The sequence below is a fragment of the Streptomyces sp. G5(2025) genome, assembly GCF_049542075.1.
In the GTDB taxonomy this organism is placed as follows: domain Bacteria; phylum Actinomycetota; class Actinomycetes; order Streptomycetales; family Streptomycetaceae; genus Streptomyces.
In genome coordinates this window covers 1,480,206-2,394,925 of sequence record NZ_JBMUZT010000006.1, presented here as the reverse complement: position 1 = coordinate 2,394,925, position 914,720 = coordinate 1,480,206, and the positions used below count along the sequence as shown (strand labels likewise).

Below are 914,720 nucleotides of genomic sequence, written 5' to 3'. Positions count from 1 at the left end.
TCAGCGGGGTGGGCGGCGCGCGCGGCGGCGGCGCGGGACCGGACGGCCTGTTCGTACGGGACGCGCGGCATCTGAGCCGCTGGCAGCTGACCGCCGACGGGGCCGTGCCCGAGGTCCTCGCGCCGGTCGAGATGTCCGCGGCCGCCACCGACGCGGCGCGCTGCGTGCTCGTGCCGCGCGGGGGCCGCCAGGAGCCGCCCGCGTACACGCTCCTGCGCGAACAGGCCGTGGCGGACGGCGCGTTCGTGGAGTGTCTGCGGATCGTGAGCAACCGTACGGAAGCGACGCGGGTGCGGATCGCGCTGACCGTGGACGCCGACTTCACCGACCAGTTCGAACTGCGCGCCGATCACCGCACGTACGCGAAGCCGGGCGCCGTCAGGACCCGGCGGGCGACGGAAGGCGAGGACGGCGAGGGCGGCGTGCGGGGCGTCGAATTCGGCTACCGGCGCGGCGAGTGGCGGGCGCGGACGACGGTGACCGCCGACCCCGCGCCGGACGCCGTCGAGGAGACCGGTGGCGGCGCGCGGCGCCTCGTATGGACGCTGGAGCTCGACGCGCACGACACGGTCGAGGTGGCACTGCGTGCCGCCGCGTGTCCGCACGGCGAGGCCGAGCCCCACCTGCCCGCCTCGCCCGCCGACGCCGCGGACCAACTGGCGTCCATCCAGGCCGGCTTCGCGTCCGGCGTCACCCTGCCCACCCGGTGGCCCGCCCTCGCCGACGCCTGCGCGCGCGGCCTCGCCGACCTCGCGGTGCTGAGGGTCCCCGCGGCGGGCCCGGACGGCGAGGCGCTGAGCGTGCCGGGCGCGGGCGTGCCCTGGTTCCTCGCCCTGCTGGGCCGCGACGCCCTGCTGACCTCCCTCTTCGCCCTGCCCTACGTGCCGGACCTGGCGGCGGCGACGCTGCCCGCGCTCGCCGCGACGCAGGCCACCCAGGCCGTCCGGGGCGCGGTCGCCCAGCCCGGCAAGATCGTCCACGAGGTGCGGCACGGTGAACTCGCCCACTTCGGGCAGGTGCCGTTCGGCCGCTACTACGGCTCGGTCGACGCGACGCCGCTGTTCCTGGTGCTCCTCGGCGCCTACACCGAGCACATGGGGGACACCGCGCTCGCCCGCCGCCTCGAACCGGCCGCGCGCGCAGCCGTCGGCTGGATGCTGGACCACGGCGGGCTCACCTCGCGCGGTTACCTCGTCTACCGCGCGGACCAGGGCGGCCTCGCCAACCAGAACTGGAAGGACTCGCCCGGCGCGATCTGCTCCGCCGACGGCAGCGGGGCCAGCGGGCCGGTCATGGCCGCGGGCGCGCAGGGGTACGCGTACGACGCCCTGGTCCGCACCGCCTGGCTGGCGCGGACCGCCTGGGACGACCCCGTGTACGCGGACCTGCTCGCGCAGGCGGCGGCCGACCTGCGGGACCGCTTCCAGCGGGACTTCTGGATGGCGGGGCGGAACTTCCCGGCCCTCGCGCTCGACGGCGAGGGCCACCAGGTCGACGCGCTCGCCTCGGACGCCGGGCACCTGCTGTGGTCGGGGCTGCTCGACAAGGAGTACGGCGAGGCGGTGGGCCGGCGGCTCCTGGAGCCGGACTTCTTCTCGGGCTGGGGCGTACGGACGGTCGCGGCCGGGCAGCCCGCGTTCCATCCGCTCTCCTACCACCGGGGTTCGGTGTGGCCGCACGACAACGCCCTGATCGCGCTGGGCCTCGCGCGCTACGGCCTCCACGAAGAGGCGCGCACGGTGGCCCGCGGCCTGGTCTGTGCCGCCACCACGGCGGGCGGCCGCCTCCCGGAGGTCCTCGCGGGCTACGACAAGGGGGCGTACCCGGTGCCGGTCCCGTACCCGCACGCGTGTGCCCTGGAGTCGAAGTCGGCGGCGGCACCGCTGGCGTTGCTGACGGCGGTGGGCGGGGCGTAGGGCCTGTTACCGGCCCGGGGGCCAAAGGGCGGCCGGCTCAGTCGTCGATCCCCGACCTCTCCACCCCCGCCACGATCCACCGCTGGAAGAAGAGGAAGACCACCAGCAGCGGCACGATCGAGACCGCCGCCGCGACGAACAGTTCGTGCAGGCGGATGACCTGGGACGTGGTGAAGGTGGCCAGCGCCACCTGGACCGTCCACGCCTCCCGGTCCTGGCCGATCACCAGGGGCCACAGGAAGGAGTTCCACGCGCCGATGAACACGATCACGGCGACGGCCGCGAAGACGGGCCGGGAGTTCGGGACGACCACGCGCCAGTACGTACGCCAGTGGCCGAGGCCGTCCACCCGGGCCGCGTCCTCCAGCTCCCGGGGAAAGCCCAGGAAGTACTGCCGGAAGATGAAGCACGCGAAGGCCGAGAAGAGGGTCGGGACGATCAGGCCGCGCAGGGTCGACACCCAGCCCAGGGACGAGACCAGGACGAAGCTGGGGACGAACGTGACGGCCGCCGGGACCATCATCGTGCCGAGGATCGCGTAGAACACGCGGTCGGCGTGGCGGTAGGGGATGCGCGCCAGGCCGTACCCGGCGAGCGAGGCGAGGCCGACCGTGCCGAGGGTCGTCGCGACGGCGATCAGCGTCGAGTTGAGCAGAGCGCGCGCCATCGGCACCGTCGGGTCGTCGAAGAGTTCTTCGATGTTCGACCAGTGCAGGGTGGACGGGAAGAACGTCCAGTCCGGGGAGGTGATGTCCCGCTCCGACGCCAGGCCGTTGCGGACGAGGAGGTAGAAGGGGATCAGGAACAGCAGGGCGAGCGCGATCAGCAGGACCAGGCGCAGGGCGCGGCCCACCCGGACCAGGGCGTCGTCCACGGGCCTTTTCACGGGTGCCGTCACGGCTGTCGGCCCTCCTTCCCGCCGAGGCCGAACCAGCGCGCCTGGCCGACCGTCACCACCGCGATGATCAGCGCGAGGATCACCGCGCCCGCGCTGCCGAACCCGAGGTTCTGCTCCTGCCCGAGCGCCGTGTAGTAGAGGTAGACGAGCGGCGGGCGGGCGTAGGGCGGATAACCCTGGGAGTCCGAGAGCAGGTTGTAGAACTCGTCGAAGGCCTGGAAGGCGTTGATCACCAGCAGCAGCGTCACCGCGACCGAGGTGGCGCGCAGCTGCGGGAGCGTGATGTGGCGCAGCACCTGCCAGCCGGGCCGCGCCCCGTCCACCGCCGCCGCCTCGTAGAGGGTGGGGGAGATCCGTTGCAGACCCGCCAGGAACAGGATCATGTAGAAGCCCGCCTGGAGCCAGAGCCGCACGGTGACGATGACCAGCCAGTACCAGGGCGGCTGTGTCGTCGACAGCCACGCGATCTGGTCGGCGCCGAACCAGCCGAGGACGGTGTTGGCGAGCCCGAACCGCACGCCGTTGAAGATCGACAGCTTCCAGATCAGCGCCGCCACGACATAGCTGCACGCGGCGGGCAGGAAGAAGACCGACCGGAAGAACGCCTGCGCCCGCCGCGCGCGGTTGACCATCAGGGCGAGCGCCAGCGACAGGACGAACGTCGTCGGCACGATGAACGCCGAGAAGACCGCGAAGGTGACGAGGCTGTCGGTGAACGCCTCGTTGCGCAGCATCGCCGTGTAGTTGTCGAGGCCGACGAAGTCCGTCGGCGAGACCGTGTTGTGGGCGTCGAAGAAGCTGAGGTAGACGCTCCAGGCGAGCGGTACGTACGTGAAGAGGACCAGGCCGAGGAAGAACGGGCCGACGAAGACCCAGAACCACAGCGTGCGGTTCTGGGTGCCCAGCGGCTTCCGGGGCGCCAACGCCCGCCTCACGGCTTCTTCCCGGCCCGGGCCAGCTCCGCCCGCACCTCGCGCACGACGGACTTGAGCTCGCTCCGCGGGTTCGCGCCCGACTTGATGATCCGGCTCAGCGCGTCCTGGTACGCGGCGCGGCTCGCCGGTGTCCACAGCAGCGGCTCGGCGTAGCCGTACGCGGTGGAGTAGCGCACGGCGTCCGCCGCCGGGCCCTCCTTCAGCTTGCCGGCCTTCTTCGCGAGGGAGAGCCGGGCCGGGATGTGGAAGCCGTAGGAGAGCGCGAAGTCCTCCTGGTACTCCGTCTTGTCGATCCACAGCCACCTCAGGAAGTCCTTCGCCTCCTTCTTGTGGTCGCTGCGGGCGTTCACCGCCGCGCCGTACGACCCCACGGGCAGCGCGGGCCTTCCGCCCGAGCCCTCGGCGGGCAGGGCGAGGACACCGAAGTCGTCGCCCAGGGCCTCGCGTACGGCCGGCAGCGCCCACAGGCCGCACCACTGCATGGCGGTCAGCTCCTGCGTGAACGCCGACGGGTCCGACCAGTCGGAGGGCGCGCCGAGCAGCAGCGACTTGTCGGCGTACAGCTGGCGCAGCCTGCCGAGCGCGCGGGCGGCGGCCGGGTCGTCGAAGCCGACCTCGCCGTCCTCCGTGACGCAGGAGAGACCGGCCGCGTACAGCGGGGTGACGCCGAGGGCGCCCGCCCCGCCGTCGTTGCCGAGGAAGAGGCCCTTCACCTTCTTCGTCGTCAGCGCCTTCGCCGCGTCGACCAGCGCCTCCATGCTGCGGGGCGGCTCGACACCCGCGTCGTCGAGCAGGCTCTTGCGGTAGTAGAGCAGGTGCATGTCGACGACCTGGGGGATCGCCCAGATCTTCCCGTCGTACGTCTTCGGGGCGAGCGCCACCGGGTTGAAGTCGTCCCGCACGCCGTCGAAGAGGTCGGTGAGGTCGACGACCTGCCCTTTGCGGATCTGGTCCAGGGAGGGGCCGTTGACCTCGAAGACGTCGGGCCCGGAGTCGGTGAGCAGGGCGGCGGCGGTCTGCTCGTCGTAGTTTCCGGGCCGCCACTGCACCTGGACGTCGGCTTTCTCGTACGCGGCGGCGTACCGCTTCACGGCCTGCTCGGTGCCCGCCTCGCCGTACTGGTGGTACCACTGCGCGAGCCGCGGGCCCCTGCCGCCCGAACCGCCGCCGCCCCGGCCCGTGTTGGCACCGCACGCGGTGAGCAGCCCGAGCGCCGCGCCGGTCCCGAGCAGTGTCCTGCGGCTGATGGTCATGGCGGTCGTCCCCCTGCGTGAGGTCGGAGTACGTGATGTGGGAGTGCCTGTACGTGTCGGCCCAACGATCAACCATGCGCGGCGATTACGACAGAGGGTCTCGCGGCCGAGTGCCGGCCTGGGGGCCGCGCGTCGCGTCAGCGCTCCGTCAAGGTGTTCACCCCCGGTGTATGCGCGGCGTCAAGAACGGCGTGGCGGTGGCGCGGCGCGTCTTACGGTGCCGCACATGGGACACGACAGGACGATTCGGGGCGCTGCACGGCCCGGTGCGGCGGACGCGGTGACGACTGACCGGAACTGGACGGCCCAGGTGCGGTCCGCCGTCCTGTGCGCGCTGGGCCTGCTGGTGCTCGTGGTCCTCCTCGACCTGGTCAGCGGCACGCTCACCGCGCTCAGGTGCGCCCTGTGGTGGGGGCTCGCCGCGCTGCTGTACGTGGTGCTGCACCCCGCGCGGGTGACGACGGGCCCCGGCTGGCTCGCCGTCCAGGGGCTCGGCCGCCGCAGGCACGTCTGCACCGGCCTGCTGACCGCCGTGCGGTACAGCGGGGGCGTGGCCGCGCGCCTGGTCCTGTGCGACTCGCTCGGCAACCGCGTCGAGCTCGACCCCCGGATCCTCCTCGCCGACCCGCTGCTGCTGCACCGCCTTGACCGGGGGGCCCGCGCCGCGCGGGAGGCGGGCCTGCTCAGGACGGGCTACGCCGAACTGCGGCGGCTCACCGAGCAGGTCGACGGGGCGGCGGCGCGCGGCGTGTTCGAGGCGTCGGGGCTGCGGTAGGGCGGGGCCAGCGGCCCTTAAGGACGCGCCTACCGCCAGGGACGGTCCCGGCTTGGTCGCGCCGGCGGTGGTGGAATCGCGTACGCCCGCGATGGGGCCGGCTCAGGCCGATGCGCCGCCGTCGATGAGCAGGTCCGTGCCGACCACAGGGGCGGAATCGTCCGACGCCAGGTACAGCACGGCCGCGGCGACCTCCTCCGTCGTCGAGACCCGGCCCAGCGGTGACTCCTCCTTCATGCGCGCCGCGCGGTCGGCGTCGGTCTCGCCGGCGCGCAGCGACATGGAGGTGTCCGATGCCCCCGGGCTGACGGTGTTGATGCGGACCCCGTCGCGGATGTGCTCGGCGGCGGCCGCGCGGCTCAGCGCGGTCACCGCCGCCTTGGTCGCCCCGTAGGCGGTCGCGCCCGGCACGCTGTGGTGGGCGCCCACGTTCGAGGCGATGTTGACGATCGCGCCGCCCGCGGCCTGCGTACGCATCTGCTTGATCTCGGCCTGGAGGGCCAGCAGGACGCCGGTGACGTTGATGTCGAGCATGGTGCGCCAGTCCTCCTCGGCCAGCTCGGTGAACGGCCCGGCCCGCAGGACGCCCGCGTTGTTGACGGCCACGTCCAGTGAGCCGAAGCGGTCCACGGTCGCGGTGAGCAGAGCGGTGATGTCCGCCGAGCGGGAGACGTCGGCGGTGACCGCGAGCGCCGTGCCGCCGGTGGCCTCGATGAGGGCCACGGTCTCCTTCAGGGGGGCTTCGGTGCGCCCGGCGACGACGACGTTCGCCCCCTCGGCGGCGAACGCACGGGCGATGGCGCGACCGAGGCCGGAGCCGCCGCCGGTGACGAGGGCGGTACGGCCGGTGAAGCGGGCGCGGGTGACTGGTGTCATGACACAACTCTTTTCTTGACCGTTCGGTTCAATATCAGGGCGTGCGGAATCAGGGGCGTGTGAAATCAGGGCGTGCGAAAGTGTGACCGGAGGTGGGGATCCGTCAGTCCAGGAGGGTCAGCGCCTGCTCCACCGCGTCCCGCACCCGCGCCGGGTCCGCGGATGCCTTGCCGACCACGCGCAGGCCCTGCATCAGGACGAGCAGCATCCGGGCGAGCGTCAGCGGATCGCGGTCCTCGGGCAGCTCGCCCTGCGCCCGGGCGCGTACGAGCGCGGAGTGCAGCAGGGTCTCGATGTGCTCCCAGCTGCGCTCGACGTGGCGCTGGGCCGCGGCGTCGTGCGGGCCCAGTTCGGCCGCGGTGTTGGTGATGAAGCAGCCGCAGTGCCGGTACTCGGCGGACGTGGCCTCACCGGCGAAGCGGCGCAGGGCCTCGCGCACCGCGGGCAGCGCGGGGCCGGGCCGGGACAGGTCGGCGACCAGTCGCGGGTTCTGGATCTCGGCGTACCGCTCCAGGGCCTTCAGGTACAGGTCGTGCTTGTTGCCGAAGGTCGCGTAGATGCTGGCGCGCCCGATGCCGAGCGCCTCGACGAGGTCCGCCATGGACGTCGCCTCGTAGCCGCGCCGCCAGAACAGCTCTAGGGCCGACTGGAGCGCGGCGTCCGGATCGAATTCCTTGGTCCTGGCCACAGGGGAGACGCTATGTCTTTCTGGAACGATCGGTCAAGGTTTTTCTGGAACGACCGGTCAAGCAAGGCGTACGGGATGCACCGCCACCGACACCTCGTCGTCGTCCAGGCACCGCCCCGTCTCCAGGTCGAACCGCTGCTTGAGGAGCGGCGAGGCGACGAACGGCCGCCCGCCCTGCGAGCCGAGCAGGCCCCGCGAGAGCACCGCGGCGCCCGTGAACGGATCGCGGTTGTCGATCGCGTACGCGCGCCCCTCGCGGTCGAGGAAGAGCGCCGCCTGGCGGCCGTCGGGCAGCAGGGCCGCAAGACCCCGGCCCGGGGTCAGCCGGGCGCGCTCACAGACCTCGAACCAGTCGTCCGCGTAGCGCAGTTGGACACGCGTGGGGGCGGTGCTCATCGGGAGGCTCCTTCCAGGGGCCGGGGGCTGAGGGAGAGCAGGGGCAGGTCCGGCTTGATCTGGTCCCGCTCCGGGACGAAGCCGACCGTCGGGTCCGGCACGCCCGGCGCGTTCACGAAGGACACGAAGCGCGCGAGCCGCTCCGGGTCGTCGAGGGTGGCCGCCCACTCGTCGCGGTAGTGCGTGACGTGGTCGGCCATCAGCGCCTCCAGCTCGGCGCAGATGCCCAGCGAGTCGTGGACGACCACATCCCGTACGTGGTCCAGGCCGCCGTCGATCCGCTCCAGCCAGGCGGCGGTGCGCTCCAGACGGTCGGCGGTGCGGATGTAGAACATCAGGAACCGGTCGATCAGGCGCACCAGTTCCGCGTCGTCCAGGTCCTGCGCGAGCAGGTCGGCGTGGCGCGGGGTGGCGCCGCCGTTGCCGCCCACGTACAGGTTCCAGCCGCTCGCCGTGGCGATCACGCCGAAGTCCTTGGACTGGGCCTCCGCGCACTCACGGGCGCAGCCGGACACCGCCGACTTCAGCTTGTGGGGCGCCCGCAGGCCGCGGTAGCGCAGCTCCAGGTCGATGGCCATGCGCACGGAGTCCTGCACGCCGTAGCGGCACCAGGTCTGCCCGACGCAGGACTTCACCGTGCGCAGCGCCTTGCCGTACGCGTGCCCGGACTCGAAGCCAGCGTCCACCAGCCGTGTCCAGATCATCGGCAGTTGCTCGACGCGGGCCCCGAAGAGGTCGATACGCTGGCCGCCGGTGATCTTCGTGTAGAGGCCGAAGTCCCGCGCCACCTCGCCGATGACGATGAGCTTCTCCGGGGTGATCTCGCCGCCGGGGATGCGGGGGACCACCGAGTAGGAGCCGTTCTTCTGGAGGTTGGCGAGGAAGTGGTCGTTGGTGTCCTGGAGCGCGGCCTGCTCGCCGTCCAGGACATGGCCCTCGGCGCCGATCGTCGGGGCCAGCGAGGCGATGATCGAGCCGACCGCCGGCTTGCACACCTCGCAGCCCTCGCCGCCGCGCGCCGCCTCACGCCCGTGCCCGTCGAGCAGCGCGCGGAACGACGTGATCCGCAGGACGCGGACGATCTCGTACAGCTCCTGGCGGGTCTGGCCGAAGCAGCCGCACAGCCCCTTGTCGCCGGAGTGCGGAAGCAGCTGCCCGATGACCTTCACGCAACTGCCGCAGCCCGTACCGGCCTTGGTGCACTTCTTCACCTCGGGCAGCGTGGCGCAGGCCTGGATGGCGTCCTTCGTGACGTTGTGGCAGCTGCAGATCACCGCCGAGCCCGGCAGCGACTCCGGGCCCAGCGCGACGGGGGCGCCCGCGCCCTCCGGCAGCACCAGCTGCTCGGGCGGCAGCGGCGGCACGGTCCCGGTGAGCGGACGCAGCAGTCCGTACGCCTCCGCGTCACCGACGAGGATGCCGCCGAGCAGCTCGCCGCCCGCGCCCATCACCAGCTTCTTGTACGTGCCCGACCGCGAGTCGGAGTAGACGACGTCCAGACAGCCCCCGGCCGTCCCGTGCGCGTCGCCGAAGGAGGCGACGTCGACGCCGAGGAGCTTCAGCTTGGTCGACAGGTCGGCGCCCGTGAAGCGCGCCTCACGGTCGGCGGCGATGGCGGCGGCGGCCGTCTGCGCCATCTCGTAGCCGGGCGCGACCAGGCCGTACACGCGGCCGTCCACGGCCTGCGCGCACTCGCCGATCGCGTACACGTCCGGGTCACTGGTGCGGCACTGCTCGTCGACGGTGATGCCGCCGCGCTCGCCGACGGTGAGGCCGTGCGCGCGGGCGAGCTGGTCGCGCGGGCGGACACCGGCGGAGAACACCACCAGGTCGGTGGCGAGTTCTTGGCCGTCGGAGAGCTTCATGGCGGTGACCGCGCCGTCCTCGCCCGTCACGATCTCCTGCGTGCCGGTGCCCGTGTGCACGGTCAGGCCCATGCCGGTGATGGTCCGCAGCAGCGCCGCGCCGCCGCCCTCGTCGACCTGCACGGGCATCAGCCGGGGTGCGAACTCCACGACGTGCGTGGCCAGTCCGAGGCCCCGCAGCGCGCCCGCCGCCTCCAGGCCGAGCAGACCGCCGCCGACCACCGCGCCGGTCGTCGCGCGCTTCTTCGCGTACTCCTCGATGGCGAGGAGGTCCTCGATGGTGCGGTAGACGAAGCAGCCCGTCGCGTCCTTGCCCGGCACGGGCGGCACGAAGGGGTACGAACCGGTGGCCAGGACCAGCGTGTCGTACGGGACGACACGCCCCGAGCGGGCCGTGACCGTCCTCGCCTCGCGGTCGAAGCTGTCGGCGGGCTCGTCGACGTACAGCTCGATGCCGTGTGCGTCGAGGAACGCCCGGTCGGTGAGGGAGAGTTCGTCGGGCGTGCGGCCCGAGAAATATGAGGTGAGCTGCACGCGGTCGTAGGCGGGGCGCGGCTCCTCGCAGAGCACCACGATCCGGTGGCTCGCGGCGAGACCGCGTTCGACGGCGGCCTCCAGGAAGCGCTGGCCGACCATGCCGTGGCCGACGAGCACGATCGTGGGGCGGTGGTGCGGGGCCCGCGGGGTGTGTGCGGGGTTCGGGGGTGTCGGCATGTCAGCGGCCTCCGATGGGGGTCTGCCCTGCTCGAACGGAGTCGAGAGCTTGGGGATGGGTGAGCAGGTGGAGCAGGGGGCTGTCGTCGTCGGGCAGCGGGTCGTCCGCCTCCCAGGCGCGGGCGAGCGCGCCCACCGAGGCCAGGTCGCCGAGCAGGACGCCGCCGACCAGGCGGTCGCCGCGGACGACGACCTTGCGGTAGGTGCCGCGGGTGGCGTCGGCGAGCTGGATGACGTCGTCGTCGGGGTGCGGCTCGGGGTCGCCGAACGCCGCCAGGTCCAGTGGTCCCGGGCCCGCGAGGGTGAGGCGGGTGAGCATGCGGCTGCCGGTGTAGGGGGCGGCGCCGCGGCCGAGGAGGTCGTCGGCGAGCGCGTCGGCCTGTTCGAGGGCGGGCGTCGCCAGGCCGTAGACGCGGCCCGCGTGCTCCGCGCAGTCACCGACGGCCCGGATGTGCGGGTCGGAGGTGCGCAGCCGGTCGTCCACGACGACGCCCTTGCGTACGTCGAGCCCGGCGGCCAGCGCCAGACCGGTACGGGGGCGGACGCCGCAGGCGAGGACCGTCAGATCGGTGTCCAGCGCGTAGCCGTCGGCCAGCTCCACGCTGCGCACGGCCCCGTCGGTGACGCCGACCCCGCGCACCCGGCACTCGGTGTGCACCTCGACGCCGAGGCCCGTCAGGTGCGCCCGCACCAGCTCCGAGGAGGCCGGGTCGAGCTGGCGCTCCATGAGCCGCTCGGCCTGCTGCGTCAGGACGACCTGCGCGCCCCGCTCGGCCAGCGCGCGGGCCGCCGAGACGCCGAGGAGACCCCCGCCGATGACCACGACGCGGACGCCGGGCGTGACGGCGGCGGCCAGGGCGAGGCAGTCGTCCATCGTCCGGAAGGCGTGCACCCCGCCCGGCAGCTCACGGGCGCCGGGCGCGAACAGGCCGCGCAGGGGCGGCAGCACCGGGTTGGAGCCGGTGGCGAGGATCAGGGTGCCGTAGGGGACGACGGTGCCGTCGTCGCAGTGGACCCGGCGCTCCGCGCGGTCGACGCGGACCGCGCGAGCGCGCAGGGTGGTGGTGCCGGGCGGCTTCGGCAGGGCGATCACGTCCGCGCCGTACCGGCCCGCGAGGACCTCCGCGAGGAGGACGCGGTTGTAGGGGGCATGGTCCTCCTCGCCGATGAGTACGGTGCCGAGGCCCTGGGTGCCTGCGGGGCCTTCGGGCCCTTCGGCGCCCTCGGCGCCGAGGCGCTGCGCTACGCGGGCGCCGGCCAGGCCCGTGCCGATCACCACTGCCGTGGATGTCATGTTCGACAGCCTGCGGGGCGGGTGTTTCCCGGCCGGGGCCGGGTTGTTTCTCCGGGGGAACGGTGCGCTCAGCGTCCGCGGGGGGTGGGTGTGAGGGGCCTGTGCCGCCGGGACGCGGCGGACGTCTCCCACCCACTCACCCGTCACCCGGCGTCGCGTCGTTGCCGTAGGGGCGAGCGGGTGGAAGCTCAGAAGAGGCTCAAGGCTCCCCGTCTTTCGTGGACTGCCGGCGCCTCGCCTCCATAGGGTCGCGATCATGCCTGACATATCCATGACCGCGGTCGTCGTGCTCTGCCTCGCCGCCCTCGCGGCCGGCTGGATCGACGCCGTGGTCGGCGGCGGCGGACTGCTGCTGCTCCCCGCCCTCCTGCTCGGCCTGCCGGGCGGTACCCCGGCCGCGCACGCCCTCGGCACCAACAAGGCCGTGGCGATCGTCGGCACGACCGGCGCCGCGCTGACCTACGTGAAGAAGACCCCCGTCGATGTGCCCACCGCCGTACGGATCGGCCTCGCCGCGCTCGCCGGGTCGATGGGCGGCGCCTTCTTCGCCGCCGGGATGAGCACCGACGTACTGAAACCCGTGATCATGGTGGTGCTCGTCGCCGTCGGCACCTTCGTGATTTTGCGGCCCGCCTTCGGCACCGCGCCCTCCGCCGAGCCCGCCTCGCCGCGCCGCATCCTCGCCGCGATCGGCCTCGCGGGCCTCGGCATCGGTTTCTACGACGGCCTGATCGGGCCCGGCACGGGCACCTTCCTCGTGCTCGCCCTGACCGCCGTGCTCCACCTCGATCTGGTCGCCGCCTCCGCCACCGCGAAGATCGTCAACTGCTGCACCAACGCCGGTGCCCTCGCGATGTTCGCCTGGCAGGGCGCCGTCCTGTGGCAACTGGCCGCGCTGATGGCCCTCTTCAACCTCGCGGGCGGCATGTTCGGCGCCCGCACGGCATTGAAGAAGGGCAGCGGTTTCGTCCGCGTCGTGCTGCTGACCACCGTCTTCGGGCTCGTGGTGAAGATGGCCTACGAACAGTGGGTGGCGTGACGCGCTGGCCTGCCCCGGCTCAGCGCACCGCCGTCAGGTGCGCGAAGACCACCACGTTGCCCTGGTAGCCGGTCTGCTTCGAGTACTTGCCGCCACAGGTGATGACCCGCAGCTCGGGCCGCGCGGCCGCGCCGTACACCTTCTCGTCGGGGAAGTCCTTGGCGTCGTACACCTCGTTCGCATGGACCGTGAAGACAGCGACGCTGCCGTCCCTGCGCTCGACCTCGATGGTGCGGCCCCTGCTCAGCGCGCCCAGCTCGTAGAAGACGGCCGGGCCCTCCTTGTTGTCGACGTGGCCCGCCACGATCGCGGTGCCCCGCTCGCCGGGCGTGGTGCCCGCCTCGTACCAGCCGGCCAGGTTCTTCCGTCCGGGCGGCGGCACGTCGAGGCTGCCCGTAGGGGTCAGGCCGAGCCCCATCAGGGGTGCGTCGACGCCGATCGCGGGGATCCGCACGCGATCGGGCGGGGACGGCGGCAGCGCGGCGGTGCCGGTGCCGGTGCCGGGGTCGGGGGGCCGGTGAAGGCCGGGCGGGCTCGGGGCGGCCTGCGCGGCGGAGGGCTGGGGCGGCGGGTGCGAGGCGGTGCCGCTGCTCAGCAGCCACGCGCCGGAGCACAGCGCCACGAGACTGACGGTCGCTATGACGGTGTTGCCGGTCCTGTTGCGCATACGGCGTCCCCCTCGGGGTCGGTCGGGCCGGACCCTCGTCCCTCTCCCGGCCCACGAGGGGACACAGGCCGGGAGAGGGCGGGGGTGGCGGTACCGGTGGACAGCGGAGGGTGTCCGTCAGATCCTGTCGCCTCTCGCCCGGCGATGCAGGAGCCAGGTACCGCCCGCGGCGGCGACGGCCAGGGCCGCCACTCCCGCCGCGGTCTGCACGGGGTCGGGACCGAGCGCGCCGCCGACCCCCGTCTTCACGTGTCCCCTCGGGTGCGGCCGCGGCTGCTCCGCGGCGGCCGCGGTGGAGGTGATCGTCACCACTAGATCGCCCGCCACCTGCTTGTTCTTCACGCCGGCGCCTCCGGCACCGGAGCACTTCGCGACGATCTCGTACGTACCCGGCTGCGCGGACGGTGGCACCTCGAACCGTCCGACCGCGTCCTCGGGGCGCTTGCCGGGTGCCAGGGTGAAGGTGCCCGCCCCGACGGCACTGGCGTCGCCGGCCGCGGTCCCGCCGGAGCCGCAGGCGGTGGTGCTCACGGTGACGGCCGAACCGGGGGTGACGGTGGCGGGCTGGATCTCCAGCCCGCCGACGGGGACGGCGGCGACGGCGGGGACGGTGGCCGCGGGGACAGCGGTCGCGGGGACGGCTGCGGGGACAGCGGTCGCGGGGGCGGCCAGGGCGCCCGCCGTCGCTACGGCGAGCGCGGTACCGGACAGCAGGCGGGCGTTGCGCATGGTGCTCGTTCCTCCGAGGCCTTCGCGGGACGCGCCCCGCGGCACCCCCAAGTGCCGCTGCGTCGGTCGAGCCCCGCTGTACCGAGGTAAGTGGCACTCGGCGGCGCACGCCTCCCGATGTGACATCAGAAAGCCGCCGTATGGGGGAACCCCGGAGCTTCGGCGGAAGAGTTCCAGCAGGTCACCGGCGTTTCGGTGGCGTGATTCCGAAGAACGTGCTCGGCGCCTGTGAATGGGTGACCCCCAGGCGTTCGCCGACGCGGCGGCGCGCTCAGATCGTGTCCCAGGGAACCTCCTCGTAGATCCCGGCCACCGTCGCCATCAGCTTCTCGTCGATCTCGAACGCGACCGAGTCGATGCGCCGCACCGGACTGACCCCCCACGCGTTCGTCACGAACGCCCCCGTGTACGACGGGAGGTCCGCGAGGGTGACGGGCGCGTGCCGCGTGGGCAGCCCGGCGGCGGGCAGGCGCGCCTCGATCAGCTGCATCGTGACGCCGGCCAGGTGGGGCGCGTCCGGCCACACGATCCGCGTGCCGTCCCGCGTGCTCTCGTAGAAGGCGATGTTCGTGACGGCGCCCTCGCTGATCTCCCCGCCGGGGCCGGTGAGCAGCGCGTCGTCGAAGCCCGCGCGCCGCGCCAGCTCGCCGTACCGGGCCTGCGCGAAGCCGCCCAGGTGCTTGATGTGGGCGAAAGGCCGCTGGTACGGCACGGACATCAGCGACTGCGCGCGGTCCGCCAGGGCGGCGGCCAGTACGGTGGGCGGCCGCACGGTGACCATCAGGGACGGTTCGCCGCCGGGGGCGTGGACGTGGACCCGCACGGAGGCGTCGTCGATGACGTCGCCGGAACCATTGGGGCCGTCGGGACCGTCGGGACCGTCGGGGCTGACAGGGCCCTTGGGGCCCTCGGGGTCGCCGCGCAGGATGTGCCGGATGAGGGCGCGCACCCGCTCGCCGTCCAGCTCGTGCCCGAAGAGTTCGCGCGTCGCCGCGTCGAGCCGGGCCAGGTGGCGGTCGATGCCGCGCATCTTGCCGCCCCTGACCTGCATCGCGGTGAAGTGCCCGGTGTTGACGAGGGCGGGCCACCGGAGGCTCTCCGCGGTGGCGGGACGCCCGTCGATCTCGATGCGCTGCACCAGCGCGGAGCTTGTCACGGGGCGACCTGAGGTGTCATCGCGCCCACGCGGTCCCCGCCGATGCCGCCAGTGCCGCCAGTGCCGCCAGTGCCGTCGGTGCCGTCGGCGCACGGGTCCTTGTCGTCCAGCAGGCGCCGCGGCCCGGGGCCCTCCTCACCCAACTCGTCCCACGGGTTGGTCAGCGCGCACTTGGCGAGCGAGAGGCAGCCGCAGCCGATGCAGTCGGTGAGGTTGTCGCGCAGCCGCTGGAGGGTGCGGATGCGGTCGTCGAGGTCCGCGCGCCAGCACGCGGAGATCCTCGCCCAGTCCTCGCGGGTCGGCGTGCGGTCCTCGGGCAGCAGGCCGAGCACCTCACGGATGGTGGCGAGCGGGATGCCGAGCCGCTGCGAGGTGCGGATGAAGGCGACCCTGCGCAGCGTGTCGCGGCTGTAGCGGCGCTGGTTCCCCGAGGTGCGGCGGGACGTGATGAGCCCCTCGCGTTCGTAGAACCGCAGGGCGGACGGGGCGACTCCGCTGCGTGCGGCGAGCTCTCCGACGGTGGCTTCTTTGGCGTCCGGTGCGAGATGCGCGGTCATGCGGACAGGTTAGTCACCGGGAGCACTTGACCTGAACCATGGTTTAACTAAGAGGCTTGGTCCATGACTGAGACCACGTCCCCCCAGTTCCCGTCCTCCACCCCCGCCTCCGCCTCTGAGGCCGCAGCCCGGGAGGCGAACGCGCCGCTGCGCGTCGTCGTGATCGTCGGCAGCAACCGCGAGGGCCGCTTCGGGCCGATCGTCGCGGAGTGGCTGCTCGCCCGGGTCCGCGAACGATCCGACCTCTCCGTCGACGTCGTCGACCTCGCCGAGGTCGACCTGCCGACCTCCCTGTCCTTCGACCCGTCCGCCCCCGTGGCAGCCGAACTCGCCAAGGTCACCCCGAAGCTGGCCGCCGCCGACGCGTTCGTCGTCCTCACTCCCGAGTACAACCACTCCTACCCGGCGTCCCTGAAGAGCGTCATCGACTGGCACAAGGCCGAGTGGGAGGCCAAGCCCGTCGCCTTCGTCTCCTACGGCGGGCTCTCCGGAGGCCTGCGCGCGGTCGAGCACCTGCGTCCGGTCTTCGCCGAGCTGCACACGGTCACCATCCGCGACACCGTCTCCTTCCACAACGCCGGCGCGCTCTTCGACGACGCCGGCAACCACCGCGATCCGGCGGGCGCCGACGCCGCCGCCAAGGCCATGCTCGACCAGCTGTCCTGGTGGGGCTGGGCCCTGCGGGGCGCCAAGGCGGCGCGGCCGTACGGGAGTTAGGAGCCGGGGGGGGCTGACGGCCGCTTGGAGTCAGGCGCGGGGCAGGCAGACGACCGCCACCGCGCCGCCGTCCGCCGCGTTGGAGAGGCCGATGCGGGCACCGATCACCTGGGCCTGGCCGAACGCGATGGTCAGGCCGAGGCCGGTGCCCTGCCCGCGCTCGCGCGCCCCGGTCTGGAAGCGCTGCGGGCCGTCCTTCAGGAGGCACTCGGGGAAGCCGGGGCCATGGTCGCGCACCGTGACCCCCGTGCCCTCGACCCACACCTCGACCGGCTCGCCGCCATGCTTGCGGGCGTTGGCGACCAGGTTGGTCAAGATCCGCTCCAGGCGGCGCACGTCGGTGCGTACGAACGTGCCGTACGCGGCCCGGGTCCCTCGCGCCGTGAACGCGGCCGCCGAGCCGTCCGCGCGCTCCGCGAACGCCTCGACGAGCCGCCCCAGCGGATGCGTCTCCAGGTCCGGCCTCTCCACCTCCGCGTCCAGCCGTGCCACCTCCAGCAGGTCTTCCGTGAGGGTGCGCAGGGCGCTGACCCGGTCGCGCACGAGTTCCGTCGGGCGGCTCGGCGGCAGCAGTTCGGCCGCCGTGTGCAGCCCGGTCAGCGGGGTGCGCAGCTCGTGCGCGACATCGGCGGTGAAGCGCTGCTCCGCCTCCAGGCGCTGTTGCAGGGAGGCGGCCATCGTGTCGACCGCGGTGGCCAGTTCGGCCACCTCGTCCTTGCCGTGCCGCACGCCCGGCGGGCGGGGGTGGTCGATACGGGCGTCCAGTTCACCCTGGCTGATGCGGCGCGCGATGGCCGCGGCGGTCCGCAGCTCACGGCTCAGCCTGCTGGAGAGCCCCGCGCCGCCGAGCGCGGCGAGGGCCACGACCACGCCGCCGGAGAACATCACCCGCCGGTCGAAGTCCGCCACCTCGTCGGCCTGTTCGCGCAGCGGCTCGCGGACGGACAGGACGTGGCGGGCCCGGCCGCCGACCGGCCGCGCCGCCCAGACGCACGGGTCGTCCGAGGCCAGGTCGAGGTAGGTGGTGCGCTGCCCGGCCAGCGCCGCCCGCCGCAGCGGCGCGGGCAGGTCCGGGGCGTCGAGGGCCGCGTCCGTGTCACTCTGATCGACCTGCCCGGTGAGCTCGTACAACTGCCGTACGCGGATCAGTTGCGCGGTGGCTTGCGACCGGGCGTTCCCCACGACCTGGTCGAGCCGGGCGTGATGGATGAGCAGCCCGATGGCGACGGCGACGACAGCGCAGCCCCCGGCGAGCAGCGCGGCGATCTTCCAGCGCAGCCCGAGGGCGTTGAGCGAGGCGCGGGCGCCGGAGCGGGACGGGGTGCGGCCGCCGGGGCGGGACGAGGCGGCCTTGCGTGGCGCCAGAGGCCTCGCGATCCTGAGCGCCATCAGGACCCTCCCGGCGGCCGGGCGGACGAGGGAGACGGCGACGGGGACGGAGGCGGAGGTGGCGACGCGGACGGGGACGGGGACGGCGACGGGGGCGGGGACGCGGGCGCCGGGCCCGGCGCTGCCTGCTCCGTGGGGTTGCCCTGGCCGCCCTGCTTGCCCCGGTCGCCCTGCTCCGTGGGCCCGCCCTGAGCGCCCTGCCGCTTCTCGTAGTCCCTGAAGTCGCTGACCGTGGACATCCGCGCGCCGTCCCAGTGGAAGCGCACGGCCTGCTCCCCGCCCTCCGCGCACGGCGTGCGGACGAGCAGATCGGGGCCGATCGTCTCGACGCTCATGCGCCGCCCGGAGGTGAGCAGGACCGGGTAGACCTTGCCGCCGCGCGCGCTGTAGACGGCCAGGACGTTCCGTCCGCTCTCGGTGTCCGCGGCCACCAGCATCTCGGGCTTCTTGTCGCCGGTCAGGTCCAGGAACGCGGGCCGCCTGAGCCCGGCCCGCCCCGGCCCGTCGATCAGATCCCGCCCGGCCAGCGGCTTCGTACGCGGATCGGCGCGCAGGACCGCGTGGACGTTCAGCGAGGCGAGGCCTCCGGGGCCGACCTCCGGCAGGCCCTTGAGCGCCTTGGGCGGCGGCTGGCGCGTGGCGGCGTCCGCGCCCGGCGCCCGCGGTGACGCGCCCGACCAGGCGGGCCAGACCGCCTCCGGGCGCGGCTGCGCGGAGACCGGCGGGACGGCCTCGCCGGGGCCGAGGCCATCGGGGTCGGCGCACCCGGTGAGCGCGAGGGCCACGAGGGCGGCGAGGGTGGCGAGGCCGACGAAGGGGGCGGCGCCCAGGAGGAGCAGGCGGCGGAGGGCCGGGGGGCGAGGGATCGGGTGCATGGCGTGGCTGACTGGTGCGGAGGCCGATGGGCTGGCGGTGGCCGGCCGTGGGGATCGCGCCGGAATCCGACGACGAGACCGGCCACCGCTGTCGACGGTAGGAACCGCCCATCACGAAAACCAGGAGGTTATGTAACAACCGAGCCCAGGAGTGTGGAATCGGAATGTTCAGGACCTTCGGCCTGGCCGCTCGCCCATGGCCGCCGCTGTGCACAATCGGCGTATGGACGACGCCCCGATGACGCGGCCCGCGCGGCCCGAGCCGATTGAGCCGACCGAGCCGACCGCGCGGCCCGAGCCGACCGCGCGGCCCGAGCCGACCGCGCGGCCCGAGCCGACCGAGCCGACCGCGCGGCCCGAGCCGACCGAGCCGACCGCGCGGCCCGAGCAGACCGAGCCGACCGCGCGGCCCGAGCAGACCGAGCCGACCGCGCCGACCGTGTTGACCGTGCTGACCACGACCGACGCCGAAGCCAAGGCGCGGGATCTCGCGTACGGGGCGACCCGGGCGCGGCTGGCGGCCTGCGCGCAGATCACCGGTCCCGTCACCTCGGTGTACCGCTGGGAGGGCGAGATCGAGACCGCCCACGAATGGCAGGTGCTCCTCAAGACGACCACCGCCCGCTACGCCGCCCTGGAAGCGTGGCTCACCGATGCCCACGACTACGACACCCCGGAGATCATCGCCACGCCGGTGGCCCGGGGGAGCGCGGCCTACCTGGAGTGGGTGGAGCGGGAGACCGCGCCCTAGGGTCAACTCACGCGACCGCGAAGAGTTACTGAAGCACAACTCTGCGCGCCCGCCCGGTGCGCGCGGCCGGTGCGCGAGCACCACGCCCTCAACAAGGAGTCGCTGCACGCGAGTTCGCCGATCCCTGCCCGCGTTCGTCGGAGCCGCGACCCTCGCCCTCGGCATGTCGCTGGCGGCCACCGCCATCACGCCCACCGCCACCCAGAACCCCTGCGGATGCTTCGAGACCCACAGCGACGCCTACTGCAACCACTGCACGAGCGACGGGGCGAAGGCCCTGATCGAGATCGACGACTGGGGCCCGAACAACTTCAAGTGCGTGGGCCCGGGCGTCACGTGGATCGGGGGCCCGGGCGCACTGCGGCCCGGGCGCTGTCCATGGGCGCGGCGGTCCCGGCTCCGGCCCTCTCCCCGGGGTCCGCCGGTTCGAGCCGCACCGCGCAGACCTTGAACTCCGGCATCCGCGACACCGGGTCGAGCGCCGGATGCGTCAGGGAATTGGCCCGACCCTCGCCCGCCCAGTGGAACGGCATGAAGACCGTGTCCGACCGAATCGACGACGTGATCCGTGCCGGAGCGACCGCCCGGCCACGCCGCGAGACCACGGCGACCGCCTCGCCCTCCGCCAGCCCGAGCCGCGCCGCGAGCCGCGGATGCACCTCCACGAACGGGCCGGGCGCAGCGTCGTTGAGCTCCTCGACCCGCCGCGTCTGCGCCCCCGACTGGTACTGCGCGAGCACCCGCCCGGTGGTCAGCAGCACGGGATACTCCGCGTCCGGCTCCTCGGCGGCGGCCCGGTGCGTGACCGGCACGAACCGCGCCCGCCCGTCCTCCGTGGCGAACCGGTCGAGAAACAGCCGAGGCGTCCCAGGATGCACGGCCTCCCCGCCCGCCCCACTCTCCTTGCTCCCCCCACTCTCCCCACTCTCGCCGCTCTCTTTGGTCTCCTTGCTCTCCGTCCCCACGTCACCACGGGGGCACGGCCAGAACACCCCCTCGCCTTCCCCCTCCCTCAACCGCTCGTACGAGATGCCGGAGTAATCCGCGGCCCCGCCCGCGCTCGCCCGGCGCAGTTCCTCGAAGACCTCCCGCGGATCGGTGGGGAACTTCTTCCCGTGACCGAGCCGCGCCGCGAGCCCGTGCAGCACCTCCAGGTCACTGCGCACCCCGTCGGGCGCGGACACCGCCCGGCGGCGCAGCAGCACCCGCCCCTCCAGGTTCGTCACCGTCCCCGTCTCCTCGGCCCACTGCGTCACCGGCAGCACCACGTCCGCCAGTTCGGCCGTCTCGGACAGCACCACGTCCGCCACCGCGAGGAAGTCGAGCGACCGCAGCCGCTGCTCCACATGCGCGGCCCGCGGCGCCGACACGACCGGGTTGGAGCCCATCAGGAGCAGCGTCTTGATGTCCCCGCCGAGCGCGTCCAGCAGTTCGTACGCCGACCGGCCGGGGCCCGGCAGTGCATCGGGGTCCACGCCCCAGACCTCCGCCACGTGCGCCCGTGCCGCCGGGTCCGTCAGCTTGCGGTAGCCGGGCAACTGGTCCGCCTTCTGGCCGTGTTCGCGCCCGCCCTGGCCGTTGCCCTGCCCGGTCAGGCAGCCGTACCCGGACAGCGGACGCCCCGCCCGCCCCGTGGCGAGGCACAGATTGATCCACGCCCCGACGGTGTCCGTGCCCTTGGACTGCTGCTCGGGCCCGCGCGCGGTGAGCACCATCGCGGCCTCCGCATCGCAGAACATGCGTACCGTCTCGCGCAGTTGGGGCACCGGCACGCCGGTGATCCGCTCGACCAGCTCGGGCCAGTGCGCCATCGCCGCCGCCCGCGCCTCCTCCCAGCCGGTCGTCCGCTCCTCGATGAACGCCTCGTCCGTGCGGCCCCCGGCCACGACCAGGTGCAGCAGGCCGAGCGCCAGGGCGAGGTCCGTGCCGGGACGCGGCGCCAGGTGCAGGTCGGCCTGCTCGGCGGTGCGCGTCCGGCGCGGGTCCACGACGATCAGCGTGCCGCCGTTCTCCCGCAGTTCCGTGAAGTACCGCAGGGCGGGCGGCATCGTCTCGGCGAGGTTCGACCCGACGAGGATCACACAGCCGGTGCGCGGGATGTCCTCCAGCGGGAACGGCAACCCCCGGTCCAGCCCGAACGCCCGCTGCCCGGCCGCCGCCGCCGACGACATGCAGAACCGTCCGTTGTAGTCGATCTGCGACGTGCCGAGCACCACCCGGGCGAACTTGCCGAGCGCGTACGCCTTCTCGTTGGTCAGCCCTCCTCCGCCGAAGACCCCGCAGGCGTCCGCGCCGTGTTCCGCACGCGCACGGGACAACTCGTCGGCGATCCGGTCCAGGGCCTCCTCCCAGGTGGCCGGCGCGAGCTTGCCCGTGGCGTGGGATCGGACGAGGGGCTCGGTCAGGCGCACCCGGGAGGAGAGCAGAGCGGGCGCCGTGCGCCCCTTGCCGCACAGGGCACCCTTGTTCACGGGGAACGCCGCGCGCTCCACGACCTCCACCCCACCGCCGGTGCCCGCCGCCAGACCCATCCCGCACTGCAGCGCGCAGTACGGGCAGTGGGTCGCCGTCACCGCCGTGGCCGCCGGAGTCACGGAGGCCGCCGGTGTCGCGGGTGTCGCGGGTGTCGCCGTGGAGTGCATGCCGCCCAGCGTCCGCCGTTGTTGTTACGTGCCCAGACGCGTCCGCGTTACGCACGCGGTAAGCCGATCTCAGCCGTGGCCATGCCTCGCTGTGAGGCCGGGTGCCCGGCCGCCCCGGTACGGGGAGGACTAGCGCCCCGAGGCCAGCGCCCGCTCCACGCCCGGTTCCCGCGGTCCGAGGAATTGCGGGTCGGGACGGAACGCCGCGTCCAGTGCCGCCTTGCCCGCCGCCAACACCTCCCGCGCCCCGCCGTAGTACCACGTCGCGTCGTGCACGGCGTCCACTCCGACGCCGTACGACGAGACGCCCGCCGCGTCGCAGAGCGCGACCGCCCTGCGTATGTGGAAGCCCTGGCTGATCAGCACCGCCTGGTCCACGCCGAAGATCTTCTTGGCGCGCACGCAGGAGTCCCACGTGTCGAACCCGGCGTAGTCGCTCACGATCCGTCGGCCCGGCACGCCGTGCTTCTTCAGGTAGGCGCGCATCGCGTCCGGTTCGTCGTAGTCCTCGCGGCTGTTGTCGCCCGTGACGAGTACGACTTCTATCCGTCCCGCGCGGTACAACTCCGCCGCCGCGTCCAGCCGGTGCGCGAGATACGGCGAGGGCTCGCCCTTCCACAGCCCCGCGCCGAAGACCATCGCGACCCGTGCGCGCGGCGCGTCCGCGACCGAGCCGATCTTGTTGTCCGTCGTCACGAAGAGCCAGGTCGCGGGCAGCAGCGCGACGACGCACAGCGCCATCACCCCCTGCACGGCCCGCCGCTCCCCCTGCCGCGTCCGCGGAAGCCGCGACCACGCCGGGCGCCGTGACCGCGCCGGATGCCGCGACCACGCCGGGCGCCGTGACCGCGCCGGATGCCGCGACCACGCCGGATGCCGCGACCGCGCCGGATGCCGTGACCACGCCGGGTGCCGTGACCGCGCCGGGTGCCGTGACCGCGCCGGGTGCCGTGACCGCCCCGGACGCCGCAGCCCCGCCAAGCCGCCCTCACGCCACGCCGCCGCCGACCCCCGCAGCCGCCCCCACCAGCGTCGATCCTTCTGGTCCATGTATGCCTCGCCCCCGTGCCACCCCTCGGACCTCCCCGATCCGATCACTCCCCCAACCGTAAGCGAACCCACCGGCGACAGGCGCGCCCCCGCGACCCGGACCCGCCCCTGAAACACCCCCGACCCACCCCCGACCCGGCCCCCTGCCTCACACGTCGGGCGGGCCCTGACCAACCCCCTCGCCAACCCCTGACCAAGCCCCTGACCAAGCCCCTGACCAACGCCCCGCCCCGACCGTGAGCCCGCCGAAACCAGCCGTCACGGCCGCGCAACGCCCCCGCAATCTGCCCCGGCCATCCTCGGTCCATGACGCCGTCGAACCCTCTTCGCGACGAGTCCGGCAGCACCCACCTCGTCCCCACCCTCATCCTCGTCCCCCACGGCAGCCGCGACCCCTGCGCCCTCGCCACCGTCACGGCCCTCGCCGAGCGGATCCGCGAGCGGCGGCCCGGCCTCCCCGTCCGCCTCGGGCACATCGAACTGAACGAACCGCTGCTCACCGACACCCTCGCCGCGGAGCAGGGCGGCAGGGCCGTGCTCGTCCCCCTGCTCCTGAGCCGGGGCCAGCACGTCAAGCGGGACATCCCGGCGGCCGCCGCCGACGCCCCCCACCTCGCCACCCGCGTGGCCGCCCCCCTCGGCCCGCACCCGATGCTCGCCGAGGCGCTGCACTCCCGGCTCGTCGAGGCGGGCTGGCCCGCGCGGCCCCTGAGCGTGAGCGCACGCCGCCGCCACGCGGTCGTCCTCGCCGCCGCGGGCTCCCGCGACCCGGAGTCCGCCGCCGACACCGAGCGGGCCGCGAAGCTGCTCGCCGACCGCCTCGGCGTCCCCGTCGTCCCGGCCTACGCCGCGCCCACCGAAGCCTGCGCCCGCACCGTGCCCGAGGCGCTCGCCGCCCTGGCCGCCGAGGGCCGGACCCGTACCGCCGTCGCCGCCTACTTCACCGCGCCGGGCCGCTTCGCCACCCAGAGCGCGTCCGCCGCCCCCTGGATCGCCGCGCCCCCGTTCGGCGCCCACCCGACGCTGGCCCGCCTCGCCCTGCACCGCTACGACGAGGCCCGCGCCCACGCCCGTCCTGCCCCGGCGGCCGAATACCGCCGCCTCACCACCGTCTGACGGGAGGCCAGAGCCTCCTTTGTCACCGCTTGCGTCTACTGTCGGTGCATGGAAGGCACCACGGAAGGCACAGCACCGGACACGCGACACGAGGCTCACGACATCTGCGCGGTCTATGACGAGGCCGCCGTCGAGCGATGGGACGCCGAGCCCGACAAGAGGCCGGGGCGTACGGCCTTCCAGCGCGACCGCGCGCGCGTGCTGCACTCCGCCGCCCTGCGCCGGCTCGCCGGAAAGACTCAGGTCGTCACGCCCGGCACCAGAAGCCAGGCCTGGGACGCGAGCGCCCGCACCCGCCTGACGCACTCCCTCGAATGCGCCCAGGTGGGCCGCGAGCTGGGCGCCGCCCTCGGCTGCGATCCCGACCTGGTCGAGACCGCCTGTCTCTCCCACGACCTGGGCCACCCGCCTTTCGGGCACAACGGCGAACAGGCGCTGAACGAAGTGGCGGCGGACTGCGGCGGCTTCGAGGGCAACGCCCAGTCGCTGCGCCTGCTCACCCGCATCGAGCCGAAGCGCTTCGTCCGCTCCGAGCCCACCGGCGAGCTGGTCAGCGTAGGCCTCAACCTCACCCGAGCCGCCCTGGACGCCGCCACCAAATACCCCTGGCGGCGCGGCGCCCACCCCACGGACCCGGCGTCCTCGAAGTTCGGGGTCTACGAGGACGACCGCCCGGTCTTCGACTGGGTCCGCAAGGAGGCCCCGGGGCACCGCATCTGCTTCGAGGCCCAGGTCATGGACTGGTCGGACGACGTCGCGTACTCCGTCCACGACTTCGAGGACGGCCTGCACGCCGGCCACATCGACCCCAACGCGCTGCACGCCGAGCCGGAGCGGCAGGACATCTACACCGTGGCCCTCGGGCGCTACGTCCCCGCGGACACCGACCCCGAAGAGCTCGCCCAGGCCCTCGACCGCCTCCTGGAACAGGAGTGGTGGCCGCACGGCTACGACGGATCCGCCGTCGCCCAGGCCCGGTTGAAGGACGCCACCAGCCAGCTCATCGGCCGCTTCTGCCTGGCCGCGGAGACCGCCACCCGCGCGCGCTACGGCACGGGCCCCCTGTCGCGGTACGCCGCCGAGCTCGTCGTGCCCCGCGCGGCGCGGCACGAGTGCGCCGTACTCAAGGCCGTCGCCGACCTCTACGTGATGCAGCGCCCCGCGCAGGAGCGGCTCCGCGCGGACCAGCGCGTCGTCGTCGCCGAACTCGCCGAGGAGCTCACCGCGCGCGCCCCCGAGGGACTGGACCCGCAGTTCAGGGCGCTGTACGACGCGGCGCCCGACGACCGCGCCGCGCGGCGCGTCGTGATCGACCAGATCGCGTCACTCACGGACGCGGCGGCCCGCGCCCTGCACACCCGGCTGTCGGCCAGACAGCAAGGGATCACCGGTCGGTGACCATGGAGTGACCACAGGGTGTGACGGAAAGTGGTCTCTTGAGGCCACGCCCCCTTCCCCCATCACGCTCCGTGCGGGACGCTCCCTGTGGCGGCAAGGCTGTGTGGCAGAGCTGTGTTCTTCCGGGGGCCACCCCCGGTATCCCCGGCAAGGAGGCATCAAGTGGTCGACGCGCATCAGACGTTCGTCATTGTGGGAGGAGGTCTGGCCGGAGCCAAAGCGGCCGAGACGCTCCGTGCCGAGGGCTTCACCGGCCGGGTGATCCTCGTCGGTGACGAGCGTGACCATCCCTACGAGCGCCCACCCCTGTCCAAGGGTTACGTCCTCGGCAAGGAGGAGCGCGACAGCGTCTTCGTCCACGAACCGGGGTGGTACGCGCAAGCGGACGTGGAGCTGCACCTCGGCCAGCCCGTCGTCGCCATCGACCGCGCCACCAGGAGCGTGCGCCTGGGGGACGGCACGGCCGTCCACTACGACAAGCTGCTCCTCGCCACCGGCGCCGAGCCGCGCCGCCTCGACATCCCCGGCACGGACCTCGCGGGCGTCCACCACCTGCGCCGCCTAGCCCACGCCGACCGCCTCCGCCAGGTCCTCGCGGCCCTCGGCAGGGACAACGGCCACCTGGTGATCGCGGGCGCGGGCTGGATCGGCCTGGAGGTCGCTGCGGCCGCCAGGGAGTACGGCGCGGAGGTCACCGTCGTCGAGCGGGAGCCGACCCCACTGCACGGCGTCCTCGGCCCCGAGTTCGGCCAGGTCTTCACCGACCTGCACGCCGAGCACGGGGTGCGCTTCCACTTCGGCGCCTCGCTCACCGAGATCGTCGGCCAGGACGGCATGGTCCTCGCGGTCCAGACGGACGACGGCGAGGAGCACCCGGCGCACGACGTGCTCGCCGCGATCGGCGCCGCCCCGCGCACGGCCCTCGCCGAGGCCGCGGGCCTCGACCTGGCCGACCGCGCGCACGGCGGCGGCGTGCTGGTCGACGCCTCCCTGCGCACCTCCGACCCCGACATCTACGCCGCGGGCGACGTGGCCGCCCAGCACCACCCGCTCTTCGGCACGAGGCTGCGCGTCGAGCACTGGGCGAACGCCCTGAACGGCGGCCCGGCCGCGGCCCGCGCCATGCTCGGCCAGGACCTCCGCCACGACCGCGTGCCCTACTTCTTCTCCGACCAGTACGACGTGGGCCTGGAGTACTCGGGCTGGGCGCCCCCAGGGACGTACGACCAGGTGGTGGCCCGCGGTGACGTCGGGAAGCGGGAGTTCATCGCGTTCTGGCTGAGCGAGGGCCGGGTGCTCGCCGGGATGAACGTCAATGTGTGGGACGTCACGGAGACCGTCCAGCAGTTGATCCGCACGGGCGCCCGCCCGGACATCGAGCGCCTCGCGGACCCGTCCGTCCCTCTGGAGTCGCTGCTCGCGTGAGAGGGCCGGGCCGCGGACCGGACGGGAGTGTCACAGACGAGCCGTAGTATTCGTACGTGGCAGGCAGGATCAATGACGAGGACGTGAAGGCGGTTCGGGACGCGGTCCCGATCGACGCCGTGGTCTCCGACTACCTCCAGCTGCGCAACGCCGGAGGCGGAAACCTCAAGGGCCTGTGCCCCTTCCACGACGAGAAGTCCCCGTCCTTCCAGGTCAGCCCGAGCAAGGGGCTCTTCCACTGCTTCGGCTGCCAGGAAGGCGGCGACACGATCGCCTTCGTGATGAAGATCGACCACCTCACGTTCTCGGAGACGGTCGAGCGCCTCGCCGCCAAGGCGGGCATCACCCTGCGGTACGAGGAGGGCGGGTACAACCCCAGCCACCAGCGCGGCGAGCGCATCCGCCTGGTCGAGGCCCACCAGGTCGCCGCCCAGTTCTACGTGGACCAGCTGGAGAGCCCCGAGGCCGAGATCGGCCGGAAGTTCCTCGCCGAGCGCGGCTTCGACCAGGCCGCCGCCGCGCACTTCGGCGTGGGCTACAGCCCGGCCGGCTGGGACCACCTCACCCGCTATCTGCGCGGCAAGGGCTTCACCGACAAGGAGCTGACCCTCTCCGGCCTCTCCCAGGAGGGCCGCCGCGGCCCCATCGACCGCTTCCGCGGCCGCCTGATGTGGCCCATCCGCGACATCGGCGGCGAGGTCGTCGGCTTCGGAGCCCGCAAGCTCCGCGACGACGACAACGGCCCGAAGTACCTGAACACCCCCGAGACCCCGATCTACAAGAAGGGCCAGGTCCTGTACGGCGTCGACCTCGCCAAGAAGGAGATCGCGAAGACCTCCCGCGCGGTCGTCGTCGAGGGGTACACCGACGTCATGGCCTGCCACCTCGCCGGTGTCACCACCGCCATCGCGACCTGCGGCACGGCCTTCGGCGGCGACCACATCAAGATCCTGCGCCGCCTCCTGATGGACAACGGCTCGGCGCGGGTCATCTTCACCTTCGACGGCGACGCGGCGGGCCAGAAGGCCGCCCTGCGCGCCTTCGAGGACGACCAGAAGTTCGCCGCCGAGACGTACATCGCCATCGCCCCCGAGGGCATGGACCCCTGCGAGCTGCGCCTCGCCAAGGGTGACGGGGCGGTCGCCGACCTCGTCGAGCCCCGCACGCCGCTCTTCGAGTTCGCGCTGCGCCAGATCGTCTCCCGGTACGACCTGGAGACCCCCGCCGGACGGGCCGCCGCCCTGGACGAGGCGGGGCCCGTCGTGGCCCGCATCAAGAACAGCGGCGCGCAGCACGAGGTGGCCGTCCAGCTCGCCGGCATGCTCGGCATCCTCGACACGCAGTTCGTGGTCAAGCGCGTGTCGCAGCTGGCCCGTTGGGCCCGCGACCGCGGCGGCCGGGGCCCCGCGCAGCCGCAGGGCAGGCCCCAGCAGACGTACGCGCAGGGACCGCCCCCGCCCAGCGGCCCCGCGCTCACCCTGCGCAGCCCCGCGCACCGCACCGAGCGCGAGCTGCTCAAACTGGCCCTTCAGCGCCCCGAGTTGGTCTCCCCGGCCTTCGACGCCTATGGGGTGGACGAGTTCACCGCCCCGCCCTACGCGGCCGTACGCCAGTGCATCGAGGAGGCGGGCGGCGCCGAGGCGGGCATCACCGACGCGCAGGCCTACCTCGCGCGCGTGCTCGACGCGGCGCCCGACGACACCGTGCGCCGCATGGTCACCGAGCTCGCCGTCGAGGCGATCCTGCGCAAGACCGTCGACGAGGTGTACGCGGGCGTGCAGCTCGTCCAGGTCCGGCTGCGCGCCGTGGACCGCCGCATCCGCGACGTCCAGGGCAGCCTCGCCCGCCTGGGCGCGGGCGGTGACCCGCAGCAACTGAACGCGGTGCAGAACGAGTTGTGGGTCCTCCAGCAGTACGGCCAGGCACTGCGCGATCGCGGGGCCGACGCCCTCTAGAGGCGTGGCCCTGAGGCCACGGGTTACCCGATGTGGAGCCGTACGGTCACCCGTGCGGTCACCACGCGGTCACGGAACGGACGCAAAAAGTCACCGCACGCCCCTCGTGGCGGCCGTGTGTCGTACCCCACACTGGGTTGCGGTGCCTGAGTCCTCGGAGCGCGGCCGGCCCGCAGACAGCGGGCCCGACACCCCCGCGGTTCCACCCATCGTGTCCGGGACGGACAGCGGCGAGGCCGTCGTCCCTCTCCCGTTGCCGCACGCCTCAGCAGCGATCACCCTGGAGGTCGCCCCCGTGCAGACCCAGACCCAGACCCTCACCCAGACGGACACCGCCGCGCACCCCGAAGCGGACAGGGACGTCCTGGAGGCGGTCCCGCCGCAGAGCCGCGCCCCGCTGCACCCGGAGTCCGCCCCCGAGGCGGCCGAGGCCCCGGAAGCCCCCGAGCCCCGGGAAGCCCCCGAGCCCCGGGAAGCCCCCGAGCCCCGGGAAGCCCCCGAGGCCCTGGAACCCGAGACCGCCGACCTCCCCGCCCCCCGCGGCCGCGCCGACACCGGCGGCCCGTCCTCCGACCTCTTCCGCCAGTATCTGCGCGAGATCGGGCGGATCCCCCTGCTCACCGCGGCCGAGGAGGTGGAGCTCGCCCGCAACGTGGAGGCCGGCCTCTTCGCCGAGGAGAAGCTGGGCAACACCCCCGACCTGGACTCCCAACTCGCCCTCGACCTCGACAAACTCGTCGTCATGGGCCGGATGGCAAAGCGCCGCCTCATCGAGGCCAACCTCCGCCTGGTCGTCTCCGTCGCCAAACGCTACGTGGGCCGCGGCCTCACCATGCTCGACCTCGTCCAGGAGGGGAACCTCGGCCTGATCAGGGCCGTGGAGAAGTTCGACTACGCCCGGGGCTACAAGTTCTCCACGTACGCCACCTGGTGGATCCGGCAGGCCATGTCCCGCGCCCTCGCGGACCAGGCCCGCACGATCCGTGTGCCCGTGCACGTCGTGGAGCTCATCAACCGCGTCGTGCGCGTCCAGCGCCGCATGCTCCAGGAGCGGGGGTACGAACCCACGCCCGAGGAGGTCGCCGCCCAGCTCGACCTGCCGCACGAGCGCGTCAGCGAGGTGCTGCGCCTCGCGCAGGAGCCGGTCTCCCTGCACGCGCCCGTCGGCGAGGAGGACGACGTCGCGCTCGGCGACCTCATAGAGGACGGCGACGCGGCCTCACCCGTGGAGTCCGCCGCGTTCCTGCTGCTGCGCGAGCACCTGGAGGCGGTCCTGTCCACGCTCGGCGAGCGCGAGCGCAAGGTCGTCCAGCTGCGCTACGGCCTCGCGGACGGCCGCCCCCGCACCCTGGAGGAGATAGGCCGCATCTTCGGTGTGACGCGCGAACGCATCCGCCAGATCGAGTCCAAGACCCTCAACAAACTCCGCGACCACGCGTTCGCGGACCAGCTGAGGGGCTACCTGGACTGACCGTCGGGGCAAGCCGCGAAGCGGCGCGTCAGTCGACCTCCGCCACCGCCTCCGCGAACTGCGCCGCGTACAACCGCGCATACGCCCCGCCCGCGGCCAGCAAGGCATCATGCGTGCCCTGCTCGACGATCGCCCCGTTCTCCATCACCAGAATCGTGTCGGCGTCACGGATCGTGGAGAGCCGGTGCGCGATGACGAACGACGTGCGCCCGTGCGCGAGGCGGGCCATCGCCTTCTGGATGAGCACCTCCGTGCGGGTGTCGACCGAGCTGGTCGCCTCGTCGAGCACCAGGATCACCGGATCGGACAGGAACGCCCGCGCGATGGTGATGAGCTGCTTCTCGCCCGCGCTCACGCCTGTGCCGTCGTCGTCGATCACGGTGTCGTACCCGTCGGCCAGCGTGCGCACGAAGCGGTCCGCGTGGGCGGCGCGCGCCGCCTCCTCGATCTCCTCGCGCGTGACCTCCTTCGCGGCGCCGTACGCGATGTTCTCCGCGATGGTGCCGCCGAACAGCCAGGTGTCCTGGAGGACCATGCCGATCCCGGCCCGCAGCTCGTCCCGCGACATGCCGGCGATGTCGACGCCGTCCAGCGCGATGCGCCCGCCCGTCACCTCGTAGAACCGCATGAGGAGGTTGACGAGCGTCGTCTTGCCCGCGCCGGTCGGCCCGACGATGGCGACGGTCTGGCCGGGCTCCACGACCAGGGACAGGTCCTCGATGAGCGGCTTGTCCTCGGCGTAGCGGAAGGAGACGTGCTCCATCTCGACGCGCCCGCTCAGCTTCGCGGGACGCGCGCCCGGCACCGGGTCGGCCTCCTGCTCCTCCGCGTCGAGGATCTCGAAGATCCGCTCGGCGGAGGCGACGCCCGACTGCACGAGGTTCGCCATCGAGGCGACCTGCGTGAGCGGCATCGAGAACTGCCGCGAGTACTGGATGAAGGCCTGCACGTCACCGATGGACAGCGAGCCCGACGCGACCCGCAGACCGCCCACCACGGCCACAAGGACGTAGTTCAGGTTCGAGATGAAGAACATCAGCGGCTGCATGACGCCGCTGTTGAACTGCGCCTTGAACCCGGCCTCGTACAGCTGGTCGTTCTGCTCGGCGAACGCCTTCGCCGACTCCTCCTGCCGGCCGAACACCTTCACCAGGGCGTGCCCGGTGTACATCTCCTCGACGTGCGCGTTCAGCTTGCCGGTGGTCTTCCACTGCTGCACGAACTGGGGCTGCGAGCGCTTGCCCACCTTCGTCGCCACGACGAACGACAGCGGCACGGTGACCAGCGCCACCAGCGCGAGCAGCGGCGACACCCAGAACATCATGACCAGCACGCCGATGATCGTCAGCAGCGAGTTGATGAGCTGGCCCATCGTCTGCTGGAGCGTCTGGTTGATGTTGTCGATGTCGTTGGTGGCGCGGCTCAGCACCTCGCCGCGCTGCCGCTTGTCGAAGTACGACAGCGGAAGCCGCGACAGCTTCTCCTGTACGTCGCCCCGCATCCGGAAGACGGTCTTGTTGATGGCGCGGTTGGAGAGCCGGGTCGCCACGGCCATCAACAGGCCCGCCCCGAGGAACGTGCCGAGCGCGAGCAGCAGGACCTCGCCCATCGCGCCGAAGTCGATGCCCTGGCCCGGCGTGAAATCGACGCCGGTGAGCATGTCGGCCATGCCGCCGTCGCCCTTGTCGCGCAGGCTCTCGATCGCCTGTTCCTTCGTCAGGTCGGAAGGCAGGTCACGGCCGACGATGCCCGCGAAGATCAGGTCGGTCGCCCTGCCGAGGATCTTCGGGCCGAGGACGGAGAGCGCGACGCTCAGGATCCCGGCCGCGATCATCCCGTACATCGTGGCGCGCTCCGGCTTGAACTGCGCGAGCAGCCGCCTGCCGGAGCCCTTGAAGTCCATGGACCGGGAGTCGGGGCCCATCATCGGTCCACCGATGCCAGGGGGCATTACGCGGCCTCCGCTTCCGTCAGCTGGGAGAGGACGATCTCCCGGTAGGTCTCATTGCTCTCCATCAGCTCGTGATGGCTGCCGGTGCCCACGACCCGGCCCTCGTCGAGGACCACGATGCGGTCGGCGTCCCGGATGGTGGAGACGCGCTGGGCGACGATGACGACGGTCGCCTCGGCGGTCTCCCGGGACAGGGCGCCGCGCAGCGCCGCGTCCGTGGCGTAGTCGAGCGCGGAGAACGAGTCGTCGAAGAGATAGATCTCCGGGCGCTGTACGAGGGTGCGCGCGATGGCCAGGCGCTGGCGCTGACCGCCGGAGACGTTGGTGCCGCCCTGCGAGACGGGCGCGTCGAGCCCTTCCTCCAGGCCCGCCACGAACTCCTTGGCCTGCGCGACCTCCAGGGCGTGCCAGAGCTCCTCGTCCGTCGCGTCCGGATTGCCGTACCGCAGGTTGGTCGCGACCGTGCCCGCGAAGAGGTACGGCTTCTGCGGGACGAGGCTCACGGTCCGGGCGAGCAGCGCGGGCTCGATGGTGCCCACGTCCACGCCGCCCACCAGGACCTGCCCCTCCGTCGCGTCGATGAGCCGCGGTACGAGGCTGAGCAGCGTCGACTTGCCGCTGCCGGTCGACCCGATCACGGCGGTCGTCTCACCGGGGCGGGCGATCAGGTCGATGCCCTTGAGGACAGGCTCCTCGGCGCCGGGGTAACGGAAGCCCGCGCCCCGGATCTCCAGGTGCCCGTGGCTGCGCAGCTGACGCACCGGGTCGGCCGGCGGCACCACACTGCTCTCGGTGTCCAGAACCTCCTCGATGCGCTCGGCGCAGACCTCCGCGCGCGGCACCATCATGAACATGAAGGTGGCCATCATCACGGACATCACGATCTGCATGAGATAGGCGAGGAACGCGGTGAGCGCGCCGATCCGCATGGCGCCGCCGTCGATGCGCTGCGCGCCGAACCAGACGACGGCGACCGACGAGATGTTCACGACGGTCATGACGATCGGGAACATCAGTGCGAGCAGCTTGCCGGTGCCGAGCGAGACGTCGGTCAGGTCGGCGTTGGCCCCGCGGAAGCGTTCCTTTTCGTACGCGTCGCGGACGAAGGCACGGATGACGCGGTTGCCGGTGATCTGCTCGCGCAGCACGCGGTTCACCGTGTCGAGCCGCTCCTGCATGGTGCGGAACAGCGGACGCAGCCGCCGCACGATGAGGCTGACGCTGATGCCGAGGACGGGCACGACGGCGACGAGGACACCGGAGAGCGGCACGTCCTGGCCGAGCGCCATCACGATGCCGCCGACGCACATGATGGGCGCGGTGACCATCAGCGTGAACGACATCAGGGCCAGCATCTGCACCTGTTGGACGTCGTTGGTGGTCCGCGTGATCAGCGAGGGGGCGCCGAACTGGCCCATCTCGCGGGCGGAGAAGGACTGCACGCGGTCGAAGACGGCGGCCCGGACGTCGCGCCCGAGGGCGGAGGCGGTGCGCGCGCCGTAGAAGACGGCACCGATGTTGCAGACCATCTGCACGACGGTGACGGCGATCATGATGGCGCCGAAGGTGAGGATGTAACCCGTGTCCCCCTCGACGACACCGTTGTCGATGATGTCCGCGTTCAGGGTGGGCAGATAGAGCGCGGCGCAGGTCTGCAGGAACTGGAGCAGCACCAGCAGGGCGATCGGTTTCTTGTACGGACGCAGGTGCGCCCGCAGGAGTCGTATGAGCACGCTCGGTCTCTCGAAAGGGGGTCGGGTGACGGCAAGTCGGCGAGGTCGCCCCCTATCCTGCGACACCCGACCCGCCCGACGGCAACCGATTAACCCATGACCGGGTCAAAAATAAGCCCCGGTAAAGAACTGGGATCACTCAAGAACCGAGCGGTGCTCCGGCGGGCCCGCATCAGGCCCGGCGCCAGGGTCAGGAGAACGCGCCGGGGTGCGACTGCTCCCGGACCGTCGAGTACTGCTGACGCACCGCCTGGCCCACCGCGAGCTCCTCGCCCGGCTCGAAGATCTGCGCCGCGGCACCCTGCCAGAGCGGGAGTTGACCGGTCAGCGCCCACGCGGCCTGGCGCGCGGCGCCGATCGCGGCGTAGTCCGCGGGCTGCGGCACCACGACCTGGGTGCCGAAGAGCATCGGTGCCGCCGCCTGCACGGCGGGCAGTTCGGCGGCGGCGCCCAGCAGGAACACCCGCCGCACGTCCACCCCGCGCACCCGCAGTACGTCGAGCGCGTCCCCGAGCCCGCAGAGCATGCCCTCGAACGCGGCCCGCGCCAGATGCTCGGGCTTCATCGACTCGCGCCGCATCCCGGTCAGCGTCCCCGCGGCATGCGGCAGGTTGGGCGTCTTCTCGCCCTCCAGGTAGGGCAGGAAGGCGAGGCCGTGCGCCCCCGGCGTCGACTTCATGGCGAGCGCGGACAGCTCCTCCAGATCCGCGACGCCCAGCATCTCGGCGGTGCCGCGCAGCACCCGCACCGCGTTCATCGTGTGCACCACCGGCAGATGCATCCCGGTGGCGTCCGCGAGCGAGGTGATCATCCCGCGCGCGTCGACCAGCGCCTCGTGGTGCACGGCCATCACCGACCCCGAGGCCCCGAGCGACACCACGGCGTCGCCCTGCCGCACCCCGAGCCCGAAGGCGGCCGCCATCGTCTCGCCGGTGCCGGCCGAGATCAGCAGCCCCTCGGGCGTCGTCCCGGCGGGCTCGGCGGGACCGATGACCTCGGGCAGCATCGCCTGGTGCCCGAGCGCCAGCTCGACCAGATCCGGGCGGTACCCACCCGTCGCCGCCGACCAGTAACCGGTGCCGGAGGCCCCGCCGCGGTCGGTCGTACGCCGCGCGGGGCGGCCCAGGAGCTGCCACACCAGCCAGTCGGGAGCCTGCATGAGGGCGGCCACGTGCCGCGCCGCCTCCGGCTCCGTCCTGGCCAGCCAGCGCAGCTTCGTCACGGGTTGCGCGGCCTGCGGCACACACCCCACGGCCTGCGCCCAGGCCTCGCGGCCGCCGAGCCCGTCGATCAGGTCGACGGCGGCCACCTGCGCCCGGCGGTCGTTGCCGACGAGCGCGGGCCGCACCGTGTTGCCGTGGCCGTCCAGCGGCACCAGCGCGTTCTGCTGGGCGGAGACGCCGATGGCCTGCACGCCTTCGAGCAGCCCGCCGCCCGCCGCCTCGCCGAGGGAGAGCAGCCAGGCCTGCGGATCGACATCGGAGGGCCGGCCGCCCCCCTCCGCGCTCTCCAGCGGATGCGGGGCGTAACCCTGCTTGAGTACGGCGCCCGTGTCCGTGTCACAGACCACAATGCGCGTGAAATCGGGCGAACTGTCCAACCCTGCGACTATCCCCATGCGAGGAATTCTGCCGCACCGCACCAGGTGTCCCGAACCCCCGGCGGCACAAGGCCACCGGGGGTTCGGGAGAAGGCGTCGCCGGACGCCGCCGGCTGTCGCCGGGTGCCGCTAGGTGTTGCTCGTTCCCCAGTCGTCCTCGCCGGGGCCCTGCCCGCGCTCGCGCAGCGACCGCACCCGGTCCGCGACCGAGTCGGGCATCCGGTCGCCCATCTTCTCGGACACCGTGTGGAAGGCCTTGCCCGCCACCTCGCGCCCCTGCTGGCTCGCGGACTCGACGGTGTTGCGCACGGCCGGGTTCTGCGCGATCTCGCGGGCGGACTTCCTCAACTGCTCGTAACGCTCGCGTCCGGCCCTGGTCCCGAGCACGTACCCGAGGGCCAGTCCCGCCACGAATGTGAGCCGGTACCGCATGGCTGCCACCCTTTCCTTGCGTCGGCGTCGCACGTCTGTCGCACGTCTGTCGCACGGCGTCTGCCCGTCTGCCGCTCGTCTGCTGATCGGCCGAGGGGATACCGATTGGCGGAGCACCCCCCTGCTTGCGCTAATGTATGTGTCGCAGCGAGCGCCCGCCGCCCGGAGAGTTCCCAGGCAGGTGCGTTCGATGCAAACGAGACGATCCCCTGTAGCTCAATTGGCAGAGCAGCCGGCTGTTAACCGGCAGGTTACTGGTTCGAGTCCAGTCGGGGGAGCTCGGTCTCCTGTAGCTCAATTGGCAGAGCAGCCGGCTGTTAACCGGCAGGTTACTGGTTCGAGTCCAGTCGGGAGAGCTGTACGGAAGGACCCCTGAGGAGCCTCTCAGGGGTCTTTTTCCTGCCCGGTGGAACCACGCGGGGCACCCCGCGGTCCTCATGGTCGAGCGTTGCCACGGCGATGCCGACCATCCGAAGCAGGAGATCGTATGAGCGGCTATGCTGCGGCAGACGGCGCGCACAAATGTGCGCGACGCGCCGTTAGGGGCGGTAGCTCAGCCGGTTAGAGCAGCGGACTCATAATCCGTCGGCCGTGGGTTCGAGTCCCACCCGCCCCACCAGAGCGCTGGGGCGCAGGAACGATTCCACCTGCGTCTACTGTGCGCCCTGGCGTGTCGTTCCCTTGGCAACGACACGCCAGAGATCGTCAGCCGGCCCGCCACTGGCCCGCCGCTGGCCCGCTCTCCCGATGCACGGCCAAAGCCTGGACGTGGCGGTAGAGGGGGGCCTGGCGACGACCGTGCCGGCCCGGGGCCGGGCCACCACGCGTCCCTCCGGGCGCGGGGTGGTCAGTCGAGCACCCAGCCACCGTTTCCACCTTCCACGATCAGTAAGGGTGGCGCCGCCGCCCACGCTGTGGATTCGGGCGGCCTTTGCCCTTCGTCAGCGTGTGCGCGTCTTGTCGGGGCTCAGTCGCGCGGTCGGCACATCGGCCTCGGAGGAAGGCGTGGACTCCTCGGTGGGCTCGTCCGTGAAGACCCGGGGCAGTCCGCGCAGAGTGATCAGGGTGAGGACGCGGATCGCGGCGAGGACGGCGGCGTTGACCAGGACCCCGGCCTGTAGGCCGTCCGCGTAGGCGGCCTTGGCGGACGACGCGATCTGCTCGGCGACCTGGCCCGACGACTGGGCGGCGACCTGCATGGCGGAGCCGATCGAGTCGCCGGCCTGCTCGGCCTGTTCCTTCGTCAGCCCCGAGGGGGTGTCGAAGTTCTTGTGGTAGAGGCTGTTCAGGATCGTGCCGAGTACGGCCATGCCCATGGCGGCGCCAAGTTCACCGCCCGTGGTGGCGAGGCCGGATGCCGTACCGGACTTCTCCTGCGGCGCGCTGTTCACGATGATGTTGACGGTGCAGGCGAAGACGCAGGATGCGGCGGCACCGTGGACGATCGTCGGGATCAGGATCGTCATGTAGCCGGAGTCGGCACCGGCACGGCTGTAGAGGACCATCGCCAGCGAGAGCACCCCAAGGCCCATGGCGACCACCCGCGCCTGTCCCCAGCGCGGGATGAGGGTGCCGATCAGCGGCGCGCATGCCCGCGCCGGCCGGGGGCCGCAGACCGAGGGCGGTCTGCAGCGGCGACCAACCGTGGACGAACTGTAGGTACTGGCTGACCAGCAGGAGGACGCCGACCGACGCGAACAGCGTGAAGGCGTTGGCGATGAAGGCACCGGAGAACGCCCGGTTGCGGAAGAGGCTGAGCTCGACCATCGGCTGCGCGAGGCGCGGCTGGCGCAGGCCGAACAGGGCGAGGGCGACGACGCCGATGGCGAGGGCGGTGAGGATCTTCGGTTCGGTGAAGCCGTCGCGGACGGACTCCTGGACGGCGTACACGACCGCGACGATGCCCAGCGCGCAGAGCACCATGCTCAGGACGTCGGGGCGGGTGGCGTTCGGGTTGTGCGACTCCGGGAGCAGGATGATGCCGGTCACGATGAGCAGGCCCATGAGCGGCAGCTTGATGAGGAAGACGAGCCCCACCAGAAGTTGTCGAGCAGCGGGCCGCCGATGACCGGGCCGAGAGCCGTGCCACCGCTGATCATGCCGGTCCAGATGCCGCTGGAAGTCCGTGCTGCAAAAGGAGAATGCCGCCTCATCGACAGCGGCCCGGGGGTGCCGGGCCTTTGGAGTCGCTGCGCCCGGGAGAGGCACCATTCCCCCGAGCGCCTCTTCCGGGCCGGTCCGGAGTCACCGGCGGCTACAGCGGTCCCGCAGGCCCGGACGCGGCGTCGGATCAGGACGTCGGGTCCGGGTGGGAGTCGTGGCGGCGTGGCCAGGTGCGCGTGTCGCGGGGTTCCACGTACGGCTCCTCCTCGGCGGGCATGCCGCCGCTGATCGCGCGCTGGCGGGCCAGTTCGGCGTCGAATTCCAGGCCGAGCAGGATGGCGAGATTCGACAGCCACAGCCAGACCAGGAAGATGACGACACCTGCCAGGGTGCCGTAGGTCTTGTTGTACGAGGCGAAGTTGGCGACATACAGGGCGAAGCCGCCGGAGGCCAGCAGCCACAGGAGCACGGCGAGTACGCTGCCGGGGCTCAGCCAGCGGAAGCCGGGGCCGCGGACGTTGGGGGCCCGCCAGAACAGCAGGGCGATCATCATGATGACGATGATCAGAAGCACCGGCCACTTCGCGATGGACCAGGCGGTGAGCGCCGCGTCGCCCGCGCCGATGGCGTCGCCCGCGCGCTCGGCGAGCGGCCCCGTGAAGACCACGAGCAGCGCGCTGATGGCGAGCAGGATCATCAGGGCCACGGTCAGCGCGATCCGCAGCGGCGTCAGCTTCCACACCGGGCGGCCCTCGGGCAGGTCGTAGACGGCGTTGGAGGCGCGGATGAAGGCCCCCACGTATCCGGAAGCCGACCACATCGCGAGGACCAGGCCCGTGATGGCCACGACGCCGCTGGTGCCGCCGCTGCCCTCCAACTGCCGTACGGCGTCGCTCAACAGGTCGCGCACCGGACCCGGGGCCAGCTGGTCCAGGTTGCTCAGGACGGAGTCGGTGGCCTTCTTCCCGATCACGCCGAGGATCGAGACCAGGACGAGCAGGGCGGGGAAGAGCGACAGCACGCCGTAGTACGTCAGGGCGGCGGCCCGGTCCGGCAGGTCGTCGTCCATGAACTCCCGGCCGGTGCGCCGCAGTACCGACCACCAGGAGCGGGCGGGCAGATCGGTGGGCTCGTCCGGGGCCGCCTCCTCGACCTCGGGACCCGGGCCGGTGCCGGGCCGGTCGAGGTCGTCGTCGTGGCTGCCCTCGTGGTCGCCGTCGTGCTCGTGCTCGTGCTTGTGGTCGTGCTTGCCGAAGAGTGCCATGCGGGGGCGAGTTGGCCGACTGGGCCGAGGTATGCCTCCTGTCCCGCGGCGCCCGATCCCTTGGAGCTTCCTCCATGGAGAGTCGCATCTGCCATGGAGGAACCCCTTGAATATTTCAGATGCCACCTGATCGGGCTTATCTTGTCGCACATGCAGTCCTACACAATCGGGCAGGCCGCGCGTCTGCTGGGCGTCAGTCCCGACACCGCCCGCCGCTGGGCGGACGCCGGGCGGGTCGCCACGCACCGCGACGAGGCGGGGCGGCGGCTCATCGACGGCCGTGACCTGGCCGCCTTCTCCGTCGAGGTCGCGCAGGGCGGCGGCGCTGCCGAGGACGACGTCCCCTACACCTCCGCCCGCAACGCCTTCCCCGGCATCGTCACCGCCGTGAAGCTCGGCGACGTCGCCGCCCAGGTGGAGATCCAGGCGGGCCCGCACCGCCTGGTCTCGCTGCTGACCCGTGAGGCGGTGGAGGAACTCGGCCTGGAGGTCGGCGTGCAGGCCACCGCCCGGGTCAAGTCCACCAGCGTGCACATCGACCGCGCATGAGTACGTGCACATCGACCGCGCCTGAGTAATCGACCGTGCCCGAGTCACCGACCGTGCCTGAGCCAGGAGTGCCACCCATGTTCCCGGTCCATCCGAAGTCCCCCGCCGCCCGCCGTGCCGCCGCCGCCGCGACCGTCGCGCTGCTCGTCCCGCTCGCCGCCGCCTGCGGCGGTGACGGCGACAACGCGGGCAAGAAGGGCGGCGGCAAGAACGTCCGCCTCACCGTCCTCGCCGCCTCCTCCCTCACCGATGTCTTCGCCACCGCCGAGAAGGCGTACGAGAAGGACCACCCGGGCACGGACCTCACGGTCTCCGCGGCCGGGTCGCAGGAGCTCGCCGCCCAGGTCAAGCAGGGCTCGCCCGCCGACGTGCTGGTCACGGCGGACACGAAGACCATGGACGGGCTCAGGGCCGAGACCGGCGCGCCCACCGTGATCGCCAAGAACCGGCTCGTGATCGCCACGCGCGAGGGCAATCCCGACCGGATCAAGGGGCTGAAGGATCTCGCCGACCGGGAGCTGAAGGTCGTGCTCGCGGACGACACCGTGCCGGTCGGGCGCTACAGCAAGGAGGTCCTGGACCGGCAGGGCGTCCAGGTGAAGCCCGTGTCGAAGGAGGCCAACGTCCGCTCCGTGCTGAGCAAGGTCGAGCTCGGCGAGGCCGACGCCGGCATCGTCTACCGGACGGACGCCGCCACCGCGCCCGGCAAGGTCGACGCCGTCACGATCCCGGACCGGCAGAACGCCGTGGCGTCCTACCCCGCCGCGACCCTCAAGGGTTCCGGGAACAGCGCCGCCGCCGCCGCGTTCGTGAAGTGGCTCGGCAGTCCCGATGCGCAGAAGATCCTGCGGGACGCGGGCTTCCAGAAGCCGTAGCGGGGCCTCCGTTTCCGGTACACCGGCTTCCGGGCGCCCGCTTCCGGTACCTCGACTTCCGGGCGCCCGCTTCCGGTACCTCGACTTCCGGGCGCCCGCTTCCGGTACCTCGACTTCCGGGCGCCCGACGCCTCCCCGCAGCGGGCGCCCGGTCGTAGGCCCGCGTCACCCCACTGATGCCAGACTGATCCCAGGACCGCCGATGAGCCGCCCCCACCCCCGTCCGCGCACCCGCTCGCCGGGCCGTCCCCGGGCGCCGCTCGCCCTCGCGCTGCCCGCACTGCTCGCGGTCGCGTTCCTGCTGATGCCGCTTATCGGCATCCTCGCCCGCACCGAGTGGGGCGAGCTGGGCACGCACCTCTCCGCGCCCGGCGTCACCCAGGCCCTGAAGCTGTCCATGCTGGTGTCCTTCTGGGCGCTCGGGCTCTCCCTGCTGCTCGGGGTGCCGCTGGCCTGGCTGCTCGCGCGCGTGGAGTTCCCCGGGAAGGCCTTCGTGCGGTCCCTCGTGCTGCTGCCCATGGTGCTGCCGCCGACCGTCGGCGGTGTCGCGCTGCTGCTCGGCTTCGGGCGGCGCGGGCTGCTCGGGCCGTGGCTGGAGAACACGTTCGGGATCGTGCTGCCGTTCCACACCTCCGGTGCGGTGGTCGCGGCGACGTTCGTGTCGATGCCGTTCCTCGTGATCAGCCTGGAGGGCGCGCTCGGCGGGCTGCGGCCCGGCTTCGAGGAGACGGCGGCGTCGCTGGGGGCCTCTCCGGTACGGGTGTTCCTCACCGTCACCATGCCGATGGTCGCCCCCGGGCTCGTCGCCGGGGCCGCGCTGACCTGGGCGCGGGCGCTGGGCGAGTTCGGCGCGACGATCACCTTCGCCGGCAACCTCCCCGGGACCACGCAGACCTTGCCGCTCCAGGTGTACCTGCTGCTCCAGGACTCCCCGGAGGCGGCGACCTCCCTGTCGCTGCTGCTGCTCGCCATCGCCATGGCCGTGCTGATCGGGCTGCGGGGGCGGTGGTCGGCCGGGGCGACCTTGCGGACCGCCGATCCGGCCGCTGCTGTGGGGGACGGGACCCAGGGCGGGCCCGAGCCGCTCGCCGAAGCCGCAGGGCCGCGGGAGAACGGGCCGCGGGAGAACGGGCTGCGGGAGGACCGGCCGCAGGAGAAGTGGGGCCTGCACGCCGACGTCACCGGCGCCAACGAACTGACCCTCGACGCGGCACCCGGCACCACCATCGCCGTCGTCGGACCCAACGGCGCGGGCAAGACCACCCTCCTGCGCGCCCTCCTCGGCCTCACCCCCCGCGCCCACGCCCGGCTGCGCCTCGGGGAGCGCGATGTCACCGCGCTGCCGCCGCACCGCCGCGGGGTGGCCTGGGTGCCCCAGGAGGGCGCCCTCTTCCCGCATCTGAGCGCCCTCGGCAACACCGCCTACGGACTGCGCGCGCAGGGCGTCCGGCGCACGCGGGCCCGCCATGAGGCGCAGGCATGGCTGGACCGGCTCGGCGTCGGCCACCTCGCGCACCGCAGGCCCGCGCAGCTGTCCGGCGGGCAGGCCCAGCGGGTCGCGCTGGCGCGGGCGCTCGCGGCCCGGCCCCGGCTGCTGCTCCTGGACGAGCCGCTCGCCGCCCTCGACCAGACCACCCGCGCCCACGTACGGCACACCCTGCGGCGCCACCTCGACGGCTTCGGCGGGGTCTGCCTCGTCGTCACGCACGACCCCGTCGAGGCGGTGTCGCTGGCCGACCGGGTCCTCGTACTCGACGACGGGCGTACGTTGCAGGACGCGCCGCCCGCCGAAGTCACCCGGCATCCGCGCTCGCCCTGGGTGGCCCGCATGCTCGGCCGCAACGCCTGGCCGGGTACGGCCGCCGCCGACGGCACGCTCGTCCTGGCGGGGGAGGGGCGGCTGGTCGTCGCCGATCCGCCGGCCGAGGGCACGCGGGCGCTCGCCGTCATCGCGCCCGAGGCCGTCTCCGTGCACCGCGACAGGCCCGAGGGCAGCCCGCGCAACGTGTGGCGCGGGACGGTACGGGAGATCACCGCCGCCGGGAGCAGGCTGCGGGTACTGATCGTCTCGGGGCAGGCGCCCGACCTGGTCGCCGAGATCACCCCGCAGGCGGCGGCCGAACTGGGCCTCGCCGACGGGGCGGAGGTGTGGACCAGCGTGAAGGCCACGGAGGTGACGGTGGTGGCGCTCTGACACGCGGGGCTGCGGGCCTCCGGCTTGCGAGGCCGCCGGGCCGCCGGGCTTGCGGGGTTGCCGTGCCACCGGGGCCAGCCGCCGGGCCGTCGTGCCGCCGGGCCAGACGCCGGGCCGCCGGGCCAGACGCCGGGCCGCCGTATCGCCGTGCCGCCGGGCTTGCGGAGTCGCCGGGCCACCGGGGCCAGTCGCCGGGCTGCCGGACCGCCGTGCCGCCGGGGCCAGCTGCCGTGCCGCCGGGCCGTCGTGCCGCCGGGGCCAGACGCCGTGCCGCCGGGCCAGATGCCGGGCCGCCGGGCCAGCCGCCGGGCTGCCGGACCGTCGTGCCGCCGGGCCAGATGCCGGGCCGCCGGGCCAGCCGCCGGGCTGCCGGACCGTCGTGCCGCCGGGCCAGATGCCGGGCCGCCGGGCCAGATGCCGGGCCGCCGGGCCAGCCGCCGGGCCGCCGTATCGCCGGGCCGCCGGGCTTGCGGGGTCGCCGTGCCACCGGGGCCAGCTGCCGTGCCGCCGGGCCGTCGTGCCGCCGGGCTTGCGGGGTCGCCGGGCTGCCGGGGTCGGTCGCCGGGCTGCCGGACCGTCGTGCCGCCGGGGCCAGCTGCCGGGCCGCCGGGCCAGCCGCTGCGCCGCCGTACCGCCCAGCCGCCGTGGCTGCCGGGATGGCTACAGCGGTGCCTGCCAGGTCACCGTCGTGCCCGCCTCCACGCCGTCCGTGTCCCCGTCGTCGTACACCGTCAGCCGTACGCCGTCGCGGCCGTCGGGGAGGGTGGCCCGCGCGTCGACCGCCACGTCGACCCGGGTGACGCCGGTACGGCGCGACACGGCGGCCAGGGCGCGGCGCAGGGCGGCGAGGAGATGGCTCGCCGCCGGGTCCGCGATCCGGGTGTCGACCGCGCCGCCGAAGTGCACCGAGGGGTGGACGCCCAGGATCGCGGCGGCGCCCGCCGTCTCGCGCAGGACCTTGCCGCGGAAGGTCGTCGGGGCGTCGGCGGGCGGCTGCTGGAGGGCGAAGATGGCCGTGCGGACCTCCTGGATGGTGGACTCCAGCTCGTCGACGGCCTGGTCGAGAGTGGCCTCGACCTTCGGCGAACCCGCCTTGCGGCGCGTCGACTCCAGCATCATCCCGGTCGCGAAGAGGCGCTGGACGACGAGGTCGTGCAGGTCGCGGGCGATCCGGTCGCGGTCCTCGAAGACCGCGAGGCGCTGCCTGCTCTGCTGGGCGTCGGCGAGGACGAGCGCGAGGGCGGCCTGCGAGGCGAACTGCGTGGCGAGCAGCCGCTCGGCGGCGGTGTAGGCGGGCGCGCCGCGCCTGCGGGGCAGCGCGAGCGTCCCGATGAGCCGGCCGCCGGCCTGGAGCGGCAGCATCATGCTGGGCCCGAAACGGAGGCGTACGTGGGTCGTCATCCGGGGGTCGGTCGCGGAGTCCTCGATGAACACCGGTTCACCGCCGAGGAGTTGGGTGAGGACCGCGCTGCCGGGTTCGATGGTGGTGCCGATGAGGTCGTTGTAGCTGGGGGGTGGGGGCGAGGGGGCCGGCGACGGCGTGGGGCGATCGGAGGCGGCGCCCGGCATGGGTGCTTCGACCGCCGCGGTCGTCGGCCCGGGCCGGCGGGACGGTCGCCCGCCGAGGCGCCCCAGCCGGGGAGTTCGTGGGCGGGGGCGGCTTGGTCGGGAGGGGGCCCCGCGACTGCCGTGGTGGGGCTGGTGTCCGGGGTCGGGTGGGCTCGTTCGCCCGGCAGGGGCGTTTCAGCCGCCGGGGGCGTCGGCCCGGAGTCCGCGGGGCGGTCGCCCGCCGAGGCGCCCCAGCCGTGGGGGGCGCCGTCGGTGGAGGCGGCGACGATGCGCATGCCGCCCGCCTCGGTGGGCTGGAGGATCACGCCCGCCGCCGCGCCCGCGAGCATCCGTGCCCGGTCCGCGACCGTCATCAGCGCGTCGGCCGCGGCCTCGCCGGTGAGCAGGGCCGTGGTGACCGCCGCCGCTCCCTCGATCCAGCGCTCCCGCTGCCGGGCCGCCTCGAACAGGCGGGCGTTGCCGATCGCGATGCCCGCCTGGCTCGCCAGGACCTTCAGGAGCTGCCGGTCCTCGTCCGTGAACGCACCCTCCGCCTCCTTCGCGAGCACGAGGTCGCCGAACGCCTCGTCGTGGACGGGGATCGGTACGCGGATGACGTCACCGCCCGCCTCCTCCACCGGGCCCGGGCCGGGCCGGCCGCCACGAACACCTCGGACACCCCGCCGGCCTCGCTGTCACCGCCGACGCCGAGCGTGCCGTACTCCGCGCCCGTCAGCCGGACCGCGCTGTCCACGATGTGCTGGAGCGTGGCGCGCAGTCCGAGGTCCGTGCCGACGGAGAGGACCGCCTCCAGCAGCGGCATCGGGGGCAGCGGCGCGTCCACTCCGTCGTCCATCTCGGTCACGCACTCCGTGTCGCGGTGGCGGGCTCCGGCACCGGTCAGGCGGACAGCGGGTCCAGGACCAGTGGCTGGATCTTGCCCTCCAGCATCGCACCGAGGCCCAGCACCGCGCACACATCCGGGCGTTCCGCGATTTGTACGGGCATTCCCGTCGCGTCCCGCAGCATCTGGTCGAGCCCGGGGAGCCGCGCGCTGCCACCGACCATCATGATCCCGCGGTCCGCGAGGTCGGCGACCAGGTCCGGCGGGCAGACCCGCAGCACCTTGCCGATACCGTCCAGCACGGCGGTGAGCGGAGTGTGGATGGCGTCGCGGACGGCGGCCGTGTCGACGTGGACCGAGCGGGCCAGGCCCGTCGCGACGTCCCTGCCGTGGATCTCCGTGGACTCCGGGCCGTGCGGGGTGAGGCCGTTGCCGCTCAGGGCGAGCTGGAGGGGGCGTACGGACTGCGAGGGCAGCATCAGCTCATGCTGGTGGCGCAGGTGCTGCACGATCGCGTGGTCGATGGCCTCGCCGCCCACGGGGATGCGTTCGGCCGTCACGATCGAGCCCATGGACAGGACCGCGACCTGGGTCGTGGCGGCGCCGCAGACGAGGATCATCGTCGCCTCGGGGCGCTCCACCGGCAGGCCGCAGCCGACGGCGGCGGCGATGAGGGTGTCCACCAGCTCCACCCGGCGGGCGCCGAGCCCGACCATCGTCTCGATGGCCGCGCGCTGCGCGAGCGGGTCGGCGTCGTGGGGGGTGCAGGCCGCGGCGCGCAGCCGCGGCTTGCGGCGCAGGGCGCGGCGGAGCTTCTCGCCGAGCAGATGGCGCAGCATCCGCTGGGCCATCTCGATGTCGACGACGGTGCCGCCGGAGACGGGGCGGACCACGCGGATGTAGCCCGGCGTACGGCCCGTCATCTGCTCGGCGAACTGGCCGACCGCGATGAGGGCACCCGTGCGGGTGTTCACGGCGGCGGCGCTCGGCTCGTCGACGACGAGTCCCGCGCCCTTGACGAACACCCGGGTCCGCGCGGCCCCCAGGTCGACGGCGATGTGGCAGCGGCGCAACTGCTCCAGACTGACGGTCATGGCAGGTGGTCCTCCCGAGAGCGCAGACCGTACGGGCCGACGGTCGGCGGCCCTGTCTCGCATCGTGCGGTGCCCGCGGACGCCACGCGCGCTGGGCTGAGCCGCGCGGGGTGCGGCCGTATGGGTGGTGTGCGCGGGGCGGGGCCTCCAGCGGTGCCCCCGGCTCACTCCGGCACCGCGCCCCGCCTGGCGGGTGGTCCCCCTGGCGGCTTCCCGCCACCGCACGGCAACTCCCTTGCCGCACAAGGCCCCTGACACTCTTCGCAGCACTCGGGCGACCCCCACCTCTTCGCCCGGCTCCGACGAAGAGAGGCAGCTTCATGACCAGAGCCCCCGCGCGGCGAAGAGCCGCGGCCGCGGCCGCCGTCGGTCTCGTGTTCGCCCTGCTTCCCGCCGGGCAGAGCGCCACGGCCGACGACGCCTCCACCATGGCCACGGGCCCCGCCATGGCCACGGGCCCCGCCATGGCGACGGGCCCCGCCATGGCGACGGGCTCCGCCATGGCTGGGGCCCCCGCCCGCACCACCACCCCCGCCCCGGCTGCCCCCACCCCCACCGCCGCCCATACCGTCACCCTCATCACCGGCGACAAGGTCACCGTCACCCCACTCCCCGGCGGCACGCGGACCGTCACTGTCGACCGCCCGGCGGGGGCGACCGGAGCCGTGCGGACACAGGTGGCGGGCGATCGCGTCACCGTCGTACCGGATGAGGCGCGGCCGTATCTGCGCTCCGGGTTCCTGGACGCGCGGCTGTTCGACGTCAGTGAGCTGATCCGGCAGGGCTTCGCCGCCCGCGGGACGGCTGGGCAGGCGCGGCTCCCGCTCATCGTCACGTACGACAAGAACGCCCGGGGTGCCGCCCGCCAAGTGCCGCGCGGCGCCGAGAAGGTGCGGGCCCTGCCGAGCGTCGCCGGGGTCGCCGTGACCGCCGAGCGGCCCGCCGCCCTGTGGCGTTCCGTGCGCGACGAGGCGTCCGGCGTCGAGAAGGTCTGGCTCGACGGCCGCGTCGAGGCGGACATGGCGCGGAGCAACGAACAGATAGGCACGCCCAAGGCCTGGGAGGCCGGGCTCACCGGCAAGGGCGTGAAGGTCGCCGTCCTCGACACCGGCATCGACGCCGGGCACCCGGATCTGGACGGCCGTACCGCCGAGAGCAGGAGTTTCGTCCCCGGCGAGGAGGTCGCCGACCGCAACGGACACGGCACCCACGTGGCGTCCACCGTCGGCGGCAGCGGCGCCGCCTCCGTGGGCGGCAAGGAGAAGGGCGTCGCGCCCGGCGCCTCCCTCGCCGTCGGCAAGGTGCTCAGCGACGAGGGCTTCGGCAGCGAGTCGGAGATCATCGCGGGGATGGAGTGGGCCGCCGAGGACGTCGGCGCCAAGGTCGTGTCCATGAGCCTCGGTTCGCAGGAGCCCAGCGACGGCACCGACCCGATGGCCACCGCCGTGAACGCCCTCTCCGAGGAGACCGGCGCCCTCTTCGTCGTCGCGGCCGGGAACACCGGCGCGCCCTCCTCCATCGGCTCGCCCGGCGCCGCCGACTCCGCGCTGACCGTCGGCGCCGTCGACTCCGCCGACCGGGCCGCGTACTTCACGAGCCAGGGGCCGCGCGCGGGCGACCACGCGCTCAAGCCCGACCTGTCGGCGCCGGGCGTCGACATCCTCGCGGCCCGCTCCCGGCTCACCGCGGGCGAGGGCCCGTACACGGAGATGAGCGGTACGTCGATGGCGACCCCGCACGTCGCGGGTGTGGCCGCCCTGCTCGCCGAGAAGCATCCCGGCTGGAGCGGCGCCCGGCTCAAGGACGCCCTGATGTCCGCCTCCGCGCGACTCGACGCCTCCGCCTACGCGTTGGGGGCGGGGCGGGTCAGCGTGCCCGACGCCATCGACACGCGGATCACCGCGACCGGCAGCGTCGACCTCGGCTTCCACGGCTGGCCGTACGAGGACAACCGGCCGGTGGCGAGGAAACTCACCTACGCCAACTCGTCCGACGAGCCGGTCACGTTGAGCCTGAGCGTGGTCGTGCGGGCCGCCTCGGAAGATGTCTCCGAAGACGTCGCCGCACTCGCCGACACCACCCTCTCCGTCCCCGCCCACGGCACCGCCTCGACCACCGTCACCGGCGACGGCGCGAAGGCACCCGTCGGGAACACCAGCGGCGACATCGTCGCGAGCGCCGGTGGCGAGCAGGTCGCGCGGACCGCGTTCGGCCTGGTCAAGGAGGAGGAGCGGTACACGCTCACCGTGCACGTCAAGGACCGTGACGGCGCCCCCGCCCCGGCGGACCTCGTGGTGCAGCGGCTCACCAAGGGCGTCGACCCGTTCCCGGCCGCCGTCGGCGACTCCGGCACCCTGAAGCTGCGCCTGAAGCCGGGGACGTACGCCGTCTCGTCCTTCCTCGACGTGCGCGGCGCCCGGGGCGCCGACTCGCTCGGCCTCGGCTTCCTCACCGATCCGCAGATCAGCCTCGACCGGGACCGCGAGGTCACCCTCGACGGGCGGAGGCTGCGCGAGATCAGCGCCGAGGTCGGCCGGCGCACCGAGACCCGGCAACTGCTGATGGAGTACGACAGGAAAGCAGGCGGCGCCGAGCTCCAGGGCGCCGTCCAGGTGCCCGTGAAGTACGACAGCGTCTTCGCCGCCCCCACCGCCGAGGTCACCGACGGCACCTTCGAGTACCGCACGGTGTGGCGCCTCGGCAAACCCCTGGTGGACGTGAAGGGCCTGCGCGAGGCCGTCGCCCAGCCAGGCGGGACCGTCGCCGAGGGGCGGCACACATGGGCGCTGGTGGACGCGGGCGACGGCACCCCGGACGCGTACGCGGGCAAGGACGTGCGCGGCAAGGCCGTCATCGTGCGCCGCACGGACGCGGTCACTCCCGAGCGGCTCGGGCAGGCCGCACAGGACGCGGGCGCCGCCGCGCTGTTCGTGACGGACGACCGGCCCGGGCGGCTGAACGCCTGGTTCGGCACGGACGGCAACACCGACCGGCCGCTCCAGATCGCCACGCTCGACACCGCCGACGGGGCCCGGCTCCTCGCGGCGGCGAAGGCGGGCAAGAAGGTTGAGAGCACCGGGACGGTCGACACGCCGTACGTCTACGACCTCTCCGAGGGCCATGAGAAGGCCGTACCGAAGGACCTGTCCTTCCGGCCCGGCAAGCGTGAACTCGCCGTGCTCCACACGAAGTACCACGCGGTGAAGCCCGCGCGGGGCGGCGAGTTCCGCTACTCGATCACCGGTACCTTCCCGGTCGGCATCGGCTTCCAGGAGCAGATCGACCACCCCGCGACGCGAACCGAGTACGTCTCCACGGGCCGGGGCCAGCTGTGGCACGAGTCCGTCTCCACCGGGTCCGGCGCCCTGGAGCAGCGCGGCGGACTGGTCGCGTACGAGGGAGGCGCGCGGACGGGCCTGAACTGGTTCAGGCCCGTCCTGCACCCCTGGCTCGGCACCGGCCTCGGCTGGGGCCAGACACGCCGCGGCGACACCCTGGAGTTCGACGTGCCCGGCTGGGGCGACTCGGGCCCGGACCACACCGGCTTCGGCGACGTGTGGAACGAGGAGTCGATGACGCAGGTCAGCGAGGTCTTCGTGGACGGTGTCAGCGCCGACCGGCGCAAGAGCTCCGCGGTGTACGTGTGGGACGCGGACCCCGCCGAACGCACCTACAAGGTCGTCACCGACACGACCCTCGACCCGGCGCGGTGGCACCTCGCCACGAAGGGCCACGCCGAGTGGACCTTCAGGTCGAAGGAGACCCCGGCGGACAGGAAGACCCGCCTGCCGCTGCTCAATCTCGGCTTCGACATCGACACGTCCCTCGCGGGCGACGTGCGCGGCGGGCGGACTGTGCCCGTCGGCATCTTCTCCGAGTACGTCAAGGGGGCGGCGGACACCGGGCGCGTCGGCGGCGGCCGGCTGTCGGTGTCGTACGACGAGGGGAAGACCTGGCAGGCCGTCGCCCTGGACAGGGACGGCAAGGAGGCCGCTTGGGAAGGGAAGGTGAAGGTGCCCGGCGGTGCCGCGTCCGTGTCGCTGCGGGCCTCGGTCCATGACGACCGGGGCGGGTCCGTGACGCAGGAGATCATCCGGGCGGTGGGGGTGAAGCAGCCGCCCCCTCTTCAGGCCCTGCTCCCGCCCCCAGGGCGCGCTTCATGATCTTGCCCATGTCGTTGCGTGGCAGCGCCTCCAGGTAGTGGACGACCCGTGGCCGCTTGTGCGGGGCGAGGGAGGCCGCCACGTGGTCCGCCAACTCCCCGGCGGCGGGCGGGTTGTCGGCGTCGGCGGGCACCACCCACGCCACGATCCGCTCGCCCAGGTCGGGGTCCGGTTCCCCGGTGACCGCCGCCTCCCGCACCCCGGGGTGGGCGAGGAGCGCGTTCTCGATCTCACCGGCGCCGATCTTGTAACCGCCGCTCTTGATGAGGTCGGTGGCCTTGCGGCCGACGATCCGTACGTAGCCGTCGGGGTCGCGCACCGCCATGTCGCCGGTGCGGAACCAGCCGCCCGGCGCGAAGGCCGCGGCGGTCGCGTCGGGGCGGTTCAGATACTCGGTGAAGAGGTTCGGGCCGCGCACCTGGATCTCGCCGACCGCCTCCGGACCGCCCGCCGGGAGCGGCTCGCCCGCCTCGTCGACCAGGCGCAGGTCGACACCGGGCAGCGGCACCCCGACCGCGCCCGCGCGCGGCTCGCCGTCCGCGCGGACGCTGGTGTTCATGAGCGTCTCCGTCATGCCGTACCGCTCGATGACGCGGCGCCCCGTGGCCGCCGCGATCCGCTCGTGGTCGTGCACCGGCAGCGCCGCCGAGCCGGACACCAGCAGCCGCGCCCCGGCCAGCGCCTTCGCCAGCTCCGGGTCGCCGGGCAGGGCTTCGGCGATCCGGTGGTACATCGTCGGCACCCCGAACAGCATGGTCGCCCCGGCGCCCAGCTCGCGCGCCACGCCCTCGGTGCCGAACCGGCCGAGGTGGCGCACACTGCCGCCGCGCCGCAGCGGGCCCAGCGTGCCGAGGATCAGGCCGTGCACGTGGAACAGGGGCAGGGCGTGGACGAGTACGTCGTCGCCGGTCCACTGCCAGGCGTCCTCCAGGGCGTCCAGCGTGGCGGCGATCGCGCGGCGCGGCAGGACGGCGCCCTTGGGCGGGCCCGTGGTGCCGGAGGTGTAGACGATCAGGGCGGGGGCTTCGGGGTCGTCCGGCTCCGGGACCGCGGCTTCCGGGCTAGCCGCGGAGTCCCGTACGTCCATGTCGACGTCGAGCCGCGTCAGATCGGCCACAGCCCGCGGCAGTACGGCGCCCGGCTCGGCCAGCACCAAGGACGGCGCGCTGTCGGCGACGATGTGCGCCAGCTCGCTGCCGCCCGACTTCGGGTTGAGCGGCACGGCGGGCACGCCCGCCCGCAGCGCGGCGACCACGGCGACGGCGGTCTCCAGGGAGGGCGTGGCCCAGACGGCGACGCGGCCCGCCCCGCGCAGCCGGGCCGCCAGCGCGCCCGACACCGCCGCGAGTCCGCCGTGGCTCAGGGCGCGGTCGCCGAACCGCAGGGCCTCACCGGAAGCCCACGCGTGCGGGGCGGACAGGGTCGGGAAGAGGGGATCCACGTCTCGTACTCCTCGAAGTCTGCTCGGCCGGTGCGGGGCACACGCAGTCTCACACAGGGTGACGCGGCCTTCCCCGGGGAGCGGCCGGCTTATCGGGAGCCGGCTCATCGGTAGTCGGCTCATCGGTAGTCCGCGAAGAACTCCCTGATCTCCGTGAGCAGCAGGGCCGGTGCCTCCAGGGCGGCGAAGTGGCCGCCCCGGTCGTAATCCCGCCAGCGCACCACGTTGTTGACCTTCTCCTCGTCGCGGCGCAACGCGATGTCCTGCACGGTGAACTGCGCGACGCCCAGCGGCACGGACATCGGCTCCTGTTCGCCCCGGGCCGCCGCCTCCTCGTGAGAGAAGGCGGCGGAGGAGGCCGCGGTGCCGGTCAGCCAGTAGATCGTGACGTTCGTGAGCAGGGTGTCGCGGTCGACGGCCTCGTGCGGGAGTTCCTTCTCCAGGCTCGTCATGTCCCGTAACTTGTCGACGATCCGGGTCCGCGGCCTCGTCGACTGGATCGCGATGTAGCCGCCCGCCTCCGCCATGAACTCGTTCATGCGCCGCACCCTGGCCCGCTCGCGGTCGCTCAGCGTCGGGTCGTCCTCAGCGGCGCTCGGGAGGTGGTGCCGCCGTTCACATGGAGGGCCACGACGTGCTCGGGGTCGACGACGCCCAGCTCGCGGGTGATGCCGGCACCCAGGTCGCCGCCCTGTGCGCCGTACCGGCCGTAGCCGAGCCTGCGCATCAGCTCCGCCCACGTGGTGGCGGTGCGGCGGGTGTTCCAGCCGCTGTCGGTGAGCGGGCCCGAGAAGCCGAAGCCCGGCAGGGAGGGGATCACCAGGTGGAGGCCCGCCAGTCGTAACCGTTCGCCCAGTGATCGGCCAGTTCCTTGAGGTACGCGACCGGGGTGCCGCGCTCCCGGCCCTGGCCGCGGGCCTCGCTGGGCCAGCGGGTGCGGCCGAGACGGGCCCGGAGGTCGTCCAGCTCGGCCTGGGGGACGGCGATAAGGCCCCGAGGTTTTCAGCCGCGCCCGAACACTCAGTACGTCAGCACCACACCCACGTACGAGACCCCGGCGATCACGCCCCACGCCACCAGGCCGAGCGCCGCGACCCGGCCGCCCGTGCGGGTCAGGGACGGCAGATCCACCGCGCTGCCCAGGCCGAACAGGGCGGCAGCAAGCAGCAGTTCCTGCGCCACCTGCGCGGCGTCGATCGCGGCGCCCGGCAGCAGACCGGTCGTGCGCAGGACGACCATGGCGAGGAAACCCGCGACGAAGAGCGGCACGAGCGGCGGACGCCGGGCACCCCCCGTCGCGGTCCCGGTCCGACCGGCGGCGCGGGACCGCGACCGTGCCCGCACCGACAGGGCGACGGCCGCGACGAGCGGCGCGAGCAGCGCCACCCGCATCAGCTTCACCAGGACCGCGTCGCCGAGCGCCCCGGAACCGGCCGTCTGCGCGGTGGCCACGACCTGCCCCACGTCGTGCACGCTCGCCCCGACCCAGCGGCCGAACTCCGCGTCGGTCAGGCCCAACGGGTGCTGGAGCAGCGGGAGTACGGCGATGGCGAGCGTGCCGCACAGCGTCACCAGGGCCACCGACGTGGCCGTGTCCCGCTCGTCGCTCTCGGAGACCTCGCTGACCGCGCCGATCGCGGACGCGCCGCAGATCGAGTAGCCGGTGGCGACGAGCAGCGGCTGATCGCCGCGCAGGCCCATGCGGCGGCCCAGCCACCAGGTGCCGAAGAAGGTCACGGCGACCACGCCGAGCACCATCACGACCGACGACCAGCCGAGCCCTAGCACGTCGTCCAGGCTCAGCTTCAGGCCGAGCAGCACGATCCCGACGCGCATCAGCCGCTTCGCCGCGAACGTCAGCCCCGCCTTGCCGGGACCGCGCACGAAGTGCCGCGCGGGACCCGGCAGATGGGCCGCCACGATGCCGAGGAGCACGGCGGCGGTGAGCATCGGGACGCCGGGCACCAGCCGGTGCGCGCCCCACGCCACGGCGACCCCGGTGGCGGCGAGCGCCAGCCCGGGAAAGATGCCGGACGGGTGGACGGCCGGTGGAGCAGCTCTCGGTGTACGGGACTTGGGGCGTTCCCCGAGCAGCGCCATTACCGGTCGGCCGGCAGGTCGTACACCCGGCGGACACTGCTGCCCAGGCGGGCTATGTCGGCGCCGTAGATGTGCAGGGATATCGCGCGCGTACCGCAGGCGTTCCACACCCGGTGGATGTCGCCGGGCGGCGCGAAGCCGCAGACCGCGCCCCGCGGGTTGACGACGTCCTCCGTGGCGATGAGCCGGGCGGTCCCGCCGGGCTCGGTGGCGGGCACGAGACGGTAGCGGCGCTCGTGCTCCTCGCCCTCGTGGACGCCGGTGACGCACCATGAGACGTGGTCGTGCACGGAGGTCCGCTGCCCCGGCAGCCACACCAGGGCCACGATCGAGAAGCTGCCGTCCTGCTCGGCGTGCAGGACGTGCTGGCGGTAGCACTCGGGGTCGCCCTCGCACTGGTCGTCGGTGAGCAGGTCGGCGGCGCCGAGGTGCGGGGCGAGCCGCTCGCCGACCAGGTACGCGGTCAGGTCGGGAGGCAGTCCGCGCCCGACCGCCTCGCGCACGTCGGCGACGAGGGTGTCGAGGCGCTCTGTGGTCCGGGCGGCCGGGTACACGGTCGGAGTGGTCATACCGGCAGCGTGGCGCCGCCCGATCCATCACGTCCAACGACAGTTTCTTGGCGACCCCGCAACTTCCGCTTATGGATGGGGGCGGGCGGGGGCGTCGCGGGCGCCGACGGGAGCGTCAGCAGCCGACGCGGTTGGCCGCCACCGTCCTCAGCTCGTCCAGCACCAGCGCGGTGGCCGGGATGCGCAGATGCTCCTTGAGGACGTACGCCGACACTTTGCGCCGCGAGGCGGGGTCCAGGGCGCGGCCCGTCACCTTGCGGTGGCACAGGAAGTTCAGGACGAGCCCCGGCATCATCGCGATGCCGAGCCCCTCGGCGACCAGGCTCTGCACCACCAGGTTGTCGTCGGTGGTGAAGGCGATGTCGGGCGCGAAGCCCAGCTCGGCGCACTCGTGCAGGAAGTTGGCCCGGCAGCGCGGGCAGCCGGCTATCCACCGCTCATCCGCCAGCTCGGCGAGCTTGACCGAGCGGCGGCGCGCCATGGGGTGCCCGGCGGGCAGCAGCACGGTCAGCTGGTCCTCCATGAGCGGGATCTCCGCCAGCTCGTCCGGCACCTCTTCGTGCAGGCCGGGGTAGGTGAAGGCGAGCGTGATGTCGCACTCGCCGCGCACCACGCGCCGCAGCGACTCCGGCGGCTCGTCCTCCAGTAGTTCCACGCGCACGCCCGGATGGCCCGAGGCGAGGCGGGCCAGGGCCTCCGGGATGAGGGTGGCGTTGGCGCTCGGGAAGGCGCAGACCCGCACCCGCCCCGAGCGCAGCCGCGTGATCGCGTTCATTTGCTGCTGGGCGGCGGAGATGTCGTCCAGGATGATCCCCGCGTGCCGCGACAGCGCCTCGCCCGCCTCGGTCAGGCGCATGCGGCGCCCGACGCGGGTGAACAGGGGCGTGCCCACGGAGCGTTCCAGGGCCTTCATCTGCTGGGTGATCGCGGGCTGTGTATAGCCGAGGGAGCGGGCGGCCGCCGAGTACGACCCGGCCCGGACCACCTCGTGGAACGTCTTGATGTGCCGTGAATCGAACACCGCTGAATCATAAGCAGATATTGGGATGATCGGACAAGAGTGAGGGTATGGCTTGTACTGGCCCTTGTCAGGGCGCGAGTACTGGCCCTCGTCAGGCGTGCGTACCGGCTCTCGTCAGGGCCGAGTGCCGGCCCTTGTCAGGGCGTGGGAGGGCCTCCTGCCCGGTTGTTAGCCTGCGGGGGTCCGAACACACGTCCGAAGAGGAGCCCCCGTGCCCAGCCCCCGCATCGCGCTCGTCACCTGCCGGCCGCAGCCGGAGTACGACCGCGACCTGCCGGTCCTCGCGCGGGCCGTCGCCCGTGCCGGCGCCGACGTCCGCGTCGTCGGCTGGGACGACCCGGACGCCGACTGGGCCGGATTCGACCTCGCGGTGATCCGGTCCACGTGGGACTACAGCCTGCGCGCCGCCGAGTTCGTGGCCTGGGCCGAGCGGTGCGCCCGGCTCACCCGGCTCGCCAACCCCGCGCACGTCGTGCGGTGGAACACCGACAAGCGCTACCTCGCCGACCTGGCGGCGGCAGACGTCCCCACCGTCCCCACCTCCTACTGCGCCCCCGGAGGCAAGCCGGAACTGCCGGACGACGACGCGGAGTTCGTTGTCAAGCCGACCTCGGGGGCCGGGGCCCGGTACGCCGCCCGCTATCGCGCCGAGGAGCGCGAGAGGGCCCTCGCCCAGATCGCCCGCATGCACGACGAGGGGTTCACCGCCATGGTGCAGCCCTACATGCCCCGCATCGACACCACCGGCGAGCGCGCGCTCGTCTTCCTCGGCGGGCGGTACCTGCACGCCATCCGCAAGGGCGCGGTGCTCGCGCCCGGCACGGCGTACGACGCCGAGAAGATACCCCACCCGGACCTGCGCCCCTGGGAGCCGACCGAAGCCGAACTGGACGTCGCCGCACGGGCGTTGGCGGCCGTGCCGGACGCCCCCGAGCTGCTGTACGCGCGCGTGGACCTCGTGGACGGGCCCGAAGGCGACCCGTGCGTCATGGAGCTCGAACTCGTCGAGCCCAACCTCTTCCTCGCCCCGCACCCCGGCTCGCTGACCCACGTCGTGCAGCACATCCTCAAGGCGGCGGTGTAACCCCGAAGCCGGGCCCCGCCTCCGCCGGCACGCACTCCACCCGCTGGAGCAGGCCCCACGTGAACTCCGCGACGCAGCGCCGCCGTTCACCGCCCGCGTCCGGCGCGGTGAACGCCAGGCGCCACCGCGTCGGCGCCGTCCCCTCCATGGGCCGCGCCGGGGCGAAGGCGTGCGCGGCCTCGTCGACCGTGCACGACCACGGGGTGAGATCGTCGACCGTACGCAGCTCGGGCCCTCGCGCCCCCGGCGCCCGCACCAACCACGCGTCCCACAACGCCCCGTTCGGCGCGAGCAGCACCTCGAAGCGCAGGTCCGGCCAGAGCGGCACCGGCCAGCGCAGGGCCTCGCACTCCAGGTCGCCGATCGGCCGGCGGGCGGTCGACTCGGGAGCGCCGAGGACCGAGCGGTAGCGCGCCGCGGCGCCCCGCGAGCGCGCCCCCCGCGCCATCGCCTGCCAGCGGCGGTTGGCCTCCCGCATCTGGGCGATGGAGGCGCCCAGTTCGCGGCGGGCGTCCTCCACGAGGCCGGGGTTGTGGTCGGCCATGCGGCGCAGCAGGACCAGCTGGAAGTCCAGCGGGGTGAACGGGGCGGCGGGGGAGGAGGCGCTAGCGGGCATGCACCCCATCGTCGCGCACCGAGAACGCGCCCGGGCGGCGCCCTTCCGGAAGGAACAGCACCGAATTGACGTACCGGGGGCGGCGGGGCGTGAGCACCCGGCGCAGCAGGCCCTGCGACACGACGTACGACGTGTCGTCCTGGTGTGCCTCCAGGTCGAAGGCGGCCAGCGGCAGCCACGTGTCGCCGGGCAGGACCCAGCCCCGGTAGCCGTGGTGGCGGGTGAGCAGGTCCACGATGGGGGCGATCGGCTGGATGCGGGCCTCCAGTTCGATGAAGAGCGCCGGGCGGTCACGGGCGATCAGCTCCCGCGCGCCGCGCAGCACCGGCAGTTCGTTGCCGTCCACGTCGATCTTGACGAAGCCGACGTCCCGCAGACCGAGCCCGTCCAGCGTCAGACACGGCACGTCGACGGCGGTGGCGTGGATGTCGCGGCGGATCAGGGACGACACGCCCCGCCGGCCCTCGTCCCCGGGCGGCAGCCAGAGCCGGGCGGTGCCGGGGTGGTCGCTCGCCGCGCCCTGGACGACACGGACGTTGCCGGGCGTGCTGGCGGCGAGCAGCCGGGCGAGGCGGGGCACCGGCTCGACGGTCACCACGCGGCGGGCGTGCGCGGCGAGGCGGCGCGACCACGGGCCGTACCAGCCGCCGACGTCCACGGCGGTGCCGCAGTCCGGCGGGCAGAGGTCGCCGAGGCGAGCCAGCTCCGGCTCGAAGCGTGGGTAGACGAGGCGGGCCAGGGAGGCGATGAGACGGTCGGGGACATAGGGCGCGAGGCGCGCGGCGAGGGTCATCGGCGGGCCCCCGTCACGGGGATATTCGCTTGAGCAGCTGCTCGTGCTCGTCCTCGGGGACCTGCTCGCCGGAGGAGGGCAGCAGCTGCGGGATGCCGTCGACCACCGGGTAGCGGCGGCGCAGCCGCGGGTTGTAGAGCGCCTCCTCCGGTACGAGGGACCCCTCCTGCGAGGTGAGGGGCTCCTCCGCGGTGAGCAGATGCAGCGGCCCCTTGTCGAGCGGGCAGGCGAGGATCTTCAGCAGCGGGTCTTCGGGGTTCATCCGCTTGTCAGCTCCTTGGGCGGGGGCGTGGGTTGAGGTGATGGCCCGTCGTGCTTGGGCATGGCGAGCAGCACGGACACGGCGAGCACCGTGCCCGCGATGCGCAGGGCGAGGCGCACCGGCTCGTGCGGCAGGGCCTCGCCGAACGCCAGCGTGCCGAGGACCGCGGTGAACAGCGCCGTCACCGTCGTGCACACCGGGACGATCAGGGAGGCCCGGCAGCGCTGGAGCGCCGCCTGCGACATGATCAGACCGAACGCGCCGGTGAACAGCAGCAGGTACGGGTAGGGCGAGAGCAGCAGGTCGACGAGCGCGCCGCCGAGGTTCCGCGTGGTCAGGTGGCTGGAGACGCCCTTGATGGCCAGCGAGCTGACGCCGTACAGCAGACCCACCGCGACGCCGTACTCCACACCCGCCGACGGCATGCGGTGGCGGTGCTTGGCGCGGCGCTCCGCCGCGCTGTAGAGCCAGACGCCGGCGGCGAGCGAGGGCAGGCAGACGGTGAGGACGAGCGGCGCGGGCGCGCCGCGGCTCACGGCGTCGTCGGTCTCGCTCAGCGACAGCACGACCATGAGCAGCGCCAGCAGGATGGCGCCGACCGCGTACCGCTCGCGCCCCGAGGTCCGCTCGCCGAGCAGGGCCGAGGACAGGAGCAGCAGCAGGACCAGGCCCGACACGAAGATGCCCTGGGCGGCGGCGATCGGCAGCGTCCGGTACACCATCAGCTGCGCGCCGAAGCCCGCCGCCAGGGCGAGCGAACCGCCGATCCACAAGGGGCTGCCGAGGACCTGCCGCAGCAGCCGCAGGGGCTTGCGGACGCTGACCGACGGCATGGCGGTCAACGCCCGCTTCTCCAGGACGAACCCGGTGCTGTAGAGCACGTTCGCGAGCAGCGCCGCGGCCACACCCCACCACATGGGACTCAAGTCCTTCGGGCGTGCAGCAGCAGGATCGAGGAGGCGCTCGGGACGGCGCAGGCGAGCCGGTCCAGGGCGCGCAGCGGGCGTGGCACGCCGTGGAACGGCGCGCCGGACAGGCCCACGACGCGGAAACCGCTCGCCGCGACGAACTCCCGCAGCGCGCGGGCGGTGTAGAGCCGCAGGTGGCCCACGACCTCCTTGCCGGGGCGGCCGTGGATACCGCGCAGGCTCACCTCGGAGAAGACCGGCTGCACCCCGGCGAGCAGTAGGCCGCGGTTGTACCAGGCCGCGAGGTTGGGCGTGGACAGCATGAGGTGCCCGCCGGGCCTGAGGACTCTCCGCAGCTCGTCCAGCGCGCTGTCCGGATCCACGAGGTGTTCGATGACCTCGCTGAACAGCACGGCGTCGGCCGCCCCGTCCGCGAACGGAAGGCCGCCGTCGGTGAGTTCACCCCGTACGACGTACGGCAGGTGGGCGTGGGCGCGCTTCAGGGCGTCCTGCGACCAGTCCACGCCGATCACCCGGTGGCCCGCGAGGAGCGGCGCCGCGGTCGCGGCGGCCGTGCCGTCGCCGCAGCCGATGTCCAGGACCGTGGCGGTGCGGGCGGCTGCCGGGCCGAGCGCGGCGGCGAGGATACGGGCCTGGCGCAGGCTGCGGGCGTCGCCCGATGCCACCGGGACGGCCGGGTTCTCGTAGAAGTCGCGGAGCCCGGCGGGCCGCCCGCCGGTCGCGGTGGTCACCTCGGGCCCTCCTCGGTTCCGTCGGTCACGGTCTGCTCCGTCGCGTGGAGGTAGTGCTCGAACAGATCCCGTAGGTGTGCCCCGTCGCCATGGCTGAGCAGCGTCTTCGACCAGCGCAGGGCGAGGTGCAGCCGGCCCGCGGTGGACGCCGTGGTCACCGTGAGGCCGCGCGGCAGGCGGGCCGGGGCGGAGAACCACACGGCGTGCGCGCGGCCCGCGTCGCCGAAGTCCAGGGCGTACGGGACGCGGCCGATGTTGCTCAGCAGCGTCGTCGACGTCCAGGGCGCGGCGGCCCGGCGCAGCCCGCGCGTGACGGCCGCCCGGATGGTCACCGGCAGCACCGGTGCCGTCAACAACGTGGCGCCGTGGCCCAGTTGGGGACGTGCCAGGGCCTTCAGCGCGCGGGTGCGGTCGGAGGTGCGGCGCAGCAGATCACCGATGGCCTGCGGGGTCCAGTCGCGGTGCGCCAACTCCTCGGCGCTGAACGGCACTTCGACGAGGCGGGTGCCGTTGCCGATCGGCATCGTCGCGTCGCGGGGGCGGTCGTCCACCGGCATCGTGATGCGCAGGGGCCTCGGCCGCGCGCCGTGCTCGCGGTTCCAGTGCACGAGCATCAGCGCCGTCGCCACCATGAGCTGGTCGTTCACGGTGAACGGGGAGCCCTTGGGCCGGCGCGGCACGGGCAGCTCCGCGACCAGCATGCCGTTGCCGGGCGAGGGCTCCGGTGCGCCCCGGGCGACCCTGGCGGGCGGCGACCAGCCGGAGGCGGCGTCGGGCGGCGGCGGGGGAGCGGCCCCGGCGCTCTCGGGCGTACGGGTGGGCGGCGCGGCCGGGGCGTTGTCCCGGCCGCCGTACAGCTCGGCGGCCGTCGCGAGGACGCGCAGGCAGGCCGGGCCGTCGAGGGCGGTGTGGTTGATGGTCAGGAAGAGGACCGCGCCCGGATCTCGCCCCGGCGGGGTGCCGGAGCCGGGTTCGGCCGCCACCACCTCCAGGCGGATGGGCGGGGAGGCCGACAGCGGGGGCGCCTCGGCCAGCGCCCGTTCCCGGGCCCGCTTGAGCGCGTCCGGCTCCGGCGGCGGGAAGGCCACCACCTCGGTGTCCGGCCCGTCGGTGAGCTCCCACTCGTAACGCCGGCGGTACCAGGGCCCCTTGGCCTCCCGCATCAGGATGCGCGGATGGCGGCGCAGGGCCTCGGTGAACGCGGCCTTCAGCCGGGCGGGGTCCGGGGTGCCCGGCAGGTGCACCTCGATGTGCACGGTCTCCGGCTCCTCCTCCTGGAGGCAGTGCCGGGAGACCTCGTCGACGACGGGGAACGGCACGCGCGCGGGCGGCCGGCCGGGGCCGTCCGCGCGCCGTGCCGGGTGTTCCAGTGCGGTCATCGCTGCGTGCCTTCTCCTGTGCCGGGTGTGCGCTTGTGCCGCGGGAAGCGGACCGTCGCGTCGCTCTGCGGCGCGGGGCCGGGGTCGTGCCCGGAGCTGGGCCGGCCGGCTCGGGTCCTCGGGCCGAGACCGTCGGACCCGCCCCAGGGTGCGCCGGGGCCGGTGAGGTGGCCGGTGGGGCGCCCGGGGCACCGCCGTCACGCCCGCGCTGCGGCAGCGGCGGCGCCTGCGGGTGGGCCGGCTGCCCCGGGGCGGGGCCGCCTTCCGGTCCGTACACCAACGTATCGGCGGTGTCCGACCGCGTGTACCGCTCCTTCACGCTTACCAGCGCCGCGAACAGCGCGAACAGCGCGAGGAGTTGGGCCACCGGGCCGAAGGCGCCCCTGTCGGCGCTGACGGCCTCCCCGGCCCCGGTCGCCGCCGCGACACCCGCGCCCGCCATCGCCACGAACGCGATCGGCACCAGCAGCGCGTGACGCCACCAGGCCAGCAGGGCCAGCGCCGGGACGAGCAGGGCGAACGGGCCCGCGATCACCGCGGCCACCAGCGTCAGCGCCACCGTGCCGAGGATCGGGCCGGGGGCGGGCGGCGCGGGCGCCAAGGCGTCCGTGTCGCGCTCGCGGCGCCACAGGACCACGAGGCCGATCAGGGCCAGGACACCGGCCCCGGCCAGGATCAGGCCGATCTCGTAGGTCCGCGACGGCTCGTAGGTGAGCTTGACGGTGCCGCCCTCGCCCTTGGGCACGAGCCAGCCCTGCTGCCAGCCGTCGAGCCGCAGCGGGGTCAGCTCCTCGCCGTCGAGCGTCGCCTTCCAGCCGTCGTTCACGTTCTCGTACGTCGTGAGGTACGAGGCCGCTCCCGCGCCGACGCTCACCTCGCGGCGGTCGCCCAGCCAGTCCTTGATCCTCAGCTCGCGGGCAGTCTCGTCCACGGCGCCCGGGGTGCCCCGGGTGAGGGAGGCGTCCATAACGGCGAGCGGACCCGCGTCACCGGTCTCGACGCTGTGCGCGCCCGCGTCGAGCCGGACCGTCGTGTCCTTCTCGCCCCGCCGGCAGAGGCTGACCTCGACCGGCCTGCGCTCGGTGAGGTCCGCGACCTTGCCCTTGGCACTCGTCTCGTACAGCTTCCCGTCGATCGACATCGTCGGGCCCTGGCCGCAGGGCAGGGAGAAGCGCGCCGAGGCCTTGGGCTGCGGGGTGCGGTACTGGTCGAGGGCGGGGACGTAGACCTCCGTGAGGCCCACCGGCAGCCGCAGGTCGTCGTCCACCACCGGGTTGTGGACCGTCAGCGGAGCCGTCTTCGTGATGGTGATGTCCATCCGGTCCGTGGTGATCGGGGCGAAGCGGGCGTTGCCGTGCTCGTCGACGCCCGCGGTCGCGGCGCCGTCCGGCGAGCTGATCTCGATCTTCTCGGGGCGGGTCGACAGGCCGCCCGCGGCGGGCAGCACGATCTCGCCCACCGGTTGCTTGTCCGGCCACTTGAGACGGATCACGGGCCGGTTGTCGGTGCCCGCGATCCACGCCGTCGTCAGATCGCCGTCGGTGAGGTTGCGCGGCGACAGGCCGTTGCCGAGCCTGGCCGTGGAGTCCGCCGACGCGGTGATCCGCTGCTTCTGCTCCGGGGCCACCTTGTAGAGCAGCTCGTCCAGTCCGGCGCCCGGCAGGGCCACCGCGCTCGCCTTCACCTCGTACGCGCCCTCGCCCGTCGTCGTGAAGCGGCGGTGCAGGCCCGTCTCGGCGTTCACCGGCGAGAGGGCGCTCGGGTCGGAGGAACGGTGCAGCGAGTACGTCGTCGCGTCCGCGCCGGCCGTCTTCTGAGCGTCCTTGGGCAGCTGGAGGAGCTTGGTGACGCGCACCTCGGGGATGGTGATCTCCGAGAAACCCGCGCCCGTCAGGCCGGGACGCGGCTCCTGGGTGTCCAGAATCGTGATCTTGATCCAGTCCGTGGTGCCGGCGCGCGCCTTGACGCGCTGCGCCGTGCCGTTGGGCTGGAGCGAGCTGGTGACGGAGCCCCGCTCGGTCTCCACGCGCACCCGCGTCGGCGCCGACCGCACGCCGTTCTGCGGCAGCGGTGTGACCCGGAAGGAGGAGGGGACGGTGACCTCGGAGGTGAACTCGGCCTTGATCCACTCGCCGTTCGCCGAGCCCGAGCCGCCCTCCGCCCACGCCGTGGCCGGGTCGCCGTCGAAGGCGTTCACCGGGTCGTACTGCGGCAGGTGGAAGAGCCAGTTGCCGTAGGAGGAGGCCGTCACGGACTTGGCGCCGCGCAGCTCCGCCGTCGTCTGGTGCTCGACGCCGCTCGTCGGCAGGATCTGGTGCGGCTTCTTGCCGGGATCCTGGGCCGCGCCGGGCGCGTTCCGCTCGTCGGGGCCGTAGGTGTACGACGTGTTGGTGTTGACCAGGCCGAAGCGGGTGTCGGCGCGGCGCAGACCGTCACCGACCGCCAGCAGGCCCGGCGTGCCGACGCCCGGGTGGTTGTCGCCGGTCAGCACGGCCGGACGGTCGCGCATCGCGGGGTCGGCGGAGAGCGGCAGCAGCGACTCGGGGCCACCGCTGACCACCGCCGTGTTGGACACCGGCTTCAGACCCGCCTGCCCGGGGCGCTCGGCGCCCTCGCCGGGGGCGTAGATCTCCACCGCGCGGTGGCGCGGGTAGAGGCCCTCCACCTGGAGCGGGGTGTCGTCGGGGATGGTGCCGCCGGTGGTCTTCGGGCCGAAGCCGGTGACGCGGCGGAAGCCGGACTCCTCCAGGGTGCGCTTGACCGTCGCGGTCGGGACGTGGCCGACCTGGTCGGGGTCGAGGTCGTTGCGTACGACGACGTAGTACAGCCCGGCGCGGGTCAGGTAGTCGCTCAGGCCGGGCACTTCGCCGCCGGTCATCAGCGCCTGCTCGACCGCGTCCATCGCCCGGCGGTTGCCCGGCGTGCCGAACGGCACGTAGTCGCGCTGCGCCCAGCGGGACTCGGCGAGCACGTCGAGGGGCTGGTCGATGGGGGAGCCCCAGGTGTAGATGCCGTGCGCGGTCGCCGGGACGACGAGGGCACGCGAGTCGGGGGAGTACTTCTCCAGCCAGTCGGCCGTCGTCTGCCAGTACGTCGGCAGCTTCTGGAACGAACCCGGCTGGAGGATCGAGCCGTTGAGATACGGCCACGCCAGGCCCGGCAGCACCAGGACCGCCGCGATCAGCGTGGCGTACCGCCTGCCGCGCACCGGCCGCGCCCCGCGCGCCTGCGCGGCGACACCGACGAGGTGCATCAGGCCGAACACGAGCGCCAGCGCGAGGCCCGCCTGGAACTTGTAGATGTTGCGGAACGGGACGAGCCCGCCGTTCAGCCACGACTGGACGGTCTCGTGGAAGGGCGCGCCGAACGCGCCGCCGTACCCGGCCAGCGTGATCAGGGCGACCGACAGGACGGTCAGGACCAGCCAGCGCCGCTCGGGCAGATCGCGCCGGGCGAGCCCCGCGAGGCCGAGCGCGGCCGCGAGCGCCGAGCAGACGACGGTCACGACGGCCGTCGCCACCGTCCAGCCGGCCGGCAGCCAGGCCTCACCGAAGTAGAGGTACGCCACCCAGTTACCGGCGCCGCGCAGCGTCTCGGTGGCCGACATGGTGCCGGTGGTGGTCGCCGAGTTCTCCACGTAGGGCAGGAAGTTCTCGCCGTGGATGCCCAGCATGAGCAGCGGCACGATCCACCAGGCGGTGGCCAGGATGACGCCCGGCACCCACCAGGTGATCAGCTTCCGCTTGCGCGGGCCGTTCGGCCGGGAGAGGAGATAGAGGGCGACCGGGAGCAGCGAGGCGAGGGTCGCCGCCGCGTTCACCCCGCCCATGAACGGGATGATCAGCGCCGAGCGGCACGCCGCGAGCCGCGCGCTGATCCGCGGGTCGGCCAGCGGGAGCAGCACCCACGGCAGGACCGCGCCGGGCAGCGCCGCCGCCGACGTCGAGCCGACCACCACGGTGAACGTCGGCCACAGCGCGTACACCACCGCGCCGAGCAGCCGGCTCTGACGGCTGCCGATGCCGAGGCGTTCGGCCAGGCGCAGGGCGCCCCAGAAGGCCGCCGTCACGATCAGCGACAGCCACAGCCGCTCGGCCAGCCAGACCGGCAGCTGCACCAGGTCGGCCAGGCCGTAGAACGGCAGCATCGGGAACGCGTAGCCGACGTACTGGTCCTGGATGCCGCCGAAGCCGCCGCGGTCGTGCCACAGCTGGCCGAGGTCGGAGAGGAACTGCCAGGGGTCGACGGTGACACCGAGCTTGGTGTCGAACGTCATCCGTCCCGGTTTCACCGCGAGGAACAGCACGAGCACCACGGCCCAGAACCCCAGCAGCCAGCGCCGCGAGCGCGGCCCCCGCGAGGGTTCCGGGGCGTCGGCCGTGGGTCTTATGGCGGCCGGGGGTGGGGCCTGGACCGTGGTCATGGACACCGCCTGAGAATGAGGAGGAGGTTCCAGGTCGCGACCTCGCGCACACCTGGCACCTTGGTGATCGCCCCGGCCAGGAACGGCCAGTAGCGCGAGCGCGCCGACACCACGTCCACGTCCTCGCGGGCCCGCACCTGGCGCAGGGTGGCTCCGACGTGGTGGGCGAAGAGGTTCTCGCCGAGCGTGTGTTTCGCGGTTTTTCCGGTACGTCGTTCATAGCGGGCGCGGGCCCGGTCGGCGCCCAGGTAGTGCCAGGGCGCCCACTCGTGACCGCCCCAGGGGGAGAGCCAGTTGGTGAACGAGACATAGATGAGCCCGCCGGGGCGGGTGACCCGGACCATCTCGCTCAGGAACGTCTGCGGGTCGTCGACGTGCTCCAGGACGTTCGAGGAGAACGTGACGTCGGCGACGGCGTCCGCCAGCGGCAGCAGATAGCCGTCGGCGACGACCGCGCCCTCGGGAGGCTTGGTGCCCGCCGCCGTCATCTCCGCGAGATCCGGCTCGAAGAGGAAACTCTGCGCGCCGCGCCGCCGGAACTCCTCGGTGAAGTAGCCGCCCCCGCCGCCGATGTCGACGACGACGCGGTCCTTCACCGGTACGTACGCCTCCACCTGGTCGGCGGCGTCTTTCGCGAGGAGGGTGTAGCAGCGTTCGGGCTCTTGCTGTTCGCGCAGGAACGCCCGGAAGAGCGTGACGGAGCGGCGCAGGGACGGGTCTTTCACTCAGGTCCCCTGCGCGGTCGAGGGCCCGGCGGGCGGGGATATGGGGGGCCCGGCGGGCGGGGCCATGGGGGGCCCGGCGGGCGCACGGTGGGCGGCGACCGCCTCGGCCGCCACCGCCTGGAACTGCCGGACCGTGTTGCCCCAGCGGAACTGCGCGGCCCGCTCACCGGCGGCCTTGCCCAGCGCCCTGCGGCGCTCGCCGCTGAGCGCCAGCGTGCACCAGGCGGCGGCGAAGGAACTCTCCCCGCGTGCGAGGAGGCCGGTCACGCCGTCCTCTATGGAGTCGCGGACCCCGGGCACGTCGAAGCCGACCGAGGGCGTCGAGCGGGTCGCCGCCTCGGTGATGACCAGGCCCCAGCCCTCCACGGCCGAGGGATGCAGCAGCATCCAGGCCTCGCAGAGCAGCCGGTGCTTCTCCGCCTCGGAGACATGGCCCCGGAACTCCACGCCGGGACCGGCGAGCTGCTCCAGGCGGGCCCGCTCGGGGCCGTCACCCACGATCACGAGCCGGCCGCCGGTGACGGGCCGCACCCGCTCCCACAGCCGCAGGAGGAGATCGATCCGCTTGTACTCGACAAGGCGTCCCATGGCCAGGAACAGCGGCTCGTCGGAGCGGGCGTGCAGCGGGCCCGGCTCCTCGACGCCGTTGTGCACGATGCGTATGCGCTCGCGGTCCACGCCGATCGCGCGCAGGGCCGTGGCCGTCGACGGCGAGACGGCCACGAGCAGGTTGCCGCGCTGGGCACCGGACAGCGCCCAGTGCTCCAGTCTCCGTCCGAGCCGGGCAGCTGGGGCGAGCGCGCCTTGGAAGCGCATCCCCCACAGATCGGTGTGGACGTGGTTGACCAGGCACAGCGTCGGCCCGCGGTGCCACAGCGGCGCCAGGTACGGCATGCCGTTGCAGACCTCCACCAGCAGGTCGCAGTCGCCGACCTGCCGGGTGAAGGCGGAGCGCGCCCGCAGGAAGTGACCGAGGTCGCCACCGGCGGAGACCACGCGGTAGTCGCGGTGGGCGGCGGGCCCGCCGCACAGCAGCGTGACCTGGTGGCCGAGCTTGCTGAGCCCGTCGGCCAGCCGGTCGACGAGCAGTTCGGAGCCGCCCGCGGCCGGGTTGCCGAGGTCGCGGTGGGCGAGGAAGACGATCCGGCGCGGCTGTGGGGGAGGCGCCGGGAGGCGCTGCGCGTGCCGTGGGGCGGCCTCGCGGAGCGAGGACGGTACGTGCTGGGGCATGCGTGCTCCAACTCGTCTCAGGGTGCGGAACTGTGGGGGGTCCGGGCGGGCGAAACGGTCCTGCTGCGGTGCTGGTGCTGGTACGGGGTGGTACGAGGTGGTGCGGGGTGCGGCGGCCGGGCCGCGCGACGTGGGGTCGTCGCGGAGGTGCTGTGTCCGGCCGGTGCGGGGGTGGTGCGGGGACTGTGCTCGGGTGGGGGTGGTTAGTTTTCGCTGCCCGTTACCGCGGGTCTACTCACCGAGGTGACAATTTCCGGCCTTTTCCGGGCTGACGCCCCATCACATCGTGCTGGAGTGCAGGGCTGTCGCGGACGTCCCAGGATTCGGACTGCCGGGCTCCGCTGAGCCGCCGTCCCCGCCGGGGCCGTTCCCGTGTCCTGCGGGGCCCTCCGCACCGTCGTCCCTTCGCCCTCGTACGACCCAGACGGCACCCGCCAGGGCGAGCACCGCGCCGAGTACCCCGGTGAGCACCGGAAGAGTCTCACCGACCAGCTTCAGCCGGTCGCTGTCGTCCTTGGCGAGCTTGACCTGCGCCTTCTGCGTGGCCGGGGTGAAGGCGATGCGCTCGCTGTCGAGCAGCACCCTCGCGTCCTTGTCCGAGCCGGGCGCGCGCAGCGTCTTGCGGGGCCCGATCGCGGCGTAGATGATCCGGCCGGTGCGCCGGTCGGCCACGAGCTCGATGCCGTGGTTGGCGTAGTACTCGTCGGCGATCACCTGGCTCTTCTTCGGCTGTCCGACCAGCCGCCCCGGCACCTGACGCGTGCCGGTCTTGTGGGGCTTCACCGTCGCCGTGAACCGGTAGCCCTCGTACCCCTGGATCTGCTTCGTGCCCCGGTAGGTGAGCGGCACCGTCGCGCCGAGCGTGTTGTCCCACCAGCGGTAGGAGCGCTTCTCCACGTCGAAGGGGAACTTCAGATACGCCTCCCCCTCGAAGTAGGGCTCCTCGTCGCAGCAGTGGACCGGTTTGTTCGTCTTCCGGTCGGTGACCCAGCGCTCCTTGGTCCACTGGAGCGCGTCGTGCGGGGTGGCGGCGGGCAGCGACTTGTCCGGGTCGACGGACGTGACCACGTCCCAGACGGCCCGCCCGCTCTCCTCGCTGTCGGCGACGTCGCCGCGGACCTGGCGGGTGATCGTGAGGTTCTTGTCGTGCACCGTCTTGATCTTCGCGGTGTCGAAGTAGCTGCCCTTCCCCTTGAAGACCGTGATGGTGTCGATATCTGTCGGGGTGCGTTTCGCACGTGGTTCGACGTACCAGGCGAGCAGCGGCGCCAGGACCAGAAGAAACGCGCCGAGGCCTAGCAGGATCAGGGAAAAAGGCGAGGTGGTGCGGCGCATGGGGGCACTCCTGGGCTAAGGGCGGGAGAAGTGTTACCGAGCCGTACGTATGGGCGGGGAACCGTAGGCGCACCCTTGACTAGGTGTCAATGGATGCAGAGACTGGGGCCCAGCCGGACGGGGCCGGCTGGGACTGTACGACATGAACTCCATGGCGCTGCCACGCGCCATGACCGGGACTGTGTGCCCAGGGTGGGGACGACCTCCGACAGAGAGGCTGGCCCTCGCAATGCACCGACTGCTCGCCGCATCACTCACCGTCGCCGCCGGGGCGCTGCTCGCCGTGGGCGCCGCCCTCGGCATCGTCGCGCTCCTCGACGCCACACCGGAGCAGCCCAACACGCCGCTGGTGCACTACGACGTGCCTGCGCGAGGTCAGTGAGCCACCGTGGCCGTGACCGACACCCAGCCCCCCGAGGCCGCCGAGGCGGGCCAGAGCGCCGCGCCGTCGCGCTCCGCCTGGCGGGACGTGCCGCCCCGGCAGGTGCGGCGGTTCGCCGCGCTCGCCCTGGAGGAGGTCCCCGCCCTCGCCCAGGACATCCTGCGCGAGATCCGCGCCGAGTACCCGGGCCTGCCCGTGGTCCTCGACGACTCGGGGGAGCCCATGGCGCTGGTCGGCATCCGCCGCGCCCTTGAGGGCTTCGTCCAGCAGCTGGCGTCCCAGGAGGGGCGGCCCCGCTACCACCTGGAGGTCTTCCAGGAATTCGGCCGCGGCGAAGGCCTGCACGGCCGCAGCCTCGACTCGCTCCAGGCGATCTACCGCCTCGGCGTCCGCCTCGCCTGGCGCCGCCTCGCCGAGATCGGCCAGCAGATCGAGATCCCGCCCCCCGCCATGTACGAACTCGCCGAGTCCGGCTTCGAGTACCTGGACGGCCTGGTCGACCAGTCCGTACGCGGCTACGCCGAGGCCGCGGCCCGCGAGGCGGGCGAGCGGCTGCGGCTGCAACGCAAACTCATGGAACTCCTGCTCTCGGAGCGGCGCGCCGAATCCACCGGCGGCACGGCACACGCCACCGGCCCGGCACACACCATCGGCACGGGCCGCGGCTCCTCGTCCGGACCCGCCGCCCCCTTCGGCAACGCCCTCGGGGAGCGGGCCGCACGGGTCGGCTGGCAGCTGCCCGAGCGGGTCGCCGTGGGCGTCCTGCTGCGCCCCGCACGCGAGGCCGTGGCACCCGCCGTCGGTGAGGGCGTCCTGCTCGACATGGAGGCCGAACAGCCCCGCATGGTCGTACCCGACCCCGAGGCCGCCGGGCGCCCCGAACTGCTGCGCCGCGCCATGACCGGCTGGTCGGGGGCGATCGGCCCGCCCGTGCCGCTCGCCGACGCCGCGAAGTCGCTGCGCTGGGCGGAGGCGGCGGTACGGCTCATGGAGCGCGGCCTGCTGCCCGCCGGTGAGGTCCTGCACTGCACCGAGCACACCGAAGCCCTGGTGCTCCTCCAGCCCGAGGAGCTCATCGAGGACCTGGCCCGCCGCTGCCTGGCCCCACTGGAGCACTGCGGGCCCGCCCACGGCCGCCGCCTCGCCGAGACCCTCCTCGCCTGGCTGGAGACCCGCGGCGGCGCCCCCGAGGTCGCGGCCCGCCTGGGCGTCCACCCTCAGACGGTCCGCTACCGCCTGCGGCAGATAAGGGAGCTGTGGGGCGACGAGGTGGACGACCCCGACCGCCGCTTCGAGCTCGAACTGGTGCTGCGCGCACGGCGGTTGAGGGGGCTGCTCGGCCGCGCCCAGCCGCCCGCGCCGGGCCGGGTCAGCAGCACTGCCAGGTGAACAGCGCCCGGTCGAAGCGGAGCTCCGCCAGATCGGCGCGGCGTATCAGCCAGTAGAGGCAGCCCACATCGCCCCACATCATGTCCGCCGCCTCGTCCGAGTCGAACTGGGCCAGCAGCACCCAGTGCTCCGACTCGTCGGCGAGCCGGGGGTCGTACCAGTCGGTGCCCGGGCCCAGCGCCGCGCGGGCCACCTCCAGCTCGACGGGCCCCTGCACCGACTGCGGGGTGCCGCCGAGCCGGTGGCCCACCTCATTGTCGTACTCCCACAGGGCGTGGGCGAACTTCTCGGAGCACAACGGGTGTTCGTACTCCTCGAAGGGCTGGGCCTCAGGTGCGAAGGCCTTCTGGATCCGCGGGTGCGTGGCGTCCGCGACCGTCAGGTCGGCGCGCGCGGTGAGCGGGATGTGGGGGTAGGCGTCGAGCTCCCCGGGCGTGGCCCGCGCCTCGGCGGGCGTGTCCGCCGGCACGTACACGACCCGGGCCCCGGCCAGCGACTCGGCGTCGCCCACCTCCACCAAGGCTTCGCCGTCGTCCAGTTGGCCGTCGAAGTAGAAGAAGGCCAGCGTGCCCGACGTGGGGAACGGTATGTCGAGCACGCCCTGGGGCAGCGCCGCGCAGTCCACCGAGGCGATGAACGCCAACGGGCCGTTCCCCTCCCAGACCGGCCACTCCACGTCCCGCGGAAGCCGGGGCTCCCCGCCCAACTGGCCCACCACCGCGTCGTCCCCGCCCGCCGCGGTGAGCCGGACGCCGGGCCGCAGCAGCCCGAGCCACCGCTCGGCGACGTCGGCGGGAAGGTGCGCGTGGGCGAGGGCGCGCAGCGCGCCCGAAGAGGTCTGCGTCATACCCCTGATCATGCCTCCCACCACTGACAACGCCCCGCCGCTCCGGAGTTATTGATTCCGCACACAACATTCACAGCGGTGGCTTCCGCTGTCACGTGTGCGGCACCTAGCCTCCATGCCTCATGGACTACTGCCACCCGTGCCGCAGGCACCTCAACGGCGCCCTCGCCTGCCCGGGGTGCGGAACCCCGGCCGAAGCCCGCCGGGAGTACGCGCAGGCGGCCGCCGCGGGGAAGGAACCGGGCGGCAAGGGCGACAGCGGCCCGTACGACGAGGAGCCCCCGCGCCCCCGCTCCCGCCGCAAGGAACGCGGCCGGGGCGAGCGCCGAAGGGAGCGCGGCCGCAGAGCCGCGCACCGCCGCAGGCGCCGCAAGGTCCTGCTCGCCACCGCGGGCCTCGCGCTGGCGGCCGGCGGCCTGAGCCTGGCCGAGCTGGGCATCGAGGGCCGCTCCGAGGACCCGTCCGCCGCCTCCGCCCCGGACGGCGACGCGGGACGGAGCCCGTCCCCGGGGGCGACCGGGGGCCCGGGCGGCGGCAGCGCGTCGGGGTCCGCCACGGCCGTCTCGTCCGCGGCGTCCGCCGAGGAGAAGAAGGACGCCGAGGACGAGAAGGGCGACGACCGGAAGAAGAAGCGGGAGAAGGACCGGCACAAGAAGCGGGACAAGGAGCAGGACAGGGAGCGGGCGGACAGGGAGGAGCGGCAGGGGCAGGAAGAGGCCACGGACGACGGCGGGCAGCCTGACGGCTCCTCGCCCGCCGCCCCCGGCGCCCCGGCCGGCACCCCCGGCGCGCCGGCCCCCACCACGCCCCCGCCGACCGCCGAGGACCCGCGGCCGACCCCGGAGCCGGAACCGAAACCGGAACCGGAACCGGAAGAGCCGTGCGACCGCTTCCTGTGGTGGTGCACGTGAGGCGTCAGTTCATGAACGGGACGGCGTCGGTCGGGTCGGCGTGCCAGTTGGTGGAGACGGGCTTGTCGACCAGCGTGGCGCTGGGCAGCTTCAGGGCGATCGCCTCGGCCTCGTCACCGGCGACGGACAGGAACAGCCGCTCGTACTCCGTGCCGTAGTCGTCGTTGGTCGTCTTCGGGTTGATCCCGGCGTGGGCGGCGGCGGAACCGGAGAGCTTCACGGTCTCGGTGACGGCCTGCTCGGCTGGGGTCACCTCCGAGTCGACGGAAGACCCGAAGGAGGCGGACGGGATGGTGCCCTCCAGGTAGCAGGTGATGCCGGGCCTGGCCTTGGCGGTGACGAGGAAGTAGCCGCCGGCCTGCGTCTTCTCGGTGAGCTTGAAGGTCAGGTCGTTGGTCCCGCAGGCCTGCTCGACGGCGGGCGCCTTGCCCTGGCCGCCGCCGGCGAGGGCGGTGCCCGCGGCGGTGGCGGTGAGGGCCGCGGCGGCGACGGCGGTGAGGGCGAGACGGGCGGAACGGGCGGCAAGACGCGAACGCATCGACAACTCCATGAGATCGACGACTCCGTGAGTACGGAGAGCGGGACGCCCAGCGAGCTGCTGGGACGGCCCTCAGCGTGTGCCGTGATCCGTCCCATCCACCGCCAAAGCCCGACATGACGGGACGCTGGAACGCCGGAAGGGCCGCTGACCTGCACGAATGCCGACTGTCTGGAACGACCGTCTGGGACGACCGTCTGCAACGGACGGCTGGAGCGGACGGCTGGAGCGGCGTTCTCCGGAACGGCGGCTACGCCTCTCCGCCCAGCATCTCCCGCAGCGGCCCCCGCAGCGAGAGCCGCTCCTCGCGCGCGAGCTCGGCCAGCGGTTCGCACGCGAAACTCGGGGAGCCGCGCCAACCGCGGGCGACCTCGGCGCCCTCGGAGGTGGGCGCCGCCGGCTTCACGCGCCGGTCGGCGGGGTCCGACCGCCGCTCGACGAGGCCGCGCGCCTCCAGCCGGTCGACGATGCCGGTGATGTTCGACGGTTCGCACTTCGACTTCTGCGCGATCTTCAACTTCTGCGCGATGCGGCGCATGGGCATAGGTTCGAGGAAGAGCAGCCCGATGAGGCGCGGCGCGCGCCTGCGCGCCGTCAGCGCGTGCTCGGCCGCCGCCTCCTCGTACTCCTCCTGGTAGCGCCCCACCGACCGCGCCGATCAGTTGCTGCTGCAGGGGGCCAGCCTGTACGGGGCCCTCGGCGCCCCAGTTACTTGACATCATGAAATATCCAGGCGCATGGTTGTTTCATAACTTCAAGCATTTTCTGGTCAAGCATTTCTAGGAGGACGCCCGCATGTCCGTCACCCCCGAGCAGCTCCCCTCCGTCAGCCGCGAATGGCACCTGGTACGCCGCCCGAACGGCTGGCCGGTCCCGGAGGACTTCGCGCTGCGCGAGGTCCCCGTCGCCGCCCCCGCCGAGGGCCGCGTCCTGGTCCGCAACCTCCACTTCTCCGTGGACCCGTACATGCGGGGCCGGATGAACGACGTGAAGTCGTACGTCCCGCCGTTCCAGCTCGACCAGCCCATGGAGGGCGGGGCGGTCGGCGAGGTCGTCGCCTCGAACGCCGAGGGCTTCGCCGTGGGCGACCACGTGCTGCACTTCGCGGGCTGGCGCGAGTACGCCTCCGTGCCCGCCCAGTACGCCACCAAGGTCGACGCGCAGGCCGCGCCGCTCTCCGCCTACCTCGGCGTGCTCGGCATGCCGGGCCTGACCGCGTACGCCGGGCTGCTCGAAGTGGCCTCCTTCAAGGAGGGCGACGCCGTCTTCGTCTCCGGCGCCGCGGGTGCCGTCGGCAGCCAGGTCGGCCAGATCGCCAGGCTCAAGGGCGCCTCGCGCGTCATCGGCTCGGCGGGCTCCGACGAGAAGGTCAAGCTCCTGGTCGAGGAGTACGGCTTCGACGCCGCCTTCAACTACAAGGACGACAAGCCGGTCGCCGAGCAGCTCAAGGAGGCCGCCCCCGACGGCATCGACGTCTACTTCGACAACGTCGGCGGCGAGCACCTGGAGGCCGCCATCAGCCGTCTGAACGTGCACGGCCGCGTCACCATCTGCGGCATGATCGCCGGGTACAACGACACCGAGCCGACCCCCGCCCCGCGCAACCTCGCCCTGGTCATCGGCAAGCGCCTGCGCCTTCAGGGCATGCTCGTGCAGGACCACAACGCGCTCCAGCCGGAGTTCGTCCGCGAGGTCGGTGCCTGGGTGCGCTCGGGTGAGCTGAAGTACAGCGAGACGGTCGTCGAGGGCGTCGAGAACGGCGTGGAGGCCTTCCTCGGCCTGCTCCGCGGCGCGAACACCGGAAAGATGATCGTCTCCCTCGCCTGAGACAGCCCGACCTCGCTCTTCCGGCATCCGATAACCTGATTCCACTTGGCCGTGGTTGTGGGCGCGCGCCACGGCACGTACCGGGAGGAATCGGCAGTTATGTCCATTCAGAAGATCGACGTCAAGTACACCGCGGTCGCCACCGCCGAGAACGGCCGCGACGGCCGCGTGGCCAGCGACGACGGCAAGCTCGACGTCGTCGTGAACCCGCCGAAGGAGATGGGCGGCAGCGGCGCGGGCACCAACCCCGAGCAGCTGTTCGCCGCCGGGTACAGCGCCTGCTTCCAGGGTGCCCTCGGCGTCGTCGCCCGCAAGGAGAACGCCGACATCTCCGGTTCGACCGTGACCGCCAAGGTCGGCATCGGCCAGAACGAGTCCGGCGGCTTCGGCCTGGAGGTGGCGATCACCGCCTCCATACCGAACGTGGACGCGGCCACCGCGCAGTCCCTGGTCGAGAAGGCGCACCAGGTGTGCCCCTACTCGAACGCCACGCGCGGCAACATCAAGGTCGAGCTCGCGGTCGCCTGACCCACGCTCGCCCGCACGGAAGGGCCGCACCCCGAAGCAGGGGTGCGGCCCTTCCGCCGTGCCCGGTGGCCCCGCTACCGGCGGCCGACGCTCAACAGTGCCCGCCCCACCTGCGGGAACACGCCCTTCGGGTGGTCACGGAAGAGCGGCTCCGTGCCGAACAGGACCACATCCGCGCCCCGGGCCGATCCGCTGACGACCGAGGCCCGCCCCGCCGCGTCCGCCGGCCCGCCGGTGCCGTCCTCCAGGGCCCGCCAGTGCCCGGAGACCAGGGGGCTCCCGGTCCCGTACCGCTGCTCCACGCGCACACCGGAGCCGAGGCCGGTGAACCACATCGGGGAGTAGACGAAGCTGTGGTCCGGGGCGCCGCCGGTGAGCGTGCCGCCCGCGTTGGCCACGCGCACCACGCCGTTGGCGTCGCCGTTGCCCGCGACGGGCTTCGCGGCGAGCAGCTTCGTGGCGGTGTTCAGCGCGGCGCCCGCCGCGCCGCGCCCGACGAGGCCGCCGCCCCGGGTGAGGAACCGGTCGAGGCCGGCCTTGGCCGCCGCGTTCAGCCTGGCGTGGTCGAGCCCCGCCGAGACGAAGAGCGCGTCGGTCCTGTTCCAGTCGAAGCCCGCGTTGAGCACGGCCGTCGACACGGGCACCACGTCGAAGTTCATCTCCCGCAGCGCGAACAGCTCACCCGGCGTGACGGCGGCCGCGACCCGCGTCCGGTGCAGTGCGGCGCCACCCCTGAGCTTCGTGGCGCCGAACGCGACGTCGTACTTCTTCGCGGCGGCGGTCGCGGCGCGGCGCGCGGACGACGGCACGATCGCGCCGCCGTTCCGGTCCCGCCGCACCGAAACCCCCTTGGCGAGCAGCGAGTTGAGGGCCGCGATCTCGCGCGGGTCGTCGAGCCGCAGCCGCAGGTCGCCGCGCGGCGCCACATACCCGACGCCGGCCGCGGCCCGCACCTCGCGGGCCCGGACGCGCTCCAGCTCGCCCTTCTTCGCGGACTTGACGGTGTCGACGCTCGCGCCCCACAGCCGCCCGAGGCTCCACCCCGAGATGTCGTACATGGTCGACACCTTGCCGCTGATGTCCCGCCCTTCGGCCAGCATCACATTGGCCAGACCGCGCTTGGGCTGATGCATGTCGACGACGTACGAGCCCTTCGGGTACGTCCGTCCGCCGAGCCGGAAGCCGTGGCGCGCGCGCTCGACCCGTACGTCATGGGCGATCAGATGGTCCACGAGCCGGGCCGCCGCCGTCGCCGACCGCTGCCCCCGCCCGCCCGCGGAGGCCGCCGGAATCACGTACGCGCGCGGGAACTCGGTCGTGTAGACGTCCTCGGGGCCGATCCCGGGCACGCCCGGCACCGTCTCCTGCGAGACCGGCACCTGCTTCGCGCCCGTCGCGCCCCGCCGGAAGACCTCGATCTGGTCGGCGATCAGCGTCGCGCGGTGGCGGTCGGCGTACTCGATGCTCGCGCGCATGGCCGCGCCCGCGATGTCGACGTTGATGCCGGCCCTGCGCCGCAGCTCGGCGACCGGCTGCGTCTCGTACGCCGCGTTGTTCACCTGCATCGGGAACTCGATGGTGTGCGTCGCGACGGCGCCGTGGAAGGGCATGTACTGCGGGGTGAAGATGGGCGGCCAGTCGTCCCAGCCCTCCTCCTGGTCACGGAAGGGGATGACGGCGGGCCGCACGCCGTCCTTCTCCTCCGTGTACCCGAGGCCGTTGACGGCGGCCTCCATGCGGAGGGCGTTGGCGTAGGAGTTCTTGAGGAAGAGGTCGTACTCGTAGTTCTCGCCGTGCGGGGGAGTGGTCGGTTCGATCAGCGTGCCGTTCACGTACCCGTGCAGGTCGAGCACGACGGCGGGCTGCTTGGCGACGGCGACGGCACGGACCGCGCGGGCCTCCGGCTGAGAGGCGGTGATGAAGTCGCGGTTGAGGTCGAAGCCGCCTGCGTTCGCCCGGGTCCCGGCGATACGGCCGTCGGGGTTGGCGGTGATGTTGAAGTACAGGCGGTTGTGCGCGAGCAGGGACCGGCTCTTCTTGTCCTTCGCCTTCGCCAGCTTCTCGATGAGCCTCAGGGCGGCGTCGGTGCCCTCCCACTCGTTGCCGTGGATGTTGTTGTTGATGAAGACGGGCGTCTTGTACGAGGCCTTGATCGCCTTGTCCTTCGCGGCGGCCGAGGGAGCGTTCTCGATGCGCTCGCGCATCCGCTCCTGGCGTGCCGTCTCTCGCGCGGACTCGGGAGCGGTGACCGTCACGAGGTAGAGCGGGTGCCCGCCCGCCGAACGACCCGCGACCTCCACGCTCACCCGCTCACCGATCCGCTGGAGTTCGTTCAGCTTCGGGGCTATGCCGTGGTACGGCGTCAGCCCCAGTTTTATCGACTTGTCGGCCGGATTCTCCGGAGGCGCGGGGAGCTTCTGCTCGCGCGGGTACCCGCGGCCCCTGTCACCGGTGAGCCCCGGAGTCAGGGCGCTGCCGAGGGCGCGCTCGGCGGCGGCCTCCGGGGCCTTGGCCGCCCGGTCGTCGCTGAGCGGCGAACCCTCGCGGGTGACCGGACGCGGCGTCGGGTCGGCGGTGGCGCTGCCCGGGGCGAGCGCGGTGAGGACCAGCGCGCCGGCCGTGGCGGCGGTGGTGAGCAGAACGGGTCTGGATGGCCGGGACATGCCCATGCGTACCTCCGTTGATCGGTAAGCGAGGTCTTACACGGTTCAACTCCGCCACAACAAGAGGGCCTGCAAGAAGGCTGTGACAGTCCTGGCACACAGCACCCCACAAACAGCCCCTCACCTGCGGCTAAGGTGTGCCGCATGCGTGATCTCGGTGTGGGCTTCGGCTACTTGATGAAGGGCCAGCGCTGGGTCGCCCAGCACGGCAAGCAGTACGGGATGGGCCTGTTGCCCGGCCTCATCACCCTTGTCCTGTACGCGGGGGCGCTCGTCGCGCTCGCGCTCTGGGGCGACGACGCCGTCGGCTGGGCCACGCCCTTCGCCGACGACTGGTCCTCGCCGTGGCAGGGCCTCTTCCGCGGCTTCCTGACGGCGCTGCTCTTCGCCCTCGCGCTGCTGCTCTCCGTTCTCACCTTCACCGCCGTGACGCTCCTGATCGGGCAGCCCTTCTACGAGTCGTTGTCCGAGAAGGTCGACATCGCCGAGTCGGGCCACGCCCCCGAGTCCGGGCTCCCGCTCTGGCGCGAACTGTGGATCTCCGCGCGCGACAGCCTGCGCATCGTCGTCCGCGCGGCCGTCTGGGGCGTCCTGCTCTTCGCGCTCGGGTTCATCCCCGTCGCCGGCCAGACCGTCGTCCCGGTCATCGGCTTCTGCGTCACCGGCTTCTTCCTGGTCGAGGAGCTCACCGCGGTCGCCCTCCAGCGCCGAGGCGTCGACCTGCGCGAGAGGCTCACGCTGCTGCGCTCGCGCAAGCAGCTCGCCTGGGGCTTCGGCACGCCGCTCGCCGTCGCCTTCCTGGTGCCGTTCGTCGCGGTGTTCCTGATGCCGGGCGCGGTCGCCGGGGCGACGCTGATGGCGCGGGATCTGCTGGGCGAGAACGGTTCGGACGACGGCGACGCGGCTTCCCGCGGCGGTCAGGACTCCGACGCGGCCACCCGCAGGATGCCCCTCACCTGAGCGATGATGTCGAGCCGGTTCCGTACGAAGCCGGGGTCGGTGACGGTGCCCGTCGCCGGGTCGGTGTTCCCCGGGCCGAACTGCAGGACGGGCGTGTGCACATGGCCGCCGGGCAGCCGGTCGCGCAGGCCGAGCCGGTCCCGCAGGAGCGTCGCCCGGTAGGCGATCTCGTTGGACAGATAGTCCCCGCCGCCGCCCGCACGGGCCGTGGACCCCTCGGTGGGCCCCTCGGGCCGGACCACGGGCTCGGTGCCGCCCGCCGGGATCTCGGTCACCGAGGTGTTGTCGTACACGGGGAAGCGGCCGGTCCCGCCCGCCACGATCTTCTTGTACGGGAGGGTCGTCGACGTCCACTGGGGCTGCGAGGCCGGGTCGTTCACCGGCACGGTCTCTCTCCTGGAGACGTTCTCGTTGTCGGGGAAGCCGCCGCGCCAGGCCCCGTTGGTCCGCTCCACGTCGAAGCGGCCCACCCGCCCTTGGCTGATGGTGGTGAAGAGGTCGACGCGCGGCAGGTGCGGCCGCAGTGCCCGTTCCACGGCGCCGTCGGTGAAGTCCCGCCAGCGGACGGGGAAGGTGACCGCCTCGACGCGTGCGGGCCCTTCGGCGGTGCGGATCGTCGTGCCGTCCAGGGCGAGCGCGGTGGCGCCCGACGGATTGCTGATGCGGACGTCCCGGTCGAGCGTGAACGGGTCGAAGCCGGTCACGAGGATCCGCTTGGTGTGTCCCCGCCCCTGAGGCAGGCGTACGTCGTCCTGCCCGCGCGAGGCGGACTCCAACGCCCGTATGAGCCGGTCCCGTCGGCCCTCGCCGAGGGAGAAGCGACCGGGCTCCCACTGCCGCAGCTCCCGCGTCATACCGAGCCGGGCCCAGTACAGCGGCCGGTCGTCGTCGCGGCTCACATCGCCCCCGGCGGGCCCGCGCCCTTGCGCCCGGTCGACGGCCCGCCGCCACAGCGACCTGCCTTCGCGTACGACGAGACGGCGGGCCTGATCGTAGGAGCGGGTCTTGCCGAGCGCACGCGCCAACTCCGGGGCGAGTGCGTCGAATCCGCTGCGCCGCAGGATTTCCTTAGGGGCGGCACGGTCGAGACGTAGCTCCTCGACGGTGGCGGAGCGGCCATCGGCGTCAGGCGCGGCGGTGGCGGGGGCGGCGAGGCCGGTGAGCAGGGCGGCGGCGCCGAGGGCGCCGAGTCGAGACAGCACGAGAGATCGAGAACGCACGCGAGTCCTTCCGTAACCGGTGGGGTGGCGGAAGTATCGCGGGACAGGCGGGGCGTGCGCTACGGCGTCTTCCGCGCGATCCGGCGGCGCGCCGCCACGGCGAGCAGGACACACCCGGCGACGCCGAGGTCCGCCCACGCGGCGGCATGGGCCACCCGCAACAGGGCGGAGACGCCGAAGCCGGTGTCCCAGACGGCTTCCGTGATCGCGGACCCGAAGCCCTGCGCGAGCAGGACCGAAGAGGGGGCAGCAAGCCCTCGGAGGACTTCTCGGTACGCGTTGCCATAGACGTGTCTCCCCATACGTCGCCGCCGAGGCGCGGGTGTCCATGGGCGCGGTCCAGCGCTGCTTCGGCACCAGGACGAGATGCTGCTCTTCACCCGGGAGGACGTCTGCCGAGGCGCAGGTCCGGGGCGCCTTCGTCGCGCACGCGGCGGTGAGCGGGCAACTGGCAGCGGTGCTCCGCGAGACGTACGCCATGAGCACGGACATACCCCCACGGCCCCGCCCCCAAAGACGCCCCGAGGCGCGCCCGGCTGGATCGCCCCCGCAGTCGCGAGCGCGCCGGAGGGGACGTGGGGGTATGTGCGCGCGGAGCACAGTGGTGGTGCTCCCTGAGCCGATGAGCACCCGGGGCCCAGGGCCAAGCTGGCGAGCACGGACATACCCCCACGGCCCCGCCCCCAAAGACGACCCCAGGCGACCCTACGGCTGCCCCAACTCCAGCGTGACGGCCCCCCGCAACAGCTCCCGCGCCCGGTCGAGCGACGTCGTGCCGCTCAGCCACCGCTCGCTGACCCCCTCGACCAGCGCGGTGAGCCGCTCCGCGGCGGCGCGCGGGTCGACGCCGGCCGCGGCCTGCCCGGCGGCCTGCGCCTGCCGGACCAGATGCGCCAGGTCGTCCGCCCACTCCCCGGTCGCGGCGGCCAGCCGCTCACGCAGGTCGGGGTCGAAGACCGCGCTGGCCCGCAGCTCGCCCCAGGCCGCGCTGTTCTCCCGTACGCGAGGGGTGTCCTGAAGCTCCAGGAGCAGCAGGTCGGTGAGGCGGGTGCGCGGGTCGGCGGAGTCGTGCAGCGCGGCGTCGGTGTAGCGGACCGCGCGGCGGGTGATGAACTCCAGGGTGCGGCGGAGCAACCCCGCGCGGTCCTTGAAGTGGTAGTAGATCAGCGCGGTCGAGACCCCGGCCTCGGTGGAGACCTCCTCGACGCGCAGCCCGCGCACCCCGCGCCGGGCGATGAGCCGGGCGGCGGCTTCGAGGATCTGGGTGGGCCTGTCCGGCATTCGCGTACTCCACTGCCTGAAGATTCGGCTGGTTCCGACCCCCGATCATGCCCTACGCTCATCCTGACTAAAACTTCAGTCAGGAAAGTGAAGAGGAACATGAACAGACGGCGGATCCTGAAGGCAGGCGCTATCACGGCCCTAGGCACGACGCTGACCGCTTGCCGCGCCGCCCCGGGCGAGGAGCCGAGCAGAGGGCCGAGTAAGGGGCCGAGTATGGGGCAGGGCAAGGGTCAGGACGCCGCCCCGGACGGCAACGGCCCCTGGCGCATGCCGGACGAGGCGAGCCCGCACGAGCTGACGTACATGTCCTGGCCGAGCCGCCGCATATGGAAGACGTACGTCCATGCCGTACGGGAAGACATCGCACGCATCGCCCGCACCATCGCCGAGTTCGAACCGGTAACGCTGCTCGCGGACGAGCGGGACGCGAAGGGAGCCCGGCGGGCCTGCGGCTCGGGGGTCGAGATCCTGCCGGTGCCGGTGGACGACCTGTGGATGCGGGACACCGGCCCGAGCTTCGTGCTCGGCCCGGACGGCGTCGCGGGCGTCGACCTCAACTTCAACGGCTGGGGCGGCAAGCAGCCGCACACCCGGGACCGGCACGTCGCGCGGCGCATCCTGTCGGACCGGGACGTCCCCCGCGTCGAGGCGCCGATCGTCGGAGAGGGAGGCGCCATCGAGGTCGACGGCGCGGGCACGCTGCTCGCGACGGAGAGCTCGCTGGTCAACGCCAACCGCAACCCGGGCATGTCCCGCGACGGCGTCGAGCGGGCACTCAAGCGTCTCTTCGGCGTCACGGAGGTGCTCTGGGTGGACGGTGTCCGGGGCAAGGACATCACGGATTACCACATCGACGCGCTGGCCCGTTTCGCCGCGCCGGGCGTGGTCGTCATGAGCACGCCGCCCTCGGCCTCGCCCTCGCCCCCGACCTCGTCCCCGCCTTCGTCCTCGACGTCGGCCGAGGACGTCTGGACAAAGGCCTACCGGCAGGCCCGCGAGGCCCTGACCGCGGCGAAGGACGCCCGCGGCAAGGCCCTCGACCTCGTCGACCTCCCCGAGCCGGCGCATATCGGCCGCCGGGGCCCGGACTTCCTCGCGAGCTACGTCAACTACTACGTGGCGAACGGCGCCGTGATCATGCCCCGGTTCGGCGACAAGAAGGCCGACGCCGCCGCCGCGGCGATCGTGCGGGACCTGTACCCGGGCCGCGAGGTCACCCAGGTCCCGGTGGACGCACTCGGCGAGGGCGGCGGCGGGATCCACTGCGCGACCCAGCAGCTGCCGAAGGCGCGATGAGCGGCGTAACCGAAGCGGTGGCGACGGAAGCGGGGGTGGCGGCGGCCGTGTCGGCGGCGAAGTCCGCCCTACCGGGCAGCAGAAGCGGCGTGGCGAGCAGGAGAACGCCGGACACGGTGATCGCGGCGAGCGGACCGGTGAGGGTGGCGAGCAGGCCCCAGAGCACGATGAGGGCAGCGTGCAGGAGTTTCCCGACGGCACTCCACGTACTGAGGATCCGCGCGGTGTGTGCCTTGGGAGTCCGTCGCAGACGTTCTGTCGCGTGGATCGGGTTGAAGACGCCCATGCAGGTGATCAGCAGCCCCTCGACGACGATCACGGTGAGGAGCCCGGGAACGCCGGGACGGACGAAGGCGAGGCCGAGCGGGAACACCGAGCGCAGCCGGCCGGAGACGGTCATGACCCGGTAGCTGCCGTAGCGGGCCACCAAGGGCGCGGAGAGGCGGGCGCCCACGAAGCCGCCGAGTGCCGGGACGCCGAAGGCGAGTCCGTACTGCCAGGCCGGGAAGTGGTAGCGACCCAGCAGGAGGACGGCCAGGAGCGGGGCGGTGGCCATGATCAGGCCGCCGACCAGGATGGAGTTGAGGAACAGGCGTCTGAGCACGCGGTCGCGGAGGATGAACCGCAGGCCGCCGAGGAGCTCGGCCCGGCGTATCCGGGTGGCCGGGTCGCGGGGCGTCGCGACGTCGCCCCCGCGGACGCGGAGGATCCCGAGCGCGGACAGCAAGTAGCTCATGGCGTCGGCCATGACCGTGACGACCGGACCGAGCAGCCCTGCCAGCGCGCCGCCCAGCGGCGGGCCCACCGAGGTCGCCACCCAGCTCGTGCCCTCGAACCGCCCGTTCGCCACCAGGAGGCGGTCGCCGCGGACCAGATGCTTCAGATACGCGCCGGACGCGGCGTTGAAGGCGATGCCCGCCGTCCCGGAGACGACCGAGACGACGAGCAGCTGGCCGTAGGAGAGCACGCCGAGGACGTACGCGACCGGGACGCTCGCCAGCGCGGCGAACCGGATCAGGTCCATCGCGATCATCACCGGACGCTTGGCCCGGTGCTCGACCCACGGCCCGAGCGAGAACGCGACCACCGCGGCGACGGCCGGCCCGGCCGCCTCCAGGAGCGAAACGGCGAACGCCGACGCATGCAGCACGTGAACCGCGATCAGCGGGAACGCGCCGAAGGCGATCCACGTCCCGTACGTACTGACGGCGTAGGCCGACCACAGCCGTCCGACATCGCGCCCCCACCGCGCCCGCATGCGACTCCCTCGTGGCCGGCCACTCCGACCGGCGGCGGCAAAACGTCATGACCCCTACCCGCGACAACCGATCGTCGGGCCGCCGCATCACCACCCGCATCCCACACGCCGCGTCCGCCCGGGATCAAACAACCGTCGCCCGGGCGAGCCACAACCACTGGTTGAGCGTGCGTACGCTGGCTCCATGGATACCGAGGCCGTGCGCTCATTCGTCCGCGCGGCCGAGCTGGGGCAGCTGCGGCACGCGGCCGACGAGCTGGGCGTCACACAACAGGCCGTGTCCAAGCGGATCGCCACCCTCGAACGCCAACTCGGCGTCCGGCTGTTCACCCGTACCGCCCGAGGGGTCGAGCCGACCCTCGACGGCCAGGCCTTTCTCCCGCACGCCCGGCACATCGTCGCGGCGGCCGACCGCGCCGTCACCGCGATCAGGCCGGGTTCGCGCGCCCTGCGGATCGACGTCCTCGGCCTGCGGTCCGCGCAGGCCGTCCTCCTGCACGACTACTGGCGGTCGCGTCCCGCTACCGACCTCGACGTGGTGACCCTCAGGGCCAACGACCCGCGTGAGGTGGTCGCCGCCATCCAGGCGGGCGACCTCGACGCCTCGTTCCGCTCGGTCACCGACCCGGCCGCACTGCCGCGCGATGTGCGGATGGTCCACGCGTTCGACTCGCCGCTGGAACTCCTCGTCGGCCCGAGGCACCCGCTCGCCGCCGCGCGGACCCTGACCCCGTCCCGGCTGCGCGGGCACCGGATCCGGGTGCCCGGCATCGCGCCGCGCAGCGAGTGGGCGGACTTCTACGACCAGCTCGTCACCGCGTTCGACCTGCGCATCGACGCCACCGGCCCGAACTTCGGCAACGAAGTACTCCTCGACATCCTCGCCGACTCCCCGGACGTCGCCACCCTCGTCGGCTCCCGCGACCGGTACCTCTGGCCGGCCCACCACGACCTGCGCCGCATCCCCATCGCCGGTCCGACGCTCGCGTACCCGCTCTCGCTCCTCTTCCTCCGGGACAATCCCCACCCCGGTCTCCGGGCGATCACCGACCACTTCGCCGGCCTGCCCCCGCTCCCCGAGCCGACCTGGCGCCCCTCGTGGGCCCCCCAGCCCACGGGGATCACGCCCCCGGCACCGGCGCCGCGCCCGGCCGGCGGCAGCTAGGCCGGGCAGTCAGGATCTGCGTCGGCATGCGCTCGGCGCGCCCGCTGTTCACCTCGCGCGCCCCACTAGCCTCGGCGTCAACGAGTGTCGTCCCGGGGAGCTTCCGCGTGGATCACCGTCAGGGCGAGTCACCGGCTCGGCCTCTCACCCGGAAGGACACTCATCACGCGTCTCATGCCGCGTCTTGCCGCCGCTCTCAGCGGGCTCGCCCTCATCCTCGGCGGCGCCGTGATCGCAGCCCCGGCCGCTCACGCGACGCCGCAGGCATGCTTCTACTACGTCCTGGAACAGCACCCCGAGACCAACCCCGAAGTGGTCGAACGGGGCTGCGTGATCGGCGCCCAGGGAGACGTACGGGCCTGTTACACCGAGCTGCGGCGGGATTACGTGCCCGCTCAGATCGCCTACGAGGGGTGCCGCCGCGCGAGCCAGTAGGCCTCACCGCGAGCCCCCGCGCCCCGGCCCGCGCAGACCGCGCGGGCCGGGGCGCTGATCGAGGTCGGCGCGGTCGCGGCCGTCCCCGCCGCCGACGGTTGGCCGACAGGCATCGCCCCCGCCCGCCAGGAGCTCCAGGAAGGCTCCGAACGCCCCCGGCATGTCCACCGCGTCCGGGTCCAGCAGCCACTGGTACTGCAACCCGTCCATCACCGCCACCATCAGCGGCGCCGCCGCCTCGGGCGTGAGACCGGACGGCAGCCGCTCCCCGTACTCGGCGCGCAGCACCGCCGCGAAGCTCCCGCGCACCGCCTCGTACCGCCCGGTGAAGAAGGCCCGCGCCGGATGCCCGTCCGTCACGCTCTCGCCGAGCAGCGCGGAGAAGGTCTGCACGATGCCGGGCCGCATCGCGTTGTACTCCACGAGCGAGCCGAGCAGATCCAGCCGCCACTCGCCGCGCGGCACGGCGTCCCACTGGTCGCGGGCCTCCAGAACGGCCACCAGCAGGGCTTCCTTGGTGGGGAAGTAGTGCAGCAGGCCTTGCTGCGTGAGTCCGACCCGCTCGGCGACCGCCCCGAGGCTCGCGCCCCGGTACCCGCGCTCGGCGATCACCTCCAGGGCAGCCCGCAGAATCTCCGCGCGCCGCTCCTCGCCCCTGGGCCTCGCCTTGCCCGCAGCCATGGTCCGCACCTTTCCCTCGGCCCCGCCCCGCTCCGTGAGCTCTCGCAGGACCGTACGACATCTTCGTACGACGTCAGGTTCGTACGACGTCAGGTTCGTACAACGCCAGGTTCCTAAAAGGTCAGGGCGCCGCATAACGCTAACATAACGAAAACTACCGATCTACAGGTAGGCGGTGCAGGATGGGAGGAGCCGGCATGGACGGCCGGGACGGACTCGACGAGGAGGCACCGCCATGGCGGAACCCCAGCCCACGGAGACCACGCCCACCGATGTCACGCGCGCCGCGCGGGCGCGGGAAGCGGTCGTCGAGGCCGCGCTCGCCCGGCTCGACCTGGACGCCAAGGCCCGCCTGCTCGGCGGCAAGGACATGTGGTCCCTGCACGCCCTGCCGGAGATCGGCCTGAAGTCCCTCGTGATGTCCGACGGCCCGATCGGCGTGCGCGGCGTCCGCTGGACCGCCGACGACCCGTCCATCGCCCTGCCCTCCCCGACCGCCCTCGCCGCCACCTGGGACCAGGACCTGGCCCGCCGCGCCGGCGTGCTTCTCGCGCAGGAGGCCCGCCGCAAGGGCGTGCACGTTCTGCTCGCACCGACCGTCAACCTCCACCGCTCCCCGCTCGGCGGCCGCCACTTCGAGGCGTACAGCGAGGACCCCTACCTGACCGGAGTGATCGGTACCGGTTACGTCCGGGGCGTGCAGTCCGGCGGCGTCGGCACGACCGTCAAGCACTTCGTCGCCAACGACGCCGAGACCGACCGCTTCACCGTCGACAACAAGATCGGCGCGCGGGCCCTGCGCGAGCTCTACCTCGCTCCCTTCGAGGCGATCGTCACCGGCGCCCGCCCCTGGGGCATCATGACCGCGTACAACCAGGTCAACGGCGTGACGATGACCGAACACCGCCACCTCGTCAACGAGGTCCTGCGCGGCGCGTGGGGCTTCGACGGCTTCAACGTCTCCGACTGGATGGCCGCCCGCTCCACCGCCGGCGCCATCGAGGGCGGCCTCGACGTCGCCATGCCCGGCCCCCGCACCGTCTACGGCGAGCCGCTCGCCGCCGCCGTCCGCGCGGGCGAGGTCAAGGAGGAGACCGTCGACGAGGCGGTCCGCAACGTCCTGCGCCTGGCCGCCCGCGTCGGCGCCCTCGAAGGTGCCGAACCGGCCGTCACCCGGGTCCCCGACACCGTCGACGGCGAGGCCCTGGCCCGCGAGATCGCCCGTCGCTCCTTCGTCCTCGTACGCAATGAGAACCGTGCCCTCCCGCTGAACCCCGTCACCGCCAAGGTCGCCCTCATCGGCGCCGCCGCCCGCGACGCCCGCGTCCTCGGCGGCGGCTCCGCCACCGTCTTCCCCGCCCGCGTCGTCTCCCCGCTCGACGGCCTCACCGCCGCCCTGCCCGAGGGCGCGCTCACGTACGCGGTCGGGGCCGACCCCAGCGACGAACTCGCCCCCGCCGACAAGGGGTTCGAGCTGCGCGCCGTCTGCCGGGATGCCGAGGGCAACGTCCTCGGCGAGGGCAGCCTCCCCTCCGGCCAGGTGCAGTGGATCGGCGACGACCTGCCCGACGGCGTCACCCACGAGGCCATGGCGAGCGTCGAGGTGGTCGGCACGTTCACGCCGCGCGAGAGCGGCGAGCACTCCTTCGGCACGCGCGGCCTCGGCGCTTTCACCCTCGCCGTCGACGGCCGCGTCCTGTACGACGGCGTGCAGGAGATGGGCGCCGAGTCCGACCCCTTCGCGGCGTTCTTCGGCTCCCCGGTCGAGCGCGGCACGGCGGCGCTCACCGAGGGCGAGCCCGTCGAGGTCTCCCTCCTCCACCGCCTCGACAAGGCGGTCGCGGCCCCGCTGCCGGGCGTCATGTTCTCCCTCGTCCACCTCGGCCCGCAGCGCGCCGCCGATGAACTCATGTCCGAGGCCGTCGCGGCGGCGCGTCGCGCGGACACCGCCGTCGTGGTCGTCGCCACCACCGAACGCGTCGAGTCCGAGGGCTTCGACCGCCGGGACCTGAGGCTGCCGGGCCGCCAGGACGACCTGGTCCGCGCGGTGGCCGCCGCCAACCCGAACACCGTGGTCGTCGTCAACTCCGGCTCCCCGGTGGAGCTGCCCTGGCGCGACGAGGTCGCCGCTGTCCTGCTCGGCTGGTTCCCCGGCCAGGAGGGCGGCGCCGCCCTCGCCGACGTCCTCCTCGGCGCCGAGGAGCCCGGCGGCCGGCTCCCCACCACCTGGGGCGACCTCGCCACCGCCCCCGTCACCCAGGTCACCCCGGAGGAAGGCGAACTCCCTTACTCCGAGGGCGTGTTCATCGGCTACAGCGCCTGGGAGAAGGCGGGTGCCACCCCGTCGTACGCGTTCGGCCACGGCCTCGGCTACACCGACTGGACGTACGAGTCGCTGACCGTCGAGGGCACGACGGCCACGGTCCGCGTCCGCAACTCCGGGCAGCGCGCGGGCCGCGAGGTCGTCCAGGTCTACCTGGCCCCCACCGAACCCGGCACCGACCGCCCGGCCCGTCGGCTGGCCGGCTTCGCGGGCGTCGAGGCGGCGCCCGGCGAGAGCGTCGAGGTGACCGTGCGACTGCCGCGCCGCGCCTTCGAGATCTGGGACGAGGACGCCGACGGGTGGGCGTACCAAGCCGGTTCGTACCGGCTGGAGGCGGGCCGCTCCCTCGCGGACCTCCGCCTGGACCGGGAGCTCACGGTCACTCCCTGAGGGGCGTGGAACGTCACCTCACGGAGAACCCGTACACCGTCTCCGACCGGTACACCTCGTCCGGCCGCAGCACCGTCGAGGGAAACCGCGGCCGGTTCGGGGAGTCGGGGAACCGCTGCGTCTCCAGCGCGACCCCGCCCCCCGGCACGAACGGCAGGTCCGCCGAGAAGTGATCGGCCGTATAGAGCTGAAGCCCCGGCTCCGTCGTCGCCACCGTCAGGGTGCGGCCGGAGGCGGGGTCGCGCAGCGCGGCCACCTCGACCGGCCGGGCCGTGACGCCCTTGTCCAGCACGTAGTTGTGGTCGAGACCCGGCCCGACGGGCCGCGCCGCGCGGAAGTCGAAGCGCGTCCCCGCCACGTCCTCGTACGCCCCCGTCGGGATCCCGGCGCCGTCCGTCGGAGTGATCCGGGAGGCGTCGATCCGCACCTCGTGCCCGAGCGCCCTGCCGGAGCGGGCGCCCGCGAGGTTCCAGTACGTGTGGTTGGTGAGGTTCACGACGGTCGGGGCGTCGGTCGTCGCCTCGTACGCGATGCTCAGCGCGCCCGCCGCGTCCAGCGCGTACGTCGCCGAGACCGTGAGCCGCCCCGGATAGCCCTCCTCGCCGTCCGGGCTCACCCGCGACAGCCGCACCCCGTGGTCGCCGGCCGGCTCCGCGTCCCAGACGTGCTTGTCGAAGCCGCGCTCACCGCCGTGCAGGCCGTTCGGCCCGTCGTTCCGCGCGAGGTGGTGCGTGCGCCCGTCGAGCGGGAAGGCACCGCCCGCGATCCGGTTCGCGTACCGCCCCACCAGCGCCCCGAAGTACGGCCCGGGATGGCTCAGATACCCCTCAAGCCCCTCGAACCCCAGCGCCACCGACGCCACCACACCGGAACGGCCCGCAACCTCCGCCGACTGCACGATCCCCCCGTACGTCAGCACGCGCACCCGCACGCCGTCCCTCTCCAGGATCCAGCGGTGGACGGACGTGCCGTCGGGGAGCGTGCCGAAGAGTTCACTGCGCATGTCCGCGACCCTATGCCCGCGACCACTTGCCCGGGCCCCGCCCGCCTACACGACCGGCTTGCGCGCCGTCACCTGCCGGTAGGCCAGCTCGGCCAGGCGCGACTGCCCGTTCTTGCTGGGGTGGAACCAGTCCCAGTGGCTCAACTGGTCGCCGTCGAAGCGGTAGTCGAAGACCGCCCCGCCGTCGTACCGACAGCGGCGATCCTTGTGGCACACGTCCTCAAGGACTTCGTTGTACGCCACCACGCGCTCCCGCACGGTGTCGCGCCGCTCGGACGCCGCGGCACCGAGGTCGTCGGGATCGCCCAGCATCGAGGGGCAGATGCCCAGCTTCCACACCTGCTTGCCCAGCGGACTGGCGCGCCCCTGCGTCCAGAGCCGCTTGAGATCCGGCACGGACGCCACGTACACCTGCGCCTTCGGCAGGGAGCGGCGCAGGGTGCGCATCGCCTGCTCGAAGTCGGCGCGGAACGCGTCGACCGGCGTCATCGCGGCGGCCGTCGGCCGGCACGCGTCATTGGCGCCGACCATCACGGTCACCAGCTCGGGCCGCTCGGTGACGGCCCGGGCGACCTGCTCGGGCAGGTCCGCCATGCGGGCGCCGCTCTTCGCGTGGTTCCAACTGTGCGAGGCGGCCCGCCGCTTCCCGAGGAGACGCGTGGCGAGGCTCTGCACCTCGGCGTCGGTGCCGGTCGCCCAGGACGCCTCGGGGCAGTCGGAGAGCACCGAGCAGGCGTCGAAGCCCCGCGTGATGGAGTCGCCGACGGCCGCCAGCGAACGGGGCGTGGTGTCCCAGGCGGGCGTCGGTTTCGGGGAGGGTTTGCCGTGCGGGGAGGAGCCGGGGGCCGAGGCGTTGCCGCCCTGGGCGTCGCACGCGGTGAGTGTCGCGGCGCCGAGGAGGGCCGCCGCCGCGAGAGCGACGATGCCGCGCGAGCGTGCAGCGACGGCGCCGCGCGAGCCTGAGCGGTGCCTGCGGTTGCGCATCCCCTGGTCCCCTCTGTCGTTCAACGTGACGTCGTGCGCGTGCCCGGGGTTGCGCCCCGCCGGGTGAAAGGTCGGAGTTTCCTGGCCCTCGGACCGACGGTACGTCACACTCCTTGCGCCGCCGCACGGTAGCCTCGCCCCGTAGCCGCCTGGCCCTGGTGTCACGGGTGGCGACAGGCGGGTGATCCACCCCGTGACGCCCCCGCTGCTGTGGTTCCGCTAAATTACATCACGTCACATCTGTCCCCTTTTCCCAGGTTTCTCTAGCATTTGGGGAAAATTGCTCGGCACGGGCGCGAGGCCGCTGGGGAAGGCGAACCTCGACCCACACTGGAGGTCCCGGTGACGACACGTGGAGTTCTGTACGTGCACTCCGCTCCGCGCGCGCTGTGCCCACACGTCGAGTGGGCCATCGCGGGCGTACTCGGCGCGCGTGTGAGCCTCGACTGGATCAGGCAGCCCGCGGCGCCGGGCACCTGGAGATCCGAATTCTCCTGGCAGGGCTCGGTGGGCACCGCCTCCAAGCTCGCCTCCGCCCTGCGCGGCTGGGATCTGCTGCGCTTCGAGGTCACGGCGGAGCCCTGCGCCACCGCCGAGGGCGAGCGGTACAGCGCCACGCCCGACCTCGGCATCTTCCACGCCGTGACCGGCCTGCACGGCGACATCCTCATCCCCGAGGACCGCCTGCGCGCCGCCCTCGCCCGCTCCCAGCGCGGCGAGAGCGACCTGGAGGCCGAGCTCGCCAAGCTCCTCGGCAAGCCCTGGGACGACGAACTGGAACCCTTCCGGTACGCGGGCGAGGGCGCGCCGGTGCGGTGGCTGCACCAGGTCGTCTGACGCGGGACGCGAAGGGGCCCCCACCGGATGGTGGGGGCCCCTTCACATGCGTACGACCGGGTCGGGCTCAGACGGTCCTGAACGCCAGGACGACGTTGTGACCGCCGAAGCCGAACGAGTCGTTCAGCGCCGCGATCCGGCCCTCGGGCAGCGGGCGGGCCTCGCCGCGGACGACGTCGGCGTCGACCTCCGGGTCGAGGTTCTCCAAGTTGATCGTCGGCGGGGCGACACGGTTCTTGAGCGCGAGGACCGTGGCCACGGTCTCCACGCCGCCCGCGCCACCGAGCAGGTGCCCCGTCATCGACTTGGTGCTGGAGATCGCCATGTGGTCGACGTCGTCGCCGTAGGCCTTGCGCAGCGCCTTGATCTCGGCGACGTCGCCCTGCGGGGTCGAGGTGGCGTGCGCGTTCACGTGCGCGATCTCGGCCGGCTTGAGGTCCGTCGTGTCGATCAGGTTCTGCAGCGCGGCGGCGATGCCGTTGCCGGACGGCTCGGGCTGCGTGATGTGGTGCGCGTCGGCCGAGATGCCCTGGCCGACGGCCTCCGCGTAGATCTTGGCGCCGCGGGCCTTGGCGTGCTCCTCGGACTCCAGGACGATCACACCGGCGCCCTCGCCGAGCACGAAGCCGTTGCGGTCCGCGTCCCAGGGGCGCGAGGCACCCTGCGGGTCGTCGTTGTTCTTGGACATCGCCATCATGTTGCCGAACGCGACGATCGGCAGCGGATGAATCGCCGCCTCCGTGCCGCCCGCGACGACGACGTCGGCGCGGCCGGTGCGGATCATCTCGATCGCGTAGCCGATGGCCTCCGCGCCCGAGGCGCAGGCCGACACCGGGGTGTGGACGCCCGCGCGGGCGCCCAGCTCGATGCCGACGTTGGCCGACGGCGAGTTGGGCATCAGCATCGGCACGGTGTGCGGGGAGACGCGGCGTACGCCCTTCTCCTTGAGCACGTCGTACTGGTCCAGGAGCGTGGTCACGCCGCCGATGCCGGAGGCGATGACCGCGCCGAGGCGGTGCGGGTCGACCGCGGAGTCCTCACCGGCCTTGGCGGTGTAGCCCGCGTCGGCCCAGGCCTCCTTGGCCGCGATCAGCGCGAACTGCGCCGAGCGGTCCAGCTTGCGCGCCTGCGGGCGCGGGATGACCTCGCCGGGCTCCACGGCGATCTGACCGGCGATACGGACGGGCAGCTCGGCTGCCCAGTCCTGCTCCAGCAAGCTGACGCCGGAACGGCCCGCGAGCAGGCCCTCCCACGTCGAGGCTGCGTCGCCACCCAGCGGTGTGGTTGCGCCGATACCGGTGACGACCACGGTGCGATTGGTCGAGTTCACAGGAAATTTCTCCACGGTCTTGAGGGGATCAGCGGCGCCACCGCCGGGTGGCGACTGAGCACGGCCTGATCAGGCCTGGTGCTTCAGGATGTACTCGGTCGCGTCACCGACCGTCTTGAGGTTCTTGACGTCGTCGTCCGGGATCTTCACGTCGAAGCGCTCTTCGGCGGCGACGACGACCTCGACCATGGACAGCGAGTCGACGTCCAGGTCGTCGGTGAAGGACTTGTCCGTCTGGACGTCCTCGACCGGGATGCCGGCGATCTCGTTGACGATCTCCGCGAGACCGTCAACGATCTCCTTCTCAGTGGCGGCCATGTTGGCGCTCCTTCTTGTATAGCCAGAGGGTGTGGCGTCTTGGGTGCGGACCGGATGATCCGTACGTGATGCCTAGGGGAGGGTAACGACCGTGGCGGCGTACACGAGACCCGCCCCGAAGCCGATGACGAGCGCGGTGTCGCCGCTCTTCGCCTCGCCGGTCGCCAGAAGCCGCTCCATCGCGAGCGGGATCGAGGCGGCCGAGGTGTTGCCGGTGGTGCGCACATCACGGGCCACCGTGACGTGCTCCGGCAGTTTCAAAGTCTTCACCATCGAGTCGATGATCCGCTCGTTGGCCTGGTGCGGAATGAAGACGTCCAGGTCGTCCGCGGTGATTCCGGCCGCGTCCAGCGCCTGCTGGGCGACCTTCGCCATCTCGAACACGGCCCAGCGGAACACCGCCTGGCCTTCCTGCGTAATGGCAGGGAACTTGTCGGGGGCACCCTTGCGGTACGCCTCCCAGGACTCGGTCTGCTTGATCGTCTCGGACTTGTCGCCCTCCGAGCCCCAGACCGTGGGGCCGATCCGCGGCTCCTTGGAGGGGCCGACGATCACGGCACCGGCGCCGTCACCGAACAGGAACGCCGTCGCGCGGTCGCTCAGGTCGGTGAGGTCGCTCAGCCGCTCCACGCCGATGACCAGGACATACTCGGCCGAGCCGTCGGTGACCATGCCCCTGGCCAGCGTCAGGCCGTAACCGAAGCCGGCGCAGCCCGCGGAGATGTCGAACGCGGCGGGCTTGCCCGCGCCGATCTTGTCCGCGATCTCGGTCGCGATGGCCGGGGTCTGCTTGAAGTGCGAGACCGTCGAGACGATCACGCCGCCGATCTGCTCGGGCGTGATGCCCGCGTCGGCGATCGCCTTGCCCGCGGCCTCGATCGACATCGCGGCCACGGTCTCCTCGTCGGAGGCCCAGTGGCGGGTGGCGATGCCCGAGCGGGAACGGATCCACTCGTCGGACGAGTCGATCGTCTCCAGGATCACTTCGTTCGGCACGACACGGGTGGGCCGGTAGCCGCCGACGCCCATGATCCGCGCGTACGGGGCGCCCTGACTGGGCTTGATCTTCGACATGCGCTACGGCTCCTTGTCTGTCGTCGGCTCAGGAATGCTCGGCGACGAGCGCGCGGGCCGCGTCGAGGTCATCGGGGGTCTTCACCGCGAGCGTCTGGACGCCCTTCAGCGCGCGCTTGGCCAGACCGGTCAGCGTGCCACCGGGGCACACCTCGATCAGCGCGGTGACGCCCATCTCCTGGAACGTCTCCATGCACAGGTCCCAGCGGACCGGGTTGGCGACCTGGCCCACGAGGCGCTCGATCACCTCGGCGCCGGTGGCGACCGCCTTGCCGTCGCGGTTCGAGACGTACGTGATCTTCGGGTCGGCCGGGGTGAGGCCCTTGGCGGCCTCCTCCAGCTGGGCCACCGCCGGAGCCATGTGGCGCGTGTGGAAGGCGCCCGCGACCTTGAGGGCGACGACCTTGCGCACGCCCTCGGGCTTGTCGGCCTCCAGCGCGGCCAGCTGCTCCTTGGTGCCGGCGGCCACGATCTGGCCCGCGCCGTTCACATTGGCCGGGGTCAGGCCGAGCTTCTCCAGGTGCGGGACGGTGACCTCGGGGTCACCGCCGAGCAGCGCCGCCATACCGGTCTCCGTGACGGCGGCGGCCTCGGCCATGGCGAGACCGCGCTTGCGCACCAGGCGCAGCGCGTCGTCGTCACCGATCACACCGGTGTACGCGGCGGCCGTGATCTCACCGACGCTGTGCCCGGCGACCGCACCCGGCGCGATGTCACCCAGTGCCGCGGCGGAGAGCAGACCGGCGGCCACCAGCAGCGGCTGGGCCACGGCGGTGTCACGGATCGCGTCCGCGTCGGCCTGCGTGCCGTAGTGGGCAAGGTCGAGCCCGATGGCGTCGGACCAGGCGCCGAGGCGGTCTGCCGCGCCGGGGAGGTCGAGCCAGGGGGTTAGGAAGCCGGGCGTCTGAGCGCCTTGGCCGGGAGCGACGAGTACGAGCACTCTCACACTCTCTCTTGTCGACGGCGTGAGCCGCCCGTGGGGACAGGGACGAAGAACGGCTGGGGGAATTGTAGAGGCCCAACAAAAGCCCTACGGCTGAGGATCCCCGTTGGCCAGACGCCCCAGGATGAGCGCGATTCGGAGTGTGAACGCGGAGCGCACATCGGAGGGCGACCATCCGGTGACGTCAGTCACACGTCGAAGCCGGTAGCGCACGGTGTTGGGGTGGACGAAGAGCATCCGGGCCGCCCCTTCGAGGCTGCTCGCCTGCTCCAGATAGACACTGAGCGTCTCCAGGAGCGCGGAGCCCGCTTCCTCCAGGGGTCTGTAGATCTCCTCCACCAACTGCTCACGGGCCGCCGGATCCCCGGCCATGGCCCGCTCGGGCAGCAGATCATCCGCGAGGACGGGCCGCGGGGCGTCCTGCCAGGCCGAGCACGCCTTGAGCCCGGCGGCCGCGGCCTGCGCGGAACGGGTGGCGGCCAGCAGATCCGGGACGATCGGCCCGGCCACCACGGGACCGGCGGCATACGGCCCGATCAGCGCTTTCGCGACCGCCAGGGGGTTGTCGCTGCCGCCCGCGATGACCACCAGGCGAGTGCCGAGCACGCCCGTCAGGACCTGGAGCTTGGCATGCCGGGCGGCCCGGCGGATGGCCTCGACGGTCAGCTCGCTGTCGCCGTCCGGGGCGGTGCCGAGCACCACGCACACGTGCTCGGGGGAGTTCCAGCCCAGCGCCGCGGCGCGGGAGACGGCACCCTCGTCGGCCTCCCCGGAGAGCACCGCATTCACGACCAGCGATTCGAGCCGGGCGTCCCAGGCACCGCGTGCCTCGGCGGCCTGCGCGTACACCTGCGCGGTCGCGAAGGCGATCTCGCGGGCGTAGACGAGCAGCGCCTCACGGAGGACGGATTCGTCTCCCGGGGCCGCCACCTCGTCGATCGCGGACTCCATCACCTCGATCGTCGTACGCACCATCTCCACGGTCTGGCGCAGCGTGATCGCCCTGGTCAGCTCGCGGGGGGCGGTGCCGAAGACGTCGGTGGAGATGGCCTGCGGAGCGTCCGGGTGCCGGAACCACTCGGTGAACGCGGCGATACCGGCCTGGGCGACCAGGCCGATCCAGGAGCGGTTCTCCGGCGGCATCGCCCGGTACCAGGAGAGTGTCTCGTCCATGCGCGCGATGGCCTGCGCCGCGAGGCTCCCTGACGACTTCTCCAGCCGCTTCAGGGTCGCGGTGTGCGCGTGGGGGGTGCGGCGGTCCTGGCGGGGCCCGGGTCCCGGCTCCTGTGGGGAACCGGGCGGGGACCCCGGCCGGGACTCCTGGTGGTCTTCGTTCGCTGAGGGTTCGGGCACGGGACAAGACTGCCTTATCGGGGCGGGCACATGCGGTGCCGGGGCTGACGTGGGGTGTGTGATCCGGGGATACCGTGGGGTGCGTGATTGACGTACGGCGCTCCGGCGACCGGTACCGCGGCGGGGAGGCGGCGGCCGGCATCGAGTCCTTCCACGCCTTCTCCTTCGGTCCCCACTACGACCCCGACAACCTCCGCTTCGGCGCCATCCTGGCCTGCAACGAAGAACGCCTCGCGCCCGGCGCGGGCTTCGACGAACACCCGCACAGCCACACCGAGATCGTCACCTGGGTCGTCGAGGGCGAACTGACCCACCGCGACTCGACGGGCCACGAGTCACTGGTCCGCCCCGGCGACGTCCAGCACCTGTCCGCTGCGGGCGGCGTCCGCCATGTGGAACGCAACGACGGCAAGGCTCCTCTCGTCTTCATCCAGATGTGGCTGGCCCCCCTCTCTCCGGGCGGCGACCCGTCCTACGCCGTCATCCACGGCATCGCCGACTCGACCCCGTACGAAATCCCCGGCGCCGGTGCCCTGCTGCACACCCGCCGCCTGGCCCCCGACGAACGCACCGCGCTGCCCGGCTCCCCCTTCGCCTACGTCCACCTGGTGCGCGGCGAGATACGGCTCGGGGAGGAGCGCTTGGCCGCCGGGGACTCGGCGCGGATCACGGCCGAGAGCGGCCTGGAGGCGGTGGCCACGGCCGATGCCCCGGCGGAACTGCTGGTGTGGGAGATGACAGGAGGGTAGGCCCCAAGGGGATGGGCCGATGGTGAGTGGAGCGGAGCCACCGCGCCCGGGGTTCCCAAGGCCCCGAGCGCACCTGCGGACCTCAGAGCTCCCCGAGCACCGCGTCGGTGAACGCGGGCCACACCTCGACGGCCCAGGGCCCGAAAGGCCGATCGGTGAGGGCGACGCAGGCCGCCCCCGCGTCCGGGTCGACCCACAGGAACGTCCCGGCCTGCCCGAAGTGCCCGAACGTCCGAGGCGAAGACGAACTGCCCGTCCAGTGCGGCGCCTTGGAGTCCCGGATCTCGAACCCGAGCCCCCAGTCGTTGGGATTCTGATGCCCGTACCCCGGCAGCACGCCCTTCAGCCCCGGATACGTCACCGTCATCGCCGCGGCCACCGTCCGCGCGTCCAGCAGCCGAGGCGCCTGCACCTCCGCGGCGAACCGGACGAGGTCGTCGACAGTGGACACCCCGTCCTTGGCGGGCGAACCCTCGCCCTCCAGCGCGGTGGCGGTCATGCCGAGCGGCTCCAGCACGGCCTGCCGCAGGTACTCCCCGAACGGAATGTCCGTGGCCTTGGCGATGTGTTCGCCCAGCACCTCGAACCCCGCGTTGGAGTACAGCCGCCGCGTCCCCGGCGCCGACATCACCCGGTGCTCGTCGAAGGCGAGCCCACTGGTGTGCGCGAGCAGATGCCGCACCGTCGACCCCTCGGGCCCGGCGGGCTCGTCGAGCTCGACCGCGCCTTCCTCATACGCGACCAGCGCCGCGTACGCCGCGAGGAGTTTGGTGACCGAGGCCAGGGCGAAGCGGTGGTCCGTCGGCCCGTGTGTTCCGGCGACCGTCCCGTCCGCACGGACGACAGCGGCGGCAGCGGTGGGCACCGGCCAGTTCTCGATCATCCCCAAGCTCTGCATGTCCAAGAGCGTAATTCCTCCTTGAGAAGCGCCGTCACGCCAGGTGGTCGTCAGTGACCAAGGAATGAGATGCCTCCTGTTCTCTCCGAATCTTTCTCCCGAATCCACTTGCTTGGAGCGCACTCCAAGGTTCTAGCGTGAGGCACATGACGGTGATGGAGACCACCCCCGCACCAGCCCGCCCGGCCCGTCCTGCCCGTGAGGCCGACCCCTGCGCCTCGGCACCTGCCGGGCTCCCGCGCCCGGAGGGCGAGGACCACTACACGATCAGCGAGGTGGCCGCTTTCACCGGCCTCACCGCCTACACACTGCGCTGGTATGAGCGGATCGGCCTGATGCCCCACATCGACCGCTCCCACACGGGCCAGCGCCGCTACCGCAACCGCGACCTGGACTGGCTGGCCTTCGTCGGCAAGCTCCGCCTGACCGGGATGCCGGTGGCGGACATGGTCCGCTACGCGGAACTGGTCCGCGAGGGCCAGCACACCTTCCACGAGCGCCAGGATCTGCTGGAGCGCACCCGGCGCGACGTCCGCACCCGCATCGCCGAACTACAGGACACCCTCGCGGTCCTCGACTACAAGATCGACACGTACGCCGGCGCCCGCAGGGCTTCGGAGGGTGCCGAGATCGACTGACGCAGGGCTTCGGCGAGGCGCTGGGTTCGGTCCACGCAAGGCTTCGGAAAGGCGCTGGGTGTTCGGTCCACGCCAGGCTTCGACGAGGCCCTGAAGTCGCTCACGCCAGGCCCAGGGCGAATATCGTGAACCCGGCCGCGAGAATCCCGGCGAGTGCCCGCCTCGCGTGGCTCGCCCGTTTCCACGGCGCCTCGAAGCCCCGGGCGTACCGGCCTATGAGGACCAGCAGCGCCGCGAGAACCGGGAGCCAGGCGATCCGAGTCGCTATCCAGTCCAGTGTGTCGGGGCCCGTGGTCAGCCCCGGCACCGCGCCGAGGAACGAGCCGGGCACGGCCGCGGCCAGCAGCGCCGTCTGGTGCCAGCACAGGATCGTCATCGCCGACAGGTTGATCACGACGACCGGCGCCCACAGGGCGGGCCTGCGCAACAGCCGGCCGATACGGTCCCGCAGCAGGATCGCCGCGCCGCTCTGCGCGGCGGCCAGGGCGAGGATCAGCAGCGACGGCGGATGCGAGTTCGTGCGGGCCTGCCCGGGGACGCCGACCATCGATGCCGGGTAGTGGAAGACGAGGAGCAGGGCGGCGAAGAGAGCGGTGCCACCGGCCAGCAGGAGCCAGGCCCCGTGCCTGCCCAGCTTCTTCTCGCCCCAGGCGACGCCCAGTTGGTAGGCGAACATCCAGCCCGGCAGCAGATTCAGCAGGGAGAGCCAGGAAGGCATGGCCTCCGCGAACGGCCCGTAGCGCAGGAAGTCCACGATGGCGACCGCCCCGAGCAGAGGCAGCGCGGCCCATGCCCCCAGCCGCTCCACCGCCCGGATGCACCAGGGCGTGAGCGCCGTGACCACCATGTAGACGCCCACGAACCACAGGGGCTGTATGACCAAAGTGGACGCCGTGCGCAGTGTCGTACCCGGCACTCCCAGCGTGTACAGCACCGGAAGCAGTGCGGCCCAGACCGCTGTCACGCCCAGGACCGGCCGCCCCAGTCTTGTGACGCGTCCGCGCAGCCAGGTCCTCGTCGACTCGCCGCGCCCCGCCGCCCGTCGGTACGACAGCGTGGAGGCATGGCCGCCCACGAGGAAGAAGATGCCCAGCATCTGGAGGACCCAGCTGAGCGGTGCGAAAAAGCCGAACGAGGTCAGCGGGCTCGCGTTGTGCAGCGCGCCCCCGGCGTCGAGGGTGAAGCCGCCCAGGAGCCAGTGCCCGGTCGGCACGGCGAGCAGGGCCAGGGCGCGCAGCCCGTCCATGGCCCGGTCGCGGTGGGCAGGGGTTTGGGCGTCCATGGCGGATGCCGCTCCGCGCATGCGGTGCAGGAGGGGGAGGCTCATGTCCGTGCTCCGATGGTCCGGGTGGCGTCGGCGGGGTCGGCCCCGCTGGCGATACGGCCGAGGGCCCGCAGGGAGTCCGTGCCCGGGGTGAAGTAGCCGGTGTGGCCCTCGGCTTGCTCGGTGGGGACGTGCCGGGCGCCGAAGTCTGGGGACGTCGGGTCCTCGCCGTGGCCGAGGCCGAACAGCTCGATGTTCGGCACCTTGCCGATCCAGTCGCTGTCGTCCTTGGCGGCCCAGACACGGGCGTCGGTATGCAGGTCGGCGACACTGTCCGCCCGCATGCCGGGAGAGCCGAGCACCACCAGGTCGGCCGCGGCGAGGCGTGCAGCTGCCAGGCCACACACCACCGAGCCGTAGCTGTGGCAGAACACGGCGGGTCTCGGAGCGCCTGCCGCGGTCAGTCCCTGGGTGAAGCGTGCGAGGCGTGGCGCACCCGCTTCGGCGAGGCGGCCGGTGGCGGCGTCGGGGCCGAGGCCTACCGGGGTGGTGTACGCCACCCAGGCCACCACGGCCGTGCGCCCGCCGGCCGCTGCGTACAAGGAACGGCCCATACCGGCCGGCGTACCGTACTTGTCCGTGGCGCGATCGAAGGTGCTCAGGTCGATGTCGGAGCCGGGCACGACGACGGAGACATGCTGGGCCTGCTCCAAGCCGCCGTACACCTCGGCCACTTGGCCCCGGCCTCGTGGGTCGAACGCCAGTATCTGCCTCCCGGGGGTGAGTAGTTCGTCGTAGCGGACGATCAGGGCCCGGGCCCGCTCCCGGTCCTGCGTGGTGAGGCCGGGGTCGGTCGATCGGGCCCGCTCGCGCGCCCGCTCGGCTTTGAGGGAGCGGGTGTTGGCCTCGTACCGGAGGGCTACCGGGGCGCCGTCGAGATTGCCGACGACCGAGGGGTGCCGTGCCGCCAGCTCTTGACGTCGGGCGGGGCTCAACGAGTCGAAGAACGCGGTGATCCGGGTGGGGGAGGCGGTCGCGGGGTCCGGCAGGCGCACCCCCAGGGAATGGTCCGCGCGCCAGGAACTCGTGCCCGGCGGCGGGCCCGTGATCGGCTGCTGTTCATTGCCGACGGTCCAACCCGCCGTACCCGCCACGACCGTCGTCGTGAGCGCGACGGCGACCAGCGCCCTCTTGCTCCGTGCTTTCCAGGACCGAATCCGCATGGCCGGCTCCTCCCCGCTTCGTGGCGCGCTGTGGCCTGACGCAGGGAAAGGTAGGGAGACGGTGTGCGACGGCACGTCACACCGGGGAGCCGACTCTCAGGTGATACCGGAGTATGCGGGGGTGATACCGAGGTAGGGGATGCCGGGTCGAGGGTGGACTACTGCTCGCCCGGCGTGACCAGGCCCGACTCATAGGCGAAAATCACGGCCTGGGCGCGGTCCCGCAACCCCAACTTGTGGAGCACACGGCCGATATGGGTCTTCACCGTCTGCTCGGCGAGCACCAGGCGCTCGGCGATCTCCTGGTTGGACAGGCCGCGCGCGATCAGCACCAATACCTCGGTCTCACGCGGTGTCAAGCCATTGAGCTGGAGCGACTGATCCTTGCGCGGTGCGGGGCGCTGCTTCGCGAAGTCAGCGATCAGCCGCCGGGTCACCGAGGGGGCGAGCAGCGCCTCGCCCGAGGCCACCACGCGCACGGCCGAGATCAGGTCCGCGGGTGGAGCGTCCTTGAGGAGGAACCCGGAGGCTCCCGCGCGCAGCGCCTCGTACACGTAGTCGTCCACGTCGAACGTGGTGAGCATGAGCACCTTCGGCATGTGCACCACTCCCGGAGGCGGGTTCAACAGCGCACGGGCCGCGGCGAGTCCGTCCATCTCCGGCATGCGGACGTCCATCAGGACGACGTCGGGATGTGTACTGCGGCTGACCTCGACGCCCTTCTTGCCGTCCGGTGCCTCACCCACGACGTCGATGTCGCTCTGCGCCGCCAGCAGGGCGGCGAATCCGGCCCGCACCATGGCCTGGTCGTCGACGATGATCACGCGGATGGTCATGCGGTGCCGGAGCCCTTCGGGAGCAGGGGGAGACGGGCGGCGACACGGAAGCCGCCGTCGGGCAGCGGCCCGACGTCGACCGTGCCGCCGACCAACCGTACGCGCTCGCGCATGCCGACGAGTCCGTGGCCCGTGCCGGTGCCCTCCAGGGGTGCGGGAGGCTCCTCGGACGGGCCGTTCACCACGAGGATCAGGAGATTCTCGTCGTCCAGACTGAGCGTGATCGTGGTGCGGGCGCCCGGCGCGTGACGCATCACGTTCGACAAGGCCTCCTGCACGATGCGGTACGCGGACAGGTCCACGGCCGGTGACACGTTGGCCAGGTGGGTGAGGATCGCCAGCTCCGGACGGGACAGGTCGATCGGTATGCCGGCGCGCACCGTGGCCTCGACCAGGTGCGGCAGGCGGTCGAGGCCGGGCTGGGGTGCCCGCTCGCCGTTCACCCCCTCGCTGCGCAGCACCGCCAGCAGCCGCCGCATCTCGGTGAGGGATTCCCGGGCGCTCGCCGCTATGCTCCCGAACTCCTCGCGCGCCGCCTCGGGAAGGCCGTCGAGGCGGTAGGGCGCGGAGTCCGCCTGGATCGTGATGACCGACATGTGGTGGGCGACGACGTCGTGCAACTCACGGGCGATGCGAGCCCGTTCCTCAAGGAGGGTGCGCTGGGAGCGCTCGGTCTCGCTGATGGTCTCCTGCTCGACGAGCCTGCGCCGGGCGTCGCCGCGCTCACGCAGCAGGGCGCCGAGCAGTAGCACGGCCCCGCTCAGCACGATCAGCAGCACGCCGGTGTCCTGGCCGCCGTCTCCATGGAACGCCCCGAGCGCCAGCCCGGCGACCACGGTCACCAACCAGACCCCGAGCAGGGTGCGGCGCCTCTCCCGCAGGGACAGCGCACAGCAGAGGACCAGATACCCCACGACGATCATGGGGGTCCATGGCCCTGGTCGGTCGGAGTTCGAGGCCGTCGTGATGATCGCGCCCACGACATCGGCGACGATCACGATCCACCACGCGGGAAGCGGCCGGGTGACCGCGAGGAGCAGTGGGGCGGCCTGGGCGACTCCCAGGGCGCCGGCGAGTCCGCCCCCCACCCCGTAGTCATGCGTCAGCACTTGGACGGTGATGGGGATGAGGGTGGCGACGAAGCCCAGCGCGATCAGGTGGGGCAGCATCCGCACCCAGCGTTTGGGGGCGCTCGCCAGCAGCGGCTCGGTCGAGCCCGCGGGGGTCGACAGCGAGGCCCCCGCCGTCCGCAGACCGTCCACGACCGCTGCGGTCGCACGCCGGAGGCCGGCCCCGCGTCCGCCCGGCTCGTCGGCCGGGCGATCGGGGCCCTGATCGGGAGGTGTCGTCGCGCTGCTCATAGCCTGATCAGCGTAGGCATCAAGCATCCCCCGCGCCGTCATACCGGGGAGCTGGACCGGGCCTCATACCCAAGTATCACTGTCGCCCCACGGGTGCCACCCGTGGGGCGCGCGATCACAGCTCGGCCAGCAGCTCGGCCTTCTTCGTCGTGAATTCCTCGTCCGTGAGCAGCCCCGCCTGATGCAGCTCGCCCAGGTGCCGGATGCGGTCCGCGATGTCCGCCGGATCACGCCGGACGGCCGGTGCGGGCGCGGCTCCGACGCCGTCGGACGTCAGGGCCGGAGGGCCCGAGGCCCGGATCGCCGCGAGGATCGACGCGGCGAACGGCAGCGACTCGTGGACCGGGCCGTATCCGAGGCCGAAGACGACGGCCGCCGGGTCCTGATCGGCCTGCGCGGGCTGCGCCACGGGGGTGTCACGGCGCAGCAGCCGCAGATGGCCCTCGAAGACCTCCGGGGAGCGCCACTCGATGCCACTGAGATCCGTGACAGCGAAGCTCTGGTCACCGGCCTTCCACTTCGCCGACGAGGCGCCCGTCCAGAACCACCGGAAGGACACCAGCTTGCCGTCGAAGGACGCCTTGCCGTCGTACGCCTTGAACTGGAGCGGAGCCTCGGGGGCGGCCACCAGATAGCGATCCGGCGGCCCGCCGTCGTCCGCGGAGACCTGTGCCCGCAGCTCGTCCGCGTAGTACTCGGCGAGCGTCTCGCGCTCGGCGGGCAGCACCAAGCGGTACGGGTCGCAGCCGTCCTTGAGCTGGCCTGCCGCCGCCTCCATCAGGGGGTCGGCGCCGGGTCTCGGCACGGCATGAAGAACGACGGTTCCGCGTTTGCCCGGGGAGAGTGTCACCGCTGCGATCGCCTCGTGCGGGATACGCCGTTCACCGAGCGCTTGGAAGAGCTTCGGCGTGCGGATTCCCCGTTCGAAGCGGATGAGCACGGAGTCGGACTCGAACTCCCAGGCGGCATGAAATCCGGCCAGTACGTCACCCATGCGGCTCATCGTAGGCGGCACGCGCGCCTCCGTCCCTCCTGCGGCGGGCCGCTGTTGCGTTGATTTCTACGCGCGTCAGGCCGCCGCGCCGGAAATGTCCTTCCGGCAGACGTCGTCCCCGCTCGCGCATCGCACCCTGTCGTACGCACCAGTCCCGATCTGGGCGAAATTACGCAGACTCTCCGTACCCGGTTCGAAGTAGCCGGTGTGGCCCGCCGCACCCGCCGCGGACAGCACCCGCGCGCCGAAACCGCCGGACACCGGGTCGGCGCCGTGACCGAGCCCGCCGACCTCCATGTAGGGCACATCCTGAATCCAGTCGTCGCTGTCCCGAGCGGCCCAGATCCGGGCCCCCGTACCCAACCGCGATGCCTTGTCGGCGCGCATGCCGGGGCTGCCCGCGACCGTGATGTCGGTGACGCGCGAGGGCAGGGTCCGCGCGGCCACCCCGCACACCACGGAGCCGTAGCTGTGGCAGTACAGCGCGACCGGTGTGCGCCCGGGGAGCCCCCGCACCATGGAGTCGAGGCGTACGGCCCCGCTCTCGGCGCGCATGGCCGTGGCCGCGTCCACGCCGATGCCCACGGGCGCGGTGTAGTCGGCCCAGGCGATCACGGCGGTACGCGCGCGTGGGTTCGCGGAGTGCTCCGCGCGGTAGAGGGCCTTGGCCATGCCGACCGGCGCCGAGTACTTGCGGAACGTCCGCTCGAAGGTCAGCACGTTGGTGTCGACGCCGGGCACCACGACAGAGACGCGGCGGGCCTTGTCGAGGTCTCCGAAGACCTCGGCCATGCGACCGGAGCCCATGGGGTCGAAGGCGAGGACCTGGCGTTCGGGGCGCATCATGACTCCGAACCGCTTCATCCTGCGCTCGGCCTCCTGCTGCCCCAAGGGGGAGAGGCGTTTGTCGTGCATACGCTCGCGCTCGACCTTCCGGGCCTGCCCCAGGGCGATGCGGTTCGCGCGATAACGCAGTTCGGCGGGCGCACCGTTCATGTTGCCGACCGCGAGGGGGTAGCGGCCGGCGAGCCAGTCGCGCTGCTTCTTGTCGAGCGAGGTGAAGAAGTGGCTGAGCCGAGCGGCGGGGGCATCGGGGTCGGGCAGCGCGCGCCCGTCGATGTTCCCCCGCTCCCAGGCGGAGATCGCGGCTTCGAGAGGCGACGAATCGCCCCGGTTGTTCCGCACGGCGGTCCAGCCCGTGGTCGCCAGCATGACGAACACGACGGCCAGCGCGAGCACAGCACGCCAGGCGTTGAGTTGCGGGGATGAGTCGAAGGAAGTCACTGCGGAACACCCTAGGAGAACCCAGATGCATACCGTGCATCGCGTGATGCAGATCACGTTTCCCGGGGGTTAATTGAGGCACAGCAGGCACATATCGAAGCACTTCCTCACGCTCCGTAGAAGGACTGTGCGCCCTCGGTCCGTCATGCGCGTGCGTGACGTGGAGCGTCCGCTCCCTCGTCCGATGTGAGTGCGAATCTGTCCGATGTGAGTGCGAAACGCGCTCATTGAGGGCGCCTTGTGGGGGAGCTGACGAGGGGCGACTAGGGCATACGCCAGTTCTCCGCCAGTGCGGGTCCCAGGTGATCGAGATACTGCTCGGTGAGCTCGCGGATCGACTCCACGCTGGTGTCCTGGCCCGCGCCCCACAGATGGCCCGTCACGCGCATCACGCCGCTGAACGCCGCGACAGCCACGCGCGGTCGTGGATCGGTGTCGACGTCCAGTCCCTCGCGTTCGGCGATCACCCGGGCGATCTCGTCCTCGGTCTCCATGGAGCGGCGCAGGTGTGCGGCGAGCAGTGCGGGTGTCGACTCGATCATCTGGTACGTGCTCATGTGCAGTTCGACCGGGACGACTTCCTCGATCGACTGCCCCATCGCCTCCCAGGCGCCGAGGATGGCCCCGCGCAGCGCCACCAGCGGCGCTTCCTGGGCGGGGCGTTCGCGCAGACTCTGGACGAACCGCGCCTCCACCATCTCCTGGACGGCGAAGGCGGCCTCCTCCTTGTTCGCGAAATAGCGGAAGAAGGTGCGCTGGGACACCTCAACGACCTCGGTGATCTCGTCGACGGTCGTCTCCTCGAACCCCTTGGTCGTGAAGAGTTCGAGCGCCGCGCGCAGCAGCGCGTCCCGGGTGCGCTGCTTCTTGCGCTCCCGCAGTCCGGGCGCCGCAGGGCCGGGCGAGGTGTCGTCCTCGGCGGCCTTGGCCTGGGGTTCCGCGGGTTCTGTCGGTCGCTGCCCGGTTTTCACGCCATGGCCCTCTCTGACTGTTTGCCCAGTTCAGCATATCTGTGAGTCACGTGTCAGTTACCGACTAGTGATATGGTTTGTCAACTGTCAGTCACTGTCATTAGCCTGGCCGCATGACTAGTCAGACCACCGCCGACAAGGCGGACAAGGCGCCGGAGCCCGCGTCCGCTCCGGCCCCGGCCAAGGGGCTCCGCGGCCACCCCTGGCTGACGCTCTTCGCCGTCGCGATGGGCGTGATGATGGTCGCCCTGGACGGCACCATCGTGGCGATCGCCAACCCCGCCATCCAGAGTGATCTCGGTGCCACCTTCGCGGAGGTGCAGTGGATAACCAATGGCTACTTCCTGGCGCTCGCCGTCTCGCTGATCACCGCGGGCAAGCTGGGTGACCGCTTCGGCCACCGTCAGACGTACCTCATCGGCGTGATCGGCTTCGCCGCCGCCTCCGGGGCCATCGGACTGTCGGAGACCATTCCGCTGGTGGTCGCCTTCCGTGTCCTCCAGGGACTGTTCGGCGCCCTGCTGATGCCTGCCGCGCTCGGCCTGCTCCGCGCCTCGTTCCCGGCCGAGAAGCTCAACATGGCCATCGGCATCTGGGGCATGGTGATCGGCGCGTCCACGGCGGGCGGCCCGATCCTCGGCGGTCTGCTCGTCGAGCACGTCAGCTGGCAGTCCGTCTTCTTCATCAACGTGCCGGTCGGCGTCCTCGCCGTCGCGCTCGGCCTGTTCATCCTCAGGGACCACCGCGCCGAGAACGCGCCCAGGTCATTCGACATCCCGGGTATCGCGCTGTTGTCGGCCGCCATGTTCTGCCTCGTCTGGGCGCTCATCAAGGCTCCTGAATGGGGCTGGGGCGACGGCCTGACGTGGACGTTCATCGGCGTATCCGTGCTGAGCTTCGTGCTCTTCGCGACGTGGGAGTCGAAGGTCAAGGAGCCCCTCATCCCGCTGGGGCTGTTCCGCTCCATGGCGCTGTCCGCGGGCGTGGTCCTCATGGTGCTGATGGCCATCGCCTTCATGGGCGGACTCTTCTTCGTCACCTTCTACTTGCAGAACGTGCACGGGATGAGCCCCGTCGACAGCGGTCTGCATCTACTGCCCCTCACCGGCATGATGATCGTGGGTTCGCCGCTGGCGGGGGCCATGATCACCAAGGTCGGTCCCCGGGTCCCGCTGGCCGGCGGCATGCTGCTCACCGCCGCCGCCATGTACGGCATGTCCACGCTGGAAGCGGGCACCGGCAGCGGTCTGATGTCGCTCTGGTTCGCACTCCTCGGCCTCGGTCTCGCGCCGGTGATGGTCGGCGCGACCGAGGTCATCGTGGGCAACGCGCCGATGGAGCTGTCCGGGGTGGCCGGTGGCCTTCAGCAGGCCGCGATGCAGATCGGTGGCAGCCTCGGCACGGCGGTCCTCGGCGCCGTCATGGCGTCGCGGGTCGACAGCGACCTGGCCGACAACTGGGCCAAGGCGAAGCTGCCGCCGCTCAGCCCCGCCGACCTCGACAAGGCCGCCGAGGCCGTCCAGGTCGGCAAGGCGCCCGTCCCGCCGAAGGCGCCGCAGTCGGTCGCCGACCAGATCGCCTCGGTCACGCACGACACGTTCATGTCGGGTATGGGCCTGGCCTGCCTGGTCGCCGCGGGCGTCGCCCTGGTCGCGGTCTTCGTCGCGTTCCTCGCCAAGCGCGGAACCAATGCCGAAGCCGGTGCGGGCGTGGCGCACATTTAGGGCATACGGCTCGCCGCATGTCCGCAGCCGGTCGTGCGGCGACGAAAGTCAGGGAAAGCCCCTCAGGGACATTCTGGGGGGCTTTCGCCTATCCGGGTGACGCACATTCGTACCCCTTCCGATGACACGGTCGGCAGGTCCAGAGTTCAGACATGAGATCCGCGCGACGCGGACAACTGAGCCACACCACACGGGGGTTGAACACATGCGTACGACCATGCCTGCGACCGTCACCGCCGCCGCACTCGCCGCGGTGATCCTTTCATCCACGCACGTCGCGGCCGCGGCCCCGCCGACGTTCCGCGGATGCGGGCCCGGCGAGCTCTGCCTCTGGGAGAAGGCGCAGTTCAAGGGAGCGCGACACACGTACGAGTTGTCCAAGATCGACATCGAGAGCTGTATCGCGCTGCCGGAGGGGGGCAGCGCGCAAGCTCTCGCCAATCGCACCGGCCGGCCCGTCACCACGTACCAATCCGCGGAATGCGGCGAGACCGGGGAGTTCAACACGTACCCGGGCAGTGGCACCTGGGCGCCCGAATCGCCTTATCGGGTACGGGCCTTCAAGGTCTGGGAGCGCTGAAGCGGGGTACCCGCGGTCTTGAGCCGAACCGGCTGACGCAAGGAGTGATGATGGCGGGCTTTGGACACGCCACGCGCAAGCACCCTCGCTCACGCGGCCGTACGTGGTCGCGGAGCGGGCCGGACCGCGCGACGCTCGGGATAGTAGGGGCCGTCTGCGCGATCGCCGGGTTCTTCGTACTGGGGATCATCCTCGGCCCCATGGCGATCGTGTGTGGTTGGCTGGCCCTGGGCCGCAGTTGGGCCGGTGCCCGGCCGGCACCGGCCCTGGTCGCCCTCATCCTGGGCGCGATCGACACCGTGCTCGCGCTCCTATGGATATCCGGGGCGACCACGATGAACGGCGTGTTCTGACACGGGCGACCCGCCCTCGCTCAGCACATCCCCGTCCCGCCGAGAGGCCCCGTCCGCCCGACGGCGCCCTCGGCGGACGCGGGACGGGGCACCGAGCCGGAGCCTGGGCCCGAGCCTGAGTCCGCCCCTGGGCCGGAGCCCAAGCCCGACGCCGCCCCGGGCGAGCAGCCCGGCCCCGGCGCCGAGCCTGTACCCGGCGTCAGCCCCGCCCCCGACCCCGCGTCCACCCTCAGCCCCGACCCCGCCTCCGACAGCGCCGTCACCTGTGCCCGCAGCGCCTGCACCTCTGCCGTCAATGCCTCGATCGCGGCTGTCTGGCGCCGTTCCTCGATGTCGTCCTTGTCGAACCTCGCGATGAACCACGCCGCGATGTTCGCGGTCACCACACCGAGGAGTGCGATGCCCGACAGCATCAATCCGACTGCCAGCACCCTGCCGAGTCCCGTCGTCGGGGCGTGATCGCCGTAGCCGACCGTCGTCATCGTGGTGAAGGACCACCACACCGCATCACCCAGCGTCTTGATGTTCCCGTCCGGCGACTCCCGCTCCACGGAGAGCACCGCCAGGGAACCGAACATCAGCAGGCCTACCACCGAGCCCACGACATACGTCGTCAGCGTTATCTGCGACGCCATGCGGGCCCGCCGGCCGACGAGCATCAGCGTGGAGACGAGCCGCAGCAACCGCAGCGGCTGAATCATCGGAAGGAGGACAGCACACAGGTCGAGCCAGTGCGTGCGGACGAAATGCCGCCGCCGGTCGGTGAGGAGGAGACGTACGAGGTAGTCGACGGCGAACGAGCCCCAGACGACCCACTCCACGATCGTGCAGGTCGCCGTGACGGTCCGGCTCGCGTCGGGCATCACGATCGGCACGGCGTAGGCGAGGGCGAACGCCACCGCGAGCGCGAGAAGAGGGCGCTGGGTGCGCCGCTCCCAACGGATCTGTGCCGGTTGATGCTTCATGGGCGCATCGTAGGAAACGCCGAAGGGCGACGGGACCTCTGCCCCGCCGCCCTCCAGCTGGAACGCGCGCTACACCGTCTGGAACGTGCGCTATGCGTCGCCCCCGGCCGGGCCGGGGTCGGCGGCCGTGACGTCGAGGAGCTGGTAGCGGTCGATCGCCTGCTTCAGGACGGAGCGGTCGACCCTGCCCTCGCGGGCCAGCTCGGTCAGCACGCCGACCACGATCGACTGCGCGTCGATGTGGAAGAAGCGGCGGGCCGCGCCCCGCGTGTCGGCGAAGCCGAAGCCGTCCGCCCCGAGCGACTGGTAGGTGCCGGGCACCCAGCGGGAGATCTGGTCCGGGACGCTCCGCATCCAGTCGGAGACGGCCACGAACGGGCCCTCGGCGCCGGACAGCTTCTGCGTCACGTACGGGACGCGCTGCTCCTCCTCGGGGTGCAGGAGGTTGTGGCGCTCTACGTCCACGGCCTCGCGGCGCAGCTCGTTCCACGAGGTGGCCGACCAGATGTCCGCCTTGACGTTCCACTCCGAGGCGAGGATCTGCTGGGCCTCGACCGCCCACGGGACGGCGACACCCGACGCGATGATCTGGGCGGGGATGGCGCCCTGCTCGCCCGGCTTGAAGCGGTAGATGCCCTTGAGGATGCCTTCGACATCCACGTTCTCCGGCTCGGCCGGGTGCTGGATGGGCTCGTTGTAGACGGTGAGGTAGTAGAAGACGTCCTCACTGTCAGGGCCGTACATCCTGCGCAGGCCGTCCTTGACGATGTGCGCGATCTCGTAACCGAAGGCCGGGTCGTAGGCGACGCAGGCCGGGTTGGTCGAGGCGAGCAACTGCGAGTGGCCGTCGGCGTGCTGGAGGCCCTCGCCGGTCAGCGTCGTGCGGCCGGCGGTGGCGCCGAGGACGAAACCGCGCGCCAGCTGGTCGGCCATCTGCCAGAACTGGTCGCCGGTGCGCTGGAAACCGAACATCGAGTAGAAGACGTACACCGGGATGAGCGGCTCGCCGTGGGTGGCGTAGGCCGAGCCCGCGGCGATCAGGGAGGCGGTGCAGCCCGCCTCCGAGATGCCGTCGTGCAGCATCTGGCCCGTCGGCGACTCCTTGTAGGCAAGGAGCAGCTCGCGGTCCACGGCCTCGTACTGCTGGCCGAGCGGGTTGTAGATCTTCGCGCTCGGGAAGAACGCGTCCATGCCGAAGGTGCGGTACTCGTCGGGGGCGATCAGCACGAAGCGCTTGCCGATCTCCTTGTCCCGCATGAGGTCCTTGAGGATGCGGACGAACGCCATGGTGGTGGCGATCGACTGCTGACCCGAGCCCTTCTTCGCGACCGCGTACGCCTTCTCCTCGGGAAGCTGGAGGGGCTTGGCGCGCACGACGCGGGTCGGGACGTAGCCGCCCAGGCCCTTGCGGCGGTCGTGCATGTACTGGATCTCTTCCGAGTCCCGGCCCGGGTGGTAGTACGGCGGGGCGCCGCTCTCCAGCTGCTTGTCCGTGATCGGGATGTGCAGGCGGTCGCGGAAACGCTTGAGGTCGTCGACCGTCAGCTTCTTCATCTGGTGCGTGGCGTTGCGGCCCTCGAAGTTCGGGCCGAGGGTCCAGCCCTTGACCGTCTGGGCGAGGATCACCGTCGGCTGGCCCTTGTGGGCCTTGGCCGCCGCGTACGCCGCGTAGACCTTCTTGTGGTCGTGACCGCCGCGGCCCAGGTGCAGGATCTGCTCGTCGGTCATGTTCTCGACCATGGCGCGCAGCCGGTGGTCGTCGCCGAAGAAGTGCTCGCGGATGTAGGCGCCGGTCTCGGTCGCGTACGTCTGGAACTGGCCGTCGGGCGTGGTGTTCAGCTTGTTGACCAGGATGCCGTCCCGGTCCTGGGCGAGCAGCGGGTCCCAGCTGCGGTCCCAGACCAGCTTGATGACGTTCCAGCCGGCGCCACGGAACTGGGACTCCAGCTCCTGGATGATCTTTCCGTTGCCGCGCACCGGGCCGTCGAGGCGCTGGAGGTTGCAGTTGACGACGAAAGTGAGGTTGTCCAGGCCCTCGCGGGCGGCGATGGAGAGCTGGCCGAGCGACTCGGGCTCGTCCATCTCGCCGTCACCGAGATACGCCCAGACATGCGACTTGGAGGTGTCGGCGATGCCGCGCGCCTCCATGTAGCGGTTCATCCGCGCCTGGTAGATCGCGCCGAGCGGGCCGAGGCCCATGGAGACCGTCGGGAACTCCCAGAAGTCCGGCATCAACCGGGGGTGGGGGTAGGAGGACAGGCCGTTGGGCGCCTTGGACTTCTCCTGGCGGAACGCGTCGAGCTGCTGCTCGGTGAGCCGGTCCAGGAGGAAGGCACGGGCGTAGATACCGGGGGAGGCGTGCCCCTGGAAGAAGATCTGGTCGCCGCCGTCGCCCTCGTCCTTGCCCCGGAAGAAGTGGTTGAAGCCCACGTCGTAGAGGGAGGCGGAGGAAGCGAAGGTGGCGATGTGCCCGCCGACGCCGATGCCCGGGCGCTGGGCGCGCGAGACCATCACCGCCGCGTTCCAGCGGGTCGCGTTCAGGACCTTGCGTTCGATTTCCTCGTTGCCGGGGAAGAACGGTTCGTCCCTGGTGGCGATCGTGTTGACGTAGTCCGTGCTGCGCATTTCGGGAACGGCCACGCGCTTCTCGCGGGCGCGCTCGATCAGCCGGAGCATCAGGTAGCGGGCCCGCTCGCGGCCGCGTTCGTCGACCGCGGCGTCGAGGGAGTCCAGCCACTCCTGGGTCTCTTCGGGATCGAAGTCCGGGACCTGACTCGGCAGGCCGCCAATGATGATCGGGTTGCGATCGGATCCGGAAGCCACGCTGTTCCTTCGCTGTTGGGGCTTGCACCTGTGTCACCTGGGTCGTGCCTGGCCTTGTACCGCTCCCCATCGTGTACCCGACCGACGCGGACGTCATCTCTACCGAGAGGTAACCGAGACGTTCGCCTGGCGGTCCCTGGGGTAGGCTCGACCAAATCGCAACGATACGCCCATCCTGCCTAGCCGCTTCGCAGAGCCGTTCGGTCCCGTACGGATGAGGCGGCAGTTGCGGCGACACGGCTGGGAACGTCACCGTTTCGGCGGTCTCGGCGGCCGGGTACTTGCGCGATCCGTCCCGCCCGTGTGGACTACGGCCAACGCCCCGCGCACGCGCGTGGCTGAAGGCATTCCCGAAAAACATGATCAGGAGGCAATCCGTGAGCGCGACCGCGGACCACGCGGAGACGAACCTTGCCGTAAGGCTTGGTTTCCAGCCCGACCAGGTGGTCCAGGAGATCGGCTACGACGACGACGTCGATCAGGAGCTGCGCGAGGCCATCGAGAAGGCCATCGGCTCCGAGCTCGTCGACGAGGACTACGAGGACATGGCTGACGCCGTGGTGCTCTGGTTCCGTGAGGACGACGGGGACCTGACCGATGCGCTGGTGGATGCCATCGCCTACATGGAAGAGGGCGGCTCCATCCTGCTGCTCACTCCGAAGACCGGTCGCGAGGGGTACGTCGAGCCGAGCGAGATCGGCGAGGCGGCCACGACCGCGGGCCTCTCCCAGACCAAGAGCATCAACGCCGGCAAGGACTGGAACGGCAGCCGGCTGAGCACCCCCAAGGGCGCCGCCAAGAAGCGCTAGCCACGCGCCGAGCCGCGAACCCAGCAGGGACAGCCGTGAGGCCCCCGCCGACACCATCCGTCGACGGGGGCCTCACGCATGCACGGAACGCCTGTACGGAACGCGTTCATGGAACGCATGTGCGGGCGCCCGAGAGGTGTGAGCCCGAAGGGCGTAGATCGACGGACGTAGGGTGGGTGTCACCCGAACGGCCCCACCCGAGGGGCCCCGTCGAAGGGATGCGTAGTCATGGCGCTCGCTGGAATCGCGACCGGCACCAAGGCCCCGGAGTTCGAGCTCAAGGACAACCACGGCCGGACCGTGAAGCTCTCCGACTTCCGCGGCGAGAAGAACGTGGTGCTGCTCTTCTACCCGTTCGCGTTCACCGGCGTGTGCACGGGCGAGTTGTGCGCGCTCCGCGACGAGCTGCCGAAGTTCGTCAACGACGACACCCAGCTGCTCGCCGTCTCCAACGACTCCATCCACACGCTGCGCGTCTTCGCCGAGCAGGAGGGTCTTGAGTACCCGCTGGTCTCCGACTTCTGGCCGCACGGCGAGGTCTCGCGAGCGTACGGCGTCTTCGACGAGGAGAAGGGCTGTGCGGTGCGCGGCACCTTCATCATCGACAAGGAGGGTGTCGTGCGCTGGAGCGTCGTCAACGGCCTGCCCGACGCGCGTGACCTGAACGAGTACGTCAAGGCCCTCGAAACGCTCTGATCCGGCCGCTGAATCCGGTCGCTCCTCTCGGCTTCGGTGAACCCCTGGTTCTCTCAGGGGCGACACCCTGTGATTCTTCAGGTGCAGAGCCTGTGGCGGCCGGGAACCGGTCACTAGGATCCACACGTTGATCCGATGCAACGCAACGCTTGGGGCTCCCCGCCCCTGGACACCAATTGGGAGGACTCGTGGGAGTCAGCCTCAGCAAGGGCGGCAACGTATCGCTGAGCAAGGAGGCGCCTGGCCTGACCGCGGTTCTGGTCGGCCTCGGCTGGGACGTCCGCACCACCACCGGTACGGACTTCGACCTCGACGCCAGCGCCATCCTGACGAACGCGGAGGGCAAGGTCAGCGGTGACCAGAACTTCGTGTTCTTCAACAACCTGAAGAGCCCCGACGGCTCCGTCGAGCACACCGGTGACAACACCACCGGTGAGGGCGAGGGCGACGACGAGGTGATCAAGGTCGACCTGGCCTCGGTCCCCGCGGACGTCGAGAAGATCGTCTTCCCGGTCTCCATCTACGACGCCGAGACGCGTCAGCAGTCGTTCGGCCAGGTCCGCAACGCGTTCATCCGCGTCGTGAACCAGGCGGGCGGCGCGGAGATCGCGCGGTACGACCTCTCCGAGGACGCCTCGACGGAGACCGCCATGGTCTTCGGCGAGCTGTACCGCCACGGCGCCGAGTGGAAGTTCCGCGCGGTCGGCCAGGGTTACGCCTCGGGCCTGCGCGGTATCGCGCAGGACTTCGGCGTCAACGTCTGAGCCGAGCAGCAGCCTCCGCCTTGTCGTCCGGCGTCGCACACACATCAGGTGCGGCGCCGGACGTGCTCATCACCGTGTGTCCCCGTCGGCTCGGGGGCACTCTCGTCACCCCGGGGAGGACCACGAACATGGGCGTCACACTCGCCAAGGGAGGCAACGTCTCCCTCTCCAAGGCCGCACCGAACCTCACCCAGATCCTTGTCGGCCTCGGCTGGGACGCGCGTTCCACCACCGGCGCCCCTTTCGACCTCGACGCGAGCGCACTGCTGTGCGACGCGGGCCGGGTCCTCGGTGACGAGTGGTTCGTCTTCTACAACAACCTGAAGAGCCCCGACGGCTCCGTCGAACACACCGGCGACAACCTCACCGGTGAGGGCGACGGCGACGACGAGTCGCTCCTGGTCGACCTCTCCAAGGTTCCGGCCCACTGCGACAAAATCATCTTCCCGGTCTCGATTCATGACGCGGACAATCGCGGGCAGGCGTTCGGTCAGGTCAGCAACGCGTTCATCCGGGTGGTGAACCAGGCGGACGGGCAGGAGCTCGCGCGCTACGACCTGAGCGAGGACGCCTCGACGGAGACCGCGATGATCTTCGGCGAGGTGTACCGGTACGGGGGCGAGTGGAAGTTCCGTGCCGTCGGGCAGGGGTACGCGTCGGGCCTGCGAGGCATCGCTCTAGACTTCGGGGTCAACGTTTCGTAAAGCCGGGGACCGGCGCGGGGGAGACCGCCAAACGGGAGCCCGTACACACACGATTGGGTAACCAGTGATTCTGAAAACCTTCGGCTGGTCGTTCGCGGTGACCGCGCTCGGCCTGGTCGCCGCGGTGTTCTACGGGGGTTGGGCAGGGTTCGGCGTCGTCGCGATCCTGTCCATCCTCGAGATCTCGCTGTCCTTCGACAACGCGGTGGTCAACGCCGGAATCCTGAAGAAGATGAGTGCCTTCTGGCAGAAGATCTTCCTCACCATCGGTGTCCTGATCGCGGTCTTCGGCATGCGGCTGGTCTTCCCCGTCGTGATTGTCGCCATCAGCGCCAAGACCGGCCCGATCGAGGCGGTGCGCCTCGCGCTCAACGACAAGGACCGGTACCAGCAACTCGTCACCGACGCTCACCCGTCGATTGCCGCCTTCGGCGGCATGTTCCTGTTGATGATCTTCCTCGACTTCGTCTTCGAGGACCGTGACATCAAGTGGCTGAGCTGGATCGAGCGTCCGCTCGCCAAGCTCGGCAAGGTCGACATGCTGTCGGTCTGCATCGCGCTCATCGTGCTCATGATCACCGCGATGACCTTCGCCACCCAGGCCCACCAGCACGGCGGCGTTCATGTGGACAAGGCGCAGACGGTACTGATCTCCGGTATCGCGGGACTCATCACCTACCTCGTGGTGGGCGGTCTCTCCGGCTACTTCGAGAACAAGCTGGAGGAAGAGGAGGAGCGCGAGCACGAGGCCGAGGAGGAGGCCAAGAAGAGCGGCAAGCAGGTGCCCGCCGCCGTGATGGTGGGCAAGGCCGCGTTCTTCATGTTCCTCTACCTGGAGGTCCTGGACGCGTCGTTCTCCTTCGACGGCGTCATCGGTGCCTTCGCCGTCACCAATGACATCGTCCTGATGGCGCTCGGCCTCGGCATCGGCGCCATGTACGTCCGGTCGCTCACCGTCTACCTGGTCCGCCAGGGCACCCTCGACGACTACGTCTACCTGGAGCACGGCGCGCACTACGCGATCGGTGCCCTCGCCGTGATCCTCCTCGTCACCATCCAGTACGAGATCCACGAGCTCATCACCGGTTCTGTCGGCGTCATCCTGATCGGCTGGTCCTTCGTGTCGTCCGTGCTGCGCAACAAGCGGCTCGCGGCGGCCGAGGGACAGGGCAGCGCTGGTGAGAAGACCGAGGTTTCGTCCGGAGTCTGATGCCGGCTGATCACTGACGGACCCATGACTGATCGCTGACCGATTCCCTTGCCGTGCTGTCCGATTCCGTACTCCGGAGTGTGACGGCGGTCAGGGTGAGGAACGCTTTGAGCGGGGCGGCCATCGAGGAGGAGTCCTCATGGCCGCCCCGCCGGTCTTCACCGGCCGGCACCACCGGTAGACAACCGGCAGTCAACCGGCCGTCGTATGCGGCACAAGGACACTTTGGGGGCGGCAATGTCCTTCTGGGACGGTCTGTGGCGAGGGCGTTCGATGGACTTCGATTCGGGCGGCGCCGCGACCAACTCCATCGAACTGACCAAACGGAACCCCACGGTCTCGCTCAGCAAGCAGGGTGCGGCCACCGGCAATCTGCGCGTCAACCTCTCCTGGCAGATGCGGACGTCCGACTTCATGGGCAAGCAGCGCAGGACCGGGGGGCTGCTGCGGCACCCGCTCAAGATGTTCCAGCCCGACGTGGTGCAGGCGCACACGCAGGGCGTGGTCAACGTCGACCTCGACATCGGCTGCCTGTACGAGCTGATGGACGGCGCCAAGGGGGTCGTACAGCCGCTGGGGAGCTTTTTCGGGAGCCTCAACGCGCCGCCGTACGTGAAGCTGAGCGGTGACGACCGGTTCGGTTCGCCCTCCGGGGAGACGATCTACGTCAATCTCGACCACCGCGAGAACATCAAGCGGCTGCTGGTCTTCGCGTACATCTACGACCAGACGCCGGCCTTCGACCGCACGCACGCCAAGGTCACGCTCTATCCCAGCAACGGGCCGCGCATCGAGATCGACCTGGACGAGCGCCAGCCGCAGGCCCGGTCCTGCGCGGTCGTCTCCATCGAGAACGTCAAGGGCGAGCTGATCGTCCGCCGCGAGGTGAAGTTCGTCTACGGCTTCCAGGCCGAGCTCGACCGGCTCTACGGCTGGGGGCTCCAGTGGGGCAGGGGCTACAAGACCAAGGTCGGCTGAGCCCGTGCCCCGTGCCCGTGCCCCGTGCCCCGCGCCGCCGGGCCCGGCGGCGCGGCAATGCCTCCGCCGCGCCCGGCGGTGCCTCAGCGCGGCAGGAACTGCGGGCCCTGCGGAGGCAGCCGGAAGTTCGGGTCCGGCACCGGGGCCACCACCGGCTGCGGGTAGCCGTACGAGGGCTGCGCGGGGTGCGGCACCGGCGGGGGGCCGCCGATCGGCGTGGGCTGCGTGGGCGCCGCCGGGGGGTAGCCGTACGAGGGCTGGGGCGCCGGGTGGCGGGGCGGCTCGGGCGGATAGCCGTAGGCGGGCCGCGCGGGCGGCTGCGGTGCGGGGTGGCCCCCCGGCTGGGGCAGCGGCTGCGCCACGGAAGGCTGCGGAAGCGGCTGGGCCATGGAGGGTTGCGGCAGCGGCTGCGCGACCGACGGCTGGGCCCGGCCCATGGACGGCTGGGGCTGCGGCGCGGGCTGCTGCGGCGGCAGTGGGAAGTCCGCCCCGGGCGCCGGCTGCTGCGGGAAGTCCGTCCCGGGCGCCGGCTGCTGCGGGAAGTCCGCTCCGGGCGCGGTCATGGAGGGCTCCGTGGACTCCGTGTCGTCCACCGAGATGCCGAAGTCGGAGGCGAGCCCCTCCAGGCCGTTGGTGTACCCCTCGCCGAGGGCCCGGAACTTCCAGCCCTCGCCGCGGCGGTACAGCTCCCCGCAGATCAGCGCCGTCTCCTCGCCGGTCTGCGGAGTGATGTCGAAGTGGGCGAGCGGCTCGCCCTCGGTGCCCACGGCGTCGTACAGCAGGATCCGCAGCGCCGGGACGTGCTCGAAGGCGACGCCTTCCGCCGACGCGACGAGGAGCACCCGGTCGACCGCGGCTTCCATGCCGGCCAGATCTGTCTGGATCGTGTCGGTCAGCCCCTCGGCGACGCGCTTCTTGCCGAGCCGCCAGACCTTGCCGCCGGGGTGGCGCGGCTGGTTGTAGAAGACGAAGTCCTCGTCGGAGCGGACCCGGCCGTCACCGCCGAGCAGCAGTGCCGACGCGTCGACGTCGGGGACGCCCTGTCCGGGGGCCCAGCGCAGCACGGCGCGGACCGCCGAGGCTTCGAGAGGGACGTTGGACCCCTTCAACATCGCGTGCGTCATGCGATCATCCTGCCTTCCCCCGCGCGGGCGGGACAACGTGGGGGGCGCAAGGCCCCGGCCGTGTCGGCAGGCGCCTGACCTGCGGGTGGTGCGAGCGTGCGACGGTTGTGTGGTGAGCGTGTGCGACATGGCCGGGTTACCTGAAGTTCATGCCCGGCGGGAACCCCTGACACCCTCCCCTACGTACTATTACCGGCCACATCAAAACGGTCCATGCCGACGGAACACCGGTCCATGCCGAGAGACAACGGCCCATGCCGACGGAACAGGCGATAGCGGCGACCACAGGGGATATCTCATGCGTCATTTCGGGCACATCGCCCCAGAGGTGCGACAGCGCCTCTTCCATAGGGAGCCGTGTGTCTTCACCGCGGCCTCCCCGCCCCACCTGCTCGCGTCCGCGCTCGGCGCCACCCTCTACAGCCCCGCCACCCGCCCCCGCCTCGCCGACGACATCCTGAAGCAGGGCGGCCGCGGCGTCACGTCCATGGTGGTCTGCCTGGAGGACTCCATCGACGACGCCGAGGTGGCGGACGCGGAGGAGAACCTCGTCCGGCAGTTCGCCGACCTGGCGGACAGGGGCGTGGAACCCCCGCTGCTCTTCGTCCGGGTCCGCGCCGCCGAGCAGATTCCCGACCTCACCCGCAGGCTCGGCCCGGGCCTTCGGCTGCTGTCCGGATTCGTCCTGCCCAAGTTCACCGAGGAACGAGGAGTTCCGTTCCTGGAGGCCCTCACGGTCGCGGAGGCGGCGGCAGACGCCCTCGGCGACGCCCTCGGCGGGCGGCGGCTCTTCGCCATGCCCGTCCTGGAGTCGCCCGAGCTGCTGCACCTGGAGAGCCGCGCCGAGACCCTCGCGGGCATCGCCCGCACTGTCGACAAGTACCGCGACCGGGTGCTCGCGCTGCGTCTGGGCGTCACCGACTTCTGCTCTGCGTACGGCCTGCGCAGGCCGCCGGACATGACCGCGTACGACGTGCAGATCGTGGCCTCCGTCATCGCCGACGTGGTGAACGTCCTCGGCAGGGCCGACGGCACCGGGTTCACCGTGACCGGGCCCGTGTGGGAGTACTTCCGCGTCCAGGAGAGGATGTTCAAGCCGCAGCTGCGCCGCAGCCCCTTCCTTGAGGGGCGGGCGGAGGAGCTGCGCCAGGCCCTCATCGAGCACGACATGGACGGCCTGCTCCGCGAGATCGAGCTCGACCGGGCCAACGGCCTACTCGGCAAGACCTGCATCCACCCCTCGCACGTGCTGCCCGTGCACGCGCTGTCGGTCGTCAGCCACGAGGAGTTCAGCGACGCCGAGGACATCCTGCGTCCGGAGCGGGGCGGCGGCGGGGTGCTGCGCTCGTCGTACACGAACAAGATGAACGAAGTGAAGCCGCACCGCGCCTGGGCCGAGCGGACCCTGCGGCGCGCCGAGGTCTTCGGCGTCGCCAAGGAGGACGTCGGCTTCGTGGAACTGCTCACCGCCGGGTTGCCCGGCTGATGAACGCGAGGAACATGACGTACGTGCCACAAGACGCGGTGTGGTCCGGGAGCTGGGTCGCCGAGCGGCTCGGGGTCGGGCTCGACGGTGACGAGACGCTGCCCGGCCTGCTCGGGCTCGCGCTGCGCCGCAACCCCAAGCGGGCGCACCTCCTGGTGTCGAACGTCCTCGGCAAGCACGTGCCCCAGCACCCCTCAATCATCCACGGCGCCGGGCACGGCCTCGGCGTCCGGGTGCGGGAGTTGCTCGGCGACGACGCGGCCCGGCGGGCCGTCGTCCTCGGCTACGCGGAGACCGCGACCGGCCTCGGCCACTGTGTCGCCGACGGCCTCGGCCTCGCGCCCTACCTGCACTCCACCCGGCGCCCCGTCGAGGGCGTCGAACGCGCCGGCGGCTTCGAGGAGTCCCACTCCCACGCCACCTCGCACCTCCTGCTGCCCGAGGACCCCCGGCTCCTCGCCGGGGACGGCCCGCTGGTCCTCGTCGACGACGAGTTCTCCACCGGCAACACCGTCCTGAACACCATCCGCGCCCTGCACGAACGTTTCCCGCGCGAGCGGTACGTGATAGTCGCGCTGGTCGACATGCGCTCGCCCGAGGACCAGGGCCGCCTGGCCGCCTTCGCCCGTGAGATCGGCGCCCGCGTCGATCTGATCGCGCTGGCGTCCGGGACGGTGCGGCTGCCCGACGGTGTGCTGGAGAAGGGGCAGGCGCTGGTCGCCGAGCACGACACCGCCCCCGCCGCGCCGCCTGCCGGGGAGCGCGGCGTGATCACCCGCGTCGCGCTCGGCTGGCCCGCCGGGCTGCCCGACGGCGGGCGGCACGGCTTCACGCCCGCGCACCGGGCCCGGCTCCAGGACGCGCTGCCCGGCATGGCCGAGCGGATCGCGAAGGCCCTGCCCGAAGGCGCGCGGCGCGGCCGCGTGCTCGTCCTCGGCTTCGAGGAGCTGATGTACGCGCCGCTGGCGCTCGGCATGGAGCTGGAGCGGCGGTTGGGCGGCGCGGACGTGCGGTTCTCCACCACGACCCGGTCACCCGTGCTCGCCGTGGACGACCCCGGTTACGCGATCCGCACCCGCCTCGTCTTCCCCGCGCACGACGATCCCGCCGATGGGCCCGCCGACGGCGCGGGGCCCCGGTTCGCGTACAACGTCGCGGGCGGCGGCTTCGACGCGGTCGTCGCGGTCGTGGACTCCGTCGCGGACACGCCTCGACTGCACGCGCCGGACGGTCTGTTGGCGCAGCTCGCCGCGCACACCGGGCACGTGCTGCTGGCCGTCGTCCCGTCGTACGTCCCGCCGTACGTTCCCTCGCGCGCGCAGGTGCCTGCCGCGGGCGCCCCCGAAAGGTCCCCCATGCTGCCCGAGCCCCTCCGCGGCCCCGCCTTCTCCTCGTACGCGCCCGAAGACGTCGGCTGGCTGCTCCAGGACCTCTCCGCCGTGACGCTCGAAGCGCCCACGGAGGAGCGCGAGGAGGCGATACAGAGCGGTGGCGCGCACTACGCCGAGTCCCTGCCGGTCGAGTACCAGCCGAGCGAGCGCTACCAGGCGCTGTTCCACGCCGCGCTCGACACCTCCGCCGCCCGCATCGCCCAGGCCGTCGGCACCGTCACCGAGATCGTCCTCGCCGAGCGGTCACCGCGCCCGGTCCTCGTGTCGCTGGCCCGCGCCGGCACCCCGGTCGGTGTCCTCATGCGCCGCTGGGCCGCGCACCGGCACGGCCTCGACCTGCCGCACTACGCCGTGTCGATCGTGCGCGGCCGCGGCATCGACGCCAACGCGCTGCGCTGGCTCGCCTCCCACCACGACCCCGCCGACGTCGTCTTCGTCGACGGCTGGACCGGCAAGGGCGCGATCACCCGCGAACTGGCCGAAGCGATAAGGGAGTTCGAGGCCGGTGGTGGAGCGGTGGGCTTCAATCCGGAGATCGCGGTGCTCGCCGACCCCGGCTCCTGTGTGCGCACCTACGGCACCCGCGAGGACTTCCTCATCCCCTCCGCCTGTCTCAACTCCACGGTGTCCGGGCTGATTTCCCGCACCGTGCTCCGCGCCGACCTGGTCGGACCGGACGACTTCCACGGCGCGAAGTTCTACCGCGAGCTCGCGGACGCCGACGTGTCCGGCGACTTCGTCGACGCGGTCGTGGCCCGCTTCGACGACGTCACCGACGTGGTGGAGGCCCAGGTCAAGGAGGCGCTCTCCGCCGACCGGACGCCGACCTGGGAGGGCTGGGCCGCCGTCGAACGGATCAGCGAGGAGTACGGCATCCACGACGTGAACCTCGTCAAGCCGGGCGTCGGCGAGACGACCCGCGTGCTGCTGCGCCGCGTCCCCTGGAAGATCTTGGCCCGCGCGGGCGCGGGGCGGACCTCGACCACGTACGCCTGCTCGCCGAGCAGCGCGGCGTGCCCGTCGAGGAGGTCGGCGAACTCCCCTACAGCTGCGTCGGATTGATCCACCCCAAGTACACGAGGGGCGCGACGGGGGCGGACGGCAAGGCCGTCGCCGCGGGCGGCGCCGACGACCGGGCGGAGGCCTCCCAGTGACGAAGCTCGTCGCCAGCGATCTCGATCGCACGCTCATCTACTCCGCCGCCGCCCTCGGCCTGACCATGCCCGACGCCGAGGCGCCGCGCCTGCTCTGCGTCGAGGTGTACCAGGGCCTGCCGCTGTCGTACGTCACCGAGACCGCCGCCGGGCTCCTCGACGAGCTGGCCCGCACCACGGTCTTCGTACCGACCACGACACGGACGCGCGAGCAGTACGGGCGCATCCAGCTGCCGGGCCCCGCGCCGCGGTTCGCGATCTGCGCCAATGGCGGCCATGTGCTCGTCGACGGGGTCTCCGACGCCGACTGGCGGGTCCGGGTGGCGCGCCGCCTCGCCGACGAGTCCGCCTCCCTCGACGAGGTACGCGCACACCTGCTGCGCACCGCCGACCCGGCCTGGCTGCTCAAGGAACGCGTCGCCGAGGACCTCTTCGCGTATCTCGTCGTGGAGCGCACGCTGCTGCCCGACGGCTGGGTCAAGGAACTCTCCGCGTGGGCGGAGGAGCGCGGCTGGACGGTCTCGCTCCAGGGCCGCAAGATCTACGCGGTGCCGAAGCCGCTCACCAAGAGCGCGGCGCTGCGGGAGGTCGCGCGGCGGGTGGACGCGGACGAGATCCTCGCCGCGGGTGACTCGCTGCTCGACACCGACCTGCTGCTCGCGGCGGACCGCGCGTGGCGCCCCGGCCACGGCGAACTGGCCGACACCGGCTTCGTGGCCCCCGGCCTCACGGTGGTGCCGCAGCGCGGGATCGCGGCGGGCGAGGAGATTCTGCGGGCGTTCCTCGGGGGGTGCCAGGGGGTGTTCCAGGGGGCGGGGGAGCGCCGCTAGCCTGTGCGCATGCCTCGATACGAGTACCGGTGCCGGTCCTGCGGCGACATGTTCGAACTGAGCCGGCCCATGGCGGAGTCCGGTGATCCCGCGGTGTGCCCGGAGGGACATGGCGACACGGTGAAGTTGTTGTCCACGGTGGCTGTCGGGGGGGCCTCCGCGGCTTCCTCGGCTGCGGGTGCGCCCCGCGGCGGCGGTGGAGGGGGCGGGGGCTGTTGTGGCGGGGGTTGTTGCGGCTAGGGGCGCCTGAGGGGGCGCCTCGGCGCCTTGGTTCCAGGGCAGTTTGAGGGCTGCCTCGGGCTGGGGACGCCTGAGGGGTTGCCTCGGGCTTAGAGGCGCCTGAGGATGCCTCGGTCGTCCGTGGGGTGGCTGCGGGCCGGATGGGGCTGGTCGCGCAGTTTCCCGCGCCTCTGCGGGGTGGGGTGGCTGCCGGTGGGTTGGATTGGGCTGGTCGCGCGGTTCTCCGCGTCCCTGCGGGGCAGGGTGGCCGCGGGTGGGTTGGATGGGGCTGGTCGCGCGGTTCTCCGCGTCCCTGCGGGGCGGGTGGCTGTGGGGCGGATGGGGCCGGTCGCGGGGTTTCCCGTGTGCCTTTGGGGCGGGCCCTCACGTGCCCTGGCCGCGCTCCTCTCGGATCTGGGCGACCACGCGTGCCGCCGTCGCGCGGACCGCCTCCGTCTCGGTCAGGAAGTGCCAGTAGTCGGGGTGGCGGCCCTCCAGGGAAGCCACCGCGCGGTCCAGGCGGGCCACCGCGTCGTCCAGCGGGCGGGCGTGGCGCGGCTCGGGGGTCTGGCGGCCCGCCATCGCCAGGCGCTGCGCGTCCCGGATCGCGAAGCGCGTGCGGTCGATCTCCTGCCGCGGGTCCTTCGCCACGGCGTTGAGCCGCCGGAGACGGTCGCCGGCGGCGGAGACCGCCTCGTCCGTCGAGTTCAGCAACGCGCGGACCGTCGAGAGCAGCGCGGTCGCGTCCGGCCAGCGCTGCTCGCCGCGGGCCTGCTGGGCCTCCTTGAGCTTGGCCTCCGCCTGGCGGACGCTCTCCCCGGCCTGGTCGGGCACCCGCTGGAGGTCCTGCCAGCAGGCGAGGGTGAACCGGCGGCGCAGCTCGCTCAGGACCGGTTCGACCTGGCCGCTACGGGTGGTCAGGGCCTCCGCGCGGGTACGCAGCGACACGAGCCGCCGGTCGATCTCGGCGGCGCGCTCGGGCAGCCGCTCGGCCTCGGCGCGCACGGCCTCGGCGTCGCGCAGCACGCGGTCGGCGCGCTGGAGCGTCTCCGGTACGCCGTGCCGGCCCGCGCCTTGGTTGAGCTTGGTCAGCTCCGGGCCGAGGGCGGCCAGGCGGGCGGCGAGATCGTCGGCCTTCAGGCCCGCCGCTCGTACCGCGTCGAGGGCGTTGGTGGCGGCGAGCAGTGTCTGGCGGGCGCGCTCGACCGCCGGGGCGAGCCGGGCGAGCTGGGTCTCCGCCTTGTCGAGCAGCGGGCCGAGCCCCTGCTGGAAGCGCTCCAGCTCGTCCTTGGTCCTGGCCAGCTCGTCCTTGGCCTGCGTCAGCTCGGTCCGGGCGCGGGCCGCGACCGCCGAGTCGAGGTCGTCGCGGTCCAGGTCGTGGGCGTCCACCGCGCTGATGTACTGGTGGCTGACCTCGTCGATGCGGCGCCCGATCGCCTCGAAGTCGGAGACGGCGCGCCGGGCCGCGGGCGTGGCGTCGACGGCGGTGATCGTCTCGATGGAGATACGCAGGTCGCGCTGGGCGGTGTCCAGCTCGTAGAAGGCGGCGGCAGCGGCGTCCTTCGCGGCCTGTGCCTCGGCGCGCAGGCTCTCGCCGCGTCCTCCGAACCACCGGCGCGTGCCGCCGCCGGCGAACGCGGCGGGCGCGGTGGCGGCGAGCAGGGGCAGGGAGAGGGGTACGAGCGTGACGAGGGTGAAGAGGGCGCGGACCTCACGCAGGATTCCGCCACGGCGGCCGCGACGCGCGCCCCGGCGGGGCCGGTCGGTGCGGGCCCGCGGCGTGCCCGCGGCTTCCGGCGCTGACGTCGTGGTGTCGGCCCCCGCTCCGTCCGGTGTGTACGGCTGCCAAGGTGTCGCCGTCACTATCCCTCTCCCGTGCTGTCATCCGCCCTGCCCGGTGTCACATTCTCCCACCGGTTAAGGACGAACACACGGGCCGGTTAGTTCGCCGTACGCACGGTGACTTTGCGTCTTCGCCACGGGACCGCCGGTCGGGCACGGCAGGGGGTTTGCGAGGCACTGCCTGCGGCAAGGTAGGCTGTCCACTCGTCCCGGGCGCGTAGCTCAGGGGTAGAGCGCCTCCCTTACAAGGAGGATGTCGGCGGTTCGAAACCGTCCGCGCCCACCGGTGACAGACAGCGGGCGAGAGCCTGTTGTCGGCCCCTCAGTCGTGATCGACTGAGGGGCCTTCTCGTGTTCGGAGTCCGCAGAGGGCCCGCGTGTCCACGTGACGCGATCACGAAGCGCGGACACGGGCGTGGAGATGCATGTCGTGCCAGCCGTCCGCGTGCCGTAGCGCGTTACGGCGGATGCCCTCCTGCACGAACCCCGTCTTGAGCGCCACGCGGCACGAAGCCGGGTCGAAGGCCGAATGCCCGAGCTCAAGGCGGTGGAACCCGGCCTCGCCCAGTGCCCAGTCGCTCACCGCCGTGACGGCACGGGAACAGACGCCGCCACCGCGGGCCCAGGGTGCGGTCCAGTATGAGATCTCGGCCTGCCCGCCCATCAGGATCACTGACTGCAGAGAGACACGGCCAAGGACGCCGTCACTGTCCACGTCGACCACTGCCCAGTGCGCGGCGACCTCGTCCCGCCGACCCTGTTGCCACTGCGTGATCCACCGTCGCGCTTCCCCCTCGGAGTCGGCCCGTTTGAGGTGCCAACGCTGGATCTCCGGATCCTCGAACACCCTCACGACGGCAGCGGCGTCCGTCTGGAGCCAGGGACGCAGCAGCAGACTTCCCTCCACGGGCAAGGCCGGCTGGGGAGCTTCAGCCAGACAACCGGGGCGCATCAGCGGGGCAACCAGGGCGGGCATGGCAACAGCTTCCCAGGGGCCTGAACGCCGCCGGGACCCGCCCGGCCGCACGCTCTTCGAACGTCACCTTTCGAACGCTCGGCAGTCGTCTTTCTGGGGGGACTTGCCAGGCCGTGGGCTGAGAGCATTGCGGCATGACGGACTCACGTATGCAGATCAACGCCCTCATCATCGACGCCGCGGATCCTGAGCGGCTGGCCGCGTTCTGGGCCGAGGTGCTCGGGAGGCCGGTCGTGGGGCGCACCGGGCCCTATGTGTGGTTGCGGCGCGAGAACGGTCTGGGCATCGGCTTCCAGCGCGCCGACGCGTCGGCGCCGGGCAAGAACCGCATGCACTTCGATGTCTCCTGCGCCGACCCGGCCGCCGAGCAGAGGCGGGTCGAGGCGCTCGGTGGGCGCCGGCTCGAAGGGTATGAGGACGGGGGGTTCCTGGTGATGGCCGATCCCGAGGGCAATGAGTTCTGCGTCATTCCCGACGGGCCCCTGGATCTCGACGACGAGGGGCGCGCGCACTACCTCGGCTGAGGCTCGCGCCCCCTTCACCGGTCGGCGGGGCCGGAGTCCTCGGTGGGCTCGTGGGGGGCGTGCTTGAGGCGGGCCCTCGCGGTGACCGCGTCCGGGCCCGAGAGCTGTTCCCAGTACCGGTGGCAGGTCACGAGGACCGCCAACTCCCGCTCCCGCGCACGGAGTTTCTCCACCTCGGCCTGTTCGTCCGGGGTCCAGCCGGGGGAGGCGGGGCGCTCGATGCTGCGCCAGCCGCCGGTGTCGCTGAAGCCGTCGAGGGGCTCGACGGACCAGGGCAGGCGTTTGAGTAGGGCCAGCAGTTCGGAGCGGACCTGGTGCAGTTCCTCCTGGGCGGCGAGGAGGTCGCTCGGGAAGCCGGGGGAAGGGGAAGGAGGCACGAGCGTAATGCTACTCCTGTTCGAATTGCGGGGGCGAACGGCGACACGTGGCAGATGGGGAGGGGGCGAGGCGCGGAACGCTTCAGCTGGCGCATGGCGTCTCCCGCGCCACCGCCCCGGGGCCCCGTCCGCGACCGCCCCGCGGTGGCAAGCTGGAGGCATGTGCCGAAGCATCAAGACGCTCCGTCCGCCCGCCATCCCCGATGACGCCACCGAGGAGGAGATCCGGGCCGCCGCCCTTCAGTACGTACGCAAGGTGTCCGGGTTTCACGCCCCGGCCGCGCACAATCGCGAGGTCTTCGAGCGGGCCGTCGACTCCGTGGCCGAGGCGACCGCGGAGTTGCTCGACGGGCTGGAGGTGCGCGGCGCCCGCGCGTCGTAGCGCCCACCACGGAGCGCGTCGTGGGTGGGTTCAGGCCGTCGGTCTGGGGCGGCGTACCAGGAACGCCGCCGCCGAGCCCGCCGCGAAGAGCGCGAGCAGGGAGACGCCCGTGGCGAGCCACGTCGCGCCGAGCCACTGGCCGCCGAAGTAGCCGAGCGCCACGCTGTACCCGGCCCAGGCCACGCCCGCGAGCACGGACCACGGCAGGAACTCCCGCAGCTTGCGGTGGGCCGCGCCCGCGCCGAGCGAGACGATCGAGCGGCCCGCCGGGGCGAACCGCGCGATGACGAAGAGGACACCGCCGCCCCGGGAGAGCGCCGCGCCGAGCCGTTCCTGCGCGGTGGTCAGCCTGCGGGAGCGGGCGATGGCGCGGTCGAGGCGTTCGCCGCCGCGCCAGGCCAGGCGGAAGGCGGCCATGTCACCGAGGACCGAGGCGGTGGCCGCGCTGAGGGTGAGCAGCAGGATGTCGGGGACGTTGTGCGGGACGCGGCCGGTGCCCGCGGCCGCCGCCGCGGTGGCCGACATGATCACGAGGACGCCGCTCGGCAGAACCGGCACGAAGACGTCGAACAGAACGGACAGGGCCACGACCGCGTAGATCCATGGGCTGCCGGTCAGCGCCCCCACACTCTCCAGCACCACAACTCCCCGTGATTCCCCGATCGGCAGCGCGTTGCCGCTGTGTCGCGGGGAACGGCAGGGGCGGCCTGATGACAGCTGTACAGCGTACGCCGCGCGCGGCGGCGTAGATCCGCTGGGGGCTCAGATGTTCGCTGCGTCACGTTCACCCGGCTGCCGCCTCCGGCGCGGTGTACGGCCGCGATGTCCCGTACGAACGAGGCAGCAGTACGAACGAACGAGGCGGTACGAACCCCCGGAGAACCCCGAGGAACCCCCAAGGGCAAGGAGTGAGCGATGGTGGCAGGGATGGTGGCCGGCGCCGTGGCGGCGGCGGTGCTGGCCGCGGGCGGCGGCATGGCCGGTGCGGGAACGGAAGGTCACGAGGTGCGGGCCGAGGGGCGGTTCGCGCCGCCCGAGGCCGTCGCCCGGTCGGCGGCGGTGACGTACGACACGAGGCTGGTGCCCGTCGGGGCCCGGATCGAGGTGCTTCAGCGCACCGACCGCGACGGCACGACCGTCACGGCGCGGGTCAAGGGCCTGAAGCCGGGCCACGCGTACGGCGCCCACGTGCACCAGAAGCCGTGCGGCGCGGACCCGGAGGCGTCGGGCGGGCACTATCAGCACCGCGTGGACCCCGTCCAGCCGTCGAAGAACCCCGCCTACCTCAACCCGCGCAACGAGGTGTGGCTGGACTTCACCGCCAGAGCGGACGGTTCCGGTTCGGCGCGGGCGCACCACCGCTGGGGGTTCCGGCCGGGGGAGGCCGCCTCCGTGGTGCTGCACCGCGAGCAGGGCGGCGCGGGCGAGCGCGTCGCGTGCTTCACGGTGCCGTTCGAACCGAGAGCCGGCAAGGGCTAGGCGCCGCCCCACGTGACGGCGCCCCCTTCTCGTACGTACGAGAAGGGGGCGCCGTCACGCGTACGGGCGCGGCGGTGGTCAGGCGGCGACCGGCGCGCGCTTCGAGGTCTTGTCGTCCTCGCTCGTGCCGCGCGCGGCGAAGAGGCGGTCCAGGCCGAACGCGCCGGACCCGGTGAAGACGAGGAGCAGCATCGCCCAGCAGAAGATCGCCGAGGCCTCGCCGCCGTTCTCCATCGGCCACAGCGCCTCCGGCTGGTGCACCTTGAAGTAGGCGTAGGCCATGGAGCCGGACGAGAGGAACGCGGCGGCGCGGGTGCCGAGGCCGAGGAGGACGAGGCCGCCGCCGACGAGCTGGATGACGGCCGCGTACCAGCCGGGCCAGGTGCCGGCGCTGATGGTGCTGCCGTCGCCGCCGGCGCCGCCGAGGACTCCGAAGAGGGAGGCCGCGCCGTGGCAGGCGAAGAGCAGCCCGATCACTATGCGGAACAGGCCGAGGGCGTAGGGCTGGGCGCTGTTGAGACGTCCAGTCATGGTGGGGGACTCCTTCGGTTGGGGACGGAACCGAGCGGAGGCCCAAGATTAGGCGAACCTAATTAGTGCTTGCAAGTTCAACATTCGGTCACCCGGGGGTTCCGCTTCCCCTTCCGGTTCCCCTCCCGGCGGCGCCTCCCCGTGTCCGGTGACGGTGCGCAGCGCGGCCCGCGCGACGGCGTCCGCGTCCGACAGGGTGACCGAGTCGACGCCGGGCCGGGCGCCGGCGGCCGTCACCCAGTGCACCCCTTCCGTGGGTACACCGAACGCGAACCGGCGTGCGTGGGCGTGACCGTGACGGTCTATCAGGTGGTAGGGGCGCACGGTCACGTCCAGGCCTCCCGTCTCGTGACCGTCGACGACGTGGGGGCGGCAGCGGCCCGCTTCGAGGAGCGCCGCGAGCAGACCGTCCGCCGTGCGGCGCAGGTCCGGCTCGGGCAGCCGGGCCTCGATCAGTGTGGTGACCCGCACATCCGAACCCGGTACGTCCGGGGAGTGCGCGAGGAACGCCCCGCCGTCCGGCCGCACGTTCAGGCGCGGGCCGAGCACGTCCAGGACGCCCGCCTCGATCAGCGCCGTCATCTCCTCGATGCGGCGGCGCGGCGGGCCGATGGAGAGGAACGCGTTGAGCGGGGTGTACCAGCGGTCGAGATGCGCGCGGCGCGAGGCGCCGGACAGGCCGCGGTGGTCGACGACGCGGCGCAGTTCGTTGCGCAGGTCGCGCAGCACGTCCAGCGCCGCCTTCAGCGGGCCCGCGACATTGCCGAGCGCGGCCTGCGCGGCGTCCTCACGCAGATGCGCGAGGAGCCAGGCGCGGTGCTCGGCGGAGGAGGCGAAGGGGCGGGCGGGATGCGGGCACGAGAGCCGGTCCCACGACCAGCGGTCGCCCTCCGGGAGTCCCGCCTCGTCGAGTGCCAGGGCCTCTTGGGGGCTCTGGTGGGCGGTGGCGAGAAACCGTTCGCGGAAGCCCTCGACGCTCTCCCGGGTGCCGCCCCGCGCGGTGAGCAGCGCCGCGTAGTAGACCGTCTCCACCTCCTTGGCGACCAGCGGCCATATCTCGTCCAGGAAGTCCGGGGCGTCGCCGCTGTCCGCGCGCTTGCGGAAGCGGGCTATGACGTCGTCGGTGAGGACGGCGGGCTCGTGGCGTCCGTAGGGACCCTTCGCGTTGTCCCCGCGCGCCTGGTACGGGACGCCGCGCCGCGAACCCGCGTACAGCCGCGGCTCGTGGCCCGACGGCTCGTAGCGCAGGGTGCCGTCCGGCTCCCGTACGTACCGGCCGCCGCGGCCCGTGCTCAACAGCGCCATGTGGTCGAAGAAGTTGAGGCCCAGGCCGCGCAGCAGCACCGGCTCGCCGGGGGCGACAGCGGACAGGTCCAGGTCGGCCGGGTTGGCGGGCGGGAAGTGCCGCAGGCCGTGCCGCGCGGCGTGTTCGGTCAGGCGCCGCTCGTCGTGGTCGGGGCGGGTCGGCAGGTGTCCTTGCGCCAGGACGACGGCCGAGAGCCCGGACAGTTCGCGGCCGTCGTCGAGTACGAGGGTCTGGAGCCCGTCCGCCGTCTCGTCGAGCCGCAGGGCGCGCGCCGCGTGGACCTGGACGCGCACGGAGCCGGGGGCGGCCCGCACCACCTCGGCGAAGACCCACTCCAGATAGCGGCCGTAGCAGGCGCGGGTCGGGTAGTCGTCGGGCCCGAGCCCCGGCACGCGTCCCGCGGCCGCCCATTCGTACAGGCTCGGGCCCGGTCGTATCGGTCCCGAGCAGTCGACGCTCTCGTCCGTGAAGAGGGTCACCTGTGAGGCGACGGTGTTCATCAGGAGCTCGGCGGGCTGCGCCGTCCGCCAGACGCGGCCGGGGCCCGGCGGCGCGGGGTCGATGACATGGACCGTCAGCCGCGTCCCCGGGGCGAGGAGTTCGGCCGCCGACGCGCAGAGCCGTTCGAGCACGCTGGTGCCGCGAGGTCCCGCGCCGACCAGGGCGAGGGCGGTCGCATCCGACGCGGGCGGGCGCGGCGCGGGCAGAGATGCGGACAAAGGCGTGACTCCTGGGGCATAGAGAACGCGTACGAACGCTGGAAGCGGACGGTCCGCATCATCATGCCGCCGGAAGCCCTGATGCCGAAGAGGCGGCGGAGGATCCGGATGCGGGTGTGGGGTGTGTCACGTGGAGTGGGAGGGGTGCCGGTGCGGTCCCGTCCCGCCCTCACGCCAGGCGGCGCTCCTCCGCCGTCTCCAGGCGTACGCCGCCACCGCGTCTCCCGCGTGTCGTTCGGGCCTGTTCGAGGCGGAGGCGGGACGAGCGGCCTCGCAGGGTCAGGGTCATCAGTTGGTTGCCGAACCAGGGGCCGCCCGTGCGGCGCCAGTCGATGCCCGCCTGCGTGACCCCGCCGTGCCGTGCGAAGCGGCGGCCGAGCGCCCGGCCCACGCGGCTCCAGCCGAAGCGGAAACCGAGCTTGATCGACGCCGGGATGGAGTTGTGGACGGGGGAGCAGGTCAGCTGGAGGACGCGGGCGTGGGGGCCGGCGCCGGGGGCCAGGCCGGCTCGGCGACGTAGGCGTGGTGGACGTCGCCCGAGAGCACGCACACCGTCGCGGGGGCGTCTTCGCCCGCGCCCGCCTCCGCGATCAGCGAGGTCAGCGCCTCGAAGGAGGGGGGAAACGCCGACCAGTGCTCCAGGTCCGAGCGCCTGCGCAGGTTCTCGCCGAAGCGGGCCCAGCGGGCGCCCCGCTCGCCGCGGCACAGCGCGGCGTTCCACCCCTCGGCGTCGTGGATGAGGTGCGGGAGCAGCCACGGGAGCGACGTGCCGATGAGGAGGTGGTCGACACCGCCCGAGCCGTCGAGCGCCTGTTCGCGCAGCCAGCGTGCCTCCTCGGCGTCGAGCATGGCGCGCTCCCTCTCCGCCAGGACGCGGGCGGCGCGGGTGTCGACCATCAACAGGCGTACGCGCCCGAAGTCCCGCCGGTAGCTCCAGCGCGCCGAGGTGGGGTTGGCGTCGGCCGCGGCGGCGAAGGCGCGCAACGCGTCCGTGCCGTCGGGCGTGGCGCACACGGCGGCGTGGACGGCGTCGCTCGCCAGCTCCTCGGGGCGCAGGTTGCCGAGGTGCTGGTAGACCCAGTACGACATCAGGCCGCTCAGGACGCGCTCGCGCCACCAGGGCGTGGCCCGCATCTCGGCGAGCCAGGCCGCACTGGTGTTCCAATCATCGATCACGTCGTGGTCGTCGAAGATCATGCAGCTCGGCACGGTGGACAGCAGCCAGCGGACCTCGGGGTCGAGCCAGGACTCGACATAGAGGTGCGTGTACTCCTCGTAGTCGGCCACCTGGGCGCCGGGCGGATCGGTGAGGTCCCGGCGGGCGGCCAGCCAGCGCCGGGTGGCCTTGGAGGTCTCGTCCGCGTACACCTGGTCGCCGAGGAGCAGCAGGACGTCCGGGCGCTCCGCGGCCGGGTCCGCGGCGATGCGGGCGGCGAGGGTGTCCAGGGCGTCCGGCCCCACGGGGTCGTGCTCACCGGAGGGCGGTGCGGCCCAGCGGCAGGAGCCGAACGTGACGCGCAGCGCGTCCGCGCCGTCCCCGGCGGGCGTGCGGATGGTGCTGGCGGGGAAGCGGGAGCCGGGCAGCGGCCAGACCCTGCCCGCGGGCTCGGCGTGGGCGGCGTGGTCGGCGTCGTCCGTGGCGCCGAGCCGCACCTCGTACGCCGTCTCGGTGCCCGGCGTCAGGCCGGTGACCGGGATCAGGGCGTAGTGGTGGCCGGCGATCTGGAAGGTGCGCGCCGAGCCGCCCGCGCCGTCGGCGCACCGCACCTCGGCGGCGCAGGGCCGGTCGGTCTCGACCCAGACGGTCGCCGTGGAGCCGTCGACGTACCTCAGCAGTGGACCCAGCCGCAGCCGTACCACAGGCGATCACCCTCCTCCGTCGCCCCGTACGGTACGGAACGACGGAGGCGGGCGGGGTGATTCCGGCGTGTCCGGCCGGAGCCGGAGGGTTCAGCAGCCGTTGAGGACCGAGCTCAGGGCGCTCTTCTCCGCGGAGTTCACCGTGAGCTTGTAGTGGTGCTTCACGTCCACCCACATGCGGGCGTAGAAGCAGTGGTAGGAGGCCGTGGGCGGCATCCATTCGGCGGGGTCCTGGTCGCCCTTGGCCTGGTTGACGTTGTCGGTGACCGCGATGAGCTGCGGCTGGGCCAGGTCGTTGGCGAAGCCCTGGCGCTGTGCGGTGGTCCAGCTGTTCGCGCCCGACTTCCAGGCCTCGGAGAGCGGGACGACGTGGTCGATGTCGACGTCGGACGCGGCGGTCCAAGTGCCGCCGTCGTAGGGGGACTTCCATGTGCCGGAGACCGCCGCGCAGTTGGAGTCCTGCTGGACGTCGGTGCCGTCGCGCTTGAGGACGACCTCGCGGGTGTTGCAGGTGCCGGACTGGGTGCTCCAGTGCGGGAACTTGTCGCGGCTGTAGCCGTCGGAGGAACCTTCCGCCTTGACGGTCAGCTCGCCGAGGTAGGTGCGGGCGGTGGCGGCGCTGACCGGGGTCGGGGGCGCGGCCTGGGCGGGGGTGCCGGTGGTGAGGACGGCCGCGCAGGCCAGCAGGGCGGTGGCGCCGAGAGCGGCCGGGCGGTGTCGACGCGCGTAGAGGGATGACATGCGAACTCCCTTGTGGTGGGGGGGGTTTGACCGGTGGGGCGGTCATGCTTGCGAGGTGGGGTTGCGGGTGGATGAGCGTCTGATGACAGGGTCGCGTCAATCAGGTACAGAGTTCAATAGTTCTGGCGCGGCGTCAGGTGCGAAGTGTGGGGCGGGAGTTGCGTTGGAGTGATCCAGGTCACTCGGTGTCGCTCCGGCGCGGGCCGAAAGTCCCTGGCCGCGGACCGTGCGCCGTCCCGTACGATGGATGGCGCAGAAGGGGAGTAGCTCTTCGCCGGACCGTCGACATACTGCTCAGCTCCTCTGAGCCGGCGCCCGGAGGCAGGCCCTGTGGGTCGGCCAGCGAGACCTTCGGCAAGCAGTGCCCGACGTGCGCGTCCGCGTGCGTTCCTGTGTGCTGCCATGCCGAGGTGTCGTGCGCGAAGCGGTGGAACACTCTCGGCGGGGCGGCCCCGACCGATTGAGGAACCCTTGATCAGCTTCAGTGTGATGGCGCTCGTCTTCGGCGTCGTCTTCCTCGCCGAGCTGCCGGACAAGACGGCCCTGGCCGGACTCGTCCTCGGCACGCGCTACCGCGCGTCGTACGTCTTCGCCGGTGTCGCCGCCGCCTTCACCGTCCACGTGGTGCTCGCCGTCGCGGCGGGCAGCGTCCTGACCCTGCTGCCGCAGCAACTGGTCCACGCGCTGACGGGCGTCCTCTTCCTCGGTGGCGCCGCGATGCTGCTCCTGAAGGGCGCGGGCGAGGAGGGAGAGGTCAAGCAGCCCGAGGACCAGAGCTTCTGGAAGGTCTCGGGAGCGGGCTTCATGCTCATCCTGGTCGCCGAGTTCGGCGATCTGACGCAGATCATGACCGCGAACATGGCCGCCCGCTACGACGACCCGCTCTCCGTCGGCCTCGGCGCCGTGCTCGCGCTGTGGGCGGTCGCGGGAATCGGCATCGTCGGCGGCAAGGCGCTGATGAAGCGGGTGCCGCTGGCGCTCATCACGAAGATCGCGGCGCTGCTGATGCTCGGCCTCGGTGTCTGGAGCCTGTACGAGGCGATTGCGTGACGTTGCCCGTTTTCACGCGCCTTGACCTCTGTGACCTGCGGCGTTGGCTTTTGGCGCGCTCGTTTTGTACCGTGCAGGAACAAAGTGGCTCCGCCCGTACTCCCTGACCGGCGGGCGGAGCCGCCTTGATCTTCCCTCCGCGGAACCTCATGGCCGCGGGACCCCATGGCTCTGGAGTACGTCGATGACGGCGATGACGGCCACGCATGCCGCCCCTGAACTGACCGCACGGGCCGTCCTCCTCGACATGGACGGCACCCTCGTCAACTCGGACGCGGTCGTCGAGCGCTGCTGGCGGCGCTGGGCCGACCGGCACGGGCTCGACTTCGACGAGGTCATCAAGGTCGTCCACGGCCGTCAGGGATACGCGTCCATGGCGGTGCTGCTCCCCGGGCGGCCCATGGAGGAGAACCACGCCGAGAACCGCGAGATGCTCGCCGCGGAGACCGCCGACATGGAGGGCGTCGTCCCGGTGCCGGGCGCGCCCGCGTTCATGGCCTCGCTGGCCCGGCTGCGCCTGCCGCACGCGCTCGTGACCTCCGCGGACGTGCCGCTGTCCACCGGGCGGATGGCCGCCGCGGGGCTGGCGCTGCCGGACGTGCGGGTGACCGCCGAGAGCGTCGGCGCGAGCAAGCCGGACCCCGAGGGGTTCCTCAAGGGGGCGGCGGCGCTCGGGTTCGACCCGTCCGACTGCGTCGTCTTCGAGGACTCGGAGGCGGGAATCCGCGCGGGACAGGCCGCGGGCATGCGGGTGGTCGGCGTCGGCCCCAGGGCCGCCGCGCTCGGCCCGACCGTGCATGTGGACGACCTCACGGGTGTGGGGGTCGCCGATGCGGAGGATGGGCGGATTCGGCTTACGTTCGGCTGAGGCCGAGGCCTGAGGCCTTCGTCTGTGGCCGCCTGCCGGGCGCGAGGCTGAGGCTCTTGGCTTGGGGTCCGAGGCTGTGGCCGCCTGCCGTGGCCCGAGGCTGAGGCCCGGGGCCCGGGGCCCGGGGCCCGGGGCCCTTGGTCTGAGGCTCTTGGCTTGGGGTCCGAGGCTGTGGCCGCCGCCTGCCGGGTGCGAGGCTGAGGCCCGATGCCCTTCGCCTGTGGCCGCCTGCCGGGCGCGAGGCTGAGGCCTGAGGCCCTTCGCCTGTGGCCGCCTGCCGGGTCCTAGGCTGAGGGCCGCGGCCTTTGGTCTGAGACCCCCTGGCCTGGGGTCCGAGGCTGAGGCCCACTGCCGGGTGTCGTACGTGTCGTACCGTCCCGCCGCGTGCCACCCCGGGCGTCACGCCCTGCGGCGTAGCCGTCGCGCTGCCACCGCGCCGCATGCAGCGCCGACCGCCAGTACGATCAGGCCCCTGAACCACACCTCGCGTTCGATCTGTGTCGCGAGTGCCACGCAGGATGCCGCCCCCAGGAGCGGCACCACCGTCGGCGCCCGGAAATGGTCCGGCCGCGCGGTCGTGTCGCGGCGGCGCAGCACCAGGGCCGCGGTGTTGACGAGGAAGAAGACCACCAGCAGGAGCAGGACCAGCGTCGAGGCGAGCGTCGCCACGTCGCCGGTCAGCGCCAGCAGCAGGGAGAGTGCCGCCGTCGCGGCGATCGCGGCCCACGGCGTACGCCTGCCCGGCAGCACCTTCGTCAGGAAGCCCGGCAGCAGGCCGTCCCGCGCCATGCCGTAGGCGAGGCGTGACGACATGATGCCGGTGAGCAGCGCGCCGTTGGCGACCGCCACCAGCGCGACGGCGCCGAACAGCTCCGTCGGGACACCGCCCGCCTCCCGCACGACTTCGAGCAGCGGCCCGCTGGACGAGACCAGCCTGTCGGTCGGCACGGCCGCCGCCGCGGCGGCGCCGACCAGCGCGTACACCGCGCCCGCGGTGATCAGGGCGCCGAAGAGCGCCCGCGGATACGAGCGGCGCGGATCACGGGTCTCCTCGGCCACGTTGACGGACGTCTCGAACCCGACGAACGAGTAGTACGCCAGCACCGCCCCGCTCAGAACGGCGGCCGCCGGCCCGTGGCTGTCCGTGCCCAGCTGCGTCAGCCTGCCCAGGTCGCCGTCGCCCCGCAGCACGATCCAGACGCCGAGCCCGATCACCAGCAGCAGCCCGCTGACCTCGATGACGGTGGCGACGGCGTTGGCCCGCGTCGACTCCCTGATGCCCCGCGCGTTCAGCAGCGCCAGCGCGGCCAGGAAGACGATGACGACCAGTACCACCGGAAGCGTGACGAACTCGGTCAGGTAGTCGCCCGCGAAGCCGCGGGCCAGCGCCGCGACCGACACGATGCCGGCGGCGAGCATGCAGAACCCGGCGAGGAACCCGGCGAAGGGTCCGTACGCCAAGGTCGCGTAGTGCGAAGCGCCACCCGCACGCGGGTACGCGGTCACCAGTTCGGCGTACGAGGCGGCCGTCAGGAGCGCCAGGCACAACGCCACGACGAGCGGCACCCATACGGCGGCGCCGGAGTCGGCGGCGACCTGGCCGACCAGGACATACACGCCCGCGCCGAGCACGTCTCCGAGGATGAAGAAGTACAGGAGCGGGGTGGTCAGGGCCTTCTTGAGCGGCGCCGGGGCGTTCGAGGGCTGCGGAGTGGTGCGGAGATCTTTCACGCAGAGCCGTATACCCGGCCCGGCGGCCCCGACCACGGGACTTACGGCTCCCTCGTCTCCGACTCCAGGCTCCGGCGCGTCTGGCGGCCGTACGCGCCCGGCTCGTCCGAGGTGAGGCCGCGCGCCCACTGGTAACGGAGCACCGCCGCGGTGACCTGGCGGGTGTACGAGCCGTCCCGTTCGCCCACGTACAGATACAGCTGCGCCAGCCGCCCCTGGAGCTCGGCGACCTCCGGGCCCCGGTCGCCCTGGCTGAGGGGCACCGCCGTGCTGGGCTCACGGGGCGGCGTCGCGTCCGCCGAGCCCGTCGCGCGCCCCGTCGAGGGCGGCGCGGACGACGAGGACCGTGACGGTGACGGTGACGGCTGCGGGGCGGAACGGGTCGGCGCGGGCGGCGGCGTCGTGTCGCGCGGTGTGGTGGAGGGGGTCCGGGGTGTGGCGGACGTGGGGGACGCGGCCCGTTTCGCGGCGGGCGGCGCCGGTTTCCCCGGGTCCCCGAAGGCCGAGGCGGAGGCGCCCGGCAGCGCGCGATCCCTCGTCGGCCGGTCGGCGGCCGACGAGAACAGTCCGGTGGCGAAAACAGCGCCGGCGGTCACGGCCGCGATGGCGCTGGCGCCACCGAGCAGCACGTACCGCCTGCGGCGCCTGCGGCGTGCGGAACGGGCGGGGGAGGCGGGGTCGGCGGGGCCCAGGTGTGCGGCCGCCCCGGCCGCCCCGCCTCCCTCGAAGCCACGTGCGTCTTCGGTGTCCGGCGCCGGGGCCTTCGTCGCCGGGGGCCTCGGGAGTGGGGGCGGCGTGGCCGGGGTCTTGGTCGGGAGGTGCCCTGGGCCGTTGGTGGGGTTGGTGGGGCTCAGGTGTGCGGTGAAGGCCGCCTCGGCCGCCTCAGTCGCTCCGCCTCCGCCTCCGTCGACGCTACGTACGTCTTCGGCGTCCGGCGCAGGAGTCTTCGCCTCCGGGTCCGGCAGCGACACGTAAGGGCGTATCCGTAGGGGATCGAAGTCCTCGGCGGCCGCCGCCTCCGCGGAGCGGGTGCGGGACGCCGTGTCCGCCGTGCGCCGTGCGCAGCCGCACGCCGGGGAGCTGTTCACCGCGCGCGGCGCCCCGCATTCGGGGCACCGCCGCCCGCCGTCCTGATGCCTGTCGTGTCCGGTCACCGCAGTACCCCTCCCCTCTCGGCCCTCCCGTGTCCCGCCCGCCCCGAGAACTTCGCCGATTATGCAGACCGATGCTTCAACAGGCCATAACCGGTCACACGGACCACGATGGAGGGGGAACTCTTCGGCCATCCCCGGTCGCCCCTCCAGCCACAGCAGACCCACCCACCCCGGGACTCCCAGGAGGTGCCCATGACGCAGGATGTCAGCGCCCGCCCCGCGGGGCCGGGGCCCGAACCATCGCGTGGCCACGCGGGGAACGGACATCCGCCCGGCGGTGTACTCGTCTCCATCGGCGCGCTGCTCCTCGGCATGCTGCTCGCGGCCCTCGACCAGACCATCGTCTCCACCGCCCTGCCGACGATCGTCAGCGACCTCGGCGGCATGGACCACCTGTCATGGGTCGTCACCGCGTACATGCTGGCCGCGACGGCCGCGACCCCGCTCTGGGGCAAGCTCGGCGACCAGTACGGCCGCAAGAAGCTCTTCCTCACCGCGATCATGATCTTCCTGGTCGGCTCGGCGCTCTGCGGCATGGCGCAGAACATGCCGCAGCTCATCGGATTCCGGGCGCTCCAGGGACTCGGCGGCGGCGGGCTCATGGTGCTGTCCATGGCGATCGTCGGCGACCTCGTCTCGCCGCGCGAGCGGGGCAAGTACCAGGGGCTCTTCGGGGCCGTCTTCGGCGCGACCAGCGTCCTCGGACCGCTGCTCGGCGGGCTCTTCACCGAACACCTCAGCTGGCGCTGGGTCTTCTACATCAACCTGCCGATCGGCGTTGTCGCGCTCCTCGTCATCGCCACCACGCTGCACATCCCGGTGCGCGACACCAAGCACACCATCGACTACCTCGGCACGTTCCTCATCGCGTCCGTCGCCACCTGCCTGGTCCTCGTCGCCTCGCTCGGCGGCACCACCTGGGCCTGGGGCTCGCCGCGGATCATCGGCCTCGCGGTGCTCGGCGTGGTCCTCGCCGTCGCCTTCGTCGCCGTGGAGCGCAAGGCCGCCGAACCAGTGCTGCCGCTCAAGCTGTTCCGCGTCCGCACCTTCACGCTCTCCGCGGTCATCAGCTTCATCGTGGGCTTCGCGATGTTCGGGGCGATGACCTACCTGCCGACGTTCCTCCAGGTCGTCCAGGGCGTCTCGCCGACCATGTCGGGCGTGCACATGCTGCCGATGGTGGCCGGCATGCTCCTTCGGCCACCGCCTCCGGCCAGATCGTCAGCCGGACGGGCCGCTGGAAGGTCTTCCCCGTCGCAGGCACGGCCGTCACCGCGCTCGGCCTGCTCCTGCTGCACCAGCTGGACGAACACAGCGGCACCGGCGAGATGAGCGCCTACTTCTTCGTCTTCGGCCTGGGCCTCGGCCTGGTCATGCAGGTGCTCGTACTCATCGTGCAGAACGCCGTCAGCTACGAGGACCTGGGCGTCGCCACGTCCGGCGCCACGTTCTTCCGCTCGATCGGCGCCTCCTTCGGCGTCGCGATCTTCGGCACGATCTTCACCAACCGGCTCGGCGACAAGCTGACCGACGCCCTCGCCGGGCAGCAACTGCCACCGGGGCTGAACGTCACCACCCTGGAGGCCGACCCGCGCGGCATCGCGCGGCTCCCCGCCGAGCTGCGGCCCAGCGCGCTCCACGCGTACGCCTCGTCGATCACCGACGTCTTCCTGTACGCGGCGCCGGTCGCCCTGCTGGCCTTCCTCCTCGCCTGGTTCCTGCGCGAGGACAAGCTGCGCGGCTCGGTCACCGCGCCCGACACGACGCAGACGCTGGCCAGCAACCCCGTCGAACGCTCCTCCCACGACGAGGTGGCGCGGGCCCTGTCGGTCCTCGGCACCCGCGAGGGACGGCGCGCGGTCTACGAGAAGATCACCGCGCGGGCGGGCTACGACCTGCTGCCCGCGTCCAGCTGGCTGCTCCTGCGCATCGCCCGGCACGGCACCGTCGAACCGGCCGTGCTCGCCGAACGCACCACAGTGCCGCTGACCGTCATCACCGCCGCCGCCCGCCAGGTGGAGGAGCGGCGCCTCGCCGAACGGCAGGGCCTTCAGATGCGCCTGACCGACCGCGGCCGCGAGGTCGCGAGGAAGCTCGCGAAGGCCCGCGAGGAGTCCCTGGCCGAACTGCTCGGCGACTGGTGGGACCCGCGGCGACCGACGGACCTGGCCCAGCTGGTGGCGGAGCTGAGCGGGGAGCTGTGCGGATCGGAGTCGGAGCGGCCGCATGACGGGGCGACGCGGCTCAGGGCGGTGTGACGTCAGACCGGGTCAGGCCCGCGGGGCCAGCTTCTTGCCGTACCAGTGCTCCGCGTACGGGCTGTCGGTGTAGGGCTCGATCTCCTCGTACCCGTGCCGCTCGTACAGCGCGCGGGCCTCCACCAGGTCGGTGCGGGTGTCGAGGACGAGCCGCTCTCCGCCGAGCGCGCGTGCCGCGTCCTCGGCGGCGGCCAGCAGGACGGAGGCGCCGCCCTTGCCGCGCGCGTCCTCGCGCAGGAAGACGCGCTTGAGTTCGGCGGTCGTCGCGTCGAGGAGCCGTACGCCCGCCGTGCCGACGGGCTCCTCGCCGTACCGCGCCACGAGCAGCACCCCGGTTGGCGGCGCGAGATCCGCCCCGGTCTCCGCGGCCACCTCGCGCTCCAGCTCCTCGGGGTCGGTGGTCCGGCCCTCGTGGAGCAGGTACCAGCGGTCGCTGACCTCGGTGTAGTACGCACGCCACAGGGCGGCGGCCACGGGAGAGTCGTACGCCTCGGGGGCGACGGACCAGGTGGCGGCGGGGGCACGGGTTTCGGTCAGGGCGTCCATGGCGTCATTCTGCGGGGACAAGGACGGCGCCCCGCAAGCGAATTCGCCCGCGGGGCGCCGTAACGCCATAGTGCCATAGCGCCGTACAAGTCAGTCCCGGTCAGCTCTTGGGCGCGGCCTGCTGGACGACCTCGAAGGACCAGAGCGTGGAGCCGGACGCGGCCGGCTTGGGGCGTTCGCCGCCGCCCTCGCCGCCGCCCTGGTGCGCGGCCTTCATGGGGCCCTCCATCCATGCCTGGAAGGAGGCCTCGTCGCGCCAGCGGGTGTAGACGAGGTACTGGTCGGTGCCTTCGATGGGACGCAGCAGCTCGAACCACTCGAAGCCGTCGGAGTTCTCCACCGCGCCCGCGCGGGACGCGAAGCGCTTTTCCAGGACCTCGCGCTGTTCCTCGGGGACGGTGAGGGCGTTGATCTTCACGATGCTCATGCCGCCATCCTGCCGTACGGCCTCGCGGGGCTCAGAGCCGCAGCAGGCGTTCGGCCGTCTCGCGGTAGTCGCGCAGGGCCAGGCGGAGCTGTTCGGTGTCGGTGGACGAGGTCTCGGGGGCGGGGGCGCCCTCGGTGGGCAGGGCGCCGCCCGGTGCGACGCCGGCGGCCGGGGTGCCGCCGCCCGCCGCGGGCTGGGCGGGAGTGGTGTGCCACGAGGAGCGCAGGACGCGGCGGCGTTCGGCCAGCGTCTCCGAGAGGCGGGCGACGGCCTCCTCAAGGACGTGGTCGACCTCCTCCACCGCGCCGCGCGGGCCGTCGACGAAGCCGTTGACGGCGTTCTGGAGGCGCAGGGCCAGCTTGTCGCGTTCCTCGGACGGGAACAGAGCCGAGTCGGGCCGAGCGGTGTCGGGCCGAGTGGTGTCAGCCATGCTGGACTCCCCTTCCGGTGATGCCGTGCGAACGCTTGCCGGTGGTGTGCTTGCCGGTCAGGTGCTTTCCGGAGCGGGTGGCGGAGTGGCCGTCGGGCTCGTCCGCGATCAAAGCGTCGAAGAGCTCCCGTGCCTCGACCATGGCCGCGCGCATCTCCTCGGTGCCGGCCCGGCCCTCCTCGGAGCCCGTCGTGTCGAGCGCCGCGCGGTGCACCCTGCGGAAGCCGTGGACGTGCGTGGAGTGGTGCACGGAGAGCGCGTCCAGCTGGTCCTCGTAGTGCCCGGCGTCGGGGAAGCCGCGGGCTCCGGCCAGTTCGGCGATGAGCCGGTCCGCCTCGGCCACGGCTTCGCGCGGGGAGTCGACGAAGCGCTCCTGGGCGAGGTTCCAGCGCGCGGAGTACTGTTCGCGCGCGGCGGGGTCCAGCGACCGCGGCCGCAGGGAACCATGCCGCTTCACCCGCTCGTTGAGGTCGCGCTCGGCCGCTTTGGTGTCGCCGTCGTGCCGGGCGACCGCGTGGTCGTACTCGGGGCCGAAGCGGCGCTTGAGACTGCCGCCGCCTCCGTTCAGGCGCCTGCGGCTCAGCATGGCGAACGCGGCGGCGGCGAGGACGACGACGACCACGATCAGGACGATGATCATGACTGTGGACATGGATGGGTGCCTTCCCGGGGGTGGGCCTTGCGGTGCGGGGCACGGCGTGCGGCCCCGCACCTGTCCCGGGGGCGAGTTGCCAGGAAGCGGACCGCCAAACGGGCTCGTCGGTCCGGAGCGGCCCCGGCACTCCGGGTGGCGTTCCCGCGCGGCCCGTTCAGGCCGGGTGGCGCTCCCGCCAGTCGCGGGCCACCTCCTCGACGTCGTACGGGGTCAGGCCGAGCGGCGGTCCCGGGGGCGGGGTGCGCAGGGCCGTGCGGATCTTCTCGTTGAGTTCGGTCACGAGGCGGCGCGCCATGCGTTCGGAGGGGGCGTCGGCGGCCGCGGCGAGGGTGTCCTCGGCCTCCTTGCGCAGGGCGAGCGTGGGGGAGAGGTAGGAGAGGCCCTCGCGGGCCATCTTCTGCTTGACCCACCACATCTCGTCGTACGTGGGGTCGGGGCCCTCCGGCAGCGGCTTGCCCTTCCCGGGCAGGGACGCGAAATCGCCGCGTTCCTCGGCCTCGCGGATCTGCTTGTCGATCCAGGACTCGAAGGTGACTCCAGGTGGCTTGCGCTCAGTCATGGGCCCATTGTCCCAGGATGCCCGTGCGCCCGCCCGGGCGGCGCCTTAAAATGCCGCAGCGCGCGACGGCCAACGACGCTCGCGCCGCCCCGAGTTGAAGGAGCGTACGCACGTGCTGGAGCTGACGATGGCCTCGGTGTCCGGGGCGGATGCGGGTGCGACCGCGGGCATGCTCATGGCCGAGGTGCCGAGCGAGCCGGGTGCGGTGCTGCGCGTGGGGCGTGACGCGAACGTGTGCCGTCTGGTGACGCCCGGCGACTGGCTTTTCGTCTCCCGTACGCACCTGGAGTTCCGTTGCGGGTCCGACGGAGCCTGGTCCGTGACCTGGCTGCGCGGCTCGAACCCGGACCCGGCCTCAGAGGTGCGGGTGCTGTCGGGGGGAGCGGCGCGGCCCCTCGCGTACGGGGGTGCGGCGCCGCTCTCCCGGGGCGGTTCGGGCGAGGTGGTCATCCGGGACAGGTCGGGGCCGCGGAGCGTGAACGTCGGCTTCTACCACGAGGGTTGAGCCGGCCTCGCGGTCCGTGCACAGGTGAGGGGTGAGGGTCAGTCCCGTACGCGGGCCAGCGCGAAGCCGTCGTAACCCTTGGTGCCCACCGTCTGCACCGCCGTCGCGCTCAGCTTCGGGTGCCGCGCCATGAGGTCGAGGGCGGCACGGGTGCCGCGCACGCCCGGGTCCGTGTCGTCGGGGTCGGTGACGGCTCCGCCGCGTACGACGTTGTCGAGGACGATGAGGCTGCCGGGGCGGGTGAGCTTGAGCGCCCACTCCACGTAGTGCGGATTGTTGGCCTTGTCGGCGTCGATGAAGACGAAGTCGAACGGCGCGGGGTTCTCGGCGTGTTCGGCGCCGAGCGCGGCCAGCAACTCCAGGGCGGGGCCGACGCGGATCTCGGTGAGCTTGTCGAGCCCGGCGCGGGCGAGGTTGCCGCGGGCCACCTCGGCGTGCTCGGGCTTGTACTCCAGGGTGATGAGACGGCCGTCGGCGGGCAGGGCGCGGGCCAGCCAGATCGTGCTGTAGCCGCCGAGGGTGCCGATCTCCAGGATGCGGCGGGCGCCCTGGGTCAGGGCGAGGAGCTGGAGCAACTTGCCCTGGTTCGGGGTCACGTTGATGTGCGGCAGGTCGGCTGCCTCGCTGTCGCGCAGGGCGGCGGTGAGGGCGTCGTCGGGCTGGGCGAGGAGGTCGGTGAAGTAGTCGTCGACGGCGTTCCACTCTTGCCGGTGTTGCTGGTGCTGCTGGCTCATGGGGAGTACGTTCCCTTCAGCGGCCTAGTTAGTTTCGCTAAGAAGCTTAGTGTGGGGGAGAGGTGATTGTCAGTGGTTGCTCGCCTACTTGGGGAACGAAGACATCCAGGGGTTCGCCGAGCGGTGGCTGCCCGAGATGGAGCGGCTGGGCGACGGCGCCGACGGTGCGGGGGGCTTCGTGTGCTCTACTCCGCCGGAGGCGACCCCGGCAGGGGCCTGCCCGCTGATTCCGTCATGTACCAGACCGCGATCCCGCCCACTACCGCCGCCGCCATCATGTAGTACGCGGGCATCATCTTGTCGCCCGTCGCCCCGATCAGCGCCGTCACCACCAGCGGCGTCGTGCCGCCGAAGATCGAGACGGAGATGTTGAAGCCGATGGACAGCGAGCCGTAGCGGACCTTGGTGGGGAAGAGTGCCGGGAGGGTCGAGGGCATCGACGCCGTGAAGCAGACCAGGAGCAGGCCGAGGGCCCCGAGGCCCAGGCCGATCGCCCAGAGCGAGCCGTCGCGGATCAGCAGCAGGGCGGGGAGGGAGAGGAGCAGGAAGCCCGCGCAGCCCGTCGCGATCACCGGGCGGCGGCCCACCCGGTCGGTCAGCGCGCCGACGAACGGCTGGGCGCACATCATCAGCGCCATGACGGCCAGGATGACCAGCAGCCCGTGCGTCTCGTCGTACTTCAGCTCGCTGGTCAGATAGCTCGGCATGTACGACAGCAGCATGTAGTCCGTGACGTTGAAGACCAGGACCAGGCCCATGCAGAGGAGGAGGGCCTTCCACTGGCCGGTGACCATGTCGCGCAGGCGTACCTTCGCGCGGGTCTGCTCGTCCTTGTGGGCCTTCTCCAGTTCGGCGGCGAACGCCGGGGTCTCCTCAAGGCGCATCCGCAGATAGAGGCCTATCAGACCCATCGGGCCCGCGATCAGAAACGGGATGCGCCAGCCCCAGGAGACCAGGTCCTCCGAGGACATCAGCGCGGTCATCAGGGTGACCAGGCCCGCGCCGCCGATGTAGCCCGCCAGCGTGCCGAACTCCAGCCAGCTGCCGAGGAAGCCGCGCTTCTTGTCGGGGGCGTACTCCGCGATGAACGTGGAGGCGCCCGCGTACTCACCACCCGTCGAGAAGCCCTGCACCAGGCGGGCCGCGAGGAGCAGGATCGGCGCCCAGACGCCGATCGTCGCGTAGGAGGGGATCAGGCCGATCGCGAACGTGCCCGCCGCCATCATGATCATCGTGACGGCGAGGACCTTCTGCCGGCCCACGCGGTCGCCCAGCGGGCCGAAGACCATGCCGCCGAGCGGCCGGATCAGGAAGGCCGCGGCGAAGGCGCCGAAGGTGGAGAGCAGCTGGGCCGTGGGGTTGCCCGAGGGGAAGAAGACCTTGCCCAGCGTCACGGCGATGTAGCTGTAGACGCCGAAGTCGAACCACTCCATCGCGTTGCCGAGGGCGGCCGCCTTCACCGCGCGCTTGACCAGCGCGGGGTCGGTGACGGTGACGCCCGGTGCGGCGTCCGGGGCTGCCGCGTTCCGGGCCCCCGCTGGGGGCCCCGACGCGGGCTCGGGCTTCCGGAGTGCGACGGAGGTGGCGCTCGGCAAGGGTTCGCTCGCCCGCTTTCGGTCGACGACAAGGACGAGGCCGCCCGCGGAAACGGAACGGAAACCGGGGCGGCCCGAAAAGCGACCATAGGGGCACTCGCCAGCATTACGGACAGTGCCCGAATGGTCGCGCAGGGCCTGAAAACAGCTTCTACGCAGGTCAAACGGCCTTTCTTTCGATGGGACGGATGAGCTGCGCTTGTGATCTATGTCGCGGCCCCGGCCGGGAACCGCGCACGGAGGCCCGCGAGGCGTCGTGCGGACGCACGTTCGAAGTGTCCGAGAAGCGCGCCTTCGCGTTGGGCACAACGGACAAAAGCCGATAAAGGGCGGAGCGGTTGCCAGGTGAAGGGTCGTGCGTGCGTCCTTCAGGACGGACGCACGACCCTCGGGGCCGCATCCGAGCCCCGCGCGGTCGGACCGCGGACATGGCGAACGGGTCGGGAGGCGCGACGCGGCATGGCGAACGGTGAGCACAGGGAACCGCGCGACGCCCTGGGGACAGGCGACGCCCTGGGGGCGGGGCGTACCGGCGGACCCCAGGCGCGGATCGGAGCGGCCCGTGTCGGCCTCTGGCTCTTCGCCGCCGTCCTGGCGATCCGGCAGGTGGCTGTCGTCCTGCGCACCCCCGAGGGCGAGCGCGTCACCGACCTGGAGACCTGGCTCGGGCCGCGCGGCGTCCTGCACGTCAAAGGCTCCCTCTACGACGCCGACCGGTTCACCGGCACCCCCTTCGCCGGCCTCGTCCTCAAGCCCCTCGCCCACGCCGGGGAGCAGGCCCTCGGCTGGGCCTGGACCTTCGGCACGCTCGGCCTCGTCGTCGTGCTCGGCCTGGTCGCCGCCCGGGCCCTGCCGCGGCCGGACTCCCGCCGCACCTCACTGCTCGCCGCCCCCGTGGCGATCAGCCTGCTCATCCTGTCGCTGCCCGTCCGCAACACCCTGCACCTCGGACAGACCAGCGTCATCCCGGTCCTGCTGGTGCTCCTCGGCCTCTTCGCCGTGCGCGGCGAGCGGACCGGCGGCCTCCTGACCGGCGTCGGCGCGGCGCTGCAACCGGCCATGCTGCTCTTCGCCGCGCTGCTGTGGTGCACCGGCCGCAGGAAGGCCGCCGCGTCCACCGGCGCGGGCTTCGCCCTGTGCACGGCGCTCGCCTGGGCCGCCCTGCCGCACGACTCATGGACGTACTGGTTCCACCACCTCGCCGGAGCGGGCCTCGGCACGCACCCCGACGCCGGCGGCAACCAGTCGCTGCACGGCATGCTGCTCCGCCTCGGCCTCCAGGGCCCCCTGGAGATCGGCCTCTTTTTGGCCCTCGGCGCCGCCGTCGCCTGCGCAGGTCTGCGCCGCGCCGTGCGCTACGCCAAGGACGGGCAGCTCCTCCTCGCCGTCGCGATCACCGGCTGCGTGGCGGTCGCCGTGTCGCCGACGACCTGGCAGCACCAGCTCTTGTGGGTGCTCTTCGCGGCGGTCGGCCGGGTCGGCAGACGCCGCTCCGACCGGTACGTGTGGCCGGTGGCCGTCGTCCTCGTGTCGACGCTGCCCGCCAAGATGATGCTGCCGAACATGCCGGTCACCGAGCCGGTCCGCGACAACATCGTGCTCATCGCGGCGCTCGCCGCCGCCGTCGCCGTGCCGTTCCTGTCCCGCACGCACCCGCAGTACCAGACACCCATTCCCACGGACTACGCCGCTCCGGTCCCGGCCCGGTGGCGCCGGGTGCCGCTGGTCCCGTTCTGGCGGCGGGTCCTGACCCGCCCCAACCTGCTGCTCGAACTGCTCCTGATCCGCGTCGGCTACTCCGCCTATCAGCAGGTCAGGCTCGCCGCGACCGGCGGCACGATCTCCGGGGGCCGGGCCACGGCCGAGCACCATGGCGAGCAGATCCATTCGGTCGAGCGATTCCTGCGCATCGACGTCGAGCACTGGGTCAACCACGCGGTGGTGCGGTCCGGTTGGCTGGAGGAGTTCTTCGACTTCTACTACACGTCGTTCCACTTCGTGGTGCCGCTGAGCGTCCTCGCCGTCCTGTACGCGCGCCGCCCCGCGGAGTACCGCTGGGCACGCACCGCGCTCGGCTTCGCGACCGTCCTCGCCCTCGTCGGCTTCTGGGCCTACCCGCTCGCCCCGCCCCGCCTGATGCCGGACCTCGGCTTCGTCGACACCGTGCACGGCGTGCAGGACTTCACCAAGCCGAACTACGGCACCCTGACCGACCTGACCAACCAGTACGCGGCCATGCCCTCGCTGCACTTCGGCTGGTCACTGTGGTGCGGCCTGATCATCGCGGTCCTCGCCCCGAAGGGCTGGATGAAGGCCCTCGGGCTGCTGCACCCGCTTCTCACGCTCTCCGCGATCGTGGCGACGGGCAACCACTGGCTGCTCGACGCGGTGGGCGGCGCGGCCGTCGTCGGCGCCGGCTTCGGCCTCGCCTACCTGCTCTCGGGACCCCGAGCGAGCCGCCCCGCGACGCCAACCGCCGCCGCGAGGCCGTCGCCGGAGCGCAGGCGCCGCCGGTCACCGGCACGACGAAGGGCTCGGCGAAGGACCGTAGCCCGAGCTGATCCGGTAGGTGCCGGGCCCGGGCACCGACAGGCGCGTGAACTCGCCCTGCCGCTCCAGGCAGGCGCCCTCGGCCCGCAGCCACGGCGAGTAGACGAGGCGCACCGTCACCGCGCCCCGCTGGGGCACGCGCACCACCACGTCGGAGTCCGTGCCGCGGACGACGGAGGCGGGCCCGGAGACCAGCGGCACCGCGTCCCTCACCCGGAAGATCCGCCAGTTCGCGTCCTGCCAGACCGCCTCCAGCCACTCGGGTTCCCGCGCCACCAGCTCCGCCTCCTCCTCGGCGAACCCGTCCGGCTCGCCCGAAGGCAGGACGACGTATCCGACCGCCCACTTGTCCAGCCAGGCCCGGTAGGTGGCCGCCGAGAACGTCCCGTCGTAGAAGAGGCGCCCGCGCTCGATGTCCAGCTGGCGGTTCCAGCCGCGCGCCATGTTCACGTACGGGGCGAGCACCGCGGCCTCGCGGTGGTTGCGGGCCGGGACGACCTCGACGCGGGATCGGTCGGCGCCCAGCCGCTCCAGCTCCCGCACCACGCCGCGCGTCTCGGCCGCCCAGCGCGGCACCTTCGTGGAGACCGCGAGGTCGTCGGCGGTCTTCTGGACCACCCACGCCGAGGAGAGCACCAGGGCCGCCGCGAGGACGGCGCGCCGCAGCCGCCCGAGCCCCGGCGCGAGCAGGGCCGCGAGCAGCGCGGCGGGGCCGACCAGCTCGGCGAGGCGCTCGACGTTCGTACCGATCGGGGACGGGATGAGATACGTGAGCACGGTCCCGGCCGCGTACACGCCCGCGCCCCAGCGCAGCACCCGCCACGCGCGCGGGCCCGCGAGGACCAGGGCCAGGGAGAACAGCACGGGCGGGAAGATCCGGTCGAAGGGCATCAGATGCTCGCCCCTGAAAGGGAAGAGCAGGGTCGTGACCGCCACGACCGCGCACGGCAGCGCGAGGAGCGCGGCCGTGCGCGGCCAGTCCCGTACGAAGAAGTAGCCCGCGCCCGCGACCAGCAGGAACAGGCCCGCCACCGGCGACGCCATGGTCGCGAGCGCCGCGCACACCGCGGCGAGGACCGCGCGCCGCTCCCGCACGAGCGCCAGACAGGCCGCGAAGGCGAGGACGAGGCCGAGCGCGAACGTCGTACGTCCCGAGGCGACGTTGCACCACACGCCGAGCGAGGCGAGCACCGCGGGCCGCAGCGGCCTGCGGACGCCGGTGCGCTCGACGAGGGCGGCGACCAGCCAGGCGCCCGCGACCCCGGAGAGCACCGTCACCGTCTTCACCCCGAGCGCGGCCATCAGGTGGGGCGAGATCAGGCTGTAGTTGGCGGTGTGCATGCCGCCGTACCAGAAGAGGCCGTACGCGGCCGTGCCGTGCTCGGCGGCGAACCGCGCCCAGGCCTCCTGGGCGGCCAGGTCCCCGCCGCCCGTCGCGAGGAACGCCGCCCACACCGCGTACAGGGGAAGTCGGCGAAGACCACGGCCACCGTTTCCGTTCGAAGTCTGGGAGAGGCGGGGCTCAGAGCAAGGTTCACTTCTCCAGACGCCTCGCGCAACGGAAACGTTGGCCGGGTCAGCCCGGCGTGACCCGTAGTTCCTTGACGCCGTTGAGCCAGGCCGAGCGGAGCCTGCGCGGGTCGCCGGTCAGCCGGAGGCCGGGCATGGCGTCGGCGATCGCGTGGAAGATGAGGTTGATCTCCAGGACCGCGAGGGACTTGCCGAGGCAGAAGTGCGGGCCGCCGCCCCCGAAGCCGAGGTGCGGGTTGGGGTCGCGGGTGATGTCGAAGGCGCCCGGGTCGTCGAAGACCTCCGGGTCGTGGTTGGCGGAGGAGTAGAAGATGCCGACGCGGTCGCCCTGCTTGATCTCGGCGCCGCCCAGCTCCGTGTCCTGTGTCGCGGTGCGCTGGAAGGCGACGACCGGGGTCGCCCAGCGCACGATCTCCTCGGCCGTGGTGGCGGGGCGCTCGCGTTTGTAGAGCTCCCACTGGTCGGGGTGGGTGAGGAAGGCGTGCATGCCGTGGGTGATGGCGTTGCGGGTGGTCTCGTTGCCGGCCACCGCGAGCAGGATCACGAAGAAGCCGAACTCGTCGCCCGAGAGGTTCCCCTCGTCCTCGGCCGCCACCAGCTGACTGACGATGTCCTTGGCCGGGCACTCCTTGCGGGCCGCGGCGAGGTGCATCGCGTAGGAGACGATCTCCATCGCGGCCTCGGCGCCGATCTCCTCGGTGATGGCGTACTCCGGGTCGTCGTACCCCGCCATCTTGTTGGACCAGTCGAAGATCTTGGAGCGGTCCTTCTGGGGCACGCCGATCAACTCGGCGATGGCCTGGAGCGGGAGCTCGACGGCGACGTTCGTCACGAAGTCGAAGGAGCCGTCCGGGCTCGCGGTCTCCAGGGCCGCCGCGACGATCGAGCGGGCGCGCTGGCGCAGGGCGTCCTCCAGCGAGCGGATGGCGCGGGGCGTGAAGCCGCGCTGCACGATCTGCCGGACCCGGGTGTGCTCGGGCGGGTCCATGTTGATCATGATCATCTTCTGGACGTCGATCTGGTCGCGGCTGATCGACTCGTTGAAGCGGATGATCGCGGTGTTGGCGTTCGAGGAGAACAACTCCGGGTGTGTGGAAACGTACTTGACGTCCTCGTGCCGGGTGACGGCCCAGTAGCCCGCGTCGTCGAAGCCGGACACGCGGGGCCGCTGGGCGATCCAGCGCACCGGTTCCGTCTGCCGCAGCTGTGCGAACTCCGGGAGAGGGACGCGGTCTTGGAGCAGGTCCGGGTCGGTGAAGTCGAACCCGTCGGGAAGCGCTGGACAGGGCATCGGCATCTCCAGTGTCGACAGGTAGCTGACGGGTCGTCAGGAGGCTTGGCTCGCAAGGTAATAACGGGTTCTACAAGTGGCAAGGCCCCTGGCCGGACAGTTTGCGCGCGGTCTTCGCCGCGCGCCGGCGCAAGGTGCGTGCAAGACCCTTGCGGCGTCGGGGCTCCGCTCAGCAAACTGCTGGGGGGAACTAGAACGCGTACCAGTTCCTCCCGCGAGCCGCCGGGACGGCTCGCGGGACGTGGACGGAGAGGACCAGCCCCATGGCCGCGGAACCTGTCATCGTCGAAGCCGTACGCACCCCCATCGGCAAGCGCGCGGGCGCGCTCGCCAACCTCCACCCCGCCTATCTGCTCGGGGAGACGTACCGCGAACTCCTCGGGCGCACCGCTATCCACGCCGACTGCGTCGAGCAGATCGTCGGCGGCACGGTGACGCACGCCGGGGAACAGTCGATGAACCCGGCGCGCACGGCCTGGCTCACCATGGGGCTTCCGTACGAGACGGCGGCGACGACGGTGGACTGTCAGTGCGGCTCTTCGCAGCAGGCCGCCCACATGGTCGCCAACATGGTGGCGGCCGGTGTCATCGACGTGGGGATCAGCTGCGGGGTCGAGGCGATGTCGCGGGTGCCGCTGGGGTCGGGATCGAAACACGGGCCGGGCAAACCCTTTCCCGACGAGTGGAACGTCGACCTGCCCAATCAGTTCGAGGCGGCCGAACGCATCGCGCGAAAGCGCGGGCTGACCCGGGAGAACGTGGACTCGCTCGGCCTCATCTCGCAGGAGCGGGCGGCCGTCGCCTGGTCCGAGGAGCGCTTCAAGCGCGAGACGTTCGCCGTGCAGGTGCCCACCACCGAGGAGGAGCAGGCCGCCGGGCAGGGCATGTGGCGGCTCGTCGACCGGGACGAGGGGCTGCGCGACACGACGATGGAGGCGCTCGCCGGCCTCAAGCCGGTCATGCCGACCGCCGTGCACACGGCCGGGAACTCCTCGCAGATATCGGACGGCGCGGCCGCCCTCATGTGGGCGTCCAAGCGGATGGCGCGGGCCCTGAAGCTGAAGCCGCGGGCGCGGATCGTGGCGCAGGCCCTGGTCGGCGCCGACCCGCACTTCCATCTGGACGGGCCGATCGACGCGACGCGGGCCGTGCTCGGCAAGGCCGGGATGTCCCTGAAGGACATCGACATCGTGGAGATCAACGAGGCGTTCGCGTCGGTGGTGCTGAGCTGGGCGCAGGTCTTCGACCAGGACCTGGAGAAGGTCAATGTGAACGGCGGGGCGATCGCGCTGGGGCACCCGGTGGGGGCCACGGGGGCGCGGCTCATCACCACGGCCCTGCATGAGCTGGAGCGGCGTGACAAGGAGTTCGCGCTGGTGACGATGTGTGCGGGGGGTGCGGTGGCCACGGGGACGATCTTGCAGCGGCTGTAGGGGCCGGGCGTCGTCATGGGGTGCGGGGCGTCTGGGTGGTGCGGGGCCGTGCCGGTATGTCCGTCCTCGCTATCGCCTGCGGCGCCCCTTTGTGCTTCGGGGCCCCTTGGCCGTGCTTGCCGTGCTCCGGGCGGACATACCGGCACGGCCCCTCGCGTCTCGATGGCGACCGCGGGCCGTCCGTGGGTGCGAAAAAAGGCGGCACCCCCCGGGTGGGGGGTGCCGCCTCTTTTGGGCCGGGTCAGTACCAGCCGTTGGCCTGCCAGTGGCTCCAGGCGCCGACGGGGCTGCCGTAGCGGTCGTTCATGTAGTTCAGACCCCACTTGATCTGGGTCTCGGGGTTGGTCTTCCAGTCCGCGCCCGCCGAAGCCATCTTCGAGGCGGGCAGAGCCTGGACCAGACCGTAGGCGCCGGAGGAGGAGTTCGTCGCGCTGACGTTCCAGCCGCTCTCGTGCGAGACGATCTTGTCGAACGCGGCGAACTGTGCCGGGTCCGAGATCAGCTTCTGCGCGATCGCCTTGGCGGACGTCGGAGCGGCGGCCGGGGCGGCGGCCTTCGCGGTGGTCGGGGTGGCTGCCTGGGCCGGTGCCGCGGCGAAGACCATGCCGGTGGCGGCTGCGGCGACGATGCCGCCGGTGATGGCCTTCTTCGGGGAAGCGATGCGGCGGATGAGCGAGGCGGACACAGAGGACCTTCCGGTGGGGGATGGGGGAGTCGCGGTGCACGCCGTGGAACGTGGGGGACATGCGAGGGCGCCGAGTCCCGTGGGGGGCGTCGGCGCCTTGCGACTCCTCCAGAGAAACAGGGCGAGTGCGTCGGCGCAATGCCCCCCTTTACTAGTGGAAGCCGCACCCGCGCCGAATGTCCCCTCTGTGACGTGGCTCTCAATCCCCAGGTCAGCCCGGGGATTGATGCGTGTACGTCAAAGGGAAAAGGTACGGCCCCGGCTAGTAGAGGACCTAAGTCCTGTGGGCCGCCTCACGGATTCGCGCCCCGGATGTCACGGAGCGCTCGACTTCCCTTACGGCTTCGGGGCCTCGAATGTGACGGGCGCCTCGAAAGCCGCACGCCGCGTGGCCCGCCGCAGCGCCTTCAGGACGGCGGGCCCGAGCGCGAGGCTCAGCACGACCGTCACCACGGCCCGCGGCAGGTCCCAGCCCAGCGACGTGGCCAGGCAGTACGCGACGAAGCGGGCCAGGTTCTCCGCGAGGGGGTCGCCGGGCACGAAGGAGACACCGGTGGCCAGGCCGCCGAGGTAGGGCCAGCCCTGGAGGTTCATGACCGTGCCGTACAGGACCGAGGCCACCGCTCCATAGGCCGCCAGCAGCCACAGCTCCCGGCGGCCCCGCAGCGTGTCGGCGCCCGGCAGCAGCCCCGCGCCCATGCAGACCCACCCCATCGACAGCATCTGGAAGGGCATCCACGGCCCGACGCCCCCGGTGAGCAGCGCCGAGGCGAACATCGACACCGCCCCGAGCACGAACCCGAAGCCGGGGCCCAGCACCCGCCCGCTCAGCACCATCAGGAAGAACATGGGCTCGATGCCCGCCGTGCCCGCGCCCAGCGGCCGCAGCGCCGCCCCCGCCGCGGCCAGCACACCCAGCATGGCGATGGCCTTGGCGTCCAGGCCGACATCCGCGATGGTCGCCACGACCACGGCGAGCAGCAGCGGCAGCAGCGCCGCGAAGAGCCAGGGCGCGTCCCCCGCGTGCGTAGTGATCCCCGAGTCGCCGGCCGCGAGCAGCGGCCACCCGAACGCGGCCACGCCCACGGCACTGACCAGCGCGAGCGCCACGATGGAGCGGGGGCCGAGGCGGACGGGGCGGGCGGCGCTCGTGGCACGTCGTCGGTCTCGGCGGGCAGTGCTGCTCATGATGCGGCCTCCGTCGGGGACGGGCCCGTGGTGACGTGCCTGGTGTTTCGTACGGTGGCGCTCACGGCGTTCCCTTTTCCGCCGTCGTCAGGGCTTGCCGCACCTGCGCCACCGTCAGCCACTCCCGCGGCGCGAGGATCTTGGTGACTTGGGGTGCGAAGGACGGCGACGACACCACGATCTGCGGGGTCGGGCCGTCCGCGACGACCTCGCCGTCCGCGAGGATCACCACGCGGTGGGCGATCTCGGCGGCCAGTTCCACGTCGTGCGTGGCCAGCACGATCGCGTGGCCCTCGGCGGCGAGACCTCGCAGGATCGTGACCAGGCGGGCCTTGGCCGCGTAGTCCAGGCCACGGGTCGGCTCGTCGAGGAGGAGAAGGGGAGGGCGCGCGGTCAGCACGATCGCCAGGGCGAGCGCGAGCCGCTGGCCCTCGGAGAGGTCCCGGGGGTGCGTGTCGTCCGCGATGCCCGGCAGCAGCTCGCTCACCAGGGCGCGGCACGTGCCGAATCCGGCGCCCGCGTCCCGGTCGGCGGCGGCGCACTCGGCGGTCACGGTGTCCGCGTACAGCAGGTCACGCGGCTCCTGGGGGACCAGGCCGACGTGCCGGACCAGCTGCCGGGGAGCCGTGCGGTGCGGGACGGCGCCGCCGACGCGGACGGTGCCCGAGGTGGGTTCGAGGAGGCCGACCAGGGTGGACAGGAGGGTGGACTTCCCGGCGCCGTTGCGGCCCATGAGGGCGACCGTCTCACCGGGCGTCACGGTCAGGTCGACGCGGCGCAGCGCCTCGGCGCGGCCGCGCCGCACGGCGAGGCGCTCGACGCGGGCCGCCGCTGCCGCCGTCCTGTCGGTGTCGTACGTACGTTCCCTGCGCAGCCGGGGCCAGCGGCCGGCCGGCCGCTCCACGGGGCGTACCGTCGTCTCCTCCTGGCGCGGCGCGTGGTCCGCGAGCCGCTCCCGCAGCGCGCCCGCCCTGCGCCGCGCGTCCCGCACGGTCAGCGGCAGCGGCGACCAGCCCGCGAGGCGCCCGAGCGCGACCACCGGCGGATATACGGGGGAGCGCGCCATCAGCTCCGCCGGGTCGCCGAGCACCGGCGGCTCGCCCGGCGCCGCGAGCAGCAGCACCTGATCCGCGTACTGCACGACCCGCTCAAGCCGGTGTTCGGCCATCAGCACCGTCGTGCCCAGGTCGTGGACGAGCCGCTGGAGCACCGCGAGGACCTCTTCGGCGGCGGCCGGGTCGAGCGCCGAGGTCGGCTCGTCCAGGACGAGCACCCGGGGGTGGGGCGTGAGGACCGAGCCGATCGCGACGCGCTGGCGCTGGCCCCCGGAGAGCGTCGCGATGGGGCGGTCGCGCAGGTCGGCGAGGCCGAGCAGGTCCAGGGTCTCCTCGACCCGGCGGCGCATCACGCCCGGGGCGAGACCCAGCGACTCCATGCCGTACGCCAGTTCGTCCTCGACGGTGTCCGTCACGAAGTGCGCGAGAGGGTCCTGCCCCACCGTGCCGACGACATCGGCCAGTTCACGCGGCTTGTGGGTACGGGTGTCGCGGCCCGCCACGGTCACCCGGCCGCGCAGGGTGCCGCCCGTGAAGTGCGGTACGAGACCGCTGACCGTGCCGAGCAGCGTCGACTTGCCGACCCCGGACGGGCCGACGAGCAGCACCAGCTCGCCCTCGGGGACGGTGAGGTCGACGCCCTGGACGGTGGGCCCCGCCGCTCCCTCGTACGTCACGGAGACGTCCTCGAAGTGGATCATGAGGTCTCCTCGGGGGATGCGGTGGGTGCGGGGGAGGGGGGTGCGGGGCCGGCGGCGCCGGTGCCACGAACGCCGGCAGCAGTCCGAGGAGTACCGCCAGCGCGGGCCACAGCGGCAGCACGGGCGCGATCAGCGGGACGACACCGGGGTGCAGGGCCGCCGGGTCGTGCGTGGCGGCCCAGATCACCAGGCCCGCCACGGCGACCCCCGACCCGGCGACCAGCCAGGCCCGCACGCCCCACCGGTCGGGCCGGTAGCGGGTGCGCACGGCCCGGCGGCCACCGAGCCGCAGCCCCGCGAGCGCCGCCAGCAGACCGGCCACCAGCGCGGGCACGCCGTAGGAGCCGCCCTGCGCGGTCAGCAGTCCGTACGTCCCCACGCAGACGCCCATCAGGCCGCCGAGCGTCAGTACGGCGACGGCCCTGCGCACGGCCGCGGGCACGGCGGCGCTGCGCCCGAAGCCCCGCGCGTCCATGGCGGCGGCCAGCGCCACCGACCGCTCCAGGGCGCCCTCCAGGACCGGCAGGCCGACCTGGAGCAGCCCGCGCATCCCGCGGTCGGAGCGGCCGCGCAGCCGTCGCGCGGACCGCAGCCGCTGCACGTCCGCGACGAGGTTCGGCGCGAAGGTCATCGCCACGACGACGGCGACCCCCACCTCGTACAGCGCGCCCGGCAGCGACTTGAGCAGCCGGGAGGGGCTCGCGAGGGCGTTCGCCGCGCCGACACAGATCAGCAGGCCCGCCAGCCTGATCCCGTCGTAGAGCGCGAAGACCACGCCCTCCGCCGTGACCCGGCCGCCGATGCGCACGCCCTTGGCCCAGGCGGGCAGCGGGACCTCCGGGAGCGTCATGAGGACGTGCGTGCCCGGGATCGGCGAGCCCAGCACGATCGCGAAGACCAGCCGGATGCCGATGACGAACAGCGCCAGCTTCACGAACGCGCCGTACGACTTCGCCCACGGCGCCAAGGTCCGGCGCGCCGCCACGACGTAGCCCGCGACGCCGATCAACAGCGCGATCAGCAGTGGGTTCGTGGTGCGGGACGCGGCCGTGCCGAGCCCGAGCGCCCACACCCACCAGGCACCCGGATGCAGGGCGTTGCTCCGGTGTGCCTCGGGGGCGCGGCGGCGGCGCAGGAGGCCGCTCGCGCGGGCATGGCCGTTCGTCAGGTCCCTCATCGTGCTGTCCGTGTCCGGTGCCGCGTCAGCCGCGACGGCGCCGGGCCTGCCAGAACGCGGCACCGCCGAGCACCGCCACCGCGGCGATCCCGGCGATCAGACCCACGGAGGGCCCGCCGTCGTTCCGGTCCTGGTTCTCGTTCGCCTTCTCCTCGGGGCGGGAGCGATCCGTCCCGTCTGCGGACACCTGCTCGCCGCAGCCCGCCTTCGGGTAGCCGTCGATGGCGCAGAGCAGTGCCTTGCTGTCGTAGCGCAGCGGCTTGGCGACCGAGGCGAGCGCCTCCGCGCTGGTGGCGTCCTCGGCGACACGGGCGCAGGCCAGCCGGGGCGCGGGCGGCGACTCCCCGCGCGGGGCGTCCCCGCGCGTACCGAAGTCGAGGACGAGAGCGACCCTCTTACGGCCGTCCTGAGCGGGCGTTTTCGCGCAGATGTCCGCGAAGTCCGCCGGTCCGCGCGGCTTGGCGGCGTCCTGGGAGCCCGCGGAGACCGAGAAGCGGAACCCCTGGACGTCACCGTCGTCGGGGCGGGCGGTGCCGGGGCCCTGACTGGCGTACGTCCATGTGTCGCCGTCCCGGTCCCAGAACGACCAGTAGCGGTAGCCGGCGGCCTGGGAGGGCGCGGCGGCGAGGACGCAGAGCAGTGCGGCGAGAAGCGCCCCGGCCGCCGTGCGTACGCGCCACCCGCGGGCCCGCGTCCGGCCTGTCCGGCCCCGCGTCACGGCTGCTGCTTCTTGCGGTTGGCGCTGTACAGGAAGCCGATGCCGATGCCGGCGACCATGCCGACGCCGATGATCCACCAGATGCTGACGCCCGCGTCGTTCTTGCTGTCCTTCTCGTCCGAAGCGGAGGGCGACTTCGACGTCTTCTCCGGCGGCGGGCCCTGGGCGCTCAGCCGCTCGACGAGGTCCGCGCCGCCGAAGTCGCGCGGGTCCATGCCGGCGGCGTGGGCGGCGAAGAGCAGCTGGGCGTAGGCGGCGGGGCCGGACTGCTTCGCCCAGGCCGCGGAGTTCTTCGCGAGCCACTCCGCGGACTTCTTGGCCTGGTCGTTCTGCCCGGCGGCGGCGAGGGCGACCACGGCGTCCGCGGTGTTGCCCTGGTCCGGCTGGTCCTTGGCGCCCGGCATCGCGGACATCAGGTGGTCGTCGTTCGCGCCGAGGAGCTTCAGCAGGTACCCGGTGCCGTTGCTCGCGGCCTGCGAGGCGGTGTCCGGCTTCGCGCACTTGGGGGCTTCGCCCGCGGACTTCTTGCCCGGGGTCACGACGAGGCCCTTGCCGAGGCTGCCGAGGACACCGGCCGCGGTGGCGTCCGCGTTCGGCGAGAGCTTGCCGGACTTGGCGTCGGCGAGGCCGAAGGCGCCGTCGCCCTTGCCGCAGTCCATGGCGAGCTTCGGCAGCGCGTCGTCGGCGGACCCGCCCTTCTGCGACTTCACGTCCGCGGGGTTCTCACCGGCCGCGGCGAGGGCGCCGACCACGATGCCGGTGGAGTTGGCGTCGGAGGGCAGGCCGGGGTTGTAGCCCCAGCCGCCGTCCTGGTTCTGCACGGACTTCAGCCAGGCCACGCTCTTGTCGACCGTCTTGGCCAGGCTCTTGTCGTGGCCGCCGAGGGCGGCGAGGGCCTGCACGGCGGCGGCGGTGGAGTTGCTGTCGACCGGCGTCTTGGAGTCGCACGGCTCACTCGCGTCGGCGCGGTAGGCCGCGAAGCCACCGCTCGCGCACTGCTGCCCGGTCAGCCACGTCACGGCCTTCTGGGCGGGCTCGACACCCGCGGTGTCCAGGGCGAGCAGGGCGTACGACTGCCGGAAGACGCCGTCGAACTTGGGGTCGGACGTGCCGTACAGGCCCGAGGGGAGCGCGGTCGAGGGCGACGGGGCGTCGTCCGCGAAGGCGGCCGGTGCGGCGGCCGAGCCGAATACGGCCACGGCGGCCAGGACCGCTGCGCTGCGGCGAACGTTCATGATGCGGCGGGTTGCCTCTCCCTGCGGGGAGCGGGGCGGCACGGACCGTGCGGGCACGGCTTCCGGGCGGCTCCGGCTCCGTATACCTCGACGGTGCCGCTCATCGGGGGTCCCGATGAAGCGAGCCGGTCACGCTCCGCGCCGGCTTCCGGATCACCGAAGCCATGGCGTACGGATCGGGCCTCCCCTGCTCGGCGACGCCGAGAACTCGGGGAAGGGGCAGCGCCGGATTCGCACCGGCTTCCCCCCGCGCGGACGTGAGGACGACCCGCTCACTCTACCGGCCCGGGCAGGGGCCCCTCGGGTCACACCGCCACATACGTCACGGGGTCGCTGCCCGCCACCGCCTCCGCCCGCCCGAGCTTCACCAGCCGCCGCACATGGGCCTCGGCCTCCGAGACCGCGATGTTGCGCGAGCCGTAGGGGATCTCGGCCCAGGGACGGTTCCACTTCATGCGCTCGGCGAGCCGCCAGGGGGTGAGGGGCTCGGCGAGGAGGGCGAGCAGGGCGGTCAGGCGCTCCTCGTGGTGGGCGATCAGCTCGCGGACACGGGCCGGTGCGTCGGTGAAGGCGCGTTGGTGGGCCGGGAGGATCTCCGCCGGGTCCAGGGCGCCGACCCGCTCCAGGGAGGCGAGGTAGTCGCCAATGGGGTCTCCCCTGCTTGAGCGGAGCCGAGAGCTTGGGGAAGGATCGGTGACCGTGTCGTCGTCCGGGTCCTCGTACAGGCCGATGTGCGGGGTGATGCCGGGCAGGAGGTGGTCGCCGGAGAAGAGGCGGCCGGTGCCGCGCAGGCCCGCCGGGTGCGCCTCCTCCAGGTGCAGGCAGACGTGGCCGGGGGTGTGGCCGGGCGTCCAGATCGCGCGCAGGCGGCGGCCCGGCAGGTCCAGGAGCTCGCCGGGGGTGATCCCGCGGTCGGGCAGGGCCGGGTCCAGGCCGGGCAGTCGGCGGGGGCTGCCCTCGTCCCGGGCCCGGAGCAGCGGCGCGACGTGCCCGGCGGGGGCGCCCGCCGCGGTGAGCTTCGCGGCCATGTAGCCGTACCAGCGCTCGGGCGGGCTGGAGCGGGTGCGGCGTACGACGGACGCGTCCGCCTCGTGCATCGCGATCCACGCCCCGGAGGCCTCGCGGACCTTCGCGGACAGGCCGTGGTGGTCGGGGTGGTGGTGCGTGATGACCACACCGCGTACGTCCTCGACGGCGACGCCGCACCGGCCGAGCCCGGCGGTCAGCGTGGACCAGGAGGTGGGGTCGTCCCAGCCGGTGTCGATCAGGACGGGGCCGTCGTCGGTGTCCAGGAGGTGGACGAGGGTGAAGCCGAGGGGGTTGTCGGGGATCGGGACCTTGACGCTCCAGACGCCCCCGCCGTGCCCGATCACCGGCGGTTCGGTCTCCTGCGGGGTGGTCATGGGCGCCTCGTCTCTCGTCGGCGGATGCCGCCCTCACTATAACTAGAACTGGTTTCAATGTGCGCCCAAGTAGGCCGCATCTCCGGTCAGTTGGCGGTACGGCGCGTGGACTCCTGGAACTAGAACTGGTATCAGTTCTGAAGCAGCGTCAGGAACCAGTGCCAGGAACCAGTGTCAGGGACCAGTGTCAGAAAGCCCCCGCAGGAGGCAGTCAGCCATGACGGAGCTCGTGGAACACGGACAGCTGTTCATCGGCGGGGAGCTGGTGGACCCGCTCGGCAGGGACGTCATCGACGTCGTCTCCCCGCACACCGGCCAGGTCTTCGCCCGCGTGCCGCACGCCGCCCCCGCCGACGTGGACCGCGCCGTCGCCGCCGCGCGCAAGGCGTTCGACGAAGGCCCCTGGCCACGCATGTCCCTGGACGAGCGGATCGAGATCGTCACCAGGATCAAGGACGGCTTCGCGGTGCGCCACGAGGAGATCGCCCGCGTCATCAGCTCCGAGAACGGCACTCCGTACGCCTCCAGCGTGATGGTGCAGGCCCTCGCCGCGATGATGGTGTGGGACGCCGCGCTCACCGTCGCCCGCGACTTCCGTTACGAGGAGAGCCGCGACGGAGTCCTCGGGAAACTGCTGGTGCGCCGCGAGCCGGTCGGCGTCGTCGCGGCCGTCGTGCCCTGGAACGTGCCGCAGTTCACCGCCGCCGCCAAGCTCGCCCCCGCGCTGCTCGCCGGCTGCCCGGTGGTCCTGAAGACCTCGCCCGAAGCGCCGCTCGACGCGTACATCCTCGCGGAGATCGCCGCGGAGGCGGGCCTGCCGGAAGGCGTGCTCTCGATCATCTCCGCCGACCGCGAGGTCAGCGAGTACCTCGTCGGGCACCCCGCCGTCGACAAGGTGTCCTTCACCGGGTCCGTCGCCGCGGGCAAGCGCGTCATGGAGGTCGCCGCCCGCAACCTCACGCGCGTCACCCTGGAACTCGGCGGCAAGTCGGCCGCCGTGATCCTCCCCGACGCCGACGCGGCGGGCGCCGTCGCGGGCATCGTGCCGTTCGCCTGGATGATCAATGGCCAGGCATGCGTGGCCCAGACCCGCATCCTCGTGCCGCGCACCCGCTACGACGAGTTCGCCGAGGCCTTCGCCGCCGCGGCGTCCGCGCTCAAGGTCGGCGACCCGATGGACCCCGCCACGGAACTCGGGCCGCTCGTCGCCAAGCGGCAGCAGCAGCGCTCCCTGGACTACATCCGCATCGGCCAGGAGGAGGGCGCCAAGATCCTCGCGGGCGGCGGTCGCCCGCGAGGACTCGGCCAGGGCTGGTACGTCGAACCGACCCTCTTCGGTGACGTCGACAACTCCATGCGCATCGCCCGCGAGGAGATCTTCGGTCCCGTCATCTGCCTGCTCCCGTACGGCGACGAGACAGAGGCCGTCAAGATCGCCAACGACTCCGACTACGGCCTGAGCGGCAGCGTCTGGACCGCCGACGTCGAGCGCGGCATCGACGTCGCCCGGCGGGTGCGCACCGGAACGTACTCGGTGAACACCTTCAGCCTCGACATGCTCGGCCCCTTCGGCGGCTACAAGAACTCCGGCCTGGGCCGCGAGTTCGGGCCCGAGGGGTACGGCGAGTACTTCGAGCACAAGATGATCCACCTCCCCGCGGGCCACCTCCCCGCGGGCCACGAACCGGCCGGTCATGAACCGGCCGGTCATGAAGGGGTGGGCGCCTGATGGGAGACCGCTGGCACGTCGAGGTCGACCGGTCCGTCTGCATCGGCTCGGGCATGTGCGTGATCACCGCACCCGGCGCCTTCGCCCTGGACGCCGCCCGGCAGTCCCACCCCGCGGCCCCCGAGTGCGACGCCGACGAACAGGTCCTCGCGGCCGCGGAGGGCTGCCCGGTCGAGGCGATCGCCCTCACGCTGGCCGACAGCGGGGAGGTCGTGTTCCCGCCCGAGGACTGACGGGGGCGGCACATCCGCAGGACGCCCGCGCCGGGCCCGAAGGGGCCGACGGCGCGGGCGTCGCCATGCGGTGGCGTGGCCACCCCTTCCCTCCTCGCTCGAACATCAGTTCCTTGCTCTCGAACGTCGGCGAACACGACTTTACGTATGCGTACCGCACGGTGATCTGATGACAGCCGTTACTGTTCCGGCCGTTTGCGTCCTGGAAATCTCATCGCCACGCGACGCAAGGAGGGGACGCATGGACAAGCGGTACGAGGTCTACTGTCTGGCCGACAGACTCTTCTACGAGACCCCGGACCGACTGTCGTCCGTGGGCGCCCCGGGCGCCGCCACCGACTTCGCCGCGGCCCGCCGGCCGGTGCCCGACGGCTGGCGCTCCGGACGCTCGGGCGACTGGTTCTCCCTCGTGCCCGTGGACGACAGCGGTACGCCGCTGCCCGCACCCCAGCAGGGCTGGAAGATCCACGTCTCCGCCACCCCGGAGAACGCCGGACGGATCGCGGAGATCGTGTGGGACTACTGCGTCCCGCGCTCCATCCCCTTCAAGTTCGTGCCGGCCAAGCACCTCCTGCACCTGCGCAACAGCAAATACGCGGGGCGTGACGGCAGTGGCAAGTTCGTCACGGTCTACCCGGCCGACGAGGACCGGCTGCACGCCGTCCTGCGCGAGCTCGGCGCGCTCCTGGAAGGGAGCGAGGGCCCCTACATCCTGACCGACCTGCGCTGGCGTGAAGGCCCGCTGTATGTCAGGTACGGCGCCTTCACGCGGCGCATGTGCGACAACGGCAAGGGCACGCTCGTGCCCGCCATCGAGGACGCCGAGGGACGGCTCGTGCCCGACCCGCGCGACCCCGCCTTCAAGGTCCCCGCGTGGGTGAAGCTGCCCGGCTTCCTCGAACCGGAGCTCGCGGCGCGCAACACCACCACCGTCACCGACCTGCCGTACCGCATCGAGAAGGCCCTGCACTTCTCCAACGGCGGCGGGGTCTACGCGGGCACCGACCTCCGCGACGGCCGCCGGGTCGTCCTGAAGGAGGGCCGACCGCACGCCGGGCTCGCCGCCGACGGCGCCGACGCCGTGGCCCGCCTCGAACGCGAGAAGAACGCCCTGGAGAAGCTCACCGGACTCGGTGTCGCCCCCGAGGTGCGCGACTGGTTCCTCCTCGGCGACCACCGCTTCCTCGTCATGGACTTCCTGGAGGGCGCCACCCTCAACTCCTTCTTCGCGCACCGGCATCCGCTCTGCGTCAGCGAGCCCGAGCCCGGCGCCGTCGCCGCGTACACCACGTGGGCGCTGGACATCCACCGCAACGTCGAGAAGGCCGTCGCCGCCGTGCACGAGCGGGGCGTCGTCTTCAACGACCTCCACCTGTTCAACATCATGGTCGCGCCCGACGACCGGTCCGTCTCGCTCCTCGACTTCGAGGCGGCGACGTCCGTCGGCGAGGCGGGCCGCCAGGTCGTCGCCAACCCCGGGTTCCTCGCGCCGCCGGACCGCACCGGCACCGACATCGACCGTTACGCCCTCGCCTGCCTGCGCCTCGCCCTCTTCTTGCCGGTCACCTCGCTGCTCGCCATCGACCGGGACAAGGCCGCGCACCTCGCGCAGGTCATCGCCGCCGAATTCCCGGAGGTGCCAGGGGAGTTCCTCGCCGAGGCGGTGGCGGAGATCGAGCGGAACCCACAGGAGCGGGCCCCGCAGGAGCAGGACGCGCACGAGCGGAACCCGCGGGAGCGCGGCGGCGGTGCCGTCAGGCCGGCCGCCGAGGCCGTCGCGCCGTTCGTCGACCCCGCCGACTGGCCGTACAGCAGGGACTCGATGGTCAAGGCCATCCTCGCCTCGGCGACCCCCGAGCGCGACGACCGGCTCTTCCCCGGCGACATCGCGCAGTTCGGCGAGGGCGGCGGGCTCGGCGTCGCGCAGGGTGCGGCCGGGGTCCTCCTCGCCCTCGCCGAGAGCGGTGCCGAGCGCTACGAGGAGGGCGAGCGGTGGCTCCTGAAGCACACCGGGCCCGTCCCGCCCGGCACACCGCTCGGCTACGACGAGGGGCTCGCGGGCATCGCCCACGTACTCGACCGCCTCGGCCACCGCACACGCGCCCTGGACCTGATGGAACTCCTCCTCCAGGAGAACTGGCACCGGCTCCCCTCCGACCTGCACGGCGGCCTCGCCGGAGTCGGCCTCACCCTCGACGCCCTCGCGCAGAGCACCGGCGAACGCGAACTGGCCGACCATGCCCTCCGCGCGGCGCAGGTCCTCGCCGAACGGCTCACCGAGCAGCTCGCCACGGACGACCCGCCGAACACGCGGCGGCGCGCGGGCCTCCTGCGCGGCGCCACCGGACCCGCGCTGCTCTTCCTGCGCCTGTACGAACGCGGCGGCGACGCCGCCCTCCTCGACCTCGCGGGGCAGGCGCTGCGCCGGGACCTCGCGCGGTGCGTGGCCCAGCGGGACGGCAGCCTCGGCGTGGACGAGGGCTGGCGCACCATGCCCTACCTCGGTGACGGCAGCGTCGGCATCGGCATGGTCCTCGACGACTACCTCGCCCACCGCGACGACGCCGACCTGGCGGGGGCGCGGCCGGGCATCCTGGCCGCCGCGCGCTCCCGCTTCTGCGTGCAGCCGGGCCTCCAGCACGGCAGGGCCGGACTGCTGCTGCACGTCAACCGCAGCACCACACCGGGCATCACGCCCGAGGACGTCGCCGCGCAGATCGAGGCCCTCGGCTGGTTCTCCATGTCGTACGCGGGCCAACTCGCCTTCCCCGGCGACCAGATGATGCGCCTGTCCATGGACCTCCACACCGGGACGGCGGGCTGCCTCCTCGCACTCGCCGCCGCGCTCGGCGACACCGGAGCGCACCTCCCCTTCCTGCCGCCACCACGGCGGCCCCAGAGCCGGTCCCGCGTCATCGCGGGGTCGTGACACAACCGCAAGCCACGTCCCCAAACGAAAGGGAAGATCATGGCACTCCTCGACCTGCAGAGCATGGAATCCGACGAGATGACCGGTGGCGGCGGCAGCAACGCGAGCCTGCTGCTGTGCTGGAGCACGGCCAGCGTCACCCTCTGTCTGTGACGTTGTCCGTGAGGCGTAGCCGCGCCTGACGAGCAGGTAGTCATGAGGGCCCGGGCGGCACCCGCGAGGGCGCCCGCCCGGGCTCACTGACGTCAGCGGCACGGCCACGAGATACGCCCGGGGTACCGGCACGCGACCACGCGAGGACACCCACCGCATGGCGACGACCACCTCCCGCCCGCAGGACCAACCCGCCACGGACGCGGGCCTGTTGCACGCGGCTACCCGTCACAGCGCCGCCCGCTGCGCGGCCCTGGCGCTGTGCACCGTCGCGGCCGCGGGCGCGAGCCTGCTCCTGCCGTTGGCGATCGGCCGCGCCCTGGACGCCGTCCTGACCGGCCACGCCTCCGGCGCCGCGGGGGACGACGCCACCCGCTGGGTCCTCGTCTGCGCGGCGCTCATCGGTGCGAGCGCCCTCCTCGACGCCTGCGACAGCGTCCTCACCGGCACCACCAACGCCCGCACCACGGCGTGGCTGCGCGGTCGCGTCATCCGCCATGTGCTCGGCGCCGGGCCTCGCGCCACCGCACGCTTCTCCCACGGCGACCTGGTGGCCCGCCTCGTCGACAACGCGGCGCACGCGGGCATCGCCCCCGCCACCCTCGCCGCGCTCCTCGCCGCCCTGGCCGCGCCCCTCGGCGCCGTGGTGGCCCTCGCCCTGATCGACGGCCTGCTCGCCGTGGCGTTCCTCGCGGGCGCGCCCGTCCTCGTCCTGCTCCTGCGGGCGTTCGTCCGTGTCTCCTCCGACTGCGTGGCCCGCTACCAGGAGGTGCAGGGGATCATCGCGGGGCGCCTGGCCGAGGCGATCGGCGGCGCGCGGACCGTCGCCGCCGCGCGCACCGAGGACAAGGAGGCGGCGCGGGTCCTCGGTGACCTGCCCGAACTCTCCCGCCACGGGCACCGGATGTGGCGGATCCAGGGCCGCTCCCAGGCGCAGGCCGTCACCGTCGCGCCCCTGCTCCAGCTCGCCGTCGTCGCGGTGGCGGGCCATCTGCTGCTCCGGCACCGCATCAGCGTCGGCGAACTGCTGGCCGCCTCCCGCTACGCGGTGCTGGCCACCGGCATCGGGGTGCTCGTCGGCCAGCTGGGCGGCCTGGTGCGGGCACGGGCGACGGCGCGCCGCCTGGCCGAGGTGCTCACCGAGCCGGTCACCGAGTACGGCCAGGCGCAACTGCCGCCCGGCGACGGCCGGTTGGAGTTACGCGGCATCAAGGTGACCCGCGGTGGGCGTGCCGTGCTCGACGGCCTGGACCTGACGGTGCCCGCGGGCGGCACCCTCGCCGTGGTCGGCCGCTCCGGCGCGGGCAAGTCACTGCTCGCCGCCGTCGCGGGCCGCCTCGCCGACCCCGACGAAGGAGACGTACGCCTCGACGGCGTTCCGCTGCGCTCGCTCAGCCGCGAGGAGCTGCGCCGCGAGGTCGGCTACGCCTTCGAGCGGCCCGCGCTGCTCGGCGCGACCCTGGCCGACACGATCGGCTTCGGCGCCCCGCGCCCCGCACCGTCCCGCGTGCGCGAGGCGGCCCGCGCCGCCCGCGCCGACACGTTCATCACCCGCCTGCCCGACGGCTACGCCACGCCCTGCGCGCAGGCGCCCCTGTCCGGCGGCGAAGCCCAACGCCTGGGCTTGGCCAGGGCGTTCGCCCGAGGCGGCCGGCTGCTCATCCTGGACGACGCGATGTCGAGCCTGGACACCGTGACGGAACACCACATCGCCGAGGCTCTGCTCCACCACACCCCGCACCGCAGCCGCCTGGTCATCGCCCACCGGGCCACGACGGCGGCCCGCGCGGACGCCGTGGCCTGGCTGCACGAGGGCCGTGTCCGGGCAGTGGGCACCCACGCGGAGCTGTGGCAACGCCCCGAGTACCGGGAGGTGTTCGAAGCGTGAGGCCACCGGGGGGCTCGACACCGGGCTCGACGCAGGGCTCAGCTCAGGGCTCGACACCGGGCTCGGCGCAGGACTCGACGCAGGGCTCAGGTCAGGGCTCGACACCGGGCTCGGCGCAGGACTCGACGCAGGGCTCAGCTCAGGGCTCGACACCGGGCTCGGCGCAGGACTCGACGCAGGGCTCAGCTCAGGGCTCGGTGCAGGACTCGACGCAGGGCTCGACACCGGGCTCGGCGCAGGACTCGACGCAGGGCTCAGCTCAGGGCTCGACACTGGGCTCGACACCGGGCTCGGCGCAGGGCTCGACACCGGGCTCGGCGCAGAACTCGACGCAGGGCTTGACACCGGGCTCGGCGCAGGATTCGGTGCCGGTCGCCCGGGGTCCGTACCGCCGGGGCGCCCGCTTCCTGTGGCGCAGATGGCCTGTGGTGCTGCGGCTCGCGCTCTGGTCGGTCCTGGAGACCGGGCAGACCTTCCTCACCGGGTACGCCCTCGCGCGCGCCCTGGACGACGGGTTCCTCGCGGGGCGCGAGGCGGTCGGTCTCGGCTGGCTCGGCGGGGCCGCGCTCGGCGTGGCGGCCGCCGCCTGGGGCACGGCACGGGTGTACCGGGCCGTCGCCGACCTCGTCGAACCGCTGCGGGACAGCCTGGTGCGCCAGGTCGTCGACCGGGGCCTGCGGGACGCGGACGGCGCCGCCGTGTCCCGGCTCACCCAGCAGGTGGAGATCGCCAGGGATACCTTCGCGGGCCTGGTGATGGTCTCCCGGTCCTTCGTGTTCACGGCGGCGGGCGCCCTGGCCGGCCTGTTCTCGCTGGCCCCGCTGCTCCTCCTGGTGGTCGCGCCGCCGCTCCTGGCCGGGATCGCGCTGTTCGTGGCGTCGCTGCGACCGCTGGCCCGCCGCCAGGAGGCCTACCTCGTCGCCGACGAGGAGCTGGCGACCCAGCTGGGCCTGGTCTGCCCGGGGTTGAGGGACGTCGCCGCGGCGGGTGCCGAGCGGGACATGGCGAGGGAGCTGGGGCGCGGCGTCACCGCGGAGTACGCGGCGGCGCGGTCGCTCGCCCGCTGGGGCGTCCTGCGCACGGCCGCCCTCGCGACCGGCGGCCAGCTGCCGCTCGTCCTGCTCCTGGCCGCGGCCCCCTGGCTCCTGGACCACGGGGTGACACCGGGCGCGCTGGTGGGGGCGCTCGCCTATGTCACCCAGGCCCTCCTGCCCGCCCTGCACAACCTGGTCCACGGCCTGGGCGCGAGCGGTTCCCGCCTGGCGATCGTCCTGCGCCGCCTGGTGTGGGAGCAGCCACCGGCCGCCGAACCGACCGCGGAGGGCGGCGCCGCGCCGGCCACGAGGGACGGCGCGGCCCCCGCCGCCCTCCACCTCTCCCGCGTCACGTTCGCCTACGGCCCCCGCGCCGACCCCGTCCTGCGGCGGCTCGATCTCGTCGTGCCCGAGGGCGGCCACCTGGCGGTCGTGGGCCCCAGCGGCATCGGCAAATCCACCCTCGCCGGGCTCGCCGCCGGTCTGCTGGAGCCCGGGGAGGGCGCTGTCCGTCTCGGCGGTGAGCCCGTCACGGGGCCCGGGGCCGCCGCGCGGCGCGTCCTCATCCCCCAGGAGGCGTACGTGTTCACCGGGACGCTCCGCGAGAATCTGCGCTACCTGCGCGAGGGCCAGGTCCCGGACGAGGAGTTGCTCGGCGCTGCCGAAGCCGTCGGTCTGACCCCGCTCGCCGAACGCCTCGGCGGCCTCGACGCGCCCGTCACGCCGAGCGAACTGTCGGGCGGGGAGCGCCAGTTGATCGCCCTGACGCGAGCCTACGTCTCGTCGGCGCCGCTGGCGATCCTCGACGAGGCGACCTGTCATCTCGACCCGGTCGCGGAGGCCCGCGCCGAGCGCGCCTTCGCGGCCCGCCCGGGCGGGACCCTGGTGGTGATCGCGCACCGTGTCAGCTCCGCCCGCCGTGCCGACCGCGTCCTCGTGATGGACGGGGCGCACGCCCTGTGCGGGCGGCACGACGAGCTCCTGGAGCGTTCCGCTCTCTACCGTGACCTCAACGGCGCGGGTGACCGGAAAGCGACGCCCGCCGCCTCACACCCACCCCTCGCCCTGGGATATCCGTATCGCGTCGATCCTGTTGCGCGCCCCGGTCTTGCGGGTGATGGCGGCCATGTAGTTGCGCACCGTTCCGTTGGTCAGATGGAGACTGTGCGCGATCTCGGCGACCGAGGCGCCCCGCGCGGCGAGTGACAGAACACTCAACTCCCTTCGAGTGAGCGGCATTTGAGCCGCCTTGAGGAAACCGAACCCCAGCGATTCGTCGACGAAGCGCTGCCCCGCCGCCACCTGTCTGATCCCGGTGAGCAGCCGTTCCAGCGCGCTCGCCTTGTTCACGTAGCCGAGTGCCTCCGCCTCCGCCGCCCGCCGCAGCTGCCCCGGCCGGTTCGCGGTGGCGAGCACCAGGACGCGACAGCCCCGGCCGTGCGCCGTGGGACCGGTCAGTTCGCAGAGCGGGGTGGACGCCTGTGCCGCCTCGTCGTCGAGATCCACCACGCACAGGTCGGGCCGTACGCTGCGCAATCGGCCGCGTGCGTGTGACCACGGCGTATGAAACACCTCCAGATCCGGCTCCCGGGCGAGTTGTTCCGCCAGGGCCAATCGCAGTAGACAGGCGTCGTGCACGAGAAGTACCCGGATCACGCTCTGCCCCTCCAGCTCCCGCTCCGGTTGCTCCACCCAAGCACGCTGACCATTCATAGCGGGGAGTACCCCGGTCGTGACAGAGAGAACTGGCCAAGGGCGAGGCCGGGGGGCGCGTTTGTCGGCCAACTGTGCGCCCCTCGCCTCGGCGGGGGTCAGGGGCGGGGGGTGGCGGTGAGGTCGATGAGGCGGCAGACGGTCTCGATGTCGATCTTCACCTGGGCGATCGACGCCCGCCCCGACAGCCAGGTGATCAGCGCGGAGTGCCAGGTGTGCTCGATGACCCGCACGGCGGAGAGCTGCTGCGCGGTCGGCGGCTCCGTCAGGCCCATCGCGTCCAGGATGATCGCCGTCGTCAGCCGCGAGACCGTGTCGACCTCGGGGCTCACCGAACGGTCGGCGAAGGTCAGGGCCCGCACCATCGCGTCCGCGAGGTGCGGCTCGCGCTGGAGCGCGCGGAAGGCCCGCATCAGCGTCTCGGCGACCCGCTCGGCGGGCGTCTCACCGGCGGGCGGACGCTTGCGGATCGTCGTGTGCATGTGCTGGAGCTGGTCCTGCATGGTGGCGACGAGGAGATGGACCTTGGAGGGGAAGTAGCGGTAGAGCGTGCCGAGGGCCACGCCCGCCGCCTCGGCGACCTCGCGCATCTGCACCGCGTCGAAGCCGCCCCGACTCGCCAGTTGGGCGCTGGCGTGCAGGATGCGGCGGCGGCGCGCCTCCTGGCGCTCCGTGAGGGGCGGCGTCGCGGGGCTCCCCGCCTTGGCTTCCGCTGTCATGTCGATGCCCCTTTGGAAATCGCCTCCCGAGATCGCACAGCATGGCAGGGAGGCTGTCGTGGCGCGAATCACCTGATCCGGGCCTTACAGCTCGCCTACCTGCCGGTAGATTCAAAGCTCGTTCAGCGATCACTCAGCGATCAAGTCTGAAACTTGTTCTACATTACCGTCCCGGCGTAACCTCGCGGACAACTGCACGGAGAAGGGGGCCGAGAGTGACCGCTGAGGCCATGGAGGCGGGCCCCCGAGAGGGCTCCGACGCCGACGGCGACCGACCGTTGCGCATCGCCCTCCTGACGTACAAAGGGAACCCGTTCTGCGGGGGCCAGGGTGTCTACGTACGCCATCTCTCGCGCGAGCTGGCCCGGCTCGGCCACAGCGTCGAAGTGATCGGCGCGCAGCCCTACCCCGTCCTCGACGAGGGTGAGGGCCTGGCGGGCCTCAGGCTCACCGAACTGCCGAGCCTGGACCTCTACCGCTCCCCGGACCCCTTCCGTACGCCCAAGCGCGACGAGTACCGCGACTGGGTCGACGCGCTCGAAGTGGCGACCATGTGGACCGGCGGCTTTCCCGAACCCGCCACGTTCAGCCTGCGGGCCCGGCGCCATCTGCGCGCCCGGCGCGGCGACTTCGACGTCGTGCACGACAACCAGACCCTCGGCTACGGCCTGTTGGGCGACCTCGGCGCGCCCCTGGTCACCACGATCCACCACCCCATCACCGTCGACCGGCAGCTGGAACTGGACGCCGCGCCCGACTTCAAGCGCCGCCTGTCCGTCCGCCGCTGGTACGCGTTCACGCGCATGCAAAAGCGCGTCGCGCGCCGCCTCCCGTCCATCCTCACCGTCTCCGGCTCCTCCCGCCAGGAGATCATCGACCACCTCGGGGTGCGCGAGGACCGCGTCGACGTCGTCCACATCGGCGCCGACACCGGCCTCTTCTCACCCGACCCGGCCGTGCCCGAGGTGCCGGGCCGCATCGTGACGACCTCCAGCGCCGACGTCCCGCTCAAGGGCCTGGTCCACCTCGTCGAGGCGCTCGCCAAGGTCCGCGTCGAGCACCCCGGCGCCCACCTCGTCGTCGTCGGCAAGCGCGCCGAGGACGGACCCGTCGCCCAGGCCATCGAGCGTTACGGCCTCGAAGGCTGTGTCGAGTTCGTCAAGGGCATCACCGACGCCGAACTGGTCGACCTCGTCCGCTCCGCCCAGGTCGCCTGCGTCCCTTCGCTGTACGAGGGGTTCTCCCTTCCCGCGGCCGAGGCCATGGCGACGGGCACGCCGCTCGTCGCGACCACCGGCGGCGCGATCCCGGAGGTCGCGGGCCCCGACGGCGAGACCTGCCTCGCGGTGCCGCCGGGCGACGCGGGCGCGCTGGCCACCGCCCTGGACCGGCTCCTCGGCGACCGCGAGCTGCGGGCCCGCCTCGGCCACGCGGGCCGCGAACGCGTCCTGCGGAAGTTCACCTGGGCGCAGGCCGCCAAGGGCACGGCCGACCGCTACCGCGAGGCCATCCGCCGCTCCGCCGCCACGAACCCCGGCCGCACCGCGGCCACCCCGACGCACTCCGGGAGCCATCGCTGATGCTGACCGTCGACTTCACCCGCTTCCCGCTCGCCGCGGGCGACCGCGTCCTCGACCTGGGCTGCGGCGCGGGCCGGCACGCCTTCGAGTGCTATCGGCGCGGCGCGCGGGTGGTGGCCCTCGACCAGAACGCCGAGGAGATCCGCGAGGTCGCCAAGTGGTTCGCCGCGATGAAGGAGGCGGGCGAGGCCCCGGCGGGCGCGACGGCCACCGCCATGGAGGGCGACGCGCTCAACCTCCCCTTCCCCGACGCGTCGTTCGACGTCGTGATCATCTCCGAGGTCATGGAGCACATCCCCGACGACAAGGGCGTCCTCGCCGAGATGGTGCGGGTCCTCAAGCCCGGCGGCCGCATCGCCGTCACCGTCCCGCGCTACGGCCCCGAGAAGGTCTGCTGGGCGCTCAGCGACGCCTACCACGAGGTAGAGGGCGGCCACATCCGCATCTACAAGGCCGACGAACTCCTCGCCAGGATGCGGGAGTCGGGCCTCAAGCCGTACGGCACCCACCACGCGCACGCGCTGCACGCCCCGTACTGGTGGCTCAAGTGCGCGTTCGGCGTCGACAACGACAAGGCGCTGCCCGTGCGGGCGTACCACAAGCTGCTGGTCTGGGACATCATGAAGAAGCCCCTCGCCACGCGCGTGGCCGAGCAGCTGCTCAACCCCGTCGTCGGCAAGAGCTTCGTGGCCTACGCGACCAAGCCGCACCTGCCGCGGGCGGCGGCCGACGCCGCGGTGGCCGCCAAGTGACGAGCCCCGAACGGACCGAACACCTCGTCCTGCCCGGCGTCCTGACGGCCGATCAGGCGACGGCGACGGTACGCGGCATCCTCGCCGTCCAGCGGGAGGACGGCGCCATCCCGTGGTTCCGCGGACACCACCTCGACCCGTGGGACCACACCGAGGCCGCCATGGCCCTGGACGCCGCGGGTGAGCACGCCGCCGCCGAGCGCGCCTACGACTGGCTGGCGCGGCACCAGAACCCGGACGGCTCCTGGTACGCGGCGTACGCCGACGGCGACCCGCACGACGTCACCGACCGGGGCCGCGAGACCAACTTCTGCGCGTATGTCGCCGTCGGTGTCTGGCATCACTACGTCGCCACCGGCGACGAGGCGTTCCTGGACCGCATGTGGCCCACCGTGTTCGCCGCCGTCGAGTTCGTCCTCGCGCTCCAGCGGCCCGGCGGGCAGATCGGCTGGAAGCGGGAGGCCGACGGCACACCGGTCACCGACGCGCTGCTCACCGGCTGCTCCTCGATCCACCAGGCGCTGCGCTGCGCCCTCGCCATCGCCGAGCAGCGCGAGGAGGCGCAGCCCGACTGGGAACTGGCGGCCGGCGCCCTCGCGCACGCGATCCGCCGCCACCCCGAGCGGTTCCTCGACAAGAACCGCTACTCGATGGACTGGTACTACCCGATCCTCGGCGGCGCGCTGAGCGGCGAGGAGGCCACGGCGCGCATCGAGGAGGGCTGGGACCGCTTCGTGGTGCCGGGCCTCGGCGTGCGCTGCGTCGTCCCGAACCCCTGGGTCACCGGCGGCGAGAGCGCCGAACTGGCCCTCGCCCTGTGGATGATCGGGGAGTCGGACCGGGCCCTGGAGATCCTCCAGTCCATCCAGCACCTGCGCGACCCGGAAAGCGGCCTGTACTGGACGGGCTACGTCTTCGAGGACAAGACGATCTGGCCCGAGGAACTCACCACCTGGACGGCGGGCTCCCTGCTCCTGGCCGTGGCGGCGCTCGGCGGCGACGAGGCGACCTGCGCGGTCTTCTCGGGCGAACGCCTGCCGCGGGGCCTCGCACCGGAGTGCTGCGAGGCCGCGCGGTAGCCGGGGCCGGGCGCGGGGGAGTGCCTCAGTAACGGCGCAGCCGGCCCGCGACCGCGTGGCCGACGAACAGGTACACGACCGCCGCGAGGCCGTAGCCCGCGACGACCCTGGCCCACGCCTCGTCGAAGGTGAACAGGTCATGGGACCACCCAGCGAGCCAGCGGGCCACGTCATGGACGAACTGGACGAGGTCGTTGGCGCGATTGGCGTCCAAGAGGTACATCAGGATCCACAGCCCGAGGATCAGGGCCATGACATCCGCGATGACCACGATGATCTGCGCTGCGCTGTTGCCGCGTGTGCGTCGACCTGGGGACATGGGGGCCGGGTACCGGGTTCCCGCCCGTCGAAACCCGGCGCCCCGGACGGCCCCGCCCCGGTGGCGGCGCCCGGTGGCCGGGGCGAGGCTGCCGGGAGGACCGCTCACCCCTGGAGGTCGCTGCCTTGCCCAGCCCCGTATCCGTCCGCCGTGCCGGAGTCTCCCTTACCCTGTGCTGCACGCTGCTCGTCGGAGCGACGGCCTGCGGCGGCGACGACAAGGACACCGCGGCGGCGCCGTCCGGCACCAGCACCGCCGAGAAGCAGAAGTTCGCCAAGACCCGCTTCGTCGCCAACGCGGGTCTCGCGGCGGGCGCCACGTACCAGTGGATCGTGAAGCCCTTCCGCGCGGGCAAGTTCAAGAAGGGCGCGAACGGCCGGACGACGGCCCTGATCAAGGCGGGCCTCGCGGGCGCGTTCACGTACAACAGGCTGAAGGCGGCGACGAAGAACGCACAGGGCGACCCGACCCTCGCCAAGGCGGTGGCGCCCCTGACGGCCGGCATCGACGCCCTGAAGGACCTGCCCTCCAAGCTCCGCAAGGGCGAGTCGACGGACTCGATCGTGAACTCCTTCGACGGCGTCATCAACTCCGTGAAGGACGCGGGCAAGAGCGCGGGCGCGGAGGTCAAGGACAAGGTGCCCTCCACCGGTCAGCTCAAGAACGGCTAGGCGCCGCCTAGGAGTTGAGCTCGGCGAGGACGCGCAACGTGTGCGGGTCCGGGGCGACGACCAGCAGGTCGGTGACCGGGCCCGCGCGCCACAGCTTCAGCCGCTCCGCGATGCGTTCGCGCGGCCCCACCAGGGAGATCTCGTCGGCGAAGGCTTCCGGCACCGCGAGCACGGCCTCCTCCCTGTGCCCCGCGAGGAACAACTCCTGGACGCGCCAAGCCTCTTCCTCGTACCCCATGCGCGCCATCAGGTCGGCGTGGAAGTTGCGGGCGGCGTGCCCCATGCCGCCGATGTAGAAGCCCAGCATGGCCTTGACGGGGAGCAGCCCTTCGGCGACGTCGTCGCAGACCTTGGCACGGGCCATGGGGGCGACGAGGAAGCCATCACGGAGGTCGGCCAGCGAGGCCTCGTACACATCCGTCCGCGTCGGCGACCAGTACAGCGGCAGCCAGCCGTCAGCGATGCGCGTCGTCTGCGCGATGTTCTTGGGCCCCTCGGCACCGAGCAGGACGGGCAGGTCGGCCCGCAGCGGATGCGTGATCGGCTTGAGCGGCTTGCCGAGGCCGGTGCCGTCCTCGCCCCGGTAGGGGTGGGCGTGGAAGCGGCCGGCGACCTCCACCGGGCCCTCGCGGCGCAGCACCTGGCGGACGACCTCGACGTACTCCCGGGTCGCGGTCAGCGGCGACTTCGGGAAGGGCCGCCCGTACCAGCCCTCCACCACCTGCGGCCCCGACAGGCCGAGGCCGAGCGTCATCCGGCCGCCGGAGAGGTGGTCGAGGGTGAGGGCGTGCATGGCGGTGGTGGTGGGGGAGCGGGCCGCCATCTGCGCGACGGCCGTGCCGAGCTTGATCCGTGAGGTGTGGGCGGCGATCCAGGTCAGCGGCGTGAAGGCGTCCGAGCCCCAGGCCTCGGCGGTCCACACCGAGTCGTAGCCGAGCCGTTCGGCTTCCTGGGCGAGGGCGAGGTGGCCGGGGTCGGGGCCGCGGCCCCAGTAGCCGAGTGCGAGCCCGAGCCTCATCGCGTGCCTCCTGGTTACTGACGGCCTGTCAGTTGCCTGCTGGCGGGCGACTGTACGACAACGGCCCCCCGCCCGGAAGGGCGAGGGGCCGCGAGGGTGCCTGCGGGGTCAGCCGCGCTGGATCCCCGTGGAGTCCTGAAGGACGCCGCGGCGGCCGTCCTGCGTCTGGGCCACCAGGGTCGCGCCGCGCTGCTCGACGGCCAAGTACCAGGTGCCGGGCGCCAGTTCGGCGATCGGCGTGGGCGAGCCGTCCTCCGCGTACAGCGGACGCGGCACCGGCACGGCGAACCAGAACGGCGAGAAGTCACCGGAGGCCTGCGCCTGCGCGGGCGGCGGGGTCTGCCCGCCCTGCGGCTGCGGCTGACCGCCGAAGGACTGCCCCTGCGGCTGGCCCGGCTGGCCGGGCTGGGCGCCGTAGGGGGCGCCGGGCTGCGGCTGGCCGGCACCGGCGCCGGGGTAGCCGTAACCACCCTGCGGCTGACCGCCGTAGGGCTGCGGGGCGGCCGGACGCGGGGCGCCCATGAGGGGGGCCTTGAAGGCCGGGACGGCCAGTGTGAGGACGGCCGCGGCGGCCATGACCAGAGTCGCGATCAGTGAGAGGATGAGGCCGACGCCGGAGTCGAAACCGTCGTCGCCTCCCTGGCCCATGTTGTTGAGGCCGCCGGGCGCATCGAAGATCTGCCCGAGGGCGCTCCACGCCGCGAAGATGGTGAAGGCGACGCCGAAGTGGCCGAGGTCGAGACCAAGGACCCTCGGGGTCGTCGGCAGGGCGCGGGAGATGATGATGCACGCGGCACCGATGATTCCGGCCAGAGTGACGCTGAGCAGCATGGGGCCGCTGTCCCAAGCGTTCGTCATGTCCAGCGAATCCGGAGCCTCGGCGATGTCGAAGACGTCCAGGAACGAGGCGATGAACAGCAACACCGCTGCTGCGATCACCACGCCGTCGCCTCGAGTGAGAGAGCGGAAATTCACTTCAGGTCCTTCGTAAGTCGTCTCGTCGGTGGAGGCGTCGCTGTCGCCTGAGTCGCGGTCGTGTCGCGTGCGCGAAGCGCGGGGGTGGCCCCCCATCGTACGGAGGACATTATCGTCCGAACAGGCGGGGTGTCTGCTCGGGATAAAGACGTGCACACATCGGACTGCGGACGTTCACGAGCCGACCCCCGAGCCCGTTCACGCCGACGGGAGGCCGCTATCCCCGCAGGAACCCGCCAATTCCCTCAGAAATGCCCCGCGCCGCCTTCTGCCGCCACTCCCCGCTCTTCAAGAGCGCCGCGTCCTTCGCGTCCCGCATGTTGCCGCACTCGATGAACACCTTGGGCACCGTGGAGAGGTTGAGGCCGCCGAGGTCGCTGCGGACGTCCAGGCCGGTGCCGCCGCCCACGTAGTTGGAGGGGGCGCTGCCCGTCGCGCTCAGGAACTTTCCGGCGATGCGCTCGCCCAACTCCCGGGAGGGGGCGACGATCGGGGAGGTGTCGGCCGCGCCGCCCCTCACCTTCGCGGGCAGGATCACGTGGTAGCCGCGGTTGCCCGCGCCCGAGCCGTCGGCGTGGATGGAGACCACCGCGTCGGCGCGGGCTTCGTTGCCGATCCGGGCACGCTCGTCGACGCACGGGCCCCAGGGGCGGTCGCCGTCCTGGGTGAACTTGACCGTGGCGCCCTGCTTCTCCAGCAGGGTCCGCAGGCGGCGGGCGACGTCCAGGGTGAACGTGGCCTCCGTGTAACCGTCGTTGGTCGACGTGCCCGTGGTGTCGCATTCCTTGCGGTTCGTACCGATGTCGACCTGGCGGTTGATCTCGGCGGTGTGACGGAAATTGCCCGTGTTGTGGCCGGGGTCGACGACGACCACCTTGCCCTTGAGGGGTCCGTCCACGGCGGGGCGGCGCGTGGGCGACTTCGTACTCGAATCGTTGCCGTCGCCCTTGCCGTCGTCGCCCTTCTCCTTGTCCTTTTCCTGCCCCTTGTCCGACTTCGAGGGGGAGGCTGGGCCGGCCTCGGAGGGCGTGGACCGCTCGGCGGACGGGCTCGACGACGCCGGCAGCGATCTCGCCGGTTCGTTCCCGTCGGACCCGCTCGTCGCCTGGTAGACCAGCCAGCCGGCCAGGCAGGTGGGCACCAGCGCGGCCACCGCCACGGTCAGTGGGCGGCCGATGCGGCGGCGGGGCGGCTGGGAGGGATCGAATTCCGGACCTACGTACGACACGAGGGCGAGCCTATCGGCGAGGTCAGATCCTCGCTCCCGTTCGCCGCAGTACGCGCAGCGAGTCCACCGCCGAGACCTCGGTGAACGCCCCGGACGCCAAGGCCCTGAGGTAGACGCGGTACGGCGCCTGCCCGGTCATGATGTCGACCGGGTCGGGGAACACGTCGTGGATGACGAGCAGCCCGCCCTCGGCGACGTGCGGCGCCCAGCCCTCGTAGTCGGCCGTGGCGTGCTCGTCCGTGTGGCCGCCGTCGATGAAGACCAGGCCGAGCGCCCCGCCCCACGCCTTCGCCACCTGCGGCGAACGGCCGACGACCGCGATCACGTGCTCCTCCAGACCCGCCCGGCGCAGGGTGCGGCGGAAGGTGGGGAGCGTGTCCATCAGGCCGACCTCGGGGTCGACGGTCTCCGGATCGTGGTACTCCCAGCCGGGCTGCTGCTCCTCGCTGCCGCGGTGGTGGTCCACGGTGATCGCACTCACCCCGGCCGCGCGGGCCGCGTCGGCGAGCAGGATCGTGGAGCGCCCGCAGTACGTGCCGACCTCCAGGAGGGGCAGGCCGAGCGCGGCGGCCTCCGTGGCGGCCGCGTACAGCGCGAGGCCCTCACCGCGCGGCATGAAGCCCTTGGCGGCCTCGAACGCGGCGAGGACCTCCGGTGCGGGGGCGGCGGCCACGGCCACGGTTTCCTCCAGGTCGTACGTACGAATGGGTGGTACCGGCGCCCATGACGCAGGACGCAGACCATGATGCACGGCACCCCCGCCACCGGGGTGACGGGGGTGTGCACGGCACGCCGGCCGCGTACGCACGTCAGGCCGGGACGTCGCTCTCGTCGGACGAACCCGTCAGCGCCAGGTCGACCCGCACCGGCCGGTCGTCCCCGTGGTACGCCGCCTCCGAGGCGCGCGGCGCGTGCCCCGTGGCGGTGGCCGCGAGGACGTAGGAACCGTCGGCGGGCACGGCCAGGGCGTAGCGGCCCTCGTCGTCGGTGAGGGCGGCGCCCGCCTGCTTGCCGCGGCGGTCGATGAGCGTCACCTTCGCGCGGGCCACCGGCGCGCCGTCCGCGCGGTGCACGCGGCCCTGGAAGCCCGCGAGCACCTCGGCCGCCCGCTCCAGGTGGGCGTCCTCCTCGCTGCTGGCGCGCAGCTGCGGAGTGGTGGAGCGGCGGGCGGAGGGCAGCAACAGGGCGAAGAGCAGGCCGACGGCGACCGCGCCCGTGGCGATCAGGAAGGAGACACGGAAGCCGTGCATGGTGGGCACGGCGACCCCGCCGACGTGGTCCGCGGTGTTGGCGAGGACCATGCCGATCACGGCGGACGACACCGAGGTGCCGATGGAGCGCATCAGGGTGTTGAGGCCGTTGGCGGCGCCCGTCTCGGAGGGGTCGACCGAGCCGATGATGAGCGCCGGCAGGGAGGAGTAGGCGAGACCGATGCCCGCGCCGAGCACCACCGAGACGACGATGGTCTGCCAGGCGGCGCTCATCAGGCCGAGGCCCGCGCCGTAGCCGACCGCGATGATCAGCATGCCGAGGATGAGGGTGGTCTTCGGGCCGTACTTCGCCGAGAGGCGGGCGTAGACCGGCGCCGTGAACATCATCGTCAGGCCGAGCGGCATCACGCACAGGCCCGCGACGACCATCGATTGGCCGAGGCCGTAGCCGGTGGCGGACGGCAGCTGGAGGAGCTGCGGCAGGACGAGCGAGACGGCGTAGAAGGCGACGCCGACCATGACCGAGGCGAGGTTGGTGAAGAGCACCGAGCGGCGGGCCGTGGTGCGCAGGTCCACCAGCGGCGCCTGCACGCGCAGCTCCATCACGCCCCACAGGACGAGGACGACGGCCGCGGCGGCGAACAGGCCGAGCGTGGTGCCCGAGCTCCAGCCCCAGTCGCTGCCCTTGGTGATCGGCAGCAGGAACAGCACGAGCCCGGCGGAGAGGCCGAGCGCGCCGAGCACGTCGAAGGTGCCCTTGGCGCGCATGGGGCTCTCGGGCACGAAGGCGAGGGTGAGCGCCATCGAGAGGACGCCGAGGCCGGCGGCGCCGAAGAACAGCGTGTGCCAGTCGGCGTGCTGCGCGACGAGCGCGGCCAACGGCAGCGCGAGGCCGCCGCCGACGCCGACGGAGGAGCTCATCAGGGCCATCGCGGAGCCGAGCTTCTCGCGGGGCAGCTGGTCACGCATCAGGCCGATGCCGAGCGGGATGGCGCCCATGGCGAAGCCCTGGAGGGCGCGGCCCACGATCATCACGAGCAGATCGTCGGTGAATCCGCAGATCAGCGAGCCGACGACCATCACGGCGAGGCTGGCGAGCAGCATCTTCCGCTTGCCGAAGAGATCTCCGAGGCGGCCCATGATCGGCGTGGCGACGGCGCCCGCGAGGAGGGTCGCGGTCAGGACCCAGGTGGCGTTCGAGGGGGCGGTGCCCAGCAGGGTCGGCAGGTCCTTGATGACCGGCACGAGCAGGGTCTGCATCACCGCGACGACGATGCCGGAGAAGGCGAGTACGGGGACGACTCCGCGTATGCCGCGTGGGTGGGTCGTCGTCATCGACATGGGGTGGGGCCTCCAGGGCGGAAGGTCGGACTCTCCAGGGGTTACGGGGTACGTGTAAGCCGAACCTGTTTCCCCGGGCGACTATTCCGACGGGCGTCGTACGAGGGGAAGCCTTGACCCGTTGTTGACCGAGTGGACCTGTTGTTGACCGACTCGTCACCGGCGGTCGGCGGGCGCGCGGTATCTGACCCGCCGTCAGCCTTCCCTCGTACTGGAACGTGTTCTACTCTGTCGCGGTCCCGGCAGCTGCTACCGGCAAGGATGCCCATGGGGATCGGACTCACGCGGGAACAAGGGGAGTTGGCGTCGGCCGTACGCGGCTGGGTCGCGCGCGCCGTCCCACCGGAAGCGGTACGCCAGCTGCTCGACGACCCCCTGCCGGCGGCCACCCCGCCCACTGGGACGGCCTCGCCCTGCAAGGGCTGCTCGGCGTGCACCTGCCCGAGGAGTACGGGGGCGGGGGCGGCGACGTGCGCGACCTGGCGGTCGTCCTCGAAGAAGCGGCGCGGGCCGCACTGCCGGGACCGCTGGTGTCGAGCTCCCTCGCCTCGCTGGTGCTGCGCCGTGCGGGCGCCCACGCGCCGGCCGCAGAGCCGGCGGCCGGCACCCGTATCGGCGCCGTCGCGCTCGGCGGGGGCACGCTCACCGCGGTGGCCGTCGGTGACGGGTACGTCCTGGACGGGGTGACGCCGCCCGTCCTCTCCGGCAGCTCATCCAGACCGCCCACCAGCAGAAGGTCGCCGAACTGGCCCTGGAGATGCTCGGCCCGGCGGGCGCGGTGCGCGAGGGCGCGGGGGAGCGGGCGCTGCACGGCTTCCTGATGTCGCGCTGCCTGACCATCGCGGGCGGCACCACCCAGGTACAGCTCAACGTCGTCGCCGAGCGCATCCTCGGCCTGCCGCGTGACTGACATGCTCCGTGACCGAGAGGACGATCATGAAGGCGTACGTCGTCGGTGTCGGGATGACCAGGTTCGAGAAGCCCGAGACGCGGGAGTGGCAGTACTGGGACATGGCGAAGGAGGCGGGCACCAAGGCCCTGGAGGACGCGGGCATCACGTACGACCGGATCGAGCAGGTCGCCGTCGGCTACTGCTTCCAGCCCTCGACCGCCGGGCAGCGCGCCGTCTACGGACTGGGCCTGACCGGCGTCCCCGTCTACAACGTCAACAACAACTGCGCGACGGGATCGACCGCGCTGATGATGGCCCGGCAGTTCGTCGAGGGCGGGATCGCCGACTGCGTGCTCGCGCTCGGCTTCGAGAAGATGGCGCGCGGCTCGCTGGGCGGCGGGGGTGCGGGCGGAGGTGACGGGGCGGACTTCAAGATGTCCCCGGTGGCCCGCCACTACGGGATCATGGCCGCCCGGCACGGCTTCGAGATGACCCCGCCCACCGCGCAGATCTTCGGCAACGCGGCGCGCGAGCACATGGAGACGTACGGCACCACCGAGGCGCAGCTCGCGGCGGTCGGCGCCAAGAACCACCGGCACTCGGTGAACAATCCGTACGCCCAGTTCCAGGACGCGTGCACCGTCGACGAGGTCCTCGCCGCCAAGACCGTCCACCGGCCGCTCACCAGGCTCCAGTGCTCGCCGACCTCGGACGGTTCGGCCGCCGCGGTCGTCGTCTCGGAGCGGTTCGTGGAGCGGCACGGTCTGGCGGAGCGGGCCGTGGAGATCGTGGCCCAGGCCATGACCACGGACACCGGTGAGTCCTTCGCCTCCGGCTCGTGCGTCGACGTCGTCGGGCAGCCGATGACGCGGGCGGCGGCGCGACAGGTGTACGAGAGGTCGGGGCTCGGCATCGCGGACGTGGACGTCATCGAGCTGCATGACTGCTTCTCCATCAACGAACTCCTGACGTACGAGGCGCTCGGCCTGTGCGGGCCCGGCGAGTCCGGGAAGCTCGTCGAGAGCGGCGCGACGACGTACGGCGGCCGCTGGGTGGTGAACCCCTCCGGCGGCCTGATCTCCAAGGGCCACCCGCTCGGCGCGACCGGCATCGCCCAGATCGCGGAACTGACCTGGCACCTGCGGGGCGAGGCGGGGGCGCGGCAGGTCCAGGGAGCGAGGGTGGGGCTCGCGCACAACATCGGGCTCGGCGGGGCGGCGGTGGTGACGTTGCTGCGGGGGTAGGGGGGTAGGGGGCGGGGTTCGGGGCCGGGTCCGGTCCGAAGCCCCGGCCCCCGGATTCCGGGCGCCGCCGCGGTCGGCGTGCGGCGTGCGGCGTGCGGCGTGCGAGGGCCTAGGCCCTTCGGCCCAGGTACATGCAGCCAATGTCCGATGCATGGGGCTTGCGTGGCTTGAGAGGATGGCTGTCATGGCCCAGACGCCCTCCACCACTTACACCCCTGACGCTGCCACCGCCCCGCCGAAGAAGTCCGTCCCGGTGTGGGCGGTCCTGCTCGCCGCCTGTGCCGGCCAGTTCCTGGTCGTCCTCGACGTGTCGGTGGTGAACACCGCGCTGCCCTCGATGCGCGCCGACCTCGGCATGAGCGCCATCGGGCTGCAATGGGTGGTCAACGCCTACTCCATCGCCTTCGCGGGCTTCATGCTGCTCGGCGGCCGGGCCGGTGACCTCTTCGGGCGCAAGCGGATGTTCCTCCTCGGCCTCGGCCTCTTCACCGTCGCCTCCCTCGGCGGCGGCCTCGCACAGGCCGAGTGGCAGCTCCTCGCGGCGCGGGCCGTGCAGGGGCTCGGCGCCGCGATCCTCGCGCCGTCGACGCTGACGATCCTGACCTCGGCCGTGCCCGAGGGCCCGGCGCGGATACGGGCGATAGGCGTCTGGTCGGCGGTCGGCGCGGGCGGCGGCGCGGCCGGCGGCCTCGTCGGCGGGGTCCTGACCGACCTGCTCTCCTGGCGCTGGGTCCTCCTGATCAACGTACCGATCGGCGCCCTGGTGATCGTCGCGGGCATGGCCTGGCTCACCGAGAGCAGGGCGGGCCAGGCGCGCCGCCTCGACGTGCCGGGCGCCGTGCTCGTCACGGCCGGGCTCGCCACCCTCGCGTACGGGATCGTGCAGACCGAGGAGAAGGGCTGGACGGCGGCGGCCACCCTCGTGCCGCTCGCGGCCGGGCTCGCGCTACTCGGGGCCTTCCTCGCCGTGGAGGCCCGCACGAAGGTGCCGCTGATGCCGCTGAAGCTGTTCAAGGTGCGGTCGGTGTCGGCCGCGAACGCCGCGATGTTCGTGTGCGGCGGCGGGATGTTCGCCATGTGGATGTTCATGACGCTGTACGCCCAGAACGTCCTCGGCTACTCCCCGCTGAAGGCCGGCCTCGCCCTCATCCCGTCCTCCCTGACCATCGTCCTCGGCTCGATGCTGGCGCCGCGCGTGATGCCGGTGCTCGGCGCGAAGAACGTCTCCGTGGTCGGCATCGTGGTGGCCGCCGCGGGCTTCGGCTGGCAGTCGACGATGACGGTCGACGGGGCGTACGTCACCTCGATCATGCTGCCCGGCATCATGATGATGTTCGGCGCGGGCCTCGCCACGACCCCGCTCGCCTCGCTGGCCACCTCAGGGGCGGCACCCGGCGACGCGGGCCTCGTCTCGGGCCTGATCAACACGTCCCGCACGATGGGCGGCGCGCTCGGCCTCGCGGTGCTCTCCACGGTCGCGGCGGCGCGCATGGACGGCTCGACGTCACGGCAGGCGCTGACGGACGGCTACGCGATGGCGTTCCGCACGAGCGGGTTCATTTTGCTGGCGGGCGTGGTGGTGCTGCTCCTGTGGATGCCGCGCACGAAGAGGACGAAGAGAACACCCCCGGGAACCGAGACCGTCTAGAGCCAGCCCCGGTGCCGGGCCTCCCGCACCGCCTCCATGCGGTTGCGGGTGCCGGTCTTGCCGATGGCCGCCGAGAGGTAGTTCCGCACGGTCGACTCCGACAGATGCAGCCTGCCCGCGATGTCGGCGACCGTGGCGCCGTCCACCGACGCCTTGAGGACATCCGCCTCGCGGCCGGTCAGCGGGCTGGGCCCGGCGCTCAGCGCGGCCGCGGCGAGCGCCGGGTCGACGACGGTCTCGCCCGAGGCTGCCCTGGCGGTAGCCGGTGACGGCCTCGCGGATCTCGGTGAGCGCCTGTCGGCCGACGGACTCGATGTCGGTGACCTGGCCGAGCGCCGCGTCCAGGTCGCGGGGGGCGAGGCGCCGGGTGGCCTCCGCCTTCACCACGATCACGGAGAGGGTGTGGCCGAGCAGGTCGTGCAGGTCGCGGGAGAAGCGGAGCCGTTCCTTCTCGACCGCGGCGCGGGCCAGCTCCTCCCGGGTGTCGCGCAGTTCGTGGACGGCCTCGGACAGGGAGAGGATCGCGGCGGTCACCATGGTGGACAGGAACGTGCCGTACACGATCTCCACCGCGCCCCAGCCGTCCCTGAACCCGCCGACGACACCCGCGAGCGCGCTCACGCCGAGCCCGAGGGAGCCAATGCCCCGCCCGCGCACGACGGCCCCCACGGCCAGGCCGAGCAGGGGGAAGAAGAGCAGCCAGCTGCCGCCGTAGCCGGCGGCGAGCGCGACGGTCAGCAGGCCGAGCGCGGCTAGGGCCACCCGCGTGGAGCGGGCCTCGCGTGTGCGCTTGTCGAAGGCGCGGAACGCGATGAAGACGTAGAGCGAGTTGAGGACGAGGAGGCCGATGCCGCCGATCCAGGGGTTGGGGGCCTTGCCCTGGAGGAGGTGGGAGAGGGAGCCGAGGCCCATCAGGAGCCAGGGCAGGAGGACGAAGCCAGTGCGCGGCGGACCGGGTGCCTCGATGCTCTTCCTGTCCCCCCTTCCCGTTCGCCGGCACTGTTCGCGCCACTCGTGCGCGGTCCGCCCCTCGGCGCGGTCCTTCCTGCTGCTGTTCATGGGTGACGACGGTACGGAGCGGGGCGGGGCGGCGGCAGAGCCGGTTGTACGGAAGCGGCCGGTACAAATGTCACAGCGACGGAACTGACGTCGCGTCAGGCGGCGCGCGTCCGGAGCCTTCACAACTTCCCGGGGCTCGGCTATACATGGGACGCCGGACTGGAACGCGTTCTAGAACGGCCCGGTTGCGGCCTCGGTGCGGTCGACGGTGCGGACGGCCGCACCGAGGTCTTCCGCCACCGTCCCAGGAGTCCAAGGAGCCCAAGGAGCTGCCACCCCATGCCCATTGACGCCGCGAAGGCCGTGGCCGCCGAACCCCGGTCCGCCGAGATCGCCTGGGACCACAAGGACGTCCAGCTCTACCACCTGGGCCTCGGCGCGGGCGCCCGCCACCGACCCCGCCGAACTGCGGTACACGCTGGAGTCCCGGCTGCACGTCCTGCCCAGCTTCGCCACCGTCGCCGGCGCCGGGATGGGAATGATGGGCGGCCTCTCGGCCCCCGGCATCGACGTGGACCTCGCCGCGGTGCTGCACGGCGGCCAGACCATCACGCTGCACCGCCCCATCCCCGTCAGCGGCAAGGCCATGACCACCTCGAAGGTCGCCGCGGTGTACGACAAGGGCAAGGCCGCGATCCTCGTCCTGCGCTCCGAGGCCGCCGACGACGCGGGCCCGCTGTGGACGAGCGACGCCCAGATCTTCGTACGCGGCGAAGGGGGCTTCGGCGGCGACCGCGGCCCCGCCACCCGGCTGCCCGCCCCCGAGGGCGACCCCGACCTGGAGGTCGAGCGCCCCGTCCGCGAGGACCAGGCGCTGCTGTACCGCCTCTCCGGCGACTGGAATCCCCTGCACGCCGACCCCGAGTTCGCGAAGCTCGCCGGCTTCGACCGGCCGATCCTGCACGGGCTGTGCACGTACGGGATGACCCTCAAGGCCGTCGTCGACACGCAGCTGGACGGCGACGTGTCCCGGGTGCGCGGTTACGGTACCCGCTTCGTCGGGGTCGTCTTCCCCGGCGAGACCCTGCGCCTCCGGATGTGGCGCACCGAGGGCCGCGTCCAGGCCACGGTCACGGCGGTCGAACGGGACGACGCGCCGGTCCTCGCCGACACCGTCGTCGAGCACGTCTGAGCCGCTTCGGGGCGAGCCCGGAGCTTCGTACGCCGTTCGTACGCCCGAGAGGAGCCGCACCATGCGCGCAGCCGTACTGCACGAGACAGGCCAGGACAAGCTCGAAGTCCTCGACGACGTCGAGGCGATGGGCTTCGGTCCCGGCAAGGTGAGGATCCGGGTCCGGGCCACCGGTCTGTGCCACTCCGACGTCTCCGCGATGAACGGCGTGCTGCCGCAGCCCGCGCCCTTCATCCCCGGCCACGAGGGCGCCGGTGAGATCCTCGACGTCGGTGACGGCGTCACCGGCCTCGCGCCGGGCGACCGGGCGCTGATCTGCTGGCTGCCCGCCTGCGGCACCTGCCCCGCCTGCAAGCGCGGCCAGACCCACCTCTGTCTCGCCGGTTTCCTGAACGCGGGCACCCCCAACTTCAAGCGCCCCGGCGGCGACGTCTTCGGCTTCGCGGGCACCGGCACCTTCACCGAGGAGGTCGTCGTCGACGCCGGGTGCGCCGTGCCGATCCCCGACGACGTGCCCTTCGACATCGCGGCGCTCATCGGCTGCGGAGTGACCACGGGGCTCGGCGCGGCCATCAACACCGCCGATGTGCGGGCCGGTTCGTCGGTGGCCGTCATCGGCTGCGGCGGCGTCGGCATCTCCGCGATCCAGGGCGCCCGGCTCAAGGGCGCGGCACAGATCGTCGCGGTCGACCCGGTCGCCTCGCGGCGGGAGGCGGCGCTCACGTTCGGCGCGACGGAGGCGGTCGGGCCCGGCGAACTGGCCGACGCCAAGCAGCGGATCACCGCGGGCGAGGGCTTCGACTACGTCTTCGAGGTCGTCGGCAAGTCCGCCACGGCCCGCACGGCGTACGAGACGACGCGGCGCGGCGGCACGCTGTGCGTCGTCGGCGCGGGCGCCATGGACGACCACCTCCAGCTCAACATGTTCGAGCTGTTCTTCGACGAGAAGCGGATCCTGCCCTCCATGTACGGCGGGGGCGACGTCCTCCAGTCGTACGAGCGGGCCATCGCGCTCTGGCGGGCGGGCCGCATCGACCTGGAGAACATGATCACGCACCGCGTGCGGCTCACCGAGATCAACGAGGCCCTGGAGCAGATGCGTACCGGGACCGCCCTGCGTACGTGCATCGAGATCTGAGAGGACGTTGACGTTGATGTCATTGCCGTCACTGCCACTGCCACTTGAGGGCCTGGCCGCGGTCGTCACCGGCGCGGGGCGCGGGCTCGGCCGTGCCGAGGCCCTGGAACTGGCCCGGCTCGGCGCGAGCGTCGTCGTCAACGACTTCGGGCAGCCGGGGCGCGACGGCTCCGGCGAGGCGTCGGCGGCGCCCGCCGAGGAGGTCGCCGCCGAGATCCGGGCCGAGGGCGGGCAGGCCGTGGCCCACACCGGCGACGTCGCGGACCACGACCAGGCCCGCACGCTGATCCAGCTGGCGATCGACACATACGGAAAGCTCGACATCCTGGTCAACAACGCGGGCATCCTGCGGGACCGGATGATCTTCTCGATGAGCGAGAGCGAGTGGGACTCGGTCATCCGCGTCCACCTCAAGGGGCACTTCAACACCACCCATTTCGCGTCCGTCCACTGGCGCGAGCGCTCCAAGGCCGCGGGCGGGCCGGTGTACGGGCGGATCGTGAACACCTCCTCGGAGGCGTTCCTCGCCGGCTCGGCGGGCCAGCCCAACTACGCGGCGGCGAAGGGCGGCATCGTCGGCCTGACGACATCGACGGCATTGGCGCTCGCCAAGTACGGCGTGACGGCGAACGCGATCTGTCCGCGCGCGCGGACCCGGATGACCGAGGACGTCTTCCAGGGCTTCCAGGAGCCGACGGACGGCCGACTGGACCCGCTCGCACCCGAGCACGTCTCGCCGCTGGTCGGCTATCTCGCCTCGCCGGCCGCCGCCCGCGTCAACGGCCAACTGCTCGTCGTGCACGGCGGGATGGTCGCGATCGTGGAACGCCCCAGGGTGGCGGCGAAGTTCGACGCGGCGAAGGAGGCGTTCACCTTCGAGGAGCTGGACGAGCTGATCTCGCCGCACTACGCGGCGCGGCCCCCGGCAGAGACGTTCGCGGCGGCCGAGGTACTCGGGCTGAAACGAGAGAAGACCTGAAGCGGGGGCAGGCGGGTTCTTGGTGGAGACGCAGGAAAGCCCCGTCTGAGGACCGCTTTTGGCGGCCTTTGGGCGGGGCTTTCCGCGACGCGGTGCGTGCTTGTGGCGCGTGACGCGTGGCGTGTGGTGCGTGACGCGCGGCGTGTGGCGCGCGTGGCGCGGTGGGTCAGGAGTCCGACGGCTGCTTGCGGTGGCGGCCCCTCGGCGCGGTGGCCTCGTCGTGCTCGGCCACCGGTCCGCGGTGCCTACCGGCGCCGGACCGCGCGGTCGCGGACACGGCGGCGGCCCTCGCCTGCCGCGGGTCGGACTCCCACTGTGTTTCCCACTGCGTGCCCCACGGCGTCTCCGTCCGCGTCTCGTGCTGTGTCTCTGTCTGTGTCCCCGTTATGGCCTCGGTCGACATCTCTCTGCTCACCCCGTAAGAAGATCTTTCGTACAGCCGGGCGAGTCTAACCGGCCGCCACCCGCCCGCCGAGGGGTGCCTGCTGGAGCGGTACGGGCCGGGGCGCGGCGGGCGGTGCCGGCTTGAGCGGCGGCGCGTCCGCCCGCTCCAGCGGGGGCGCCGTCACCCGCGCGACACCGCAGGGCACGGCCCGTGTCGCGTACGGAAGCCGCAGTACGCCGTCCCGTGTCCAGCGACCCGAACCGGCCAACCAGCCTTCGGGCGCGCGCAGTTGCCGTATGCGCCGCTCGGCGGGCCGCCAGACGCCGAGCCAGGTGCCCGCCGCTCCGTCGATCCGCAGCGCCACCGCGCAGCCTTCCGGCAGGAGCGTCTGCCCGGGCTGGATCGCGAACGGCGTGAGCGCGCAGTCCGCGAGCCGCAGCGACTCCGGGAAGCGGACGGGGAGGGTGCCGCCGAGCACGCCCCAGCCGAGCCGGTCGTGGCCCGGCGCGTTCGAACGGATGAGGAGCAGGCCGCTGTCGGCGTCGGCGAGAAGCAGCCGGTCGTCGCTCCCCTCGGCGATCTGGAGCAGCGGTGACACCTCGCCGCCCCGCTCCAGGTCGACGGCGACCGTCTTGACGCACCCGGCCGACTCCCGGTCCAGGGCGAGGAGCCGTCCCGTACGATCCAGCCAGACACCGCCCGAACAGCGTCCGGGCACCTCGGCGACGTGCTCGGGCCCGAAGGAGCCGCCCGCCACCAGCCATACGTCCGTCGAGCGGGCGCCGACCGCGAGGGCGTAGGCGCGGGTGCCGTCCGGGGCGGGCGGCAGGAGGCTCAGCTGACCCCGGCACTCCACGGTACCGAGGGGGATCTCACCGGTCCTCGGGCCCGTCGGGTAGAGCAGCGCGAAGGCGTGGCGGCCGGCCACCAGGCGGTGGATGAGGACGCGTCCGTCGCTCAGCGGCAGCACTTCGGTGCCGGGCTCCTCGGGCTGGTGGCCGGCGAGCGGCACCGCGTAGGGCTCGGGGGAGTCCAGCGTCCAGCGCTCGGGGAACCAGGAGTCACCCCGCCGTGCGAGCCGCGCCGCGTAGGAACCGTCCACCGTGATCGTTGCCGCTGTCATGGTCGGTGTCACCTCCGCCTTCAAACGCTAGGTTTCGTACGCGCTGACGTGGGGTGCACGGCTGTCCGCTTCACACAGAAGGGTGGAGATGCCCCGGTTGGCCTGAGGGGGCAGGGGCGGTTGTGCTGCGCGAGGTGGCGCTGCTTAAAGTAAGGCGAACCTAAGCTCGGCTGGTCCGGGCGGCGCACCTTTGGAGTCCCGATGTCCGAGTTCACCCGGCCCGCACGAGCCGTACGCTCCCGGTCCCCCCGGCGCGGCCGCCGCGCCGCCGCGACGGTCGCCCTCGCCGTGACCGCGGCGCTCACGCTCGCCGCCTGCGGGTCGGGCGACGGCGACTCCGCGAAGTCCGACGACGGCAGCGGCAGCAAGGCCGTCGCCCAGGGTGGCGACGACTTCGCCAAGGCCGCCGAGCGGACGGCGAAGATGGGCACGACGGCGAAGCCGGGCCGGTTCCCGCGCACGATCGAGCACGCCCGCGGCGAGACCGAGCTGAAGAAGCGGCCCCAGCGTGTCGTCGTCCTCGACGTGGGCGAGCTGGACAACGTGGTCTCGCTCGGCGTGAAGCCCGTCGGATACGCCCCCACCGAGGGTGACGACGGCGTCCCCGGCTACCTCAAGAAGGCGGCCGGCAGCCCCAAGGACGTCGGCACGATCAACGCCCTCAACCTGGAAGCCATCGCCGCGCTCAAGCCGGACCTGATCCTCGGCAGCGAACTGCGCGCCGCCAAGCTCTACCCGCAGCTCTCCAAGATCGCCCCGACGGTCCTCTCCGTCCGCCCCGGCTTCACGTGGAAGGAGAACTACCTCCTGAACGCCGCCGCGCTCGACAGGACCGCGAAGGCCAAGGAGGAGCTCGCCGCGTACGAGAAGCGGGCGAAGGACCTCGGCAAGGAGATCGCCGCCGCCCACGGCGGCGAGAAGCCGACCATCACGATGCTCCGCTACATGCCCGACCGCGTCCGCCTCTACGCCAAGGCGTCCTTCATCGGCACGATCCTCGACGACGCCGGTCTGCCGCGGCCCGCGAACCAGCGGAGCAACGACCTGGCCAGCGAGATCAGCCCCGAGAAGATCGACCAGGCCGACGCGGACTGGATCTTCACGGGGGTCTACGGCGACGCGGAGAAGACGGGGCGCTCGCAGGCCGAGAAGAACCCGCTGTGGAAGAAGCTCGGCGCGGTGAAGCAGGGGCACGCGAAGGACGTCCCGGACGAGACGTGGTACCTGGGCCTTGGCGTGACGGCGGCGAACGAGGTCTTGAGCGACCTCAAGGCCTACCTCGCCCCGTAGAAGGCGCCCCGTAGAAGGCGTCCCGTAAGGGCGCGGGGGACTGCGCGAGCAACCACAGAAGAGCCGCAGACGCATCTGCTCAGAACTCGGCAGTCGCGCCTGCGGCTTCTCCGGGGCCGAGCGCGCAGTTCCCCGCGCCCCCTACGGGGCGTTCCGTAGCCGCCGGGCCACGGCAAGTAACGCACGACATGCCGAACGCAGCGGGAAGGTAGCCTTTCCCCGTGCCCCGTCTGTCTGAAGTCATCGCCGCCCTCGACGCCCTGTGGCCCGCCGATCTGGCCGAGAGCTGGGACGCGGTCGGCACGGTCTGCGGCGACCCCGACGCGGAGGTCTCCCGGGTCCTGTTCGCCGTGGACCCCGTCCAGGAGATCGCCGACGAGGCGGTGCGGCTCGGAGCCCAGCTCCTGGTCACCCACCACCCCCTCTACCTGCGCGGTACGACGACGGTCGCGGCGTCCACCTTCAAGGGCCGCGTCGTCCACGACCTCATCAAGAACGGCGTCGCGCTGCACGTCGCGCACACCAACGCCGACCGCGCCGATCCGGGCGTCTCCGACGCGCTCGCGGGCGCCCTCGACCTGCGGGTCGTACGCCCCCTCGTGCCGGACCCCACCGACCGGCACGGCCGCCGCGGGCTCGGCAGGATCTGCGAGCTCGAACACCCGCTGACCCTCGCCGAACTCGCCGAGCGCGCGGCGAAGCGGCTGCCCGCCACCGCGCAGGGCATCCGCGCCGCGGGCGACCCGGACGCGCTGATCCGTACCGTCGCGGTGAGCGGCGGCTCCGGCGACAGCCTCTTCGACGACGTGCGCGCCGCCGGTGTGGACGCCTTCCTCACCGCCGACCTGCGCCACCACCCGGCCTCCGAGGCCCGCGAACGCACACCGCTGGCGCTGCTCGACGCCGCCCACTGGGCCACCGAGTGGCCCTGGTGCGAGCTGGCCGCAGCCCAGCTCGATCAGATCTCCGACCGCAACGGATGGGGCCTTCGCGTCCACGTCTCGCACACGGTCACCGACCCTTGGACCGCCCACGCGGCCTCGACCCCGAACTCAACAGGAGCCCCCAACTGAACGCCGCGCCCGCCGACCAGATCCGACTGCTCGACGTCCAGGCCCTGGACACACGCCTTCAGCAGCTCGCGCACAAGAAGAGGTCCCTTCCCGAGCACGCCGAGATCGAGTCGCTGACCAAGGACCTCACGCAGTTGCGCGACCTGCTCGTCGCCGCGACGACAGAGGAGGGCGACTGCGCCCGCGAGCAGACCAAGGCGGAGCAGGACGTCGACCAGGTCCGCCAGCGCGCGGCCCGCGACCAGCAGCGCCTGGACTCCGGCGCGGTCTCGTCCCCCAAGGACCTGGAGAACCTCCAGCGCGAGATCGCCTCGCTCGCCAAGCGCCAGGGTGACCTGGAGGACGTCGTCCTGGAGGTCATGGAGCGCCGTGAGTCCGCGCAGGAGCGGGTCGCCGAGCTGACCGAGCGGGTCTCCTCGATCCAGTCGAAGATCGACGACGCGACGGGCCGCAGGGACGCCGCCGCCGGGGAGCTGGACCGCGAGACGGCCACGGCCACCAAGGAGCGCGAGGTGGTCGCCGCCTCCATCCCGGCCGACCTCCTGAAGCTGTACGACAAGCTCCGCGCGCAGCAGGGCGGCGTCGGCGCGGCCAAGCTCTACCAGCGGCGCTGCGAGGGCTGCCGCCTGGAGCTCAACATCACCGAGGTCAACGAAGTGAAGGCGGCCTCCGCGGACACCGTCCTGCGGTGCGAGAACTGCCGTCGCATCCTGGTCCGTACGTCCGAGTCCGGCCTGTAAGGACGCTGGTCCATGCGCGAGTTCATCGTCGAGGCCGATGGCGGCTCCCGGGGCAACCCGGGGCCCGCGGGCTACGGCTCGGTGGTCATCGACGCGGCCACGGGGGAGACCCTGATGGAGGCCGCGGAGTACATCGGCGTCGCGACGAACAACGTCGCGGAGTACAAGGGCCTGGTGGCCGGCCTGAAGGCCGCCCACCGGCTCGACCCGGCCGCCTCCGTCCACGTCCGCATGGACTCCAAGCTCGTCGTCGAGCAGATGTCGGGCCGCTGGAAGATCAAGCACCCCGACATGAAGCCGCTCGCCGCCGAGGCGGCGCGGATCTACCCGGCGTCCCAGGTGACGTACGAGTGGATCCCGCGCGAGAAGAACAAGCACGCGGACCGGCTCGCCAACGAGGCGATGGACGCGGGCAAGCGGGGCGCGGCGTGGTCACCGTCGGCGTCGACGGCGGAACTGGACGCGAGGGCGGCGCGGGCGCGGGCGGCGCTGGCGGGGGCGGGTGCTTCGGCTGCGGTGTCGGCTGGCGGTGATGTGACTGCTGGGGCTGACGTGTCTGCCGGGGCCGGTGAGGCTGCCGGGGCTGACGTGACAGCTGTGGCCGGTGAGGCTGTGGTGTCTGGCGGGGCCGGTGAGGCTGACGTGGCCGCTGTGGCCGCTGTGGCCGCTGTGGCCGCTGTGGCCGCTGTGGCCGCTGTGGCCGCTGTGGCCGCTGTGGCGGGTGAGGCCGGTGAGGACGCTGTGGCCGGTGAGGCTGTGGTGTCTGGCGGGATCTCGGCGTCTGATGAGGCCGTGGCGTCCGGAGGCGCCGTAGCGTCTGGTGAGGGCGTGGCGTCCGACGAGACCGTGGCGTCCAGAGACGCCGTAGCGCCCAGTGAGCCCGTAGCCTCCGGCGGGACCGTGGCGTCCGGCGGAACCCGGGCGTCCAGTGAGCCCGTAGCGTCCGGCGGGACCATGGCGTCCAGAGGCACCGCGGCGTCCCGCGACCCCGTAGCGTTCAGCGACCCCGTAGCGTCCAGTGGTGCCGTGGCGTCCGGTGAGGCGGCCGACCGGCGGGCGGCGGGCAGCGCGGCGCGGACTCCGCCCGTCGGCTGGGCGGCTCCCGCCGACCTCGGGGCGCCCGCCACCTTCGTACTGCTGCGGCATGGCGAGACCCCGCTGACGCCCGAGAAGCGGTTCTCCGGGAGCGGCGGCACCGATCCGTCGCTGTCCGCGGTGGGGCGCGAGCAGGCCGAGCGCGCGGCGGCCGCCTTCGCGGCGCGTGGCACGATCCAGGCGATCGTCTCCTCGCCGCTCAAGCGCTGCCAGGAGACCGCACGCACCGTCGCCGCCCGCCTCGGACTCGACGTCCACCTCGAACAGGGCCTGCGCGAAACGGACTTCGGGACCTGGGAAGGCCTCACTTTCGCCGAGGTGCGCGAGCGCCACCCCGAGGAACTGAACGCCTGGCTGGCCTCGCCGAAGGTGGCGCCGCCGGGCGGTGAGTCGTTCGCGGCGGTCTCCCGCCGGGTGGCGGCCGCTCGCGACCGGCTGACCTCGGCCTACGCGGGCCGCACGGTCCTGCTCGTCACCCACGTCACGCCCATCAAGACGCTGGTGCGCCTGGCGCTCGGCGCCCCGCCGGAGTCCCTGTTCCGCATGGAACTCGCGGCGGCCTCGGTCTCCGCGGTGGCCTACTACGCCGACGGCAACGCCTCGGTGCGGCTCCTGAACGACACGTCACACCTGCGGTAGCCCGCGGCGGATCACCGCGGACCCGCGGAGCGTCACCGCAGGGTGGACGCCTCCCGCGCCAGGGACTCCACGCGAGCCCAGTCCCGCGCCGCGACCGCGTCGGCGGGGAGCATCCAGCTGCCGCCCACGCAGCCGACGTTGGCCAGCGCGAGATACGTCGGCGCGGTGGCGGCCGTGATCCCGCCGGTCGGGCAGAAGCGGGCCCGGGGCAGCGGGCCGCCGAGGGACTTGAGGTAGGAGGTCCCGCCGGCGGCCTCCGCGGGGAAGAACTTCATCTCACTGACGTCGTGTTCGAGCAGCGCCACGACCTCCGAGGTCGTCGAGACGCCGGGCAGGAACGGCACCCCGGACCCCTTCATCGCCGTCAGCAGCGACTCCGTCCAGCCGGGGCTGACGAGGAAGCGGGCACCGGCCGCCACGGAGTCGTCGACGTTCCGCGCGGATAGCACCGTGCCGGCGCCGACGACCGCGTCCGGCACCTCGGCGGCGATGGCCCGGAGCGCGTCGAGCGCGACGGGCGTCCGCAGCGTCACCTCGATCACCGGCAGGCCCCCGGCGACCAGGGCCCGCGCCATCGGCACGGCGTCGGCGAGGTCCTCCACGACGACCACGGGGACGACGGGGGCGAGGTCAAGCACGGAGGGCGAGGACGGGGAAGCGGATGACGGGGAAGCGGCCATGAAGGCATCCTGCCCCGGCTTCGACAGCATGCGCAAAGGCCATTGCGCATGCTGCAACCGTACGTCCGACAGCGCGGCCGCGGCTCAGTGAATCTCCCGCACCACCACATCCAGCGCCCACGGCTTGCCCGCCTTCGCGGGCGGCTCCGCCTCCACCACGTGCCCCAGGTCCCGCAACGCCTCGACCAGCTCGGCGGGGCCCTCGGGCCGGGCACCCGTAATCAGGAGGGACCGCACGATGCGGCCCTTCGTCGCCTTGTTGAAGTGCGAGACCACGGACCGCTTCTCGACCCCGTCCACCACCTGCGCGTGCAGCACCCGCACGGTCGCCGTCCGCCCCGCCACCTCACCCTTCGGCTTCCACGCCGCCGCGTACGCCGACGACCGCAGGTCAAGCACGAGCCCTTCGCCCGCCGCCTCGGGCATGACGGAGGCCATCGGCGTACGCCAGTACGCGCCGAGCGCGCCGAGGCCCGGCAGTTTCACGCCCATCGAGCAGCGGTAGGAGGGGATCTCGTCGTTCACGCCGACGGCGCCCCACAGCCCCGAGAAGACGAGCAGGGAGCGTGCGGCGCGGCGCTTGGCGGCGGCGTCGAGCGAGGCCAGGTCCAGAGCGTCGTACAGCACGCCCGTGTAGATCTCACCGGCGGGACGGGCGCCCGCCGCGCGCAGCTCGGCGTTCTTGGCGACCTCGCCCCGCAGCCCCTCGCTGAGCCCGAGCACGAGCCGCGCCTTCTCCTCGTCGGCGGCGCACAACTCGACCAGCTCGTCGAGCACGGCCCGCCGCGCCTCGGCGAGCCCCGGCAACGACAGCGTCTCGGGCCTGAGCGGGGCACCCCGCCCGGACGAGGCCTTGCCTTCGGACGGCGGCAGCAGGACGAGCACGATCGGACTCCTTAGGCGGTACGAGGGAGGGGTGCGGCCCCCGCGAAAGGGTACGGGGTGCGAGGCGCGGCCCGGCGTGCCGAGGGGAGCGGTCCGCCATACGCTCGGTTCATGCCGCGCCGCCAGCTCCACGTGACCGGCGCAGCGGAGGCTCCGTTGCGGGCCGCGCTGCGTGCCCTGCGTACGACGCTCGACGTCCCCGACGCCTTCCCCGCCGACGTCCTTGCGGAGGCGGAGCGCGCCGCCGCGTCGCCCCGGCTGCCGGACCACGACGCGACGGACATCCCCCTCTTCACCATCGACCCGCCCACCTCCGTTGACCTCGACCAGGCCATGCACCTGTCGCGGCGCGAGGCAGGCGGCTACCGCGTGCGGTACGCGATCGCCGACGTCGCGGCGTACGTCGCACCCGGCGGCGCGACCGACGCCGAGGCCCACCGCCGCGTCACCACCCTCTACTTCCCCGACGAGAAGGTCCCGCTGCACCCCACGGCCCTGAGCGAGGGCGCGGCCAGCCTGCTGCCCGGCCAGAACCGCCCGGCCGTCCTGTGGACGATCGACCTCGACGAGGACGGCCGCGCCGAACACACCGACGTACGCCGCGCCCTCGTGCGCAGCCGGGCGAAACTGGACTACGACGGGGTACAGCGCGCCATCGACGACGGCACGGCGGAGGAGCCGGTCGCCCTGCTGCGGGACATCGGGACGCTGCGCGAACGGCTGGAGGTCGAGCGCGGCGGCATCTCCCTCAACGTCCCCGAGCAGGAGATCGTCGAGCGCGACGGCACGTACGAACTCGCCTACCGCGCGCCCCTGCCCGCCGACGGCTGGAACGCGCAGATCTCCCTGCTCACCGGCATGGCCGCCGCCGAGCTCATGATCGACTCGGGCACGGGCATCCTGCGGACCCTGCCGACCGCCCCCGACGGCGCGGTCGGCCGCCTGCGCCGCACCGCCAAGGCGCTGCACGTGGACTGGCCGCACCACGTCCCGTACGCGGAGCTCGTACGTTCCCTCGACCCCCGGCAACCGCACCACGCGGCCTTCCTCCAGGAGTGCACGACGCTGCTGCGCGGCGCGGGCTACACGGCGTTCAGCGGCGGCGAGATCCCCGAGCACACCCTGCACGCCGCGGTCGCCGCCCCCTACGCCCACTGCACCGCCCCCCTGCGCCGCCTCGTCGACCGCTACGCCTCCGAGCTCTGCCTCGCGACCTGCGCCGGCGCGGGCGTCCCGCAGTGGGTTCTTGCCGCCCTGGACGAGTTGCCCAAGGAGATGGCGGAGGGCACCCGGCGCGGCAACACGGTGGAGCGGGAGTGCGTGGACATCGTCGAGGCCGCGCTGCTCAAGGACCGGGTGGGTGAGCTGTTCGACGCGGTGGTGGTGGACGTGAAGGACCACGAACCGGCCGTCGGCACCGTGCAGTTGACGGACCCGGCGATCGTGGCCCGCATCGAGGGCGGCCCGGCGGACCTCCCCCTCGGCGAGCGCCTGCGCGTACGCCTCACCCACGCGGATCCGACGGCGGCGAAGGTGCGGTTCGCGCCCGCGTGAGGCCTCGGCCACCGCCCGGCCGCCCCCTGAGCGCGGCCAACTCCCGCCCCGCGCCGCCCCGTTCCACAACGCCGCCCACCGCGCCCTGATCCCCGCCGCACTCATTGCTTCGGCTTCGGACTGCGTACGAAGGAAGGTTTCCAGCGTGGGTGACCAGCACGGGGGGCAGCAGGGGGACCAGTAGGGGACGCACGCCCGGCGGGCCTGGGGGCGACACCTCACCCTCCGGGCCAGGGAGATCGTCTCCGCGGCCCGGGAACTACTGCGGGAGTCCGGCGCCGAGAAGCTCACGACGCGTGTTCTCGCCGACCGGCTCGGCATCAAGGCGCCCTCGCTCTACAAGCACTTCCCCGACAGTCCGCCGTGGAGGTGCAGCTCATCGCCCCAGATGCTCCATGACGGCCGGACTGCTCATCGCCGCGGTCCCGATCATCGGCGCCCTCCTGGCCCGCTTCTTCGGCGACACGGAACGCCTGGGCGCCCGCCGCCTGACGGGCCTGGGCCTCGGCCTGGCCGGTGTCGCGGTTCACCGTCCCGCACCTCACGGGCGGCGACGCGTCGTCCCTGCCGGAGGTCATGCTCACCGCGCTCGGCTACGCCATCGCCCCGCTGATCGTCGCCCGCCACCTCCGCGAGGTCCCCACCCTCCAGCTGATCGCACCGTGCCTGCTCCTGGCCGCCCTGGTCTACGCCCCTGCCGCGGCGGCCACGTGGCCCGACACGGTGCCGGACACCCCCGCGCTCCTGTCCCTCGCGGGCCTCGGCGTGGTCTGCACGGCCCTGGCGTTCGTCGTCTTCCTCGAACTGATCCGGGAGGCGGGCCCGACCCGGGCGGTCGTCTTCACGTACGTCAATCCGGCCGTCGCGGTGGCGGCGGGCGTCACGTTCCTCTCCGAGCCCCTGACGACGGGCGTCGTGGGGGCCTTCGCGCTGATCCTCGCGGGCTCGTTCCTGGCGACGGCGGCCACGGCGCCGGGGTGGGTGGACCTCCCGCCGGGTAACATGGTCGGCACGGCAGACGAGCCGGGCGGACGGCCGCGTGAAGACCCCTTCGGGGGACCTTCCCGAGGAACGTCCGGGCTCCGCAGGGCAAGGTGGTGGCTAACGGCCACCCGGGGTGACCCGCGGGACAGTGCCACAGAAAACAGACCGCCGGGGACCTCGGTCCTCGGTAAGGGTGAAACGGTGGTGTAAGAGACCACCAGCGCCTGAGGTGACTCAGGCGGCTAGGTAAACCCCACCTGGAGCAAGGTCAAAAGGAGCGCGGTAAAAGGCGCTCTGCGCGGACGTTCGAGGGCTGCCCGCCCGAGTCCGCGGGTAGACCGCACGAGGCCGGCAGCAATGCCGGCCCTAGATGGATGGCCGTCACCGCGACGTCCGCGAGGACCCGCGGCACAGAACCCGGCGTACAGCCCGACTCGTCTGCCCCTCAGGGCCTCTGACCTGCGATATCGCAGGTCAGAGGCCTTTTCTCGTGGAAGGCGCAGGCGTACGCGGCCGTGGGCGATCTCGACGCGTGCAGCCGGGCTCTTGACGAAGCCGAGAAAGTGCACGCCCTCGACGGCGCTCACTCCCACAACGGCGGCTGGCTCCGCTTCGACGGCTCCCGCCTGGCAGAGGAGAGAGGGGCCTGCTACCTCCAACTGGGCCGCCCTGATCTCGCCGAGCAAGCGCTCACCGCAGCCCTTGCCCAGCCTGTGTCCCTGCGTCGCCGCGCTGCTGTCCTGAGCGACCTCGCCGTGCTCGGGGCGCACAGGCGGGACATCGATCAGGTCGTGCACTATGCGGAGCAAGCACTCGGACTCGCGGACCGGTCGAATTCGGGATTCATCGGCAAGAAGCTGGACGGGCTTCGGGGGCGTCTTGCCCCGCTCATGTCCGATGACCGAGTCTCGACTCTTGATCACCGAATCGCGGCGCTTCCGCCCACCGCATGACGAGAGGGACACGCGCATGAATGACGGCCGGATCTTCCGCGAGGCGTGGATCGACGGTGTGAACAAGCACTACCCCGGCGAGCCCAAGCCTGGCTACGTCACGCCGTGGGACGAGACGCCCGAGTGGGAGCGTGAAGCCGCCACCGCCGTGTACGGGCAGGTGCGCGACTTCATCGAGGTCAGCGGCGGGCAGGCGGCCCGGCTCACCCGCGAGCAGAAGGGGCGATTCGTCGCGATCTGCTGGACCGCCCAGATGTTCAGGCACTTCGAAGACCCGAAGCCCGGATATGTTGCCGACTGGTCCGACCTGCCGGTCTGGCAGCGCGAGACGGACGCGGACATCTTCGAACGCATCGAAGGGACCGTCTGAATCTCAGGAGCAGCGACGTCCCCGTCCGGGCCGAGCCGGGCGGGATTCTATTGTTACGTAGCCATCAAAGTAGCCAGGGAAGCACCATCCCTGCACGTCTGTGCAGGTCATAGCGTTGCGCCGACAGTCCCCGGCGTACAGCCCGACTCGTCTGCCCCCAGTGCCTCTGAGCGACTGGACGACGCCCGGTGGGCCAAGGCGCCACGCAGGCGGCCATGACGGCTCGCCCGCCCCGGGCCACGCGCCCCGGGGCGGGGCATCTTCAAGGGGTCAAGTCGCTCAACTGCCCCCAAAGGGCCTTCTCTTGGCGTGTGAGAGGGGCCGGCTGCACCAAGCGCTCGGGGTGCCCCGGCGGGGGTCGCTGAAGCCGGACAGCCGTGTTGTCGGTGGCTGGGCGTGGCTGCTTCCCGACCTCCTCGGCCCAGGCCATGGCTCCCGATGTATACGGGTCAGGATGGACCGGCGCCATGATCCAGCCGAAGTGGATCATCGCCCGTACCGTTGACCGTACGCCGCTCCACGTCAAGCGCTTGCAGGCGTCAACGGCACCCCCCGGGCCGGACCGGGGCTCGCTGCGCATCAGTTGTCCCGCGCCACGGCCGACGGGGCGTGCGTGGACGGGGCGGCCTTCTCGGTCACCAGGCCACCGGCAGTTCCGAGACTCCATGCACCAACCTGCCGGAAGGCCGGGGGAGCTCCTCCTCCGGAACCGCGAGCCGCAGCCCCGGGAAGCGCTTCAGCAGGGTGCCCAGAGCGATCTCCAGTTCCGCGCGGGCCAGCCCGGAGCCGAGGCAGTAGTGCGCACCCTGGCCGAAGCTGAGGTGGGCGTTGTTCTCGCGGGACACGTCGAAAGAGTCCGCGTCGGCGAACTGGCACACATCCCGGTTCGCCGAGCCGAGAGAGGGCAGCACGGCACTGCCCGCCGGGATCAGCGTGCCTGCGAGTTCCACGTCTTCCAACGCGATGCGCAGCAGCCCTTCATCACCGGGCGGGTACATCCGCAGCATCTCTTCAGTCGCCCGCCCCAGGTGCTCCGGGGCGCGGCGAACGGCGGCCAGTTGCTCAGGGTGGGTCAACAGGGCGAGCACACTGTTGCCGATCTGGTTGACAGTGGTCTCGTGCCCGGCGACCAACATGCTGATCCCGAGGAAGATCAGCTCCGGCTCGCTCAGTCTGCCGTCGTCCGTGTCGTGGATGGCCACGAGGGCGGACAGCAGATCGGTTCCGGGGTTCGCCCGCTTGGCGGCGACCAGCCCGGCCAGGTAGTCGCGCAGCGCGATCTGGGAAGCGAGCACCTGGTCGGCGGGGAGCCCCGCGGTGGCCAGGAACGCGGCGGACCAGCCGGCGAAGCGCTCACGGTCCTCGAAGGGGACACCAAGGAGTTCGCAGATGATGGTGACAGGCAAGGGGAAGGCCAGAGCCGAGATCAGGTCAGTGGGCGGCCCTGCTTCCTCCATGGCGTCCAGGAGGCGGTCGGTGTGCTCCTGGATGCGCGGGCGCAGCTGGTTGACCCGGCGGGCGGTGAACTCGCGGGAGACCAGTTTGCGCACCCGGGTGTGCTCGGGCGCGTCCATGTTCAGCAGGCTGGGAAAGTTCTGCGGCGCCGGCCCGAGTCGCGGTGCGCCGGGACGCGTGGTGGCGTTGCGGCTGAACCGTGGGTCGGACAGTACGGTACGCACGTCTTCGTAGGAGGTCACCAGATGAGCGAGGTCGCCGCTGGGCATGCGGACCTGGCCGACGGGTGCCGTCTTCCGCATTTTGGCGTAGTGGGGGCAGGGTTCGAGGGCTGAGGGGCGTTCGAAGGGATAGTCCGGTATGTCGGCCGCCGTCTCGGGACTGTTCGGGGTAGCAGCGGACTGGACGTTCTGGTCTGCCATGGGGTGTGTCCTCCTGTGCGGGTAGGGGTGGTGAGAGGGAGTTCCCTCGTCGAGAGGGGCCCGGCGCGCAGCTTCCGCGCAGCGGGGCCATGGGGGGGAGGGCTGTGGTGGGTCGGGCCAGCCACGTGGGGGCGGCATCGGTCCGTCGGGCCGGGCCGACGTTTACCGCGGGTCCCGTACAGCGATGGCGGCCGCGTATGGACCGTCGACGGCGACGTCGCTGACGGTCCATCCGGGCAGGTCGTTGGAGGGGGCCGGGCCGCTGCCGACGTAGTCGAGTCCGGGCGCACGGCTCAGTCCGGTGCCGAGGCCTTTGAGGAACGCCTCTTTGCGGGTCCAGGTGCGAGCGAGTGCGCCCGGCCGCCGCTGCGGCGGTAGGTGGGTCAGTTCGGTCTGCTCGCGCGGGTGCATCGACCTGGTGATGTGGGGCACGGCCCTCGGCGAGGGGATCTGCTCGATGTCGACTCCGGTCGGGGTCGTGGCGAACGCGAGCAGGGACAACGAACCGGAGTGGGAGAGAGAGAAGTGCACACCTCCGTCGGCGACGGCGGGGCGGCCGTGTGCGGCTCCGCAGGTGGGGCACGTTTCTCGGATGAGGGCCAACTCCCGCTGCGGCACGCCGAGATAAGCGGCGAGCAGGCGCCGCAGTGCGGTGTGCGCTGCGACATATACGTCGCGATCGGCTGCCCTGCGGTAAGCGGCAGCTCGGCGGCGTTCTTCGTCGTCGAGCACCTCGTACGCGTCGGCCGGTACCCCGTCATCGGCCCGGATCAACCAGAGATGTGGCGATGTTTTCGGCAGGAGAAGCCGACTCCGCAGGAATGTTGGGTCAAGGTCATAGCGTCTTGGAGTGAACACGTGTGTCCCCGGAGCCGTCCAAAGGCCCCTTGAGGGACTTCAGCGGCTTACTCGTCGGTGGCTTTCTTTTGCTGCTCCAGTTCCCAGACCTTGCGGATCATGGAGGCCATGGACTCCCTCATGTCGGGGGAGAGGTCGGCGGCGCGCAGGGCGATGTCCGTGACGTCCGCCTCCCGCAGCGCGGTCAGCAGCGCGAGCTCGGCGTCGATCTGCTTCGCCGCTTCGGGGTCGAGGAAATAGGAGACCGGGACACCGAAGAACTTCGCCAACGCGGTCAGATGCTGGATCGTCGGATTGTCCCGGCGTCCGGTACGCAGCTGCCAGATGTAGGTGTGAGAGATCGAGATGCCCTGCTGTGCCCGGATCGCCTCTGCCGCGGCGGTGTAGCTGTACTCGCCTTGCCCGGTTGGACGTACGCACCGGAAGAGGTGGTCCAGCCTGCTCGCGATCGAGAACGTCTCGTGCCGCTGATCGCCCACGCATGCTCCTCGGCTCTCAATCTGAGTTTACACATGGATGATACATCGCGTCACTCCCCGTCTGTGCTGCCTCTGTGCTGCCTCTGTGTTGCCGCCATCGCGGCACGTCAGTGTGTGAGCCGAGTGCCTCGTAGGGGCGACGTGTGTGCGTGGCCCCGTGTCTGACTGGGCCACAGTGCATCAAACAGAATAAATCGGCCCATGTCTCACATGGAGCGAGATTGACACGCCTATAAATCTCAGTTGATACTCGGCCGGGCCGTGAAGGTTGCGGCTGCCGCTGAAGCCTGCGCGGCACCGAAGTACCGGCTCGTCGGCGTACAGCCGGCCCCTCGGCACACCCCATCAACGACCCACGCCTCCCGAGCAACGGCTGCCAGGATCAAGAATTCAAGGAAGAGCGGGCATGCAGGAGAGCTTCACCGCGCACGTGCGCACACAGGTGTCCACCTACAAGAACGAGCGGTCCTACACGTTCGTGCGTGACGGTGCGGACGGCCTGGTCGGCCGGCGCCTCGACTACACGGAACTGGACCACGACGCCCGACGACTGGCCTCCTGGCTCGATACACAGCCCGCGTCCCGGCGGCCCGTCCTTCTCCTCTACCCGGAGGGCCTGGATTTCCTCCGCGCCTTCCTCGGCTGTCTCTACGCGGGAGTCATCGCGGTCCCCGTCCCGATACCCACGGACCCGCGCAGTCTGGCCAGGACCGCGGGAATCCTCCAGGACACCGGCGCCGGCCTGGTGCTGACCACCTCGGCCCACGGCCCGGACCTGCGGCAGTCGCTCGGCACGGATCTGCCACCGGAGCAGTTCCTCGTCGTGGCCACGGACGATGATTCCCTGGGCCACGCCGACTCCTGGACGATGCCCGCGCTGCACCGCGATTCCGTGGCGTTCCTCCAGTACACCTCAGGGTCGACGAGCGAGCCCAAGGGTGTTGTGGTGACGCACGGAAACCTGCTGCACAACGAGAACGAGATGCGGCAACAGGCGTCGACCGACAGTGACATGGTGCTGGCCGGGTGGCTTCCGCACTTCCACGACATGGGGCTGATCGGCATGCTGCTGCACCCGCTCTTCGTGGGCGGCAGCTGCGTCTTCATGTCCCCCACGTCGTTCCTGCGGCGGCCGGCCCGCTGGCTTGAACTCATCAGCACATGGCGGGCGACCCTGACGGTGGCCCCCGACTTCGCCTATGAACTCTGCGCCCGGATCGTCAGCGACCGACACCTGGCAGGGCTCGACCTGTCGAGCCTGAGGGCCGCACTGAACGGCGCGGAACCCGTGCGGGCCACGACGCTGCGGAAGTTCGTCGACCGCTTCGCCCCGATCGGCCTGCGCCCCGATGTCTTCATGCCCTGCTACGGCATGGCCGAGGTGACGCTGATGGCCACCGGTGCGCCGCGCAGCGCACCGGAGGACAGCTACCTGGCCGACCGCGCAGGGCTTGAGCAGAACATCGTCCGCCCCGCGACCGACGGGACCGGCACCGAACTGGTCAGCTGCGGGCGGACCGGGGCGCTGGACCTGCGCATCGTGGACCCCGAGCGACGCACGGTGCTCGGACCGGGCCACGTGGGGGAGATCTGGCTCAAGGGCGCCAGTGTGGCCGCCGGTTACTGGCACCGCCCTGATGCCACGGAAGAGACCTTCCGTGCCCGCATCGCCGACGGAGACGGGCCCTACCTGCGAACCGGCGACCTGGGAGCGCTGGTCGACGGGGACCTCTATGTCACCGGCCGGCTCAAGGACGTACTCATCGTGCACGGCCGCAACCTCTACCCGCAGGACATCGAACACGCCGTCCGGGACCTCCACCCGGCCCTGGCCGCGGGTGTGGGCGCGGTGTTCCCCGTGGAGAACGGCCGTGAACACGTGGTCATCGTCCATGAGGTCAAGAAGGGTCTGCTCCAGGGAACGGGGCTCGACGAACTCGCCGCCCGGGTCAAGACACTCGCCGTGCAGGAGTTCGGGCTACCGCGGCCGGGAGTGGTGCTGACCAACCGTGGCGCCGTGCAGCGCACGACCAGCGGCAAGGTGCAGCGCCGCCTGATGCGTCGGCTGTTCCTGGAGGACCGGCTCAAGACCCTGCACACAGACCTCCCGAGCGCCGTCCGCGACCTGCGCCCGGCCCGTCCGGCAGCCACTCCCGCCGCTGCCGTACCGGCCGGCCAGGTCGGCTGACCCCGAGGCCACACCGATGAACGACACACTCAGCAACCTCCTTGAGGGTTTCGAGCACCATCTCGGCAACCCGCATGACGACGACAACACCTTCTCCTTCTCGCGGAGCGCCACGCTGGACCGCGCGGAGCGGTTCCCGGACGACATCTGCCGGCAGCTCAACTCATGGGGGCTCCAGCGGTACTACGTACCCAGGGCCCTGGGCGGGGAACTGACAACGTTCGAGGCGCCCTTCCACCTCATCCGCACCGTGGCCAGACGCGATCTCACCGTGGCCATCGGTCACGGCAAGACCTTCCTGGGAGGGGTGTGCGCCTGGATCGTGGATCCGACCGACAAGATCACAGGTCTCGCCCGGAAGGTGATCGAGGGACACCCGGTCTCCTGGGGACTGACCGAACGCGATCACGGCAGCGACCTGCTCGCCGGTGACGTCCGGGCACAGGAAGCGCCCGGCGGCTATCGCATCACGGGAGAGAAGTGGCTGATCAACAATGCGACCCGCGGCCGGATCAGCACGGTTCTCGCGCGCAGCACCCCGGCAGGGGGTGCCCGCGGATTCGATGTCTTCCTCGTGGACAAGGAGGAGCTCCCCGAAACGGCGTACCACTGTCTGCCGAAGGTCCACACACACGGCATCCGCGGGGCCGATATCAGCGGCATCCGCTTCGAGGCGGCCGAGGTGGACCGCGGTTGCCTGCTCGGCACCCCGGGGCAGGGGCTGGAGACCGTACTGAAGAGCCTCCAGCTGACCCGCACCCTGTGCTCCTCCCTCTCCCTCGGCGCCGGGGACCATGCCCTGCGGCTGGCCGTGCGCTTCGCGCAGGAGCGCTCCCTGTACGGCCGGAGCCTCCTTGAGCTGCCACGGGCGCGCGCAGTGCTGCTCGACGCCTACGCCGACCACTTGCTCGGGGAGGCGCTCGCTCTCGTGGGGGCCCGCTCCATCCACGCGCTCACCGGCGAGATGAGCGTGACCTCGGCCGTGGTGAAGTACCTGGTGCCCAGCCGGACCGACACGATGATCGGCACACTGGCACGGTTCCTGGGCGCCCGCTCGCAGCTCCTGGACGTCTTCGCCGAGGGAAGGTTCCAGAAGGTCCAGCGCGACCACCGCATCGTCGGCATCTTCGACGGCAACAGCTTGGTCAACCTCAGCGCCCTCATCAACGAATTCCCCACCCTCGCCAGAAAGTCGGGACGCGCACCGGACGCCGCCGCCCTGGACGGCCTGTTCGACCTGCGCCGGCCTCCCCCGCCTTTCGACGCCGCTCGGCTCAGCCTGATCTCGCGACACGGCAGCAGTCTCCTGCGGGAACTGCCGAGTTCGGTCGGCAGGCTGACCGACCTGGCCACGTCCCGGCCGGCCCTGCTGCCCGTGGCCGAACTGGCCCGGCGCGTGAGGGTACGGACCGACGCACTGCGGTCGGAGATGGCCGCGCACCGCCCCGTGCGCGCCGCGGTGGCACCACGCAGTTTCCGGGTCGCCGAGGAGATCTCGCTGTGCTTCGCCGCCTCCGCGGCGATCGGGCTGTGGCTGGCCCATCACGAACAGGCCGAGAGCGGCCCGGCCGGATCACTGTGGCACGACGCGCACTGGCTGCACGCCGCCCTCAACCGTGTCCTGACCGGCCTGGGAATCCCCGCCACACCCGCCCCGGCCGGCGACCAGGCCCTGCTCCACACCCTTATCACCCAGTGCGAGGACGGCTGGTCCCTCTCACTGACCCCCCACCGCGTCGCGGAAGGACTCGTCTCGTGACGACACCGGAACGCCATAGCCGCACCGCGCACCTGGAATCGCTGTTCGGCGACCCCTTCGACGAGGCCAACCCAGTGGGATTCCGCCGGGTGCTGGAGGCCGACGAGCGCGGCGAGCTGCTCGCCGACGGGGAGCGGCTGCTCGACGACTGGGGGTGCAACGAGGAGTTCGTACCGCGTTCGCTCGGCGGGCGCTGGAAGGACACCGATGAACTCGTACGGCGGCTGCGGCCGGTTTTCCGCCGCGACGCCTCCTTGGGACTGGGATACGGCGTCACCTCACTCATGGCCGCGGTCAATGTCTGGGCGGCGGGCGACCCCGCACAGCGGCGGAGACTGAGTGAGGAGCTGCGATCCGGTGGCAAGGTCGCGGTGGCCTTCCACGAGCTGAGTCACGGCAATGACTTCCTGCGCAACGAGACCCGGGCGCACCCGGTGGGCGACCGCATGCTGCTCAACGGCTCGAAAGAAGTCATCAACAACGTCCAGCGAGCCCAGAGCATGGTTCTGTTCGCACGGACCGCCACGGGAAACGGCGCCCGCGACCACTCCGTGTTCTGGCTCCGCAAGGACGAGCTCGATTCCGGCTCGCTGCGCTACCTGCCGCGCTTCGCCACCGCCGGCATACGCGGCTGCCGGCTCGGCGGGGTGTCCTTCACCGATTGCGCACTGCCCGACGGCAGTCTCGTCGGCACGGCCGGAGGCGGTGCCGAGACGGCGCTGCGTGCCTTCCAGCTTACCCGCACCGTACTTCCCGGCATGGCGCTGGGCCTGCCCGACACAGCACTGCACGTGGTGAGCCGCTTCGCCACCCGACGGCGGCTGTACGGGGCCGCTGTCAGCGACATCCCGCACGCCCGCGACACCCTCGCGACCGCCTTCGCCGACCTCCTGGTCATGGACTGCCTGGCCACAACGGCCGCGCGGATGCTGCACCTCGCACCACGCCACGTCGGCGCCACGGCGGCCGCCGTCAAGTACCTGGTCCCTCTCATGCTCGAACAGTCCTTGTACCAACTGTCGTTGGTGCTCGGCGCGCGGTTCTACTTGCGCGAGGGCCCGTACGCCGTCTTCGGCAAGATCTACCGGGACGCACCAGTACTCAGCCTCGGCCACGCCGGGGGCACCGCCTGCCTGCTCACCATCATCCCGCAGCTGCCGCTGCTGGCCCGGCGCGCCTGGCACGCGGAGCAGCCGCCGACAGCCTTGTTCGACACGGACGCGCCGCTGCCCGAACTCGACTTCCAGCAGCTCGCGGTGGTCGGCGGGAGTGCCGACCCCCTGGCCGCGTCGCTCCTCGCGGAAGCGGCTCAGCCGTCCGGCCGTCAGGACATCGACGCGCTTGTCAGCTCGCTCGCCGCGGAGCTGCGCACGCTGCAACAGCAGTGCTCCGCGCTGCCGCCGACGGAGCGCGGGCCCTCCGCCGGTCCCGACACCTTCGCTCTCGCGGAGCGCTACACGGTGCTGCTCGCCGCCGCGGCCTGCCTGGGGGTCTGGCGCCGGCACCGGGCGCGCCCCGATTCCGGGCTGCTCGGTGAACCCCAGTGGATCCACGCCGCGCTCACCCGACTGGCCATGCGGCTGGGGCTGAATGACGGCCGGCTGCCCCAAGACGCCTCCGAAACCCTGTTCGCCGAGCTGACCCGACGGGTGGACTCGGGCCTCTCATGCTGCCTGGACGCTTCACCGATCCTGCGCTGATCCGAACCGGTGCCGAGCACTCTTCCCGCTCCAGAAGGAGAAACCATGAACGCCATCACCGACATCACCCGCCCGCAGCTCCAGAAGTGGCTGATCCAGCGGGTCGGCGAGTACCTGGAGATGTCCCCGGACGACCTCGACCCCGACAGCCCGCTGGCGGAGCTGGGTCTGGACTCCGTCTACGCCCTCGCCCTGTGCGGAGATGTCGAGGACGCCTTCGGCATCACGGTCGAACCGACACTGGCCTGGGACCACCCCACGGTCACGGCGCTGGCCGGGGGCATCCTCGACGACCTCCACCGGGCGAAGGCGGACCGATGAGCGACATCGCCGTCGTCGGTCTGGACGGCAGCTTTCCCGGGGCCGCGGGACCACAGGCCTATTGGGACCTGCTGATGAGCGGCGAGGACGCCATAGCCGAGGTGCCGGCCGACCGGTGGGACAAGAGCGCCTTTCACGACCCACACGGTGCCATGGGGCACACCAACACCACGGCCGGCGGATTCATCGCCGACGCGGACGCCTTCGACCACGAGTTCTTCAACATCTCGCCGCGCGAGGCGGAAGCCATGGACCCCCAGCAGCGACTGCTGCTCCAGGCCGGGTGGCGGGCCTTCGAGGACGCCGGGCTGGATCCACGGCGCCAGGCGGGCACGCGTACCGGGGTCTTCGTCGGGGTCATGGGCAACGAGTGGGCCCAGCTCCACATGACCGACTACGACCGCATCACCGCGCATCTCGGTTCCGGCAACGGCTACTGCATGATCGCGAACCGGCTCTCCTACCACCTGGATCTGAAGGGGCCGAGCTGGGCTGTCGACAGCGCCTGCTCGTCGTCGCTCGTCGCGCTGCACCAGGCATGTGTCGCGCTGCGGGGCGGAGAGTGCGACCAAGCCCTGGTCGGGGGCGTCAATGTCATCCTGACCCCGGCCCTGCACATCTTCTACAGCCAGGCCGGGCTCTCCGCCCCGGATGCGGCGTGCAAACCCTTCAGCCGTCATGCCAACGGCATCGTGCGGGGCGAGGCGGTCGGCGCGGTGGTCCTGCGCCGTCTGGAGGACGCCGTCGCGGCCGGGCTGCGCGTCTACGCGGTGATCAAGGGAAGCGCGGTCAACCAGGACGGCCGCAGCAATGGCCTGACCGCTCCCAACCGTTGGGCGCAGCAGGAGGTCATCACCGAGGCGTACCGACGGGCCGGAGTCCGCCCGCAGGACGTGGTGGCGGTCGAGGCGCACGGCACCGGCACCGTGCTCGGTGACATGATCGAGACCAATGCGCTGGGTGCCGTCCACTCCGTGGAGCGGGAACAGCCCTGCGCCATCGGTTCGGTCAAGGGCAACATCGGGCACACCGAGGGCGCCGCGGGCATCGCCGCCGTGATCAAGGTCGCCCTGGCGCTCGACCGCGGGGTACTGCCGCCCAGCCGTCACGCCAGAACCGAGAACCCTCAGCTGAAGCTCCGTGACAAGGGACTGCGACTGCTCAAGGCCCCACTGCGGCTGACGGACGATACGGCCGTCGTCTCGGTCAGCAGCTTCGGACTCGGCGGCACCAACGCCCACGTGGTGCTGGCATCTCCCGGCGCGGACACACGCCCGCAGGAGCCGGGAGGCGGTGTGCTCACCGTCTCGGCGAACAACCCGGAAGCACTGGCACGCAACGCCGGACAGCTCGCCGAGGACGTCCGGGCCGCACCCGAGCGCCGCATCGGACAGCTGTGCTGGAGCAGTAACCAGGTCAAGTCCTCGGGCCGGCACCGCCTCGCGATCGCGGTGTCCACCAAGGACGAAGCGGTCACCGCCCTGCGGCGGTTCGCGGCCGGGGAGAGGGCCGCGGCCATCGCCACCGGCAACCGGCGGACGGTGTCCATCGGTTGGCTCTTCACCGGCCAGGGCTCCCAGTACCCGGGGATGACCCGCGGGCTGCACACGCACTACGGCTCCTACCGCCGGGCCCTGGCCGAGGTGGACGAGGCGATGGCCCCCTTCCTCGGCGGGTCCATCGTCCAGCACATGCTCGACGGCTCCGCACAGATCGACACCACCGGCCTGGCCCAGCCGGCGATCTTCGCCACGGGCTACGCGCTCGGGCGGACACTGGAGGAGACCTGCGGAGAGCCGGAGTGGATGCTGGGCCACAGTGTCGGGGAGTTCGCCGCCGCCGTGCTGGCCGGAGCGCTGAGTCTCCCGGACGCCTGCCGGCTGGTGGCCGCGCGGGCCGAGCTGATGCAGGGGCTCCCCGCGGGGGGCGGCATGTTGGCCGCGCGCTGTCCCGCGGAGTCCGTCGAGCCACTGCTCGCCGACGAGCCGACGGTGAGCCTGGCGAGCCTCAATGGGCCCGAGGACGTGGTGTGTTCGGGGCCGCTGGAGGCGCTGGAGCGCATCGCCGACAGGCTCGGCGCGGCCGGCGTGACGACACGCCGCCTACAGGTGTCGCACGCCTTCCACTCCTCCATGACGGAGCCGGTGCTCGCCGAGTTCGCGGCCGTCGCGTCGCAGGTCCAGTACCGCCCCGCGCAGCGGGCCGTCTACTCCACCCTGCGCGGGCGCCTGCTCGGTGACGGTGAGCTGATGGACGCCGCTTACTGGACGCAGCACATCAGCCGTCCCGTCCGCTTCTTCGAGGCGATCACCGAGGCCCTGCGCCAGGGGGCGAGCCACCTGGTGGAGATCGGGTCCCGCAGCGTCCTGGGCCCCATGCTGCGGCGTACGCCCGCGGCGCGTGGCATCCCCGTGCTGACGCCGTGCCCGGGGCCGCAGGCGACCGGGGTCGAACTCTCGGAAACCGTCGCGCGACTGTACTGCGACGGCCTGTCCCCCAACTGGGAACCGCTGTACGAGCCAGGGCAGCGCACCCTGCACCGGCTGACACCGTACGCGTTCTCCACGGCGACCCGCTTCTGGGCCGGCGCCCCGGCAAGGCCCGACGGCCCGCGTCGTATGGAGCTCATCGCCACCCGCGACCAGCCGACGCCCGAGCCGCGACCCGAGCGCGCCGACGTGACCGAAGCCGACGCGTTCGAGCGGGACGTGCTCGGCGTCGTCGCCGACGTCTGTGGTTATGCGGCCCACGAGATCCGAGCCGACTCCCTCCTGCACGAGGAGCTCGGATTCGACTCGATCATGCTCATCCAGCTCAAGGACCGGCTGGAGCAGCGGTGGTCACAGCCCATCGACGCCGCCGAGCTGCTCCCCGAACTGACCACCGCGGGCGACATCACCCGCTTCCTGCGCAGCCGTACGGCACCCGACGCGCTGCTTTCGAGGTGAACCCATGACCCATCCCTGTATCACCGCTGTGGGCACTGCCCTGCCCGGCCCGGCCGTGGACAACGACCACCTGGCCAAGACACTCGGGGTCAACCGTGAGTGGGTCGATCTCTTCATCGGCACCAAGACCCGCCACTTCGCCGTCGACCTCACCACGGGCGAACAGCACTCGACACTGACCGACCTGGCCGAAGAGGCGGCGGCGACCGCCATGCGGCGCGCCGGGGCACGGCCCCAGGACATCGACTTCGTCGTCCTGGCCACCGCCTCGCCCGACGAGCTCATGCCCGCCACCGTCAACAAGGTCGCGGACCGCCTGGGGCTCGACCAGATACCCACGTACCAACTGCAGTCCGGCTGCGCCGGCGCCATTCAGGCGCTCGACCTGGGCCGCCTGCTGCTCCAGCGGCCCGAGAACCGTACGGGCCTGGTGATCGGCGGCGATGTGTGCGCCAAACACCTGCGCCTGGACCGGGACTTCACCCGGCTGCCTTCTCATGAGCTCGTCAACTACGTGCTGTTCGGCGACGGAGCCGGAGCCGTGGTGCTCACCGGGCAGGAGGACGCGGAAGGGATGGCCGTGCACACGGTGCTCAACCAGTTCGCGGGCCGCGGCCAGCCGGCGGGCCAGGTGATCAGGTGGTTCGGCGCGGCGGAGAGCACCGACGGCGTCGCCCCCGCCGAAGAGGACTACAAGGCCATCGAGCGACGGGTACCGCACCTCGCCGACGAGATCCTCTGGCAGCTCCTGGAGACCACGGGCTGGACGCCCGAAGACCTCGCATACGTCCTCCCGCCACAGCTGTCGGGCCGTATGACGCGCCGGATAACCGAGCACCTCCAGCTTCCCGGCGCCCAGGAGATCAGCTGCGTCGCGGACACCGGCAACAACGGCAACGCTCTGCCGTTCTTCCAGCTCGAACGCCTCGCGGAACGCATCCGGCCCGGCGAGCGCGCACTGGCGATCTGCGTGGAGTCCAGCAAGTGGCTCAAGGGCGGATTCGCGGTGGAGGGCCGGTGACCACGACGGTGAAGGACCCCGCACAGCAGGACAGCGCCGAGGCCTGGGCCCGACTGCGCCGACTCCGTGACCAGAAGGAGCTCATCGGTTCCTTTCCCGAAGTCTGCTCACTGATCGGCCGGATGGACGAGGAGAAGCGGGCACGTTCGGGGCAGCTGCTGACCACGCTGAGCCCCGACAGCCTCCTCGCCGCCCACCCCAGGATGACGGCGGTCACGGTCGTGGTGACCGGCAACGGCACCTGCGCCCCGCTCGTGGCCCCGCTCACGGCGGAGTTCGCGCGGCACCGGATGGTGCTGCGCACAGCCGGCCACGGACAGTACCTGGCCGACCTCGGTGACCCCGGCGGCCCGGCGTACGACGAAGGCACCGACATCACGCTCTGCCTGCTCGACGCCGACGCCGTGACGGCCGAGCTCGGCGACGTATGGACCGTCGAGGACTGCGAACGCACGTTGCACGCCCTCAGCGCGCGACTGCGCGGACTGGCCCAGGAGCACGACAGAGCCGGCAGCGGCACTCTGGTCCTCAACACGCTCCCTCTGCCCTCATGGCTCGCGCGTCAGCTCATCGACTACCGCTCCCGTGCCCGACTCGGCCTGGCATGGCGGGAGTTCAACAGCTCCCTGCTGCGGCTGGGACTCGACCTGCGGCGCTGTGTGGTGATCGATCTCGACACACGCCTGACCGACGCCACCCCTCTGGACGAGCCACGCCTGCGGACATACGCCAAGGTGGGCTTCTCCGAAGCTCTGCTGCGCGCACTGGCCCAAGAGGCCGCGAGCATCGCCAAGTCACTGCGCGGGCTCGGACGCAAGTGCCTGGTACTCGACCTGGACGGCACGCTGTGGGGCGGGATCCTGGGTGACGACGGCACCCACGGGATCGAGATCGGCAGCCCCGGGAGAGGCGAGGCGTTCACCCGGTTCCAGCGTCTGGTGGCCCAACTCGGCTCGCAGGGAGTCCTGCTGGCCCTGTGCAGCAAGAACGATGAGGACGCGGTACGCGCGGCGCTGCGCGAGAACCCGGAAATGACCTTGCGCGAGAAGGATTTCGTCGCGGTCCGGGCGAACTGGGAGCCCAAGGACCGCAACATCGCCGAGCTGGCCGAGCAGCTGAACATCGGCACCGACAGCATGGTCTTCGTGGACGACAGCGCCTTCGAGGCAGGGCTGGTGCGCGAGAGCCTGCCCGAGGTGGCCGTGGTCGAGCTGGACGGCGAACCCGCCCAGCACCCTTCCCGCCTCTTGGCCGACGACTGGTTCGCCGTCCTCCAGCTGACCGCCGAGGACTACACCCGGCGCGAGAAGTACCAGGCGGAAACGGAGCGCGACTCCTTCCGGACCGGCTTCTCCTCGCTGCGGGACTACCTGGCGGAGCTGGAGATCCGCGTCACCATCACCCACCCGGAGGCGCATGAGGCGGGCCGCATCGCACAGATGACACAGCGCACCAACCAGTTCAACATGACCACCGTGCGCATGGACGCCGCGCAGGTCGAGGAGTATGCCTGCGGGCCCGACACCGCCGTGTGGGCGGTGCGGTCCGCCGACCGCTTCGGAGACCACGGCATCGTCGGCGCGCTGTTCGTGCGCACCGGCCCCGAGGGCGTGCTCACCATCGAGAACACTCTGCTGAGCTGCCGGGTGTTCTCCCGCGGCATCGAGAGCGCCTGTCTGCGCGCCCTGCTGGAACACGCCGCGGATTCAGGAGCCACAGCCGTCACGGCGCACTACCGGCCTACCGCCAAGAACCACAGGTTCGCGGACTTCTACCAGCGGCACGGCTTTGTCCCGCACGGCTCGGACGGGCAGACCCGGCACTGGCGCCATGCTCTGACGCCGCTGCCCGACCCGGTCGGCCACATCACCCTCACTCCGTTGCCGCAAGGAGCAACCACATGATCACTGAAGACGAGTTCCTGGAACTGCTCGACGAGGAGCTGAGTTTGAGCGTGACGCGGGAGGACCTGGCGCGCGACATCGACACCCTGCCCGGCTGGGACTCACTGCACGTCCTGCGCCTCCTGGCGGTGCTGGAAAACGCGACCGGCCGGTCCCTCGCCCTGACCGAGCTGCTGGAAGCCCGTACGCTTGGCCGCGTCCTGGAACTGGCGGCACACGATGTCTGACCGCGGCCGCGTCGCCCGGCAGCGGCGGCACACCCAGTACTTCCTGCGGCACATCCGCCGAGCGGCACCCGTCTTCCTGGACACGGACGTCGACATGACCCGCGTCGTGGCCCACCGCGACGAGGCCGCCGCCGAGGGCCGACGGTTCTCCTACACCAGCTACGTACTGTGGGCGACGACGCGGGTGCTGGAGCACCATCCGGAGTGCAACGCGGCCATCGGCGAGGGCCTGGTGCCCCGCCTGATGCGCACGCCCGAGATCCGGCCCAAGGTCGCGATGGACCGTACGGTCGACGGCGTACGGTCCGTGCTGTCAGCGACCCTGCCGGATATGCGCGGAGCCGAACTGGAGACGTTCCAGCGCGAGGTGGCACGGCTGAGGGACACGCCAGTGGACGATCTGACGGAGCTCCGCGGCGTGCGGGCGCTGCACCGCATGCCCGTCCGTGTGGGGTGGTGGGCGTTCCGCGCCTCGATGGGAAGGCTGAGCAGCCGATCCGCACTCATGGGCACGGTCGCGGTCTCCTCCCTGGGACACCGTGCGGTCAACGGCTTCCACGCGATGGGAGGCACCGCGCTGACCGTGAACGTCGGTCAGGTCCGCGCCGTACCGGTGGTGCGTGACGGCTGTGTGGAGGCTGCCCCCGTCATGCGGTTGAACCTCTGCTTCGACCACCGTGTGGTCGACGGTGCCGAGGCCGCGGACGTGCTCACCGAGATCAAGCAGACGCTGGAGGCGGGACCGGAGCCGGCCACCTCCCGCCCCGCGGAGGCCACCGCCGTACCCGAGCCCCGCCGGCCCCACCTCGCAACGACCGCCACCGACCCGCTCCAGGAGCAGACCCGACCATGACAGAAAAGATCAACTGTGATGTCTGTGTGGTGGGTGGCGGTCCGGCCGGGCTCGCTCTCGCTCTCTCTCTGGTCTCCCGCGGCCACAGTGTCGTCGTCGCGGAAAAGAGCCGAAGCTTCGAACGGTCCTTCCGCGGTGAGTCCGTGTCACCGGATTCGGTCTGGCTGCTGCACAAGATGGGAGTACTGGACGGGCTGCGCGGCCAGAACATCCTCGACGTCCGTCGAATCGAACTCACCGATGCCGGAAAGACGGTACTGGGAGTCGACTTCGACACCTTTGACAAGCCCATCCGGTACCCGGTCGAGGTGCCGCAACCGATGCTGCTGGCCGAACTGGCCAGGGTCGCGGATTCCCACCCGGGCTTCCGCCTGCTGCGGCAACTGCGCGCCACGGAACTGCTCCGTGAGGGGCAGCGGGTCACCGGCGTGCGGGGGGAGTCCCCGGAGGGACCCGTGGAGATCCGGGCCAAGCTCACGGTCGGGGCCGACGGGCGCTACAGCAAGGTCCGCGAGTGGGCCGGCCTGAGCCACCACAAGGTGCCCCTGGAACGAGACTTCCTGTGGTTCACCGTGCGCTGCCCGGACGACTGGAGCAACGACACCTATCGCGTGCGGATCAGGGGGAATACGCACGCCATGTGCATCCCCACCTATCCGGACCTGGTCCGCGTGGGCGTCAACATCCCCAAGGACGGACTCAAGGCGTGGCGTTCCGAGGGGATCGAGAGGCTGCACAGGCGAATCGACGAGCTCGCTCCCGAACTGTCGACGTCCGTCCGCGACCAGGTACGGGCCTGGTCGGACACATCCATGCTGGAAATCTTCACCAGCACGGTGCCCAAGTGGAGCACCCCCGGACTGGTCCTCATCGGGGACGCCGCGCACACCCTGTCGCCGGTCCTCGCGCAGGGAGTGAACCACGCCATCATCGACGGTGTCCGACTGGCACCCATGGTCAGCCATGCGCTGGCCGCCCCCGGCACCGGCGCGGCCCTCGACCACGCCTGCCTCATGTTCCAGCAGACCCGCGAGCCCCACATCGAGCAGGCCCGTGCCATGCAGCTGCGCCAGGAGAAGCTCTTCGCCCTGGCCACACCTGCCGCACAGGCGGTGCGCCGCACCCTCTACCGCGCAGTCGACCGTGTACCGGCCGTGAAGCGCCGGATCTGGGGAAGCCTGTACTACGGCCTGGCCCAGGAAGGCGCGACACCCCCGTCGCCCGGACACGCGCCGATTACGCAGGCGCCGCCGACCACGAGAGGAAAGTGAGCGGACGTGGCCTTCCCCGTGGTCCCACCCGACATCAGCTACCTCGACGAACTCAAGCAACTCTTCCAGCTCCACGCGCGGGCCCAAGGCATCCCGGCACGCCGGTGCGCGCAACTCCTGGCGCGCATCACCGAGGAGAGCGGGCCCGGCCCGCACGCGTGGGCGCAGGTCTGGTCGCGGGCCGCTGCCGCGCGAGCGGCCCGCGGCGACCACCTCGGTGCCTGTCGCTACTACAACGCGGCCAGATTCCCCTTCGTCGACGGCGCGCCCCGGGAGCAGGCACTCGCCCGCTGTGTCGAGGAACTGCGCCTGTGGGGCGGCCCGCGGGGCATCGAGCAGATCACGGTGCCCCTGGACGGGGCCCGGCTGCGGGTGTGGACCTCATCACCGGACCCGAGGAGACCGCTGCTCGTCGTGCTCGGCGGTATCGTCAGCATCAAGGAGCAGTGGGCCCAGCTCCTGCCGACGGCACGGCGCCTGGGGATGACGGTGGCCGTGACCGAGATGCCGGGGGTGGGCGAGAACTCCCTGACCTACTCGCGGGACAGCTGGCGGATGCTGCCCGCGCTCCTGGACCGGCTGGCGGACCGGGCTGATGTGTCCCGCACGAGCCTGCTCGCCCTCAGCTTCAGCGGCCATCTGGCGTTGCGCGCAGCCGGCCACGACTCCCGTATCCGCGGTATCGCCACCGTGGGCCCCCCGGTGACGGAGTTCTTCCGGGACCGGGAGTGGTGGAACACCGTCCCCAGGACGACGAAACGCACTCTGTGCCATCTCACCGGCGCCGCGCCTGAGGAGCTGTTCGACACCATGGCGGACTGGGCCCTCGACGACACCGAGCTCGCCCGGATCACCATTCCGGTGCACACCGTCGCCAGCCGCCGCGACGAGATCATTCCGCCCGGCGACGTCCTCAGACTGCGCACGCGCCTGCCGCGGGCGCAGGTGCTTGAGCACGACGACGTGCACGGATCACCGCATCACATGGCGGCGACCAAGCTGTGGATGGCCCGTTCACTGCTGCTGATGGGCGGCGATACCGGGCTGCGCCCCAAAGCGCTGGGAGCCGCGGTCTCGGCGTTGTCCGCGGTGGCGCGCGTCCGAGGCAGGGTGGGATGAGCCGCTATCTGCCGCAGCGGCGCCCGGAAGCGGAGATGGTGTTGCTGTGCTTCCACCACGCCGGTGGGGGCACCGCCCTGTTCCGCGGATGGCAGGAGAGCCTCGGGCCGGACATCGCCGTGTGGCCGGTCCTGCTGCCGGGACGCGAGCGCAGGATCCGTGAACCGCGCCTGACCGATCCCACGCAGCTCGTCGAAGAGCTGGCCGCGGAACTCGGCCCGCTGCTCGACCGGCCGCACGCCTTCTTCGGGCACAGCATGGGCGCCCTGATCGCTCACCGGCTGATCGCGTCGCGGCAGCACGAGGGCGGCCGGCTTCCTTCCGCCCTGTTCGCCTCGGCGTGCGCTCCGCCACTCAGCCCGGTGCACTCGTCCGCGAGCCTCGTCGGTGACGACGAACTCATCGCCCGGCTCCGGCGTCTGGGTGGTATGCCTGAGGAACTCCTTGAGCATCCCGAATGGCTCCGGCTGGCTCTGCCGGTCATTCGCGACGATCTGGAACTGTGCAGACCGCGTCCGGGAGAGACCGCCCAGGTGCTCTCCTGCCCCATTCATCGGTGCGGTGGGACAGAAGATAGGTTGGTGGGCGAGGCAGAGCTGCGGGGCTGGCAAGCGTTGACGGAGGCCGGCGGAACCCTCGCGATGTTCAGCGGCGATCACTTCTATGTCAAACAACGGCCGGACAGTCTTTTCCGGCATCTCAGGGACGTGTTGTCCGAAACCGTTCTGTGCAAAAAGTAAGAAAGTGAACAGATAAAGCATGCGTTCCATAGAAAAATCGATCACTATCTCCGCCGCCCCCGATGTAGTCTGGTCTGTTCTCGTCGACTTCGAGAACTACCGGCATTGGAACCCTTTCGTGCTGTGGGCAGAGGGGAAGCCGGTGGTCGGCGAAACTCTCAAGGCTCACATCCGCCCGCCCGGCGGCAAGGGCATGACCCATCAGCCGACCGTGACCATCGCCGAGCCGGGGCGTCACCTGCAGTGGCTGGGGAAGGTCGCCGTCCCCGGCCTGTTCTCGGGGCGGCACGAGTTCCTTCTCGAACCCGCGGGCAAGGGGACACTGCTGCGGCAGCGGGAGGAGTTCACCGGGGTCCTCGTGCCCCTGCTCGGCCGTACCCTTGAGCGCACCGAAACGGGATTCGTGCAGCTGAATGAGGCGTTGAAGGAACGGGCAGAGGCCGTGGCAGGCTGACCCGCACCGCTCTGCCCCGGCTGCCCCGAGCCCTGGGGGCGTGCGCCCCCCATCAGCCGGGGCTGTCGACCATATCCGTCTCGCGATTCACCCAGTACTCCGCGAACTCGCGCGGGACGGGCGAGCGGCGCCAGGCATGGCTGACCCGGGACAACCACACAGCCTCATCCTCGATGCTCTTCCCGCCCGGGACCGGCCATTCCTGCTCACAGACAGACGGCGCGCCGGTCCCACCTGAGCGCAGCCCGGCCTCGATCCAGCACGCCTCCGCGAGAACGGCGAGTTGTTCCTCCGCCACTTCCTTCTGCCGAAGAAATGCCAGCGCCTCGTCGCCCACCGTGGCAGGCAGCCGGGAGCGCAGGTGGACCATGCCGTCCCGGATCTCGATGATGCGCCGATATCTCCGCAGCTCGGCAGCGCCCAGGCCCCCGGCCCCTGAAGTCATCCCGTGCGGTACCGGCAGAACTATCTCGGGGAACTCCCGTCCGACGGTTCGCCACAGCGGATTCAGCGAGTGCAGCGAGCGGTACAGGGACAAACCTTTGCGCGCACCGGACAGTGCTGGGAGGGTGACTCCGATCACCATGAGGCCCACCGCGATCGCCAGCAGCGCATCCGATACTTGAGCGATGATCCCTTTCGGAAGTTCTGCGCTGAACAGATGGGCTACTACATAGACGATCTTGTAGATCGCATAGAGCGCATTGAGGACCAGCCCGAGCCAAACCGTACGGAACCCGATCCGCAGGAGCGGAGCAGTGCTGCTACGGCTCACGCGCCAGAACAGTACGGCCGTGGTCATCAGCGCGGCGCCCAGGTACGTCTCCAGGATCAGCCAGTAGACAACGGCAGCGGGCGAATCCGTACCAGCGGCAAGGAACTCATCCGCCGAAGCGTATATTTCACCGGGATCAAGGGCGTACAGAAACATCAGGAGCAGCGCCACCGCCACAGCGCCACCCGCCTGCAACGTAAGCGCCCGCGCCTTGACCGCGTACAGGCCGGTCACCAAGGAAATAAAACGCAACAGTGCTGTGGCTCCGGCCACTCCGAGGAGATGGTAGAGCAGCGGGGCGATATCGTAGCCACCCGCGAGGGAATTGATCCCGTCCCGCACTGTGGAGAGAGCCGCCGTCTTCGCCAATGCGAGCGTCAGGAAGATCAGCCACAGCGCGCGTTCACTGGCGCCGCGAGCCAGCGAAGGTACACGGAGAACGACGGTTGCCCAAAGCAGCCCCAGAACGATTGCGTTCAGCAGCGCAGCCACTCGTGAGTCCTATCACCTGTAGTACTGAAACGCCTTGGCTATGGCCAAGGCCGTAACTGGTCTGTCTTCGCCACGGGGCGACGCCTTCTGGCTCGCGCGCGCTCGAATCAACGAAGCGAACAGCTCGGCTTCCTGCTCCTGCTCGGTCGTATAGCTGGCCCGCCCGAGGACGCGTTTCACCGTATTCGGGTCGAGATTCGGCATCAGACGGGCGATCAGCGTGGTGTCCGCGCGTAGGTTCTGCGTATGATCGCCCAGGATATGGCCAAGCTCATGCAATATGATGTGCTCTGAATGCAGCCGGGACGTATTCGGCTCATAGAAAATGTAGTCGGCCTCTCCGGTGGACAACCACATCCCACACGGTGTCGAACTGCCCATTCCTTGCATGGGCAGTAGCCGAAGGGGCCGCTTCCGTCGCCGGGACACCTGGGCGCAGATGTCGTCAATATCAAACGGGTGGGATACGTCGAGGCCACGCAGGGCGGACTCACAGCGTTCCTGTACCCGCTTCATGGAGCCTCCCGCTCGTCGATGGAAACCCAACCTGATGTGGGCAACTCAAATCGCTCACCGCATCCGGGGGTATGGCGCTGCGCATACTCATCAAATAGTACCTGGCCGCCTCCCTCGTCCGGCGCCCCGTCGGCAACCAGATCCCACGGCCCCAACGCGATTTCACACAAGCGTGTCTGACCGGCGTTCAACCACGAGTAAGGCGGTACTGAGGGAGCGCGCAGTTTCTCGACAGGCATCGCTGGTCCGCACGGGCCGGCACGGACACCGAAGTGCGCCGAGATCCCGGTTCGCGGGTTGCTGCCCCTGCACCGCAGTCGGCCCGCTGCGGTGCAGGGGCGGTCTTGAACGGCGTATGTGAATACTGGCGGAATATTTCGGGGACCGCAGGCCGATACGGAGCGGAAACGGCTGCGGGGCCTGCTTGAACTTGTTCCCCGCGAGGCGGCGGTGGGCGTCGAGGAAGGGTCTTCGTTACGTTCTGGATGCCGACCGCGGCCCCGCCGAGGACGCCACCACGTCCTCCGCCATGCTCAGCCGGATCAGATGCGCCACCGTAGGCGCCGTCCGCTTGCTGCGGATGCGGCGCAAGTACGTGCTCACCGTGTGGACGCTGATGCCGAGGCGTCGGGCCACCTGCTTGTGGGAGAGGCCTGCCGCGATGTGCGCCAGCACCTGACGCTCTCGGTGGGACAGCGCCGGAGCGCTCTGCGGGCGGCTGGTTGCTGGCATGTTCCCTCCGGGAGGGACTGGCTACTGGCGACTTCTACGAGGCTGTGACCGCGACTCGGTTTGATCTAACCATGGCCGTGCGGAAACAGAAAGGAATCGCCGTACCCCTCGCGGCGCCCCGCGCAAGCCTTTCGCTACCGAGCGACATTGGCCTTGTCAAGTCACCAACTTGGGTGACTTTAGGCGCGCTTCCGGGCGGGTGAGTGTGAAGCCGCAGCGCAAGGCCGGTCGTCGGCACAGAAGCAGCACAGGGCCGGTACAGAGGCGGACCAGGGGGAACGTTGAGGCACTTTCGCCTGCTCGTCGTGGGTAACGGCGTCTCGGCGTACGGCAGTTACCTGAACATGGTCGCCCTCAACGTCTTCATCTATGACGTGACCGACAGTGCCCTGGCCGCCGGGCTGTTCATGGCCGTACGTCTCATGACCAGCGTCGTATCCGGCTTTGTGAGCGGACGGCTGGTCTCGGCGTACGACCGCAAGAGGTTGATGGTCGGCGCCGATCTCACGCAGTGCCTCGCCATGGTAGCGCTGTTGATCGCACCCGAGGCCGGGCGGGCGGGACTGCTGTACGTCCTCGCCGTCGTCACCGGGTTCTGCTCGACCCTCTCGGGCGTCGCCCTGCGTAGCAGCATCCCGGAGATCGTCGGCGGTGACCTGCGGGTACGCGCCAACTCGCTGCTCGCCACCGGGCGTTCGCTGGCGATGATCGCCGGGTTCGCCTCGGCGGGTCTCGTGGTCGCGCAGCTGGGATACGTCGCCGCCATCTCTCTCGACGCCGCCTCCTTCGCCGTCTCGGCCAGTGTCCTTCTCGCCCTGCCGATCCGTACGAAGGCCGCCGAGCCGGAGGAGAGCCGGCGCGGCGGTGAGGAAGCCGCCGGGCGTGTGCGGCGGCAGGCCGGTTCCCTGCTGTTGCTGCGCGCCGCCCCCGTCCTCGCCGTCATGATCGCCGTCAGGGCCGCCGACGGCCTCGGTTCGTCGTCCCACAACGTCGCCCTGCCCGTCTACTCCAGCGCCCTCGATCCGTCGCATCCCGCCACGTTCGTCAGCCAGTTCTGGGCCACGTGGGCCATCGGCAACATCGTCATGCAGCAGGTGTGCGGGAGATGGGCGGGGCGCGACGGGCGGCAGGGCCCCGGGGAGCGGGCCTTCGCGATCGGGGCCTGTGTGATGTCGGCCGCGTTCATCGTGGTCTTCGCCGGGCTGCCCACGGGCGTGGCCGTCGCGGCGGCCCTGGTGGCGGGCATGGCCGACGGGCTCACCGAGATCGCCTACGTCAGCCGGCTCCAGGCGGCCCCCGACGAGCAGCGCGGCCGGCTCTTCGGCCTCTCCGCCTCCGTCGAGAACACCGGCTTCGGCCTCGGGATGCTCGTGAGCGGCGCGCTCCTCGACCACTTCCGGCCGCTGCAAGTCGTGGGTCTGCTGCACGGGGTGGCGATCGTCCTGTGCCTCGGGATGTTCGTCGTGCTGGTGCGGTACGGCCGCCGGGGCCGGTCCGCGCCCGACACGGCACGAGAACGCGTACCGGACGTACCGTCCGTCGAGAGAGAGGCCCGATGACCACCGCCGCCCCCGACGCCGTGGCCGTCGTAGGGATGTCCTTCCGGCTGCCCGGCGCGGACACCCCCGAGGAGTACTGGCGCACGATCCGTGATGGCGCCGACCGTATCCGCCGCTTCACCGAGGCCGAACTCGCTGCGGCCGGTGTGCCCGAGGAGCGGTACCGCGCCGACGAATTCGTCGGGGCCAGCGGCGTCCTGGAGGGCATCGCGGGTTTCGACGCGGGCTTCTTCGGGATGAGCGCGCACGAGGCCCGCATCACCGACCCCCAGCAGCGGCTCTTCCTGGAGTGCGTCCACCACGCCCTGGAGAACGCCGGGTACGCGGGCGGAGCGGGGTACGCGGGCGGACAAGGCGGCGGTGGTGGCGGTGGCCGCGACATCGGCGTCTACGCCAGCACCGGCTACCACCTGTACTCCCTCCAGACCTACCTCCAGAACAACGTCCTGCCGGACGGCGTGGCCGACTGGGTGGCCGGGCTCCAGGTCACCGTCGGCAACTTCGCCGACTTCACCGCCAACCGCGCCGCGTACCGCCTCGGTCTGACCGGCCCTGCCCTCAACGTCCAGACGGCGTGCTCCAGTTCGCTGACGGCGGTGTACCTCGCCGCGCAGTCCGTGGCCCACGGCGAGTGCGACATCGCGGTGGCCGGGGCCACCGCCGTCCACGTGCCGCAGGTCCTCGGCTACCAGTACGTCAAGGGCTCCATCCTCTCCAAGAGCGGCTACCTGCGGCCCTTCGACGCCGACGCCGACGGCACCGTCGGCGGCACGGGCGTCGCGGCCGTCGTGCTCAAGCGCCTCGACCGGGCCCTCGCGGACGGCGACCACATCCACGGCGTCATCCGGGGCTGGGGAGTCAACAACGACGGCGCGGACAAGCGGGCGTTCACCGCGCCCAGCGCCGACGGCCAGCGGGGCGCCATCCGGCGCGCCCTGGAGAAGGCGGGCGTCGGCGCGGACACCATCGGCTACCTGGAGGCCCACGGCACCGGCACCTTCAAGGGCGACCCGATCGAGTTCGAGGGGGCCACCGCCGCGTTCCGCGCCGACACCGACCGCACCGGCTACTGCGCTCTCGGCTCGGTCAAGGCCAACATCGGTCACCTCGATGTGTGTTCGGGCCTGGCGAGCCTCATCAAGGCGCTGCTCGTGCTGCGGCACGGCGTCATCCCGCCGATGGCGGGCTTCCGCCGCCCGAACCCCGCCCTCGACCTCGCGGCGAGCCCGTTCTACATCCCCGACACCGCACGGCCCTGGCCCCGAGGCGACGCCGTCCGAGGCGACGTGCCCCGAGGTGACGTGCCGCGCCGGGCCTGCGTCAGCTCCTTCGGCGTCGGCGGCACCAACGTCCACGTCGTCCTGGAAGAGGCCCCCGAGCCCACGCCCCGCCCCCTCGCCGGCACACCGCCGCCCCCGGACATCCTCGTCGTCTCCGGCCACACCGAGGCGGCGCTCACCGACAACGCCCGCGCCCTGCGCGACCACCTGCGCGCGCACCCCGACACGCACCCCGCGGACGTCGTGACGACGCTGGCACTCGGCCGCGCCCACCGCAGGCACCGCCTCGCGGTACGCGGCGACACCGTGGCCGTGCTCACCGCCGCCCTCGACGCCTGGCTGGCGTCCCCACCACCGGCGGCGACCGGGACGGACGGGGCCGACACCGGGTTCCTCTTCACGGGACAGGGCAGTCTCCACAGGGGCGCGGCACGCCACCTCCACGACCGTTTCCCCCTCGTACGCGAGGTCCTGGCGGCCTGCGAACGGCAGTACGCCGCGCTCACCGGCGGCGACAGCCTGCTGGCCCCGCTGCTGGACCAGGAGGAGAACCCCGGGGCCGAGCCCCCGTGGCCCACCGAACTGGCGCAGCCCGCGCTCTTCGCCCTCCAGTGCGCGCTGGTCCGCCTCTGGCAGGAGGCGGGGATCACGCCGAGCGTGGTGGCCGGGCACAGCGTGGGCGAGTACGCGGCGCTGTACGCGGCCGGGGCGCTCGGCATCGAGGACGGGCTGCGCCTGACGGCAGGCCGCGGCGTGCTCATGCGCCGCCACTGCGCACCCGGCGCGATGGTCGCGGTCCCGGTGGGGGCGCGCGAGGCCGCGGAACTGGCCGCCGAGATTCCCGGCGTGGAACTCGCCGTCGTCAACGGCCCGCGCAGCCACGTCCTCGCGGGTCCGGCCGCGGCCGTGGAGCGCCTGAAGGAACTGCTGGCCGCACGCGGGGTCCCGGCGCGGGAGCTGCCGGTGCGGCACGCGTTCCACACGGCGCTGATGGGCCCGGCCCTCGACGGGCTGCGGGAACTGTGCGCGGAGGTGGAGTTCAGGCCGGTCGACGTGCCGTTCGTGAGCGGCGTCGACGGGCGCACCCGGCCGCCGGGCTGGCTCCCGGACACCGAGTACGTCGTACGTCAGACGCGTCACCCGGTGAGATTCGCCGACGCCCTGCGCGAACTGCGCACGTCGCACCCGGCCACCGGCACGCTCCTGGAGCTCGGCCCGCACACCACACTCAGCGGTCTCGCGCGGCGGGAGCTGCCGGACCGGGCGGCGTATCCGACGCTGCGGCGCGGGGCCGGACTCGTGCCGCTGTGGGACGCGGCAGCCGGGCTCCACCGGGCCGGGGCGCCGGTCGACTGGCGGACGTTCATGGGCGGGGCGGGCCGCAGGGTCCCCCTGCCCGGTTACCGATTCCAGCACAAGGACTACTGGACAGGGCCGGAGAACCACCTTCCCCGGCCCGCACAACCGGCAAGGGATGAGGCCGAAGTGGCACAGGACGCAAAGGGCGCACAGGGCGCACTGGACGCGGCAGCGGTCGAGCGCGTGCTCCAGCACGTCATCAAGGTCACCGCGCGACACCTCAGCTACGACACGAGTGAGATAGCCGAGGACGCCTCCTTCTTCGACCTCGGCGCGGACTCGTTGCAGATGATCGGCGTACTGCGGGAGTTGGAGGAGGAGCACCGGGTCAAGGTGTCGATGCGGGAGCTCTTCGAGGAGGCGGGGTCGGCGAAGGGGCTGGCGCTGATCATCGTGCGGAAGACGGGAGGGGCGGGGGCGGCGCCCGCGACACCTGAGCCGCCCGCGCCCGCGCCTTCGCCTTCGCTGACGGCTCCCTCACTCATGGCCCCGGAGCCGCCCGCCCCGGTCGCCACCCCCGCTCCCGTCGCCCGGCCCGAGTACGCCACCCGCCAAGAGGTCGAGGACCTCGTACGCCAGGTGCGCCAGCTCTCTCAGATGCAGCTCCAACTGATGGGACAGCTCTCGCAGTTGCTGGCCACCCAGGCCACCCAGGCCACCCAGGCCACTCAGGCCGCCCAGGCCGCCCCGACCGCCCGGGCGGACCGATGAGCACCCCCCAGCGCTCCGTCTCCGCCGCGGTCGACCAGGACCTCGCCGCGATGGCCGAACTCTCGCAGCGCATCGCCGAGCAGATGGGCGCACCGACGCCGACGCCGGCACCCCCGCCGAGGACGACGCCCGCCCCGCCCAGCACGGCCCCCGCCTGGAGGTGGCCCGCTCCTCCGGCATGGTCCGCGGCGGCGCGCCCGAGTCCCAGCGGGCCCACCTCGACGACCTGGTGCGCCGCTACACCGCCAAGACGCCCACGTCGAAGCGGATCGCCCAGCGCTACCGCCGGGTGCTCGCCGACAGCCGGGCCGCGGTCGGCTTCCGCAGCGGCACGAAGGAGATGCTGTACCCCATCGCGGGGCGGCGCGCGCACGGCTCGGTGCTTGAGGACGTCGACGGCAACCGCTACGTCGACATCACCATGGGCTTCGGCGTCCTGCTCTTCGGCCACGAGCCCGCCTTCGTCACCGAGGCCGTGCGCGAGCACCTGTCGCGCGGCATCCAGCTCGGCCCGCGCAACGTCGAGACCGGTGAGGCCGCGGAACTGCTCGCCGAGCTGACCGGCATGGAGCGCGTCGCCTTCGCCAACTCCGGCACCGAGGCCAACTCCGCCGCGATCCGCCTGGCCCGCGCCGCCACGGGACGCTCCCGGATCATCACCTTCGAGGGCGCCTACCACGGGCACAACGACAACGTCCTCGGCCGCTCCCCGCGCACCGGCGGCGAGGGACTCACCACCGTCCCCATGTCCGCGGGCGTCCCGCAGAACGCCGTCGCCGACCTGCTCGTCCTGCCCTACGGCAGCGAGGAGAGCCTCGCCGTCATCGAGCGGCAGGCGGGCGACATCGCCGCCGTCGTCGTCGAGCCGGTGCAGAGCCGCCACCCGGCCCTCCAGCCCGCGGCCTTCGTGCGACAGCTGCGCGAGCTGACCGCGCGGCACGGCATCGTCCTGCTCTTCGACGAGATGCTGACCGGCTTCCGCCCCGCCCCGCGCGGCGCCCAGGAGCTCTACGGAGTCACCCCCGACCTCGCCACCTACGGCAAGCTGCTCGGCGGCGGCTTCCCCATCGGGGCCGTCGCGGGCCGCGCCGACATCATGGACGGTATCGACGGCGGGTACTGGAGCTACGGGGACGACAGTTACCCGGCGGCCGACACGACGTTCTTCGGCGGAACGTACATTCAGCACCCCGTGTCGATGGTCGCCGCCCGCGCCGTGCTGGCCCACCTCAAGGAGCACAGCCCGCGCCTCCAGGAGCGGCTGAACGCCCGCACCGACGAACTGGCCGCCACGCTCAACTCCTTCTTCGAGGAAGAGGAGTTCGCGCTGAGCGTGAGCCACTTCGGCTCGATGTTCCGGTTCGAGCACCGCGCCGACATGGAGCTCCTCTATCACCACCTGATGCTGCGCGGCGTCCACGTGTGGGAGTGGCGCAACTTCTTTCTCTCCACCGAACACTCCGACGGCGACATCGAGTTCATCGCGGACGCGGTGAAGGGTTCCTTGCGGGAGCTGCGCGACGCAGGCTTCTTGCGTACGAAAGCGAAGACGAAGGCGAAGGCGACGGTGGAGGCGGTTCCGGCCACCCCGGTCCCGGCGAAACCGAGCCCGAAGCTGCAGGCCCTGGCCTGGAACGGCGCCGCGGCCGCTGCCGCCACCGCGGCCACCGCCCCCGCCCGGCCCGTGGCGCCCCGCCCCCGCCCCCGCCCCCTCGACTTCGGCGTCTACTTCTTCGGCGACTACCCGCAGGACGAGAACAGCCCCCGGCACGGCATGTACGACCACCTCCTGGAGACCGCCCGCTTCGCCGACCGCAACGGTTTCCACTCCCTGTGGATCCCTGAGCGGCACTTCCACTCCTTCGGCGGCCTCTTCCCCAACCCGGCCGTGCTCGCCGCCGCGCTCGCCCGCGAGACCGACCGCATCCGCATCAACGCGGGCTCCGTCGTGCTGCCGCTGCACGACCCGATCCGTGTCGCCGAGGAGTGGTCGATGGTCGACAACCTCTCCGGCGGCCGGATCGGCATCGGCTGTGCCAGTGGCTGGCACGCCAACGACTTCGTCTTCTTCCCCGAGCGGTTCGGCACCCACAAGGAGACGATGTACGAACAAGTCGCGCAGGTGCGGCAGTTGTGGCGCGGCGAACCCGTGCGGCGCGCCACCGGCGACGGGGAGCAGGACCTGCGCCTGTTCCCGCGGCCCGTCCAGGACGCCCCGCCCATGTACACGGCCGTCGTCGGCAACCCGGCCTCGTACGAACTGGCCGCCCGCCACGACCTGGGCATCGTCACCAACCTCATGACGCAGGGCGTCGAGCAGCTGCGCGAGAACATCGCCCTCTACCGCCGTACGCGCGCCGCGCACGGCCTGGACCCGGACGCGGGGCACGTCGCCGTACTCCTGCACACCTATCTCGCCGACGATCACGCGACCGCGCGCGCCGAGGCCCGCGAGCCGCTGTCCCGGTACATGCGGGCGTCCCTGTCCCTGTTCGGAGGCGTCGCCAACAGCCTCGGCCACCAGGTCGACCTGTCGGCGATGACGGAGGACGACCTCGACGTCGTGTTCCGCCGCGCCTACGACCGCTACTGCGACCAGCGGGCCCTGATCGGCAGCCCCGAGAGCGTGCGGCCCGTCGTAGAGGAGGTGCGTGCCGCGGGCGCCGACGAGGTCGTCGCGCTGGTCGACTTCGGCGTGGAGCCCACCGCGATGCGTGCCGGGTTGACGCACCTCGACGCGCTGCGCCGCTCCTGCACGACGGCCCCGACGCCCGCGCCGGCCCCGTCGCCCGACCCCGGCGCGCCCCTGTCGCCCGGCCAGCAGCGCGTCTGGTTCCTGGAACGGATGCTGCCCGGCCGCACCGCGTACAACGAGACCAAGGCCATCGACCTCCAAGGCCCGCTGGACGTCGACGCCCTGCGCGCCGCCCTGCGCGCGCTGGCCGAACGGCACGAGCAGCTGCGTACGGTCTTCCGCGAAGTGGCGGGGCAGGCCCGGCAGTTCACGCTTCGGCCCGGCGAGGTGGACTTCGCGGTCGTCGACGGGACGGCCACCGGAAGCGGTGACGCGGTGGCCGACACCCTCAAGGCCGAGAGCGAGCGCCGCTTCGACCTGGCGGAGGGGCCGCTGTTCGTCGCACGCCTGGTCCGGCTCGGCGCCGAGCGGCACGTCCTGGTCCTGTCCCTGCACCACATCGTGATGGACGCGGCGTCGGCCGCCGTGCTCGCCCGCGACGTCTCCGCCCTGTACCGCGCGCACCTCCCGGGCGCCCCGGCCGCCGACCTGCCCGTCCTCACCCATACCTACGCCGACCATGCCCGCCGCCAGCTCGACTCCCTCAGCGGCCCGAAGGCGGCGGAGGACCTCGCGTACTGGAAGAAGGCGCTCGACGGCGACCTGCCGGTCCTCGCCCTGCCCACCGACCGGCCGCGGCCCGCCGTGATGACGTCGAACGGCCGCGCGCTGTTCCGCACGCTGTCGCCCGAACTGTCGCAGCGCATACGGGAGTTCAGCCGTGCGCGGCGCAGTACCCTCTTCATGACGCTGCTCGCCGGTTACGCGGCGGCGCTGGGCCGCGTCACCGGTCAGGACGACCTCGTCGTCGGCACCCCCATGTCGGACCGCACCCCGCCGTACGAGGATGTCGTCGGGTTCTTCGTGAACACCCTGGCGCTGCGCCTCGACCTCTCCGGCGACCCGGACTTCGGCACACTCCTGGACCGGGTGCGCGCGGTGGCCCTGGACGCGTACGACCACGCGGACGTGCCCTTCGAGGCCGTCGTCCGGGAGCTGGCCCCCGCACGGGCGCTCGACCGGACGCCCGTCTTCCAGACGCTCGCCGAGTTCGAGCCGGGCGACCCCTTCCGCTTCGACCTGCCGGGGGTGCGGGCGACTCCGCTCGACTCCGGCCCCGACAAGGCGCTGACCGACCTCAGCGTGTACTTCACCGACCAGCCGGACGGCATCCGCTGCCACCTGGAGTACCACACCGACCTGTTCGACGCGGCGACGGTCGACGCGCTCTTCGGGACGTTCCGTGACGTCCTGGCGGAAGCGGTGGGCGGCGAGCCGGGAACGGGCGCGGTGCCCGACGCGTGGCGGCGCGGACGCGTCCGGCCCCGCACCCGCAGCACCGTCCACGCCCTGGCGGCCCGGTGGGCCGAGGCGGCCCCCGACCGCACCGCCGTGATCAGCGGCCGCGAGACGCTGACCTACCGCGAGCTGGACGAGCGCGCCGAACGGCTCGCGACGGTCCTGCGCGGGCGGGACGGCGGCGGCGCGCCGGTCGCCCTGTGGCTGCCGCGCGGCACCGACCTGATCGTCGCCATGCTCGCCGCGCTCAAGTCGGGCCACGGCTATGTGCCGCTGGACCCCGGCCAGGGCAGGGCCAGGGCCGAGACGATCCTGGCGGAGAGCGGCGCCCGCGTCCTCGTGGTCGACGGCGACGAACCCGCGGACGCCCGGCCGACGCCCCCGCCCGGCACGGTCGTGGTGGACGCGGCGGCCGCGCCCGCGCCGGGAGAGGACGGCGCCCCGGCCCTCCCCGCACCCGGCCCCGAGTCCCTCTGCCTCGCCATCTACACCTCCGGCAGCACCGGCACCCCCAAGGGCGTGGCCGTGCCGCACCGGGCCGTGGTGGACCTGTGCCAGTGGCACCACGAGCGCTTCGGGTTCACCGCGGACGACCGCTCCGCCGCCGTGTGCGGCCAGGGCTTCGACGCCGCCGTGCTGGAGATCTGGCCCGCGCTGACCGCCGGCGCCACGGTCGTCGTCGCCGACGAGACGGTCCGCAAGGACCCGGCCGCCCTGGCCCGCTGGTACGCCGACCAGCGGATCACCCTCTCCATCCTGCCCACCGCCCTCGGCGAGGCGGTCCTCGCGCTGCCGGACGACCTCCAGCCGCCGCTGCGGCACCTGCTGCTCGGCGGCGACGTGCTGCGCACCCGGCCGCGCCCCGGCACTCCGTACGAGACGGTGAACGTGTACGGGCCCACCGAGACGACGGTGCTGTGCACGGCCCAGACGGTGGAGCCCACCGGCACCCCCGGCGCACCGACCGCGCCGGTCACACCCGTCGGGCCGATCCCGATCGGCCGCCCCGTCGACAACGTCACGCTGCGGGTGCTCGACGCGCGGGGCCGCGAGGTGCTCGCCGGGGAGGTCGGTGAGCTGTACGTCGGCGGGCCCGGCGTGGCCACCGGCTACCTGGGCCGCCCCGACCTGACGGCGGAGCGGTTCGTCCGCGATCCGCTGGGCGGTACGGAACCGATGTACCGCACCGGGGACCTGGTGCGCTGGGACGAGTCGGGGGCCCTGGAGTTCCGGGGCCGCGGCGACGACCAGGTCAAGATACGGGGCTACCGCGTCGAGCCCGAGGAGGTCACGCGGGCCCTCAGCGGCCTTCCGGGGGTGGCCGAAGCGGTCGTCCTGCCCCGCCGTGACCAGCGGGGCGAGGCCCGGCTCGCCGCCTACGTCGTACCCGTGCCGGCTGCGGCGGCGACACCGCACCAGGAGCTCGCCGATGCGACGGCGGCGACACCGCACCGGGAGCTCGCCGATGCGACGGCGGCGACACCGCACCGGGAGCTCGCCGGTGCGACGGCGGCGACACCGCACCGGGAGCTCGCCGGTGCGACGGCGGTGACACCGCACCGGGAGCTCGCCGACCGCCTCACCGGGGAACTGGCCGCGCGGCTGCCCGACCACCTGGTGCCGCGCGCCTGGGCGGTCCTGCCCGCGCTGCCGCTGTCCGGCAACGGAAAGCTGGACCGGGCCGCGCTGCCCGCCCCCGCCCTCATCACCGCGCCGCCCGCCGGTCCGGGCAGTCCCCGGCAGGCGCCGCCCACCGCCGCCCCCACGCACCCCGCGCCGGGGGACATCGAGGCGCGCCTGCGGGAGCTGTGGGCCGAGGAGTTCGAGCTCGACCCGGGCGCGGTCGGCCCCGACGCCTCGTTCTTCGAGCTGGGCGGCCACTCCCTCACGGCCATCCGCCTGGCGAACAGCGTGCGGGAGGAGTTCGGCGTCGAGTACCCCGTCGCCCGCTTCTACGAGGAGCCCACGCTGCACGCGATGGCGGCGTACCTGCGAGCCGGCGCCGACACCGATGGTGACGTGCTCGCCAGCGCCCCCGTCACCGCTCAGCAGGGCGCCTTCATCACCCGGCACCTGACCCACCCCCGCCCGCAGATCTACAACGTGGCCATGCGCCTCACCTTCACGGGAGCGCTGGACATCCCGGCCCTGCGCACCGCGCTGAGCGGGCTGGTCGCCCGCCACGAGGCGCTGCGCACCCGGCTCGTGGAGGACGCGGTCACCGGGGAGTGGCGGCAGGAGGCGCTGCGCCCCCGGCCGGTCGCGCTGCCCGAGGAGGACCTGGTCGCCCGCCTCGGCTCGGCGGCGAAGGCGGCGGCGGAGGGGGAGCGGCTCGCGGCGGAGACGGCCGCGGTGCCTTTCGGCATCCGTGCCGAACTGGCGCCCGTGCTCCGCCTCTTGCGCACCGGCCACGACCGCTGGGCGCTGCTCTTCGTCCTGCACCACGCCACCTGTGACGGCTGGTCGGTCAGCGTCCTGCTGCGCGAACTGGCCGCGCTGTACCGCGCGGCGGTCACCGGGTCACCGCACGGCCTGCCGGAGAGCGTGCCGCAACCGGGCGAGTACGCGCGCTGGCAGCGGGAGCACAGCCGCACCCAGGACCGGGGCCGCCTGGTCGGCTACTGGGCGCGGCAGCTGGAAGGGGCGCCCTTCGCCATGCCGCTGCCGCTGGACCGGCCCCGCCCGAAGGAGCTGAGCGGCGCGGGTGACGTCGTGCTGTTCACAATGGGACGGGACGTGCGGGCCGGCGTGGAGGCCATGGCGCGGCGGCACCGCACGACGCCCTTCGTGGTGACGGCGGCGGCCCTCGCGCGGCTGATCGCGCGGGTCACGGGCGAGCCGGACGTCGTCCTCGCCATCTCCTACGCCAACCGCGAGCGGCGGGAGTTCGAGGCGCTCGCCGCCTGCACGGTGTCGTCCTTCACGCTGCGGATCCGTGGCGGTGCGGCCGCCTCGTTCGGGGCGCTGGTGGACCAGGTGGCGCGCGGCGCGGTCGGGGCCATCGACCATGCCGCGCCGATCCGGGCGGTGGCGGCGGAGCTGCGCGAGGCGCTCGGCACCGAGGTCCCCGACCGGCTACCGCTCGGCTTCCAGTACCAGAGCTCGCTGGAGACGGACATCGAGCTGCCGGGTGTGACCACGGCCGTGGAGGACCTCGCGGTGCCCGGCGCGCGCTCGGAGTTCAACTTCGGTCTGATCCCCACGGGCGACGTCCTCTCCGGCTACCTGGAGTACTCGACCGACCTGTGGGACCGGGCCACGGTCGAGGCGTGGACGGGTGCGTACGTCGATCTCCTGGCCGAAGGCGTCGCCGCCGCTGCGGAGGGAGACGACTGAGCGGCCGAATTTGGTCGTGACATGTCAATGATCATGGGGGCCTGCCTTGTGGCCTCTGATGGCCTGTGCCTCAATGGGCGGCGACCCGGATGCCTGACGCTCCGTCAATCTCCGTACGGACAAACCGGCGTCGCCCGCTTCTCCCCCCACCGTCCAGGCCAACGAAGGCAGGCCCCCCATGCGACACGACATGCTCAGCGGAGGAATCAGCAGAGGAATCAGCAGAGGAATGGGCTCGGCCCTGGGCGCCGGCGTACTCGCCGTCGGCGCGCTCGCGATGGCACCCGCGGCCGGTGCCGTGGAGCCGCGGACCGCCACCCTCTCGTTCGACTGCGGATCGTTCGGCTCCGGGGCGGCGACCCTCACCGCCGCCCAGAACGGCACCCGCGCCACCATCGAGGTGTCCACCTCGGCGATCACGGCCCCCATCGACGTCGCCGCGGGCTCCGTCAACTCGACCCTCACCCTCACCAAGAACGGCTCCGGCACCACCGCGTTCACCGGCAACTCCAACCCGGCCATCCCCGCCGGCAGCCCCGTGTCCACCGGCCCGCTCACCGGCACCGTCGCCGCGGGCGACAGCCTCGTGGGGAAGTCCCTGAAGATTGTCGTCTTCGGCATCACCGTGACCTGCAACGCCACATCGGCACAGTCACCGGGACCGTTCGTCTTCTGACGCTCTGACGCTCTGACGCTCTGACGCTCTGACGCTCTGACGCTCTGACGCTCTGACGCTCTGACGTCTTGACGTCTTGACGTCTTGACATCTCGACGTCTCGACGCGTGACACGCGGGGCGGCGCCTGCTCGCGCCAAGGGGCGCCGCCCGCAACCGAGTTCTCCGTGCGCCGGCGAATAACCGTTCGCCGCCGCCCCCCGTTCGGCACTACGGTGCGGTCATGCTGCCCGAGGTGACCACGGACGAGGAATGGGACCGGGTCGTCCCGGACGACGCGATCATGCGCCCGGGGGCCGAGGATCTGTGCGCGCGGCTCGGCCTCGGCGCGGCTCCCCTGACCCGCTACTCGGAAGGGTCACAGGCCGTCTACGCGGTCGGCGACCGCCACGTGCTCAAACTGTTTCCCGCGCTCGACGCCCAGGACTGCGTCACCGAGGCCCGCGTGCTCGGCCACGTACAGGGCAGGCTCCCCGTCCCCACCCCCGAGGTCCACGACACCGGCGCGTACGTCAACGGCTGGCGCTACGTCCTGATGTCCCGCCTGCCCGGCGAAGGCCTCGCCACCGCCTGGCCCCGCATCCCACGGGCGGGCAGGGAGCGGATCGTCACCGACGCCGCACAGGCCCTCGCCGCGCTGCACGCCCTCGACCACGAACCGCTCGCCGACGTCCTCGGCCCCGGCGACTGGGACGCCTTCCTCGCCGGTCAGCGCGCCGGCGCGGTGGGCCACCAGCGCAAGCGTGGACTGCCCGACAGCTGGCTGGAGCAGATCCCCGGCTTCCTGGACTCCGTGGCGCTGCCCGCCGACGGGCGGCGCTCCTTGCTGCACACCGAGTTCATGCGCCAGCACCTCGTCGTCGACCCCGCCGACGGATGGCGCCTCACCGGCCTCTTCGACTTCGAGCCCGCCATGATCGGCGACCCGGCGTACGACTTCGTGGGCGTCGGCCTCTTCGTCACCCGCGCCGAGCCGGGGCTCCTGCGGCGCTTCATGAAGGAGTACGGCACGACATACGATCCGCGCCAACTCCTCGCGTACACGCTGCTCCACGTGTACAGCCATCTGCCCTGGTACCTGCGGGAACTGCCCGCACCGCCCGAGCCCACGCCCGACGCGCTCGCCGAGACGTGGTTCGGGCGGGAGCCGTAACCGCGGGGCTCCGGGCTCCAGGGGAAGGCGGCGGGAACCTCAGACGGTCTTCAGCGGTCGGTGCGGGCCCTCGGGCAGCTCGACGTCGATCGCGTCGCCGGGGCGGATCTCGCCGCCCTGACGGACCACGCTCATGACGCCCGCCCGGTGGGTGACGGCGCCGCTCTCGTCGCGCCCGACGACCTTCTTCATCAGCCCGGCCCGGAAGCCGTCGATCTGCCGGCAGGGGTTGCGCAGGCCGGTGATCTCCACGACGGCACTCCCGCCGATGCGCAGCAGCGCGCCCGTGGGCAGGCCGAGCAGGTCGAGGCCGCTCGTGGTGATGTTCTCGCCCAGCTCACCCGGGGCCACGGCGAAACCGTCCGCCGCCAGCTCCTCGAAGAGTTCCTCGTGGATGAGGTGGACCTGGCGCAGGTTCGGCTGGTCCGGGTTCTTCCGCACGCGGAAACGGTGCTTGACCTTCTCCCCGGCGTGCACGTCCCCCTCGACGCCGAGCCCGGCGAGCAGCGTGACGCTCTCGCGGTTCGGCTTGCTGAAGGAGTACGTGGCGTTGCTGCTGACCGCCGTGACCCGCGCACCCATCGTGCGGCCCCTCTTCATACATGATTTCTGTGACGCCATACGTGACTTCCGTCGTGCCGTCCGTGACGCCGTTACCGCGTGACCCTAACCCACTCGGGTGACGGCTATGCCTCGGGCGGGACGCTCTCGTTCTCCTCGCGGACCTGCTTCTTCCTGGCGCCCAGCGTCACGAGCACCCCGACGGCCGTGCCGGCGAGCGCCGCCGGCACCATCCAGGCGCGGTTCAGGCCGTGGCCGAGCGCGTGGTCGACGGAGTAGCGGCCGGGCCCCGTGACGGCGAGGGCGGCGCAGACCATGCCGAGGAACGCCGGGTATTCGTAGCCGCCGCCCTGGCTGAAGAAGCCGTTCGGCGCGTGTACGGCGGCGGCGCCCGCCATCGCGCCCGCCGCGGCGGAGCCCGCCGCCGGGGTCGCGAGGCCGAGCGCGAGGAGTGTGCCGCCGCCGGCCTCGGCGAGCCCCGCGGTCAGGGCGTTGCGCTTGCCGGGCGCGTAGCCGATGGACTCCATGAAGGCGCCCGTGCCCTCAAGGCCGCCGCCGCCGAACCAGCCGAACAGCTTCTGGGTGCCGTGGGCGGCGAGCACACCGCCGGTCCCCGCGCGCAGCAACAGCAGCCCGAGGTCACGTCGGTCCAGGCACGAACAGGTCATCAGGGCTCCCGGGGTCATCGATGGTCGTCGGTGGCGGAACCACTCCTCCCCCCACCGTCCGACGGCCCGGCGTCGCGCACCCGGCCCGCGCGGCCGTACGGGTGAGAGCCGTGCCGCGCCCGGTGGCGGGGGGCGCGGCCCGGTGTGACGGTGAGCCCATGAGCATTCAGGTAAACCGGCTCGGCGACCCCGCGGTCCGTGCCTTCGTCGCCGCGGTGAACTCCCACGACAAGACCGCCTTCGAGGCGCTGCTCGCGCCCGGCGCGACCATGTCCGACGACGGCTCCGAGCGGGAGATCGACGACTGGACCGACCGGGAGGTCTTCTCCTCCCACGGCCATATGGACGTCGAGTCGGAGTCGGACGCCGGCCGCACGCTGCTCGTCTCCTACCGCAACGACACCTGGGGCGAGATGCGCACGAAGTGGCGCTTCGACGTCGACGACGCGGGCAGGATCTCCCGCTTCGAGACGGGCCAGGCCTGACCCTCCGGGCCCGGCACCGCCGCCCCGCACACCCGCCGCGGCCTCCTCGACGTGCGGGGTGACGCCGGTGAGCGTGGCCCGCACGGTGCCCTCCGTGCGTGAAACGGCCACCGGCACGGCGCCCGCCCGGTCGCGAAGGCATACGCGGCCTCCTCACCGTCACCGGTCACCGCGCCGTTCCGCTCTTCCCCCTCGGCGGGTCAGTGGCAGTTCTTGGTCCCGCCGGCGCCGCGCGTCCAGGAGCAGGAGTCCTGGAGCGAGCCGCTCGGCTTGACCAGGCGGGCCTTGTCCGAGGTGTTGTTCCAGACGTAGTTGCCCTGGCCCCAGTAGCGCACACCGGAGGCGTTGGTGCCCTTGCCGGTGCGGACCTTGACGGTCTTGCCGGCGCCGATCCTGTAGCTGCCGAAGGTGTAGGTGTAGCCGGTGTCGTCCTTCAGCTTGTAGCCCTTGAGCTGGATCGCGGAGCGGCTGTTGTTGTGGATGTTCACCCACTCCGCGTTCAGCGAGGAGTTGGAGCGGGTGTCGCGGCCCGGGCTGTCGTACTGGATGTAGCCGAGGTGCAGCCCGCCCTGGTGGCGCGCGGTCGCCGCGGAGGCGGGCGACGCGGCGAGCAGGGAGACCGACAGGGCGGCGGCGGCGAGGGCCGCGGGGGCCATGGTGCGTATGCGCAAGGGAGTGCTCCAAGTGTGAAGTTCTCGTGGAGAGGAGCCGAGCAAACGGCGCCCGGCGACCCCTCCTGAGGCGGTACGTCCGATTCCACTTGTGGAGATCTCCCGTGCCCGGCCGCGCCACCACGCGCCACCCCCGGCCGGTACGGCGTCCAGTCGAGGCGTCAACCGCGCCCGATGTACGGCATGTTGGTGGCGAGCACCGTCGCGAACTGCACGTTCGCCTCCAGTGGCAGCTCCGCCATGTGCCGCACGGTGCGCGCCACGTCCGAGACGTCCATCACCGGCTCGCTCGCCAGTTCGCCGTTGGCCTGGAGGATGCCGGACTGCATGCGGGCGGTCATGTCGGTCGCGGCGTTGCCGATGTCGATCTGCCCGACGGCGATGCGGTACGGGCGTCCGTCCAGGGAGAGGGACTTCGTCAGGCCGGTCAGCGCGTGCTTCGTCGCCGTGTACGCCACTGAGTGCGGGCGCGGGGCGTGCGCCGAGATCGACCCGTTGTTGATGATCCGTCCGCCCCTCGGGTCCTGCTCCTTCATCTGCCGGAAGGCCGCCTGGGCGCACAGGAACGCACCGTTGAGGTTGGTGTCGACGACGTGGCGCCAGGCGTCGTAGGGCAGCTCCTCGACCGGGACGCCGCCGGGGCCGAACGTACCGGCGTTGTTGAAGAGCAGGTCGAGGCGGCCGAAGCGTTCGCGCACGGCGGCGAAGAGCGCCGCCACGTCGTCCGGACGCGACACGTCGGTCTGTACGCACATGGTGGCGCCGCCTCGCGCGGAGGCGAGGGAGGCCGTCTCCTCCAGGGCTTCCACGCGGCGGCCCGCGAGCGCCACGGACCAGCCCGCGGCGAGCAGTTCGAGCGCCACGGCCCGGCCGATCCCGGACCCGGCGCCGGTCACCACGGCGACCCTCGGGGTGTGCGGCGCGGCGGGCGCCACGAGCTTCTCCACGGCGGTCTCCACAACGCTCTCCGCCTCGGCGAGCACGCGGGTCGTCGCGACGCCCTCCAGGGCGGTCCCCTCGGCGCTGTCGGCGACGGGCTCCACGGTGCTGTCCGCCGGGGGCTTCACGGTGCTGCCCGTCTGGGCGGCCACGGCGGTCCTCGTGGTGTCCTCCATGGTGGTCTCCACGGTGCTGTCGGCGACGCTCTCCGCGGTGCTGTCCGCCGAGGGCTTCACGGTGCTGCCCGTCTGGGCGGCCACGGCGGTCCTCGTGGTGTCCTCCACGGCGGTCTCCGTGGTGCTGTCGGGGGCGGGCTCCACGGTGCTGTCCGCCCGGGGCTTCACGGTGCTGTCCGTCTGGGCGGCCACGGCGGTCCTCGTGGTGTCCTCCATGGTGGTCTCCGTGGTGCTGTCGGCGACGCTCTCCGCGGTGCTGTCCGCGATGGGCTCCGCAGTGGCCTCCCCGGTGCTGTCCGCGACGGCCTCCACGGTGCCGCCGGCGGCGGGCTCCGCGGCATGGTCCCTGGCCGTCCTCGCGGTGGGTTTCGGCGCGTCCGGCAGGTCAGTTCGCTCAGCGTTCATGGCCCCGCAGCGTACGGGAGGGGCGTCCACGCGGACATCATCCGACCGCCATGCGGCTGTTGTGTACGCGACAGGCGGGCGTCGCCCCCCGCCACTTACATGCCCCTGACACCAATCGTCAGGGGAGGGCCACATGACACCCGCAGCCCAGCAGCACTCGCCCGAACTCCGGGCCGCCGCCCGCCACCTGGGGCGCCGCCGCTTCCTCACCGTCACGGGCGCCGCCGCCGCGCTCGCGTTCGCCACCGACCTGCCCACCGAGGGCGTCGCGGCCGCCGCCGAGCTGGACGGCCGCCGCATCAAGGACGACCCCTTCACCCTCGGTGTCGCCTCCGGAGACCCCCTGCCCTCCTCGGTCCTGCTCTGGACCCGGCTCGCTCCCGCCCCCTACCAGCCGGGCGGCGGCCTCCCCAAGGAGCGCGTCACCGTCCGCTGGGAACTGGCCCACGACGCCCGCTTCCGCCGCATCGCCAGACGCGGCACGGTCACCGCGCACCCCGAGTTCAACCACACCCTGCACGTCGAGGTCGACCACCTGGAGAGCGGCCGCGGCTACTACTTCCGCTTCAAGACGGGCCGCTGGGTCAGCGCGACCGGCCGCACCCGCACCGCGCCCGCGCCCGGCAGCCGCCCCGGCTCCCTCACCCTCGCCGCCGTCTCCTGCCAGGCGTACCACGACGGCTACTTCACCGCGTACAAGCACCTGGCGCAGGACGACGTCGACGTCGTCTTCCACCTCGGCGACTACCTCTACGAGTACGCGGTCAACGCGACCGGCGGCGCCCGCATGTACACCGACCGCACGCTGCCCGCCCACTTCAACAAGGAGACCGTGACCCTGGAGGACTACCGCCTGCGCTACGCCCTCTACAAGTCCGACCCCGACCTGCGCGCCGCACACGCCGCGCACCCCTTCGTCGTCACCTGGGACGACCACGAGACCGAGAACAACTACGCCGACGACATCGACGAGAACGGCAACCCGCCCGCCGAGTTCCTGCTGCGCCGCGCCGCCGCCTACCGCGCGTACTGGGAGAACCTGCCGCTGCGCCGTCCGCAGCTGCCCAAGGGCCCGGACGCGCAGCTCTACCGGCGCCTGGTCTGGGGCCGCCTCGCGCAGTTCGACATCCTCGACACCCGGCAGTACCGCTCCGACCAGGCCTACGGCGACAAGGCCCACGCCCCGGGACCCGAGTCGGACGACCCGAGGCGCACCATCACCGGCGCCACCCAGGAGCGCTGGCTCATCGACGGCTGGCGCCGCTCGCGCGCCCTGTGGAACGTCGTCCCGCAGCAGGTCACCTTCTCTCAGCGCAAGCTGGACCTGACCGCGCGGGCGAAGCTCTCCATGGACGCCTGGGACGGCTACCGCGCCTCCCGCACCCGGGTCCTCGCGGGCGCGAAGGCCGCGGGTCTGGAGAACCTCATGGTCCTCACCGGTGACGTGCACGTCGGCTACGCCTTCGACATCAAGGCCGACTTCGACGACCCCGCCTCCAAGACCCTCGGCACGGAGATCGTCGCGACGTCCATCGCCAGCGGCAAGGACGGCGCGGACAAACCGGCCAACTGGGAGACGTACACCAAGGCCAACCCGCACCTGAAGTTCTACAACGGACGGCGCGGCTACGTCACGGTCGGCCTCGGCCGGGGCTCCGCGCGGGCGGACTTCAAGACCGTCTCGTCGGTCACCACCCCCGGGGCGCCCATCAGGACGGCCGCGTCCTTCGTGACGGAGGCGGGCGCCCCGGGGCTGCGGCCCGCGTAACCGCCCCCTGGCGCCCACCTGACCACCAGGGTCAGGTCGTTGCCCGCGGTGAAACGGGGCCGCACCGAGGCGGCGGCACCGTCCCGGGGGCCGGGCAGTTCCGCGGCCGGATACACGTCGGTCCGCTTGCGGTCGATGACGTCACCGACGACGCGCGCCACGCGGACCGGCTCGGCCCCGGGGACAGCCGCAGCACCAGGTCCAGGGTCTCCGCTTCCCCGCCGCAGGCCTCCAGCGCGCGGGGGTACGCCAGACAGAAGCGGAAGCGGTCCGCACCCAGCGCCGTCACCTCCGTCTCGAAGGCGGCCGACGGATCGTGGCGCGGCACGGCGAGGAGGCGGGGGCGCTGTCCCTGCGCGAACCGCGCGCCGTACAGGGTGCCTTCGACCGTGCACGACGTCGAGCCGGTGGTCAGGGTGTGCGCTTCCGCGTGCGCGGGGCGCTTCCAGGTCCGTACGGAAAGGTTGTTCTTCACGGTCGGGTACGGAATCCACCAGCTGAACGGCGCTTCCGGCAAGGGTTCCAGGCCGAGCAGGCCCTGCTGCTCGACCGCCGAGGAGGTGACGCGGTGCCGTGCCCCGTCGTCCGCCCGGACGACGTGGAAGTCCCAGCGGCCCTCGGCGAGCAGGAGGGCACGGCGTTCCAGCACGACCGTCCACGGGGCGTCGTCGGTCTCCGGCCGCCGCAGCGGCATCTCGATCAGGTGGCCGCCCAGGCCGTCGGAGCCGCGCAACGTCGCCGTCAGCGTGAACGCGTCGCCGGGCATCCCGGCCCGCTCCAGCCGTACGACGAGATCGCCCGCCGCGTTCACCGAGCACGCCGACTTCGGGCGCAGCGGGCCGGGACCCGCCGACCGCCACCGCCGGGCCCCGCGCAGGGCCCGGCGCAGGGTGCGCCCGGTGGCGGCGCGGGCCCGCCAGGCACCGGCCACCACACGGCGGTCGAGCGGGGCCGGGGCGGGTGGGGAGGTGGCGTTCAGTTCGTCGAACAGTTCCTCGTAGCGCCGGGCGATGTTCTCCGGCGCGTACCGTTCGGCGTTGCGCCGCGCGGCGCTGCCCATGGCGCGCCGCAGATCGGCGTCCTCGATGAGCCTGAGCAGGCCCCGGGCCACGGCGTCGCGGTCGCCCGAGCGGACGAGCAGACCGTCCTCGCCGTCCCGGATGATCTCGGCGGGCCCGTGGGGGCAGTCGGTGGCGACCACGGGGGTGCCGCACCGCATGGCCTCCACGATGGTCATGCCGAACGACTCCTCGCGCGAGGTGACGGCGGCGATCGCGCCCTTGGCCCACTCCGTGGCGAGGGAAGGGTTGGCGCCCATCAGGAAGACGTGGTCGCTGAGGCCGAGTTCGTCGATGCGGGCGCGCAGCGCGGCGTGCTGGGGCCCGCGGCCGTAGATCCGCAGCCGCCACCGCGGGTGCGCGGCGGCCACGGCGGCGAAGGCCTCCACGAGGAGGTGGTACCGCTTCACCGGGATGAGGCGCCCGCCCGCGATGACCAGCGGGGCCTCGCCGTCCTGCGCGGTGGTGAGCGGCGGCCGGGGCGAGGCGTTGGGCAGGGACACGATCGGGGTGCCGGTGGCCGCGAGGTGCCGGCGGTGCGTGACGGCGTCCGCCTCCGTGATGGTGGTGTGCGCGTCCAGCGTGGCGATGGCGGCGTCCTGGGCGGCGCGGATGCCGGGCTCGTGCGTGCCGTAGACGCGGTGCTCCTGGCCGATCCGCAGGTAGTGGCGGCGGCCGAACGCGGCCAGGTAGATGACCAGGCCGGGCCGGGTGGCCACCACCACGTCGGCGTCGGTACGGCCGAGGAAGCGGGCCACCCGCTGGTCGGTGAGGCCGTCGAAACCGGACCCGCGCGCCTCGACCGGCGGGACCAGCGCGCTCGGCGTGCCGAGCAGCGCGCTGCCGAGGTCGTTGCGGGGCGCGTCCCTGCGTCTGTCGATCAGCGGCCGCAGCCGGACCTTTCTGCTGAGCGGCAGACAGGGCCTGTCGTGTGTGCGCCAGACGCTGACGATCTCGACGTCGTGGCGCTCGGCGAGGGCACCGGCGGAATTGAAGGTGGCACGGACGGTGCCACCGATCCCGTAGGCGTTCTGCAGCAGGAAAGAGATTTTCATCGAGCCTTGCTCAGGTCGGCGGCAATCGGGTGAGGCCCGTCACGTTTCCACGCCCCGGGAGCTCTGCCGGTGAGCACACGCGACGGAACGCGACGGGCACTCCGTACGGTGAACGGGCGGGCGCCGCGTTGACCCGTCACCGGAGCCGGAACCGGGTGAACCAGCGCTGCCCCGGATCGCTCGGGGTGCAGGCGGCCAGGCGCAGCGCGGGGCGCGGCCGCAGCAGGTCGTCCTGCGTCAGACAGCCCTCGCGGGTGCGCAACCGGCCGCGCCGCGTGAGCACCCACCGGGCCGGTGCGCCGTCGGTGCAAGGTCCGAGCGCGACCGCCGGGCCCCCGACACGTACGCAGCGACGGCCGCCGCCGTCACCCCGCCCGCCCCAGGCCTCCAGAACGCCGTCCGCGATCCGCCAGCGCTGGCGGACCGTGCCGGTGCACGGGGCCGAACGTACCGTGCCACCGCCGCGCGTCAGACAGAGATCGGGCGCGGTGAACCCGGAGGCCGTGGATCCGATCCAGGAGACGACGGTGCCGGGGCGGGGGTCGGGCAACGGTCGCGCGTAACTCCGCTCAAGCCACCGCGCGTACTGCGCCGCCACTTTCCTGGTGGGCGCGCAGTGCTGCCCCGGACAGCTGATCGCCCGTCGTTCGTCATGGACGTAGTAGTGCCCGAACAGGGCGGCCTTGCGGGCGGCCCGGGCGGCGTCGAGATTGGGCGGGCGCACGGCGTTCCCGTATCCCTCGTGTCCGGTCAGACGCGGCGGCGGACCCCCTTCCGGGCGCGCCCGCAGGGCCGCCAGGCGGAGATAGCGGGCGGTGACCGCGTGATCGTTGTGGTCGGCCCACTCCTCGCCGGACGACTTCAGCGCGGTGTTGGCGTAGTCCAGGGTGCGCACGGTGTGGGGCCGGAACCGTTCGACGAGGGCGGTCAGAGTGGCGACCAGCGCCGCTTCCGTGTACCGGGCGGAGCCGTCCACGGCGCGCAGCGAGCGGATCCGCGACTGGAAGAGCGCCAGCAAGCTGTGGCGCCGCGACGCCTCGTCGCGCCAGCCGCCGTCGGGCAGCCGCAGGAACAGCAGCCGGATGTCCGGCCGCAGAGGTCCGTTGTCCAGGCGCACCCCGTGCACGGTCCGCCCGTGGACCCGCACCGGGGAGGCCTGCCAAGGGCTGGGCTCCCCGGCCCGCGTCGGCCGCCCGGCGAGCGCGCTGTACGCCTGCTGTACGCCCCGCTCACGGCGGACGGCATACCCTCCCGCCCATGCCAGATGGGCGTCACCCGCCGTCACGTACACCACACGCAGGCAACTGCCCCGGTCGAAGTCCTCGGCGATCTCCGGGTTGACGAAGAGCAGGTCGTCGTCCTGGTGCGCCACCCCCACCAGCGTCGTGTCACGGCACCGCGCGCCACCGGCCGAAGGGAGTGGCGGGGGCACGGTGAAGGCCAGGGTCGCGAGGCCGATGAGCACGGCCAGCAGTAGTTTCCGCATGCGCATGGCGTGTCACTCCGCTTCTCGCGCGAAGCGGGCCCGACGAACTCGAGGAAACGGCCCCGCGCTGAAGCCAAACGAGTGGGACTTCAGGTCGTCACACAAAACCGCCGGGCGAGGCGGCGGCCGGCACGGGGCGGGTCCCGAGCACGCGCCCGGAGCTGCGACCATGGACGGCGGATTCCACACGACCGGGAGGGGCGCGATGCCTGAGCGCGGGCAGACCACGGAAGAGCACCGGATACCGAAGGCGGCGCAGCCCCCGGGCGCCGCCGCCCTCCGCCGTACCGGAGCCCTGGTCACCCTCGTGCTCGGCGGCCTCACCGCGGTCCCGCCGCTCTCCATGGACATGTACCTCCCGGCCCTGCCGGAGGTCACCGACGCGCTGCGCGCCCCGGCCGCCACCGTCCAGCTGACGCTGACCGCCTGCCTGATGGGCATGGCCCTCGGCCAGCTCGTCGTCGGCCCGATGAGCGACAAGTGGGGGCGCCGCCGCCCGCTCCTCGTCGGCCTGCTCGTCTACATCCTCGCCACCGCCATCTGCGCCTTCGCGCCCACCGCGGAGCTCCTCATCGGCTTCCGCCTCCTCCAGGGCCTCGCCGGTGCGGCCGGCATCGTCATCGCCCGCGCCGTCGTCCGCGACCTGTACGACGGCGTGGAGATGGCCCGCTTCTTCTCCACCCTGATGCTGATCTCCGGCGTCGCCCCGATCGTCGCGCCCCTCATCGGCGGCCAGGTCCTGCGCTTCACCGACTGGCGCGGCATCTTCGTCGTCCTCACCGGCGTCGGCATCGCGCTGACCCTCCTGGTGTGGCGGCGCCTGCCCGAGACCCTCGCCCCCGAGAAGCGGCACAGCGGCGGCACGTCGGCAGCCCTGCGCACCATGAAGTCGCTGCTGGCCGACCGCGTCTTCACCGGCTACATGATCGCGGGCGGCTTCGCCTTCGCCGCGCTCTTCGCCTACATCTCCGCCTCGCCCTTCGTGATCCAGGAGATCTACGGCGCCTCCCCGCAGACCTTCAGCCTCCTTTTCGGCGTCAACTCCATCGGACTGATCGCCGTCGGCCAGATCAACGGCAAGGTCCTCGTCGGCCGCGTCAGCCTCAACAAGGTGCTCGCCCTCGGCCTGGCGACCATCACCGTCGCCGCGACCGCGCTGCTGCTCATGACCGCCGGCGTCTTCGGTGGCTCCCGGGACATCGGACTGTTCCCCGTCGCCGCCGGGCTCTTCGTCCTGATGTCGGCGATGGGCCTCGCCATGCCCAACACCCAGTCGCTCGCCCTCACCCGCACCCCCCACGCCGCCGGTTCCGCTTCCGCGCTCCTCGGCACCACCTCCTTCCTCATCGGCGCGATCGCCTCGCCGCTCGTCGGCATCGCGGGCGAGGACACGGCCGTCCCGATGGCCGTCGTCCAACTGGTCTGCGCGGTGGCGGCCATCGCCTGCTTCGTGGGACTGTGCCGCCCCTGGCAGCAACGGCCCACGGAGGAGGCGGACCACTGAGCACACCACGGCTCCTGCGCACCGGCACCCCCGACCGCGCGGGCCTCGACCCGCACGAGATCGACCGCCTCGTCGCCGAGGTGCGCGAGCTGACGCGGGGGCCGCGGCCCTGGTGCGCGGGGGCCGTGGTGGCCGTGGGCCGCGGCCCGGTGATCGCGGCCGAGGCCGCCGCGGGCTGGGCGGTGCGCTACGCCTCGTACGACCCGCAGACCGACGCGGGCGTCGAGCTGCCGCCCGAGTGGCGCGCGCCGATGCGCACGGACACGCCCTTCGACGTGGCCTCGCTCACCAAGCTCTTCACGACGGTCGCCGCCGTGCAGCAGCTGGAGCGGGGCACGCTCGGCATCGACGCGCTCGTCGGGGCGTATCTCCCCGAATTCCGGGCCGCAGCCGAGCACGGCATCACGCTGCGCCAGCTCCTCACGCATACCTCGGGACTCCGGCCCGAACTCCCTCTCTACGACTGTCCGGACCACGCCTCGCGGCTCGCGGCGCTGCACGCCGAGGCGCCGGTCGCCGAACCCGGCGAGTACGTCTACTCCGACCTGAACATGCTGCTGCTCCAGCACGTCCTGGAGCGCGTCACCGGCCGCCGCCTCGACGCCCTCGTCCGCGAGGGCATCACGCGGCCGCTCGGCATGGCCCGCACCGGCTTCGGGCCGCGCCCGGACGCGGCCGCGACGGAGGACCAGCGCAGGCCGTGGGCGAAGGCCGACCGCGGGATGCTGCGGGGTGTCGTCCACGACGAGAACGCGTGGGCGCTCGGTGGCGTGGCCGGGCACGCGGGCCTCTTCTCCACGGCGCGGGACCTGGCGGTGTTCTGCCGCACCCTGCTGTGCGGCGGCTCGTACGGCAGGGCCCGCATCCTCGGCCCCGACTTCGTCGAGCTGCTGTTCACCGGCTCCGGCCTCGGCTTCGCCATCGACCAGCCGTGGTTCATGGGAGAACTGGCGGGACGCGGCGCGGCCGGCCACACAGGGTTCACGGGAACGTCCCTGGTCATCGACGCGGCGACCGACACGTTCCTGGTCCTTCTCGGGAACACGGTGCACCCGCGGCGCAGGCCGCCGGACAACGGCCCCCGCGCGGCCGCGGCCACGAGACTCGCCCGCGCGGCACGGGGCCGTTGATCCTGCGGGGCTGCACCCCGCCGCCCGTCAGGGGGTGCGATGTCGTCTGCGGGTGGGTTCGTGGTTGCTCGCGCAGTTCCCCGCGCCCCTGACGGAGCCCGAGTCCCGCCCCCCAGGGGCGCGGGGAACTGCGCGACCGGCCCAGTCCGGTCCGCACCCGCCGGACGGGGGAGGCCGGCAGACGCGATGGCGCCGAAGGGACCGGACCCTGCCCCCCCGTAGACTCGCTGGGTGAACGACCTGAACGACTCCCCGGCCGAAATCCTGAGCGGTGCCCTCGCGAGGGCGCTGGACGGGGTGCCGCCCACGCAGGCCGCGCAGGCCGTCGAGCGGCTGATCGCCAGCTACCGGGGCCGCACCCCCACCGACGCGCCGATCCTGCGCGACCGCGCCGACGTCGCCGCGTACGCGGCCTACCGCATGCCCGCGACCTTCGAGGCCGTCCGCTCCGCGCTGACCGCCCTCGCGGACGCGGCCCCGGAGGGATGGGCGCCCGGCAGCCAGGTGGACGTCGGCGGCGGCACCGGCGCGGCGGTCTGGGCCACCGCGGCGACCTGGGAGGGCCGGCGCCCCGTCACGGTCCTCGACTGGGCCGAGCCCGCACTCGCCCTCGGACGTGAACTGGCCGAGGCCGCCCCCCAGTTGAGCACCACGCGGTGGCAGCGCTCCCGTATCGGCGCGTCGCTCACCCTCGACGGCGCCGACCTCGTCACCGTGTCGTATGTTCTGAAAGAGTTGACCGAGGCCGACCGGCGCGCGGTCGTCGACGCGGCGGCCGACGCGGCCACGCAGGCCGTCGTCATCGTCGAGCCGGGCACCCCCGACGGCTACGCGCGGATCATCGAGGCGCGTGACCGGCTGATCGCGGCGGGATACCACGTCGCCGCGCCCTGCCCGCACAGCGCGGCCTGCCCCATCGAGCCCGGCACGGACTGGTGCCACTTCTCGGCGCGCGTCAGCAGGTCGTCGCTGCACCGCCAGGTCAAGGGCGGCTCACTGGCGTACGAGGACGAGAAGTTCAGTTACGTCGCGGCGACCCGCTTCGACCCGGTCCCGCCGCCGAACCGCGTGATCCGCAGGCCCCAGATCCGCAAGGGCCAGGTGCTCCTCGACCTGTGCGGGGCCGAGGAGCAGCTGAGCAGGGTGACCGTGACCAAGCGGCACGGGCCCCTCTACCGCGCGGCACGCGACACGGACTGGGGCGACGCGTGGCCGCCCCGGTCCGAGGGGTGACTCAGGCGCCCCAGGTGCCCTGGTCGACGGCGCAGTTCCAGCCGTTGCCGCGCACGGCGAACTTCACCTTGTAGGTGTTCTTGCTCAGCAGGCGCGTCTGCACCTTGACGCCGAGCTTGGCCTTGCCCGCGAGGCTCTTGTCGTACACGGAGACGGTCTTGGACGTCTTGTGTGTGACCTTGCCGCCCTTGGGCGTCGCCCGGCCGAAGCGGATGTTCTTCACGTTGGTCACGGTGAAGGTGACCTTATTGAAACTCTTGGTGCTCTTGTTCTTCAGCCCGAAGTACAGGCCCCCGTTGGTGACCCAGCCGTTCCGGTCGATCTGGAAGCGGGACGTGTAGACGATGTCGATCGGGCAGCCCGAGCTCCGCGGAGCGGCGCTCGGCGCGGCCGATGCGGCCCGTGCGGACGGCCCCTCCGACGCGGACGCGGCCCCGGCCATACCGAGCTGACCTGCGGTGAGTGCTCCTGCGGTGGCCAGGACCGCGACGGACGTGCGCATGCGATTCACTGCGCTGATACCTCTTCTTCCCCCGGGGCCCGGGTGGGCCCGCTGTTCGGTTCTCGTGGAGCGACGCGAAAAAGCCGTCTGTGGTTCCCGCGCGCCCGCATTGGTACCACGAGGACCCGCGGCACGTGGAGTTGACCCGCTTCTCACCGCCGTTCTCACAACCCTCTTAGAAGCGGTGAGTATCCACATCCCCATGACTGCCACGACCAGTTCTCCCGGCCACGCCCGCAGGCGGCCTGGGGGCCGTTTCCTCGCCGCCTCCGCCGCCCTGGCCCTCGCCGCGGCCGGAGCCACCGCTCACACCTTCACCGCCGACGCCGAACCCGCGTACGGCCACCGCGTCGAGCTCGCCCTCGACGGCGGCACGGCGTCCGTCGACACCGCCACCCTCGCCGTACGCGCCCACACCCGCGACGGCCGCGACCTCACCCTCTCCGAAGCCGCCGGCACCGACCTCGGCCGCCCCGGACCGGTCACCCGTACCGGCAAGGAGCGGGCCCGCTGGAGCTACCCCGAGCGCGGCATCGACGTCACCGCCCGCACCGACCACGGCCGCCTCGCGCTGCGGCTGAGGGCGCACCGCGACACCGCCGTCAGCTGGCCCGTCACCGGCACCGACGCCACCGCCTCGGCCCTCCAACTCCCGCGCGGCGAAGGCCTGGACATCCCCGTCGGCGACTCCTTCTGGACCACCGGAAAGGGTGGACTCGCGGGCACCGCCGTGGACGTCGGCGCCGATCTGACCCTGCCGCTGTGGGGCTACTCCCTCGGCAAGCGCACCGGCGTCAGCTACCTCACCCCCACCGACATCGGCACGACCCTCGGCTTCACCGCCCCCGGCGGCCGGCTGCGCGCCACGGCCGAGCACACCTTCGACGGCGGCGACGGCACCCGCGACTACTCCGTCACCTTCGCCCTCACCGACGGCAACCCGGTCGCGCCCGCCGCCGACTACCGCTCCTACCTCGCCGAGCGCGGCCGACTCGGCAGCCTCAAGCGGAAGATCGCGAAGAATCCCGCCACCGGCCGCCTCCTCGGCGCCTTCCACGCCTACACCTGGGGCGACGCCCGCAAGGCTCCCGCCGTGGAGCAGCTGCGCAAGCTGGGCGTCGACCGGATGTGGCTCGGCTACGACGGGGAGCCCTACCCGGACAAGGACGCGGTGAGCGCCGCGCAGAAGGCCGGGTACCTCACCGGCCCCTACGACTCCTTCGCCAACGGCCAGGACCCGAAGACCGCCGACGCCCCGAACGCGATCTGGCCCGGCACCGTCTACCCGGACTTCTGCGTACGGGACGCCAAGGGCAGCCCCGAGACCGGCTTCGGCGGCCGCGGCTGCTACCTCAGCTCCCAGGCCTTCGAGCAGGCGGAGAAGAAGCACCACTACCTCGCCGACCGCACCCGCTCGATGGTCGCCAACGGCGCCGACAGCTACTTCCTCGACGTCGACGCCACCGGCGAACTCTTCCGCGACCACGGCAAGGGCCACCGCATGACCAAGGCCCAGGACCGCGCGAACCGCCTCGCGCGGATGCGGCGCATCGCGGACACCGGGCTCGTCCTCGGCTCGGAGACCGCGCAGGCGTGGGCGAACAAGGCACTGGCCTTCGACCACGGCGGCGCGACCCCGGTCGCCGACGGCATGTGGAAGCTCCAGAAGGACCGCGAGAAGTGGGGCGGCTACTACCCGGAGACCGCACCCGGCGTCTTCTTCAAGCCGGTCGACCTCCCCGCCGACCTGGCCAAGGCGATGTACGACCCCCGCTACCGCGCCCCGCTCTACGAGACCGCGCTGCACGGCTCGCTCGTCAACACCGAGCGCTGGGAGCTCTCGTACGAGAAGCTGCCCGCGCAGAAGACCACGCGCGCCCTGCTCGCGATGCTCTACAACACCCCCCTCAACTACGTCCTGGACGGACCCTCGCTGAAGAAGCACGGCGCCGAACTGGCCGCCCTCCAGAAGTACTTCTCGCCCCTGCACAAGGCGGCCGGCGCCGAACAGCTCACCTCCTTTCGGCAGTTGACGAAGGACCGCACCGTCCAGCGCACGGTCTTCGGCAAGGGCGCGCTGACGGTGACGGCCAACTTCGGCACCACGGCGTACAAGGGGCTGCCGGGCGGCTGCGTCGATGCCCGCCTCAAGGGTGACGACGCGCCGCGCCGGCTCTGCCCGGCCGGCCTCCCGAAGGCCTAGCCCCGCAGCTCCTGCGTGCAGCACTTCACGCTGCCGCCGCCCTTGAGCAGCTCGCTCAGGTCCATCCCGATGGGTTCGTAGCCGCGCTCCCGCAGCGGCTCGTACAGCCCCAACGCGGCCTGGGGGAGCAGCACATGGAGCCCGTCGGAGACGGCGTTGAGCCCGAGCGCCTCGGCGTCGGGCTCCTCGGCGATCACCGCGTCGGGGAAGAGACGCCGCAGGACCGCCTGGCTGCCGGGCGAGAAGGCGGGCGGGTAGTACATGACCTCGTCCGCCGCGTCGTCCAGGACGGCCAGCGCGGTGTCCAGGTGGTAGTAGCGGGGGTCGATCAGGTCGAGCCCGATCACCGGGCGGCCGAAGAACTCCTGTGCCTCGCCGTGCGAGAGGGGGCTGGCCCGGAAGCCGCGCCCGGCCAGGACGTAGGAGGAGGTGACGGCGAAGTCGCCCTCGCCCTCGTTGATGTGGACGGGTTCGTGGAGCTCGGTGAAGCCGTGCGCGCGGAACCACTCCAGGTGGGCCGCGGCCTCCTCTTCGCGCTCGCGGTAGGCGAAGCGCGCGCCGAGCACCCGCCCCTCGACGACGGTCGCGCCGTTCGCGGCGAAGACCATGTCCGGCAGCCCGGGGCGGGGGGTCAGCTCTTCGACGGTGTGGCCGAGCGAGCGGTAACGGTCACGCAGGTCCTCCCACTGGGCGACGGCGAGCGGGACGTCGACGGGCTTCGCGGGGTCCATCCAGGGGTTGATGGAGTACGTGACCTTGAAGTGTGCCGGTGGGCACATCAGATAGCGCCGGGGTGTGGCGCGCCGAGGAGAGCGAGGAAAACGGGACAAAGAAGGCTCCTCACGTACCGCTGGTCCAGGTGCTGCCCGGTGTGGGTCAGCTGCTGCCCATGGTGAGGCAGTCGCCGCTGTTTGTGGGGCGGTCGCCGCCTTCTGAGGGGCAGTTGCTGCCATGGTGCGGTCTGCGGGGCCTTCGCGCTGTGCACCGAACGGGTGGTTGCGGGCGAGACGGCTCGTCTCGTATAGACGGTACGTCTCGGTTCGGCGCTGCTACTGTCGATGACATGGCCCAGAAGACCGCCCCGGACTCCACGCGCCGCAGCGAACGCTCGCGCCGCGCCATCTACGACGCCGCCCTCGCCCTCGTCGGAGAGGTCGGCTACGCCAAGCTGACGATCGAGGCGATCGCGGCCCGCGCCGGCGTCGGCAAGCAGACGATCTACCGCTGGTGGCCGTCGAAGGGCGCCGTGCTCCTCGACGCCTTCCTCGACCTCGCCCAGCAGGCCGCCGAGGCCGCGAGCGAGGGCCACGACACGGTCCAGACCGAGATTCCCGACTCGGGGGACCTGGAGGCCGACCTCAAGTTCGTGATGCGGGCCACCGTCGACGAGTTCAACGACCCCAAGTACGACGCCCCCTACCGCGCGCTCGCCGCCGAGGGTCTGCTCAACCCCGAGCTGGGCCAGGAGTTCGTGGAGAAACTCCTCGAACCGCAGCTCCAGCTCTTCGTCGACCGGGTGCGCCGGGCCCAGGAAGCGGGGCAGGTCCAGCCGGACGTCGACCCCCGCATCGCCCTGGAGCTGTGGTCGAGCCCGCTCGCCCAGCGCTGGCTGATGCGCTCGGGCGCCCTGACCCACGACTACGTGGACAAGCTTGTCGAGTACGCCCTCCACGGCATCGCGAAGCGCCCCGCCTGATCGGCCTGATCACGCGCGCCTCAGCACCCTCGACCGCTTGACCGGCGCACGTGCGAGCCGCGTCGCCGGTGTACGCGTGAGCCGTTTGACCGGCGTGCGCGAGAGGAGCCCCGGCGCGTCCGTGATGACGCCGTTGCAGCCCAGCCGCAGCACCCGGTCACGCTGGCGTGCCGTGGTCACCGTGTGCGCCCACACGCGCGGGATGCCCGAGTTCACCGCGCGCACCAGATCACGGTCGCGCGCCTTGTGGTCCACGTCCAGGACGTCCACGTACGCCCTCCAGCGCTCGGGCCGGTCGGTGCGCATCTGTGCCTTGGAGCGCCACAGCTGGGTCAGCAGGCCCAGGTGGTGGGCCTGGCGCGCGACCGCGGGGCTGTTGGAGTTCACGAAGACCGAGCGGGTCAGGCCGCGGGCGCGGATCAGCCGGGCCAGCTTCCGCACGCTCCGCGGGTCCTTGGCCTCCAGCATCAGCATGATCCGCCCGCCGAACCGGTCGAGGACCTCCTCGACCGTCGGCGCCCGCTCCGGACGCCACCGGCCGGGCAGCCCGGCGGCGGGCCGCAGCAGGACGCCGTGCCAGCTGTCCCGGTCCATCAGCCGCACCGGGCCCGCCGCGTACGTGGTGCGGTCCAGGGTCTCGTCGTGCATGACCACCAGCGTGCCGTCGCGCAGTATCCGCGTATCGAAGTCGATGACGTGCGCCGTGCCGCGTTCGTACGCCGCCAGCAGCCCCGCCATGCTGTTCTCCGGCACCTCCAGGGCGCCGCCGCGGTGCGCCGTGTAGACGACGCGGGGCAGCACGTCCACGGTCAGGGGGCCGTGGCCCCACTCGATCGGTGCGAGGAAGCCGCTCGGCGCCGTGAGGGCCAGCGCCGTCAGGCCGGTCAGCGCAGTCCTAATGACCATGGCGACACCGTAGGTGGGCAAATCGGCACGTGCCACACAATGGCGGCCAATACGGTCCGCCCTCGGCACCGCTCCGAGCACCCCGGATGTGGGCTCCGGCCCCCCGAGGCGCAGGATGGTGGGACCATGGGTCATGCATTCGGCACAACGGCGAGGTGAGGGGCTAGATGGGCGCGGAGTTCGGCAGCCGGTCCGGCGGGCAGGGCAAATTCTCCCAGTGGCTTCGCCGTCGTCCCAAGGACACGGCGGCCGATGACCGGGCCCGCGAGGACCTGCTGCTGGCCGCCGCGGGGGCCGGGCTGCCGCTCGCCCCGGCCGCGTACCCCTCCGGCTACCGATGTTCCTGCGACCGCATCGGCTGCCCCACGCCCGCCCGTCACCCCGTCTCCTTCGCCTGGCAGACGCAGTCCACGACCGACCGCGGCCAGATCGAGCGCTGGGCCCGCAACCAGCCGCAGGCCAACTTCATCACCGCGACCGGCATGGTCCACGACGTTCTCGACGTGCCGCTGGCCGCCGGCCGCGAGGCCCTGCGGCGCCTGCTCGCGGCCGGTATCGACGTCGGCCCCGTCGCCGAGTCGGGCGATGACCGGATGCTCTTCTACACCGCCACCCGGGGCACCCCCGAGGACGAGGACGAGTGGTGGCCCTGCGAGCTGGACTGCCACCCCGAGACGATGGACGAACACCCGGGCCTGCGCTGGCACTGCCGCGGCTCGTACGTCCTGGTGCCGCCCGCGAAGCTCCCCGGCGACCTGGACGTGCGCTGGGTGCGAGGCCCCGAGCATCCGCTGCCGGACCCCCTGACGCTCCTGGAGACGCTCACCGACGAGTGCGCGCGGGTCGCGGGGGAGCCCCAGCAGGACGTCGCCGCCTGGCCGCTGCGGGGCTGAGGGCTCAGCAGGGTGGGCAGCTAGTCGCCCTTCGCTCCCGTGAGCCCCTGGATGCGGCCGAGGAACGTCACCTTGTCGCCGCCGGACCGCACCGGGTCCACGACCACCTGGCTGGCGGCCCGCGTCAGCAGCAACGACTGCCGCACCTCGCCCTTGAGCAGGGCCTTCGCGTCCGCGTCGACCCTCGGGCTCAGGCCCTTGAAAGCGGTCTGCTTCTCGTAGTGGCGCGTGGAGAAGAACACCAGCGCGCCGCCGTCCTCGGTGCGCAGCCCCAGCGGCGCGAACGAACCGGCGTTCTGCGGCTCGTCGATGTACTGCACCGCCAGACCGGCCCGCTTGCCATTCTTGTCGCGGATCGCCTTCCAGCCGCTCGTGTGGTCGCCCGGCGCGAAGCCCTCGCCGCCCGACTTCAGATACGACGTGTACTTCCCGCCGAGGTCCGCCGGGGGTATCGCGAGGTTCTTCGCGGCCACGTCCACCGGCTCGGCCCAGCCGTCCTTGTCCTTCTTCAGCTCGGGCATCTTCTTCGGCGCCACGAGGTTCAGGTACGTGGCCCGCCACAGGTCGTCGGGGCCGGCCTTGGTGAAGACCCACAGCCAGCGCAGATCCGAGCGGCGGTTGGCCTTTGAGTCGGCCATGAACCAGCGCGGCCAGCCGGCCTTCTTCGGGATCGCGTACGTGACATCCGTCAGCTCCAGCGGCACGTGGTTCTTGTTGCCGCCCGGGTGCTGCACGCCCCGCGACTTCAGCCCCGCCTGGTTGATGGCGCCCAGCGGACCCGTGATCCGCGCCGCGTCGAGCGCCGGATCCAGCTCCTTGTCCGCCTTGTTGTACGCGGCGAGGAAGTCCTTCAGCGCCCGGGCCGCCTCGGCCTTCGTCGCCGCCGGGACGACCTCCCGCTCGCCGTGCACCGTCACGCAACCGGTCGCCGTCATCGCCAAGGAGGTCACCGCTGCCGCCGCCGCGACCGGACGGCAATGACCGCGAAGCCTGCGCACCTTACTCATGGGGTCCCTTCACCTACGCCCTTCCCGGGCCCGAACCCTACCGGGGCCGCACAGCCGCCCCGGCCCCGGCAGGGGGCTCGGCCGCCGTCCGCGCCGGGGCGAAGAAGAACACCAGCGTCGGCACCAGATACAGCAGCCACACCACGACCTGGACCACCGTCGGATCCGGCTGGAAGTTGAACACGCCCTTCAGGAGCGTGCCGTACCAGCTGTCCGGCGGGATCGTCCCGCTGATGTCGAACGCCTTGTCCCGCAGACCGCCGACGAACTCCGCCTCCTGGAGGTCGTGCACGCCGTACGCGAGGACACCCGCCGCCACCACGACCAGCATCGCGCCGGTCCAGGTGAAGAACTTCGCGAGGTTGATGCGGACCGCGCCCTTGTAGAACAGCCAGCCCAGCACCACCGCCGTCAGCAGCCCGAGGACCGCGCCGATCAGAGGTCCGTGCGAACCGTCGCCGGAGGTCCGCACCGACGCCCACACGAACAGGGCCGTCTCCAGCCCTTCCCGGCCCACCGCGAGGAACGCGGTCGCCACCAGCGCGGCCGTGCCCATCCGGAGCGCCGAGTCCAGCTTGCCGTGCAGCTCCGCCTTCAGGTGCCGTGCCGTGCGCCGCATCCAGAAGACCATCCACGTCACCAGGCCCACGGCGACGATCGACAGCGAACCGCCGAGCGCCTCCTGCGCCTTGAACGTCAGCTCCTGCGAGCCGAAGGTCAGCGCACAGCCGAAGCCGAGCGCCAGCGCCACCGCGACGCCGATGCCGGCCCAGATCGGCACCAGCGCGTCCCGCCGCCCCGTCTTCACCAGATACGCGATGAGGATGCAGACGACCAGACTGGCCTCAAGCCCCTCACGCAGACCTATCAGATAGTTGCCGAAGCTGAACATCCGTTCATGCCTTCCCGGTGAACAGGCCCCTGCCCCACCAGTCGTCGCTGTCGCGGACGCCCGGCGGGACCGCGAAGACCGCGGAACCCACGTGCTGGATGTACTCGTTGAGCGCGTCGGAACGCGCCAGATTGCGCTGGACCGGGATGAACCCGCTGCGCACGTCCCGCTGGTAGGCGAGGAAGAACAGCCCCGCGTCCAGGCGGCCGAGACCGTCGGTGCCGTCCGTGAAGGAGTAGCCGCGCCGCAGGATCGTCGCCCCGCCGTTGGCGTCGGGGTGCGCGAGCCGGACGTGCGCGTCGGGCTTCATCGCCTTCAGGAACGGCTCGTCGTGCTCCTTGGCCCTGCCGACCGGGGCGCCCTCGCCCTTGTCGCGCCCGAACACGTCCTCCTGCTCACCGAGCGATGTGCGGTCCCACGTCTCGATGTTCATCCGGATGCGCCGCGCCACGAGATACGAGCCGCCCGCCATCCAGTCCGGCCCGTCCTTCTCGCCGACCCACACGTGCTTCGCGAGCGCCGCGCCGTCCCGCCCCGACACGTTGCGCGTGCCGTCCTTGAAACCGAACAGGTTACGAGGCGTCTGCGCGTCCGGCGTCGTCGACGACGTCTTGCCGAAACCGAGCTGCGACCAGCGCACCGCGACCTTGCCGAAGCCGATGCGGGCGAGGTTGCGGACGGCGTGCACGGCGACCTGGGGGTCGTCCGCGCAGGCCTGCACGCACAGGTCGCCGCCGCTGCGGGCCTTGTCGAGATTGTCGCCGGGGAACCTGGGCAGGTCGACCAGCGCGTCCGGGCGCTTGCCGGACAGGCCGAACCTCTCGAACAGGGAGGGGCCGAAGCCGATCGTCAGCGTCAGCCGGGACGGCGGCAGACCGAGCGCCTCGCCGGTGTCGTCCGGCGGCGCCTCGGCGAGCCCGCCGTGGGCGCCCGCACCGACCGTGTGCCCGGCCGTCATCCGCGCCGCGGCCTTCGTCCAGTCCTTGAGGAGCCGCACGAACTCCTCGCGGTCGTCCGTCTTCACGTCGAACGCCGCGAAGTGCAGCCGGTCCTGGACGGCGGTCGCGATCCCGGCCTGGTGCGCGCCGTGGAAGGGGACGGCCGCCCCGGCGTCCCCGGCGGGCGCCACCGCGTCACCGGGGCGGGTCAGCGCCACCGCGGCGCCCGCGCCCGCCGCGCCGAGCGCGAGGCCGGCGCCACCCCAGCCGAGCAGCGCGCGCCGCGACGGCGCACCCGTGTTCTCCGTGTCGTCCTCGGCCATCGTTCCCCCTTGCCGCTACTTGGACTTCGCGACGGCCGCGGCGAGCTTCGACAGCGGCTCCGCGAGCGCGTTCACGCCGTCGGACAGCTCCTTGCGGTCCGCCTTGCCGACCTTGTCGTACGAGGTGAAGTCGTAGGAGTCCTTGCCGCCCTCGCGGTACTTCTCCAAGAGCGCGTCCAGGGCCGCGAACTGCTTGTCGAGCTCCTTCGTGAGCTTCGGGTCGTTCTCGGCGGCCACCGGCTTCAGCAGCTCGTAGGACTTCTCGGCGCCCTCGACGTTGGCCTTGAAGTCGACCAGGTCGGTGTGCGAGTAACGCTCCTCCTCGCCGGTGACCTTGCCGGTGGCGACCTCGTCGAGGAGTTCCTTGGCGCCGTTGGCCATGGAGGTGGGGGTGATGACGGCCTTGCCGACGCGGTTCTGCCAGTCCTTGAGGTCCCTGTCGAGAAGGGTGGCCAGCTCCTTCTCCCGCTTGCCGATCTTCTTGTCCTTCCACAGGGCCCGCTCAAGACGGTGCCAGCCCGTCCACTCCTTCTCCGGGTCCTGACCGTCCTCCAGGCCGTCCTCGCGGACGTCGACCTTGGGGTCGATGTCGCCGAAGGACTCCGCCACGGGCTCGGTGCGCTCCCAGCCGATGCGGGAGTCGGCGTATGCCTTCTTCGCGGCCGTCAGGTCGCCCTCGCGCACGGCGTCGGTGAAGGCCTTCGCCTTCGGCAGCGTCGCGTCGGCCTGCTCCTGCGCGTACTCGCGGTAGGCGGCGACGGCCTTGTCCAGGCGCGGGTCGCGCTTCGCGGCCGTGCCGCCACCCGTGACGGTGACCTTCTGGCGGATGCCGTCGCCCCTCATGCCGGGCTTGCAGGCGATCTCGTACGAACCGGCCTTCACCTCGGCGGTGAGCCGCTGCTTGGTGCCCGGGCCGATGTTCTCGCGCTCGCTGACGATGCGGTCGTCGGGGAAGAGGATGTAGACCTCGGTGACCTTGGAGCCCTTGTTCTCGATGGCCAACTCGACGTGACCGGCGGAGAGCCTCTTCTTGGAGACCTCGCACGAGTCATCGGTGGCGGTCACGCTCACGCTGTTCGCGCCGCCCTTGGCGTCGCTCTTCTCCGTGCAGCCCGTGACGGCGGTCAGGGCCGCGGCGGTCGCGACGGCGGTGACGACGGACAGGCGGGCGGGGCGCACGGGTCGCATAGAGGGCTCCAAGCGGGGTCACGGACGAGTGCCGGGCCCCACCGCAAGCCGATGAGGCGGACCTAACTTAACCGACCCTTACCTCGGCGATACCCGCCCGTTCCGTGATTCAGCTCTCACGTCGGCCGGGGGGTCGCGCCGCCGCTCACGGGCCGGTCACGGACGGCTGATGCCACGCCCATGACCAGGTAAAGCACCGGTCAAGGGCTTCGGCGGGGAGTGACGACGGGGGCTCCGGTGCGCGGGTGCGGGAAGACCTCGACCGGCTGCCGGTACACCTCCGAGAGCAGCCCCTCCTCGAACACGTCACCGGGGGCGCCCTCCGCCGCGAGCGCCCCGCCCCGCAGCACCGCCACCCGGTCCGCGTACGCCGCCGCGAGGCCGAGGTCGTGCAGGACCACCACGACCGCGTCACCGGCGGCGGCCCGCTCCCGGCAGATCCCGAGGACCAGCTCCTGGTGGCGCAGATCGAGCGCGGCGGTCGGCTCGTCGAGCAGCAGCAGCGGGGCGCGCTGGGCGAGGACGCGGGCGAGCGCGACGCGGGCCCGCTCGCCGCCGCTGAGCGCGGAGAACGGGCGTACGGCGAAGTCGCCCACCTCCGTGGCCGCCATCGACTCGCGTACGATCCGGTCGTCGTCGTCCGCCAGGCGCGTCCCGGCCCACGGTGCCCGGCCCATCCGCACGACGTCCTCGACCGCGAAGGGGAAGGACAGCGCGGCGGACTGCGGCAACACGGCCCGCCGCAGGGCGAGTTCGCCTGCCCGCCACTCGGCCGCCGGGCGCCCGCAGACACGTACGGCCCCGGCCCCGGCCGGCAGATCGGCGGCGAGCGCGGCCAGCAGCGTCGACTTCCCCGCGCCGTTCGGCCCGACCAGGGCCAGCACCTCGCCCGCGCGGGCGGCCACGGACACCCCCGCGAGGACCTCCCGCGCGCCGAGCCGCACCCGCAGCCCTTCGGCCTCGGCGAGCACGTCGCCGGCGGCGGTGGGGTCCGGCAGGGTGCGCGTTCGCCCGGTGAGCAGTTTCCCGCTCAGCTGCTTGATCATGCCCAACCACCTTGCCCGCGACGGGTCCTGCGCAGCAGCCAGAAGAAGAACGGGCTGCCGAAGAGAGCGGTGAGCACACCCAGCGGCAGCTCGGCGGGTGCCGCCACCGTACGCGCGGCCAGGTCGGCCGCCACCAGCACCACGGCGCCGCCGAGCGCGCTGCCGGGCACGAGGAAGCGGTGCCCGGGGCCCGCCGCCATCCGCAGCAGGTGCGGTACGAGCAGTCCCACGAAGGTGATGATCCCGGCCACGGCCACGGCGGCCGCGGTCAGCAGCGCCACCACGAGCATCAGCACGAGCCGCAGCCGCTCGACGTCCACACCCAGGTGCCGGGCGGGCCGCTCGCCGAGCGCCAGCAGGTCGAGCCTGCGGGAGAAGAAGGGCGCGACGGCCAGACCGAGCAGCGCGCACGGCAGCACGGCCAGCACCTTCGGCCAGGTCGCCCCCGCGAGCGAGCCCAGCTGCCAGAACGTGATCTGACTGATCTGCGCGTTGTCCGCGAAGAAGACGCACAAGCCGATGAGCGCGCCCGCGAACGCGTTCACGGCGATGCCGGTGAGGATCAGCGTCACGACCTCCGTCCGGCCGCCCTCGCGCGCCATCACGTACACCAGGAGAACCGTCGCGAGCCCGGCGACGAACGCGCAGACGCTGACGGTCCAGTTGCCGAAGAAGGTCAGCCCGAGCGCGATGGAGGCGACCGCGCCGACCGCCGCGCCCGACGAGATCCCGATGACGCCGGGCTCGGCGAGCGGGTTGCCGAACACGCCCTGCATGAGGGCTCCCGCGCAGCCGAGCGAGGCGCCGACGAGCAGCGCGAGGACGACGCGGGGCAGACGCACGTTCCACAGCACGCTCTCGCCGACCCGGTCCAGCGGCGCACCGCCGAGCCCGAGCCGGTGCCCGGCCGAGGAGAGCACGTCACCGAGCGGGATCTCGTACGCGCCGATGCCGGCGGAGAGGAGGCAGAGCAGGACGAGGGCGGCGAGGAGCCCCACGGTCAGCGGGAGGGTGGTCGTCCGGCGGCGGCGCGGGGCCGTTCCGGCGGGGGCCCCGGGGGTGGCCGGGGCGGCCGCTTTGGTCAGGACGGTCACTTGGCGTCCCCGTAAACCTGCTCGACCAGGGACTTCAGCACCTGGTCGGTGCGCGGCCCGTAGTTGAGGAGTACGCCGTCGTCGACGGAGACGACGCGGCGGTCCAGGCCCGCGGGGGTCTCGGCTACGCCCGGCACCTTCAGCAGCCCGTCGACGCCGTCCACGGACTTCAGGCCCTTCGTCATCACGAGGATGGCGTCGGGCGCGGCCTTGGCGAGCGCCTCGCTCGTGATCGCCGTGAAGTCCTTCGTCAGCCCGGACTCCGTGCCCGCGTCGACCGCGCCCGCCGCCTCCAGGAGCGAACTCGCCCCGGAATCGCGGCCGCCGAGGAGATAGACCGAGGCCGAGCCGCGCAGGTAGAGGAAGGCGACCCGTGGCTTCTTGGCGCGGGGCCGAGCGGGGATGCCCTCGCGGGCCGCGGCGATCCGTTCCTCCGTACGCCGCGTCAGTTCCGCGCCCGCCTTCTCGACGCCCAGGGCCTTGGCCACCGCCCCGATCCGCGGGCTCACGTCGTCGAGGCTCTTCGCCGGGTCGAACACGACGAGGGGGACGCCCGCGTCACGGATCTGGTCGATGGCCTCGGCGGGTCCGGTGGTGGTGTCGGCGAGGACGACCGTCGGCTTCAGCGAGAGCACGCTCTCCGCCGAGACGTCGTGGGCGCGTGTCACCACCGGCAGCTTCGCGGCCTGCTCGAAGGTGGCGGTGATGTCGCGCGCCACGACGTTCTCGCCGAGCCCGAGGGTGAAGACGATCTCGTTGAGGCTCCCGGTGAGCGGCACGATGCGGCCGGTGTCCCGCACCGTCACGCGGCGCCCGTCGGCGGAGGTGACGGTCGTGGGAAGTTCGGGTTCCGCGCCGCCCTTCAGGGGCTCGACCCGGTCGGGCGCGGCGTCCCGCGACGCCGCTTTCCGCGGCTGCGGTGAGGCGTCGCCGTCCGGCGCGGCGCACGCCGTGAGGCCGAGGGCGAGCGCGGCGGCCCACGCGCCGGCGATACGGAGTGAGCGCGGCATACGCACCGAAGTCCACCGTCCTGTCGTGCGGTTGAGGTCTGGAGGTCCGGGAGGTCCGGGAGGTCCGGGAGTCCCGGGAGGTCTGGGCGGGGTTTCCGCTGAAGCGATCGTAGTTTAGGTTAGCCTTACCTAATTAACCAGCCCTGCCGTCCTGGAGGAGCCCCATGCTGTCGTCGAGGCAGTCGAGACCGTTGAGGCCGGTACACCCCCGTGGCCGCGCCGCAGCCGTGGCCCTGCTCACCGCACTGCTCGGAGCGCTGCTCCCGGTGACCGCCGCGCACGCGGAAGGCCGCACGGTCCAAGGCGGACGGCTCGACTGGGGCATCAAGTCCTCCTTCCAGAGCTACGTCACCGGGCCCATCGCCCAAGGCGCATCGACGCTCCGGGGCGGGGCCGCGACCGTGGGCGGCGGCCGGTTCCGCTTCCACTCGGCGCAGGGCACCTACGACCCACAGAGCGGGACGTTCCGTGCTGGGTTCTCCGGAGGCGTGCGCTTCACCGGGCACAAGAAGGGCGGCTCGTACGAGCTGGACCTGACGATCAGCCGCCCCACGGTGAAGGTCTCCGGCGGCTCCGGGACGCTCTATGCCGACATGGTCAGCAAGGAGAAGGGCACCGGCAAGGTCACCTCGACCGCGCAGGTACCGCTCGCCGCGCTCGATATGCGCGGCATCAACACGAAGGGCGGCACCGGTCCCATCGCCCTCACCAACCTTCCCGCGACGCTCACTTCACAGGGAGCCAAGGCCTTCGCCGGTTACTACACGGCGGGCACGGCACTCGATCCGGTGAGCCTGTCGACGGACCTCGTCGCGCGGCCCGGGACGGGGAAGGCGACGGGGAAGGCGGCGGGGGAGGCCTCGAAGAAGCCTGCGGAGGGCAAGGGCGCGACGAGCAAGGGCAAGCGGGAGGCGGGCCGCATCGAGGACGCCGCCGTCGACTGGGGCGTGCGCCGCACCTTCCGCGAATACGTCACCGGCTCCGTCGCGCAAGGCGAGTGGAAGCTCTCCGGCGGGGCCGAGGACGGGGGAGCGCTCTTCCGCTTCCCCGACGGCGAGGGCACGTACGACGCGAAGAAGCGGTGCCTCACCGCGGACTTCGCGGGCGCCGTCCGCTTCACCGGCGAGCACGGCCTCGACCTCACGCTGAACAAGGTCGCCGTCGAAGTGAAGGACGGCAAGGGGACGTTGTACGCGGAGGTCGACGGCGGCGATGGCGGCGACGGGGGCGGCCGTGGCGATGGCGGCGTCATGAAGAAGGCCCCGCTGGTCACCTTCGCCGCGTCCGCGAAGCAGCTGCGGCCCAAGGACGGCCTGGTCTCGCTCACCGAGGTGCCCACGAAGCTGACCGCTGACGGAGCCAAGGCCTTCGGCGGCATGTACAAGGCGGGCGCCGCCATGGACCCGCTCTCCCTCGCCGTGGCCTTCGACGCGGACGCCACGCTGCCCGCGCTCCCGGACCTCGGCTCCTCCGCGAGCCCGGCCCCCCGGCCGAAGAAGGCCGCCCCCAGGGCCGAGAACGCGGCGGACACCTCCCCCGACTTCGCCGACTCCTCCTCGAACGCCGTGCCGATCGGCGTCGGTGCGGGCGTGGCGGTGCTGCTCGCGGCGGCGGTCGCGTTCGGCGCCGTACGCAAGAAGCGTGCCTCGCGGGACAGCGCGAACATGTCGAATCCCTGACCCCCACCCCTACGCCTCACTTCACATCCCTCCCACCTCTCCCACCTCTCCCACTTTCCCCTCTTTCCCCTCTTTCCCCCACCTCCCAAGGAGGAGCCTGACCATGTCCAGGAACCGTCGCCCCCTCACCCTCGCGGCAGCCGTCGCCACGGCCGTCACGCTCGGCGCGTCCGCCCTCGCGCTCCCGGCGCTCGCCGCCGACGGCGGCGGCAAGGCGGGGCCGCCGAAGCTGGAGCTCAAGGACGGCACGCTGGACTGGGGTCTGAAGGAGTCCTTCCGCAGGTACGTGGCGGGCATGGCCCACGGCACGATCGAAGCGACGGACGGCGCCAGGCAGGCGGCGGACAACGGGGTGTTCACCTTCACCGACGGCACGGGGACGTACGACACCGGCACGCACGCCACCGCGACCGCGTTCAAGGGCGCCGTCCGGTTCGCCTCCACCGCCCACCGGTTCGACATCAAGATCGCCGACGTGAAGGTGCGCACCGAGGGGAAGACCGGTGCCATCCAGGCCGACGTCACCCTGAACGGCGCCACGCAGAACGGCATCGACCTCGCCGCTCTCGATCTGAGTACGGTCAGGCCCGGACAGGGCGAGGGCGGCGCGATGACCTTCAAGGACATACCGACGACGCTGACGGCGGACGGCGCCAAGGCGTTCAACGGCATGTACCAGGCGGGCGACAAGCTCGACCCGGCCACCCTCACGGTGAAGGCGGCGGCCGGCACACCGACGGACAAGCCGACCGACAAGCCTGATCCCACCCCCACCCCCACCCCCACTCCCACCCCTACGCGGACCACGACGCCCACTGGCACACCCACCACTCCCGGGCGCCCCGCGGGCCAAGTCGTCGACGGCAGCCTCTCCTGGGGCCTGAAGAAGTCCTTCCGCACCTACATCTCGTCCGGCGGCAAGGTGACCGCCGCGGGCGGCGCGGCGAAGGTCTCCGGCGGCTACACGTTCCCCCACGTCAAGGCGACCGTGAACGCCGGTGCCAAGAAGGTCGACGCGTCCTTCGGCGGCAGTGTCCGCTTCATGTACAAGGCGCACGGCATCGACATGAGGTTCAGCGACCTCAAGGTACGGACGAACGGCTCCAAGGGCACCCTGATCGTCGACGTCACCACGCGCAAGGGCACGAACAACGACGTGAAGTTCGCGACGCTCGACCTCTCCAAGGCCTCGTACCGGGCGAAGGGTGACGTCGTCCGGCTCACCAAGGTCCCCGCGGCCTTCACGGCGACCGGCGCGCGGCAGTTCGCCAACGGCGCCGTCGGCTCCATGTACAAGGCGGGCCAGCGGATCGACCCGGTGACCGTCGCGCTGTCCCTCTCCGAGAACGCCGAACTCCCCGCCGGTGGCGGCGGGAGGGGCGACGAGGCGACCGGCGGCACCGGAACCACGGGCTCCGGCTCTGTGGGCTCCGGCTCTGTGGGCGGGGACACCGTCGGCGGCGGTACCGGAGGCGCCGTGCTCGGTGACGCGGGTTCGCTGGCGTCCACCGGCGCCGGCATCCCCTCGGCCGCGCTGCTCGGCACGGCGGGCGCGGCCGTGGTGGCGGGCGCGGGCGCGGTGTATGTGGCCCGGCGCAAGCGGGGCGCCGAACTGGCGTGATGCCGCGATGCCCGGGTTCAATGCCCGGGTGACTGAACCATGCGGCGTGACTGAACCACTCGGCGTCTTCGACGTATCCGGCACGTACGACGTGCTGCGTGTTTTCTGCGGGCCCGACGGTCGGCACGGCAACGAACTCGGTGTCGTGCGCGACGGGGCCCGCGTGCGTGCCACGGAGGACCGCCAGGCGTTCGCGGCGAAACTCGGCTTCAGCGAGACGGTGTTCGTCGACGACCCCGAGCGGGGCACCATCGACATCTACACCCCGACGCTGCGCCTGCCCTTCGCCGGCCATCCCTGCGTCGGCACGTCCTGGCTGCTCGACGTGGCCGAACTGCACACGCGGGCGGGCGTGGTGGCAGCCCGGCAGGACGGGGAGTTCAGCTGGATCACGGCCCGCGCCGAGTGGGCGCCGCCGCGGACCCTGCGGCGGTACGGCACGGCCGCGGAGGTCGAAGCGCTGGACGTACCGCCGCCGGGGGAGTGGGTGTACGCCTGGGCGTGGGAGGACGAGGCCGCCGGACGGGTGCGCGCGCGGGCCTTCCCCGGCCGGGGCGACGGCATCGACGAGGACGAGGCGACGGGCGCGGCGGCGCTCCTGCTCACGCACGAGTTGAGCCGCGCCCTGAACATCACGCAGGGGCGCGGCTCACAGATCCTGACGGCGCCGGGGCCGGACGGCTGGATCGAGGTGGGCGGAAGGGTCCGCCTCGTACAGGCCGGTGCCTCCGCCTAGTTCAGCTCACGCGCTGAGCGGGAACTCCTCGCCCAGTTCGCGGAAGACGGCGGTGTTCAAGGCGAAGGCGCGCTTGCACTCGTCCACGATCCGCTTCTTCTCCAGCTCGTCCGTGACGGCCGCGTCGAGCCCGTCGAGCAGTTCGCGGTACCCGCGCTTGAACGCGGCCGGGTTGGAGATCCCCTCGAACACGTAGAAGCGCACGCCGTCGCCCTTGCGTGCGAAGCCCCAGGTCTGCTCGGCCTTGCCGCGGATGATCTGGCCGCCGGAGAGGTCGCCGAGGTAGCGGGTGTAGTGGTGGGCGACATAGCCGCCGGGCCAGGTGCGCGCGCACTCCTCGACCCGCGCCGCGTACGCCGCCGTGGCGGGCAGCGGGGCGAGGCCTCTGCGCCAGTGCGCGCCCCGCAGATGCGCGAGGTCACGCTCCAGCTCGCGCACGCGCAGCAGCTCGGGCTGGATGAACGGTCCCGCGACGGGGTCCTCGGCCAGCGCCTCGGCGCCGTCCTCCAGTGCGCGGTAGACGAACCACAGCTGTTCCGTGTAGCGGGCGTAGGCCTCGACGCCGAGCCGGCCGCCGAGCAGGTCGCTCATGAAGGTGGAGGTCTCGGCCTCCGTGTGCTGCTCGTGGGACGCGGTGCGGATGACCGTCGAAAAGGGGGTGGAGGGGGTGACCGGCGTGACCGGTGTGAGCGGCGTATCCATGAGGGCCTCCAGGGAGCCGGGTGACGGGTGGCGGGAACCAGCGACCGTACGGAGATCATGGCAAGTTAGGCTTACCTAAGTCAACTGGTTCCCGACATCCTGTCGGTAAAAACGCTACCCGCTCCGAGGGTGGGCAACCACCGCTGCGCCTCAGACGCCCCCGTGGCACTCAGGGCAGCGTGAGGATGTCCGCTCCGGTGTCCGTCACCACCAGCGTGTGCTCGAACTGCGCGGTGCGCTTCCTGTCCTTGGTGACGACGGTCCAGCCGTCGTCCCACATGTCGTACTCGTGCGTGCCGAGCGTCAGCATCGGCTCGATCGTGAACGTCATGCCGGGCTGGATGGTGGTCGTCGCGTGCGGGCTGTCGTAGTGCGGGATGATCAGTCCGGAGTGGAAGGACGAGTTGATGCCGTGACCGGTGAAGTCACGCACCACGCCGTAGCCGAACCGCTTGGCGTACGACTCGATGACGCGGCCGATGATGTTGATCTGGCGGCCGGGCTTGACGGCCTTGATGGCGCGGTTGAGCGACTCGCGGGTCCGCTCGACGAGCAGCTTCGACTCCTCGTCGACGTCGCCGACGAGGTAGGTGGCGTTGTTGTCGCCGTGGACGCCGCCGATGTACGCCGTGACGTCGAGGTTGATGATGTCGCCGTCCTTGAGGACGGTGGAGTCCGGGATCCCGTGGCAGATGACCTCGTTGACCGAGCTGCACAGCGACTTCGGGAAGCCGCGGTAGCCGAGCGTGGAGGGGTAGGCACCGTGGTCGCACATGTACTCGTGCGCGACGCGGTCCAGCTCATCGGTGGTCACACCGGGCGCGATGTGCTTCGCGGCCTCTTCCATGGCGCGCGCGGCGATGCGGCCCGCGGTACGCATCAGCTCGATGGTCTCGGGGGACTGCACCTCGGGCCCCGTGTACGGGGTGGGGGCGGGTTTTCCCACGTACTCCGGGCGCCTGATGTTGCCGGGTACGGAACGGATGGGGGAGAGCTCCCCTGGGACGAGCAGTGACTGGCCAGACATGCGAGCGAGTCTAGCCAGCCGTCGTGGGGCAGCATGGCGTCAGAGACGGGTACCGGACCGGCGACGGATCGATCCGGCACCGGCGGCACCGGCATGAGAGGAGCGGGTGGTCATGGCACTGTTCAAGAAGCGGACGGTCGGCAAGCCGGGCGAGTGGTACTACTGCCTGGAGCACAAGAAGGTCGAGGAGGGCCCCGAGTGCCCCGGCAAGGACCGGATGGGCCCCTACGCCTCGCGCGTGGACGCCGAGCAGGCGATGCGGACGGCGGCGGAGCGCAATCTCGAATGGGAGAACGACCCGCGGTGGCACGACACGGTGGGACGGGGCGACGACGACTGACCCCTCCGGGGGCTTCGGCGGGACGGCGGCCCGGTGGGGGCGGCCCCGGGTCCGCCGGTGGCCCGGCGTCGCGCGGACGGCACGTCGCCGCTTCGCTTCGCGGCGGACTCTCCCGCCCACCCGCTCGCTCGTTCTCCGCAGTCCACCGCGAGGGGCCGGGGTGACGAGCCCCGGGAACCCAGTAGTTGCGGGAGTTACGGCGCGGCGGCCCCCGCCGCGTCCCGCTCACGGTCACGCCTCCCGTCCGTGTCCGTCGTCGCGCCGTACGCGGCGAGCCGCGGCAGCGCCGCCGCGAGGACGGCGACCGAGGCCACGCAGGCGAGGCCGCCGGACCAGATGACCGGCCCGCCGCGGCGCCGCGCGGACCTGCCGCGGCTGCGGACCGGCGCCGTAGGACAGCACCTCTATGCCGGCGAGGCGCCCCCGCGGCTCGCCGGGGATCGTCTGGTTCCAGATGGTGGAACGGCCGAGGCCGCTCAGCATCTCCCCGGCGCCACAGGCACCCCGGCACCACCCCCCCACGTTCGAGAACCAGCCCGCCGCCGTGATCGCGAGCCCCCACCCCGACGCCCCGGGCGCCCGAATGTCGGCGGGCCGGGGTCCCGCTCACCACCGCGTCGGCGGCGGAGACGTCAGCTGGTCGGCGAGGCGGGAGAGCCGGTCGCGGAAGCGGCGGTGCCCCCGCGCCGCGGGCAGGGCGTTCTCCCCGGCCGCCGCGCTCACCAGGTGCTGCACCGTGTCGAGGTCGAGGTCGTGTGCCGTTCCGGAGTCCTCCGGTTCCGCGCGGCACAGGCCCCCGGGGACGGCCAGCGCCTCGTGGGACAGGGCGCTCAGGTCCCGGTTCCCGGAGCCGAGCGCGAGGACGGTCGCCCCCGCCCGGCGCGCGTCGTGCACGCGCGTGAGCAGTTCGGCGTCCGGCGCGTCCGGCGCCACGACCAGCAGGGTCTCGCCGCGCCGCGCGGCCTCGATCCGGCCGAGCCCCGTCGACAGGTGCGCGGGGTCACAGGCGAGGACCCGGTGCCGTACGAGGGTGGGGGTCAGCTCGGGCGTGCCGGACCAGGTGGCCTCGTCCACGAGGTGCGCGGCCAGGTGCCAGGGTTCGTAGGCCCTGGTCCCGACCAGCAGCAGCCCGCCGCCGTGCGGCACGACGGACGACCGCAGGGCCCCCGCGAAGCGGCGCGTGGCGCCGAGCCACTCGGTCCCTGCGAGTACTTCGCGCAGCAGCGCTACCCGTACGGCGTCCATGGCGTCGCATCCTGCCCCAACGGGTCAGTCGTGACCGGAAGTTCACCCGGAATTCCCCCACGCTGGGGAAGGGCGGGGGATGACTTATGAGACGTCTGTTCCCTTCCGCGCGGGCCGCGAGGGTTACGCGAGCTTCCGCATACCGGCCGTCGTGGCCACCGCCCGCGGCACCGTCCTCGCCTTCTGCGAGGGCCGTGTCGGTTCCCAGGAGGACTTCGGCAACATCGACATCGTCCTCAAACGCTCCACCGACGGCGGCCGCACCTGGGGCCCCCTCCAGGTCGTCGGCAAGAACGGCGCCGACCTCGCGGGCAACCCCGCCCCCGTCGTCCTCGCCACCGGCCGCGTCCTGCTCGTCCACGTCAGGAACGCCGCCTCCGCCACCGAGGACGCCATCCGCCGCGGCAAGGTCTCCGCGGCCGCCGGACGCCGCGTGTGGGTGCAGCACAGCGACGACGACGGCCGCACCTGGTCCGCCCCGCGCGAGATCACCGGACAGGTGAAGAAGACGAACTGGCGGTGGTACGCCACCACACCCGGCCACGCCATCCAGCTCACCATCGGCCGCGTCGTCGTCCCCGCCAACCACTCCCTGCCGCCCTCCGGGACGGACAACGGCACCGAGGGCAAGTACAACGGCGGCCACTGCCTGCTCAGCGACGACTCCGGCGCCACCTGGCGCATCGGCTACATCGACGACAACACCAACGGCTACATCAACGTGAACGAGACCACCGCCGCCGAACTCCCCGATGGACGCGTCTACTTCAACACCCGCAACGACTCCCCGTCCCCCGGCAACCGCGCCGACGCCCACTCCCGCGACGGCGGCCGGAGCCTGGTCAGGCCCTTCCGCCCACAGGCCTCCCTCACCGGCCCCGTGGTCGAGTGCAGCGTCCTCCAGGTGCGCGACCCCGACGTGCTCCTCTTCTCCGGCCCCGCCGACCCCGGCTTCCGCGCGATGATGACCGTGCGCCGCTCCACCGACGGCGGCACCACCTGGCAGGCCGCCCATACGGTCGACGGGCTGCCGGCCGCGTACTCCGACCTCGTACGCCTCGACGAGGAGAGCGTCGGGCTCCTCTACGAGACGGGGGACTTCAGCGCGTACGAGACGATCACCTTCCGGCGGATCCCCTTGGGGGAACTCGCGTAGCAGGCTGTGACCGATGAGTAAGGTCGCCCCATGACCTCTACAGACAGTGCGCAGAACGCTCCCGCCAAGGCCCCGGCCAAGGACCCCTGGGAGCTGCCCGACGTGTCCGGGCTCGTCGTCGGTGTCCTCGGCGGCACCGGCGACCAGGGGCGCGGCCTCGCCTACCGCCTCGCCCGCGCCGGCCAGAAGGTGATCATCGGCTCCCGCGCGGCGGAACGCGCGCAGGCCGCCGCCGACGAGCTGGGCCTCGGCGTCGAGGGCGCCGAGAACGCGGAGTGCGCGCGGCGCAGCGACATCGTGATCGTCGCCGTGCCGTGGGAGGGCCACGGCAAGACCCTCGAAGCCCTGCGCGAGGACCTGCGCGGCAAGCTCGTCATCGACTGCGTCAACCCGCTCGGCTTCGACAAGAAGGGCGCCTACGCCCTCAAGCCCGAGGAGGGCAGCGCCGCCGAGCAGGCCGCCGCCCTGCTGCCGGACTCCCGCGTCACGGCCGCCTTCCACCACCTGTCGGCCGTGCTGCTCCAGGACGCCGACGTCGAGGAGATCGACACCGACGTCATGGTCCTCGGCGAGCGCCGCGCCGACACGGACGTGGTGCAGGCCCTCGCCGCCCGCATCCCCGGCATGCGCGGCGTCTTCGCCGGGCGGCTGCGGGGTGCCCACCAGGTGGAGTCCCTGGTCGCCAACCTGATCTCCGTCAACCGCCGCTACAAGGCGCACGCGGGGCTGCGGATCACCGACGTGTAGGGACGACGGGGCGGCCTCTACCGCGCAGGGGTGTGGAGGAACGCGGCGGGAGGTGGCGGGAGGTGGCGGGACGGGCGCGGGCATGGGGGACACTGGAGGGGTACGTCAGCAATGCTTCGTCCCGACAGGAGCCGACCCCCATGCCCCGCCTCGCTCTGTACGCCCTCGTGGTCTGCGCGCTCGCCGTCGCCGCCGCAGTGATCTCCTTCGTACAGGGCAGCTGGCTCGGTGTCGTATGGGTGCTGCTGGCCGGGCTCTCGTCCAACATGGCGTGGTTCTACCTGCGGCGCGAGAAGATGCGCCGGAACGGCGAAGGCACTGCCGCCCCTACGAGCTGAGGGGCGCCGGGACCTCCTCCGTGCCGTCCCAGAAGCGGTACAGGTCCCGGCCCCAGTAGGTGTCCCACTCGTGGACGCCGAGGCCGCGCAGGATCGCGTCGATCGCGTCGAAGAACGCGCCGTTGACCTCCGGGATCCACAGCACCGCGAAGACCGCGAGGAGCCCGAACGGCGCGAACGGCTCCACCTGGCGCCGGATCTTGTACGACAGCCAGGGCTCGATCACGCCGTACCCGTCGAGGCCCGGGACGGGCAGCGAGTTCAGGATCGCCGCCGTGACCTGGAGCAGGGCGAGGAAGGCGAGGGCGTAGCGGAACGCGTCCGGCACGCCGTCCAGGGCGTCCAGCCAGAACGGGGCCGTGCAGACCACCGCGAACAGCACGTTCGTCAGGGGGCCCGCCGCCGAGATCAGGCTGTGCTTCCAGCGGCCCCGGATCCGGCCCCGCTCGATGAAGACCGCGCCGCCGGGCAGGCCGATGCCGCCCATGATCACGAAGAGGACGGGCAGCACGATGCTGAGCAGCGCGTGCGTGTACTTGAGCGGGTTCAGCGTCAAGTAGCCCTTCGCGCCGATGGTGATGTCGCCGCTGTGCAGGGCCGTGCGGGCGTGCGCGTACTCGTGCAGGCAGAGCGAGACGATCCAGGCCGCCGTCACGAAGAGGAACACGGCGAGCCCGGGGTTGTCCGAGAAGCCGGTCCACGTGGCCCAGCCGGAGACCGCCGTGACGGCGGCGATCCCGAGGAAGACGGGACTGATCCGCCGGTCTTTGCGTCGGATGGGGGCGGTGGTCATGGGGCGGGGCTCCTGGGGTCGCGGGGGTCTGCCCGACCGTAGCGGGCGTAGCGGGCGTACGGCGAAAACGTCTCGCACATGCCGGGGAGTTCCGGAAGGCTGGGGCCATGGCGCTGCGGAAGGTGATGTACGAGGACTGGCAGATGGAGTGCTGCGGGGAGCCGTTCGCCGTGGGGGACGAGGTGGCGTGGCCGCTGCGGGTCGACGGCGACCGCCTGGACGACGCGGCCTGGGCGGCGGACCTCAGCGAGATCGAGGGTCCGGTGGTGGCGCTGGACACGCTGGAGGGGGACTGGTCGGAGGATGGCGGGGGCTGGTCAGAGGGCGCCGGGGAGGGCTGGACCGAGGGCGGCGGTGACTTTGAGGACGGCGGTGACTTTGAGGACGGCGGTGACTTCGAGGACGCCGACGACGAAAACGGCTTCGAGGAGCCGTGGGACCCCGCGGTCGTCCAGGCCCACGGCATCACCGTTCCGTGGAACCGCCCGGCCCCCGGCCCGCCCGCGCCCGTCCGCCTCGCCGGTCTGCTCACCGTCGAGCGGCACGGCGGCCGGTGGCCGGACACCGTCGGCCGGGTCCGCGCCATCCACGTCGTCACGCAGGGCTTCGCCGAGACCGCCGAGGACTCGCGGACGTACGTACCGGTGCCCGGCGAGCGGTGGCTGCGCCCCGTGGAGATGTGCCCGAAGTGGTTCCAGCACGAGGAGCTGTCGCGGGTGAGTGAGGGGCCGGGATACCGGCGTCAAGAGACCGGCGTGCTGGTGGAGTTGGACGTCCGGGAAACCTAGGGGGCACCGGGCCGGGAGCGCGGTGGCCCGGGCGGCCGGGCGGTCCGACGGCGCGACGCGCCACGGCGGAAGGGACAATGAGCCGGTGCGCTACCGCGTTCTCGGGCCGGCCCGAGCTGTCCGCGCCGACGGAACTCCTGTTCCCGTCGGCGGTGCGCGCCTGCGCGCCCTCCTGGCGGCGCTCGCCCTGCGCGCGGGCCGTGCGGTGCCCGCCGCGGCCCTGGTCGAGGAGGTGTGGGGCGCCGAGCCGCCCGCCGACGCGAGCGGCGCCCTCCAGGCCCTGGTGGGCAGGCTCCGCAGGGCCCTGGGCGCCGACAGCGTCGCCTCGGTGAACGGCGGCTACCGGCTGTGCGCCCACCCCGACGACGTGGACGTGTTCCGCTTCGACCGGCTGGTGGGCGAGGGCAGCCGCGCCCTGGCCGACGGCGACCCGGGCAAGGCGGCCGCCCTGCTCGACGACGCACTCGCCCTGTGGAGCGGCGAGGCCCTCGCCGACCTTCCGGACCGCACGGCCGACGTCGCCCGCTGGGAGGCACGCCGCCTCGACGCCCGCCGCGCCGCACTGACCGCGGCCCTCGCCCTCGGCCGGGCGGCGCAGATCCTGCCCGAACTCACCGCCCTCTGCACCACGCACCCTCTGGACGAGCCGCTCCAGGCCCTGCGGCTGCGCGCGCTGCGGGACGCCGGCCGCCCGGCGGAGGCACTCGCCGCGTACGAAGACGTACGACGCGGCATCGCGGACCGGCTGGGAGCCGACCCGGGGGCCGAACTGCGCGCGCTGCACGCGGAGTTGCTGCACGCCCCGCCCGTCGTCCCGACGCCGGCACGGCCCGGGCCGCCCGGCAACCTCCGTGCCCGCCTCACCTCCTTCGTCGGGCGCGAGGCCGACATCGAGGCGCTGCGAGCCGACCTCAGGCGGGCCCGGCTCGTCACCCTGCTCGGCCCCGGCGGCGCCGGGAAGACACGGCTCTCCCAGGAGACCGCCGAGACCCTCGCCGACGATGTCCCGGACGGCGTGTGGCTGGCCGAACTCGCACCCGTCGAGGACGCTGCGGATGTCCCCGAGGCCGTCCTGAGCGCCCTCGGGGCCCGCGAGACCGTGCTGCGCGGCGCCGGGGCCGAGGAGATGCGGGCCCTGTCGGAGCGGCATGGCGAGGACCCCGTCGTCCGGCTCGTCGAACACTGCGCCGGGCGCCGCATGCTGGTCATCCTGGACAACTGCGAGCACGTCGTGGAGGCCGCGGCGCGCCTCGCCGACGAACTCCTCGGCCGCTGCCCCGGCCTGACCGTCCTCGCCACCAGCCGCGAACCCCTCGGTGTGCCCGGCGAGTCGCTGCGGCCCGTCGAGCCGCTGCCCGAGCCGGTCGCGGTGCGCCTGTTCGCCGAGCGCGGGGCCGCCGCCCGGCCGGGTTTCACTGTTGACGACGACCCGGCCGCCGCGGCCGAGATCTGCCGACGCCTCGACGGGCTGCCGCTCGCCATCGAACTGGCCGCCGCGCGCCTGCGGTTGCTCACCCCACGCCAGATCGCCGACCGCCTCGACGACCGCTTCCGGCTGCTGACCGGTGGCGCCCGTACCGTCCTGCCCCGGCAGCAGACGCTGCGGGCCGTCGTCGACTGGTCCTGGGACCTGCTCGACGCCCCCGAACGCGCCGTCCTACGGCGGCTGTCCGTCTTCGCGGGCGGCTGCGACCTGGCCGCCGCGGAAGCGGTCTGCGCACGCGGCGACAGAGTCGGCGGCGGCGGCAGCGGCGGCAGAGACGGCGGCGGCAGAGACGGCAGCGGCGACAGAGACGGCGGAGACGGCGGCGGCAGCGGGGGCAGCGGGGGCAGCGGCGGCAGGGACGGCGGCGGCGGCAGGGACGGCGGCGGCAGCGGCGACTGCGGCGGCGGGGGCAGCGGCGGCAGCGGCGACAGCGGCGGCAGAGACGGCGGCGGGGGCAGAGACGGCAGAGACGGCGGCGGCGGCGGAGACGGCGGAGACGGCGGCGGCAGCAGCGGCGACAGAGACGGCGGCGGCGGCAGAGACGGCAGCGGCGGCAGAGACGGCAGAGACGGCGGCGGCAGAGACGGCGGCGGCGGAGACGGCGGAGACGCCGGCCCCGCCGGCCCCGACGGCGCCCTCGGCCCGTATGACGTCGCCGACGCGCTCGGCTCCCTCGTCGACAAGTCCCTGGTCGTCGCCGCCCCTTCGCCGCTGCCCGGCGCGGGCATGCGCTACCGGCTGCTCGAAACCGTCGCCGAGTACGCGGGCGAACGGCTCGACGAGGCGGGGGACCGCGCCGACGCCGAGCGCGCGCACCTCGTGCACTACCGCGAGGTCGCCAGGATCACCGACCCCGAACTGCGCGGAAGCGGACAGCTCGCCGCCGTCGCGCGCCTCGAAGCGGAGTACGAGAACCTGCGTACCGCGCTGCGGCACGCCGTGGCCGCGCGGGACGAGCAGGAGACGCTCTGCCTGGTGCTGTCCCTGTGCTGGTTCTGGGAGATACGAGGCCTGCGCCTGGAGGCCCGCAACTGGTCCCGCGAGGCCATGGCCCTCGGCCCCGACCCCTTCGCCCCGCCCGTCGCCCCCGCGCCCCCGCTCCACGAACCATGCACGGCCGCGCCCCCGCCCATGCGCCCCGAGATCCTCGAAGAGGCCCGGCGCGGCGTAAGCCTCATCGACCTCGCCTGCATGGACATGGACATGGAGGCATGGCAGACGCCGCAGGCCGAGGAGCGCCTGCGCGGCATCAGGGACGTCTACCGGCCGGGGCTGCCGCAGACCTGCCGTACGCCGGGCAGTCTCTGGTTCTTCGCCGTGATGCTCGGCGGCGACCCGGACCTGCTGCGCGCTACGCTCGACCGGACCGTCGAGGCATGCCGGGAGCTCGGCTACGCCTGGGAGCTGGCCGGCGCCCTCCAACTGCGCGCCAACATCCTCGCGGGTCACGCCGACCGGGCGGACGAGGCGAGCCGCGACGCGGACGAGGCACTGCGGGGCTTCACACGGCTCGGCGACGCGTGGGGCATCGCCGAGGCGCTCTCCGCGCGGGGCGAGTCGCGGGAGCGCTGCGGCCGGTTCGCCCTCGCCGCCGAGGACTACGAAGCCGCCATCACCTACGCCGAACAGCTCGGCGCCCAGAGCCAGGTGGCCGTGCTCAAGGCCCGCCTCGGCTCGGTCCTGACCGAATCGGCCGACGACTTCGACCGGGGCGAGGCGATCCTGCGGGACATCCTGGCGGGCAGCGGCCGGGTGCACACCGGTGAGGCCGTGCCCGCGGCCCGGCTCTTCCTCGTCGGCGCGCTCGGCCGCACCGGCCGCCTCGACGAGGCGCGCGAACACCTGCGCTGGCTGCGGGAGGAGTTCACCGTGGTCGGCTACGCCGTCTTCGACAGCTTCGTGTACGGCTTCCAGGCCTGGCTCGACGCCCTCGGCGGCCGGTACACCGAGGCCGTCGCCGCGGCACGCGTCGCCCTCCAGGAGGCCCGCGCGCCCCTGTCCCTGATGGTCGCGCCGCAAGGCGTCGCCATCCAGCTGCGCATCGCCGCCCTCGCCCTGGCCGGGCTGGACGGCGGCCGCCGCGCCGACGACGCCACGCGGCTGCTCGCGGTCGCCGACAGGGAGCACCCCGCGGGCCACTTCCCGAACGCCCTGGAGCGGGAGATCCACGAGGGCGCCGTCCGGCTCGCCCGCGCCGCGCTCGGCCCAGCCGGGTACGAGGCCGCGTACGCCGAGGGCGGCGGCCTCACTCTCGACGAAGCCACCGCCCTGTGCGCGACGACGGCACCGAACCGCTGATCAGCTCTTGGTGCGGAACTTGTGGATGGCGATCGGCGCCATCACCAGCGTCAGCAGCGCCGACCAGCCGACCGTCACCCACACGTCGTGCGCGACGGGGCCCCCGACCATCAGGCCGCGCGCGGAGTCCGCGAGCGAGGACAGCGGGTTGTAGTCGGTGAAGGCCTCCAGCCAGCCCGGCATCGACTTCGTCGGCGCGAAGATCGACGAACCGAACTGGAGCGGCATCAGCACCAGGAAGCCCATCGCCTGCACGGACTGGGCGCTCTTCATCGAGACGCCGAGGACCAGGAAGATCCACATGATGGCCGTGCCGAAGAGCGCGGAGAGGCCCACGGCGGCGAACAGGCCGCCCCAGCTGGTGATGTCGAAGCCCACCAGGACACCGACGATCATCATGATCGTCGTCGCGATGAGCAGCCGCATCAGCTCCACCACGATCTTGGCGAAGAGGACCGAGCCCTGGCCGATCGGCAGGGTACGGAAGCGGTCCATGATGCCGTTCTGGAAGTCCTGGTTGAAGCCGGTGCCGACGGCCATCGCGATGTTCATGCTCATCATCGCCATCATGCCGGGAACCACGTACTGCACGTACTGGTCCTGACCGCCGCCGAGCGCCTGCCCGATCGAGCCGCCGAAGACGTACACGAACAGGAGCGTGAAGACGATCGGCATCAGTACCGCGTCGAACATCGACTCCGGGTCCTGGCGGATCCACAGCAGATTGCGGCGCACCAGCGCGCCGGTGTGACGGACGTGGGCGCGCAGGCCTATGCGGGCGTCGGCCTCCTGGTCCTGGGCGAGGGGCGGCGACGTGAGAGTGGTGCTGCTCATACGGCAACCTCCTCAAGTTCGGGGCGGGAGTCCTGCGGGGCGCCGGCCTTCTGGCCGGTGATGGAGAGGAACACCTCGTCCAGGCTGGGCAGTTCGGTGGCGATCGAGCCGATCGTGATGCCACGCGCGGTGACCGCGCCGACCACGGCGGTCAGCTGCTCGTCGCTGAGGATGGGGACGAGGACCGTGCCGGACTCGATGTCCACGGTGGACGTGGCGAGACCGGTCAGGCCGAGGTCGTCCAGGGTGTTCGCCAGCGGGCGCAGCTCCAGCGGGTCGACCGGGCGGATCCGCAGCGTGCGGCCGCCGACCTTCGCCTTCAGCTCGTCGATGCCGCCGCTGGCGATGACCTTGCCGCGGTCGATGACCGTCAGCTCGGAGGCCAACTGCTCGGCCTCCTCCATGTACTGGGTGGTCAGCAGCACGGTGACACCGTCGGCGACCATCCGCTTGACCTCGGCCCACACCTCGTTGCGGGTGCGGGGGTCGAGGCCGGTCGTCGGCTCGTCCAGGTACAGGACGGCCGGGCTGCCGATCATGGAGGCGGCCAGGTCGAGGCGGCGGCGCATGCCGCCGGAGTACGTGTTCGCCGGGCGCTTGGCGGCCTCGGTGAGGGAGAACCGCTCAAGGAGGCCGTCGGCCCGGGACCAGGCCTCCTTGCGGGGCAGGTCGAGCAGCCGGCCGATCATGTACAGGTTCTCGCGGCCCGAGAGCTTCTCGTCCACCGAGGCGTACTGGCCGGTCAGGCCTATCACCCGGCGGAGCTGGCGGGGCTGGCGGGTCACGTCGTACCCGGCGACGACGGCGGTGCCGGCGTCCGGGGTGATCAGGGTGGAGAGGCAGCGTACGAGGGTGGTCTTGCCGGCGCCGTTCGGGCCCAGCACGCCGAGGACGGTGCCCTCGCGTACGTCCAGGTCCACGCCGTCCAGTGCTTTGGTCTCGCCGTAGTGCTTGACCAGTCCCCTTACGGTGACTGCGCTTCCTGCGCCGCCGGGGTTCTTGTCGGTTCGCGTCATGCGGTACAAGGTGCCATCCGGCACCGACAAACCACCGACAGTCTGCCGACAGGGGCGGTACGGGGGGCTGTGGGCCGGGGGGTATGCCCTGTCCCGCCGCTTCGCGCCGGCCGAACGTGGCTGTTCCTACAGTTCCGTCACCCGCCGGGTAAACGGGTGGGTGGGTGGGAGAGCGTCCGCCGCGGAGCGGCGGGTCAGGGGAAGGCCGCCGGGCCACCGGCAGGGGTGGCAGCCCCGTCGACGGGGCACGCCAGGGCCGTCGGCCCCCCGGCAGTGCGGGGCAGCCCGTCGACGGGGGACGTTCGACGGGCTGCCGTTGTACCGCAATGGTTCAGTTGCCGCTCTGCCGCTCTGCCGCTCTGCCGCGCAGCGACCCGCGGCCACGGCCATGGCCACGGCCGCGGCCCCACGTCTAGTGGACCGCGTGCTCCGCCGCCGGGAACGCCCCGCCCACCACATCCTCGGCGAACGCCTTGGCCGCGCCGGCCATCACGCCCCGCAGATCCGCGTACTGCTTGACGAAGCGCGGCATCTTCCCGCCGGTGAGGCCCAGCATGTCCGTCCAGACCAGCACCTGCGCGTCGCACGCGGCGCCCGCCCCGATCCCGACGGTCGGGATGTGCAGGGAGCGGGTGACCTCGGCGGCCAGTTCCGCGGGCACCAGTTCGAGGACGACCGCGAACGCGCCCGCGTCCTGCGCGGCCTTGGCGTCGTTGAGCAGCCGGTGGGCGGCTTCCTCGCCGCGGCCCTGCACGCGGTAGCCCATGGTGTTCACGGACTGCGGGGTCAGTCCGAGGTGGGACATGACGGGGATGCCGGACTGGACGAGGAGTTCGGTCTGGGCCAGCGACCGTTCGCCGCCCTCCAGTTTCACCGCGCCGACGCCCGCTTCCTTCACCAGGCGGGTCGCCGAGCGCAGGGCCTGGACGGGGCCCTCCTGGTACGAGCCGAACGGCAGGTCGCCGACGATCAGGGCGCGCGAAGTGCCCCGTACGACCGCGGCGGACAGCATGGTCATCTCGTCGAGGGTGACCGGCACGGTGGTGTCGTACCCGAGGTGGCAGTTGCCGGCCGAGTCGCCGACGAGCATGACGGGGATGCCCGCCTCGTCGAAGGCGGACGCGGTCATCGCGTCGTAGGCGGTGAGCATCGGCCACTTCTCGCCGCGTTCCTTGGCGGCGGTGATGTCGCGCACGGTGATGCGCCGGGTGCCCTTGCCGCCGTACAGCGCCTTGCTGCTGTCGGGGCTCGCGGGGGCGTCGGTGCTGGCGTCGGTGCTCTTCCGGGCAGCCGAGAGTGCCGAGAGTTGCGTCATCGCAACGGCTCCTTCTGTCATCTCGAGGCGCCCTGACGGCGTCCCCGGATCGTCTCCATGGTGGCACCAGGTGGTACCCGGCGGCTAGTGGCCCCCCACGACGACCTCCACGCATCCGCAGACGCATCGGCAGACACATCCGCAGGCACGTGCCCAGACGCATCCGCGGGCACATTCCGCAGACGCATCCGCGGGCACATTCCGCAGAGACATCCGCCGACGCATCCGCGCGCAGAGACATCCGCGGGCGGCGCGAGTAAATTCTTTCCAATACGAGACGGTCTCGTATCGAAACAGGTCTACGGTGGATCGCATGGCAACTCCTTCCACTCCCACCAGAACCGCCCCTCCCCACATACCGGAAGCCGTGCACCGGCGCCGCTGGGCGATCCTCGGCGTGCTGATGCTCAGCCTCCTGATCGTCGTCCTCGACAACTCGATCCTGAACGTCGCCATCAAGACGATCTCCACCCCCGAGCCCACCGGCCTCGGCGCCACCCAGGGCGAGCTGGAGTGGGCGATCAACTCCTACACGCTGGTCTTCGCCGGTCTGCTCTTCACCGCGGGCCTGCTCGGCGACCGGCTCGGCCGCAAGAAGGTCCTGCTCGCCGGGCTCGTCGTCTTCGGCATCAGCTCGGCGCTCGCCGCGCAGTCCGGCTCGCCCGTCCAACTCATCGCGTTCCGCGCGCTGATGGGCCTCGGCGCGGCCTTCGTGATGCCGGCCACGCTCGCCGTCCTGATGAACGTCTTCGAGCGCGACGAGCAGCCCAAGGCCATCGGCATCTGGGCGGGCGGCGTCGGCCTCGCCATCGCCATCGGCCCGATCACCGGCGGCGTGCTCCTCGACCACTTCTGGTGGGGCTCGGTCTTCCTCATCAACGTACCGATCGTGATCATCGCGGTGGCCCTGATGATCTGGCTGGTGCCCGACTCGCGCGATCCCGCGCCGGGACGCATCGACGTCGTCGGCGTCGCGCTCTCCGTCGTCGGCCTCGTCCTGATCGTCTACGGCATCATCAAGGGCGGCCAGCTCGCCGACTTCACGGACCCGGCCGTACTCGCCACCGTCCTCGCGGGCCTCGCCGTCCTCGTCGCCTTCGTGCTGTACGAGAAGCGCTGCGACCACCCGTCCGTCGACATCTCGTACTTCAAGAACCGGGTCTTCTCGGCGGCGATCAGCGCCATCGCGCTCGTCTTCTTCGCGCTGATGGGCGTCACCTTCTTCTCCGTCTTCTACACCCAGAGCGTGCGCGGCTACTCGCCGCTACAGACCGGCCTGCTGATGCTGCCGCTCGCCGTGGCCCAGCTCATCTTCGCGCCGCGCGCCCGCCTGGTCGTCGACCGGTTCGGCGTACGGGCCGTGTGCACGGGCGGTCTGCTCCTGGTGATGGCGACCCTCGCGTCCTTCACCACCCTCGACGCCGATACGCCGATCTGGGTCCTGGAGGTCATCTTCTTCCTGATGGGCACCGGCATGGCGCACATCATGACGCCCACCAGTGTCGTGATCATGCAGGCCCTGCCGCGTGAGAAGGCCGGTTCCGCCTCCGCGCTCAGCAACACCTTCCGGCAGGTCGGCGGCGCGCTCGGCATCGCCGTCCTCGGCTCGGTGCTGTCCACCGCGTACCGCAACGGCGTCGAGGACAAGCTGACGCTGCTGCCTGCCGACGCCCGGCACACCGCGGGCGAGTCCATTGAGGCGACCCTCGGCGTCGCGGCGAAGCTCGGGCCGCGGGGTGAGCCCCTGGTGACCGCCGCCAACGACTCGTTCCTGCACGCCATGCACGTCACGGCGCTGTGGGGCGCGGGCGTCGCCGCGATCGGCACGGTGGTGGTCTTCCTGTTCCTGCCGGGACGTACGCCGCCGGAGCCGGGCCCCCAGGAGCGGGAGGCCGAGCCGGTGGGCGCTGCCGGCCGCTGAGGGACAATCGCCACGGCAGCCGGCGCGGAGAGACGGAGACGACGTGGTCCACATCGCCAAGGGGGACGCACACACGAAGGCCCCCCGGGGCCGCCCCCGGAGCGAGGCCGTGGAGCAGGCCATCATCGAGGGGGTGGTGCGGCTCCTGGAGGAGGGCGTGCCGCTCACCGAACTGTCCATCGAGCGCATCGCCCGGACCGCGGGCGTCGGCAAGGCGACCATCTACCGGCGCTGGGACGGCAAGGAGGCCCTCTTCGTCGACGTGCTGCGCGTCTTCGAGGAGCCGGACCCCGAGCTGCCCGGCACCTCGATGCGCGACGACCTCGTCTGCCTCCTGGAGGGCCTGCGCAGGCGCGGCCTGAACATGCGTTCGTCGGCCCTGCTGCACAACGTCTTCGCGCAGATGAAGGCCCTGCCCAAGCTCTGGGCGGCGTACCACACCACTGTCGTCGAGCCCCGTCGCCGCGCCACCTACGAAGTGCTGCGGCGGGGCGTCGCGGGCGGCGAGCTGCGTGCCGACGTGGACATCGAGATGGCCAACGACCTGCTGGTCGGGCCGATGCTGGTGCGCACGGTCATGCGGCCCGACGCGCCCCTCGACGACGACCTCGCCGTACGGATCGTCGACACCGCCCTGGAGGGCCTGCGGCCCCAGGGCTGACGGCTCGCGGGGCCGATGGCTCGCCGGACTGACGGCTCGCGGAACCGATGGCTCGCCGGACTGACGGCTCGCCGGGGCCCGCGAGAGTATGCGCGTTTCGTCACAGCACCCGCTCTCGCGCGCTGTTCAGGAACCTGTCGCGCCGCCCTGATCGTCATGGTGCCTGTACGGCCGTCGTGGACGGCAGGGACGACACCGTTCATCCCCTAGGGTTTCAGGGGCGGACCGACGGTGTGTACGGCAGGCAGTGAGGCGACGAAGGCATGGCGCAGGCGTATATGACGGAGACGGGCAGCGACGGCTCGGAGCCCGAGCGTCCGGGGTCCCGGTTCCGGCGCCTGCTCGACGGCTGGCGCGGCGACCCGGGCATCTGGAAGCGCGGGCTCGTCACCGCGGGGGCCGCGGTGCTCATCGCGCTGGTGATGCTCTTCCACGCGCAGATCCCCAACGACGTCGGCAACCTCGGCAGCCTGACCGAGACCTTCCTGCCGTGGCTCGGCGTCTTCATCCCGGTGCTGCTCGTCGTCGCGGTGGTCCGCAAGTCCGCCGCCGCGCTGATCGCGCTGCTGCTGCCGGTGATCATCTGGCTGAACTCGTTCGGCGGCCTGATCAGCGACAAGTCGGGCACGGGCGGCGACCTCACGGTGGCCACGCACAACGTCAACGCGGACAACGCCGATCCGACCGGCACCGCCCAGGACGTCGCCGCGTCCGGCGCCGACGTGATCGCCCTGGAGGAACTGACCGCCGACGCCGTCCCCACGTACGAGAAGGCGCTGTCGCGGCAGTACAAGTACCACGCGGTGGAGGGCACCGTCGGGCTGTGGAGCAAGTACCCGCTCTCCGACACGAAGCCCGTCGACATCAAGCTGGGCTGGGTCCGCGCGATGCGTACGACGGTCGAGACCCCCAAGGGCGGCGTCGCCGTCTACGTCGCGCACCTGCCGTCGGTGCGCGTCAAGCTCGACGCGGGCTTCACCGCCAACCAGCGCGACAACAGCGCCGACGCGCTCGGTGAGGCCATCGCCGACGAGCAGCTCGACAAGGTCATCCTCCTCGGTGACCTCAACGGCACCATGAACGACCGCGCGCTGAACGCCGTCACCTCCCAGATGCGCTCCACTCAGGGCGCGGCGGGCGACGGCTTCGGCTTCACCTGGCCCGCGTCGTTCCCGATGGCGCGCATCGACCAGATCATGGTGAAGAACGTCGAGCCGGTCTCCTCCTGGACGCTCCCGGAGACGAGCAGCGACCACCTGCCGATCGCGGCCCGGGTGGACCTCTCCTCGTAACGTCCGCGTGGTTCGTTCTTGACCTCACGGAGTACACCTCACGGAATACTGGGTGCGCGCGACTTTGTTCCGTACGTAAACTTACGGATTCCCCCTCGCTCTCCCCCCTCGTTTCTGTGGAAGGTACTTCTTCATGCCCCTGGCCCTGCTCGCCCTCGCCGTGGGCGCCTTCGGCATCGGCACGACCGAGTTCGTGATGATGGGCCTGCTGCCCAACGTCGCGGACGACCTGCACATATCCATCCCCACCGCCGGACACCTCGTCTCCGCGTACGCGCTCGGCGTCGTCATCGGCGCCCCGCTGCTCGCCGCCGTCACCGCGAAGCTGCCGCGCCGCCGGGTGCTCATCGGCCTGATGGTGCTGTTCGTCGTGGGCAACGCCCTGTCCGCCGTCGCCCCCGACAACACGTCGCTGCTGGCCGCGCGCTTCCTGAGCGGACTGCCGCACGGTGCCTTCTTCGGCGTCGGCGCGGTCGTCGCCACCGGGCTCGTCGCCCCGGAGCGCAAGGCCCGCTCGGTCTCGCTCATGTTCCTCGGCCTGACCGTCGCCAACATCGTCGGCGTGCCGGTCGCCACCGCCATGGGGCAGCAGCTCGGCTGGCGCGCCACGTTCCTCGCGGTCAGCGCGATCGGCCTCGTCGCCATCGCCGCGCTCGCGCTCCTGGTCCCGGCCGACCACGGCCACGGCGACGCGGTGGGCCTGCGCGGCGAGCTGCGGGCGCTGCGCGGCGTGCCGGTATGGCTGGCGCTCGGCACGACCGTCGCGGGCTTCGGCGCGCTCTTCTCGGCGTACAGCTACATCACGCCGATGCTGACGGACGCGGCGGGCTACGCCGAATCCAGCGTTACGGTGCTGCTCGCGCTGTTCGGTGTGGGCGCCACCGCGGGCAACCTCCTCGGCGGCCGTCTCGCGGACCACTCCCTGCGGGGGACGCTCTTCGGCGGCCTCACCGCGCTGGCCGTGATCCTCGCCCTCTTCCCGCTGCTCATGAGCAGCGCGTGGAGCGCGGCGCTTGCGGTCATGCTGCTCGGCATGGCGGCGTTCACCACGGGCTCGCCGCTCCAGCTCATGGTCATGGAGAAGGCGTCGGCGGCCCCGTCCCTGGCCTCCTCCGCCAACCAGGCGGCATTCAACCTCGCCAACGCGGGCGGCGCCTGGATCGGCGGCCTCGCCCTGGCGGCGGGCTTCGGCGTGACGTCACCGGCGCTGACGGGCGCGGTCCTCGCGGTCCTCGGCGTCGCGGTCGCCACAGCGGCCTACGCGGTCGACCGCCGCGCCACGCCGACATCGGCACCGGCGCGCTTGGTGGCCTCGGCCGGCCCACCCCCGGGAACCGTCTCACCGCTGACGGTTCCCGAGGGCGGGCGGCGCGCTGTGGCCGGGGCTGCTGACCTCAGCCGGAGGCGGTCTCGCGCCAGAGGCTGGTGATGGGGAGGCGGCGGTCCTTGCCGAAGCCCTTCGCGGAGATCTTCGTGCCCGGCGGATACTGGCGGCGCTTGTACTCCGCCGTGTCCACCATCCGCAGCGTCTTCGTGACCAACTCCCGATCGAAGCCCGCGGCCACGATCGCGTCGGCGCCCTGGTCCCGGTCGACGTAGAGCTCAAGGATGCCGTCGAGGACCGGATAGTCGGGGAGCGAGTCCGTGTCGACCTGATCGGGGCGCAGCTCCGCGCTCGGCGGCTTGCTGATGGAGTTCTCCGGAATGGGCGGCGTCTGCCCGCGCTCCCGCGCCGCGCGGTTGCGCCACCGGGCGAGGCGGAAGATCGCCGTCTTGTAGACGTCCTTGATGGGGCCGTACGCGCCCACGGAGTCGCCGTACAGCGTGGAGTAGCCCACCGCCAGCTCCGACTTGTTGCCGGGCGCGAGCACGATGTGCCCCTCCTGGTTGGAGATCGCCATCAGCATCGTGCCGCGCAGACGCGACTGGAGGTTCTCCTCGGCGAGCCCGGTGAGCCCGAGTGAGCCCATGTAGGCATCGAACATCGGGGCGATCGGCACGGTGCGGAAGTTGAGCCCCGTGCGGCGCGCCAGCTCCTCCGCGTCGCCGATGGAGTGCTCGGAGGAGTAACGGGACGGCATGGCCACCCCGTACACGTTCCGCGCGCCCAGCGCGTCGCAGGCGATGGCGGCGGTGAGCGCCGAGTCGATGCCGCCGGACAGCCCGATCAGGACGCTGCTGAAGCCGTTCTTCGCGGCGTACGCGCGCAGGCCCACGACCAGCGCCGAGTACACCTCCTCGTCGTCGTCGAGCCGCTCGGCGTACCCGCCGGTGAGCTCCGCCTCGTACGCGGGCAGGGGCTCCTCGGAGACCGTGACGTGCTCGACGCGCAGCCCGTCGTCGACGACGCCGGACGGCGGGACGGGCGCGGCGGCGGGCAGGTCGAGGTCCAGGACGACGCAGCCCTCCGCGAACTGCGGCGCCCGCGCGATGACTTCGCCGTCCTTGTCGACGACGATCGAGTCACCGTCGAAGACCAGCTCGTCCTGGCCGCCGATCATCGCGAGGTACGCGGTGGTGCAGCCCGCCTCCTGCGCCCGCTTGCGCACGAGCTCCAGTCGCTGGTCGTCCTTGTTCTGCTCGTACGGCGAGGCGTTGATGGAGAGCAGCAGGCCCGCCCCCGCGCTGCGGGTCGCCGGCACGCGGCCGCCGTCCTGCCAGAGGTCCTCGCAGATGGCGAGGGCGACATCGACGCCGTGCACCCGCACGACCGGCAGGGTCTCGCCCGGCACGAAGTAGCGGAACTCGTCGAACACGCCGTAGTTGGGCAGGTGGTGTTTGGAGAAGGTCAGCGCGACCTCGCCCCGGTGCAGCACGGCGCCGGCGTTGCGCGGCGCGCCCGCGGGCTGGCCGTAGCGGGGCTTGGCCTCCTCGGTGCGGTCGAGGTAGCCGACGACGACGGGCAGCTCGCCGAAGCCCTCGTCGTCCAGCCGGGCGGCGAGCGCGTGCAGCGCGTCCCGCGAGGCCTGGACGAAGGACGACCGCAGGGCGAGGTCCTCCACGGGATACCCGGTCAGCGCCATCTCAGGGAACGCGACGAGATGCGCCCCCTGCTCGGCGGAGTGCCGGGTCCAGCGGACGATCGCCTCGGCGTTACCGGCGAGATCGCCGACGGTGGAGTCGATCTGGTTCAGGGCGAGACGTAGTTGAGGCACGCGCCCAGTGTAATCGTCAGAGCGACGCGATGCCCTGCCGGGCGGGAGCCGCCCCACCCGGACGCGGTGATCCGGGTGGGGCGCCCCCTGAACGCCGTCAGGCCCGATACCCCAGGACCGTCATCATCCCTGCCTCCGAGTGGTAGACGTTGTGGCAGTGGACCATCCACAGGCCCGGGTTGTCCGCCTCGAAGTCCACCGTCAGCGTGCCGTTCGGCAGGATGATCGCGGTGTCCTTGCGGGGGCCGCGCGCCACGTTCGCCAGGGCGAAGGTGTGGCCGTGCAGGTGTACCGGGTGCCACATCGACGTGGAGTTGGCGAAGATCAGGCGGACCCGCTCGCCCGCGCGCAGCGGATGGCGCCGGTCGGGGAGTAGGGCTTCTTGTCGAAGGCCCAGTCGTACTTCGCCATGCCGCCCGTCAGGCGGAGCCTGATCGTGCGGTCCGGCTTGCGGGACGGCAGGGCGACGGACTCGGCCGCCCGGAGCTTGTCCGCCGTCAGGAGGCGGCCCGTCAGCTCCTTGGGGCGGGCCGACGCGGACGGCGCGGCCCCGCCGCCCGTGCGCAGCACCGCGAGGGCCGCCGCCTTCTTGCCCTCGGCCACCGCGGTCAGCGGGAACGCGCCGTCCTTGGCGGTGACCAGGACGTCGTACCGCTCGCCCATGCCGAGCAGCAGCGCGTCCGTCTTCGCGTGCTCCACGGGGAAGCCGTCGGTGTGCGTCACCGTCATCTCGTGGCCGCCGAGCGCCACGCGGAACGCCGTGTCACCGCCGGCGTTGATGATGCGCAGGCGGATGCGGTCACCGGGGCGGGCGCGGAACACGGAGGGTGCCTCCGCCGCACGGCCGTTGACCAGGTAGTGCGGGTACGCGACGTCGCCCGCGTCGCCCCCGAGGAGGTCGCTCTTGGCGCCCATCATCATCCGCGAGGGCCCGGCGGACCGCTTCGGCTTCGGGGACGGCTCGGAGCGCGCCGCCGCGTGCGACATGCCGTGGCCGCCGTGGTCCATGCCGCCGCCCATGTCGTGGTCGGCCATGCCCTTGCTCAGTTCCGCGAGCACGCCGTCCGGGGTCGAGCCGTCCACTCCGTCGACCCAGTCGTCCAGGACGACCACCCACTCCTTGTCGTACTTCAGCGGTTCCTTCGGGTCCTCGACGATCAAGGGGGCGTACAGCCCGCGGTCCTGCTGGGTGCCGGAGTGCGGATGGAACCAGTACGTCCCCGGGTCCGGCACCGTGAAGCGGTAGGTGAAGTCCGCGCCGGGCTTGATGTCCCGCTGGGTGAGGCCGGGGACGCCGTCCATGTCGTTGCGCAGGGCGATGCCGTGCCAGTGCAGGGAGGTGGCCTCCGGGAGGTGGTTGGCGAGGGTCAGGGCGAGGGTGTCGCCCGCGGTGACGCGGATTTCCTTGCCGGGCAGCCCGTCCCCGTACGCCCACGTGCGGACCTCCGGGCCGCCGAGGTCGAGCCCGGTCTCCATGGCCGTCAGCTTCACTTCACGGACCTGGCCGCCCCGGCCCCGCTTCTTCTCGGCGGCCGCGACCTCGGGGCCCGCGGGGTCCACATAGCCCTTGGGACCGGAGCCGCCGGAGCCGCCGGACCCGGCGCTGCCGCCGTGACCGCCGCCATGGCCGCCGCCCGAGCCGGAGCCGGAACAGGCCGTCAGGAGTCCCGAACCGGCGACGGCGGCCGTGGCCGCGGCCGCCGCGCCCAGCAGAGCCCGGCGGCGGAGGGAGCACGCCGCGGCTCGGCGTGCTGGTGGTGGTCGGAGTGCTCTTCGTGGTGCTCGTGCATCGTCGGGTGACACCTCGTCATGGTGGTGCGTGCGAATGGGCGCATCCGCTGCTTCTGATACACCGCTCGACACCCCTGGGTTCCCACCGGAACCCCACGAGTTCTCCGGGCAGCGCGAAGCAGCCGGTGCGCGGCCTAAATGCGCAGCACCGACAGACGGGAGAGCGGGACGCGGGGCGGCGGCGCCTCCGGCCGCGGGGCATTCGGGCGGCCGGTCGTGGGGGCGCGGGCGAGCGTCCCGCCCGGCCGCGACAGCCCCGCCCGCACCAGCAGCCACAGCAGCAGGACGAGCGTGAGGGCCCCCAGCACCGCGAGGCAGACGGAGAGCGGATCCATGCCCATGCCCGCCGCTCCGTCCTGCGGCGGCGACTCCGACTTCAGCTCCAGAACCATGTCCGGGCCCGGGCTCCGATGTGACGCGGCCCCATGGCTTGCCCCGTGTCCGCCCGAGGTGTGCGCCGCCGAGGGATGCTCTCCCGAAGGATGCCCCAACGTATGCATGGTGACGATCCCGAGGAGCAGCGCGGCGAGCAGCAGCAACTGCCCGTGCCCCGTGCGCTTCCTCGTCCTCGCCATGGGCGAACCCTACCCCCGCCGGGTATGGGGCGACATGCGGGCTCCCGCCCCCGCCTCGATCATGAACGCATGACGCCTACGGACGACGAACCGGAGCGGATCGGCACCGGCCCCCTTCCGCGAACCGGGATGGATCCACCCGGACCACCGGCCGCCACGACCGGCGGCCTAGCATGAGCCCTCCGAGCTCCCCCTCCACGACGGCGGCCGCCCCCATGCCCTCACAGCCCACGCGGCAGCAGGCCGGCGGCCCACGGCGGCCCCGCCTCGCCCTCTCGGGCCTCCTCCTGCTCGGCGCGCTCCTGTACACCACCTGGACGTTCGAGGCGTTCCTGCCGACCGGCCTGTCACCCCGCCAGACGTACGTCAGCGAACTCGCCGCCGAGGACCAGCCGTACGGCACGTTCTTCCGCACCGCGGACCTGCTGGCGGGACTCCTCGTCCTCGCGGCGGCGGTGGGCGCGCTGGTGCGGCTGCCGCGCCGGGGGTGGACCACGGCGGGCTGGACCGGGCTCGCGCTGTACGGGGCCGCCACGGCGGTCGACTCCCGGCTGCCGCTGAGCTGCGCGCCGACCGCCGACGCCGCGTGCGCCGCGCGGGAGGCGGCGGGCACCGTCCCCTGGACGCACTCCGCGCACGCCTTCAGCAGCGCCCTCGCGATCGGCGGGGCACTGCTCGGCATGGTGCTGCTCACTGTCGCGGCGCGGCGCGGTGCGGGGGCGTGGCCCGCCCTGGCCCGCACCGGCCCGGCCCTCGTCGTCCTCGAACTGGCCGCCACGGCGTGGACGCTGGCCTCCGTCGCCGCGTTCGAGGCGGGGCGCGGGACGTGGGCGCTCGGGGTCGGGCAGCGGCTCCAGGTGCTGTTCATCGCGGCCTGGACCGTGGTCCTCGCGTGGTCCCTGGCCGCCGCCGCGTCCTCGGCCGAGCGGCGCGGATGACCTTCGTATGCGGCGCATGACCTTCCTACGCATCGATGGAGTGCCGCACCACGTCGAGGTGACGGGGAGCGGGCCGGTGTGTGTGCTCAGCGCCGGGCTCGGGCTCGGCTGGTTCGACTGGGACCCGGTCGTGCCGCTGCTCGCGCCGCACCGGACCGTCGTCCGCTTCGACCGCCCCGGGCTCGGACTGAGCGGGCACGCGCGCGTGGCGCCCACTTTGCGGGGCGAGGCGGAACGCGTCCTGCGGGTGCTGGACGCGGTGGGCCTCGGCGGGGAGCGGGCCACGGTGGTGGGGCACTCGCTCGCCGGGTTCCACGCGGAGGCGTTCGCGCGGCTGTATCCGGAGCGGACGTCGGGGCTCGTCCTGGTCGACTCCAGTGTCGAGGAGCGGCCACGGGTGCGGGTGCCTCGCGGGGCGCGGGTGGCGGGCACGCGCGCGTGCGGGGCGGTTCTGTGCGCGGCGGGGGTGCCGCGGGCGGCGGGGCCGGTACTGCGGAGGCTGACGGCGCCGAGTCCCTGGGCGGGGGTGTACGGGACGGGGAGGGTATGGCGGGCGGCGCTCATGGAGTACGTGACGTACGGCGACGTGGCCGTGGAGCTGGCGGAGCTGCGGCGGGTCGTGCCGTTGCCCGGCGGGGTGCCGGTGACGGTGCTCGCCGCTTACGCGCGGGGCTCGGGGGAGTGGCTCGGACGCCAGCGGGGGCTGGCCTCACGTCTCGGCGGGACCTTCCGGGTGGCCGCGCCCGCCGGGCACCTGGTGATGCGGGACCGCCCTGCGGACGTGGCGGCGGCGATCCTCGGGGGCGATGTGTCCTGCCCCTGAAGGCGCGCGGGGGCCCTGCGAGTTCAGCCCCCACGGCCCGCAGTCACATCCACCGCTCAGCCCCCCGCAACCCCCCGAACCGCCCGCACACTCTCCCGGATCACGATGTGCGTGCCCAGCAGATGCCGTTCCTGGCCTGTGCGCGGCGCGCCGGACAGGGCGCGGCGGACCGCCGTGCGGCCCATCTCCTCGGCGGGGATGTGGACCGTCGTCAGACCGGGGGTGATGTCCCCGGCCACGGGGTCGTCGTTGTAGCCGACCACGGACATGTCCCGCGGCACCCGCAGCCCGTACTCCCGCAGCGCGATGATCGCCGCCGCCGCGGCCCGGTCGTCCCCCGCGAAGACCGCCGTGAAGTCCGGTTTTCCGTCCGCCCGCTCCAGCAGGTCCCGCATCGCCCGGTAGCCGTGGTTCTGCCCGAAGCCGACCCCGTGGAGCAGGGCCTCGTCGCACTCCACCCCGTGGTCGGCGAGCGCCCGGAGGTACCCGGCGAGGCGGTCCTCTCCGGTGGTGTTCCCCGGCTGGTAGCCGATCAGCGCGATCCGCCGGTGGCCGGCGCCCAGGAGGTGGCTGGTGACGGCGTGGGCGCCCGCTTCGTTGTCGTACTCGACGACGAGCGCGGGCACGTCGGGCGCCGGGGCGGGGCGGCCGCACAGGATGAGCCGGGAGCCCGCAGCCGCGAGGACCTCGGCGTAGCGCGCCATCCGCTGGCGGTACTCGTCGTCCTGCGTGACCCCGCCCACCAGCACCACGGCCTCGGCGGCCTGTTCGCGCATCATCTGGACCAGAGCCAGCTCGCGGGCCGTGTCACTGCCCGTGGAGGAGACGAGGGTGAGCCTGGCCGTGCTGGGCGGCCTCCATCTCCACGCCCTGGGCGACCTGCGCGTAGAAGGCGCCCACCACGTCGTACATGAGCACGGCTATCGTCTTGCGCCCGGCGCCCGCCAACGCGCGCGCGTGCGCGTTGGCCACGTAGTCCAGGTCCTTGACCGCTCGCAGCACCTTGGCGCGCGACGCCGTGGACGTCGGGTAGTTGCCCGCCAGGACCCGCGAGACGGTCGCTACCGAGACGCCCGCGCGCGCGGCCACGTCGCGGATGGTGACCCGTTCTCCCATGTGTCTCCCTCACTCGGCAACCCCACCGGCCCGAGGCGCGGTCGCCGCTGCCCCCGGCAGCCCCGCCCCGGACCCATCATCCCGCGCACCGCCTCCGGCTCAGTGCGCGGCCTCGTACTCCTTCAGGAACTCCTCGGCGGAGCGCTCGCCGCCCTGGGACCGCCACTTCTTGTAGATGCCGTCCCAGTCGGAGAGCTTCTTGCGCCCGGCGACGACCGCCGTGACGCCGTCCGTGATGATCTGGTCCATCGTGGCGCTCTGCCGGTTGTACGTGTCCGACATCAGGCCCCAGTGGTCGTCGGGCACCAGCAGCGGCACGACCTTCTTCTGCCAGGCGTGCAGCCGTTTCGTGAGGTCGGGGAAGCCCGGGTAGTACAGGGGTTGGGGCGCGTCCATGAGGTACGGGAAGGGCAGGTTGGTGCGTGAGTCGACGAGGCCCAGCTCGGTGGCGACCGGATCGCCCGCCTTGTCGTACCGGAAGTGGGTGCCCTCGATGCCGTAGTGCATCAGCTCGTACTCCTTGGTGCCGAACGGCGAGGCGAGCCAGTTCAGTACGCGCAGCATCAGCTTGACGCGCTCCTTGGAGGCCTTCTTGATGACGGTGTAGCCGAAGCAGCCGCGGTTCTGCTGGTAGACGGGGGTGCCCCCGCCGACTCCGCTGACCGCGTACGGCTCGGCGACGTCGAGCGTGAACTCATCCTTGATGCCCTGGGCGTTGGACATGACGGCACCCCAGCCGTCCGTCATCGAGCGGACCGTCCCGTTGTGGAACTGCGTCTTCAGGTCGACCTGGGAGATCGAGGTGGCGTCGGGGTTGTACGAGCCGTCCTGGCGCAGCCCGGCCATGTACTCCAGGGCGGCCTTGAACGCGTCGGTCCCGTACATGTCGGTGGCCTTGCCGTTCTTGATCTGCCACTGGTTGGGCGCGCCGTGCCACATGGCGTGGTAGAGGTACCCGAAGAAGCCCACCGTGGACGCGCCGAGGGCGAACTGCTTGCCCCGGGTGGCCTCCTTCGCCATCGCGCGGAAGTCGGGGGCGGACATGCCGGGCCGGTAGCCGGCCTTGTCGAAGGCCTCGCGGTTGATGAACATGGCGCCGTGCACCTTGGCGCGCTCGACCGGCAGTCCGTAGATGCGCCCGGCGATGCGACCCATGCCCTCCCACGCGTACGTAGGGATGTTGGCGAGGTGGGGGTAGTCCTTGACGGCGTCGCCGGACAGGTGCTCGCTCAGGTCGGCGCAGCGCGCCTTCACGAACTGCGACTCCCTCGGCAGCACGTACCCGCCACCGAAGCTGATCATGTCGGGCAGGTCGTCGCCCGACATCAGCGTGGACATCTTGGCGCGGAAGTCCGCGTCCGGCACGACGGTGAACTCGATCTCCACGCCCAGGGCGTCGTTCACCGCCTGCCAGTACCTATTGCGGCCGACCGGCTTCGGCGGGGTGCCGTAGGTGATGGTCAGGACCCGGATCTTCTGCCTGCCGTCGCCCGGCTTCTCGGCCATCGCCCTGACGAGTTGCTCGGGGTACTTCGTGTATCCGGCCTGTACGCCCTCCTTGGTCGGCGCCAGGTCGGGGGCGGGGCCGTCGGCGGGCGTGTACGTGGGCCAGGGCACGGCCTTCTTGCCCGCGTTGGAGACGTTGCCGCCGCCGCTGGAGCCGGTCGAGCAGGCGGTGAGGACGGACGGGGCGGCCAGGGCGGCGCCGCCGACGGCTATGGAGCGCAGCAGGGTGCACCGTGACATCGAGGATCCGGACACGGGGATGAGCCCTTCTGTACGTCGGTGATACACGGGGGGTCAGCTCTTGATGGCGCCGGTGAGCACGCCCTTGGTGAAGTACCTCTGGAGGAAGGGGTAGACGACCAGGATCGGCACGGTGGCGATCACCAGGACGGCCATCTGCGTCGTCTGCGGGGCGGAGACCAGGCCGGCCTCGCTCAGGCCCGTGTCGGCGATCTGTGAGCCACCGATGACGTACGTACGGAGCACCTGGGAGAGCGGCCAGTGGTCCGACTCCATGTAGATCGAGGCATGGAACCAGGCGTTCCAGTAGCTCACGGCGTAGAAGAGGGAGACCACGGCGAGGGCCGCCTTGGAGAGCGGGAGCACGATGCGCCACAGGATGTGCCAGTCGCCCGCGCCGTCGAGCCGGGCCGCCTCGTACAGCTCCTCCGGTATGCCCTGGAAGAAGCCGCGCAGCACGATCAGATTGAAGACGTTGATGAGGACGGGCGCCACGAGCGCGGCGTACGTGTCCATCATCCCCATGCCCTTGACCAGCAGGAACGCGGGGATCATGCCGGGCGGGAAGAGGAAGGTGAAGAGGATGAGCAGGAGCACGGGCCTGCCGCCGAAGACGCCGGGGCGGGCGAGGGCGTACGCGAGGAAGGTGGTGCACGCCAGGGAGAACAGGGTGCCCACGACGGTGAGGGCCACGCTCACGCCCAGCGCCTTGGTGACGATGCCGCCGCTGAGGATGGTGCGGTAGGCGCGCAGCGTGGGATCGCTCGGCCACAGCACCCAGCCGCCGTTGTCCACGACCTCGCGGTTGGAGGCCAGCGACGTCGAGACGATGACGAGGAAGGGGACCAGGACGAGCGCGAGCACGATCACGACCGCCACGGCCTTGGCGGCCTTCGTCGCGAACCTCGGCTTCTCCATCCAGGCGGGCCGAGTGTCCTGTCCGGTACTCACCCGCACTTGTCGAAGGCTCACTTGTAGACCCCCTGCTCGCCGAGCCGGTGGGCGACCCGGTTGGCGGCGAAGACGAGCGCCGCGCCGACGACGCCCTTGAACAGGCCGGCGGCCGCCGCGTATCCGGTGTCGCCGCCGACGATGCCCTGCCAGAACACGAAGGTGTCGAGGACCTCGCCGACCTCCGGCCCGACCGACTGCCGTTGCAGCAGCATCTGTTCGAAGCCGACGGAGAGGATGTCGCCGAGCCGCATGATCAGCAGCAGGATGATGACGGGCCGGATGCCGGGCAGCGTGACGTGCCAGAAGCGGCGCCAGGGACCGGCCCCGTCGATCGCCGACGCCTCGTACAACTGTTCGTCTACCTGCATCAGCGCGGCGAGGAAGATGATGGTCCCCACCCGGCGTCCTTCCAGATCACCTCGAACACGACGAGCGGCTTGTACGCGTCCGGGTTGCCGATGATGTCGACGGTGTGCAGCCCGGAGTCGCTCAGGAAGGTGTTCAACAGGCCCGTGTCACTCAGCACTTGCTGGAACAGCGCGACCACGACGACCCACGACAGGAAGTGCGGCAGATAGATCACCGACTGCGTGAAGCGGCGCAGCAGGTCCGAGGTCAGGCTGTGCAGGAGCAGGGCGAGCGCGAGCGGCGCAGGGAAGAAGAAGACGAGCTGGAGCACGGCGATGAACAGGGTGTTCCACGTCGCGTGCCAGAAGTCCGGATCGCCGAACATCCGCTCGAAATTCGCCGTGCCGACCCAGGGGCTGGCCCACAGGCCGTCGAAGGGTACGTACTCCTTGAAGGCCACCGCGTTGGCGATGAAGGCGCCGTAGTGGAAGACCAGGAAGTACACCAGTCCCGGCACCATGAGCAGGACCAGGAAGCGGGTACGCAGTAACCGCTTCCACAGTTCACCACGCCCCGACTTCCGCCCACTTGACCCGCTGTCACGCCTGCCGAGCGGCTTCACCGCCTCGGTTTCCGCCCGGTTCTTCGTCACCGTCGGCACGGCAACCCTTCCGTCGTCGGAATAAGGTGCCCGGAATCTAAAGCGGTTACTGTCCTTGGTCAACCCCCTTTGACGAGTGTTCTCTTGACCGGTCTGGCGGATCGGCCCTAGCCTCCAGGCGCTGGTGAGTAACCGGTTACTACGAGGGACGGTCACGCGTGGCAGATCAGGCACAGCAGGCGGAGCGGGCCGGTGGCCCGCCGTTCACGGCCCTGGCGATGGGCGCGGACGTCGCGGCCCAGGTCTTCGCTCCGGCACTTCGTGAACGGCTCGGCGCGTGCGTGGAGTTGGCGCCCGGCGTGCTGGCCGGTCCGCTCACCGGCGCCGCGTCACGGGAGGTGCTCGCCGGGACGGAGATCCTGGTCACGGGGTGGGAGTGCCCGCCGCTGACGCCCGAGGTCCTGGCGTACGCGCCCCGGCTGCGGGCGGTCGTGCACGCGGCGGGGTCGGTCAAGTCGCTGGTGACGGAGGCGGTGTGGGAGCGGGGCATCGTCGTCTCCTCGGCGGCGGACGCCAACGCGGGCCCGGTGGTGGCGTTCACCCTGGCGGCGATCACGTTCGCGGCCAAGGGGGCGTTGCGGACGGCGGCGGGGTATGCCGCCGGGTGGCCGCCGTTCTCCGAGCGCACCGGGGCCGACGCGCGCACCGTCGGCGTCATCGGCGCATCCCGCATCGGGCGGCGCGTGATCGCCGCGCTGCGGGCCTCCGACGCGGGGTATCGCGTACTCCTCACGGACCCCTACGTGACACCCGCCGAGGCGGCGTCGCTCGGCGCGGAGCTGTCCCCGCTCCCCGAGCTGTGCGCCCGCAGCGCCATCGTCACGGTGCACGCGCCGCAACTCCCGGCGACGCGCGGCCTGTTGAGCGAGGCCATGCTGAGGCTGATCCCGGACGGCGGCTGCGTCATCAACACGGCCCGGGGCTCACTCGTCGACACGGAGGCGCTGGCCCGGGAGTGCGGCACGGGCCGCCTCGACGCGTTCCTGGACGTCACGGACCCCGAGCCGCTGCCCGCGGGGCACGCCCTGCTGCGCCTCCCGAACGTCCTCGTCACGCCGCACATCGCCGGGGCGCAGGGGAGCGAGGTGCGGCGGCTCGGGGAGTACGCGGTCGCCGAGGTCGAGCGTTACGTCGCTGGGGAGCCGCTGCGTGGGCGGCTCCGCCGGGAGGAGCTGGGGCGGCTGGCCTGACGGCGCGGGGAGGTTGTTCCCCGGCGGGCGTGGGGGCGGGGGTTGCCTCTGTACGCCGGCGGGCGCCCCGCAAGGACATCTCCCACCCGCCCGTCATCCGGCGGTGCCGCGGTCCCGTAGGGGCGTAAACACGGTGGCCCACCGGTCCGCAGTCGTGAGCGAGACCTGAGGGGACGTGGCGGTATGTTCGCCCGGAGCACAGTGGTGCGACGCCGGGCGCCGAAGCGGCGGGGCGCCGACGCCAAGATAGCGAGGACGGACATACCGCCGCGGCCCCGCCACCCGACGAACCGCAGACGCGGCCGGACCCAGCCGAGCCGGGAGACGTTCGCCGGCTGCCCCGCATGGGTGGCCCGCCCTCAAGCCCGCTGCGGCCCGCTGTTACAGAGCGGCCGATCAGCAGGCACTATGGGCACAGAGCGGCACGCGCCACGGCTCGGCACGCGGCGGCACGGACCTGCAACACGTTCGAAACCGGGTAGTGGGATGCTCGTGTGCCCGGGGTGTCACATGGCGCGGGAGCAGGCGGCCTGACCAGCAAGGATGGTCTGACCAGCAAGGATGGGTGGAATCGGAAGATGGACAAGCAGCAGGAATTCGTGCTCCGTACGTTGGAGGAGCGCGACATCCGGTTCGTACGCCTGTGGTTCACGGACGTCCTCGGCTTCCTGAAGTCGGTGGCCGTGGCCCCGGCCGAGCTGGAGCAGGCCTTCGACGAGGGCATCGGCTTCGACGGCTCGGCGATCGAGGGATTCGCCCGGGTGTACGAGTCGGACATGATCGCCAAGCCGGACCCGTCGACGTTCCAGGTGCTGCCCTGGCGCGCGGAGGCCCCCGGCACCGCCCGCATGTTCTGCGACATCCTGATGCCGGACGGTTCCCCCTCCTTCGCGGACCCGCGCTACGTACTGAAGCGCGCCCTCGCCAAGACCTCCGACCTCGGCTTCACCTTCTACACCCACCCCGAGATCGAGTTCTTCCTCCTGAAGGACAAGCCGCTGGACGGCTCGCGGCCGACGCCCGCCGACAACTCCGGCTACTTCGACCACACCCCGCAGAACGTGGGCATGGACTTCCGCCGCCAGGCCATCACGATGCTCGAATCCATGGGCATCTCGGTCGAGTTCAGCCACCACGAGGGCGCGCCGGGCCAGCAGGAGATCGACCTGCGGTACGCGGACGCGCTCTCCACGGCCGACAACATCATGACGTTCCGCCTGGTCATGAAGCAGGTCGCGCTGGAGCAGGGCGTCCAGGCCACCTTCATGCCGAAGCCGTTCTCCGAGCACCCCGGCAGCGGCATGCACACGCACCTGTCCCTCTTCGAGGGCGACCGCAACGCCTTCTACGAGTCCGGCGCCGAGTACCAGCTCTCCAAGGTCGGCCGCTCCTTCATCGCGGGCCTCCTGCGGCACGCCGCGGAGATCTCCGCGGTCACCAACCAGTGGGTGAACTCCTACAAGCGCATCTGGGGCGGCTCCGAGCGCACGGCGGGCGCGGGCGGCGAGGCCCCCTCGTACATCTGCTGGGGCCACAACAACCGCTCCGCGCTGATCCGCGTACCCATGTACAAGCCGGGCAAGACCGGCTCGGCGCGCGTCGAGGTCCGCTCGATCGACTCGGGCGCCAACCCCTACCTGACCTACGCGGTGCTTCTCGCCGCCGGGCTCAAGGGCATCGAGGAGGGCTACGAACTCCCGCCGGGCGCCGACGACGACGTATGGGCCCTCTCGGACGCCGAACGCCGCGCGATGGGCATCGAACCCCTCCCCCAGAACCTCGGCGAGGCGATCGCCCTGATGGAGAAGTCGGAACTGGTCGCAGAGACACTCGGCGAGCACGTCTACGACTTCTTCCTCCGGAACAAGAAGCAGGAGTGGGAGGAGTACCGCAGCGAGGTCACGGCGTTCGAGCTGCGGAAGAACCTGCCGGTGCTGTAGGCGCGGGGGCCTGCGGGTGGGGTTCCCGAGTGGAGGACCAAATTTTTTAGTCGGGGTGGGCGCGGGTGCATCAACTGTCCCCGTCATGCGGCACACACGTCCGGGCGATCCCGGACCGTGCAGGTAAAACAGCACCTGTGAGCAGTGCCGATCGCGGCTGAGCCACGTGGCAGTCGCGAGAGTGGGGCGGCGGTGCATCAACCCCGCGAGAGCTTCGGGATCCGGTGCCACCATGTTGCCGACGGGCGCTCGTCGGCGCCCAGTTGGACAACAGTCCGTGACTGAGCCGGGTGGGACACCCGCGCACTTCGAGATCCAGAGGTACCTCATGCACTCACATCGGCGTCCGGCCTGCGGCGCGCCCAAGCCCTCTGTCCGTCCGGACGGCCATCGAACCGTCATCGTCATCGTGGTCCTGGTACTGGGCGCCGCACTGGCGCTCACCGGAATGCCCGTCATCGTGGTGGCGGAAGTCCTGGCGACGTGCGGTCTGGTCGGTGCCCATCTGGCCCGACGCGCTCCGGCCGCCCCCCAGGGACTGTGACCGAGGCCGGCCATGGCGCGCCCGGAGCGGTCGATTCCCCCCTCCGACCCGGACCTGGAGCGGCTCGCGGGGTGGCTGCGCAGGCAGCGCCGGGCGGCGGGCCTGACCCACCGGGAGATGGCGAAGACGTCCGGGCACGCCTTCTCCGCCACCACCTTCTCCCGCGCCGCGAGCGGGAACGGGATTCCCCGCTTGCTGGTCGTGGAGGCGTACGCCCGAGCCTGTGGAGCCCCGGTCGGTGAGGCGCGGCGGTTGTGGCAGGCCGCTCGTTACGCCGAGCACCGGCGGAGGAATCCCGCGGCCGGTGTGCCCGGGCCGGACCGGGTGTACGACCGGGACGGGCTGACCCACGCGCTGCGAGAGCTCTACTACAAGGCGGGCGCGATACCCGTCGACGAGATGGAACGCCGGGCCGGCCGCCACGGTGAGCTGCCGCACAGCACGGTGTTGCGGATGCTGGCGGGCAAGTCCATGCTCGACCTCGCACAGCTCATGGCCTTCCTGCGGGTGTGCGAGGTGACCGACGGCGTCGAGGTGGAGCGATGGTGCGACGCCTGGGACCGTGCGCGGCGACGTCAGGACATGGAACGCCAGGGGAGCCGGCTGGCGCGTGTGCACGAGGCGTCGGCGCGCAGCCGTCGAAGCGTTCGCGGCGACAACGCGTCCACTGCCGGTGGCGGTTCCGCGACCCACCCCCGATTTCTCCCTTACCCTCACGCGGCCCTCGCGGGGTCCTGGAAGCAGCGCACGGGGACCCCGTAAGGGCGCGGGGGACCGCGCGCTCAGCCCGAGAAAGGCCGCAGACGCGTCTGCGGCTCCGCCGCGCGGGGGGCGGCCCGCGCCCACGCGGCGGAGCCGCACATCGATGCGGCCCCGCGCCCCTTACGGGGCGCTGACGATCGCGTCCCGCAGCGGTGTAGCCGCACGCACCCGGTACTCCTGGATCGCCCAGCCGTTGCCGTCCGGGTCCTTGAAGTACATGAACGTGCCGCCGTCACCGGGCGCGTGCCGCACCGGCTCGGTGACGTCCAGGCCGCGCGCGGTCAGCTCCGTGTGCGCCGCCTTCGCGTCGGCCACGCACAGCTGGAGGCCCTGGTAGGAACCCGCGGCCGGCACCGGGCCGTCCATCGTGTCCCAGAGCGTGTCGGACAGGGCGATGGAGCAGCCCGAGCCGGGCGGGGTCAGCTGGACGATGCGCAGGCCCGGCATCACCTCGGCGTCGATGTCGACGTGGAAGCCGAGCTTGTCGCGGTAGAAGTCTCTCGATCGGTCGATGTCGCTCACGGGCAGCGGGATCACTTCGAGCGTGTATTCCATGCCCGGCAGTACATCAGGCGCGGCGGGGCCACGCGGGCGGAACACGGCAGAGAGGCCGTAGGCTCGGGCCCAGGAGTGATCGAACGGAGGCGCGAGACCATGACGCTGCCGCAAGGCCGCAGAAGCAGTACGTTCACGCGGCTGCTACGGCACGGTTTCACCGACCCGTCGGCGGCGGAGCGGCTCCTGGACGCCGCCGAGCTGAGCGCCGTCCGCTCCGACCCGCTGCTCCTGGACGCGCTGGGCGCCACCGCCGACCCCGACCTGGCGCTGCTCGGGCTCGTACGTCTCGTGGAGGCGCAGGAGGACGAGGCCGGTCGGCGGGAACTGCTCGACACCCTCGTCACCGCCAAGCCGCTGCGCGATCGCCTGCTCGGTGTGATGGGCGCCTCCGAGGCGCTCGCCGACCACCTGGCCCGCCACCCCCGGGACTGGCGGGCCCTCGCCACGTACGAGTCGGCCGACCTGCACCCCGGCGTCGCGGACTTCGAGCGGGGCCTCGCCGACGCCACCGACCCGGTGTCGCTGCGCGTCGCCTACCGCCGCTGTCTGCTGGCCATCGCGGCCCGTGACGTGTGCGGCACCACCGACGTGGCCGAGGCCGCGGCCGAGCTGGCGGACCTCGCGACGGCGACGCTGCGCGCGGCGCTCGCCATGGCGTGCGCGGCGGCCCCCGGCGACGCCGCGCAGTGCAGGCTCGCGGTCATCGCGATGGGCAAGTGCGGCGGCCACGAGCTGAACTACGTCTCGGACGTCGACGTCATCTTCGTCGCGGAGGCGGCCGACGGCGCCGGTGCCGAGGACGAGGGCAAGGCGCTGCGGGCCGCGACGCGCCTCGCCTCGCACATGATGCGGATCTGCTCCGAGACGAACGTCGAGGGCACCATCTGGCCCGTCGACGCCAACCTCCGCCCCGAGGGCAGGAACGGCCCGCTGGTGCGGACCCTCTCCAGCCACCTCGCCTACTACCAGCGCTGGGCGAAGACGTGGGAGTTCCAGGCGCTGCTCAAGGCCCGCCCCGTCGCGGGCGACCTGGCGCTCGGCGAGGAGTACGTCGCCACACTCGCGCCGCTGGTCTGGCACGCCGCCGAGCGCGAGAACTTCGTGGCGGACGTGCAGAAGATGCGCCGCAGGGTCGTCGAGAACATCCCGGCGGGGGAGGTGGAGCGGGAGCTGAAGCTCGGCCCCGGCGGGCTGCGGGACGTCGAGTTCGCCGTCCAGATGCTCCAGTTGGTGCACGGGCGCAGCGACCCCTCGATCCGCAGCGGGTCCACGCTCGCCGCCCTGGACGCCCTCGGCGCGGGCGGCTACGTCGGGCGGGTGGATGCCGCCCAGCTCGACGACGCGTACCGCTTCCTGCGCTCCCTGGAGCACCGCATCCAGCTGTACAAGCTGCGCCGCACGCACCTGGTGCCCGAGGGCGACGCGGACCTGCGGCGCATCGGCCGCTCCCTCGGGATGCGCACGGAGCCGATCACCGAGCTGCACCGCGCGTGGAAGCGGCACACCTCCGTCGTACGCCGCCTGCACGAGAAGCTGTTCTACCGCCCGCTGCTCGACGCCGTCGCCCAACTCGCCCCCGGCGAGGCACGCTTGAGCACGGAGGCGGCCCGCGAGCGGCTCGTCGCGCTCGGCTACGCGGACCCGAGCGGCGCCCTGCGCCACCTGGAAGCGCTCGCCTCGGGCGTCTCCCGCAAGGCGGCCATCCAACGTACGCTGCTGCCCGTCCTGCTCGGCTGGTTCGCGGACTCCGCGGACCCGGACGCGGGCCTGCTCAACTTCCGCCAGGTCTCCGACGCCCTCGGCAAGACCCCCTGGTACCTGCGGCTGCTGCGCGACGAGGGGGCCGCGGCGGAGAACCTCGCCCGCGTGCTGTCCGCCGGCCGCCTCGCCCCCGACCTCCTGCTGCGCGCCCCCGAGGCGGTCGCCCTCCTCGGTGACCAGCGGGGCCTGGTGCCGCGCGGCTGCGCCCATCTGGAGCAGGAGATCCTGGCGGCGGTGCGCCGCGCGGACGGCGCCGAGCAGGCCGTGACGGCGGCGCGCGGGGTGCGCCGCCGGGAGCTGTTCCGTACCGCCGCGGGGGACATCATCGGCTCGTACGGTACGGAGGACAGCCCCGCCGAGGCCGACCCGGGCGCGCTGGTGGACCGGGTGGGCGACGCGATCTCCGACCTGACCGCGGCCACCATCGCGGGCACGCTGCGCGCGGTGGTCCGCGACGGCTGGGGCGACACGCTGCCGACCCGGTTCGCGGTCATCGGCATGGGCCGCTTCGGCGGCCACGAGCTGGCCTACGGCTCGGACGCGGACGTCCTGTTCGTGCACGAGCCGCGCGAGGGCGCGGACGAGCAGGAGGCGGCGAAGGCGGCGGCGAAGGTGGTCGCGGAAATGCGCCGCCTCCTCCAACTCCCCTCCGCGGACCCTCCATTGCTCATCGACGCCGACCTGCGCCCGGAGGGCAGGAGCGGCCCGCTGGTGCGCACCCTGGGCTCCTACCGGGCCTACTACCGCCGCTGGTCCCTGGTATGGGAGTCGCAGGCGCTGCTGCGGGCCGAACCGGTCGCGGGCGACGAGGAGTTGGGCCGCGCCTTCATCGACCTGGTCGCCCCGCTGCGCTACCCCGCGGAGGGCCTCGGCGAGGACGCGGTCCGCGAGATCCGCCGCCTGAAGGCCCGCATGGAGGCGGAGCGGATGCCGCGCGGCGCCGACCCCACGCTCCACACCAAGCTGGGCCGCGGCGGCCTCTCCGACGTCGAATGGACCGTCCAGCTCCTCCAGTTGCGGCACGGCTGGGCCGAACCGGGCCTGCGCACGACCCGCACCCGCGAGGCCCTGGCCGCCGCCTGCGCCGCGGGCCTGATCCCGGCCCAGGACGCGGCGACCCTGGACGAGGCCTGGGTCCTCGCGACCCGCGTGCGGAACGCGGTGATGCTGGTGCGCGGCCGGGCGGGCGACACGTTTCCCTCCGGGGGGCGTGAACTGGCGGCGGTGGGCCGCTACTTGGGCTATGACGCGGGCCATGTCGGCGACATGCTGGACGACTACCGGCGGATCACGAGGCGGGCGCGGGCGGTGGTGGAGGAGAGGTTCTACGGGGCGTAGGGGCGCTCGTTCAGCTCACGGTTCTCCCGTCCGGCCCGGGTCCGGCCCGGGTCCGGTCCTGAGCCGGACCGATACGCTGGACCGGTGATCCGGCGGTACTTCGAAGGCCTCAGCCGCTTCGAGGCGGCGTTCGTGGTGGCCGTCGCCTGCCTGGCGGTGGCCGGGATCGGGTTTGCGTTCCGGCCGCACTCCGACGGGGGCGGCAGCACCGCTCCCCGCCCCACGGCAACGGCCGAGAAGCTGCCGGTGGTGGTCAGTTCGTCCGAACCGGCACTCATCGACGCCGCCTGGGAACGGTCGGAGATGGGCCTTCCACCGCCGCCCGGTTCCGACGCCTCGCTCACCGAGCGGGTGCTGGACGAGATACGGGAGAAGACCCTCGTCATGGCGGGCATCCGGGCCCAGGTCGGTACCAGGTGCGAGGGCGGCCAGGTCACGGTGAAGAAGGGGGAGTGGACGCTGTGCACTGCCAGCTACCAAGGCGTGGAGCTGGTCTGGGAGGTGCTGGTCGAGGACGTCACCGGCGGAGGGGCCTGGACCGTCCAGCTGATCGACTACCAGGTCTTCCCTCCCGACTCGGGCGTACTGCTGGCCAAGGCGGTCCATGGCCGGTTCTGGGCCCAGCATCACGAGCATGCGAAGGAACTGCGCTGCGACCGGATCCCGCCTCTCAAGAGGGTCACGCTCGATGAAGACACCGGCTACCGGTGCCAGTACCTGGACGTGGACGGTGACGTGCCGCGTTGGGTGAACACGAAGGTCATCCTCGACGCGGCCGGTCCCGTCTTCCGCGAGATCGAGTGACGAATGAAGGGTGATCAACAGCCGCCATGCGGCAGCAGGCACCGCACCTGCTTGCCCACCGGTGTCCGTGTCACGTCCCACCCCGAGGCGAGGACGTCCATCAGCGCGAGCCCCGCCCCGACTCGGCGCAGGGATCGTCCAGCGGTACGCCGGTGTGGCGGGGCAGGCGTACCCGGTCCGGGTCGTGCAGCCGGACCCACACCCCGGTGGGCCCCGCCTCCACCTCGGCCACGAGCGGCGCGAAGTCGCCGCAGGCGTGGAGGGCGTTGCCGTACAGCTCGGCGAGGACCAGCTGGGCGCCGTCGACTGCGTCGGGCTCGACCCCGGCGCCGTGCAGGACGTCGTGGGTGAGCCCGCGGGCCGCGCGGAGGTTGCGGGGCGAGGCGGACATGTGGAGGACGAAGCCGGTGGGGGTGCGGGTGAGGTAGTGGCCGAGGTGGGCGGTGGTGGGGGCGTGCGGGACGAGGTTCATGGGGCCTCCAGTCGCGGTCCGGTGCTCGTTGCCGGTGGCCGCCAACTGAGGTCATGTGGCGGCGTGTTGAGAGTGCACCCTTGCGGTGATCGATCGCAATGTTTCTACCCTAACGAGTGACTGTTTCTGTGAAGCGGTGCGTGAACCGCCCTGCCGCGGCGCAGACTTGCGGCATGCCGAACTCTCCGTTGGTCCCGACTGTCAGGCGCCGCCGCCTCGGTGCGACGTTGCGCAAGCTGCGTAACGATGCGGGCCTCACTCTGGATGAGGCCGCCACGGCCATGGGATGGCAGAGCCCGAAGATGTCGAAGATCGAGAACGCCGTGCAGGCGATCAGGCCCAATGATCTGGCCGCCCTGCTCGACGTCTACGGCGTCACGGACCCAGAGGCTCGCGGCACGCTGGACCGCCTGTGCAAGGACGCGGGCAAGCGCGGCTGGTGGCAGACCTACTCCGGGATCGTCCTGCCGCCCTACGCGGACTACATCTCGCTGGAATCCGATGCCGAGCAGATCTGCGACTGGGCGCCATTGCTGGTCCCTGGGCTCCTTCAGACCGCCGCGTATGCCAGGGAGACGATCGCCGGGATCACTACGCGCACTCCTGAAGAGGTGGCGGCTCTCGCCGAGGTGCGCATGGCCCGGCAGTCCGTCCTGACCCGGCCGGGCTCACCGCTGGAGCTGTGGGCGATCCTTCACGAGGCGGCACTCCATCAGCGGTTCGCGGCGCGGCCCGCCACGATGCGTGAGCAACTGCGTCGGCTGCTCGATGTGTCCGACATGCCCAATGTGACCGTGCAGATCATGCCGCTTGCCTCAACTCCCCATCCGGGGCTGGAAGGAGGATTCACCTTGGCCAGGTTTCCCCGTCCTGTGCCGGACGTCGTTCTTCTGGAGAATCTCGGCAGGGCGGCATACGTTGAGGGTGACAATGCGGCACCCTTCGCGAGGGCGTACGAGCGCATCAGGGCTGCGGCGCTCTCCGTGGAGGACTCGCTCGTACGCATCGCAGAGCTGGAAGAAGGCCTCAGAAAGTGAAGCACCCCGACGTGGACCCGCGCGAACGTGACCTCTCCGGAGCGGTTTGGCGCAAGGCCTCAGCCAGTGGTGGGGAGAACAACTGCGTCGAGGTCGCCGACCTCCCCGGAGGGGCCCGCGCCGTCCGTGACTCCAAGAACCCCGAAGGCCCCGCCCTCGTCGTGGGGCCCGGCGCCTGGGCCGGATTCCTCGGGGGCGTCACGGGCTGACGCCGCCTATACCCCGTACGCCGCCAGCATGGCCCCCGCCTGCGCGAGGAACCCCGCCAGCGCCAGCTCGAAGGCCCGGTCGGCACGGCCCGGCGGCACCGCGTCCAGGGCCCGGGCCAGCGCGGGCGTCGCCGACGTGTCCGTCAGTTCCCACATCGCCTCGGGCGCCGCGAGGTCCAGGGCCGAGCCCAGCACCATGTTCTCCAGGGCGATGATCAGCGGCATGACGTCCGCGAGGGCGAAACCGGCGTCCAGGAGCAGCGTCACCGCCCGCTCGTACTGCCGCAGCACCCGCGGCGCCCGCACCGGTGACGTCATCAGGAGCGGGATCGTCCGGGGGTGGGCTGCGAAGGCCGCGCGGTAGGAGCGGGCCCAGGCGGCCAAGGAAGCGTCCCAGGGGCGGTCCGGGTCGAGCGTGGCGGAGTCGATCGCCTCGGCCACCCGTTCCCGCAGCAGCTCGATGATGCCGTCGCGGCCGTCCACGTGGTGGTACACCGAGCCCGTCTGCACGCCGAGCCGCCGCGCGATCTTCGGCACGCTGAAGTCGCCGTCGCTGTCGACGAGTTCCAGTGCCGTGGTCGTGATGCGCTCGCGGTCCAGGAGTGGTGTGCGCGGCCGGCCCATGGTCCCGATGCCCCTGTCTGTCGGTGAGGTCTTCCCGAACTGCCCAGGGTGAGGCTACATTGCCGAAACCGAAAGCCTTTAGGTTTCGGGCCTCCCTGCCTCCTGCCCGGCGTCCGGTCCCCGCCGCACGCCGTGCCTCCGCCCGCCGCAGAAGGGCTGCTTCGCCATGCCTGCCACCAGCACCACGGAGAGATCCGCGCCCACACTCCGCACCGGCTCCCTCGGCACCGCCGACATCGCGTTCTTCGTCGTCTCGGCCGCCGCCCCGCTCACCGTGATGGCGGGCGTCGCCCCCGTCGCCCTCACACTCGGCGGCATCGGCGCCCCCGTCGGCTACCTCCTCGCCGGCGTCACCCTGACCGTCTTCGCCGTCGGGTTCACCACGATGAGCCGGCACGTCCGCGGCGGCGGCGCCTTCTACGCGTACATCACGCGCGGTCTCGGCCGCCCGGCCGGAATCGCCGCCGCGCTCCTCGCCGTGCTCGGCTACAACGGCATGGAGATAGGCGTCTACGGCCTGCTCGGCACCGCCACCCAGGACACGGCGCACGCCCTCCTCGGCGCCGACATCCCCTGGCTGCCCGTCTCCCTCGCGGGCCTGCTGCTCATCTGGTACGGCGGCTTCCGCTCCATCGACTTCGGCGCGAAACTCCTCGGCGTCCTGCTCGTCGCCGAGACCGGCATCCTCGTACTCCTTGCCGGCGGGGTCCTCCTCAAGGGCGGCGCCGACGGCCTCGGCGTCGCGAGCCTCGCGCCCGGCCATGTCCTCGTGCCCGGCACCGCGGCCGTGCTGGCCTTCGCCTTCGCCGCGTTCACCGGGTTCGAGTCCACTGTCATCTACCGGCGCGAGGCCCGCGACCCGAACCGGACGGTGCCACGCGCCACCTACATCGCCGTCGCGTTCCTCGGCCTCTTCTACGCCTTCGTCGTCTGGACCGTCGTCCAGGCCTTCGGCGACGAGCAGGTCGTCAAGGCCGCGAGCACCGACCCCGCCGGGCTCTTCTTCTCCGCCATCACCACCTACGTCGGCGGCTGGGCCGCCGACCTCATGCACGTCCTCATCGTCACCAGCGTCCTCGCCTCCCTGCTCGCCTTCCACAACGCCATCAACCGCTACAGCCTCTCCCTCGCCGAAGAGGGTGTCCTGCCCAAGGCGCTCGGCCGCGTCCACCCGCGCCACCGCTCGCCGTACGTCTCGGGCGCGGCCCAGACCGTGCTCGGCGCGGTCGTCGTCCTCGCCTTCGCCGCGGTCGGCGCCGACCCCTACCAACAGCTGTTGCTGTGGGTCAACACCCCCGGAATGATCGGCCTGTTGGCCCTCCAGCTGCTCGCCGCCGTCGCCGTGCCCTGCTACTTCCGCCGGATCAGCCATGGGGAGGGCGTCCTGCGTACCGTCGTCGCGCCGGTCGTGGCGACGGTGCTGCTCAGTGCGGCGCTCGTCCTCGTCGTCACGCACGTCGACCTGTTCACCGGAGCATCGCCCCTGGTGAACACGGTCCTCGTCTCCGTGGTCCCCGCGGTCGTCGTCCTCGGCCTCGCGCTCGCGTGGCGGCTGCGCCGCAGCCGTCCGGAGGTGTACGAGGGTTTCGCGGCGAAGCATGACTGAAGCGACGGCGCTACGGCTCCCTCTGCCTCGTTCCCCCTCCCACCTGAACGGAGTTCCCCGTGCCCACCGCCGACCTCGTCCTCACCGGCGCCCACATCCGCACCCTCGACCCCGACCGGCCCCATGCCACCGCGCTCGCCGCCCGTGACGGGGTGATCACCGCCGTCGGCTCCGATGCCGACGTACGCGACTGGTGTGGTCCTGGCACCGAGGTGATCGACCTCGCCGGGGCGACGCTCGTGCCCGGCCTCGTCGACTCCCACAGCCACCCCGTATGGGGCCTGGAGATGGCCACGGGGCTCGACCTGTCCGCCGTACGCGACCTCGACGCGCTCCGGACCGCGCTGCGCGGCGCCGAGCGGACCGGGGGGTGGATCGTCGCCTGGGGGCTCGACCACAACGCCTTCGGCGGGCGGGCCGTCGACCGCGCGCTCATCGAGGACGTGCTCGACGGCGCACCCGCCTTCATCCACCTGTACGACGGCCACTCCGCCCTGGTCAGCGGCGCCGCCCTGCGCGCGGCCGGGATCGAGGGGTCGCGGGAGTTCGTCCAGCGTTCCACCATCGTGTGCGACCCGGACGGGCGGCCCACCGGGCACCTGATCGAGCACGCCGCCATGGACCTCGTCCAGGCCGTGCTGCCCCGGCCCTCCTTCGCCGAGCGCCGCGACCGCCTCGTGGAGCTGCTCTCCGGCATGGCGGCCACCGGCCTGACCGGCGCGCACGTCATGGACATGGGCGGCGGGGACGTGCCGGAGCTGCTCGCCGCGGTCGAGGCGGCGGGCGACCTGCCCCTGCGGCTGCGGCTCGCCCCCTGGTGCATGCCCGGCGTCGGCGCCGACGGCATCGAGGAGATCATCGCCCTCCAGTCCCGGGCGGGGCGGCTGTGGCGGGTCGGCGGCGCCAAGTTCTTCATGGACGGCACGGTCGAGGGCGGCACGGCCTGGCTGGAGCACGCGGACTGCCACGGCCAGGGCACCGACGCCTTCTGGCCGGACCCGGAGGCGTACGCGGACGCCGTGCGGCGCCTGCACGCCGCCGGGGTGCGCACCGCCACGCACGCCATCGGGGACGCGGCCGTGCGGCACGTCCTCGACACCGTGGCGTCACTGGGCGCCGGCGGCCGCCTCGCCCACCGGATCGAGCACATCGAGACCGTGCCCGACGACACCGTCCCGCGCTTCGCCGAGCTGGGCGTGATCGCCTCGATGCAGCCGCCGCACACCGCGTACACCCGGGCCGACCACAGCGACGAGTGGTCCAAGCGGCTCGGCGACGCGCGCGCCGCCCGGGCCTGGCGCATGCGGAACCTGCGGGATGCCGGGGCGTACGTGGCGCTCGGCTCCGACTGGCCGATCGCGCACTACGACGTACGTGAGGTCCTGGCCACCGCCCGCAGTCCGCGCGGGGCGGCTTCGCACGGGCCGGGGCTGACCGGGCTCATGGCGCTGGAGGGCTGTACGACGCACGCGGCCGTCGCCGCGGGTGAGGCGGGCGTGGCGGGGCGGGTCGCCCCCGGGTGCCGGGCGGATCTCACGGCGTTCGGGCTCGACCCGGTGGTGGCGGGGGCCGATGAGGTGGCGGCGGCGCCGGTGTTCCTCACGGTGGTGGGAGGGCGGGTCGCTCACCGCGGGGTTTGAGCGGGGAGGGAGTGCCCCGAAGCCTTGGTGCGGCCCCTTTCGCCTGCGGCGGGCCCCGCCTGGGCGTCTGCCGGGGGCTGTGCGTCGGTGGGTGCGGGTGGGGTGTGGTTGCTCGCGCAGTTCCCCGCGCCCCTTTTTCGCCTGCGGCGGGCCCCGCCTGGGCGTCTGCCGGGGGCTGTGCGTCGGTGGGTGCGGGTGGGGTGTGGTTGCTCGCGCAGTTCCCCGCGCCCCTTCAGGGGCGCTAGACCTTGACCGGCAGCGCATCCACCCCGCGCGGCAGCGCATGCGGCAGGGCGCCGTACCAGAGGCGGGTGACCATGAAACCGAAGGTCAGGCAGAGCATGCCGCCCACCGCGTCCAGCCAGAAGTGGTTGGCCGTGGCCACGATCACCACGAGTGTCGTGGCGGGGTAGAGCAGGCCGAGCACCTTGGCCCACGGCACCGAGGCGAGGGCGAAGATCGTCAGGCCGCACCACAGGGACCAGCCGATGTGCATCGACGGCATCGCCGCGTACTGGTTCGACATGTTCTTCAGGTCACCGGAGGCCATCGAGCCCCACGTGTGGTGCACCAGGACCGTGTCGATGAAGGTGGTGCCGTTCATCAGGCGCGGCGGCGCCAGGGGGTACAGGTAGTAGCCGACCAGGGCCACCGCCGTCGTCGCGAACAGGACCAGACGCGTGGCCGCGTACCGCCCGGGATGGCGTCTGAACAGCCACACCAGGACGCCGAGCGTCACCACGAAGTGCAGTGTCGCGTAGTAGTAGTTCATGCCGACGATGAGCCATGTCACGGAGTCCACGGCGTGGTTGACGCTTCGCTCGACCGCTATCCCGAGGTCCTGCTCGACGCGCCAGAGCCAGTCGGCGTTGCGCAGGGCCTGCGCCTTCTGTTCCGGCACGGCGTTGCGGATCAATGAGTACGTCCAGTAACTCACCGCGATCAACAGGATCTCGAACCACAGCCGGGGCCGGCGAGGGGTCCGCAGGCGACGCAGGAGGTTCCGCCCATTGCGGTCATCTTCCTCGCCCGCGATGGGTGATGCGGTGGGCGCCTGCCGGCCCTCAAGTGTTGTCACGATCGTCTCACCCATAGGCACAGAGTCTGCCAGATCCCCGTCCTCCGACCGATCATCCCCTGGTCGGGTCCGGACCGCATTCTCTCCGTCGGAAGTACGAGGCCACGGCCCGCAGAACCCTAGGGGCGTCTGGGCGCGGAAGCGGTTGAACCGCGAACCACCAGTTCCGGCATGAAGACGAACTCGCTGTGCGGGGCGGGGGTCCCGCCGATCTCCTCCAGGAGTGTACGCACCGCCGCCTGCCCCATCGCGGGCACCGGCTTGCGCACCGTGGTCAGCGGTGGATCGGTGAACGCGATCAGCGGCGAGTCGTCGAAGCCGACCACCGAGACGTCGTCCGGGACCTCCAGGCCGCGCTGGCGGGCCGCCCGTATCGCGCCGAGGGCCATCATGTCGCTGGCGCACGCGATCGCCGTGCAGCCGCGGTCCATGAGCGCCGCGGCCGCCGCCTGGCCGCCCTCCAGGGTGTAGAGGGAGTGCTGGACCAGATCCGCCTCGATCTCCTCCGGTGTCAGGTGCAGCTGGTCCTGCATCGTGTGTACGAAACCCTCGATCTTCCGCTGGACCGGCACGAACCGCTTGGGGCCCAGCGCCAGTCCTACGCGCGTATGGCCGAGGGAGACGAGGTGCGTGACCGCCAGGCGCATCGCCGCGCGGTCGTCCGGCGAGATGAACGGCGCCTGCACCTTGGGCGAGAAACCGTCCACCAGGACGAACGGCACGCCCTGTGCCCGCAGCTGCTCGTAGCGCTGCATGTCGGCGGAGGTGTCCGCGTGCAGCCCCGAGACGAAGATGATGCCGGACACCCCGCGGTCCACCAGCATCTCGGTCAGCTCGTCCTCGGTGGAGCCGCCGGGGGTCTGCGTGGCGAGGACCGGGGTGTACCCCTGCCGGGTCAGGGCCTGCCCGATGACCTGGGCGAGTGCGGGGAATATGGGGTTCTCCAGCTCCGGCGTGATCAGCCCCACCAGGCCCGCGCTGCGCCGGCGCAGCCGCACCGGGCGTTCGTAGCCGAGGACGTCGAGTGCGGCGAGCACGGATTGACGGGTGGCCGCCGCGACGCCCGGCTTGCCGTTGAGCACGCGGCTTACTGTCGCTTCGCTGACCCCCGCCTGGGCTGCGATGTCGGCTAGCCGTGCGGTCACAGGAGGGGACTGTACCGGTCGCATCTCAGGCTGCCCACCAGAGCGTTGCGTCGGCCGGCAGGACAGTCGCGTCGGCGCCCGGCGCCACGTCCGCGCTCGCGAGGAGCAGGGCGCCGGGCGTGGGCAGCGTGACGGAGGACGAGGTGAGGTTCACCGTGCAGACGAACGCCGACCCCGCGCAGGTGCGGCGGAAGGCCAGCACGCCCTCGGGGGCGTCCAGCCATTCGACGCCGCGGCCCGCGCCCAGCGCCGGGTGCTCGCGGCGCACGGCGAGCGCCGAGCGGTAGAACTCCAGCGTCGAGGCCGGGTCGCCGGTCTGCGCCGCCACCGACAGGTCCCGCCACGACTGAGGCTGCGGCAGCCAGCTCGGGCCGCCCTCCACCGGGCCGAAGCCGAACGGCGCGCGCTCACCGGCCCAGGGCAGCGGCACCCGGCAGCCGTCCCGCGTGCCGTCCTGCCCCGTGGAGCGGAAGAACGCCGGGTCCTGGCGCACCTCGTCCGGCAGATCGGTGACCTCGGGCAGGCCGAGCTCCTCGCCCTGGTAGATGTACGCGGAGCCGGGCAGCGCCAGCATCAGCAGCGTCGCCGCCCGCGCCCGGCGCAGGCCGCGGGCCTCGTCGCCGTCGGCGAAGCGCGTGGAGTGGCGTACGACGTCGTGGTTGGAGAGCACCCAGGTGGCGGGCGCGTCCACGGAGTTCATCGCGGCCAGGGAGCGGTCGATGACGGCGCGCAGCGCCTCGGCGTCCCAGTCGGTCGTCAGATACTCGAAGTTGAACGCCTGGTGCAGCTCGTCGGGGCGCAGGTACAGGGCGCTGCGCTCGACGGTCGGCGTCCACGCCTCGGCGACGGCGATGCGCTCGGTGCCGTCCTCGCGTGTGTACTCGTCGAGGATCTTCCGCCAGTCGCGGTAGATCTCGTGCACGCCGTCCTGGTCGAAGTACGGCACTGCCTGGCTGCCGAGCAGTTTCACCTGCTCCTCGTGGCCGATGTCCGGCAGGCCCTGCGCCTTGACCAGGCCGTGCGCGACGTCGATGCGGAAGCCGTCGATGCCGAGGTCGAGCCAGAAGCGCAGGATGGAGCGGAACTCGTCCTTGACGGCCGGGTGGTCCCAGTTGAAGTCGGGCTGCTCGGGCGCGAAGAGGTGCAGGTACCAGGAGCCGTCCTCGACGCGCGTCCAGGCGGGGCCGCCGAAGATGGACTCCCAGTCGTTCGGCGGCAGTTCGCCGTCGGTGCCCTTGCCGGGGCGGAAGTGGAAGCGGTCGCGCAGCGGCGATCCCGGGCCCTCGCGCAGCGCCTGCTTGAACCACTCGTGCTGGTCGGAGCAGTGGTTGGGCACCAGGTCCACGATGACGCGCAGGCCCAGCGAGTGCGCTTCCCGTACGAGGTCGTCGGCGTCGGTGAGGGTGCCGAACATGGGGTCGACGGCGCGGTAGTCCGCCACGTCGTAGCCGGCGTCGGCCTGCGGCGAGGCGTAGAAGGGGGAGAGCCAGACGGCGTCCACGCCCAGGTCGCGCAGGTGCGGCAGGCGCGCCCGGATGCCGGGCAGGTCGCCCATGCCGTCGCCGTTGCCGTCGGCGAAGCTGCGCGGGTAGACCTGGTAGATGACCGCGTCGCGCCACCACTCCCGGCTCGGCACGGAGTCGGTGTGGGCGGGCGCGGTGGTGACGTGCTGGGTCATGAAGTCCCTTAGGAGTGCGGGGGTTTGGCCGGGAGGTGACGGGTCAGGACTTGGTGCCGCCGGCCGTCAGGCCCGACACCAGGTTGCGCTGGACCAGGAGGAAGACGAGCGTCGCCGGAACCAGGATGATCACCGAGGCGGCGGTCATCATGGCCCAGTCTGCCCGGGATTCGGTGGCGAAGGTACGGATTCCGACAGCAAGGGTGTAATGGTCGGCTCCCATGAACTGGGAGGCGTACGCCACTTCGCCCCACGCGGTGAGGAAGCTGTAGAACGCCGTCACCGCGAGGCCCGGCTTGGCGAGCGGCACGATGAGCCGCCAGAAGGTGCCGAAGGGCGTGAGGCCGTCGACGCGCCCTGCCTCGTCGATCTCGTGCGGGATGGTGTCGAAGTAGCCCTTCATCATCCACGCGCAGAAGGGGACCGCGGTCGTCGCGTACGTGAGGATGAGCCCCAGGTAGTTGTCGATCAGGTCGAAGCGGGCCAGGAGTTCGTAGAGCGGCACGATCAGGACGGCCATGGGGAACATCTGGGTGACCAGGAAGGACCACATCAGCTGCCGGTGGCCGGGGAACCGCATCCGGGACACCGCGTAACCGGCGGTCGCCGCGAGGAAGACGCCGAGGACGGTGGTGCCGCCCGCGACGATCACCGAGGCGCCGAACCACTGCGGGAAGTCGGTGTCGGTGAGCACCTTGACGTAATTGTCCAGGCTGAGGTTGCCGAGCACCTCGCCCGGGCTCTGCCAGGCCGTCTTCGGGCCCAGCGAGATGAAGAAGATCCACACGACGGGGAAGGCGGCGATCAGGCTCGCCACGATCAGCGTGCCGTGCAGCGCGACGGAGGCGAGCGGCGAGCGCTCCTCACGGCCGCGGACCTTCTTCGGGCGCGGCCCGGCCGGGGTCTTGGCGAGGGCCCCGGTGGTGGCGGGGGAGTGGGTGGTTGCTGAGGTCATGGTGACGGGCCCCCTCAGGCCTGCTCGGTCTTGAGCTGGCGGCGGCGGTAGAAGGTCGAGAAGGCGAGGAGGAGGGCGAGGATCACGATTCCGTAGGTGGCGGCGCCGGAGTAGTCGGACACTCCGGTGAACGCCTTGCGGAAGGCGAAGGTCACGAGGATGTCCGCCTCACCGGTGGTGTTCTGGCCCAGCAGCAGGTAGATCACCGCGAACATGTTGAACGTCCAGATGCAGCCGAGCAGCACCACGGTGTTGGTGACCGGGCGCAGGCCGGGCAGGGTGACGTTCACGAAGCGCTGCCAGGGGGAGGCGCCGTCCATCTCCGAGGCCTCGTACAGTTCCTTGGGGATGGACTGGAGTCCGCCGAGGAGCGCCACCATGTTGAAGGGCACGCCGATCCAGACGTTCACCATGATCACGGCGACCTTCTGGGCGAACGGCGTCGCCAGCCAGTTCTGGGCGGGCAGGCCGACGGCCGTGATCATCTCGTTGAAGACGCCGTACTGCGAGTTCAGCATCAGCCGCCAGGCGAAGACGCCGACGAAGGCGGGGACCGCCCACGGCAGGATCAGCAGGGCGCGGTAGAGCAGCTTGGCGCGCATCTTGCGGTTGAGCAGGAGCGCGAGGCCCATGCCGATCGCGATGTGCAGGGCGACACAGGAGACGGTCCAGACGATCGTCCAGGTCAGGCGCGGGTAGAAGTCGCCGTCCGCGCCCGAGAGGATCGACCAGTAGTTGTCGAGCCCGACCATCTTGTACGTCGCCGGGGCGTGGAAGGCCCCGATGTCCCGCGCCACGTTCGCCTCGTTGGCGTTGGTGAGCGAGAGGTAGAAGCCGTAGCCCAGCGGATAGAGCACCAGTACGGCGAGGACGATGACGACCGGAGCCACCATCGCCCACGCGTACCAGTACTTCTGCCAGGAATGGCGAAGCGCGGTGATCAACTGTGCCTGCCTCAGCCGCTGATGGTGTAACCGGGGAGCAGCTTCTTGAAGTCCTCGGCGGCCGCGTCGAGGCCGGACTTCACGGAGACGTCACCCTGGAGGATCTTCGTGTACTGCTGCACCAGCGGCGTGAAGAGGCTGCCGACCTGGGGGAGCGCCACGCGCGGCCGCGCGGTCTTCATGATCGGGTGGAAGCCCTTGATGCGGGCGTCCTTGGTGACCTCCGGGGTGTACGCGGACTCGCGGGTCGGCAGCGTCGCGGTCTCGGCGGCGATCTTCCGCTGGCTCTTGGAGGAGGTCATGAACTGCGTGAAGAGGTAGGCGGCGTCCAGGTTCTTCGAGCCCTGGTAGACCGTGAGGTCGTGGCCGCCGGTGGGCGCCTGCGGGGTGCCCGTGGAGCCGGCCGGGACCGGGGCGAAGCCGAGGTTGTCCTCGTCGCCCTTGAAGGCCTTGCCCGACAGGTCGTCGGTGACGGACCAGGGGCCCTGGATGAGCATGGCGACCTCGCCGTTCTTGAACGAGGTCTGCATGTTGTCGTAGGCGTTGGCGAAGTCGACCTTCGCGGACGCCTCGTCGTAGACCTTCTTCGCCGTGGTGACGGCCTTGACGGCCTCCGGCGAGTTGATCGTGATCTTCTTCGTCTTCGGGTCGGCGAGGTCGGTCCCCTCGCCGTAGAGGAAGGGGAGCAGGAAGTAGGAGTCGGGGTTGAGGTAGGTGCCCTCGACGCCGGTCTTCTTCTTGATGGTCTTCGACGTCGCGATGAACTCGTCCCACGTGGTGGGCGCCTTCTCGATGCCGGCCTTCTTGAAGAGCTTCTTGTTGTAGAGGATCGCGAGGGTGTCGGTGACCGACGGGACGCCGTACGTCTTGCCCTGGTACTTCGTGGTGTTCAGCGGGCCCTCGGTGAAGTCGTCCGTGCCGCCCTTGAGGGCGAGCGTGCCGTCCAGCGGGGCGATGTAGTGCAGCGAGGCGTACTCGGGGATCAGGCCGACGTCGGCGCGCATCACGTCGGGGGCGCCCTTGCCGGTCTTCGCCGCGGACTTGAACTTCTGCTCGATGGACGCGAACTCGATGTTCTCGTAATTGACGTCGATCTTCGGGTACTTGTCCTCGAAGTCGGCGATGAGCTTCTTGTAGACCGGCGCCTCGGTCGTGGCGTCCGAGGTGTCCCAGTAGGTGAGGGAGCCGGAGATGTCCTTGGCGTCCTTCGCCTTGCCGGTCGAGCCTTCGTCATCGCTGCCGCAGGCGGAGGCGGTGAGCGCAAGGGCGCAGACCGCGGCGGCGATCGATATGCCACGTCGCATGGTGAACTCCTGAGGGATGGACCCGCTGTGCCGTCCGTCCCATCGACGGCCGCCGGGCTGGCAGGAAGTTAACAGCCTTGCAAGCTTTTGCGGAAGCCTTTGCAGAACACTTTCTGACTTCGCCGCGATTCAAGGGGGCGTCGCGCACCGCCCCGCCAGGGGCGCGGGGAACTGCGCGCTCAGCCCAAGCCGGCCCGCACCCGCCAGGCAACCGCAGCGGGCAGACGCGTCGGCGTCAGCGGGCCCGGAGTCGGGGCCCGCGGATCCAGCAGGGCGTCGCGCACCGCCCCGCCAGGGGCGCGGGGAACTGCGCGCTCAGCCCAAGCCGGCCGCACTCGCCACACAACGGCAGCGGGCAGACGCGTCGGCGTCACCGGGCCCGGAGCCGGGGCCCGCGGATCCAGCAGGGCGTCGCGCACCGCCCCGCCAGGGGCGCAGGGAACTGCGCGCTCAGCCCAAGCCGGCCCGCACCCGCCACACAACGGCAGCGGGCAGACGCGTCGGCGTCACCGGGCCCGGAGCCGGGGCCCGCGGATCCAGCAGGGCGTCGCGCACCGCCCCGCCAGGGGCGCGGGGAACTGCGCGCTCAGCCCAAGCCGGCCCGCACCCGCCACACAACGGCAGCGGGCAGACGCGTCGGCGTCGCGGGGTGCGGGGCCGCAGGGTCCCGGCAGCGCCTCGGCAAGGCCCCGGAGGGAACCTCCCCCGCTTCTTGCAAACTCTTGCTGCAAGCCCGTACTGGCGGTACGTTCCCCCGTCATGGCCCAGCACAGGCACCGCACCGCCGCGGTCACCGGCACCGTCCTCGCACTCGTCGCGGCCCTCCTCGCCGCGATACCAGCCGGGGCGGCACCGCCCCCCGACACCGCCCCCCTCGACCTGACGAAGTCGACCGCCCAGTGGATCGACCGCACCACTGTCGCCGTCCAGGAGGACGGCGAACCGGCGGCCACCACCACGCTCGTCGCCGACCCCGACGGAGAACTCGCCGTGCGGGACGGCGAACTCACCGGCACCGGCCGGGAGTCGGTCCTCCGCAGGATCCCCGGTGGCCTCGACCCCGCCCAGCGCGCCAGGTTCCCGCACCTGTCCGCGTACGCCGCCTACGAAGTCGCCCCCAAGGACCGCGTCCACACCGCCGAGGACCTCACCGGCCAAGTGGTCCTCACCCGGCAGAAAGCCGACGGCACCCTCACCACCGCCACCGGTGTCCAGACCCACGGCGTCCTCGACGACCTGTACGCCTCCCGCGCCACCAAGGCCACGCTGGGCCCCGTCTTCCGCAAGGGCGGGGCCACCCTCTCCGTATGGGCGCCCACCGCCCGGTCCGTCGCCCTCGAACTCGACGGTGACCGCGTGCCGATGCGCCGCGACGACGCGAGCGGCGTCTGGTCCGCCACCGGACCCAAGCGCTGGACCGGCAAGCCCTACCGCTACGCCGTCGAGGTCTTCTCCCCGAGCGCCCGCGCGGTCGTCACCAACAAGGTCACCGACCCCTACTCGCTCGCCCTGACCGCCGACTCCACCCGCAGCCTCGCCGTCGACCTCGACGCCAAGTCGCTCGCCCCCAAAGGCTGGCGGGACCTGAAGAAGCCGAAGGCCGTGCCGCTGCGGAACGCGCAGATCCAGGAACTGCACATCCGGGACTTCTCCGCCACCGACCGCACCGCGAAGGCCCGCCTGCGCGGCACATACCTCGCCTTCACCGACGCCCGCAGCAAGGGCTCACGGCACCTGAGGAAGCTGGCCGGGGCCGGAACGTCGTACGTGCATCTCCTGCCCGCCTTCGACATCGCGACCATCCCCGAGCACAAAGCCGACCAGAAGACCCCCGGCTGCGACCTCGCCTCCTACCCCGCCGACGCCGAGAAGCAGCAGGAGTGCGTCGCCGCCGGTGCCGCCGACGACGCGTACAACTGGGGCTACGACCCCTTCCACTACACGGTGCCCGAAGGCTCGTACGCCACCGACCCCGAAGGGACCCGCCGCACCCGCGAGTTCCGCGAGATGGTCAAGGCGCTCAACGGCGACGGGCTGCGCGTCGTCATGGACGTCGTCTACAACCACACGGCGGCGAGCGGCCAGGACCCGAAGTCCGTACTCGACAGAATCGTGCCCGGCTACTACCACCGGCTGCTCGCCGACGGCACCGTCGCCACCTCCACCTGCTGCGCGAACACCGCGCCCGAGAACGCCATGATGGGCAAGCTCGTCGTCGACTCCCTGGTCACCTGGGCCCGGCAGTACAAGATCGACGGCTTCCGCTTCGACCTCATGGGCCACCACCCCAAGGCCAACATCCTGGCCGTCCGCAAGGCCCTCGACGCGCTCACCCCCGCCAAGGACGGCGTCGACGGCAAGCGGATCATCCTCTACGGCGAGGGCTGGAACTTCGGCGAGGCCGCCGACGACGCCCGATTCGTCCAGGCCACCCAGAAGAACATGGCCGGCACCGGCATCGCCACCTTCTCCGACCGGGCCCGCGACGCGGTGCGCGGCGGCGGCCCCTTCGACGACGACCCCGGCGTCCAGGGCTTCGCCAGCGGCCTCCACACCGACCCCAACTCCTCGAAGGCCAACGGCACCCCCGCGGAGCAGAAGGCCCGGCTCCTGCACTACCAGGACCTCATCAAGGTGGGCCTCACCGGCAACCTCGCCGACTACACCTTCACCGACTCCGCCGGCCGCCGGGTCAAGGGCTCCGACGTCGACTACAACGGCGCACCCGCCGGATACGCGGCGGCGCCCGGCGACGCCCTCGCCTACGCCGACGCGCACGACAACGAGACCCTCTTCGACGCCCTCGCCTTCAAGCTGCCCAGGACCACGACGCCCGCGGACCGCTCCCGCATGCAGGTCCTCGCCATGGCCACCGCTGCCCTCTCCCAGGGTCCCGCCCTCTCCCAGGCGGGCACCGACCGGCTGCGCTCCAAGTCCCTGGACCGCAACTCCTACGACAGCGGCGACTGGTTCAACGCCCTGCACTGGGACTGCCGCGACGGCAACGGCTTCGGCCGCGGCCTGCCCCCGGCCGGCCGCGACGGCAACGGCTTCGGCCGCGGCCTGCCCCCGGCCGCCGACAACAAGCCCAAATGGCCTTACGCCGCACCGCTGTTGACGTCCGTCCGGGTCGGCTGCGCGGAGATCGAGGCGACCTCGGCCGCCTACCGGGACCTGCTGAGAATCCGTACGACCGAGCCCGCCTTCGGCCGGCGCACCGCCGCCGACGTGCAGCGCACCCTCTCCTTCCCCCTGTCGGGACCCGACGAGACCCCCGGCGTCATCACCCTGAGCGCCGACGCCGACGGCGGCAGAGACATCGTCGTGGTCTTCAACGCCACCCCGCAGACGCAGCGGCAGCGGATCGGGGCCCTCGCCGGTCAGCCGTACGCCCTGCACCCCGTCCAGGAGAAGGGCGGAGATTCTATCGTCAAGTCCGCCTCTTACGACAAGGGTTCGGGGATCTTCACCGTTCCCGGTAGGACTGTCGCCGTCTATACCCGGAGCGCGCCCTAGGGCGCTAACTTGGTCGGGCGGGCCCGAGGGGGGCCCGCCCCACCGACCTGCCCTCCGACCTGCCCCAAAGGGGCCCCGCTTGAGCACCAACGGCAAGGCAGACACCACGATCCTGGTGGTCGACGACGTCGCCGCCAGCCGATACGCGCTGGGCGCGGTCCTGCGCAGAGACGGCCACCGCGTCATCCTCGCCGCCAGCGCGCGCGAGGCCCTCGCCGAACTCGACGCGTGCGGGCGCGCGGGCGAACTGCCCGACGTGGCGCTCATCGACGTCGGCCTGCCCGACATGAGCGGCTTCGAGCTCTGCCGCCGCCTCAAGGAGGCAGCGCCGACCGCCGCCCTGCCCGTCGTGCACTTCTCGGCGGCCAGTGTCGCCCCCGCCGACCGCTGCCGCGGCCTCGACGCGGGCGGCGAGGCCTATCTGACGGTGCCCGCCGAACCGGAGGAGATCCAGGCCGTCGTCCGGGCCGTCGCCCGCGGGGCCCGTCACCGCAGCGACGCCGAAGCCGAGGCCGGGCACCTCACGCGGCTCGCCGAGACCATCCTCGACGTCCAGTCGGCCCGCTGCCCGCGCGAACTGGCCGACGCCGCGGCCGCGGGCACCGACCGCCTCACCCGGAGCCCCGCCGCCGCGTTCATCCTCGCCGACGACGGCGCGGTGCACCGCGGCCTGTCCCGGCGCAGGGCCGCCGCCTCGCTCCCCGACGACGGCGCGCACGACGCGGTGGCCCGCCTCGTCCTGCGCATCATGTCCGGCCACGTCGGCGTGCGCACCGCCGTCGCACCCGCCCCGCTGTGGCCGCCCGGCTTCTTCCAGGCCGAGCCGGTCAGCGGCACCGGCCCGCCCGACGGCGCCCGGCTCGCCCTGGCCCGCAGCCGCGAGGGCAGCGCCCCGGTCTGCCTCGCCACCCCCTCCTACGCCCAGCACCCCACCCCCGAGACCGGGCGTCTCGTGGGGCGGCTCGCCCACGCCACCGCGCTCGCCGCCGAGCGACTGCTCATGTACGAGATGGAACGCCACATCGCGCTCACCCTCCAGCGCAGCTTCCTGCCCACGCACGTGCCCCAGGTGCCCGGCACGGAAGTCGTCGTGCGCTACGAACCCGCCTCCAGCGACACGGAGATCGGCGGCGACTTCTACGCCGCGCTGCCCACCGCGGCCGGCGTCCTCACCGCCATCGGCGACGTCGTCGGACACTCCCTGGACGCCGCCACCGTGATGGTCGAGATCCGGCACGCCCTGCGCGCCTACTGCGTCGAGGAATCAGACCCCCGGGAACTCGCCCACCGCCTCGACAGCATGCTCCAGCGCTACCACCCCGACGTGACGGCCACCCTCTGCCTGGCCCTCGTCGACCCCGCCACCGGACGCACCCGCGTCGCCAACGCCGGGCACATCCCGCCGCTCGTCGTCAGCGCCAACGGCACCGCCACGTACCTGAAGGCGTACGGCCCGCTCCTCGGCCTCGGCCTGGACCGGCCGACGCCCACCGAGACGGTCCTGCGCCCCACCGACCGGCTCCTCATGGTCACCGACGGCCTCATCGAGACCCGCGGCACCGACCTCGCTGAGTCCATGCAGCATCTGCGCACCGTCGCGGCCGACGCGCCCCTCGGCATCGCCGACCTGTGCGACACCCTCCTCGCCTGCTTCGGCCACGACCGGGACGACGACATCGCGCTCCTCGCCCTGGGCCTGACCGGCACCGGCTAGACCCGGCACCCGCTAGACCAGCCGCTTCTCCATCAGCGTCACGCCGTACGTGCTCCCGTCGGCGGCCACCTTGCCCGGCAGCTCACCGACGACCGTGTACCCGGCCCCCTCGTAATACGCACGCAGCCGGGGGTTGGTCGACAGGCAGTCCAGCCTGCACAGCTCGCGCCCCGCCTCGGCGATCCGCCGCTCCGCCCGCGCGAGCAGCGCCCGCCCCGTCCCGGGCCGCGCCCCGCGCCGCACCATCAGCCGGTGCACATAGCCCGCGACCGGAGCCCGCACGCCCCAGGCCGGCTCGTCGTCCCACCACAGCTCGTACGCCCCGACGACCTCGGCCCCTTCCTCGGCGAGCCACACCTCCTCCACCCCGGAGGTGATCAGCCGCCGGAAGTGCCCCGCGTCCTTGCCGCCCGGCTTCCACTGGTCGATGCCGTGCTCCAGCATCCAGCGGGCCGCGCCGTCGTAGAGGCCGACGAGGGTGGCCGTGTCGGCCGTGTCCGCACCGCGGAAGGTCAGCTCTTGCGTCGTCTCTGGCGTCGTCATGGCGATCACCGTAACGGCCCCCACCCACCGACCGACCGGCCTGGACCTGGACGACTCCTACCGCGCGGCGTCGGCCGACTGAGGAGCCAGCGCGACGAGCCGGCCGATCAGGTCGGCGAACGGGCCGTCGGCCGGTTCGTCGGCGAGGACGGCGCGCAGCAGCGCCGCCATCTCCTCGTCGTAGGCAGCGCTCACCGCGGTCAACGCCGCGAAGTCGTGGACGAGTTGCAGTTCCAGCTCCGCGCGCGGCACGCGCCGCCCGTCCAGCCAGAGCAGCGCCGTGGACTCCGCCAGCGAGATCCAGGACCGCACGACGAGTTCGAGCCTGGCGGGCGGCTCGGTCACCCCGAGGTGCGCGAGGATCTGGTCGTACGCGGCCTGGCGCACCGAGTCGATCAGCGCGTTCGTCGCCGACGCCGTCCCCACCGCGCAGCCGCCGCCCGCGGAGACCGCGGGACCGCCCCGCATCAGCGCGGAGAAGCCCGCCCCGTGGTCGTCGACGAAGGAGAGGAAGCGCCTCATGACGCGCAGCAGCCGTGCCCCGAGCGGACCCTCACGCGGCTCCACGAACCGCTCGGCCAGATCCTCGGCCGCCCGGCGCAACGCCGCCTCGTACAGGCTGAGTTTGCCGGGGAAGTAGTGGTAGACCAGCGGCCGCGAGATGCCCGCGGCCGCCGCTATCTCGTCGATGGAGACGTCGTCGGGCGAGCGGTGGCTGAACAGGTCGAGCGCGACCCCGATCAGCTGCTGCCGCCGCTCCTCGACACCCATCCTGCGGCGCACCCCGGTAGTCATACGAACACCTTACCGAGCGGAACCGGCCCCTCGACGGCCCGGCCCCGCCCGGCACTTCACAGATCCAGCACGAGCCGCTCACCGTGCGCCCGCGAGACGCAGATGAGCATCGAACCGGCCCGCTCGGCGTCCGTGAGCAGCTCGTCGCGGTGGTCGACCTCCCCTTCAAGGACCCGCTGCCGACAGGTCCCGCAGAACCCCTGCTCGCAGGAGTACGCCGTGTCGGGCAGCTCCGCGCGGACCGCGGCGAGCACCGTGCTGTCCGCGGCGACCGCCACCGTGCGTCCGCTGCGCCGCAGTTCGACCTCGAAGGCCGCGTCGCCCCCGGCGCGGGCGCGCCGCGTGAACCGTTCCAGGTGCAGCGAGCACCCCTCGGGCAGTGCGGCGCCGACCGCCTCCATCAGGGCCTCGGGGCCGCATACGTGCACGGCGGCGCCCGCGGGCGTCCCGCTCAGGAAGGCAGCCGCGTCCGGCAGCCCGTCCTGGTCCTGCGCGACGACGGTGACCCGCCCCCGCCCCTCCTCGCCGAGCTTCCCGACCTCTTCGAGGAACGGCATCGAGGCACGCGACCGCCCGCCGTAGAGCAGCCGCCATGGCTTCCCCGAGGCCTGAACGGCCCGCAGCATCGGCAGGATCGGCGTGATCCCGATGCCCCCGGCGACGAAGACGTACGAGGGGGCGTCGGCGAGGGGGAAGCGGTTGCGTGGCCCCCGCACCACGACCTCGTCGCCCTCCCGCAGCCCCTCATGCACCTCGCGCGAGCCGCCCCGGCCGCCCTGCTCGGCGCCGATCAGCCGCGTCGCGACGGTGTACGAGGAGGAGTCCTCGGGGTCGCCGCAGAGCGAGTACTGCCGTACGAGCCCCGACGGCAGTACGAGGTCGAGGTGGGCGCCCGGCCGCCACGGCGGCAAGTCGCTGCCCGTCAGGCGTAGTTGGACGACTCCGTCGGCCACGCGCTCGTGCCGGGCGACACGCAGCCGCAGCGCACGGGGGCGCGGCCGCCCGGACACCGGCTCCTCCAGGGCGGGCAGCGGCCACAGCGGGGAGACCGCGACGCGGCGGCGCAGGGCCCGCCGGGCGAGCAGGGCACCGCCCGCGACAAGGGCAAGGGTGGGCAGGCGGGACACGTCAGACGCCCCGCTGTCCGGCGGCCGCCTTCTCGGCGGCGGTGGCGGCCGGTGAGGAGGCGAGGTAGGCCACGGCCTGCGCCGTGCTGCCCTCCTGGGAGGGGTGGTAACCCCGGCTCAGATAACGGGGGATGGAGCGGACCATGGCGCCGGTGGTCGGCAGCGTGCCCGCGCGTCCGCTGCGGTGGAACTCCTTGAAGCTCGCCCTGCCGTCGACGAGCGTCGGGTCGTTCTCCATGAAGAACCGCGCCCCGCGCTGCCAGAGGAAGACCAGCGCGGTGAAGGCGGTCGCCCAGGTCCGCACCCGGCGCCGGTAACCGCCGTCGACGTGCAGGAAGAGGTCGAAGGCCACCGACCGGTGCTCGACCTCCTCGGCGCCGTGCCAGCGCAGCAGGTCCAGCATGGTCGGGTCGGCGCCCCTGTGGTCCAGCTCCGTCGCGTTGAGGACCCAGTCGCCGAGGAAGGCGGTGTAGTGCTCTATGGCCGCGATCATCGCGACGCGCTCCATCAGCCACCAGCGGCGTGCCCTGCCCGGCGGCAGGGTGCGGTCCCCGAGCAGCTTCTCGAAGAGCCAGTCGACCTGCGCGGTGTACGGCGTCGGGTCGAGCCCCCGCTCCTTGAGGTGCGGCAGGACCTCGTCGTGGGCCTGCGAGTGCATCGCCTCCTGGCCGATGAACCCGATGACGTCCTCACGCAGCCGCTCGTCCCGGATGTACGGCAGGACCTGCTTGTAGACGTGCACGAACCAGCGCTCACCGGCGGGCAGCAGCAGATGCAGCACGTTGATGGTGTGCGTGGTGAACGGGTCGTTGGGCAGCCAGTGGAGCGGGGTGTCCTCCCAGGAGAAGGAGACGTCACGTGCCTTGAGCGGTATGTGCTCGGACGCGACGGGCTCGGGCGCCCGGCTGTGCGTACGAGACCGGCTGTGCGTGTGAGACATGCCGTCAATGTACTGACGGGTAGCCGGGTGGTACAGGGGTCGGCGGCCGGGAGTTCACCGGCCGCCGCTCACCGCAGCGTCGACACCTTCGTGCCGTCCGCCAGGGCGCCGGTCAGCCGGGCGCGGGCGGTGCGTTCCGTCCTGACCGCGAGGACGTTGCCCTGCGCCCGCTCGCCGCCGGACGCGGTCAGCGACGTGACGTCCTTGCTGCCCGCGCCCAGGAGGTACCAGGTCCCGCCCGGTGACTTCCACCGGACGCCCGCGAGGACGCGGGGCTCGCGGGGGCCGCACGCCGGGGTGTTCTCGGCCTTGGCGGCGACGGCGCCCGTGGGACCGTCGGCCGTCTGGAACTGGGCGAGGGCCCGGCTGCCGGGCCCCCGCCAGGTCTCGGCCCGGGTGCACACCCACTGCGCGGCACCGCCCGTCTCGGGGAGCGTCTGACGGGCGTACGCCCAGGAGTTGACGGACCGCACGCCGTGCGAGCGCACCGAGGCGAGGGAGCAGGCCGACTTGGTCCAGTCGGCGGGCGCGGCCTCGCGCGGCGCCTCCGGGCGGCCCGCGGTCAGCCGGGCGGGGGCCAGCTCGCCGAGGTCGGTCGCCATCCGCACGGCGCCGGAGTGGTCGCGCATTCGCAGCGCGTTCCAGGAGGTGCACCGGCCGTCCTGCGCGGGACCGGCGAAGGGTTCGGTGACGCCGTCCGCGTCGCGGCGCAGGGCGAGGGCCTGCCCGGCGGGCTTCAGCAGGTCACGGACGGCGGTGGAGCGCACCCAGGGCGCCGTCAGGTAACGGACGTTGCCGTCGGCCCGGTTGACGACGAGGGCGCTGGCCTCGGGGCCGCTCGCGCCGTCCACGCGGGCGAAGTCGAGCGCGGCGCCGCTCGTGCCCTCCTTGGGCTCGGCGTAGCGCGCGACGCGCAGCCCGTCGTAGAGCAGCACCACGCGCGCGGCGTCGACCTCCCCGGCGTACAGCAGCTGCGCCGGGCCGGGAGGCGCCCCCGAAGGCGTGCCCGGGGTGGCCGAGACCTGGACGGACTCGCCGGGCCGCGCCCAGACGGCGAGGGCACGGCGCAGCAGCGCCTTGTCGTCGACGAGGCCGCCGCGCGCGGGCCACACGGAGAAGTCGGTGCGCGCGGAACGCCGCCACGCCCCGGCGGCCGCGACCGTCAACTTGCCGGGGTCGAGAGCGGCTTGGGCGGCGGGGTTCTGGGCGTACGGGGGCGCGGCGGCGCCGTCGGGCCCCCACCCGTCGCCCGGCAGGCCGAGGAGCGCCCCGCACACCAGCGTGGCGAGAGCCGCGACGCCCGCCGCCTTCAGGTGCTGCCTGCGCCGCATCAGGTCGGTCGGCCTGGCGTGCAGGGAGCAGGGGTCGAACTCGGGGGAGGCCAGCAGGGCGTAGCGCGCCTCGACGGAGTCCGCCTCGGCGAGGGCGTCGTCCGGGTCGTCGCAGCCTGCGGCCGTGAGGACCGCGCGGACCCCGGCGTCGTCGAGCGTCTCCAGGCCGCGCAGGACGTAGGCGGCGCGGGCGGCGCCCGACAGCTTGGCGAGGCGCTGGTCCAGGGCGAGTTCGTCGGCGCCCCCGGAGCGCGGGAAGAGCCGCAGCCCCCGGACCTGCGGCAGCAACGGGGCAGCTGGGCCCGGCGGGGCCAGGACCGCCACGTCAGGGGCAGTCCGGCGTCGAGCGCGCCGCGCACCACCTGGAGGCGTACGTACGCGTATCCGGGGTCCCGCTGGTGTCCGCCGCCCCCGGCGTTCTGCTGGGAGGGGATGGTGACCGCCGTGCCCGACGTGCGGCCGCGCGGCAGGGCGCGCTGGGTGAGGGCGTGGGCGGTCAGGACCCGCCGGTTGCGGCCGAGGCTCGGCGGCAGCACCAGATAGGCGAGCCGGACCAGGCGCGGGTAGTGCTCGACGAGGGCGGCCTCGGCCTGCTCCACGTCGATGACGGGGGCGGGACCGCTGGCGCTCGCGGACTGCGGCTGCTGGGACTGCACATTCGACGACACGTTCAGCAAAACGAGCGAATCGTCGGTTGGTCACCTCTGCCCGGACCGGTGGTCAACCCGTGCCGGGCCGGTGGTCAGCTCATGCCGGGCCGGGCTCCACGAGCGCGCGGGCGTAGTTCGCCATCGACCGCTGGTAGCGCGGCAGATGGGGTGCCAGCGCGCCGAGCACGAGGGCGAGGCCCTCGCGCTCGCGGCCGAGGGAGGTCAGGCACAGGGCCAGGACGGCACGGACGGCGTCGTCCAACTCGTCCGGCCCGGCGTCAAGTTCGGGGGTGAGGAGCGCGACGCCCTCCTCGGCCCGTCCGACGTTCCGCAGCGAGCTGGCCAGTTGGATCAGCGCGCGCCGCCTGCGGTGACCGCTCAGGCCGCGCTCCAGTGCCTCCTGGTAGAGCGGCACGGCCCGGTCGGAGTGGCCGGTGGAGTCGAAGGCGCAGGCCCGCTCGAAGAGGCCGGCGGGGTCGCCCTCGGGCAACTCCGCCGCCAGGGCGTCGAGCAGCGCGCGGAACTCCGCGGCCCGGTCCTCGCCGTAGGTGTCGTACGAGGCCCAGGTCTCGTCGACCCGCTTCTCCCAGTCGTCGTCCACGCCCTCACCCTCGCACACAAGTGCCCACCTACGACAGGTGTTTACGGCGTCACCGCCCACCCGCTGAACTCCACGGTCCCGCGCTCCCCGGAGCCGCCGTCGGTGGCGCTCATGAACATCCCCACGTCCTGCGCGGCGGCCGCGCCCGGCACGGCCACGGTCGCGACGGTCCGCCAGGTGGCCCCGCCGTCCGTCGAACAGGCGCCGGTGAAGGAGCCCCCGGAGCGGGTGAGCCGCAGCAGCACCGGCGCCCGCACCCCGGTGATCCGCTGGTAGGTGTCCAGCGTGCCGTCGCCGTTGGTGTCGTACGACAGCACGACGCCGTTGGCCGGGGTGACGGAGAGGTTCACGAACCCCCGCGAGCCCGGCGTGGCCAGCGCGGTGCGGGTGATGATGCCCGCCCTGGCCCAGGGGCCCGTGGGCGCCTGCGCGTCGACCCGCACCGTCACCGAGACTCCGTCGCGCAGCGCCCCCTGCCGGTACAGCGTGCCGTACTCGGTGGTGCCCTTCCACAGGTCGGTGCCGCCCCCGTCGATCGCGTACCGCCCGTCCAGCTCGCCGAAGACGGCGGCGCTGTTGGTGTACGTCCGCCAGCCCGCGCCCACCGGCCCGGCCTCGAACAGCGTCCCCTCGTGGACGTACCGCACCCGCCGCTCGCCCGCCGGGCCGTACCGCACGCCGATCTCGTACGGCAGCGGGCGCAGCGGCCGGTCCAGGGGCGTGTCCGGCGCGTCCACCCGCCAGGTGGCCTTCCCGGTCCCCGCGGGCGCGACCCTCGGCAGGGACACGGGCCCCGTCGGCTCCGCCGCCATGCCGGTCAACGCGAAGTCGACGCGGCCGGTGGCGCGCAGCCCGTTGACGTTGCGGAAGACGGCGCTCACGCGCGCGTGGCCGCCGGGCGGCATGGCGGGCGGCTCGGCGGTGACGGTCACGGACCCCTGGTAGGGCGCCCGGGCGAGGACGGAGCGCACCCGCGAGGCGGTGCGGTACGCATCGCCGACGGGCCGCAGCGGGCAGTCCGCGCGCTCCCGCGTCCAGGGCTCCTCGAAGGCGAACCAGTCGACCGGCCGCGGCGCGCGGCCCGCGGCCAGCGCGTCGGCCAGTTCGTCGAGCCACTTCTGCCAGCGCGGCACGTAGAAGCCGCTCATCAGGCCGTGCCACTCGCGGTTGCCGTAGTCGTGGAGCCTGCCGCCGTCGGCGGTGGCGCGCTCGCCCCAGGTGGTGATCAGCACCTTGGCGGTCCGCTCGAACTCGGCGCACTCGGCGTCGGTGGTACCCATGCGCCGCGCGGCCTCGATCCAGGGGCCGAGCAGGAACGCCGGGTCGGTGCCGGTCACCTCGTCGGAGAGCCGCATCAGCCGCAGCCACAGCGTTGACAGCGCGCGGAAGCTCTCCCGGTCCTTCCGCCGGTACGCCGTCCGCAGCTGAGGCAGGAGCTGGCGGGCACGGTGCGCGAGCGCCTGGCGGGCGACGTCCACCAGGTCGTACCGGTAGGCGGCGCTGCCCCGCAGCGGGCCCGCCACCCCGAGCAGTCCGGCGAGCGCGGCGTCGAAGCGGCCCGGGTCGTAGGTCAGGGCGCGCGGCGCGTACTCGGCGGCGCGGTTCGCCGCGAGGTCGGGGCGGGCGGCGAAGAGGGAGTCGTGGGGGTCGCTGCGCTCCACGGCGGTGTGCTGATAGGCGGTGTCGTGCAGGGCCCGCCAGGCGGCCCGCGCGTCGCGGTCGCGCGCGCCGTACCGGAAGTCGGCGTACGAGGAGAACCACGCGGCCCGGTCCAACGGGCCCTGTGTCCAAGCCAGTTCGGAGAAGAGCTCGAAGGCGGCGGGGTCGCGGTCGGTGGCCTCCGGCATGAAGGCGGTGCCCACCAGCGCGCTGCCCGGCTTGTCGCGCCAGGCGAAGAACTTCTCGCTCCACAGGTGGGTGCGGGCGCCGATCGTGGTGCGCCCGCCGAAGTTGGGGATGGTGCCGAAGGCGTAAGGCGTGCCGCCCCAGTCCTTCTCCCGGTCGGTGACGCTCGCGAACCGGTCCGAGACGCCGTCGACGATCAGCATCCGCTTCTTGTCGACGGCGTCGAGCAGCGCGGGCAGCGGATTGGATTCCCACCCGAGAATCACCCAGACGGCCCCCGGTCTCGCGCGCCGCAGGGCTCTCTCGACGCCTCTGGCCGCGTCGGGCACGGGCACGTCACCGGCGGTGCCGCCCTCGTGCAGCAGGTCCATCTTGAAGAGGTCACAGGGGCCGAAGAGCTCCTTCTGGTGCCGGTAGAAGGAGGCGGCGACCTCGGCGAAGGCGGTGGTGCGCGGATCGAGCCAGTCCGGCCGCTTGAACCCGTGCCAGACGCCCTGCGGCACGACGCGCGCGTCACCGCCGTTGCGCGCGACGAAGCCGTCGGGCACGTGCCCGTAGTAGCCGGGCAGGACGGGCGCGATGCCGAGCGCGCGCAGCCGGCCGGTGATCCTGCGGCCCAACTCGGCGCGGTCGTCGATGAGCCGCCGGGAGAGCGGGCCGCCGTATCCGGCGAGGTTCTGGAGCAGCCACCACGGCTGGTGCGAGGGCGCGGGCAGCCAGGCCCTGGCCTCCGCGTCGGAGTAGCCGAACTCCTTCAGGAGCCGGTGGTAGACGGCTTCGGCGCCCGCCACCACCAGGACTTCGTTGCAGCCGTGCAGGGCGAGTACGTCGATCATCCGCTCCCAGTACGCCCAGTCGGCGTACGGCGCGGTGTACCCGTCGTTCGTGTCGTTCAGGGCGAACCGGTGGGGGAGCGAGGTCGACCGCTCCAGGGGCCGGGCCGGGGCGGGCAGTCGGCGCGGCACGTCGAGCTGGCTGCCGTTCCAGGTGATGTGGGCGCCGCACACGTACTTCAGGTACCAGTGGACGCCGGTGAGCAGCACCGCGGGTGTCGTGCCGGACACCTCGATCCGCCCGGTGGCCCCGGTGACCCGGAAGCGGTCCGTACGCCCTTCGGCGGGCACGAGCCTGAGCCGGAACTGCTCCGCGTGACGCGGCAGGAGTCTGTTGAGCGCGGCGCGCGCGTCATCCGTATCGAAGGCGGGGGCCTTCGTGGGCCCCCCGGCGGCGAGGGCCGGCAGCGGGGCCGCGCCGAGGGCGGTGCCGAGGCCGAGGGCCCCGGCGGTGCCGAGCAGGGAACGACGGGATGGTTCGGACATGTGTACCCCCTGGGATGAAGGCTGGGGCGCACGGTATCCCCGCGCCATGCCGTGCGTGACGCAACCGCGGAAGATGGCGGGTTCGGCTCGCCGGGAGAGGCTGGAGAGACAGTGAGGGCAACACTGGCGGCGCGGAGCGCGCTTTCGGGCATGGCGGCGGGAGTACTGCTCGCGGTGGCGGGGTGCGGCTCAGGGGGCGACGGCACACCGGCCACGGCGAGCGGCAGCCTGGAGCAGCTGGCGGCGAGGGCGAGGTGCAGGGCGGACATCCAGACGGACGCGGCCGAACTGCGCCAGGCCACCTGTGCGGACGGCGCCCGGCGCTACGTCCTCGTCACCTTCACGTCCGCCCGTGGCCAGGCCGAATGGCTCGACGTGGCGGACGACTACGGCGGCACGTACCTCGTCGGCGGGCGCTGGGTCGCGGTCGGCGCCCGCAAGGACATCGCGGCGCTGCGCGACCGGCTCGGCGGGACCGTGGTGGACGCCGCGGGCAAGCACGGCGGCGGCCACCACGGTCACCGGTCGGACTGAGGCGGGCGGTCGGCGCCGTCAGGTGCAGCGCTGCCCGGAGTTGACGCAGCCCGCCACGCGCCGCATCAGCCGCTCGTCGAAGACGTTGATGAAGTCGCCGTGGTCGGTGACGGGTTTGTGCAGCTGCTCGGGGAACGAGTCGACGGCGAAGCCGGGCCCCGGCGGCACGTCGTACACCACGCGCTGGACCAGCTGCGGGATCGCCCGGAAGCCGCGCGGGCAGGCGCCGCTCCGCGGGTCGGCGAAGGCGACGTGGGTGCGGTGGTTGGCACTGTCGGTGTTGCGCCCGTCCCAGCAGCTCTGGAAATTGAACGTCCGCACCACCTTGCTGCCTTCGGGGCAGATCGGGTACTTGTCCTTGAGCTGGCGGTTCTCGAAGCCCGTGCAGCTCCACGAGGCGTTGGCGTTGGCGTCGCCGTTGGTGAAGGCCTTGGCGTCGCCGGTGATGACGCGCAGGAAGCGGGGCATCGCGACGACCTTGCCCACCGGGCTGCCGGTGAACTTCAGGGTGACGGAGGACGGGGTCTGGATCTCGCCTACGTTCTGGTCCTTGCCGCCGCCGTCCGCCTGGGCGTCGTCTTCGGCCGTGCCGTTCTGGAGCCGCAGCACGGGCCAGTAGTACGTCGACTTGTCGCCCTGGTTGCGGCAGCTGGTGCGGCCGTTCGCGAGGTCGTCGTCGCCGGAGAACGCGTCCGTCGCCTGGTTCCCCACGTAGTCGTGCATGTGGTGGGCGCCATTGCTCACGCCCGGCGCCACGATGACGTTGTCGGGGTTGAACTTGCCGTTCTCGTTCCGCCCGCAGTCGGTGGTGAACGTCCCGCGGGAGGCGCCGCGGCGCGCAGGGGGACGCTGGACGTTGGGCCGGACCGATGTGATGTCGACGAAGTCACCGGCCACGGGGCCGTTCCCGCTCTGCCCTTGGCCTTGGCCTTGGCCTTCCCCCTGTCCCTGCCCCTGGTCGGAGGCGCGCACAGTGCACGGGGCCATGCTGTCGAGCCCTTCGGGCCGGGTGCCCGCGCGGTCCATGGCGTCCTCGATCTCGCCGAGCGTGCCGCGCCGCTGGTCCTCCAGGGGCGGCAGCACGGACTCCTGGGCCCCGGCGTCCTCGGCCTTGCTGAACCGGTCGTAGGCCCGCGTGATCTGACTGTCCAGTTCGGCGAGCCGGTCGTCCACCGCGCCGCGCGCGCCCGGTGGCACCTCCGGCAGCTGATTCGCCACGTCCGGGCAGCTGATGGTCGACAACGGCCGCCCGGCGGCCGAGGAGGGGGGCTGTCCGGCGCCGTCCTCGGCGTTGGCGTAGACGTTGACGGCGACGAGGCCGCCGCCGCCCATGACGAGAGCCGCGGACGCGGCGGCCAGGCGCCGCGCCAGCTTTGATCGTTTTCGTGAGGTGCGTCCCATGCGGCTACATACGCATCACGGGCCCGGCGCGTTCAGCGCCCCTGGTCCAGATGGGCCAGGACCGCGAGCACCCGCCGGTTGTCGTCGTCGGAGACCGGCAGGCCGAGCTTGCCGAAGATGTTCGACGTGTGCTTGGCGATCGCCCGCTCCGTGACGGTCAGTTGGGACGCGATGGCCGCGTTCGACCGGCCCTGCGCCATGAGTTCGAGCACCTCGCGCTCGCGCGGCGTGAGCGCGCCGAGCGGCTGCTCGGTGGAGCGCCGGGACAGGAGCTGCTGGATCACCTGCGGGTCCATCGCGGTGCCGCCCGCCGCGACCCGGCGCACGGCGTCGACGAACTGCGCCGCGTCGAAGACCCGGTCCTTCAGGAGGTACCCGACGCCGCCGGTGCCGTCGGCCAGCAACTCGCGCGCGTACAACTGCTCGACGTGCTGGGAGAGGACCAGGACAGGCAGCCCGGGCCGGGCCCGCCGGGCGGCCAGCGCGCACTGGAGGCCCTCGTCCGTGTGGGACGGCGGCAGCCGTACGTCGACGACCGCGACGTCCGGCTCCAACTCGGCGAGGGCCTTGGCGAGTTCGGGGCCGCTCTCCACGGCCGCCGCGATCTCGAAGCCGAACGCCTCCAGCATCCGCACCAGGCCGTCGCGCAGCAGGAAGAGGTCTTCGGCTAGGACAACGCGCAAGGGATCTCCATGGTCACCATGGTCGGACCGCCCGCGGGGCTGCTGACGGCCAGTACGCCGTCGAATGTACCGAGCCGGCGTTCGATGCCGCTCAGCCCGGACCCCGCCCCGAACGCCGCCCCGCCCTTGCCGTTGTCGGTGACGGCGATGCGCAGCATGCCGTCACCGTGGTGCAGGTCCACCCAGACGCGGTCGGCACCGGAGTGCTTGATCGCGTTGGTCAGCGACTCGCTCACCGCGAAGTACGCGGCCGACTCGACCGGCGCCCCGGCCCGCCCCGGCAGCTCCACATCGACCTCGGTGGCGATCGGCAGGCGCAGCGCGAGGGCCTTCACCGCGTCGCCGAGGCCGCGCTCGGCGAGCACCGGCGGGTGGATGCCGCGGACCAGGTCGCGCAGCTCGCTCAGCGCCTCGCCGGAGTCCTGCCGGGCCTTGGCCAACAGCTCCTTGGCCTTGGCGGGGTCCGTCTCGATGAGCGCCTCGATGGTGCCGAGGTCCATGCCCATGGCCACCAGGCGGGCCTGCGCGCCGTCGTGCAGGTCGCGTTCGATGCGGCGCAGCTCGGCGGCGGAGTTGTCGACCGCGTCGTGCCGGGTCTCGGTCAAGCGGTCGACACGGCGGGCCAGTTCACGTTCTCGCATGGCCGGGGTGGGCGCGAGGAAGGCTCGGGCGAGGAGGAAGTGCGCACGGACGAGGGAGGTGTTGACCAGGACGCCGAGCACGAAGAAGCCCACGCCGAGCGCCGCCGCCTGGTTGGCGGTGGACTGCGAGGTGACGTGGATGAAGGCGTACCACTCGCCGCCGCCCGCCTCGTGGATCGGCTTCCACACGCCGAGCGCGAGGACAAGGCCGTACACCATGTAGAGCGGCAGCACCGGGGCGAAGACCGCGACGACGGTGCCCGCGGTCATGTTCACCAGGAGCCACTGGAGGTCGCGCCAGGTCGCCGGGTCCTTCAGCATCAGCGTGCAGCGCTCCACCTGCCCCGCCACGCCGCCCCGCAGGTCGGCGGGGAGGGGCCGGTAGGGCACCGGGATGTCCACGCCGGACCACGCGGCGGCCCGGATGCGCTGGGCGTCGGCGTACTTGCGAACGGCCGTCAGGACGACGGGCGTGGTGAAGAGCCCGATGCCCAGCAGGATGAACGCGATCGACAGGACCGAGAACACGAAGAGGACGATCGAGCCCACCAGCGAGACGATCGTCAGATAGAGGCCCTGCGCCCCCGCGGTCATCGCGTTCTTCAGTCTCGTCATGGTCAGCAGTCCCTCTCGTCAAGCCGACAGCCCGGCAGCCCGGCAGTCCGGCAGTCCGGCGGCCCGGCAGCCCGGTCGCGTGCTGCGTCCGGGCCGGGAACAGTCTCGCCGGTGCGACGGGGGCGGGTCATTGGGCTTTCCACCCGGGCGGGGGGTGTACCTGACGACACCCCCGGCCCCGGACTCCCGGGCGTGAGGCGGGACTTGTCCGACGTTGCGCGGCGATCCGCGAGGGCGTCACGCGCACGGCGGGCGCGGTGACCGGCGCTTCGGCACGCTGTCGACGCAGGACACTCCTGCCGCGGCACCCCACCGACGTACCCGCCCCCCCGGCGCCGCGCCGAGGGGCGGGACACCTCACAGCCCCAGCGCCTTCGCCTCCTTCTCGGGGGCGAGCCCCACCACCGGCCGGTCGGGGCGCTGGGGCGGGGTCCCGCCGATGGAGCGGAGCCACTCCCACGTGTCGCGGACCGTGTCCATGACGGGCCGCGTCCTGAGCCCCGCGGCGACCGCCTTCTCCGAAGAGGTGCGGTGCATGGTGTCGTGCAGCTCCCCGGGCGCCAGCCACACCGGCAGCTCCCTCCACTGCTCGATGCCCGCCTCCAGGATGACCTCGGGCTCGGTCCAGCGCAGCTCCGCGTCGCCGCCCACCACCCGCGCGCACGCGTCGAGCAGCTCGCCCATGGTGATCCGCCCCATGGGGCTGATGAGGTTGTACGCGCCGTGCAGTTCCGCGACGGCGGCGTCGAGGACCCACTCCGCGAGGTCCCGCACGTCGATGTACTGGATCTCCAGGTCCCGCGGCCCGGGCGCGAGGACGGGCCCGCCCCGCGCGATCCGGTTCAGCCACCACGGCAGCCGTCCGATGTTCTCGTAGGGGCCGAGGATCAGCCCGGCCCGCGCGAGCACCGTCCGCTCCGGCCCGAAGGCGTCGAGCACGGCCAGCTCGCCTCCCCGCTTGTCCGGCGCGTACTCCGACGCCTCGGCGTCCGGGGCGCCGTCCACCACGGGGAAGCTCTCGTCGGAGCCGGCCACGCCCGGATACCGGTAGACGGAACCGCTGGAGATGTACACGTACCGCCCGGCCCGCCCCGCGAGCAGCCGCGCCGCGTCCCGTACGACGTGCGGCGCCGACGACCAGGTGTCGACCACCACGTCCCACTCGCCCTCGGCGAGCCCCGCGAGGCCGCCCTCGGCGGTGCGGTCGCCGTGGAGGACGCGGGCCCCCTCGGGCGCCGCGTGGCGGCCGCGGTGGAAGACGGTCACCTCCCAGCCGCGGGCGAGCGCCGCCTCGGTGACGGCACGGCCCACGAACTCGGTACCACCCAGTATCAGAAGTCTCACGGGAGGACTCTGTCCTGGTCGCCCCGGCCGGGGGAACGTCTTCTGCTCCCAGCAGACGGCGGATTCAGCGTGCGGCCCCCGGCGCGTACTTGTACCCCACCCGCCGCACCGTCTGGATCGTCCCGCGGTGCTCGGCGCCGAGCTTGCGCCGCAGCCGCGCGACGTGGACGTCCACGGTGCGGCCGTCGCCGACGTGGCCGTACCCCCAGACCGTGGTCACCAACTGGTCGCGGGTGTGCACCCGGTGGGGGTGCGCGACGAGGTGCGCGAGCAGCTCGAACTCCAGGTAGGTGAGGTCGAGCGGGCGCCCGTCGACCTCGGCGGAGCGCTGGACGGGGTCGACCCTGACCGGCCCGTCGGCCGACGCCCTCGGCTCCTGCGGCTCCTCCCGGCCCTGTACGACCGCGGGCGCCTGCCCGGCGGGCACGAGCACGAGGTAGCCGACCATCGGCGGCTGCCCCGGCAGGGACGGCAGGGCGTGTTGCGGCGCGGGCAGCCACGTGGCGCCCGGCGGCAGGAAGTCGGCGATCGGCACGGTGGGACGGGGATCGTCGGGGTCGACGGCCCGCAGCCGCCCCCGAGCGGCGGAGACGGAGGCAGCGGTGGCAGCGGCGGTGAAGGTACGGGAGTTCGCCATGTGAGGTCAGCTCTTTTCGCGCGAAGAAGGAGTCGAGTCGTCGAGAAGACAGACGTACGTCGTGCTCGCGCCGGGCGAAGGCCGGGTGAACGGCTTTAGAGGGCCCGCGCGTTCATCGCGCGGCAACACATGCGGTCGAAGTCGTGATGCTGCCGGGAGGGCCAGAAGGGCTCAAGGTCGTGACGACCCGTCGCGGAGTTCTGGTTGCTGCTGCCCATGCCCCCCATTGAAGCAGATGGGCGGACGACGGCGGGGGCGCCCACCGCGATCGGTGGGCGCCCCCGGCCGGTGGCGATCAAGGCAGGCCGGGTCAGACCTGGCCTGCCTTCTCCAGGGCGGCGCAGCACGTGTCGACGAGGAGGCGCGTGACGACGTACGGGTCGACGTTCGCGTTCGGGCGGCGGTCCTCGATGTAGCCCTTGCGGTCCTGCTCGACCTGCCACGGGATGCGGACCGAGGCGCCGCGGTCGGAGACGCCGTAGCTGTACTCGTTCCACGGGGCGGTCTCGTGCAGGCCGGTCAGCCGGTCGTCGATGCCCGCGCCGTAGTTCTTGACGTGGTCCATCGGCTTGGAACCCTCGCCGAGGGACTCGCAGGCGGTGATGATCGCGTCGTACCCCTCGCGCATGGCCTTCGTCGAGAAGTTGGTGTGCGCGCCCGCGCCGTTCCAGTCGCCCTTGACCGGCTTCGGGTCGAGGGTCGCGGAGACCTTGAAGTCCTCGGCGGTGCGGTAGAGCAGCCAGCGGGCGATCCACAGCTGGTCGGAGACCTCCAGCGGGGCGAGCGGGCCGACCTGGAACTCCCACTGGCCGGGCATGACCTCGGCGTTGATGCCGGAGATGCCGAGACCGGCCTTGAGGCAGTTCTCCAGGTGCGCCTCGACGACATCACGGCCGAAGATCTCGTCCGAGCCGACACCGCAGTAGTAGCCGCCCTGCGCGGCGGGGAAGCCGCCGACGGGGAAGCCGAGCGGACGGTCGCCCTCGAAGAAGGTGTACTCCTGCTCGATGCCGAAGATGGGCTCCTGCGCGGCGAAGCGGGCCTCGACCTCGGCCAGCGCGGCGCGGGTGTTGGACTCGTGCGGCGTCATGTCCGTGTTGAGGACCTCGCACAGGACGAGGACGTCATCGCCGCCGCGGATCGGGTCCGGGCAGGTGAAGACCGGCTTGAGCACGCGGTCCGAGGCGTGGCCCTTGGCCTGGTTCGTGCTGGATCCGTCGAAGCCCCACAGCGGCAGCTCGGCACCCTTGGAGTCGTCCCCGAGGATCTTCGTCTTCGAACGGAGCTTGGCGGTCGGCTCGGTGCCGTCGATCCAGATGTACTCAGCCTTGAAGGTCACGGGGGCCTCATCCTTGAAACGTTCGGTACGGCGCAGAACGTGCGGGTGCTGCGGTGCCGTGGTGATGAGCGGCAGCCTGGCAATCCGCGATTTCCCGGCCGTTGCCCTCATGTGAACCCCGTGTTACCTGGGGCAGGTGTGGCTCACGTCACTTGATGACCGCGTTCGCGGCGGCGATGACGAGGCCGATCGCCGCGTCCGCGCCGCCGAGCAGGACCGCCGACCGCCGCCGGTAACCGGCCCGCAGCGCGGCGAGGGTGCCCCAGCCGAAGAGGAGCGCGGCGTTCAGCAGCAGTCCGGTGGAGGTGACGGCGGGCTCGGGCCAGTGGAAGGCGCCGGCGAGGAGCAGCAGCGCCACGGTGGGCCAGCAGGCGACGATGACCGGCCACTCGTCGAGGAGCGCCCGGCCCAGCTGCCCCCAGCGGTGGAGGGCCGGGCCCGGCCGGTGCGCGGACATGTGGTGGGCGTAGCCGTGCGCGAGCGCGGCCGTGCCCGCGGTCACCATGACCCAGGCCGCGTCGTAGCAGGGCGTGTAGACGGCGCCCTCCGAGTGCAGCGCGGCCAGCAGCGCGCTCGCGAGGACCGTTCCGTATACACCCCCGAACATCAAGCTCCGCACAGCGCGCTCCTTTCTCCGCGTTCTCCCTCTGCGTCCTCCGGAGCTTTCAACGCTATGCAGGGCTATGTAACGGTTATCCGTATATGTCCCATCGGTACGCGGTCATCGGCTTCCGGGGGCGTCGGCGGCTTCCCGGGCGTGGTCGAGCACCCCGCCGAGAAAGCCCTTGACCGCCGCGAGCTGCTGCTCGTCGTACTCCTGGAGCAGTTCCACCACCCGCTCGATGAGCGGGCCGAAGAAGGACCGGCCGAGCGCCACGGCCCGCTCGTCGATCTCGATCAGCACCCGGCGCCGGTCGTGCTCGTCCCGTACGCGGCGGACGTGACCGAGCCGTTCCAGGCGGTCGATGAGGCCGGTCGTGCCCGCCGAGTGCAGGCCGAGCTCCGCGCCGAGCCGCCCCGCCGTCATGTCCGCGCCCGCCCGCCGCGCGTCCATCAGGCAGATCAGGGCGCGTACGTCGGTGGGGTGCATGCCGTTGCGCACGGCGAAGTCGGCGTTGCGCCGGCTCAGTTCGACGGTGACGGCGCGCAGGAGGTGGACGATCTCCATCTCGGTGTCCGGGCTGTCAGACATGGTCTCCCTCGGCTATTCTCTCGCTCAGCGAGATAATAAGAGGAGAGGGACCCGTGCAGGGGCCCACGGAGGGACCCATGGCTGACACCGACGCGTTCCGGGCGGCGTACGACGCGGTCCTCGCCAAGTGGCCCGAGGGCACCGCGACGCGGACCGTGCCCACCCCGTTCGGGCGGACGCACGTCACGGTCCACGGCCCCGCCGGCGGCGCTCCGCTCGTACTGCTGCCCGGCGGCGGCGCGACAGGCCTGAGCTGGTTCGCGAACGCGGCCGAACTCTCCCGCGCGCACAGAGTGTTCGCCGTCGACCTGATCGGCGACCCCGGGCGCAGCGTCCCCGCGCCGGAGCGGCCGATCCGGACCGTGACCGACCTGACGGCCTGGCTGGACGCCCTGCTCGACGGCCTCAAGATCCCGGCGGCCGACCTGGGCGGGCACTCGTACGGGGCCTGGATCGCCCTCCACTACGCTCTGCGCGCGCCCGGCCGCGTGCGGCGCCTGGTGCTCCTCGACCCCACGCGGTGCTTCGCCGGATTCCGCCCCGGGTACCTGCTGCGCGCCCTGCCGACGCTGCTGCGCCCCTCGGCGCGGGCCACGCGCGCCTTCCTCGCCTGGGAGGCCGGCGGCGCCCCGCTCGACGCCGACTGGCTGGCGCTCCAGGAGCGCGCCGCCGACTTCCCCGCCGTCAGGCCGGTCACGGGCCCGCGCCCGGCCCCGGCCGCCCTGCGCACCCTGCGCCCTCCCGCGCTGGTCCTCCTCGCGGAGCGCAGCCGTGTCCACGACGTCCGCGAGGTCGCCTCCCGTGCCGCCGCCCTGCTCCCGGACGCGACGGTGGCGACCCTGCCCGGCGTCTCGCACCACGCGCTCCCGCACGCCCGCCCGGCCGAACTGGACCGGGCGGTGGGGGAGTTCCTGTTCCGTACGGCGGTGTAACGGGCGTCAGCGGGAGAGCGCGTCCCGCACCGCCTCCTCCGTGCGGGCCACCACCGCCGTGCCGTCGTCCGCGATTGGGGCCTCCCCTGCTCCTTAAGAGCTTGGGGAAGACGGGGCGCTGGATCAGCTTCGGGTGCTCCGCGAGGGCCTTGATCCAGCGGGCGCGGCCCGAGGCGTCGCGCGGCCAGGCCTCGCGGTCCTTGAGATTCAGGTCCTTGGCGGCCTGCTCCTGGGTCCGCGTGATGTCCCAGGGTTCGAGGCCGAGGCGATCGAGCACGGCGCTGATCTCGTCCTCGGTGGGTACGTCGTCCAGGTAGCGGCGCACGGTGTAGTCGGCGCCCTCCGCGTCGAGCAGCGTCAGGGCGCTGCGGCACTTCGAACAGGCGGGGTTGATCCAGATCTCCATGCCCACACGCTACCTCCGGAACACCCGCCCCAGGGTGCCCGGCGCGCCCTTATTCGAACACCCCAAAGGCCGTCTGGCCAGCGGCGATTGTCAGTGCCCCGCAGTAGAATCACAGTAGTGTTCGAGGGCGCCCGACGGGGGGCCCCGACCGCGACAGGAGGATGCCCGTGCCCGCTGCCGCACTGACGACGAAGCGTGTTTCCCGACCCGTACTGATCGACCTGCCGTACGCACCACTGGAGAAGAAGGCGCTCCCCGCCGGACGCCCGCGCGAGTGGTACGTCAACCACAACCGCCGCCTGAAGGCCATGCGCCTCGCGATCGCCCTGCTCGACTCGGGCGTCCATCTGCCGAACCAGGCGAAGAACAGCATGATAAGGAGCATGGCCGAGGAGGTCGGCATCCACCCGCCCTCCGACATCACGTGCCACATGGTGCGCGCGCTGATGCGCTACAGCCGCTGAGCAGACGCGCTACAGCCGGTGAACAAGTAGGGGGCCCGTGGCGGGAGTTGACCGCCACGGGCCCCGTTTCGGCTTCGGCGTGGTCCCGTGCGCTCATGTGTGCGATGGGACATGCTGGGCCCATGACCCAGCCGGAACCCGTCGGTGAACTGCCGCTCCTGACGACCGTCGAACTCCCGGACGGCGCCCGCGTTCCGGTGCGCGCCCTGCGGGCCCCCGCGCCGGACCGCTTCCTGCCGTCCGGCTCGGGACCGGCGCCGGGACCGCCCCCGGCCCCCGCGGTCCTCATCCTCCCGGCGATGGGCACCCCTGCCCGCTTCTACCGCCGCTTCGCCCGCCACCTGCACGACGAGGGCCTCACCGTGCTCACCGCCGACCTGCGCGGCCAAGGCGAGGCGACGCCGTACGCCACCGATTGCGGCGCGCACGGCCACGGCTACCGCACGCGCGGCCACGGCTACCGCACACGCGACCACGGCTACGGCACGCGCGATCACGGCTACCGCGCGCTCGTCGAGGAGGACCTGCCCGCCGTCCTCAAAGCCGTCCGCGCCGAGCTGGGCCCCGAGTCGCCCCTGCACCTCCTCGGCCACAGCCTGGGCGGCCAACTCTCCCTGCTGTATGCCGCTTTGGGTGCCGGCCCGGACGTCGACGGCGTGGCGCTCATCGCCTCGGGGTCCGTCTGGTTCCGCGCGTACGGCCCGCTGCGCGCCCCCGGTCTCCTCCTCGGCGAACTGCTGATCGCCGCGACGGCGACCGCGCTCGGCCGCTGGCCCGGCGCCCGCCTCGGCTTCGGCGGCAACCAGCCCAAGGGCGTCATGCGGGACTGGGCGCACCAGGGGCTCACCGGCCGCTACGCCGCCAAGGGCTCCGCGCTCGACTACGAAGCGGCCCTGGCCGCCCTGGACCTGCCCGTCCTCGCGGTCTCCGTCGAGCACGACACCCTCGCCCCCGCCTCCGCCCTCGACCACCTGCTCGGCAAGGTCCCCCGGGCCCGCCTCACCAGGCGCCACTACACCGCGCGGGAGGCGGGCGCCCGCCTCGACCACTTCGCGTGGACCAAGGCGGGCGGGCCGCTCGCCAAGCAGGTGGCGGCGTGGGCGGTGGCCGAAGAGCGCTCCGGCCGGGGCCGGCCGCCCGGCTCTAGCGGATCTGCTCGGGGGTGACCGTCAGCCACCGCTTGTCGGCGGTCACCTTCTGGCCCAGCTCGCGCTGCCGCCCGGCGTTCTTCTTCTTCATCCCGTCGAGCTGCTTCATGTACGCCTCCTTGCGGTTGACCCAGACGCGTACGCCGCCGTGCTCCACGTCCGCCGAGTGGAACAGCATCGGGCCGTCGCTGACCGGGGTGTCACCGGCGGCGAGGATCGGCTTCTTCCACTCGTCGATGTACGTGTTGATCGCCGCGGGCTTGCCCTCGTACCAGGTCAGCGGCGCCCACAGGTGCGGCGTCAGCTCCCGCCCGGCGAGCTTCGCGCGGTCCTTCTCGCCGAAGCGGCCCTCGGCGATCTCCTTGCGGGAGCTGGTCACCTCGCCGGTCTCACGGTCCTTCAGCTGCATCGACACCCCGATGACGTTCCGCGGCTTGACTCCGTAGCCGTACTTCGGGTCGGCGAGGACCATGCGCACCAGGTCCTCGCTGGCCGCGCTGACCACGTACACCTCGATGCCGTGCGCCCGCAGCGTCTTGTAGAGCTGCCGCATGCCGTTCGACAGCTCGGGCGGCTTCACCTCGGTCCTGGTGACCTTCCCGCCCTCGTAGTACTCCGCGGGGATCGGCTTCTTGTACGCCAGGAGCTCGTCGACGTACCCCTTGAGCTCCTTCAGCGTGAACCCGGAGAAGATCTGCGCGGCCCAGGGGTAGCAGACCTGGTCGTCCACCTCGCACAGCCGGTTGTAGTAGCTGTAGAGGCTCTCCTTGTGCGCGGCCGTGTCCTTGAACGGGATGACCTTCAGGGACGGGTCCATGGTCTTGCGGGTCAGCACGCCCTTCATCTCCAGGAAGGGCAGCAGCGACTCCTCCAGGTCGCCCCGGTACGAGGTGTTGTCCGCGTCGAAGACGGCGTACGCGCCCTTGTGGTCGTTCGCGGCGATGACCTTGCCGAGCTTCCTCGCGACCGGCTTCGGCCAGTGCGACAGCTCGCGGGCGGTGGCGGCCGAGGTGTCCGCCGCCGTCGCCTCGCCCGCGGGCCACAGCGCGCCGCCCGCGAGTACGGCGGCGACGAGCGCCCCCACGCCACCGATGAGGGCCCGCTTGTTCTTGGCTCGTACTGCCATGTTTCCCGTGTCCCGCCGTTCCTGAGTGCGTTGCGCGGCTCCGTCCGGAGCGGCGCGCCATGCTATGGGCCACGCCGCGCGATTCCCATGATCGAAGTCACCGGGCGGGGCGGGCATGGGGGCGGGTGGTGGCGGGTAGCGGAGAGGGACCTCGCCGCCTGGGCGTCCGCGGGGCGTTCGCGGGGTGAGCGGGCCGCGCATACTGGGACGTATGGGCTCCCGTGAGTTCGTCCGGGCCGTTCCCCGGCTCGACGGCATGGTCGTCTCCGCGGTCGGCTACCGCACCGCGGGGCAGCGGCCCGCCCTGCACCGCGGCCTGCCCTCGCCGTATCTGACGGTGATCTTCTCGCTGGACGGGGCGATCGCCACCGGCGGTACGCCCGCCCAGGCGACCGGCGCGGACGCGGTCCGCACCGACATCATCGTGGGCGGCCTGCACCAGGCCCCCGCCTACGTCGCCCAGCCCGAGCACGAGGCGGGCGTCCAGCTCGCCGTGCACCCGCTGGCCGCCCGCGCGCTCCTCGGCCTGCCCGCCGCCGAACTGGCCGGGCAGCTCGTCACCGGCGGCACCGACGTGTTCGGCGCGCGCGCCGCCGAGGTCCGTGAGCGGCTGTGCGGCCTGGACACCTGGGAGGACCGTTTCGCCGCCCTCGCCGACTACCTGCGGCAGCGCGCGGACCGGCCCGCCGGAGCCGTGCGTCCCGAGGTCGCCGAGGCCTGGGCCCGACTCGCCCGGCACCGCGGCGCCGGGAGCCTCGGCGGTCTGTCCCGGCACGTCGCCCTCAGCGAGCGCCGCCTGACCACCCTCTTCCGCGCCGAGACCGGGCTGAGCCCCAAACAGGCCGCGCGCCTGATGCGTTTCCAGCACGCCAGGACTGCCGTGGCCCGCGCCGTGGCGGCGGGCGGCCCGTCGGACCTGGCCCGGGTCGCCGCCGACACCGGGTACTACGACCACTCCCACCTCGTACGGGACTTCCGGCAGTACACGGGGGTGAGCCCCACCGGATGGCTGGCCGAGGAGTGCCGGAATATCCAAGCCGGGGCGCATGGCGGAGGCGAAGAGTGAAGACATGAACACCACACCTGACAGCACTCGGCAACATCGGCCCGTCACACCCGCCCCCACGGTCTCGGCAGGCCCTCCAGGCGCGGGACGCCCCCGCCCTGATCGACTTCCTCGTCGACACCGTCGGCTTCCTGCGCACGGCCGTGTACGAGGACGGCGGCCGCGTCGCCCACGCCCAGCTCGACTGGCCCGAGGGAGGCGGCGTCATGCTCGGCTCGTACGACCCCGAGGCGACCGCCGAGGCCTGCGGGAAGCCGGGCACCTCCGGTGCCTATGTCGTCACCGACCGGGTGGACGACCTGTACCAGCGCCTCCGCGCGGCCGACGTGAAGATCACCGCGGAGATCGAGGACAAGCCGTACGGCAGTCGCGAGTTCGCCGTCCAGGACCCGGAGGGAAACCGCTGGTCCTTCGGCACCTACCGGGGTGAGCCCAGGCCGGACCCGGGCCGGTGAAGGCGCGTGATAACTTGCGCAAGCCAGTCAAACCCACACCTGGGCCAGGGAATCCGGTGCGAATCCGGAACTGACGCGCAGCGGTGAGGGGGACGGGCGGGGCCACGGCCACTGGGTGTCTTCGGACGCCTGGGAAGGCGCCCCGCCCGGTTCGATCCCGAGTCCGAAGACCTGCTGGCGCCTCCGCTCGCATACCGGGCGGCGGAGGCCGTGACGCAGACCAGGCTCCGCGCATGAGCCGTGACACTCAAGGGATCGCGTGTCCTCGACAGTCCGTACAACCGCTCTGCTCTGTGCCGGCATGCTCGCACTCACCGCGTGCGGCGACGGCTCCGCCCAGAAGTCCGAAGGCAAGAGCGCAGACGGCTATCCCGTCACGGTCGCCTCCTGCGGCAAGGAGGCCGAGGTCCAGGCCCCGCCGCAGCGCGCCGTCTCCCTCGACCAGGGCTCCACGGAGATTCTGCTCTCCCTCGGTCTCGCCGACCGCATGGTGGGCACCGGCACCTGGACCGACCCGGTCCCGAAGAACCTGGAGAAGGCGAACGCGAAGGTCGAGCGGCTCGCCGACCGCTACCCCTCCCTGGAGAAAGTCCTCTCCAAGGAACCGGACTTCGTCAGCGCCTCCTTCCTCTACACCGTCGGCAAGGGCGGCGTCGCCGACCGTAAGAAGTTCACCGAACTCGGCGTGCCCGTCTACGTCTCGCCCACCGACTGCGCGGGCAAGGACAACGACGGCGGCGGCGACGGCAAACGCGTCAAGACCCTCACTATGGACACCGTCTACGGCGAAGTGCGCGACCTCGCGAAGGTGTTCGGCGTCCAGCGGCGCGGCGAGAAGCTGATCGCGGACCTGAAGGAGCGCGTCGCGAAGGCCACGGACGACATCAAGGCCTCCGACGCGACGCTCCTGTACTGGTTCGCCAACTCCGACGCCCCGTACATGGCGGGCTGCTGCGGCGCCCCCGGCATCATCACCCGCGAGCTCGGCGCGAAGAACGTCTTCGACGACACCCGCGAGGAGTGGCCCCAGATCAACTGGGAGACCGTCGCCGACCGCGACCCCGACGTCCTCGTCATCGGCGACCTCACCCGCAAGTCGCAGTCCGCGGAGAGCGCCGCGGCGAAGATCAAGTTCCTGGAGTCCAACCCGGCGACCAAGAACCTCACCGCCGTGAAGAAGAAGCGTTACGTACTCCTCAGCGGCCAGGCCATGAACCCCACGATCCGTACGGTCGACGGTATCGAGCAAGTGGCCGCCGGGCTGCGGAAGTTCGGGCTGGCGAAGTGAGCCCGGCCGCCCCCGCCGCCCGGCAGGGGCTGCTGTGGCTGGCCGGCGGCGCCGCGCTCGTCCTCTCGGTGGCGGTCGCCGTCACCATCGGCCCCGCCGACATCTCGGTCCCCGACGTCTTCTCGGCGCTCGCGGCACACCTCGGCTGGGGCGAGGCAGGGCTGACCCCCATCAGGGACGGCATCGTCTGGAACCTGCGGCTGCCCCGCACCCTGCTCGCCGCGGTCTGCGGCGCGGGCCTCGCGGTCTGCGGCGCGGTCATGCAGTCCCTGCTCCGCAACCCCCTCGCCGACCCCTTCGTGCTCGGGGTGTCGTCCGGGGCGTCCACCGGAGCGGTCGCGGTCGTCGTCCTCGGCGTCGGCGGGGGAGCGCTGTCGATCTCGGCGGGCGCCTTCGCGGGCGCGCTCTGCTCGTTCGCGCTCGTCCTCTTGCTGAGCCACACACTCGGCGGCACGACGGACCGCGTCGTGCTCTCGGGCGTCGCCGCGATGCAGCTCTTCTCCGCCCTGACGTCGTTCGTCATCCTCACCGCGGGCGACGCGGAGACCACCCGCGGCGTGCTGTTCTGGCTGCTCGGCTCGCTCAGCGGGGCGGACTGGACGGACGTATGGCTGTGCGCGGCCGTCCTCGCCGCGGTACTGCTCGTCTGCCTCGGTCACGCCCGTACGCTCGACGCCTTCGCGTTCGGCCAGGAGGCGGCGGCGACGCTGGGCGTACGCGTGGCCCGCACCCGCCTCATCCTGCTCTGCGTGACGGCGCTGCTGACCGCCGTCCTGGTCAGCTCGGCGGGCGCCATCGGCTTCGTCGGCCTGGTCCTGCCGCACGCGGCCCGCGCCTTCACCGGCTCGGGGCACGCCCGGCTGCTCCCGGTCACGGCGCTCACCGGCGCGATCTTCCTGGTCTGGGTGGACACCCTGGCCCGCACGGCCCTGGACCCGCAGGAGGTCCCGGTGGGCGTCGTGACGTCACTCATCGGCGTACCGGCGTTCGTGGTGGTGCTGTACCGGACGCGGAGGGTGACATGACGTACGGGACGGAGCACCGGGAAGCGGCGGTCGCGGCCACGGACGGCCTGCGCGCGGATCGTGTCACTCGCGAGGCGGGCGGCCGCCTCGTCGTCGACGGCGTGAGCCTCGCCCCGCCGCCCGGCGCCACGGTGGGCCTCCTCGGCCCCAACGGCTCCGGCAAGTCCACGCTCCTGCGCATCCTCGCCGGGGTCCTCGCCCCCGCCTCGGGGGTGGTCACCCTGGACGGCCACCCGCTCCCCGACACCCCGCGCCGCACGGTGGCCCGCCGTATCGCGGTGGTCGAGCAACATGCCTCCACACAGACCGAGTTGACCGTACGAGATGTCGTACGGCTGGGCCGCATCCCGCACCGCCGCGCCTGGTCGGCGCCCACGCCCCACGACGAGCAGGCGGTACGCGAGGCCCTGTCCCGCACCGGCCTCACCGAACGCGCCGCCCAGTCCTGGCACACGCTCTCCGGCGGCGAACGCCAGCGCGTCCAGATAGCCCGCGCCCTGGCCCAGGAACCCCGCGAACTCCTCCTGGACGAACCCACCAACCACCTGGACATCCAGCACCAGCTGGACCTGCTCTCCCTGGTCGCCGAACTCCCCGTCACCAGCGTGATCGCCCTGCACGACCTCAACCTGGCGGCGATGTTCTGCGACCACGTACTGATCCTGAAGGAGGGCACGGCGTACGCGGCGGGCACGCCGGCACAGGTGATCACGGAGAAGCTGATCGCCGAGGTCTACGGCGTACGCGCGGTGGTGACCCCGGGCGACCCCCCGTCGGTGCGCTTCCTGCGAAGCCGCGCGTCGCGCCCGCTCCAGCCGCGTACGACCGGCTCTTAACGCACGGTTGTCGACCCCGTGTAGGTTCACGATCACCCGAAGCCCCGAGAGAACCGCGAGAAAGGACGCCCTGCCGCGATGCCGACCCGGACTCCGAAGCCGCAGACGGTGATCGCCCACGTCAGCGACACACACATAGACGTGGGTGCCGACGACGGCGGCCGCAGCGTCGCCCGCACCCGCACGGTGATGGAGTACCTGAACGCCCTCCCGTACGACCTGGACGCGGTCATCGTCACGGGCGACATCGCCGACCACGGCACCCCGGAGGAGTACGAGGCGGCCCGCGAGCTCCTGACGACCCGCCACCCCCTCCTGACCTGCCCCGGCAACCACGACGACCGCGCGGCCTTCCGCGCACACCTGCTGGGCGAGCGGCCGACGACCTCCCCGGTCAACCACTCCTACACGACGGAGAGCTTCACCCTCGCCCTCTGCGACACCTCGGTCCCCGGCAAGCACCACGGCACACTGACGGACGAGACCCTGACGTGGCTGGCGAACACCCTGGCGAAGGCCCCGGCGGACGTACCGGCACTGATCGCCTTCCACCACCCGCCGGTCGCGCTGTACACGCCGTACGTGGACGAGATCCGCCAGTTCGACGAGACCCGCCTGGCCGCTCTGACGACCCGCCACCCCAACATCACGGCATTCCTGGCGGGCCACGCGCATACGCCCGCGGCGACGACGTTCGCGGGAAAGCCCCTCCTGGTCGCCCCCGGCGTAACGTCGACCCTCCGCCTCCCCTGGGAACCCCAGACCCACGCGACCCACCACGTACACAGGGACCTGCCTCCGTCAGTCGCCTTCCACGTCCTGGACGCAGAGGGCCGCCTGACGACGCATTACCGGCCGGTGCCGCTCGTATGACCTCCTTCGGAGCGGGGCAGCGTTTTTTCCTGACTGTAGCCCAGCATCCTGCGTCGTTTCGCCAGTCCCATGCCGCCCTTCTTCCCGCGACTCGGCCCCCTTGTTTGCCGTGCACGGATCTGCGTCCGGAGTGCCGCACCGATGCCGTGGAAGCTCGCAACTCCTGGCGCTTTCCTTGAGGTTGACCTGGAAGAGCAGCGGGACCCAAAGAGGAGTTCGGTCATGACCACGCGAAATTACGCCATGGCGCGAGAGCCGAAGGACGATGCGCGGACACAAGCCTCAATTCCCGACAACCTCGGTCGCTTTCCGCCATGCATGTGCCCGCGCTGCACGGACCGGGTCCGGACCTGACGCGGGAAGCACGGGAGAAAGCGCCCTCAGGATGTATCGACAGCGCCGTGCAATGCCAACTGCCCACACACGAGGGCAGTGACCACTATGGCTTTCTTGACGACCTGGAGTACGGCACAGCGCTGTGGCTCCGCTGGTATGGGAGTACTGAGGTGCGGCTGGTCGTACTGCCGGATTGCCCGGTGGTCGGCCCTTGGCCCGATGAAGAGGGCTGCTGCCTGTTCGCCGACCATGCGGAACAGCACACATGGCAGAACACCACAGAGGAGACTCGATCCGCCGCCGTCCACGAGGGGTAGCGGCACCCCCCCCGGGCGGCGACGGTCGACGACTGGCGAGGGCCGCTGCCCCGACCAGGGGGTAGCGGCCCTCGCAGCGTTTCGGGCACCGAGTCAGACGATGGAGCATCCGCCCCGGCTCGCCCGACCCCGCCTCTTAGATGTCGAAGTACAGCTCGAACTCATGCGGGTGCGGCCGCAGCTGGATCGGGGCGATCTCGTTCGTCCGCTTGTAGTCGATCCACGTCTCGATCAGGTCGGACGTGAAGACGCCGCCCGCCTGGAGGTACTCGTTGTCCGCCTCCAGGGCGTCGAGGACCGCGGGGAGGGAGGTCGGGACCTGGGGGACGCCCGCGTGCTCCTCGGGGGCCAGCTCGTAGAGGTCCTTGTCGATCGGCTCGGCCGGCTCGATCTTGTTCTTGACGCCGTCGAGGCCCGCCAGGAGCAGCGCCGAGAACGCCAGGTACGGGTTCGAGGACGGGTCCGGCGCGCGGAACTCGACGCGCTTGGCCTTCGGGTTCGAGCCCGTGATCGGGATGCGCATGGCCGCGGAGCGGTTGCGCTGCGAGTAGACGAGGTTGACCGGGGCCTCGAAGCCGGGGACCAGGCGGTGGTAGGAGTTCACCGTCGGGTTGGTGAAGGCCAGCAGCGACGGGGCGTGCTTGAGGATGCCGCCGATGTAGTAGCGCGCGGTGTCGGAGAGGCCCGCGTAGCCCTGCTCGTCGTAGAAGAGAGGGACGCCGTTCGACCAGAGCGACTGGTGGACGTGCATGCCCGAGCCGTTGTCGCCGAAGATCGGCTTCGGCATGAAGGTCGCGGTCTTCTCGTTGCGCCAGGCGACGTTCTTCACGATGTACTTGAAGAGCATCAGGTCGTCGGCCGCGGCCAGCAGCGTGTTGAACTTGTAGTTGATCTCGGCCTGGCCCGCCGTGCCCACCTCGTGGTGCTGGCGCTCGACCTGGAGGCCGTTCTTGTCCAGCTCCAGGGAGATCTCGGCACGCAGGTCGGCGAAGTGGTCGACCGGCGGGGCCGGGAAGTAACCGCCCTTGTAGCGGACCTTGTAGCCGCGGTTGTTCTCGACCGCACCGGTGTTCCAGGCGCCGGCCTCGGAGTCGATGTGGTAGAAGCTCTCGTTCGCCGACGTCTGGAAGCGGACGTTGTCGAAGACGTAGAACTCCGCCTCGGGGCCGAAGTACGCCGTGTCCGCGATGCCGGTCGAGGCCAGGTACGCCTCCGCCTTCTTCGCGACGTTCCGCGGATCACGGCTGTACTGCTCGCCCGTGATCGGGTCGTGGATGAAGAAGTTGATGTTGACGGTCTTGTCGCGGCGGAAGGGGTCCACACGCGCCGTCGACAGGTCGGCGCGCAGCGCCATGTCGGACTCGTGGATGGCCTGGAAGCCACGGATCGACGAACCGTCGAAGGCCAGCTCCTCGTCCGGGTCGAACGCCGCCGCCGGGATCGTGAAGTGCTGCATGACACCGGGCAGGTCGCAGAAGCGGACGTCGATGAACTTGACGTCCTCGTCCGCGATGTACTTCTTCGCGTCGTCGGCGTTCTGGAACAACATCCAACTCCTCCTACTCCCGCCCGGGGCGGGACGGGGTTGCAGCTCGTGGTGCGGCCAGTGCGGTGGCACACGCTGGGACCCGACCATAAGGACGGGGGATTTCTCAAGCATGACCCATTTGTTTCGCCGAAGTTAACCGGCCCGGCGGCGAGGGGAGCCCGCACCGGCCCCTGCCGCCCTCGTACACCTGACCCGAGCGTCCCCGTACGAAACCGGGCGCAGTACCGTGGACGGGTGGACAACAGGCAAGCAATCGGATCGTGGCTGTCCGGCCCGCGCGCGGCCGCGGAGGACGCCGGAGTCGACTTCGGGTACCGGGGCGAGCAGCTCGGCCTGCCGGAGGAGGGGCCGGGATCGATCGCGCGCCCCGGCCGCCGCATCGGCGCCATCGCCGTGGACTGGGGCCTTTGCATGCTGATCGCATACGGTCTCTTCGCCCGCGGTGACCAGCAGGCCATGGGCAACTGGGCCCTCGGCATCTTCTTCGTCCTGAGCGTGCTGACCGTGGGCACGGTCGGCTGCACGCCGGGCAAGGCCCTGTTCCGGCTGCGTGTCGTCGCCGAGGGCGGTGGCAGGCTCGGCATCGGGCGCGTGCTGGCCCGCAGCGTCCTGTTGTGCGTCGCCATCCCCGCCCTGATCTGGGACCGCGACGGCCGCGGCCTCCACGACCGCCTCGCCCGTGCCGTGCAGGTCAGGATCTGACCGGAACGACGCCTGACCTACGACGATGAAGGCCCCGGAACCGCATCGGTTCCGGGGCCTTCATCGTCGTAGGTCAGGAGGGAGAAGGACTACCGTGCCTTCGGGCCGCCCCGCGGCATCCGCATGCCCTTCGGCATCGGACCCTTGGGGAGGGGCATGTTCGACATCAGGTCGCCCATCGCCCGCAGCCGGTCGTTGGTCGCCGTCACCTGCGGGCCCGTGAGGACCCGCGGCAGCTTCAGCAGCGTCGTGCGCAGCTTCTTCAGGGAGACCGTGTCCTCGGTGGTGCCGACGATGACGTCGTGCACCGGGACGTCCGACACGATGCGCGCCATCTTCTTCTTCTCGGCGGCCAGCAGGCCCTTCACCCGGTTCGGGTTGCCCTCGGCCACCAGGACGATGCCGGCCTTGCCCACGGTGCGGTGCACCACGTCCTGACTGCGGTTCATCGCGACCGCGGGGGTCGTCGTCCACCCGCGGCCGATCTTGTCGAGCACCGCGGCCGCCGCTCCGGGCTGGCCCTCCATCTGTCCGAAGGCGGCACGCTCGGCCCTGCGTCCGAAGACGATCGCCATCGCGAGGAAGGCGAGCAGGAAGCCGAGAATGCCCAGATAGACCGGGTGACCGATCAAGAAGCCGATCGCGAGGAAGACACCAAAGGTGACGATTCCCACAGCCGCGATGATCAGACCGATTTTGGAGTCGGCCCGTCGGGTCATCTTGTAGGTCAGAGCGATCTGCTTGAGTCGCCCTGGCTCCGCGGCCGCATCCGCCGCGGTGGTTTCCTTCCTCGCCATGTCGTGAAGTCTACGTGGCCCCGGGCCCGACTACGACGTGCGGGTTGCCACGCCCTCCTCGAAGACCCGCAGCGCCTCGACCCGGTCCTTGGCGCGACGGCGGTCCTCCAGCACGGAAGTCCAGGCGTTGCGGCGTGCGGTGCGCTGGCCGCCGCTCATCAGCAGCGACTCGACGACGCGCAGGGCGTCGGTGACGGACGGGATGGCGGTGGCGCGTACGGGCGCGGCCTGCATGATGGGCCCTCCTGGGGAAGCGGCTCGGGGGAGGAGCGGCTATGGGTGAGGCTGGGGCAATGTGCGGGGGTATGGCTCAGGTCAAAGCTGTACGTGCGGTGACTCCAGGGTCACTGATTGGTGTTACCAGGGCGTGACCGAACGGTCAAACGCCGATGAAACCTTGACGCCTCGCCCCAAAACGCCGACGCGGCCCGTACGCCCCGTTCACCTGCGGGGATCGCACGAACCGCGTCGTTGCGGGTTCTACTAACCAGTAGCTCCTTGTGCGCGGATTCACACAGTGCCCGCGCGAACGGCATGTGCCGGTGTCACACCGCCTGCGAGGCCACGTACGCCCCGCGCTTCTCGATCGCCATCTGGTACAGGCGGCCGGCACGGTACGAGGAGCGGACCAGCGGGCCCGACATGACACCCGAGAAGCCGATCTCCTCGGCCTCCTCCTTCAGCTCCACGAACTCCGCGGGCTTGGCCCAGCGCTCCACCGGGTGGTGGCGCGGGGTGGGGCGCAGGTACTGCGTGATGGTGATGAGCTCGCAGCCCGCCTCGTGCAGCGCGTGCAGCGCCTGGCTGATCTCCGCGCGCTCCTCGCCCATGCCGAGGATGAGGTTCGACTTGGTGACCAAGCCGGCCTCGCGGGCCCGCGTGATGACCTCCAGCGAGCGCTCGAAGCGGAAGCCGGGGCGGATCCGCTTGAATATGCGCGGCACCGTCTCCACGTTGTGCCCGAGGACCTCGGGGCGCGAGGAGAAGACCTCGGCCAGCTGGTCCGGGTCGGCGTTGAAGTCCGGGATGAGCAGCTCGACCTTGGTCTGGCCCTCGGCGCGGTCCGCGGTCATCGCGTGGATCTGGCGCACCGTCTCGGCGTACAGCCAGGCGCCGCCGTCGTCGAGGTCGTCGCGGGCGACACCGGTGATCGTGGCGTAGTTCAGGTCCATCGTGACGACGGACTCCCCGACGCGGCGCGGCTCGTCGCGGTCGAGGGCCTGCGGCTTGCCGGTGTCGATCTGGCAGAAGTCACAGCGCCGCGTGCACTGGTCGCCGCCGATGAGGAACGTCGCCTCGCGGTCTTCCCAGCACTCGTAGATGTTCGGACAGCCCGCCTCCTGGCAGACCGTGTGCAGCCCCTCGCTCTTCACGAGTTTCTGCAGGGCGTTGTACTCGGGGCCCATTTTCGCCCGGGTCTTGATCCACTCGGGCTTGCGCTCGATGGGGGTCTGGGCGTTCCGGACCTCCAGGCGCAGCATCTTGCGTCCGTCGGGTGCGACTGCGGACACATCGGCTCCCTGTTAGCTGGCGTATCTTCGATTCATCGGCGCACCCAAGGGTACGCCCGTTATTTCACGGGGCTTACTTCCGGCCAACCTCTGGCCAGAGGAGAGCATTCCCTCAGGATCCGGCGGGTTCGGCCTGCTTCTCCGCCTGCCGTTCCACGACCCGCGGCTTCAGCTCCGCGTTCTCCAGCACGTCCCGCAGATGCCGCTCCGCGACGGGCAGCACGTCGGCGATGGTGATCTCGCGGCCCAGCTCGTACGCGAGGGACGTGACGCCCGCGTCGCGGATGCCGCACGGGATGATCCGGTCGTACGACGTGTTGTCCGGGTTCACGTTCAGCGAGAAGCCGTGCATCGTCACGCCCTTGGCGACGCGGATGCCGATCGCGGCGATCTTGCGGTCCTCGCGGCGCTGGCCCGCGTTGGACGGGGCGTACTCCGGGCCGTTGAACCGGGGGTCGAACTCGTCGTCCGTCAGGCGCGGGTCGAAGTCCAGGGAGAGGCCGCCGAGCGCGGGGCGCTCCGCCACCGGATCACCGAGAACCCATACGCCGCTGCGGCCCTCGACACGCGAGGTCTCCAGGCCGAACTCCGCACACGTTCGGATAAGAGCCTCCTCCAGGCGCCGTACATGTGCTACGACGTCCACCGGGCGCGGCAGCTTCTGGATCGGATAGCCCACGAGCTGGCCGGGGCCATGCCAGGTGATCTTGCCGCCGCGGTCCACGTCGACGACGGGCGTGCCGTCCAGCGGGCGCTCGCTGTCCTCGGTGCGCCGGCCCGCGGTGTAGACCGACGGATGCTCCACGAGCAGGCAGGTGTCGGGCACCTCGTCGGCGAAACGGGCCGCGTGCACGCGGCGCTGCTCGTCCCATGCCTCCTGGTACTCCACGGCGTCCGGGCCGAAGCCCATACGGACGAACCGAAACTCACTCACGGCAGGTGCCTCCCTGAACATTCACCGTGCACATATCGCGCCCCTGCCACTGTACGGGCCACCTCCGGAGGCAACTCGGGCCCGGGTTCCTCACACGATCGGATGAACAGCTGGAGAAGGCGCATCCACGGGCTGTGATGGCCGTTACATTCGCGCCGTTCACGAGGCCATAAGGGCTGCTCAAGGCAGGCCCGGAAGGCAGGAGACCGCACAGCCGATGACGGAACGACCCCCGCAGCGCACTCCCAACCGCCAGCTAGCCGCGCTCATCTCGGAAGCCGGGTTCTCCAATGCGGGCCTCGCGCGCCGCGTCGACCAGCTCGGCCTCGAACACGGCCTCGACCTGCGCTACGACAAGACGTCCGTGACCAGATGGCTGCGCGGCCAGCAGCCCCGAGGCACCACCCCCGCGCTGATCGCCGAGGTCTTCACCAGACGCCTCGGGCGGCGCCTGTCCGCCCAGGATCTCGGACTCGACGCGTGCGCGCCGGTCTACGCGGGCCTTGAGTTCGCCGCCACTCCCGAGGAAGCCGTCGACATCGTCGGCGGTCTGTGGCGCAAGGACTCCGGCAGCCACGCCGAACTGCGGAAGATCGCGTTCACCCCGGCCGGGCTCGTCGTGCCCAGCAGGGACTGGCTGATCGGCCGGGCCGACGAGCGCGTCGGGCGCGGGGAGACCGATCCCGGCCATGTCCGCGTGCCCGCCCAGGGCCGCCCCGGCGTGCCCCGCCTGCGCAGGGAGTCCGACCGCGGACCCGGACAGCGCGTCACCAACGGCGACATCGCGGCGCTGCGCTCCGTCGGCGAGCTGTTCCGCGCGCTCGACAACGCCTACGGCGGCGGCCACGCCCGCCAGGCCCTCGTCCGCTACCTGGAGCACGAGGCCGAGCCGATGCTCCGCGGGACCTACGGCGAGCAGGCCGGGCGGCGGCTCTTCGCGGCCGCCGCCGACCTCACCCGCCTCGCGGGCTGGACCTCGTACGACATCGCGGCCCACGGGCTCGCCCAGCGGTACTTCGTGCAGGCGCTGCGCCTCTCGCAGGCGGCGGGCGACCGGGCGTACGGCTCCTACGTGCTGGTCACGATGAGCCGCCAGGCCGTCTACCTCGGGCACGGACGCGAGGCCGTGCAGCTCGCGCGCGTGGCCCAGCAGGGCGTCGGCTCCTCGGCGCCGCCCGTCGTGCAGTCCCTGCTGTACGCCGCCGAGGCGCGCGGGCACGGCGTGCTCGGCGAGGCGCGGGCCTGCACGGCTTCCCTGATGCGGGCCGAGCGGTCGCTCGAAGCGTCCCGGCCCGGCGACGAGGTGCCGCACTGGGCGCGGTTCTTCGACGAGGCGCAGCTGGCGGACGAACTCGGGCACTGCTACCGCGACCTCCAGCAGTACCGCCTCGCCGCCCAGCACGCCGAGCGCTCGCTGCAACTGCGCGCGCCCGGCTTCGCGCGCAGCCGCCTGTTCTGCCGGGTGGTGCTCGCCACCGCGCGCCTCGGCCTCGGCGAACTGGAACAGGCCTGCCAACTCGGCGCGGAGGCGGCGCAGGCGGCGGGTGACATGCGCTCCGTCCGGGCCCATGAGTACGTACGCGAATTCGAGCGCCGCCTGGAGCCGTACCGGGACGCGGCGCCGGTGCGGGGGTATCGCGACAGGGTCGCGGCTCTCGGGTGACCGGGGGCCGCGGCGGGCAGGGAGAAGCCCCCGCGTGGGGGTACGGGGGCTTCCGGGACGTGGTCTCAGGGGTGGGGTCTCACAGGCCGGTGGGGTCTCTTGGGCCGGTGGGGTCACTTGGGCCGGTGGGGTCTCTCAGGCCGCGGCGGGCAGGGCGTCCTGGGCGTACGCCGGTGCGATGCCGAAGTCGGTGAGTACGGCGTGCGCCGCGCGGCGGCCCGAGTGCAGGGCGCCCTGCACGGTGCTGGTGTCCCGGTGGTCCCCGCAGACGTAGAGCCCCGAGAGCAGGCGGACCGGGCGGCGCGGGTCGTGCGGCGGCGGCATCGCGGGCACGGCCTCGCGGGTGTGATGGGCGGCGAGGAGTTCCCAGCGGTCGGTCGGGGTGCCGTACAGCGTGGCGAGGTGCGCGCGGACCGTCCGCTCGTCCGGCGGCGGGCCGAGCACCGTCGAGGAGACGAGGACGCGGTCGGCGGGCGCGCGCGAGGGGTCGACCCGGCTGATGACGGACGTGTGGGCGACCGGGCCCGCGCGGTCGGCGTCCAGGAGCAGCGCGGGACCGTCGAGGGGCGGTTCGGGGGCGGTGTGGTGAAACACCGTCAGCTCGTGGAAGGGCGGTACGCGCAGGCCGGGCAGCAGCTCGGCGGCGGCGCGGGCGTCGGTGGCGAGCAGTACGGCTCGGCAGGCGATCTCGCCGTGCTCGGCGGTGGTGACGGACGTGGTGGCCACCGAGGTGACACGCACCCCCGTGCGGACGGTGCCCGGCGGCAGCGCGGCGGCGAGCAGCTCGGGCAGGACCTCGGCGCCGCCTTCCGGTATGGAGAGCCGGCCGCGCGCGAAGGCGTGCAGGGCGAGGTCGGCGCACCGGCTTGAGGTGGTCAGGCCGGGGTCGCAGAGCAGGGCGGAGAGCAGGGGGCGCAGGAAGCCGTCGATGGTGCGGGCGGGCAGCCCGCGCGCGGCCAGGGCGCGCGCCGCCGGGAGTTCGGGGCGGGACAGCAGACGCTCGACGGGGGTCGCCGCGAGGCGGGCGAGCGCGGCGCCGAGCCGGGCCTGGTCGAGGGGACCGCCGAGCGGGGCGGCACCGCGGGACGCCGTGCCGGGGGCGGACCGTACGGACCGCGGCACCCGGGGGGCGCTCGCGAGGGCGCGCGCCGCCGTGAGTGCGCCCCTTGCGCTCCGTCCGGGGAGCGGTTCGGCCGCGCGGTGGTGGCGGCCGTCGCTGTGCACCAGCAGGCCGGGGGCGAAGGGACGCAGGACGAGCGAGTCGAGACCCGGCGTGCGGCGCAGCTCCGGGTACGAGGTGGTGAGCAGCTGCCCGATCCTGTCGAGCCGGAAGCCGTCGACCTTCTCGGTCGACATACGGCCGCCGACGTAAGGGGCGGCCTCCAGGACAACGGTCGTTACACCGGCGCTGGTCAGCCGATGCGCGGCCGAGAGCCCCGCGGCCCCGGCCCCCACGATGACGACATCCGCATGGTGCGCTGGCTCTAGCACGTGCCCCTCCCAGAGGTCGCGCGGCTGGTGGGGAGCTGATGCCCCCGACGAGGCTCCGGAATCCCCGGCTTCGGGACGAGGGTAGGAGCGGGCCGGGCCGGCGGCAGTCGCGCACGCACCGGGCACGGTCGCACGCCGGTCGCACGCGGCGAGATCCTCAGGGCCCCTTCACCTCAGGGCCGCCCGCAGCGTCTCCTCGATGCCGGGGTACGTGAACGTGAAGCCGGAGTCCAGCAGGCGCCTCGGCACAACCCGCTGGCTCGCGAGGACGTCGCCGGCCATCTCGCCGAGCACCAGCCGCAGCGCCGGAGCCGGTGCCGTGAGGAGCGTCGGCCGTTTCAGCACCCGCCCCATCGCGGCCGTCACCTCGGCGTTGGTGAGCGGATCGGGTGCCGTGAGGTTCACCGGGCCCGACAACGACTCCGTGTCGAGGAGATGGCGCAGCGCGGCGACCTCGTCGTGCAGGGAGATGTAGCTCCAGTACTGCCTGCCGTTGCCGAGGCGGCCGCCGAGGCCCGCCTTGAAGAGCGCGAAGAGGCGCGCCCAGGCGCCGCCCTCGCGCGCCACCACCAGGCCGGTGCGGGCGACGACGGTACGGATGCCCGCCCGCTCGGCGACCGAGGTGGCCGCCTCCCACTCCACGCACAGCGACGGCAGGAACCCCTCCCCGGCGGGGGCGCTCTCGTCCACCGCGCGCTGACCGGTGTCTCCGTAGTAGCCGATCGCACTGGCGTTCAGGAACACCCGGGGCGGTACGTCGAGCGAGGCAGCCGCGGCGGCGAGTGTGCCGGTGCCCAGAACCCGGCTGTCGCGCAGCTCCCGCTTGTACGCGTCCGTCCAGCGGTGGTCGCCGATGCCCGCGCCCGCGAGGTTGACGACCGCCGTGCAGCCCGTGAGGCCCACCGTGTCGACGTACCCCTCCTCGGCGTCCCAGCGCACCTCGTCCTTGCCGTGGGGTGCTCTGCGCACCAGCCGGACCACTTCGTGCCCGTCCTCGGCGAGAGAGCGTGTGAGCGCGGCGCCGATGAGCCCGGAGGCGCCGGCGACGGCCACCCGATGACGCTGCTGCTGTGTGGGTTCCATGGGTCCATCCTGCCTCCGAACGGCGTGGCGGGCCCTGTCGCTGGACGCGTTGGCGCACGGCCGGGAAAGCCCGGTGGGCGGGGCGGGCGCCGCCGTACAGTGGCGCCATGACGGACATGCACATACGTACCGCGCTGCCCGAGGACGACGACGCCCTCGCCCGTCTCGACCGCGCCGCGTGGTCCACCCTGCACGCGGTGCAGCCCCGCCCCGAGCCTCCCTACGAGCCCTTCTTCAGCGACCGGTTCGGCCCCCACGACCACCTCGTCGCCGAGCTGGACGGGCGGCTCGTCGGCTATGTGAAGCTCGGCTTCCCCACCCCGCTGATCGTCAACGCCCACGTCCGCCAGATCCAGGGCTTCCTCGTCGCCGAGGACGTACGCGGCACGGGGGTCGGCAGACGGCTGATCCGGGCGGCCATGGACGAGGCGCGCAGGCAGGGCGCGGTCCGCATCACGCTGCGGGTCCTCGGGCACAACACCCCGGCCCGCAAGCTCTACGAAACGGAGGGCTTCGTCATCGAGGGCGTGCTACCGGGCGAGTTCCTGCTGGACGGCGAGTACGTCGACGACGTGCTGATGGGCCGTCCTCTGTGACCCCCGGAGGTCCCCGCGGTCTGCCGGGACCCCGCACCCGACGGACCGGCTCGGCGTGCGGTGTCCCCGCGTGCGTAGGAGCGTGAAGAGATGATCAGGGCTGCGGCCAGACGGCGCGACGCGGAGCAGCGCGACTGGTTGCTGCGCGGTACACCGCCCCCGCCGTGGCTGCGCTGGCCCCCGCCCCTGCTCCTGGTCGTGATCGCCTGCCTCCAGTTGATCACCCCGAAGACGGTGGACCTGACCTTCCTGGTCGCGGCGGCCCCGCCGCTGGCCGCCCTGTCGTACGGGCCCGCCGCCACCGCGCTGCTCGGCGGCACGGTGGTCGTGCTGCTCTCGCTGCCGGGCTTCGGGCTCGGCCGTCCCGGCAACAGCGACGAGCTGACCATCGCCTTCATCGCCCTGCTCAGCGTGGTCTTCGCCTGGGTGCGCAGCCGCCGCGAGGCCCAGCTCGTCACAGTCCGCACGGTCGCCGAGGCGGCCCAGTTCGCGGTCCTGCCGCCGCTGCCGGAACGGGTCGGGCGCGTGCGGTTCGCGGGCCTGTACCAGGCGGCGCAGCACGAGTCGCTGGTCGGCGGCGACTTCTTCGACGTACGCAGGGGGCCGGGCGTCGTACGGGCCCTCATCGGCGATGTGCAGGGGCACGGGCTGGCCGCCGTCGGCACGGTCGCCGCGCTGCTCGGCGCCTTCCGCGAGGCGGTTCTCGACCAGCCCGACCTGGAGGGCGTCGCGGGCCGCCTCGACCGCAGGCTCGTGGTCGACTCGGAGGGCGACGAGCACGCCGAGCTGTTCGCCACGGCCGTGCTGCTGGAGTTCCCCGACGACTCCTCCGTCGTCCGCGTCGTCTCCTGCGGCCATCCGCCGCCGTTGTTGCTGCGCGGCCCCGAGGTCACCGAGCTCCCGGTGGCGTCAGGCCCTCCGCTCGGCCTCGGCATCGCGGGCCTGGCCCCGCCGGAACAGCTGACGGTGCCGCTGCTCGCGGGGGACCGGCTGTTCGGCCTGACCGACGGGGTGAGCGAGGCGCGCGACGCGTCCGGCACGTTCTATCCGCTGGCCGACCGGATCAGCGAGATGGTGAAGGCGGACCCCGCGGCCCCGGACGACCCGGCCGGCCTCACGGAGCGGGTCTGGTCGGACGTGGTGCGCTACGCGGGGACGGTACGGGACGACGTGACGATGATGGTGTTCGCCCCGGAGGAGGAGGCTCCGGAGAGGGACGCCCGTGGGGAGGAGGCTGCGGAGGCGGACGCCGGTGGGGAGGAGGCTGCGGAGAGGGACGCCCCGGAGGGGGAGGCTCCGGGCCCGGAGCCGGCCGGCTAGAGCCGGGCTCGGTGCCGCGGTGCCTCACGATGCGTGGGCGCCGGGTGCCGCGGTGCCTCACGATGCGTGGGCGCCGGGTGCCGCGGTGCCTCACGATGCGTGGGCGCCGGGTGCCGCGCCGTCTGGCGGCCTGTGGCTCGGCGCCCGACCGTCTTACGATCCGTGGGCTGGTTGCCGCGCCGTCTCACGATCCGGGTCTGACGGTTGTGGCTCGGTACCGCGCCGTCTCACGACCATGGGCCCGCCGCCGCGCCGTCTCACACCTCGTGGGCCTGGTTCCGCGCGGTTTCACGACCCGTGGGCCGGGCGCCCGTGCCGTTTGGCGGTACGTGGCCCGGCACCTCCGGTGCTGCGCCGTCTGAGGACGCGTGGCTTGTTGTCGCGCTGTCGCGATGCGGGTCTGGTGGCCCGTGGCTCGGCGCCGCGCCGTGTCGCGCCTCGTGGGTCCGGCGGCCCCCGTCTGGCGGCCTGTGGCTCGGCGGCGCGCCGTCACGATCCGGGTCTGACGGCCCGTAGCTCGGGGCCGCGCCGTCTCGCGTCTCGTGGGCCCGGCACCGCGCCCTCTCACGCCCCGTGGGCCCGACGGCCGCGCCGTCTGGCGGCCTGTGGCCCCGGTACCCCCGGCACTCCCTGCGCTGCGCCCTCTCACCACCCAGGGCCCATGAGCCGGTCGAGGCACCGTACCGCGAGGTCCGCGGGGGAGTTGGGGCCCGTGACATCCTCGTCCGTCTCCGACCAGGTCTCCAGGGCGATCCGGATCGCGGCGGTCGCTGCGGCCGCGGCGAGGCGGACCTGGAGCGGGCTCGCCCCCTGACTCGTCCCCTGGCCTGCCCCTCGGCCCGCGCGTTCGGCCACGACGGGTCGGAGTTTCTCTTCGGACTCCTGGTTCACGCGGTACCAGACGGCCCGCAGCGCCGGGTCCCCCGCGGCGGCGCGCAGCAGGCCGCGCACCTGACGCAGTCCCTCCGCCGCCGCCTTGTCCGGCGCGGCGAGCACCTCACGGACCGCTGCCCGCAGGGCGTCCGGCAGGGCCGCCCGCGGCTCCGCCGTGGCCAGCAGCGCCCGCCACCGCTCCCCGCCGACGGCGAGCAGTGGTCCCACGGCGTCCTGTTTGGCGCGGAAGTACCGGTAGAAGGTGCGCAGCGCGACCCCGGCCCGGTGCGCGATGGCCTCGGCCGTGGTGCCGTCGGTCCCGTGCGCGGTGAACAGTTCGGCCGCCGCGTGTGCGATCTCCAGCTGCGTGGCCAGCTTGCGGCGCTCGGTGAGGGTCAGGGGCTGTGTGCTCACCCCGGCAGACTACGCGGCCCACTCCCGCGTATTGGCATCGCGGGCCTTACTGGCACATTGTGCCAGTCGGGCGTAATGTGAACGACGTACCCGGGGAAGCGCGCCCCGGGCAAGCGAGCGGAGCCGAGAGCTCCGGAAGTGGGAGTACGACAATGCAGACCCTGAACCGTTACGAGGCACGCCGCGCCCTGGTCACCGGCGGCGGCTCCGGCATCGGACAGGCCACCGTGCTGCGCATGCTGGCCGAGGGCGGCAGGGTCGTCGCCGCCGATGTCAGCGAGGACGGGCTCAAGGACACCGTCGCCAAGGCGGGCGCGGACGCGGAGCGCCTCACCACCGCCGTCGTGAACATCGCCGACGAGGCCTCGGTCCGCGCCGGTGTCGCCACCGCCACGGCCGCGCTCGGCGGCCTCGACGTCCTGGTGAACGCCGCGGGCATCCTGCGCTCCTCGCACACCCACGAGACCACCCTCGACGCCTTCAACCAGGTCATCGCCGTCAACCTCACCGGCACCTTCCTGATGATCCGCGAGGCGATACCCGCACTGCTCCAGGGCGAGGGCTCCGCTGTCGTCAACTTCAGCTCGACCTCGGCGATGTTCGCCCACCCGTACATGGCGGCGTACGCGGCCAGCAAGGGCGGCATCCAGTCCATGACGCACGCCCTCGCCGCCGAGTACGCGAAGCAGGGCATCCGGTTCACCGCCGTACAGCCCGGCTCCATCTCCTCCGGGATGACGGACGGCTCGGGTGCGAGCCGGCAGAGCCTTGGCCCCGGCCTGCCCGAGAACGCCGACATGAGCCTGTTCGTGAAGCTGGCGCCCGCCCTCGGCCAGGGCTTCGCGGGCCCGGAGACCGTCGCCTCCGTCGTCGCGATGCTGGCCTCGGACGACGGCCGCTTCATCACCGGCACCGAGGTGCGGATCGACGGCGGCACGCACTACTGAGCCGCATGTTCCGGGCTCAGTCGGCCATGAAGCGACCCCACAGCTTCGGATAGCGCTGCGCCATCACGGCGTCGTCCTCGAAGTCGACGGGCGTGCCCACCGGCTCGGGCGGCGCGGGCAGGATGCCGAGGTCCGGTGCGACGAGGCCGGTGAGCTGCTCGTACGCCTCATCGGCCGCGTAGCCCAGCTCTTCGCCGTCGCCGTCGAGCTCCTCGTCGAAGTCGTCCAGGAGATCGGCGAGCGCGTCGGGGTCGTGCAGCGCGCCCTCGAAGACCTCCCGGCCCTGGCCGATCAGCCAGCACCGGAAGAAGTCGAAGGCGTCGTCGCTCGCGCCGCCGAGCAGCACCCAGGAGGCACCCCACAGGTCCCAGCGGTAGGCGCGGTTGTACCGGGCCTCGAAGTGGCGGGCGAAGTCGAGGACGGCGTCCGGGTCGTACCCCAGCAGTCTCTCGACGAGCAGCTCGGCGTGGTCCTCGGGGTCGCCGCCGGCGGCCTCGCGGGTGCTGTCCACGATCTCCCAGAACTCCGTCTCGTCCATCACGGGTCCAGCATCGGGCCTGCGGAGTGGGGGCGCATGCGGAGTGCGCCGGAATGCGGCTGTCTCGTTATGCGCGCACATGCCCTTGGAAAAACCGACAGGAGTTGTCTTCTTTCGGTGGAAGCCTCAAGGACATGGAGACCACACAGCAAGCAGGCGACCCCGCACAGCCCCTGACCGGGAAGACCGCCCTCGTCGCCGGTGCCACGCGCGGCGCCGGGCGCGCCATGGCCGTGGAACTGGGCCGCGCCAAAGCCACCGTCTACGTCACGGGACGCACCACGCGCGAGCGCATCAGCGAGGTCGGCCGCCGTACCGAGACCATCGAGGAGACCGCCGAGCTGGTCGACGCCGCGGGCGGCACGGGCATCGCCGTGCCCACCGACCACCTGGAGCCCGCACAGGTCGCGTCCCTCGTCGAGCGGATCGACCGTGAGCAGGGCCGCCTGGACATCCTCGTCAACGACATCTGGGGCGGCGACCTCCACGTCGAGTGGGACAAGAAGATGTGGGAGCACGACCTCGACAAAGGGCTGCGCGTCCTGCGCCTCGGCGTCGAGACCCACATCGTCACCAGCCGGTACGCGCTGCCCCTGCTCATCAGGAACCCCGGCGGCCTGGTCGTCGAGGTCACCGACGGCACCGCTGAGTACAACGGCCCGAACTACCGCAAGCCCTTCTACTACGACCTCGCCAAGGCCGCCCCGCTGCGGATGGCCCGCGGCCTCGCCGAGGAGGTCGCCGAGTACGGCTGCACGGCCCTCGCGCTGTCCCCCGGCTGGCTGCGCTCCGAGGCCATGCTCGACACCCACTTCAAGGTGACCGAGGAGAACTGGCGGGCGGGCTGCGAGCAGAACCCGCACTTCGCGATCTCCGAGACGCCCACCTTCGTCGGCCGGGCGCTCGTCGCCCTCGCCGCCGACCCCGACGTGGCGCGGTACAACGGCGCGTCGCTCTCCAGCGGCGGTCTCGCCAAGGAGTACGGCTTCACGGACATCGACGGCTCCGCGCCCGACGCCTGGCGGTACATCACGGAGGTCGACCAGGAGAGCGAAACGGCGGACGTCACCGGCTACCGGTAGAGCTGCCGGTAGAACTACCGGTAGGGCTACCGTAGAGCGCCGCCGAGCGCGCCGCCGCCTCCGCGAACCGCTCGCGCAGCGCGGCCGGCTCCAGCACCTCCACCTCCGGGCCGAGCGCCATGAGCTGCGTATACGCCACGTCGTCGCTCTCGACGGGCAGGGTGACCGTCACCCTGCCCGACGCGTCGGGCTCACCGGCGCCGGCCATGGCCTCCCGCGCCACCGCCCGGTCGGTGGCGTGCGGCAGCTGCCGCACACCCGCCTCGGTGAGCCGCACCACGACCTCCGCCCGCAGGATCGCCCGCGCGAACTGCGCGGCCCGCTCCTCCCAGAAGGCCGGCAGGTCGAACTCCTCGTCCCGTACGAAGCGTTCCTCACCGACGGCGATCGCGGTGAACCGGTCGATGCGGTACACGCGGTACGCCCCGGAGCCGGGGGAGTCGGGCACCCGCGCGCTCAAGTACCAGACGCCCGCCTTGAGCACGAGGCCGTACGGCTCCAACTCCCGCTCCACCTCGGACTCCTGGCGGCGGTAGCGGGCGGTGATCCGCCGGTCGTCCCATACCGCGTCCGCGACGGCGGGCAGCAGCTCGGGCGCGGGCGCCTCCTTGAACCAGCCCGGCGCGTCCAGGTGGAACCGCTGCGAGGCGCTGCGCGGGGCGTCCCGCAGCGAGGGCATAAGCGCCGCCGACACCTTCAGGCGGGCCGCCGAGGCCGCGTCCTCAAGGCCCATCTCCCGCAGCGCGCCCGGCACCCCGGAGAGGAACAGCGCCTCGGCCTCGCTGCGGCCCAGCCCGGTGAGCCGCGTGCGGTAGCCGCCGATGAGCCGGTAGCCGCCGGTCCGCCCCCGGTCGGCGTAGACGGGTACGCCCGCCTCCGACAGGGCCTGCGCGTCCCGCGTGACGGTCCGCTCCGACACCTCCAGCTCGGCGGCCAGCTCGGCGGCGGTCATGGAGGGCCGTGACTGGAGCAGAAGCACCATCTTGATGAGGCGGGCAGCGCGCATGACCCCATGATGCCGTCCGCACACGCAGGTGCGGGCCCCCGCCGACAGCAGGGACCCGCACCGGTGTACCGCGTGCTTACAGGCCGTACTTGGCCCGCGCCTCCTTCACCGCGGACGCGGGCACCTCGCCCCGGCGGGCGAGCTGCGCGAGCGCCGCGACGACGATCGACTCGGCGTCGATGCCGAAGTGGCGGCGGGCCGCGTCACGCGTGTCGGACAGACCGAAGCCGTCGGCGCCCAGCGACGAGTAGTCCTGCTCGACCCACTGCGCGATCTGGTCCGGGACCTGGCGCATGTAGTCGGAGACGGCCAGGACGGGACCCTGGGCGCCCTCCAGCGCCGTACGGATGTACGGGGTGCGCTCCTCGCCGCGCAGCAGCGCCTCGTCCGCCTCCAGGGCGTCACGGCGCAGCTCCGTCCAGGACGTCGCGGACCACACGTCGGCGGCCACGCCCCACTCCTCGGCGAGCATCTTCTGGGCGGCCAGCGTCCAGTGGATGGCCGTACCGGAGCCGAGCAGCTGGATGCGCACGGCGGTGGGGGCACCTCCCTGGTCTAGCGGAGCCGAGAGCTTGGGGGACGCGGGGGAGAGCCCCGCCGACTCCGCCGTGTTGAAGCGGTAGAGGCCGCGCAGGATGCCCTCGTCGACGCCCGCGGGCTTCGCGGGCTGCGGCATCGGCTCGTTGTAGACCGTGAGGTAGTAGAAGACGTTCGGGTCCTCGCCCGGCAGCGCCTCGCCGTACATGCGGCGCAGACCGTCCTTGACGATCGCCGCGATCTCGTACGCGAACGCCGGGTCGTACGTCAGCGCGGCCGGGTTGGTCGCCGCGATCACCGGCGAGTGGCCGTCCGCGTGCTGGAGGCCCTCACCCGTCAGCGTCGTACGGCCGGCGGTGGCGCCGACGAGGAAGCCGCGGCCGAGCTGGTCGCCGAGCTGCCACATCTGGTCGGCGGTGCGCTGCCAGCCGAACATCGAGTAGAAGATGTAGAAGGGGATCATCGCTTCGCCGTGCGTCGCGTACGACGTGGACGCGGCGATGAAGTCCGCCATCGAACCGGCCTCGGTGATCCCCTCGTTGAGGATCTGGCCGTCCTTGGCCTCCTTGTAGTACATCAGCTGGTCGCGGTCGACCGGCTCGTACGTCTGGCCCTTCGGCGAGTAGATGCCGAGGGACGGGAAGAGCGACTCCATGCCGAAGGTGCGCGCCTCGTCGGGGACGATCGGCACCCAGCGCTTGCCGGTCTCCTTGTCGCGTACGAGGTCCTTGACCAGGCGTACGAACGCCATGGTCGTCGCCACGCTCTGCGAGCCGGAGCCCTTGTCGAAGGAGGCGAACGTCTTGTCCGCGGCGGCCGGCAGCGGGGCCAGCGGCTGCGTGCGGCGGGCCGGGGCCGGGCCGCCGAGGGCCGCGCGGCGCTCCTGGAGGTAGCGGACCTCGGGGGAGTCGGCGCCGGGGTGGCCGTAGGGCACCTGGCCGTCGACGAACGCGCTGTCCGGGATCGGCAGGTCCAGCAGGTCCCGCATGTCCTTGAACTCGTCCACCGTCAGCTTCTTCATCTGGTGGTTGGCGTTCTTGGACTCGAAGCCCTTGCCGAGGGTGAAGCCCTTGACCGTCTGCGCGAGGATCACGGTCGGCGCGCCCTTGTGGGTGAGCGCCGCGCGGTAGGCCGCGTACACCTTGCGGGCCTCGTGGCCGCCGCGCGAGAGGTGGAAGCACTCGCTGATCTTGTCGTCGCTGAGCAGCTTGCCCAGCTCGACGAGGGCGGGCTCGGCGCCGAAGAAGTGCTCGCGGATGTAGGCGGCGTCGCGCGTCGCGTACGTCTGGAACTGCGCGTCCGGCACCTCGCGCAGGCGCCGGACCAGGGCGCCGGTGGTGTCGAGCTGGAACAGCTCGTCCCAGGCGTTGCCCCACAGGACCTTGATGACGTTCCAGCCGGCGCCGCGGAACTGGGCCTCCAGCTCCTGCACCACGCGGAAGTTGGCCCGGACCGGGCCGTCGAGACGCTGGAGGTTGCAGTTGATGACGTACGTGAGGTTGTCGAGACCCTCACGCGCGGCCAGTGCGAGGGCCGCCGTCGACTCGGGCTCGTCCATCTCGCCGTCACCGAGGAACGCCCACACGTGCGAGGCGGAGACGTCCTTGATGCCGCGGTTGGTGAGGTAGCGGTTGAAGCGCGCCTGGTAGATGGCGGAGAGCGGGCCCAGACCCATCGAGACGGTCGGGAACTCCCAGAGCCAGGGCAGGCGGCGCGGGTGCGGGTAGGACGGCAGGCCGTCGCCGCCCGACTCGCGGCGGAAGTTGTCGAGCTGCGCCTCGTTCAGACGGCCGTCGAGGAAGGCGCGGGCGTAGATGCCCGGGGAGGCGTGGCCCTGGATGTAGAGCTGGTCGCCGGAGCCGGCGGCCTCGCCGGACTCCTTGCCCTTGAAGAAGTGGTTGAAGCCGGTCTCGTACAGCCAGGCCGCCGACGCGAAGGTCGCGATGTGGCCGCCGACGCCGTGCTTCGAACCGCGGGTGACCATCGCGGCCGCGTTCCAGCGGTTCCACGCGGTGATCTTCCGCTCCATCTCCTCGTCGCCGCCCGCTTCCTCGATGGAAGGCTCGGCCGCGGTGGGGATGGTGTTGACGTAGTCGGTCTCAAGGAGCTTCGGCAGCGCCAGGCCCGCGCCCTCGGCGCGCTCCAGCGTGCGGCGCATCAGGTACGCGGCACGGTGCGGCCCGGCCGCCTGCGTAACGGCGTCCAGGGAGGCCTGCCATTCGGCGGTCTCCTCGGGGTCGCGGTCCGGGAGCTGGTCGAGCTCGCTCGGCTGGATTGCGGAGGGGTCGGTCATTGCGCCGCCTTCCTGAGTCGGAGGGGGTCCCCTGTTCGGTAAGGGGTGGGGGTGCCCGTTGTCTTTGGCAGGACAGGGCGTGAGGCTCTGGTGAGAGCCATCGACGACTGTAAGCCCGTGATCGATGATCGATCAAAGCGTTGAGCGAAAAACTTGCCCTGATATCGAAAGTCGGCATCCGGTGCCAGCAAAGTGGGCACGCGGTGCCTTCGATGTGACGGGTTTACGCAGGTGGGAGCACGTCTGCGGGCCCGCGGCCACGGATGAGCACCGGCTCAGGCACGCGGCGCGCAGCCGAGGACGTGGGCCTTCACCAGCTCCGCGATGGCGGGATCGCGCCGCCGGAACGCGGACACCAGCGCCTCGTGCTCCTCCGCGTACGACTGCTGGACCGTGCCCAGCCAGCGGATCGACAGGGCGGTGAAGACCTCGATGCCGAGGCCCTCCCAGGTGTGCAGCAGGACGGAGTTGTCCGCGGCCCGCACCAGCTCCCGGTGGAAGGCGACGGTGTGCCGCACCTGCCCGGTGCCGTCCGAGGCCCGATCCGCCTCGTAGAGGGCGGCGACATGGGGCTCCAGGGCCGTGCAGTCCTCGGCCAGCCGCTCGGCCGCAAGCTCGGCGGCGATCGCCTCCAGGCCCGCCCGCACGGGGTAGCTCTCCTCCAGGTCGGCGGCGGTCAGGTTCCGTACGCGGACGCCCTTGTTGGGCGCGGACTCGATGAGCCGCAGCGTCTCCAGCTCGCGCAGCGCCTCACGCACCGGGGTCTGCGAGACCTCCAGCTCCACGGCGATCCGCCGCTCCACGATGCGCTCGCCCGGCTTCCAGCGCCCGCTGACGATCCCCTCCACGATGTGCTCGCGGATCTGTTCGCGCAGCGAGTGAACGACGGGCGCGGTCATGAGAGCTCCTCCGGCAGGGGCTGCGGACCCCAAAGGGCGTGTGACCCCTAGACAATACGGCGACGCCCCCGTCCGGATAACTCCGGACGGGGGCGTACGTGCTGATGAGACGAGTGTTACAGCCTCACCGGCGCCGGTACTACAGGCCGAGCTCGACCTCGAACTCGCCGGCTTCCAGGATCGCCTTGACGGCGGTCAGGTAGCGGGCGGCGTCGGCTCCGTCGACCAGGCGGTGGTCGTAGGAGAGCGAGAGGTACGTCATGTCCCGCACGGCGATGGTCTCGCCGAGGTCGGGGTGGTTGATGACGACCGGGCGCTTGACGGTGGCTCCGATGCCGAGGATGGCGGCCTGGTTCGGCGGCACGATGACCGTGTCGAACAGGGCGCCGCGCGAGCCGGTGTTGGAGATGGTGAAGGTGGCCCCCGACATGTCGTCCGGGGTGAGGCCGCCGCCGCGGGCCTTGCCGGCGAGCTCGGCGGTCTTCTTGGAGATGCCGGCGATGTTGAGGTCGCCCGCGCCCTTGATGACCGGGGTCATCAGGCCCTTCTCGGCGTCGACGGCGATGCCGATGTTCTCCGCGTCGAAGTAGGTGATGGTGCCTTCGTCGTCGTTGATGCGGGCGTTGATGACCGGGTGGGCCTTCAGTGCCTGGGCGGCGGCCTTGACGAAGAACGGCATCGGGGACAGCTTGACGCCCTCGCGGGCGGCGAAGGCGTCCTTGGCCTTGGCGCGCAGCTTCATCAGCTTGGTGATGTCGACCTCGACGACCGAGGTCAGCTGGGCCTGCGAGTGCAGGGCCTTCATCATGTTGTCGCCGATGACCTTGCGCATGCGGGTCATCTTGACCGTCTGGCCGCGCAGCGGGGACGTCTCCAGGGCCGGGGCCTTGGACGCGGCCGGGGCGGCGGGGGCGGCGGCCGGTGCCGGGGCGGCCTGCTTGGCCTCGGCGGCGGCGATGACGTCCTGCTTGCGGATGCGGCCACCGACGCCGGTGCCCTTGACCTCGGAGAGGTTCACGCCGTTCTCGGAGGCGAGCTTACGGACCAGGGGGGTCACGTAGGCGCCGTCGTCGGCCGGAGTGGACTGCGCCGGGGCGGCGGGAGCCTGAGCCGGGGCCGCGGGCTGGGCCGGGGCCGGGGCGGCAGCGGCGGGCTGCGCCGGGGCGGCGGGAGCGGCAGCCGGAGCGGCGGGGGCCGCCGGAGCCGGAGCCGGGGCCTCCTGCTTGGGGGCCTCCTGCTTGGGGGCCTCCTGCTGCGCGGGGGCGGCCGGGGCCTCCTCCTTGGCCGGGGCCGGGGTGGCACCGGGCGCGCCGACGACGGCGAGCTTGGCGCCGACCTCGGCGGTCTCGTCCTCGCCGACGACGATCTCCAGGAGCACGCCCGCCACCGGCGAGGGAATCTCCGTGTCGACCTTGTCCGTCGAGACCTCAAGGAGGGGCTCGTCGGCCGCGACCTCCTCGCCGACCTCCTTCAGCCAACGGGTGACGGTGCCCTCGGTGACGGACTCACCGAGCGCGGGCAGAGTGACCTCGGTGCCCTCGGCGGAACCGCCGGACTGGGCGGGGGCCTGCTGCTGGGGGGCCTCCTCCTGCGCGGGGGCGGCCGGGGCCTCCTCCTGCGCGGGGGCGGCCGGGGCCTCCTCCTGCGCGGGGGCGGCGGGGGCCTCGGCCTGCGCCGGGGCGGCCGAACCGCCCGCGTCGCCGGAGCCGTCGTCGATGACGGCCAGCTCGGCGCCGACCTCGACGGTCTCGTCCTCGGCGACCTTGATGGAGGCCAGGATGCCGGCGGCCGGGGAGGGGATCTCGGTGTCGACCTTGTCGGTCGAGACCTCGAGCAACGGCTCGTCGGCCTCGACGCGCTCGCCCTCAGCCTTCAGCCAACGGGTGACAGTGCCCTCGGTGACGCTCTCGCCGAGCGCCGGAAGGGATACGGAAACCGCCATGGTTTCAGTTGCTCCTTACAAAAGATTGGGGCCTCCCCTGCTCGAGCGTAGTCGAGAGCTTGGGGAAGGAAGTCTGGTCGTCGTCTCGTCGCGCCCGAAGACTGAAAGGTCAGTCGTGGGAGTGCAGCGGCTTGCCCGCGAGGGCCAGGTGGGCCTCGCCCAGCGCCTCGTTCTGCGTCGGGTGGGCGTGGATGAGCTGGGCGACCTCGGCCGGCAGCGCCTCCCAGTTGTAGATCAGCTGGGCTTCGCCGACCTGCTCGCCCATGCGGTCGCCGACCATGTGGACGCCGACCACGGCACCGTCCTTGACCTGGACGAGCTTGATCTCGCCCGCGGTCTTGAGGATCTTGCTCTTGCCGTTGCCCGCGAGGTTGTACTTGAGGGCGACGACCTTGTCCGCGCCGTAGATCTCCTTGGCCTTGGCCTCGGTGATGCCCACGGAGGCGACCTCGGGGTGGCAGTACGTCACCCGGGGCACGCCGTCGTAGTCGACAGGGACGGTCTTGAGACCGGCCAGGCGCTCCGCCACCAGCATGCCCTCGGCGAAGCCGACGTGCGCGAGCTGGAGGGTCGGCACCAGGTCGCCCACGGCCGAGACGGTCGGGACGTTGGTCTGCATGTACTCGTCGACCAGGACGTAGCCGCGGTCCATGGCGACGCCCTGCTCCTCGTAACCGAGGCCCTGCGAGACCGGGCCGCGGCCGATGGCGACCAGGAGGACCTCGGCCTCGAAGGTCTTGCCGTCGGCGAGGGTGACACGCACGCCGTTCTCGGTGTACTCGGCCTTCTCGAAGAACGTGCCGAGGTTGAACTTGATGCCGCGCTTGCGGAACGCGCGCTCAAGAAGCTTGGAGCTGTTCTCGTCCTCGGCGGGCACGAGGTGCTTGAGGCCCTCGATGACCGTGACGTCGGTCCCGAAGGACTTCCACGCCGAGGCGAACTCGACGCCGATGACGCCGCCGCCCAGGATGATCGCGGACTGCGGGACGCGGTCCAGGGTCAGCGCGTGGTCCGAGGAGATGACGCGGTTGCCGTCGATCTCCAGGCCCGGCAGCGACTTCGGCACGGAGCCGGTCGCGAGGAGCACGTGGCGGCCCTGGATCCGCTGGCCGTTCACGTCCACGGAGGTGGGGGAGGAGAGCTTGCCCTCGCCCTCGATGTACGTCACCTTGCGGGAGGCGACGAGACCCTGGAGGCCCTTGTAGAGGCCGGAGATCACGTCGTCCTTGTACTTGTGGACGGCCGCCATGTCGATGCCCTCGAAGGTGGCCTTCACGCCGAACTGGTCGGCCTCGCGCGCCTGGTCGGCGATCTCGCCGGCGTGCAGCAGCGCCTTCGTGGGGATGCAGCCGTTGTGCAGGCAGGTGCCGCCGAGCTTGTTCTTCTCGATCAGGGCGACGTCCAGGCCCAGCTGCGCTCCGCGCAGCGCCGCGGCGTAACCGCCGCTACCGCCGCCGAGAATCACTAGGTCGAAAACGGTGCTGGCGTCGTTCGCCACGTCACGTCCTCCATGCATGTGCGCCGTACGCCGGACCCCTTTGCGCGGGGGACGACCGGTCGGTCGGCTGGTATTCGGCCGCTCTTGTTTCGGCCCTGTGGTGGGGGCCCTGTCCTGCCGAGAACCCATCTTCGCACTTGTCGAGGGGAGGCGGGACGCCGGGCCAGGCTGTGAGACGTCGGATCAGCCGTCCACAGCGGTTCTGCCGCGTAGGAATGTACGAATTTCGTTGTGGGCGAAATCGAGCAGGGCTCCGGACGGCGAACGTCCGGAGCCCTGCTCGACGTACCCGGATCAGCCCAGGTCACCCGCGGCGGTGTGCTCGGCGAGCCGGACCAGGGTGCGGACCGCGGAGCCGGTGCCGCCCTTGGGGGTGTAGCCGTAGGGGGCGCCCTCGTGGAAGGCCGGGCCCGCGATGTCGAGATGGGCCCAGGTGATGCCCTCGCCGACGAACTCCTGGAGGAAGAGACCGGCGACGAGGCCGCCGCCCATGCGCTCGCCCATGTTGGCGATGTCGGCGGTGGGGGAGTCCATGCCCTTGCGCAGGTCGGCGGGGAGCGGCATCGGCCAGGAGGGCTCGCCGACCTCCTCGGCGATCTCGTGGACCGACGCACGGAAGGCGTCGTCGTTCGCCATGATGCCGAAGGTGCGGTTGCCGAGCGCCATCATCATGGCGCCGGTCAGCGTCGCCACGTCGACGATCGCGTCGGGCTCCTCCTCGGAGGCCTTGGCGATCGCGTCGGCGAGGACCAGGCGGCCCTCGGCGTCGGTGTTGAGCACCTCGACGGTCTTGCCGCTGTACATCCGCAGGACGTCGCCGGGGCGGGTCGCGGAGCCGGACGGCATGTTCTCGGCGAGCGCCAGCCAGCCGGTGACGTTCACCTCGAGGCCGAGTCGCGCGGCGGCGACGACGGCGGCGAAGACCGCCGCGGCACCGGCCATGTCGCACTTCATGGTCTCGTTGTGACCGGCGGGCTTCAGCGAGATGCCGCCCGAGTCGTACGTGATGCCCTTGCCGACGAAGGCCAGGTGCTTCTTCGCCTTGGAGTGCGTGTACGAGAGCTTCACCAGGCGCGGCGGGGCGTCCGAGCCCGCGCCGACGCCGAGGATGCCGCCGTAGCCGCCCTTGGCGAGCGCCTTCTCGTCGAGCACCTGGACCTTGATGCCGTGCTCCTTGGCGGCCGCGGCGGCGACCGCCGCGAAGGCCTCGGGGTCGAGGTCGTTCGGCGGGGTGTTGACGAGGTCGCGGGCGCGGTTCAGCTCCTCGGCGACGGTGATGGCACGCTCGATCGCGGCCTTGTACGCCTTGTCGCGCGGCTTGCCGCCGAGCAGGGCCACCTCGGCGAGGGGGGCCTTGGCGTCCTTGCCGTTCTTCTTGGCGGACCTGGCGTCGCCCCGGTCCTTGTACGCGACGAAGGAGTACGCGCCGAGCAGCGCGCCCTCGCCGAGGGCGCAGATGTCGTCGGCGTCCTCGACGGGCAGCGCGAACGCGGCCTTCTTGGCGCCGGTCAGGGCGCGCGCGGCGGCACCCGCGGCACGGCGCAGCGCGTCCGTGCCGTACGTCTCGTCCTTCTCCGGGACCTCGCCGAGGCCGACCGCGACGACGACCGGGGCCTTGAAGCCGGCCGGCGCGGGCAGCTTCGTCACCTCGCCCTCGCCGCCCGAGGCGCCGAGGGTCTCCAGGACGGACGCGAGCTTGCCGTCGTACGCCTTGTCGACGGACTCGGCGCCGGGCGCGACGACCAGAGCCCCCTTGGAGCCAGAGCCCTTCGCGACACCGACGACGATCGCGTCGGCACGCAGGCCGGACGCGGCGGCGGTGCTGAGAGTCAGAGCAGTCACGGTGGTGAGGTCCTCTTTCGGTTGGGTTTCGACGGGCTGTGGGGTGGTGAACCCGTCGCGAGCCTACGCCCGTGAGCGCAGCGGTGCGCCTGACTGTGTGTGTTCGATGGGGTGTCGCGTACGCAGGGGTTTCGGCCGACCTGGGGGTCAGCCGAGCGCGAGCACCACCAGGGCGGTGGTCGCGGCGGTCTCCGCGAGGCCGCCGAAGACGTCTCCGGTGACGCCGCCGAACCGTCGTACGCAGTGGCGGAGCAGCAGTTCGGCGGCGCCGAGCGCGAGGACCACGCAAATCACCGCCCGCGCGATGCCGTACGTCCCGAGCAGCGCGCCCGCGCCCGCCGCGGCGCCCGTGACGACCGCCGCGACCAGCAGGGCCCGTCCACGCGGGACGACCCCGGCGACGGCGGCACCGAGGCCTCCGGGGCGGGCCGGGGCACTCCGGTGCGGGCGGCCAGGGTGAGGGCGAGGCGGGCGGCGGCGGCCGAGACGACGGCGGCGACGGCCCCTTCGGTCCAGGACCTCTCGTACAGCCGGCAGAGCGCGGCGACTTGGGCGAGGAGGACGAAGAGCAGGGTGAGGACGCCGAAGGGGCCGATGTCGGACTGCTTCATGATGCGCAGCGCGTCTGCGGCGGGCTTGGCGCTGCCGAGGCCGTCGGCGGTGTCCGCGAGGCCGTCGAGGTGCAGGCCGCGGGTGAGGGCGGCGGGGGTGGCGGCGGTCGTCACGGCGGCGAGCAGCGGCCCGGCGCCGAGCAGGGTCAGCGCGCCGCCGACACCTGCCGCGCACAGGCCGACCACCAGGCCGGCGAGGGGAGCGCACTGCATGCCCGCGCGGGCGGCCGCGCGGTCCCAGCGGGTGACCCTGACGGGGAGCGCGGTGAGGGTGCCGAAGGCGAAACGTATGCCGTCGGACAGGGGGGTTCTTGGCACCGGCGAAGGCTACCCCGGCACGGCCCCCCGCCCTGCGGATCACCCCTCGGGGACAGAGGATGGGCGCATGAACGACTGGCGGGCCGCATGAGCGACTGGTGGTACCGGAACGTCGTCGAGCCGGGGAAGCTGCCGCTGCTGCTCGCGCTGCTGTCCTTCGTGGGGTCCTTTCTGGTGACCCGGACGGTCACGCGGCTCATCCGGGCCGGCAAGGGTCCCTTCCGGAACATCCGTTCGGGAGGCGTGCACGTCCACCACGTCGTGCCGGGCATCTTCCTCATGCTGGTCGGCGGGTTCTGGGCGGTGGCCACCGGGCGGCACGGCGCCGGGCCGCTGTACGCCGCCGTCCTCTTCGGGATCGGCGCCGGGCTCGTGCTCGACGAGTTCGCGCTGATCCTGCATCTCGACGACGTCTACTGGACCGAGCAGGGCCGCAAGAGCGTGGAGGTCGTGATGCTCACGGCCGCCCTGGTGGTCCTGGTGCTCACCGGCTTCACTCCGTTCGGGGTCAACGACCTGACGACCGTCGAGCGGCAGAACCGCGCCCTGTTCGCGCTGAACATCGGCGTCAACTGCGCCTTCGCCCTGATCGCGCTCTTCAAGGGCAAGCTGCGCATGGCCCTGATCGGCATGGTGATCCCGTTCGTCGCGCTGATCGGCGCGGTCCGGCTCGCCCGGCCGGGATCGGCGTGGGCGCGGCGCTTCTACCGCAACCGCCACCGGGCACGCGCGCGTGCGGGCCTGCGGGCCTTCCACCACGACCGCCGCTGGGCGGCGCCCCGCCGCAGACTCCAGGACTGGATCGGCGGCTTCTCGCCCGACCCGAGGCCGCTTCCGGGACCGGACGACCCGGAACGCCCGCCACCGCCACGGTGACGCCGGACGGTGACCGCGCAGAGCACCAGCACGGCCGCGATCGCCGCCAGGTGCTCCTTGCCCGCGAGGTTGTTCTTGACGACGACCTCGACGACCATCAGGGCGGTCACCAGGGCCGCCGTGAGGTACGCCCGGTGCCGCCAGCACACGTACACCGCGAGGCCCACGACGGCGGCGGACGGGCCCGTGTCGACGACCCGCGCGTCGGAGGCGGGGAGCCCGATGGGGTTGCCGGGGCCCAGCGCGATGCCCACGCGCGCGTAGAGCGTGCCGGCGAGCGTGGCCGCGTACCCGATGACGAGTGCGCGCCACCACCCGAGGCAGATCTCGGCGATCCCGAAGACGAGCAGGATCTGCGCGAGCGCGCCCCACACGGGCAGGTCCAGCGCGGGCACGAAGAGGGAGAGCGGGGTGCGCAGCAGCGCGAGCCACAGGGGGTCCTCGGCGCGCACGGAGCCGATGTTCTGGACGAACCGGTAACCCCAGGGCTGGTTCTGCGTGTACTGGAAGAGGGCGGTGAGGCAGACCGCCGCCACCGTCATGGGCGCGGCACGCCACCGGCGGGCGGCGAGCCCGTCGCGCACGGCGGAGAACAGCGGCCTCCATTCGGCGCGGGCGCGGCGGGCCAGGGCGCTCATCGTCTCGACTCCAGGTGTTTGCGGTGCAGCAGCTTCGGCAGGCCCGGCGCTTCGAGGAAGCCCTCCGCGCGGGCGGCGGCGATGCCGATGCGCGGCAGATCCCCGCTCTTCTCGAAGAGGAGGAAGCGCGGTTCCCAGATCGGCCGGTACTTCGCGTTGGCGCGGTACAGGGATTCGATCTGCCACCACCGGGAGAAGAAGCCGAGCAGCGACCGCCACAGGCGCAGGACCGGCCCCGCACCGAGCCGCGAGCCACGTTCGAAGACAGAGCGGAACATCGCGAAGTTGAGCGAGACGTGAGTGATCTGGATCTCGGGTGCGTGCTGGAGGAGTTCGATGACCATGAACTCCATCAGGCCGTTCTCGGCGTCGCGGTCCCGCCGCATCAGGTCGAGCGAGAGGCCGTGCCGCCCCCACGGCACGAAGGAGAGCACCGCCCGCAGCTCCCCTCCGGCGTCCGTGCACTCCAGCATCACGCACCGCCCGTCCGCCGGGTCGCCGAGCCGCCCGAGGGCCATCGAGAAGCCGCGCTCGGTGGCGCCGTCACGCCAGTCGTCGGCGCGGCGCAGGAGCTCCGCCGTCTCGTCGGGCGGGATGTCCTCGTGACGGCGGATACGGACGGTGTAGCCGGCGCGCTTGACGCGGTTGTACGCCTGGCGGACGGTGCGCATGGCCCGCCCCTCCAGCGTGAAGGCCTCCTTGGTGGCTCCGCCTCGGGCGGCGGTCTCCACGATGGCTTCGTCGCCGAGCTCCAGGGCGTCCAGGCCGTGCCGGGCGTAGATCGTGCCCGCCTCCTCGCTCGCGCCCATCACGGCGGGGATCCAGCCGTGCTCGCGGGCCTCGGCGAGCCACGGCTCGATCGCCCCCGGCCAGGCCTCCGGGTCGCCGATGGGGTCGCCGGAGGCCAGGGAGACGCCGCTGACGACGCGGTACGCGACCGCCGCCTTGCCGGTCGGCGACCATACGACGCTCTTCTCGCGGCGCAGCGCGAAGTAGCCGAGCGAGTCACGCTCGCCGTGCCGGGCGAGCAGGGCGCGCAGCTGCACCTCGTCCTCCTCGGTGAGCGGGTCGACGGCCCTGCGGGAGCGGAACGCCGCATACAGGACGGCGCAGAGCAGCAGCGCGCTCAGGACGTTGATGGAGACGTTGACCCAGCCGGGCGTGGTGATGCCCTCGAAGCGCCGGTCGTCGGCGGCCAGCGAGACCAGGCGCATGGTGCCGTAGCGCCAGCGGTCGAGGAAGGTCGAACGGCCGCCGTCCTGGGCGCGGTTGGTGACGGTGACGAGCAGCGCGGCGATCAGCGAGGTCACGAGGAGACCGCCGACCGCGACGGCCGACGCCAGCTTCGGGTTGGACCGGTCGCCCTTGGCGTAGAACTCGCGGCGCCCGACGACCAACGCGGCGACGAAGGCGGCGGTCAGGGCGAGGGAGATCCAGTTCTGCGCGTACCGCCGGATCTCGGGGAAGCACATGGCGAAGGCGAAGAGCAGCAGGAAGAGCCCGCTGAGCACGAGGTTGAGGATCCATGCGGCGCGCTTGCGGCGCCGCATGGTGATCGCCAGGAACATCGTGAACGCCCCGGACGCGAAGCCCGCGGTCAGCAGGTACGGGGTGAAGTAGTTCTCCGTGTTGTGCTGCCGCAGATCCTGCCCGAGGGAGACCCAGACCGCGCTGAGGAAGTTGACGAACGTGACGGCGCGGAGATACCAGACGGTGAAACCCGCGGCGCGGCGCTGTGCGACAGTGCGTGGTTTCTGTCGCGCGGCGAGGATCTGCTCATCTCCCATGAAAAGGGATCATATGGGCAAGATCGGCGCGACCGACCCACGCCCTCGGGGGCTTACTCGCGGGCTCCGCCGCGGACTCGGCCTGGGCCTCCGGCCCGGTTCCGCCTCCGTCCCCGCTCCGGGAGTTCCGCCGACGGGGCCGCGGCGGCTTGGGCCAGTGAGCGGCAGGGCCGGCAGGGCTCCGGTGCCTGCGCCGATCTTCCGCGCCCTCGGGGGCTTACTCGACGGAGTCCGCCGCGGCCTCGGCTCCCGGTTCCGGGGCGGTGCCCAGCTCCGGTAGCTCTGGCGACGGGGCCGGGGCGGCTTGGGGCAGCGGCAGGGCCGGCAGGGGGCTTACTCGGCGGGCTCCGCTTCCGCTCCGGGCTCCGCGGCGGGGGCCCGCTCCGGGAGCTCCGCCGACAGGGCCGCGGCGGCCTGGAGCAGCGGCAGGGCCAGTAGGCCCCCGGCGCCCTCGCCGATCTTCACCCCGTGGTTGAGGAGGGGCTCCAGGGCCATCCGGTCCAGCGCCTTGGCCTGCGCCGGTTCGCCGCTGTCGTGGCCCGCGAGCCACCAGTCCGGTGCCCGGAAGGCGACCCGCTGGGCCACCAGCGCCGCCGCCGCCGCGACCACGCCGTCGAGGATGACCGGCGTACGCCGCACCGCGCACTGCAGCAGGAAACCGGTCATCGCGGCCAGGTCGGCGCCGCCCACCGCCGCGAGCAGCTCCAGCTGGTCGCCGAGGACGGGCCGGGCCCGCCGCAGGGCGTCCCGCACCGCCGCGCACTTACGCATCCACGCCAGGTCGTCGATGGCCTCGCCGCCCCGCCCGGTCACCACGGACGCGTCGGTGCCGCAGAGCGCGGCGATCAGCGTCGCGGCGGGCGTCGTACCGCCGACGCTCACATCGCCGAGCACGATCACGTCGGTACCGGAGTCCGCCTCCTCGTCGGCGACCGCCATGCCGGCGCGCACCGCCCGCTCGGCCTCCTCGGCGCTCAGCGCGTCCTCGATGTCGATACGCCCCGAACCGCGCCGCACCCGGTGTCCGGCGACCTCGGCGGGCAGCTCGGCCGGGTCGCAGTCGAGCGCCATGTCGACGACCCGTACGGGTACGTCGAGGCGGCGCGCGAGCACGGCCACCGGGCTCTCCCCGGCAAGCACGGAACGCACGAGAGCGGCGGCGCCGCCCGCGGGCCGCGCGGAGACCCCCAGTTCGGCGACCCCGTGGTCACCCGCGAACAGCACCACGCGCGGCCGCTCGACCGGCCGGACCGGCACCGCGGACTGGGCCGCCGACAGCCACTCGCCCAGCTCGTCGAGGCGGCCCAGGGACCCGGACGGCAGGATCTGCCGCTCCCTGCGCTCCTCGGCGTCGCGGCGCACCCCGCCGTCGGGCCGCTCGATCAGGTCGGTGAAGTCGTCGAGATTCAGCGAGCTCATTCGCCGAACAGTACCGGCAGCCCGGGCGCCGGTGTTCGAACGCCCTGAGGTCCGCCCCAAGGGCCGCCCCAAGGGCCGCGCACCGCACGGCGGGAGCCCTCCGGACGGTTACGGCATGTGCGCCATTGGGCACATAACGTCATTGCCGGACCTAACCCACCAAAGCCGCCCACTTCAGGAGTACGACCATGGACGTCGCCCAGCAGGCCGCCGAACGACGCTCCGCCTACCTCGCCGCCCTCGCCCAGGGCACGGAGCGGTTCCACGAGCCCCGCCGCCCCGACTGCCCCTGGTGCGGCTCCCCGCGGCTGCGGCTCCGGCTGCGCACCACCGACCTGGTCCAGCACAAGCCGGGCACCTTCCGGCTCGACCAGTGCGTGACCTGCGGCCACTGCTTCCAGAATCCCCGCCTCACCCCCGAAGGCCTGGCCTTCTACCACCGCGACCTCTGCCACCGGGAGGTCCTCGGCGGCTTCGGCGGCTTCGGCGGCTTCGGCGGACTGGGCGGCTTCGGCGGACTGGGCGGCCTCGGCGGCAAGGCACTCGGCAGGCTCCTCGGTGCCAGACCCACCGACCGGCGCCACCTGGCCCGCGCCCGCGCCCTGCGCGAGTTCGACGAACCCGAGTGCTGGCTGGACGTCGGCACCGGCCGGGCACTGTTCCCGGCCCTGGCCAAGCAGGTCCTCCCGTACACGTCCTTCGACGGGCTCGGTCCCGGCAAGGGCATCGAGATGGCCGTGCGTCGCGGCCGGGTCGAGGAGGGCCACCGCGGCACCCTCACCGGGCTCGCGGACCGCCTCGCCGGCCGGTACGACGCCCTGAGCCTCTTCCACCAGCTGGAACGCAGCCCCGACCCCCGCGCGGAGCTGCGGGCCGCGCGAACCGTCCTGCGCCCCGGCGGCCACCTGATGATCGAGGCCCCCGACCCCGGCTGCCGCTACGCCGCGCTGCTCGGCCAGTGGTGGCCGTCGTACTCCCAGCCCCGGCATCTGCACCTCGTGCCGCTCGCCAACCTCCGCGCGGAGCTGGCGGAACTCGGCTTCACGGTCGTCCGCGCCGAGCGCCGCGCCTCGCACGTGCCCGCCGACCTGAGCGGGGCGCTCACGCTCCTCCTCGACCGCTGCCTGCCCCGGGCGGACGTCCCCTGGCGCGCCAGGCCCGCGCCCCCCGTCGGCCTCACGATCCGCCGCGCCGCGTGGTGGGCCGCCGTGCCGGTGCTGACCCTCGCCCGCGCCCTCGACCGGCTCCTGGCCCCGCTGCTCACCCGTGCCGGCTTCTCCAACACCTACCGGGTCATCGCACGCAGGGGCGAGGGCACCTGAAGCGATGTCCAGGGCGCGGGTCAGCCGCGCAACGGCAGCGCCTGCCCCGCCACGACGAGCAGCACGTGCTCGCACTCGGCGGCGAACGCCGCGTTCAGGCGGCCCAGTTCGTCGCGGTAGCGGCGGCCCGACGCGGTCGCGGGGACGATGCCGGAACCGACCTCGTTCGAGACGGCGACCACCGTGCGGCGGGTGGCGCGCACCGCGTCCGCGAGTTCGGTGACGCGTCCCCGCAGCCGTCGCTCGCCGCCGCCCGCCCACTCGGCGTCGTCCCACGCGTTCACCTCGTCCATGACGTGGGTCAGCCACAGCGACAGGCAGTCGATGAGCAGCGGCGGCCCGTCGTCCGTGAGCAGCGGCACCAGGTCGCAGGTCTCCGCGGTCCGCCACGAGCCGGGACGCCGCTCGCGGTGCAGGCTCACCCGGTCCGCCCACTCGGCGTCGCCGTTCCTGGTCCCGCCCGTCGCGACGTACAGCACCTCGGGGAAGGCCTCCAGGCGCCGCTCGGCCTCCACCGACTTGCCCGAGCGGGCGCCGCCGAGGACGAGGGTGCGGCGCGGCACGTCCGGCACGTCCTCGTAGGCGCCGACGACCAGCGTCGTCCCGTCCGGCACGGCCCGCGCGCCCGCCGCCGCGAGCCGGCGCGTCAACTCCCCGCCCGGCGGCGCCTCGTGGCCGATGTGGACGGCGATGACGTCGGTGGTGGGCCCGACGGCACCGGCCGCGCGCAGCCGGGCGAGCCCGTCGGGGCGCCCGAGGACATCGGCGAGGACCATCTCGTACGCGGGGCGCCCGCCGTCCGCCCCGGCGAAGCCGAGTCCGAAGCCGTTGCCGTTGCCGTCGGCGAGTCCCGCGGGGGCGCCGCCCGGCGGCAGGTACAGCAGCCGTTCGCCGTCCGGCCCCGTCACTTCGTACCCCGAGCCGGGCGCGTCCAGCGCCACCGCGCGCACCCGGTGGCCGGTCAGCAGCGCCAGCTCCCGCCCGTCGGCGACGCGCCCGGGCTGCGGGAGCCCGGCCGGGACCTCCACGGCGGGCCCGTCGTGCGGATGGGAGAGCAGGACCTGGCGCACACCGCCGAGCGAGTGCCCCGCGCGGGCCGCCGCGAAGGCCGCGCCGGGCGTGAGGTCGAGCAGCAGGACGCCGTCCACGAGGAGCGCGGTGGCCGCGCGCGCCGCCTCGCCGAGGGCGGTCGCGCAGGCCGCGCAGGGGCAGCCGGGGAGGGGCAGCCCTTCGGGGGCGCCGGTGCCGAGCAGAGTCAGTTCCACACGAAGATCCTCCCGCGTCGGGTCCGGCGCCGCGCGCCCGGCTAGGCTTCAAGCGGATTCAGGCGGCTCCCCAGCCGCTACGGGACCCTCGGGAGGCTGACGATGGCAGCATGGACGTGGCGGTTCGAGAAGGCGGACGGGACGGAGGTCGAGCCCGCGCTGACCCCGGAGGAGTTCACCACCCAGGGCGACGCCGAGTCCTGGGTCGGTGAGTACTGGAAGGAACTGGCCGAGGGCGGCGCCGACCAGGTCTCCCTCTTCGAGGACGCGAACAAGATCTACGGCCCGATGAGCCTGCACGCGCAGGACCCGGCGTAGCGGAACGGGCGGACATGGACATGCGAGAGGCGGCGGCCGGAATTCCGGCCGCCGCCTCTCGCCATGGACAAGTCCGGTGCGCGGGCGGGCGCTGGCCCGCCCACTCCCGCAGCAGTTTCTCCCGCTCCGCCGCCGGATCTCCTACGTCGAGTTCCCGGCCGCCCCGGAAACCAGGTCCCGCTAGTCCCGCACCCCGCACAGATGCAGCAACGCGGCGACCCGCCGGTAGGGGTCCGTGCGCCCCGCCCGCTCCTCGGCGGCCAGCAGCGCCTCCAGCTCCCCCTCCGGAGGAAGCGGCGCACCGTCGGGGACGGTGTCCGTGAAGACCCGCACGCCGTACCAGACCTGGAGCGGCGCCGCGATCCCCGCCAGCGTCGCCGACAGTGCGTCGAGCCGGTCGGCCCGCACGTCGAGGCCCAGCCGGTTGCGGTACGTGACGGAGTCGAAGGCGGCGAAGGCGCCGCTCCAGTCCCCGCCGAGCCCCGGCCGCATGGCCAGCGCGTCCGCGTTCCGCACGAGGAGCGAGAGCAGCCCACCGGGGGCCAGCATCCGGGCCAGCCCCGCGAGCAGGGCGTCGGGCTCCTCCACGTACATCAGTACGCCGTGGCAGAGCACCACGTCGAAGCTGCCCGGCAGGAAGTGCACCCCGGTCTGGTGGCCGTCGCCCTCGACGATCCGTACCCGCCCCTGGATGCCTTCCGGCTCCCCGGCGAGCGCCTCACGCGCGGCGGCGATCATCGTGGGGTCCTGCTCGATCCCGGTCACCTTGTGCCCGGCGCGGGCCAGCCGCAGCGCCTGGGTGCCCTGGCCCATGCCGACGTCGAGCACCCGCAGCCGCTGCCCCACGGGGAAGCGCGCCACTATCTGCTCGTCGAGCTGCCGGGCCACCAGCTCCTGACGCACGGCGTTGCGCAGTCCGCCCAGCTTCTCCAGCCAGGCCCTGGCCCCGCCGGTGAATCCGCTCAGGGCCGCTCTCCGCGCTTGACCTGCGGCTTCGGCAGCCTCAGCCGGCGCATCTGAAGCGTACGCATCAGGGCGTAGGCGACGGCACCCTTCTTGCTCTCGTTCGGGAAGCGCTCGGCGAGGCGCTTCTTCAGGCGGAACGCGGTGGCGACGGAGTCCAGGACGATCAGCACGATCACGATGAGCCAGAGCAGCAGCGCGATGTTCTGCAACTGCGGCACGCGGACCATGCTCAGGACGAGGATGATCACGGCGAGCGGCAGGAAGAACTCGGCGATGCAGAAGCGCGAGTCCACGAAGTCGCGCGCGAACTTGCGCACCGGACCCTTGTCACGGGCGGGCAGATACCGCTCGTCACCGCTGGCCAGCGCCTCGCGCTGCTTCGCCATCTGCGCGCGGCGCTCGTCACGCTGCCGCTTCGCCGCCTCCTTGCGCGTGGTCGGCGTATTGGTCACGCTGCGGCGCTGCGACTGTGCCAGGGCGCGCTTGGGGGTGGGGCGGCCCTTGGGGGCCTGCGGGTGACGGGGCTGCTTGGAGTCGGTCACCGGCGCCTGCGCGGCCGGGGCCTTCTCTTCCTTGGATCGGCTACGGAACACAAAATCCAAGGGTACGTGGTGCGGGGGCGTGGGCCGCAGCCCGACGGGGAACGATCCGGCAACGCCGAGCGTCTTGATTTACGTGCCTAAGGGGACGTAGCAGGCGGTATCCAGCCGACTCGGGGACGACTCGGGGTCGGTTGACGGGGGGCCACCTACTCCTTACGCCGGATCAGGGCCGCACGCAGTCGTCCTTGGGGATGAGCGCATCCGCACGCGAACAGTGCGGTAATGGATGCAGGGCCCGTACTGTGGGTTCTGAGCAGTACCTGGAGCTGGAAGTCCGTCAGAAGGGGGCGCGCGAAGCCCATGAGCGGTGTCATGAAGCGTATGGGGATGATCTTCCGCGCGAAGGCGAACAAGGCCCTTGACCGGGCCGAGGACCCGCGCGAAACCCTCGATTACTCGTACCAGAAACAGCTGGAGCTGTTGCAGAAGGTGCGCCGCGGCGTCGCCGACGTGGCAACCTCCCGCAAGCGGCTCGAACTACAGCTCGCCCAGCTCAACAAGCAGTCCTCCACCCTTGAGGACCAGGGCCGCAAGGCCCTCGCCCTCGGCCGTGAGGACCTGGCCCGCGAAGCCCTCTCCCGCCGGGCCGCGCTCCAGCAGCAGGTGACGGACCTGGAGACGCAGCACCAGACGCTTCAGGGCGAGGAGGAGAAGCTCACCCTCGCGGCGCAGCGCCTCCAGGCCAAGGTCGACGCCTTCCGCACGAAGAAGGAGACGATCAAGGCCACGTACACCGCGGCGCAGGCGCAGACCCGCATCGGCGAGGCCTTCTCCGGCATCTCCGAGGAGATGGGCGACGTCGGCATGGCGATCCAGCGCGCCGAGGACAAGACCGCGCAGCTCCAGGCGCGGGCCGGCGCGATCGACGAACTGCTCGCCTCCGGTGCCCTCGACGACTCCTCCGGCCTCGCCAAGGACGACATCCAGTCCGAGCTGGATCGCCTCTCCGGTGGTACTGATGTAGAGCTGGAACTCCAGCGCATGAAGGCGGAGCTCGCGGGCGGCTCCAGCAGCGGCCAGCAGGCGATCGAAGGCGGCCAGGGCCAGCCCCAGACGCAGCAGCAGCCGCAGGACACCCCGCGCTTCGACAAGCAGTAGCTGACGTCCGAGGAGGGCGACATGATCGTACGGATCATGGGGGAGGGCCAGGTGAAGCTGGCCGACAGCCACTTCGCCGAACTCAACAAGCTCGACGACGAACTGCTCGGCGAGATCGAGAGCGGCGACACCGCCGGGTTCCGCCGCACGCTCCACGCGCTCCTGGACAAGGTCCGCGAGCTCGGCGAGCCCCTCCCCGACGACGCCCTCGAACCCTCCGAACTGATCCTCCCCGCCCCGGACGCGAGCCTGGACGACGTCCGAGACATGCTCTCGGACGACGGCCTGATCCCCGGCTGACGCCTCAAGTCGTACGCGGGGACGCCCTGAAAGGGGCGCGGGAACTGCGCGCCCCACCACATCACACCCGCGGAAAACGACGAAGCCGGACGAAGCGCGCCTTCAGGGGCGCGGGGAACTGCGCGCTCAGCCACCTCGTACCCGCGGAAAACGACGAAGCCGGACGAAGCGCGCCTTCAGGGGCGCGGGGAACTGCGCGCTCAGCCACCTCGTACCCGCGGAAAACGACGAAGGCCGGACGAAGCGCGCCTTCAGGGGCGCGGGGAACTGCGCGCTCAGCCACCTCGCACCCGCAGAAGCCCGCAAAGGCCCGCAAAGGCCTCACCGCGGCCCGAGGCCCGCCAAGGGCCGAGCCCCACAAACCGCTCAGGCCCCCGCCAAGGCCCCGTACCGTTTGACCGTGACCACTCTCGTCCGAGGCCGCGGCTGGGCCCGAACACACCCGCTGGCGGTCGACGCGGCGCTCGCCTCCGTCGTCCTCGTCTGCATGGTCGTCGGCTCTTTCGCCGAGCCCTACGGGGAGCAAGGCCCCACCTGGGGCACCCGCACCCCCCACCTGTCGAGCCTGCTCCTGATGGCCCTCGGCGCCCTCGCGCTGGTCTTCAGGCGCCGCGCCCCCTGGACGGTGCTCGCCGCCACCTGCGCCGCCTCCATCACGGAGCTGCTGACCGGCGAACCCCGCGCGCCCGTCGTGATGTGCGCGGTCATCGCGCTCTTCACCGTGGCCGCCACCACCGACCGCTCCACGACCTGGCGGATCGGCCTGGTCACCATGACAGGCCTCACCGGCGTCGCGATGCTCTCGGGACCGCTGCCCTGGTACGCCCAGGAAAACCTCGGCATCTTCGCCTGGACCGGCATGGCCGCCGCCGCGGGCGACGCGGTGCGCAGCCGCCGCGCCTTCGTGGACGCCATAAGGGAGCGCGCCGAGCGGGCGGAACGCACCCGTGAGGAGGAGGCCAGGCGCCGCGTCGCCGAGGAGCGGCTGCGCATCGCCCGCGACCTGCACGACGTGGTCGCCCACCACATCGCCCTGGTCAACGTACAGGCGGGCGTCGCCGCGCACGTCATGGACAAGCGGCCCGACCAGGCGAAGGAAGCGCTCGCGCACGTCCGCGACGCCAGCCGCTCGGCGCTGGGCGAACTCCGTGCCACCGTTGGCCTGTTGCGGCAGACCGGTGACCCCGAGGCGCCCACCGAGCCGGCCCCGGGCTGCACCGCCTCGACGAGCTCGTCGAGACGTTCCGCAACGCCGGTCTGCCCGTCGAGGTCGCCCTCGGCCAGGTCGGCCTCGACCTGCCGGCGGCCGTCGACCTCGCCGCGTTCAGGATCATCCAGGAGGCCCTGACCAACGTACAGAAGCACGCCGGGCGCGACGCCAAGGCCGAGGTCAGCGTCGTCCGCGTGGGCCCGAACGTCGAGGTCACCGTCATCGACGACGGCCCGGGCCCCGGCAAGGCCGGCGACGGCACGCGGGAGCCGAACACCGATGGCGGCGGCCACGGCCTGCTCGGCATGCGCGAGCGCGTCACGGCTCTCGGCGGCAGCTGCACGGCCGCACCCCGCTACGGCGGCGGCTTCCGCGTCCATGCGATCCTGCCCCTCACCACGGCAAAGGGAGGGACCGCGTGACGATCCGCGTACTGCTCGCCGACGACCAGGCGTTGCTGCGCAGCGCGTTCAAGGTGCTCGTCGACTCCGAGCCCGACATGGAGGTGGTCGGCGAGGCGTCCGACGGCGCTCAGGCGGTGCGGCTCGCCAAGTCGGAGCGGGCCGACGTGGTCCTGATGGACATCCGCATGCCCGGCACGGACGGTCTGGCCGCCACCCGGCAGATCAGCGCGGACCCGGCCCTGGCCCACGTACGCGTGGTGATGCTGACGACCTTCGAGGTCGACGAGTACGTGGTGCAGTCGCTGCGCGCGGGCGCCTCCGGGTTCCTCGGCAAGGGCGCGGAGCCCGACGAACTGCTCGGCGCCATCCGCATCGCGGCGGCGGGTGAGGCGCTGCTCTCCCCGGTGGCCACCAAGGGGCTGATCGCCAAGTTCCTCGCGCAGGGCGACGGTTCGGACGGCGAGGCGTCGGTGCGCGGCGAGCGCCTGGACGCGCTCACCACCCGCGAGCGCGAGGTCCTCGTCCAGGTCGCCGGCGGCCTCTCGAACGACGAGATCGCCGAGCGCCTCGAAGTCAGCCCGCTCACCGTGAAGACCCACGTGAACCGCGCGATGGCGAAGCTCGGCGCCCGCGACCGCGCCCAACTGGTCGTCATCGCGTACGAATCGGGCCTGGTACGCCCACGGGTGGAGTGACACGGGGGTTCGCGTACGCACCCCCGAAGCCCCGCCGCGGTAAGGGGCGCCCGCAACAGCGGACGCCCCTTACGCGCGGCTCAGGCCAGGACTACGGCTCAGGCCAGGACTACGGCAGCGCCAGCATCCGCTCCAGCGCCAGCTTCGCGAACTGCTCGGTCTCCCGGTCGACCTCGATCTGGTTGACGAGGTTGCCCTCCGCCAGCGACTCCAGCGTCCACACCAGGTGCGGCAGGTCGATGCGGTTCATGGTCGAGCAGAAGCAGACCGTCTTGTCGAGGAAGACGATCTCCTTGTCCTCCGCGGCGAAACGGTTCGCCAGGCGGCGTACGAGGTTCAGCTCGGTGCCGATGGCCCACTTGGACCCGGCGGGCGCGGCCTCCAGGGTCTTGATGATGTGCTCGGTGGAGCCCACGTAGTCGGCGGCGGCCACGACCTCGTGCTTGCACTCCGGGTGCACCAGGACGTTCACGCCCGGTATCCGCGCGCGCACGTCCTCGACCGACTCCAGCGAGAAGCGCCCGTGCACCGAGCAGTGCCCGCGCCACAGGATCATCTTCGCGTCGCGCAGCTGCTCGAATGTGAGGCCGCCGTTCGGCTTGTGCGGGTTGTAGACGACGCAGTCGTCGAGCGAGAAGCCCATGTCGCGCACGGCGGTGTTGCGGCCCAGGTGCTGGTCGGGCAGGAAGAGCACCTTGGTCGCACCGGGGCCGCCCTGGTCGTACGCCCACTCCAGCGCGCGCTTGGCGTTCGACGACGTACAGATCGTGCCGCCGTGCTTGCCGGTGAACGCCTTGATGTCCGCCGAGGAGTTCATGTACGAGACGGGCACGACCTGCTCGGCGATGCCGGCCTCGGTCAGCACGTCCCAGCACTCGGCGACCTGCTCGGCGGTGGCCATGTCGGCCATCGAGCAGCCCGCGGCCAGGTCGGGGAGCACGACCTTCTGGTCGTCCGTCGTCAGGATGTCCGCGGACTCGGCCATGAAGTGCACACCGCAGAAGACGATGTACTCGGCGTCCGGCCGGGCGGCGGCGTCGCGTGCCAGCTTGAAGGAGTCACCCGTCACATCCGCGAACTGGATGACCTCGTCGCGCTGGTAGTGGTGGCCGAGGACGAAGACCTTGTCGCCGAGCTTCTCCTTGGCGGCCCGGGCGCGCTCCACCAGGTCCGGGTCGGAGGGGGACGGCAGGTCGCCGGGGCACTCGACGCCGCGCTCGCTCCTGGGGTCGGCCTCGCGGCCGAGCAGCAGCAGGGCGAGCGGTGTGGGCTGGACATCGAGGTCCACGAGGTCCCCCGGGGACTGGGCGGTGGTCACGACGACACCTACCCTTTCTCTTCTGCAGACGAGTTTTCGTCTAATTGACGCTATCTATCATAACCGGTTCACGTCAGTTTGACGATGGCCATAGTGTCGATGTGACGCATTCGCCGTTCCATGGCCCGCGCCCCAGGGCCCGGTGCTCCTGGGAGAACCATGTGCGAGCATGAAGGGGCAAGATGTTAAGACCTAAGACGTAAGCGCTCGGCCCGGAATGAATCCGCGGCCCCGCCGGTTGCAACCGTCGGCAAGCAGTCTCCGTACAACCCGGGAGAGAAGCAGATGTCCGTATCGGACGAGACCACCACCGTGAGCGACGGCATCCTCCTGTCGGACGCCGCCGCGGCCAAGGTGAAGGGCCTGCTGGAGCAGGAAGGCCGGGACGACCTGGCCCTGCGCGTCGCCGTCCAGCCCGGCGGCTGCTCGGGCCTGCGCTACCAGCTGTTCTTCGACGAGCGCTCGCTCGACGGCGACGTCGTCAAGGACTTCGATGGCGTGAAGGTCGTCACCGACCGGATGAGCGCTCCCTACCTGGGCGGCGCCTCCATCGACTTCGTCGACACCATCGAGAAGCAGGGCTTCACGATCGACAACCCGAACGCCACCGGCTCCTGCGCCTGCGGCGACTCCTTCAGCTGAGCCCGTAGGGACACCTGGAGGGACAGACGTACGAAGGCGGCGGTCTCCTGAGCTTCAGGGGGCCGCCGCCTTCGTACGTCTGTACGCCTGTACGTTCGTCTTCTCCGCGTTACTTCCGCCGTACCGTCTCGCCCGCGGCGTCCACGACCTTGCGCTCGCCCAGGGGCTTGTCCAGGGTGACGGTCTCCGAGAGCTCCTTGGCGACCATGATGCAGACCTGGCCCTTCTGCTTGGTCTCCGTGACCGTGACGGTCACGCGGTCGCCGTCCTCGCTCGCGGACGCCGCGTACTCGGCGCAGACGCTGCCCCAGAAGTGCAGGGTCAACGACGTTTTGTCGGCGCTGTAGGACTCGATGCGCGCCGAACGCTTGTCACCCGGCTCACCCGGCCCGCCCGGCCCCTCGGTGGGCGCCGGGGTGCCGGGAGCGCTGGGCGACCTCAGGTACTCGGGCGCGACCGCCGGATGCGTCACCGTGAAGGTGTCCCGCGCGCCCTGCGGCTTCACCTCGAACAGCCAGGACGGCACCAGCGTCTGCTTGCCGTCCACGTGGTGCGTCGCGAGCCCGAAGGTGGCGCCGCTGACCGCCACCGGCCGCGGCTTCGCGGGTGCGGACGAGGGCTCGCACGGCGCTTGTTTCGCGCCGCCGCCCTCCGTCTTCGTGCTGTCGTCGGCGTGCGGCACGGGAGTCGCGCAGCCGCCGATGCCGACGCGTCCGTCCCCGGCGGTCGAGTTCAGCCGGTCCAGGGTCTCCCGGGCGCCGATCACGGGGTACCGGGCCCCCTTGTCGGGCGTCTTCAACTGGCCGCTGCCGCCCACCACTTGGCCGTCCGAGCCGACCTGGATGCCGGTCGACCAGCCGTAGGTCGGCAGGCCGTCCACCTTGGGGTCGGCGTTCACCACCCGCACGGCGCCCATCAGCTGGCGGGCGTCGAGCTTCGCGTCGTCCTGGCCGAGCGCCTTGAGGACCGGCGCCGCGGCGGCCTTGGCGGCCTTCTCCCCGACCGCGTCGCCCAGCTCGCCGTTCGGCGCGGTGGAGGTGCTCGAACAGGGCTTGCCCTTGGGGCAGTTGTCCGTGCCGCCCATGCCGTGCCGGGCAAATGTCCAGGTGCCGGGCGCCTGCTTGTTCACCTGGAGCGAGGGGCCCGAACCGTCCTTGCCCTGCTCCACCCGCCAGACGCCGTCCCGCACCGTCGGCGTGCCGGAGAGGCCGAGCGCCTCGGCCAGCGCGCTCACCTCGCCACGGGTGACCTCGCCGCGCGCGTGATAGACGGACGCCGCCTTCGGCCCCTCGGGCAGCTCGCCGGTCGCCCTGTACGTGACGCCGTTCGGGTCGGGCTCACCGGGCGCGATGCCGGCGCTGCCGTCACCGCTGCCTTCGCTCCTGCCGCCGTCGCCCGTATAGCCGTCCAGCGCGAGGGGCGGCGGGGAGCCGCCGTCTCCCGCCGGGGCGCCGCCGTTGCCCTGGCCGCCGCCACCGCCGGACGCGGTCGCCGCGAAGTACGCGCCACCACCGCCGACCAACAGCACGGTGGCCGCGACCGAGGCGACGGCGAGGCGGGCACGCCTTCGCCGCGGCTCGGCCGTCTCATGGACGGATCGCTCGGTGCTCACCGCATCGCTCCTTCGACTGCACTGCCGTCCCTGGAAACCCATGGGCGGGCTTCGTCGTATCCCAACACCCCCTTCACGGGGGACAGCGATGGGACGCAGCGGGGGAGCGCACGGTTCCCCTGGCGCGCGCCGAGGCCCCGGGGCCGGTCTCCCTCAGTCGCCGTACTCGGACATCTCGTCGAGGAGCCGCGCGGAGGCGGGCGGCACGGTGACGCCGTGGATCAGCGACGGCGGCACCGGGGCCCCGGCGGCCCTGGTGGGCGCCACCCAGTGCGGAGCCATGCGGGCGCAGTCGCCGCGCAGCGTCTCCATGCTCTCCGGGGTCTCCGCGGGGAGCCTGTGCGCACGCTTCATGACGACATCCTTCGGGATAACGGTCATAACGGAACCGTAAGCATTCGGGCGCCTCGGAAAAAGCCCTACTATCGGGTAGTTTTGCCTCTTCAGCGCGGGTCTCCGGACCCGGTAGCGTGAACTGTCAACCTGTCTCTCCTCTCCAGGAGCACCCAGCCGTGCGTATCGCAGTCACCGGCTCCATCGCCACCGACCACCTGATGACCTTCCCCGGCCGCTTCGCCGACCAGCTGGTCGCCGATCAGCTGCACACGGTCTCCCTCTCCTTCCTGGTCGACGCACTCGACGTCCGCCGGGGAGGCGTGGCCGCCAACATCACCTTCGGCATGGGGCAGCTCGGTATCCACCCGATCCTGGTCGGCGCCGCGGGCTCCGACTTCGACGAGTACCGTGCCTGGCTCGACCGGCACGGGGTGGACACCGCCTCGGTCCGGATCTCCGAGACACTGCACACCGCGCGCTTCGTCTGCACCACCGACGCCGACCACAACCAGATCGGCTCCTTCTACACGGGCGCGATGAGTGAGGCCCGCCTCATCGAGCTGAAGACGGTCGCCGACCGCGTGGGCGGTCTGGACCTCGTCCTGATCGGCGCCGACGACCCCGAGGCGATGCTCCGGCACACCGAGGAGTGCCGCACTCGCGAGATCCCCTTCGCCGCGGACTTCTCCCAGCAGATCGCCCGCATGGGGGGCGACGAGATCCGCACCCTCCTCGACGGCGCCACGTACCTCTTCTCCAACGAGTACGAGAAGGGGCTCATCGAGTCCAAGACCGGCTGGACCGACGCCGAGATCCTCTCCCGCGTCGGCCACCGCGTGACGACCCTCGGCGCGAACGGCGTGCGCATCGAGTCCGTCGGCCAGGACCCGATCGAGGTCGGCGTCCCCGAGGAGGAAGCCAAGGTCGAGCCGACCGGCGTGGGCGACGCGTTCCGCGCGGGCTTCCTGTCCGGCCTCGCCTGGGGCGTCTCCCACGAGCGCGCCGCGCAGGTGGGCTGCATGCTCGCCACCCTGGTCATCGAGACCGTCGGCACACAGGAGTACGAGCTGCGCCGCAGCGACTTCATGGACCGCTTCACCAAGGCGTACGGCCACGAGGCCGCCATCGAGGTCCGCTCGCACCTCGCCTGATCACGAGAGCCGGCGGACCACATACGCACTGCCCCGGTCCGCCGGCCGCTCACCCACGTACTCCTGCCCGCGCATCTCGCACCACGCCGGGATGTCGAGCCGCGCCGCCTCGTCGTCGGCGAGCACGGTCACCGTCCCGCCGACCGGGACGTCCCCGATGACCTTGGCGAGCTCGATGACGGGCAGCGGGCACCGCTTGCCGAGCGCGTCGACGACGAGCGACGCGCCTTCCGTACGCCGCTCCGCCGCGACCGGGGCGCCCAGCTTCTCCCGGACCGCGCCGACGGCACCCGGCAGCACGTCGAGGAACCGCTCCACCTCCGCGGCCTCGGTGCCGGCGGGCAGCGAGACCCGGACGTTGCCCTCGCTCAGCACGCCCATCGCCCTGAGCACATGGCTCGGGGTCAGCGTCGAGCTGGTGCACGACGACCCGGACGAGACGGAGAACCCCGCCCGGTCCAGCTCGTGCAGCAGGGTCTCCCCGTCGACATAGAGACAGGAGAAGGTGACGAGGTGCGGCAGCCGCCGCACCGGATCGCCCACCACCTCCACGTCCGGCACCAGCGCGGGCACCCGCGCCCTGATCCGCTCCGTCAGCTCCCGCAGCCGCGCCCCCTCCGCGGCGGCCTCGGCCCGCACCGCCCGCAGCGAGGCGGCCGCCGCCACGACCGCCGGGATGTTCTCGAACCCGGCGGCGCGCCCCGACTCCCGCTCGTCGGCGGGACCTTGAGCGGCGAAGCGCACCCCCTTGCGTACGACGAGAAGCCCGACGCCCGCCGGTCCGCCCCATTTATGGGCGCTGCCGGTCAGCAGCGACCAGCCCCCGTCGACCGGCCCCCAGGGCAGCGACTGCGCCGCGTCCACCAGGAGCGGCACCCCCGCCGCCCGGCAGGCCGCCGCCACCTCGGTCACCGGCTGCTCGGTGCCCACCTCGTGGTTGGCGGACTGCAGGCAGGCCAGCGCGGTGTCCTCGCGCAGCGCGGCGGCGTACGCCTGCGGGTCGACCGCCCCGCCCCGGTCCACCGGCACCTCGGTGACCTCCCCGCCCGCGGCCTCGTGCGCCGCGGCCGAATGGAGCACCGACGAGTGTTCGACCGCCGACACGATCAGGTGACCTCCGGCGCGCCGTCGCCCCGCCAGCGCGCCCGCGATCCCGGAGTGCACGGCGCGCGTACCGGACGAGGTGAAGACCAGCTCGTCGACCCGGCACCCCACGGCCTCGGCGGCGGCCTCCCGCGCCGCGTCGAGCAGCATCCGGGCCCGCCGCCCCTCGCGGTAGAGCCGCGCAGGATCGGCCCACCCTTCATCGAGCGAGGCGAGCAGGGCCTGCCGGGCGACGGGATGAAGGGGAGCGGAGGAGGCAGCATCGAAGTAGGACACAGGTCAACGCTAAGCGCCCCGTAGGGGCGCGGGGAACTGCGCCACCAGCCCCTACCGGACCCGCACCCGCGGACCCACGGATTCCGCCGAGCTCCTGGGCGCCCCGACCCCCCGTCAGAAAGCGCCGAGGGGCGCCCACCCCACCCTTCGGAGTGACCCGCGGCGCGTTAGGCACCCTCCCCGCGCGACCCCAAAATGCGTCCAGTAGGGTTTGGTCCGCATAAACATCCAAACCCCTGCCCGACGCAGGGCGGCGACCGACCAGCGTGAAGGCCGCAGCCGAACGCGCGGGCGAGACTCTCGGGAAGGCGCTACGTGAGTCCCAACGGCTCCGACCGCTCGTCGCGGCGCCCGATGCGGCGGAAGCTGCCGCAGGTGCTGACTGCGGGCCTGATCCTGGCGACCGCCACCGGTTGCACATACAAGGATTTCCCCCGCCTTGGAATGCCCACCCCGGTAACGGAAGAGGCTCCGCGGATTCTCTCCCTCTGGCAGGGCTCGTGGGCGGCAGCGCTCGCCACGGGCGTGCTGGTCTGGGGTCTGATCCTGTGGAGCGTCATCTTCCACCGGCGCAGCCGCACCAAGGTGGAAGTCCCTGTTCAGACCCGTTACAACATGCCCATCGAGGCGCTGTACACGGTCGTCCCCCTCATCATCGTCTCGGTGCTCTTCTACTTCACGGCACGTGACGAGTCGAAGCTCCTGGAGCTCGAAGACAAGCCCGCCCACACGATCAACGTGGTCGGCTATCAGTGGAGCTGGGGCTTCAACTACGTCGAGAACGTCCCGGGCTCCGGCAAGGACAACGCCAGGACGTCCAAGGACCTGGAAGCCATCCCGGACAAGTTCCGCGACGACTTCCCGGCGAAGGCCAACGGCGTCTACGACGTCGGCGTGCCCGGCGACCGGAACCCCCAGAACGGCAACCCGGGCCCGACCCTTTGGCTCCCCAAGGGCGAGAAGGTCCGCTTCGTCCTGACTTCGCGTGACGTCATCCACTCCTTCTGGGTGGTGCCGTTCCTCATGAAGCAGGACGTCATTCCGGGCCACACCAACGCCTTCGAGGTGACTCCCAACAAGGAGGGCACCTTCATGGGCAAGTGCGCCGAGCTCTGCGGCGTCGACCACTCCCGGATGCTCTTCAACGTCAAGGTCGTCTCTCCCGAGCGCTACAAGCAGCACCTCGAGGACCTCGCGAAGAAGAACCAGAAGGGTTACATCCCGGCCGGCATCGAGCAGACGCCCCACGAGAAGAACCGGGAGACGAACAACCTGTGAGCATCCTCAACGAACCCCAGGGTGCCGCGGCAGCACCAACGGACTCGTACGAGAACGAGCTGCCGGTCCGGCGCAAGCAGCCGGGAAACATCGTCGTCAAGTGGCTGACCACCACTGACCACAAGACGATCGGCACGCTCTATCTGGTCACGTCGTTCGCGTTCTTCTGCATCGGCGGTGTGATGGCGCTCTTCATGCGCGCCGAACTCGCCCGTCCCGGCACGCAGATCATGTCGAACGAGCAGTTCAACCAGGCGTTCACGATGCACGGCACGGTCATGCTGCTGATGTTCGCGACGCCGCTGTTCGCCGGTTTCGCGAACTGGATCATGCCGCTCCAGATCGGCGCGCCCGACGTCGCGTTCCCGCGGCTGAACATGTTCGCCTACTGGCTCTACCTGTTCGGCTCGCTCATCGCGGTCGGCGGTTTCCTCACGCCGAACGGCGCGGCCGACTTCGGCTGGTTCGCTTACGCGCCGCTGTCGGACGCCGTGCACTCGCCGGGTATCGGCGGCGACATGTGGATCATGGGTCTGGCCTTCTCCGGCTTCGGCACGATCCTCGGCTCGGTCAACTTCATCACCACGATCATCTGCATGCGCGCTCCGGGCATGACCATGTTCCGCATGCCGATCTTCGTGTGGAACGTGCTGCTGACGGCCGTCCTCGTGCTGCTGGCCTTCCCGGTCCTGGCCGCCGCGCTGTTCGCCCTGGAGGCGGACCGCAAGTTCGGTGCCCACATCTTCGACGCGTCCAACGGCGGCGCACTGCTGTGGCAACACCTCTTCTGGTTCTTCGGCCACCCAGAGGTGTACATCATCGCGCTGCCGTTCTTCGGCATCATCTCCGAGGTCATCCCGGTCTTCTCCCGCAAGCCGATGTTCGGCTACATGGGCCTGATCGGCGCGACCATCGCCATCGCGGGTCTGTCGGTGACGGTGTGGGCGCACCACATGTACGTCACGGGCGGCGTGCTCCTGCCGTTCTTCTCCTTCATGACGTTCCTCATCGCCGTACCGACAGGCGTGAAGTTCTTCAACTGGATCGGCACGATGTGGAAGGGGTCCTTGAGTTTCGAGACCCCGATGCTCTGGGCGGTCGGCTTCCTGATCACCTTCACCTTCGGTGGTCTGACGGGCGTCATCCTGGCCTCGCCGCCGATGGACTTCCACGTCTCGGACTCGTACTTCGTGGTGGCGCACTTCCACTACGTGGTCTTCGGCACCGTCGTCTTCGCGATGTTCTCCGGCTTCCACTTCTGGTGGCCGAAGTTCACCGGCAAGATGCTGGACGAGCGCCTTGGCAAGATCACCTTCTGGACGCTGTTCGTGGGCTTCCACGGCACGTTCCTGGTCCAGCACTGGCTGGGCGCCGAGGGCATGCCGCGTCGTTACGCGGACTACCTCCACGCCGACGGCTTCACCGCGCTGAACACGATCTCGACCATCAGCTCGTTCCTGCTCGGCCTGTCGATCCTGCCGTTCTTCTACAACATCTGGAAGACGGCCAAGTACGGCAAGAAGATCGAGGTCGACGACCCGTGGGGCTACGGCCGTTCGCTGGAGTGGGCGACGTCCTGCCCGCCGCCGCGGCACAACTTCCTCACGCTGCCGCGCATCCGCAGTGAATCGCCGGCCTTCGACCTGCACCACCCGGACATCGCCGCCCTCGGCCAGCTCGAAAACGACGGGCAGAAGGACACCGCGCTGTTCGGCGGCGACAAGGAGGCCGCGAAGTGAAGATCCAGGGCAAGATGTTCATCTGGCTGAGCGTCTTCGTCCTCGCCATGGCGATCGTCTATGGCGTGTGGTCGAGGAGCCGGCCGGTACCACGGCGCTCTTCCTGGCCTTCGGCCTGTGCATCATGATCGGCTACTACCTGGCCTTCACGGCCCGGCGGGTCGACGCCTCCGCACAGGACGACAAGGAGGCCGACGTCGCGGACGAAGCCGGCGAGGTGGGCTTCTTCAGCCCGCACAGCTGGCAGCCGCTCTCGCTGGCCGTCGGTGGCGCGCTCGCCTTCATGAGCATCGCCATCGGCTGGTGGCTGCTGTACTTCTCCGCCCCCCTGCTGCTGATCGGTCTGTGGGGCTGGGTCTTCGAGTACTACCGCGGCGAGAACCAGACCCAGTGAGTCTGTAGTTCGCATCCGCACCGAGGGGCCCGGACACTCCGTCAGGAGAGTCCGGGCCCCTCGGCGTGTCGCGCTTGACACCCGGACGGGTCACTCACCGCGCCGGACCGGGTCAACGTCCATACCGTGAGTTCATGAGCCACTCACCGCGAATCCGCACGGTACTGAGCTGCACGACGCTGGTGGCCGCCCTCGGCGCGGGGGCCACGGCATGCGGCTCCGACGGCCACCCGCTCTCGGCGAAGCCGTACGACGCGGCCGGCCACGTCGCCTTCAACGGCCCTGTGGGCAGCAAGAAGGCGGATCCGGACAAGCCCCTGGAAGTCACCGCACAGGGCGACGACGCGCGTATCACCGATGTGACGGCGACGGACGCGATGGGGCGGTACCTGGCGGGCGAGCTCTCCGCCGACGGCTCCCGGTGGCACAGCACCGCGCCGCTGGCGGCCGGCGCCCACTACACGGTGCGAGTGAGCACGGAGGACGACGAGGGCTCACCGGGCCGCAAGGTCCTGACCTTCGACACCGGCGCCCCCGCGAAGAAGAAGCGGCTGAAGGTCACCTTCGGCCCCGAGGCGGGCAAGTACGGCGTGGGACAGCCTGTCACGGCCACGCTCAGCGCCCCGGTGAAGGACAAGGCGGCCAGGGCGACCGTCGAACGCTCCCTGAAGGTGCGCTCGGTGCCCGCGGCCGAGGGCGCCTGGCACTGGGTGGACAGCGAGACGCTGCACTACCGCCCCAAGGAGTACTGGCCCACCCACGCCACGGTCAACGTCTCCAGCAACCTGGAGGGCATCAAGGTCGGCGACAGGCTCTGGGGCGCCGAGACCAAGCCGCTGAAGTTCACCACCGGCGACCGGATCGAGGCCGTGACGGACGCCTCGTCCCACTGGATGACGGTCTACCGCAACGGCGAGGAGATCAACTCGATCCCGGTGACCACGGGCAAGCCCGGCTACTCCACCCGCAACGGCGTCAAGGTCGTGCTCGGCAAGGAGTACTCCGTACGCATGACCAGTGCGAGCATCGGCGCCTCCGACTTCTACGACAAGCAGGTCTACTACGCGACGCGCGTCACCGACTCCGGCGAGTACGTGCACGCCGCGCCCTGGTCGGTCGGTTCACAGGGCTACGCCAACACCAGCCACGGCTGCACCGGCATGAGCACGGGCAACGCCGCCTGGTTCTACGAGACCGTGCGGCAGGGCGACCTGGTGAAGGTGATCAACAGCGCGGGCGAGGACATGCCGACGTTCGGCAACGGCCTCGGCGACTGGAACATGAGCTGGAAGACGTGGCGCAAGGGCAGCGCGCTGCTCGCCGGCACCAAGGAAGGCCGCGACGCGGCGGCCGACGCGGCCCGGCTGCGGCCACAGGTCTAGCGACGCGCCGAACGGCACGGCTGAGCGGCACTGAACGGCACAGAACGGCGCACAGGGCCCTGCGCCGAGGCGCCGGGCCCTCTGTGGCGCGCCACGGGATCCGTTCAGGCCTCGACGGCCTGCGTGCTGCGCAGCAGGGCGGCCAGGGCGTCCGCGAACTCCACCGGGTCGACCGGAAGGGTCACCGCCGCTTCCGCGCGGCTCCAGGTGGCCAGCCAGGCGTCCTGAGGGCGCCCGATGAGCAGCAGCACCGGCGGCGCGCGGAAGATCTCGTCCTTGATCTGGCGGCACACGCCCATGCCGCCCGCGGGCTTCGCCTCGCCGTCGAGCACGCAGACGTCGATGCCGCCCTTGTCCAACTCCTTGAGCACGGCCGGCAGGGTCGCGCACTCGATGAACTCGACCTCGGGAACGTCCGTCGCCGGCCTGCGCCCGGTGGCCAACCGGACCTGCTCGCGGGTGCTCGCGTTGTCGCTGTAGACCAGCACCGTGGCGGTCGGCTGCATTGTTCCTCCAGATCATCGGGAACCGATGCGCGGATGCTACTCCTCCCGACACCCCGTCAACAGCGGTTCGGACAGGCCTCCGATGGGCCATACGGGCAGGACACACCCCACAGACACTCCGAACAGCACCCCCCGAGGTGAGGGCGGGATAAGCGACCGACATAATGTCGGTCGTGGCGACAGCAACGACAGTAGATACCGGGCACGCGCACCCGCCGGTCAATCGACCGAACCTCACCAGCGTCGGAACCATCATCTGGCTGAGTTCCGAGCTGATGTTCTTCGCGGCCCTCTTCGCGATGTACTTCACCCTGCGATCGGTGACAGGTCCTGATCACTGGAAGGAAATGGCCTCGGCCCTTAACTTCCCGTTCTCGGCGACGAACACCACGATCCTGGTGCTCTCCTCTCTCACGTGTCAGCTCGGCGTGTTCGCCGCTGAGCGTGGCGACGTGAAGAAGCTCCGGATGTGGTTCATCGTCACCTTCATCATGGGTGCGATCTTCATCGGCGGTCAGGTGTACGAGTACACCGAGCTGGTCAAGCACGAGGGCCTCTCGCTCTCGTCCGACCCCTACGGCTCGGTCTTCTACCTGACCACCGGCTTCCACGGACTGCATGTGACAGGCGGCCTGATCGCCTTCCTGCTGGTCCTGGGCCGCACCTACGCGGCCAGGAAGTTCACCCATGAACAGGCGACCGCAGCCATCGTCGTGTCCTACTACTGGCACTTCGTCGATGTGGTCTGGATCGGCCTCTTCGCCACGATCTACATGATCAAGTAATCGGCGGGGTCGCTCACGCGACGTACCGACATATTCCAGAAGCATCGACGCAGAAGATCCTGACACCGGGGTAATCCGTGAAAAAGCTCTCCGCACGACGACGCCATCCGCTGGCGGCGGTCGTCGTCCTACTCCTCGCGCTGGCGGCCACCGGGGGGCTGTACGCCGCGTTCGCGCCGGCGGACAAGGCGCAAGCCGATGAAACCGCCCAGTCCCTCGCCATCGACGAGGGCAAGAAGCTCTACGCCGTGGGCTGCTCCAGCTGCCACGGAACCGGCGGTCAGGGGTCCTCCGACGGTCCGCCGCTGACGGGCGTGGGCGCCGCGGCGGTCGACTTCCAGGTCGGCACCGGGCGCATGCCGCTCCAGCAGCAGGGTGCCCAGGCGCCCAAGAAGAAGGTCATTTACACCCAGGCCCAGATCGACCAGCTGGCGGCGTACGTCGCCTCGCTCGGCGCCGGTCCCTCGGTCCCGACCGAGAAGCAGTACAGCCCGGACGGGGCGGACATCGCCAAGGGTGGCGAGCTGTTCCGCACCAACTGCGCCCAGTGCCACAACTTCACCGGTGAAGGTGGCGCGCTGACGCACGGCAAGTTCGCGCCGTCGCTCGAGGATGTCTCTCCGAAGCACATCTACGAGGCCATGCAGACCGGCCCGCAGAACATGCCGTCCTTCCCCGACACCACGATGCCGGAGAAGGAGAAGAAGGAAATCATCGCGTACCTCGACGCGGTCAACGGCGAGAAGACCCAGAGCCCTGGTGGTCTCAAGCTGGGTGGTCTGGGCCCGGTCAGTGAAGGCCTCTTCGGCTGGATCTTCGGTCTCGGCTCGCTGATCGCGGTCGCCGTGTGGGTCGCCGCTCGGACCGCAAAGGCCAAGAAGTCATGAGTAGCCAAGAGATTCCAGAAGAGAACCTGCCCACCAAGCAGGTGACCGAGCCCGCGCACGGCTCGGTGGCGGTCGCGGACGACAACCCGTTCGCCGACCCGGGCCTTCCGCCCCACCAGCACCGCATCCAGGACATCGACGAGAAGGCCGCCCGGCGCTCCGAGCGTGCGATCGCGTTCATGTTCACGCTGTCCATGCTGGCCACCGTCGGCTTCATCGCCTCGTTCGTGGCCATCCCGGCGGACAAGAGCATCTTCGTCTGGCCGATCGGGCACATCAGCGGCCTGAACTTCGCCCTGGGGCTGACCCTGGGTCTCGCGCTCTTCTGCATCGGCGCGGGCGCGGTCCACTGGGCCCGCACCCTGATGTCCGACGTGGAGGTCGCCGACGAGCGGCACGCGATCGAGGCCGAGCCCGAGGTCAGGGCCAAGGTCATGGCCGACTTCCGGGCCGGTGCCGAGGAGTCGCAGTTCGGTCGGCGCAAGCTGATCCGCAACACGATGTTCGGTGCGCTCGCCCTGGTCCCGCTCTCCGGCGTCGTCCTCCTGCGCGACCTCGGTCCGCTGCCCGAGGACAAGCTCCGGCACACCAAGTGGGCCAAGGGCAAGAAGCTCGTCAACATGAACACGCACGAGCCGCTGCGTCCCTCGGACGTACAGGTCGGTTCGCTCACGTTCGCCATGCCCGACGGCATGTCGGAGCACGACCACGACTTCCAGACCCAGATCGCCAAGGCCGCCCTGATGATCGTCCGGATCCAGCCGGAGGACATCAAGGACAAGCGCGAGCTCGCGTGGTCGCACGAAGGCATCGTGGCGTACTCCAAGATCTGCACCCACGTGGGTTGCCCGATCTCCCTGTACGAGCAGCAGACGCACCACGTCCTCTGCCCGTGCCACCAGTCCACCTTCGACCTCTCCGACGGTGCCCGAGTGATCTTCGGCCCCGCTGGTCACGCCCTGCCGCAGCTGCGCATCGGTGTGAACGAGGAGGGCTACCTCGAGGCGCTCGGCGACTTCGAAGAGCCCGTCGGTCCTGCCTTCTTCGAGAGGGGCTGACCTGATGAGCAGCGACAACAAGAAGAAGGCACCCGCCGGCGAGCGGGTGGCCGACTGGGCCGACGGCCGTCTTGGGATCTACTCCCTGGCCAAGGCCAACATGCGCAAGATCTTCCCGGACCACTGGTCCTTCATGCTCGGCGAGATCTGCATGTACAGCTTCATCATCATCATCCTGACGGGTGTGTATCTGACGCTGTTCTTCCACCCGTCGATGAACGAGGTGGAGTACCACGGCAGCTACGTCCCGCTCCAGGGACAGCTGATGTCCGAGGCGTTCAACTCGACCATGCACATCTCCTTCGATGTGCGCGGTGGTCTGCTGATCCGGCAGATCCACCACTGGGCGGCGCTGATCTTCATCGCGGGCATGTTCGTGCACATGATGCGCGTGTTCTTCACGGGCGCCTTCCGCAAGCCGCGTGAGGTCAACTGGCTGTTCGGCTTCCTGCTGTTCGTCCTCGGCATGTTCACCGGCTTCACCGGTTACTCGCTCCCGGACGACCTGCTCTCCGGCACCGGTGTCCGCTTCATGCAGGGCGCGATCCTGTCCGTCCCGGTCATCGGCACGTACCTGTCGATGTTCCTGTTCGGCGGGGAGTTCCCGGGCGGCGACTTCGTCGCGCGGTTCTACTCGGTGCACATCCTGCTGCTGCCGGGCATCATGCTGGGCCTGATGGTGGCGCACCTGATCCTGGTCTTCTACCACAAGCACACGCAGTTCGCGGGCCCCGGCAAGACCAACAAGAACGTCGTCGGCATGCCGCTGCTGCCCGTGTACATGGCCAAGGCCGGAGGCTTCTTCTTCCTGGTCTTCGGTGTCATCGCGGCCATCTCGGCGATCGCCTCGATCAACCCGATCTGGGCCATCGGCCCCTACCGTCCGGACCAGGTGTCCACCGGCGCCCAGCCCGACTGGTACATGGGCTTCGCCGAGGGTCTGATCCGTGTCATGCCGGGCTGGGAGATCAACCTCTGGGGTCACACGCTGGTTCTCGGCGTCTTCATCCCGCTGGTCATCTTCCCGCTGATGCTCGCGGCGATCGCGGTCTACCCGTTCATCGAGTCCTGGGTCACCGGGGACAAGCGCGAGCACCACATCCTGGACCGCCCGCGCAACGCCCCGACCCGTACGGCCTTCGGTGTCGCGTGGGTCACCGCGTACATGATCATGCTGCTCGGTGGCGGCAACGACATCTTCGCCACGCACTTCCACCTGTCGCTGAACGCGATCACCTGGTTCGTCCGGATCTTCTTCTTCGTCGGACCGGTCATCGCCTTCATCATCACCAAGCGGATCTGCCTGGGCCTCCAGCGGCGCGACAGGGACAAGGTGCTGCACGGCCGCGAGTCGGGCATCATCAAGCGCCTGCCGCACGGTGAGTTCATCGAGATCCACGAGCCGCTCGACCAGGGGCAGCTGCACACGCTCACCTCGCACGAGCAGTACAAGCCGCTCGACATCGGCCCGACGGTCGACGAGAACGGCGTCGAGCGCAAGGTGACCGGTTCGCAGAAGCTCAGGGCCAAGCTGTCCAAGGGCTACTACGGGGAGGACAACCAGATCCCCAAGCCCACCGCCGAGGAGTACAAGGAGATCACCAGCGGCCACGGCCACCACTGATCACCTGAGGCTCGACGAGCCCTGACCTCCCCATGGTCGCCACGGCGAGAGCCCCGTCCAGTGCATGGACGGGGCTCTTTGCCGTCCCGGCGGCTGGATAGGGTGGACCCACCCGACGTGTCGGGCACTTTCCTCCGTGACAGACGAACACCAGGAGCGGCCATGAGCGCTGTGACCCCCGCAGGAGGCACTACCGCGGCGGGCCGTTCCTGGCCCGACGTACTGAACAGCCTGCTCGACGGGCGCGACCAGAGCGCCGACGACACGGCCTGGGCCATGGACCGCATCATGCGCGGCGAGGCCACCGACGCGCAGATCGCGGGGTTCGTCGTGGCGCTGCGGGCCAAGGGCGAGACCGTGGAGGAGATCTCCGGTCTCGTACGGGCCATGTACGAGCACGCCAACGTGATCGAGGTGCCGGGCGAGACGGTCGACATCGTCGGCACCGGCGGTGACGGCGCCAAGACCGTCAACATCTCCACGATGTCCGCGATCGTCATCGCGGGCACCGGCGCGAGGGTCGTCAAGCACGGCAACCGCGCCGCGTCCTCGGCCAGCGGGGCGTCAGACGTGCTGGAGAAGCTCGGAGTCAACCTCCAGCTCACCCCGGAGCGGGTCGTCGAGGTCGCGCGGGAGGCGGGCATCACCTTCTGCTTCGCCGTGAAGTTCCACCCCGCGCTGCGGCACGCGGGCGCCGCGCGCAGCCAGTTGGGCATCCGGACCGTCTTCAACCTCCTCGGCCCGCTCACCAACCCGGCCAAGGTGCGGGCCCAGGCGGTCGGGGTCGCCGACGCCCGGCTGGCCCCCATCGTGGCCGGCGTCTTCGCCGAGCGGGGAACTCCTCCCTCGTCTTCCGCGGCGACGACGGCCTCGACGAGCTGACGACCACGGCCACCTCGCGGGTGTGGGTCGTACGGGACGGCGCGGTGCGCGAGGAGGCCTTCGACCCCCGTGACGTCGGGATCGACCTGGTGCCCGTCGAAGCCCTGCGGGGCGCCGACGCCTCGTACAACGCCGAGGTCGCCCGGCGGCTGCTCGACGGCGAGAGCGGGCCGGTGCGCGACGCCGTGCTGCTGAACTCCGCCGCTGCGCTGGTCGCCCTCGCCCCGACCGACGAGCCGCTCGCCGACCAGCTCCGCGCGGGCATGGCGCGCGCGGCCCACTCGATCGACTCCGGTGCCGCGAAGCAGGCTTTGGAGCGGTGGGTGGCGGCCAGCAACCGCTGACCGTCCCGCCCATCTCCCGCTCACCCGTGTGACGCACGGCGCAGTCCAGAATCCGGACTGCGCCTTGCGCGTCGAAGGTCGTGTGGCAAGATGCTGGGCAGGTCATGAGTGACAGCGACTACGGCCCCGGCCCGCTGTCCGGCAACCCTCCGTCCGTGGCGGGGTGCCCCGGGTGAAGACCAGGCCGTACGCAGCAAGGCGTATGGCAAGCGCGGACCCCTGGACATCGGTGAATGTCACAGCCCTGGGGTCCTGGTCCTCAAGGGAGCAGTCTCGTGAGCAAGCGAATGTGTTAGGGCCTCGGCGCCCCTTTTCCGCACACCTTCTTCTCTTCACTTCATCACTGCGCCGCCGTAGCCGTAGCCGGGCCGTATCCCGCGCCGTACGCGCCTTGCCGCAGTGAACTCACCTGCCTCTTACGGGAGTTCGCCATGTCCGTTTCCGCTGTTCCCGCCGTTGCCGCCGACTCGTCCGTCTGTGCCCCGCTCGCCGTCCTCGGCCGGGACGTCACCGTGCCGCTGGTCACCGGCGGCGAGGTGACGTACGCCGCGCTCGACTACGCGGCGAGCGCCCCCGCGCTCCAGCGGGTCTGGGACGACGTGGCCGCGTACGCCCCCTACTACGGCAGCGTGCACCGCGGCGCAGGGTACCTCTCGCAGCTCTCCACCGACCTCTTCGAGAACTCCCGCACGACCGTCGCCGAGTTCCTCGACTGCCGCGAGGGCGACCAGGTCGTCTTCACGCGGTCCACCACCGACTCGCTCAACCTGCTCGCCGCCGCCCTGCCCGCCGACTGTCAGGTCTTCGTCTTCGAGACCGAGCACCACGCCTCGCTCCTGCCGTGGCGGGACGCCCGCGTCACCTACCTCAACGCCCCGCGCACGCCCGACGAGGCCGTGCACACGCTGGAGCGCGCCCTCGCCGACCGCGACCCCTATGGGCCGGCCCTGGTCTGCGTCACCGGCGCCTCGAACGTCACGGGTGAGCTGTGGCCGGTGCGGGAGCTGGCCGCCGCCGCGCACGCGCACGGTGCGCGGATCGTGCTCGACGCCGCACAGCTCGCGCCCCACCACCGGGTGTCCGTAAGGGAGTTGGACGTCGACTGGGTCGCCTTCTCCGGGCACAAGCTGTACGCGCCCTTCGGCTCGGGCGTGCTCGCGGGCCGCTCCGACTGGCTGCGGGCGGCCGAGCCCTACCTCGCGGGCGGCGGCGCCTCGCGGAAGGTGACGCGACGCCCCAAGGAAGCAGGCGGCGGCGTGGACGTGGAGTGGCACGACAGCGCCGCCCGGCACGAGGCCGGGTCGCCGAACGTCATCGGCGTCTACTCCATCGCCTCCGCCTGCAAGGCGCTCACCGAGGCCGGGTTCGAGGAGCTGGTGGCCCGCGAGCGGTACCTGATCAGCAAGGTGCGTGAGGGGCTCGCCGAGGTGCCCGCCGTGCGGGTGCTCTCCCTCTTCGGTGACGACGCGCCGCGCGTCGGCGTCATCTCCTTCGTCGTGGACGGCTGGAACAGCTCGCACTTCGCCGCCGCGCTCTCCGCCGAGTACGGCATCGGCGTACGCGATGGCCTCTTCTGCGCCCACCCGCTGGTGCGCACCCTGCTCGGCGGTGAGCCCGACGAGCCCGGTGAGTGCGGCGCCCCCGAGGCCGCGCCCGGCGAGAAGTCGCTGAACGCGATCCGCGTGAGCTTCGGCGCGGGCACCCCCGACGAGCACGTCGAGCGGTTCGTGCGCGCCGTCAAGGAGCTGGTGGCCCACGGCGCGCGGTGGAACTACCGCACGGAAGACGGTCGTTGCGTGCCCGACACCAGCGCCGCCGCCTGACCGGCCGGCAGCCGTGACCCCAGCTGGATCATCCGCAGGGCCCGCTCGGTCGCGTCGGTGAGGAACTCGCCGCCCCGGCCGAGCGCCTCGGTCAGCGAGACCGGGGCGGGCAGGATCGCGCTGTAGGCGTCCACGCCCAGCGAGCGCACGGAGTGGGCGCCGACGCCGATCGTGCCCGCGAGGACCAGGACCGGGCGGCCGGCCCGCTTCGCGCGGTGGGCCACCTCGGCGGGGACCTTCCCGTACCGCGTCTGGTAGTCCAAGGCGCCCTCGGCGGTGACGACCAGGTCGGCGCGGGCCAGGCGGGCGTCCAGGTCCAGCCGGTCGAGCAGCACGTCGAAGCGGGGCAGGAGGCGGGCGCCGAGCGCGGCGAGACCGGCACCGAGGCCGCCCGACGCGCCCGTGCCGGGACCGCCGAAGAGGTCGGCGGTGACGCGCAGGTCGCACGTGAGGACGTACGCCCAGTGCTCCAGAGCCGCGGCCAGCTCCTCGGCCTGTGCGGGCGTGGCGCCCTTCTGGGGGCCGAAGACGCGGGCGACACCGCGCTCGCCGCACAGGACGTTGAAGGGGTTGCAGGCCACGCGGATCTCGGTGTCCGCGAGGCGGGGGTCGAGGCCGCTCGCGTCGATGCGGCACAGCCGCTTCAACACCCGCCCGCCACGCGGGAGTTCACGGCTCTCAGCGTCCAGCAGGCGGGCACCGAGGGCCTGGAGGGCGCCCGCGCCGCCGTCCGAGGTGCCCGAGTCGCCGCAGCCGACCAGGATGCGGCGGGCGCCCGCGTCGAGGGCGGCGCGGATCAGCTCGCCGACGCCGTACGTGGTGGTGGCGCCCGGGTCGCGCAGCTCGCGGGGGACCAGCGAGAGCCCGGCCACGGCCGCCATCTCGACGACCGCCGTGCCGTCGGGCAGCAGCGCGAAGTGGGTGCCGATCGGCTGGCCGACCGGTCCGGTGGCGGGCAGCGCGACGAGACGGCCGCCGTGTGCCGTGGCCAGCGCGCGGGCCGTGCCCTCGCCGCCGTCCACGAGCGGGATCAGATCGGTCTCGGCGTGCGGGACGACACGGCGTACGCCCGCCGCGATGGCCTCGGCGGCGGCGGGCGCGGACAGGGACTCCTTGAAGCCGCTGGGGGCGATGGCGAAACGGGTCAGCATGAGGGTCTCCTCGGCAGCGGGGGAACAGGCGGTCAGCGGACGGGGACGCCGAGCAGGGGCCAGAGCGTCACGGCGAAGAGCAGGACGAGCGCGGCGGTCAGCGGTGCCAGGACCGCGGAGAGGCGCAGCAGGTCGCGCGGGGTGTAGGTGGGAGTGCCGGGGATGTCGGCGTAGAGCGTGACCGGCTTGGCGGAGGCGGGCAGCGTGTGGCAGAAGCCCGCGGCCGCCGTGGAGGCGAGGGCGGCGGCGACCGGGTTGACGCCCGCGCCGGCGGCCGCCGCGACGACCAGCGGGACCAGGACCGAGGAGCGCGCCGAGCGGGACTGGAGGACCAGGTGCGCGGCCGTGCTGACCGTGACGACGGCGGTGAGGAACAGCCACGGCGGCAGATCCAGGGGCAACCCGCCGACCAGCCACTTCGCCGCCCCGGAGTCGGCGAGCGCGACGCCCATCGCCATGGTGGCCGCCATGAACAGCAGCAGCGCCCAGGGCACGGTCTTCAGGGCGTCCTTGAGCCCTACGGTGCCCAGTGCGGGGGAGGCCGCGACGACCGCGCCGATCAACGCCACGACGGCGGGCGGGACTTGGTGCAGCGGCTCGCTGCACCAGAGCGCGACGACCGTGGCGAGCAGCAGGGCGCAGCGCGTCTCGGCGGGCTCCCAGGGGCCGGTCACCGGCTGCTCGCTGTGCTCCTGGAGCTGGTCGAGGGTGATGTGGACCGGGCCCTTGCGGTCGGCGCGCCGGGTGGTCGTCAACAGCACGGCCTCGGCGGCCAGATGGGAGGACGCCAGGGCGAGCGGCAGTCCGAGCAGCAGCCACTGCGTGAAGCCGATCCGCTCACCGGTCGCCTCCCACAGCACCGACACGGTGATCAGATGCGCGCCCGCGCCGATCAGGGTCGCCACCGCGGAGAGCAGGATGACGGTGGGGAAGAGCAGCGCCAGCATCACCACGAGCCGCCTGCGCTCGGCGAGGACCTTGGCGAGCGCGAGGAAGACGGGCAGCGCGAGCGCGGCGCGCCCCGAGGTGGCCGGCACCGCGAAGGCCGTCACGACCAGGGCGGCGGTCGTCAGGTGGGTCAACTGCCGTACGCCGCGCGCCCCGCTGACGAGGAAGGCCGCGGCCCGTCCGGCGAGTCCGGTGCGCGCGACGGCGGCGGCGAGCACGAACGCGCAGATCAGCAGCCACACCGTCGCGTCGCCGAGAGTGCCGAAGAGGGTGTCGCTGCTGATCACGCCGGTCGCGGTGAGGGCGAGGCCCGCGCCGAGCGCGATGTACGTGTCGTCGATCGGCGTGCTGATCCAGGCGCAGGTCGCGAGCGCGAAGACGGCCAGGGTGAGGCGGGCGTCGCCGCTCAGCCCCGGGAAGTTGCCGGGGACGACCAGCAGCGCGCAGAGGCTGAGTGCCGCGCAGAGAGTCACGGCTTGACGCGGGTTCACGGTCACGCCGTTCAGCGTGGTGCGCCGCCGTGAGCCTTCGATGAGCCGTTGATGAAGGAAACTTCACCGGCCGTCAGGGTGACCGGGCGGGGGGTGTCACACGGGGAGCCGGTACCCCATCCCGCGCACCGTCTCCACCCGCCGCGAGCCCAGCTTCTTGCGCAGCGAGCGCACGTACACGTCCACGATGTTGGAGCCCGGGTCGAAGTCGTAGCCCCACACGTGGGAGAGGATCTGCTCCCGCGAGAGCACCTGCCCGGGGTGGCGCAGGAACAGTTCGAGCAGCACGAACTCACGGGCCGTCAGGTCCACCGTCCGCTGGTCCGAACGGGCCCTGCGCGTCCGCAGGTCCAGGCTCAGCCCGCCGCTGCGCAGCACGGTCACCTCGGGCGCCCGAGCCGCCGTACGCAGCCGCAGCCGGACGCGCGCGAGCAGCTCCTCGAAGCGGAACGGCTTGGTCATCCAGTCGTCGGCGCCGCCCTCCAGGCCCGCCACCGTGTCCCGTACCGAGTCGCTCGCCGTCAGCACGATGACGGGTGTGCTCACCCGGGCCTCGCGCAGCTCACGCAGGATTGTGAAGCCGTCCTTGCCGGGCAGCCCGATGTCCAGCACGATCAGGTCGAAGCCGCCGGTCACGGCGTAGTCGTGGGCGCTCTCGCCGTCGCCGACCACGGTGGTGGTGAAGCCGTTCGCGCGCAGGCCCTTCTCGACGAAGGAGGCGATGCGCTCCTCGTCCTCGACGATCAGAATGCGGTTCACGGGTGGGCCGCCCCTTCCGGCTGTGGCTGCACGAGGACGAAGGTGGCGCCACCGCCGTCCGTCGGGCGCAGTTCGACGCGCCCGCCGTGGCTCTCGGCGATGGCTTTCACGATGGCGAGGCCGAGTCCGGCCCCGGTGGCGCGCGTGCCGCGCCGGGCGGTGCCGCGGCGGAACCGCTCGAAGATGACCTCGGCGTCCTGTGGCTGCACCCCGGGCCCGCTGTCGGCGACGTACAGCTCGATGTGTCCCGCGCGCAGGCGCGACCCTATGCTGACGCGCCGGCCGGGCACGGTGTGCTGGACGGCGTTCTGCGCCAGCTGCACCATCGCCTGGGTGACGCGCTGGGCGTCGAGGTCGGCCTCGGCGTCGGCGACCTCGGCGAGGTGCCAGTCGCGGTCGCCGAGCGCCCGGGCCTTGACGAAGACGTCCGCGGTCAGCTCCGCGAGCTGGACCGGCTCGGGGGTGACGAAGTCGGGGCGCTCGGCCTTGGCGAGCAGCAGCAGGTCCTCGACGATGCGGCTCATCCGGTCCAGCTCCTCGGTGACGATGCGGACCGTCTCCTCGCGCTCCGCCGGATCGTCCCCCATCAGCTCCAGGTGGCCGCGGACGATGGTGATGGGCGTGCGCAGCTCGTGCCCGGCGTCGTCGACGAACTCGCGCTGCGCGGCGAAGGCCCGCTCAAGGCGGTCCAGCATGCCGTTGAAGGTCTCGGCGAGGGCCGCGATGTCGTCCCGCCCCTGCACCGGGATGCGCTGGGTCAGATCCTGCTCGGTGAGGTGCGCCGCGGTCGTGCGCACCAGCCGTACCGGCTTGAGGATGCGGCCCGCGACCGCCCAGCCGATGCCGGTCGTCATCAGCAGCGCGACGCCGGAGATGGCCAGCAGCATGGCGAACACGTCGTCCGCCTTGGCCTGTTCACGGGCGGGGTGGAAGGCCACGACGAACGCCGCTTCCGGATGCGTCGCGCTCGCCTCGACCACCACCTTCGCCCAGCGGACCTCACCCTCGGGGCGGTGCAGTCTGCCGGTGGCGTCGCGGGAGCCGAAGACGGCCGTCAGCGAGGCGGGGTCCTCGGCGAGCGGGTGGTCGATCCGCAGTTCGCGGGCCTGCTCCTTCTTGGCGGGCGCCGTGCCCTTGCGGCCGATCAGCCCGAGGAGTTCCTCGTCGGGGTCGGCGTACTGCCGGGAGAGGAAGAGCCGCAGGAGCGGGTCGGCGTCGGTGAACTTCTCGCCCGTGTGCGGGTCGACACCTTCGTGTACGAAGTTGGTGAACTCCCCGGTCTCCTGCGCCAGGAGGCGGTCGATCCGGTGGTCCACATCGCGCAGCAGCACCGAACGCGTGGTGGCCGCGACGGCGGTGAGCGCGACGGCCATCACCACGAGCAGCCACAGCAGGATGCGGACGCGGGCGGAGATCCAGTGGCGCGGTCGTTCAGCCGTCGTCACCGGCGCCGTCGTCATCGTCGGCGGAGTCGTCGTTGTGCCGGCCGTCGTTGGCGTCGTTGCCGTCGTCGTCGTTGTCATCGCCCGGGGGATTCTCGTCGACCGGCGGCGGGGAGACCTTCTCGTCGCTGGGGGTGGGCCGGGGGCTCGGGGGGGCGCTGGGCTTCGCGGACGGCGAGCCGCTCTCCAGCTCCACCTTCGGCGGGGCCTTGGGCGGTTCGGGGTTGTCGGTCAGGGCGTAGCTGGTCACGGCGATGCCGAGCGGGATCGCCACGACGGCGGCCAGGGCGGCCATGCGGTGGGAGAAGACCATGAGAGGAAGGGTGGACGGGGCACCCCCTCATCCGGATGAGCCGCGGATGAAGAAACCCTCATCGAGGACCTTCATCGAGGACCTTCGCCGAGCCGCCCGGGCGTGCTACGAGTCGAGGCCGATCGCGAACGCCGCCTCCAGGTCGTGCTGCGAGTACGTGCGGAACGCCACGTGCGTGTCGGTCGCCTCCACGCCGGGGATCTTGCTGATCTTCCCGGGGATGACGTCCGCGAGGTCGTCGTGGCGCGCCACCCGCACCATCGCGATCAGGTCGTAGGTGCCCGTCACGGAGAAGACCTCACTGACGGAGTCGAGCGCGGCGATCGACTCGGCGATCTCCGGGATCCGGTCCACGCTGGTCTTGATGAGCACGATCGCGGTGATCACGGCTGACTGTCTCCCTCGGTGGCCGGTACTGCTGTGCCTTTCACTTTAACCTTCCGTACACACCACCCCCAGGCGTACAGGAACCCGAGCGAGAAGCCCACCAGATGCGCCAGGTACGCCACCCCGGTGCCCTTGCCGCCCTGCCCCGCCGCCAGCCACTGGAGCACCACCCAGAACGGCAGCACCACCCACGCGGGAAAGCGCAGCGGCAGGAAGAAGAGGAACGGGAAGAGGCTGGTGACCCGGGCCTTGGGGAAGAGATAGAGGAAGGCGCCGAGGACGGCGGAGATCGCCCCGGAGGCACCGACGAGCGTCTGGCCGGATCCCGCGTGCGCCGCGGCGTAGGCGAGCAGGGCCAGATAGCCGCAGGCGACGTAGAAGAGCGCGTAGTGGAGGTGCCCCATGCGTTCCTCGACCATGGCCCCGAAGACGTACAGGAACAGCAGGTTCCCGAGCAGATGCACCCAGCTGCCGTGCACGAACAGCGCGGTGAACGGGCCGAGGGCGGCGCGTGGGACGCCGCTGAACAGCTCGGCGGGCACCACGCCCCAGCGCTCGAAGTACGTCTGCTGCGCGGCCAGCAACTCGTCGCCGGTGCCGTAGGAGGGGTTGAGCCCGGACACGGGGGAGATCACGAAGATCAGGCAGCAGACGGCGATCAGTCCGTACGTCACCGGGGCCGACTGGCCCCTGAGCAGCCGGACCGCGTGCGTACCCTTTGCGTTGATCATGAACAGAGCATGACGTAACGGGCGCTACCCGCATAGACCGCCATGCCGCGACGGAGCCCGCCGCATCGTGAGCCGTGCAGGCCTTAGGGTTACGGGGCGATACGCACCACGGACAGAGCGCCGAAGCACCACGGTCACCGAAGAAAGCGAACAGCGACGATGACGGAACCCCTGCCGACGGACACCACCCGGTGGCGCTGCACGCTGTGCGGCAACCTCACGCGTTTCGACGTGACCCGCACGTCGAAGGTCGTCGAGTATGTGCATCTCGACCTCGCCGGTGAGGCGAACGTCGAGGAACGCGAGGTGGTCAGTGAGACCATCGAGTCGGTGCGCTGCCGCTGGTGCAACGCGGTGGACCAGGTGGAACTCGTGGACAGGCCGGGCACCGGCTCCTGAGGGAGCGGGCCCGCACAGCTAGTGGGGTGACGGATGGTGGAGAGCGCAGGCGGGGAGCCGGACGACGGCACCGCTGAGGTGCTCGACCGTCCGCTGCCCGACGGGGTGCGCCGACGGGTCGTGCAGATCGTCTCGGACGGCTTCGGTGGTCTGACCCCGGCTGAGCTTCCCGCCCAGCTGCGGCAGTACGCGCGCTTCACACCCACCCGGCGCGCGAAGTTCGCGGGCAACGCCATGGCCGCGGCACTGGAGGGCGACACGCTCTTCCGCCAGCGCATCGGCGAACGCCTGCGCGAGGCCCAGCCCGAGCTGGCCGGCGCGCTGGACGCGGGCGCGCCGCCCCCGGCCGCCGACCCCCTGGACGTGGCGGCCGCGGCCTATGTGCTGCGCCCCGCGGGCTGGGTGAAGCTGGTGGCCGCCGCGGGCGAGGAGGCCCAGCGGGCCGACGCCGAGCGCGCCGACGAGGAGACCAGGGCCGAGCTGGAGCGGCTGCGCGCGGAGCTGGCGGCGGCCCGCGGCCAGACCAGGGCGGAGACCGAGCGGCTGCGCGCGGAGCTCGAAGCGGCGCGCAGGGAGGCCGAATCGATGCACCGCAAGCTGCGCGGTGCGCTCAGCGACGTCAAGCGCGGGGAGGCGGCGCTGCGCAAGGCGGCCGCCGAGACCGAGGCCGTGCGCGCCGAGGGCCAGGCCCAGGTGTCCGCCGCCGAGAGCGAGGCGCGGCGGCTCAAGGCGCGCCTCGGCGAGACCGAGGCCGCGCTGGAGGCCAGCCGCAAGGCGGCGCGCGAGGGCCGCAGCGTCGAGGACATGCGGGTGCGGCTGCTGCTCGACACGGTCCTGGAGGCGGCCCAGGGGCTGCGGCGCGAACTGGCCCTGCCGCCCGTCTCCGTGCGGCCGGCCGAGACCGTCGACGCCGTGGAGCCCGGCCGGATGTCCCCGAAGGACATCGCCGCCCGCGCGCTGTCCGAGAACGACCCGGCGATCCTCGACCAGCTGCTGGCCCTGCCGCAGGCGCATCTGGTCGTCGACGGCTACAACGTCACCAAGACCGGCTATCCGACCATGCCGCTGGAGAAGCAGCGGCTGCGGCTGCTCGGCTCGCTCTCCCAGCTGGCCCTCCAGTCGGGCGCCGAGGTCACCTGCGTCTTCGACGGGGCGGAGCTGGCCGCTCCGGTGCTGCTCGCACCGCCGCGCGGGGTGCGGGTGCTCTTCTCCAAGCCGGGCGTCACCGCTGATGAGTTGATCCGCCAGCTGGTGCGCGCGGAGCCGCCGGGCCGGCCTGTGGTCGTCGTCTCGACCGACCGCGAGGTGGCTGACGGGGTCGCGAAGGCGGGGGCGCGGCCGGTGGCTTCGGTGGTGCTCCTGAAGCGGCTTTCGCGGAGCTAAAGGGGCTCCCGTAACTCCTGGGCCCTATGCCCGAATTGAGGGGACGTTGGCGCGACGTAGCGTCAGAAGATCATCACCGGCTGTGCGTTATCGGTAAAGAATGCGCTTGGCGACCGATTTTTTGCTGGTGTGATTTGAACTGATCACAAGAAGGTCACTAGGGTCAGCCCTCGAACCCCCGCTCGGTTGATCACCCATCCGGGGTGGCGGCGGTGGTACCCGCCCACCGCGTCCCGGTAGGCGGCCGGAGGAAGAAGGAGCCGCCCGCGTGGCGTCCCACCGTCGACCCAAGCAGCCGAGCCGCACTCGCGTGACCGTGCTCACCGCGACTGCCGCCGCTGCCGTCGCCCTCACCTCGCAGGGCGCCGCCCAGGCCGCGCCGAAGCCGGGCAAGGACGAGGTCAAGTCCAAGGTCGACAAGCTCTACGAGGACGCGGAGCGCGCCACCGACAAGTACAACGGCGCCAAGGAGAAGCAGAAGAAGCTGGAGAAGCAGATCGACGCTCTCCAGGACAAGGTCGCCGACGGCCAGGAGGACCTCAACGACCTGCGCGACGGCCTCGGCTCGCTGGCCAGCGCCCAGTACCGCTCCGGCGGCATAGACCCCTCCCTCCAGCTCTTCCTCTCCTCCGACCCGGACGACTACCTCGACAAGGCGTCCACCCTGGACCAGCTGAGCAGCCAGCAGGTCGACGCGCTCAAGAAGATCCAGAAGAAGCAGCGGGACCTCGCGCAGCAGCGCAAGGAGGCCGCGGGGAAGCTGGACGACCTCGCCGACACCCGCACGGAACTCGGCAAGAAGAAGCGCGAGGTCCAGGCCAAGCTCGGCGAGGCGCAGAAGCTCCTCAACACCCTGACGGCCAAGGAGAAGGCGGACCTGGCCGCCAAGGAGAAGCAGCGCGCGAGCCGTGCCGCCGACCGCGCCGCCGACAAGCCCGCGGACCTCGGCAAGGAGGCCCCCGCCTCCAGCCGCGGCGCCGCCGCCCTGAACGCCGCCGCCACCCAGCTCGGCAAGCCGTACGTCTCCGGCGGCACCGGCCCCAACTCCTACGACTGCTCCGGGCTGACCCAGTGGGCGTACGCCCAGGCCGACGTCTCCATCACCCGGACCACGTACACCCAGCAGAACGACGGCACCCGGATCGGCCGAGGAGAGCTGAAACCCGGCGACCTGGTGTTCTTCAACAACCTCGCGCACGTCGGCCTCTACGCGGGCAACGGCCAGGTGCTGCACGCCCCGAAGCCCGGCGCCGTGGTGCGCTACGAGGCCATGGAGTACCTGGGCGACTTCCAGTTCGGCGTCCGCGTCGCCTGACGTCAACCCACGGCCGACACCGTCCGAACGGGCGAATTCCGGCAACTCCCGCTGACCCCACGCCCCGCTGATGACCTGCGTCTGAGGCGGGGCGTCGGGCTGTCCGCACCCCTTTGGGTCGTTGGCCCCCGCCTGGCCGCACGGCTACTGTCGGCGCGCATTCCCCCGGACGACCGGGGGTTCGTCAGCAGAAGGGAGAGCGGCCACCCGTGGGGTTCCATCGCCGTCCCGCACAGCCCGGCATCGACCGCGGCGCGCGCGTCACCGTCCTCTCGGCGGCAGCGGTCACCGCGGCCGCCGCCCTCGGAGCCACGCCCGTCGGCGCCGCGCCGCAGGACAAGCCCTCCGAGGTCCGGGCCAAGGTGGACCGGCTGTACGAGCAGGCAGAGCAGGCGACCGAGGCGTTCAACGAGGCCGACGAGCGCGCGGACCGGCTGCGCGCCCAGGTCGAGCGGGCCCGGGACAGCGTCGCGCGGGGCCAGGAGCGGATCAACCGGATGCGTGGCGCGCTCGGTTCGCTCGCCGGGGCGCAGTACCGCGAGGGCGGCATCGACCCCTCGCTCCAGCTGATGCTCTCCTCCGACCCGGACGGCTACCTCGACAAGGCCATGACGCTGGATCGCGTCAGCGCCCGGCAGGCGGGGCAGCTCGCCGATCTGCGCCAGGCGCAGCGCGGCCTCGCGCAGCAGCGCACCGAGGCCGGGCGCAAGCTCTCCGAGCTGGAGAAGAGCCGCACGCTCGTCGCCCGCCACAAGCGCGCCGTCGAGCACAAGCTGGCGCAGGCCCGTCGGCTGCTCAACTCGCTGCCGACCGAGGAGCGCGACGCGTTCGAGAAGTCCTCGCGCTCCGGATCGCGCGCCGAACCGCCGGAGCCCACGGGAGCGGCCCCCTCCTCCTCGTCGCGGGCCGCCGCAGCCATCGCCGCCGCCCGCTCCGCCGTCGGCCGCCCCTACGTGTGGGGCGCCAACGGCCCCTCGGGCTTCGACTGTTCGGGCCTCACGCAATGGTCGTACGCCCAGGCCGGGGTCGGCCTGCCGCGCACCTCGCAGGCCCAGCGGTACGCCGGGCGGCAGGTGTCGCTGGCCGAGGCGCGGCCCGGCGACCTCGTCACCTACCGCGACGACGCCAGCCACATCGGGATGTACATGGGCAACGGCCAGGTGGTGCACGCCCCCTACCCCGGGGCGCAGGTCCGCTACGACCCCGTCGGCATGATGCCGGTCTCGTCCGTGACACGGGTCTGACCGGCACCGCCGCCGCCCCGTACGATCGGGAAGGTGGCTGGTCACAGACGTGGGTCGTGGGCGATGGCGCTGTGCTCGGCGCTCTGCCTCGCCCTGCTCGCCGGCTGCGGCGCCGATCCCGTCCCCGACACCGCCGCGGGTGAGGTGCGCCGGCTCCTGGACCGCCGGGCGCACGCCGTCCTCGCCGGGGACGAGAGGGCGTACGACCGGACCGAGCGCCCGGCGCGCGGCACGGCTTCACCGGACCTCTTCGCGAACGTCCGCGCGATCCCGCTCGACTCCTGGGAGTACCGCCTCTCCCGCCTGGAGCGCTCCGGTTCGCGGGCCACGGCGAGCGCCGAACTGCGCTACCGCGTCGAGGGCCACGACCGCGCGCCGCTCACCGCGGAGCGCACGCTGTCCTTGGAGCGGCACGACGGGCAGTGGTACGTCACCTCCGAGCGGCCCGCGAAGAAAGCCGGCGAACAGCTGTGGGACCAGGGGAAGGTGCGGGCCGAGCGGGGCGCGGACAGCCTCGTCCTCGGCGTCGGGCGAAGCCCCCGGGAGCTGCGTTCTTACCGTGGACTGGCCGACCGGGCGGTGCCCGCGGTGAGCGACGCCTGGCCGGGGAAGTGGCCGCGGAAGGTCGTCGTCCTCGTACCGCGCTCCCTGAAGGGCATGGCGGGCCTCCTCGGGGCGCCCGCCTCCGGGTACCGGGGGATAGCGGCGGTCACCACGGGGGAGGCGGGCGGCGCGGGGCGGGCCCCCGCCGACCGGATCATCGTCAACCCCGAGGCATACGGCGTCCTCGGGGACTTCGGCAAGCAGGTCGTCCTGACCCACGAGACGACGCACGTGGCGACCCGCACGCGCACCACCCCGGCCACCCCGCTCTGGCTCTCCGAGGGCTTCGCGGACTGGGTGGGCTACCGCGGCACCGGGCGCACCGCCGCCCAGGCCGCGCCCGAACTGCGCCGAGCGGTGCGGGACGGCGAGCCGCCCGCCGAACTGCCGGGCGACGACGCGTTCGGCTTCGGGACGGACACCGGGCGGCTCGCGCGGGCCTACGAAGGCGCCTGGCTGGCCTGCCGGATGATCGAGGAGGGGTGGGGCGAGCGGAGACTGACGGACTTCTACCGTGCCGTCGGCGCCCACGAGCAGCGGGCGGGCGCGGTCGAGGACGCGCTGCGGGACGTCCTGCACACGACGCCGGAGGAGTTCACGGCGCGCTGGCGCACGTATCTGCGTTCGGAGCTCGGCTGACCGGGTGTGCCGGCGCGGGTTCTCGCCCGTGCTCGGCCACCGTCTGCCGCCACAGGGCGCGGCACGCCAGCAGGGCCGCCGCCATCAGCAGGCCGTTGCGTACGAGCAGCAGGGCCACGCCCAGCGGGTCGCTGGCCACCACGTGCGAGAACCACACCGGGAACTCAAGGAACGTCACGAACGTGGCCGCGAGGACCAGCCGGGCCGGGAGCTCCATGCGGCTCGCACGGAAGGCCAGGCAGACGGCGGCGGCCCCCACCAGCCACAGCATGTACTGCGGGCTGATCACCCGGCTCGTCGCGGTGAAGAGCAGCACCGCCACGAAGGCCGCGTCCGCGAGCGTGCTCGCCGACCAGGCCCGCGCGCGCAGCCGCCACGCCAGGAGCCAGCACAGGGCCGCTCCCGAGAGGAGCTGCGCCGCCGTGCTCACCAGCGGGACGTACGGGCCGAGGAACTCCACCGAGCCGTAGTTGAGCCGGACCTCGCCGTGCCAGCCGAGGTGCCGCCCTACGTGGAAGACGAGGGCGCCGAGGGACTCCACCTCCGTGCCGCGGTCACGCTGGAAGGTGAGGAACGCCAGCGCGCCCGGCATCGCCACCAGGAACACCAGCGTGACACCGAGCGCCGTGCCCGCGGCCGTGGTCCAGGACCGCCGTGTCGCCCGCCCACGCGGAACACCGGCCAGCAGCAGCACCGGCCACACCTTGAGCAGCGCCCCGAACCCGGCGAGCGCCCCCATGGCCCGCGGATGCCGGGACCCCGCGAGCAGCGCGGCGACCGCCACGGCCGTGACCATCACGTCATAGCGGGCGTAGACGGTCGGGCCGAGCAGCGGCACGCCGATGACCCACACCCACAGGCCCCGATACGACGTGCCGGGCCGCCGCCCCGCGTACAGGAGCAGTCCGCCGACCGCCGCGTCGGCGAGGAAGGCGAGGACGAAGAAGGCCGAGGCGTAGTCGAGGAAGGGCAGCAGGGCGGGGGAGAGGACCGGGAGGGCGGCGGCGGGCGGATACTGCCAGGTGACGTCGTCGAGCGGGAAGGTGCCGGTGCGCAGGACCTCGTACCAGCCCTGGTAGATGACGGAGACGTCGCTCGTGACGTCCGGGCCAGGGGCGGTGAGCACATGGAAGACGCAGAGCAGCAGGACGGCCCTGGTGAGGACCCAGACGGTCAGGATGCGCGCCATGCGTTCCTCGCCCCCCTTTCCCATGCTTCATCGGGATTCGGGGAGCCATGATGCCGGGCGTGCCGGACCGGGGCGAAGAGGCTGGGCCATTCGGTGGCCGGGGACCGCCTTCGGTACTGTCGGGCGCGATGCACAAGACCCTGATCGTCACGAACGACTTCCCGCCCAGGCCCGGTGGCATCCAGGCGTTCCTGCACAACATGGCGCTGCGCCTGGATGCCGAGCAGATCGTCGTCTACGCCTCCACCTGGAAGCGCGGCCGGGAGGGCGCCGAGGCCACCGCGGCCTTCGACGCCGAACAGCCCTTCAAGGTCGTACGCGACCCCACGACGATGCTGCTCCCGACGCCGGGTGCCACCCGCCGCGCGGTCTCGCTCCTGCGCGAACACGGGTGTACGTCGGTGTGGTTCGGGGCGGCGGCCCCGCTCGGGCTCATGGCGCCCGCGCTGCGCAAGGCGGGGGCGACGCGGCTCGTCGCCACGACGCACGGCCATGAGGCGGGGTGGGCCCAGCTGCCCGCCTCGCGCCGACTGCTGCGCAGGATCGGCGAGTCGACGGACACGATCACCTACCTCGGTGAGTACACGCGCTCGCGGATCGCCGCCGCGCTGACGCCCGCGGCGGCCGGGCGGATGGTGCAACTGCCGCCGGGCGTGGACGAGAAGACGTTCCATCCGGGGTCCGGTGGCGACGTGGTGCGGGCGCGGCTGGGCCTGACGGATCGGCCCGTCGTCGTCTGCGTCTCGCGGCTCGTGCCGCGCAAGGGGCAGGACACGCTGATCCGCGCCATGCCGGCGATTCTGGCGCGGGAGCCGGAAGCGGTGCTGCTGGTGGTCGGCGGCGGGCCCTACGAGAGTGACCTGCGCAAGCTGGCCGCCGAGACCGGCGTCGCGGACTCCGTCCGCTTCACGGGGGCGGTGCCGTGGGCGGAACTGCCCGCGCACTACGGCGCCGGTGACGTCTTCGCGATGCCGTGCCGGACGCGGCGCGGGGGCCTGGACGTCGAGGGCCTCGGCATCGTCTACCTGGAGGCGTCCGCCACGGGGCTGCCGGTCGTCGCCGGCGACTCCGGCGGGGCACCGGATGCCGTCCTCGACGGCGAGACGGGGTGGATCGTGCGGGGCGGTGTGCCCGAGGAGGCGGCGGAGCGGATCGTCACGCTGCTGGGCGACGCGGAGCTGCGGGCGCGGATGGGGGAGCGGGGGCGGGCGTGGGTGGAGGAGAAGTGGCGCTGGGACCTGCTGGCTGAGCGGCTGCGGGAGCTTTTGTAGCGGGTGGGGGGCGGCTGGCTGGGGGGCGGAGGTTGTCGGGCGTCTGCGGGTCGGTGGGGGCTGGTCGCGCAGTTCCCCGTGCCCCTGAAGGGCGGGCTGCGCCCGCTTTCATGGGGAGGCGGGGCACAGCCCCTGCCTCAGGGGCGCGGGGAACTGCGCGAGCGACCGCGCACGGCCGAGAGCCGCCAAGAGACAGCAGGCCGCCACGGCGAGTGGGCGGACCCGCTCACGCTACCCGCGGTAAATCGCCTCGATCTCGTCCGCGTAATCCTTCGCCACGACATTCCGCTTCAGCTTCAGCGACGGCGTCAGATGCCCCGACTCCTCCGTGAACTGCGAGGCCAGCACACGGAACTTCCGCACGGACTCCGCCTTGGAGACCGCCGCGTTGCCGTCGTCCACCGCCGCCTGGATCGCCGCCAGCAGATCCGCGTCGTCACGGAGGGACGCCGCCGTCGACCCGGCCGGCTTACCCCGCTCCGCGGCCCAGCGGCCCAGGAACTCGTCGTCGACCGTGACGAGCGCGCCCACGAACGGGCGGCCGTCGCCGACGACCATGCACTCGGCGACCAGCGCGTGCGCGCGGATGCGGTCCTCGATCACGGCGGGGGCGACATTCTTGCCGCCCGCGGTGACGATGATCTCCTTCTTGCGGCCGGTGATGCGCAGGTAGCCGTCCTCGTCGAGCGTGCCGATGTCACCCGTGTGGAACCAGCCGTCCGCCAACGCCTCTTCCGTGGCGCCCTCGTTGTTCCAGTAGCCCGAGAACAGGTGCTCGCCGTGGAGCAGGACCTCGCCGTCGTCGGCGATGCGTACCACCGAACCCGGCAGCGGCTGGCCGACCGTACCGATCTTCTGCCGGTCCCATGGGTTGAAGGCGGTGGCCGCGCAGGACTCGGTGAGGCCGTATCCCTCCAGGACGGTGAAGCCGATGCCGCGGAAGAAGTGGCCGAGCCGCTCGCCGAGCGGGGCGCCGCCGGAGATCGCGTACTCGCCGCGGCCGCCGAGGACCGCGCGCAGCTTGCTGTAGACCAGCTTGTCGAAGATCTTGTACTTGATCTTCAGGCCGAGGGACGGCCCCGAGGGCGTGTCGAGCGCGCGGCTGTAGGCGATCGCCGTGTCCGCGGCCTTGTCGAAGATCTTGCCCTTGCCGTCGGCCTGCGCCTTGGCGCGCGCCGCGTTGTAGACCTTCTCGAAGACGCGCGGAACGCCCAGGACCATGGTCGGCCGGAAGGACGCCAGCTCGTCGGTGAGGTGCTTGACGTCCGGCGCGTGGCCCAGCTTGATCGGCGCCATCAGCGCGGCGACCTCGACCAGGCGCCCGAAGACATGTGCGACGGGCAGGAAGAGCAGGACCGAGCACTCGCCCGTGCGGAAGAGGGGCTTGAGCCGCTCCACCACGTTGCCGCACTCGGCGAAGAAGCTGCGGTGCGTGAGGACGCAGCCCTTGGGGCGCCCAGTGGTGCCCGAGGTGTAGACGATGGTGGCCGGATCGTCGGCCTTGGCGGCGGCGCCGCGCTCGTCGACCGTCTCCTCCGAGACGTCGGCGCCCGTGCGCCGCAGGTCATCGACGCCGCCCTTGTCGATCTGCCAGACGTGGTTCAGGGCGGGCAGCCTCTCGCGCACGGACTCGACGGCGGCGGCGTGCGCGTCCAGCTCGACGACGCAGGCCACGGCGCCGGAGTCGCCGAGGATCCACTGGATCTGCTCGGCGGAGCTCGTCTCGTACACCGGCACGGTCACCGCGCCCGCGCTCCAGATGGCGAAGTCGAGGAGCGTCCACTCGTAACGGGTACGGGACATCAGGCCGACGCGGTCGCCGGGCCGCACGCCGGCGGCGATCAGGCCCTTGGCGGTGGCGCGCACATCGGCGAGGAACTCCTTGGCGGTGACGTCCTGCCAGCTGCCGTCGACCTTGCGGCCGATGACGGCGACCTCCGGGTGCTGCGCGGCATTTCTACGGACGATGTCGGTCAGATTGCCGTCCGCAGGGACCTCGTACAGGGCCGGAAGGCTGAACTCGCGCAAGACTGCTGCTCCTACATAGGGCGCCGGCGCCACGACGTTGTGTGCTGCGACGGTGCGGTCCAAGATCGGGCAGGCGCTCAGTCGAGTGGAGGGCTGAGCACTACTGGACTGCCCGGACGTTACCCACCGGTATGGCTTGTTCGGTAGGGGGGCAGGGCCAGATGTTCGGTGCGTCACACGTCGTCGTGGTCTGAACCGCACAGTACGCCACCGCCTTCCCGACTCGGAAGTAACCGCAGGTCCAGCCGCTGACCTGGGCCCCTACCCTCCGCCGGGCGACCGTCCTAGGGTGATCGGCATGCCAGCTTTCCGGGTCAACGTGGTCAGTGACGTACACGGCAACGCGGCGGATCTCGCCCGTGCGGGGGACGGCGCCGACGCGCTCGTCTGCCTCGGCGACCTCGTCCTCTTCCTCGACTACGCCGACCACTCGCGCGGTATCTTCCCCGACCTCTTCGGCGCGCGGAACGCGAGCAGGATCGTGGAGCTGCGCACCGCCCGCCGCTTCGAGGAGGCCAGGGAGTTCGGCAGGCGGCTGTGGGCGGGCGTCGACCGCGGCCCGGCGATCGAGCGGGCGGTCCGCAAGCAGTACGCCGAACTTTTCCCCGCCTTCCCCACGCCGACGTACGCCACGTACGGCAATGTCGACATGCCGACCCTGTGGCGTGAATACGCCGGTCCAGGCACCACCGTCCTCGACGGCGAGCGCGTCGAGATCGGCGGCCGCGTCTTCGGCTTCGTCGGCGGCGGTCTGCGTACCCCCATGCGGACTCCCTACGAGATCAGCGACGAGGAGTACGCCGCCAAGGTCGAGGCCGTCGGCGAGGTCGACGTCCTGTGCACCCACATCCCCCCGGACGTCCCCGAACTGCTCTACGACACCGTGGCCCGCCGCTTCGAGCGCGGCAGCCGTGCCCTGCTCGACGCCATCCGCAGGACCCGCCCCCGGTACGCCCTCTTCGGCCACGTCCACCAGCCGCTGGTCCAGCGGATGCGCGTGGGCGCCACGGAGTGCGTGAACGTCGGCCACTTCGCCGGGTCCGGAAGGCCATGGGCCCTGGAGTGGTGACCCGGCGGCGCGCGGTAGCCTTCACGCGGCAGACGTCCCGTACCGGACCCGGACCGCATCTGGAGGAGCCACAGCGATGGCGGAACACACCAGCTCGAGCATCATGATCGAGGCGGCTCCGGCCGAGGTCATGGGAGTGATCGCCGACTTCGCTCGCTACCCCGACTGGACGGGAGAGGTGAAGGAGGCCGAGGTCCTCGCCACCGACGAGCAGGGCCGCGCCAAGGAGGTTCGCCTCGTCATGGACGCCGGCGCGATCAAGGACGACCAGACCCTCGGCTACACCTGGACCGGGGACAACGAAGTCAGCTGGACCCTCGTCAAGTCCCAGATGCTGCGCTCCCTGGACGGCTCCTACCTCCTGAAGCCCGCGGGCACGGGCACGGAAGTCACGTACCGCCTGACCGTAGACGTCAAGATCCCCATGCTCGGCATGATCAAGCGCAAGGCGGAGAAGGTCATCATCGACCGCGCGCTGGCGGGCCTGAAGAAGCGCGTGGAGTCCAAAGAGGCCTAAAGAGAGGCTTGAGGGGGCGCAGAGGGCTCAGGGAAAAGCGGGGCGCAGCCCCTGCTTTCAGGGGCGCGGGGAACTGCGCGAGCAACCACGACGCACTCGCAGTCGCAACAGAGTCCGCACCCCCCGCTTCCCCGGGGGCGCGGGGAACTGCGCGAGCAACCACGACGCACTCGCAGTCGCAACAGAGTCCGCACCCCCCGCTTCCTTAGGGGCGCGGGGAACTGCGCGAGCAACCACGACGCACCCGCAGCCGCAACAGAGTCCGCACCCCCCGCTTCCCCGGGGGCGCGGGGAACTGCGCGAGCAACCACGACGCACCCGCAGCCGCAACAGAGTCCGCACCCCCCGCTTCCCCGGGGGCGCGGGGAACTGCGCGAGCAACCACGACGCACTCGCAGCCGCACAAGTACCCGCCCCCCCACGGCGAGTGGGCGCCCCCGAACCCCCGCCCCACGGCTCCCGTACCGTTCACCCTCATGCGCACCCTCCTCGTCACCGGCCCCGGCGGCTCCGGCCGGACCACCGTCGCCGCGGCCACGGCCCTGGCCGCCGCGCGCTCCGGCCACCGCACCCTCGTGCTCAGCGCCGACCGCACCGACACCCTCGGCGTGGTGCTCGGCGGCACGGACGCGCACCCCGGCCTCACGGCGCGCCGCCTGGCCCCCGACGACCGCTTCCGCGACGACCTGGCCGCCCTCCAGGACCGTGCCGCCTCCGCCCTCGACCTCCTCGGCGCCGAGCGGCTCGACACCGAGGAGCTGACCCCGCTGCCCGGAGCCGAGGAGCTCGCCCTGCTGCGCGCCCTGCGCGACGCCGCGGGCGGCCGCGACGCCGCGTACGACACCGTGGTCGTCGACCTGCCGCCCGCCCCCAAGGCCCTCGCCGTCCTCGCGCTCCCCGAGCAGCTCCGCCGCTACCTGCGCAGGCTGCTGCCCCCCGAACGGCAGGCCGCCCGCGCCCTGCGCCCCATGCTCGGCCGCCTCGCGGGCGTCCCGATGCCGGCCGCCTGGCTGTACGAGACCGCCGCCCGCTGGGAGGACGACCTCGCCGCCACCCAGGCCGTGATCGAGGCACCCACCACCACCGTGCGCCTGGTCGCGGAGCCCGGCCCCGCGGGCGCCGACGCCCTCGACGCGGCCGTCACCGGACTCGCCCTCCAGGGCCTGCGCGCCGACCTCCTCGTCGCCAACCGCTTGCTGCCGGACGCCTCCACGGACACCTGGCTGGCCGCGCTCAGCGCCCAGCAGCACAAGACGCTGGCCGAGTGGGAGACGGCCCACGACCACGTCGCCAGGGTCCGCCACCTCGGCCACGACCCCCGTGGCGCCGACGACCTCACCGCCCTCGGCCTACCGCCAGCCCCCGCCCCCGCCGAAGCCCCCGTGCCCGTCCAGTGGCCCGTCACCGCGGCGCCCGCCGGCGAGGAGAGCCACGCGTACGTATGGCACATCCCGCTCCCCGGCGTCGTACGCGAGGAGCTGGGACTGATACGGCGCGGCGACGAGCTGGTCGTCACCGCCGGGCCCTTCCGCCGCATCGTCGCCCTGCCGTCCGCCCTGCGCCGCTGCACCGTCGCCGGAGCCGGGCTGCGCGACGGCGAGCTGAGGGTGCGGTTCGCGCCGGACCCCGGCCTGTGGCCACAGGAACGCTGAGATCCGCCCGCGATCCCGCCCGCGCGCACGGTGAACGGGCTGCCGCCATTCGGGTAACGTCGAGTGGCATGAGCGATGCCACCGGGCGCGAAGGCCCCGAAGCCTCTGAAGCCGATGTCGACGCCGACGCCTGGGAGCAGGCGTGCGCCGAGGATCTCGCGGCGGAGCAGGCCCGGCGCCGCGCCCAGTACGGGTCGCCGCCCGGCTCGGCCGCCGAGGAGCTGCGCAAGCTCGTCGACGCCGTCTCCGACAAGCTCTCCGGCCTCCAGACGCCGCTGCTCGGCGCGCTCGGCCAGGGTGCTGTCGAGCAGACCGTGAAGCAGGTCGTCCAGCAGGCGAAGGCCGTGGTCGAACCGGTCATCGAGCGCAATCCCGACGTCTTCGACCACCTGGCGGCGGCCGGTTCCGAGCTGCTCGCCGCCTACCGTTCGGCGGTCGAGAAGCAGGAGAGCCGGTGGACCCGCGGCGACACCTCGGACGGCGACACCTCGCACGGCGTCACCTCGGACGGCGGCACGCCGGACGGCGGCGCGAAGGGCCCCGGCCGCCGCGACGAGGGCGGCCCCGCCACCGGGGAACACATCGATCTCGACTGACCCCCCTCGGGTACGGTGGGCCTTAGCGGGGCTCGATCGAACTGAGGGATTCATGGGACTCACCATCGGCGTCGACATCGGCGGCACCAAGATCGCGGCCGGAGTGGTCGACGAGGACGGCAACATCCTCTCGACCTTCAAGGTGCCGACCCCTGGTACTTCCGAGGCCATCGTCGACGCGATCGCCTCCGCCGTGGAAGGCGCGCGGGCCGGTCACGACATCGTCGGCGTGGGCATCGGCGCCGCCGGATACGTCAACCGCCAGCGCTCCACGGTCTACTTCGCGCCGAACATCGACTGGCGGCAGGAGCCGCTCAAGGACGAGGTCGAGAAGCGCGTCAGCCTGCCGGTCGTCGTGGAGAACGACGCCAACGCCGCGGCCTGGGGCGAGTACAAGTTCGGCGGCGGCAAGGGCCACCGCAACGTCATCTGCATCACGCTCGGCACCGGCCTCGGCGGCGGCATCATCATCGGCAACAAGCTGCGCCGCGGCCACTTCGGCGTGGCCGCCGAGTTCGGCCACATCCGGATGGTCCCCGACGGCCTGCTCTGCGGCTGCGGCAGCCAGGGCTGCTGGGAGCAGTACGCCTCCGGGCGCGCCCTCGTGCGCTACGCCCGCCAGCGGGCCAACGCGACGCCGGAGAACGCCGAGTACCTCCTCTCGCTGGGTGACGGCACCCCCGAGGGCATCGAGGGCAAGCACATCTCCATGGCCGCGCGGCAGGGCGACGCCGTCGCCATCGACTCCTACCGCGAGCTGGCCCGCTGGGCCAGCGCTGGCCTCGCCGACCTGGCGTCGCTCTTCGACCCGTCCGCGTTCATCGTCGGCGGCGGCCTCTCGGACGAGGGCGAGCTGGTCCTCGACCCGATCCGCAAGTCCTTCAAGCGCTGGCTCGTCGGCGCCGCCTGGCGCCCCGAGGCGCAGGTCATCGCCGCCCAGCTCGGCAACAAGGCGGGTCTCGTCGGCGCCGCCGACCTCGCGCGGGAGCCCGACCCTGTCATGTGACCGTCACATGCGTGTACGACCGTGCCCGCCGCGCCCCGCGAGGGAGCGGCGGGCACTGTCGTATCTTGATCGCCATGTCGACGAGTCCCATGGCTACGCTCCCCAACTCCCGCACCGAGCCCGACGGTTCGGCCGTCGTCCGGGTGCTCAGCTACAACATCCGCTCCATGCGCGACGACACCGAAGCGCTCGCCCGGGTCATCGCCGCCTGCGCCCCCGACCTCGTCCTGATCCAGGAGGCGCCGCGGTTCTTCCGCTGGCGCAAGAAGCTGGCCCGCCTCGCGCGCGCCGCCGACCTGGTGATCCTCTCCGGCGGCGGCACCGCGGCCGGGCCCGCGCTGCTCTGCTCGCTGCGCGCGACCGTCGAGCGGACCGAGGACGTGCTGCTGCCCCTCACCCCGGGACTGCACCGGCGCGGCTTCGCGAGCGCCGTCGTCCGCTTCGGGGGCGCCCGCCTCGGCGTCCTGAGCTGCCACCTGAGCCTGCGGAGCGACGAGCGGTACGCACAGGGCGGCATGCTCCTCGACCACCTCGCCGGTCTCGGCGTGGAGCACGCCGTCGCGGGCGGCGACCTCAACGAGCGGCCTCAGGGACGTACGTTCCGCAGGCTCACCACGGCCCTTCAGGACTGCTGGTCCACCCGGCCGTGGGGCGGCGAGAACACCTCGACCCCCGCCGACCCGCACCAGCGCATCGACGCGATCCTCGCGACGCCGGGGATCGAGGTCCTCGGCTGCGGCGTGCCGTCGCACCTGCCCGGTGTGACCGACGCAGACCTGAGGGCGGCCACGGACCACCTGCCGGTCCTGGCCGCCCTCAGGGTCCCGCCCACGCGGTGAGCCACAGGGACGCGGCGGGGGCAGGGGCCTCAGACCACCGCGCCGCGCCCCGGATCGTCGTCCTCGTCGTCGTCCCCGCTGTTCATCCGCGCCACGAGTGTGGCGAAGCCGCCGAGGAAGCCGCCGATGCCGAGCGTGGTCAGCCACCACGTCATCTGCCAGCCCAGCAGCACGGCGAGCAGGACCAGGAGCGGGCCGCCGAGCACGGCGAGCCAGGCGAACTTGGCCGTCACGTCGGCCGCGGGCAGCGGCGGCGGCTCCGGAGGCACGAAGTGCCCCTCGTCGTCCGCGTCGAAGTCGTCCTCGGAGGGCTCCGGGGTGGTGTAGTCGCGGGGCCCGCCGACGCCGGGCGCGAAGGAGACGGAGCTGCCGAGCGGCTTGCCGGCGCCGGGGCCGCTGTCGTCGTCCGGATCGGCGGATTCCTTGCCGGATTCCTTGCCGGACGTGCCGGGGCCCTTGGGGAGGCCGCTCGCGGGGCCGTCCGCCGGGCCGTTCGACTCCGCTTCCAGGAGTGCCAGGTCCTCGACCGACTTGAAGGGCTTGGCGCCCGGCGGGTCCGCGGGCTCCTCGCCGTACCCCGCGACGATCGCCTGCCAGGCGGCGTCCTCGTCCAGCGGCAGTCCGTCCTCGGGCGCCGCCCTGTTCTTGTCGGAGCTCTTGTCGGAGCTCTTCTCAGGGTTCTTCTCGGGGTTCTTCTCGGGATCGGGCTTCTTATCAGGCTCGCGGCTCCCGCCGCGGCTCTGGCCGCGGCTTTCGTCGCGGCTCTCGTCTCGGTCCGCCTCGTGCTCAGCCACCGGTGGCCGTCCCTTCCTTACCGACGCTGGGAGCGAGCCGGCCGATGAACGCGTGACTCTCCTCGAAGATCCGGTCCGCGTCGTGGTCCAACGTCGCCACGTGGTAGCTCTGTTCCAGCAGGATCTCCGTGACGTCCCTCGACGAGACGCGGCTGAGGACGCGGGCCGAGTCGGCGGGCGGCACCACATGGTCCCGCGGGCTGCGGAGCAGCAGCAACGGCTGGGTCACCTGCGGCAGTTCGGCGTCGACCAGCCGGAAGAAGCGGCGCATGGAGTGCGCGGCGTGCAGCGGCACCCGGTCGTAGCCGATCTCCACCGAGCCGTCCTTGGCGATGTCGCTGGCGATGCCCTTCGTGGTGCGTACGAAGTGCCGGGCGACCGGCAGGGCGTAGGGCGACAGGCCGTGCAGTTTGTTCGCCGGGTTGACCAGGACGATGCCGCTGATCGCGTCGCCGTGCTTGGCCGCGAGGCGCAGCGTCAGCGTGCCGCCCATGGAGAGGCCGAAGACGAACACCTGCGCGCACCGCTCCAGGAGGCCGCGCAGCTCGCGGTCCACCTCCGCGTACCAGTCCTGCCAGCCGGTGACCTGCATGTCCTCCCAGCGGGTGCCGTGTCCGGGCAGGAGCGGCAGCGAGACGGTCAGGCCGCGCCCCGCCAGGTACTCCGCCCAGGGGCGCAGCGACTGGGGGGATCCGGTGAAGCCGTGGCAGAGCAGGACGCCGACCTCGCCGCCTTCGTGGCGGTACGGCTCGGCTCCGGGGAGGACCGGCACCTTCGGTCTCCTTCGTGAGACGTGGCAAGGGGGGTAGGGAGTACCTCACCGTACGCGACCGGACTGACACCGACCAGGGCCGTCGGGCCCATTGGCCGCACCGCGGGTTAAGGTCTGATCCACAGAAACAGGAGGCACTCGGTTTGATCTACGGCGCAATGAAGGTTGCCATCGGAGGGCCGCTGAAGCTCGGCTTCAGGCCCTGGGTGGAGGGCCTTGAGAACGTCCCCGCCGAAGGCCCCGCCATTCTGGCGAGCAACCACCTCTCGTTCTCGGACTCCTTCTTCCTTCCCGCGGTCCTCGACCGCAAGGTCACTTTCATCGCCAAGGCGGAGTACTTCACCTCGCCGGGAGTGAAGGGCAAGCTGACCGCCGCCTTCTTCAAGGGTGTCGGCCAGCTCCCGGTGGACCGCTCCGGCGCGCGTGGCGCGGGCGAGGCGGCCATCAAGAGCGGCATCGAGGTCCTGGAGCGGGGCGAGCTCTTCGGCATCTACCCCGAGGGCACGCGTTCGCCCGACGGACGCCTCTACCGCGGCAAACCGGGTGGCCTCGCGCGCGTGGCGCTCGCCACCGGCGCTCCGGTCATCCCGGTGGCCATGATCGACACGGAGAAGATCCAGCCGCCGGGCAAGGTGCTGCCGAAGCTGATGCGCCCCGGCATCCGCATCGGCAAGCCGCTCGACTTCCGCCGCTACCAGGGCATGGAGCAGGATCGCTTCGTGCTGCGGGCACTGACCGACGAGGTCATGTACGAGATCATGAAGCTCTCCGGTCAGGAGTACGTCGACGTGTACGCGACGGCTGCCAAGCGCCAGCTCAGCGAGGCGGCGAAGGCCGCCAAGGCGGGCGAGAAGTAGCAGCCGGGGAACACCGCGGGCGGGGACCGGGGAAGCTGGGGGAGCCGGGGAGCCGGGGGAGCTGGGGGGACATGGCCAAACGCGAGCGAGTCATGAGGATGTCGGTCGAGCAGCCTCTCTGGCGCGCCCTGACCGGTTACCGCGTCCTGACGATGCTGTACGCGATCGGGCTCTTCGTGGCGGCGCACGAGGAACTGGACCACCCCTGGGTGGCCATCGCCTACTTCACGGTGCTCGCCGGCTGGACGCTGGGCACGCTGCGCTGCGTGGCGAACGCCGCGAGCTGCACCAAGCGGTTCCTCGTCATCGACCTGTCCGTGGCCCTGGTGGGCATCCTGCTCACCCCTGTCGCCGACTCGCACCAGCGGATCGTCGACGGCGGCCCGACACTGCCGTCCATATGGACCGCCGGGGCCGTCCTCGCGTACGCCATCAAGGGCGGCTGGCGCTGGGCCGCCTTCGCGTCGCTGCTGGTGGGCGTCGCCAACGTGGTGGAGCGCGGCGCGTTCAGCCGCGACACCATCCACAACGTCCTGCTGGTCTGCATCGCCTCCATCGCCATCGGATACGTGGTGGAGGTGGCCCGCGCCTCCGAGCGCACCCTGGCCCGCGCCCTGGAGATAGAGGCCGCGACGCGCGAGCGCGAACGGCTCGCCCGCGACATCCACGACAGCGTCCTCCAGGTCCTCGCCATGGTGCAGCGGCGCGGCACCGCGATCGGCGGCGAGGCCGCGGAGCTCGGGCGGCTGGCGGGCGAGCAGGAGGTGGCGCTGCGCACGCTGGTCGCCGGCGGCATGGTGCCCGCCTCGCGCGCCTCGGAGGACGCCTCGCAGGGCGCGGTGGTCCGGGCCGTCGAGGAACCGGACGACGAGACCGACACCGCCGACAAGGCGGCGCCCCGCGATCTGCGCTTGCTCCTCGCCGCGCACGCCGGATCGAAGGTGACCCTCTCCGAACCGGGGGCCCCGGTACTCATCGCGCCGCCCGTGGCGAGGGAGCTGGCGGCCGCTGTCAGTGCCGCCCTGGACAATGTCCGCAGACATGCCGGAGCCGGGGCCCACGCCTGGATCCTGGTCGAGGACGAGCCGGGCGAGGTGATCGTGACGGTCAGGGACGACGGGCCGGGCATCCCCGAGGGCAGGCTCACCGAGGCCGAGGGGGAGGGACGCCTCGGCGTCGCCCTGTCGATCCGGGGCCGACTGCGGGAGATCGGCGGCACGGCCGAGCTGATCTCGGTGCCGGGCCAGGGCACGGAAGTAGAACTGAAAGTCCCACGCGAAGCGGCGCGGGATGCACGGGGGAAGGCAGGAAAAACCCGATGAACGAGCAGAGCCAGGTGGGCCGGCCGGGCCGGCAGGGACAGGGACAGGAGCAGGGGCAGGGGCAGGGACAGAGGCAGGGCCAGCGGGGCGAGCAGGGTCAGCTGGGTCAGTCGGGCGAGCAGTGTCAGTCGGGCGAGCAGGGTCAGCGGGGCGAACAGGGTCAGCTGGGCCAGCACGGTCAGCCGGGTCAGCCGGGTCAGCCGGGTCAGCCGGGTCAGCCGGGTCAGTCGGGCCACTCGGGTCAGCCGGGCCACCCGGGCCACTCGGGTCAGCGCCACTCGGGTCAGCCGGGCCACTCAGGCCACTCGGATCACTCGGATCACTCGGGCGAGTCAGGCCACTCGGATCACTCGGGTCAGCCGGGCCACTCGTATCACTGGGGCCAGTCGGGCCAGCCGGACCACTCGGGCCACCCGGGCCAGCCGGGTCGGCAGGGGCAGCTGGGTCACCCGGCTCACCCGGACCCCCCGCGTCAACTGGAGCGGCAGGAACCGGCCGTCGAGGGCGGCCGGGAAGCGCAGGTCGTCAAGGTCATGGTTGTCGATGACCATCCGATGTGGCGCGACGCGGTTGCCCGTGATCTCGCCGAGGCGGGGCTCGACGTGGTCGCCACCGCCGGGGACGGCGAGCAGGCCGTCCGCCGTGCTCAGGCCGCCGCGCCCGACGTCCTCGTCCTCGACCTGAACCTCCCGCTGAAGCCGGGCGTCCAGGTCTGCAAGGAGCTCGTCGGCGCCAACCCCGCGCTGCGCGTCCTGGTCCTCTCCGCGAGCGGCGAGCACGCCGACGTCCTGGAGGCCGTCAAGTCCGGCGCCACCGGCTACCTCCTGAAGTCGGCCTCCACGGAAGAGCTGATCGACGCGGTGCGCCGCACCGCCGAAGGCGACGCGGTCTTCACCCCCGGCCTCGCCGGTCTGGTCCTCGGCGAGTACCGCCGCCTGGCCACCGAGCCCGCCGCCGGCGCCCCGGACGACCCGAAGGCCCCGCAGCTCACCGACCGCGAGACGGAGGTCCTGCGGCTGGTCGCCAAGGGCCTGAGCTACAAGCAGATCGCCGAGCGCCTGGTCATCTCCCACCGCACCGTGCAGAACCACGTCCAGAACACCCTGGGCAAGCTCCAGCTGCACAACAGGGTGGAGCTCGTGCGGTACGCGATAGAGCGGGGCATCGACAGGGCGGACGACGCCTGACCCCTCGTATCACGCGTAGCGCTCGTATCACTCGTATCACTCGTATCACTCGTATCGCTCGTATCACTCGTACGAGTGGACGCCCGTGGGCAACTCCAGCCTCCCTCAAGGGAATTGACCGTACGCCCTGTGCCGAAGTGACCTGGCTCACCATTAGCGTGACGCGCATCAGGTCACTGAGGCGAAGGGACTTTCCATGGGGGCCAAGAAAATTGGCGTACTGACCGGAGGCGGCGACTGCCCCGGGCTCAACGCCGTGATCCGTGGCGTCGTCCGCAAGGGCGTACAGGAGTACGGCTACGACTTCGTCGGCTTCCGGGACGGCTGGCGCGGTCCGCTGGAGGGCGACACCGTCCCGCTCGACATCCCCGCGGTCCGCGGCATCCTGCCGCGCGGCGGCACCATCCTCGGCTCCTCGCGCACCAACCCCTTCACGGTGGAGAACGGCGTGCGCCGCATCAAGGAGAACCTCGCCAAACACGAGGTCGACTCCCTCATCGCGATCGGCGGCGAGGACACGCTCGGCGTCGCCGCCCGCCTCACCGACGAGTTCGGCGTCCCGGTCGTCGGCGTCCCCAAGACCATCGACAACGACCTCTCCGCCACCGACTACACCTTCGGCTTCGACACGGCGGTCGGCATCGCCACCGAGGCGATCGACCGCCTGCACACCACCGCCGAGTCCCACATGCGGGTCCTCGTCGTCGAGGTGATGGGCCGCCACGCGGGGTGGATCGCCCTGCACTCGGGCCTCGCGGGCGGCGCCAACGTCATCCTCGTCCCCGAGCAGCGCTTCGACGTCGACCAGGTGTGCGCGTGGGTCACCTCGCGCTTCAAGGCGTCGTACGCCCCGATCGTCGTCGTCGCGGAAGGGGCGATGCCGAAGGACGGCGAGATGGTGCTCAAGGACGGTACGCAGGACTCCTTCGGGCACGTCCGGCTCTCCGGGGTCGGCGAGTGGCTCGCCAAGGAGATCGAGGGGCGCACCGGCAAGGAGGCCCGCACCACGGTCCTCGGACACGTCCAGCGCGGCGGCACGCCCAGCGCCTTCGACCGCTGGCTCGCCACCCGCTTCGGGCTGCACGCGATCGACGCGGTGCGCGACGGCGACTTCGGCAAGATGGTCGCGCTGCGCGGCACGGACATCGTCCGGGTCCCGATCGCCGAGGCCACGGCGAAACTCAAGACGGTGGACCCGGCGCTGTACAAGGAGGTCGGCATCTTCTTCGGGTGAGAGCTGCTCTGCCGGGACGGCGCCCCGAGCCAAGGCTCCGGGTGCCGTCCCCACGGGCGGTACATAGACTCCCCGCATGGAGATCCTCGCATTCGGCGTGCAGTCCGACGAGAAGCCGCTGATGGAGAAGGCCTTCGAGGAACACCACGACGTCCGCGACGTCCGCTGCCTCGACGTCTTCCTGAACGAGGACACCGCCCCCATCGCCGCGGGCTACGAGATCATCTCCTCCAGCGTCAACGCGACCCTGAACAACCGCGTCCTGCAGACCCTCGCCGCCGGCGGCACGCAGATGATCGCCCAGCGCTCCACCGGCTTCAACAACATCGATCTCCAGGTCGCCGAGCGCCTCGGCCTCACCGTCGCCCGCGTCTCGTCGTACTCGCCGTACTCCGTGGCGGAGTTCGCCTGGACGCTCGCGATGGCCGTCAACCGCCGCATCGTCCGCGCCGGCAACCGCACCCGCGACTTCGACTTCCGCCTCGACGGGCTGATGGGCCGAGACCTGCACGGCCGCACCGTCGGCGTGCTCGGCACCGGCAGGATCGGCGAGGCGTTCACCCGTATCGCGCACGGCTTCGGCATGAAGCTGCTCGGCTGGGACGCCGTGGAGAACCCGGCGTGCGTCGCCCTCGGCATGGAGTACGTGGAGAAGGACCTGCTCCTCACCGAGGCCGATCTGATCAGCCTGCACGTCCCGCTGCTCCCCTCGACGCAGCACCTCATCGGCGCCGACGCGCTGCGGGCGATGAAGGACGACGCGATCCTCGTGAACTCCAGCCGCGGCGGCCTGATCGACACCGAGGCGCTCGTCGTGGAGCTGCGCGCGGGCCGGTTCACCGGCGTCGGCCTCGACGTGTACGAGGCCGAGGCGGGCCTGTTCTTCCTCGACAAGTCCCTTGAGGCCGTCGCGGACGACACCCTGGCCCGCCTCGTCACGTTCCCCAACGTGGTCGTCACGTCCCACCAGGCGTACTACACCGAGGACGCGGTCGCCCAGATCATCGACACCACCGTCCAGAACGTCCTGGACTACCGGGCGGGCCGCCGCTCCGAGAACGTCCTCGTCCCCGCCGCGGCCAGGACCTGACCCAGCAACTCCCGCACGATCCCGGCCCCGCGCAGCGTCAGCACCGACTCCGGATGGAACTGCACGCCCGCGACCGCGTTTCCTGGCGCGCCTCCGGCACCACGTAGCCCGCGCACCGCGTGGACCTCACCGCTCGCCCGGTCCCTGCTGACCTCCACGGCGTGCGCGGCCAGCTCCGCCGCGGCCTCGTCGTCGCAGCGCGCCACGAAGCTGTTGTAGAAGCCGACGGTCTCTCTCCGCCCGAAGGGGTCGACATCCGCCTGCGCCCCCTGATACGGCACGTCCTTGCGTACGATCTCCAGGCCCAGCTCCGCCGCGATCAGCTCGTGGCCGAGGCAGACGCCGAGTACGCCGTGCTCGTGGGTGCTGATCACCTCCGCCGTCAGCGCGCGCAGGAACCGCATCTTCGGGTCGGCGAGGTCGGACGGGTCGCCGGGGCCGGGCCCGAGCACGACGGGCCCCTCGTGTGCGAGCACCGCCTCCCGCAGCTCGTCCTCCCCCTCTTCGTCGTATCGCCGCACCGACACCCCGAGGCCGCACGAGCGCAGCACGTGCGCGAGCATCGCCGTGAACGTGTCCTCGCCGTCCACGACGAGCGCGTGCCCGCTCAGCTCACGGACCGGCTCCTGCATCCGCAGCCAGAACGGCGCGAGACGTTCCCGCCGCGCGTCCAGGGCCGCCCGCACCCTGGGGTCGTCGGCGAGGGCGGGCCGCGCGCCCTCCTCGCGCGGGCGCCCGGGGCGCACGCCCAGCGCTGCCAGTACCCCTGCCGCCTTCGCGTGCGTCTCCGCGACCTCGCCCGCCGGATCGGAGCCGCGCACCAGTGTCGCGCCGACCGGCACGCGCAGCTTCCCGGCCGCGGAGATGTCGGCGGTACGGATCAGGATGGGGGAGTCCAGGGTCTGCGCGCCGCCGCTGTCGTGGCCGATGAGCGCGAGGGCGCCGGCGTAGTAGCCCCGCCCGGACGGCTCGTACCGCTCGATGACCCGGCAGGCGTTCTGCACCGGTGAGCCGGTGACGGTCGCCGCGAACATCGTCTCCTTGAGGACCTCGCGCACGTCCAGCGACGACTTGCCCCGCAGTTCGTACTCGGTGTGCGCGAGGTGCGCCATCTCCTTCAGGCGCGGCCCGATCACGACCCCGCCCATGTCGCCGACGGTGCACATCATCTTCAGCTCCTCGTCGACGACCATCGACAGCTCCTCGATCTCCTTGCCGTCGGCGAGGAAGGCGAGCAGGCCCTCGGGGGTCGGCCCGTCGGCCGGGTAGCGATAGGTGCCGCTGATGGGGTTCATGACGACCGTCCCGCCGGACATCCGCACATGCACCTCGGGGCTCGCGCCGACGAGCGTGCGCTCCCCGGTGTGCACGACGTACGTCCAGTACGCGCCCCGCTCGCCCACCAGCAGCCGCCGGAAGAGCGCGAGCGCGTCGGCCCGGCCGAATCCGGGGATCTTCCCCTCGTACGTACGGCGGATCACGAAGTTGGCGCCCTCGCCCCGGCCGATCTCCTCGCGCAGGACGCGCCCCACGATGTCGGCGTACGTGGCGTCGTCCACGTCGAAGGCCCCGCCCTCGACCCGCACATCGTGCGCGGGAAGCGCCGACAGGGCCGCGTCGAGCGGGAGTTCGTACGTCTCCTCGGGGGTGAGGACCGTCAGGGGCGTGCCGTCGTCGCGGACGTCGAAGCCGCGCTCCCGGATCTGCCGGAAGGGCACGAGCGCGAGGCCCTCGGGGAGGTCGGCGAGGCGGTCGTACGTGCCTGTCGGGCCGATGAGGACCTCGACCGTGTCGTGGTCGCGGCCCGGCGTGCGGCGGCGCAGCAGGGCGAACGGACGGTCGTCGGAGAGGAGGTCCGACAGGTGGTGCTTCCGCATGGGTGCTGTCTGCATGGGTGCTGTTCCTTCTCACTCGGAGAGGAACGGCCCGGCCCCGGAGAGTCCGGGAAACACTGAAGGCCGCCCCTCGGGCGGCCTTCGCGAGTCTGTGGGTACGCGCAGTCAGTGGGCCGCCGGATGAGCGGGCCACCACCAGTTTCGAGTCGTCGTCTGCGCGTGCATGTGCGGCACCCTAGCGCATCATCAGCAGGTCGAGGCCGTCGTCGAGGTACGCGCCGAGCTCCTCGCCCGCCGGCACCACGGAGGGCACCGCGTGGCCGAGCTGGGTGTGGCCCAGATAGACGCTGTACGCGAGCAGGCCGCGGCGGCGCGCCTCCGCCTCCGGGAAGCCGAGCGCGGCGAACAGCTCGGCGACGTACGCGAGGCGGCGCTCGGTCACCTTCCGCAGGGCCGCGGCGACCCGCGGGTGCTCGGCCGTCGCCAGCAGGGAGACCTCCAGGGGGCCGGACGCGGCGGCGGTGATCGCCTCGGCGAAGAGCAGCCGGATGCGCTTGCGGACGTCCGGCTCGGCCGCCACGTGGCTGATCATCCCCTCGGTGTGGAGCTGGGCCCAGCGGTCGAGAGCGGCGTCGATGAGCGCGTCACGGTTGGCGAAGTGCCAGTAGAAGCTGCCCTTGGTGGTGCCGAGGCGGACCGCGAGCGGCTCCACGGCGACGGCCGCGAGGCCTCCCTCACCGATCGCCGTCAGCGCCGCGTCCGCCCAGTCGTCGGCGGTCAGCCGGGGCTTCGCCGGGGTCGTCTTCCGCTGCCGTTGCACCATGGCCATACGGTACCGTACGGTTGGCCATACGCCAGCGTATGGAGGTGCGGCATGGGTGTCGTGCGCAACGAACACGAGCGGCTCGTCGAGGCCCCCGCGGAGGCGGTCGGCGCCCTGCTCGACCGGCTGTCCGCCGAGGACGACCCGATCTTCCCGGCACCGGGGTGGGCCCCGATGGCCTTCGACCGCCCCCTGGGCGTGGGCGCGGCCGGCGGCCACGGCCCGGTCCGGTACGCCGTCACGGAGTACGAACCGGGCCGCCGCGTCCGCTTCGCCTTCACCCCGCCCGGCGAGGGCTTCCACGAGTTCACGGTCGAGCCGCGCGGAGAGGGGCGCTGCCTCGTGCGCCACGTCCTTGAGGCACGGTGGCGCGGTCTCGACGTCCTCCTGTGGCCGACGGCCGTCCGGCCCGTGCACGACTCGATGATGGAAGAGCTGTTCGACAACATCGAGCGCGTGGTGGCGGGCGGCTGCGCCCGGCCCGTGCGCTGGACGCCCCGGCTCCGCCTGCTCAACAGGCTCTGGTGGCCCAGGCCGCGGACGGTCGAGGTGCCGCGGGAGGCCCGCCTGCTCCGGGCCGCCATGGAGCAGCCCGGCTACCAGGACGCGTACCGCATGGAGACGCGCGCCGGCCTGCCCCGCGACCCCGGCGCGTGGACCGGCGTCCTGCGCGACGCCTTCCCCGTCATCGCCCGCGAGGGCGGCGAACTGCTGATGGACGTGGACACGGCAGGCCTGACGGCCCGCGCCTCGATCCTGGTCGACGAGTGGCACGTCACCCTGAGCACGGCCGTGCGGGCGGACAGCGCGCGCTCACGGCTCTACTGGGGCGCCGTGCGGTGCGCCCACCCCTTCATGGCCCGCATGATGCTGCGCCGCGTCCACCGCCGGCTCTCCCTCGCGGCCCCGAGCGCGGGCGAGCGAGCGGCGGCGGCCCGGCGCTCTTCCGTGTCTGCTCCGTCTCACTTGGTGAGCGGGTGAAGGGGCGACGCGCCCGACCCCGTAATGTTGACGAGGTGACCGTGAACGCTAAGACCACCGCAACCGGTGGCAACACCTGGCGAAACCTGCCCGCGGCGCAGCAGCCCGAGTACCCCGATGCCGAGGCTCTGCGCGATGTGATCGCGGACCTCGAGTCGTATCCCCCGCTCGTCTTCGCGGGCGAGTGCGACCAGCTGCGCGCCCGACTGGCCTCTGTCGCCAAGGGAGAGGCGTTCCTGCTCCAGGGCGGCGACTGCGCCGAGGCCTTCGACGCCGTATCGGCCGACCAGATCCGCAACAAGCTGAAGACCCTGCTCCAGATGGGCGCCGTCCTCACGTACGCGGCGTCCGTGCCCGTCGTGAAGGTGGGCCGCATCGCGGGGCAGTACTCCAAGCCGCGCTCCAAGCCCACTGAGACCCGCGACGGCGTGACGCTCCCGACCTACCGGGGCGACTCCGTCAACGGCTTCGACTTCACCGAAGCGGCCCGCATCCCGGACCCCGAGCGGCTGAAGCGGATGTACAACGCCTCCGCCTCCACGCTCAACCTGGTGCGCGCCTTCAGCACGGGTGGCTACGCGGACCTGCGCCAGGTGCACGCCTGGAACCAGGACTTCGTGAAGTCGTCCCCCTCCGGCCAGCGGTACGAGCAGCTGGCGCGCGAGATCGACAACGCCCTGAACTTCATGCGGGCCTGCGGCACCGACCCGGAGGAGTTCAAGACCGTCGAGTTCTACGCCTCCCACGAGGCGCTGCTGCTCGACTACGAAGGCGCGCTGACCCGCGTCGACTCCCGCACCGGCCGGCTGTACGACACCTCGGGCCACATGGTCTGGATCGGTGAGCGCACCCGCCAGCTCGACCACGCGCACATCGAGTTCGCCTCGCGGATCCGCAACCCGATCGGCATCAAGCTCGGCCCGACGACCACGGCCGAGGAGGCGCTGCAGTACATCGAGCGCCTCGACCCCGACCGCGAGCCCGGCCGGCTGACCTTCATCGTCCGCATGGGCGCCGACAAGGTCCGCGACAAGCTGCCCGAGCTGGTCGAGAAGGTCACCGCGTCGGGTGCGACCGTCGCCTGGATCACCGACCCGATGCACGGCAACACCTACGAGGCGGCCTCCGGCCACAAGACCCGCCGCTTCGACGACGTGCTCGACGAGGTCAAGGGCTTCTTCGAGGTCCACAAGGCACTCGGCACGCACCCGGGCGGCATCCACGTCGAGCTCACCGGTGACGATGTCACCGAGTGCGTGGGCGGCGGCGACGAGATCTTCGTCGACGACCTGCACCAGCGCTACGAGACGGCCTGCGACCCGCGGCTCAACCGCAGCCAGTCGCTCGACCTGGCGTTCCTGGTGGCGGAGATGTACCGCGACCAGTAGCCCTTCGGCTTTTCGCTGTACGTACGAGTGGGGCGCGGATCCATGTGATCCGCGCCCCACCGGCGTACGGGGGCTGTTGTGGACCCGGAGTCCTGGGTAAGGTTAGGTTAGCCTCACCGATCAATCGGGACGGCGTCGTCGATAAGTCCTGTCCGTCCTGTCATTCTGTCCGTCCGGCGTGGGAGGTGAGCCGCGTGTACGTCTGCAACTGCTTCGGGGTCACCGAGGCGCAGGTGAAGAAGCACGCGGCGGACGGCGCCTGCACCCCCCGCCAGATAGCGTCGGCCTGCAAGGCGGGTACGGACTGTGGTTCGTGCGTACGGCGCATCCAGGCGCTGCTCGGCCGGGGCGCGTGCCCCCGCAGGGAGCTGGTGGACCAGGGCGAGCCGGCGCTCACCGCAATGGACGAGGCCGCCTAGCCCGGCCGGGGCACGCTAGCCCTCCGGCTGCTCGATGAGCTGCGCGAGGTAGAGCGGCTCGCCCAGCTTCTCGACCAGCTCCAGCTGTGTGTCGAGATAGTCGATGTGGTGCTCCTCGTCCGCGAGGATCGACTCGAAGATGTTCGCGGACGTGATGTCGCCCTTGGTGCGCATCACCTCGATCCCGCGCTTGAGGCGGTCGATCGCCTCCACCTCGACCTGCCGGTCCGCCTGGAACATCTCGGTGACGGTCTGGCCCACGCGCACGTGGAAGAGCCGCTGGTAGTTGGGCAGGCCGTCGAGGAAGAGGATGCGGTCGGTCAGTACCTCCGCGTGCTTCATCTCGTCGAACGACTCCGCGCGGGTGTACTTGGCCAGCTTCGTCCAGCCGAAGTTCTCCTGCATCTTGGCGTGGAGAAAGTACTGGTTGATCGCCGTCAGCTCGGCGGTCAGCTGCTCATTGAGAAATTCGATGACCTCGGGGTCGCCCTGCATCGCAAAGGCTCCTTCCAACGGTGACTGGGCAGGTAGCGCGCATCCTTGCACCGGTGTTCGGAGGCCGTCCAGTAAGTGCACGCTTAGTAGGAGTTGCCCGAATCCGCATCTGTCAGACTTCGTCTGGTCACGCCTACTGTTCCCCGTCTGTCAGGATGGAGTCATGGGTCAGCCGGCGGAACGCGCATCTCGACAGGCGGCGGAGCCGGAGCTTCCGCCGGGTCAGCGGCTGCAGCGCGGCTGGCCGGTCACGCACTACGGACCGGTGCCGAAGTTCCGCCCGGAGCGCTGGGAGTTCAGGGTCTTCGGGGCCACCGCGGACGGCGAGAAGGCGTGCTGGACCCATGAGGAGTTCTCGGCCCTGCCGTACACCACGGTGGTCGGCGATCTGCACTGCGTGACGAAGTTCAGCATGCTGAGCGCCGAGTGGGGCGGAGTGGCGGCCCGTACGATCCTGGAGCTGGCCCCGCCCGCGCCCGACGCAACCCACGTCATGGTCTGGGCCGAGTACGGCTTCAGCTCGAATCTGCGCATGGCCGACTTCGCCTCCGACCGCACGATTTTCGCCACCCACAAAGGCGGTGAACTGCTCACCGCGGAGCACGGCTTCCCGCTGCGGCTCGTGGTCCCGCACCTGTACGCGTGGAAGGGCCCCAAGTGGGTCCGCGGCATCGAGTACATGACCGCCGACCGCCGCGGCTTCTGGGAGGAGCGCGGCTACCACAACGTCGGCGACCCCTGGCGGGAACAGCGCTACTCCTACCAGGAAGAACCCGGGGACGGCCCCGAGCTCTAGCCCGCCTCTCTCGCGTCGTCGCTGGTCAGTGGTGATACTGATGGACGACCGCGTGGCCCTTGCCCCGGCCGATCATCCACTTGTTCACCGGGGTCGTGATCACGAACGCGGCGGCCAGCGCGATGGCGAGGACCCACCAGAACATCGGGTCCGACAGATGCGCGTCCATCGCGCCCGGCCACAGGGCGATCACGCCGTTGTCGATCAGCTCCATCACGGCGATGGAGAGGGTGTCGGCGGCGAGCGCGACGCGGAACGCTGTCCTGAAGTCGACGCCGGCCTTGAGGATCCCGCGCAGCGTCAGGGCGTAGCCGAAGACGAAGGCCAGGGTAATCGCGAGGGCCATCGTCGGTACGTTGTCCCAGCCGAGCGCGGTGCCGATGACCATGCCGAGCACTTCGCCGATGGCGCAGCCCGTGAGGCAGTGGAGGGTGGCCTGTGCGGCCATGCGCCAGCTGACCTCGCCGGTTGCGGCGTGGTGGTGCGCGTGCGTCTCGTGTGTCTCGTGCTCCATGAGTGGCTCCCTGACGTCGGGCAACGGTTCCTGGACGTCGGACAGCGGTTTCTGCGCCCGACAGGAACCGTATACCCCCCGGGGGTACCATTCAAGAGTCTGCTAGCTGCTCCTGAGCCCCTTCAGCCGCGCCACGTCCGCAACGTGCCCGTCCTTGCCGCCCGGTGTCTCGATGATCAGCGGTACGCCCTCGGTGGCCGAGTGGCGCATCAGCTCGCGGAAGGGCTCCTCGCCGATGTGGCCGGTGCCGATGTTCTCGTGGCGGTCCTTGTGGGCGCCGACGACGTCCTTGGAGTCATTGGCGTGCACCAGTTTCAGCCGGCCCTCGCCGACCGTCTCCACGAGGAGGTCCAGGGTCTGCCGCATGCCGCTCGGGCCCGTCAGGTCGTGACCCGCCGCGAAGATGTGGCACGTGTCCAGGCAGATGCCCAGCTTCGGGTGCGCGTCGAGCGCCTCGAAGTAGGGCCCGAAGTCCCAGGTGCGGGAGCAGAGCGAGGCGCCCTGGCCGGCCGTCGACTCCAGGAGCAGGAACGGGTCGTCGTCGTGCGTCAGCTCGTCGAGCAGCGGCAGCACCAGCCCGCGCATCTGCTTGAGCGCGACCTCCCGGTCGCGGCCGCCGGTAGCCGAACCGGTGTGCACGACGACACCGAGCGCCCCGATCTCGCGGCCCCGGCGCAGCGAGTGCCGCAGGGAGTCCACGGACTTCTCGGCGGTCGCCTCGGTGTGCGAGCCGAAGTTGATGAGGTAGGGCGCGTGGACGTACGCCGGGATGCCCCGGCCGCGCACGCCGCGCGGAACTCCTCGTCCTGCTTCGGGTTCCCCGGCGGCGTCGCCCAGCCGCGCGGGTTGGCGACGAAGACCTGGACGGCCTCGGCGCCGAGATCACGGGCGTACGACAGTCCTACGGAGGCGAGACCGCCGGCCACGGGGACGTGGGCGCCGACGGGGTTGCGGGACGCGGCGCCCAGGGACGCCGTACGGGGAGACTTGTTGCTGCTCACGCCGTCAAGGGTGGCACGCGGGCACCCCCGGGCGGACATCGGCCGGGGGTGGGCTTCGTCATCCTCGGAGAGGGAAGCGGCGGACCCGCGCGGGCTCACCGGAGGCCCCCGGGGAGGCCCCGGAGGCGGTCCCGGGGCCTTGGCTCAGCGGATCTCGATGGTGATCGTCGACCCCTTGGGGGCCTCGTCGCCGCCGTCCACCGACTGGTCCTTGACCGTGTCCCCGAAGAGGCCGAGCAGACCGCGGTCCTTCTCCACCGCGAAGCCCTTCGACTCCAGCTCGTCCACGGCGTCGTCGACGCTCATCCCGGTCACATCCGGGACCTCGACCATCGGTGGGCCCTTGGAGATCGACAGCGTGACCGTGTCGCCCTCGGCGAGGGTCTTGCCCTCCCCGGGGTCCTGCTCGGCGACGGCACCCTTGTCCTCGTCGGAGTGGACGCGGGCCGAAGCGATCCGCACCTTCAGCCCGGCGCCCTTCAGGTCCGCGACGGCGTCGGCCTCGGAGTCGCCCACGACGTCCGGGACCTCGACCGCGCGGCCCTTGCTGACGACCAGGGCGACGGCCGAGTCGGCCTTGCGCGTGAAACCGGCCCGCGGGTCCGTGCTCACCACGGAGCCCTTGTCGACGGTGCCGCTGAAGGCCTTGGTGACCATGCCGGGGGCGAGGCCGGAGTTCCTCAGCTCCTTCTTCGCCTCGGCCAGCGGGATGCCCTTGACGTCCGGCACCCTCACCTTCTCCGGGCCCCGCGAGACGGTCAGCGTCACCTGGCCGTTCTGCCGGATGCGCTCGCCCGCCGCGGGGTCGCTGTCCATGACCGTGCCGCGCTTGTCGGTGTCGCTGTACGCGCGCTTGATCTCCTTGACCTCAAGACCGGCTTCCTTCAGGCGCTTCTCGGCCTGCGCCTCGGTCTTCGCCAGGAGCGGCGGCACTTCCGTGAACTGCCCGGAGTTGATGTACCAGACGCCCGCGCCCAGGCCGAGGGCCAGCAGCACCGCCGCGACCAGCGCGATCGTGCGGCGGCGCGGATCGAACCGGCCGCGCCCGGACCGCGGCCGGGCGGGCGGCGCGGGCGGCGGGGTCGGGGGTGTCGTCAGGACGCTGGTGCGGTTGAGCGGATCCTGCTCTCCCTCGGCCGGCAGCGGGAGCTGCACGGAACGCGCCGTGCGCGGGATCACGCTGGTGCGGTCCTCGGAGTTGCCGTGGTCGCCGTGCTCCGTCGCGAGCGCCTGCGGCGGCACCGCGTCCAGCTGCTCCTCGCTGAGGGCGGCCCGCGCCTCCCGGAGCCGGGCGAGGAGGGCCACCGCGTCGTGCGGGCGGACGTCGGGGGTGCGGGCGGTCGCGGTGGCGACCAGTTCGTCGAGGGCCAAGGCGAGCCCCGGCACAGCCGCCGACGGGGGCGGCACGTCTTCGTTGAGGTGCTGGTAGAGCACCTGGGCGGGGGAGTCCCCGGAGTGCGGCTTGGCGCCGGTCAGCATTTCGTAGAGCACGACGCCGCACGCGTACACGTCCACGCGCGTGTCCGCCGTGCCGTGCTCGATCTGCTCGGGGGCGAGGTAGGAGACGGTGCCGAGGACGGTGCCGGTCGTGTTCGTGACGGTGTCCACCGCGCGTACGAGCCCGAAGTCGGCGACCTTGACCCGGCCGTCGTCCCCTATGAGGACGTTCTCGGGCTTCATGTCGCGGTGCACGAACCCGGCGCGGTGCGCGGCGCCGAGCGCGGCGAGGACCGGCTCCAGGATGTCGAGCGCCGCCCGCGGCCGGAGCGCGCCGCGCTCGCGCAGGACGTCACGCAGCGTGCAGCCCGCGACGTACTCCATCGCAAGGTAGACGTACGCCCCGTCGGTGCCCTGGTCGAAGACGCCGACCACGTTCGGGTGCGAGAGGCGGGCGACCGACTTCGCCTCACGGATGAAGCGCTCCACGAAGGAGGCGTCGGCCGCCAGCGTGGGGTGCATCACCTTGAGCGCGAGCACGCGGTCGAGGCGGGTGTCCACGGCCCGGTAGACCGTGGCCATCCCGCCGACCGCGATGCGCCCCTCGATCCGGTAACGGCTGTCGAGCAGTTGCCCGACGAGGGGGTCCTGAAGGGTCGTGTCCACGCAGGGGAGTCTACGAGCCCCCACCGACACCGTGGCCGGGGCGGTGGGCCCGCGGCCCGATTACAGCGGAGCTGTGACCGTTCCCCGCCGCGGGCGCTCAGAACGCGGGCCGCTCCGGATCCAGCCGCGCCATGCCCTCCGCCGGAGACGACGCCTCCGCGAAGTGCCGCCGCGGGATGCGTCCGGCGCGGTACGCGAGGCGGCCCGCCTCCACGCCGTGCCGCATGGCCTCGGCCATCAGGACCGGCTCCTGGGCCCGCGTCACTGCCGAGGCGAGCATCACACCCGCGCAGCCCAGCTCCATGGCGAGCACCGCGTCGGACGCCGTGCCCGCGCCCGCGTCCAGAATCACCGGCACGCGCGCGTGCTCGACAATCAGCTGGAAGTTGTGCGGGTTGCGGATGCCGAGCCCGGAGCCGATGGGGGAGCCGAGCGGCATGACCGCCGCGCACCCCACGTCCTGGAGCTTGCGCGCGAGCACCGGGTCGTCGTTCGTGTACGGGAGGACCGTGAAGCCGTCGTCGACGAGGGTCTCGGCGGCGTCCAGGAGCTCGACCGGGTCGGGGAGCAGCGTGCGCTCGTCCGCGATCACCTCCAGCTTCACCAGGTCCGTGCCGAGCGCCTCGCGGGCGAGCCGGGCGGTGAGGACGGCCTCCCCGGCGGTGAAGCAGCCCGCGGTGTTCGGCAGGACGCGGATGCCGAGCCGGTCGAGGACGGAGAGCACCGAGCCCCGCACGCCCGGGTCGAGGCGGCGCATGGCGACCGTGGTCAGTTCGGTGCCGGACGCGACGAGGGAGCGCTCCAGGACGTCGAGGCTGGGCGCCCCGCCCGTGCCCATGATCAGACGCGAGGAGAGCGTGAGCCCGCCGAGGACGAAGGGGTCGTCTGCCATGGTCGGATCAGCCTCCCTGGACTGCGGTGAGTACTTCGACGCGGTCACCGGCGGCGAGCACGGTGTCGGCCCACCGCGCGCGCGGGACGACGGTTTCGTTGAGGGCGGCGGCGACACCGGAGTGCGCCGCGGTGAGAGTGGCGACGAGGGCGTCGAGCGTGGTGCCCGAGGCCACGTCGCGTACCTCTCCGTTGACGGAAACGGTGAAGGGCGTACTCGCGGTATTCGGCGTACTCGGGGTATGAGGCGTGCTCATGCGGGTTGCTCCGTGAACGTCTGCGTGGGGAACGACTGCGTAGGGGGTACGAGGGAGGGCTCGGTGAAGCGGCGCGGCGTGAAGGGCCGTGCGTCGTCGGGCAGCTCACCCGTGGTCAGCGCGTGCGCCATGACGTCACCCGTCAGGGGCGTCAGCAGGACGCCGTTGCGGTAGTGCCCGGTGGCCAGTTGGAGTCCGGGCAGCCGCGTCGGGCCGAGCAAGGGCGCGTTGTCGGGGGAGCCGGGGCGCAGGCCCGCGCGGGTCTCGGTCAGCGGCAGTTCGGTGATGCCGGGGACCAGCTCGTGGGCGTCGCGCAGGAGTTCGTAGACGCCGCCCGCGGTGACCGTGGTGTCCCAGCCGAGCTCCTCGCTGGTCGCGCCGACGACGAGTTCGCCGTTCTCACGCGGTACGAGGTAGAGCGCGCCGCCGCGCACGACCGCGCGCACGGTACGGCTCAGGAACGGCGCGTACGCCTTCGGCACCGTCAGGCGCAGGACCTGCCCCTTCACGGGCCGTACGGGCGGCAGGACCGCCTCCGGGACGCCCGCGAGGCGCCCGCTGAGGCTGCCCGCCGCCAGCACGACCTGATCCGCGTGCAGCTCCGTGCCGTCGCCGAGGACGACTCCCCGGGCCCGGTCGCGTACGACCGACAACCGCTCGGCCCAGGCGCGGTGCAGGACCACGCCCGCCCGCTCGCAGGCCACGAGAAGTGCCGCCGCGAGCCTGCGCGGGTCGACCTGGTGGTCGCCGTCGACCCGCAGCCCGCCCCGCACGCCCGGTGCGAGCATCGGCTCCAGGCGGCGGCACTCGCGGCCGCTCAGCCACTCCGACTCCAGGCCGGAGCGGCGCTGGAGGGCGTGGAGTTCGCGCAGGTGGGCGCGGTCGTCGGAGTCGAGTGCGACGGCGAGTGTGCCGCACGGGCGGTAGCCGAGATCGCCGAGACCACGCCCGCTCGCCTCGGCCAGTTCGGCGGCGAAGTCCGGGTAGCGGCGCGCGGATTCGAGGTTGAGTGCGAGCAGTGTCTGCTCGCCGTGGTGCAGTTCGGTGACGGCGGCCAGCATGCCGGCCGCGACCTGCGCGGCGCCGCCGCCGGGCTCGGGGTCCACGACGGCGACGGAGAGCCCGCGCTGCGCGCTCCGCCAGGCCGTGACCAGGCCGATGACGCCGCCCCCCACGATGAGGACGTCCGTCGGGGGTGGTGTATGTGGCTGCATGGGCGTCCAGCCCCTCCCTTCGCCGGCATGACCCGGATCAGGTTCGTACGGTCGGAGGCCGTCCCAGCCTCCCTCTCAGCCCGGTGCGTCCGGGCTCCCGCGAGTGCTCTGCACCGGCCACCCTAGCCCGTCGCCCCGCGCGGCAGTAGGGGAGCCGACCGGTCATGGGCGGTGACGGTGTGTCAGAGATCTCCTCGCCCGCCTCTGAAGACGCCGCTGCCCGCCGCCCTACAGTGATCGGGTGAGCGAGCAGCAGAGGCAGAGCGGGCAGCAGGGGCGGGCGGAGCGGCAGAGCCGGCAGGGGGAGCGGCACGTCGTCATCGTCGGCGCCGGGATGGCCGGGGTGCAGACCGCCGTGGCCCTGCGCGAACAGGGGTTCGCCGGCCGGGTCACGGTGATCGGCGCGGAACCCCATCAGCCGTACGACAGGCCGCCGCTGTCCAAGGCGGTGCTGCTCGGCAAGGCGGAGGGCTCCGCCTTCGACATCGACTTCGAGGCGCTCGGCATCGGGCTCCACCTGGGCCGCGAGGTCACCGGGGTGCGGCCGGCGGACCACGAGCTGGACACGGCCGAGGGTCCGGTCGCCTACGACGACCTGGTGCTCGCCACCGGCGCCGAGCCGATCCGGCTGCCGGGCGCCGAAGGTGTCCCCGGCGTCCACCTCCTGCGCACCCTGGACGACGCCGCGCGGCTGCGGCCGGTACTCGCCGCGCAGCACGACATCGTGGTGGTGGGGGCGGGCTGGATCGGCGCCGAGTTCGCCACGGCCGCGCGCGAGGCGGGCTGTGCCGTCACGGTGGTCGAGGCCGCGGGCCGGCCGCTCGCGGGGGCGCTGCCGGAAGAGGTCGCGGCCCCCATGGCGGCTTGGTACGCGGACTCCGGAGCCGTGCTGCGCCTCCACGCGCGCGTGGAGCGCGTCGAGCCGGGCGCGGTGCTCCTGACCGACGGGACCCGGCTGCCGGCAGGCGCGGTCGTCGTCGGCATCGGGGCGCGGCCCGCGACGGCCTGGCTGACCGGTTCCGGCATCGCGCTCGGCGCCCACGGCGAGGTCGTGGCCGACGACCACCTGCGCGCCTCGGTGCCCGACGTGTACGCGGTCGGCGACTGCGCCTCGTTCCCCTCCGGCCGATACGGCGAGCGCCTGCTCGTCCACCACTGGGACAACGCCCTCCAGGGCCCGCGCACGGTCGCGGCGAACATCATCGGCGAGGACCCCTCGGCGTACGACCCGGTGCCGTACTTCTGGTCGGAGCAGTTCGGCCGCTTCGTGCAGTACGCGGGCCATCACACGGCGACCGACGAGCTGGTGTGGCGCGGCGACCCCACGGGCGCGGCCTGGTCGGTGTGCTGGCTGCGGGACGGCGCCCTCGTGGCGGTCCTCGCGGTGGGCCGCCCCAGGGACCTGGCCCAGGGCCGCAAACTGATCGAGGCGGGCACGCACCTGAACCCGCCGTTGGCAGCGGACCCGTCGGTACCGCTGAAGAAGGCGGCGCTGAACGCCCCGTAGGGGGCGCGGGGTACTGCGGGCCCAGCTCCCACGCGCCCCGCACCCGTTCACGCGTCCCGGGGGCCGCCGGGCGCGATGCCGTCCACGTGGGCCGTCCGCGTGTAGCGCCCCGTAACGGGTGCGGGGAACTGCGCGCCCAGCCCCCACGCGCCCGCACCCGAGTACGCGCCCGCGCCCCATCACACGCCCCCACCCGATCACACGCCCCTGAACCGGGCCGGACGCGGTGCCGTCCGCTGTAGGCCCCCGGCCAGAGATACGCTGGGACGGTGACCGAGATTGACGCAAAAACCGACGCTCTCGTCCCCGCCTGGCTCCACCTCCCCGACATCGCGGAAATGCTCGACGTCGAGGTGACGCGTGTGCGCCAGCTGGTCAAGGACGGCCAGCTGATCGCCGTACGCCGTGGTGAGAACCGGACGCTCCAGGTGCCGGCCGCCTTCATCGACGGCGACAAGGTCGTCAAGGGCCTCGTCGGCACCTTGACGCTCCTGAGGGACGACGGCTTCTCCGACGAAGAGATGCTGGAGTGGCTCTTCACCCCCGACCCGACCCTGCCCGGCACCCCCGCGCAGGCACTGAGCGAGAATCGCGGCACGGAGGTGAAGCGCCGCGCCCAGGCGCTCGCCGTCTGAGCAGGCGCCCGTCGTCTGACTGAACACACCGTTCGGGGTGCGGGCCGCGTGACGCGCGGCCCGCACGCCCATCGACACCGGGGGGACTTCTCCATGGCCGCCGACCACCCGCGCGCCCAGCTCACCGACGCCCGGCTCTACCTCTGCGTGGACGCCCGCAAGCGTCAGGGAGACCTCCCCGAGTTCCTCGACGCCGTCCTCGCGGGCGGCGTCGACATCGTGCAGCTGCGCGACAAGGCCATGGAGGCCGGCGAGGAGCTGGAACACCTCCAGGTCTTCGCCGACGCCGCGCGGCGGCACGGCAAGCTCCTCGCGGTGAACGACCGCGCGGACGTCGCACACGCCGTCGGCGCCGACGTGCTGCACCTGGGCCAGGGCGACCTGCCGGTCCCCGCGGCCCGCGCCATCCTCGGCGATGACGTCCTCATCGGCCGCTCCACGCACGCCGAGTCCGAGGCCGCCGCGGCGGCCGCGCAGGACGGCGTGGACTACTTCTGCACGGGCCCCTGCTGGCCCACGCCCACCAAGCCGGGCCGCCACGCCCCCGGCCTCGACCTGGTCCGCCACACGGCCTCCCTCGGCACGGACCGCCCCTGGTTCGCCATCGGCGGCATCGACGCGGGCAACCTCGACGAGGTGCTCGAAGCGGGCGCGCGCCGGGTGGTCGTCGTGCGGGCGATCACCGAGGCCGACGACCCGGGCGCCGCGGCGGCGCACTTCGCGAAGCGGCTGCGTACGGCCGACTGAGCACCGCTCGGCGGTGTCCGATCCGTGGACAAGAAACCGGCAAATGGGATGAAATCCTCGGGTCCGGTTGGGGGACCGCCGGGGCCTGGCTAACCTGCCCGTATGGCCCTAGGCACAGCTTCCACCAGGACTGACCGCGCGCGCACCGTGCGCGACATGCTCGCGACCGGCAAGAGGACGTACTCGTTCGAGTTCTCCGCGCCGAAGACCCCGAAGGGCGAGCGGAATCTGTGGAACGCGCTGCGCCGGGTCGAGGCGGTCGCCCCGGACTTCGTCTCCGTGACCTACGGAGCGGGCGGTTCGACGCGCACCGGCACGGTCAAGGAGACCCAGCAGATCGTCGCCGACACCACGCTGACGCCCGTCGCCCACCTGACCGCCGTCGACCACTCCGTGGCCGAGCTGCGCAACATCATCGGGCAGTACGCGGACGCCGGGATCCGGAACATGCTCGCGGTCCGCGGCGACCCGCCCGGCGACCCGCTCGGCGAGTGGGTCGCGCACCCCGAGGGCCTCACCTACGCCGCCGAACTGGTCGAACTCATCAAGGAGTCCGGCGACTTCTGCGTGGGCGTCGCGGCCTTCCCCGCGATGCACCCGCGTTCACCCGACTGGGAGTCCGACACCCGGCACTTCATCGACAAGTGCCGGGCCGGCGCGGACTACGCGATCACGCAGATGTTCTTCGACCCGGAGGAGTACCTGCGACTGCGCGACCGCGTGGCGGCGGCGGGCTGTGCCACGCCGATCATCCCCGAGATGATGCCGGTCACCAACGTCCGCCAGCTCCACCGGCTGCCCCAGCTCAGCAACGCCGTGTTCCCGCCCGAGCTGAAAGACAGGATCCTCGCGGCCAAAGACGATGCCGCCGCTGTACGCTCCATTGGCATCGAGTTCGCGACGGAGTTCTGCGCGCGATTGCTGGCCGAAGGCGTGCCGGGATTGCACTTCATCACGCTCAACAACTCCACGGCGACGCTGGAAATCTACGAGAATCTTGGTCTGCACCAGCAGGCTTGAACGGCAGTACCCCCGTACCCACGGGCGGCGGCCGTAGGGGAGTGGGGCGTACATGGGCTGGACGGTCCTCTACATCGCGTTCGGTTTCGTCGCGCTGTGGCTGCTCGGCGAGGTGCTGTTGCAGTACAAAGCCAGGCTGCGCTGGCGCCTGCTTGCGTTCGTGGGCTTCCTGGGCGTCGTCGTCGGCGTGGTGCTGTCGTCGGTCCTGGTGATCGCGGCCGGTGCCATCGCCTTCGCCGTCGGCCAGACGTACGTGACGCTGTCGTTCCGCCGGGGCTTCTCCACCGGCTGGGCGCTCGGCGGGAAGCCGGGCCTGAGCAAGCGCCGCAAGAAGCCGTCCCAGGGTGCGACCGCGGGCGCGGCCGCCGGACAGGAACCGACGCTCCAGGTGTCCGACCTGGAGTACGAGCAGGCCCCGCCGCCGCCCGCGCACGCCCCCGGGATCTACGAACCGGAGCCGCTGCCCGACGACACCGGGCAGTACGGCGTCTACACGGATGCCGCGTACGCCCCGCCGGCCGCGGGCGACACCTACGAGGCCGAGGGCGGCCAGGGCTATGACGCCGCGGCCTACACCGGCTACGACCAGCAGAGCTACGGCTACGGCGAGACCGGCCACCAGCAGTACGCCGCGTACTCCGACCCGTACGTCGGCACCCAGACCTACGGCGCCCGGCAGAGCTACGACACCTACGGCGACCAGCAGCAGTACGCCCCGTACGGCGGCGACACCTACGGCGGGCTCGGCGAGGTCTACAACGACACCCCGCCCGGCGGCGTCTGGGTGCCGCACCAGCGCACCACCGACGAGCCGTACGGCGGCGAACTCCCGGCGGAGCAGCCGTATCCGTACGAGGGCGGGCACACCGAGGGCCACCCCGGCGGATACGACGACTCCGGCTACGACTCGGGCCACAACGAACAGCAGTACCGCTACTGAGCCGCTGCTCACCGGCTCCTTGAGGTCACTGCGAGCCGCGGAACTCCGGCCCCTCGACGATCAACCCGGCGACCAGCGCGCCCGACATGCCCGCGTGGGGCAGGCCGCCGCCGGGGTGCGACCAGCCGCCGACCGCGAAGAGACCCGGCAGGCGCGTGCTGTTGGCCGGGTGCAGGAGCGTGCCGTCGGCCGCTGCCAGTGCCGGAGCCGGTACCGCGCCGCCGTCGGCGCCGGTGGCCTCCGCGATGTCCGCAGGCGTACGCACCTCGTGCCACAGGAGGCGCTCGCGCAGCCCCGGGATCACGGCCTCGGCGCGGGAGATCACGCGCTCCACGTCGGCCGGGGAGACCTCCAGGTGCGCCGGCACCGTCACCGTGAGCGTCACCGCCTCGTGCGCGCCGTCGGGCGTGAGCTCGGGGTCGTCGGGGCGCAGCACCGTGACCGTGGGCGAGGCGGGCAGTCCCGGGCGCTCGCCGAAGAGGCGGTCCAGCTCGTCCTGGCGGTCGGCGGAGTGCAGCACCGTCCGGTGAGGGGTGCCCTCGGGGCGGGCGCCGGAGAGGGCCGACATGACCGTCAGGCGGCTGGGCATCCCGCTGCACGCGGGCACATCACCCTCCGACCGTATGTTCACACCGGAGGCCATCCTGCTCAGGACTGCGGGTGCCACACCGGCCACCACGAAATCCGCCTCGGCCGTCGACCCGTCGGCCAGCTCCACGCCCGCCGCGCGGCCGTCCTTCTCGACGATCCGGACCACCGCGGCGTCGAACACGAACTCGACCCGGCGGGCCAGGCACCGCTCGTACACCGCCGTGGCCAGCGCGCGCAGACCGCCCCGCACCGACCAGGAGCCGAACGTCTGCTCCAGATACGGCAGGACGGCCGCGCTCGCCGGGGTCGTGCGGGGATCGAGGCCCTGCGCGAGGGCGAACTGCTCCAGAAGCGCGGCCAGCCGGACGTCGCCGCCCAGCTCCAGCTCGCCGATCCCACCCAGCGTCGCCGCACGGCGCTCGCGGCGCAGCAGGCGCTTGTGGGGCACCGCGGGGTAGGGCTCGCGGGCGCCGAGCACCTCCCAGTTGGAGTACAGCGGCTCTTCGAGCAGCGGGCGGCGGGTGCGGTCCCAGGTCTCCCTGGCGCGGTTCATGAACGCCGCCCAGCGGGCGCCCGCGCCGTCGCCGAGCGCCGCGTCCAGGGCGTCGCCGACGCCCGCGCGTGAGGCGTTCGGCAGGTCTGTCGTGGTGCCGTCGGCGAAGACATGGCGCACGGCGGGCTCCACCTGGGAGAGCTCGACGCACTTCTCCAGCGGTTCCTTGCCGGTCTTGACGAACACGTCGCGGTAGACCGCGGGGAGCGGGAGCAGGCCCGGTCCGGTGTCGAAGGCGAAGCCGTCCCGCTCGACGCGGCCGAGCGCGCCGCCGTACGTCCGCCCGCGTTCGTACACCACCACCCGGTGGCCCGCGACGGCCAGCCGGGCGGCGGCCGTCATGGCGCCCATCCCGGCGCCGATCACCACAATCCGTGCCATGCCAGGGACTTTATCGGCCGCCACTGACAGTCACGCCGCAGGCCCGGCCTCAGAGCGGGGGCGGCCCCGTCCGCCCCGCCAGCCGCTTCTCCTCGCGCCGCTGCGCCCTGCGCCGCAGGAACCTGCGGATGCGGGAGACCAGGAAGAACAGCAGGAACAGGCCGAGCAGCAGGAGCACGGCCGCGATGATCGCCGCGGCCTCCGGGTAGAACATCGCGAAGGAGATGATCCCGCCGACTCCCAGGTCCTCGGCCGTGCTCATCACGACGTTGCTGAAGGGCTCCGGCGAGGTGTTGATCGCCATCCGCGTCCCGGCCTTCACCGCGTGGCTGGCCAGTGCCGTCGACCCGCCCACGGCGCCCGCGGCGAGGTCGGAGAGAGAGCCGCTCTGCCCCGCGAGGAGCGCCCCCACCACGGCTCCGGACACCGGCCGGATCACGGTGTGCACCGAGTCCCAGACCGAGTCGACGTACGGGATCTTGTCGGCGACGGCCTCGCAGACGAAGAGCACACCGGCCGCGGTCAGCACGTCCGGCCGCTGAAGCGCCGCGGGCACCTCGTCGCTGATCCCGGTCGCGCCGAAGACGCCGAGCAGCAGGACAACGGCGTACGCGTTGATCCCGCTCGCCCAGCCGCTGGTGAACACCAGGGGGAGTACGGACACGGACGCGATCGTAACCAGTCCGGGGCCGGGCGGCCTGGGGTGGAGCCCGCATGCCTGAGTATCCGTACCTAGGGAGCGAGATGAGTACGCGCGCGGATGGGCCCCGACCTGCGGAGACGGAAGAGTGTGGGGCACGGAGAAGGACGCGGCGCCGGTACCGCCGACACGGGGCGGCGGAACGGCGCGGCGTCCTTGGCCGCTCCTTCCCGCCGCGAGGCGGGAGCGAGGTACGGGGGCGACTCGGGGGAACGACCACACGGGGGGCCGCACGGGGGATACGGGGGACACGAGAAAAGCGCCGGTCCGGTGCCGCCTGGGGAACAGGGGGCACCGGACCGGCGCCGTCGTGTGGGCGTACGGGCCGCTACGCGCGCGTGCCGCTCACCCGGCCCTGCAACAGCCGCGACAGGGCCGCGTGCACGTCGTCCAGGGAGCGCTCCGGCTGGAAGGCCTGCCAGTCCAGGGCGGCCACCAGCACCATGCCGACGAGCGCCGCCGCCGTCAGGGGGATGTCGATCTCGTCGCTCAGCTCGCCGTTCTCGACGCCGCCGCGCAGCACGTCCTCGACGACCGCGACGGCCTGCTGCCTGACCACCAGGAGGGTGGACTGCCAGGCGCGGTTCGTGCGCCACAGCTCGGCGACGTACAGCTGCGTGAAGGCCGGATAGCGGTTGATGAAGACGAGACCGGCCCTGATCATCGCATCCAGGGCGTCGACCTTGCTGCCGCCGTTCTTGTCCGTCGCCTCGGCCGCGTCCTTCAAGGAGGCGGTGAGCAGGCCGACGCCGTGCCGCAGCAACTCTTCGAAGAGGACCGATTTGCTCGCGAAGTTGTAGTAGACGGTGCCCTTCGCGACCCCGGCCCGTTCGGCGATCTCGTCGACCGTCGTCGCGGAGAAACCCTGCTCCGCGATGAGCGTGACGGCTGCCTCGTAGAGCTTCTGCCGGGTGGCCTCGCGCCGGGTGCTGCCTGCACTGCTGTCCATGGCCCTGATTCTCACAGGTCGCGCCGGGCGGCCCGGCCCTGACGTGCTCACAGGCTCAGCTCCGGGTGCAGCCGGTCCACGGTCCACACCTGCTTGCGGTGCGCGGAGAGGGCGGTGAGCGCGAGGGCGCCCACCGTGAAGGCCGCAAGCACCGCGCACGCCAGCCATACGGGCGCCAGACCGCCGCCCGTGATCAGCCTGCGCAGGGCGTCCACGACGTGGCTCATCGGCAGGTAGGGGTGGACCGCGCCGAAGAAGCCGGGGCTCGTCTGCACGGGATAGGTACCGCCCGCCGACGTCAGCTGGAGCATGAGCAGGGCGAGGACGAGGATCCGCCCGGCCGCCCCGAAGCGGGCGTTGAGCCACTGCACGATGGCCGCGAAGCACGCCGTGACCAGGAACAGGAACCCGACCGTGCCGGCCGCCCTCGCCATCTGGAGGCCGAGGCCCCAGTGCAGGACGGACATGAGGGCCACCGTCTGGAGCACCCCGAGGACCGCCACCGGCAGCCAGCCGGCCAGCGCGATGCGCCACGCGGAGGCGCCCGCGGCGAGCGCGCGCCGGTTGAGCGGCGGGATCAGCATGTACGCCACCATCGCGCCGACCCACAAGGAGAGCGGGATGAAGTAGGGCGCGAAGCCGGTGCCGTAGTTGGGCGCCTTGTGCAGCGACTGTGAGGCGAGCTGTACGGGGTCGGCCATGACACCGGTGCGGTCGTCACGGTCCTTCTTACCGTAGTCGGGGATCTTCTTGACGCCGTCGTGCAGCCCGCCGGACAGCTTCGCGGAGCCGTCGGCCAGCTTGAACATGCCGCCCTTGAGGTCGCTCGCGCCCGTCTCCAGCTTGGCGATGCCCGCGTCCAGGTCGCTCGCCCCGGTCTCGGCGGTGCCGAGGCCCGTGTGCAGCTTCTTGGCGCCGTCGGCGACCTTGCCCGCGCCCTTGTCGAGGGCGTTGATCCGGGTGACGGCCTGCTCCAGGTCCTCGTCGAGGTGCGGGGCACGGTCGGCGAGCGCCTGCGACTTCTTCTGGAGGGTGGCCAGGTGCTTGTCGAGCGTCTTGATGTCGCTGTTCCGGTCCTTGATCACCTTGTTCATGTCGTCCGCGATGGTCGACACGTTCTCGGCGGCCTTCTTGGCCTCCTTGAGCTGCGGGCAGGCCGGGTCGGGGACGGGGGCCTGCTCGCAGCGCTCCGTGTAGAGCTTCCCGATGGCCTTGGAGCCCTTCTCGGCGCCCGCCGCGGCCCCGGGGGCGAGCTTGACCCAGGTGGCCAGGTTGCGGCGCATCGCCTTGGAGGAGTCGGCGACCAGCTGAGCCGTGTCCCCGATGGTCTTGCCGTTGTCCTTCAGGAAGGGCCGCACCTTGGCCGCGGTGCCGTTGACCTTGCCGGCGAGCTTGTGCGTGCCGTCCGCGACCCGCTTGGAACCGCTCTTCAGGTCACCCGCGCCTTTGTGGAGCTTCTTGACGCCCGCCGCCAGGTCGCCGCTGCCGTCCTTGGCGTCCCCGAGACCCTTCGCGAGGTCCGTCGTGCCCTTCTTCGCCTTGCCGATGCCGCCGTCGAGCTTGTCGGCGCCCTCGGCGGCCTTCTGTGTCTTGTCGTGGATGTCGGAGAAGGAGATGAAGATCTTGTCGAGGAAGGAGCGTGACGCCTTCGTGGACGCGGCCCTGCGCACCTCGGAGAAGACCGTCCGCGAGATCTGCCCGACGATGTAGTTGTTGGCGTCGTTCGTACGCACCCGCAGAGCGCCCGTCTCCGGAGAGTCCCCCGAACTCGACGCGACGCGCTTGCTGAAGTCCGACGGCATGGTCAGCGACAGGTAGTACGTCCCGTCCTCGACGCCCCTGCGCGCCTCCGTGTCGGTGACCTCGTGCCACTCGAAGGTCTTGCTGTCGCGCAGCCCCTCGACGATGGAGTCGCCCGCCGTGAGCTTCTTGCCCTGCGCGGTGGCCCCCTTGTCGTCGTTGACGAGCGCCACGGGGATGCGGTCGAGACGGCCGTACGGGTCCCAGAAAGAGCACAGGTACAGCGCGCCGTACAGCAGGGGCAGCAGCAGGAGCGCCACGAGCGCGGCGCACGGCAGCTTTCCCCTGCCGAAGCGCCTGAGCTCAAGCGCGGCGAGTTTCGGCGAGCGCATCCGCCGTCTCCTTGTCGTCGTCGGTGCGGTGCCGTTCCTGATCCGGTTCCTGGAGGCCGGTGCGCACCACGACCGCGTCCTTCGGCGCCTCGCTGCACACCGCGACGACGGTCGTCCCGCCTTCGGCGAGGGACGTCAACAGCCCCCAGGCCTCGGCCCGTTCGGCGTCCGGGAGCTTGAGGTCGGTGTCGTCGACGCCGAGCACGCGCGGCCGGCCGATCAGCGCCAGCGCCACGGACAGGCGCAGGGACTCCAGCCGCTCCAGGTCGCGTACGGAGGTCCGCCGCCCCTTGGGCAGCGACTCCAGGTCGAGCTTCGCGGCGGCCAGCGCGGTCTCGACGCGCGACCGCGTCTCTGCCGCCCGCTCGGCGCGCGGCCTCAGCAGTCCCCGCAGCGGCCCGCCGAACCGCCGCTCCAGCAGCGCGCGTTCGTGCAGGTGCTCCGCGACGGTCAGGGCCGGATCGAGGTCGGTGACGCCCGGCACGGGCCCGAGCCCGCTGATCCGGCGCACCGCCGCGAGCTGCTCGGGCAGTTGATGCCGTCCCACGCGCGCGTGGCCCTCGGTGGCGCGCATACGTCCCGTCAGAGCGAGCAGCAGACAGGTGCGGCCCGACCCCGACGGGCCCTCCAGCGCGATCAGCGAGCCGGGCTCCGCGTCGAAGGTGACGCCGCGGAACGCCCAGCCCCGCGGCCCCTTGAGCCCAAGGCCCTCGGCGGTGACGGCGGCTCCGGGCGCGCCGTCGGTCGGACCGTCGTCCACAGTTCCCCACCCCTCTTTTGAACTGACCAGTCAGTTCAAAAGTAAGCCCGAACCGGCAAGCAGGGCAAAGCCCCAGGTCAGAGCCGATTGTCAGTGGCGTGCCCCACGATGGGCACATACGGCCACTGCGCCGTCACACGACGACAGGAGGTTCGTCATGGCCAGCACTTCCGCAGCAGCCGCACGCCGGCACCGCGCCGTCGGCCCTGCACCTTCGACCGCCGGCCCGGCGAGCGATGTCCACCCCGTCCTGCGCCGCGCGACCGCCCCGCCCGCCGCGCTCGAACTGCTCGCCCAGGCCCACGCCGGGATCGACGAGGCCGCCCGCCTGGGCGCCCCGAACGAGCGCTATGCCACCGCCCACCTCGCCGCCCTGCGCACCGCGGCCGCCGTCCTGGCCGCGCGCGGGCGCCCCGAGACGACCCCGCGCCGCAGGCAGCGCATCCGCAGTGCCTGGGAAGTCCTGCCCGAGATAGCCCCCGAACTGACCGAGTGGAGCGCGCTGTTCGCCTCCGGCGCCGCCCGCCGGGCCCGCGCCGAGGCGGGCATCCAGGGCGCCGCCACGGCCCGCGACGCCGACGACCTGCTCCGTGACGTGGCGATGTTCCTCCGTCTGGTCGAGCGGACGCTGGTGCTCCAGCCCGTGCTGCCCCAGGCCAGGAAGGAGCCGCCGGACACGAGCTGACCGGCACCTTCGCGCCCGGGGACAGGTGACCGGGCAGTGCGCGGCAGGCAATAGGGTGGGGGAAATCGCACCCCACGCGCCGAGGAGTCAACTGCCGTGTCGGACCCGATGCGCCCGCCCGCCTCCCACCAGCACGCTCAGACGGCGTCGCCGCGCTCGGACTCCCCCCGTCCCCGCGCCTCTCTCCGTACCGCCGTGGTCTGGGACATCCTGAAGGAGGCCCTCGACCGCCGCGTCGAGGTCACGGGCCGTCAGTCGCGCACCGAACTCGACGTGCTCGACACCGGAGGCGGCAGCGGCAACTTCGCGGTGCCCGTCGCCCAGCTCGGCCATCGCGTGACCGTCGTCGACCCCAGCCCCAACGCCCTGTTCGCCCTGGAGCGCAGGGCCGCCGAGGCCGGGGTCGCCGACCGCGTGCGCGGCGTCCAGGGCGACGTGCTCGGCCTCTTCGACGTCGTCGAGCGCGGCGGCTTCGACGCCGTCCTGTGCCACGGCGTCCTGGAGTACGTGGACGATCCGGCGGAGGGCGTACGCCTGGCCGTCGACGCGCTGCGCACCTCCGGAGTGCTCAGCCTGCTCGGCGCCGGACTCGGCGGAGCCGTGCTCGCGCGCGCCCTCGCGGGCCACTTCCAGGAGGCGCAGACGGCCCTCACCGACCCGGCGGGCCGCTGGGGCGCGGGCGACCCCGTGCCGCGCCGGTTCACCGCCGAACAGCTCACCGAGCTGGTCGAGGCCGCGGGCGTACGCGTCGACGCCGTGCACGGCGTGCGGGTCTTCGCCGACCTGGTCCCCGGCGTCCTCGTGGACACCGAGCCCGGCGCCCTGGACGCCCTGCTCAAGCTGGAGGCCGCCGCCGCCGAGCTGCCCGCCTTCCACGCCGTGGCCACGCAGCTGCACGTGCTCGGTGAGGCGCGCGGGCCTCAAGGTGGTGCGGCGGCCTGAGGTGCGGGAGCGGCTGCCCCGCTGATCAGGGGCGCAGCGGCACATGGAGTACGCCACAGGACCCCCGAATGGGCTACGGGCGCCGTATGATCGAGGGACACCGTCCTGCATGACGGTTCGGCCACTGGGGAATGCACGCTTCAGTGAGCCGGAGCGATGTGAAGGTCCGGTTTGGCGAAGTTGGCGCAGAGGGGCGGGTTTCACGGGGGCGATTCCCTGCCTATCCTGAAGGGGACCCCCGGTCGCCCCGGCGACTGCACGATGAGGAGGACTCCGTGCCGCTCTCGGAGCACGAGCAGCGCATGCTCGAGCAGATGGAGCGAGCGCTGTACGCCGAAGATCCCAAGTTCGCGACAGCGCTTGAGGGAAGCGGGCTGCGTACGTACACCCGGAAGCGGGTCTACCAAGCGGTCGTGGGCTTCCTGGTGGGTATCGCCCTTCTCATGGCCGGAATGGTCGCGCAGCAGATCTGGATCAGCGTGGTGGGGTTCCTCGTCATGCTGGGCTGTGCGGTGCTCGCCGTCACCGGTTGGCGCAAGGCCCCGAAGCCGGGCGAACAGCCCGCCGGCGCGGCCGCCGCGCAGGGTGGGCCCCATGCCCGCAGCAGACAGACGAGGCAGCGTCGTTCCGTCATGGACCGCATCGAGCAGCGGTGGCAGCGCCGCCGCGACGAACAGCAGGGTGGTCAGTGAGCTTGGCCCGGCAAGGCTGATCGAACAGACGTGATGAGTGTGTGTAAGGGGTGACCGCCAAAGGCGGTCACCCCTTACACATGTCGTCACCCCTCCTGCGAGGCCCGGCGCGGCAGCCGCCGTGTCAGCGCCGCCCACCGCTTGGCGGCGCGCTCGCTCCAGCGCGCGCCGAACGCCGTCCAGCGGTCCGAGGCCGCCCACACCACCCGTGCGGCCGAACGCGGCGCGAGCGTCGCCCGCAGCCGGGCGGAACGGGTCGACGTGGCGTGCAGCCCTTCCCGTACACGCCGCACGTCCTCCGAGAGCCCCGTCACGGGAAGCCGCGGGCTCGGGGCGTACAGCGCCTGCTCCACGGCGGTCGCCACCCGGTGAACGGCCTCCGCGGGCCCCGACGGCAGCTGGCCGATGCGGACGATCCGCGCGGCGGCTTTACGGGGGGTCTGTGACTCGTCCGGCTCAATGCCGTGGTCCCAGGCCGTGTCGGTCACTTCCAGCCAGGCGGCCATGGTCCGCGCGACGGCGTCCCCCGGCGTACGGCCGCCGGTGCCCAGCCGCGCCGACCGCGCCCGGCTCCGCCACAGCAGGGGCAGCAAGGGCACCGCGACGGCGAGCACGACCGCGAGGGCCACCAGGACGATCATCTGGATGGGCGGCCCGTCACCGCCCGAACCGGCGGCGACCTGCGGCGCGGCGCTCGCACAGCCGCCCTGCCGGCGCACGTGGGGCGGGCAGCTGTCGGACGCCGAGGGCGCCGCGGACGGCTCCGCGGCGCGGGACGGCTCCGGGGCGTCGGGGTCGCTCACGTCACCCGAGGGGACGTCGGAGCGGGCGTACTCGGGCACCGTGCCCCGGCTCGGCGTCGGCTCGAAACGGGTCCAGCCCACGCCCTCGAAGTACAGCTCGGGCCAGGCGTGCGCGTCCCGCAGCCCGACCGACATCGAACCGTCGGCCCGCGCGGAACCCGGCGTGAAGCCCACCGCGACGCGGGCCGGTATGCCGAGCGTGCGTGCCATGGAGGCCATCGCGAAGGAGAAGTGGACGCAGAACCCTTCCTTCTGCTTCAGGAACCTCTCGATCGCGGCGGGCCCGCTGCCCGCCCGCACCTGGGTGTTGTATGTGAACCCGCCGTCCGAGGCGAAGTAGTCCTGGAGCTTGACCGCCTGCTCGTAGGGGTTCGCGGCGCCCTTGGTGACCCGGCGGGCCGTGTCCGCGACCAGCCGCGGCAGCGAGTCCGGCACCTTGGTGAACTCTTTTCGCAGGTCAGCCGGGGGAGAGGGCGCGTTCGCCAGCTGCTCGGCGGTGGGCTCCACGACCAGGCTCCTGACCTGGTACCCGGCGCCGCGCGTGGTCTGGCCCCGGTCGCCGACGAGGGCGCGGCCCACCGGCTCGTACCGCCAGCGGCCGTCGATCTTCACCTGACTGGCCGGGAAGGGCATCGGCAGCCAGTTCTGGGCGTAGTTGTCGGCGGCGGAGATGTTCGTCTGGATCTCGGTCCTGCGGACGTCGGGGAGCAGCCCCCTCGGGGTCGGCAGGGGAGAGGGCACGTCCTCGATGCGCCGGACGGTGGTCTTCCAGGTGGTGCCGTCGAACTGGTCGAGCGAGACGATGCGCAGATACAGCTCGTCGGTCCGCTCGGCGTTCGTGCGGTAGGAGATGACCTCGCGGTCCTCCGGCTGGTTCAGGCTGTCCTGGAGCGCGACCAGGGGATTCACGGCGGAGATCGTCCCGCCGCCGCCCGAGCCGCCCCCGCCGGGGCCACCGGAGCCGCCCAGCAGACCGCCGTCCAGAGCCGGCAGGGCGAGCGGCACCACCAGGGCGATGCCCAGCGCGAGAGCGCCGATGCGCCGACCGGTGCGGACCGGCGCGACCGCCCCGGTGCTGCTCTCCAGGCCCCCGGAGACACGCCCCGGAGCGCGCGGCGCGCCGCCGAACACCCGGCCCCACTGGGAGAGCCGGTCCCTGCCCTCCGCCAGGAGCAGCAGCAGATAGCCGGCCGAGGCGAGCAGGAACCACAGCCATCCCGCGCCGTCCCCGGAGAGTCCCGCCGCGACCGAGTACAGCGCGAGCAGCGGCAGCCCGGCCGGGGCCGCCGCACGGAACGTCACCGCGAGCGCGTCCACCGCGAGGCCGATCACCAGGACGCCGCCGACCAGCATCAGCCGGATGCCGTCGCTCAGCGGCGCCGGGATCGCGTACCGCCCGACGTCCTCGCCGCCCGCCTCCAGGAGCACCGCGAACCGCCGGAACACGTCGGGTCCCGGCAGGATGCCCGCGAGGGCCTGCTCGCGGGCGAAGACCAGGGTGAGCAGCAGCAGCGACACCAGTGCCTGCCCGGCCACGGTGAGCGTCCTGGCCAGCGGCACCCGCCGGGCCAGCGCGCCGACCCCGCTCTGCACCGCCAGCAGGATGACGGCCTGGAGGAACCACGTCGCCGGATCGACGAGCGGCAGCAGCGCGCTCGACGCCATCAGTGTCGCCGCGGTGGCACACAGCGCGAGCCGCGCGCGTCCGCTCATGACCGTCCCCCCACTGTCGTCCGCCCGTGCCGTGCGGCCGGGCCTCCCGCGCGCGGGGCCCCCAGCGGCCCGTACCGCGTGTTCATGCCCAGCCCCCGGTCGTAGCCCCCGTCGCGGGCGCCGGGCCCGCGCTCGTGCGCGCGTGGTCGGCCTGGCGCCACAGGTCCGTCAGGCTCGTCCCCGGCGGCACGGTGAGGGCCGTCCAGCCCGCCTCGCGCAGCATCTGCGCCCGTACGTCACCGGCGCCAGGCGCACCGCCGGGCCCTTGCGCCCACACCGTGCTGTCCAGGACGAAGGCGACCGCGGCGCCGCTGCGCCGGCGCATCTTGGCGACCACCGCCGCCTGCTCCTCGTCGAGGTCGCCGAGGAAGGCGACGAGGAGGCCCTCGTTGCCGCCGCGCAGCACGTCGTACGCGCGGGAGAGCCCGGCGCCGTCCGAGTGGTCGATCACCGCGAGGGTGTCCATCATCAGCCCGGCCGCGTCCGCCGACTCCTGGCTGGCGCCCGCGAAACCGTCGGAGCCCTCGCCCGGCACGGAGGTGCCGGTGTCGGTCAACAGCCTGACCGAGAAGCCCCGTTCTAGCATGTGCACCAGGGCGGAGGCCGAGCCCGACACCGCCCACTCGAAGGCCGAGTCGGGACCGGCGCCCCGGAAGCCGACACCCCGGGTGTCCAGGAGCACCGTGCAGCGGGCGCGCTGCGGCTGTTCCTCGCGGCGGACCATCAGCTCGCCGTAGCGCGCGGTGGAGCGCCAGTGCACGCGGCGCAGGTCGTCGCCGTGGCGGTACCCGCGCGGGATGACGTCGTCCTCACCGGCCAGCGCCAGCGAGCGGTTGCGCCCGTCGCCGTAGCCCTTGGCCTCGCCCGTGAGCCGCACCGGGGGCAGCGCCTCCACGCGCGGGATGACCGTCAGGGTGTCGTACGTGGAGAAGGAGCGGGTCAGCTCGCACATCCCGAACGGGTCCGTCAGGCGCAGTTGCAGCGGTCCCAGCGGGTAACGTCCGCGCAGGTCGGAGCGGACGCGGTAGGACACCTCGCGGCGCCCGCCCGCCTCGACCCGGTCGAGCACGAACCGGGGCCGGGGCCCGAGGACGTACGGCACCCGGTCCTGGAGCATCAGCAGGCCCGTGGGCAGCCGCGAGACGTTGTCCATGCGCAGGTGGACGCGGGCCTCCGAACCAGCCGGCACGCGCGCGGGGGAGAGCCTGCGACTGCCCGCGACGCGGTACCGGGTGCGGAAGAGGACCACGGCGCAGACCAGCGGCAGCACGGCGAGCAGTAACCCGACGCGCAGCAGGTCGCTCTGGCCGAGGACATAGGCGCAGATGGCGGCGGCGATGCCCGCCGCCAGGAAGGAGCGTCCGCGTGTGGTCAGGCCCGCGAGAGCCGTGCGCAGCCCGCCCTTGCCGCCCTCGGCGGGGGCCGCCGGCCTCCCTGGGGCCGTCATCACAGCCTCCGCGTGCCGGGCGGCTGCGGGGCGAAGAAGGTGCCGCCGCCCGGCTGGGCGGCAGCGGGGACGGGGGTGTGCTGAAGGATCTCCAGGACGACCGATTCGGCCGTGCGGCGGTTCAGCTGGGCCTGCGCGGTGGGCAGCAGGCGGTGCGCGAGGACCGCGACGGCCAGGGCCTGTACGTCGTCCGGCAGGGCGAACTCCCGGCCGCTGAGCGCCGCGGAGGCCTTGGCGGCGCGCAGCAGATGCAGCGTCGCGCGCGGGGAGGCCCCGAGTCTCAGGTCCGGGTGGCTGCGCGTCGCGGCGACCAGGTCCACCGCGTACCGCCGCACGGTCTCGGCGACGTGGACCGTGCGGACCGCGTCGATGAGCTTCACGATGTCGTGCGCGTGCGCCACCGGCTGGAGGTCGTCCAGGGGCGAGACGCCACCGTGCACGTCGAGCATCCGGAGCTCGGCCTCCGGGCCCGGATAGCCGATCGAGACGCGCGCCATGAACCGGTCGCGCTGCGCCTCGGGCAGGGGGTAGGTCCCCTCCATCTCCACGGGGTTCTGCGTGGCCACGACCATGAAGGGGCTGGGCAGTTCGTAGGTCTGCCCGTCGATGGTGACCTGGCGCTCCTCCATGGACTCCAGGAGCGCGGACTGCGTCTTCGGAGAGGCGCGGTTGATCTCGTCGCCGATCACGATCTGCGCGAAGATGGCGCCCGGCTTGAACTCGAAGTCCCTGCGCTGTTGGTCGAAGATGGACACACCGGTGATGTCCGAGGGCAGCAGGTCCGGCGTGAACTGGATCCGCCGCACCGAGCAGTCGATGGACCGCGCCAGTGCCTTGGCGAGCATGGTCTTGCCCACGCCCGGCACATCCTCGATGAGCAGATGCCCCTCGGCGAGGAGCACGGTCAGCGAGAGCCGTACGACCTCCGGCTTGCCCTCGATCACACCCTCCACCGACCTGCGGACACGCTCCGCTGTGGTGGTCAGATCTGTGAGGCTCGCTCGATCGTCATACGTCGTCACCCGGCCCTCCTCGGCCCTGCCCCGCGCTCCTGAGGAGCAGGGGGTACCCCATTTCCGGGCCGCCGCCCAAGCGCACGACCCGGTCCACCCCGAATTCACCGGCACCACGCGTGAATGGTGTGCGTGGTGCCACCCCCGCATTGTTGTTGGGCATACCGGGTCGTGTCACTCGCCTGTGGATAACTGACGCCGAGTTGTCGGGGCTTACGGCCTTTTGTCCGTCACGCAGGGTCGATGGGCGGGATCGATCACGCCGGGTCGATCTCCCGCAGCAGACCCGTCTTCACGTCGAAGACAAAGCCGCGGATGTCGTCGGTGTGCACGAGGAACGGCGAGGTCCGTACGCGCCGCATCGACTGGCGTACGTCCTGCTCGACGTCGCGGAAGGACTCCACCGCCCAGGTCGGCCGCTGCCCGACCTCGTTCTCCAGGTCCTGGCGGAACTCCTCGGTGAGGGACTCCAGGCCGCAGCCGGTGTGGTGGATGAGGACGACGCTGCGGGTACCGAGCGCACGCTGGCTGATGGTCAGGGAGCGGATGACATCGTCGGTGACGACGCCGCCCGCGTTGCGGATCGTGTGGCAGTCGCCCAGCTCCAGGCCGAGCGCGGCGTGCAGATCGAGCCGGGCGTCCATGCAGGCGACGACGGCGACCTGGAGAACGGGACGGGCGTCCATGCCGGGGTCCGTGAACTCGGCGGCGTACTTCGCGTTCGCCTCGACCAGGCGGTCGGTGACCGAGCCGACGGAGTTGCCGCCGATCGGCGCTGCGGAGGAGTGATCCGAAGGGGATGCGGAAGTCGACATGGATACGACGTTAATGGCCACTGATCAACACGGCCCGCTGTGAGAAGGGACAAAGAACGTCAAAGACCTTTGTTGTGAGCTAACCCACAGGGGTGTGACCGCTACGGCCGAATGTGTGACTACGGGCGATTTGCGCCCGCACCTCGGACCGGTCGACGACGCGCAGGCCGGTTGATTGACCGGAAGGCACCGTGGACTAAAGTGACGCGAAGCGGGAGACGTGACCTGCTCCCCGCTGGACCGCACATCCCGGAGATTCCTGAGAATCCCCACGTGCGCGGCGCGTACGTACGGCTCGGCCTCCTCCCGCTCCCGGTCGGCTGACGCCACTTCCCCGGCGCCGGCAGGCCATTCCCCTTCACGGAGCGGGTGGGGACCCGGCAGTGCGTACGAACGCCGCGCCGGACCTGAGAGGGCCTCTTGACCGACAACAGCCGACACGTCCCGGTGATGCTCCAGCGGTGCCTGGACATGTTGGCCCCCGCCCTTGCCGAACCGGGAGCGGTCGTCGTCGACTGCACCCTCGGCCTCGGCGGGCACAGCGAGGCCCTCCTGGCCACCTTCCCCGCGGCGCGCCTCATCGCCCTGGACCGCGACAAGGAAGCCCTGCGCCTGTCCGGCGAACGACTCGCCCCCTATGGCGACCGGGCCACCTTGGTGCACGCCGTCTACGACGAACTCCCCGAGGTGCTCGACCGCCTGGACATCCCGCGCGTCCAGGGCGTCCTCTTCGACCTCGGCGTCTCCTCCATGCAGCTCGACGAGGCGGACCGGGGCTTCGCGTATGCCCAGGACGCCCCCCTGGACATGCGCATGGACCAGACGACCGGCATCAGTGCCGCCGAGGTCCTCAACACGTACCCGCCCGGCGAACTGGTGCGGATCCTGCGCGCGTACGGCGAGGAGAAGCAGGCCAAGCGCATCGTCAGCGCCGTCGTGCGGGAGCGTGAGAAGGAGCCGTTCAGTAACAGCGCGCGGCTGGTCCAGCTCATCCGCGACGCCCTGCCGCAGGCCGTCAAGCGCACCGGCGGCAACCCCGCCAAGCGCACCTTCCAGGCCCTGCGCATCGAGGTCAACGGCGAACTGAGCGTCCTGGAGCGGGCGATCCCGGCGGCGGTGAAGGCGCTCGCCGTCGGCGGCCGCATCGCCGTCCTGTCGTACCACTCACTCGAAGACCGCCTGGTCAAGCAGGTGTTCGCGGCCGGCGCCACGAACACCGCCCCGCCCGGCCTGCCCGTCGTCCCCGAGCGCTACCAGCCGCGCCTGAAGCTCCTGACCCGCGGCGCCGAACTGCCCACCGAGGAAGAGGTCGCCGAGAACCGCAGGGCCGCTCCGGCGCGGCTGCGGGGCGCCGAGCGCGTCCGGGAGGACGTGAGCTGAGGCCCGGCCGGCCGAAGGGGCCGTGCGCACCGTCCGCTGAGCTGAGTCCGCGAGGAGGCTCCATGAGCAAGAAGCCCGAGCTGCGGGGGAGGGCCGCCCGCCTCGCGAAACTGCTCCCGCAGGGCCAGAACCAGGCCGCGCGCACGCCCTTCGTCCTCCTCGTCGTCCTCCTCCTCGGCGGTGGCCTGATCACGCTGCTCATCCTGAACTCCTCGCTCAACGAAGGCTCGTTCCAGGTGAGCGAGCTCAAGAGGCAGACGAAGGACCTCATCGAGGAGAAGCAGCAGCTCCAGCGCGACGTGGACGGCTATGCCGCGCCCGACGCCCTCCAGCGGCGCGCCGACGAGCTCGGCATGGTCCCGGGCGGCGACCCGGCCTTCCTGAACCCCGACGGCACCGTGCGCGGTGTGCCCGGCGCCGCGGCCGCCCGGCCCTCGGCCCTGCGCCCCCAGGAAGGGGGATCCCCGGCGCCCCCCGTCCCGATCTCCGCGCCGCCCCCGGCCCCCGCGCCCCCGGCCCCGGTGGCCTCCACCCCGGCGCCCGCGCCGCCCACGACCGCGACGCCCCGGAGCGTGCCGTCCCAGGGCGTGCCGTCCCTCCAGGGCGTGCCGTCCACCTCCGCGCCGCCCGCGAGCGCGGCATCCGCGACCATGCCGCCCGCGATGCCCCGCCCCGCACAGCCCGGCCCCCCGACGACCTCCGGCAGGTGACGTTACGTGTCCGACAGGGAACCCCCGCGGCGCCGGGTACCAGGGCCTTCGCGCCCCGCACGCCCCGGCGCGCCCCGGCGCCCGGCATCCGCGGGGCGCCCCGCGGCGCGCCCCGCGGCGCGCCGCCCCGGTACCAAGGCCAGGCCCCGCACCATCCGCCTGGGCAGCCCCCGCCCGCGGCTGCGCATGGTCAGCCTGGGCCTGACGCTGGTGATGCTGGCCTTCGTCGTGCGGCTCCTCCAGGTGCAGGCCGTCGACGCGAGCGCGTACACGGCCAAGGCCGAGAAGAACCGCTACTTCACGCACACCCTGGCGGCCGAGCGCGGACGCATCACCGACCGCGCCGGCGTCGAACTGGCCGCCAGCGTGGACGCGTACGACATCACGGCGGACCCCACGCTGTTCACGCCGAAGGAGACGAAGACCAAGGACGCGCCCGAGCAGGCGGCGGCGCTCCTGGCACCCATCCTCGACAAGAGCGTCGCCGAGCTCACGAAGAAGCTCAGCACGCCCGACACCCGCTACGTCCTGCTCGCGCGCCGCCAGACCCCGCAGGTGTGGAAGCAGATCAAGGACCTGCGCGGCGCCCTCGCCGAGAAGGCGGGCGCCGACCCGAGCTCCCCGAACGTCCTGGCCGGTGTCCTCGCCGACCCGAGCAGCAAACGGGTCTACCCCAACCACGACCTGGCCGCCGGGATACTGGGCTGGGTCAACTCCGAGGGCAAGGGCGGCGGCGGTCTGGAGCGGCAGCTCGACAAGCGGCTGGCGGGCGAGGACGGCAAGATCCGCTACGCCCAGTCCGGCGGCCGGCAGGTACCGACCGCGGGCTCCACGGAGACCCCCGCCGTGCCCGGCTCGGACGTCGAACTCACCATCGACCGCGACATCCAGTGGGCGGCGCAGAACGCCATCACGGAGCAGGTCGAGAAGTCCAAGGCCGACCGCGGCTACGTGATAGTGCAGGACACGCGCACCGGCGAGGTCCTCGCGATGGCCAACGCCCCCGGCTTCGACCCGAACGACCTCACGCGGGCCGACGGCACCGCGCTCGGCAACGCCGCGCTCCAGGACGCCTTCGAGCCCGGCTCCACCGCCAAGGTCATGTCGATGGCGGCGGTCCTTGAGGAGAACGCGGCCACACCCGGCACCCGGGTGACGGTGCCCAACCGGCTGCACCGCGGCGACCGCCTCTTCCAGGACGACATCGACCACCCGACCTGGTACCTGACACTCAACGGCGTCCTCGCCAAGTCCTCCAACATCGGCACCATCCTCGCCACCGGCCAGCTGGGCAGGACGCAGGAGCAGGTCAACAAGATCCTCTACTCCTACCTGCGCAAGTTCGGCCTCGGTAAGGAGACCGGGCTCGGCTTCCCCGGCGAGACGTCCGGCATCCTGGCGCCTCCCGCCAAGTGGTCCACCTCCCAGCAGTTCACGATCCCGTTCGGCCAGGGGTTCTCCATCAACGCGATGCAGGCGGCCTCGGTCTACTCGACGATCGCCAACGGCGGCGTACGCGTCGAGCCCACGCTCGTACGCGGCACGAAAGGCCCCGACGGCCGCTTCACGCCCGCGCCCGCGCCGAAGAAGACACGGGTGGTGAGCGAGAAGACGGCGAAGACGGTGTCGCAGATGCTGGAGTCCGTCGTCGACGACGAAGAGGGCACCGGCACCAAGGCCCGCATCCCCGGCTACCGCGTCGCGGGCAAGACGGGTACGGCCAACCGGGTCGATCCGGCGACCGGCCGCTACAAGGGCTACACCTCGTCCTTCGCGGGCTTCGCGCCGGCCGACAAGCCGCGCGTCACGGTCTACTGCGCGATCCAGAACGCCACCAAGGGCAACTACTTCGGCGGCCAGATCTGCGGCCCCATCTACAAGGAGGTGATGGAGTTCGCCCTGAAGACCCTCCAAGTACCGCCCACCGGAACCGGTCCGGCCAGCCTCCCCGTCACCTTCAAGCCCTGAGACCGGCCGCCTTCGAGCCCCGAGACCGGCCACCTTCGAGCCCTGAGACCGACCAGGAACCACTCGTGACAACGATCACCCCGGACCCCGGGAACCACCCCCCGCCACACCGCCCGCTTCGCTCCGAGAGGGGTGCGCCCGGTACGCTCACCGCCGTGCCACACGCTGATCAGTCCCAAACCACCCAGAAGGGCGCTCCCGTGACCTATCCGGGACCGCCGCGGCCGGAACAGGTCTCCGCGGCCTCACTGACGGACCTCGCGGGCCGGCTGGGCGTCGCCGTCGAAGCAGCGGCCGAGGGCGCCGGCGACACGGAGATCACGGGCATCACGCACGACTCCCGCGCGGTCCGCCCCGGTGACATCTACGCCGCGCTGCCCGGCGCCCGTATGCACGGCGCCGACTTCGTCGCGCAGGCCGCCGACCTCGGCGCCGCGGCGATCCTCACCGACCCGACCGGCGCCGACCGCGCGGCCGCGACCGGCCTTCCGGTCCTGGTCGTCGACAGCCCGCGCGACGAGATGGGCGAACTGGCGGCGACGGTCTACGGCCACCCCGGCCGCGACCTCCTCCAGATCGGCATCACCGGCACCTCCGGCAAGACCACGACCGCGTACCTCGTCGAGGGCGGCCTCAAGGGCCTGCGCGCGACCGGCCTCATCGGCACGGTCGAGATGCGCATCGGCGAGACGCGCATCAAGTCGGAGCGCACCACCCCCGAAGCCACCGACCTCCAGGCGCTGTTCGCGGTGATGCGCGAGCGCGGCGTCGAGGCGGTCGCCATGGAGGTCTCCAGCCACGCCCTGGTGCTCGGGCGGGTGGACGGCTGCGTCTTCGACGTCGCCGTCTTCAACAACCTCAGCCCGGAGCACATGGAGTTCCACTCCGACATGGAGGACTACTTCCGGGCCAAGGCGCAGCTGTTCACCAAGCGGCGCTCGCGGCTCGGCGTGGTCAACTTCGACGACGAGTACGGGCGTCGGCTCGTCACCGAGTCCGAGGTGCCCGTCACCACGTTCTCCGCCGAGGGGCACCCGGACGCCGACTGGCGCGCCGAGGACGTCCAGGTCGGGCCGCTCGACTCGACGTTCGTCGTAATCGGCCCCAAGGGCGAGCGCGTCACGGCGAAATCGCCGCTCGCGGGCCCCTTCAACGTCGCCAACACCCTCGCCGCCATCGTCTCGCTGGCCGTCGCCGGGATTGACCCGCAGCAGGCCGCCGACGGCGTCGCCGCGGTGCCCGGCGTGCCCGGCCGCCTGGAGCGCGTCGACGCGGGTCAGCCCTACCTCGCGGTCGTCGACTACGCCCACAAGACGGACGCCGTCGAATCGGTCCTGCGCGCCCTGCGCAAGGTCACCGAGGGCAAGCTGCACATCGTGCTCGGCTGCGGCGGCGACCGCGACAAGACCAAGCGCATGCCGATGGGCGCGGCCGCGGCCCGCCTCGCCGACACCGCCGTACTGACCTCCGACAACCCCCGTGGCGAGGACCCCCTCGCGATCCTCGCCACGATGCTCGCCGGCGCCGCCGAGGTGCCGATCCACGAACGCGGCGACGTCGCCGTCTTCGAGGACCGCGCCGCCGCCATCCGCGCGGCCGTCGTCCGCGCGCGACCGGGCGACACCGTCCTGGTCGCGGGCAAGGGCCACGAGCAGGGACAGGACATCGCCGGGGTGGTGCGTCCCTTCGACGACCGCCAGGTGCTTCGCGAAGCTATCCAGCAAACCCAGGGATGAAGTTGTGATCGCCCTCTCCCTCGCCGAGATCGCCAGCGTCGTCGGCGGGCAGACGTACGACATACCGGATCCGGCCGTCCAGGTCACCGGACCCGTCGTCCGGGACTCCCGTGAGGTGGAGCCCGGCAGCCTCTTCGTCGCCTTCGTCGGCGAGCGCGCCGACGGCCACGACTACGCGGCGGACGTCGTCGCGGCAGGCGCCGCGGCCGTCCTCGCCTCGCGGCCGGTCGGCGTGCCCGCCATCGTCGTCGACGACGTCCAGGCGGCGCTCGGCGCCCTCGCACGCCACGTCGTGGAGCGGCTCGGCGCGACCCTGGTCGCCCTGACCGGCTCGGTCGGCAAGACCAGCTCCAAGGACCTGCTCGCGCAGGTGCTGCGGCGCAAGGCGCCCACGGTCTTCACGCCGGGCTCCCTCAACAACGAGATCGGCCTGCCGCTGACCGCGCTCAGCGCCACGGACGAGACGCGGTTCCTCGTCCTGGAGATGGGAGCACGCGGAATCGGCCATATTCGTTACCTCACCGGACTCACTCCGCCGAGGATCGGCCTCGTCCTGAACGTCGGCACCGCCCACATCGGCGAGTTCGGCGGCCGCGAGCAGATCGCACAAGCGAAGGGTGAGCTGGTCGAGGCGCTGCCCGCGGACGGCGCTGCCGTCCTCAACGCCGACGACCCCCTCGTGCGCGCCATGGCGTCGCGCACCAAGGCGCGCGTGATCCTCTTCGGAGAGGCCGAGGACGCCGACGTACGTGCCGAGAATGTCCGACTCATGGAGAACGGCCAGCCTGCTTTTACGCTGCACACACCCTCCGGGTGCAGCGACGTGACCTTGCGGCTGTACGGTGAGCACCACGTGTCGAACGCGCTTGCCGCGGCCGCCGTCGCCCATGAGCTGGGCATGTCCGTCGACGAGATCGCCCTCGCGCTCTCCGAGGCGGGCACGCTGTCCCGCTGGCGTATGGAGGTCACCGAGCGCCCGGACGGTGTGACGGTCGTCAACGACGCCTACAACGCGAACCCCGAGTCCATGCGAGCCGCTCTGCGCGCGCTCGTGGCCATGGGCAAGGGGCGCCGTACGTGGGCGGTGCTCGGTCAGATGGCCGAGCTCGGGGACGACAGTCTCACCGAGCACGACGCGGTCGGACGCCTTGCCGTCCGGCTCAACGTGAGCAAGCTCGTGGCAGTCGGGGGCAGGGAAGCGTCCTGGCTCCAACTGGGCGCATACAACGAGGGTTCGTGGGGTGAGGAGTCGGTGCACGTGTCCGACGCACAGGCGGCGATCGACCTGCTGCGCAGCGAGCTGCGCGCGGGAGACGTCGTACTGGTGAAGGCGTCCAGATCGGTCGGTCTAGAGCGGGTCGCCACGGCGCTGCTCGACGACGCCGCGGTGTCTTCTGAGGGGCAGGTCTCCGGCCGATGAGGCAGATCCTCTTCGCGGGTGTGATCGGGCTCTTCCTGACCCTGGTCGGCACCCCGCTGCTGATCAAGCTCCTGGCCCGCAAGGGCTATGGCCAGTTCATCCGGGACGACGGCCCGCGCGAGCACCACAGCAAGCGCGGTACGCCGACCATGGGCGGTATCGCCTTCATCCTGGCCACGCTCATCGCGTACTTCCTCACGAAGATCATCACGGGTACGGAGACCACGCTCTCCGGCCTGCTGGTGCTCTTCCTGATGGCGGGCATGGGCCTCGTCGGCTTCCTCGACGACTACATCAAGATCGTCAAGCAGCGTTCGCTCGGTCTGCGCGCCAAGGCGAAGATGGCCGGCCAGCTGATCGTCGGCATCGGCTTCGCCGTGCTCGCGCTGAACTGGCCGGACAACCGCAACCAGACACCGGCTTCCACCAAGCTGTCGTTCGTCACGGACTTCGGCTGGTCGATCGGCCCGGTCCTGTTCGTGGTCTGGGCGCTGTTCATGATCCTCGCGATGTCGAACGGCGTGAACCTCACCGACGGTCTGGACGGCCTCGCCACCGGCGCCTCCGTGATGGTCTTCGGCGCGTACACCTTCATCGGTGTCTGGCAGTACCAGGAGTCGTGCGCCAACGCCACGACGCTGACCAACCCCCAGGCGTGCTTCGAGGTCAGAGACCCGCTCGACCTCGCGGTCGTGGCCTCCGCGCTGATGGGTGCCTGCTTCGGCTTCCTGTGGTGGAACACCTCGCCCGCCAAGATCTTCATGGGTGACACCGGTTCGCTCGCCCTCGGCGGCGCGCTCGCGGGCCTCGCGATCTGCTCCCGTACCGAGCTGCTCCTCGCGCTCCTCGGCGGCCTCTTCGTGATGATCACCATGTCGGTCGTCATCCAGGTCGGCTCGTTCAAGCTGACCGGCAAGCGCGTCTTCCGGATGGCGCCACTCCAGCACCACTTCGAACTCAAGGGGTGGTCCGAGGTCCTTGTGGTGGTCCGCTTCTGGATCATCCAGGGCATGTGCGTGATCGTCGGCCTCGGTCTCTTCTACGCGGGATGGGCAGCCGAAAAGTGACCTTCGCCTCCGACTGGCAGGGCAAGAACATCACCGTCGCCGGTCTCGGCGTGAGCGGCATCAGCGCCGCCCGCGCCCTGGCCGGCCTCGGCGCGTCGGTGACCGTCGTGGACGGCGGCTCGGGGGCGGGGCACGAGGAGCGCGCCGCCCGGCTCCGGGCCGAGGGCATCGCCGTACGCCTGGCGGACGCCGAGAGCCTGCCGCCCGGCACGGACCTCGTCGTCACCTCGCCGGGCTGGAAGCCCACCTCGCCGCTGTTCGCCGCGGCCGCCGAGGCGGGCGTGGACGTCATCGGGGACGTCGAGGTCGCCTGGCGGCTGCGCGGCCCGGACGCGGCGCCCTGGCTCGCCGTCACGGGCACCAACGGCAAGACCACGACCACGCAGATGCTCGCCTCGATCCTTCAGGCGGCGGGGCTGCGCACGGCCGCCGTCGGCAACATCGGCACCCCGATCGTCGACGTCATCCTCGAAGGCGACGACGCGTACGACGTGCTGGCCGTCGAGCTGTCCTCGTACCAGCTGCACTGGGCGCCGTCCGTGCGCGCCCACTCCGCGACGGTCCTCAACCTCGCGCCGGACCACCTCGACTGGCACGGCTCCATGGAGGCGTACGCCGCCGACAAGGGGCGTGTCTACGAGGGCAATCACATCGCCTGCGTCTACAACGTCTCCGACAAGGCGACCGAGGACCTGGTCCGCGAGGCCGACGTCGAGGAGGGCTGCCGGGCCATCGGCTTCACGCTGAACGCGCCCGCGCCCTCGCAACTGGGCGTCGTGGACGGCATCCTGGTCGACCGTGCCTTCGTGCCGGACCGCCAGAAGCAGGCCCAGGAGCTCGCCGAGATCTCCGACGTCCAGCCGCCCGCACCGCACAACATCGCCAACGCGCTGGCCGCCGCCGCCCTCGCCCGCGCCTTCGGCGTCCAGGCCACGGCCGTACGCGACGGCCTGCGCGCCTTCCGCCCGGACGCCCACCGCATCGAGCACGTCGCCGACGTGGCGGAGGTCGCCTACGTCGACGACTCCAAGGCCACCAACACCCACGCGGCACAGGCGTCGTTGGCGGCGTACGAGTCGATCGTGTGGATCGCGGGCGGCCTCGCCAAGGGCGCCACCTTCGACGAACTCGTCACGGGCGCGGCGAAGCGGCTGCGCGGCGTCGTCCTGATCGGCGCCGACCGCGCGCTGATCCGCGAAGCCCTGGCGCGACACGCCCCCGAGGTCCCGGTCGTCGACCTCGACCGGACCGACACTGGGGCGATGTCCGAGGCGGTACGGCGGGCGGCGGAGCTGGCTCAGCCGGGGGACACCGTGCTGATGGCCCCGGCCTGTGCGTCGATGGACATGTTCACCAACTACAACAAGCGTGGTGAAGCGTTCGCGGACGCCGTCCGCGAACTCGGCTCCACGCGCGCCTGACCGGCCTTCGTCCGGCGGCGCCGGGCACACCCTTGGGAGGGAACGTGGCCAGGTCTTCCGTGCGGGTCGCCAAACGGCCGGCTCCGGTACGCGCCAGAGGTGCCTCCCACCCTCCGGGCGAGAGCGGGCTCCGGCGGCTCTTCAACAATGTCCGCCGGGCCTGGGACCGTCCGCTCACGGCGTATTACCTGATCTTCGGCAGCAGCCTACTGATCACCGTGCTCGGCCTGGTCATGGTCTACTCGGCGTCGATGATCCAGGCGCTCCAGCTGGACCTGCCCGCCTCGTACTTCTTCCGCAAGCAGTTCGTGGCCGCCGTCCTGGGCGCGATCCTGCTCCTGCTCGCCATGCGGATGCCCATCAAGCTCCACCGGGCGCTGGCCTATCCGATGCTCGCGGTGACCGTCTTCCTGATGGTTCTCGTACAGATCCCGGGGATAGGGCGCAGCGTCAACGGCAACCAGAACTGGATCTATCTGGGCGGCCCGTTCCAGCTCCAGCCCAGCGAGTTCGGCAAGCTCGCCCTCGTGCTGTGGGGCGCCGACCTGCTCGCGCGCAAGCACGACAAGCGGCTGCTGACCCAGTGGAAGCACATGCTGGTGCCGCTCGTGCCCGTCGCCTTCATGCTGCTCGGGCTCATCATGCTCGGCGGCGACATGGGCACCGCGATCATTCTCACGGCGATCCTTTTCGGCCTGTTGTGGCTGGCGGGGGCGCCCACCCGGCTCTTCGCCGGCGTGCTCGGGATCGCCGCCTTGATCGGTGTGATTCTCATCAAGACGAGCCCCAACCGGATGGCCAGGCTCGCCTGCATCGGCGCCACCGATCCAGGGCCCGGCGACCAGTGCTGGCAGGCGGTACACGGCATTTATGCCCTCGCCTCCGGCGGATTCTTCGGTTCCGGCCTGGGCGCGAGTGTGGAAAAATGGGGTCAACTTCCTGAACCGCACACCGACTTCATCTTCGCCATCACCGGAGAGGAACTCGGCCTGGCGGGGACACTGTCGGTGCTCGCCCTGTTCGCGGCTCTAGGCTATGCGGGTATCCGCGTGGCCGGACGCACGGAGGACCCCTTCGTGAGGTATGCCGCGGGAGGCGTGACCACCTGGATCACGGCCCAGGCCGTGATCAACGTCGGTGCGGTGCTCGGTCTGCTGCCGATCGCCGGTGTCCCGCTCCCGCTGTTCTCCTACGGGGGGTCGGCCCTGTTGCCGACCATGTTCGCCATCGGGCTCCTCATCGCCTTCGCGCGATCGGACCCCGCTGCGAAGGCGGCCCTGGCCATGCGGCAACCTCGGGTGAGATGGAACACGATGCGACGGCGCGTCAAGGCGCGTTCGTCCGGAGAGCGGTGAATTTCGGTGCATGTCGTACTCGCCGGCGGGGGGACCGCCGGCCACATCGAGCCCGCGCTCGCCCTCGCGGACGCCCTGCGGAGGCAGGACCCGACCGTGGGCATCACGGCCCTGGGCACGGAGCGTGGACTCGAGACCCGACTCGTACCCGAGCGGGGCTACGAACTCGCGCTGATCCCGGCCGTCCCGCTGCCGCGCAAGCCCACCCCTGAACTGATCACCGTCCCAGGGCGGCTGCGCGGCACCATCAAGGCGGCCGAGCAGATCCTGGAGCGCACGAAGGCGGACTGCGTCGTCGGCTTCGGCGGCTACGTCGCCCTGCCCGGCTACCTCGCGGCCAAGCGGACCGGGACGCCGATCGTCGTGCACGAGGCCAACGCGCGGCCCGGGCTCGCCAACAAGATCGGTTCGCGGTACGCCCACGGGGTGGCCGTCGCCACCCCCGACAGCAAGCTGCGCAACTCCCGCTACATCGGCATCCCGCTGCGCCACACGATCGCCACGCTCGACCGGGCCAGGGTCCGCCCGGAGGCGCGCGCCGCCTTCGGCCTCGACCCCAACCTGCCGACGCTGCTGGTCTCCGGCGGCTCCCAGGGCGCCCGGCGGCTCAACGAGGTCGTCCAGCAGGTCGCCCCGGTGCTCCAGCGCGCGGGCATCCAGATCCTGCACGCGGTCGGCCCGAAGAACGAATTGCCGCAGCTGCACCAGATGCCGGGAATGCCCCCGTACATCCCGGTACCGTACGTGGACCGGATGGACCTCGCGTACGCCGCTGCCGACATGATGCTCTGCCGCGCGGGCGCGATGACCGTCGCCGAACTCTCCGCCGTCGGGCTCCCCGCCGCGTACGTACCGCTGCCGATCGGCAACGGCGAACAGCGGCTCAACGCCCAGCCGGTGGTCAAGGCCGGCGGTGGACTGCTGGTCGACGACGCGGAACTGACGCCCGAGTGGGTCCAGGGCAACGTCCTGCCCGTCCTGGCCGATCCGCACCGGCTGTACGAGATGTCCCGCGCCGCCTCGGAGTTCGGCCGCCGGGACGCCGACGAGCTGCTCGTCGGCATGGTGTACGAGGCGATTGCGTCACGCCGTAACGCGTGAGAAGGCAGGGGACCGTGGCCGGACCGACCACCGCCGAACGGCAGCAGCGCACGTCCGGCCCGTCCCGCCCGCAGCGCACCCGCCGGGTCCTGACGGCCCGTTCGCGCGCCTTGGTCCTGGCCCTGGCCCTCGCCGTGCTCCTGGCGGCGGGGGGCGCCTGGGTGTTCTACGGCTCGCACTGGCTGCGCCTGGAGCACGTGGAGACGTCGGGCACCCGGGTGCTCACGCCCCAGGAGGTGCTCGACGCGGCGGACGCCCCCCTCGGGACACCACTGATTTCGGTCGACACGGGCGCCATCGAAGAGCGCCTCCGCTCGAAATTGCCCCGAATTGACTCGGTTGCCGTCACACGGTCCTGGCCGCACGGAATCGGGCTCGAAGTGACGGAACGTGAGCCGGTTCTCCTCATCGAAAAGGGCGGAAAGTTCATCGAAGTGGACGCCGAGGGAGTGCGATTCGCCACGGTCGGGCGCGCGCCCGCGGACGTCCCGCGCCTCGAATTGACGCCGGATCAGGAGAACGGGGCCGCGAGCCTGCGCCGGTTCGGCACCGACCGGCTGCTGCGCGAAGCGGTCCGGGTCACCGGTGACCTGCCCGAAGCCGTCGGCCGCGCCACCCGGAAGGTCAAGGTCCGCTCGTACGACTCCATCTCGCTGGAGTTGAGCGGTGGCCGCACCGTCGTCTGGGGCAGCGGCGAGAAGGGGCGTACGAAAGCCACTACCCTCACGGCGCTGATGAAAGCGACCCCCAAGGCACGGCACTTCGATGTGAGCGTCCCCACCGCCCCTGCGTCATCAGGAAGTTGACGCGTATCGCCGCAGGCCAGCACCCTGGTTCGGCATCGCTACGGCTGATCACATAGGGTGAAAAGAAAAACGGGAGGTTCGGCGTGTTCGTTGAACGTGCGCCACTTGTCGACTTAGTGTCCTGTTCGGAAGAGTCCAGGGAACAGACACACTGGTAACCCTAAACTTCAGCGTTAGGGTTCGGGTCGGCGTTCGGACCGTCCCATTCGGCATCAGTCGCCGTATCGCATCGATGCGAAACGGCGACACGTAACTCGAGGCGAGAGGCCTTCGACGTGGCAGCACCGCAGAACTACCTCGCAGTCATCAAAGTCATCGGTGTCGGCGGCGGTGGTGTCAATGCCATCAACCGGATGATCGAGGTCGGTCTCAAGGGCGTCGAGTTCATCGCCATCAACACCGACGCGCAAGCCCTGTTGATGAGCGACGCCGACGTCAAGCTCGACGTCGGCCGGGAACTCACCCGCGGCCTCGGCGCCGGCGCCAACCCGGCCGTCGGCCGCAAGGCCGCAGAGGACCACCGCGAGGAGATCGAGGAGGTCCTCAAGGGGGCCGACATGGTCTTCGTCACCGCCGGCGAGGGCGGTGGCACCGGCACCGGCGGCGCACCCGTCGTCGCCAACATCGCACGCTCGCTCGGCGCCCTCACCATCGGCGTGGTCACCCGCCCGTTCACCTTCGAGGGCCGCCGCCGCGCCAACCAGGCCGAGGACGGCATCGCGGAGCTGCGCGAAGAGGTCGACACCCTCATCGTCATCCCCAACGACCGGCTGCTGTCCATCTCGGACCGCCAGGTCTCGGTCCTCGACGCCTTCAAGTCGGCGGACCAGGTCCTGCTCTCCGGTGTCCAGGGCATCACCGACCTCATCACCACGCCCGGCCTGATCAACCTCGACTTCGCCGACGTCAAGTCGGTCATGTCCGAGGCCGGTTCGGCGCTCATGGGCATCGGCTCCGCCCGCGGCGACGACCGCGCGGTGGCCGCCGCCGAGATGGCGATCTCCTCGCCGCTCCTGGAGGCGTCCATCGACGGCGCCCGCGGCGTGCTGCTCTCCATCTCCGGTGGCTCGGACCTCGGCCTCTTCGAAATCAACGAAGCGGCCCAGCTGGTCAGCGAGGCCGCGCACCCCGAGGCCAACATCATCTTCGGCGCGGTCATCGACGACGCGCTCGGCGACGAGGTCAGGGTCACCGTCATCGCGGCGGGTTTCGACGGCGGCCAGCCGCCGTCCAAGCGGGACAACGTCCTCGGCTCGGCCTCCGCGAGCGCCAAGCGCGACGAGCCGGCGCCGGCCCCGTCCTCGGCCTCGCGTCCCGCCGCCGAACCGTCCCGCCCGGCCTTCGGCGGCCTCGGCAGCGTCACCTCGCGCGAGGAGCCCGCGACTCCGGAGCCCGCGGAGGCGTCGGCCCCGGCGAGCGAGGCCCCGGCCACGCCGGTGACGCCGCCGCAGGTCCCGCCGGCCCGTCCGTACCAGGACAGCCAGGCCGAAGAGCTGGACGTGCCGGACTTCCTGAAGTGATACCGGACTTCTCGAAGTGATAAGCAAGCACAGCACCGCGAGCGGCGCGCACTTCGCCTTCACCGACAGGTGGGGCGGGGTGAGCGCCGTTCCGTACGAAGAGCTCAACCTCGGCGGCGCGGTCGGCGACGAGCCCGAGGCCGTGCGGGAGAACCGGACGTTGGCCGCCAAGTCCCTCGGCGTCGACCCGGGCCGGGTCGTCTGGATGAACCAGGTGCACGGCCGCGAGGTCGCCGTGGTCGACGAACCCTGGGGCTCCGACGCCGAGATCCCGGCTGTCGACGCGGTGGTGACCGCCCGCAGGGGGCTCGCGCTCGCCGTCCTGACCGCCGACTGCACGCCGGTCCTGCTCGCCGATCCGGTCGCCGGGGTCGCGGCCGCGGCGCACGCCGGACGCCCGGGGATGCTGGCGGGCGTCGTGCCGGCCGCCGTCGAGGCCATGGTGGAGCTCGGCGCCGACCCCGGACGTATCGTCGCCCGCACCGGTCCCGCCGTCTGCGGGCGTTGTTACGAAGTACCCGAGGCGATGCGCGCCGAGGTGGCCGCCGTCGAGCCCGCGGCGTACGCCGAGACGAGTTGGGGTACGCCGGCGGTCGATGTGACCGCGGGGGTGCACGCGCAACTGGAACGGCTCGGGGTGCGCGACCGGGAGCACTCGCCGGTGTGCACGCTGGAATCCGCTGACCACTTCTCGTACCGCCGCGACCGCACGACCGGTCGTCTCGCGGGCTATGTCTGGCTGGACTGATAAGGCATGACGGATCGTAGGACTCAACTCGCGGCGAACCTCGCGGAGGTCGAGGAGCGCATCGCCGCGGCGTGCGCGGCAGCCGGGCGCAAGCGGGAAGAGGTGACCCTGATCGTGGTCACCAAGACCTATCCGGCGAGCGACGTACGGATCTTGTCGGAACTCGGCGTGCGGCACGTCGCGGAGAACCGCGACCAGGACGCGGCGCCGAAGGCCGCTCAGTGCACGGATCTCCCTCTTACTTGGCACTTCGTCGGTCAATTGCAGACCAATAAGGTCCGTTCCGTGGTCGGTTATGCCGATCTGGTGCAGTCCGTGGACCGGCCCAAGCTCGTCACGGCCCTCTCGACGGCCGCGGTGCGCGCGGAGCGCGAACTCGGTTGCCTGATCCAGGTCGCGCTGGACGCCGAGGAGAACGGCCGCGGGGAGCGCGGTGGCGTCGGGCCCGGCGGGATCGAAGAGTTGGCCGACCTCGTGGCGGGGGCACCGGGACTGCGACTCGACGGTCTGATGACCGTCGCGCCGCTCACCGGTCCTTACGCGGGTCGGCAACAGGCCGCGTTCGAGCGACTGATGGAATTCGCAACCCTTATGCGCGCGACTCATCCGGCTGCGAACATGGTGTCGGCAGGGATGAGTGCGGACCTCGAACAGGCCGTGGCGGCCGGGGCGACACATGTGCGCGTCGGTACGGCGGTACTCGGAGTCCGACCCGGGCTCGGGTAACGTCGCCAGGAAGTCGGACCACAGCAGAAAATATGGTCATTCTCGCTGTTGAGGCGGGGATACCTCGTGGATCGCGGGCAGTTGGTGACGACAGCCGATCCACCACAGAGCGGAGGACTCAGAGCATGGCCGGCGCGATGCGCAAGATGGCGGTCTACCTCGGCCTCGTGGAGGACGACGGGTACGACGGTCCGGGGTTCGACCCCGATGACGAGTTCGAACCCGAGCCGGAGCCCGAGCGCGACCGCAGGCGGCACGAACCGCCGCATCAGTCACACCAGTCCCATCAGTCCCAACGGGACGAATCGGTACGAGTGGTGCAGCCACCCGCCCCCCGTGAACCGGTGGCCCATTCCGCTTCGCTAGCCGCGGAATCCGGACGTCCGGCACGAATCGCCCCCGTGGCATCCATCACACCTGAACGCCAGAGCCTGGAGAAGAACGCACCGGTGATCATGCCCAAGGTCGTGTCCGAGCGGGAGCCCTACCGCATCACCACATTGCACCCCCGGACCTACAACGAGGCCCGTACCATCGGGGAACACTTCCGTGAGGGCACTCCGGTGATCATGAATCTGACGGAGATGGACGACACGGACGCGAAGCGACTTGTCGACTTTGCGGCCGGTCTGGTCTTCGGCCTGCATGGCAGCATTGAACGCGTGACGCAGAAGGTGTTCCTGTTGTCGCCTGCTAACGTCGATGTAACGGCGGAGGACAAGGCTCGCATCGCAGAGGGCGGGTTCTTCAACCAGAGCTGAGACGCAAGTGACGCAGTAGTCGCAAGCAAGACGCAGTACCGGAACGACGAAGCACGGGAAACAGGGGAGAGGGAACCGCGGACATGAGCGTGGTCTTGCAGGTGCTTTACATCGCGCTGATGTGCTTCCTCATCGTGCTGATCTTCCGGCTGGTCATGGACTACGTCTTCCAGTTCGCCCGCTCATGGCAACCCGGCAAGGCGATGGTGGTCGTTCTGGAGGCCACCTACACTGTCACTGATCCACCGCTCAAGCTTCTGCGGCGGTTCATTCCGCCGCTGCGTCTCGGGGGCGTGGCGCTCGACCTGTCCTTCTTCGTACTGATGATCATCGTCTACATCCTGATCACCGTCGTCAGGTCGGTGTCTGTGTGAACGATACGGTCTTGCCGAATGCCGACGATTACGTTGAGGTGAAGAGATGCCGTTGACCCCCGAGGACGTGCGGAACAAGCAGTTCACGACCGTCCGCCTCCGAGAAGGCTATGACGAGGACGAGGTCGATGCCTTCCTCGATGAGGTCGAAGCCGAACTGACTCGCCTGCTCCGCGAGAACGAGGACCTGCGCGCCAAGCTGGCCGCCGCCACCCGCGCCGCTGCTCAGAACCAGCAGCAGGGCGGTATGCGCAAGGGGCCCGACGGGCCGCAGGACCAGCGAGGTCCGGGTGCTCCGGTACCCGCCGCTATATCTGGACCGCAGCCGGTCCCGCCGCAGCAGCAGATGGGTGGCCCCATGGGTGGCCCGCCGCAGCTGCCCGGCGGCGCACCGCAGCTGCCCGCAGGCCCCAGTGGTCACGGCCAGGGGCATGGACCGCAGGGCGGTCCGCAGGGTCCGGGCCCGATGGGTCAGGGCCCGATGGGTGGCCCCATGGGCGGTCCCATGGGTGGCCACGGCCCGCAGATGCCGCAGCCCGGTCAGGGCCCCGGTGGCGACAGCGCCGCTCGCGTGCTGTCCCTTGCGCAGCAGACCGCCGACCAGGCGATCGCGGAGGCCCGTTCCGAGGCCAACAAGATCGTCGGCGAGGCCCGTTCGCGCGCCGAGGGCCTGGAGCGTGACGCCCGTGCCAAGGCCGACGCCCTGGAGCGGGACGCGCAGGAGAAGCACCGCGTCGCGATGGGCTCCCTGGAGTCCGCTCGCGCCACGCTGGAGCGCAAGGTCGAGGACCTGCGCGGCTTCGAGCGCGAGTACCGCACGCGTCTGAAGTCCTACCTGGAGTCGCAGCTGCGCCAGCTGGAGACCCAGGCCGACGACTCGCTGGCCCCGCCGCGTACTCCGGCCACCGCCTCGCTGCCGCCGTCGCCGGCGCCGTCGATGGCTCCGGCCGGTGCGGGTGCCCCGTCCTACGGCGGCAACCAGTCGATGGGTGGCGGCAACCAGCAGGGCGGCGGCCCGTCCTACGGCGGCCAGCAGCAGATGTCGCCCGCGATGACGCAGCCGATGGCGCCGGTGCGGCCGCAGGGTCAGCAGCCGATGCAGCAGGCTCCGTCGCCGATGCGTGGCTTCCTCATCGACGAGGACGACAACTGACAGGCGTGACCACGCCGTAGGCGTCGGCAGCGTTCAGGGCCGGGCCCCCAGACTCTCTGGGGGCCCGGCCCTTTTGTGCGCCCGGTTGTGCGTCCGCCGGTGTCGTGCGGGGACGTTCGTGTGTACGTGGGCACGCAACGCCGAAGGCCCGGTCCCGTCAAGGTTTCTTGGCGGGACCGGGCCTTCGGCTGTGTGCTTGCTTGCGCGCGCTTACGCCTTGCGCAGGCGGAACGTCAGCTTCAGGGAGTCGTCGGTGAACGGCTGCCCGAATGTGTCGTCCGTCTCACCCTGGGAGAAGTCCGTGGCGAGTACCTCGTCGGAGATGAGCCCGGCGTGGTCGGAGAGCGCCGTGAGCACCTCCGGGTCCGTGGACGTCCAGCGCAGGGCGATCCGGTCCGCGACGTCCAGGCCGCTGTTCTTGCGGGCCTCCTGGATCAGGCGGATCGCGTCACGGGCCAGGCCCGCCCGGCGCAGCTCCTCGGTGATCTCCAGGTCAAGGGCGACCGTGGCACCGGAGTCGGACGCCACCGACCAGCCCTCGCGCGGGGTCTCCGTGATGATGACCTCGTCCGGGGCCAGCGTGACCGTCTCGCCGTCGACCTCGACCGAGGCCGTGCCCTCGCGCAGTGCCAGCGACAGCGCGGCGGCGTCGGCCTCGGCGACGGCCTTGGCGACCGCCTGGACGCCCTTGCCGAACCGCTTGCCGAGCGCCCGGAAGTTCGCCTTCGCCGTGGTGTCGACCAGGGAGCCGCCGACTTCGGAGAGCGACGCCAGGGAGGAGACGTTCAGCTCCTCCGTGATCTGGGCGCGCAGCTCCGGGCCCAGCGCGTCGAAGCCGGATGCCGCGACGAGCGCGCGGGACAGCGGCTGGCGGGTCTTGACGCCCGACTCGGCACGCGTGGCACGGCCGAGCTCGACCAGGCGGCGTACGAGGACCATCTGCCGGGACAGCTCCGGGTCGATGGCGGAGAGGTCCGGCTCGGGCCAGGAGGCGAGGTGCACGGACTCCGGGGCGTCCGGGGTCACGGGCACGATCAGGTCCTGCCAGACACGCTCCGTGATGAACGGCGTCAGCGGGGCCATCAGGCGCGTGACCGTGTCGACGACCTCGTGCAGGGTGCGCAGGGCCGCCTTGTCGCCCTGCCAGAAGCGGCGACGGGAACGGCGTACGTACCAGTTGGAGAGGTTGTCCACGAAGACGGACAGGAGCTTGCCCGCGCGCTGCGTGTCATAGCCCTCCAGGGCCTGGGTGACCTGGTCGGTCAGCGCGTGCAACTCGCTGAGCAGCCAGCGGTCCAGGAGCGGGCGGTCGGCGGGCGCCGGGTCGGCGTCGCTCGGGGCCCACTTCGACGTACGGGCGTACAGCGCCTGGAAGGCGACCGTGTTCCAGTACGTGAGGAGCGTCTTGCGGACGACCTCCTGGATGGTGCCGTGACCCACGCGGCGTGCCGCCCACGGGGAGCCGCCGGCCGCCATGAACCAGCGCACCGCGTCGGCACCGTGCTGGTCCATGAGCGGGATGGGCTGGAGGATGTTGCCCAGGTGCTTGGACATCTTGCGGCCGTCCTCGGCCAGGATGTGGCCGAGGCAGACCACGTTCTCGTACGACGACTTGTCGAAGACCAGGGTGCCGACGGCCATCAGCGTGTAGAACCAGCCGCGGGTCTGGTCGATGGCCTCCGAGATGAACTGCGCGGGGTAGCGGCTCTCGAAGAGTTCCTTGTTCTTGTAGGGGTAGCCCCACTGCGCGAACGGCATCGAGCCCGAGTCGTACCAGGCGTCGATGACCTCCGGCACGCGCGTGGCGGTGCCCTGGCATTGGGGGCAGGCGAACGTGATCTCGTCGATGAACGGGCGGTGCGGGTCCAGCTCCGACTGGTCGGTGCCGGTCAGGTCGGAGAGTTCCGCGCGGGAGCCGACGCAGGTGAGGTGGTTCTCCTCACAGCGCCAGATGGGCAGCGGGGTGCCCCAGTAGCGGTTGCGGGAGAGCGCCCAGTCGACGTTGTTGTTCAGCCAGTCGCCGAAGCGGCCGTGCTTGACCGACTCCGGGAACCAGTTCGTCTTCTCGTTCTCCTGGAGGAGCTTGTCCTTGATGGCCGTGGTGCGGATGTACCAGGACGGCTGCGCGTAGTAGAGCAGGGCCGTGTGGCAGCGCCAGCAGTGCGGGTAGCTGTGCTCGTACGCGATGTGCTTGAAGAGCAGGCCGCGGTCGCCGAGGTCCTTGGTGAGGGCCTCGTCGGCCTTCTTGAAGAAGACACCGCCTACGAGCGGCACGTCCTCCTCGAAGGTGCCGTCCGGGCGGACCGGGTTGACGACCGGCAGGCCGTACGCGCGGCAGACCTTGAGGTCGTCCTCACCGAAGGCGGGGGACTGGTGGACCAGACCGGTGCCGTCCTCCGTGGTGACGTACTCGGCGTTGACGATGTAGTGCGCCGGAGCCGGGAACTCCACCAGGTCGAAGGGACGTTGGTACGTCCAGCGCTCCATCTCGGCGCCGGTGAAGGTCTCACCGGTCGTCTCCCACCCCTCGCCGAGCGCCTTCTCGACGAGCGGCTGGGCGACGACGAGCTTCTGCTCGCCGTCCGTCGCGACGACATAGGTGACGTCGGGGTGCGCGGCGACGGCGGTGTTGGAGACGAGCGTCCAGGGCGTCGTCGTCCAGACCAGGAGGGCGGCCTCGCCCGCGAGGGGACCGGAGGTGAGGGGGAAACGGACGTAGACGGACGGGTCGACGACCGTCTCGTAGCCCTGCGCCAGCTCGTGGTCGGACAGGCCCGTGCCGCAGCGCGGGCACCAGGGGGCGACGCGGTGGTCCTGGACGAGCAGGTCCTTGTTGAAGATCTCCTTCAGGGACCACCAGACCGAGTCGACGTACTCGGGGTTCATCGTCCGGTACGCGTCGTCGAGGTCGACCCAGTAGCCCATGCGGGTCGTGAGCTCGGCGAAGGCGTCGGTGTGGCGGGTCACGGACTCACGGCACTTGGCGTTGAACTCGGCGATGCCGTACGCCTCGATGTCCTTCTTGCCGTTGAAGCCCAGCTCCTTCTCGACCGCCAGCTCCACGGGCAGGCCGTGGCAGTCCCAGCCGGCCTTGCGGGCCACGTGGTAGCCGCGCATGGTGCGAAAGCGCGGGAAGACGTCCTTGAAGACGCGGGCCTCGATGTGGTGGGCGCCCGGCATGCCGTTGGCGGTGGGCGGGCCCTCGTAGAACACCCACTCGGGGCGGCCCTCGGACTGCTCCAGGCTCTTGGCGAAGATCTTCTGCTCGCGCCAGAAGTCGAGCACGGCGTGCTCAAGGGCGGGCAGGTCGACCTGGGCGGGTACCTGTCGGTACTGCGGCGGCGTATTCACGGGCTCCTCCGGCGGATGTGCTGCCTTCCGTCGGAGGGACGAGAGCCGTGTGCGCCTGGTGCGGCGCGCTCCCGCGGTACCACCCTCCTTGGCTCTCCGAAACGGTGTTCCGCGCCGGTGAGCCCCCTCATTGGGGTCGCGATACCGGGTCTACTCGCCTCGGCTCGAAGGCTTCGGCTTTCTTCCGGCGGCTCCGGGGTGATCTTCACGTCGCGCTCGCCCCCGGGCTCACACCGTCCCCGGGTCGCTCATGGCTGCGTACGCCGCTACTCGTCCCCATCCACGCTTCTCGCTGCCGTTCAGTGTACGGCGCCGGGGAAGGGGTGGCCGACCGGTTTTTCCGGGACTCCGGAGGGCGCCGCGTGCGGGGCGCGTACTGACCCGAATGGCGACATGCGGGGGCGCGGGGGTCCCCGGCGCGCGTCGGCCGGCGGATTACCCGGCAGGGAGTTGGGCACAACGCTTGCAGACTCGCCGCGCGGGACCGGCGTGGCGGGCGAATCGGGCGGCGTGCCCCGTTGCCGCGGGCCTGGAGTCGATTTATCGTCCCAGCACGATTCGCGTGCAAGATCACAATATGTGAAGGGGCCGCGGCCATGGTGGCGAAGAAGACCGCCGTACAGCACTCGGCGTCCGGCAGATCCACCGGCGCGGCCGCGGCGACGGCCAAGGATGTGAGCGGCAAGAAGAGCGAGCACGGTGCGTACGTGACCGGTGGCACGCGTGCGGCGAAGGTCGCGAAGAAGGTCCATGCGGGGCCTGGAGCGATGTCGGGGGAGGAGGCCGGGGCGGCGGCGTCGGAGGCGGCCGTGGGGAAGAAGGCGGTGGCCAAGAAGCCCCCGGCGAAGAAGACCGCGGCGAAGAAGACCGCGGCCAAGAAGACCGCGGCCAAGAAGGCTGCCGCCCAGAAGACGGTCACGAAGGCTGCCGCGAAGAAGGCTGTGGCCGGGCCGGCCTCGCCTGGTGAGGCCCCGCCCGGCGAGGCCGGGGCGGAGGCGGCTGTGCCGGAGACCGCTGTGGCGAAGAAGGCCGCGGCCAAGAAAGCTGTCGCCAAGAAGAGCGCCGCGAAAAAGATCGCCGCCAAGAAGGTCGCCGCGAAGAAGACCGCCAAGAAGACCGCTGCCCGGAAAGCCACCGCCAATAAGGCCGTCGAGAAGAATGCTTCCGCCGAGGAGGCTTCTGCCGAGAACGCGGTGGGCAGGAAAGCCTCTGCCGAGGGGGCGGGAGCCGCGGCGGCGTCCGGTCCGGGGATGGGGGCGGACGAGGCCTCTGAGAGCGCTGCCAGGACGGCCCCCGCGGGCGAGGCCGGCCTTGAGGGAAGCGCGGCCCCGCCCGGGGAAGCGCCCGCAAAGAAGAGTCCCGCAAAGAAGAGTGCTGCCAAGCAGAGCACGGTGAAGAAGACGGTCGCGTCCGCGGCCGAAGATGCGGCTGAGGCCGCGGAGACGACGGGAGCCACGACAGTGGTTGCGAAGAAGACTCCGGGCACGGCGACCGCGGCGACCAAGCCGACGGCGGTGCCCAAGGCGCGTGCCGCCGCGGTCGAGCCCGGTGAGCTCGCGGTCCGGCCGGGCGAGGACCCCTGGACGCCGGCAGAGGTCGCGAAGGCCCGTACGGAGCTCCAGAGCGAGGCGCTGCGGCTGACCGCCGAGATCACGGCGTCCGAGCAGGCCCTCGCGGGGCTGATGCGGGACTCCGGGGACGGCGCCGGCGACGACGAGGCGGACACCGGTACGAAGAACATCACGCGTGAGCACGAGATGGCCCTCGCCGCCAACGCCCGCGAGATGCTCGTGCAGACCGAGCGCGCCCTGGAACGGCTCGGCGCGGGGACGTACGGCCTCTGCGAGAACTGCGGCAACGCGATCGGCAAGGCGCGCATGCAGGCCTTCCCGCGCGCGACGCTGTGCGTGGAGTGCAAGCAGAAGCAGGAACGGCGCTCCTGAGCACGGCCTGAAGGCCTGGGCCCGTACGTGTGTGCCGTACCCTCGTCCCCAGTCAGGTACCTAGGTCGAGGGACTCACGTGGCAGAGGCGGAGCGCATCATCGGTACGCCGGACAACCCTGAGACGGACGGGGGCGAGCCGGAGCGGCCCGGCGCCGTCGCGGGTGAGGACGGGCAGGAGCCCAAGGGCAGGCGCAAGATCGCCGTGCTGTTCGTCGTCGCCGCGATCGCGTACGCCTTCGACCTGATCAGCAAGATGATCGTGGTTGCGAAGCTGGAGCACCACGAGCCGATCGACGTCGTCGGCGACTGGCTCCGCTTCAACGCGATCCGGAACGCGGGCGCCGCCTTCGGGTTCGGCGAGGCCTTCACGATCATCTTCACGTGCATCGCGGCCGCCGTCATCGTGGTGATCGCCCGCCTCGCCCGCAAGCTGTACAGCCTGCCGTGGGCGATCGCGCTCGGCCTGCTGCTCGGCGGCGCGCTCGGCAACCTCACCGACCGGATCTTCCGCGCGCCCGGCGTCTTCGAGGGCGCGGTGGTCGACTTCATCGCCCCCAAGGGCTTCGCGGTCTTCAACCTCGCGGACTCGGCGATCGTCTGCGGCGGCATCCTGATCGTGCTGCTGTCCTTCCGCGGGCTGGACCCGGACGGCACCGTCCACAAGGACTGAGGCCCGGCCCGGCGGCGAGACCTGTGGTCGGGGAGTGTCAGTGGGCTCCTGCATACTCAATGGGTGAGTACGATTCCCGAGATCCGCACCCTGCCCGTGCCGGACGGCCTGGAGGGCGAGCGCGTCGACGCCGCCATCTCCCGCATGTTCGGTTTCTCCCGTACGAAGGCCGCCGAGCTCGCCGCGGCGGGGAAGGTCGCGGTCGACGGCTCGGTGGTCGGCAAGTCCGAGCGGGTGCACGGCGGCGCCTGGCTGGAAGTGGAGATGCCGCAGGCACCCGCTCCGGTGCGGGTCGTGGCCGAGCCCGTCGAGGGCATGGAGATCGTGCATGACGACGACGACATCGTCGTGATCGTCAAGCCGGTCGGCGTGGCCGCGCACCCGAGCCCCGGCTGGACCGGGACGACCGTGATCGGCGGCCTCGCGGCGGCCGGTTTCCGCGTCTCCACGTCCGGTGCCGCCGAGCGCCAGGGCATCGTGCACCGCCTGGACGTGGGCACCTCCGGCCTCATGGTGGTCGCCAAGTCGGAGCGCGCGTACACGTCCCTGAAGCGCCAGTTCAAGGAGCGCACGGTCGACAAGCGCTACAACGCGCTGGTGCAGGGCCACCCCGACCCGATGAGCGGCACGATCGACGCCCCCATCGGCCGCCACCCCAACCACGACTACAAGTGGGCGGTCACGGCCGAGGGCAAGCCCTCCGTGACGCACTACGACCTCATCGAGGCCTTCCGGGCCGCCTCCCTGCTCGACATCAAGCTGGAGACGGGGCGCACCCACCAGATCCGCGTCCACATGGCGGCGCACCGGCACCCCTGTGTGGGCGACCTGACGTACGGCGCGGACCCGACGCTCGGTAAGCGGCTCGGTCTCACGCGGCAGTGGCTGCACGCGGTCCGGCTCGGCTTCGAGCACCCGGGCGACGGACAGTGGGTGGAGTTCGAGAGCCAGTACCCCGACGACCTCCAGCAGGCGCTCGACCGGGTGCGGGCGGAGAGTTCGTGAGCGGTGTGACGACCCGGGTCGCTCGGGGCCCGGAGGACCTGGCGGCCTGCTTCGCGGTCCGCAAGGACGTTTTCGTGGCCGAGCAGCAGGTCCCCGAAGAGGTCGAGTACGACGAGTACGACGCCGGGGCGGTGCACGTGCTGGCGGTGCGCGAGGACGGCGTTCCGCTGGGCACCGGACGGCTCCTGACCGGCGCCGCGGCCGCCGCGAAGAACGGCGGGGACGCCACGGTGGGCGCCCTCGGTCGGCTCGCGGTGACGCGGGCCGCGCGCGGGCTCGGCGTCGGGGCGGCCCTGGTCGAGGCCATCGAGGACGCGGCACGCGCGCGTGGCCTGACGGCGATGGACCTGCACGCACAGACGCACGCCCTGGGGTTCTACGAGCGCCTGGGGTACGAGGTGTACGGGCCGGAGTTCCCGGACGCCGGGATTCCGCACCGGGCGATGCGGAAGGCGCTGCGCTAGCTCCCGGGAGCCGCTCGCGGCCCGCCGGGGGCGTGCCCGGGGGGCCCTCGTGCGCCCCGTCGTGGGAGGCGCCCCGCGTGCTTTCGTCCCCCCCCCCCCCCCCCGCACGCGGGCCATGCCCGGGTGGTCTCGGGCTCACCGACGCGGACGTGCCCGAGTACCCTCGTGCTCTTCGCCGGGGGACGTGCCTCGCGTGCTCTCGTGCTCACCGACGCCCATGTGCCCCGGGTGCTCTCGTGCTCTTCGCCGGGGGACGTGCCTCTCGTGCTCTCGTGCTCACCGACGCCCATGTGCCCCGGGTGCTCTCGTGCTCTTCGCCGCGGGGCGTGCCTCGCGTGCTCTCGTGCTTCTCGCCGCGGGGCGTGCCCCGGGTGCTCTCGTGCTTCTCGCCGCGGGACGTGCCCCGCGTGCTCTCGTGCTTCTCGCCGCGGGACGTGCCCCGCGTGCTCTCGTGCTCCCCGCCGCGGACGTACCCGCCTGCCCTCGCGCTCCCCGACGCGGGCAGTGCCCGCGTACCCCCACGCTCCCCGCTGGCGCCGCCCACCCCGCTCGCCGCGAGTGCGGAAACGAGGTGCGGTCGTCCGGTTCGTCACGGACGCGTGGCAGGGTTGAGGTCTTGATCGTTGATGTCTCGACCACCGGAGGGCGCACCGTGGATCAGCTGGCGCTGCTGCTCGTCTTGTTGCTGGGAGCCGTCGTCACGGTGCCGCTGGGGGACCGGCTCGGGCTGCCCGCGCCGGTGCTGATGACGCTGGCGGGCATCGGCATGGCCCTCCTGCCGTTCGTGCCCAATGTCGAGATCCCGCCGGACTACATCCTCCCGCTGGTTCTGCCGCCCCTGCTCTACGCGTCCGTGCAGCGCACGTCCTGGCGGCAGTTCGCGGCCAACCGGCGCCCCATCTTCCTGCTCGCCGTCGCCCTGGTGTTCGTCACCACGGCAGCGGTCGCCGCCATGGCCAACGCCCTGGTCCCCGGGCTGCCGATCGCCGCGGCCGTCGCGCTCGGAGCGCTCGTCGCGCCGCCCGACCCCGTCGCCGCCACCGCCGTCGCGGGCTCGCTCGGGCTGCCCCGCAGGCTCGTGTCGATCCTGGAGGGGGAGGGGCTCTTCAACGACGTCACCGCGATCGTGCTCTACCACGTGGCGATCGCGGCGGCGGTGAGCGGCACCTTCTCCTGGCCGTCCGCCGCGGGCCGGCTGGTGCTGTCCGCCGTGGTGGCCGTGCTCGTCGGGCTCGTGCTCGGCTGGCTCACGAACAAGCTCATGGTGCTGCTCGGCGACGCCACGCTCCAGACCGGCCTGACGCTGCTCGTGCCCTTCGTCAGCTACGTGCTGGCCGAGGAGATGCTCGGCTCCGGCGTGCTCGCCGTCCTCACCACCGCGCTCTACCTCGCGGAGAAGGCCGTCGACGCCGACGACGTGCTCGGCCGCATTACCGGGCAGACGTTCTGGCAGATCGTCGACACTCTGGTGACCGGCGCCGCGTTCGGGCTCATCGGGCTCGAACTGCACAACGTCTTCGGCATCGCGAGCGGCCGCGAGTGGGAGATGTTCGGCTGGGGCGCGGCGGTCGTCGGGGTTGTCGTCGGCGTACGGCTGCTGTGGCTGCTCCCCGCGACGTGGCTGGCCAAGCGGCTGCACAAGCGCCGGGACTACGACGAGGACATCCCGACGAGCTGGCGCGAGACCGTCGTCATGTGGTGGGCCGGTATGCGCGGCGTGGCGTCCGTGGCGCTCGCCCTCGCCATCCCGCTCAAGACGGACGACGGGTCTCCGTTCCCGGCCCGCGACGAGATCATCTTCATCGCGTTCTGCGTCATCATGGCGACCCTCGTCGTCCAGGGGCTCACGCTGCCCTGGCTGGTGCGCAAGCTCCGGGTGCAGGCCGACGCCGGCGCGGAGCGGGAGCTGGAGCGCGCTCTGGCGCTGCGCGCCGCCAAGGCCGCCAAGCGCCGCCTCAAGGAGATCGAGGAGGTCGAGGAGCTGCCGGAGGAGGTCTCCGAGCGGCTGCAGCGTGGCGCCTTCGACATCGGGGCCAGGATCAGCCCCGACATCGTCGACGCGGAGCGGCGCGAGCGGTACGCCAGGCGCGTGGACCGCCTGAAGGCCGTCCAGCGCATCCAGCGGGAGATGATGTCGGCCGCCCGCCACGAGGTCCTCGCGGCGCGCAGCGAGCCCGGCGCCGATCCGGAGATCGTCGACCGGGTGCTGCACCACCTCGACGTACGCAGTCTGCGCTGAGAGGGCGGGCGGCCCGAGGGCTCAGCCGCGTCCTGTGCGCGGCATCTCCTGCACCAGGGAGCGCGGGCCGTGGCCGTTCGGTGACGGCTCCGCCCAGGCCGTGGTGATCCGCGGCAGCGCGTACGGATGGTGTTCCGTCAGCCACTGGACCATCTGTTCGCGCACCGTCACCCTGACCGTCCAGATGTCGTCCGCGTCCTTGGCGGTGACCAGGGCGCGGACCTGCATCGTGCTCGGTGTCGTGTCCGTGACGGCGAGGCCCCAGTCCCTGCCGTCCCACGCCGCGCAGTCGCGCAGGATGTCCCGGAGCTTGTCGCGCATCTGGTGGACCGGCGCGGAGTGGTCAAGGTGGAAGAAGACGGTGCCGGTCATCTGCGCGCCGCCACGGGACCAGTTCTCGAAGGGCCGGGACGTGAAATACGACACGGGCATCGTGATCCGGCGCTCGTCCCAGGTGCGGACGGCCAGGAACGTGAGGGTGATCTCCTCCACGGTGCCCCACTCGCCGTCCACGACGACGGTGTCCCCTATCCGCACCATGTCGCCGAAGGCGATCTGCAGCCCCGCGAAGAGGTTGCCGAGGGTGGACTGGGCCGCGACACCGGCGACGATGCCGAGGATGCCGGCCGAGGCCAGCAGCGAGGTCCCGGCGGCCTGCATGGCGGGGAAGGTCAGCAGCATCGCCGCGACCGCCACGACACCCACGATCGCGCTGACCACCCGCTGGATGAGCGTCACCTGCGTACGGACCCTGCGCACCCGGGCCGGATCGCGGTGGACCGCGGCGTAGCGGGCGTACGAGGACTCCACTATCGCCGCGGCGATCCGCACCACCAGCCAGGCCGTGGACCCTATGAGCACCAGGGACAGGATGCGCCCGATGGCCTGTGAGTTGTCCTTGGCCAGCTCCGCCTCTCCGTAGGAGCCTCTCAGCAGGGCGGCACACAGCACGACGTGGAAGGGCACGCGGCAGCGGCGCAGCAGACCCCACAGCGGGGTCTCGTGATGCTGTTCGTCGGCCCGGCGCATGGCGAAGTCGACCAGCCAGCCGATCACCACCGTGAGCACGACCGAGCCGCCGATCACGATCAACGGACGCAGTACGTTCTCCATGGCTCCGAGGGTAGGGGTACTGCCTCCGTACCTCCGCAGGCAGGGGGTGCCAGGTTCATGACAGAGAAATCGGGGTACCCGGCTCGGATGGCACGATGACCCCATGAACATCATGCTTTTCCACTCGACGTACGGGCTGCGGCCCGCGGTGCACGAGGCCGCCGGCCGGCTGCGCGCCGCGGGACACAAGGTGTGGACCCCCGACCTCTTCGAGGGGCGCGCCTTCGACACCGTCGAGGAAGGCATGGCCTTCCAGGACGAGCTCGGCAAGGACGAGCTCCTGAAGAGGGCGGTCCTGGCCGCCGCCCCCTACTCCGAGCGAGGTCTCGTCTACGCCGGGTTCTCGCTCGGCGCCGCGACCGCGCAGACCCTCGCGCTCGGCGACGAGAAGGCACGCGGCCTGCTGCTCCTGCACGGCACCTCCGACATCGCGGAGAGCGCCTCCGTGGACGACCTGCCGGTGCAGCTGCACGTGGCGGAGCCCGACCCGTTCGAGTCCGACGACTGGTTGAACGCCTGGTACCTACAGATGGGGCGCGCCGGGGCCGACGTCGAGGTCTACCGCTACGCGGGCGCCGGGCACCTGTTCACCGACCCCGAGCTCGACGACTTCGACGCCGAGGCCGCGGAGTCGGCGTGGCGCACGGCGATCGGATTCCTGGAGACACTCTGACGGCCTCCGGCGCACCCCCGAGCGCTCAGCGCACCGGTTCGTGCACCCGCTCCACCTTCTGCGTGCCGCTGAGCGTGCGGTAGGAACGGACCCAGGACGAGGTCGCCTCGGGGTCGGTCCGGTCGGACAGGGTGTAGTAGTCCATCTGCGCGCGCTCGGCGGTGACGTCGAGGACGCCGTAGCCGTGCGAGTCCATGTCCAGCCACTTCACATGGCGGTTGGCCGTCTTGATGGCCGCCACGGCCGCGAGCGAGACGGTGTGCGGGGCGACGCCGAGCATGTCGTCGACGTTGTCCGAACTCACCGAGGTGACCACGAACTCCGTGGCGACCGAGGGGGAGAGGGGATACGTCGCCGCCTTGGCCGGCACGTTGTTCGCCCACGCCATGTGGATGTCACCGGTCAGGAAGACGGTGTCCTGGATCTTGTTCTCCCGCAGGTGGGAGAGGAGTTCCTTGCGGTCGTCGGTGTAGCCGTCCCACTGGTCGGTGTTGATGGCCAGGCCCTCCTTGGGCAGGCCGACCAACTCCGCGAGCGGCGCGAGGAGATGGGCGGGGAGGGAACCGAAGGCGACCGGCGAGATCATCACCGAGGTGCCGACCAGCTTCCAGGCGGCGCCCGAGGACGCGAGACCCGACTTCAGCCAGTCGAGCTGCGCGCGGCCCGTCAGCGTACGGTCCGGGTCGTCCACCGCGCCGCTGCCGGTGCCCGCCTGCTGGGAGCGGAACGACCGCAGGTCGAGCAGGTGCAGATCGGCCAGCCTGCCGAACCGGATACGGCGGTAGACCGTGCCCTCCGTCGACGGACGCACGGGCATCCACTCGAAGTACGCCTGCTTGGCCGCCGCCATGCGCCCCGCCCAAGGCCCCTCGGCCTCACTGTGGTTGCCGGCCCCGCCCGACCAGGTGTTGTCCGCGAACTCGTGGTCGTCCCAGATCGCGATGACTGGGTGCGCGGCGTGCATCGCCTGCGCGTCGGGGTCGGTCTTGTGAGCGCCGTGCCGCACGCGGTAGTCGGCGAGCGTGACGATCTCGTGCCGGGGCTCGTGCTGACGTACGACGTTCGCGGCACTCGGGTATTCGCCGCTCCGGTACTCGTAGATGTAGTCCCCGAGGTGCAGGACCGCGTCGAGCTCGGTGCGGTCCGCGAGATGGCGGTACGCCGAGAAGTACCCGGCCTCCCAGTTGGCGCAGGACACCACGCCGAACCGCACGCCGTGCGCGGTGGCGTCGTGCTCGGGGGTGGTGCGGGTGCGGCCCACGGGGGAGTGCACCGGGGAGGCGCCGCCCACGGAGAAGCGGAAGTAATAGGTGGTCGCCTGGCGCAAGCCCCTTACGTCGGCCTTGACGGTGTGGTCGGAGGCCGCTCGCGCGGTGGTGCTCCCGCTGCTGACGGTCCGGGAGAACCTCTTGTCCTCGGCCACCTCCCAACGCACCGTCACGTCGGGCCCCTTGCCCGAACCGGGCACGGCGTCGGGCGTCGGGGTCACGCGGGTCCACAGCAGGACGCCGTCGGGGAGCGGGTCACCGGACGCGACACCGTGCAGGAAGACGGGGCCCTCGGCGGCGTGGGCGAGGGGCGCGGCGGCGAGCGGGGCCGCGAGCGCGGCAGTGGCGGCAGCGGCCTTGACGACCGTGCGGCGGCTGGGAGTTGAGGCACCTATGGGTGCGGAAGAGAGGCGACTGGTCACGAGTGATCACATTAATGATCAGTACGCACGAAGAGCGGGCCAACCGGGAAAGTCGGCCCGCTCTTCGGTGAGAAACAGCTGGTGTGCGGCTGAGAAACAGCTGGTGCGTTACTTCATGACGCGTGCCGTCACTTGGTGACGCCCGCCGTCTTCAGCGCCGCCTTCCAGGCCTCCGGGGTCTTCGGCGTCTCGACCACCTTGCCGTTGATCTTGATCGTCGGGGTGGACTGCACGCCCTCGGCGTCCTGGAAGGAGTCGCTCATCTTCACGGCCCAGGCGTCGTAGGTGCCCTTCTTGACGGCACTCTCGAACTTCTTGTTGTCCTTGAGCGCGTCGACCGTGTCGGCCACCTTGAGCAGTTCGTCGTCCTTCGCGAACGTGTCGGTGGACTCCGCCGGGTGGAACTTCGAGGAGTACAGGGCGGTCTTGTACTCCAGGAAGGCGTCCGGGCTGACGTTCAGGGCGGCGCCGAGCGCGCTCAGCGCGTTCTTCGACCCCTCGCCGCCGAAGTTGTTGTCGATGAACGTGCCGATGGTGAAGGACAGCTTGTAGTCGCCGTCCTTCATGCCCTTGTTGACCGTCTCGCCGATGGACTGCTCCATGACCGCGCAGCCGGGGCAGCGCGGGTCCTCGTAGAGGTGCACGGTGTTCTTGGTGGAGGACTTGCCGAGGGTGACCGTGGTGCCGTTCTTGCCCGAGGTGTTGGCCGGGGCGACCACCTTCGCGTCGGCGGCCTTCTCCCACTTCGTGGGGTCGCTCGGCTTGTTGGCCTGCATGACGGCGTAGCCGACGCCGCCGGCGATCGCGATGACGCCGACGATCAAGACGCCGACGATCGCCGCGCGCCTGCGCTTCTCGCGCTTGCGCTCGGCCTCCTGCTGGAGGCGAATCCGCTCGCGGGCGGCGGACTTGGCGGCCTGGCTGTTGCGCTTACTCATGGTCTCTTCTTCTCCGTGTGGGTGACTGCGTGGGGGTGTCGTGCTCAGGCGAAGGCAGCCGAGCGCGGTGGTCCACGCCGCCCCACGAAGTGCACCAGCAGGCGCGTGCGCGTGACGCGCGCCCGGCGCTCGGGGCGCGGCAGGCGGCGTACGGGTGTGTGCGTGGCGGTCACCGAGGCGACCGCGATGAGCAGCGGACGGAACGTCGCCGCGGCGACCGCGCGCAACAGCTGGGCCAGGGCCCGTTCCCCGCGCCGCAGCCAGGCCGCCGCCAGGAGCCCGACGCCCACGTGCGCCCCGAGCAGCAGCCAGGCGGCGCCCGGATCGGCGTCGGCGAGCAGTGCCGCGGCGCCGCCGTGGCCATCGGCGGTCATGCGGGCCAGCGGAGTGCCGACCGGCGTACCGCCGCACAGCATGTCGAAGCCGACGGAGCGCAGCGGTCCCGCGACCGGGCCCCCCGCCTCGCCGTAACAGACGTGCTGACCGGCGGTGAACACCGTGTCGGCCGCCAGCTCCAGCGGGATCAGCAGGGCGGCGATCCGTCCGTAACCGCGCTCGCGGCCCGCCAGCGCGTACGCGAGGACGAAGACGGCGGTGGCGATCGCCGCGACGGTGGTCAGCGGCAGGGGGACCCGGGACAGCAGCACGTGCGACGCGGCGGAGAGCGTCACGACGAGTGCCGTGAACAACGCCGCGCGCACGGCTCTGAGCTGGGTCCCGGATATGTCCATCGCGGAGGAGTGTGCCATGGGTTCCTGTAGGAGACCCCTAAAGGGTGCCCAAGAGTTCCCCTTCGGCCCTCCAGGGCGCCTACAGGCCCGGGATGCGGCCGTTGCGGAACAGGTCGACGAAGATCTGGTGGTCGGCACGCGCGCGTGCGCCGTAGGTGTGCGCGAAGTCCACGAGCAGCTCCCCGAAGCCAACCTCGTCGCCCGCGATCGCGGCGTCGATGGCGCGCTCCGTGGAGAACGGCACCAGGTCCGAGTGGCCGCTCTCGTCGTCCGCCGCGGCGTGCATCGTCGCGGTGGCCCGGCCGAGGTCCGCGACGACCGCCGAGATCTCCTCCAGGTCGTCGATGTCCGACCAGTCCAGGTCCACCGCGTACGGCGAGACCTCGGCGACCAGCTGGCCCGCGCCGTCCAGCTCGGTCCAGCCCAGCCACGGGTCGGCGTGCGCCTGGAGGGCGCGCTGTGAGATGACCGTGCGGTGGCCCTCGTGCTGGAAGTAGCCGCGCACCGCCGGGTCGGTGATGTGCCGCGAGACCGCCGGGGTCTGCGCCTGCTTGAGGTAGATCACGACGTCGTTCTCCAGGGCGTCGCTGTTGCCCTCCAGGAGGATGTTGTACGACGGCAGGCCCGCCGAGCCGATGCCGATGCCGCGCCGGCCCACCACGTCCTTCACGCGGTAGGAGTCGGGGCGGGTGAGCGAGGACTCCGGCAGCGTCTCCAGATATCCGTCGAAGGCCGCGAGGACCTTGTAGCGCGTGGCGGCGTCGAGCTCGATGGAGCCGCCGCCCGGCGCGAAGCGGCGCTCGAAGTCGCGGATCTCGGTCATCGAGTCGAGCAGCCCGAAGCGGGTCAGGGCGCGCGCGTCGCGCAGCGCGTCCAGGAGGGGGCCCTCGGCGGTGTCCAGCGTGAAGGGCGGCACCTCGTCGCTCTTGGCGCCGGTCGCGAGGTCGTGGACGCGCTCGCGGTACGCCGCGGCGTAGATCCGCACCAGGTCGGAGATCTGCTCGTCGCTGAGCGCCTTCGAGTAGCCGATCAGGGCCACGGAGGCGGCGAAGCGCTTCAGGTCCCAGGTGAAGGGGCCTACGTACGCCTCGTCGAAGTCGTTCACGTTGAAGATCAGGCGGCCCTGGGCGTCCATGTACGTGCCGAAGTTCTCGGCGTGGAGGTCGCCGTGGATCCACACCCGGCCCGTGCGGTCGTCCAGGTACGGCCCGCCGTGCTGCTCGCGCTCCAGGTCGGCGTAGAACAGGCAGGCCGTGCCGCGGTAGAAGGCGAAGGCGGAGGAGGCCATCTTGCGGAACTTCACCCGGAACGCGGCGGGGTCCGCGGCAAGCAGCTCGCCGAACGCGGTGCCGAAGACGGCGAGGATCTGCTCGCCGCGCTGATCGGCCGTGGGCTGCGGGACGGACATCGCTGGGTGCCTCCTGGTTACAGGGTCGTGCGGGACAGGGGTGGACGGGTGGGGGCGGAGATTCCGCCCGTACCGGGCGGGCGCTCCGCCTCTTCCAACGCACGACCGTACTCCCGAGTGCCCACCCGCTGTCAGTGCCCCGGATTAGACTTCGTCGCTGTCCCGCCAGACTGCCCGCAGCCTGTGACCAACCGTTCTCCGGAGGCCTCCCACCGTGACCAAGCCGCCCTTCACGCACCTGCACGTGCACACCCAGTACTCGCTGCTTGACGGTGCCGCGCGGCTCAAGGACATGTTCAAGGCGTGCAATGAGATGGGCATGACGCACATCGCGATGTCCGATCACGGCAACCTCCACGGCGCGTACGACTTCTTCCACTCGGCGCAGAAGGCGGGCGTGACGCCGATCATCGGCATCGAGGCGTATGTGGCCCCGGAGTCGCGGCGCAACAAGCGGAAGATCCAGTGGGGCCAGCCGCACCAGAAGCGCGACGACGTGTCGGGTTCCGGTGGTTACACCCACAAGACGATCTGGGCGGCGAACAAGACGGGCCTGCACAACCTCTTCCGCCTCTCCTCGGACGCGTACGCGGAAGGCTGGCTCCAGAAGTGGCCGCGTATGGACAAGGAGACGATCTCCCAGTGGTCGGAGGGGCTCATCGCCTCCACCGGCTGCCCCTCGGGCGAGCTCCAGACCCGGCTGCGTCTGGGCCAGTTCGACGAGGCGCTGAAGTCGGCCGCGGAGTACCAGGAGATCTTCGGCAAGGACCGGTACTTCCTGGAGCTGATGGACCACGGCATCGAGATCGAGCGCCGGGTCCGTGACGGCCTGCTGGAGATCGGCAAGAAGCTCGGCATCCCGCCCCTGGTGACGAACGACTCGCACTACACGTACGCGCACGAGTCGACCGCCCACGACGCCCTGCTCTGCATCCAGACCGGCAAGAACCTCTCGGACCCGGACCGCTTCCGCTTCGACGGCACCGGTTACTACCTGAAGTCGACCGACGAGATGTACGCGATCGACTCCTCGGACGCGTGGCAGGAGGGCTGCCGCAACACGCTCCTGGTGGCGGAGCAGATCGACACCACGGGGATGTTCGAGAAGCGCGACCTGATGCCGAAGTTCGACATCCCGGAGGGCTTCACCGAGGTCACCTGGTTCCAGGAGGAGGTCCGCCGCGGCATGGCGCGCCGCTACCCGGGCGGCGTCCCCGAGGACCGCCAGAAGCAGGCCGAGTACGAGATGGACATCATCATCCAGATGGGGTTCCCGGGGTACTTCCTGGTGGTCGCCGACTTCATCATGTGGGCCAAGAACAACGGCATCGCGGTGGGCCCAGGGCGAGGCTCCGCGGCCGGCTCGATCGTCGCGTACGCCATGGGCATCACCGACCTCGACCCGATCACGCACGGCCTGATCTTCGAGCGGTTCCTCAACCCCGAGCGCGTCTCCATGCCCGACGTCGACATCGACTTCGACGAGCGCAGGCGCGTCGAGGTGATCAGGTACGTGACGGAGAAATACGGCGCCGACAAGGTCGCCATGATCGGCACGTACGGAAAGATCAAGGCGAAGAACGCCATCAAGGACTCCGCGCGCGTGCTCGGATATCCGTACGCGATGGGCGACCGCCTCACCAAGGCCATGCCCGCCGACGTCCTCGGCAAGGGCATCGACCTCGACGGCATCACCAACCCCACGCACCCGCGCTACAGCGAGGCGGGCGAGATCCGGGGGATGTACGAGAACGAGCCGGACGTGAAGAAGGTCATCGACACCGCCAAGGGTGTGGAGGGCCTGGTCCGGCAGATGGGTGTGCACGCGGCCGGCGTGATCATGTCCAGCGAGCCGATCGTCGACCACGCCCCGATCTGGGTGCGCCACACCGACGGCGTGACCATCACGCAGTGGGACTACCCCCAGTGCGAGTCGCTCGGCCTGCTCAAGATGGACTTCCTGGGCCTGCGCAACCTCACCATCATGGACGACGCCGTCAAGATGGTGAAGGCGAACAAGGGCGTCGACCTGGAGATGCTCTCCCTCCCGCTCGACGATCCGAAGACCTTCGAACTGCTCTGCCGCGGTGACACGCTCGGCGTCTTCCAGTTCGACGGCGGCCCTATGCGTTCGCTGCTGCGCCAGATGCAGCCCGACAACTTCGAGGACATTTCCGCCGTCTCGGCCCTGTACCGGCCGGGCCCGATGGGCATGAACTCGCACACGAACTACGCCGAGCGCAAGAACGGCCGCCAGGAGATCACGCCGATCCACCCGGAGCTCGAAGAGCCCCTGAAGGAGACGCTGGGCCTCACCTACGGCCTCATCGTGTACCAGGAGCAGGTGCAGAAGGCCGCGCAGATCGTCGCGGGCTACAGCCTCGGTGAAGCCGACATCCTGCGCCGCGTGATGGGCAAGAAGAAGCCCGAGGAGCTGGAGAAGAACTTCGTCCTCTTCCAGGCGGGCGCCCGGAAGAACGGCTACTCCGACGAGGCCATCCAGGCCCTGTGGGACGTCCTGGTCCCCTTCGCCGGCTACGCCTTCAACAAGGCGCACTCCTCCGCGTACGGCCTGGTCACCTACTGGACCGCCTACCTGAAGGCGAACTACCCGGCCGAGTACATGGCCGCGCTGCTCACCTCGGTGAAGGACGACAAGGACAAGTCGGCCGTCTATCTGAACGAGTGCCGCCGCATGGGCATCAAGGTCCTCCCGCCGAACGTGAACGAGTCCGTGCACAACTTCGCCGCCCAGGGCGACGACGTGATCCTCTTCGGCCTGGAGGCCGTCCGCAACGTCGGTACGAACGTGGTGGAGTCGATCATCCGTTCGCGCAAGGCCAAGGGGAAGTTCACCTCGTTCCCCGACTACCTCGACAAGGTCGAGGCGACCGCCTGCAACAAGCGCACCACGGAATCGCTCATCAAGGCGGGCGCGTTCGACACCATGGGCCACACCCGCAAGGGCCTGACCGCGCAGTACGAACCGATGATCGACAACGTGGTCGCGGTGAAGCGCAAGGAGGCCGAGGGTCAGTTCGACCTCTTCGGGGGCATGGGCGACGAGACCGGCGGTGACGAGCCGGGCTTCGGTCTGGACGTGGAGTTCTCCGAGGACGAGTGGGAGAAGACCTACCTGCTCGCCCAGGAGCGCGAGATGCTCGGCCTGTACGTCTCCGACCACCCGCTCTTCGGCCTGGAACACGTGCTCTCCGACAAGGCCGACGCGGGCATCGGACAGCTCACCGGCGGTGACTTCTCCGACGGCTCGGTCGTCACCATCGGCGGCATCATCTCGGGCCTCCAGCGCAAGATGACCAAGCAGGGAAACGCCTGGGCCATCGCCACTGTCGAAGACCTCGCCGGTTCCATCGAGTGCATGTTCTTCCCCGCGACCTACCAGCTGGTGTCGACGCAGCTCGTCGAGGACGCCGTGGTCTTCGTCAAGGGGCGCCTCGACAAGCGCGAGGACGTGCCGCGGCTCGTCGCGATGGAGCTCCAGGTCCCCGACCTGTCGAACGCGGGCACCAACGCGCCCGTGATCATCACCATCCCGACCGTCAAGGTGAGCCCCCCGATGGTCCACCGGCTCGGTGAGGTCCTCAGCCACCACCGCGGCAACAGCGAGGTGCGGATCAAGCTCCAGGGGGCGCAGAAGACCACGGTGCTGCGGCTCGACCGGCACCGCGTGAAGCCGGACCCGGCGCTCTTCGGCGACCTCAAGGTGCTGCTCGGCCCGTCCTGCCTGGCAGGCTGAGCCGCGGTTCGGACACAGGGCGGAGGCAGGGCACGAGGGGCGCACCCGCATCGGGTGCGCCCCTCGTGCCCTGCCTCAATTCAAGGTGCGTCAGTTGTGGCCGAAGCGGCGCTGCTGCTTACGGGCAACATCAGCGGGGCTGCCCTGTGCGTGCGACTCCATGGGCGACTGGGCCTCGGCGGCGGCCGACTTGGCCCGCTCCGAAGCCTGCTCGGCCGACGAGGCACGGTTCTGCTGGCCGCCCTGCTTGCGATTCTTGTTCTTGGCCATGGTGATCTTCCTCCTGAGGGGAATCCGGGGGCCATGACGCGACCAGACTCACATATGCCGACAAGCCGCGCATTTCGGAGAATTACCGTGCGTGATAGGGGGCATCCGCGACGGAAGCGGCGCTACGCCACGCCGAAGATCGAGTTCCGCCCGTTAACCTCCGCCCGGTCGGGCAGACTCGAAGCAAACCCGACGCGGCCCCGCACGCGCACCCCTGATTCGTTCCCGTCACAGGGTGTGTCCGCGGGCCTTCGAGGGAACGTCCAGGAACCTCCGGGCACTTTCAGGAACTGCCGCCGAAGGCCGGGAGAACCTCCAGGGAAAGAGGGTGGATCGCGTGGACCGCTGCATCGTCCTGGTGGACGCCGGGTATCTGCTGGGTGCCGCCGCGAGTCTCCTCGCGGGCGAACCCTCCAGGTCCCGGATCACCGTCGATCACACCGCCCTGATCCAGGGCCTGCGCGAGCGCGCGGAATCCGACACCGAGCGCAGGCTGCTGCGCATCTACTGGTTCGACGGCGCCCCCGACCGCGTACCGCAGCCCGAGCACCGGCGGCTGCGCGTCATGCCCCGCGTGACGGTCCGGCTCGGCGCCCTGACCCGCAGCGACGGGCGCTGGGCGCAGAAGGGCGTGGACGCCGCAATGCACGCCGAGCTGACCGAGCTGGCCCGCAACCGCGCCTGTTCCGACATCGTGCTCGTCACCGGCGACGGGGACCTGCTGCCCGGCATGATGGCCGCCAAGGAGCACGGCGTCGCCGTCCACCTGTGGGCCGTGCAGGCCGCCGACGGCGACTACAACCAGTCCGAGGACCTGGTCGCCGAGGCCGACGAGCGGCGCGTGCTCGACCGCGCCTGGATCACCAAGGCCGTACGCCCCAAGGAACTCACCGGCGTCTGCGCCCCGCCGCCCGCCCCGCGCCCCGAGATCGCCGCGATCCTCTCCGCGCCGCTCCCGGAGTCCGCGCTCGCCGCCGCCGCGCAGCGCGCCGAGGAAGAGGCCGCCGCGCCCGCCCGGCACGCCGACACCGCCACGGCCAACGGCCGCGAGCCCGGCGAGCACCGCGCCCCCGCAGGCAAGACCGTGCCCACCCCCAAGGACCTGGCCGCCCTGCGCGGCCCCGGCACCCAGGCCGCCCCGCACCACCCCACCAACGCCACACTGCGCTGGTCCTCCGACAAGGGGTGGGTCGAGCGGCCCGGTGGCGCACCCGAGGGCCCCGAGGTCGCCGCGCTGCCCACCCTCGCCCAGCTGACGACGGCCGAGCAGCGCTGGGCCGACCGCGAGGAGGACATCACCACGGTCGGCGGCGACCCGTACGAAGTCGGGCAGGTGTTCGCGCGGCGCTGGATGGCGCGCCTCCCCGAGCAGCACAACCTCCAGAAGCTGTCGACCATGTACCCCCGCATCCCGCACCGCATCGACGGCGAGCTGCTGCGCTACGCCGCGCGGTTCGGCCTGCTCGCCCACAAGGACGACCAGATCGACGAGCACGACCGGTACGCGATCCGGGCCGGTTTCTGGCGGGAGATCGACGTGCGGACGGCCGCCGAACACGCGTCCGCGGGGGACCGGGCAGGTGACTGATACGGGGCGTACGGGGCGCCCCGGGCGTCATCCGCACCCGCGGACCCCGTAGTCTCGTCCTTCGTGAGTACGCGCCCGGCACCGGCAGTCCGACAGGGACTCCGTCAGGAACACGGCATCGAGGCCGTCTGCGCGGTGCGCGACCTGGTCAAGACCTACCCCGCCGCCCGCGGCAGGCGCGGCAGGCCCGCGACGCCCGAGATCCGCGCCACCGACGGAATCTGCCTGACGGTGCGGCGCGGCGAGATCTTCGGGCTGCTCGGCCCCAACGGCGCCGGCAAGTCCACCCTCGTACGCCAGCTGACCGGGCTCATGCGGCCCGACAGCGGCAGCGTCGACATCCTCGGGCACGACATCGTGCGCCACCCCGAGCGGGCCGCGCGGATCCTCGCCTACCTCGGACAGGAGTCCACCGCGCTCGACGAGCTGACCGTCTCGCTCGCCGTCGAGACGACCGCGCGGCTGCGCGGCCTCGACGTGCGCCGGGCGCGGGCCGAGCGGGACGCGGTCCTGGAGGAGCTCGGGCTCACCGCGCTGGCCTCGCGCCCGCTGAAGAAGCTCTCGGGCGGGCAGCGACGGCTCGCCTGCTTCGCCACCGCGCTGGTGGGGGAGCGGCCGCTGCTGGTCCTCGACGAACCGACCACCGGCATGGACCCCGTCGCACGCCGCGCCGTGTGGGCGGCGATCGACTGGCGCCGGGCCGAGCGCGGCACGACCGTGCTGCTCGTCACGCACAACGTCATCGAGGCGGAGACCGTCCTCGACCGGGTCGCCGTGCTCGACCAGGGCAAGGTCATCGCCTGTGACAGCCCGGCCGGACTCAAGGAGAAGGTCGCCGACGAGGTGCGCGTGGAACTGGTGTGGCGGGAGCGGGCGCCCCTGGACGTGCCCGAGGTGGCCGCGTTGCGCTCCTCGGCCGTCGAGTCGGGGCGGCGCTGGTCCCTGCGGCTCGCTCCGGACGAGGCGCGCGCGGCCGTGGCGGCGGTCACCGGCGGGGCCGCCTTCGCCGCGCTGGACGACTTCACGCTGGCCACGCCCAGCCTGGAGGACGTCTATCTCGCGCTGGGCGGGAGCGGGCGGGGGCTGGTGAAGGCGTGACGGCCAGTGCGAGCGGTGAGCGAACAAACAGGTACCTCAGAAGGAAGGACGTGCGGTGAGCGCGGTTCCTTTGGAAGCCGCCGTGCGGGCCGACAGCCTGCGCGCGGAGCAGGAAGCGGGCGGCCCGGCGTCTCTCGGGCCCCGCGCCCAGCTCTTCCCGGCGCTCTCCGCCGTCTACCGCGCCCAGCTGTCGCGCGCGCGGGTCGCACGGATACCGCTGCTCTTCGTGGCGACCTTCCAGTCCGTCGGCATCATGATCCTCATGCGGGGCGTCGTCGACGGCGGCGGCGAGGCGCGTGCTGTCGTCGCGGGGTCGTCCGTGCTCGTCGTCGCGTTCGTCGCCCTGAACCTCCTCGCGCAGTACTTCGGGCAGCTCCGCGCCGACGGCGGGCTCGACCACTACGCCACGCTGCCCGTGCCGCCCGCCGCCGTGGTGCTGGGCGCCGCGGCCGCGTACGCCTCGTTCACGGTGCCCGGCACCGTCGTCACGGCGATCGTCGGGTGCGGGCTCTTCGGGCTTCCGCTCACCCACCTGTGGGTGCTCGCCGCGGTGATCCCGCTCGCCGGAGCCGCCCTCGCGGGGCTGGGCGCCGCGCTCGGGCTGCTCGCGCCACGGCCCGAACTGGCCACGCTGCTCGGTCAGATGGGCATGTCGGCGGCGCTGCTGCTCGGCGTGCTCCCGGCCGAGCGGATGCCGACGGTGCTTCAGTACGCGCGTGACCTGCTGCCTTCCACGTACGGAGTGGAGGCCTTCGCCCGGACGTTCGACCCGGACCCGGACTGGGCGGTCGTCGCCCTGGACCTCGCGGTCTGTGCCGGCGTCGGCGTGGCCTCGCTGGCCGTCGCCACCTGGGCGTACCGCCGGGCGGCCGTCCGGTGACGCGCCGCACCGGCAAAAAGGGGGAGCGCGCAGCGCTTCGTTGAGGGGCGGCGGCCGGGAGACGGGTGGGCCTGGCACGATGTGTGGGTGACCGCACCGCTGACACCCTCCCAACCGCCGCACGACCAGCCCTCGAACGACCCCTGGCAGGCGGCCCCGCGCCCGGCGGGAGCGACGTCTCCGTACGGATACGAGGAGGACGGGCCCGGCATGAAGAAGGAAGTGCTCCAGGCCGTGGCGGTCACGGTCGCGGTAGCCGTCAGCGGCGTACTGCTCGGACTGCTGTGGCTGTGGCTCTCCCCGCGCGTGCCGCTCATCTCGGACGGCCGGACGGTGTACCTCAAGGACACCGAGGGCGAGCAGGCGATCGCTGTCGACGGAACGTTCACTCTGCTCGCACTCGGCTTCGGTCTCGTCTGTGGCGTCATCGCCTTCCTGCTGCGCAAGAGCGGCGGCGTCCCGCTCGTCGCGGGACTCGCGCTCGGCAGCCTGCTGGGCGCCCTGCTGGCCTGGCGGGCCGGGATCTGGCTCGGCCCGGAGACGGATGTGGCCGCGCACGCCAAGGCGGTCGGCAAGGGGGTCGTCTTCGACGCGCCCCTCGACCTGAAGGCCAAGGGCGTCCTTCTCGCCTGGCCGGTGGCCGCGCTGGCCGTGCACCTCGGCCTCACCGCGCTGTTCGGCCCCCGGGACCCGGAGCCGTACCCCATGCCCTATGGCGAGCCCCGCGGCGAGGCGCACCCCGAGGGCACGGGGCCCTGAGCTAGGCGGGGCGCCTGCCGTGGTTGGCCTTGCGCTTCTTCACTCGCCACTTCCGCTTGCGCGTCTTCTTCGACATGCCTTGGGTTACTAGTCCCGCTCCGCGTGCCTGTCGAGGGCGTTTTCACGTCGTACGTGAGGCCTCACGGCGCGTCAGGCACGTCCGATGGGTGCCAGCACCGCTCCCGTGAGCTTCGCCAGGTCGCCCGGCGCCAGCTCCACCTCCAGGCCCCGGCGGCCCGCCGAGACGCAGATCGTGGCGTGCGCCGACGCCGAGTCGTCCAGGACCGTACGCAGCTTCTTGCGCTGGCCGAGCGGGGAGATGCCGCCCCGCACATAGCCCGTGGTGCGCTCGGCGGCCGCCGGGTCGGCCATCACCGCCCGCTTGCCGGACACGGCGGCGGCCAGCGCCTTCAGGTCCAGGGAACCCGCGACCGGCACGACGGCGACCGTCAGCTCGCCGTCGACCTCCGCGACCAGCGTCTTGAAGACCCGGTCGGGGGAGACGCCCATCGCCTCGGCGGCCTCCTCGCCGTACGAGGGATGGGCGGGGTCGTGCTCGTAGGCGTGGACCGTGAAGGCGGTGCCCGCCGTGGTGAGCGCCACCGTCGCCGGGGTCCCGGCCCCGCCCGCCTGCTTCTTCTGCTTCTTCGCCAAGGTGTTCGCGCCTTACGTCGCTCGGCCCCACGTCAGTTGAGGCTGGTCGTCAGTTGAGGCTGGTCGTCCCGCGCGTCAGCTCCGTCGCGGGCAGCGAGGGCAGATTACGGATGATCGCGGTCTCGGCGCGCAGCAATTTCAGCTCGTCCTGCAGCCGCGAGGCGGTGTCCGGCGCCTCCAGGAGCCGCTGCTTGGTCGGGGTGTCCAGGACGGCCGCCGCGGCGACCAGGTACGACACCACGGACGGCTCGTCCGGCAGCTCCGCTCCCGTCGCCAGCGAGCGTTCCCGCGCCCCCGCCAGGCGCTTCTGGTAGGCGCGGAAGGCGCGCAGGACACCCTCCGCGAGCGTTCCCGCGCCCTCGCCCGGCTTCTCCGGCACCTCCTCCACCTCGGCGGTGAGGAAGGCCCCCGAGGCGTCGACCGACAGGATCCGTACCCGCGTGGTGCCGGTGGCGAGCACCTCGAAGCCGCCGTCGGCGCGCTCCCTGATCGTCGCCGCGTCCGCCACGCAGCCCACGGAGTGGAAGGCCTTGAGCGGGTCGTCGCCGAAGCCCGCGGCGGGGCCGTGCTCGGGCAGCGTCGTCTGGTCGGGGAGGCCGGGCGCGCTCGGCGCCACCTCCAGGCCGTCGCGGATGGCGACGACGGCGAACTGGCGCTGTTCCTCCTCGGGGGACTTGAGCAGGTCGCGCATCATGGCGCGATATCGCTCCTCGAAGACGTTCAGCGGCAGGACGAGGCCGGGGAACAGCACCGAGTTGAGCGGGAAGAGCGGAAGCCGGATGGTCACGACCGGCAAGCCTAATGCTCGCCGGAGCGCTCGCGTCCGCGCGGCGGCCGCAGCGGGGTCATCGACGCCACTTCGATGCGTACGCCGTCGCGCAGCTCCAGGAACTGGCCCAGCGGATCGTCCGCCATCCGGTCCCAGGGGAAGGACGTCGCGTACGGGCCGATCAGGCGCAGTTGCTCCAGGGCGTCCTGCCAGCGCTCCAGGCGGACCAGGACGTACGTGAGGAGGTTGCGGACCTCGGCGGGCCACGAGTCGCCGGCCGCGTACTCCCGGGACAGACCGATGGCGAGGTCGGCCGCCGCGTCCAGGCGCTCGCGCGGCACGCTGCCCGTGGGGCTGGTGAGGTAGGCGAAGGCGGCCCGCGCGGGGAGGACCTGGATCAGCGAGCCGGGCAGCGCGTCCGACGCGGCGCGCTCGGCGAAGTCGAAGCACTCGCGATGCGAGCCGTACCAGGCCGCCGACAGGTACTGGAGGGCGGAGGCATGGCAGCCGTAGTGGTACGAGGAGCGGCGCACCGCCTCCTCCCACAGCTGTTCGAAGACGGTGTGCGTGGCGTGGGTGCCGCGGGCGTGGTCGAGGGCTATCCGCCAGGGCACCGGGTCGCGGGGGTCGGCCTCGGCGGCGGCGGTCAGCAGCGGGCTCACCTCGCGCAGCAGTTCGGCGCGGGCCGGTGACTCCCAGCCGCGGACGACCGCCAGCTCGGCCTTGACGAGCAGGGCGTCCGGGTCGTGCGGGGACGCGTCCAGCCACGCGTCGAACCACTCGGGGCGGGAGCGGGCGAAGGCGGCGAGCCGCGTGGTGTAGCGGTCGCGGTTCTCCCACTCGGCGGCCTCGCGGGTGGTGGCGAGGAGCTTGGCGGCCGGGCCGTGGTCCCCGCGCCCGGCGGCGACCAGCGCGGGGGCGAGCCGCTCGTCGGGCACGTCGAGGAGTACGTCCGCGTCCGGCGGCAGCCCGGCGGCGAGCCGCGGGGTGTGCCGGACCATGCGGGCGGTACGGACGAAGGCACGCAGCACCGTGCCCTCCTTTACGCCTCAACCGGCGCCGCTCGCGCGGGGGGTGGCCGGTCACCGTCGTGGTTGCTGAATTGTTCGTCGCGCTGGGATGACGGTCAATGGACGGGGAAGGTTGCCCGCGGCCGGATAACGGTTCGGCGGCGGGGCGGACCTGCCCGGGTCCGCCCGGCGGCGCGACGTGAGAGGCCCGGCGACCGCGCCGCGGCGGCCGGATTCCGCTGCCGCGGACGCGCCTCAGCTGTGCCACGGCAGCCGGGTTGCGTCACCGCAGACGGCCTCAGCTGTGCCACGGCAGCCGGGTTGCGTCACCGCAGACGGCCTCAGCTGTGCCACGGCAGCCGGGTTGCGTCACCGCAGACGGCCTCAGCGGTGTCGCTGTAGCCGGGTGGCGTCGCCGCAGAGGCGCCTCAGCTGTGCTGCGGTAGCGGGGTCGCGCTGCCGCAGACGTGCCTCAGCTGTGCTGAGGTAGCCGGGTTGCGCTGCCGGAGACGTGTCTCAGCCGGGTCGCGTCGCCGCAAGCCGCGCGCCTCAGCCGCGTCGCGCGCCACCCCTCAGTCGCCCTGCGCGCCGCCCTGCGTGCCGCGCCGCGTGCCGCCCCTCAGTCGCCCTGCGTGCCGCCCTGCGTGCCGCGTCGCGCGCCACCCCTCAGTCGCCCTGCGCGCCGCCCTGCGTGCCGCGCCGCGTGCCGCCCCTCAGTCGCCCTGCGCGCCGCCCTGCGTGCCGCGCCGCGTGCCGCCCCTCAGTCGCCCTGCGCGCCGCCCTGCGTGCCGCCCTGCGTGCCGCGCCGCGTGCCGCCCCTCAGTCGCCCCGCGCGCCACCCCTCAGTCGCCCTGTGCGCCACCCCTCAGTCGCCCCGCGTGCCGCCCTGCGCGCCGCCCCGCGCGCCACCCCGCAGTCGCCTGCGCGCCGCCCCTCAGTCGCCCCGCGCGCCGCGTGCCGCCCCGCGCGTCGCCCCGCGCGCCGCGCCTCAGTTGCGACGCAGCAGGCGGGTCGCGCCCGCTGCCACCGTTGTCGCCAGGACCCAGCCGAGCAGGATCAGCGCCGTCGAGAACCACTGCCAGCCGCCGCGCAGTTGCCAGTAGCTGTCCTGGCCGAGGTTGATCACGGGCAGCAGGAGGTCGAGGGCGAAGAGCGCCGGGTTCCAGTTCGGGTGTTCGCCCGGTTTGATCGCCGGGTGGTCGGCGTGGGAGAACGCCACGGCGCTGACCGCCCACAGCACGGCCATCCAGACCGCCGCCCGGCCGGGCCGGTAACCGTACGCGACCGTCCAGTCCTGGGCGAAGCCCCACAGCTTCGCCGCCAGCGGCAGCGTCTCGCGGCGTCTGCGCTGCTTGGCGAGGAGGACCTCGCGGGCGTCGGCGTCCTCCCCTCCGTTGCGCAGGACGGCGGCCAGCTTCTCGTACGGCTCGGGGTTGTACTCGGCGGTCGCGGCCGCCACCCAGCTCAGCCGCTCGGCGAGCGGGAAACTGCCCAGCGGGACGAGGTTCTCGTAGGTGAAGCCGCCCATCTGGAGGCCGCCCGGCCCGGGCCAGCTCGTCGCCCGGTCGATGAGGTTGACGACCTTGGCGCCGGACAGCACGACCTTGCCGCGCCGCGGAGCCTCGCCGAGGAAGCGCAGCTCGGGCGTCTGGACGCGGCGCAGCGAGATCTCCTGGTCGTTCTGGAGCGTGAAGCGGGCCGCCGCGAAGTCGATGGCGTCACCGAAGCGGCCGTCGTCGAGCCGGATGCCGCCCTCGCACTCGAAGCGCTGCACGCGGGTGCCGCGCGCCGGCGTCATGCCGCTGGTCTGCAGCGGATTGCCGACGGCGGCCGGCGTCAGGTACAGCGTGCGCTCGACGGTCAGCTGCGGGGCGTTGAGCGCGTACCGCCCGTACTGGTTGATGAGCCTGCTGCCGCGCAGGCTCAGCGACACGCCGACCTTCGCGCCGCGCAGGCTCAGCTCGCCGTGCGACTCCATCATCTCCGCCTGGAGGTCCTGCCCGACGGTGAGGCCGTCACCGGTGATCGAGCGGCTGCGCCGGTCGCGGTAGACCACCGCCTGGTTCAGGAGCAGATCGGTGCCGATCTGGGCGTCGGTGAGACGGATGCCGTTGTGCACCCGGCAGCGCGGCAGGTGCAGGTCGCCCTCGGTGTGCAGCCGCGCCGCCTCGATGCGCGGGATCGAGCAGTCGACGAGGCGCAGCGTGGCGAAGCGGGACTCGGGGAGGAGGATCTCCTTCTCGAAGCGGCAGTGCTTCATCTCGGTGTACGGGGCGATGGTCCCGCCCGCGAGATCGAGCACGTCGGTGATCTGCACGCCCGCCAGCTTGAGCGAGGAGACCCGGCCCGCCAGCGCGGGCGGCCCGTCGAGCAGGAGCCAGCACACGATGCGCGCGCGGACGCTGCGCTCGGGGCCCCAGGGGAAGCCGCCGTGCGGATCGTCCACCGCGGCGTCGCCCGACCTGAGGTCGTAGACGCTGCCGTTGCGGAACGCCTGCCACATGCCGATCTCCGCGGCGGTCAGCCCGTCCGGCGGCTCCGCGGTGCCCTCGTCGTCGACCACTGCCCTGCCACCTCCCTCCGCACGCACCGGTGCGTCGTACACCCGTTTCATGCCCGCTGTGTGACCGGCTGAACGCGTGTGGTGAAGGAGGTCCCGCGAGATCCATATCAGTCAGTGATACGGGCGACCGAGGCCGAAAGAAGGTCTGAGAGAATTGGCCATGTGATCTCTCGAATCGATCTGCGCGGCGACGCCCTCCCCGAGGGCCCCGCCCTGCGCGCCCTGCTGCCCCGTGCCGACTTCGACGTCGCGGCCGCCCTGGAGAAGGTGCGGCCCATCTGCGAGGACGTGCATCATCGTGGCGACGCGGCGCTGATCGAGTACGCGGAGAAATTCGACGGAGTACGGCTCGACCAGGTCCGTGTGCCCGCCACCGCCCTCAAGGAGGCCCTGGCCGGTCTCGATCCCGTCGTGCGCCAGGCCCTGGAGGAGTCGATCCGCCGTGCCCGCCTCGTCCACTCCGCCCAGCGCCGCGCCCCGCACACCGTGCAGGTCGTCCCCGGCGGCAAGGTCACCGAGAAGTGGGTCCCGGTCGAGCGCGTCGGGCTCTACGCCCCCGGTGGCCGGTCCGTCTACCCCTCCTCCGTGATCATGAACGCCGTTCCGGCGCAGGAGGCGGGCGTCGAGTCGATGGCGCTCGCGTCCCCGCCCCAGGCCGACTTCGGTGGCCTCCCGCACCCGACGATCCTCGCCGCCTGCGCGCTCCTCGGCATCGACGAGGTGTACGCGGTCGGCGGCGCCCAGGCCGTCGCGATGTTCGCGTACGGCACCGAGACCTGCGCCCCGGCCAACATGGTGACGGGCCCCGGCAACATCTGGGTCGCCGCCGCCAAGCGCTACTTCACCGGCCGGATCGGCATCGACACCGAGGCGGGCCCGACCGAGATCGCCGTCCTCGCCGACGACACCGCCGACCCGGCGCACGTCGCGTCCGACCTGATCAGCCAGGCCGAGCACGACCCGCTCGCGGCAGCCGTGCTCGTCACCGACTCCGAGGCACTCGCCGACGCGGTCGCGAAGGAGCTTCAGCCGCAGGTCGCCGCGACCAAGCACGTCGAGGACCGCATCGTCCCGGCGCTGAAGGGCCGCCAGTCCGCGATCGTCCTGGTCGACGGCCTGGAGGAGGGCCTGCGGGTCGTCGACGCGTACGGCGCCGAGCACCTGGAGATCCAGACCGCCGACGCCCCTTCCGTGGCGGAACGCGTCAAGAACGCCGGCGCGATCTTCGTCGGCCCCTGGGCGCCCGTCTCCCTCGGCGACTACTGCGCCGGCTCCAACCACGTCCTGCCGACCGGCGGCTGCGCCTGCCACTCCTCTGGCCTGTCCGTCCAGTCGTTCCTGCGCGGCATCCACATCGTGGACTACACCCGCGAGGCCCTCGCGGACGTCGCGCACCACGTGGTGACGCTCGCCGAGGCGGAGGACCTGCCGGCTCACGGCGCCGCGATCAAGGCGAGGTTCGGATGGAAGGTGCCGGGCCAGTGAGCGACGTACGCATCGACGACCTCCCGATCCGCGACGAGCTGCGCGGCAAGTCCCCCTACGGCGCGCCCCAGCTCGACGTACCCGTCCGCCTGAACACCAACGAGAACCCCTACCCGCTCCCCGAGCCGCTCGTCGAGCGCATCGCCGAGCGGGTCCGCGAGGCCGCCCGCGACCTCAACCGCTACCCCGACCGGGACGCGGTCGAGCTGCGCACCGAGCTGGCGCGCTACCTCACCCGCACCGGCGGACATGAGGTCACGCTCGCCAACGTCTGGGCGGCGAACGGCTCCAACGAGGTCATCCAGCAGCTCCTGCAGACCTTCGGCGGCCCCGGCAGGACGGCCATCGGCTTCGAGCCCTCGTACTCGATGCACGGCCTGATCGCGCGCGGTACCGGCACGGCCTGGATCTCCGGGCCGCGCCACGACGACTTCACAGTCGACGTCGAGGCGGCGGCCAAGGCCATCGCCGAGAGCCAGCCGGACGTCGTCTTCATCACCACCCCCAACAACCCCACGGGCAACGCCGTCCCCGCCGAGACGGTCCTCGCGCTGTACGAAGCGGCGCAGGCCGCGAAGCCGTCCATGGTGGTGGTCGACGAGGCGTACGTCGAGTTCAGCCACGGCGACTCGCTGCTCCCGCTGATCGAGGGGCGCCCGCACCTCGTCATCTCGCGGACCATGTCGAAGGCCTTCGGCGCCGCCGGACTGCGCCTCGGCTACCTCGCCGCCCACCCGGCGGTCGTCGACGCCGTGCAGCTGGTGCGCCTGCCGTACCACCTGTCGGCCGTCACGCAGGCCACCGCGCTCGCCGCCCTGGAGCACACGGACACGCTCCTGAAGTACGTGGACCAGCTCAAGGCCGAGCGCGACCGCCTCGTCACCGAGCTGCGCGCGATGGGGTACGAGGTGACGGACTCCGACGCGAACTTCGTCCAGTTCGGGCGATTCGACGGCGAGGGGGGCGCCCACGAGGTGTGGCAGAAGATCCTCGACCGGGGCGTCCTGGTCCGGGACAACGGCGTACCGGGATGGCTGCGGGTCACCGCGGGAGCCCCCGACGAAAACGACGCGTTCCTCGATGCGGTACGCGAACTCAAGAAGGAGCAGGACGCATGAACCGCGTAGGACGGGTCGAGCGGACCACCAAGGAGACGTCGGTCGTCGTCGAGATCGATCTCGACGGCACCGGCAAGGTCGACGTGTCGACCGGGGTCGGCTTCTACGACCACATGCTCGACCAGCTCGGCCGCCACGGCCTGTTCGACCTCACGGTCAAGACCGAGGGCGACCTGCACATCGACTCCCACCACACCATCGAGGACACCGCGCTCGCGCTCGGCGCCGCCTTCAAGCAGGCCCTCGGCGACAAGGTGGGCATCTACCGCTTCGGCAACTGCACGGTCCCGCTCGACGAGTCGCTGGCCCAGGTGACGGTCGACCTCTCCGGGCGCCCGTACCTCGTGCACACCGAGCCCGAGAAGATGGCGCCGATGATCGGCGAGTACGACACGACGATGACCCGGCACATCCTGGAGTCCTTCGTCGCGCAGGCGCAGATCGCCCTGCACGTCCACGTGCCGTACGGGCGCAACGCCCACCACATCGTGGAGTGCCAGTTCAAGGCGCTCGCCCGCGCCCTGCGGTACGCGTCCGAGCGCGACCCGCGCGCGGCCGGCATCCTTCCCTCCACGAAGGGCGCGCTCTAACCCATGACCGGCCTCACCACCATCCTCATCGTCGTCGGTCTCTTCCTGATCGGCGGCGTCATCTCCTTCGTCAAGCAGGACATGCCCAAGAGCCTGATCACGCTGGTGTCCATCGGCGCCGTGATGTGCCTGGCCGCGGGCATCCTGCGGCTCGACTACTGGAACTGACGGGAGGGGTACGCGAGATGAGCACTCCCAAGAAGGTCGTCGTCTTCGACTACGGCTTCGGCAACGTCCGCTCCGCCGAGCGCGCCCTCGCGCGCGCGGGAGCCGACGTCGAGATAACGCGCGACTACGACAAGGCCATGAACGCCGACGGCCTGCTCGTGCCCGGCGTCGGCGCGTTCGCCGCCTGCATGCGGGGTCTCAAGGAGGCGCGCGGCGACTGGATCATCGGACGCCGCCTGGCCGGTGGCCGTCCTGTGATGGGCATCTGCGTCGGCATGCAGATCCTCTTCGCGCGCGGCATCGAACACGGCGTCGAGACCGAGGGCCTGGACGAGTGGCCCGGCACGGTCGAGCCGCTGAAGGCCGAGATCGTCCCGCACATGGGCTGGAACACCCTCCAGGCCTCCGCGGGCTCCACGCTCTTCAAGGGCCTCGACGACGACGCCCGCTTCTACTTCGTGCACTCCTACGCCGTGCACCACTGGTCCCTCGAAGTCGTGAACCCGGCGATGCGCGCCCCGCACGTCACCTGGTCCACGCACGGCGAGCCCTTCGTGGCGGCCGTCGAGAACGGCGCGCTGAGCGCCACCCAGTTCCACCCCGAGAAGTCCGGCGACGCCGGCGCCCAGCTCCTCACCAACTGGATCGGAACCCTGTGAGCACCCTCGAACTCCTTCCCGCCGTCGACGTCCGCGACGGCCAGGCCGTACGCCTCGTCCACGGCGAGTCCGGCTCGGAGACCTCCTACGGCTCCCCGCTGGAGGCCGCCCTCGCCTGGCAGCGGTCGGGCGCCGAGTGGCTGCACCTGGTCGACCTGGACGCGGCGTTCGGCACCGGCGACAACCGCGCCCTGATCGCCGAGGTCGCCGCGGCGATGGACATCAAGGTGGAGCTCTCCGGGGGCATCCGCGACGACGACACCCTCGCCGCCGCCCTCGCCACCGGCTGCACCCGCGTCAACCTCGGCACCGCCGCCCTGGAGACCCCCGAGTGGGTCGCCAAGGTCATCGCCGAGCACGGCGACAAGGTCGCGGTCGGTCTCGACGTACGCGGCACGACGCTGCGCGGCCGCGGCTGGACCCGCGACGGCGGCGACCTCTACGAGACCCTGGAGCGCCTCAATTCCGAGGGCTGCGCGCGCTACGTGGTCACCGACATCGCCAAGGACGGCACGCTCCAGGGCCCCAACCTGGAGCTGCTGCGCACCGTGTGCGCGGCGACGGACCGCCCCGTGGTCGCCTCCGGCGGCGTCTCCTCGCTGGACGACCTGCGCGCCATCTCCGAGCTGGTCCCGCTCGGCGTCGAGGGCGCGATCGTCGGCAAGGCGCTGTACGCGAAGGCGTTCACCCTCGAAGAGGCGCTCGCCGCGGTGGCCTCGTCATGAGCGACGCCGTACGCCGGGTGAGCACGGGCGGCCCGTGGGAGGAGGCCATCGGCTACTCCCGCGCCGTCGAACTGCCGAACGGCCTCGTCCTGGTCTCCGGCTGCACGTCCGTGGTGAACGGCGTGATCGACGCGGGCACCCCGTACGACCAGACCGTCAACGCCTTCCAGGTCGCCTTCGACGCGCTCAAGAAGCTCGGCCTCGGCCGTGAGCACGTCGTACGCACCCGCCTGTACCTCACGCACGCGCGGGACGTGGACGAGGTGGGCCGCGCCCACAAGGAACTCTTCGACGACGTCCGCCCCGCCGCCTCCATGCTGATCGTCTCCGGCTTCATCGACCCCGGCCTGGTCGTCGAGGTCGAAGTGGAGGCATACGGTCCGCGCGCCGCCCAGGGAGGTGCGGCATGACCCTCTCCGTACGTGTGATCCCCTGCCTCGACGTGGACAACGGCCGCGTCGTCAAGGGCGTCAACTTCCAGAACCTGCGGGACGCGGGCGACCCCGTCGAGATGGCCAAGGTGTACGACGCCGAGGGCGCCGACGAGCTGACCTTCCTGGACATCACCGCGTCCTCGGGCAACCGCGAGACGACGTACGACGTGGTCCGCCGCACCGCCGAGCAGGTCTTCATCCCGCTCACGGTCGGCGGCGGCGTCCGCACCGCCGAGGACGTCGACAAGCTGCTGCGCGCGGGCGCGGACAAGGTCGGCGTCAACACGGCGGCGATCGCCCGCCCCGACCTCATCCGCGAGATCGCGGAACGCTTCGGCCGCCAGGTCCTCGTCCTCTCCGTGGACGCGCGCCGCACCCCGTCCGGCTCCTTCGAGGTGACGACCCACGGCGGCCGCAACTCCGCCGGCATCGACGCCGTCGAATGGGCCCACGAGGCCGCGGAGCTGGGCGCCGGCGAGATCCTGCTCAACTCGATGGACGCCGACGGCACGAAGGACGGCTACGACATCGAGATGATCGCGGCGGTCCGCAAGCACGTCACGGTTCCGGTCATCGCCTCAGGTGGCGCGGGCCGCCTGGAACACTTCCCCCCGGCGATCGCCGCGGGCGCGGACGCGGTGCTGGCGGCGTCGGTCTTCCACTTCGGCGATCTGCGGATCGGCGAGGTGAAGGGGACGTTGCGGGGGGCCGGGTATCCGGTGAGGTGACCAGGTGGCGAAGGGCTCCCTCAGAGCCCCAGCTGTTTCGTCTCGTGGAGGGCGGCGATCGCGTCCTTGTCGCCCTCCAGGGAGACGTCGGCCGCCTCCTGCCTGCCGTACGCGAACAGCAGCAGCTCGGAGGGTTCGCCCGTCGCCGTCACCACCGGGGCGCCCTTGTGGGCCACCACCGTCTGGCCGTCCGGGCGGCGCAGGACCAGACCGACCGGGGCCTTGCGGCCCACCAGACGGGCCGTGCGTTCCAGGCTGGACCACAGGGCGTCCGAGAAGACCGGGTCGAGTGCGCGCGGCGTCCAGTCGGGCTGGGCCCGGCGTACGTCCTCGGTGTGGATGTAGAACTCAATGGCGTTCGACGCCTCGTCGATCTGCTTGAGCGAGAAGGGCGAGAAACGCGGCGGGCCCGTCCTGATCAGCTGCATCAGCTCTTCGTACGGCTTCGCGGCGAACTCGGCCTGCACCCGCTCCAGGCGCCCCGCCAACTGCTTGATCAGGAGCCCGCCCGCCGCGTCCGCGCGGCGCTCGCGCACCACCACGTGGGCCGCGAGGTCCCGGGTCTGCCAGCCTTCGCAGAGTGTGGGGGCCTCGGGGCCCTGTGCCTCCAACAGGTCGGCGAGGAGAAGTCGTTCACGCTTCGCATGGGTCGACATGCCAGCCAGCCTACGACTGGTCGGCCGGTCCGGACAGTGGACGCCCGCCAAGGCCACCGCGCCGGCGCGGCACAATGGGCGCATGACCAGCGTGCCCCCGCCCAGCAGCGGCCTCGACCCGGAGATCGCCGCGCGCCTCAAGCGCAGCGCCGACGGCCTCCTCCCCGCCATCGCCCAGCAGTACGACACCGGAGAGGTGCTCATGCTCGGCTGGATGGACGACGAGGCGCTGCACCGCACCCTCACCACCGGGCGCTGCACCTACTGGTCCCGCAGCCGCCAGGAGTACTGGGTCAAGGGCGACACCTCCGGCCACTTCCAGTACGTCAAGGAGGTGGCCCTCGACTGCGACGCGGACACCGTCCTCGTCCAGGTCGACCAGGTCGGCGCGGCCTGCCACACCGGCACCCGCACCTGCTTCGACTCCGACGTGCTGCCCTTGTCCGGCGTACCGGCGCCCGGTCAGTAGGGTCTGCTGCCATGGACCTCGAAACCTTCCGCAAGCTCGCGACCGACCGCCGAGTGATCCCCGTCAGCCGCAAGCTCCTCGCGGACGGTGACACCCCCGTCGGCCTCTACCGCAAGCTCGCCGCCGAACGTCCCGGCACCTTCCTCCTGGAATCCGCCGAGAACGGCCGCAGTTGGTCCAGGTACTCCTTCGTCGGCGTCCGCAGCGCCGCCACCCTCACCGTCCGCGACGGCGAGGCCCACTGGCTGGGCACCCCGCCCGTCGGCGTCCCCACCTCCGGCGACCCGCTCGACGCGCTGCGCGCCACCGTCGAGACCCTGCACACCGCCCGCGACCTGGTCGCCGACGCGGCCCTGCCGCCCTTCACCGGAGGCATGGTCGGCTACCTCGGCTACGACATCGTGCGCCGCCTGGAGAAGATCGGCCCCGGAGAGCGGGACGACCTGAAACTCCCCGAGCTGACCATGCTGCTCACCAGCGACCTCGCCGTCCTGGACCACTGGGACGGCTCGGTCCTGCTGATCGCCAACGCGATCAACCACAACGATCTGGAGACGGGGGTCGACGAGGCCTACGCCGACGCGGTCGCCCGGCTCGACGCCATGGAGGCCGACCTCTCCCGGCCCGTCGCCCAGCCCCCCGCCGCGCTCCCGCCCTCCGAGCTGCCCGAGTACACCGCGCTGTGGGGCGGCGAGCAGTACCAGGAGGCCGTCGAGGACATCAAGGAGCGCATCCGGGCCGGTGAGGCCTTCCAGGTCGTGCCCTCACAGAGGTTCGAGACCCCGTGCGAGGCGAGCGCGCTGGACGTGTACCGGGTGCTGCGGGCCACCAACCCGTCGCCGTACATGTACCTCCTGCGCCTCGACGGGTTCGACGTCGTGGGCTCCAGCCCCGAGGCCCTCGTCAAGGTCGAGGACGGGCACGCGATGGTTCACCCCATCGCCGGCACCCGCCACCGCGGCGCCACCCCCCAGGAGGACCAGGCGCTCGCCGACGAACTGCTCGCCGATCCCAAGGAGCGCGCCGAGCACCTGATGCTCGTCGACCTAGGCCGCAACGACCTGGGCCGCGTCTGCGAGCCGGGCTCCGTCGAGGTCGTGGACTTCATGTCCGTCGAGAAGTACTCCCACGTCATGCACATCGTCTCGACCGTCACCGGACAGGTCGCCCAGGGCCGCACCGCCTTCGACGTGCTCACCGCCTGCTTCCCCGCGGGCACCCTCTCCGGCGCCCCCAAGCCCCGCGCCATGCAGATCATCGACGAACTGGAGCCCTCCCGGCGCGGCCTGTACGGCGGCTGCGTCGGCTACCTCGACTTCGCGGGCGACTCCGACACCGCCATCGCCATCCGCACCGCCCTGCTGCGCGACGGCACGGCGTACGTGCAGGCCGGCGCCGGTGTCGTCGCCGATTCCGACCCCGTCGCCGAGGACACCGAGTGCCGCAACAAGGCCGCCGCCGTGCTGCGCGCCATCCACACGGCCAACCGCCTGCACGTCCCGGGAAGCCGTGAGGGATAGTGGACAAGTGACTTCCGCAGTACCACCGCCCCGGACCGACACCCCGCCCGAGCCCGCCGAGACCGCCGAGGCCGCCGAGACAAAGGAACAGCGCGGCAGTCGGCGCAGCATCGCCGCCGCCCTGCTGCTCGGCGCCGTCGGCGCGGCCCTCGCGCTGCTCGCCTCGCGGCAGGCCTGGGCCCACGGGACGGCGTCGGTGGCGGGCGGCGACCTGTCCCTGACCGCGAGCGGCGGCGACGTCACGGGTGTACCCGCGGCCCTCGCGATAGTGGGCCTCGCCGCCCTCGTCGCGGTCTTCGCCGTCCGCCGCACCGGACGCGTCCTGGTCTCCCTGCTGCTCACGCTGAGCGGCGCGGGCACCGTGGCCGCCGCCCTGCTCGGCGCAGGCGACAGCGCCGCCCTCGACGAGAAGGCCGCCACCGCGTCCGGCGACGCCGCCGCCACCATCAGCGACCTGAGTCACACCGGCTGGCCCTACGCCGCGGCCGCCGCGGGCGTCCTCCTCCTGCTCGCGGGCCTGCTCGCCCTCACGTACGGTCGCTCATGGCCCGCCATGTCGGGGCGCTACGAACGCGACGGCTCGCCGAGCCCCCGCAAGGCGCGCCGCGCCCCCGACCCGGAGCGGCCCGAGGAACTGTGGAAGGCCCTGGACCGGGGCGAGGACCCGACGCGCGAAGCGTGACCCCGCGCTCAGGGCGTACGCGCCGGTACGGGACAATGACAGCGAGCGTCCGACTCGCGGTGGGTCTTACGCCCACCACCACGCATACAGCAACGAGGAGCAAGTCATGGCGGGCAGCAGCCACGGACACACCCCGGCCGCCTGGACCGGTGTCATCATCGCCTTCATCGGTTTCTGCGTCGCGGGTGCCTTCATGGTGATGGCCAACGTGCCCGGGTTCTGGGCGGGCATGGCCCTCATCGTGGTCGGCGGCCTCGTCGGCGGCGTCATGCGCGCCATGGGCCTCGGCGCGGACAAGAGCCGGCAGCAGCGCCAGGTCGTGCGCTCCCAGAGCTGACCTTCACCGTACGGAGAGAGGCGGTCCGGCAGGTGCCGGGGCCGCCTCTCGTGCTCCCCGGCCACCGGGCGGCGGGCCCCCGCACGAGGCACAATGCACGCGTGAGAGCCGAACCTGAGAGCGCCGAGACCGCCCGGAAGGGCGCGCCCCGCTCCTGGCCCGCCTGCTCGTGCCAGCCGGCGTGCTGGCCGCCGTCGCCGGGGCCTTCGCGTACGTCGGCGCCGTCGACCCCAACGAACCCGGCCACTACCCCGCCTGCCCGCTCCTGCGCCTCACCGGGATCTACTGCCCCGGCTGCGGCGGACTGCGCAGCGCCCACGCCTTCGCCCACGGCGACCTCGCCACGGCCCTCGGCGCCAACGCGCTCGCCGTCGCCGGGTACGGCCTCTTCGCGGTGCTGTGGAGCGTCTGGGTGGTCCGCGTGGCGCGCGGGCGGCCCCCGAGGATCGACGTGCGCCCGGCACAGCTGTGGGGCGTCGGTGTCCTGGTCGCGCTCTTCACCCTCGTACGCAATCTGCCGTTCGGGTCCTGGCTCCATCCGTGAACGCGCAGGCCGTAGGGGTGACGAATGTCCAGGTCGTGGGACAGGCGTCAACCGGATGCGGGGCCTTCGCCCTCCTGCGGATACCATCGCAGTGACCAGCTTGAACGTCAGCTTCAACCGTCAGGGAAGGGGACCGCTCGCGTGAGTGTGCTCGACGAGATCATCGACGGAGTCCGTGCCGACCTCGCGGAGCGGCAGGCGCGCGTCAGCCTCGACGAGCTCAAGGAACGCGCGGCCAAGGCCCCCGCGGCCAAGGACGGCGCGGCCGCCCTGCGCGGCGACGGCGTCAAGGTCATCTGTGAGGTCAAGCGCTCCAGCCCCTCCAAGGGCGCGCTCGCCGCGATCGCCGACCCCGCAGGGCTCGCCGCCGACTACGAGGCGGGCGGCGCCGCCGTCATCTCCGTGCTCACCGAGGAGCGCCGCTTCGGCGGCTCGCTCGCCGACCTGGAGGCGGTCCGCGCCAAGGTCGACATCCCGGTGCTGCGCAAGGACTTCATCGTTACCTCGTACCAGCTGTGGGAGGCCCGCGCGTACGGCGCCGACCTCGCGCTGCTGATCGTGGCCGCCCTGGACCAGCCCGCCCTGGAGTCCCTCATCGAGCGCGCCGAGTCGATCGGCCTCACGCCGATCGTCGAGGTGCACGACGAGGAGGAGGCCGAGCGCGCCGTGGACGCGGGCGCCCGCGTCGTCGGTGTCAACGCCCGCGACCTGAAGACCCTCAAGGTCGACCGCACCGTGTTCGAGCGGATCGCCCCCGAGCTGCCGGACAGCGTCGTCAAGATCGCCGAGTCCGGTGTCCGCGGCCCGCACGACCTGATCGCGTACGCCAACGCGGGCGCCGACGCGGTCCTCGTCGGCGAGTCCCTGGTGACCGGCCGCGACCCGAAGGCCGCGGTCTCCGACCTGGTCGCCGCGGGCGCGCACCCGGCCCTGCGGCACGGACGGAGCTGACCCTCCCGATGCCGATCTCCGCCCGCCTCGCCCCCGGCTGCCGCCCCCGCGGCTGCCGGGCGCCCGCGCGGCGGGTGCGGGGCCGGCGGGTGAGGTATCACATCGGCTCGGAGCCGGGCCAGATCCCCGGGATGCGATGGCGAGGCGGCGCCTTGTGCGCCGCCGTGAGCTGAGCGCCCCGTAAGGGGCGCGGGGAACTGCGCGACCGGCCCAAAACGGCCCGCAGCCGCAGAAGAGCCCGCACAGCTACGGCGCCAAGGCGTACTCATGTCACACGCCAACGCCACCCATAGCGAGGTTCACGCATGCCCAGCCAGTTCTTCATCCCGGACCCCGAGGGTCAGATCCCCAGCGCCGAAGGCTACTTCGGCGCATTCGGCGGCAAGTTCATCCCGGAGGCCCTGGTGGCCGCCGTGGACGAGGTGGCCGTCGAGTACGACAAGGCCAAGAGCGACCCGGAGTTCGCCCGCGAGCTCGACGACCTCCTGGTCCACTACACCGGCCGTCCCAGCAGCCTCACCGAGGTCCCCCGCTTCGCGGAGCACGCCGGCGGCGCCCGCGTCTTCCTCAAGCGCGAGGACCTCAACCACACCGGCTCGCACAAGATCAACAACGTCCTCGGCCAGGCCCTGCTCACCAAGCGCATGGGCAAGACCCGCGTCATCGCCGAGACCGGCGCCGGCCAGCACGGCGTCGCCACGGCCACCGCCTGCGCGCTCTTCGGCCTCGAATGCACCATCTACATGGGCGAGATCGACACCCAGCGCCAGGCGCTGAACGTGGCCCGCATGCGCATGCTCGGCGCCGAGGTCATCGCCGTGAAGTCCGGCAGCCGCACCCTGAAGGACGCCATCAACGAGGCGTTCCGCGACTGGGTCGCCAACGTCGACCGCACCCACTACCTCTTCGGGACCGTCGCCGGACCGCACCCCTTCCCCGCCATGGTCCGCGACTTCCACCGCGTCATCGGCGTCGAGGCCCGCCGCCAGATCCTGGAGCGCGCCGGACGGCTGCCCGACGCCGCCGTCGCCTGCGTGGGCGGCGGTTCCAACGCCATCGGCCTCTTCCACGCCTTCATCCCGGACGCGGACGTACGCCTCGTCGGCTGCGAGCCCGCCGGGCACGGCGTCGAGACCGGCGAGCACGCGGCCACGCTGACCGCGGGCGAGCCGGGCATCCTGCACGGCTCCCGCTCCTACGTCCTCCAGGACGAGGAGGGCCAGATCACCGAGCCCTACTCGATCTCGGCGGGCCTGGACTACCCCGGCATCGGCCCCGAGCACGCCTACCTCAAGGACAGCGGCCGCGGCGAGTACCGCGCCGTCACCGACGACGCCGCCATGCGGGCGCTGCGCCTCCTGTCCCGCACGGAGGGCATCATCCCGGCCATCGAGAGCGCCCACGCGCTCGCCGGGGCGCTCGACGTCGGCAAGGAGCTCGGCAAGGACGGCCTGATCGTCGTCAACCTCTCCGGGCGCGGCGACAAGGACATGGACACGGCCGCACGCTACTTCGGCCTGTACGACACGGACGCCACCGTCGAGGCGGACGCGTCCGCCACCGGCGCGGAGATCAAGGGGGACGCCAAGTGAGCGGCAACATCGGGCTGTTGAGCGACACCCTGGCGGTCGCCAAGGCCGAGGGGCGCTCCGCGCTCATCGCCTACCTCCCCGCCGGCTTCCCCACCGTCGACGGCGGCATCGCCGCCGTCAAGGCGGTCTTCGACGGCGGCGCCGACGTCGTCGAGGTCGGCCTGCCGCACAGCGACCCGGTGCTCGACGGGCCGGTCATCCAGACCGCCGACGACATCGCCCTGCGCGGCGGCCTCAAGATCCGTGACGTCATGCGCACCGTCCGCGAGGCCCACGAGGCGACCGGCAAGCCGGTGCTCGTCATGACGTACTGGAACCCGATCGACCGCTACGGCGTGGAGCGCTTCACCGCCGAGCTCGCCGAGGCCGGCGGCGCGGGCTGCATCCTGCCCGACCTGCCCGTCCAGGAGTCCGGCCTCTGGAGGGAGCACGCCGAGAAGCACGACCTGGCGACGGTCTTCGTCGTCGCGCCGAGCAGCAAGGACGAGCGGCTCGCCACGATCACGGCAGCGGGCTCCGGCTTCGTGTACGCGGCGTCGCTGATGGGCGTCACCGGCACCCGCGAGTCCGTCGGCGAGCAGGCCCAGGACCTGGTGCGGCGCACCAAGGGCACCACCGACCTGCCCGTCTGCGTGGGCCTCGGCGTCTCCAACGCCCGCCAGGCCGCCGAGGTCGCGGGCTTCGCCGACGGAGTGATCGTCGGCTCCGCCTTCGTGCAGCGGATGCTCGACGCCGAGGACGAGGCCGCCGGGCTGGCCGCCGTGCGCGCGCTGGCGGCCGAGCTCGCGGACGGGGTCCGCGGCAAGGCGTAACTCGTACGGGTGGTCCTGGACCGGGGAGGCACGCTCGTGCCTCCCCGGTTCGTTGGCGGGGTGTGAGTGAGAAGAACCGTGAGGCAAAGCGATCGGCCCGTGAGCGGCTGACGGAAGAGCGAGAGCGACAGAAGGCCCGCGACAAGCGGCGCCGGGCGCTGATCGTGGGCGCCGCGGTGGTCGGCGTCCTCGGCCTCGCCGCCGTGGTGGGGCTGCTCGCCGCCAATTCCGGCGACGACAAGAGCGACACCTCGGGCCCGGTGGCCGTCCCCGCGGGGGCCGCGGGCAAGGACCGGCTGACGATCCCCCTCGGCAAGGACAGCGCCAAGGCGACCCTCACCATCTGGGAGGACTTCCGCTGCCCGGCCTGCAAGCAGTTCGAGGACGGCTATCGCTCGACGATCAACGACCTCGCCGAGAAGGGCCGGCTCAAGGTCGAGTACCACCTGGCCACCCTCATCGACGGGAACATGGGCGGCAGCGGCTCCCTGCGCGCGGCCAACGCCGCGGCGTGCGCCCAGGACGCCGGCAAGTTCCCGGCCTACCACGACGTGCTCTTCAAGAACCAGCCCCCGGAAACCGAGGACGCCTACGGGGACAACGGCCGGTTGATCGAGCTCGCCGGTCAGGTCGACGGTCTCGTCACGGACCCCTTCAAGAAGTGCGTCGAGGACGGCAAGCACGACAGCTGGGTCACCAAGTCGAACAAGGCCTTCCAGGACGCGAAGCTCCAGGGCACGCCGACCGTGCTGCTCGACGGGAAGAGCATCTTCGGTGACGAGCAGAACCCCCTGACCCCGCAGAAGCTGCGGCAGCAGGTGGAGGAGGCCAACAAGAGCTAGCTCCCCCGCACCACACGCCTGTGAACCGTACGCCTGTTATGGACCCGTAGCCGGGCTGGTTGCCGCCCCCACCACCCGGCACGGTAGCGTCGGACCTGCCATGGACCTTGCCTACATTCCCAGCCCGTCCCGCGGTGTGGTCGAACTCGGACCCCTTCCGCTGCGCGGCTACGCGTTCTGCATCATCATCGGCGTCTTCGTGGCCGTATGGCTCGGCAACAAACGGTGGGTCGCCCGCGGGGCCGGCCCGGCACCGTGGCCGACATCGCCGTGTGGGCCGTGCCGTTCGGTCTCGTCGGCGGGCGTCTCTACCACGTGATCACGGACTACCAGCTGTACTTCAGCGAGGGCCGTGACTGGGTCGACGCCTTCAAAATCTGGGAAGGCGGCCTCGGGATCTGGGGCGCGATCGCGCTCGGCGCGGTCGGCGCGTGGATCGGCTGCCGCCGCCGGGGCATCCCGCTGCCGGCCTGGGCCGACGCCCTGGCCCCCGGCATCGCCCTCGCCCAGGCCATCGGCCGCTGGGGCAACTGGTTCAACCAGGAGCTGTACGGCAAGGCCACGGACGTGCCGTGGGCGCTGAAGATCACCTCGGCGGAGGACGGCCGGGTCCCCGGCACCTACCACCCCACCTTCCTGTACGAGTCCCTGTGGTGCGTCGGCGTCGCCCTCCTCGTCATCTGGGCCGACCGCCGCTTCAAGCTCGGGCACGGCCGGGCCTTCGCGCTGTACGTCGCCTCGTACTGCGCCGGGCGCGGCTGGATCGAGTACATGCGGGTGGATGACGCGCACCACGTGCTCGGTCTGCGGCTCAACGTCTGGACCGCGATCGTGGTCTTCGTGCTGGCGGTCGTCTACCTCGTCCTGTCGGCGCGGACCCGCCCCGGGCGCGAGGAGATCGTGGAACCGGATGGCTCCGGCGAGGTGGCCTCCGGCGCGGGCGGCAGTGGCGGTGATGGTGACGGCGGTTGTGTGAAGCTCACCAAGGGGGAGAAGGCCCCCGAGGATGCGGCTGAGCCCGAGGGCGAGGCCGCGCCCCAGGCCGAGCCCGAGTCCGCGCCCGAGTCCGCGCCCGAGGGCGAGGCCGAGTCCGCCAAGAAGAGCTGACGTCTTCGGGTCGTACGTCGATGGGGCCGCCGGATCGGTTGATCCGGCGGCCCCTCGCTTTCGGCTAGCGCAGGCGGCGCGCCAGGGACAGGACGCGCTGCGCGCCCTCCACCACCGCCCGGTCGACGAAGCGTCCGTCCGGCAGGGCCAGGGCGCCCTCGTCCGTCGCCGCCGCCTTGGTGATCTCCTCCGCGCGTTCGATCTCCTCGGCGGTGGGGAGGTAGGCCCGTTCGATCACCGGGAGCTGGCGGGGGTGGATCGCCGCGCGGCCGAGGAAGCCGAGCGCGCGGCCCCGGGCGCAGGACGCGGCCAGGCCGTCGAGATCGCGGATGTCCGGGTGGACGGACTGGCCGGGCGGGGCGAGACCCGCGGCCCGGGCGGCCACCACCACGCGGGAGCGCGCCCAGTCCAGGCCCGCGTCCTCCCGTACGCCGAGGTCGGCACGGAGGTCCGCCTCGCCGAGGGAGAGGCCGTGCAGCGCCGGGTGCGCGGTGGCGATGGCGAAGGCGTGCTCAAGGCCGAGCGCCGACTCGACGAGGGCGTGCAGGCTGGGGGAGCCGCCGTCGGCGGGAACCGCGCGTTCCGCGACGCGGATGACGTCGGCGCGGGAGGTGACCTTGGGCAGGCGCAGCCCCGCCACGCCGGGGAGCGGGGCGATCACACGGAGGTCGGCGTCGCCGAGAGGGGTGCCCAGGGTGTTCACCCGGACGTGGACGGGGACGGGGACGGGCGACGGATGCGGCTCCGAGAGGAGTTCCGCCGTCGCCGACCGCGCGTACTCCTTGCGGTCGGGGGCGACCGCGTCCTCCAGGTCGACGATCACCACGTCGGCGCCCGCGTGCAGGGCCTTGGCCACTACCTCGGGCCGGTCGCCGGGGGCGTAGAGCCAGGTCAGGGGGTGGGCGGTGGTCATAGGGCGCCCTCTTTGCGCAGGGTGGTGATCTCCCGTTCCGTCAGGCCGAGTTCGGTCAGGACCGCGTCGGTGTCGGCGCCGTGCGGGCGGCCCGCCCAGCTGATCGCGCCGGGCGTCTCGGAGAGGCGGAAGAGTACGTTCTGCATGCGCAGCGGGCCGAGCTCCGGGTCCTCGACGGTGGTGAGCGTGGACAGGGCGGCGTACTGGGGGTCCGTCATGACGTCGCGTACGTCCTGGATGGGGGCGACCGCCGCCTGTGCCTTCTCGAAGGCCTCGATCACCTCGGCGCGGGTGTGGCGGGCGATCCAGCCGCCGACCGCCTCGTCGAGGACGTCGGCGTGGTCGGCCCGCTCCGCGCCCGAGGCGAACCACGGCTCGGCGATCAGCTCCGGGCGGCCGACCAGGCGCAGCACGCGCTCCGCGATGGACTGCGCCGAGGTGGAGACGGCGACCCAGCCGCCGTCGGCGGTGCGGTAGGTGTTGCGGGGCGCGTTGTTCGTGGAGCGGTTGCCGGTGCGGGGCTGGACGAAGCCCAACTGGTCGTACCAGAGCGGCTGGGGGCCGAGGACCGTGAGGATCGGTTCGATGATCGCCATGTCGACCACCTGCCCGCGGCCCGTGCGCTCACGTGCCGTGAGGGCGGTCAGCACCGCGTACGCCGTCGCCAGGCCCGCGATCGAGTCGGCGAGGCCGAAGGGCGGCAGCGTCGGGGGCCCGTCGGGGTCGCCGGTGATCGCGGCGAAACCGCTCATGGCCTCGGCGAGCGTGCCGAAGCCGGGGCGGCGGGCGTACGGACCGAACTGGCCGAAGCCCGTGACGCGGGTCAGGACCAGGCGGGGGTTGGCCTCGCTCAGCTCGTCCCAGCCGAGGTCCCACTTCTCCAGAGTGCCGGGGCGGAAGTTCTCGATGATCACGTCGGCGGTGGCGGTGAGGCGCAGGAGCGTCTCGCGGCCGCCGGGCATGGACAGGTCCAGCGTCATCGTGCGCTTGTTGCGGCCCAGCAGCTTCCACCACAGGCCGACGCCGTCCTTCGACGGGCCGTGGCCGCGGGAGGGGTCGGGGCGGCTCGGGTGCTCGACCTTGATGACCTCCGCGCCGAAGTCGCCGAGCATGGTGGCGGCGAGAGGTCCGGCGAAGAGGGTGGCCAGGTCCAGGACGCGGAGGCCGGTGAGGGGCGGGGCCGTGAGCGGCTGCGGCTGTGTCATGAGGGGGTGCCGTTCGTCGTGCTCGTGTTCGCTTCCGCTGCCTGGGCGTCGATCTCCTTGCGACACGGCATGGAGGCGGACGCCCCCGGGCGCTGTACGGAGAGCGCGGCCGCCGAGGACGCCCAGTGGAGCGCGTCCGGCACGGACTTGCCTTCGGCGAGCGCCACGGCCAGGGTCCCGGCGAAGGTGTCGCCCGCGCCGGTGGTGTCGACCGCTGTGACGCGTGGCGCGGGGACCGTCACCGGTTCGGCGCCGCGAGCCGCGTACAGACTGCCCTGGGCGCCGAGGGTGATGACGACCTCGGGGACCTGGGCCAGCAGGGTGCGGGCGGCGGCCCGCGGGTCGTCCGCGATGCCGGTGAGGGCGGCGGCCTCGTGCTCGTTGGGCAGCAACAGGTCGGTGGCGGCGAGGAGTTCGTCGGGGAGCGGCTGGGCGGGGGCCGGGGTGAGGACCGTGCGCACCCCGTGGCGGCGGGCCGCCCGCGCGGCGGTGAGCACCCCCTTGAGCGGGATCTCCAATTGCAGCAGCAGGGCGTCGGCGGAGGCGATCAGGGTCTCGTCGCCGGGGGTGAGGCCCTTGACGGTGCCGTTGGCGCCGGGGACGACGACGATCGCGTTGCCGCCCTCGTCGTCGACGACGATGTGCGCGGTGCCGGTCGGCGCCTCCACCCTGCGCAGCAGGTCCGTGTCGACGCCGGAGTGTTCGAGCGAGGAGCGCAGCTGCGCGCCGAAGGTGTCGGCGCCGACCGCCCCGATCATCGAGACGGTGGCGCCGGCGCGGGCCGCGGCGACGGCCTGGTTGGCGCCTTTGCCGCCGGGGACCGTACGGAACTCGCGGCCCGTCACGGTCTCACCGCGTCGCGGGGCCTTGGCGACGTACGCGACGAGGTCCATGTTGGCGCTGCCGAGGACGGCGATGTGGGGTGTCGGTGTCACGGGTGTCGGCGTCATGAGCGGTGTGCCTCCCGGGCGGTGAGTTCTGCGAGGGTGTCGAAGCCGATGCCGTCGAAGCCGCCCACGGACGTGGCGAGCCGGTTCTTGAGCGGTGCCGTCCAGCGGGCGGGCAGCGCGGCCGGGTGCCCCGCCAGCAGGCCCGCGATCGACCCGGCGGTCGCGCCGTTGGAGTCGGTGTCCCAGCCGCCGGAGACGGCGCGGGTGATGGAGCCGGTGAAGTCACCGTCGGCGTGGGTGAGGGCGGCGGCGAGCAGGGCGGCGTTGGGGACGACGTGCACCCAGTGGTGGGCGGCGTGGGCGGCGTGGAGCCGGTCCACCACCTCGTCGAACTCCCTTGTCATGGCGGCCAGTTCGATCGCCTCGCGGATGGCGCGGGACAGCCGGCAGTCCGGTGGGACGGCCGCGAGGCCGGTACGCAGACACTGGTGGACGTCCGCGTTCCCGGCGGCGGCCGCGGCGATGGTGGCCGCCGCGAACGCCGCTCCGTGGACGCCGTTCCCGGTGTGGGTCAGCGCCGCGTCGCGACAGGCCTGCGCGGCGGCCGCCGCGGGCGCGCCGGGGTTGGTCCAGCCGTGCACGTCGGCCCGGATCAGGGCGCCGATCCACTCGCGGAAGGGGTTGCGGTGGGTGGCGGTGTGCGGGGGCTCCATGCCCTGGAGGAGGTTGCGGTAGGCGACGCGCTCGGCGGTGAACGTGCGCCCGGCCGGCAGCTCGTCCAGCCAGAGCCGCGCCACGTCCTCGGTGGTGAAGGACGTGCCGTGGCGCTGGAGGAGGACGAGGTTCAGCAGGGGGTAGTTGAGGTCGTCGTCCTCGGGCATGCCGTCGATGTTCTCGGCGAGGGAGGTCGCCGCGGAGCGCTTGTTCCACGGGTACGCCGCCTTGAGCGCGGCCGGGAGCCCGCGTTCCGTGAACCAGGTCGTCAGCGGCCAGTTGCCCGTCGCCCTGGCGATGCTCCGGATGCCGTCGAGGGGCAGCTTCTCCACCGGTTTGCCGAGGAGGCAGCCGGCGGCCCTGCCGAGCCAGGCGGCGTGAAGACGGTCGCGGAGGCCGGTGGGGGCGGTCGGCGTGGGGCCGCCGGGGGTGGTCGGCGGCCCCACGGGGGTGGCGGGCCCCAGCTCGTCCAGGAGCTGTTCGGCCAGGGCGCGGAGGTGGGGCGGGGCCGGGGTGGGGGAGGCGCCCGCGCGCGGCGGGGCCGGGTGCCCGCCCGCCGCGAGCCAGCGGGCGCGTACGGAGGAGACGTCACGGCCCTCGTGCCCGGCCTGCTGGAGTTCGTGGCCGATGAGGTCCTCCGGCTGGACCCAGGTGAGGCGGATCACGGGGTGGCGGGGGGAGTGAGCGGGCGTGGCGCAAGGCCGACGGGTTTGCCGTTGACGGCCGGCGGGGCGCTCGGGGCGTGGGCGGTCGGCGGAGCCTTGGCGGGCTCGGGCGCGGTGGGGTCCGGAACCAGGGTGGCTGCCGAGACCGCCGAGACTGTCGTGGTGCTTGTGGCTGCGGAGGCCGCTGAGACTGTCGTGGTGCTTGTGGCTGCGGAGGCCGCCGAGACCGTCGCGGTGCTCGTGGCTGCCGGGACTGTCGCGGTGTTCGTGGCTGCCGGGACTGCCGAAACTGTCGCGGTGCTCGTGGCTGCCGGGACTGCCGAAACTGTCGCGGTGCTCGTGGCTGCCGGGACTGCCGTGGTGCTCGTGGCTGCCGGGACATCGGCGCCTGGGGCATGGCCGACGCCTCGTGTGGCCCCTGCGGTCCCGGTCGCGGTCGCGGTCCCGGTCCTGGCCCCGGCCCCGGCCCCGGCCGCAGCCGCGGTCCTGGCCCCGGTCTCGGCCGCAGCCGCGGTCCTGGCCCCGGTCTCGGCCGCAGCCGCGGTCCCGGCCCCGGCCCCGGTCCTGGCCGCGGTCCCGGTCCTGGCCGCGGTCCCGGTCTCGGCCGCAGCCGCGGTCCCGGTCCCGGTCCTGGCCCCGGTCCCGGTCCCGGCCGCGGTCCCGGGGCCGGCCGAAGTCCCGACCCCCGTCCCCGTACCCGTACCTGCCTCCGTGCCCGTCCCCGCCGACCGTGCCTGGGTGGGTGCCGGGGCAGGGGCACTCGTGTCGGGGGCGACGGCGTCCGTGGTCGTCAGTGCGCCGAAGGCGGCCTCGTGGGCGCGGCGGCGCGCGACGTCCCGGGCGAAGATCTCCCGGGCGACCTCGGCCAGAGCCGTCGCCGGGGCGTGCAGGTCGAGGCGGCTCGCCTCCGCCACCGTCTTCGCCCAGTCCCGTGGGACCGCCGCCTCCCCGCCCAACGCGCCCACGATCGCGCCGCTCATCGTCGCGATGGAGTCGCAGTCGCGGCCGTAGTTGACCGAGCCGAGGACCGTGCGGCGGTAGTCGCCCCCGCCGACCAGGAGCATGGCCAGGGCCACCGGCAGCTCCTCGATGGCGTGCAGGCGTGAGGGGCGGCGGGCGCCGAGCGACGGGGCGCGGTAGTCGGGGCCGACCGTGTCGAAGGGGGCGACGGCGGCGCGGACGGGGGCCAGGGCCGTCTCGAAGTCCCGGTGCCGCGCGGCCACTTCCGCCACCGCCTCGATCGCGGCGCGTGTGCCGTCCTTCGCCAGGGCGAGGCACGCGTCGACCACCGATTCCGGCGTGGCGCCGGGCGTGCAGGCGGCCGCGACCGCCGCCGCGAAGACGCCCGCCGCCTCGCGGCCGTACGAGGACTGGTGGGCGCCCGCGACGTCGAGGGCCTCGGCGTACGCGGCCGCCGGGTTCGCGGCGTTGACCAGGCCGACCGGCGCCATGTACATCGCGGCGCCGCAGTTGACGATGTTGCCGGTGCCCGCCTCGCGCGGGTCGACGTGGCCGTAGTGGAGGCGGGCGACGAGCCACTTCTCGGCGAGGAAGATCCGGTGCAGGGGGAGGGCCTCGGCCTCCAGCTCCGGGATCCAGCGCGGGGTCGTCATGAGGTCGGGCACGAGGTGGTCGGCGACGGCGTACGCGTCGAGGTGATCACGGACGGTGCCGTACACCCGTACGAGCGCGTGGGTCAGCAAGGTGTCGTCGGTGACGTGGCCGTCGCCCTTGTGGTACGGCGCGATGGGGCGGGCGGTGCGCCACGCGTCGCCGTTCCAGGGGCCGACGACGCCCTGGACGCGGCCGCCGTGCCGCTCGGCGATCTGCTCGGGCGCGTATCCCTCGACAGGCCCGCCGAGAGCGTCGCCGACCGCCGCGCCGACGAGGCTGCCGGTGATGCGGTCCGCCAGGCCGACCGTGCCGGTACCGACCTTGCCAGTTGTGGGCTTCATGCGGTTCATGTCCGGGATTGTCCACCTGGAGCGGCCAGTTCCGTGTGTGCCAGGTGCCCGGCGAGTTCCACCAGGTCGGTGCCGGCGAGGCGGGGCAGCGTGCAGCCGGACAGCGTCCGGCAGGTCTCGCGCCATGCCTCGGGGATCGCCACCGCCGTGCCGAACGCGCCGGTCAGCGCCCCGGCGAGGGCGGGCGCGGAGTCCGCGACCCGGGAGAGGCAGGCGGCCGCGGGCACGGCCTCGCAGATGCGGCCGAGCGCGGCGGTGGCCAGGGCGAGCGCCACCGGAACGGTCTCGGCGGCGGCGATGCCGTAGCTGTACACGTGGTCGACGATCTGGTGTTCCAGGAGCGGTACGAGGTCGAAGGCGCACGCGGCGGCCTGGGCGAGCTTCACGGCGTGCCGGGCGTTCCGGCCGATCTCGGTGTGCTCGGGGAGCTGGGCGAGCGCGGCGTCCACCGCCTGCTCGACGTCCGCGCCGCCGAGCACCGACGCGATCGCCGCGGCCATCGCGCGGGCGCCGTGGATGCCGTCGCCGTCCTGGGTGTAGCGGGCGTCGAACTCCGCGAGGGCGGCGGCCTGTTCGGGGTCGCCGGGGTGGACCAGGGCGAGCACGCAGGCCCGTACGCAGGCGGCGTCGTCGAAGAAGTGCGGGTTGTCGTGGCCGGTGGCGGGTGGCCGCAGCCCGGCGGCGAGGTTGCCGAGGCCCGCGCGGACCGAGATCCGGGCGCGCAGCGGCAGCAGGGCCGATTCGACCTCCGGGGCGCGGGCCGCGGCGGCGGCGACCTCGGCGGCGAGGGTGGACCAGGCGAGGTCCAGGGCCGCGCGGACCCGGCGGCCCGGGGCAGCCCGGGGTCGAGGGTGCCGTCCGCCGCGCGGAGCAGGGACTCCGCGGTGAAGGCCGCCCATTCGGCGTCGTCGGAGGGGCCGAGGCGCAGGGGCTCGGGGGGCTGGTTCAGGGCGATGGGGACGGGGAGGGTGGTCGTGGCGTTCTGCTCGGCGAAGGTGTCCAGTTCGCGGGTGAGGCGGCGGGTCCACTCGGGCATGCGGGCGGCGCGGTGCCGGGCCGCGGGCCAGCCGGCGGCGTCGCCAGCGGACAGCCCTAGCAGCAGGCCTTCGACGCGGGGGCCCATTCGGTCGGCACCCGGCGCCGTGGGCACAGCGGAAGCGGCGCGGCCCGCGGCGGGGACGGGCACCGGATGGTCTTTCGGTTCGCCGGCTGGTGCGAGGTGAACGGGAAGGGGGCATCCCCTGCTCTTTGGAGTTTGGGGGAGGGTGGGAAAGATCCGCCGCGAAGCGGCGGGATTGTCGACGCTCACGGCACCTCCCCGTCGGGAACCAGCAGCTCCGCCACGTCCAGTACGTGATGCCCCCGCATCGACGGCAGGCAGCTCCCCCGTGCGGGCCCGATGGCCAGCGCCCAGGGCTCGGGAATCGAGGAGGCGCCACATGTCGCCCCGGCGAGCGCCCCCGCCACCGCCGCCGTCGTATCCGCGTCCCGCCCCATGTTCACCGCCGACAGCACCGCGCAGCGGAAGTCGCCGCGCGCCGCCGCGTACGCGCCGAAGGCGAGGCCCACCGCCTCCGGCGCGAGATCGGTCCAGGGGTAGCCGCCGATCACCACCGCGGAGCGGACCGCGCGTTCGCCGCGATGGGCGACCGCGACCGCCCGCCGCAGCGAGCGCGACGTCCAGCAGTCGTCCGGGATGACGGAGAGCGCCGCCGTCACGACAGCGTCCACCCGCGCGCCCGCCATCGCCGCCGCGACCCCCGCCGCGACGGCCTGGCCGCCGTAAATGCCTTCCCCGTCATGGCTGACCGAGCCATCGATGGCGATGAGGCGGGCCGCCTCGGCGGGGCGCCCCGCGGCGAAGACGCCGAACGGCGCGGCCCGCATCGCCAGGCCGTCGCTCCAGGCGTGCCGGTGCTGGGCCGAGATGGGGGCGGCGAGGCCGCGGCGCAGGTTCTCCAGGGTGCCGCGTTCGCTGAAGCCCGCGCCCCGGAAGGGGCCCTCGTCCAGGTCGACGATCCACTGGTGCCAGGCGGTCTCGACGTGCGCGACGGTCAGCGCCGAGCCGTGCCGGGCGAGCAGCAGCCCCGAGAAGATCGCGTACTCCGTGTCGTCCGTGCCCGCCGGGTGTTCGGCGACGTATCCGGTGATGCGGCCCCAACGGGCCCGGATCTCGGACGGTTTCATGTTCTCCGCGGGTGCGCCGAGCGCGTCGCCGACCGCCAGGCCGAGCAGCGCGCCGCGTGCCCGTTCGCGGAGGCCGGCGGCTTCACCGGGTGTCGGGACCGAGGGAACGCATGCGCTGGACGCCATGCCGTGCCTCCCTGTTGCGCGGACCGCTGGATGCGGTGCTTGCTTGGTCCATCTCTGCCACGCGGCGTGCTCACACGAGCACGCACGGGCTCAGATCACCCCTTCGAGCCTCCTTTCCGCCAGCGCCCGAACGGCTCCGCGAGACCCCCGCCGAGGCGCGTTTGCGCAGGTAAGTACGGCCTTCCTTGCTGGCGGGAGATTTTTTTCGCGCGTACTTTGGACGCTGTCCAAGCATTGAGGGGGTCCATACCATGGCGATCATCGAGACCGAAGCGGCACTGCACGAGGCGCACCGCGACAACCACACCCACCGCGACGTCAACGGCGGCTGGCTGCGCCCCGCCGTCTTCGGCGCCATGGACGGGCTCGTGTCCAACCTGGCGCTGATGACGGGTGTCGCGGGCGGCTCGGTCGCGCAGCAGACCATCGTCATCACGGGCCTCGCGGGGCTCGCCGCGGGCGCCTTCTCCATGGCGGCCGGCGAGTACACCTCCGTCGCCTCGCAGCGCGAGCTGGTCCAGGCCGAACTGGACGTGGAGCGGCGGGAGTTGCGCAAGCACCCGATGGACGAGGAGCGCGAGCTCGCCGCGTTGTACGCCTCCCGCGGGGTCGAGCCGGAGCTGGCCCGCGAGGTCGCCCGCCAGCTCTCCAGGGACCCCGAGCAGGCGCTGGAGATCCATGCCCGCGAGGAGCTGGGCATCGACCCGAGCGACCTGCCGTCGCCGACCGTCGCGGCGGTGTCGTCCTTCGGCTCGTTCGCGCTGGGTGCCCTGCTGCCCGTACTGCCGTATCTCCTCGGTGCCACCGTGCTGTGGCCCGCCCTGGTGCTCGCGCTGATCGGGCTCTTCGCCTGCGGCGCGGTGGTCGCCAAGGTGACCGCGCGCTCGTGGTGGTTCAGCGGTCTGCGGCAGCTCGCGCTCGGCGGGGCGGCGGCGGGTGTGACGTACGCCCTGGGCAGCCTGTTCGGTACGGCCCTAGGATGAGCCGCTGCGGCCGTGCAGGCATATGTGCGACCTCGCATAAGTAGCCGTTACTCAGCGGTTTCGAATCGATTGCCATGGGGCATGAGCCGTAAGCGCTGTGGGCAATGAGGCCCGCGGCGTTCCGGGCGCTCGGTCATGGATCTGTCCGCGGCGGCCCCGAGGGCCCAAGGGTCCCCCTCGAACCGCTCCCCACCTTCGCGAGCGGCGTCTGTGTCCACATGATGGAACGAGCTATCCGCTTTTCGAGAAGCGTTCCATCATGTAACCTGCACGAAATTTCGCCAGGGCCAACGTCGTCCCTCGCCACATGTAGTTGCCTCGACGACGACGGGAGTGCCGATGCGTACCCACGCCTGGTCGCCCATGGACGGTCGCCCCGCCCCCCAGGGGATGTACGACCCCCGTAACGAACACGACGCCTGCGGTGTCGGTTTCGTGGCCACCCTGACCGGTGTTGCCAGCCATGAGCTGGTCGAACAGGCGCTGACGGTACTGCGCAACCTCGAACACCGCGGCGCCACCGGCTCCGAGCCCGACTCGGGTGACGGTGCCGGCATCCTGCTCCAGGTGCCCGACGCGTTCCTGCGCGAGGTGGCCGGATTCGAGCTTCCCGCGGCCGGCGCCTACGCCGTCGGCATCGCCTTCCTGCCGGTCGACACCGCCGGTACCACCGACGCCGCCGTCTCACAGATCGAGACGATCGCCTCCGAAGAGGGCCTGACCGTCCTCGGCTGGCGCGACGTGCCCGTCGCCCCCGAGCTGCTCGGCGCCACCGCCCGCTCGACGATGCCGGTCTTCCGGCAGGTCTTCGTCGCCGACGGCGAGCACACCGGCCTGGAGCTGGACCGCAAGGCGTTCATGCTGCGCAAGCGCGCCGAGCGCGAGGCCGGGACGTACTTCCCCTCGCTCTCCGCCCGCACCCTCGTCTACAAGGGCATGCTGACCACCGGCCAGCTGGAGCCGTTCTTCCCCGACCTGTCCGACCGCCGCTTCGCCACGGCCGTCGCGCTCGTCCACTCCCGCTTCTCGACGAACACGTTCCCGAGCTGGCCGCTCGCACACCCGTACCGCTTTGTCGCGCACAACGGCGAGATCAACACCGTCAAGGGCAACCGCAACTGGATGCGCGCCCGCGAGTCCCAGCTCGCCTCGGACCTCTTCGGACAGGAGAAGCTGGACCGGATCTTCCCGATCTGCACGCCGGACGCCTCCGACTCCGCGTCCTTCGACGAGGTCCTCGAACTCCTGCACCTCGGCGGGCGTTCCCTGCCGCACTCCGTGCTGATGATGATCCCGGAGGCCTGGGAGAACCACGCCTCCATGGACCCGGCACGGCGCGCCTTCTACCAGTACCACTCCACGCAGATGGAGCCCTGGGACGGCCCGGCCTGCGTCACCTTCACCGACGGCACCCAGGTCGGCGCGGTCCTCGACCGCAACGGCCTGCGCCCCGGCCGCTACTGGGTCACCGACGACGGCCTCGTCGTCCTCGGCTCCGAGGTGGGCGTCCTCGACATCGACCCCGCGAAGGTCGTCCGCAAGGGCCGCCTCCAGCCCGGCCGCATGTTCCTCGTCGACACCGCCGAGCACCGCATCGTCGAGGACGACGAGATCAAGGCCGCCCTCGCCGCCGAGAACCCGTACCAGGAGTGGCTGGAGACCGGCGAGATCGAGCTCTCCGACCTGCCCGAGCGTGAGCACATCGTGCACACGCACGCCTCCGTCACGCGCCGCCAGCAGACCTTCGGCTACACCGAGGAAGAGCTGCGGATCATCCTCGCGCCGATGGCCAAGACCGGCGGCGAGCCGCTCGGCTCCATGGGCACGGACACCCCGATCGCGGCTCTGTCCGAGCGCCCCCGCCTCATCTTCGACTACTTCACGCAGCTGTTCGCGCAGGTCACCAACCCGCCGCTGGACGCCATCCGCGAAGAACTGGTCACCTCGCTGCACTCCTCGCTCGGCCCGCAGGGCAACCTCCTGGAGCCGACCGCCGCGTCCTGCCGCAGCGTCACCCTGCCCTTCCCGGTGATCGACAACGACGAGCTGGCCAAGCTCATCCACATCAACGCCGACGGCGACATGCCCGGCATGAAGGCCGCGACGCTCTCCGGTCTCTACCGCGTCAGCGGCGGCGGCGACGCGCTCGCCGCCCGCATCGACGAGATCTGCGCCGAGGCCGACGCCGCCATCGAGGCCGGCGCCCGCCTGATCGTGCTCTCCGACCGGCACTCCGACGCCGAGCACGCGCCGATCCCCTCGCTGCTGCTCACCTCCGCCGTCCACCACCACCTCATCCGCACCAAGCAGCGCACCCAGGTGGGCCTGCTGGTCGAGGCGGGCGACGTGCGCGAGGTCCACCACGTGGCCCTCCTCATCGGCTACGGCGCCGCCGCCGTCAACCCCTACCTCGCGATGGAGTCCGTCGAGGACCTCGTCCGCGCGGGGACGTTCCTGCCCGGCATTGAGCCCGAGCAGGCCATCCGCAACCTCATCTACGCCCTCGGCAAGGGCGTCCTGAAGGTCATGTCCAAGATGGGCATCTCCACCGTCGCCTCCTACCGCGGCGCCCAGGTCTTCGAGGCCATCGGTCTCGACCAGGCGTTCGTGGAGCGGTACTTCAGCGGTACGACGACGAAGATCGGCGGCGCCGGCCTCGACGTCATCGCCCAGGAGGTCGCCGCCCGCCACGCCAAGGCCTACCCGGCCTCCGGCGTCCCCTCCGCGCACCGCGCGCTGGACATCGGCGGGGAGTACCAGTGGCGCCGCGAGGGCGAGCCGCACCTGTTCGACCCCGAGACGGTCTTCCGCCTCCAGCACTCCACGCGCAGCCGCCGCTACGACATCTTCAAGCAGTACACGGGTCGCGTGAACGAGCAGTCCGAGCGGCTGATGACGCTGCGCGGTCTCTTCGGCTTCAAGTCGAACCGCCCCTCGATCTCCATCGACGAGGTCGAGCCCGCCTCGGAGATCGTCAAGCGGTTCTCGACCGGCGCCATGTCGTACGGCTCGATCTCCCGCGAGGCGCACGAGACCCTCGCCATCGCCATGAACCAGCTGGGCGGCAAGTCCAACACCGGTGAGGGCGGCGAAGACGCGGACCGGCTCTACGACCCGGCGCGCCGCTCCTCCATCAAGCAGGTCGCCTCCGGCCGCTTCGGTGTCACCAGCGAGTACCTGGTCAACGCCGACGACATCCAGATCAAGATGGCGCAGGGCGCCAAGCCCGGCGAGGGCGGTCAGCTGCCCGGCCACAAGGTCTACCCGTGGGTCGCCAAGACGCGTCACTCGACGCCCGGCGTGGGCCTCATCTCGCCGCCGCCGCACCACGACATCTACTCCATCGAGGACCTCGCCCAGCTGATCCACGACCTCAAGAACGCCAACCCGCAGGCCCGCATCCACGTGAAGCTGGTCTCCGAGGTCGGCGTCGGCACGGTCGCCGCGGGCGTCTCCAAGGCCCACGCGGACGTCGTCCTCATCTCCGGCCACGACGGCGGCACGGGCGCCTCGCCGCTGACCTCGCTGAAGCACGCGGGCGGCCCCTGGGAGCTGGGCCTCGCCGAGACCCAGCAGACGCTGCTGCTCAACGGCCTGCGCGACCGCATCGTCGTACAGACCGACGGCCAGCTGAAGACCGGCCGCGACGTCATCATCGCCGCGCTGCTCGGCGCCGAGGAGTTCGGTTTCGCGACCGCGCCGCTCGTCGTCTCCGGCTGCGTCATGATGCGCGTCTGCCACCTGGACACCTGCCCGGTGGGCATCGCCACGCAGAACCCGGCGCTGCGCGAGCGGTTCTCCGGCAAGGCCGAGTACGTCGTGAACTTCTTCGAGTTCATCGCCGAGGAGGTCCGCGAACTCCTCGCCGAGCTGGGCTTCCGCTCCATCGAGGAGGCCGTCGGCCACGCCGAACTCCTCGACACCGACAAGGCCGTCAAGCACTGGAAGGCGCAGGGCCTTGACCTGGAGCCGCTCTTCCACGTGCCCGCGCTGCCCGCCGGCGCCGTGCGCCACCAGATCACCGTCCAGGACCACGGCCTGGAGAAGGCGCTCGACAACGAGCTGATCAAGCTGTCCGCCGACGCGCTCGCCGCCTCCACCGCCACCGACGCGCAGCCCGTGCGCGCCCAGGTCGCGATCCGCAACATCAACCGCACGGTCGGCACGATGCTCGGCCACGAGGTGACGAAGAAGTTCGGCGGCGCCGGTCTGCCCGACGACACCATCGACATCACCTTCACCGGCTCGGCGGGCCAGTCCTTCGGCGCCTTCGTGCCGCGCGGTGTCACCCTGCGTCTGGAGGGTGACGCCAACGACTACGTCGGCAAGGGCCTGTCCGGCGGCCGCATCATCGTCCGCCCGGACCGCGGCGCCGACCACCTCGCCGAGTACTCGACGATCGCCGGCAACACCATCGCGTACGGCGCGACCGGCGGCGAACTGTTCCTGCGGGGCCGCACCGGCGAGCGCTTCTGCGTCCGCAACTCCGGGGCGACCGTGGTCTCCGAGGGCGTGGGCGACCACGGCTGCGAGTACATGACCGGCGGCCACGCCGTCGTCCTCGGCGAGACCGGGCGCAACTTCGCGGCCGGCATGTCCGGCGGCATCGCGTACGTCATCGACCTGGACCGCGACAACGTCAACGCGGGCAACCTCGGCGCCGTCGAGGAGCTGTCCGACACCGACAAGCAGTGGCTGCACGACGTGGTGCGCCGCCACCAGGAGGAGACGGGCTCGACCGTCGCCGAGAAGCTGCTCGCCGAGTGGGACGTGGCGGTGGCGCGCTTCAGCAAGATCATCCCCAGCACGTACAAGGCAGTGCTCGCCGCCAAGGACGCCGCCGAGCGAGCCGGTCTCTCCGAGACCGAGATCACCGAGAAGATGATGGAGGCGGCGACCAATGGCTGATCCCAAGGGCTTTTTGAACCACGGCCGCGAGGTCGCCAAGACCCGCCCGGTCGGCGAGCGCGTCCGCGACTGGAACGAGGTCTACGTTCCCGGCTCCCTGCTCCCGATCATCTCCAAGCAGGCCTCGCGCTGCATGGACTGCGGCATCCCGTTCTGCCACAACGGCTGTCCGCTCGGGAACCTCATCCCGGAGTGGAACGACTACGCCTACCGCGAGGACTGGCAGGCCGCGCAGGAGCGGCTGCACGCCACGAACAACTTCCCGGAGTTCACGGGCCGCCTGTGCCCCGCCCCGTGCGAGTCGGCGTGCGTCCTCGGCATCAACCAGCCGGCCGTCACCATCAAGAACGTCGAAGTCTCCATCATCGACAAGGCGTGGGAGACCGGTGACGTGGCGCCGCAGGCGCCCGAGCGGCTGTCCGGCAAGACGGTCGCGGTCATCGGCTCGGGCCCGGCGGGCCTGGCCGCCGCCCAGCAGCTGACCCGCGCCGGTCACACCGTCGCCGTCTACGAGCGCGCCGACCGCATCGGCGGCCTGCTCCGCTACGGCATCCCCGAGTTCAAGATGGAGAAGCGGCACATCAACCGCCGCATCGAGCAGATGCGGGCGGAGGGCACCAAGTTCCGCACCGGCGTGGAGATCGGCCGGGACATCGACGCGATGAAGCTGCGCAAGCGGTACGACGCCGTCGTCATCGCCGCCGGTGCCACGATCTCCCGTGACCTGCCCGTCCCGGGCCGCGACCTGAACGGCATCCACTTCGCCATGGAGTACCTGCCGCTCGCCAACAAGGTGCAGGAGGGCGACTTCGTGGCGCCCCCCATCACCGCCGAGGGCAAGCACGTCGTCGTCATCGGCGGCGGCGACACCGGCGCGGACTGCGTGGGCACCGCCCACCGCCAGGGCGCGGCCTCGGTCACCCAGCTGGAGATCATGCCGAAGCCGGGCGAGGACCGCGCGGCCCACCAGCCGTGGCCGACCTTCCCCATGCTGTACAAGGTGACCTCCGCGCACGAGGAGGGCGGCGAGCGGGTCTACTCCGTCTCGACCACGCACTTCGAGGGCGACGAGGACGGCAACGTCCAGTTCCTGCACCTCGTCGAGGTGGAGTTCATCGACGGCAAGCTGACCCAGAAGCCGGGTACGGAGCGCAAGATCCCCGCCCAGCTGGTCACCCTCGCGATGGGCTTCACCGGCACGGACCGCGAGAACGGCCTCGTGGACCAGTTCGCCCTGGAGCTGGACGAGCGCGGCAACGTCGCGCGCGACGCCGACTTCCAGACCAACGTCCCCGGCGTCTTCGTCGCCGGCGACGCGGGCCGCGGCCAGTCGCTCATCGTCTGGGCGATCGCCGAGGGCCGCTCGGCGGCGCGCGGAGTCGACCGCTTCCTCACCGGCGCGAGCGACCTCCCGGCCCCGATCCGCCCGACGGACCGCGCCCTGACGGTCTGACCCGTACGGCTCTGACGGCCTGACCCGTACGCCTTCTTCCGTACGACCCCTCATACGTCCCGTACAACGACGTACGGAACTGAAGCGGCGCCCGCCTCGTCCCCGACCGGACCTGGGCGGGCGCCGTGGCGTGTCCGGGTGCCCGCCGAGCGCCCGATCGTACTGAGGTGCCCCACCCGCGATACCCCTGCGTTGCAAGTGACGCAATGCTATGAGCGTATGTTGCGTCACTCGCAACCGTCATTACGGTTCGGCCGCTTATACCAATGGGTCTAGACCGCCTCGGTCCGGTGTGACCACAATCGCTCCCACCAATCGGAACCTGGAGGGGGCCGGCATGAAGCGACGTGTCATCGCGGCTGTTGCTGTCGCCATGAGTCTTGGACTGACCGCCACGGCATGCGGCGGCGATGACGGAGACGACGGCGGCAAGGCCACCGACGGCAAGGGCAAGACGCTCACCGTATGGATCATGGAGGGGACCAATCCCGACGCGCGGCCCTTCTTCAAGGAGGCCGGGGACGCCTTCGAGAAGAAGACCGGCGCCAAGATCAAGGTCGAGTACCAGCAGTGGGCCACCGCCCAGAAGAAGTTCACCACCGCCATCGAGGGCGGTGAGGACCAGGTGCCCGACGTGGCCGAGGTCGGCACGACCTGGGTGCCGCAGTTCGCCGAGACCGACGCGCTCGTCGACGTCACCGACGAGGTGAAGAAGTCGGGCCTCGGCGACGACCTGGTCGAGGGCCTGAAGGACGCGGGCACGCTCGACGGCAAGCAGTACGGCATGCCCTGGTACGCGGGTGTCCGCTCGCTCGTCTACCGCAAGGACCTCTTCGCCAAGCACGACATCAAGCCCCCGACCACATGGCAGGAGCTGCGGACGGCCGCGAAGACGCTCAAGGAGAAGGAGCCGAACCTGGTCGCCTTCCCGGTGGCGGGCGGCGCGGAGATGTTCGCCGCCCCCTTCGTGTGGGGCGCCGGCGGCGAACTCGCCACCGAGTCCGGCGGCTCCTGGAAGTCCGGCATCAACTCGCCCGAGGCCGTCAAGGGCATCGAGTTCTACACGGACCTCGCCACCAAGGACAAGGTCTCCCCGGCCAAGGTCAGCACCTGGACGGAGAAAGAGGTCGGCGAGGCCTGGAACAAGAGCGAGATCGGCATGTCCATCGGCGGCAACTGGACCCCGAAGGCGATCGTCGACAAGAACCCGTCCCTCAAGGGCAAGCTCGGCGCCGTGCCGATCCCGGGTGAGAACGGCGGCATGAGCAAGTCCTTCCTCGGCGGCTCCTACCTGTCCACGTTCGACACGGACAAGAAGGAACTCGCCTGGGAGTTCGTGAAGATGCTCACCACCGGCGAGTTCGCCGCCAAGTGGGCCGAGCAGACGAACTACTTCCCCGGCCAGAACTCCGAGCTGAAGAAGATCGCCGCGAAGAAGGACCCGCTGGTCGAGCCGTTCGCCAAGCAGATGCTGGAGGCCGGTGCCACGGTCCCCAAGACCAAGGCGTACGGCGAGATCCAGGCCTCGAAGGTCATCCCGCGCATGGTCCAGTCGATCCTCACCGGCAAGGCGTCCGTCCAGGAAGCCGCCGACAAGGCCGCCGACGACATGGACGCCATCTTCGCCAAGGACAAGTGACGAAGGCGGGTTCGGCACCGTGAAAGGCACGACCGTGAAAGGCACGACTGTGAAGGACGCGCGACTGTGAAGGACGCGACTGTCGTGAAGGACACGCTCGTCGGCGAAGGCGGCGGACCGAAGACCACGGTCCGCCGCGACCCCCCGCGGCCCGACGGCGGTGCCGAGGCCGCCCGCCGCCGCAAGAAACTGATCACCCTCACCCGCCCCTGGCTCCTCCTCACCCCCTCCCTCCTCGTCCTCGCCGGACTCCTGCTCTGGCCGCTGATCCAGGTCGGCAAGCTCTCCCTCCAGGACTACGAGGTCAAGTTCGGCGGCGGCACAGGGACGTTCACCGGCTTCGACCACTACAGCGACCTGCTCGGCAGCGACCTGCTCTGGCAGACCGTCCTGCCCAACACCGTCTTCTTCGCCGTGGCCTGCGTCGGCCTGACCGTCGCCCTCGGCACACTCGTGGCACTGCTCCTCAACCGCCTCGGGCCGACCTGGCGGCTCATCTGCTCCATCGCGATCCTCGCCGCCTGGGCCATGCCCGCGGTGACAGGAACGTACGTATGGATCTGGCTCTTCCAGCCGCAGGACGGCATGGTCAGCCAGATCGCGGGCGCCGTCGGCCTGATCGACCCGGAGACCACCAACTGGTTCACCGAGCGCGGCCCGTTCTACGCCATCGCCACCCTCAACGTCATCCACCACGGCTTCCCGTTCGTCGCCATCACCGTCCTCGCGGGACTCATGACGATCCCCAAAGAGCTGTACGAGGCGGGGGAGCTGGACGGCGCGGGCGCCTGGCAGCGGTTCTGGAACATCACCGTGCCGACCATCAAGCCCGTCTTCCTCGTGGTGACCATCCTCTCCACCATCTGGGACTTCAAGGTCTTCACCCAGATCTATCTGATGCCGGGCGGCGACGGCTCCAACCCGGAGGTCTACAACCTCGGCGTCTACTCCTACATCGAGGCGTTCGCCAAGAACGACTACGGCGCGGGCGCCGCCGCCGCGGTGCTGCTCACCGTGCTGCTCCTGATCATCACCGTCGTCTACATCCGTACGCTCTTCCGGCAAGGGGAGGAGGAACTGTGACCGCCCGCACCCGCACGCGTACCCACACCCGCACCACGCTCGCGAGCCGCGTCGGCCTACCGGTCGCCGTCGCCGCGCTCCTCGTCTTCACCCTCTTCCCCGTCTACTGGATGACCTCCACCGCGCTCGACCCGAAGGCGCTCACGCGGGGCTCGGACGTGCTGCCCAGCGGCATCAGCTTCGAGCACTTCACGTTCGTCTTCGAGAAGGGCAACTTCGGTACGTACCTGCTGAACTCGGCGCTCGTCGGCCTCGCCACGATCGCCGCCGCCGCGCTGCTGTCGCTCTTCGCGGCCATCGCGGTGGCGCGCTTCAAGTTCCGCTTCCGCACCTCCGTACTGATCATGATCCTGATCGTGCAGATGGTGCCACTGGAGGCCCTGGTCATCCCGCTCTTCATCCAGATGCGGGACTACGACATGCTCAACTCCCTCCTTGGGCTGAGCATCGTCTACATCGCCCTCTCGCTCCCCTTCGCGATCTGGACGCTGCGCGGCTTCGTCGCCACCGTCCCGAAGGAGGTCGAGGAGGCCGCGTACATCGACGGCGCGTCCTGGCCGCGGATGTTCTGGTCGGTGCTGCTGCCGCTGGTCGCGCCGGGGCTCGTCGCCACGTCGATCTTCGCGTTCATCACGGCGTGGAACGAGTTCGTCTTCGCGTACACCTTCATGAAGGGCAGCGACAAATACACGGCGGCCGTCGGCATCTACCAGTTCTTCGGGGAGAACTCGACGTCCTGGGGCCCGGTCATGGCCAGCTCCACCCTGGTCACGCTGCCGGTGATGATCTTCTTCGTGGTCGTCCACCGGAAGCTGGGCTCCGGCCTGGCGGCGGGCGCGGTCAAGGGCTGACGGCACGCGATGGTGTACGGGGTTACGGCACCCTGAACGTCTCCCCGTACACCTGCCACGTCAGCGGCGTACGCAGGTCGAGGTTGCCGTCGCGCAGGAAGCGGCGCTGCGCGGTGTCCACCCGCGTGGTGTCGCGGTGCGCCTTCTCCTGCCTCATCGCCTCGCGGCGGATGTCCAGGAAGACGTCGAGATACACCTTCTCTCCGCCGCCCTCGGACGGCGGGTCCGCCTCCTTCAGGGCGGCCTCGCGCAGGCCGTGGAAGGCGCGCGGTCCGGTGCCGGGGCCGTGCAGGACCATCGCGTCGTAGTAGAGGAACTGGCCGAGCGTGCCGAGCCCGTCGAGCTTGGCGAGGCGCACCGCGGGGTCGAAGTAGAGCCGGTCGCGCAGGCCCTCTTGGGCCCTGCGGAACGCGGGTTCGGCGGCCTCCGCCCGCCACGCCCGGACGAAGCCGGGGTCCAGGCCCTGGTGCGAGTCGCTGCCGTCGACCGCGCGCAGGGCGGGGAGGTAGCGGGCCAGGCGGTTGGAGGGGTGGTCCTCGGTGTAATTCTCGACGAGCGTGAGCAGGTCGTGCGTGCCGGTGCAGAAGCCGACGATGCCGGCGGTGTAGCCGTTCCCGTCCCCGGTGTCCTCGACGGAGCCGTACTGGCCGCGCCAGTCGAGCGTCGAGTGCTCCGCGCTGGCCACGAGCTTGTGGGCGAGGTCCTTCTTGGCGGGGGCGGCGAGGCCGGGCGGCAGACCGGCGAGCGGCTCGTCATCGGCTGCGGAGTCGGCCGCCGGGCCGTTCTTCGCGTCGGCCGCCGAGTCCTCCTCGTCGTAGGGCCGTGGGGTCTCCGGCACCCCGTGGCCGGCTTCGCCAGCGCCGCCACCACCTGTGCCGTCGCCGAGCAGGTACGCGGCCACGGTGGCGACCGGGGCGACGGCGAGGAGCAGCAGCAGACGGGCTTGGTTCATCCGGCCAAGATACGTGCGCCGCCAGGCGGTTGGGACGCCGTCCGCGCCTGAACGAGACGCGCCTGCCGCCAAGTTGACGAGCGGGACCAGGTCCGCCGGCAAGGCCGAGCGACGGCCCGCGCGCCGTCACCCCGTCGTCGAGCCGCCGTCCACGGCGAACTCCGCGCCCGTGATGTACGACGACGCGTCCGACGCCAGGAACAGCACCAGCTCGCCGACCTCCTCCGGGCGACCCATCCTGCCGAGCGGCAGATGCGACCAGTCCCGCCCGGTGGAGGCCGCCGCGATCATCGGGGTGTCGATCGCCCCCGGGTGCACCGAGTTGACCCGGACACCGTGTCGCGCGAGGTCCAGCGCGGAGGACCGGGTCAGGCCCCGCAGCCCGAACTTCGTCGAGCCGTAGGCCGCGTGACCCGGAATGCCCACGAGGCCCGCCGTCGACGAGACGTTCACGACCGAACCGCCGCCCGCCTCCTTCAGCGCGGGCAGCACCGCCTGGATGCCGAGGAACGGTCCCAGCAGATTGACGCGGAGCAGCGCCTCGAAGTTCTCGTACGTCTCGTCCTCCACGGAGGCCGTGCGCCACAGCGCGGCGTTGTTCACCAGGGCGTCGAGCCGCCCGAAGGCGTCGACGGCACGGGCCACCGCCGCCGCCCAGCTCCGCGCGTCCGTCACGTCATGGCGGACGAACACCCCTTGGCCGCCGAGGGATTCGGCGACCCCGCGCCCCTCCTCCTCCCGTACGTCCGTGACGACGACCCGCGCCCCGGCCTCGGCGAACAGCCGCGCCTCCGCCGCGCCCTGCCCACGCGCCGCCCCGGTGATCAGAACCGTCCTGCCGTCCAGCCCGTACGAAATCTCCCGTGAGCCCATGCCGCGCCTCCCGTACGCCTTGGCTGTCCCGGTGGTCGTCCTGTGCGTGCCTGAGCGGCATATATCTAGCAGTCGTATGGGCAAGGCAGAAGAGAGCGAACGCTACCCTCGGCCGCTGACGGGCCGGCACGGTGGCGGCCCGCCGGGGAGAACGGAGCGGCGCATGGACTCGGCGAGCGGCAGGGGTTCCGCGATCAGTCTGCGCAAGGTGGAGGACTCGGCGCCCGCGCTCGTCAGCCTCTACAAGAGCGCCGGAGTATCCCTGCGCAGACACGGCCTGGAGGGCGCCCGCGCGGCGGTCTACCTCGTCGTCGACTACTCGGGATCCATGCGGCCGTACTACCAGGACGGCAGCGTCCAGGCCCTGGCCGACCGGGTGCTCGGCCTCTGCGCGCACCTCGACGACGACGGGACCGTGCCCACCGTCTTCTTCTCCACGGACGTCGACGCGGTGACGGAGATCGCGCTCGACGACCACCAGGGCCGGATCGACGCCATCGTCGCCGGGCTCGGGCACATGGGGAAGACCAGCTACCACCTGGCGATGGACGCCGTCATCGACCACTACATCGACCACGCCGAGGGGGGCCTCGCCACGCCCGCCCTGGTGGTCTTCCAGACCGACGGCGGACCGGTCAACAAGCTCGCCGCCGAGCGCTACCTGTGCAAGGCGGCGAAGCTGCCCCTGTTCTGGCAGTTCATCGGCTTCGGCGACCCGGCCAGCAAGCAGTTCGACTACCTGCGCAAGCTCGACGAACTCGCCGTGCCGGCCAAGCGCCCGGTCGACAACGCGGGCTTCTTCCACGCCGGGACCGACCCCCTGACCCTGCCGGACGACGAGCTGTACGACCGGCTGGTGGGGGAGTTCCCGGCGTGGCTCGCGGCGGCCAGGGCGGGCGGGATCGTGGCCTAGCCGGTCCAACGGCGTCCAGCTGGCCGAACAGTGTCTATCCGACCATGCGGTGGCGCAGCTGCAGGAGGGTGCCCGCGTCCAGGCCGAGCCCCTCGGTCAGATAGCCCCGCAGGCCGCCGTACCGCTGGGCGGCCTCGTCGAGCGCCGTGTCCAGGTAGTCGGTCCGCACCTCCTGGAGCGGGATGATCAGGTCCGGGTTCTGCATGAGCCCGCCCTGCTTGAGCGCCTCGCGCACCTTCGCGTCGTAGGCGGACCGGTAGGTGTTGGAGGCCAGGTAGTCGCCCACGGACGCCTTGTCCGGTACGCCGACCAGGCGCAGCAGCAGATACGTCGCCCAGCCGGTGCGGTCCTTGCCGGCGGTGCAGTGGTAGAGCAGCGGCGAGCGGCTGTCCGCGATGTCGCGCAGGGTGGCCGCGAACTGCGCCCGGTTGCCGGCGTCGGTGACGAACGTGCGGTAGACGTCCCGCATGAACGCGGCCGCCTTGCCGTCACCGAGCATTTCCTCCTGCTTGACGGGGTCCTTGGAGCCGATCGCGGTGAGGAGCCGGGTGAACAGGCCGTTGTCGGTGATCGGCCGGGAGACCGGGGAGAGCCCGGCGGGCAGCCGGTCCGGCCCGTCGTACTCCACCTCGGCGGGCACCCGGAAGTCGACGACCTTCTTCAGGCCGAGCCGGGAGAGCGTGGCCAGGTCGGCGTCGGTGAGCTTGCTCAGGGCGTCGGCACGGAAGACCTGGCCCCGGCGGACGCGCTCCCCGTCGTGGGTGCGGTATCCGCCGACGTCCCGTACGTTCACTGCGCCCTGGAGGGGTATGTGGCGTGCGGTGTCGTACGCCGCCGCCGTCGCCGCCGGGCGGGGCGGCCGGGGCGAGGCGGGTTCGGCGTGGGCCGCCCAGGCGGGCAGGGCGCCGAGGACGAGGGAGGAGATCGCGAGTCCAGCCGCCGTACGGGTGCGTGGGACGCTGACGCGCATCGGGCCGCCTTCCGGTCGGAGTGATGGCGGTGGCGGTGCGGTGCCTGAACCAACCAAACGATTGTTCGGGGAACATAGCGAGGTCCTCGCCAAGGGGGAAGGGGTGCGGGTGGCGTACGTCTCCTGGCTCAGGGAACAGCGACTCCGCCAGGCGTGTTAAAGTTACGTGTTGCAGTTTTGGTACCCATGGACTTTATGTGCGCCTGACGGGAATGCTCCGAGGGCGCATTATTGTTTTTCCGGTTCTCTCCGGTATGGGGGTCATTGCAGCGCTGGAGATTGGCAATTCCGCGATTCTCCATTCACTGCCCCTGTTGAGGAGATTGACATGGCAACCGGCACCGTTAAGTGGTTCAATTCGGAAAAGGGCTTCGGCTTCATCGAGCAGGACGGCGGCGGCCCCGACGTCTTCGCCCACTACTCCAACATCGCGTCCTCTGGCTTCCGTGAGCTCCTTGAGGGCCAGAAGGTTTCCTTCGAGGTGACCCAGGGCCAGAAGGGCCTGCAGGCCGAGAACATCGTTCCCGCCTGATCGTCGCAGCGCGCGAACCTCACAGCCGAGGCCCGCACCGGAAGGTGCGGGCCTCGGCTTGCGCTGTCATCGGGCCCTACGGGCCCAAGAGCCGCACCCAGGCTCAGAGGTCCGGAAAGTCCAGCGACCAGGAAGGCATTACTGCATGAACCGCTCCGAACGCCCGGCACGTCCCGCCCGCAAGCGACCCGCGAACGCAGCAGGAAAGGGCAGGCCGACCGGCCAGGCGAGGGGCTCCGCGCATTCCGCGAAGAAGCCCGGAAGCCGTAAGCCGAAGCCGGCGCAGGGCGGGGAGTTCGCACTGCCCGAGAGCATCACGCCCGCGCTGCCCGCCGTCGAGGCCTTCGGTGATCTGGACATGCCCGAGGCCCTCCTGAAGACGCTGGCCGCGCAGGGCGTCACCGAGCCCTTCCCGATCCAGGCCGCGACCCTCCCGAACTCCCTCGCCGGGCGCGACATCCTCGGCCGCGGCCGCACCGGCTCCGGCAAGACCCTCGCCTTCGGCCTCGCGCTGCTCGCCCGCACCGCCGGGCACCGCGCCGAGCCGAAGTCGCCGCTCGCCATGGTCCTCGTCCCCACCCGCGAGCTGGCCCAGCAGGTCACGGACTCCCTCACGCCGTACGCGACGTCGGTGAACCTCCGCATGGCCACGGTCGTCGGCGGCATGTCGATCACCAAGCAGTCGGGCACGCTGCGCCGTGGCGCCGAGGTCCTGGTCGCGACCCCCGGTCGCCTCAAGGACCTGATCGAGCGCGGCGACTGCGACCTCTCGCAGGTGCGCACCACCGTCCTCGACGAGGCCGACCAGATGGCCGACATGGGCTTCATGCCGCAGGTCACGGCGCTGCTCAAGCAGGTCGAGCAGGGCGGCCAGACCATGCTGTTCTCGGCGACGCTGGACAAGAACATCGACCGGCTCGTCCGGATGTTCCTGACCGACCCCGTCGTGCACTCCGTCGACCCGTCCGCGGGCGCGGTCACGACGATGGAGCACCACGTCCTCTACGTCGCCGACGAGACGGACAAGAAGGCCGTCGCCATGCGGATCGCGGCCCGCGAAGGCCGCGTGATCATGTTCCTGGACACCAAGCGCGCCGTGGACCGCTTCACCAAGCGGCTCCTCGCCAACGGCGTCCGCGCCTCCGGTCTGCACGGCGGCCGCTCGCAGCCGCAGCGCAACCGCACGCTGGACCAGTTCAAGACCGGCCAGGTCACCGCGTTGATCGCGACGAACGTGGCGGCGCGCGGCATCCACGTCGACGACCTCGACCTGGTCGTGAACATCGACCCGCCCGCCGACCACAAGGACTACCTCCACCGTGGCGGGCGCACCGCGCGGGCGGGCGAGTCCGGCAGCGTCGTCACTCTCGTGCTCCCCGAGGAGAAGCGGGAGATGACGCGGCTGATGTCCGACGCCGAGATCAACCCCCGCACGGCGCGGATCTCCTCCTCCGACGAGGAGCTGGTACGCATCACCGGCGCCCGGGAGCCCTCTGGCGTGCCGGTGGTCATCGAGACGCCGCAGCCGCAGCAGCCCGCCCAGACCTCGCAGCGCCGCCGCCGGCCGCGCGGCGCCGGTGGGGGCGGCGGCGCGGCCTCCGGCCAGGGCGGACAGCAGCGCAGGGTGCCCCGGCAGGGGCAGGGCGGTCAGTCCCGTGACGGTGCCGGTTCCGCCGGGGGCGGCGCCGGGGCGGGACGCGCCCGCCGCGGCCGTTCCGGTGGCGGTGCCCAGGGAGGCCGTCGCAGCGCCGCGTGACACCGCCGGGGAGGCCGGGACCCGCGCCCGGCCTCCCCACCACCCGCCGTTCGGCCCGAAGCGCTGCGGGACAATGGCGAGCCGTACCGTACGACGAAGTCCTCAAGGAGCCCCGCCCGATGTCGCCGGAGCGTGAACCCGCCGCGTTGCCCCTGTTGCAGGACGACCGCACCGCCCTGCGTGCCGACTGCGGCAACTGCTTCGGGCTCTGCTGTGTGGCTCTGGCCTTCTCCGCGTCCTCGGACTTCGCGCAGAACAAGGACGCGGGCAAGCCGTGCGGCAACCTCCGGGCGGACTTCCGCTGCGGCATCCACCGCGAACTGCGGGACATGGGCTACCGGGGCTGCACGGTGTACGACTGCTTCGGCGCGGGCCAGCACGTCTCGCAGGGCACCTTCGGCGGCCGGGACTGGCGCGCGGATCCGGCCACCGCCCGGCAGATGTTCGAGGTGTTCCCGGTCATGCGGCAACTCCACGAACTCCTGTGGTACCTGACCGAGGCGCTGACGCTGCCGCAGACCAAGCCGATCCGCTCCGACCTGCGCAAGAGCCTCGCCCGAACCGAGGAGCTGGCCCAGGGCACCCCCGAGGCCCTCACCGAGACCGACGTCGCGGCGCACCGCCAGGACGTCAACGTCCTCCTGCTGCGCACCAGTGAACTCGTACGCAAGGGCGTCGGCGGCAAGAAGAAGGACCGCCGAGGGGCGGACCTCTTCGGTGCCCGGCTCAAGGGCGCCGACCTCAAGGGCGCCAACCTGCGCGGCGCCTACCTCATCGCCGCCGACCTGCGCGACGCCGACCTGAGGACGGCCGACCTGATCGGCGCCGACCTGCGCGACGCGGACCTGCGGGGCGCCGACCTCACCGGCGCGCTCTTCCTCACCCAGTCGCAGGTGAACGCGGCCAGGGGCGACGCGCGCACGAAGCTTCCCGGCTCGCTCGACCGCCCCGGCCACTGGTCCGCCTCGTGACCGGGACCGCCCGCTAGGCGTCGCACTCCAGGACCGTCCGGCACAGCGCGCACCGCGCCCGGACCCGCCCCCGCGCCGGTACGCGGATCCGCTGGAAGCACGTCGGGCACGCGAACGACACCCGCAGCGCCCCGAGCCCGTCGGACGAGAACGCGTACGCCCTGTCCCCGGGGCCCGTCCCGTGCTCGCGCGCGTACCGCCGGTCCTTCGCGTACCGCCGCCTGCCGACCCACCCGGCGGCCGTCAGCGGCGGCTGCTGCTCGTCGCGGCGGGCCTGGGCGAGGCCCTTGGTGTACGCCGTGTACGCCTGCGCGCTGGTGAACCATGTCTCGGGCGCCTCGCCGAAGGCCAGGGCCCGCTTGGCGAGGACGTAGCCGAACTCCTCCGGGGTGAGATAGCCGAGCTTCTGCGAGGAGACGCCGTCCTCACGGAAGGCGTCCAGGAGCAGCCAGCCCGCGCCGAGATACGCGGCGGCGGTGTCGGTGAGGATCTCGTTGTCGCGGGTGCCGGGGAACGACAGATCGAGCCGGTGCAGATACACGTGCATGACCTCATGTGCGAGCGCCGCGCCGATGTCCCGCCGGTGGGTGCGGAAGCGGTCGTTGAGCTCGATGAAGTACTCGGGCCCGGCGGTCAGTTCGACGTTCGCGGCGTGTTCCATCGCGCGAAAACCGACGATCACGCGGGCGTCGGGCAGGCGCAGGTGCCGCACCATCTCGCGGGCCACCCGCTGCACCCCCAGATGCAGGTCGTCCTGGTCGCCGAAGGCCACGTCGGCGGGGGCGACGCTGGTGTCGAAGGTGCGGACGGTGTCGTACGAGAGGCGTTTGTAGAGCGCGGTGACGGCGGCGCGCACGGTCTCCAGGTGGGGGTAGCCGTGCACGACAGGACCGCCGCCGACCGTCACGTCCGTACCCCCTGATGTCAGCCATCGGGACAGTGGAACCCATCTCCACTGTAAGGCGGTTGCGGGCCCCGGGAGCGGACCGTGCGGCGCGGCGTGGCCGGAAACCTCCCCTTGTCCTGAGCGGACACCGATCTCCATAATCCGCAACAACGCTTTGTCGGGCTCATGCCATCCGGGCGGTCGAAACGGGCGGCAAGGGCCTGCCCTCGCGCGCGCTCCCCTCATCAACCCCCCACGAAGGGAAGACAATTGAAGACCAAGCTGCGTGGAGTCAAGAGAGCCGCCACCCTCGGCACCATCGCTCTCGCCGCCCTCAGCCTTCAGCCCGTGGCGGCGTCCGCCGCGCCCGACCCGGGCCCCCAGCCGAGCGAGCGTGTCGTCGGAGGCACCCCCGCCAAGCAGGGTGAATTCCCCTTCATGGTCCGTCTCTCGATGGGCTGCGGCGGCTCCCTGTACGCCAAGAACATCGTGCTGACGGCGGCCCACTGCGTCGACGGCTCCGGCAACAACACCAGCATCACCGCCACCGCCGGTGTCGTGGACCTCAGGAGCTCCGCCGCCATCAAGGTGAAGTCCACCAAGGTCCTCCAGGCCCCCGGCTACAACGGCAAGGGCAAGGACTGGGCGCTCATCAAGCTGGCGAAGCCCATCGACCTGCCCACACTGAAGATCGCCAAGACCACCGCGTACAACAAGGGCGACTTCACCGTCGCGGGCTGGGGCGCCGACCGGGAAGGCGGCGCCCAGCAGCGTTACCTCCTCAAGGCGACCGTCCCGTTCGTCAGCGACGCCGACTGCAAGGCCGCGTACGGCAGCGACCTCACGCCCGGCGAGGAGATCTGCGCCGGCAACCTCGCCCAGGGCGGCATCGACACCTGCCAGGGCGACTCCGGCGGCCCCATGTTCCGCAAGGACGAGGCCGGCGCGTTCATACAGGTCGGCATAGTCAGCTGGGGCAACGGCTGCGCCCGGCCGCAGTACCCCGGTGTCTACACCGAGGTGTCGACATTCGCCGCGGACATAGAGAAGGCGGCGGCGGGCCTGTGACGTCCCGCTGAACCGGTGCGGGGCGCCCGGGCCGTGGGCGCCCCGCCATCCGCAGCTAAGTCCAACACCTGTCCCTCCTTTGTCCATAGGCGCCCCCGCACCGCCCGGCGCATCGTGATCGGCACCGATTCCGTCCCATGGAGGGGTGCCGCATGCCGCCGTCAGACAGGTCAGGACCGAGCCGCAGAGCCGTCGTCGCCACCGGTACGCTCGCCGGGGTGGGGGCCGCCCTCGGAGCGGGCCCGGCCGCGGACGCCAAGGACGCGTCCGCACAGCCGCTGCCGCCCGAAGTGAACTTGCGTTCACGCCAGTTGGACGTCCGCGTCGCCACCGCCTTCCCGCGCGTCATCGCCTACACCGACCGCGCGAGCGGCGCCGTCCTGCACGCCGCCACGGACGCCGTCACCACGGTCCTGATCGACGAGACCGCGCACGCCCCCCAGGTGACCGCCTCCCCGGACGAGGCCCGCGTCACGTACGTACTCGCCTTCGACGGCGGCACCCGCGTCGACGTCGAGATCGCCGTCGAGGGACGCCACGTCCACTGGCGCGTCACGAAGATCGCCGACACGGACGCGCTGCGCGTCGGCACCCTGCGCATCCCCGGCCTCACCCTGCTCGCCGTACGCGACGACCAGCCCGGCGCCGCCCTCCTCGCCGCCAAGGTCCAGCTCGACAAGGCCAAGAGCGGCGACACCCTGATCCGGCCGGAGAAGAACACGCCCGCCGCCGCCGCGGCGGCCGCCGGCTGCGCGTACGCCGTCGTCGCCCACGACCGGCTCGGCGGCGCGATCGAGACCAACACCGTCTACGACAAACCCACCAGCGCGGCCGGGACCACCTGGGACAACGGCCGGCTGTGGCACCAGACGGTCAGGACCGGCGGCCGCGTGGAGGCGCGGCTGACCCCGGGACAGTGGACCCACCGGGCCGCGACCGCGCCCGTGGACGCCACCGAACCCCTCCCGTACGCCACCGTCGTCATCACCGGCGACCGCAACGGCGACGGCAAGGTCGACTGGCAGGACGCCGCCATCGCCTTCCGCGACATCATGGTGACCCCGCTCGGCGCCGACGAGCAGCACCTGCGAGTCGTCCCGCACATCCCCTTCAACTTCGCCTCACAGGCCACCAACCCCTTCCTCGCCACCCTCGACGACGTCAAGCGCGTCCACCTCGCCACCGACGGGCTGCGCCAGTACACCCTCCTCAAGGGCTACCAGTCCGAAGGCCACGACTCCGCCCACCCCGACTACGCGGGCCACCACAACACCCGTGCCGGCGGCCTCGACGACCTCAACACCCTCGTCCACGAGGGCCGGAAGTGGCACAGCGACTTCGGCGTCCACGTCAACGCCACCGAGTCCTACCCCGTCGCCCACGCCTTCTCCGAGAAACTCGTCGACAAGAACAACAAGCAGTGGGACTGGCTCGACCAGAGCTACCGCATCGACCAGCGCCGCGACCTGGTCTCCGGGGACATCGTCAAACGCTTCGCCGACCTGCGCGCCGAGACCGACCCGGGACTCAACACCCTCTACATCGACGTCTTCCGCGAGTCCGGCTGGACCTCCGACCGCCTCCAGCGGGCCCTGCGCGACCAGGGCTGGACCATCACCACCGAGTGGGGCCACGGCTTCGAACGCTCGGCACTCTGGTCGCACTGGGCCACCGAGACCGACTACGGCGGCGACACCTCACGCGGCATCAACTCCCGCCTGATCCGCTTCATCCGCAACCACCAGAAGGACGTCTTCGCCGACAAGTGGCCGACCCTCCTCGGCATCGCCCGCATGGGAAACTTCACCGGCTGGGTCGGCAAGACCGACTGGCACGCCTTCTACGACCTCATCTGGACCCATTCACTGCCCGCCAAGTACCTCCAGGCATACCCCATCAAGACGTGGGACGAGCACGAGATCACCCTCTTCGGACCCACCCGGACGACCGTCTCCGACGCCTTCGAAGGCAAGCGGCGCATCACCACCGACGGACGCCTCGTCTACGAAGAGGGCCGCTACCTGCTGCCCTGGGAGCCCCGCAAGGCCACCGATCCCGCCAAGCTGTACCACTACAACCCCGCAGGCGGGACCAGCACCTGGCGCCTCCCGCGCGCGTGGGCGGGCCGCTCCCGCGTCGCCCTGTACCGGCTCACCGACCAGGGCAGGGTCTTCGAGTCATACGTCCCCGTGCGCGGCGGCAAGGTCACCCTCAAGGCCGAGCCGAAACAACCCTACGTCCTCCACCGCGAGCGCGCCGCCGCCCTGCCCGACCCGAAGTGGGGCCAAGGAACACCGCTGCACGACCCGGGCTTCCACTCCGGCACCCTGAAGGGCTGGCGGGTCAGCGGGCCCGCCGCCGTGCGGCGCAGCGCCCTCGGCGACTACGAGCTGGTCATCGACGCGGGCGGCGCGGCCTCCGTCGGACAGCGCCTCGCCCGCCTCAGGGCCGGTACGTACGTGGCGTCCGCGCAGGTCGAGGTCGGCGAGAAGGCGGGGGAGCGGCGCAAGGCGTCCCTGGAGGTGCGTACCGCCGACGGTGTCACCGCCGCCAACTTCACCGAGACGTCCACGGCGGGCAACTACGTCGCCGCCGACCGCAAGCACGGCACCCGCTTCCAGCGCGTGTTCACCTACTTCACCGTCCCCGAGGGCGGCGGCACCGCCGAGCTGACGCTGCGGGCAGCGGCGGGCCACGCGCGCGTGCGCTTCGACAACGTCCGGGTGGCCGCGACCCACCCCGAGCCGAAGCGGCCCCGCGGCACCCTCGCCTCCGAGGACTTCGAGCACGTCCCGCAGGGCTGGGGCCCCTTCGTGAAGGGAGACGCGGGCGGCGCCACCGACCCGCGCACCCACATCGCCCAGCGCCACGCCCCGTACACGCAGCGCGGCTGGAACGGCAAGGCGATCGACGACGTCATCGACGGCGGCAACTCCCTGAAGTCACGCGGCGAGAACACCGGCCTCGTCTACCGCACCGTGCCGCACACCGTCCGCTTCACGCCCGGCAAGCGCTACCGCGTCTCCTTCCGATACGAGAACGAGAAGGCGGGCCAGTACGCCTGGATCACCGCCGTCGACGAACCCGCACCCCGCGAGACGGACCGCAAGGACCTGCCCGTCGCCACCGAACCCGTCACGTTCGCCTATGAGTTCACCGCTCCCGCCGACGGCGAGGCCTGGGTGGGACTGCGCAAGACCGGCGGCGACGGCGAGGCGGAGTTCGTGCTCGACGCCTTCGAGGTGACCTCCGTGACCGAGGGCTGAGCGGGCAGGGGGCGGCCCCCCGCGGGCCTCAGGACAGCGTGACAGCCGCCCCCGGAGCCGCCCCCTCCAGCTCCAGCACCCACACCTCGTTGACGCCCTCGCGCAGCACCGGCCCCGGCACATACAGCGACCGCTGCGGGCCGACCGACCAGTAGCGGCCCAGGTTGAAACCGTTGACCCAGACGAAGCCCCGCGTCCAGCCGGGCAGCGCGAGGGTGGCGTCTCCGGGGGCCGTGATCTCGACCGTGCCCCGGTACAGGCCCGGCCGCCCCTCCCCGGTACCGGCCGCCGAAACCCCCCGTACCGCCGACGGCACGTCGAACGCGTCGAGCCGCAGCCCCCGCGCCCGCACCCCGTGCAAGTACTGCCGCTCGTGCAGGACACCCCCGCAGATGCCCTTGGACTCGCCCGAGCGCGGCCCGTAGTTGACGCGACCCAGCGACTCCACCCACAGCTCCACGCGCGCGTGCCCCGCCACCGGGTCCTCCAGGACCGGCTCGTCCTCGGTCAGGACCCCGGCCCGCTCCCCGTCCACGTACACCACCGCCAGATCCCGCAGCCCCCGCACGCTCAGCCGCTGCCGCCTGCGCGGGCCCGGCACCGTCACGGCGTAACGCACCAGGCCCCGGTCCACGTCGAGCTCCTCGAAGGTGGGCGGCACCGCGTGCTCGGTCTCCGGGGTGCCGAGGCACTCCAGGACCGTGTCCAGCGGGGCCCACTCCGTGAGGGCCGCCGTGGCGGGGGAGCCCAGCACGGGCAGGGGAGGAGGTGGCTCGGGCAGGGGCCCGGTCGCGTACGGGGCGAGGACCTCACGGAAGCGCCAGAACTTCGCCGTGGGGCGGCCGTACTCGTCGATCGGCGCGTCGTAGTCGTACGACGTGACGTCCGGCTCCAGCGGCCCGTCGTGCAGCGCGCCGCCGCCCCGGTTGGCACCCGCCCAGCCCGCGAAACTCGTGCCGCCGTGCGCCATGTAGAGGTTCACCGACGCCCCGCACTCCAGGATCTCCCGCAACGCCGCCGCCGCGTCGTCCGCGTCCCGTACGACATGGTCCGCGCCCCAGTGGTCGAACCAGCCGCACCAGAACTCCATGCACATCAGCGGCCCCTTGGGGCGGTGCGCCCGCAGCGTCCCGAACCCGGCGCGTGCCGCCGAGCCGAAGTTGGCCGTCGCCAGGACACCGGGGATCGAACCGCCGGTCAGCATGTGGTCCTCGGGCCCGTCGGAGGTGAACAGCGGCACCCGCACACCCTCACCGCGCAGCAGGCCGGCCAGGCGGCGCAGATACACCTGGTCAGAGCCGTAGCTCCCGTACTCGTTCTCGACCTGCACCATGATCACGGGACCGCCGTCCGCGCCGCCGTGCTGACGCGGCACCACCTCCCGCAGCAGCCGATGGAACCAGCGCTCCACATGCGCCAGATACTCCCCGTCACGGGTACGCGCGCGTGCCCCGAGAGGACCCGTCAGCCAGTGCGGCAGCCCGCCGTTCTCCCACTCCGCGCAGATGTAGGGGCCCGGCCGCACGATCGCCCACAGGCCCGCCTCCCGCGCCGCGTCCAGGAAACGGCCGAGCGCCGACACGTCACGGAACACGCCGGGCCGCGGCTCGTGCAGGTTCCACGGGACGTACGTCTCCACGCAGTTGAGGCCCATCGCCCGCAGCATCGCCAGGCGGTGCCCCCACTGCTCCTCGTGCACCCGGAAGTAATGCAGCGCGCCGCAGAGCAGACGCACCGGCCGCCCCTCCAGCTCGAAATCGTCCTCGCCGACCCTGAACCCGTCCATCGCGTCCATCGCGTCCCTCTCGCTCCGTACCGCCCGACCACGATCACCTCTGGCGGGCGGCGGGGTCCATGGACAAAGATCGGGTCCGGTTGGACGCAGCGCGACACCGTGGCCGGGCCCCGGACCCGGCCCGCACCGGAAGGGGCACGCGGATGTACCACACGTGGATGCGGTATTTCACTCCCAGCCCGGCCCACCACAAGCTCGGCCTTGCCTGCCTCGGCGTCGGCCTCCAGCACGGCCTCCTGCCGACCGTCGGCCCCCGCACCCTCGACCACCACGTCGCCGTCGTCATCAGCGCGGGCGGCGGCTGGTTCCGCGGCCCCGACGGACGGCGTACGACGGTGACCGCGCCCGCCCTGATCTGGCTCATCCCCGGCGTACGCCACCACTACGGGCCCGACCCCGACACCGGCTGGGACGAGTGCTTCGTCGACTTCACCGGCCCCGCGACCACGACGTACACCGAACTCGGCTACATCGAACCCACCCGCCCCGTGGTGCCCCTCTCCGACGCGGCGGGCGCCCGCGCCGCCGTCGGCCGCATCGCCCGCGCGGCCCGGCGCGGCAACCCCCTCCTCGAAGTCGAGACGGGCGCCGCCGTCCACGAACTCCTCGTCGCCCTGCGCCGCGCCCGCGCCGACATCGCCCCCGACGGCGACCCCGTCCTCCAGGCCCTGGCCCGCGACGCCTTCCGGCCCCTGTCCGTCGCCGAACACGCCGCCCGGCACGGCATGACCCCCGCCGAGCTGCGCACCGCCGTGCGGCGCGGCGCCGGATGCAGCCCCAAGGACTACCTCCTCGGCATCCGCCTCGGCCGCGCCAAGGAACTCCTCGCCGCCACGGAGCTGCCCGTCGCCGCCGTCGCCCGCCGCGTCGGCTACGACGACCCGGCCTACTTCTCCCGCCTCTTCACCCGCCGCGTCGGCACGGCCCCCGTCCGTTTCCGCGAGCAGCAGGGCCGCGCCGTGCCCGGCGGCTGGTCCCAACAGGTACCGGACCCTGACGACCCACCGATGCTGCGGTCCTCCTCCACCCTCCCCCACTCCGGACCGGCAACGTAGGCTCAGGAACCATGACCACCAGCCACACCACTGACGCGAACGGCGCGAGCGGCACGGAGAGCGCGAGCGGCACGGACGAGGCCGTGCGCACCGAGCTGGCCCGACTGCGCGACAGCATCGACAACATCGACGCCGCCGTCGTCCACATGCTCGCCGAGCGCTTCAAGTGCACCCAGCAGGTCGGCCACCTCAAGGCCAACCACCAGCTGCCGCCCGCCGACCCGGCCCGCGAGGCCCGCCAGATCGCCCGGCTGCGCGAACTCGCCGAGAGCGCCAAACTCGACCCCGCGTTCGCCGAGAAACTGCTCACTTTCATCATCGCCGAAGTGATCCGCCACCACGAGACGATCGCCAAGTCGCCCTGAGGCCCGCACCCGGACGGCACCCGCCGCCCTGACCTTCACCGACGCCGACCCCATCGGGCAGCATGAGCCCATGCCCGTACTGACGCGCGACGAAGCGCAGACCCGAGCCCAGCTCATCGACGTCCACCGGTACACCGTCGAACTCGACCTGACCCAGGCCGCCGACCCCACCGGCGACACCTTCGACTCGCGTACCGTCATCCGGTTCAGCGCCCGCACCGACGGCGCCACCTTCGTCGAGCTCAAACCCGCCGAGCTGCGCTCCGTCACCCTCGACGGGCAGCCCCTCGACCTCACCGCCCCGGCCGGCCTCACCGACAACCGCCTCACGCTCCACGGGCTCACCGCCGGCGAGCACGAGCTGCGCGTGGACGCCGCGATGCGCTACTCCCGCACCGGCGAGGGCATGCACCGCTTCACCGACCCGAGCGACGGTGAGACGTACACGTTCACACAGCTGTTCATGGAAGACGTGCAGCGCGTCTTCGCCGCTTTCGACCAGCCCGACCTGAAGGCCGTCTTCGAGCTGACCGTCACCGCCCCCGAAGGCTGGACCGTCCTCGCCAACGGCGTCACCGAACACCTCGGCGACGGCACCTGGCGTGCCGCCGCCACCCCGCTCATCTCCACCTACCTCGTCGCCGTCGCCGCCGGCCCCTTCCACTCGGTGCGCACCGAACACCGCGGGCTGCCCTTCGGTCTCCACTGCCGCCGCTCCCTCGCCGCCTCCCTGGACGCCGACGCCGACGAGATCCTCGACGTCACCCGCGCCTGCTTCGACCGCTACCACGAGAAGTTCGACGAGCCCTACCCCTTCGACTCCTACGACCAGGTGTTCGTCCCCGAGTTCAACGTCGGCGCCATGGAGAACCCCGGCCTCGTCACCTTCAGCGACGAGTACGTCTTCCGCTCCGCCGTCACCGACACCGAACGCCAGTCCCGCGCCATGGTCGTCGCCCACGAGATGGCCCACATGTGGTTCGGCGACCTCGTCACCCTCACCTGGTGGGACGACATCTGGCTGAACGAGTCCTTCGCCGAGTACATGGGCTACCAGACCATCGCCGAAGCCACCCGCTTCACGGACCCGTGGACCGACTTCGGCGTCGTCCGCAAACCCTGGGGGTACGACGCCGACCAGCGCCCCTCCACCCACCCCGTCGCCCCCGCCCCCGACGCCGTGCCCGACACCGCGTCCGCGATGCTCAACTTCGACGGCATCTCCTACGCCAAGGGCGCCAGCGCCCTGCGCCAACTCGTCGCCTGGCTCGGCGAGAAGGACTTCCTCGCCGGCATCAACACCCACTTCGCACGGCACAAGTTCGCCAACGCCACCCTCGCCGACTTCATCGACTCCCTCGCCCACGCCACCGACCGCGACGTACACGCCTGGGCCGAGGCCTGGCTGCGCACCACCGGCGTCGACACCCTCACCTCGAAGGTCGTGCACGCCGGACGCGAGTGGACCCTCACCCTCGACGGCGGCGCGGACCCCCACGGCGCCGGCCGCCCCCACCACGTCGCCGTCGGCGTCTACGACCGAGACCTCGCCGGCGGCCGCGGCTTCGTCCTACGCGAGCGGTACGAGACCGACCTCCCGGCCACCGAACCCGCCCCGCCCCGCGACGGCGGCCGCCCCGCCCTGATCGTCCCCAACGACCAGGACCTCACCTACGCCAAGATCCGCCTCGACGACATCTCCCGGGACACCGTCCTGCGCGACCTCTCCGGAGTCCCGGACGCCCTCACGCGCGCCGTCCTGTGGAACAGCCTGCGCGACATGGTCCGCGACGGCGAACTCGACGGCGGTTCCTACCTGACGGCCGCCCTCGCCCACCTCCCCGAGGAGAGCGACCTCGCCATCGTCCGCGGCGTCCTCACCTTCGCCACCGCCCACATCGCCGGCCGCTACACCGGCCCCGAGGAGCGGCCCGCAGTCCTCGCCGCTCTCGGCGAACTCTGCCGCGACCTGATCCGTCGCACCGAGGACGGCTCGAACCGGGGGCTCCGCCTCACCGCCGTCCGCGTCGCCATCGACGTCGCCACCCAGCCAGGACACCTCCAGGCATGGCTGAACGAAGGCACCGTGCCCGGCGGCCCCGAACTCGACCCGGAGCTGCGCTGGCGGGTCCTCACCCGGCTCGCCGTGCTGGACGCCACCGACGAGACGGCCATCGCCGCCGAACTGGCGCGGGACCCGAGCGCCACCGGCCAGGAAGGCGCCGCCCGCTGCCGGGCCGCGCTGCCGGACGCCGCGGCCAAGCGGGCCGCGTGGGAGGCGATGTTCGCCTCCGACGAGCTGTCCAACCACCTCCTCAAAGCCACCGCGCAGGGCTTCTGGCAGCCCGAACAGACCGACCTCGTCGCGGAGTACGTCCCGCGCTACTACGAGGACGCCGTCGCCGTGGCGGCCCGGCGCGGCACCGCGATCGCCGACATCGTGGGCCAGTGGGCCTTCCCCACACCGTTCGTGGACGCCGAGACACTCCAGCTGGGCGAGCGGTGCCTGCGCGACGCCGACCCGATCCCCGCCCTGCGCCGCAAGCTCGCCGACCAACTCGACGACCTCGCAAGGGCGTTGCGCGTACGGCAAGGCACCGGCAAGGGCTGACCCGGGACGCGGGGCGTAGGTCCCGCGGCCTACACCCCCTGGTCCCAAACGACGATCCGCCACCCGACGGGACCGGCCTACGCTCACACCAGAGCCGGGCCGGACCCGCCGGTACGGCCACCACGCCACCACCCGGACCAGAAGGAGCCCTCCCCGTGCCCACGACACCCCCCGCGCCCACAACACCCCCCGTGATCGTCGTGACCGGAGCCACTGGAAACGTGGGCCGCGCCCTCGTGGAGCAACTCGCCGCCGAGCAAACCCCCATACGCGCCCTCACCCGCGCCCCCGAGCGCGCCGGGCTGCCCGAAACGGTGGACGTCAGCCGCCTCGACCTCTCCGGCGACCGGCCCCGGCCCGCCGACCTCGCCCCGCTCTTCGAGGGCGCCTCAGGCCTCTTCCTGCACCTCCAGGCCGCCGGCGCGCACACCGCCGCCCTCCTCGAAGCGGCCCGCGCGGGCGGCGTCCGCCACGTCACCGTCCTCTCCTCCGGCATCATCCAGGACGGCGCCGACACCACCCACCCCATCCACGTCGCCCACGCCGAACTCGAAGCACACGTGAAGGAGAGCGGCCTCGGCCACACCTTCCTGCGGCCCAACGCCTTCGCCACCAACTCATTCCAGTGGGCGCCGCAGATCCGCGCCGGCGACACCGTCCGCGGCCCCTTCGGCGGCGCGGTCACCGCCCCCATCCACGAGGCCGACATCGCCGCGGTCGCCGCCCGCACCCTCCTCGACGACGGCCACGAGGGCGCCGTCCACCGCCTCACCGGGCCCGAGGCCGTGACGACGGAGCAGCAGATCCACGCCATCGGCGCCGCACTCGGCCGCACACTGCGCTTCGTCGACGTACCGCCGCAGGAAGTCGGCCCCGAACTCTTCCCGCACGTTCCCCCGCAGATGCTTCCCGCCATCCTCGCCTCCTTCGCCGAAGCCGTCGGCGCCGAGCCGGAGATCACCACCACCGTCGAGACCGTCACCGGCAAGCCCGCCCGCACGTTCACCCAGTGGGCACAGGACCACAAGGACGACTTCCGCCCCTGAGGTTCATGGGGCCGGGCCGGATCGGGTCGGGGCCGGGGCGGGGGAGGGGGCGACGGCACCGGCGGTCAGAACGCCTAGCACCCCGCCCCACACCGACACGTTTTCTCCGCACGGCAGTACCACTTTCGGGTTCGGATCGCCGAAGTATTCGGGCACGCCGCCCAAGTGGCGTACAGGCTGGTGTGTCCCTGTAGGCGCACACCACCCGAAGGGCCCCCTCATGAGCAGCCCGCCTCCCCTCGCCGGGGGCGCCCATGGCCCCGACGCCCTGCGGCCGTTGCTCGCGGCCACGCTCGACGCCCTGCGTGACGGCGCGGCCGCCCGCGGCGGTCCGCTCCCCGCCGGCGGCCCCCGAGCCGTCACCGACCGCGTCCGCGCCGCCGCCGAGCCCCTGCTGCCCGAGCGGGGCGCCGGCCCCGAAACGGCTCTGCGGACCCTCGTCCGCGCACTCGCCGAAGGCGCCGCCGACCCCGCCGAGCCTCTGTGCGCCGCCCACCTGCACTGCCCACCGCTCGCCGTCGCCGTCGCCGCGGACCTGGCCGCCTCCGCGCTCAACCCCTCCATGGACTCCTGGGACCAGGCACCCGCCGCCTCCACCCTCGAAGCCCTCGTCACCGACGCGATCGCCGCGGAGATCTATGGTGGGGCCGGGGCGGAGGGTGCGGCTGAAGCCTGGTTCGGGGCCGCGTCCGGGGCCGGGCCCAGTGGGGGTGCCGACGCCCTCGTCACCACCGGCGGCACAGAATCCAACCAACTCGCCCTGCTCCTCGCCCGCGAAGCCGCCGCCACCCAAGGCCCCGTCCGCCTCGTCGTCGGAGCGAACGCCCACCACTCCCTCGCCCGCGCCGCCTGGCTCCTCGGCCTGCCCGCACCGGTCATCGTGCCCACCCCCACCGGCACCCTCGACCCCACGGCCCTGGCCGAAACCCTCACCGACCTACGCGACGCCCACAAGGGAACCCAGACCCACACCCAGGCCCGCACCCTCCTCGTCGCCGCCACCGCCGGAACCACCGACGCCGGACTCATCGACTCCCTCGACGACATCGCCGACCTGTGCGCCACCCACGGCGCCCGCCTGCACATCGACGCCGCATACGGCGCCGGGCTCCTCTTCAGCGACGTACGCAAAAGGCTCCTGCACGGCATCGAACGCGCCGACACCGTCACCCTCGACCTGCACAAACTCGGCTGGCAACCCGCGGCCGCCGGCCTCCTCGCCATCCGCGACCCCCGCGACCTCGCCGCCCTCACCCACCACGCGGCCTACCTCAACGCCGACGACGACACCGACGCCGGCCTCCCCGACCTCCTCGGCCGCTCCCTGCGCACCACACGACGCCCCGACGTACTGAAGATCGCCGTCACCCTCAAGGCCCTGGGCAGAAAAGGACTCGGCGCCCTCGTCGACCAAGTCTGCGACCACGCCCGGCACTTCGCCGACCTCATCGAAGCCCACCCGCACTTCGAGCTGTACGACGCGCCGACCATCAGCACCGTCCTGTTCCGCCCCGTGGACGCCGACGACACGGACATCGCCCACCTACGAAGGCACCTGCTCACCGAAGGCACCGCCGTACTGGGCCGCGCCGACCTGCACGGCCGCAGATGGCTCAAGGCCACCCTCCTCAACCCCCACACCCGCCCCCAAGACCTCGCCGGTCTCCTCACCCTCACCACCCCCCACCCCCCGAAAGGACCCACCCCCCGATGACCGCCATCCCCGACCGCCACGCAAAGCCCCTCACCGCCCCCGAGAACCCCCGCGACCTCGTCGGCATCGGCATCGGGCCGTTCAATCTCTCCCTCGCCGCCCTCGCCCAGCCCCTCGGCGAACTCGACACCGTCTTCTACGACCAGCACCCCGCCTTCCACTGGCACCCCGGGCTCCTCATCGACGGCGCCACCCTCCAAGTGCCGTTCCTCGCCGACCTCGTCACCCTCGCCGACCCCGCGAACCCCTGGTCCTTCCTCAACTACCTCAAGACCCGCGAACGCCTCTTCCCCTTCTACTTCGCCGAGCGCTTCCACATTCAACGCGCCGAGTACGACGCCTACTGCCGCTGGGTCAGCGAGCACCTCACCGGCCTCCACTTCGGCCACCAGGTCGACGCCGTCCGCTGGAACCCCGAACGCGACCTCTTCGAAGTCGACTTCACCCAACTCGACACCGACGGCGAAGCCGAAGCCCTCGGCCGCACCTACACCAAGAACATCGCCCTCGGCGTCGGAACCGCCCCCCACATCCCCGAACCCCTCAAACCCCTCGCCGAAGCCCCCACCGTCCCCGTCATCCACTCCGCCGACTACCTCGACCACCGCGAACGGCTGCTCACCGCCGAACACATCACCGTCATCGGCTCCGGACAGTCCGGCGCCGAAATCTTCCTCGACCTGCTCCGCGCCCGCCCCACCGGCCGCGAAAAACTCCACTGGCTCGCCCGCACCGAAGCCTTCGCCCCCATGGAGTACTCCAAACTCGGCCTCGAACACTTCACCCCCGACTACACCCGCTACTTCCACGCCCTGCCCGAAGCCGTCCGCGACGGCCTCGTCCCCCACCAGTGGCAACTCCACAAAGGCATCGACGCCGACACCATCGCCGCCATCCACGACGAGCTCTACCGCCGCACCCTGCACGGCGGCTGGCCCGACGCCGTCCTCACCCCCGGTGTCCACGTCCGCACCGCCGGCCGCGTCGCCAGCACCCGCGTCGAACTCCACCTCGAACACATCCAGCAGGGCACCCGCTCCCGCCTCACCACCGACGCCGTCGTCCTCGCCACCGGCTACCGCGAACGGCCCACCGAACGGCTCCTCGCCGGCCTCGACCCCTACATCCGCAAGGACTCCTCCGCCCGACCCCGCATCGACGAGCACTACCGCCTCGTCCTCGACCCCTCCATCACCGCCACCGGCAGCAACATCTACGTGCAGAACGCCGAACGCCACACCCACGGCGTCGGCGCCCCCGACCTCGGCCTCGCCGCCTGGCGCAGCGCCACCATCCTCAACACCCTCACCGGCAAAGACCCCTACCCGCTGCCCCACCGCACCGCGTTCACCAGCTTCGGCCTCCCCACCCCCCAACAGCACACGAACACCACCAGCCACACCGGCCAGCGGCGCGGAAACCTCGTACCTCTCAAGAACTGACCGGCCCGCCGCCCAGCCCCCCGACCACAGCCGCCACCCACCGCGTACGAGGACACGACCACACGGCGACACCACCCACCACCCCGGCCTCCAACGGATGCGAGTCGGGGTGCGCCGGACACTCCGGCCACACGGCGGGCCGCAACTCCGCGCACAACGCCTCCACCGCCCACTCCTGGGCCTGGTCCGCGAAGTCCGCCGTCCACTCCGCCGCGTTCGAACCGACACGCACCGACAGCCCCACCCCCGAACCGTCCGGCCCGTACAGCATCACCAGCTCCCCGAAGCCGTCATGCCACTCCTCACGGACCACCGGACGCACCGCACACGTCGCCCTCAGATCGCGAAGCACCGGCTCAAGCGCGGCAACAAGTCCCTCATCCATACCGGAAATTGTCCACAGCCTCCCGGACCGCAGCCTCCCGGACCTCAGAACACCGGCACACCGTCCCGGGTCAGCCTCCAGCCCACCGACGCGAACTGCCCCGGGTCGATCGTCCCCTTCGCCTTCACCCACCCGATGATCGTGTTCCTGATCTCCTCCGAATTCGCCCACACCTGCTTGGCACCCGCGATGTGCGGGAAATTCCCGCCACCACTCGCCCGGTAATTGTTCACCGCCAGCACGAACTCCGCCTTCGGATCGATCTCCCCGCCCTCGAAGGCCAGCTTCACCACACGCGACCCCACCGGCTTCGCGATATCGATCTCATACGTCACGCCATACACCGCGTCATAGTTGTAATCCGGAATCTTCTCGGCATTCGTCAGCTTCGCCGGATCCACCGGAGCACCCGCCGGCGTCCGCACGTAATAGCGCGCCGAGAACTCCAGATACTCCTTCAGCTGCGCACCCGTGATCACCCGCGCCTCCAGAGTGTTCTCGAACGGGTACAGACCCGCCGCATCCTTGATCGTCACCTCACCCGCCGGTATCCGCGCCGTCCGCGAGAAACACGACGCCTGCGACAACACCGGCAACGCCGCATACGCCCCACCCGCCAGCGCCAGCGCCACCGTCTCCTGCTGCACCCGGTTGATCAGATCGATGATCGCGACATCCTTGTACGGGCCTTCGGCCGTGCTCATCGCCTCCTTCGAGGTGCCGATGACCTGATTCACGTACGCGACGACCTTCTCGTGCTCATCCGCCAGCAACCGCGTGATCTTCTTGTCCTCGACCGCCACATTGGAGTTCAGGACCTTCGCCCCCACCTTCTCCACCGTCCAGCGACCCTTGACCCACACCAGCTCGAAGTCGAACAACGTCAGACGCTGCCCCCACTTCAACGGCTCGGACAGCACGACCTTCTTCCCCGTCGCCTTGTTCTCCACGAAATACTCGGGAATCTCCGTGTGCGCGTGCCCCACCAGAATCGCGTCGATCCCCGGCACCTGCTCCGCCACCAGCCCCGCCGCGTTCTCCACATACGGCAACTGATCCCCGTACGACGACGTGCCACTGGAACCGGAATGCGCCGACACGATCACCACATCCGCGCCCATCGACCGCAGCCTCGGCACCCACTTCGCAGCCTGCTCCTCAAGACCCGGGAACGTCATCTTCCCCTGCACATTCGCCTTGTCCCAGATCGCGATACCCGGATTCGTCAGACCCAGCACCGCCACCTTCACATCACGGCCGTGCGGAGTACGCAGCCGCTTCATGAAGTACGGCGGAAAGGCCGGCCGCTGCGTCTTCGCGTCCAGCGCGTTCGCCCCCAGCAGCGGAAAATCGCACTGCTCCTCGAACTTGCGCAACACCGGGATGCCGTAATTGAACTCGTGATTGCCCAGCGCCGCCGCGTCATACCCGATCGCGTTCATCGCCTGTGCCATCGGATGCACCGGACCACGCGCGGCAGTAATCGGATCCACCTTCGCGTAGTAATACGACAGCTGCGTGCCCTGAATGGTGTCACCCGCATCGATCAGCAGCGTGTTCCGGCGGCCCCTCACCGCACGCACCTCGTTCACAAGAGTCGAGATCTTCGCCAGGCCCACATCATTGTGGTCCTTGTCGTCGAACTCCTTGTCCGTGAAGTAGTCCCAGTTGAAGACATTGCCGTGCAAGTCCGTCGTACCGAGAACGGTGAACGCATACCGCTTCTCCCGCCGACCGGGCTCCCTCCCCATCGCCTGCGCCGCGGACGGCGCCACAGCCCCACCCGCGAGCACAACACCCACACCGGAGACGGCGGACGTGCCCAGGAACTTCCTGCGGTTCAGCGGCATTTCTGTACTCCTCGGTCGACCGTAGTAACGCGCGTAGATTCTGACCCCCACGCCCCCACCCGCAACAGACCCCCCAGGTTGCGATCCGATGACTCTCAAGGTGCGCCGACAGCTGACGGACAGCCCGGCACGGTGCGACAGTGCTCCCATGGACACAACCGCCACAACGCCCACCACCCCCACCCCGCACACCCCCTACGGCACCCCCGACGCCCCCCGCGTCGCCGTCCGCGGCGAAGCCCACCTCGAAGTCGACCCCGAAATCGCCCGCATCGGCATCACCGTCAACGCCCGCGGCACCGACCGCCGCGACGCCCTCAGCGACCTCACCCGCCGCAACACCACCGCCCTCGACCTCGTCAAAAGCTACGGCGACACCGTCGAAAAACTGGAGACCGGCGCCTTCTCCATCAGCCCCCAACTCACCAAACACGGCCGCGGCGAACGCGTCCGCGCCTACCACGGCCGCGTCCACATCACCGCCGAACTCACCGACTTCACCGCACTCGGCGAACTCACCAGCCGCCTCGCCGACCTCGACCTCACCCGCGTCGACGGCCCCTGGTGGGCCCTGCGCCCCGACTCACCCACCCACCGCCACGCCAGACAACAGGCCGTCCGCGAAGCCGTCCAACGCGCCCGCGAATACGCCGAAGCCCTCGGCACGCAACTCGCCGCCCTCATCGAACTCGCCGACCTCGACGCCGAGAACCCCAACGCCTACGGCTACGACGGCCCCGCCGTCATGCGCTCCGTCGCCTACGGCGGAGCCCCCGACCTGCCCACAGAAGCCGCACCCCTCGACCTCGAACCACAACGCCAGCACGTCTACGCCCAGGTCAACGCCCGCTTCACCATGACACCCCCACGACTGAACCCGTGACAGCCGAAAAACCGCTCATCAGAGCAGCCACCCGCACACTTCAACACTTGTCAACACCCCTTCACCCAAAGGTTGTTGAGCAGACACGCAGGCCCCCTTCTCTACTGACCGGTAAGCCCTAGGCTCGAACCATGCGCCGAGCCAAAATCGTCTGCACCCTGGGGCCCGCCACCCACTCGTACGACCAGATCAAGGCACTGGTCGAAGCCGGAATGGACGTGGCCCGCTTCAACCTCAGCCACGGCACCCACGCCGAACACGAGGAGCGCTACCAGCGCGTGCGCAAGGCCGCCGAAGAAACCGGCCGCAGCGTCGGCATCCTCGCCGACCTTCAAGGCCCGAAGATCCGCCTCGGCCGCTTCCACGAAGGCCCCGTACTCCTTGAACGCGGCGACGAATTCACCATCACCGTCGAAGAAGGCGCCCAAGGCGACCGCCAAAGCTGCGGCACCACCTACCGCGGCCTCGCCCAGGACGTCACCTCAGGCGAACGCATCCTCGTCGACGACGGCAAAGTAACCCTCCAGGTCACCCGCGTCATCGGCCCCCGCGTCGCCACCACCGTCCTCGAAGGCGGCATGGTCTCCGACCACAAAGGCCTCAACCTCCCCGGCGTCGCCGTCTCCGTCCCCGCACTCTCCGACAAGGACGAAGAAGACCTCCGCTGGGCCCTGCGCACCGGCTGCGACATCATCGCCCTCTCCTTCGTACGCAGCGGACGCGACATCGAAGACGTCCACCGCATCATGGACGAAGAAGGCCGCCGCCTCCCCGTCATCGCCAAAGTCGAAAAGCCACAAGCCGTCGACAACATCGAAGACATCGTCGCCGCCTTCGACGGCATCATGGTCGCCCGCGGCGACCTCGGCGTCGAAATGCCCCTCGAACAAGTCCCCATCGTCCAAAAGCGCGCCATCAAACTCGCCAAGCGCAACGCCAAGCCGGTCATCGTCGCCACCCAGATGCTCGACTCGATGATCGACAACTCCCGCCCCACGAGGGCCGAAGCGAGCGATGTGGCCAACGCCGTCATCGACGGCACCGACGCGGTCATGCTCTCCGGCGAGACCAGCGTCGGCAAATACCCCGTCGAAACCGTCAAGACCATGGGCCGCATCGTCGAAGCCGCAGAAGAAGACATCCTCGCCAAGGGCCTGCCCCCACTGACCGAGCGGAGCAAACCCCGCACCCAAGGCGGCGCCGTCGCCCGCGCAGCCGCCGAAATGGGCGACTTCCTCGGCGCCAAATTCCTCGTCGCCTTCACCCAGTCCGGCGACACCGTCCGCCGCCTCTCCCGCTACCGCTCACCCATCCCGCTCCTTGCCTTCACCCCCGACCCGGCCACCCGCTCCCAGCTGAACCTCACCTGGGGCGTGGAAACCTTCCTCGGCCCGCACGTCGACTCCACCGACGCGATGGTCGACCAGGTCGACGAGCTACTCCTGAAGATCGGCCGCTGCCAGAAGGGCGACGTGGTCGTGATCACGGCCGGCTCCCCGCCGGGGGTGTCGGGCTCGACGAACCTGGTACGGGTGCATCGCATCGGCGAGAGCGACGATCACGAGTAGCCTCCGGCGGTTCGGTCAGTACTTGGGGCCGATGTGGATGTCCATGAGGGCGACGTCGGCTTTGCGGGCGACGGAGATGTTGTACGGGTTGCCGTTGCGGGTGCAGTGCGTCCAGGTGATGCCGAGCTTGTCGAGGGTGCCGGTGAAGAGTTCCCTGATGTCGTCCGACTTGTTGGTGAAGAAGTACCGGGGGTACTCATAGCGCTTGCGCTCGCCGCGTACGAGACGGGTCGTCCAGTTGGTGATACGGCACCCGTCGGAGTGGATGAGCCCCCGGACGAACTCCCAGGGGTGCGCGTCGACGATCTCCTGCTGCCAGGGGTCGAGGGCGATCTTGCGGTCGTGCTTCTTGCCGGGGCCGTGCTGGGGGAACATGCACCACAGGTGGTTCGAGTACACCTTCACGTTGCGACAGCCGGTCCGGCGAACGCGGCAGACCGAGTTGTCGGGGAACACCGCGCGCATAGCTTCTTCGCAGAGATCCATGAGCCCGGGCCATGCCTCGGCGCAGACGATCATCAGGCTCGGGACGCGGTGGGCGGAGTACCGGATGATGTGTCCGTCGCCTAGATATAAGCCCAAGAGGTACGAGTACGCGCCCTCGTCGAGTTCGCGGCCGTCGCAGCGTGGGCATTTCGGGTCGTGCCTTCCTGGGCACTCTCCGCGTTTGGCTCGGTCCATGTGCTTCCAGTAGCCAATGGTGCCGAGGGGGACTTTCAGTTCGCGCGCGACTTGGGCGTTCCTTGCCCCGCCGCGCAGCAGTGTGAGCGCCTGCTGTCGTACTTCAGTGCTGTGGAAGTGCATACGGCAACTCTGTGCCACCGATCATGGCCGCGTGTAACGAAAAGCGGAGATCCACGAGAACGTGGACCTCCGCTTTCTGGCGGTGCCGGGTATGGGATTCGAACCCACACGTCCTTTCGGACAGAGGTGTTTGAGACCTCCGCGTCAACCAGTTGCGCCAACCCGGCTTTATAGTGCTGCGCGCTTCCGGAAGTGTACCGGGTCACCGCGTGCCACCGCAGCTAGGTACCCTGCTAGGGCAGCGCACCTGCCATAACGAGGAGCCCCCGTGACCGCCCCCGAGCCGCCACAGCCCACCGAAGCGTCGGACGACGACCAGTCGCACGTCCCTCCGCTGACGACCCGCGTCGTCATCGCCGAGGACGAGGCCCTGATCCGGCTCGACCTCAAAGAGATGCTGGAGGAAGAGGGCTACAGCGTCGTCGGCGAGGCGGGCGACGGTGAGAAGGCCGTCGAGCTGGCCCGCGAGCACAAGCCGGACCTCGTGATCCTGGACGTGAAGATGCCCGTCCTGGACGGCATCTCCGCCGCCGAGAAGATCGCGGAGGAGTCCATCGCCCCCGTGCTGATGCTGACGGCGTTCTCGCAGCGGGACCTCGTCGAGCGGGCGAGGGACGCCGGCGCAATGGCGTACCTGGTCAAGCCGTTCAGCAAGAGTGACGTCGTCCCGGCGATCGAGATGGCCGTCTCGCGGTTCGCGGAGCTGAAGACGCTGGAGAAGGAGGTCGCGGACCTCTCCCAGCGGCTGGAGACGCGCAAGCTGGTGGACCGGGCGAAGTCGATCCTTCAGACGGAGTACGGCCTGACGGAGCCCGCCGCGTTCCGGTGGATTCAGAAGACGTCGATGGACCGGCGGCTGTCGATGCAGCAGGTCGCGGAGGCGGTCATCGAGGACGCCGAGGAGAAGAAGGCGGCGAAGGGCTGACCCGGAGCGCCCATACGTACGTACGACGAGGCCCGCACCCCGAAGCCGGGGGTGCGGGCCTCGTCGTATGCGAGGGCGGGTGGACGGACGTGTGTCAGTCCTCGCCGAGGTACGCCTTGCGCACGGATTCGTCGTGGAGGAGGTCGCCGCCCGTGCCGGAGAGGACGATCTTGCCGACTTCCATGACGTGGCCTTCGTCGGCGAGGGAGAGCGCCGCTTGGGCGTTCTGCTCGACGAGGAGGATGGTGGTGCCCTGGGATTTCAGTTCGGCGATGGTCGCCATGATCTTCTGCATCATGATCGGGGAGAGGCCCATGGAGGGTTCGTCGAGCATGAGCAGTTTGGGCTGGGACATCAGGGCGCGGCCCATGGCGAGCATTTGTTGTTCGCCGCCGGAGAGGGTGCCTGCTGCCTGTTTTCTGCGTTCTCCGAGGATGGGGAAGAGTTCGTAGGCGCGGTTGATGTCCTTTTCGATGCCTGCTTTGTCGGAGCGGAGGTAGGCGCCGAGGCGGAGGTTGTTCTCGATGGTCATGCGGGGGAAGATGTGGCGGCCTTCGGGGGAGTGGGCGAGTCCGAGGGCGACGATTTGGTCGGCGCGGTATTTGCGCAGGGTTTTGCCGTTGAATTTGATGGTTCCGCCGACTGGCTTGAGCAGGCCTGACAGGGTGCGCAGTGTGGTGGTTTTGCCTGCGCCGTTGGTGCCGATGAGGGTGACGACTTTGCCGGCTTCGACGGTGAAGGAGATGCCTTTGACGGCTTCGATCTTGCCGTAGGCGACGCGGAGGTCCTCGACCTCAAGGAGTGGGGTCATGAGTTGTTCTCCTCGAAGGGTTCGCCGAGGTAGGCGGCGATGACGCGGTCGTCCTGCTGGACCGTTTCGCTGCTTCCTTCGATGAGTTTCTCGCCTTGGACGAGGACGGCTACGCGGTCGCAGAGGTTGAAGATGAAGCGCATGTCGTGCTCGATGACGAGGACGGCGATGCCCATGTCGCGGATGGCGAGGACGAGTTCTTCGGTGGCGCGGGTTTCTTGGGGGTTCATGCCGGCGGTGGGTTCGTCCAGGAGGAGCAGGCCGGGTTCGCTGGCGAGGGCGCGGGCGATCTCCAGTTTGCGTTGTTCGCCGTACGGCAGGTTCCGTGAGAGGTGTTCTGCCTTGTCGGCGAGGCCTACGAACTCCAGGAGTTCCATGGCGCGTGCTTTGGAGGCTGCTTCGGCGCGGTGGAAGCCGGGGCCGCGGAGGAGGGCTGACCAGAGGCCTTCTTTGGTGCGGGTGTGGCGGCCGACGAGGACGTTTTCCAGGACGGTCATGTTGGCGAAGAGCCGGATGTTCTGGAAGGTGCGGGCGATGCCTGCGGCGGTGACTTTGAAGGATTTGGCGGGGAGGAGCTGGCCTTTGTAGCGGACTTCGCCTTCGGTGGGGATGTAGAGGCCGGTGAGGCAGTTGAAGAAGGTGGTTTTACCGGCGCCGTTGGGGCCGATGAGTCCGACGATTTCGCCGCTGTTGACGGTGAGGTCGACGGAGCGTACGGCGGTGAGGCCGCCGAAGCGCATGGTGACGTTGCGGGCGTCGAGGACGGTCTGTCCGGCCGGGGTGTCGGGGGCCTGGCCTTTTTGGGTGGTGTCTGTGGTCATGGGTCAGGCCCCTGTCTTGCTGAGGACTGTGGGTGGCGGTGTGTCGCCGGGTTCGAGTTCGGCTTCGTGGAATTCGAGTTGGCGGCGGCGGTTGGGGATGAGGCCTTCGGGGCGGAAGCGCATGAGGAGGGCGAGGGCGAGGCCGAAGGCGAAGAGTTGGTAGTCGCCGAGGAAGGCGAGTTTGTTGGGGATGAGGTAGAGGAGTGCGGCGCCGACCAGGGGTCCGCTGATGGTGCCCATGCCGCCGAGGACGACGGCGGCGAGGAGGAAGGCGGAGTTGGGTGGGACGGTGTTGGCGAATTGGTATTGCTCGGGTGTCACGGTGTAGGTGACGTGGGCTTGGACGGTGCCTGCGAGTCCGGCGAGTGCGGCGCCGAGGGCGAAGGCGATGAGTTTGACGCGGAATCCGTTGATGCCCATGGCGAGGGCGGCGGTTTCGTCTTCGCGGATGGCGACCCAGGCGCGGCCGATGCGGGAGTCGCCGCTGCGGCGGAAGACGAGGACGACGACGAGGGTGATGAGCAGCATCAGGAAGAAGTAGTTGGCGAAGCGGCCGATGGTGAAGCCGCCGATGCTGTGTTCGAGGCCGAAGTCGAAGCCGAGGATTTTGAGGTTGGGGATGGAGGCGATGCCGTTGGAGCCGTTGGTGATGTCGGGTCCGGAGGCGCCGTCGGAGTTCATGGCGACGAGGCGGAAGATTTCGCCGAAGCCGAGGGTGACGATGGCGAGGTAGTCGCCGCGTAGTCGCAGGGTGGGGGCGCCGATGAGGACGCCGAAGATGAGGGAGGCGCCTGCGCCGACGAGGATGGCGGCCCAGAAGGGGAGGTGGACGTCGAAGGGGGAGGAGGGGGAGCCGGAGACCATGGATGCGGCGTAGGCGCCGACGCCGAGGAAGGCGACGTATCCGAGGTCGAGGAGTCCGGCGAGGCCGACGACGATGTTCAGGCCGAGGGCGACGGTGGCGAAGATGAGGATGTAGACGCCGATGGTGGCGTATTGGTCGTCGTTCTGGGTGAAGGGGAAGGCGGCTGCGGCGAGGAAGGCGCCGAGGAGTGTGACGTTGCGGTGGCGTGCGGTGTAGACGGAGACGTGGGCGACGAGTCCGGCTTTGGAGAGTGCGGCGAAGCCGAAGGCGACGGAGATGAGGAAGCCGATGAAGAGTTCGTCGTATTCGGTGCCGATGCCGTAGGTGAAGACGAGGAGGCCGGTGGCGAGTGCCGCGACGATGACGAGGATTTCGGCGTATCCGGGGAGTTGGCGGGGTGTGGGGGGTGCGTCTGCGGCGAAGGCTCCCTTGAAGACGGTGAGGCTGTTGCGCAGGCGGTGTTTGAACTGTTCCCAGCTGCTGTCCTCGGGGTCGACCGGGTAGGTCTGGGGCCTCTGGAAGGGGAGGGCGAGGGCGCCGGTGAGGGCGGTGAGGGTGGCGATGGCGACGATCCAGCCGCCGGGTTCGAGGTTGGCGAGGCCGCCGAGTTTGGTGCTGATGGCGAGGATTGTGTACCAGGCGGTGGTGAAGGCGGCGAGGGCGGCGTATTTGAGGGCGGCGTCGGCGTTGCCGGGGGCGATGGCGCGGATGCCTTTGGTGCCGTATGAGGCGAGGCCGAGGAGTGTGGTGAGGGCGCCGGTGATGAGGACGAGCCATTGGAGGCCGCCGGGGTAGCCGTAGACGGTGAGGTCGCCGGGGAAGGCGGCGGTCCAGGTCCAGGCGAGGAAGGCGGAGACGATGGTGAGTGCGCCGCCGCCGGTGGCCATGGCGCGGGCTGGGCCGGTGGGGATGGGGAGGAGGCCCGTGGGGGCGTTTTCCTTGTGGGGGCGGGTGTGGTCGGCCGCTGTGGTGTGTGTGTTCATGGTGGTCACGCCCTGTCCGCGACGCGCTCGCCGAGGAGGCCTTGTGGCCTGACGAGGAGGACGACGATGAGGAGTACGAACGCCCAGACATCGGCCCAGGACTGGCCGCCGAGCTTGTCCATGCCGGGGATGTCGTTCATGTAGGCGGTGGCCATGGCTTCGGCGACGCCGAGGACGAGGCCGCCGATCATGGCGCCGTAGATGTTGCCGATGCCGCCGAGGACGGCGGCGGTGAAGGCTTTGAGGCCCCAGAGGAAGCCCATGCGGAAGTTGACTTCGCCGTAGCGGAAGCCGTAGGCGATGGCGGCGATGCCGGCGAAGGCGGCTCCGAGGGCGAAGGCGACGACGATGACGCGGTCGGTGTTGACGCCCATGAGTTTGGCGGTGTCGGGGTCTTGGGCGGTGGCTTGCATGCCGCGGCCGACGCGGGTCTTCATGACGAACCAGCCGAGGGCGAACATGCAGAGGGGGGCGGCGACGACGAGGAAGAGGTCGCCGGGCTGGATGGTGACGCTGCCGATGTGGATGGAGTCGCCGGGAATCTCGGGGAAGGTGCGGGAGGACTTGGCGTGGGGGTACCAGGCCCAGACGGCTTGCTGGAGGGCGAGGGAGAGGCCGATGGCGGTGATGAGGGGGCGAGCCGTGGTGCGCCGCGCAGGGGCCGGTAGGCGAAGCGTTCGGCTCCGATGGCGATGGTGGTGGAGACGATGACGGCGCCGATGATCATGAGGGGGATGGCCACCCACATGGTGGTGCCGCCGGGGAGCCAGAGCCAGACGGTGAGGGCGCCGAAGCCGCCGACCATGAAGATCTCGCCGTGGGCGAAGTTGATGAGCTGGACGATGCCGTAGACCATTGTGTAGCCGATGGCGATGAGGCCGTACATGGATCCCAGTAGCAGGCCGTTGACCAGCTGTTGCGGCAGTTCGTGCACCGCAGGTCCTCCGAGTCTTTCGAGCGACGGATTTCGAATGCGACGGACGCGACGGACACGGCACCGCTGTGACGGTCGGGACGTCACCGTGTCGGATGCGACGCCGCGCGGGGCGCTGTCGGGCAGCGCCCCGCGCGGCGGTGTCGTGCTGCGGGTGGTGGGTCAGCCGGTGTAGGTGCCGGACTCGACGGGCTTCCAGCCCTTGGCCGGGTCGGCGGTGTCCTTGACCTGGTACACCGTGAGCTGCTTGTTCGTGGCGTCGCCGTATTCGTCGAAGGCGACCTTGCCGGTCACGCCGTCGAAGGAGACGTCCTGCATGGCGTCGACGATCTTGGCGCGGGCGTCGGAGGGCAGTTTGCCGTCGTTGTCCTCGACGACCTTTTTGATGGCCTCGATGATGGCCCAGGCGGAGTCGTAGGAGTAGCCGCCGTATGCCTCGTAGGCCTCTTTGTAGCCGGCCTTCTTGTAGTTGGCGATGAACTCTTTGGCGGAGGGCAGCTGTTCGACGGGCTGGCCGACGGAGGTGGCGTAGTCGCCCTTGCCGTCCTTGCCGGCGAGTTTGATGTAGTCGGCGCTGTAGATGCCGTCGCCGCCGACGAGCGGGATCTTGGCTCCGGCCTTCTTCATCTGCTTGCTCAGGGGGCCTGCGGCGGGGTATTCGCCGCCGTAGTAGACGACGTCGGCGTCGGAGTTACGGATCTTGGTGGCGACGGCGCCGAAGTCCTTGGTGTCGGGGTTGACGTGTTCGGTGGCGGCGACCTTGCCGCCGAGTTTGGTGAACTCGTCCTTGAAGGTGGCGGCGAGGCCCGCGCCGTAGGTCTTCTTGTCGTCGATGACGAAGACCTTCTTCTTCTTGGCCTTGTTGTACAGGTACTGCGCGGCGAAGGGGCCCTGGATGGCGTCGGTGGTGGCCGTGCGGAAGTAGGCCTTGTAGGGGCGTACCTTTTTGCCGCCGTTCCAGTCCGGGCCCTGGGTCATGGCCGGGTTGGTGTTGGCGGGGGAGACCTGGACGAGTTTGGCGTCGTCGAAGACCTTCTGCATGGATTCGCCGACGGAGGAGTTCAGGGGGCCGACGGCGCCGAGGAGCTCCTTGTTGGCGACGAACTTGGTGGCGTTCGTCTGGCCGGAGGAGGGCTGTCCCTGGTCGTCGGCGGCCTGCATCTTGAAGGTGATGCCGTCGACGTAGTTCTTGTCGTTGGCCTGCTTGACGGCGAGGTCGACGGAGTTGCGGATGCCGAGGCCCAGCGCGGAGAGGTCACCGGTCAGCGGGGCGTCGACGCCGATGACCACGGTGGTGCCGCCGCCGTCAGCGCTCTCCTTGTCCTTGTCGTCGCGCGAGCCACAGGCGGTGAGGGTGAGAGCCCCCGCGGTGAGTGCAGCGGTGATGGCTATGAGCGAACGTTGACGCACGATCAGTCCTTTCCCCTGGCACGGCTGTCCCTTGTTGGGATGCCGAGTCGAGCGCGGAACCGAACTGACGGGAATCCGGTGGGCGCGGTGACTGGCCGTGACTCTAAGGGCGCCTTTGTTCCAGGTGGAGTGGTCAGAGCAAGGCTGTGACGCTCTTGTTATGCCACGGAGTATTCCGGGCTGGAACGCAGGGGGCGGTTGAGGCCGAATCTGACCTTGTTCGGGGGATCTCGACGTATCCGCATGCTGAGAATCTCCAGGACAACCGGCAGGAGTGTAAAGGTGTTTGGCTCATGACACGCGTGTTCGTGGGCATGCGGCGGTCAGCGCTCCGGAAAGATCATTCGCGTATTCCGGACCCAGGATGTAACTCTGCTGATCGTTTGCGCGCACATTACGCAGTGTTACTTCCAGGAAAGGGAGTCCCGCATTCCGTGGCACTTCTCCGCATTCGCGGATGTGTATCGTGATGATCAACTTCCGGGGTGTTCCCGATTTCACCGTGAATGGGGTGGCGGGGGAGGTGCGTACCGAAAGCGCCGCCGAGGGCTGGGCGACCCGGCGCACGGACACCGGGGGGCCGGCCTCCTGGGTGAAGGTGACGGCGAAGGTGAAGTTCCGTTGCCCGGCCCCGGGGCGCGACATCTCGCCGGCGTACGTCACCGCCACACTCTGCGACGGCCAGGGCGGGCGTGGCGGGGGCGGCGCGGGCGGCGGCTCCGGGCGCGTCAGGTAGAGGCTCAGCCCGGCCGCGCCGAGGAGTACGGCCGCGGTGGCGGCGAGGGCCGTGCGGCGGTGACGGAGCCGGCGGGGGTCGCGCCATACCGCCTCCGGGGCGGGGACTCCCCGGCCGTGGGTGTTTTCACGCCTGTAGGTGTCCTCGCCCGGCTCGACCGGCCCGATGGCGTTCACACCCGGGGCCTGCCGCCTCCCCCGCCGGGCCCGGCGGGGGAGGCGGAGGTGGGGGAGGAGGGGGCGGGGCCGATGGTGTCCGGCGTGGCGCGGCCGGTGTCGAGGGTGAGCGGGAGGGCGAGGGCGAGCGCACAGAGCCGTACCTGGTGCTGTGTCCGGTGCCTCATGTGCCGACGCTAGACCGGGGGCACACGCCCCGACAATGCGTGTGCGCCGGCCCCGACAATGCGTGTGCGCCCGCCCCGTGACGCGTGTGCGCCGGCCGCGACAATGCGTGTGCGCCCGCCCCGTGACGCGTGTGCGCCGGCCCCGACAATGCGTGTGCGCCCGCCCCGTGACGCGTGTGTGCCCGGTCCCGCGACGCGTGTGCGCCCGCCCGCCGTCGGGTCAGCCGGTCGCGCTGTCCGATCCGGTCGTGCCGTCCGCGGGAGCGTCCCGCAGCATGCAGGTCAGGCGTGCGCTGCACACCCGCCTGCCCTCCTCGTCGCTGATCACGATCTCGTACGTGGCCGTGGAGCGGCCCCGGTGCACCGGCGTCGCCACGCCCGTGACCAGGCCGGAGCGGGCGCCGCGGTGGTGCGTGCAGTTCAGGTCGACGCCGACGGCGAGTTTGCCGATGCCGCCGTGCAGCATCGCGCCGACCGAGCCGAGGGTCTCGGCGAGCACCGCGGACGCGCCGCCGTGCAGCAGGCCGTACGGCTGGGTGTTGCCCTCGACCGGCATGGTGCCGACGACGCGCTCCGCCGAGGCCTCCATGATCCGCACGCCCATGCGGGTGCCGAGGTGCCCCGCGGAGAACAGGGCGGCCAGATCGACACCGAGCGCGGCGTACTCGTCGATGACCTCCTGCGGGAACTTCACGCTGTGCTGCTCACCCATGGGGCCCGGCTCCGTTCATTCATCCGTCGATCGGCACACTCGTCAGCTGTCGCTGACGCTGAGCAAACGCTCAGTCGAGCGACGATTGTTCCAGGCGTACGACGACGGACTTGCTGGCAGGGGTGTTGCTGGTGTCGGCGGTGGCGTCCAGCGGCACCAGGACGTTGGTCTCCGGGTAGTACGCGGCGGCGCAGCCGCGGGCCGTCGGGTAGTGCACGACGCGGAAGCCCGGCGCGCGGCGCTCCACGCCGTCCCGCCACTCGCCGACCAGGTCGGCGTACGTCCCGTCGGCGAGGCCCAGCTCGGCGGCGTCCTCGGGGTTGACCAGGACGACGCGGCGCCCGTTCTTGATGCCGCGGTAGCGGTCGTCGAGGCCGTAGATGGTGGTGTTGTACTGGTCGTGGGAGCGCAGCGTCTGGAGCAGCAGCCGTCCCTTCGGGACGGTGGGGTACTCGACGGGGGCGGCCGTGAAGTTGGCCTTGCCGGTGGTGGTGGGGAAGCGGCGCTCGTCGCGCGGGGCGTGCGGCAGGGCGAAGCCACCGGGGTGCGCGACGCGCGCGTTGAAGTCCTCGAAGCCGGGGATGACGCGCGCGATGCGGTCGCGCACGGTGGCGTAGTCCTTCTCGAACTCCTCCCAGGGGGTGCGGGAGGCGGGGCCGAGGGCGCGCCGGGCCAGGCGGCACACGATGGCGGGTTCGGAGAGCAGCTGGTCGCTCGCGGGCGCCAGGCGGCCGCGCGAGGCGTGCACCATGCCCATGGAGTCCTCGACGGTCACGAACTGCTCGCCGCCCGCCTGGACATCGCGTTCGGTGCGGCCGAGCGTCGGCAGGATCAGGGCGCGCGCGCCCGTGACGGTGTGCGAGCGGTTCAGCTTCGTGGAGACGTGCACGCTCAGGCGGGCTTTGCGCATCGCCGCCTCGGTCACCTCGGTGTCGGGGGAGGCCGACACGAAGTTGCCGCCCATGGCGAAGAAGACCTTCGCCTCGCCGTCGCGCAGGGCGCGGATGGCGCGGACGACGTCCAGGCCGTGGTGGCGGGGCGGCGCGAAGCCGAACTCCTTCTGCAGGGCGTCGAGGAAGGCGGGCGCGGGCCGTTCGAAGATGCCCATCGTGCGGTCGCCCTGCACGTTGGAGTGGCCGCGCACGGGGCAGACGCCCGCGCCGGGGCGGCCGATGTTGCCGCGCAGCAGCAGGAAGTTGACGACCTCGCGGATCGTCGGCACCGAGTGCTTGTGCTGGGTGAGGCCCATCGCCCAGCACACGACGGTGCGCTGCGAGACGAGCACCATGGCGAGGGCTTCCTCGATGCGCGCGCGGTCCAGGCCCGTGGCCTTCAGGGTCTCGTCCCAGTCGGCGTTCCGCGCGGCGGCGACGAACTCCTCGTACCCATGGGTGTGTTCGCGTACGAACTCCTCGTCGACCGCGCCCTCGGTCTCAAGGATCAGCTTGTTCAGGAGGCGGAAGAGGGCCTGGTCGCCGCCGAGGCGGATCTGGAGGAAGAGGTCGGTGAGGGCGGTGCCCTTGAGCATGCCCTGCGGGGTCTGGGGGTTCTTGAAGCGCTCCAGGCCGGCCTCGGGCAGCGGATTGACCGTGATGATCTTCGCGCCGTTGTTCTTGGCCTTCTCCAGGGCGGAGAGCATGCGCGGGTGGTTCGTGCCGGGGTTCTGCCCGGCGACGATGATCAGGTCCGACTTGTAGAGATCCTCCAGAAGGACGCTGCCCTTGCCGATGCCGATCGTCTCCGTCAGCGCGGAGCCGGACGACTCGTGGCACATGTTGGAGCAGTCGGGGAGGTTGTTCGTGCCCAGCTCGCGGGCGAAGAGCTGGTAGAGGAACGCCGCTTCGTTGCTGGTGCGGCCCGAGGTGTAGAAGACGGCCTCGTCCGGGGTGTCGAGGGCGGCCAGCTCCTCGGCGACGATGTCGAAGGCCCGCTCCCAGGAGACGGGTTCGTACCGTTCGGCGCCCTCCGCCAGGTACATGGGATGCGTGAGGCGGCCCTGCTGCCCCAGCCAGTACCCGCTGCGGGTGGCGAGGTCGGCCACGGGGTGCGCGGCGAAGAAGTCGGGGGTCACGCGGCGCAGCGTGGCCTCCTCGGCGACCGCCTTCGCGCCGTTCTCACAGAACTCCGCCTTGTGCCGGTGCTCGGGCTCGGGCCAGGCGCAGCCGGGGCAGTCGAAGCCGTGCTTCTGATTGACCCGCAGCAAGGTCAGTGCCGTGCGGCGCACGCCCATCTGCTGCTGTGCCATTCGCAGCGTATGACCGATGGCGGGCAGGCCCGCGGCCGCGTGCTGCACTTCGGCGACCTGTGGCGCGTCCTGGACCGGATCGCCCTTGGGCGGCTTGCTTGCCATGGTCGGCTCCCCTTCGAGCACGTACGTGAGCTACGTCTCCGATCCTCCCACGCACCGGTGACAATGCCGGGCTCAGGGGCGGGAGGGGACCGGACTGTCAGTGGGGCGTGGCAGGATCGGGGACGTGGCAGAAACAGCATCGAAGAAGAAGTCCGAGACCGTGGCGGCCAAGGCCCCGAAGGCGGGCGGCGAGCAGCGCCCGCGCCTGCTCCTCATGGACGGGCACTCCCTGGCGTACCGGGCGTTCTTCGCGCTGCCCGCGGAGAATTTCACGACCGCCACGGGCCAGCCGACGAACGCGATCTACGGCTTCGCGTCGATGCTGGCGAACACCCTGCGTGATGAGGCGCCCACGCACTTCGCGGTGGCCTTCGACGTCTCGCGCAAGACGTGGCGCTCCCAGGAGTTCCCCGACTACAAGGCGAACCGCTCCAAGACGCCGGACGAGTTCAAGGGCCAGGTCGAGCTGATCGGCGAGATGCTCGACGCGATGCACGCGGTGCGCTTCGCCGTGGACGGCTTCGAGGCCGACGACGTCATCGCGACGCTTGCCACGCAGGCGGAGGCGGCCGGCTTCGAAGTGCTGATCGTCACCGGCGACCGCGACTCCTTCCAGCTGATCACCGACCACGTCACCGTGCTCTATCCGACCAAGGGTGTCTCGGAGCTGACCCGCTTCACCCCGGAGAAGGTCACCGAGAAGTACGGCCTCACGCCCAGCCAGTACCCCGACTTCGCGGCACTGCGCGGCGACCCGTCGGACAACCTCCCGGGCATCCCCGGCGTCGGCGAGAAGACCGCCGCGAAGTGGATCAACCAGTTCGGTTCGTTCGCCGACCTCGTCGAGCGCGCCGAGGAGGTCAAGGGCAAGGCCGGGCAGAACTTCCGCGACCATTTGGAGGCGGTCAAGCTCAACCGCCGCCTGACCGAGATGGTGCGCGACGTCGAGCTGCCGAAGACGGTCGCCGACCTGGAGCGCGCTCCGTACGACCGCACGGCGCTCGCCATGGTCCTGGACACCCTGGAGATCCGTAACCCCTCGCTGCGCGAGCGTCTCCTGGCCGTCGACCCGGGCGCCGAGGAGGCCGAGCAGACCCCCGCCGCGCCCGGCGTGGAGCTGGACGGCGCGGTCCTGGGCGCGGGCGAGCTGGCCCCGTGGCTGGCCGAGCACGGCAAGGCGGTCCTCGGCGTGGCCACGGTCGACACCTGGCAGCTCGGTTCGGGCACCGTCACCGAGGTCGCGCTCGCCGCGGCCGGGGGAGCGGCGGCCTGGTTCGACCCGACGGCCCTGGACGAGGCCGACGAGAACGCGTTCGCGACCTGGATCGCCGACCCCGCCAAGCCGAAGGTGATGCACAACGCCAAGGCCGTCATGCGGGTCTTCCCCGAGCACGGCTGGTCGGTGGACGGCGTCACCATGGACACCGCCCTGGCCGCCTACTTGGTCAAGCCGGGCCGCCGCTCCTTCGCCCTGGACGCCCTCTCCCTGGAGTACCTGGGCCGTGAGCTGGCGCCCGCCTCCGCCGCCGACGGACAGCTCGCCTTCGGTACGGAGGAGGACGAGCGGGCCGAGGCGGACTTCTTGATGTCGCAGGCCCGCACCGTCCTGGACCTCGGCACCGCCTTCGGCGAGAAGCTGCGGGAGGTCGGCGCGAGCGACCTGATGCAGGACGTCGAGCTGCCCACGTCCACGCTCCTGGCCCGCCTGGAGCGGCACGGCATCGCGGCCGACCGCGCCCATCTGGAGGCGATGGAGCAGCAGTTCGCGGGCGCCGTGCAGCAGGCGGTGAAGGAGGCGCACGCCGCGGCGGGCCACGAGTTCAACCTCGGTTCGCCCAAGCAGCTCCAGGAAGTCCTCTTCGGTGAGCTGAACCTCCCCAAGACGAAGAAGACCAAGACCGGCTACACCACGGACGCCGACGCGCTGGCCTGGCTGGCCGCCCAGACGGAGAACGAACTACCGGTCATCATGCTCCGCCACCGCGAGCAGGCGAAGCTGCGCGTGACCGTCGAGGGGCTGATCAAGTCGATCGCCGCGGACGGCCGCATCCACACCACGTTCAACCAGACGGTGGCCGCCACGGGCCGCCTCTCCTCGACGGACCCCAACCTCCAGAACATCCCGGTCCGTACGGACGAGGGCCGCGCGATCCGCCGTGGCTTCGTGGTGGGCGAGGGCTTCGAGTCGCTGATGACGGCGGACTACAGCCAGATCGAGCTGCGCGTGATGGCGCACCTCTCCGAGGACGAAGGCCTCCTGGAGGCGTTCACCTCAGGCGAGGACCTGCACACCACCGTCGCCTCACAGGTGTTCTCCGTGGACCGTTCGAAGGTCGACGCGGAGATGCGGCGCAAGATCAAGGCCATGTCGTACGGCTTGGCGTACGGCCTGTCGGCGTTCGGCCTCTCCCAGCAGCTGAACATCGACGCGGGCGAGGCGCGTGCCCTGATGGACACGTACTTCGAGCGGTTCGGCGGCGTACGGGACTATCTGCGCCGCGCGGTCGACGAGGCGCGGGCCACGGGCTACACGGAGACGATGCTGGGCCGGCGGCGGTACCTGCCGGACCTCAACAGCGACAACCGGCAGCGCCGCGAGATGGCCGAGCGGATGGCGCTGAACGCCCCGATCCAGGGCACGGCCGCGGACATCGTCAAGATCGCCATGCTGAACGTCCACCGGGCGTTGACGGAGGCGAAGCTGGAGTCCCGGATGCTGCTCCAGGTCCACGACGAAATCGTCCTGGAGATCGCTCCGGGCGAGCGGGCGAAGGCGGAGGAGCTGGTCCGCCGGGAGATGGCCGGCGCGGTGGCCCTGCGGGCGCCGCTGGACGTGTCGGTGGGCGTGGGCCCGGATTGGGAATCGGCAGCGCATTAGCCTTCCGGGGGCGGGGCGGTGGGGAGCCGCGGCCTGGGCTGGGGCTTTCGTCTGCGCGACCAGCCCCCACCGCACCCGCAGAGAGAACCGCCCCGCAACCACCCCCTACCCCTCGGCAACCAACGCCCCGGGGGGCGCCCCCCGGCTCTAGCCCCGCGGCCCCGCAGGGCCCCTCACCCACGTGGCCCCCGCCCCCGCGCCCCCCGCACGCGGCCCCGCCAGGATGACCCCATGGCCCCTCACCTGCGAGACCTGCGAGCCCGCCGCCGGTCCATGATCGCCGCGGCGCTCACCACGGCCCTGCTGAGCAGCCCCATACCCGCGGCCGCCGCCGACGCCAGTGACCAGCAGGGCGCAGCCCTCTGCACGGCCGGCCGTGACGGTCCCCTCGCCGCCCGGGTGTCCCAGGACATCCGGGCGGCGCTGTCGTCCAGGGCCGGCAGCGTCTCCGTCTCCGTGCACGACACCCGCACCGGCCTCGTCTGCGAACTCGCGAGCCACCGCCAATACGACGCGGCCAGCCTCACCAAGGTGCTGATGATGGAGGCCGCGCTGCGCCGCGCGCAGGAGTGGGGCCGCGGCCTCACCGCCTGGGAGCACCGCCGGATCCGCCCCATGATCACCCGCTCGGACAACGACGCGGCCGGACGGCTCTGGAGCAACCTCGGCCGCCCCCACCTCTCCCGCTTCCTGCGCCGCGTCGGCACCACCGCCACCACCCTTGGCCCGTACGGCTATTGGGGTCTGACCCGCACCACGGCCGCCGACCAGCAGCGCCTGCTCGGCGTGCTCACCGACGCCCCGGGCGTCCGCGGGGTCCTCAGGCCGAACGCCCGTGCCTACGGCCTCCGGCAGATGGCCGACGTACGGAGCGACCAGCGCTGGGGCGTGCCCGCGGGCATGCCGCGCGGCGTCCGCGCCCACCTCAAGAACGGCTGGCTGCCGAGGACCGCGCACGGCTGGCGCGTGCACAGCGTCGGCGTGTTCACCGGCGGCGGCCGCACGTACCGCATCGTCGTCCTCAGCCACGGCAACCCCTCGATGGCCTACGGAGTGCGCACCGTGGAACGCGTCGCGCACGCCGTGCACCGCGCTCTCCACAGGGGCCGCGCCGTCGCCCAGGGCTTCACCCCGGAGAGCGAGATCAGTGAGGTCCCGGACGGGTCGGCCCCGCCGGAGGGCGACTTCACGGCGCCCGGGGAGGAGCCCGGCCGGGAGGGGGAGAGCCCCACGACGTAACAGCCCTGTCGCGGCGTACTGGCCAACTGGTAAAAACCGGGCACGAACGGGTGCCTGGGCGCGGGAAGTTGTCGTAGTGTCGCCAGAGCCGCCCCGCTGGGGAGCACGCGCGTACGAAGACGAGCGTGTACGGAGGTGGGGTCGGCGCGCAACAGTCGTCAAAAAGGGGAGGGGTGGCTCGGTCATGGCGCCGGTATTCGGCAGGCGACTGCGCAGGGGGGCGGTGACCAGCGCGGTGGCCGCGGCGGCGGTGGCGGCACTCGCCGCGTCGCAGGCCCCGGGCGTGACGGACGTCCCGCGCGGCGATCGCACGGCGGGAGCGGCGGACACGCCGCCGGGCGACTCCGCGACCGGTGACTCGCCCTACTACACCGATCTGCCGCGCCTCAAGAGCCCCACCCCCCTCCCGCCCAACGGTGGTGACAAGGAGGCCGAGGCGGGCGTGCCGGTCACTGTCCTCGACGCGTACAAGAAGGCCGAGGCCGCGCTCGCCGACGCCAAGCCCGGCTGCAACGTCCCCTGGGAGCTGCTCGCCGCCATCGGCAAGGTCGAGTCGGGCCACGCCTGGGGCGGCGGCGTCGACGCGAACGGCACGACGCTCAAGTCGATCACCGGCCCGCCCCTGAACGGCGACGGCTTCGCGAAGATCACCGACACCGACCGCGGCGTGCTCGACGGCGACACGACGCACGACCGCGCGGTCGGCCCCATGCAGTTCATCCCGTCGACGTGGGCCACCTCGGGCCAGGACGGCAACAACGACGGCAAGAAGGACCCCAACAACATCTACGACGCGGCGCTCGCCGCCGGCCACTACCTCTGCGCGAACGGCCGCGACCTGGCCGACGAGGACGACCTGCACAAGGCGATCCTGAGCTACAACCGCTCGACGGAGTACCTGAACACGGTCCTGTCGTGGCTGGAGTACTACCGCAAGGGCACCCACGAGGTCCCCGACGGCAAGGGCGTCCTGCCGGACGACCGCAGCGACGACCGCACGCACAACCCGGGCGTGACGCCGGGCGGCTCCGGCGGCAACGGCAACCGCGACATGACGGGCACCTACGAACCGCCCCGCGACAGCGGCAATCCGGGCAACGGCGGCAAGCCCGGCAATGGCGGCAAGCCCGGGAACGGCGGTGACGACAAGCCCGCCCCCACGCCCGCCGAGCAGGTCGCGCGGCTGACGGACGCGGGCACCGGCACGCTGGCCGCCACCGCGGGCGACGCCTTCGCCGGGCGCGTACAGGTGCGTACGGAGTCCGAGTCGGGCTCCGCCGTCGCCAAGGTCAAGGTGAAGTTCCGCGTCGTCGGTGACACGGACACCCGCTTCGAGGGCGGCGCGAGGAGCGTCGTCGTCACCACGAACGCCGCGGGTAAGGCCACCGCCCCCGCGCTCAAGGCGGGCGAGAAGGTGGGCCGGTTCACGGTGCGCGCCAGAGTCGTGGGCCGCACGCTGACGGGCCTCGACTACGCCGGTAAGGTGACCGCGCGTCAGGCCGATGCCCTGGCCAGGACCAGCGACAAGCCGCTGGTCTGTGAGGCGGGCAAGGAGTTCGCCGACCGGGTCGAGGTCAAGGCGACGTACAAGGGCCGGGCGGCCGCCGGTGTCGCGGCCACCGCCACCTTGATCAAGTCGGCGACGGACGCCACGCCCAACGACAAGGGCCCCTACTTCTCCAAGGACACGAGCGGCAATCCGGTCCGCGCCCTCAAGGGCCTCAAGACCGACGCGAACGGCCTGTTGAAGCTGCCGGTGCTGCACGCCGACGACGCGGCGGGCACGTATCTGCTGCGGATCGTCACGGCCGGCGGCGCCACCGTCACCGTCGAGCTGAAGGTGACCGCACCGACCACCCCGACGTCCCCGACGGATCCGGCCACACCGCCGGCCACCACCACCCCGCCGGCCACCACCACCCCGACCGGTCCCACCACTGCGGCCACTCCGACCGTCTGACCGCATCTCCCGCAGGCCCTACAGGACCGCCCCCGCGCCGCCAACGGCACGGGGGCGGTCCTGTAGGGCGCGACGTGTTCTCATCTCGCTCCCGCGTTGCTACGGTGCCCGACCTGACGCCCTATCAGTTCCGGTCGGCGGTCGACGGCCGACGACCGCCGACCGACTCGGGAGGCCCGCATGCGTGCCCTCATCGCCGCCGCCACCGGTCTCGCCGTCGCGCTCGCCCTGGTCCTGACCATCACGGCGATCGGCGCCCCGCCCGGCGAGACGTCCCCCAAGCCGCTGCTCACCACCGTCCCCAAGCACCCGTAGACGCACGGTCCCAAGCACCCGTAGACGCACTGTCCCGAGCACCCGTAGACGTAGGGAGGGTCGCCGCGATGCGCCGCAAGGCCAGCCTCGTCCTGCTCGCCTTCGCCGTGTTCTTCACGGCCATGTCCCCGCTCATGCGCTGGTACGCCTTCCCGCGCCTCGCGAAGATCCCGCCCGGCCAGTACCAGGAAGCCGTCCTGGAGGCGAAGAACCCCACGCTCATCGACTACGGCACGATGAAGGCCGAGAAAGTCGACAAGGTCACCATCGTGCAGACCCTCAAGGGCAACGTGGAGGCCTCGGAGGAGATCGAGAAGAGCGCTGACCGCGACGTCGTCGTCTGGGACGCGCTCTCCTACGTCCAGGACTCCGACGGCAAGATGGTCTCCAAGGTCCCCGAGCGCTACATCTTCGACGCGCACAGCCAGGAACCGGTGCACGCCACCGGGGAGTCGGTCGACGGGGACCCGGTCAAGCGCCAGGGCATCGAGTTCAAGTGGCCCTTCCTGACGGAGAAACGGGACTACGAGTACTTCGACGCGCAGGCCCGCGTCACCAAGCCCATCCACTACAAGGGCACCCGGACCTTCCGCGGCCTTGAGGTCTACTACTTCGAACAGACCATCCCCTGGACCGAGGTCCCCTTCCCCAAGACGATGCCGGTCAAGGGCATCACCCCGAAGTCGCTCGCCAAGACCGGCACCACCCGCTGGTACACCACCGTCCGCAAGTTCTGGGTCGAGCCGACCACCGGCGCCCCCGTCCACGGCGAGGAGATCCAGAAGAACGAACTGCGCGGCGGCACCCTCCTCGGCGGACGCGACAAGGTCACCGTCTTCGCCGGGCACGTGAAGATGCGCGAGGACTACATCGAGAGCACCGTCGACCTGGTCACGTCCCAGCGCGTCCTGGTGCTCCTGCTCACCTCCTACCTCCCCTGGGGCTTCCTCGGCCTCGGCCTGCTCCTGCTCGCGCTCTCCCTCTGGCTGGAGGCCCGCGGGCGCAGGCCGAGCGGCCCCGGGCCCGCGGCGAGGACCGGCCCCGAACCGGAACCCGTCAACGCCTAGGCGCTCCCGCCCTCCCGGGCCTGGCGCGCCTTGGTGTACCGGGTCGGCTCGGCCGACGCCGGGTCCTGCGGCCACGGATGCTTCGGATAACGGCCGCGCAGCTCCGCCCGCACCGCGCGGTAGCCCTCCCGCCAGAACGAGGCGAGATCGGCCGTGACGGCGGCGGGACGCCCCGCCGGCGACAGCAGGTGGACGACCACGGGCACCTGCCCACCGGCGATCCGAGGGGTCTCGGCCAACCCGAACATCTCCTGGAGCTTCACCGCGAGGACGGGCTGCCCGGGGTCGGAGTAGTCGATCCGGATCCTGGACCCGCTCGGCACCTCAAGCCGCTCCGGAGCGAGCTCGTCCAGGCGTACGGCCTCACCGGTGGCCCACGGCAGCAGCCGCCCCAGCGCCTGCCCCGCGTCGATGCGGCCGAGGTCGGCCCGGCGCCGCGCCTTGGACAGCTCGGGCTCCAGCCACTCGTCCACGCGCGCGTGGAGGGCGTTTTCCGATACGTCCGGCCACGGCGCCCCCAGGTGCCGGTGCAGGAAGGCGAGCCGCTCCCGCAGCTCCCGCGCCCCCCGCGACCACTTCAGCAGCCCGGTCTCTCCCTCCCGCAACCCGGCCAGCAGTGCTTCCCGTACGAGCTGGGGGTCGGGGTCCTTCAAGGGGCGTACCGTCAGCTCGACGGCCCCGAGGCGTTCGACGTGCCGCGCCACCAGGTCCCCGCCCGACCACGCCACCTCGTCCCGCTCGGAGCACAGCGGCGCGGCGGCGCTGCGCGCCGCGTCCTCGTCGATCTGCGCGCCGAGCAGCACGCGCGCGTGCCCGGCGCCGACGGGGCGGTCCGCCACGGCCACCGCGATCCACTCCGCCCCCGTCAGCGCGGAACCGGGGCGCAGCTCGGCGCGGGTGCCGTTGGCCATGAGGTACGTGCCGCCGCCGACCGCCCGGGCCACCCGCTCGGGAAACGCCATGGCGGCGACCACCCCGGCGACCCGTTCGTCGCTCCCGGCGCCGGAAGCCGTCGCACGGTCCGGGTCCCCGACCGCCGAGGCCAGGCGGCGCGTCTCCGTGCGCCAGCGCGCCGCGTAGCCGTCCTGGCCACGCCGAGCGGCCCGCCAGGCCGCGGCGAGCTCGTCGCCGTACTCCCGCGGCGGTTCCTCACTCAGCAGCGCCACCACCTCCGCGGCCCGCCGGGTGCCGACGAGCGGCGCCGCGTCCAGCAGGGCGCGGGCCAGGCGGGGATGCAGGCCCACCCGCGCCATGCGCGTGCCCCGCTCCGTCACCCGCCCCGCCGCGTCGACCGCGCCCACCGCCGTCAGGACGTCCCGCGCCGCCGCCATCGCGCCGCCCGGCGGGGGATCGAGCAGCGCGAGCCCAGAGGCGTCCGGATCGCCCCAGCACGCCGTCTGCAGGGCGAACGCGGCGAGGTCCGCCACCTTGATCTCCGGAGCCGGAAAGCGCGGCAGACGCCCGTCCTCGGCCTCCGCCCAGCACCGGTACACGGCCCCCGGCGCCTCACGCCCGGCCCGCCCCGCCCGCTGCCGCCCCGCAGCCTGCGAGGCCCGCACCGTCGCCAGCGCGCTCAGCCCACGCGCGTGGTCGACCCGCGGCTCGCGCGCCAGACCCGAGTCCACGACCACCCGCACGCCGGGCACCGTCAACGACGACTCGGCGACGGACGTGGCCAGCACGACCCGCCGCCCCGGCGACCCCGCGAGCACCGCGTCCTGCACGGCCGCCGGAGCCCGCCCGTGGACCTGCAACACCTCCACGTCCCCGAGGTCGCCCAGTTGCCCGGCCACCCGCGCGATCTCACCCACCCCCGGCAGGAAGCACAGGACGTCCCCGTCCCGCTCGGCCAGGGCCTGCCGCACCACCGACGCCACATGCGTGAGCAGCGCCGGATCGACGCGCATCCCGTGCGGCGGCCGCACCGGCCGGGCCGGCGGCGCCCACACCACCTCCACGGGGTGCGCGATCCCCTGGGCCTCCACCACCGGCGCGCCCCCGAGGATCCGCGCCCACCCCGCCGCGTCGGTCGTCGCGGACGCGGCCACCAGCCGCAGCTCGGGCCGCAGCGCCGCCCGCACGTCCACCAGGAAGGCCGCCACGGTGTCCGCGTCCAGATGCCGTTCGTGGCACTCGTCGATGACCACGACGTCCACACCGGCCAGCTCCTGGTCGCGTTGCAGCCGCTGGAGCAGCACACCCGTCGTCACGACCTCCACGCGCGCGCGTGGGCCCACGACGCGCTCGCCGCGCACGGTGAAGCCGACGCTCTCGCCCACCTTCTCGCCGAGTATCCAGGCCATCCGCCGTGCGGCGGCCCGTGCGGCGATACGCCGCGGCTCGGCGACGACGACCCGGCGTACAGCCTGTGAGCCGTCCAGCAGGCCGGCCAGCGCCAGCGGCACCAGCGTCGTCTTGCCCGTGCCGGGCGGGGCGCACAGCACCGCGCTGCCCGGTCCCTCCAGGGCGGCGGAGAGGCCGGGCAGCGCGTCACGTACGGGCAGGTTCAGGGCGGCGAGGTCACGGGTCACACGCTCAGTCTCGTACGCATACGTAGATGGCCGTCCCCGGGATCAGGTTTCCGCGCAGCGGGGACCAGCCGCCCCACTCCTGGGTGTTCCAGGCGGGCCACTCCGGCTCCACGATGTCGACGAGGCGGAAACCGCCCGCCACGATGTCGCGCACCCGGTCGCCGACGGTCCTGTGGTGCTCCACGTAGACGGCGTTCCCCTGCTCGTCCTGCTCCACGTAAGGAGTGCGGTCGAAGTAGGAGGCCGACACGGACAGGCCCTCCGGGCCCGGCTCGTCGGGGAAGGCCCAGCGGATCGGGTGCGTCGCGGAGAACACGAAGCGGCCGCCGGGACGCAGCGCGCGGTGCACCTCCTTGAGGACCAGCACCGGGTCGGCGACGAAGGGCAGCGCCCCATAGGCGGAGCAGGCGAGGTCGAAGGAGCCGTCCTTGAAGGGCAGCACTCCCGCGTCGGCCTGCACCAGAGGGACATCCCCGCCGATCCGCAGCGCGTGCTGGAGCTGGCGGTGGGAGAGGTCGAGGGCCACGGGGCGCGCGCCCTGGGCCAGCAGCCAGCGCGAGCACTGGGCGGCGCCCGCGCCGATCTCCAGGACGTCCTTGCCCTTGAGATCCTCGGGCGGGCCGAGCAGTTCCGCCTCCACCTCGTCGAGCCCTTCGGGGCCCCACACGAAACGGTCGTCCCCGAGGAACGTGCCGTGCTCGACCTGGTAGTCGTCGGCGTTCCTGTCCCACCAGCCGCGGTTGGCGCGACTGCTCTCCGTGACGTTCGCGGCACGGCGGGTGGCCTCGGGCTCGGGCAGTTCGGACTCTTGGATGATCGGCTCCATCGTCGTAATCTTCCGTCGAACTCGTCGAGGCGGGGCGCGGTGCGGCCCGTGTGGCCTCAGACGACAGCTTTTGTGCCGGGTATGCGGCGTTCCGCCCCGGGTGTGCGCCTTCGCGCATTGACCCTGTCCGGCTGCCCCCGTATGCTACAAGTTGCGCTGCGAGCCTGCGCTCCTCAGACATAGCAGGCTGCGCTCGCGTCTGTTGTATGTCCCCTCGGTTGTCGAGGCGCCTTCCCTTGCCGGAAGCCGCGTCTCCTAGGCTGTCCGGCTTCTGCAGAGCGAAATCGGCTCCCGGCGTTGCAGTACCTACGACTTCAATGTCCGTACCGGAGCCCTAACCCACATGACGAGCAGCACCGAGACCACCGCCACCACCCCGCAGGTAGCGGTCAACGACATCGGTAACGAGGAAGCCTTCCTCGCCGCGATCGACGAGACGATCAAGTATTTCAACGACGGCGACATCGTCGACGGCGTCATCGTGAAGGTCGACCGGGACGAGGTCCTGCTCGACATCGGTTACAAGACCGAAGGCGTCATCCCGAGCCGCGAGCTCTCGATCAAGCACGACGTCGACCCGAACGAGGTCGTCAAGGTCGGCGACGAGATCGAGGCCCTGGTTCTCCAGAAGGAGGACAAGGAAGGCCGTCTGATCCTGTCCAAGAAGCGCGCTCAGTACGAGCGTGCCTGGGGCACGATCGAGAAGATCAAGGAAGAAGACGGCATCGTCACCGGTACCGTCATCGAGGTCGTCAAGGGTGGTCTCATCCTCGACATCGGCCTCCGTGGCTTCCTGCCGGCCTCCCTCGTCGAGATGCGCCGCGTCCGCGACCTCCAGCCCTACGTGGGCAAGGAGCTCGAGGCCAAGATCATCGAGCTGGACAAGAACCGCAACAACGTGGTCCTGTCCCGCCGTGCCTGGCTTGAGCAGACCCAGAGCGAGGTCCGCCAGACCTTCCTCACGACCCTGCAGAAGGGCCAGGTCCGCTCCGGCGTCGTTTCCTCGATCGTCAACTTCGGTGCGTTCGTGGACCTCGGCGGCGTCGACGGTCTCGTCCACGTGTCCGAGCTGTCCTGGAAGCACATCGACCACCCCTCCGAGGTTGTCGAGGTCGGCCAGGAAGTCACCGTCGAGGTTCTCGACGTGGACATGGACCGCGAGCGTGTCTCCCTGTCGCTCAAGGCGACGCAGGAAGACCCGTGGCAGCAGTTCGCCCGCACGCACCAGATCGGGCAGGTTGTTCCCGGTAAGGTCACCAAGCTCGTTCCGTTCGGTGCGTTCGTGCGCGTCGACGAGGGCATCGAGGGCCTGGTCCACATCTCCGAGCTGGCCGAGCGCCACGTGGAGATCCCGGAGCAGGTCGTCCAGGTCAACGACGAGATCTTCGTCAAGGTCATCGACATCGACCTTGAGCGTCGCCGGATCTCGCTGTCGCTGAAGCAGGCCAACGAGTCCTTCGGCGCCGACCCGTCGGTCGTCGAGTTCGACCCGACCCTGTACGGCATGGCCGCGTCCTACGACGACCAGGGCAACTACATCTACCCCGAGGGCTTCGACCCCGAGACCAACGACTGGCTCGAGGGCTACGAGACCCAGCGCGAGGCCTGGGAGACCCAGTACGCCGAGGCGCAGCAGCGCTTCGAGCAGCACCAGGCTCAGGTCATCAAGTCCCGCGAGGCCGACGCCCAGGCCGAGGCCGAGGGTGCGGCGGCTCCGGCCGGCGCCGCTCCGGCCGCGTCCGGTGGCGGCGGCGGTTCGTACTCCTCGGAGTCGGACGACAACTCCGGCGCCCTGGCTTCGGACGAGGCGCTCGCCGCGCTTCGCGAGAAGCTGGCCGGTGGCCAGAGCTGACCTCGCGTCGCTCTCGCTAGGCGGTAGCTGAACGCTGCGGGCCCGCATCCCCTCCGGGGGTGCGGGCCCGCTGTGCTGTTCCGGGTGCGGGCCCGCTGTGCTGTTCCGGGTGCGGGCCCGGTGGCGGCTGAGCGCGCAGTTCCCCGCGCCCCTTGACGGCTGGTCCCTCCGGGACCTCGCCCTTACGGGGTTACCTCGATGTTCGTCAGGCCCCTGCCGCCCGCCGCCGTGTTGCTCGCGTACACCGTCGTCCGACAGGAACTGTTGTGGTTCGTGACGTTGATGGCGAGTTGCTTGTCGCCCGTCGCGCCCGTCAAGGTCGACCGGTTGTTACGGAAGACCGTGCCGCAGCCCCACCCCGACTGCTGGGTGTGGGTCTCGTAGCCGTTGTTCAGGGTGTTCTTGCCGGTGTTGTTCTCGATGACGTAGTTGTTGCCCTTCACGTCGACCCACGAGTCGTCATAGTGGTTGCCGGTCAGGCCCCTGCCGTCGAACGTGTTGCCCGAGACCCTGCCGCCCGTGGTGCCCTCCTTGAGGTCGATCGCCTCGCCGCCCACGTCCGGGCCGATCGTGTTCCCGAGGATCTGTACGTTGTCGCTCTTGTCGGAGAGCGTGTTGGCGGTGCCGACATAGACGCCCTCGCCCATGCCGCGGCCGTCGTTCCCGGTGTCATGGATCCGGGAATTCCTGATCACGCCGTCGCGGCTCGACGTGCGGAAATGGACGCCCTCCATATCGAGGCCGTGGACCGTGACGGTGTCCACGACGACGCCCCGCGCGGAGTCGATCATGATGCCCTTCTGGCCGCCGGTCACGGTGATGCCCTTCACCGTCCAGTACGCGGCGCCGTCCAGATGCAGGCCGTAGCCGCCGCCGGCCGTGAGCACCGCCTTCGCGGAACCGGTCAACGTGATGCGGGAACCGGCGCTCGCCGCCACGGAGGTCTTGAAGTTGCCGGAGTACGTTCCGTCGGCGAGGTGGATCGTGTCGCCGGGCGAGGCGCCGGTGAGCGCCGCCTTGAGCTGGGCGGCGGTGGCGACCTCGACGTTCCGCGCGGGCGCCGCGGCGGCGGGCGCGCCCAGGGTCACGGTCAGGGTCGCGGCAAGGGTCGCGGAGGCGGTCGTCGCCGTGAGTACGGCCGTCAGCAAGGTTCGTCGGGTGCGCATGTGGGGGGTGACCTTCCCGTCGAGGGGTGAGGTGAGGTTCTCGTACATGAACCATGAGTGCGCATATGAACGTGGAGAACGTAGAGGCGGGACATGTCCGCGTCAAGGTGTGGGTCGAATTGCCGGCCGCGCGGCCGGCATCGGCGGGAATGCCTGTGTCCCCCGTGCGTTCTCCGTTACGAACACGAGGAGGAGCGGTCACAGTGCTTGATCCGCAGGGTTTGTACGCATGGGAGCCGAAGGGCCTCGCCGTTGTCGACATGGCGCTCGCCCAGGAGTCGGCCGGACTGGTCATGCTCTACCACTTCGACGGATACATCGACGCGGGTGAAACCGGCGACCAGATCGTCGAGCGGCTCACGGACAGCCTCCCCGGGCAGGTGGTGGCGAGATTCGACCACGACCGGCTCGTCGACTACCGCGCCCGCCGCCCGCTGCTCACCTTCCGGCGCGACCGCTGGACCGACTACGAGGTGCCGACGCTCGACGTCCGCCTCGTGCAGGACGCCACGGGCGCGCCCTTCCTGCTGCTCTCCGGGCCCGAGCCGGACATCGAGTGGGAGCGCTTCGCCGTCGCCGTCCAGCAAATTGTGGAGCGCCTCGGCGTGCGCCTGTCGGTGAACTTCCACGGCATCCCCATGGGTGTGCCGCACACGCGCCCCGTGGGCCTCACCCCGCACGGCAACCGCACCGACCTGGTCCCCGGTCACCGCAGCCCGTTCGAGGAGGCGCAGGTGCCGGGCAGCGCCGCGTCTCTCGTCGAGTACCGCCTTCTGGAGGCGGGCCACGACGTGCTGGGCGTCGCGGCGCACGTCCCGCACTACATCGCGCGTTCCACCTATCCGGACGCGGCCCTCACGGTCCTGGAGGTGATCACCGGCGCCACCGGCCTGGTGCTGCCCGGCGTCGCGCACGGCCTGCGCACCGAGGCGCACCGTACCCAGACCGAGATCGACCGGCAGATCCAGGAGGGCGACGAGGAACTGGTCGCGCTGATCCAAGGACTTGAGCACCAGTACGACGCGGCGGCGGGTGCCCAGGACCGCGGCAACATGCTGGCCGAGCCGGCCGATATCCCCTCCGCCGATGAGATCGGCCGGGAATTCGAACGCTTCCTCGCCGAGCGGGAGGGCGACGCGTGACAGCGGGTGCCGGCGCGTAACGGCAGGCCCTAAGCTGCCGGTCATGCTGACAGTGGGCCTGACCGGCGGGATCGGCGCCGGCAAGAGTGAAGTCTCGCGGCTGCTTGTCGCGTCCGGTGCTGTGCTGATCGACGCCGACAAGATCGCCCGCGAGGTGGTGGAGCCGGGGACTCCCGGCCTCGCGGCCGTCGTCGAGGCCTTCGGCCGGGAGATCCTGGCCCCGGACGGCTCGCTGGACCGCCCGCGGCTCGGCGCGATCGTCTTCGCCGACGCCGCCAAGCTCGCCGCCCTCAACGCGATCGTGCACCCGCTGGTCGGCGCCCGCTCCGCCGAGCTCGAACGCTCCGCCGCCGGCGACGCGGTGGTCGTCCACGACGTGCCGCTGCTCACCGAGAACGGCCTCGCCCCGCTGTACGACGTCGTGGTCGTCGTCGACGCGAGCCCCGAGACCCAGCTGGACCGCCTGGTGCGGCTGCGCGGCATGAGCGAGGAGGACGCCCGCGCGCGGATGGCGGCGCAGGCCACTCGCGAGAAGCGCCTGGAGATCGCCGACATCGTGATCGACAACGACGGCCCTCTGGAGGGGCTCCAGAAGCGGGTCGGCGAGGTATGGGCGGACCTGGTGCGCAGGGCGCGTACACAGGATCAGTCCGCCCCGCGGGCGGCCGGCACGGAATAGGGGCGGCTGTGGCGGGCGTTGATCCAGGGGAGAGAAGGAGATCAGCGTGCCCGAAAGCACCCCGGAGACTCATGTCATCGACTTCCGAGCGGCGGAGCAGCTCCTCGCCGCGCGGGACCCGCGGGGCGCGGTGAAGCTGCTCGACGCGGTCATCGCGGCCCATCCCGAGAACACCGCGGCCCGGCTGCTGCGTGCCCGCGCCTTCTTCGCCGCGGCGCAACTGCGCGCGGCCGAGCTGGAGTTCAGCATCGTCTTGGAGCGGGAGCCGGACAACGCGTTCGCGCACTTCGCGCTCGCCCGCACCTATGAGCGCGGCGCCCGCCCGGAGCAGGCGCGCCGCCACTTCCGCCTCGCGGCGGCGCTGGACCCGCAGCCGGAGTACCTGGCGGTGGCCCGCTTCGACGAGCAGGGCTGACGGGGCTCAGGGGATGTCCGGCGGGTCGTACGGAGGGATGTCGCGGCCCGGCTGGTAGTGCGGGCCCTGTCGCATGCGGCGCACCACCCACACCAGGTCGGCCACGACCACCAGCAGCAGCACCCCGCATGCCACCGCCCACCCGGTCCGCCCGGCCAGCGCGAAGGCGGCCGCGCCGAAGGCGGCCCAGCCGAGGCCCCATACGCTGAACCAGAAACGCATCCGCAGGGGACTGCGCGCCGTCAGCGGTTCACTGCCTGTGCGCATGCGAGGTCATCTCCTCCTTCCAGGATAAGCGGGCGGGGCGGCCGCTGGTCTGGAGGGTGTGGCTGGTTCTCGCTGGTTCTCGCTGTAGATGGCGAGTCGTGGGGATGGCGGGGAACTGGCCCGCGGCCCGCTTCGTTGGCGGGGCATGAATGTGTGGATGCGTGAGGGGTACGAGGGGACGGGGCCCGGCGCGATCACCCCGGACGGCTGCGCGGTGGACCTGTACGCGCGGCTGTCCGCCGGGGACGAGCCCGAGGTCGTCGCCGGGGCGGTGCCGCCCGGCGCGCACCTCCTCGAACTGGGCTGCGGTGCGGGCCGCGTGACCCGGCCGCTCCTGGAGCGCGGCTTCCGCGTGACGGCCGTGGACGAGTCCGCCGAGATGCTGGAGAGAGTCGCCGCGCTCGACGGCGGGGTGCGCACGGTGCGCAGCCCGATCGAGGCGCTCGACCTCGACGAGAAGTTCCCCGTGGTGATGCTCGCGTCGTTCCTCGTGCACACCGGTGACGTGGCCGTGCGGCGCGGGATGCTGCGGGTCTGCCGGAGTCATGTCAGGGACGACGGCTGCGTGCTGATCCAGCGGGAGGGACCGGATTACCACACCGACCTGCCGAGGGAGCGCGTCGACCCGGGCGGCTGCACCATCCGGATCGTCTCGGCGGAGCCTGTCGGCGACGGCGTGAACCGCGTCCGCGCGGAGTACGCCTTCCCGGATGACCCGGATGACCCGGATGACCCGGATGGCCCGGATGACCCGGATGACCCGGATTCCCTGGATTCCCTGGACACTCCGGATGCCCCGGGCGTCGTATGGACGCATACCTTCCTCGCGCGGCCGCTCACCAAGGAGCAGTTCGAGGAGGCACTCGCCGAGGCTGGCCTGAAGGTCGACAAGTACCTCACGGGTGACGGGACTTGGGTGCGGGCGGTGCCTGTGGGCTGACGGCGCGGTCTCCCTTCTCCGGCCGCCCCGGCGGCCGGGAGCACGGCCCGCGACCGGGCGCACGCCGTGCGCAGACGTACTTACGTACGGTGGAGGCATGGACGGCCTGAGCGAAACGGATGAACTAGGTGAACTGGGCGAACCGGGCGGACTGGGTGAACTGGATGAACGGATCACCGGCTGCCGCGCCTGCCCCCGCCTCGTCGACTGGCGCGAGGAGGTCGCACGTACCAAGCGCGCCGCCTTCGCCGACTGGACGTACTGGGGGCGCCCGGTGCCCGGCTTCGGACCGCACGACGCCTCGCTCCTGATCATCGGCCTCGCGCCCGCCGCGCACGGCGCCAACCGCACCGGGCGGATGTTCACCGGTGACCGCTCGGGGGAGTTCCTCTACCCCGCGCTGTACGACGTCGGCCTGGCCTCGCGGCCCACCGCCGTGAGCGCCGACGACGGCCTGACCCTGTACGGCACCCGCATCACCTCGCCCGTGCACTGCGCCCCGCCCGAGAACAAGCCGACCACGGGCGAGCGCGACACCTGCCGGTCCTGGCTGGTACGCGAGTTGAAGCTGCTGGCCCCGACGCTCAAAGCCGTGGTCGTGCTCGGCGGCTTCGGCTGGCAGGCCGCGCTGCCGGCCTTCACGGCGGCGGGCTGGCAGGTGCCGAAGCCCCGGCCGGCGTTCGGCCACGGGGCGCACGTGGTGCTGCCGGGCGGCCCCGCGGGGGAAGGGCTCGACCTCTTCGGCTGCTTCCACGTCAGCCAGCGCAACACGTTCACCGGGCGGCTCACGCCCGCGATGCTGCGGAACGTCCTGCGCACGGCCGCCGTCGAGGCGGGGCTGCACCCGGATGGCCCACCAGAGCGAGCCGCGCCGGACGGCGATTCCTAGCGTGAGGATGTGGACCAGACCCGAGCAGCCAAGCCCTCCGCCGCCGCCTACCGCAACCTGGCCGTCGCGACCGTCGGCTTCACGCTCACCTTCTGGGCCTGGGACCTGGTGGCGCCGCTCGGCAGCGACTTCAAGGACCGGCTCGGGCTGAGCTCCTTCGAACAGTCGCTCCTGGTCGCCGTGCCGGTGATCGTCGGCTCGCTGGGCCGCGTACCGGTCGGCGCGCTCACCGACCGCTACGGCGCCCGCCTGATGTTCCCCCTGGTCTCGGCGCTGACCATCGTGCCGGTGCTGCTGATCATCCCGGCCAGGAACAGCTACCTCGCGATGCTCGGGGTCGGCTTCCTGCTCGGGCTCGGCGGGACGACGTTCGCCATCGGCATCCCGCTCGTCAACTCCTGGTTCCCGCCCGCCCGCAGGGGCTTCGCGCTCGGCGTCTTCGGCATGGGCATGGGCGGAGTGGCGCTCTCCGGCTACTTCACGCCCCGTATCGCCGAGCACGGCCACAACCTGCCGTTCATCGTTGTGGCGATCGCGCTCGCCGCCTTCGCGGCGCTCGCCGCGCTGCTCATCACCGACCGCCCCGACCGGCCCGTGCCCGCCGACCCGCTCACCACCCGGCTCGGGCGCGCGGGCCGGCTGCCGGTCACCTGGGAACTGTCGGCGCTGTACGCGATCGGCTTCGGCGGGATCGTCGCCTTCGGGGTGTATCTGCCCACGTACCTGAAGACCTGGTACGACCTGTCGCCCACCGACGCCGGGACCAAGGCGGCCGGCTTCGCGCTCGTCACCGTCGTCTTCCGGCCCATCGGCGGCTGGCTCTCCGACCGGATCCATCCCGCCACGGTCACCGCCGCCGCCCTCGCGGTGGTCGCGCTCTTCGCCGTCGTCCAGGCCTTCGACCCGGCGCTGTACCCGATCGGCACGATCTGCTTCCTCGTCATGGCCGCCGGGCTCGGCACCGCGAGCGGCAGCGTCTTCGCGCTCGTCTCCCAGGTCACCCCGCAGCCGCAGGTCGGCTCTGTCACCGGCATCGTCGGCGCGGTGGGCGGCCTCGGCGGGTTCCTGCCGCCGCTGGTCATGGGCGCCATCTACAGCGCCAAGGACTCGTACTCGATCGGCTTCATGCTGCTGTCGGACCTCGCGCTCGCGGGCTGCGTCTACGCGTACGGGCGGATGCGTACCGCCAAGGCGGTCTGATCCCCCGGTACAAGGCGGTCCGATCCCCGAGTGCAAGGCGGTCCGTCCCGAGTGCCGCCGCGACAGGAGCGGGCCGGCTCCGATCTGGAGGCGCGGGGGCCGGGACACGCCGCCGTAAGGGTGGTTTTCCGAGGACCTCGGTGGAGAACAGGTCCACGACGGGGCGCCGCGACCGCAGACTCCGGGGAACGCGTCGGGCAGGACCGGCGCCGACCACCTGGAGCCGTCCGGTGTCCCAGCCGACCAGCCCCCGCCGTCCCCGCTTCCCGCTCCTCCGAGGGGCCCTCGCCGCCGTCCTCCTTCTCGGCCTTCTCGGCGCGGCGGCCTCCGGCGGCGCACAGACGGCCCGAGCCGAGCCCGGGGACGCCCCGGTCTTCTGGACCGACCCGGACAGTGCCGCCGCCCGGCAGGCCGCCGCGTGGTGGGAGCAGGGGCGCATCAAAGACGCCCTGCTCATCGACCGCATCGCGGAGCGCCCCCAGGCCGTGTGGTTCAACGACGACGAGCCGGGCGCGGTCGTACGGGCCAAGGTGGAGGCGGCGGCGCGGGCGGACCGCACCGCGCTCCTCGTCGCCTACTTCATCCCGTACCGCGACTGCGACGGATACTCGTCCGGGGGCGCCCGCGACGCCGCCCACTACCGCGAGTGGATCGACGACTTCGCCACGGGCCTCGGCGCCACGGGCGCCTATGTGATCCTGGAGCCGGACGCCGTCGCGCACATGGTGGCGGGCTGCGGGGGCGCCGACGCCGACGAGCGGTACGCCCTGCTCGCCCACGCCGTCGAGCGCCTCAAGCTCCAGCCGAACACCACGGTGTACCTGGACGCGGGCAACGCCGGGTGGATCCCCGACGAGGGCCGCCTGGTCGCCCCGCTGCGCAGCTCCGGGATCGACGAGGCGGACGGATTCGCGCTGAACGTCTCCAATTTCCACACCGATGCCGAGAGTTCGGACTACGGGCACCGCCTCGCCGACGCGCTCGGCGGCGACAAGCACTTCGTCGTCGACAGCAGCCGTAACGGCAACGGCCCGTACACGGGTGACGAGTCCTGGTGCAATCCGCCCGGCCGGGCCCTCGGCACCCCGCCCACCACCGAGACCGGGGACGCCGCACTCGACGCCTATCTGTGGATCAAACGGCCCGGCGAGTCCGACGGGACCTGCCGGGGCGGCCCACGGGCCGGGCAGTGGTGGCCCGCTTACGCGCTGGGACTCGCCGAGCGGGCGCGCGGCTGATACGCGGCCACGCTAGGAGCGCGGACCGACGTCGGGGACGACCGCGGTGGCGGTGATCTCCACGAGCTGGCCCGGGTAGCCGAGGCAGGTGGTGCCGAGCAGGGTCGAGGTGTGCGGGCCCGCGCGCAGCCGGGAGGCGCTCACCACCTCCCAGGCCTCGTCGAGCACCGCGGGCGTGTCGCCGACGACGTACACCGTGCTGGCCACCACCTGCGACAGGTCGCTGCCGACCGCCCGCAGGGCCGTGTCGAGGTTGGCGATGACCTGCTCGGTCTGGCGGCCGATGTCGCCTTCCCCGACGAGCTTGCCCCCGGGGTCCAGCGGGACGGAACCCGCCATGAAGGCGAGGCGGGTGCCCGCCTCGACGACGGCGGCGTGGGCGTAGCCGGGGGGGCGGGAAGAGGGTGGGGACGACGGTGCGTTCCGGGACGGCGGTCATGAAGGGATCATGCGGGGCCCCGGTCGCGTACGCACGCGAATTTCGTACGCGACCGGGTGCCGTACCCCGTACGTGATCGGGTGCCGCACCTCGTACGCCACCAGGGTGTCCGCTCAGCGCACCGCCACCGGTGAACTGCCGCCCCGTACGCGCAAGGCGGGCTTTCCGGAGCCGTCGGAGGGTGTCGCCCAGATGTCCTGCTTGCGGCCGTCCCGGCCCGGCAGGGCGTACGCGAGGGTGTCGTCGTCCAGCCAGGCGGCCTGGTCGTCGACGTTGCGCCGCTCGGCGAGCGGGCGCTCCCGCATCGTGCGCAGGTCGAGGACATACAGCCGCCACGGGTCCCGGGTTCCCTCACGTACGCGCTTCTTGAAGGCGAGGCGGGTGTTGTCGGGGGAAAGGGAGGGGCATTCGACGTTCTCGCGCAGGGCGGTCGCCGCCCACTTCTTCATGTCGCCGCGCACGAGGTACGTCTTGCCCTTCGTCGAGACGGTCGCGTAGAAGACGTTGTCGTCCTCGGTGAAGGTCACGCCCCAGTAGTTGACGTCGGGGGCGTGGTGGCGGCGGCCGTCGAGGGTGAGGGGGATCTCCTCCATGTTCTTGATGAGGTAGCCGGTGCGGGTGTCCAGGATCGAGGTGCGGGTGGAGAAGGAGGAGCCCGCGTAGGAGTCGCCGGTGGCGAACATCGTCCAGGACAGCATCCGGCCCGACGCGGAGACACGGGCCCGGTTGGGGATGCCGGTCAGCGCGATGCGGCGCTTCTCGCGGAGCTTGTCGTCGAGGACGACGGCGTACGACGTGGGTGGGATCCCGGCGCGGCGCTGGAGGCACAGACCGGTGCGCCCGGCGGCGTGGAACCGCTCGCAGGACGGACCGCCGGTGGTCTGCGCCGCCTTCGGGAGGGCCCTGCCGGACGCCGCGGGGAGGCGGGCGACACGGCCCGCGCCCGCCTCGGTGCTGCGGAAGTACAGCTGCCCCCGGTCCAGTCCGAAGGCTGAGGTGGTGTCGGCGGACCGGGCGCGCTGCGCCGCGTGCAGGGTGTACGCGACCGCGACGCCCGCGAGGACGGCGGCCGCCACGGCGATCGCGACGATCCGGGAGCGCAGCGAGCGCGGCGTGCTGGGAGCCGGCTCGGTCGTGGGGGCCTTCATGAGGGCCTTTCGGGACGGGGTTTTTCGGGACAGGGCCTTTCGGGACAGGGCCTTTCGGTACGGGGTCCTTCGGGACGGGGCTATTCGGTATGGGACTCTTCGACACGGGGCTTTTCGGTACGGGGGAGCAGCACGGCCGCCCCCGTGAGTGCCACCGCCAGGGCGACGACCGCGCAGGTCAGCGCCGGACCGACGCCCCACAGCGTCCAGGCGGCGCCGAACCCCGCGGCGGCGACAAGGCGGGCGAGGGCCTGTCCTGTCTGGAGCACGGCCATGCCGCCGGCCCGCCGCTCGCTCGGCACGAACGGTGCGGCCAGGGCCATCAGGACGCCGTCGGTGGCGGCGTAGAAGACGCCCAGCAGGAGCAGGACGCCGATGAGCAGCGGCCGGCCGTCGGTGGGCGCGAGCAGGAGGACGTAACCGCCGAGGAGCGCCAGATGCCCGGCGAGGAAGGGCACGCGGCGCCCGACGCGGTCGGCGAGCCGCCCGGCCGGGACGGCGAGCAGCAGATAGACCGCGGCGGCGCCCAGCGGGAGCAGCGGGAACCACGACACGGCGAAGTCGAGCCGCCGCTGGAGGAGGAGGTAGAGGAACGCGTCGCCGATGGTGGCCGCGCCGAGCAGCGAGGCGGCGTACAGGACGCGGCGGAAGGCGGGGACGCGGAGCAGGTCGAGCGCCTTGACGGGCGGAGTGGCCGGGGGGTCCGGCGGCTTCGGCGTCACCTGCTCCCGGTGGCCGGGCACGAACGCGACCAGCATCAGCACGCCGAGCAGCCCGAAGCAGAAGCTGACGACGAACACGGCGTCGTACGCGTCCGCGGTCGCCCACAGCAGCGCGAACGCGGCGAGCGGCCCGAGCAGCGCGCCCGTGGTGTCCATCGCGCGGTGCACGCCGAAGGCGCGGCCGAGCGTGTCGGGTGGGCCGCTCAACGAGATGAGCGCGTCGCGGGGCGCGGTCCGCACCCCCTTGCCGACGCGGTCGGCGGCGAGCGCCGCGCCGATCCCGGCGGTGGCGCCGCCCGCGAGCAGCAGCCCGAGGCGGGAGAGCGCGGAGAGGGCGTAACCGCTTCCGGCGACGAGTTTGTGCCGCCCGCCGCGGTCGGCGGCGTACCCGCCGACCAGGCGCACCAGTGCGGTCACGCCGTTGTAGAGGCCGTCGAGGAAGCCGAACTGAAGGGGGGAGAGGCCAAGTTGGAGGACGAAGTAGAGCGGCAGGACCGCGGTGATCATCTCGGACGAGATGTCGGTGACCAGGCTGACCGCGCCGAGCGCGAGGACGGGCCCGGCGACGCGGCCGCGCCGGGCCTCGGAGGCGTTGGGCTTCTCCGAGACCTTGGCGACCGCGTCGGTGGTGGCCAGATACATGGCGCGCGCTCGTCTCAGCGACAGGAGTACGACGGGCTGGTGTCCTTCGTCGAGCCGTCCGTCGCGACGAGGTTCCAGGAGAACCCGGTGTCGGTGAAGTTCAGCTTGATCACGCCGAAGGTGCCGGTGATCCGTTTCTGGCTGTTGGGCTGCACCTCCTCGATGTCGTACGGGTTGGCGCCGCCCATGCCGCCGAGGAGTTCGACGATGCCGTTCGGGTCGGCCTTGCCGTCCGCGTTCTGCGGGGCGAACCGCTCGTAGTGGTGGTCGTGGCCGTTGAGCACCAGCTCGGCCTTGTTCTCCTGGAGCAGCTTCCACACCGGGCGGCCCACGGGGTCGTTGCCGTGGCCTCCGGAGGAGAAGAGCGGGTGGTGCCAGTACGCGGCGACGCACTTCTTGTCGTTGGCGGCGAGGTCGGCCTTGAGCCAGTCGATCTGCTCGTCGTCGTCGAAGCTGTTGGAGTCGAGGGCGATGAAGTGCCAGTTGCCCTGGTCGTAGCTGTAGTAGCTCTTGCCGTCGGGGTAGGCGATGGACCCGAAGTAGGACTTGTAGCCCTTGAGGGGACCGGCCGGGTCGTAGGTCTCGTGGTTGCCGGGGATGGGGCGGGTCTTGTTCTTGAAGGCGCCCCACGTCTTGTCGTAGTAGTTCTTGTAGTCCTTCAGCCGCGCGTCGTCGTACTGGTTGTCGCCCATGGTCATCACGAAGGACGGGTTGATCTGCTTGACCAGGGCCGCCGTCTTGGGGTGCTTGCAGCTGCTGCTGCTCGCGGTGCACTGCTCGGCGATGTCACCGGCGGCGACGGCGGTGAAGCCCGCCCGGGTCTCGGCGGTGGGGGAGGCGTCGGCCTCCTCGGCCGGGGACCAGAGCAGTACGCCGCCGATCGCCGCGAGCGAGGCGGCCGCGGCGATCGGGATGCTCCAGCGGGGTGTGCGTGGACGGGGTGTGTGTGAACCGGGCGTGCGTGAACCGGTTGCAGGCGTACGGGAGTTCATGGCGCGGGGGGTGGGCGGCATGTCCGTCTCCTCGGTTGGCGTGGGGGTGCCGGGCCGTCTCGGGGAATCCTGGCGATGCGACATGCGCGCGTCAATGAGTTGGAGGATTATTGTTAGGAAACTTTCCTTCCAGTGTTCTGGCCGGTTGTCGGTGGGCTGTCCAGGCGGGGTTGTCAGTGGCCTCGCCTAGGGTGGCGAGTGTGGGGGACGGGTGGCGTGAGCAGGGGCTGAGCGAGGTGGTGCGGCGATGACGGCAGAGGCGGCGGCGGTGGGCGACGCCCACGTCCTCGTACGTTCCTGCGCGGCTCTCTTCCTTCCGGCGGAGGTGCCGAGGCGGGGGCGGGTGGCTCTGTGGCGGCCGGAGGGTGGCGAGCTGCCTGGGGGATTCGGGGGGCGTGGGCTCGGCCCTGGCGACCCCGGGTGCCCTGAGGCGCTCGGCGAGCTCGTCGTGGCTCGTAGGCACGGCAAGGGTGCCCGTTCCCGTACGGTGCCCGCGCTGTTCCTGCCGGTGGCCGAGGCCGTGCCGCTCCTGTTGCGCGCCGCGCGCCCGCATCCCACCGCGGCCTGCTGGGCCGCCGCCGCCCGGCACGCGCTGCACCTGGCCGCGCGGGGCAGGCTGCTGCCCGGCCTCACCGCCGGGGACCTGGACGCGTGGCGGGCCGGACCGCTGGACGAGGCGGATGTCGTCCAGCTGCGGGCCATCGCCGCAGCCCTGCCCGTCGAGGGGCATGCCGTACCGCTGCCGGGCGGCGGGCCACTGCTGCTGCCCGAGCCGTTCGCCTTGGTCAGAGCCTTCGTGGACGCCGTGGTGGACACGCTGCCGCGCACCCCGGCCGCCGCCCACGCAGCCGGCGCCCCCTTCGCGGCGCGCGAGCCGCAGCGGCTGCCGGGCGCGCGGGAGTGGGCCGCGGAGGTCGCGGCCGGGATGGACGCGGGGGTGCGGGTCTCCCTGCGGCTCGATCTGCGGGCGCACGAGGTGTTCGACAGGGCGGAGGAGCAGGGGGCCGGGGCCGGGGGTGAGCCGGGAGCTGCGGCGTCGGAGCCCAGGGCCGCGGGTGAGTTGGGAGCCGCGTCGGAGTCCGGGGCCCGGGGTCGGCCGGGAGCTGCGTCGGAGTCCGGCGCCGGGGGTGAGCCGGGAGCTGCGTCGGAGTCCGGCGCCGGGGGTGAGCCGGGAGCTGCGTCGGAGTCCCAGGGTGCGGGCCGGGCGGAGGTGCCCCGCGCGGCCGTGGCCAGCCCCGCGGCTGCTGTCGTGCAGGTCCACAGTCTCGCCGACCCGTCGCTCGTGACCGACGTCCCCGGCCTCTGGGCGGGCAGCGACCACTTCGGTCCGCGCGCCAGGGTCGACACCCTGCTCGCGCTGCGCCGCGCCGCCCGCGTATGGCCGCCGCTCGCCGGACTCCTGGAGCGGCCGCGCCCCGACGTACTGCCGCTGAGCGAGGAGGAGTTGTACGACCTGCTGGGCTCGGCGGCCGCCCGGCTCGGCGCGGCCGGGGTGGCCGTGCACTGGCCGCGCGAGCTGACGCGCGGCCTCACCGCGACGGCCGTCGTCCGCCCCGCGCCCGGCACCGCCGCCGACAACTTCGACTTCTTCAAGACCGAGGAACTCCTCCAGTTCCGCTGGCAGTTGGCCTTCGGCGACCAGCCGGGCGACCCGCTGACCGACGCCGAGCTGGACCTGCTCGCGGAGGCGCACCGCCCGGTGGTCCGCCTCCGTGACCAATGGGTCCTGGTCGACCCCGAACTCGTACGCAAGGCACGCAAGCGCGACCTCGGCCTGCTCGACCCGGTGGACGCCCTGTCCGTCGCGCTCACCGGTACGGCGGAGGTCGACGGCGAGCAGGTGCCCGCCGTGCCCGTCGGCGCGCTGGCGAAGCTCCGCGCGCGCGTGACGGACGACCTCGGCACGATCGCCCAGCCGCCCGGCCTCCACGCCACCCTGCGGGACTACCAGCTCCGGGGCCTCGCCTGGCTGGACCGCATGACTTCGCTGGGCCTCGGCGGCTGCCTCGCCGACGACATGGGCCTCGGCAAGACGGTCACGCTGATCGCCCTCCACCTCCACCGCGCGCACCCCGCCCCGACGCTCGTGGTCTGCCCGGCGTCGCTGCTCGGCAACTGGCAGCGGGAGATCGAACGCTTCGCGCCGGGCGTACCGGTGCGCCGCTTCCACGGCGCGGGCCGCACCCTCGCCGGACTGACCGGCGGCTTCGTCCTCACGACGTACGCCACGATGCGTACGAGCGCGCCCGAACTGGCCGCACAGCCCTGGGGGCTGGTCGTCGCGGACGAGGCGCAGCACGTCAAAAACCCGCACGCGGCGACGGCCAAGGCGCTGCGCACGATCCCCTCCCCGGCCCGCGTCGCGCTCACCGGCACCCCTGTGGAGAACAACCTCTCCGAGCTGTGGGCCCTTCTCGACTGGACGACCCCTGGCCTGCTCGGCCCGCTGAAGGCGTTCCGCGCCCGGCACGCGCGTCTGGTGGAGGGCGGCGATCCCGCCGGGACCGGCGCGAACGACGAGGCACTGGCCCGCCTGTCCCGACTGGTGCGGCCCTTCCTGCTCCGCCGCAAGAAGTCCGACCCCGGCATCGCCCCGGAACTCCCGCCGAAGACGGAGACCGACCATCCGGTCACGCTCACCCGCGAACAGACCTCGCTGTACGAGGCGGTGGTGCGCGAGACGCTGGCGCGCATCGAGGCCTCCGACGGCATCGCCCGCCGCGGTCTGGTGATGAAGCTGCTGATGGCGCTGAAGCAGATCTGCAACCACCCGGCGCAGTACCTGAAGGACGGCGTGCTCACCACGCGGTCGGGCCGCGCCCGCTCGGGCAAACTGGAGCTGCTCGACGAACTGCTCGACACGATCCTCACCGAGTCGGAGAGCGCGGGCGCCGTCCTGATCTTCACGCAGTACGTGGAGATGGCCCGCCTCCTGGAGACCCACCTGTCGGCGCGCGGCATCCCCGCACAGCTCCTGCACGGCGGGACGCCGGTGGCGCGCCGCGAGGAGATGGTGGACCGCTTCCAGTCGGGCGAGGTCCCGGTCTTCCTGCTGTCGCTGAAGGCGGCGGGCACCGGCCTGAACCTCACCCGGGCGGGCCACGTGATCCACTACGACCGCTGGTGGAACCCGGCGGTCGAGGAGCAGGCCACCGACCGCGCGTACCGCATCGGCCAGACCCAGCCCGTCCAGGTCCACCGCCTGGTCACGGAGGGCACGGTCGAGGACCGCATCGCCGAACTCCTGGCGGCGAAGCAGGCCTTGGCGGACGCGGTGCTCGGCGAGGGCGGCGAATCCGCGCTCACGGAGCTGTCGGACGCGGAGCTGGCGGACCTGGTGGCGTTGAGGAGGACGACGTGAGCGGTGTGGGCGGCGCGGGCGCCGGCGAAGCGGGACCGGGAGCTGCGGACGGCGTCGGTATCGGTAGGGGCACCGGTGAGGGCCCCGGCCCCGGCCCCGGCCCCGGCCCCGGCCCCGGCCCCGGCCCCGGCCCCGGCCCCGGCCCCGGCCCCGGCCCCGGCCCCGGCCCCGGCCCCGGCCCCGGCCCCGGCTTTGGCCCCGGCCCCGGCTCCGGCTTTGGTCCCGGCCCCGGCTTTGGCCCCGGCCCCGGCTTTGGCCCCGGTCCCGGCCCCGGCCCCGGCTTTGGCCCCGGCCCCGGCTTTGGCCCCGGTCCCGGTCCCGGCCCCGGCCCCAGCCTTGGTTCCGGTCCCGGCCCCGGCCCCGGTCCCGGCCCCAGCCTTGGTTCCGGTCCCGGCCCCGGCCCCGGTCCCGGCCCCGGCCCCGGTCCCGGCCCCAGCCTTGGTTCCGGTCCCGGCCCCGGCTTTGGTCCCGGTTCCGGCCCCGGCCCCAGCCTTGGCCCCAGCCCCGGCCCCGGCCCCAGCCTTGGCCCCAGCCCCGGCCCCGGCCCCAGCCTTGGCCCCAGCCCCGGCCCCGGCCCCGGCCCCAGCCTTGGTCCCGGTCCCGGTTCCGGTGGCGGGCGGAGCGAGGGTGGGCCCGGTGGCGTGCGGGGCAGGGCTAAGCCGGCGCGTGGCGGGCGGGGCCCTTCGCGGGGCGGCGGCCTCGGCTGGGCCAGCGGCATGAGCGAGACGAGCCGCATGGGCAGCGGCCGCGTCTTCCCCGCCCTGCCGGCACACCTCGACGCCAAGGAGCCCTTCGCCGCGTCCTGGTGGGGCAACGCCTGGATCGACGCGCTGGAGGAGAGCGCCCTGGACCAGGCCCGCCTGGCGCGCGGCCGCACGTACGCACGCGAAGGCGCGGTCGATACGATCACCGTAGCGCCGGGCCGCATCGTCGCTTACGTCCATGGCAGCCGCCCCCGCCCCTACCGCGCGGAGATCCGCCTCCGGACGATGCTGCCCGAACACTGGGACCGCTTCCTGGACGCGGTGGCCACGGACCCCGCGCACATCGCGGCGCTGCTCGACAGGGACATGCCGCACGCGCTGGCCGAGGCGGCCGAGCGGGCCGGCGTCCAACTGCTCCCGGGTGCCCGTGAGTTGGCCCCCTCCTGCACCTGCCCCGACCGGGGCCACCCCTGCAAACACGCGGCGGCGCTGGCCTACCAGATGGCCCGCCTCCTGGACGCCGACCCGTTCGTCCTGCTCCTGCTGCGCGGAGGCGAGGAACAGGACCTCCTGGACGAGCTGTCCCGCCGGAACGCGCACAAGTCGGCGGCGGAGCGGCAGGCCGCCCCGCCGGCGCCCGCCACGTCCGCCGAACCAGCGCTGCCGGGCACTCCGGCGAGGGACGCGCTGACCTCGGAGTACCGCCCACCGCTCCCGCCCCCGATGGCGCCGCCGGCCCACCCCGGTGAGCCCCCGGTGCTGCCGTCCCTGCCCGGCGCCCCGGACCCGACGTCCCTGGAGTTCCTGATCACGGACACGGCGGCCAGGGCCCACGCGTTCCTCACCACGGGCACCGACCCCTTCACGGCCACGTCCCCCTGGCACGACGCGGTCCGCCTGGCGGCCTCGCACCCCGGCCTCACGGGCCGCCGCACCTTCAGCCGCCAGTTCGCCGAACTGGCCCGCTCGGTGGGCCGCACCCCCGCGGACCTCGCCCGGGCGGCGGCCGCGTGGCGCCAGGGCGGCGAGGAGGGCCTCGCGGTCCTGGAAACCCCCTGGGACCCCCCGGCGGGCCCTTTCGACCGCGCCCGCGGCGCCCTCGCGGCGGCGGACCTCCCCCGCATGACGATCCACCGCAACGCCCTCACGAACGCACCCGGCTCCCTCCAACTCCGCTTCGGCCACGACAACCGCTGGTACCCGTACCTGAGCGAGCCGGGCGCGGACGACTGGTGGCCGGAGGGGGAGGCGGACGTGGACGTGGTGGGTGCGGTGACGGGGGTGTGGGGAGCGTAGGGCCCCCGGTGAGGAGGTCTCTGCGTAAGAAGGAGGCCCTCACATGGCGAGGGGCCCTCATGTGGGCGAGGCGTCCTCATGTGGTGAGGGGACCTCACGTGACGAGGCCCTCACGTGACGAGGTGAGTCAGGAGCTCGTCGCCTCCCGGGTACACGCGTTCCTCGGGGAGCAGCGCTGTCGCCGCCGCGAGGTCGTTGTCGCGTACGTGGGCGTGGACTTCATGGGCCAGGTCCGTGACGTCCGTGATCGAGACCGTCCACTCGTCCGCGTAGCAGCGGGACGCCTCGCCCGACAGGCCCAGTTGGAGGGAGCGGTGAGGGAGCGGAGCCAGGTGGAGGTCGCGTTCCGGGTCCCATTGGACTCGGGCGGGGGAGCGGCGCAGGGCCTGTTTCCAGGCCGCCCGGTCGGGGTGGACGCCGCCGCGGGCGTAGTGCGAGAGGCAGGCGTTGCGCAGCGCCCAGTCGAAGCCCTCGCGGGTGATCTCCACCGCCAGGACCGTCTGCTGGCCCGGCTTCATGGCCCAGCCGCAGCGGTACATCATCCAGAGAAAGGACGGTTTGACCCACGTCATGCGGTCCCGCTTCCAGGCCGCGGGGAAGCGGCCGGAGCGGGCCGCCGGTCCGCCGATCTCCGGGGCGTACGCCTGGTAGACGGTGATCGTCGAGTCGGTGTGCACGGCGCGGATCTGATGGTTCATGGTCAGCCAGCCTGCCGGGGGCGGTGGCAGGGGCGCCAGTGAATTGTCGGTGCCGCGCGTTACCGTGAAGGTGTCGGAGTCGGAGAAGGGGGTTCCGTGGACGCTGAGTTGACCGCATTGGCGGCGGCCGGGGCGACGGCGCTCGTGCAGCAGATGGTCACCGAGGGATGGACGCAGGCCCGGGATCGCGTCGCCCGGTTCTTCTCGCGCGGCAGCGGGGGTGACGAGGCGGTTCTCGTCGGGGAGCTGGAGGAGGCGCGTGCCGAGGTCGTCGCCGCGCGCGACGCCGGGGACAGTGAGATCGCGGCCGACGTGCAGACGGAGTGGCGTTCCCGGCTGCGCCGCAGGCTGGCCGCCGATCCGGCCGCCGCCTCTGCCGAACTGCGGTCGCTGCTGGCCGAGTTGGCGTCGGCGGCCGAGGCCCAGGCGCTTCGGGGGAGCGACACGTACAACACCATCAGCGGTGGCATATATGGCGCCCCGGTGATCCAGGCGGGCAGTATCGGGCAGCTGAGCACCGGCGACGGCCGGTGAGCGCGACGACGGCACGGACCATGAGCGACGACCTCTTCCTCGACCATGTCGCCGACCGGCTCGCCGCCCTTCCCGGTGTCGAGGCCGTCGCCCTCGGCGGCTCCCGCGCGCAGGGCACGCACACCGCCGACAGCGACTGGGACACCGCCGTGTACTACCGGGGACCCGCCTTCGACCCCGCCGCGCTGCACGCGATCGGCTGGGAGGGCCAGGTCTCGGGGATCGGCGAGTGGGGCGGCGGCGTCTTCAACGGCGGGGCGTGGCTCACCGTCGACGGACGCCGCGTCGACGTGCACTATCGGGATCTCGACGTGATCGAGCACGAGGTGGAGGAGGCCGAGGCGGGGCGGTTCCGCTGGGAGCCGCTGATGTTCCACCTCGCCGGGATCCCCAGTTACCTGGTCGTCGCCGAACTCGCCGTCAACCACGTGCTGAAGGGTGAACTGCCGCGCCCCGCTTACCCCGAGGCCCTGCGCCGCGCCGCTCCCGGCGTCTGGCTCGGCCGGGCCCGCATGACCCTCGGCTACGCCCGCGCGAACTACGCCCCGCGCGCCCAGCACACCGAGGTCGCGGGCGCCCTCGCCACGGCCGCGATGGAAGGCGGCCACGCGGTGCTCGCCGCGCGCGGCGAATGGGTCACCAACGAGAAGCGGCTCCTGGAGCGGGCGGGCCTGCGGGGCGTCGACGCGATCCTGGCGTCGTTGGCGGCGGACGGGCCGGTGGGCCGTGCCGGCCTCATCGGGGCGCTCGACGAGGCGGAGCGGCTCATCGTGAGGGCCGTGGGGCGCTGAAAGCGGAGCCCCGGGTTGCCTGCCCTTGCAGCGGCCCTCCTCCGTACCCCCGGCCGTCAGAAATCGACCCTCGTCCGGTCATCGAGCCGCGCCACCGACTCCTGCGCGAACGCCTTCTCGTAATCGCTGCGGATCTCCTCGATCAGCACGTCCCGTTCGCGCGCCTCGCCCGCCGGGTACAGCAGGATCAGTTCGTACGAACGCTCGCGCTCGATCCTGCCGTTGGAGTCGCGCCACTGCCCGCGCCCGTCCTGGATGGTCAGCCCGTCGGGGAAGCCCGGCGTGACCTCCTTGTCGATGAAGGCCATGAACTGCTTGTCGGTGACGGCGGGACCGCCGTCGGGGCGTTCCGTGCCGAAGAAGAGCCGGGTCTCCGTGTAGGGCTTGCCCCTGAGGGGTGTTGACGGGGTGGCGGCCGTGGACGTGGAAGAAGAAGCCGTCGAGGCGGCAGCGGTCGAGGACGACGGCCGAGGGGCGTCGTCCAGCGAGGCGTACGCCGCAGGTGCCGCGACAGCCAGGACCGCGGTCGCGGCACCGGCCACGGCGAGTCGGGTACGGGTGAGGCGGGAGAGGGTCAGAGCCACGGGGCGGTCCCTTTCGGTTGAGGACGGTGCGCGGTCGGCGGCAAACCGTAGCGGACGTGTCCCGCCCTGCCCGCACCACCCGCCCCGCCCGCCCCGCGCGAATCGCTTGAGTCGTGCCCATCACATGCGTCCTTCGGCCGTCTTTGGGGAGCGCCTTCTCCGAGGCGGTACGTCCTCAGGTCCCGCCAGCCGCCCGCGCCGTCCGTCACGATCAGGTGGACCTCGTTCACCTGGCTGACGAGGGGCAGGTGCGGGGCGAGCCGGGACTCCAGAGCGTCGTAGGCGGCTTCGTACGTGTGCGGGCCCTCGTGGTTCGCGAGGGTCAGGTGGGGCGCGAGGGGCGGAGTGAAGATGCCCCGGTACGGGACCGCCTCGGGCCAGCGGTCGGTGAGCGACGCGGTGAGGGCGCGTACGGGGGCTTCGGGGTCCGGCGGGAGGTAGAGGACACCCGGGTAGCGGCGGAACTCGGTGAACGTCAAGGTGAAGGGGGCGTGGCCCGCGAACACCTCCGCCAGGTCGGCGTGGGCCGACGCGGAGAGGCGGGACTCGTTGACGAACGGGTAGAGCACCGTCACGTGGGCCGGAAAACCCGCGCTCACCAGGTGGTTCGCCTCGGGGACCCGGATGCTGAGCGCCGTGTCCCCGGGCAGGTCGGCCCAGCCGCCGGAACCGCCCCGCGTCGCCGCAACCGTCACCGCGCTCCGTCCCGCCCCACCAGCCCAGCCCAGCCCTCAGCTGACCTTCGTACGTTGAGTTTCGTACGTTGACCTTCGTACGTCAGTACGTACAGGGAGGCATCGTGTCACGGCCGCTCCGCGGGCCCGGCCTGCGGGGCGCACTCCGTCCACGCCGGAATCTCGGCGGCTCCGCGACGGGCAGCCGCTTCCGGGGCCCGGGCGAGCCGGCCGCAGACCGCTGGGACGTCCGGCACACCGTCCCGCACACCCTCCGGTCCCGCGAGCGCGTCCTGCACGCCGGCCTGCATCCAGTCGGCACGGTTGTCGTCGGCCTCGGCGACCGCCAGAGCGATCAGCCTCACCGCGGCCACCGTCCCCGCCCGGGCCAGGGCCTGTGCCGTCTGCCGGGTCACCGCCGTGTCCGAGGCGTCCAGCAGCAGAGCCACCAACGCTTCCGCGGCCTCAGGAACGTCAGCGAAGGAAGCGAGGTCATGCCCGGCACAGACGCGTTGCGACCACGAAGAGGACGAAGCCTCAGCCAAGGCCACCCGCAACCCGTGCATTGTTTCTGACACAGACGGACAGTCTCATGCCGCAAGGCGGAAGATCGCGCCCGGGGCGAAGACGCCCACGCGGTCGACGGAGAACATGGCGGCAGCCCCGCACTACCGTGAAGAAAACATGGCGGCAGCCCCGCACTACCGTGAAGAAATGACGCCCCCGCCCCCGCCCCCACTCACGCCGCCGTCACCTCCGACACCCACGCCCCCGGAGTCCACGCCCCCCGCCGACCTCCTCATCACCGGCTGCACCGCCCTGACCCACCGTCCGGACGGCGAGATCGTCTTCGTGGAGGACGCGGTGATCGTCGTACGTGACGGAGTCATCGCCTCCATCACGGCGGTCGGCGCGGCTGAAACCGCGAACACCGAAGCCACCGGCCTCGTGGCCGCGTGCCCCGAGGCCGTCCCCCTGAAGCCGCCGAGCACATCGACGGCCGCGGCACCATCGCCCTCCCCGGCCTCATCAACTGCCACACCCACACCCCGATGGCCGCTCTGCGCGGCCTCGCCGAGGACCTGCCCGCCCACGCGTGGTTCAACGACTGGATCTGGCCCATCGAGTCCAACCTGACCGAGCGCACGGTAGGGCTCGGTGCGCGGCTCGCCTGTGCCGAGATGATCCGCGGCGGCGTCACCACCTTCGCCGACCACTACTTCGCCATGGACACCGTGGCCGACGTCGCCGAGGAGAGCGGCCTGCGTGCCGTCCTCGGCCAGGCCTACTTCACCTCGCAGGGGCCGGAAGGGCGGGCCACCTCCCTCGACTTCGCGCTGCGGCGGCGCGGCGCCGCCGGCGGGCGCGTCACCACCTGCCTCGCCCCGCACGCCCCGTACACCGTCGACGACGCCGACCTCGCCGCGACCGCGGAACTCGCCCGCGAACACGGGCTGCTCGTCCACATCCACGCCGCCGAGAACCGCGAACAGACCCGGAACAGCCTCGCCCGGCACGGCCGTACGCCCATCGAGGTTTTGGAGCGCGCCGGGCTCCTCGACGCGGACCTCCTCATCGCCCACGCCACCGGCCTCGACCCCGCCCGCGACCTGCCCGCGCTGCGCCGCTCCGGCGGACGCGTCGCCGTCGCCTCGGCGCCCCGCGGCTATCTGAAGTTCGGCTGGGACACCACACCGGTACGGGCGTTGCGCGAGGCCGGCGTCCCGGTCGGCCTCGCCACGGACGGTGCCGCGTCCAACAACACCCTCGACGTGTGGGAATCCATGACGCTCACCGCGCTCGTCCAGAAGCACGCGGAGAACGACCCCACCTGGCTCACCGCCCGCCAGGCCCTGGACCACGCCACACTGCAGAGCGCCCGAGCCGTCGGCCTCGGGCGGGAGATCGGGAGCCTCGCCGAGGGGCGGCGGGCCGACATCATCCTCGTAGACCTGAACGGACCGCACACCCAGCCCGTGCACGACCTGGCCGCCACCCTCGTGCACAGCGCCCGCTCCGGGGACGTACGCACCACGATCGTGAACGGCAACGTCCTCATGCGCGACCGCGAACTGCTGACCCTCGATGTGCCCGAGACCGTCCGGGAGTTGGGCGAGCTGCTGCCCGGGCTCGTCGACCGGAGCCACGGCCGACGCGTCCAGGAGTACGACGGTTAGCGACAGCCGGCTGACCACACCGGGCTGGCCACAGCCGGACCACAGCCGGCTGACCACACCCACCCGCCTCTCCGGCTTTTTCTTGGCTTTTCTCATCCAGGAGCGATGAGTTCCGCACACCCCGCCGGTCCACCCATCGCCGAGGTACGCGCCCGAAGGGTGGAGGAGACACACCATGGGACTTCCGGACATCGTCACGCGCGAGGAGTGGCTGACCGCACGTGAGGAGTTGCTGGCCAAGGCGAAGGCCGCCACCCGCGCGCGCGACGCGCTCAACGCCGCGCGGCGCCGACTGCCGATGGTGGAGGTCGACAAGGAGTACTACTTCGACGGCTCCGACGGGAAGGCGACACTGCTCGACCTCTTCGACGGCCGGGACCAACTGATCGTCTACCACTTCATGTTCGCCCCCGAGTGGGAGGCGGGCTGCCGCAGCTGTTCCGCCTTCCTCGACCAGCTCGGGCACCTCTCGCACCTGCGGGCCCGCGGCACGAACTTCGTCGCCGTCTCCCGCGCGCCGTACACCGCACTCCTCACCTTCAAGGCCCGCATGGGCTGGACCGTGCCCTGGTACTCGACGCACGGCGGCGACTTCAACCACGACTTCGGCGCCTCCTCCACCGAGGAGCCGCGCGACATCCCCGCCATCAACTGCTTCCTGCGGGACGGCGACCGCGTCTTCCACACCTACGCGACGTTCGCCCGCGGCCTGGACGGCCTCGGCTCCACCACCAGCCTCCTCGACCTCACCGCGCTCGGCCGGCAGGAGGAGTGGGAGGAACCGAGAGGCCGGGCGTCGGCGCTCGGGGCCCCGGCGGGCAGCGCGCGGGTGCGCTATCACGACGAGTACGAGGACTGATCCCCTGGGGAGAACCCGGGAATTGCCGCAACTCCGTGTCAGTTCGGTCACGCCGCGAGTCCTGGAGGGTGCCGCGGGCGTTCTTCTCCGTACAGAGACCGCGCCGAACCACACCACACGGGGGCAGGAACACGATGAACGGACGACTGGTGCTGGAGCGTTTCCCCGCAGGCGGGCCCCGCGGGTCATGGCCCGCGGAGGAGTTCGCACGGGCCCGCCGAGCAGAAGGGCAGCCCGCGGAGGTCGTGATGGACCTCGCCTCCGACGCCTTCCTGGTGATCGTGCGCGTCACCGACTCCGAAGAGGTCCCAGCGGCCGCCTAAGCCGCCCGGCCCGCGCCCCGGCTCCGGGGCGGTGCCGTTGCGACCCCGGGCAACCCCTGCCCGCTCACCGGGCCCGGGGTCCCGCGCAGCACGTCACGCGCTCAAGGCCCGCGACCACCCCGGCGTCGTCCCCGTCGCGCGGCACAGCGCCAGGTAGAGGGGGATCGGCGGGGTGTAAGGGACGTCGCCCTCGGGGCAGTTGATCAGCACCGGGCGGCGGCGGCCGACGTCCCGCACGATCGCGCCCGCCGAGTACGCGACGGCCGCGGGCCACTCCATGGCGACGTCGGAGTCCGCGGGCACGATCCACCACCAGCGCGGCCCGTCCTCGTACACGCACCCCACGCGGGGCAGCCGGGACATCAGGCGCGGCCCGAGCACCGCCGGCACCGCCACCGCGTCGCGTCCGAGCGGCTCGGTCATACCCTCGGGCAGGTCGAGCCGCAAGGGTGGTGGTGGCGGAGCCCCGGCGAGCTGTCGCCGCCGGGAGAGCCGGACCAAAGTGTTCAGATCCAACGGCCGCACCGTACTCCCGCTACTCCCGCTCACATGCCCCCCGCCCGCATCACTGCCATGCTCGACTCACCCGTTCTCCGCACCTTCGGTACCTTCGGCACCTCTGGTGCCTTTGGCGTCCTCAGCGCCTTCAGTGCCTTTGGCGCCTTCCGTACCTTTGGCACTCTCGGTCCCGCCGTGCTGGTCCACGCCGGTCACGAGTCCTCGGCATTCGCGACACCGCCGGCGTGCTGATCCACGACGGCCGCGATCGATCTACACGAACCGCGACGTCTGTGACGCCTGTGATGCCTGCGACGCCTGCGACATCTTTTTCGTCTGTGACGCCTGTGACGCCTGTGATGCCTGCGACGCCTGCGACACCTTTTTCGTCCGTGACGCCTGCGACCTCTCCGAGGCCTGCGACCTCTCCGACGTCTGCGTCCTCTCCGACGTCTGCGACGCCTGTGTCGCCGTCTTCCGCAACTCCGCCCACACCGCGCGCCCGATACCGGGCCCCGCTTCGTGGACGCCCCACGCGCTGCTCACCGCGTCGACGAGAAGCAATCCCCTCCCGTGCTCCTCATCCACCCCCCTGTGCTCGGGGCGCGGCACGCCTGGCCCGCACCCTTCATCACGCACGGATATCCGCAGCTTCTCCGAGTCCGCGCAGAGCTCGCAGATGATCCACCGGCTCGTGGTGTGCACCACGGCATTGGTGACCAGTTCGGAGAGAACGAGTGCCGCCGCGTCGCAGGCGTCGTCGTCACGCACCGCCCACACGCCGAGCTGCGCGCGCAACAGGCGTCTGGCCTGCGCTACGGAGTTCGGTTGCGGGGCGAGGGCGAAACTGACGCAGACCTCGGCAACGCTCACAGGACGTGCCTCGGCGAGATCACCAAGACGGCCTTCGGCGGCTTCGGTTCCTAACGGCGCGGGCGGAGTCACGCTCTCCACTATCGCCCCGCCCAGAACACCTTGGCAAGAGCCACTCTGAAAAGTGCACAGTGGCGTGTTCCTCTGAGGCGGCGCATGGCACACTGCTCGCAACGACTCACGGTGCGGTGTGGGTTGGGGCAACGCGCAGTCAGGTGGAGGTAGGAGACGTGAGCGAACCGCGGTCCGCGCCGACCGTCGGCCAGGTCGTTCTCGGTCGTCGCCTCCAGGATCTGCGGGAACGCGCCGGCCTGAAACGCGAGGAGGCGGCGAAGGTCCTGCGTGTCGCCCCGGCCACCGTCCGCCGCATGGAGACGGCCGAGGTCGCGCTGAAGATCCCGTACCTCCAGCTGCTCCTGAAGGCCTACGGCGTGGCCGACGACGAGGCCGACGCCTTCGTGACCCTCGCCGAAGAGGCGAACAAGCCGGGCTGGTGGCAGCGGTTCCACGACATCCTGCCGGGCTGGTTCAGCATGTACGTCAGCCTGGAGGGCGCGGCCAGCCTCATCCGGTCCTACGAACCGCACTTCGTGCCCGGCCTGCTCCAGACCGAGGAGTACGCGCGCGGCGTGATGCTCTCCGGCGCCATCGGCCAGACCCGGCCCGCCGACATCGAGCGGTATGTGGCGCTGCGCATGGAGCGTCAGGCGCTGCTCACCCGCGAGGACGCGCCTCGGCTGTGGGTGGTGATGGACGAGACCGCGCTGCGCAGACCCGTCGGCGGCCCCGAGGTGATGCGCGAGCAGCTCGACCGGCTGCTCGAAGCCACCGAGATGCCCCATGTCACGCTCCAGGTCGCGCCGTTCGCGGCGGGCCCGCACCCCGGAACGTACGGACCGTTCGTGCTCTTCCGCTTCGCCATGGCGGAGCTGCCCGACATGGTCTATTGCGAGTACCTGACCGGCGCCGTCTACCTGGACGCGCGCAAAGAGGTGGCCACCCACCTGGAGGTCATGGACCGCATGGCGGCGCAGGCCGCCACGGCACAACGCACGAAGGACATCCTCCGGGACGTCCGCAAGGAGCTGTGACATGGACCGACATCGAGCAGGAACGCGCCCCGCCGGTCCGCGTTCACCCGCAGCCCGCGACGACTCGCGCACCGAGTCCCGGATCTACAACGGCATGCCGGCCCGCGACCTCGGCAACGACGGCTGGCACAAGCCGTGGAGCGGCGGCAACGGCGGGAACTGCCTGGAGGCCATGAAGCTGGCCGACGGCAGGGTCGCGGTGCGCCAGTCGGCCGACCCGGACGGCCCCGCGCTCATCTACACGCACGGGGAGATCAACGCCTTCATACAAGGGGCGAAGGCGGGCGAGGCGGACTTCCTGCTGTCGTGACCGTCATGTCCCTCCTCGCCGACCGCCGCTTACTCGTGGAGCCGCCATGACCGACCCGTCGCACCCCGACCCGTCGCACCCCGACCCGTCGCACCCCGGCCCGTCGCACCTTGACCCGTCGTACATCGACACCAGCAAGCCACACCCCGCACGGATGTACGACTGGTTCCTGGGCGGCAAGGACAACTACCCGGTGGACGAGGAGATGGGCCGCCAGCTCGTCGCCATGGACGGGCGGGTCCTGACGATGGCGCGGGCCAACCGCGCGTTCATGCAGCGCGCCACGCGCTGGCTCACGTCCCAGGGTGTCCGGCAGTTCCTGGACATCGGCACGGGGATACCGACCGAGCCGAACCTCCATCAGATCGCCCAGGGGATCGCCCCGGAGACCCGCGTCGTCTACTGCGACAACGACCCCATCGTCCTCGCCCACGCCGAGGCGCTGCTCCGCTCGACGCCGGAGGGCGTCACCGAGTACATCCAGGCGGACTTCCGCGAACCGGAGAAGATCCTCGAAGAGGCCGCGCGGATCCTCGACTTCGGCCGGCCGATCGCCCTCTCGCTCGTCGCGCTGCTGCACTTCATCGCGGACGAGGACGGCGCGTACGAACTGGTGGACCGCCTGATGAGCGCCCTGCCGCAGGGTAGCCACCTGATGCTGTCGCACGGCACGGGCGAGTTCACCCCGGACACGGCGCAGCAGGCAGGCGAGCTCTACAAGGCGCGCGGCATGACACTGGCCCTGCGCACACGCGCGGAGGTGGAACGCTTCTTCGAGGGGTACGAGATGGTGGACCCCGGAGTGGCCGTCATCGACCGCTGGAAGCCGGAACTGGGCGAGACGGCCCCGGAGACGGGGCAGGGGCCCACGCCGGGGTACGGGGCGGTGGGGCGCAAGCCCTGACTTCAGGTCGCACAACGCCAGGCCTCTCGCCAGGTCAGGTCAGGTCAGGGCGAGCGTGAAGCATGCCGCCGCGGCGAGTGAGGCCACGCCGCGAACGTGGTTCCACGCGGTCCACTCACGAACGTACGTACGCCAGTACGCCGCGCCCTCCGCGCTGTCCGGGTCGACCTCGGCGAGGCTGTCGTTGCGCGGGATGTTCGCGGCGACCGTCACGCCGAACGAACCGACGAGATACAGCGCGCAGCCGAGCAGCAGCTCGAAGGTGCCCTTGTCCGGCCAGAGCACGAACGTCACGACGGCGAGCACCGCGCAGAGCCCCGCCGCCCCCAGGAACAAGGCCATGAACGCCGGGTTGACCGCGGCGACGTTCATCGAGTTCATCGCGGCGATGCCCTGGGCGGGCGGCAGCGCGGCCAGGCCCTTCATCACGAAGGTCGAGAACGCGGCGAAGGCCCCGGCGACGAGACCGCAGCCGAGCGCCCCCAGCACGGTGAGGACGAAATACGGTCCGTCGATCATGGCAACTCCCGCGTGATTGGGGCCGTTACGCCGTTACGCCGTTACGCCGTTACGCCGTTACGCCGTTACGTCGAATGGGCGGGCCGCGAGTGATCCTGCACGGTGGCCCGCGTCCCCACAAGTCAATTGCCGGGGGAGGGGCGGTCAGTCGTCCGGGTGGACCGGGGCGTCGCGCCACCCCCGTAGCGTCGTCTCCACCAGAGGGGCGATCCGGCGCCGCGCCTCGCCGCGCGGCACCCCGCTCATCAGCAGTCGGTCATACGGCGTATCGGTGTGCCGCACCGCGGCGATGACCGCTGCCGTCACCGCCGCCTTCGAGAGCGCCCGCCCCGCCGCGCTGCGTCCCACCCGCCCGCTGCCCCGGACCGACGCGTGCGCGGCGATGGCGAGGACGCGCTCGGCCGGGCAACGCGGAAAGAGCCGCCGGATCTCACCGGCGAAGGCCGCGGTGAACCGCACGTCCTGCGCCGCCCGCCGCACCGCGTCCCGCTCTCTGCGCCGGGCCCGCGCCTCCGCGTCGGCGAGGCACCGCTCCTCGGCGTGGGCGAGGGCCGCCTCTTCGACCAGCACGCCCTGCCGTTCGTACCGGGCGCGGCGCCGGTGGAAACGGACGACCACGGCGGAGAGGCCACTGGCCTCACGCGCCCGTCGCGTGAGCGCGGTGTCGCCACGTGGCAGGTACATGAGGTGCCCGAGGTCGGCGCAGTCCAGGCAGCGCGGTTCGCCGCGTTCGAGGACCAGCAGCGGCAATGGCCCGGACCGGCACTCGACGCAGTGCCGCCGCTTCAGGGGCTGGAAGACCACAAGGCCACAGGAAGAGCTCGCCATGCCCGTGTCATTCCCCGCGTGGGGCGGGGCTCCCCGCATGGGGCCGGGAACTGCCGCCCCGGCCAGGTAATCGGGGCGCGGCGGCATCATGGGCCTGTGCGACTCGAACCGATCACCTGGGAACGCCTGTCCGACACCCTCGCCGACCGCCTGCTCGACCTGAAGACGGCGGACGGGAGCCCTTGGCCGCGCGTCGCCGTGGACGGGGCGCCGGCGGGCGCCCCCGGCGAACTGGCGCGGCGGGTCAGCGACGCGCTGCGCCTGCGCGGGCGGACCTCGCTCGTGGTCGCCACCGAGGGGTTCCTGCGGCCGGCATCCCTGCGTCTGGAGTACGGACATCAGGACGTGGAGGCCTACTACAGCGGGTGGTTCGACACCGGGGCGCTGTGGCGCGAGGTCCTCGGGCCGCTGGACCCGGGCGGCACGGGCCGTGTCCTGCCCGACCTCTGGGACCCGGCCACCGACCGCGCGACCCGCAGCCCATACGTCCAGCTTCCGCCCGGCGGCGTGTTGTTGCTGCACGGCCCGCTGCTGTTCGGCCACTGGTTTCCCTTCGACCTGACGGTGCACGTACGTCTCTCTCCGGGCGCCCTGCGACGGCGCACACCGGAGGCTGACCGCTGGAAGCTCCCGGCCTTCGAGCGGTACGAGAGGGAGACGGACCTGGCGGCCATGGCTGACGTGGTGGTACGGGCGGACGACCCCAGGCATCCGGCGTGGAGCTGGGGGTAAAGACCTGAGTGCGGCCGGCGGCGGTGAGCGGGAGCGGAGCGGGGAGAAGTTCCCCGGGCGCCTTGGCCCCCGGAGCCCCGTCGCGTGCCCCTGCGCAAGATCGTCACGTTCGCGCCCTGAGGCGACCGCCCGCTCCGGATGCGGGCAGCCGGGGGCGCCACGAGAATGAGGGGCACCGGGACCAGCGACGCGCTCGCGCCGCTCCGGACACTGCCCGGCCACGGGAGGTACCGATGACCACCGCCGGAGACATCATGCATCGGGGGGCCCAGTGGATCCCCCGGCACGAGACCCTGGACCGCGCCGCCCAGCTGATGCGCGACCTCGACGTGGGCGCCCTGCCCATCGGTGACGAGAACGAACGGCTCTGCGGCATTCTCACCGACCGCGACATCGTGGTCGGCTGTGTGGCCATGGGCCACGACCCGTCCCGGGTCACCGCGGGCGACTTGGCCCAGGGCACGCCCCGCTGGATCGATTCGAGCGCCGACGTCGACGAGGTCCTGCGGGAGATGCAGGGCCACCAGATCCGCCGCCTGCCGGTGATCGAGAACAAGCGGCTCGTCGGCATGATCAGCGAGGCCGACCTGGCCACGCACCTCACCGACGACCAGCTCGCGGGCTGGGTCGAGAGCGTGTACGCGAAGAACTAGCGCCCGCACGAAGCTCACAACCAGCCACTGCGCCGGAAGCCCCGGTACAGGGCGATACAGATCGTCGCCACCAGGCTCATCACCAGGGGATACCCGTACTGCCAGTGCAGTTCGGGCATGTGGTCGAAGTTCATGCCGTACATGCCGCAGACCATGGTCGGCACCGCGATGACCGCGGCCCAAGCGGTGATCTTCCGCATGTCCTCGTTCTGCGCGACGGTCACCTGGGCGAGGTGCGCCTGGAGGATCGAGTTCAGCAACTCGTCGAAGGCGGCGATCTGCTCGGTGGCCCGCTTCAAGTGGTCGTCGACATCCCGGAAGTACGCCTGTATCTCCGGGGCGATGACGCGCATCGGCTGGGTGGCCAGCACCTGGAGCGGGCGGCCCAGCGGCATCACCGCGCGCTTCAGCTCCAGCAGTTCGCGCTTGAGCTGATAGATGCGGCCGGGGTCGAGCCGCTCGCCGTCCGGGGCGAAGACCGCCGCCTCGACCTGGTCTATGTCGGACTGGACCGCGTCCGTCGCGGCGAGGTAGTCGTCCACGACATGGTCCGCGATCGCGTGCAGCACCGCGGCCGGGCCTTGGGCGAGCTGTTCGGGCGCGCTCTCCAGCTCCTCGCGCAGCGGGCCGAGCGAGCCGTGCCGGCCGTGCCGGACGGTGATGACGAAGTCGCGGCCCACGAAGACCATGATCTCGCCGGTGTCCACCACCTCGCTGGTCGCGGTCAGTTCGGTGTGCTCCACGTAGCAGACCGTTTTGAACACGGCGAACAGCGTGTGGTCGTACCGCTCCACTTTCGGGCGCTGGTGCGCGTACACCGCGTCCTCCACGGCGAGCGGGTGCAGGTCGAAGAGGTCGGCGATGCCGGCGAACTCCCGCTCCGTCGGCTCGTGCAGCCCCAGCCAGACGAAACCGTCGTCGGTCTTGCGGACGTGCTCCACCGACTCGACGAGGTTGCGGCCGACGGCCTGGCGCACCCCTTCGCGGTACGTCACGCAGTTCACCACCGACGAGCCCAGCGGGGAGCGGGCCGGGTGGCTCAGGTCGACGCGTGTGCTGCGGCGGCCCAGGCGGACCACCCTACGAAGGCTGCCGACCTTCCGCAGGCTTGTGACCCTGCCCAGGCTACCGGCCTTGCCCAAGCTTCCGACTTTCCGCAGGTTGCCGGCCATCGACATGTGGGGCTCCTCGTGCTGATGACGTGACGTGTCAGTCTGCCAGGACGTCCGCCACCCTGCGGAGCCCTGTGGGAACGGAATATTCCGCTCCGGAATGACCGGTTCTGCTTCCAGGGTGCAAGCCTGACAAATGGGATGATCTCGGCATGACGCGTATCGACGGTCACCTCCTCGACCCCCGGCGGCTCCCTGACCCCCGACATCTCTCCGACGCCCGGCAGGCCGAGGCGAAGCAGCGCTTCGCCGCTTACGCCGCCCTCTTCGACCCCACCACCTTCGGACACATCGAACGCCTCGGAATCGGCCCCGGCTGGCGCTGCTGGGAGGTCGGGGCGGGCGGCACCTCCGTGATCTCCTGGCTCGCCAAGCGGGTCGGCCCCACCGGCAAGGTCCTGGCAACGGACATCGACACGTCCTGGCAGACCAGGGCCGCGCGCTCGCCCCTGGAGGTGCGCACGCATGACGTCGCCGCCGATCCGCCACCCGTGGAGGCCTTCGACCTCGTGCACGCGCGGCTCGTCCTGGGGGAGGTGGCGGACCGGGAGCGGGCGCTGAAGACGATGCTCAGGGCGCTGCGGCCGGGCGGCAGACTGCTGATCGAGGAGGCCGACCCCGCGCTCCAGCCGCTGGCCTGCCCCGACGATCACGGCCCCGCGCAGGAGTTGGCCAACCGGCTGCGTCACGCGGTGCGCGCGCTGCTCGCGGAGCGCGGCGCGGACCTCGCGTACGGCCGCCGGCTGCCCCGGCTGCTGCGTGAGGCGGGCCTGCGGCAGGTGGAGTCCGACGCGTACTTCCCGCTGGCCTCGCCGGCCTGCGCGGCCCTGGAGACCGCGACGCTCCACCAACTCCGCCCGGCCCTGATCGAGGCGGGCCTGACCACCCCCGATGACGTGGACCACCACCTGTCCAACGTCACGACAACCCCCCTCGACCTGGCCGCCCCACCCTTGATCTCAACCTGGGGCAGAAAACCCTGACGCCCCCTCACCCGCGCCCCGAAAAGGGGCGCGGGAAACTGCGAGGGGCCCACCACAACCCGCACCCGCCCCCAAGCCACAGGACGACCCGACAGGCGTCCCCCAACCCGGCCCCTGCAAGGGGCGCGGGGACCTGCGCGACCAGCCCTCCACAACCCGCACACACCCCCCAGCCCAAGCCACCCTCCCCCCGGGGCCCAACCCCCAACCGGCGGACGTCCCCCGACCTCCACCCCCGGAAGGGGCGCGGGGAACGGCGCGACCAGCCCCCCACAACCCGCACACACCCGCAAGCCCAAGCCACCCTCCCCCCGGGGCCCAACCCCCAACCGGCGGACGTCCCCCGACCTCCACCCTCGGAAGGGGCGCGGGGACCTGCGCGACCAGCCCCCCACAACCCGCACACACCCCCAAAGCCAAACCACCCCACCCCACCCCACCCCACCCCCCGTCAAGACTCCGGCGGCCGACCCCCCACCCGCCCCACAGCCACCGCCCCCGCCCGACACCCTTCCCCCACAGCCCCCACGACCCCGACCCCCAAAATCCGCGAAGCGACAAACGCACCGGTGAACGCATCACCCGCCCCCGTCGTATCCCGCGCGCACACCCCCACCGAAGGCACCCTCCCGACCACCGCACCACCCCGCGCCACCACCGCCCCCTCCACCCCCGCGGTGACCACCACCAGGGAGAACCGCCGGCTAAGAGCCACTGCGGAATCCGCCAGGGACGCCGCCCCCACCACCCCCGCGAGCAACTCCGCCTCCCCCCGACTCGGCACCAGCACCGACACCCCCTCCACCGCCGCCAAGAACCGCTCCACGCCCAAGTCCCTCAGGAACCCCACCGACGCGGGGTCGACACTCACCGGCACCCCCCGCGCCCGCGCCTCCGCCATCGCCGCCGCGGCCACCGCCCGACTCGACTCGGCGAAGAACAGGTAGCCGGACAGATGCAGCCACGCCACGCCGTCGAGCAACTCCGGCGCCCAGTCGTCTGGAGAGAGCCGCAGCGAGGCCCCGCTGTCCGTGAGAAACGTCCGCTCGGCCCCCGCGCCCCCATCCACCAGGCAGATCACCGTCCCCGTAGGTTCTTCCGGGTCGACGACGAGCCGAGACCGCACCCCCGCGCGCGTGAGCGCCGCCTCGTGCCACGCCACGGAGTCCGCACCGACCCGCCCCAGGAGACGTACGTCCGGGCAGCCCCAATGCGCGGCCCAACACGCCACGTTGGCCCCCGCACCGCCCGGCACGGCACGGATCGCCGCGGCCGTGTCGGTGCCCGGCGCGAGCGGCTTACGGTGCCGGGCGACGATGTCCGTGACGACATCCCCGACGACGAGCAGACCTCCCGCCGGCCGCGGACTACCTGCGGGACGCGCACCCGCCGCCGGACCCAGGACCGGCCGCGCCATCCCCCGTACCGTCTCCGTCTCCGTCACCGACCCCGCCCCGCCCAGACCGCCGCGACCTGCCCGGCAAGCCGTACGTTGCCGCGGACCGCCGCGAGGTTGGCCTCCAGTGACGCCCCCTCGGTCCGCCGTACCAACTCGTCGAGCAGGAACGGCGTGATCGCCTGCCCCGTGATGCCCCGCTCTTCGCACGCACGGAGCGCCTCGTCGAGCACGCGCGCGTGGAGCGCGGGATCGAGCTGCTCGGCCGACGGCACGGGGTTCGCCACGATCAGCGCGGCCTCGGGCCCGCCGAGCGCGTCCTGCGCCCGCATCACCGCGGCGACCTCCTCGGGCGTCTCCAGCGTCCAGTCCACGCCGTGTCCGGAGTCGGCAAGGTAGAAGCCGGGGAAACGGTTCGTCCGGTAGCCCGCCACCGCGACCCCCAGTGTCTCCAGCCGCTCCAGCGTCGCCGCCACGTCCAGGATCGACTTCACGCCCGCGCACACCACCGTGATCCTGGTGCGGGCGAGCAGCCCCAGATCGGCCGACTCGTCCTGCGTCACCGTCCACTGCCGGTGTACGCCGCCGAGTCCGCCCGTGGCGAAGACCCGCACCCCGGCGCGCGCGGCCAGCAGGGCCGTCGCCGACACCGTCGTCGCCCCGCTCGCGCCCGTGGCGACGGCCAGGGGCAGGTCGCGGCGGCCCAACTTGCGGATGCCGTCTTCGTTCGCCACCCGCGCCAACTGCTCCTCGTCCAGGCCCACAAGGGGGCGCCCGTCAAGGACGGCGATTGTCGCAGGGAGGGCACCCTCCTCGCGTACGGCCGCTTCCAAGTCCTTCGCCACCTGGAGATTGCGCGGCCGCGGCAGGCCGTGCGCGATGATCGTGGACTCCAGGGCCACCACGGGCCGCCGCTCGACGACAGCCTTGCGAACCTCGTCGGACACCACCAGCACGGGCCTGCCTCCTGCCTGTCGGGTCTCCCCACATCCCTGGCGGGCGGCGTACCTCCCCAAACCCCTGCCGTGCGCGGAGAAGTCCGACCCCGGCCGGGGCGCCGCGCGAGTCCCGGCTAGGGTGACCGGCCATGACCACGAATGATCAATCTGTCCCGTCTTTCGCCGTGCACATTCCGGATGCCGAATTGGAGGCCGAACCGCTCGACCCGGAGCAGATCGTCTCCGGCGACCCGGTGGTGACCGGCAAGGTGCTGTGGGAGTCCGCGGACGGCAAGCAGCTGCGCGGCATCTGGCAGATCACGCCGGGCGTGGTCACCGACACCGAGGCCAACGAACTCTTCGTGGTCGTCAGCGGCCGGGCCACCGTCCAGGTCGAGGGCGGCGACACCCTGGAGATCGGCCCCGGCGACGCGGCCGTGCTGCGCGAGGGCGACCGTACGACGTGGACGGTGCACGAGACACTGCGCAAGGCGTACCACATCACGCTGCCCTGACCTCTGCCCCGCCTCGACCTCCGCCCCGCTTCCCCGGAGGGGGGTCACGCCTTCTTGCCCGCCACCGCCCGGCGTACGGCGAGCGCGGCCATCGGCAGCAGGACGCAGACCCCGACGAGGTTCAGCCAGCCGTCGCCAGCCCGGGCCACGATCAGGCCCGCGAGTGCGCCGCCGATGCCCGCCGCCGCGTTCATCGTGAGGTCCGAGAGGCCCTGCACGGCGGCCCGGGCGGGCGGCGCCACCGAGTCGGTGAGCAGCGCGGAGCCGGAGACCAGGCCCGCCGACCAGCCGAGGCCGAGCACGAAGAGACCGGCGGCGGTCTGTCCGTGGCTCGGCCCCGCGGTGCCGGCGAGCAGCGCGGCGCAGCTCAGCAGTGCCACCGTCAGGCCGATCACGGACAGGCGGCCGAACCGGTCGGCCAGCCAGCCCATCACCGGCGAGAACGCGTACATGCCCGCGATGTGACCGCTGATGACCAGCCCGATCAGTTGCAGGCTCGCGCCGTGGTGTCCCAGGTCGACCGGGGTCATCACCATGATCGAGACCATCACCGTGTGCGAGACGGCGACCGTCACCAGCGCCAGGCGGGCCATCGGGGAGGCGGCCACGGCGGCGATGCCGGCCCGCAGCGAGCGGCTCTGCGCGGTGTCGTCCTCCTGCGGCGCCAGGGCGCGCGCGGTGAGCAGCGGGTCGGGGCGCAGCAGCACCCCCACCACGAGCGCGGCGACCGTGAAGATCCCGGCCGCGAAGAGGAACGGTCCCGCCGTCTCGGGGATGGCGGTGCCGGAGAAGAGCCGGCTCGTGGGCGCGGCGATGTTCGGCCCCAGGACCGAGCCGATGGTGGTGGCCCAGATGACGAGGGAGATGGCGCGGCCCCGCCGCTCGGGCTCGGCGAGGTCGGCCGCGGCGAAACGGGCCTGTAGCGTGGCCAGCGACCCCCCGCCGAAGGCCGCCATGCCGAGCAGCAGCAGCGGGAGGTTCTCGATGACGGAGGCCAGCACCACGAGCCCCGCTCCGAGCGCGCCGATCACATACGCGAGGACGAGACCCGCCCGCCGCCCGCGTGAGGTCATCAGCGCGGCGAGCGGCAGCGAGAGCAGGGCCGTACCGGCCACGGAAGCGGTGGGGGCGAGACCCGACAGCGCCTCGGTCCCGCTCACCTCGGTGGCGAGCACAGGGGCCAGCGCGATGCCGACCGGAATGCCGAGCCCGCCGAGGATCTGACTGGCGATCAGCACCGCCGTCGTGCGGCGGCGCAGGGCGGGCAGCGCCTCCGGCGCGGGTATGTCAGGGGCGTCGAGGGTCTTGGTCACTGACGCAGTGTGCCAGGGGCTCCGCGGACGCGGAACCGGATCACGTCAGAACAACGGCTGGGGGAGCACCCCCTCCAGTGCGAGCAGTTGCCGTTTGGTCTCCAGACCACCGCCGAAGCCGCCGATGCCTCCGTCGCTCTCCACCACGCGGTGGCACGGCACCACCACCGGCAGGGGATTGGCGCCCATCGCGATGCCGACGGCCTGGGCGGCACCCGGCTGCCCGACGCGGCGGGCCAGGTCGCCGTAGCCCACCACCGTGCCGAACGGCACCCCGGAGGCGAGCTCGCGCAGCACCCGGCGGTTGAAGCCGGAGATCAGCGACCAGTCCAGCGGCAGCTCGAAATCGCGCCGCTCGCCCGCGAAGTAGGCCGCGAGCTGCCGTATCGGCTCGGCGAGCAGCGGTGACTCCGGTGCCCGCACCGGCTCGGCCCCCAGACGGGAGCCGAGCCGGTCCACGGCCTTGTCGCGCACGTCGTCCGTGGCGTGGAAGGCCACGGTGACGAGACCGGCGCCGGACGCGGCGAGGAGCAGAAGGCCGATGTCGCTGCCGACGACGTCCCACACGACCTGACGCGACTCCGGTCCCCGGCGCCGGCCCGGGTTTCCGCCCGCGCCCTGGTCCCCGCCCACGTCCTGGCCCCGGCCCGCGTCAGCACTCGGCCCCCGGCCCCGCTCCTGCGCATTGGCGTTCATGCCGACCACCGTACGACCGGCCACTGACAACGCGGTGCGTCAGCCGCCCAACGCGGTGCGTCAGTCGTCGCGCAGCGCCTCGCGTACGACGTCGGGCGTGTTGGTGATGATCCCGTCCACACCGAAGCCCGCGGCGCGCCGCGCGTTCGCGGCGTCGTTGACCGTCCACGTGTAGATCTCCAGGGGCTTGCCGTGCGGCCCCTGGAACGCGTGGATCGCGGCGACGTAGCCGGTCGAGATGGAGGTGTGCGTCGAGTTGATCTGGTCGGCGAACCTCGCGTACGCGGGCAGATCGGCGATCGCGGGTGTGCCGAGGAAGCCCGTCTTCACGTCCGGCCGCAGCTTGTGCACGGTCTTCACACTGTCGGCGCTGAAGCTCTGGATGACCAGCTTGCTCTTGACGTGGTGCTTGTCGAGCCAGCCCGTCTCGCGGAGCACCCGCAGGCCCTGCTTCTCGATGCCCGGGTAGAGCTCGGGCTTCTTGAACTCGAAGACGAGCTTCTGGTGGTTGCGCGAGACCCGGCGCATGTACTGCGCGAGGGTCGGCACGCGCTCACCCGCGTACTTCGGGCTGAACCAGCTGCCCGCGTCGAGCTTCGCGATCTCGGCCGCCGTGAAGTCGCGCACCTTCCAGGGGGCGCGGCCGGGGAAGACCTCCTCCACGTTCGTCGTCCGCTTCAGGTTGTCGTCGTGCATGATCACCAGCTCGCCGTCCTTGGTGCGCTGGACGTCGTTCTCGACCCAGCGGAACCCCATGGCGCGGGCCTTGTCGATGGCCGCCAGGGTGTTCTCCGGGGCGTAGGCGGAGGCGCCGCGGTGGGCGACCACCAGCGGTCTGTCGTGGTCGCCGGTGGTCGGCGCCACCGGCGTCCGCGCGGCGGCGGTGGCGGTGGGGAGGACGAGTGCACCGGCTCCCATGAGGGCGGCGGTGGCGGCAGCGGCAGCGCGTGCGTACACGGGTACTCCTCGCGTCGTTGAGATCGCGGACCGGTCGAGAGTGACAGTCCACGGCCAACGACAAACAGGTGCAGGATGGCCACAGGTTGAACGAAGTCACCACGGTCGAGGACCCCGCGCGCGGGTAACGCGGTTCTTTGCCGGAAAATCGTTTGGACGTCCCGGGTGAGCTTTACTCTCTGCCTCAACCAACGGTCTTTCAGATGGCCGACGGTAGGGGGTGTTTGGGGCGTTCCGGGACATTTGAGCACAACAGGCGGAAGGGCTACCGCGCATGCAGGGCACGGTCGACGGGTTCAGCTACGGAGTCGTCACACCGGTGGTGGCCTACGTCATGGCCTGCCTCGGAGGAGCGCTCGGGCTGCGCTGCACGACCAGATCGCTGCTCGTCTCCCACTCCTGGCGGCCCGGCTGGCTCGCGCTCGGCTCGGCCGCGATCGGCTCCGGCATCTGGACCATGCACTTCGTGGCGATGATGGGCTTCACCGTCAAGGAGGCGCCGATCCACTACGACAAGGCGCTGACCTTCGCGAGTCTCGCCGTCGCCATTGTCATGGTCGGCATCGGCATCTTCATCGTCGGCTACCGCGGCGCGACCGGCACCGCCCTGTTCACCGGCGGGACGATCACGGGCCTCGGTGTGGCCTCGATGCACTACCTGGGAATGGCCGGTATGCGTCTTCGCGGGACGCTGGAGTACAACACGCTCACCGTCGCAGCGTCCGTGGTGATCGCCATGGTGGCCGCCACCGCCGCGCTCTGGGCGGCCGGGCAGGTCAGAGGTTTCCTGTGGAGCCTCGGCGCGAGCCTCGTCATGGGGCTGGCCGTCAGCGGCATGCACTACACCGGGATGGCGGCCCTCAGCGTCCATCTGCACGGTCCGGACACGGCGCCGCCCGGTGACTCGCCCGCCGAGATCCTCGCGCCGATGATGATCGGCCCGCTCGCCTTCCTGCTCCTCGCGGGCGTCATCGTGATGTTCGACCCGCTCATGGTGATGGGCGGGCGGCAGCCCGACACCAGGAGCACCGGCCGGCAGCCGGGCCCCCGCAGCGGCACGCACCCCGGACGCCCCCGCCCGCCCTATGCCGTCCCCCGCCCGGGCGACCGGCACGCCCCCGCGCCCCGCCGCGGATCCGGCCGTCGGCCCCGCTCGCGCACCCCGCAGAGCTGGTGAGGGAGCGCCGCTGAGCCCTTGATCCCGCCCGGTTGTCAGTGCGGGGTCGTACGGTGGATTCCATGCGGCCCGTATCCAAGATCGAACGCACGGTGGCACCTTTCGAGGTCGTCAGTCCGTACCAGCCCAGCGGCGACCAGCCGGCGGCCATCGCCGACCTGGAGCGGCGCATCCGCGCAGGTGAGAAGGATGTCGTCCTGCTCGGCGCGACCGGCACCGGCAAGTCGGCCACCACCGCGTGGATGATCGAGAAGCTTCAGCGCCCCACCCTCGTGATGGCGCCGAACAAGACCCTGGCCGCCCAGCTGGCGAACGAGTTCCGCGAACTCCTCCCGGACAACGCCGTCGAGTACTTCGTCTCGTACTACGACTACTACCAGCCCGAGGCGTATGTCCCGCAGTCGGACACCTACATCGAGAAGGACTCCTCGATCAACGAAGAGGTGGAGCGCCTGCGCCACTCCGCGACGAACTCGCTGCTGACCCGCCGCGACGTCGTCGTGGTCGCCTCCGTCTCCTGCATCTACGGCCTCGGCACCCCCCAGGAGTACGTGGACCGGATGGTCCCGCTCAAGGTCGGCGACGAGATCGACCGCGACCAGCTGCTGCGCCGCTTCGTGGACATCCAGTACACGCGCAACGACCTGGCGTTCACCCGCGGCACCTTCCGCGTCCGCGGCGACACCATCGAGATCTTCCCGGTCTACGAGGAGCTGGCCGTCCGCATCGAGATGTTCGGTGACGAGATCGAGGCGCTCTCCACGCTCCACCCGCTCACCGGCGAGGTCATCAGCGACGACGACCACCTGTACGTCTTCCCCGCCTCGCACTACGTGGCGGGACCCGAGCGCCTGGAGAAGGCGGTCAACGGCATCGAGAAGGAGCTCACCGAGCGCCTCGCCGAGCTGGAGAAGCAGGGCAAGATGCTGGAGGCCCAGCGTCTGCGCATGCGCACCACGTACGACCTGGAGATGCTCCGCCAGATCGGCTCCTGCTCCGGCGTCGAGAACTACTCGATGCACTTCGACGACCGCGCGCCCGGCACCGCCCCCAACACCCTCCTGGACTACTTCCCCGAGGACTTCCTCCTCGTCCTGGACGAGTCGCACGTCACGGTCCCGCAGATCGGCGCGATGTACGAGGGTGACGCCTCCCGCAAGCGCACTCTCGTCGACCACGGCTTCCGGCTGCCCTCCGCCCTGGACAACCGCCCCCTGAAGTGGGAGGAGTTCCTCGGCCGCATCGGACAGACGGTCTACCTCTCCGCCACCCCGGGGAAGTACGAGCTCTCGCGCGGCGACGGCTTCGTCGAGCAGATCATCCGCCCCACCGGCCTCGTCGACCCCGAGGTCGTCGTCAAGCCCACCGAGGGCCAGATCGACGACCTGGTGCACGAGATCCGCACGCGCACCGAGAAGGACGAGCGCGTCCTGGTCACCACCCTCACCAAGAAGATGGCCGAGGACCTCACCGACTACTTCCTTGAGCTCGGCATCCAGGTCCGCTACCTGCACAGCGACGTCGACACCCTGCGCCGCGTCGAGCTCCTGCGCGAACTGCGCTCCGGGGAGTACGACGTCCTGGTCGGCATCAACCTCCTCCGGGAGGGCCTCGACCTGCCCGAGGTTTCCCTGGTGGCCATCCTGGACGCCGACAAGGAGGGCTTCCTGCGGTCGGGCACCTCCCTGATCCAGACCATCGGCCGCGCCGCGCGCAATGTCTCCGGCCAGGTCCACATGTACGCCGACAAGATCACCCCGGCGATGGAGAAGGCCATCGACGAGACCAACCGCCGCCGGGAGAAGCAGATCGCGTACAACAAGGAGAGGGGCATCGACCCGCAGCCGCTGCGCAAGAAGATCAACGACATCGTGTCGGCGATCGCGCGCGAAGAGGTCGACACCGAGCAGCTCCTCGGCTCCGAGTACCGCAAGCCGAAGGCCGGCAAGGGTGCCAAGGCGCCGGTGCCCGCGCTCGGCGGCGACGCGGCCAAGGCGGGCGGCGGAGCGGCCACTTCCGCAAAGGCCAAGGCCAAGGGCAAGAAGGGCCAGACGGTTCCCACCGACCGCCCCGCGGCCGAACTGGCCGAGCAGATCGAGGAGATGACGGCGCGCATGCGCGCGGCCGCCGCTGACCTCCAGTTCGAGATCGCCGCGCGGCTGCGCGACGAGGTGTCGGAGATGAAGAAGGAACTGCGGCAGATGAAGGAGGCGGGGCAGGCCTAGGAGCACGCCCGGGGCCTGGAAGCACGCCCTGGAGAGGGGGGAATCGGCGTACTGGCCGGTCTGTTGCAAGACCGCCACAAAGTGCGGTCACCCGTGCGGCCGCACGGATGACGCTGCATAGGGTGCTGGGCAACCGCAAGAGGCGGTCGCCCAGGCAGTTCGAGAGGGGACAGCGCGTGACGGTCAACATGACCAAGGGTCAGGCCATCAGCCTGCAGAAGAACGACGGGGGCGCCCTGACCGCGGTGCGCATGGGACTCGGATGGCAGGCGGCCCCGCGCCGCGGCCTGTTCGGCACCCGGACCCGAGAGGTCGACCTGGACGCCTCGGCGGTCCTGTTCGCGGACAAGCAGCCCGTGGACGTCGTCTTCTTCCGCCACCTGGTCAGCGACGACGGCTCCGTGCGGCACACCGGCGACAACCTCGTCGGCGGTGTCGGCCAGGGCGGCGACGACGAGGCGATCCTCGTCGACCTCCAGCGGGTCCCCGTCCACATCGACCAGATCGTCTTCACGGTGAACTCCTTCACCGGCCAGACCTTCCAGGAGGTGCGAGACGCGTTCTGCCGCCTGGTCGACGAGACCAACGGCCAGGAGCTGGCCCGCTACACCCTGGACGGCGGCGGCCAGTACACCGCCCAGATCATGGCGAAGGTCCACCGCGCGGGCGCGGGCTGGCAGATGACGGCCATCGGCAACCCCGCCAACGGCCGAACCTTCCAGGACCTGATGCCGTCGATCCTGCCGCACCTGTAAACACCGTCCGTACGAGGGGGAACAACGCGATGACGGCCGAGCTGGTGCGAGGGCAGAACCATCCGCTGCCCGGGACCCGCCTGGAGATCCGGGTCTCGGCCGGCGAGCCGATCGTGGCGGGGGCCACCCTCGGCGACGACCAGGGCAGGGTCCCCGGAGCGGAGTGGGTGGCCCACCCCGGCGCGCCCATCCTGCCGGGCCTGGAGGTGTCCAAGCAGGCGGCGGCCGACCACCGTCTCGCCGTCGACCTCGGCGCCCTGCCGGAGACCGTCCACCGGGTCAGCGTCCTGCTCGCGTTGCCCGCCGGCGCCGGGAGCCCCGTCAGCTTCCGCGCTCTCGCGGCGCCTTTCGTCGCGGTCACCGGACTCGACGGCACCGAGGTGGCCAGCTACACCATCACCGACCTCGACGCCGAGTCCGCGGTCGTCGCCCTGGAGCTCTACCGCCGCCAGGGCGCCTGGAAGGTCCGCGCCGTCGGCCAGGGGTACGCGGGCGGCCTCGCCGAGATGCTCACCGACCAGGGCCTGCCCCAGGCCCGCGAGCTCGCGGGCGCCATCGATGACGCGGTGGCCCAGGGCCTGGCCCGTTCCGTGGCCGCGCCGGCGCCCCGCCCCGCCGACGACGCCCGCCTGCGCACCACCACCCAGGACCACGCGGGCCCGGGGCAGGACCGCCCCGCTCCTGCCCCGCAGCGGCCGAGCGGCGAGAGCCCCGTGACGCCCGCCGAGACACCGGTCGGCGGCGGCCCCGTCGACTACATCCACCCCGCACCCGTGACGCCCGCCGAGACACCGGCCGGCGGCGGCCCCGTCGACTACATCCACCCCGCACCCGTGACGCCCACCGAGACACCGGCCGGCGGCGGCCCCGTCGACTACATCCACCCCGCACGACAGACCACCGCGCCACCGCCGCCGCCTCCCGCCGCGCCCCCGGTCGAGCCGGGCCTGTCCGCGCAGCCCGTGGCGGGCGACGCCACCGGCTGGTCCATGGAGGAGCGGCTCTACAACCAGGTGTGGGGCATGTTCGAAGACCTGGCCCGCACCACGGCCGCGTACCGCAGCGCCGTCGACTTCGCCGACTCCCGCATGGAGCAGGAGCTCGACAAGGTCCTCGACGACCCGCGCAGCCGCATCGGCGGCGCGGGCGACGCCGCCCGCGAGAGCGCCCGGACCAAGCACGCCGACCTCGTCGGCCAGGCCAGGGCGGCCCTCGACCGCGACCTCGCCCAGCTCACCGCCGAGGCCGACGTCGTCGAACCCGCGCTCCCCCGGCGTACGCGTCGTGGAGCAACCCCGTCTGGCACGCCTACCGCGCGCCCATGGAGATCCCGATGGCGCTGCGCCTCGGCGACCTCCACCTCCCCGAGCGCCCCGAGCTGCGCGTCCCGATGCTCGTCAGGCTGCCGCTGGAGCGCGGCCTGTGGATCGACAGCGGCAAAGCCCTCACCAACCACCGCACCGACTCCACCGCACTGCGCCGCCTCGCCATGGACACCGCGGTCACCCACGCCGCGCGGCTGCTCGCCGTCTATCCCGCGGGCGAGTTCCAGGTGCACGTCATCGACCCCGCGGGCTCCGCGACGGCCGCCCTCGCCCCGCTCGTGTCGGCCGGTGTCCTCGCCGGGCCCCCGGCAGCCGGGGCGGCCGGGGTCTCCGCCGTCCTCGCCCGGCTCACCCAGCGCGTGGACCTCGTCCAGATGGCGATCCGCGGCGGCGCCGCCGACGCGCTGCCCCCGGACCTGGACACCGCCGAGCAGCTCCTGATCGTCAACGACTTCCCGCACGGCTTCGACGACCGCGCCGTGACCCGGCTGCGCTACCTCGCCGACGAAGGCCCGGCCGTCGGCGTGCACCTCATGATGGTCGCCGACCGCGAGGACGCCGCCGAGTACGGGCCGCTGCTCGACCCTCTCTGGCGAGCGCTGCTGCGTCTGACGCCGGTGCCCGACGACCACCTCGCCGACCCGTGGGTCGGGCACGCGTGGACGTACGACCCACCGGTCCTCCCGGCGGGCAGCCAGATCCTGAGGCAGGTACTCGAACGGGTCGCCGCGGCCCGGCACACCGGCGGCCGGTGACGGCGGAGCGGGGCGGGAAGCAAGACGGTAAAGCGACTTCGGCCACCCCCTGAGCTGCGCTTTTGGTTTTTGTTTGCCATCGCCTTTACCAATCCTTGGTGTTTCGCGTACTCTTCTACCAGCGGAGGGGAGTACTCCCGGCTGCGACGTTCCCGTCAATACGGACCGCCATCGGTCCCGGGGCGTCGGCCCGATTCTCGGCGTGAGCGCCTCGGGTGGAAGAGACCTCCGGCAGCGACGACGCTGATCAGTAGCCGTACGAAGCCGGAGGCGCAGTGGACGTTTCAATGACCCTGTGGGTAACGACCGTTCTAGGTCTGTGTGCCCTGATCGCGGTCGACTTCCTCATCGGGCGCAAGCCCCATGACGTGTCGATCAAGGAAGCGGGAATATGGACGATCGTCTGGATCGTCCTCGCGGCGCTCTTCGGCGTCGGCCTGCTGGTCGCGGGTGAGAGCCAGGCGTCCGGCGAGTTCTTCGCGGGCTTCATCACCGAGAAGTCGCTCTCCGTCGACAACCTCTTCGTCTTCATCCTGATCATGGCGAAGTTCTCGGTGCCCTCCCACCTCCAGCAGCGCGTACTGCTGTTCGGCGTACTGATAGCACTGGTCCTGCGCGCGATCTTCATCGCCGCCGGCGCCGCGGTCATCGCCAACTTCTCCTGGGTCTTCTACATCTTCGGCGCGTTCCTCATCTACACGGCCTGGAAGCTCATCCAGGAAGCGCGTGCCGACGAGGAGGAAGAGGACTGGGAGGAGAACCGCCTCCTGAAGTCCGTCGAGAAGAAGTTCGGTGTCTCCGACCGGTACGAGGGCACGAAGCTCTTCATCCGGAAGAACGGCAAGAAGATCATGACGCCCCTCATGGTCGTCATGCTCGCCATCGGCACCACCGACGTGCTCTTCGCGATGGACTCCATCCCGGCCATCTTCGGCCTCACCCAGGACCCGTACATCGTCTTCACCGCCAACGCCTTCGCCCTCATGGGGCTGCGCCAGCTGTACTTCCTCATCGGCGGTCTGCTCAGGAAGCTGGTCCACCTCAGCTACGGCCTGTCGGTGATCCTCGGCTTCATCGGCGTGAAGCTCGTCCTCCACGCCCTCCACGAGAACGGGGTGCACGTCCCCGAGATCTCCATCCCGGTCTCGCTCTCCGTCATCTGCGGCGTCCTGGTGATCACCACGATCACCAGCCTCATCGCCTCCAAGAAGCAGGAGAAGGAGGCGGCGGCAGAGGCCGCCGCCGCGGGGGAGACCGAGAAGGACAGCGTCGAGGCCTGACGGTCTCACCCGGTGCCGCCCCCTCGCCGGGGGGCGGCACCGAGTCGCGACACCCGAGCGCCCGGGGCAGCATCGAGTCATGGTCACTCGGCTCCGGGCGCTCGGCACGCAGTGGACGGCCGTGGTCCCGCTCCTCGCGGTCGTCCTCCTCGCCCTCACCTGGGGACGCGACCTGCCCGGTGTGGTCGTCGCCGTGGTGACGCTGGTCCTCGCGGGAGCGGTGCTCGCCGCCGTCCACCACGCCGAGGTGATCGCACACCGTGTCGGCGAACCCTTCGGCTCACTCGTCCTCGCCATCGCCGTCACGATCATCGAAGTGGCGCTGATCGTGACCCTCATGGCCGACGGCGGCGACAAGAGTTCGACGCTGGCGCGCGACACCGTCTTCGCCGCCGTGATGATCACCTGCAATGGCATCGTGGGGCTCTGCCTCCTGGTCGGCGCGCTGCGCCACCGCGTCGCCCTCTTCAACCCCGAGGGCACCGGCGCGGCCCTCGCCACCGTCGCGACCCTGGCCACGCTCTGCCTGGTCCTGCCGACCTTCACCACCACCAAGCCGGGCCCGGAGTTCTCTCCCAGCCAGCTCACCTTCGCCGCCGTCGCCTCGCTCGTCCTGTACGGCCTGTTCGTCACCACGCAGACCGTGCGTCACCGCGACTACTTCCTGCCCCTGACCAAGCAGGGCGAGGTCATCGACGGCGACAGTCACGCCGAGGGCCCCTCCTCCCGGCAGGCGCTGACCAGCCTGGGACTGCTCGCGCTCGCCCTGATCGGCGTGGTCGGCCTAGCCAAGGGCGTGTCACCGACGATCGAGTCGGGCGTGGAGAGCGCCGGCATGCCGCACGCCGTCGTCGGCGTGATCATCGCGCTGCTCGTGCTGCTCCCGGAGACCATCGCGGCCGTGCGCGCCACCCGCCGCGACCGCGTCCAGACCAGCCTGAACCTCGCCCTCGGCTCGGCGATGGCCAGCATCGGCCTGACCATCCCCGCCGTCGCCCTCGCCTCCCTGTGGCTGTCCGGGCCGCTCGTGCTCGGCCTGGGCGCGACCCATATGGTGCTGCTCGCCCTCACCGTGATCGTCGGCACGCTCACGGTCGTACCGGGGCGCGCCACACCGCTCCAGGGCGGCGTCCACCTGGTGCTGTTCGCGGCCTACCTGGAGCTGGCGGTCACGCCGTAGGCACCGGCGGTCACGCCGTGGGCGAGCAGGGCTCACCCCGTGGCCGGCACCGCCTCGCGCACCGGCCGTGTCTCGGGGAGCAGCGCGAAACAGCCGAGGCTCAGCACGGCGATACCCGTCAGATACGCGGCCACGCCCCACGGCGTCCCGTCCCCCTGGGCCACCGTCGTCGCCACGATCGGCGTGAGCGCCCCGCCGAGCACCCCGCCGAGGTTGTAACCGACCGCGGCCCCCGTACAGCGCACACGCGGTTCGTACAGCTCGGGCAGGTACGCGGCGATCACCGCGAACATGGTGATGAACGCGATCATCGCCACCAGGAAGCCGAGGAACATCAGCAGCGGCTGCCCGGTCGCGAGCAGCGCGATCATCGGGAACATCCACAGCGCGGACACGGCGCACCCGAGCAGACACAGCGGCCGCCGCCCGTACCGGTCGCCGAGCACGGCCACCACCGGAGTCAGGGCGCCCTTCACCACCACCGCCGCCATGATGCAGGCCAGCATCACTGTGCGGCTGACGCCGAGCCGCTCCACTCCGTAGGAGAGCGACCAGGTCGTCACCGCGTAGAAGACGGCATAGCCGACCGCGAGCGCGCCCGCCGTCAGGAGCACCAGCCGCCAGTGGTCGCGGACCACTTCGACGAGCGGCACGCGCGCGTGCTCACGCACCCGCAGGAAGTCGGGGCTCTCCGCGAGTGAGGTGCGCAGTGCGAGCCCGACCGCCGCGAGCACCCCCGCCGCCCAGAACGGCACCCGCCATCCCCAGGCGGCGAACTGCGCGTCGGAAAGGGTCGCCGAGAGCATCAGCATGATGCCGTTGGCCAGCAGGAAACCGACCGGCGGACCGATCTGCGGAAAGCTCGCCCACAGTCCGCGCCGCTCGGCCGGCGCGTGCTCCGCGGTCAGCAGCACGGCGCCACCCCACTCGCCACCGAGACCGAGCCCTTGCAGAAACCGCAGCACAAGGAGGAGCACGGGAGCGGCGATCCCGATCGATGCGTACGTCGGTACGCAGCCGACGGCGACCGTGGCGAGGCCGGTGAGGAGCAGCGACCCGACGAGTACGGGCCGCCGCCCGCGCCGGTCCCCGATGTGCCCGAAGAGGACCGACCCCAACGGCCGTGCCACGAAGCCCACGCCGAAGGTCGCGAAGGCGGCGAGCGTGCCCGCCAGCGGGGAGAACGTCGGAAAGAACAGCGGTCCGAGGACCAGCGCCGCGGCCGTCCCGTAGATGAAGAAGTCGTAGAACTCGATGGCGGTCCCGGCGAGCGAGGCCGCCGCGAGCCGCGGCAAGGAGGGGGGTTCAGTGGTGCGCATGCCGCCTGACTACCCAGAGTGACGAATGATTACGGGGGCGCACGGTGGTGATCGGGTCGCTCAGTACGTCACCGTGATGCGCCGCCCCGGTCCGTCGACCCGCACGGTCCCGCCATAGGGGATCACCACTTGGGGGTCGGTGTGGCCGAGGTCCACGTCGAAGACGGCCATGGTGTCCGGGGCGTACGTGCCGAGCGCCCGCAGCACGGCTTCCCGCTGCTCATGGACGTGCGTGGCCTTCGCATCCGCGTCGTTGGGGCGGGTGAACGACCACGCCTTGGCGCGGCCCATCAGGAGGGCCGGGAAGCGGTGCAGCAGCCCGCGTTCGCCCATGGCGCGCAGGATGCGGAACACCGCGTCGGCGCTCAGCAACTCCTCCGAGGTCTCCAAGAACAGCACGCACCCGTCATACGCCGACAGGTCCCGCGCGATCTCACGGTCCGTCATCAGCAGCCAGGAGAGGATCTCCAGCTCGCCGCCCCAGGAGCGGCCCTCCACGACCCGCTCCGGCCGGTGCCAGTGCCAGCCGCCGCCCGGCTCGGTCGGTGGCTCTGCGGCGAGGCTCGCGGGATCCTCCCAGGGCAGGTCGACATCGCGGAAGCGGTCGGCGGGGGACAGCTCATGGGCCCCGGACCTGAAGAGGGCGGCGCGCAGCGAACGCTCCGTCAGCGGCGCCATCGCGCCCGGCCGGCCCAGCTCGCACATCACGGACGCGCCGTGGTAGCCGACGATGCCGCACTGCCAGAGGTAGGCGAGCAGGTTGGTGTTGTCGCTGTAGCCGAAGAACGGCTTCGGGTGCGACCGGATCAACTCCCGGTCCAGATGCGGCAGTACGGTGATCTGGTCGTCGCCGCCGATGCTCGCGATGACGGCCTTGACCGTCGGATCGGTGAACGCCGCGTGGATGTCGTCGGCCCGCTCCCGCGGCGTCGCGCCCATCTTGCGCGTCGTCGGATACTCCACCGGTTCGAGCCCGAACTCCTCGCGGAGCCGTTCGAGGCCGAGTTCGTAGGGGAGCGGGAAGATCTCCGGGAGGCCGCTGGAGGGCGAGATCACGGCGACGCGGTCACCGGGGGAGGGCTTGGGCGGGTACACGGGTTCGGCGAACATGCGGGCAGCGTAGGGCCGTATTCCCTGGAGACACACCCGAGTTCCCGCGCGCGGGAGGCGTGATAGACCTCGTCCATGACCCTCAGTACCCGTGGCCTCGCCACCGCCCCGATCATGATCCTGAACGGCCCGAACCTGAACCTTCTCGGGCAGCGCCAGCCCGAGATCTACGGCTCGGACACCCTCGCCGACGTCGAGGCGCTGTGCGCGAAGGCGGCGGCCGCGCACGGCGGCACGGTGGACCTGCGACAGAGCAACCACGAGGGCGAGTTGGTCGACTGGATCCACGAGGCGCGCGAGCACCACGCGGGCATCGTCATCAACCCGGCGGCCTATTCGCACACGTCCGTCGCGATCCTGGACGCGCTCAACACCTGCGACGGCCTGCCGGTGGTGGAGGTGCACATCTCCAACATCCACCAACGCGAGGCGTTCCGGCACCACAGCTACGTCTCGCAGCGCGCCGACGGTGTCATCGCGGGGTGCGGCGTCCAGGGGTACGTCTTCGCGGTGGAGCGGGTGGCGACGCTGGCGGCCGCCGGGGAGTGACGCCGCCCCTGCCCGGACTCACCAGCCCCGGGCGCGCCACTCCGGAAGGTGCGGCCGCTCGGCGCCCAGCGTCGTGTCGTTGCCGTGGCCGGGGTAGACCCACGTCTCGTCCGGGAGCGCCCCGAAGATCTTCGTCTCCACGTCGTCCATGAGGCTCGCGAAGGCGTTCGGGTCCTTCCATGTGTTGCCGACGCCGCCCGGGAAGAGGCAGTCGCCGGTGAAGACGTGCGGGTGGCCGTGCGGGTCGTCGTAGACGAGCGCGATCGACCCCGGCGTGTGGCCCACCAGGTGGCGGGCGGTGAGCTCGACCCGGCCGACGCGGAGGGTGTCGCCGTCGTCCATCGGCACGTCGGTCGGCACGGGGATGCCCTCGACGTCCTCGCGGCCCGCGTACGTCCGCGCGCGGGTCGCCGCGACGACGGCTTCGAGCGCCTGCCAGTGGTCGCCGTGCTGGTGCGTGGTGACGACGGACGCGATGCCGTCGTCACCGATCAGCGTCAGCAGTGTCTCGGCGTCGTTCGCCGCGTCGATCAGCAGCTGCTCGCCGGTGGTCCGGCACCGCAACAGGTAGGCGTTGTTGTCCATCGGTCCGACCGCGACCTTGGAGATCATCAGATCCGGCAGCTCGTGCACATCCGCGGGCCCGCCGACCTTCACCGCTCCGCTGTACGTCATGTGCGTCAGCCTATAGCGGGGGAAGGGCCGGGAGCAGGCCTCCCTCGGTCTTCAACGCGGCACCGTCACGGCGGCCGGCGAGCCAGCCGACCACCTCGGGCGCGGGCCCCGAGACGGTGACGGTGCCATCGTCGGGGGCGCCCTGCCGACCGGTGCTCCACGCGTGCGTGCCGTCCGTGATCCGCGTGGGCGGCACCTCCGGGTTCCCCGAGAAGCGTGCGGCAAGGAAGGCGATCTCCCGCTGCACGAACTCCTCCGGCAGGTCCTCCAGCTCGTACCCGATGCCGAGGTCGACGTGGTGCAGCTCGACCTCGACCCATCGCCGGAACGGCACCCGCGACGCGGAGTCCATGACGCCGTTGCGGAGCTCCACCGTGCGGGACCAGTCCGCGGGCTTCGCCGCCTCGTCCTGGAAGCGGGCGGCGCTCTCCCGTACGTCCGCCAGCTGCTCGGCGAGCGCGCGCGGGGCGTCCCGCTCGATGTCGGCGTCCCGCACCTTCGCGTCGGCGTACATGGGGCGGCCGGTGAGGACGTTCACCAGGGCATCCGCGTTCCGGGCGAGGTGGGCGAGGACATGGCCGCGGGTCCAGCCCCGGAGCCGTGACGGCTCGGCGGTCGAATCGTTGTTCAGTTCTCCGGCTGCGGCGAGCAGCCGTTCGGTCGCGTCACGTACAGACGCCAGGTCGCGCACATGATCAATCATGGGCCCGACGATAGCTGCGTCACACGTCCGGGTGAAGGAGTCCAGGTCACCCCGTAAATCGAATGTGCGTGCTATATGGTCGAGGACGGCATCGGGCATTCTTGACGGTCCGGATGTGTTCCTCAGGTGAACCAGGGAACCAGCCCGGCGTTGTCAGTGGCTCGCCCTAGTCTGTGAAAGACGGGGTTTCGTCCCTGTCACTTCTCTCTAGAAAGGTGCGGACCGGCGTGGCCGACCGTCTCATCGTCCGTGGCGCGCGCGAGCACAATCTTAAGAACGTCTCGCTCGACCTCCCGCGTGACTCCCTCATCGTGTTCACCGGACTCTCCGGGTCGGGCAAGTCCTCGCTCGCGTTCGACACGATCTTCGCCGAGGGCCAGCGGCGGTACGTCGAGTCGCTGTCCTCGTACGCCCGGCAGTTCCTCGGCCAGATGGACAAGCCCGACGTCGACTTCATCGAGGGCCTCTCCCCGGCGGTCTCCATCGACCAGAAGTCGACCTCGCGCAACCCGCGCTCGACGGTCGGCACCATCACCGAGGTCTACGACTACCTGCGCCTGCTCTTCGCGCGCATCGGCAAGCCGCACTGTCCCGAGTGCGGCCGCCCCATCACCCGGCAGTCGCCGCAGGCCATCGTCGACAAGGTCCTGGAGCTGCCCGAGGGCAGCCGCTTCCAGGTCCTGTCGCCGCTGGTGCGCGAGCGCAAGGGCGAGTTCGTCGACCTCTTCGCCGACCTTCAGACCAAGGGGTACTCCCGCGCGCGGGTCGACGGCCAGACGATCCAGCTCTCCGAGCCGCCGACGCTCAAGAAGCAGGAGAAGCACACCATCGAGGTGGTCGTCGACCGCCTCACGGTGAAGGACTCCGCCAAGCGCCGCCTGACCGACTCGGTGGAGACCGCACTCGGCCTCTCCGGAGGCATGGTCGTGCTCGACTTCGTCGACCTCCCCGAGGACGACCCCGAGCGCGAGCGCATGTACTCGGAGCACCTCTACTGCCCGTACGACGACCTGTCCTTCGAGGAGCTGGAGCCCCGCTCCTTCTCCTTCAACTCGCCCTTCGGCGCCTGCCCCGACTGCACGGGCATCGGTACGCGCATGGAGGTCGACCCCGAGCTGATCGTCCCGGACGAGGACAAGTCGCTCGACGAGGGCGCCATCCACCCCTGGTCGCACGGCCACACCAAGGACTATTTCGCCCGCCTGGTGAACGCGCTCTCCGACGCCCTCGGCTTCGCCACCGACATGCCCTGGGCAGGCCTCCCGCAGCGCGCCAAGAAGGCCCTGCTGTACGGCCACAAGACGCAGATCGAGGTCCGCTACCGCAACCGCTACGGCCGCGAGCGGGTCTACACCACCGCCTTCGAAGGCGCCGTGCCCTTCGTCAAGCGCCGCCACAGCGAGGCCGAGAGCGACGCCAGCCGCGAGCGCTTCGAGGGCTACATGCGCGAGGTGCCCTGCCCCACCTGCGAGGGCACGCGCCTCAAGCCGATCGTCCTGGCCGTCACGGTCATGGGCAAGTCCATCGCCGAGGTCTCCGCGATGTCCATCAGCGACTGCGCGGACTTCCTCGCCGAGCTGAGGCTGGGCGCCCGCGACAAGAAGATCGCCGAGCGGGTCCTCAAGGAGGTCAATGAGCGGCTGCGCTTCCTGGTCGACGTCGGCCTGGACTACCTCTCGCTGAACCGCGCCGCGGGCACCCTCTCCGGAGGCGAGGCCCAGCGCATCCGTCTGGCCACCCAGATCGGCTCCGGCCTCGTCGGCGTGCTCTACGTCCTGGACGAGCCGTCCATCGGTCTCCACCAGCGCGACAACCACCGGCTCATCGAGACCCTCGTACGCCTGCGCGACATGGGCAACACGCTCATCGTCGTCGAGCACGACGAGGACACGATCAAGGTCGCCGACTGGGTCGTCGACATCGGTCCGGGCGCGGGCGAGCACGGCGGCAAGGTCGTGCACAGCGGCTCCATGAAGGAGCTGCTGGCCAACGACAAGTCGGTCACCGGCCAGTACCTCTCGGGCAAGAAGTCCATCCCGGTGCCGGACGTGCGCCGCCCCGCCGACCCGGCGCGGCAGCTCACGGTGCACGGCGCCCGGGAGAACAACCTCCAGGACATCGACGTCTCCTTCCCGCTCGGCGTCCTCACGGCCGTCACGGGTGTCTCGGGCTCCGGCAAGTCGACGCTCGTGAACGACATCCTCTACACGCACCTGGCCAGGGAGCTGAACGGCGCCCGCTCCGTCCCCGGCCGCCACACGCGCGTGGAGGGCGACGACCTCGTCGACAAGGTCGTGCACGTCGACCAGTCGCCCATCGGCCGCACCCCCCGGTCGAACCCGGCGACGTACACGGGTGTCTTCGACCACGTCCGCAAGCTCTTCGCGGAGACCACGGAGGCGAAGGTGCGGGGCTACCTCCCCGGGCGCTTCTCCTTCAACGTCAAGGGCGGTCGCTGCGAGAACTGCTCCGGTGACGGCACCATCAAGATCGAGATGAACTTCCTTCCGGACGTGTACGTCCCGTGCGAGGTCTGCCACGGCGCGCGCTACAACCGCGAGACGCTGGACGTGCACTACAAGGGCAAGTCCATCGCCGAGGTCCTCGACATGCCGATCGAGGAGGCGCTCGGCTTCTTCGAGGCCGTGCCCGCCATCGCCCGCCACCTGAGGACGCTCAACGACGTCGGCCTCGGGTACGTGCGCCTCGGCCAGTCCGCGCCCACGCTCTCCGGAGGTGAGGCTCAGCGCGTGAAGCTGGCCTCCGAACTCCAGAAGCGCTCCACGGGCCGGACCGTGTACGTCCTGGACGAGCCGACCACCGGTCTGCACTTCGAGGACATCAGCAAGCTGATCACGGTCCTCTCCGGCCTGGTCGACAAGGGCAACACGGTCATCGTCATCGAGCACAACCTCGACGTCATCAAGACCGCGGACTGGGTCGTCGACATGGGCCCCGAGGGGGGCAACGGCGGCGGCCTGGTCGTGGCCGAGGGCACGCCGGAGGAGGTCGCCGGGGTACCGACGAGCCACACCGGCAAGTTCCTGCGGGAGATCATCTCGGCCGACCGGATCAGCGAGGCGCTGCCCTCGCAGGGGCGCAAGCCGGCCAAGAAGGCCGCGGCGAAGAAGGCCGCCAAGAGGGCGGTGGCGGCGAGTGCCACGGCCACGAAGAAGACGGCCACGGTGCGGACGGGCACGGCCGCCGGCAAGGCGGGGTCGTCGACGGCCAAGACGGCCGCCGCCAAGACGACTGCCGCCACCACGAAGAAGACGGCCACCACGAAGAAGACGGCCACCACGAAGAAGACGGCCGCCGCCAAGACGACTGCCGCCACCACGAAGAAGACGGCCGCCGCCACGAAGGACACGGCCTCGCCCAAGAAGGCCACCGCGAAGAAGACGGTGCGGGCCCGCAAGGCCTGACCTGCCCGCGGACTCCATCCGTGGCCGGACAGTACGTGCCCCGCGCCCTGCGCTTCGAAGCGCCCTGCCCCTCACCGGAGGCGGGGCGCTTCCCCGTAGGAGAGGGGGCCATGCCCTTGTCGGGCGCCCCTGCCCGTGGTCGGCTGGCCCCATGCCCGTACGCACTGAACGCACTGGCCCCGTCACCACCGTCGTACTGTCCCGCCCCGCCGCGCGGAACGCCGTCGACGGGCCCACCGCCCGCGCCCTCGCCGACGCCTTCCGCGCCTTCGACGCCGACCCCGAGGCGTCCGTCGCCGTGCTGTGGGGCGAGGGCGGTACCTTCTGCGCGGGCGCGGACCTCAAGGCCATCGGCACCCCCGACGCCAACGACGTGACGGAAGTCGGGGCCGACGACGGCCCCATGGGCCCCACCCGCATGCGCCTGTCGAAGCCGGTGATCGCGGCGATCTCCGGTCACGCCGTCGCGGGCGGCCTCGAACTCGCCCTCTGGTGCGACCTGCGGGTCGCCGAAGAGGGCGCCGTCCTCGGCGTCTTCTGTCGCCGCTGGGGCGTGCCGCTCATCGACGGCGGGACGGTGCGGCTGCCCCGGCTGATCGGCGAGAGCCGCGCCATGGACCTGGTTCTGACGGGCCGCCCGGTAAACGCGGCGGAGGCGTTCGGCATGGGCCTGGTCAACCGCTTGGTGCCGCCGGGCGCCTCGCGCGCCGCGGCCGAGCGGCTGGCCGCCGAGATCGCCGCGTTCCCGCAGACCTGCCTGCGGGAGGACCGGCTCTCCCTCCTGGAACAGGGCGGCCTGCCCGAACGGGAGGCGATGGCGGGCGAGCTGCGGCACGGACTGCGTTCCCTGACCGAGGTGAGCGAGGCGGCCGACGGGGCGGCCCGGTTCGCTGCGGGGGCGGGACGGCACGGGGCGTTCCCGGACGGCTGAGGGGCAACCGCATGCCGGCTGGAACCCTCACGACCTCATGCGCACACCCACGGCACGCCCGCTCGTCACCGCCGGTAACGTGGGGCTCCGCGGTTTCCGCGGTCTCCCTGTCCCTGAGGCGCCGAAGTTCCTTCACTGATGCGCAGTTGCCTGCCCCCGTACGCAATGACGCCTTTCTGCACGGCGGCCTTCGCTCCGGCCGGTCGGCGAAGGTGACGATGCAGAAGCCCCGGCTTCTCCCGGTCTCCTTGTTCGTGGGGCCGCGCACTCGATGACCTCCCCGAACTGCGAGAACAGCTCCGCGAGCGAATCCTCCGAAGCGGCCCACGGCAGACCGCTCACGAACACCTTGTTTCCCATGGCGAGTCACCTCCACAGGTGGTCCCGGATCCGCGATCCTTCAGAGGCGCCACCCGGCGTACAACGGCGTCGCGGCTTTTCCACCTGAACGAGTTTCCCGCTACCTGGAGGAGTGAGCCGGGCTCAAGGCCGCCCGAGTTCCGCCCCGTACGGAGGCTCCGCCCCCGCCCGTGAGCAGGTGATCGCCGCCGCGCGTGCCGCGAAGCGGAGGACGGCCGTCCAGTCCTCCTCGTCCAGGGCGGCCAACGCCTCCGCCGAGAGCGCGTTCCGTGCCGCGAGGCCGTGCAGGAGGGCCGCGTTGACGGTGTCGCCCGCGCCGATCGTGTCCACCACGTCGACCGGTTCGCCGAGCACGCGCAGCTCCGTACCGCCCCGGGTGTGGAGGGTGAGGCCGTCGCCGCCGTGTGTGACCACCACCGCCGAGGGGCCGGCCGCCAGCCACTCCCGCGGGGTGCCGCCCAGCCAGTCGGCGTCCTCCCGCGAGAGCTTGAGCAGTGAGACCGACGGAAGCCAGCTCTTGAACCGCGCGCGGTAGGCGTCGGCGTCGGGGATCAGCACCGCCCGTACGTTGGGGTCGAGCGCCGTGAACACCCCGCGTTCGGCCGCCCGGCGCAGCAGTTCCTCGTACGCGCTCGCACCCGGCTCCAGGACGAGCGAGCAGGTGCCGAACGACATGGCCCGCACCCCCTCGGGCAGGTGTTCGGGGGCGCTGAAGAGCCGGTCGGCCGTGCCCTCGACGTAGAACGAGTACCCGGCCGAGCCGTCCGCGCCGATCGTGGCCACGGCGAGCGTCGTCGGCTCGGGGCCCCGCTGGACGTACGAGACGTCGACACCGGCCGCCCGCAACCCGCCGAGCAGCGCCTCGCCGAACGCGTCCCGCGAGACGCGCGAGCAGAAGGCGACGGGGGAGCCGAGACGGCCGAGCGCGACGGCGGTGTTGTACGGGCCCCCACCGAGGCGCGGCGCGAGTGCCGGCAGCCCGGCAGCGGCGCCCTGGCCCGCCTCCTGGGGCACGAGGTCGATCAGGGCCTCTCCTGCGACGACTATCACGGCGGCTCCTCTCCGGCGCTGCTTCGGCTCGGCTCGGCGCGGGCCGCGCGGGCCCGGCGTCCCGCACAGGCTAGGCCGTGCGGGCCCCTCCGCAGGGCAGCGGGCACCACTCGGGCACCCCCGCGCCGCACCCGGGCCGAGCGCGCGGCGCCGGTATCGTCGGACCTGTCACCGACGCCCCTGACCTGTGGAGACACCATGCCCGGCACGCCCCCCGCCCGCCGCACCGTGCTGCGGGCCGCCGCCCTCGCCCCGGCCGTCGGGCTCGGGCTCACCGCCTGCTCCTCGGGCTCGGGCGACGGGGGATCGAACCGGTCGGCGCCGACCGCGCCGGTGGCGCTCGGGAAGTCCGACGACGTGAAGGTGGGCGCCTCGAAGCTGTACACGGACCACAACGTGGTCGTCAGCCGGATCTCCGACGACGACTACACGGCGTACAGCACGATCTGCACCCACGCCCGCTGCCCGATCAAGAAGCTGGAGGGTCGCAAGCTGATCTGCCAGTGCCACGGCAGTCAGTTCGACGCCACCAACGGCAAGGTGCTGAAGGAGCCGGCCGTCAATCCGCTGCCCGAGCTCCCGGTGAAGGTGGAGAACGGCAAGATCATCGCGGGCCCGGAGGCTTGACCGGACCTACTGGCCGGTCCTCACTCCCAGTCCCACGCGATCCCCAGCAGCCCCGCCCGCACCTGCGGCTCCACCAGGTGCACCGAGCGGTGGCTGCCGCTCAGCGTCAGCTCCTGGCGCCCGCCGCGCGGACCCGTGGCCGACTGCTGGGCGAAGCGGTGGCAGCGTACGGGCAGGGCCTGGCCGTCGAAGCGGATCTGGAGCGCGTACTGGCCGCCCGCGTAGGTGAAGCCGCGCACGTACTCGGTGGCCGTGCCCGCCGTGCCGTCCTCGAAGCCGTACGCGAACAGATGCGTGTCGCCCGCCCGCAGCCGCGTGTCGAAGAGCAGCTCCGCGACCAGGACGCCTGCCGCCTCATGCCACCGCACGCGTCCCGTCCGGCAGTTCTCCAGGGCACGCACTCGCACTCGGTCGGGGGCGCAGCCGGGATCACCGTGGTAGATGGCGACGTAGCGGTCCACGCCGTCCCGGTGGGCGCGCACGGCGTGCTGCGACTCCCGGCCCACCAGCTCACGCCGCGCGCCGATCCGCACCCGCTCGTGGTGGCCGATGGTGTGCAGCCCGCCGTCGACCGGGGAGCCCAGCTCGACGAGGAGCGCGCGCAGCACGTCGGAGGCCTCGACCAGAGAGCGGTACGAACGGGCGGCCGGTCGTTCGGTGTCGCCGCGCCCGGCCGGGTGGGCCAGGAGCCGGATCAGCGACTCCTCGGGCAGCTGAAGGATCTCCTCCAGGGCGCGTACGGCGCGCAGCGACTCGGCACGTTGGGGGCGCCGGGCGCCCTGTTGCCAGTAACTCAGGCTGGTCACGCCGACGTTGACGCCGTACTGGGCGAGATGGTGCCGCACCCGCTGGAGCGGCAGCCGCCGGGTGGCGATCGCGGTGCGCAGCGCGAGGTGGAAGGGGCCGGTGCGCAGGGCGGCCGCCAGGTCCGCCGAGTTCGCCGAACCCATCGGACTCGTCGAGTCCGCCGAGCCCATGGGACCCACCGACCCGGCCGACCCCGCAGGACCCGTCGAACCCGCTGACCCGGTTGGCCCGGCAGAACCCGCAGAAGCCGTCGCACCCGCCGACCCGGCCGACCTCGCAGAGCCAACAGAAGCCGCCGAGTCCGCCGGGTGTCCGCCCGCCGTCCGTGCCGCGGCCACCGTGGGCACGCCTTCCGCGAACCGTGTGCCGTTCCGCATGCGGACCCCTCCTGTGAACGTTCACTCCAGCCGCCCCGGCGTTCGCGCCGGTCGGAGCGGGTCGCCAGGTGGGCGTACGGCGCCTGTTCACTTCCGTACGCCCGCCGTTCACGGCCCAGGTAATTCCGCATTGAAGCGTGTTGACCTGCACTCGACAACACTCGATGCTCAATCGCAGCGTCCGGACGCGCTCCTCCACACCCCACACCCCGCTCGGGAGGACCGCGATGCGCCCCACGATCAGCAGGAACAGAGGTACAGGCAGACGTAGCCGCCTGTGCGCGCTCGCCGTCGCCGCGGCAGCGCTCCTCGCCGTACCGACGGCCACGGCCACGGCCACAGCGGCCCCCGCACCCGCCCCCGCACCCGTCACCACCACCGCGCCCATCGCCCGCACGGCGAACGGCGCGGCGAGCGGCACGGCCGCTGACCCGTCCCTGCTCGCGGCCAGGCGCCTGAACATCACGATGCAGGCGCAGCAGAAGACCAACTGGTGCTGGGCGGCCGGCGGTAACACCATCGCGGCCTTCATGGGCCGCAACTACAGCCAGAACCAGTTCTGCAACGCCGCCTTCGGGCGCAACCAGAACACCGAGTGCCCCAACAACCAGGCCACCCTCGGCAATGTCCAGAACGGCCTGCGCTGGGCGGGCATCAACCCCGGTTCGTACGTCACCGGCTGGCTCCGCTACCCCACGGTGAAGACGGAGATCGACGCCGGGCGCCCGGTGGAGACCCGCATCCAGTGGTCCAACGGCGGCGGCCACATGCACGTCCTGTACGGCTACGACGACGCCAACAGCTGGGTGTACTGGGGCGACCCGTGGCCCTCAAGCGACCGTTACAACTGGGCCTCGCACGCCTGGTACGTCGACAACAACACCTTCTCCTGGACCCACTCGCTCTACCGGATCGGGGCGTGAGCGCGATGACCCGTCACCTTCCCCGCCGTCCTCTGGCCAGGGCCGCGCTCGCCGGTTCGGCCATCACGCTGTCGCTGGGTCTGGCGGTCCCTGCCGCCTCCGCCGACTCCACCGACTCGGGCCCCGCGGCCCCCACGGCAGCCTCGCGCGCCGCCGCGCACAAGGCTGCGGAGGCGCCGAAGACCCTCGACACGCTCTCCCGCTTCTTCGCCCGGGAGGGAGCGGTCAGCAAGGCCGCCGCGGACCCGAGCATCGAGGGCAAGGCCGTGCCCGTGTACTACCTCTCCCCGGAGTTCGTCGCGGGCAAGAAGGGCGCGCCGGTCGCCCGCCTGGAGTTCCTCGCCAGCAAGGCCGTCTCCTCCGACGGCCAGAAGGCCTCCCTCTGGACCGTCGAGCGGGCAGGGGCATGGCAGGTGGTGAACATCGCCACAGGGGACGACGAGACGCGCTACGCGCGCGTGGGCGCCAAGAAGCTGCCCGGCGGCACCGTCTTCCACGAGCCGCAGATCAACGCGTGGTACGTGCAGGGCCACGCGCGCGTGCTGCCCCTGGACAAGGACGCGGTCCGTGCGGTGGGCGCCGAAGGGACCTCGCTCGCCGCCTACCGCAAGCGCGTCCAGAAGGCGTACGCCGACAAGCTGCCGGACTCCGCGTACGAGAAGTCGGGCAAGGCGGGCGGGTACGACGCCCCGAGGTCCGGGCAGGCAGCCGGGCAGGCGTCCGGCCAGAGCCAAGGGCAAGCCTCCGTGCAGGCTTCCGCCCAGGCTTCCGCCCAGGGGCAAGGCCAAGGGCAGGACCAGGGCCCCGTCACCGTCGCCTCCTCGCTGGCCGGCGCGGGCGCCCTGGCCGCTCTCGGCCTGTCCGGGACGCTGCTGGTGAGGCGCCGCCGGGCCCGGCACCAGGGTTGATCGGGAGGAACGGCGGCCGGCACCCCGGCCGCCGTTTCCGTACGTCATCCCGGCGGGACGGCGGCCGACCCTGACTGTCAGTCCACGCCAGTAGGCTGTCCGACATGGCCGACCCTTCCAGCTACCGCCCCAAGCCGGGACAGATCCCCGACGCCCCGGGGGTCTACAAATTCCGCGACGAGCACCGCCGGGTGATTTACGTCGGGAAGGCCAAAAGCCTGCGCCAGCGCCTGGCCAGCTACTTCCAGGACCTGGCCAATCTCCACCCCCGCACCCGCTCCATGGTGACGACCGCCGCCTCCGTCGAGTGGACGGTGGTGAACAACGAGGTCGAGGCGCTCCAGCTGGAGTACTCCTGGATCAAGGAGTTCGACCCCCGGTTCAACGTCAAGTACCGCGACGACAAGAGCTATCCCTACCTCGCGGTGACGATGAACGAGAAGTTCCCGCGCGTGCAGGTGATGCGCGGCCACAAGAAGAAGGGTGTGCGCTACTTCGGGCCGTACGGCCACGCGTGGGCGATCCGCGACACCGTCGACCTGCTCCTGCGCGCCTTCCCGGTGCGCACCTGCTCCGCGGGCGTGTTCAAGAACGCCACCCGCACCGGCCGCCCCTGCCTGCTGGGCTACATCGGCAAGTGCTCGGCGCCCTGTGTGGAGCGTGTCACCCCCGAGGACCACCGCGAACTCGCCGAGGACTTCTGCGAGTTCATGGCGGGCCGCACGGGGACGTACATCCGCCGCCTGGAACGCCAGATGGCGGACGCGGCCGAGGAGATGGAGTACGAGCGCGCGGCGCGCCTGCGCGACGACATCGATGCCCTCAGGAAGGCGATGGAGAAGAGTGCCGTCGTCCTTGCCGACGCCACGGACGCGGACCTGATCGCCCTGGCCGAGGACGAGCTGGAGGCGGCCGTCCAGATCTTCCACGTCCGGGGCGGACGCGTGCGCGGCCAGCGCGGCTGGGTCACCGACAAGGTCGAGGCGGTCACCAGCGGCGACCTCGTCGAACACGCCCTCCAGCAGCTGTACGGCGAGGAGAGCGGCGACGCCGTGCCCAAGGAGGTGCTCGTCCCCGCCCTGCCCGACCCCCTGGAGCCGGTCCAGGAGTGGCTGACGGAGCGCCGCGGGGCGAACGTCTCGCTGCGCATCCCGCAGCGCGGCGACAAGAAGGCCCTCATGGAGACCGTCGCGCGCAACGCCCAGCAGTCCCTGGTCCTGCACAAGACCAAGCGCGCCTCCGACCTGACCACCCGCTCCCGCGCCCTGGAGGAGATCGCCGCCGCCCTGGAGCTGGACAGCGCCCCCCTGCGCATCGAGTGCTACGACGTCTCGCACCTCCAGGGCGACGACGTCGTGGCGTCGATGGTCGTCTTCGAGGACGGCCTCGCCCGCAAGAGCGAGTACCGCCGCTTCCAGATCAAAGGCTTCGAGGGCCAGGACGACGTCCGCTCCATGCACGAGGTGATCACGCGCCGCTTCAAGCGCTACATCTCCGACAAGGAGAAGACGGGGGAGTGGTCCGAGGAGGGGGCGGCCGGAGCTGAGACCGGTGAGGCGAACGGCGAGGTGCCCGCGAGCGGTCTGACCGAGGAGGACGGCCGGCCCAAGCGGTTCGCCTACCCACCCCAGCTCGTCGTCGTCGACGGCGGCCAGCCGCAGGTCGCAGCCGCCCAGCGGGCCCTGGACGAGCTGGGCATCGACGACATCGCGGTCTGCGGCCTGGCCAAGCGCCTGGAAGAGGTCTGGGTCCCCGGCGAGGACGACCCGGTCATCCTGCCGCGCACCAGCGAGGGGCTCTACCTCCTCCAGCGCGTACGGGACGAGGCCCACCGTTTCGCGATCACCTACCAGCGCGCCAAGCGTGCCAAGCGCTTCAAGGCGGGGCCGCTGGACGACGTGCCGGGCCTCGGTGACGCCCGCAAGCGGACGCTGATCAAACACTTCGGTTCGGTGAAACGGCTGCGATCCGCGACAATCGACCAGATCTGCGAGGTGCCCGGCATAGGCCGCAAGACGGCCGAGGCCATCGTGGCGGCCCTCGCCGGAGCGGTGCCCGCGGGCCCCGCCGTGAACATGGCGACCGGAGAGATCCTGGAAGACGAGGACCCCACGGCGGGCGCCTCCGGCAGCGAGGCCGAGGGGCCCGCCTCAGCGGGCAGCTCTGGCAGTGAGGCCGAGGAGTCCGTGATGGTGGGGTTCCCCGGCAGCGAGGACGAGGAGCCCGCCTCCGTGGGTGCCTCCGGCAGTGAGGCCGAGGGGCCCGCCTCCGTGGGTGCCTCCGGTAGTGAGGCCGAGGGGCCCGCCTCCGTGGGTGCCTCCGGTAGTGCGCGCGAGGGGCCCGCCTCAGCGGGCAGCTCTGGCAGTGAGGCCGAGGAGCCCGTGATGGTGGGGTTCCCCGGCAGCGAGGACGAGGAGCCCGCCTCCGTGGGCGCCTCCGGTAGTGAGGCCGAGGGGCCCGCCACCGTCGGTGCCTCCGGTAGTGAGGCCGAGGGGCCCGCCTCTGTGGGTGCCTCCGGTAGTGAGGCCGAGGGGCCCGCCTCTGTGGGTGCCTCCGGTAGTGCAGGCGAGGGGCCCGCCTCCGTGGGTGCCTCCCGCAGCGAAGGCGAGGAGCCCGTGACCGCGGGTTCCTCCGGTAGTGCAGGCGAGGAGCCCGTGACCGCGGGCGCCTCAGAGGAGCGACGGGGGCAGGAGACATGAGCGAGCACGACGAAGGTGGAGAGCAAGTGAGTGCGGGCACGCCGATCGAGACGCCAGGAGTCCCCGAAGCGGCGATCCCCGAGCTGGTGATCATCTCCGGCATGTCGGGCGCCGGACGCAGTACGGCGGCCAAGTGCCTGGAGGACCTCGGCTGGTTCGTGGTCGACAACCTGCCGCCCGCGCTGATCCCCACCATGGTGGAGCTCGGCGCCCGCTCGCAGGGCAACGTCGCCCGCATCGCGGTCGTCGTCGACGTACGCGGCCGGCGTTTCTTCGACAACCTCCGCGAGTCCCTCGCCGAGCTGGAGTCCAAGAACGTCACGCGGCGCATCGTCTTCCTGGAGTCCTCCGACGAGGCCCTGGTCCGCCGCTTCGAGTCGGTGCGCCGCCCGCACCCGCTCCAGGGCGACGGCCGCATCGTCGACGGCATCGCGGCCGAGCGCGACCTGCTGCGCGAGCTGCGCGGCGACGCCGACCTGGTCATCGACACCTCCAGCCTGAACGTCCACGAGCTGCGCGCCAAGATGGACGCCCAGTTCGCGGGCGAGGAGGAGCCCGAGCTGCGGGCCACCGTCATGTCCTTCGGCTTCAAGTACGGCCTGCCGGTCGACGCCGACCTCGTCGTGGACATGCGCTTCCTGCCCAACCCGCACTGGGTCCCGGAGCTGCGCCAGTACACCGGCCTCAACGAAGAGGTGGCCGCGTACGTCTTCAACCAGCCCGGCGCCAAGGAGTTCCTCGACCGCTACGCCGAGCTGCTCCAGCTCATCGCCGCGGGCTACCGCCGCGAAGGCAAGCGGTACGTGACGATCGCGGTCGGCTGCACGGGCGGCAAGCACCGCTCCGTGGCCATGTCGGAGAAGCTCGCGGCGCGCCTGGCGTCCGAGGGCGTGGAGACCGTCCTCGTCCACCGGGACATGGGGCGCGAGTGAAGCCGAGCCGCCGGACCGTCCGCCTGAGCCGGCTGGGCCGCAAGCGGGGCGCCCAGCCGAAGGTGGTCGCGCTCGGCGGAGGCATGGGCCTGTCCGCCTCGCTCGCCGCGCTGCGCCGCATCACCGGCGCCGGTGACCTCACCGCCGTCGTCACCGTCGCCGACGACGGCGGCTCCAGCGGCCGGCTCCGCGACGAGCTGGGCGTACTGCCGCCCGGCGACCTGCGCAAGGCGCTCGCCGCGCTCTGCGGCGACGACGACTGGGGCCAGACCTGGGCCCGCGTCATCCAGCACCGCTTCCAGTCCCGCGGCGACCTGCACGAGCACGCGGTCGGCAACCTGCTGATCGTCGCCCTGTGGGAGCAGCTCGGCGACCACGTCCAGGCCCTTGACCTGGTCGGCCGGCTGCTCGGCGCCCAGGGCCGCGTGCTGCCCATGTCAGCCGTGCCGCTGGAGCTCCAGGCCCTGGTCAAGGGCCACGACCCGGGCCGCCCCGACGACGTGGACACCGTCCGCGGCCAGGCCACGGTGGCCCTCACCCCGGGCGAGGTCCAGTCCGTGCACGTCGTCCCGCACGACCCGCCGGCCGTCCCCGAGGCGGTCGCCGCCGTCCTCGACGCGGACTGGGTGGTGCTCGGCCCGGGCTCCTGGTTCTCCTCGGTGATCCCGCACCTGCTGGTCCCCGAACTGCTCGACGCGCTCACCGAGACGAAGGCCCGCAAAATCCTTTCGCTCAACCTCGCGCCGCAACCGGGAGAAACCGATGGCTTCTCTCCGCAGCGTCATTTGGAGGTTTTGGCCCGACACGCCCCTAAACTCGCCCTGGACGTGGTGCTGGCCGACGAGGCCGCCGTGCCCGACCGTGCGTCACTGACCGATGCCGCGAAGCGGCTCGGTGCCACGGTCGAGCTGGCGCCGGTGGCCCGGCCCGACGGAACTCCGAGGCACGATCCGGAGCTCCTGGCAGCCGCGTACGACCGTATTTTTCGGATGCATGGAAGGATCGGCCCATGGCGATGACGGCAGCGGTGAAGGACGAGATCTCCCGGCTCCCCGTCACCCGGACCTGCTGCAGGAAGGCAGAGGTCTCGGCGATCCTGCGGTTCGCGGGCGGCCTTCACCTGGTGAGCGGCCGCATCGTGATCGAAGCGGAGCTGGACACCGCGATGGCGGCACGCCGCCTGAAGCGGGACATCCTGGAGATCTTCGGGCACAGCTCGGAGCTGATCGTGATGGCCCCCGGCGGGTTGCGGCGCGGCTCGCGTTACGTCGTTCGGGTGGTCGCGGGCGGCGATCAGCTCGCCCGCCAGACGGGCCTGGTGGACGGCCGCGGCCGCCCCATCCGCGGTCTTCCGCCGCAGGTGGTCTCGGGGGCCACCTGCGACGCCGAGGCCGCCTGGCGCGGCGCGTTCCTCGCGCACGGCTCGCTCACCGAGCCGGGCCGCTCGTCCTCCCTGGAGGTCACCTGCCCCGGGCCGGAGGCCGCGCTCGCCCTGGTCGGCGCCGCGCGCAGACTCCAGATCGCGGGCAAGGCGCGCGAGGTGCGGGGCGTGGACCGGGTCGTCGTACGCGACGGGGACGCGATCGGCGCCCTGCTCACCCGCCTCGGGGCGCACGAGTCGGTGCTCGCCTGGGAGGAGCGGCGGATGCGGCGCGAGGTGCGCGCCACCGCCAACCGCCTGGCCAACTTCGACGACGCGAACCTGCGCCGCTCCGCCCGCGCGGCCGTCGCCGCGGGCGCCCGCGTGCAGCGCGCCCTGGAGATCCTCGGCGACGAGGTCCCCGAGCACCTCGCGGCGGCCGGACGGCTGCGCATGGAGCACAAGCAGGCCTCCCTGGAGGAGCTGGGCGCCCTCGCCGACCCGCCGCTGACCAAGGACGCCGTCGCGGGCCGCATCCGCCGGCTGCTCGCCATGGCCGACAAGCGGGCCCAGGACCTCGGCATCCCCGGGACGGAGTCCACCCTGGCCGAGGAGCTCGCCGACAACATGGCGGTCTGACCTCCCGTACGTCCCGAAAGCCTCTCCGGTATCTCTCCCCGTGCGTCTCGAAAGCCGCCGGCGCCCCGCAGGGCACCGGCGGCTTTCCCGTGCGCGCCCACCCCGCCTTCACCCGGTGTATTGACATGATCATGCACTGTCACGAGCCTGGCCTCCGGCACATCTGTGCCGGACCACCGCAAGGGGGGCTCATGAGACGAAGAGCGAACGCGAGATCGATCCTCGCCGCGAGCGCACTGCTCATCGGCGGCCTGGCCGCCGCACCGCACGCTCAGGCGAGCGGACCCGCGAAGGCCCCGGCCGCCGACGACCCGGCGGCCGTGCACGTCTACCGGGCCGACGTCACCGAGGAACAGATACCGGTCCTGGTCAGGGCGGGCCAGGACGCCCATGAGCTCGCGGGCCAGGCCCCCGAGCGCGGCACCGGCCCGGTCGAGCTGTATCTGACCGAGGGCCAGGCCAAGGCCATCGAGCGCCAGGGCATCGAACTGCGCGAGCACAAGATCTCCAAGGCGGCGCAGCAGAAGGTCCGGGCCGCGGGGGACGGGGTCTACCGGCCCTACAGCGGCAAGGGCGGCCTCAAGGAAGAGATCGTCAGGACCGGGCAGGCCCACCCAGGCCTCACCAAGGTCGTCTCCATCGGCAAGACCGTCCAGGGCAAGGACATCCTCGCCCTGAAGCTCTCCAAGAACGCCAAGAAGTCCAAGGACGGTTCCAAGCCCGCCACGCTCTACCTGTCCAACCAGCACGCACGCGAGTGGATCACCCCCGAGATGACCCGCCGCCTGATGCACCACTACCTGGACAACTACGGCAAGGACAAGCGCATCACCAAGCTCGTGAACTCCACCGAGCTGTGGTTCGTGCTCTCCGCCAACCCCGACGGCTATGACTTCACGCACGCCGCCGACGGCGAGCGCCAGTGGCGCAAGAACCTCCGCGACATCAACGGCGACGGCCGGACCGCCCCCGGCGACGGCGTCGACCTCAACCGCAACTTCGCCTACAAGTGGGGCTACGACAACGAAGGCTCGTCCCCTGACGCGTCCTCCGAGACCTACCGCGGCACCGGACCGATGTCCGAGCCGGAGACCAAGGCCCTCGACCGCTTCCAGAAGCGCATCGGCTTCGAGTACGGCATCAACTACCACTCCGCGGCCGAGCTGATCCTGTACGGAGTGGGCTGGCAGGTCGCCACGCCCACCCCCGACGACGTGCTCTACAAGGCGCTCGCCGGCACCCCTGAGAAGCCCGCGGTCGCCGGCTACCACCCGCAGGTCTCCTCCGAGCTCTACACCACCAACGGCGAGGCCGACGGCCACGCGGGCAACATCAACGGCATCGCGATGTTCACCCCGGAGATGTCCACCTGCCAGACCGCCTCGAACGTCGACCCGGACGATGCCTGGAAGCCGCAGGACTGCGCGTCGATCTTCACCTTCCCCGACGACGAGAAGCTGATCCAGCAGGAGTTCGCCAAGAACGTCCCCTTCGCGCTCGCCGTCGCCGAGACCGCCCTCCACCCCGACAAGCCTGTCTCCGTCACCGGCATCGAGGCCCCCGACTTCACGCCGGACACCTTCCCCACCTCGTACGCGCGCGGGGGCGACCAGGAAGTCGCTGTCACCGCCCGCAAGTCGGTGCGCGACAAGGAGCTCAACTACCGGATCAACGGCGGCCGTACGCATGATGAGGACCTCAGGGCCTGGAAGGGCGGCGAGACCTACGGCGGCGAGGACAACCTCCACTTCGACCAGTACCGCGCCGAGGTCGAGGACGCGCGCGTGGGCGACAAGGTCGAGGTGTGGTTCACCGGCCGCACCAAGAAGGGCCGTACCCACAGCGAGCACTTCACGTACACCGTCGCCGAACGGCCGAAGGCGAGCACGCTCGTCGTCGCCGAAGAAGGCGCAACGGCCGCCCAGACCCAGAAGTACGTCGACGCGCTGAAGGCCAACAAACGCTCCGCCGCCGTCTGGGACGTGGCCGAGCAGGGCGTCCCGCACCCGCTCGGCGTCCTGTCGCACTTCTCCGCCGTCGCGCACCACACCGGCGACGCCGTCCCCGGCGCGCCCACCCAGCTCGCCCTGCGCGCCTACCTCAACGAGGGCGGCAAACTCATCGAGTCCGGCGAGCGGACCGGCGGCGACGTCGATTTGGGGGAGGCCCTCACCGACGACTTCGCGCAGTACTACCTCGGGGCGTACGAACGGCTCCCCGCATCCGGCGCCAAGGCCTTCGAGGGCAGCGGCGCGCTCAAGGGAGTGAAGACGCCGCTCGGCGACGCCGACGCCAACCCGCTCGACAAGGCCGGCCGCTTCACCGTCACCTCCGACAACCTGCCCGCCCAGCAGTTCCCGCGGTTCAAGAGCGCCGCCGCGGGCTCCTACCCCGGCATCACCAACCCGTACGCCCCCTTCGCGGGCCAGGGCATGGCATCCGCCTCCCACGCCGACCGGGACTACAAGCGGCTCACCCGCACCCTCGATCTGACGGGCGTCCCGGCCGCCGACAAACCGGAGCTGCGGCTCGCGCTCAACTGGAGCCTGGAGTCCGGCTACGACCACGGGCTGCTCGAAGCCCACACCCCGGGCGCCGACGACTGGACGACGCTGCCCGACAAGAACGGCAACAGCCGGGCAACCGTGCCCGCCGAGTGCGCGGCCGGGTTCCTCCTCAACGGCCACCCCTTCCTGCGCCACTACCTGACCCAAGGGGCGGGCGGCTGCACGGCCACCGGCACCAGCGGATCCTGGAACAGCTTCACGGGCTCCTCCGGCGGCTGGCAGCCCGTCGCCTTCGACCTGAGCGCCTACGCGGGCAAGAAGGTCGAGGTCTCCCTCAGCTCGGTCACCGACCCCTCCAGTGGCGGGCGCGGCCTCTTCGCCGACCACGCCCAGCTGGTCGTCGGCGGCGACGCCAAGGAGACCGAGGGGTTCGAGACCTCGCTCGGCTCGTGGGCCGTCGGCGCACCCCCGGCCGGGAGCCCCACTATCACAGGCGACTGGGCGCGGACCGGGGAGCTCCACCGACCCCATGCGGCGGTCACAGCGCGTGACAGTGTGCTCCTCGGCTTCGGCTTCGAGCACCTCCCCGGAAAGGCCGAAAGAGCCGCTCTTATGGGCGCCTCCCTGGCACATCTGCGCAGCTGACGCTGCGTAATCGGGACCAAGGTCCCGGGGGTCCGTACCCCTACTCCGGGGTACGGGCCTTTTGTGCCGCTTGCGGCCCCTCTCGATGTCACCTCAGGGCCTTCAGAGAGGTAGGGTCGGAGGCGGTCGGGGACATCCCATACAACTCGCCGGCGTCTAAAACCGGCGTACCAACGAGGAGATCGGTTTCGTGACGATCCGCGTAGGCATCAACGGCTTTGGCCGCATCGGTCGCAACTACTTCCGCGCGCTGCTGGAGCAGGGTGCGGACATCGAAGTCGTGGCTGTCAACGACCTGGGTGACACCGCGACCACCGCGCACCTGCTCAAGTACGACACCATCCTGGGCCGCCTCAAGGCCGAGGTGTCGCACACCGAGGACACCATCACCGTCGACGGCCACACCATCAAGGTGCTGTCCGAGCGCAACCCCGCCGACATCCCGTGGGGCGAGCTCGGCGTCGACATCGTGATCGAGTCCACGGGCATCTTCACGAAGAAGGCCGACGCCGAGAAGCACATCGCCGGCGGCGCCAAGAAGGTCCTCATCTCGGCTCCGGCCAAGGACGAGGACATCACCATCGTGATGGGCGTCAACCAGGACAAGTACGACGCGGCCAACCACCACGTCATCTCCAACGCCTCCTGCACCACCAACTGTGTGGCGCCGATGGCCAAGGTCCTCGACGAGAACTTCGGCATCGTCAAGGGCCTGATGACCACGGTCCACGCGTACACCAACGACCAGCGCATCCTGGACTTCCCGCACAGCGACCTGCGCCGCGCCCGCGCCGCCGCCGAGAACATCATCCCGACCACGACGGGCGCCGCCAAGGCCACCGCCCTGGTCCTGCCGCAGCTCAAGGGCAAGCTCGACGGCATCGCGATGCGCGTCCCGGTCCCGACCGGTTCGGCCACCGACCTGGTCGTCGAGGTCTCCCGCGAGGTCACCAAGGACGAGGTCAACGCCGCGTTCAAGAAGGCCGCCGACGACGGCGACCTGAAGGGCTACCTCTTCTACACCGAGGACCCGATCGTGTCCTCGGACATCGTCAGCGACCCGGCGTCCTGCACCTTCGACTCGTCCATGACGATGGTCCAGGACGGCAAGTCGGTGAAGATCCTCGGCTGGTACGACAACGAGTGGGGCTACTCCAACCGCCTGGTCGACCTCACGGCCTTCGTCGGCGGTCAGCTCTAATATCCAGAGCAGGCATCTCGATGTGAGCACAGGGTCTGTCCCGCGCACCGCCGCGCCGGACGGACCCTGTTGCGTGCCAGCCCTCCCAAGGAGTCCAGTAGTGAAGACGATCGACGCACTTCTCGCCGAAGGGGTCAACGGCAAGCGGGTGTTCGTCCGCGCCGACCTCAACGTGCCGCTCGCCGACGGCACCATCACCGACGACGGCCGCATCCGCGCCGTCCTGCCGACGGTCAAGGCCCTCGCCGAAGCGGGCGCCAAGGTCGTCGTGGCCTCGCACCTGGGCCGCCCCAAGGGCGCCCCGGACCCGGCCTTCTCGCTGCGCCCCGCCGCCGAGCGGCTCGGGGAACTCCTCGGCGCGCCCGTCGCGTTCGCCGAGGACACCGTGGGTCCCGCCGCCCGCGACGCGGTGGACGGCCTCCAGCCCGGCCAGGTCGCCGTCATCGAGAACCTCCGCTTCAACGCGGGCGAGACGAGCAAGGACGACACCGAGCGCGGCGACTTCGCCGAGCGGCTTGCCGCCCTCGCCGAGGTGTACGTGGGCGACGGCTTCGGCGCCGTGCACCGCAAGCACGCCTCCGTGTACGACCTCCCGGCCAAGCTGCCCCACTACGCCGGCCACCTCATCGCCACCGAGGTCGGCGTCCTGAAGAAGCTCACCGACGACGTCAAGCGGCCCTACGCCGTCGTCCTCGGCGGCGCCAAGGTCTCCGACAAGCTCGGCGTGATCGACCACCTCCTGGAGAAGGCCGACCGCATCCTCATCGGCGGCGGCATGGCGTACACCTTCCTCAAGGCGCTCGGCCACGAGGTCGGCATCTCCCTCCTCCAGGAGGACCAGATCCCGGCGGTCAAGGAGTACATGGAGCGCGCCAAGGCGAAGGGCGTCGAGTTCGTCCTCCCTGTCGACGTGCTGGTCTCGCCGGACTTCCCGGACCTGAAGACCAAGGCCCCGGCCAACCCCACCACGGTCGCCGCCGACGCCATCCCGGCCGACCAGGAGGGCCTCGACATCGGCCCCGAGACCCGTAAGCTCTACGCCTCGAAGCTCGCCGACGCGGCCACCGTCTTCTGGAACGGTCCGATGGGCGTCTTCGAGCACCCCGACTACGCCGAGGGCACCAAGGCGGTCGCCCAGGCGCTCCTCGACACCTCGGCCTTCACGGTCGTCGGCGGTGGCGACAGCGCCGCCGCCGTGCGGACCCTGGGCTTCGACGAGAACGCATTCGGCCACATTTCCACCGGCGGCGGCGCCTCCCTCGAATACCTTGAGGGCAAGACGCTCCCCGGCCTCGCGGCACTGGAGAACTGACACCTGATGAGTACGCGCACCCCGCTGATGGCGGGCAACTGGAAGATGAACCTCAACCACCTGGAGGCCATCGCCCACGTCCAGAAGCTCGCCTTCGCCCTGGCGGACAAGGACTACGAGGCCTGCGAGGTCGCCGTCCTGCCGCCCTTCACCGATCTGCGCTCCGTGCAGACCCTGGTCGACGGCGACAAGCTCAAGATCAAGTACGGCGCCCAGGACATCTCGGCGCAGGACTCCGGTGCCTACACCGGCGAGATCTCGGGCTCGATGCTGGCCAAGCTGAAGTGCACCTACGTCGCCGTGGGCCACTCCGAGCGCCGCCAGTACCACAACGAGACCGACCAGATCTGCAACGCCAAGGTGAAGGCCGCCTACAAGCACGGCCTGACCCCGATCCTCTGCGTCGGCGAGGGCCTGGACATCCGCAAGGCGGGCCAGCAGGTCCAGTACACGCTGAACCAGGTCGACGGCGGCCTCAAGGACATCCCGGCCGAGCAGGCCGAGTCCATCGTGATCGCCTACGAGCCCGTCTGGGCGATCGGCACCGGCGAGGTCGCGACCCCGGAGGACGCGCAGGAGGTCTGCGGCGCGATTCGCGGCCGCCTCGCCGAGCTGTACTCCCAGGAGCTCGCCGACAAGGTGCGTATCCAGTACGGCGGCTCGGTGAAGTCCGGGAACGTCGCCGCGATCATGGCCCAGCCGGACGTCGACGGCGCCCTGGTGGGCGGCGCCGCGCTCGACGCGGACGAGTTCGTCAAGATCGTGCGCTTCCGCGACCAGTGAGTATGCGCTAGCGGCGGTCCAGCCGCGGAAGGGTACTCTTGCGGGGGCCGGGGGCTGCGTGCTTCCGGCCCCCGCCGTCGATTCAGATCCGAGGAAGTTGGTCCAGCCGTGGTTATGGGGTTCTCGATCGCCCTCATCGTCTTCAGCGCTCTGATGATGCTGCTGGTGCTGATGCACAAGGGCAAGGGCGGCGGTCTCTCCGACATGTTCGGCGGCGGCATGCAGTCGTCGGTCGGCGGCTCCTCCGTCGCGGAGCGCAACCTCGACCGCATCACGGTCGTGGTCGGTCTGCTGTGGTTCGCGTGCATTGTCGCGCTGGGTCTGCTCATGAAGGCGAACAACTAGCGCCAGGCACTGGTCGCTTGTCCGGTGCGAGCTCGTGTGTGCGGCTTATCATGGGGCTTGCGTCCGGGGGTGGGGTGTAACTCCCCGCACTGGACGCGCGTTGGGCCTTACGTAAACTGAGGCGCCCGCAGCAGCACCATCACGCAGGGAGTTACGACCGTGGCAAGTGGCAACGCGATCCGAGGAAGTCGGGTCGGGGCGGGGCCGATGGGCGAGGCCGAGCGCGGTGAGTCCGCGCCGCGTCTGCGCATCTCCTTCTGGTGCTCCAACGGGCACGAGACGCAGCCGAGCTTCGCCAGCGACGCGCAGGTCCCCGATACGTGGGACTGTCCCCGCTGCGGCTTCCCGGCCGGTCAGGACCGGGACAACCCGCCGGACCCACCGCGCACCGAGCCGTACAAGACGCACCTGGCGTATGTGCGCGAGCGGCGCAGCGACGCGGACGGCGAGGCGATCCTCGCGGAGGCGCTCGCCAAACTGCGGGGCGAGATCTGAGACTTGGCGACCGGCCGGACACCGAGAAGGTGTCCGGCCGGTTTCCTGTTTCGGTACGTGTGCGGACAGACAGCTCCAGATATCTCATACCGCCCGCTGATCGATTAGGTTGGACAGTGCAGCGGGGCAAGGTACGTACGCAGGTACGAGAGAAGGCTGAAGTCCGAGATGAACGCAGAAAGCCGCGCCAGGCTCAATCAGACGCCCGAGTGGACGGCGCTCGCCCGCCATCGCGACAAGCTCGGGGAGGTGCAGCTGCGCGAACTGTTCGCCGCGGAACCCACGCGCGGCACGGCCTACACCCTCCAAGTCGGTGACCTGCACATCGACTACTCCAAGCACCTCGTCACCGAGGAGACGCTGACGCTGCTGCGCGAGCTCGCCGCGGCGAGCGACGTCTTCGGGCTGCGGGACGCCATGTTCCGCGGCGAGAAGATCAACACCACCGAGGACCGCGCCGTCCTGCACACCGCGCTGCGCGCCCCGCGCGACGCCGTCATCGAGGTCGACGGCGAGCACGCCGGGAACGTCGTGCCGGCGGTGCACGCCGTCCTCGACAAGATGAGCGCCTTCTCCGAGAGGATCCGCTCCGGCGAGTGGACCGGCCACACCGGCAAGCGCATCAAGAACATCGTCAACATCGGCATCGGCGGCTCCGACCTCGGCCCCGCCATGGCGTACGAGGCGCTGCGCTCCTTCACCGACCGCGACCTCACGGTCCGCTTCGTGTCGAACGTGGACGGCGCGGACCTGCACGAGGCCGTGCGGGACCTGGACGCCGCCGAGACGCTCTTCATCATCGCCTCGAAGACGTTCACCACCATCGAGACGATCACGAACGCCACGTCGGCGCGCGACTGGCTGCTGACGGAGCTGAAGGCCGGTCAGGACGCCGTCGCCCAGCACTTCGTGGCCCTGTCGACGAACGCCGAGAAGGTGTCGGACTTCGGCATCGACACCGCCAACATGTTCGAGTTCTGGGACTGGGTCGGCGGCCGCTACTCCTACGACTCGGCGATCGGCCTCTCCCTGATGATCGCCATCGGGCCCGACCGCTTCCGCGAGATGCTCGACGGCTTCCACCTCGTCGACGAGCACTTCCGCACCGCGCCCGCCGAGGCCAACGTCCCGCTGCTGATGGGCCTCTTGGGCATCTGGTACGGCAACTTCCACGACGCGCAGTCGCACGCCGTCCTGCCGTACTCGCACTACCTCTCCAAGTTCACCGCCTACCTCCAGCAGCTCGACATGGAGTCCAACGGCAAGTACGTCGACCGCGACGGCAAGGAAGTCGACTGGCAGACCGGCCCGGTGGTGTGGGGCACCCCCGGCACCAACGGCCAGCACGCCTACTACCAACTCATCCACCAGGGCACGAAGTTGATCCCGGCGGACTTCATCGGCTTCGCCGAGCCGGTCGCCGACCTGCCGCCCGGCCTGGTCCCCCAGCACGACCTGCTGATGGCCAACTTCTTCGCGCAGACGCAGGCGCTGGCGTTCGGCAAGACGCCCGACGAGGTGCGTGCCGAGGGTGTCGCCGAAGAGCTTGTCCCGCACAAGACGTTCAAGGGCAACCACCCGACGACGACGATCCTCGCCAAGGAGCTGACCCCCTCGGTCCTCGGCCAGCTCATCGCGCTCTACGAACACAAGGTGTTCGTCCAGGGCGCTGTGTGGAACATCGACTCCTTCGACCAGTGGGGCGTCGAGCTCGGCAAGGTCCTCGCCAAGCGCGTCGAGCCCGCGCTGACCGAGGGCGCCGAGGTCCCCGACCTCGACGGCTCGACCACCGCTCTCGTCGCCAAGTACCGGGATCTGCGCGGCCGTTGAGCCGTACGGCGCGTTAATCGGATGCGTTCCTGAGGCCCGGCGGGTGACACTGCTTCGGCTCTGTCACCCGTCGGGAGGGACCCCGTCATGGACCAGCTGCTCGCCGCGCTCGCCGACCCCGAGAGACTGCGGCTGTACGCGCGCATCGTCCTCGACGACCTGCCGCCGCGCGAGGCCGACTCCCCGGCCGCCCGCAAACACCTGGGACGGCTGCTCGCCACCGGGCTCGTCGAGCGGCTGCCCGACGGATCGCTGCGCGCCGACCCGGCCGTCTTCCGGCGCGCCCCGGGAGCCGTGGACGCCCATCCCACCGTGCCGCGCCGCCTCACCGGCTTCTTCACGCACGGCCGCCTCACGGCCATCCCCGTACGCCCCGTCGTACGCCACGAACTCCTCCTCCACCTCACGGACACCCTCTTCGACGCCGACCGCACCTACAGCGAGCGCGAGGTGAACGACGCGTTCCGCACCGTGCACGACGACACCGCGGCGCTGCGCCGGTACTGCGTCACCGGGGGCCTCCTGGAGCGCGCCGCGGATGGCAGCACCTACCGCCGCGTCCACGCCCACGCGTAAGGGCCCCGCACCGAAGCGGTGCGGGGCCCTTGTCGCGCGTACGGCTACGCCACGGTCGGCTGATACAGCTCCGCGGGAAGCTGTGAGGCCGCCGCCGCGTCCAGCAGCCACAGCGTGCGCGAGCGGCCGCGGCGCCGGCCGCGGGGGCCTGCACCTCGCCCGCACCGGACAGGGCGATGGCCGCGGCCCCCGCCTTGTCCTCGCCCGCCGCGAGCAGCCACACCTCGCGCGCCGCCCGGATCGCCGGGAGCGTCAGGGAGACGCGGGTCGGCGGGGGCTTCGGCGCGCCGTGCACACCGACCACCGAGCGCTCCGTCTCGCGCACCGCCGGGTGCTCCGGGAAGAGCGAGGCGACATGTGTGTCGGGGCCGACGCCGAGCATCAGGACGTCGAAGGCCGGCACCTGGCCGTGGTCCTCCGGGCGCGCGGCGGCGGCCAGTTCGGCGGCGTAGACCTCGGCGGCGGCGTCCACCTCGTAGGGGCCGTCCGAGGCCGGCATCGGGTGCACCCGGGACGGGGTGAGCGGCACCGCGTCGAGCAGCGCCGCCTTGGCCTGGGTGTAGTTGCGCTCGGCGTCGCCGTCCGGCAGGAAGCGCTCGTCGCCCCACCACAGGTCCAGGCGCGACCAGTCGACCGCGTCCCGGGCCGGGGAGGCGGCGAGCGCCGCCAGCAGCCCGTTGCCGTTACGGCCGCCGGTGAGTACCACCGACGCGTACCCCCGCGCGGACTGCGCGTCGACGATCTTCGTGATGAGGCGGGCCGCCGCGGCCCGCGCCATCAGCTCCTTGTCGCGGTGGACGACGAGCTGCGGGGCCCCGGTCACTTGGCCGCCGCCTTCTTCGCGGTGGCCTTCTTCGCCGGAGCCTTCTTCGGCTCGGGCTCCTGCGCCTCGTCCTTGATCTCCGCCGCCACCTCCGTCACCGGGGCGGACGGCTCGACCAGGCGATCCACGCCGTACTTCAGCGCGGAGGCGTAGGTGTCGTCCGGGTCCAGGCGGCGCAGCTCCTCCGCGATCAGCTCGGCCGTCTCGCGGCGCTTGAGGGCCACGGCGCGGTCGGGCTGTCCCTGGATGGAGAGCGTGGCGAGCGAGCCGTCGGCCCGGTCGAGCACGATGGGACCGCAGGTGGTCTCCATGCGGACGCCGGTCAGGCCGGGACCCGCCGACACCGCGCGCTTGACCGGCACGCCCAGGCGGTCCGCCAGCCACATGGCCAACAGCTCACAGCTCGGGTTGAACTCCTCGCCGTCCACCTGCACTTCGGTGACCTCGCACGTGACCTGGTCAAGCGCCGCGGCGAGCATGGAGCGCCACGGGGTGATGCGGGTCCAGGCCAGGTCCGTGCTGCCGGGGTGGTAGGACTCGGCGCGGGCGGTCAGCTCCCGGATCGGCTGCTCGGCCGTGTAGGAGTCCGTGACGCGGCGCTGCGCCAGGGCGCCGAGCGGGTCGCCCGCGGCGTCGAGCGGGGCGTTCACCGGCCACCAGACGACCACGGGGGCGTCGGGCAGCAGCAGCGGCAGGACGACCGACTGGGCGTGGTCGATGACCTCGCCGTACAGCCGCAGGATCACCGTCTCGCCGGTGCCCGCCTCGACGCCGACCCGCACCTCGGCGTCCAGACGCGAGGTGGTGCGGTCACGGGGCGAGCGGGCGGTGCGCTTGATGACCACGAGGGTGCGCGAGGGGTGCTCGCGCGACGCGTCGTTCGCGGCCTTCAGGGAGTCGTAGGCGTTCTCCTCGTCGGTGACGATGACGAGGGTCAGGACCATGCCGACGGCCGGGGTGCCGATCGCCCGGCGGCCCTGCACGAGCGCCTTGTTGATCTTGCTGGACGTGGTGTCCGTAAGGTCGATCTTCATGGCCGACGCCAGCTCCGTCCGTCTCGTGCGAGCATTTCGTCCGCCTCGGTCGGGCCCCAGGTGCCTGCCGGGTACTGGGCGGGCTTGCCGTGCTTGTCCCAGTACTCCTCGATCGGGTCGAGGATGTTCCAGGACAGCTCGACCTCCTCCGTGCGCGGGAAGAGGTTGGCGTCGCCGAGCAGGACGTCCAGGATCAGGCGCTCGTACGCCTCCGGGCTGGACTCGGTGAAGGACTCGCCGTACGCGAAGTCCATCGAGACGTCCCGGATCTCCATGGAGGTGCCGGGGACCTTCGAGCCGAACCGGACCGTGATGCCCTCGTCGGGCTGGACGCGGATGACGATCGCGTTCTGCCCGAGCTCCTCGGTCGCCGTGTGGTCGAAGGGGGAGTGGGGCGCGCGCTGGAAGACGACCGCGATCTCCGTGACGCGGCGGCCCAGACGCTTGCCGGTGCGCAGGTAGAAGGGCACGCCCGCCCAGCGGCGGTTGTCGACCGCCAGCTTGATGGCCGCGTAGGTGTCGGTCTTCGACTTGGGGTCGATGCCCTCTTCCTGGAGGTAGCCGACGGCCTTCTCGCCGCCCTGCCACCCCGCCGCGTACTGCCCGCGGACCGTGCTCTCGCCGAGGTCCTTGGGCAGCCGGACGGCGCCGAGCACCTTCGCCTTCTCGGCGACCAGCGCGTCCGCGTCGAAGGAGGCGGGCTCCTCCATCGCGGTCAGCGCCATCAGCTGGAGCAGGTGGTTCTGGATGACGTCACGGGCGGCGCCGATGCCGTCGTAGTAGCCGGCGCGGCCGCCGATGCCGATGTCCTCGGCCATCGTGATCTGGACGTGGTCCACATACGACCGGTTCCAGATCGGCTCGAACATCTGGTTGGCGAAGCGGAGCGCCAGGATGTTCTGGACGGTCTCCTTGCCGAGGTAGTGGTCGATCCGGAACACCTGGTCCGGGGCGAACACCTCGTGCACGATCGCGTTCAGCTCACGGGCGGACGTCAGGTCGTGGCCGAACGGCTTCTCGATGACCGCGCGCCGCCAGGCACCCTCGGGGGCGTCGGCGAGGTCGTGCTTCTTGAGCTGCTGCACGACCTGCGGGAAGAACTTCGGGGGCACCGAGAGGTAGAAGGCGTAGTTGCCGCCGGTGCCCTGCGCCTTGTCCAGCTCCTGGATGGTGGCCTTGAGCTGCTCGAACGCCTCGTCGTCGTCGAAGTTGCCCTGGACGAAGCGCATGCCCTGGATGAGCTGCTGCCAGACCTCCTCGCGGAACGGGGTACGCGCGTGCTGCTTGACCGCGTCGTGGACGACCTGGGCGAAGTCCTCGTCCTCCCAGTCGCGACGGGCGAAGCCAATGAGGGAGAAGCCGGGCGGAAGCAGACCTCGGTTGGCGAGGTCGTACACGGCGGGCATCAACTTTTTACGGGACAAATCGCCCGTGACACCAAAAATGACCAGGCCCGACGGCCCCGCGATACGCGGGAGCCGTCGGTCTGCGGCGTCACGCAGCGGATTGCTGCTTGACAAAGTGGTCAGCCCTTCGAAGGAGCGAGGCGCTTCAGCTCGGCCTCGGTCGACTTGAGCAGATCGGTCCAGGAGGCCTCGAACTTCTCGACGCCCTCGTCTTCGAGCAGCTGCACGACGTCGTCGTACGCGATGCCGAGCTTCTCCACGGCGGCGATCTCGGCGCGGGCCTCGTCGTACGTGCCCGCGATGGTGTTGCCGGTGATCTGGCCGTGGTCGCCGGTGGCCTCCAGCGTCGCCTCGGGCATCGTGTTCACCGTGTTGGGCGCGACGAGCTCGTCGACGTACAGGGTGTCCTTGTACGCCGGGTCCTTGACGCCGGTCGAGGCCCACAGCGGACGCTGCTTGTTGGCCTGCGCCTTGTCGAGCGCGGCCCAGCGGTCCGAGGAGAAGACCTCCTCGTATGCCTCGTAGGCCAGGCGGGCGTTGGCGAGGGCGGCCTTGCCCTTGAGGGCCTTGGCCTCGTCGGTGCCGATGCCGTCCAGGCGCTTGTCGATCTCCGTGTCCACGCGGGACACGAAGAAGGACGCCACCGAGTGGATCTTCGAGAGGTCGAGGCCGCGCTCCTTGGCCTTCTCCAGGCCCGCGAGGTACGCGTCCATGACCATGCGGTAGCGCTCCAGCGAGAAGATCAGCGTGACGTTGACGCTGATGCCGAGGCCGATGACCTCGGTGATCGCCGGGATGCCCGCCTGGGTGGCGGGGATCTTGATGAGCGCGTTCGGCCGGTCGACCAGCCACGCGAGCTGCTTGGCCTCGGCGACCGTGGCCTTGGTGTTGTGCGCGAGGCGCGGGTCGACCTCGATCGACACGCGGCCGTCCTGGCCGTCCGTCGCGTCGAAGACCGGGCGCAGGATGTCGGCGGCGTCACGGACGTCCGCCGTCGTGATCATGCGGATGGCCTCCTCGACCGTGACCTCACGGGCCGCCAGGTCGGAGAGCTGCTGGTCGTAACCGTCGCCCTGCGAGATGGCCTTCTGGAAGATCGACGGGTTGGTCGTGACGCCCACGACGTGCTGCTGGTCGATCAGTTCGGCGAGGTTGCCGGACGTGATCCGCTTGCGCGACAGGTCGTCCAGCCAGATCGCGACGCCTTCTTCGGAGAGGCGCTTGAGTGCGTCTGTCATGGAATTACATCTCCTACTTGCTCGTATATGGGCGTCAGCGCCGGGTGGCGGCGATCGATTCCCGCGCCGCCTGGGCCACCGCGTCGGCGGTGAACCCGAACTCGCGGAACAGGACCTTGCCGTCGGCCGAGGCACCGAAGTGCTCCAGCGAGACGATGCGTCCGGCGTCGCCCACGAAACGGTGCCAGGTCAGACCGATGCCCGCCTCGACCGCCACGCGCGCCTTCACGGACGGCGGCAGCACGCTCTCGCGGTACCCCTGGTCCTGCTCCTCGAACCACTCGACCGACGGCATCGAGACGACCCGCGTCGGAACGCCGGCGGCCTGCAGCTGCTCGCGCGCCTCGACGGCGAGGTGCACCTCGGAGCCGGTGCCGATGAGGATGACCTCCGGAGTGCCGCCCTCGGCCTCGAACAGGACGTAACCGCCCTTGGCCGCGTCCTCGTTGCGGTCGTACGTCGGCACGCCCTGGCGGGTCAGCGCGAGGCCGTGCGGGGCGCCCTTGCCGAACTCCTTGGTGAAGCGCTTGAGGATCTCGCGCCACGCGATGGCGGTCTCGTTCGCGTCGGCCGGGCGTACGACGTTCAGGCCCGGGATGGCGCGCAGCGAGGCCAGGTGCTCGACCGGCTGGTGCGTCGGGCCGTCCTCGCCGAGGCCGATGGAGTCGTGCGTCCACACGTACGTCACCGGGAGGTGCATCAGCGCGGACAGCCGGACGGCGTTGCGCATGTAGTCGGAGAACACCAGGAAGGTGCCGCCGTAGACGCGGGTGTTGCCGTGCAGCGCGATGCCGTTCATCTCCGCGGCCATGGAGTGCTCACGGATGCCGAAGTGGATCGTGCGGCCGTACGGGTCGGCCTCCGGCAGCGGGTTGTCCGCCGGGAGGAACGACGACGTCTTGTCGATCGTCGTGTTGTTCGAGCCCGCGAGGTCGGCGGAGCCGCCCCACAGCTCGGGGATGACCGCGCCGAGCGCCTGGAGGACCTTGCCGGACGCGGCGCGCGTGGCGACACCCTTGCCGGTCTCGAAGACGGGGAGGTGGTCCTCCCAGCCCTCGGGCAGCTCGCCCGCGGCGACCCGGTCGAAGGTGGCGGCGTGCTCGGCGTTGGCGGTGCGCCAGGCGGCGAAGCCCTTCTCCCACTCGGCCTTGGCCTCACGGCCGCGGTCCAGCGCCTTGCGCGTGTGCGTGATGACCTCGTCGGACACCTCGAAGGTCTGCTCCGGGTCGAAGCCGAGGACGCGCTTGGTGGCGGCCACTTCCTCCTCGCCGAGCGCCGAGCCGTGCGCGGCCTCGGTGTTCTGCGCGTTCGGGGCGGGCCAGGCGATGATCGAGCGCATCGCGATGAAGGAGGGACGCTCGGTCTCGGCCTTGGCGGCCTGGAGCGCGGCGTACAGGGCGGCCGGGTCGAGGTCGCCGTTCTCCTTGGGCTCCACGCGCTGGACGTGCCAGCCGTAGGCCTCGTACCGCTTGAGGGTGTCCTCGGAGATCGCGGTGGCGGTGTCGCCCTCGATCGAGATGTGGTTGTCGTCCCACAGCATCACGAGGTTGCCGAGCTTCTGGTGCCCGGCCATCGAGGACGCCTCCGCGGAGATGCCCTCCTCCAGGCAGCCGTCACCGGCGATGACGAAGATGTGGTGGTCGAACGGCGACTCGCCCGCGGGGGTCGCCGGGTCGAACAGACCGCGCTCGTAGCGGGCGGCCATCGCCATGCCCACGGCGTTGGCGACGCCCTGGCCCAGCGGGCCCGTCGTCGTCTCCACGCCGGTCGTGTGCCCGTACTCCGGGTGACCCGGGGTCTTCGAGCCCCAGGTGCGGAAGGCCTTCAGGTCATCCAGCTCCAAGCCGAAACCGGCCAGGTAGAGCTGAATGTAGAGGGTCAGGGACGAATGGCCCGCGGAAAGGACGAACCGGTCGCGACCGGTCCACTCCGCGTCCGCCGGGTCATGGCGCATCACCTTCTGGAAAAGGGTGTACGCGGCGGGCGCGAGGCTCATGGCCGTACCGGGATGGCCGTTGCCGACCTTCTGTACGGAATCCATGGCCAGGACGCGAGCGGTGTCAACGGCTCGCTGGTCCAGTTCGGTCCACTCGAGGTCTGTGGTGGTCGGCTTGGTGCTCACCCTGAGTCAGGGCTCCTCTCCACATGTCGAATGCCGGCGATGAGAATCTCACCGGCCGTTGTCGAGCCTACCGCTGCCAGAACGTGCATTTTTTCGAGTCATTCCAGACTGCCGGGACAAGCGGGGATCCGCCTCCTGAAAGGAATGCGCGGCGATTCGCCAAGTGAATAGGGAACCGCTCATATGTCCGCTCAATGGTCGTTCGGTATCGCTCATGTGTCCGCTCAAAGGACGCTCCGCGCCGCTCACGCGACCGGCCGCCCGACCCTCGGTACCCCCGGTCCGGACGCTCAACACGACCCCACCCCCGCGAAGGGCAAGGTATGGGCAACGTCTACAGTGGCGTGGTACGCGCGAGCCTTTACCGGATCTTCATGTCAGAAGGTGCCGGGCGGCTCGCTGGGATGTCTCTGTCAGGGGTGTGCGTGACGGCCGTTGAATCCCGTCCAGCGGGGGTTTCCGGGACGGACCTTAGCCCGAGCCATCGGCCGTTCGGGGCCCGTGTCAAGGCGTTCGTGGCGCTCACCAAGCCGCGGATCATCGAACTCCTCCTCATCACCACCGTTCCGGTGATGTTCCTCGCCGAACAGGGCGTGCCGGACCTCTGGCTGGTCTTCGTGACCTGTCTGGGCGGCTACCTCTCGGCGGGCGGCGCAAACGCGCTCAACATGTACATCGACCGCGACATCGACGCCCTCATGGACCGCACGTCGCAGCGGCCGCTGGTCACCGGCATGGTGAGCCCACGCGAGTGCCTCGTCTTCGGCATCGCCCTCGCGGTCGTCTCCACGCTGCTCTTCGGCCTCGCCGTGAACTGGCTCTCCGCCTGGCTCGCGCTCGGCGCGCTGCTCTTCTACGTGGTCGTCTACACGATGATCCTCAAGCGGCGCACCTCGCAGAACATCGTCTGGGGCGGCATCGCGGGCTGCATGCCCGTCCTCATCGGCTGGTCCTCGGTCACGAACTCCCTGTCGTGGGCGCCGGTCATCCTCTTCCTCGTGATGTTCTTCTGGACGCCGCCGCACTACTGGCCGCTCTCCATGAAGGTCAAGGACGACTACGCCCGCGTGGGCGTGCCGATGCTGCCGGTCATCGCCTCCAACAAGGTCGTCGCCCGGCAGATCGTCCTCTACAGCTGGGTCATGGTCGCCGTCTCGCTGCTGCTCCAGCCGCTCGGCTACACCGGGTGGTTCTACACGGCGGTGGCGCTGGTGACCGGCGGCTGGTGGCTGTGGGAGGCGCACGGGCTCCAGAACCGCGCCAAGGCCGAGGTCACCGGCGGCAAGCTCAAGGAGATGCGGCTCTTCCACTGGTCCATCACGTACGTGTCGCTGCTCTTCGTCGCGGTGGCGGTGGACCCCTTCCTTCGCTGAGCCGTCAAGGCCGTGCCGACGGGCGGGGTGCGTGGTGTCGAACACCACGCGCCCCGCCCGTCGCCAGTTGATCTACCCGTCGGTAGCATCCTGCCCATGGCAGACACGCAGCAGGTGGACGAGCAGGTGGACGACGGCAAGCAGGCCGCTCGCGCGGAGCGGAAGGCGGCCAAGCTGGCCAAGGAGATCGGCGCCTTCGTCCGTGACCACGGCGGCGCCGAGGGACAGATCGCCTACCTCGGCCAGAAGGGCGCCCGCATCGTCCTCGTCGGCGAGGACGGCGGCTGGGGCGACCTGGTGGCCCCCACCCACGCCATCGCGCTCAGCGCCGTCGAGAAGTCCGGCATCACCGTCCACGAGGACTTCGACGGGGACTTCGCCGCGAAGGTGAGGACCGGGCCCTACGAGTGGACGCGCATGGCCGGCATCCAGCTCGGCGGCCCGAAGAACGCCTGAGACCGGGCACTTGTTCGGCCCGCCGAGACTGGCCGAAAGCAACACCTGACACGCGGGTCACCCGTTAGGACCGTAGGAGCAAGGTCCATTCAGCGGGAGCCCGCATGATCGAAACGCCGTCCCTGGTGGACCAGTACTGCCATGGCGTCCTCCGCACGGAGCTGGGCCTCGGCACCTTCGAGGCCCACCTCGGCCGGGGCGAGGGGCCGCCCGCCCCCGGCACCACCTTCTTCGACACCCAGACCGGCTTCGCGGTGCGCCGCTGGTGCCCGCCGCTGCTGGGCCTCGAACCGCACTGCCCGCCGGCCCGCTACCTCGCCCGGCGCCGCGACCTCGGCGTCCTGGAGTCGGGGCGGCGGCTGCTGCGGGGCAGCGGCATCACGACGTACCTCGTCGACACGGGGCTGCCGGGGGATCTGACCGGGCCCGGCGAGATGGCGTCCACCGGCGACGCGGAGGCCCGCGAGATCGTGCGCCTGGAGCTCCTCGCCGAGCAGGTCGCCGACACCTCCGGGACCGCCGACTCCTTCCTCGCCAACCTCGCCGAGTCCGTGCACGGCGCGGCCGCGCACGCCGTCGCCTTCACCTCGGTCGCGGGGGTGCGCCATCCGCTCGCCCTCGCGGCGCGGCCGCCGGGGCCGGGCGAGGTGCGGGGCGCGGTGGGGCGCTGGCTCGCGGGGCGCCAGGTGGGCGGGGAGCTGGCCGACCCCGTGCTGCTGCGGCACCTGCTGTGGATCGCGGTGGCCTCGGGCAGGCCGCTGCAACTGCACGCGGGGGCCGGCGACCCCCAGACGTACTTCGGGGACTTCGCGCGCGCCACGGCGGGCCTCGGCACCGATCTGGTGCTGCTGCACGGCTATCCGTACCACCGAGGCGCCGCCCACCTCGCGGCCGTCTTCCCGCATGTGTACACGGACCTGGGCCCCGCGCTCGTACGCACCGGGGCGCGGGCGGCGGCCGTGCTCGCGGAGATCCTCGAACTCGCGCCCTTCGGCAAGCTGCTGTTCTCCAGCGGCGCGCACGGACTGCCCGAGCTGCATGTGGTGGGGGCCCGGCTGTTCCGCGAGGCGCTCGGGCGCGTCCTCGGCACCTGGGTCGCCGAGGGGGCCTGGTCGCTCAGCGACGCGCAGCGTGTGGCGGGCCTGATCGCGGCGGGCAACGCCTGCCGCGTGTACGGCCTGTGAGGCCTGTCAGACCGCAGAGAGCCGTGACTCGTCCGCCCGGGCGGGCACCTCGGCCGTGGGCAGCGGCCGCTCCCGCAGGGACAGCAGCACGCGCAGCACGGCGATCCACACCAGGCACGAGCCGAACATGTGCAGACCGACCAGGACCTCCGGCAGGTCCGTGAAGTACTGGACGTAGCCGATGGCGCCCTGCGCGAGGAGGATCAGGAACAGGTCGCGGGTGCGGGTCAGCGGGCCGCGCGGCGCGTCCACCGCCTTGAGGACGAACCACAGGGCGAAGGCCAGCGTCACCACGATCCAGGCGAGCACGGCGTGCAGCTTGGTGACGCCCTCCCAGTCCAGGCCGATCGGGGCGAGGTTCATCCGCGGTACGTCGCTGGAGTCGCCCGCGTGCGGTCCCGCGCCGGTCACGACCGTGCCGACCGCGATCAGCAGCACCGAGGCCGCCACCAGGGACCAGACGAGCTGCACCACGGCCTTGCCGACCAGCGGACGCGGCTCGGCGTCGCCCTCGCGGGAGCGCTGCCACATGACGGCGGCCACCGCGATCAGGGCGGAGGAGAGCAGGAAGTGCGCGGCGACCGTGTACGGGTTGAGGCCGACGAGGACGACGATGCCGCCGAGTACGGCGTTGCCCATGACGAGCCAGAACTGCGCCCAGCCGAGCCGGGTGAGGCTGCGCCGCATCGGCTTCTGCGCGCGGGCCGCGATGATCGCCCAGCCGACGGCCGCGCACAGCACGTACGTCAGGACGCGGTTGCCGAACTCGATGTAGCCGTGGAAGCCCATCTCGCTGGTCGCGGTGAGGGAGTCCTCGGTGCACTTGGGCCAGGTCGGGCAGCCGAGGCCCGAGCCGGTCAGCCGGACGGCTCCGCCCGTCACCACGATGACCACCGTCATGGCGAGGGAGATGAAGGCCGCCCGCTGGACGGTCCGCTGGGTGGGGGTCCAGCGCTCGGCGATGAAGGAGAGCGGGTTCCGCGCGGCTTGAGCGAGGTCGGCTCGGGTCACGTTTGGCACGCGCCCCATCGTAGGGGGCCGCTTGTGCACGGCTTCACGAGGGGGACGTATCCGGCACGACTGTGACGGCCGTTACGCCGCAGGACGTACGCGCGCTACTCCCAGCGGAAGAACTTCGCCGCCGCGCCCAGCCCGAGCACCGCCCACACCGCGAGGATCCCGAGGTCGGCCCACGGCAGGCCCGCGCCGTGCTGGAGGACGTCGCGCAGCCCGTCCGAGAGCGCCGAGACGGGCAGCAGGCCGAGGACCGACTGGATGGCCCCGGGGAACTTGTCGAGCGGCACGATCACGCCGCCGCCCACGAGGAGGAGCAGGAAGACGAGGTTCGCGGCCGCCAGCGTCGCCTCGGCCTTGAGCGTGCCCGCCATCAGCAGGCCGAGGCCGGAGAAGGCCGCGGTGCCGAGGAGCAGGAGCAGGAGGACGGAGCCCGGGTTGCCGTGCGGCGACCAGCCGAGCGCGAGAGCGATGGCCGTGAGCAGCGCGACCTGGAGAACCTCGGTGACCAGCACGGAGAGGGTCTTGGCCGCCATCAGGCCCCAGCGGGGCAGCGGGGAGGCGCCGAGTCGCTTCAGCACGCCGTAGCGCCGCTCGAAGCCGGTCGCGATGGCCTGGCCGGTGAAGGCCGTCGACATCACGGCGAGCGCGAGTACGCCGGGCGCGAGGAAGTCCACGGCCTTGCCCTCGCCCGTGTCGATGATGTCCACGGCGCTGAACAGCACGAGCAGGAGGGTGGGGATCACCACCGTCAGGAGCAGCTGCTCGCCGTTGCGCAGCAGCATCTTCGTCTCCAGCGCGGCCTGCGCGGCGATCATGCGGGGGAGTGGGGCGGCGCCCGGCTTCGGCGTGTACGTACCGGCGGCGCTCATCCGCGCAGCTCCTTACCCGTGAGCTCAAGAAAGACGTCTTCCAGCGTGTGGCGTTCGACCGAGATCCGGTCCGGCATCACCCCGTGCTGGGCGCACCAGGAGGTGACGGTGGCGAGCAGCTGCGGGTCGACCGTGCCGCTGACGCGGTAGGCGCCGGGGGTCAGTTCGGCCGCGGCGGAGTCCGGGGGCAGCGCCTTGAGCAGCGAGCCGACGTCGAGGCCCGGGCGGCCGGTGAACCGCAGGGTGTTCTCGGCGCCGCCGCGGCACAGCTCGTCGGGGCTGCCCTGGGCGATGACCTGGCCCGCGTCGATGATCGCGACGTCGTCGGCGAGCTCCTCGGCCTCGTCCATGTGGTGCGTGGTGAGGATGACGGCGACCCCGTCGCGGCGCAGATCGCGGACGAGCTCCCAGGTGGCCCGGCGGGCCTGCGGGTCCAGGCCGGCGGTCGGCTCGTCCAGGAAGACCAGCTCGGGCCTGCCGACCACGGCCAGCGCGAGCGCGAGGCGCTGCTGCTGGCCGCCGGAGAGCCGCCGGTAGGTGGTGCGGCCGCAGGAGCCTAGTCCCAGGCGCTCGATGAGGGCGTCCACGTCCAGTGGGTGCGCATGCAGCTTGGCGACGTGGCGCAGCATCTCGTCGGCGCGGGCGCCGGAGTGGACGCCGCCGGACTGGAGCATCACGCCGATGCGGGGCCGTAGCGCGGCGGCCTCGCGGACCGGGTCCAGGCCGAGGACGCGGACGGTGCCGGAGTCCGGCTTCCGGTAGCCCTCGCAGGTCTCGATCGTGGTGGTCTTGCCGGCGCCGTTGGGCCCGAGGACGGCGGTGATCCCGGGCCGGCCGTCAGGTCGAGGCCGTCGACCGCGGTCTTGCTTCCATACCGCTTGACCAGACTCTCGATCTGGACGACGGACTCGTTTCGCATGGTGAGCCAGTCTAGGGACGTATCCCGGACGCCGGGTGGGCGGGGCGCGGCCGGTTCCGCGGAAGCCAGTGCTCCGCGTCCGCGACGGCGGACGCCAGGGGGAACAGGCACGACTCGGCGGTCCTGGGACGTCGTCCCGCGCGCACAAAGGGCCGGTGGGAAGGGGTGTCGGCCTGGTTCTGGAGGGTGCTGGACGGGCCCGGCGCGCGCCGTCGAACGGGGCGGCCATTTGATCGATCAGTGATCGTTTCCGCAGGTCAGGTTAGGTGAACCTAAGTGACGCACCGCACCGGGCGGTGATCGCGACGTGGGTTGTCAGGCTCCGAGGAATTACGCAACAATGGCGTTGTGAAAAACGTTGGCGAGGCTCCGCAGGAGGAACTCGCGACCGGTGAGCGCTCCACGCGCAACCGGGTCGCGCGCTCCATCCTGGATCACGGCCCCTCCACCGTCGCCGACCTCGCGACGCGCCTCGGCCTCACCCAGGCGGCCGTGCGCAGGCACCTCGACTCCCTCGTCCACGAGAACGTCGTCGAACCTCGCGAGCAGCGCGTCTACGGCGCGCGGACCCGGGGCCGCCCCGCGAAGGTGTTCGCCCTGACCGACTGCGGTCGCGACGCCTTCGACCAGTCCTACGACAAGCTCGCCGCCGAGGCCCTGCGCTGGATCACCGAGCGGCACGGCGAGGGCGCGCTCGTCGCCTTCGCCCGGGACCGTATCGCCGCGCAGGCCGAGGCGTACAAGGCGGCGATCGACGCGGCACCGCCCGCACAGCGCACCGAGGCCCTGGCCAAGGCCCTGACCGCCGACGGGTACGCTGCCACGGCGCGCAGCGCGCCGGTCGGCGAGCAGCTCTGCCAGCACCACTGCCCGGTCGCCCATGTCGCCGAGCAGTTCCCGCAGCTGTGCGAGGCGGAGACGGAGATGTTCTCCGCGCTGCTCGGCACGCATGTGCAGCGCCTCGCCACCATCGCCCACGGAGACGGCGTCTGTACGACGTTCATCCCGCGCAGTGGCAGCAGCGGCGGCAGCACCACGCAGACCACCACACCAGCATCAGCAAGTACGGCCGGGAGGAACCCCGCATGACGCTCCCCACGGAGACTGCCCACCCCGAACTCGAGGGTCTGGGCACGTATGAATACGGCTGGGCCGACTCCGACATCGCCGGTGCCTCCGCCAAGCGCGGCATCAGCGAGGACGTCGTCCGGGACATCTCGGCCAAGAAGTCCGAGCCGGAGTGGATGACCAAGCTCCGCCTCAAGGGCCTGCGCCTGTTCGACAAGAAGCCCATGCCGAACTGGGGCTCCGACCTCTCCGGCATCGACTTCGACAACATCAAGTACTTCGTGCGTTCCACGGAGAAGCAGGCGGAGTCCTGGGAGGACCTGCCCGAGGACATCAAGAACACGTACGACAAGCTCGGCATCCCCGAGGCGGAGAAGCAGCGCCTCGTCGCCGGTGTCGCGGCCCAGTACGAGTCCGAGGTCGTCTACCACCAGATTCGCGAGGACCTGGAGGAGCAGGGCGTCATCTTCCTGGACACCGACACGGCGCTGAAGGAGCACCCGGAGCTCTTCAAGGAGTACTTCGGGACCGTCATCCCCGTCGGCGACAACAAGTTCGCGTCGCTGAACACCGCCGTGTGGTCGGGCGGCTCGTTCATCTACGTCCCCAAGGGCGTGCACGTCGAGATCCCGCTCCAGGCCTACTTCCGCATCAACACGGAGAACATGGGCCAGTTCGAGCGGACGCTGATCATCGTCGACGAGGACGCCTACGTCCACTACGTCGAGGGCTGCACCGCGCCGATCTACAAGTCGGACTCGCTGCACTCCGCCGTCGTCGAGATCATCGTGAAGAAGGGCGGCCGCTGCCGCTACACGACGATCCAGAACTGGTCGAACAACGTCTACAACCTGGTCACCAAGCGCGCCGTGGCGTACGAGGGCGCGACCATGGAGTGGATCGACGGCAACATCGGTTCCAAGGTCACCATGAAGTACCCGGCCGTCTACCTCATGGGCGAGCACGCCAAGGGCGAGACGCTGTCCATCGCCTTCGCGGGCGAGGGCCAGCACCAGGACGCCGGTTCCAAGATGGTCCACATGGCGCCGAACACGTCCTCCAACATCGTCTCCAAGTCGGTGGCGCGCGGCGGCGGTCGTACGTCGTACCGCGGCCTCGTCGAGATCGGTGAGGGCGCCGCCGGATCGAAGTCGAACGTGCTCTGCGACGCGCTGCTCGTCGACACGATCTCCCGCTCGGACACCTACCCCTACGTCGACGTCCGCGAGGACGACGTGTCGATGGGGCACGAGGCGACCGTCTCCAAGGTCTCCGACGACCAGCTCTTCTACCTCATGAGCCGCGGCATGACCGAGTTCGAGGCCATGGCGATGATCGTCCGCGGCTTCGTGGAGCCGATCGCCAAGGAGCTGCCCATGGAGTACGCCCTGGAGCTGAACCGGCTGATCGAGCTGCAGATGGAGGGTTCGGTCGGTTAAGACCGGACACCGTCCCCGCAGCTAGCAGACTTCTTACGCAGAGCGCAGAGAGAGAGCACGACGACAGCCATGGCTGAGGCTCAGAACATCCCCGTGGGGTCGACGACCGCCGGGTCCATCGCGGTGGCCGCGGAGTCCACCGTCGCCACCCGCATGAGCGCCCCCCCGTCCTACGACGTGGCGGACTTCCCCGTCCCCCACGGCCGTGAGGAGGAGTGGCGGTTCACGCCCCTGGAGCGGCTGCGCGGGCTGCACGATGGCACCGCTGTCGCCGCCGGTGGCCTTCGCGTCGAGGTGAGCGCCCCCGAGGGCGTCACCCAGGAGACCGTCGGCCGGGACGACGCGCGCGTCGGCAAGGCGGGCAAGCCCGTCGACCGCGTCGCCGCGCAGGCCTACTCGTCCTTCGAGAAGGCCTCGGTCGTGACCGTCCCCAAGGAGACGGTTCTGACCGAGCCGATCCGGATCGCCGTGCACGGGGAATCCCGGAACGGACAACCCGCCATCGCCTTCGCGCACCAGGTCATCGAGCTGGGCGCCTTCGCCGAGGCCCTCGTCGTCATCGACCACACCGGTGACGCCGTGCTCGCCGCCAACGTCGACTTCATCGTCGGCGACGGCGCCAAGCTCACCGTCGTCTCCGTCCAGGACTGGGACGACAAGGCGGTGCACGTCGCCCAGCACAACGCCCTGATCGGCCGCGACGCCTCCTTCAAGTCCGTCGTCGTCACCTTCGGCGGCGACCTGGTCCGCCTCCACCCGCGCGTCGAGTACGCGGGCACCGGCGGCGAGGCCGAGCTCTTCGGCCTCTACGTCACCGACGCGGGCCAGCACCAGGAGCACCGCCTCCTGGTCGACCACAACACCCCGCACTGCAAGTCGAACGTCGTCTACAAGGGCGCGCTCCAGGGCGACAACGCCCACGCGGTGTGGATCGGCGACGTCCTCATCGAGGCCGCCGCCGAGGGCACGGACACGTACGAGATGAACCGCAACCTCGTGCTGACCGACGGCGCCCGCGTGGACTCGGTCCCGAACCTGGAGATCGAGACCGGCGAGATCGTCGGCGCGGGCCACGCCTCGGCGACCGGCCGCTTCGACGACGAGCAGCTCTTCTACCTCCAGTCGCGCGGTATCCCGGAGGACGAGGCGCGCCGCCTGGTCGTCCGCGGCTTCTTCGCCGAGCTGGTCCAGCAGATCGGTCTGCCGGATGTCGAGGAGCGCCTCATCGCGAAGATCGAAGAGGAGCTGGAGGCGACGGTCGCATGACCTTCGTACGCGTCTGTGGACTGGGCGAGCTGGAGGAGGACACCCCCAAGCGGGTGGAACTCGACGGCACGCCGGTCTCGGTCGTCCACACCGAGGGCGAGGTGTTCGCGATCCACGACATCTGCTCGCACGCGAACGTCTCCCTCTCCGAGGGCGAGGTGGAGGACTGCCAGATCGAGTGCTGGCTGCACGGCTCCGCGTTCGACCTCCGCACCGGCAAGCCGTCCGGCCTTCCCGCGACGCGCCCCGTCCCCGTATACCCCGTAAAGATCGAAGGGGGCGATGTGCTCGTTGACGTACACGCCTCCCCTTCCCAGGAGTCCTGAGGCACCCATGGCAACGCTTGAAATCAAGGACCTGCACGTCACCGTCGAGGCCGACAACTCCACCAAGGAGATCCTCAAGGGCGTCGACCTGACCGTGAAGCAGGGCGAGACCCACGCCATCATGGGCCCGAACGGCTCCGGCAAGTCGACCCTCGCCTACTCCATCGCGGGCCACCCCAAGTACACGATCACCCAGGGCAGCGTGACCCTCGACGGCGAGGACGTCCTGGAGATGTCCGTCGACGAGCGCGCCCGCGCCGGCATGTTCCTCGCCATGCAGTACCCGGTCGAGGTCCCCGGCGTCTCGGTCTCCAACTTCCTGCGTACGTCGGCGACGGCGATCCGCGGCGAGGCCCCCAAGCTGCGCACCTGGGTGAAGGAGGTCAAGTCCGCGATGGAGCAGCTCCAGATGGACCCGGCCTTCGCCGAGCGCAACGTCAACGAGGGCTTCTCCGGCGGTGAGAAGAAGCGCCACGAGATCCTCCAGATGGAGCTCCTCAAGCCGAAGATCGCGATCCTCGACGAGACGGACTCCGGTCTGGACGTCGACGCGCTGCGCCAGGTCTCGGACGGTGTCAACCGCGTCCGCGAGACCGGCGAGGTCGGCACGCTCCTGATCACGCACTACACGCGCATCCTGCGCTACATCAAGCCCGACTTCGTGCACGTGTTCGCGAACGGCCGCATCGCCGAGTCCGGCGGCGCCGAGCTCGCCGACAAGCTGGAGGCCGAGGGCTACGAGGCTTACACGAAGGGTGGCGCATCCGCGTGACACAGCTGCCGGGCCTCCTCGACACCGAGGCGATCCGCAAGGACTTCCCGATCCTGGATCGCCGGATCCACGACGGCAAGAAGCTCGTGTACCTGGACAACGCGGCGACGTCCCAGACGCCGCGCCAGGTCCTCGACGTACTGAACGAGTACTACGAGCAGCACAACGCCAACGTTCACCGCGGCGTGCACGTCCTCGCCGAGGAGGCCACGGCGCTGTACGAAGGCGCCCGTGACAAGGTCGCCGCGTTCATCAACGCGCCCAGCCGCGACGAGGTGATCTTCACCAAGAACGCCTCGGAGTCGCTGAACCTCGTGGCCAACATGCTCGGCTGGGCCGATGAGCCCTACCGCGTGGACCACGAGACCGAGATCGTCATCACGGAGATGGAGCACCACTCCAACATCGTGCCGTGGCAGCTGCTCTCGCAGCGCACGGGCGCGAAGCTGAAGTGGTTCGGCCTCACCGACGACGGCCGCCTCGACCTGTCCAACATCGACGAGATCATCACTGAGAAGACGAAGATCGTCTCCTTCGTGCTGGTGTCGAACATCCTGGGCACGCTCAACCCCGTCGAGGCCATCGTGCGCCGCGCCCAGGAGGTCGGCGCGCTCGTCCTCATCGACGCCTCGCAGGCCGCCCCGCACATGCCGCTGGACGTGCAGGCGCTCCAGGCCGACTTCGTGGCCTTCACCGGCCACAAGATGTGCGGCCCGACGGGCATCGGTGTGCTGTGGGGACGCCAGGAGCTCCTGGAGGACCTGCCTCCGTTCCTCGGCGGCGGCGAGATGATCGAGACCGTGTCGATGAACTCGTCGACGTACGCTCCCGCACCGCACAAGTTCGAGGCGGGCACGCCGCCGGTCTCCCAGGCCGTGGGCCTGGGCGCCGCCGTCGACTACCTCACCGCCATCGGCATGGACAAGATCGCCGCGCACGAGCACGCGATCACCGAGTACGCGGTCAAGCGCCTCCTCGAAGTCCCGGACCTCAGGATCATCGGTCCGACGACGGCCGAGGACCGCGGCGCCGCGATCTCTTTCACGCTCGGCGACATCCACCCGCACGACGTGGGCCAGGTCCTGGACGAGGAAGGCATCGCGGTCCGCGTGGGACACCACTGCGCCCGCCCCGTCTGCCTGCGCTACGGAATTCCTGCGACCACGCGAGCGTCGTTCTATCTGTACTCCACGCCCGGCGAGATCGACGCCCTTGTCGACGGCCTGGAGCACGTCCGGAACTTCTTCGGCTGAGGGGCTGGCTGGGAACGTGAAGCTGGATTCGATGTACCAGGAAGTCATCCTGGACCACTACAAGCACCCGCATGGTCGTGGTCTGCGCGATGGCGACGCCGAGGTGCACCACGTCAACCCGACGTGCGGGGACGAGATCACCCTGCGCGTCAAGTACGACGGGTCGACGATCGCCGACGTGTCGTACGAGGGCCAGGGCTGCTCCATCAGCCAGGCCAGCGCGTCCGTCCTCAACGACCTCCTGGTCGGCAAGGAGCTGGCCGAGGCGCGGAAGATCCAGGAAGTGTTCCTGGAGCTGATGCAGTCCAAGGGCAGGCTGGAGCCGGACGACGCCATGGAGGAGGTCCTGGAGGACGCGGTCGCGTTCGCCGGGGTCTCCAAGTACCCGGCGCGCGTCAAGTGCGCGCTGCTGAGCTGGATGGCGTGGAAGGACGCGACGGCTCAGGCGCTGGGCGAGACCGACGGCGCCGCAGCCGCTGACGCTGCCGCTGTCGCCGAGAGGAAGAGCGCATGAGCGAGAACAGTACGCAGGAAACTCTGTCCACGAAGCCCGCTTCCGAGGAAGAGGTCCGCGAGGCGCTGTACGACGTCGTCGACCCCGAGCTGGGCATCGACGTCGTCAACCTCGGCCTGATCTACGGCATCCACGTCGACGACGCCAACATCGCCACGATCGACATGACGCTGACGTCCGCGGCCTGCCCGCTGACCGACGTCATCGAGGACCAGGCGAAGTCCGCGACGGAAGGCATCGTCAACGAGCTGCGGATCAACTGGGTCTGGATGCCGCCGTGGGGCCCGGACAAGATCACGGACGAGGGGCGCGAGCAGCTTCGGGCACTCGGGTTCAACGTCTGAGCCGCCATCGCTTCGAAGCCCCCCGGAGGATCCTCCGGGGGGCTTCGTCGTGTTCACCGTGCCGCTGAGCGCAGCGCCGCATCCGCAAGGAAGGTCTGGCCAGGAGTCGGGTGAGCAGGGTTTGCGTACACCCGTACGCATCGATATGTACACTCGTACGCATGGGATACGCACTGCTGGCCGCGGCGATCGCGGCGGAAGTGGCCGGCACCACGGCCATGAAGTACAGCGAGGGGTTCAGCAAGCTGTGGCCCTCACTCATCACCGTCGCGGGCTATCTGCTCGCCTTCACACTGCTCGCGCAGACCCTCAAGACGCTCTCCGTGGGCACCGCCTACGCGATCTGGGCGGGCATCGGCACCGCCGCCGTCGCGGCGATCGGGATGCTGTTCATGGGCGAGCCGGCCGGCCTGCTCAAGGTCACCGGGATCGTGCTCGTCATCGCGGGCGTCGTCGTGCTCAACCTCGGCGGTGCGCACTGATGCCCCGCCGTTACGACCCCGAGCGCCGCCAGCGGATCATCGACGCCGCGATCCGCGTGGTCGGCGCGAAGGGCATCGCCGGGCTCAGCCACCGCTCCGTCGCCGCCGAGGCCGACGTGCCGCTCGGCTCCACGACGTACCACTTCAAGACGCTCGACGAGCTGCTGGTCGCCGCGCTGCGGCAGAGCAACGAGGGCTTCGCGAAGGTGATGGCCGCGGGCGGCGCCTTCGCGGACCCGGACGCCGACGTCGCGGGGGAGCTGGCCCGCCTCCTCGGCGAGTGGTTCGCGGGGGAGCGGGCCGGTCTTGAACTGGAGTACGAGCTCTATCTCGCCGCCCTGCGCAGGCCCGCCCTGCGTCCCGTGGCCGCCGAGTGGTGCCAGGGGCTCACCAAGGTGCTGGTGCCGCGCACCGATCCGGTCACCGCGCGTGCCCTCGTCGCCCTGATGGACGGGATCAGCCTCCAAGTGCTGCTCGCGGGCGGCGAGTACGACGAGGCGTACGCGCGGGACGTACTCAACCGGCTGATTCCGTCAGGAACGTGACCGCCGCCAGGACCGCCTCGACGCTCGCCGTGACGTCCGCAATCGGCTACTGCACGTCCCGCACCACCCGCTCGCGGTCCACCACCAGCGTCAGCCGCTTCATCCGGCTCACGCCTGCCGCGCGGAACCGACGGCAGGCGCAGGGCCGCCGTGAGGGCTGGCTCCGCGTCCGAAAGAAGCGGGAACCGCAGGCCCTCCTTCTCGGCGAACGCCCGATGCCCGTCGGGGCGCTGGGACGACACGCCGTGCACCGCCGCGCCCGCCGCGGTGAACTCCGCGAGGCGGTCGCGGTAGGAGCAGGACTCCAGCGGGCAGCCGCGCGGGCCGCCAGGGCTTCGCCGTGTGGCGGCTCGCGGCCAACGTGGGCTTCACCGTGGGGCCCCCGCTCCTCGCTCACGCCTCGTACGGCTGGCTCTTCGTCGTGACGGCCTCGGCACACTGGGCTTCGCCGCGTACGCCTGACGGATGCCGCCCGCACACGGCGCGGCGCGCGCCAAGGCGGCCGAGCCGGGGCAGCCCGGACCGGGGCAGCCCGGACCGGAGCAGCCCGGACCGGAGCAGCCCGGCGTCCTCGCCGCGCTGCGGCAGCGCCCCACCGTCCTCTTCACCGACCTCGTCCACCGCCAGCGGTACTCGACGCTCCCCGTCACCCCGGCCCTGCGCCGCCGCACGCCGCTGCGGGTCATCGGTGCCGGGCGGCTGCTCGTCGGCGCGGGGTACGCCGTGCTCGCCCTCGGCAACCGGACTCGCCACCGCCGTGGCCATGATGCTGCCGCTCACCGCGGGGAGATACAAGACACCGGCCAGGGCCGCTTCCCGAGCCTGTACCCGGGCGTCTCGGTCAGCGGCGTCGTGCTGTCGGCGCCACTCGGCGGGGCGCTGCACACCGTCGCGCCCGGGCAGCTGTGGGTCGGTGTGCGCGGTGCTCGCGGCGGGGCCGGGGCGGACCCGTGAACCGGCCGCCTCGTCGCCGTGGGCAGCCCGGACCCTGAGACCGGTTCGCCCGCGCGCCGTGCCTCCGGTTAGGTTTCACCCATGACCGACACGAACGCATCCCGCACCACCGGCGCCATCGCCGCAGGCCTCGCCACCGTCACCACCGACGGCACCGTCCTCGACACCTGGTTCCCCGCGCCCGAGCTCGTCGCCGAGCCGGGTCCCGCCGGCAGCGAGCGGCTGACCGCCGAGCGCGCCGTGGAACTGCTCGGTGACGGCGCCGCCAAGGCGATCGGCCCGGACGCCCGCCGCGGCGTGGAGATCGTCGCCGTACGTACGGTCATCGCCTCCCTCGACGACAAGCCGCTGGACGCCCACGACGTCTACCTGCGCCTGCACCTGCTCTCGCACCGCCTGGTCAAGCCGCACGGCGTGAACCTCGACGGCCAGTTCGGCTTCCTCGCCAACGTGGCCTGGACCTCGCTCGGCCCGGTCGCCGTCGACGACGTCGAGAAGGTGCGGCTCAACGCCCGCGCCGAAGGCCTGCACCTCGCCGTCACGTCCATCGACAAGTTCCCGCGCATGACGGACTACGTCGCGCCGAAGGGCGTCCGCATCGCCGACGCCGACCGCGTCCGCCTCGGCGCGCACCTCGCCGAGGGCACCACGGTCATGCACGAGGGCTTCGTGAACTTCAACGCGGGCACGCTCGGCACCTCCATGGTCGAGGGCCGCATCTCCGCCGGCGTCGTCGTCGGCGACGGCTCGGACATCGGCGGCGGCGCCTCCACGATGGGCACCCTCTCCGGCGGCGGCAACGTCCGCATCGTCATCGGCGAGCGCTGCCTGATCGGCGCCGAGGCGGGCGTCGGCATCGCGCTGGGCGACGAGTGCGTCGTCGAGGCGGGCCTGTACGTCACCGCCGGTACGCGCGTCACCATGCCCGACGGCCAGATCGTCAAGGCCCGCGAGCTCTCCGGCGCCTCGAACATCCTCTTCCGCCGCAACTCGGTGACGGGCACCGTCGAGGCGCGTCCGAACAACGCGGTGTGGGGCGGCCTGAACGACGTGCTGCACAGCCACAACTGACGTATCCCCGCCCCGGCGGGACAGAAGCGGTCATCCCTGCTGGAGGGGTGGCCGCTTTTTTCACGGCACAGGCATAGCGGGGGGTGCCCGGACCCGTCCTCATTCATACGGAGGGCAACAGGCCCACCAGGGAGCGAAGGTGACGATGGATGTCCAGGAGCAGGCGAGTTTCCGGGAGTTCGTGGAGACGAGATCGTCGGTGCTGCTGAAGACCGCCGTGCTGCTCAGCGGGGGCGACCGGCACGCCGGGGAGGACCTGCTGCAGAACGCGCTCGTCAAGGCGGCGGGACGGTGGCAGCGGATCGACGAGCCGGAGGCGTACGTCCGCCGGATCCTTTACCGGCAGCAGGTCAGCCGCTGGCGGCTGAAGTGGCCGCGACGCGAACAGGCCGTCGCCGAGCCGCCGGAGCGCGCCACGTCCGGCGACGGCACCTCAGCGGCGGAGCTGCGCGTCGTGATGCGCGGGGCGCTCGCCAGACTCACCACACGGCAGCGGACCGTGCTCGTCCTGCGCTACTTCGAGGACCTGCCGGAGGCGGAGGTGGCCGCCATCCTGGGCTGCTCCGTCGGCACCGTGCGCAGCACGACACACCGCTCACTGGCCCGGCTGCGGAGCTTCGCGCCCGAGCTGGCGCGGCTCGATGGACCGGACGACCGGCCCACGAGCGCTTCCCCCGACTTCTCGCCGATGGAGGTACGACCGTGAAGGTGGCAGATCTGGTCCGTGAGTCGCTGCGGGAGCAGGCGGACCAAGAGGGGCCCGTGCCGGGGGACTTCGCAGGCCGGGTGCTGGCCGCGCGCAGGCGGCGCAGGGCCCGGACGACGGTGGGCGCCTCCCTCGCGGTGGTGACGGCCACCGTCGTGGCGGTGGCGGCACCGGGCCTCGGCCAGGACTCCGTGGACGACGGACCGCGACCGGCCAGTGAACTGCGGAGCGGCGACGTCCTCGCACACCCCGGCCAGACACCGCCCCGCGAGCTGATCGCCGCGGGCGGCACCGCGCTGGCCGCCTACAGCACGAACAAACGTGTTAAGCAGCCCGACGGCGACGCCGTCGTCACCCGCACCTACCGGCTCCTCGACCAGAAGACCGGCACCTACCGCGAGGCGCCCCGCTGGTCCTGGCTCGACGTCGCGCCCGGGATGCGGACCGCCGCCGTCCTGGAGCGCGGCCTGCCCGCGAAGCGGATCGGTCTGCTGAACCTCATGACGGGCAAGGTCGAGCGCTGGATCCCGGTGGACCACGGGGTCGGAGGCGTCGAGTTCTCGCCCGACGGCAGGAAGCTCGTCGCGACGACGTACGCGAAGGACCCGGACCGGCTCGACAAGGACCGGCCGATGAGCGACGGGAAGCACGAGGAGCCGGGCCCCGCCGACCCGAGCAGGACCGGCTTCTACGTCCTTGACGTGGCTTCCGGGGAGGGGAGTTGGAGCAAGGTGAAAACAGAGACTGGCGAGTTCGGCATCGCGGACATCAACACCCGCCAGGACTTCGCCTTCAGCCATGACGGCTCCCTGGTCTACACGGGCCTCACCTCCGCGCCGCACCAGCAGTACTACGACTACGAGGGCCGCGAGCGGAGCACCCCCGCGAAGGAGAAGCATCTGCGCTGGTTCGTCGACGGCGGGCTCTCCCCGAACGGAAAACTCGCCGCCGGTGACTTCGCGGGCGGTGCCAATACCACCGCGACCGAAATCAATGACGCCCTCACCGGCAAGCGCGTCGCCAAGATCCCCGGCCAGCAGCTCCTGGCCTGGGCCGACGACAAGCGGCTCATCGCCTGGGACATCGCGCCCGGCACGAGCGAATACCGCAACCGTCTCGTCCTCGTCACCATCGGGAGCAAGAAGACCGTCCCGCTCAGCGGCTACCGCTCGCCGAAGGCGGACTCCGAGGGGCGCTGGACCCCGGTCTTCGCGGACCGCTAGCCGACGCACAGCCCGTCGGTCGCCTCGCGGCCGGCGGGCAGCGGCGGTGCCTGCGGCGGCGGCAGTGGGCATGTGAAGCGCGGTAACGCCACGCGATGGGGTGATGTGTGAGTGGAGGCCGAGGAGCGAACGCAAGGCATGTTCCGGGCGGGAGTGCGGTGAATTCGCGCCCGGTTGCGGCGAGTTGGGGTGAGGTCGAGCGGATGGTGGTGTCACATCGGCCTCTCGTGGGCCACCATGGCGGGACAGTCGGTCCCTAGGAGGCGTCATGAGGCTCGGCAAGGCACTCGCCACCGGAATCGCCGAAGAACAGCCGCGGCAGGAGGAGCCGGCGCGGCGGCAGTACGAGACGACCGCGCCCGAACCAGGCCCCCGGGCCACCGAGTCGGCGGAAGAACCCCGGCCGGTCGAGGCCACGGCCGGCCGATGAGGCTGCGGCTCCCCGAGGAACGCCCGACGGAGCCGCCGACCGGATACAAGATCGCCCGCCCCGTGCTGTCCCACGACGGCACCCGGGCCGCCTTCACCGGCGTCTCCCTCGGCGCGGGCCTGCCGTACGCGGTGCTCGACGAGGCGCGCTGCGTCTACGGCAGACGGCACAGCGCCCCCAACCGCCGCTGCGACTGCGGCTTCCACTGCGTGCACGACCGTGCCACCGCCGAGGGGCTGTTGTGCACCGCCGAGCATCGCAGGGCGGTGCTCCTCGAAGTGACGGTGCTCGGGGTGTACATCCGCTTCGAGCGCGGCTTCCGGTACGCCAGGCAGCGGGTGCGCGAGGCGACGGTGCCGCCGTGCGACTGCGGCGCCGCCGCCACGCTCCTCGCCGACGCCGGGTGGGGCAGGCCGGGATGGCGGGCCCTCGAACCGGCGTGCGGACGGTGCCGTGGCGCGCGGCCGGCCGTGTCCGTCGCGGAGTTCGCGCGGCTGGCGGGGGAGGGGCTGCGGGTCGTCACGTCGGCCCCACCGGCTTCCGGAGGCGGGACCTTGGCGCTCGGCATGCCCGAACTGATGGCCGAGGCCGCACTCCTCCAGGCCCGCCTCGACTGGTTCCAGGCGGAGCTGGCCCGGCTGACCGGGGACCAACGGGGATAGCGCGGCCCGTCGCGGGTACCCGGCCCTTCCAGCCACCAGCCGGAAGGGAGGCGGCACCCGTGACCGGGACCATGCACGAGCAGTCGACACGCGACCACTCACAGGACCGTGGCAGCCCGCAGCACTCGGTGGGGCAGCTCGTCGAGCGGGCCACCGCGCAGCTGTCGGAGCTCGTACGCCAGGAAATGCGGCTCGCCACCCGGGAGATGGCCGCCAAGAGCAAGCGCGCGGGCCGTGGCGGCGGGCTCCTCGGGGCGGCCGGCGCGGTCGCGTACGTCGGACTCATGGCGCTGGCGGCCACGGCGATCGCGGCGCTCTCCCTCGCCCTGCCCGTCTGGGCGGCAGCCCTCATCGTCACGGGCGTCCTCTTCGCCGTGGCGGGAGTGCTGGCCGTGATGGGACGCGGGCAACTGGCCCGTGCGGTACCGCCGGTGCCGGAGGAGGCCATCGAGAGCGTCCGGGCGGACGTCGAGGAGATCAAGGGAAGGGCGCACCGATGACGAGCACCCCGAAGAAGCCGCAGAGCCCGAAGGGCCAGAAGAGTCCGAACGGCTCCGACAGTACGGGCGTGAAGGGGCCGGACGAACTGCGCCGGCAGATCGAGGACACCCGCGGGCGGCTGGGCGAGACCGTCGAGGAACTGGCGGCGAAGGCGGACGTGAAGTCCCGCGCGAAGGACAAGGCCGAATCGGTGAAGAGCCAAGTACGTGGAACGGCGGCACAGGTGAAGGACAAGGTGACGGAGCAGGCGGCCCGCGCGAAGGAGAAGGCGGCGGGCGAGGCGGGGCACGCGAAGAACGTGGCCGCCGGGAGCACGGCACAGACGAAGGAGAAGGCGATCGAGGGCGCGGCGCAGGTCAAGGGCAAGGCGATCGAAGGCGCCGCACAGGTCAGGGGCAAGGCGATCGAAGGCGCCGCACAGGTGAAGAGCAAGGCGATCGAGGGCGCCGCCCTGGCCAAGGGAGCCGTGCTCGGGGCGAAGGCGCGCGCGGAGGAGCACCAGGCCGTGGCCCAGGCCGAGGAGAAGGTCACCGAGGTGGCGCGGCGCGTGCAGGACAACACGCCGGAGCCGGTACGGGCCGTCGCGACCGGCGTCGTACGGGCCGGCAGCCGGCGCCCCGGGGCGTTCGTTGCGGCGGGGGCGGGCGCGTTGCTCGCGTACGTGGTGCTGCGCGGCCGGAAGCGGGGTGGCCGCCGATGAGCAAGGCCACGATGCTCTACAAGCCGCTGGGCATGGCCTTCGGCATGCTCGGCGGCATGGCCGCGAGCGCCCTGTTCAACCGCACGTGGAAGATGGTCGCGGGCGAGGACGACGCCCCGGACGCCCACGACGAGGACCGCGCCTGGCGCGAGATCCTCGCCGCGGCGGCACTCCAGGGGGCGATCTTCGCCGTGGTCAAGGCCGCGGTGCAACGCGGCGGCGCGGTCAGCGTCCGCCGGGTTACGGGGCAGTGGCCGGACTGACGGGACGGTCTTTTTCGACGGGGCGGGCCGCTGCCGCTTGACGGAGGCGGGCCCGCCCTTCGGCGTTGGGTGGGGCGGGGCCGGGGTGTCTTGGCGGTGCGCGGTGGTGTGACCGGGGTTCGGCGGTGCGGTCGGCGTCCGCTGGGTGGCCGGGCGGTGGCCGGATTGACGGGACGGTCTTTTTCGACGGGGCGGGCCGCTGCCGCTTGACGGAGGCGGGCCCGCCCTTCGGCGTTGGGTGGGGCGGGGCCGGGGTGTCGGCGGTGAGGGCCGGTCGGAGCGGTGCGGCCGGTCCCGTACTGGGGTGCGTCGGACGCCCCGAGGGCATCGCGGAGGCGGGGACCGACCTCGTGAACTCCTCGTACATCACCGGGGAAGCGCTGCCTGTGGACGGCGGCGGCCACCTCCGCTGAGCCGCTCCCGCGCCACAGGCCCGCGCCCGCACCGCTGAAACCGCCGCGTTGACGAGGTCAGGTGCCCGGAGGAAGCTCTGCCCATGACCACCACGCAGCACCATCCGTACGCACGCTACGTCGCGCTCGGCGACAGCCAGACGGAGGGCATCGGGGACGGCGACGAGACGCACGGCTACCGCGGCTGGGCGGACCGGCTCGCCGAGATCCTCGCCGCGGTGAATCCGGACCTCGTGTACGCCAACCTCGCCGTGCGCGGCCGGCGCACGGCGCGGATCAAGGCGGAGCAGCTGGGCCCGGCGCTCGCGATGAAACCGGACCTGGTCACCGTCATGGCGGGCATGAACGACCTGGTGCGGCCGGGCGGCTTCGACGCCGCCCGCGTCGCCGCCGACATCGAGGAGATGTTCACCGAACTCACCGCGGCGGGCGCGCACGTGGCCACCGTGACCTTCCCGGACATCGGGCGGATCTCCCCGCTCGCGCGGCGCGCGCTGCCCCGCGTCCTGGACCTGAACGCCCGCATCCGCGCCGCCGCGGACCGGCACGGCGTGACGGTGCTCGACACCTTCCCGCACCGGGTCACCAGCGACCCGCGGCTGTGGAGCGGCGACCGCATGCACGCGAGCCCGCTGGGCCACGCCAGGATCGCCGCCGGGATGGCGGACGCCCTCGGCCTGCCCGGCCACGAGAACTGGCTGGCCACGCTGCCGCCGCTCGCCCCGGTGTCGGTGTGGGGGGAGGTGACGGCGCAGGCACGCTGGTGCACCGGGTTCATGGGCCCGTGGCTGTGGCGGCGGGCGCGGGGCCGCTCCTCGGGCGACGGCCGGGAGGCGAAGCGGCCGCTCCTCGGCGCGGTGACCGTACCGGATCACGATCACGAGCCGATATGACTTGACCTGAACCATGGTTGAAGTCCGAACGTGGGGTGTGCACGGAGGAGCCGGTCCCGCACCGGCCCCGGACCGACCCGCACCGACACGCCCCGAAACGGACGGATGGACAGCCATGTCTACGACCACGCCTACGACCACGACCCAGAGCACCGGCACCCACCCCGACCCGGCCCGCCCCGACGCGGGCCTCACCTTCCTCAGCACCTGGAGCACGGGCTCGCCCGAACGGCAGCGGGCCACCCTGGACGCCATCGCGCGGGCCTGGCAGAGCCGCCCCTGGCCGCACGAGGGGCTCCTGTCGTACTCGGTGTACGCGGGCTCCGACGGCTCGACGCTCCTGCACCACTCGCAGTGGCGGGACGAGCAGGCGTACCAGGACTTCTTCGCGAGCACGGGGAACGGCAGGGACGCGCGCAACGCCGACATCGACGCCGCCGTACCCGGCATAGAGCGCCTCGGTCTCGCCAAGACACGGCTGTACCGCAGCTGGACCGACGGCGCGGGCCGTCGCACGGACAGCGAGCCCGGCGCCGTCGTGATCGTGAACGTTCACTTCGAGAACACCGACGCCTCCCCAAACCCTCAAGACGGCAACCGTCCGCGCGCCTGGGTCGACACCGTGCTGACCGCCCTGGACAGCGACCCGGTGCGGGACAAGGGGCTGATCTCCGCGCACTTCCACGTCAGCACGGACGGCGGGCAGGTCCTCAACTACGCGGAATGGGAGAGCGAGCAGGCGCACATCGACGCGCTCGCCGCCGCAGGCGACGGAGTGGGATCGCCGACGCCCGAGTGGCGGCGCGTGCGCGAGTTCCCCGGCGTCGCGAGCGGCGGTTCGGTCGCCCGGTACCGGTTCGCGTACAACTTCGTACCGGGCCGTGCGTAGATTCGCGGCGTCCTGCCACCGACAGCTCCGCCCGCCTGGACAGAGGTAGGTGTCGGCGGGACGGTGGGGGGATGCTGGACGTCCCCGCGAAAGGCCCCGCCGACGGCGGCAAGCGCTTCGAGATCGCCCGGGAGTTCGAGGTCAAGGGTTCCCCCGCCGAGGTCTGGGCCGCCCTGACCACCGGCACCGGCGGCTGGCTGTGGCCCATGAAGTACGAGCCGCGCGAGGGCGGCGCGGCCCCCTTCGGCGGCACCGTCACCCGCTGGGAGCCGCCGCACCGCCTCACCGCCCGCGTCCAGGGCCCGGACCGCGGCCCGGGGCAGCCCCCCGACTGGCAGGACCGGCAGGACCGGCAGGACCGGCTCGACCGGCTCGACCGGCTGGACCGGCTCGACGAACTCGACCACACCATCGAGCCGCGCGACAGCGGCCGGCGCTCCTGGCTGCGCTATGTCCAGCGCGGCACCTTCGCCGACGACTGGGACCGCCGTCACGACGACGCCCTCAGACGCACCGACTTCCACCTGCACACGCTGCGCCAGTACCTGGCGTACTTCGCGGGCCGCCCCGCCGTCTTCTCCGCGCTCAACGGTCCGCCCACCTCGGTCACCCCGGACGCCTTCGCGCGCCTCGCCCGCGCCCTCGGCCTGCCCGACGACGCGGCCGACGGCGCCCGGATCCGCGTGGAGGCACCCGGCGAGGAACTGGACGCGGTGATCGACTTCCGCAGCCGGTACTTCATCGGCCTGCGGACGGACGACACCCTGCACCGCTTCTTCGGCCGCGACCACTTCGGTGCGCCGGTACGCGTCTGCGTGCACGACTTCGGCCCGCAGGCGGACACCAAACGCACCGAACTGGCCTGGCAGGACTGGCTGCACCACCTCTACGGGTGAGCCGGCCCGCGCCCGTCCCGGTTACGGCTCGAAGCGCAACACCTGCGGGTCGTGATCGCTGTTCTGCTCCGTGAACTCCGCGTTGATGTGCACACTGTCGTAGGAGAAGTCGTCCTCGTCGCCGACCCCGGGGCTGGTCAGGATCTGGTCGAGGACCTGCGAGTTGCCCTGGTAGACGTACGAGTAACGCTCGCTCTTCGGCAGCGACGTGACGGCCGCGCGCAGCGCCCCGCCGTCGGTGAGGGCCTTGGTGGTCGCCGAGAACTCGAAGTCGTTGATGTCGCCGAGCACGACGACGTCCGCGTTCCGCTCGACCTCGCGGATGTCCTTCACGAAGCCGTTCACGGCCTGCGCCTGCCGCAGCCGCTGGGCCTCCGAGGAGCGCACCGGCGGCTGGTGATGCGAGGTGAGTCCCTCGTCGCCGCCCTTGGACCCGAAGTGGTTGGCGATGACGAAGACCGTGCGGCCGCGGAAGACGAACTCGCCGGCCAGCGGCTTGCGGCTGTTGGCCCACGCCGCGTTCTGCGGGTCGATCCGGCCGGGGGAGTGGCTCAGCGCGGCGCGCTTGCCCGACCGTACGACCTCGGTGGCCGTCGTCGCGTCGCCGCCCGCGCGCTCGGTGAAGGAGACCCGCTCGGGATTGAAGAGGAAGACCTGGCGGATGTTGCCGCCGGGCTCGCCGCCGTCCTTGTTGTTCGCCGGGTCGATGGAACGCCACGCGTAGCGCGGCCCGCCCGCCGCGACGATCGCGTCCGTGAACTTCTTCAGGGTCGCGCCCGCTGCGACCGTGCCGTCGTTCTTCGCGCCGTTGTCGTCCTGGATCTCCTCCAGGGCGAGGATGTCGGGCGAGGCGAGGTTCGTCACGACGGCCCCGGCCAGCGCGTCGAACTTCGTCTGTGGGTCGGTCGGGTCGAGGTTCTCGACGTTGTACGTGGCCACCGCCAGCTCGCTCTTGGCCTGGCGCCGCGTCTTCTCCCGTACGAGACCCTTTTCGCGGAGGTCCCCCAGCTCACGGGCGACGAGGGTGTAGCCGCCGAACTGGTTGAAGTCCAGGGGCCCTTCGGCGCCGCCCTTCAGGACGTCACCCACGTTCGCCTTCGGGAAGGGGTGCTCGGAGACGGGCGCGAGCTGCTGGATCTGGAGCCGCCCGCCGTTCTGCGCGTCGTAGGAGCCGTAGACGGTGCCGCCGCGCCGGGTGCGGTTCTCGTGCGGCTTCACCGTCACCCACAGCTCGTTGTACGCGTCGGTCGCCCCGACCACGCGTGAGCTGCCGACCGCCACGTTCATGCCCTCCAGGGACTCGTACAGGTCCAGGGCGTACGTACGGGGCTTCAGCGGCAGGCCGTTGACGCTGTTGTCCTGCGCGGGGTCACCGGCGGGCGCGTACCGGGCGGGCACGGACTTCGCGCCGAGCCGGACGGGGGCGGGCACCGCGTTGCCGGACGACTCGACGGTCACCGTCGGCTTGGTGATCTGCGTGAGGGACTGGTTGCCGGACTTGGTGCCCCCGGGGACGTACTCCCCGACCGTCCCGGAGACCCGGACCGCGTCGCCGGGCTCGACGGTGAGTGCCGCCGAGCCCGTGTAGACGAAGACGCCCTCGCTGGTGGCCGGGTCCGCGTCGGCCTCGGCGGACTGGATCCAAAAGCCCTTGGAACCGTGGCCGCGGACGCCGGTCACGATGCCGAGCACGTCCGTGACCTGCTGCCCGGCCAGCGGCGAGAGCCGGGTCGTGCCCTGGATGTCGTGGATACGGACCTCGTCGGCCGAGGCGGCGGGCGAGGAGACGGCGAGCAGACCGGCCGCGAGGGCGGTGGCGGTGGCGGCGCTGACCAGGACGGTTCTCGGTATGTGGGGCATCAGGGAACTCCGGATGAGGGAAGGGAGGGAACTGAGGGAAACGCAGCGGGCGAGAGGCGTCCCGAACAGGCGCTCTACGCGCGTCAATCTCGTGTGTGACCAGGGGAGTTGTCAAGGTTGAACGGGTGCCCAATGCCCGTACGCCTTCTGACAGGGACATGAACCGGGCGGCATACGGCCAAATCCGTCTAGGCTTGCGCCTTGCCGACCCGTACCCTCGGCGCCCGCACCCCCGGAGGAGAACCAGCCGATGTCCGTAAGCCCCGCCACCCTGCCGCCGGTGCTGCTGCACTCCGAAGCGGAACTCGCCCGGGCGGCGCTCGCCACACCGCTGCTCTCCCGCGCTGTGCGGCTCGCCCGCTGGGCCGGCCCCGAGACCAGGGTCGGTGCGGGCGGCGAACTCGAGGAGGCGCAGCTCCCGGCGGCCGCCGCCGAGCTGGGCCTCGCAGCGGACGACCCCGACGCGGCGGCCCACGCGAGCGAGGCCTGGCGCATCGCCGTGGACACCGGCCTGGTCGAGGTCACGGACGCGGAGGAAGGTGAGGGGGCGGGTGCGGAGGGCACCGTCACCCAGGGCGAGGAGCTCGCACTGCTCTCCTCCGGCGGTCCCCAGGACGTCCTCGGCATCTGGCTCGGCGCCCTCGACACCGTGTACGGGGACGCCACCGTGCCCGACATGGAGGACCTCCTCGACGTCCTGGAGGAGAACGGCGAGGTCGACTTCAGCGAACTCGGCTGGGACCCGCAGGCCGAGGCCGACTTCCTGGACGGCGTCCTCGGCAACCTCTACCTGCTCACCGTGGGCGACGCCGCGGGAGGCGAGGGCCCGGTGCCGCTGCCGGCGCTCGCCGCCTCGATGATCGTCCCCGACGACATGGGCGAGCCCACGGACGACGTCCTGGAGCAGGTGTCGGACGCGATGATGAAGCTCGACGACCAGTTCCGCCTCTTCGAACCGCTCGGCCTGGTCGAGTACCAGCCGGTCGACGAGGCCCTCATGGCGGAGATCGACGAAACGGGCCCGGTGGCCGAACCCGCGCCGGTCGACGACGAGGACGTCACCCGCTACGGCATGGTGCGGCTCACCCCGCTGGGCCTCTACGGCATCCGCGCCCGCATGCTGGAGGCCGGCGTCGACGCGCCCGCCGTCGGCGAACTCGCCGACAAGGGCGCGGACGTGCTCCTGGAGGGCACCTCCGGCTTCCCGCAGGCCGCCGCGCAGGCCGAGATCGAGCTGTGGCTCGCCCGGCAGCAACCGCTGGACGCGGCACGGGAGTTGCTGGCCGCGGCGCGCGGCGGCGACGAGGGCGCGCCGCTGCGCAGGCTCCGCTGCCAGCAGGCGCTGTCCCTGGCCGGCGGCGAGGCGGAGCCCGCGCTGCGCGAGGTGCTCGACGACCCGGAGCTCGGCGGGCTCGCCCGGGTGTGGCTCGCCGAGCACGGCGCCGCCGATGTGCCGGCGCCGTCGGAGGCGCTCGTCTTCTGGCTGACCATCGACACGATCGCCGCGCAGCTCGCCGCCGAGGGCAACTCCGATGAGCTCCAGGGCCTCGTCGAGGGCCTCGCCCAGCAGCACAGCGGTTTCTTCGCCCAGGCGTGGCGGGTGGAGCATCCCGCGACGGCGGACGTCCTGGAGGCGATGGGGCGGCTGCACCCCGACAAGAAGGTGGCGAAGGAGGCCCGCAAGGCGGCCTTCAAGGCGAGGTCGCAGCAGGGGCTGTGACCGAGCGGGCCGACCGGTGAGCGGGGGCCGCCCCGCTCACCGGAGGACGCAGGTTCACGGAAGGTGGCCCTTTGGCGTAGGGCGGCGTTCAAGCGCCGTTCAAGCGGGGGCGGGACGGTTTCGCCGACGGCAGCCCGGTCGTACGCATCCGCCTTCGCGCCTCAGGAGAAACCATGTCGCTCACCCGCAGGGACTTCACCAGACGCTCCGCGATCACCGGGGCGGGGGTCTCCCTGGCCGGCAGCGTCGGCGCGCTCGCCACCGCGCCCGGCGCGCTGGCCGCCACGGAGACCGACGACATCGAGGCGGGCACGGGCGCGGACGCGGACGCGTGGGGCCATGGACATCACGCTCCCGGGTACGGGCCGCTGGTCCCGGAGCCGAAGGGTCTGCTGGCCCTGCCCGCCGGTTTCTCGTACCGCGTCCTCACCCACAGCGGGAAGACCAGGCTGGAGAGCGGCGAGTACACGCCCTCCCACCACGACGGAACCGCCGCCTTCGCGGGCCCGCGCGGGACCACCCTCCTGGCCAACAACCACGAGCTGAGCGGCCCCCGCACCAAGTGGAAGCACCCCGTCCCGCTCACCGAGGGGCTGGTCTACGACCCGGCCGCGTCCGGCGGCTGCACGGTGGTGGAGGTCCACCGCGACGGACGGGTCGCCAACGGGGTCTCCCCTGCTCGAACGTAGTTGAGAGCTTGGGGAAGGGTGGGCATCGCCGGCACCGCCACCAACTGCGCCGGTGGCAGCACTCCCTGGGGCACCTGGCTGACCTGCGAGGAGACCGAGGACAAGGCCGGCCAGAACGGCATGACCAAGGACCACGGCTACGTCTTCGAGGTCGACCCCGCGGACCGGCGGACCAACCGCGCCCCCAAGCCCATCAGGGCGCTGGGCCGCTACGCCCACGAGGCCGTCGTCGTCGACCCGAGGCGCGGCCACCTCTACCTCACCGAGGACGCCTCCAAGCCCGATGGCCTCCTCTACCGCTGGACCCCGCCGCACGGCTTCGAACACGGTCGCGGCAGGCTGCGCGCCCTCGCCGACGACGCGGGCGTCCTGAAAGCGCCCAAGTGCTTCGACTCCGGCGGCCGCTTCGTCGACGACCTGTCGCGCGCCACCAAGATCGGCACGGTGTACGGCGTGGACTGGGTGGAGGTGCCCGACCGCGAGGCGCGCACGGTGCCCGTGCGTGAGCAGTTCGACGACGGTGACATCACGCGTGCCCGCACGCTCGAAGGCATGTGGTGGGGCGACGGCGGCGTCTACATCGTGGCCTCCTTCGCCCGCGGCGAGAGTCCCGTCCAGCACGACGGCCAGGTGTGGTTCTACCACCCCGGCCGCCGCACCCTCACCCTGAAGGTCCTGCTCGGCGTCAACCCCGACCCGGACCGGGACGGCGCCCTGGACGGCCCCCACAACATCACGGTCTCGCCATACGGAGGCCTGGTCGTCGCGGAGGACGGCGACGGCGTCCAGCACCTGTTCGGCGCGACGGAGCGCGGCCGTACGTACCCGATCGCGCGCAACGAACTCAACATCGGCACGGCGAACGCCCCGAAGTACAGCGAGTTCGCGGGCGTCACCTTCTCGCCCGACGGCAGGACGCTGTACGCGAACATCCAGTCGCCCGGCATCCTCCTGGCGATCACGGGCCCATGGAAGCGCCACCACCGCTGAGGCCCTCCGGGGCCGGCGGGAGGGCGGTGCGGGGTAGGCGCGTGGCGTATGCGGCCGGTGGCGGTGTGGGCCGGGCAGGTGGCCGATACAGGCGGTCGCCCGCCCTTGGGCGGCAGCGGCGCTGAAGGCTCTACGGGGCCGGGGCCGGGGCCGGGGCGAGGGCGGTGCGTGGTGTGTGCGGGCCGTCGCCGATCGTTCTGTGCGGCGGGAGCGGTCGCCGTGCTGCTCCCTGGGGGCGCGTGGTGTGTGCGGTCCCCGGGGCGTGGGCTGGAGGTGTCGCCGGGCGGGGGCTGGGGCCAAAGGGGTGTCGGGTGGGAGGGGCGGCCGTGGTCGGGCGGGCGTGAGGTTCCGTCCGGGGGTCACCTCCAGAGGGTGCGGGGGTCCGTCGGGGCGGTGGCCGGGGCGGCCGGCTTCTCTCGTGGGGCGACGCCGAGGGCGCCGAGGATGCCGAGTTCGGCAGCCGCCGCGTACGGATCGCCCGGGTCCCGGGGTTCTCCGCCCTCCGTCGCCCATCCCAGCAGCTCCGCGATCTCCTCCTCCTGTACGCGGATCAGGTCGGCGACCGGTTCCGTCTCCCACCACGGGGGCGCGGCCGCCCGCCCCGCGCACCAGGCCAGCGTCTCCGCGACCGACGGGCGTTCCGCGGGGTCGCGGGCCAGGCAGCGGCCGAGGAACCAGGGCCAGGCGGCCCCTGGCACACCGAGCAGGTCCGGCTCCTCGTGCAACGTGCGGGAGAGCACCTCGGGCGCGCGCCCCGAACCGAACGGTCCACGCCCGGTCGCCGCCACCGCGAGGACCGCGCCGAGCGCGAACACATCGGCGGCGGGCCCCGGCCGGGCGCCCCCCGACAGCAGCTCGGGGGCGAGGAAGCCGGGCGAGCCGAGGGCCCGGCCATCCGCCGCGAGGCTCCCGGCGGCCGCGCGCTTGGCGACGCCGAAGCCGAGGAGTTTCGGGCCGTCACGGGTGATGACGACGTTCGACGGCTTCACGTCACCGTGCGGGCCACCCGCCGCGTGCACGCCCGCGAGAGCCTCCGCGAGCGCCGCGCCCAGCGCGCCCAGCCCGGCGTCGCCCAGCGGACCGCAGGTCGCCACCGCCTCCGGCAGCCCGGGACCCGCGCAGAACTCGATCGCCACCCACGGCTCCTCCGCGTCCGGGCCGGCGTCGAGCACGGCGGCCGAGTACCGGCCGGTCACGGCGCGCGCGGCGGCCGCCTCACGCCGGAAGCGCTCACGGAACCCGGGATCGGCCGCGCACCGCGCGTGGACCGTCTTGACGGCGACCGGCTGCCCGGACGCGGACCGCGCGAGATGCACACGGCCCATGCCGCTCTCGGCGAGCAGCGAAACGATCCGGTACCCGCCGACGTCCACGGGGCTCCTTCCAGCGGGCCCGGGCGGGCCCCTTTCGGCGACAGGACGGTCGGTCGGTCTTGTCGGTCTGGCGGTCTTGTCGGTCCGGCGGTCGGTGCGACGCCTGTGAGGCATCGTACGGTCGCGGCCACCGCGCCTCCGGCACGCCCGGTCGGTCTCGGCGGCGGCTGCCTCGTACGAGTGAAGAGTGAAGGGTGACGGCCACGGCGGGCCGACGGTGTGTCACCGAATGTGTACGGAACGTCATCGCCGCGCCGTACTCCGGGCGCTTCCAGGGCCCGCGAGGGCCCTCGTCGCCGGGGTTTGTGTGTCTGTTGCATACCGATGTGAGGGCGGTGTGAGCTCGGAGCATGGTGCGTCGGGCGTCCGGGGGCGCATACTTCGAATATGACGAGGCCCGCCGGCTCGCGCCGCCACCTGCCGAACAGTCCCTTCAACGTGCCCGCTCCGCCCGCCCCACCCGTAGAGCAGTTCGCCGTGGGCGACCGGGTCTCCCACGACCAGTACGGCCTCGGGAGGATCGTCGGCGTCGAGGGAGAGGACGCGGTCGTCATCGACTTCGCGGGCCGTCAGGGACGGTTCCTGAGTCCCTACTCGAAGCTCGCCAAGCTCTGACCCTCGAAGACCTGACCCGACACACGTGAGGGGCGGCGGACCGCGACGCGCGGCCCACCGCCCCTCACGCATGTGCGCCCACCGCGCCCATCGCGCCTACAGCGCCTGGGCCGCCGGCTTCACCATGCCGCGCACCGTACGCGACTTGACGAACTGCCCCATACCGGTCATGTCCCACTCGCCGCTGAACTGCTTGATCAGCTTGGCCATCATGACGCCGGTCTGCGCCTCGGCGTTGGTCAGGTCGAAGCGGACCAGCTCCTCGCCGGTCGCCGCGTCCATCAGCCGGCAGTAGGCTTTCGCGACCTCCGTGAACTTCTGGCCGGAGAACGAGTTCACCGTGAAGACCAGGCCCGTGACGTCCTGCGGGAGGCGCCCGAGGTCGACGACGATCACCTCGTCGTCACCGCCGCCCTCGCCCGTGAGATTGTCACCGGAGTGCTTGATCGCGCCGTTCACGATCGAGAGCTTGCCGAAGTAGCAGCTGTCGATGTGGTTGCGGTTCGGGCCGTACGCGATGACGGAGGCGTCCAGGTCGATGTCCTTGCCGCGGAACGCGGGCTCCCAGCCGAGGCCCATCTTGACCTGGGAGAGCAGCGGCTTGCCGCCCTTGACCAGCGACACCGTCTGGTTCTTCTGGAGGCTGACCCGCCCCTTGTCGAGGTTGATCTTCCCGGCGCCGGGGGCGGGCGCGGCGGGAGCCGGGGGAGCGACGGGCGCGGCCGGGGCGGCCTGACGCGGGTCGGCGACCGGCGGGGGCGGCCCCTGGACCGGCTGCCCCACCGGCGGAGCCATCGGAGCCGCGGGTGCGGCGGCCGGGGCCGGGGCGGGCTCCTCGACCGAGACGCCGAAGTCCGTGGCGATGCCCGCGAGGCCGTTCGCATACCCCTGGCCGACCGCGCGGGCCTTCCACGCGCCGTTGCGCAGGTAGATCTCGACGATCACCAGGGCCGTCTCGGTGCCGAGCTGCGGCGGGGTGAAGGTGGCGAGCACGGAACCGTCGTCCGCGTTGCGAATGGTGGCGGTGGGCTCGATGCCCTGGAAGCTCTGGCCCGCCGCGTCCGGGCTCGCGGTCACGACGATCTTCTCGATGCCGGACGGCACGGCGGCCGTGTCCACGGTGATCTTGTCGGGGGTCGTGCCACCCCCCGACTGGTACGTCACACCAGGCCCCGAGGGCTGGTTGAAGAAGATGAAGTCGTCGTCGGAGCGCACCTTGCCGTCGGCGGTGAGCAGCAGGCCCGATACGTCGAGCCGCACCGGAGCGGCGACGTCCACCGCCACGCGGGCGGCGGTCAGCGGGATGTTCGAGCCGGGGGTCATAGCTGTCATGCCAGGGGTAACGAACGACCCCGCTTTGCCGTTCCCTTACCCGGCCAAGGTTTTTCCTGGCTACCCGGGCAAGGTCTTTCCCGGCCATGCCCGTCCGGCATCGGATCACGGCACGACGACGATCTTGCGCCCGAGGCCCGCCGCGAACTGGTCCAGCGCCCGTGGGTAGTCGTCCAGCGGCAGCCGGTCGCTGATGAACACCTCCGGGTCGAGCACCCCCGCCGCGAACAGCTCGGCCGCCCGCTCATAGCTGTGCAGGACGGCCATCGAACCGGTGATGGTGATCTCCTGGTTGTAGATGCGGTACGGGTCGACGGTGACGCGCGTGGCGTAGTCGGCGACGCCGAACTGGAGGAACGTGCCCGCCTTGGCGACCCGGTCCAGGCCGTCCTGGATGGCGGCCGCGTTGCCCGTCGCGTCGATCACGACGTCCCAGCCGCCCGGCCGGTCCAGTTCGTCGGCGCCGGCCGCCGACGCCGAGACACCGAGCCGCCGCGCCGTCGCCAGCCGCTCAGGGTTGAGGTCGACCACGTCGACGCTCGCCGCGCCGGTCCGCTTGGCGAGCTCCAGCATCATCAGGCCCATCGTCCCGGAGCCGTAGATCAGGACGTGCGCGCCGAGCCGTGACCGCAGGACGTCGTAGCCGCGCACCGCGCAGGACAGCGGCTCGATGAGGGCCGCGTCCTGAGTGCGTACGTGATCGGGCAGGCGTACGCAGTTGGCGGCGGGCGCCACGGCGAACTGGGCGGCGCCGCCCGCCGTGGTCACCCCGATGGCGGCCCACCGCTCGCACAGGTTGCCCCGCCCGGCCCGGCAGTAGCGGCACTCGTGGCAGTGCAGCGAGGGGTCCACGGCGACCCGGTCACCGGCCGCCGGTTCGCGCACGTCACGGCCGAGGGCGACGACGGTGCCGGCGAACTCGTGGCCGGGCACCACCGGGAGCGTCGGCGCGAACTCGCCCTGGCGGATGTGCAGGTCGGTGCCGCACAGGCCGCACGCGGCGACCTCCACGACGACCTCGCGGGGCCCCGGCGTCGGGTCGGGCACCTCGCCGACGACGACCTTGCCCACCGACTCGACGATCGCGGCCTTCATTTCACGGCTCCCAACGACAGGCCCTGGACCAGCTTGTCCTGGGCGGCGAACCCCGCGGCGAGCACCGGCAGGGAGATCACGAGCGACGCGGCGCACACCTTCGCCAGGAACAGGCCCTGGCTGGTGATGAAGCCGGTCAGGAAGACGGGCGCGGTCTGGGCGACGACGCCCGTGAGCACCCGCGCGAAGAGCAGTTCGTTCCAGCTGAAGATGAAGCAGATCAGGGAGGTCGCGGCGATGCCCGGCAGGGCGATGGGCGCCACCACGCGCGCGAGGACGGTGGGCAGCCGCGCCCCGTCGATCTGCGCGGCCTCGATGACCGCCTTGGGTACCTCGGCTAGGAAGGACTGCATCATCCACACCGCGATCGGCAGGTTCATCGAGGTGTAGAGGATGACGAGCAGCCAGATGTTGTCCAGCAGGCCGGTGTTCTTGGCGAAGAGGTAGAGCGGCAGCAGGCCCGCCACCACCGGCAGCATCTTCGTGGACAGGAAGAAGAAGAGCACGTCCGTCCACTTCTTCACCGGTCTGATGGACAGGCCGTAGGCGGCGGGCAGGGACAGCATGAGCACGCACAGAGTCGAGACGAGCGAGGCCACGGTCGAGTTGATGAGCGAGGGCCAGGGGCTCGCGCCGCCGCCCGCGCCGAAGAACTCGCGGTAGCCGTCGAGGGTGAGCGAGGCGGCGAGCGAGGGCGGGTTGGTGGCGGCGTCCTCCTCGGAGTGGAAGGAGGTCAGCGTCATCCAGGCGATGGGCAGGAAGAACAGGATTGCGGCGAGCCAGGCGGCCAGACCGAGGCCGACACCTTTGGCGCTTTTGGCACCTTTGGTACGTACGTTGCTCATGCGCGGGAGGCCTCCTCACGGAAGAGGGACGACACGACCCGCAGCGCGAAGGTCGCGATGACGAGGGAGCCGAGGACGACGAGCACGCCGGCCGCGGAGGCCAGGCCGTTCTCGTGCGCCTGGTAGAAGCTCTGGTAGACGGTGTAGGGCAGGTTGGCGGTGCCGAGGCCGCCCGAGGTGAGCGTGAAGACGGCGTCGAAGTTCTGCACGATGTAGATCGAGCCGAGCAGCGCGCCCAGTTCGAGGTAGCGGCGCAGGTGGGGCAGGGTCAGGTGGCGGAAGACCTGGCAGTCCCCGGCGCCGTCCATGTGGGCCGCCTCGATCAGCTGGGGGTCACGGCTCTGCAGCCCCGCGAGCAGGATCAGCATCATGAAGGGCGTCCACTGCCACACCAGGGAGGCTGCGACGGCCGGCAGCGGGGCGTTCGAGATCCAGTCGGGCTGCGCGGCCCCGTCCCCGCCGATCCAGTGCAGGAGGCCGTTGAAGAGGCCGTACTCGGGGTTGTAGAGCACGTGCTTCCACAGCAGCGCGGCGGCCACCGGCACCAGCAAAAACGGCGCGATCAGGAGCGTGCGCACGAGGCCGCGCCCCTTGAACCGCCGGTCGAGGAGCAGCGCGAGGACGAGCCCGAGGACCAGGCTCGCGAGGACGACGGAGGCCGTGAGCAGGATCGTGGTCAGGACGGACTCGCGCAGGTCGGGGTCGGTGAGGACCTCGGAGTAGTTGCCGAACCAGGTGAAACTGCGGGCCTGCGGGTAGAGGGCGTTCCAGTCGAAGAAGGAGATCACCAAGGTGGCCACGAACGGCAGCTGGGTCACGGTGATCATGAAGATCAGGGCGGGCAGCAGCGGCGCCCTGGTGGCCCAGGCGCGCAGCCGGCCGGGGTTCCCGGGGCCTTGGCGGCGGGCACGCGCGCGTGGCCGACGGGCGCGGCGCTGGAGGCGGTGGCGGTCATCGTCCCTCGTACTCCTTGGAGATCTTCTCGGCGAGCCGCTGGGACGTCTCCAGGGCCGCGTCGACGGACTGGCGCCCGGCGATGGCCGCGCTGATCTCCTGGGACACCTTGGTGCCGAGGTCGGTGAACTCGGGGATGCCCACGAACTGGATACCGGGCGCGGGCCGCGGCTGCACGCCCGGGTTGCCGGGCCTGGCGCCCTCGATGGCGGCGCGGGTGACATCCTGGAAAGGGGCGGCTTCCTCGCGGTAGGCGGGATTCGCGTACGTCGAGGTGCGTTTGCCCGCGGGGACGTTCGACCAGCCGGTCTTCTCGCCGACGAGCCTCTCGTACTCCTTGCCGGACGCCCAGGAGATGAACTTCCAGGCCTTGTCCGGGTTCCGCGAGGTCTTCTGCATGCCCCAGGCCCAGGTGTAGAGCCATCCGGAGCTCTCCGTCCGCGCCACCGGGGCGGGTACATAGCCGATCTTGCCCTTGACCGGGGACGTGGCGGACTCCAGCGAACCGGCGGCGGCCGTCGCGTCGTACCACATGGCCGTCTTGCCCTGCGTGAGGTTGTTGAGGCACTCGGCGTAACCGGACTGGGCGGCACCGGCCTGGCCGTGTTCGCGCACGAGGTCTACGTAGAAGCGAGTCGCCTTTTCAAACTCGGGGGAATCCAGGCGGGCCTTCCAGTCCTTGTCGAACCACGTGCCTCCGAAGGTGTTCACCACGGTCGTCAGCGGCGCCATCAGCTCGCCCCAGCCCGGCAGACCGCGCAGGCAGATGCCCTTCATCCCCGGCTCCTCGCCGTCCACCCGGGCGGCGAGCTTCGCCACCTGCTGCCAGGTGGGGTGCTCGGGCATGGTCAGGCCCGCCTTCTTGAAGACGTCCTTGCGGTACATCAGGAAGGACGACTCTCCGTAGAAGGGCTGTCCGTAGAGCTTGCCGTCCTCTGCGGTAAGGGACTGCCTCATGGGCGGCAGGATGTCCTTCTCGTCGTACGCCGGGTCCTTGCGCGCGTACGAGCCGACCTCGTGCAGCCAGCCGTTCCTGGCGTAGATCGGTATCTCGTAGTTGCTCAAGGTGGCGACGTCGTACTGGCCCGCCTGGTTGGCGAAGTCCTGGCTGATCTTGTCGCGGACGTCGTTCTCGGGCAGGACGGTGAAGTTCACCTTGATGCCCGTCTCCTTGGTGAAGTGGGCGGCGGTGAGCTTGCGCAGCTGAAGCATCTGCGGGTTGTTCACCATGAGGACGTTCAGGGCGTCGCCTGAACCGGCCCCGCCCGCACCGGCCCAGCAGCCGGCGAGCAGCGGGGCGAGCAGCGTCCCTGCGGCGGCCGCGGCGAGCGCGCGCGGCCTCCGTCGGCTCGGGGTTCGCATGAAGTGCTTCTGGACTTCGAAGGACGATTACGGATGTCTACGGATGTTCCGGGCGTGCCCGAGGCGTACGGGGGCGTTGCGTGTCGCGTGGCGGGGAGCCGTCAGGCGCGGACGACCTGAGGGCCCAGGAGGGAGTAGCGGTGCGCCTCCGAGGCGGGCAGGCGGTTGCTGGTGACGACCGCGTCCAGGTCGGCGACGCCCGCGAACCGGCAGAAGCTCGTCGCGCCGAACTTGGTGTGCACGCCCGCGAAGACGGTGCGCCGCGATGCTCTGATGGCCTGCGCCTTCACCTCGCTGACAGCGGGATCGGGGGTGGTCAGGCCGTGCTCGCGGGAGATGCCGTTGGCGCCGATGTACGCCAGGTCGATGACGAACCCGGCCAGCATCTTGGTCGTCCAGTGGTCGACGGTGGCGAGCGTGCCCGGCCGCACCCGCCCGCCGAGCAGCAGCACGGTGACGTGCTCGGCCTCCGCGAGGGCGCCCGCGGTGGCGAGCGAGGCGGTGACCACGGTCAGCGGGCGCCCGGCCGCCGCACCGGGCAGCGCCTCGGCGATCAGCTGGGGCGTGAACCCCTCGTCGACGAAGACGGTCTCGGCGTCGCCGAGCAGCTCGGCAGCGGCGGCGGCGACGCGCCGCTTCTCCGGTACGTGCATGGTGGTGCGGAAGGCGAGGGTGGTCTCGAAGCCCGCGCTCTCCACGGGGTAGGCGCCGCCATGGGTACGGCGGACCAGGCCGTGGTCCTCCAGGGCGCGCAGGTCGCGGCGGACGGTCTCCTTCGCGACGCCGAGCTGGGCGGCGAGCGCCGTCACGTCGACGGAACCGGAGTGGCGGGCCGCGTCGACGATCCGCCGCTGACGTTCCTCCGCGGTCATCGGCGCCACCCTCTTCCCCTGGTCAAGCCCCCGGTCAGGGGCGTGCCTCGCGTGCCCGTTCGGGCCTGTGGGGAAGTTCTACCGCCCGGCCGGGGGCGGGACCAGGTGCGCGGCGGGCCCGATGCTGCCCGTTTGTGCCCGTTCGGCGGGGCGGTGGCCTGTGGTGCGGGCGGTGGCCCTGCCCGTTTCGGGGGTGCGCGCCGCCCGTTCGCCGCCCGGGACGGGGCAGGGCGTCAGTGCGGCCACACCGGCGGACGGGTGCAGAAGTGGCCGCCCAGGTGGGCGTGGTCGGGGTTGCCGGGGTCCAGTTCGCCCTGCTCGGCGATGAGTTCGGCCGCGTACTGCTCGGAGTCGTCCTGCGGGTCGTAGCCGAGCGCGCGGGCCGAGGAGAGGTCCCACCACAGGCGGGTGTTGGCGGACGAGCCGTAGACGACGGTGTGCCCGACGTCCTGTGCGGTGAGCGCCGCGTGGAAGAGCCGTGCGCCGTCGGCGGGGCTCATCCAGACGGACAGCATCCGCACGTTCGACGGCTCGGGGAAGCACGAGCCGATGCGGACCGACACGGTCTCGATGCCGTGCTTGTCCCAGTAGAACTGCGCGAGATCCTCGCCGAAGGACTTCGACAGGCCGTAGAACGTGTCGGGGCGGTGCGGGGTGTCGACCGGGATCAGCGGGTCGTCGCCCCGGGGGCGGGGCGTGAACCCCACCGCGTGGTTGGAGGAGGCGAAGACGATCCGCCGCACGCCTTCCTCCCGGGCCGCCTCGTAGAGGTGGTACGTCCCTTCGATGTTGGCCTTGAGGATCTTGTCGAAGGTGGTCTCCAGGGAGATGCCCGCGAGATGGAGGACCGCGTCGACCCCGCGCACGGCCTCGCGCAGCGCCTCACGGTCCGCGAGGTCGGCGACGATCGCGTCCGGCTCGCCCTCGATGGCGCGCATGTCGAGCAGGCGCAGCTCGTGGCCGTGGGCCGGCAGGAGCCCGCGCATCAGCGTGCCGAGGCCGCCTGCGGCGCCGGTGAGCAGGACGGTGCGGGGAGCGGGCATGCGGAGTCTCCTCGTCGTGCGGCCGTATGTATGTGCGTACAGGATTCACATTCATGGACAACCTAGAAATCGCTGTCGCGTCGCGTCAAGGGTGCCGTGTGGACCCCGGAGGCGGTAAATCCGCCCGTGCGTAAGCAGTTCCTCCGCTTGACCGGGCCCCAAAGGGCGCCCTAGCGTGAGCGTGTTCAGAGATATGGACGCAAATCAGAAACGTGCACGCTTAGGGAGAGCCCGTGACGCCAGCCCCTCTCGCTTCCCGACTCCGCGTCCCCAGCGGGCCGTTGTTCTTCCCTGTCACCGCGTTCGGACCGGACGACTCCGTCGACCTGGACGCCTTCCGCGCCCATGTGCGCGGCGGCGTCGAGGCGGGCGCCGCGGCCGTCTTCGCCTGCTGCGGCACGGGCGAGTTCCACGCCCTGACCCCGGAGGAGTTCCAGGAGTGCGTCGCCGCCGCCGTCGAGGAGGCGGCGGGCCGGGTGCCCGTCGTCGCCGGCGCCGGGTACGGCACCGCGCTCGCCGTGCGGTACGCGCGCCTGGCCGAGGAGGCGGGTGCCGACGGGCTGCTCGCCATGCCGCCCTACCTCGTCGTCGCCGGGCAGGAAGGGCTGATCCGGCACTACACCGAGCTCGCCGCCGCCACCTCCCTGGACGTCATCGTCTACCAGCGCGACAACGCCGTCCTCACCCCGGAGACGGTCGTCGCGCTCGCCCGCGCCGAAGGCGTCATCGGCTTCAAGGACGGCCTCGGCGACATGGACCTGATGCAGCGCACCGTCAGCGCCGTGCGCGGCGAAGTGCCTGGCGACTTCCTGTACTTCAACGGCCTGCCGACCGCCGAGCTGACCGGCCTCGCCTACCGCGGCATCGGCGTGCGCCTGTACTCCTCGGCGGTCTTCTGCTTCGCGCCCGACATCGCGCTCGCCTTCCACCGGGCGTTCAACGCGGGGACCGCTGACGGCGACGCCACCGTGAACCACCTCCTGGACGGCTTCTACCGGCCCTTCGTGGAGCTGCGCGCCCTCGGCCGCGGCTACGCCGTCTCCCTTGTCAAGGCGGGCGTGCGGCTCGGCGGTCTCGACGTCGGCCCCGTGCGCCCGCCGCTGCACGAGCCCGCCGCCGAGCACGTCAAACGCCTGGCCGAACTCGTCGAGCGGGGCAGAAAGCTGCTGGGGAGCGCGCATCCGGGGGCGGGCGCGTGAAGGCCGCCGCGTTCCTCTACCCCTGGGACGTCGTCGGCGACCCCGGCGCGCCCGCCCGCCTCGCCGCGCACGGCGTCCGGCAGGTCACCCTCGCCTCCGCCTATCACTCCACGCGCGCGCTGACCCCGCGCCACCCGCGCCACCGGATCGTCACGGCCGCGCACGCCGCCGTGCTCTACCCGCCGGGCGAGCGGTGGCAGGGGCGCGCGCTGCGGCCGTACGCCGCCGGGGAGTGGGCGCCCGGCGACGCCTATGGCGAGGCCGCGCGGGCGTTGCGAGCCGCCGGGCTCGACGTGCACAGCTGGGTCGTCCTCGCCCACAACTCCCGCCTCGGCGAGGAGCACCCGGCGACCTCCGTCGTCAACGCCTACGGAGACCGCTACCCCTGGGCGCCGTGCATCGCGCAGCCCGCCACGCGCGCGTACCTCGTCGACCTCGCCGCGGAGGCCGCCGTGCGTCCCGGTACCAGCGGCACGGAACTGGAGTCGTGCGGCTGGTACGGCCTCGCGCATCTGCACGCCCACGACAAGACCGCGGGCGTCGGTCTCGGCGAGGCGGGCCAGTATCTGATGTCGCTCTGCTTCTGCGCCTCCTGCCGCCAGGGGTACGCCGGCAGGGGCCTCGACCCCGACGCGCTCGCGGCAGCCGTCCGCGACGCCCTGGAGCCGTTCTGGCGCGGCCGGGCAGAGGACACGGGGAGCTGGCCGGGCGTCGAGAAGCTCATCGGCGTGGAGCGGGCGGCGGCCACGCGCGCGTGGCGCGAGGAAACGGCCCGCACCCTCCAGGAGGCCGCGATCGGCGCCGTCCGCGCGGCGGCTCCGCCGGGCTTCCAGGTGCTGCTGCACGCGGACCCGGTCGCGTACCACTGCGGGGCGAACGCGGGCGTCGACCCGGCGCACATCCTCGGCTCGGCCGACGGCGTGGTCGTGCCGTGCACGGGCGGCGCGAGGTCCCTGACGCCGTTCGCGGACCACGCGAGGGACGACACCGTGCTCGCCGCCAACCTCACCGTGGTCGCCGGCATGGGCGGCAGCCCCACGACCCTCACCGCCGACGCGACCCGGGCGGCAGAGCTGGGCGCCACGGAACTGCGCCTCTACCACGCGGGGTTGGCCTCGGACGCCGACCTGGCGCATGTGGCGCGGGCTCTGTCGGGCCGGGAGTGAGCGACCTCGCGCACGCGGTGCAGGCTCTGTTCCGGCCCGGCGTGAGCGCCCTCCCGCACCTCGTCCTGGCCCCGCCCGGCCCGGCGTGAGCGACCTTCCGCACGTTGTCCGGGCCCTGTCGCGCCCGGCGTGAGCGCCGCTACGATCCGCGCACCACGACCGCCGGCGGTACCGGTGACCACCACAACCGCCGCCGGTGCTACCGGGGGCCACCACCATCGTCCCCGGTACCAAGGGACACAGGGACACAGGGACACAGGGAGGCAAGGGTGCGCAACAAAGGCATATCCGTGCTGGTCTGCGCGGGACTGACGGCGGGTGCCGCGGTGCTCGGCGGTGCGGCGCCCGTCGCCGCACAGGCCACCGCGGCGGCCCCGCAGGGCGACGCGGCCGACGCCGTCCGTGAACGCCTGGAGAAGATACCGGGCATGAAGGTCGTCTCCGTCGCGGACAAGGAGGGCCACCCCCTCTACACACTGACGTACGTCCAGCCCGTCGACCACGCGAAGCCCCACGGCGCCACCTTCACGCAGCGCGCCACGCTCTGGCACAAGTCCACGGACAAGCCGACCGTCCTCTACACCGGCGGCTACACCCTCCCCGGCGGCACCGCCTCCCTCACCCGGCTCGTCGACGCCAACCAAGTCGGCGTCGAGCACCGCTACTTCGGGCCCTCACGGCCGACGGGTGCCGCGGCCGACGACTGGTCCAAGATGACCGTCCAGCAGGAAGCCGCCGACGAGCACCGCCTCACCCGGGCCCTGCGCACCATCGAGAAGGGCAAGTGGCTGGGCACCGGCGCCAGCAAGGGCGGCATGACCGCGGCCTACCACGAGCGCTACTACCCCGAGGACCTCGACGCGGTCGTCGCGTTCGTCGCGCCCAACGACGCCAACAACCGCGACGACAGCGGCTACGAGCGATTCTTCAAGACGGTCGGCACCAAGGAGTGCCGGGCCGCGCTGAACGCCGTGCAGCGCGAGATGCTCGTACGCCGCGACACGCTGCTCCCCAAGTTCGAGGCGGACGCCAAGGCCAACGGCGACACCTTCGAGGAGACCCTCGGCACCACCGACCGCGCCTACGAGTTCGCCGTCCTGGACCAGGTGTGGAACTTCTGGCAGTCCGGCACCGCCGCCGACTGCCCGACCGTGCCCGACGCGAAGAAGGCCACGGACGACCAGCTCTACGACTGGTCGACGAAGCACGGCCTGAGCGTCTACCGCGACGAGGACCTCGGCACCAACGGCTCGGGCCCCTACTACCATCAGGCCGCCACCCAACTCGGCTGGGCCGACCTGAAGTTCAAGCACCTCAAGGGCGTCCGCCACTACCCGGACATCTACCAGCCGAACTCGGTGCTGCCCGCCGCCATGCGGGGCACGTACAGCAACAGGACGATCGCCGACGTGGACCGCTGGGTGAAGACCCGCGGCGAGCGCATGATGTTCGTCTACGGCCAGAACGACCCGTGGAGCGCCGAACGGTTCACCCCGAGCCACCGCGACTCCCACCGCTACGTCGTGCCGGGCGCGGGCCACGGCGCGTCGATCGCCAAGCTCCCCGCCGCCGAACAGGCGGAGGCCGTCGCCACCATCAAGCGCTGGGCCGGCGTGAAGTAACCCGCCCCCGACGCCCGGAAAGCAGGGGCGCGGCGATCAGCAGCCGCGCCCCCGCGAGGACCGGCAGCAGGACGCGGACGTCGACGCTCTCCACGAGCGCCGCGCCCGCCGCGATGCCGAGCGCGGTCGGCGTGAACATCAGCGTGCTGGCGGTCGCCGCCGCCCGCCCCAGCAGCGCGTCCGGCGTCTCCCGCTGCACCGCCGTAAACCCCGCGATCAGCACGCAGGGCAGCCCGACGCCGTTCGCGAGACTCCCCGCGAGGACCGCCGCGTCGCTCGGCAGCGCGGTCAGGGCCGCCGACACACCGGTCAGCGCGATGCCCGCGCCGCCGAACCGCCACGCCCCGAAGCGCCGCACCAGCGCCCCCGAGGCCACGCCCACCGCCACGGAGCCGGCGCCCTGCACGACGTACAGCACACCCGTGTACGCGGGCGAGTGGCCGAGCCGCTCCACGATCGCGTAGACCGTCGCACCGCTGATCCCCGAGGTCAGCATGGTCAGGCCGCCCGCCACCACCAGCGGCCGCAGCCGCTCGTGCCCCCACAGGTACCGGGCCCCTTCCGCCGTACGGGCCCGCAGCGAGGCGCGCTCACGCACCGGAGCGGCCTCCCGCACCCGCAGCAGCGCGTACATACCGGCGGCGAGTACGAACGTGACGGCGTCCAGGAGCGCCACCCGGGCGCCCCCGTACGCGGCGAACAGGCCCGCCCCCGCGAGCGGCGCCACCAGCTTCATGCCCTCGTTGGCGGACATCCGCAGGCCGTTGAAGTCGCCGAGCAGTTCCTTGCCGACGGCCGTTGGGACCAGGGCGGCCTCCGCCGCGTCCGTGACGACGCCGCACGCCCCGTACACCGTGAGGACGGTGAAGAGGATCCACAGCCGTGCGGCGGAGTCCACGGTGAACAGGGACAGGAGCAGGGCGCCGAGCGCGAGGTTGGCGCCCACCAAGAGCGGTTTGCGGCGCGTGCGGTCGGCGAGCGTGCCGAGCAGCGGGCCGATCACAGTGGGCGCCCACAGGGCCAGCTGGCACAGCGCGGCGAGCCCGTCGGAGCCGGTCAGCTCCTTCACCCAGATCCCGGAAGCGAGCCACAACGCGGAGGTCCCGAAGCCGGAGACCACCACCGCGCCCAGATAGAGGCCGGCGTCGCGGTCCCGCAGGACGCGTCCGATCGTCGATGTCATGCCAGGTGATGCTGGTTCCTAAGGCGCCCGGAGCGGAATCGGGCGGTTTCCTTAAGGAGGCCGATGAGTTCGGGGCGCGCGCACGGTCCACCAGGGGAGACGTACCGAGAACGCCGCCTCAGTCCGCGAACCCCCGTCCGCGAACCTTGGTCCGCAGCCCTACGCAGCCCTTATGGAGGCCCCCATGACCGACGACCACCTCGACCTCGCCCCGCAGGCCCGCCTGGTGGCGCGGCTGGCCGAGCACGTCACGGACGAGCAGCTCGGGGCGCCCACCCCATGTCCCGAGTACGCCGTGCGCCATCTGCTCGGCCATCTGATCGGCCTGGCCCAAGCCTTCGAGCAGGCGGCGCGCAAGGAGTTCGGGCCGACGCTGGACCAGGACCCCGCGAACCTCATGCCGGACGTCGGAACCGGCTGGCGCGACGAGCTGCCCAAGGCCCTGGACGCCCTCGCCGAGGCGTGGCGCGACCCGGCGGCCCGGCAGGGCATGACCCGGGCGGGCGGAGTCGACCTGCCCGGCGAGGTCGCGGGCCTGGTCGCCCTCGACGAACTGGTCGTCCACGGCTGGGACCTGGCACGGGCCACGGGCCAGGAGTACGTGCCCGACGAGGCGAGCCTGGAGGCCGCGCGGGCGCTCCTGACCCCCACGGGGGAGGAGGGCGAGGAGTCGGGCGGCCTGTTCGGGAAGCCGGTGCCCGTGCCGGAGGGCGCGCCTCTCCTGGACCGGGTGATCGGCCTGAGCGGCCGCGACCCGGGGTGGCGGCCCGCAGGCTGACGCTCCACGTAAAGGTTTCGGCCAGGTGCCAGGCGCCAGGTATGGATCAGGTAAAGGGTCGGCTCACAGTCTCCCCAGACCGGGGTTGATGCGCGTAGACAGGCGGTGACCTGCCCGAACCCTGATGCGGAGACGCAACATATGCGGAAGTCCCTACGCCTGGCCGGCATGGCCACGGCTTGTACAGTCGCCGGTGCCGCCCTCTACGCCGCCGGAGCCGCCGGTGCCGACCAGGCCCCGCCGCGCCCCACCAAGGAGCCCCACAACATAGGCCTCCTCGTCGGCGAGATCGACGCCTACTACGGCGCGACCAAGGGCGCCGACGGTGTCTGGAAGGCCTCGCCCGACAGCCCCTACGCCAAGGACCTGGCCCGCATCCAGGCCAAGGCGAAGAAGGACATCAGGAAGGCCGCGCGCGAGGCCGGCCACGATCACGGCCAGGATCAGGGCCACGGCCGCGGTCACGGTAAGAAGCCCGCGATCGTCCTCGACGTCGACGACACCGCGCTGCTCAGCCTCGACTACGAGAAGGCCACCAACTTCACGTACAACAGCGACAGTTGGGACGCCTACGTCAAGGCGGCCAAGCGTCCGGCCGTCTTCGGCATGCCGGAGCTGGTGGCGTACGCCAAGAGCAAGGGCGTCGAGGTCTTCTTCCTCACCGGCCTCGCCGAGTCGCAGCGCGAGGGCGCCGTGACCAACCTCGCCAAGGCGGGCTACGCCACGGAACTCGACCGCGCGCACGTCTTCACCAAGGACAAGACGACCCCCCCGGCATACCTGAGCCACTGCGCCACGCCCGCCGCCTGGAAGTGCGACACCGTCCAGTTCAAGGAGGGCACTCGCCGGCACATCGAGTCGACCGGCTACAACATCGTCGGCAGCTTCGGCGACCAGCTGTCGGACCTCGCGGGTGGCTACGCCGACAAGACGTACAAGCTCCCGAACCCGACGTACTACGTGGGCTAGGTCCTCTCCGCCCCGCTCGGGTCCGTGCTCGGCTTACCGAGATAGGTTGCGTTCCTGACTAGGTAGCTCTACGGTCTAGGTAGCTCAGACGCTCATGGGGTCGCGGGCGCGTGCCACGGCAGAACGGCACACGTCCGCGGTCCCTTCGGGAAGGGGGACCCCGCCATGACCATCTCGCCGGACATCTCGCCGGACTTCTCACCCGCCGCCACGGCTCTCACAGCCGCGCTCGGCGCCTATCTGCTGGTCGGGGAACCCCTGCTCGGCCGCCGCATGTACGCCTCGCTGGCCCGTCGCCGCGCCACCGAACCGGGCGCCCTCGTCCGCTACTTCCGCCTCCAGCTCGGGCTGTGGTGGGCCCTCGCCGCCCTCGCGGCCGCGGCGCTGCTGCTCTCGCCGGGCGTGGCCGCCGCCGACCTCGGCATCGCCTCGCCCGACAAGCCCGCCGTCGTCGCGGTCGGCGTCCTGCTCTGCACGGTGATCGCGGTGACGTCCGGGCGCGCGCTCCGCGACCTCGACCGGCAGGGCAAGCACGTGCCGGGACGTGCCGCCATCGAGGCCATGCTGCCGGGCACGCCCCGCGAGCGAGCCCTCGCCGTCGCCTTCGGCGTGACCGACGGCGTCTGCGCCGAGTTCGTCTACCGCGGCCTGCTCATCGCCTTCGGCGTCGGCGTCCTCGGCCTCCACCTCTACGCCGCCGCGGCCCTCTCCGTGCTCGTCTACGCCGGCGCCGGGTACTACCAGGGCCGCCGGGGACTCCTCGTCTTCGGCGTCTTCGGCGCGCTGCTCAGCGGCCTCTACCTCGCCACCGGGAGCCTGCTCCTGCCCATCGCCCTGCATGTCGTCCTCAGCGTGCGCGACCTGACGACGCTCACCCCGCCGACGCCGTCCGCGGCGCCGCTCACCGTCAACTGAAGGGCAGGGGAACGTGACCGACCGCCGCGCCAGCTGGTTCAAGGGCGTACTCGACCTCCTCGTGCTCGCCAGCCTCACCGACGGCGAGAGCTACGGCTACGAGATCGCCAAGCTCCTCGGAGCCGCCGGCTTCGGACAGATCAAGGGCGGCACGCTCTACCCCGTGCTGAACCGCCTGGAGGAGGCGGGCCTGGTCGCCGCCGAGTTCCGCGCCGCCGAGAAGGGGCCCGGCAGGCGCTACTACCGGCTCACCGACGCCGGGCGCGAGACCCTCGGCGAGCAGGGCGGCCTGTGGCTCGCCTTCGACACATCCGTACGCGAGCTCCTCGCGAAGGCAGGAGTGGAACCGACCCGATGAACACCCGGTACGAGCAGGACAGCTACCTCACCGACCTCGCCGAGCGGCTCCTCGCGCACGGCCTGCCCGCCGACCGCGTCGAGGCGACCGTCGCGGACCTGACCGCGCACCTGGAGGAGTCGGGCGCCGAAGACGCGGAGGCGGAGTTCGGCCCCGCGGCGGAGTTCGCCCGGCAGCTGGCCCCCGAGGCCGCCGCCCCCGACGGCCCGCCGGAGGGACACGTCGAGACCTGGCGCTGGACCGCCGACACCCACGTCGACGAGGAGCTCCTGAACCGCTTCGGCGACCAGGGCTGGGAGGTCGAGCGCGTCGACGCCCTCGGCCGCTTCGTCAGCCACCGGGACCTGGCGCGGCCCCAGCGGTGGGAGTACCGCAGGGAGCTGATCACGCGCGGGCGCGAAGGCCTGGACGAACGCCTCGCCCCCGACGGCTGGGAGGCGTGCGGGACCTGGGTGATCTACGCCTGGTTCAAACGCCCCAAGGCGGCCGGCCTCGGCCCGGCGGCGGAGATCGCCGCGCCCCCGCCGGCGCCGGAGCGGTCGAACTTCCTCAGCCGGAAGTTCTACGCCCTGCTCGCCGTCCTCGGGGCGGCCGTGGTGCTGGGCGGCCTCGGGTCCGCGCTCGACGACGATGACGCGGGCACGGGGCTCGGCTTCGCGGGCGGACTGCTGGCCGGAGCGTGCGTGCCGTTCGGACTGATCGTCGGTTGCCGGCTGTGGACGGACCGCCGTAAGCGCTGTCCGTGGGTACGTAAGCGCTGACCGTGCGTACGTGGGTACGTAAGCGCTGACCGTGCGTACGTGGGTACGTACGCATGAAAGGCCCCGGGGGTGCACCCCCGGGGCCCGCGTGCGTCGCCTCAGCCCTTCAGTGCCGCCTTCATCATCGCCTTGGCGATCGGCGCAGCCAGGCCGTTGCCGCTGACCTCGTCGCGGGCCGCGCTGGACGACTCGATCATCACCGCGACCGCCACCTCCTGGCCGTCCGCGCCCTTGGCGTACGAGGTGAACCACGCGTACGGCGTCTTGCTGTTGTTCTCGCCGTGCTGGGCCGTGCCCGTCTTGCCGCCGACCGTCGCGCCGTTGATCTGCGCGTTCGAACCGGTGCCCTTCTCGACGACCGTCCGCATCGCCGACCGCAGGCCCTCGGCGACGGACTCGCTCATCACGCGCTGGGGGTCGCCGTCGCCGAACTCCTCCAGGACGTTGCCGTCCGCGTCGGTGATCTGCGAGACCATGTGCGGCGGGGCGAGCTCGCCGCCGTTGGCGATCGCCGCCGACACCATCGACATCTGGAGCGGCGTCGCCGTCACGTCGAACTGGCCGATGCCCGACAGGCCCGTCTGGGCCTTGTCCATGCCGGAGGGGTACACGCTCTTCGCCGCGCGCACCGGCACGTCCAGCTTGTCCGCGTTGAAGCCCAGCTTCTCCGCCATCGCCTTGACCTTGTCCTGGCCCAGGTCGACGGCCATCTTGGCGAAGACGTTGTTGCAGGAGTACTGGAGGCCCGTGCGGATCGTCGCGTTCTCGCAGGGCGCCGACGGGTTCTCGTTCCTCAGGACCGTCGCCGTGCCCGGCAGTGTGTAGGGGTTCGGGCTGGCGGTCTTCGCGTCCACCGAGGAGTACAGCCCGTCCTCCAGGGCCGCCGCGGCGACGACCAGCTTGAACGTCGAACCGGGCGGCAGCGGCTGGCGCATCGCGCGGTTCACCATCGGCTTGTCCTTGTCGGAGGTCAGCTCCTGCCACTCCTTCGAGTCCGTGGAGCCGCTGATCTTCGACGGGTCGTACGAAGGCGTCGAGACCATGCCGAGGATCTCGCCGGTCTTCGGGTCGAGCGCGACCGCCGCGCCCTTGGTGTCCCCGAGCGCCTTGTACCCCGCCTTCTGCACCGCCGGGTCGATGGTCGTCACCACGTCGCCGGGGTCGGCGCGCTTGTTGGTGACCGTGTCGAGCGGGTTCTTCAGGCGGTTGTCGGTGCCGTCCAGGAGGTCCTGGTAGATGCCCTCCAGCTGCGTGGCGCCGTACACCTGCGAGCTGTAGCCCGTCACGGGTGAGTAGAGCGCGCCGTTCTTGTACGTGCGCTTGTAGGCGAGGTCGCCTCCCGTCGTCCGCGCGGAGCCGGTGATGGCCTCACCGCCCACGATGATGTCGCCCAGCGGGTTCGCGTACTGCTCGATCGCGTTGCGCCGGTTGTGCTTGTCGTCCGCGAGCGCCTTCCCGTCGTAGAACTGCACCCACGTCGCCCGCACCAGCAGGGCGAGCACGAGCAGCAGTGCGAAGACCGAGGCGCGCCTGATCGTCTTGTTCATCCCACAAAAGGACGAGCGAAGGGGAGGGTTTCGTTCCCTTCTGCTCCGCTTGCGCCCGCTTTCTCAGAAAGTCCTCATGAACCGAGTCTTCATGAAAGCGCGAGGCGCCCGGGAGCATCGGGAGAGCGCATCGGGAGAGCGGCTCAGTCCGTGTTCATGAAACCGGCCTCGTACGCCGCGATCACCGCCTGCGTGCGGTCCCGCGCGCCCGTCTTGGCGAGGACGGACGCCACGTGCGTCTTCACCGTCGCCGCGCCCACCCCCATCCGCCCGGCGATCTCCGCGTTGGTCAGCCCCGCCGCCATCAGTCGCAGCACCTCGCTCTCGCGGCCGGTGAGCCGCGCCATCCAGGCGGGCGGCGCGGGCTTGGCGCGCCCGTGCTCGGCGGCCAGGGCGCGCACGGCCGAGGGGAAGAGCAGCGAGTCGCTGTGCGCGACGACGCGCACGGCCTGGACGAGGGAGTCCGCGTCCGCCCGCTTCAGCAGGAACCCGGCGGCGCCCGCCCGCAGCGCCTCGTACACGTACGCGTCGTTCTCGAAGGTCGTCACGACCACGACGCGCGGCGGTCGCGGCATCGTCCGCAGGATCTGCTCGGTGGCACGGATGCCGTCGATCTCCGGCATCCGTACGTCCATCAGGACCACGTCGGGTCGCAGCTCCCGCACGACCGACACCGCCTCGGCGCCGGTCGCCGCCTCGCCGACGACCTCGATGCCCGCCTCGGCGGAGAGGATCGCGCGCAGGGCGGTACGCACCATGCGCTCGTCGTCGGCGAGAACGACCCGCAGGGCCGGACTGTCAGGAGCGGGTGTGGTCGTCATGCGTGTCCCTTCAACGGAAGTCGTACGTCCAGTCGCCACACGCCGTCCGCCGGGCCCGCCGCGGCCGTGCCGCCGAGCAGCCGGGCCCGGTCCGCGATGCCGCGCAGACCGTGGCCGCCGCCGGGGCGGGCGGTGGGGGAGCGGAGCGGCAGCGGGTTCTCGGCGGTGACGGTCAGGTCGGGGCCGTCCAGGGCGACGCGCAGAGTGACATCGGCGCCCTCGCCGCCGTGCCGCAGCGCGTTGCTCAGCGCCTCCTGCACGATGCGGTACGCCTCCCGGGAGACCAGCGGGGGCAGGCCGGCGGGGTCCATGTCGACGGTGGCGGCCACCCGCAGGCCGCCCGCCCTGGTGCGGCGCAGCAGGCCGTCCAGGTCGGCTCCGAGGGTGGGCGCGGGCGCCGTCGAGCGGCTGTCGTCGGCCTCCCGCAACACGCCGAGGACGGCGTCGAGTTCCCCGACCGTGCGGCGCGTGGTGTCCTCGATGGCGGCCAGGGCCTCACGGACGAACTCCGGGTCGTGGTCGAGGACGCGGCGGGCCGCGCTCGCCTGGAGCGTGACGGCGCTCAGCGCGTGGCCCACCGAGTCGTGCAGCTCGCGCGCCAGGCGGTTGCGCACCGCGAGATCGGCGGCCCGCTGCTCGGCGGCCACGAGCCGGTCGGCGGGCGTGGGCCCGAGCAGCTCGGGCGCCCAGCGGGCCAGGAGCCCCCCGGCCGTGGCCGCGCACGCCGCGAGCGCGGCCAGCGACGCACAGCCGATGACCGGCGAGAGCGCCGCCATCCACGGTTCGCCGAAGACTTCGGGCAGCCCGATGCGGCTGTCCCCGAACACGACGAAGAACGGCAGCACGATCAGCACGCACGCGAACGGCGGCAGCGCCAGCGACATGCCGCTGACGATCCCGCCGAGGCCGAGGTGCAGCGTGAACCACGCGGCGGTCCGCCCGCGCGCCACCCGCCCCCGCGCGGGGGCCTCGGCGAGCGACTCGTCCGGCACCGCGCACAGCGTGCGCACGGCGGCCACCGACATCGGTCGGGTCAGCGGGAACAGCGCGGTGATCGCGGCGAGCGGCAATCCGGCGGCGAAGGAGGCGAGTTGGGAGGTCAGCGACCCGAAGAACCGGTCGTCGCCGACGAGCGGCCCGACGACCACCGAGCCGACGAACATATACGGCATGGAGAGCGCGCCGCCCAGGATCAGATGGATCCACCGGCGGCGCGTGCGACGCCCGAACAGGGAGATGGCGAGGGCTGTCACGCGGGGGAACCCGCCCGCTCCTTGAGGAGGCGCACCCCGACGGCGGCCACGAGTATTCCGGTGATCATCTGCACAGAGTAGGCCAGCAGCATCGGGCCGGTGGGCTGTCGGGAGAGGTCGTCCCAGGGGCCGACGAGCGAGGCGAACAGCAGCCAGCCGCCCCAGCAGCCCACCGCCCCCGAGCCCACCCAGGCCAGCGCGAGCGGAACCTTCACGGGCAGCGCCGGAAGCCGCCGGAAGGCCGGTATCAGGACGCCCGTCACAGCGGCGACGAGGTAGAGCATGTCCAGGCACTCCAGGACGTAGAAGTCGGTGGTGCGCCCCTCGGCCTGCGCCTCGTTGAGTCCGGCGGTGGAGCCGGTGGCCCACATCAGGTGGCATACGAGGAGGACCAGGGCCGGCAGCGCGGCGGCGACAGCGGTGGCCCGCACGCCCCTCGAACCGGCACCGGGACGCGGCAGGTTCCCCACACGCCCGCGCCACAGGTGCCCCCAGCGGTCCCGCGCGTACAGCACGAAGAGGGAGCCGAGCGCGATGCCCTGGAGGATGAAACCGGTGTAGACGACGCCGAAGACCCACTCGGCGAGGAACGGCTCGCCCCCGCCGCTCCCCGAGGGGCCGTGCACGCTCCCGCCGAACACCCTGACCAGCAGTTGCAGCGGAAACCCGGCCATGATCGGCACGAGCAGCCCGGTCGCGGCCCACATCGGGAACGCGAGCAGCCATGCGGGCGTCCGCAGGCCCCACGGCCGGGTCAGGAGCAGCACCAGCACGATGACGGCCGCGTCCATCAGGACGGTCAGGCCGTTCGCGAAGATCATCAGCGCGCGGTGGTCGAGCAGAGAGCTGCCCTCGGGAATCCCGAGGTGACTCCCGCAGATCCAGGCGGCCTTGAGGGCGAGGTAGGGGGCGCAGGCGGCCATGGCGAGGAACCGCAGCGCTCGGCGGAGCGGGCTGAGGGCGGCCGAGGTGAACGCCACCGGGTGGGCGGCGGCCTGCGGGGAGGAGGGCAGTGTCCGCGTCATGGCTCCACACTCCCGCCGGGCCGCTCCCGGCACCTCCTGCGCCGCGACGATCCGCCTCCCCCGCGCGGCGGAGGCTCAGGCGCGGTCCAGGACGAGGACCACCTCGTCGATCTCCGCCCCGCGCGCCGCCGCGTAGCCCCGGTCGGTCGCCGTCACGCGGAAACCGCACTTCTCCAGGACGCGGATCGACCCCGCGTTGTCCGCCGCCGCGCGGGCGTGGAGCGGACGCTCCGGGATCAGCGCGATCAGCTCGCGCAGGGCGGCGGTGGCCAGGCCACGGCCCCAGTACGCGCGGTCGATCCAGTACGTCACCTCACGCTCGCCCGGCGCGCCGTACACCGCGGCGTTGCCGACGACGTCCCCGTCGGCGAGGACCGTACGCACGTCGGTGCCGGGGGCGGTGCGCATCTTCGTCCAGTGCGCCTGGAAGCGGTCCATGTCGCCGGGGTCCTTCAGGGTGAAGGCGGCCATGTGGGCGGACTCGGGGTCGTTCATCTGCCGGAAGAAGACGGGCAGATCACTGTCGTGGACTTCGCGCAGGCTGACATCCATGCGGCAGAGCCTACGAGGTGGCGACGCCGGCATCTCATAGGCTCTGCCGCCGACGAGGCGTCAGAGCCGACGTGTTGCCAGCGTCAGCCGGTCGCGCGCGTCGAACAGGGCGTCCTTGACCATCTGTTCGTGGGCGGGCGTGAGCCGCGCCACCGGCACCGAGCAGCTGATCGCGTCCCGCGCCGGGGTGCGGTAGGGGATGGCGACGCCGAAGCAGCGCAGCCCGAGCGTGTTCTCCTCGCGGTCCACCGCGAAGCCCTGCTCGCGCACCGCGTGCAGCTCCTCGATGAGCCTCTCGCGGTCGGTGATGGTGTGCTCGGTGAGCGCGGGCAGCGCCTCCGGGAGCATCTTGCGGACCTGCTCGTCGGTGTGGGTGGCGAGCAGCGCCTTGCCGAGCGAGGTGGAGTGCGCGGGCAGCCGGCGGCCCACGCGGGTGAAGGGCCGCAGGTAGTGCTGGGACTGGCGGGTGGCGAGGTAGACGACGTTCGTGCCGTCGAGCCGCGCCAGGTGGATGGTCTCCGTCGTGTCGTCGGAGAGCCGGTCCAGGGTCGGCCGGGCGGCGGTCACCACTTCGTCGCCGTCGATGTACGAGGTACCGACCAGCAGGGCGCGGACGCCGATGCCGTACCGCGTGCCGGTCGCGTCCGTCTCCACCCAACCGAGCTCGACCAGGGTGCGAAGGAGCATGTAGAGGCTCGACTTCGGGTACCCGACGGCTTCCTGGACGGCGGCCAGCGAGTGCATCCCGGGGCGGCCCGCGAAGTACTCCAGCAACTCGACCGTGCGCACGGCGGACTTGACCTGCGCACCCCCTCCGGTCTCGCCAGTCGACATCGCCCTTGACCCCTTAGTTCGCCGAGAAATACTCTCCGAAGCCTCCGGTCATTCATGAACAGAGACGGCGTTCAGTATATCGAACAGCCCAGGTGAGTGGCATACCTCTGGAAAGGGAATCCGCGGTGGCAGCAGCACCAGTCTGGAGTGTCGACCCCCGAACCGGGAAGCAGCGTGAGCAGGTTGCGGTGGAAGCCACAGCCGAGGAGGTCGACCGCGCGGTTCTCGCCGCCCGGGACGCGGCGCCCGCGCTCGCCGACCGCGCGGTCCGCGCCGCCTTCCTGCGCACCGCCGCCGAACTCCTCCAGGAGGCGAAGGACCACCTCGTGGAGGCGGCGGACGCGGAGACCGCGCTCGGCCCCGTCCGGCTCACCGGCGAACTCGCCCGCACCTGCTACCAGCTGCGGGCCTTCGCCGACACAGTCGACGAGGGCGCCTTCCTCGGCGTCGTCATCGACCACCCCGACGCCTCGGCGACCCCGCCCGTCCCGGACCTGCGCCGCTACAAGATCCCGCTCGGCGTCGTCGCCGTCTACTCCGCGTCCAACTTCCCCTTCGCCTTCTCCGTGCCCGGCGGCGACACCGCCAGCGCCCTCGCCGCGGGCTGCCCCGTCGTCGTCAAGGCCCACCCCGACCACCCGGGCACCTCCGAGCTGGTCGCCTCCGTGCTGCGCGGGGCCGCCGCCGCGCACGGCGTCCCCGAGGGCGTCCTCGGCCTCGTCCACGGCTTCGAGGCGGGCGTCGAACTGGTCAAGCACCCCCTGATCGCGGGCGCCGGGTTCACCGGCTCCATCCGCGGCGGCCGCGCCCTCTTCGACGCCGCCGCCGCGCGGCCCGTGCCGATCCCCTTCCACGGCGAACTGGGCTCCCTCAACCCCGTCGTCGTCACCGAGGCCGCCGCCGCCGAGCGCGCCGAGCAGATCGGCACCGGACTCGCGGGCTCGATGACCCTCGGCGTCGGCCAGTTCTGCGTCAAGCCTGGCCTGGTCCTCGCCCCCGAGGGCCCGGGCGGCGACCGGCTCGTGAAGTCCCTCGCCGAGGCGGTGGGCGTCACCGAGGCCGGGGTGCTCCTCGACCACCGGATGCGGGACAACTTCGTCGCCGGGGTGCGCGAGCGCGCCGAACTCCCGGACGTCCAGGCCCCGGTGACCCCGGGCGCCGGCGACGAGCACACCGTCAGCGCCGGCTTCCTCACCGTCCCGGCCGCGCGCCTCGCGAGCGAGGGGGAGCACGACCTGCTCCTGGAGGAGTGCTTCGGCCCGGTCACCGTCGTCGCGCGCTACGCGGACGAGGCGGAGATCACCGCCGTCCTCTCGCGGCTGCCGGGCAACCTCACCGCGACCGTGCAGCTCTCCTCCGACGAGGCGGCGGGCGTGAGCGGCCGGGGCGCCGAACTGATCGCCGAGGTCACCCCGCTCGCCGGGCGCGTACTCGTCGACGGCTGGCCCACGGGCGTCGCGGTCGCACCCGCCCAGCACCACGGCGGCCCCTACCCGGCCACCACGTCCACGTCGACGTCCGTGGGCGGCACGGCCATCGAACGCTGGCTGCGCCCGGTCGCCTACCAGAGCACCCCCGAGGCCCTGCTCCCGCCGGAGCTGCGCGACGCCAACCCGCTGGGGCTGCCGCGGCGGGTGGACGGGCGGCTGGAACACTGACCGGCGGCGGGCTCAGGGGCGGGTGAAGACGGTGTGCGTGCCGATGCGGCGCCATACGACGTGAGGCTCGCCGTCAGTGAGGGCGTCCCCGTGGTGGAAGGTGGCCCGGCGTGCGGCAGGCTGCCTGGCTGCCCAAAGCCTCACACCGTCACCCGGGCGCCCGTGGCCGCCGCCCGCCCGATCGCGTCCAGCAGCCGCTGCCGCCGCACGGCGTGCGCGAAGTCCGGCGCGTGGGCGGTGTCCTCCGTCAGGTCGGCGAAGATCTGGGCGTACTGGGCCCCCACGTTGTACGCCACTTCGTACGACGGCGTCCCGCGCAGCCCGTCCAGTTCCGGCACGGCGAAGTGGCGCTCGGACACGGGCAGCTCGGTCAGGCCGGTGTCCGTGCCGCGCCCGCCGCGTACGGTCACCGCCGCCTGCTGGAGGTGGCCGGAGTCGCCGGTGACGACGAGGTCCCCTTCCGTGCCGTTGATCTCCCAGTGGAAGTCCGTGCCGCGCGACAGTCCTGACCGGAAGTGGGCGGAGACGACGGCGCCCGACTCCAGGCGCCCCGAGACGGCGATCTGGTCGGCGGCCGTCATCGGCGCGGTGCGTCCCGTGCCCGCCTCCCGCACGACGGGCCGCCGCGTCGCCGTGGTCGCCGAGACCTCGGTGAACTCCCCGAGCGCCATGGTCACCGCGTCGACGGTGTGCCCGAAGGGGATCGTCAGCATGGTCGCGCCATTGCCCTCGTCCAGCAGATACGCGCCGCCCGGCTCGAAGACCGGCCCCCACCCCCGCCCCGAGGCCACCAGAGTGGTCGACAGGACCTCGCCCACGTAACCGTCGGCGACCAACTCCCGGACGTACCGGACGGCGGGCGCCGACCGGGCCTGGAGCCCCACGAACGTCCGCACCCCGGCCCGTTCCGCGGCCGCCGCCAGCTCCTCGGCCTCGGCGAGGCCGTTGCCGAGGGGCCACTCGGAGAGCACCGCCTTGCCCGCGCCGAGCGCGGCGAGGACCACCTCGCGGTGCAGCGGCACGCGCACGCTCACCACGACGAGGTCGACCTGATCGCTGCGGACGAGCTCCTTGGTCGACCCGAAGGCCAGCGGTACGCCGTACTTCTCGCCCGCGGCCCGCGCGGAGGCCTCGCTCGACGCGGACAGGGCGCGCAGCTCGTACCCCTTCAGGGCGGACAGTGCGGGGAGGTGGGAGCGGGGCGCCCAGCCGCCGCGGGCGGACAGGCCGACGAGGCCGACGCGGACGGGGGAGCCCAGGGAGGAAGCAGCGGTGAAAGTCATGATCGGGACGGTAGGGCGAACCGCCTGGTTACCCGCAAGGGCCGTAACTATATTTTCGAAACCATGACCGCTCCCATGACCGCTCCCATGACCGCTCCCACGACTGCTCAGTCCCGCACCGGCTCCTCTCCTCACCCTCCCCACGACATCTACGGCCAGCTCTGCCCCGGCCGCGCGGTCTGGGAGCTGCTCGTCCACAAATGGACGGGCCTCGCCATCACCGCCCTGGCGGACGGCCCGCGCCGCTTCGGTGAGCTGCGCCGCAAGCTGGAGGGCGTCAGCCCCAAGGCGCTCACCCAGACCCTGCGCCGCCTGGAGGACCACGGCCTGGTCCTGCGCACCGTCCACGCGGAGGTCCCGCCCCGCGTGGAGTACGAACTGACCGAGCTGGGCCGCGGCGCCCTGGAACCGCTGGCCCACCTGCGCACGTGGATCCGCGCGAACACGGGAAAGTTCACGGCGGGGGAATGAGCCGCTTTGCCCGTACGTTGACACCGTGAGCGGAGGCAGCCTCCGCCCTGTACCGCACGACCTGGAAAGAGCCACACATGCGCGTCGAGATCTGGAGCGACATCGCCTGCCCCTGGTGCTATGTGGGCAAGGCCCGCTTCGAGAAGGCCCTCGCCGCCTTCCCGCACCGTGACGGCGTCGAGGTCGTGCACCGCTCCTTCGAGCTGGACCCGAACCGCGCCAAGGGCGACAGCGGTCCCGTCATCCCGATGCTCATGCGCAAGTACGGCATGAGCGAGGAGCAGGCCCGCGAGGGCGAGCGGCGGCTCGGGGAGAACGCCGCCGCCGAGGGGCTCGACTACCTCACCGAGGGCCGCGACCACGGCAACACCTTCGACATGCACCGGGTCCTGCACCTCGCCAAGGAGCGCGGCAGGCAGGACGAGCTGATCGGGCTGCTCTACCGCGCGAACTTCGCCGAGGAGCGGTCCGTCTTCGCGGACGACGAGCGCGTCGTCGAGGTCGCCGTCGAGGCGGGCCTGGACGCGGACGAGGTGCGTGCCGTCCTCGCCGACCCCCACCAGTACGCCGAGGACGTCCGTGCCGACGAGCGCGAGGCCGCCGACCTGGGCGCGAACGGCGTGCCGTTCTTCGTCCTCGACCGCAAGTACGGCATCTCCGGGGCTCAGCCCGCCGAGGTCTTCACACAGGCGTTGCGACAGGCGTGGGGCGAGCGTTCGCCGCTGACCACCCTCGCGGGCGCCGACGCGGGAGGCGGAGCGGGAGGCGAAGCGTGCGGGCCCGACGGCTGCGCGGTTCCGCAGAGCGGCTGAAGCGTATAAGAGTTGACCCCATGGCGATCACCATGGGGATCAACGACGTCCGCCGCAGCGAGTTCACGCCCACGTCGACGTATCTGAACACGGCGAACTGCTGCCTGCTGCCGCGCCGGGCCGCCGAGGCCGTGGGCGCGCTCGTCGCCGGACTCGGCGAGGGCAGGCCCGGCGGGGCGGGGGACTTCGAGGTCGTGGAGGAGGCCCGCGCCGCCTTCGCGCGGTGCGTCGGCGTCGACCCGGGGCGCGTGGCCACCGGCGCCGCCGTCGCCACGCACGTCGGGCTGATCGCGGCCGCACTGCCGCCCGGCGCCGAAGTCCTCATACCCGAGGGGGAGTTCGCCTCCGTCGTGAACCCCTTCGTCGTACGGGGCGACCTCCGCCCGCGGTACGTGCCGCTGGACTCCCTCGCCGAGGCCGTGCGGCCCGGCACCGCGCTCGTCGCGTTCTCCGCCGTCCAGTCGGCCGACGGCAGGACCGCGGACCTGACGGCGGTGCGGGAGGCCGCCGCCGCGCACGGCGCGCGTACGCTCGTCGACGCCACGCAGGCGGTGGGCTGGCTGCCGTTCGACGCGGGGCTGTACGACTACACCGTCACCGGCGCCTACAAGTGGCTGCTGTGCCCGCGCGGCACGCAGTTCCTCACGGTGAGCGAGGCGGCGCAGGAGACCCTCGTACCGCTGCACGGCGGCTGGCTCGCCTCCGCCGACACCTGGCACTCGACGTACGGACCGCTGACCGAACTCGCCCCGGACGCGCGGCGGTTCGACGAGGGGCCGGCCTTCCTCGCCTATCACGGGGCGGCAGCCGCGCTCGCGGTCCTGGAGGAGGCCGGGATCGAGGCGGTGCACGCCCACGACACGGCCCTCGCCGCTCGCTGCCGCGCGGGCCTCGCGGAGCTGGGCCATGCCCCCGTGCCCGGGACGTCCCCCATCGTGGCGGTGCCCGGCCTCGGCGGGCGTCAGGCGGAGCTCGCCCGCGCCAAGGTCGTCACCGCGGCCCGCGCCGGGCATCTGCGGGTGTCGTTCCACCTGTACAACACGGAGGCGGACGTGGACCGCCTCCTCGACGTGCTGTCCGGCTGACGGCCGTGCCGCCCCCCGGCGGGGCTCGGCCGCTCAGCCCTGCGCCGCCCGGCGCTCCGGGCAGTCCGCCGTCTCCGTGCAGAGGTTCGTCTCCACCCTGGTGAGCAGCCGCAGTAGCGTGGCGCGCTCGCCCTCGTCCAGACCGGCGAGCGTATGCCCCTCCAACCGGCCCCAGGCGCCCTCCACTTGGGCAAGCAGGCCACAGCTGGCGTCGCTGGCCTCGACCAGCACGGCCCGGCGGTCGGCCGGGTCGGGGCGGCGCCGCACGTGCCCGGCCTGCTCCAGGCGCTGGAGCATCTTCGTGACCGTCGAGGGGTCGAGGTCGACCGCCTTGATGAGATCGGACTGCCGCACCGGGCCGGCGTCCCACAGGTGCACCATCACGAACTCCTGGCCCGGGTAGAGGCCGACCCCCTTCAGGACCTTGCCCGCCGCGATGCGGTGCAGGCGCGCCACCCGGCTCAGCGCATGGCTGACGGGGCCCGCCTCGGCCACCGTGGGGAGCCCGGGGGGACAGGCGGGGTCGGCCGGTTCGGTCGGGGGGGTGTCGGCCTTCATCACGCGCTCCTGCTGGTCACTGGACGTCTTCCGAAAGATTACCTTGGTCGGCCAAGAAATGAGTTACAGTGAAGCCCGGCCATGTAGTTGGCCGACCACATAAAACCTGCCCGGGAGTCCTGATGACCACCGCGTTCGACCCGATCGACCTGTCCGGCACCCCGCTCACCAACCGCATAGCCATGGCCCCGATGACCCGTAGCCGTGCAGGTCAGGGAGGTGTTCCCACCGACCTGACCGTCGAGTACTACGCTCAGCGGGCCTCCGCCGGCCTGATCGTCAGCGAGGCGATCCAGCCTTCTGTGGTCGGCCAGGGATATCCGGACACTCCGGGCCTGCACAGCGCCGAGCAGGTCGCCGCCTGGCGCAAGGTCACCGACGCCGTGCACGCGGCGGGCGGCAAGATCTTCGCCCAGCTCATGCACGCGGGTCGCGTCGGCCACCCGGTACTGCTCCCCGACGGCCTGGTCAACGTCGCCCCCTCGCCCGTCCCGGCCCAGGGCCAGGTCTACACCGCCGAGGGCCCCAAGGACTTCGTCACCCCGCGTGAGCTGACCGACGCCGAGATCCGCGCCACCATCGCCGACTTCGCGACCGCCGCGCGCAACGCCGTGGACGCGGGCTTCGACGGCGTCGAGCTGCACGGCGCCAACGGCTATCTGATCCACCAGTTCCTCGCCCCCGGCACCAACCGGCGCACCGACGAGTGGGGCGGCTCCACGGAGAACCGCCTGCGCTTCGCGGTGGAGGTGGCCAAGGCCGTCGCCACCGAGATCGGCGCCGCCCGCACCGGCTTCCGCATCTCGCCCGGCAACCCCTTCAACGACATCACCGAGACCGACCCGGAGCCGGCGTACACCGCCCTGGTGAAGGAGCTGGCCGCGCTCGACCTCGCGTATCTGCACGTCATGGAGGTGGGCGAGATCCGTGAGCTGACCACCCGGCTGCGCAAGGACTTCGGCGGCACGTTCATCCTGAACCCGCGGACCGAGGGCCCCACGAGCCACGGCGAACTCGCCCTCATCGAGGACGGCACCGCGGACATCGTCGCGTTCGGCGCGCTCTTCGTCGCCAACCCGGACCTGCCGGCCCGCCTCAAGGCCGAAGGGCCGTACAACACACCCGACCCGGCGACCTTCTACGGCGGCACCGAGAAGGGCTACACGGACTACCCCGCGCTGTAGGGACGGAGGCGGCACAAGCCGTCGGCCCGGCGCAAGCCATCGGCCCGGCGCCCACGGGGGGTGCCGGGCCGAATCGAATCATGCCTGGGATCAGGTCACTTCACCGGCGTGAAGTCCCGCGCCCCGATGAACTCGGGCCTGCGCACGGGCGCCGCGAACGGCTCCACCGCCGTGTTCTCCACGCTGTTGAAGACGATGAAGACGTTCGACCGCGGGTACGGGGTGATGTTGTCCCCGGAGCCGTGCATGGCGTTGCAGTCGAACCACGTGGCCGAGCCCGCCTCGCCGGTGAAGAGGCGGATGCCGTGGTCGCCCGCGAGGCGGGTCAGCGTCTCGTTCGACGGGATGCCCGCGTCCTGCATCTGGAGCGACCGCTTGTAGTTGTCCTTCGGCGTGGCGCCCGCACAGCCGAGGAACGTCTTGTGCGACCCCGGCATGATCATGAGGCCGCCGTTGGTGTCGTGGTTCTTCGTCAGGGCGATCGACACCGAGACGGTGCGCATGTTCGGCAGGCCGTCCTCCGCGTGCCAGGTCTCGAAGTCCGAGTGCCAGTAGAACCCCGAGGCCCCGAAGCCCGGCTTCACGTTGATCCGGGACTGGTGGACGTAGACGTCCGAGCCGAGGATCTGCCGGGCCCGGCCCACCACGCGCGGATCGGCCGCGAGCTTGCCGAAGAGCTCACTGATCTTGTGCACCTCGAAGAGGGAGCGGATCTCCTGTGAGCGCGGCTCGACGATGGAACGCTCGTCCGCGCGCATCAGCGGGTCGTTCATGAGCCGTTCCAACTCGGCGTGGTACACGCTGACTTCGTCCGGGGTGATCAGCTGGTCGATGGCCAGGAAACCGTCCCGCTCGAACCCCGCCAGATCCCCGGCCGCGATGGGCCCCTCGGCACCCGGCTCGGACCACACCACCGGGTCCTTGCGTTCGATGAGGACCTCTTCGGCGCCTCGGGTCGGGTACAGGTCAGTGGTGGTGCGTTCGGGTGCGGTGGTCATGGTGTTGCCTGCCTCTCCTCTCGTACGGCCCTGTGCGGGATGTTCAGCCGACCTCTGCCGACCGCGCGCGGCTCTCAGCCCTCGTCGGGCTCGGTGAGCAGCGGGTACACGCCGTTCTCGTCGTGGTCCTCACGGCCGGTGACGGGCGGGTTGAAGACACACAGGCAGTGGAAGTCCTCCTTGATCCGCATGGTGTGCTTCTCGTGCCCGTCGAGCAGGTACATGGTGCCCGGAGTGATCGTGTACGTCTCGCCGGTCGTGTCGTCGGTCAGCTCGGCCTCGCCCTTGGTGCAGACGACGGCCTCGATGTGGTTGGCGTACCACATCGACGTCTCCGTCCCCGCGTACAGGATGGTCTCGTGCAGGGAGAACCCCACGCGCTCCTTGGCGAGGACGATGCGCTTGCTCTCCCAGGTACCCGACGCGGCCTTCACATGCCGGTCGGTGCCTTCAATGTCCTTGAACGAACGGACGATCACGGTGTGGTGGTTCCTTTTCTCTTACGGGGTGAAGGGCTCGGACTCTCGCTCGCTCAGGCGGTCTCGCGGACCGCGCGGGCCAGCGTGCGCAGCCCCTCGTCCAGCTCGTCGGGGGTGATCGTCAGCGCCGGAAGGAGCTTGACGACCTCGCCCTCGGGGCCGGAGGTCTCGATCAGCAGGCCCAGTTCGAAGGCCCGCTTCGCCACGGCGCTCGCACGGTCCTTGTCCAGGAACTCGATGCCCCAGACCAGGCCGCGGCCACGGAATTCCTTGATCTCGGCGCGGTTCTCGTCGACGATCGCGGTCAGCGCCTGCTCGACCTGCTCGCCGCGGGCACGGGTCTGCTTCTCCATCGCCGAACCGTCGGACCAGTACGTCTCAAGCGCGGCGGCGGCCGTGACGAACGCCGGGTTGTTGCCGCGGAAGGTGCCGTTGTGCTCGCCCGGCTCCCACACGTCGAGCTCCGGCTTGAACAGGCAGAGCGACATGGGCATGCCGTAGCCGCTGATGGACTTCGACACCGTCACGATGTCCGGCGTGATGCCCGCCTCCTCGAAGGAGAAGAAGGCACCGGTGCGGCCGCAGCCCATCTGGATGTCGTCGACGATCAGGAGCATGTCCCAGCGCTCGCACACGTCAGCGAGCTTGCGCAGCCACTCGGCGCGGGCGACGTTGATGCCGCCCTCGCCCTGCACCGTCTCGACGATGACGGCGGCGGGCTGGTTGAGGCCGGAGCCCTGGTCCTGAAGGAGCCGCTCGAACCATATGAAGTCGGGCGTCTGGCCGTCGAGGTAGTTGTCGAACGGCATCGGCGTGCCGTGCACCAGCGGGATGCCGGCGCCCGCCCGCTTGAAGGCGTTGCCGGTCACCGCGAGCGAGCCGAGCGACATACCGTGGAAGGCGTTCGTGAACGACACGATCGACTCGCGGCCCTTGACCTTGCGGGCCAGCTTCAGCGCCGACTCCACGGCGTTGGTGCCCGTCGGGCCCGGGAACATGACCTTGTACGGCAGGTCGCGCGGGCGCAGGATGATGTTCTGGAACGACTCCAGGAAGGCGCGCTTGGCGGACGTCGACATGTCGAGCCCGTGCACGACCCCGTCGCGCTCCAGGTAGTCGATGAGCGCGCGTTTGAGGACCGGGTTGTTGTGGCCGTAGTTCAGCGAACCGGCGCCGGCGAAGAAGTCGAGGTACTCGTGGCCGTCCTCGTCGTACATGCGGCTGCCCTGCGCGCGGTCGAAGACCGTAGGCCAACCGCGGCAGTAGCTGCGCACCTCCGACTCCAGGGTCTCGAAGACGCTCAGGTCGGGCTGGGTGATGGTCACAGCGGATCTCCTGGGAGATGGAAAGACGTGGAAGTGGGGGGTTCGGACGTGCGGGGGGAGGGGGGTGGGGCAGAAGTCAGGGAGCAGGGGGCGACGATCAGAGGCCGGTCGTGTCGACCGGGCCGATGCGGTAGAGCACCTCTGCCTCATGCCCGTCATCAGGGAATCGACCCGCGTCGAAGAGGATCTTCCGCTCGACCGACGCGCCGTGCCGTCGCGCGTAGGAGAGGAACAGCCGTTCCGACGCCGTGTTGCCCGGCGTGATGGTCGTCTCGATCGTGGTCAGCGCGCGTCCGGCGGCGACCTTCGCGGTCAGCCCGTCGAGCAGGGCACCGGCGAGGCCGCGGCCGCGGTGCGCGTGGTCGACGGCCACCTGCCACACCAGCAGGGTCTCCGGACGCTCGGGCCGGATGTAGCCGGTGATGAAACCGGCCGGCTCGCCGTCGGCGTCCCGGGCCACCACCGAGGTGGCCGCGAAGTCGCGGCACCACAGCAGGTAGCTGTACGAAGAGTTGAGGTCCAGCACCTTGGAGTCGCGGGCGATCCGCCACATCGCGGCGCCGTCGGCGACGGCGGGGCTGTCGAGTCGCAGCCCCTCCGGCATTTCCAGGAATTTCGCTCGCAGGTCGGTCGGTAGATCGGCTTGTGCAGCGGTCATGCGGATTGAATTTACCGAGCAATTTCTTGAATTGCATCGGGGGAGGGGGTTACGTGAGAGCGCCTTATGTGTTATCGCGCGCGGGTGTGCGCACGCATGAGATCTTTGCTGTTTGTGGCGATTTGACCCGGATTAATCGTGACAGAAGGGGCGCCATGTGGAGTGCGTCACATGGTTGAAACCTGGTCGAGACGCGCCCGAATTACGCCGTTTGGCGCTGACGAAACCTTAGTGTTTAGAACCTCGGAAAGCGGGCAGAAGGATACGGGAAGCTGAGCTGATAAAGAATTCGTGAGAATGCGCGGATGAATAGGCGAAGGAATGGTCCGGGGAATGGGCGGGGGAATGGTTGGAGGGCCCTCGGAGGGCGCGCCAACGGCGCGCCCGATTCATGTTCCGTCACGTCCCCGTGACCCCGTCGACGCGCTCCCGCAAGAGATCCGCGTGCCCGTTGTGGCGGGCGTACTCCTCGATGAGGTGCATCAGGATCCAGCGGAGGCTGACCTCCTCGTCACCGCCCACGACGGCCGCCTCCTCGGCGCCGAGCCGCCCTGTCTCGTCCAGCGATCGCCCCGCGCAGATCTCGCGGTTGACGGCGACCTCGCGCTCCCACACCGCGAGCACCTCGGCGAACGTCTTCGAGCGGTCCAGAGTGAAACCGCCGGGCGGCTCGCCGTAGAGCAGCGGGACCTCCCGCCGGGCGAACACCCGCTGGATCCAGTTGCGTTCGACCTCGGCGAGGTGCTGCACCAGACCGAACAGCGAGAGCGCCGACGGCTCGACGGGCGTACGCAGCGCCTGCTCGTCGTCGAGCCCCGCGCACTTCACGGCGAGCGTCGCGCGGTGCAGGTCGAGCCAACTCGCCAGCATGGTGGGCTCATCGGCGGTCAGTGGCGGGATACGGCGGCCGTCCGGAAGCGTGGTCATGCCCTGGACGCTGCCATGCGGAGGCCCCCCGGGAGAAGAGCGGCCTGTCGAAGCCCCGCGGGGCTTCGACGCGATCCGTACAGCGGGGCTTCGGTGGCGCTCCGGACGGCAGGGCTTCGGTGGTGCTCCGGACGGCACGGCAGCGCTGCGGTGGCGCTCCGGACAGCAGGGCTTCGACGCGATCCGGGCAGCCGGGGGTGGGCTACCGCCAAGCTGCGGTCACCGCGCTTCGCGCCGCCTCCAGGTCGACCGTGAGGCCGGCCTCGCCCATCGCGGCGCCCAGGGCCGCGAGGCAGGCGTGTACGACGCCGCGGGTGGCGTCCGGGCCGTAGTGGTTGATCCGGATCATCTCCTTGGCCAGCGCCCCGCCACCTGCGACCAGCGGAAGCACCGGGTCGGCGGCCAGCGCCTTGGCGACCAGCTCCGAGGCGTCGGTGCCCGAGGGCGCCCGCAGGGTGGTGGCGACCGGGGCCGCGTCCTGAGCCTCGTACACGTACGGCTCCAGGCCCCCGCCGAGCGCGAGCGCGCCCGCGCGGGTCGCGGCGGCGGCGGTGGCGTGCCGCGCCATCAGGGCGTCCGGGCCCTCTGCCTCGATGCGCTCCACGCACGCCTCAAGGGCCAGCATCTCCAGCTGGGCGGGCGCGTGCAGCAGCGCCTTGCGGCCACCGTCGATCCAGCGCTCCTTCCAGTCCAGCAGGGAGAGGTAGGAACGGCGGGGCGCCTGCGGGTTGGCGGCGATCCGCTCCCAGGCCCGCTCACTCACCGACACCGCCGAGACGCCCGCCGGGCCGCCCATCGCCTTCTGCGCGCCGATCACGCACAGATCCACGCCCCACGCGTCCGGCAGCAGCGGCTCGGCGCCCACCGAGGCCACCGCGTCCAGCATGAACAGCGCGCCGCGCTCGCGCACGACCTCACCGATCTCCGCGACCGGGTTGGTGTTGCCGGTCGCCGCCTCGGCGTGCACCAGTGACACGAAGTCGATCTGAGGGTGCTCGGCGAAGGCCTGGCGCACCTGCTCGGCCGTGACCGCCGTGTGGAAGGGCACGGCGAGGTCGATGACGGTCGCGCCGCAGTCCCGCAGCCAGTTACCGAAGGTCTGGCCGTACGGCCCGGTGATCACGTTCAGCGCGGTCGTGCCGGGCCGCGCGGCGCCCCGGATGCATCCCTCCAGGGGCAGCAGGGCCTCACCCTGCATGATCACGACGTCCTGCTCGGTCGCCAGCAGGCGGGCCACCCGGGCCTCGATGGCGGCGAAGTGCTGGGCGCTCAGCGGCGCCAGGTCCAGAAAGGGATGCGTCACAGTACTGCTCACGTCACTGCTCACTTCGCTCACGTCGCTCACGAGTTCGTTCGGGGTGCGGTACGAGCGTACCGAGCACCCCGCGGCCGGGCGTTCCCAGCGCCCCGTACCGTCCGCCGGGACCGCCTCCTAAGCTGCTGCCATGAGTGATCACGCGGTGCTGCACGTGAAGGGGCGGGTGCTCGTCGGGCCCGAGGACGTACGGGACGAACTGTGGGTCGTCGGGGGGCGAGTGACGTACGACCGGCCGGTCGCCCCGGCCGTCGAGACGGTCACCGTCGAGGGGTGGGCGCTGCCCGGCCTCGTCGACGCGCACTGCCACGTCGGCCTGGACGCGCACGGCCCGGTGGACGCCGCCACGGCCGAGAAGCAGGCGCTGACCGACCGCGAGATCGGGGCGCTGCTCCTGCGGGACGCGGGCTCCCCGTCCGACACCCGCTGGATCGACGACCGCGAGGACCTCCCGAAGATCATCCGGGCCGGCCGGCACATCGCGCGCACGCGCCGCTACATCCGCAACTACGCCCACGAGATCGAGCCCGAGGACCTCGTCGCGTACGTCGCCCAAGAGGCGCGGCGCGGCGACGGCTGGGTCAAGCTCGTCGGCGACTGGATCGACCGCGAGGCCGGTGACCTGACGGCCTGCTGGCCGCGCGAGGCCGTCGAGGCGGCGATCGCCGAGGCGCACCGGCTCGGCGCCCGCGTCACCGCCCACTGCTTCGCCGAGGACTCCCTGCGGGACCTGGTCGAGGCCGGCATCGACTGTATTGAGCACGCCACGGGCCTGACGGAGGAGACGATCCCGCTCTTCGCGGAGCGGGGCGTCGCCATCGTCCCGACGCTCGTCAACATCGCGACCTTCCCCGACCTGGCCGCGGGCGGCGAGAAGAAGTTCCCCCGCTGGTCCGCCCACATGCGCAGGCTGCACGACCGCCGCTACGACACCGTGCGCGCGGCCTACGACGCCGGCATCCCCGTCTTCGTCGGCACCGACGCGGGCGGCTCCCTGCCGCACGGCCTGGTCGCCGCCGAGGTCGCCGAACTGACCCGCGCGGGCATCCCGCCGCTGGCCGCGCTCTCCGCGACGACCTGGGGCGCGCGGGACTGGCTCGGCCGCCCCGGCCTGACGGAGGGCGCCCCCGCCGACCTCGTGGTGTACGAGGCGGATCCCCGGCAGGACGTACGGGTGCTGGCGGCGCCTCGGCGGGTGGTGCTGAACGGGAAGGTCGTCGGGTGTTGACCGGGCGTTACGTCCGGGCATGACGCGTCGTTGTTCTCGGCTGTCCGACGTCCTGGGGTGGTCAGTCTGGGGCGGGGCCGGGGTGCGCGGGGGTGCGCAGGGGGTGCACGGGGGGTGCGTGGGGGGTGCAAAGGGGGGTGCACGCGGGGTGCTCGGGTGACTCCAGGGAACGTACGTGCCTGGAGATTCGAAAGTACGGCCGGAAACCCCCCTTTGGAGTGAACTCACCACAGGTTGCTGACCGTTCACTCTCAGTGCGTAAAGATTCCCGCGTCGTCCTTCGTCGATGGAGGACGACGCCCTCGGCGCGCACGTGATGTCCCCATGTGGCGTGCGCCGCCGACGGCCCGTTTCTCCCGTGGGGGGTTCCACCACCTTGAACAGCAATACCTTCCGCCTGCCCGCGCGCCGCCTCGCCGTCGTCGCCGCCACCACCGCCCTCGCCGCCGGTCCCGCGGCGCTCGCCGGCTCCGGGCCCGCGCAGGCCACCGACGGCGACCACGACCGCGGCGGCCGCGGTGGCCGCGCCGACGCCGTCGTGCTGCGGACCGGGCTCGACGTCTCCCTGCTCAACAAGACCGTGAACGTCCCGCTCAAAGTCGCCCTCAACGAAGTGCAGGCTCCGGCCGACGCCCAGAAGACGGCACTCACCGCCCGGCTGGACGGCGTCAACGGCGGTCAGCCGTTCGACGTGCTGCGCGCGGACGTCGCCACGGCCAGAGCGACCGTGAAGGGCGGCCGGGCGGAGGGCTACAGCAACCTCGCGCGGGCCGAGGTCCACGTGCCGGGGCTGCCGCTGCTCTCCCTCATCGAGCTCGACCAGGTCACCTCCAAGGCCGTCTGCGAGACGGGCAAGCGGCCTGTCGCCGAGGCGAATCTGCTGGGCGGGGTGACCGTGCTCGGCAAGAAGGTCACGTTGACCGCCGGGCAGGCGACGGAGGTCAAGGTGCCCGGGGTCGGAGAGGTGCGGCTCGACCTGTCGAAGACGAGTACCACGTCGCGTACGGCGGTGGCGGCGGCGCTGGAGCTCAAGGTCTCGGTGAACCCTTTGAAGCTGAACGTCGCCGAGGTGGAGGGGACGGTGACGCTGGCGGGGGCCGGGTGTTCGGCGCCGGGGGTCGCGCGGGAGGAGGGCGGGACGGAGCCGCAGGGGGAGGCGGAGAAGCCGGCGAAGCCGGCCGATACGAAGACCGAGCCGAAGGCCACTGAGCCGAAGGCCACTGAGCCGAAGGCCTCCGAGCCGAAGGCCTCCGAGGCGAACCTCGCGGAGACCGGAGGGAGTTCGATGACACCGTACGTGGCGGGTGGCGCGGTGGCGTTGCTGCTCGCGGGCGCGGGCGGGGTGGCACTGGCTCGACGCAGCCGGGGGTAGCGGGCTGGGGGGTTTCTGGGGTGCGGGAGGCGGGGGGCGGGGGTGGGCTCGTCTCGCCGTCTGGGGGCGGGGCCGCGGGGGTACGTCCGTGCTCGCTATCTTGGCGCGGGCGCCTGGCTGCTCCGCCCCCCTCATGACCACCACTGTGCTCCGCGCGCACATACCCCCGCGTCCCCTCGGGCGCGAGGGCGCCTGCGGCCCCGTCGTCGGCTGATGCTGCCCCTCGGGGTCACCGCGCGCCTGCGGGCGGCGCCCACACTCCTCTCGCTCCTACCTCGACGCCGAGTCGACCCCGTTCTTCCTACCTTGTTGTCGAGTCGGCCTCGCTCCTACCCCGGCGTCGAGTCGACCTCGCTCTTCCTACCTTGTTGTCGAGTCGGCCCGCTTCTACCCCGGCGTCGAGTCGACCTCGCTCTTCCTGCCCCGCTGTCGAGTCGGCCTCGCTCCTGCCTCGGCGTCGAGTCGACCCCGCTCCTGCCTCCACATCTCGACGCTGAGCAACCCACCCCCACCCCGGCATCTCGACGCCGGACGCCCCCCGCCCGTCCCTACCTCGACGTCTCGGCGCCGAGTCACGGGCACCCCCGCCCGTCCCTACCTCGACGTCTCGACGCCGAGTTGCGGGCGGGTGGGTGGGAGACATCCGGCGCGGAGCGGCGGGGTGGGGGATACCGCCGGGTCCCTGTTCGTGGCTGGGGCGCGCGCCCCGGGGCCCGTCCCTACCTCGACGTCTCGACGCCGAGTCACGGGCGCCCCCGCCCGCCCCTACCTCGACGTCTCGACACCGAGTTGCGGGTGGGTGGGTGGGAGACGTCCGGCGCGGAGCGGCGGGGGAGGGGATACCGCCGGGTTCCCGTTCGCGGCGGGGGAGGGCATACCGCCGGGTATGGGGCAGTCGGGGGTGACGGGTACCGCCGGGACGTCAGGCGGTCAGCGTCGCCGCCAGCGCCGCGAGGAAGCGGTCCGACGTACCGCGGTCCCTGACCGCGAGGCGGATCCAGCCGGGCCCCAGGCCAGGAAACGTGTCGCCGCGCCGCACCGCAAAGCCCCGCTCACGCAGCCGGGCCCGCACACCCGCCGCGTCAGGCATGCGCAACAGTACGAAGGGACCCTCCGCCGGCCCCACCGCCCGTACCCCGAACGACGCCAACTCCCCCAGCCCCGCAAGGAGATACCCCCGGTCCGCCGCCACACGATGCGCCGCGTGCCCCGCCTCCGCCAGCGCCCGCGGCCCCACACACGCCCGCGCCGCCACCAGCGCCGGCGTGGACACCGGCCACAGCGGCTGCGCCCCCGCCAGCGTGGAGATCACGTCCGGCGCGGCCAGAACGTAGCCGATACGGAGCCCCGCGAGGCCCCACGTCTTGGTGAGGCTGCGCAGCACCACCAGGCCGGGCACGTCCGTCCGGCCCGCCAACGCCTCCCGCTCACCCGGCACCGCGTCCATGAACGCCTCGTCCACCACCAGGACCCGCCCCGGCCGGGCGAGCGCCGCAATCGACGCCGCCGGGTGGAGGACGGACGTCGGGTTCGTCGGGTTGCCGATGACCACGAGGTCGGCCTCCTCCGGCACCGCCGCCGGGTCGAGACGGAACCCGTCCTCCTCCCGCAGCAGCACCCGCCCCACCTCGTGCCCCGCGTCCCGCAGCGCCGCCTCGGGCTCCGTGAACTGCGGATGGACGACCACGGGATGACGTACCTTCAGGGCGCGCGCCAGGAGGACGAACGCCTCCGCCGCCCCCGACGTGAGCAGCACGCGATCCGGGGGGAGACCGTGCCGCGCCGCCACCGCCTCCCGGGCCCGACGCCCGTCCGGATACGCCGCCAGACCGTCCAGCGACTCGGCGATGACCTGCTTCAGCCAGGCCGGGGGCGTGTCGGCCCGTACGTTCACCGCCAGGTCGGTCAGTTCGGCGCCGTCGTCCCGTACCTCCGCGTCCCCGTGGTGACGCAGATCGTGGCCGGCGGCGCGGCGTACGACCGCGCACGTCGCCATCGGCGGCCAGCCGCCGGCGTCGACTTCCGCTTGGGGACGAGGAGTTCGCCGCCGCCCCGCAGCGCCGCCGCCTCCGCCACCGACGGCGTGCCCACCGCCGCGCCGGCCCACGCGGACGGGTTCGGAACCGTCACCTCCGCCAGCTCGGCCGCCGAGTACGTCACGAGCGGCACCCCGAGCCGCGCCGCCGCCGCGACGATCCCCGGCTCCTCGCCCTTCACGTCGACCGTCGCCAGCTCGGCCACCGCGCCGTCGGGCAGACCGGCCTCGCGGACCGCGTCCCGGACGAGGCCGAGCACCTCCTCCGGGGGCGCGCCCTCGCAGGCGCCGACGCCCACGACCAGAACCTGGACGTCAGCCATGGAATGGTCCTTTCATACGAGGAGGGGGGACACGGGGTGAGGGATGCGCGGGAGAGGGGGACGATCCGCTAGCAAGGGGCCATGGCGGTGTTCGTGGCGCTCGGCGCCTTTCTCATGACCCTGGCGGGCGGATGGACGGCCCAGCGGGTCACCGACCGGCGCCATCTCGTCCTCGGCCTCGCCGGTGGCCTGATGCTCGGCGTCGTCGGCCTCGACCTGCTGCCGGAGGCCCTGGAAGCCGCCGGGCGGCCCGTCTTCGGCGTACCGGAGGCGCTGCTCCTGTTCGTCGGCGGCTTCCTCGTCGCCCATCTCGTGGAGCGACTCCTCGCGGGGCGGCAGGCCGCCCACGGCGCCGACGAGCATGAGAGCGGGCGGGTCCCCCAAGTGGGGCTCACGGCCGCCGCCGCGATGGTCGGGCACAGCGTCATGGACGGCGTCGCCATCGGCGCCGCCTTCCAGGTGGGCGGCGGCATGGGCACGGCCGTGGCGCTCGCGGTCGTCGCCCATGACTTCGCGGACGGCTTCAACACGTACACGATCACCAGCCTGTACGGGAACGCCCGCCGAAAGGCCCTCGCGATGCTCTTCGCGGACGCGGCGGCCCCAGTGGTCGGCGCCGCCTCCACGCTGCTCTTCACCATCCCGGAACAGCTGCTCGGCGCCTACCTCGGGTTCTTCGGCGGGGCACTGCTGTACCTCGCGGCGGCCGAGATCCTGCCCGAGGCGCACCACGACCACCCCGCCCGCTCGACACTGCTGTGCACGGTGGCGGGCGCGGGGTTCATCTGGCTGGTGGTGGGCGTCGCCGAGTGAGCGGCACCGCGCGATGTTCACGGCGTGCATCGGTCGACGAAGCGGCGCGCCGCATCCGGGCGCGCGGCCCAGTGCGTGTGCAGGTAACTGGCGTGCACGTTGTGCTGTACGAACCCTTCGACGCGGCGCTCAGGGGCGTGCAGACCCCACGCCGGGGCCGGGCCTGCGCCCGGCTCGACGACCGTGCGGTGGAACTCGTGGCCCCGCGTGCGCGTCCCCGCCGCCGCGAGCACGCTGTCCGACACGGCGACCGCCTCGCGGTAGCCGAGCGTCAGCCGCTCCGACATCCGCGCCTCGGCGTCCAGGACCCCGCACATCGGCTTGCCGTCCAGCTCCCGGGCCAGGTACAGCAGCCCCGCGCACTCCGCGGCCACGGGCGCCCCGGAGCGCGCCAGCTCCGCCACGGCCTCGCGCAGCGGTTCGTTGGCGGACAGCTCGGGCGCGTACACCTCGGGGAAGCCGCCGCCGATGACCAGACCGGCCGTGCCGTCCGGCAGCCGCTCGTCGTGGAGCGGGTCGAACGGCACGACCTCGGCCCCGGCCGCCGTGAGCAGCTCCGTGTGCTCGGCGTAGGAGAAGGTGAAGGCGGCACCGCCGGCGACGGCGACGCGGGGCGCGCGTCCGGCGGTCGCGGGCGAAACCGACGCCGCGCCGGGGTCCCACGCACCGCCCGGCAGCGGCGGCGCGCTGCGGGCCAGCGCGAGCAGCGCCTCCAGGTCGCACCCCTGCCGCACCTGCGCGGCCAGCGCGGCGACGGACTCCACCGCCTCCGCCTGCCGCTCCGCGACCGGTACCAGCCCCAAGTGGCGTGAGGGCGCCCGCACTTGACGTGCCCGGCGCAGCGCGCCCAGGACCGGCACGCCGGACTCCTCAAGCGCCTCCCGCAGCAGCGTCTCGTGCCGGTCGGAGCCGACCTTGTTGAGGATGACGCCCGCGACCCGCACCTCGGGGTCCCACGAGGCGAAGCCGTGCACCAGCGCCGCCACCGAACGCGACTGCGACGACGCGTCGACGACCAACACGACCGGTGCGCGCAGCAGCTTCGCGACGTGCGCGGTGGAGGCCAGTTCGCCCTGTCCGGCGGCCCCGTCGTACATCCCCATCACGCCTTCGACCACGGCGAGATCGCACCCGGCCGACCCGTGCGCGAACAGCGGCGCGATCAGGTCAGGGCCGCACAGGTACGCGTCGAGGTTGCGGCCCGGACGGCCGGTCGCCAGCGCGTGGTAGCCGGGGTCGATGTAGTCGGGCCCGACCTTGTGCGGGGACACGGCGAGCCCGGCCGCCGCGAAGGCGGCCATCAGGCCCGTCGCGACGGTCGTCTTGCCACTGCCCGACGACGGCGCCGCGATGACGAGACGAGCTACCACTCGATGCCCCTCTGGCCCTTCTGCCCGGCGTCCATCGGGTGCTTGACCTTGGACATGTCCGTCACCAGGTCGGCGAAGTCGATCAGCTTCTGCGGGGCGTTGCGGCCGGTGATGACCACGTGCTGGGTGCCGGGGCGGTTCCGGAGGACCTCCACGACCTCGTCGGTGTCGATCCAGCCCCAGTGCATCGGGTACGCGAACTCGTCCAGGACGTACAGCTTGTACGTCTTCGCCGCGAGGTCCCGCTTGACCTGCTCCCAGCCCTCACGGGCCTTGTCCTCGTTCGTCAACTCGCCCTCGGCGGGCGCCCGCTGGATCCACGACCAGCCCTCGCCCATCTTGTGCCAGGCGACCGTGCCGCCCTCGCCGGAGGCGCCGAGGACCTTCAGCGCGTTCTCCTCGCCGACCTTCCACTTCGCCGACTTCACGAACTGGAAGACACCGACCGGCCACCCCTGGTTCCAGGCCCGCAGCGCGAGCCCGAACGCGGCGGTCGACTTGCCCTTGCCGATGCCCGTGTGCACGAAGACCAGCGGGCGGTTGCGGCGCTGACGCGTCGTGAGCCCGTCGTCCGGTACGACACTCGGCTGTCCCTGCGGCATTAAGCGGCCCTCCTAGAAGGCGAGTTCATTCCCTGTACGTCCTTGACGAGACCGGCGATCGCATCCGCCCGCAGCTCGTCGAGCGTCACGGCGGTGCCGCCCAGCTCACCCGCCAACTGGCCCGCGAGGCCCAGGCGTACGTAGCCCGACTCGCAGTCCACGACTACCGAGGCGACCTTGTCGGCCGCGAACAGCCGCGCCGCGCGCCCCGCTTGTGCCACCGGCTCCACGCCGCCCGTGGCCCGGCCGTCCGTCACCACGACCACCAGCGGCCGCCGCGCGGCATCGCGCAGCCGCTCCACGCGCAGCACGTCGTGCGCCTTCAGCAGGCCGGCGGCCAGCGGCGTACGGCCGCCCGTCGGCAGCGATTCGAGGCGGGCGGCGGCGGCGTCCACCGACGACGTCGGCGGCAGCGCCACCTCGGCGTCCTTGCCCCGGAACGTCACCAGGCCCACCTTGTCGCGCCGCTGGTAGGCGTCCAGGAGCAGCGAGAGCACGGCACCCTTGACGGCGCTCATCCGCTGCCGCGCCGCCATCGACCCCGAGGCGTCCACGACGAACAGCACGAGGTTGCCCTCACGGCCCTCCCGCGTCGCCTGCCGCAGATCGTCACGGCGTACGACGAGACCGGCGCCGGAGCGTCCACGGGCCTTCTGGTGCGGGGCCGCGGCCTGCACGGTCGCCGCCAAGTGCAGCTTGGTCAGGGCCCCTTGAGGGCGTCGCGAACCCGTCGTACGGCCGTGCTCGGTACGGGCGCGCGAGCGCCGCCCGGCCGCGCCCTCGCCGATGCCGGGCACGCTCAGCATCTTGGTGCGGAAGGGCTCGGCGGCGCGTACGGCCTGCTGCTCGCCGGCCCGGGGCCTGCGGTCGGGGCCGGTTCCTGCGGGGCCGCCGGTGCGTCGTCGGAGCCGGGGCCCTGCTGCTGGGAGGGGAGATCGGGGTGTCGGGGCCGCCGCCCTCCGGGGGCCGCCCACCGCCGCCACCATCGCCGGGACCGCCGCCGTCGGGGTCGTCCTCGGGAGGCTCGGGCGCCTCGGAAGCCTCGTCGTCGCGCGCCTCCTCCAGCGTCTCGTCGAGCTTGTCCTCGTCGAGCCCCGGCGCGTCGAAGGGGTTGCGGCGCCTGCGGTGCGGCAGCGCGAGCAGCGCGGCCTGCCGCACGTCCTCGCTCTCCACCTCCGTACGGCCCGCCCAGGCGGCCAGCGCGGTCGCCGTGCGCGCCATCACGATATCCGCGCGCATCCCGTCGACCTCGAAGGCCGCGCACGTCGCCGCGATCTGCCGCAACGCCCCATCGCCCAGGTCCACTTGGGGGAGCAGCGCCCGCGCCGCGACCACTCGCTCCCGTAGCGCCGTCTCGTCCTCGGCGAAGCGCCCCGCGAAGGCCTCGGGGTCGTCGTCGTACGCGAGCCGCCGCCGCACGACCTCGACGCGCTGGTCGGTCTCGCGGGAGGCGGCCACCTCCACGGTGAGGCCGAACCGGTCGAGCAGCTGCGGCCGCAGCTCGCCCTCTTCGGGGTTCATGGTGCCGACGAGCAGGAAACGCGCGGCGTGCCGTACGGAGACGCCTTCGCGCTCGACGTACGAGGCGCCCATCGCGGCGGCGTCCAGGAGAAGGTCGACCAAGTGGTCGTGGAGGAGGTTGACCTCGTCGACGTAGAGGATGCCCCGGTGCGCGTCCGCGAGCAGGCCCGGCTCGAAGGCCTTCACGCCCTCCGAGAGCGCCCGCTCGATGTCGAGGGCGCCGACGAGCCGGTCCTCGGACGCGCCGACGGGCAGTTCCACCATGCGGGCGGGGCGCGCGGTGGCGCCGCCCGCCTCATGGGGGCCGTCGGGGCAGTTCGGGTCGGGCGCGGCCGGGTCGCACGAGAAACGGCACCCCGCGACGACCGGCACCTCCGGCAGGAGCGCCGACAGGGCGCGTACGGCGGTGGACTTGGCGGTGCCCTTCTCACCCCGTACGAGTACGCCGCCGACGGCGGGCGAGACGGCGTTCAGCAAGAGCGCGAGCCGCAAGTCGTCCTGCCCTACAAGGGCGGTGAACGGGTACGGGGTACTCACATGGCCTCCTTGGCACGTTCTGGTGACGCCGACGGCGCGCCGGGAGCGATGAAGGGCAGTCCGGCCGGCGCCCCCTTCTCGATCAGGCTCAACAGCCCCTCCGTGTCCGCGTGTTCTTCGATCAGGTCACCGAGCAGGTCCAGCTGCGCCTCGCGCAGGGCGGCGAAGCCGGTGTCGGGCGCGGGTACGAAGCGGCGCCCGGCCGCGCGCGCCACCTCGGTGAGGAACCGGCGCCGGAACGCGTCGCTCTCCAGCGACCCGTGCCAGTGCGTACCCCACACCTCGCCGACCCGGCAGCCGTCCAGGAACGGCTCCCCGCCCAGGACTTCGGCCACCCCATGGTGGATCTCGTACCCCTCGACCGGCTCCCCGAGGGCCTCGCCCACCGGACGGGCCAGGGTCTTCTCGCGGGCGAACCGCACCCGCACCGGCAGCAGTCCGAGTCCGTCCACGGAGCCCGCGCGCGACTCGACGTCGTCCTCGATGTGCTCGCCGAGGGCCTGGAAGCCGCCGCAGATCCCGAGCACCGGCCGCCCCTCGGCCGCGCGGCGCGCGAGGGCGTCCGCGAGCCCGCGCTCCCGCAGCCACTGGAGCGCGCGGACGGTCCCACGGGTGCCCGGTACGACCACCAGGTCCGCGTCGACGAGCTCCTCGGCCCGGTCCACGAACCGCACGACGACACCCGGCTCGGCGGCCAGCGCGTCCACGTCCGTGAAGTTGGACATCAGCGGCACCGCGCACACGGCGACCCGCAGCACGTCCTCACCGACCGGCGGCGCCACCACGGACTCGCGCACGGCACCCCGCAGCGAGACCCGCAGCCCGTCCTCCTCGTCGATGCCCAGCCCGTGCTGGAAGGGCAGCACACCGAACGTGCGGCGCCCGGTCAGCTCGTACAGCATGTCGAGACCCGGTTCGAGGAGCGAGACATCGCCCCGGAACTTGTTGACCAGATACCCCGCGACCAGCTCCTGGTCGGCCGCGCTCAGCAGCGCCGTCGTCCCGAAGAACGACGCGAACACCCCGCCGCGGTCGATGTCCCCGACCACCAGGACGGGGAAGCGGGCGGCCCGCGCGATGCCCATGTTCACGATGTCGGTGCGCCGCAGGTTGATCTCGGCGGGACTGCCCGCGCCCTCACAGATCACGGCGTCATACGTGCCCCGCAGTTCTTCCAGGCACCCCACGACGGTCTCCAGCAGCGCCCCCTGGCGCCCTCCGTGGTAGCCACGGGCGCTCATCTCGCCCACCGGCTTGCCCATCAGCACGACCTGGCTGGAGCGGTCGCTGCCCGGCTTGAGGAGTACGGGGTTCATCAGGGCGCTCGGCTCGACGCGGGCGGCCTGCGCCTGCATGGCCTGCGCCCGCCCGATCTCGGCGCCCTCGCGGGTGACGAAGGAGTTCAGGGACATGTTCTGCGCCTTGAACGGCGCGACGGACACGCCCTTGCGGGCCAGCCACCGGCAGATCCCGGCGGTGACGACGCTCTTCCCGGCGTCCGAGGTGGTCCCGGCGACCAGCAGTCCACCACTCATGCGTTTCTCCCTGCCTTCGCCGACCGCAGCGCCCGGCGGGCCGCCACCGCGACCCCCAGCGCCAGCCAGCTGACCCGCCGCGACAGCCGCACGGCCCGTTCGATGTCCGCCACGCGCACGTCCCGCCCGTCCGCGTTCAGTACAGGCCGGTGCTCGACCCGCCCGCCGTACGAGAGGGTCCCACCGAGCCGTACGCCGAGCGCCCCCGCGAAGGAGGCCTCCACCGGCCCGGCGTTGGGGCTCGGATGCTTCGCGGCATCCGCGCGCCATGCCCGCACCGCCCCCGAGGGCGAGCCCCCGGCCAGCGCCGCGAGCCCCGCGGTGAGCCGCGCCCCCGGCCAGCCGAGGACGTCGTCGAGCCGGGCGGAGGCCCAGCCGTACCGCCGGTACCTGGGCGACTTGTGCCCGACCATGGCGTCGAGGGTGTTGACGGCGCGGAAGGCGACGAGCCCCGGCACCCCGCCGACAGCACCCCACACCAGCGCGCCGACCACCGCGTCGGAGGTGTTCTCGGCGACGGACTCGACGACGGCACGGGCGATGCCGTCGGAGTCCAGCGCCTGCGGGTCACGTCCGCACAGATGAGGCAGCCGCTCCCGGGCCACCTCGATGTCCCCGGCGTCGAGCGCGCCGCCGATGGCCCGCGCCTCACGCCCGAGCGAGGTCCCGCCGACCACGGCCCACGTCGCGGCGGCGGTCAGCGCGACGGATGCGGCGGGGGAGCGGCGTACGAGAGAAGCGGCGAGGGCGGCGGCACCGGCAGCGCCCCCGGCGCACACCGCGGTGTGCAGCGCGCCCCACCCGCGGTGGTCGCGCCACAGCACACGCTCGACGGCGCCCGCCACACGCCCGAACCCGGCGACCGGATGGCCCCGGCGGGGATCGCCGAGCAGCAGGTCACCGAGGAGGCCGGCGGCGGCGCCGTACGCGAAGTCGCGATCGGCACTCATGGGTCAGCCCGTCGCTGTGCCGGGCAGGGAGCTCACGCTCGGGAACAGGTCCGGCAACGGGCGGCCGCGCATGGCGATATGTCCTCACTCAGGGTGTCCGCGCCCTGGTTCGACGTGATCGGCGGCGAGAGTTCCTGGCTTCCGGGCGCGTCGGGGACGGCTGCCCGGTGACAGTGGCGGGACCGCGCCGGATTCGCACCGGCTTCCTCTTCTGCCGCCGTAGTTGGCCCCGGCAGTCCACCACGCCCCGCGAACGCCCGTCAACTCGCCGTTGACCTGCGGCGGGAGAGTGTGCGGAGCCCCACAGCCGAGCTCCACATACGGCGGTGGGGTGCGGGACGTGTGATCACGTCCCGCACCCCACCGTGAACCGCTGTCGTCAGGCGACGATCAGATAGATGCCGTACGCCACGGCCGCCGCGCACAGCGCGAAGCAGGCGTACGCGCCGGTGCGCGCCAGCGCCACGGAACCGCCGGAGCCGCCGGCGGACGCGGCCGCCGTCTCCTGCTTGGAGAGACCGATGATGCCGAGGGTGAACAGGCCCACGAGAGCCACCGTCACGGCGAGGCTGACTCCGAAGACGGAGCCGAGAGCTGCCCAGTCGATGTTCATGCTGATGTGTCCTTACACCGTCGCGGGCCGGGCGGGGTCCGCCATGGCGCCGGTCGTGGTCGAGGTGGGGGCCGAGATGGTGGCCTTGACCGGGTCGTCGGAGGAGGCGCCGACGGCGGCCAGCGCGCCCGCCGGGGGCGGCTGGACGGCGGCGATCGCGGTGGTGACCACGCCCGCGGGCTCGGCGCCCGTGGTGGTGGCGTCGTCGCGGATCTCATCGTCGGTGACGTTGGTGTGGGTGACGGCGTTGCGCCGCGAGAGCACCCAGATGACGGCCGAGCCCGCGATGAGGAGGGCGGCGGTGACCGCGACGCCCCAGGGGCCCTGCTTGGTGAGGAACTCGGCGCCCGCGCCGACCAGACCGGCGGCCGGCAGGGTCAGACCCCAGGCGACGAACATCCGGGTCGCGGTCGACCAGCGGACGACGCCGCCCTTGCGGCCGAGGCCCGCGCCCATGACGGCGCCGGAGCAGGACTGGGTGGTGGAGAGCGAGAAGCCCAGGTGGGAGGAGGCCAGGATGACCGTCGCGGCGCTGGTCTGGGCGGCGAAGCCCTGCTGCGGCTGGAGGTCGGTGAGGCCCTTGCCCATGGTGCGGATGATGCGCCAGCCGCCGAGGTAGGTGCCGAGCGCGATGGCGACACCGGCGGAGACGATGACCCACATCGGGGGGTTCGCGCCGGGGTTGAGGACACCGCCCGTGACCAGGGCGAGCGTGATGATGCCCATGGTCTTCTGCGCGTCGTTCGTGCCGTGCGCCAGGGAGACGAGGCCCGCGGAGGCGATCTGGCCGGCGCGGTAGCCCTTGGCGGTGGCCTTGGTGTCGGTGTTGCGGCCGATGCGGTACGTCAGGCGCGTCGCCAGCGTCGCGGCGAGACCCGCCACGAGCGGTGCGGCGAGGGCCGGGATGAGGACCTTGGTGACGACGGTGCCGCCGTTGATCGACGACCAGCCCATCGACATGACCGCGGCGCCGATGAGGCCGCCGAAGAGGGCGTGGGAGGAGCTGGAGGGCAGGCCCACCAGCCAGGTCAGCAGGTTCCAGAGGATCGCGCCGACGAGCGCGGCGAAGATGACCTCTGTCTTGAGGCCGTCCTCGTTGACGATCCCGCCTGAGATCGTCTTGGCGACTTCGACGGAGAGGAAGGCTCCGACGAGGTTCAGCACGGCGGACATGGCCACCGCCGTCTTGGGCTTGAGAGCGCCGGTCGAGATGGTCGTCGCCATCGCGTTGGCAGTGTCGTGGAAACCGTTCGTGAAATCGAACACGAGAGCGGTGACGATCACGATCCCGAGGAGAAGCGTGATGTGTTCCATTTACCCAGGCTTCTGTTGGACGTCAGTGGCATGTGGAACGTAGGCAACCTGGGTGAACGGAAAGTGAACTGGGCCGGGCGGTGCGGTGACCCAAAACGGAGTGCCGCCTCTCCTTATCGACCAGGTGTCTGCGAGCGATCGTACGGAGCGTGGGCGCGAGCCCCCTAATCCAGCCGGAGTGTCGCCTTCCACCACTCTCCCGCGCGCCCTCGCGCACCCCCTTCCCGCGCCCCAAACGGAATGGCGCGCCGAGCCCTCCAAGAGACCGATGTCACTCCGCCCGGGGCCCGGCGGGGGCCTACAGCGCCACGCTCCCGGCTGGCAGGATCGCCCCATGACTGAGCAGCGGCAGGGCACGGAACGGGACGCCGTCGGGCGGGCGTGGGACGAGCTGGTCGACACGGCCCGCAGGACGGTGGCGGACGGCCTGGTCGTCGGCACCTCGGGCAATGTCTCCGTACGGGTCGGCGACACGGTCCTGGTCACCCCGAGCGGGGTCCCTTACGACCGGCTGCGGCCCGAGGACGCGCTCGGCGTCGACCTCGAAGGGCGGCGGGTCATCGGCCACCTCGCGCCGACCAGCGAGCTGCCGATGCACCTCGCGATCTACCGCACCACCGGCGCGACGGCGGTGGTCCACACCCACGCGGTCCACGCCACGGCCGTCTCCATGCTGGTCCCCGAGCTGCCCGCGGTCCACTACATGACCGGCGTCCTCGGCGGCCCCGTCCGCGTCGCCCCCTACGCGCTCTACGGCACCGAGGAACTGGCCGAGCACATGCTCCGCGCGCTGAGCGACCGCACGGGATGCCTCCTCCAGAACCACGGGACGATCACCTACGGAGACTCCCTGTCCCAGGCGTACGACCGCACGGCACAGCTGGAGTGGATGTGCCGCCTGTGGCTCACGGCCACCTCGGTCCCGGGCCACACCCCGGCCCTCCTGACCGCCGCCCGCCTCCGCGAGGCCCAGGAGAAGCTACGGGGGTACGGGCAGCAGACGCCTTGACGGGCACCCGTCCCCGCACGCAGCCAGCCGGGTCACTCCGCGGGCACCGCCCACTGGCCGCCGGGCCCCCGGGCGCGGACACTGGGACGGTGCGCCCAGCCAAAGCGACGGCAGCGGCCGTCACCGCAGTCACAGCAGCCCTGGGGACAGCCGCGGTCGCGGTCGCGGCGGGGCGGTTCGCCAGCGACGCCGCCCTCAGGGCCCCGGCGGGCCGCCCCCTGCCGTCGGAGCCCCGCCTCACCGTGCACGCCACGGGCACCGGGCAGATCTCCCTGACCCGCGCCCTCGCGAGCCTGCGCCCCGGCACGTACGGCCTCAGCGGCAACGGCACCCACGCGGTCGTCGGCCCCGTCCTGGAGTCGGCGCCCCACGAGGCCGACACGGTCGTACGCCGCCTCGAAGCCGTCACCCGCGGCACCCTGGAACCCGGCGCGAAGGTCTGGCTCACCCCGCAGGTCCACATCGGCGACCCGCACACCGCCCTCGGCATCGATCACGCCGACGTCCGCATCCCCGGCGAACTCGGCCCCCTGCCCGCCTGGTCCGTGCCCAACATGCGCGACACCTGGGTCATCACCGTGCACGGCCTGGGCACCACCCGCGAGCACCCCATGGTCGTCATGGACTTCCTGCGCCGCCTCGGGCTGCCCGTGCTCGACTTCGCCTACCGCGGCGACCCCGGCGCGCCCCGCTCCGCGGACGGCCTCGGCCACCTCGGCGAGACCGAGTGGCGCGACCTGGACGCCGCCATCCGCCACGCCGTGCGCCACGGCGCCCGGAACGTCATCCTCCACGGCTGGTCCACCGGCGCCACCATGTGCCTGCACGCCGCCGCCCACTCGGCGCTGCGCGGCCACCTCCGCGGCCTCGTCCTCGACTCCCCGGTGCTGAACTGGGAGACCACCCTCCGCGCCCTCGCCGTGGCCCGCCGCACCCCCGGGCCGCTCCTTCCGCTTGCGGTCCGCGCGGCCCAGGGCAGGACAGGGCTGCGCGGCGACCGCACCCTCGCGGCCGCCGACCCCGCGCTGCTGCGGGTCCCCACCCTCGTCGTGCACGGCCCCGACGACACCGTCGCCCCCTGGGGCCTCTCCCGGCGCCTGGCCGAACAGCGCCCGGACCTGGTCTCGTTGCACACCGTCCCCGGCGCTCCCCACGGCGCCATGTGGAACGCCGACCCGGCCGGTTACGAAGAGGCGCTGCGCCGCTTCCTCACCCCCCTGATGTGACCGCCCGCCACCCCTTGACGCACGACCCGGCGCGCCCCCTCGCGCGACCCCCCAAAGGCCACCGACGCCATTCCGTTTGGGTTTTCGGACCGGCAACAGGAAGACTGCCCCCGTGACGTCCCGTACCCCGCGCGACTCCAGGCTCCGACTTGTCCGCGCGCCCTACCCGAGGGCCGAGAAGCGAGGAGAGACCCAGCGCGACCCAGCGCGGCCCCTCTCCGCCGCCCCCGGCGCGATGGGCAACCGCCGCGCGCGCCGTCCCGCGCCCCGCCCGCCCGAGGGCACCCCCGCCCGCTCGGAGCTGGCCCGGGCCGCACGCGCCGGCCTCGCCGACGCCGCGCGGATCGCCCGCTGGGCCGACGCCGCCCTGCGACCGGGCGCCGGCGGCACCGGAGGGACACCCGACGGCAAGGGCACCCTCTCCGACGCCACCGCCGAACGCGCCGCCGCCGAACTGGGACTGACCGCCGCTCAGGTCCGCGCCGACTGGGACACCGCCCGCCTCGCCGGCCTCGTCGAGGTGCACGGCGACCGCGCCCGCTCCGGCTGGCGCCTGCGCGCCTGGGACCGCGACGACACCGCCGTGCTGCGCGGCTGGGTCGCGCTCTTCGACGCCTGGTCGCTGGCCCACCCGGCGCCGGACGCGCTCGCGCCCGCCGCGGTCGCCGAGGTCGTCGAGGCCATGCCGCAGGTCCTGTCCTTCCTCCAGCTGTCGGCGGGCCCCGTCCCCGTGCCGCAACTGCTCGACCTCCTGGACCAGCGCGTTACGGAACTGCGCACCGAGCGCTGCGAGATCCCCTACGGGCCCCAGTCGGGGACCGCCCCGGAGGACCGCTCCGAAGAGGTGGCGCCGCTGCCCGCCCTCCTCGACTGGGCGCTGCACGGCCTCGCCGCCGTCGGCGCGCTGACCTACGCGGACGGCCAGGCCACGCTCACCCCGCTCGGCAGCTGGGCGGTCTGGGTCAAGCTGGAGCAGATCTGCGTCGCCGCGCAGAGCCCCGCCGGGCACATCGAGCAGTCCGCCGAGGACATGCTGCGCGGCTGCGCCCGCCTGCGCCCCAACGCGGCCCGCGCCGAGTACCGCGCCTGGCTCGCCGCCCGCCCCGTCGGCAGCGCCGTCACCGACCTGCTCACCGCCGCCCGCGGCGAGGACGCCTTGCTGCGCGGCCTCGCCTTCGAGGCCCTGCGCGTCGTCGGCGCCCCCGCCGAGGCGGAGGTCAGAGCCGTCGTCGACGAGCCCTCCCTGCGCCCCTACGCCCTGCTGTGGCTGGCCGAGCAGGAGGGCGCCGACCCCGAGGACGTCCACCTCGTGCTGAGCCGCGAGGAGACCACCTGGCTGTGGATCGACACGGCGGCGGCCGTCGCGGACCATGGGGAGGGCCAACTCCTCGTCCGCCACCTGGAGTCGGCGGTCCAGCCCACCGTGCCCGCCCTTCTCGACGAGGTGCGCCGCGCGGGCCACCCCCGCACCGTCCAGGTCCTGGTCGCCCTGGCCGCCGCCCACCCCGACCCGGCGCTCGCCAGGGCCGTGCGCCGCGCCGCCTTCCAGGTGCACACCGGCGGCGAATGAGCGTCAGCTCCCGGCGGTCCCGGGGGCGTACGTACCAAAACTCCAGACGTTGCCCTCGGCGTCCCGCGCCATGTAGTCCCGTGAGCCGTAGTCCTGGTCGGTCGGGGGCATCAGGATCTCCGCGCCGTGCTCCAGGGCCCGCCGGTGGTGGGCGTCGACGTCGTCCACGACGACGTACACCCCGCACGGGCCCGCCCCCTTCATCGCTCGGTCGAAGACGCCGCCCGTGCCCTTGGAACCGAGCATCACCACGCCGTTGCCCTGGGCGAGTTCGGCGTGTGCGACGCTGCCGTCCTCGCCCTCGTACACATGCAGCTCGGTGAAGCCGAAGGCCTCCGTCAGCTGCTTGACGGCGGCTTTCGCGTCCGCGTACAGCAGGGTCGGGAAGACGCTCGGCCGCCCGCTCTCGTGGCCTGCCATGCCGATCACTCCGATCAGGTCGTGCCGCGCCGGGGCCCGGGCGGCTCAGCGGAAGGTGTCGCACTGCCCCATGTCGCCCGTGCGGTAGCCGCGGTAGAACCACCGCTGGCGCTGCTCGGCGGAGCCGTGCGTCCACGTCTCGGGCGTGACCCGGCCCTGGAACTTCTCCTGGATCCGGTCGTCGCCCACCGCGGCCGCCGCGTCCAGGCCGTCCCGGATATCCGTCTCATCGAGGCTGCTGATCAGCGGCTTCCCGGTGCGCTCGTCCGGGCTGCGGGTCGCGTGCCGCGCCCAGACCCCGGCGTAGCAGTCCGCCTGCAACTCCACCCTCACGGCATTGCTGTCGCGGCCCGTGCGCCCGTCCTGGGAGCGCCGCAGGGTGCCCGCCAGGTTCTGGACGTGGTGCCCGTACTCGTGGGCCACCACATACGCCTGTGCGAAGGGACCGCCGGTGGAGCCGAATTTCGTGCGCAGCTCGTCGAAGAAACCGAGGTCCAGATAGACCTTCCGGTCACCCGGGCAGTAGAACGGCCCGACCGCCGATGTGGCCGTCCCGCACGCGGTGCCCACGCGGCTCGTGAACAGGACGGTCGACGCGGGGGAGTACGTGGCCCGCCTGCGCTGGAACTCCGGGCGCCAGAAGTCCTGCACGCTGTTGACCACCGCCACGATGCGGCAGTCGTCCTTGGTGTTGGCGTCCCGCCCCGTGCGGCAGCTCTGCTGGACCTGCGCCAGGGACGACGACGAGGCCTCGGGCTCCTCGTCGCCGGAGGACAGGCCCAGCTGATCGGGACCCACCCCGAAGAGGAGGCCGAGCACCAGCGCGATGAGTCCGGCGATGCCGCCGCCCACGGTCGCCCGGCCGCCGGGGATGCGGCTGCCGCGCACATCCTGCACCTCGGAGGTGTCCAGGCCCGCGTCGTCGTCGAACTGCATGGGCGCACCCTTCCGCGTCGCACTCGGGGCGGCACGTACCGCCCCGCACCGAGTCCCCGGCCACCTCATCCTCATGCGGCCGCCCTCCCGCGGCCCCGGACGGAGGTCCGAACGGGGGACGCGGACCGTTCCGCGCGCCGTGTCGCACGGCCGGGACCACGGCCGCCCTGGACGCCGCCGCTACGCTCTGCGCCTGATCCGTGGGCAGTGGTACCGAAGGGGGGCGTCGTGTCCGCTCTGCCGATCGAGTCGACCGCCGGGCCCGCCGCGGCAGCGCCCCCGCCGCCGCGCGGCGCGAGCAGCCGCAGAAGCACCCGCATCGCGCTCCCCGTCGCCCTCGCACTGCTCGCCCTGCCGCTCGTCACCGCCGCCCACCACTCGCGGCCCGCCCCCTACGGAGACCGTCTCGTCGCCCACGCGCGCGTGCCGGGCACGGACCCCGGCGCGGCCCCCGCCCTGCGGACCACGGGGCGCGCCGTCCAGGCGTACGAACCACGGAGCGGCGCGGCCCGCTGGACGTACACGCGGGAAGGGCGCCGGCCGCTCGCGGTGCTGGCCGCGCCCGGCCACGCCTTCGCGCTCTGGAGCGACGGCCTGGTCACCGACACCGAGCGCGACGGCGGCGGCTCCGTGCGCTGGCACCGGGCGATCCCCGAGAGCGCCGGCTGGCTGCGCACTCCGGCCGCGCGCGACGGCGCCGGAGTGCTGCGGCCGCTCACTCCCGGGGCCCGCATGCTGGCCGTCGTCACCCCGCGCCGCATCGCCGCCTATCGCACCGCCGACGGCGACCTGCGCTGGGTGCTGCCCGCCCGCCGCGGCTGCGCCTTCGAACCGGCCCGCTCGCTCCGCCGGGGCGGGGCCCTCCTGGTCGCGCAGCCCTGCGCGGGCACCGCCGCTTCCTGGACCGCGCAGGTCGTGGCGGTGGACGACCTCGGCAGGATCGTTCCCGGCCGCACCCCGCTGGGCAACGGCGACCTGGAGCGCGGCGGACAGAGGGGCGCGGGCGGCGGCCCAGAAAACTAGTTGCGTTCGCCCGTTAGACTGGCTGCCATGGCAGCTCCTCTTCTCAGTTGGACGGCGTAGACACCGGCCTAGAGCAACCAGTCGTCCCTCTCGCCGTCCACCCTGTTCAGGAGTACCCCCGTGATCACCGCTTCCGGCATCGAGCTGCGCGCCGGCGCCGCATCCTCATCGAGAACGCCTCCTTCCGCATCGCGAAGGGCGACCGCATCGGCCTCGTCGGCCGCAACGGCGCGGGCAAGACCACCCTCACGAAGTGCCTGGCGGGTGAGGGCATCCCCGCCGGCGGCACGATCTCCCGCTCCGGCGAGGTCGGCTACCTCCCGCAGGACCCCCGCACCGGCGACCTCGACGTCCTCGCCCGCGACCGCATCCTCTCCGCGCGCGGACTCGACACACTGATCCGCAAGATGCGCGAGAACGAACAGCGCATCGCGAACGGCCAGGGCTCCACGCGCGACAAGGCCATGAAGCAGTACGAGCGCCAGGAGACGGAGTTCCTCACCAAGGGCGGGTACGCCGCCGAGGCCGAGGCCGCCACCATCGCCGCCGCGCTCAACCTCCCGGACCGCGTGCTCGGCCAGCCCCTGCACACGCTCTCCGGTGGCCAGCGCCGCCGTATCGAGCTGGCCCGCATCCTCTTCTCGGACGCCGACACGCTCCTGCTCGACGAGCCGACCAACCACCTCGACGCCGACTCGATCGTCTGGCTGCGCGACTACCTCAAGACGTACCGCGGCGGCTTCATCGTGATCTCCCACGACGTCGACCTCGTCGAGACGGTCGTCAACAAGGTCTTCTACCTCGACGCCAACCGCTCCGCGATCGACGTCTACAACATGGGCTGGAAGCTCTACCAGCAGCAGCGCGAGTCCGACGAGAAGCGTCGCAAGCGCGAGCGGCAGAACGCCGAGAAGAAGGCGTCCGCCCTGCACTCGCAGGCCGACAAGATGCGTGCCAAGGCCACCAAGACCGTCGCCGCGCAGAACATGGCCCGCCGCGCGGACAAGCTGCTCGCCGGTCTGGAGGCCGAGCGGAAGTCCGACAAGGTCGCCAAGCTCCGCTTCCCCGAGCCCTCCCCGTGCGGCAAGACGCCGCTGATGGCCGAGGGCCTGTCGAAGTCGTACGGCTCGCTGGAGATCTTCACCGACGTCGACCTCGCGATCGACAAGGGCTCGCGCGTGGTCATCCTCGGCCTCAACGGCGCGGGCAAGACCACCCTGCTCAGGCTGCTCGGCGGTGCCGAGAAGCCCGACACGGGCCAGGTCATCGAGGGTCACGGCCTCAAGCTCGGGTACTACGCCCAGGAGCACGAGACCCTGGACCCGGAGCGCACGGTCCTGGAGAACATGCGCTCGGCCGCCCCCGACCTCGACCTCGTCGAGGTGCGCAAGACGCTCGGCTCGTTCCTCTTCTCCGGGGACGACGTCGACAAGCCGGCGGGTGTGCTCTCCGGCGGCGAGAAGACCCGGCTCGCGCTCGCGACCCTCGTCGTCTCCTCGGCCAACGTCCTGCTGCTCGACGAGCCCACCAACAACCTCGACCCGGCCAGCCGCGAGGAGATCCTCGGCGCGCTGCGCACCTACAAGGGCGCGGTCGTCCTCGTCACCCACGACGAGGGCGCGGTCGAGGCCCTCCAGCCGGAGCGGATCATCCTGCTGCCGGACGGCGTCGAGGACCTGTGGGGCCAGGACTACGCGGACCTCGTGGCGCTCGCCTGAGCCGTCCACTTCGCGTGATCGAACCACTGATCCACTGCGTATGGATCATTCGGCCGACCGGTGATCCCTCATCTGTGTGAGCCGTCCTCGTACCGAGGTGTGTCCTACACGGATTTCGTCGCCGTCGGGGCACGGTGCCGGGCATTCCCCCCGGCACCCTGCTGACCTGGCCATTCGTCGCGCGGTTCGGCCCGTCGTACGGAATTCAGCACGCGGAATGGCGAATTCCGATCGTGGTGGGCCCTTCCCTCGCGGCAAACCTCGTCGTACGGACCTTGCCGAATGGGTGGCCAGGAAGCCCGGGAGGGGTGATCATGAGAAGTCCAGAGCGCACTTCCCATGAGGAGGCACGGGTGGCCGAGACTCTGAAGAAGGGCAGCCGGGTGACCGGCGCCGCGCGCGACAAGCTCGCGGCAGACCTGAAGAAGAAGTACGACGGCGGTGCGAGCATCCGGGCGTTGGCCGAGGAGACGGGCCGTTCGTACGGGTTCGTGCACCGCATGCTCAGCGAGTCCGGCGTCACGCTGCGGGGACGCGGCGGGGCGACGCGAGGCAAGAAGGCCGCCGCCGGCTGACGGCAGGCGCGGCCCGCTGTACCCATGGTCCGATGGTGGCCACCCGGTCGATCACGTGATCGGTCGGGTGGTTACTGTGCAGTCACTTACGGGCGCTCCCGGGCGCCCGGCCCGACCGCACCCCATCGGAGGCACCCATGGCTTCGTCCGACAGCGAGCTCGCACCGGTTCTCGACAAGGACGGCGTACGCCTCACCATCGACGAGGCCGTCGCCACGGTGACGCTGACCAACCCGGCCAAACGGAACGCCCAATCTCCCGCGCTGTGGAGGGCGTTGGCCGAGTCCGGTCAGCTGCTGCCGGGCAGCGTCCGCGTCGTGGTGCTGCGCGGCGAGGGCAAGTCCTTCTCCGCGGGCCTGGACCGGCAGGCGTTCACGCCCGAGGGTTTCGACGGCGAGCCGTCGTTCATCGACTTGGCGCGCGGTGACGACGGTGTCCTCGACGCCACCATCGCCGAGTACCAAGAGGCGTTCACCTGGTGGCGGCGCAGCGACATCGTCTCCATCGCCGCCGTCCAGGGCCACGCCATCGGCGCCGGCTTCCAGCTCGCGCTCGCCTGCGATCTGCGGATCGTGGCGGACGACGCGCAGTTCGCCATGCGCGAGACCAGCCTCGGCCTGGTCCCCGACCTCACCGGCACGCACCCGCTGGTGGGGCTCGTCGGCTATGCCCGTGCGCTGGAGATCTGCGCCACCGGACGCTTCGTCCACGCGGACGAGGCCGAGCGGGTCGGCCTCGCCAACCTCGTCGTGCCCGTCGACCAACTCACCGCCACCGCCCAGGACTTGGCCGCCGCGCTGATCTCCGCGCCGCGCGACGCGGTCATCGAGACCAAGGCGCTGCTCCAGGGCGCCACGGGCCGTTCGTACGAGGAGCAGCGCGTCGCCGAGCGCGCCGCGCAGGGCCGCCGCCTGCGAGACCTCGCGGGCCTCGGCGACTGACGAGGGCCCCGCCTTCCGACAGCGCCCGCGGCCGAGCGGCGGCGCACCACCGCCGCGCGCACGTCGATGCCGGGGACGCGCGCAGGTGTTCCTTGTCATGGCATGATGCGGGCCCCTTCCGCATGCGGTGGCGGTACGGTGCGCCTGACCGCGTCGAGTCGAACTGTGGGGTGGGTGTGCTGTGTTGATCGAGGCGTTGACCGCGGTGGCGGCAGCGGGCGGTGGCGCGGTGGTGCAGGCCGCGGGGACCGACGCGTGGCTCGTGGTGCGGGAGCGCGCCGCGGCCCTCCTGGGACGGGGCGACACCGCGCGGGGCCGCACCGAATTCGAGCGGCTGGACCGCACGGCGCGAGCCCTGGAGCCGCGAGCCGCGGTGGACCCGGAGCAGGAGCGGCTGCGGCAGGAAGGCGAGTGGCGGACGCGTTTCGAGCTGCTGCTCGAATCCCTGGACGCCCACGAACAGCAACGCGCCGCACAGGAGTTGCGCACGCTGGCCGCGTATGTCGCCGACGCGGCCGGCGACGTCGCCGTGGCGACCGGAAGGGCCGTGGCGAGCGACGGCGGCAGCGCGGTGACCGGAGTGAAGCGCACGGGCGGCGACGGGCGGTCGGCGCGCGTGCGCGACACCGGCGACGCGCAGGCCACGGGTGCGGGCTCCAGCGCCGTCAGCGGCATAGTCCGCGACTAGGCGGGGTGGCCGGCATGGCGAAGTGGCACTGGGGCAGGAGACGCGACACCGGCAGGAGCACTCCGGCCAGGAGTACCCTCGGCGGCGACACACCCGCCGTACCCGACGGCCCCGTGCAGCAGGTGTCGGGAAGCGGGAACGCGACCGCGACGAACGGCGGCATCGCCGTCACCGGCATCTACAACGACCACTCCAGCGTCGTGCTGCCGCCGGAGGCCGTGATCCCCGCGGGCGGTGTCGACACCCGTCCGGGCCTCGACAACCTGCCGTACCGGACCGGCCGTTTCGTCGGCCGCACCGCCGAACTCGACCGCCTGGACGCCGCCATGGCCGGGGATCCGGGCCGCCCGGGCGGAGTGCTGATACAGGCCGTGCACGGGCTGGGAGGGATGGGCAAGAGCGCCCTGGCCGCTCACTGGGCGGCCACCCGGGCCGGCCGCCTCGGCCTGACGCCGGTCCGCTGGATCACGGCGGACAGCCCGGCCGGCGTCGAGCAGGGCCTCGCCGCTCTGGGCAGGGCCCTCCAGCCCGCCGCGTCCAAGGCGATGACCGTCGAAGCCCTGGTCGACAACGGCAAGGAGTGGCTGGCCACGCACACCGGCTGGTTGCTCGTCCTGGACAACGTCAACGACCCCGCCGACATCGCCGAACTACTGGCGCGCGCTCCCGCCGGCCGCTTCCTGATCACCAGCCGGCTCGCCACCGTATGGCACGACGCCACCGCCGTCGTCCGGCTCGACGTGCTCAGCCCGGTCGACTCCCTGGCCCTCCTCATGGACATCGCCACCGGCGGCGGCCCCCGCGACATGGCCGGAGCGGACGAACTCTGCGCCGACCTCGGCCACTTGCCGCTGGCCGTCGAGCAGGCCGCCGCCTACCTCGCACAGAACCCGCTGCTGACCCCGCGCTCCTACCTGGACCTGCTGAGGGACGACCCCGCCACGATACTCAGGCGGGGCGCCGCGGGCGTGACCGACTCCGAGCGCACCGTCGCCCTCACATGGCGCGTGGCGCTGGATCGCATCGCCGACCGGGAACCCCTCGCCGCCGAGGTGCTGCGCATCCTGGCCTGGTACGCCCCCGACAGGATCCCCGTCGGGCTCCTCGACGACCTGGCCGAACCGGCCCCGCTCGCGGACGCCATCGGCACACTGAACGCCTACAGCATGATCAGGGTCGACGCCGCCAGCCGTTCCGTGGCCGTACACCGACTCGTCCAGTCGGTCACCCGGGCACCCGACGCCGACGACCCGCACCGGACGCCCGAACTCGTCCAGGAGGCCCGTTCGTACGCGACCGCCGCGCTGCTCGCGGCCGTCCAGCCGTGCCAGTGGCAGGACCCCGCCACGTGGCCCACCGGCCACAGCACGCTCCCGCACATGGAAGCCGTCGCCCGCCACACGCCTCCGGAGGCCGACACCACCAGGACCGCGAGGCTCCTCAACCACGCCGGGGTGTTCCTCCTCTCCCAGGGGCGGGCGACCCGCGCCTCGGCACACCTGCGTCGCGCCCTCGCCCACCACGAACGGACGCTGGGCCCCGACCACCTCGACACGGTCGCCTGCCGGCACAACCTGGCCCACGCCTACGACGAGGGCGGCGACCGGAAGCGCGCCATTCCGCTCTACGAACAGGCCCTGGAAGACGCGGAACGCACCCTCGGCGACACGCACCCCCTCACCCTCGCCGCCCGCAACAACCTCGCCGACGCCCACCGGGCGGCCGGCGGCACGGACCGGGCCCTCGACCTGTTCGAACAGAACGTCGCCCTGGGCCTGCTGCGGTCCACGGACGAGCACAGCGCCCTCGCCGCCGTCACCAACCTCGCCCGCGCGCAGCAGGCCGCGGGCAACTTCGACGAGGCCGTCCGCCTCCTGGAGGGGAACGCCGACGCCTGCGTGCGCGAGCTCGGCGAAGACCACCACCTGACCCTCGTCACCCGCCAGAATCTGACGGCCGCCCGCCTGGCGGCAGGCCGACAGCTGCCCGCCACGGAGCTCTTCGAACAGGACCTCCTCGACATGGAACGGGTCCTGGGGGAGGACCACCCCGACACCCTCACCGCCCGCGGGAGCCTGGCGCACGCCTACAGGGAAGCGGGCGATCTCGGCCGGGCCGTCCCGCTGCTGGAGCGGACACTGCGCGACATGGAGCGCGTCCACGGTGAGCATCACGGCAGGACCCGTGCCGTCCGGGTGGAACTCTCCCTCGCGTACCGGGAGGCGGGCGACCTCGACAGGGCCCGCTCCCTGGCCGCCCGCAAACCGGGAGAACCGACCGATGCCGACACCCGCCGCGCCGACACCGGCCACGCCGACACCGGCCACGCCGACATCGGCTATGCCTTTCTTGCTGCCGGCGACCCGGACAGCGCCATGCCTCTGTTGGCGGAGGATTACCGGCGGCGCCGGGAGCTGAGCGGTGAGGACGACCGGAACACCCTCACCGCCCGTCACAACATGGCGGTGGGCCACCTGATGAAGAACGACCCGGGCCGGCCATCCCGCTGTTCCAGCAGAACCTACGGGTGAGAGAACAGACCCTGGGCGAGGACCACCCCGACACGCTCCACACCCTCAGACACCTAGCCGACGCCCACCGGCTGGCCGGCGACTTCGACCGGGCCGTCCACCTGTACGACAGGGCCTTCCGGGGACGCGTACGAGCACTCGGCGCCGCCCACACCGACACCCTCGCGGTCCTCAACCTCCTCGCCTACAGCCTCAGGCTCGCGGGCCTGATCCAGGAAGCCATTCCCCACTACGAACAGGCGCTCCACGGGATGGAGGCGGCGCTGGGTTCCTCCCACCCCGACGTCCTCACCACCCGCAACCACCTCGCCGACGCGTACAAGGAGACGGGGGACCCCCGGCGAGCGCTCGCGCTCTACGAGGACAACCTCCCCGCCTTAGTGGTGTCCCTGGGAGAAGACCACCCGCACACCCTCCTCACCCGGTCGAACATCGCCTCCGCCCACCTCGCGATGGGGATGCGCAAGGAAGCCCGCCACCTGTACACGCAGACCCTGGAGGCCTGCGTCAGGGCTCTCGGGACCTCTCACCCCCTCACCCGGGCCGTCTACCACCAGCGGCGTTCATCCCGGCGCGGAAAGTCCTGACACCGGCGCCCGCGGGTTCGCACGCTCAGTCCACCGCGGTGACCAGCACGGCCACCGAAGGGTGGTCCGGCAGCGCGTCACCGACCGCCGCGCGGGCCGCGAGCGCCACGTCCAGGGCGCGGTGATCGCGGTCCGTCGCGAGTTCCACGCGCGCGTGGCGCCGGGGCAGCGCGTCCGTCGCCGGGCGGCGCTCCTCCAGGTGCACGGCCGGGCCGAGCGCGCCGGTCAGCCGGGTCACGCCGGGCACCGCCAGCGCGGCCCGCCCGGCGCGCGCCTCGTCGCTGTCGCCCGTGGGTGCCTGACCCGCGGGCGTGCGGGGCGTTTCCTGGCGTACGTCCTCGGGGCCGGCGCCCTCGTCCAGGAGCGCCGTCACCCGCAGGTCCACCTCGGCGACCACCAGGCCGAGCTGGTCCGCCGCCCCGGTGAGCGCCGCCCGCAGCCGGTCCGCGGCGGCCGGCAGGGGCTGGACAGCGGCCGCGAAGTCCGCCGTGATCCGCAGCGGCCCGGGCGGCAGCGCGCTCGGCGGTGGCGGCACGGCCGCGGCGTACGACGTGCCGGGATCGGCGAGGGCGACGCGTACCGCACCCAGGCGCACCCCCGTGACCCGTTGCCCCGCATGGCGCAACGCGCCGTCCGCCGCCGACTCCGTCACCCACGTGCCGTCCCGCGCGCCGCCCAGCGGCAGTACCCGCCCGAGGCCGAGCTGCCTGCGTACCGTCTGGGTCCACTCGTCACCCGTCATGCCTCCACCCTGCCGCATCCCCGGAGCGCCGCAGCGCAACCCGTCTTAATGTGGGTGAAGAAAGCAGATTCCCTTGCGAAACGGACGGGACGGCGATGACCGAGACCGGAGAGCAGAAGACGTCTCAGACGCTGCGGAAGGACCCGGGCCAGGGGCTGGCGGGCGCCGCGACCGCGCGCGGCGGCGGTGACCCCGGGAGCCGGGGCCGTACCACCATCGCCGACGGAGTCGTCGAGAAGATCGCGGGGCTCGCCGCGCGGGACGTCGAAGGCGTGCACGCGATGGGCGGCGGCCTCGCACGCACCTTCGGTGCCGTGCGCGACCGGGTCCCCGGCGGCTCGAAATCCGTCACGCGCGGCGTGAAGGCCGAGGTCGGCGAGGTGCAGACCGCGCTCGACCTGGAGATCGTCGTCGAGTACGGAGTGGCGATCTCCGACGTCGCCCAGGATGTGCGGGAGAACGTGATCGCGGCCGTCGAGCGCATGACCGGCCTGGAGGTCGTCGAGGTCAACCTCGCGGTGAGCGACGTGAAGCTGCCGGACGAGGAGGACGAGGACGAACCGCAGGGCCGCCTCCAGTAGCAGGGCCGCCTCCAGTGACAGGCCGCTTCCAGTAGCAGGGCCGCCTCCAGTGACAGGCCGCTTCCAGTAGCAGGTCGCTTGCAGTAAGAGTCAGACAGACCCCACTCGCGTCTCGCGAAGGAGCGCACGATGAGCATGGCCGTGATCGGCATGGTGGCGGGAATGGCGCTCGGCTTCGCCGGATACTTCGGCGGATTCGGTGCGTTCCTGCTGGTGGCCGCCTTGGGCGCCGTCGGCTTCGTGGCCGGGCGGTTCGTGGAGGGCGACCTCGAACCCGGCGAGTTCTTCCGCGGCCGCGGCGACCGGCGGCGGTGAGCGGTGGCGGCACAGGTCGCGCCCGGGGAGCGCGGCGCCACCCGGATCGCCGACCGGGTCGTCGCGAAGATCGCCGCGCGGGCGGCGCGTGAGGCGGTCCAGGCGGTGCCGGACGGCGGCTCCCCGCCGCACGCCACGGTCTCGGTGACCCCCCAGTCCTCCGGCTCCGCCGCAACGGGGGAGGCCCTCTTCGGCACTGCCCGCGTCCGCGTCAGTCTCGAACTGGTCTACCCCTGCGACATCGGCCGCCAGTGCGGTGCCGTGCGTCACCAAGTCGCCGAGCGGGTAAGGGCGTTGGCGGGGATGGACGTACCCGAGGTGGTGGTCCAGGTGGAGCGGCTGCACTCGGCGCGGGTCCGCGCCGCGGCACAGGGGAGGACACGATGAGCGAACCCCCGGGGAGCGGCGGCGCCCGGCCGCTGCCGGTCGTCGAACAGGCGCCGCGGCGCGAGGACGGGGAGGACGGGCTCGACCAGTCGGCTTCCGGCGCCTCCTACCATCCGCTGCCCACGCTCTCCGCCGACGGCAAGGCCTCCCGCTTCTGGTCGCCGCGCCGGGTGCCCGCCGCCCTTCTCGCGCTGCTGGTCCTCGCCGGCGCCGGACTGCTCCTGTACGACGTCGTCGCCGTGCGGGCAGGCCACCCCGCGATGCGCTGGCGGCGCGGACTGGCCCACCAGCTCGGCGAGCGGCCCCTCGACGACGTCGCGGTGCTCATCGGAGCCGCCGTCGCCGCCCTCGCCGGACTGTGGCTCCTCGTGCTCGCCGTCACGCCCGGGCAGCGCGGGCTGCTGCCGATGCGGCGCACCGACCCCGACGTACGCGCCGGCCTGCACCGCGGCGCCGCCGCCACGGTGCTGCGCGACCGGGCCATGGACGTGGCGGGCGTCCAGCGCGCGCGGGTGCGCATGACGCGTTCCAAGGTGGACGTGCGGGCCGTCTCGCACTTCCGTGAACTCGACGACGTACGCGGCGACCTGGACGCCACGCTGGCCGAGGGCATCCGTGACCTCGGCCTCGCACACACGCCCAGACTCTCGGTCCATGTCGCCCGACCCGGAAGGAAGGGGTGAGCTCCATGCTCCGCACGGTCAACCGCGTGCTCCTCGGCCTCGCCGGGCTCGTGCTGCTCGTCGTCGGCGGTTCGGTCCTGGCGATCGGGCTCGGCGCCTCGCCGCCCTCCTGGTGGTTCCACGACGGCCGGCGCGACGTCCTGGTCAGCGCCGCCGACCGGGCCCGCTGGCGGGACGACGGGTGGTTCTGGCCCACGGTCATCGCCGTACTGGCACTGCTCGTGCTGCTCGCCCTGTGGTGGCTCTCGGCGCAACTGCGCAGGCGCCGCCTCGCGGAGGTCCTGGTGGAGACCGGGGACGGCGAGGGCGCGCTGCTGCGCGGCCGCGCCATGGAGAACGTCCTGGCCGGGGAGGCCGAGACCCTGGACGGCGTCGAGCACGCCCAGGCCGCCCTGAGGGGGCGGCGCACCACCCCGCGGGCACGCGTGGACCTCGCCCTGGCACCCGACGCGACCCCCTCCGACGCCCTGCACCGCTTCTCCTCGGAGGTCCTCACCCGCGCCCGCGAGTCGTCGGGCCTGACGAGCCTGCCCGCGACGGTGCGACTGCGGGGTGTCAAGCACCGCGCGGAACGGGTGAGTTGAGGGCTGGGCAGCTCGGCGGGGCGGGGCGTTTCAGAACCTGCGGCGCGTCCACCGGTCAAGCACCGCCGCCCGGTCAGAAGCCGCTGCGTGATCCGCCGTCCACGGGCAGCATGACCCCCGTCAGGTACGAGGCGGCGGGTGACAGCAGGAATGTCGCCGCGCGGCCGAACTCCTCCGGTGTGCCGTAGCGGCGCAGCGGGATGCCCGCCTCGTTGGCCGCGCGGGTCGCCTCCGGGTCCGGGGAGAGGCCGTCGAGCTGACGCATGCGGTCGGTGGCGATGCGGCCGGGCAGCACGCCGACGACCCGGATGCCGCGCGGGCCCAGCTCGTCCGCCAGGGACTTGGCGAAGCCGGCGAGCCCCGGCCGCAGACCGTTGGAGATCGTCAGGCCGGCGATCGGCTCGTACACCGAACCGGAGAGCACGAAGGCGATGACGCCGCCTTCGCCCAGCTCCGCGGCGGCCGCGCGGGCGAGCCGCACCGCGCCCAGGAAGACCGCCTCGAAGGCCGCCTGCCACTGCTCGTCGGTGTTGTCCGCGACGAAGCCGGGCGGGGGCCCGCCCACACTGATCAGTACGCCGTCGAAGCCGCCGAAACGCTCACGCGCCGCCGCGATCAGCCGGCCCGCGGCGGCCGGGTCGGCGTTGTCGGCGGCGACCCCGGCCGCGTTCGGGCCGAGCTCCGCCGCGGCCTCGGCGACGGTCTTCTCGTCGCGCCCGGTGACGACGACCTTCGCGCCGTCCGCGACGAGCTGCCGCGCGGTGGCGTTGCCGAGGCCGCGGGTGGCGCCGGTGACTACGTAGACACGGTCCTTCAGTCCAAGATCCATGGCCCTATCCTCGCGCCTCCTCACCGAAGAGCGCGAGGGCGGTGTTCACCAGACCGATGTGGCTGAACGCCTGCGGGAAGTTGCCGAGCTGGCGGCCGGACACCGGGTCGTACTCCTCCGCCAGCAGCCCCACGTCGTTGCGCAGGGAGATCAGGCGCTCGAACAGTTCGCATGCCTCCTTCGTGCGCCCCGTCATGTGCAACGCGTCCACCAGCCAGAACGAGCAGACGAGGAAGGTGCCCTCCGTGCCGGGCAGACCGTCGATCTCCTTCTGGTCGGAGGTGTAGCGGCGCAGCAGACCGTGGTGGGTGAGGTCCGCGCGGACCGCGTCGATCGTGCCGATGACGCGCGGGTCGTCGGGCGGCAGGAAACCGGTGTGCGGGATGAGCAGCAAGGAGGCGTCGAGTTCGGTGGAGCCGTAGGACTGCGTGAAGGTGTTGCGCTCCGGGTCGTAGCCCTTCTCGCACACCTCGCGGTGGACCTCGTCCCGCAGCTCCCGCCAGCGGTCCGGGTCGCCGCGCAGCTCCGGGTTCTCCTCCAGGGCGCGTACCGCACGGTCGGCGGCGACCCACACCATCACCTTCGAGTACACGAAGTGGCGGCCAGGGCCACGCACCTCCCACAGCCCCTGGTCCGGCTCGCGCCACTTCTCCCGCAGGAACTCCAGGAGACTCAGCTGGAGGTTCCAGCCCGGCGGGCGCGTGGTGAGGCCGGAGCGGTGCGCGAGCGCGAGGGAGTCGATGACCTCGCCGTACACGTCGAGCTGGAGCTGCTCCACGGCTTCGTTGCCGATGCGCACGGGCGTCGAGCCCTCGTAGCCGGACAGCCACGGGACCTCGTACTCCGGAAGGCGCCGCTCACCGGCGAGGCCGTAGACGATCTGGAGGTCGGCGGCGCTGCCCGCGACCGCCCGCAGCAGCCAGTCGCGCCAGGCCTCGGCCTCCTCCAGATAGCCGGCCATGAGCAGCGCGCCCAGCGTGAGGGTGGCGTCGCGCAGCCAGCAGTAGCGGTAGTCCCAGTTGCGTACGCCGCCGATCTCCTCCGGCAGGGAGGTGGTGGGGGCGGCCACGATGCCGCCGGTCGGGGCGTAGGTGAGGGCCTTGAGGGTGATGAGGGAGCGCATCACCGCGTCGCGGTAGGGGCCGTCGTACTGGCAGCGCGAGGACCAGGCACGCCAGTCCTCCAGGCAGTGGCGCAGCGACTCGTACGGGTCGACGACGGGCGGGCGCGGCTCGTGCGAGGGGTGCCAGGTGAGGACGAACGCCACCTTCTGCCCCTCCTCGACGGTGAACTCGGAGTAGGTGCCGAAGTCGCGGCCCCAGGTGCGCACCTCGGGTTCGCTGCGCAGCCACACGGAGTCCGGGCCCGCGACGGCGACGCGGTGGCCGTCCACCTTGCGCATCCACGGCACGACCGAGCCGTAGTCGAAGCGCAGCCGCAGCGTGCTCCGGACGGTGACGCTGCCCTTGAGGCCCTCGACGATGCGTACGACATCGGGGGCGCGGTCACGCTGCGGCATGAAGTCCGTGACGCGGACGGACCCCTCCGCCGTGTCCCACTCGGAGTCGAGGACGAGAGTGTCCCCGCGGTAGGCGCGGCGGGTGCAGGGGCCGGCGTCCTTCGGGGCGACGCGCCAGTGACCGTTCTCCTCGTCGCCGAGCAACGCCGCGAAGCAGGCGGCGGAGTCGAAGCGGGGCAGGCAGAGCCAGTCCAGCGAACCGTCTTTGCCGATGAGGGCGGCGGTCTGGTGGTCGCCGATGAGTGCGAAGTCTTCGATTCGTCGTGACACGGAGAACGGGTTCCCTGGGGAGTGCCATGTCAATCGAAGGGGGAGCTACACCGCCGCCGGCGCCTTCTCCTGCGCGGGAGCCTCCGCCGCGGCCGCCCGGTCACGGCGCTCCCTGCGGACCAGGACCACCCAGCCGATGGGGACACCCGCGGCGAACAGCCACCACTGGACCGCGTACGCCATGTGCGCGCCGATGCCGCTGTGGTCGGGTTCGCCGATCAGCTCGGGGGAGTCGTCGCGGGGCTCGGGCGAGGTCTGTTCGACATAGCCGCCGAGGACCTGCTTGCCGAGGCTGTCGGCCTGCTGGCCGCTGCTGATCAGCATGATCTGGCGGTCCGGCAGGCCCTGGACGTCCTTGATGCCGCTGGCCGCGGACGTCTCGTCGGCCATCAGACGGCCGGTGACGGTCACTTCGCCCTTCGGCGGGGCGGGGATCTTCGGGAAGGCGGTCTGCGGGCCGTCCGCCGGGATCCAGCCGCGGTTGACGAGCAGGACCTTGCCGTCGTCCAGGAGGAGCGGGGTCAGGACGTGGAAGCCGACCTCGTCGTCGTCGTTGGTGCGGCGCCGCACGACGACCTCGTGCCGCGTGTCGAACGTCCCCTTGGCGCTCACCCGGCGGTACAGGTCCGCCCTCGGCACCTCGTGGCCGGGGGCGGTGAGCTCCTCGGCCGGGACCGGATCGGCGGCCAGCGCCTTGGAGATCCGCTCGTTCTGCGCGACGCGGTGCTCGTGCCGGTGCAGCTGCCAGAAACCCAGCTCGACCATCACGGGGATGAGAACGAGGGCGATCAGGGTGAGGATCACCCACTGCCGGGTCAACAGGAAGCGGTACACCCCACGACGGTACAACTCGGTCGTGGGGTGTCTTGACGTGGGGTGTCCGGAAGCGGGCAGAGGGCTCAGACCTTGTCGACGATGCCCACCCGCCCCTCCGCGCGTGAGCAGTGGGCGCCGCAGTACCAGTGGCCGTCCGCCTCGACGCCCTGGCCGATGATGCGGCACCGGCAGTGCTCGCAGATGGGCGCCATGCGGTGGATGGCGCAGGAGAAGCAGTCGAAGACGTGCACGGAGCCTTGCGCGTGCACCTCAAAGGACATGCCGTAGTCGTTTCCGCAGACCTCGCAACGTGCCATGCGCCACAGGGTGGGTCGCCGCGGCGGTGCGGAGCGAGTGGTGTGCGGGCGAGTCGCCCGCAATCACCCGTCTGACGGTCACCGCCCCGCCGTCACCCGTCCGTGGCGGGCGTCACGTCCTGGAGGAGCTGTCCGAAGGCGGCCTCGTCGATGACCGGCGTGCCGAACGAGCGTGCCTTGACGGTCTTGGAGGTGCCCGAGTCCGGGTCGTTCGTGACGAGCAGGCTGGTGAGCCGGGACACGCTCGTCGCGATGTGCAGCCCCGCCTCGACCGCCCGGTCCTCAAGGAGGTCGCGCTCCACGGAGGTGTCTCCGGAGAACGCCACCCGCATGCCCTGCTTGAGTGGTTTGCCCGGTTCGTACCGCCCTGGGTTCGGGTACGGGCACGGCGGCCGCTTGCGTGAGGGGCGCCAACTCCCGGGCCGGTACGACGAGGAGGACGCCGGTCCCGTCGACTGGCGGCCGATGCGGGGCGCGCCGTCGGACCACTCGGTGAGCGGGCGGCACTCCAGGAGCGGCAGGCGCACATTGCCGCCGGCCGCCGCGAGCAGGCTCGGGCGGAACGCCTCGGCGAGCACGCGCGCGTCGTCCAGGGCATTGTGCGCGTGGCGCTGTTCGACCCCGAAGTGCGCGGCCAGGGACTCCAGCTTGTGGTTGGGCAGCGGCAGCGCCAGCTCCTTGGAGAGCGCGATGGTGCACAGCCGCTGCCGCACGGGGGCGGTGCGCTCCGCGCGCGCGTACTCCCTGGCGATCATCGACCAGTCGAAGACGGCGTTGTGCGCGACGAGGACGCGGCCTGCGAGGCGGCTCGCGAACTCCTCGGCGATGTCCTCGAACAGGGGCGCGCCCGCGAGCATCTCACTGGTGAGGCCGTGGATCCACACGGGGCCCGGGTCGCGCCGGGGGTTGACCAGCGTGTACCAGTGGTCCTCGATCTCCCCCTGGGCGCCCACCCGGTAGACGGCGGCCGACACTATGCGGTCGTCGCGGGCCAGGCCGGTGGTCTCCACGTCGACGACCGCGTACCCCGTTGGATACGCGGCCGGCCAGGGGGCGGCGGACGCTGCGGTCGTGCGGTCTTCGAGCATGGTCCATGAGGATACGGGCCGCGACCGACAGTCAGGTCCCCGGTCCGGACCGACAGTCAGGCCCCGGCCCGGACCGACAGTCAGGTCCCTGGTCCGAGAAGGCCCGTCACCAGAGCCTTGACAGAGGCGGTGAACAGCGCCTCGGGATCGAGGGGCCCGGCCAGCGCGCGGGCGAGCGCGGCGTCATGCTCCGCCGCCTCGGCCGTCCACAGCTGCTCCTCGCCGGGGCGCCGGGCCGGGGCGCGTTCGCGGTTGCGTTCGACCAGGACGTGGCCGACCACGTGGACGTGGACGGCGCGGACGGCGTCGGCCGCGCGGGCACCGCGCAGACCCGCCTCGTGCACCTCGTGGACCAGCGAACGCTGCGCGGGCAGGAACATCCGCTCGGTGAGCCCCCGTTCGTGGACCATCGCGACGAGATGCGGATGGCCGAGCAGTTGACGGCGCAGGGCGCGGGCCACGGAGACGACGCGCTGGGCCGGGGTACGGCCGGCGGGCCGGATCTCGCCGAGGTCGGCGAGGGTGCGCTCGACGAGGGCGTCCAGGAGCGCCTCGCGGTTGCCGACGTGCCAGTAGATGGAGGTGACGGCGGTGTCGAGCTCGGCGGCCAGCCCGCGCATCGTCAGGGCCTGCGGGCCGTGCCGCTTGACGAGGCGCTCGGCGGCGGCCAGGACGTCCTCCCGGCCGAGATGCGTACGCGTCTCTTTACCCTTCACGGCTCCTGTTGTAACTGTGTTACAGAACCTCCGCAAGCCCGACCCCCGCAAGCCCCGGTCGCGGCCTCATCGGTCCGCGCTGACGAAGGGTGGTACGACATGGCACGCGTACGGTACGGGGCGCGCACCGAGGCGGAGATCGCCGCCGCGCGCACCGCGAGTTCCCGCCTCCCCGACATCTGGTCCACGGGCGTCGTCGCCGTCTGGGAGAGCGATCCCGACGCGGTCGCGGCGGTCCTGCCGCCCCCGCTGAAACCCACCGGGCGCCCCCTGGTGCGGGCGAACATCAGCAAGGTGGACCTGCCCGGCCATCCGCTCGGCGCGGGGTCCGTGGCCGTCGCCGCCGAGCACGGGGGAGTGGCCGGCTGGTATCCCCTGGTGATGCCGATGACCCACGAGCGGGCCCTGATCGGCGGGCGCGAGGTCTTCGGCGAGCCGAAGAAGCTCGGCGAGGTCGAGGTCGAGCGCGACGGCCTGGTCGTGCGTGCCTCGCTGGCCCGGCACGGCATCGCGTTCGTGGAGGTGCGCGGCGCGGTCGACGGCGCGCTCCCCCTCCCCGAGCCGACCCGCAAGACGGACTTCTACTTCAAGTTCCTGCCCGCCGTGGACGGTTCGGGCTTCGACGCGGACCCGGTGCTCGTGCACTGCGTACGCAACGAAAAGGTCCGCAAACTGGAGAGCGTCACCGGCGACGTCGTCCTGCGGGAGTCGATGTACGACCCGGTGGCCGACCTGCCGGTGCGCGCGCTCGTGGAGATCACCATCGGCGAGAAGACCACCGACCAGCGGGGCCGCGTCGTGGAGCGCGTCAGCGCGCGGGCGCTGCTGCCCTACATCCACCAGCGCTACGACGACCCCGCGCAGATCCTCGACGGCCCGCCCGAGGGGAGCGCCTGACATGGAGCTGCGCGAAGGACAGGTCGCCGTCGTCACCGGCGCGGCGAGCGGCATCGGGCTCGCCATGGCGCGGCGGTTCGCGGCGGACGGCCTGCGGGTGGTCCTCGCGGACATCGAGGAGGGCGCCCTGGAGAAGGCCGCCGAGGGCCTGCGCGCGGACGGGGCCACCGTGCACGCGCGCGTGGTCGACGTCGGAGCGCGCGAGCAGGTCCTCGCCCTCGCCGACGAGGCGTACGAGAAGTTCGGCGCCGTGCATGTGCTGTGCAACAACGCGGGCGTCGGATCGGGCGCCGAGGGCCGCATGTGGGAGCACGACCCGAACGACTGGAAGTGGGCCTTCGAGGTCAACGTCTGGGGCGTCTTCCACGGCATCCAGGCCTTCGTGCCCCGCATGCTGGCGGGCGGCGAGCCGGGGCACGTCGTCAACACCTCCTCCGGCGACGGCGGCATCGCGCCGCTGCCCACCGCCTCCGTGTACGCGGTCACCAAGGCGGCCGTGGTCACGATGACCGAGTCCCTGTACGCGCACCTGAAGGCGGAGCACGCGCGCGTGGGCGCCTCGGTGCTCTTCCCCGGCCCCCACATGCTGCGCACCGGCCTGTGGGAGTCACACCGCAACCGCCCCGACCGGTACGCCAAGTCCCGCCCCCGCAGGGCCCCGTACCGCAGCCTCGACCAGTGGGAGGCCGCGATGAAAGAGGCCGGACAGGAGGTGCGGTTCACGCCCGTCGAACAGGTCGCGGACTTCGTGGCGGACGGCATCGCGGCGGACCGCTTCTGGCTGCTTCCGGAGAGCGAGCACAGCGACCGGCAGATCAAGGCGCGGTCGCGGTCGATGCTGGACCGCTCCGATCCGTCGTACCTCGAACACTTCATCTTGGACTGACTGGACTGATTGGACTGACTGGGCCGCCTGGACTGACTGGGCCGACTGGACTGAAGGGAGCGCCACCGATGAGCGCTCAGGACCCGTACCTGATCATCTCCTCCGACTGCCACGCCGGGCTCCCCACCGAGGAGTACCGCCCCTACCTGGACAGCCGCTTCCACCGCGCCTTCGACGACTTCCTCGGCGAGCGGGACGCCCGCCGCGAGGAGGCGACGCGGCTCGGCATCCGCAACGACGCGTTCGCCGCCAAGTGGTTCCACGACAACGAGGAAGGCCTGCGCGGCGGCTGGGACACCGCGCAGCGCCTCAAGGAGCTGGACGGCGACGGGGTGGCCGCCGAGGTCGTCTTCCCCGACGCGGACGCCGTGGACAGCCGGACGGCCGCCCCCTTCGGCGTGGGGCTCGGCCTCTCCGGCGACCAGGACCCCGCCCTCGGCATGGCCGGCGCGCAGGCGCACAACCGCTGGCTCGCCGACTTCGTCTCCGAGCACCCCGAACGCCACTGCGGCGTCGCGCTGTTGCCCATCACCGGTGAGGCCGACCGGGTCGTCGCCGAGATCCACCGCGCCAAGGAGACCGGGCTCGGCGCGCTGATGATCCCCTCCATGTGGGTCGACAAAGCGCCCTACCACGACCGGCGCTACGACCCGGTGTGGGCGGCGGCCGCCGAGTGCGCGATGCCCGTCGTCACGCACTCGGGGGCCGCGCCCCGCCAGGAGTACGGCGACCACCTGGGGATCTACGTCTCCGAAGTGACGTGGTGGCCCGCGCGCCCCCTGTGGTTCCTGCTCTGGTCCGGCGTCTTCGAGCGCCACCCCGGGCTGAGATTCGGCGTCGCGGAGTCGGGCTGCTGGTGGCTGCCGAACCTCCTGTGGTTCATGGACCGCCTCTACCTCGGCGCGCACGGCGGCAAGAAGCTCTCCCCGTTCGCCGAGCTGAAGCGCCCGCCCCACGAGTACCTCGACCGGCAGATCTTCGTCTGCGCCACCAACACCAAGCGCCGCGAACTCGCCCAGCGCTACGAGATCGGCGTCGACAACATCCTCTGGGGCAGCGACTTCCCGCACCCCGAGGGCACCTGGCCCGACACGCGCGCGTGGCTGCGGAAAACCTTCCACGACATCCCCGTGGCGGAGACCCGCCGGATGCTGGGCCTCGCCGCCGCCGAGGTCTTCGGCTTCGACACGGAGAAGCTGGCGCCGCTCGCCCGCCGCATCGGCCCGACCCCCGCCGATCTGGGCCAGGACACCGATCAGACTGCCGTGGAGGCCTCGTGGGCCCGCTCGCGCGAGGTGGGCCGCCACTGGCTGACCGACCACGACTTCCCGGCGCTGGGGGCGACCCCGTGACGGAGGACCGCTACACCGTCATCTCCGCGGACTGCCACGCCGGAGCCGATCTCCTCGACTACAAGCCCTACTTGGAGTCCCGCCACCACGACGCGTTCGACGCCTGGGCGGCCACCTACGTCAATCCGTACGAGGACCTCCTCGCGGACACCGCCGACCGCAACTGGAACTCAGACCGCCGCATCGCCGAACTCGAAGCGGACGGCATCGTCGCGGAGGTCGTCTTCCCGAACACCATCCCGCCGTTCTTCCCCTCGGCCTCGCTGATGGCCCCGGCCCCGACCCGTGAGGAGTTCGAGCTGCGCTGGGCGGGGCTGCGCGCCCACAACCGCTGGCTCGCCGACTTCTGCGCCGCCGCGCCGGGCCGCAGGGCGGGCGTCTTCCAGATCCTCCTGAACGACGTCGACGAGGCGGTGGCGGAGATCCACCGCTCGGTGACGGCGGGCCTCACAGGTGGACTCCTGCTGCCCGGCACCCCGCCGGGCTCGGGCCTGCCGGAGCTCCACTCGGCGGCGTACGACCCGATCTGGGCCGCCTGCGCCGAGCTGGGCGTGCCGGTCAACCACCACGCGGGCTCGGCCTCGCCGCCGCTCGGCGAGGAGCCCGCGGCGCGCGCGGTGTTCATGGTGGAGACGACGTGGTTCTCGCACCGGGCGCTGTGGCACCTCGTCTTCGGCGGCGCCTTCCGTCGCCACCCGTGCCTGCGCCTCGTCCTCACCGAGCAGGGCTCCGGCTGGATCCCTGGCGTCCTGGACATGCTGGACTACTACCACGCGCGCCTCGTCGTCGCCGCGAGCAGGACGTCGGGCGCCGATACCGCCGAGTCCAAGTTCGGCGCGGGCCTCGCCGATTCGATGGGCAAGGGGCCCTCCGAGGTGTGGCGCGAGAACTGCTTCGTCGGCGCCAGCTTCATGCGCCCGCACGAGGCGGCCCTGCGCCACCGCATCGGCCTCGACAAGATCATGTGGGGCAGCGACTACCCCCACGACGAAGGCACCCACCCCTACTCCCGCGAGGGCCTGCGCGTCGCCTACGCCGGCCTGCCCAGGGACGAGATCGCGGCCATGGTCGGCGGCAACGCCGCCCACGTGTACGGCTTCGACCTGAAGCGGCTCGGCCGCATCGCCGCGCGCGTGGGACCGTCGGTCCAGGAACTGGACGAACCCCTCAAGGAGGCCCCCGCCGACGCGACGAGCCCCGTCTTCGCGCCGGGAGGGTCGGTACGGGTCTGGTGACGCGGGTGGTGCGATGCTCCCTGCGTGACTGAAGCAACGCACGAGGAAGCGCACGGCGGGGCCCTCGGCGCGCGGCTCAACTGGCTGCGGGCCGCGGTCCTCGGGGCCAACGACGGCATCGTCTCCACCGCGGGCCTCGTCGTCGGCGTCGCCGGAGCCACCCACGACCGCGGCACCCTGCTGACGGCGGGCCTCGCCGGGCTGCTCGCCGGGTCCATGTCCATGGCCGCCGGCGAGTACGTCTCCGTCTCCACGCAACGCGACTCGGAGAAGGCCGCCCTGGCCATGGAGAGGCGCGAACTGCGCGAGCAGCCCGAGGCCGAACTGGCTGAACTGGCCGGCCTGTTGGAGGAGCGCGGGCTCAGCCGTGACGTGGCCCGCGAGGCCGCCCAACAGCTCACCGAACGCGACGCGCTGCGCGCCCACGCGCGCGTGGAGCTCGGTATCGACCCCGACGAGCTCACCAACCCCTGGCACGCCGCCTGGGCCAGCTTCGTCGCGTTCACCGTGGGCGCGCTGCTGCCGCTCCTGGCCATCGTCCTGCCGCCCGCCGACCGGCGCCTCGGTGTCACCGTCGTCTCGGTCCTCGCCGCCCTCGCGCTGACGGGCTGGAGCAGCGCCCGCCTCGGCGCGGCGGCGGCGCGCCCGGCCGTGCTGCGCAACGTGGCGGGCGGGGCGCTGGCGATGGCGGTCACCTACGGAGCGGGGGCCCTGCTCGGGGCGGTCGGGGTGTGAGACCGGCGGGCGGCGTTCGCCCGGCGGCCACGGCTTTGGCGAGGATCACCAACAACGCCTCCCGTACCGCCGGTAATACTTGTCGGTAACCACCCCTAGTCGCGGGCGAAGAGCCGTTCTACGGTGCACGCATGTCCCCGAACCTGCCCGATGTCGTGCTGTGGTCCATCCCCGCCTTCGTGCTGCTCACGGTCGTTGAGATGGCCAGCCACCGGATCCACCCCGATGACGAGGCCGCGGGGTACGAGACCAAGGACGCCGCCACGAGCGTCACCATGGGCCTCGGCAGCCTCGCCTTCGACCTGCTGTGGAAGATCCCGATCGTCGCGATCTACACGGCCGTCTACGAGCTGACACCCCTGCGCGTCCCCGTCCTGTGGTGGACGATCCCGCTGATGCTCCTCGCGCAGGACTTCTTCTACTACTGGTCGCACCGGGGCCACCACGTCATCCGCATCCTGTGGGCCTGCCACGTCGTGCACCACTCCAGCCGCAAGTTCAACCTCACGACGGCGCTGCGCCAGCCCTGGACGAGCCTCACCGTCTGGCCGTTCTATCTGCCGCTCATCGCCTGCGGCGTCCACCCCGCGGCGCTCGCCTTCTGCTCGTCGGCCAACCTCGTCTACCAGTTCTGGATCCACACCGAACGCATAGGCAAGCTCCCGCGCCCCTTCGAATACGTCCTCAACACGCCCTCGCACCACCGCGTGCACCACGCCTCCCAGGGCGGCTACCTGGACCGCAACTTCGGCGGCATCCTCATCATCTGGGACCGCCTCTTCGGCTCCTGGGTCGCCGAGACCGAGCGGCCCGTCTACGGCCTGACGAAGAACATCGCCACGTACAACCCACTGCGCGTCGCCACCCACGAGTACGCCGCCATCGCCAAGGACATGAAGAAGGCCACCAGTTGGCGCGAGCGGGCCGGGCGGGTCTTGCGCGGTCCCGGCTGGCAGCCGAAGGCCACCGGGGCGCCGGCGGCCCCCGTGCGGGCCGCCGAGGCGACGGTCGCGGAGCGCGCGGCGTGACGCGGCGGCTCTCGCCGGCGCTGCTCCTCGGCGCCTTCGGCCTGGCCGCGCTCGGCGACCTCGTCGCACTCCTCGCCGCCTGGGACCCCGGCCACGCCGTCTTCAAACCGCTGCTCATGCCGCTCCTCGCGGCGTACGTCTCGACCCGGCGCGGCCCGCGGCTGCTGATCGCCGCCCTCCTCTTCGGCTGGGGCGGCGACACCTTGCTGCTCTTCGGCGCCGAACCCGCCTTCCTCGCCGGGATGGGCTCCTTCGCCGCCGGGCACGTCTGCTACCTCGTCCTCTTCAAGCGGTACGGCGACACCGGCGGGTACGCGGGCCCTGGCGGCTCACCCCGTGCGCGTGGGGCGGCGCTCGTGGCCGCGTACGCCCTCGCGCTCCTCGGGACCGTGGCACTGCTCTGGCCGGACCTGCCGGCCGACATGCGAGGCCCTGTCGCGGGCTACAGCCTGCTGCTCACCACGATGGCGTTCGGCGCGACCGGGCTGGGGGTGACGGCCGCGGCGGGCGGGGCGCTGTTCCTGCTGTCGGACACGCTCATCGCCACCGGCGTCGCCGACTGGCCGCAGCCGCCCCGGCCCGACTTCGCGATCATGCTCACGTATCTCGCGGCGCAGTTCCTGCTGGCCCGAGCCGTGCTGCGGGAAAGCGGGAATCACCAGCGGATCGGCACCGGCACCGCGGTCAACAGGGCCGACAGGGCCACGACGACGCCCAGCGCGACCACTTCCCGGCGCGCGGGAGCGTAGGCGCTCCCGCGGTCGCCCGAGCCGCGCAGCCGGTGGCGGGCCAGCAGCGCGAGCACCGCGACGACGGCGACGAGCAGCGCCTTGGCGAGCAGTGTGCGGCCGTACGCCGTCCCGGTGAGCTGGTCGGCGACCGTGCTCGGCGGCATCCGACGCAGCGTGCTGAAGGCCCCGGTCACGGTGATCGCCGCGAACAGCACGGCGGCCACGCGCGCGTAGAGCCCGAGAACGGCCACGCTCGCCTCCGGAGCGGCTCTCCGCCACTGCCGCAGCATCCGCAGGACGTACAGCAGGCCACCCGCCCAGAGTGTCCCGCAGGTCAGATGGACGAGCGTCAGCCCGCTGCCGACCAAGGGGTAGTCCTCCACCGGGGGGTGGGCCCGCAGCGCCTCGGCGACGATCACCGCCGCCAAGGGGAGCGCCGCCGAGGAAGGGCGCCGCGAGCGGGCGCACAGCGCGGCCACGATGAACGCGTTGACCTCCAGGAGGGCGAGCCTGCCGTCACGGGAGCCGGACAGCCGCCCGAGATCCAGGGCGGACAGCCGCTGCGGGACGAGGTTGCCGTTCGCCACGGTCGCGGCGAGCACCAGCGCTGCGGCGCACCCCGCCCACGCCGCGTACGCCGACCAGGGGCGAGGCGCCCGCTCCAGCGGCGCCCCCGGGACGCGCCGCGCGAGCCGCGTCGCGAACACCTCGCCCACCTGCACGCACAGCGCCGCGAACATGACCGTCCGCAGGAACGTGATGCCGCCGGCGCCGGGCGCCAGAGCCTCGCCGGTGCCGCGCAGCGCCGCAGAGGGCCCGAGCAGCGGGATCAGCGAGGCCGCGGCCAGCAGGACGAGCACGGCCACGGCGCGCCCCACGGGAGGGGCCGCCACGTCGGCCGCGGCCTCGCCTCCGGGCTCGGCGGACGGTCGTATGGAGCTCACCACAAGATCTTCACCAAGGGTCCGCGAGGCGGGCAAGTCCTGTGGGACAAGTGGGGCAATACCGTTCCGATCGGGCTATCGCGTTCGGTCCCCGCAGGTACGGAGAAGGCCGGACGGTGCACCATCGCCCGGCCCGACCCGTCATGCCAACAGGCCCCTCGACTCCGGCGCGTTACTTGCGCACGGCGTCCAGCGCGTCGGCCATGCCGGCGCCGTAGAAGCCGTTCTTGTCGGTGCCGCCCTCGCAGACCGCGTCCACCTTGCCGTCACTGTCGAAGTCGTACGCGTCGGTGCACGCCATCGCGTCCGCCTGGTGGTACAGGAGCGACTTGATCCGCGCCACCGAGGCGTGCGGGTGCGTGGACTTGAGCAGGGCGACGACGCCCGCGGCGTGCGGCGACGCCATCGACGTACCACCCTTGTAGCCGAACTTGCCGCCGGGCAGCGTGGACAGGATCCTGCCGTCGACGGCGGGCGGCCGCGGCGCCTGGTACTCCGTCCTGTCGCCGCCGGGCGCCGTGATGTCGATGACGCCCTGGCCGTAGTTCGAGTACGACGCCTTGATGTCCTTGGCTCCGGTGGCCGAGACGGTCACGACACCGGGCAGCTGCGACGGGAGGTCGAGGCAGTCCTTGGTCTTGACCGTGCGCGGCACCGGCGTGGTGTCGTTCGGGCTCGTCTTGTCGAGGATCTCTTCTTGCGCGAGGTCGGTCTTGGCGTTGCCCGCGGCCGCGACGTTCACCGCGCCCTTGCGCTCCGCGTACCGCGCGGCCCGGCCGACCGCGTCGACCAGCGCCTTCTGGTCGGCGTCCGTCGTGCAGTTGAACAGCCACGGGTCGGTGTAATAGCTGTTGTTCGTGACGTCGACTCCGTGGTCGGCCGCCCACACGAAGCCGCAGACCACGGCCTCCGTGTAGTACAGGCCGGTCGCGGGCTCCGCCACCTTCAGGCTCGCCACCTTCACGCCGGGCGCGACGCCGGTGACGCCGGTGCCGTTCTTCGCGGCGGCTATCGAGCCCGCCACATGCATGCCGTGGTCGCTCTCCTTGGCCACCGGGCGCCACGCGTTGTCCTTCTGGACGGGCACGCCGCCCAGACAGCTCGCGGACGCCCGCCGGTCGAAGTTCGGCGCTATGTCGGGGTGCGTGTCGTCGACCCCGGAGTCGAGCACGCCGACCGTCACCTCGCGGCTGCCGAGCGATATCTCGTGCGCCTTGTCCGCCTTCATGGCAGGCAGGTCCCACTGGAGCGGCTCCAGCTCGTCCTGGCCCGCGGCCGCCTTGCCCGCCGCGGCCTTCGCCTCGGCGGCGGTCAACGGCCGCTCGGAATCGAGGGCGTTGTCGGACTGCGCGGACAGCGGAGCCGTCCGGGTCGCGCCCGCCGAGTCGACGCCCTTCACGGTGCGGATCGTCTTCGCGAAGTCCGGGTTCGCCGAGTGGACGACGATGACGCCGATCTTGTCGTACGCGATGACGACGTCACCGCCTGCCTTGGCGATGGCCCTCTGGACGCGCGCCGAAGACCCCTTGCCGGGGCGGGCGTTGACGACGTAACTCATCGACGCGGCATCCGAACCGGCACCCGAGGCGGACGAGGCGGAGGACGCCGAAGCGGGCGCGTCCGGTATCGCGGCGGGCCGCGCCGACGCCGAATCCGGCAGGAAGGCGACGGCCGAGGCCACCGCGATCCCGAGAGGAAGGGCCAGCGCGCGGCGGGAGCGCGGAAAGCCGGTGGTCTTGCCGGAGAACCTGTTCATGTCCACGCTCCCCGTCACTTCTTCTTCACGGCGTCGAGCGCGTCGACGAGCCCGCTGCCGTAGAAGCCGTTCCTGCCCTTGCCGCCGCTCTCGCAGACCGCGTCGACGTCACCGTCGCTGTCCGGGTCGTACGGCTCGGCCGGGCACTCCATGGGGTCGGCCTGCTTCTTCAGGAGGCGCTGGAGTTCGGCGGGGCCCGCCTTGGGGTGCGTGGACTTCAGCAGCGCGGCGACGCCCGCGGCGTGCGGCGCGGCCATCGACGTACCGCGCAGCCAGCCGTACTCGCCGCCCGGCATGGTGGAGAGGATGTTGCCGTTCTTCGACGGGGTGTCGGCCGGCAGCTGGAACTTGTCGCCGCCCGGGGCCGTCACGTCGACGACGCCCTTGCCGTAGCTGGAGTACGACGACTTGAGGTTCTTGACGCCCGTCGCGCTCGTCGTGACGACGCCCGGCAGCTGGGTCGGCACGTCCAGGCACTCGCTCGGGTCGATGGTGCGGGTGACCGGCGTGGAGTCGTCGGGGCTCGACGTGTCGACGATCGCGTCGGAGGCCAGGTCGTGGTTGGAGTTGCCCGCGGAGGCGACGTTCAGGATGCCCTTGCGCTGGGCGTACAACTGGGACCGGTTGACCGCGTCCAGGATGGCCTTCTGGTCCGGGTCGTCCTTGCAGTTGTACAGCCACGGGTCCACGTAGTAGCTGTTGTTGGTGATCTCGACGCTGTGCTCGGCGGCGAACACGAAGGCGCAGACCACGTTCTCCGGGTAGAACAGCTCGTCGACCGGGTCGGCGACCTTGATGCCCGCTATCTTCACGCCGGGCGCGACGCCCGCGACGCCGACGCCGTTGCGCGCGGCACCGATCTCACCCGCCACGTGCGTGCCGTGGTAGTGGTCCTTCTTCGCCGGGCGCCAGGCCCCGGCCGAGGTGTCCGCCTTGCCGCCGACACAGCTCGCGGACTGCGCCGCCGAGAAGTTCGGGGCGAGGTCGGGGTGGGTGTCGTCGACACCGGTGTCGATCACCGCGACGGTGACCTTCTTGCTGCCGGGGTTGATCTTCGCCGCCTTGTCGGCGCCGATCGCCCGCAGGTCCCACTGGTCGGCCTCCATCGGCTCGGCGCCCGGAGCGGCGCTCTGCTTCAGGGCCTTGGCGTCGGCCTGCGACAGCAGCTTCGCCTCGCCGTCGTCCGTGGTGCCGGCCGCCCGCAGCGGAGCGGTGTGGGTCGCGCCCGCGGACTGCACGCCGCGGACGTCACGTATCCGCTCGCCGAACTCCGGGTCCGAGGAGTGCGCGACGATGACGCCGATCTTCTCGTGCGCGACGACGACGGAGCCGCCGGCCTTGGCTATCGCCCGCTTCACGTACGCGATCGTCCTGTGGTCGACGCGGGTGTTGACGACGTACGCGAAGACGGGGGCGTCCTTCGCGGCTCGGGCCGACACGGGGGCGGGCGGCTCGTTCGGGGCCGCCGACGCGGCGCCGGGGACGAAGCCCACCGAGGCGGCGAGCGCGACACCGAGCGGCAGGGTGAGCGCCGTGCGGCGTCTTGAACGCAGATGAGCCATGGGATCTCCACATCATCCGGATACGGAACCGCCCGAACACAGCTGGTGCTCGGGCAGGTACATGACGGGTTGTGCAGGGGTGAAGCTATCCCCCGAACTCCCAGGCCAGCAATGCCCTGTGGAATAAACCGGAGAGATCTCGGAGAGATCAGGGAGTTCGGGCGCGTCGTACGCGCCGCCGTGACGTTGAGCAGACAACAGAAGCAACATCAAGCCCTGTCGGATCACGGCCCGTGGCCCTAGCATCGCCAACCGTGGCTCACGTGATCCGCGTCACGCCGGAATGTGAGACCAGACAGCGCATGGAACAACTGTCCGTCCCCACCCCACCCGCACCACGAGGAGACTCCGTGGCCACCGACGCACCGCCCCCTTCGAAGGGTGGCGCAGGAAAAGAACCCGCTCCCCACGCGCCCTCCACGGAGGAGTTCACCGAGGTGCAGGAGAGTGCGGAGTTCGGCGAACTGCGCCGCGCGCACCGCTCGTTCGCCTTCCCCCTCACCGTCGCCTTCATCACCTGGTACCTCGTGTACGTCCTGCTCTCGAACTACGCGGGCGACTTCATGGGCACCAAGCTGTTCGGCAACATCAACGTCGCCCTGGTCCTCGGCCTCGGCCAGTTCCTGACCACATTCCTCATCGCCTGGTTCTACTCGCGGCACGCCGCCGCGAAGCTCGACCCGAAGTCCGAGGCGATCAAGTCCCGTATGGAATCCCGTATGGACACCGGTAACTCCGGCAACTCCGGTAACTCCGGTAACTCCGGCAACAAGGAGGGCGACGCATGAGCCCCGCGCAGACGACCGCCGCCGTCATCGACCTCGCGGCGGCGTCCGACGCCTCCGAGCACCGGCCGCTGATCATCAGCCTCTTCGCCGCCTTCGTCGTCGCCACCCTCTGCATCACCGTCTGGGCCGGCCGCCAGACCAAGAGCGCCGCCGACTTCTACGCGGGCGGACGCCAGTTCACCGGCTTCCAGAACGGCCTCGCGATCTCCGGCGACTACATGTCCGCCGCGTCCTTCCTCGGCATCGCGGGCGCCATCGCCCTCTTCGGCTACGACGGCTTCCTGTACTCCATCGGTTTCCTGGTCGCCTGGCTGGTGGCGCTGCTCCTGGTCGCCGAGCCGCTGCGCAACTCCGGGCGCTACACCATGGGCGACGTCCTGGCCTACCGCATGCGCCAGCGCCCCGTCCGCACGGCCGCCGGCACCTCCACCATCGTCGTCTCGATCTTCTACCTGCTCGCGCAGATGGCGGGCGCGGGCGTCCTGGTCTCGCTGCTCCTCGGCATCACCTCCGACGCGGGCAAGATCCTCATTGTCGCCCTCGTCGGCGTCCTGATGATCGTCTACGTCACCATCGGCGGCATGAAGGGCACCACCTGGGTGCAGATGGTCAAGGCCGTCCTGCTCATCACGGGCACCTTGCTCATCACCTTCCTGATCCTGCTGAAGTTCCACTTCAACGTCTCCGACCTGCTCGGCTCGGCCGCCTCCAACAGCGGCAAGGGCTCGGCGTTCCTGGAGCCCGGCCTCAAGTACGGCGTGAGCGCCACCTCGAAGCTGGACTTCATCTCGCTCGGCATCGCCCTCGTCCTCGGCACCGCCGGCCTGCCGCACATCCTCATCCGGTTCTACACGGTGCCCACCGCCAAGGCCGCCCGGAAGTCCGTCAACTGGGCCATCGGGATCATCGGCGCCTTCTACCTGATGACCATCGTGCTCGGCTTCGGCGCCGCGGCCCTGCTCAAGCCCGGCGACATCATCGCCTCCAACAAGGCGGGCAACACGGCGGCACCCCTCACCGCCCTGGAGATCGGCGGCGGTGGCGACTCCGCCGGCGGCGCCATCCTGCTCGCGGTGATCTCCGCGGTCGCCTTCGCCACCATCCTCGCGGTCGTCGCGGGCCTCACCCTGGCCTCGTCGTCGTCCTTCGCGCACGACATCTACGCCAACGTGATCCGCAAGGGCAAGGCCACCGAGAAGGAGGAGATGAAGGCGGCCCGCTGGGCGACCGTCTTCATCGGCGTCGTCTCCATCGCGCTCGGCGCCCTCGCCCGCGACCTCAACGTCGCCGGCCTCGTCGCCCTCGCCTTCGCCGTCGCGGCCTCCGCGAACCTGCCGACGATCCTCTACAGCCTGTTCTGGAAAAGGTTCACCACCCAGGGCGCCCTCTGGTCCATCTACGGCGGCCTCGCCGCCGCCGTCGGCCTCGTGCTGTTCTCCCCGGTCGTCTCCGGCAAGCCCACCTCGATGTTCCCCGACGCGAACTTCGACTTCTTCCCGCTGGAGAACCCCGGCCTGATCTCCATCCCGCTGGGCTTCCTGCTCGGCTGGCTCGGCTCGGTCCTCTCCAAGGAGAAGCCCGACAAGGGCAAGTACGCCGAACTGGAGGTCAAGTCCCTCACCGGCGTCGGAGCCCACTGACCAGAAAACGTTCACACGTTCGTAGCGGCCGCGTCGTAGAGTCCTACGACGCGGCCGCCGCGTTCCTCGTGGCAAATGGCCCATGGCGTTGTCAGAGGTGTCGCGTAAGGTCGTAAACGAGTGGGAGCCACCTGGAGCCCATCAGGAACCAACCGCCGGGGAGGGGGCCGCAGTGCTCATCGACACCTATGGCCGAGTAGCCACTGACCTGCGCGTATCACTGACCGACCGCTGCAATCTGCGCTGCACTTACTGCATGCCGGAAGAGGGTCTGCAGTGGCTGGCCAAGCCCGACCTGCTCACCGATGACGAGATCGTCCGCCTCGTGCGGATCGCCGTCACCCGGCTCGGCATCACCGAAGTCCGCTTCACCGGCGGAGAGCCCCTCCTGCGCCCCGGCCTCGTCGGCATCGTCGAGCGCTGCGCCCAGCTGGAGCCCCGCCCGAAGATGTCCCTGACGACGAACGGCATCGGGCTCAAGCGCACCGCGCAGGCCCTCAAGGCCGCCGGCCTCGACCGGGTCAACGTCTCCCTGGACACCCTGCGCCCCGACGTCTTCAAGACGCTCACCCGCCGCGACCGCCACAAGGACGTCCTCGAAGGCCTCGAAGCCGCCCGCGACGCCGGCCTCACCCCGGTCAAGGTCAACACCGTCCTGATGCCGGGCCTGAACGACGACGAGGCCCCGGACCTCCTCGCCTGGGCCGTCGAGAACGACTACGAACTGCGCTTCATCGAGCAGATGCCCCTCGACGCCCAGCACGGCTGGAAGCGCGACGGCATGATCACCGCGGGGGACATCCTCCAGTCCCTGCGCACCCGCTTCGAGCTCACCGAAGAAGGCTCCGCAGAGCGCGGCTCGGCCCCCGCCGAGCGCTGGCTCGTGGACGGCGGCCCGCACCGCGTCGGCGTCATCGCCTCCGTCACCCGCCCCTTCTGCTCGGCCTGCGACCGTACGAGACTGACGGCCGACGGCCAGGTGCGCACCTGCCTCTTCGCCACCGAGGAGACCGACCTGCGCGCGGCACTGCGCGCGACCCCGGCCGAGGGCGCGGACGGCACGACCGGCGCGGACGGCACGACCGGCTCGGACGCCACGACCGGCTCGGACGAGGAGATCGCCCGTATCTGGAAGCTCGCCATGTGGGGCAAGAAGGCGGGCTCGGGCCTGGACGACCCGTCGTTCCTCCAGCCGGACCGGCCGATGTCGGCGATCGGCGGCTAGCTACGGCGGCCGCTAACCCCGGCCCTGCCCCGCCGAGGCCTCCCACTCCGTCAGCGTCACGACGTCTTTCAACATGCCGCGTACACCAAGGAATTGAGAGAGGTGCTCGCGGTGTTCCTCGCACGCGAGCCACGTCTTGCGCCGCTCCGGCGTGTGGATCTTCGGGTTGTTCCAGGCGAGGACCCACACCGCGGCCACGCGGCAGCCCTTGGCCGAGCAGATCGGCGTTCCGTCACTCACAGTCGCGTCCCAAAACGTTCCGAAACAAGGCGACGCCGAGCAGCCACGGGGGGAGCTGCCCGGCGTCGGTCTGTCGCTCCGACGGGGGATGCGGAGCGCGTACGAAGTATGTCACGGTCGACCCGGTCACTGGCACCGGAACTACATGATTGATCTGAGCTTTTCTTGAGCTTGGCGGAACGTCGACGGTCAGTTCTGCCGGTGTGAAGCGCCCCGCTGCTGGTCGTACGCGGCACCCAGGGGATCTTCCGGGACGGATTCCGCGCGACCGGCCGGGGCGGGCGGCGCCAGCATTGGCCGAGAAGGGGCGGGTACGAACGTCGACGGCAGCGAACGGTTGCTCTCGCGGCCCGCGTTGGCGATCACCACGGAGATGTAGGGGAGCAGGACGCCGAGCACCAGGGCGACGATGGCGACGTGCCGCTCGACGTTCCACAGCACGGCCGCGGCGACGACGGAGACGGTCCGGACCGACATCGAGATCACATAGCGGCGCTGCCGGCCGCGCACGTCCTCCGCGAGTCCCTGCCGAGCGCCCGTGATCCGGAAGACCTGGTCATCGCTCCGCTTCCGCATCACGTTCCACCACCCTGTCCGCTGTGCCGGACTCTCCCCGGTATCTACCCCGGTCCGGCTCCCTCCACGTTACGCCTGACCTGCGCGGCCCACGAGACCGGGGCGGCCCCCACCTCGGCGGGGCTCCTGCGCCGCGCCACGTATGGGGGCGCCCGACATGCGCCGTACGGCGCACGGGCCGACACTGGCGGTAATGCTCACGTAGAGCCGTACAAGGAGGCAGCTATGGGCTGGTTGTGGGCGATCATCGTGGGATTCGTGCTGGGGCTGATTGCCAAGGCGATCCTGCCCGGTAAGCAGCACAGTCCGATCTGGCTCACCACGGTGTTCGGCATCATCGGAGCCGTCCTGGGCAACTGGCTCGCGACGCAGTTCGGCATCAACGAGACCAAGGGCATCGACTGGGGCCGCCACGCCCTGCAAGTGGCCGCGGCGGTCGTGATCGTCGGCCTGGGCGACGCGCTCTACAAGATGGTCAAGGGCAACAGACGAACGGCATAGCCGCACGGAAGGGGCCGGTCCGCGAGGGCCGGCCCCTTCCCTGTGCGCGCGGGCGGATCAGCCCGCCGTGACCTCGACCGCCGCCAGGTTCTTCTTGCCGCGCCGCAGCACCAGCCAGCGCCCGTGCAGCAGCTCCTCGCGCGCCGGCACGGCGTCCTCGGCGGCGACCTTGACGTTGTTCACGTAGGCACCGCCCTCCTTCACCGTGCGCCGGGCCGCGGACTTGCTCGCCACCAGGCCGACCTCGGCGAACAGGTCCACGACCGGGCCGAGCTCGGCGACCTGGACGCGCGGCAGCTCGGAGAGCGCCGCCGCCAGCGTCGCCTCGTCCAGATCCGCCAGCTCGCCCTGGCCGAAGAGCGCCTTGGACGCGGCGATGACCGCGGCGCACTGGTCGGCGCCGTGCACCAGTGTCGTCAGCTCCTCGGCGAGCGCGCGCTGCGCGGCGCGCGCCTGCGGACGCTCCTCGGTCTGCTTCTCGATCTCCTCCAGCTCCTCGCGGGACTTGAAGGACAGGATCCGCAGGTACGACGAGATGTCCCGGTCGTCCGTGTTCAGCCAGAACTGGTAGAACGCGTACGGCGTCGTCATCGCCGGGTCGAGCCAGACCGCGCCGCTCTCGGACTTGCCGAACTTGGTGCCGTCCGACTTGAGCATCAGCGGCGTACCGAGCGCGTGCACCGCGGCGTCCGGCTCCAGGCGGTGGATCAGGTCGATGCCCGCGGTGAGGTTGCCCCACTGGTCGCTGCCGCCGGTCTGGAGCGTGCAGCCGTACCGCCGGTAGAGCTCCAGGAAGTCCATGCCCTGGAGGAGCTGGTAGCTGAACTCCGTGTAGGAGATGCCCTCCTGCGACTCCAGGCGCCGGGCGACCGAGTCCTTCGTCAGCATTTTGTTGACGCGGAAGTGCTTGCCGATGTCACGCAGGAACTCGATCGCGGACATGCCCGCGGTCCAGTCGAGGTTGTTGACCATCGTCGCGGCGTTCTCGCCCTCGAAGGACAGGAACGGCTCGATCTGCGCACGCAGCCGGGCCACCCAGTTCGCGACCGTCTCCGGGTCGTTCAGGGTGCGCTCGGCGGTCGGCCGCGGGTCGCCGATCTGGCCCGTGGCGCCGCCGACCAGCGCCAGCGGGCGGTGCCCCGCCTGCTGGAGCCGGCGCACGGTGAGGACCTGCACGAGGTGCCCGACGTGCAGGCTCGCCGCGGTGGGGTCGAAGCCGCAATAGAACGTGACGGGACCGTCCGCGAGCGCCTTGCGCAGTGCGTCTTCATCGGTGGACAGGGCGAAGAGCCCTCGCCACTTCAGCTCGTCGACGATGTCCGTCACGGGTCTCGCGTCTCCTTGGATGTACGGGTGGGCTGCACGGATGTGCAGGCGCAGGGTCCGAGGTTATACGCCCTGGCTGATCGAACTCATATTGAAATCCGGGACGCGCAGCGCGGGCATCGCGGCCCGCGTGAAGTAGTCGCCCCACTCGCGCGGCAGCGTCTTCTCCGTACGGCCCGCCTCCGCGGCCCGGCCGAGCAGGTCGACGGGGGATTCGTTGAACCGGAAGTTGTTCACCTCGCCCACGACCTCACCGTTCTCGACGAGGTAGACGCCGTCCCTGGTCAGGCCGGTCAGCAGCAGGGTGGCCGGGTCGACCTCGCGGATGTACCAGAGGCAGGTGAGCAGCAGGCCGCGTTCGGTGGCGGCGACCATCTCGTCCAGGGAGCGGGCGCCGCCGCCGTCCAGGATGAGGTTGTCGACGGCGGGCGTCACGGGCAGCCCCGTCAGGCCCGCGCTGTGCCGGGTGGTCGCCAGGTGGGCCAGCTCACCGGCGCGGATCCACTCCGTGGCGGTCAGCGGCAGACCGTTGTCGAAGACGGACGTGTCGTCTCCGGAGGCGTGGGCGAGGACGAACGGCGCCGACTCCAGACCGGGCTCGTACGGGTCGCTGCGCAGCGTCAGCGGCAGCTGAGCGAGCCGCTCGCCGAGGCGCGTGGCGCCGCCCGGCTTGGAGAACACCGTGCGGCCCTCTGCGGCGTCCCGGGCCGAGGAGGACCACATCTGGTAGATCAGCAGGTCGGCCACGGCGGTCGGCGGCAGCAGCGTCTCGTACCGCCCGGCGGGCAGGTCGACGCGCCGCTGGGCCCAGCCGAGGCGCTGCGCGAGCTCGGCGTCGAGGGCGGCCGGGTCGACGTCCTTGAAGTCACGGGTGGCGCGGCCCGCCCAGGCCGACTTGGCGCGGTCCGGCGACTTGGCGTTGAGCTCCAGGGTGCCGTTGGGCTGGTCGTGCCGCAGGCGCAGCCCCGTCGACGTACCGAGGTAGCTCGACACGTACTCGTGGTTCGCGAAGCCGTACAGTTCGCGGCCGCCCGCGCGGGCCCGGGCGAAGGCCTCGCCGAGGGCCGGGGCGAAGTCCGCGAAGACCGCGGAGGAGGTCTCGACCGGGGCGTCCGTGAAGTCGGGGGAGGCGGCGGTGCCGGTCACCAGCGGCTGCGCGTCCTCGGCGGGACCCGCCTTCCGGGCGGCTTCCTCGGCGGCCCGGACCAGCGGCTCCAGGTCGTCGGCGGTGACGGCCGAGCGCGAGACGACGCCGGAGGCGGTGCCTTCCTTGCCGTCGACGGTGGCGATGACGGTGAGGGTGCGGCCGCGGGTGACGCCGTTGGTGGTGAGGGCGTTCCCCGCCCAGCGCAGGTTCGCCGTCGACTCCTCGTCGGCGATGACGACGCAGCCGTCGGCGGTGGACAGGTCGAGGGCGCGCTCGACGATCTCGTGCGGTTTGGTGGCGCTGCGGCTCATCGGCCGGCCTCCTGCGTGGTGTTCAGAATGTTCACGCCCCGGAACAGGGCGGACGGGCAGCCGTGCGAGACCGCGGCGACCTGGCCCGGCTGGGCCTTGCCGCAGTTGAAGGCGCCACCGAGGACGTACGTCTGCGGGCCGCCGACCGCGGCCATCGAGCCCCAGAAGTCGGTGGTCGTGGCCTGGTAGGCGACGTCGCGCAGCTGCCCGGCGAGCCGCCCGTTCTCGATTCTGTAGAAGCGCTGCCCCGTGAACTGGAAGTTGTAGCGCTGCATGTCGATCGACCAGGACCGGTCGCCGACGACGTAGATGCCGCGGTCGACGCCCGCGATCAGGTCCTCCGTGGAGAGCCCGCCGGGGTCCGGCTGGAGCGATACGTTCGCCATGCGCTGCACGGGAACATGGCCGGGGGAGTCGGCGTACGCACAGCCGTTCGAGCGTTCGAAGCCGGTGAGTTTCGCGATGCGCCGGTCCAGCTGGTAGCCGACGAGCGTGCCGTCCTTGACCAGGTCCCAGGACTGCGCGGCGACGCCCTCGTCGTCGTACCCGATGGTGGCGAGTCCGTGCTCGGCGGTCCGGTCGCCCGTGACGTTCATCAGCGACGACCCGTACGCGAGCCTGCCGAGCTGGTCGAAGGTGGCGAAGGAGGTGCCGGCGTACGCCGCTTCGTAGCCGAGCGCGCGGTCGAGTTCGGTGGCGTGGCCGATGGACTCGTGGATGGTCAGCCAGAGGTTCGACGGATCGACGACGAGGTCGTAGGAGCCCGCCCGGACGCTCGGCGCCCGCATCTTTTCCGCCAATTGCTCGGGGATGCGCTCCAGCTCGCCCTGCCAGTCCCAGCCGGTCCCGGTGAGATACTCCCAGCCCCGCCCCACCGGCGGCGCGATCGTGCGCATGGAGTCGAACTCACCGCTCGACTCGTCGACGGCGACCGCGGTGAGCTGCGGGTGCAGGCGGACCCGCTGCTGCGTGGTCACCGTGCCCGCCGTATCCGCGTAGAACTTGTTCTCGTGCACCGTGAGGAGCGAGGCGTCGACATGCGCGACCCCCTCGGCGGCCAGCAGCCGCGCGCTCCAGTCGGCGAGCAGCCCCGACTTGTCCTCGTCGGGGACCGAGAAGGGGTCGATCTCGTACGCCGACACCCACGTCCGGTCGGCGTGGACGGGCTCGTCCGCCAGCTCCACCCTCCCCCACTGCCCGAAAGGCGTGGGAGGTGCCCCCATGTCGGACCCGGCGGCCTTGCTGACCTGCGCGGACAGCTTGGCCATGGCCACGGCCCGCGAGGCCACCTTCGCCGCGGCGTCCATCGTCAGGTCGACACCCGAGGCGAACCCCCACGTCCCGCCGTGCACGACCCGGACCGCGTACCCGAGGTCGGTGGTGTCCGAACTGCCGGACGGCCTGGCGTCCCGCAGCCGCCACGACGCGCTGCGCACCCGCTCCAGACGGAAGTCCGCGTGGTCGGCGCCGAGCGCCCGCGCGCGGGCGAGCGCGGCGTCGGCGAGAGCCCGCAGCGGCAGCGCCGTGAAGGCTTCATCGATGGAATGAGGCACGAAGGTCTCCCTGCTGTCGGCACCGGTCGGCTCCGATCATGTCGCGCCCGGCGGGTCCGCGGCCAGAGGCTTTCTGTAGGGACCCGACAGGGAGTGCTGCCCGCCACTGTCGGGCACCGATTCTCCGTATCGCGGAAGGTACCGATAGGTTTTCGAGGTACCAGACCGCTTATCGAAAGGGTGATCCGTTGAGCCGCTCGGTTCTCGTCACCGGAGGAAACCGGGGCATCGGCCTCGCCATCGCCCGCGCCTTCGCCGACGCCGGCGACAAGGTCGCGATCACCTACCGCTCGGGTGAGCCGCCGAAGGAGCTCACCGACGCCGGGGTCCTCGCCGTCAAGTGCGACATCACCGACGCCGAGCAGGTGGAGCAGGCCTACAAGGAGGTCGAGGAGAAGCACGGGAACGTGGAGGTCCTGGTCGCCAACGCGGGCATCACCAAGGACCAGCTCCTGATGCGCATGTCGGAGGAGGACTTCACGTCCGTCCTCGACACCAACCTCACCGGCACCTTCCGCGTCGTCAAGCGCGCCAACCGCGGCATGCTGCGCGCCAGGAAGGGCCGCGTCGTCCTCATCTCCTCGGTCGTGGGACTGTACGGCGGCCCGGGTCAGGCCAACTACGCCGCCTCCAAGGCGGGTCTGGTCGGTTTCGCACGCTCGCTCGCCCGCGAGCTCGGGTCGCGCAACCTCACCTTCAACGTCGTCGCGCCCGGTTTTGTCGACACCGACATGACCAAGGTGCTGACGGACGAGCAGCGTGAGGGCATCGTCTCTCAGGTTCCGCTCGGCCGTTACGCGCAGCCGGAGGAGATCGCCGCCGCGGTCAAGTTCCTCGCCTCCGACGACGCCTCGTACATCACTGGAGCCGTCATCCCTGTTGACGGCGGATTGGGCATGGGTCACTGATCACATGAGCGGAATTCTCGACGGCAAGCGCATCCTCATCACCGGTGTGCTGATGGAGTCCTCCATCGCCTTCCACGCGGCCAAGGTCGCCCAGGAGCAGGGCGCGGAGGTCATCCTGACCGCCTTCCCGCGGCCCACCCTCACCGAGCGCATCGCCAAGAAGCTCCCCAAGCCCGCCAAGGTCATCGAGCTGGACGTGACCAACCAGGAGCACCTGGACCGCCTCGCGGGCGTCGTGAAGGAGGAGCTCGGCGGCCTGGACGGCGTCGTCCACTCCATCGGCTTCGCCCCGCAGGGCGCCTTCAACTTCCTGGAGGCCACCTTCGAGGACGTCTCCACGGCGATGCACGTCTCGGCGTACTCCCTGAAGTCGCTCACGATGGCCTGCCGCCCGCTGTTCGAGGACAGCGCCTCGGTCGTCGGCCTCACCTTCGACGCGCAGTACGCGTGGCCGAAGTACGACTGGATGGGCCCGGCCAAGGCCGCCCTGGAGGCCACCAGCCGCTACCTCGCCCGTGACCTGGGCAAGGAGAACATCCGCTGCAACCTCATCTCCGCGGGCCCGATCGGCTCCATGGCGGCCAAGTCCATCCCGGGCTTCGCCGACCTCGCGGACATCTGGAACAGCCGCTCCCCGCTGGAGTGGGACATGGCCGACCCGGAGCCCGCGGGCCGCGGCATCGTCGCCCTGCTCTCGGACTTCTTCCCGAAGACCACCGGCGAGATCATCCACGTCGACGGCGGCGTGCACATGATGGGTGCCTGACCGAGAGATGCCGTCCTGACCAGGCATGACGTACGAAGGTGACGCCCCGTTCCCCGCGCTGCGCGGGAGGCGGGGCGTCACCCGTTCGGCCCACCGGCCGGGCGGCCGCCGGGGCGGACCGCGCACCCTGAAGTGTGCGTCTCTCCGGTGCGGTGCTCGCCGCTCTCGCCCTGCTGGTCGCCGTGCCCACGGGCGCCGCGTCCCTCGGCGACACCGGTCCAGACCGCCACGCGCGCGCGGGGAAGCCGGGCGAGCGCGAGCCCCGGCCCTTCGGCGCCGAGTGCCGCACTCGCGTCCATGGCTCCGCGGTCATCGCGTACTGCCACAACCCCTACCCCGAGACCGACCGGGTCCGCCTCCACGTGGAGTGCGACCGGTGGTGGGACATCGACGTCGACAGCGCCCCGGTCGAGGCGGGGCCCGCCCAGACCGTGCGGCTCGCGGGACGGTGCTGGAAAGAGGTTCGCTCGGCCTGGGTCAGCCACCAGAAGTAGGTGTCCGGTGTCCGGGGGCTCCCGGGCGGGCCCGGCGAGGGTCAGCGCCGGCCGGTGCCCTGGGTGAGCCGCTCCGGGCGGCACATGAAGGGGTAGCTCGCCGCCTCCGTCGCGGCGGCCTCCGTGTCCCGCGCGCGGATCGCGTCGACCAGGCGGGCGTGGTCCATGTGGGCCTCGGGGCTCAGGTCCTCGCCGATGTCCTCGCGCAGCCAGTCCCGCAGCACCTCGCCGAGGTCGGCGTAGAGCGCCGTCATGACGTCGTTGTGCGACGCGGCCACCACGGCCATGTGGAAGGTCGCGTCCGCCGTCACGAAATCCTCCGCGTTCCCCGCCGCCCAAGCCTGCTCGCGGCGCGCGAGCAGGCCGTCGAGCTGTTTGAGGTCGCGTTCGCTGCGGCGCTCGGCGGCGAGCTTCGCGGCGCTCGACTCCAGCGTGCTGCGGAGTTCGGCGATGTGCCGGGGGTCCGCGCCGGCGAACCTGCGGTGCATCACGCCCGCCAGCTCGCTCGTCGCGATGACGAAGGTGCCGGAGCCCTGCCGGATGTCGAGCAGGCCGTTGTGCGCGAGGGCGCGGACGGCTTCCCGCACGGTGTTCCTCGCCACACCCAGCTGTTCGACCAGCTCGGACTCGGTGGGGATGCGCGAACCGACCGGCCACTCGCCCGAGGAGATCTGATTGCGCAGCTCGGAGATGACTTGTTCGGAGAGCGCCGAACGGCGAGGAGTGGTCAGCGGCATGACGTTCCTTCGTGCGGGTACCGAAACGGATTGGACAGCCAATCATCCCATGATTCTATGATGGGTCTATGGCTAGTGAGGAAACCACGACGATGAGCCCGACCCCGCCCCCGACGGCGACACCCTCCCCGCGTACCGGGGCGGCGGAGGAACAAGCCCCCACGCGCGCGTGGGCGACGCGTCTGGTCATCGTCGGCATCGTCCTCGCGGCCCTCAACCTCCGCCCGGCCATCACCAGCTTCGGCGCCCTCCTCGAAGAGGTACGCGACGGCCTCGGCATGAGCGGCACCCTCGCCGGACTGCTCACCTCCGTGCCGCCGCTCTGCTTCGCGGTCTTCGGGGTCATGGCGCCCAGGTTCGCCCGCCGCTACGGCCCCAGCGCGGTGGTCTGCGTGGGCATGGCCGCGATCGCCACGGGTCTGGTGATACGTCCCTTCGTCGGGGGCGCCGCCGGCTTCCTCGCCGCCACCGCGCTCGCCCTCATGGGCATCGCGGTCAGCAACGTCCTGATGCCGGTCATCGTCAAGCGCTGGTTCCCCGACCGGGTCGGCTCCATGACCGGCCTGTACTCGATGGCCCTCGCACTCGGCACCTCCCTCGCCGCGGCCCTCACCGTCCCGATGACCGACGCGCTGGGCGGCCGCTGGCAGACCGGCCTCGCCGTGTGGGCGGTGCTCGCCGTCGTCGCCGTCGTGCCGTGGATCCCGCTCGTCCGTGACCGGAGCGCGGCCTCCGCCGCCCCGGAGCACATCAGCTCCACCGTCCGGCACGAGGACGCGGAGCTGCGCATCACCCGCAGCCGCACCGCCTGGGCGCTCGCCGTCTTCTTCGGGCTCCAGGCCACGGCCGCGTACATCACCATGGGCTGGATGCCGCAGATCTTCCGGGACGCGGGCGTCCCGGCGGGCGAGGCGGGCGTGCTGCTCGCCGTCACGATGGCCATGGGCGTGCCGCTGGCCTTCGTCATCCCCAGGGTCGCCACGCGCCTGAACAACCAGGGCCCGGTCGTGGTCGTCCTCGGCCTCTGCGGCCTCTCCGGATACGCGGGCCTCTACCTCGCCCCCGCGGGCGGCGCGTGGGTCTGGGCGCTGCTGCTCGGCATCTCCAACTGCGCCTTCCCGCTCGCCCTCACCATGGTCGGCATGCGGGCCAAGAGCAGCGTGGGCGTCGGCAAACTCTCCGCCTTCGCGCAGAGCACCGGCTACCTGATCTCGATCCCCGGGCCGCTCCTGGTGGGCGTCCTCTACCAGCACAGCGGCGGCTGGGGCCTCCCGATCGCGCTGATGGCGGGGCTGATGGTGCCGCAGATCATCGTCGGCACCCTCGCGGGCCGCGACCGCACGGTCGAGGACGAGGTGGCGGCGAAGGCGGCGAAGGCGGTCAAGGCGGCCTGACCCCGGGGGAGGGGGCGCGGGCCGAGGGTGCGAGACTGGCGGTATGCCCGTCCTTGACCCGAACCCCCAGAACGGCCAGAAGAAGCTGCTCATCGTGCTCGGCTCGATGCTGGCCATCACTGTGATCATCGGCATCGTCGCCTCCATCGCCTCTCCGTGAGCCGTCCCCCCATGAGGCGTCCCCCCATGAGGCGTCTCCCCGTGAGACGCCTCCCGGTGAGCTGACCTCCCGCAGCGTCCGAACGGACTCCGCAGCGGCGGATGGTGGGGTTAGCACCCCCATCCCCTAGGGGGTCAGTCTCAGGGTCAAGTGGGTGGATCACCGGATGGGCCGAGGGCCGCCGATCGCCTAGTTTCGAGGTGTGCCCGCGATGCGGCGGGCACGGACCACGCGAAGACCACGGAGGCGGCATGTCGGTCCGTACGCACACCCGGCGCGACCCCGCGGAGTCGGGCGGCGTCGAGATCCAGCTCCCGTGGTGGGCGATCGCCCTGCCCGCCGTCGCCTTCGCGGCCCTGCTCCTGCTGATCCTCCACCCCGTGGACGCGCACGCCGCGAGCAGCGAGCCCGCCGCGACCCACCTCGTCGAGCACATACAGGCCCTGGTCCTGCGCACGACCCCGTGATCCTGGCGCACGGCCCCGTGAGGCAGGCTCTGCCGTCGGCGGCGTCACCCGCGCCGGGCGACCGCGTCAACTACCCGCGCCCTGTGGCGCGTTTCATGCGAAGCTGGGATGCATGAGCGTCGCAGAACCCCGCAGGATTGTCCTCTTCCGGCATGCGAAGGCCGACTGGCCGCAGGTTTCCGACCACGAGCGGCCGCTCGCGGACCGAGGCCGCAGGGACGCCCCCGTCGCCGGACGCAAGCTGGCCGACAGCGGCATCCCCTTCGACCTGGCCCTCTGCTCGACCGCGGCCCGCACGCGCGAGACCTGGAAGCTCGCCGTCCAGGAGCTGCCGCAGCGGCCGAAGACCGTCTACGAGGACAGGGTGTACGAAGCCTCTCCCGGCGAGCTGATCGCCGTGCTCAACGAAACCCCGGACGACGTACAGAACATCGTGCTCATCGGGCACAACCCCGGGATCCAGGGCCTGACCGACGTGCTCGCCGGCGAGGCCGAGGGCGACACCCGGGAGCGGCTGAACCGCCGCGGGTTCCCGACGGCGGCCTTCTCCGTCCTGACGTACTCCGGCTCGTGGAAGGCGCTCGAACCGGGCGTGACCACGCTCGTCGACTACTGGGCGCCGTCCGAGTAACCTCCACCGTCCCTCCGGCCCAGGTACGCGGACAGGGCCCCGCACCACAAAGGTGCGAGGCCCTGTCTGTGCGTGCTGGGCAGCGAAGGGAGCGGCCGGTAGTCAACGATCAGCGGCGTCGGGGGGAGCCGCCGGCTCTCAGTCCAAGTGGGTGTCCGCCGCCTCGACCTCTTCGCGAGTGATGCCGAGGAGGTAGAGGACGGTGTCCAGGAAGGGCACGTTCACCGCGGTGTGCGCGGCCTCGCGTACCACCGGCTTGGCATTGAAGGCGACCCCTAGCCCGGCCGCGTTCAGCATGTCGAGGTCGTTCGCGCCGTCACCGATCGCGACGGTCTGCTCCAGCGGGACCCCCGCCTCCTTGGCGAAGCGGCGCAGCAGCCGGGCCTTGCCCGCCCGGTCGACGATCTCACCGGTCACCTTGCCGGTGAGCTTGCCGTCGACGATCTCCAACGTATTGGCCTGGGCGAAGTCGAGGCCGAGACGTTCCTTCAGATCGTCGGTCACCTGGGTGAAACCACCCGAGACGACGCCCACTTGGTAGCCGAGGCGCTTGAGGGTGCGGATGAGGGTGCGGGCCCCGGGGGTGAGCCGGACCTCGGAGCGCACCTTGTCGACGACCGACGCGTCGAGTCCCGCGAGCAGCTCCACGCGCGCGTGCAGCGACTGCTCGAAGTCCAGCTCGCCGCGCATCGCGGCCGCCGTCACCTCGGCGACCTCGGCCTCGCAACCGGCGTGCGCGGCGAAGAGCTCGATGACCTCGTCCTGGATGAGCGTCGAGTCGACGTCCATCACGACCAGCCGCTGCGCACGGCGGTGCAGGCCCGCCGCGACGACCGCGACGTCCACGCCGAGCTTCGCGGCCTCTATGGCGAGGGCGGTGCGCAACGGCTCGGTCCCGGTGCCGGACACCGCGAACTCGACGGCGGTGACCGGGTACTTGGCGAGCCGGAAGATACGGTCGATGTTGCCGCCGGTGGCCGTTATACGGGCGGCGATCGCGGCCGTCGACTCCGAGGTGAGCGGGTGTCCGAGCACGGTCACGAGCGAGCGGCCGAGGCCGCGCGGTCGGTTGTCGCCGATACCGGAGATGATCTCGGCCTGCATCTTCATGGACTCCGCCCAGCTGTGGACGGTGGCGCGCAGATCACCCTCCAGACCGGCGGGCGGCGCGGTCACGAGCGCGCACAGCACTATCCGGCCGCGGGTGACGACCTGCTCGATGTCGACGACGTCGACGGAGTAGGCGGCGAGGGTGTCGAAGAGGCCGGCGGTCAGGCCGGGGCGGTCCTTGCCGAAGATCTTGACGAGGAGCGTCGGGATGTCGGCCGGCTGAGGGGGCTGCGAAGCACTCATGGTGATCCCTACGGTATCCGCCCACTCCTCCCCGCTGCCCGGGCGGTCCGCGTGCCGGACACCACGGGCCGGCCCCGCCGCAGAAGGCGTACGTCAGCGGGGTCCGCCCGGTGCCTTCGGGGGCGGCGGGGGAGGCGGCGGCGGGGGAGGCCAGTCACCACCACGGCGCCGGGGTTGTTTCGGCTCAGCAGGGGGCGGCGGCACGAGCGGCCCCGCGACGGTCGGCGCGCTGGCCACGTCGTCCTGCGGTGGCGGCCGCAGGTAGGGGTTGGTGTCCGGGTTCGGCGGCCGGTGCGGGGCGCCGGGCCGGTACGGCCCCGGCCCGTCCGGCACCTCTGCACCGCCGGGGCCGGGGCCGACGCCTGGGGCCGCCCTGGAGCCCGGGCCCCAGCCCGAGCCCGCAGCCGCAGTGGACCCTGAGCGTCGGTCCGAGTCCGAGCCGGAGCCCGAGCCCGAGTCCGAGTCCGCGTCCGAGTCCGAGTCCGCCCTTGGGCCCCGGTCCGAGCCCGCCTCTGGTCTCGGCTCTGGCGCGGTTCCTGGTTCTGGGGCCCAGTGTGGGCTTGAGCTCGCAGCCGCCTCGGGTCCTGTGTCTCGGCGCGACCCCCAGTCCGAGCCCACCCCTGGTCTCGGGTCTGCCGCGGTACCTGGCCCTGGGTACCAGTGCGGACCTGAGCCGGTAGTTGCCGTGGGGTCTGAGTTGCGGTGCGGGCCCCAATCCGGCCCCGGCCCCGAGTCCCGCCCCGGGCCGCAATCCGGCCCCGGCCCCGACCCCGCACACCCACCCAAAGCCGGCGGCGGCCCCAAGGCCGTCAGAGCCAAGGGCGCAGCCCCGCTGCCCGCCGCCCCCGTGGCGTACGCGAGCAGCGCCCCCGTCGCCCCCGCCGCGAATCCCCACGCCGCCCCGAGCAGCGCCGCCGGTCCCAGGCGGCCGTGCAGCTCGATGCCCGCGCCGAACGCGTCGATGCCGAACACCGACAGCGAGGCGTCGGCGGACACCCCGGTCAGCCACACCAGCAGCGGAAGCCCGGCCGCGGTCACGGCCCCGAGCCGCACCCCGCAGCGCCCGGCGAACCCCAGGGCGCCAACCGCGGGCACCGAAGCCGCCCGCGCCAGAGGCGTTCGTACCGCCCCCAGCACCCCCGCGAACAACATCATCAGCGCAGCCGCCACCCCCAACAGCCATACCCTGCCGTCGAGTTCGGCAAGGCGCCCCAGCGTGAGCGCCCGCTCCGAGCTGCCGGACAGCAGGTCGTCCACGGGATCCGGCAAGAAGCGCGTGAGGACGCCCGTCGCTCTGCCGTCCCACGGCACCAAGAGTCCCACCGGGATGCCGAGCCACACGCCGTTCGGCGCTCCGAGCAGCGCGGCCCCGGCGATCCGCCGGGGGTGGTCGTCGCCGATCATCGCGTACGCCGCCGCGGCGAACCCCGCAGCGACCGCGAGCAGCGCCACCGTGACCAGCGCGGAAGCCGCGGGCCGCACCGCCCGGTGCAGCCCGCCGAGGCCGCGCGGCAGCGGCGTGCGGCGCGACGCGAGCAAGGCGATGAGCAGGACGCCGGTCACCCACACCGTCCCGCCGAGCAGCGTCGGCACGGTGTCGACGGTGAAGCCCACCGAGGCCTCCGCCTGCGTCAGGTCCCCGAGCCGGTCGGGCAGGAGTCCGCCGATGTCCCCCAGGTCGCCGAGACCGAGCCCGTCGGGCAACCTGTCGCCGATCCCGTCGGGCAGCCGACCCAGCCCCTCCTCGATTCCGTCGCCGATCCCCTTGTCGAGCCCCTCGTCGATGCCGAGCTGCTCGCCGTCGATCGTGACGACGTCGTGGCCCGCCCAGACGAGCCCCGCGAGCATCGCCAGGAAGAGCACGATCACGAAACCCCCGCGCGCGATGAGTTCGGCGGGACTGACGACAACGCCCGCCGCGCGCAAGGACCGCAGGAAGAAGTAGGCGAGGAGCAGCGCTCCGACCAGCCCCACGCCCAGTGGCGCGATATCGACGGCCGTGGTCGCCTCGGCCTCGTCCAGACCGAACGCCGAGACGTCACCGGACGGGGTGACCGAGCCTCCCGCGCCGAGTGCCACCGTCGCGGCCGTCATCGGCCCGAGGGAGCCCAGCGAGTCCGCGCCGAGCAGGTGCAGTCCCAGCGCGGCCGTCCCGGCCATGCCGATCAGCGACCAGCTCACCGCGGCGACCGCGCAGAGAAGTACATCGCCCCACCGCATGCCTGACCGCATGCCTGACCGCACACCCGACCGCCCGCCCCGGCCTCCGCCCCTGTCCGCACCGGCCTGCATAGGACCCCCGAACCGCAGTGCGCCGCCTCATCACCATCGTCCGATCACCACGCTGCTCGCGCTCCATACGGAACATGAGTTTCACGTATCTCATGCGCATAAAGGACGCGATGGGCGCTTACTACTCTCCAGGGCGGTTTATTCTCCGTCAACGGTGCCTTCAACGGTGCCTTCACCAGTTCCGCTCGCGACGCACCCGCACACGCCTGTACTCAGCCTTCACAAGGCCCGACTTTCGGTCAGAGCCCTACGCCTGAAATAGTTCCTCCCGATGTTCGACATCCCTAGACTCCCCATCGATGGGGGCTAGCTCGGGGGACAACTCAGTGGGGCATGGAGTGCCGGAACTCGTACTGGAATTGAATGGAAGGACCTGGACGCTTGACGCGTCCAGGCCATACACCCTCGGACGTGATCCGCAGGGAGATATCGCGCTCGACGACGCCAGGGTGTCCTGGCGTCACGCTACGATCAGCTGGAGCGGGCGCAGTTGGGTCATTGAGGACCACGGCAGTACCAACGGCACCTTCGTACAGGGCCAGCGGATCCACCAGATGGAGATCGGCCCCGGTTCGGCCGTGCACCTCGGCAACGCGACCGACGGCCCCCGCCTGAACCTGTCCGGCGCCGCCGCCGACGCGTCCGCGGCCATGCCCGCGCCGCAGCAGCACGCCCAGCAGCAGGCTGTGCCGCAGCAGCACGCGCCCCAGCAGGAGGCTCCCGGCTGGGCCGCGCACCAGCAGGCACCCCAGCAGCAGGCCTCGCATCAGCCGCAGGCCTCGCATCAGCCGCAGGCCTCGCACCAGCCGCAGCAGCAGAACTGGCAGCAGCCCCAGCACCACCAGCAGCCCCAGCACCACCAGCAGGCCCAGCACCACCAGCCGCCGCAGCCTCTGCAACACCAGGCACCGCAGCAACACCAACCGCCACACCAGCCACACGTGCCGCAACAGCAGCGCGGCCCCGCCGAGCAGTACGTACAGAAGAACCCCGGTTCCGGCGGCGTCGCGGGGGCCCCGCCGGTCTACGGCGATCGCAGCCCGACGACGTTCCACCAGCTGGCGCTCGGCCGCAAGATGCGTATCGGCCGCGCTCTGGAGAACGAACTGGTCGTCTCCGACCTCCAGGTCTCGCGCCACCACGCCGAGTTCACGGCGACGCCGGACGGCCGTTTCGAGATCCACGACCTCGGCTCGCACAACGGCACGTACGTCAACGGCCAGCCGATCGCGAAGTCCTCGACCGTCCTGATCGGCCCGAACGACATCGTCGGCGTCGGCCACTCGACGTTCCGCCTCGTCGGCGGACAGCTCGAAGAGTTCGTCGACACCGGTGACGTCTCCTTCTCGGCCCGCCACCTCACGGTCACGGTCGACGGCGGCAAGCAGATCCTCAAGGACGTCTCCTTCGGCGTCCCGGAGAAGTCGCTCATCGCGGTCATCGGCCCCTCCGGTTCCGGCAAGTCCACCCTGCTCAAGGCGCTCACCGGCTACCGGCCCGCCAACCAGGGCGACGTCCTCTACGACAACCGGAACCTGTACAAGCAGTTCGCCGAGCTGCGCCAGCGCATCGGTCTGGTCCCGCAGGACGACATCCTGCACAAGGAGCTGACCGTCAAGAAGGCCCTCAAGTACGCGGCCAAGCTGCGCTTCCCGGCCGACACCACCGACGCCGAGCGCGACTCCCGCATAGACGAGGTACTGCGCGAGCTGAAGCTCGACATCCACAAGGAGAAGAAGGTCACCTCCCTCTCCGGTGGCCAGCGTAAGCGCGTGTCGGTCGCCTTGGAGCTGCTGACCAAGCCCTCGTTGATCTTCCTGGACGAGCCGACCTCCGGCCTCGACCCGGGCATGGACCGCGACGTCATGCAGCTCCTGCGCGGCCTCGCCGACGACGGCCGCACGGTCCTCGTCGTCACGCACTCCGTCGCCGAGCTGGCGATCTGCGACAAGCTCCTGGTGATGGCGCCGGGCGGCTCGGTGGCGTACTTCGGCCCGCCGGAGGAAGCCCTGAACTTCTTCGGCTACAGCACCTGGGCCGACGTCTTCTCCGCCTTCGAGAACTACCGCGACTACGACTGGGCGGGCCGCTGGAAGGGCTCGCAGCACTACCAGATGTACGCCGCGGACATCGACGCCGTCGCCGCGCAGTCCGTACCGATGCCGCCCCCGCAGGCCGTGAAGCCGCCCAAGCCGCAGGGCTGGGGCTCCCAGCTGTGGACGCTGATCCGCCGCTACACCTCGGTGATCGCCTCCGACAAGGGCTTCCTTGGCCTGATGGTGATCCTGCCGGCGGTCCTCGGCATCGTCAGCGTCGTCATCCCGGCCGACTTCGGCCTCGCCCCGCCCAAGCCCCCGGCCAAGTTCAACGGCGACGCCGGCACGATCATGCTGATCCTCGCGGTCGGCATGTGCTTCTCGGGCGCCGCCAACTCCGTACGTGAGCTGATCAAGGAACGGGTCATCTACGAACGGGAGCGGGCCACCGGCCTCTCCCGCTCGGCGTACCTGATGTCCAAGGTCATCGTCCTCGGCGTCATCACGGCCTTCCAGGGCGTCATCATCTGCGCCATCGGCTTCGCCCCGCGCGAGCTGCCGGAGGAAGGCCTGATCATGCCGCCGGCCGTGGAGATCTGCCTGACGATCATCGCGCTCGGCTTCACCTCGATGATGTTCGGCCTGGTCATCTCCTCGCTGGTGAAGACCGCCGAGAAGACCATGCCGCTCCTGGTCATGTTCGCGATCGTCCAGGTCGTCTTCACCGGCGTCCTCTTCCAGGTGTACGGCTCGCCGGGGCTGGAGCAGTTCGCCTGGCTGATGCCCTCCCGCTGGGCCATCGCGGGCGCGGGCGCCACGCTCGACCTCGCACACCTGATGCCGCCGTGGGACGCGAAGAACCCGACCGACCTGGACCCCCTGTGGGAGCACTCGGCGGGACAGTGGGGCATCAACATCACGGTCCTGCTCGCGCTCGGCATCATCTGCGGTTTCGCGGTCGCCCGCCTGCTGCGCCGGCACGAGCCGGAGGTCATGCGCAAGTAAGCACGCCACGGCGTACGGGCACACGCCACGGCGTACGGGCATACGAGAAGGGCGGCACCCCGCACGGGGTGCCGCCCTTCGGCGTCTGCGGACCGAGTCTTCGGCTGAAGAGGTCCAGTGATCAGGCGATCAAGGTCAGTAGGCGCCGTTCACGTTGTCCATCGAGCCGTACCGGTCGGCGGCGTAGTTGGCCGCGGCCGTGATGTTGGCGACCGGGTCGTAGATGTTCGTCGAGGTGCCCTCGACGTGGTACGCGTCGAACGTCGGCTTGATGACCTGGAGCAGGCCGATCGAGGGAGTGCCGTTGATCGCGTTGATGTCCCAGCCGTTGATGGCGTTCGGGTTGCCCGAGGACTCCCGCAGGATGTTGCGGTGCAGACCCTCGTACGAACCGGGGATGCCCTTGGCCTTCATGATGTCCAGGGACTGGCGGATCCAGCCGTCGAGGTTGTTGGCGTAGACGGGCTTGCGGGCGGCGGCGCGGCTCGCGGCCTCCTTGGCCTTGCGCTCGTCCTCGGCCTTCTTCTTCGCGGCGGCCTCGTCGGCGGCCTTCTTGTCGGCGGCGGCCTTCGCGGCGGCGTCCTTCGCCTGCTTGTCGGCGTTCGTCTGCTGCTTGGAGACACCGGCGTGCACCGCCTGCTGCGCCTGCGAGGACGTGGCGAAGGCGACGGGGGAGACGTCGGCGGCCTGCGCGCTGGCCTCGGGGCTGCCCGGCACGAGCGAGAAGGCGAGGGCGGCGGCGCCGAGCGTGGCGACACCAGCGATCGAGAACTTCTGGGTCTTGGTCAGATTGTTGCGACTATGACCGGGAGCGGTGTACTGGGACATGCGAAAGGGACCTCTTCAAGTAGCGGAGGTCGCCCTGGGCCGGTGGGGGACAGTTGCTTACCCGACACAAACGCCGCGGTGCGAGAACCGCGGCGCCGAGCGACGAGAGCAATTCTTAGCGGCCGCAAAATTCTGTGGCAAAGGAGTGACGTACGATCCCGGGTAGTGGATCAGGGGGTACGAGGGCGCTCGATAACAGCCCGCATCCCGCCTACGTAAAGGGAACTCTCATCCACTAGGCACCCTCGTACGTGATGCGTGTCCTATGCGCGGGCTCACATCAGGCACGTAACACTCTCACCAGTAGTTGCCGCAGCAATGCGCTCCGTGAGAATCCGGAAACCCCGGCCGCTCACCTCCTGCCCATGCGCGGCGCACGCACACACACCCCTCTTTTCGTGTCCCTCCCCGGACCTAGGGCTCGCGGCCTAGGCAGGGGACGCCACAGGTCGGATACGCACTGTCACACCCCGCCGGTACGGTGTGGCCATGAGTCAAGGACCCCGATCCGGCCTGAACGCGGTGAGCGCCGCGCTGCTCGCCATGAGCAGGCATCTGGAGGTCCGGGACGTCCTCAAGACGATCGTCGCCTCCGCCCGCGACCTGCTCGACGCCGAGTACGCCGCGCTCGGGGTCCCCGACGACCACGGCGGCTTCGCCCAGTTCGTCGTCGACGGCGTCAGCGAGGAACAGTGGAGGGCCATCGGCCCGCTCCCCAGACAGCACGGCATCCTCGCCGCGATGCTCCAGAAGGCCGAGCCCGAGCGCCTGGCGGACGTGCGCGAGGATCCCCGCTTCGAGGGCTGGCCCCCCGCCCACCCGGACATGTCCGACTTCCTCGGCCTCCCCATCCGCTACGGCGACGAGACCCTCGGCGCGCTCTTCCTCGCCAACAAGCGATGCCCCAAGCCCCAGGGCGGCTGCGGCTTCACCGCGGACGACGAGGAACTGCTCTCCATCCTCGCCCAGCACGCCGCGATCGCCCTCACCAACGCCCGGCTGTACGAGCGCAGCCGCGAGCTGACCATCGCCGAGGAGCGCTCCCGCCTCGCCCACGAACTGCATGACGCGGTCAGCCAGAAGCTCTTCTCGCTGCGCCTGACCGCCCAGGCCGCCGCCGCCCTGGTGGACCGCGACCCCTCCCGGGCCAAGGGCGAGCTGCAGCAGGTCGCCGCGCTCGCCGCCGAGGCCGCCGACGAACTGCGCGCCGCGGTCGTGGAGCTGCGCCCCGCCGCCCTGGACGAGGACGGCCTGGTCGCCACCTTGCGTACGCACGTCCAGGTGCTGCACCGCGCGCACTCCGCCGACGTCACCTTCGAGAGCAACGGCGTACGGGCGCTGCCGGCCTCCCAGGAGGAAGCCATGCTCCGCGTCGCCCAGGAAGCCCTGCACAACGCCCTGCGGCACTCCGGCGCCGGACGGGTCGAGGTGCTCCTCGACAAGCGGGGCGCCGGCGCCGCACTGCGCGTCGTCGACGACGGCACGGGTTTCGACCCGAAGGCCATACGGCGCGCGGGGCGGCATTTGGGCCTGGTCTCCATGCGGGACCGGGCGAGCGGGGTCGGCGGACGGCTGACCGTGGAATCGGCGCCCGGCAAGGGCACGACGATCGAGATGGAGGTCCCCGGTGGCTGACGCGGTGCGCAAAGCGAGGAACGGAATCCGGGTGCTGTTGGTCGACGACCACCAGGTGGTGCGCCGCGGTCTGCGGACGTTCCTGGAGATCCAGGACGACATCGAGGTCGTCGGCGAGGCCTCCGACGGAGCCGAAGGGGTCGCCCGGGCCGAGGAGCTGAAGCCGGACGTGGTCCTGATGGACGTCAAGATGCCCGGCATGGACGGCGTCGAGGCCCTGCGCAAACTCCGCGAGCTAACCAACCCCGCGCGCGTGCTCATCGTCACCAGCTTCACCGAGCAGCGCACGGTGATCCCGGCCCTCCGCGCGGGCGCCGCGGGGTACGTCTACAAGGACGTCGACCCGGACGCCCTCGCCGGCGCCATCCGCTCCGTGCACGCGGGACACGTCCTGCTCCAGCCCGAGGTGGCGGGCGCCCTGCTCTCCCAGGAGGAGGCCAACGGCAGCCAGGGCAGGGGCGGCTCACTGACGGAGCGCGAGCGGGAGGTCCTCGGCCTGATCGCCGACGGCCGCTCGAACCGCGAGATCGCCCGCGCCCTCGTGCTCTCCGAGAAGACCGTCAAGACACACGTCTCGAACATCCTGATGAAGCTGGACCTGGCCGACCGCACCCAGGCCGCGCTCTGGGCCGTACGGCACGGCGTGGCCGGCTGACCCCCGCGGCCGGGTCATCCCGGACCGTCGCGTTCCGGGCTGAGATTCATACCGTCGTGTAGATGTCCCCCATTCGGCGCAACCTCCGGGGCGCCCGGGCGTTCCCCAGTGCGTGCTGCGGCGCCCGGCCGCAGCTTCCGTTCAGGAGGACCCCGAAATGAAGAACCTGAAGAAGGCCGCTGCCGTCACGATGATGGCCGGCGGCCTGGCCGCGGCCGGTGCCGGTATGGCCTCCGCGCACGGTGGCGCCCACGCCGACGGTGTGGCCAAGAACTCCCCGGGCGTCGTCTCGGGCAACGTCGTCCAGGTCCCGATCCACGTCCCGGTGAACGTCTGCGGGGACTCCGTCACGGTCATCGGCGCCTTGAACCCCACGTTCGGGAACGTCTGCGAGAACCGCTGACCGCGCGCCCACGCACCCTTGGCCCCGCCGGCAGGGGCCATCCACGTCAGCAGGAGGAGCACGTCCTATGCGCAGCATCGCCAAGAACGCCGCCCTCGCCGTCGTCACCGCCGGACTCGCCGCGGGTGCCTCCGCCGGAGTGGCCTCCGCCGCGGCGGGCGCCGAGGCCGAAGGCGTGGCCACGAAGTCCCCGGGCGTCGGCTCCGGCAACCTCGCCCAGGTCCCGGCCCACGTCCGGGTCAACGCCACGGGCAACAGCGCCAACGTGATCGGTGTGCTCAACCCCGCCTTCGGCGACGCCTCGGCCAACCACTGACGCACCGCCCCCGGGCACTGCCCCCGGGCCACCGAAGGCCCCGCGGAACCCCTGGCCCGCGGGGCCTTCCCACACGCCGGGCCGCGATTCCCGCCCGGTCCCAGCATCCGCCTGGGCTCGCGCCGGGCCGCGGCTCCTGCCCGTTCCCAGGACCTGTCTGGGCTCCCGCCGGGCCCAGGACCTGTCCGGGCCCCCGCCGGGCCGCAGCTCCGGCCCGCCCTCAGCATCCGCCTGGGCTTCCGCCGGGCCGCAGCTTCCGCCCGATCCCAGGCCCTGCTTGGGCTCCCGCTGGCCCCAGCACCCGCCCGGTCCCGACACCCGCTTGGACTTCTGCCCGGCCGCAGCTCCCGCCAAGGTCCCAGGCGCGTGGGCTCGCGGCGGGCCGCCACTCCCGCCAGCCCCCAATAATCGCCAGCGCTGCCGCCCGCCCCCAGCTTCCGCCCGGCCCAGCGTCCGCCTGGGCTTCCGCGGGCGCAGCTTCCGCCCGGTCTCAGGAACTGTTTAGCCTTCCGCCGGGCCGCAGCTGCCGCCCGCCCCCAGCTTCCGCCCGGCCCAGCGTCCGCCTGGGCTTCCGCGGGCGCAGCTTCCGCCCGGTCTCAGGAACTGTTTGGCCTTCCGCCGGGCCGCAGTTGCCGCCCGGCCCCAGCATCTGCCCGGTCTCAGCGTCCGCCTGGGCTTCCGCGGGCGCAGCTTCCGCCCGGTCTCAGGAACTGTTTGGCCTTCCGCCGGGCCGCAGCTTCCGCCCGGCCGCAGCTTCCGCCCGGTCTCAGCGTCCGCCTGGGCTCCCGCGGGCCGCAGCTTCCGCCCGGCCCCAGCTTCCGCCCGGCCCAGCGTCCGCCCGGGCTCCCGCGGGCCGCAGCTTCCGCCCTGTCCCAGCGCCCGCCTGGGCTCCCACCCGGCCGCAGTACCCCGCCCGCGCCCAGCACCCGCCTGCGCTCCCGTCCACCCCCCCCCGGCACCCGCCCACACTCCCGCCCGGCCCGACGCCCTGTCAGCCCCCTCAGCCCCGCTCCCGCTCCTCCACGTACGCGTTGTAGGCGGCCACCTGCGCCCGCCTGGCCGTCCGCTCGACCGGCCGCAGCGCCTGCCCACGCGCGGCCATCTCCGAGGCGCTCACCGCGCCCCCGTGGCCGTTCTCGTACGCCAGGGAGATCAGTAGGCCGACCCGCTGCGCCAGCTCCAACACCCGCACCGCACGCGGCGGATACCCGGGAGCCAGCACCTCGCGGCCCGCCTCCGCCCGCGCTCGGTACGCGTCGAGCGCGGCCTCCGCCGCCAGCCCGACCCCGCGACGTCGAGCCGCGACAGGACCCGCGTCGCGTCCCGCAGCGCCTCCGCGAGCTCGCGCTCCGCCTCGCCCAGCGAGGGCACATCGGCCGGCGGCGCCTCACGGACCGGCAAGCAGTGCCACAGGACCTCCACGTGCACATCGCCCTCGGGCCCCACCTCGTACACCTCGGGCACGAGCCCGTACGGGGCGCCGAACCCGACGACGGCCTCCTCCGCCTCCAGAGCGCGCGCGTTGAACTCCGGCGGGCCGCTCAGCCCGAGCGGATGCCCCGGCGCGGGCAGCGCCACCCGAAGGCCCGTCACCCCGAGCGTGCGCAGCCGGCCCATCGCGAGCGTCAGACCGACGGGCCCCGATTCCCCGGGAAGCCCTTCCACCCGGTGCACCGCGTCGGCGCCGACCATCGCGAGCACCGCGTCATCCGGAGATACAAACCCGGCCAAAAGGGCATTTCCCCATGCCGCCAACCGTCCTGAACGTGGTTCCGAGAGCATGCACACAGCCTAAGGACCGGCCTCACGACAGGAACGCCCGGCCGGTGGCGTAGGTTTTATCCGGGGGCCGCGTCCACCGGCGCGAGCGACGACCAAGACTGCAATGGGAGACAGCGCGCTCATGAGCGATGTACTGGAGCTTGAGGACGTATCTGTGGTCCGCGAGGGCCGGGCTCTGGTGGACCAGGTCTCCTGGTCGGTCAAGGAGGGGGAGCGCTGGGTCATCCTCGGCCCGAACGGCGCCGGCAAGACGACCCTCCTCAATGTCGCGTCCAGCTACCTCTTCCCGAGCACCGGCTCCGCCACCATCCTCGGCGAGACCCTCGGCAAGCCCGGCACCGACGTCTTCGAGCTCCGCCCGCGCATCGGCGTCGCGGGCATGGCCATGGCGGACAAGCTGCCCAAGCGCCAGACCGTCCTCCAGACGGTGCTCACCGCCGCCTACGGCATGACCGCCGGCTGGCACGAGAACTACGAGGACGTCGACGAACAGCGCGCCCGCGCCTTCCTCGACCGCCTCGGCATGAGCCACTACCTCGACCGCAGGTTCGGCACCCTCTCCGAGGGCGAGCGCAAGCGCACCCTGATCGCCCGCGCCCTGATGACCGACCCCGAGCTGCTCCTCCTCGACGAGCCCGCCGCGGGCCTGGACCTCGGCGGGCGCGAAGACCTCGTACGCCGCCTCGGCCGCCTCGCCCGCGACCCCATCGCCCCCTCGATGATCATGGTCACGCACCACGTCGAGGAGATCGCCCCCGGCTTTACGCACGTCCTGATGATCCGCCAGGGCAAGGTCCTCGCCGCGGGCCCGCTGGAGCTGGAGCTCACCTCCCGCAACCTCTCCCTCTGCTTCGGGCTCCCGCTCGTCGTCGAGCAGCGGGGCGACCGCTGGACCGCCACGGGCCTGCCCCTCTCCTGAGAGGGTCTCGTCAAGGTCTCCTGAGGTTTCCTGAGGTCTCCTGAGGTTTCCTGAGGGGCGCGCCCCGCCCGTCTGATCGCGCCCTGTCCCGGAAGGGACACGCGGTCCTACCATGGCCCCCGTGGACATCGACGCATGGGTGTGGTGGCTGATCGGAGCCGCCGCGCTCGGAATCCCGCTCGTACTGACCGCGATGCCTGAGCTCGGCATGCTCGCCGTGGGGGCCGTGGCCGCCGCCGTGACCGCGGGCCTCGGCGGTGACACGGTCCTCCAGGTCGTGGTCTTCGCCCTGGTCTCGGTCGCGCTCATCGCCGTCGTACGCCCCATAGCGACCCGGCACCGAGCGCAACGGCCCGAACTGGCCACCGGAGTAGAGGCGTTGAAAGGCAAATCCGCCGTCGTCGTCGAACGGGTCGACGGCTCCGGCGGCCGCATCAAGCTCGCGGGGGAGATCTGGTCGGCGCGCTCGCTCGACGGCGACCTCGCCTACGAGGCGGGCCAAGCGGTGGATGTCGTGGAGATCGACGGAGCGACGGCCATCGTCATGTGAATGCCCCACGGGCCGTGCGGCGGTCTGACAGACTCGACCAGCAAGATCTTTGAGATCGCGGGCCTTCGAACCCGCAGGCCCCCAGAGGCCTTTGAGATCCCACGGACAAACGCCGAGGCATGAAGGGTACGGGGAGTCACGATGCAACCCATCATCATCGTCCTGATCATTCTGGTGGTGCTGGTCTTCATCGCCCTGATCAAGACCATCCAGGTCATCCCACAGGCCAGCGCCGCCATCGTCGAGCGCTTCGGCCGCTACACCCGCACGCTGAACGCCGGACTGAACATCGTCGTCCCGTTCATCGACTCGATCCGCAACCGCATCGACCTCCGCGAACAAGTCGTCCCCTTCCCGCCGCAGCCGGTGATCACCCAGGACAACCTGGTGGTCAACATCGACACCGTCATCTACTACCAGGTCACCGACGCGAGGGCCGCGACCTACGAAGTCGCCAGCTACATCCAGGCGATCGAGCAGCTCACCGTCACCACACTGCGCAACATCATCGGCGGCATGGACCTGGAGCGGACCCTCACCTCCCGCGAGGAGATCAACGCGGCCCTGCGCGGCGTCCTCGACGAGGCCACCGGCAAGTGGGGCATCCGCGTCAACCGCGTCGAGCTCAAGGCGATCGAGCCGCCGACCTCCATCCAGGACTCGATGGAGAAGCAGATGCGCGCCGACCGTGACAAGCGCGCCGCGATCCTCCAGGCCGAAGGTGTCCGCCAGTCGGAGATCCTGCGTGCCGAGGGCGAGAAGCAGTCGGCGATCCTGCGCGCCGAAGGTGAGGCCAAGGCCGCGGCCCTGCGTGCCGAGGGCGAGGCCCAGGCGATCCGGACGGTCTTCGAGTCCATCCACGCCGGAGACCCGGACCAGAAGCTCCTCTCCTACCAGTACCTCCAGATGCTCCCGAAGATCGCCGAGGGCGACGCGAACAAGCTCTGGATCGTGCCCAGCGAGATCGGCGACGCCCTCAAGGGCCTCGGCGGCGCGCTCGGCAACTTCGGCCCCATGGGCGGCGGTTCGGTCCCCGCCCAGGCCAAGGAGCGCCGCGAACAGCCGCCGATCGACTGATGCGAGAAACCCGCGCCCCGAAGGGGCGCGGGCGCAGTGCTAGGCGGCGGGCTGCGCCAGCCACTCCGGCAGCGAGGCCAATTCGTCCCGGCCGAGCGCCAGCAACATGGCATCGGCGGGCGTGGGCTCGAACGGCTGCCGCAGCAACGGCATCCCGGCCTCCTCCGGCGTCCGATTCGCCTTGCGGTGATTGTCCGGCGCACACGAAGCCACCGTGTTCAGCCACGAGTCGGCGCCGCCCTGCGACCGCGGCACCACGTGGTCCACCGTCGTCGCACGTCTGCCGCAGTACGCGCACCGGTGCTGGTCCCGCACCAGGACACCCCGCCTCGACCACGGAGCCTGTCTTCGGAACGGCACCCGGACATATCTGCAGAGCCTGATCACCCGCGGTACCGGAATCTCGACCGCCGCGGCACGCAGACGGAGTCCGGGGTGGGCCTGTTCCACCACCGCCTTGTCCTGGAGCACCAGAACGACGGCTCGGTTGAGCGTCACCGTCGAGAGCGGCTCGAAGCTCGCGTTCAGCACCAGCGTGTCCCGCATCAACCTGCCCACCTCCCGTATGCACCCGCCCACCGCCCGGCGGACTGGGATCAACTCTGGCCGGGCACGCCGAGATGGACAACGCAATAAAAAATGCCCGTCTCTGATCACTTCCATGACCAGAGACGGGCAAACAATCGGTGAACGGTCAGTTCTCCGCGGGGGCGGCGTACTCACCGACGAGCTGCGCACGCGCGAGCGTGTGGAACCGCAGATTGAAGCCCACGACCGCGGGCGAGGCGTCCGAGTCCGGACCCAGCTTCTCCTGGTCCACCGCGTACACGGTGAACACATAGCGGTGCGCCGGGTCGCCGGGCGGCGGCGCGGCACCGCCGAACTCCTTCGCCCCGTAGTCGTTGCGCACCTGCACCGCGCCCTCGGGCAGCCCCTCGAACTTGCCGCTGCCCGCACCGGCCGGCAGCTCGGTGACCGACGCCGGGATGTCGAAGACGGTCCAGTGCCAGAACCCGCTGCCCGTAGGGGCGTCCGGATCGAAGCACGTGACAGCGAAGCTTTTGGTCTCCGGCGGAAAGCCCTCCCACCGCAGCTGCGGCGAGGTGTTCCCGCCGGACTGGACCTGAGCGTCCTTAAGGACCGCTCCCGGCTCGACGTCCTTACTCACGACCGTGAACGACGGCACGGGCGGGTGGAAGTCATGGGGAAGCGGCGGCCTCTTCGGCTCGGTCACGTGAGCACCTCCTGGTCGATTGCTGTGCGTCCGAGCCTAGAACCAGTTGCGCTTGCTGCCGACCTGTGACAGCCACTCGTTCAGGTACGCCGACCAGTCCGTGCCCTGGAAGTCGTTCAGCCCCACCTTGAACGACCGGAACGAGTCGCTGCTCTCGCTGAACAGACCCGGCTTCTTGTCCATCTCCAAGACGACGTCCATCTCCCGGTCGTCCGCGACGAAGCTGAGCTCGACCTGGTTCAGACCGCGGTACTGCTGCGGCGGGTAGAACTCGATCTCCTGGTAGAACGGCAGCTTCTGGCGCGTACCCCGGATGTGGCCGCGCTCCATGTCGGCGCTCTTGAAACGGAAGCCCAGTTGGATGAAGGCGTCCAGGATGGCCTGCTGCGCCGGCAGCGGGTGCACGTTGATCGGGTCCAGGTCACCGGAGTCCACGGCGCGGGCGATCTCCAGTTCGGTGGTCACCCCGATGTCCATGCCGCGCAGCTGCTGCCCGTCGATGCTCGTGACGGGCGTCTCCCAGGGAATCTCAAGGCCGAACGGCACCGCGTGCACTTCATTGGCCAGCAGCGTGAAGGCACCGCCGAGCCGCTGCTTGGCGAACTCGATGTCCTGCTTGGTCTCCTGGTCGGTTCCCTCGACCTCGACGCGGGCCTGCAGCCCGACGGAGAGCCCCTCGATCTGCTGGTCCACGGACCCGCCCTGGATCCGCACCTCTCCCTGGACCACACCGCCCGGGACCACGTTGACCTCGGTCAGCACGGTCTCCACGGAGGCACCGCCGGCTCCCAGACTCGCGAGCAGCTTCTTGAACCCCATGACTCTCCTCCCCAGGCACCGGCCTGTGGTTCATCTCGACTTGGATCCTTGATCGGTACAAACGCGAGGCGACCCCACCCGGTTCCACACCCTCACCTCGGCGACCGGGTGGCCCGAAGGCCATCCGTGTATTACGGACCGGGTGCAGTACGCTCGATAGGCATGATCGACGCGGCCCTTGACCGTACGCCCTTGACCCGAGACTTCTTCGACCGCCCTGTCCTGGAGGTCGCGCCCGACCTCCTGGGACGTGTCCTCGTACGCGACTCGGATGACGGCCCCATCGAACTCCGCCTCACAGAGGTGGAGGCGTACGCGGGAGAAGCCGACCCGGGTTCGCACGCCTTCCGTGGCCGGACCCCCCGCAACGCCGTGATGTTCGGTCCCCCCGGACATGTATACGTCTACTTCACCTACGGCATGTGGCACTGCATGAACCTCGTGTGCGGCCCGGAGGGCAAGGCGGGCGCGGTGCTGCTGAGGGCGGGCGAGATCACGGCGGGCGCCGAGCTGGCCCGCAAGCGTCGACTCTCGGCCCGCAACGACAAGGAACTGGCCAAAGGCCCGGCCCGTCTGGCCACGGCTCTTGACGTGGACCGGTCGCTGGACGGCGCGGACCTCTGCGGAGACCCGGACAGCCCCTTCAGGATCCTGACGGGCGCTCCCGTCGAAGCCGACCAGGTCAGTGAGGGTCCGCGCACGGGAGTAGGGGGAGACGGTTCGGTCCACCCCTGGCGGTTCTGGACGGCCAACGACCCTACGGTCAGCCCCTATCGGCCCCATGTGCCCCGTCGCCGCCGAACTTGACTCGGTCGGAGGGCCTCCGTAATGTAGTCCGAGCCGCTGAGCCGGTCCCAGCAATCTGCTGGGAGCTGGAAGCGGCCAAACACTACCTACGACTTCCCCCTCGGTGAGGGCGTATTTCGCGTGTTCGCATGCCGAAATTCGAACTCACGGAACTCGATCGGAACTCGATTATGAGTTGCGGAGGGAATCCGCTAACGTAGTGGACACGCCGAAAGGCAGCCGAAAGGCAAAGGCCCTCCAGCGGCCACCGGAAATGAACTCCGAACCGGGAACGGAACGGAAAACGGATCTGGTAAGGTTGGAAACACGAAATACCGAAGGGAAGCGCCCGGAGGAAAGCCCCAGAGAATACTCTGAGGTGAGTACGAAGGAAGCGTCCGTTCCTTGAGAACTCAACAGCGTGCCAAAAGTCAACGCCAGATATGTTGATACCCCGGCTCACTTCGGTGAGTTGAGGTTCCTTTGAAAAAGTCCTTCCACGGAAGGCACACAGCGAGGACGCTGTGAACGGACGGGATTATTCCTCCCGACCGTTCCGCTCTCGTGGTGTTCATCCCGATTACGGGAAAACATTCACGGAGAGTTTGATCCTGGCTCAGGACGAACGCTGGCGGCGTGCTTAACACATGCAAGTCGAACGATGAACCACTTCGGTGGGGATTAGTGGCGAACGGGTGAGTAACACGTGGGCAATCTGCCCTTCACTCTGGGACAAGCCCTGGAAACGGGGTCTAATACCGGATAACACCTCCACTCTCCTGAGTGGAGGTTAAAAGCTCCGGCGGTGAAGGATGAGCCCGCGGCCTATCAGCTTGTTGGTGAGGTAATGGCTCACCAAGGCGACGACGGGTAGCCGGCCTGAGAGGGCGACCGGCCACACTGGGACTGAGACACGGCCCAGACTCCTACGGGAGGCAGCAGTGGGGAATATTGCACAATGGGCGAAAGCCTGATGCAGCGACGCCGCGTGAGGGATGACGGCCTTCGGGTTGTAAACCTCTTTCAGCAGGGAAGAAGCGAAAGTGACGGTACCTGCAGAAGAAGCGCCGGCTGAACTACGTGCCAGCAGCCGCGGTAATACGTAGGGCGCAAGCGTTGTCCGGAATTATTGGGCGTAAAGAGCTCGTAGGCGGCTTGTCACGTCGGGTGTGAAAGCCCGGGGCTTAACCCCGGGTCTGCATTCGATACGGGCTAGCTAGAGTGTGGTAGGGGAGATCGGAATTCCTGGTGTAGCGGTGAAATGCGCAGATATCAGGAGGAACACCGGTGGCGAAGGCGGATCTCTGGGCCATTACTGACGCTGAGGAGCGAAAGCGTGGGGAGCGAACAGGATTAGATACCCTGGTAGTCCACGCCGTAAACGGTGGGAACTAGGTGTTGGCGACATTCCACGTCGTCGGTGCCGCAGCTAACGCATTAAGTTCCCCGCCTGGGGAGTACGGCCGCAAGGCTAAAACTCAAAGGAATTGACGGGGGCCCGCACAAGCAGCGGAGCATGTGGCTTAATTCGACGCAACGCGAAGAACCTTACCAAGGCTTGACATACACCGGAAAGCATCAGAGATGGTGCCCCCCTTGTGGTCGGTGTACAGGTGGTGCATGGCTGTCGTCAGCTCGTGTCGTGAGATGTTGGGTTAAGTCCCGCAACGAGCGCAACCCTTGTTCTGTGTTGCCAGCATGCCCTTCGGGGTGATGGGGACTCACAGGAGACCGCCGGGGTCAACTCGGAGGAAGGTGGGGACGACGTCAAGTCATCATGCCCCTTATGTCTTGGGCTGCACACGTGCTACAATGGCAGGTACAATGAGCTGCGATACCGTGAGGTGGAGCGAATCTCAAAAAGCCTGTCTCAGTTCGGATTGGGGTCTGCAACTCGACCCCATGAAGTCGGAGTTGCTAGTAATCGCAGATCAGCATTGCTGCGGTGAATACGTTCCCGGGCCTTGTACACACCGCCCGTCACGTCACGAAAGTCGGTAACACCCGAAGCCGGTGGCCCAACCCCTTGTGGGAGGGAGCTGTCGAAGGTGGGACTGGCGATTGGGACGAAGTCGTAACAAGGTAGCCGTACCGGAAGGTGCGGCTGGATCACCTCCTTTCTAAGGAGCACTTCTTACCGATCCCTTCGGGGTGAGGTCAGAGGCCAGTACATCGGCGAATGTCTGATGCTGGTTGCTCATGGGTGGAACGTTGACTACTCGGCCTGTTTCTCGGGTCGGAGGCTGCAAGTACTGCTCGTAAGGGCGTGGAAAGCATGATCTTCGGACGGGGACTGGTCGGGCACGCTGTTGGGTATCTGAGGGTACGGGCTTGTTCCCGACCTCAATGCCGACCCCAGTGTAGGTTCGCTTCGGCGGGCTGTGATGGGTGGTTGGTCGTTGTTTGAGAACTGCACAGTGGACGCGAGCATCTGTGGCCAAGTTTTTAAGGGCGCACGGTGGATGCCTTGGCACCAGGAACCGATGAAGGACGTGGGAGGCCACGATAGTCCCCGGGGAGTCGTCAACCAGGCTTTGATCCGGGGGTTTCCGAATGGGGAAACCCGGCAGTCGTCATGGGCTGTCACCCGCTGCTGAACACATAGGCAGTGTGGAGGGAACGCGGGGAAGTGAAACATCTCAGTACCCGCAGGAAGAGAAAACAACCGTGATTCCGGGAGTAGTGGCGAGCGAAACCGGATGAGGCCAAACCTACGACGTGTGAGACCCGGCAGGGGTTGCGTCGTGGGGGTTGTGGGATCTCTCTTTCACAGTCTGCCGGCTGTGAGACGAGTCAGAAACCGTTGATGTAGGCGAAGGACATGCGAAAGGTCCGGCGTAGAGGGTAAGACCCCCGTAGTCGAAACATCAGCGGCTCGTTTGAGAGACACCCAAGTAGCACGGGGCCCGAGAAATCCCGTGTGAATCTGGCGGGACCACCCGTTAAGCCTAAATATTCCCTGGTGACCGATAGCGGATAGTACCGTGAGGGAATGGTGAAAAGTACCGCGGGAGCGGAGTGAAATAGTACCTGAAACCGTGTGCCTACAAGCCGTGGGAGCGTCGGGATGGAGCTTGCTCCATCCTCGTGACTGCGTGCCTTTTGAAGAATGAGCCTGCGAGTTTGCGGTGTGTTGCGAGGTTAACCCGTGTGGGGAAGCCGTAGCGAAAGCGAGTCCGAATAGGGCGATTCAGTAGCGCGCTCAAGACCCGAAGCGGAGTGATCTAGCCATGGGCAGGTTGAAGCGGCTGTAAGAGGTCGTGGAGGACCGAACCCACCAGGGTTGAAAACCTGGGGGATGACCTGTGGTTAGGGGTGAAAGGCCAATCAAACTCCGTGATAGCTGGTTCTCCCCGAAATGCATTTAGGTGCAGCGTCGTGTGTTTCTTGCCGGAGGTAGAGCACTGGATAGGCGATGGGCCCTACCGGGTTACTGACCTTAGCCAAACTCCGAATGCCGGTAAGTGAGAGCGCGGCAGTGAGACTGTGGGGGATAAGCTCCATGGTCGAGAGGGAAACAGCCCAGAGCATCGACTAAGGCCCCTAAGCGTACGCTAAGTGGGAAAGGATGTGGAGTCGCACAGACAACCAGGAGGTTGGCTTAGAAGCAGCCACCCTTGAAAGAGTGCGTAATAGCTCACTGGTCTAGTGATTCCGCGCCGACAATGTAGCGGGGCTCAAGCGTACCGCCGAAGTCGTGTCATTTCAGCATGAGGGCCAACGCCCGCTGGGATGGGTAGGGGAGCGTCGTGTGCCGGGTGAAGCTGCGCCGGAAGGCAGTGGTGGACGGTTCACGAGTGAGAATGCAGGCATGAGTAGCGATACATACGTGAGAAACGTGTGCGCCGATTGACTAAGGGTTCCTGGGTCAAGCTGATCTGCCCAGGGTAAGTCGGGACCTAAGGCGAGGCCGACAGGCGTAGTCGATGGATAACCGGTTGATATTCCGGTACCCGCTGTGAAGCGTCAAACATTGAATCAGGCGATGCTAAGTCCGTGAAGCCGTTCCGGACCCTTCGGGGAATGGAAAGTGGTGGAGCCGACGGACCAGACTTGTAGTAGGTGAGTGATGGGGTGACGCAGGAAGGTAGTCCAGCCCGGGCGGTGGTTGTCCCGGGGTAAGGGTGTAGGCCGTGCGGTAGGTAAATCCGTCGCACATAAGGCTGAGACCTGATGCCGAGCCGATTGTGGTGAAGTGGATGATCCTATGCTGTCGAGAAAAGCCTCTAGCGAGTTTCATGGCGGCCCGTACCCTAAACCGACTCAGGTGGTCAGGTAGAGAATACCGAGGCGTTCGGGTGAACTATGGTTAAGGAACTCGGCAAAATGCCCCCGTAACTTCGGGAGAAGGGGGGCCATCACCGGTGATGAGTCTTGCACTCTGAGCTGGGGGTGGCCGCAGAGACCAGCGAGAAGCGACTGTTTACTAAAAACACAGGTCCGTGCGAAGCCGTAAGGCGATGTATACGGACTGACGCCTGCCCGGTGCTGGAACGTTAAGGGGACCGGTTAGTGCACTTTCGGGTGTGCGAAGCTGAGAACTTAAGCGCCAGTAAACGGCGGTGGTAACTATAACCATCCTAAGGTAGCGAAATTCCTTGTCGGGTAAGTTCCGACCTGCACGAATGGCGTAACGACTTCTCGACTGTCTCAACCATAGGCCCGGTGAAATTGCACTACGAGTAAAGATGCTCGTTTCGCGCAGAAGGACGGAAAGACCCCGGGACCTTTACTACAGTTTGATATTGGTGTTCGGTTCGGCTTGTGTAGGATAGGTGGGAGACTGTGAAGCATGCACGCCAGTGTGTGTGGAGTCGCCGTTGAAATACCACTCTGGTCGTGCTGGATGTCTAACCTCGGTCCGTGATCCGGATCAGGGACAGTGTCTGATGGGTAGTTTAACTGGGGCGGTTGCCTCCCAAAGAGTAACGGAGGCGCCCAAAGGTTCCCTCAGCCTGGTTGGTAATCAGGTGTTGAGTGTAAGTGCACAAGGGAGCTTGACTGTGAGACCGACGGGTCGAGCAGGGACGAAAGTCGGGACTAGTGATCCGGCGGTGGCTTGTGGAAGCGCCGTCGCTCAACGGATAAAAGGTACCCCGGGGATAACAGGCTGATCTTCCCCAAGAGTCCATATCGACGGGATGGTTTGGCACCTCGATGTCGGCTCGTCGCATCCTGGGGCTGGAGTCGGTCCCAAGGGTTGGGCTGTTCGCCCATTAAAGCGGTACGCGAGCTGGGTTTAGAACGTCGTGAGACAGTTCGGTCCCTATCCTCTGTGCGCGTAGGAATATTGAGAAGGGCTGTCCCTAGTACGAGAGGACCGGGACGGACGAACCTCTGGTGTGCCAGTTGTCCTGCCAAGGGCATGGCTGGTTGGCTACGTTCGGAAAGGATAACCGCTGAAAGCATCTAAGCGGGAAGCCTGCTTCGAGATGAGTATTCCCACCCCCTTTGAGGGGTTAAGGCTCCCAGTAGACGACTGGGTTGATAGGCCAGATCTGGAAGCCCGGTAACGGGTGGAGGTGACTGGTACTAATAGGCCGAGGGCTTGTCCTCAGTTGCTCGCGTCCACTGTGTTGGTTCTGAAACAACGAACAGTTGTGTCGGCTGAACAGCGTCCACTATTTAATTGAAGAGTGTGCTTGTTCGCTGCCCTGTTTGAGATCCTGCTTTACAGCGGGATATTTCATAGGGTTTCGGTGGTCATAGCGTGAGGGAAACGCCCGGTTACATTCCGAACCCGGAAGCTAAGCCTCACAGCGCCGATGGTACTGCAGGGGGGACCCTGTGGGAGAGTAGGACGCCGCCGAACAATTTTTGGAGGACCCTTGGTCCCAGCGTCCACGCTGGGACCAAGGGTCCTTTTGTTTTTGTCGAAGCGCGCCGGCACCCCGGCTGCGCGAGAATGACTGCGGTACCGAAGACTAGGAGTCACCGATGTCCACCAACTCTCCCGACGAGCGACCGGACCGAGAGCAGCGCGGCCGGGACGGTGGCGACCGGGGCGGATACCGCGGGGCTCCACGGCGGGACAACGACCGTGGTGGCGACCGCGGTGGCTTCCGCGGGCGCGATGACCGGCGTGACGACCGTCGCGACAACGATCGTGGCGGTGACCGTGGTGGGTTCCGTCGTGATGACAACCGTCGTGATGACAACCGTGGTGGTGGCTTCCGCGGGCGTGATGAGCGTGAGGGGGGTGGGCGTCCGCCGTTCCGCCGTGACGACCGGCCCAGTGGGCCTCGTCGCGATGACCGCCGTGACGACCGCCGCGATGACCGTTCCAGCGGGCCTCGTCGTGAGGAGCGCGGTGGGTTCCGTCGTGACGGTGAGCGGCCGGCCTTCCGCCGTGATGAACGGCGCGACGACCGTCGCGACAATGACCGTGGCGGTGACCGTGGTGGGTTCCGTCGTGATGACAACCGTGGTGGTGGCTTCCGCGGGCGTGATGAGCGTGAGGGGGGTGGGCGTCCGCCGTTCCGCCGTGACGACCGTGACCGTGGCGGGTTCCGCCGTGACGGTGAGCGGCCGGCCTTCCGCCGTGATGACCGGCGCGATGACCGTCGCGACAACGATCGTGGCGGTGACCGTGGTGGGTTCCGTCGTGATGACAACCGTGGTGGTGGCTTCCGCGGGCGTGATGAGCGTGAGGGGGGTGGGCGTCCGCCGTTCCGCCGTGACGACCGGCCCAGCGGGCCTCGTCGCGATGACCGCCGTGACGACCGCCGCGATGACCGTTCCAGCGGGCCTCGTCGTGAGGAGCGCGGTGGGTTCCGCCGTGACGGTGAGCGGCCGGCCTTTCCGCCGTGATGAACGGCGCGACGACCGTCGCGACAATGACCGTGGCGGCGATCGTGGCGGGTTCCGTCGCGATGATCGGCGTGACGACCGCCGGGACGACCGTGGCGGTGACCGGCGGGACGATCGCGGTGGTTTCCGTAGGGACGACAGCCGTGGTGGCGGTGGTTACCGCGGGCGGGACGACCGTGGGCCGCGCCGTGACGACAGCCGTGGTGGCGGGCGACCCGGTGGCTTCCGTGGGCGCGATGACCGGCGTGACGGGGACCGCGGTGGGTACCGCGGCGGGCGTGACGACCGGGACCGTGAGCGCGAGCCCATCAAGCGGCTGCCGATCCCGGACGACGTCACCGGCCACGAGATCGACAAGGACGTACAGCAGGAGCTGCAGAGCCTTCCCAAGGGGCTCGCGGAGGACGTCGCCAGGAACCTGGTGATGGTCGCCAAGCTCATCGACGAGGACCCCGAGCAGGCCTACGCCTACTCGCGGATCGCCCTGCGACTGGCCTCCAGGGTCGCTGCCGTGCGCGAGGCGGCCGGCTTCGCCGCGTACGCGAACCAGAAGTACAGCGAGGCACTCGCCGAGTTTCGGGCCGCGCGGCGGATGACCGGCAGCGTCGAGCTGTGGCCCGTCATGGCGGACTGCGAGCGCGGCCTGGGCCGGCCCGAGAAGGCGCTGGAGATGGCCGGTGCGCCGGAAGTGCACAAGCTCGACAAGGCGGGGCAGGTCGAGATGCGGCTCGTCGCCGCCGGGGCCCGCCGGGACATGGACCAGATCGACGCCGCCATCGTCACGCTGCAGAGCCCCGAGCTCGCCTCGAACTCGGTGCAGCCCTGGACCGCGCGGCTGCGCTACGCGTACGCCGACGCGCTGCTCGCGGCCGGACGCGAGGACGAGGCGCGCGAGTGGTTCGCGAAGGTCGTCGAGTCCGACAAGGACGGCAGCACCGACGCGTCGGACCGGCTCGCCGAGATGGACGGTGTCGAGTTCGTCGACGCTCTGGGCGAGGACGACGAGGACGCCGAACACCTCAGGCACCTTGAGGTGGTGACGGGCGCGGAAGACGCTGAGCAGGCGGAGAACGAGCCCACCGGCTCGCGCGACGCCGACTCGGACGACACCGACTCGGATGACGACAAGCACTGATCGGCGGATCGGCGGATCGGCGGTAAGCGAAACGGGCGGGACTCCCTGGAGGGGGTCCCGCCCGTTCGTCGTATACGGGCGGGCGGGGCGTATACGGAGGCGTCTGTTTCAGAAGGCCAGGGCGCGCAGCACCAGGCCCGTGGCCGGCTTCGGACCGAACGACGTGGACTTGCGGGGCATCGTCACGCCCTGACGGGCCAGGTCGCGGACGACCTCCTCGCGTACCGGGTGCATCAGTATCGCCGTGCCGCCGTCGCGCTCGGCCTTCTCGACGGTCGCCGCCGTGTCGTGGATGTACGCGATGTGTTCCGGGGCGTCCGGGATGCGCCACACATGATCGAGCAGGGTGGCGTGCAGGACCGTCGCGTCCAGGGTGCGCCAGGCCTCCGGGTGGTCGCCCGAGATCGTACGGGCGAGGAGGTCCGGAGAGGGGCGGTCGACGAGGTGGAAGGCGCCGTCGCCCGCGAGGACGAAGGCGTTGCTCTTCGCGGCGGCCTCGGCCAAGGCGTCGAGCGCGTGGTCGAGAGGGCCCTCCACGGTGCGTACGCGGAAGGAGTCGCCGAGGGCGGCGAGGGCCTCGGACACCGGCAGCCGGTGGAGGTAGCGGTGGATGGCGCGGACGCGCAGGGGATAGCGGGCGGTGTCGACCAGAAGGACCAGGCCGTAGTCCCACGCGCTCGGCGAGGGGTGCTCGGCGCGCAGGCGCAGGTTGGTCGCCCAGCGGTGGTGGCCGTCCGCGATCAGTGCCTGGTGAGCGGCAAGATCTGACTGGATCTCGGCGATCTCCGCCGGGTCCGTCACGGACCACAGGCGGTGCTGGAAGCCGTCCTCGGTGGTCGTCGAGAGGAGGGGCGGGCGTTCGGCTGTGCGTTCGATGACGGTCATCGCGCCGGTGGCTTCGCCGTCGGGCCGGCTCTTGTTGTCGCTGCGGTAGGTCAGCAGGAGCGGTTCGAGGTTGGCGGAGGTGGCCCGCATCAGGGCGGCGCGGTCCTCGACGACGTGCGGCATGACGTCCTCGTGCGGCAGGACGACGCCCTCCTCGGCCTCGGAGAGGCGGAGCGCGCCGATGAGGCCGCGCTGGAGGATCTCGCTGTCCCGCTGTTCGTAGACGTACAGGCTCGGCTCGGCGTCCGGCGCGAGGATGCCTTCGCGGAGCCAGGAGTGCAGGGTGTCCGCCGCCTGTTGGTTGCGGGCGGCCGGGGTCGTGGCCTGCGGGAGGATCAGCCGGACGATGTTGTGGGGGTCGGCGGACTCCAGGTGGAGCAGACCGTCGGGGCGTACGACCACGTCGTACGGGGGAGAGGTCACGGCCGCCAGACTGCCGACCTGTTCGGGGACGTAACGCAGGCCCCGGAACGGGATCAGGTCGAGGCCGGCTGCGTCCGTGTGACCCGCTGTGTTCATTGGGGCATCGTATGTGTGTCAGTGGCATGGGCGATGATCGGGGGGAGTGGGATCGAGCGAGGAGCGATGTGTAATGAGCCAGACCGCAGGCCACGGTGCGGGTGGGAGCGTCAGGACGCGGCCCGAGGGCAGCAGCCGGGCGTTGAGCGAGGCCTATGACACGGCTCTGCTCGATCTGGACGGGGTGGTGTACGCGGGCGGTCACGCCATCGCGTACGCCGTCGAGTCGCTCGGGGCCGCGCGCGAGGGCGGGATGCACCTGGCGTACGTGACGAACAACGCGCTGCGCACGCCGGACGCGGTGGCGGAGCATCTGACGGAGCTGGGGATCGCGACGGACGCCTCGGACGTCATCACTTCGGCGCAGGCCGTGGCCCGGCTGGTGAGCGAGCAAGTACCCGAGGGCGCGCGGGTGTTGGTGATCGGTGGCGAGGGGCTGCGGGTCGCGCTGCGGGAGCGGGGCCTTGAGCCGGTCGAGTCGGCGGACGATGATCCGGCGGCGGTCGTGCAGGGGTACGGCGGGCCGGAGTTGGCGTGGGGGCGCTTCGCCGAGGCCAGTTACGCGGTGGCGCGGGGTGTGCCGTGGTTCGCGTCCAACACCGACCTGACGATCCCGAGTGCGCGAGGCATCGCGCCGGGCAATGGGGCGGCCGTGCAGGTCGTACGTATCGCCACGGGCGCCGAGCCGCAGGTGGCGGGCAAGCCGCTGCCTCCGATGCACCGGGAGACGATCCTGCGGACGGGGGCCGAGCGGCCGTTGGTCGTGGGGGACCGGCTGGACACGGACATCGAGGGGGCGTTCAGCGGCGGGGTGGACTCGCTGCTCGTGCTGACGGGGGTTACGGACGGCGCGCAGCTGGTCGCCGCGCGGCCGGAGCACCGGCCGACGTACGTGGACACGGATCTGCGCGGCATGCTCACCGGGCAGCCCGAGGTCGCCCCGGTGGAGGGCGGCGGCTTCGGCTGCGGTGGCTGGACGGCGGCGGTGCGGGGCGGGGAGCTGGCCCTGGACGGCGACGGCGAGGCCATGGACGGGCTGCGGGCGCTGTGCGCGGCGGCCTGGACGGAGGCGGGGGAGGGGGTGTGCGAGCTGGACGCGGGCAAGGCGTTGTCGCGGCTCGGGGTGTAGCTCGGGGGAGGGGGAGAGGTGCCGCGGCTCGGGGGGTGCGGCTTGCGGCTCGGGGCGTGGGCCGGCGTTCGGGGCTGGGCTGGGGGCTAGGGCTGGCGGTGCGGGGCGCAGGGCTGGTGATGGGGGCCAGGGGGCGCGGGGCTGGCGGTACGAGGCTCGGGGCGTGGAGCTGTCGTTCCGTGGCTGGTGGCTGGTGGCTGGTGGCTGGTGGCTGGCGGCTGGCGGCTCGGGGCTGCGGTTCGTGGCTGGTGGCCGGGGTGGGGTTGCGGTTCGTGGCTGGGCTGGGGGGTGTGGGGCTCGGGGCGTGGAGCTGTCGTTCCGTGGCTGGCGGCTGGCGGCTGGCGGCTCGGGGCTGCGGTTCGTGGCTGGTGGCCGGGGTGGGGTTGCGGTTCGTGGCTGGGCTGGGGGGTGTGGGGCTCGGGGCGTGGAGCTGTCGTTCCGTGGCTGGTGGTCGGCGTGCGAGGCTCGGGGCCGCGGTTCGTGGCTGGTGGCTGGCGGTGCGGGGCTGCCGCTTGTGGCTGTGGCGTGGGCCTGCCGTTCGTGGCTGACGGCTGACGGCTGACGGCTGACGGCTGAGGGTGCGGGGTCGGCGGTGCGGGGCGCAGGCTGGCGTTCATGGGCGGAGTGCGGGGCTCGCGGTTGCCGTTCGTGGCTGGTGGCCGGCGGTACGGGGCTGCCGCTTGTGGCTGTGGCGTGGGGCTCGCGGCGCGGGCCTGCCGTTCGTGGCTGACGGCTGACGGCTGACGGCTGACGGCTGAGGGTGCGGGGTCGGCGGTGCGGGGCGCAGGCTGGCGTTCATGGTCGGGGTGCGGGGCTCGCGGCTGCCGTTCGCGGTTGCCGCTCGTGGTTGGCGGCTGCCGGTGTGGGGCGAGGCGGGTCCCGGCCCCCGTGCCTTCCCGCTGCCCCCTCAACCCGGCGCACACCCCTCAGCTCCCGCTCACGCCCCGCGACGCCCCCTCACGGGTTCTCCCCGCGGTCGATCAGGTCGTCCGTCGTCGTGTTCTTGCGCCAGTAGCCCGAGAACGACACCCGCTTGCGGTCGAAGCCCCGGTCGGAGACCAGGTGGCGGCGGACCGTTTTGACGGTCGAGGATTCGCCGGCGAGCCAGGCGTAGGGCGTGCCCTCGGGGAGGGTGGTGCCCCGGATCGCGTCCGGGGTGGTGCCCTCCCCGATGAGCCAGTGGATCTCCGCGTCCGCCTTGGTGGGCAGGGTCTGGCGGTCGGCGAGGTCGTGGACCTCGATCCAGACGCGCGTCGGCAGGGCGGGCGGCAGGGTTTCGAGGATGGCCGCGACGGCCGGGAGCGCCGACTCGTCGGCGGCCAGGAGCAGCCAGTCGGTGTCGTGCGGCGGCCGGAAGTCGTACGCCGCGTTCTCCTCCTCGACCGGGGCGAGGACGCCGATGCGGGCGCCGGGCCGCGCGGTCCGTGCCCAGCTGGTCGCGGGACCGTCGGCGAGTGAGGGGGCCGCGCCGTGGACGGCGAAGTCGACGATCAGCTCGTCGGGGTCGCGGCGCAGCTCGCGGGTCGTGTACGTGCGCATGATGCCGCGTACCGAGGGGGCGCGGGCGCACCATGCGGCGTACCAGTCGGAGGTGTCGCCGGTGTCTGTGGCCGGCATGACGGGGGCGTCCTGACCGGGGTGCGGCAGAAAGATCTTGATGCGCTGGTCACGGCCGCCGGACGCCATCCGCCGCAGGCCGGGGCCGCCGAAGGTGACGCGGATCATGGCGGGCGTCAGGTGCTCGGCGCGCAGGACCTCGACGTCGAAGTACTGGTACGGGGAGTCGGTCATCGCTTGAGCCTCTTCGACTTCGCTGACGGGGAGCGCGTCGCCGTGGCGGGCGCACCGCTCCTGCTGGGGGGCGGACCAAGGGTGGCGCGAGGGTAGGCTAACCTAACCCGGTGTTGGTCGACAGTCCCCCAGAAGCCCGCGCGGAGACCGCTCCCGCGCCTCCCAAACGCCTTGCGATGCGCACGACCGTGTTGCTCGTCTCCGCGGCCGTCCTCCTGCTCGTCTTCCTCACGAGCATCGCGGTCGGCGCCAAGTCGATGCCCCTGGACCAGGTCTGGCACGGGCTGTTCCACGACTCGGGGACGTACGGCGACGTGGTCGTCGGGGAGCGGCTCGCGCGCAGCCTGCTCGGGCTGCTCGCCGGTGCCGCCCTCGGGCTCTCCGGCGCCGTCCTCCAGGCACTCACCCGCAACCCGCTGGCCGACCCCGGGCTCCTCGGCATCAACCTGGGCGCGTCGTCGGCGGTCGTCACCGCCATCAGCTTCTTCGGCGTCACCTCGCTGAGCGGGTATGTGTGGTTCGCCTTCCTGGGGGCGGCGCTCGTCGGTGTCCTGCTCTACCTCCTCGGCGGTGCGCGCGGCGCGACGCCGGTGCGGCTCGCGCTCGCCGGTACCGCGCTCAGCGCCGCGCTCTACGGCTATCTCCAGGCCGTGATGATCATGGACGGTGCCGCGCTCAACAGGATGCGGTTCTGGACGGTCGGTTCGCTGGCCTCCGCCAACATGGAGACCATTCGGCAGGTCCTGCCCTTCCTCGCGATCGGCACCGTGCTCGCGCTCGGCCTCGCCCGGCCGCTGAACGCCATGGCCATGGGCGACGACACCGCCCGCGCGCTGGGCGCCCACCTCACGCGTACGCGCGCGCTGTCCATGGCGGCGGCGACGCTGCTGTGCGGGGCCGCGACCGCCGCCTGTGGGCCGATCGTGTTCGTCGGCCTGATGGTGCCGCACATCGTGCGCTCCTTCACCGGGCCCGACATGCGCTGGATCCTGCCGTACGCGGCCGTCCTGTCGCCCGTCCTGCTGCTCGGCGCGGATGTCGTCGGGCGGATCGTGGCGCGGCCCTCGGAACTTCAGGTGGGCATCGTGACCGCCGTCATCGGCGCGCCCGTCTTCATCTTTCTCGTGCGGCGGCGAAGGGTGGCCCAGCTGTGAAGGCGATACGTACCCGGGGCGGCCTCTCCGTCCGGCTCGACGTCCGCACGACCGTGGTCGTCACCCTGCTCCTGCTCGCCGCGCTCGCCGCGAGCGTCGTCCTGATCGGCACCGGCGACTTCGAGATCCCGGCCGCCGACGTCGTACGCACCCTGCTCGGCGACGGCAACGCCGGGCAGGAGTTCATCATCAACGAACTGCGGCTGCCGCGGGTCCTCGTCGGGCTCCTGGTGGGCTCGGCCCTCGGGCTCGGCGGCGCGCTCTTCCAGTCCATCGCCCGCAACCCCCTCGGCAGCCCCGACGTGCTCGGCCTCGGGCAGGGGGCGACCGCCGGCGCGCTCACCATGATCGTCCTGTTCCACGGCAGCGCGGCCGCGGTCGCGGGCGGCGCGCTCGTCGGCGGTCTCGTCACCGGCGCCGCCATCTACCTGCTGGCCTGGAAGCGCGGGGTGCACGGCTACCGGCTCGTCCTCGTCGGCATCGGCGTCTGTGCCTTCATCACGGCCATCAACGGCTATCTGCTCACCAAGGCGGACTTCGTCGACGCCGCCCGCGCGGTGGTCTGGATGACCGGCTCCCTCGACGGCCGGGACTGGGACCAGGTCTGGCCGCTGCTCGCGCTCTGCGCCGTCCTCGTGCCGCTCGTCCTCGTGTACGGGCGTCCGCTGCGGATGCTGGAGATGGGCGATGACGTCGCGAACGCCCTCGGCGTACGCGTGGAGCGCACCCGCCTCGTCCTGCTCACCGCCTCCGTGCTGCTCACCGCGGCCGCCACCGCCGCCGCGGGCCCGGTCAGCTTCGTCGCGCTCACCGCGCCGCAACTGGCCCGCCGCCTCACGCGCTCGCCCGGCCCCAACCTCATGCCGGCGATGTTCATGGGCGCCGCCCTGCTGATCGTCGCGGACTTCGCCTCGCAGCGGGCCTTCGGCGCCGACCAGCTGCCGGTCGGCGTCGTCACCGGCGTACTCGGCGGCGTCTATCTGCTGTGGCTGCTCGTCACGCAGCGCAAGGCGGGGCGCATATGAGGGCGCCCATGAAGCCCGCCGCCGTGACCCTGCAGACCGCCATGAACATGAACTCGTACCACCCCACGACCAGGAGCGTGCTGCTGTGAACCGGCTCATCGCCGACGACGTCACCCTCGGCTATGACCAGCGCGTCATCGCGGAGAAGCTGTCCGTCGAGATCCCCGACAACTCCTTCACCGTGATCGTGGGCCCCAACGCCTGCGGCAAGTCCACGCTGCTGCGCGCCCTGTCCCGGATGCTCAGGCCCGCCGCGGGACGCGTGCTGCTCGACGGGAGCGTCATCCAGTCGATGCCCGCGAAGAAGGTCGCCAAGACGCTCGGCCTGCTGCCGCAGTCGTCCATCGCGCCCGACGGCATCACGGTCGGCGACCTGGTCGCGCGCGGCCGCTACCCCCACCAGGGGCTCCTTCGGCAGTGGTCGAAGGAGGACGAGCGGATCGTCGACGAGTCGATGGACGCGACAGGCGTACGAGAGCTCGCCGATCGCTATGTCGACGAACTCTCCGGCGGCCAGCGCCAGCGCGTGTGGATCGCGATGGCGCTCGCCCAGCAGACGCCGCTGCTGCTGCTCGACGAGCCGACGACGTTCCTCGACATCCAGCACCAGCTCGACGTCCTGGACCTGTGCGCCGAGCTCCACGAGAAGCAGGGCCGCACCCTCGTCGCCGTCCTGCACGACCTGAACCACGCCGCGCGCTACGCCACCCACCTCATCGCCCTGCGCGACGGCGCGGTGATCGCCGAGGGCGCGCCCGCCGACATCGTCACGGCGGAGCTGGTGGAGCAGACCTTCGGCATCCAGTGCCAGATCATCGACGACCCGCAGAGCGGGACGCCGCTGGTGATCCCGGTGGCCCGCGCGGGGCGCACAACACTGACCAAGAGTGGCTAGTTGCCGGCAACCAGTGGCTAAAGCAGCGACCTGAGCTTCAGCAGGTCCCGGAAGCCCGCCTCCAGCTTGACCCGGCCGGAGGCCCAGGCCTTCGCGAAGTTCAGCTCGCCGTCCACCATCGCCACCAGGTCGTCGCCGGTCATCGCGAGGCGGATCTCGGCCTTCTCGCGGGGCGGGCCGGAATGGGTGTCCAGCACCGTGATCCGGCCGTTTTCGAGACGGCCGGTGAAGGTGGCGTCGAGGTCGGTGATACGGCAGCTCAGCGAGCGGTTCAGGGCAGCGGCGCCCCGCACGTCGCCGTCGGCGGACGCGAGAGTGTCCGAGAGTCTGTCGAGTGCCGTGCGGCACTCCGCCATGGTCGCCATCGTGATCGACGGTACCGCAGCGCTTCGGGGTAGCGTCGTGCCATGAGCGACTCTCACGCGGGCCCTGAAGAGGGGGAGACGGTGGAGCCGGAGCCTCAGGTTCCGGACGAAGCGTCGTACGAACCGTCGTACGACCCCGCCACCCCCGCACCCCTCGGCGTCGAGCGCACGCCCACAGGGAACGCCGAGGTGGACGCCTGCCTCGCCCGGCTCGGCGACGCCGACCACCTCGCCACGGACGGCCACATCGAGGTGTACGAGGATGTACACGGAGGCCTGCGCGACGCGCTGACCGCGCTCGACGCGCGCCCCGGCCCACCGGCACCCACCGGGGCGCCGTCACCCTCGTATGACAGGAGCTGAACCGAACGTGGCAGGAGTGGCACGACGCCGCCTCGACGCCGAGCTCGTCCGCCGGAAGCTCGCGCGCTCGCGCGAGCACGCGAGCCAGCTGATCGCCGCCGGCCGCGTCGCGGTCGGCAAGACCGTCGCGACCAAGGCCGCGACGCAGGTGGAGACGGCCGCCCCGATCGTGGTCTCGCAGGACGACAGCGACCCCGACTACGTCTCGCGCGGCGGGCACAAGCTCGCGGGCGCCCTCGCCGCGTTCCTGCCGCGGGGGCTGGTCGTCGAGGGGCGGCGCGCACTGGACGCGGGCGCCTCCACCGGCGGCTTCACGGACGTGCTGCTGCGGGCCGGCGCCGCACACGTCGTCGCCGTCGACGTCGGGTACGGCCAGCTCGCCTGGTCGCTCCAGAGCGACGACCGGGTCACCGTCAAGGACCGGACGAACGTACGCGAGCTGACGCTGGAGGCGATCGACGGCGTGCCCGTCGACATCGTCGTCGGCGACCTCTCCTTCATCCCGCTCGGCCTGGTGCTGCCCGCCCTCGTGCGGTGCGCGGCCCCTGACGCGGACCTGGTGCTCATGGTCAAGCCGCAGTTCGAGGTCGGCAAGGAACGGCTCGGCAGCGGCGGCGTGGTGCGCAGCGCCGAGCTACGGGCCGACGCCGTACGCGGCGTGGCACGGCAGGCGTGGGGGCTCGGACTCGGGGTACGCGGGGTGACCGCCAGCCCGCTGCCCGGGCCCTCCGGGAATGTCGAGTACTTTCTGTGGCTGCGTGCCGGGGCCGACGAACTCGACCCGGCGGACGTTGACCGTGCCGTGGCGGAGGGGCCCCGTTGACTCAGACCCGAGTGACCCAGACCAGAGCGCGTACCGTTTTCCTGCTCGCGCACACCGGACGGCCGGCGGCCATCCGCAGCGCCGAGCTGGTCGTCCAGGGGCTGCTGCGCCATGGCATCGGCGTACGGGTCCTCAAGGCGGAGGCGGCGGACCTGCCGCTGCCCTCCGAGGTCGAGACGGTCCAGGAGGCCACGGCCGACTGCATCGACGACTGCGAGCTGATCGTCGTGCTCGGCGGTGACGGGACGCTGCTGCGAGGCGCAGACTTCGCGCGGGCCTCCGGAGTGCCGATGCTCGGCGTCAACCTCGGGCGCGTGGGCTTCCTCGCGGAGGCCGAGCGGGACGACCTCGACCGGGTCGTCGACCGCGTGGTCACCAAGACGTACGAGGTCGAGGAGCGCATGACGATCGACGTCATCGTGCACCGCAACGGCGACATCGTGCACCGCGACTGGGCGCTGAACGAGGCCGCCGTGCAGAAGGTGTCGCCCGAGCGGATGCTCGAAGTCGTCCTGGAGATCGACGGGCGGCCGGTCACCGGCTTCGGCTGCGACGGCATTGTCTGCGCGACGCCGACCGGATCGACTGCGTACGCGTTCTCGGCGGGCGGGCCCGTGGTGTGGCCCGAGGTGGAGGCGCTGCTCATGGTGCCGATCAGCGCGCACGCCCTGTTCGCCAAGCCGCTGGTGACCTCGCCGGACTCCGTGCTCGCCGTCGAGGTCCAGCCGCACACCCCGCACGGGGTGCTGTGGTGCGACGGGCGGCGGACCGTCGAACTGCCCGCCGGGGCGCGGGTGGAGGTGCGCCGGGGCGCGGTGCCGGTGCGGCTCGCGCGGCTGCACCACGCGTCGTTCACCGACCGGCTCGTCGCCAAGTTCGCGCTGCCGGTGTCGGGTTGGCGGGGGGCGCCGCACTAGTCGTACGTACGTAGGGTACGCACGTCTGTTACGCCGCGTCGCCGACCACCGAGATCGCCCGCTCGCGCAGGACGGCGCGCACCGGGAGCCCGGTGGCCAGCAGGGTCAGCAGCAGCGTGCCCGCCACCACCCCGGCGGGCACCGGCCACGGCAGGTACGGCAGGGCCGAGCCGAACGCCGTGCCGAGGATCGGCGCCAGCGTGGCCAGCGCGATCGCGCCGCCGAGCAGCAGCGCGGTCCCGGCGACGACCACGGCCTCCCAGGCCGCCATCGCCCGCACCTGGGCGCGCTGACTGCCCACGACCCGCAGCAGCGCCACGTCACGGCGGCGCTCGAAGGAGATCATGGCGAGGGTGTTCGCCGCGGCGATGGCGGCGAAGCCCGCGTAGAGCCCCGTGCCGACGTAGTCGAGCCAGACCTCGCCGGGGCTGCCCGCCGAGCCGGTGCGGTGCTGGGCCGTCGTATGCATGCCGATCTTGGTGAGGCCGAAGCCGACGACGAGGACGAGGGGCACGACCGCGGCGGAGAAGCGGCGGGGCTGCGAGCGGACGTTGAGCATCGCCAGGCGCGCGCTCGGCCCGAACCGGCAGGCCGGCGCCGAGACCAGCCAGGCCGCGGGGCCGACGATGCGCGGCCCGAGCAGGCCTGCGCCGACGCAGAAGAGGATGAGGACGAGGAAGGCGCCCTCACTCGCCTCGGCCGCGGGCTTCCGCGACAGGAGTACGGAGACGGCGCACGCCCCCGCGACCGCGATCACCCCGAGCGGTGCCCGCAGCAGGCCGAGACCGTGCCGCCCGGTCGCCGCCTCGGAGAGCGCGCGGGCCGGGCGCAGCAGGGAGAAGCGCAGCGCCGAGAGCAGGGCCGCGAGCGTCGTCGTCACCACGGCCACGCCGACGCACACCGGCAGCGCGAGCCAGCTGAAGCGGAAGCCGGCCTCGGCGGGCAGCAGGCCGTGGGAGACCATCCCGGCGTGCCACCAGCGGGCGCCGAGACCGCCGAGGGCGAAGCCGATGAGCGAGGCGGGCACCGACGCGGCGAGGGCCTGAACGGCCACCGCGCGGCGGATCTGGCGGGGCTTGGCGCCGATCGAGCGCACCATCGCCAGCTCGCGGTGTTGCTGCGCGACGGCGGTGCCCATGGTCGACACGACCACGAAAATCGACATGTAGATGGAACCGATCAACAGCACGAGCGCCATGTCGCCGACGCCGTTCTCCGCGATCTGCCGCCGCGCCGAGGCGGAGAGCCCGGTCGTGCCGCCGGTGCCCGTCGAGGTGAGCATCATCGTCGACGCGCTCACCACGGTCGCCGCGAAGAGCGCGGCCACCGCGGTGCCCACGAATGCCGGGCGGTGCGCGCGCAGCGCCGCCTGTGCCAGTCCTGTTGCCATGTGGATCATGGTCGTGCCGGGGGCGGGACAGGGGCCATGCGGTGAGCCGGTGGATCGTGCGGGGGATATCCCCCCCACCGCGACGCGCCTTCGGGGGCCCACCCCCGCGAGTGACAGTGGGCGCGGAGGCGCTGCCGCCACCTGGGGCTTCGCGGCAGGAGCCCAGGGCCCGTCGCACGGCGGGCCCGCGACCTCGTAAGGTCTTGTCCGTGTTGGAGGAGATGCGGATACGGTCGCTCGGAGTCATCGACGACGCGGTCGTCGAGCTGTCACCAGGGTTCACCGCCGTGACGGGTGAGACCGGCGCGGGCAAGACGATGGTGGTCACGAGCCTTGGCCTGCTGCTCGGCGGGCGCGCGGATCCCGCCCTGGTGCGGATCGGCGCGAAGTCGGCGGTGGTGGAGGGCCGGCTCGCTGTGCCCGCCGACTCCCCGGCGGCCGTGCGGGCGGAGGAGGCCGGTGCCGAGCTGGACGACGGGGCGCTGCTGGTCAGCCGTACCGTCTCGGCGGAAGGGCGCTCCCGGGCGCACCTCGGGGGGCGGTCGGTCCCGGTGGGTTTGCTTTCCGAACTCGCCGATGACCTGATCGCCGTGCACGGCCAGACCGACCAACAGGGGCTGCTGAAGCCCGCCAGGCAGCGCGGCGCCCTCGACCGGTACGCGGGCGACGCGGTCGCCGTGCCGCTCGCCAAGTACACGGCCGCCTACCGCAGGCTGCGGGCCGTCACCGCCGAGGTCGAGGAGATCACCACGCGCGCGCGGGAGCGTGCCCAGGAGGCGGATCTGCTGCGTTTCGGCCTTGAGGAGATCGGCGGCGTCGAACCGCGCGCGGGCGAGGACGTCGAGCTCGCCGCCGAGGCGGAGCGGCTCGGCCACGCGGAGGCCCTCGCCTCCGCCGCCACGGCCGCGCACGCCGCGCTCGCGGGCAACCCCGAGGACCCGGAGGTCGTCGACGCCTCGACGCTCGTCGCGGGCGCCTCCAGGGCCCTGGAGGCCGTACGCTCGCACGACGCCGCCCTGTCCGCCCTGGCCGATCGCCTCGGGGAGATCGGGATCCTGCTGGCCGACGTGGCCGGGGAACTCGCCGGGTACGCCGATGACCTGGACGCCGATCCGCTGCGGCTCGCCGCGGTCGAGGAACGGCGGGCCGCGCTGACCCAGCTCACCCGGAAGTACGGTGCCGACATCGACGAGGTGCTCGCCTGGGCCGAGGAGGGCGCCGCGCGCCTGACCGAGCTGGAGGGCGACGACGACCGGCTGGACGAGCTGGTCGCCGAGCGGGACGCGCTGCGGGCCGAACTCGCGGGGCTCGCGCAGGCGTTGACGGACGCGCGGCAGGAGGCCGCCTCGCGGTTCGCGGCGGCCGTCACCGAGGAGCTCGCGTCGCTGGCGATGCCCCACGCGCGCGTGTCGATCGCCATCAGCAGCACGGAGGTTCCGGAGGGGGCCGACGGAGTGGTGGTCGGTGGCCGCACGGTCGCGTACGGCCCCGCGGGCGTCGACGAAGTGGAACTCCTCCTCGCCCCGCACCCGGGCGCGCCGGCCCGGCCCATCGCCAAGGGCGCTTCCGGCGGTGAGCTGTCGCGCGTGATGCTCGCTGTCGAGGTGGTCTTCGCGGGCACGGACCCGGTTCCGACGTACCTCTTCGACGAGGTCGACGCGGGGGTCGGCGGTAAGGCGGCGGTCGAGATCGGCCGACGCCTCGCGCGGCTGGCCAAGTCGGCCCAGGTCGTGGTCGTCACGCACCTTCCGCAGGTCGCGGCGTTCGCCGACCGGCAGCTGCTGGTCGAGAAGACGAACGACGGCATGGTGACGCGCTCCGGGGTGCAGGTCCTGGAGGGCGAGGACCGCGTGCGGGAGTTGTCGCGGATGCTGGCGGGCCAGGAGGACTCGGAGACGGCCCGCGCCCACGCGGAGGAGTTGTTGGCGACGGCCAGGGCGGACATGTAGCTGGCGGAGGGTACGGCTACGGCTACGGCTACGGCTACGGGGCGGGGCGGGTACGGCTGCGGGCTGCGGGGTGGGTGCGGGTTGTGGGGGGCTGAGCGCGCAGTTCCCCGCGCCCCTTTTTTGGGGGGGGGCTTCGGCTGGTGCCCGCTTGGGGTGAGCGGCAATGGGTGTGCTGGGAGCTGCGTCTGTTGGGTGGCTGTGCGGGTGCGTCTGCGGGTTGTGGGGGCTGAGCGGGCAGTTCCTCGCGCCCCTTTTGGGGGGGCTTCGGCTGGTGCCCGCTTGGGGTGAGCGGCAATGGGTGTGCTGGGAGCTGCGTCTGTTGGGTGGCTGTGCGGGTGCGTCTGCGGGTTGTGGGGGCTGAGCGCGCAGTTCCCCGCGCCCCTTTTTGGGGGGCTTCGGCTGGTGCCCGCTTGGGGTGAGCGGCAATGGGTGTGCTGGGAGCTGCGTCTGTTGGGTGGCTGTGCGGGTGCGTCTGCGGGTTGTGGGGGCTGAGCGCGCAGTTCCCCGCGCCCCTTTTGGGGGGGGCTTCGGCTGGTGCCCGCTTGGGGTGAGCGGCAATGGGTGTGCTGGGAGCTGCGTCTGTTGGGTGGCTGTGCGGGTGCGTCTGCGGGTTGTGGGGGCTGAGCGCGCAGTTCCCCGCGCCCCTTGAGAGGGCTTCGGCTGGTGCACCGTTGCTTGCGCCCCCTCGGCGCCGCATCTCCGTAACGTGCCACCCCTCACCCGTGTGGGTGATAGCGCTCACGGAGTTGCCCCTCCAGACGCGGAAGTGACCTTTCAGCAGTGCCGGAACGTCCGTGCGGGCTGGCATTCTTGGCCGCAGTATCCGCCCGCATCCGCCCGAAGCAGACCAGGAGTCCCGGCCACGTGAGCCACGTGAGCAGCCACTCGCCGCACGGACAGGCGCCGCTGCACACCGTCCAAGTCCTCGGCGGCGGCAGCGCGGGCAGCAGCGCGCACGTCAGGTCGCTGGCCGCGGGGCTCGCCGCCCGGGGCGTGCGGGTCACCGTGTGTGCCCCCGACGAGGCCGCCCGCGCGTACGACTTCACCGGCGCGGGCGCCCGTCACGTCCACGTGCCCCGCAGTGGCGACCCCGCCTCTGTCGCCGCCCTCCGCGCGGCCTGCGCCGACGCCGACCTCGTGCACGCGCACGGGCTGCACGCCGCCTTGCGTGCCGTCCTCGCGCTGGCCGGCCGCCCCACACCGCTCGTCGTCACCTGGCACCACCACGCGCACGCGGCGGGTGCCCGCGCCCGCGTCCTGCGGTTGCTGGAGCGGCGCGTCGCCAAAGCCGCCGCGGTGGTCCTCGGCGCCTCGTCCGACCTCGTCGACCGGGCCCGCCGCAGGGGCGCCAGGGACGCCCGCCTCGCGGCGGTCGCGCTGCCCACCCCCCGCCACACCGCCCTCCGGGACTCCGGCCAGGAGGAACCGGACCGGCTCCTCCACAAGGCCCGTGCCGAACTGGGCGCCGTGGACCGGCCGTTGGTGCTGGCCGTCGGCGCTCTGGAAGAGGGCCGTGGTTACGACACCCTCATGGACGCCACGCGCGCGTGGCGGCATCTGGACCCGCTGCCGCTCCTGGTCGTCGCGGGGGAGGGCCCGCAGCGGACCGCCCTCCAGCGCCGCATCGACGCCGAGCAGCTCCCCGTCCGGCTCGTCGGTCGGCGTGACGACGTCCCCGAACTCCTCGCCGCCGCCGACCTCGCGGTGCTGCCCCACAGCGCCGAGCCCCGCCCGGTCCTCGCCCAAGAAGCCCTGCACGCGCGCGTGCCGCTCGTCGCCGCCGCGGTCGCCGGCGTGCCCGAACTGGTCGGCGACGCCGCCGAACTCGTCCCGTACGCCGACGCCCAGGCCCTCGCCACCGCCGTCGTACGCCTGCTCGCCGGCCCGGCCCGCAGGGCGGAGCTCAGGGACAGGGGCACGGCCCAGGCCGCCACCTGGCCCTCCGAGGACGACACGGTCACCCAAGTCCTCAGCGTGTACGACGAGTTGACCCAGCCGGTGCCCTACAGCTGAGGACCGACACGTGAGCCCTACGGCACGTGTCTGCGGGCCCGAAGCGCGAGGCTGAGGGCCAGGACCGTCTGCGGGTCGTCGAGATCCGTGCCGAGCAACTCGCTGATACGGGCGAGGCGGTTGTACAGCGTCTGCCGGTTCAGGTGCAGCTCGCGCGCCGTCTCCGCCTTGCGGCCCGCATGCGCCAGGTACGTCTGGAGGGTCGGCAGCAGCGGCGGCTTCGAGCGCTCGTCGTGGGCGCGCAGCGGGCCGATCGCGCGGTCCACGAACGCCGCCAGGACCCCGTCCTCGTCATGGCGGTGCAGCCGCCACAGCAGCAGGTCGATGTCCAGGCGCCGCGCGTCGTGCCAGGGGCGGTCGGTCAGGCCCTGCGCGGCCGTCGCCGTCTCCGCCGCGTGCCGCAGCCCCGCCGACGCCGCCGCCCAGCCGCCCGCGACGCCGACCACCACGACCGGCGGCTGCGCCCCGGGCCGCCGCATCCCCGCCCGCTCGACCCCGGCCCGCAGCGCGGCGGCGACCCGGTCCGCCACCGCCGTCCGCTCCGACTCCGACCGCAGGCCAAGGAGCAAAGGCACGCGGCCCTCGACGGGACGTACGCCCAGAAGCACCGGCACGCCCACCGACGCCAGCTCCTCCGCGACCGCCCGCGCCAGCACCGCCCAGCCGCCCCCGGTCGGCAGCCCGTCCGCGAGCCGCATCACCACCGGCAGCAGCGGACTCCCCGCGGGGCCCGGCTTGAAGCCGAGGACGCGGGCCTGCGCCGGGGCGTCGTCGGCCGCGATCCGCCCCTCCGCGAGATCGGTCAGGAAGTCGCCCCGGCCGCGCGCCGCCAGCTCCTCCTCCTGGCGGGCCTGCATCAGCACCACCGCGAGGCTGCTCGCCGCCCGCTCCGCCGCGATGCGGTGCACCGGCAGCGGCGCCGACTCCACGGCCAGCAGCACGAGCCGGGCCCGCACCGAGCCCGGGCCCGGCCCGCCGCCCGGCACGTCGACGATGACGGCGCTCGCCGGCGGCCCGTCCCGGTCGACGGGGCGCCCCCGCAGCCCCTCCCACACCTGGAGCGGGTCCGCGCACTCCGTGCCCGCCCCGGCGGCGTACAGCAGCTGCCCGTCCGCCGTCTCCAGGAACACCGGGTTGCCGCTGAACTCCGCGAGGACAGCGAGGACTTGGGGCACACCGCCCCCGCCGAGCAGCGCCTGCGTGCACCGCCCGTGCACCTCCTCGGCCCGCTGGAGCAGCGCGTAATGGCCGTTGACGATCTCCGTGTGCACCTCTTCGGTGACCGTCACGAACGGCACCTCGCGGTGCAGCTGCACCAGCGGCAGGCCGGCCGCCCGCGCCGTCTCCACGATCGCCGCGGGCAGCCGTGCGAAGCGCGGCCCCAGCTCGACGACCAGCGCCGCGATGCCCCGCTCGGCGAGCTTGCGCACGAAGGCGCGCTGCTCGGCCGGGCGCGCCCCCAGCCCGAGCCCCGTGGTGAGCAGCAGCTCACCGCCCTTGAGCAGCGAGGCGATGTTGGGCACCTCGCCCGCGTGCACCCACCGCACCGTCCGCTGCAACCGGTCCGCGCCCGCGACGACCTCGGGGAGCCCGCCGCGCAGCCCGGGAAGTTCCAGCGCGCGCTGCACGGTGATGCCGCCCTGAGTGCCCTGACTGTCCATGGCGCGGACGCTACCGGGGCGCACGTCACCGGAACATCTCCGACCGGTCACGGCGGCGGCCCACGGGCCCTCGCGGTGCGACAACTCGTCGCTTCCGCGCGGCAATTGCGCGACCCCCTGTCGCTTGTGGCGTACGTCACGCCACGGCAGGGTGCCCGCCATGCCCGATCACACGCCCGATCACCTGTCAGAGCAACCGAGCACACCCGAGGTCCACCGCCTGAAGGCGAACTCCGTCGGTGTCGTCGGCGTCGTCTTCATGGCGGTCGCCACCGCCGCGCCCATCACCGCCATGACCGGCAACCTCCCCATCGCCGTCGGCGCGGGCAACGGCACCGGCGCCCCCGCCGGCTACCTCTTCGCCACGCTCGTCCTGACGGTCTTCTCCGTCGGGTACGTCGCCATGGCCAAGCGGATCACCGCCGCCGGCGCGTTCTACGGCTACATCTCGCACGGTCTCGGCCGCATCGCGGGCATGGCCTCGGGGATGCTCGCCGTCCTCGCGTACATCGTCTTCGAGGCGTCGATCGTCGGCGTCTTCTCGTACTTCGCGCAGACCACCGTGGAGGACCAGCTCGGCGTCGACCTGCCGTGGATCGCCTACGCGGCCGCGATGCTCGCCGCCACGGCCGTCCTCGCGTACTTCGACATCAACCTCACGGCGAAGGCCCTCGGTGTGATGCTCGTCGCGGAGATCGCCGTCCTCTTCGCGGTCGCCACCGCCGTCCTGCTCCACGGCGGCGGCCCCGACGGCATACCCGTCGAACCGATCAACCCGAAGAACGCCTTCACCGGCACCTCCGCCGGGCTCGGCCTGTTCTTCGCCTTCTGGTCGTGGGTCGGCTTCGAGTCGACCGCGATGTACGGCGAGGAATCGCGCGACCCCAAGCGCGTCATCCCGCGGGCGACCCTCATCTCGGTCGTCGGCGTCGGCCTCTTCTACATCTACGTCTCCTGGATGACGATCGCCGGGAACGGTCTGAGCGGCTCGGTGAAGGTCTCCCACTCGACCGGTCCGCTCGACCTGTTCTTCGATCCGGCGCACAGCTTCATCGGCGCCTGGGCGGTCGACACCTTCCAGTGGCTGCTGATCACCGGCTCCTTCGCCTGCGGGATGGCCTTCCACCAGTGCGCGGCGCGTTACCTGTACGCCATCGGCCGCGAGGGCTTCCTGCACCCCGCCCTCGGCCGCACCCACCCGGCGCACGGCTCCCCGTACATCGCCTCGTACGTCCAGTCCGTCATCGCCGTCGCCCTGGTGGCCGCGTTCTGGCTGACCGGGCAGGACCCGTACATCCACCTGTACACGCTGCTGGCGATCCTCGGCACGATGGCGATCCTCATCGTGCAGACCCTCTGTTCGTTCGCCGTGATCGGTTACTTCCGGCGCAACCATCCCGAGGACCGGCACTGGTTCAAGACGCTTCTCGCGCCGCTGCTCGGCGGCCTCGGCATGATCGCCGTCGTCGTCCTGCTGGTGATCAACATGGACACCGCGGCGGGCTCGGCGGCCGACTCGCTGCTGTTCAGGGCCATCCCCTGGATCGTCGGCCTCGTCTTCTCCGGCGGCCTCGCCCTCGGCCTGTATCTGCGGGCCAGGCACCCGCGCCGCTACGAGATCATCGGCCGGGTCGTCCTGGAGGACGCGGCCGAACGCACGGACGGCGACGGGAAGCCCGTCGCCGTCCGAAGCCAAGCGGCCCCTTAACCTCCGTACGCACCCGACGCCGTCAGCCGCAGTGCCGTGTCGATCAGCGGCACGTGGCTGAAGGCCTGCGGGAAGTTGCCGACCTGGCGCTGCGCCGTGGAGTCCCACTCCTCGGCGAGCAGCCCCAGGTCGTTGCGGAGCGCGAGCAGCTTCTCGAAGAGCTTGCGGGCCTCGTCCACCCGGCCGATCATCGCGAGGTCGTCGGCCATCCAGAACGAGCAGGCGAGGAACGCGCCCTCGTCGCCCTCCAGGCCGTCCACGCCCTCGTCGTCACCGGCCGTCGGGTAGCGCAGGATGAAGCCGTCGGGCGTCGACAGCTCCCGCTGGATGGCCTCGATGGTGCCGATGACGCGCTTGTCGTCGGGCGGCAGGAAGCCCATCTGCGGGATCAGCAGCAGCGAGGCGTCCAGCTCCTTGGAGCCGTACGACTGCGTGAAGGTGTTGCGCTCCGGGTCGTAACCCTTCTCACACACGTCCCGGTGGATGTCGTCGCGCAGCTCGCGCCACTTCTCCAGCGGGCCGTCCGCGTCCCCGGACTCCAGGAGCTTGATGGTGCGGTCCACGGCGACCCAGGCCATCACCTTGGAGTGCACGAAGTGGCGGCGCGGGCCGCGCACCTCCCAGATGCCCTCGTCCGGCTCGTCCCAGTGATCTTCCAGATAGCGGATCAGCTTGAGCTGGAGCAGCGAGGCGTAGTCGTTGCGGGCCAGGCCCGTCATGTGCGCAAGGTGCAGCGCCTCGGTGACCTCGCCGTACACGTCGAGCTGGAGCTGGTGGGCGGCGCCGTTGCCCGCCCGGACCGGCTGGGAGCCCTCATAGCCGGGCAGCCAGTCGAGCTCCGTCTCGCCCAGCTCGCGCTCGCCGGCGATGCCGTACATGATCTGGAGGTTCTCCGGGTCGCCCGCCACCGCGCGCAGCAGCCACTCGCGCCACGCGCGGGCCTCCTCGCGGTAGCCGGTGCGCAGCAGCGACGACAGGGTGATCGCGGCGTCCCGCAGCCAGGTGAAGCGGTAGTCCCAGTTCCGCGAGCCCCCGATGTCCTCGGGCAGCGAGGTCGTGGGCGCCGCGACGATGCCGCCGGTCGGGGCGTAGGTGAGGGCCTTCAGGGTGATCAGCGAGCGGATCACGGCCTCGCGGTAGGGGCCGTGGTACGTGCAGTGCTCGACCCACTCGCGCCAGAAGTCCTCCGTGGCGGTGAGCGACGCCTCCGGCTCCGGCAGCGCGGGCTGGCCCTTGTGCGAGGGCTGCCAGGAGATGGTGAACGCGATCCGCTCACCCGGCGCGATGGTGAAGTCCGAGTACGTGGTCAGGTCCTTGCCGAACGTCTCGGCGTCGGTGTCCAGCCACACGGAGTCGGGGCCCGCGACGGCCACCGTCCGGTGGTCGACCTTGTGGACCCAGGGCACCACACGCCCGTAGCTGAACCGCATGCGCAGCGCCGAGCGCATCGGCACCCGGCCGCTGACGCCCTCCACGATCCGGATCAGCTGGGGTGCGTCCGTGTCGCGCGGCGGCATGAAATCGATCACGCGGACGGTGCCGCGTGGTGTGTCCCACTCGGATTCGAGCACCAGGGAGTCGCCGCGGTAGGTGCGGCGGGCAGCCGTCGGGGGCTGCTCCTCCGGTGCGTACGCGGGCCCGAGGCGCCAGAAGCCGTGCTCCTCGGTGCCCAGCAGGCCGGCGAAAACGGCGTGGGAGTCGAAGCGGGGAAGGCACAGCCAGTCGACTGTGCCGTCCCGGCAGACCAGGGCTGCGGTCTGCATGTCTCCGATGAGTGCGTAGTCCTCGATGCGCCCGGCCACGTGCATCTCCAGTCGAACGGCCACGTTCGCCCCGCGGGGCGCTTACTTACTTATCAGCGGTCAAGTGATCGTTGCCGAGCGCTTGTTCCGGGTGCAAGGCGGGGTGGTGCCGTGTGCCGGATGGGGCTCGGCAGCGAGTGTCCGAGCAGGATACGACGCACGTCGCTGATCTGCGCGCCCCTCCCGGCAACGAGGCGCGGCCGAACGGGTGAGCGGCAGGTGAGAGGCGGTGTCGCATGATCTCTTGGCGGGTCGGAGCGGGTCGGAGCGGGTCGGAGCGGGTCGGAGGGGCGTGAGAGTCTGCCGGTGTCGTGTGTGCCCTGTGAGGGCGGTGTGTATGCCCGGGCTGTTCTGACGCGCGTACGTCCGGGTGTCCTACGGCCGTACGTCCGAGTCTCCTACGGCGGCGGCGTATGCGCCTGATGGCGGAGCGTGGCCGGAAGCATGCTCCTCCCGTCGCTGATACCCTGGTAGCCCGTGAGCCGGTGGTCATAGAACCCCCGAACCGCAGCGACGGCACCTCCCCCGAATCCCCGGTGAGGTCGCCGGTACGCACCTCCAGACCGCGACCACGGGAGCCCCCTCTTGGCCATGCAGCCGAAATCCACGACGACCAAGCACATCTTCGTCACCGGGGGTGTCGCCTCTTCCCTCGGCAAGGGATTGACTGCCTCCAGCCTGGGTGCGCTCCTCAAGGCGCGTGGCCTGCGCGTCACGATGCAGAAGCTCGACCCGTACCTGAACGTCGACCCGGGCACGATGAACCCCTTCCAGCACGGCGAGGTGTTCGTCACCAACGACGGCGCCGAGACCGACCTGGACATCGGCCACTACGAGCGCTTCCTCGACGTCGACCTCGACGGCTCGGCGAACGTCACCACCGGCCAGGTCTACAGCCAGGTGATCGCCAAGGAGCGCCGCGGCGAGTACCTCGGCGACACCGTCCAGGTCATCCCGCACATCACCAACGAGATCAAGCACCGCATCCGCCGCATGGCCGCCGCCTCCGACAGCGTTGACGTAGTCATCACCGAGGTCGGCGGCACGGTGGGCGACATCGAGTCGCTGCCGTTCCTGGAGACCGTCCGCCAGGTCCGCCACGAGGTCGGCCGCGACAACGTCTTCGTCGTGCACATCTCGCTGCTGCCCTACATCGGCCCCTCCGGCGAGCTGAAGACCAAGCCGACCCAGCACTCCGTCGCCGCCCTGCGCAACATCGGCATCCAGCCCGACGCGATCGTGCTGCGCGCCGACCGCGACGTCCCGACCGCCATCAAGCGCAAGATCTCGCTGATGTGCGACGTCGACGAGGCCGCCGTGGTCGCCGCCATCGACGCCAAGTCGATCTACGACATCCCGAAGGTGCTGCACACCGAGGGCCTCGACGCCTACGTCGTACGCAAGCTCGACCTGCCCTTCCGTGACGTCGACTGGACCCAGTGGGACGACCTCCTTGACCGCGTGCACAACCCGAAGCACGAGGTCACCGTCGCGCTGGTCGGCAAGTACATCGACCTGCCCGACGCCTATCTCTCGGTGACCGAGGCCATGCGCGCCGGCGGCTTCGCGAACAAGGCCCGCGTCAAGGTCAAGTGGGTCACCTCCGACGACTGCAAGACCCCGGCGGGCGCCAAGAAGCAGCTCGGCGACGTCGACGCGATCCTGATCCCCGGCGGCTTCGGCGAGCGCGGCGTCGACGGCAAGGTCAGCGCCATCCGCTACGCCCGCGAGAACAAGGTGCCGCTGCTCGGCATCTGCCTCGGCCTCCAGTGCATCGTCATCGAGGCCGCCCGCAACCTCGCGGACATCCCGGACGCCAACTCCACCGAGTTCGACGCCGCCACCTCCCACCCGGTGATCTCCACCATGGCCGAGCAGCTCGACATCGTCGCCGGTGAGGGCGACATGGGCGGCACGATGCGCCTGGGCATGTACCCGGCCAAGCTCGCCGAGGGCTCCATCGCCCGCGAGGTGTACGACGGCAAGGAGTACGTCGAGGAGCGCCACCGCCACCGCTACGAGGTGAACAACTCCTACCGCGCCGACCTGGAGAAGAAGGCCGGGATCCTGTTCTCCGGCACCTCCCCGGACGGCAAGCTCGTCGAGTACGTCGAGTACCCGCGCGAGGTGCACCCCTACCTGGTCGCCACCCAGGCGCACCCGGAGCTGCGCTCCCGCCCGACCCGCCCCCACCCGCTCTTCGCGGGCCTGGTGAAGGCGGCCGTCGAGCGGCAGGAGGCCGCCCGCAAGGCGGGCGCCAAGCCGGGCAAGTAACACCAGGCGATACGGTTGCCGGGGTGCGCGCCTTTTGGGGCGCGTGCCCCGGTTTTCGTTTGCACGTGTGGGAGGACAGCGCGACATGACGATCAAGGACACCGCCGAGGAGTGGCAGGTCACCGCGACGGAGACCCCCTTCGTCGGGAACAAGACCTCGGTGCGCACCGACGACGTGGTCATGCCCGACGGGTCCGTCGTCCACCGCGACTACCAGGTCCACCCCGGCTCGGTGGCCGTCCTCGCGCTCGACGAGGAGGGCCGAGTCCTGGTCATCCGCCAGTACCGCCACCCCGTCCGCCAGAAGCTCTGGGAGATCCCGGCGGGCCTGCTCGACGTCCCCGGCGAGAACCCCCTGCACGCCGCGCAGCGCGAGCTGTACGAGGAGGCGCACGTCAAGGCCGAGGACTGGCGTGTCCTCACCGACGTCTACACCACCCCCGGCGGTTGTGACGAAGCCGTGCGGATCTTCCTCGCCCGCGACCTCGCCGAGGCCGAGGGCGAGCGCTTCGAGGTCTTCGAGGAGGAGGCCGACATGGAGCTCACCCGCGTCCCCCTCGACGAGCTCGTACGCGGGGTGCTCGCCGGTGAGCTGCACAACAACTGCCTGGTCGTCGGCGTCCTTTCGCTGTACGCCACGCTGAACGGTGACGGCGTGGACGCGCTGCGCCCGGCCGAGGCGCCCTGGCCGGCGCGGCCCTTCGAGTCCTGACCGCGGGAGCGGCTCCACCAACGGCCCCACCGATATGACGATCTGCTGATCCGATCGAGGGACTTGTGGGTGTCGCGCGGCGGGGAACGCCGCAGGGCCTGAACTAGGCTCTGAAAGCGTCCCGCCCAAAGTCCCGGCGGGTTCGTGCGCACGCGGACGGGAGTGACCCGTGACGGATCAGGCGGTCGACACGGACGGTACGACGGCGGGCGGTGCGGTGCCGCCACCCGCCGGCGCCGCCGCGGAGTCGACAAGCGCTCAATTCGTCGGTCGGCAACGCGAGTTGAAGGAACTGCGCGCCGACATCGACCGGGCGGGGCTCGACACCCTGTCCGGCCGCAAGGCGCCCCGCGCCCGCGTCCTGCTCATCGCGGGCCGCCCCGGCTCCGGCCGCACCGCGCTCGCCGAGGAACTCGCGCGGCAGCTCGCCGAGGACTACCCCGACGGCCTGTTGCGGGCCCGCCTCACGGAGCCCGACGGCACGCGCGTCCCCACGGAACGCACCGCCCGCGAACTCCTCGACGCCCTCGCCGTCCCCGCACCGCCCGGCGCCTGCGAGGACGACCTGTCCGAACTGCTCAGGGACGCCCTGAAGGAGCGCCGGGCCCTGCTGCTCCTCGACGACGCGGTGGACGCCGAGCAGGTCGACCCGCTGCTTCCGGACACCCCCGACTGCCTGGTCGTCGCCGTCTCCGGGGGGCCGCTCACCGGCATCCCCGACGTACGGCCGTGCACGCTCGGCGGCCTGGACAAGGCGGCCGCGGTGGAACTGCTCACCCGCGCCGCCGGACCCGTACGCATCACGGTGGACCCGCGCGCCGCGGAATCCCTGGTCGAGGCGTGCGAGGCCCACCCGGCGTCCCTCATGCTCGCCGGGGGCTGGCTCTCCGCGCGGCCCAAGGCCGCCGTCGCCGACCTGGCCAAACAGGTGCACGACCTGTCCGAGGAGACCTCGCCGCTGGCGCGTGTCTTCCGGCAGGCGTACGCCACGCTCTCCGGGCCCTCCGCGCGGATACTGCGTCTCCTCTCCCTGGCCCCGGCCGGACACGTCGACCCGCACACCGCCTCGGCGCTCGCCGGCTGCTCGGTCTCCGGCGCCAAGGCCGCGCTTGGCGACTTCGCCGCCCTGGGACTCGTCAGGCCCGTGGAATCCCCGGTCCCGCAGTACGAGGTGCCGGGCTGCCTGGTGCCGCTGCTGAGGAACCTCACCGAGACCCTGGACCGCCCGGCCGAGATCCAGCTGGCCCGCGCCCGGATGCTGGAGCGGACCGTACGGCTGCTCCAGGCCTGCCGGGCGGTCACCGAGACCGACGGCATCGGCGCCCTCGGTGACCGCGGCAAGCACGAGGGACTGCCGCGCGCCCTGCGCTTCCCCTGCCGCGCCGACGCCGCCCAGTGGCTGCGCGTCCGGCAGCCCGCGCTGCTCGCCGCCGCCCGGCTCGCGGTGGCCGACGGCGAGCTCGACACCCTCGCGCGGCGCCTGATGGCGGCCCTGACCCGGGCCCTGGTCGCGCACCGCGGCCCCCAGGACGCCGCCCCCGAGCTCTACGGCATCCACCAGCTGGTCCTGGACGTGGCGGAACGTCGCGACCTGCCACGCGAGAAGGCCGCCGCGCTGCTGAACCTCGCCGATCTGGACGCGCGCACGGGGCGTACCCGCGAGGCGCTGGCGCGCTACCGGGCGGCGCTGGACGCGGGACGGGAGGCGGGCGATCCGTACGCCACCGGTCGCGCGATGGAATCCGTAGGCGGCGCCTATCAGGAGCTGGGGGACTGGTCCCGGGCCTGCGACTGGTACGGCAGGGCCCTGGCCCAACGCCTCGCCCGCGGCGAGCGCGCCGACGCCGCCCGCCTGTACGGCCGCATCGGCGTCGTGCACACCTACGCGGGACGCTACGGCGAGGCGCTGCGCAACTGGAGCTCGGCGGTCACCGGCCACCGCAAGAACGGCGATGTCGCCGCCCAGGCAAGGGCATTGAGCGAGATGGCGCGCGTGCAGGAGTACGCGGGCCGGCCCGAGGAGTCGCTGCGCACCTGCCAGGAAGCCGTCGAGTGGGCGCGGCACGCCAAGGACGTACGCCTCCAGGCGGCGCTTCAGCTGCGTCTCGCGGACACCCTGGAACGGCTCGGGGACCCGACGGCCGCCCGGCTGCACCGGGGGGCCGCCGAGCGCATGCTGGGAACGGAGCACCAAGAGGCCATGAGGCTTGAAACAAACGGTGGAGCAGTACCCTCCGCCTACGAAATCCGTAGTGCATCCGCAGAAGATTGAAGTATTGGAAGGCTAGACAGCGGGAAATCCTTCATTAGACTGGCTCCGCCGCGTACATCCGTGGTGCCCCCGTTGCGCCGTCGTGTGCACCGGTCTGAGTTGCATTGCCCGAAACATCCCCTGAGCCAAGGACCGTGATCGACGATGAAGGTCGGCATCCCCCGCGAGGTCAAGAACAACGAGTTCCGGGTGGCCATCACCCCCGCCGGTGTGCACGAGCTGGTGCGCCACGGCCACCAGGTCGTCATCGAGCGGAACGCCGGCGTCGGCTCCTCGATCACGGACGACGAGTACGTCTCGGCCGGTGCCCAGATCCTGGACACCGCCGATGAGGTCTGGGCCGCCGCGGACCTGCTCCTGAAGGTCAAGGAGCCCATCGCGGAGGAGTACCACCGCCTCCGCAAGGACCAGACCCTCTTCACCTACCTGCACCTGGCCGCGTCCAAGGAGTGCACGGACGCCCTCCTGGAGTCGGGCACCACCGCCATCGCGTACGAGACCGTCGAGACCGCGAACCGCGCGCTCCCGCTGCTCGCCCCGATGTCCGAGGTCGCGGGCCGCCTCGCCCCGCAGGTCGGCGCCTACCAGCTGATGGCCGCCAACGGCGGCCGCGGCGTCCTGCCGGGCGGTGTCCCCGGCGTGGCCGCGGGCAAGGCCGTCGTCATCGGCGGCGGCGTCTCCGGCTGGAACGCCGCGCAGATCGCCATCGGCATGGGCTTCCACGTGACCCTGCTCGACAAGGACATCAACAAGCTCAAGGAAGCCGACAAAATCTTCGGCACGAAGATCCAGACCGTCGTCTCCAACGCCTTCGAGCTGGAGAAGGCCTGCCTGGAGGCCGACCTCGTCATCGGCGCCGTCCTCATCCCGGGCGCCAAGGCCCCGAAGCTGGTCACCAACGAGCTCGTCTCGCGCATGAAGCCGGGAAGTGTTCTTGTCGACATCGCGATCGACCAGGGCGGCTGCTTCGAGGACTCGCACCCGACCACGCACGCCGAGCCGACCTTCCCGGTCCACAACTCGGTCTTCTACTGCGTGGCCAACATGCCCGGCGCGGTGCCCAACACCTCCACCTACGCGCTGACCAACGCGACGATGCCGTACATCGTCGAGCTGGCGAACCGCGGCTGGGTCGAGGCCCTGCGCCGCGACCCGGCGCTGGCCCTGGGTCTCAACACCCATGACGGCAAGGTCGTTTACAAGGAGGTCGCCGAGGCCCACGGTCTCGACCACATCGAGCTGGAGTCGCTCCTCGGCTGACCCCAGGCGACTGACTTCGGTCAATCCCGGTGACCGACTTCGGTCGGTCCCGGACGACTTTCGGCACCATCCGTCAACGAAAGTCGTCAATCTCACGCCCACGGCCGGACCTTGAGAGGGGTCCGGCCGTATGCGTATCAGTGTGGACACGCTCAACTCGCCTTGAACGTAGCGCTTTAACCGTTTCGCCCACCCCGAAAACGCGCCGTAGACATGCCGCATGCCCTTGACATCGGGGTGTTCCTTTGCCGACACATCGGGTCCGGTCCGGCGGATTGTGTTGCTGCGGAGTGGTGACACGCCATAGAGTCGCCAACCGTCGGCATGGTGCCACGCTGACCTATCGAGAAATTTCCTGGTCACCAAGGAGGTAAGACGACTTGTGAATGAGTCGACATTTGCTCCCGGGGGTGGTCAACCAGGAATGTCTGTGCGGGACCGAGGACCCGTCGGGCTCGAGGCTGTCGGCTCCGTCGCTGTCCGCACCTTCGAAGCCCGGCAGAGCCCCCAGCCGAGACAGTCAGCACCCCAGAGCATGGATGGCCATCACGTGAACGCCATGGCCGGCGACCGGAGTGGCGATAACACCCACACCCACCTCGCCGACTACGAGGAACTGCCCCAGGGGCACTTCTACGACCCCGACGCCGAGTACGAGCCCGATCCGGAGTACGCGGCCACGCTCGCGCCGGACGCCGCCCGTCAGCGCCGCGAGCGCATCGGTCCCACGGGACGTCCGCTGCCGTACTTCCCGATCCCGGGTCCGCTGACCGACCACGGTCCGGCGAAGATCATCGCGATGTGCAACCAGAAGGGCGGCGTCGGCAAGACGACGTCGACCATCAACCTGGGCGCGGCTCTCGCGGAGTACGGACGCCGGGTCCTGCTCGTCGACTTCGATCCGCAGGGCGCCCTCTCGGTGGGCCTCGGGGTGAACCCGATGGAGCTGGACCTCACGGTCTACAACCTCCTCATGGAGCGCGGCATGTCCGCCGACGAGGTGCTCCTGAAGACGGCGGTCCCGAACATGGACCTGCTGCCCAGCAACATCGACCTGTCGGCCGCCGAAGTGCAGCTGGTGAGCGAGGTCGCGCGCGAGTCCACGCTCCAGCGGGCGCTGAAGCCGCTGATGCAGGACTACGACTACATCGTGATCGACTGTCAGCCCTCGCTCGGCCTGCTCACGGTGAACGCCCTGACGGCGGCTCACAAGGTGATCGTGCCGCTGGAGTGCGAGTTCTTCGCGCTGCGCGGTGTGGCCCTGCTGACGGAGACCATCGAGAAGGTCCAGGAGCGGCTCAACCCCGACCTGGAGCTCGACGGCATCCTCGCGACGATGTACGACTCCCGCACGGTGCACAGCCGTGAGGTGCTCGCGCGCGTGGTCGAGGCCTTCGACGACCACGTCTACCACACGGTCATCGGGCGCACGGTCCGCTTCCCGGAGACCACGGTCGCCGGTGAGCCGATCACGACGTACGCCTCCAACTCGGTCGGCGCGGCCGCCTATCGTCAGCTCGCCAGGGAGGTGCTCGCCCGGTGTCACGCCGAGTGAGTCTGCCCGGGGCCGACGAACTGTTCCGCACGACCGGGGGGATGGCTCTTCAGTCGTCGTCCCCGCGGCGCCCGGCGAACGGCGAGGCGAGGGTGCCCGCTCCGGCGGGCGAGAGCGACGAGACGGCGGCCGCGGCCGAGGACAGCGCGCAGGGCGACGGCGGCGAGAGCGCCGAACACGCCGCGACGGACGCGGAGTCGGGCTCCGGCGAGTCCCGCAGCCGGTCCGCCGGTGACGCGGACAAGAGCGCGGGGCGCGGCTCGTCGTCGCCTTCGGCGACGCAGGAAGGTTCTGCCGCCCAGGGCGGCGGCAAGTCCGGCGGCTCGTCGACCGCGCAGGCGCGGCGCCGGGCGCGGGCGGCCAACCGGCGGCCCAGCGGACGCGAGCGGCACGACGAGAAGATCACCGTGTACGTCTCCGCCGAGGAGCTCATGGACCTCGAACACGCGCGCCTCGTGCTGCGCGGCGAGCACGGCCTCGCGGTCGACCGCGGCCGCATCGTGCGGGAGGCCGTCGCGGTCGTCCTCGCGGATCTGGAGTCGCGGGGGGACGCGAGCATTCTCGTACGCAGGCTGCGCGGGCGGTAAGGGGTAGCCTTCCCGCCTGATGGCCACGAACGACGACCCCGCACCGCCCGCCCGTAGGCGTGCCCTGGGGCGGGGGCCGGGGCGGCTCCCGCGGAGCCTGCCGCTGAGCCCGAGGCTGCGGACGAACCCGATGACGGGCGGTTCAAGGTTCGGCTCGCCAACTTCGAAGGGCCCTTCGATCTGCTGCTCCAGCTCATCGCCAAGCACAAGCTGGACGTCACCGAGGTCGCGCTGTCCAAAGTGACCGATGAGTTCATGGCGCACATCCGGGCCATGGGGACCGACTGGGATCTCGATCAGACGACCGAGTTCCTGGTGGTCGCCGCCACGCTGCTCGATCTGAAGGCGGCGCGGCTGCTGCCCGCCGCCGAGGTCGAGGACGAGGCCGATCTCGCGCTGCTCGAAGCGCGGGATCTGCTCTTCGCGCGGCTGCTCCAGTACCGCGCGTACAAGCAGATCGCGGACATCTTCAGCGGGCGCCTGGAGGAGGAGGCCCGGCGCTATCCGCGTACCGTCGGGCTCGAACCGCACCATGCCGAGCTGTTGCCGGAAGTCGTCATCAGCATCGGCGCGGAAGGGTTCGCCAAGCTCGCCGTGAAGGCTATGCGGCCCCGCGCGAAGCCGCAGGTGTACGTCGACCACATCCATGCCCCGCTGGTGTCCGTGCAGGAGCAGGCAGGGCTGGTCGTCGCCCGGCTGCGCGAGCAGGGGGAGGTCAGCTTCCGGGTGCTCGTGGCGGACGCGGGGGACACCCTGACCGTCGTCGCGCGCTTCCTCGCCCTGCTGGAGCTGTACCGGGAGAAGGCCGTCGCCCTGGACCAGGAGGACCCCTTGGGAGAGCTGATGGTGCGCTGGACCGGCGGGGACGGCGCCGAGGAGCCGGCCGTGACCGACGAGTTCGACCGGGCCCCCGAGCCGATGGAGGAGAAGGCGTGAGCACGCAGAGTCCCGCGGGGGAGCTCGCCGGTGCCGTCGCGGAGCTGGAGCTGCGGCCCGCGCTGGAGGCCGTCTTGATGGTCGTCGACGAGCCGGCCACCGAGGAGCACCTGGCGAAGGTCCTCCAGCGGCCGCGGCGCGCGGTCGCCGACGCGCTGCGCGAGCTGGCCGACGAGTACACCGTGCAGAAGCGCGGCTTCGAGCTGCGGCTCGTCGCGGGCGGCTGGCGGTTCTACACCCGGCCCGAGTACGCCGCCGCCGTGGAGGGCTTCGTACTCGACGGGCAGCAGGCGCGGCTCACCCAGGCGGCCCTGGAGACGCTCGCGGTGGTCGCGTACCGCCAGCCGGTCAGCCGTGCGCGGGTCTCCGCGGTGCGCGGCGTGAACTGCGACGGCGTGATGCGCACCCTCCTCCAGCGGGGTCTGGTGGAGGAGGCGGGCGCGGAACCCGAAACAGGTGCGATCCTGTACAGGACGACGAACTACTTTCTGGAGCGGATGGGCCTGCGCGGCCTGGACGAGCTCCCGGAGCTCGCGCCCTTCCTCCCCGAGGCGGACGCGATCGAGGCCGAGACCCAGGAAGGCGTTCCGTCGTTCGACCCGGACGCACCCGATGCGCCGGGGTATGGGTACACCCAGGACACAGCCGACTAGACGGAACTTTTGATGCGAAGCAGCAACGGCAGGAACAGCAGCGGAAACAACGGCGGGAGCCGTGGTGGGAACAGCGGCGGCCGTGGCAGCAGCGGTGGCCGCGGCAATTACCGGGGTGCCGGTAACAGCCGCGACGACCGCCAGGGTCCCAAGCAGGGCTTCAATCAGGGCGGCGGCAAGCCGGGCGACAAGCGGGACGACAGGCGCGACGACAAGCCGAGCCGGCCGAGCAAGCCGCGTCCCGAGGAGCGCCGCTACGACGTGGGCGGCTCCGACGCGGTCTTCGGGGCCGGAGCGCGGAAGGGCCGTGGCGCGGCCGCGCGCGGTGGCGCCAAGGGCGGCCCCCGCACCTCCCAGGGCACCGGAGCCCGCGGCAGCCGTCGCGGCGCCCCCGCGACGTCCCGCGAGTTCGACACCCGGCAGGAGGAGCGCAACCGCGAGCGGTACGCGGACAAGCCCAAGGTGAACCTCCCCAAGACCTTCCCCGGCGCCGAGCAGGAGGGCGAGCGGCTCCAGAAGGTCCTGGCCCGCGCGGGCTACGGCTCGCGCCGCGCCTGCGAGGAGCTGGTCGACGAGGCCCGCGTCGAGGTCAACGGCGAGATCGTCGTGGAGCAGGGCCTGCGCGTCGACCCCGAGAAGGACGAGATCAAGGTCGACGGCCTGACAGTGGCCACGCAGTCGTACCAGTTCTTCGCGCTGAACAAGCCCGCCGGTGTCGTCTCCACCATGGAGGACACCGAGGGCCGCCAGTGCCTCGGCGACTACGTGACCAACCGCGAGACGCGGCTCTTCCACGTAGGACGGCTCGACACCGAGACCGAGGGCGTCATCCTGCTCACCAATCACGGCGAGCTGGCGCACCGCCTGACCCACCCCAAGTACGGCGTGAAGAAGGTCTACCTCGCGCACATCGTGGGCCCGATCCCGCGTGACCTGGGCAAGCAGCTCAAGGACGGCATCCAGCTTGAGGACGGCTACGCCCGCGCGGACCACTTCCGCGTCGTCGAGCAGACCGGCAAGAACTACCTCGTCGAGGTCACCCTGCACGAGGGCCGCAAGCACATTGTGCGGCGCATGCTCGCCGAGGCGGGCTTCCCCGTCGACAAGCTGGTGCGGGTGGCCTTCGGGCCGATCACCCTGGGCGACCAGAAGTCCGGCTGGCTGCGACGGCTTTCGAACACGGAGGTCGGCATGCTGATGAAGGAAGTCGACCTCTAGATCGACCCGCGGGAATTCCTTGCGTAGGCCACCCCCCTCTCTTTATAGTCAGCTAGACCATAAAGAGAGGGGGGTGGTCGTGCATGCGGGGATACGACAAGCACGCCTACGAACCGTTCGCCGTCACCGTCGACCTCGCGGTGTTCACCATCCGCGAGGGCACACTGCACGTGCTGCTCGTCGAGCGCGGCCAGCAGCCGTACGCGGGCCGCTGGGCGCTGCCCGGCGGCTTCGTACTGCCCGACGAGTCCGCCGAGAGCGCGGCGCAGCGCGAGCTGGCCGAGGAGACCGGCCTCGCGGACGTCACCGGGCTCCACCTGGAACAGGTACGCACCTACAGCGAGCCGGACCGCGATCCGCGCATGCGGGTCGTCTCCGTCGCGTTCGCCGCGCTCGTCGCCGATCCGCCGGAGGCCCGCGGGGGAGGCGACGCGGCCCGCGCGGCCTGGCTGCCGTACAGCCCGGCGGCCTACCGTCCGCTCGCCTTCGACCACGACCGGATCCTCGCCGACGCCCACCACCGGGTCGGCGCCAAGCTGGAGTACACCAACCTCGCCACCGCCTTCTGCGCGCCCGAGTTCACCCTCGGCGAGCTGCGGCAGGTCTACGAGGCGGTGTGGGGCGCCGACCTCGACCCCGCCAACTTCCGGCGCAAGGTCGTCGGCACCCCGGGCCTCGTCGAGGCCATCCCCGGAGCCGCCCGCCTGACCGGCGGCCGGGGAAAGCCCGCGGCGCTCTTCCGCGCGGGCACCGCCACCGCCCTCCACCCGCCTCTGCTGCGCCCCGCCTCGGAAGGACGGTCCTCATGAAGCGCGCCGCCACCGGATCCCTGCTGGGCCTCGCCCTCGGGGACGCGCTGGGCTTCCCCACCGAGTTCAACGATGTGCCGTCGATCCTCGCCACGTGCGGGCCCTGGCGGGAGATGGAGCTGCCGGAACCCGCGTACATCACGGACGACACGCAGATGACGCTGGCGCTGAGCCGGGCCCTGCGCACCGCCACGGGCCGCGGAGTGCTCGGGCCGAAGCGGCTGGAGCGGCCCCTGCGCGAGGAATTCGTGGACTGGTACCAGTCGCCGGAGAACAACCGCGCGCCCGGCAACACCTGCATGAAGGCGTGCTACCTCCTCAAGACGGGCAAGCCGTGGGAGGAGGCCAGTCAGGTGCACTCCAAGGGCTGCGGCGCCAACATGCGGGTCGCGCCGCTCGGGCTGCTGCCCGGCATCGACGACGACGTGCGGGCCGGCGCCGCCCAGTTGCAGTCCGCGCTCACCCACGGCCACCCCACCGCGCTCGCCGCGAGCGACCTGACGGCGTACGCGGTGCGGCTGCTGGCCGGGGGCGCGGAACCCATGGGCCTGGTGGGGCTGCTGCGCTCGTACGCGCTGGAGAACCGCACCCGCTACCGGGAGGCGTGGCTCGGCGACCTGTGGACCCGCTTCCCGGCCTCCTCGCCGGAGCGGTTCATCGCCCACGGCTGGGACGAGTGCCTGGCCGTCCTGGAGCGGCTGGAGGGAGCGCTGCGGCACGCCAACCCCGAGACCGACCCGTGCCTGGCCACGGGCGAGGGCTGGATCGCCGAAGAGGCGCTCGCCACCGGCCTGCTCTGCTTCCTGATGTTCGTCGACGAGCCGGTCACCGCGCTGCGCAGGGCGGCCTGCACGTCCGGCGACTCGGACTCGATCGCCTGCCTGGCGGGGGCCTTTGCCGGTGCCCATCTCGGCGCCGACGCCTGGCCCGCCGAGTGGGTCCAGCGGGTCGAGCACCGGGAGGAACTGCTCGGGTTCGGGGCGCTCTGGGACGCCTGAGCCCGCCGGTTCGCGTCCCGGACCGCCTCCCGTGCCTCGGCAGCCGAGGCGGCATGGGCCCGGACCAGAGCCAGGTCCGGGCCCATGCCCGGGGCGGGCCGTGGTCGGCCGTGGACCTGAGGCTGCACGCGGGGAGCCTGGCATCACCGCACGGCAGCCCTCAGCCGGCCCAAGTGGCGACCGGGGGCGAACGGCGCGACATTGTTCCCGAGGCACCGAACCGAGCCGCCGAGGAGGCCGGAGAGCCGCCGCCCCCGGGCAGGACGCGAACGACATCGCCCGGGCCGCGGGGCCCCGCCCCGCCTCGGCGAGGTGCGCGGCGCCCGTCTCGGCAGACGGGCGCCGCGCGCTCCCGCCCCGGGCGCTGACTACGCTTGCCGTACAGCAGTCAGACGTACGCGAGCGAGGAGCAGCACTGTGGCGGTACGAGCGGTCCGGGGCGCCGTCCAACTGGAGCGGGACGAGGCCGGGCACATGGGCGAGCAGGTCAGGGCGCTGCTCACCGCCATCCTGGAGCGGAACGGACTGACGGACGACGACCTGATCAGCATCTGGTTCACGGCCACGCCCGACCTGCACGCCGACTTCCCCGCGGCGGCCGCGCGCGGCATCGGCCTCGCCGACGTACCGCTGATCTGCGCCCAGGAACTGGACATCGAGGGCGCCATGCCCCGCGTCGTCCGCGTCCTCGCCCACATAGAGACCGACCGCCCCCGTTCCGAGATCGCGCACGTCTACCTCGGCGCCGCCGCCGCACTCCGCAAGGACATCGCCCAGTGAGAACCGCCCTCGTCATCGGCACCGGCCTGATCGGCACCTCCGCCGCCCTGGCCCTCGCCTCCCGCGGCGTCACCGTCCACCTCGCCGACCACGACCCGGCGCAGGCCCGCACCGCCGCCGCGCTCGGCGCCGGCACCGACGAACCCCCCGAGGGACTCGTCGACCTCTGCGTCGTCGCCGTACCGCCCGCGCACGTCGCCGCCACCCTGGCCGAGGTCATCCGGAGCGGGGCCGCCCGCGCCTACCTCGACGTGGCGAGCGTCAAGGGCGGCCCACGCCGCGAGCTGGAGGCGCTCGGCCTCGACCTCACCCCGTACATCGGCACGCACCCCATGTCCGGCCGCGAGCGCAGCGGCCCGCTCGCCGCCACCGCCGACCTCTTCGAGGGGCGGCCCTGGGTGCTCACCCCGACCCGCGACACCGACACCGAGGTGCTCAACCTCGCCCTGGAGCTGGTCGCGCTCTGCCGCGCCGTGCCCGTCGTCATGGACGCCGACGCCCACGACCGCGCGGTCGCCCTCGTCTCCCACATGCCGCACCTGGTCTCCAGCATGGTCGCGGCCCGCCTGGAGCACGCCGAGGAGACGGCGGTACGGCTGTGCGGCCAGGGCATCCGCGACGTCACCCGCATCGCCGCCTCCGACCCCCGGATGTGGATCGACATCCTCTCCGCCAACCCCGGCCCGGTCGCCGACCTGCTGGCCCAGGTCGCGGACGACCTCGACGAGACCGTGACGGCGCTGCGCGCACTCCAGTCCGACGACGAGGAGAAGCGGGCCGAGGGCGCCGCGGGCGTCGAGAGCATGCTGCGGCGCGGCAACGCGGGCCAGACCCGGGTGCCCGGCAAGCACGGCTCGGCCCCGGCGGCGTACGAGATCGTCGCGGTGCTCATCAACGACCAGCCCGGCCAGCTCGCCCGCATCTTCGGCGACGCGGACCGCGCGGGCGTCAACATCGAGGACGTCCGCATCGAACACGCCACCGGCCAGCAGGCGGGCCTGGTGCAGCTCATGGTCGACCCGAAGGCCGCGCCCGTGCTCAGCGCGGCGCTGCGGGAGCGGGGCTGGTCGATCCGGCAGTAGGCGCCCGCCGGAGGGCCCGGGGAAGGGGCTGTCGGGGCCGGGTGCGCGAGCCAGTAACCTTGTGCGGGGCGTGTTCGCGTCCCGCCTCCCCGCCCCGCGTACCGCGAAAGGTGCCCGCCCCCCGTGGAAACCGCAGCAACCGCCGCCCCGGCAGCAGTGATCGTCGCCATCGACGGGCCCTCCGGCACGGGCAAGTCGAGCACCTCGAAGGCCGTCGCCGCCCAGCTCGGCCTCAGCTACCTGGACACCGGCGCCCAGTACCGCGCGATCACCTGGTGGATGGTGCACAACGGCATCGACCTCACCGACCCGAGCGCGATCGCCGCCGTGGCGGGCAAGCCCGAGATCGTCTCCGGCATAGACCCGGGCGCCCCGACCATCACGGTCGACGGCACGGACGTCGCGGGCCCGATCCGCACCACCGAGGTGACCTCCAAGGTCAGCGCGGTCAGCGCCGTCCCCGAGGTGCGCACCCGTATCACCGAGCTCCAGCGCGCCATCGCCCGCTCGGCCGAGAAGGGCATCGTCGTCGAGGGCCGCGACATCGGTACGACCGTGCTGCCCGACGCCGACCTGAAGATCTTCCTCACCGCCTCGCCCGAGGCGCGCGCCGCCCGCCGATCCGGCGAGCTGAAGGGCGCCGACGTCAAGGCGACCCAGGAAGCCCTGATCAAGCGGGACGCGGCCGACTCCAGCCGCAAGACGTCCCCGCTGGCCAAGGCCGACGACGCCGTCGAGGTCGACACCACCGAGCTCACGCTCCAGCAGGTCATCGAGTGCGTCGTCACCCTCGTCGGGGAGAAGCGGGCCGCGAAGTGACCGAAGGAGCTTCAGGGCGCGGCGCCCCCGAACAGGCCGCCTCGGAGCGGGGCGCGGAGGTCGGCCGCCGCATCGGCGTCGGCCTCATGTACGGCCTGTTCAAGCCCCGCGTGCTGGGCTCCTGGCGGGTCCCCGCCCGCGGCCCCGTGATCCTGGCCGTCAACCACGCGCACAACGTGGACGGCCCGATGGTCATGGGCGTCGCGCCCAGGGCGACGCACTTTCTGATCAAGAAGGAAGCGTTCATCGGCCCGCTCGGCACCTTCCTGGACGCCATCGGCCAGGTGAAGGTGGACCGTTCGATCGCCGACCGGGCAGCCATCACCCGCGCCCTCGGCGTCCTGGAGCAGGGCGGCTGCCTCGGCATCTTCCCGGAGGGCACCCGCGGCGAGGGCGACTTCGCCTCGCTGCGCGCCGGGCTCGCGTACTTCGCCGTCCGGTCCGGCGCCCCGATCGTCCCGGTCGCGGTGCTGGGAAGCACCGAGAAGCGCGGACGGTTGATAAAGCAGCTGCCCCCGCTGCGCAGCCGGGTCGACGTCGTCTTCGGCGACCCGTTCGAAGCGGGCGACGGCAGCGGACGGCGTACACGCAAGGCGCTGGACGAAGCCACCGTGCGCATCCAGGAGCGGCTCTCCGCCCACCTGGAAAACGCCAGGCGCCTGACCGGGCGCTGAGCGAGACTTATCAAGTAGTGCCCCGGTCCGACGTACGGGCCGCTGCACCGATCACCACGATGAACGACGAGGTACGGACTTCATGAGCGACCAGATCCAGCCCGAGGGCGACGGCTTCGCCGAGCACGACCACGGGGCGCTCGGCGACGCCGAGTACGCGCAGTTCATGGAGCTCGCCGCCGAGGAGGGCTTCGACGTCGAGGACGTCGAGGGCGCCATCGAGGAGGCGGGCCACGGCCCGCTGCCCGTCCTCGCCGTCATCGGCCGCCCCAATGTCGGCAAGTCGACGCTGGTGAACCGCATCATCGGCCGCCGCGAGGCCGTCGTGGAGGACCGCCCCGGCGTCACCCGCGACCGCGTCACCTACGAGGCCGAGTGGTCGGGCCGCCGCTTCAAGCTCGTCGACACCGGCGGCTGGGAGCAGGACGTGCTCGGCATCGACGCGTCCGTCGCCGCCCAGGCGGAGTACGCCATCGAGGCCGCGGACGCCGTGGTCTTCGTCGTCGACGCCACGGTCGGCGCCACCGACACCGACGAGGCCGTCGTGCGCCTGCTGCGCAAGGCCGGCAAGCCCGTCGTCCTGTGCGCCAACAAGGTCGACGGCCCCTCCGGCGAGGCCGACGCCACCGCCCTGTGGGCCCTCGGCCTCGGCGAGCCGCACCCCGTCTCCGCGCTGCACGGCCGCGGCACCGGCGACATGCTGGACGCCGTCCTGGAGGCGCTGCCCGAGGCGCCCGAGCAGACCTTCGGCACGGCCATCGGCGGCCCCCGCCGCATCGCGCTCATCGGCCGCCCGAACGTCGGCAAGTCCTCGCTGCTCAACAAGGTGGCGAACGAGGACCGCGTGGTCGTCAACGAACTGGCGGGCACCACCCGCGACCCGGTCGACGAGCTGATCGAGCTGGGCGGCATCACCTGGAAGTTCGTCGACACGGCGGGCATCCGCAAGCGCGTCCACCTCCAGCAGGGTGCCGACTACTACGCCTCGCTGCGCACCGCCGCCGCCGTGGAGAAGGCGGAGGTCGCGGTGATCCTCATCGACGCCTCCGAGACCATCTCGGTGCAGGACCAGCGCATCGTGACGATGGCCGTCGAGGCGGGCCGCGCGATCGTGGTCGCGTACAACAAGTGGGACACCCTCGACGAGGAGCGCCGCTACTACCTGGAGCGGGAGATCGAGACCGAGCTCGCGCAGGTCGCGTGGGCGCCGCGGGTCAACGTCTCGGCGACCACCGGCCGGCACATGGAGAAGCTCGTCCCGGCGATCGAGACGGCCCTCGCGGGCTGGGAGACGCGCGTGCCGACCGGCCGCCTGAACGCGTTCCTCGGCGAGATCGTCGCCTCCCACCCGCACCCGGTCCGCGGCGGCAAGCAGCCCCGCATCCTCTTCGGCACCCAGGCGGGCACGAAGCCGCCGCGCTTCGTCTTCTTCGCCTCCGGCTTCATCGAGGCGGGCTACCGCCGCTTCCTGGAGCGCCGTCTGCGCGAGGAGTTCGGCTTCGAGGGCACGCCGATCCACATCTCGGTGCGGGTGCGCGAGAAGCGCGGCCGCAAGAAGTAGCCGCCGCCACGTGGGTGTACGTACGTGAATGCCCGGCCCTCCGATTCCAGGGGGGCCGGGCATTTCGCTGTGCTCTGGGGGCCTCAGAGCTCGCGGCGGGGAGCCGGTGGCAGGGCCGCGGGGACGTGGTGGTGGCCTGCGGCGTGGTGATCGTGCTGGCCGTAGCGGCTCAGGTGGAACTGCCCGAAGTGTGGCGTGCCGTACGGCCCTGTGCCGAAGGCGGTGAACCCCAGATGCTCCTCGCCGCTGCGGTCGCCGGGCAGGGCCCGGAAAGACCGGCGGTACTCCGAGTACAGCGTGTCGTAGATCGGTGTGGCCGAGCGCTCGCCCGTGGCGTCCTGCGCGGTGCGCATGGACGGGATCGGGTTCTGATACGCCGGTCGGGAGCGGGAGGGGTCGTATGTGTGCACGTCTGTGCCAACGAAACCGTCGCCCGACGGATGCGGGGGGCGGCGCCGCTTTCCGGCTCGGCAGGAGCGTGACCGGCGCGTTCACGGCTCGGGGCGGCTCGCGCGGGCACCGGTCCGGTCCCCTGTCCGGGGCCGTTCCGCGCCCCGGTCAGGTCCCGGCGAGCGGCATCATCGACGCGACGAGCTGTCCGCGGGCCGCGGTCCTGTCCAGGGCGTCCCGCAGCAGGTCCTCGCGCGGTTGCCGACCGATGGATCCTGCCGGGGCGGCGAAGAGCAGCACGCTCTGCGTCTTGTTCGCCGCCGTCCGCCAGGCCTCGGTGACCTGGAGCGGCTGGTGGGCCTGCCACCAGGCGACGGGGGCGCCGCCGCCGGTACCGGGCTGGAGGACGGCGTGCAGCCGGCCCATCGCGAGCAGCACCGACCAGCCGTGCAGCACGGGCGGGAGGCCGTCGAGGGAGACCACCGGCATGAAGCCCTGCTCGATCAGGAGCGGCAGGAACTCGTCGCCGCCGTCCGAGGCGGTGCCCGGGCGGGCGATGGGCCCGGTGGGCTCCACGACGAGCGCGGGGTGCAGTTCGCCCTTGATGAGGACCAGGCCGCTGGTCACGCCGAGCACGGCTTGGCTGGGGGCGGCGTCGCCGGGCGCTTCGGCGTCCTCGCCGGTGATGGACCGCACGGCTCCCTGGAGCTGCTCCTCGGAGACCGTGACGATCTGGGAGGGCAGGCAGGTGGCGTGGGCGAAGGCGAGCACGGCGGTCTCGTCGCCGATGAACAGGACCGTGCTGGTGCGTTCCTGTTCGGAGTCGCCCGGGGTGCGGCAGGACGTGCAGTCGTAACTGCCCGGGGTGTTCTCTCCGGCGAGCAGCCGGTCGGCTTCTTCGTCGCCGATCTCGGCGCGTACGTCGTCGCTGACGTCGAGCATGCGCGGCACGGGTGGCTCCTCGGGATCGTCACGTGGGGTGCTTGGGGCGGGTGCGCCGAGCCGGGGGGCCCGGCTCGTAAGAAGACAACGGCGGATCAGTGGCGCGAGTCACGGATGGCGGCGAACGGAATCGACCCATCCGCGGTGGAGCGTGAGCCGACCGCCGGAAACTGCCACTCCGCTCCAACAGGACGCCTGTGCAGGGAAGTTGGGGTGGCGGGGTGGGGCGCAGTCCCCAGGGGGCGATGGTCGATAAATGGGGATAACAGCGAATGAAGTGGATGGCTGAATCTCGCTGATGCTCGCGGTAACGATGGGGTAACGCGCAACTCGGCCGGAATGGTGGGGAGTTGGTCGATATCGGGGTGAATGGGCGAGTGGACCCCTGGAATCCGCCACCCTATGCGGCCGGGCCGCCCGGGCGCGTCCGCCGATCGGGCCACCGGGCGCCGGGGCCCGGGGTCCGGGGTCCGGGCCGAGGGTCCGTCCGGGTGGGGTCGCGGCCGGGGCGGCGCGGCACGCCGCGGGCGCGGGGAGGGGGCGCCTAGCGTGGCCCGATGCATGTGACGCATTCGAGGCATATCACGCATTTCGGTCACCTGGGGCGCCTGGGACCGGCGCGCGGTCTGAGGTCCTTGGCGACGGTCGTGGGCGTGGCCCTGGCCGCGGTGGTGCTGCCACCGGCCGCCGCGTCCGCGGCCCCGTCGCCGCCGAGAAGCGCCCCGTCCGAGGCGTACGACTGCTCCACGGCCAAGGGCCGGTGGAACTGTCTCGCCGAGTGCGAGAGCAGCGGACGGTGGGACGCGAACACGGGTAACGGCTTCTACGGAGGGCTGCAGTTCTGGCAGCCGACCTGGGAGGAGCACGGCGGGCTCCAGTACGCGCCGCGCGCCGACCTGGCCACGAAGGAGGAGCAGATCAAGGTCGCCGAGAAGGTGTTGCAGAGCCAGGGGTGGAAGGCCTGGCCGGCCTGCTCCAAGAAGCTGCGACTCGAACAGTTCGACCGGCGCGTTCATGTGGTCCGGTCCGGCGAGACGCTGAGTTCGATCGCCCGGCAATACGGGGTCGTGGGGGGCTGGAAGGCCCTCTACAAGGCCAATCGGGATGTCGTCGGGGGCAACCCCGACCGGATCCGTGTCGGGACGGAGCTGGTCATTCCGGGGCGGGCCTGAGCTCTGCCGCCTCTCCGCTGAAGACCACCGCGCCCCGGCGCAGTTCATGCACCACGACCGCCGCCCGCCCCGCGCGAACGCGCGGGGCGGGCGGCAGTCGATGTTCGGCCACGACCACGCAGGTGTCCGGTCCGGCCAGGCCGGCCAGCAGGGCGTGGGTGCGGGCCGCGAGGGGCGGTGACATGCCCTGCGTCGGTTCGTCGACGAGGATCACCGAGGCCCGCGCGAGCAGGGCGCGGGACAGGGCGAGCATGCGTTGCTCGCCGCCCGAGAGGGTGCCCGCGCGGCGGGACAGCAGGGGGCGCAGCTCCGGGTAGGCGGCGAGGGCGGGGCCGAAGCCGCCGTCGGCGCGGGAGAGCTCCAGGTTCTGCGCGACGGTGAGGGAGGAGAACACCGCCTGGCGGTCCGGTACGAAGCACAGGCCCCGGGCCGCCCTTTCGTGGGCCGGGCTGCGGGTGATGTCGCGGCCGTCGTGGAGCACGGCTCCGCAGGAGAGGCGGAGCGTGCCGGCCAGGGCGCGCAGGGCCGTGGTACGACCGGAGCCGTTGCGGCCCAGGAGGACGGTGAGGGCGGCGGCGGGGGCGGCCAGGGTGATGCCGTGCAGGGCCTCCAGCGGGCCGTAGTGGACGTGGGCGTCGCGCAGTTCGATGCCCTTCATCCGGTGTGCTCTCCCTCGGCCGCGCGGGCCTCTGCCAGGACCTGGTGCGGCGGGCCCGACGCGATGACGCGGCCCGCCGCCATCAAGTGCACGGTGTCGGCGAGGTCCGCCACGAGGTCGAGGTCGTGCTCGACGACGAGGAGCGCCATGCCGTCGGCCGCCAGGGCGCGCAGCAGGGTCGCCAGGGCGGCCGCTTCGGAGGCGTCCAGACCCGCGGCCGGTTCGTCCAGGAGGAGGGTGTGGGGGGTGCCGGCGAGGGCTCTGGCGAGTTCGGTGCGGCGCAGTGTGCCGGTGGGGAGGCCGGTCGCGGGGTGCGCGTGGAGGTGCGTCAGGTCCAGGAGCCGCAGCGCGAGGGGAGTGGCCAAGGGCGCGGACCGGGCGGTCTGCTCCGCGCCCACCTGGATGTTCTCGGCGATCGTCAGGGACGGGAAGACCGCCAGTTGCTGGAAGGTGCGGGCCATGCCGAGGCGCGTACGGGCGTGGGCGGGGAGCCTCGTGATGTCGCGGGCGCCGAGGGTGACGCGGCCTGTATCGGGGCGCAAGGTGCCGGCCAGGCAGTGGAAGAGGGTGCTCTTGCCCGCGCCGTTGGGGCCGACGACCGCGGTGACGTGGCCTCGGGGGACGGCGAGCGTGACGTCGCGCAGGGCGGTGAACCCGTCGTAGGTGAGGGTGAGGTGGTGGGCCGTCAGCGGGGGTGGACCGCCGGGGCCGCCGGGGGCGGTGGCGGTACGGGGGTGGCGTGGGCGAGGGGCTGCGTCCGGTGCGAGGTGCTGCGGGCGTGGGCGTCCGTGGGCCTCCCGAGGCGGGGCCTGCGGGGCGGGGCGGAGGGCGGTGCGGGCGGCCGTGCCCAGGGCGGTGAGGCGGGCCGGGCGGTGGAGGCGGCGTGTGGCGGCGCGCAGCGCCTCGTAGGGCCCGCCGGGAAAGCGGCCGATCAGTACCGCGAGGACGCCGATCACCGCCGCGGCGACGCCGCCGCGCGTCCCCGCGTCGAGGCCGACCAGCAGGGCCGCGGCCGCCAGCGCCCCGAGGACGCTGTCCGAGCCGAGGACCACCACCGCCGCGAACCAGAGCAGCCCGCGCACGGGGTCGTACGCCTCGGAGTCGAATGCCCGCTGGCCCATCGCGAGCATCCCGCCGCCCAGCGCGGCCAGCGCCGCCCCGGTGACGAACGCCCCGAGCTTGAGGGCCCGTACGGGCACTCCCGCGGCCGCCGCCCCTGCCTCGTGGTCCCGCATCGCGGCGAGCGCGCGCCCCGTACGGCCTCGCCGCAGCGCGATGACGACGAGCAACGCCCCTGTCAGGAGCGCGAGTTCGAGGACGTAGTACGCGCGGTCGCCCGTGAAGCCGGCGGGGCGGTCCACGGTCAGTCCCGAGGTCGCGTACGGCTGGGTGAAGACGAAGCGGCTGACGCCCACGCCGACCGCGAACGTCGCGAGGGCCAGCGCCAGGCCGTGGCGGCTGATCGCGGGCCACCCGGTGAGCAGGCCGAGCGGTGCGACGAGCAGGACCGTCACGGCCAGGGCCGGCAGGTGCGGGAGTTCGGGCAGGCCGGGGAAGCGGCCCGCCGCGAGGAGGGCGGTGAAGAGGGCGCCGAGGCCCGCGTACGCCGCCTGACCCAGGGAGATCCGGCCGCCGCGGCCCGTGACGATCACGAGGGAGAGCAGGATCACCGCCAGCGCGGGGACCTGGACCGACGTCGTCAGATCCGTGCCCGCGAAACCGAGGGGGATGAGGAAGAGGACCGCGGCCACTATCCAGGCGCCCGGCGGGGTCGGCATCCGGGCCGTCGCCGTGCGCGGGAGCGCGTCGCCGGAGCCGATGCCGGGCAGGATCAACGCCGCGAACAGGAGCGCGATCACGAAGAGGTTCGCCCCGGCGGTCTGCACGAGCTGTTCCAGCGCGCCCCCCGGGTGCAGGCGCGTCAGCTGGCTCTGCGCCACCCCGAGCCCGATCGCCACGGTCACGGCGACGGGCAGGCTGCGCATCCCGGCCGCCACCGCCACCGCGACCACCTCCATGACCAGCAGCGGCATGCCGTAGGGGTCCAGGCGTACGAAGGGGGCGAGCAGGACGCCGGTGAGGCCCGCCGTGAAGGAGCCGAAGGCCCACCCCGCGGCGGCCACCCGGTCCGCGTCGACGCCATGGAGCACGGCGAGCCCGCGGTTGTCGACCACGGCGCGCAGCGCGCCGCCGAAGCGGGTCCAGCGGGTGACGGCCCCGACGGCCGCGGCGAGCAGGAGCGCCGCCCCCAGCGGGCCCCACGGGTCTGCGGGCAGCAGCGTGGGCGCGTCGTCGCGGGCGCCCGGCCCCCACAGCAGGGCGGCCCCGCCGACGAGGAGGACGAAGACGCCGAGGGAGGCGACCAGGGTCTGGGCCGGATCGCTGCCGAGGACCGCCAAGGGGCGGAAGACCGCGCGGTCCAGGAGCAGGCCGATGCCGGGGGCGACGACGAGCAGGGTGAGCGCCGCGGCGAGGGGGAGCGGCCAGTGCCACTCCGCGGTCAGCTGCCGCAGGACGTAGGCGCAGACCATGGCGATCGCGCCGTGCGCGAAGCTGAGGACCCCGGTGGCGCGATACGTGACGATCAGCCCGATGCCGGTGAGAGCGGCGGCACCCCCGACCGAGAGCCCGGCCAACGTCAGCTCGTAGCTCAGGGACGACACCGGGTCAGGACTCCTGGCCGGGCTCGGTGGCCCCCGACGGCCCGTCCAGCTGCGCGGTGGGCCCGGACGGGGCATCAGGCGGCTCCGTCTCCGTGCCGGGCCGCTGCGGCTCACAGATCGGGCAGGGGGCCAGGGTGCCCGTGGCCACGGTCGTGGTGTCCGCGGGGAGCGCCTCCGGCTTGCCCGCGACCAGGGGGCAGTCCGCGCGGTGCCGGAGTGTGCCGCCGGGGACCATGAGGAGCGTCCCGCTGGTGGCCACGGGAACCTTCGGCCGCTCCTCGGCTTCCGTGGTCCCGGTCGCCACCAGCAGCCCGTACAGCTCCTCGACGCGCGCCGCCGCCAGGGCGCTCCTGCCGTGGGTGAGGAGCACCGCGCCCGCCACGATCAGCGCCGCGCCCGGCACCGTGCAGGAGGCGAGGTAGGGCAGCTGCCGCTCGGCGAACCGTTCCCCCGAGACGCCGTACCAGCCGAGCACGCAGAGCACCGCGCCGCCGGCCAGCGCCGCGAAGGCGGCCCACAGCACGGGGTGCGCGGCGCGCGGCCGGGTCGGGCCGGACGCACCGGCCGTCCGAACTGTCTGAGCCGCCCGCATCGAGGCCCCCTGGGACACGTCGTCGGTCACATCAGCAACGTCGGTGGGCTGTCCATGTCAGCCGATGGCTTGCACTATGCCTTCTGCGAGCTGACCCTGAAAGCACCGGGCCGTCACGGCCCGGACCGACACCCGGTGGTGAGCCAGATGGTTCTCGGGAGCAACCCCAGGCGGGGCGCGGCACTGGCGGCCGCCGCGGCCTTGCTGATCGGCCCGGCCGCCGTGGCCTGCGGCGACGACAGCGGAGGCGGGGGCGGCGGCACACCGCCCGAGCCGTCCGTGGAGAAGACGACCGAACCGGCGAAGGACACCGCCACCGCCACCGCGCCCGCCGACCCGGCGGCCGCGGAGAAGGAAGTCCGGGAGAACTGGGAGAAGTTCTTCGACCCCAAGGTGTCGCTGAAGGACAAGGAAGCCGTCCTGGAGAACGGGGCCAAGATGCGCGCAGTCCTGGAGGGCTTCAGCGGCGACGAGCGCGGCAAGCAGGTCGCGGCGAAAGTCGGCGAGGTCGAGTTCACCTCGGCGAAGGAAGCCGACGTCACGTACGCGCTGACCCTGAAGGGCGCCACCGCGCTGCCCGACGCCTCCGGCACGGCCGTCAACCAGGACGACACCTGGAAGGTGTCCGTCAAGACCCTCTGCGCGCTGGTGAAGCTGAGCGGTAATGCGTCGCCCGGCCCGGGCTGCTGAGGCGCTGCTCGTCGCGGCCCTCCTCGTGGGCGGCGCGGCCTGCGGGTCCCGGCTGCCCGAGAGCGACTTCGAGCGGCGCGGCACGGCCCCCGCGCCCGACCGGAAGGCGCCGGTCAGGGTCGGCATCATCACCAGCGCGACCAGCCCGGTGGGCGGCGCCGCCTTCACCGGGCCGCGCGACGGGGCGAAGGCGTACTTCGACCGGCTGAACGCGCGCGGCGGCATCCAGGGCCGCGAGGTGGAGGTGCGCACCTGCGACGACGGCGGCAGCGGCGTCGGCAACAACGACTGCGTGCGCGAGCTCGTCGAGGAGCAGAAGGTCGTCGCGCTCGTGGCCACCGCCTCCCTGGACTACGCGGGCGCCTCCCGCGTCTCCCGCGCGCGGGTGCCCGACATCGGCGGACAGCCGATCGGAGCGGCGTACGAGACGTATCGGCATCTGTACGGGATCTACGGCAGCCTGGCCCCGCGCGAGGGCAAGCCGGGGTGGGACGGCAAGCTCTACGGCGGCACCGAGGTCTACCGCTACTTCAAGCGGGAGCAGGGCGCGCGGACCGCCGCCGTCGTCTCCTACAACCAGGCCGCCTCCGCCGCGTACGCCCGCCTCGTCACCAGAGGGCTGAAGGCGGAGGGCTACAAGGTCGTCACCGAGCAGGTCGACTTCGCGCTGCCCAACTTCCGCGCGGCCGCCGCCGATCTGAAGGAGCAGGGCGCCGACCTGGTCTTCGACGCGATGGACACGCACGGCAACGCCCGGCTCTGCGAGGCGATGGACGAGGTCGGGGCGGAGGTCACCGCCAAGGTCACCAACGTGCAGAACTGGACCTCGACCGTCGGCGAGGACTACAAGGACGCGCCGCGCTGCCGCAACGCCCTGTGGGCCACCGGGTCGAGCAGGAACTACGAGGACACCGCGCATCCGGCCGTGCGGGAGTTCCGTTCGGCCATGAAGGGGAAGACGCTCTCCCAGTGGCAACTGGAGGGCTGGGCCGCCGCCATGTGGTTCACCGACGCGGCGAGGGCCTGCCTGAGCGGAAAGGGCGAGGGTGCGGATGAGGTGACGCGCGCGTGCGTGGACAGATTCATGAACCGGAACGAGCCGTATGCGGCGCGTGGGCTGCTCCTGCCCGTGACCTTCGAGCAGCGGTCCGAGCCCCCGGCGCACCGCAGGACGTGTGTGTCGGTGGCCCGTTGGCGGGACGGGAAAGGCTGGATCACCCAAGGGCGAGCCCAAGAGGGAGCTCACGGGGGAACTCAAGGGGGAGACATGACCGAGAACTGTTTCGACGTTCCCCAGCTCGCCTACCAGCCTTGATGCGTGGGAGTGCGGGAAAGTTCCCGTTCTTGGCTCTCGATCATGTATCTGTTCCAAAACAGGATGGTAGTGACACCCAACCTTTGGCCACGAATTACCGTCTAACCCTGCGGTAGGCGGACGAGGGGGGACTGTCCGCATAGAAACGCGGGATACGGGGACGCATGCACATCTCTTTCCTCATACACAACGCGTACGGGATCGGAGGGACGATCCGGACGACGTACAACTTGGCGAACACGCTGGCCCAACAGCACGACGTCGAGATCGTCTCCGTCTTCCGGCACCGCGACGAGCCGGTGTTCGCGCCTGACCAGCGCGTGCGCCTGAGCCACCTCGTGGACACGCGCAAGGACAGCCCGGGCTACGAGGGGGAGGACCCCGAGTACCTGCGGCCCGCCCGTACGTTCCCCAGCGCCGAGGGCCGCTACGACCAGTACAGCGCGCTCACCGACCGGCGCATCGCCGCGCATCTCGGGGCCCTGGAGGCGGACGTCGTCGTCGGCACCCGGCCCGGGCTCAACGTGCACATCGCCCGGCAGACCGCGCGCGGCCCCCTGCGCGTCGGCCAGGAGCACCTCACGCTCGACAGCCACTCCAGGGAACTGCGCCGCCAGCTGCGCAGCGTCTACCCGCGCCTCGACGTCCTCACCACGACGACCGAGGCCGACGCCCGCGCCTACCGGCGCAAGATGCGGCTGCCCGGCGTCCATGTGCAGGCCCTGCCGAATCCCGTGCCCGCGCCCGGCATAGAGCCCGCCGACGGCACCCACAAGTGGGTCGTCGCGGCCGGGCGGCTCGCCCCCGTCAAGCGGTACGACCTGCTGATCAGGGCCTTCGACAAGGTGCGGCGCGAGCGCCCCGACTGGCGGCTGCGGATCTACGGCAGCGGCAAGCAGAAGGAGAAGCTGCGCGCCCTGATCGACGAACTCGGTCTCTACAACCACGTCTTCCTCATGGGGCCCGCCCACCCCATCGAGCCCGAGTGGGCCAAGGGTTCCATCGCCGCCGTCACCTCCAGCCTGGAGTCCTTCGGCATGACGATCGTCGAGGCGATGCGCTGCGGCCTGCCCGTCGTCGCCACCGACTGCCCGCACGGCCCCGGCGAGATTATCGACAACGGCGTCGACGGGCGCCTCGTCGAGGTCGGCAACCCCGACGCCATCGCCGGCGGACTGCTCGAACTGATCAACGACGACTCGCTCCGGCACCGGATGGCGGACGCCGCGCTCCAGGACTCCGAGCGCTTCGACCCGGTCCGCATAGCCGAGCGCTACGACGCGATGTTCTCCGGGATGCTCGCCCGCGGGACCTCGTTCGGGGGCCGGATGCGCGGCTCCCTGCACCGCACGCGCGGCGCGCTGCTCGGGGGCGCGTACGCGGTGCGGGATCTCCGACGCGTCCAGACGAAGGGATCGACCGCATGACGGCCTTGGCCACCTCGCACGAGGCGTCCCACACCGGGGACGACCACAAGGCCTCCACGGCGCCGCGCGCCGACTGTGTCGCCGACTCAGCCGGGGGCCTCACCTTCGACGTGACGGACCCCGGGGAGGCGGGGGCGAAGGACGCCGCCTACCTGCTGCTGCGCCGCCGGGACGCCGACTCCGCCGAGGACTGCGTCCGGCTGCCGCTCTCCCCGTCGGCCGACGGGCGGCTGCGGGCCGCGCTGCCCAGCACCGTCGAGCTCGCCGAGGGCCGCTGGAACGCGTACGCGCAGGTCGCGGGCGGTGAGCCGCGCCGCCTGATGCCGGGCGTGAACGACCTGCGCTCGCTCGTCGACCGCGCTCCCAGCGGCAGCCGCGGCCATGTCGCGGTGCGCATCCCCTACGCGACGAAGCAGGGCAACCTCTCCGTGCGCAGCTGGCTGCGGGCACCGCACGCCGAGGCCGGCGAGATCGAGCTGGCGGACGGCGCCATGACCGTCCACGGTCGCGTTTACGGCACGTCGCTGACCGGCGCCGCGTACGCCGAGGCCGTCCGGCGCGCCGAGCCCGGTCTCGTCCACCGGGCCGAAGTCACCGCCGATGGACCGGAGTTCACGCTCGGGATGCGCCACAGCCTGCTCGCGGACAGCGGGCCGGGCCCGTGGGACCTGTGGCTGCTCCCGGACGGCGAGAGCGGGCAGCGCGTGCGTCTGGCCCGGCTCCTGGACGACGTACCGGACAAGAAGGCGATCTTCACGTATCCGGTGACGCGCTGCGAGACGGTGCACGGGGTGCTGGAGGCGGGCCCGTACTACACCCTCGACAACGACCTGTCCGTCCGCGTCCGCGAGGCCGGGAGCGAATAGCTCTCCGGGGGGGCAGGGCCCCGTAAGGGGGGCGGGGAACTGCGCGATCAGCCACCCACCATCCACAGACGCCGACCCGCCTGCCGCCTGCCGCCTGCCGGCAACGGTCGTACGGCGACCGCGGGCCGCCCTCGGCCGCTCGCGCAGTTCCCCGCGCCCCCTTACGGGGACTGGTCCTGGGCGGCAGGGGTGCGCCCCTACGGGAGGTTGTCCGCACCCCCCGTCAATGAGGACCGTCGCTGTCCTGAAGGCCGGGCACAATCGCCTCCATGCTGGAGACCTCGGCACGACTGCTCCGCCTGCTCCGGCAGTGGGGGCGGTCCGGCGCCGACCTCGCCGACCGCCTCGGCGTCACCGCGCGCACCGTGCGCCGTGACGTGGACCGGCTGCGCGAGCTCGGCTACCCCGTCAACACCGGCCCCGGCACCGGCGGCGGCTACCAGCTCGGCGCGGGGGCCGAGCTGCCGCCGCTGCTACCGCGACCATGCGGGCAGTTCCACCCGCCGGACCGTCGAACCGCACCGGCTGGTGCGCACCGAGCGCCGCCGGTATCTCGTGGCGTGGGACCTGGAGCGCGCGGACTGGCGTACGTTCCGCGTGGACCGGCTCACGCCGAAGCCGCCGCACGGGCCGCGCTGCGCGCCGCGCACCCCGCCGGCCGACGACCATGGCCGCGTACGTCGCCGAGGGCGTCTCCACCCGCGCGTACGCCGCGCACGCCGTGGTCCGCCTCCTCGTGCCGCTGGAGGAGGCCGCCGAGCGGATCCCCCGGCCGACGGCACCCTGGAGGCCGAGACCGAGCGGAGCTGCCTGCTGCGCACGGGGGCGGCGAGCCTGGACGTGATGCTCTTCCACGTGATGTTCCTGGGACTGGAGTTCGAGGTGGTGGAGCCCGCCGAGCTCACCGAGCGGATCAGGGTGGCCCGGAACCTCCTGACCCGGGCCCTGGACCGGGGAGCGCCGTCCGACCCGGGCGCGTCGCCCGACCGGTCGTAGGCCGCGCCAGGGGTGGCGCCAGGGCCGGCGCTGGACCGGAACCATGAATTCCCTATGCTCCCTCAATGCCGGTACGCGGGACCCGGATTCCGAAATGCGGAGGGTCCGTAAAGGCGATGCGGGATTATGCGGGGCGGTTGTCGCCGGGGGCGTTGGGCGACTTTCCGGGGTATCGAAGACTTCCGCGAATTACTCCGTCAGACGTACGGAACCGCCCATACGTGTGACGGAGTTCGACCGAAACGCACGTCGTGATCCTGTGACAAAAGCGTGACCGGAGAGGTATCAGTCACGCATGGTGTCCGGCCTCCCGGCCTTCCCTCGGCAGCGCCGCGCCGCCTAACGTGGCGTCCATGGCACCTATTCCGACCCCTCCCGCAGAGCCCCAGGACAGCCCGGACCGTTACGTGGGCCTGGCGGCCGAAGCCGCCGAGCGGCAGGCGCGCGAGCACGGCTGGTCCACCGTCAGGTCGCTGCCGCCGGGGGCGATCATCACCATGGAGTACCTCGCGGGGCGGCTCAACTTCGAGGTCGAGGGGGGCGTCGTGACGCGCTCCTGGAAGGGCTAGCACCGTGCCACGACGAAGGCCCCGGCTCCTCGACGGAACCGGGGCCTTCGCGATGCGTCTTCGCGATGCGCCTTCATGGGCGGGCGGGGGATGGCGGTGCGTACCGGCCCCCGCCCTCTGTCGGGTCAGCCGCCCGCCACCGGACGGGCCGACGTGGTGCCGCGCGTCGCGCGGTCGGAGTGCGGCGGCCTGCGGCTGCCGGCCGGCGTGACCGGAGTGCGTTCCGAGCGGGCCGTGTGGGGGCCGGGCGCGAGGTAGGCCGGGGTCCGTGCCGAGCGGGCCGCGCCGACCGGCTCGCGGGCGGGCATCTGCTCCTCCGCGCGGGGCCGCTGCGGCACCATCGCGGGGGCGCCGACCGGAGCTCCGGGAATCGCCGCGGGCTCGGGCAGGGCCGCCGTACCGGCGCGGCGGGCGCGCCAGGACTCGCGGACGCCGAAGATCACGGCCTCGATCCGGGTGATCAGCGGCTCGAACCAGGGCAGCGCGAGCAGAATGAGCAGGCCTGCGGCCCAGCCGAGGAAGACGTCGCTCAGCCAGTGCGTACCGAGGTAGACGGTGGTGAGGCCGACGCTCAGCGAGACCACGGCCGATACGGCCGACAGATAGCGGCGGGTGCGCGGGGTCGAGGCGAGGTAGGCCAGGATTCCCCAGGTCACGACGGCGTTGGCGGTGTGGCCGCTGGGGAATATATCGCCGCCGAGCCACATCTCGTTGGAGCCGATCGTGGTCGCGTAGTGCGGACCGAGGCGGCCCATGCCGAGCTTGGCGGCGCCGACCGTCACATTGAGCAGGAGCAGCGAGGCGCCGAACATCAGCAGCGGGCGCAGGGTGTGCTGACGCCAGGAGCGCCAGCCGAGCCAGGCCGCGACCATGACAGCCGTGGGGCCGCGCTGGCCGAGGACGACCCAGTAGTCGAGGAAGGCGTGGATCTCCGGCCACTGCTGGTAGGGCCGGAAGAACATGACCTGCCAGTCGAACCGCACCAGCCACGAGGTGGTCAGCACGGCGACGACGATGGCGAGGTAGAAGGCCAGGGTCGCGCTGAAGAGCACGACCCGGTGCCGGCTCATCCTCGGTACATCGAGGTGGGTCGGTCGTTCCGGCTCACGGTCGAGCCGGGCGAAGACCCGGTCAAGACGGGTGAGGTTTCGTTCGGTACGCACCCAATCGACGTTACAGCGGGTGAGTCTTGCACTAGGCCGAATCAGTGGCTTTGTGATGACGATGTGATGTGGGATTCATCTCAGCGAGGTGTTTATTCCGCGGATTCCTTATTCGGCCGCCAACGCATTGCCTGAATTCGTTGATCGTCTCCGATGGCGTTTTATGGGCCTTATGAATTCGTTCACCGGGAGCCGGTGGGGATTTTCCCTTACGGTCACCGCGGGCCCGGAAATGATCATGACGGGATCGGGTGGGATCACGGCGGCCCCGACCCGTGCAGCCAGAACGCCCCGTACACCGCGCCGACCACGGCCACACTCCCGAGGACCAGCGCCGACCTGGACGTACGCAGCCGGGCCAGCGCCACCGCGAGGGGCAGCAGCAGCGGGAAGGCGGGCAGCAGAAGACGCGGCTTCGAGCCGAAGTAGCCCGCCGCGCACAGCGCGAGCGCGACGACGATCCCGGTGTGGACGAGCAGCGGCAAGGGCTGGCGCTGCCGCACCCCGACGACGTACAGCCAGACCACCAGCGCCACCCCGACGATCAGACCCAGCCCCGCGAGGGCGCCGGGGACGGAGGTGAACTTGTCGCCGACGAAGCGCGCGAAGGCGTAGCCGAAGTCGAAGCCGTTGCCCCAGCCCGCCTGGACGTCGAGATAGCCGAAGAGGCCGTCGCCCGTGCGGTGGCCGACCCACAGCACGTACCCCGCGGCGCCGAGCGGTGCCAGGAGCGCCCCGAGGATCATGCGCCAACCGGCCCGCCGCTCCCGGTACACCCGCACGGCGACCGTCACCCAGATCGCGGCGACCACCGCGGCGCCCACCGGCCGGGTCAGCCCCGCCAGGGAGGCCAGCACGCCCGCCAGGACCCAGCGCTCCCTGAGCACGGCGTACAGCGACCAGGCGGCCAGCGCCGTGAACAGGGACTCGCTGTACGCCATCGACTGCACGATGCCGACCGGCAGCACCGCCCACAGCGCGGCGGCGCAGACCCCGGCCCGGCGCCCGTACAGCTGGTCGGCGACCGCGAAGATCCCCGCGGCGGCGAAGAGCGACGCGAGCCAGCTCACCACCAGGCCCGCGTCGGCGTACGACAAGGGGCTGACCGCCGCGCCGAGCCGCTCCAGCCAGGGCAGGAGCGGGAAGAACGCGAGGTTCGAGTGCACGCTGCCGTCGGGGAGCGTCACCTCCCAGCCGTAGCCGTGCTCGGCGACGCGGGTGTACCAGAGCGAGTCCCAGCGGGCGGCCAGCAGCGTGTGCGGGCTCCTGCCCGCCACCGCGCTCCACACCGCCAGCACCGCGAGGCCCAGCGCGCGCACCCCGGCGTACACCAGGAGGGCGGGCGCCGCGCGGCGCAGCGTGAAGCCGGCCGACGGCGGCGAGAGGCGTTGATCAAGATCGGTCACGGGCTCGATTATCGGCCGTGGCGGGGAACGGATGCCCGCCCGGGAGCACAGACCGGGCGCGCAGGGCGTGGCGCACGCCACACCACGTCCGTACAACCGTGAGAGGTCCACCACGCGCCCCAGGGATGAACTCGCGTACTCTGGCCGCTCACTCGCCTTTGTCTGCGCCGCCGGAGCAGCCAGTCCCCATCCCGCAGGCCGCCGAAGCGAGGGATCACTGGGAGGTACGCACATGTCCGGGACGACCACGGCCGCAGCACCGCAGGGCCGTCGGGGATCCGGGGCCGGTGCCGGGGCCAACCGCTGGCTCGTGCTCGTCGTCCTCTGCGTCAGCCTGCTGCTGGTCGCCGTCGACGCCACCGTCCTGCACGTCGCCGTGCCCGCGGTCACCGAGGACCTGAAGCCCGGCGCGATCGAACTGCTGTGGATCGTCGACATCTATCCACTGGTCTGCGCCTCGCTCCTCATCCTCTTCGGCACGCTCGGCGACCGCGTCGGCCGCAGACGCGTCCTGCTGCTCGGGTACGCCCTCTTCGGCGTCGCCTCGGCGGTCGCGGCCGTCGCGGACAACGCGCAGGTGCTGATCGCCGCCCGGGCGCTGCTCGGCGTCGGCGGCGCGATGATCATGCCCGCGACGCTGTCGATCCTGCGCCAGGTCTTCCCCGACCGGCGCGAGCGGGCCGTCGCCATCGGCATCTGGAGCGCGGTCGCCGCCGTGGGCGCGGCCGTCGGGCCGCTGCTCGGCGGGTTCCTCCTTGAGCACTTCTGGTGGGGCTCCGTCTTCCTCATCAACATCCCGCTGATGCTGGTCAGCCTGCCGATCGGACGCTGGCTGCTGCCCGAGTCGACCGGGGAGCGCGACGGGCCGTGGGACGTGGCCGGCGCGCTGATGGCCGCGGGCGGTCTCTTCGGCGTCGTGCTCGGCGTGAAGCGGCTCGGCGGCGGCGAGTCGCCGCTCGGCGTCACGACGCTGCTGTCCCTGGCCGTGGGCGCCGCCCTGCTCACCGGCTTCGTCCGCAGGCAGCGGCGGCGCAAGCACCCCCTGGTCGACCTGTCGATGTTCCGGCGGCCCGCCTTCAGCACGTCGGTCGGCTGCATCGTGCTCGCCATGCTCGCGCTCGTGGGCCTGGAGCTGATCGCCGCGCAGTACCTCCAGCTGGTCCTCGGCCTCTCCCCGCTGGAGACCGGCCTGCGGCTCCTGCCGCTCACCATCGCCGCGATGGCCGCGGGCCTCGCCGGGTCGAAGCTGCTGCACCGCTTCGGGCCGCGCACGATGGTCTGCACGGGGTTCTGCCTCACCGCGGCCGCCGTGGTGGTGCTGACCGGCATGGGCGGCCACGCCAACGACATCCTGCTGCTCACCGGCTTCGTTCTGCTCGGCTTCGGCCTGGAGACCACGCTCTTCGGCGCCTACGAGTCGATGCTCAGCGAGGCCCCGCCCGCGCAGGCGGGCGGCGCCGCCGCCATCGGCGAGACCTCCTACCAGCTGGGCGCGGGCATCGGCATCGCACTGCTCGGCACCGTCATGAACGCCGCGTACGCGCCGGGCCTCTCCTCGGTGCCGGGCGTCCCCGCGGCGGACAGCGCGGCGGCGAGCCACTCGCTCGGCGAGGCCTACGAAGTGGCCGCACGGCTCGGCGGCGGTGCGGGCGAGGCCCTGCGCGCCGCGGCCCGCGACTCCTTCGTGCACGGCCTGCACGTGACGCTGCTGGTCAGCGCCGGACTGCTGCTGCTCGGCGCGCTCGCCGCGCTGAGGCTGCCGCGGGCCATGGAGTGCGGGGCGCCCGCGGCCCGGGCCGACTCGGCCGAGCAGGGGATTCCGGCACCGCGGGACCCCGCGGGCGTGGGCGTGGACTCCCTGCGCTGAGCCACGCCGGGCGTGGCGCCCCCGCGCCGAGCCACCCTGGACGTGCGGCACACCGCGTCGTAACGTCAGCGCGAGCCGTAGCTGACTACCACCGCTAGTTTTGTGCCGCCGGAGGCCCGCATGTCCGCAAGCGCCCGCACCCCTCTGCCGCCCTTCGACCCCGCCGACCCCCTCGGCATCGACGACCTCCTCGGCCCCGAGGACCTCGCGATCCGCGACACGGTCAGGGCCTGGGCCGCCGACCGGGTCCTGCCGCACATCGCGGACTGGTACGAGAAGGGCGAACTGCCCGGCATCCGCGAGCTGGCCCGCGAGCTCGGCTCCCTCGGGGCGCTCGGCATGTCGCTGGAGGGCTACGGCTGCGCGGGCGCGAGCGCCGTCCAGTACGGGCTCGCCTGCCTGGAGCTGGAGGCCGCCGACTCCGGCATCCGCTCCCTGGTCTCCGTGCAGGGCTCCCTCGCCATGTACGCCATCCACCGCTTCGGCTCCGGGGAGCAGAAGCAGCGGTGGCTGCCCGGGATGGCCGCCGGCGAGATCATCGGCTGCTTCGGCCTGACGGAGCCCGACCACGGCTCGGACCCGGCGTCCATGCGGACGTACGCGAAGAGGGACGGCGCGGGCGCGGACGGCGCCGACTGGGTGCTCAGCGGGCGCAAGATGTGGATCACGAACGGCTCGGTGGCGGGGGTCGCCGTCGTCTGGGCGCAGACCGAGGAGGGGATCAGGGGGTTCGTCGTACCGACCGACAGCCCCGGCTTCTCGGCACCGGAGATCAAGCACAAGTGGTCGCTGCGCGCGAGCGTCACCAGTGAGCTGGTGCTGGACGAGGTGCGGCTGCCGGCCGACGCGGTCCTGCCGGGGGTCGTCGGCCTGAAGGGCCCGCTCAGCTGTCTGTCCCACGCGCGCTACGGCATCGTCTGGGGTGCGATGGGCGCCGCCCGGTCGTCCTTCGACGCGGCGGTGGAGTACGCGAAGACCCGGGAGCAGTTCGGCCGGCCCATCGGCGGCTTCCAGCTGACCCAGGCCAAGCTCGCCGACATGGCGGTCGAGCTGCACAAGGGCGTCCTGCTCGCCCATCATCTCGGACGGCGCCTGGACGCCGGCAGGCTCCGTCCCGAACAGGTCAGCTTCGGCAAGCTCAACAACGTGCGTGAGGCGATCGAGATCTGCCGCACGGCCAGGACGATCCTGGGCGCCAACGGGATCTCGCTGGAGTACCCCGTCATGCGGCACGCGACGAACCTCGAATCGGTGCTCACCTATGAGGGCACCGTCGAGATGCATCAGCTGGTGCTGGGCAAGGCGCTCACCGGCCTCGACGCCTTCCGGTGACCCCGGCCGGCTCCCGGTGAGCGGCCTTGCCCCTAGCTCTGGTTGAAAAAGCCGTCCGAGGGGCGGCTCGTGGCCTCGCCGTTGACGATGTGCGTGTCGGCGGGGGTGAGCAGGAAGACCCGCGTCGCCACGCGCTCGATCGAACCGCGCAGGCCGAAGGTGAGGCCGGCCGCGAAGTCGACCACGCGCTTGGCGTCCGTGGGCTCCATGGACGTGAGGTTCATGATGACCGGCACGCCGTCCCGGAAGAGCTCGCCGATGGCGCGCGCGTCCCGGAAGCTGTCCGGGGTCACGGTCCCGATCCGGCGCCCGTCGTCCGTGGCCTTCTCGTCGGCCACCCGCCCGCGCGGGTCGGTGACCCAGGCCTCAGGCTGGCCGGGCCCCTCGTCCCGGTCGTCTTCGTAGCCGTCGTCGTAGTAACGCTCGTCGTTGTTGTCGTCGACGAGGCCAAGCCAAGCACTCGCCTTGCGCACCGATCCCATGGACGCCTCCTCTCACTGCGGTTTCCCTGCGTTCCGCATCCCTATGCTCGTCCATGATGCGGATGGTGCGCCAAGTGGATAGTCGCCGCGCGGGGTTTTCGTGACGGTACTGGTGCACAGTCAACACGCCGACGCATGCCGTACTTCAAGGGCCGTACTGTGCGCGGTTGCTGACAGAGAGTGAAATATGATGATCGACGGCGTATGGGTGACGGTGGGTGCGGACGGGTGAACGGTTCTCGCTGCGATGCGGGAGTTGATCAGTCAAGGGTCGCTCGGGGGAGTCGTCGACTACGACGGGCTGATCGTCCCGGTTCTGACGGGGGCTCAGGCCGAGCGGTCGACCGGTGGGTCGCAGTCATCAGGTGACAGGGCATCAGGCGGGGGCGCACGTGCACGATGTGCTGCGTCGACGCACCCCGCGGTCGGTCGCCGAGGAACACCTCGGGCCGCGCGAGTCCGTATGGAAGGGTTGATCACCATGAGCACCGAGCACCCCGAAATGAGCACCGAGCGTCCCGATCACACAGAACACGCTTCGGGCCCCGACCCCGTACGGGACTGGGAGCGCTGGCACGCGCAGCGCACCGAGACGGTCGCGGCCCCTTACGGGCCGCTCTCCCTCACCGGCACGCACTGGCTCGCGGACCATCCGGACGGTTCAATTCTGGACATCCCCGGGCGGTGGACAGAGACGCCCGACGCGGTCGTCCTGACCGCCCGTGCGGAAGACGGCCTGACCGTCGACGGACAGCCCCTGGACGGCGAGGTCCGGCTGACCGCCGACAGCGGTCCGGCCGCCGAGGCCCGCGTCGCACACGGGGAGCGCCGGCTCGTCGTCATCCGGCGCGAAGGTCTGTGGGCGGTACGCGACTTCGACCCGGGCGCCGCAACGCGCCGCGCCTTCAAGGGCATCGACGCCACCCCGTACGACGCGCGCTGGGCCGTGCCCGGACGCTTCACCCCGTACGCCGAGGACCGCACCGTCACCGTAGGCAACGCGGACGGCAAGGAGCGTGGCCTCGGGCTCGGCGGTGAGCTGTCCTTCCGGCTCGGAGGCCACGGAGGGTCCGGGGGCACCGAGCACACCCTTCAGGTGAGCGTCGAGGCCAACGGTTCGCTGTGGGCCGTCTTCGCGGACGCCACCGGCGGCGTCTCCAGCTACCGCTTCCGTTTCCTGCGGCCCGCCGCGCCCGACGCCGAGGGGCATACGACGGTCGACTTCAACCGGGCGCTGCTGCCGCCGTGCGCCTTCGCCGACCACTTCATCTGTCCCTTCCCGCCGCCGGGCAACACCCTGACCACGGAGATCGCGGCGGGCGAGCGGAATCTCCTGGACCGCTGACCGGACCCGACAGCGGGGGAGACCGGGACCGGTTCACGGCCGAAAGGCGCCCTTGTGCGGCCGGTCCTCGCCCCTCAATACTCCCGAGCAGCGCTTGTCAGGGGCACGACGTATCCGGAATCCGGGCTCGCTCTTGGCTGCGCCTCACGGGTCCTCAACCCACAAGGACCCACTGACTTCCCTCGGGAGGGAACAACGTGAGGATCAAGCGCACCATCCCCCACACCGGCATGGCCAGACGCACCCGTCTGCTCGCGATAGCCACCGGGCTCGTCGCCGCCGGAGCGCTCGCCGTCCCCGCGGCGAACGCGCAGGACGGCATGGCCACCTTCAGCGCCTCGCAGCTGGAACAGGCCAGTGACGCCGTCCTCGAAGCCGATGTCGCGGGCACCGCCTGGGGCGTCGACCCGAAGACCAAGCAGGTCGTCGTCACCGCCGACAGCACGGTCTCCAAGGCGGAGATCGCCGAGCTCAAGGCGGCCGCCGGATCCAACGCGGGCGCCCTGAAGATCGAGCGCACCCCGGGCAAGTTCCAGAAGTACATCTCCGGCGGCGACGCCACCTACGCGAGCAGCTGGCGCTGTTCGCTCGGCTTCAACGTCCGCAACGGCAGCACCTACTACTTCCTGACCGCGGGGCACTGCACCGACGGTGCGGGCACCTGGTGGGCCAACTCGGCGAAGACGACCGTGCTCGGCACCACGCACGGCTCAAGCTTCCCGACGAACGACTACGGGATCGTGCGCTACACCAACACCTCGATCACCAAGTCGGGCACCGTGGGCAACCAGGACATCACGAGCGCCGCCGACCCGACGGTCGGACAGAACGTGACGCGTCGCGGCTCCACCACCGGCACGCACAGCGGCCGGGTCACCGCGCTGAACCAGTCCGTCAACTACGGCGGCGGCGACGTCGTCTACGGCATGATCAAGACCACGGTCTGCGCCGAGCCCGGCGACAGCGGCGGCCCCCTGTACGCGGGTTCCACCGCACTCGGGCTGACCTCCGGCGGCAGCGGCAACTGCTCGTCCGGCGGCACGACGTTCTTCCAGCCGGTCACCGAGGCGCTGCGCGCGTACAACGTCAGCGTGTACTGACGTACGACGAGCACCGCGTACTGGCACCGCGTACTGGCACCGCGTACGGAACTGGTTCCACCGGCAGCACGACGAGCCCCCGCCCGGTCCTCGGGTGGGGGCTCGTCCGTGGTCCGGTTCCGTGAGGCCACCGGCGAGAACCGGACAGGACTAGTCCTCACACGCTGATGACCCTTCCCTCGCACACGGTGTTTGCAACGGGAACGACGTGGCGCGATGGGGTCGTGTGAGAGCTGAAGGGCGCACTGCCCGTTTTCGCGTGCGCGTCCTGAAGTGGACCTTGTGTGCGACCGCGAGGCGTCGGGATAGTGGGCGAGCAACTTGGCATGGACGCGGTCACTCCGGTGCGGCGAACGCCGCTGTCCGGCGTGGTCATCACGTGCCACGTACCACCTACGACCCGTCAGGCCCCCACGCCGGACGGGTCGTTCCCCCACAGGAGGTCGTGAGTTTTGAAGCACCGACGCATATCCAAGCGGCGTGCCGCCGTGGCAGGCGCGGGCATCGCCGCGCTGGTCGCCGCGGGAATCACCTTCCAGACTGCGAACGCGAGCGAGAGCACGCCGGACCCGACCCCGGATGTCCTCTCCGTGGCGAAGGCCGGAAAGCTCGCATCGACCCTGACCCAGGATCTCGGCGCGGACGCCGCGGGCACGTACTACGACGCCAAGGCCAAGGCGCTCGTCGTGAACGTGCTGGACAAGAGCGCGGCGGACGCCGTGGAGTCCGCGGGCGGCAAGGCCAGAATCGTCGAGAACTCCCTGGCGGAGCTGACGAGCGCCCGCACCACGCTCGACGAGAAGGCGGCCCTGCCCGGTACCTCGTGGGCGATGGACCCGGCCACCAACAAGGTCGTCGTCACAGCGGACCGCACCGTCAAGGGCGCCGCGCTCGACCAGGTCGGCTCGATCGTGAAGAGCCTCGGCGGCAAGGCCGAACTCAGGCACAGCAAGGGCGAGTTCAAGGCCTTCATCGCCGGCGGCGACGCGATCTTCGGCGGCGGCTCGCGCTGCTCGCTCGGCTTCAACGTCGTCAAGGACGGCCAGCCCCACTTCCTGACGGCGGGCCACTGCGGCAACGCGGTCAAGAGCTGGTCCGACGCGCAGGGCGGCCAGGAGATCGGCACCACGGAGGAGTCGAGCTTCCCGGGCAACGACTACGCCCTCGTGAAGTACACGGCCGACACCCCGCACCCGAGCGAGGTGAACCTCTACAACGGCGGCGCCCAGGCGATCACCAAGGCGGGGGAGGCCACGGTCGGGCAGAAGGTGCAGCGCAGCGGCAGCACCACGCAGCTCCACGAGGGTGAGGTCACCGCTCTGAACGCCACGGTGAACTACCAGGAGGGCCAGGTCGACGGTCTGATCCAGACCACGGTCTGCGCCGAGCCCGGTGACAGCGGCGGCGCGCTCTTCGCCGGTGACACCGCGCTGGGCCTCACCTCGGGCGGCAGCGGCGACTGCTCCTCCGGGGGTGAGACCTTCTTCCAGCCGGTGCCGGAGGCGCTGAGCGCCTACGGCGCGGAAATCGGCTGAGGCTGAGGCTGAAGCCGACTCAGGCTGAGACTGCCGGATGCCGGATGCCGGATGCCGGATGCCGGATGCCGGACGCCGGACGCCGGACGCTGTGCGCCCCGTCCCCGCGACCTGCGGGGCGGGGCGCACGCGGTTTCCCGCGCCCCTCAGGGGGTGAGGGGCCTGCCGTACTGCGTGCCGCTGAGGTCGATCGAACCATTGGCCGGGCGTCCGCGCCGAGCGGACAGGGCGAGGGTGACGACCACGCCGACCAGCGCCCAGGCGGCCAGGACCAGGAGCGGGCCGGTGAGCGCGTTCCCCTCGAAGTACGCGATGGAGCGCGCCGACCAGGTGCCCGCGCCGGGCGGCAGCCAGGGCCCGATCGCCTTCCAGAACGCCGGCAGCATGGGCAGCGGAAAGGCGCCGCCCGCGCTCGGGTTGCCGCCGATGACGATGATGAGGACGGCCAGGCCGATGCCCACGATGCCGGTGAGCGCCTGGAGGGCGAGCGTGATCGCGCCGACCCCGAAGACGACCAGGGCGCCGAGGCCCCACAGCCCCATGATGCTGCCGGGCAGGGCGCCGAGGATCGGCCCGATGATGATCGCGCCGCCGAGTCCGCCGACGATCGAGTAGAGCGCCATGGTGCCGAGCCTGATGATCGCGCGCGGCAGGTTCGAGGCCCGGGAGCCCGCGCTGATCGCCAGGATCGACGCGCACAGATAGCCGCCGACGCACCAGCCGACGACCAGGTAGAAGGACGAGAGGCCGTTGAAGTCCTTGTCCGAGGCGGCGGCCACGTCCTCGGTCTTCACCGTGCGCTTCTCGGCCGCGTCCACTTCGGTGAGGAGCGTGGTCAGGGTCCTGGAGAGCGCGGTGCCGCCGCCGGAGGCGACCAGGAGGGTGTCGGTGGTGCCGCGTGGGTCGACGACCAGGGCGCCGTCGATGTCGCGGTGCATGATCTGGCGCCGGGCCGTGGCCTCGTCCTTGAGGACGCGGGGGTCCAGCGGTCCGCCGGGGAGCTTCCCCAGCTTGTCGGCGGTCCGCTCGGCCGCGGGGCCCGGGGCGACCACTCCGAAGGCCACGTCCTTCGGTCTCGGGTCGTGCAGCGCCCCCACGTAGGAGGCGATGAACAGCAGCTGGAGGGCGAGTACGCCGATGACGAGCAGGGCTGCTCGCGGAGTGACGGCGCTCTTCAATTCATCGACGAACCTCATGCCCCCACGCTCCGGGGCGCCGGTCGTTCCCGCAGGTGGGATGGGCCGAACGGGCGATGCCGGGGCGTCGCCGGGGGTGTTCGGGGAGGGGCCTCGCACACGTGTCGTACATGCGTTCGAAACTTGGTCTATGGTGGAGGTGGGGGATACGAGATCGGATCGGTTCAGGGTTACAGGAGGTGCGTGTGCCCGGCTTCACGCATCTGCACACCGTCTCCGGGTTCTCCCTGCGGTACGGCGCCTCGCACCCGGAGCGGCTCGCCGAGCGCGCCGCCGAGCGGGGCATGGACGCCCTCGCGCTCACCGACCGGGACACCCTCGCGGGCACGGTCCGGTTCGCCAAGGCCTGCGCGAAGGCAGGGGTACGGCCGCTCTTCGGCACCGAGCTGGCGGTGGCGGAGCCCGCCCCGGCCAAGGGTGAGCGGCGGCGCGCCCCCGTGCGCGGCGGTGCCTTCATCGACGAGTCGACCCCGCGCGTGACCTTCCTCGCCCGCGACGGCGCCACCGGCTGGGCCGCGCTCTGCCGCCTGGTCACCGCCGCGCACCGCGCCGACGCCGACGGCACCGATGGGCAGCCCGTCCTGCCGTGGCAGGAGAACCACGGCGAGGGCCTGACCGTGCTGCTCGGCCCCGCCTCCGACGTGGGGCGCGCGCTCGCCGCCGGACGCCCCGACCGGGCCGCCCGCCTCCTCGCGCCCTGGCGCGAGCGGTACGGCGACGCGCTGCGCCTGGAGTCCGTCTGGCACGGCCGCGAGGGCACCGGGCCCGGCTCGCTGCGCCTGGCCGCGCGCACCGTCGGCTTCGCCGCCGAGCAGGGGGTGCGGCCCGTCCTGAGCAACGCCGTGCGCTACGCCGACGCCGGGCAGGGCCCCGTCGCCGACGTCCTCGACGCCGCGCGCCGCCTCGTCCCCGTCGACCCGACCAAGGAACTGGACAGCGGCGAACGCTGGCTGAAGGGCGCCGACGACATGCTGCGCGTCGCCGAGCGGGTCGTCGAGGCCGCGGGCTTCCGCCGCGACACCGCGCACCGCCTGATCGAACAGACCCGGGCGACCGCCGCCGCGTGCCTGGTCGACCCCGAGGACGACCTCGGCGTCGGGACCGTGCACTTCCCCGAGCCGCGCCTGGTCGGCGCCGGGCGGCGCACCGCCCAGCGCGTCCTCGCCTCGCGGGCGGCGGCGGGCATGGTGCTGCGGGGCTACGACTCCCGGCGCGCGTACTGGGAGCGCATGCACCACGAGCTGGACATCATCGCCCACCACGGCTACGCCTCCTACTTCCTCACCGTGGCCCAAGTGGTCGATGACGTACGCGACATGGGCATCCGCGTCGCGGCGCGCGGCTCCGGCGCCGGGTCCCTCGTCAACCACCTCATCGGCATCGCGCACGCCGACCCCGTCGAACACGGGCTGCTCATGGAGCGGTTCCTGTCCAAGCGGCGGCACGTCCTGCCGGACATCGACATCGACGTGGAGTCCGCCCGCCGCCTGGAGGTCTACCGCGCGATCATCGGCCGCTTCGGCGCCGAGCGGGTCGCGACCGTCGCCATGCCCGAGACCTACCGGGTGCGCCATGCCGTACGCGATGTGGGCGCCGCCCTGTCCATGGACCCGGCCGACATCGACCGCGTCGCCAAGGCCTTTCCGCACATCCGCGCGCGCGACGCCCGCGCCGCGCTGGCGGAACTGCCCGAACTGCGGTCGGTCGCCGAGGAGTTCGGCGATCGTGACCGGCTGTGGGAGCTGGTCGAGGCGCTGGACGCGCTGCCGCGCGGCGTCGCCATGCACCCGTGCGGGGTGCTGCTCTCCGACGCCTCGCTGCTCGCGCGCACGCCCGTGGTGCCCACCAGCGGCGAGGGCCTGCCCATGTCGCAGTTCGACAAGGAGGACGTGGAGGACCTCGGCCTGCTCAAGCTGGACGTGCTCGGTGTGCGGATGCAGTCGGCGATGGCACACGCGGTGACGGAGGTCGCGCGGGCCACGGGGGAGCGAGTCGACCTGGACGCGGTGGAGCCGGGGGACCCGGCGACGTACCGGCTCATCCAGTCCACCGAGACGCTCGGCTGCTTCCAGATCGAGTCGCCGGGCCAGCGCGACCTGGTCGGACGGCTTCAGCCCTCGACCTTCCACGACCTCGTGGTCGACATCTCGCTGTTCCGGCCGGGCCCGGTCGCGGCCGACATGGTGCGGCCCTTCATCGAGGCCCGGCACGGCCGCGCGCCCGTCCGCTACCCGCACCCGGACCTCGCGGAGCCGCTGAAGGAGACGTACGGCGTCGTCGTCTTCCACGAGCAGATCATCCACATCGTGGACATCATGACCGGCTGCGGGCGCGACGAGGCGGACCGGGTGCGGCGCGGGCTCTCCGACCCCGAGTCGCAGGGGCGCATCCGGTTCTGGTTCGCGCAGCACGCGGCGGCCAAGGGGTACGACGCCGAGACCATCGCCCGCGCCTGGGAGATCGTCGAGGCCTTCGGGTCGTACGGCTTCTGCAAGGCGCACGCCGTGGCCTTCGCGGTGCCGACGTACCAGTCGGCGTGGCTGAAGGCCCATCACCCGGCCGCGTTCTACGCCGGGTTGCTCACGCACGACCCCGGCATGTACCCGAAGCGGCTGCTGCTCGCGGACGCGCGGCGGCGCGGGGTGCCGATCCTGCCGCTGGACGTGAACCGGTCGGCGGTCGCCCACCGTATCGAACTGGTGTCTGATAATCCGGGGCCCCGGGAAAGGTGGGGCCTGCGGCTCGCGCTCTCCGACGTGCACGGCATCAGCGAGGCCGAGGCCGCGCGCATCGCGGACGGACAGCCCTACGCCTCCCTCGTCGACTTCTGGGAGCGGGCCAGGCCCTCGAAGCCGGTCGCGCAGCGGCTCGCCCAGGTCGGCGCGCTCGACGCGTTCGGCGCCAACCGCCGCGACCTGCAACTGCACCTGGCCGAGCTGCGGCGCGGCAGCCGGGGAGCGGCCGGGGCCCAGCTCCCCCTGGCCGGTGGGCGGAAGACGGCGCCCGCGGGCCTGCCCGACCTGGACGACGCGGAGCGGCTCAGCGCCGAGCTGGGCGTCCTCGGCATGGACTCCTCGCGCCACCTCATGGCGGACCACGGCGCCTTCCTGGCCGAGCTGGGCGTACTCAGCGCCCGGCGGCTGCGCGAGGCCGAACACGGCGCGACCGTCCTGGTCGCGGGCGCCAAGGCCGCCACGCAGACCCCGCCGATCCGCTCCGGCAAGCGGGTCATCTTCACCACGCTGGACGACGGCACGGGCCTGGTCGACCTGGCCTTCTTCGACGACGCGCACGAGCGGTGCGCGCACACCGTCTTCCACTCCTGGCTGCTGCTGGTGCGCGGCGTGGTGCAGCGCCGCGGGCCGCGCAGCCTCAGCGTCGTCGGCTCGGCGGCGTGGAACCTGGCGGAGCTGGTGGAGGTGCGCGAGGAGGGCGGCCTCGACGCGGTGGCGCTGCGTCTGGCGGAGCCCGGGCCTGGGCCCGGACCCGACCCCGAGCCGAAGCCCGGACAGGGCCCGGACCCGGACCCGGTGGCGGGCGGCCGCCGCATCCGCATGGCCACGGGGTACGAGATGCACCCCTGGGCGGATCTGCGCCCGGCGGGCGAAGGGCCGGCGGGCACGAGCAGGAAGCTGTGGCACCAGAGCCCGGGGAGCGCGGGATGAACACCTTCGACACGGCCCACACCGCCCACACCGACCCCACTGTTCCCACCGGCGGCGTGAGCACCCTCTACGTGCGGTTCCTGCTGGAGCCCATGTACGAGGCGCTGCTGCCCCAACTGGTCGGCCTGCTCGGCGAGTTCACCCCGCAGGTCGAGGCGCTCCCGCCCGACGCCGCCCTCATGGACATCCGCGGCGCCCGGCGCTACTTCGGCCGGAGCGCCGTCGAGATGGCCGCGCTGATCCGGGTGCGGGCGCTCGCGCTGTACGGGGTCGAGTGCGCGATCGGCGCGGGGCCCGGCCCGATGCTGGCACGGATGGCCGCGCGCGGCGCCGCCCCCGGCGTGACCCGCGCCGTGCCCGAAGGCCCTGACGGCGTACGCGAGTTCCTCGCCGAGAGGCCGGTCGGCGAACTGCCCGGCATCGGCCGCGCCACCGCCCGCACCCTGTGCGAGTACGGCCTCGACTCCCTCGGGAAGGTCGCCGCCGCACCGCTGTCCACCCTGCAACGGCTGGTCGGCGCCCGCGCGGGCCGCGAGCTGCGCGAGAAGGCGCGGGGCATCGACCGTACCCGGGTCGTACCGAACTCCGCCGCCCGCTCGATCGCCGTCGAACGCCCCTTCCCCCGCGATGAGGTGGATCCCTTCCGGCACCGCCGCGCCCTGCTGTCCGGCGCCGAGGAGCTGGGCATCAGGATGCGCGGCGAGGACCAGGTGTGCCGCGCGCTGACCCTCACCGTGCGGTACGCGGACCGGAGCACGACCGTCCGGACCCGGGCCCTGCCCGAGCCGACCGCGCACTCCACCGCGCTGACCACGGCCGCGTACCGCATGTATGAGGCGCTCGGCCTGCAACGGGCCCGGGTGCGCGCGATCAGTCTGCGCGCCGAGGGGCTCGGCCCGGCCGAACGCGCCGCCCACCAGCTGACGTTCGACCCGGCGGACGAGAAGGCCCGCCGCATCGAGGAGGTGGCCGACCGGGCCCGGGAGAAGTTCGGCCCCGGCGCGATCGTGCCGGGAACGCTGGCGGCGTGAAGCGAGCCGCGTCGTGCGGCGCGGGACCTCAGCACACCTTCAGGGCACCTTCAGGGCACCTTCAGAGTATTTCAGAGCATGATGAGCAGCCGCGTGTTCGGCTTGAGCTTCCTGTTCACCGAACGGCTCTGCACATAGACCTCCAGCTTGGGGTTGTTCCCCGCCTTCACCGAGACGGTGCCCTGGATGCCCGAACCGAACAGGAGGCTGCGCGCCGCGTCGCCGGTGTAGGCGCGGTCGGTGTCCTTCTCGACCACGATGACTTCCTTGTTCGGCTGGACCTGTGCGCGGGCGCCCAACTGGTAGTAGCAGGCACCGCGTTCGTACGTCACACCCGGGTGCGAGTCGACGAAGGGGCGGATCTCGACCTCCTTGTCCACCTTCAGGAGCCGGTACTTGTTCGCCGGAATCGGTTCGAGGTTCGCCCGCACCTCGTCGATCGAGATGTCCTGGCCGACGGCGAAGAGGTTCTTCGTGCCGCGCACCCCCTTCTCGCGGGCCCGCAGGAAGCTGGTGGCGGCGGCGCGCACCGTGCCGATGGCCTCCTCGACGCCCTCCTGGGAATCCGCGTCCCAGATGGCGATGTTCCCCGCCGGGAAGCCGTAGTTCTGCGCGGTCCGCTTGGCCAGGGAGTTCGGCACGAGGATCGCGGACGTCCAGTGTTCCGGAAGCCCGCCCATCTTCGCCGCGATCCTGTCGAGCCAGGGGCCGAGGACGGCCATGTCGCCGTCGTGGCGCCGGTCGCCGCCCGAGGCGTTCTCCTCGCCGTCCGTCACCACGATCTGGAGGAAGCTGTGCTCGCCGTACTCCTCCCATATGTGGCCCAGGTCGTCGAGGGACTTCAGGGAGGCCTCGATGAGGGCCGTGGCGCCGTTGTTGACCCGGTACAGGCCGCGCATGGACGGCAGATGCTTCACGTCCATGTCCCACACCAGGTTCTCCACCCGGTGGTCGAAGGAGTAGAGGCTGATCCGGGTCTCGTGACCGAGGCTGTCCGACTCGGCCTTGAGACCGGCCACGAACTCGTCCACGACACGCACCAGTTGATCCTGGTGCGGACGCATGGAACCCGAACAGTCCACGACCAGCGCGACGTGATTGACCTTGTGCTGGATCCTGTTTGCGGACATGGCTCTGCTCCTTCTGCTAGGCGGCTTGCCGAGGCAGCTTGCCGAAGTGATTGCACTCTAGGAGGAGGCACTGACAACGCCGTCCGACGCTTCCCGGGGTAGCCCATGGGCGTAAGCCCGGGGACCGATGCCCAGGTCAGGGGCGCGCGCCTACGATCGGGTCATGCTTGAGACGCGGGGCGCCCCCGCTCTGCCGACCTCACCGGCCGTCACCACCCCACGGCTCCCGCGTGCGTGGCTGACGCCGCTGTCCTGGTGCGCCGGGCTCGCCTACCCCTTCGCCGTGTTCCTCGTGACGCTCGACGGGCGCGGCGGCTTCAGCGCCCTGACCGTCGCCCCGCTGATCGTCCTCACCGCGCTCGTCGGCGTACTCCTGCGGAGCAGGCCGCTGCCCGCGCTGGTGCTGCTGCTCGCCGGGTGGGCCGCCGCGCGTACGCAGATGCAGAACTCGGAGGTGGTG

777 protein-coding genes, 5 tRNA genes, 3 rRNA genes, 1 other RNA gene, 45 pseudogenes and 4 riboswitches (2 of these 835 cut by a window edge) are annotated in these 914,720 nt (G+C 71.8%); of the genes and pseudogenes, 452 read left to right on the top strand and 379 right to left on the bottom strand.

The features are described from left to right. Window positions 1-1,916: the 3' portion of a glycogen debranching N-terminal domain-containing protein gene (locus ACOBQB_RS21700; RefSeq protein ID WP_423593813.1), read on the top strand. Its footprint begins 67 nt before the window's first position; only the last 1,916 of its 1,983 coding nucleotides appear in the window; the start codon falls outside the window, past its left edge; it ends in the stop codon at window positions 1,914-1,916. Between the two features lie 37 nt (window positions 1,917-1,953). Here ACOBQB_RS21700 and ACOBQB_RS21695 read toward each other — a convergent pair whose 3' ends face one another. The 3 genes from ACOBQB_RS21695 to ACOBQB_RS21685 are packed head-to-tail and all read right to left on the bottom strand — an operon-like array spanning window position 1,954 to window position 5,002. After that, complete coding sequence (locus tag ACOBQB_RS21695; protein WP_423598654.1) at window positions 1,954-2,790, bottom strand: carbohydrate ABC transporter permease; 837 nt, start codon at window positions 2,788-2,790, stop codon at window positions 1,954-1,956. A 20-nt stretch (window positions 2,791-2,810) separates the two neighbouring features. Then, window positions 2,811-3,749, bottom strand: a complete 939-nt coding sequence (locus tag ACOBQB_RS21690; RefSeq protein WP_423593812.1) for a carbohydrate ABC transporter permease — start codon at window positions 3,747-3,749, stop codon at window positions 2,811-2,813. Beyond that, window positions 3,746-5,002 carry an ABC transporter substrate-binding protein gene (locus ACOBQB_RS21685; RefSeq protein ID WP_423593811.1) on the bottom strand — a complete coding sequence of 419 codons (1,257 nt, stop codon included), beginning with the start codon at window positions 5,000-5,002 and terminating at the stop codon, window positions 3,746-3,748. The genes ACOBQB_RS21690 and ACOBQB_RS21685 overlap by 4 nt, the downstream gene beginning before the upstream one ends. A gap of 226 nt (window positions 5,003-5,228) precedes the next feature. Between ACOBQB_RS21685 and ACOBQB_RS21680 the strand changes: the two genes are divergently transcribed. Further along, window positions 5,229-5,777 (top strand): hypothetical protein, encoded by a 549-nt coding sequence (locus ACOBQB_RS21680; protein WP_423593810.1) that lies wholly within the window; start codon window positions 5,229-5,231, stop codon window positions 5,775-5,777. 102 nt (window positions 5,778-5,879) lie between these two features. Here the strand turns inward: ACOBQB_RS21680 and ACOBQB_RS21675 are convergent, their stop codons facing one another. From ACOBQB_RS21675 to ACOBQB_RS21655, 5 genes are all read right to left on the bottom strand, one after another. Next, window positions 5,880-6,653 carry an SDR family NAD(P)-dependent oxidoreductase gene (locus ACOBQB_RS21675; protein ID WP_423593809.1) on the bottom strand — a complete coding sequence of 258 codons (774 nt, stop codon included), beginning with the start codon at window positions 6,651-6,653 and terminating at the stop codon, window positions 5,880-5,882. A gap of 103 nt (window positions 6,654-6,756) precedes the next feature. Further along, window positions 6,757-7,341, bottom strand: coding sequence for a TetR/AcrR family transcriptional regulator (locus ACOBQB_RS21670; protein ID WP_423593808.1), 585 nt, complete (start codon window positions 7,339-7,341; stop codon window positions 6,757-6,759). Between the two features lie 57 nt (window positions 7,342-7,398). Next, window positions 7,399-7,737: a nitrite reductase small subunit NirD gene (gene nirD / locus ACOBQB_RS21665; protein ID WP_423593807.1), complete on the bottom strand. Its 339-nt coding sequence runs from the start codon at window positions 7,735-7,737 to the stop codon at window positions 7,399-7,401. Next, window positions 7,734-10,316, bottom strand: coding sequence for a nitrite reductase large subunit NirB (gene nirB / locus ACOBQB_RS21660; protein ID WP_423593806.1), 2,583 nt, complete (start codon window positions 10,314-10,316; stop codon window positions 7,734-7,736). Before nirB ends, nirD begins: the two co-directional genes overlap by 4 nt. 1 nt (window position 10,317) lies before the next feature. Next, window positions 10,318-11,610, bottom strand: coding sequence for an NAD(P)/FAD-dependent oxidoreductase (locus tag ACOBQB_RS21655; protein ID WP_423593805.1), 1,293 nt, complete (start codon window positions 11,608-11,610; stop codon window positions 10,318-10,320). A gap of 256 nt (window positions 11,611-11,866) precedes the next feature. Here ACOBQB_RS21655 and ACOBQB_RS21650 point away from each other — a divergent pair, with 256 nt between their 5' ends. Further along, on the top strand, window positions 11,867-12,649 hold the full coding sequence (locus tag ACOBQB_RS21650; protein ID WP_423593804.1) for a sulfite exporter TauE/SafE family protein: 783 nt from the start codon (window positions 11,867-11,869) through the stop codon (window positions 12,647-12,649). Between the two features lie 19 nt (window positions 12,650-12,668). Here the strand turns inward: ACOBQB_RS21650 and ACOBQB_RS21645 are convergent, their stop codons facing one another. From ACOBQB_RS21645 to soxR, 4 genes are all read right to left on the bottom strand, one after another. After that, a complete protein-coding gene (locus ACOBQB_RS21645) occupies window positions 12,669-13,316 on the bottom strand; it encodes a class F sortase (protein WP_423593803.1) in 648 nt (215 codons plus the stop codon). A 117-nt stretch (window positions 13,317-13,433) separates the two neighbouring features. Further along, window positions 13,434-14,045 carry a hypothetical protein gene (locus ACOBQB_RS21640; RefSeq protein ID WP_423593802.1) on the bottom strand — a complete coding sequence of 204 codons (612 nt, stop codon included), beginning with the start codon at window positions 14,043-14,045 and terminating at the stop codon, window positions 13,434-13,436. A gap of 271 nt (window positions 14,046-14,316) precedes the next feature. Further along, window positions 14,317-15,201 carry an aminotransferase class IV gene (locus tag ACOBQB_RS21635; RefSeq protein WP_423593801.1) on the bottom strand — a complete coding sequence of 295 codons (885 nt, stop codon included), beginning with the start codon at window positions 15,199-15,201 and terminating at the stop codon, window positions 14,317-14,319. Next, on the bottom strand, window positions 15,198-15,758 hold the full coding sequence (gene soxR, locus ACOBQB_RS21630) for a redox-sensitive transcriptional activator SoxR (protein WP_423593800.1): 561 nt from the start codon (window positions 15,756-15,758) through the stop codon (window positions 15,198-15,200). Before soxR ends, ACOBQB_RS21635 begins: the two co-directional genes overlap by 4 nt. A gap of 63 nt (window positions 15,759-15,821) precedes the next feature. Here soxR and ACOBQB_RS21625 point away from each other — a divergent pair, with 63 nt between their 5' ends. Beyond that, window positions 15,822-16,475: an NADPH-dependent FMN reductase gene (locus ACOBQB_RS21625; protein ID WP_423593799.1), complete on the top strand. Its 654-nt coding sequence runs from the start codon at window positions 15,822-15,824 to the stop codon at window positions 16,473-16,475. Between the two features lie 30 nt (window positions 16,476-16,505). Here ACOBQB_RS21625 and ACOBQB_RS21620 read toward each other — a convergent pair whose 3' ends face one another. Together ACOBQB_RS21620 and ACOBQB_RS21615 are read right to left on the bottom strand one after the other, a co-directional pair. Beyond that, window positions 16,506-17,864 carry an ATP-binding protein gene (locus ACOBQB_RS21620; protein ID WP_423593798.1) on the bottom strand — a complete coding sequence of 453 codons (1,359 nt, stop codon included), beginning with the start codon at window positions 17,862-17,864 and terminating at the stop codon, window positions 16,506-16,508. Beyond that, the gene (locus ACOBQB_RS21615; RefSeq protein WP_423593797.1) at window positions 17,864-18,739 is read right to left on the bottom strand and encodes a hypothetical protein; all 876 of its coding nucleotides are present in this window, start codon (window positions 18,737-18,739) and stop codon (window positions 17,864-17,866) included. The genes ACOBQB_RS21620 and ACOBQB_RS21615 overlap by 1 nt, the downstream gene beginning before the upstream one ends. A 439-nt stretch (window positions 18,740-19,178) precedes the next feature. On the opposite strand from ACOBQB_RS21615, the gene cutA reads away from it, so the two are divergent. Both cutA and ACOBQB_RS21605 read left to right on the top strand, forming a co-directional pair. Then, complete coding sequence (gene cutA, locus ACOBQB_RS21610) at window positions 19,179-19,490, top strand: divalent-cation tolerance protein CutA (protein WP_423598652.1); 312 nt, start codon at window positions 19,179-19,181, stop codon at window positions 19,488-19,490. Further along, a complete protein-coding gene (locus ACOBQB_RS21605; RefSeq protein ID WP_423593796.1) occupies window positions 19,393-19,941 on the top strand; it encodes a DUF6355 family natural product biosynthesis protein in 549 nt (182 codons plus the stop codon). Before cutA ends, ACOBQB_RS21605 begins: the two co-directional genes overlap by 98 nt. Here the strand turns inward: ACOBQB_RS21605 and ACOBQB_RS21600 are convergent. Continuing rightward, window positions 19,823-22,021, bottom strand: a complete 2,199-nt coding sequence (locus ACOBQB_RS21600) for a molybdopterin oxidoreductase family protein (RefSeq protein WP_423598650.1) — start codon at window positions 22,019-22,021, stop codon at window positions 19,823-19,825. The two genes, ACOBQB_RS21605 and ACOBQB_RS21600, sit on opposite strands and share 119 nt — an antisense overlap. Before the next feature lie 240 nt (window positions 22,022-22,261). Continuing rightward, complete coding sequence (locus ACOBQB_RS21595; RefSeq protein ID WP_423593795.1) at window positions 22,262-22,885, bottom strand: SanA/YdcF family protein; 624 nt, start codon at window positions 22,883-22,885, stop codon at window positions 22,262-22,264. Window positions 22,886-23,488: 603 nt separating this feature from the next. Between ACOBQB_RS21595 and ACOBQB_RS21590 the strand changes: the two genes are divergently transcribed. From ACOBQB_RS21590 to ACOBQB_RS21570, 5 genes are all read left to right on the top strand, one after another. Then, complete coding sequence (locus ACOBQB_RS21590) at window positions 23,489-24,298, top strand: sirohydrochlorin chelatase (RefSeq protein WP_423593794.1); 810 nt, start codon at window positions 23,489-23,491, stop codon at window positions 24,296-24,298. 48 nt (window positions 24,299-24,346) lie between these two features. Beyond that, window positions 24,347-25,696 carry a deoxyguanosinetriphosphate triphosphohydrolase gene (locus ACOBQB_RS21585; RefSeq protein ID WP_423593793.1) on the top strand — a complete coding sequence of 450 codons (1,350 nt, stop codon included), beginning with the start codon at window positions 24,347-24,349 and terminating at the stop codon, window positions 25,694-25,696. A gap of 162 nt (window positions 25,697-25,858) precedes the next feature. Further along, window positions 25,859-27,121: an NAD(P)/FAD-dependent oxidoreductase gene (locus ACOBQB_RS21580; protein WP_423593792.1), complete on the top strand. Its 1,263-nt coding sequence runs from the start codon at window positions 25,859-25,861 to the stop codon at window positions 27,119-27,121. Between the two features lie 56 nt (window positions 27,122-27,177). Then, a complete protein-coding gene (dnaG, locus tag ACOBQB_RS21575; RefSeq protein WP_423593791.1) occupies window positions 27,178-29,076 on the top strand; it encodes a DNA primase in 1,899 nt (632 codons plus the stop codon). A 142-nt stretch (window positions 29,077-29,218) separates the two neighbouring features. Beyond that, on the top strand, window positions 29,219-30,547 hold the full coding sequence (locus tag ACOBQB_RS21570; protein ID WP_423593790.1) for an RNA polymerase sigma factor: 1,329 nt from the start codon (window positions 29,219-29,221) through the stop codon (window positions 30,545-30,547). Between the two features lie 28 nt (window positions 30,548-30,575). On the opposite strand, the gene ACOBQB_RS21565 is transcribed toward ACOBQB_RS21570, so the two are convergent. From ACOBQB_RS21565 to ACOBQB_RS21550, 4 genes are all read right to left on the bottom strand, one after another. After that, the gene (locus ACOBQB_RS21565) at window positions 30,576-32,498 is read right to left on the bottom strand and encodes an ABC transporter ATP-binding protein (RefSeq protein WP_423593789.1); all 1,923 of its coding nucleotides are present in this window, start codon (window positions 32,496-32,498) and stop codon (window positions 30,576-30,578) included. Next, entirely contained in the window at window positions 32,498-34,231 is a 1,734-nt protein-coding gene (locus ACOBQB_RS21560; protein WP_423593788.1) for an ABC transporter ATP-binding protein, read from the bottom strand. The genes ACOBQB_RS21565 and ACOBQB_RS21560 overlap by 1 nt, the downstream gene beginning before the upstream one ends. Window positions 34,232-34,421: 190 nt before the next feature. Next, window positions 34,422-35,849 carry an FGGY family carbohydrate kinase gene (locus ACOBQB_RS21555; protein ID WP_423593787.1) on the bottom strand — a complete coding sequence of 476 codons (1,428 nt, stop codon included), beginning with the start codon at window positions 35,847-35,849 and terminating at the stop codon, window positions 34,422-34,424. Between the two features lie 111 nt (window positions 35,850-35,960). Further along, window positions 35,961-36,263 carry a YtxH domain-containing protein gene (locus tag ACOBQB_RS21550; RefSeq protein WP_423593786.1) on the bottom strand — a complete coding sequence of 101 codons (303 nt, stop codon included), beginning with the start codon at window positions 36,261-36,263 and terminating at the stop codon, window positions 35,961-35,963. 205 nt (window positions 36,264-36,468) lie between these two features. Between ACOBQB_RS21550 and ACOBQB_RS21545 the strand changes: the two genes are divergently transcribed. From ACOBQB_RS21545 to ACOBQB_RS21535, 3 genes are all read left to right on the top strand, one after another. After that, window positions 36,469-36,541 (top strand) — tRNA-Asn (locus ACOBQB_RS21545). A gap of 5 nt (window positions 36,542-36,546) precedes the next feature. Next, window positions 36,547-36,619: transfer RNA gene (locus tag ACOBQB_RS21540), tRNA-Asn, on the top strand. A 186-nt stretch (window positions 36,620-36,805) separates the two neighbouring features. Then, window positions 36,806-36,882: transfer RNA gene (locus ACOBQB_RS21535), tRNA-Ile, on the top strand. Between the two features lie 322 nt (window positions 36,883-37,204). On the opposite strand, the gene ACOBQB_RS21530 is transcribed toward ACOBQB_RS21535, so the two are convergent. Both ACOBQB_RS21530 and ACOBQB_RS21525 read right to left on the bottom strand, forming a co-directional pair. Continuing rightward, a complete protein-coding gene (locus ACOBQB_RS21530) occupies window positions 37,205-37,795 on the bottom strand; it encodes a hypothetical protein (RefSeq protein WP_423593785.1) in 591 nt (196 codons plus the stop codon). A gap of 758 nt (window positions 37,796-38,553) precedes the next feature. After that, window positions 38,554-39,630, bottom strand: coding sequence for a YihY/virulence factor BrkB family protein (locus tag ACOBQB_RS21525; RefSeq protein WP_423593784.1), 1,077 nt, complete (start codon window positions 39,628-39,630; stop codon window positions 38,554-38,556). A gap of 150 nt (window positions 39,631-39,780) precedes the next feature. Here ACOBQB_RS21525 and ACOBQB_RS21520 point away from each other — a divergent pair, with 150 nt between their 5' ends. The 3 genes from ACOBQB_RS21520 (at window position 39,781) to ACOBQB_RS21510 (ending at window position 43,248) form a co-directional block, all read left to right on the top strand. Beyond that, on the top strand, window positions 39,781-40,179 hold the full coding sequence (locus ACOBQB_RS21520; protein WP_423593783.1) for a TOBE domain-containing protein: 399 nt from the start codon (window positions 39,781-39,783) through the stop codon (window positions 40,177-40,179). Between the two features lie 77 nt (window positions 40,180-40,256). Further along, window positions 40,257-41,054, top strand: coding sequence for a molybdate ABC transporter substrate-binding protein (gene modA, locus ACOBQB_RS21515; RefSeq protein ID WP_423593782.1), 798 nt, complete (start codon window positions 40,257-40,259; stop codon window positions 41,052-41,054). 202 nt (window positions 41,055-41,256) lie between these two features. Further along, window positions 41,257-43,248, top strand: a complete 1,992-nt coding sequence (locus tag ACOBQB_RS21510; protein ID WP_423593781.1) for an ABC transporter permease — start codon at window positions 41,257-41,259, stop codon at window positions 43,246-43,248. Window positions 43,249-43,908: 660 nt separating this feature from the next. On the opposite strand, the pseudogene ACOBQB_RS21505 reads toward ACOBQB_RS21510, so the two are convergent. The 4 genes and pseudogenes from ACOBQB_RS21505 to ACOBQB_RS21490 all read right to left on the bottom strand — a co-directional run. Next, window positions 43,909-44,745: pseudogene (locus ACOBQB_RS21505) on the bottom strand (sensor histidine kinase); the annotation flags it as partial. Window positions 44,746-45,068: 323 nt separating this feature from the next. Further along, window positions 45,069-45,365, bottom strand: a pseudogene (locus tag ACOBQB_RS21500) (histidine kinase); the annotation flags it as partial. Next, a pseudogene (locus ACOBQB_RS21495) lies at window positions 45,339-45,434 on the bottom strand (hypothetical protein); the annotation flags it as partial. The pseudogenes ACOBQB_RS21495 and ACOBQB_RS21500, both read right to left, overlap by 27 nt. Before the next feature lie 262 nt (window positions 45,435-45,696). Continuing rightward, window positions 45,697-46,734 carry a rod shape-determining protein gene (locus tag ACOBQB_RS21490; RefSeq protein WP_423593780.1) on the bottom strand — a complete coding sequence of 346 codons (1,038 nt, stop codon included), beginning with the start codon at window positions 46,732-46,734 and terminating at the stop codon, window positions 45,697-45,699. A gap of 320 nt (window positions 46,735-47,054) precedes the next feature. Between ACOBQB_RS21490 and ACOBQB_RS21485 the strand changes: the two genes are divergently transcribed. Continuing rightward, window positions 47,055-50,897: a S8 family serine peptidase gene (locus ACOBQB_RS21485; RefSeq protein ID WP_423593779.1), complete on the top strand. Its 3,843-nt coding sequence runs from the start codon at window positions 47,055-47,057 to the stop codon at window positions 50,895-50,897. On the opposite strand, the gene ACOBQB_RS21480 is transcribed toward ACOBQB_RS21485, so the two are convergent. The 7 genes from ACOBQB_RS21480 to ACOBQB_RS21450 form a co-directional block, all read right to left on the bottom strand. After that, the gene (locus ACOBQB_RS21480) at window positions 50,824-52,338 is read right to left on the bottom strand and encodes an acyl-CoA synthetase (protein WP_423593778.1); all 1,515 of its coding nucleotides are present in this window, start codon (window positions 52,336-52,338) and stop codon (window positions 50,824-50,826) included. The two genes, ACOBQB_RS21485 and ACOBQB_RS21480, sit on opposite strands and share 74 nt — an antisense overlap. A gap of 119 nt (window positions 52,339-52,457) precedes the next feature. Then, complete coding sequence (locus ACOBQB_RS21475) at window positions 52,458-52,877, bottom strand: hypothetical protein (RefSeq protein ID WP_423593777.1); 420 nt, start codon at window positions 52,875-52,877, stop codon at window positions 52,458-52,460. A gap of 29 nt (window positions 52,878-52,906) precedes the next feature. Next, on the bottom strand, window positions 52,907-53,158 hold the full coding sequence (locus tag ACOBQB_RS21470) for an alpha/beta fold hydrolase (RefSeq protein ID WP_423593776.1): 252 nt from the start codon (window positions 53,156-53,158) through the stop codon (window positions 52,907-52,909). Beyond that, window positions 53,155-53,304, bottom strand: coding sequence for an epoxide hydrolase N-terminal domain-containing protein (locus ACOBQB_RS21465; protein WP_423598648.1), 150 nt, complete (start codon window positions 53,302-53,304; stop codon window positions 53,155-53,157). Before ACOBQB_RS21465 ends, ACOBQB_RS21470 begins: the two co-directional genes overlap by 4 nt. Before the next feature lie 54 nt (window positions 53,305-53,358). Then, window positions 53,359-54,438, bottom strand: coding sequence for a YeiH family protein (locus ACOBQB_RS21460; protein ID WP_423593775.1), 1,080 nt, complete (start codon window positions 54,436-54,438; stop codon window positions 53,359-53,361). Next, window positions 54,438-55,007 (bottom strand): cysteine dioxygenase, encoded by a 570-nt coding sequence (locus ACOBQB_RS21455; protein WP_423593774.1) that lies wholly within the window; start codon window positions 55,005-55,007, stop codon window positions 54,438-54,440. Before ACOBQB_RS21455 ends, ACOBQB_RS21460 begins: the two co-directional genes overlap by 1 nt. 115 nt (window positions 55,008-55,122) lie before the next feature. After that, window positions 55,123-56,028, bottom strand: a complete 906-nt coding sequence (locus ACOBQB_RS21450) for a LysR family transcriptional regulator (RefSeq protein WP_423593773.1) — start codon at window positions 56,026-56,028, stop codon at window positions 55,123-55,125. A 211-nt stretch (window positions 56,029-56,239) separates the two neighbouring features. Between ACOBQB_RS21450 and ACOBQB_RS21445 the strand changes: the two genes are divergently transcribed. Next, a complete protein-coding gene (locus ACOBQB_RS21445) occupies window positions 56,240-57,112 on the top strand; it encodes an ATP-grasp domain-containing protein (RefSeq protein ID WP_423593772.1) in 873 nt (290 codons plus the stop codon). Here ACOBQB_RS21445 and ACOBQB_RS21440 read toward each other — a convergent pair. From ACOBQB_RS21440 to ACOBQB_RS21395, 10 genes and pseudogenes are all read right to left on the bottom strand, one after another. After that, entirely contained in the window at window positions 57,096-57,737 is a 642-nt protein-coding gene (locus tag ACOBQB_RS21440; RefSeq protein ID WP_423593771.1) for a hypothetical protein, read from the bottom strand. The genes ACOBQB_RS21445 and ACOBQB_RS21440 overlap by 17 nt on opposite strands. Further along, window positions 57,718-58,521, bottom strand: a complete 804-nt coding sequence (locus ACOBQB_RS21435) for an FkbM family methyltransferase (protein WP_423593770.1) — start codon at window positions 58,519-58,521, stop codon at window positions 57,718-57,720. The genes ACOBQB_RS21440 and ACOBQB_RS21435 overlap by 20 nt, the downstream gene beginning before the upstream one ends. 13 nt (window positions 58,522-58,534) lie before the next feature. Then, window positions 58,535-58,783 carry a Trm112 family protein gene (locus ACOBQB_RS21430; protein WP_423593769.1) on the bottom strand — a complete coding sequence of 83 codons (249 nt, stop codon included), beginning with the start codon at window positions 58,781-58,783 and terminating at the stop codon, window positions 58,535-58,537. Then, window positions 58,780-59,688, bottom strand: coding sequence for a hypothetical protein (locus ACOBQB_RS21425; RefSeq protein ID WP_423598646.1), 909 nt, complete (start codon window positions 59,686-59,688; stop codon window positions 58,780-58,782). Before ACOBQB_RS21425 ends, ACOBQB_RS21430 begins: the two co-directional genes overlap by 4 nt. A gap of 17 nt (window positions 59,689-59,705) precedes the next feature. Next, complete coding sequence (locus ACOBQB_RS21420) at window positions 59,706-60,443, bottom strand: class I SAM-dependent methyltransferase (RefSeq protein WP_423593768.1); 738 nt, start codon at window positions 60,441-60,443, stop codon at window positions 59,706-59,708. Further along, window positions 60,440-61,822 carry a condensation protein gene (locus ACOBQB_RS21415; protein ID WP_423598644.1) on the bottom strand — a complete coding sequence of 461 codons (1,383 nt, stop codon included), beginning with the start codon at window positions 61,820-61,822 and terminating at the stop codon, window positions 60,440-60,442. Before ACOBQB_RS21415 ends, ACOBQB_RS21420 begins: the two co-directional genes overlap by 4 nt. After that, window positions 61,782-66,245: pseudogene (locus ACOBQB_RS21410) on the bottom strand (alpha-(1->3)-arabinofuranosyltransferase domain-containing protein); the annotation flags it as partial. The gene ACOBQB_RS21415 and the pseudogene ACOBQB_RS21410, both read right to left, overlap by 41 nt. After that, a complete protein-coding gene (locus ACOBQB_RS21405) occupies window positions 66,242-66,970 on the bottom strand; it encodes a class I SAM-dependent methyltransferase (RefSeq protein ID WP_423593767.1) in 729 nt (242 codons plus the stop codon). The gene ACOBQB_RS21405 and the pseudogene ACOBQB_RS21410, both read right to left, overlap by 4 nt. After that, on the bottom strand, window positions 66,971-68,200 hold the full coding sequence (locus tag ACOBQB_RS21400) for a glycosyltransferase family 4 protein (protein WP_423593766.1): 1,230 nt from the start codon (window positions 68,198-68,200) through the stop codon (window positions 66,971-66,973). 279 nt (window positions 68,201-68,479) lie between these two features. Continuing rightward, complete coding sequence (locus tag ACOBQB_RS21395; protein ID WP_423593765.1) at window positions 68,480-69,535, bottom strand: DUF3068 domain-containing protein; 1,056 nt, start codon at window positions 69,533-69,535, stop codon at window positions 68,480-68,482. A 229-nt stretch (window positions 69,536-69,764) separates the two neighbouring features. Between ACOBQB_RS21395 and ACOBQB_RS21390 the strand changes: the two genes are divergently transcribed. Together ACOBQB_RS21390 and ACOBQB_RS21385 are read left to right on the top strand one after the other, a co-directional pair. Then, a complete protein-coding gene (locus tag ACOBQB_RS21390; RefSeq protein WP_205039874.1) occupies window positions 69,765-69,917 on the top strand; it encodes a hypothetical protein in 153 nt (50 codons plus the stop codon). A gap of 12 nt (window positions 69,918-69,929) precedes the next feature. After that, window positions 69,930-71,306 carry a helix-turn-helix domain-containing protein gene (locus ACOBQB_RS21385; protein WP_423593764.1) on the top strand — a complete coding sequence of 459 codons (1,377 nt, stop codon included), beginning with the start codon at window positions 69,930-69,932 and terminating at the stop codon, window positions 71,304-71,306. Here ACOBQB_RS21385 and ACOBQB_RS21380 read toward each other — a convergent pair. After that, the gene (locus ACOBQB_RS21380) at window positions 71,287-72,153 is read right to left on the bottom strand and encodes a YwqG family protein (RefSeq protein WP_423593763.1); all 867 of its coding nucleotides are present in this window, start codon (window positions 72,151-72,153) and stop codon (window positions 71,287-71,289) included. The two genes, ACOBQB_RS21385 and ACOBQB_RS21380, sit on opposite strands and share 20 nt — an antisense overlap. Before the next feature lie 122 nt (window positions 72,154-72,275). Between ACOBQB_RS21380 and ACOBQB_RS21375 the strand changes: the two genes are divergently transcribed. Continuing rightward, window positions 72,276-73,064, top strand: a complete 789-nt coding sequence (locus ACOBQB_RS21375) for an SCO2400 family protein (RefSeq protein WP_423593762.1) — start codon at window positions 72,276-72,278, stop codon at window positions 73,062-73,064. A 4-nt stretch (window positions 73,065-73,068) separates the two neighbouring features. On the opposite strand, the gene ACOBQB_RS21370 is transcribed toward ACOBQB_RS21375, so the two are convergent. Continuing rightward, on the bottom strand, window positions 73,069-73,602 hold the full coding sequence (locus ACOBQB_RS21370) for a DUF4232 domain-containing protein (protein WP_423593761.1): 534 nt from the start codon (window positions 73,600-73,602) through the stop codon (window positions 73,069-73,071). 250 nt (window positions 73,603-73,852) lie between these two features. Further along, window positions 73,853-74,248, bottom strand: coding sequence for a MarR family winged helix-turn-helix transcriptional regulator (locus ACOBQB_RS21365; RefSeq protein WP_423593760.1), 396 nt, complete (start codon window positions 74,246-74,248; stop codon window positions 73,853-73,855). Window positions 74,249-74,397: 149 nt separating this feature from the next. Between ACOBQB_RS21365 and ACOBQB_RS21360 the strand changes: the two genes are divergently transcribed. Continuing rightward, the gene (locus ACOBQB_RS21360) at window positions 74,398-75,429 is read left to right on the top strand and encodes an NADP-dependent oxidoreductase (RefSeq protein ID WP_423593759.1); all 1,032 of its coding nucleotides are present in this window, start codon (window positions 74,398-74,400) and stop codon (window positions 75,427-75,429) included. A 99-nt stretch (window positions 75,430-75,528) separates the two neighbouring features. After that, window positions 75,529-75,957, top strand: a complete 429-nt coding sequence (locus ACOBQB_RS21355; protein WP_230900506.1) for an organic hydroperoxide resistance protein — start codon at window positions 75,529-75,531, stop codon at window positions 75,955-75,957. 74 nt (window positions 75,958-76,031) lie between these two features. Here ACOBQB_RS21355 and ACOBQB_RS21350 read toward each other — a convergent pair whose 3' ends face one another. Beyond that, the gene (locus tag ACOBQB_RS21350; RefSeq protein ID WP_423593758.1) at window positions 76,032-78,626 is read right to left on the bottom strand and encodes a M14 family zinc carboxypeptidase; all 2,595 of its coding nucleotides are present in this window, start codon (window positions 78,624-78,626) and stop codon (window positions 76,032-76,034) included. A 138-nt stretch (window positions 78,627-78,764) separates the two neighbouring features. Here ACOBQB_RS21350 and ACOBQB_RS21345 point away from each other — a divergent pair, with 138 nt between their 5' ends. Beyond that, window positions 78,765-79,580 (top strand): EI24 domain-containing protein, encoded by an 816-nt coding sequence (locus tag ACOBQB_RS21345; RefSeq protein WP_423593757.1) that lies wholly within the window; start codon window positions 78,765-78,767, stop codon window positions 79,578-79,580. On the opposite strand, the gene ACOBQB_RS21340 is transcribed toward ACOBQB_RS21345, so the two are convergent. The 3 genes from ACOBQB_RS21340 to ACOBQB_RS21330 form a co-directional block, all read right to left on the bottom strand. After that, on the bottom strand, window positions 79,538-80,800 hold the full coding sequence (locus ACOBQB_RS21340; protein WP_423593756.1) for a pyroglutamyl peptidase: 1,263 nt from the start codon (window positions 80,798-80,800) through the stop codon (window positions 79,538-79,540). The genes ACOBQB_RS21345 and ACOBQB_RS21340 overlap by 43 nt on opposite strands. Before the next feature lie 59 nt (window positions 80,801-80,859). Then, window positions 80,860-81,102 carry a hypothetical protein gene (locus ACOBQB_RS21335; protein WP_423593755.1) on the bottom strand — a complete coding sequence of 81 codons (243 nt, stop codon included), beginning with the start codon at window positions 81,100-81,102 and terminating at the stop codon, window positions 80,860-80,862. Between the two features lie 403 nt (window positions 81,103-81,505). After that, window positions 81,506-82,081: a TetR/AcrR family transcriptional regulator gene (locus tag ACOBQB_RS21330; protein WP_423593754.1), complete on the bottom strand. Its 576-nt coding sequence runs from the start codon at window positions 82,079-82,081 to the stop codon at window positions 81,506-81,508. A gap of 216 nt (window positions 82,082-82,297) precedes the next feature. Here ACOBQB_RS21330 and ACOBQB_RS21325 point away from each other — a divergent pair, with 216 nt between their 5' ends. Beyond that, on the top strand, window positions 82,298-83,380 hold the full coding sequence (locus ACOBQB_RS21325) for an agmatine deiminase family protein (protein WP_423593753.1): 1,083 nt from the start codon (window positions 82,298-82,300) through the stop codon (window positions 83,378-83,380). On the opposite strand, the gene ACOBQB_RS21320 is transcribed toward ACOBQB_RS21325, so the two are convergent. Next, window positions 83,298-84,638, bottom strand: a complete 1,341-nt coding sequence (locus ACOBQB_RS21320) for an MFS transporter (protein ID WP_423593752.1) — start codon at window positions 84,636-84,638, stop codon at window positions 83,298-83,300. The genes ACOBQB_RS21325 and ACOBQB_RS21320 overlap by 83 nt on opposite strands. Before the next feature lie 184 nt (window positions 84,639-84,822). Here ACOBQB_RS21320 and ACOBQB_RS21315 point away from each other — a divergent pair, with 184 nt between their 5' ends. Together ACOBQB_RS21315 and ACOBQB_RS21310 are read left to right on the top strand one after the other, a co-directional pair. Next, on the top strand, window positions 84,823-85,803 hold the full coding sequence (locus ACOBQB_RS21315; RefSeq protein ID WP_423593751.1) for a LysR family transcriptional regulator: 981 nt from the start codon (window positions 84,823-84,825) through the stop codon (window positions 85,801-85,803). A 174-nt stretch (window positions 85,804-85,977) separates the two neighbouring features. Next, a complete protein-coding gene (locus ACOBQB_RS21310; RefSeq protein ID WP_423593750.1) occupies window positions 85,978-86,238 on the top strand; it encodes a hypothetical protein in 261 nt (86 codons plus the stop codon). A gap of 3 nt (window positions 86,239-86,241) precedes the next feature. On the opposite strand, the gene ACOBQB_RS21305 is transcribed toward ACOBQB_RS21310, so the two are convergent. Continuing rightward, entirely contained in the window at window positions 86,242-86,919 is a 678-nt protein-coding gene (locus ACOBQB_RS21305; RefSeq protein ID WP_423593749.1) for a TetR/AcrR family transcriptional regulator, read from the bottom strand. Between the two features lie 235 nt (window positions 86,920-87,154). On the opposite strand from ACOBQB_RS21305, the gene ACOBQB_RS21300 reads away from it, so the two are divergent. Further along, window positions 87,155-89,632: a glycoside hydrolase family 3 protein gene (locus tag ACOBQB_RS21300; RefSeq protein ID WP_423593748.1), complete on the top strand. Its 2,478-nt coding sequence runs from the start codon at window positions 87,155-87,157 to the stop codon at window positions 89,630-89,632. A 13-nt stretch (window positions 89,633-89,645) separates the two neighbouring features. Here the strand turns inward: ACOBQB_RS21300 and ACOBQB_RS21295 are convergent, their stop codons facing one another. Both ACOBQB_RS21295 and ACOBQB_RS21290 read right to left on the bottom strand, forming a co-directional pair. Further along, window positions 89,646-90,635, bottom strand: coding sequence for an aldose epimerase family protein (locus ACOBQB_RS21295; protein WP_423593747.1), 990 nt, complete (start codon window positions 90,633-90,635; stop codon window positions 89,646-89,648). A 45-nt stretch (window positions 90,636-90,680) separates the two neighbouring features. After that, a complete protein-coding gene (locus tag ACOBQB_RS21290) occupies window positions 90,681-91,619 on the bottom strand; it encodes an SGNH/GDSL hydrolase family protein (RefSeq protein ID WP_423593746.1) in 939 nt (312 codons plus the stop codon). Between the two features lie 342 nt (window positions 91,620-91,961). Here ACOBQB_RS21290 and ACOBQB_RS21285 point away from each other — a divergent pair, with 342 nt between their 5' ends. Next, window positions 91,962-92,456 carry a DUF3145 domain-containing protein gene (locus tag ACOBQB_RS21285; RefSeq protein WP_423593745.1) on the top strand — a complete coding sequence of 165 codons (495 nt, stop codon included), beginning with the start codon at window positions 91,962-91,964 and terminating at the stop codon, window positions 92,454-92,456. A 67-nt stretch (window positions 92,457-92,523) separates the two neighbouring features. Here ACOBQB_RS21285 and fabF read toward each other — a convergent pair whose 3' ends face one another. The 5 genes from fabF to fasR all read right to left on the bottom strand — a co-directional run bounded on the left by fabF (window position 92,524) and on the right by fasR (window position 97,348). Next, window positions 92,524-93,786 (bottom strand): beta-ketoacyl-ACP synthase II, encoded by a 1,263-nt coding sequence (gene fabF / locus ACOBQB_RS21280; RefSeq protein ID WP_423593744.1) that lies wholly within the window; start codon window positions 93,784-93,786, stop codon window positions 92,524-92,526. Window positions 93,787-93,855: 69 nt separating this feature from the next. Further along, complete coding sequence (locus tag ACOBQB_RS21275; RefSeq protein WP_423593743.1) at window positions 93,856-94,104, bottom strand: acyl carrier protein; 249 nt, start codon at window positions 94,102-94,104, stop codon at window positions 93,856-93,858. Between the two features lie 72 nt (window positions 94,105-94,176). Beyond that, window positions 94,177-95,178, bottom strand: a complete 1,002-nt coding sequence (locus tag ACOBQB_RS21270; protein WP_423593742.1) for a ketoacyl-ACP synthase III — start codon at window positions 95,176-95,178, stop codon at window positions 94,177-94,179. Window positions 95,179-95,206: 28 nt separating this feature from the next. Continuing rightward, a complete protein-coding gene (locus ACOBQB_RS21265) occupies window positions 95,207-96,118 on the bottom strand; it encodes an ACP S-malonyltransferase (protein WP_423593741.1) in 912 nt (303 codons plus the stop codon). A 90-nt stretch (window positions 96,119-96,208) separates the two neighbouring features. Continuing rightward, entirely contained in the window at window positions 96,209-97,348 is a 1,140-nt protein-coding gene (gene fasR, locus ACOBQB_RS21260) for a fatty acid biosynthesis transcriptional regulator FasR (protein WP_423598642.1), read from the bottom strand. Window positions 97,349-97,557: 209 nt separating this feature from the next. Here fasR and ACOBQB_RS21255 point away from each other — a divergent pair, with 209 nt between their 5' ends. Then, window positions 97,558-98,223: a pirin family protein gene (locus ACOBQB_RS21255; RefSeq protein ID WP_423593740.1), complete on the top strand. Its 666-nt coding sequence runs from the start codon at window positions 97,558-97,560 to the stop codon at window positions 98,221-98,223. An 82-nt stretch (window positions 98,224-98,305) separates the two neighbouring features. On the opposite strand, the gene ACOBQB_RS21250 is transcribed toward ACOBQB_RS21255, so the two are convergent. Next, window positions 98,306-99,121 carry a serine hydrolase domain-containing protein gene (locus ACOBQB_RS21250; RefSeq protein ID WP_423593739.1) on the bottom strand — a complete coding sequence of 272 codons (816 nt, stop codon included), beginning with the start codon at window positions 99,119-99,121 and terminating at the stop codon, window positions 98,306-98,308. A gap of 146 nt (window positions 99,122-99,267) precedes the next feature. On the opposite strand from ACOBQB_RS21250, the gene ACOBQB_RS21245 reads away from it, so the two are divergent. Continuing rightward, entirely contained in the window at window positions 99,268-99,759 is a 492-nt protein-coding gene (locus tag ACOBQB_RS21245; RefSeq protein ID WP_423593738.1) for a MerR family transcriptional regulator, read from the top strand. A 100-nt stretch (window positions 99,760-99,859) separates the two neighbouring features. Here the strand turns inward: ACOBQB_RS21245 and ACOBQB_RS21240 are convergent, their stop codons facing one another. The 7 genes from ACOBQB_RS21240 to ACOBQB_RS21210 all read right to left on the bottom strand — a co-directional run bounded on the left by ACOBQB_RS21240 (window position 99,860) and on the right by ACOBQB_RS21210 (window position 107,602). Then, window positions 99,860-101,086, bottom strand: coding sequence for an acyltransferase family protein (locus ACOBQB_RS21240; RefSeq protein ID WP_423593737.1), 1,227 nt, complete (start codon window positions 101,084-101,086; stop codon window positions 99,860-99,862). Continuing rightward, a complete protein-coding gene (locus ACOBQB_RS21235; protein WP_423593736.1) occupies window positions 101,083-102,246 on the bottom strand; it encodes an alpha/beta hydrolase in 1,164 nt (387 codons plus the stop codon). Before ACOBQB_RS21235 ends, ACOBQB_RS21240 begins: the two co-directional genes overlap by 4 nt. Window positions 102,247-102,404: 158 nt before the next feature. Continuing rightward, window positions 102,405-103,082 (bottom strand): response regulator, encoded by a 678-nt coding sequence (locus tag ACOBQB_RS21230; RefSeq protein ID WP_423593735.1) that lies wholly within the window; start codon window positions 103,080-103,082, stop codon window positions 102,405-102,407. Beyond that, window positions 103,079-104,443 (bottom strand): sensor histidine kinase, encoded by a 1,365-nt coding sequence (locus ACOBQB_RS21225; protein ID WP_423593734.1) that lies wholly within the window; start codon window positions 104,441-104,443, stop codon window positions 103,079-103,081. Before ACOBQB_RS21225 ends, ACOBQB_RS21230 begins: the two co-directional genes overlap by 4 nt. Before the next feature lie 115 nt (window positions 104,444-104,558). Continuing rightward, entirely contained in the window at window positions 104,559-105,437 is an 879-nt protein-coding gene (locus tag ACOBQB_RS21220) for a DUF4429 domain-containing protein (protein ID WP_423593733.1), read from the bottom strand. A 75-nt stretch (window positions 105,438-105,512) separates the two neighbouring features. Beyond that, on the bottom strand, window positions 105,513-106,721 hold the full coding sequence (locus ACOBQB_RS21215) for an alpha/beta hydrolase (RefSeq protein ID WP_423593732.1): 1,209 nt from the start codon (window positions 106,719-106,721) through the stop codon (window positions 105,513-105,515). A 263-nt stretch (window positions 106,722-106,984) separates the two neighbouring features. After that, on the bottom strand, window positions 106,985-107,602 hold the full coding sequence (locus ACOBQB_RS21210; protein WP_423598640.1) for a TetR/AcrR family transcriptional regulator: 618 nt from the start codon (window positions 107,600-107,602) through the stop codon (window positions 106,985-106,987). A 203-nt stretch (window positions 107,603-107,805) separates the two neighbouring features. Here ACOBQB_RS21210 and ACOBQB_RS21205 point away from each other — a divergent pair, with 203 nt between their 5' ends. From ACOBQB_RS21205 to ACOBQB_RS21195, 3 genes are all read left to right on the top strand, one after another. Beyond that, window positions 107,806-109,416 (top strand): MFS transporter, encoded by a 1,611-nt coding sequence (locus ACOBQB_RS21205; protein ID WP_423593731.1) that lies wholly within the window; start codon window positions 107,806-107,808, stop codon window positions 109,414-109,416. A gap of 205 nt (window positions 109,417-109,621) precedes the next feature. Then, window positions 109,622-109,996, top strand: coding sequence for a peptidase inhibitor family I36 protein (locus tag ACOBQB_RS21200; protein WP_423593730.1), 375 nt, complete (start codon window positions 109,622-109,624; stop codon window positions 109,994-109,996). 47 nt (window positions 109,997-110,043) lie between these two features. Then, entirely contained in the window at window positions 110,044-110,349 is a 306-nt protein-coding gene (locus ACOBQB_RS21195; RefSeq protein ID WP_423593729.1) for a small hydrophobic protein, read from the top strand. Between the two features lie 20 nt (window positions 110,350-110,369). Here ACOBQB_RS21195 and ACOBQB_RS21190 read toward each other — a convergent pair whose 3' ends face one another. Beyond that, window positions 110,370-111,314 (bottom strand): potassium channel family protein, encoded by a 945-nt coding sequence (locus tag ACOBQB_RS21190; RefSeq protein WP_423593728.1) that lies wholly within the window; start codon window positions 111,312-111,314, stop codon window positions 110,370-110,372. 90 nt (window positions 111,315-111,404) lie between these two features. After that, entirely contained in the window at window positions 111,405-114,137 is a 2,733-nt protein-coding gene (aceE, locus tag ACOBQB_RS21185) for a pyruvate dehydrogenase (acetyl-transferring), homodimeric type (protein WP_423593727.1), read from the bottom strand. A 377-nt stretch (window positions 114,138-114,514) separates the two neighbouring features. Here aceE (ACOBQB_RS21185) and ACOBQB_RS21180 point away from each other — a divergent pair, with 377 nt between their 5' ends. From ACOBQB_RS21180 to ACOBQB_RS21155, 6 genes are all read left to right on the top strand, one after another. After that, window positions 114,515-114,946, top strand: a complete 432-nt coding sequence (locus tag ACOBQB_RS21180; RefSeq protein WP_423593726.1) for a DUF3052 domain-containing protein — start codon at window positions 114,515-114,517, stop codon at window positions 114,944-114,946. 228 nt (window positions 114,947-115,174) lie between these two features. Continuing rightward, on the top strand, window positions 115,175-115,642 hold the full coding sequence (locus ACOBQB_RS21175) for a peroxiredoxin (RefSeq protein ID WP_356577294.1): 468 nt from the start codon (window positions 115,175-115,177) through the stop codon (window positions 115,640-115,642). Window positions 115,643-115,830: 188 nt separating this feature from the next. Then, the gene (locus ACOBQB_RS21170) at window positions 115,831-116,406 is read left to right on the top strand and encodes a TerD family protein (protein WP_223774403.1); all 576 of its coding nucleotides are present in this window, start codon (window positions 115,831-115,833) and stop codon (window positions 116,404-116,406) included. A 128-nt stretch (window positions 116,407-116,534) separates the two neighbouring features. Continuing rightward, the gene (locus ACOBQB_RS21165; RefSeq protein WP_423593725.1) at window positions 116,535-117,110 is read left to right on the top strand and encodes a TerD family protein; all 576 of its coding nucleotides are present in this window, start codon (window positions 116,535-116,537) and stop codon (window positions 117,108-117,110) included. Between the two features lie 64 nt (window positions 117,111-117,174). Continuing rightward, complete coding sequence (locus ACOBQB_RS21160; RefSeq protein WP_423593724.1) at window positions 117,175-118,320, top strand: DUF475 domain-containing protein; 1,146 nt, start codon at window positions 117,175-117,177, stop codon at window positions 118,318-118,320. A gap of 237 nt (window positions 118,321-118,557) precedes the next feature. Beyond that, complete coding sequence (locus ACOBQB_RS21155; RefSeq protein WP_423598638.1) at window positions 118,558-119,298, top strand: TerD family protein; 741 nt, start codon at window positions 118,558-118,560, stop codon at window positions 119,296-119,298. Window positions 119,299-119,381: 83 nt separating this feature from the next. On the opposite strand, the gene ACOBQB_RS21150 is transcribed toward ACOBQB_RS21155, so the two are convergent. Beyond that, a complete protein-coding gene (locus tag ACOBQB_RS21150; RefSeq protein WP_423593723.1) occupies window positions 119,382-120,422 on the bottom strand; it encodes a TerD family protein in 1,041 nt (346 codons plus the stop codon). A gap of 298 nt (window positions 120,423-120,720) precedes the next feature. On the opposite strand from ACOBQB_RS21150, the gene ACOBQB_RS21145 reads away from it, so the two are divergent. The 4 genes and pseudogenes from ACOBQB_RS21145 to ACOBQB_RS21130 all read left to right on the top strand — a co-directional run bounded on the left by ACOBQB_RS21145 (window position 120,721) and on the right by ACOBQB_RS21130 (window position 125,523). Beyond that, window positions 120,721-121,908, top strand: a complete 1,188-nt coding sequence (locus tag ACOBQB_RS21145; protein WP_423593722.1) for an HpcH/HpaI aldolase/citrate lyase family protein — start codon at window positions 120,721-120,723, stop codon at window positions 121,906-121,908. Window positions 121,909-121,922: 14 nt separating this feature from the next. Beyond that, window positions 121,923-124,453 (top strand): annotated as a pseudogene (locus ACOBQB_RS21140) (phosphoribosyltransferase). After that, window positions 124,450-125,283, top strand: a complete 834-nt coding sequence (locus ACOBQB_RS21135; RefSeq protein WP_423593721.1) for an HAD family hydrolase — start codon at window positions 124,450-124,452, stop codon at window positions 125,281-125,283. The pseudogene ACOBQB_RS21140 and the gene ACOBQB_RS21135 overlap by 4 nt, the downstream one beginning before the upstream one ends. Before the next feature lie 9 nt (window positions 125,284-125,292). Further along, on the top strand, window positions 125,293-125,523 hold the full coding sequence (locus ACOBQB_RS21130; RefSeq protein WP_423593720.1) for an FmdB family zinc ribbon protein: 231 nt from the start codon (window positions 125,293-125,295) through the stop codon (window positions 125,521-125,523). A gap of 363 nt (window positions 125,524-125,886) precedes the next feature. Here the strand turns inward: ACOBQB_RS21130 and ACOBQB_RS21125 are convergent, their stop codons facing one another. Next, a complete protein-coding gene (locus tag ACOBQB_RS21125; RefSeq protein WP_423593719.1) occupies window positions 125,887-127,365 on the bottom strand; it encodes a hypothetical protein in 1,479 nt (492 codons plus the stop codon). A gap of 190 nt (window positions 127,366-127,555) precedes the next feature. Here ACOBQB_RS21125 and ACOBQB_RS21120 point away from each other — a divergent pair. Then, window positions 127,556-127,627 (top strand) — tRNA-Val (locus tag ACOBQB_RS21120). A gap of 111 nt (window positions 127,628-127,738) precedes the next feature. Here ACOBQB_RS21120 and ACOBQB_RS21115 read toward each other — a convergent pair. Then, a complete protein-coding gene (locus ACOBQB_RS21115) occupies window positions 127,739-128,320 on the bottom strand; it encodes a GNAT family N-acetyltransferase (protein WP_423593718.1) in 582 nt (193 codons plus the stop codon). Between the two features lie 134 nt (window positions 128,321-128,454). Here ACOBQB_RS21115 and ACOBQB_RS21110 point away from each other — a divergent pair, with 134 nt between their 5' ends. Continuing rightward, window positions 128,455-128,844 (top strand): VOC family protein, encoded by a 390-nt coding sequence (locus tag ACOBQB_RS21110; RefSeq protein ID WP_423593717.1) that lies wholly within the window; start codon window positions 128,455-128,457, stop codon window positions 128,842-128,844. A gap of 14 nt (window positions 128,845-128,858) precedes the next feature. On the opposite strand, the gene ACOBQB_RS21105 is transcribed toward ACOBQB_RS21110, so the two are convergent. Next, window positions 128,859-129,221 carry a hypothetical protein gene (locus ACOBQB_RS21105; RefSeq protein WP_423593716.1) on the bottom strand — a complete coding sequence of 121 codons (363 nt, stop codon included), beginning with the start codon at window positions 129,219-129,221 and terminating at the stop codon, window positions 128,859-128,861. Between the two features lie 160 nt (window positions 129,222-129,381). Here ACOBQB_RS21105 and ACOBQB_RS21100 point away from each other — a divergent pair, with 160 nt between their 5' ends. Beyond that, window positions 129,382-129,603: a DUF2277 domain-containing protein gene (locus tag ACOBQB_RS21100; RefSeq protein ID WP_423593715.1), complete on the top strand. Its 222-nt coding sequence runs from the start codon at window positions 129,382-129,384 to the stop codon at window positions 129,601-129,603. A gap of 30 nt (window positions 129,604-129,633) precedes the next feature. Here the strand turns inward: ACOBQB_RS21100 and ACOBQB_RS21095 are convergent, their stop codons facing one another. Beyond that, complete coding sequence (locus ACOBQB_RS21095; protein ID WP_423593714.1) at window positions 129,634-130,242, bottom strand: DedA family protein; 609 nt, start codon at window positions 130,240-130,242, stop codon at window positions 129,634-129,636. A 276-nt stretch (window positions 130,243-130,518) separates the two neighbouring features. Between ACOBQB_RS21095 and ACOBQB_RS21090 the strand changes: the two genes are divergently transcribed. Beyond that, window positions 130,519-131,082, top strand: a complete 564-nt coding sequence (locus ACOBQB_RS21090) for a superoxide dismutase family protein (protein ID WP_423593713.1) — start codon at window positions 130,519-130,521, stop codon at window positions 131,080-131,082. A gap of 78 nt (window positions 131,083-131,160) precedes the next feature. On the opposite strand, the gene ACOBQB_RS21085 is transcribed toward ACOBQB_RS21090, so the two are convergent. From ACOBQB_RS21085 to ACOBQB_RS21070, 4 genes and pseudogenes are all read right to left on the bottom strand, one after another. Continuing rightward, window positions 131,161-131,613, bottom strand: a complete 453-nt coding sequence (locus tag ACOBQB_RS21085) for a DoxX family protein (RefSeq protein WP_423593712.1) — start codon at window positions 131,611-131,613, stop codon at window positions 131,161-131,163. Window positions 131,614-131,661: 48 nt separating this feature from the next. After that, window positions 131,662-133,638, bottom strand: coding sequence for an FAD/NAD(P)-binding protein (locus ACOBQB_RS21080; protein WP_423593711.1), 1,977 nt, complete (start codon window positions 133,636-133,638; stop codon window positions 131,662-131,664). Window positions 133,639-133,807: 169 nt separating this feature from the next. Further along, window positions 133,808-135,498 (bottom strand): annotated as a pseudogene (locus ACOBQB_RS21075) (alkaline phosphatase D family protein). A 90-nt stretch (window positions 135,499-135,588) separates the two neighbouring features. Next, entirely contained in the window at window positions 135,589-136,239 is a 651-nt protein-coding gene (locus ACOBQB_RS21070; RefSeq protein WP_423593710.1) for an HNH endonuclease family protein, read from the bottom strand. A 471-nt stretch (window positions 136,240-136,710) separates the two neighbouring features. On the opposite strand from ACOBQB_RS21070, the gene ACOBQB_RS21065 reads away from it, so the two are divergent. Then, on the top strand, window positions 136,711-137,289 hold the full coding sequence (locus tag ACOBQB_RS21065) for a TMEM165/GDT1 family protein (RefSeq protein WP_423593709.1): 579 nt from the start codon (window positions 136,711-136,713) through the stop codon (window positions 137,287-137,289). 193 nt (window positions 137,290-137,482) lie between these two features. Further along, complete coding sequence (locus ACOBQB_RS21060) at window positions 137,483-138,157, top strand: HAD-IA family hydrolase (protein ID WP_423598636.1); 675 nt, start codon at window positions 137,483-137,485, stop codon at window positions 138,155-138,157. Between the two features lie 399 nt (window positions 138,158-138,556). On the opposite strand, the gene ACOBQB_RS21055 is transcribed toward ACOBQB_RS21060, so the two are convergent. Continuing rightward, window positions 138,557-139,888: an APC family permease gene (locus ACOBQB_RS21055; RefSeq protein WP_423593708.1), complete on the bottom strand. Its 1,332-nt coding sequence runs from the start codon at window positions 139,886-139,888 to the stop codon at window positions 138,557-138,559. Between the two features lie 41 nt (window positions 139,889-139,929). Then, window positions 139,930-141,042, bottom strand: a complete 1,113-nt coding sequence (locus ACOBQB_RS21050) for a peptidoglycan-binding domain-containing protein (RefSeq protein ID WP_423593707.1) — start codon at window positions 141,040-141,042, stop codon at window positions 139,930-139,932. Between the two features lie 192 nt (window positions 141,043-141,234). Between ACOBQB_RS21050 and ACOBQB_RS21045 the strand changes: the two are divergent. Beyond that, window positions 141,235-143,300 (top strand): annotated as a pseudogene (locus tag ACOBQB_RS21045) (DHA2 family efflux MFS transporter permease subunit). 12 nt (window positions 143,301-143,312) lie between these two features. Here ACOBQB_RS21045 and ACOBQB_RS21040 read toward each other — a convergent pair. The 5 genes and pseudogenes from ACOBQB_RS21040 to ACOBQB_RS21020 all read right to left on the bottom strand — a co-directional run bounded on the left by ACOBQB_RS21040 (window position 143,313) and on the right by ACOBQB_RS21020 (window position 145,917). After that, window positions 143,313-143,846: a GNAT family N-acetyltransferase gene (locus ACOBQB_RS21040; RefSeq protein ID WP_423593706.1), complete on the bottom strand. Its 534-nt coding sequence runs from the start codon at window positions 143,844-143,846 to the stop codon at window positions 143,313-143,315. Window positions 143,847-143,946: 100 nt separating this feature from the next. After that, window positions 143,947-144,273, bottom strand: a complete 327-nt coding sequence (locus ACOBQB_RS21035; protein WP_423593705.1) for an antibiotic biosynthesis monooxygenase family protein — start codon at window positions 144,271-144,273, stop codon at window positions 143,947-143,949. Window positions 144,274-144,304: 31 nt separating this feature from the next. Continuing rightward, a pseudogene (locus ACOBQB_RS21030) lies at window positions 144,305-144,658 on the bottom strand (hypothetical protein); the annotation flags it as partial. Window positions 144,659-144,695: 37 nt separating this feature from the next. After that, window positions 144,696-145,355 (bottom strand): hypothetical protein, encoded by a 660-nt coding sequence (locus tag ACOBQB_RS21025; RefSeq protein ID WP_423593704.1) that lies wholly within the window; start codon window positions 145,353-145,355, stop codon window positions 144,696-144,698. A 157-nt stretch (window positions 145,356-145,512) separates the two neighbouring features. Then, entirely contained in the window at window positions 145,513-145,917 is a 405-nt protein-coding gene (locus ACOBQB_RS21020) for a DUF1992 domain-containing protein (protein WP_423593703.1), read from the bottom strand. Window positions 145,918-146,029: 112 nt separating this feature from the next. Here ACOBQB_RS21020 and ACOBQB_RS21015 point away from each other — a divergent pair, with 112 nt between their 5' ends. After that, window positions 146,030-146,422: a hypothetical protein gene (locus ACOBQB_RS21015; RefSeq protein ID WP_423593702.1), complete on the top strand. Its 393-nt coding sequence runs from the start codon at window positions 146,030-146,032 to the stop codon at window positions 146,420-146,422. 38 nt (window positions 146,423-146,460) lie between these two features. Here ACOBQB_RS21015 and ACOBQB_RS21010 read toward each other — a convergent pair whose 3' ends face one another. Together ACOBQB_RS21010 and proP are read right to left on the bottom strand one after the other, a co-directional pair. After that, on the bottom strand, window positions 146,461-147,156 hold the full coding sequence (locus tag ACOBQB_RS21010; protein WP_423593701.1) for an O-methyltransferase: 696 nt from the start codon (window positions 147,154-147,156) through the stop codon (window positions 146,461-146,463). Between the two features lie 185 nt (window positions 147,157-147,341). Then, window positions 147,342-148,751, bottom strand: coding sequence for a glycine betaine/L-proline transporter ProP (gene proP / locus ACOBQB_RS21005; RefSeq protein WP_423593700.1), 1,410 nt, complete (start codon window positions 148,749-148,751; stop codon window positions 147,342-147,344). A gap of 459 nt (window positions 148,752-149,210) precedes the next feature. Between proP and ACOBQB_RS21000 the strand changes: the two are divergent. Beyond that, window positions 149,211-151,250, top strand: a pseudogene (locus ACOBQB_RS21000) (bifunctional glycosyltransferase 87/phosphatase PAP2 family protein); the annotation flags it as partial. 15 nt (window positions 151,251-151,265) lie between these two features. Here ACOBQB_RS21000 and ACOBQB_RS20995 read toward each other — a convergent pair. Both ACOBQB_RS20995 and ACOBQB_RS20990 read right to left on the bottom strand, forming a co-directional pair. Then, on the bottom strand, window positions 151,266-152,765 hold the full coding sequence (locus ACOBQB_RS20995; protein WP_423598634.1) for a hypothetical protein: 1,500 nt from the start codon (window positions 152,763-152,765) through the stop codon (window positions 151,266-151,268). Between the two features lie 112 nt (window positions 152,766-152,877). Next, the gene (locus ACOBQB_RS20990) at window positions 152,878-154,122 is read right to left on the bottom strand and encodes a cytochrome P450 (protein WP_423593699.1); all 1,245 of its coding nucleotides are present in this window, start codon (window positions 154,120-154,122) and stop codon (window positions 152,878-152,880) included. Between the two features lie 263 nt (window positions 154,123-154,385). On the opposite strand from ACOBQB_RS20990, the gene ACOBQB_RS20985 reads away from it, so the two are divergent. Then, window positions 154,386-155,555: a steroid 3-ketoacyl-CoA thiolase gene (locus tag ACOBQB_RS20985; RefSeq protein WP_423593698.1), complete on the top strand. Its 1,170-nt coding sequence runs from the start codon at window positions 154,386-154,388 to the stop codon at window positions 155,553-155,555. A 241-nt stretch (window positions 155,556-155,796) separates the two neighbouring features. On the opposite strand, the gene ACOBQB_RS20980 is transcribed toward ACOBQB_RS20985, so the two are convergent. The 7 genes and pseudogenes from ACOBQB_RS20980 to ACOBQB_RS20950 all read right to left on the bottom strand — a co-directional run bounded on the left by ACOBQB_RS20980 (window position 155,797) and on the right by ACOBQB_RS20950 (window position 163,717). Continuing rightward, window positions 155,797-156,240 (bottom strand): transglycosylase SLT domain-containing protein, encoded by a 444-nt coding sequence (locus ACOBQB_RS20980; RefSeq protein WP_423593697.1) that lies wholly within the window; start codon window positions 156,238-156,240, stop codon window positions 155,797-155,799. A 336-nt stretch (window positions 156,241-156,576) separates the two neighbouring features. Further along, complete coding sequence (locus ACOBQB_RS20975; RefSeq protein ID WP_423593696.1) at window positions 156,577-157,428, bottom strand: ECF transporter S component; 852 nt, start codon at window positions 157,426-157,428, stop codon at window positions 156,577-156,579. Between the two features lie 61 nt (window positions 157,429-157,489). Continuing rightward, window positions 157,490-159,184, bottom strand: a complete 1,695-nt coding sequence (locus tag ACOBQB_RS20970) for an ABC transporter ATP-binding protein (protein WP_423593695.1) — start codon at window positions 159,182-159,184, stop codon at window positions 157,490-157,492. 43 nt (window positions 159,185-159,227) lie between these two features. Then, window positions 159,228-160,361: pseudogene (locus tag ACOBQB_RS20965) on the bottom strand (energy-coupling factor transporter transmembrane component T); the annotation flags it as partial. Window positions 160,362-160,386: 25 nt separating this feature from the next. After that, window positions 160,387-161,079 carry an SCO2322 family protein gene (locus ACOBQB_RS20960; RefSeq protein ID WP_423593694.1) on the bottom strand — a complete coding sequence of 231 codons (693 nt, stop codon included), beginning with the start codon at window positions 161,077-161,079 and terminating at the stop codon, window positions 160,387-160,389. After that, the gene (locus tag ACOBQB_RS20955; protein ID WP_423593693.1) at window positions 161,076-162,314 is read right to left on the bottom strand and encodes a prenyltransferase/squalene oxidase repeat-containing protein; all 1,239 of its coding nucleotides are present in this window, start codon (window positions 162,312-162,314) and stop codon (window positions 161,076-161,078) included. Before ACOBQB_RS20955 ends, ACOBQB_RS20960 begins: the two co-directional genes overlap by 4 nt. Before the next feature lie 305 nt (window positions 162,315-162,619). Next, window positions 162,620-163,717, bottom strand: coding sequence for an MBL fold metallo-hydrolase (locus tag ACOBQB_RS20950; protein WP_423593692.1), 1,098 nt, complete (start codon window positions 163,715-163,717; stop codon window positions 162,620-162,622). Window positions 163,718-163,934: 217 nt separating this feature from the next. On the opposite strand from ACOBQB_RS20950, the gene ACOBQB_RS20945 reads away from it, so the two are divergent. The 6 genes from ACOBQB_RS20945 (at window position 163,935) to ACOBQB_RS20920 (ending at window position 172,889) form a co-directional block, all read left to right on the top strand. Then, the gene (locus ACOBQB_RS20945) at window positions 163,935-165,446 is read left to right on the top strand and encodes an aldehyde dehydrogenase (RefSeq protein WP_423593691.1); all 1,512 of its coding nucleotides are present in this window, start codon (window positions 163,935-163,937) and stop codon (window positions 165,444-165,446) included. After that, complete coding sequence (locus ACOBQB_RS20940) at window positions 165,446-165,679, top strand: ferredoxin (protein WP_423593690.1); 234 nt, start codon at window positions 165,446-165,448, stop codon at window positions 165,677-165,679. The genes ACOBQB_RS20945 and ACOBQB_RS20940 overlap by 1 nt, the downstream gene beginning before the upstream one ends. A gap of 241 nt (window positions 165,680-165,920) precedes the next feature. Continuing rightward, on the top strand, window positions 165,921-168,608 hold the full coding sequence (gene lanKC, locus ACOBQB_RS20935; protein WP_423593689.1) for a class III lanthionine synthetase LanKC: 2,688 nt from the start codon (window positions 165,921-165,923) through the stop codon (window positions 168,606-168,608). Window positions 168,609-168,647: 39 nt separating this feature from the next. Beyond that, window positions 168,648-168,761, top strand: coding sequence for a SapB/AmfS family lanthipeptide (locus ACOBQB_RS20930; protein WP_423593688.1), 114 nt, complete (start codon window positions 168,648-168,650; stop codon window positions 168,759-168,761). A 157-nt stretch (window positions 168,762-168,918) separates the two neighbouring features. Then, complete coding sequence (locus ACOBQB_RS20925) at window positions 168,919-170,649, top strand: ABC transporter ATP-binding protein (protein WP_423593687.1); 1,731 nt, start codon at window positions 168,919-168,921, stop codon at window positions 170,647-170,649. 425 nt (window positions 170,650-171,074) lie between these two features. Further along, complete coding sequence (locus tag ACOBQB_RS20920) at window positions 171,075-172,889, top strand: ATP-binding cassette domain-containing protein (protein ID WP_423598632.1); 1,815 nt, start codon at window positions 171,075-171,077, stop codon at window positions 172,887-172,889. On the opposite strand, the pseudogene ACOBQB_RS20915 reads toward ACOBQB_RS20920, so the two are convergent. Both ACOBQB_RS20915 and ACOBQB_RS20910 read right to left on the bottom strand, forming a co-directional pair. Further along, a pseudogene (locus ACOBQB_RS20915) lies at window positions 172,815-173,396 on the bottom strand (LuxR C-terminal-related transcriptional regulator); the annotation flags it as partial. The gene ACOBQB_RS20920 and the pseudogene ACOBQB_RS20915 overlap by 75 nt on opposite strands. Before the next feature lie 98 nt (window positions 173,397-173,494). Next, window positions 173,495-174,115: a TetR family transcriptional regulator gene (locus ACOBQB_RS20910; RefSeq protein WP_423593686.1), complete on the bottom strand. Its 621-nt coding sequence runs from the start codon at window positions 174,113-174,115 to the stop codon at window positions 173,495-173,497. Between the two features lie 215 nt (window positions 174,116-174,330). Between ACOBQB_RS20910 and ACOBQB_RS20905 the strand changes: the two genes are divergently transcribed. From ACOBQB_RS20905 to ACOBQB_RS20895, 3 genes are read left to right on the top strand one after another with little or no spacing between them, the layout of a single operon-like run. Beyond that, the gene (locus ACOBQB_RS20905; protein WP_423593685.1) at window positions 174,331-175,695 is read left to right on the top strand and encodes a glycosyltransferase family 4 protein; all 1,365 of its coding nucleotides are present in this window, start codon (window positions 174,331-174,333) and stop codon (window positions 175,693-175,695) included. Further along, on the top strand, window positions 175,695-176,447 hold the full coding sequence (locus ACOBQB_RS20900) for a class I SAM-dependent methyltransferase (protein WP_423593684.1): 753 nt from the start codon (window positions 175,695-175,697) through the stop codon (window positions 176,445-176,447). The genes ACOBQB_RS20905 and ACOBQB_RS20900 overlap by 1 nt, the downstream gene beginning before the upstream one ends. Then, on the top strand, window positions 176,444-177,526 hold the full coding sequence (locus ACOBQB_RS20895) for a prenyltransferase (RefSeq protein ID WP_423593683.1): 1,083 nt from the start codon (window positions 176,444-176,446) through the stop codon (window positions 177,524-177,526). The genes ACOBQB_RS20900 and ACOBQB_RS20895 overlap by 4 nt, the downstream gene beginning before the upstream one ends. 25 nt (window positions 177,527-177,551) lie before the next feature. Here ACOBQB_RS20895 and ACOBQB_RS20890 read toward each other — a convergent pair whose 3' ends face one another. Continuing rightward, window positions 177,552-177,845 (bottom strand): hypothetical protein, encoded by a 294-nt coding sequence (locus ACOBQB_RS20890; RefSeq protein WP_223774360.1) that lies wholly within the window; start codon window positions 177,843-177,845, stop codon window positions 177,552-177,554. 125 nt (window positions 177,846-177,970) lie between these two features. On the opposite strand from ACOBQB_RS20890, the gene ACOBQB_RS20885 reads away from it, so the two are divergent. Continuing rightward, on the top strand, window positions 177,971-178,516 hold the full coding sequence (locus ACOBQB_RS20885) for a hypothetical protein (protein WP_423593682.1): 546 nt from the start codon (window positions 177,971-177,973) through the stop codon (window positions 178,514-178,516). A gap of 7 nt (window positions 178,517-178,523) precedes the next feature. On the opposite strand, the gene ACOBQB_RS20880 is transcribed toward ACOBQB_RS20885, so the two are convergent. The 5 genes from ACOBQB_RS20880 to ACOBQB_RS20860 form a co-directional block, all read right to left on the bottom strand. Next, entirely contained in the window at window positions 178,524-179,534 is a 1,011-nt protein-coding gene (locus ACOBQB_RS20880; RefSeq protein ID WP_423593681.1) for an LLM class F420-dependent oxidoreductase, read from the bottom strand. A 108-nt stretch (window positions 179,535-179,642) separates the two neighbouring features. After that, window positions 179,643-180,509: a hypothetical protein gene (locus tag ACOBQB_RS20875; protein WP_423593680.1), complete on the bottom strand. Its 867-nt coding sequence runs from the start codon at window positions 180,507-180,509 to the stop codon at window positions 179,643-179,645. 217 nt (window positions 180,510-180,726) lie between these two features. Continuing rightward, window positions 180,727-181,737 carry an N-acetylmuramoyl-L-alanine amidase gene (locus ACOBQB_RS20870; protein ID WP_423593679.1) on the bottom strand — a complete coding sequence of 337 codons (1,011 nt, stop codon included), beginning with the start codon at window positions 181,735-181,737 and terminating at the stop codon, window positions 180,727-180,729. A 22-nt stretch (window positions 181,738-181,759) separates the two neighbouring features. Beyond that, window positions 181,760-182,353, bottom strand: a complete 594-nt coding sequence (locus ACOBQB_RS20865) for a class I SAM-dependent methyltransferase (protein WP_423598630.1) — start codon at window positions 182,351-182,353, stop codon at window positions 181,760-181,762. Window positions 182,354-182,546: 193 nt separating this feature from the next. Next, window positions 182,547-184,289, bottom strand: a complete 1,743-nt coding sequence (locus tag ACOBQB_RS20860; protein WP_423593678.1) for an MFS transporter — start codon at window positions 184,287-184,289, stop codon at window positions 182,547-182,549. Window positions 184,290-184,507: 218 nt separating this feature from the next. Between ACOBQB_RS20860 and ACOBQB_RS20855 the strand changes: the two are divergent. The 4 genes and pseudogenes from ACOBQB_RS20855 to ACOBQB_RS20840 form a co-directional block, all read left to right on the top strand. Further along, a pseudogene (locus tag ACOBQB_RS20855) lies at window positions 184,508-184,807 on the top strand (acyl-CoA dehydrogenase family protein); the annotation flags it as partial. Between the two features lie 185 nt (window positions 184,808-184,992). Continuing rightward, window positions 184,993-185,199: pseudogene (locus ACOBQB_RS20850) on the top strand (acyl-CoA dehydrogenase family protein); the annotation flags it as partial. 26 nt (window positions 185,200-185,225) lie between these two features. Beyond that, window positions 185,226-186,425: a lipid-transfer protein gene (locus ACOBQB_RS20845; RefSeq protein WP_423598628.1), complete on the top strand. Its 1,200-nt coding sequence runs from the start codon at window positions 185,226-185,228 to the stop codon at window positions 186,423-186,425. A 184-nt stretch (window positions 186,426-186,609) separates the two neighbouring features. Beyond that, complete coding sequence (locus ACOBQB_RS20840; protein ID WP_423593677.1) at window positions 186,610-188,073, top strand: MFS transporter; 1,464 nt, start codon at window positions 186,610-186,612, stop codon at window positions 188,071-188,073. Here the strand turns inward: ACOBQB_RS20840 and ACOBQB_RS20835 are convergent. Then, a pseudogene (locus tag ACOBQB_RS20835) lies at window positions 188,070-188,321 on the bottom strand (LuxR C-terminal-related transcriptional regulator); the annotation flags it as partial. The gene ACOBQB_RS20840 and the pseudogene ACOBQB_RS20835 overlap by 4 nt on opposite strands. Next, window positions 188,239-189,132 (bottom strand): annotated as a pseudogene (locus ACOBQB_RS20830) (histidine kinase); the annotation flags it as partial. The pseudogenes ACOBQB_RS20830 and ACOBQB_RS20835, both read right to left, overlap by 83 nt. 279 nt (window positions 189,133-189,411) lie before the next feature. Here ACOBQB_RS20830 and ACOBQB_RS20825 point away from each other — a divergent pair. The 3 genes and pseudogenes from ACOBQB_RS20825 (at window position 189,412) to ACOBQB_RS20815 (ending at window position 192,381) form a co-directional block, all read left to right on the top strand. After that, window positions 189,412-190,264, top strand: a pseudogene (locus tag ACOBQB_RS20825) (MaoC/PaaZ C-terminal domain-containing protein). A gap of 61 nt (window positions 190,265-190,325) precedes the next feature. Then, window positions 190,326-191,402 (top strand): Zn-dependent alcohol dehydrogenase, encoded by a 1,077-nt coding sequence (locus ACOBQB_RS20820; protein WP_423593676.1) that lies wholly within the window; start codon window positions 190,326-190,328, stop codon window positions 191,400-191,402. A gap of 16 nt (window positions 191,403-191,418) precedes the next feature. Next, the gene (locus tag ACOBQB_RS20815) at window positions 191,419-192,381 is read left to right on the top strand and encodes a 3-oxoacyl-ACP reductase (RefSeq protein WP_423593675.1); all 963 of its coding nucleotides are present in this window, start codon (window positions 191,419-191,421) and stop codon (window positions 192,379-192,381) included. Between the two features lie 449 nt (window positions 192,382-192,830). Here ACOBQB_RS20815 and ACOBQB_RS20810 read toward each other — a convergent pair whose 3' ends face one another. Then, window positions 192,831-193,889 carry a hypothetical protein gene (locus tag ACOBQB_RS20810; RefSeq protein WP_423593674.1) on the bottom strand — a complete coding sequence of 353 codons (1,059 nt, stop codon included), beginning with the start codon at window positions 193,887-193,889 and terminating at the stop codon, window positions 192,831-192,833. 201 nt (window positions 193,890-194,090) lie between these two features. Between ACOBQB_RS20810 and ACOBQB_RS20805 the strand changes: the two genes are divergently transcribed. The 4 genes from ACOBQB_RS20805 to ACOBQB_RS20790 all read left to right on the top strand — a co-directional run bounded on the left by ACOBQB_RS20805 (window position 194,091) and on the right by ACOBQB_RS20790 (window position 198,726). After that, entirely contained in the window at window positions 194,091-195,179 is a 1,089-nt protein-coding gene (locus ACOBQB_RS20805) for an ABC transporter substrate-binding protein (RefSeq protein ID WP_423593673.1), read from the top strand. Between the two features lie 221 nt (window positions 195,180-195,400). Then, window positions 195,401-196,252: a Nif3-like dinuclear metal center hexameric protein gene (locus tag ACOBQB_RS20800; RefSeq protein WP_423593672.1), complete on the top strand. Its 852-nt coding sequence runs from the start codon at window positions 195,401-195,403 to the stop codon at window positions 196,250-196,252. Further along, complete coding sequence (locus ACOBQB_RS20795; protein ID WP_423598626.1) at window positions 196,249-196,992, top strand: zinc ribbon domain-containing protein; 744 nt, start codon at window positions 196,249-196,251, stop codon at window positions 196,990-196,992. The genes ACOBQB_RS20800 and ACOBQB_RS20795 overlap by 4 nt, the downstream gene beginning before the upstream one ends. A 12-nt stretch (window positions 196,993-197,004) precedes the next feature. Continuing rightward, the gene (locus ACOBQB_RS20790) at window positions 197,005-198,726 is read left to right on the top strand and encodes a bifunctional RNase H/acid phosphatase (protein ID WP_423593671.1); all 1,722 of its coding nucleotides are present in this window, start codon (window positions 197,005-197,007) and stop codon (window positions 198,724-198,726) included. Between the two features lie 32 nt (window positions 198,727-198,758). Here the strand turns inward: ACOBQB_RS20790 and eda are convergent, their stop codons facing one another. Both eda and yaaA read right to left on the bottom strand, forming a co-directional pair. Continuing rightward, entirely contained in the window at window positions 198,759-199,406 is a 648-nt protein-coding gene (gene eda, locus ACOBQB_RS20785; RefSeq protein WP_423593670.1) for a bifunctional 4-hydroxy-2-oxoglutarate aldolase/2-dehydro-3-deoxy-phosphogluconate aldolase, read from the bottom strand. 84 nt (window positions 199,407-199,490) lie between these two features. Then, the gene (gene yaaA, locus ACOBQB_RS20780) at window positions 199,491-200,291 is read right to left on the bottom strand and encodes a peroxide stress protein YaaA (RefSeq protein WP_423593669.1); all 801 of its coding nucleotides are present in this window, start codon (window positions 200,289-200,291) and stop codon (window positions 199,491-199,493) included. 111 nt (window positions 200,292-200,402) lie between these two features. On the opposite strand from yaaA, the gene ACOBQB_RS20775 reads away from it, so the two are divergent. From ACOBQB_RS20775 to ACOBQB_RS20750, 6 genes and pseudogenes are all read left to right on the top strand, one after another. Beyond that, on the top strand, window positions 200,403-201,845 hold the full coding sequence (locus tag ACOBQB_RS20775; protein WP_423593668.1) for an RNB domain-containing ribonuclease: 1,443 nt from the start codon (window positions 200,403-200,405) through the stop codon (window positions 201,843-201,845). Between the two features lie 238 nt (window positions 201,846-202,083). After that, entirely contained in the window at window positions 202,084-202,458 is a 375-nt protein-coding gene (locus ACOBQB_RS20770; RefSeq protein ID WP_423598624.1) for a helix-turn-helix domain-containing protein, read from the top strand. Next, a pseudogene (locus ACOBQB_RS20765) lies at window positions 202,422-202,742 on the top strand (EamA family transporter); the annotation flags it as partial. The gene ACOBQB_RS20770 and the pseudogene ACOBQB_RS20765, both read left to right, overlap by 37 nt. A 122-nt stretch (window positions 202,743-202,864) precedes the next feature. After that, an RNA gene (gene rnpB, locus ACOBQB_RS20760) (RNase P RNA component class A) lies at window positions 202,865-203,270 on the top strand. A gap of 74 nt (window positions 203,271-203,344) precedes the next feature. Next, window positions 203,345-203,782 (top strand): tetratricopeptide repeat protein, encoded by a 438-nt coding sequence (locus tag ACOBQB_RS20755; protein ID WP_423593667.1) that lies wholly within the window; start codon window positions 203,345-203,347, stop codon window positions 203,780-203,782. 16 nt (window positions 203,783-203,798) lie between these two features. Next, a complete protein-coding gene (locus ACOBQB_RS20750) occupies window positions 203,799-204,152 on the top strand; it encodes a hypothetical protein (RefSeq protein ID WP_423593666.1) in 354 nt (117 codons plus the stop codon). Window positions 204,153-204,414: 262 nt separating this feature from the next. Here the strand turns inward: ACOBQB_RS20750 and ACOBQB_RS20745 are convergent, their stop codons facing one another. From ACOBQB_RS20745 to ACOBQB_RS20730, 4 genes are all read right to left on the bottom strand, one after another. Further along, a complete protein-coding gene (locus tag ACOBQB_RS20745) occupies window positions 204,415-204,642 on the bottom strand; it encodes a DUF6059 family protein (RefSeq protein ID WP_423593665.1) in 228 nt (75 codons plus the stop codon). A gap of 145 nt (window positions 204,643-204,787) precedes the next feature. Continuing rightward, window positions 204,788-206,029: a cytochrome P450 gene (locus ACOBQB_RS20740; protein ID WP_423593664.1), complete on the bottom strand. Its 1,242-nt coding sequence runs from the start codon at window positions 206,027-206,029 to the stop codon at window positions 204,788-204,790. Between the two features lie 162 nt (window positions 206,030-206,191). Next, complete coding sequence (locus ACOBQB_RS20735; RefSeq protein ID WP_423593663.1) at window positions 206,192-206,803, bottom strand: 4'-phosphopantetheinyl transferase family protein; 612 nt, start codon at window positions 206,801-206,803, stop codon at window positions 206,192-206,194. A 131-nt stretch (window positions 206,804-206,934) separates the two neighbouring features. Then, the gene (locus ACOBQB_RS20730) at window positions 206,935-207,366 is read right to left on the bottom strand and encodes a helix-turn-helix domain-containing protein (RefSeq protein ID WP_423593662.1); all 432 of its coding nucleotides are present in this window, start codon (window positions 207,364-207,366) and stop codon (window positions 206,935-206,937) included. Window positions 207,367-207,772: 406 nt separating this feature from the next. Here ACOBQB_RS20730 and ACOBQB_RS20725 point away from each other — a divergent pair, with 406 nt between their 5' ends. From ACOBQB_RS20725 to ACOBQB_RS20665, 13 genes are read left to right on the top strand one after another with little or no spacing between them, the layout of a single operon-like run. Then, complete coding sequence (locus ACOBQB_RS20725) at window positions 207,773-209,554, top strand: fatty acyl-AMP ligase (RefSeq protein ID WP_423593661.1); 1,782 nt, start codon at window positions 207,773-207,775, stop codon at window positions 209,552-209,554. Between the two features lie 16 nt (window positions 209,555-209,570). Further along, the gene (locus ACOBQB_RS20720) at window positions 209,571-211,313 is read left to right on the top strand and encodes an acyl-CoA dehydrogenase family protein (RefSeq protein WP_423593660.1); all 1,743 of its coding nucleotides are present in this window, start codon (window positions 209,571-209,573) and stop codon (window positions 211,311-211,313) included. Further along, a complete protein-coding gene (locus ACOBQB_RS20715) occupies window positions 211,310-213,013 on the top strand; it encodes an acyl-CoA dehydrogenase (RefSeq protein ID WP_423593659.1) in 1,704 nt (567 codons plus the stop codon). Before ACOBQB_RS20720 ends, ACOBQB_RS20715 begins: the two co-directional genes overlap by 4 nt. Before the next feature lie 45 nt (window positions 213,014-213,058). After that, window positions 213,059-213,334 carry an acyl carrier protein gene (locus ACOBQB_RS20710; protein ID WP_423593658.1) on the top strand — a complete coding sequence of 92 codons (276 nt, stop codon included), beginning with the start codon at window positions 213,059-213,061 and terminating at the stop codon, window positions 213,332-213,334. Beyond that, window positions 213,331-216,282 (top strand): type I polyketide synthase, encoded by a 2,952-nt coding sequence (locus ACOBQB_RS20705; RefSeq protein ID WP_423593657.1) that lies wholly within the window; start codon window positions 213,331-213,333, stop codon window positions 216,280-216,282. The genes ACOBQB_RS20710 and ACOBQB_RS20705 overlap by 4 nt, the downstream gene beginning before the upstream one ends. Before the next feature lie 4 nt (window positions 216,283-216,286). Then, a complete protein-coding gene (locus tag ACOBQB_RS20700) occupies window positions 216,287-217,303 on the top strand; it encodes a 3-oxoacyl-ACP synthase III family protein (protein ID WP_423593656.1) in 1,017 nt (338 codons plus the stop codon). Continuing rightward, on the top strand, window positions 217,300-219,207 hold the full coding sequence (locus ACOBQB_RS20695; protein WP_423593655.1) for an HAD-IIIC family phosphatase: 1,908 nt from the start codon (window positions 217,300-217,302) through the stop codon (window positions 219,205-219,207). Before ACOBQB_RS20700 ends, ACOBQB_RS20695 begins: the two co-directional genes overlap by 4 nt. Beyond that, complete coding sequence (locus tag ACOBQB_RS20690; protein ID WP_423593654.1) at window positions 219,204-219,434, top strand: phosphopantetheine-binding protein; 231 nt, start codon at window positions 219,204-219,206, stop codon at window positions 219,432-219,434. The genes ACOBQB_RS20695 and ACOBQB_RS20690 overlap by 4 nt, the downstream gene beginning before the upstream one ends. Next, window positions 219,427-220,287, top strand: coding sequence for a 2-oxo acid dehydrogenase subunit E2 (locus ACOBQB_RS20685; protein ID WP_423593653.1), 861 nt, complete (start codon window positions 219,427-219,429; stop codon window positions 220,285-220,287). The genes ACOBQB_RS20690 and ACOBQB_RS20685 overlap by 8 nt, the downstream gene beginning before the upstream one ends. After that, window positions 220,284-221,558 (top strand): FAD-dependent monooxygenase, encoded by a 1,275-nt coding sequence (locus ACOBQB_RS20680; RefSeq protein WP_423593652.1) that lies wholly within the window; start codon window positions 220,284-220,286, stop codon window positions 221,556-221,558. The genes ACOBQB_RS20685 and ACOBQB_RS20680 overlap by 4 nt, the downstream gene beginning before the upstream one ends. A 6-nt stretch (window positions 221,559-221,564) precedes the next feature. Next, on the top strand, window positions 221,565-222,677 hold the full coding sequence (locus ACOBQB_RS20675) for an alpha/beta fold hydrolase (protein ID WP_423593651.1): 1,113 nt from the start codon (window positions 221,565-221,567) through the stop codon (window positions 222,675-222,677). Beyond that, window positions 222,674-223,417 carry a thioesterase II family protein gene (locus ACOBQB_RS20670; RefSeq protein ID WP_423593650.1) on the top strand — a complete coding sequence of 248 codons (744 nt, stop codon included), beginning with the start codon at window positions 222,674-222,676 and terminating at the stop codon, window positions 223,415-223,417. The genes ACOBQB_RS20675 and ACOBQB_RS20670 overlap by 4 nt, the downstream gene beginning before the upstream one ends. Before the next feature lie 19 nt (window positions 223,418-223,436). Beyond that, window positions 223,437-223,871, top strand: a complete 435-nt coding sequence (locus tag ACOBQB_RS20665; protein ID WP_423593649.1) for an SRPBCC family protein — start codon at window positions 223,437-223,439, stop codon at window positions 223,869-223,871. A gap of 52 nt (window positions 223,872-223,923) precedes the next feature. On the opposite strand, the gene ACOBQB_RS20660 is transcribed toward ACOBQB_RS20665, so the two are convergent. The 3 genes from ACOBQB_RS20660 to ACOBQB_RS20650 all read right to left on the bottom strand — a co-directional run bounded on the left by ACOBQB_RS20660 (window position 223,924) and on the right by ACOBQB_RS20650 (window position 226,386). Continuing rightward, window positions 223,924-225,138, bottom strand: a complete 1,215-nt coding sequence (locus ACOBQB_RS20660) for an MAB_1171c family putative transporter (RefSeq protein ID WP_423593648.1) — start codon at window positions 225,136-225,138, stop codon at window positions 223,924-223,926. A 12-nt stretch (window positions 225,139-225,150) separates the two neighbouring features. Next, on the bottom strand, window positions 225,151-225,495 hold the full coding sequence (locus ACOBQB_RS20655) for a hypothetical protein (RefSeq protein ID WP_423593647.1): 345 nt from the start codon (window positions 225,493-225,495) through the stop codon (window positions 225,151-225,153). A 633-nt stretch (window positions 225,496-226,128) separates the two neighbouring features. Further along, window positions 226,129-226,386 carry a response regulator transcription factor gene (locus ACOBQB_RS20650; RefSeq protein ID WP_423593646.1) on the bottom strand — a complete coding sequence of 86 codons (258 nt, stop codon included), beginning with the start codon at window positions 226,384-226,386 and terminating at the stop codon, window positions 226,129-226,131. Window positions 226,387-226,667: 281 nt separating this feature from the next. Between ACOBQB_RS20650 and ACOBQB_RS20645 the strand changes: the two genes are divergently transcribed. The 5 genes from ACOBQB_RS20645 (at window position 226,668) to ACOBQB_RS20625 (ending at window position 240,552) form a co-directional block, all read left to right on the top strand. Beyond that, window positions 226,668-227,945, top strand: coding sequence for an MFS transporter (locus ACOBQB_RS20645; RefSeq protein WP_423593645.1), 1,278 nt, complete (start codon window positions 226,668-226,670; stop codon window positions 227,943-227,945). Beyond that, complete coding sequence (locus tag ACOBQB_RS20640) at window positions 227,942-231,295, top strand: type I polyketide synthase (RefSeq protein WP_423593644.1); 3,354 nt, start codon at window positions 227,942-227,944, stop codon at window positions 231,293-231,295. The genes ACOBQB_RS20645 and ACOBQB_RS20640 overlap by 4 nt, the downstream gene beginning before the upstream one ends. A 160-nt stretch (window positions 231,296-231,455) precedes the next feature. Continuing rightward, window positions 231,456-238,724: a MupA/Atu3671 family FMN-dependent luciferase-like monooxygenase gene (locus tag ACOBQB_RS20635; RefSeq protein WP_423593643.1), complete on the top strand. Its 7,269-nt coding sequence runs from the start codon at window positions 231,456-231,458 to the stop codon at window positions 238,722-238,724. A 229-nt stretch (window positions 238,725-238,953) separates the two neighbouring features. Beyond that, on the top strand, window positions 238,954-239,400 hold the full coding sequence (locus ACOBQB_RS20630) for a hypothetical protein (protein WP_423593642.1): 447 nt from the start codon (window positions 238,954-238,956) through the stop codon (window positions 239,398-239,400). A 222-nt stretch (window positions 239,401-239,622) separates the two neighbouring features. After that, window positions 239,623-240,552: an aminoglycoside phosphotransferase family protein gene (locus ACOBQB_RS20625; RefSeq protein WP_423593641.1), complete on the top strand. Its 930-nt coding sequence runs from the start codon at window positions 239,623-239,625 to the stop codon at window positions 240,550-240,552. Between the two features lie 39 nt (window positions 240,553-240,591). On the opposite strand, the gene ACOBQB_RS20620 is transcribed toward ACOBQB_RS20625, so the two are convergent. After that, on the bottom strand, window positions 240,592-241,134 hold the full coding sequence (locus tag ACOBQB_RS20620; RefSeq protein ID WP_423598622.1) for an MOSC domain-containing protein: 543 nt from the start codon (window positions 241,132-241,134) through the stop codon (window positions 240,592-240,594). 104 nt (window positions 241,135-241,238) lie between these two features. Further along, window positions 241,239-241,781, bottom strand: coding sequence for a DoxX family protein (locus ACOBQB_RS20615; protein WP_423593640.1), 543 nt, complete (start codon window positions 241,779-241,781; stop codon window positions 241,239-241,241). A 158-nt stretch (window positions 241,782-241,939) separates the two neighbouring features. Between ACOBQB_RS20615 and ACOBQB_RS20610 the strand changes: the two genes are divergently transcribed. Then, window positions 241,940-242,266 (top strand): nuclear transport factor 2 family protein, encoded by a 327-nt coding sequence (locus tag ACOBQB_RS20610; RefSeq protein WP_423593639.1) that lies wholly within the window; start codon window positions 241,940-241,942, stop codon window positions 242,264-242,266. A gap of 200 nt (window positions 242,267-242,466) precedes the next feature. On the opposite strand, the gene ACOBQB_RS20605 is transcribed toward ACOBQB_RS20610, so the two are convergent. Together ACOBQB_RS20605 and ACOBQB_RS20600 are read right to left on the bottom strand one after the other, a co-directional pair. Continuing rightward, on the bottom strand, window positions 242,467-242,937 hold the full coding sequence (locus ACOBQB_RS20605; protein ID WP_423593638.1) for a lamin tail domain-containing protein: 471 nt from the start codon (window positions 242,935-242,937) through the stop codon (window positions 242,467-242,469). A gap of 161 nt (window positions 242,938-243,098) precedes the next feature. Beyond that, window positions 243,099-243,872: an SDR family oxidoreductase gene (locus tag ACOBQB_RS20600; RefSeq protein ID WP_423598620.1), complete on the bottom strand. Its 774-nt coding sequence runs from the start codon at window positions 243,870-243,872 to the stop codon at window positions 243,099-243,101. Between the two features lie 718 nt (window positions 243,873-244,590). Between ACOBQB_RS20600 and ACOBQB_RS20595 the strand changes: the two genes are divergently transcribed. Continuing rightward, complete coding sequence (locus tag ACOBQB_RS20595; RefSeq protein ID WP_423593637.1) at window positions 244,591-246,225, top strand: alkaline phosphatase D family protein; 1,635 nt, start codon at window positions 244,591-244,593, stop codon at window positions 246,223-246,225. 31 nt (window positions 246,226-246,256) lie between these two features. Here ACOBQB_RS20595 and ACOBQB_RS20590 read toward each other — a convergent pair whose 3' ends face one another. Next, a complete protein-coding gene (locus ACOBQB_RS20590) occupies window positions 246,257-248,338 on the bottom strand; it encodes a glycosyltransferase family 4 protein (protein WP_423593636.1) in 2,082 nt (693 codons plus the stop codon). A gap of 136 nt (window positions 248,339-248,474) precedes the next feature. Next, window positions 248,475-249,830 carry a hypothetical protein gene (locus ACOBQB_RS20585; protein ID WP_423593635.1) on the bottom strand — a complete coding sequence of 452 codons (1,356 nt, stop codon included), beginning with the start codon at window positions 249,828-249,830 and terminating at the stop codon, window positions 248,475-248,477. A gap of 199 nt (window positions 249,831-250,029) precedes the next feature. Between ACOBQB_RS20585 and ACOBQB_RS20580 the strand changes: the two genes are divergently transcribed. From ACOBQB_RS20580 to ACOBQB_RS20570, 3 genes are all read left to right on the top strand, one after another. Next, entirely contained in the window at window positions 250,030-251,328 is a 1,299-nt protein-coding gene (locus ACOBQB_RS20580; RefSeq protein ID WP_423593634.1) for a Bcr/CflA family multidrug efflux MFS transporter, read from the top strand. Then, window positions 251,283-252,458 (top strand): serine hydrolase domain-containing protein, encoded by a 1,176-nt coding sequence (locus tag ACOBQB_RS20575; RefSeq protein WP_423593633.1) that lies wholly within the window; start codon window positions 251,283-251,285, stop codon window positions 252,456-252,458. Before ACOBQB_RS20580 ends, ACOBQB_RS20575 begins: the two co-directional genes overlap by 46 nt. 240 nt (window positions 252,459-252,698) lie before the next feature. Further along, the gene (locus ACOBQB_RS20570) at window positions 252,699-253,691 is read left to right on the top strand and encodes a small ribosomal subunit Rsm22 family protein (protein ID WP_423598618.1); all 993 of its coding nucleotides are present in this window, start codon (window positions 252,699-252,701) and stop codon (window positions 253,689-253,691) included. 1 nt (window position 253,692) lies between these two features. Here the strand turns inward: ACOBQB_RS20570 and ACOBQB_RS20565 are convergent, their stop codons facing one another. Further along, window positions 253,693-254,193, bottom strand: a complete 501-nt coding sequence (locus ACOBQB_RS20565; protein ID WP_423593632.1) for a hypothetical protein — start codon at window positions 254,191-254,193, stop codon at window positions 253,693-253,695. A 202-nt stretch (window positions 254,194-254,395) separates the two neighbouring features. On the opposite strand from ACOBQB_RS20565, the gene ACOBQB_RS20560 reads away from it, so the two are divergent. After that, on the top strand, window positions 254,396-256,396 hold the full coding sequence (locus tag ACOBQB_RS20560; RefSeq protein ID WP_423593631.1) for a glycoside hydrolase: 2,001 nt from the start codon (window positions 254,396-254,398) through the stop codon (window positions 256,394-256,396). On the opposite strand, the gene ddaH is transcribed toward ACOBQB_RS20560, so the two are convergent. Continuing rightward, a complete protein-coding gene (ddaH, locus tag ACOBQB_RS20555) occupies window positions 256,393-257,226 on the bottom strand; it encodes a dimethylargininase (RefSeq protein ID WP_423593630.1) in 834 nt (277 codons plus the stop codon). The two genes, ACOBQB_RS20560 and ddaH, sit on opposite strands and share 4 nt — an antisense overlap. Before the next feature lie 233 nt (window positions 257,227-257,459). Here ddaH and ACOBQB_RS20550 point away from each other — a divergent pair, with 233 nt between their 5' ends. Further along, complete coding sequence (locus ACOBQB_RS20550) at window positions 257,460-258,092, top strand: TetR/AcrR family transcriptional regulator (RefSeq protein WP_423593629.1); 633 nt, start codon at window positions 257,460-257,462, stop codon at window positions 258,090-258,092. Window positions 258,093-258,101: 9 nt separating this feature from the next. Here the strand turns inward: ACOBQB_RS20550 and ACOBQB_RS20545 are convergent, their stop codons facing one another. After that, window positions 258,102-258,998, bottom strand: coding sequence for a glycerophosphodiester phosphodiesterase (locus ACOBQB_RS20545; protein ID WP_423593628.1), 897 nt, complete (start codon window positions 258,996-258,998; stop codon window positions 258,102-258,104). Between the two features lie 167 nt (window positions 258,999-259,165). Between ACOBQB_RS20545 and ACOBQB_RS20540 the strand changes: the two genes are divergently transcribed. Further along, window positions 259,166-259,891: a bifunctional DNA primase/polymerase gene (locus ACOBQB_RS20540; RefSeq protein ID WP_423593627.1), complete on the top strand. Its 726-nt coding sequence runs from the start codon at window positions 259,166-259,168 to the stop codon at window positions 259,889-259,891. 20 nt (window positions 259,892-259,911) lie between these two features. Here the strand turns inward: ACOBQB_RS20540 and ACOBQB_RS20535 are convergent, their stop codons facing one another. From ACOBQB_RS20535 to ACOBQB_RS20505, 7 genes are all read right to left on the bottom strand, one after another. Further along, the gene (locus tag ACOBQB_RS20535; protein WP_423593626.1) at window positions 259,912-260,826 is read right to left on the bottom strand and encodes a hypothetical protein; all 915 of its coding nucleotides are present in this window, start codon (window positions 260,824-260,826) and stop codon (window positions 259,912-259,914) included. Between the two features lie 109 nt (window positions 260,827-260,935). Beyond that, window positions 260,936-261,790, bottom strand: a complete 855-nt coding sequence (gene efeU, locus ACOBQB_RS20530) for an iron uptake transporter permease EfeU (RefSeq protein WP_423593625.1) — start codon at window positions 261,788-261,790, stop codon at window positions 260,936-260,938. A gap of 4 nt (window positions 261,791-261,794) precedes the next feature. Beyond that, a complete protein-coding gene (gene efeB / locus ACOBQB_RS20525) occupies window positions 261,795-263,051 on the bottom strand; it encodes an iron uptake transporter deferrochelatase/peroxidase subunit (protein WP_423593624.1) in 1,257 nt (418 codons plus the stop codon). 15 nt (window positions 263,052-263,066) lie between these two features. Further along, a complete protein-coding gene (gene efeO, locus ACOBQB_RS20520) occupies window positions 263,067-264,230 on the bottom strand; it encodes an iron uptake system protein EfeO (protein ID WP_423598616.1) in 1,164 nt (387 codons plus the stop codon). 209 nt (window positions 264,231-264,439) lie between these two features. Next, window positions 264,440-265,285, bottom strand: a complete 846-nt coding sequence (locus ACOBQB_RS20515) for a heme ABC transporter ATP-binding protein (RefSeq protein ID WP_423593623.1) — start codon at window positions 265,283-265,285, stop codon at window positions 264,440-264,442. After that, complete coding sequence (locus ACOBQB_RS20510; RefSeq protein ID WP_423593622.1) at window positions 265,282-266,379, bottom strand: FecCD family ABC transporter permease; 1,098 nt, start codon at window positions 266,377-266,379, stop codon at window positions 265,282-265,284. Before ACOBQB_RS20510 ends, ACOBQB_RS20515 begins: the two co-directional genes overlap by 4 nt. After that, window positions 266,376-267,389 carry a heme/hemin ABC transporter substrate-binding protein gene (locus ACOBQB_RS20505; protein WP_423593621.1) on the bottom strand — a complete coding sequence of 338 codons (1,014 nt, stop codon included), beginning with the start codon at window positions 267,387-267,389 and terminating at the stop codon, window positions 266,376-266,378. Before ACOBQB_RS20505 ends, ACOBQB_RS20510 begins: the two co-directional genes overlap by 4 nt. 164 nt (window positions 267,390-267,553) lie before the next feature. Between ACOBQB_RS20505 and ACOBQB_RS20500 the strand changes: the two genes are divergently transcribed. The 3 genes from ACOBQB_RS20500 (at window position 267,554) to ACOBQB_RS20490 (ending at window position 271,425) form a co-directional block, all read left to right on the top strand. After that, on the top strand, window positions 267,554-269,068 hold the full coding sequence (locus tag ACOBQB_RS20500) for an HtaA domain-containing protein (protein ID WP_423593620.1): 1,515 nt from the start codon (window positions 267,554-267,556) through the stop codon (window positions 269,066-269,068). A 103-nt stretch (window positions 269,069-269,171) separates the two neighbouring features. Continuing rightward, window positions 269,172-270,689, top strand: coding sequence for an HtaA domain-containing protein (locus tag ACOBQB_RS20495; RefSeq protein WP_423593619.1), 1,518 nt, complete (start codon window positions 269,172-269,174; stop codon window positions 270,687-270,689). 7 nt (window positions 270,690-270,696) lie between these two features. Beyond that, window positions 270,697-271,425, top strand: a complete 729-nt coding sequence (locus tag ACOBQB_RS20490; RefSeq protein WP_423593618.1) for a PhzF family phenazine biosynthesis protein — start codon at window positions 270,697-270,699, stop codon at window positions 271,423-271,425. 6 nt (window positions 271,426-271,431) lie between these two features. Here the strand turns inward: ACOBQB_RS20490 and ACOBQB_RS20485 are convergent, their stop codons facing one another. Together ACOBQB_RS20485 and map are read right to left on the bottom strand one after the other, a co-directional pair. Then, a complete protein-coding gene (locus tag ACOBQB_RS20485; RefSeq protein WP_423593617.1) occupies window positions 271,432-272,127 on the bottom strand; it encodes a heme oxygenase (biliverdin-producing) in 696 nt (231 codons plus the stop codon). Between the two features lie 169 nt (window positions 272,128-272,296). Next, entirely contained in the window at window positions 272,297-273,154 is an 858-nt protein-coding gene (gene map / locus ACOBQB_RS20480) for a type I methionyl aminopeptidase (RefSeq protein WP_423593616.1), read from the bottom strand. 112 nt (window positions 273,155-273,266) lie between these two features. Between map and ACOBQB_RS20475 the strand changes: the two genes are divergently transcribed. Then, window positions 273,267-273,494, top strand: coding sequence for a hypothetical protein (locus tag ACOBQB_RS20475; protein WP_423593615.1), 228 nt, complete (start codon window positions 273,267-273,269; stop codon window positions 273,492-273,494). 194 nt (window positions 273,495-273,688) lie between these two features. Here ACOBQB_RS20475 and ACOBQB_RS20470 read toward each other — a convergent pair. Further along, window positions 273,689-274,067, bottom strand: a pseudogene (locus ACOBQB_RS20470) (MFS transporter); the annotation flags it as partial. Between the two features lie 33 nt (window positions 274,068-274,100). Beyond that, window positions 274,101-274,739 (bottom strand): hypothetical protein, encoded by a 639-nt coding sequence (locus ACOBQB_RS20465; protein ID WP_423593614.1) that lies wholly within the window; start codon window positions 274,737-274,739, stop codon window positions 274,101-274,103. A 79-nt stretch (window positions 274,740-274,818) separates the two neighbouring features. Between ACOBQB_RS20465 and ACOBQB_RS20460 the strand changes: the two genes are divergently transcribed. The 3 genes from ACOBQB_RS20460 to ACOBQB_RS20450 all read left to right on the top strand — a co-directional run bounded on the left by ACOBQB_RS20460 (window position 274,819) and on the right by ACOBQB_RS20450 (window position 276,980). Next, on the top strand, window positions 274,819-275,895 hold the full coding sequence (locus ACOBQB_RS20460) for a sialidase family protein (RefSeq protein WP_423593613.1): 1,077 nt from the start codon (window positions 274,819-274,821) through the stop codon (window positions 275,893-275,895). 30 nt (window positions 275,896-275,925) lie between these two features. Next, entirely contained in the window at window positions 275,926-276,642 is a 717-nt protein-coding gene (gene npdG / locus ACOBQB_RS20455) for an NADPH-dependent F420 reductase (protein WP_423593612.1), read from the top strand. A gap of 140 nt (window positions 276,643-276,782) precedes the next feature. Then, on the top strand, window positions 276,783-276,980 hold the full coding sequence (locus tag ACOBQB_RS20450) for a hypothetical protein (RefSeq protein WP_423593611.1): 198 nt from the start codon (window positions 276,783-276,785) through the stop codon (window positions 276,978-276,980). On the opposite strand, the gene ACOBQB_RS20445 is transcribed toward ACOBQB_RS20450, so the two are convergent. Next, window positions 276,970-277,773 carry a site-2 protease family protein gene (locus tag ACOBQB_RS20445; protein ID WP_423593610.1) on the bottom strand — a complete coding sequence of 268 codons (804 nt, stop codon included), beginning with the start codon at window positions 277,771-277,773 and terminating at the stop codon, window positions 276,970-276,972. The two genes, ACOBQB_RS20450 and ACOBQB_RS20445, sit on opposite strands and share 11 nt — an antisense overlap. 107 nt (window positions 277,774-277,880) lie before the next feature. Between ACOBQB_RS20445 and ACOBQB_RS20440 the strand changes: the two genes are divergently transcribed. Both ACOBQB_RS20440 and ACOBQB_RS20435 read left to right on the top strand, forming a co-directional pair. After that, window positions 277,881-278,561, top strand: coding sequence for a DUF6578 domain-containing protein (locus ACOBQB_RS20440; RefSeq protein WP_423593609.1), 681 nt, complete (start codon window positions 277,881-277,883; stop codon window positions 278,559-278,561). 85 nt (window positions 278,562-278,646) lie between these two features. Then, on the top strand, window positions 278,647-282,345 hold the full coding sequence (locus tag ACOBQB_RS20435; protein ID WP_423593608.1) for an ATP-binding protein: 3,699 nt from the start codon (window positions 278,647-278,649) through the stop codon (window positions 282,343-282,345). Here the strand turns inward: ACOBQB_RS20435 and ACOBQB_RS20430 are convergent, their stop codons facing one another. The 3 genes from ACOBQB_RS20430 to panB form a co-directional block, all read right to left on the bottom strand. Next, window positions 282,346-283,179, bottom strand: coding sequence for an ABC transporter permease (locus ACOBQB_RS20430; protein WP_423593607.1), 834 nt, complete (start codon window positions 283,177-283,179; stop codon window positions 282,346-282,348). Beyond that, the gene (locus ACOBQB_RS20425; RefSeq protein WP_423593606.1) at window positions 283,176-284,195 is read right to left on the bottom strand and encodes an ATP-binding cassette domain-containing protein; all 1,020 of its coding nucleotides are present in this window, start codon (window positions 284,193-284,195) and stop codon (window positions 283,176-283,178) included. The genes ACOBQB_RS20430 and ACOBQB_RS20425 overlap by 4 nt, the downstream gene beginning before the upstream one ends. Window positions 284,196-284,607: 412 nt before the next feature. Next, window positions 284,608-285,510: a 3-methyl-2-oxobutanoate hydroxymethyltransferase gene (panB, locus tag ACOBQB_RS20420; protein ID WP_423593605.1), complete on the bottom strand. Its 903-nt coding sequence runs from the start codon at window positions 285,508-285,510 to the stop codon at window positions 284,608-284,610. 313 nt (window positions 285,511-285,823) lie between these two features. Between panB and ACOBQB_RS20415 the strand changes: the two genes are divergently transcribed. The 4 genes from ACOBQB_RS20415 (at window position 285,824) to ACOBQB_RS20400 (ending at window position 290,813) form a co-directional block, all read left to right on the top strand. Then, complete coding sequence (locus ACOBQB_RS20415; protein ID WP_423593604.1) at window positions 285,824-287,431, top strand: MFS transporter; 1,608 nt, start codon at window positions 285,824-285,826, stop codon at window positions 287,429-287,431. A 43-nt stretch (window positions 287,432-287,474) separates the two neighbouring features. Further along, window positions 287,475-288,092 carry a TetR/AcrR family transcriptional regulator gene (locus ACOBQB_RS20410; protein ID WP_423593603.1) on the top strand — a complete coding sequence of 206 codons (618 nt, stop codon included), beginning with the start codon at window positions 287,475-287,477 and terminating at the stop codon, window positions 288,090-288,092. A 263-nt stretch (window positions 288,093-288,355) separates the two neighbouring features. Further along, on the top strand, window positions 288,356-289,384 hold the full coding sequence (locus ACOBQB_RS20405) for an endonuclease/exonuclease/phosphatase family protein (RefSeq protein ID WP_423593602.1): 1,029 nt from the start codon (window positions 288,356-288,358) through the stop codon (window positions 289,382-289,384). Window positions 289,385-289,517: 133 nt separating this feature from the next. Beyond that, complete coding sequence (locus ACOBQB_RS20400; protein WP_423593601.1) at window positions 289,518-290,813, top strand: MFS transporter; 1,296 nt, start codon at window positions 289,518-289,520, stop codon at window positions 290,811-290,813. Here ACOBQB_RS20400 and ACOBQB_RS20395 read toward each other — a convergent pair. From ACOBQB_RS20395 to ACOBQB_RS20385, 3 genes and pseudogenes are all read right to left on the bottom strand, one after another. After that, window positions 290,779-292,539, bottom strand: coding sequence for an NAD+ synthase (locus ACOBQB_RS20395; RefSeq protein ID WP_423593600.1), 1,761 nt, complete (start codon window positions 292,537-292,539; stop codon window positions 290,779-290,781). The two genes, ACOBQB_RS20400 and ACOBQB_RS20395, sit on opposite strands and share 35 nt — an antisense overlap. 97 nt (window positions 292,540-292,636) lie before the next feature. After that, window positions 292,637-294,252 (bottom strand): annotated as a pseudogene (locus tag ACOBQB_RS20390) (multicopper oxidase family protein). Window positions 294,253-294,464: 212 nt separating this feature from the next. Next, window positions 294,465-294,905, bottom strand: coding sequence for a DUF6153 family protein (locus ACOBQB_RS20385; protein ID WP_423593599.1), 441 nt, complete (start codon window positions 294,903-294,905; stop codon window positions 294,465-294,467). Window positions 294,906-295,120: 215 nt separating this feature from the next. Here ACOBQB_RS20385 and ACOBQB_RS20380 point away from each other — a divergent pair, with 215 nt between their 5' ends. Both ACOBQB_RS20380 and ACOBQB_RS20375 read left to right on the top strand, forming a co-directional pair. Further along, complete coding sequence (locus tag ACOBQB_RS20380) at window positions 295,121-295,843, top strand: DUF998 domain-containing protein (RefSeq protein ID WP_423593598.1); 723 nt, start codon at window positions 295,121-295,123, stop codon at window positions 295,841-295,843. Between the two features lie 16 nt (window positions 295,844-295,859). Then, window positions 295,860-296,666 (top strand): alpha/beta fold hydrolase, encoded by an 807-nt coding sequence (locus tag ACOBQB_RS20375; RefSeq protein ID WP_423593597.1) that lies wholly within the window; start codon window positions 295,860-295,862, stop codon window positions 296,664-296,666. 56 nt (window positions 296,667-296,722) lie between these two features. Here the strand turns inward: ACOBQB_RS20375 and ACOBQB_RS20370 are convergent. The 4 genes and pseudogenes from ACOBQB_RS20370 to ACOBQB_RS20355 form a co-directional block, all read right to left on the bottom strand. After that, window positions 296,723-297,782, bottom strand: a pseudogene (locus ACOBQB_RS20370) (LacI family DNA-binding transcriptional regulator). 99 nt (window positions 297,783-297,881) lie between these two features. Then, entirely contained in the window at window positions 297,882-299,528 is a 1,647-nt protein-coding gene (locus ACOBQB_RS20365) for an extracellular solute-binding protein (RefSeq protein WP_423593596.1), read from the bottom strand. A gap of 54 nt (window positions 299,529-299,582) precedes the next feature. Continuing rightward, entirely contained in the window at window positions 299,583-300,446 is an 864-nt protein-coding gene (locus ACOBQB_RS20360) for a carbohydrate ABC transporter permease (RefSeq protein WP_423598614.1), read from the bottom strand. A 50-nt stretch (window positions 300,447-300,496) separates the two neighbouring features. After that, window positions 300,497-301,350 (bottom strand): annotated as a pseudogene (locus ACOBQB_RS20355) (ABC transporter permease). 359 nt (window positions 301,351-301,709) lie between these two features. Between ACOBQB_RS20355 and ACOBQB_RS20350 the strand changes: the two are divergent. The 4 genes from ACOBQB_RS20350 to ACOBQB_RS20335 all read left to right on the top strand — a co-directional run bounded on the left by ACOBQB_RS20350 (window position 301,710) and on the right by ACOBQB_RS20335 (window position 305,927). Further along, window positions 301,710-302,681 carry a hydroxyacid dehydrogenase gene (locus ACOBQB_RS20350; RefSeq protein WP_423598612.1) on the top strand — a complete coding sequence of 324 codons (972 nt, stop codon included), beginning with the start codon at window positions 301,710-301,712 and terminating at the stop codon, window positions 302,679-302,681. 578 nt (window positions 302,682-303,259) lie between these two features. After that, window positions 303,260-304,621: a glutamine synthetase family protein gene (locus ACOBQB_RS20345; RefSeq protein ID WP_030786766.1), complete on the top strand. Its 1,362-nt coding sequence runs from the start codon at window positions 303,260-303,262 to the stop codon at window positions 304,619-304,621. 328 nt (window positions 304,622-304,949) lie between these two features. Beyond that, complete coding sequence (locus tag ACOBQB_RS20340) at window positions 304,950-305,165, top strand: hypothetical protein (RefSeq protein ID WP_423593595.1); 216 nt, start codon at window positions 304,950-304,952, stop codon at window positions 305,163-305,165. A gap of 12 nt (window positions 305,166-305,177) precedes the next feature. Next, complete coding sequence (locus tag ACOBQB_RS20335; protein WP_423593594.1) at window positions 305,178-305,927, top strand: helix-turn-helix domain-containing protein; 750 nt, start codon at window positions 305,178-305,180, stop codon at window positions 305,925-305,927. Between the two features lie 120 nt (window positions 305,928-306,047). Here the strand turns inward: ACOBQB_RS20335 and ACOBQB_RS20330 are convergent, their stop codons facing one another. Beyond that, entirely contained in the window at window positions 306,048-306,482 is a 435-nt protein-coding gene (locus ACOBQB_RS20330) for a VOC family protein (RefSeq protein WP_423593593.1), read from the bottom strand. Between the two features lie 99 nt (window positions 306,483-306,581). Between ACOBQB_RS20330 and ACOBQB_RS20325 the strand changes: the two genes are divergently transcribed. Both ACOBQB_RS20325 and ACOBQB_RS20320 read left to right on the top strand, forming a co-directional pair. Continuing rightward, window positions 306,582-309,584: a bifunctional [glutamine synthetase] adenylyltransferase/[glutamine synthetase]-adenylyl-L-tyrosine phosphorylase gene (locus ACOBQB_RS20325; RefSeq protein WP_423593592.1), complete on the top strand. Its 3,003-nt coding sequence runs from the start codon at window positions 306,582-306,584 to the stop codon at window positions 309,582-309,584. An 84-nt stretch (window positions 309,585-309,668) separates the two neighbouring features. Next, window positions 309,669-310,388, top strand: coding sequence for a hypothetical protein (locus ACOBQB_RS20320; RefSeq protein ID WP_423593591.1), 720 nt, complete (start codon window positions 309,669-309,671; stop codon window positions 310,386-310,388). Window positions 310,389-310,488: 100 nt separating this feature from the next. Here ACOBQB_RS20320 and ACOBQB_RS20315 read toward each other — a convergent pair whose 3' ends face one another. Then, window positions 310,489-310,860 carry an ATP-binding protein gene (locus tag ACOBQB_RS20315; RefSeq protein WP_423593590.1) on the bottom strand — a complete coding sequence of 124 codons (372 nt, stop codon included), beginning with the start codon at window positions 310,858-310,860 and terminating at the stop codon, window positions 310,489-310,491. A gap of 173 nt (window positions 310,861-311,033) precedes the next feature. Here ACOBQB_RS20315 and ACOBQB_RS20310 point away from each other — a divergent pair, with 173 nt between their 5' ends. Then, on the top strand, window positions 311,034-311,897 hold the full coding sequence (locus tag ACOBQB_RS20310) for a helix-turn-helix domain-containing protein (RefSeq protein ID WP_423593589.1): 864 nt from the start codon (window positions 311,034-311,036) through the stop codon (window positions 311,895-311,897). Next, window positions 311,894-312,106 (top strand): DUF397 domain-containing protein, encoded by a 213-nt coding sequence (locus tag ACOBQB_RS20305; protein ID WP_423593588.1) that lies wholly within the window; start codon window positions 311,894-311,896, stop codon window positions 312,104-312,106. Before ACOBQB_RS20310 ends, ACOBQB_RS20305 begins: the two co-directional genes overlap by 4 nt. A 6-nt stretch (window positions 312,107-312,112) precedes the next feature. Here the strand turns inward: ACOBQB_RS20305 and ACOBQB_RS20300 are convergent, their stop codons facing one another. After that, a complete protein-coding gene (locus ACOBQB_RS20300; RefSeq protein WP_423593587.1) occupies window positions 312,113-312,730 on the bottom strand; it encodes a TetR/AcrR family transcriptional regulator C-terminal domain-containing protein in 618 nt (205 codons plus the stop codon). A gap of 166 nt (window positions 312,731-312,896) precedes the next feature. On the opposite strand from ACOBQB_RS20300, the gene ACOBQB_RS20295 reads away from it, so the two are divergent. Continuing rightward, entirely contained in the window at window positions 312,897-314,336 is a 1,440-nt protein-coding gene (locus ACOBQB_RS20295) for an APC family permease (protein ID WP_423593586.1), read from the top strand. A gap of 59 nt (window positions 314,337-314,395) precedes the next feature. Further along, window positions 314,396-315,976: an amidohydrolase gene (locus tag ACOBQB_RS20290; RefSeq protein WP_423593585.1), complete on the top strand. Its 1,581-nt coding sequence runs from the start codon at window positions 314,396-314,398 to the stop codon at window positions 315,974-315,976. Window positions 315,977-316,217: 241 nt separating this feature from the next. On the opposite strand, the gene ACOBQB_RS20285 is transcribed toward ACOBQB_RS20290, so the two are convergent. The 6 genes from ACOBQB_RS20285 to ACOBQB_RS20260 form a co-directional block, all read right to left on the bottom strand. After that, window positions 316,218-317,069, bottom strand: coding sequence for a phosphatase PAP2 family protein (locus ACOBQB_RS20285; protein ID WP_423593584.1), 852 nt, complete (start codon window positions 317,067-317,069; stop codon window positions 316,218-316,220). A 104-nt stretch (window positions 317,070-317,173) separates the two neighbouring features. Then, the gene (locus tag ACOBQB_RS20280; RefSeq protein WP_423593583.1) at window positions 317,174-318,199 is read right to left on the bottom strand and encodes a LacI family DNA-binding transcriptional regulator; all 1,026 of its coding nucleotides are present in this window, start codon (window positions 318,197-318,199) and stop codon (window positions 317,174-317,176) included. A gap of 25 nt (window positions 318,200-318,224) precedes the next feature. After that, window positions 318,225-319,877, bottom strand: coding sequence for a glycoside hydrolase family 13 protein (locus tag ACOBQB_RS20275; RefSeq protein WP_423593582.1), 1,653 nt, complete (start codon window positions 319,875-319,877; stop codon window positions 318,225-318,227). Window positions 319,878-319,920: 43 nt separating this feature from the next. Continuing rightward, the gene (locus tag ACOBQB_RS20270) at window positions 319,921-320,832 is read right to left on the bottom strand and encodes a sugar ABC transporter permease (protein ID WP_423593581.1); all 912 of its coding nucleotides are present in this window, start codon (window positions 320,830-320,832) and stop codon (window positions 319,921-319,923) included. A gap of 14 nt (window positions 320,833-320,846) precedes the next feature. Continuing rightward, window positions 320,847-321,725 carry a carbohydrate ABC transporter permease gene (locus ACOBQB_RS20265; protein WP_423598610.1) on the bottom strand — a complete coding sequence of 293 codons (879 nt, stop codon included), beginning with the start codon at window positions 321,723-321,725 and terminating at the stop codon, window positions 320,847-320,849. 62 nt (window positions 321,726-321,787) lie between these two features. Beyond that, entirely contained in the window at window positions 321,788-323,080 is a 1,293-nt protein-coding gene (locus ACOBQB_RS20260; protein WP_423593580.1) for an extracellular solute-binding protein, read from the bottom strand. A 759-nt stretch (window positions 323,081-323,839) separates the two neighbouring features. On the opposite strand from ACOBQB_RS20260, the gene pulA reads away from it, so the two are divergent. Together pulA and ACOBQB_RS20250 are read left to right on the top strand one after the other, a co-directional pair. Continuing rightward, window positions 323,840-326,596, top strand: coding sequence for a pullulanase-type alpha-1,6-glucosidase (pulA, locus tag ACOBQB_RS20255; RefSeq protein WP_423593579.1), 2,757 nt, complete (start codon window positions 323,840-323,842; stop codon window positions 326,594-326,596). Between the two features lie 79 nt (window positions 326,597-326,675). Then, a complete protein-coding gene (locus tag ACOBQB_RS20250) occupies window positions 326,676-328,310 on the top strand; it encodes a SpoIIE family protein phosphatase (protein ID WP_423593578.1) in 1,635 nt (544 codons plus the stop codon). Window positions 328,311-328,322: 12 nt separating this feature from the next. On the opposite strand, the gene ACOBQB_RS20245 is transcribed toward ACOBQB_RS20250, so the two are convergent. The 7 genes and pseudogenes from ACOBQB_RS20245 to ACOBQB_RS20215 all read right to left on the bottom strand — a co-directional run bounded on the left by ACOBQB_RS20245 (window position 328,323) and on the right by ACOBQB_RS20215 (window position 337,461). Next, complete coding sequence (locus ACOBQB_RS20245) at window positions 328,323-328,853, bottom strand: GNAT family N-acetyltransferase (protein WP_423593577.1); 531 nt, start codon at window positions 328,851-328,853, stop codon at window positions 328,323-328,325. Between the two features lie 57 nt (window positions 328,854-328,910). Continuing rightward, entirely contained in the window at window positions 328,911-329,648 is a 738-nt protein-coding gene (locus ACOBQB_RS20240) for a TetR/AcrR family transcriptional regulator (protein ID WP_423593576.1), read from the bottom strand. 56 nt (window positions 329,649-329,704) lie between these two features. After that, a complete protein-coding gene (locus ACOBQB_RS20235; RefSeq protein WP_423593575.1) occupies window positions 329,705-330,775 on the bottom strand; it encodes a PDR/VanB family oxidoreductase in 1,071 nt (356 codons plus the stop codon). Between the two features lies 1 nt (window position 330,776). Then, the gene (locus tag ACOBQB_RS20230) at window positions 330,777-331,715 is read right to left on the bottom strand and encodes a metal-dependent hydrolase (RefSeq protein WP_423593574.1); all 939 of its coding nucleotides are present in this window, start codon (window positions 331,713-331,715) and stop codon (window positions 330,777-330,779) included. Between the two features lie 68 nt (window positions 331,716-331,783). Then, window positions 331,784-333,702 (bottom strand): annotated as a pseudogene (locus tag ACOBQB_RS20225) (hypothetical protein). 91 nt (window positions 333,703-333,793) lie between these two features. Then, window positions 333,794-334,297 (bottom strand): tetratricopeptide repeat protein, encoded by a 504-nt coding sequence (locus ACOBQB_RS20220; protein WP_423593573.1) that lies wholly within the window; start codon window positions 334,295-334,297, stop codon window positions 333,794-333,796. A 41-nt stretch (window positions 334,298-334,338) separates the two neighbouring features. Beyond that, window positions 334,339-337,461: an alpha-N-acetylglucosaminidase gene (locus ACOBQB_RS20215; protein ID WP_423593572.1), complete on the bottom strand. Its 3,123-nt coding sequence runs from the start codon at window positions 337,459-337,461 to the stop codon at window positions 334,339-334,341. Window positions 337,462-337,611: 150 nt separating this feature from the next. On the opposite strand from ACOBQB_RS20215, the gene ACOBQB_RS20210 reads away from it, so the two are divergent. Further along, the gene (locus ACOBQB_RS20210; RefSeq protein ID WP_423593571.1) at window positions 337,612-337,995 is read left to right on the top strand and encodes a hypothetical protein; all 384 of its coding nucleotides are present in this window, start codon (window positions 337,612-337,614) and stop codon (window positions 337,993-337,995) included. 18 nt (window positions 337,996-338,013) lie between these two features. On the opposite strand, the gene ACOBQB_RS20205 is transcribed toward ACOBQB_RS20210, so the two are convergent. From ACOBQB_RS20205 to ACOBQB_RS20165, 9 genes are all read right to left on the bottom strand, one after another. Beyond that, complete coding sequence (locus tag ACOBQB_RS20205) at window positions 338,014-339,396, bottom strand: DUF1996 domain-containing protein (protein ID WP_423593570.1); 1,383 nt, start codon at window positions 339,394-339,396, stop codon at window positions 338,014-338,016. A gap of 32 nt (window positions 339,397-339,428) precedes the next feature. Beyond that, complete coding sequence (locus tag ACOBQB_RS20200; RefSeq protein ID WP_423593569.1) at window positions 339,429-340,079, bottom strand: LuxR C-terminal-related transcriptional regulator; 651 nt, start codon at window positions 340,077-340,079, stop codon at window positions 339,429-339,431. Then, entirely contained in the window at window positions 340,064-341,335 is a 1,272-nt protein-coding gene (locus ACOBQB_RS20195) for a sensor histidine kinase (RefSeq protein WP_423593568.1), read from the bottom strand. Before ACOBQB_RS20195 ends, ACOBQB_RS20200 begins: the two co-directional genes overlap by 16 nt. Window positions 341,336-341,692: 357 nt before the next feature. After that, on the bottom strand, window positions 341,693-342,679 hold the full coding sequence (locus tag ACOBQB_RS20190; protein WP_423593567.1) for an NAD-dependent epimerase/dehydratase family protein: 987 nt from the start codon (window positions 342,677-342,679) through the stop codon (window positions 341,693-341,695). A gap of 64 nt (window positions 342,680-342,743) precedes the next feature. Beyond that, the gene (locus tag ACOBQB_RS20185) at window positions 342,744-343,316 is read right to left on the bottom strand and encodes a winged helix-turn-helix domain-containing protein (RefSeq protein WP_423593566.1); all 573 of its coding nucleotides are present in this window, start codon (window positions 343,314-343,316) and stop codon (window positions 342,744-342,746) included. Window positions 343,317-343,411: 95 nt separating this feature from the next. Further along, the gene (locus ACOBQB_RS20180) at window positions 343,412-343,534 is read right to left on the bottom strand and encodes a hypothetical protein (protein ID WP_275590045.1); all 123 of its coding nucleotides are present in this window, start codon (window positions 343,532-343,534) and stop codon (window positions 343,412-343,414) included. Between the two features lie 92 nt (window positions 343,535-343,626). Continuing rightward, window positions 343,627-344,655 carry a glutamine synthetase gene (gene glnII, locus ACOBQB_RS20175; RefSeq protein ID WP_423593565.1) on the bottom strand — a complete coding sequence of 343 codons (1,029 nt, stop codon included), beginning with the start codon at window positions 344,653-344,655 and terminating at the stop codon, window positions 343,627-343,629. 148 nt (window positions 344,656-344,803) lie between these two features. After that, window positions 344,804-345,274 carry a hypothetical protein gene (locus ACOBQB_RS20170; protein WP_423593564.1) on the bottom strand — a complete coding sequence of 157 codons (471 nt, stop codon included), beginning with the start codon at window positions 345,272-345,274 and terminating at the stop codon, window positions 344,804-344,806. Between the two features lie 102 nt (window positions 345,275-345,376). Further along, window positions 345,377-345,847, bottom strand: coding sequence for a MarR family winged helix-turn-helix transcriptional regulator (locus ACOBQB_RS20165; protein ID WP_423593563.1), 471 nt, complete (start codon window positions 345,845-345,847; stop codon window positions 345,377-345,379). A gap of 77 nt (window positions 345,848-345,924) precedes the next feature. Here ACOBQB_RS20165 and ACOBQB_RS20160 point away from each other — a divergent pair, with 77 nt between their 5' ends. Continuing rightward, window positions 345,925-346,779, top strand: coding sequence for an alpha/beta fold hydrolase (locus tag ACOBQB_RS20160; protein ID WP_423593562.1), 855 nt, complete (start codon window positions 345,925-345,927; stop codon window positions 346,777-346,779). 6 nt (window positions 346,780-346,785) lie between these two features. On the opposite strand, the pseudogene ACOBQB_RS20155 reads toward ACOBQB_RS20160, so the two are convergent. Beyond that, window positions 346,786-347,185 (bottom strand): annotated as a pseudogene (locus tag ACOBQB_RS20155) (ArsC/Spx/MgsR family protein). Between the two features lie 167 nt (window positions 347,186-347,352). On the opposite strand from ACOBQB_RS20155, the gene ACOBQB_RS20150 reads away from it, so the two are divergent. Next, window positions 347,353-347,649, top strand: coding sequence for a hypothetical protein (locus ACOBQB_RS20150; protein WP_423593561.1), 297 nt, complete (start codon window positions 347,353-347,355; stop codon window positions 347,647-347,649). Between the two features lie 122 nt (window positions 347,650-347,771). Continuing rightward, window positions 347,772-348,815, top strand: coding sequence for an alpha/beta fold hydrolase (locus tag ACOBQB_RS20145; protein WP_423593560.1), 1,044 nt, complete (start codon window positions 347,772-347,774; stop codon window positions 348,813-348,815). Here the strand turns inward: ACOBQB_RS20145 and ACOBQB_RS20140 are convergent. Continuing rightward, window positions 348,793-349,923 carry a haloacid dehalogenase-like hydrolase gene (locus ACOBQB_RS20140; protein WP_423593559.1) on the bottom strand — a complete coding sequence of 377 codons (1,131 nt, stop codon included), beginning with the start codon at window positions 349,921-349,923 and terminating at the stop codon, window positions 348,793-348,795. The genes ACOBQB_RS20145 and ACOBQB_RS20140 overlap by 23 nt on opposite strands. A gap of 211 nt (window positions 349,924-350,134) precedes the next feature. Here ACOBQB_RS20140 and ACOBQB_RS20135 point away from each other — a divergent pair, with 211 nt between their 5' ends. The 6 genes from ACOBQB_RS20135 (at window position 350,135) to ACOBQB_RS20110 (ending at window position 355,466) form a co-directional block, all read left to right on the top strand. After that, on the top strand, window positions 350,135-350,989 hold the full coding sequence (locus ACOBQB_RS20135; protein ID WP_423593558.1) for a helix-turn-helix domain-containing protein: 855 nt from the start codon (window positions 350,135-350,137) through the stop codon (window positions 350,987-350,989). A gap of 17 nt (window positions 350,990-351,006) precedes the next feature. After that, the gene (locus ACOBQB_RS20130) at window positions 351,007-351,444 is read left to right on the top strand and encodes a VOC family protein (protein ID WP_423598608.1); all 438 of its coding nucleotides are present in this window, start codon (window positions 351,007-351,009) and stop codon (window positions 351,442-351,444) included. 7 nt (window positions 351,445-351,451) lie between these two features. Beyond that, a riboswitch (cobalamin riboswitch) is annotated at window positions 351,452-351,637 on the top strand. Between the two features lie 108 nt (window positions 351,638-351,745). Beyond that, a complete protein-coding gene (locus tag ACOBQB_RS20125) occupies window positions 351,746-352,732 on the top strand; it encodes an ABC transporter substrate-binding protein (RefSeq protein WP_423593557.1) in 987 nt (328 codons plus the stop codon). Further along, window positions 352,729-353,757, top strand: a complete 1,029-nt coding sequence (locus ACOBQB_RS20120; RefSeq protein ID WP_423593555.1) for a FecCD family ABC transporter permease — start codon at window positions 352,729-352,731, stop codon at window positions 353,755-353,757. Before ACOBQB_RS20125 ends, ACOBQB_RS20120 begins: the two co-directional genes overlap by 4 nt. Then, entirely contained in the window at window positions 353,754-354,593 is an 840-nt protein-coding gene (locus tag ACOBQB_RS20115; protein WP_423593553.1) for an ABC transporter ATP-binding protein, read from the top strand. Before ACOBQB_RS20120 ends, ACOBQB_RS20115 begins: the two co-directional genes overlap by 4 nt. A gap of 78 nt (window positions 354,594-354,671) precedes the next feature. Continuing rightward, window positions 354,672-355,466, top strand: a complete 795-nt coding sequence (locus ACOBQB_RS20110; RefSeq protein WP_423593551.1) for a metallophosphoesterase — start codon at window positions 354,672-354,674, stop codon at window positions 355,464-355,466. Window positions 355,467-356,255: 789 nt separating this feature from the next. Here ACOBQB_RS20110 and glnA read toward each other — a convergent pair. Next, window positions 356,256-357,665: a type I glutamate--ammonia ligase gene (glnA, locus tag ACOBQB_RS20105; RefSeq protein ID WP_392136434.1), complete on the bottom strand. Its 1,410-nt coding sequence runs from the start codon at window positions 357,663-357,665 to the stop codon at window positions 356,256-356,258. 237 nt (window positions 357,666-357,902) lie between these two features. Here glnA and ACOBQB_RS20100 point away from each other — a divergent pair, with 237 nt between their 5' ends. After that, window positions 357,903-358,370 carry an RDD family protein gene (locus tag ACOBQB_RS20100; RefSeq protein ID WP_423593549.1) on the top strand — a complete coding sequence of 156 codons (468 nt, stop codon included), beginning with the start codon at window positions 357,903-357,905 and terminating at the stop codon, window positions 358,368-358,370. Between the two features lie 89 nt (window positions 358,371-358,459). Here ACOBQB_RS20100 and ACOBQB_RS20095 read toward each other — a convergent pair whose 3' ends face one another. The 4 genes from ACOBQB_RS20095 to lipB all read right to left on the bottom strand — a co-directional run bounded on the left by ACOBQB_RS20095 (window position 358,460) and on the right by lipB (window position 361,612). Then, window positions 358,460-359,167 (bottom strand): DUF4191 domain-containing protein, encoded by a 708-nt coding sequence (locus tag ACOBQB_RS20095; protein WP_423593547.1) that lies wholly within the window; start codon window positions 359,165-359,167, stop codon window positions 358,460-358,462. Between the two features lie 30 nt (window positions 359,168-359,197). Next, window positions 359,198-359,401, bottom strand: a complete 204-nt coding sequence (locus tag ACOBQB_RS20090; RefSeq protein WP_205039248.1) for a hypothetical protein — start codon at window positions 359,399-359,401, stop codon at window positions 359,198-359,200. Window positions 359,402-359,712: 311 nt separating this feature from the next. Continuing rightward, window positions 359,713-360,678 carry a lipoyl synthase gene (locus ACOBQB_RS20085; protein WP_423593545.1) on the bottom strand — a complete coding sequence of 322 codons (966 nt, stop codon included), beginning with the start codon at window positions 360,676-360,678 and terminating at the stop codon, window positions 359,713-359,715. A gap of 112 nt (window positions 360,679-360,790) precedes the next feature. Further along, window positions 360,791-361,612: a lipoyl(octanoyl) transferase LipB gene (gene lipB, locus ACOBQB_RS20080; protein WP_423593544.1), complete on the bottom strand. Its 822-nt coding sequence runs from the start codon at window positions 361,610-361,612 to the stop codon at window positions 360,791-360,793. 217 nt (window positions 361,613-361,829) lie between these two features. Here lipB and ACOBQB_RS20075 point away from each other — a divergent pair, with 217 nt between their 5' ends. Further along, a complete protein-coding gene (locus ACOBQB_RS20075) occupies window positions 361,830-363,275 on the top strand; it encodes a regulator (protein WP_423593543.1) in 1,446 nt (481 codons plus the stop codon). A 135-nt stretch (window positions 363,276-363,410) separates the two neighbouring features. On the opposite strand, the gene ACOBQB_RS20070 is transcribed toward ACOBQB_RS20075, so the two are convergent. After that, complete coding sequence (locus tag ACOBQB_RS20070; RefSeq protein ID WP_423593541.1) at window positions 363,411-364,766, bottom strand: NAD(P)/FAD-dependent oxidoreductase; 1,356 nt, start codon at window positions 364,764-364,766, stop codon at window positions 363,411-363,413. Between the two features lie 168 nt (window positions 364,767-364,934). Continuing rightward, a complete protein-coding gene (locus ACOBQB_RS20065) occupies window positions 364,935-365,849 on the bottom strand; it encodes a TIGR01777 family oxidoreductase (RefSeq protein ID WP_423593540.1) in 915 nt (304 codons plus the stop codon). Between the two features lie 107 nt (window positions 365,850-365,956). Between ACOBQB_RS20065 and ACOBQB_RS20060 the strand changes: the two genes are divergently transcribed. Together ACOBQB_RS20060 and ACOBQB_RS20055 are read left to right on the top strand one after the other, a co-directional pair. Further along, window positions 365,957-366,445, top strand: coding sequence for a GNAT family N-acetyltransferase (locus ACOBQB_RS20060; RefSeq protein WP_423593538.1), 489 nt, complete (start codon window positions 365,957-365,959; stop codon window positions 366,443-366,445). A gap of 90 nt (window positions 366,446-366,535) precedes the next feature. Beyond that, complete coding sequence (locus ACOBQB_RS20055; RefSeq protein ID WP_423593537.1) at window positions 366,536-367,765, top strand: PP2C family protein-serine/threonine phosphatase; 1,230 nt, start codon at window positions 366,536-366,538, stop codon at window positions 367,763-367,765. A 645-nt stretch (window positions 367,766-368,410) separates the two neighbouring features. Here ACOBQB_RS20055 and ACOBQB_RS20050 read toward each other — a convergent pair. Then, window positions 368,411-369,052 (bottom strand): TetR family transcriptional regulator, encoded by a 642-nt coding sequence (locus ACOBQB_RS20050; RefSeq protein WP_423593536.1) that lies wholly within the window; start codon window positions 369,050-369,052, stop codon window positions 368,411-368,413. A 152-nt stretch (window positions 369,053-369,204) separates the two neighbouring features. On the opposite strand from ACOBQB_RS20050, the gene ACOBQB_RS20045 reads away from it, so the two are divergent. After that, window positions 369,205-369,999 carry an SDR family NAD(P)-dependent oxidoreductase gene (locus ACOBQB_RS20045; RefSeq protein WP_423593534.1) on the top strand — a complete coding sequence of 265 codons (795 nt, stop codon included), beginning with the start codon at window positions 369,205-369,207 and terminating at the stop codon, window positions 369,997-369,999. A 16-nt stretch (window positions 370,000-370,015) separates the two neighbouring features. Here the strand turns inward: ACOBQB_RS20045 and ACOBQB_RS20040 are convergent, their stop codons facing one another. Then, complete coding sequence (locus tag ACOBQB_RS20040; RefSeq protein ID WP_423598605.1) at window positions 370,016-370,537, bottom strand: DUF4240 domain-containing protein; 522 nt, start codon at window positions 370,535-370,537, stop codon at window positions 370,016-370,018. Window positions 370,538-370,671: 134 nt separating this feature from the next. On the opposite strand from ACOBQB_RS20040, the gene ACOBQB_RS20035 reads away from it, so the two are divergent. Further along, window positions 370,672-371,619: an SDR family oxidoreductase gene (locus ACOBQB_RS20035; protein WP_423593533.1), complete on the top strand. Its 948-nt coding sequence runs from the start codon at window positions 370,672-370,674 to the stop codon at window positions 371,617-371,619. Here ACOBQB_RS20035 and ACOBQB_RS20030 read toward each other — a convergent pair. The 7 genes and pseudogenes from ACOBQB_RS20030 to ACOBQB_RS20000 all read right to left on the bottom strand — a co-directional run bounded on the left by ACOBQB_RS20030 (window position 371,603) and on the right by ACOBQB_RS20000 (window position 382,565). Continuing rightward, a complete protein-coding gene (locus tag ACOBQB_RS20030) occupies window positions 371,603-372,625 on the bottom strand; it encodes a helix-turn-helix transcriptional regulator (RefSeq protein WP_423593531.1) in 1,023 nt (340 codons plus the stop codon). The two genes, ACOBQB_RS20035 and ACOBQB_RS20030, sit on opposite strands and share 17 nt — an antisense overlap. 76 nt (window positions 372,626-372,701) lie before the next feature. Beyond that, entirely contained in the window at window positions 372,702-375,455 is a 2,754-nt protein-coding gene (gene aceE / locus ACOBQB_RS20025) for a pyruvate dehydrogenase (acetyl-transferring), homodimeric type (RefSeq protein ID WP_423593529.1), read from the bottom strand. 275 nt (window positions 375,456-375,730) lie between these two features. Next, entirely contained in the window at window positions 375,731-376,354 is a 624-nt protein-coding gene (locus tag ACOBQB_RS20020) for a GntR family transcriptional regulator (protein WP_423593527.1), read from the bottom strand. Window positions 376,355-376,493: 139 nt separating this feature from the next. Next, a complete protein-coding gene (sucB, locus tag ACOBQB_RS20015) occupies window positions 376,494-378,296 on the bottom strand; it encodes a 2-oxoglutarate dehydrogenase, E2 component, dihydrolipoamide succinyltransferase (protein WP_423593525.1) in 1,803 nt (600 codons plus the stop codon). A gap of 109 nt (window positions 378,297-378,405) precedes the next feature. Further along, window positions 378,406-379,794 (bottom strand): dihydrolipoyl dehydrogenase, encoded by a 1,389-nt coding sequence (gene lpdA, locus ACOBQB_RS20010; protein ID WP_423593524.1) that lies wholly within the window; start codon window positions 379,792-379,794, stop codon window positions 378,406-378,408. A 294-nt stretch (window positions 379,795-380,088) separates the two neighbouring features. Further along, window positions 380,089-381,636 (bottom strand): leucyl aminopeptidase, encoded by a 1,548-nt coding sequence (locus tag ACOBQB_RS20005; RefSeq protein WP_423593523.1) that lies wholly within the window; start codon window positions 381,634-381,636, stop codon window positions 380,089-380,091. 147 nt (window positions 381,637-381,783) lie between these two features. After that, a pseudogene (locus ACOBQB_RS20000) lies at window positions 381,784-382,565 on the bottom strand (adenosylcobinamide-GDP ribazoletransferase). 87 nt (window positions 382,566-382,652) lie between these two features. On the opposite strand from ACOBQB_RS20000, the gene ACOBQB_RS19995 reads away from it, so the two are divergent. Further along, entirely contained in the window at window positions 382,653-383,441 is a 789-nt protein-coding gene (locus ACOBQB_RS19995) for a hypothetical protein (protein ID WP_423593521.1), read from the top strand. On the opposite strand, the pseudogene ACOBQB_RS19990 reads toward ACOBQB_RS19995, so the two are convergent. The 3 genes and pseudogenes from ACOBQB_RS19990 to cobT all read right to left on the bottom strand — a co-directional run. After that, a pseudogene (locus tag ACOBQB_RS19990) lies at window positions 383,360-384,079 on the bottom strand (hypothetical protein); the annotation flags it as partial. The gene ACOBQB_RS19995 and the pseudogene ACOBQB_RS19990 sit on opposite strands and share 82 nt — an antisense overlap. Next, complete coding sequence (locus ACOBQB_RS19985) at window positions 384,076-385,866, bottom strand: phosphatidylglycerol lysyltransferase domain-containing protein (protein ID WP_423593520.1); 1,791 nt, start codon at window positions 385,864-385,866, stop codon at window positions 384,076-384,078. The pseudogene ACOBQB_RS19990 and the gene ACOBQB_RS19985, both read right to left, overlap by 4 nt. Window positions 385,867-386,199: 333 nt before the next feature. Next, window positions 386,200-387,285 carry a nicotinate-nucleotide--dimethylbenzimidazole phosphoribosyltransferase gene (gene cobT, locus ACOBQB_RS19980; protein ID WP_423593518.1) on the bottom strand — a complete coding sequence of 362 codons (1,086 nt, stop codon included), beginning with the start codon at window positions 387,283-387,285 and terminating at the stop codon, window positions 386,200-386,202. A gap of 188 nt (window positions 387,286-387,473) precedes the next feature. Here cobT and ACOBQB_RS19975 point away from each other — a divergent pair, with 188 nt between their 5' ends. Next, on the top strand, window positions 387,474-388,607 hold the full coding sequence (locus ACOBQB_RS19975; RefSeq protein WP_423593516.1) for a class I SAM-dependent methyltransferase: 1,134 nt from the start codon (window positions 387,474-387,476) through the stop codon (window positions 388,605-388,607). Between the two features lie 20 nt (window positions 388,608-388,627). Here ACOBQB_RS19975 and ACOBQB_RS19970 read toward each other — a convergent pair whose 3' ends face one another. Next, window positions 388,628-389,872 carry a bifunctional adenosylcobinamide kinase/adenosylcobinamide-phosphate guanylyltransferase gene (locus ACOBQB_RS19970; protein WP_423593514.1) on the bottom strand — a complete coding sequence of 415 codons (1,245 nt, stop codon included), beginning with the start codon at window positions 389,870-389,872 and terminating at the stop codon, window positions 388,628-388,630. Between the two features lie 102 nt (window positions 389,873-389,974). Here ACOBQB_RS19970 and ACOBQB_RS19965 point away from each other — a divergent pair, with 102 nt between their 5' ends. Then, the gene (locus ACOBQB_RS19965; RefSeq protein ID WP_423593513.1) at window positions 389,975-390,190 is read left to right on the top strand and encodes a hypothetical protein; all 216 of its coding nucleotides are present in this window, start codon (window positions 389,975-389,977) and stop codon (window positions 390,188-390,190) included. Between the two features lie 180 nt (window positions 390,191-390,370). Here ACOBQB_RS19965 and ACOBQB_RS19960 read toward each other — a convergent pair whose 3' ends face one another. Both ACOBQB_RS19960 and ACOBQB_RS19955 read right to left on the bottom strand, forming a co-directional pair. Next, window positions 390,371-391,078: a class I SAM-dependent methyltransferase gene (locus ACOBQB_RS19960; RefSeq protein WP_423598603.1), complete on the bottom strand. Its 708-nt coding sequence runs from the start codon at window positions 391,076-391,078 to the stop codon at window positions 390,371-390,373. A gap of 74 nt (window positions 391,079-391,152) precedes the next feature. Then, on the bottom strand, window positions 391,153-391,788 hold the full coding sequence (locus ACOBQB_RS19955) for a DUF3043 domain-containing protein (RefSeq protein WP_423598601.1): 636 nt from the start codon (window positions 391,786-391,788) through the stop codon (window positions 391,153-391,155). 270 nt (window positions 391,789-392,058) lie between these two features. On the opposite strand from ACOBQB_RS19955, the gene ACOBQB_RS19950 reads away from it, so the two are divergent. The 4 genes and pseudogenes from ACOBQB_RS19950 (at window position 392,059) to ACOBQB_RS19935 (ending at window position 395,465) form a co-directional block, all read left to right on the top strand. Then, a complete protein-coding gene (locus ACOBQB_RS19950) occupies window positions 392,059-392,856 on the top strand; it encodes a PspA/IM30 family protein (RefSeq protein ID WP_423593511.1) in 798 nt (265 codons plus the stop codon). A 21-nt stretch (window positions 392,857-392,877) separates the two neighbouring features. Continuing rightward, window positions 392,878-393,156 carry a PspA-associated protein PspAA gene (gene pspAA / locus ACOBQB_RS19945; protein WP_423593509.1) on the top strand — a complete coding sequence of 93 codons (279 nt, stop codon included), beginning with the start codon at window positions 392,878-392,880 and terminating at the stop codon, window positions 393,154-393,156. Between the two features lie 400 nt (window positions 393,157-393,556). Beyond that, window positions 393,557-394,788: pseudogene (locus tag ACOBQB_RS19940) on the top strand (sensor histidine kinase). After that, the gene (locus ACOBQB_RS19935) at window positions 394,785-395,465 is read left to right on the top strand and encodes a response regulator (protein ID WP_423593507.1); all 681 of its coding nucleotides are present in this window, start codon (window positions 394,785-394,787) and stop codon (window positions 395,463-395,465) included. The pseudogene ACOBQB_RS19940 and the gene ACOBQB_RS19935 overlap by 4 nt, the downstream one beginning before the upstream one ends. A 109-nt stretch (window positions 395,466-395,574) precedes the next feature. Here the strand turns inward: ACOBQB_RS19935 and nadA are convergent, their stop codons facing one another. Beyond that, window positions 395,575-396,783, bottom strand: coding sequence for a quinolinate synthase NadA (gene nadA / locus ACOBQB_RS19930; protein ID WP_423593505.1), 1,209 nt, complete (start codon window positions 396,781-396,783; stop codon window positions 395,575-395,577). A gap of 285 nt (window positions 396,784-397,068) precedes the next feature. On the opposite strand from nadA, the gene ACOBQB_RS19925 reads away from it, so the two are divergent. Next, window positions 397,069-397,425 carry a HesB/IscA family protein gene (locus ACOBQB_RS19925; protein WP_030933606.1) on the top strand — a complete coding sequence of 119 codons (357 nt, stop codon included), beginning with the start codon at window positions 397,069-397,071 and terminating at the stop codon, window positions 397,423-397,425. 109 nt (window positions 397,426-397,534) lie between these two features. On the opposite strand, the gene ACOBQB_RS19920 is transcribed toward ACOBQB_RS19925, so the two are convergent. After that, window positions 397,535-399,037 carry a hypothetical protein gene (locus ACOBQB_RS19920; protein WP_423593502.1) on the bottom strand — a complete coding sequence of 501 codons (1,503 nt, stop codon included), beginning with the start codon at window positions 399,035-399,037 and terminating at the stop codon, window positions 397,535-397,537. Between the two features lie 153 nt (window positions 399,038-399,190). Continuing rightward, entirely contained in the window at window positions 399,191-399,391 is a 201-nt protein-coding gene (locus ACOBQB_RS19915) for a hypothetical protein (RefSeq protein WP_423593500.1), read from the bottom strand. A 158-nt stretch (window positions 399,392-399,549) separates the two neighbouring features. Here ACOBQB_RS19915 and ACOBQB_RS19910 point away from each other — a divergent pair, with 158 nt between their 5' ends. Then, window positions 399,550-400,524, top strand: coding sequence for a carbohydrate kinase family protein (locus tag ACOBQB_RS19910; protein ID WP_423593498.1), 975 nt, complete (start codon window positions 399,550-399,552; stop codon window positions 400,522-400,524). Here the strand turns inward: ACOBQB_RS19910 and ACOBQB_RS19905 are convergent, their stop codons facing one another. Further along, the gene (locus tag ACOBQB_RS19905) at window positions 400,525-401,904 is read right to left on the bottom strand and encodes a cysteine desulfurase/sulfurtransferase TusA family protein (protein ID WP_423593496.1); all 1,380 of its coding nucleotides are present in this window, start codon (window positions 401,902-401,904) and stop codon (window positions 400,525-400,527) included. Between the two features lie 315 nt (window positions 401,905-402,219). On the opposite strand from ACOBQB_RS19905, the gene coxB reads away from it, so the two are divergent. From coxB to ACOBQB_RS19885, 4 genes and pseudogenes are all read left to right on the top strand, one after another. Next, window positions 402,220-403,182: a cytochrome c oxidase subunit II gene (gene coxB / locus ACOBQB_RS19900; protein ID WP_423593495.1), complete on the top strand. Its 963-nt coding sequence runs from the start codon at window positions 402,220-402,222 to the stop codon at window positions 403,180-403,182. Further along, complete coding sequence (ctaD, locus tag ACOBQB_RS19895; RefSeq protein WP_423593494.1) at window positions 403,179-404,921, top strand: cytochrome c oxidase subunit I; 1,743 nt, start codon at window positions 403,179-403,181, stop codon at window positions 404,919-404,921. Before coxB ends, ctaD begins: the two co-directional genes overlap by 4 nt. After that, window positions 404,918-405,315 (top strand): annotated as a pseudogene (locus ACOBQB_RS19890) (cytochrome c oxidase subunit 4). Before ctaD ends, ACOBQB_RS19890 begins: the two are co-directional and overlap by 4 nt. 134 nt (window positions 405,316-405,449) lie before the next feature. Continuing rightward, window positions 405,450-406,697 carry an Ig-like domain-containing protein gene (locus ACOBQB_RS19885; RefSeq protein ID WP_423593492.1) on the top strand — a complete coding sequence of 416 codons (1,248 nt, stop codon included), beginning with the start codon at window positions 405,450-405,452 and terminating at the stop codon, window positions 406,695-406,697. Window positions 406,698-406,801: 104 nt separating this feature from the next. Here ACOBQB_RS19885 and ACOBQB_RS19880 read toward each other — a convergent pair whose 3' ends face one another. Next, the gene (locus tag ACOBQB_RS19880) at window positions 406,802-407,203 is read right to left on the bottom strand and encodes a hypothetical protein (protein ID WP_423593490.1); all 402 of its coding nucleotides are present in this window, start codon (window positions 407,201-407,203) and stop codon (window positions 406,802-406,804) included. Between the two features lie 164 nt (window positions 407,204-407,367). Between ACOBQB_RS19880 and ACOBQB_RS19875 the strand changes: the two genes are divergently transcribed. From ACOBQB_RS19875 to ACOBQB_RS19850, 6 genes and pseudogenes are all read left to right on the top strand, one after another. Next, window positions 407,368-407,988 (top strand): cytochrome c oxidase subunit 3, encoded by a 621-nt coding sequence (locus ACOBQB_RS19875; RefSeq protein WP_055550073.1) that lies wholly within the window; start codon window positions 407,368-407,370, stop codon window positions 407,986-407,988. Window positions 407,989-408,065: 77 nt separating this feature from the next. Next, window positions 408,066-408,875: a c-type cytochrome gene (locus ACOBQB_RS19870; protein WP_423593487.1), complete on the top strand. Its 810-nt coding sequence runs from the start codon at window positions 408,066-408,068 to the stop codon at window positions 408,873-408,875. Next, window positions 408,872-409,933, top strand: a complete 1,062-nt coding sequence (locus ACOBQB_RS19865; protein WP_423593485.1) for a Rieske 2Fe-2S domain-containing protein — start codon at window positions 408,872-408,874, stop codon at window positions 409,931-409,933. The genes ACOBQB_RS19870 and ACOBQB_RS19865 overlap by 4 nt, the downstream gene beginning before the upstream one ends. Window positions 409,934-409,937: 4 nt before the next feature. After that, a complete protein-coding gene (locus ACOBQB_RS19860) occupies window positions 409,938-411,557 on the top strand; it encodes a cytochrome b (protein ID WP_423593483.1) in 1,620 nt (539 codons plus the stop codon). Window positions 411,558-411,719: 162 nt separating this feature from the next. Continuing rightward, window positions 411,720-412,783 (top strand): annotated as a pseudogene (trpD, locus tag ACOBQB_RS19855) (anthranilate phosphoribosyltransferase). A 100-nt stretch (window positions 412,784-412,883) separates the two neighbouring features. Then, window positions 412,884-413,001: riboswitch (SAM riboswitch) on the top strand. A gap of 213 nt (window positions 413,002-413,214) precedes the next feature. After that, a complete protein-coding gene (locus tag ACOBQB_RS19850) occupies window positions 413,215-414,606 on the top strand; it encodes an aminotransferase class V-fold PLP-dependent enzyme (protein WP_423593481.1) in 1,392 nt (463 codons plus the stop codon). Here the strand turns inward: ACOBQB_RS19850 and ACOBQB_RS19845 are convergent. The 7 genes from ACOBQB_RS19845 to ACOBQB_RS19815 form a co-directional block, all read right to left on the bottom strand. Then, the gene (locus tag ACOBQB_RS19845; RefSeq protein WP_423593479.1) at window positions 414,555-415,757 is read right to left on the bottom strand and encodes a glycerate kinase; all 1,203 of its coding nucleotides are present in this window, start codon (window positions 415,755-415,757) and stop codon (window positions 414,555-414,557) included. The two genes, ACOBQB_RS19850 and ACOBQB_RS19845, sit on opposite strands and share 52 nt — an antisense overlap. 32 nt (window positions 415,758-415,789) lie before the next feature. Further along, window positions 415,790-417,202, bottom strand: coding sequence for an SLC13 family permease (locus tag ACOBQB_RS19840; RefSeq protein ID WP_423593477.1), 1,413 nt, complete (start codon window positions 417,200-417,202; stop codon window positions 415,790-415,792). Between the two features lie 90 nt (window positions 417,203-417,292). Then, a complete protein-coding gene (locus ACOBQB_RS19835; protein ID WP_423593476.1) occupies window positions 417,293-417,955 on the bottom strand; it encodes a response regulator transcription factor in 663 nt (220 codons plus the stop codon). Beyond that, complete coding sequence (locus tag ACOBQB_RS19830) at window positions 417,952-419,415, bottom strand: ATP-binding protein (RefSeq protein WP_423593474.1); 1,464 nt, start codon at window positions 419,413-419,415, stop codon at window positions 417,952-417,954. Before ACOBQB_RS19830 ends, ACOBQB_RS19835 begins: the two co-directional genes overlap by 4 nt. Further along, window positions 419,387-419,710 carry a small secreted hydrophilic protein gene (locus tag ACOBQB_RS19825; protein WP_423593473.1) on the bottom strand — a complete coding sequence of 108 codons (324 nt, stop codon included), beginning with the start codon at window positions 419,708-419,710 and terminating at the stop codon, window positions 419,387-419,389. The genes ACOBQB_RS19830 and ACOBQB_RS19825 overlap by 29 nt, the downstream gene beginning before the upstream one ends. 105 nt (window positions 419,711-419,815) lie before the next feature. Further along, window positions 419,816-420,097 (bottom strand): Lrp/AsnC family transcriptional regulator, encoded by a 282-nt coding sequence (locus ACOBQB_RS19820; protein WP_100592167.1) that lies wholly within the window; start codon window positions 420,095-420,097, stop codon window positions 419,816-419,818. Further along, on the bottom strand, window positions 420,094-420,828 hold the full coding sequence (locus ACOBQB_RS19815) for a rhomboid family intramembrane serine protease (protein WP_423593470.1): 735 nt from the start codon (window positions 420,826-420,828) through the stop codon (window positions 420,094-420,096). The genes ACOBQB_RS19820 and ACOBQB_RS19815 overlap by 4 nt, the downstream gene beginning before the upstream one ends. A 159-nt stretch (window positions 420,829-420,987) precedes the next feature. Between ACOBQB_RS19815 and ACOBQB_RS19810 the strand changes: the two genes are divergently transcribed. The 5 genes from ACOBQB_RS19810 to ACOBQB_RS19790 all read left to right on the top strand — a co-directional run bounded on the left by ACOBQB_RS19810 (window position 420,988) and on the right by ACOBQB_RS19790 (window position 426,411). Next, the gene (locus ACOBQB_RS19810; protein ID WP_423593469.1) at window positions 420,988-421,227 is read left to right on the top strand and encodes a hypothetical protein; all 240 of its coding nucleotides are present in this window, start codon (window positions 420,988-420,990) and stop codon (window positions 421,225-421,227) included. A gap of 33 nt (window positions 421,228-421,260) precedes the next feature. Further along, entirely contained in the window at window positions 421,261-422,610 is a 1,350-nt protein-coding gene (locus ACOBQB_RS19805; RefSeq protein WP_423593467.1) for an NYN domain-containing protein, read from the top strand. Window positions 422,611-422,878: 268 nt separating this feature from the next. Then, window positions 422,879-423,925, top strand: coding sequence for an NlpC/P60 family protein (locus ACOBQB_RS19800; protein WP_423593465.1), 1,047 nt, complete (start codon window positions 422,879-422,881; stop codon window positions 423,923-423,925). A 209-nt stretch (window positions 423,926-424,134) separates the two neighbouring features. Further along, window positions 424,135-425,169, top strand: a complete 1,035-nt coding sequence (locus ACOBQB_RS19795) for an NlpC/P60 family protein (RefSeq protein ID WP_423593463.1) — start codon at window positions 424,135-424,137, stop codon at window positions 425,167-425,169. A 63-nt stretch (window positions 425,170-425,232) separates the two neighbouring features. Then, on the top strand, window positions 425,233-426,411 hold the full coding sequence (locus tag ACOBQB_RS19790; protein ID WP_423598599.1) for a hypothetical protein: 1,179 nt from the start codon (window positions 425,233-425,235) through the stop codon (window positions 426,409-426,411). Here the strand turns inward: ACOBQB_RS19790 and ACOBQB_RS19785 are convergent. After that, on the bottom strand, window positions 426,368-427,600 hold the full coding sequence (locus ACOBQB_RS19785; RefSeq protein ID WP_423593462.1) for a glycosyltransferase 87 family protein: 1,233 nt from the start codon (window positions 427,598-427,600) through the stop codon (window positions 426,368-426,370). The genes ACOBQB_RS19790 and ACOBQB_RS19785 overlap by 44 nt on opposite strands. A gap of 128 nt (window positions 427,601-427,728) precedes the next feature. On the opposite strand from ACOBQB_RS19785, the gene ACOBQB_RS19780 reads away from it, so the two are divergent. Then, on the top strand, window positions 427,729-428,871 hold the full coding sequence (locus ACOBQB_RS19780) for a glycosyltransferase family 4 protein (protein WP_423593460.1): 1,143 nt from the start codon (window positions 427,729-427,731) through the stop codon (window positions 428,869-428,871). Window positions 428,872-429,102: 231 nt separating this feature from the next. Here the strand turns inward: ACOBQB_RS19780 and ACOBQB_RS19775 are convergent, their stop codons facing one another. Next, window positions 429,103-430,899, bottom strand: coding sequence for an AMP-dependent synthetase/ligase (locus ACOBQB_RS19775; protein ID WP_423593458.1), 1,797 nt, complete (start codon window positions 430,897-430,899; stop codon window positions 429,103-429,105). A 319-nt stretch (window positions 430,900-431,218) separates the two neighbouring features. Between ACOBQB_RS19775 and ACOBQB_RS19770 the strand changes: the two genes are divergently transcribed. From ACOBQB_RS19770 to ACOBQB_RS19745, 6 genes are all read left to right on the top strand, one after another. Next, window positions 431,219-431,968 (top strand): metallophosphoesterase family protein, encoded by a 750-nt coding sequence (locus ACOBQB_RS19770; RefSeq protein ID WP_423598597.1) that lies wholly within the window; start codon window positions 431,219-431,221, stop codon window positions 431,966-431,968. A gap of 76 nt (window positions 431,969-432,044) precedes the next feature. Then, window positions 432,045-432,485 (top strand): SRPBCC family protein, encoded by a 441-nt coding sequence (locus tag ACOBQB_RS19765; RefSeq protein WP_423593457.1) that lies wholly within the window; start codon window positions 432,045-432,047, stop codon window positions 432,483-432,485. A 476-nt stretch (window positions 432,486-432,961) separates the two neighbouring features. Continuing rightward, entirely contained in the window at window positions 432,962-434,137 is a 1,176-nt protein-coding gene (locus ACOBQB_RS19760) for an ArsA family ATPase (protein ID WP_423593455.1), read from the top strand. A 68-nt stretch (window positions 434,138-434,205) separates the two neighbouring features. After that, window positions 434,206-434,733, top strand: a complete 528-nt coding sequence (locus ACOBQB_RS19755) for a DUF5304 domain-containing protein (protein ID WP_423593453.1) — start codon at window positions 434,206-434,208, stop codon at window positions 434,731-434,733. Window positions 434,734-434,785: 52 nt separating this feature from the next. Then, on the top strand, window positions 434,786-435,739 hold the full coding sequence (locus ACOBQB_RS19750) for an ROK family glucokinase (RefSeq protein ID WP_423593451.1): 954 nt from the start codon (window positions 434,786-434,788) through the stop codon (window positions 435,737-435,739). Between the two features lie 89 nt (window positions 435,740-435,828). Next, on the top strand, window positions 435,829-436,578 hold the full coding sequence (locus ACOBQB_RS19745; protein WP_423598595.1) for an endonuclease/exonuclease/phosphatase family protein: 750 nt from the start codon (window positions 435,829-435,831) through the stop codon (window positions 436,576-436,578). Window positions 436,579-436,607: 29 nt separating this feature from the next. Here the strand turns inward: ACOBQB_RS19745 and ACOBQB_RS19740 are convergent, their stop codons facing one another. Beyond that, entirely contained in the window at window positions 436,608-437,372 is a 765-nt protein-coding gene (locus ACOBQB_RS19740; RefSeq protein WP_423593449.1) for a hypothetical protein, read from the bottom strand. Further along, window positions 437,365-438,144 (bottom strand): alpha/beta hydrolase, encoded by a 780-nt coding sequence (locus ACOBQB_RS19735; protein ID WP_423593447.1) that lies wholly within the window; start codon window positions 438,142-438,144, stop codon window positions 437,365-437,367. Before ACOBQB_RS19735 ends, ACOBQB_RS19740 begins: the two co-directional genes overlap by 8 nt. Before the next feature lie 146 nt (window positions 438,145-438,290). Here ACOBQB_RS19735 and ACOBQB_RS19730 point away from each other — a divergent pair, with 146 nt between their 5' ends. From ACOBQB_RS19730 to ACOBQB_RS19710, 5 genes are all read left to right on the top strand, one after another. Further along, a complete protein-coding gene (locus ACOBQB_RS19730; protein WP_223778988.1) occupies window positions 438,291-439,001 on the top strand; it encodes a lysophospholipid acyltransferase family protein in 711 nt (236 codons plus the stop codon). 71 nt (window positions 439,002-439,072) lie between these two features. Further along, on the top strand, window positions 439,073-440,323 hold the full coding sequence (gene macS / locus ACOBQB_RS19725) for a MacS family sensor histidine kinase (RefSeq protein ID WP_423593445.1): 1,251 nt from the start codon (window positions 439,073-439,075) through the stop codon (window positions 440,321-440,323). Window positions 440,324-440,856: 533 nt separating this feature from the next. After that, a complete protein-coding gene (locus tag ACOBQB_RS19720; RefSeq protein WP_423593443.1) occupies window positions 440,857-441,510 on the top strand; it encodes a response regulator in 654 nt (217 codons plus the stop codon). Between the two features lie 196 nt (window positions 441,511-441,706). After that, window positions 441,707-442,744 (top strand): 6-phosphofructokinase, encoded by a 1,038-nt coding sequence (locus ACOBQB_RS19715; protein WP_423593441.1) that lies wholly within the window; start codon window positions 441,707-441,709, stop codon window positions 442,742-442,744. A gap of 76 nt (window positions 442,745-442,820) precedes the next feature. Then, window positions 442,821-443,834, top strand: a complete 1,014-nt coding sequence (locus ACOBQB_RS19710) for a 2-hydroxyacid dehydrogenase (protein ID WP_423593439.1) — start codon at window positions 442,821-442,823, stop codon at window positions 443,832-443,834. Here the strand turns inward: ACOBQB_RS19710 and ACOBQB_RS19705 are convergent. The 3 genes from ACOBQB_RS19705 to ACOBQB_RS19695 all read right to left on the bottom strand — a co-directional run bounded on the left by ACOBQB_RS19705 (window position 443,777) and on the right by ACOBQB_RS19695 (window position 446,498). Continuing rightward, a complete protein-coding gene (locus tag ACOBQB_RS19705; protein ID WP_423593438.1) occupies window positions 443,777-445,726 on the bottom strand; it encodes an anthranilate synthase family protein in 1,950 nt (649 codons plus the stop codon). The two genes, ACOBQB_RS19710 and ACOBQB_RS19705, sit on opposite strands and share 58 nt — an antisense overlap. A gap of 108 nt (window positions 445,727-445,834) precedes the next feature. Next, complete coding sequence (locus ACOBQB_RS19700) at window positions 445,835-445,894, bottom strand: trp operon leader peptide (RefSeq protein ID WP_106977022.1); 60 nt, start codon at window positions 445,892-445,894, stop codon at window positions 445,835-445,837. Between the two features lie 10 nt (window positions 445,895-445,904). Next, window positions 445,905-446,498 (bottom strand): TetR/AcrR family transcriptional regulator, encoded by a 594-nt coding sequence (locus tag ACOBQB_RS19695; RefSeq protein ID WP_423593436.1) that lies wholly within the window; start codon window positions 446,496-446,498, stop codon window positions 445,905-445,907. Between the two features lie 45 nt (window positions 446,499-446,543). Between ACOBQB_RS19695 and ACOBQB_RS19690 the strand changes: the two genes are divergently transcribed. The 3 genes from ACOBQB_RS19690 to ACOBQB_RS19680 all read left to right on the top strand — a co-directional run bounded on the left by ACOBQB_RS19690 (window position 446,544) and on the right by ACOBQB_RS19680 (window position 449,280). Next, entirely contained in the window at window positions 446,544-447,473 is a 930-nt protein-coding gene (locus ACOBQB_RS19690; protein WP_423593434.1) for an SRPBCC family protein, read from the top strand. Between the two features lie 35 nt (window positions 447,474-447,508). Beyond that, entirely contained in the window at window positions 447,509-448,861 is a 1,353-nt protein-coding gene (locus ACOBQB_RS19685) for a class II 3-deoxy-7-phosphoheptulonate synthase (RefSeq protein ID WP_423593433.1), read from the top strand. A gap of 185 nt (window positions 448,862-449,046) precedes the next feature. Then, window positions 449,047-449,280, top strand: coding sequence for a (2Fe-2S)-binding protein (locus tag ACOBQB_RS19680; protein ID WP_423593431.1), 234 nt, complete (start codon window positions 449,047-449,049; stop codon window positions 449,278-449,280). A 15-nt stretch (window positions 449,281-449,295) separates the two neighbouring features. Here the strand turns inward: ACOBQB_RS19680 and bfr are convergent, their stop codons facing one another. After that, on the bottom strand, window positions 449,296-449,775 hold the full coding sequence (bfr, locus tag ACOBQB_RS19675) for a bacterioferritin (protein WP_030783756.1): 480 nt from the start codon (window positions 449,773-449,775) through the stop codon (window positions 449,296-449,298). Window positions 449,776-449,938: 163 nt separating this feature from the next. On the opposite strand from bfr, the gene ACOBQB_RS19670 reads away from it, so the two are divergent. Next, window positions 449,939-450,571 (top strand): sulfite oxidase-like oxidoreductase, encoded by a 633-nt coding sequence (locus tag ACOBQB_RS19670; RefSeq protein ID WP_423593430.1) that lies wholly within the window; start codon window positions 449,939-449,941, stop codon window positions 450,569-450,571. A gap of 25 nt (window positions 450,572-450,596) precedes the next feature. On the opposite strand, the gene ACOBQB_RS19665 is transcribed toward ACOBQB_RS19670, so the two are convergent. The 6 genes and pseudogenes from ACOBQB_RS19665 to thiO form a co-directional block, all read right to left on the bottom strand. After that, complete coding sequence (locus ACOBQB_RS19665; protein WP_423593429.1) at window positions 450,597-451,085, bottom strand: DUF4396 domain-containing protein; 489 nt, start codon at window positions 451,083-451,085, stop codon at window positions 450,597-450,599. 102 nt (window positions 451,086-451,187) lie between these two features. Then, window positions 451,188-452,011: pseudogene (locus ACOBQB_RS19660) on the bottom strand (deoxyribonuclease IV). Window positions 452,012-452,230: 219 nt separating this feature from the next. Then, window positions 452,231-454,189 (bottom strand): Stk1 family PASTA domain-containing Ser/Thr kinase, encoded by a 1,959-nt coding sequence (gene pknB / locus ACOBQB_RS19655; protein WP_423593427.1) that lies wholly within the window; start codon window positions 454,187-454,189, stop codon window positions 452,231-452,233. Between the two features lie 97 nt (window positions 454,190-454,286). Further along, window positions 454,287-455,081 (bottom strand): thiazole synthase, encoded by a 795-nt coding sequence (locus tag ACOBQB_RS19650; protein ID WP_423593425.1) that lies wholly within the window; start codon window positions 455,079-455,081, stop codon window positions 454,287-454,289. 7 nt (window positions 455,082-455,088) lie between these two features. Continuing rightward, the gene (gene thiS, locus ACOBQB_RS19645; RefSeq protein ID WP_423593423.1) at window positions 455,089-455,337 is read right to left on the bottom strand and encodes a sulfur carrier protein ThiS; all 249 of its coding nucleotides are present in this window, start codon (window positions 455,335-455,337) and stop codon (window positions 455,089-455,091) included. Beyond that, window positions 455,334-456,551: a glycine oxidase ThiO gene (gene thiO / locus ACOBQB_RS19640; protein WP_423593421.1), complete on the bottom strand. Its 1,218-nt coding sequence runs from the start codon at window positions 456,549-456,551 to the stop codon at window positions 455,334-455,336. Before thiO ends, thiS begins: the two co-directional genes overlap by 4 nt. Next, window positions 456,549-456,662, bottom strand: a riboswitch (TPP riboswitch). Its footprint overlaps the gene before it by 3 nt. A 130-nt stretch (window positions 456,663-456,792) precedes the next feature. On the opposite strand from thiO, the gene ACOBQB_RS19635 reads away from it, so the two are divergent. From ACOBQB_RS19635 to ACOBQB_RS19615, 5 genes are all read left to right on the top strand, one after another. Further along, on the top strand, window positions 456,793-458,058 hold the full coding sequence (locus ACOBQB_RS19635) for an NAD(P)/FAD-dependent oxidoreductase (RefSeq protein WP_423593419.1): 1,266 nt from the start codon (window positions 456,793-456,795) through the stop codon (window positions 458,056-458,058). Between the two features lie 269 nt (window positions 458,059-458,327). Next, window positions 458,328-458,693, top strand: a complete 366-nt coding sequence (locus tag ACOBQB_RS19630; RefSeq protein WP_205037939.1) for an Rv2175c family DNA-binding protein — start codon at window positions 458,328-458,330, stop codon at window positions 458,691-458,693. A gap of 93 nt (window positions 458,694-458,786) precedes the next feature. After that, window positions 458,787-459,440, top strand: a complete 654-nt coding sequence (gene thiE / locus ACOBQB_RS19625) for a thiamine phosphate synthase (protein ID WP_423593417.1) — start codon at window positions 458,787-458,789, stop codon at window positions 459,438-459,440. A gap of 102 nt (window positions 459,441-459,542) precedes the next feature. Further along, a complete protein-coding gene (gene metF, locus ACOBQB_RS19620; protein WP_423593415.1) occupies window positions 459,543-460,460 on the top strand; it encodes a methylenetetrahydrofolate reductase [NAD(P)H] in 918 nt (305 codons plus the stop codon). 52 nt (window positions 460,461-460,512) lie between these two features. Then, the gene (locus tag ACOBQB_RS19615; RefSeq protein ID WP_423593413.1) at window positions 460,513-461,400 is read left to right on the top strand and encodes a hypothetical protein; all 888 of its coding nucleotides are present in this window, start codon (window positions 460,513-460,515) and stop codon (window positions 461,398-461,400) included. Window positions 461,401-461,425: 25 nt separating this feature from the next. On the opposite strand, the gene ACOBQB_RS19610 is transcribed toward ACOBQB_RS19615, so the two are convergent. From ACOBQB_RS19610 to ACOBQB_RS19590, 5 genes are all read right to left on the bottom strand, one after another. Next, window positions 461,426-462,925: a phytoene desaturase family protein gene (locus tag ACOBQB_RS19610; protein ID WP_423593411.1), complete on the bottom strand. Its 1,500-nt coding sequence runs from the start codon at window positions 462,923-462,925 to the stop codon at window positions 461,426-461,428. A gap of 49 nt (window positions 462,926-462,974) precedes the next feature. Continuing rightward, a complete protein-coding gene (locus ACOBQB_RS19605; RefSeq protein ID WP_423593409.1) occupies window positions 462,975-463,589 on the bottom strand; it encodes a DUF4126 domain-containing protein in 615 nt (204 codons plus the stop codon). Window positions 463,590-463,953: 364 nt separating this feature from the next. Continuing rightward, window positions 463,954-464,574: a TetR/AcrR family transcriptional regulator gene (locus ACOBQB_RS19600; RefSeq protein WP_423593407.1), complete on the bottom strand. Its 621-nt coding sequence runs from the start codon at window positions 464,572-464,574 to the stop codon at window positions 463,954-463,956. A gap of 47 nt (window positions 464,575-464,621) precedes the next feature. After that, window positions 464,622-466,706 carry a YhgE/Pip family protein gene (locus ACOBQB_RS19595; RefSeq protein ID WP_423593405.1) on the bottom strand — a complete coding sequence of 695 codons (2,085 nt, stop codon included), beginning with the start codon at window positions 466,704-466,706 and terminating at the stop codon, window positions 464,622-464,624. Next, window positions 466,678-467,466: an ATP-binding cassette domain-containing protein gene (locus ACOBQB_RS19590; protein ID WP_423593403.1), complete on the bottom strand. Its 789-nt coding sequence runs from the start codon at window positions 467,464-467,466 to the stop codon at window positions 466,678-466,680. The genes ACOBQB_RS19595 and ACOBQB_RS19590 overlap by 29 nt, the downstream gene beginning before the upstream one ends. A gap of 157 nt (window positions 467,467-467,623) precedes the next feature. Between ACOBQB_RS19590 and ACOBQB_RS19585 the strand changes: the two genes are divergently transcribed. The 3 genes from ACOBQB_RS19585 (at window position 467,624) to ACOBQB_RS19575 (ending at window position 469,785) form a co-directional block, all read left to right on the top strand. After that, on the top strand, window positions 467,624-468,151 hold the full coding sequence (locus ACOBQB_RS19585; protein ID WP_423593401.1) for an SAV_6107 family HEPN domain-containing protein: 528 nt from the start codon (window positions 467,624-467,626) through the stop codon (window positions 468,149-468,151). Window positions 468,152-468,247: 96 nt separating this feature from the next. Then, window positions 468,248-469,093 carry a class I SAM-dependent methyltransferase gene (locus ACOBQB_RS19580; RefSeq protein WP_423593399.1) on the top strand — a complete coding sequence of 282 codons (846 nt, stop codon included), beginning with the start codon at window positions 468,248-468,250 and terminating at the stop codon, window positions 469,091-469,093. Between the two features lie 275 nt (window positions 469,094-469,368). Next, the gene (locus ACOBQB_RS19575; RefSeq protein WP_423593397.1) at window positions 469,369-469,785 is read left to right on the top strand and encodes a DUF3040 domain-containing protein; all 417 of its coding nucleotides are present in this window, start codon (window positions 469,369-469,371) and stop codon (window positions 469,783-469,785) included. Window positions 469,786-469,871: 86 nt separating this feature from the next. On the opposite strand, the gene ACOBQB_RS19570 is transcribed toward ACOBQB_RS19575, so the two are convergent. The 4 genes from ACOBQB_RS19570 to ACOBQB_RS19555 form a co-directional block, all read right to left on the bottom strand. Then, window positions 469,872-472,301, bottom strand: a complete 2,430-nt coding sequence (locus ACOBQB_RS19570) for a transglutaminase TgpA family protein (protein WP_423593395.1) — start codon at window positions 472,299-472,301, stop codon at window positions 469,872-469,874. An 82-nt stretch (window positions 472,302-472,383) separates the two neighbouring features. After that, a complete protein-coding gene (locus ACOBQB_RS19565) occupies window positions 472,384-473,748 on the bottom strand; it encodes a DUF58 domain-containing protein (RefSeq protein ID WP_423593393.1) in 1,365 nt (454 codons plus the stop codon). Continuing rightward, window positions 473,748-474,770 (bottom strand): AAA family ATPase, encoded by a 1,023-nt coding sequence (locus ACOBQB_RS19560; RefSeq protein WP_423593391.1) that lies wholly within the window; start codon window positions 474,768-474,770, stop codon window positions 473,748-473,750. The genes ACOBQB_RS19565 and ACOBQB_RS19560 overlap by 1 nt, the downstream gene beginning before the upstream one ends. A gap of 248 nt (window positions 474,771-475,018) precedes the next feature. Continuing rightward, window positions 475,019-475,576 (bottom strand): beta-class carbonic anhydrase, encoded by a 558-nt coding sequence (locus tag ACOBQB_RS19555; protein WP_423593389.1) that lies wholly within the window; start codon window positions 475,574-475,576, stop codon window positions 475,019-475,021. Between the two features lie 420 nt (window positions 475,577-475,996). Here ACOBQB_RS19555 and rsmH point away from each other — a divergent pair, with 420 nt between their 5' ends. The 16 genes from rsmH (at window position 475,997) to ACOBQB_RS19475 (ending at window position 493,822) form a co-directional block, all read left to right on the top strand. Beyond that, complete coding sequence (gene rsmH, locus ACOBQB_RS19550) at window positions 475,997-476,956, top strand: 16S rRNA (cytosine(1402)-N(4))-methyltransferase RsmH (RefSeq protein ID WP_423593387.1); 960 nt, start codon at window positions 475,997-475,999, stop codon at window positions 476,954-476,956. 62 nt (window positions 476,957-477,018) lie between these two features. Further along, a complete protein-coding gene (locus ACOBQB_RS19545) occupies window positions 477,019-477,666 on the top strand; it encodes a septum formation initiator family protein (RefSeq protein ID WP_423593386.1) in 648 nt (215 codons plus the stop codon). A gap of 6 nt (window positions 477,667-477,672) precedes the next feature. Then, window positions 477,673-479,634, top strand: a complete 1,962-nt coding sequence (locus ACOBQB_RS19540; RefSeq protein ID WP_423593384.1) for a peptidoglycan D,D-transpeptidase FtsI family protein — start codon at window positions 477,673-477,675, stop codon at window positions 479,632-479,634. Window positions 479,635-479,699: 65 nt separating this feature from the next. Next, entirely contained in the window at window positions 479,700-481,370 is a 1,671-nt protein-coding gene (locus ACOBQB_RS19535) for a UDP-N-acetylmuramoyl-L-alanyl-D-glutamate--2,6-diaminopimelate ligase (protein WP_423593383.1), read from the top strand. Window positions 481,371-481,374: 4 nt separating this feature from the next. Further along, window positions 481,375-482,790, top strand: coding sequence for a UDP-N-acetylmuramoyl-tripeptide--D-alanyl-D-alanine ligase (locus ACOBQB_RS19530; protein WP_423593381.1), 1,416 nt, complete (start codon window positions 481,375-481,377; stop codon window positions 482,788-482,790). Beyond that, complete coding sequence (mraY, locus tag ACOBQB_RS19525; protein WP_030783859.1) at window positions 482,787-483,857, top strand: phospho-N-acetylmuramoyl-pentapeptide-transferase; 1,071 nt, start codon at window positions 482,787-482,789, stop codon at window positions 483,855-483,857. The genes ACOBQB_RS19530 and mraY overlap by 4 nt, the downstream gene beginning before the upstream one ends. Continuing rightward, window positions 483,839-485,278, top strand: coding sequence for a UDP-N-acetylmuramoyl-L-alanine--D-glutamate ligase (gene murD, locus ACOBQB_RS19520; protein WP_423593378.1), 1,440 nt, complete (start codon window positions 483,839-483,841; stop codon window positions 485,276-485,278). The genes mraY and murD overlap by 19 nt, the downstream gene beginning before the upstream one ends. Before the next feature lie 44 nt (window positions 485,279-485,322). Then, window positions 485,323-486,633: a putative lipid II flippase FtsW gene (gene ftsW, locus ACOBQB_RS19515; RefSeq protein WP_423593377.1), complete on the top strand. Its 1,311-nt coding sequence runs from the start codon at window positions 485,323-485,325 to the stop codon at window positions 486,631-486,633. 6 nt (window positions 486,634-486,639) lie between these two features. Next, window positions 486,640-487,734, top strand: a complete 1,095-nt coding sequence (murG, locus tag ACOBQB_RS19510; protein WP_423593375.1) for an undecaprenyldiphospho-muramoylpentapeptide beta-N-acetylglucosaminyltransferase — start codon at window positions 486,640-486,642, stop codon at window positions 487,732-487,734. A 14-nt stretch (window positions 487,735-487,748) separates the two neighbouring features. After that, a complete protein-coding gene (locus tag ACOBQB_RS19505; protein ID WP_423593373.1) occupies window positions 487,749-488,540 on the top strand; it encodes a cell division protein FtsQ/DivIB in 792 nt (263 codons plus the stop codon). Between the two features lie 275 nt (window positions 488,541-488,815). After that, window positions 488,816-490,060: a cell division protein FtsZ gene (gene ftsZ, locus ACOBQB_RS19500; protein WP_423593371.1), complete on the top strand. Its 1,245-nt coding sequence runs from the start codon at window positions 488,816-488,818 to the stop codon at window positions 490,058-490,060. Window positions 490,061-490,076: 16 nt separating this feature from the next. After that, window positions 490,077-490,808, top strand: coding sequence for a peptidoglycan editing factor PgeF (gene pgeF / locus ACOBQB_RS19495; protein WP_423593369.1), 732 nt, complete (start codon window positions 490,077-490,079; stop codon window positions 490,806-490,808). A gap of 6 nt (window positions 490,809-490,814) precedes the next feature. Further along, the gene (locus ACOBQB_RS19490; protein WP_423593367.1) at window positions 490,815-491,534 is read left to right on the top strand and encodes a YggS family pyridoxal phosphate-dependent enzyme; all 720 of its coding nucleotides are present in this window, start codon (window positions 490,815-490,817) and stop codon (window positions 491,532-491,534) included. 125 nt (window positions 491,535-491,659) lie between these two features. Further along, window positions 491,660-492,295 carry a cell division protein SepF gene (locus tag ACOBQB_RS19485; RefSeq protein WP_205037288.1) on the top strand — a complete coding sequence of 212 codons (636 nt, stop codon included), beginning with the start codon at window positions 491,660-491,662 and terminating at the stop codon, window positions 492,293-492,295. An 83-nt stretch (window positions 492,296-492,378) separates the two neighbouring features. Continuing rightward, window positions 492,379-492,669, top strand: coding sequence for a YggT family protein (locus ACOBQB_RS19480; protein ID WP_030783884.1), 291 nt, complete (start codon window positions 492,379-492,381; stop codon window positions 492,667-492,669). A gap of 46 nt (window positions 492,670-492,715) precedes the next feature. Further along, a complete protein-coding gene (locus ACOBQB_RS19475) occupies window positions 492,716-493,822 on the top strand; it encodes a DivIVA domain-containing protein (protein WP_423593365.1) in 1,107 nt (368 codons plus the stop codon). A gap of 210 nt (window positions 493,823-494,032) precedes the next feature. On the opposite strand, the gene ileS is transcribed toward ACOBQB_RS19475, so the two are convergent. Further along, entirely contained in the window at window positions 494,033-497,173 is a 3,141-nt protein-coding gene (gene ileS / locus ACOBQB_RS19470) for an isoleucine--tRNA ligase (protein ID WP_423593363.1), read from the bottom strand. A gap of 596 nt (window positions 497,174-497,769) precedes the next feature. Here ileS and ACOBQB_RS19465 point away from each other — a divergent pair. The 5 genes from ACOBQB_RS19465 to ACOBQB_RS19445 all read left to right on the top strand — a co-directional run bounded on the left by ACOBQB_RS19465 (window position 497,770) and on the right by ACOBQB_RS19445 (window position 503,496). Beyond that, window positions 497,770-499,116 carry a TraR/DksA family transcriptional regulator gene (locus ACOBQB_RS19465; protein WP_423593361.1) on the top strand — a complete coding sequence of 449 codons (1,347 nt, stop codon included), beginning with the start codon at window positions 497,770-497,772 and terminating at the stop codon, window positions 499,114-499,116. A gap of 78 nt (window positions 499,117-499,194) precedes the next feature. After that, on the top strand, window positions 499,195-499,788 hold the full coding sequence (lspA, locus tag ACOBQB_RS19460) for a signal peptidase II (RefSeq protein ID WP_423593359.1): 594 nt from the start codon (window positions 499,195-499,197) through the stop codon (window positions 499,786-499,788). Between the two features lie 63 nt (window positions 499,789-499,851). Continuing rightward, window positions 499,852-500,793 (top strand): RluA family pseudouridine synthase, encoded by a 942-nt coding sequence (locus ACOBQB_RS19455; protein WP_423593358.1) that lies wholly within the window; start codon window positions 499,852-499,854, stop codon window positions 500,791-500,793. Then, window positions 500,790-501,257 (top strand): GNAT family N-acetyltransferase, encoded by a 468-nt coding sequence (locus ACOBQB_RS19450; RefSeq protein ID WP_423593356.1) that lies wholly within the window; start codon window positions 500,790-500,792, stop codon window positions 501,255-501,257. The genes ACOBQB_RS19455 and ACOBQB_RS19450 overlap by 4 nt, the downstream gene beginning before the upstream one ends. Before the next feature lie 652 nt (window positions 501,258-501,909). Continuing rightward, complete coding sequence (locus ACOBQB_RS19445; RefSeq protein WP_423598592.1) at window positions 501,910-503,496, top strand: Na+/H+ antiporter; 1,587 nt, start codon at window positions 501,910-501,912, stop codon at window positions 503,494-503,496. Window positions 503,497-503,517: 21 nt separating this feature from the next. Here ACOBQB_RS19445 and ACOBQB_RS19440 read toward each other — a convergent pair whose 3' ends face one another. Then, window positions 503,518-504,609 carry a mechanosensitive ion channel family protein gene (locus ACOBQB_RS19440; protein WP_423593355.1) on the bottom strand — a complete coding sequence of 364 codons (1,092 nt, stop codon included), beginning with the start codon at window positions 504,607-504,609 and terminating at the stop codon, window positions 503,518-503,520. A gap of 103 nt (window positions 504,610-504,712) precedes the next feature. On the opposite strand from ACOBQB_RS19440, the gene ACOBQB_RS19435 reads away from it, so the two are divergent. After that, a complete protein-coding gene (locus ACOBQB_RS19435) occupies window positions 504,713-505,282 on the top strand; it encodes a dienelactone hydrolase family protein (protein ID WP_423593353.1) in 570 nt (189 codons plus the stop codon). Between the two features lie 25 nt (window positions 505,283-505,307). Here ACOBQB_RS19435 and ACOBQB_RS19430 read toward each other — a convergent pair whose 3' ends face one another. The 4 genes from ACOBQB_RS19430 to ACOBQB_RS19415 all read right to left on the bottom strand — a co-directional run bounded on the left by ACOBQB_RS19430 (window position 505,308) and on the right by ACOBQB_RS19415 (window position 510,049). After that, entirely contained in the window at window positions 505,308-506,972 is a 1,665-nt protein-coding gene (locus tag ACOBQB_RS19430) for an alkaline phosphatase D family protein (RefSeq protein WP_423593351.1), read from the bottom strand. Window positions 506,973-507,100: 128 nt separating this feature from the next. Then, on the bottom strand, window positions 507,101-507,910 hold the full coding sequence (locus ACOBQB_RS19425; protein WP_423593349.1) for a DsbA family protein: 810 nt from the start codon (window positions 507,908-507,910) through the stop codon (window positions 507,101-507,103). Window positions 507,911-507,954: 44 nt separating this feature from the next. Continuing rightward, window positions 507,955-508,641 (bottom strand): hypothetical protein, encoded by a 687-nt coding sequence (locus tag ACOBQB_RS19420; protein WP_391942084.1) that lies wholly within the window; start codon window positions 508,639-508,641, stop codon window positions 507,955-507,957. 79 nt (window positions 508,642-508,720) lie between these two features. Continuing rightward, window positions 508,721-510,049, bottom strand: coding sequence for a DUF2252 domain-containing protein (locus tag ACOBQB_RS19415; protein WP_423593347.1), 1,329 nt, complete (start codon window positions 510,047-510,049; stop codon window positions 508,721-508,723). A gap of 214 nt (window positions 510,050-510,263) precedes the next feature. On the opposite strand from ACOBQB_RS19415, the gene dnaE reads away from it, so the two are divergent. Then, entirely contained in the window at window positions 510,264-513,806 is a 3,543-nt protein-coding gene (gene dnaE, locus ACOBQB_RS19410) for a DNA polymerase III subunit alpha (RefSeq protein WP_423593346.1), read from the top strand. 90 nt (window positions 513,807-513,896) lie between these two features. Here the strand turns inward: dnaE and ACOBQB_RS19405 are convergent, their stop codons facing one another. Then, on the bottom strand, window positions 513,897-514,076 hold the full coding sequence (locus tag ACOBQB_RS19405; RefSeq protein ID WP_423593344.1) for a hypothetical protein: 180 nt from the start codon (window positions 514,074-514,076) through the stop codon (window positions 513,897-513,899). Window positions 514,077-514,413: 337 nt separating this feature from the next. On the opposite strand from ACOBQB_RS19405, the gene ACOBQB_RS19400 reads away from it, so the two are divergent. From ACOBQB_RS19400 to ACOBQB_RS19385, 4 genes are all read left to right on the top strand, one after another. Next, window positions 514,414-515,664, top strand: coding sequence for an NYN domain-containing protein (locus ACOBQB_RS19400; protein ID WP_423593342.1), 1,251 nt, complete (start codon window positions 514,414-514,416; stop codon window positions 515,662-515,664). Between the two features lie 117 nt (window positions 515,665-515,781). After that, window positions 515,782-516,762, top strand: a complete 981-nt coding sequence (locus ACOBQB_RS19395) for an ABC transporter ATP-binding protein (RefSeq protein ID WP_423598590.1) — start codon at window positions 515,782-515,784, stop codon at window positions 516,760-516,762. A 55-nt stretch (window positions 516,763-516,817) separates the two neighbouring features. Then, entirely contained in the window at window positions 516,818-517,642 is an 825-nt protein-coding gene (locus tag ACOBQB_RS19390; protein ID WP_423593340.1) for an ABC transporter permease, read from the top strand. A gap of 87 nt (window positions 517,643-517,729) precedes the next feature. Next, the gene (locus ACOBQB_RS19385; RefSeq protein ID WP_423593338.1) at window positions 517,730-518,401 is read left to right on the top strand and encodes a DUF2567 domain-containing protein; all 672 of its coding nucleotides are present in this window, start codon (window positions 517,730-517,732) and stop codon (window positions 518,399-518,401) included. Window positions 518,402-518,551: 150 nt separating this feature from the next. Here ACOBQB_RS19385 and ybaK read toward each other — a convergent pair whose 3' ends face one another. The 4 genes from ybaK to ACOBQB_RS19365 form a co-directional block, all read right to left on the bottom strand. Further along, window positions 518,552-519,055: a Cys-tRNA(Pro) deacylase gene (gene ybaK / locus ACOBQB_RS19380; RefSeq protein WP_423593336.1), complete on the bottom strand. Its 504-nt coding sequence runs from the start codon at window positions 519,053-519,055 to the stop codon at window positions 518,552-518,554. A 49-nt stretch (window positions 519,056-519,104) separates the two neighbouring features. Further along, on the bottom strand, window positions 519,105-519,851 hold the full coding sequence (locus tag ACOBQB_RS19375) for an LON peptidase substrate-binding domain-containing protein (protein WP_423593335.1): 747 nt from the start codon (window positions 519,849-519,851) through the stop codon (window positions 519,105-519,107). Window positions 519,852-519,853: 2 nt separating this feature from the next. Continuing rightward, window positions 519,854-520,825, bottom strand: a complete 972-nt coding sequence (locus ACOBQB_RS19370) for a hypothetical protein (protein WP_423598588.1) — start codon at window positions 520,823-520,825, stop codon at window positions 519,854-519,856. A 997-nt stretch (window positions 520,826-521,822) separates the two neighbouring features. Then, window positions 521,823-523,337, bottom strand: coding sequence for an oxidoreductase (locus ACOBQB_RS19365; protein ID WP_423598586.1), 1,515 nt, complete (start codon window positions 523,335-523,337; stop codon window positions 521,823-521,825). 222 nt (window positions 523,338-523,559) lie between these two features. Between ACOBQB_RS19365 and hisD the strand changes: the two genes are divergently transcribed. From hisD to hisF, 8 genes are read left to right on the top strand one after another with little or no spacing between them, the layout of a single operon-like run. Beyond that, entirely contained in the window at window positions 523,560-524,882 is a 1,323-nt protein-coding gene (gene hisD / locus ACOBQB_RS19360) for a histidinol dehydrogenase (protein WP_423593333.1), read from the top strand. Next, window positions 524,879-526,000, top strand: coding sequence for a histidinol-phosphate transaminase (locus tag ACOBQB_RS19355; RefSeq protein WP_423593331.1), 1,122 nt, complete (start codon window positions 524,879-524,881; stop codon window positions 525,998-526,000). The genes hisD and ACOBQB_RS19355 overlap by 4 nt, the downstream gene beginning before the upstream one ends. Then, window positions 525,997-526,590, top strand: a complete 594-nt coding sequence (hisB, locus tag ACOBQB_RS19350) for an imidazoleglycerol-phosphate dehydratase HisB (protein WP_127911671.1) — start codon at window positions 525,997-525,999, stop codon at window positions 526,588-526,590. The genes ACOBQB_RS19355 and hisB overlap by 4 nt, the downstream gene beginning before the upstream one ends. A 3-nt stretch (window positions 526,591-526,593) precedes the next feature. Continuing rightward, window positions 526,594-526,758: a hypothetical protein gene (locus ACOBQB_RS19345; protein WP_423593329.1), complete on the top strand. Its 165-nt coding sequence runs from the start codon at window positions 526,594-526,596 to the stop codon at window positions 526,756-526,758. 17 nt (window positions 526,759-526,775) lie between these two features. Then, window positions 526,776-527,417, top strand: coding sequence for an imidazole glycerol phosphate synthase subunit HisH (hisH, locus tag ACOBQB_RS19340; protein WP_423593327.1), 642 nt, complete (start codon window positions 526,776-526,778; stop codon window positions 527,415-527,417). Further along, window positions 527,414-528,142: a bifunctional 1-(5-phosphoribosyl)-5-((5-phosphoribosylamino)methylideneamino)imidazole-4-carboxamide isomerase/phosphoribosylanthranilate isomerase PriA gene (gene priA, locus ACOBQB_RS19335; protein ID WP_423593326.1), complete on the top strand. Its 729-nt coding sequence runs from the start codon at window positions 527,414-527,416 to the stop codon at window positions 528,140-528,142. Before hisH ends, priA begins: the two co-directional genes overlap by 4 nt. After that, window positions 528,139-528,552, top strand: a complete 414-nt coding sequence (locus tag ACOBQB_RS19330; RefSeq protein WP_423593324.1) for a RidA family protein — start codon at window positions 528,139-528,141, stop codon at window positions 528,550-528,552. Before priA ends, ACOBQB_RS19330 begins: the two co-directional genes overlap by 4 nt. Further along, on the top strand, window positions 528,549-529,304 hold the full coding sequence (gene hisF / locus ACOBQB_RS19325) for an imidazole glycerol phosphate synthase subunit HisF (protein ID WP_423593322.1): 756 nt from the start codon (window positions 528,549-528,551) through the stop codon (window positions 529,302-529,304). The genes ACOBQB_RS19330 and hisF overlap by 4 nt, the downstream gene beginning before the upstream one ends. 20 nt (window positions 529,305-529,324) lie before the next feature. Here hisF and ACOBQB_RS19320 read toward each other — a convergent pair whose 3' ends face one another. Then, entirely contained in the window at window positions 529,325-529,960 is a 636-nt protein-coding gene (locus tag ACOBQB_RS19320; RefSeq protein ID WP_423593320.1) for a TIGR03085 family metal-binding protein, read from the bottom strand. A gap of 82 nt (window positions 529,961-530,042) precedes the next feature. Between ACOBQB_RS19320 and hisI the strand changes: the two genes are divergently transcribed. The 11 genes and pseudogenes from hisI (at window position 530,043) to lgt (ending at window position 538,816) form a co-directional block, all read left to right on the top strand. Then, window positions 530,043-530,429, top strand: a complete 387-nt coding sequence (gene hisI, locus ACOBQB_RS19315) for a phosphoribosyl-AMP cyclohydrolase (RefSeq protein WP_223774093.1) — start codon at window positions 530,043-530,045, stop codon at window positions 530,427-530,429. 11 nt (window positions 530,430-530,440) lie between these two features. Next, the gene (locus ACOBQB_RS19310) at window positions 530,441-531,949 is read left to right on the top strand and encodes an anthranilate synthase component I (protein WP_423593318.1); all 1,509 of its coding nucleotides are present in this window, start codon (window positions 530,441-530,443) and stop codon (window positions 531,947-531,949) included. Between the two features lie 7 nt (window positions 531,950-531,956). Continuing rightward, a complete protein-coding gene (locus ACOBQB_RS19305; RefSeq protein WP_423593316.1) occupies window positions 531,957-532,631 on the top strand; it encodes a TIGR02234 family membrane protein in 675 nt (224 codons plus the stop codon). A 106-nt stretch (window positions 532,632-532,737) separates the two neighbouring features. Further along, window positions 532,738-532,968: an HGxxPAAW family protein gene (locus tag ACOBQB_RS19300; protein ID WP_423593314.1), complete on the top strand. Its 231-nt coding sequence runs from the start codon at window positions 532,738-532,740 to the stop codon at window positions 532,966-532,968. A 154-nt stretch (window positions 532,969-533,122) separates the two neighbouring features. After that, window positions 533,123-533,512, top strand: a complete 390-nt coding sequence (locus tag ACOBQB_RS19295; RefSeq protein WP_423598584.1) for a DUF2752 domain-containing protein — start codon at window positions 533,123-533,125, stop codon at window positions 533,510-533,512. A 141-nt stretch (window positions 533,513-533,653) separates the two neighbouring features. Next, a complete protein-coding gene (gene trpC, locus ACOBQB_RS19290; RefSeq protein ID WP_423593313.1) occupies window positions 533,654-534,463 on the top strand; it encodes an indole-3-glycerol phosphate synthase TrpC in 810 nt (269 codons plus the stop codon). 8 nt (window positions 534,464-534,471) lie between these two features. Beyond that, window positions 534,472-534,636 (top strand): tryptophan biosynthesis modulator TrpM, encoded by a 165-nt coding sequence (trpM, locus tag ACOBQB_RS19285; protein WP_423593312.1) that lies wholly within the window; start codon window positions 534,472-534,474, stop codon window positions 534,634-534,636. Between the two features lie 132 nt (window positions 534,637-534,768). After that, entirely contained in the window at window positions 534,769-536,055 is a 1,287-nt protein-coding gene (trpB, locus tag ACOBQB_RS19280; protein WP_423593310.1) for a tryptophan synthase subunit beta, read from the top strand. Then, window positions 536,052-536,867, top strand: a complete 816-nt coding sequence (gene trpA, locus ACOBQB_RS19275; RefSeq protein WP_423593309.1) for a tryptophan synthase subunit alpha — start codon at window positions 536,052-536,054, stop codon at window positions 536,865-536,867. Before trpB ends, trpA begins: the two co-directional genes overlap by 4 nt. A gap of 62 nt (window positions 536,868-536,929) precedes the next feature. After that, a complete protein-coding gene (locus tag ACOBQB_RS19270; RefSeq protein WP_423593307.1) occupies window positions 536,930-537,709 on the top strand; it encodes a DsbA family protein in 780 nt (259 codons plus the stop codon). A gap of 100 nt (window positions 537,710-537,809) precedes the next feature. Next, a pseudogene (gene lgt, locus ACOBQB_RS19265) lies at window positions 537,810-538,816 on the top strand (prolipoprotein diacylglyceryl transferase). A 64-nt stretch (window positions 538,817-538,880) separates the two neighbouring features. On the opposite strand, the gene ACOBQB_RS19260 reads toward lgt, so the two are convergent. The 7 genes and pseudogenes from ACOBQB_RS19260 to ACOBQB_RS19230 all read right to left on the bottom strand — a co-directional run bounded on the left by ACOBQB_RS19260 (window position 538,881) and on the right by ACOBQB_RS19230 (window position 547,480). After that, window positions 538,881-539,729, bottom strand: a complete 849-nt coding sequence (locus ACOBQB_RS19260) for an HpcH/HpaI aldolase/citrate lyase family protein (RefSeq protein WP_423593306.1) — start codon at window positions 539,727-539,729, stop codon at window positions 538,881-538,883. Then, window positions 539,726-540,934, bottom strand: a complete 1,209-nt coding sequence (locus tag ACOBQB_RS19255) for a CaiB/BaiF CoA transferase family protein (protein WP_423593305.1) — start codon at window positions 540,932-540,934, stop codon at window positions 539,726-539,728. The genes ACOBQB_RS19260 and ACOBQB_RS19255 overlap by 4 nt, the downstream gene beginning before the upstream one ends. Then, window positions 540,931-541,884 (bottom strand): ribokinase, encoded by a 954-nt coding sequence (gene rbsK, locus ACOBQB_RS19250; protein ID WP_423593304.1) that lies wholly within the window; start codon window positions 541,882-541,884, stop codon window positions 540,931-540,933. Before rbsK ends, ACOBQB_RS19255 begins: the two co-directional genes overlap by 4 nt. After that, on the bottom strand, window positions 541,881-543,203 hold the full coding sequence (locus ACOBQB_RS19245) for an ADP-ribosylglycohydrolase family protein (RefSeq protein WP_423593302.1): 1,323 nt from the start codon (window positions 543,201-543,203) through the stop codon (window positions 541,881-541,883). Before ACOBQB_RS19245 ends, rbsK begins: the two co-directional genes overlap by 4 nt. A gap of 791 nt (window positions 543,204-543,994) precedes the next feature. After that, window positions 543,995-545,158, bottom strand: a pseudogene (locus ACOBQB_RS19240) (ADP-ribosylglycohydrolase family protein); the annotation flags it as partial. A gap of 5 nt (window positions 545,159-545,163) precedes the next feature. Then, window positions 545,164-546,353 (bottom strand): annotated as a pseudogene (locus tag ACOBQB_RS19235) (ADP-ribosylglycohydrolase family protein). Between the two features lie 119 nt (window positions 546,354-546,472). Then, complete coding sequence (locus ACOBQB_RS19230; protein WP_423593301.1) at window positions 546,473-547,480, bottom strand: ADP-ribosylglycohydrolase family protein; 1,008 nt, start codon at window positions 547,478-547,480, stop codon at window positions 546,473-546,475. Window positions 547,481-547,731: 251 nt separating this feature from the next. Between ACOBQB_RS19230 and ACOBQB_RS19225 the strand changes: the two genes are divergently transcribed. From ACOBQB_RS19225 to ACOBQB_RS19200, 6 genes are all read left to right on the top strand, one after another. Further along, complete coding sequence (locus ACOBQB_RS19225; protein WP_423593299.1) at window positions 547,732-548,463, top strand: VIT1/CCC1 transporter family protein; 732 nt, start codon at window positions 547,732-547,734, stop codon at window positions 548,461-548,463. Between the two features lie 339 nt (window positions 548,464-548,802). After that, complete coding sequence (gltB, locus tag ACOBQB_RS19220; protein WP_423593297.1) at window positions 548,803-553,371, top strand: glutamate synthase large subunit; 4,569 nt, start codon at window positions 548,803-548,805, stop codon at window positions 553,369-553,371. Next, the gene (locus ACOBQB_RS19215; protein WP_423593295.1) at window positions 553,364-554,824 is read left to right on the top strand and encodes a glutamate synthase subunit beta; all 1,461 of its coding nucleotides are present in this window, start codon (window positions 553,364-553,366) and stop codon (window positions 554,822-554,824) included. Before gltB ends, ACOBQB_RS19215 begins: the two co-directional genes overlap by 8 nt. 337 nt (window positions 554,825-555,161) lie before the next feature. Beyond that, on the top strand, window positions 555,162-556,463 hold the full coding sequence (locus tag ACOBQB_RS19210; protein ID WP_423593294.1) for a sugar ABC transporter substrate-binding protein: 1,302 nt from the start codon (window positions 555,162-555,164) through the stop codon (window positions 556,461-556,463). Window positions 556,464-556,529: 66 nt separating this feature from the next. Beyond that, on the top strand, window positions 556,530-557,546 hold the full coding sequence (locus ACOBQB_RS19205) for a carbohydrate ABC transporter permease (RefSeq protein WP_423593292.1): 1,017 nt from the start codon (window positions 556,530-556,532) through the stop codon (window positions 557,544-557,546). Then, on the top strand, window positions 557,543-558,397 hold the full coding sequence (locus ACOBQB_RS19200) for a carbohydrate ABC transporter permease (protein ID WP_423593291.1): 855 nt from the start codon (window positions 557,543-557,545) through the stop codon (window positions 558,395-558,397). The genes ACOBQB_RS19205 and ACOBQB_RS19200 overlap by 4 nt, the downstream gene beginning before the upstream one ends. 22 nt (window positions 558,398-558,419) lie before the next feature. On the opposite strand, the gene ACOBQB_RS19195 is transcribed toward ACOBQB_RS19200, so the two are convergent. After that, the gene (locus ACOBQB_RS19195; protein WP_423593290.1) at window positions 558,420-559,349 is read right to left on the bottom strand and encodes a chitosanase; all 930 of its coding nucleotides are present in this window, start codon (window positions 559,347-559,349) and stop codon (window positions 558,420-558,422) included. Between the two features lie 126 nt (window positions 559,350-559,475). Beyond that, window positions 559,476-560,222, bottom strand: a complete 747-nt coding sequence (locus ACOBQB_RS19190) for an SDR family NAD(P)-dependent oxidoreductase (RefSeq protein ID WP_423593288.1) — start codon at window positions 560,220-560,222, stop codon at window positions 559,476-559,478. Window positions 560,223-560,385: 163 nt separating this feature from the next. Between ACOBQB_RS19190 and ACOBQB_RS19185 the strand changes: the two genes are divergently transcribed. After that, window positions 560,386-561,135: a VWA domain-containing protein gene (locus tag ACOBQB_RS19185; protein WP_423593286.1), complete on the top strand. Its 750-nt coding sequence runs from the start codon at window positions 560,386-560,388 to the stop codon at window positions 561,133-561,135. Between the two features lie 34 nt (window positions 561,136-561,169). Here ACOBQB_RS19185 and ACOBQB_RS19180 read toward each other — a convergent pair whose 3' ends face one another. Further along, window positions 561,170-562,105 carry a tyrosine-protein phosphatase gene (locus tag ACOBQB_RS19180; RefSeq protein ID WP_423593284.1) on the bottom strand — a complete coding sequence of 312 codons (936 nt, stop codon included), beginning with the start codon at window positions 562,103-562,105 and terminating at the stop codon, window positions 561,170-561,172. A gap of 328 nt (window positions 562,106-562,433) precedes the next feature. Here ACOBQB_RS19180 and ACOBQB_RS19175 point away from each other — a divergent pair, with 328 nt between their 5' ends. From ACOBQB_RS19175 to ACOBQB_RS19165, 3 genes are all read left to right on the top strand, one after another. Further along, window positions 562,434-562,637, top strand: coding sequence for a cold-shock protein (locus tag ACOBQB_RS19175; protein WP_030362889.1), 204 nt, complete (start codon window positions 562,434-562,436; stop codon window positions 562,635-562,637). Between the two features lie 145 nt (window positions 562,638-562,782). After that, complete coding sequence (locus ACOBQB_RS19170; protein ID WP_423593282.1) at window positions 562,783-564,393, top strand: DEAD/DEAH box helicase; 1,611 nt, start codon at window positions 562,783-562,785, stop codon at window positions 564,391-564,393. Between the two features lie 119 nt (window positions 564,394-564,512). Next, complete coding sequence (locus tag ACOBQB_RS19165; protein WP_423593280.1) at window positions 564,513-565,364, top strand: pentapeptide repeat-containing protein; 852 nt, start codon at window positions 564,513-564,515, stop codon at window positions 565,362-565,364. A 13-nt stretch (window positions 565,365-565,377) separates the two neighbouring features. On the opposite strand, the gene ACOBQB_RS19160 is transcribed toward ACOBQB_RS19165, so the two are convergent. Continuing rightward, on the bottom strand, window positions 565,378-566,271 hold the full coding sequence (locus ACOBQB_RS19160; protein WP_423593279.1) for a hypothetical protein: 894 nt from the start codon (window positions 566,269-566,271) through the stop codon (window positions 565,378-565,380). 249 nt (window positions 566,272-566,520) lie between these two features. Here ACOBQB_RS19160 and ACOBQB_RS19155 point away from each other — a divergent pair, with 249 nt between their 5' ends. Next, window positions 566,521-567,318, top strand: a complete 798-nt coding sequence (locus tag ACOBQB_RS19155; protein WP_423593277.1) for a S1 family peptidase — start codon at window positions 566,521-566,523, stop codon at window positions 567,316-567,318. A 152-nt stretch (window positions 567,319-567,470) separates the two neighbouring features. Further along, window positions 567,471-570,584 carry an endo-alpha-N-acetylgalactosaminidase family protein gene (locus ACOBQB_RS19150; RefSeq protein ID WP_423593275.1) on the top strand — a complete coding sequence of 1,038 codons (3,114 nt, stop codon included), beginning with the start codon at window positions 567,471-567,473 and terminating at the stop codon, window positions 570,582-570,584. A gap of 28 nt (window positions 570,585-570,612) precedes the next feature. On the opposite strand, the gene ACOBQB_RS19145 is transcribed toward ACOBQB_RS19150, so the two are convergent. Next, window positions 570,613-572,370 carry a beta-galactosidase gene (locus tag ACOBQB_RS19145; protein WP_423598582.1) on the bottom strand — a complete coding sequence of 586 codons (1,758 nt, stop codon included), beginning with the start codon at window positions 572,368-572,370 and terminating at the stop codon, window positions 570,613-570,615. Between the two features lie 152 nt (window positions 572,371-572,522). Here ACOBQB_RS19145 and ACOBQB_RS19140 point away from each other — a divergent pair, with 152 nt between their 5' ends. From ACOBQB_RS19140 to ACOBQB_RS19115, 6 genes are all read left to right on the top strand, one after another. Next, a complete protein-coding gene (locus ACOBQB_RS19140) occupies window positions 572,523-573,434 on the top strand; it encodes a helix-turn-helix domain-containing protein (protein ID WP_423593274.1) in 912 nt (303 codons plus the stop codon). Window positions 573,435-573,445: 11 nt separating this feature from the next. After that, window positions 573,446-573,799: a chorismate mutase gene (locus tag ACOBQB_RS19135; RefSeq protein WP_423593273.1), complete on the top strand. Its 354-nt coding sequence runs from the start codon at window positions 573,446-573,448 to the stop codon at window positions 573,797-573,799. A gap of 70 nt (window positions 573,800-573,869) precedes the next feature. Further along, window positions 573,870-576,410, top strand: coding sequence for an aminopeptidase N (gene pepN / locus ACOBQB_RS19130; RefSeq protein WP_423593272.1), 2,541 nt, complete (start codon window positions 573,870-573,872; stop codon window positions 576,408-576,410). 155 nt (window positions 576,411-576,565) lie between these two features. After that, complete coding sequence (locus tag ACOBQB_RS19125; protein WP_423593270.1) at window positions 576,566-577,456, top strand: NAD(P)H-binding protein; 891 nt, start codon at window positions 576,566-576,568, stop codon at window positions 577,454-577,456. A 220-nt stretch (window positions 577,457-577,676) separates the two neighbouring features. Next, a complete protein-coding gene (locus ACOBQB_RS19120) occupies window positions 577,677-579,170 on the top strand; it encodes a pyridoxal phosphate-dependent decarboxylase family protein (RefSeq protein ID WP_423593269.1) in 1,494 nt (497 codons plus the stop codon). After that, window positions 579,167-580,612, top strand: a complete 1,446-nt coding sequence (locus ACOBQB_RS19115) for a lysine N(6)-hydroxylase/L-ornithine N(5)-oxygenase family protein (protein ID WP_423593268.1) — start codon at window positions 579,167-579,169, stop codon at window positions 580,610-580,612. The genes ACOBQB_RS19120 and ACOBQB_RS19115 overlap by 4 nt, the downstream gene beginning before the upstream one ends. Here ACOBQB_RS19115 and ACOBQB_RS19110 read toward each other — a convergent pair. Both ACOBQB_RS19110 and ACOBQB_RS19105 read right to left on the bottom strand, forming a co-directional pair. Beyond that, the gene (locus tag ACOBQB_RS19110; protein ID WP_423593266.1) at window positions 580,602-580,997 is read right to left on the bottom strand and encodes a hypothetical protein; all 396 of its coding nucleotides are present in this window, start codon (window positions 580,995-580,997) and stop codon (window positions 580,602-580,604) included. The two genes, ACOBQB_RS19115 and ACOBQB_RS19110, sit on opposite strands and share 11 nt — an antisense overlap. A 44-nt stretch (window positions 580,998-581,041) precedes the next feature. Continuing rightward, window positions 581,042-582,847: a bifunctional metallophosphatase/5'-nucleotidase gene (locus tag ACOBQB_RS19105; protein WP_423593265.1), complete on the bottom strand. Its 1,806-nt coding sequence runs from the start codon at window positions 582,845-582,847 to the stop codon at window positions 581,042-581,044. A 148-nt stretch (window positions 582,848-582,995) separates the two neighbouring features. Between ACOBQB_RS19105 and ACOBQB_RS19100 the strand changes: the two genes are divergently transcribed. Together ACOBQB_RS19100 and pyk are read left to right on the top strand one after the other, a co-directional pair. After that, window positions 582,996-583,730 carry an SIMPL domain-containing protein gene (locus ACOBQB_RS19100; protein WP_423593263.1) on the top strand — a complete coding sequence of 245 codons (735 nt, stop codon included), beginning with the start codon at window positions 582,996-582,998 and terminating at the stop codon, window positions 583,728-583,730. Between the two features lie 131 nt (window positions 583,731-583,861). Beyond that, complete coding sequence (gene pyk, locus ACOBQB_RS19095; protein WP_423593261.1) at window positions 583,862-585,298, top strand: pyruvate kinase; 1,437 nt, start codon at window positions 583,862-583,864, stop codon at window positions 585,296-585,298. 15 nt (window positions 585,299-585,313) lie between these two features. On the opposite strand, the gene ACOBQB_RS19090 is transcribed toward pyk, so the two are convergent. Next, window positions 585,314-586,102 (bottom strand): helix-turn-helix domain-containing protein, encoded by a 789-nt coding sequence (locus tag ACOBQB_RS19090; RefSeq protein WP_423593260.1) that lies wholly within the window; start codon window positions 586,100-586,102, stop codon window positions 585,314-585,316. Between the two features lie 83 nt (window positions 586,103-586,185). Then, window positions 586,186-586,269, bottom strand: a tRNA-Leu gene (locus tag ACOBQB_RS19085). 101 nt (window positions 586,270-586,370) lie between these two features. On the opposite strand from ACOBQB_RS19085, the gene ACOBQB_RS19080 reads away from it, so the two are divergent. Next, window positions 586,371-587,027 carry an ANTAR domain-containing response regulator gene (locus ACOBQB_RS19080; RefSeq protein ID WP_423593258.1) on the top strand — a complete coding sequence of 219 codons (657 nt, stop codon included), beginning with the start codon at window positions 586,371-586,373 and terminating at the stop codon, window positions 587,025-587,027. A gap of 94 nt (window positions 587,028-587,121) precedes the next feature. On the opposite strand, the gene ACOBQB_RS19075 is transcribed toward ACOBQB_RS19080, so the two are convergent. The 5 genes and pseudogenes from ACOBQB_RS19075 to ACOBQB_RS19055 all read right to left on the bottom strand — a co-directional run bounded on the left by ACOBQB_RS19075 (window position 587,122) and on the right by ACOBQB_RS19055 (window position 592,851). Next, complete coding sequence (locus tag ACOBQB_RS19075; protein WP_423593257.1) at window positions 587,122-587,838, bottom strand: ABC transporter ATP-binding protein; 717 nt, start codon at window positions 587,836-587,838, stop codon at window positions 587,122-587,124. Next, entirely contained in the window at window positions 587,835-588,659 is an 825-nt protein-coding gene (locus tag ACOBQB_RS19070; protein WP_423593255.1) for an ABC transporter ATP-binding protein, read from the bottom strand. The genes ACOBQB_RS19075 and ACOBQB_RS19070 overlap by 4 nt, the downstream gene beginning before the upstream one ends. A 3-nt stretch (window positions 588,660-588,662) precedes the next feature. Further along, a complete protein-coding gene (locus tag ACOBQB_RS19065; RefSeq protein WP_423593254.1) occupies window positions 588,663-590,507 on the bottom strand; it encodes a branched-chain amino acid ABC transporter permease in 1,845 nt (614 codons plus the stop codon). 5 nt (window positions 590,508-590,512) lie between these two features. Beyond that, window positions 590,513-591,441: pseudogene (locus tag ACOBQB_RS19060) on the bottom strand (branched-chain amino acid ABC transporter permease). Window positions 591,442-591,603: 162 nt separating this feature from the next. Then, entirely contained in the window at window positions 591,604-592,851 is a 1,248-nt protein-coding gene (locus ACOBQB_RS19055) for a branched-chain amino acid ABC transporter substrate-binding protein (RefSeq protein WP_423593252.1), read from the bottom strand. Window positions 592,852-593,374: 523 nt separating this feature from the next. On the opposite strand from ACOBQB_RS19055, the gene ACOBQB_RS19050 reads away from it, so the two are divergent. Next, window positions 593,375-593,587, top strand: a complete 213-nt coding sequence (locus ACOBQB_RS19050) for a hypothetical protein (RefSeq protein ID WP_423593251.1) — start codon at window positions 593,375-593,377, stop codon at window positions 593,585-593,587. Window positions 593,588-593,759: 172 nt separating this feature from the next. Here ACOBQB_RS19050 and ACOBQB_RS19045 read toward each other — a convergent pair whose 3' ends face one another. The 3 genes from ACOBQB_RS19045 to ACOBQB_RS19035 all read right to left on the bottom strand — a co-directional run bounded on the left by ACOBQB_RS19045 (window position 593,760) and on the right by ACOBQB_RS19035 (window position 596,992). Beyond that, the gene (locus ACOBQB_RS19045) at window positions 593,760-593,930 is read right to left on the bottom strand and encodes a hypothetical protein (protein ID WP_423593250.1); all 171 of its coding nucleotides are present in this window, start codon (window positions 593,928-593,930) and stop codon (window positions 593,760-593,762) included. 220 nt (window positions 593,931-594,150) lie between these two features. Beyond that, window positions 594,151-594,642, bottom strand: coding sequence for a PaaI family thioesterase (locus tag ACOBQB_RS19040; RefSeq protein WP_423593248.1), 492 nt, complete (start codon window positions 594,640-594,642; stop codon window positions 594,151-594,153). Between the two features lie 70 nt (window positions 594,643-594,712). Further along, window positions 594,713-596,992, bottom strand: a complete 2,280-nt coding sequence (locus ACOBQB_RS19035) for an FdhF/YdeP family oxidoreductase (protein ID WP_423593247.1) — start codon at window positions 596,990-596,992, stop codon at window positions 594,713-594,715. Window positions 596,993-597,116: 124 nt separating this feature from the next. Here ACOBQB_RS19035 and polA point away from each other — a divergent pair, with 124 nt between their 5' ends. The 5 genes from polA to ACOBQB_RS19010 all read left to right on the top strand — a co-directional run bounded on the left by polA (window position 597,117) and on the right by ACOBQB_RS19010 (window position 604,451). Beyond that, a complete protein-coding gene (polA, locus tag ACOBQB_RS19030; RefSeq protein WP_423593245.1) occupies window positions 597,117-599,870 on the top strand; it encodes a DNA polymerase I in 2,754 nt (917 codons plus the stop codon). A 231-nt stretch (window positions 599,871-600,101) separates the two neighbouring features. Further along, window positions 600,102-601,109, top strand: coding sequence for a serine hydrolase (locus tag ACOBQB_RS19025; RefSeq protein WP_423593243.1), 1,008 nt, complete (start codon window positions 600,102-600,104; stop codon window positions 601,107-601,109). Window positions 601,110-601,293: 184 nt separating this feature from the next. Beyond that, a complete protein-coding gene (locus tag ACOBQB_RS19020) occupies window positions 601,294-603,069 on the top strand; it encodes a lytic transglycosylase domain-containing protein (protein WP_423593241.1) in 1,776 nt (591 codons plus the stop codon). A 180-nt stretch (window positions 603,070-603,249) separates the two neighbouring features. Further along, window positions 603,250-603,384, top strand: coding sequence for an SPW_0924 family protein (locus ACOBQB_RS19015; protein ID WP_423593240.1), 135 nt, complete (start codon window positions 603,250-603,252; stop codon window positions 603,382-603,384). 68 nt (window positions 603,385-603,452) lie between these two features. Further along, the gene (locus ACOBQB_RS19010) at window positions 603,453-604,451 is read left to right on the top strand and encodes a DUF3068 domain-containing protein (RefSeq protein WP_423593238.1); all 999 of its coding nucleotides are present in this window, start codon (window positions 603,453-603,455) and stop codon (window positions 604,449-604,451) included. Here ACOBQB_RS19010 and hrpB read toward each other — a convergent pair. Next, window positions 604,448-606,982, bottom strand: coding sequence for an ATP-dependent helicase HrpB (gene hrpB, locus ACOBQB_RS19005; protein ID WP_423593236.1), 2,535 nt, complete (start codon window positions 606,980-606,982; stop codon window positions 604,448-604,450). The two genes, ACOBQB_RS19010 and hrpB, sit on opposite strands and share 4 nt — an antisense overlap. A gap of 4 nt (window positions 606,983-606,986) precedes the next feature. Further along, entirely contained in the window at window positions 606,987-607,808 is an 822-nt protein-coding gene (locus ACOBQB_RS19000) for a class I SAM-dependent methyltransferase (RefSeq protein ID WP_423593234.1), read from the bottom strand. 343 nt (window positions 607,809-608,151) lie between these two features. Here ACOBQB_RS19000 and rpsA point away from each other — a divergent pair, with 343 nt between their 5' ends. Further along, window positions 608,152-609,660: a 30S ribosomal protein S1 gene (rpsA, locus tag ACOBQB_RS18995; protein WP_423593232.1), complete on the top strand. Its 1,509-nt coding sequence runs from the start codon at window positions 608,152-608,154 to the stop codon at window positions 609,658-609,660. Window positions 609,661-609,842: 182 nt separating this feature from the next. On the opposite strand, the gene ACOBQB_RS18990 is transcribed toward rpsA, so the two are convergent. Next, window positions 609,843-610,826, bottom strand: coding sequence for a right-handed parallel beta-helix repeat-containing protein (locus ACOBQB_RS18990; protein ID WP_423593231.1), 984 nt, complete (start codon window positions 610,824-610,826; stop codon window positions 609,843-609,845). Between the two features lie 203 nt (window positions 610,827-611,029). Here ACOBQB_RS18990 and ACOBQB_RS18985 point away from each other — a divergent pair, with 203 nt between their 5' ends. The 3 genes from ACOBQB_RS18985 to ACOBQB_RS18975 are packed head-to-tail and all read left to right on the top strand — an operon-like array spanning window position 611,030 to window position 613,062. After that, window positions 611,030-611,968 carry a PAC2 family protein gene (locus ACOBQB_RS18985; RefSeq protein ID WP_423593229.1) on the top strand — a complete coding sequence of 313 codons (939 nt, stop codon included), beginning with the start codon at window positions 611,030-611,032 and terminating at the stop codon, window positions 611,966-611,968. Between the two features lie 43 nt (window positions 611,969-612,011). Continuing rightward, entirely contained in the window at window positions 612,012-612,647 is a 636-nt protein-coding gene (coaE, locus tag ACOBQB_RS18980) for a dephospho-CoA kinase (RefSeq protein WP_423593227.1), read from the top strand. A gap of 46 nt (window positions 612,648-612,693) precedes the next feature. After that, on the top strand, window positions 612,694-613,062 hold the full coding sequence (locus ACOBQB_RS18975) for a tetratricopeptide repeat protein (RefSeq protein ID WP_423593225.1): 369 nt from the start codon (window positions 612,694-612,696) through the stop codon (window positions 613,060-613,062). Between the two features lie 6 nt (window positions 613,063-613,068). Here ACOBQB_RS18975 and ACOBQB_RS18970 read toward each other — a convergent pair whose 3' ends face one another. Then, window positions 613,069-613,329: a DUF6343 family protein gene (locus tag ACOBQB_RS18970; RefSeq protein WP_423593224.1), complete on the bottom strand. Its 261-nt coding sequence runs from the start codon at window positions 613,327-613,329 to the stop codon at window positions 613,069-613,071. Window positions 613,330-613,486: 157 nt separating this feature from the next. Between ACOBQB_RS18970 and ACOBQB_RS18965 the strand changes: the two genes are divergently transcribed. The 4 genes from ACOBQB_RS18965 (at window position 613,487) to ACOBQB_RS18950 (ending at window position 617,596) form a co-directional block, all read left to right on the top strand. Beyond that, complete coding sequence (locus tag ACOBQB_RS18965) at window positions 613,487-614,269, top strand: class I SAM-dependent methyltransferase (RefSeq protein ID WP_423593222.1); 783 nt, start codon at window positions 613,487-613,489, stop codon at window positions 614,267-614,269. Window positions 614,270-614,366: 97 nt separating this feature from the next. Beyond that, entirely contained in the window at window positions 614,367-615,158 is a 792-nt protein-coding gene (locus tag ACOBQB_RS18960; RefSeq protein WP_423593220.1) for a uracil-DNA glycosylase, read from the top strand. 9 nt (window positions 615,159-615,167) lie between these two features. After that, a complete protein-coding gene (locus ACOBQB_RS18955; protein ID WP_423593218.1) occupies window positions 615,168-616,358 on the top strand; it encodes an MFS transporter in 1,191 nt (396 codons plus the stop codon). Between the two features lie 230 nt (window positions 616,359-616,588). Then, a complete protein-coding gene (locus ACOBQB_RS18950) occupies window positions 616,589-617,596 on the top strand; it encodes a glycoside hydrolase family 6 protein (protein WP_423593217.1) in 1,008 nt (335 codons plus the stop codon). A 12-nt stretch (window positions 617,597-617,608) separates the two neighbouring features. On the opposite strand, the gene ACOBQB_RS18945 is transcribed toward ACOBQB_RS18950, so the two are convergent. The 4 genes from ACOBQB_RS18945 to ACOBQB_RS18930 all read right to left on the bottom strand — a co-directional run bounded on the left by ACOBQB_RS18945 (window position 617,609) and on the right by ACOBQB_RS18930 (window position 621,560). Then, window positions 617,609-617,935 (bottom strand): RidA family protein, encoded by a 327-nt coding sequence (locus ACOBQB_RS18945; RefSeq protein WP_423593216.1) that lies wholly within the window; start codon window positions 617,933-617,935, stop codon window positions 617,609-617,611. A 213-nt stretch (window positions 617,936-618,148) separates the two neighbouring features. Further along, window positions 618,149-619,183 carry a hypothetical protein gene (locus tag ACOBQB_RS18940; protein ID WP_423593215.1) on the bottom strand — a complete coding sequence of 345 codons (1,035 nt, stop codon included), beginning with the start codon at window positions 619,181-619,183 and terminating at the stop codon, window positions 618,149-618,151. An 80-nt stretch (window positions 619,184-619,263) separates the two neighbouring features. After that, complete coding sequence (locus tag ACOBQB_RS18935) at window positions 619,264-620,547, bottom strand: MFS transporter (protein ID WP_423593213.1); 1,284 nt, start codon at window positions 620,545-620,547, stop codon at window positions 619,264-619,266. Window positions 620,548-620,561: 14 nt separating this feature from the next. Then, the gene (locus tag ACOBQB_RS18930; RefSeq protein WP_423593211.1) at window positions 620,562-621,560 is read right to left on the bottom strand and encodes a metallophosphoesterase family protein; all 999 of its coding nucleotides are present in this window, start codon (window positions 621,558-621,560) and stop codon (window positions 620,562-620,564) included. A 226-nt stretch (window positions 621,561-621,786) separates the two neighbouring features. On the opposite strand from ACOBQB_RS18930, the gene ACOBQB_RS18925 reads away from it, so the two are divergent. After that, complete coding sequence (locus ACOBQB_RS18925; RefSeq protein WP_423593209.1) at window positions 621,787-624,900, top strand: SNF2-related protein; 3,114 nt, start codon at window positions 621,787-621,789, stop codon at window positions 624,898-624,900. Window positions 624,901-625,616: 716 nt separating this feature from the next. Then, a complete protein-coding gene (locus ACOBQB_RS18920) occupies window positions 625,617-626,900 on the top strand; it encodes an SWIM zinc finger family protein (RefSeq protein ID WP_423593207.1) in 1,284 nt (427 codons plus the stop codon). Between the two features lie 110 nt (window positions 626,901-627,010). Here ACOBQB_RS18920 and ACOBQB_RS18915 read toward each other — a convergent pair whose 3' ends face one another. After that, window positions 627,011-627,598 carry a DUF4291 domain-containing protein gene (locus tag ACOBQB_RS18915; protein WP_423593205.1) on the bottom strand — a complete coding sequence of 196 codons (588 nt, stop codon included), beginning with the start codon at window positions 627,596-627,598 and terminating at the stop codon, window positions 627,011-627,013. A 96-nt stretch (window positions 627,599-627,694) separates the two neighbouring features. Between ACOBQB_RS18915 and ACOBQB_RS18910 the strand changes: the two genes are divergently transcribed. Both ACOBQB_RS18910 and ACOBQB_RS18905 read left to right on the top strand, forming a co-directional pair. Beyond that, window positions 627,695-628,132 carry a hypothetical protein gene (locus ACOBQB_RS18910; protein ID WP_423593204.1) on the top strand — a complete coding sequence of 146 codons (438 nt, stop codon included), beginning with the start codon at window positions 627,695-627,697 and terminating at the stop codon, window positions 628,130-628,132. Between the two features lie 20 nt (window positions 628,133-628,152). Continuing rightward, on the top strand, window positions 628,153-628,923 hold the full coding sequence (locus ACOBQB_RS18905) for a nucleotidyltransferase domain-containing protein (RefSeq protein WP_423593202.1): 771 nt from the start codon (window positions 628,153-628,155) through the stop codon (window positions 628,921-628,923). A gap of 56 nt (window positions 628,924-628,979) precedes the next feature. Here ACOBQB_RS18905 and ACOBQB_RS18900 read toward each other — a convergent pair whose 3' ends face one another. The 3 genes from ACOBQB_RS18900 to ACOBQB_RS18890 form a co-directional block, all read right to left on the bottom strand. After that, window positions 628,980-629,501: a DUF3574 domain-containing protein gene (locus ACOBQB_RS18900; RefSeq protein ID WP_423598580.1), complete on the bottom strand. Its 522-nt coding sequence runs from the start codon at window positions 629,499-629,501 to the stop codon at window positions 628,980-628,982. Beyond that, window positions 629,498-630,202, bottom strand: a complete 705-nt coding sequence (locus ACOBQB_RS18895; protein WP_423593200.1) for a 2'-5' RNA ligase family protein — start codon at window positions 630,200-630,202, stop codon at window positions 629,498-629,500. Before ACOBQB_RS18895 ends, ACOBQB_RS18900 begins: the two co-directional genes overlap by 4 nt. Window positions 630,203-630,309: 107 nt before the next feature. Further along, the gene (locus ACOBQB_RS18890; protein WP_423593199.1) at window positions 630,310-630,630 is read right to left on the bottom strand and encodes a hypothetical protein; all 321 of its coding nucleotides are present in this window, start codon (window positions 630,628-630,630) and stop codon (window positions 630,310-630,312) included. Between the two features lie 507 nt (window positions 630,631-631,137). Here ACOBQB_RS18890 and ACOBQB_RS18885 point away from each other — a divergent pair. The 3 genes from ACOBQB_RS18885 to ACOBQB_RS18875 all read left to right on the top strand — a co-directional run bounded on the left by ACOBQB_RS18885 (window position 631,138) and on the right by ACOBQB_RS18875 (window position 633,540). Further along, complete coding sequence (locus tag ACOBQB_RS18885; RefSeq protein ID WP_423593198.1) at window positions 631,138-632,358, top strand: amidohydrolase; 1,221 nt, start codon at window positions 631,138-631,140, stop codon at window positions 632,356-632,358. 175 nt (window positions 632,359-632,533) lie between these two features. Then, window positions 632,534-633,217 carry a DUF899 domain-containing protein gene (locus tag ACOBQB_RS18880; protein WP_423593196.1) on the top strand — a complete coding sequence of 228 codons (684 nt, stop codon included), beginning with the start codon at window positions 632,534-632,536 and terminating at the stop codon, window positions 633,215-633,217. Between the two features lie 134 nt (window positions 633,218-633,351). Beyond that, a complete protein-coding gene (locus tag ACOBQB_RS18875) occupies window positions 633,352-633,540 on the top strand; it encodes a hypothetical protein (RefSeq protein ID WP_423593194.1) in 189 nt (62 codons plus the stop codon). A gap of 93 nt (window positions 633,541-633,633) precedes the next feature. Here the strand turns inward: ACOBQB_RS18875 and ACOBQB_RS18870 are convergent, their stop codons facing one another. Next, complete coding sequence (locus ACOBQB_RS18870) at window positions 633,634-634,089, bottom strand: hypothetical protein (protein WP_423593193.1); 456 nt, start codon at window positions 634,087-634,089, stop codon at window positions 633,634-633,636. A 222-nt stretch (window positions 634,090-634,311) separates the two neighbouring features. Continuing rightward, window positions 634,312-634,983: an ATP-binding protein gene (locus tag ACOBQB_RS18865; protein ID WP_423593191.1), complete on the bottom strand. Its 672-nt coding sequence runs from the start codon at window positions 634,981-634,983 to the stop codon at window positions 634,312-634,314. A gap of 158 nt (window positions 634,984-635,141) precedes the next feature. Here ACOBQB_RS18865 and ACOBQB_RS18860 point away from each other — a divergent pair, with 158 nt between their 5' ends. From ACOBQB_RS18860 to ACOBQB_RS18850, 3 genes are all read left to right on the top strand, one after another. Then, entirely contained in the window at window positions 635,142-636,002 is an 861-nt protein-coding gene (locus ACOBQB_RS18860) for a helix-turn-helix domain-containing protein (protein WP_423593189.1), read from the top strand. A gap of 94 nt (window positions 636,003-636,096) precedes the next feature. Continuing rightward, window positions 636,097-636,312, top strand: a complete 216-nt coding sequence (locus tag ACOBQB_RS18855; RefSeq protein ID WP_423598578.1) for a DUF397 domain-containing protein — start codon at window positions 636,097-636,099, stop codon at window positions 636,310-636,312. A gap of 46 nt (window positions 636,313-636,358) precedes the next feature. Then, window positions 636,359-637,216: an SAM-dependent methyltransferase gene (locus ACOBQB_RS18850; RefSeq protein WP_423593187.1), complete on the top strand. Its 858-nt coding sequence runs from the start codon at window positions 636,359-636,361 to the stop codon at window positions 637,214-637,216. 39 nt (window positions 637,217-637,255) lie between these two features. Here ACOBQB_RS18850 and ACOBQB_RS18845 read toward each other — a convergent pair whose 3' ends face one another. Both ACOBQB_RS18845 and ACOBQB_RS18840 read right to left on the bottom strand, forming a co-directional pair. Further along, a complete protein-coding gene (locus ACOBQB_RS18845; protein WP_423593186.1) occupies window positions 637,256-637,735 on the bottom strand; it encodes a DUF1772 domain-containing protein in 480 nt (159 codons plus the stop codon). A gap of 144 nt (window positions 637,736-637,879) precedes the next feature. Continuing rightward, on the bottom strand, window positions 637,880-638,563 hold the full coding sequence (locus tag ACOBQB_RS18840) for a DUF2293 domain-containing protein (RefSeq protein ID WP_423593185.1): 684 nt from the start codon (window positions 638,561-638,563) through the stop codon (window positions 637,880-637,882). 96 nt (window positions 638,564-638,659) lie between these two features. On the opposite strand from ACOBQB_RS18840, the gene ACOBQB_RS18835 reads away from it, so the two are divergent. Together ACOBQB_RS18835 and ACOBQB_RS18830 are read left to right on the top strand one after the other, a co-directional pair. Beyond that, the gene (locus ACOBQB_RS18835) at window positions 638,660-639,295 is read left to right on the top strand and encodes a uridine kinase (protein ID WP_423593183.1); all 636 of its coding nucleotides are present in this window, start codon (window positions 638,660-638,662) and stop codon (window positions 639,293-639,295) included. A gap of 233 nt (window positions 639,296-639,528) precedes the next feature. Beyond that, window positions 639,529-639,948, top strand: a complete 420-nt coding sequence (locus tag ACOBQB_RS18830; protein WP_423593182.1) for a CBS domain-containing protein — start codon at window positions 639,529-639,531, stop codon at window positions 639,946-639,948. Window positions 639,949-639,962: 14 nt separating this feature from the next. Here ACOBQB_RS18830 and ACOBQB_RS18825 read toward each other — a convergent pair whose 3' ends face one another. Beyond that, the gene (locus ACOBQB_RS18825; RefSeq protein ID WP_423593181.1) at window positions 639,963-641,126 is read right to left on the bottom strand and encodes a magnesium and cobalt transport protein CorA; all 1,164 of its coding nucleotides are present in this window, start codon (window positions 641,124-641,126) and stop codon (window positions 639,963-639,965) included. A 146-nt stretch (window positions 641,127-641,272) separates the two neighbouring features. Here ACOBQB_RS18825 and ACOBQB_RS18820 point away from each other — a divergent pair, with 146 nt between their 5' ends. Then, window positions 641,273-642,103, top strand: a complete 831-nt coding sequence (locus ACOBQB_RS18820) for a methyltransferase domain-containing protein (RefSeq protein ID WP_423593179.1) — start codon at window positions 641,273-641,275, stop codon at window positions 642,101-642,103. A 451-nt stretch (window positions 642,104-642,554) separates the two neighbouring features. Here ACOBQB_RS18820 and ACOBQB_RS18815 read toward each other — a convergent pair whose 3' ends face one another. Both ACOBQB_RS18815 and ACOBQB_RS18810 read right to left on the bottom strand, forming a co-directional pair. Continuing rightward, window positions 642,555-643,520 (bottom strand): carbohydrate kinase family protein, encoded by a 966-nt coding sequence (locus ACOBQB_RS18815; protein WP_423598576.1) that lies wholly within the window; start codon window positions 643,518-643,520, stop codon window positions 642,555-642,557. Window positions 643,521-643,543: 23 nt separating this feature from the next. Further along, a complete protein-coding gene (locus tag ACOBQB_RS18810) occupies window positions 643,544-644,455 on the bottom strand; it encodes a pseudouridine-5'-phosphate glycosidase (RefSeq protein WP_423593178.1) in 912 nt (303 codons plus the stop codon). A gap of 131 nt (window positions 644,456-644,586) precedes the next feature. Between ACOBQB_RS18810 and ACOBQB_RS18805 the strand changes: the two genes are divergently transcribed. Continuing rightward, on the top strand, window positions 644,587-644,952 hold the full coding sequence (locus ACOBQB_RS18805) for a cupin domain-containing protein (protein WP_423593177.1): 366 nt from the start codon (window positions 644,587-644,589) through the stop codon (window positions 644,950-644,952). A 44-nt stretch (window positions 644,953-644,996) separates the two neighbouring features. On the opposite strand, the gene ACOBQB_RS18800 is transcribed toward ACOBQB_RS18805, so the two are convergent. The 3 genes from ACOBQB_RS18800 to ACOBQB_RS18790 are packed head-to-tail and all read right to left on the bottom strand — an operon-like array spanning window position 644,997 to window position 647,918. After that, window positions 644,997-646,265 (bottom strand): MFS transporter, encoded by a 1,269-nt coding sequence (locus tag ACOBQB_RS18800; protein ID WP_423593176.1) that lies wholly within the window; start codon window positions 646,263-646,265, stop codon window positions 644,997-644,999. A gap of 45 nt (window positions 646,266-646,310) precedes the next feature. After that, window positions 646,311-646,961 (bottom strand): methylated-DNA--[protein]-cysteine S-methyltransferase, encoded by a 651-nt coding sequence (locus ACOBQB_RS18795; RefSeq protein WP_423593174.1) that lies wholly within the window; start codon window positions 646,959-646,961, stop codon window positions 646,311-646,313. Between the two features lie 60 nt (window positions 646,962-647,021). Beyond that, window positions 647,022-647,918 carry a glycerophosphodiester phosphodiesterase gene (locus ACOBQB_RS18790; protein ID WP_423593173.1) on the bottom strand — a complete coding sequence of 299 codons (897 nt, stop codon included), beginning with the start codon at window positions 647,916-647,918 and terminating at the stop codon, window positions 647,022-647,024. A gap of 274 nt (window positions 647,919-648,192) precedes the next feature. Here ACOBQB_RS18790 and ACOBQB_RS18785 point away from each other — a divergent pair, with 274 nt between their 5' ends. The 7 genes from ACOBQB_RS18785 (at window position 648,193) to ACOBQB_RS18755 (ending at window position 656,615) form a co-directional block, all read left to right on the top strand. After that, window positions 648,193-649,095: an MHYT domain-containing protein gene (locus tag ACOBQB_RS18785; RefSeq protein ID WP_423593172.1), complete on the top strand. Its 903-nt coding sequence runs from the start codon at window positions 648,193-648,195 to the stop codon at window positions 649,093-649,095. A 62-nt stretch (window positions 649,096-649,157) separates the two neighbouring features. After that, entirely contained in the window at window positions 649,158-651,320 is a 2,163-nt protein-coding gene (uvrB, locus tag ACOBQB_RS18780) for an excinuclease ABC subunit UvrB (protein WP_423593170.1), read from the top strand. A gap of 176 nt (window positions 651,321-651,496) precedes the next feature. Then, entirely contained in the window at window positions 651,497-652,075 is a 579-nt protein-coding gene (locus ACOBQB_RS18775; RefSeq protein ID WP_423593168.1) for a TerD family protein, read from the top strand. A gap of 29 nt (window positions 652,076-652,104) precedes the next feature. Beyond that, window positions 652,105-653,841, top strand: coding sequence for a TerD family protein (locus ACOBQB_RS18770; RefSeq protein WP_423593167.1), 1,737 nt, complete (start codon window positions 652,105-652,107; stop codon window positions 653,839-653,841). Continuing rightward, window positions 653,775-654,155 carry a hypothetical protein gene (locus ACOBQB_RS18765; protein WP_423593166.1) on the top strand — a complete coding sequence of 127 codons (381 nt, stop codon included), beginning with the start codon at window positions 653,775-653,777 and terminating at the stop codon, window positions 654,153-654,155. The genes ACOBQB_RS18770 and ACOBQB_RS18765 overlap by 67 nt, the downstream gene beginning before the upstream one ends. A 275-nt stretch (window positions 654,156-654,430) precedes the next feature. Then, on the top strand, window positions 654,431-655,435 hold the full coding sequence (locus ACOBQB_RS18760) for a TerC family protein (RefSeq protein ID WP_423593164.1): 1,005 nt from the start codon (window positions 654,431-654,433) through the stop codon (window positions 655,433-655,435). Between the two features lie 79 nt (window positions 655,436-655,514). Beyond that, a complete protein-coding gene (locus tag ACOBQB_RS18755) occupies window positions 655,515-656,615 on the top strand; it encodes a calcium:proton antiporter (protein ID WP_423593163.1) in 1,101 nt (366 codons plus the stop codon). A gap of 32 nt (window positions 656,616-656,647) precedes the next feature. Here the strand turns inward: ACOBQB_RS18755 and ACOBQB_RS18750 are convergent, their stop codons facing one another. Both ACOBQB_RS18750 and ACOBQB_RS18745 read right to left on the bottom strand, forming a co-directional pair. Beyond that, the gene (locus ACOBQB_RS18750; RefSeq protein ID WP_423593161.1) at window positions 656,648-657,934 is read right to left on the bottom strand and encodes an MFS transporter; all 1,287 of its coding nucleotides are present in this window, start codon (window positions 657,932-657,934) and stop codon (window positions 656,648-656,650) included. A gap of 60 nt (window positions 657,935-657,994) precedes the next feature. Beyond that, window positions 657,995-659,044, bottom strand: coding sequence for a S66 family peptidase (locus ACOBQB_RS18745; protein WP_423593159.1), 1,050 nt, complete (start codon window positions 659,042-659,044; stop codon window positions 657,995-657,997). A 75-nt stretch (window positions 659,045-659,119) separates the two neighbouring features. Here ACOBQB_RS18745 and aroQ point away from each other — a divergent pair, with 75 nt between their 5' ends. Then, on the top strand, window positions 659,120-659,593 hold the full coding sequence (gene aroQ, locus ACOBQB_RS18740) for a type II 3-dehydroquinate dehydratase (protein ID WP_423593157.1): 474 nt from the start codon (window positions 659,120-659,122) through the stop codon (window positions 659,591-659,593). A gap of 18 nt (window positions 659,594-659,611) precedes the next feature. Here the strand turns inward: aroQ and ACOBQB_RS18735 are convergent, their stop codons facing one another. Next, window positions 659,612-660,268 carry an MBL fold metallo-hydrolase gene (locus tag ACOBQB_RS18735; protein ID WP_423593155.1) on the bottom strand — a complete coding sequence of 219 codons (657 nt, stop codon included), beginning with the start codon at window positions 660,266-660,268 and terminating at the stop codon, window positions 659,612-659,614. 10 nt (window positions 660,269-660,278) lie between these two features. Next, window positions 660,279-660,971: a maleylpyruvate isomerase family mycothiol-dependent enzyme gene (locus ACOBQB_RS18730; RefSeq protein WP_423593154.1), complete on the bottom strand. Its 693-nt coding sequence runs from the start codon at window positions 660,969-660,971 to the stop codon at window positions 660,279-660,281. A gap of 227 nt (window positions 660,972-661,198) precedes the next feature. Here ACOBQB_RS18730 and uvrA point away from each other — a divergent pair, with 227 nt between their 5' ends. Together uvrA and ACOBQB_RS18720 are read left to right on the top strand one after the other, a co-directional pair. Then, the gene (uvrA, locus tag ACOBQB_RS18725; protein WP_423593153.1) at window positions 661,199-664,396 is read left to right on the top strand and encodes an excinuclease ABC subunit UvrA; all 3,198 of its coding nucleotides are present in this window, start codon (window positions 661,199-661,201) and stop codon (window positions 664,394-664,396) included. A 151-nt stretch (window positions 664,397-664,547) separates the two neighbouring features. Further along, window positions 664,548-665,327 (top strand): crotonase/enoyl-CoA hydratase family protein, encoded by a 780-nt coding sequence (locus tag ACOBQB_RS18720; RefSeq protein ID WP_423593152.1) that lies wholly within the window; start codon window positions 664,548-664,550, stop codon window positions 665,325-665,327. A 132-nt stretch (window positions 665,328-665,459) separates the two neighbouring features. On the opposite strand, the gene ACOBQB_RS18715 is transcribed toward ACOBQB_RS18720, so the two are convergent. Next, window positions 665,460-665,687 carry an RNA recognition motif domain-containing protein gene (locus ACOBQB_RS18715; RefSeq protein WP_423593150.1) on the bottom strand — a complete coding sequence of 76 codons (228 nt, stop codon included), beginning with the start codon at window positions 665,685-665,687 and terminating at the stop codon, window positions 665,460-665,462. 123 nt (window positions 665,688-665,810) lie between these two features. Continuing rightward, a complete protein-coding gene (locus ACOBQB_RS18710; protein ID WP_423593149.1) occupies window positions 665,811-666,737 on the bottom strand; it encodes a carbohydrate kinase family protein in 927 nt (308 codons plus the stop codon). 198 nt (window positions 666,738-666,935) lie between these two features. Here ACOBQB_RS18710 and ACOBQB_RS18705 point away from each other — a divergent pair, with 198 nt between their 5' ends. Further along, window positions 666,936-667,364 carry a Rieske (2Fe-2S) protein gene (locus ACOBQB_RS18705; protein WP_423593147.1) on the top strand — a complete coding sequence of 143 codons (429 nt, stop codon included), beginning with the start codon at window positions 666,936-666,938 and terminating at the stop codon, window positions 667,362-667,364. 20 nt (window positions 667,365-667,384) lie between these two features. Here ACOBQB_RS18705 and ACOBQB_RS18700 read toward each other — a convergent pair whose 3' ends face one another. Then, window positions 667,385-668,314, bottom strand: coding sequence for a hypothetical protein (locus ACOBQB_RS18700; protein ID WP_423593145.1), 930 nt, complete (start codon window positions 668,312-668,314; stop codon window positions 667,385-667,387). A 461-nt stretch (window positions 668,315-668,775) separates the two neighbouring features. On the opposite strand from ACOBQB_RS18700, the gene ACOBQB_RS18695 reads away from it, so the two are divergent. From ACOBQB_RS18695 to ACOBQB_RS18630, 14 genes are all read left to right on the top strand, one after another. Beyond that, window positions 668,776-669,471: a papain-like cysteine protease family protein gene (locus ACOBQB_RS18695; RefSeq protein WP_423593144.1), complete on the top strand. Its 696-nt coding sequence runs from the start codon at window positions 668,776-668,778 to the stop codon at window positions 669,469-669,471. A 5-nt stretch (window positions 669,472-669,476) separates the two neighbouring features. Then, window positions 669,477-670,379 (top strand): hypothetical protein, encoded by a 903-nt coding sequence (locus ACOBQB_RS18690; RefSeq protein ID WP_423598574.1) that lies wholly within the window; start codon window positions 669,477-669,479, stop codon window positions 670,377-670,379. Window positions 670,380-670,483: 104 nt separating this feature from the next. Next, window positions 670,484-673,078: an excinuclease ABC subunit UvrC gene (gene uvrC, locus ACOBQB_RS18685; RefSeq protein WP_423593143.1), complete on the top strand. Its 2,595-nt coding sequence runs from the start codon at window positions 670,484-670,486 to the stop codon at window positions 673,076-673,078. Further along, the gene (gene rapZ, locus ACOBQB_RS18680) at window positions 673,075-674,010 is read left to right on the top strand and encodes an RNase adapter RapZ (protein WP_127910305.1); all 936 of its coding nucleotides are present in this window, start codon (window positions 673,075-673,077) and stop codon (window positions 674,008-674,010) included. The genes uvrC and rapZ overlap by 4 nt, the downstream gene beginning before the upstream one ends. Further along, complete coding sequence (locus ACOBQB_RS18675) at window positions 674,007-675,029, top strand: gluconeogenesis factor YvcK family protein (protein WP_423593142.1); 1,023 nt, start codon at window positions 674,007-674,009, stop codon at window positions 675,027-675,029. The genes rapZ and ACOBQB_RS18675 overlap by 4 nt, the downstream gene beginning before the upstream one ends. After that, the gene (gene whiA, locus ACOBQB_RS18670) at window positions 675,020-676,009 is read left to right on the top strand and encodes a DNA-binding protein WhiA (protein WP_423593140.1); all 990 of its coding nucleotides are present in this window, start codon (window positions 675,020-675,022) and stop codon (window positions 676,007-676,009) included. Before ACOBQB_RS18675 ends, whiA begins: the two co-directional genes overlap by 10 nt. Window positions 676,010-676,200: 191 nt before the next feature. After that, window positions 676,201-679,161 (top strand): M14 family zinc carboxypeptidase, encoded by a 2,961-nt coding sequence (locus tag ACOBQB_RS18665; protein WP_423593138.1) that lies wholly within the window; start codon window positions 676,201-676,203, stop codon window positions 679,159-679,161. A 190-nt stretch (window positions 679,162-679,351) separates the two neighbouring features. After that, complete coding sequence (gap, locus tag ACOBQB_RS18660) at window positions 679,352-680,362, top strand: type I glyceraldehyde-3-phosphate dehydrogenase (protein WP_423593136.1); 1,011 nt, start codon at window positions 679,352-679,354, stop codon at window positions 680,360-680,362. A gap of 100 nt (window positions 680,363-680,462) precedes the next feature. Beyond that, complete coding sequence (locus ACOBQB_RS18655; RefSeq protein ID WP_423593134.1) at window positions 680,463-681,674, top strand: phosphoglycerate kinase; 1,212 nt, start codon at window positions 680,463-680,465, stop codon at window positions 681,672-681,674. A gap of 6 nt (window positions 681,675-681,680) precedes the next feature. Continuing rightward, on the top strand, window positions 681,681-682,457 hold the full coding sequence (tpiA, locus tag ACOBQB_RS18650) for a triose-phosphate isomerase (protein WP_423593133.1): 777 nt from the start codon (window positions 681,681-681,683) through the stop codon (window positions 682,455-682,457). 114 nt (window positions 682,458-682,571) lie between these two features. Next, window positions 682,572-682,802, top strand: coding sequence for a preprotein translocase subunit SecG (gene secG / locus ACOBQB_RS18645; RefSeq protein WP_030784160.1), 231 nt, complete (start codon window positions 682,572-682,574; stop codon window positions 682,800-682,802). A gap of 159 nt (window positions 682,803-682,961) precedes the next feature. After that, the gene (locus tag ACOBQB_RS18640) at window positions 682,962-683,297 is read left to right on the top strand and encodes an RNA polymerase-binding protein RbpA (protein ID WP_003957010.1); all 336 of its coding nucleotides are present in this window, start codon (window positions 682,962-682,964) and stop codon (window positions 683,295-683,297) included. Window positions 683,298-683,465: 168 nt separating this feature from the next. Next, window positions 683,466-685,127 carry a glucose-6-phosphate isomerase gene (gene pgi / locus ACOBQB_RS18635; protein WP_423593131.1) on the top strand — a complete coding sequence of 554 codons (1,662 nt, stop codon included), beginning with the start codon at window positions 683,466-683,468 and terminating at the stop codon, window positions 685,125-685,127. Window positions 685,128-685,214: 87 nt separating this feature from the next. After that, entirely contained in the window at window positions 685,215-685,703 is a 489-nt protein-coding gene (locus tag ACOBQB_RS18630) for a DUF2087 domain-containing protein (RefSeq protein ID WP_423593129.1), read from the top strand. 44 nt (window positions 685,704-685,747) lie between these two features. Here the strand turns inward: ACOBQB_RS18630 and pgl are convergent. From pgl to tkt, 5 genes and pseudogenes are all read right to left on the bottom strand, one after another. Next, window positions 685,748-686,526, bottom strand: a pseudogene (pgl, locus tag ACOBQB_RS18625) (6-phosphogluconolactonase). Next, window positions 686,523-687,560 carry a glucose-6-phosphate dehydrogenase assembly protein OpcA gene (gene opcA, locus ACOBQB_RS18620; RefSeq protein WP_423593128.1) on the bottom strand — a complete coding sequence of 346 codons (1,038 nt, stop codon included), beginning with the start codon at window positions 687,558-687,560 and terminating at the stop codon, window positions 686,523-686,525. The pseudogene pgl and the gene opcA overlap by 4 nt, the downstream one beginning before the upstream one ends. Then, on the bottom strand, window positions 687,557-689,080 hold the full coding sequence (gene zwf / locus ACOBQB_RS18615; protein WP_423593126.1) for a glucose-6-phosphate dehydrogenase: 1,524 nt from the start codon (window positions 689,078-689,080) through the stop codon (window positions 687,557-687,559). The genes opcA and zwf overlap by 4 nt, the downstream gene beginning before the upstream one ends. A 5-nt stretch (window positions 689,081-689,085) precedes the next feature. Continuing rightward, window positions 689,086-690,204: a transaldolase gene (gene tal, locus ACOBQB_RS18610; RefSeq protein WP_230900119.1), complete on the bottom strand. Its 1,119-nt coding sequence runs from the start codon at window positions 690,202-690,204 to the stop codon at window positions 689,086-689,088. Between the two features lie 34 nt (window positions 690,205-690,238). Further along, the gene (gene tkt / locus ACOBQB_RS18605; protein WP_423593124.1) at window positions 690,239-692,326 is read right to left on the bottom strand and encodes a transketolase; all 2,088 of its coding nucleotides are present in this window, start codon (window positions 692,324-692,326) and stop codon (window positions 690,239-690,241) included. A 419-nt stretch (window positions 692,327-692,745) separates the two neighbouring features. Here tkt and ACOBQB_RS18600 point away from each other — a divergent pair, with 419 nt between their 5' ends. From ACOBQB_RS18600 to ACOBQB_RS18590, 3 genes are all read left to right on the top strand, one after another. Continuing rightward, window positions 692,746-693,699, top strand: a complete 954-nt coding sequence (locus ACOBQB_RS18600) for a heme o synthase (protein WP_230904630.1) — start codon at window positions 692,746-692,748, stop codon at window positions 693,697-693,699. Window positions 693,700-693,795: 96 nt separating this feature from the next. Continuing rightward, window positions 693,796-694,155 (top strand): hypothetical protein, encoded by a 360-nt coding sequence (locus ACOBQB_RS18595; RefSeq protein ID WP_423593123.1) that lies wholly within the window; start codon window positions 693,796-693,798, stop codon window positions 694,153-694,155. A 104-nt stretch (window positions 694,156-694,259) separates the two neighbouring features. Next, window positions 694,260-695,339 carry an amidohydrolase family protein gene (locus ACOBQB_RS18590; RefSeq protein ID WP_423593121.1) on the top strand — a complete coding sequence of 360 codons (1,080 nt, stop codon included), beginning with the start codon at window positions 694,260-694,262 and terminating at the stop codon, window positions 695,337-695,339. A 6-nt stretch (window positions 695,340-695,345) separates the two neighbouring features. Here the strand turns inward: ACOBQB_RS18590 and ACOBQB_RS18585 are convergent, their stop codons facing one another. From ACOBQB_RS18585 to ACOBQB_RS18575, 3 genes and pseudogenes are all read right to left on the bottom strand, one after another. Next, window positions 695,346-696,368, bottom strand: a complete 1,023-nt coding sequence (locus ACOBQB_RS18585) for a COX15/CtaA family protein (protein ID WP_423593119.1) — start codon at window positions 696,366-696,368, stop codon at window positions 695,346-695,348. A gap of 86 nt (window positions 696,369-696,454) precedes the next feature. Beyond that, entirely contained in the window at window positions 696,455-697,225 is a 771-nt protein-coding gene (locus tag ACOBQB_RS18580; RefSeq protein ID WP_423593117.1) for an ABC transporter permease, read from the bottom strand. Next, a pseudogene (locus tag ACOBQB_RS18575) lies at window positions 697,222-698,144 on the bottom strand (ABC transporter ATP-binding protein). The gene ACOBQB_RS18580 and the pseudogene ACOBQB_RS18575 overlap by 4 nt, the downstream one beginning before the upstream one ends. Before the next feature lie 348 nt (window positions 698,145-698,492). On the opposite strand from ACOBQB_RS18575, the gene ACOBQB_RS18570 reads away from it, so the two are divergent. From ACOBQB_RS18570 to ACOBQB_RS18525, 10 genes are all read left to right on the top strand, one after another. Further along, a complete protein-coding gene (locus ACOBQB_RS18570) occupies window positions 698,493-699,233 on the top strand; it encodes a helix-turn-helix transcriptional regulator (protein ID WP_423593115.1) in 741 nt (246 codons plus the stop codon). Further along, complete coding sequence (gene sufB, locus ACOBQB_RS18565) at window positions 699,230-700,651, top strand: Fe-S cluster assembly protein SufB (protein WP_423593114.1); 1,422 nt, start codon at window positions 699,230-699,232, stop codon at window positions 700,649-700,651. Before ACOBQB_RS18570 ends, sufB begins: the two co-directional genes overlap by 4 nt. A gap of 69 nt (window positions 700,652-700,720) precedes the next feature. After that, window positions 700,721-701,917, top strand: a complete 1,197-nt coding sequence (gene sufD / locus ACOBQB_RS18560) for a Fe-S cluster assembly protein SufD (RefSeq protein WP_423593112.1) — start codon at window positions 700,721-700,723, stop codon at window positions 701,915-701,917. After that, on the top strand, window positions 701,914-702,243 hold the full coding sequence (locus ACOBQB_RS18555) for a bifunctional 3-phenylpropionate/cinnamic acid dioxygenase ferredoxin subunit (RefSeq protein WP_423593110.1): 330 nt from the start codon (window positions 701,914-701,916) through the stop codon (window positions 702,241-702,243). The genes sufD and ACOBQB_RS18555 overlap by 4 nt, the downstream gene beginning before the upstream one ends. 7 nt (window positions 702,244-702,250) lie before the next feature. After that, window positions 702,251-703,015 (top strand): Fe-S cluster assembly ATPase SufC, encoded by a 765-nt coding sequence (gene sufC, locus ACOBQB_RS18550; RefSeq protein ID WP_125512037.1) that lies wholly within the window; start codon window positions 702,251-702,253, stop codon window positions 703,013-703,015. Next, on the top strand, window positions 703,012-704,268 hold the full coding sequence (locus tag ACOBQB_RS18545) for a cysteine desulfurase (protein WP_230900111.1): 1,257 nt from the start codon (window positions 703,012-703,014) through the stop codon (window positions 704,266-704,268). Before sufC ends, ACOBQB_RS18545 begins: the two co-directional genes overlap by 4 nt. Before the next feature lie 16 nt (window positions 704,269-704,284). Beyond that, window positions 704,285-704,782 carry a Fe-S cluster assembly sulfur transfer protein SufU gene (gene sufU, locus ACOBQB_RS18540; protein ID WP_423593108.1) on the top strand — a complete coding sequence of 166 codons (498 nt, stop codon included), beginning with the start codon at window positions 704,285-704,287 and terminating at the stop codon, window positions 704,780-704,782. Continuing rightward, window positions 704,779-705,126, top strand: a complete 348-nt coding sequence (locus tag ACOBQB_RS18535) for a metal-sulfur cluster assembly factor (RefSeq protein WP_423593106.1) — start codon at window positions 704,779-704,781, stop codon at window positions 705,124-705,126. Before sufU ends, ACOBQB_RS18535 begins: the two co-directional genes overlap by 4 nt. 161 nt (window positions 705,127-705,287) lie before the next feature. Next, a complete protein-coding gene (locus ACOBQB_RS18530) occupies window positions 705,288-705,608 on the top strand; it encodes a DMT family transporter (RefSeq protein WP_423593104.1) in 321 nt (106 codons plus the stop codon). Further along, a complete protein-coding gene (locus ACOBQB_RS18525) occupies window positions 705,608-706,153 on the top strand; it encodes a TetR/AcrR family transcriptional regulator (RefSeq protein ID WP_423593103.1) in 546 nt (181 codons plus the stop codon). The genes ACOBQB_RS18530 and ACOBQB_RS18525 overlap by 1 nt, the downstream gene beginning before the upstream one ends. Window positions 706,154-706,199: 46 nt before the next feature. Here the strand turns inward: ACOBQB_RS18525 and ACOBQB_RS18520 are convergent. Further along, window positions 706,200-706,479 (bottom strand): annotated as a pseudogene (locus tag ACOBQB_RS18520) (peroxiredoxin); the annotation flags it as partial. 139 nt (window positions 706,480-706,618) lie between these two features. On the opposite strand from ACOBQB_RS18520, the gene ACOBQB_RS18515 reads away from it, so the two are divergent. The 13 genes from ACOBQB_RS18515 (at window position 706,619) to ACOBQB_RS18455 (ending at window position 715,754) form a co-directional block, all read left to right on the top strand. Beyond that, the gene (locus ACOBQB_RS18515; protein WP_423593102.1) at window positions 706,619-707,107 is read left to right on the top strand and encodes a hypothetical protein; all 489 of its coding nucleotides are present in this window, start codon (window positions 706,619-706,621) and stop codon (window positions 707,105-707,107) included. Window positions 707,108-707,188: 81 nt separating this feature from the next. Beyond that, window positions 707,189-708,178, top strand: a complete 990-nt coding sequence (gene dapD, locus ACOBQB_RS18510; protein WP_423593100.1) for a 2,3,4,5-tetrahydropyridine-2,6-dicarboxylate N-succinyltransferase — start codon at window positions 707,189-707,191, stop codon at window positions 708,176-708,178. A 145-nt stretch (window positions 708,179-708,323) separates the two neighbouring features. Then, window positions 708,324-708,884 (top strand): SigE family RNA polymerase sigma factor, encoded by a 561-nt coding sequence (locus tag ACOBQB_RS18505; RefSeq protein ID WP_423598572.1) that lies wholly within the window; start codon window positions 708,324-708,326, stop codon window positions 708,882-708,884. After that, entirely contained in the window at window positions 708,881-710,107 is a 1,227-nt protein-coding gene (locus tag ACOBQB_RS18500) for a WD40 repeat domain-containing protein (protein ID WP_423593098.1), read from the top strand. Before ACOBQB_RS18505 ends, ACOBQB_RS18500 begins: the two co-directional genes overlap by 4 nt. 268 nt (window positions 710,108-710,375) lie before the next feature. Next, window positions 710,376-710,537, top strand: a complete 162-nt coding sequence (locus tag ACOBQB_RS18495; protein ID WP_423593096.1) for a hypothetical protein — start codon at window positions 710,376-710,378, stop codon at window positions 710,535-710,537. Continuing rightward, the gene (locus ACOBQB_RS18490; protein ID WP_423593094.1) at window positions 710,534-711,199 is read left to right on the top strand and encodes a hypothetical protein; all 666 of its coding nucleotides are present in this window, start codon (window positions 710,534-710,536) and stop codon (window positions 711,197-711,199) included. The genes ACOBQB_RS18495 and ACOBQB_RS18490 overlap by 4 nt, the downstream gene beginning before the upstream one ends. Before the next feature lie 59 nt (window positions 711,200-711,258). Next, window positions 711,259-711,699, top strand: a complete 441-nt coding sequence (locus ACOBQB_RS18485; protein ID WP_423593092.1) for a phage holin family protein — start codon at window positions 711,259-711,261, stop codon at window positions 711,697-711,699. Continuing rightward, complete coding sequence (locus ACOBQB_RS18480; RefSeq protein WP_423593091.1) at window positions 711,696-712,400, top strand: DUF3618 domain-containing protein; 705 nt, start codon at window positions 711,696-711,698, stop codon at window positions 712,398-712,400. The genes ACOBQB_RS18485 and ACOBQB_RS18480 overlap by 4 nt, the downstream gene beginning before the upstream one ends. After that, a complete protein-coding gene (locus ACOBQB_RS18475) occupies window positions 712,397-712,663 on the top strand; it encodes a DUF4235 domain-containing protein (protein WP_423593089.1) in 267 nt (88 codons plus the stop codon). Before ACOBQB_RS18480 ends, ACOBQB_RS18475 begins: the two co-directional genes overlap by 4 nt. Window positions 712,664-712,926: 263 nt before the next feature. After that, complete coding sequence (locus ACOBQB_RS18470; protein WP_423593088.1) at window positions 712,927-713,076, top strand: hypothetical protein; 150 nt, start codon at window positions 712,927-712,929, stop codon at window positions 713,074-713,076. Between the two features lie 83 nt (window positions 713,077-713,159). After that, on the top strand, window positions 713,160-713,969 hold the full coding sequence (locus tag ACOBQB_RS18465) for an SGNH/GDSL hydrolase family protein (RefSeq protein WP_423593086.1): 810 nt from the start codon (window positions 713,160-713,162) through the stop codon (window positions 713,967-713,969). A gap of 115 nt (window positions 713,970-714,084) precedes the next feature. Next, window positions 714,085-714,858 carry an antibiotic biosynthesis monooxygenase gene (locus tag ACOBQB_RS18460; RefSeq protein WP_423593085.1) on the top strand — a complete coding sequence of 258 codons (774 nt, stop codon included), beginning with the start codon at window positions 714,085-714,087 and terminating at the stop codon, window positions 714,856-714,858. A gap of 71 nt (window positions 714,859-714,929) precedes the next feature. Beyond that, the gene (locus ACOBQB_RS18455; protein WP_423593084.1) at window positions 714,930-715,754 is read left to right on the top strand and encodes an SRPBCC family protein; all 825 of its coding nucleotides are present in this window, start codon (window positions 714,930-714,932) and stop codon (window positions 715,752-715,754) included. A 21-nt stretch (window positions 715,755-715,775) separates the two neighbouring features. On the opposite strand, the gene ACOBQB_RS18450 is transcribed toward ACOBQB_RS18455, so the two are convergent. Then, on the bottom strand, window positions 715,776-717,614 hold the full coding sequence (locus tag ACOBQB_RS18450; RefSeq protein ID WP_423593082.1) for an endonuclease/exonuclease/phosphatase family protein: 1,839 nt from the start codon (window positions 717,612-717,614) through the stop codon (window positions 715,776-715,778). Between the two features lie 250 nt (window positions 717,615-717,864). On the opposite strand from ACOBQB_RS18450, the gene ACOBQB_RS18445 reads away from it, so the two are divergent. Beyond that, on the top strand, window positions 717,865-719,334 hold the full coding sequence (locus ACOBQB_RS18445) for a hypothetical protein (RefSeq protein ID WP_423593080.1): 1,470 nt from the start codon (window positions 717,865-717,867) through the stop codon (window positions 719,332-719,334). A 173-nt stretch (window positions 719,335-719,507) separates the two neighbouring features. Beyond that, a pseudogene (locus tag ACOBQB_RS18440) lies at window positions 719,508-721,013 on the top strand (alkaline phosphatase PhoX). A 359-nt stretch (window positions 721,014-721,372) separates the two neighbouring features. On the opposite strand, the gene ACOBQB_RS18435 reads toward ACOBQB_RS18440, so the two are convergent. Beyond that, window positions 721,373-722,386, bottom strand: coding sequence for a protein kinase domain-containing protein (locus ACOBQB_RS18435; RefSeq protein WP_423593078.1), 1,014 nt, complete (start codon window positions 722,384-722,386; stop codon window positions 721,373-721,375). A 387-nt stretch (window positions 722,387-722,773) separates the two neighbouring features. Between ACOBQB_RS18435 and ACOBQB_RS18430 the strand changes: the two genes are divergently transcribed. Further along, on the top strand, window positions 722,774-723,001 hold the full coding sequence (locus tag ACOBQB_RS18430; RefSeq protein ID WP_125512004.1) for a CarD family transcriptional regulator: 228 nt from the start codon (window positions 722,774-722,776) through the stop codon (window positions 722,999-723,001). Between the two features lie 96 nt (window positions 723,002-723,097). On the opposite strand, the gene ACOBQB_RS18425 is transcribed toward ACOBQB_RS18430, so the two are convergent. The 7 genes and pseudogenes from ACOBQB_RS18425 to ACOBQB_RS18395 form a co-directional block, all read right to left on the bottom strand. Further along, a complete protein-coding gene (locus tag ACOBQB_RS18425; RefSeq protein ID WP_423598570.1) occupies window positions 723,098-724,324 on the bottom strand; it encodes a TerD family protein in 1,227 nt (408 codons plus the stop codon). A 114-nt stretch (window positions 724,325-724,438) separates the two neighbouring features. Continuing rightward, window positions 724,439-725,428 carry a zinc-dependent alcohol dehydrogenase family protein gene (locus ACOBQB_RS18420; protein WP_423593077.1) on the bottom strand — a complete coding sequence of 330 codons (990 nt, stop codon included), beginning with the start codon at window positions 725,426-725,428 and terminating at the stop codon, window positions 724,439-724,441. Then, complete coding sequence (locus ACOBQB_RS18415; protein WP_423593076.1) at window positions 725,425-726,273, bottom strand: carbohydrate ABC transporter permease; 849 nt, start codon at window positions 726,271-726,273, stop codon at window positions 725,425-725,427. The genes ACOBQB_RS18420 and ACOBQB_RS18415 overlap by 4 nt, the downstream gene beginning before the upstream one ends. Further along, window positions 726,270-727,157, bottom strand: a pseudogene (locus tag ACOBQB_RS18410) (carbohydrate ABC transporter permease); the annotation flags it as partial. The gene ACOBQB_RS18415 and the pseudogene ACOBQB_RS18410, both read right to left, overlap by 4 nt. Before the next feature lie 67 nt (window positions 727,158-727,224). Next, complete coding sequence (locus ACOBQB_RS18405) at window positions 727,225-728,589, bottom strand: ABC transporter substrate-binding protein (protein WP_423593074.1); 1,365 nt, start codon at window positions 728,587-728,589, stop codon at window positions 727,225-727,227. Window positions 728,590-728,690: 101 nt separating this feature from the next. Next, window positions 728,691-729,461 (bottom strand): DeoR/GlpR family DNA-binding transcription regulator, encoded by a 771-nt coding sequence (locus ACOBQB_RS18400; protein ID WP_423593072.1) that lies wholly within the window; start codon window positions 729,459-729,461, stop codon window positions 728,691-728,693. Between the two features lie 233 nt (window positions 729,462-729,694). Continuing rightward, window positions 729,695-730,504 carry an NAD-dependent epimerase/dehydratase family protein gene (locus ACOBQB_RS18395; RefSeq protein ID WP_423593071.1) on the bottom strand — a complete coding sequence of 270 codons (810 nt, stop codon included), beginning with the start codon at window positions 730,502-730,504 and terminating at the stop codon, window positions 729,695-729,697. A 233-nt stretch (window positions 730,505-730,737) separates the two neighbouring features. Here ACOBQB_RS18395 and ACOBQB_RS18390 point away from each other — a divergent pair, with 233 nt between their 5' ends. The 3 genes from ACOBQB_RS18390 (at window position 730,738) to ACOBQB_RS18380 (ending at window position 734,491) form a co-directional block, all read left to right on the top strand. After that, window positions 730,738-731,703, top strand: coding sequence for a 5-dehydro-4-deoxyglucarate dehydratase (locus ACOBQB_RS18390; protein ID WP_423593070.1), 966 nt, complete (start codon window positions 730,738-730,740; stop codon window positions 731,701-731,703). Beyond that, entirely contained in the window at window positions 731,700-732,869 is a 1,170-nt protein-coding gene (locus tag ACOBQB_RS18385) for a hypothetical protein (RefSeq protein WP_423593069.1), read from the top strand. Before ACOBQB_RS18390 ends, ACOBQB_RS18385 begins: the two co-directional genes overlap by 4 nt. A 269-nt stretch (window positions 732,870-733,138) precedes the next feature. Beyond that, a complete protein-coding gene (locus ACOBQB_RS18380; RefSeq protein WP_423593067.1) occupies window positions 733,139-734,491 on the top strand; it encodes a S28 family serine protease in 1,353 nt (450 codons plus the stop codon). Here ACOBQB_RS18380 and ACOBQB_RS18375 read toward each other — a convergent pair. Continuing rightward, window positions 734,466-735,674, bottom strand: coding sequence for an MFS transporter (locus tag ACOBQB_RS18375; RefSeq protein ID WP_423593066.1), 1,209 nt, complete (start codon window positions 735,672-735,674; stop codon window positions 734,466-734,468). The two genes, ACOBQB_RS18380 and ACOBQB_RS18375, sit on opposite strands and share 26 nt — an antisense overlap. A gap of 184 nt (window positions 735,675-735,858) precedes the next feature. On the opposite strand from ACOBQB_RS18375, the gene ACOBQB_RS18370 reads away from it, so the two are divergent. From ACOBQB_RS18370 to ACOBQB_RS18350, 5 genes are all read left to right on the top strand, one after another. Further along, window positions 735,859-736,452, top strand: a complete 594-nt coding sequence (locus ACOBQB_RS18370; protein WP_423593065.1) for a TIGR03086 family metal-binding protein — start codon at window positions 735,859-735,861, stop codon at window positions 736,450-736,452. Between the two features lie 141 nt (window positions 736,453-736,593). Further along, window positions 736,594-737,421 (top strand): HAD family acid phosphatase, encoded by an 828-nt coding sequence (locus ACOBQB_RS18365; protein ID WP_423593063.1) that lies wholly within the window; start codon window positions 736,594-736,596, stop codon window positions 737,419-737,421. A 165-nt stretch (window positions 737,422-737,586) separates the two neighbouring features. Beyond that, complete coding sequence (locus ACOBQB_RS18360) at window positions 737,587-738,336, top strand: CPBP family intramembrane glutamic endopeptidase (protein WP_423593061.1); 750 nt, start codon at window positions 737,587-737,589, stop codon at window positions 738,334-738,336. A gap of 13 nt (window positions 738,337-738,349) precedes the next feature. Continuing rightward, window positions 738,350-738,694: a PadR family transcriptional regulator gene (locus ACOBQB_RS18355; protein WP_423593059.1), complete on the top strand. Its 345-nt coding sequence runs from the start codon at window positions 738,350-738,352 to the stop codon at window positions 738,692-738,694. Then, a complete protein-coding gene (locus ACOBQB_RS18350) occupies window positions 738,691-739,455 on the top strand; it encodes a hypothetical protein (protein WP_423593058.1) in 765 nt (254 codons plus the stop codon). The genes ACOBQB_RS18355 and ACOBQB_RS18350 overlap by 4 nt, the downstream gene beginning before the upstream one ends. A 98-nt stretch (window positions 739,456-739,553) precedes the next feature. Here the strand turns inward: ACOBQB_RS18350 and ACOBQB_RS18345 are convergent, their stop codons facing one another. From ACOBQB_RS18345 to ACOBQB_RS18320, 6 genes are all read right to left on the bottom strand, one after another. Then, window positions 739,554-741,002: a peptidoglycan D,D-transpeptidase FtsI family protein gene (locus ACOBQB_RS18345; protein ID WP_423593056.1), complete on the bottom strand. Its 1,449-nt coding sequence runs from the start codon at window positions 741,000-741,002 to the stop codon at window positions 739,554-739,556. A 143-nt stretch (window positions 741,003-741,145) separates the two neighbouring features. After that, window positions 741,146-741,823, bottom strand: coding sequence for a response regulator transcription factor (locus ACOBQB_RS18340; RefSeq protein ID WP_423593055.1), 678 nt, complete (start codon window positions 741,821-741,823; stop codon window positions 741,146-741,148). After that, the gene (locus ACOBQB_RS18335) at window positions 741,820-743,076 is read right to left on the bottom strand and encodes a sensor histidine kinase (RefSeq protein ID WP_423593053.1); all 1,257 of its coding nucleotides are present in this window, start codon (window positions 743,074-743,076) and stop codon (window positions 741,820-741,822) included. The genes ACOBQB_RS18340 and ACOBQB_RS18335 overlap by 4 nt, the downstream gene beginning before the upstream one ends. After that, window positions 743,073-744,101 (bottom strand): hypothetical protein, encoded by a 1,029-nt coding sequence (locus ACOBQB_RS18330; RefSeq protein WP_423593051.1) that lies wholly within the window; start codon window positions 744,099-744,101, stop codon window positions 743,073-743,075. The genes ACOBQB_RS18335 and ACOBQB_RS18330 overlap by 4 nt, the downstream gene beginning before the upstream one ends. Window positions 744,102-744,176: 75 nt before the next feature. Continuing rightward, window positions 744,177-744,653: a GNAT family N-acetyltransferase gene (locus ACOBQB_RS18325; RefSeq protein WP_423593049.1), complete on the bottom strand. Its 477-nt coding sequence runs from the start codon at window positions 744,651-744,653 to the stop codon at window positions 744,177-744,179. A gap of 60 nt (window positions 744,654-744,713) precedes the next feature. Next, window positions 744,714-745,487 carry an IclR family transcriptional regulator gene (locus ACOBQB_RS18320; protein WP_423593048.1) on the bottom strand — a complete coding sequence of 258 codons (774 nt, stop codon included), beginning with the start codon at window positions 745,485-745,487 and terminating at the stop codon, window positions 744,714-744,716. Window positions 745,488-745,612: 125 nt separating this feature from the next. Here ACOBQB_RS18320 and ACOBQB_RS18315 point away from each other — a divergent pair, with 125 nt between their 5' ends. Next, window positions 745,613-747,145 carry an aldehyde dehydrogenase (NADP(+)) gene (locus tag ACOBQB_RS18315; protein WP_423593047.1) on the top strand — a complete coding sequence of 511 codons (1,533 nt, stop codon included), beginning with the start codon at window positions 745,613-745,615 and terminating at the stop codon, window positions 747,143-747,145. 140 nt (window positions 747,146-747,285) lie between these two features. On the opposite strand, the gene ACOBQB_RS18310 is transcribed toward ACOBQB_RS18315, so the two are convergent. Then, a complete protein-coding gene (locus ACOBQB_RS18310) occupies window positions 747,286-748,428 on the bottom strand; it encodes a Gfo/Idh/MocA family protein (RefSeq protein ID WP_423593046.1) in 1,143 nt (380 codons plus the stop codon). A gap of 63 nt (window positions 748,429-748,491) precedes the next feature. Here ACOBQB_RS18310 and ACOBQB_RS18305 point away from each other — a divergent pair, with 63 nt between their 5' ends. The 3 genes from ACOBQB_RS18305 (at window position 748,492) to ACOBQB_RS18295 (ending at window position 750,796) form a co-directional block, all read left to right on the top strand. Continuing rightward, window positions 748,492-748,899 (top strand): winged helix-turn-helix transcriptional regulator, encoded by a 408-nt coding sequence (locus ACOBQB_RS18305; RefSeq protein WP_423593044.1) that lies wholly within the window; start codon window positions 748,492-748,494, stop codon window positions 748,897-748,899. A gap of 77 nt (window positions 748,900-748,976) precedes the next feature. After that, entirely contained in the window at window positions 748,977-749,711 is a 735-nt protein-coding gene (locus ACOBQB_RS18300; RefSeq protein WP_423593043.1) for a DsbA family oxidoreductase, read from the top strand. 20 nt (window positions 749,712-749,731) lie between these two features. Further along, complete coding sequence (locus tag ACOBQB_RS18295) at window positions 749,732-750,796, top strand: aminotransferase class V-fold PLP-dependent enzyme (RefSeq protein ID WP_423593041.1); 1,065 nt, start codon at window positions 749,732-749,734, stop codon at window positions 750,794-750,796. Window positions 750,797-750,829: 33 nt separating this feature from the next. Here ACOBQB_RS18295 and ACOBQB_RS18290 read toward each other — a convergent pair whose 3' ends face one another. Beyond that, window positions 750,830-751,354 (bottom strand): MarR family winged helix-turn-helix transcriptional regulator, encoded by a 525-nt coding sequence (locus ACOBQB_RS18290; RefSeq protein ID WP_423593039.1) that lies wholly within the window; start codon window positions 751,352-751,354, stop codon window positions 750,830-750,832. A gap of 122 nt (window positions 751,355-751,476) precedes the next feature. Here ACOBQB_RS18290 and ACOBQB_RS18285 point away from each other — a divergent pair, with 122 nt between their 5' ends. Then, the gene (locus ACOBQB_RS18285) at window positions 751,477-752,538 is read left to right on the top strand and encodes an alkene reductase (protein ID WP_423593037.1); all 1,062 of its coding nucleotides are present in this window, start codon (window positions 751,477-751,479) and stop codon (window positions 752,536-752,538) included. A 95-nt stretch (window positions 752,539-752,633) separates the two neighbouring features. Here ACOBQB_RS18285 and thpD read toward each other — a convergent pair whose 3' ends face one another. The 6 genes from thpD to ACOBQB_RS18255 form a co-directional block, all read right to left on the bottom strand. Then, on the bottom strand, window positions 752,634-753,536 hold the full coding sequence (thpD, locus tag ACOBQB_RS18280; RefSeq protein ID WP_423593035.1) for an ectoine hydroxylase: 903 nt from the start codon (window positions 753,534-753,536) through the stop codon (window positions 752,634-752,636). A 74-nt stretch (window positions 753,537-753,610) separates the two neighbouring features. After that, complete coding sequence (locus tag ACOBQB_RS18275) at window positions 753,611-754,015, bottom strand: ectoine synthase (protein ID WP_423593033.1); 405 nt, start codon at window positions 754,013-754,015, stop codon at window positions 753,611-753,613. 53 nt (window positions 754,016-754,068) lie between these two features. After that, window positions 754,069-755,340 carry a diaminobutyrate--2-oxoglutarate transaminase gene (gene ectB, locus ACOBQB_RS18270; RefSeq protein ID WP_423593032.1) on the bottom strand — a complete coding sequence of 424 codons (1,272 nt, stop codon included), beginning with the start codon at window positions 755,338-755,340 and terminating at the stop codon, window positions 754,069-754,071. A gap of 97 nt (window positions 755,341-755,437) precedes the next feature. After that, window positions 755,438-755,998: a diaminobutyrate acetyltransferase gene (ectA, locus tag ACOBQB_RS18265; protein ID WP_423593030.1), complete on the bottom strand. Its 561-nt coding sequence runs from the start codon at window positions 755,996-755,998 to the stop codon at window positions 755,438-755,440. Between the two features lie 399 nt (window positions 755,999-756,397). After that, a complete protein-coding gene (locus ACOBQB_RS18260; protein WP_423593028.1) occupies window positions 756,398-756,925 on the bottom strand; it encodes a DinB family protein in 528 nt (175 codons plus the stop codon). 202 nt (window positions 756,926-757,127) lie between these two features. Then, the gene (locus ACOBQB_RS18255; RefSeq protein ID WP_423598568.1) at window positions 757,128-758,228 is read right to left on the bottom strand and encodes a pyridoxal-phosphate-dependent aminotransferase family protein; all 1,101 of its coding nucleotides are present in this window, start codon (window positions 758,226-758,228) and stop codon (window positions 757,128-757,130) included. 142 nt (window positions 758,229-758,370) lie between these two features. Here ACOBQB_RS18255 and ACOBQB_RS18250 point away from each other — a divergent pair, with 142 nt between their 5' ends. Both ACOBQB_RS18250 and ACOBQB_RS18245 read left to right on the top strand, forming a co-directional pair. Beyond that, on the top strand, window positions 758,371-759,468 hold the full coding sequence (locus ACOBQB_RS18250) for an amidohydrolase family protein (RefSeq protein ID WP_423593026.1): 1,098 nt from the start codon (window positions 758,371-758,373) through the stop codon (window positions 759,466-759,468). Window positions 759,469-759,844: 376 nt separating this feature from the next. Beyond that, entirely contained in the window at window positions 759,845-760,840 is a 996-nt protein-coding gene (locus tag ACOBQB_RS18245) for an SCO1860 family LAETG-anchored protein (RefSeq protein ID WP_423593025.1), read from the top strand. Window positions 760,841-761,762: 922 nt separating this feature from the next. Here ACOBQB_RS18245 and cobC read toward each other — a convergent pair. Beyond that, on the bottom strand, window positions 761,763-762,836 hold the full coding sequence (gene cobC / locus ACOBQB_RS18240) for an Rv2231c family pyridoxal phosphate-dependent protein CobC (RefSeq protein ID WP_423598566.1): 1,074 nt from the start codon (window positions 762,834-762,836) through the stop codon (window positions 761,763-761,765). After that, a pseudogene (locus tag ACOBQB_RS18235) lies at window positions 762,810-763,180 on the bottom strand (cobalamin biosynthesis protein); the annotation flags it as partial. The pseudogene ACOBQB_RS18235 and the gene cobC, both read right to left, overlap by 27 nt. Window positions 763,181-763,279: 99 nt before the next feature. Between ACOBQB_RS18235 and ACOBQB_RS18230 the strand changes: the two are divergent. Continuing rightward, window positions 763,280-764,011, top strand: a complete 732-nt coding sequence (locus ACOBQB_RS18230) for a ZIP family metal transporter (protein WP_423593024.1) — start codon at window positions 763,280-763,282, stop codon at window positions 764,009-764,011. 17 nt (window positions 764,012-764,028) lie between these two features. Here ACOBQB_RS18230 and ACOBQB_RS18225 read toward each other — a convergent pair whose 3' ends face one another. The 7 genes and pseudogenes from ACOBQB_RS18225 to ACOBQB_RS18195 form a co-directional block, all read right to left on the bottom strand. Then, window positions 764,029-765,381: a cobyrinate a,c-diamide synthase gene (locus ACOBQB_RS18225; protein ID WP_423593022.1), complete on the bottom strand. Its 1,353-nt coding sequence runs from the start codon at window positions 765,379-765,381 to the stop codon at window positions 764,029-764,031. Next, entirely contained in the window at window positions 765,375-765,983 is a 609-nt protein-coding gene (cobO, locus tag ACOBQB_RS18220; RefSeq protein ID WP_423593020.1) for a cob(I)yrinic acid a,c-diamide adenosyltransferase, read from the bottom strand. The genes ACOBQB_RS18225 and cobO overlap by 7 nt, the downstream gene beginning before the upstream one ends. Next, window positions 765,983-768,041 (bottom strand): annotated as a pseudogene (locus ACOBQB_RS18215) (putative cobaltochelatase). Before ACOBQB_RS18215 ends, cobO begins: the two are co-directional and overlap by 1 nt. After that, window positions 768,038-769,576: a cobyric acid synthase gene (locus tag ACOBQB_RS18210; protein ID WP_423593018.1), complete on the bottom strand. Its 1,539-nt coding sequence runs from the start codon at window positions 769,574-769,576 to the stop codon at window positions 768,038-768,040. Before ACOBQB_RS18210 ends, ACOBQB_RS18215 begins: the two are co-directional and overlap by 4 nt. Then, window positions 769,573-770,526 carry a cobalamin biosynthesis protein gene (locus ACOBQB_RS18205; protein ID WP_423593016.1) on the bottom strand — a complete coding sequence of 318 codons (954 nt, stop codon included), beginning with the start codon at window positions 770,524-770,526 and terminating at the stop codon, window positions 769,573-769,575. The genes ACOBQB_RS18210 and ACOBQB_RS18205 overlap by 4 nt, the downstream gene beginning before the upstream one ends. 106 nt (window positions 770,527-770,632) lie before the next feature. Further along, window positions 770,633-770,783, bottom strand: a riboswitch (cobalamin riboswitch). Window positions 770,784-770,905: 122 nt separating this feature from the next. Beyond that, complete coding sequence (locus ACOBQB_RS18200; RefSeq protein WP_423593014.1) at window positions 770,906-771,139, bottom strand: hypothetical protein; 234 nt, start codon at window positions 771,137-771,139, stop codon at window positions 770,906-770,908. Window positions 771,140-771,151: 12 nt separating this feature from the next. Beyond that, window positions 771,152-772,453, bottom strand: a complete 1,302-nt coding sequence (locus tag ACOBQB_RS18195; protein ID WP_423593013.1) for an inorganic phosphate transporter — start codon at window positions 772,451-772,453, stop codon at window positions 771,152-771,154. Window positions 772,454-772,787: 334 nt separating this feature from the next. Between ACOBQB_RS18195 and ACOBQB_RS18190 the strand changes: the two genes are divergently transcribed. The 3 genes from ACOBQB_RS18190 to ACOBQB_RS18180 all read left to right on the top strand — a co-directional run bounded on the left by ACOBQB_RS18190 (window position 772,788) and on the right by ACOBQB_RS18180 (window position 776,258). Beyond that, window positions 772,788-773,462: a class II aldolase/adducin family protein gene (locus tag ACOBQB_RS18190; protein ID WP_423593011.1), complete on the top strand. Its 675-nt coding sequence runs from the start codon at window positions 772,788-772,790 to the stop codon at window positions 773,460-773,462. 89 nt (window positions 773,463-773,551) lie between these two features. Beyond that, window positions 773,552-774,688 carry an alpha/beta hydrolase gene (locus tag ACOBQB_RS18185; protein ID WP_423593010.1) on the top strand — a complete coding sequence of 379 codons (1,137 nt, stop codon included), beginning with the start codon at window positions 773,552-773,554 and terminating at the stop codon, window positions 774,686-774,688. Between the two features lie 112 nt (window positions 774,689-774,800). Next, window positions 774,801-776,258, top strand: coding sequence for a hypothetical protein (locus tag ACOBQB_RS18180; RefSeq protein WP_423593009.1), 1,458 nt, complete (start codon window positions 774,801-774,803; stop codon window positions 776,256-776,258). Between the two features lie 3 nt (window positions 776,259-776,261). On the opposite strand, the gene ACOBQB_RS18175 is transcribed toward ACOBQB_RS18180, so the two are convergent. Both ACOBQB_RS18175 and ypfJ read right to left on the bottom strand, forming a co-directional pair. Next, window positions 776,262-776,678, bottom strand: a complete 417-nt coding sequence (locus tag ACOBQB_RS18175; RefSeq protein ID WP_423593008.1) for a VOC family protein — start codon at window positions 776,676-776,678, stop codon at window positions 776,262-776,264. 45 nt (window positions 776,679-776,723) lie between these two features. Continuing rightward, window positions 776,724-777,614 carry a KPN_02809 family neutral zinc metallopeptidase gene (gene ypfJ / locus ACOBQB_RS18170; RefSeq protein ID WP_423593006.1) on the bottom strand — a complete coding sequence of 297 codons (891 nt, stop codon included), beginning with the start codon at window positions 777,612-777,614 and terminating at the stop codon, window positions 776,724-776,726. Between the two features lie 228 nt (window positions 777,615-777,842). On the opposite strand from ypfJ, the gene ACOBQB_RS18165 reads away from it, so the two are divergent. The 7 genes and pseudogenes from ACOBQB_RS18165 to ACOBQB_RS18135 all read left to right on the top strand — a co-directional run bounded on the left by ACOBQB_RS18165 (window position 777,843) and on the right by ACOBQB_RS18135 (window position 785,677). After that, a complete protein-coding gene (locus ACOBQB_RS18165; protein WP_423593004.1) occupies window positions 777,843-778,637 on the top strand; it encodes a hypothetical protein in 795 nt (264 codons plus the stop codon). A gap of 120 nt (window positions 778,638-778,757) precedes the next feature. Continuing rightward, window positions 778,758-780,355 (top strand): annotated as a pseudogene (gene abc-f, locus ACOBQB_RS18160) (ribosomal protection-like ABC-F family protein). A gap of 353 nt (window positions 780,356-780,708) precedes the next feature. Further along, on the top strand, window positions 780,709-780,930 hold the full coding sequence (locus ACOBQB_RS18155) for a helix-turn-helix domain-containing protein (protein WP_055550175.1): 222 nt from the start codon (window positions 780,709-780,711) through the stop codon (window positions 780,928-780,930). Between the two features lie 137 nt (window positions 780,931-781,067). After that, a complete protein-coding gene (locus ACOBQB_RS18150) occupies window positions 781,068-781,871 on the top strand; it encodes an enoyl-CoA hydratase/isomerase family protein (RefSeq protein ID WP_423593002.1) in 804 nt (267 codons plus the stop codon). 184 nt (window positions 781,872-782,055) lie between these two features. After that, window positions 782,056-782,559 carry a hypothetical protein gene (locus tag ACOBQB_RS18145; RefSeq protein WP_423593000.1) on the top strand — a complete coding sequence of 168 codons (504 nt, stop codon included), beginning with the start codon at window positions 782,056-782,058 and terminating at the stop codon, window positions 782,557-782,559. Window positions 782,560-782,573: 14 nt separating this feature from the next. Continuing rightward, on the top strand, window positions 782,574-785,090 hold the full coding sequence (locus ACOBQB_RS18140; RefSeq protein WP_423592998.1) for a tetratricopeptide repeat protein: 2,517 nt from the start codon (window positions 782,574-782,576) through the stop codon (window positions 785,088-785,090). After that, window positions 785,087-785,677: a tetratricopeptide repeat protein gene (locus tag ACOBQB_RS18135; protein WP_423592996.1), complete on the top strand. Its 591-nt coding sequence runs from the start codon at window positions 785,087-785,089 to the stop codon at window positions 785,675-785,677. Before ACOBQB_RS18140 ends, ACOBQB_RS18135 begins: the two co-directional genes overlap by 4 nt. A 25-nt stretch (window positions 785,678-785,702) precedes the next feature. Here ACOBQB_RS18135 and ACOBQB_RS18130 read toward each other — a convergent pair whose 3' ends face one another. Beyond that, the gene (locus ACOBQB_RS18130) at window positions 785,703-786,419 is read right to left on the bottom strand and encodes a nucleopolyhedrovirus P10 family protein (protein ID WP_423592994.1); all 717 of its coding nucleotides are present in this window, start codon (window positions 786,417-786,419) and stop codon (window positions 785,703-785,705) included. Window positions 786,420-786,514: 95 nt separating this feature from the next. Between ACOBQB_RS18130 and ACOBQB_RS18125 the strand changes: the two genes are divergently transcribed. The 5 genes from ACOBQB_RS18125 (at window position 786,515) to amaP (ending at window position 788,969) form a co-directional block, all read left to right on the top strand. After that, window positions 786,515-787,000, top strand: coding sequence for an Asp23/Gls24 family envelope stress response protein (locus tag ACOBQB_RS18125; RefSeq protein WP_423592992.1), 486 nt, complete (start codon window positions 786,515-786,517; stop codon window positions 786,998-787,000). Window positions 787,001-787,129: 129 nt separating this feature from the next. Next, entirely contained in the window at window positions 787,130-787,315 is a 186-nt protein-coding gene (locus tag ACOBQB_RS18120; protein ID WP_423592990.1) for a hypothetical protein, read from the top strand. Between the two features lie 3 nt (window positions 787,316-787,318). Further along, entirely contained in the window at window positions 787,319-787,702 is a 384-nt protein-coding gene (locus ACOBQB_RS18115; RefSeq protein WP_423592988.1) for a hypothetical protein, read from the top strand. After that, entirely contained in the window at window positions 787,699-788,385 is a 687-nt protein-coding gene (locus ACOBQB_RS18110) for a DUF6286 domain-containing protein (RefSeq protein ID WP_423592987.1), read from the top strand. Before ACOBQB_RS18115 ends, ACOBQB_RS18110 begins: the two co-directional genes overlap by 4 nt. Window positions 788,386-788,390: 5 nt before the next feature. After that, complete coding sequence (amaP, locus tag ACOBQB_RS18105; protein WP_423592986.1) at window positions 788,391-788,969, top strand: alkaline shock response membrane anchor protein AmaP; 579 nt, start codon at window positions 788,391-788,393, stop codon at window positions 788,967-788,969. A gap of 73 nt (window positions 788,970-789,042) precedes the next feature. On the opposite strand, the gene ACOBQB_RS18100 is transcribed toward amaP, so the two are convergent. The 6 genes from ACOBQB_RS18100 to ACOBQB_RS18075 all read right to left on the bottom strand — a co-directional run bounded on the left by ACOBQB_RS18100 (window position 789,043) and on the right by ACOBQB_RS18075 (window position 794,524). Continuing rightward, a complete protein-coding gene (locus tag ACOBQB_RS18100) occupies window positions 789,043-789,798 on the bottom strand; it encodes an SDR family oxidoreductase (protein ID WP_423592984.1) in 756 nt (251 codons plus the stop codon). Window positions 789,799-789,802: 4 nt separating this feature from the next. Further along, window positions 789,803-791,587 (bottom strand): glycoside hydrolase family 15 protein, encoded by a 1,785-nt coding sequence (locus ACOBQB_RS18095; protein ID WP_423592983.1) that lies wholly within the window; start codon window positions 791,585-791,587, stop codon window positions 789,803-789,805. A 45-nt stretch (window positions 791,588-791,632) separates the two neighbouring features. Then, window positions 791,633-792,421, bottom strand: a complete 789-nt coding sequence (locus ACOBQB_RS18090; protein ID WP_423592981.1) for an SURF1 family protein — start codon at window positions 792,419-792,421, stop codon at window positions 791,633-791,635. Window positions 792,422-792,486: 65 nt separating this feature from the next. After that, complete coding sequence (locus ACOBQB_RS18085) at window positions 792,487-792,720, bottom strand: hypothetical protein (RefSeq protein ID WP_205037558.1); 234 nt, start codon at window positions 792,718-792,720, stop codon at window positions 792,487-792,489. 92 nt (window positions 792,721-792,812) lie between these two features. Then, window positions 792,813-793,808, bottom strand: a complete 996-nt coding sequence (locus tag ACOBQB_RS18080) for a DEDDh family exonuclease (protein ID WP_423592979.1) — start codon at window positions 793,806-793,808, stop codon at window positions 792,813-792,815. Window positions 793,809-793,888: 80 nt separating this feature from the next. Then, complete coding sequence (locus tag ACOBQB_RS18075) at window positions 793,889-794,524, bottom strand: TetR/AcrR family transcriptional regulator (protein ID WP_423592977.1); 636 nt, start codon at window positions 794,522-794,524, stop codon at window positions 793,889-793,891. Window positions 794,525-794,623: 99 nt separating this feature from the next. On the opposite strand from ACOBQB_RS18075, the gene ACOBQB_RS18070 reads away from it, so the two are divergent. The 7 genes from ACOBQB_RS18070 to ACOBQB_RS18040 all read left to right on the top strand — a co-directional run bounded on the left by ACOBQB_RS18070 (window position 794,624) and on the right by ACOBQB_RS18040 (window position 801,406). Next, entirely contained in the window at window positions 794,624-795,421 is a 798-nt protein-coding gene (locus ACOBQB_RS18070; RefSeq protein ID WP_423592976.1) for an acetoacetate decarboxylase family protein, read from the top strand. Window position 795,422: 1 nt separating this feature from the next. Beyond that, window positions 795,423-796,307, top strand: coding sequence for an SDR family NAD(P)-dependent oxidoreductase (locus ACOBQB_RS18065; RefSeq protein ID WP_423592975.1), 885 nt, complete (start codon window positions 795,423-795,425; stop codon window positions 796,305-796,307). Between the two features lie 68 nt (window positions 796,308-796,375). Next, a complete protein-coding gene (locus tag ACOBQB_RS18060) occupies window positions 796,376-797,659 on the top strand; it encodes an amidohydrolase family protein (protein ID WP_423592974.1) in 1,284 nt (427 codons plus the stop codon). Next, window positions 797,656-798,894, top strand: coding sequence for an amidohydrolase family protein (locus ACOBQB_RS18055; RefSeq protein ID WP_423592973.1), 1,239 nt, complete (start codon window positions 797,656-797,658; stop codon window positions 798,892-798,894). The genes ACOBQB_RS18060 and ACOBQB_RS18055 overlap by 4 nt, the downstream gene beginning before the upstream one ends. Window positions 798,895-798,918: 24 nt before the next feature. Next, complete coding sequence (locus ACOBQB_RS18050) at window positions 798,919-799,629, top strand: VIT1/CCC1 transporter family protein (protein WP_423592972.1); 711 nt, start codon at window positions 798,919-798,921, stop codon at window positions 799,627-799,629. Between the two features lie 131 nt (window positions 799,630-799,760). Beyond that, window positions 799,761-800,657 (top strand): sterol desaturase family protein, encoded by an 897-nt coding sequence (locus ACOBQB_RS18045; protein ID WP_423592970.1) that lies wholly within the window; start codon window positions 799,761-799,763, stop codon window positions 800,655-800,657. Beyond that, window positions 800,654-801,406 carry a lysoplasmalogenase gene (locus tag ACOBQB_RS18040; RefSeq protein WP_423592968.1) on the top strand — a complete coding sequence of 251 codons (753 nt, stop codon included), beginning with the start codon at window positions 800,654-800,656 and terminating at the stop codon, window positions 801,404-801,406. Before ACOBQB_RS18045 ends, ACOBQB_RS18040 begins: the two co-directional genes overlap by 4 nt. On the opposite strand, the gene ACOBQB_RS18035 is transcribed toward ACOBQB_RS18040, so the two are convergent. The 3 genes from ACOBQB_RS18035 to ACOBQB_RS18025 form a co-directional block, all read right to left on the bottom strand. Further along, the gene (locus tag ACOBQB_RS18035; RefSeq protein WP_423592966.1) at window positions 801,313-802,332 is read right to left on the bottom strand and encodes a CopD family protein; all 1,020 of its coding nucleotides are present in this window, start codon (window positions 802,330-802,332) and stop codon (window positions 801,313-801,315) included. The two genes, ACOBQB_RS18040 and ACOBQB_RS18035, sit on opposite strands and share 94 nt — an antisense overlap. 172 nt (window positions 802,333-802,504) lie before the next feature. Beyond that, complete coding sequence (locus ACOBQB_RS18030; protein ID WP_423592964.1) at window positions 802,505-804,088, bottom strand: S8 family peptidase; 1,584 nt, start codon at window positions 804,086-804,088, stop codon at window positions 802,505-802,507. 14 nt (window positions 804,089-804,102) lie between these two features. Beyond that, entirely contained in the window at window positions 804,103-805,650 is a 1,548-nt protein-coding gene (locus ACOBQB_RS18025; RefSeq protein WP_423592962.1) for a S8 family peptidase, read from the bottom strand. Between the two features lie 350 nt (window positions 805,651-806,000). Between ACOBQB_RS18025 and ACOBQB_RS18020 the strand changes: the two are divergent. From ACOBQB_RS18020 to moaA, 3 genes and pseudogenes are all read left to right on the top strand, one after another. Next, window positions 806,001-806,363, top strand: a pseudogene (locus ACOBQB_RS18020) (DUF485 domain-containing protein); the annotation flags it as partial. 71 nt (window positions 806,364-806,434) lie between these two features. Then, window positions 806,435-808,078, top strand: coding sequence for a solute symporter family protein (locus ACOBQB_RS18015; RefSeq protein ID WP_423592960.1), 1,644 nt, complete (start codon window positions 806,435-806,437; stop codon window positions 808,076-808,078). Window positions 808,079-808,250: 172 nt separating this feature from the next. Beyond that, window positions 808,251-809,303 (top strand): GTP 3',8-cyclase MoaA, encoded by a 1,053-nt coding sequence (moaA, locus tag ACOBQB_RS18010; RefSeq protein WP_423592958.1) that lies wholly within the window; start codon window positions 808,251-808,253, stop codon window positions 809,301-809,303. Between the two features lie 12 nt (window positions 809,304-809,315). Here the strand turns inward: moaA and ACOBQB_RS18005 are convergent, their stop codons facing one another. Further along, entirely contained in the window at window positions 809,316-809,543 is a 228-nt protein-coding gene (locus ACOBQB_RS18005; protein ID WP_423592957.1) for a hypothetical protein, read from the bottom strand. A gap of 189 nt (window positions 809,544-809,732) precedes the next feature. After that, on the bottom strand, window positions 809,733-810,119 hold the full coding sequence (locus tag ACOBQB_RS18000) for a DUF3099 domain-containing protein (protein ID WP_423592955.1): 387 nt from the start codon (window positions 810,117-810,119) through the stop codon (window positions 809,733-809,735). Between the two features lie 225 nt (window positions 810,120-810,344). Between ACOBQB_RS18000 and ACOBQB_RS17995 the strand changes: the two genes are divergently transcribed. Further along, window positions 810,345-810,620 carry a GlsB/YeaQ/YmgE family stress response membrane protein gene (locus ACOBQB_RS17995; protein WP_423592953.1) on the top strand — a complete coding sequence of 92 codons (276 nt, stop codon included), beginning with the start codon at window positions 810,345-810,347 and terminating at the stop codon, window positions 810,618-810,620. Between the two features lie 57 nt (window positions 810,621-810,677). On the opposite strand, the gene tyrS is transcribed toward ACOBQB_RS17995, so the two are convergent. The 3 genes from tyrS to ACOBQB_RS17980 all read right to left on the bottom strand — a co-directional run bounded on the left by tyrS (window position 810,678) and on the right by ACOBQB_RS17980 (window position 814,957). After that, window positions 810,678-811,946 (bottom strand): tyrosine--tRNA ligase, encoded by a 1,269-nt coding sequence (gene tyrS, locus ACOBQB_RS17990; RefSeq protein ID WP_423592952.1) that lies wholly within the window; start codon window positions 811,944-811,946, stop codon window positions 810,678-810,680. A 63-nt stretch (window positions 811,947-812,009) separates the two neighbouring features. Continuing rightward, complete coding sequence (locus tag ACOBQB_RS17985; protein WP_423592950.1) at window positions 812,010-813,404, bottom strand: metallopeptidase TldD-related protein; 1,395 nt, start codon at window positions 813,402-813,404, stop codon at window positions 812,010-812,012. Next, the gene (locus ACOBQB_RS17980) at window positions 813,401-814,957 is read right to left on the bottom strand and encodes a TldD/PmbA family protein (RefSeq protein WP_423592948.1); all 1,557 of its coding nucleotides are present in this window, start codon (window positions 814,955-814,957) and stop codon (window positions 813,401-813,403) included. The genes ACOBQB_RS17985 and ACOBQB_RS17980 overlap by 4 nt, the downstream gene beginning before the upstream one ends. Before the next feature lie 188 nt (window positions 814,958-815,145). On the opposite strand from ACOBQB_RS17980, the gene fabG reads away from it, so the two are divergent. From fabG to ACOBQB_RS17965, 3 genes are all read left to right on the top strand, one after another. Continuing rightward, the gene (gene fabG, locus ACOBQB_RS17975) at window positions 815,146-815,865 is read left to right on the top strand and encodes a 3-oxoacyl-[acyl-carrier-protein] reductase (protein ID WP_423592946.1); all 720 of its coding nucleotides are present in this window, start codon (window positions 815,146-815,148) and stop codon (window positions 815,863-815,865) included. 4 nt (window positions 815,866-815,869) lie between these two features. Beyond that, window positions 815,870-816,631: an enoyl-ACP reductase FabI gene (gene fabI / locus ACOBQB_RS17970; protein WP_423592944.1), complete on the top strand. Its 762-nt coding sequence runs from the start codon at window positions 815,870-815,872 to the stop codon at window positions 816,629-816,631. A 134-nt stretch (window positions 816,632-816,765) separates the two neighbouring features. Further along, window positions 816,766-817,125 (top strand): hypothetical protein, encoded by a 360-nt coding sequence (locus tag ACOBQB_RS17965; protein ID WP_423592942.1) that lies wholly within the window; start codon window positions 816,766-816,768, stop codon window positions 817,123-817,125. 41 nt (window positions 817,126-817,166) lie between these two features. On the opposite strand, the gene ACOBQB_RS17960 is transcribed toward ACOBQB_RS17965, so the two are convergent. Then, on the bottom strand, window positions 817,167-817,862 hold the full coding sequence (locus ACOBQB_RS17960) for a FadR/GntR family transcriptional regulator (RefSeq protein WP_423592940.1): 696 nt from the start codon (window positions 817,860-817,862) through the stop codon (window positions 817,167-817,169). 68 nt (window positions 817,863-817,930) lie between these two features. On the opposite strand from ACOBQB_RS17960, the gene ACOBQB_RS17955 reads away from it, so the two are divergent. From ACOBQB_RS17955 to ACOBQB_RS17940, 4 genes are all read left to right on the top strand, one after another. Continuing rightward, window positions 817,931-819,256 (top strand): CynX/NimT family MFS transporter, encoded by a 1,326-nt coding sequence (locus tag ACOBQB_RS17955; RefSeq protein ID WP_423592938.1) that lies wholly within the window; start codon window positions 817,931-817,933, stop codon window positions 819,254-819,256. A 43-nt stretch (window positions 819,257-819,299) separates the two neighbouring features. Further along, window positions 819,300-819,416, top strand: coding sequence for an SGM_5486 family transporter-associated protein (locus tag ACOBQB_RS17950; RefSeq protein ID WP_269075598.1), 117 nt, complete (start codon window positions 819,300-819,302; stop codon window positions 819,414-819,416). A 251-nt stretch (window positions 819,417-819,667) separates the two neighbouring features. Continuing rightward, window positions 819,668-819,883, top strand: coding sequence for a hypothetical protein (locus ACOBQB_RS17945; protein WP_423592936.1), 216 nt, complete (start codon window positions 819,668-819,670; stop codon window positions 819,881-819,883). 112 nt (window positions 819,884-819,995) lie between these two features. Further along, window positions 819,996-820,514 carry a SixA phosphatase family protein gene (locus tag ACOBQB_RS17940; protein WP_423592934.1) on the top strand — a complete coding sequence of 173 codons (519 nt, stop codon included), beginning with the start codon at window positions 819,996-819,998 and terminating at the stop codon, window positions 820,512-820,514. Window positions 820,515-820,652: 138 nt separating this feature from the next. On the opposite strand, the gene serB is transcribed toward ACOBQB_RS17940, so the two are convergent. Further along, window positions 820,653-821,867 (bottom strand): phosphoserine phosphatase SerB, encoded by a 1,215-nt coding sequence (gene serB / locus ACOBQB_RS17935; RefSeq protein WP_423592932.1) that lies wholly within the window; start codon window positions 821,865-821,867, stop codon window positions 820,653-820,655. Between the two features lie 93 nt (window positions 821,868-821,960). Beyond that, on the bottom strand, window positions 821,961-824,099 hold the full coding sequence (locus ACOBQB_RS17930; protein ID WP_423592931.1) for a streptophobe family protein: 2,139 nt from the start codon (window positions 824,097-824,099) through the stop codon (window positions 821,961-821,963). 398 nt (window positions 824,100-824,497) lie between these two features. On the opposite strand from ACOBQB_RS17930, the gene ACOBQB_RS17925 reads away from it, so the two are divergent. After that, a complete protein-coding gene (locus ACOBQB_RS17925; RefSeq protein WP_423592929.1) occupies window positions 824,498-827,200 on the top strand; it encodes an FHA domain-containing protein in 2,703 nt (900 codons plus the stop codon). Between the two features lie 135 nt (window positions 827,201-827,335). Here ACOBQB_RS17925 and ACOBQB_RS17920 read toward each other — a convergent pair whose 3' ends face one another. Beyond that, the gene (locus ACOBQB_RS17920; RefSeq protein WP_423592927.1) at window positions 827,336-828,028 is read right to left on the bottom strand and encodes a transglycosylase SLT domain-containing protein; all 693 of its coding nucleotides are present in this window, start codon (window positions 828,026-828,028) and stop codon (window positions 827,336-827,338) included. A 489-nt stretch (window positions 828,029-828,517) separates the two neighbouring features. On the opposite strand from ACOBQB_RS17920, the gene ACOBQB_RS17915 reads away from it, so the two are divergent. The 4 genes from ACOBQB_RS17915 to ACOBQB_RS17900 all read left to right on the top strand — a co-directional run bounded on the left by ACOBQB_RS17915 (window position 828,518) and on the right by ACOBQB_RS17900 (window position 831,037). Beyond that, window positions 828,518-829,663: a GAF domain-containing sensor histidine kinase gene (locus ACOBQB_RS17915; RefSeq protein WP_423592925.1), complete on the top strand. Its 1,146-nt coding sequence runs from the start codon at window positions 828,518-828,520 to the stop codon at window positions 829,661-829,663. Further along, the gene (locus ACOBQB_RS17910; RefSeq protein ID WP_423592923.1) at window positions 829,656-830,318 is read left to right on the top strand and encodes a response regulator; all 663 of its coding nucleotides are present in this window, start codon (window positions 829,656-829,658) and stop codon (window positions 830,316-830,318) included. The genes ACOBQB_RS17915 and ACOBQB_RS17910 overlap by 8 nt, the downstream gene beginning before the upstream one ends. Before the next feature lie 157 nt (window positions 830,319-830,475). After that, window positions 830,476-830,721: a chaplin gene (locus tag ACOBQB_RS17905; RefSeq protein ID WP_423592922.1), complete on the top strand. Its 246-nt coding sequence runs from the start codon at window positions 830,476-830,478 to the stop codon at window positions 830,719-830,721. Window positions 830,722-830,788: 67 nt separating this feature from the next. Further along, the gene (locus ACOBQB_RS17900) at window positions 830,789-831,037 is read left to right on the top strand and encodes a chaplin (RefSeq protein WP_423592920.1); all 249 of its coding nucleotides are present in this window, start codon (window positions 830,789-830,791) and stop codon (window positions 831,035-831,037) included. 1,000 nt (window positions 831,038-832,037) lie between these two features. On the opposite strand, the pseudogene ACOBQB_RS17895 reads toward ACOBQB_RS17900, so the two are convergent. Continuing rightward, a pseudogene (locus ACOBQB_RS17895) lies at window positions 832,038-832,819 on the bottom strand (hypothetical protein). 121 nt (window positions 832,820-832,940) lie between these two features. Between ACOBQB_RS17895 and ACOBQB_RS17890 the strand changes: the two are divergent. From ACOBQB_RS17890 to ACOBQB_RS17880, 3 genes are all read left to right on the top strand, one after another. Further along, window positions 832,941-833,738, top strand: coding sequence for an ABC transporter ATP-binding protein (locus ACOBQB_RS17890; protein WP_423592918.1), 798 nt, complete (start codon window positions 832,941-832,943; stop codon window positions 833,736-833,738). A gap of 112 nt (window positions 833,739-833,850) precedes the next feature. Further along, a complete protein-coding gene (locus tag ACOBQB_RS17885; protein ID WP_423592916.1) occupies window positions 833,851-834,288 on the top strand; it encodes an NfeD family protein in 438 nt (145 codons plus the stop codon). 141 nt (window positions 834,289-834,429) lie between these two features. Further along, window positions 834,430-835,365, top strand: coding sequence for an SPFH domain-containing protein (locus ACOBQB_RS17880; protein ID WP_127912969.1), 936 nt, complete (start codon window positions 834,430-834,432; stop codon window positions 835,363-835,365). Between the two features lie 39 nt (window positions 835,366-835,404). Here ACOBQB_RS17880 and ACOBQB_RS17875 read toward each other — a convergent pair whose 3' ends face one another. The 3 genes from ACOBQB_RS17875 to ACOBQB_RS17865 form a co-directional block, all read right to left on the bottom strand. Then, on the bottom strand, window positions 835,405-835,911 hold the full coding sequence (locus tag ACOBQB_RS17875) for an HNH endonuclease (RefSeq protein ID WP_423592914.1): 507 nt from the start codon (window positions 835,909-835,911) through the stop codon (window positions 835,405-835,407). A gap of 148 nt (window positions 835,912-836,059) precedes the next feature. Further along, window positions 836,060-836,599 (bottom strand): YbhB/YbcL family Raf kinase inhibitor-like protein, encoded by a 540-nt coding sequence (locus ACOBQB_RS17870; RefSeq protein WP_423592912.1) that lies wholly within the window; start codon window positions 836,597-836,599, stop codon window positions 836,060-836,062. A 36-nt stretch (window positions 836,600-836,635) separates the two neighbouring features. Continuing rightward, complete coding sequence (locus ACOBQB_RS17865) at window positions 836,636-837,418, bottom strand: sporulation protein (protein WP_423592910.1); 783 nt, start codon at window positions 837,416-837,418, stop codon at window positions 836,636-836,638. Window positions 837,419-837,583: 165 nt separating this feature from the next. Here ACOBQB_RS17865 and ACOBQB_RS17860 point away from each other — a divergent pair, with 165 nt between their 5' ends. The 5 genes from ACOBQB_RS17860 (at window position 837,584) to ACOBQB_RS17840 (ending at window position 846,149) form a co-directional block, all read left to right on the top strand. After that, window positions 837,584-838,225, top strand: a complete 642-nt coding sequence (locus ACOBQB_RS17860) for a DNA-3-methyladenine glycosylase (protein ID WP_423598564.1) — start codon at window positions 837,584-837,586, stop codon at window positions 838,223-838,225. A gap of 572 nt (window positions 838,226-838,797) precedes the next feature. Next, a 16S ribosomal RNA gene (locus tag ACOBQB_RS17855) occupies window positions 838,798-840,324 on the top strand. Window positions 840,325-840,639: 315 nt separating this feature from the next. Continuing rightward, window positions 840,640-843,760 (top strand): 23S ribosomal RNA (locus ACOBQB_RS17850). 139 nt (window positions 843,761-843,899) lie between these two features. After that, window positions 843,900-844,016 (top strand): 5S ribosomal RNA (gene rrf / locus ACOBQB_RS17845). Together the 16S, 23S and 5S rRNA genes form the textbook arrangement of a ribosomal RNA operon. Before the next feature lie 1,314 nt (window positions 844,017-845,330). Beyond that, on the top strand, window positions 845,331-846,149 hold the full coding sequence (locus ACOBQB_RS17840) for a hypothetical protein (protein ID WP_423598562.1): 819 nt from the start codon (window positions 845,331-845,333) through the stop codon (window positions 846,147-846,149). 108 nt (window positions 846,150-846,257) lie between these two features. Here ACOBQB_RS17840 and ACOBQB_RS17835 read toward each other — a convergent pair whose 3' ends face one another. Then, entirely contained in the window at window positions 846,258-847,553 is a 1,296-nt protein-coding gene (locus ACOBQB_RS17835) for a DUF1015 domain-containing protein (protein ID WP_423592908.1), read from the bottom strand. 73 nt (window positions 847,554-847,626) lie between these two features. On the opposite strand from ACOBQB_RS17835, the gene ACOBQB_RS17830 reads away from it, so the two are divergent. Beyond that, the gene (locus ACOBQB_RS17830; protein WP_423592906.1) at window positions 847,627-848,682 is read left to right on the top strand and encodes an HAD hydrolase-like protein; all 1,056 of its coding nucleotides are present in this window, start codon (window positions 847,627-847,629) and stop codon (window positions 848,680-848,682) included. Window positions 848,683-849,639: 957 nt separating this feature from the next. On the opposite strand, the gene ACOBQB_RS17825 is transcribed toward ACOBQB_RS17830, so the two are convergent. Next, window positions 849,640-850,473: a siderophore-interacting protein gene (locus ACOBQB_RS17825; RefSeq protein WP_423592904.1), complete on the bottom strand. Its 834-nt coding sequence runs from the start codon at window positions 850,471-850,473 to the stop codon at window positions 849,640-849,642. A gap of 110 nt (window positions 850,474-850,583) precedes the next feature. Between ACOBQB_RS17825 and ACOBQB_RS17820 the strand changes: the two genes are divergently transcribed. The 3 genes from ACOBQB_RS17820 (at window position 850,584) to ACOBQB_RS17810 (ending at window position 853,547) form a co-directional block, all read left to right on the top strand. After that, the gene (locus ACOBQB_RS17820) at window positions 850,584-851,627 is read left to right on the top strand and encodes a FecCD family ABC transporter permease (protein ID WP_423592902.1); all 1,044 of its coding nucleotides are present in this window, start codon (window positions 850,584-850,586) and stop codon (window positions 851,625-851,627) included. After that, window positions 851,624-852,652 carry a FecCD family ABC transporter permease gene (locus tag ACOBQB_RS17815; RefSeq protein WP_423592900.1) on the top strand — a complete coding sequence of 343 codons (1,029 nt, stop codon included), beginning with the start codon at window positions 851,624-851,626 and terminating at the stop codon, window positions 852,650-852,652. The genes ACOBQB_RS17820 and ACOBQB_RS17815 overlap by 4 nt, the downstream gene beginning before the upstream one ends. A gap of 85 nt (window positions 852,653-852,737) precedes the next feature. Then, window positions 852,738-853,547, top strand: coding sequence for an ABC transporter ATP-binding protein (locus ACOBQB_RS17810; RefSeq protein WP_423592898.1), 810 nt, complete (start codon window positions 852,738-852,740; stop codon window positions 853,545-853,547). 17 nt (window positions 853,548-853,564) lie between these two features. Here ACOBQB_RS17810 and ACOBQB_RS17805 read toward each other — a convergent pair whose 3' ends face one another. Next, on the bottom strand, window positions 853,565-853,912 hold the full coding sequence (locus ACOBQB_RS17805; protein WP_423592896.1) for an alkyl sulfatase C-terminal domain-containing protein: 348 nt from the start codon (window positions 853,910-853,912) through the stop codon (window positions 853,565-853,567). A 42-nt stretch (window positions 853,913-853,954) separates the two neighbouring features. Between ACOBQB_RS17805 and ACOBQB_RS17800 the strand changes: the two genes are divergently transcribed. The 3 genes from ACOBQB_RS17800 to ACOBQB_RS17790 are packed head-to-tail and all read left to right on the top strand — an operon-like array spanning window position 853,955 to window position 856,015. After that, window positions 853,955-854,275: a hypothetical protein gene (locus ACOBQB_RS17800; protein ID WP_423592894.1), complete on the top strand. Its 321-nt coding sequence runs from the start codon at window positions 853,955-853,957 to the stop codon at window positions 854,273-854,275. A gap of 7 nt (window positions 854,276-854,282) precedes the next feature. After that, entirely contained in the window at window positions 854,283-855,098 is an 816-nt protein-coding gene (locus tag ACOBQB_RS17795) for a TlyA family RNA methyltransferase (protein ID WP_423592892.1), read from the top strand. A gap of 11 nt (window positions 855,099-855,109) precedes the next feature. Then, a complete protein-coding gene (locus tag ACOBQB_RS17790; protein ID WP_423592890.1) occupies window positions 855,110-856,015 on the top strand; it encodes an NAD kinase in 906 nt (301 codons plus the stop codon). Window positions 856,016-856,043: 28 nt separating this feature from the next. Here the strand turns inward: ACOBQB_RS17790 and ACOBQB_RS17785 are convergent, their stop codons facing one another. Continuing rightward, window positions 856,044-857,405 carry an FtsX-like permease family protein gene (locus tag ACOBQB_RS17785; RefSeq protein ID WP_423592888.1) on the bottom strand — a complete coding sequence of 454 codons (1,362 nt, stop codon included), beginning with the start codon at window positions 857,403-857,405 and terminating at the stop codon, window positions 856,044-856,046. Between the two features lie 221 nt (window positions 857,406-857,626). Between ACOBQB_RS17785 and recN the strand changes: the two genes are divergently transcribed. Together recN and ACOBQB_RS17775 are read left to right on the top strand one after the other, a co-directional pair. After that, window positions 857,627-859,354: a DNA repair protein RecN gene (recN, locus tag ACOBQB_RS17780; RefSeq protein WP_423598560.1), complete on the top strand. Its 1,728-nt coding sequence runs from the start codon at window positions 857,627-857,629 to the stop codon at window positions 859,352-859,354. 864 nt (window positions 859,355-860,218) lie between these two features. Next, on the top strand, window positions 860,219-861,367 hold the full coding sequence (locus tag ACOBQB_RS17775) for a glycosyltransferase family 4 protein (RefSeq protein WP_423592886.1): 1,149 nt from the start codon (window positions 860,219-860,221) through the stop codon (window positions 861,365-861,367). 17 nt (window positions 861,368-861,384) lie between these two features. Here the strand turns inward: ACOBQB_RS17775 and ACOBQB_RS17770 are convergent, their stop codons facing one another. After that, on the bottom strand, window positions 861,385-863,028 hold the full coding sequence (locus tag ACOBQB_RS17770; protein ID WP_423592884.1) for a PucR family transcriptional regulator: 1,644 nt from the start codon (window positions 863,026-863,028) through the stop codon (window positions 861,385-861,387). A 160-nt stretch (window positions 863,029-863,188) separates the two neighbouring features. Here ACOBQB_RS17770 and ACOBQB_RS17765 point away from each other — a divergent pair, with 160 nt between their 5' ends. Next, window positions 863,189-864,736 carry an APC family permease gene (locus tag ACOBQB_RS17765; protein WP_423592883.1) on the top strand — a complete coding sequence of 516 codons (1,548 nt, stop codon included), beginning with the start codon at window positions 863,189-863,191 and terminating at the stop codon, window positions 864,734-864,736. Here the strand turns inward: ACOBQB_RS17765 and ACOBQB_RS17760 are convergent. Further along, entirely contained in the window at window positions 864,733-866,562 is a 1,830-nt protein-coding gene (locus ACOBQB_RS17760; RefSeq protein WP_423592882.1) for a glycoside hydrolase family 15 protein, read from the bottom strand. The two genes, ACOBQB_RS17765 and ACOBQB_RS17760, sit on opposite strands and share 4 nt — an antisense overlap. A gap of 567 nt (window positions 866,563-867,129) precedes the next feature. Between ACOBQB_RS17760 and ACOBQB_RS17755 the strand changes: the two genes are divergently transcribed. The 16 genes and pseudogenes from ACOBQB_RS17755 (at window position 867,130) to der (ending at window position 884,728) form a co-directional block, all read left to right on the top strand. Then, a complete protein-coding gene (locus ACOBQB_RS17755) occupies window positions 867,130-868,812 on the top strand; it encodes a CTP synthase (RefSeq protein ID WP_423592880.1) in 1,683 nt (560 codons plus the stop codon). Window positions 868,813-868,897: 85 nt separating this feature from the next. Further along, the gene (locus tag ACOBQB_RS17750) at window positions 868,898-869,524 is read left to right on the top strand and encodes an NUDIX domain-containing protein (protein WP_423592878.1); all 627 of its coding nucleotides are present in this window, start codon (window positions 868,898-868,900) and stop codon (window positions 869,522-869,524) included. A 169-nt stretch (window positions 869,525-869,693) separates the two neighbouring features. Next, window positions 869,694-871,796, top strand: coding sequence for a tetratricopeptide repeat protein (locus tag ACOBQB_RS17745; RefSeq protein WP_423592877.1), 2,103 nt, complete (start codon window positions 869,694-869,696; stop codon window positions 871,794-871,796). Window positions 871,797-871,940: 144 nt separating this feature from the next. Beyond that, window positions 871,941-873,056, top strand: a complete 1,116-nt coding sequence (ald, locus tag ACOBQB_RS17740; protein ID WP_423592875.1) for an alanine dehydrogenase — start codon at window positions 871,941-871,943, stop codon at window positions 873,054-873,056. Between the two features lie 424 nt (window positions 873,057-873,480). Continuing rightward, the gene (locus tag ACOBQB_RS17735; RefSeq protein WP_423592874.1) at window positions 873,481-874,611 is read left to right on the top strand and encodes a ParA family protein; all 1,131 of its coding nucleotides are present in this window, start codon (window positions 873,481-873,483) and stop codon (window positions 874,609-874,611) included. After that, a complete protein-coding gene (locus ACOBQB_RS17730; RefSeq protein WP_423592872.1) occupies window positions 874,596-875,198 on the top strand; it encodes a hypothetical protein in 603 nt (200 codons plus the stop codon). Before ACOBQB_RS17735 ends, ACOBQB_RS17730 begins: the two co-directional genes overlap by 16 nt. A gap of 93 nt (window positions 875,199-875,291) precedes the next feature. After that, window positions 875,292-876,134, top strand: a pseudogene (locus ACOBQB_RS17725) (segregation and condensation protein A); the annotation flags it as partial. After that, window positions 876,131-876,787, top strand: coding sequence for an SMC-Scp complex subunit ScpB (gene scpB, locus ACOBQB_RS17720; protein ID WP_423592871.1), 657 nt, complete (start codon window positions 876,131-876,133; stop codon window positions 876,785-876,787). The pseudogene ACOBQB_RS17725 and the gene scpB, both read left to right, overlap by 4 nt. 12 nt (window positions 876,788-876,799) lie before the next feature. Further along, the gene (locus tag ACOBQB_RS17715; RefSeq protein WP_423592869.1) at window positions 876,800-878,005 is read left to right on the top strand and encodes a pseudouridine synthase; all 1,206 of its coding nucleotides are present in this window, start codon (window positions 876,800-876,802) and stop codon (window positions 878,003-878,005) included. Window positions 878,006-878,088: 83 nt separating this feature from the next. Next, complete coding sequence (locus tag ACOBQB_RS17710) at window positions 878,089-878,814, top strand: NUDIX hydrolase (RefSeq protein ID WP_423592867.1); 726 nt, start codon at window positions 878,089-878,091, stop codon at window positions 878,812-878,814. Continuing rightward, entirely contained in the window at window positions 878,811-879,812 is a 1,002-nt protein-coding gene (locus tag ACOBQB_RS17705; protein WP_423592866.1) for an ADP-ribosylglycohydrolase family protein, read from the top strand. The genes ACOBQB_RS17710 and ACOBQB_RS17705 overlap by 4 nt, the downstream gene beginning before the upstream one ends. A 417-nt stretch (window positions 879,813-880,229) precedes the next feature. Continuing rightward, complete coding sequence (gene aroH / locus ACOBQB_RS17700; protein ID WP_223773826.1) at window positions 880,230-880,592, top strand: chorismate mutase; 363 nt, start codon at window positions 880,230-880,232, stop codon at window positions 880,590-880,592. Further along, a complete protein-coding gene (locus ACOBQB_RS17695; protein WP_423592865.1) occupies window positions 880,589-881,674 on the top strand; it encodes a prephenate dehydrogenase in 1,086 nt (361 codons plus the stop codon). The genes aroH and ACOBQB_RS17695 overlap by 4 nt, the downstream gene beginning before the upstream one ends. Window positions 881,675-881,797: 123 nt before the next feature. Further along, a complete protein-coding gene (cmk, locus tag ACOBQB_RS17690; RefSeq protein WP_423592864.1) occupies window positions 881,798-882,493 on the top strand; it encodes a (d)CMP kinase in 696 nt (231 codons plus the stop codon). Then, window positions 882,451-883,167, top strand: coding sequence for a lysophospholipid acyltransferase family protein (locus ACOBQB_RS17685; RefSeq protein ID WP_423592862.1), 717 nt, complete (start codon window positions 882,451-882,453; stop codon window positions 883,165-883,167). Before cmk ends, ACOBQB_RS17685 begins: the two co-directional genes overlap by 43 nt. A gap of 82 nt (window positions 883,168-883,249) precedes the next feature. Then, entirely contained in the window at window positions 883,250-884,728 is a 1,479-nt protein-coding gene (gene der, locus ACOBQB_RS17680) for a ribosome biogenesis GTPase Der (protein WP_423592860.1), read from the top strand. Between the two features lie 83 nt (window positions 884,729-884,811). Here the strand turns inward: der and ACOBQB_RS17675 are convergent, their stop codons facing one another. Together ACOBQB_RS17675 and ACOBQB_RS17670 are read right to left on the bottom strand one after the other, a co-directional pair. Beyond that, window positions 884,812-885,138 (bottom strand): hypothetical protein, encoded by a 327-nt coding sequence (locus ACOBQB_RS17675; protein WP_423592858.1) that lies wholly within the window; start codon window positions 885,136-885,138, stop codon window positions 884,812-884,814. A gap of 148 nt (window positions 885,139-885,286) precedes the next feature. Further along, a complete protein-coding gene (locus ACOBQB_RS17670; protein ID WP_423592857.1) occupies window positions 885,287-886,069 on the bottom strand; it encodes a hypothetical protein in 783 nt (260 codons plus the stop codon). A gap of 644 nt (window positions 886,070-886,713) precedes the next feature. On the opposite strand from ACOBQB_RS17670, the gene ACOBQB_RS17665 reads away from it, so the two are divergent. Further along, window positions 886,714-887,232, top strand: a complete 519-nt coding sequence (locus tag ACOBQB_RS17665) for a transglycosylase family protein (protein ID WP_423592856.1) — start codon at window positions 886,714-886,716, stop codon at window positions 887,230-887,232. Here ACOBQB_RS17665 and ACOBQB_RS17660 read toward each other — a convergent pair. Genes ACOBQB_RS17660 through ACOBQB_RS17650 form a run of 3 tightly spaced genes read right to left on the bottom strand, consistent with a single transcriptional unit; the run spans window position 887,213 to window position 891,145 of the window. Then, window positions 887,213-887,890, bottom strand: coding sequence for an ATP-binding cassette domain-containing protein (locus ACOBQB_RS17660; protein ID WP_423592854.1), 678 nt, complete (start codon window positions 887,888-887,890; stop codon window positions 887,213-887,215). The two genes, ACOBQB_RS17665 and ACOBQB_RS17660, sit on opposite strands and share 20 nt — an antisense overlap. After that, on the bottom strand, window positions 887,887-890,553 hold the full coding sequence (locus ACOBQB_RS17655) for an ABC transporter permease subunit (RefSeq protein WP_423592852.1): 2,667 nt from the start codon (window positions 890,551-890,553) through the stop codon (window positions 887,887-887,889). Before ACOBQB_RS17655 ends, ACOBQB_RS17660 begins: the two co-directional genes overlap by 4 nt. Window positions 890,554-890,557: 4 nt before the next feature. Beyond that, window positions 890,558-891,145 carry a hypothetical protein gene (locus ACOBQB_RS17650; protein WP_423598558.1) on the bottom strand — a complete coding sequence of 196 codons (588 nt, stop codon included), beginning with the start codon at window positions 891,143-891,145 and terminating at the stop codon, window positions 890,558-890,560. Window positions 891,146-891,199: 54 nt separating this feature from the next. Here ACOBQB_RS17650 and ACOBQB_RS17645 point away from each other — a divergent pair, with 54 nt between their 5' ends. The 7 genes and pseudogenes from ACOBQB_RS17645 (at window position 891,200) to ACOBQB_RS17615 (ending at window position 897,008) form a co-directional block, all read left to right on the top strand. Continuing rightward, window positions 891,200-891,835 carry a hypothetical protein gene (locus ACOBQB_RS17645; protein ID WP_423592851.1) on the top strand — a complete coding sequence of 212 codons (636 nt, stop codon included), beginning with the start codon at window positions 891,200-891,202 and terminating at the stop codon, window positions 891,833-891,835. Further along, entirely contained in the window at window positions 891,810-893,150 is a 1,341-nt protein-coding gene (locus ACOBQB_RS17640) for an ABC transporter substrate-binding protein (RefSeq protein WP_423592849.1), read from the top strand. Before ACOBQB_RS17645 ends, ACOBQB_RS17640 begins: the two co-directional genes overlap by 26 nt. Before the next feature lie 164 nt (window positions 893,151-893,314). Then, complete coding sequence (locus tag ACOBQB_RS17635) at window positions 893,315-894,577, top strand: glycosyltransferase family 4 protein (RefSeq protein WP_423592847.1); 1,263 nt, start codon at window positions 893,315-893,317, stop codon at window positions 894,575-894,577. Beyond that, window positions 894,574-895,443, top strand: coding sequence for a hypothetical protein (locus ACOBQB_RS17630; RefSeq protein WP_423592846.1), 870 nt, complete (start codon window positions 894,574-894,576; stop codon window positions 895,441-895,443). Before ACOBQB_RS17635 ends, ACOBQB_RS17630 begins: the two co-directional genes overlap by 4 nt. 269 nt (window positions 895,444-895,712) lie before the next feature. Then, window positions 895,713-895,826, top strand: a pseudogene (locus ACOBQB_RS17625) (HTH domain-containing protein); the annotation flags it as partial. Window positions 895,827-895,971: 145 nt separating this feature from the next. Further along, the gene (locus ACOBQB_RS17620; RefSeq protein ID WP_423592844.1) at window positions 895,972-896,439 is read left to right on the top strand and encodes a helix-turn-helix transcriptional regulator; all 468 of its coding nucleotides are present in this window, start codon (window positions 895,972-895,974) and stop codon (window positions 896,437-896,439) included. A gap of 353 nt (window positions 896,440-896,792) precedes the next feature. Then, window positions 896,793-897,008, top strand: a complete 216-nt coding sequence (locus ACOBQB_RS17615; protein ID WP_423592842.1) for an I78 family peptidase inhibitor — start codon at window positions 896,793-896,795, stop codon at window positions 897,006-897,008. A gap of 125 nt (window positions 897,009-897,133) precedes the next feature. On the opposite strand, the gene ACOBQB_RS17610 is transcribed toward ACOBQB_RS17615, so the two are convergent. Together ACOBQB_RS17610 and ACOBQB_RS17605 are read right to left on the bottom strand one after the other, a co-directional pair. Continuing rightward, window positions 897,134-898,171: a phosphatase PAP2 family protein gene (locus tag ACOBQB_RS17610; protein WP_423592840.1), complete on the bottom strand. Its 1,038-nt coding sequence runs from the start codon at window positions 898,169-898,171 to the stop codon at window positions 897,134-897,136. 257 nt (window positions 898,172-898,428) lie between these two features. Further along, window positions 898,429-899,577 carry a glycosyltransferase family 39 protein gene (locus tag ACOBQB_RS17605; RefSeq protein WP_423592839.1) on the bottom strand — a complete coding sequence of 383 codons (1,149 nt, stop codon included), beginning with the start codon at window positions 899,575-899,577 and terminating at the stop codon, window positions 898,429-898,431. Window positions 899,578-899,809: 232 nt separating this feature from the next. Here ACOBQB_RS17605 and ACOBQB_RS17600 point away from each other — a divergent pair, with 232 nt between their 5' ends. Together ACOBQB_RS17600 and ACOBQB_RS17595 are read left to right on the top strand one after the other, a co-directional pair. After that, window positions 899,810-901,444: an MFS transporter gene (locus ACOBQB_RS17600; RefSeq protein WP_423592837.1), complete on the top strand. Its 1,635-nt coding sequence runs from the start codon at window positions 899,810-899,812 to the stop codon at window positions 901,442-901,444. 120 nt (window positions 901,445-901,564) lie between these two features. Continuing rightward, window positions 901,565-902,776: an acyl-CoA dehydrogenase family protein gene (locus tag ACOBQB_RS17595; RefSeq protein ID WP_423592836.1), complete on the top strand. Its 1,212-nt coding sequence runs from the start codon at window positions 901,565-901,567 to the stop codon at window positions 902,774-902,776. A gap of 32 nt (window positions 902,777-902,808) precedes the next feature. On the opposite strand, the gene ACOBQB_RS17590 is transcribed toward ACOBQB_RS17595, so the two are convergent. Continuing rightward, the gene (locus tag ACOBQB_RS17590; RefSeq protein ID WP_423592834.1) at window positions 902,809-903,258 is read right to left on the bottom strand and encodes a cell division protein SepF; all 450 of its coding nucleotides are present in this window, start codon (window positions 903,256-903,258) and stop codon (window positions 902,809-902,811) included. Between the two features lie 502 nt (window positions 903,259-903,760). On the opposite strand from ACOBQB_RS17590, the gene ACOBQB_RS17585 reads away from it, so the two are divergent. The 3 genes from ACOBQB_RS17585 to ACOBQB_RS17575 all read left to right on the top strand — a co-directional run bounded on the left by ACOBQB_RS17585 (window position 903,761) and on the right by ACOBQB_RS17575 (window position 907,238). Beyond that, window positions 903,761-904,603 carry a DUF1684 domain-containing protein gene (locus ACOBQB_RS17585; RefSeq protein ID WP_423598556.1) on the top strand — a complete coding sequence of 281 codons (843 nt, stop codon included), beginning with the start codon at window positions 903,761-903,763 and terminating at the stop codon, window positions 904,601-904,603. A gap of 197 nt (window positions 904,604-904,800) precedes the next feature. Then, complete coding sequence (locus ACOBQB_RS17580) at window positions 904,801-905,703, top strand: S1 family peptidase (protein ID WP_423592833.1); 903 nt, start codon at window positions 904,801-904,803, stop codon at window positions 905,701-905,703. Window positions 905,704-906,155: 452 nt separating this feature from the next. Next, window positions 906,156-907,238, top strand: a complete 1,083-nt coding sequence (locus tag ACOBQB_RS17575; RefSeq protein WP_423592831.1) for a S1 family peptidase — start codon at window positions 906,156-906,158, stop codon at window positions 907,236-907,238. 146 nt (window positions 907,239-907,384) lie between these two features. Here ACOBQB_RS17575 and ACOBQB_RS17570 read toward each other — a convergent pair whose 3' ends face one another. Further along, entirely contained in the window at window positions 907,385-908,434 is a 1,050-nt protein-coding gene (locus ACOBQB_RS17570) for a DUF3533 domain-containing protein (protein ID WP_423592830.1), read from the bottom strand. 185 nt (window positions 908,435-908,619) lie between these two features. Here ACOBQB_RS17570 and ACOBQB_RS17565 point away from each other — a divergent pair, with 185 nt between their 5' ends. Both ACOBQB_RS17565 and ACOBQB_RS17560 read left to right on the top strand, forming a co-directional pair. Continuing rightward, a complete protein-coding gene (locus ACOBQB_RS17565; protein WP_423592828.1) occupies window positions 908,620-912,099 on the top strand; it encodes a DNA polymerase III subunit alpha in 3,480 nt (1,159 codons plus the stop codon). A gap of 56 nt (window positions 912,100-912,155) precedes the next feature. Next, entirely contained in the window at window positions 912,156-913,130 is a 975-nt protein-coding gene (locus ACOBQB_RS17560; RefSeq protein ID WP_423598554.1) for a DNA polymerase Y family protein, read from the top strand. A 71-nt stretch (window positions 913,131-913,201) separates the two neighbouring features. Here the strand turns inward: ACOBQB_RS17560 and ACOBQB_RS17555 are convergent, their stop codons facing one another. Next, a complete protein-coding gene (locus ACOBQB_RS17555) occupies window positions 913,202-914,260 on the bottom strand; it encodes a VWA domain-containing protein (protein ID WP_423592826.1) in 1,059 nt (352 codons plus the stop codon). A gap of 163 nt (window positions 914,261-914,423) precedes the next feature. On the opposite strand from ACOBQB_RS17555, the gene ACOBQB_RS17550 reads away from it, so the two are divergent. Next, window positions 914,424-914,720, top strand: the beginning of a protein-coding gene (locus ACOBQB_RS17550; protein ID WP_423592824.1) for a sensor histidine kinase. 900 nt of this gene lie beyond the right edge of the window; only the first 297 of its 1,197 coding nucleotides appear in the window; the start codon lies at window positions 914,424-914,426; its stop codon lies off the right edge, out of view.

Coding starts and splice junctions, on each gene's coding strand:
- ACOBQB_RS21685 (WP_423593811.1), bottom strand. CDS start 5,002: ATGACCATCAGCCGCAGGACACTGCTCGGGACCGGCGCGGCGCTCGGG.
- ACOBQB_RS21680 (WP_423593810.1), top strand. CDS start 5,229: ATGGGACACGACAGGACGATTCGGGGCGCTGCACGGCCCGGTGCGGCG.
- ACOBQB_RS21675 (WP_423593809.1), bottom strand. CDS start 6,653: ATGACACCAGTCACCCGCGCCCGCTTCACCGGCCGTACCGCCCTCGTC.
- nirD (WP_423593807.1), bottom strand. CDS start 7,737: ATGAGCACCGCCCCCACGCGTGTCCAACTGCGCTACGCGGACGACTGG.
- nirB (WP_423593806.1), bottom strand. CDS start 10,316: ATGCCGACACCCCCGAACCCCGCACACACCCCGCGGGCCCCGCACCAC.
- ACOBQB_RS21655 (WP_423593805.1), bottom strand. CDS start 11,610: ATGACATCCACGGCAGTGGTGATCGGCACGGGCCTGGCCGGCGCCCGC.
- ACOBQB_RS21650 (WP_423593804.1), top strand. CDS start 11,867: ATGCCTGACATATCCATGACCGCGGTCGTCGTGCTCTGCCTCGCCGCC.
- ACOBQB_RS21645 (WP_423593803.1), bottom strand. CDS start 13,316: ATGCGCAACAGGACCGGCAACACCGTCATAGCGACCGTCAGTCTCGTG.
- ACOBQB_RS21640 (WP_423593802.1), bottom strand. CDS start 14,045: ATGCGCAACGCCCGCCTGCTGTCCGGTACCGCGCTCGCCGTAGCGACG.
- soxR (WP_423593800.1), bottom strand. CDS start 15,758: ATGACCGCGCATCTCGCACCGGACGCCAAAGAAGCCACCGTCGGAGAG.
- ACOBQB_RS21625 (WP_423593799.1), top strand. CDS start 15,822: ATGACTGAGACCACGTCCCCCCAGTTCCCGTCCTCCACCCCCGCCTCC.
- ACOBQB_RS21620 (WP_423593798.1), bottom strand. CDS start 17,864: ATGGCGCTCAGGATCGCGAGGCCTCTGGCGCCACGCAAGGCCGCCTCG.
- ACOBQB_RS21615 (WP_423593797.1), bottom strand. CDS start 18,739: ATGCACCCGATCCCTCGCCCCCCGGCCCTCCGCCGCCTGCTCCTCCTG.
- ACOBQB_RS21605 (WP_423593796.1), top strand. CDS start 19,393: ATGCCCACGACTACGACACCCCGGAGATCATCGCCACGCCGGTGGCCC.
- ACOBQB_RS21600 (WP_423598650.1), bottom strand. CDS start 22,021: ATGGGTCTGGCGGCGGGCACCGGCGGTGGGGTGGAGGTCGTGGAGCGC.
- ACOBQB_RS21590 (WP_423593794.1), top strand. CDS start 23,489: ATGACGCCGTCGAACCCTCTTCGCGACGAGTCCGGCAGCACCCACCTC.
- ACOBQB_RS21585 (WP_423593793.1), top strand. CDS start 24,347: ATGGAAGGCACCACGGAAGGCACAGCACCGGACACGCGACACGAGGCT.
- ACOBQB_RS21565 (WP_423593789.1), bottom strand. CDS start 32,498: ATGCCCCCTGGCATCGGTGGACCGATGATGGGCCCCGACTCCCGGTCC.
- ACOBQB_RS21555 (WP_423593787.1), bottom strand. CDS start 35,849: ATGGGGATAGTCGCAGGGTTGGACAGTTCGCCCGATTTCACGCGCATT.
- ACOBQB_RS21550 (WP_423593786.1), bottom strand. CDS start 36,263: ATGCGGTACCGGCTCACATTCGTGGCGGGACTGGCCCTCGGGTACGTG.
- ACOBQB_RS21530 (WP_423593785.1), bottom strand. CDS start 37,795: ATGGGCCTTGGGGTGCTCTCGCTGGCGATGGTCCTCTACAGCCGTGCC.
- ACOBQB_RS21525 (WP_423593784.1), bottom strand. CDS start 39,630: ATGGCACTCTTCGGCAAGCACGACCACAAGCACGAGCACGAGCACGAC.
- ACOBQB_RS21520 (WP_423593783.1), top strand. CDS start 39,781: ATGCAGTCCTACACAATCGGGCAGGCCGCGCGTCTGCTGGGCGTCAGT.
- modA (WP_423593782.1), top strand. CDS start 40,257: ATGTTCCCGGTCCATCCGAAGTCCCCCGCCGCCCGCCGTGCCGCCGCC.
- ACOBQB_RS21510 (WP_423593781.1), top strand. CDS start 41,257: ATGAGCCGCCCCCACCCCCGTCCGCGCACCCGCTCGCCGGGCCGTCCC.
- ACOBQB_RS21490 (WP_423593780.1), bottom strand. CDS start 46,734: ATGACCGTCAGTCTGGAGCAGTTGCGCCGCTGCCACATCGCCGTCGAC.
- ACOBQB_RS21485 (WP_423593779.1), top strand. CDS start 47,055: ATGACCAGAGCCCCCGCGCGGCGAAGAGCCGCGGCCGCGGCCGCCGTC.
- ACOBQB_RS21475 (WP_423593777.1), bottom strand. CDS start 52,877: ATGAACGAGTTCATGGCGGAGGCGGGCGGCTACATCGCGATCCAGTCG.
- ACOBQB_RS21460 (WP_423593775.1), bottom strand. CDS start 54,438: ATGGCGCTGCTCGGGGAACGCCCCAAGTCCCGTACACCGAGAGCTGCT.
- ACOBQB_RS21455 (WP_423593774.1), bottom strand. CDS start 55,007: ATGACCACTCCGACCGTGTACCCGGCCGCCCGGACCACAGAGCGCCTC.
- ACOBQB_RS21440 (WP_423593771.1), bottom strand. CDS start 57,737: ATGGGGTGCATGCCCGCTAGCGCCTCCTCCCCCGCCGCCCCGTTCACC.
- ACOBQB_RS21435 (WP_423593770.1), bottom strand. CDS start 58,521: ATGACCCTCGCCGCGCGCCTCGCGCCCTATGTCCCCGACCGTCTCATC.
- ACOBQB_RS21430 (WP_423593769.1), bottom strand. CDS start 58,783: ATGAACCCCGAAGACCCGCTGCTGAAGATCCTCGCCTGCCCGCTCGAC.
- ACOBQB_RS21415 (WP_423598644.1), bottom strand. CDS start 61,822: ATGACCGCACTGGAACACCCGGCACGGCGCGCGGACGGCCCCGGCCGG.
- ACOBQB_RS21400 (WP_423593766.1), bottom strand. CDS start 68,200: ATGCCCCAGCACGTACCGTCCTCGCTCCGCGAGGCCGCCCCACGGCAC.
- ACOBQB_RS21395 (WP_423593765.1), bottom strand. CDS start 69,535: ATGCGCCGCACCACCTCGCCTTTTTCCCTGATCCTGCTAGGCCTCGGC.
- ACOBQB_RS21390 (WP_205039874.1), top strand. CDS start 69,765: ATGCACCGACTGCTCGCCGCATCACTCACCGTCGCCGCCGGGGCGCTG.
- ACOBQB_RS21380 (WP_423593763.1), bottom strand. CDS start 72,153: ATGACGCAGACCTCTTCGGGCGCGCTGCGCGCCCTCGCCCACGCGCAC.
- ACOBQB_RS21375 (WP_423593762.1), top strand. CDS start 72,276: ATGGACTACTGCCACCCGTGCCGCAGGCACCTCAACGGCGCCCTCGCC.
- ACOBQB_RS21370 (WP_423593761.1), bottom strand. CDS start 73,602: ATGCGTTCGCGTCTTGCCGCCCGTTCCGCCCGTCTCGCCCTCACCGCC.
- ACOBQB_RS21360 (WP_423593759.1), top strand. CDS start 74,398: ATGTCCGTCACCCCCGAGCAGCTCCCCTCCGTCAGCCGCGAATGGCAC.
- ACOBQB_RS21355 (WP_230900506.1), top strand. CDS start 75,529: ATGTCCATTCAGAAGATCGACGTCAAGTACACCGCGGTCGCCACCGCC.
- ACOBQB_RS21350 (WP_423593758.1), bottom strand. CDS start 78,626: ATGGGCATGTCCCGGCCATCCAGACCCGTTCTGCTCACCACCGCCGCC.
- ACOBQB_RS21345 (WP_423593757.1), top strand. CDS start 78,765: ATGCGTGATCTCGGTGTGGGCTTCGGCTACTTGATGAAGGGCCAGCGC.
- ACOBQB_RS21335 (WP_423593755.1), bottom strand. CDS start 81,102: ATGGGGAGACACGTCTATGGCAACGCGTACCGAGAAGTCCTCCGAGGG.
- ACOBQB_RS21330 (WP_423593754.1), bottom strand. CDS start 82,081: ATGCCGGACAGGCCCACCCAGATCCTCGAAGCCGCCGCCCGGCTCATC.
- ACOBQB_RS21325 (WP_423593753.1), top strand. CDS start 82,298: ATGGGGCAGGGCAAGGGTCAGGACGCCGCCCCGGACGGCAACGGCCCC.
- ACOBQB_RS21320 (WP_423593752.1), bottom strand. CDS start 84,638: ATGCGGGCGCGGTGGGGGCGCGATGTCGGACGGCTGTGGTCGGCCTAC.
- ACOBQB_RS21315 (WP_423593751.1), top strand. CDS start 84,823: ATGGATACCGAGGCCGTGCGCTCATTCGTCCGCGCGGCCGAGCTGGGG.
- ACOBQB_RS21310 (WP_423593750.1), top strand. CDS start 85,978: ATGCCGCGTCTTGCCGCCGCTCTCAGCGGGCTCGCCCTCATCCTCGGC.
- ACOBQB_RS21305 (WP_423593749.1), bottom strand. CDS start 86,919: ATGGCTGCGGGCAAGGCGAGGCCCAGGGGCGAGGAGCGGCGCGCGGAG.
- ACOBQB_RS21300 (WP_423593748.1), top strand. CDS start 87,155: ATGGCGGAACCCCAGCCCACGGAGACCACGCCCACCGATGTCACGCGC.
- ACOBQB_RS21295 (WP_423593747.1), bottom strand. CDS start 90,635: ATGCGCAGTGAACTCTTCGGCACGCTCCCCGACGGCACGTCCGTCCAC.
- ACOBQB_RS21290 (WP_423593746.1), bottom strand. CDS start 91,619: ATGCGCAACCGCAGGCACCGCTCAGGCTCGCGCGGCGCCGTCGCTGCA.
- ACOBQB_RS21275 (WP_423593743.1), bottom strand. CDS start 94,104: ATGGCCGCCACTGAGAAGGAGATCGTTGACGGTCTCGCGGAGATCGTC.
- ACOBQB_RS21270 (WP_423593742.1), bottom strand. CDS start 95,178: ATGTCGAAGATCAAGCCCAGTCAGGGCGCCCCGTACGCGCGGATCATG.
- ACOBQB_RS21250 (WP_423593739.1), bottom strand. CDS start 99,121: ATGCAGAGCTTGGGGATGATCGAGAACTGGCCGGTGCCCACCGCTGCC.
- ACOBQB_RS21245 (WP_423593738.1), top strand. CDS start 99,268: ATGACGGTGATGGAGACCACCCCCGCACCAGCCCGCCCGGCCCGTCCT.
- ACOBQB_RS21240 (WP_423593737.1), bottom strand. CDS start 101,086: ATGAGCCTCCCCCTCCTGCACCGCATGCGCGGAGCGGCATCCGCCATG.
- ACOBQB_RS21235 (WP_423593736.1), bottom strand. CDS start 102,246: ATGCGGATTCGGTCCTGGAAAGCACGGAGCAAGAGGGCGCTGGTCGCC.
- ACOBQB_RS21230 (WP_423593735.1), bottom strand. CDS start 103,082: ATGACCATCCGCGTGATCATCGTCGACGACCAGGCCATGGTGCGGGCC.
- ACOBQB_RS21225 (WP_423593734.1), bottom strand. CDS start 104,443: ATGAGCAGCGCGACGACACCTCCCGATCAGGGCCCCGATCGCCCGGCC.
- ACOBQB_RS21220 (WP_423593733.1), bottom strand. CDS start 105,437: ATGGGTGACGTACTGGCCGGATTTCATGCCGCCTGGGAGTTCGAGTCC.
- ACOBQB_RS21205 (WP_423593731.1), top strand. CDS start 107,806: ATGACTAGTCAGACCACCGCCGACAAGGCGGACAAGGCGCCGGAGCCC.
- ACOBQB_RS21200 (WP_423593730.1), top strand. CDS start 109,622: ATGCGTACGACCATGCCTGCGACCGTCACCGCCGCCGCACTCGCCGCG.
- ACOBQB_RS21195 (WP_423593729.1), top strand. CDS start 110,044: ATGATGGCGGGCTTTGGACACGCCACGCGCAAGCACCCTCGCTCACGC.
- ACOBQB_RS21190 (WP_423593728.1), bottom strand. CDS start 111,314: ATGAAGCATCAACCGGCACAGATCCGTTGGGAGCGGCGCACCCAGCGC.
- ACOBQB_RS21175 (WP_356577294.1), top strand. CDS start 115,175: ATGGCGCTCGCTGGAATCGCGACCGGCACCAAGGCCCCGGAGTTCGAG.
- ACOBQB_RS21165 (WP_423593725.1), top strand. CDS start 116,535: ATGGGCGTCACACTCGCCAAGGGAGGCAACGTCTCCCTCTCCAAGGCC.
- ACOBQB_RS21155 (WP_423598638.1), top strand. CDS start 118,558: ATGTCCTTCTGGGACGGTCTGTGGCGAGGGCGTTCGATGGACTTCGAT.
- ACOBQB_RS21150 (WP_423593723.1), bottom strand. CDS start 120,422: ATGACGCACGCGATGTTGAAGGGGTCCAACGTCCCTCTCGAAGCCTCG.
- ACOBQB_RS21145 (WP_423593722.1), top strand. CDS start 120,721: ATGCGTCATTTCGGGCACATCGCCCCAGAGGTGCGACAGCGCCTCTTC.
- ACOBQB_RS21130 (WP_423593720.1), top strand. CDS start 125,293: ATGCCTCGATACGAGTACCGGTGCCGGTCCTGCGGCGACATGTTCGAA.
- ACOBQB_RS21115 (WP_423593718.1), bottom strand. CDS start 128,320: ATGCCCGCCCTGGTTGCCCCGCTGATGCGCCCCGGTTGTCTGGCTGAA.
- ACOBQB_RS21110 (WP_423593717.1), top strand. CDS start 128,455: ATGACGGACTCACGTATGCAGATCAACGCCCTCATCATCGACGCCGCG.
- ACOBQB_RS21100 (WP_423593715.1), top strand. CDS start 129,382: ATGTGCCGAAGCATCAAGACGCTCCGTCCGCCCGCCATCCCCGATGAC.
- ACOBQB_RS21090 (WP_423593713.1), top strand. CDS start 130,519: ATGGTGGCAGGGATGGTGGCCGGCGCCGTGGCGGCGGCGGTGCTGGCC.
- ACOBQB_RS21085 (WP_423593712.1), bottom strand. CDS start 131,613: ATGACTGGACGTCTCAACAGCGCCCAGCCCTACGCCCTCGGCCTGTTC.
- ACOBQB_RS21070 (WP_423593710.1), bottom strand. CDS start 136,239: ATGTCATCCCTCTACGCGCGTCGACACCGCCCGGCCGCTCTCGGCGCC.
- ACOBQB_RS21060 (WP_423598636.1), top strand. CDS start 137,483: ATGACGGCCACGCATGCCGCCCCTGAACTGACCGCACGGGCCGTCCTC.
- ACOBQB_RS21040 (WP_423593706.1), bottom strand. CDS start 143,846: ATGGACGCCCTGACCGAAACCCGTGCCCCCGCCGCCACCTGGTCCGTC.
- ACOBQB_RS21035 (WP_423593705.1), bottom strand. CDS start 144,273: ATGAGCATCGTGAAGATCAACGCCCTCACCGTCCCCGAGGAACAGCGC.
- ACOBQB_RS21025 (WP_423593704.1), bottom strand. CDS start 145,355: ATGTCCACAGTCATGATCATCGTCCTGATCGTGGTCGTCGTCGTCCTC.
- ACOBQB_RS21020 (WP_423593703.1), bottom strand. CDS start 145,917: ATGACTGAGCGCAAGCCACCTGGAGTCACCTTCGAGTCCTGGATCGAC.
- ACOBQB_RS21010 (WP_423593701.1), bottom strand. CDS start 147,156: ATGAGCCAGCAGCACCAGCAACACCGGCAAGAGTGGAACGCCGTCGAC.
- ACOBQB_RS20990 (WP_423593699.1), bottom strand. CDS start 154,122: ATGCCCTGTCCAGCGCTTCCCGACGGGTTCGACTTCACCGACCCGGAC.
- ACOBQB_RS20985 (WP_423593698.1), top strand. CDS start 154,386: ATGGCCGCGGAACCTGTCATCGTCGAAGCCGTACGCACCCCCATCGGC.
- ACOBQB_RS20975 (WP_423593696.1), bottom strand. CDS start 157,428: ATGAGCAGCACTGCCCGCCGAGACCGACGACGTGCCACGAGCGCCGCC.
- ACOBQB_RS20970 (WP_423593695.1), bottom strand. CDS start 159,184: ATGATCCACTTCGAGGACGTCTCCGTGACGTACGAGGGAGCGGCGGGG.
- ACOBQB_RS20955 (WP_423593693.1), bottom strand. CDS start 162,314: ATGAACGTTCGCCGCAGCGCAGCGGTCCTGGCCGCCGTGGCCGTATTC.
- ACOBQB_RS20950 (WP_423593692.1), bottom strand. CDS start 163,717: ATGACCACCCCGCAGGAGACCGAACCGCCGGTGATCGGGCACGGCGGG.
- ACOBQB_RS20945 (WP_423593691.1), top strand. CDS start 163,935: ATGACGGAGCTCGTGGAACACGGACAGCTGTTCATCGGCGGGGAGCTG.
- ACOBQB_RS20940 (WP_423593690.1), top strand. CDS start 165,446: ATGGGAGACCGCTGGCACGTCGAGGTCGACCGGTCCGTCTGCATCGGC.
- lanKC (WP_423593689.1), top strand. CDS start 165,921: ATGGACAAGCGGTACGAGGTCTACTGTCTGGCCGACAGACTCTTCTAC.
- ACOBQB_RS20930 (WP_423593688.1), top strand. CDS start 168,648: ATGGCACTCCTCGACCTGCAGAGCATGGAATCCGACGAGATGACCGGT.
- ACOBQB_RS20925 (WP_423593687.1), top strand. CDS start 168,919: ATGGCGACGACCACCTCCCGCCCGCAGGACCAACCCGCCACGGACGCG.
- ACOBQB_RS20910 (WP_423593686.1), bottom strand. CDS start 174,115: ATGACAGCGGAAGCCAAGGCGGGGAGCCCCGCGACGCCGCCCCTCACG.
- ACOBQB_RS20900 (WP_423593684.1), top strand. CDS start 175,695: ATGCTGACCGTCGACTTCACCCGCTTCCCGCTCGCCGCGGGCGACCGC.
- ACOBQB_RS20890 (WP_223774360.1), bottom strand. CDS start 177,845: ATGTCCCCAGGTCGACGCACACGCGGCAACAGCGCAGCGCAGATCATC.
- ACOBQB_RS20880 (WP_423593681.1), bottom strand. CDS start 179,534: ATGAGGCTCGGGCTCGCACTCGGCTACTGGGGCCGCGGCCCCGACCCC.
- ACOBQB_RS20865 (WP_423598630.1), bottom strand. CDS start 182,353: ATGCCGCGCGGTGAGGGCCTCGCGCTGTACGCGGCCGCCACGGAGGCC.
- ACOBQB_RS20860 (WP_423593678.1), bottom strand. CDS start 184,289: ATGTCGATGACGACGACCCACCCACGCGGCATACGCGGAGTCGTCCCC.
- ACOBQB_RS20845 (WP_423598628.1), top strand. CDS start 185,226: ATGAAGGCGTACGTCGTCGGTGTCGGGATGACCAGGTTCGAGAAGCCC.
- ACOBQB_RS20840 (WP_423593677.1), top strand. CDS start 186,610: ATGGCCCAGACGCCCTCCACCACTTACACCCCTGACGCTGCCACCGCC.
- ACOBQB_RS20820 (WP_423593676.1), top strand. CDS start 190,326: ATGCGCGCAGCCGTACTGCACGAGACAGGCCAGGACAAGCTCGAAGTC.
- ACOBQB_RS20815 (WP_423593675.1), top strand. CDS start 191,419: ATGTCATTGCCGTCACTGCCACTGCCACTTGAGGGCCTGGCCGCGGTC.
- ACOBQB_RS20810 (WP_423593674.1), bottom strand. CDS start 193,889: ATGACAGCGGCAACGATCACGGTGGACGGTTCCTACGCGGCGCGGCTC.
- ACOBQB_RS20805 (WP_423593673.1), top strand. CDS start 194,091: ATGTCCGAGTTCACCCGGCCCGCACGAGCCGTACGCTCCCGGTCCCCC.
- ACOBQB_RS20790 (WP_423593671.1), top strand. CDS start 197,005: ATGCGCGAGTTCATCGTCGAGGCCGATGGCGGCTCCCGGGGCAACCCG.
- eda (WP_423593670.1), bottom strand. CDS start 199,406: ATGGCCGCTTCCCCGTCATCCGCTTCCCCGTCCTCGCCCTCCGTGCTT.
- ACOBQB_RS20775 (WP_423593668.1), top strand. CDS start 200,403: ATGCCGCGCCGCCAGCTCCACGTGACCGGCGCAGCGGAGGCTCCGTTG.
- ACOBQB_RS20750 (WP_423593666.1), top strand. CDS start 203,799: ATGAATGACGGCCGGATCTTCCGCGAGGCGTGGATCGACGGTGTGAAC.
- ACOBQB_RS20745 (WP_423593665.1), bottom strand. CDS start 204,642: ATGATCCACTTCGGCTGGATCATGGCGCCGGTCCATCCTGACCCGTAT.
- ACOBQB_RS20740 (WP_423593664.1), bottom strand. CDS start 206,029: ATGGCAGACCAGAACGTCCAGTCCGCTGCTACCCCGAACAGTCCCGAG.
- ACOBQB_RS20725 (WP_423593661.1), top strand. CDS start 207,773: ATGCAGGAGAGCTTCACCGCGCACGTGCGCACACAGGTGTCCACCTAC.
- ACOBQB_RS20720 (WP_423593660.1), top strand. CDS start 209,571: ATGAACGACACACTCAGCAACCTCCTTGAGGGTTTCGAGCACCATCTC.
- ACOBQB_RS20710 (WP_423593658.1), top strand. CDS start 213,059: ATGAACGCCATCACCGACATCACCCGCCCGCAGCTCCAGAAGTGGCTG.
- ACOBQB_RS20705 (WP_423593657.1), top strand. CDS start 213,331: ATGAGCGACATCGCCGTCGTCGGTCTGGACGGCAGCTTTCCCGGGGCC.
- ACOBQB_RS20700 (WP_423593656.1), top strand. CDS start 216,287: ATGACCCATCCCTGTATCACCGCTGTGGGCACTGCCCTGCCCGGCCCG.
- ACOBQB_RS20690 (WP_423593654.1), top strand. CDS start 219,204: ATGATCACTGAAGACGAGTTCCTGGAACTGCTCGACGAGGAGCTGAGT.
- ACOBQB_RS20685 (WP_423593653.1), top strand. CDS start 219,427: ATGTCTGACCGCGGCCGCGTCGCCCGGCAGCGGCGGCACACCCAGTAC.
- ACOBQB_RS20680 (WP_423593652.1), top strand. CDS start 220,284: ATGACAGAAAAGATCAACTGTGATGTCTGTGTGGTGGGTGGCGGTCCG.
- ACOBQB_RS20670 (WP_423593650.1), top strand. CDS start 222,674: ATGAGCCGCTATCTGCCGCAGCGGCGCCCGGAAGCGGAGATGGTGTTG.
- ACOBQB_RS20665 (WP_423593649.1), top strand. CDS start 223,437: ATGCGTTCCATAGAAAAATCGATCACTATCTCCGCCGCCCCCGATGTA.
- ACOBQB_RS20655 (WP_423593647.1), bottom strand. CDS start 225,495: ATGTGGTTGTCCACCGGAGAGGCCGACTACATTTTCTATGAGCCGAAT.
- ACOBQB_RS20650 (WP_423593646.1), bottom strand. CDS start 226,386: ATGCCAGCAACCAGCCGCCCGCAGAGCGCTCCGGCGCTGTCCCACCGA.
- ACOBQB_RS20640 (WP_423593644.1), top strand. CDS start 227,942: ATGACCACCGCCGCCCCCGACGCCGTGGCCGTCGTAGGGATGTCCTTC.
- ACOBQB_RS20630 (WP_423593642.1), top strand. CDS start 238,954: ATGGGCTCGGCCCTGGGCGCCGGCGTACTCGCCGTCGGCGCGCTCGCG.
- ACOBQB_RS20625 (WP_423593641.1), top strand. CDS start 239,623: ATGCTGCCCGAGGTGACCACGGACGAGGAATGGGACCGGGTCGTCCCG.
- ACOBQB_RS20620 (WP_423598622.1), bottom strand. CDS start 241,134: ATGGGTGCGCGGGTCACGGCGGTCAGCAGCAACGCCACGTACTCCTTC.
- ACOBQB_RS20615 (WP_423593640.1), bottom strand. CDS start 241,781: ATGACCTGTTCGTGCCTGGACCGACGTGACCTCGGGCTGCTGTTGCTG.
- ACOBQB_RS20610 (WP_423593639.1), top strand. CDS start 241,940: ATGAGCATTCAGGTAAACCGGCTCGGCGACCCCGCGGTCCGTGCCTTC.
- ACOBQB_RS20595 (WP_423593637.1), top strand. CDS start 244,591: ATGACACCCGCAGCCCAGCAGCACTCGCCCGAACTCCGGGCCGCCGCC.
- ACOBQB_RS20590 (WP_423593636.1), bottom strand. CDS start 248,338: ATGAAAATCTCTTTCCTGCTGCAGAACGCCTACGGGATCGGTGGCACC.
- ACOBQB_RS20585 (WP_423593635.1), bottom strand. CDS start 249,830: ATGCGCATGCGGAAACTACTGCTGGCCGTGCTCATCGGCCTCGCGACC.
- ACOBQB_RS20580 (WP_423593634.1), top strand. CDS start 250,030: ATGCCTGAGCGCGGGCAGACCACGGAAGAGCACCGGATACCGAAGGCG.
- ACOBQB_RS20565 (WP_423593632.1), bottom strand. CDS start 254,193: ATGCGCACGTCCGTCGCGGTCCTGGCCACCGCAGGAGCACTCACCGCA.
- ACOBQB_RS20560 (WP_423593631.1), top strand. CDS start 254,396: ATGACTGCCACGACCAGTTCTCCCGGCCACGCCCGCAGGCGGCCTGGG.
- ACOBQB_RS20550 (WP_423593629.1), top strand. CDS start 257,460: ATGGCCCAGAAGACCGCCCCGGACTCCACGCGCCGCAGCGAACGCTCG.
- ACOBQB_RS20545 (WP_423593628.1), bottom strand. CDS start 258,998: ATGGTCATTAGGACTGCGCTGACCGGCCTGACGGCGCTGGCCCTCACG.
- ACOBQB_RS20540 (WP_423593627.1), top strand. CDS start 259,166: ATGGGCGCGGAGTTCGGCAGCCGGTCCGGCGGGCAGGGCAAATTCTCC.
- ACOBQB_RS20535 (WP_423593626.1), bottom strand. CDS start 260,826: ATGACGGCGACCGGTTGCGTGACGGTGCACGGCGAGCGGGAGGTCGTC.
- efeU (WP_423593625.1), bottom strand. CDS start 261,790: ATGTTCAGCTTCGGCAACTATCTGATAGGTCTGCGTGAGGGGCTTGAG.
- efeB (WP_423593624.1), bottom strand. CDS start 263,051: ATGGCCGAGGACGACACGGAGAACACGGGTGCGCCGTCGCGGCGCGCG.
- ACOBQB_RS20515 (WP_423593623.1), bottom strand. CDS start 265,285: ATGATCAAGCAGCTGAGCGGGAAACTGCTCACCGGGCGAACGCGCACC.
- ACOBQB_RS20505 (WP_423593621.1), bottom strand. CDS start 267,389: ATGCCGCGCTCACTCCGTATCGCCGGCGCGTGGGCCGCCGCGCTCGCC.
- ACOBQB_RS20500 (WP_423593620.1), top strand. CDS start 267,554: ATGCTGTCGTCGAGGCAGTCGAGACCGTTGAGGCCGGTACACCCCCGT.
- ACOBQB_RS20495 (WP_423593619.1), top strand. CDS start 269,172: ATGTCCAGGAACCGTCGCCCCCTCACCCTCGCGGCAGCCGTCGCCACG.
- ACOBQB_RS20490 (WP_423593618.1), top strand. CDS start 270,697: ATGCCCGGGTTCAATGCCCGGGTGACTGAACCATGCGGCGTGACTGAA.
- ACOBQB_RS20485 (WP_423593617.1), bottom strand. CDS start 272,127: ATGGATACGCCGCTCACACCGGTCACGCCGGTCACCCCCTCCACCCCC.
- map (WP_423593616.1), bottom strand. CDS start 273,154: ATGTCTGGCCAGTCACTGCTCGTCCCAGGGGAGCTCTCCCCCATCCGT.
- ACOBQB_RS20475 (WP_423593615.1), top strand. CDS start 273,267: ATGGCACTGTTCAAGAAGCGGACGGTCGGCAAGCCGGGCGAGTGGTAC.
- ACOBQB_RS20465 (WP_423593614.1), bottom strand. CDS start 274,739: ATGGACGCCGTACGGGTAGCGCTGCTGCGCGAAGTACTCGCAGGGACC.
- ACOBQB_RS20460 (WP_423593613.1), top strand. CDS start 274,819: ATGACTTATGAGACGTCTGTTCCCTTCCGCGCGGGCCGCGAGGGTTAC.
- npdG (WP_423593612.1), top strand. CDS start 275,926: ATGACCTCTACAGACAGTGCGCAGAACGCTCCCGCCAAGGCCCCGGCC.
- ACOBQB_RS20450 (WP_423593611.1), top strand. CDS start 276,783: ATGCCCCGCCTCGCTCTGTACGCCCTCGTGGTCTGCGCGCTCGCCGTC.
- ACOBQB_RS20445 (WP_423593610.1), bottom strand. CDS start 277,773: ATGACCACCGCCCCCATCCGACGCAAAGACCGGCGGATCAGTCCCGTC.
- ACOBQB_RS20440 (WP_423593609.1), top strand. CDS start 277,881: ATGGCGCTGCGGAAGGTGATGTACGAGGACTGGCAGATGGAGTGCTGC.
- ACOBQB_RS20430 (WP_423593607.1), bottom strand. CDS start 283,179: ATGAGCAGCACCACTCTCACGTCGCCGCCCCTCGCCCAGGACCAGGAG.
- ACOBQB_RS20425 (WP_423593606.1), bottom strand. CDS start 284,195: ATGACGCGAACCGACAAGAACCCCGGCGGCGCAGGAAGCGCAGTCACC.
- panB (WP_423593605.1), bottom strand. CDS start 285,510: ATGACGCAACTCTCGGCACTCTCGGCTGCCCGGAAGAGCACCGACGCC.
- ACOBQB_RS20415 (WP_423593604.1), top strand. CDS start 285,824: ATGGCAACTCCTTCCACTCCCACCAGAACCGCCCCTCCCCACATACCG.
- ACOBQB_RS20405 (WP_423593602.1), top strand. CDS start 288,356: ATGGCGCAGGCGTATATGACGGAGACGGGCAGCGACGGCTCGGAGCCC.
- ACOBQB_RS20400 (WP_423593601.1), top strand. CDS start 289,518: ATGCCCCTGGCCCTGCTCGCCCTCGCCGTGGGCGCCTTCGGCATCGGC.
- ACOBQB_RS20385 (WP_423593599.1), bottom strand. CDS start 294,905: ATGGCGAGGACGAGGAAGCGCACGGGGCACGGGCAGTTGCTGCTGCTC.
- ACOBQB_RS20380 (WP_423593598.1), top strand. CDS start 295,121: ATGCCCTCACAGCCCACGCGGCAGCAGGCCGGCGGCCCACGGCGGCCC.
- ACOBQB_RS20375 (WP_423593597.1), top strand. CDS start 295,860: ATGACCTTCCTACGCATCGATGGAGTGCCGCACCACGTCGAGGTGACG.
- ACOBQB_RS20365 (WP_423593596.1), bottom strand. CDS start 299,528: ATGTCACGGTGCACCCTGCTGCGCTCCATAGCCGTCGGCGGCGCCGCC.
- ACOBQB_RS20360 (WP_423598614.1), bottom strand. CDS start 300,446: ATGGAGAAGCCGAGGTTCGCGACGAAGGCCGCCAAGGCCGTGGCGGTC.
- ACOBQB_RS20350 (WP_423598612.1), top strand. CDS start 301,710: ATGGGCGCGGACGTCGCGGCCCAGGTCTTCGCTCCGGCACTTCGTGAA.
- ACOBQB_RS20345 (WP_030786766.1), top strand. CDS start 303,260: ATGGACAAGCAGCAGGAATTCGTGCTCCGTACGTTGGAGGAGCGCGAC.
- ACOBQB_RS20340 (WP_423593595.1), top strand. CDS start 304,950: ATGCACTCACATCGGCGTCCGGCCTGCGGCGCGCCCAAGCCCTCTGTC.
- ACOBQB_RS20335 (WP_423593594.1), top strand. CDS start 305,178: ATGGCGCGCCCGGAGCGGTCGATTCCCCCCTCCGACCCGGACCTGGAG.
- ACOBQB_RS20330 (WP_423593593.1), bottom strand. CDS start 306,482: ATGGAATACACGCTCGAAGTGATCCCGCTGCCCGTGAGCGACATCGAC.
- ACOBQB_RS20325 (WP_423593592.1), top strand. CDS start 306,582: ATGACGCTGCCGCAAGGCCGCAGAAGCAGTACGTTCACGCGGCTGCTA.
- ACOBQB_RS20315 (WP_423593590.1), bottom strand. CDS start 310,860: ATGAACCTCGTCCCGCACGCCCCCACCACCGCCCACCTCGGCCACTAC.
- ACOBQB_RS20310 (WP_423593589.1), top strand. CDS start 311,034: ATGCCGAACTCTCCGTTGGTCCCGACTGTCAGGCGCCGCCGCCTCGGT.
- ACOBQB_RS20300 (WP_423593587.1), bottom strand. CDS start 312,730: ATGGGCCGGCCGCGCACACCACTCCTGGACCGCGAGCGCATCACGACC.
- ACOBQB_RS20295 (WP_423593586.1), top strand. CDS start 312,897: ATGCCTGCCACCAGCACCACGGAGAGATCCGCGCCCACACTCCGCACC.
- ACOBQB_RS20285 (WP_423593584.1), bottom strand. CDS start 317,069: ATGGGTGAGACGATCGTGACAACACTTGAGGGCCGGCAGGCGCCCACC.
- ACOBQB_RS20275 (WP_423593582.1), bottom strand. CDS start 319,877: ATGACCCAGCACGTCACCACCGCGCCCGCCCACACCGACTCCGTGCCG.
- ACOBQB_RS20270 (WP_423593581.1), bottom strand. CDS start 320,832: ATGACCTCAGCAACCACCCACTCCCCCGCCACCACCGGGGCCCTCGCC.
- ACOBQB_RS20265 (WP_423598610.1), bottom strand. CDS start 321,725: ATGGTGGCTCCGGTCGTCATCGTCCTCGCCGTACTGGTGCTCTATCCG.
- ACOBQB_RS20260 (WP_423593580.1), bottom strand. CDS start 323,080: ATGCGACGTGGCATATCGATCGCCGCCGCGGTCTGCGCCCTTGCGCTC.
- pulA (WP_423593579.1), top strand. CDS start 323,840: ATGGCCCAGCACAGGCACCGCACCGCCGCGGTCACCGGCACCGTCCTC.
- ACOBQB_RS20245 (WP_423593577.1), bottom strand. CDS start 328,853: ATGACGACGCCAGAGACGACGCAAGAGCTGACCTTCCGCGGTGCGGAC.
- ACOBQB_RS20240 (WP_423593576.1), bottom strand. CDS start 329,648: ATGACTACCGGGGTGCGCCGCAGGATGGGTGTCGAGGAGCGGCGGCAG.
- ACOBQB_RS20230 (WP_423593574.1), bottom strand. CDS start 331,715: ATGTCTCACACGCACAGCCGGTCTCGTACGCACAGCCGGGCGCCCGAG.
- ACOBQB_RS20215 (WP_423593572.1), bottom strand. CDS start 337,461: ATGTCCGAACCATCCCGTCGTTCCCTGCTCGGCACCGCCGGGGCCCTC.
- ACOBQB_RS20210 (WP_423593571.1), top strand. CDS start 337,612: ATGGCGGCGGGAGTACTGCTCGCGGTGGCGGGGTGCGGCTCAGGGGGC.
- ACOBQB_RS20205 (WP_423593570.1), bottom strand. CDS start 339,396: ATGGGACGCACCTCACGAAAACGATCAAAGCTGGCGCGGCGCCTGGCC.
- ACOBQB_RS20195 (WP_423593568.1), bottom strand. CDS start 341,335: ATGACGAGACTGAAGAACGCGATGACCGCGGGGGCGCAGGGCCTCTAT.
- ACOBQB_RS20185 (WP_423593566.1), bottom strand. CDS start 343,316: ATGGCGAACTCCCGTACCTTCACCGCCGCTGCCACCGCTGCCTCCGTC.
- ACOBQB_RS20180 (WP_275590045.1), bottom strand. CDS start 343,534: ATGGGCAGCAGCAACCAGAACTCCGCGACGGGTCGTCACGACCTTGAG.
- ACOBQB_RS20165 (WP_423593563.1), bottom strand. CDS start 345,847: ATGTCTGACAGCCCGGACACCGAGATGGAGATCGTCCACCTCCTGCGC.
- ACOBQB_RS20160 (WP_423593562.1), top strand. CDS start 345,925: ATGGCTGACACCGACGCGTTCCGGGCGGCGTACGACGCGGTCCTCGCC.
- ACOBQB_RS20145 (WP_423593560.1), top strand. CDS start 347,772: ATGACCCAGCCGGAACCCGTCGGTGAACTGCCGCTCCTGACGACCGTC.
- ACOBQB_RS20140 (WP_423593559.1), bottom strand. CDS start 349,923: ATGGCAGTACGAGCCAAGAACAAGCGGGCCCTCATCGGTGGCGTGGGG.
- ACOBQB_RS20135 (WP_423593558.1), top strand. CDS start 350,135: ATGGGCTCCCGTGAGTTCGTCCGGGCCGTTCCCCGGCTCGACGGCATG.
- ACOBQB_RS20125 (WP_423593557.1), top strand. CDS start 351,746: ATGCTCGCACTCACCGCGTGCGGCGACGGCTCCGCCCAGAAGTCCGAA.
- ACOBQB_RS20115 (WP_423593553.1), top strand. CDS start 353,754: ATGACGTACGGGACGGAGCACCGGGAAGCGGCGGTCGCGGCCACGGAC.
- ACOBQB_RS20110 (WP_423593551.1), top strand. CDS start 354,672: ATGCCGACCCGGACTCCGAAGCCGCAGACGGTGATCGCCCACGTCAGC.
- ACOBQB_RS20095 (WP_423593547.1), bottom strand. CDS start 359,167: ATGGCGAGGAAGGAAACCACCGCGGCGGATGCGGCCGCGGAGCCAGGG.
- ACOBQB_RS20090 (WP_205039248.1), bottom strand. CDS start 359,401: ATGCAGGCCGCGCCCGTACGCGCCACCGCCATCCCGTCCGTCACCGAC.
- ACOBQB_RS20075 (WP_423593543.1), top strand. CDS start 361,830: ATGACGGAACGACCCCCGCAGCGCACTCCCAACCGCCAGCTAGCCGCG.
- ACOBQB_RS20065 (WP_423593540.1), bottom strand. CDS start 365,849: ATGGAACCCACACAGCAGCAGCGTCATCGGGTGGCCGTCGCCGGCGCC.
- ACOBQB_RS20060 (WP_423593538.1), top strand. CDS start 365,957: ATGACGGACATGCACATACGTACCGCGCTGCCCGAGGACGACGACGCC.
- ACOBQB_RS20055 (WP_423593537.1), top strand. CDS start 366,536: ATGATCAGGGCTGCGGCCAGACGGCGCGACGCGGAGCAGCGCGACTGG.
- ACOBQB_RS20045 (WP_423593534.1), top strand. CDS start 369,205: ATGCAGACCCTGAACCGTTACGAGGCACGCCGCGCCCTGGTCACCGGC.
- ACOBQB_RS20040 (WP_423598605.1), bottom strand. CDS start 370,537: ATGGACGAGACGGAGTTCTGGGAGATCGTGGACAGCACCCGCGAGGCC.
- ACOBQB_RS20035 (WP_423593533.1), top strand. CDS start 370,672: ATGGAGACCACACAGCAAGCAGGCGACCCCGCACAGCCCCTGACCGGG.
- ACOBQB_RS20030 (WP_423593531.1), bottom strand. CDS start 372,625: ATGCGCGCTGCCCGCCTCATCAAGATGGTGCTTCTGCTCCAGTCACGG.
- aceE (WP_423593529.1), bottom strand. CDS start 375,455: ATGACCGACCCCTCCGCAATCCAGCCGAGCGAGCTCGACCAGCTCCCG.
- ACOBQB_RS20020 (WP_423593527.1), bottom strand. CDS start 376,354: ATGACCGCGCCCGTCGTTCACTCGCTGCGCGAACAGATCCGCGAGCAC.
- sucB (WP_423593525.1), bottom strand. CDS start 378,296: ATGGCGGTTTCCGTATCCCTTCCGGCGCTCGGCGAGAGCGTCACCGAG.
- ACOBQB_RS19995 (WP_423593521.1), top strand. CDS start 382,653: ATGAGCGACTGGTGGTACCGGAACGTCGTCGAGCCGGGGAAGCTGCCG.
- ACOBQB_RS19985 (WP_423593520.1), bottom strand. CDS start 385,866: ATGGGAGATGAGCAGATCCTCGCCGCGCGACAGAAACCACGCACTGTC.
- cobT (WP_423593518.1), bottom strand. CDS start 387,285: ATGAGCTCGCTGAATCTCGACGACTTCACCGACCTGATCGAGCGGCCC.
- ACOBQB_RS19975 (WP_423593516.1), top strand. CDS start 387,474: ATGGACGTCGCCCAGCAGGCCGCCGAACGACGCTCCGCCTACCTCGCC.
- ACOBQB_RS19965 (WP_423593513.1), top strand. CDS start 389,975: ATGGCAGCATGGACGTGGCGGTTCGAGAAGGCGGACGGGACGGAGGTC.
- ACOBQB_RS19950 (WP_423593511.1), top strand. CDS start 392,059: ATGAGCGGTGTCATGAAGCGTATGGGGATGATCTTCCGCGCGAAGGCG.
- pspAA (WP_423593509.1), top strand. CDS start 392,878: ATGATCGTACGGATCATGGGGGAGGGCCAGGTGAAGCTGGCCGACAGC.
- ACOBQB_RS19925 (WP_030933606.1), top strand. CDS start 397,069: ATGTCCGTATCGGACGAGACCACCACCGTGAGCGACGGCATCCTCCTG.
- ACOBQB_RS19915 (WP_423593500.1), bottom strand. CDS start 399,391: ATGAAGCGTGCGCACAGGCTCCCCGCGGAGACCCCGGAGAGCATGGAG.
- ACOBQB_RS19885 (WP_423593492.1), top strand. CDS start 405,450: ATGAGCCACTCACCGCGAATCCGCACGGTACTGAGCTGCACGACGCTG.
- ACOBQB_RS19880 (WP_423593490.1), bottom strand. CDS start 407,203: ATGCAGCCGACCGCCACGGTGCTGGTCTACAGCGACAACGCGAGCACC.
- ACOBQB_RS19875 (WP_055550073.1), top strand. CDS start 407,368: ATGTCGGTCGTGGCGACAGCAACGACAGTAGATACCGGGCACGCGCAC.
- ACOBQB_RS19865 (WP_423593485.1), top strand. CDS start 408,872: ATGAGTAGCCAAGAGATTCCAGAAGAGAACCTGCCCACCAAGCAGGTG.
- ACOBQB_RS19860 (WP_423593483.1), top strand. CDS start 409,938: ATGAGCAGCGACAACAAGAAGAAGGCACCCGCCGGCGAGCGGGTGGCC.
- ACOBQB_RS19850 (WP_423593481.1), top strand. CDS start 413,215: ATGTCCGTTTCCGCTGTTCCCGCCGTTGCCGCCGACTCGTCCGTCTGT.
- ACOBQB_RS19845 (WP_423593479.1), bottom strand. CDS start 415,757: ATGCTGACCCGTTTCGCCATCGCCCCCAGCGGCTTCAAGGAGTCCCTG.
- ACOBQB_RS19830 (WP_423593474.1), bottom strand. CDS start 419,415: ATGACGACGGCGCCGGTGACGACGGCTGAACGACCGCGCCACTGGATC.
- ACOBQB_RS19825 (WP_423593473.1), bottom strand. CDS start 419,710: ATGGTCTTCTCCCACCGCATGGCCGCCCTGGCCGCCGTCGTGGCGATC.
- ACOBQB_RS19815 (WP_423593470.1), bottom strand. CDS start 420,828: ATGATCAACGCAAAGGGTACGCACGCGGTCCGGCTGCTCAGGGGCCAG.
- ACOBQB_RS19810 (WP_423593469.1), top strand. CDS start 420,988: ATGACGGAACCCCTGCCGACGGACACCACCCGGTGGCGCTGCACGCTG.
- ACOBQB_RS19805 (WP_423593467.1), top strand. CDS start 421,261: ATGGTGGAGAGCGCAGGCGGGGAGCCGGACGACGGCACCGCTGAGGTG.
- ACOBQB_RS19790 (WP_423598599.1), top strand. CDS start 425,233: ATGGCGCTGTGCTCGGCGCTCTGCCTCGCCCTGCTCGCCGGCTGCGGC.
- ACOBQB_RS19785 (WP_423593462.1), bottom strand. CDS start 427,600: ATGGCGCGCATCCTGACCGTCTGGGTCCTCACCAGGGCCGTCCTGCTG.
- ACOBQB_RS19780 (WP_423593460.1), top strand. CDS start 427,729: ATGCACAAGACCCTGATCGTCACGAACGACTTCCCGCCCAGGCCCGGT.
- ACOBQB_RS19765 (WP_423593457.1), top strand. CDS start 432,045: ATGGCGGAACACACCAGCTCGAGCATCATGATCGAGGCGGCTCCGGCC.
- ACOBQB_RS19760 (WP_423593455.1), top strand. CDS start 432,962: ATGCGCACCCTCCTCGTCACCGGCCCCGGCGGCTCCGGCCGGACCACC.
- ACOBQB_RS19755 (WP_423593453.1), top strand. CDS start 434,206: ATGAGCGATGCCACCGGGCGCGAAGGCCCCGAAGCCTCTGAAGCCGAT.
- ACOBQB_RS19750 (WP_423593451.1), top strand. CDS start 434,786: ATGGGACTCACCATCGGCGTCGACATCGGCGGCACCAAGATCGCGGCC.
- ACOBQB_RS19745 (WP_423598595.1), top strand. CDS start 435,829: ATGGCTACGCTCCCCAACTCCCGCACCGAGCCCGACGGTTCGGCCGTC.
- macS (WP_423593445.1), top strand. CDS start 439,073: ATGGCCAAACGCGAGCGAGTCATGAGGATGTCGGTCGAGCAGCCTCTC.
- ACOBQB_RS19720 (WP_423593443.1), top strand. CDS start 440,857: ATGGTTGTCGATGACCATCCGATGTGGCGCGACGCGGTTGCCCGTGAT.
- ACOBQB_RS19715 (WP_423593441.1), top strand. CDS start 441,707: ATGGGGGCCAAGAAAATTGGCGTACTGACCGGAGGCGGCGACTGCCCC.
- ACOBQB_RS19710 (WP_423593439.1), top strand. CDS start 442,821: ATGGAGATCCTCGCATTCGGCGTGCAGTCCGACGAGAAGCCGCTGATG.
- ACOBQB_RS19705 (WP_423593438.1), bottom strand. CDS start 445,726: ATGCAGACAGCACCCATGCGGAAGCACCACCTGTCGGACCTCCTCTCC.
- ACOBQB_RS19695 (WP_423593436.1), bottom strand. CDS start 446,498: ATGGCCATGGTGCAACGGCAGCGGAAGACGACCCCGGCGAAGCCCCGG.
- ACOBQB_RS19690 (WP_423593434.1), top strand. CDS start 446,544: ATGGGTGTCGTGCGCAACGAACACGAGCGGCTCGTCGAGGCCCCCGCG.
- bfr (WP_030783756.1), bottom strand. CDS start 449,775: ATGCAGGGCGACCCCGAGGTCATCGAATTTCTCAATGAGCAGCTGACC.
- ACOBQB_RS19670 (WP_423593430.1), top strand. CDS start 449,939: ATGGGTCAGCCGGCGGAACGCGCATCTCGACAGGCGGCGGAGCCGGAG.
- ACOBQB_RS19665 (WP_423593429.1), bottom strand. CDS start 451,085: ATGGAGCACGAGACACACGAGACGCACGCGCACCACCACGCCGCAACC.
- ACOBQB_RS19650 (WP_423593425.1), bottom strand. CDS start 455,081: ATGGCAGACGACCCCTTCGTCCTCGGCGGGCTCACGCTCTCCTCGCGT.
- thiS (WP_423593423.1), bottom strand. CDS start 455,337: ATGAGCACGCCTCATACCCCGAGTACGCCGAATACCGCGAGTACGCCC.
- thiO (WP_423593421.1), bottom strand. CDS start 456,551: ATGCAGCCACATACACCACCCCCGACGGACGTCCTCATCGTGGGGGGC.
- thiE (WP_423593417.1), top strand. CDS start 458,787: ATGGCCGCCGACCACCCGCGCGCCCAGCTCACCGACGCCCGGCTCTAC.
- metF (WP_423593415.1), top strand. CDS start 459,543: ATGGCCCTAGGCACAGCTTCCACCAGGACTGACCGCGCGCGCACCGTG.
- ACOBQB_RS19615 (WP_423593413.1), top strand. CDS start 460,513: ATGGGCTGGACGGTCCTCTACATCGCGTTCGGTTTCGTCGCGCTGTGG.
- ACOBQB_RS19610 (WP_423593411.1), bottom strand. CDS start 462,925: ATGGCACGGATTGTGGTGATCGGCGCCGGGATGGGCGCCATGACGGCC.
- ACOBQB_RS19600 (WP_423593407.1), bottom strand. CDS start 464,574: ATGGACAGCAGTGCAGGCAGCACCCGGCGCGAGGCCACCCGGCAGAAG.
- ACOBQB_RS19595 (WP_423593405.1), bottom strand. CDS start 466,706: ATGCGCTCGCCGAAACTCGCCGCGCTTGAGCTCAGGCGCTTCGGCAGG.
- ACOBQB_RS19585 (WP_423593401.1), top strand. CDS start 467,624: ATGGCCAGCACTTCCGCAGCAGCCGCACGCCGGCACCGCGCCGTCGGC.
- ACOBQB_RS19570 (WP_423593395.1), bottom strand. CDS start 472,301: ATGAGCGGACGCGCGCGGCTCGCGCTGTGTGCCACCGCGGCGACACTG.
- ACOBQB_RS19565 (WP_423593393.1), bottom strand. CDS start 473,748: ATGACGGCCCCAGGGAGGCCGGCGGCCCCCGCCGAGGGCGGCAAGGGC.
- ACOBQB_RS19555 (WP_423593389.1), bottom strand. CDS start 475,576: ATGTCGACTTCCGCATCCCCTTCGGATCACTCCTCCGCAGCGCCGATC.
- ACOBQB_RS19545 (WP_423593386.1), top strand. CDS start 477,019: ATGAGCAAGAAGCCCGAGCTGCGGGGGAGGGCCGCCCGCCTCGCGAAA.
- mraY (WP_030783859.1), top strand. CDS start 482,787: ATGAGGCAGATCCTCTTCGCGGGTGTGATCGGGCTCTTCCTGACCCTG.
- murD (WP_423593378.1), top strand. CDS start 483,839: ATGGGCAGCCGAAAAGTGACCTTCGCCTCCGACTGGCAGGGCAAGAAC.
- ACOBQB_RS19490 (WP_423593367.1), top strand. CDS start 490,815: ATGACGGATCGTAGGACTCAACTCGCGGCGAACCTCGCGGAGGTCGAG.
- ACOBQB_RS19485 (WP_205037288.1), top strand. CDS start 491,660: ATGGCCGGCGCGATGCGCAAGATGGCGGTCTACCTCGGCCTCGTGGAG.
- ACOBQB_RS19480 (WP_030783884.1), top strand. CDS start 492,379: ATGAGCGTGGTCTTGCAGGTGCTTTACATCGCGCTGATGTGCTTCCTC.
- ACOBQB_RS19475 (WP_423593365.1), top strand. CDS start 492,716: ATGCCGTTGACCCCCGAGGACGTGCGGAACAAGCAGTTCACGACCGTC.
- ACOBQB_RS19465 (WP_423593361.1), top strand. CDS start 497,770: ATGGTGGCGAAGAAGACCGCCGTACAGCACTCGGCGTCCGGCAGATCC.
- ACOBQB_RS19440 (WP_423593355.1), bottom strand. CDS start 504,609: ATGGAGAACGTACTGCGTCCGTTGATCGTGATCGGCGGCTCGGTCGTG.
- ACOBQB_RS19435 (WP_423593353.1), top strand. CDS start 504,713: ATGAACATCATGCTTTTCCACTCGACGTACGGGCTGCGGCCCGCGGTG.
- ACOBQB_RS19425 (WP_423593349.1), bottom strand. CDS start 507,910: ATGAGTAAGCGCAACAGCCAGGCCGCCAAGTCCGCCGCCCGCGAGCGG.
- ACOBQB_RS19420 (WP_391942084.1), bottom strand. CDS start 508,641: ATGGACATATCCGGGACCCAGCTCAGAGCCGTGCGCGCGGCGTTGTTC.
- ACOBQB_RS19415 (WP_423593347.1), bottom strand. CDS start 510,049: ATGTCCGTCCCGCAGCCCACGGCCGATCAGCGCGGCGAGCAGATCCTC.
- ACOBQB_RS19405 (WP_423593344.1), bottom strand. CDS start 514,076: ATGGCCAAGAACAAGAATCGCAAGCAGGGCGGCCAGCAGAACCGTGCC.
- ACOBQB_RS19370 (WP_423598588.1), bottom strand. CDS start 520,825: ATGGTCCGGCACACCCCGCGGCTCGCCGCCGGGCTGCCGCCGGACGCG.
- ACOBQB_RS19365 (WP_423598586.1), bottom strand. CDS start 523,337: ATGTGGCAGGCGTTCCGCAACGGCAGCGTCTACGACCTCAGGTCGGGC.
- hisB (WP_127911671.1), top strand. CDS start 525,997: ATGAACCGCGTAGGACGGGTCGAGCGGACCACCAAGGAGACGTCGGTC.
- ACOBQB_RS19345 (WP_423593329.1), top strand. CDS start 526,594: ATGACCGGCCTCACCACCATCCTCATCGTCGTCGGTCTCTTCCTGATC.
- hisH (WP_423593327.1), top strand. CDS start 526,776: ATGAGCACTCCCAAGAAGGTCGTCGTCTTCGACTACGGCTTCGGCAAC.
- ACOBQB_RS19330 (WP_423593324.1), top strand. CDS start 528,139: ATGAGCGACGCCGTACGCCGGGTGAGCACGGGCGGCCCGTGGGAGGAG.
- hisF (WP_423593322.1), top strand. CDS start 528,549: ATGACCCTCTCCGTACGTGTGATCCCCTGCCTCGACGTGGACAACGGC.
- ACOBQB_RS19320 (WP_423593320.1), bottom strand. CDS start 529,960: ATGTCGACCCATGCGAAGCGTGAACGACTTCTCCTCGCCGACCTGTTG.
- hisI (WP_223774093.1), top strand. CDS start 530,043: ATGACCAGCGTGCCCCCGCCCAGCAGCGGCCTCGACCCGGAGATCGCC.
- ACOBQB_RS19310 (WP_423593318.1), top strand. CDS start 530,441: ATGGACCTCGAAACCTTCCGCAAGCTCGCGACCGACCGCCGAGTGATC.
- ACOBQB_RS19300 (WP_423593314.1), top strand. CDS start 532,738: ATGGCGGGCAGCAGCCACGGACACACCCCGGCCGCCTGGACCGGTGTC.
- trpM (WP_423593312.1), top strand. CDS start 534,472: ATGCCGATCTCCGCCCGCCTCGCCCCCGGCTGCCGCCCCCGCGGCTGC.
- trpB (WP_423593310.1), top strand. CDS start 534,769: ATGCCCAGCCAGTTCTTCATCCCGGACCCCGAGGGTCAGATCCCCAGC.
- ACOBQB_RS19260 (WP_423593306.1), bottom strand. CDS start 539,729: ATGACCACCGCCCACCCCCTGACCTGGCTCTACGCCCCCGGCGACCGG.
- ACOBQB_RS19255 (WP_423593305.1), bottom strand. CDS start 540,934: ATGACACAGCCGCAGCCGCTCACGGCCCCGCCCCTCACCGGCCTCCGC.
- rbsK (WP_423593304.1), bottom strand. CDS start 541,884: ATGACGCCGACACCCGTGACACCGACACCCCACATCGCCGTCCTCGGC.
- ACOBQB_RS19230 (WP_423593301.1), bottom strand. CDS start 547,480: ATGGCGTCCAGCGCATGCGTTCCCTCGGTCCCGACACCCGGTGAAGCC.
- ACOBQB_RS19225 (WP_423593299.1), top strand. CDS start 547,732: ATGGCGATCATCGAGACCGAAGCGGCACTGCACGAGGCGCACCGCGAC.
- gltB (WP_423593297.1), top strand. CDS start 548,803: ATGCGTACCCACGCCTGGTCGCCCATGGACGGTCGCCCCGCCCCCCAG.
- ACOBQB_RS19215 (WP_423593295.1), top strand. CDS start 553,364: ATGGCTGATCCCAAGGGCTTTTTGAACCACGGCCGCGAGGTCGCCAAG.
- ACOBQB_RS19210 (WP_423593294.1), top strand. CDS start 555,162: ATGAAGCGACGTGTCATCGCGGCTGTTGCTGTCGCCATGAGTCTTGGA.
- ACOBQB_RS19195 (WP_423593290.1), bottom strand. CDS start 559,349: ATGAACCAAGCCCGTCTGCTGCTGCTCCTCGCCGTCGCCCCGGTCGCC.
- ACOBQB_RS19190 (WP_423593288.1), bottom strand. CDS start 560,222: ATGGGCTCACGGGAGATTTCGTACGGGCTGGACGGCAGGACGGTTCTG.
- ACOBQB_RS19185 (WP_423593286.1), top strand. CDS start 560,386: ATGGACTCGGCGAGCGGCAGGGGTTCCGCGATCAGTCTGCGCAAGGTG.
- ACOBQB_RS19180 (WP_423593284.1), bottom strand. CDS start 562,105: ATGCGCGTCAGCGTCCCACGCACCCGTACGGCGGCTGGACTCGCGATC.
- ACOBQB_RS19175 (WP_030362889.1), top strand. CDS start 562,434: ATGGCAACCGGCACCGTTAAGTGGTTCAATTCGGAAAAGGGCTTCGGC.
- ACOBQB_RS19170 (WP_423593282.1), top strand. CDS start 562,783: ATGAACCGCTCCGAACGCCCGGCACGTCCCGCCCGCAAGCGACCCGCG.
- ACOBQB_RS19165 (WP_423593280.1), top strand. CDS start 564,513: ATGTCGCCGGAGCGTGAACCCGCCGCGTTGCCCCTGTTGCAGGACGAC.
- ACOBQB_RS19150 (WP_423593275.1), top strand. CDS start 567,471: ATGCCGCCGTCAGACAGGTCAGGACCGAGCCGCAGAGCCGTCGTCGCC.
- ACOBQB_RS19145 (WP_423598582.1), bottom strand. CDS start 572,370: ATGGACGGGTTCAGGGTCGGCGAGGACGATTTCGAGCTGGAGGGGCGG.
- ACOBQB_RS19140 (WP_423593274.1), top strand. CDS start 572,523: ATGTACCACACGTGGATGCGGTATTTCACTCCCAGCCCGGCCCACCAC.
- ACOBQB_RS19135 (WP_423593273.1), top strand. CDS start 573,446: ATGACCACCAGCCACACCACTGACGCGAACGGCGCGAGCGGCACGGAG.
- pepN (WP_423593272.1), top strand. CDS start 573,870: ATGCCCGTACTGACGCGCGACGAAGCGCAGACCCGAGCCCAGCTCATC.
- ACOBQB_RS19120 (WP_423593269.1), top strand. CDS start 577,677: ATGAGCAGCCCGCCTCCCCTCGCCGGGGGCGCCCATGGCCCCGACGCC.
- ACOBQB_RS19115 (WP_423593268.1), top strand. CDS start 579,167: ATGACCGCCATCCCCGACCGCCACGCAAAGCCCCTCACCGCCCCCGAG.
- ACOBQB_RS19110 (WP_423593266.1), bottom strand. CDS start 580,997: ATGGATGAGGGACTTGTTGCCGCGCTTGAGCCGGTGCTTCGCGATCTG.
- ACOBQB_RS19105 (WP_423593265.1), bottom strand. CDS start 582,847: ATGCCGCTGAACCGCAGGAAGTTCCTGGGCACGTCCGCCGTCTCCGGT.
- ACOBQB_RS19100 (WP_423593263.1), top strand. CDS start 582,996: ATGGACACAACCGCCACAACGCCCACCACCCCCACCCCGCACACCCCC.
- pyk (WP_423593261.1), top strand. CDS start 583,862: ATGCGCCGAGCCAAAATCGTCTGCACCCTGGGGCCCGCCACCCACTCG.
- ACOBQB_RS19090 (WP_423593260.1), bottom strand. CDS start 586,102: ATGCACTTCCACAGCACTGAAGTACGACAGCAGGCGCTCACACTGCTG.
- ACOBQB_RS19075 (WP_423593257.1), bottom strand. CDS start 587,838: ATGACCCCACTCCTTGAGGTCGAGGACCTCCGCGTCGCCTACGGCAAG.
- ACOBQB_RS19070 (WP_423593255.1), bottom strand. CDS start 588,659: ATGACCACAGACACCACCCAAAAAGGCCAGGCCCCCGACACCCCGGCC.
- ACOBQB_RS19065 (WP_423593254.1), bottom strand. CDS start 590,507: ATGAACACACACACCACAGCGGCCGACCACACCCGCCCCCACAAGGAA.
- ACOBQB_RS19045 (WP_423593250.1), bottom strand. CDS start 593,930: ATGAGGCACCGGACACAGCACCAGGTACGGCTCTGTGCGCTCGCCCTC.
- ACOBQB_RS19040 (WP_423593248.1), bottom strand. CDS start 594,642: ATGGGTGAGCAGCACAGCGTGAAGTTCCCGCAGGAGGTCATCGACGAG.
- ACOBQB_RS19035 (WP_423593247.1), bottom strand. CDS start 596,992: ATGGCAAGCAAGCCGCCCAAGGGCGATCCGGTCCAGGACGCGCCACAG.
- ACOBQB_RS19025 (WP_423593243.1), top strand. CDS start 600,102: ATGGCCCCTCACCTGCGAGACCTGCGAGCCCGCCGCCGGTCCATGATC.
- ACOBQB_RS19020 (WP_423593241.1), top strand. CDS start 601,294: ATGGCGCCGGTATTCGGCAGGCGACTGCGCAGGGGGGCGGTGACCAGC.
- ACOBQB_RS19015 (WP_423593240.1), top strand. CDS start 603,250: ATGCGTGCCCTCATCGCCGCCGCCACCGGTCTCGCCGTCGCGCTCGCC.
- ACOBQB_RS19010 (WP_423593238.1), top strand. CDS start 603,453: ATGCGCCGCAAGGCCAGCCTCGTCCTGCTCGCCTTCGCCGTGTTCTTC.
- ACOBQB_RS19000 (WP_423593234.1), bottom strand. CDS start 607,808: ATGGAGCCGATCATCCAAGAGTCCGAACTGCCCGAGCCCGAGGCCACC.
- rpsA (WP_423593232.1), top strand. CDS start 608,152: ATGACGAGCAGCACCGAGACCACCGCCACCACCCCGCAGGTAGCGGTC.
- ACOBQB_RS18990 (WP_423593231.1), bottom strand. CDS start 610,826: ATGCGCACCCGACGAACCTTGCTGACGGCCGTACTCACGGCGACGACC.
- coaE (WP_423593227.1), top strand. CDS start 612,012: ATGCTGACAGTGGGCCTGACCGGCGGGATCGGCGCCGGCAAGAGTGAA.
- ACOBQB_RS18970 (WP_423593224.1), bottom strand. CDS start 613,329: ATGCGCACAGGCAGTGAACCGCTGACGGCGCGCAGTCCCCTGCGGATG.
- ACOBQB_RS18965 (WP_423593222.1), top strand. CDS start 613,487: ATGCGTGAGGGGTACGAGGGGACGGGGCCCGGCGCGATCACCCCGGAC.
- ACOBQB_RS18960 (WP_423593220.1), top strand. CDS start 614,367: ATGGACGGCCTGAGCGAAACGGATGAACTAGGTGAACTGGGCGAACCG.
- ACOBQB_RS18945 (WP_423593216.1), bottom strand. CDS start 617,935: ATGGCGGGTTCCGTCCCGCTGGACCCCGGGGGCAAGCTCGTCGGGGAA.
- ACOBQB_RS18940 (WP_423593215.1), bottom strand. CDS start 619,183: ATGAAGGCCCCCACGACCGAGCCGGCTCCCAGCACGCCGCGCTCGCTG.
- ACOBQB_RS18935 (WP_423593213.1), bottom strand. CDS start 620,547: ATGTATCTGGCCACCACCGACGCGGTCGCCAAGGTCTCGGAGAAGCCC.
- ACOBQB_RS18930 (WP_423593211.1), bottom strand. CDS start 621,560: ATGCCGCCCACCCCCCGCGCCATGAACTCCCGTACGCCTGCAACCGGT.
- ACOBQB_RS18925 (WP_423593209.1), top strand. CDS start 621,787: ATGACGGCAGAGGCGGCGGCGGTGGGCGACGCCCACGTCCTCGTACGT.
- ACOBQB_RS18920 (WP_423593207.1), top strand. CDS start 625,617: ATGAGCGAGACGAGCCGCATGGGCAGCGGCCGCGTCTTCCCCGCCCTG.
- ACOBQB_RS18915 (WP_423593205.1), bottom strand. CDS start 627,598: ATGAACCATCAGATCCGCGCCGTGCACACCGACTCGACGATCACCGTC.
- ACOBQB_RS18905 (WP_423593202.1), top strand. CDS start 628,153: ATGAGCGACGACCTCTTCCTCGACCATGTCGCCGACCGGCTCGCCGCC.
- ACOBQB_RS18880 (WP_423593196.1), top strand. CDS start 632,534: ATGGGACTTCCGGACATCGTCACGCGCGAGGAGTGGCTGACCGCACGT.
- ACOBQB_RS18875 (WP_423593194.1), top strand. CDS start 633,352: ATGAACGGACGACTGGTGCTGGAGCGTTTCCCCGCAGGCGGGCCCCGC.
- ACOBQB_RS18855 (WP_423598578.1), top strand. CDS start 636,097: ATGCCGGCCCGCGACCTCGGCAACGACGGCTGGCACAAGCCGTGGAGC.
- ACOBQB_RS18850 (WP_423593187.1), top strand. CDS start 636,359: ATGACCGACCCGTCGCACCCCGACCCGTCGCACCCCGACCCGTCGCAC.
- ACOBQB_RS18845 (WP_423593186.1), bottom strand. CDS start 637,735: ATGATCGACGGACCGTATTTCGTCCTCACCGTGCTGGGGGCGCTCGGC.
- ACOBQB_RS18840 (WP_423593185.1), bottom strand. CDS start 638,563: ATGGCGAGCTCTTCCTGTGGCCTTGTGGTCTTCCAGCCCCTGAAGCGG.
- ACOBQB_RS18830 (WP_423593182.1), top strand. CDS start 639,529: ATGACCACCGCCGGAGACATCATGCATCGGGGGGCCCAGTGGATCCCC.
- ACOBQB_RS18825 (WP_423593181.1), bottom strand. CDS start 641,126: ATGTCGATGGCCGGCAACCTGCGGAAAGTCGGAAGCTTGGGCAAGGCC.
- ACOBQB_RS18820 (WP_423593179.1), top strand. CDS start 641,273: ATGACGCGTATCGACGGTCACCTCCTCGACCCCCGGCGGCTCCCTGAC.
- ACOBQB_RS18815 (WP_423598576.1), bottom strand. CDS start 643,520: ATGGCGCGGCCGGTCCTGGGTCCGGCGGCGGGTGCGCGTCCCGCAGGT.
- ACOBQB_RS18805 (WP_423593177.1), top strand. CDS start 644,587: ATGACCACGAATGATCAATCTGTCCCGTCTTTCGCCGTGCACATTCCG.
- ACOBQB_RS18795 (WP_423593174.1), bottom strand. CDS start 646,961: ATGAACGCCAATGCGCAGGAGCGGGGCCGGGGGCCGAGTGCTGACGCG.
- ACOBQB_RS18785 (WP_423593172.1), top strand. CDS start 648,193: ATGCAGGGCACGGTCGACGGGTTCAGCTACGGAGTCGTCACACCGGTG.
- uvrB (WP_423593170.1), top strand. CDS start 649,158: ATGCGGCCCGTATCCAAGATCGAACGCACGGTGGCACCTTTCGAGGTC.
- ACOBQB_RS18770 (WP_423593167.1), top strand. CDS start 652,105: ATGACGGCCGAGCTGGTGCGAGGGCAGAACCATCCGCTGCCCGGGACC.
- ACOBQB_RS18765 (WP_423593166.1), top strand. CDS start 653,775: ATGGCGATCCGCGGCGGCGCCGCCGACGCGCTGCCCCCGGACCTGGAC.
- ACOBQB_RS18755 (WP_423593163.1), top strand. CDS start 655,515: ATGGTCACTCGGCTCCGGGCGCTCGGCACGCAGTGGACGGCCGTGGTC.
- ACOBQB_RS18750 (WP_423593161.1), bottom strand. CDS start 657,934: ATGCGCACCACTGAACCCCCCTCCTTGCCGCGGCTCGCGGCGGCCTCG.
- ACOBQB_RS18745 (WP_423593159.1), bottom strand. CDS start 659,044: ATGTTCGCCGAACCCGTGTACCCGCCCAAGCCCTCCCCCGGTGACCGC.
- aroQ (WP_423593157.1), top strand. CDS start 659,120: ATGACCCTCAGTACCCGTGGCCTCGCCACCGCCCCGATCATGATCCTG.
- ACOBQB_RS18735 (WP_423593155.1), bottom strand. CDS start 660,268: ATGACGTACAGCGGAGCGGTGAAGGTCGGCGGGCCCGCGGATGTGCAC.
- ACOBQB_RS18730 (WP_423593154.1), bottom strand. CDS start 660,971: ATGATTGATCATGTGCGCGACCTGGCGTCTGTACGTGACGCGACCGAA.
- ACOBQB_RS18720 (WP_423593152.1), top strand. CDS start 664,548: ATGCCCGTACGCACTGAACGCACTGGCCCCGTCACCACCGTCGTACTG.
- ACOBQB_RS18715 (WP_423593150.1), bottom strand. CDS start 665,687: ATGGGAAACAAGGTGTTCGTGAGCGGTCTGCCGTGGGCCGCTTCGGAG.
- ACOBQB_RS18705 (WP_423593147.1), top strand. CDS start 666,936: ATGCCCGGCACGCCCCCCGCCCGCCGCACCGTGCTGCGGGCCGCCGCC.
- ACOBQB_RS18700 (WP_423593145.1), bottom strand. CDS start 668,314: ATGGGTTCGGCGAACTCGGCGGACCTGGCGGCCGCCCTGCGCACCGGC.
- ACOBQB_RS18695 (WP_423593144.1), top strand. CDS start 668,776: ATGCGCCCCACGATCAGCAGGAACAGAGGTACAGGCAGACGTAGCCGC.
- ACOBQB_RS18690 (WP_423598574.1), top strand. CDS start 669,477: ATGACCCGTCACCTTCCCCGCCGTCCTCTGGCCAGGGCCGCGCTCGCC.
- uvrC (WP_423593143.1), top strand. CDS start 670,484: ATGGCCGACCCTTCCAGCTACCGCCCCAAGCCGGGACAGATCCCCGAC.
- rapZ (WP_127910305.1), top strand. CDS start 673,075: ATGAGCGAGCACGACGAAGGTGGAGAGCAAGTGAGTGCGGGCACGCCG.
- whiA (WP_423593140.1), top strand. CDS start 675,020: ATGGCGATGACGGCAGCGGTGAAGGACGAGATCTCCCGGCTCCCCGTC.
- ACOBQB_RS18665 (WP_423593138.1), top strand. CDS start 676,201: ATGAGACGAAGAGCGAACGCGAGATCGATCCTCGCCGCGAGCGCACTG.
- tpiA (WP_423593133.1), top strand. CDS start 681,681: ATGAGTACGCGCACCCCGCTGATGGCGGGCAACTGGAAGATGAACCTC.
- secG (WP_030784160.1), top strand. CDS start 682,572: ATGGGGTTCTCGATCGCCCTCATCGTCTTCAGCGCTCTGATGATGCTG.
- pgi (WP_423593131.1), top strand. CDS start 683,466: ATGAACGCAGAAAGCCGCGCCAGGCTCAATCAGACGCCCGAGTGGACG.
- ACOBQB_RS18630 (WP_423593129.1), top strand. CDS start 685,215: ATGGACCAGCTGCTCGCCGCGCTCGCCGACCCCGAGAGACTGCGGCTG.
- opcA (WP_423593128.1), bottom strand. CDS start 687,560: ATGAAGATCGACCTTACGGACACCACGTCCAGCAAGATCAACAAGGCG.
- tal (WP_230900119.1), bottom strand. CDS start 690,204: ATGACAGACGCACTCAAGCGCCTCTCCGAAGAAGGCGTCGCGATCTGG.
- ACOBQB_RS18595 (WP_423593123.1), top strand. CDS start 693,796: ATGGCAGACACGCAGCAGGTGGACGAGCAGGTGGACGACGGCAAGCAG.
- ACOBQB_RS18590 (WP_423593121.1), top strand. CDS start 694,260: ATGATCGAAACGCCGTCCCTGGTGGACCAGTACTGCCATGGCGTCCTC.
- ACOBQB_RS18585 (WP_423593119.1), bottom strand. CDS start 696,368: ATGGGGCGCGTGCCAAACGTGACCCGAGCCGACCTCGCTCAAGCCGCG.
- ACOBQB_RS18580 (WP_423593117.1), bottom strand. CDS start 697,225: ATGAGCGCCGCCGGTACGTACACGCCGAAGCCGGGCGCCGCCCCACTC.
- sufB (WP_423593114.1), top strand. CDS start 699,230: ATGACGCTCCCCACGGAGACTGCCCACCCCGAACTCGAGGGTCTGGGC.
- sufD (WP_423593112.1), top strand. CDS start 700,721: ATGGCTGAGGCTCAGAACATCCCCGTGGGGTCGACGACCGCCGGGTCC.
- ACOBQB_RS18555 (WP_423593110.1), top strand. CDS start 701,914: ATGACCTTCGTACGCGTCTGTGGACTGGGCGAGCTGGAGGAGGACACC.
- sufC (WP_125512037.1), top strand. CDS start 702,251: ATGGCAACGCTTGAAATCAAGGACCTGCACGTCACCGTCGAGGCCGAC.
- ACOBQB_RS18535 (WP_423593106.1), top strand. CDS start 704,779: ATGAGCGAGAACAGTACGCAGGAAACTCTGTCCACGAAGCCCGCTTCC.
- ACOBQB_RS18530 (WP_423593104.1), top strand. CDS start 705,288: ATGGGATACGCACTGCTGGCCGCGGCGATCGCGGCGGAAGTGGCCGGC.
- ACOBQB_RS18525 (WP_423593103.1), top strand. CDS start 705,608: ATGCCCCGCCGTTACGACCCCGAGCGCCGCCAGCGGATCATCGACGCC.
- ACOBQB_RS18515 (WP_423593102.1), top strand. CDS start 706,619: ATGCCGCCCGCACACGGCGCGGCGCGCGCCAAGGCGGCCGAGCCGGGG.
- dapD (WP_423593100.1), top strand. CDS start 707,189: ATGACCGACACGAACGCATCCCGCACCACCGGCGCCATCGCCGCAGGC.
- ACOBQB_RS18505 (WP_423598572.1), top strand. CDS start 708,324: ATGGATGTCCAGGAGCAGGCGAGTTTCCGGGAGTTCGTGGAGACGAGA.
- ACOBQB_RS18495 (WP_423593096.1), top strand. CDS start 710,376: ATGAGGCTCGGCAAGGCACTCGCCACCGGAATCGCCGAAGAACAGCCG.
- ACOBQB_RS18490 (WP_423593094.1), top strand. CDS start 710,534: ATGAGGCTGCGGCTCCCCGAGGAACGCCCGACGGAGCCGCCGACCGGA.
- ACOBQB_RS18480 (WP_423593091.1), top strand. CDS start 711,696: ATGACGAGCACCCCGAAGAAGCCGCAGAGCCCGAAGGGCCAGAAGAGT.
- ACOBQB_RS18475 (WP_423593089.1), top strand. CDS start 712,397: ATGAGCAAGGCCACGATGCTCTACAAGCCGCTGGGCATGGCCTTCGGC.
- ACOBQB_RS18465 (WP_423593086.1), top strand. CDS start 713,160: ATGACCACCACGCAGCACCATCCGTACGCACGCTACGTCGCGCTCGGC.
- ACOBQB_RS18460 (WP_423593085.1), top strand. CDS start 714,085: ATGTCTACGACCACGCCTACGACCACGACCCAGAGCACCGGCACCCAC.
- ACOBQB_RS18455 (WP_423593084.1), top strand. CDS start 714,930: ATGCTGGACGTCCCCGCGAAAGGCCCCGCCGACGGCGGCAAGCGCTTC.
- ACOBQB_RS18450 (WP_423593082.1), bottom strand. CDS start 717,614: ATGCCCCACATACCGAGAACCGTCCTGGTCAGCGCCGCCACCGCCACC.
- ACOBQB_RS18445 (WP_423593080.1), top strand. CDS start 717,865: ATGTCCGTAAGCCCCGCCACCCTGCCGCCGGTGCTGCTGCACTCCGAA.
- ACOBQB_RS18430 (WP_125512004.1), top strand. CDS start 722,774: ATGACGAGGCCCGCCGGCTCGCGCCGCCACCTGCCGAACAGTCCCTTC.
- ACOBQB_RS18425 (WP_423598570.1), bottom strand. CDS start 724,324: ATGACCCCCGGCTCGAACATCCCGCTGACCGCCGCCCGCGTGGCGGTG.
- ACOBQB_RS18420 (WP_423593077.1), bottom strand. CDS start 725,428: ATGAAGGCCGCGATCGTCGAGTCGGTGGGCAAGGTCGTCGTCGGCGAG.
- ACOBQB_RS18415 (WP_423593076.1), bottom strand. CDS start 726,273: ATGAGCAACGTACGTACCAAAGGTGCCAAAAGCGCCAAAGGTGTCGGC.
- ACOBQB_RS18405 (WP_423593074.1), bottom strand. CDS start 728,589: ATGCGAACCCCGAGCCGACGGAGGCCGCGCGCGCTCGCCGCGGCCGCC.
- ACOBQB_RS18400 (WP_423593072.1), bottom strand. CDS start 729,461: ATGACCGCGGAGGAACGTCAGCGGCGGATCGTCGACGCGGCCCGCCAC.
- ACOBQB_RS18395 (WP_423593071.1), bottom strand. CDS start 730,504: ATGCCCGCTCCCCGCACCGTCCTGCTCACCGGCGCCGCAGGCGGCCTC.
- ACOBQB_RS18375 (WP_423593066.1), bottom strand. CDS start 735,674: ATGACATCGACGATCGGACGCGTCCTGCGGGACCGCGACGCCGGCCTC.
- ACOBQB_RS18370 (WP_423593065.1), top strand. CDS start 735,859: ATGACCGACGACCACCTCGACCTCGCCCCGCAGGCCCGCCTGGTGGCG.
- ACOBQB_RS18365 (WP_423593063.1), top strand. CDS start 736,594: ATGCGGAAGTCCCTACGCCTGGCCGGCATGGCCACGGCTTGTACAGTC.
- ACOBQB_RS18360 (WP_423593061.1), top strand. CDS start 737,587: ATGACCATCTCGCCGGACATCTCGCCGGACTTCTCACCCGCCGCCACG.
- ACOBQB_RS18350 (WP_423593058.1), top strand. CDS start 738,691: ATGAACACCCGGTACGAGCAGGACAGCTACCTCACCGACCTCGCCGAG.
- ACOBQB_RS18345 (WP_423593056.1), bottom strand. CDS start 741,002: ATGAACAAGACGATCAGGCGCGCCTCGGTCTTCGCACTGCTGCTCGTG.
- ACOBQB_RS18340 (WP_423593055.1), bottom strand. CDS start 741,823: ATGACGACCACACCCGCTCCTGACAGTCCGGCCCTGCGGGTCGTTCTC.
- ACOBQB_RS18330 (WP_423593051.1), bottom strand. CDS start 744,101: ATGACGCGGACACTGCCCTCCTCCCCGCAGGCCGCCGCCCACCCGGTG.
- ACOBQB_RS18325 (WP_423593049.1), bottom strand. CDS start 744,653: ATGGATGTCAGCCTGCGCGAAGTCCACGACAGTGATCTGCCCGTCTTC.
- ACOBQB_RS18320 (WP_423593048.1), bottom strand. CDS start 745,487: ATGTCGACTGGCGAGACCGGAGGGGGTGCGCAGGTCAAGTCCGCCGTG.
- ACOBQB_RS18310 (WP_423593046.1), bottom strand. CDS start 748,428: ATGACTTTCACCGCTGCTTCCTCCCTGGGCTCCCCCGTCCGCGTCGGC.
- ACOBQB_RS18305 (WP_423593044.1), top strand. CDS start 748,492: ATGACCGCTCCCATGACCGCTCCCATGACCGCTCCCACGACTGCTCAG.
- ACOBQB_RS18300 (WP_423593043.1), top strand. CDS start 748,977: ATGCGCGTCGAGATCTGGAGCGACATCGCCTGCCCCTGGTGCTATGTG.
- ACOBQB_RS18295 (WP_423593041.1), top strand. CDS start 749,732: ATGGCGATCACCATGGGGATCAACGACGTCCGCCGCAGCGAGTTCACG.
- ACOBQB_RS18290 (WP_423593039.1), bottom strand. CDS start 751,354: ATGAAGGCCGACACCCCCCCGACCGAACCGGCCGACCCCGCCTGTCCC.
- ACOBQB_RS18285 (WP_423593037.1), top strand. CDS start 751,477: ATGACCACCGCGTTCGACCCGATCGACCTGTCCGGCACCCCGCTCACC.
- thpD (WP_423593035.1), bottom strand. CDS start 753,536: ATGACCACCGCACCCGAACGCACCACCACTGACCTGTACCCGACCCGA.
- ectA (WP_423593030.1), bottom strand. CDS start 755,998: ATGACCGCTGCACAAGCCGATCTACCGACCGACCTGCGAGCGAAATTC.
- ACOBQB_RS18260 (WP_423593028.1), bottom strand. CDS start 756,925: ATGACCACGCTTCCGGACGGCCGCCGTATCCCGCCACTGACCGCCGAT.
- ACOBQB_RS18250 (WP_423593026.1), top strand. CDS start 758,371: ATGAGTGATCACGCGGTGCTGCACGTGAAGGGGCGGGTGCTCGTCGGG.
- cobC (WP_423598566.1), bottom strand. CDS start 762,836: ATGGCGACGTGCGCGGTCGTACGCCGCGCCGCCGGCCACGATCTGCGT.
- ACOBQB_RS18230 (WP_423593024.1), top strand. CDS start 763,280: ATGGCGGTGTTCGTGGCGCTCGGCGCCTTTCTCATGACCCTGGCGGGC.
- cobO (WP_423593020.1), bottom strand. CDS start 765,983: ATGCCGCAGGGACAGCCGAGTGTCGTACCGGACGACGGGCTCACGACG.
- ACOBQB_RS18210 (WP_423593018.1), bottom strand. CDS start 769,576: ATGAGTGGTGGACTGCTGGTCGCCGGGACCACCTCGGACGCCGGGAAG.
- ACOBQB_RS18205 (WP_423593016.1), bottom strand. CDS start 770,526: ATGAGTGCCGATCGCGACTTCGCGTACGGCGCCGCCGCCGGCCTCCTC.
- ACOBQB_RS18200 (WP_423593014.1), bottom strand. CDS start 771,139: ATGAACATCGACTGGGCAGCTCTCGGCTCCGTCTTCGGAGTCAGCCTC.
- ACOBQB_RS18195 (WP_423593013.1), bottom strand. CDS start 772,453: ATGGAACACATCACGCTTCTCCTCGGGATCGTGATCGTCACCGCTCTC.
- ACOBQB_RS18190 (WP_423593011.1), top strand. CDS start 772,788: ATGACTGAGCAGCGGCAGGGCACGGAACGGGACGCCGTCGGGCGGGCG.
- ACOBQB_RS18175 (WP_423593008.1), bottom strand. CDS start 776,678: ATGGCAGGCCACGAGAGCGGGCGGCCGAGCGTCTTCCCGACCCTGCTG.
- ypfJ (WP_423593006.1), bottom strand. CDS start 777,614: ATGCAGTTCGACGACGACGCGGGCCTGGACACCTCCGAGGTGCAGGAT.
- ACOBQB_RS18150 (WP_423593002.1), top strand. CDS start 781,068: ATGGCTTCGTCCGACAGCGAGCTCGCACCGGTTCTCGACAAGGACGGC.
- ACOBQB_RS18140 (WP_423592998.1), top strand. CDS start 782,574: ATGGCGAAGTGGCACTGGGGCAGGAGACGCGACACCGGCAGGAGCACT.
- ACOBQB_RS18130 (WP_423592994.1), bottom strand. CDS start 786,419: ATGACGGGTGACGAGTGGACCCAGACGGTACGCAGGCAGCTCGGCCTC.
- ACOBQB_RS18125 (WP_423592992.1), top strand. CDS start 786,515: ATGACCGAGACCGGAGAGCAGAAGACGTCTCAGACGCTGCGGAAGGAC.
- ACOBQB_RS18120 (WP_423592990.1), top strand. CDS start 787,130: ATGAGCATGGCCGTGATCGGCATGGTGGCGGGAATGGCGCTCGGCTTC.
- ACOBQB_RS18110 (WP_423592987.1), top strand. CDS start 787,699: ATGAGCGAACCCCCGGGGAGCGGCGGCGCCCGGCCGCTGCCGGTCGTC.
- amaP (WP_423592986.1), top strand. CDS start 788,391: ATGCTCCGCACGGTCAACCGCGTGCTCCTCGGCCTCGCCGGGCTCGTG.
- ACOBQB_RS18100 (WP_423592984.1), bottom strand. CDS start 789,798: ATGGATCTTGGACTGAAGGACCGTGTCTACGTAGTCACCGGCGCCACC.
- ACOBQB_RS18085 (WP_205037558.1), bottom strand. CDS start 792,720: ATGGCACGTTGCGAGGTCTGCGGAAACGACTACGGCATGTCCTTTGAG.
- ACOBQB_RS18080 (WP_423592979.1), bottom strand. CDS start 793,808: ATGCTCGAAGACCGCACGACCGCAGCGTCCGCCGCCCCCTGGCCGGCC.
- ACOBQB_RS18070 (WP_423592976.1), top strand. CDS start 794,624: ATGGCACGCGTACGGTACGGGGCGCGCACCGAGGCGGAGATCGCCGCC.
- ACOBQB_RS18065 (WP_423592975.1), top strand. CDS start 795,423: ATGGAGCTGCGCGAAGGACAGGTCGCCGTCGTCACCGGCGCGGCGAGC.
- ACOBQB_RS18060 (WP_423592974.1), top strand. CDS start 796,376: ATGAGCGCTCAGGACCCGTACCTGATCATCTCCTCCGACTGCCACGCC.
- ACOBQB_RS18045 (WP_423592970.1), top strand. CDS start 799,761: ATGTCCCCGAACCTGCCCGATGTCGTGCTGTGGTCCATCCCCGCCTTC.
- ACOBQB_RS18030 (WP_423592964.1), bottom strand. CDS start 804,088: ATGAACAGGTTCTCCGGCAAGACCACCGGCTTTCCGCGCTCCCGCCGC.
- ACOBQB_RS18025 (WP_423592962.1), bottom strand. CDS start 805,650: ATGGCTCATCTGCGTTCAAGACGCCGCACGGCGCTCACCCTGCCGCTC.
- ACOBQB_RS18015 (WP_423592960.1), top strand. CDS start 806,435: ATGAGCCCCGCGCAGACGACCGCCGCCGTCATCGACCTCGCGGCGGCG.
- ACOBQB_RS18000 (WP_423592955.1), bottom strand. CDS start 810,119: ATGCGGAAGCGGAGCGATGACCAGGTCTTCCGGATCACGGGCGCTCGG.
- ACOBQB_RS17995 (WP_423592953.1), top strand. CDS start 810,345: ATGGGCTGGTTGTGGGCGATCATCGTGGGATTCGTGCTGGGGCTGATT.
- ACOBQB_RS17985 (WP_423592950.1), bottom strand. CDS start 813,404: ATGAGCCGCAGCGCCACCAAACCGCACGAGATCGTCGAGCGCGCCCTC.
- fabI (WP_423592944.1), top strand. CDS start 815,870: ATGAGCGGAATTCTCGACGGCAAGCGCATCCTCATCACCGGTGTGCTG.
- ACOBQB_RS17960 (WP_423592940.1), bottom strand. CDS start 817,862: ATGCCGCTGACCACTCCTCGCCGTTCGGCGCTCTCCGAACAAGTCATC.
- ACOBQB_RS17955 (WP_423592938.1), top strand. CDS start 817,931: ATGGCTAGTGAGGAAACCACGACGATGAGCCCGACCCCGCCCCCGACG.
- ACOBQB_RS17950 (WP_269075598.1), top strand. CDS start 819,300: ATGCCCGTCCTTGACCCGAACCCCCAGAACGGCCAGAAGAAGCTGCTC.
- ACOBQB_RS17945 (WP_423592936.1), top strand. CDS start 819,668: ATGTCGGTCCGTACGCACACCCGGCGCGACCCCGCGGAGTCGGGCGGC.
- ACOBQB_RS17940 (WP_423592934.1), top strand. CDS start 819,996: ATGAGCGTCGCAGAACCCCGCAGGATTGTCCTCTTCCGGCATGCGAAG.
- serB (WP_423592932.1), bottom strand. CDS start 821,867: ATGAGTGCTTCGCAGCCCCCTCAGCCGGCCGACATCCCGACGCTCCTC.
- ACOBQB_RS17930 (WP_423592931.1), bottom strand. CDS start 824,099: ATGCGGTCAGGCATGCGGTGGGGCGATGTACTTCTCTGCGCGGTCGCC.
- ACOBQB_RS17920 (WP_423592927.1), bottom strand. CDS start 828,028: ATGTCCCAGTACACCGCTCCCGGTCATAGTCGCAACAATCTGACCAAG.
- ACOBQB_RS17915 (WP_423592925.1), top strand. CDS start 828,518: ATGAGTCAAGGACCCCGATCCGGCCTGAACGCGGTGAGCGCCGCGCTG.
- ACOBQB_RS17905 (WP_423592922.1), top strand. CDS start 830,476: ATGAAGAACCTGAAGAAGGCCGCTGCCGTCACGATGATGGCCGGCGGC.
- ACOBQB_RS17900 (WP_423592920.1), top strand. CDS start 830,789: ATGCGCAGCATCGCCAAGAACGCCGCCCTCGCCGTCGTCACCGCCGGA.
- ACOBQB_RS17890 (WP_423592918.1), top strand. CDS start 832,941: ATGAGCGATGTACTGGAGCTTGAGGACGTATCTGTGGTCCGCGAGGGC.
- ACOBQB_RS17885 (WP_423592916.1), top strand. CDS start 833,851: ATGGCCCCCGTGGACATCGACGCATGGGTGTGGTGGCTGATCGGAGCC.
- ACOBQB_RS17880 (WP_127912969.1), top strand. CDS start 834,430: ATGCAACCCATCATCATCGTCCTGATCATTCTGGTGGTGCTGGTCTTC.
- ACOBQB_RS17875 (WP_423592914.1), bottom strand. CDS start 835,911: ATGCGGGACACGCTGGTGCTGAACGCGAGCTTCGAGCCGCTCTCGACG.
- ACOBQB_RS17865 (WP_423592910.1), bottom strand. CDS start 837,418: ATGGGGTTCAAGAAGCTGCTCGCGAGTCTGGGAGCCGGCGGTGCCTCC.
- ACOBQB_RS17835 (WP_423592908.1), bottom strand. CDS start 847,553: ATGAACACAGCGGGTCACACGGACGCAGCCGGCCTCGACCTGATCCCG.
- ACOBQB_RS17830 (WP_423592906.1), top strand. CDS start 847,627: ATGAGCCAGACCGCAGGCCACGGTGCGGGTGGGAGCGTCAGGACGCGG.
- ACOBQB_RS17825 (WP_423592904.1), bottom strand. CDS start 850,473: ATGACCGACTCCCCGTACCAGTACTTCGACGTCGAGGTCCTGCGCGCC.
- ACOBQB_RS17805 (WP_423592896.1), bottom strand. CDS start 853,912: ATGGCGACCATGGCGGAGTGCCGCACGGCACTCGACAGACTCTCGGAC.
- ACOBQB_RS17800 (WP_423592894.1), top strand. CDS start 853,955: ATGAGCGACTCTCACGCGGGCCCTGAAGAGGGGGAGACGGTGGAGCCG.
- ACOBQB_RS17785 (WP_423592888.1), bottom strand. CDS start 857,405: ATGGCAACAGGACTGGCACAGGCGGCGCTGCGCGCGCACCGCCCGGCA.
- recN (WP_423598560.1), top strand. CDS start 857,627: ATGCGGATACGGTCGCTCGGAGTCATCGACGACGCGGTCGTCGAGCTG.
- ACOBQB_RS17770 (WP_423592884.1), bottom strand. CDS start 863,028: ATGGACAGTCAGGGCACTCAGGGCGGCATCACCGTGCAGCGCGCGCTG.
- ACOBQB_RS17765 (WP_423592883.1), top strand. CDS start 863,189: ATGCCCGATCACACGCCCGATCACCTGTCAGAGCAACCGAGCACACCC.
- ACOBQB_RS17755 (WP_423592880.1), top strand. CDS start 867,130: ATGCAGCCGAAATCCACGACGACCAAGCACATCTTCGTCACCGGGGGT.
- ACOBQB_RS17750 (WP_423592878.1), top strand. CDS start 868,898: ATGACGATCAAGGACACCGCCGAGGAGTGGCAGGTCACCGCGACGGAG.
- ald (WP_423592875.1), top strand. CDS start 871,941: ATGAAGGTCGGCATCCCCCGCGAGGTCAAGAACAACGAGTTCCGGGTG.
- ACOBQB_RS17735 (WP_423592874.1), top strand. CDS start 873,481: ATGTCTGTGCGGGACCGAGGACCCGTCGGGCTCGAGGCTGTCGGCTCC.
- ACOBQB_RS17715 (WP_423592869.1), top strand. CDS start 876,800: ATGCGAAGCAGCAACGGCAGGAACAGCAGCGGAAACAACGGCGGGAGC.
- ACOBQB_RS17710 (WP_423592867.1), top strand. CDS start 878,089: ATGCGGGGATACGACAAGCACGCCTACGAACCGTTCGCCGTCACCGTC.
- ACOBQB_RS17705 (WP_423592866.1), top strand. CDS start 878,811: ATGAAGCGCGCCGCCACCGGATCCCTGCTGGGCCTCGCCCTCGGGGAC.
- der (WP_423592860.1), top strand. CDS start 883,250: ATGAGCGACCAGATCCAGCCCGAGGGCGACGGCTTCGCCGAGCACGAC.
- ACOBQB_RS17660 (WP_423592854.1), bottom strand. CDS start 887,890: ATGAAGGGCATCGAACTGCGCGACGCCCACGTCCACTACGGCCCGCTG.
- ACOBQB_RS17650 (WP_423598558.1), bottom strand. CDS start 891,145: ATGCGGGCGGCTCAGACAGTTCGGACGGCCGGTGCGTCCGGCCCGACC.
- ACOBQB_RS17645 (WP_423592851.1), top strand. CDS start 891,200: ATGTCAGCCGATGGCTTGCACTATGCCTTCTGCGAGCTGACCCTGAAA.
- ACOBQB_RS17640 (WP_423592849.1), top strand. CDS start 891,810: ATGCGTCGCCCGGCCCGGGCTGCTGAGGCGCTGCTCGTCGCGGCCCTC.
- ACOBQB_RS17635 (WP_423592847.1), top strand. CDS start 893,315: ATGCACATCTCTTTCCTCATACACAACGCGTACGGGATCGGAGGGACG.
- ACOBQB_RS17630 (WP_423592846.1), top strand. CDS start 894,574: ATGACGGCCTTGGCCACCTCGCACGAGGCGTCCCACACCGGGGACGAC.
- ACOBQB_RS17615 (WP_423592842.1), top strand. CDS start 896,793: ATGGCACCTATTCCGACCCCTCCCGCAGAGCCCCAGGACAGCCCGGAC.
- ACOBQB_RS17600 (WP_423592837.1), top strand. CDS start 899,810: ATGTCCGGGACGACCACGGCCGCAGCACCGCAGGGCCGTCGGGGATCC.
- ACOBQB_RS17595 (WP_423592836.1), top strand. CDS start 901,565: ATGTCCGCAAGCGCCCGCACCCCTCTGCCGCCCTTCGACCCCGCCGAC.
- ACOBQB_RS17590 (WP_423592834.1), bottom strand. CDS start 903,258: ATGGGATCGGTGCGCAAGGCGAGTGCTTGGCTTGGCCTCGTCGACGAC.
- ACOBQB_RS17585 (WP_423598556.1), top strand. CDS start 903,761: ATGAGCACCGAGCGTCCCGATCACACAGAACACGCTTCGGGCCCCGAC.
- ACOBQB_RS17570 (WP_423592830.1), bottom strand. CDS start 908,434: ATGAGGTTCGTCGATGAATTGAAGAGCGCCGTCACTCCGCGAGCAGCC.
- ACOBQB_RS17555 (WP_423592826.1), bottom strand. CDS start 914,260: ATGTCCGCAAACAGGATCCAGCACAAGGTCAATCACGTCGCGCTGGTC.